Origin of the sequence: Kitasatospora viridis, from assembly GCF_007829815.1 — a bacterium.
In the GTDB taxonomy this organism is placed as follows: Bacteria; Actinomycetota; Actinomycetes; order Streptomycetales; family Streptomycetaceae; genus Kitasatospora; species Kitasatospora viridis.
Genome location: NZ_VIWT01000001.1, coordinates 1188801 through 2111546, shown reverse-complemented (window position 1 = coordinate 2111546; position 922746 = coordinate 1188801). Strand labels below are relative to the sequence as shown.

Here is a 922746-nt window from a genome sequence, read left to right as displayed (position 1 = left end):
GCGATCCCGGGAGTGCGGCGGGCGCTGACGGCGGCCGGGGTGCCGCTGGAGATCGACGGCGACGACCTGCCGCTGCGCGAGGAGCCGGCCGTGGTGCCGGTGCTGCTGGCGCTGCGGGTCTGCGCGGAGGGGGCGGCGGCGGAGAAGGCGGCCGAGCGGGCGCTGGGCACCGTCCCCGCGCAGCGGACGTCGGCGGAGCCGACGTCCGGCGCACGACGAGTGGAGCCGCTGACCGCCGAGGTCGCCCACACCCTGCTCACCGGCCCGCTCGGCGGGCTGGACGGCGCCGACCTGCGCCGGCTCGGCCGGGAGCTGCGCGAGGAGGAGCGCGCGGCGCTCAAGGCGGCGGTCGAAGTGGACGGGGAGCTCGCGGCCGCCGTCGTGCGCTCGGCGGAGGAACTCATCCGGGAGGCGCTCGCCGAACCCGAGCGCCTGCTGCTGCTCGACTCCGCCCCGGCCCGCCGGGCCCGCGAGCTCGGCACCCTGCTGCGCAAGGTCCGCGACCTGCTGCGCGGCGGCGGCACCGCCGAGGAGGCGCTCTGGCAGCTCTGGGACGGCAGCCCGCGCTGGCGCGAGCGGCTGGAGCGGGCCGCGCTGCGCACCGGCTCGGTCGGCCGCAACGCCGACCGCGACCTGGACGCGCTCTGCGCCCTCTTCGAGACCGCCGCCCGGGCCGAGGACCAGGTCACCGGCCACCGCGGCGCGCTCGACCTGCTCGCCGAGGTCGAGGCCCAGGACATCGCCGCCGACACCATGACCGTGCGCACCGTCCGCCCGGAGGCGGTCCGGCTGATGACCGCGCACCGCTCCAAGGGGCTGGAGTGGCGGCTGGTCGTGGTGGCGGGCGTGCAGGAGGGCCTCTGGCCGGACCTGCGCCGCCGCGGCTCGCTGCTGGAGGCCGACCGGATCGGCCGGGACGGGCTGGCCGAGCCGCTCACCCCCGGCGCGCTGCTGGCCGAGGAGCGCCGCCTCTTCTACGTGGCCGCCACCCGGGCCAAGGAGCGGCTGGTCGTCACCGCCGTCAAGGCGCCGGCCGAGGACGGTGACGAGCCCTCCCGGCTGCTCCGCGAGCTCTACCGCGAGGAGATCGACCCCAGGACGGGCAAGGTGCTCGGCCGCACCCCCGCGGTCACCGTCGCCGACGTCGCCCACCGGCCCAGGCGCCCGCTCTCGATCGCCGCGCTGGTGGCCGAGCTGCGCGCCGTCACCGTCGACCCGGCCCGCTCGCCCGAGCTGCGCCGGGCCGCCGCCGAGCGGCTGGCCAGGCTGGCCACCGCCACCGACGGGAACGGCGTGCCGCTGGTGCCGCAGGCCCACCCGGACCGCTGGTGGGGGCTGGCCGACCCGACCAGCAACCCGGTGCCGCTGCGCGAGCCGGAGCGGCCGGTGCAGCTCTCCGGCAGCGGGCTGGAGCAGTTGGAGAACTGCTCGTTGCAGTGGTTCCTGACCAAGGAGGTGGGCGCGCAGGGCGCCACCTCCGGGGCGCAGGGCTTCGGCAACGTGCTGCACGCGCTGGCCGACGAGGTGGGCTCCGGGCGCACCCCGGCCGACCTCGCGGTGCTGCTGGAGCGGCTGGACTCGGTCTGGGACGCGCTGGCCTTCGACGCGCCGTGGAAGTCGGACCAGGAGAAGACCCAGGCCCGCGCGGCGCTGGAGCGCTTCCTGCACTGGCACGTGCTGGAGCGCGGCCGCGCCACCCTGGCCACCGAGCACGACTTCGACCTGACCCTGCCGGTCGGCGAGGTCGCGGTGCGGATCCGCGGCGTGCTGGACCGGGTGGAGCAGGACTCCGCCGGGCGGGCCTACGTGGTGGACTTCAAGACCGGCAAGCAGGCGCCGAGCGACAAGTCGCTGCCCGAGCACCGGCAGTTGGCGGTCTACCAGCTCGCGGTCCGGGAGGGCGCCCTGGACACCCTGCTGGACGAGCGCCCGGCGCTCGGCGGGGCGGAGCTGGTGCAGCTGCGGTTCGAGGACAAGAAGCTCCCCGACGCCCCCAAGGTGCAGCACCAGCCGCCGCCCGAGGGCGAGCCGTGGATCGAGAACCTGCTCGCCGACGCGGCCGGCCGGGTGCTGGCCGAGCGCTTCGTGCCGACCGCGGGCGACGCCTGCGGCCACTGCGCCTTCAAGCGCAGCTGCTCGGCCCAGCGGGACGGCCGCCAGCTGATCGATTAGGCCCGCTGTCGGGGCGGCCGGTTACGGTGGGGGGATGCTCAGCAGGCCGGAACAGCTCAGGGAGCTGCTCGGCATCCCGTTCAACGGTGAGCAGCTGGCGGCGATCGGGGCGCCGTTGGAGCCCGGGGTGATCGTCGCGGGGGCGGGCTCGGGCAAGACGACCGTGATGGCCGCCCGGGTGGTGTGGCTGGTCGGATCGGGGGCGGTGCGGGCCGACCAGGTGCTCGGCCTGACCTTCACCAACAAGGCGGCCGCCGAGCTCTCCGAGCGGGTCCGCGGCGCACTGGCCCGGGCCGGCCTGCGCGACGCCCCCGAGACGACCGGCGACCCGGAGATCTCCACCTACCACGCCTTCGCCGGCCGGCTGCTCAAGGAGCACGGCCTGCGGATCGGCATCGAGCCGGACGTGCGCCTGCTCGCCGACGCCACCCGCTTTCAGCTGGCCGCCCGCACGCTGCGCCAGGCCCGCGGCCCGTTCCCGCACCTGAAGGACCGGTTCGCCGCGCTGGTGGCCGAACTGACCGCGCTGGACGCCGAGCTGGCCGAGCACCTGGTCGACCCGGCCGCCCTGCGCGCCTTCGACACCGACCTGTTGGACGAGCTGGCCACCGTCAAGCTGACCAACCAGGACCTGCGCGACGTGCCCGAGGCGGCCCGCGGCCGGCAGGAGCTGCTCGGCCTGGTGGAGGACTACCGCCGGCGCAAGAAGGCGGCCGGCCTGATGGACTTCGGCGACCAGATCGCCGCCTCGGCCCGGCTGGCGATCGAGCGCCCGGAGGTGGGCCGGCTGCTGCGCGAGCAGTTCCGGGTGGTGCTGCTGGACGAGTACCAGGACACCTCGGTGGCCCAGCGCCTGCTGCTGGCCGGCCTGTTCGGCGGCGCGGCGAGCGGCGGCCACCCGGTCACCGCGGTCGGCGACCCGTGCCAGGCGATCTACGGCTGGCGGGGCGCCTCGGTGGCGAACCTGGACGACTTCCCCGCGCACTTCCCGCGCCGCGACGGCTCCCCGGCGGCCCGCTACGCGCTGAGCGAGAACCGGCGCAGCGGCGGCCGGCTGCTGGCCTTCGCGAACGGGCTGGCCGCCCCGCTGCGCGAGCTGCACGCGGGCGTCGAGGCGCTGCGGCCGGCCCCGGGCGCCGAGCTGGATGGCCTGGCCCGGGTCGCGCTGCTGCCCACCCACGCCGAGGAGGTCGGCTGGCTGGCCGACTCGATCGCCCACCTGGTGGCGACCGGCACCGCGCCGGGTGCGATCGCCGTGCTCTGCCGTTCCGCGGTGGCCTTCCCGGACATCCACGCGGCGCTGGTGGCCCGCGAGGTGCCGGTGGAGGTGGTGGGCCTCGGCGGGCTGCTGCAACTGCCCGAGGTGGCCGACCTGGTGGCGGTCTGCGAGGTGCTGCAGGACCCGACGGCGAACGCCGCGCTGGTCCGGCTGCTGGTCGGTCCGCGCTGGCGGATCGGCCCGCGCGACCTGGCCCTGCTCGGCCGCCGGGCCGCCGCGCTGGTGCGCACCGACCGGCTGGACGGCGACCCGCTCGCCCTCGCGGTGGCCCAGACCGATCCGACCGAGGTGGTCTCGCTCAGCGACGCGCTGGAGACGTTCCTGGAAGCCGATCAGCCGGACCAGCTGCCGTTCTCGCCGCAGGCCCGCACCCGCTTCGCCCACCTGGCCCGGGAGGTCCGCGAGCTGCGCCGGGCGCTGGCCGAGCCGCTGATGGACGTGCTGCACCGGGTGCTCGCCGTGACCGGCCTGGAGATCGAGCTGGCCGCCTCCCCGCAGGCGCTGGCCGCCCGCCGCCGGGAGACCCTGCACTCCTTCCTGGACGTCGCGGCGGGCTTCGCCGACCTGGACGGCGACCCGGGCCTGGCCGCCTTCCTGGCCTTCCTGCGGGCCGCCGAGGAGTACGACCGGGGGCTGGACTCCAGCCTGCCGGGCGGCGAGGACACGGTGAAGGTGCTGACCGTGCACAAGTCCAAGGGCCTGGAGTGGGACGTGGTGGCGCTGCCCGGCCTGGTCCGGGGCGCCTTCCCGAGCAACCGCGGCCGGGAGCGCTGGACCAGCCGGCGCCAGGTGCTGCCGTACCCGCTGCGCGGCGACGCGGCCACCCTGCCGGCGGTGCCGGCCTGGCACGCGAAGGGGATGACGGCGTTCAAGAACGGGCTGAAGGAGCAGTCCGGCACCGAGGAACTGCGGCTCGGCTACGTGGCGGTGACCCGGCCGCGCTCGCTGCTGCTGGCCTGCGGCCACTGGTGGGGGCCGACCCAGCGGACGGTGCGCGGCCCGTCCGAGTACCTGGAGGCGCTGCGCGCGCACGCCGAGCTCCCCGGGGCCGGCGAGGTGGAGCACTGGGCGGACCCTCCCCCAGCCTCCGGCCGGGGGTACCCCCATGTGGAGGGGGCCGAGAACCCGGCGCTCGGGCAGGCCGCCGACACCCCCTGGCCGTTGCCGCTGGACCCGGCGGCCCAGCTGGCGCGGCGCCGGGTGGCCGAGGTGGTGGCCCGCCGGGCGGCCGGCGCGCCGGCCCCGGAGCCGGAGCCGCTGGCCCCGGAGGAGCAGCGGCTGGTGGACTCCTGGGACCGTGACCTGACCGCGCTGCTGGGCGAGTTGGAGCGGTCCCGGCGTACGGTGCGGCAGGTGCCGCTGCCGCCGGCGCTCTCCGCCTCCCAGCTGATGTGGCTGGCCGCCGACCCGGACGGCCTGGCCCAGGAGCTGGCCCGGCCGCTGCCCCGCCCGCCGCAGACGGCGGCCCGCCGGGGCACCCGGTTCCACGCCTGGATCCAGGCCCGGTTCGCCCCGCTGCCGCTGCTGGAGCCGGACGCGCTGCCGGGCCTGGCGGACGACGAGATCGCCGACGAGCAGGACTTGGAGCAGCTCAAGGAGGCGTTCCTGCGCGGGCCGTACGCCGAGCGCCGCCCCTACCGGGTGGAGGCGCCGGTGCAGCTGGTGCTGGGCGGGCGGGTGGTGCGCGGCCGGATCGACGCGGTGTACCGGGTGGGTGACGACGACTCAGGGTCACGGTGGGAGATCGTCGACTGGAAGACCGGCCACCAGGAGGGCGCCGACCCGCTCCAGTTGGCGATCTACCGGCTGGCCTGGGCGGAGCAGCGCGGGGTCGACCCGGAGCAGGTCACCGCCGCGTTCTGCTACATCCGCAGCGGCCGGGTCGAAAGACCGTCAGGACTTCCTGGGCGAAAGGCGTTGGAAACGCTTCTGATCGGGAACAGTGACTAATAGGTCACAGAGAGCATCCAACTCGTCACACAGTCGCGCTAAACCGGTGCGTCTTGCACGTTTCGCGCCTATTGTGGGGTCGGTTACCGGTCACCCGCGCCTGCTCGGCCACCGGCCAGGCCCCCGTCCACCACCCTCAGTCACCGCGCTGGTGCCGACGCACCGGGCGCCTTCTGCTGGAGACACCGAAGTTGAGCGCGACCGGATGGTTCAGAGACTTGCTGACCGGTTCGACCCGGGGACCGGCCGCCGTCCGCAACACGGGCACCTGGCCCAGGACCGCGCTGGCCCTGCCGTTCATCGGCATGGCCCTGGTGATCGGCCTGGACTACCTGAGCACCCTCGAAGTCACCGTCGAACCGGCCCTGACCGCGGTGCCGGCGCTCGCCGCCATCGTCAGCCGGCGGGTCTGGTACCCGATCCTGACCGGCCTGCTGGCCGAGGTCGCCGCCTTCGCCATGGCCGCCTACAACCACGTGCTCGGCGAGTCGGTGCACAGCGCCACGGTGTTCGCCATCGCCCTGGTGACCGCGATCAGCTGGGTCAGCGCCACCCTGAGGGTCCGTCAGGAGCAGGCGCTGGCCGACGCCCAGCTGGTGGCCGAGATCGCCCGCCGGGTGCTGCTGCGCGCGGTGCCGGACCGGGTGGGCAGCGTCCGGGCCGCGGTGCACTACGCGGCCGCCGCCGCGCACGCCCGGATCGGCGGCGACCTCTACGAGGTGGTCAACACCCGGCACGGGGTGCGGGCGGTGGTCGGCGACGTGCGCGGCAAGGGGCTGGGCGCGGTGGAGACCGCCGCCGCGGTGCTCGGCGCCTTCCGCGAGGCCGCGCACCAGGAGCCCGCGCTGGACAAGGTGGCGGGCTGGCTGGCCGTCAGCCTGGACCGCGCCCTCCAGGAGCACGACCACCCGGGGGTGGAGGAGGAGTTCGTCACCCTGGTGCTGATCGGGGTCGGCCCCGACGGCACCGCCCAGATCGTCAACTGCGGCCACCCGGCGCCGCTGCTGCTCACCGCGGAGGGCGCGGTGCGGCCGCTGGAGCTGGCCGAGACGGTGCCGCCGCTGGGCGTGCTGGACCCGGCCGACGTGGCGCCGCCGGTGCTCAGCGTGCCGTTCGCGCCCGGCGACCGGGTGCTGCTCTTCACCGACGGGGTGATCGAGGCCCGGGACCGCGCCGGCCGCTTCTACCCGCTGGCCGAGCGGCTGCCGGGCTGCGCCGGGGGCGGGCCGGTGGAGGTGCTGGACCAGCTGCACGCCGACGTGGTGCGCCACGTCGGCCGCCCGCTCGGCGACGACGCGGCGATGCTGCTGCTCCAGTACGAGCCCACCGCGCAGCCGGGCCAGCAGCTGCCGCACCAGAACGGGCGGCTGGCCCGGCAGTGAAGCCGGGTCAGATGCTGACCTCCACCAGCAGCGGCCGGTGGTCGGAGACGGCCACCCGGGGCGCGGCGACGGTGCCGACCGCGGTGCGCGGCAGGCCCACCGCGAGCACGTGGTCGAACTGCACCGCCGGGCGGTGCGAGGGGTAGGTGGGGGTGCGGGCCAGGTCGTGCCAGCCGCGCAGCCGGGGGCCGGGCTCGGCCGGGCCGCGGCGCCGGCGCGGCGGCAGCTGCGCGCCGCCGGCCCGCCGGACGGCGCGCAGCTCGCGCAGCCGCTGCCGGGAGGCGGGCCGGCGGTCCAGCGCGGTGGCGCCGCCGAGCACGGTGCGCGGCACCGGGCCGACCAGGTTGAAGTCGCCGAGCACCAGGTAGGGCCGGGGCAGGTCGGCGATCCACCGCCGGATGCCGGCCAGCTGGGCCATGTTCCAGCCGGGCACGAAGGACAGGTGGGTGGCGACCACGGTGAACGGTCCGTCAGGTCCCTCCAGCACGGCGGCCAGCGCGGCCCGCGGCTCGTCCGGCACCGGGGTGAGCCCGCGCCGCCCGGCCACCCGCAGCGGCAGCCCGAACGGCGCGGGCGCGAACCGGCGGGCCCGCCAGTGCCGCACCGGCAGGCGGCTGAGCAGCGCGGTGCCGTAGGACGGGCGGTCGTCGTCCTGGCCCAGCTCGTCGGGGCCGTAGACGGTCAGTCCCGGTCGCGCCGGGTCGCGCAGCCAGCCGGCCACCGGGGCGGGGCGGCCGTGCAGCGCGGCGGCGAACCGCCAGTCGGCGGCGCCCATCGCCTTGGCGGCGACGGCGGTCTGGTCGGTCAGCCCGGAGCGCGGCTGGTGGCGGTCCACCTCCTGGAGCGCCAGCACGTCGGCGTCCAGCGCGGTGATCGCCTCGTGCAGCGGAGCGCCGGCGTCGTCGGGGTAGGGGAGCGGGCTGCCGTCGGCGGCCAGCGGCTGGCCGTGCAGCAGGTTGAAGGTCGCGATTCGCAGTGGGCTCACACCTGGCGACGGTACGCCCTCGGGGCCTCCCACCTGCTGCATACCGGGTATACAAGCGCGGCCATACCGGGTATACATACTTGGTATGTCCATCAGACACGGTCTGCTCGCCCTGCTCGACCAGGGCCCCCGCTACGGCTACCAACTGCGCTCCGAGTTCGAGGCCCGCACCGGCGCCACCTGGCCGCTCAACGTCGGGCAGGTGTACACCACGCTCGGCCGGCTGGAGCGCGACGGGCTGGTCGCCCCGGACGGCGAGGACGAGGAGGGCCACCAGTTCTACGCCGTCACCGACAAGGGGCGGACCGAACTGCGCGCCTGGTTCGACAGCCCGGTGCCCCGCACCAACCCGCCCCGCGACGAACTGGCGATCAAGCTCGCGATGGCCGTCACCGTCCCCGGCGTCGACGTGCACGCCGTGGTCCAGGGCCAGCGCCGGCACAGCATCAAGGCGCTGCAGGACTACACCCGGCTGAAGGCCAGGGCGCTGGCCGGCGTCGCGGGCGAGCAGTCCGGCGACGCCGACTTCGCCTGGCTGCTGGTGCTGGACCAGCTGATCTTCCAGACCGAGGCCGAAGTGCGCTGGCTGGACCACTGCGAGACCCGGCTGGCCGCCCGCCGGCCCGCCGCGCCCGCCGCGCCGACCGGGCCCGCGCCCACCGCGCGGGCCGCACAACCCCAGGGGGAGAAGCGATGACCGACCGTCAGCCCGTACTGCGGCTGGACCGGGTGAGCCGGACCTACGGGCGCAGCAGCGCCGCCGAGGTGAACGCCCTGCGCGAGGTGGACCTGCAGGTGCACCCGGGCGAGTTCGTCGCCGTGATGGGGCCCTCCGGCTCCGGCAAGTCCACCCTGCTGACCCTGGCCGGCGGCCTGGACACGCCCACCGAGGGCCGGGTGCTGGTCGAGGGCCGCGAGCTCGGCGGGCTCTCCCGCCGCCGGCTGGCCGAGGTCCGCCGCCGCTCGGTCGGCTACGTCTTCCAGGACTACAACCTGATACCGGCGCTGACCGCGGCCGAGAACATCGCGCTGCCCCGCGAACTGGACGGCCGCTCCACCCGGGCCGCCCGCAAGGAGGCGATGGCCGCGCTGGCCGAGCTGGGCATCGAAGAGCTGGCCGACCGGTTCCCCGACGAGATGTCGGGCGGCCAGCAGCAGCGGGTCGCGATCGCCCGGGCGCTGATCGGGGAGCGCCGCCTGGTGCTGGCCGACGAGCCGACCGGCGCGCTCGACTCGAACACCGGCGAGGCCGTGCTGGCCGTGCTGCGGGCCCGCTGCGACGCCGGCGCCGCCGCCATGATGGTCACCCACGAGGCCCGGCACGCCGCCTGGGCGGACCGGGTGGTCTTCCTGCGGGACGGCCGGATGGTCGACGAGACCGGGCAGCAGCAGGCCGAGAGCCTGCTGCTCGGCGCCACCGGGGGCGAGCGGTGAGGGCGTCCTGGCGCCTCGCCCTGCGGATCGCCCGGCGGGACGCGCTGCGGGCCAAGGGACGCAGCCTGCTGGTGCTCGCCATGATCGCCCTCCCGGTGCTCGGGGTCACCGGCATCGACGTGATCTGGCGCAGCTCCACGCTCACCACCGCCCAGCGGGCCGACCGGGCACTCGGCCGGGCCGACGCGCTGCTCGAACTCGACACCCCCGGCGCGCAGATCGCCCAGGCGCCGTTCGCCGCCGACGGCGTGGACATGGTCGCCATGCCGCCCAGCGGAGGCTCCGGCAGCCCCGGCAGCCCGGAGCAGCAGCGCAGCATGACCACCGACCCGGTCACGCTGGCCACCTCGCTGCTGCCGGCCGGCTCGGTGCTCGTCCCCGTCCCGAACGACCGGGTCACCATGGCCAGCACCCGGGACGGGCTGCTGCAGACCCGGATCAGCGGCGCCGACCTGGCCGACCCGGTCTGGCACGGCCGGCTGGACCTGGTCTCCGGCCGGGCCCCGGCCGGAGACCAGGAGGTCGCCGCCACCCAGGCCTTCCTGGACCAGTCCGGGCTCAAGGTCGGCGACACCACCGAACTGCACGAGCTGCCCGGCCGCCCGCTCACCATCACCGGCGTCGCCGAGAACCCGGACGAGCTGGGCAACGCCGGCCTGGTCGCCGAACCGAAGCTGCTGGCCGCGGTCGTCAGCGCCCGGGAGCAGCAGGCGGTCACCCACAGCTGGCTGGTCAAGCTGGCCCCCGGCCAGAGCCTGGACTGGGCCGGGGTGCGGGAGCTCAACCGGTACGGCTTCGCCGCCACCTCGCGCAGCGTCGTGCTGCACCCGCCGGCCCGCTCCGCGGTGCCCTACTACGCGCGCCAGGGCGGCCCCGGCGGCGTCGGCCGCTACCTCGACCAGACCACCGCGGTGATCCTCGGCACCGTCGCCGGCATGGCCCTGCTGGAGATCGTGCTGCTGGCCGGCCCGGCCTTCGCGGTCGGCGCCCGCCGCTCCCGGCGCCAGCTCGGACTGCTCGCGGCGGCCGGCGGCGACCGGGGACAGGTGCGGGCGGTGGTGCTCGGCGGCGGCGTGGTGCTCGGCCTGACCGGGGCCGCGATCGGCTCCGCGCTGGCCGTGCTGCTGGTGGCCGTCGGCCAGGACCGGCTCGAACTCATGGGCGGCCGGCGGTTCGGCTCGTTCACGCTGGCCCCGCTGGACCTGCTCGGGGTGATCGCCGTCGGCCTGGTCACCGGGCTGCTGGCGGCCGTGGTGCCGGCCGTCCAGGCGTCCCGCCAGGACGTGGTCGCCGCGCTCACCGGGCGCGGCACCACCCGGCGGCCGTCCCGCCGGCTGCTGCTGCTCGGCCTGCTGATGCTCGGCGGCGGTTCCGCGCTCGCCCTGCTCGGCGCGGTCGGCGGCGCGGGCGGCCGGACCACGGCGGTGCTCGGCGGCTCGATGGTGGCCGAGCTGGGCATGGTCGCCTGCGTGCCGAGCGTGATCGGCCTGTTCGGCAGGCTCGGCCGGTTCCTGCCGCTGGCGCCCCGGCTGGCGCTGCGCGACTCGGTCCGCCAGCGCGCGCGCACCGCGCCGGCCGTGGCGGCCGTGATGGCGGCGGTGGCCGGCTCGGTCGCGGTCGGCATCTACACCGCGAGCAGCAACGCCGAGCAGAGCGCCTCCTACACGCCGAGCGCGCCGGACCGCGCCGTCACCCTGGTGCTGACCGGCTTCCGCGGCAGCGCGGACGGCAACGCCCTGCAGCGGGCCGCCGTCGAGCAGTCCATCCCGGCCCTCGGTGCCCGCGCCGACGTCGGCTCGGCCCGGTACGGCTGCGACCAGGCCACCAGCTGCGGTGACGTGGCCGCCGAGCCGGCGCCCGCCCAGCGCTGCCCGGCCGACGACGCGATGGCCCAGGGCCAGCCGGTCGACGTGGTGGACCGGCTGCAGCGCGACCCGCGCTGCCGGGTCTCGGACGGAACCGGGCGGTTCGGCTCGATCGTCACCGGCGGCCCGGAGGTGCTGCACAACCTCTTCGCCGTGCACGACCGGGCGGTCGAGCAGGCCGCGGCGGCCGGTTCGGCGGTGGTCTTCAACCCGTCGATGCTGCAGGACGGCAAGGCGCTGATCCGGATCACCGACCCGTGGAAGAACGGCCAGCAGGGTCGGCCGCCCTACCGCGACGTGCTGGTGAACGCGGTGCTGGCCCCGGACGCCGACGCACCGGCCCGGGTCTACCTGCCCCCGCAGACGCTCACCGGGCTCGGCCTGACCAGCACGGACGCGGGTTCGGTCTGGCTGCCGGACGCGATGCCCTCCGCCGCGGCCGAGCAGAAGGCCACCGCGGCGGTCGCCAAGGTCTCCGGCAACGCCTGGGGCCTGTCGGTCGAGCGGGGCTTCCAGCCGCAGCACACCGTGCTGGCCCTGGGCCTGACCGCCTTCGCCGGCCTGGTCGCGCTCGGCGCGGCGGGCTTCGCCACCGGGCTGGCCGCCGCCGACTCCCAGCGCGACCTGGCCACGCTGGCCGCGGTCGGCGCCGGGCCGGGGATCCGCCGCCGGCTCTCCGGGTTCCAGTGCGGGGTGATCGCGGCGATGGGCACCGTGCTCGGCGTGGTCTGCGGGATCGTGCCCGCGGTGGCGCTGCGCAAGGTGGAGGGGCAGGCGGTCGGCAGCCTGGTGCCCAGCCACGTGGTGATCGCGGTGCCGTGGGGCACCCTGGCGCTGACCCTGGTGGCGCTGCCGCTGCTGGCCACGGTGCTGGCGGCGCTGCTCACCCGGTCCCGGATCGCCCTGGTGCGCCGGCCCGCCTGACCGCCCGCCGACCGGTCGCCCCCGACCCCGGTGACCGATCGCACAGTGCCGCCGCGGCCCGTTCCCCGGACCGCGGCGGCACGCAGCTGGACGGGCGGACCAGGCCCTCTCTCGTGGATCAGGTCGGATCAGCGGGCGGCGTTGGAGTGCGTGCATCGCAAGGCGGAGGAGGGAGTCCGTGCGGAGCATTGGCGACCGACGACAACGCGGCGAGGTGCGTGCTCCGGCGTCGCCCGCCCGGCATGATCCACAAGAGAGGGCCTAAAGTCGTCCGTATGACGAAAACCCCGGACAGCGTCGTCCGCTCCTACATCGACGAGCACGAGGCGCAGTTCCTCGCCGATCTCGCCGACTGGCTCCGCATCCCCTCCGTGTCGGCCGATCCCGAGCGGGCCGGCGAGGTCCGCCGCTCGGCCGAGTGGCTGGCGGCCAAGCTGCGCGCGACCGGCTTCCCGGTCGTCGAGGTGTGGGAGACGGACGGGCTGCCGGCCGTCTTCGCCGAGTGGCCGTCCGGCGACGCGGGCGCGCCGACCGCGCTGGTCTACGGGCACCACGACGTGCAGCCGGCGGCCAAGGCGGACGGCTGGGACACCGAGCCGTTCGAGCCCACCCGGGTCGGCGGCCGGCTGTACGCGCGCGGCGCGGCCGACGACAAGGGGCAGGTCTTCTTCCACACCCTGGGTCTGCGCGCGCACCTGGCGGCCACCGGGCGCACCGCCCCGGCCGTCAACCTCAAGCTGCTGATCGAGGGCGAGGAGGAGTCCGGCTCGCCGAACTTCGGCGCGCTGATCCGGCGCGAGGCCGAGCGGCTCGCCGCCGACCTGGTCTTCGTCTCGGACACCGGGATGTGGAACGAGACCACCCCGACCGTCTGCACCGGCATGCGCGGCAAGCTGGACTGCCAGATCGACCTGTTCGGGCCGGCCAGCGACATCCACTCCGGCTCCTTCGGCGGGGCCGTGCCCAACCCGGCGACCAGCGCCGCCGAGCTGGCCGCCGCGCTGCACGACGAGGACCGCCGGGTCGCCGTGCCGGGCTTCTACGACGGCGTGGTCGAGCTCACCGAGCGGGAGCGCGAGCTGTTCGCCAAGCTGCCGTTCGACGAGCAGCGCTGGCTGGCCACCGCCAAGTCGCAGGCCGCCCAGGGCGAGGCCGGCTACAGCACCCTGGAGCGGATCTGGGCCCGGCCGACCGCCGAGGTCAACGGCGTGTGGGGCGGGTACACCGGCCCGGGCAGCAAGACCATCGTGCCGGCCGAGGCGCACCTCAAGCTCTCCTTCCGGCTGGTCGCCGGGCAGGACCCGGAGCGGACCGAGCGGGCGATCGAGGCCTGGGTGGCCGAGCGGCTGCCGGCCGGCATCCGGCACACCGTCAGGTTCGGCAGCGTCACCCGGCCGTGCCTGACCCCGCTGGACCACCCGGCGCTGCAGTCGACCGTCCGGGCGATGGGCAAGGCCTTCGGCCAGGAGGTGCTGTTCACCCGCGAGGGCGGCTCCGGGCCGGCCGCCGACCTGCAGGACGTGCTGGGCGCGCCGGTGCTGTTCCTGGGCATCTCGGTGCCGTCGGACGGCTGGCACTCGGTGAACGAGAAGATCGAGCTGGACCTGCTGCGCAAGGGCGTGGAGGCCGCGGCGCACCTCTGGGGCGACCTCGCCGAGTCCTACCGGCCCTGAGCCGGCGCACCACTGACGACATTGTGGCTGACGACTTTCTGGACGGGGAACGGATCATCATGAGCACGCCCGACACCCAGCGGCCCGCTGACCTGCCGCTCTCCCGGGCCGGTGTGGACCGGGCCGCCCAGCACCGGCTGGACGAGCCCTGGCTGGCCGCGGCCTGGAGCCACCCCAACACCCGGGTGCTGCCGATCTCCGGCGGCGAGGCCTTCGTGGTGGACACGGCGAACGGCAGCGAGCTGGTCCTGCTGCCCTCGTTCGAGGCCCCGGAGGAGGGCGACCGCTACTTCCTCGGCATCGACGAGGACGGCACCTCCTACTTCGCGGTGGCGGCCGAGACGCTGCCCGGGCGGCTGGACGGCGACGCCCGCCCGGCCGGGCTGCGCGAGGTCGGCGGCAACCTGTCCGACCGGGACGCCGGGCTGCTGGTGCACGCGGTGGCACTGGAGCACTGGCACCGGTTGCACAGCTTCTGCTCGCGCTGCGGGCACCCGACCGAGAAGGCCGGGGCCGGCCACCTGCGCCGGTGCACCTCCTGCGCGGCCGAGCACTACCCGCGCACCGACCCGGCGGTGATCATGCTGATCACCGACGAGCAGGACCGCTGCCTGCTCGGCCGGCAGGCGATCTGGCCGGAGGGCCGCTGGTCCACCCTGGCCGGCTTCGTGGAGCCCGGGGAGTCGCTGGAGCAGGCGGTGGCCCGGGAGGTGCTGGAGGAGGCCGGGGTCCGGGTCGGCGAGGTCGGCTACGTGGCCAGCCAGCCGTGGCCCTTCCCGGCCAGCCTGATGCTCGGCTTCGTCGGCCGGGTCGCGCCGGGCGGGGCCGGGATCACGGTGGACGGCGAGGAGCTGGCCGAGGCGCGTTGGTTCTCCCGGGAGGACCTGCGGGCCGGTTGGGAATCCGGTGAGATCGTGCCGCCGACCGGGATCTCGATCGCCCGGCATTTGATGGAGCTCTGGTACGGCGACACCCTGCCGAGCACCGCACGCTGGTAGCGGAATTCGGCAATTGGGGGGCGTGGGCAATTGACCCACGCCCCCCATTTGCTGCTCTGCGCACGGAGGATCGGCGCGTAGCCGGGGGTGGCGGCATCACCGCAGGCCAGCGCGGATCGGACGATCCGTCAGCGGCCGGAAATGGCCTGGGTCATGGCCAATTGTCGACGGTTCAACCGAAAAACGGCGAGAACGCTCGCTACATTTCCAGGGTGACCATCTCCAGTGGCGGCGTGCCGTCACCGAAGTACCAGCGGCTGGCCGCGGACCTGCGCCGCCGGATCGCCGAGGGCGAGTGGCGGGACGGCAACGCGCTCCCGGTCGAGACCGAGCTGGAGCAGCAGTACGGCGTGGCCCGCAACACCGTGCGGCTCGCGGTGGACGTGCTGGTCAACGAGGGGCGGCTGGTCCGGTTGCAGGGCAAGGGAACGTTCCTGCGCGAGCACCCGGTGCTGGACCACCGGGCCTTCGGGCCGCTGCTGCCCAGCCAGCGCGGCGACGGGCTGGCCGCGCCCAGCGCCGTCTACCACAGCGAGGCCGAGCAGGCCGGGCGCCGGCTCAGCGCCGAGTTCGAGATGCTGATCGTCCGGGCCCGGGTCGACGTGGCCGAGCGGCTCGGCCTGCAGCCCGGCGAGGCCGTGGTGGTCCGCCGCCAGCTGCGGCTGCTCGACCGCGAGCCCTACTCGATCGAGGAGAGCCACTACCGGGCCGGGGTGGCGGCCGGCACCGCCCTGATGGAACCCGACCCGGTGCCCGGCGGCGACGAGGCGGTGCTGGCCGAGCTGGGCCGGGTGGAGGTCGGCGCGGTCGACCAGCTGGTCGCCCGGATGCCCGGCCCCGAGGAGGCGCAGTGGTTCCAGGGCGGCCCGGGCGTGCCGCTGCTGGTGCAGACCCGGGTCACCTACGACCGGCGGGGGCCGGTGCGGGTGATCGAGACCCGCTACTCGGCCGACCGCTGCCGGCTGATCTACGGGCTGGGGCGGCTGGACGCCCGGGTCAAGTGATCTTGACGATCGTCCTGACGGACGGTTAGAGATGGTGCGTGTCCAACGGATTCTTCTTCACGCGCCCGCTCCACGGCGACGCCGTCCTGGTGCCGAGCACCCCGGCGATCGCCGAGCCGTACTACGCCGCACTGGCCGCCAACCAGCCCCGGTTCGCGCGCTGGGAACCCTGGGCCGCGCAGCCGCCCGAGCCGGAGGGCACCCGCACCTTCCTGGAGCAGACCGCCGCGGCTTGGCAGAACGGCACCGCGCTGCCGGTCGCGATAGCCGTGCCCGGGCCGGACGGCGCCTGGGCGGTGGTCGGCTCGATCGGCCTGCGGATCGACCGCACCTCGGGCACCGCCGAGCTGGGCTACTGGGTGGACGCCGCGCACGAGGGCCGCGGCCTGGTCCGGCGCGGTGCCGAGGCGGTGCTGGCGCAGGCCTTCGGGCCGCTCGGGCTGAGCCGGGTGCGGCTCGGCGCGGCGGCCGACAACGAGCGCAGCCGGGCGCTGGCCGAGCGGCTCGGCTTCACCTTCGACGAGGTGGTGCCGGGCGGGCTGGAGTTCGCCGACGGGCCGCGGGACCGGGCGCTCTACCACCTCACGGCCGAGGAGTGGGCGGCCCGCCGCGGCTGACCGGACCCGACGGGCGCCGGGGCGGCCGACCGCGCCCGGCCCCCTCGCGGCGGGGCCGGGCGCGGGCCGACGGTCGCTGCGGCGGTCAGGCGGCGAGCGCCTTCTTGACCTGCGCCAGGCTCGGGTTGGTCATCACGGTCTCGGCGCCGCTGCTGCCGACCACGACGACGGTCGGCACGACCTGGTTGCCGTTGTTGACCGACTCGACGAACTGCGCCGACTCCGGGCTCTCCTCGATGTTGATCTCGTTGTAGCCGAGGCCCTCGCGGGTCAGCTGGCCCTTGAGGCGGGTGCAGTAGCCGCACCAAGTGGTGCTGTACATCGTGATGCCGGACATCGGGAGGACTCCTTCGGCTGGGGTTCGGCTGGGGGCTCGTCGCCGTCGGCACGCTCTGTGCCGACGGAGCAACGCGCGCGGCGGGCCGCCGATTCCCCGGGGCCGCCGTGGAGCGGCCGGGGCCGACGGGCGCCGCCCCGCCGTTGCCTGACGGTGCGCCGGTCCGATGGTCCCACCGGGGCTGTGGACAACCGGCGACGGGTTGTCCGCGCGGACTGCCAGGATGGGGGTCGCGGGCCGGTCGATCCGGTCCTCCCCCAACCTTCGGCCGGGGGCACCCCCATGGTCCGGCGGGCTGAGAGGATGGAGCCCATGCAGGAAGCGCTGATGATCGACGACGGCTGGGGCGGGTACGGCGCCCGTCCCGCGGATCCGGACGCCGTGCTGGCCGGGCTGGACCCGGAGCAGCGGGCGGTCGCCACCGCGCTGCACGGGCCGGTCTGCGTGCTGGCCGGCGCCGGCACCGGGAAGACCCGGGCGATCACCCACCGGATCGCCTACGGGGTGCGCAGCGGGGTCTTCCAGCCGCAGCAGGTGCTGGCCGTCACCTTCACCGCCCGGGCGGCGGGGGAGATGCGCGGCCGGCTGCGCCAGCTCGGCGCGGACGGCGTGCAGGCCCGCACCTTCCACTCCGCCGCGCTGCGCCAGCTGCAGTACTTCTGGCCGCGCGCGGTGGGCGGCGAGGTGCCCCGGCTGCTGGAGCGCAAGGTGCAGCTGGTCGCCGAGGCGGCCGGGCGCAGCGGCCTGCGCGTGCAGCGCACCGAACTGCGCGACCTGACCAGCGAGATCGAGTGGGCCAAGGTCACCCAGATCGTGCCGGACGACTACCCGGTGGCGGTCGTCAAGGCCGGCCGGGACGCGCCGCGCGACCCGGCCGAGATCGCCCGGGTCTACGCGACCTACGAGCAGACCAAGCGCGACCGCAACGTGATCGACTTCGAGGACGTGCTGCTGCTCACCGCCGCGATCCTGGAGGACCGCCCGGAGATCGCCGAGCGGGTCCGCGGCCAGTACCGGCACTTCACCGTCGACGAGTACCAGGACGTCTCGCCGCTCCAGCAGCGGCTGCTGGACCAGTGGACCGGCGGCGGTGCCGGGGCCAGCCTCTGCGTGGTCGGCGACGCCAGCCAGACGATCTACTCGTTCACCGGCGCGACCCCCGACTACCTGCTGAACTTCCGCACCCGGCACCCGGACGCCGCGGTGGTCAAGCTGGTCCGGGACTACCGCTCCACCCCGCAGGTGGTGCAGCTGGCCAACGGGCTGCTGGCGCAGGCCCGCGGCGCGGCCGCCCAGCACCGGCTGGAGCTGGTCTCGCAGCGCGGCCCCGGCCCCGAGCCGGTCTACCTGGAGCACCCGGACGAGCCCGCGGAGGCCGAGGCCACCGCGCACCGGATCCGCGAGCTGATCGCCGAGGGGGTGCGGGCCAGCGAGATCGCGGTGCTGTTCCGCACCAACGGCCAGTCCGAGGTCTACGAGCAGGCGCTGGCCGACCTCGGGATCTCCTACCAGCTGAAGGGCGCCGAGCGGTTCTTCGAGCGGCCCGAGGTGCGCGAGGCCGGGTTGCTGCTGCGCGGCGCGGCCCGGGCCGGCAACGACCCGCTGACCGCCGACGCGCCGGACCTGGCCGCCCAGGTCCGGGCGGTGCTGGCCACCCGGGGGTTCACCGCGGTGCCGCCGGCCGGCTCCGGGGCGGTGCGCGAGCGCTGGGAGTCGCTGGCGGCGCTGGTCCGGCTGGCCGAGGAGTTCGATGCGGGACGCACCGCCGCGGGCGAGCCGGCCGACCTGGCGGCCTACGTGGCCGAGCTGGACGCCCGGGCCGCCGCCCAGCACGCCCCGGCGGTCGAGGGGGTAACGCTGGCCTCGCTGCACGCCGCCAAGGGCCTGGAGTGGGACGCGGTCTTCCTGGTCGGCCTGACCGAGGGCATGCTGCCGATCGTCTACGCCAAGACCGACGAGCAGCTGGAGGAGGAGCGCCGGCTGCTCTACGTCGGGGTGACCCGGGCCCGGGCCCACCTGAGCCTCTCCTGGGCGCTCTCCCGCTCGCCGGGCGGTCGGGCCAGCCGCAAGCCGTCCAGGTTCCTGGACGGGCTGCGGCCCGGCTCGGCGGTCGGCGGCGGGCGGTCCGGGGGGCGGTCCGGCGAGGGCGGGGCGGAGCGCTCGGCCGGGCGCCGGGCCCCGCGCGGGCCGGTCACCTGCCGGGTCTGCGGGAAGACCCTGACCGAGGCGGTGGAGCGCAAGCTGCGCCGCTGCGAGGACTGCCCCTCGACCATGGACGAGGGGCTGTACGAGCGGCTGCGGGAGTGGCGCTCCCGGCGGGCCAAGGAGCAGGCGGTGCCGGCCTACGTGGTCTTCACCGACGCGACCCTGATGGCGATCGCCGAGGACACCCCGTCGAGTGTCGCGGAACTGTCCCGGATCTCCGGCGTCGGCGCCCTCAAGCTGGACAAGTACGGGGCCGACGTGCTGTCGTTGTGCCTGGGGGAAGACCCCGAGGTGGAACGGCCCGCTGAGTCGGACGACCCCTCGGCGGAGGCCGTAGCGGGCCTGGCTGAGGACGAGTCCGAAAACTCGCCGGAAAAATAGTTTGCGCGCTTCGCATGGAGCGCAATAGCCTGCCGGAGCGGTCAAGGGGACGAGACCGCGAAGCCGCTCGGGAACCATCCTGACCAGGCTTTCCCCTGCTGCACTGCCGCTCCATGTCCATGGAGTGCTCGACCCCCGCCCAGGCGGGGCAGCTGGACCGACAGACATCCGAACACCGGAGCCCGGGGGACTGGGCACCGCGAGACGCCGAGAGGAGGCGAAGACAGTGGGAACCAAGATGATGATCACCAAACTGACTGGCCAGACCGCTGTTACCGCTTCCCTGCGTCCCTCCACCGTCGCTGCGACGGGTGGAGTCTCGCTCGCCGGTTCCCTCGGTCTGAACGTCGGTACCGGTCTGTCCCTCGGCTGGGCCACGGTCTCCCTCGACTCCGCGCGCGGAATGCGCGATGAGCGACCGACCGAGGCACCGAAGGCACTGGAGGCGGCCGCCAAGCATGGCGCCTATCTGCAGGTCATCGGTGCCGTAGCCGAGCAGCAGGACGAGCAGCAGATTGTGGCCGAGGCCGCCTTTATCGGCGCCGAAGCCGCCCGGAGCCGGGCCTTCCGCGGGCCTGAACCCTGGAGAGAACGAACCTGAGTTGCCCTCAGGTCGGCACCCCTCCAGGGCCGCGGAACCCGTCAACCGGGATCCGCGGCCCTTCTGTTTGTCCGGTACGACCACCACCAGGCCCTCCGGGGCCTCCGGGCCAGCCCAACCAGTCAGCTGGACCGGAACCGAAACCAAGACGAGGAAGACGCCACCAGTGTCCACGGTCACCACACCGCCCCTCCCGTCCGTACCGCCGACAGCGCCGACCACGGCCACGCTCGTACCCCCTCCTCCGGAAGGCTCTCTCATGCAGCTCACCTCGCTCGACGACGCCGACGCCCTCGGCGCCACCATCCCCTGCCGCGCCTTCGACCCCGAGGTCTTCTTCGCCGAGACGCCGGAGGACGTGGAGTACGCCAAGTCGCTCTGCGGCACCTGCCCGGTCAAGGAGGCCTGCCTGGCCGGTGCCCTCGACCGCCGCGAGCCCTGGGGCGTCTGGGGCGGCGAGCTCTTCGTCCAGGGCGTCGTCGTAGCCCGGAAGCGTCCCCGTGGCCGTCCGCGCAAGACCGAGGTCATGGCGTGAACCCCGCACTGCGAGCAGCAGCGGCCCACCGGGATTGCCCCCCGGCGGCCGGCGCCCTGCGCCACTCGGTCCGCACCGCCCTTGCCCGGGACGATGCCGCGGCCCAGCACCCCTACCCGACCACGCACCACGAGCAGGACCACGACATGGCGATCACCGCAGGGCCCAGCGCCCGCGCCGAACAGACCACCGAACTCTCGTTCCAGAACAGGACCCTCGAAATGCATCTCATGCAGGAAAACCTGGCCCGTGCCCATATGCAGGAACGCCTCCACGAGGCGGAGGACCAACGCCGCGCGCTCGCCGTGCAGCGGGTCAACCGGCTGCGCCGCAAGGCGGAGCGCGCCTCCTGGAAGGCCCGCAAGGCACTCGCCGCCGCCGTGCTCTGAACCCCCGTCAGAGCACGGCTGAGACGTGAACGCCGGTGCCCCGGCCACCCCACCGGAGTGGGTGGCCGGGGCACCGGCGTCTTGCGTGGCGGACCGCGGCCGGCGCGCGCCCGGTCAGTCGGCGGACGGCCCGGTCTGCGGCTCCGCGAAGCCGGGCAGCCAGTTCAGCATCTCGCTCCGGAACGGGGCCTGGGCGCCGAGCTGGCAGAGCACCCCGATGGTGCTCAGCGTGACCCGGTGGATCAGCAGGTAGTACGGCGGCAGGTTGAGCTGCTTGCCGAGGTTGTAGGCGGGGGAGCGGGGATCGGCGATCCGGGCGGCCTGGGACCGCATCCAGGCCCGGGTGAAGTGGAACTGCTCCACCGCTGCGGGCTCGATGATCGGGAGCAGGTAGTCCAGCACCGCGTCCGGATCCAGCTCGATGGTGGGCTTGACGAAGCCCTCGGCGCGCAGCATCTCCAGCACGCCCACCGCGTCGCCGGCCAGGGCCATCCGCAGCGAGTCGCCGATCGGGAGGGGCAGCCCGCCGGGCAGCCGGTCCACCGTGCCGAAGTCCATCACGCCCAGCCGCCAGCCCTCGGCCGGCCCGTCGTCCTTGAGCAGCCGGAAGTTGCCCGGGTGCGGGTCGGCGTGCAGCAGCCCGGTGCGGGCCGGTCCGGCGAACAGGAAGCGCGCCAGCAGGTGGCCGGCCCGGTCCCGCTCGGCCTTGCCGCCGGCCGAGATCACCTCGGCCAGCGGGGTGCCGCCCAGCCACTCGGTGACCAGTACCTGGTCGGCCTGGGCCACCACGGCCGGCACCACGATGTCCGGGTCGGCCGCGAACTCCTCGGCGTGCACCCGCTGCGCCTCGGCCTCCAGCGCGTAGTCCAGCTCCTCGGTGACCCGGTTGCGCAGCTCGGTGATCAGCGGCTTGATGTCCAGCCCGGGGATCAGCGGTCCGACCAGCCAGGCCACCCGGCTGAGCTGGCCCAGGTCGGAGAGCAGCGCCTCGCCTGCCCCCGGGTACTGCACCTTGACCGCCACCTCGCGGCCGTCCTGCCAGACCGCGCGGTGCACCTGCCCGATCGAGGCGGCGGCGGCCGGGCGGTCGTCGAAGCTGCGGAAGCTGGCCCGCCAGTCCTTGCCCAGCCGCTCGGCCAGTGCCGCGTGCACGCTGGCCGCGGGCATCGGCGGCGCCGCGTCCTGAAGCTTCGTCAGGGCGGCCCGGTAGGGCCCGGCGACCTCCTCCGGCAGCGCCGCCTCGAAGACCGAGAGCACCTGCCCGAACTTCATCGCCCCGCCCTTGAGCTCCCCGAGCACCTTGAAGAGCTGGTCGGCGGTGGCCTGTTGCAGTTCGGCGGTGACGGCCTCGGCGGAGCGTCCGCCGATCCGCTTGCCCAGGCCCAAGGTGGCCCGCCCCGCGATCCCCAGCGGCAGGGCGGCGAGCCGGGCGGTGCGGGTCATAGCCTTGCGCGGAAGATCGCTCACTCGGGCCTCCCAATCGTGCTGCCCTGGCGGTGTCCAGGGACTGCCGTCGCTACCCTTCAAGCGGGCCCGCCCCGACCGGGGACGGCGGCCACTAGGCCATTGTGCCCGTTCCCCGGCCCGGCTCGGCCGGGGCCCGGCAGCCGATGCCGATACGTGCCCTTGAGCCCCGTCAGCCCCAGAAGCACCCGCACTCCAGATGCGGTGTCAGCCGCAGCCGGCGCACCATGCCGTCCACCGCGGAGACCTCGCACCACCCGTCCACGCTCGGCGGCCGCTCCCCGTCGAGCAGCAGCAGCGCGTGCAGCGCGGCCAGCCCGGCCACCGTGGCGGCCAACGCACCGTCACAGGCCGGTTCCCTGGCCCGCCCCGGCCCCTCGCCCGCCAGCTGGGCCAGCAGCCGGGGCCAGCCCGCGTCCTGCTCGGTGCGGCTGAGCCCGAAGCAGCCGCCGCAGGCCGATGCACCCGGCAGCACCAGTGGCCCCACCACCCCCAGGTGCTCCACCACTCCGACGTAGAGGTGCGGCACTCCGGCCCGCATCAGCTCGCGGGCCGCATCGGCCGATCCGGCGTACGCCCCGCTGCCGTCCCGAGGGGCGAAGACCACCAGGTCGGGGCCGCCCGCCTCCCGGCCGGCCGTGCCCGGGCCGGCCGCCCGGGCCACCGCCTCCCGGGCGGCGGTGGCCCGGGACCGTCCGATCTCCTGGACCGCCAGCCCGCCCGGCGCGCAGTCCCGGGCGGCCACCCGCCCCTGGTCCACCACCTCCACCGTGCCGACCCCGGCCGCCGCCAGGGTGCTCGCCAGTGCCGCGCCGACCCGTCCGGCCCCGCGCACCTCGATCCGCCGCCCGACCCGACGGGCCAGTGCCCCCGCACCCTGGCCGGGCCCGGTGTGGAGCAGCGAGAGCGAGGCCAGGTCGGGCTCCAGCAGCTCCCGGCGGCCGGCCGGCAGGGCGGCCAGCGCGCGCTCCACCGCCCCGGCGTCCTCCAGCAGCCCGCTCTCGGCCAGCGAGCCCAGGGTCTGCTCCACGCACTCCCGGTCCAGCCCCAGCTCGCCGGCCGCGGTGGCGACGGCGGCCGCGTCCCGCTCGCCGTCCAGCAGGGCGAGGAAGGCGCGGAACCGCTCGTCGGCCCGGCCGACCAGCTGCGCCCGGTCCGGCAGGGTGCCGAACCGCAGGGTCTCCTGGTCCCGCCAGGTGCGGGAGAGGCCGGACTTCAGGACCGGCCGCATCTCCGGAGTCACGGGAGCCACGTGAGGCGCGGGACGCGCGGGAGACGCGGGAGACGAGGGAGCCACCGGAGGCGTGGCAGGGATGGTGGGAGGCACGGGACAACTCCGTTCCGGGATCGGCCGACTGCACTGCGTGACACCATCCTGGGCGGCACGGCGCGATCCACCAAGCCGGTTGTCCACAGGCTGGGGATGATGATCCGACGGATGCTCCGGCCGCCGTGCGGAACCGCCCCACCGGGCGGGGAACCGGCCGGTGATTCGGCCGGGGCAGCGGACTTCCGTCAGTGCCAGCGGGTAACGTCCTGTGCCATGGCAGCCGAACGGGACTCCCAGCCCTCGGCGTCGCCCCGGCGCGCCCGTGCAGCAGCCGGGCCACGAGTCGCGACGCCCGGTTCGCACGGGCGGCCGGGCCCGGCGCGCCCGACCGCGGGGGAACCGCGCAGCGAGCAACCGGTGCACAGCGAGCACCCGGCCCACCCGCACGTGGAGGTCCGCCGCAGCGCCCGCCGCAGCCGCACCGTCTCCGCCTACCGCGAGGGCGACCGCACGATCGTGCTGATCCCGGCCCGGATGTCGTTCGCGGAGGAGCAGCGCTGGGTGGCCCAGATGCTCGACCGGCTGGCCGCCCGGGAGAGCCGCCGCACCCTCGGCGACGGCGCGCTGGCCGAGCGCGCCCGTCGGCTCTCCGAGGAGTACCTCGACGGCCGGGCCCGCCCCGACCAGGTCCGCTGGGTCACCAACCAGAACTCCCGCTGGGGCTCCTGCACCCCGAGCGAACGCTCGATCCGGCTCTCCCACCGGCTCCAGGGCATGCCCGACTACGTGCTGGACTACGTCCTGCTGCACGAGCTGGCCCACCTGCTGGTGCCGGACCACGGCCCGCGGTTCTGGGCCCTGCTGGACTCCTACCCGCGCACCGAGCGGGCCCGCGGCTACCTGGAGGGTGTCGCCTCGGCGGCCCGGCTGCCGCACATCCCGGGTGCCCGGGGCGCCGGGGCGGCGCCCGTCGAGCCCGAGGCCTGCGAGTGACCCGAGGGCGGCCCGTGCTGACCGGACCGCCGGGCTGACGGGAGGTCATCCGGCGGCCCGTCAGCCCGACCGGCCGTCAGTCCACCAGCTCCCGGGCCAGCGCGACCAGTCGGCGCACCGACCCGTCGGTGAGCTCCGGCAGCTCGTCGTACCCGAACCAGCGCAGGTCCAGCGACTCCTCGCTGATCTGCTCGACCGCCCCGGCCGGGGCCAGCGCCACGTACTGCACGTCCAGGTGCGTGTTGGCCGGCTGGTCCTTGCCGGTGCAGTGCACCTCGTGCCGGTCCAGCTTGACCGGCACCGGCCGCCCGCCCGACGCCCCGTCGGCCGAGAGCAGGGTCAGCCCCGTGATCCCGGACTCCTCCACCGCCTCGCGCAGCGCGGCGGCGCCCAGCGTGCCGTCAACCGGCTCGCAGTGCCCGCCCATCTGCAGCCAGAGGCCGACCTTGGGGTGCAGGGTCAGCAGCACCCGGCCGGCGGCCGGGTCGACCACCAGCGCGCTGGCGGTGATGTGCGCGGGCAGGCAGGCCTTGAACAGTCCGTCGGGCCGCTCGGCCAGGTGCGCCAGGTAGTCCCGGCGCAGCGCCTGCTGGTCGGGGTCGGCGGGCGCCCAGTCGTTGAGCGCGGCGGTGGCGTCGGTGTGCAGGGCGGTCATGAAGCGGGCTTGTCCTTGTCGTCACCGTCGGAGGGGCTGTCGGAAGGGTCGTCCGAAGCGCTGTCGGAAGGGCTGTCGGAGTCGGAGCGGCCGCCGGTCGCGGTGCCGCCGGCCGCCTCGCCCAGCAGCCGGTCGATCGCGTCGAAGTCCAGCCCGCCCTCGACCGGCTCCTCGCCGCCCCGGTGCACGAAGCCGTCCGGGTCGTCCAGGTCGCTCGCGGTGGGCAGCATGTCCGGGTGCTGCCAGAGCGCGTCGCGGCCCTCCACGCCGCGGGCGTCGGCCAGCGAGGCCCACAGCCGGGAGGCGTCGCGCAGCCGGCGCGGCCGCAGCTCCAGGCCGACCAGGGTGGCGAAGGTCTGCTCGGCCGGCCCGCCGGTGGCCCGGCGCCGGCGCAGCGTCTCGCGCAGCGCGGAGGACTGCGGCAGGTGCGGCTCCGCGGCGGCGTGCACCACCGCGTCCACCCAGCCCTCGACCAGGGCCAGCGCGGTCTCCAGCCGGGCCAGCGCGGCCTTCTGCGCGGGGGTGTCCTCGGGCTGCAGCAGGCCGTTGCCGAGCGCCTCCTGGAGCGCCTCGGGGTTCTCCAGGTCGAGCCGGCCCATCATCTCCTCCATCCGGGAGGAGTCCACCGTGATGCCGCGGGCGTAGGCCTCGACGGCGCCGAACAGGTGCGCCCGCAGCCACGGCACGTGGGCGAAGAGCCGCTGGTGGGCGGCCTCGCGCAGGGCCAGGTAGAGGCGGACCTCCTCGGCCGGCACGCTCAGGCCCTCGCCGAACTCGGCGATGTTCTGCGGCAGCAGCGCGGCCTTGCCGGCCGGGGCCAGCGGCAGGCCGACGTCGGTGGAGCCGAGCACCTCGGCGGCCAGCGCGCCGAGCGCCTGACCGATCTGGGTGCCGAACATCGCACCGCCCATCGAGCGCATCACGCCCATCAGCGGCCCGGCCATCGCCTGCATCTCCTCGGGCAGCACGCCGCCCATGGCGTTGCCGACCCGCTCGGCCACCGGGTCGACCAGCTCCTGCCAGACCGGCAGGGTGGCCTCGATCCACTCGGCCCGGCTCCAGGCGACCGCGCTGGCGGAGGAGGACGGGAACTCGGTGACCGAGTCGAGCCAGAGCTCGGCCAGGCGCACCGACTCCTCGACCGCCGAGCGCTCGGCGGTGGAGACCGAGCGGTCCTTGCTCTTGCCCTCGGGCTGCTCGGCGACCACGGTCTGCCGGGCGATGTCCTTGGCGAGCTGCCAGTTCACCGGGCCGCCGTCGAAGGAGAGCATCTGGCCGAGCTGCTGGAAGGCGGCGCCCAGGTCGTTCGGGTTGAGGCCGCCCATCATCGCCGCGAACGGGTTGTCCGCACCGGCACCGCCCGGCCCGCCGGCGCCGAACAGCGCGCCGAACGGGTTGGCGCCGCCGAAGCCGAAGGGCGACTGCGGCTGGCCGCCGGACCGGTCACCCGGCTCGTTCTGCTGCTCGCCGCCCTTGTCCTTGCCCTCCTCGGGCTCCTCGGGCGGGACACCGAATCCGAAGGGGAGGTCGCTCACTGGGTCCTCGATCTGGTCGGCCGTCACGCGCGGGTGCTGTGGCGGGAATGCAGGTACAGGGTCGGAGGGCGGCGGGCTCGCCCGCGCCGGGTGCACCGCCGGGCCCTCTCCTCGGGCAGGATGGACGGTACGTGACACTCGTACGTACGCACATAAGCTAACCGTGGAGGATCGCCGGTGAGTTCCCCGCCTTCGGACGTTCGCTCTGGGCTGACCGGAGGCGAGGAGGCCCAGGTGGCCCCTGGGTCCGCGCACCCAGCCTACGGCGGACGGCCGCTCACCGTGGCAGTCACCGGGGCCGCGGGGGTGCTGGGCGGCCGGGTGGCGGCCCGGCTGGTCGCCTCGCCCGGGGTGCGCAAGGTGCTCGCGATCGACGACCGGCGCGGCGACGCGCCCGGGGTGCAGTGGCGGGTGCTGGACGTGCGCGACCCGGCGGTGGCCGAGCGGCTGCGCGGGGTCGACGTGGTGGTGCACCTGGCGATGGACCTCGGCATGGAGTCCGACCCGCGCGCCCGCAGCGCCTACAACGTGCGCGGGGCGCAGACGGTGGTGACGGCGGCGGCCGCGGCCGGGGTGCACCGGGTGGTGCTCTGCACCTCGGCGATGGTCTACGGCGCGCTGCCGGACAACGAGGTGCCGCTGGCCGAGGACTCCGAGCTGCGGGCCACCGAGGAGGCCAGCCTGGTCGGCGACCTGCTGGAGATCGAGCGGCTGGCGCACCGGGCGCCGCGGGCCCACCCGGGCCTGCAGGTGACCGTGGTGCGGCCGGCCGTGGTGGTCGGTCCCGGCGTGGACACCGTGCTGACCCGGCACTTCGAGGCGCCCCGGCTGCTGGTGGTGGCCGGCTCCCGGCCGTGCTGGCAGTTCTGCCACCTGGACGACCTGGCCACGGCGCTGGAGTACGCGGCGCTCGGCCTGGTGGAGGGCGAGCTGGCGGTCGGCTGCGACGGCTGGCTGGAGCAGGAGGAGGTGGAGGCGCTCTCCGGGATCCGCCGGATGGAGCTGCCCGCCTCGCTGGCGCTCGGCACCGCGGCCCGGCTGCACCGGCTCGGCCTGACCCCGGCCCCGGCCGGCGACCTGGCGTACACCATGTACCCCTGGGTGGTCTCCGGCAGCCGGCTGCACGAGGCCGGCTGGCGGCCGCGGTACAGCAACGAGGAGGTGCTGGCCGAGCTGCTGGCCCAGGTGGCCGGCAAGCACGCGGTGGCCGGGCGGCGCCTCGGCGGCAAGGAGGCGGCGACCAGCCTGGGCGCGGCCGGTGCCACGGTGGCCCTGGTCGGCACGGCGGCCCTGGTCCGCCGGGCCCGCAAGCGGCGCCGCTACTGACCGGTCGGCCCGGGCGCGGCGGACGCTTGTGCGGAACCACAGTGCCGCCCGGCCCGGGCGGTGGCCGATGATGGTGGCATGTCCGATAACCACGACCCGATCCGCCTGCTCGCGGTCCGCGAGACGCCGCTCTCGCTGGACGAGGTGTACGCGGCGGTGGGCGACGACGCGGCGGGCGGTACGGCGATCTTCGTCGGCACGGTCCGCGACCACGACGGGGGCAAGTCGGTGGCGGCGCTGGAGTACAGCTGCCACCCGAGTGCCGAGCAGGAGATGCGGCGGATCGCCGCGAAGGTGGTCGCCGACTACCCGGTGCGGGCGCTGGCCGCCGTGCACCGGGTCGGCCGGCTGGAGATCACCGACGCCGCGGTGATCGTCGCGGTCTCCTGCCCGCACCGGGCGGAGGCCTTCGCGGCGGCCCGCAAGCTGATCGACGACCTCAAGCACGAGGTGCCGATCTGGAAGCACCAGGTCTTCTCCGACGGCGAGGAGGAGTGGGTCGGCGCCGGCTCCTGCTGAGCCCCGCCGGCCCCGACCCCGTTCGGCCCACCCGGGCACACGAATGCGCCCACCGGGTGGCAGCAGTCGGGCCGCCGTAACCCGGATGGCTCCGGGACCGTTCTCCGTCCGGCCGGTTAATGTGCTGATAGGCATGACGGAGCTGGGAGGACGACATGGGAGCACTGGCCTGGTTGGGGATCCCCGTCGGGGCGGGAGTACTGGCCGTGCTCTGGGCGGCCTGGGCGGCCCGCCCGCCGAAGGCCACCGGTGACGGGGCCTCGCTCGCCGAGCACCAGCGCTTCCTGGCCGCGATGGAACGCAGCACCGGCAGCCACCGGGTGCCGGACCGTCAGGGCCGCTGACCCGGCGGGCGCGCTCCCGGCCGGGTCCCGTACTGTCGTGCCATGCCACGCCGCTCTGCGACGATGCTCGCCGCCACGCTGACGCTCATAACGCTGCTCGTCGTCTCGGTGCTCCTGAAGGTGCCGTACACCCAGCTGAGCCCCGGCCCGACGTACAACACGCTGGGCGCGCAGGACAAGGCCGGCACCCCGGTGATCAGCATCTCGGGGGCCCAGACGTACCCGACCAGCGGGCACCTGAACATGACCACGGTCCAGGTCACCGGCGCCGACTACCAGCCCAGCCTGGTCTCGGTGGTGGTCGGCTGGCTGGCCAACGACCAGCTGGTCGTGCCGCACGACATCCTCTACCCCAAGGGCCAGACCGAGCAGCAGTCCGAGCAGCAGAACGCCGAGGAGTTCGCCTCCTCGCAGGACAGCGCCAAGACCGCCGCGCTGACCCAGCTGGGCATCCCGGTCGGCAACGAGGTGCAGATCTCCGAGGTGGTGGCCGGCGGCCCGGCCGACGGCAAGCTGCACGCGGGCGACCGGATCGTCGCGGTGGACGGCACCCAGGTCACCGACCCGACCCAGGTGGGTCCGCTGGTCCAGAAGCACAAGCCCGGTGAGAACGTGGTCTTCACGGTCGTCCCGCACGCCCAGGACGAGGAGACCCTCAAGCCCTCGGACGAGTCCCAGGTGACCGTCACCACGAGCAAGGCGCCGGACTCCGACAAGGCGATGGTCGGGATCGTGGCGGCGCCCGGCCACAACTACCCGTTCAAGATCGACATCGGGCTGCAGGACGTCGGCGGCCCGAGCGCCGGCCTGATGTTCGCCCTCGGCATCGTGGACAAGCTGACCCCCACCGACCTGACCGGCGGCAAGTTCGTGGCCGGCACCGGCACCATCGACGACAAGGGCAACGTCGGGCCGATCGGCGGCATCTCGATGAAGGTGATCGCGGCCCGCGAGGCCGGCGCCCGGTACTTCTTCACCCCGAGCGACAACTGTGCCGAGGCCAGCAAGAACACCCCGAGCGGGCTGCGGCTGATCAAGGTGGACACGCTCGCGCAGGCGCTCGACGACCTGGGCAAGGTCCGGGCCGGGCAGGACGCGCAGCTGCCCGCCTGCCCGCGCTGACCCGGGCGTCGGGCCCCCGGCGCGGGGGCCCGACGGGACGTCAGGCGAAGGTCGCGAGCAGTGCCTTGGTCAGGCCCGGCACCAGGTCGGGGCCGGTCAGCACCTCGCGGGCGAGGTCCTTCTCGCGCAGCCGCAGCGCCGTCTCGCGCTTGCCGTCGCGCAGCACCGCGGCGGTGATCCGCACCTCCTGGCGGGCCGGGTGGTTGGCCACCCAGTCGTTCAGCTGGGCCTGGGTGGCGCCGGCCGGGCGGCTCTTCTCGGCACCCGGCGGGAGCATCAGCCGCTCCACCACCAGCGCGCAGCCCGCCACCGCCGACGGCCAGGCGATGGTGCCGAGGAACTCGTCCAGGGCCATGCCGTCCGGCAGCTCGTCCTGCTCCACCGGGGTCAGCTCGCCGTCCTGCGAAGCGGTCAGCCCGAGCTGCCGGGCCACTGCCGGGTCGGTGCGGCGCAGCTCGGCGCTGTCGACCAGGGCGAAGAGGCGGGCGGGCTTGTCCCAGCCGAGTTGGGCGACGTACTCGTCGATCTCCAGGGCGGCGCGGGTGAGCGGGGTGGCGGCGGGCAGGGTGCCGGAGCCGTCGGGCGTGTAGCTGACATCGGACATGCCCCAATCCTCACACGGCCGCGGGACCGCGGTCGTACCGCGGACTGGGAAGCCGGGGAGCGGGCCGGTTAAGTTGCTTCCGGGGGCGGTCGCGGGGTCGCTCCGGACCGTTCACAACAGCAGAGGTGCCGCCTTGGTCTTCCAGATGCCCGAGCGAGAGGGACCGGCGTCCCGTCCCCGGGGCGGCCCCCCGTCCCGGGCGACGAGGGTGGTGCTGCTGGGCGGCGTGGCGCTGCTGGCGCTCCTCCTGCTCTTCGTGGCCTTCGCCGGCTTCTGGACCGACCGGCTCTGGTTCCGCTCGGTGCACTACGGCTCGGTCTTCGGGACCAGGCTGCGGACCGAGCTCGGGCTGTTCGCGGTCTTCGGCCTGGTGATGGCGGGGGCCACCGCGCTGAACGCCTGGCTGGCCTTCCGGCTGCGGCCGCCGCTGGCGGCGATGTCGGTCGAGCAGCAGAGCCTGGACCGCTACCGGACGGGCCTCGTGCCGGTGCGCCGGTGGCTGCTGCTGGGCGCTGCGCTGCTGGCCGGCGGGGTGGCCGGGGCGGGGGCGGCCGGGCAGTGGCGGCTGTGGCTGCTGTGGACCAACGCCACCCCGTTCGGGGTGCGGGACGGGCAGTTCCACCGGGACGTCTCGTTCTACGCCTTCGACCTGCCCTGGTACCGGTTCCTGGTCGGCTTCGGGTTCGGCGTGGTGCTGGTCTCGGTGCCGGCCTCGGCGCTGGTGCACTACCTGTACGGGGGACTGCGGCTGCAGGGGCCCGGGCGGCGGGCCAGCGCCGGGGCGCAGGGCCACCTGGCGGTGCTGCTGGGCGTCCTGGTGCTGCTGAAGGCGGTGGCCTACTGGCTGGACCGGTACGCGCTGGCGGTGAAGACCGGCTCCTGGAAGGGCGTCGGCGGCTACACCGGGCTGCGCTACGTGGACGCCAACGCCTTCCTGCCGGCCAAGACCATCCTGTGCTGCGTGGCGCTGATCTGCGCCGTCCTCTTCTTCCTCACGCCGGTGCGGCGGACCTGGGCGCCGGCCCTGCTCGGCTTCGGGCTGATGGTGCTGTCGGCGGTGCTGATCGGCGGGCTCTACCCGGCGATCGTGCAGCAGTTCCAGGTGAAGCCGAACGAGCAGGCCAAGGAGACGCCCTACCTGCGGCAGAACATCGACGCGACCCGGCAGGCCTACGGCATCGCGGGCGCGCTGACCACCGAGACCGCGCCGGCCGCCTCGGCCGACGCCGGCACGGTGGCCGCGGACGCGCGGACCGTCGGCGCGATCCGGCTGCTCGACCCGAACATCGTCTCGCCGACCTTCCAGCAGCTGGAGCAGCAGCGCTCCTACTACGGCTTCCCGAGCACCCTGGCCGTGGACCGCTACCCGGACCCCAGGACCGGCGCGGTGCAGGACACCGTGATCGGGGTGCGCGAGCTGGACCCGTCCGGGGTGCAGCAGCACAGCTGGATCAACGACCACTTCGCCTACACCCACGGGTACGGGGTGGTGGCGGCCGCCGGCAACCAGGTGGACGCCTCGGGCCAGCCGGTCCTCACCGAGTCCGGGCTGCCGGCCACCGGTGCGCTCGGCGACTTCCAGCAGCGCGTCTACTACGGCGAGCGGACCACCGACTACGCCGTGGTGGACGGCGGCAACCGGGAGATCGACTACACCTCGGACGCCGGCCAGCAGAGCTACCAGTACTCGGGCGGCAGCGGGGTCCCGCTGGACGACCCGCTCACCCGGGCCGCCTTCGCGGCGGCCTTCGGCCAGCCGCAGTTCCTCTACTCGGGCGCGATCGGGAAGGGCGCCCGGGTGCTCTACGACCGCACCCCGCAGCAGCGGGTGGCCAAGGTGGCGCCCTGGCTGACCCTGGACGGCGACCCGTACCCGGTGGTCGAGGGCGGCCGGCTGGTCTGGGTGCTGGACGGCTACACCACCTCGGACGACTACCCGTTCTCGTCGCGGACCACCTTGGCCGACGCCGCCCGGGACTCGCTCGGCGGGCAGCCCGGTCCGACCGCGGCCGGGCAGGTCAACTACATCCGCGACTCGGTCAAGGCCACCGTGGACGCCTACACCGGCGCCGTGACGCTCTACCAGTGGGACCAGCAGGACCCGGTGCTGAAGACCTGGATGAAGGCGTTCCCCGGCACCGTGCTGCCGCGCGCGGCGATCCCCGCCGCACTGCTGCCGCACCTGCGCTACCCGCAGGACCTGTTCGAGGTGCAGCGCACGGTGCTCGGCGCGTACCACGTGACCGACCCGGCCTCCTTCTTCAGCGGCACCGACCTCTGGAAGGTGCCGCAGGACCCGACCGACGACCGCAGGACGCCGCAGCCGCCGTACTACCTGACCCTGCGGATGCCCGGCACCCCCGCCGCCGACTTCTCGCTGACCAGCACCTTCGTGCCGGCCGACCGGGACAACCTGGCCGCGTTCCTGGCGGTGGACTCCGACCCCGGGCCGGACTACGGGACGATCCGGATCCTCAAGGTGGCCGGCGACTCCGACGCGCTCGGGCCGAACCAGGCCCAGTCGAAGTTCAACGCCGACGCGGGCGCGGCGTACTGGCTCAACCAGGTGAAGAACGGCGGCGACTCCGACGTGCAGTACGGCAACCTGCTGACCCTGCCGGTGGGCGGCGGGTTCCTCGAAGTGGAGCCGGTGTACGTGAAGGGGCGCGGGGCCAAGTACCCGGTGCTGCAGAAGGTGCTGGCGGTCTACGGCGACCACGACGTGGCCTTCGCCGCCGACCTGCCGGACGCGCTGCGGGCGCTGTTCGGGACGGACGCCGGGGCGACGCCGGTCGCGCCGGGTGCCGGGCCGCCGTCACCGCCCGGTGGCACCGCACCGCCGGGCGGCGCCGCGGTGCCGCCGGACGTGCGGAAGGCGGCGGGCGACGTGGAGAAGGCGTACGCAGACAGCCAGAACGCGCTCAAGGCGGGCGACTGGACGGGCTACGCCGCCGCCCAGAAGGAGCTCCAGCAGGCGATGGCGGAGCTGGCGGCGGCCACCGGGCCCGGCGGTGGTCCGAGCCCCGCGCCGTAGCGGCGGGCCGGTGGCGGGCCGCTGAGCTGCGGGTCCCGCCACCGGGTGGGGATGGAGCCCCTGGTGGGCGTGCTATGGTTGTCCCACAACGACGCGGGGTGGAGCAGCTCGGTAGCTCGCTGGGCTCATAACCCAGAGGTCGCAGGTTCAAATCCTGTCCCCGCTACCAAAGCCGAAGGCCCGGAGGTTCACCTCCGGGCCTTCGGTGTTTTTCGGTCCAGGCTATTGTCGGGGTCCGGACAACTTTTTCGCCGAACCGTGTTGACGCCGCAGCTGGTCTAGTCCACCGTGTGCTCCAGTCCGGCAGGTAGCCGGGCCGGAGCGGGACGCGGGAGGGAGGGGCCGGCATGGACTCGGCGCGTGCGGCCGGGCGCCTGCGCTACGAGCTGCTCGGGCCGCTGCTGGTCCGCCGGGACGGGCTGGTGGTGGACGCGGGCCCGCCGATGCAGCTCGCGGTGCTCGCCGTGCTGCTGCTCAACCCGGGCGAGCCGGTGGCCAGGGAGCAGATCGTCCAGGCGGTCTGGGGCGCCAGGGCGGCGGAGACCGTGCCCAGTCTGGTGGCCACCTACGTCTCCCGGCTGCGCCACGTGCTGGAGCCGGACCGCCCGCGCCGCACCCTGGGCGGGCTGCTGGCCACCCGCGGCGGCAGCTACCGGCTGGCCGTCGCCCCGGGCGACCTGGACCTGCACGAGTTCGAGGCGGCCCGGCAGCGGGCCCGCGGCCAGCGCGCGGCCGGCGCCACCGCCCAGGCACTGGCCACCCTGGACCGGGCGCTCGGGCTCTGGCGCGGCACCGGGCTGGACGGGCTGCCCGGGCCGTTCGCCGCGCTGCACCGCGGGCGGCTGGCCGAACTGCGCCTGGCCGCCCTGGAGGAGCGGTTCGAGCTGGCCCTGCTGCTCGGTCGGCACCACGAGGTGGTGGCCGAGCTCGGGGTGCTGGCCGCCGAGAACCCCGGGCGGCAGCGGCTGCGCGGGCTGCTGATGCTGGCGCTGCACCGGGCCGGTCGGCAGGGCGAGGCGCTGACCGTCTTCACGCAGACCCGTCAGCTCCTGATCAGCACCCAGGGGCTGGAGCCGGGGCGGGAACTGATCGACCTTCAGCAGCGGATCCTGCACGCCGATCCGGGCTTGGAACTGGCCGCCGCACCGTCGGCCGGGCCGCTCAGGCTGGTCTGCGCCCCCGCCCAACTCCCCTCCGACCTGCCCGACTTCACCGGCCGGGCGGCCGAGCTGCGGACCGTCACCCGGGCCCTGGGGGCCGGCCGGCGGCTCGGTGCGGTGCCGGTGGTGCTGATCAGCGGGCCGCCCGGGGTGGGCAAGAGCGCGCTGGCGGTGCACGCCGCGCACCGGCTGCGGGAGCGCTTCCCCGACGGGCAGCTGTACGCCGCGCTGCACGAGCCGGACGGGCGGCCGGGGGAGGTCGGCGCACTGCTCGGACGGCTGCTGACCGACCTCGGGGTGGCCCCCGGCGCGCTGCCCGCCGAGCCGGAGCGCCGCTCGGCCCTGCTGCGCTCGGTCAGTTCGGGCCGCCGGCTGCTGCTGGTGCTCGACGACGCGGCGGACGCGGGCCAGTTGGCCGCGCTGCTGCCCGGCTCGCCGAGCTGCGCGGTGCTGGTCACCAGCCGGGGGCGGCTGCCCGGACTGCCCGGGGCCCGGACCGTGCCGCTGGACTGCCTGGGGCCGGCCGACTCCCGGCGGCTCTGGCGGCGCCTGGCCGGTGGGCCGCCGCGGGCGGGGGAGCGGTCGCCGGAGGAGGCCCAGGTGCTGGCCGTCTGTGCCGGGCTGCCGCTGGCGCTGCGGGCGGCCGCGGCCCGTTCGGTCGCGCGCCCCGGCGGCGGTCTGGCCGGGCTGGCCGCCCGGCTCGCCGACCGGGACCGGCGGCTGTTCGAACTCGCCCTGGGTGCTTGGGGAGTGGCCCGGGCGCTGGACTCCGCCGAGCAGCGACTCGGCCGGGCGCCGGGCGGGCCGGCCGCGTTGGCCGAGCTGCGGGCGGTGAGCGGGCTGGGCCCGGAGGCGGTGCCGGCCGCGCTGGCCGGGCTGGCCGAGGAGCGGCTCGACCTGCTCACCGAGTACGGCCTGCTGCAGGCCGCCCCGGACGGCCGGCCCCGGCTGCACCCGCTGACCGCGCTGCACCAGCGGACGGCGGATGGACGCCGGATGGATTCCGGATCCCACCGGGAACCCGGGTCGGACCGCTCCACCCCCGCTGACCGGCGCTGATCCGGCCCCGCCCGGACCGCCGCGCCCGGGCGGCGGACCGGGGTGCGGGCCGCCGCCGATCGGCGCGGGCGGTTCCCCTTGACCGCCCATTTGGTCTAGTCCACCCTGAGTCGGGCCCGGGCCTGCCGCGAACAGGCCCGGCCCCAAGCTCCCTGCCCCCCACACCCGCTGACCAAGGAGCTGACCCACGTGCACCGAGCGACCAGACACACCCAGCGCGACCCCGAGGCCGCCGGCAGACCGGCCCGGGCCGGCCTGCGCACGGCCCTCGCGGGCACGGCGGCCTTCGCCCTCGCGGTGAGCGGCGCCGTCCTGCTCACCACCGGCGGCGACGCCAGCGCCGCCGCCGCGGGCAACCTGCTGCAGAACCCCGGCTTCGAGAGCGGCTCGCTGTCCGGCTGGAGCTGTACCGCGAACTCCGGAACCGTGGTCACCAATCCGGTGCACAGCGGCAGTTACGCGCTCCAGGCGACCCCGGCCGGGTCGGACGACGCGCAGTGCACCCAGCAGGTCGCCGTGCTGCCCGGCTCCAGCTACACGCTGTCCGGCTGGGTCCAGGGCAGTTACGTCTACCTGGGCGCCAGCGGCACCGGCGGGACCGATCCGAGCACCTGGTCCAGCAACTCCGCCTGGAACCAGCTCTCGACGAGCTTCACCACCGGCGCGAGCACCACCAGCGTGACGGTGTACCTGCACGGCTGGTACGGCACCGGGGCGTATGGCGCGGACGACCTGGTGCTCAGCGGGCCGGCGCCGACCGGGGTGCCGACCTCGCAGCCGCCGACCAGCCAGCCGCCCACCTCGCAGCCGCCCACCTCACAGCCGCCCACCTCACAGCCCCCGACGTCCCAGCCGCCCACCTCACAGCCGCCGACGTCGCAGCCCCCGACCAGCCAGCCCCCCACCGGCGGTCCGTACAAGCACCTGCTGACCGGCTACTGGCAGGACTTCGACAACGGCGCGACCGACCAGCGGATCTCCGACGTCAACCCGGCCTACGACATCATCGCGGTGGCCTTCGCGAACGCCACCAGCACTCCGGGTGCGATCGACTTCAGCCTGGACAGCACCCTGTCGAGCAAGCTGGGCGGCTACACCGACGCGCAGTTCAAGGCCGACATCGCGGCCAAGCACGCGGCCGGCAAGAAGGTGATCATCTCGGTCGGCGGGCAGAACGGCGCGATCTCGGTGAGCGACTCGGCCTCGGCCGCCAACTTCGCCAGCAGCGCCTACTCGATCATCCGGAACTACGGGTTCGACGGGATCGACATCGACCTGGAGAACGGCGTCAGCTCCACCTACATGGCGCAGGCGCTGCACACCCTGGCGGCCGACGTCGGCAGCGGGTTCGTCCTCACCATGGCCCCGCAGACCATCGACATGCAGTCCACCGGCATGGAGTACTTCAAGCTGGCGCTGACCGCCAAGGACATCCTGACCGTCGTCAACATGCAGTACTACAACTCGGGTTCGATGAACGGCTGCGACGGCAACGTCTACTCCGAGGGCACCGAGGACTTCATCACCGCGCTGGCCTGCATCCAGCTGCAGGGCGGCCTGGCGCCCAGTCAGGTGGGCATCGGCGTGCCGGCCTCGGGCAGCGCGGCGGGCGGCGGCTACGTCTCGCCGAGCGTGGTGGACAACGCGCTGGACTGCCTGGCGAGCGGCACCCACTGCGGCACCTTCAAGCCCCCCACGACCTGGCCCGGCATCGGCGGCGCGATGACCTGGTCGACCAACTGGGACGCCAGTAACGGAAATTCGATCGCGACTTCGGTCGGCGGACACCTGCACAGCATGCCGTGACCGATCCAGGGGCTCCCCACCCTCCGCATCACCCGTTCCACCTGTCTCTCAACCCCCCACGAAGAGAGAAGAGAACCGAATGCGCAGAAGCAGTCGATCCGCCTGGGCGGTGACCTCGGCGGCCGGCATCCTGCTGGGCGGCGCCCTCTCCATGCTCGGCATGGCGCACGCCCAGGCGATCCAGAACACCCCGGCCAGCACCGCCGCGAACACCACCGGGGCCGCCGCGACCTCGGGCGGGATGAGCGTCGCCTACTACGACCAGTGGGCGGTGTACCAGAACGCGTTCTACCTGAAGAACGTGGACACCACCGGTGAGGCCGGCAAACTCACCTACCTGATCTACGACTTCGAGAACATCGACCCGACCAACCTGACCTGCTTCGAGGCCGACTCGGCCGCCTCGCAGGACGAGAACAACCCCAACGCCGGTGACGGCGCCGGGGATTCGTACGCCGACTACGGCAAGACCTTCGCCAACGGCAACTCGGTGGACAACTCCACCGACACCTGGAACCAGCCGATCGCCGGCAACTTCCACCAGCTGCAGGAGCTGAAGGCCAAGTACCCCAACCTCAAGGTGCTGCTGAGCCTCGGCGGTTGGACCTACTCGAAGTACTTCTCGGATGCGGCGGCCACCGACGCCTCGCGCAAGAAGCTGGTCTCCTCCTGCATCGACATGTTCATCAAGGGGAACCTGCCCTCGCGCAACGGCTACGGCGGCACCGGGACCGGCAAGGGCATCTTCGACGGCTTCGACATCGACTGGGAGTACCCGGGTGGCGGCGGCCACGTGGGCAACCACTCGTCCACCGCGGACAAGCAGGACTTCACCGCCCTGCTGTCCGAGTTCCGGTCCGAGCTCAACACCCAGGGCGCCGCGGACGGCAAGAGCTACGCGCTGAGCGCGGCGCTGCCGGCCGGTCAGGACAAGATCTCCAACGTGGAGACCGACAAGATCGGGCAGTACCTGACCTTCGGCGACCCGATGACCTACGACATGCACGGCGGTTGGGAGCCCACCGGGCCGACCAACCACCAGTCGCCGCTGTACGACAACCCGGCGGACCCGTCCGGTGTGATCGCCCCCGGGAACGAGAAGTACTCGATCGACGAGGCGATCAAGTCGTACACCGCCGGTGATCCGCAGTACGGCATCCCGGGCGGGTTCCCGGCGAACAAGCTCAACATGGGCGTGCCGTTCTACTACCGCGGCTGGACCGGAGTGCCGGCCGGCAGTAACCACGGCCTGTTCCAGACGGCCACCGGCCCCGCGCCGGGAGCGGCCGACTCCGGCAACGTCGCGGGCACCCGGATGTACAAGGAGCTCTCCGGCGTGGTGGACAACCCGGCGGACACCTTCTGGGACCCGGTCGCGCAGGCCGCGTACTTCTACGACGGAACCAACTTCTGGTCCGGCGAGGACGCCCAGTCGCTCCAGGCCAAGGCCGACTACCTGCACTGCAACGGGATGGGCGGGACGTTCATGTTCTCGCTCTACGACCTGGACCCGAACGCCACGCTGTTCAACGACGCGGTGGGCGACACCGGCGGTTCGGCCGCCAACTGCCCGGCTCCGCCCACCAGTGCGCCGCCGACCTCGCAGCCGCCGACCAGCCAGCCGCCCACTTCCCAGCCGCCGACCTCCCAGCCCCCGACCTCGCAGCCCCCCACCAGCCAGCCGCCGACCTCGCAGCCGCCGACCTCCCAGCCCCCGACCTCGCAGCCGCCGTCCGGCGGTCCGGTGGTGAACGGCGGCTTCGAGAGCGGCAGCCTCTCCCCGTGGACCTGCAGCGGAAACCTGGGATCGGTGGTGAGCAGCCCGGTGCACTCCGGCTCGTACGCCCTGGCGGGCGCCGCCAGTGCGAGTGACGACGCCCAGTGCTCGCAGACCATCACGGTCAAGCCCAACACCACCTACACGCTGTCCGGTTGGGTCCAGGGCAACTACGTCTACCTGGGTGTGACCGGCTCCGGCGCGGACACCTCCACCTGGACCTCCGGCTCCGGTTGGAGCCAGCTCTCCACCAAGTTCACCACCGGCGCCTCGGTCAGCTCGGTGACCGTCTGGGTGCACGGATGGTACGGCCAGGGCACGTACTACGCGGACGACCTCAACGTGGCCTGAGCCGCAGTGAGCTGACCCCGCATCGCCGACGAGGCGGTGCCACCGCTAAGCGGTGGCATCGCCTCCGGTACTATGGGCACACGCTCGCACCATCACTTGCACGCCGGGGGTTTGTGAGGCGCAAGTGTCGGGAAATCGACAAAGCGCTGAAGTAATCTCGCTGGCTTCGGCTCGGCCCGGCAAAATCGCGCGGGCAGGTGTACGCGGGTGTTCGGGTGATGCGACGATGGACCACATGGGGGACCGTGCACGGCTGTTGACGAGCCGTCGACTTCAGCGCGCCCCTCGGAAGTCCCCCCGGCCGATGGGGGCACCGCCCAGCCGCCAGGCTGGGGGCGCTGGGGGAGGATGCCATGGCACTCGGGGGGAGCGGGAGTCGGCATGAAGCTGATCGGCAGGAACCAGCCCACCGACGCCGCCGGCCAGCCGGCCGACCTCGACGCCGCCACTGACCCGGCCGCGACCGTTCCCGTACCGGCCCAGCGCGGCCTGTCCGGCTCCGGCTCCGGTCCCGAGCAACTGCGCCCCGTCCCGGTCCCGCGCCCGGCCGGTCGGCCGTCGGCGCCCGTCGCCGAACCGGAGATCACCGCCGAGGGCCCGGACAGCTTCGAGGACGAACTCGCCGCCCGCGAGTCCGCCGCCCTGGAGACCCGCCACCGGGCCGCCGCCGAGGCCGGCGACCCGCACGCCGCCAGCCGGCTCGGCGCCCTGCTGCTGCGCCGCGGGGACCTGGACGACGCCGAACCGTATCTGCGCAAGGCCGCCGCCGCCGGGCTGCGGGCCGCCGCCAACAACCTCGGCGTGCTGCTGCACCAGCGCGGCCACCGGCCCGAGGCCGGCCAGTGGTGGCGCCAGGCCGCGGTGGCCGGCAGCGCGCCCGCCGCCCACGCGCTCGGCCTCCTGCTGCGCGACCAGGGCGACGAGGAGTCCGCCGAGTACTGGCTGCACTTCGCCGCCGACCAGGGCCACCCGCTCGGCGCCTACGCGCTGGGCGACCTGATGGAGCACCGGCGCGACGTGCGCGCCGAGCGCTGGTTCAAGCTGGCCGCCGACGCCGGCCACCGGGAGGCCGCCTACCGGCTGGCCCGGATGCGCGAGGCGGCCGGCGACAAGGAGAGCGCCGAGACCTGGTACCGCACCGCCGCGGTGCGCAGCCACGCCCGGGCCGCGCTGCGGCTCGGCGTGCTGGTCGAGCAGCGCGCGGCCGGCGACCAGGCGCTGCGCGAGGAGGCCGCGCGCTGGTACCGGCAGTCGGCGCAGAACGGCGAGCCGCGGGCCGCCTGCGCGCTCGGCTTCCTGCTGCGCGACGCGGGTGACCTGCCGTCCGCCGCCGAGTGGTGGCAGGAGGCCGCCGAGGCCGGCGACGGCAACGCGGCCAACGCGCTCGGCGCGCTGCACGCCGGCCGCGGCGAGGACAAGGACGCCGAGCACTGGTACCGGGCCGCGCTGGACGCCGGCGACCACAACGGCGCGTTCAACCTGGGCCTGCTCTGCGCCGGCACCGGGCGGCAGGCGCAGGCCGAGCAGTGGTACCGCCGGGCCGCCTACGCCGGACACCGGGAGGCCTGCAACGCGCTCGCCGTGGTGCTGCTGCAGCGCGGCGACGAGGCCGGCGCGGAGCCCTGGTTCTCCAAGGCCGCCGAGGCCGGCAGCGTGGACGGCGCGTTCAACCTCGGCGTGCTGCATGCCGGGCGCGGCGAGCAGCAGCAGGCGCACGAGTGGTACGCCCGGGCGGCCGCCGGCGGCCACGGCGAGGCGGCGCTGCAACTGGCCGTCGCCAAGGAGCAGCGCGGCGACCTGCCCGCGGCGCTGGAGCGCTACCGCCAGGCGGCGGCCGGCGGTTCGGCCGAGGGCGCGTTCCGGCTGGCCTCGCTGCTGGACCGGCGCGGCGACGCCGGCGAGGAGGCCGAGCACTGGTACGCGGTGGCGGCCGACGCCGGGCACAGCCGGGCCCAGGTGCGGATGGGGGTGCGGGCCGCCGAGCGCGGCGCGCTGGAGATCGCCGAGAGCTGGTACCGGCGGGCCGCCGAGACCGGCAGCCGCAGCGCCGCCTTCAACCTCGGCCTGCTGCTGGCCCGTCAGGAGCGCGAGCCGGAGGCGATGATCTGGTACACCCGGGCCGCCGACGCGGGCCACGGCCGCGCCGCACTGCGGCTGGCCCTGATCGCGCTGCGCCGGGGCGAGCCGGTGCAGGCCGAGCAGTGGTGCCGCCGGGCGATCGACTACGGCCCCCCGGAGGTGGCCGAGCGGGCGGCCCGGCTGCTGGACGCGATGCACCCGGAGATGACGGCCTGACGGTCGGTCAGGCCGTCCTGACGGCCGGTCAGACGCTGAGCCGGTCCAGCACGTCCTGGTGCAGCAGGCCGTTGGTGGCCACCGCGTCGGCGCCGTTCGGGCCGTCGATGCCGTCCAGGCCGGTGAAGCGGCCGCCGGCCTCCTGGACCACGATGCACGGGGCGGCCATGTCCCACAGGCTCAGCTCGGGTTCGGCGGCGATGTCCACCGCGCCCTCGGCGAGCATCATGTAGGACCAGAAGTCGCCGAACGCGCGGGTCCGCCAGCAGGCCCGGGTCAGGTCCAGGAAGGGGTCGATCCGGCCGCGCTTCTCCCAGCCGCTGAGCGAGGAGTAGGAGAGCGAGGCGTCCGCCAGCCGCGGCACCTGGGAGACGTGGATCCGGGAGGCCTTGGCCAGGCTGCGGCCGGCGTACGCGCCCAGGTCCTTCGCGGCCCACCAGCGCCGCTGCAGCGCGGGCGCCGAGACGATGCCGACCACCGGCTGCTGCTCGCCGTCCGGCCCCTCCTCCAGCAGCGCGATCAGGGTGGCCCAGACCGGCACGCCGCGGATGTAGTTCTTGGTGCCGTCGATCGGGTCGATCACCCAGCGGCGCGGCCCGGAGCCGACCAGTCCGTACTCCTCGCCGAGCACCGCGTCGCGCGGCCGGGCCCGCTGCAGCACGCTGCGGACCAGCTCCTCGGCGGCCTTGTCGGCGTCGCTCACCGGGGTCAGGTCGGGCTTGGTCTCGATCGTCAGGTCCAGCGCGCGGAAGCGCTCCAGGGTGACCGAGTCGGCCGAGTCGGCGAGGACGTGGGCGAGGCGGAGGTCATCGTGGTAGTCGGCCATGCGTGGAACAGTACCGTTCGGACCGGCGCACTGTCCGGAGCCTCCCGCCAGCCGAGATCCGCGTCAGTGGCCCGACCCGGACAGCTGCAGGCCCACCACGCCGGCGATGACCAGGGTGATGGAGACCAGCTTGAGCACCGAGGTGGTCTCGTCCATCCAGACCATGCCGTAGATCGCGGTGCCGGCGGCGCCGATGCCGGTCCAGACCGCGTAGGCGCTGCCGACCGGCAGGTGCTTGAGGGAGAGGGTGAGCAGGCCGAAACTGGCCAGCGCGAAGAGGGCGAAGGCGATGGTCGGGGTCAGCCGGGTGAAGCCGTGGCTGAGCTTGAGGTTGATCGCGAATCCGGTCTCCAGCAGGCCCGCGAGGACCACCATGATCCAGGCCATCGGCCGTCTCCCTGCCGCCTCGGGTGATCGACGTTCGGTCTCATGATCACGCGTCAGCCCGGCGGGGGACGGCCGCCACACCGTCAATCCCCCTCGCGCGCCTCCCGGGAGGCGAGCAGCCGGCGCAGCGAGTACAGCCGGGCCGGGTCGGCGTGGCCGTCCGCCACGAAGGCGTCCAGCGCGCAGTCCGGCTCGTCGTGGCTGCAAGCGCGCGGGCAGTCCACCGTGCCCGGCTCCAGGTCGGGGAAGGCGAGGATCACCCGGGACGGGTCGATGTGCGAGAGGCCGAAGGAGCGGAAGCCGGGCGTGTCGATCACCCAGCCCGGGTCCAGCGCCTTCTTCGAGCCCGGCTTCGCCCCGGGCGGCGGCGGCAGCCGCAGCGCCAGCGCGGACACCGTGGTGTGCCGGCCCCGCCCGGTGACCGCGTTGACCCGGCCGGTGGTCCGCTGGTGCTCCGGCACCAGGGCGTTCACCAGGGTCGTCTTGCCCACCCCGGAGTGCCCGATGAAGACCGTGGCCAGCCCGCGCAGGTGCTCGCGCACCGCCTCCGCGCCGGCCGTCTCCAGCTCGTCCCGACGGGTCACCACGTGGTCGATGCCGAGCGGGGCGTAAGCCTCCAGCAGCGGCTCGGCCGGCGCCAGGTCGGCCTTGGTGAGCACCAGCAGCGGCTGCATCCCGGCGTCGTAGGCCGCCACCAGGCAGCGGTCGATCAGCCGGGGGCGCGGCTCCGGGTTGGCCAGCGCCGTGACGATCGCCAGCTGGTCGGCGTTGGCCACCACGATCCGCTCGTACGGGTCGTCGTCGTCCGCGGTGCGGCGCAGCACCGAGCTGCGCTCCTCCACCCGGACGATCCGGGCCAGCGTGTCCGGCTCCCCGGACAGGTCGCCGACCAGGCTCACCTGGTCGCCCACCACCACGCCCTTGCGCCCCAGTTCGCGGGCCTTCATCGCGGTGACCGACCGCTCCCGCTTGGTGCCCGCCTCGACCAGGCAGGTCAGCCGGCCGCGGTCCACCGTGAGCACCATGCCCTCGGCGGCGTCCTCGTGCTTGGGCCGGATGCTGGTGCGCGGCCGGGAACCCCGGCGGCTGGGGCGGTTGCGGATGTCGTCCTCGTCGGCGTCCTTGCCGTAGCGGCGCATGGTGCTCGTCTCCCGCTCAGTCCCTGGCCGCCGCCGGTTCGAGCAGATCGGCCCACATCGCCGGGAAGTCCGGCAGGGTCTTGGCCGTGGTGGCCACGTTCTCCACCAGCACCCCGGGCACGGCCAGCCCGAGCACCGCGGCGGCGGTGGCCAGCCGGTGGTCCTCGTAGGTGTGGAACAGCCCGCCGTGCAGCGGGCGCGGCCGGATCCGCAGGCCGTCGGCGGTCTCGGTGACGTCGCCGCCCAACTCGTTGATCTCCTTGGCCAGCGCGGCCAGCCGGTCGGTCTCGTGCAGCCGCAGGTGGGCGATGCCGGACAGCACCGACTCCGAGTCGGCCAGCGCGGCCACCGCGGCGATCACCGGGGCCAGCTCGCCGACGTCGTGCAGGTCGGCCTCGATGCCCTGGATCCGGCCGGTGCCGGTGAACTCCAGGCCCTCGTCGGTGAAGCGGCAGCTGCCGCCCATCCGGGAGTAGATCTCGCGCAGCTGGTCGCCGGCCTGGGTGGTGTGCTTGGGCCAGTCCCGCACCGTCACCCGGCCGCCGGTGACCAGCGCGGCGGCGAAGAACGGCGCGGCGTTCGACAGGTCCGGCTCGACCACCAGGTCGCGACCGCGCAGCGCGCCGGGGGAGACCCGCCAGACGCCCGGCTCGCCGCCGTCCTCCGGCGCGTCCACCTGGGCGCCGGCCAGGCGCAGCATGTCCACCGTCATCCGGATGTGCGGCAGCGAGGGGATCGAGCCGCCGGTGTTGCGCACCTCCACGCCCTGGTTGTAGCGGGCGCCGGAGAGCAGCAGGGCGCTGACGAACTGCGAGGAGGCCGAGGCGTCCAGCTCCACCGTGCCGCCGTCCAGCGCGCCGGTGCCGTGCACGGTGAGCGGGAAGCCGCCGCGCCCGCCGTCCTCGATCCGGGCGCCGAGCGCGCGCAGCGAGTCGATCACGCCGTGCTGCGGGCGCTCGTGCGAGCGCGGGTCGCCGTCGAAGTGCACCGGGCCGTCGGCCAGCACCGCGAGCGGCGGCAGGAAGCGCATCACGGTGCCGGCGTTGCCCACGTCGATGTTGGCGGGGCCGGCCAGCCGGGTCGCCGGGATCACCCGCCAGGCCTCGCCGCCGCCGGTGCCGCCGGTGCTGTTGTTGACCTGCTCCTCGATGGTCACCCCGAGCGCCCGCAGGCCGTCGGCCATCAGCTGCGAGTCGCGGCTGCGCAGCGGGCGGCGCACCCAGCCGGGCTCGGCGGCCAGCGCGGCCAGCAGCAGGGCGCGGTTGGTCACCGACTTGGAGCCGGGGACGGTGACGACGGCATCGACGGCGGCGGTCGCGACGGGGGCGGGCCACGGGGTCTCGGTCATGCGGCTCAGTCTAGGTGGGCGGGCCGCCCGGACGGTCGAGGCGGCCGCTCCCTGGACTCAGGCGCTCAGCAGCTGGCTCCCGCCGGCCAGCAGGCAGCTCAGCGCCACCACCAGGAAGAGCGCCACCCAGAGCAGCCCGCCGACCCCGGTCAGCCGGGCCAGCTGGTCGGCGTCCGAGTCCCGGGCCCCGCCGCGCCGCCGCTTGCCCTGCAGCTCCAGCACCGGCCGCACCCCGCCCAGCAGCAGGAACCAGACCCCGAGGCAGGCGAAGACGGCCTGCAGCTGCTCGGTGCCCCACCAGGAGACGGCGAAGAAGGCCGCGCCGGTGAGCAGCACGGTCAGCAGCCCGAAGGCGTTGCGCAGCCGGGGCAGCATCGCGGCCAGCAGCAGGACGCAGAGCCAGAGCAGCGCGGTGGTGTGCCCGACGGCCAGCAGCGAGGCGCCGCCGAGGCCGAGCAGCGACGGTGCGGTGTAGCCGGCCGCGGCGGTGAGCACCATGCCGGGCCCGGTCGGCCGGCCGGAGGAGACGGTCAGGCCGGAGGTGTCCGAGTGCAGCTGGATGCCGTGCAGCCGGCGGCCGGTGAGCAGGGCGACCAGCCCGTGGCCGCCCTCGTGCGCGATGGTCACCACGTTCCGGCTGAGCCGCCAGACCGGGTGCGGGAGTATCGCCAGCAGTGCGGTCCCGGCGCAGGCCAGCACCAGCCAGTGCGGCGGGGCGGCCTGGGTGCCGAGGACCCGCTGCCAGACGTCGCCGATGCTCTGGTTCATGATCGAGATCCCTGTGGTGCGGGGGCGCTGCGGAAGAGGCAGCCTCCCATGCCGGGACGGCCCCGCGGTAGCCGCCGGTTGCATAGGGTTGCGCCCATGTGTGGTCGATTCGCGGCGAGCACCACGCCGGAGGACATCGTCGAACTGTTCGACGTGCAGCAGTGGGACCCGGCGGAGGAGGTCGCGCCGAGCTGGAACGTCGCACCGACCCAGCCGGTGCTCGCGGTGCTGGAGCGCATACCCAAGGCCGGCGGCGCACCCGTGCGCCAGCTGCGCCGGCTGCGCTGGGGGCTGGTGCCGGCCTGGTCCCGGACGCCGGAGACCGCCGTCAAGATGATCAACGCCCGGGCGGACACGGTGCACGAGAAGCCCGCCTACCGCCAGGCCTTCGCCTCCCGCCGCTGCCTGCTGCCGGTGGACGGCTACTACGAGTGGCAGACCTTCGAGTCGGCCTCCGGCAAGGCCCGGGCCCGCAAGGTCCCGTACTTCGTGCACCGGGTGGACGGCGCGCCGCTGGCGCTGGCCGGCCTCTACGAGTTCTGGCGGGACCGCACCCACCCCGCCGACCACCCGGCCGGCTGGCTGGTCACCTGCAGCATCGTGACCACCGAGGCCGAGCCGCTGCTGGCCCCGATCCACGAGCGGATGCCGCTCTTCCTGCAGCCCGAGGCCTTCGACGCCTGGCTGGACCCGGCGCTGGACGACGCCGAGCAGGCGCGCGCCCTGCTGGAGGCGCCCGCGCCGGGACTGCTGCGGGCCACCGAGGTGTCCGCCGCGGTGGGCAACATCCGCAACAACCATCCCGGGCTGACCGCGCAGGTCACCCCCGAGGCCGAGGGAGCACTGTTCTGATGGCGGTCGAACGCGAGACGGTGGAGACGGTGCCGGGCCCGGCCGCGATCAGCTGGCACCGGGCCGCCCGGCCGCGGCTGCTGCTGGCCCTCGGGCACGGCGCCGGCGGCGGCATCGAGGCGCCGGACCTGGCGGCGCTGGCCGCCGCGCTGCCGGCCGACGGGGTCACCGTCGCGCTGGTGGAGCAGCCCTGGCGGGTGGCCGGCCGCAAGGTCGCGCCCGCGCCGAAGACGCTGGACGCCGGCTGGCTGCCGGTGGCCGAGCGGCTGGCCGGCGAGGGCCTGCCGCTGGTGGTCGGCGGGCGCAGCGCGGGTGCCCGGGTGGCCTGCCGGACCGGTGCGGCGAGCGGCGCGGCGGCGGTGCTGGCGCTGGCCTTCCCGCTCCACCCCCCGGGCAAGCCGGAGAAGTCCCGGGCCGAGGAGTTGCTCGGCACCGGCCTGCCGACCCTGGTGGTGCAGGGGGAGAAGGACACCTTCGGCGCCCCGGCGGAGTTCCCGGCGCTGCCGGCCGGCCACCGGCTGGTCGGCGTGCCGGACGCCGGGCACGGCTTCGCGGTGCCGAAGCGAGCCGCGCTGGACCAGGCGCAGACGCTGGAGCTGGTGGTCGGTGCGGTGCGCGAGTGGCTGGCGGGACTGGCCGGCTGACTTCCGGTGGCGCCCGGCGCGGATCCGTGCAGGGCCGGGAATTCCGGGGCCCGCGGCTTGGTTGAACCCCTCGTCAGCAGCAGGCCAGGCGAAAGGCAGCGCACATGGGTTCGATCGCGTGCCCCGAGCGGCCCGAGGAGCGGAACGCGGAGAGCGTCTTCGTCCCCTGGTCGGAGTGGGTCGGCACGGGCGAGAAGTCCGTGAGCCCGATATCCTCGCTCTCGGGCGGGCCGACGGTCGGTCGTGCCCGCAGTAGCGAGGAGGTGGGTCCGGTCGTTGCGACCGAGGACGAGCCGAACGTCGGCCCTGGTGGGGCCGCGCTCCCGGCTGAGTCGGAGCTGACTGGCGAGGAGCTGGCCGAGGCGATCGGCGAGGACACCTACCGGGTCTCCTCCGACGAGACCGAGGAGGCCCGCCGGGCGCGCTTCGAGCGGGACGCGTTGGGCTTCCTGGACCCGATGTACTCCGCGGCGCTCCGGATGACCCGGAACCCGGCCGATGCCGAGGACCTGCTGCAGGAGGCCTTCGCCAAGGCGTACGCCTCCTTCCACCAGTTCCGCGAGGGCACCAACCTCAAGGCCTGGCTGTACCGCATCCTGACCAACACCTTCATCAACTCGTACCGCAAGAAGCAGCGGGAGCCGCAGCGCACCGCGGCCGAGGAGATCGAGGACTGGCAGCTGGCCCGCGCCGAGTCGCACATGTCGACCGGTCTGCGCTCGGCCGAGACCCAGGCCCTCGACCACCTGCCGGACAGCGACGTGAAGGACGCCCTGCAGGCGATCCCGGAGGAGTTCCGCATCGCGGTCTACCTCGCGGATGTCGAGGGCTTTGCATACAAGGAGATCGCCGACATCATGGGGACCCCCATCGGTACGGTGATGTCCCGGCTGCACCGGGGCCGCCGGCAGTTGCGCGGCATGCTGGAGGACTACGCCCGGGAGCGCGGGCTCGTCCCGGCGGGCAGCGGGGCCGGGCGCGAGGCGAAAGGCACGGGCTCATGAGCTGCGGAGGCCCGCACGAGACGGACTGCCGCGAGGTGCTCGACCACCTCTACGAGTTCCTCGACAACGAGATGTCCGAGGGCGACTGCGCCAAGCTGCGCGAGCACTTCGACGAGTGCTCGCCCTGCCTGGAGAAGTACGGGCTGGAGCAGGCGATCAAGGCCCTGGTCAAGCGGTCCTGCGGGTGCGACAGCACGCCGACCGACCTGCGGTCCAAGGTGCTGGCCCGGATCGACAGCATCCGCGCCGGCCAGCGCAGCGGCGAGCCGGTGGTGGAGGTCGAGCAGACCTCCGGGGCGCACACCGAGGGCGGCCTGCTGACGGCCGGTCAGGTGACGGCGGCGCCCGCCGAATGAGTCAGACCCCAACGGGGGCCCGGGAGTTCGCTCCCGGGCCCCCGTTCGGCTGTCCGGGGGCGGTTGCTCCGTCCGGCCGCGAGCCGGGCGTGTGATGGTGCGTCAGTTCGCTTGAGTCACTCGATCGGGTGAGTGTGGGCGGTGTGGGGCCGGGTAACGCGGCATGCCGGGCCGTACGGCGCCGCCCGCGGCCTATCCTCCTCAAACGAGCCAGACGAGCCAGGCGAGGTGGGGAGGCCGACATCGCTGACGACCGCGGGGGCCGCACGTCCGCAGGATCGACCGCGGCCCCGGAACGGACCCCGGCACCGCTGGGCGGGCCGGCCCGCGGCTACCTGCTGCTGGTGCTGGTCGGCGCCGGCTGCGCGCTGCTGCCGGGACGGCTCGACTGGGCCGGCGCGGTGGACTGGCCCAGGGTCGCGCTGCTCGCCTTCCTGCACGCCTGCTGGGAATCGCTCGCCCAGGGCCTGCCCACCCCGTGCCTGCGGGCCGCCCGGCGGCTGCGCGACGCGCTGCGCCGCGGCGGCCGGCCCGCGCTGCGGGCCGACCAACTCCCCAGCGGCCCCGGCAGCTTCCTGCCGGTGCTCTTCGCCGGCGTGCTGATGCTGCCACCCGCCGCCGCCGCGCTGGTCGCGCTGCCCGCCGCGGTGACCGGGGCGGAGGCCGACCGGCTGCGCCGGGCGTTCAACGCCGCCCAGTTCGCCCTCGCCGCCTGGACCGCCTCGGCCGTCTTCCGCGCGCTCGCCGGCCCCCGGCTGCTGCTCGGCGCCCGCTACCCGGCCGAACTGCTCCCGGCGTTCGCCGCCGTGCTGGCGTTCTGCCTGGTCAACGGCGTGCTGGTGGCCGGCATCCGGCTGCTCACCGAGCCGCCCGCGGCCTGCTGCGCCCGGCTGCCGAGCCGGGTGCTGGCCGCGCTGCCCGGGCCGGCGGCGGTGCTGCACGCGCTCGGCGGCCTGCTGATGGCGGTGCTCTGGCAAGGGCCGTACGGCGCCTTCGCGGCCGTGCTGGCGCTGCTGCCGCTCTCCATCTCGGCCTGGGTGATGGCCCAGGGCCACCGGGAGCGGGCGGCCCACCGGGCCACCGTGGAGGCACTCGTGCAGGCCGTCGAGCTGAAGGACTCCTACACCCGCGGGCACAGCGAACGGGTCGGCCGGGCCTCGGTGCTGATCGCCGGCCAGCTCGGCATCGCGGGCGAGCGGCTGCGCACCCTGCACTTCGCCGGCACCCTGCACGACGTGGGCAAGCTCGGGGTGGCCACCGAACTGCTGCGCAGAAACGGTCCCCTGACCGAGGCCGAGCGCCGGGCCGTCGAGGTGCACCCCGAGTACGGGCACGAGCTGGTGCGCGGCATCGACTTCCTCGGCGAGGCGCACGCCGGCATCCTGCACCACCACGAGCGGATGGACGGCCGGGGCTACCCGCACGGCCTGGCCGGCGAGCGGATCCCGGAGTTCGCCCGGATCATCGCGGTCGCCGACGCCTTCGACTCGATGACCTCCACCCGCTCCTACCGGCGCGGCCGCCCGGTCGGCGAGGCGGTGGCCGAACTGCGCCGGTGCGCCGGCAGCCAGTTCGACCCGGCGATGGTGGAGGCGCTGGTCGTCGCCGTGGACCGGCACGGCTGGCAGCCGGTGCTGCCCGGGCCGGAGCAGCAGGACGCGGCGGTGCCCGACATCCCGCTCGGCGTGCCGGAGCCCGCCCGGGGCGCCCGGTGAGCGGCGCGGCCAGGCAACTGGCCGCGCCGGCCGGAGCACCCGCCACCGGGGCCTCGCTGGTCCGGGCCGCGGCGCTGCTGCTGCTCGCCGCGAGCGGCGCCTGGCTGCTCGCCCGGGGACTGAGCGAGCCCCAGGTCGCGCTCTGCTTCGCGGTGATGGTCACGGTCGGCGAGGCGGTCCGGTTCGGCCTGCCCGGCGAGCGCGGGCACGCCCCGCTGGGCGCCGCCGCCGGGCTGGCGTACGCGCTGCTCGGGCCGCTGCACGGGCTGCCGACCAGCCACGGGGTGCTGCAGGTGGTGGCCGTGGCCGGCACCGGCACGGTGCTCGGCGCGGGGCTGCGCCTCGCGGTGCGGGCGGCCCGGCGGGGCGAGGCCCGGCGGGTCTCGGTGCCCCGGCCGCGGCACGCCGCCGGGCGGGGGCGCCCGGCCCACCCGGTGCGCGAACCCCGGGCCCGGCGCGCCCGGTTGCTGCCCTGGATGGCCGGCCGGCTGGCCGGCGGCTGGGCGGACGGGGCGGCCCGCCGGCTGCTCGCGGTCGGCTTCGCCGCCACCCTGTTCCAGCCCCTCTACACCAGCGGCGCGCTGGACCGGCTGCCGCTGGCCGGGCCGGCCTACGGCGCCTTCCTGGTCGCCGTGGCCGCGCTGGCCGGGCTGGCCGACGCGGTGCTGGCCGCACTCCAGCAGCCCGGCGGCCGGTTCGGAGCCGCCCTGGAGGAGCAGTTGCGCGCGCTGCCCGGGATCGGCTCGGCGATCGCCGCCACCGGGATGCTGATCAGCCTGGCGGCCGGCGAGGTGGGCCTGTGGGCGCTGCCGGTGTTCTGCGTGCCGCTGCTGCTCGCCCAGACCTCGTTCCGCCGGGCCGCCGCCGTCCGCGCCACCTACGGGCAGACCATCGCCACCCTGGCCCGGGCCACCGAGGTGGCCGGCTACACCGCGCCCGGCCACGCCCGCCGGGTGGCCGACACCGCCTGCGCGCTCGGCCGGGAACTCGGCCTGGGCGTCCAGGAGCTGGCGCTGCTGGAGTACGCGGCGCTGATGCACGACATCGGCCAGCTCTCGCTGGTCGAGCCGGTGCCGGCCGGGGCCACCGCGCTGCTGCCCGAGGCCGAGCAGCAGCGGATCGCCCGGCTGGGCAGCGAGGTGATCCGCTGCACCGGCGTGCCGGCGCCGGTCGCCGAGCAGGTGGCCCGCTCGGCCGACCCGCTGACCGGCCCCGACGGCCGGGCCGACCGGAGCCTGCCGCTGGCCGCCCGGATCATCCGGGTGGCCAACGCCCACGAGGACCTGGTCGGCCCGGCCGCCGACGGCGCCGCCGCGCTGCGCGAGCTGCGGGCCCGCAGCGGACTGAGCTACGACCCGGTGGTGGTGGCCGCGCTGGAGCGGCTGCGGGCGGCCGGCCTGGGACCGTGCACGGTGGCACGCGCCGCGAGCGGATGAGCGCCCGGTACGCTCCAGCCCGCACCGGTGACACCGCGAGGTGAGCGCACCCCGCCATCGCCGTGGTTGGATGCGGTCATAGCGTGGAACTACCGAACCGGGGATCGGCCGGCCCCGGCTCCGGCCACTGCGTGGCAGGGCAATGGCGCGGCTCACCGGACATACCAGGAACCAGTAGGACTCAGCGGACCGAGCGGACGGGCGGCAGGGCAACGTGAAGATCTTCCACCGGGCACGGCACCGGCCGTCCGCCACCTGGCGGCAGACGACCGACCGGGCCTTCACGCTGATCGGCGACGGGCGCTACGAGGACGCCGGCGCCCTGCTGGTGATGGCCGCCGACCTGGAGCCCTGGCTCTCCGACTCCTGGTTCAACCTGGCCCTGCTGCACAAGTTCCGCCGGGACTGGGAGCAGGCCCGGGTGGCCGGCCTGCGCGCCGTCGCGCTGCTCGACCGCGACCAGGGCGCGCCGGACTGGTGGAACCTGGGCATCACCGCCACCGCGCTGCAGGACTGGCCGCTGGCCCGGCGGGCCTGGCAGGCCTACGGGCTGAAGCTGCCCGGCGGGGCGGGCGGCGCGGTGGAGGGCCCGGTCCGGCTGGAGCTGGGCACCACGCCGGTGCGGCTCTCCCCGGAGGGCGAGTCCGAGGTGGTCTGGGGCCGCCGGCTCGACCCGGCCCGGGTCGAGGTGCTCTCCATCCCGCTGCCCTCCTCCGGCCGCCGCTGGGGCGAGGTGGTGCTGCACGACGGCGCCCCGCACGGCGAGCGGGTGGCGAACGGCACCGCCTACCCGGTCTTCGACGAGATCGAGCTCTGGGCGCCGTCCCCCGTGCCGACCTACGTGGTGCTGCTGCAGGCCGCCACCGAGGCCGACCGGGACGCGCTGGAGCGGCTGGTGGCCGAGGCCGGCTACGCCGCCGAGGACTGGACCTCCTCGGTGCGGCTGCTCTGCCGGGCCTGCTCGGAGAGCCGGATGGCCGCCGACGACGGCCACACCGCGCACCACGACCCGCACGACGACGGGGACGCCGCGCACCCCGGCCACCTGAGCCACCTGAGCCAGGGCAGCGGCACCGGCGGCTGGTTGGCCGAGCGGGAGTGCGGGATCGCCGCGCCCGCCGGGCTGGTCCGGCTGCTGCTGGACCGCTGGGTCGCCGCCGCGCCGACCACCCGGGCGTACCGGGACGTGGAGGAGGTCTGCTGAGTCGCCCCCGCGGCCCGTAGGCTTGCAGGGTTACCCAGCAGCATCACAGGAGCGGACAGATGGCCGAGCAGCACGACGAGAACGCCCACGAGCACGAGGGCCACGAGCACGAGGAGCCGACCGGTCCGGTCGAGGTGATCGGAGCGGAGCCCGACCTCTCCAAGGGCACCGCGCGCCCGATCACCGTGGTCGGCAACCCCGTGCTGCACCGCGAGTGCCGGCAGGTCACCGAGTTCGACGAGCAGCTCTCGGCGCTGATCGACGACATGTTCCAGTCGATGTACGCGGCCGAGGGCGTCGGCCTGGCGGCCAACCAGATCGGCGTGGACGCCAAGGTGTTCGTCTACGACTGCCCGGACGACCGGAACGTGCGGCACATCGGCCACGTGATCAACCCGGTGCTGGAGGAGCTGCCGGTGGACCGGCGCACCCTGGACGACGGCAACGAGGGCTGCCTCTCGGTGCCGACCGCCTACGCCGAGCTGGCCCGCCCCGAGTACGCGGCGGTCACCGGCCAGGACAAGGACGGCAACGAGATCCGGGTCGAGGGCACCGGCTTCTTCGCCCGCTGCCTGCAGCACGAGACCGACCACCTGAACGGTTACCTCTACATCGACCGGCTCTCCAAGCGGGACCGCAAGGACGCCCTGCGGCAGATGGCCGAGGGCACCCCGAAGTACGCCACGGTGCCGAACGACTGACGGACCGTCCGCTCCGAGCGCGCCGCGGCCCCGGACGGGGTCGCGGCGCTTCGGCGACAGTGGTGCTCGGGACCGTCCGGGGTGCCTGCTATCGTCCGCATCCGCGCGTGGCCGATCACCACCGCCTGCGAACGAAGGAGCGGATTCCCACTGATGCCACAACGCCTGGCGGGCAGCGCGGTTGCCCTCCTCCTTGCCACAGCGGGCATGTCGCTCGCTGCTCCACCGGCCATGGCGGCCGGTGGCACCCAAGCCGTCGACTACCACGGCTACCACCTGACGGTTCCGGCCGACTGGCAGGTCGTCGACCTGTCCCAGAACCCGCACACCTGCGTGCGGTTCGACCGTCACGCGGTCTACCTCGGCACCCCGGGGGCCGAACAGGACTGCCCGGCGCACCTGTCCGGCCGGACCGACGCCGTGCTGATCCAGCCGGTGCCCGCCCCGACGCCCTCCCGGCCCGCCGCTCCGGTGGTGGACCCGGGGGCTCCGCTGCCCGCGAAGGTGCTCGCCGCAGGAGCGGTCGACCACTGGATCGCGGTCCAGCTGCGCGGCACCGGGTTGCAGTTGACGGCCGGTTACCCGGACTCGCCGGACCAGCTGAACGGCATCCTGGCGGCGGCCACCACCGGCACCCCGACCCCCGCCGCGCAGCCGAGCACGACCCCGCGGACCGCTGCTGCCGCGCCGACCGGGACGCCGCAGCCGACCGGGACGCCGACCACCGCCGGGACGCCGGCCACGACCGGGACGCCGCAGCCGACCGGGACGCCGGCCACGACCCCGCAGACCGCCGGCGCCGCGCCGGCCGTGCGGACCACGGCGGTGACGGCGGCCGCCACCACGGTGATACCGGCCACCGACGACTACACCCAGGGCTTCGACGCTTGCGCCGCGCCGTCGGCCGGCCAGATGCAGGCCTGGATGGCGAACTCCCCCTACCGGTCCGTCGGCATCTACATCGGCGGCCCGGCCCAGGCGTGCCCGACCGGTACCCCGGACGCCGGCTGGGTGAGCAGCCGGGCCCAGGAGGGCTGGTCCTTCCTGCCGATCTACGTCGGCCACCAGGTGCTCTCCAAGGACGGACCGCCGATCGCCGCCGATCTGCCGACGGCCACTCAGCAGGGCACCACCGAGGGCCAGGACGCGGTGGCCAAGGCCGGCGCGCTCGGCTTCCAGCAGGGCGCGGTGGTCTACGACGACCTGGAGAACTACGACCGGAGCCAGCCCGGTTACAGCGACCGGGTGCTGGCCTACCTGAACGGCTGGATCTCCGCCGTGAAGAGCGCCGGCTTCCGGGCCGGCGTCTACTCCGGCCCGTACAGCGGGTTGGCCGACCTGGCGGCGCACTACAACGACAGCTCCTTCCCGCGCCCCGACGTGGTCTGGTCGGCGGCCTGGAACTCCTACCACGACACCTCGGACGCCGGCACCGGAATCCCGACCGGGCTGTGGCCGGCCGCCCGCCGGGTGCACCAGTGGGGCAACGGGACCCAGAGCTGGGGCGGGGTGAGCATGAACATCGACGGCGACGCGGAGACCGTCGCCACCACCGCCACCGGCACCTGGATGGCCCCCGGCCAGATGCTGGAGGCCGGCGGGACCCTGAGCAGCTCGACCGCCCTGTTCGGGATGGGCGGCAACGGCGACCTGACCGTCTCGGTGCTCACCGGCGGCGGTCACAGCCAGTGGATCTGGCACACCAACACCCAGGGCAACTCCGGTGCCTACGCGGTGATGCAGCGCGACGGCAACCTGGTGGTCTACACGGCCGCCGGACCGCCGCTGTGGGGCAGCGGGACGAACGGCCAGCCCGGCAACTCGCTCACGGTGCAGGACGACGGCAACGTGGTCGTCCGCCAGGCCTCCGGCACGCCGGTCTGGCACACCGCCACCTACGCCCGCTCGGCCACCATGAACGCCGGCGGCGGCCTGAGCTCGGGCACCTGGACCCAGGGCGCGCTGACCCGACTGGTGATGAACCCGAACGGCAACCTGGCGATGTACCGCACCCGCGACGGCGCGCTGATCTGGCAGACCGGCACCGGCTCCGCCAACGGCGCCTACCTGACCATGCAGACCGACGGCAACCTGGTGGCCTACCAGCAGGGCGGCGGGCCGAGCACCGGCGGCGCGATCTGGAACACCGCCACCTGGGGCAACCCCGGCGCCTACGCGATCATGCAGGACGACGGCAACCTGGTGGTCTACAAGCAGGGCGGCAGCTCCAGCGCCGGCGGTGCGCTGTGGGCCAGCAACACCTGGTCGACCGCGCCCTGACGCGGCGACCGCTCGCACACCCCGGCACGACCGCAGGGGCCGGACCGCGCATCGCGGTCCGGCCCCTGCGGGCATCGGCGGTGGTGACCCGTCAGAACCGGTTCCGGGAGCCGTCCCGGAACCGGTCTCAGAAACCGGTTTCAGAACTCGTCGTCGAACGAGACCGAGCCCTCGACGGCGACCTGGTACGCGGAGACCCGGCGCTCGAAGAAGTTGGTCAGCTCCTGGACGTTCTGCAGCTCCATGAAGCCGAACGGGTTGGTCGAGCCGTAGCGGATCGGCATGCCGAGGCGGGCCAGGCGCTGGTCGGCGACCGCCTCCAGGTACTGGCGCATCGACTCGGTGTTCATGCCGGGCAGGCCCTCGCCGCACAGGTCGCGGGCGAACTGGAGCTCGGCCTCGACGGCCTGCTCCAGCATCTCGGTGACCTGCTGGGCCATCTCGTCGTCGAAGAGGTCGGGCTCCTCCTCGCGGACGGTGTCCACCACGGACATCGCGAAGTCCATGTGCATGGACTCGTCGCGGAAGACCCAGTTGGTGCCGGTGGCCAGGCCGTGCAGCAGGCCGCGGCTGCGGAACCAGTACACGTAGGCGAAGGCGCCGTAGAAGAACAGGCCCTCGACGCAGGCGGCGAAGCAGATCAGGTTGAGCAGGAAGGCCCGGCGGTCGTCCTTGGTCTGCAGCGAGTCGAGGTGGTCGACCGCGTTCATGTACGTGAAGCAGAACTGCGCCTTCTGGTGGATGGAGGGGATGTTCTCCACCGCCGCGAAGGCCGCCGCGCGGTCCTCGGGATCGGGCAGGTAGGTGTCCAGCAGGGTCAGGTAGAACTGGACGTGCACCGCCTCCTCGAACAGCTGCCGGGAGAGGTACAGCCGGGCCTCGGGGGAGTTGATGTGCTTGTAGAGGCTCAGCACCACGTTGTTGGCGACGATCGAGTCACCGGTCGCGAAGAAGGCGACCAGACGGCCGATCAGGTGGCGCTCGCCCTCGCTGAGCTTGGCCAGGTCGGCGACGTCGGAGTGCAGGTCCACCTCCTCCACGGTCCAGGTGTTCTTGATCGCGTCCCGGTACCGGTCGTAGAACGACGGGTAGCGCATCGGACGCAGGGTCAGCTCGAAGCCGGGGTCGAGCAGCATCTTCGTCTGCTTGGTCAAGGAGGTGTCGGTGCGCAGCGCCGCCGATGAGGGGCGGTGGTCGGGCGACGGGAGGGCGGTCACTGGCAGGCCTCGCAGGACTCGGGGTTCTCCAGGGAGCAGGCGATGGCGTCCTGCTCCTCCTGGGACATGGTGGGGGAGGGAACGCTGACCGGGGTGGCGGTCGCGGTGCGGGCCGCGCCGGAGGCGGCCTGGGCGATCCGGGTGGCCGGGCGCGAGCGCAGGTAGTAGGTGGTCTTCAGACCGACCTTCCAGGCGTAGGCGTACATCGAGCTGAGCTTGCCGATGGTCGGCGCCGCCATGAACAGGTTCAGCGACTGGCTCTGGTCGATGTACGGCTGCCGGGCGGCGGCCAGGTCGACCAGCGCGCGCTGCGGCAGCTCCCAGGCGGTGCGGTAGAGCTCGCGCACCGGCTCCGGCAGCCAACCCAGCTCCTGCACCGAGCCGTTGGCGTCGCGCAGCGCGTCCCGGGTCTGCTGGTCCCAGACGCCCAGCTCCTTGAGCTCCTTCACCAGGTACGGGTTGACCTGGAGGAACTCGCCGGACAGCGTCTCGCGCTTGAACAGGTTGGAGACCTGCGGCTCGATGCACTCGTAGACGCCGGCGATCGAGGCGATGGTGGCGGTCGGGGCGATCGCCAGCAGCAGCGAGTTGCGCAGGCCGGTGCGGGCGATGGTGGTGCGCAGCGCCGCCCAGCGGTCGGCCCAGTGCGGGGCGGTCGCGAAGTGGTCGATGTGCAGCTGGCCGCGGGCGGCCCGGGTCTCGGCGTAGGCCGGGTGCTGCCCGAACTGCTCGGCGAGCTCGCTGGAGCGCTCGTAGGCGGTCAGCATGATCCGCTCGGCGATCAGCGTGGAGAGCTCCTTCGCCTCGGGCGAGTCGAAGTTCAGCCGCAGCTTGAAGAAGACGTCCTGCAGGCCCATCACGCCCAGGCCGACCGGCCGCCAGCGCGAGTTGGAGGTGCCGGCCTCCTTGGTCGGGTAGAAGTTGATGTCCACCACGCGGTCCAGGAAGGTCACGGCGGTGCGCACGGTGGCGTCCAGCCGCTCCCAGTCCATCGCGTTCAGCAGGTCGGCCGCCGAGGCGCCGGCGGCGACGTGGGCACCGAGGTTGACCGAGCCGAGGTTGCAGACCGCGGTCTCGGAGTCGTCGGTGACCTCCAGGATCTCGGTGCACAGGTTGGAGGAGTGCACCGTGCGGCCCGGCAGCGCGGTCTGGTTGGCGGCCCGGTTGGAGGCGTCCTTGAAGGTCATCCAGCCGTTGCCGGTCTGCGCCAGGGTGCGCATCATCCGGGCGTACAGGGTCTGCGCGGGGATGGTGCGCACGGCCTTGCCGGCCTGCTCGGCCTTCAGGTAGGCCTCGTCGAACTCCTCGCCCCACAGGTCGACCAGCTCGGGCACGTCGGCCGGGGAGAACAGCGACCAGTCGGCGTTCGCGTTCACCCGGCGCATGAACTCGTCCGGGATCCAGTGCGCGAGGTTGAGGTTGTGGGTCCGGCGGGCCTCCTCGCCGGTGTTGTCCCGCAGCTCCAGGAACTCCTCGATGTCCGCGTGCCAGGTCTCCAGGTAGACGCAGGCCGCACCCTTGCGCCGGCCGCCCTGGTTGACCGCCGCCACCGAGGAGTCCAGGGTGCGCAGGAACGGCACGATGCCGTTGGACTTGCCGTTGGTGCCGCGGATCAGGCTGCCGCGCGAGCGGATCCGGCTGTAGGAGAGGCCGATGCCGCCGGCGTGCTTGGACAGCCGGGCGATCTGGGCGTACCGCTCGTAGATCGAGTCCAGGTTGTCCAGCGGCGAGTCCAGCAGGTAGCAGCTGGACATCTGCGGGTGCCGGGTACCGGAGTTGAAGAGCGTGGGCGAGCTGGTCAGGTACTCCAGCCGGCTCATCAGCCGGTAGAGCTCGGCGACCTCGGCCACCGACTCGGCCGAGTCGCCGACCGCGAGCCCGGCCGCGACCCGGAGCAGGAAGTACTGCGGGGTCTCCACCACCTTGCGGGTGATCGGGTGCCGCAGCAGGTAGCGGGACTGCACGGTGCGCAGCCCGAAGTACTCGAACCGGTCGTCACCGGCCGGGTCCACCAGCGCGTTGAAGGCCTCGGCGTGCTTGGCCACCAGGTCGGCGGTGGTGTCGCCGATCAGGCCCTCGGCGTGGCCCGCCGCCACCGAGGCGGAGAACGAGACGGCGCCCTGGGAGACCGCCTCGTCGGTGATCTCCTGGGCCAGCAGGCGGGCGGCCAGCTTCGAGTACTGGGGGTCCTCGGCGATCATCGAGGCGGCGGCGTCCACGGCCAGCCCGCGCAGCTCGGCGAAGTCCGAACCGGCGTGGCGGCCGCGCAGCGCGGCGGCGGCGACGTGGCCGGGGTCCACCTGGGGGAGGTCGGCGCTCCGGTCGGTGAGCAGCCGCAGCAAGTCCGCACCGGGGTCGGACTGGGTGTCGGCGAGTCCCTGCGAGGGCAGGGCAACTGAGGCGGCGACGGTCAAGGCGCACTCTCTCCTGGTGGCGGCGGACAGCGGACGTCCGGGGCCGCGCAGGGCAGGGCAGGGCGGCGCGCGGAACCATGCCGGCGCGCGTCAGCACCCTGGCCCACCCGCGAGGCCCGGACGTGTGTGGCAGTGCTTGGAGGCCTTGGCGGGAAGGCCGGGTGGCACACCGTCGGCAGGTCATCGGACTCGCGGGCAGCGCCCGCTCACCGCTGCGGGGCAGTCCCGGACTTCCACCGGGTTCCCCTGCTTCGACAGCGCTAGTGAGCATACATGTAGTGGTGCGGGGCCTGTGGACCACCACATGTAGTGTGGCGCGTCGTGGCGGAGCGGTGACGGAGGCACGGGTTCCGGCGGCTCGGCAGGGCACGGATTGGTTACCTCAAGCGCGCTCCTGACGGTCCATGGCCTACGATCTCGCCTCATGAGCGAGGGGAACGAGACGCCGGCCGAGTGGACCCGCGGGCCTGCCCGACCGGGGGAGGGGGAGCCGCAGCCTCCCCACGGGGGGCCAGGATCCGTCACTCCGCCGCAGGGGGGCTTCGGCCCGCCGCAGGGCGGCTTCGGTCCGCCGCCCGAGTGGTACGGCCCGGCGGGCGGCCAGCCCCAGCCCGGGGCCGGTGGTTACGGCCAGCCGCAGCCGCAGGCCGGTGGTTACGGCCAGCCGCAGCCCGCGGCCGGCGGCTACGGCTACCCGCAGCCCGAACCGACCAAGCCCAACCTGCTGGTGCCGATGGGCACCGGCGACCAGGGCGGGCCGGACTGGGCCGCGATGGCCGACGCCCACGAGCGCGGCGCCCGCAAGAAGCGCCGGCTCCGGGTCGGCATCGCCCTGGTGGGCGTGCTGGCGCTGGCCGGCGCGGCGACCGTCGCGGTGCTGCACTTCACCGGGAAGAAGTCCTCGTCGGACCAGTCGGTCAAGCCGGCGCCGACCGGGCCGGCCGCGCCGGGCGAGTGCATAGCTCCGACGCCGGCGGCTTCGGCGGCCAGCAACACCAATGACGCGAGCGTCGGCGGCGGTGGCCAGGTCGGCACCGTGGACGGCCACACCGGCTCCGCCCTGACCGTGCACGGGACGCCGGACGGCTACGCCGAGTCGAACTCGGTGGTGCTGAACACCTGCAAGAGCTTCACCGTCTCCGCGGTGGTCCGCAACGACGCGCCGACCGGCGGCCGGGCCGCGGTCTCCCAGGGCGGCGACGGGTTCTTCTCGTACTACCTGGGCCGCGACTTCTGGGGCGACCACAACCAGTGGGTCTTCAAGGTGCAGACCGCGGCGTCGGACAGCAGCAGCCGCGAGGCGCTGTCCACCGCACCGGCGACCACCGGCCAGTGGACCACGCTGACCGGCGTGTACGACGCCGGCAACAAGTCGATCGCGCTCTACGTCGACGGCGTGCTGACGCAGACCACACCGGTGCCCGGGATCCTCTCGACCAACGGCCCGATCGAGATCGGCCGGGCCCGCTTCAAGTCCCAGTGGACCGACTCCTGGAGCGGCTCGATCGCCGACGTCCAGATCTGGGAGCGCCCGCTGGCCCCGGACGTCATCGCCCAGCTGGCCAAGACCCGCTCGGCCGACGTCGGTCCGCGCGCCTCCTGGTACCGGTACTGACGGCGCGACAGGTCAGCTCCGCACGGAGCCGCACAACAATGGGGAAACGGCCCGTCGACTCCCTCCCACCCTGTGGCATGCTTCAGCCGACCGTCTGAGGTATCGATCGGGGTGGGGGCGATGGTCGCGGGACCAGCAGCGGGAGCGGGACGGGAACTGCCCCGGGGAGTGCGGGCGGCCGCGCTGATGTGCATCGGCTGGGCGCTCGTCCGTGCGGCCTGGACCGGCTACAACGCCGCCGTCCAGACCGGCGTGGGCGTCTTCTTCAAGGGCCTGTTCTACTACGGGTCGCACGACGGCACCGCGAACGTCGACTCGACCAGCTTCAGCTACGCCGTGCTCTTCGGCCTGGCCGGCGTCCTGCTGCTGCGCGGCAGCGTCTGGAGCCGGGGCTTCGTGCTCGCCCTCGCCGCGACCGACGCCTACGGCCGGCTGCGCAGCCTCACCGGTGCGCTCCTCGACCCCAGCCAGGTCGACTGGTTCACCGGCCGGTTGGAGGGGCAGCTGCGCCTGGCCACCATGGTGATCGGCGTCGTGCTGTTCGTGGTGCTGCTCGTGCTGCTCCGCTCGCACCTGCGGGCGGGCGCGGCGGCCGGGCCGTCGATCGGGACCGGGCCGTCGGTCGGAGCCGCACCGCCGGTCGGGACCGCGCCGTGGGCGGGGCCGTCCTACCCCGCGCCGGGCGGCTACCAGCCGACGCAGCCGGTGCAGTTGCCGCAGCCGGTGCAGGGGGGCTGGCCGGCCCCCGGGTACCCGGGCGGCGTTCCGGCGCAGCCGAATCCGTACGCCGGGCCGGTGCCGGGCGGCTACGGCCAGCCGCAGCCGCCGGTGGGCGGGTACCAGCCGCCGCCCCCGCCCGGCCCCGGCGGGCCGGTCTGACGGAGGGTCCGCCTGACGGAGGGTCGGCCTGACCCGGGGTCGGCTGCGGCCGCCGGGCCTACGGCTGCGGCGGTGGTTGCTTCGCCAGCGCGGCCGTGATGTTCGACTCCAGGAACGGCGTGATGTAATCCAGGCCGTCGTCGGTGAAGTGCACGCTGTCCTTGAACAGGTCCTCGCCCCCCGGGGTCTCGGTCCGGCAGCGGCCGCCCGGGCAGAGCGCGCCCTGCAGGTCGAGCAGCCGCACCTGCGGACTGTGCGCCACCACGAAGCTGGTCAGGATCTGGTTGTAGCAGTGCCCCCAGAGGGTCGGGACGGCGCCCGTGCGGTCACGGTCGTTGGACACCAGGACCGGTGCCTTCGGGGCGGCGTCCGCCCAGACCGTGGCGGCCAGGTCGAGCTGGTTCAGGTACCGCTCGCGGTAGGCCTCGTCGCACGGGGTGAGCCAGCGGCCGTCCACGAGCTGGGCGGTGGCGTCCCAGTCGAGGTGCACCACGATGACGGACGGCGAACTGCTGCCGATCTCCTGGGCCCAGACCCGGTTCCAGGCCCGGCAGGCGGGGGTGATGGCGTGCACGATCCGGGTGGCGTCCTCCACCTTCGTGGAGCCCATCACCCCGCAGCCGGGCACCCCGTCGTCCACCACGGCGAACTTCCCGGCGCCGTGCTCGGCCAGCGCACTCGCGTAGTCGTTGGCCAGTGAATCACCGAGGGTCAGCACCACCGGCTTCCCGTCGGGGCGCATCTGCGCCGCGTAGTACTTCGGCAGTTCCTGCGCGCCGAACACCACGGCGGCGCAGCTCACGGCGAGGATCGGCACGGCCTTCGGCAGCCGCCAGCGCAACTGCCGGACCCGCTCGGTGACCACGTAGTGCAGGAGCAGCGAGAACAGCCAGGAGAACAGGCCGCCCACCAGGAGCAGGGCGTAGGGCCGGATGGTCGGGACGGCCTTCAGCAGCAGCCAGTAGATCGGCAGGTGGATGAGGTACATGGCGTACGACATCTTGCCGATCTCGACCAGCGGACCGAACGAGAACACCCGGACCAGCGGCCCCCGGTCGTGGCACAGGCAGGCGGTGAGGACGCTGGCCACCACGGCGACGCCGGCGATGCCGCCGGTGTACAGCCAGGGCTCGTGGTAGGAGCCGGTCACCACGCTCGCGGCCACCAGGGCGCCGAGCGCGAGCAGGCCGAGCAGGGTGAGCAGCACGGTGCCGAACCCGGCCCGGCCGGCGGCCGACTCGCCCGGCGCGGGCCGCACGTACCCCTTGCGCGCCCGCCGCAGGTGGACGGCGTGCACGATCGCCGCGCCGGCCCCGCCGGCCACGAACCCGACCGCGCGGACCTGGGTGCTGAGGTAGAGCGCGTCGCTGTTGCTGCCGTTGTACAGCAGCGGCGCGACGGTGGCGGCGCCGCCGAGCAGCAGCAGGAGCAGCACCGTGACGGCCACGGTCGATCGCCGGCAGACCCACAGCAGGACCGTGAGGACCAGCGGCCACACCAGGTAGAACTGCTCGGTGATGCTGAGCGACCACATGTGGCCCAGCGCGTCGACCTGCCCGAAGCCGGTCCAGTAGGCCTGGCCGTGGCTGATCTGCGCCCAGTTGGCGAACTGCCCCAGGGCCGCGACGGCTTGCCAGGACAGGTCCTTCACCTCGGGCAGGGTGCCGCAGAGGAAGGCCGCCCCGACCGTCAGCAGCAGGGTGACCACCAGGGCCGGGGTGAGTCGCTTGAACCGTCGGACGTAGAAGGCGAAGATCCGGATCCGGCCGGTGGCGTGCTTCTCGCGGAGCAGCAGCAGGGTGATCAGGAAGCCGGAGAGGACCATGAAGACGTCCACGCCGAACAGGCCGTTGCTGAACCAACTGGTGTGGTAGAGCAGCACGGAGAGGATCGCGAGCCCGCGCAGGCCGTCCACGGCCGGGAAGTAGCCGCGGTAGCCGACCACCGGCGGCCGGCCCTTCGGCTCGCGCTGCTGCGCACCGGGCTCCCCCGACTGCTGCTGCCCGGCGTCCGCGCCGTCAGGCTCCCCGCCCTGCGGCGGCGGGGGGCTGTCGGCGGCAGTGCCGGGGGGCTCGGGGGCGGCCTTCATGGGTCTGGCTCCAAGTCGGGTTCAGAGGGTGGTGCGGTGGGCTGACCGGGGCGCGGCTCAGCCGCCGGTCGCCCAGCTGTCGAAGCAGGTGCGGATGGTCTGGGCCGCCGGCCGGCCCAGCCAGGAGTCGCTGCGGTCGTGCTGCGGGTCGGCGGTCTGCGGATCCTGGTGCAGGTCGTACCGCCACCAGTACAGGCCGGAGAGGTGGCGGTCCTTGGCGACCTGGCAGGCCGCGGCGAACCAGTTGGCCTGGGTGGTGAGGTTCCGGTTGCCGCCGCCGTTGCCCCACACGCCGGGGTGGGCGTACGCGCCGTTCTCGGCCGGCGCGTCCACCTCGTAGAAGAGCGCGTTCGGGAGCGGGCCGGTGGCCTTGCCGTCGAGCCAGCTGTTCCAACCGTCCACCAGCTGCTGGATGCCGGCGCTGTCGGGGACGTTCTTGAGCGGAGGGTAGGCGTCCACGCCGATCCGGGACACCGGGATGTTGATCGGGTCCGCCACGTAGCTGTCCCAGTTGGCGGCGTAGGTCAGCTCACCGGAGTAGATCGTCTTCGCCTGGTTCACCGTTTCCGCCCAGCGCGGATCGGGCTGCATCGAGGTGAACTCGGTGCCGATGACGAAGGTGTCGACCTTGTCCTGCTGGGCCTCCTTCAGGTACGGCGCCAGGAAGGCGTCGTAGGACTGGAACCAGGCCGCCGGGCTGCTGGGGTGGATGGTGCCGCGCCACTCCTTGGCGGACACCGCGGTCAGGGAGGACTCGTCCAGGGTCGGGCGGACGGTGACGCGCAGGCCCGCGGCCTTCGCGGACCGGACCGCCATGGCCAGCCGCGCCGGTGACGGGGTGTCCGAGCCGTCGCTGACCGCGCTGGCGCTGGGGCCCGCGGTGTTGAACGGGAAGGAGATGGAGATCGAGTTGGCGTCCAGCGCCAGCACGTAGTCGATCATTCGGTTGATCTTGAGCTGGACGGTCTGGTCGGTGTCCTTGGAGGTGTCCGCCCAGAAGACCTGGATCCCAAGCTCGGGCTTGCCGGGTTGCCAGGGGAAGTGCACCCGGCTGGTCGGCGTGCTCGCCGCACTGGGCGCGTCGGCCGGTGCGGCCGGGGTGTCGCTCTCGACCGGGATCGGCGGTGGCGGCGGACCGGCGTCGGTCGTCCCCAGGGCACAACCGCTGACGGCCGCCAGCAGGAGCACGGTGAGGCCCGCCGTCAGCGCCCGGAACCGGTTGCGCGTCATCAGAGTTGACACAGTGTTGCTCCAAGGATGGTGCGTGTCCGGTCGGCCCGCGGGGCGGGGGCCCCGAGGTAGCGGCGTCGGGACGGGCTCACGCGGGTTTGGCGATCACGACGAACTTGTTCTCGGTGCCGCGCAGGAAGCGCAGGAAACCGCGGAACACCGCCAGGCCCTCGTAGAGCGAGAAGAACGGGATGAGGCCGACCACCGCGATCGGCTCCCACCAGGCACGGCGGGCGTCCGCGGAGACGGTGACGTTGAGCTTGAGGCCCTCCCAGTACATCCACACGCCGGACGCGACGTTCATCGCCCAGAGCGGCAGGATCACCCGGGTGAAGGGGGAGGTGTTCAGGTCGCCGAGCAGCGCGCCCAGCGCCAGGATGATGCCCACGTGCTGGAAGAGGCCGAGCGTCCAGGCCGTGACGTTGTACATCAGCAGCAGACGGCTCTTCAGCGGGACGGTCCGGTTGAAGGCGAGGGCGATCAACCCCCAGGCCCAGCGCTCGCGCTGCTTCATCAGGTCCTGCATGGTGGCGGGCGACGCCCCGTAGCAGGCACCGGAGAACCAGTCGCTGCGCCCCTTGTAGCGGGCGCAGAAGTGCAGGGCGAGCTGGGCGTCCTCGACGATGGCCTTGGGGCCGAAGTCCCAGCCGATGGTCGCCTCGATCGAGGAGCGGATCAGCAGCAGTTCGCCGTGCAGGCCGGCGTAGGGGGTGCCGCTGCCGGTCATCACCGCGAAGAGCGTGATGTCGCAGGACGGGCGGACCGAATCGGCGAGCCAGGTCATCCGGTTGACGGCCAGTTCGCGGGGGTAGGTCAGGACCCCCTGGGCCAGGTGCTTGGCGTCCGCACCGGCCCGGCGCTGGGCGTTGATGAACCGGGCCATCGCGGCGGCGGTGTCGGCTCCCACGCCGGTGTCGTCGTCCATGTGCAGGACCCAGACGTCGTCGACCGCCTCGCCCTCGGCGATCCGCAGCTCGTGGGAGTAGTTGTTGGCCCGGGCCTTGAAGCGGGTGCCGTTGGGCGTGCGGTAGTCGCGCGGCACGACGACCACGCGGAAGACCGGGTCGGTCAGCGCCAGCGCGTCGATGTCCGGCTGGGCCTCGCAGCCCTCCTCGGTGATGATGTCGATCCGCAGGTGGGGGAAGAAGCCGGGCAGGTACTTGGCGTAGCTGAGCACCGCCCGTTCCAGCGCGGGGTAGGTGTCGTGCCGGCCGATCGTCGGCACCACGACCAGCAGCGTGTCGTCCTCGGCGCGCTGCGGCTTGCCCCAGTGGCGCTGCCTGCGCATCCGTCGGCTGGTGAGCAGGGCGCCGAGCAGACCCACTGCCGAGGCGAGGGTCGGCAGGGTCCACACCACGGTGGTGATCCAGCCGATCAGACCGGTCCGGGAGGAGTAGGTGCTCCAGGAGATGCCCAGACAGAGGCAGAACGTGATCAAGAACGGCAGGAAGGACGGACGCCAATCGGCCTGTCGTCTCAACTGCTTGGCTTCTAGACGGGTGAGCGTCACCCCGGTCCTCCTGACAACCCATCCCCGTGGGGTGCCGGCACCGGCGGTCACCGGGTCGCAGTGCGGGAGCGCAGATGGCTGCTTCCGCTACTGCCTTCGGTGCGCGCCGTGATGCCAGATCGGAGTCGTCAACGCCCCCGCCCCCATACTGCTCGTATGCGAAGAACGTCTGGCGGGGAAGGCTAGAAGAGCTCGCATCCCACCGGCAGACCAGAGGGATAATACGCTGAGCACTCTGAAGGTTTGCTGGGGTGGTGGTCGCCGCGGAGGCCGCGAAGCGCCCCTTTTCCAAGCGATTCGGGGCATTTGCCGACCGCAGTCAGTTCGCCGTCGATCACCCGTGACCAAATCGTTGTTGTGCGATGTGATGCGGTGTGAGCTGCGTCGCGTTCGAGCGGCGGGCCGGCTGACCGTGGTTCAGAAGCGCATTTCGTACACCCAGAGCTCGATCTCAGGGCGCGGGCGCCAGTCGCGCTCCGGGGCCCGGTGGAAGCCGACCCGCTCGTAGATCCGGTGGGCGGCGCGCATGCCCGGGCGGGTGGAGAAGGCCATGCCGACCAGGCCGAGCTCGCGGCTGCGGGCGACGCAGGCGCGCACCAGGGCCTCGCCCACGCCCCGGCCACGGGCCGCGGCCGCGGCGGCGAGCATCCGGATCTCGCCCTCCTCGGGGGCGGCGATGTCGGCCCAGGGCTGCCCGCCGACCGCGAAGGTGACGCAGCCGAGCACCCGCTGGTCGGCCGGGTCGACGGCGACCAGCAGTTCGGCCTCGGCGGCCCGGCGGCGGGCGTCGCGCAGCAGGGTCACGTAGTCGGCGGTGGGGGCGGTGTGACCGTCGCCGACGAAGGCCTCGACCGTCACCTCACCCGCGGCGTCGAGATCGGCTTCGGTCGCGGTCCGGATGAGGATGTCCATCGGGCAAGTGTGCCAAGCCGCAGGTCGGAGGCGGCGGGGAGGGTGCCGCGCAGCCGGCCGGGGTCGGCCGGGGCCGGCGGGACGGGGTCGGGGTCGGTGGTGTGCAGACGGTCGGAGCGGGCGGGATCGGTCGGGTAGCCGGTCGGGCGGTGCCAGTTGTCCCGGCCCTGGCGGGCGGCGCGGTCCACGTCCCGGCCGACCAGGTGGCCGAGCACGCCGATCCCGCTGACCAGGCCGGTGAAGGCCAGGACGGTGGCGATGGTGGAGGGGTTCATGTCCTCCACTCTGCTCGGATGTTCAATTCGGAACGAGTGGCAGGAACGCCACTCTCCATCGAATTGCTGCCAGCTCTTCGGTAGGCTGGCCGACATGCTGAAGAGCGTGGTCGCCGTGGTGATGGAGGAGGTCCACCCGTTCGAACTCGGGGTGGCCTGCGAGGTGTTCGGGCTGGACCGGAGCGAACAGGGCCTGCCGGCCTACGACTTCGCGCTGGCCTCGAACCGGCCGGGGGAGCTGCGCACCCACGCCGGTTTCAGCGTCAACGTGCCGCACGGGGTGGAGCGGCTGGCCACCGCCGACCTGGTGGTGGTGACGGCCAGCGGGATCCGCGAGGAGTACCCGATCGAACTGATCACCGCGCTGCGGGAGAGCGTGGCGCGCGGCGCCCGGGTGCTCTCGATCTGCAGCGGCGCCTTCCTGCTCGGCGCGGCCGGCCTGCTGGACGGCCGCGGCTGCACCACGCACTGGCGCTACACCGACGAGCTGGCCGCCCGCTTCCCGCTGGCCGCCGTGCACCCGGACGTGCTCTACGTGGACGAGGACCCGGTGATCACCTCGGCCGGCACCGCCGCCGGGATCGACGCCTGCCTGCACCTGGTGCGCAAGCTCCAGGGCGCGGAGGTGGCCCGGGGGATCGCCCGCCGGATGGTGGTCGCCCCGCACCGCGACGGCGGCCAGGCCCAGTACGTCAACCGTCCGCTCCCGGAGCCCGACGGCACCCCCTTCAGCGGCGTGCTCGACTGGATGCGCGCCGAACTCGACCGCGACTGGACGGTGGACCAGCTCGCCGCGCGGGCCCACATGGCCCCGCGCACCTTCGCCCGCCGCTTCCAGCAGGAGACCGGCACCACTCCGCTGCGCTGGCTGATCGGCCAGCGGGTGCTCTTCGCCCAGCGCCTGCTGGAGGAGACCGACGAGCCGGTCGAGTCGGTGGCGGCGCGGGTCGGCTTCGGCAACGCGGCCACCCTGCGGCACCACTTCGGCCGGCGGGTGGGGACCACGCCGCTGGCGTACCGGCGGGCCTTCGCGGGGTAGCGGCGGGGGCGGGCGGGGGTCGACGGCCGAGCCGCCGGCCGCCCGGGAGGGGCGACCGGCGGCTCGGGGAACCGGTGGGGCGTTGCCGGCCTTACTGCGCCCGGCGGGCGGTCATCGGCGAGACGCCGACGCCACCGCCGCCCGGGTTGTTCGCGTTGGTGCTGTCCTTCTGGTACTGGTCTGCCAGGTCCTGGAAGTAGAGCTGGCTGGGGTACTGCTTCCCGGTGCTGTCCGTGTAGTAGTCACGGGTGAGGTTGAGCGGGCCGGTGTCGGTGTGGTCGGTCGCGACCGCGGCGGCGAAGTTGATCGCACCGTCGGCCTTGCCGCCCAGCCAGTTGGCGTTGCTGGTGCAGGCTCCGGCGGTCGGCGTCGACGATCCGCACAGGATGTAGTTGTTGACGGTCTGTCGGGTCGTCTCCGCGGTGCCGGTGATGGCGGGGTTCGCCGGGATGGTGGCGACGAACACCCCGACCTTGCGGGAGCCGCCGTTGGCGTCGGAGTACCGGATCCTGACCGACTGGGCCAGCGCGCCGAGCTTGTTCTCCAGGTCGGTCGCGTTGGAGCCGGACAGCAGGTCGGAGGTCCCGGTGGAGATCAGCACCGAGTGGACGTTGGCCACGGCGAGCGAGGAGCGGTCGATCGGGTCGGTCGCACTCCCCGGCGCGTACTGGTTCGCACTGCCCGACAGGGTCGGCAGCAGGTTGTTGCTCGTGATCCAGCCGTTCTGGCCGTTGTTGACCACCGCGTACAGCGGGTAGCTGATCGGGTCCGACGCGTTGGCCTTCACCACGTCCCCGTAGATCAGGTCGGACAGCTGGTAGTGGCCGTTGGGGGTGGTGGTGTCGCTGTTGACCGTCTGGTCCCCGTAGAGGACCAGCGCGCCGGTGTTGCCGCTGGTCGGCGAGACGTCGATGCCGCTGAGCCAGTAGGCGTTGTCGTCGGACGTGGTGAACGGCGTGCCCGTGGTGTCCGCGGTCTGGTCACCGGGCGCCGAGCTGTACCAGGTGGCGTTCTTGGCCGCGCTGTGGAACGCGGCGTCGGTGGTTCCGCTCGCCAACTGGTAGGAGATCAGCAGCGTTTCGTTGCTGGTGGTCGGGAAGCCGAGGCCGTCGCTGGTGACGTCCCCGCCGGCCGGAATGGTGACGGTCTGTGAGCCGTTGTTGAAGGTCACGCCGACCGGGGTGGTGGTGGGCACCGCACCGCTCTGCTGGTGGGCCACCGTCACGTGGTTGAGGGTGATCGGCTGGCTGCCCAGCGCGTTGGAGAGGCGGAGCCGCAGGTTGGCGCCCGGCAGGGTGATGCTGACCGCGGTCCGCTCGGTGGTGGTGCCGAGGGCCTTGCCGTGGGTGTCCTGCTTCGCGCCCCAGGTGCCGGTCCAGTTCTGCAGGAGCGAGCTGCCCGGGACGTAGGAGGCGGGCCGGATGCCCACGCCCATGATGTGCAGGGCGTTGGTGCCGTAGACCAGGCGGTTGGTGACCACGGGCAGGGTGATGCTCTGGATCGCCACGCCGGGGCAGGGGAGGGCGACCGAGATCGGGAACAACTGCGGGCCGTACGAGTCCGTGCCGTTCGACAGGTTCCGGTTGGCGAAGCCGACGGCGTGGGTGCCGGGGTCGCCCTTCACCCAGTCGGGGACCATGTCGAGCGAGTAGGGGTAGCTGGTGGTCGTGCCGCAGACCGAGTGGCCGGTGGAGTCGGTGGGGTAGGTGATCGTCCCGGTGACGCTGGAGTTGTAGGCGCTGGTCACGTTGCCGCCGGTGGCGAAGGCGAGGAACTCCACCGCGTTGCCCGCGTTCGCCGCGGCCGTGCCGCCGACGGTGACGGTCTGGCCGCTGGACAGGATGTTGTCGGCCTTGCCCACGCTGTAGTTGGGCACGGTCATCGGCGCGCCGTTGACCGTGATCGGGGCGTTCGGGGTCCAGCCCGCGGCGGCCAGCTGGCCGGCCGAGAGGCTGGCCCCCACGCCGTCCGCGTCGGCGGCCAGGTGGTTGTTGTCGGCGCTGATCGCGGTGTTGTTCTGGCAGGCCGTCAGGTCCACGATCGTGCAGGTGGCGCTCATCGGGGCCAGCCGCAGGACGTCGATGCCGGCCTGGTAGCCGGCCGACGCGGCGTTCTTGCCGGTGATGGTGAGGGTCAGGGTGTGCACGCCCTGGGTCAGCGGGATCGGCTGTTGGGTGGTCTGGGAGAGCGGGGAACCGAAGTCGACGAACTGGGTCGTCACGACGGGCGCCGCCGGGTTGTAGGCGTCGAAGCCGGTGATCAGGGTGGCCGGCTTGGCGCCGCCCTGGTCGAGCGTCAGGGAGTACTGGCCGTAGTCCCCGGCCTTCGTCAGGTTCGCGCCCAGGTCCCAGTAGCCGGCGTGCGGGAGGTCGAAGCTGAAGGTCGCGCTGTCGCCGTTGGACACCGGGTTGGTGCCGTTGGCGAGCATCGCCTGACCGGCGCCGTACCAGGAGAACCAGCCGACCGGTCCCTGGGCGAACAGCTGGCCCGTGGTGTGGCTGGTGGCGGCCGGGACGGGCGTGGTCGTGTTGTCGTCGTTGGTCGCGGCGGCGACGCCGCTCACCAGCGTGTCGCCTGACACGAACCGCGGGGTCGTCAGGCCGGCCCAGAAGCCGAAGGCGTACTCGTTGGAGACGATGCCGGCCGGGCTGATCGTCTTGGCGTAGAGGGTGTGCGGGCCGACGGTGCCCACCGGGAAGGTGATCGCGGTGGCGGCCCCGGTGGACTGCACCAGGTACTGCTGGGCCCGGGTCGGGGCGCCGCCGCTCCAGGTGGGCGGGGGCGCGCTCTGGTTCCACTGGGTGGAGGTCAGGTCGCCGTCGAGCGAGAAGATGTAGCCCCAGTCGTTCGGGCCGTTGCCGGTGGTGAGGGAGAAGGTGCCGTTGTCCTGGTAAGCGCCGCCGAACTGGTTCTTGGGGAACTGGTTCGACTCGATGTCCGGGGTGCCGGGCATCGCGGTGCTGACGGTGAAGAAGACCCAGCCGGTGAACGGGCTCTGCATGTTGCCCTGTTGGCTCTGCAGTAGGCCGTGCCAGGCGTACTGGCCGTCGGGGAGGCCGGTCGCGGTGACCGGGCTGCTGGAGGAGGTGTAGTCACCCTGCCAGATGCCGCTCTGGTACACCGAGGTGACGCTGCCGTTGGACGCGTGGTAGATCTCGAAGCCGGCCTTGACCAGCTCGCCGTCGCGGTCCCCGCCGGAGATCTGCATGGTCACGTTGGAGGACGGCACGAAGGTGCCGCCCGGCCCGTTGACCTGCGGAGTGGTGCCGACCACCTGGGGGTTGTCCGGGGCGTAGTAGTAGGTGACCGTCCAGTAGGTCTGGGTGGGGTCGATCTTCTTGTACTGGTACTTCGTGGTCTCGTCGTGTGCGTCGACCTCGAAGTCGACGCTGCCCCAGTTGTTGGCTGCCGCGCTCTGGGCCGCGCCGATCACGTTGAGGACGTTGCTCGCCCCGGTGTTCCCGGGGTTGCACGTGCAGGAGGCGACGACGCTGCTGGAGGTGGGCTTGTTGCTCCAGTTGGTGTTGCCGTCGAAGAGCGGGTCCAACCGAACGTCGGTGGGCTGGTCGTTCTGCGAGACGCCGCTGAAGTACGGGTAGAAGTACGCGCTCTGGACGTTGGCGCCACCGAAACCGGAGGAGTTCATCTGGAAGTACGAGCGGAAGGTCTGGTTGCAGACGTAGGCGCAGCCGTCCCAGTTGCCGACGAAGCCGACCCGCGCGACGTTGCCGCTGGTGTCCTTCTGCCCGCCGTTGCTGAGCGTCAGCCAGCTGACCAGCGAGGGGTTTCCCGACCAGGCCGGATCGATGTACACCGGGTAGACGGTGGCGGGGGAGCTCAGCAGCCCCTTGTCCGGGGTGAGCGACAGCTGGTCCTGGGCGACCTTGAAGCCCAGCCGGGTGGCGTGGGCGGTGTCGCCGGGCCCGTGCACGCTGGACGGGGTGGGGGCGGCTGCGGTGGCCGGGGCCTGTGCGTCGGTCTGCGCGTTGGCGTGTGCGGCCGGGGTGACCGGCGCGGTCGGGGCGGAGGCGGAGTCCCAGAGCATCGGGGGCGAGGCCGCGAAGACGGTGTGCCCGCCGGAGTCGGTGGCCAGCGCGTCGCCGGTGTTGTCCTGGCTGAGCGTCAGGCCGTCGGTGGTGGTGCCGAGGTGGATCGTGGCGAGCTGCGGATTCGCCGCGGCCGCCGCCGACTTGACGACCAGCACCTCGCTGAAGCCGTCGCCGCGGGCGGTCACCGCGAGGTCCACGTCGGGCAGCACGGCGGGGTAGGTGGCGGTGTCGCCGCTGACCGCCGGTGCGGGCAGGGTGCCGGGCCAGCTGATCGACAGGCGCTTGCCGTCCCGGATCATGGTGATCAACGGGCCGTTGCCGCCGGGGGAGAAGGAGAGGTCGCTGTCGGTCGCGCCCGGGGCGATCCGGCCGTCGGCCCGCTTGGCGAGCGTGGTGTCGATCGGGGTCCAGGAGGCGCCCTTGCGGACCCGGACCGGAGCAGCGTGCTGACGCAGGGTCAGGGTGCCGTCGGGGTTGATCACGGTCTCGCTGGTCTCGTTGGTCAACTGGTCTACGGTGACCGGCGAGTTGGTCTTCTTCGCCTTGGCGAGGGCGGCGCTCTCGGCCTGCTGGAGCGCACTCGGGGCGGCAGCCGGCTTGGGCGAGGCCTGGTTGACCACCGGGCCGGCGGCTCCGCCTCGGGCACCGCTGGTGGGCGCGCCGGACTTACCGGGTAAGGCCGCGGGCGCGGATGCGGGCTTCGCGGGCGGGGCCGCTTGCGCGGGGGCCACCCCGGCGAGCAGGCCGGCCGTGAGCGCGCCGAGCGCCAGGCCGACCGCGGTGGCGCGGCGTGATCGCGCGCCTGGACTGGTGTGTGAGCTGTTGATGGCCATCGAGGCCGTTTCCCCCCAACGGTGTCGCGGTGCCTCTGGGGCACCCTGTGCACCACGCATTGTGCGCGCGGGGAGCGTCAGGATCGACGGTGGTTCGTGTGGCCTTTATCCACGTTATCTTCACTAAGTGCGGAAAAAGCGGACGCCTCAAGGGTCTTGTGTGACCAAATAGTTATGGATCGGGTACGCCGTTCATGGCAGAGTTGCCGCCGCATGACTCCACGTTAGATCGGCGCGTCCCGAGCACGACCGTGGTTGGGGCGTGCCGGTCTCCTTGTTGCGACCAGGGGAGAGGGCAACAGTTGAGTCCCGGACAGTTCCATGGGGTGGGGCGCCGGCGGTACGGCCGGCTGGCTTGGAGAACGACAGCGGCGTTAGCCGGAGCGGCGCTGGCCGTGGCCGGCCTGCCAGGGGTGGCGTTAGCCGGGTCGACGGCCAAGCCGAAGCTGCCGAAGCCGCCCGTCGAGCGGACCGTTGCGCCACGGAAGGCGATACCCGGGAAGGCCAAGCCGTCGACGGCCTTCCCCGTCTACAACCCGACGGTGGCAGCCGCGTTGCCGGGGGCGGGCAGTGCGGTGGTCGATCTGACCACAGCGGTACCGAAGGGCACCGCACCGAACGGCGCGGCACCGAATGCCGCCGCACCGTATGCCGCGCCGCAGGGGGCGGGGGGCCGGGCCGGCACCCTGCCGGTGTCCGTCGTCCCGGCGGCGCACCAGGGCAACGCGCCGATGGCCGCGGGCGCGGGCGCGGGCGCGGACTCGACGCCCACGCGCGTGCGGGTGACCACCGCCGACCAGGCGGTGGCGCAGCGGGCCGGTGTGCACGGCCTGCTCTTCGCCGTCGAGCCCGCCGATGCCGGTGCGGGAGCGGGCAGCGCGACCGTGAGCGTGGACCCGTCGTCCTTCCGCGCCGCGTTCGGCGGTGACTACGCCTCCCGGCTCCACCTGGTCGAGCTGCCGTCCTGTGCGCTGACCACGCCGGAGTTGGCGAAGTGTCAGGTGCAGACCCCGGTCCAGGCCGACCCGGCGAAGCCGCTGACGGCCACGGTGCACCTCGCTCCGGCGGCCCAATCGGCCGGGCAGGTCACGCCGTTCGCCGCCACCGCGGCAGGGGGCGCGGCACCGCAGGCCTCCTCCTCCGCCGTCGTGCTCGCGGCGACGTCGAGTCCCACCGGGTCCTCCGGGACCTACACGGCGACCTCGCTCTCGCCGACCGGTACCTGGTCCGCGGGCGGCAACACCGGCGCCTTCACCTACTCGTACCCCGTGCAGGTGCCGAAGGCGATCGCCGGAGCCACTCCGGACGTCTCGCTCTCGTACGACTCCTCCTCGCAGGACGGCCGCACGGCCGGCACCAACAACCAGTCCTCCTGGCTGGGCGACGGTTGGAGCTCCAGCGAGTCCTACATCGAGCGCTCCTACAAGTCCTGCGCGAGTGACAGCACTTCGGGTGCTCCGCAAGGCTCCGGGGACGAGTGCTGGGCGGGTCAGCTGCTGACCATGTCGCTCAACGGCAAGTCGACGCAGCTGGTCTACGACGACGCGTCGCACACCCTGCGGCCGGCCAGCGACGAGTCCACCGTGAAGATCGAGCAGCTGTACGGGGCGAGCAACGGCACCTACAACGGCGAGTACTTCCGGGTCACCCAGGACGGGGTCCAGTACTACTTCGGCCTCAACCAGCTCCCCGGTTACACCTCGGGGCAGCAGGCCACCCAGTCCGTGTACACCGTCCCGGTCTACGGCGCCCACGCGGGCGATCCGTGCAACTCCTCCTCGTTCGCCGGGTCCTCCTGCGTGCAGGGCTGGCGCTGGAACCTGGACTACTCGGTCGACCCGCACAGCAACGCGATCGCGTACTACTACCAGCCGGAGACCAACTACTACGGCGCGGACGCCCAGAGCACCGGCGTCGCCTACACCCGCGGCGGCTACCTGCAGCGCATCGACTACGGCATGACCGCCGGCACGGTCTACTCGGGCACCGCTCCCGAGCAGATCGTCTTCTCGGTGAACGAGCGCTGCATCCCCGGCACGCCCGTCGGCGCGGTCTGCGACGACGCGCACTTCGGTACCACGAACGCCAGTTGGTGGCCCGACGTGCCGACCGACCAGAGCTGCGCGCAGGGCTCGACCTGCACCGACTTCGCGCCGACCTACTGGTCCCGCAAGCGCCTGGCCAGCATCACCACTCAGGTGCAGGTCGGCGGCGCCACCCAGCAGGTGGACCGCTACGACTTCACCCAGTCCTTCCCGGACGGCGGTGACCACGCGCCCACCCTGTGGCTGGACAGCATCCAGCACACCGGTCTGGACACCAGCGCGGGCGGCAGCGGGCAGGTGAGCAACCCGGTGACCGGCTTCGACCCGCCGCGGCAGTCGCCGAACCGGGTGGGCACCGTCCCGAACGAGTCGCCGATGTACCACGACCGGATCCAGTCGATCAGCACCGAGACCGGCGCCCGGATCACCGTCGCCTACAACGACACCCAGTGCACTCCGGCCAACGTGCCCTCGGACCCGTCGACCAACACCATGCCCTGCTTCCCGGTGATGTGGACGCCGCCGGGTTCGAGCGCGCCGGTGCTGGACTGGTTCCACAAGTACACCGTGCACAGCGTCAAGACCGCCGACCCCAACACCAGTTACCAGGACGGTTCGTTCCCGGAACTGCTGACCACCTACAACTACGTGGGCGGCGCGGCCTGGCACTACGACGACAACGAGCTGGTCAAGCCGGAGGACCGGACCTACGGGCAGTTCCGCGGCTACCAGACGGTGGAGACCCGCTCCGGCGATCCGGCGGTCTTCCACCTCACCAACGGCACCCAGGTCAACGACGCCCTGACCCTCGCCAAGACCACCTACTTCCGCGGCATGTCCAACAACACGCCCAACGGCAGCGGCGGTTCGACCGTGACGCTGACCTCCCAGGACGGCGCGCACAGCGCCCAGGACGTCAACTCGCTGGCCGGGCAGGTCTTCGAGACCGACACCTACACGGGTGACGGCGGCAGCATCGACCACGCCACCGTGACCATCCCGACCATCATCGGCCCCACCGCCTCGCGGGCCCGCAACGGCCTGGCGCCGCTCACCGCCCAGATGGTGCGCACCGCCAACTCCTACAGCCGGCAGGCGGTCTCGTACGGCTGGCGGAACACCGAGACCGACAGCTTCTACAACACCACGCTCGGGCAGCCGACCACCGGCATGGTGGTGCAGTCGGACGACCGGGGCGAGCCCACCGCCAACGGCAACGTCGCCAAGTGCACCTTCACCCGGTACGCGTCCAACAGCGGTGCGGCGCTGGCCCTGACGGCCGAGACCATCACCACCGCGCAGGACTGCACGGGTGGCGGGGCCACCCCGTCCGGCACCCTGGTGAGCGACACCAGGGCCTCCTACGACGGGAACGCCTTCACCTGGGACGGCGCGGGCGGCGGCACGGCACCCAGCAAGGGTGACGTGACGCTCAACGAGACCGCCTCGGCGAGCAACGGTGCCACGGCGACCGCCTACCTGGCGACCGCCAAGACCGGCTACGACTCCTACGGCCGCGTCACCTCGACGGTCCGGACGCCCAACTCCACGGCGCCGGACGGCTCCAGCCTGGCCCAGAGCACCACGACCGCCTACACCCCGGCCTCCGGTGGGCTGCCGACCGGCGTCGTCAGCACGGTCCAGGTGACGGCGGGCGGCAGCCCGACCTACCAGACCACCACGACCACGCTGGACGCGGCCCGTGGTGTTCCGGTGACCAAGGTCGATCCGGCCCACCTGCGCACGGACCTGACCTACGACGCGCTCGGCCGGCTCACCGCGGTCTGGCTGCCGACCCAGTCGAAGGCTGCCAACCAGGCCGCGACGATGACCTACTCCTACCTCGTCTCGAACACGGCCGCGGTCGTCGTCACCTCCAACAAGCTGCTGGAGAACGGCTCCTACGCCCCGACCGAGAACGTCTACGACGCGCTGCTGCGGCCGCTGCAGGTGCAGACGGCGGGCGAGAACAACACCGTCGTCGTCTCGGACACCCAGTACGACTCGCACGGGTGGACGGTCCTCACCAACAACTCCTACAGCGCCAACGGCTCTCCGCAGCCCAAGGAACTGCCGTTCATCCAACTCAACGTGCCGGACACCACGGTGACCGACTACGACGGGATGGGCCGGCCCACCACGGCGAACGAGGAGCGCAGCACGACCACTTCGGCGGGGGCGGCCATCCAACTCACCCCGGCGGGCATGGTCACCCAGACCGCCTACACGGGCGACACCACCACGGTCTTCCCGAAGAGCGGCGGGGTGGTGACCCGGACCGCGGTCAACGCCCGTGGCCAGAACACGGAGTTGGACCAGTACACGACCGCTCCGTCGATCGGCGGCTCCGCCCAGGCGGGCTGGACCACCAGCGGCGGCGCGTTCAACGCGACCTCGTACGGCTACACGCCCGCCGGTCAGCAGGCCACCATCACCGGGCCGGACCAGGCGGTCTGGACGTCCTCCTACGACCTGCTCGGTCGGCGGACGCAGCAGGCCGACCCGGACGCCGGCACGTCGAAGTACGGCTTCGACGACGCGGGAAACCAGGTTTCGGCCACCGACGCCCGCGGCATCGAACTGGACTACACGTACGACCTGTTGGGTCGTAAGCTCACGGCTGTGGACAAGAGCAACAACAACTTCAAGTTCGGGGTTTGGAAGTACGACTCCCTGCAGGTTGGCAAGCTCAGCTACTCGGCGCGCTACGTGCCGGGGGCCTCCGCACCGTACGTCGTGATGTCCAAGGGATACACGGCCCTCGGCCAGTCCACCGGCACCGAGATCAAGCTGCCGGCCGAGGAAGCGCCGCTGCCCACCGACTACACCACCACCAACTCCTTCTCGACCAGCACCGAGGAGCTGCTCGACCAGCGTGACCCGGGCGTGGGCGGCCTGCTCACCGAGGACGTCCTGTACGGCTACGACGGCCTCGACAACCCGGTCACCATGCAGAGCGTCAACGCCATTGCCGGACCGGTCACTTACACCCCGCAGGGCGAGATCTCGGCGATGCGGTACGGGCCCTCCAACAACACGGCCCAGACGACCTACGGCTACGACGACCAGACCCGGCGCCTGACGAGCACTCAGACCAGCCGCACCCAGGCGCCCGGGCCGATCGTGGACGCCCTCGCCTACACCTACGACCCGTCGGGCAACCCGACCTCCACGGTGGACCAGCAGAGCGAGAACGGCAGCACGGCCACCGACACCCAGTGCTACCAGTACGACAGCCTGGACCGGTTGACCCAGGCCTGGACCGCCGCCGGGGCCTGCCCGGCCGCCGGCACCAACCCGACCAACGGCAGCATCGCCACCGGTCCGACCGCGTACTGGCAGTCCTTCGGCTACGACAACATCAGCGACCGGACCGCCAGCACCGACCACGCGGTCAACGGCGCGAGCGCCGACACCACGACCACGTACACCAACGGCGCCGCAGGCGGTGCCCAGCCGCACACCCTGACCGGCACCAGCACCACCGGCCCGGCCGGCACCACCAGCACCTCCTTCTCCTACACCCCCGCCGGCCAGCTGACCGGTCGCACCCCGACCGTCGGCACCGGCCAGACCCTGCACTGGAACGACGAGGGCCAGCTGGACCAGGTCACCCAGGGCGGCAACACCACCAATTACCTCTACGACGCGGACGGCAACCAGCTGATCCGCCGCGACCCCGGCCAGACCACCCTGTTCCTGGGCGACACCGAGGTCACCATCAACACCTCGACCACCCCGGCGACGATCCTGGGCGCCGTCCGCACCTACACCCTCGCCGGCCAGAACGTGGCCATCGCCTCCACCCTCCCGGGCGGCGGCGTCAGCTACGTCTTCAGCGACCCCCATGGCACCGCCACGATGACCATGGACACCACCACCCAGAAGCTCACCCGCCAGCAGTACAAGCCCTACGGCGAACTGCGCGGCGGCGCGACCACCGGCTGGATCGACCCGACCAGGGGCTTCCTCAACAAACCGGTCGACGCGACCACCGGGTACACGGACGTGGGCGCGCGCAAGTACGACCCGACGCTGGGGCGCTTCATCTCGGCGGACCCGGTACTGGAGGGCGCCGACCCCGGCCAGCTGGGCGGGTACACGTACGCGGGGAGCAACCCGCTGACGTTCAGCGATCCGACCGGTCAGATGCACGATCCCGGGTGTGGTTACAACGGTTGTGATTCGGGGTTTGTGGGGCCGCCTCTGGTCGCGATCACGGGTGGCGGAACCGGCGGATCAAGTGGTTCAGGAGGTTCGGGTGACCCCGGCAAGTCCAGTACCCCGACCTTCACGCCCGGGGCCTCGAAGCCCTCGAAGCCGGCTCAGGTCTGCGACTACACCTGCCAGATAAGCCAGGATCCGTGGTTCCGGGGGTCGATGCTCTGCAGCGGCGCAGGTGTGTTGACCACGGGGTGCAACGCGGTGAACGGTTTGGCCATCGGGCCGGGCAACCTCCAGTCAGTGCTGTCCGCAGCCACTCCGAACGCCGTTGACCCCGCAACGGCAACCGGCGATGTCGCGCGGCGGGCGGCCCAGGCCAGGTGGAACAGGCTGAGCCCGCGGGAGAGGGCGCTACTCCAAGCAGCCAAGAACCCCTACATGAGGCGCTTCGCCGCTGCCATGGGTCCCGTCAATCTCCTCGCCGGGGGGCTCTCGGGGTACCTGACGGCCAAGTCAAACGGTGACAGCCAGGCAGAGTCGATCACCATCGGCGGTGCGGACGCCGTGGTCGACGAGGGGATCTCCGGTCTCACGACGAAACTGCTGAGTGACACTCCGCTGGGCCCGGTGGGCGGCGCCATAGGTGGCGCCGTCCTGGCTGTGCCGCTGCAGAACGCCGCGAACAAGCTGATCTCGGGCGCGGCGGACTGGCTGTTCAAGTAACCGTCATGCCGGCGCCAGAAGCCGGCGAAACCCGCTGAGGCGACTGCACGGGGCGCAGACTTGCTCTGCGCCCCGTGCAGTCGGGATTGAGGAGTGTCGATGAGTCGGTTCGGCAAGCTGGGCAACTACGCGCCGCGGGAGAGCCTTCCCGGGTTCCTGACAGGATTTCTGGCTTCAGTCAGCGCCGGCTTCGTCGGCCTGCCGTGGTGGGTGGTCGCGCCGGCGGCCGTGGGCATGCTCGGTTTCGGGCTGCGGACCCTCTACTTGCTGGCGTGTTGCCGGACCGCACTCCGGGCCGATGCCAAGGGCATCCGGCTCGCCCTGCGCAAGCCGTCGGTGTTCTCCCCTGCGCTCCTGGTGCCGTGGCAGCAGGTTCAGCGGATTTCCATCGTTGAGGTGGTTGGCCAGGACCGTCGGACACCGTTCCTGAAGATCGAGGGAACCGGTGCCCTGGCGGCCCCGGACGAGTTCTCCGTCGAGTCGCCGCAGCAGGCGGAGGGGTTTGCCGTAGGGATTCCCCTGAGTGGCTGGCTGCCGGAGCGCGGGCGGCTTGAGGGCACCTTGCTGGAGCTCGCACCGCATGTGCGGCTGGATCCCGAGGTCCCGCAGTCGGTGCTGGATGCCGAGCAGGAGAGGGAAGTCGAGAGGAGCGAAAACGGGAGGTACCTGTTCAATCGCGTATGGGCGGTCAAGATGATGTGGCGGTACGCGGCCGGAATCATTCTCTGGGTCATCTTCGGCGCCGTTCTGCTGGGCGCTGCCGTGCCGACCTGGAAGGTGCATCTGAACGAGGGGAAGCCCGGGACCTTCACGGCCACGGATCTCGGGTGCCATCAGCAGTCGAGCAGCTGTGCGATCTTCGGCAGCTTCGCGTCGACTGATGGGTCCCTTGCCCGGGAGCACGTGACGCTGCACGGCGGCCCGAAGGACATGACGGACGGTCAGACGGCTGCGGCCCTCGACGAGGGGGACTCCGAGCAGGTCTTCGTACCGGGGGGCGGCTACGACTACCTGAAGGGGACGCTCGGGGGCGTCGTGCTGCTCGCGGTCCTCGGCGGGTGGATCTGGAGCGTCCCGCTGCGGGGCTACCGGGCCGGTCGCGCCCGCCCGGTGACTACGCGCCGGGCGTGATCCGGAAGACCGGGTACCCCGGGGCGATGCGCAGGAGTTCCTCGTCGCTGGCGGTGTGGTCCACGCCGTCGAAGAAGACGCCGACCTCGAACTTCCAGCGGCGGAGGTAGGCGCGCAGGATTTCGGGCTTGGCGGTGTCGGGGAGTTCGGTGGCGGTGAAGGGTTCGGTGTGGCGGCCGAGGTGGAGTTCGCCGGTGTTGGCGGCGCGGAGGTTGCGGACCCACTGGGTGTGGCCGCGCGGAGCGACCAGGTAGCGGGTGCCCTCGAAGGTGAGGACGTTGACGGGGGTGGTGCGCCACTCGCCGGACTTGCGGCCGCGGACGGCGAGCAGGCGGGAGCCCCAGATGCTGATGCCGACCTTGGTGAGGGCGGCGACCATGCGGTTGGCGATCGGGACGGACGGGCCCTTGGGGCGGAGGTAGCGCTGGGTGGTCGCGGCGGTCATGGCGGGCTCCTCGGTCGGGCGGGACATGATGAGAGCGGTGCTTCCAAGCGAGATCACTGCTCTCGTTTGCGTTGCCTCCACTCTTGCAGGGGCGTCACGGGAAAGCAAGAGCAGTGCTCTCGTTTCCGTGCATCGCTCTGTTCGGTGTGCAGTGCTCCCGTCTGTGGCAGGCTGTCCTCCATGGCAGCGATTCAGGGAGCCCGCGAGCGGGCACGCGTCGAGCTCACCCGCGAGATCAAGGAGGAGGCCCGGCGCCAGCTGGCCGACCAGGGCGCCCAGCAGCTCTCGCTGCGCGCGGTCGCCCGGGCGCTCGGCATGGCGTCGTCGGCCGTCTACCGCTACTTCCCCAGCCGGGACGACCTGCTGACCGCGCTCATCATGGACGCCTACCTGGAGCTGGGCGAGCACGCCGAGCACGCGGTGGCCGCCGCCGGTCCGGCGCCCCGGGCCCGCTGGCGCGCGGGGTGCGGCGCGGTGCGCGACTGGGCGCGGAGCAAGCCGCACGAGTACGCCCTGCTCTACGGCACCCCCGTGCCCGGCTACCACGCGCCGCCGGAGACCATCGCCGCCGCCGCCCGGGTGCCGCTCGCCCTGCTCGGCGTGGTCCGCGACGCCGCCGGCCGGCTCGCCCCCGCCGCCGCTGCGGCCACCCCGCCCGGCCCGCTGAGCAGCCAGCTCTCGCAGATCGCCCAGGAGTTCGCCCCCGGGCTCCCGATCACCGTGGTGGCCCGCACGGTGATGGCCTGGACCCAGCTCTTCGGCATGGTCGGCTTCGAGCTCTTCGGCCACCTGAACGGCACGATCGAGCCGGCCGACCACTTCTTCGGCTACGCGGTGGAGGAGTGGGCCGACACCCTCGGCCTGCCGGGGAACTGAATTGCCGTCAGCGGCGTCGACTTGGCTGTTAGCCTCGGCGGGAGTACTCCAAGGGGGAGGGTGGTCGGGATGAGGCGGCTGGCCGGAGGGGTTGCGCTGCTGGCGCTGGTCGGTGCGGCGCTGGTGGGGTGCAGCAGTGCGCAGCAGGCGGTGAGTTGCGGGAAGACCGCGATCAGTATCGCCGGGGACGTGCAGGACCTGGGGGACTCGGCGACCAACGTCGGCCAGTTGACCGACCAGGCGCGCCGGCAGCGGACCGCGGACGCGTTGAAGAAGCTCGCGGACGACGCCGGGAAGCTCAAGGGCAACGGGGCGGCCGAGGACCTGGACAAGGCGGTGCGCAACGCCCAGCAGGGCCTGGCGGACGGCAAGCAGCCGGACCTCGGCCCGGTCTCGGCCGCGGCGGACGACGTGGCGAAGTCCTGCACGCACGGCGCGTGAACCGGCCGCGAAGCACGTGAACCGGCCGCGGGGCGTGCAGCCACCCGCGGCCGGCGTTCAGCGGTGAATCAGGGTCACACCGGCAGTGACCACGCCTGGTTGGCCTGGTTGGCGCCGCAGGTCCAGGTGTCCAGCTTGGTGCCGTCCGCCGTGCCGCCGCCGTAGACGTCGAGGCAGAGCGAGGCGGCCGCGTTGACCAGGGTGCCGTCCGGCTGGGCGGTCCAGGACTGGGCGGTGGCGCCGGTGCAGCTGCTCAGCACGGCCGAGGAGCCGGCCGAAGTGCCGGCGGCGGTGAGGCACTTGCCGAGGGTGCGGAAGGTGCCGTCGCCGGGCTGGGTCCAGCGCTGGTTGGCGCCGCCGGTGCAGGCGTAGAGGATCACCGGGTTGCCGTCGGTGGTGGCACTCCCGGAGTCGTCCATGCACTTGGCGCCGTTGCCGGTGACCTGGCCGGTCGGCACGGGGGTCGCGCAGCCCTTCGGGGTGAGCCGCCAGACGGCCGTGCCGTGGGCCGGGACGGTGGCCGTGAGGGAGCCGGAGACGGTGGAACTGGCGCCGCTCCACAGGTCCTTGGCGCTGACCGTGCAGCTCGGCAGGCCCACGGAGGCGAGTGCGACCGAGACGGAGCGGGCCGAGCCGGTCCGGTTCAGCACCGAGACCGCGCGGTCGCCGTTGGCCAGCGGCTTGGCCAGCACGTCGGTCGAGCCGTCGGTGGAGACCACGCCGGCCTGGCGGCCCAGCGAGTCCTGGTCGAGGGCGATCAGGTCGGTGTTGCCGAGCGCGGCGAGGCCGGCGGGGGTGAGCTGGGCGACGTTCGAGGAGAGGATCATCGGCGCGGACATCATCGACCAGAGCGCCACCTGGCTGCGGGACTCGTCGTCGGTCAGGCCGCCGTCGCCCGCGATCAGGAAGTCGGGGTCGTTCCAGTTGCCGGGCTTCTCGTAGCGGCCGATCCAGCGGTTGTAGCCGTAGTTGCTGAGCACCGAACTCCACCGCGAGGCATTCGGGTTGGTGCTGTCGTAGGTGGCGATGTCGTAGCCCTCGCGCCAGAGCTGGCCGTCCCCGCCGACCCAGCCGAGCACCGAGAACCAGCTCGGGTTGCCCCACTCGCCGCTCTGGAAGTAGGCGGGCGCGGACTCCGAGAAGGTGATCGCCCGGCCGCTGGCGGCCAGCGCGGCGGACTCGGCGTCGTAGGCCTGGCGGTAGGCCTGCTCCTGGGTCTGGCCGGCGGCGGTGTAGACGTTGCAGCCGTCCAGCTTGAGGTAGTCCACGCCCCAGGCGGCGAAGTCGGCGGCGTCCTCGGCGAAGTGGTCGGCACCTCCGCCCTGGGGCTGCCCGCTGCCGGCGTAGCCGCCGCAGGTGCTGGATCCGGCGTCCTCGTAGATGCCGAACTTCAGGCCGCGACTGTGCAGGTAGCTGCCCAGCCAGGCCATGCCGTGCGGGAACTTGGTGGCGTCGGCGACCAGGTGGCCGCCGGAGTCCCGCTGCGCGGTCATCCAGCAGTCGTCCACGGTGACGGTGGTGTAGCCCTTGGCGGCGAGGCCGGAGGAGACCAGCGCGTCGGCGTTGGCGGTGATGGTCTGCTCGTTCATGTCGCACTGGTAGTGCGCCCAGTCGTTCCAGCCCATCGGCGGGGTGGCGGCGAGCAGGGCGGGGTGGGACGGAGCGGCGGCGGGCTGGGCCGGGGCGGCGCCGGCCAGCGGCGCGCCAGCCAGGACGGCCGCGGTCAGAGTGGTGGCGGTCAGCAGAGCACGGAGTGTGCGGCGTGCTGAGGACGGCACGACGGCTTCCTTCCGGAGGGGGGACGTGGGAGCTGGTGCGCAACCAGTGCAGCGTCACTGCGCATTGACGTCAATAGAACGGTCAAAACGCGCAAGAACGCGCAGAATCGCCGGTGCGAAGTGGCGGCAGTTCCCCTGCGACTGCCGCCACCCCGTCCCCGACCGCCGCCCGCCCCACCACGGCTCAGTCGCCGCTCAGTCGTTGCGCGCCGACTCCGGACCGGTGATCCGCCGCAGCAGCGGCAGGGTGGAGGCGATCACCGCGAGCGAGACCGCCAGACCGAGCGCCACCGTGACGTAGTAGAGGCTCCCGGGCGCGCGCACCGAGTAGCCCAACTGCGCCTGCAGGAAGAGCTGGGCGGCCACGAAACCCATGCCGATCGCGAGCGCCGACACCAGGAGCAGCGGAACCGCGCTCTCCAGCAGTACCGTCCTTCGCAGCACCGAGAGTTGAGTACCGGTCAGTCGCAGCAGGCTGAACGGCCGCCGCCGCTCGGTGAGTCCGCCGGCCACCCCGACCGCCAGGCTGCACCCGGCCACCACCAGGCTCACCAGCATGATCACGGCGGCCAGTTGCTGGAAGCCGGCCAGCTCCGTGTTGATGTCGTCCCGCAGCTCCGAGAGGCTCCACGGCACCATCGGCCGCGGGTACAGCTTCATCAGCAGCGTGCGGCTCTGCTCCAGGGCGGCGCTGGAGCCGTCGGTGCCGACCAGGATCTCGCTCACCGGCAGGTCCGCCAGCTGCGCGGCGGGCATCGCGGCGGCCTGCCACTGGGTCGGCCAGTTGTTGCCGAGGTCCACCCCGTAGCCGTCGAAGTCCGGCGGCACGGAGGCGGTTTCGGCTCCCGGCGCGCAGGTGTGGAAGGCGGCGACGGCGGCCAGCTGCCGGCAGTCGGCGAGTGCCGCGGTGAGGGGGCTCGGTTCACCGTTCCGCCCCGGGGCCGGGTCGCGGGTGCCCAGCGGGTTGGTGTGGAGCACCAGCACCCCGGTGACGCCCGGGACCGCTTGGAGCGCGGACATCGCCGAGGCCGACAGCGGCGCCGCCGGATCCTGCGGGACGCCGTCGACGTAGTTGGTCGCCAGGCTGTTGTCCAGCAGGGTGTTGGTGATGGCGGTCCGGGTGGCGGCGGAGCCGATGCGGGGCATGCCGCGCTCGTCGTTCAACGAGGTCATGATGCCGACCGTCCCGGTGGTGACGCAGAGCGCCAGCACCAGCCCGCTGACCGAACGGAACCCGGCCTTCGGGTCGTCGGCCAGCCGCCGCCCGGCGATCAGCACCGACGGGGAGCCGCTGAGCCGGGCCAGCAGCCGGGCGCCGGCCATGGTCAGCCACGGCCCGGCGAAGACCAGGCCGCCGATGATCAGCAGCATGCCGGGCATGTAGGCGAGCATCTGGGCGTCCGAGCCGTCCGGCCGGCGGCCGATGAAGTACGCCAACTCGGCCACCCCGAGCGCCATCGGCAGCACCCGCCAGGCGCGCGGCGGCTTCGGCGTGGCGCGCCGGCTGACCCCGAGCGGCGAGATCCGCACCCGGCGCAGCGAGACCAGCGCCGCGACGGCCGCCGCCACGGGCACCCCGAGGGCCACCGCCGGCACGTCCACCGTGCCGAGCGAGAGGTCGCCGTCGAAGAACGGCGTCATGGTGACGTTCAGGCCGCTGATGGCGGGTCGCAGGGCCAGGTAGACCAGGAACCCGGCGCCCGTCCCGAGCACCGCGCCGAGCATCGACTCCACGGCGGCGAGCACCGAGACCTGCCGGGGCGTCGCCCCGACCAGCCGCATCGCGGCGAACCGCTGTTCGCGGCGGGCGGCGGCCAGCCGGGTCGCGGTGCCGACCAGGATCATCACCGGGAAGATCAGCGCCACCGCGGAGGACCCGATGATCAGGTCCATGGTGTCCTTCTTGGCGCCGATCACGCAGCCGTCGCACTCCTGCGGCGGGAGGGTCAGGATCGAGCCGACCTGGTCGGCGCGCGGCTGGGTGGAGAGCTCGGCCGGCGTCCAGCCGATCACCACGGCGAGCGAATCCGGCCCCGGCAGCGCCGAGTTGCCGATGGTGCCGATCAGGTGGCCCGGGTAGCGGTCGCCGAGCTGGGCGGCCGGCACGGTCGCCAGCAGCTTGGCGAGCGCGGGGGAGGCGTAGTACTCCCCGGGGGCGGGCAGGCGCGGGATGCCCGGCGGCACCGGCGAGTGCGGGCCGGTGGCGGCGACGTCCACCCGGCCGATCTGCCTGCCCTGGTACATGTCCGGGGTGAGCCGCCACCAGAGCGGGTCCGCGCCGGCCGGCAGCGTGCCGCCGTCCTCCAGCCGGTGGCCGTCCACCGCGCTGTTGAGCCAGGCGTAGCGCTGGTTCTGGGAGTTGACGCCGTTCATGGTGGCCAGCATGCCGAGCAGCAGCCCCACGCCGATCGCCACGGCGGCGGCGATGACCAGCAGCCGGATGAGCGCCTCCCGACCGCCACCCACCGCGAGCCGCACGCCGAGGCCGATCACGACGCCAGCCGTTCGACGTCGAAGTCCAGCGAGCGCACCACGCCGTCGCGCACCACGACTTCGCGGTCGGCGCAGGCGGCGACCCGGGGCTCGTGGGTCACGATCACCACGGTCGCGCCCTGCTCCCGCGCGGTCGCGACCAGCAGGTCCATCACCTGCTCGCCGGTGAGCGAGTCGAGCGCTCCGGTCGGCTCGTCGGCGAAGACCACGTCCGGCTTGGTCACCAACGCCCGGGCCAGTGCCACCCGTTGGGCCTGGCCGCCGGAGAGCTCGCCGGACCGGCGGCCCTCCAGCCCGTCCAGCCCGAGCCGGCCGAACCACTCACCGGCCTGTGCCAGCGCGGTGGACCGCTTGGCCCGGCCCAGCAGCAGGGGTAAGGCGACGTTCTCCACCGCCGTCAACTCCGGTACCAGCTGGCCGAACTGGAAGACGAAGCCGAACCGGTCGCGGCGCAGCGCACTGCGCTCCTGCTCCGGCATGGTGTCCAACCGGCGGCCGGCGAAGTGCACTTCACCGGAGTCCGGCCGCAGGATCCCGGCCAGGCAGTGCAGCAGGGTGGACTTGCCGGAGCCGCTCGGGCCCATGATGGCGAGGATCTCGCCGCGCTCGACGGTGAGGTCGGCGCCGCGCAGCGCCGGGGTCTGGCCGAAGGCCAGGGTCACGTCGCGGGCTTGCAGCACGGGGTCGGTGGTCATGGCCGGACCTCCTCGGTACGGGAGAGCTGGGCGGAGCCCGGGGTGCTGGTGCCGGCTCTGGTGCTCACTGGCGGATCTCCTCGGCGAGCGCGCCCAGCCGGGCCGCGGTCTGGTCGATCCAGCGCAGGTCGGCCTCCAGGTGGAAGAGCCCGTGGTCGGCGAGCAGCCGGTCGACCAGGCTGCCGCTGCGGCGCACCTCGGTGAGCTCGCGCATCCGGCGCATGTGGGCGGCGCGCTGGCCGTCCAGGTAGCCGGCGGCGTCCCGGTCGAGCAGCAGCGCGATCACCACCTTGGTGAACAGCACCGTCTGCAGGTGGGGTTCGGGCGCGGAGGGCTCGGTCAGCCAGGTGTGCAGCTCGACGGCGCCGCGCTCGGTGATCACGTACCGCTTGCGGTCCGGGCCGTCGCCGGGGTCGATCTGCGTCATCACCACCTTGCCGTCGCGCTCCAGCCGGCTGAGCGTCGAGTACACCTGGCCGGGCGGGAGGGGCTTGTCGCGGCCGAAGAAGGAGTCGTACTCGCGCTTGAGGTCGTAGCCGTGGCTCGGCGCGCGGTCCAGCAGGCCCAGCAGGGCGAGAGGAACTGTCATACTCAGATATCTACACTCAGTATCTACTGGGCGTCAATGCTGATCGGACGGGTCGTCAGGAGGACTGGCACGACTGGGTGGTTCGCGCGCGGGGGGCGGACGGGCCCGGATCAGCTGCGCCGATCCGGGCCCGCACCCGCGCTCACAAGTGCGTGACGTCGTTCCACAGTTCCGGCGCCAATCTGCAGTCCTGCGCGCGCCACACGCTCGCCGAGCAGTTGCGCACCGGGTTCAGCTTCAACAGCTGGTCCTCCGTCAACTGCTCCAGCACGTACCGCAGCATCAGCACCACGTTGTCGTGCGCGACCAGCAGCACCGGCCGGCCCGCCTCCGCCGCGCACAGGTCGCGCAGCAGGTCGCGGACCCGCAGGGCGACGTCCGACCAGCTCTCGCCGCCGGGCGGGCGGTAGTAGAGCTCGCCCATCCGCCGGCGGCGGACGGCCTCCTCCGGGTGGTGCTTCTCGATCGCGGCCCGGGGGAGCATCTCCAGCACGCCGAGCTCCCGGTCGCGCAGCCGCTCGTCGTAGCGCACCGGCAGCCCGACCGGGACCGACCCCAGCCCGGCGGCCTGGGCGATCGCGATCCGGGCGGTCTCGGTGGTCCGCACGTACGGCGAGCACCAGACGGTGCGCGGCCGGTCGGCGGAGGGCAGCTCGCCCCACCACCGGCCGAGGCCCTGGGCCTGCTGCTGGCCGAGCATCGAGAGCGGGATGTCGGCGTCCCGGCAGGTGATCGGGACGCTCAGGGCACCGGTGCTCTCGGCGAGCTCGAACTCCACGTTCGCGGTGGACTGGCCGTGCCGGGTGGCGATCAGCACGGACGGCAGCGGGACGGCAGCCCGGTCCTGCCGGGGCGTTCCGTTGAGGATGGTGCTCAGCTCGGGCATGCGCGGTTCTCCTCGTCGGTGCGGAAGGCCGGCCGGTCCCGCCGGATCAGGCGGCGGGCCGGTCGACCGGGGGTCGGTGGTGGCGGCGCCGTCCCGTTCGGACAAGCTGCCGACGTACATATGATCGCGCCGCCACCCCCTCAGTGTTGAGTGCGGTGGCGGCGCGATCACAGGGCGCGTGTCGGGGCGCTTAGTGCGCCGCGACCGGTTGGGGCGCGTTTTCGAGCTCGGGGTCGCCTTCCTTCGCGCTGTAGTCGGCGGGCGAGGTCTCGTCCTTCCCGGCCGGGGCGTCGGCCGCCCGGAGCGCCAGGGTGAGCACGACCGAGACGATCAGGTTGAGCACGAAGGCGGTCAGGCCGATGTACCCGATCTGCCCGATCACCGGGATGGTGGCCGCGCTGCCGCCGAAGTGCTTGGTGGCGGGGGAGGCGATGCCGTAGGCCTTCCAGGTGCCGTAGACCATGCCGACCGCCCAGCCGGCCACCAGCGCCCAGCGGTGGAACCACCGGGTGAACAGGCCGGGCACGATCGCCACGAAGGTCTGCAGGATCCAGATGCCGCCGAGCAGCTGCATGTTGATCGCCAGCTGCTTGTCCATGCCCAGCACGAAGACCAGCGCACCGACCTTGACCAGCAGCGACACCAGCTTGGCGACCTTGGTCTCCTGGGCCGGGGTGGCGTCGGGGCGCAGGAACTCGCGGTAGATGTTGCGGGTGAACAGGTTGGCGGCGGCGATCGACATGATCGCGGCCGGCACCAGCGCGCCGATCCCGATCGCGGCGAAGGCCACGCCGGTGAACCAGTCCGGGAAGAGCTTGGCGAACAGCTGCGGCACCGCCAGCTGCGGGTTGAAGCCGGCCACGCCCTTGCCGACCCCGGCCGCGATGGCCAGGAAGCCGAGCAGCGCCAGCAGGCCGAGCATCAGCGAGTAGGCGGGCAGGATCGCCATGTTGCGGCGCACGGTGGTGCGCGACTTGGCGGCCAGCACGCCGGTCACGGTGTGCGGGTACATGAAGAGCGCGAGCGCCGAGCCGAGCGCCAGGGTCGCGTAGCCCCACTGCGCGTTCGGGCCGGTGATCATCGAACCGGCCGCCTTGTGGGTCTTCGGGTTGGGCGCGAACTTCTGCGCGGCGGCGTCGAAGATGTGCCCGTAGCCGCCGAGCCGCATCGGCAGGTAGATCACCGCGACGATGATCACGATGTAGACCAGGATGTCCTTGACGAAGGCGATCAGCGCCGGTGCCCGCAGCCCGGACGAGTAGGTGTAGGCGGCCAGCACGGCGAAGGCCAGGAAGAGCGGCAGGTCCTTCAGGAACCAGTTGGAGTTCGCCCCGCCGCCGACCCCGAGGGTGTCCAGCACCGCCTGGATGCCGACCAGTTGGAGCGCGATGTAGGGCATGGTGGCGAGGATGCCGGTGACCGCGACGGCCAGCGAGAGGCCGCGCGAGCCGTACCGGCCGCGCACGAAGTCGGCCGGGGTGACGTAGCCGTGCACCCGGGCCACCGACCAGAGCCGGGGCAGGAAGAGGAAGACCAGCGGGTAGGCGATGATCGTGTACGGCACCGCGAAGAAGCCCGCCGCGCCGCTGCCGTAGACCGCCGCGGGGACGGCGATGAAGGTGTACGCGGTGTAGAGGTCGCCGCCCAGCAGGAACCAGGTGACCCAGGTGCCGAAGCTGCGGCCGCCCAGCCCCCACTCGTGCAGGTGCATCGCGTCGTCCGCGCGGCGCCAGCGGGCGGCCAGGAAGCCGACCACGGTGACCATCAGGAAGAACAGCACGAAGACGGTCAGCGCGACCGTGTTGACCTTCACTCGGCCGCGCCCCCGTTCGCGGCGCGCCGCTGCTTCGCGTCGTGGTTGAGCAGCAGGTAGGCGGCGACGGTGAAGAGCGCGGAGAACGGGATCCAGAGGATCTGGTACCAGTAGAAGAACGGCATGCCGCCGAGCTCGGGCGTGAGCCTGGAGTACGACGAGACCCAGAGCAGCGCGACCACGGGCACGGCCAGCGCGACGCCGGCCAGGACCCGTGCGGGGGTGACCGGGGGCAGGGCGCCCGGGGGCGCCGACGAGGTGTCAGGTTTGGTGGACATGTGGGCGACTCCGGCGGTAGCGGGGGATCCCAGCAGCGCCGCAGCGCGTGAACGCGCCCGCCGAGCAGCGCTTTTGGTGATCGGCTGTGGACTGCACGGGAATGTAGGGCACTGCATGCCCAGGTGTCACCGGAGAAAACCGGTCGTCTCATCGTTCGGGCACGGGCGCATCCGCGCGGGGCTCCGCGAAAAGCCTCTTGACGAATGGTCAAGAAACGTTGACCATTGTGTCCCGTGACCGACGACGCCTTCGCGGTGCCCACCGGGGACACCGTCCACCTCTCCACCGACGAGCAGTTGCGCGCCATCAACAACGTGGTGCGCCACCGGATCCTCGGCATCCTGCGGGACGGGCCCGCCACCATCACCCAACTCGCCGAGAAGCTCGGCGTCGCCAAGGGCAGCTCCAGCTACCACGTGCGGCTGCTGGAGAAGGCCGGCCTGGTCGAGGTGGTCTCCACCCGGCGGGTGCGCGGCGTGGTCGAGCGGTACTACGCGCGCACCTCGCGCGGGATCTCGCTCCCGGACCCCGCGCCCGGCGAGCCCGACATCGTGATGCGGCACGCGCTCGCCGACCTGGAGGCGGCCCCGCCCGGACCGCGACTGGCCTGGCTGCAGCACGTGCGGATCAGCCAGTCGACCTACGAGGAGTTCGCGCGGCGCCTGGTCGCCCTCTCCGAGGAACTGCGCGCGACCGCCGACCCCGACGAGCCCACCGCCAACCTGATGGTTGCCTTCTACCGCCCCCAGGACACGAGATGACCGAGACTCAGCTTGCGTCGACCCCGGCCGGCGTGCCGTCGACCCCCGCCGCGGCGCCCACCGCCCTGCCCAAGGCGTTCCACCGCCTCTTCGCGGCCAGCGCCGCCTCCTCGCTCGGCGACGGCGTCTACCTGGCCGCGCTGCCGCTGCTGGCCGCCGCCCTGACCCGCGACCCGTTCCAGATCGCCCTGGTCACCTCGGCCGCGTTGGCCCCCTGGTTCTTCTTCGGCCTGATCGGCGGGGCCCTGGTGGACCGCTGGGACCGGCGGCGCACCATGTGGGTCACCGACCTGCTGCGGGCCGGGCTGCTCGCCGTGCCGGCCGTCGCGGCCGGGTTCCACTGGCTCTCGGTGCCGCTGCTGATAGCCGTCGCCTTCCTGCTCGGCACCGGCCAGATCTTCTTCGACTCGGCCGGCTCCGGGTACCTGCCGGAGCTGCTGGGACGGGACCTGACGCTGCTGGAGAAGGCGAACAGCCGTCAGATGGGCTCGCAGAGCGTCGCCCGCGACTTCGTGGGACCGCCGGCCGGGGCGGCGCTGTTCGCCCTCGCACGGGCCCTGCCGTTCGGGCTGGACGCGCTCTCCTTCCTGGCCAGCTCGCTGCTGATCCGCACGCTGCCCCCGCAGCCGGTGGCCCCCTCGGCCGGCGAGCGCTCGCTCTGGGCCGACGCCCGCTCCGGCGCCGCCTTCCTCTTCCGCGACAAGGTGCTGCTCGGGCTGGCGCTGCGCCCGGCCATCGGCAACCTGGCGTTCGCCGCCACCGAGACGGTGCTGGTGCTCTTCGCCCGCCAGATGCTGCACCTGGGCTCGCTCGGCTACGGCGTGCTGCTCACCGCGCAGGCGGTCGGCGGACTGCTCGGCGCCGTGCTGGCCGGGCGGCTGCGCGCCTGGATGGGCATCGGGGCCGCGCTGACCATGACCGCGCTGCTCGAAGGGCTCGCAGAGGCGGGCCTCGGGCTCTCCGCCGGCCCGTGGCCCGCCCTGATCGCCGCCCTTTCCCTCGCCCTGCTCGGCGCCGCGATGGCCGCCACCATGGTGCTCGCGCCGTCCGTCACCCAGGCGCTCGTCCCGACCCAGCTGGCCGGCCGGGTCTCCGCCGCCCGCCGCCTGCTCGCCCTCGGCGCCGCTCCGGTGGGCGCCCTGCTCGGCGGCTGGCTCGCCACGGTGGACGGCCTGCGGGCGCCGTTCGTGGTCGGCGCGGTGCTGCTGGCCGGGACGGGGCTGCTGTCGGTGACGCTGACCAGCACCCGGCGGATCGAGGCCGCCCTGGCGGAGCGCGCTCACTGAGCCGGCGCCACCTGCCGCAGCGCCCGGCCGGTGGACGGGTCGGCCGGGTAGCGCGCCACCAGGTGCAGGTCCGGGTCCTCGGCCGCGATCAGCTTCGCCTGACGGAAGGTCAGCGGACCCAGCTCCGGGTGGTCGAAGCGCTTGAGCGCCGGGGTGAACCCCGCCACGTCGTGCCGCTCCCAGCGCGCCGGGAACCCGGGGTCGGCGCTCGACACGTCCGCGACGATCTCGGCGAACCGCGGATCGCCCGGGTGCCGGTCGGCGGAGGCGCGGAACTGCGCCAGCACCGCCCAGGACTCGGTCTCCCAGTCCTTCACGACGGTGCGCATCGGCGGCCAGCCGAAGTACAGCCAGATCATGTTGCGGCGCTTCGGGGGCAGTTGGTCCAGGCCGCCGTAGAGGGCCGCCTCGGCCTCGTTGTGGGCGAGCACGTCCCAGTGCCGGTCCAGCAGGCAGGCCGGGTTCGGGGCCAGGGCGGCGACGGTGGCCCGCAGGTGGTCGCCGACGGCCGGGCAGCCGGCGGCGACCGGCTGCGGACCGGAGTCGCCCTCACCGGCGAGGTCGAAGACGTGGCGCCGCTCGTCCCCGGTCAGGCGCAGCGTGGTGGCCAGCGCGTCGAGCACCTGCCGGGAGGCGGCGATCGGGCGCCCCTGCTCCAGCCACGAGTACCAGGACACGCTCACGCCCGACAGCAGCGCGACCTCCTCGCGGCGCAGCCCCGGCGTCCGGCGCCGGGGGCCGCCGGTCAGGCCGACCTCGCCCGGGGTCAGCCGCTCCCGCCGCGACCGCAGGAAGCCGCCGAGGGCGGCGCGACGCTGTGCTTCGTGATCGTCCATGGCGGGCCCAGACTATTACTCCCGCTGCCTATTACTCCTGCTCCCCGGATGATCCGTGAGCGGCTGACGTCCGGGGTGGCCCTCGGACGGGCTGACGATGGAAAACATGACGATCAGCCAATCAGTCGAGGCCGTGGCCCTCCCCGAAACCCGCATACCGCGACCGCTCACCGCCGCCGCCTTCACCGCCAACTTCGACAGGTTCGCCGTCGGCCCGATCCTGGTGACCGTCGCCACCGCCCTGCACGTCCCGCTCACCGCCACGGTGGCGCTGGCCGGCGGCTACGCCCTCGCCTACGGCCTGTCGCAACCGGTCTGGGGCGTGCTGTCCGACCGGATCGGCCGGCTGCCCGTGGTCCGCACCGCCCTGGGCATCGCCGCGCTGGCCGGTCTTTCCTCGGCCGTGGCGCCCAACCTCTCCGTCCTCCTGATCCTGCGCGTCCTCACCGGCTTCGCCTTCGGCGCCGTGGTGCCCTCCTCGCTCAGCTTCGTCGGCGACGCCGTCCGGCCCGAGCGCCGGCAGGGTGCGCTCGCCGACCTGATGGCGGCCTTGGGGTTGGGGAGCGGCCTGGCCGGCCTGTTCGCCGGGGTGGTCGCCAACTGGCTGGACTGGCGCCTGGTGTTCGCGGGCCCGGCGCTCGTGGCCCTGATCGCGCTGATCGGCCTGCGCGGCGCGGTGGAACCGGAACGCCCGGCCGTCGGCAGCCTGTCGGCCCAGCTCACGGCCGTGCTCCGGGCGCCCTTCGCCTACCTGGTGGCCGCGCTCGGCGTGATCGAGGGCGCGGTGCTGCTCGGCGGCCTGACCTTCGTCGCCCCGGCCCTGCAGCACCGGGGCCTCTCCGAGGCCGAGGCCGGCGCGATCGCCGCGCTGTACGGCGCCGGGACCCTGGTGTTCACCCGCGCGGTCAAGGCCCTGACGACTCGTCTGGCACCCCACCTGCTGGCCGCGATCGGCGGCGCCTTCATCGTCCTCGGCTACACCGCCGCCGTCCTCGCCCCCAGCGTCTGGACCTACGCCCTGGTGGCCACCCTGCTCGGCGCGGGCTGGGCCTTCCTGCACTCCACCCTCCAGGCCTGGGCCACCTCGGTGGTGCCGGAGGCGCGCGGCACGGCGGTCTCGCTGTACGTCGCCGCCCTGTTCGTCGGCAGCGCCCTGGGGACGATGGCGGGCGGCAGCGCGGCCGCCCACGGGCGGTTCGGGGAGATCTTCGGCCTGGCCGCGGTCGTGACGGTGCCGCTCACAGCGGCGGTGGTGATCGGCCGCCGCCGGTTCACGGCCCGTGGCTGACAACTGAAGGAGGAGCCGTGCAGACCCTGCTGACCCACTACACCCTTGCCGAGTTGCGCCGGCGTCGATCCGTCAGGGCTGTCCGCAGAGCGTCGGACGAGGTTCCACAGCGATGTGGCCAGGGCCCGTGCGCAGCGTCGGCAACTGGACGACGCGGTCGGCGAGCGCCTGGCGGCCCGTGAGTTGGTGCCGGAGATGTTCCACGCCATGCCGCCGGTGAAGCAGTTGGTGGCCGACCTGTCGGCCATGAGTGATCCGGTGTCCGATCAGCTGGCGGACCTCGCAGGGGCTTGGCCGGGTGAGCCGATCGGCCTCCCACCCTTGACCGGCAGTGCTCAGTCGTCCAGCAGCGCCGCTGCTTCCCTCCGGGCCTGGGTGAGCCAGGTCGCTCGGGTTGCCGGGGTGGAGTCGGTGACGGTGCGGAAGACCGTGCGGCGGGTGTCGGTGATGCCGATGTAGGGGAGGACGCAGGCTGCCCAGATGCGTTCCAAGGGGTCGCCGAACTCGTTCCGCTCGCGGTCCTGCGGGGTGTCGGAGGTGTTCAGCACCAGGGCGCGGGTGGCGCGGAGGAGGCCGGTGGGTTCGCCGGCGGCGGTGTCGAGCTTGTAGGCGACGCCGGGGGCCAGGACGCGTTGGACCCAGCCGGTGAGGACGGCCGGGGGCATGCCCCACCAGTTGGGGTGGATCAGCACCAGGGCGTCCAGCGCGGCGAGTTCGGCGCGGTGTCGGACGAGGTGCGGGTCGGTGGTGGGGTCGGCAGCCGCGACCGTCCCGGTCTCCTCGGCGGTGAGCAGGGCCGGGAAGCCCTCGGCGTACAGGTCGTGCGCCCGCACCGCGCAGCCGTGGTCGCGCAGTTCGGCGACCACGGCGTCGAAGAGCGCGTGGTTGAAGCTGCCCGGGCGGGGGTGCGCCAGGTAGACGCCGATCACGGGATTCTCGTGCACCGTCAGAACGTTACGGCTGCTGCTCGCCCTCCGCCAGGGCCTTGATCGCCGCGAGTCGGCTGTCCCACCGGGCCGCGAGCCCGTCGAGCCAGCGGGTGGCCCGGTGCACGGGGGCCGGGTCCGCCGTGTAGTGCACCTCGCGGCCGGCGCGGTGGCTGTGGACCAGGCCGGCCCGTTCCAGGACGGCCAGGTGCTTGGTGACGGCCTGTCGGGTGACCGGGAGGGCGGCGGCCAGCGCGGTGGCGGTGGCCGCGTCCGAGTGGGCGAGCAGGTCGAGGATCTCGCGGCGGACCGGGTCGGCGAGGGCGAGCAGGACGTCCTCGTTCATGCGGGGACGTGCTCGCACTCGGTGCGGAGCAGGGCGAGCTTGCCGGGCCAGTTCGCGCTGTTCGCCTCGTGGCGCTCGGCGGCCTGGGCGACCGGCAGGGCGAGGCCGGCGAAGCCGCTCTCCACCATGGTGAGCAGGGTGCCGCCGGTCGGGGCGGGGGTGAGGGTGAACTCGACCAGGGTGGAGTTGGCCGCGGTGGGCTCCTCGCCGGCCGTGCCCTGGGACCAGCGCCAGGAGAGCCGGGCGGGCGGCTCGACCCGCTCGATCCGGGCGGGGATGGCGCCGTGCACGCCGTGGTCGAGCAGCAGCAGCCCGCCGGGGCGCAGGTCGAGCCGGACCGGGGTGCCGCTGCCGAGCCAACTGCCGAGGAAGGCGGGCTCGGTGAGGACGGACCAGACGCGTTCCGCGGGGGCGTCGATGACGATGGAGCGCTCGATGGTGTCGGGGAGCATGGGGCCTCGTCTCATCGGAACCGTATGTGCAACCCAAAGGTTGCACATACGGCAGCTGACGCGCAACCAGGTGATTGCACGTCAGGAGACGAGCAACTCGGCAACAGGCTCGACCGCTTCGCGCTCCAGCGCCGGGAACCGGATCCGGGTCGCGCAGAGCGAGACCGCCAGCGCGGAGCAGGCCACCGCCGCCATGCCCCAGACCAGCCCGCCGCCGTTGGCGATGAAGCCGATCACGGCCGGCCCGCCCAGCAGGCCGGTGGTGCCCATCGCGGCGACCAGGGAGAGCGCCTCGGCGCCGTGCCGGGCCGCCGCGGCGTAGACGCACGGGGTGACGGCGGCCATGCCCAGGCCCATGCAGGCGAAGCCGAGCAGCGCCGCCACCGTGCCCCCGGCCAGCAGGGCCAGCGCGAGCCCGGCGGCGGCAACGGCGCTGCCCAGGCGGACCAGCCGGCCGTCGCCCCAGCGGCTGCGCCAGCCGTCCGCGAAGACCCGGGCCAGCACCATCATCACCGAGACCACCGCGATCCCCAGCGGCGCCAACTCCGCGCCCGCGTGCGCCACCTCGCGCAGGTAGAGGGCGGACCAGTCGTTCATCGCGCCCTCGGTGACGGTGCCGAAAGCCATCGCCAGGCCCATCCACAGGGTGATCCTCGTGGGCAGCGGGAGCCTGCCCCGCCGCTCGGTCGACGGTTCGCCGGGAGCGGGATCCTCCGTCAGCAGGCCGGGCGCCGCGAACCCGAGCAGGCCCAGCAGCAGTAGCGAGGCGATCGCGAAGTGCACCACCACCGAGCCGGTGAACAGGTTCACCCCCGAGGCCAGCAGTGCGCCCGCCAGCGAGCCGCCGCTGAAGGTGGCGTGCAGCCTGGCCATCGCGGTCCGGCCGTGCCGCACCTCCAGGGCCGCGCCCTGGGCGTTCATCGCCACGTTGAGGCAGCCCACCGCGACCCCGTCCAGACCGGCCACCAGCAGCGCCAGCGGGTAGTCGGGCACCACCGAGAGCGCCAGCAGCACCCCGACCAGCGCCAGCGCCGAGCCGAGCGAGAGCAGCCGCGAGCCGTAGCGGCGCATCAGCACGGCGACCAGCGGGAAGGAGACCGCCGCGCCCGCCCCGCAGGCCATCAGCAGCAGGCCCAGCTCGGCCGGGCCGATCCCCAGCCGGCTCTTGAAGGCCGGCAGCCGGGCCGCCCAACTGGCGTACTGGAAGCCGAGGAAGCAGAACAGCGCGGCGATCGCCGGCAGTGAGCGCCGGTACGGATCGGCTGGGCGGGGCATGGCGGATCAGCGTCCTTCGGGGGTGGGGGAGTGGAGCGGGCGGCGGATGTACACCGCGCCGGGCCCGTAGTAGTCCGGGATCGGCACCTCGGGGTGGCTGCGGAAGCCGCTGCGCTCCCAGCGGGCGTGCGCGCCGTTCACCGCGACGCCGGAGAGCTGGCGGTAGCCGGCCGCCGACGCGATCTCGACCAGCCGGTCCAGCAGCCGCTCGGCCAGGCCCCGCGAGCGGTGCTCGCGGGCCACCACGAGGTCGTGGATGTGCAGGTTGTCGGGCCGGTCGGCGCGCGCCGCGGCGGTCTCGACCCGGGCGAGGTCGGGGAAGCCGCCGTCCGGGTAGGGGAGCGAGAGCAGGTAGCCGGCCACCCGGTCGGGGCCGTCGGCCAGCACCAGGTTGGTCCGCGGCGAGGCGGCGGCCCGGGAGCGCAGCGCGGCCGGGTCCTCGGAGAGTCCGAGCGGCCCGTAGGTCTCGGCCTCCAGCGCGGTGACGCCGGGCCAGTCCGACTCGGCGAGGGCGCGCAGTTCGAGTTGACGGAGCATCAGGCCTCCTCGGCAGTGCCGGTCACCGGCAGGCAGCGGTACGGCAGCGGCGTGAAGCCGTTGAAGCCCTGGGTCAGGTAGCTGGTCGCGTAGGCCCCGCAGCCGAGCACCCAGACCGGGTCCCCGGAGGCCAGCCCGGCCGGCACCGGCACCAGGCCCTGGCCGTCCCGGTGCCAGAAGGCGTCGTCGCTGTCGCAGGTCGGGCCGGCCACCACGGCCGGCACCAGCTCCCCGGCCGGGTGGCCGGGGAAGACCAGCGGGTACTGCAACTCGTCCATCTCGTAGAGCCCGTTGAACTTGCCGCAGCTCAGGTAGAGCCAGTGGTCGCGCTCGCCGCCGAGCTGCTCGCGGTCGGTCAGCCGGAGCACCTCGGCGCGGATCGCGCCGTGCTCGGCGACCAGGTGGCGGCCGGGCTCGATCAGGAAGTCCAGCGGGGTGCCGGCGGCCTCGCGCAGGCGCTGCTGCCCCTCCCGGATCACCGTGAAGATCTTCTCCAGCGGCGGGTCCAGCGGTCGGCCGTGCTTGTCCAGGCAGCCGAGCGCGGGCAGGCCGCCGCCCAGGTTGACGTGGTCCACCGCGATGCCCCGGCGGCGCAGTTCGGTGAGCACGTCGGCCAGCGTGTCGAAGGCGCTCTGCCAGCCCTCGGCCTGCATCTGCTGCGAGCCGACGTGCACCGACAGGCCGGCCGGCACCAGCCCGGCCCGCCGGGCGCCGTCCAGCACCCGCACCGCGTCCCGGGCCGAGCAGCCGAACTTGCGGCTCAGGCCCCACAGCGCGCCCTCGCCGCTGGTGGCCAGCCGGCAGAAGACCCGGGCGCCGGGGGCGTTCGCGGCGATCGCGGCCACGTCGGCCAGGTTGTCGGTGGCGAAGTCGCGCACGCCGAGGGCGTGCGCCTCGGCGATCTGCCGGTCGGACTTGATGGTGTTCCCGTAGTGGATCCGGCTCGCGGGCGCGCCGGTCCGCAGCGCCTGGGCGATCTCGTTCGGGCTGGCCGCGTCGAAGCCGGCGCCGGCCTCGGCCAGGGTGGTCAGGACCTCGTCCACCGGGCCCGCCTTCATCGCGAACCGCACCGAGACGCCGGGCAGTTGCCGCAGCAGGGCGGCGTACTGCGCGGCGATCCCGGCCAGGTCGTAGATGATCACGTCACGGTCGGCGGCGGTCAGCGCGGCCCGCAGGCGGGGGTCAAGGCGCATGGCTCGCGGCCCGGTCGAGGCCGATCCCGGTGGCGGCGGCGACCAGGTCGGCCCAGCCCTCGGTGAGCAGCGCGAAGTCCTCGATGTCGGCCTGCGCCTCGTCCAGCAGCTGCTCGCCGAGCTCCGCCAGCCGGTCCGCGAACTGGGCGTAACGGCCGCCCAGCTTGCGGTAGTTGGCGTCCACCTCGGCGAGCCGCCAGCGGTTCTCGGCGCGGTCCAGGCCGGCGCTCTCCCGGGCCAGCGCGGCGATCAGGTCGCCCCGCGCGGTCAGCTCCGGGGTCAGCAGGCCGAGGCCCAGTTCGCCGCCGAGCTCGCCCATCCGCCGGTAGACGTGGTTGAGGTAGAGCATCGAGAGCAGGAACTTGGCGAACCGCAGCTGGTAGGCCTGGAAGCCGGCGTCGGTGCGCCGCTCGCCGTCGTAGAAGTTGACGATGTGCCGGTTGTGCACCACCCCGGGCAGCTTGGCGTCGAAGACCAGGTGGATCAGGAAGTAGTCGCTGCCGATGGTGTCGCAGGCCGGCAGCAGCGGCACCTGCTGGTAGACGTCCCGGTGGAAGGCGATGTTGCACATGTCGAGCCGCCACATGTCGATCACGTCGAGCACGCTCCGGTCGGCGGTGAACGGCTCGGTGCCGGCGCCCCGGAAGGACTCCTCGACCAGGTGCTGCTTCTCCTCCTCGGTCCAGTCGACCGGCGCCCACAGGCTGACCACGTCGTGGTACACCTGCGGGTCCAGCCGCTCGATCTCGCCGATGTCCACCGAGAGCTCGCCGATGAAGGAGGCGCCGACCAGGGCCACCGGCCGCTCGGCCAGCTCCGGGGCCAGGGCGTGCTCGGTCACCTCGGCGGCGGCCTCGGCGGCCGGCCTGCCGATGCTCGCCAGCTCCTGGTCGATCGGGTACAGCGGCGCCCCGTCGTGCTGCTGGTAGTGCAGGTCGGAGTCGCGCCGGTGCACCGACTCGCAGCCGAGCGCGGCGGCGATCAGGAACGCCCGGTTGGTGCAGGCGCCGTAGGAGACGCCCGCGGGCAGCATCAGGTCGAGCAGCAGCTCCGGCTTGGCCAGCCCCGAACGCTCGACGGCGGCGGCCAGGAAGGCGCGCTGGGCGGCCTCGTCCAGGTGGTGCACGGTCACCCCGGGCGCCGCGGGCAGCGCGCGCAGCGCCGCCGCGTGCTCGGCCAGCGCCGCCGGGTCGGCCGAGTCCAGTACCAGCAGCTCGACGGCCACGCCGAAGGTCCGGGCCGCGTGCGCCGCCTCGGCGCCGATCTGCGCCAGGGTCGGCACGCAGGCCCGGTTGGTCGGCAGGGCCAGGCAGATCCGCCGCACTCCGGTGCTCCGGTCGGTGGTGCTCATACCGGCTCTCCGTTCCGGGAGTTCTGGGAGTTCCGGGAGGTCCCGGAGGTCCAGGAGTCCCAGGACTTGAGGCCCAGCAGCCGCTCGCCGAGCGGGTCGAGCTCGGCGGCGCCGTAGCGCAGCGACTCGTGCTCGGTCAGGTCGCCGACCAGGGTCTTGTTCCAGTCCGGCGTGGTGAGGTGCTGCCAGGAGTCGATCCGGGACTCCCGCATCCGGGTGTGCTCCTCCAGCGCGGGCATCATCGACAGGTACTGGACGGCGCGCACGCCGTCGGCCGAGGTGTTGCGGGCCACCCCGTGGGCCAGCAGGCCGTTCCAGATCAGCAGGTCGCCGGCCTTCAGCTGCGGGCGGACCACCGGGAACTCCGTGCGGTCCACGTCGGGGCGGATCGGGTCGCGGTCGGCGGGCTGGCGGGACTTCCAGTCATCGAAGCGGTGGAACAGCTCCGGGTCGCACTGGAAGCCGCCGAGCTCGGGCTCGGTGTCGCCCAGCGCGATGATGCCCTGCACCCGCTGCGGCAGCACGGTCAGCGTGGTGTCCACGTCCCAGTGCAGCTCGATGTCGAAGCCGCGGTCGGTGGGCTCGATCAGCGCCCGGTCGCGGTTGCGCACGTTGGGCGGGTTGAGGTTGAGCCGGTCCAGGGTGACCCAGAGCTCCTCGCAGTCCCAGACGTCGACGAAGGCGTCGTAGACCCGCCGGTTCTGCCGGCTGTCCCAGATCAGCTGGTGCTGGTAGGCCTCGACGAAGCCGTAGACGTGCAGGTGGCGGTCGAGGTCGTCGCGGAACGGACGGTCCTGGTACCAGCTCTCGGGGTCGGTGGGGTCGAGCCGCTGGAAGTCCCAGGCGAAGTCGAGCAGGGCCCGGGCGGCGGCCGCCGGGATCGCCTCCCGGACCACCACGTAGCCGTAGTCCTGCCAGTGCCGGAAGTCCTCGGGGGAGAGCACCCGCAGCGGGAGGTCCTTCTCGATGTCCCGCAACGGGGTCTGCGCGAGGTAGGACTCGCCGTCGTTGCTGAAGTACGGGCGCTGGGAGGCGGCCCGGAACAGGTGGGGGTACGTCGCCATGCGGTCGCTCCAAGGATCGAGCAGGCAGGGGTGCGGGGATCGGCGGCGGGAGGGGCGGCCCTGGTCCGGCCGTCCTCGGGGCAGCCGTGAACCATCGGGCCGGCAGCGGCCGTTGGTCTGGACAACGGGCCCTCGCCGGATCCGAACTGGTGTTCATGGACAGATTGGACTAGACCACGCAAAAGTGTCAACGGTGTTCCGGTTCAGGCGCGGTGACGCCGCGCCAGCGACTCGGCGCGCGGCAGCGCAACGGCCCACGGCAGCCCGACGGCCCGGAAAAGCGAGACGGCCCGGAAAAGCGAGACGGCCCGGAAAAGCGAGACGGCCCGGGGCGCCGGCCCGTGGGCCGTCACCCCGGGCCGTCGCCCGGGCGGGAGGTCTGCGGCTCAGCTGGGCCGCTGCAGACGGGTGATGAACTTGTACCGGTCGCCCCGGTAGATCGAGCGCACCCACTCCACCGGTGCGCCCTCGGCGTCGAAGGAGTGCCGGGAGAGCTGGAGCATAGGCAGTCCGAGGTCGGAGCCGAGCAGCCCGGCCTCGCGCGGGTTGGCCAGCGTGGTCTCGATGGTCTCCTCGGCCTCGGCCACCACCACCCCGTACACCTCGCGCAGTGCGGTGTAGAGCGAGTTGTGCTTGACCAGGTTGCGGCGCAGCGCCGGGAACCGCTTGGCCGAGAGGTGGGCCACCTCGATCGCCATCGGGTCGCCGTTGGCCAGGCGCAGGCGCTCGATCCGCAGCACCCGGCTGCCGGGCTTGATGTCCAGCAGGGGGGCCAGCCGGTCGTCGGCGGTCACGTAGCCGACCTCGATCAGCCGGGAGGTCGGCTCCAGGCCCTGGGCCCGCATGTCCTCGGTGTAGGAGGTCAGCTGCAGCGCCTGGGCGACCTTGGGCTTGGCGACGAAGGTGCCCTTGCCCTGGATCCGCTCCAGCCGCCCCTCCACCACCAGCTCCTGCAGGGCCTGCCGGACGGTGGTGCGGGAGGTGTCGAACTGGGCGGCCAGTGCCCGCTCCGGCGGCACGGGGGTGCCGGCCGGCTGGGTCTCGGTCAGCTGGAGCAGGTGCCGCTTCAGGCCGTAGTACTTGGGCACGCGCGCTGCCGCGGGGTCGCCCGTGGTGGCGGACTGCGTGGGCAGCGCCCCCGTCTGGGCGAGCTGGGCCGTGGTGCCCCCGTCGGTGCTCATGAGCCGCTTCTCCGCTCCTGCCGGGGTCCGCGATCGACCCCACTACCTCGTTAACGGCACACATCGTTGCACGTATGCCTGGGCGACGGGGAGCTCATCACGTGATGAACGAGTAGCGGTGTCGGCTTGGTAACGGCTCGTCCGGATTGCTCATCGGCCCGTTGACACACCCATTGGTCTAGGCCAAGCTCCAGGCATCTGGTCTACACCACTGTGGACCAACTCATGAATCCCCAGCCCATCTCAGGGTTCGCGACACCACTTTCGGACAGTATGCGGGAGTATGTCGCCGGCCACCGATGGGGGTCCCCGGGCATCCCTCAGGAGGATGGCGTGAAGCGTCAGCTCATCGCGGCGGTCGGCGTCGCGGCAATGGTCGTCGGCGTCGCGGCCTGTGGTTCTTCGGCCAAGAAGGACGACAACGCTGGCAAGCCGGCCAACTACAACGGCAAGACCCTGAACGTCTGGCTGATGGACGGCTCGGCCCCGCAGACCTGGCAGGACGGCATCAAGGCCGACTTCGAGTCGCAGTACCCGGGCGCCAAGCTCAACATCCAGATCCAGAAGTGGGACGGGATCGGCCAGAAGGTCACCACCGCCCTCTCCGAGGGTTCGGTGGACGTCCTGGAGGTCGGCAACACCCAGACCGCGGGTTACGCGGCCTCGGGCGGCCTGCTCGACCTGACCTCGTCGAAGGCCGACCTCGGCGGCACCGACTGGGCCGCGAACCTGAACGCCTCCTCCGTGCTGGACGGCAAGCAGTACGCCGCCCCGTGGTACTTCACCAACCGCGTCGTCATCTACAACAAGGCGCTGTTCACCAAGGCCGGCATCACCGCCACGCCGACCACGCTGGACGAGTACTACGGCGACCTGGACAAGCTCAAGGCCGCGGGCGTGCAGGACCCGATCTACCTGCCCGGCGAGGAGTGGTACACCTACTTCGGCCTGATCGCCGGCGAGGGCGGCCAGATCGCCAAGCAGGTCAACGGCAAGTGGGTCGGCAACCTGGAGTCGCCGGAGGCCAAGGACGCCTTCGCCACCTTCCAGAAGCTGCAGAGCTACTCGACCGCCCCCAAGGACAAGGACGAGGCGACCCCGCAGCAGTCCACCCTGTTCCCCAAGGGCACCATCGGCTCGATGATCGGCCTCGGCTGGGAGGCCCCGGCCCCCAAGGACATGCCGGCCGACCAGATCGGCTTCTTCTCGGTCCCCGGCAAGACCGCGGACAAGCCGTCCGGCGTCTTCCTCGGCGGCTCCAACCTGGCGATCGCCCAGGACACCAAGAACCAGGACCTGGCCAAGGGCTTCCTGAAGCTCGCGATGTCGGACAAGTTCGAGGGCCAGATGGCCTCCGCCGGTCTGATCCCGAACAAGACCTCGCTGGACTCGCTGGCCACCACCGAGTTCGACAAGGCCGCGCTGCCGGCCTCCGCCAACGGCGCCACCACGCCGAACCTGGCGAACTGGTCGAACGTCGAGAACGACCCGAACCCGATCAAGGACTTCCTGGCCGCCGTCCTCCAGGGCGCCGACTACGACAGCACCGCCAAGAAGTACGACGACGAGATCACCAAGCGGCTCGGCCAGAGCCAGTAGGACCCGGGCGGCGTCGCCCACCGGCCTCCCACGGCCCGGCCCCGGCCGGGCTGGACGAGGCCGGTGGGCGGCGTCGCTGCCCCCGTTTCGGGCAACCCAGTCGGCCACCCCAGTCGGCCAGGCGTGAGGAAGAGAGAACAACCGATGGCTGTTCAGTCGGAACCGGTACGGGCCAAGACGCCCGGCGCGGGTGTCGGCGGTGACGTTCCCAAGGGGTCGAGGCCGTCCGCCGGTCCCGGTCCGCTGAGCCGCAGCACGCCCTACCTGCTGCTGCTCCCGGCCATCGCGGCCACCCTGGCGCTGCTCCTGTGGCCGCTGGTCGAGACGGTCATCCTGTCCTTCCAGAACCTGAACAAGCGTCAGCTGATCCTGCACGAGACCCAGTGGACCGGGTTCAAGAACTACACCGACCAGCTGTCCAGCAGCGAGTTCTGGCACACCGCCGGCCGCTCGGTCGCCTTCACCGTGATCAACGTGGTGCTGGTCATGGTGATCGGCACGCTGGTCGGCCTGCTGCTGAACCGGCTCGGCAAGAAGATGCGGCTGGCGCTGCAGATCAGCCTGATGCTCGCCTGGGCGATGCCGTTCGTGGCCCAGACCACCGTCTTCACCTGGCTCTTCGACTCCCGCTACGGCGTGGTCAACTGGTTCCTGGACAAGCTCGGTTGGCACAGCATGGCCGACTACAACTGGTACAGCTCGCAGTACTCCACGTTCTTCGTGATCATCCTGCTGATCGTCTGGGGCTCGATCCCGTTCGTCGCCTTCAACATGTACGGCGCGCTGACCACGATCCCCAACGAGCTGTACGAGGCGGCCCGGTTGGACGGCGCCGGCTCCTGGAAGATCTTCACCTCGGTGATCTACCCGAACCTGAAGCCGTTCTTCCTCGGCACCACGTTCCTTGAGGTCATCTGGATCTTCAAGTGCTTCACCCAGGTCTACGCCATCAACGACGGCGGACCGCAGCGGCTCACCGAGACCCTGCCCGTCTACGCCTTCATCGAGGGCGTCGGCAACCAGCACTACGGCGTCGGGTCGGCGATCGCGGTGCTCACCATCCTGATGCTCTCGGTGCTGATGGGTTACTACTTCCGGATCATCATCAAGCAGGAGGACGAGCTGTGAGGCGCTCCGTGCTGGGACGCAGCTGGCCGAACGCCATCGCCGTCGTCCTCGTCATCTTCTTCGCGTTCCCCGTCTACTGGATGATCAGCACGGCCTTCAAGAAGACCGGCGACATCATCAGCAAGACCCCGGTCTTCATCCCGTTCAACGGCACCCTGGAGCACTTCTCCACCGCCACCGGCGCCGACCAGTTCTGGTCCTTCGTCGCCAACAGCTTCATCGTCACGGTGGTCGCGGTGAGCGCCTCGCTGGTGATCGCCACGGCGGCCGCCTTCGCCGTCACCCGGATGCGGTTCCGCGGCCGCAAGGCCTTCGTGCTGGTGGTGATGGTCTCCCAGATGGCGCCGTGGGAGGTCATGACGATCTCGATCTACATGATCGTGCGCGACAACAACATGCTGAACAGCCTGGTGCCGCTGACCCTCTTCTACATGATGATGGTGCTGCCCTTCACGATCTGGACGCTGCGCGGCTTCATGGCCGCCGTGCCCAAGGAGCTGGAGGAGTCCGCGATGGTGGACGGCTGCACCCGCTTCCAGGCCTTCGTCCGGGTGATCTTCCCGCTGCTCGCGCCCGGCCTGATGTCCACCTCGCTGTTCGGCTTCATCACCGCGTGGAACGAGCTGCCGCTGGTCCTGGTCCTGAACAAGGCGACCGGCCCCGGCACCGCGCAGACCCTGCCGCTCTGGCTGACCTCGTTCCAGACCACCTTCGGCGACGACTGGGGCGCCACCATGGCCGCCTCCACGTTGTTCTCCCTCCCGGTGCTGCTGATCTTCTTCCTGTTCCAGCGCAAGGCCGTCGGCGGTTTGACCGACGGCGCAGTAAAGGGCTGACCCTTGAGCATCCTGACCCAGACCGTCCAGGACAGCGACCAGCTGCACCGCGACGCGCTCACCGTGCTGCAGCCCGGCTTCGAGGGCAGCACGCCCCCCGAGTGGGTGCACCGGCACATCGCCGCCGGCCTCGGCTCGGTCGCGCTGTTCGGCCGCAACGTCACCGACCAGGCCCAGTTGGCCGCGCTCACCGCCGAACTGCGCCGGGAGAACCCGGACCTGCTGATCGCGATCGACGAGGAGGGCGGCGACGTCACCCGCCTGGAGGTCGGCTCCGGCTCCTCCTGGCCGGGCAACCTGGCGCTCGGCGCGATCGACGACCCGGCCCTGACCCGGGACGTGGCCCGCGAGCTGGGCCGGGCGCTGGCCGAGTGCGGGGTCAACTTCAACTGGGCGCCGGCCGCCGACGTCAACTCCAACCCGGGCAACCCGATCATCGGGGTGCGCTCGTTCGGCGCCGACCCCGAGCTCTGCGCCCGGCACACCGCCGCCTGGGTGGAGGGCCTGCAGGAGGCCGGCGTCGCCGCCTGCGCCAAGCACTTCCCGGGCCACGGCGACACCAACGTGGACTCGCACCACGGCCTGCCGCTGATCGACGTGGACGAGGAGCTGGTCCGCGCCCGCGACCTGCCGCCGTTCCGGGCCGCGGTGGCGGCCGGCGTCAAGGCACTGATGAGCGCGCACATCATGATCCCGGCGCTCGACCCGCAGTTCCCGGCCACGCTGAGCGCGGCGGTGCTGGGCGGTCTGCTGCGGGCGCCGGAGAGCGCGGGCGGTCTCGGCTACCAGGGCCTGATCGTCACCGACGCGATCGAGATGGGCGCCATCGCCGACACCTACGGCATCGCCCGGGGCACCGTGCTGGCGCTGGCCGCCGGCGCCGACGCGATCTGCGTGGGCGGCGGGCTGTGCGACGAGGAGACCGTGCTGGAGCTGCGGGACGCCATCGTGGCGGCGGTCCGGGAGGGCCGGCTGGCCCCGGAGCGGCTGGCCGACGCGGCCGCCCGGGTCCGGGAGCTGGGCTCCTGGGCGCGGCAGGGCCGGCTGAAGGCCCCGGTCGAGCCGGACCTGTCGATCGGCCTGCGGGCCGCCCGCCGGGCGCTCAAGGTGACCGCCGATCCGGCGCGGCCGTTCGTGCCGGTGACCGACCGGCCGTTCGTCGCCTCCTTCTCGCCGGAGTCCAACATCGCGGTCGGCGACGACACCCCGTGGGGCGTGGCCGGCATGCTGGCCGAGCGCTTCCCGGGCACCCGCAGCCGCGGCATCGGCCCGGAGCAGGCCGGCGAGGCCGAGCTGGACGCGCTGGTGACCGACCTGCTGGCCGCGGCCGAGGGCCGCCGGCTGGTGCTGGTGGTGCGCGACGTGCACCGCCACGACTGGATGTCAGCGGCACTGCGCCTGCTGCTGAACGCCCGCCCGGACTCGCTGGTGGTGGAGATGGGGGTGCCGCAGGCCCGCCCGGCCGGCGCGCTGCACATCGCCACCCACGGCGCGGCGCGGGTCTGCGGGCTGGCCGCCGTGGAGGTGCTCACGGGCCAGCCCACGGTCAGCCGCTGAAAGCTTTCTGACCGCCGCTCAGTACCGGGGCCCCGGTGGAGGAGAAATCCTCCGCCGGGGCCCCGGTGCATTTCCTGGGAATTCCCTGAATGCCCGTCACAACGGCTTTCCGTAATGTCCTGCCGCAATGCCTTGCCCCAATGGTTCGTGGCGGACTTGTCATGCCTTAAGCAGGCATTAAGGCAACCTCGGGTAGTGAAACCGTCTCACACTGCTTACTGTGCACAACGGGTGTGCAACGGCGGGGGTTTGACGGCCGTTCCGCGTTGACATCGGGTTTGGTCTAGGCCAGGCTCCAGAAATCTGGTCTGGACCACCCCCGACCTCGGTTGCCCCGGCCGACGTTCGTCCCGGGCGTCCCTCAAACCGTTTTCCCGGGAGGATTGCGTGAAGCGTCGTCAGCTCTTTGCCGCGACCGTCGGCACCGCGCTCGCCGTGAGCCTGAGCGCCTGCGGGGGCGGCGGCGGTGGCCCCGCCGCCGGGAAGTCGACCGATCCCAGGGCGATGACCGGCACGCTCACCGTCTGGCTGATGAACGACGCCCAGACCAGCTGGCCCGACCTGGTGCAGCAGGTCAACGACGAGTTCGCCCAGCAGTACCCGAACGTCACGCTCAAGCTGAGCTACCAGAACTGGACCGACAAGGTCGCCAACCTGGACACCGCGCTCGGCCAGGACAAGGCGCCGGACGTGGTGGAACTCGGCAACACCGAGACCATGAAGTACATCCTGAACGGCTCGCTGGCCCAGCTCGACCGCACCGACTACGACAACTCCGACAGCTGGATCCGCGGCCTGGAGGACACCTGCACGTACAACGGCAAGCTGTTCTGCGTGCCCTACTACGCCGGTGCGAGAGTCGGCATCTACAACAGCGCGATGCTCCAGCAGGCCACCGGCAGCGCCGACTTCCCGAAGACCGAGGACGACCTGAAGGCCGCGATGGACAAGGTGGCCGCCGCGCACAAGGACGACAAGTCGTTCTCCGCCCTCTACCTGCCCGGGCCCTACTGGTACGCGGCGATGTCCTACGTGGCGGCGTACGGCGGCACCATCGCCAAGTTCGACAGCGCCGGCAACTGGCACGGCACGCTGGAGGACCCGAAGGCGGAGCAGGGCATCCAGCACTTCGTCGACCTGGTCAAGCGCTACAACCACGGCGACCTGACGGTCAACGAGCTGCACCAGTCGGACGTGCTGGGCCAGCAGAAGGCCGCGGTGCTCTACGGCAACAGCTGGGAGGCGGCCAACGCCGCCGGCACGGCCGGTGCCGACCCCTCGCTGAAGGACAGCCTCAAGGTGGCCGCCTTCCCCGGCCCGAACGGCCAGCCGCTGCCCTCCTTCATCGGCGGCTCCGACCTGGCGATCACCGCGAAGTCCCAGGTCACCGCGGCCGCCACGGCCTGGGTCAAGCTCTTCACCAGCGCCAAGTCGGAGGCGCTGCTGGCGAGCAAGAACATCCTGCCGAACAACCTCACCCAGCTCGACCCGCTCAAGTACAAGCCGGACACCGCCGCGGCCGCCAACTCCGTCCCCGATGCCTGGTTCACCCCGCTGGCCCCCGGCTGGGCGCAGGTGGAGAAGCAGAACGTGCTGGTCAACATGCTGAACTCGATCCTGGCCGGCAAGTCCGTCGACCAGGCGGCGAAGGCGGCCGACGCGCAGATCAACCAGCTGATCAACAATCAGTCCTGACCGACGACCGGTCCTGACCGGCAATCAGTCCTGCGCGGCGGCCGGTCCGAGGCGACCGGCCGCCGCGCGCTGATCCGGCCCGCCGGGCCGGTCCGGCCATACGATCAACACCGGCACAACGGGCTCGATGTGACGGAGGCTCAGACCATGACCAGTGACCACCAGGCGGGCGCGCCCGGCCGGATCATGGCGGCGGAGATCGCCGAGCAGCCGGCGGTGCTGCGGCGGATCCTGGAGCAGGGGGCCGAGCCGATCCGGGCGGTCGCGGGGCAGATCGCGGCCCGGCGGCCGCGGTTCGTGCTGCTGACCGCGCGCGGCACCTCCGACAACGCGGCGCTGTACGCCAAGTACCTGGTCGAGGTGGTGCTCGGCAAGCCCGCCGGGCTCGCCTCGATGTCGACCACCACCGCGTACGGCGCGCGGCCCGACCTCACCGACGTGCTGGTGGTCACCGTCAGCCAGTCCGGCGGCTCGCCCGACCTGTTCGCCTCCACCCGGGCGGCCCGGGAGGCGGGGGCGGTCACCCTGGCGGTCACCAACAACCCGGCCTCCCCGCTGGCCGAGGCCTCCGAGTTCCACATCGACGTGCTGGCCGGCCTGGAGCGCGCGCTGCCGGCCACCAAGACCTACACGGCCGAGCTGCTCGCGCTCTACCTGTTCGTGCGGGGGATGCGCGGCGAGGGCGGGGCCGCGGCGCGCGAGCTGCCGGAGCTCGCCGAGGCCGTGCTGGCCCGCCAGGGCGAGGTGCGCGCGCTGGCCGAGCGCTACCGGTTCGCCCAGCGGCTGGTCATCACCTCGCGCGGCTACGGCTACCCGACCGCCCGGGAGGCGGCGCTGAAGCTGATGGAGACCACCTACATCCCGGCCACCCCGTTCTCCGGCGCCGACCTGCTGCACGGGCCGCTGGCGATGGTGGACAACGTCTCGCCGGTGATCGCGATCGTGCCCGACGGCAAGGGCGGCGAGGCGCTGCAGCCGGTGCTGGACCGGCTGCGCGGGCGCGGGGCGGACCTGATGGTGGTGGGCCAGCGCGAGCAGGTGGCGGCGGCCTCGGCGGGGTTCGTGCTGCCGGCCGGGGTGCCGGAGGAGGTCCAGCCGGTGCTGGAGATCCTGCCGCTCCAGCAGCTCGCCCACGAGATCACCATCGCCCGCGGCCAGGACCCGGACGCCCCCCGCGCCCTCGCCAAGGTGACCGAAACGCACTGAGGGGCCCCCACAGGAGCCTCCGGAAAAGCACTACGGGCCACGGCGCGACGCGGGACCCTCAACCCTCCCTCCTTGCCCGCCAGCGGGCGGGGGGTCCCCCCGGCCGGAGGCTGGGGGAGAGGGGCCCATAGCGCCGTAGCCCGGAGCTCTCGCTTCGGAGGCGGAGCCGGAAAAGCACTACGGGCCACGGCGCGACGCGGGACCCTCAACCCTCCCTCCTTGCCCGCCAGCGGGCAGGAGGGGCCCATAGCGCCGTAGCCCGGAGCTCTCGCTTCGGAGGCGGAGCCGGAAAAGCACTACGGGCCACGGCGCGACGCGGGACCCTCAACCCTCCCTCCTTGCCCGCCAGCGGGCAGGAGGGGCCCATAGCGCCGTAGCCCGGAGCTCTCGCTTCGGAGGCGGAGCCGGAAAAGCACTACGGGCCACGGCGCGACGCGGGACCCTCAACCCGCGCAGCGCCGTAGCCCGGAGCTCTCGTCGGTCCGTGTGGACGGTGCTGGGATTGTGCGGGACCCCGGCGCCGAACGGGCCGACCGCGGAGAGGCCGCGCGTGGTCAGGGCAGTTGCGCGGTGGTCTCTCCTTGGTGCATCACCATTGTGGACTAGACCAATCTGGGTTGTCCAGGAGAGCCCTGAAATTGGTCTGGACAACCTTGGGGCAGCCGTGCGGCCACCGGTTGGCTACGCTCGCGTTGTGCCCTCGTTGAACGAACTCGTCCGCCGCCACACCACCCTCACCGGTGCCGACGTGGAGTGGCTCCACCTGCTGGTCTCGGAGTGGCAGCTGCTATCCGACCTGTCCTTCGCCGACCTGGTGCTCTGGATCCCCACCTGGGACGGCATCCGGTACGTCTCGGTGGCCCAGATGCGCCCGAACACCGGCCCGACCTCGTACCAGGACGACATGGTCGGCCACCTGGTCCCGCGCGGTCGCCGCCCGCTGCTGGACGCCGCCTTCGACGAGGGGCGGATCGTCCGCGAGGGCGACCCGGAGTGGCGCGAGGAGGTGCCGGTCCGGGTGGAGTCGATCCCGGTCCGCCGGGAGGGCCGGGTGCTCGGGGTGATCGCCCGCAACACCAACCTGCTCACCGTGCGCACGCCGAGCCGGCTGGAGCTCAGCTACCTGCAGAGCGCCTCCGACCTGGCCCAGATGATCGCCGCAGGAACGTTTCCCTACCCGGGCGAGCAGGTGGACATGGACGCCGCCCCCCGGGTCGGCGACGGCCTGATCCGGCTGGACGCCGACGGCATCGTCACCTACGCCAGCCCCAACGCGCTCTCCGCCTACCACCGCCTGGGCCTGACCACCGACCTGGTCGGTGGTCACCTCGGGCGCACCACGGCCGAGTTGGTGCCCCCGTCGCGCGCCGCGGTGCACGAGGCGCTGGTCAAGCTGGCCAGCGGCTGGGCGCCCCGGCAGGCCGAGGTGGAGGCGCAGGACGGGGTGGTCACGCTGCGCGCGATCCCGCTCAAGCCCAAGGGCGTGCCCACCGGTTCGCTGGTGCTCTGCCGGGACGTCACCGAGCTGCGCCGCCGCGACCGGGAGTTGATGACCAAGGACGCCACCATCCGGGAGATCCACCACCGGGTGAAGAACAACCTGCAGACGGTGGCCGCGCTGCTGCGGCTGCAGTCCCGCCGGATGGGCGACGACTCGGCCCGGGCCGCGCTGGACGAGGCGGTCCGCCGGGTCGGCTCGATCGCCATCGTGCACGAGACGCTGTCGCAGACCCTGGACGAGCAGGTGGCCTTCGACGAGATCGCCGACCGGGTGCTGGCGATGGTGATGGAGCTCTCCCAGGACGGTGCGGTGACCACCCGGCGCAGCGGCTCCTTCGGCATCCTCTCCGCCGAGGTGGCCACCCCGCTGGCGATGGTGCTCACCGAGCTGCTGCAGAACGCGCTGGAGCACGCCTTCGGCGGCCGCAGCTCGGGCACCCTCTCGGTGAGCGCGCTGCGCGGCCGCGCGCCGGCCGGCGGCAAGGGCTGGTCGGACAGCTGGACCGGCGGCGCCCGGCCGGAGGAGTACCTGATGATCACCGTGCAGGACGACGGCCGCGGCATGCCGGAGGGGTTCGACCCGCAGCAGGGCGGCAACCTCGGCTTGCAGATCGTCAGGACCCTGGCCACCAACGAGCTGGGCGGCACCTTCGACATGGTCGACGCGCCCGGCGGCGGCACCCGGGTGGTGCTGGAGATCCCGGTCAGGTGAGCGGCTGACGGCCCGTCAACCGGCGGGCCGTGGTAGGCCGGTGACCGGGGGAGGGGAGCCGGGGGAAGAAGAAACGAGGCCCTGTCGACCGGGGGGGGAGGGTCGACAGGGCCTCTCAACCCGTTCCGGCCGTCGGGGGGAGTCGGTCGGAACGGGGGCTCTGTGGGCGAGACGCGGTCCCCGTCCTTGCGTACGGTGAGCGTCTCAGGTCCACGATATTGCTCTGCGTGAACAGTGGCAAGTATCCGGACCCGGGTGAGTCGCAGCGTCGGTTGGCCGCGCCGGCCGTTGTGCCAGGGCGCGGCGGCTCCTGCGGAAGGCTTCGACGGAGTGGCGGTCGAAGCCTGTGATCATGTGTTGATCGATACTGCTGACTAACGGAGAGCGATCGGAACTCGATCGACCGCTCAGGCGGTGCGGGCGCGGTTGCGGGCGGCGCGGCGCTTCATCGCACGACGCTCGTCCTCGCTCATGCCGCCCCAGACGCCGGCGTCCTGACCGGTCTCGAGCGCCCACTGCAGGCACTGCTCCATGACCGGGCAACGGCGGCACACGGCCTTGGCTTCCTCGATCTGCAGCAGAGCAGGGCCGGTGTTCCCGATCGGGAAGAACAGCTCCGGGTCCTCTTCGCGACAGACAGCGCGGTGGCGCCAGTCCATGGTCGTCCAACTCCTCCCGCCGGAGGCGGTGGCCTCCAGCGCTATCGATGGCTTGTGAATGTGAACGCTTTCACGAATCCCACAACGGCAAACAGCGACCAGCGGCCTCTACGGCCTGGAGGTCTGTGCTGAGTGGGGTTCGGGCGAAATCCTGTGGGATCCCCAGCCGGAGGCTGAGTGGGATGCAACAGTGGGGCCGCCTCGCTGTCCCGCTGCGACGCGTCCCGTTCGCCATGTAGAGGTTCGCAAACCTCAGGCTCGGATACAACCCCCTTCGAGGAGGAATTTTTGATTCATCGGTGTCGCCTACCTCACAGGCGGTACTTCTATGGGGTGAAGGGGGCTCGCACGTTCGAGAAGAAGGGCAGGACCCCCTTCTGGTCACACAATCACACGCAGTGCCCGGCGTACGCCTGTGAAACTGACGCGGCTCCTGTCTCCAAGGTGGTCCCCATCGACCTGAAATGGGGCCGGTTCCTGTGAAACCAAGGTGAAGTGCCTGACGTCGTGATAGGACACGACGTGCTTGCCGGTCACCGCGGCGGCCTGGCCCGGCTGCTCCGAAGGCGTGTGCGGGCGCAGAATCTGACGGATCGTGCGAGCGGTTCCGAACGCGGTCATTCGAGTGATGCCGAAGATGTCCAGATCGGTTTCGAAGGACGCGGAAGGGGAGGGAAGCACCGGGCGGCTGCCCAGGAATGTCCACGGCGAGGTGTTCGACACTATTGACATCACGAGGCCCGACTGCGGTGCCCGGCCGGGGATTTCCAGCGTGACGGGCCCGTTCTTGCGCCGCTCACGCTCGGTCACCCAGTGCCGCAGCGCTTCGCGCACGTACAGCGCGTGGGTGGACCGCCGGCCGGACCGGCGCTGCTCCTCCACCCGGCCGACCACCGCGGCGTCGAAGCCCAGCCCGGCCGTGAAGGTGAACCAGCGGTCGGGCAGCCCGGGGCTCATCGCCTTGCCCAGCGAGATCGCCCGCTCCCGCCCGGAGTCCAACGCGTCCAGCAGCACGCCGGTCGCCTCCACCGGGTGGTTCGGCAGGCCGAGCGCCCGGGCGAAGACGTTGGTCGAGCCGCCCGGCACCACCGCCAGCCGCGGCACCTTCTCGCCCGGCCCGTGCGCCAGCAGGCCGTTCACCACCTCGTTGACCGTGCCGTCGCCGCCCAGGGCCACCACCAGGTCGACCGAGCCGTCCGCCACCGCCGCCCGGGCCAGGTCACGGGCGTGTCCGCGGTACTCGGTGACCGCGACGTCCAGCTTGAGGTCGCTGCGCAGGGCGTGGGTCAGTACGTCCCTGGTCCGGCCACTGGTGGTGGTGGCCTTCGGGTTGACGACCAGGAGCGCGCGCATGAGGTTCAGCCTACGGCTCGGTGCCCGGGAGGCGGCGGCTACCCTGCTGGAGTGACCGCCGAATCCGCTCCCGCTCCCGCCGCGCGTCCCGCGCGCCCCACCCCGCTGCTGGCCGGGGTGGCCCTGACCGTCGCCGAGGGCTCCGCGCTCGTGGTCTGGGGCGGCTACATCATCGTGGCCGCCCTGGTCGAGAGCACCCGCAACCAGGGCTTGGCCGAGTACGGCGGCGTGGTGATCCTGCTGCTCGGCCTGCTGCCGCTGGTGGCCGCCCGGGGGCTGCTGAAGCTGCGCCGCTGGGGGCGCACCCCGGCGGTGCTGATCCACACCCTGGCGCTGCCGGTGGCCTGGTTCATGTGGGGGGCCGGCGACGTGATGGCCGGGCTCGGCGCGCTGGTCGGCGTGGCCGGGCTGGCCGGGCTGGTGCTGCTGCTCAACCCGAAGGTGACCGCGGCGCTCTACCAGCCGGAGAGCTGATTCACCGGGAGTGCCGAGCGCACTGAAGTGCCAACGGGGCGCGCGCCTTTCGGCGCGCGCCCCGGCGCATGCTTCCGCTGGTCACTCCTCGACGAGCAGCTTGTCCCGCAGTTGGGCGAGCGTGCGGGCCAGCAGGCGCGACACGTGCATCTGCGAGATCCCCACCTCGGCGGCGATCTGAGACTGCGTCATGTTCCGGAAGAACCGCAGCACCAGGATCTTCTGCTCGCGCTGCGGCAGTTGGGCCAGCAGCGGCTTCAGCGACTCGCGGTACTCGACCCCCTCCAGCGCCTCGTCGGTGGCGCCCAGGGTGTCGGCGACGGCCGGCGACTCGTCGTCGCTGTCCGGCACGTCCAGCGAGAGGGTGGAGTAGGCGTTCGCCGACTCCAGGCCCTCCAGCACGTCCTCCTCGGAGATCCCCAGGTGCTCGGCCAGCTCGTGCACCGTGGGGGAGCGGCCGTGCCGCTGGGAGAGCTCGCTGGTCGCGGTGGTCAGCGAGAGCCGCAGCTCCTGCAGCCGGCGCGGCACCCGGACCGCCCAGCCCTTGTCCCGGAAGTGCCGCTTGATCTCGCCCACGATGGTCGGGGTGGCGTAGGTGGAGAACTCCACCCCGCGCTCGTGGTCGAACCGGTCCACCGACTTGATCAGGCCGATGGTCGCCACCTGGGTCAGGTCGTCCAGCGGCTCGCCGCGGTTGCGGAACCGCCGGGCCAGGTGCTCGACCAGCGGGATGTGCATCCGGACCAGCTGGTTGCGCAGCTCGACCCGCTCCGGCGAACCGTCCGGCAGCGCCGAGAGCTGCACGAACAGCGCCCGGGCGGCCTCCCGGTCCGGGGCCGCCGTGCGGTGCCGCTCGGCGGCCTGGGCGGGCACCGCGGCCCGCACCGTGTCGGCCGCCGGACCCAGTTCCCCGTCGCCCAGCTGGTCATCGGCCGCAGCCTCGGCCCGCCGCTCGCGCGGGTCGGGCTCGTCGGACGGCGGCGGCACGGCCGCCGTCCCATCCGGCGTCGGGTCGGTCGGCTGGCTCATCCGCTGGGCGTCCTTCGGGTGCGCGTCGGGGGAGGGGGCGGGTCCGGCGGACCCGCCGGGCTGCGCCGGCACGGTACGGCGCCGGGCGGCCGTGCCCGCGGCCGGACCGCCGGCGGACGCGGGCGCGTCCGTCGACCGGTCCCGCGCGGGCCGCGGCCCGACGGTGGAGTTGCGATCCAGATCACTCACGGTGATCCCCCGTTCCGTTCCGGGAGCGCCCGGACCGCCGCAGCGGCCGGGCCATCACATTGATTGTTCCGCGACCGGACCGTCCGGCGGGAGTGCCGGTCGCGGGACGGTCCGGCCGTCGTCGGAACTAGGGCTGCAGCAGCGTCCCGCCGCGCTTCTTGTGCAGGCTGATGCTGACCGTGCGGTCCTCGGCCACCGAGGACTCCACCTCGCCGGCCAGTGCGGAGAGCACCGTCCAGGCGAAGGTGTCCCGCTCGGGGGCCCGGCCGTCGGTGGTCGGGGCGGCCACGGTCACCCGCAGCGCGTCCCCGACCAGCCGGAACTCGCAGGACAGCACCGATCCGGGGACCGCCTGCTGGAGCAGGATCGCGCAGGCCTCGTCGACCGCGATCCGCAGGTCCTCGATCTCGTCCAGAGTGAAGTCCAGCCGCGCCGCGAGACCGGCCGTGGCCGTCCGCAGCACCGAGAGGTAGGCCCCCTGGGCCGGCAGCCGGACCTCCACGAAGTCGTTCGCCGCCTGCTCCTCGGGAGCACCGTCGATCTGGGACACCCTCACCTCCTGGGTGACGTGCTGTGCTTCGGCCCCGTGGGCCCCAGCACGTTCTGTTGCTTGGCTCAACTGCTTCGCCCCAACTGTCTTGAGGGGTGGTGCGGTACGTTCCGACTCCTACCCAGCCGGGCGGCACCGGACGCGGGCCGTCCGCCGAGACGTTACCGCGATCGGCCGAGAGATGTCGCGACCTGCGACCGGATTCCCCCTGCGGGGTGGCCGGCCGACGCCGCGTCAGCTCCGGCCGAGGGCCTCCAGCGCCTCGCCGGAGAGCCGGTGGACCGTCCACTCGTCCATCGGCACCGCGCCCAGCGACTTGTAGAAGCCGATCGACGGCTCGTTCCAGTCCAGCACGCTCCACTCGAAGCGCTGGTAGCCGCGCTCCACCGCGGTCCTGGCCAGCGCGGTCAGCAGGGCCCGGCCGTGGCCGCCGCCGCGGTGCTCCGGGCGCACGTACAGGTCCTCCAGGTAGATCCCGTGGGTGCCCTTCCAGGTGGAGAAGTTGCGGAACCACAGGGCGAAGCCGACCGTCTCCAGGCTCGCGTCGTCCTCGGCGATCAGCGCGAACACCGCCGGCTGCTCGCCGAACAGCGCCTCGCGCAGCTGTTCCTCGGTCGCCCGCGCCTCGGGCAGCGCCCGTTCGTACTCGGCGAGCTCGCGGATCATTTCGACGATGCTGGGGACGTCCTCGACGACGGCGTTTCGGATCATGCCGTCGAGCCTACTGGGCGGGCGCCGGAGCCGGGAGACGCGACGGCGCCGCGCCCCCGGTGCGGGGGCGCGGCGCCGTCGGGCGAGGCGGGTGCCTCAGGCCTTCTTGGTCTCCCAGAAGATCGCGTCGATCTCGGCGATCAGGTCGAGCAGGGCCTGGCCGGTGGCCGGGTCGTTCGACGCCTTGGTGGCCGAGGCGGCCTTCAGGGCGCGGTTGAACAGGTCGTGCAGGCCCGGGTAGGTCTCGAAGTGCGGGGCCTTGAAGTAGTCGCTCCACAGGACCGACAGGTGGTGCTTGACGGCCTCGGCGCGCTGCTCCTTGATGATGATGGCGCGGGCGCGGAAGCTGGCGTCCTCGTTGGCCTGGTACTTCTCCTGAGTGGCCTTCACCGACTCGGCCTCGATCCGGGCCTGGGCCGGGTCGTAGACACCGCAGGGCAGGTCGCAGTGGGCGTGGGCGGTGACACGAGGCGCAAACAGACGAGAGAACATGGGAGTCCTTCCTTAGATCGTCTTCCCGCGCCGAGATTACCCCGAGCGATCCGCGATCTCATGGCCGGGACGACGGCCTAGGGCAAAAGGTTGAGTCGGAACCGGGCGATATCGGGCACGCGTTGGGCATGCGGGATGCTGGACCCGGAGCGGGTCACCGCTCCACGGACCGCAACGGCATGACGAGGAGGTGGGCAGCATGGCGGCACTGCGGCGGCGGGACACTGACGCAGGCCCAGAACCCGTGGTCCGCACGGGGGGCGGGCTGGTGCCGATCGGAGTGGTGGACGTGGACGGGCCCTCGATGGTCCCGACCCTCTACCCGGGGGACAGGGTGGTGGTCCGGTACGGCGCCAGGGTCCGGCCCGGCGCGGTGCTGCTGGTCCGTCACCCGATGCGGCAGGACCTGCTGGTGGTGAAGCGCGCCGCCGAACTGCGGAGCAAGGGCTGGTGGCTGCTCTCCGACAACCAGTTCCTGGGCAACGACAGCCGGGACTTCGGCGCGGTGCCGCCCGAGCTGGTGCTCGGCCGGGTGCTGGCGCGGGTCAGCCCCAGCGTGGGCTGGCTGGCCCCGGCGGGCTGGCTGGAGCGGGCGCTGTGCCGCTGGCCGCTCGGGCGGGTGCCGGGGCTGGCGGCCCGCTTCGGGGTGTTCCGCCGGCTCAGCCCCGAGCTGTAGCGGCGTCCGGGGCGGCCTGCTGGGCCGCCTCGGCCCGCTTGCGGGCCCGGTAGGCCGCCACGTTGGCCCGGGTCGCGCAGCGGTCCGAGCAGTAGCGCCGGGAGCGGTTGGTCGAGGTGTCCAGGTAGGCGTTGCGGCAGGGCGCCGCCTGGCAGATGCCCAGCCGGTCGGCGCCCAGCTCGGTCAGCTGGATCGCCAGGCCCATGCAGGCCAGCGCGGCGAAGTTGGCGGTGGCGGTGGCCGCGTGGTCGGCCAGGTGCAGGTGCCAGCGCGGCCGTCCGCTCTCGTCCAGGTAGTCGTGGCCGGAGACCTGCGGGCTCACCGGGTACTCGGCGAGCAGGCCGTTCAGCAGGTCCACCCCGGTGGTCTCGCGGCCGTCGGCGGCGGCCTCGAAGACCGCCCGCAGCCGGGACCGCAGCTCCCGCATCGGGGCCAGGTCGTCCGGGCCGGCCAGCTGGGCGGCGACCGACAGCGGGTTGGCGAACAGCGCGCGCACCGCCTCGGGGCCGGTCAGTGCGTCGGTGCCGCGGTCCGGCTCCTCGCTGTTGACCAACCGGACGGCGTAGTCGGCGTAGAGGGCGAGCTCCACGGGATCCTCCGAGGGAGCGGTAACTGGTGTCTCGCCTTAAGCCTATTACGCCGCCCGGTGCGGCCGCACGGACCAGCGCGCCGGTACCGGCGCGCCCCGGGATCGGCGCTCCTCAGGGTCAGAGCACCTTGGAGAGGAACGCCCTGGTGCGCTCGTGCTTCGGGTCGGTCAGCACCTCGCGCGGGTGGCCGGACTCCACCACCACGCCGCCGTCCATGAAGACCAGCGCGTCGCCGACCTCGCGGGCGAAGCCCATCTCGTGGGTCACCACGACCATGGTCATGCCCTCCTCGGCCAGGCCGCGCATCACGTCCAGCACGTCGCCGACCAGTTCCGGGTCGAGCGCCGAGGTGGGCTCGTCGAACAGCATCAGCTTGGGCTCCATGGCCAGCGCCCGGGCGATCGCCACCCGCTGCTGCTGCCCGCCGGAGAGCTGGGCGGGGTAGCTGTCCGCCTTGTCGGCCAGCCCCACCCGCTCCAGCAGCGCCCGGGCCCGCTCCCGGGCGGCCGCCCGGGGCTCGCCCTTCACCTGCACCGGCGCCTCCATCACGTTCTGCGCGGCGGTCATGTGCGGGAAGAGGTTGAAGTGCTGGAAGACCATGCCGATGTCGCGCCGGCGGTGGGCCACCTCACGGTCCTTCAGCTCGTACAGCCGGCCGCCCCGGCCCTCCCGGTAGCCGACCAGCTCGCCGTCCACCCAGAGCCGGCCGCCGTCGACCTTCTCCAGGTGGTTGACGCAGCGCAGGAAGGTGGACTTGCCCGAGCCGGACGGCCCGACCAGCACGAACACCTGGCCGGCCCGGACCTCCAGGTCGATCCCGCGCAGCACCTGCAGCGGGCCGTAGGACTTGTGCACCGCCTCGGCCCGCACCATCGGCACCACCCGGTCGGCGGGCTGCGCCTTGCTCAGGTCGGTCACCGCGGGCCCCCCGTCCGTCGGTCGGCCCCGCGCAGCAGCCGGTACAGCCGTTGCGGCGGGGTGGGCGGCAGCGCCCGGTTGGCGCCGCGCGCGTAATACCGCTCGACGTAGTACTGAGCCACCGTCAGGACCGAGGTGAGGAACAGGTACCAGATGCTCACCACGACCAGCAGCGGGATGGTCTGGAAGGTCCGCGAGTAGATGTTCTCGCCGGCCCGCAGCAGCTCCTCCAGGGAGATCGCGGAGACCAGCGAGGTGGTCTTGAGCATCGAGATGGTCTCGTTGCCGGTCGGCGGGATGATCACCCGCATCGCCTGCGGCAGCACGATCCGGCGCATCGTGGTGGACTGCCGCATGCCCAGCGCGAGCGCGGCCTCGGTCTGGCCGGACGACACCGACTGGATGCCGCCGCGGATGATCTCGGCCATGTAGGCGGCCTCGTTGAGGCCCAGGCCCAGCAGCGCGGCGACGAACAGCGGGATCAGCTTGTTGGTGTCCGCGGACCAGAACGCGCCGCCGTCGGACAGCCCGAGCGCGCCGCCGAACGGCACGCCGATCGACAGCCGGTTCCACAGCGCGCCGAGGAAGTTCCAGAACAGCAGCTGGACCAGCAGCGGGGTGCCGCGGAAGACCCAGACGTAGAACCAGGCGGTGCCGGAGAGCACCGGGTTGGGGGACAGCCGCATGATCGCCAGCACGGTGCCGCCGGCCACGCCGATCAGCATCGCCAGTGCGGTCAGCTCCAGCGTCACGCCCAGCCCGTGCAGGATCGAGGGGTCGAACAGGTACTGCCGGATCACCGGCCAGTGGAACTGCGGGTTGGCGACCAGGGCGTGCAGCAGCATCGCCGCGAGGACCGCGACGACGACCGCGCCCGCCCAGCGCCCGGGGTGCCGGACCGGGACGGCCGGGGCGAGCGCCGGCCGTCCCCCTTCCGGCACGCCCTGGGGAGGTGGTTTCACGGTGTGACCTCAGGGGTTCGAGTGGACCGGACGGTGGGTCAGCTGGTGGCGCCGTCGATCGTCGAGGTGGTGACGGCGCCGGCCTGGACGCCCCACTTGGTGAGGATCGCCTGGTAGGTGCCGTCGGCCATCAGCGCCTGGACCGCGCCCTGCACGGCCTTGGTCAGGTCGGTGCCCTTGGGCAGCACCACGCCGTACGGGGCGGTGTCGGTCACGTCGCCCAGGGTCTGCAGCTGGCCGCCGGTCTGCTGCACCGCGTAGTCGACCACCGGGGAGTCGGCGAGCATCGCGTCGTCGCGGCCGGAGACCAGGGCGGTGGTCACGTCGGTCTGCAGGTCGAACTTGTCGCCGTCGTTCGGGATGGTCGGCTTGCCGGCCTTCTGGCAGGCCGGGTTGAGGGTGTTCTTGATCTCGTCGGCCTGGGTGGTTCCGGTCTGCACGGCTACCTTCTTGCCGCACAGGTCGGTCGGGTCGACCTTGCTCGGGTTGCCCTTCTTCACCGCCGTCCCGGTGCCGGCCGAGAAGTAGGTGACCATGTCGACGCTGGCCTCGCGGTCCTTGGTGTCCGTGAACGAACTGAGGCTCATCTGGTACTTCTTGGCGGTCATGCCGGGGATGATCGAGTCGAAGGTGGCGTTCTGCACGTCCGCGGTCAGCCCGAGGGTCTGGGCGATCGCCTTGGCCAGGTCGACGTCCATGCCGACGATGTTGCCGCCGGCGTCCTTGAACTCGTTGGGCGCGTACGAGGCGTCGGTGGCGACCACCAGTTTCCCGCCGGCCTTCACGTCGGCCGGGACCAGCGCCGCCAGCGAGGCGACGGCGCTGGGGGCGGGTATCGCGGACGCTCCCGGCTTGGCGCCGGTGCCACCGCTGCTGCCGGAACTGCCGCAGCCGGCGGTCAGCGCGGCGGTGGCGGTCAGGGCCGCGGCTAAGGCGGCGAGTCGGATGCGGCGAGTGCTCATGGGGGCCTCCAGTGAGAGGGTGAGACGGTTCAGGCCGCGGTGACGGAGCGTGTGCGGGTGGATCACCCTCCGCCCTGTGGTGCCAGAGATCTTGCCATCCGCCGACTGCCCGGCGGACCCACCGAGCGATCAAAAATGTGTAACGGATCAAGGCAGTTGGGCCGCCCGTGCCCCGCCCGGGGGGCGGGGCACGGGCACCGCTCAGAAGCTCCCGTCCACCTCCGAGGCGGCCAGTCGGCCGCCCTGGGCACCCCACTTGTCGATGATCGTGTCGTACTGGCCGCCGATGATCAGGTGGTCCAGCGCCTTGGACAGCGCGTCCCGCAGGCCGGTGTCGGCCTTGTTGACGGTGATGCCGTAGAGGCTGGTCTGCAGCAGCGCGCCGGTCACCTGGAAGCGGCCCGCGCTGTTGTCCGGCCGGGTGTTCCAGGCGGCCACCGGGTAGTCGTTGAGGTCGGCGGCGGCCTTGCCGGAGGCCACCTCGGCGAGCGCCTGGTCGTCGGTGTCGAACAGGTCCACGGTGAGCGTCTTGCCCGCCTGCCGGCAGACGTTGACCTGGCCGGCCGCGATGTCGGCCTGCACGGTGCCGCGCTGCAGCGCCACCGTGTGCCCGCACAGGTCGTCCAGGGTGACCACGGACAGCGGGTTGCCGGCCCGGACCAGGATCGCGGTGCCGGTGAGGAAGTAGTCCACGAAGTCGGCGCCCGGGTCGACCTGGGTGCCGTTGGCGTCCACCCCCGTCTCGCGCTGCTGGGTGTCGATCACGGCGGACATCGCCAGGTCGAGCTGGTGGTGCTGGACGGCCGGGATCAGGGTGGCGAACTGCTGGTCGACGAACTCGGCGCGCAGGCCCAGCTGGGCGGCCAGCGCGTTGCCGAGGTCGATGTCCAGGCCGGTGGGCGAGCCGTCCTGGCCCCGGAAGTCCACCGGGGTGTAGTTGAGGTCGCTGCCGATCCGCAGCACGCCGCTGCTCAGGATCGCCTTGGGCAGCCGGGCGCGCAGCGCCGCGGTGGTGTCGGCCGGGGCGGGGGTGCTCGCGCAGCCGGCCAGCAGCAGCGCGGCTGCGGCGACCAGGGCCGCCGCCGGTGCGGTTCTTCGGGGAGCGGTGTTTTCGGGCAGGGCAAAGCCGTTGGACATGGCGGGACTTCCTGAGGGAGGGAAGAACGAAGGGTGGAGCCCGCCGCGGGCCGGCTGCCTGGGGTGGCGCAGCGAGACCTCGGGTCTGCCCTGTCGGCCGCGGGCTGAGGGGTGCGCGGCCGGTGTCCTGCGAGGTCCGGTGAAGGGGGCGGGAAGGGGATCCTCCCATCCCGCTCTGCCGTGCCGGTCAGCGGGTGTGTCAGAATCTGCTATCGGGTGATCCCCGATAACCGAACCGAGGACTCGCCGGTCCGGACAGGACCGGGGCGCCGAGGACCGGAAGTCGATCGACACCGACTCCGTAACCGCGTCGCAACCTCCCCTCCGGGTCCGTGGTTCACACACCCTTCGGGTGTGCGTGAACAGTGCGTGACGAGGAATCAAGGCGCCGGTGCGACGCCTCCTCCTCGATCTAGGCTCCTGATGGGTGCCCCGTGCGACTCACGCACCCCACAACCCTCAATTCGAGGGCGACAGCCGCCCGAGAGCTTTCGCACGCTGGTCGGGCAGCGCGCCCTCGCTGATCAATGACGAAGAGGTCATCGTGGCAGCGGAGATCATTCACCCCCGTTCCGAGGACACCGCGGACCCGGTCGACGCCGTGTTCGCGCTGCACCGCGGCGGCAAGATGCAGGTCGCGGCCACCGTGCCGGTCCGGGACGCGGACGACCTGTCCCTCGCCTACACCCCGGGCGTCGCCCGGGTCTGCACCGCCATCGCCGAGCAGCCCGACCTGGTGCACGAGTACACCTGGGTCGCCAACACCGTCGCGGTGGTCACCGACGGCACCGCCGTGCTGGGCCTGGGCGACATCGGCCCGGCCGCCTCGCTCCCGGTGATGGAGGGCAAGGCGATCCTGTTCAAGCAGTTCGGCGGCGTGGACGCCGTGCCGGTCGCGCTCGCCTGCACCGAGGTGGACGAGATCGTCGAGACCGTGGTCCGGCTGGCCCCGTCCTTCGGCGGCGTCAACCTGGAGGACATCTCCGCCCCGCGCTGCTTCGAGATCGAGCGCCGGCTGCAGGAGGCGCTGGACATCCCGGTCTTCCACGACGACCAGCACGGCACCGCGATCGTCACCACGGCGGCGCTGTGGAACGCGGCCAAGCTGACCGGCCGGGAGATCGGCTCGCTGCGCGCGGTCATCTCCGGCGCGGGCGCGGCCGGCATCGCGATCGCCAAGATGCTGGTCGCGGCCGGCATCGGCGACGTGGCGGTCTGCGACCGGCGCGGCGTGGTCCACGAGGGCCGCGGCGACCTCACCGACGTCAAGGCCGAGATCGCCGGGCTCACCAACAAGGCCGGCCTGAAGGGCTCGCTGGCCGACGCGCTGGCCGGCGCCGACGTGTTCATCGGCGTCTCCGGCGGCACCGTGCCGGAGGAGGCCGTGGCCACCATGGCCGAGGGCTGCTTCGTCTTCGCGATGGCCAACCCGAACCCGGAGATCCACCCCGAGGTCGCGCACAAGTACGCCGCGGTGGTCGCCACCGGCCGCTCCGACTTCCCGAACCAGATCAACAACGTGCTGGCCTTCCCCGGCATCTTCGCGGGCGCCCTGTCGGTGCGGGCCTCCCGGATCACCGAGGGCATGAAGCTGGCCGCCGCCGAGGCGCTGGCCGGTGTGGTGGCCGACGAGCTGTCGGCGCAGAAGGTCATCCCGTCGCCGTTCGACCCGCGGGTCGCGCCGGCGGTCACCAAGGCGGTCGCCGAGGCGGCCCGCCGCGAGGGTGTCGCGCGCCGCTGACACCCCGCCAGACGGGAACTGCCGTTCGGGGGCCCGGGACACGCGGCGGAGGTCACACTCCGGCGTGGTTCCGGGCCCCGGCCGTCGGCGGCTAGTGTCCGGTCCATGTTCGCTGCCTACGCCGCCCGCATCAGTCCCGACGACCCCCTGGCCGGACTCGAACTCGGCGAACTGCCCGAGCCGCGGGCCCGCGAGGGCTGGAGCACGGTCACCGTCAAGGCCGCCTCGCTCAACCACCACGACCTGTGGTCGCTGCGCGGCGTGGGCCTGGGCACCGACCGCCTGCCGATGATCCTGGGCTGCGACGCGGCCGGGGTGGACGAGCACGGCAACGAGGTCGTGGTCCACTCGGTGGTCGGCCAGACCGGCCACGGTGTCGGGCCCGACGAGCCGCGCTCCATCCTGACCGAGCGCTACCAGGGCACCTTCGCCCAGCAGGTGTCGGTGCCGACCTGGAACCTGCTGCCCAAGCCGGCCGAACTCTCCTTCGAGGAGGCCGCCTGCCTGCCCACCGCCTGGCTGACGGCCTACCGGATGCTCTTCACCAAGGCCGGGGTGACGCCGGGTCAGACCGTGCTGGTCCAGGGCGCCGGCGGCGGCGTGGCCACCGCGCTGATCGTCCTCGGCAAGGCGGCCGGCCTGCGGGTCTGGGTCACCGGCCGGGACGAGGCCAAGCGGGCCCGGGCGCTCTCGCTCGGCGCGGACGCCGTCTTCGAGAGCGGGGCGCGCCTGCCGGAGCGGGTGCACGCGGTGATGGAGACGGTCGGCGCGGCCACCTGGTCGCACTCGGTCAAGGCGCTGCGGCCCGGCGGCGCCATCGTGATCTCCGGCGCCACCTCGGGCCCGAGCCCCAAGGCCGCCGAGCTGAACCGGATCTTCTTCCTGGAGCTGAAGGTGGTCGGCTCCACCATGGGCACCAAGGAGGAGCTGGAGGCACTGCTCGCGCTGTGCGCCACCACCGGCGTGCGCCCGGTGATCGACTCCGTCCACCCGCTCACCGAGGCCCGGGACGCCTTCGAGCGCCTTGAGAAGGGCGACGTCTTCGGCAAGCTGGTGCTGCGCCCGTAGGCGCCCAGCAAGCGCCGCGTCCCCGGCACGGGTGGACCCGCGCCGGGGACGGCCGCTCGGCCGGCTCAGCCGAGCAGGCGGCGCAGCTGCTCGCCGGTGCCGCCCAACAGGGCGCGCGCCTCGGCCAGTTGCGCCGCGGTCACGCCCTTGCCGTCGCGGGCCGCGTCCCGCACCTGGTCGCGGAAGCGGTCGAGCAGGCGGTCGAGCTCGCGAGCCGGGTCGCCCGCCGGGTCGGTCCGGGTCCAGGAGGGCAGGTCCTCGGGCGCGGCGGCGGTGCCGGCCGAGGACGAGGTCCAGCGGGACGGGTCGGCCAGGCCGGCCAGGCCCTTGGTGAGCTCGGACAGGCCCTCGGACAGGCCGGTCGGCCAGTCGCCGTTGCCGACGTGCTCGCGGAACTGCTGCTCGACCCGCTTCTTGATCCGCAGCGCCTCCTGCTGGGCCGCCTGGCGGACCGCCTGGGACTGCTCGCGGGCCTTGCGGGCCTCCTCCTTGGCCCGCTTCGCCTGCTCCTTGGCGGCCTTCTCCTGCTCCTTGGCCTTCTTCGCCTGGGCCTTGAAGCCGGCGTACTCCTCGCGGGTGCGCTGCCAGGCGGCGGCGCCGGCCGGGCCGGGGTCCTCCGGCTGGCGGGCGGTGCGAGCCGCGTTGCGCAGCTCCTCGCGCAGGTCCTTGGCCGAGTCCCGGACGTCGGCCCGGATCGCGCCGGCGAGCTGCGAGACCGAGGCGCTGATCTCCAGCTCCAGCTCCGCCAGGTCGGCCTGACGGTCGGTCAGTTCGGCCCGGCCGGCCTCGGTGATCCGGTAGACCTTGCGCCCGCCCTCGGTGGAGTGCTCCACCAGGCCCTCCTGCTCCAGCTTGGCCAGCCGGGGGTAGACGGTGCCCGCGGAGGGCGCGTAGAGGCCCTGGAAGCGCTCCTCCAGCAGGCGGATCACCTCGTAGCCGTGCCGGGGGGACTCGTCCAGCAGCTTCAGCAGGTAGAGCCGGAGCCGGCCGTGCGCGAAGACGCCGCTCATTCGCCCGCCTCCGCGTCGCTCGGCACCGCGTCGCTCGGGGCGGCGGCCGGCAGCTCCTTGACCAGGCTGGGGCCCTCGTCCTCCGGCTCCGGCCGGCCGAGCACCGAGATGGCGCCGGAGACGGTGGAGACCTGCAGCTTGCCGCTGCCGGTGCCCAGGGTGCCGCTGAGCTTCTTCGCGCCCCAGGACCCGCTGACCGTCAACTCGTCGAAGGCGGTGGAGAACTGACCGTTGGTCGAGCCGGCCTCCACGGTGGTGTCGGCGGGGCGGGGCAGCCGCACCGCGACGTCGCCGTTGACCGTGTTGACCTTGATGTCGGCCGGCGCCGCGCCGGCCAGGTCCAGGGTGACCGCGCCGCCGACCGTGCCGGCCCGCACGGTGGTGGCGGTGCCGGCCAGCACCGTCAGGTCGCCGGAGACCGACTTCAGCCGCAGCTCGCCGCCGACCGACTCGGCGGCCACGTCGCCGGAGACCGTGCCGGCCTCGGTGCGGCCGGCCAGGCCGACCAGGGTGGTGCCGCCGGAGACGTTGTAGGCCGTGGTCTCGCCCTTCAGGCCGGTCAGGGTGGACTCGGCGGTGACCGCGCCGACCTGGACCTTCGCGTCGGCGGGCACGGTCAGCGAGACCACCACCCGGTCCTCGCGCTTGCGCTTCCAGGAGCTGAACAGGTCCTTGACCGCGTCCACCGACTTGAGGTTCGGGCCGAAGTCGCTCCAGGACAGGTTGGGGTAGCTGACCAGCAGCACGCCGTCCTCCAGGCTGACCTGGAGCGGTTCACCGCTGAGCTCGCTCACCTCCAGGCGGCTCGGGCCCTCGGCCGCGACCACGTTGACCGCCCCGCCGATGATCCGCACCTGCACCGAGCGCACCGGCTCGTTCAGGGTGATCTGCTCGGGCTCGCTGACCGTCCACTGGCTCATCTCTGCTCCTCCCGTTCGGGGCCGCCGTCGTACCCTGGAGTGGCGACGATCCGGCAAATCGCGATGTATCGCGTTTCCCTCGTAAGACACGATATATCGCGTGGCGGCACAGTCAAGCGCTGCGCCGTGCCGAATTGCGAAGGGCCCGGGAGGCGATCGCCTCCCGGGCCCTTCGTGCGGCCGGCCGTGCCGGCCGGATCAGTCCTCGTCCTCGTCCTCGTCGTCCAACCGGGCCAGCCAGGTGGCCAGTCGCTCGACGGGGACCTCGAAGTCCGGGTTCAGGTCGACGAATTCGCGCAGGCGCTCGGCCAGCCACTCGAAGGTGACCTCCTCCTCGCCACGCCGGCTCTCCAGCTCCTCGATGCCGCGGTCGGTGAAGTACACGGTTCTGCTCCGAAATCTCAAGCTCTGGGGTACCGGGCCAGGATAGACGGGCTCAGCTGCTGCCCTGCCAGGTGCTCACCGAGAGCTTGACCTCACCGGTCTGCGCGTCGGCCACCTCGATCGCGGCGATCGCCACGGCGTGCGTGGAACGGTCCCGGATGCAGAGCAGCCGGCCGGCACTGGCGTGCGTGAAGCTCAGGTCGGAGTCCGGGTGGGTGTCGATGGCGGTGTTGCACTGACCGGGCGTCACCGAGGGGTCGGTGATCACCGCGAAGTCCGAGGAGTCGTCGCCGTCGCCGGTGAAGGCGCCGGCCTGGCTGCCGTTGGCCCCCTGCTGCAGCGCGAGCACCCACTTGGCGCTGGTGCCCGAGGCGATCAGCTTGCCCGCCGTCAGGTCCACCCGGTAGGCATCGCTGACGTACGTGCTGGCGGGGATGTCCAGCTCGACCTTGCTCACCACCGGGGTCCAGGCGCTCGGGCCGCCGGAGGCCGAGACGCCGCTGCCGGGCGAGTCGGTGGCGGTGGAGGGGGCGGCCACCGGCGAGTCGCCGCCGTCGCCGGCGGCCTGGGTGGTCGGGGCCTCGACCACCGGTTGCTGAGGCTGCTGCGCGGTGGTCGGCGCCGAGGTCGTCGCGCGGTCGTTGCTCGCGCTGTTCGACTTGCCGTCACCCTGGCTGAGCAGCACGCCTGCCAGCGTGCCGCCGAGCGCCATCACCACGGCGACCGCGAGCAGGGTCTTCCAGGACACCGACCCGCGCCGCCCGCCGGCAGCCGGCGGGGTGGTCGGCGCGGCGGCCGGCGCGACGGCCTGGTGGGGCGGCAGCACGGTGGTCGGCTGCGGCGCCGGCAGCGGCGCGGTGACCGCCCCGGTGGCGAAGGCCGGTCCGCCCGACGTGCCGTCAACCGCGTTCGGTGCCAAGCCCGTCGGTGCCAGGCCCGTCGGCACCGGGCCCGTCGGCACCGGCGGCAGCGTCGCCACGGGCGGCGCGCTGGGCATCGGCGGCGCCACCGGCACCGTCGGCACGACCGGCACCGGCCGCGGCGGCGTGCGCGGCAGGTCGGAGCGCCGGGTGATCTCGGTGTTCACCGGCGCGGGCAGCCAGTCGTCGGCGAACCGCAACTGCCCGCCCACCGCCGGGTGGTTGCGGGCGGTCTCGATGATCTCGGCGGGCGCCGGCCGGTCCCCGGGCGCCTTGGCGAGGCAGCGCAGCACCAGCTCGCGCAGATCGGCCGGCACCGCGCCGAGGTCGGGCTCCTCGTGCACCACCCGGTAGAGCACGGCCGTCTCCGGCCCCTCGCCGAACGGCTGGACGCCGCTCGCCACGTAGGCGGCCAGCGCGCCGAGCGCGAACACGTCGGTGGCCGGGGTGACCGCACCGCCCTGGGCCTGCTCGGGGGCCATGAAGGCGGGCGAGCCGATCCGGTAGCCGGTGCCGGTCAGCGCGGTCGCGTCGGCGGCCCGGGCGATGCCGAAGTCGATCACCCGCGGGCCGTCGGCGGCCACCAGCACGTTGGCCGGCTTCAGGTCGCGGTGCACCACCGCCACGCTGTGGATCGCCTGCAGCGCCTCGGCGATGCCGCCGAGCAGCAGCAGCACGGTGCGCACCGGCAGCGGGCCGTGCTCGCGCACCACCTGCTGAAGGGAGGGGCCGGGCACGTAGGCGGTGACCAGCCACGGCGCGTCGGCGGTGGTCCCGGCGTCGATCACCTGGGCGGTGTACAGCCCGTGGATCCGCTGCGCGTTGGCCACCTCCTGGCCGAACCGGCGGCGGAACTCGGCGTCCTCGGCGAACTCCGGCCGGACCACCTTGAGCGCCACCGGACGTCCGCCGGGGGTGTAGGAGAGGTAGACCCGGCCCATGCCGCCGGACCCGAGCCGCGCGAACAGCCGGTAGCTGGCCACCTCGGCCGGATCGTCCGGCAGCAGCGGCTGGAAGGCCGGGGGCGGGGGCGGGACGGGGAGCGACTCTTCGGCAGGCATGGCGCAGAGATTAGCGCGGGGCCCGGCCTGTGATCAGGCCGGGCCCCGCACCGTTACTGACGTGATGTCAGGCTGTGCCTCGTCAGATCGCGAAGACCTCGTCCAGCACCGCGTGCTGCTCCACCGCGTGCCGCTTGGCGGAGCCGACCGCCGGGGCGGAGGCGGCCGGGCGGGCCACCCGGCGCAGCCGCGCCGCGCCGGCCTTGCGGCCGACCACCACGTCCAGGTGGTCGATCAGGTTCAGCGCGATGAACGGCCAGGCACCCTGGTTGGCCGGCTCCTCCTGCGCCCAGACGAACTGGACGTCCTCGCCGTAGCGGGCCAGCTCCTCCTGGAGCTCCGCGATCGGCAGCGGGTAGAGCCGCTCGACCCGGACGATCGCCGTGTCGGTGATGCCGCGCTCGGCGCGGGCCGCCTCCAGGTCGTAGTAGAACTTGCCGGCGGTGATCACCACCTTGCGGACCTGCTTCGGGTCGACCGAGTTGTCGCCGATCACCGGGCGGAACGAGCCCGCGGTGAACTCCTCCGCCGCACTCGCCGCGGCCTTGAGCCGGAGCATCGACTTCGGGGTGAAGACGACCAGCGGCTTGTGGTGCGGGTTGTGCACCTGCCAGCGCAGCAGGTGGAAGTAGTTCGACGGCAGGGTCGGCATGGCGACCGTCATGTTGTTGTCCGCGCACAGCTGCAGGAAGCGCTCCGGGCGGGCGGACGAGTGGTCCGGGCCCTGGCCCTCCATGCCGTGCGGCAGCAGCAGGGTGACGCCGGAGTGCTGGCCCCACTTCTGCTCGGCCGAGGCGATGTACTCGTCGACCACGGTCTGCGCGCCGTTGACGAAGTCGCCGAACTGCGCCTCCCACATGACCAGCGCGTTCGGGCGGGTCAGCGAGTAGCCGTACTCGAAGCCCATCGCCGCGTACTCGGAGAGCAGGCTGTCGTAGACGGTGAACCGGGCCTGGTCCTCGGTCAGGTACAGCAGCGGGGTGTAGTCCTCGCCGGTGGCCCGGTCGATCAGCACCGCGTGGCGCTGGCCGAAGGTGCCGCGGCGGCTGTCCTGGCCGGCCAGCCGGACCGGGTGACCCTCCATCAGCAGCGAGCCGATGGCGAGCATCTCGCCGGTGGCCCAGTCGATGGTGTTGTCCTCGATCGAGGCGGCCCGGCGCACCAGCTGCGGCAGCAGGCGCGGGTGCACCGTCAGCCACTCCGGCAGGTTGGTCTGCGAGGCGGCGATCCGCTTCACCATCTCCTGCGAGATGCCGGTCTGGATGCTGACCGGGAAGTCGGCGACCGGGCGGCCGGCCGGAGCCGCGGCCTGGGCGCCGGCCGCGTCGCGGACCTCGGCGAAGACCTTCTCCAGCTGGCCCTGGAAGTCCTGGAGCGCCTGCTCCGCCTCTTCCATGGTGATGTCGCCGCGACCGATCAGGCCCTCGGTGTAGAGCTTGCGCACCGAGCGCTTCTTGTCGATCAGGTCGTACATCAGCGGCTGGGTGAACGACGGGTTGTCGGCCTCGTTGTGCCCGCGGCGGCGGTAGCAGATGAGGTCGATCACCACGTCCTTGTGGAAGGCCTGGCGGAACTCGAAGGCCAGGCGCGCGACGCGGACCACGGCCTCCGGGTCGTCGCCGTTCACGTGGAAGATCGGGGCCTCGATCATCCGGGCCACGTCGGTGCAGTACATCGACGAGCGCGAGGACGCCGGGGCGGCGGTGAAGCCGACCTGGTTGTTGACCACCAGGTGGATCGTGCCGCCGGTGCGGTAGCCGCGCAGCTGCGACATGTTCAGGGTCTCCGCGACCACGCCCTGGCCGGCGAAGGCCGCGTCGCCGTGGATCTGGATCGGCAGCACCGGGAAGGTGGTGCCGCCCTGGTCCAGGATGTCCTGCTTGGCCCGCACGATGCCCTCGACCACCGGGTCGACCGTCTCCAGGTGGGACGGGTTGGCGGCCAGCGACACCTTGATGGTCTCGCCGTCCAGGCCGGTGAAGGTGCCCTCGGAGCCCAGGTGGTACTTCACGTCGCCGGAGCCGTGCATCGACTTCGGGTCCAGGTTGCCCTCGAACTCGCCGAAGATCTTGCCGTACGGCTTGCCGACGATGTTCGCCAGCACGTTGAGCCGGCCGCGGTGGGCCATGCCGATCACGGCCTCGTCCAGGCGGTGCTCGGCGGCCGCGTCGATGGTCGCGTCCAGCAGCGGGATCAGCGACTCGCCGCCCTCCAGCGAGAACCGCTTCTGGCCGACGTACTTGGTCTGCAGGAAGGTCTCGAAGGCCTCTGCCGAGTTCAGCCGGCGCAGGATCCGCAGCTGCTCCTCGCGCTCCGGCTTCGTGTACGGCTTCTCCAGGCGCTCCTGCAGCCACTTGCGCTGCTTCGGGTCCTGGATGTGCATGTACTCGATGCCGACGGTGCGGCAGTAGGTGTTGCGCAGCAGGCCGAGGATGTCGCGCAGCTTCATCATCTTCTGGCCGCCGAAGCCGCCGACCGCGAACTCGCGCTCCAGGTCCCACAGGGTGAGGCCGTGGGTGGTGACGTCGAGGTCGGGGTGCTTGCGCTGCTTGTACTCCAGCGGGTCGGTGTCGGCCATCAGGTGGCCGCGGACCCGGTAGGAGTGGATGAGCTCCATCACGCGGGCGGTCTTGTTGACCTCGTCCTCGTGCGTGGTGGCGACGTCGGTGGCCCAGCGGACCGGCTCGTACGGGATCCGCAGCGACTCGAAGACCTCGTCGTAGAAGCCGTGCTCGCCCAGCAGCAGCTGGTGGATCGCGCGCAGGAACTCGCCGGAGGCGGCGCCCTGGATGACCCGGTGGTCGTAGGTCGAGGTCAGCGTCATGATCTTGGAGACGCCGAGCCGGGACAGGGTCTCCTGCGAGGTGCCCTGGAACTCGGCCGGGTACTCCATCGCGCCGACGCCGAGGATGGTGCCCTGACCCTGCATCAGGCGCGGCACCGAGTGCACGGTGCCGATGCCGCCCGGGTTGGTCAGCGAGACCGTGACGCCGGTGAAGTCGTCCATGGTCAGCTTGTTGGCGCGGGCCCGGCGGACGATGTCCTCGTAGGCCTGCCAGAAGCCGAAGAAGTCGAGGGTCTCGGCCTTCTTGATCGCCGCGACGACCAGCTGGCGGTCGCCGTTCGGCTTCACCAGGTCGATCGCCAGGCCCAGGTTCACGTGGTCCGGCTTGACCAGGAAGGGCTTGCCGTCCTTCACCTGGTAGCTGTGGTTCATGCCCGGGGTCGCCTTCAGGGCCTGCACCATGGCGTAGCCGATCAGGTGCGTGAAGGAGACCTTGCCGCCGCGGGCGCGCTGCAGGTGGTTGTTGATGACGATGCGGTTGTCGATCAGCAACTTCGCCGGGACGGCGCGCACCGAGGTCGCGGTCGGCACCTCCAGGGAGGCGTCCATGTTCGTCGCGACGGCCTTGGCCGGGCCGCGCAGCGCGACCAGCTCGGGCCCGTCGGCGAGCGCGGCCGGGGCGGCGGGGGCAGCGGCTGCCTTCGGCGCCGGCGGTGCGGCCGGCGGGGCTGCCAGCGGCGCGGCCGCGACAGGGGCGGCCACCACGGGGGCGGGCGCAGCTGCCGGGGCGGCGGCGGGGGCAGCCGGCGCCGGAGCGGCAGCGGCAGCAGGGGCAGGGGCGGCGACGGGGGCCGGCGCGGAGCCGACCGGGGTCACGGCCTGGGTCACTGAGGTCACCTCGGTACCGGGCTTGTAGTCGGCGAAAAAGTCCCACCAGGCTCGGTCGACCGAGTTGGGGTCCTGGAGGTACTGCTGGTAGATCTCGTCGACGAGCCACTCATTGGGACCGAAGCCAGTGGGCTTCTCCGCACTGCGTGGGGCCGAGCTGTTGGGGGTTTCAGGGGACTGTGGCGACACGGCGGCAACCGCCCTCTTCCGCTTCCTTTTGGGATGTTTGGACAGCGGGGATTAAGGCTACGCCCCTGACCAGTGATCGCGCAGTCCCCGGGGGGTCTGCGTCGTCCAGATCACAGTCCGTTGAGCGAGATTGGCCGGATTTTTGCGTTAGAAGTGCGGCTTCGTGGGGAAACGCGCAGCGCTTCGTGGGGGATGAATCGTCATCAAACCGGACAGAACACCACGGTATTGGCCGGGTGCGATCAGTCATTGGCTGTCGATCACCGAGATGTCGCAATTGTGTGACAAGCCTGGCCGGGGTGGACAGTGCGTGTCCCGGATGTGTCGGACCCCACAGTGGACAGGCCCCCGGGAGGCGTTCCCGGGGGCCCGTGCGCGGGTCGTCGCGGTGCGCTCAGAGCGGGCGCGGCACCGGCGCGGCGTCGCCCGGCAGCGCCACCTGGATCAGACAGCCCTGGGTGCCGTCCGCCACCGCGATCCGACCGCCGTGCAGGTCCACCGCCCAGCGCGCGATCGCCAGGCCGAGCCCGGTGCCGCCGTCGCTGCCGGGACCGGAGGCGGTCGCGGTGCCGGAGCGGCTGAACCGGTCGAAGACCCGGGTGCGGTCCTGGGCCGGGATCCCCGGCCCCTGGTCCTCCACCTCCAGCAGCAGCGCCCGCAGCCCCTCGCCCGCCCGGGCCCGGACGGTGACCAGCCCGTCGGCGGGGGAGTGCTTGCAGGCGTTGTCCACCAGGTTCGCCACCACCTGGTGCAGCCGCTCCGGGTCGGCCACCGCGGTCAGCGCGGCCGGCTGCACGTCCAGGCTCAGCCGCACGTCGCCCCGGCGGCTCCAGGCGCCGCCGGCCGTCGCGCCGTCCACGGTCAGGCCGCGCAGCACGCCGGCCAGGAACGGCTCCACCTCGAACTCGCGGGCGTCCAGGGGCACCACGCCGTCGTCCAGCTTGGACAGGTCGAGCAGGTGGGTGACCAGCCGGCCGAGCCGCTCGGTCTGCTCCAGCGCGGCGCCCAGGGTGGCGGAGTCCGGGGGCACCACCCCGTCCACCATGTTCTCCAGCACCGCCTGCAGCGCCGCGATCGGCGTGCGCAGTTCGTGCGAGACGTTGGCCACCAGCTCGCGGCGGTGCCGGTCGGCGGCCTCCAGGTCGGCGGCCATCCGGTTGAAGGTGGCCGCCAGCTCGCCGATCTCGTCCCGCGAGGGGGCCTTGACCCGGCGGCTGTAGTCGCCGCCGGCCATCGCCCGGGCGGCCGCCGTCATCTCGCGCAGCGGCGCCGTCAGGGTGTGCGCCAGGATCTGCATGAAGAGCAGCGAGGCGATCATCGAGAAGACCAGGATCACCCGCACCTGGGTCTCGGACCGGATCGCGATCACCATCAGGCCGGTGGCGATCGCCACCGCGATGATGACCAGCAGACCCAGCTTGCCCTTGATGGAGCGGACCGGGTCCAGCGGTCTGACCGCGGCCCACACCCGCGCGGCGAACCGGCCGGTGCGGCCGAGCCGCGCGGGCGGGTCGACCTCGGTGTTGCTGCTCGTCATCTGTGCCCGGCTCCCGTGCCGGCGGCCACGGCCTGCGGGCCGGTCCGGCCCGCTCGTGCCGCCGTCACCCGACCGGGGCTTCCAGCGCGTAGCCCACACCGTGCACCGTGCGGATCCAGGTCGCGCCGATCTTGCGCCGCAGCGCCTTCACGTGGCTGTCCACCGTCCGGGTGCCGGAGGCGTCGGTCCAGTCCCAGACCTCGGCCAGCAGCTGCTCGCGGGTGAGCACCGCGCGCGGCTGGGCGGCCAGGCAGGCCAGCAGGTCGAACTCGGTCGGGGTCAGGTGCACGTCGCCCGAGCCGAGCCGGACGCGGCGCTGCACGTGGTCGATCTCCAGTTCGCCGAACCGCAGGCTGCCCAGCGCGGGAGTGCGGGCCGCCTGCTGGGCCCGCTCGACCCGGCGCAGCAGCACGTTGACCCGGGCCGCCAGCTCGCGCATCGAGAACGGCTTCGTCATGTAGTCGTCGGCGCCCACGCCGAGGCCGACCAGCAGGTCGGTCTCGTCGTCCCGGGCGGTGAGCATCAGCACCGGCACCGGGCGCTGCGCCTGGATCCGGCGGCACACTTCGAGGCCGTCGAAGCCGGGCAGCATGATGTCGAGCACCACCAGGTCGGGCTGCCAGGTGTGGAACCCGTCCACCGCGCCGGGGCCGTCGTGCGCGACGGCCACCTTGAAGCCCTCCGCGCCCAACCGGGCCGCGATCGACTCGGCGATGGTGGGCTCGTCCTCCACCACCAGGACGCGTCGTTGTGCGATCACACCGCTCGTACCGGTGTCCTGTTGAATTTCTGTCACGGTCACGCCACCGCCCCCAGGGCCTGCGGGCCGCCATCTGTGGGAGTGGCGGGCACCGCTCGTAGTCTTGTTCCGTCGTTTACATCCGTGCCGGTCGAGATCGCCCCGGGCTCCGCCGACCCGGTCGGACGGCGGCTGCTGGGCCGCCTTCCGACATGCACTCACACCGCAGCGTACGGACCTCGGGCGAACCCCGACAGGCGGACCCGAGGAATTTCGGGTCAGCCGGTCGTGCGCACGCCCCGGGACCGGCACGGGGCGCTACCTTACCCGTCCATGTCGCACCACCGTAACGGTGTGTATGCGCTGACGTGCGGCCGCCCCCAGCAGCCAGGATGGATCGGGCGTTGGTCTGGACCAACTGCTGAACTGCCGTAACGGGCAAGACGGGTGCTTCCTCAGACGGCTCTCAGACCCGACGCCTACCGTGGACGAAACCGGTCAGTGATGGCACGGTGTGCACGCGGAGCGAGCGTGCCGCCGAGACGGACCCACCGGGTCCGGCGGGGGCGGTACGGGACGGAGGCGGAATGGCTGAGGCATCCGGAGCCCCCGGGTCGCACGGCCCGCGGGCGCCCTACGCCGGGCTGCGGCACGGCCTGCGCTCGGGCCCGCTGGAGTGGGTGCTGGACCGGGTGCCCACGCCCCGGCGCAACCCCTTCGCGCTGCTCTACCTCGCACTGCTCGCGGGCACCACGCTGTTCGCCCGGTTCGGCGACCCGGCGCTGGTCAGGCAGCTGCAGACGATGTCCAGCACCGACGGCCACCACCTGCTGCACACGCCCCTGCGCTCGCTGGTGATGAGCGGCATGTGGGTGGCCGGGCCGGTCTGGATGCCCTACCTGTGGGGCTTCGCCTTCACCGTCGCGCCACTGGAGCGCAAGGTCGGCTGGCGCCGGGCGGTGCTCGTCTTCTGGTCCGGCCACGTGATCGGCACGCTGCTCTCGCAGGGCGTGGTGGCGATCGCGGTGGCCACCGGCCACGAGCCGGTGAGCATGCTGGACGAGCTCGACATCGGGGTCAGCTACGGCGTGCTGGCCAGCCTCGGCGCGCTGGCCGGGCTGTTCCGCTGGCCCGGGCGGCTGCTCGTGCTGGCCGGCGGGGTGCTGCTGATCGTGCACCAGATCCAGACCGACCAGGACCTGGTCACCGCGGTCGGGCACCCGACCGCGCTGCTGGTCGGGGTGGCGCTCTGGGGAGTGGTGCGGCGGCCGCCGCGCAGCCGGTCGGGCGACCGGCTGCGGGTGCCCCGGTTCAGCAAGGCGGCACCCAAGCCGGCGGCCCAGCAGGCGACCGGGTCGGCCGCCGCCGGGTGATCGCCCAGTCCGGCTGATCGCTCATGGCAGCTGATCGCTCAGGGCGAACAGGGCGGGGGGAACATCCCGCCTCCGCCAAGCCTTAGTCAGTGCGACTCAAGTTCACTGACTGGGGAGAGATCATGGCATCGACGTCCGCTTCGCTCACCCTGCCCGTGCTGCCCCTCGACGACGAGGTGGTGCTGCCCGGCATGGTGGTGCCGCTGGACCTCAAGGACACCGAGGTGCGGGCCGCCGTCGAGGCCGCCCGGGCCGCCGCGCGGGCCTCGGTGGACGGCGGCAAGCCGCAGGTGCTGCTGGTGCCGCGGCTCGACGGTTCGTACGCGGCGGCCGGCACCCTGGCCACCGTCGAGCAGGTCGGCCGGCTGGCCGACGGGGAGCCGGCCGCGCTGGTCCGGGCCGTCCGCCGGGTGCGGATCGGCGCCGGCACCACCGGACCGGGCGCCGCGCTCTGGGTGGAGACCACGCCGTTCAAGGAGTCCTCGGTCGGCGTGCCGGTGGCCGGCCGGGCCGCCGAGCTGGTCAAGGAGTACAAGGCGGTCTCCACCGAGTGGCTGCGCAAGCGCGGCGCCTGGCAGATCGTCGACCGGGTGGCCCAGATCGAGGGCGTCGGCGAGCTCGCCGACAACATCGGCTACGCGCCCTTCGCCACCGCCGAGCAGAAGCTCAAGGTGCTGCTGGAGGCCGACCAGGTGGCCCGGCTGGAGTTCGCCCTGCAGCTGCTCAGGGACCACCTCGCCGAGGAGGAGGTCAACGACACCATCCGCAAGGACGTCGAGGAGGGCGTCGCCAAGCAGCAGAAGGAGTTCCTGCTCCGCCGCCAGCTGGAGGCGGTGCGCAAGGAGCTGGCCGAGCTGAACGGCGAGGCCGTCGACGAGGAGGGCGACTACCGCGCCCGGGTGGAGGCCGCCGACCTGCCCGAGAAGGTCCGCGAGGCCGCGCTCAAGGAGGTCGACAAGCTGGAGCGCAGCTCCGACCAGTCGCCCGAGGGCTCGTGGATCCGCACCTGGCTGGACACCGTGCTGGAACTGCCCTGGAACACCCGCAGCGAGGACGCCTACGACGTCGCCGGCGCCCGCGCCGTGCTGGACGCCGACCACGCCGGCCTCGCCGACGTGAAGGACCGGATCGTCGAGTACCTGGCCGTGCGCAAGCGGCGGGCCGACCAGGGGCTGAGCCTGGTCGGCGGGCGCCGGGGAGGCGCGGTGCTGGCGCTGGTCGGCCCGCCCGGGGTGGGCAAGACCTCGCTCGGCGAGAGCGTGGCCCGCGCGATGGGCCGCGACTTCGTGCGGGTCGCGCTCGGCGGCGTCCGGGACGAGGCGGAGATCCGCGGCCACCGGCGCACCTACGTCGGCGCGCTGCCCGGCCGGATCGTGCGGGCCGTCAAGGAGGCCGGCTCGATGAACCCGGTCGTGCTGCTGGACGAGATCGACAAGGTCGGCTCGGACTACCGCGGCGACCCGGCGGCGGCCCTGCTGGAGGTGCTGGACCCGGCGCAGAACCACACCTTCCGGGACCACTACCTGGAGGTCGAGCTGGACCTGTCCGACGTGGTCTTCCTGGCCACCGCCAACGTGCTGGAGGCCATCCCGGAGCCGCTGCTCGACCGGATGGAGCTGGTGCGCCTCGACGGCTACACCGAGGACGAGAAGGTCGTCATCGCCCGCGACCACCTGCTGCCCCGGCAGCTGGAGCGGTCCGGGCTGACCGCGGCGGACGTGGTGGTCGGCGAGGACGCGCTGCGCAAGCTGGCCGCCGAGTACACCCGGGAGGCCGGCGTGCGGAACCTGGAGCGCTCGGTGGCCCGGATCCTGCGCAAGGTGGCCGCGCAGAGCGAGCTCGGCGAGCGCGAGCTGCCCGCCGCGATCGGCGCGGCGGACCTGCGCGGCCTGATCGGCCGGCCGCACCACACCCCGGAGGCGGCCCAGGAGCCCACCGAGCGCCGCACCGCGGTGCCCGGCGTGGCCACCGGGCTGGCGGTCACCGGCGCGGGCGGCGACGTCCTCTACATCGAGGCCTCGCTGGCCGACGCGGAGACCGGCTCCACCGGGCTGACCCTGACCGGCCAGCTGGGCGACGTGATGAAGGAGTCCGCGCACATCGCGCTCTCCTACCTGCGCTCGCGCGGCGCCGAGCTGGAGCTGCCGGTGACCGGGCTGCGGGAGCGCGGGATCCACCTGCACGTCCCGGCGGGCGCGGTGCCCAAGGACGGTCCGAGCGCCGGCATCACCATGACCACGGCGCTGGCCTCGCTGCTCTCCGGCCGCAAGGTGCGCACCGACGTGGCGATGACCGGCGAGGTCTCGCTGACCGGCCGGGTGCTGCCGATCGGCGGGGTCAAGCAGAAGCTGCTCGCCGCCGACCGGGCCGGGATCACCACGGTGGTCATCCCCAAGCGGAACGAGGCCGACCTGGACGACGTCCCGGCCGAGGTGCTGGAGCGCCTGACCGTCCACCCGGTCGCCGACGTCCGCGAGGTGCTGGCGCTGGCCCTGGAGCCGGCGGCGGTGCTGGTGGGCGCGGCGGCCTGACGAGCGGTCCGGTCCCGGGGTGCCGACCGGCGCCCCGGGACCCGGGTCGACCGGGCCGCCGCACTACCACATTCAGACCCCTACCACCCGTACCGCCGCGGCGCGGCGGGGCGGGGAGTCGGGTCACGGTGCCCCGGGTTCCTGTGCGACACTGCGCCAATGCCATCGCGTACACAGAAAGCCCTGGCCAAGGTGCCGGGGCCGCTGCGACCCATCCTCGTGCAGCACCGCAGCCTGGTGAAGTTCCTCGTGGTCGGTGGCACGTGTTTCGTGCTGACCATGATCATCAACTATGCGCTCAAGTACACCGTCTGCCAGAACAAGCCGGTGGTCGCGCTGACCATCGGCACCGCCGCCGCGACGGTGGTGTCCTACCTGTGGAACCGCGCGTGGTCGTTCCGCTCCGAGGGCAGCCACAAGGAGGCGATCCCGTTCATCGTGGTCAGCGCGATCGCGGTGGGCGTGAACGACCTCCCGCTGATGGTCAGCCGCTACGTCTTCAACCTGCGCGAGCCCAGCGTGACCCACTTCACCCAGGAGGTCGCCGACTTCGTCAGCGGCATGATCCTGGGCACCCTGGTCGCGATGGCCTTCCGCTACTGGGCGATGAAGAAGTGGGTCTTCACCAACACCCGCTCCACCGACGCCGAGGGCGACCGGAGCGAGCCGCCGGCCCGGGTGGGCTGACGGTTCACCCGGCGCTGTCCGCCGGAGCGGCCGGCACCGGCATCCGGCCGCTCCGCGGGCGCAGGCTCACCGCGAGCAGGGCCACGGCCACCCCGGCCACCGCCCAGGCGGAGAGCACCAGCAGCGGCGCGGTGAGGTTCGTGCCGCCGAAGTAGGCGATCGAGCGGGCCGCGTCGGTGCCCGCGCCGTTCGGCAGCCAGCCGCCGATCGCCCGCCAGAACGGCGGCAGCAGCGGCGGCGGGTAGACGCCGCCCGCGCTCGGGTTGCCGAGCACCACGAAGAGCAGCACCGCGAGTCCGATGCCGACGATGTCGAAGAGGCACTGCAGCGCCATGGTCACCGCGCCGACCGCGAAGACGACCAGGCTGCCCACGCCCCAGAGCCCGGCGGTGCTGCCGGGCAGCGCGCCCAGCACCGGCCCGACGATCACCGCCCCGCCGAGTCCGGCGGCGAGCGAGTAGAGCGCCAGCACCCCGGTGCGGATCACCGCCCGGTCGCGGTTGGCGGGCCGCGAGCCGGCGCTGATGCCGAGGATCGAGGCGACCAGGTAGCCGCCGACGCACCAGCCGATCACCAGGTAGAAGGCGGACAGCCCCTTGGCGTCCCCGGCGGCCAGCGGCACCACGTCGCGCACCTGCACGGTGCGGCCCTGGCTCTGCTCCAGCGCGGTCACGATGGTCTGGGCGGCGACCGAGGCGGCGGGCCCGCGGGCGTCGGCGACCAGCAGCACGTCCTGGGTGCCGGCCGGGTCGAAGAGCAGCGCCGCGTAGATCTTCTGGTCCTTGATCCGGGCCTCGGCGTCGGCTGCGGAGGCGACCGGCACGGGCTCGACCGCGTCGTTCGGCACCTGCCGCAGCGCGCCGATCAGCTGTGGCTGCACCTGGGCCGGCGCGGCCACCCCGATGGAGAGCCGGTGCGGCGTCGGGTGGTGCAGCGCGCCGACGTACGAGACGACGAAGCCGAGTTGGAGCAGCAGGGTGGCGATCACCATGGCGGCGGCCCGTCCGGTGACCGCGTCCTTCAGTTCGCCGACGAATCCTGGCATCTGATGCCCCCTTGGACGGATGAGTGGAAAACGGGAGTAACCGGACACTTCATAACATGAATGGTTTCCGGATCGGCTCTCCCGCGCCGAGCGGGGTCCGTGGCGGCCTGGTGGATACTGTTCGCGCGCCGGGGGCCGGCGCCTTGGCGGCGAACCGGACGGTGGGCGTGGACGATCGGCTGACGCAGCGGCAGGAGGCGGCTTTCCGCGAGGTCGAGCGCGAGGTGGCGGTGATGTTCCGGCGCGGCCGGGCCCGGTCGGCGGAGATGTCCCGGCTGGTCCACCCGCAGCTGGAGGGCATGGCCTACTCGCTGCTGGCCCACCTGGCCGAGGCCGGCCAGGTCCGGGTGACCGACGTGGGCTGCCACTTCGGCGTCGGGAAGGCCACCATCAGCCGCCAGATCAAGGCGCTGGAGGAGCTCGGCCTGGTCTCCCGCGAGCCGGACCCGCTGGACGGCCGGGCCTCGCTGGTCTCGCTCACCGAGGACGGTGCGAGCCGCTACGCCCGTGCGCACGAGGCCCGGCTGGCCTCCTTCCGGGAGATGCTGTGCAGCTGGGACCCGGCGGACCTGAGCCGGTTCGGCCGGCTGCTGGCCCGGTTCAACGAGTCGGTCGCGGCGGCGCCTGCTCCGGTGGCCCCCGAGGGCTGACGCCCGTTCCGGAGCCAGGTGGTCGCGGGGGTGTGACGGGAAGAAGGTTGCCTAGGTCAACTAATCTTCATATAGTTGCCTAAGGCAACGATTCTCTTCCCGTCGACCACCGGAGGGCCGCCCCCATGACACCCGCAGCAGGTGTGCGCCGAGCCGCGCACGAGGACCGCCCGATGACCCACCGGGAGGTGCTCGAAGCCCTCTCCGGGCTGCTCATCGGCCTGTTCGTGGCGGTCCTCTCCTCGACCATCGTCTCCAACGCGCTGCCGACGATCCTCAACGACCTGCACGGCGGCGAGTCCGCCTACACCTGGGTGATCACCGCCGCGCTGCTCTCGCTCACCGCCACCACCCCGATCTGGGGCAAGCTCTCCGACCTGGTGAGCAAGAAGCTGCTGGTGCAGATCGCCCTGGTGATGTACATCGTCTCCTCGGGCCTGGCCGGCCTCTCGCAGAACACCGGCGAGCTGATCGCCTGCCGGGTGCTCCAAGGCGTCGGCGCCGGCGGCGTGGTGGCGCTGGGTCAGATCTGCCTGGCGGCGATGGTCCCGCCGCGCGAGCGCGGCCGGTACAGCGGGTACTTCGGCGCGGTCTTCGCGCTCGCCACCATCGGCGGACCGCTGATCGGCGGGGTCATCGTGGACACCTCCTGGCTGGGCTGGCGCTGGTGCTTCTACGTCGGCATCCCGTTCTCGCTGATCGCCATCGTGGTGCTGCAGCGCACCCTGCACCTGCCGGTGGTCAAGCGCGCCGCGAAGATCGACTACCGTGGCGCGGTCCTGGTCGCCGCCTCGGTCAGCCTGCTGATGGTCTGGGTCACGCTGGCCGGCAAGGACTACGCCTGGGCCTCCTGGCAGACCGCGGCGATGGTCGGCGGCGGGCTGCTGCTCGCGGTGCTCTTCGTGCTGGCCGAGCGCCGGGCCGCCGAGCCGGTGATCCCGCTCTCCTTGTTCCGGTACCGCACGGTGAGCCTGGCGGCGGTGGCCAGCGCCCTGGTCGGCATCGGGATGTACGGCACCACCACCTTCCTCGGCCAGTACTTCCAGCTGGCCAAGGGCAAGACCCCGACGATGGCCGGCGTGCTCACCCTGCCGATGATCCTGGGTCTGGCCGTCTCCTCCGCGGTGGCCGGCCGGCTGATCACCCGCTACGGCAAGTGGAAGCGCTTCCTGGTGGCCGGCACCTTCCTGCTCGCGGTCGGCCTCGCGCTGCTCGGCACGGCCCGGGCCGACACCGGCTACGGCCCGCTGGCGGTCTACATGGCCCTCACCGGCATCGGCCTCGGCCTGACCTCGCAGAACCTGGTGCTCGCGGTGCAGAACACGGTCTCCGCCAAGGAGCTGGGCACTGCCAGCTCGGCGGTCACCTTCTTCCGCACCATGGGCGGCGCGATGGGCGTCTCGGCGCTCGGTGCGCTGCTCGGCAACCGGGTCAGCCACTTCCTGGCGCAGAACCTGGCGCACGCCCACCTGCCGGTGCCGGCCGGGGCGCTGGGCGGCGGCGAGCTGCCCGATCTGCACACCCTGCCCGCGCCGCTGGTGCCGCTGGTCACCGACGCGTTCGGGCACGGCGTCGGCACCGTCTTCCTGGTCGCCGCGCCGGCCGCCGCGGTGGCCTTCCTGGTGGTGCTGTTCATCCGCGAGGTGCCGCTGCGGGCCCGGGCGGCGGCCGAGCCGCAGCCCCAGCCGCAGGCGCAGGCGGCCGCCGAGCGGGTCTGAGCCCCCTCGGGCGGACGCGGAAGGGCCGCGTGGTGGATGGTCCACCACGCGGCCCTTCCGCGTCCGCTGAGCGTCGGTCAGCCGGCGAGCATGCTGATCCCGTAGCCGACCGCCGCCGCGCAGGCGGCGAAGCAGAGGCCGGCGCCGGCCAGTGCCGCGGTGGCCTTGGCGCCGCCCGGGGCGCCGCCGGCCGTGGCGGCCTCCCGGCGGGCGAGGGCCAGGACGCCCAGCGAGAAGGCGGCGACCACGCCGACGGTGACCAGGAAGCTGAACGCAGCGGTGCTGCCCAGCGCGTTCCAGTTGATGTGCACGGCGGTCCTCCTCAGGCGGCGACGGTGGTGGTGGCGGGGGACGGTGCGGCCTGGCCGGGCGTCGGGGCGACCTCGACCTCGACCGGGGTGACCTCGGTGACGTTGTCCGCGGTGACCGGGGAGCGGCGGGAGATCAGCCACATCGCGCCGGAGCCGAGCACCAGCGCGGCACCGACCAGCGCCACGCCCCAGGTGCCCTGGTCGGCGACGAAGGCGGCGGCACCGGAGACCACCGCGGCGGCCGGCAGGGTCAGCGCCCAGGAGGCGACCATCCGGCGGGCCATGCTCCAGCGCACGTTGCCGTTCGGGCCGCCGAGGCCGGCGCCCATCACGCCGCCGCCGACCACCTGGGTGGTGGACAGGCCGTAGCCCATGTGCGAGGAGGTCAGGATGACGGCCGCGGTGGCGGTCTCGGAGGCCAGGCCCTGCGGCGGGCGGACCTCGGTCAGGCCCTTGCCCAGGCTGCGGATGATCCGCCAGCCGCCCATGTAGGTGCCCAGCGCCATGGCGGCGCCGGCGCTGACGATCACCCAGGTGGGGGGCATCGCGTGCTTGGGCAGTGCGCCGGCCGAGATCAGGGCCAGGGTGATGATGCCCATGGTCTTCTGGCCGTCGCTGGTGCCGTGGGCGAGCGAGACGAGCGAGGAGGAGGCGATCTGGCCCTTGCGGAAGACCTTCTCGCTGTTCTTCTCGCCGGCCTTGCGGGTGATCAGGTAGGCGGCCTTGGTGGCGCCCCAGGCGGCCAGGCCGGCCACCAGGGGGGAGGCGACCGCCGGGATCAGGATCTTGGTGACCACGGTGCTGAAGTTCACCGCGTGCAGTCCGGCGCCGACCACGGTGGCGCCGATCAGGCCGCCGTACAGCGCGTGCGAGGAGCTGGAGGGCAGGCCGCGCAGCCAGGTGAGCAGGTTCCAGAGGATCGCTCCGGCCAGTGCCGCGAAGATCACCGACGGGTGCAGGCCGGCCTTCTCGTTGACGATGCCGCCGGAGATGGTGCTCGCGACCTTCACGGAGAGGAAGGCGCCGGCGAAGTTGAGGACTGCGGAGATGGTGACGGCGACCTTGGGTCGCAGCGCGCCGGTGGCGATGGACGTGGCCATCGCGTTGGCGGTGTCGTGGAAGCCGTTGGTGAAGTCGAAGGCGAGCGCCGTGACGATCACCACCGCCACCAGGAACGTGATGTGTTCCATGAACCAAACAATCGTCGTAGGTGTCGGGCTGACGTGGGTTGTTCAGCTGTCGTCAGCCGCGACCGTAGGGAGGCCGGGTGAACGGAAGGTTAACTAGTGCGGGCTTCACAGGGCTGTTCGTGTCCGATATCTTGCCTCCTGGCATACAGCTCATGACGAAGACCCTCCTGACCTGGCCGAATGTCGGGAAAATTCCGATTGACGGCAGTTTGCTGAGATCTGCGTCACGGGGTGAGGAGTGCCTGAGAATTCATCAGGTCTTCCGATGCGCCCTGCCGCTACCGGACACCCGCATGGCAGGATCTGGCGGGGGGTTCGCAGCCGGCGGGCCACCGGAAAACGGGGCCGAGGGGGGCCGATGCGCGCCGTGACACATGAGCATCTGACGGGATCGAAGCCGTGGCTGAGAGCCGCGCTGCGCTGCGGAGCAGTGCTCGCGGTCGCCGCGCTGGCGCTGCCGGCCGCCGGGGGAGCGGCCTTCGCCGCGCCGACGCCCGGCGCCGACCCGTCGGCCACCGCCACGGCCGTGCCCGGTGCGCCCGGTGCGCCGGGCGATCCGCTGGCCGCCGCCGAGGCCACCCTGGGCCCGCTGCTGGACCGGATCCACCAGCTCTACCAGAACGCCGAGGCGGCCACCGAGCAGTACAACACCACGGCCCAGCAGCTCTCGGACAAGCAGAACGCGGTCAACGCGGCCGACGCCAAGCTCGCCCAGCAGCAGCAACTGGTGGACGCCGGCCTGGACGTGGCCGCCGAGCTGGCCGCCGACCAGTACCAGAACGGCAACCTGTCCGCCTACGGCCAGCTGCTGCTCACCAACGACCCCTACCAGGCCGTCCACATGGGCGAGCTGCTGGCCGCCGCCGGCCGCTCGCAGGCCGCCTTCATCGCCCAGCTGAAGACCGAGCAGAGCCAGCTCCAGCAGCTCAAGTCGCAGTCCGCGGGAGCGCTCTCCGACACCCAGGCGCTGCTCGCCCAGCAGGACCAGAACAAGACCGAGATCGCCCGCCAGCTGGCCACCGTGGAGCAGCTGGTCTCCGGTCTGACCGGGGCTCAGCAGACCGAGCTGGCCCAGCTGGAGCAGCAGCAGGCCGACGACGCGCAGAAGGCCCTGCTGGCCTCCGGCGTGCTCGGCCAGGGCGAGCGCACCCCGTCCGCGGCCGGGCGGCAGGCGGTGGCCTTCGCGCTGGCCCAGCTCGGCAAGCCGTACGTCTGGGGCGCGATCGGCCCGGACTCCTACGACTGCTCCGGCCTGACCTCGCAGGCCTGGCTGCACGCCGGGGTGCAGATCCCGCGGACCAGCCAGGACCAGTGGGCCGGGCTGCAGCACATTCCGCTGAACCAGCTGCGCCCCGGCGACCTGGTGCTCTACTACGCCACCGCCGAGCACGTCGCGATGTACATCGGCGGCGGCTTCGTGGTGCAGGCCCCGCACACCGGCGCGGTGGTCCGGGTCTCGCCGATCGGCATGGCGCCGATCCTCGGCGCGGTCCGGCCGGACCCGCAGGCCGCGGCCGACGACGCGGGCGGCGCCTGGAAGGTGCCGGACGCGGTGAAGAACGCCGACGTGCTCACCCCGGTCGCGCCGGGCCTGGCCGCCCAGCCGGGCCTGCCCGCGGCGCCCCCGCTGCCGGCGGTCGGCCCGATCGTGCCGGTCACCCCGCCGGCGCCGACGGTGGGTCCGCCGACCCCGTCGGGTCCGCCCACGACCAACCCCTCGGGCTCGGGCTCGCCGAGCGGCTCGCCGTCCGGCACCGGCTCGCCGTCCGCGACCGGCAGTCCGTCGGCCAGCTCCACGGGTTCGCCGAGCGGCTCGCCGTCCGGTACGGGCTCGCCGTCGGCCACCGGCAGTCCGTCGGCGAGCGGCACCGGGTCGCCGACGGCCGGTTGACCGCCCGCCGGCCGTCGGTCCGTCAGTCCACGGCTCGTCAGCTTTCGGTCCGTCAGTCCCGCTCGGGGCCGGCTCCGATCCCGGAGTCGGCCTCGAAGCGCACCACCACGGCCTTGGAGGTCGGGGTGTTGCTGATGTCGGCGGTGGAGTCCAGCGGCACCAGCACGTTGGTCTCCGGGTAGTAGGCCGCCGCCCCGCCGCGGGCCACCGGGTAGTGCACCACCCGGAAGTGCGGGGCGCGCCGCTCCACCCCGTCGGTCCACTCGCTCACCAGGTCCACGTACCCGCCCTCGGTCAGGCCGAGCTCGGCCGCGTCGGCCGGGTTCACCAGCACCACCCGGCGGCCGCCCTTGATGCCGCGGTAGCGGTCGTCGAGGCCGTAGACGGTGGTGTTGTACTGGTCGTGCGAGCGCAGGGTCTGCAGCAGCAGCCGGCCGGGCGGCACCTCGGGCGCGGTCTGCGGGTTGACGGTGAAGTTGGCCTTGCCGGTCGCGGTGGGGAAGGTGCGGCTGTCCCGCGGGCCGTGCGGCAGGGCGAAGCCGCCGGGGGCGCGGACCCGGGCGTTGAAGTCGGCGAAGCCCGGCACCACCCGGGCGATCCGGTCCCGGATCAGGTCGTAGTCGGCCGCGAACTCCTCCCAGGGCAGCGGGTCGGCCTCGCCGAGCACGGCCCGGGCCAGCCGGCAGACGATCGCCGTCTCGGAGAGCAGCCCGGGCGCGGGCGGGCGCAGCCGGCCCTGCGAGGAGTGCACCAGGCCCATCGAGTCCTCGACGGTGACGAACTGGTCGCCGCGCTCGGTGCGGTCGCGGTCGGTGCGTCCCAGGGTGGGCAGGATCAGCGCCCGGGCGCCGGTCACCACGTGCGAGCGGTTGAGCTTGGTGGAGACGTGCACGGTGAGCGCGCAGCGGCGCATCGCGGCCTCGGTGACCAGGGTGTCCGGGGTGGCGGCGACGAAGTTGCCGCCCATCGCGAAGAACACCTTGACCCGGCCGTCCCGCATCGCCCGGATGGTGTCCACCGCGTCGAAGCCGTGGTGGCGCGGCGGCTCGAAGGCGAACTCCCCGGCCAGCGCGTCGAGGAAGGACTCGGCGGGCCGCTCGAAGATGCCCATGGTGCGGTCGCCCTGCACGTTGCTGTGCCCGCGCACCGGGCAGACGCCGGCCCCGGGGCGGCCCACGTTGCCGCGCAGCAGCAGGAAGTTGACCACCTCGCGGATGGTCGGCACCGAGTGCTTGTGCTGGGTCAGGCCCATCGCCCAGCAGACGATCACCTTGCGGGAGCGCAGTACCAGTTCGGCCAGCTGCTCGATCTGCTCCCAGGGCAGGCCGGTGGCGGCCAGCACCTCCTGACGGTCGGTCAGTTCGGCCTCGGCGGCGAACTCGGCGAAGCCGTGGCAGTGCTCGGCGACGAACGCCTCGTCGACCCCGCCCTCGGCGCGCAGGATCAGCTGGTTGAGCGCCCGGAACAGCGCCAGGTCGCCGCCGAGCCGGATCTGCAGGAACAGGTCGGTCAGCTTGGTGCCGTTGCCGACCAGCCCGCGCGCGTTCTGCGGGTTCTTGAACCGCTCCAGGCCGGCCTCCGGCAGCGGGTTGACGCTGACGACGGTGGCGCCCGCCCGCTTGGCCCGCTCCAGCGCGGAGAGCATCCGGGGGTGGTTGGTGCCCGGGTTCTGGCCGGCCACGATGATCAGGTCGGCCTGGTAGAGGTCCTTCAGGCTGACGCTGCCCTTGCCCACGCCCAGGGTCTCCACCAGGGCCGAGCCCGAGGACTCGTGGCACATGTTGGAGCAGTCCGGCAGGTTGTTGGTGCCGAGCTTGCGGGCGAACAACTGGTAGGCGAAGGCGGCCTCGTTGCTGGTGCGGCCGGAGGTGTAGAAGGCGGCGCCGTCCGGGGTGTCCAGGGCCCGCAGCTCCTCGGCGACGATCTCGAAGGCCCGTTCCCAGGACACCGGGGCGTAGTGGGTGGCGCCCTCCGCCAGCAGCATCGGCTCGGTGAGCCGGCCCTGCTGGCCCAGCCAGTAGCCGGACCGCTCGGCCAGCTCGGCCACCGGGTGGGCGGCGAAGAACTCGGCGGTGATCCGGCGCTCGGTGGCCTCCTCGGCCACCGCCTTGGCGCCGTTCTCGCAGAACTCGGCGGTGTGCGGCTTGTCCGGCTCGGGCCAGGCGCAGCCCGGGCAGTCGAAGCCGCCCTGCTGGTTCACCTTGAGCAGGGTGGAGACGGCCCGGGCGGTGCCCATCTGCTCCCTGGCCATCCGCAGGCTGTGCCCGATCGCGGGCAGCCCGGCCGCCGCGTGCTTGGGGGCGCCGACCGCCGGGGCGTCCTGCGCCGGATCGGTCGACGGGGCCTGCTTGGCCATGGCTGTACTCCTCGTCGTGGACTCAGGGCCGCGCCGTCGACAACCCTGCCCGCCATCCTTTCACCCGCCCCCGCGGGGCGGCAGCCCTGCTCAGCGGGCGTCCACCCGGGTCCGCAGGCCGGCCAGCGCCGTCCGGGCGCGCTGCACCGGGGTGGGCGGCAGCGCGCCCCGGCCGGCGCCCCGGGCGAACCGCCGCTCCAGGTAGTACTGGCCGATCGAGAGCAGCGTGGTGAGCACCAGGTACCAGAGCGTGGCGACCAGCAGCAGCGGGATCACCTGGTAGGTCTGGTTGTAGATCAACTGGACCGAGTAGAGCAGGTCCTGGACGGCCAGCACGCTGACGATCGAGGTGGAGCGGAGCAGCCCGATCAGCATGTTCCCGGCGGTCGGCACGATCGAGCGCATCGCCTGCGGCAGCACGATCCGGCGCAGCACCCGCCACCGGCCCAGCCCGAGCGACTGGGCGGCCTCCAACTGCCCCTGGTCCACCGAGAGCAGCCCGCCGCGCACCACCTCGGCGGCGAACGCGGCCTCCAGCAGCGTCAGTCCGACCACCGAGGTGAGCAGCGGCCCGAACAGGTTGACGGTGCGGACGCTGAACGGGCCGAAGCCGAGCTCGGGGTAGAGCGCGCCGATGTTGAACCAGAGCAGCAGCTGGACCAGCGGCGGGATCGACCGGAACAGCCAGACGTAGCCCCAACTGAGGCTGCGCAGCAGCAGGTTGCCCCAGATCCGGGCGGCCGCCAGCAGGGTGCCGAGGGCGAAGCCGAGGGCGGTGGTGGCGGCGGTGAGCCACAGGGTCAGGGTCAGTCCGTGCAGCACCGCGTCGGTGGTGAAGTAGTCGCCGACCACGCCCCACTGGAAGCGCGGGTTGCGCAGCACCGAGGCGGCGAGCGCGCCGAGCAGCAGCAGGACCAGCGCGGAGCCGATCCACTGGCCGGGGCGGCGGCGCCGGACGATCGGCAGGTCGGCCGGGGAGGGGCGGGCGGCGGGCGGACCGGTGGCGGTGAGGACCTCGGGCGGGGTGGCCATGGGGCGGGCTCCAGTGGCAGGTGGGATGGCGGACCCACGGGCCGGACCTCACGCGGCCGCGTCCCTCAACGCGGCGGCACTGCTCTCGCTCCGTCGGCGATCGAATCAGCCGGGGTCGGCGGATGTCAAGGGTGGGTGGGTGGTTGACGGATTCCCTTGTTCGCTGCTCAACTTGACGCCATGAACGCCGTGCAGCCCCTGGTCACCCGCGACCACATCGACTTCGGTCGAGTGTGGTCGGCGGCCTGTCCGGGCTGATCCGGCAGCGGGCCGTCCGATCGGCCCCCCTCCACTCGGAGACTCCTCCCTCGGTGCCCCGTCGCGGGCCGAGGCCTGCTGTCGCCCCCGCATGAGCCCTGCCGGCCCCTGTGCCGCCGCCCGCCTGCCGGCCGACCCGCCGCCTCGCCTCCGCCTGCTCCAACTCTCCCCGCCCGCACGGTAGTCGCCCTGCCCCGCCGTCGTCCCCGCGCCCCCGGCGCCGGGGCCGGCCGGGCTGCGCCGCCGTAGAGAAGGAAGCCACCGCCATGCCCGTCGAGTTCCTCGGCATCGCCGCCACCAATGACGGCTCGGAGACCACCAGCCGTTCCACCGCCGCCTTCGACCGCGACTACACCCTGCGGCTCGGCCGGGCGCACGAGGACCACGGCTGGGACCGGGTGCTCTTCGCCTACGGCGCGGGCGCCCCCGATCCGGCGCCCGCCGCCGCCTTCCTCGCCTCGCACCTGACGCGGCTGCAGATCCTGCTGGCGCACCGGCCCAACGTCTCCTACCCGACCTACGCGGCGAAGACCTTCGCCACCCTGGACCGGATCAGCCAGGGCCGCCTGACGGTGCACTTCATCACCGGCGGCAACGACCACGAGCAGCAGCGCGAGGGCGACTTCCTGACCAAGGACCAGCGCTACGACCGCACCCGGGAGTACATCGGGATCGTCAAGCGGGCCTGGACCAGCAAGGAGCCGTTCGACCACGAGGGCGAGTACTACCGGTTCAACGACTTCGTCTCCGACGTCTTCCCGGTGCAACAGCCGCGCCCCGGGGTCTCGTTCGGCGGCTCCTCGGAGGCGGCGTACGCGGCCGGCGGGGCGCAGGCGGACGTCTACTGCCTGTGGGGCGAACCGCTGGCCGAGACCGCCGCGCAGATCGAGCGGGTCCGGCAGGCCGCGCTGGCCGCCGGCCGGACCACCGCGCCGCGGATCCAGGTGGCGTTCCGGCCGATCATCGCGCCGACCGAGGAACTCGCCTGGGAGAAGGCCCGCGCCACCGTGGGCCTGATCAACGCCCGCAAGGCGGCCGGCGAGTCGATCGGCCGCCGGGGGAGCGACGCCGAGGCGCCGCAGAACGCCGGCTCGCAGCGCCTGCTGCGGATCGCCGAGGCCGGCGAGCGCTACGACCGGGCGCTGTGGACCCCGACCGCCGCCGCCACCGGCGGCGCGGGCAACTCCAACGCCCTGGTCGGCACCCCGGAGACGGTGGCCGAGGCGCTGCTCGACTACTACGACCTGGGCGTGGACATCCTCTCCGCCCGCGGCTACCACCTGCTGGACGACGCCATCGACTTCGGCCGCCAGGTGATCCCGCTGGTCCGCGCGGAGGTGGCCCGGCGGGACGCCGAGCGGGCCCGCTCGCAGGAGGCCGAGCGGCTGCGCCGGGAGCGCGACCGGCAGCAGCTGATCGCGTTCCAGTCGTGAGCGTCCTGACGTTCCGTCAAGTCGCCATCGACGACGCCCTGGCCGAGCCGCTGGTCCGCGAGCTGACCGCGGAGTACGTCAGCAGGTACGGGCCCGACGGGCACCGGGAGATGAGCCGCTTCCCGTCCGTCGACTTCGCCCCGCCCACCGGCCTGCTGATCCTGCTGCTGGCCGACGGCGCCCCGGTGGCCGGCGGTGCCTACCGCCGGTACGACCCGGACACCGCCGAGATCAAGCGCATGTGGACGCACTCCGCGCACCGCCGCCGGGGCCACGCCCGGCTGGTGCTGGCCGAGTTGGAGCGCCGCGCGGGCGCGGCCGGCTACTGGCGGATCCACCTGACCACCGGCCCCCGCCAGCCCGAGGCCCAGGCGCTCTACCTGGCGGCCGGCTACACCCCGCAGTTCGACCCCGAGCAGCCGCCGAACGGCCCGCTGGCCTTCGCGAAGCGGCTGACCACCGACCCCGGAGAGGCACGAACCCCGTGAGACCCCTCAAGACCCTGGCCGCAGCCCTGCTCCCGGTGCTGGCCCTGACCGCCTGCGGGTCCCAGGCCTCCCCGGTGAAGCCGGCCCAGGGCGTGGACCCCGGCCGCGACGTGGTCTCCCAGGAGAAGAAGGTGGACGCGATCGCCGCGCTGCTGCCGCCGCAGGTGCGGGCCGCCGGCAGCATCAAGGTGGGGGCGAGCTTCGGCACCCCGCCGAGCGCCTACTACCCGGACCCGGGCAGCAAGAAGCCGGCCGGCCTGGACATCGACCTCACCGACGCGGTGGCCAAGGTGCTGGGCCTGACGGTGCAGCGCGAGGACGCCGCCTTCGACACCATCCTGCCCGCCCTGGGCAGCGGCAAGTACGACGTCGGCACCGGCAACTTCGGCGTCACCACCGCCCGGCTGCAGACCATCGACTTCGTCACCTACATCGACGACGGCCAGGGCTTCGCGGTGAAGAAGGACGACACGGCGCTGTCCGCCGTCACCGACCTCACCCAGCTCTGCGGCCTGACCATCGGCACCGGCAGCGGCACCACCTTCGAGGCCACCCTGAACGCGAAGAAGCAGGTCTGCGCGGCGGCCGGCAAGAAGCCGTACACGGTGCAGTCCTACTCGGACAACGGCGCCGTGCTCACCGGCCTCCAGCAGGGCCGGATCGACGTGGAGATGTCCACCATCAACGGCCTGCGCTTCCAGGCCGCCCAGCCCGGCTCCGGCACCAAGTTCCTCGGCGAGTACCACCGGCTCGACGTCGGCTTCGCGTTCAAGAAGGGCACCCCGCTGGCGCCCGCCTTCCAGGCCGCCGTCAACCAGCTGATCAAGGACGGCACCTACCAGCGGATCCTGGACAAGTGGGGCACGGCCGGCTCGGCGATCGCGCAGTCCGAGGTCTCCCCGCCGGAACACGCCTGATGGCCACCGCGGAGAAGACGGCCGTCCTGGCGCCCGAGGACCCGGCCGGGCTGCGGGTGGTGCCCGCCCGGCACCCCTGGCGCTGGCTGGCCGGGGCCGCCGCGCTGCTGGTCAGCGCGCAGTTCCTGCACGGGCTGGTGGTCAACCCCGGCTGGGACTGGGGCACCTTCGCCCGCTACCTGACCGCCCCGACCATCCTGCGGGCGGTCGGCACCACCCTCGAACTCACCGCCTGGGGAACGGTGCTGGGCTTCGCGCTCGGCGCGCTGGTGGCGCTGCTGCGGCTCAGCGGCAGCCGGATCCTGGCCGGGCTGGCGTGGACCTACACCTGGGTCTTCCGGTCGATCCCGCTGATCGTCCAGCTGGTGTTCTGGTTCAACCTCTCCTACCTCTACCAACACCTGGCGCTGGGCGTGCCGTTCGGGCCCGAGCTGTGGAGCCTGCGGACCATCGACCTGCTCAGCGCGCAGGGCGCCGCGGTGCTGGGCCTGGCGCTCTACCAGAGCGCCTACGCCGCCGAGGTGGTGCGGGCCGGGGTGATCGCCGTCGACCCCGGCCAGCTCCAGGCCGCGGCCGCGCTGGGCATCCCGAGGGTCCGTCAGATCCGCCGGATCGTGCTGCCGCAGGCGATGCGCTCGATCCTGCCGAACGCCGCCAACCAGGTGATCGCACTGCTCAAGAGCACCTCGGTGGTCTACGTGATGGCGATCGGCGAACTCTTCTACCAGGTGCAGGTGGTCTACGGGCGCACCGGCCGGGTGGTGCCGCTGCTGATGGTGGCCACCGTCTGGTACGTGCTGCTCACCACCGTGCTCTCGGTCCTGCAGTACTACGTGGAACGGCACTTCAGCCGAAGGGGCAAGGCATGAGCGGGGCGACGATCGAAGTCCGGGGCCTGCACAAGAGCTTCGGCGACCACGAGGTGCTGCGCGGGGTGGACCTGACCGTGCCGGCCGGCACGGTGACCGTGGTGCTCGGCCCGTCCGGGTCCGGCAAGTCCACCCTGCTGCGCCTGATCAACCACCTGGAGAAGCCGGCCCGCGGCGTGGTCAGCATCGACGGCGAGCTGATCGGCTACCGCCGGTCCGGCGACAGGCTGCACGAGCTGCGCGAGCGCGAGGTGCTGCGCCAGCGCACCCGGATCGGCTTCGTCTTCCAGAACTTCAACCTCTTCCCGCACCTCACCGTGCTGGAGAACCTGGTCGAGGCGCCGGTCAGCGCGCTCGGCCGGCCCCGGGCGGCGGTGCGCGAACTGGCCCTGGAGCTGCTCGGCCGGGTCGGCCTGGCGGACAAGGCCGACGAGTACCCGCGCCGGCTCTCGGGCGGCCAGCAGCAGCGGGTGGCGATCGCCCGGGCGCTCGCGCTGGAGCCGAAGGTGCTGCTCTTCGACGAGCCGACCTCGGCGCTCGACCCCGAACTGGTCGGCGAAGTGCTGGACGTGATCAAGGACTTGGCCCGCGCCGGCAGCACCATGGTGGTGGTCACCCACGAGATCGGCTTCGCCCGCGAGGTGGCCGACACGGTGGTCTTCATGGACGGCGGCGTGGTGGTCGAACAGGGCCCGCCCGAGCAGGTGCTGGACCGCCCCGAACACCCGCGCACCCGCGCCTTCCTGGCCAAAGTGCTGTGAGAGGAGACCTCATGAGTCGTCGTCTGCTGGCAACCGCCCTGACCGTCACGGTGCTGGCGGGCTGCGCCAGTGCCACCGCCGAGCCCGGTGCCGACAAGTCGTCGACCAGCGCCCAGGGCTTCAACCTGACGCCCGATCAGCACCGGGTCACCACCCCGGAGGTGGCCGCGATCGCGGCCCTGCTGCCGAAGGAGGTGCGCGACCGGGGCACCCTGGAGGTGGTCGACTCGCTCGGCACCGTCCCGCCGCTGGTCTTCGCCGCCACCGACGACAAGACGGTCATCGGCGTCGAGCCGGACATCGCCTACCTGGTCGCCGACGTGCTCGGCCTCAAGCCCGAGTTCCACCCGGAGAGCTGGGAGAACGTCTTCGTCGGCCTGGACAGCGGCAAGTACGACGTCGGGTTCACCAACATCACGGTGACCGAGGCCCGCAAGCAGAAGTACGACTTCGCCACCTACCGGCTGGACAACCTCGCCTTCGAGGCGAAGAAGGGCGCCGGCTGGCGGGTCACCGGCCCCGCGGACGTGGCCGGGCGCACCATCGGCGTCTCCTCCGGCACCAACCAGGAGAAGCTGCTGCTGGACTGGAGCGAACAGGACGTCAAGGCCGGCCGCAAGCCGGTGGACGTGAAGTACTACCAGAACTCCTCCGACTACTACCTGGCGCTCGGCTCGGGCCGGATCGACGCCTGGCTCGGCCCCAACCCGACCAGCGCCTTCCACGCCGCGCAGAGCGGGCAGACCGAGGTGGTCGGCACCGTCTCGGGCGCCGGCGAGCAGCTCCAGGGCAAGATCGCCGCCACCGTGAAGAAGGGCAACCCGCTGATCACCGCCGTCCAGGCGGCGCTGAACGAGGTGATCCACAACGGCAGTTACCGCCAGGTGCTGGACCGCTGGGGGCTCGGGAACGAGGCGGTGGCCGCCTCCGAGCTCGACCCGCCGGGGCTGCCCGACACCCCGTGACACCGGGTGCCGAAACCTGCCTTGCCAAGTGGCCCGCGATGACTGACGATATCGCTGGCGCGGCAGGCCCACGGGACGGCTCCGCGCGCCGGGCGGGGCACGGCACTGGGGGAGTTCATGAGAGCCGGCGAAGTGCTGGGTGACCGCTACCGCCTGTTCGGGGAGCTGGGGCGGGGCGGCTTCGGCATCGTCTGGGAGGCCTACGACCTGCGGCTGCAGCGCCAGGTCGCGGTCAAGACGCTGCGCCACCACGGCGGTCGGGACGCGGCCACCGACCTGGCCCGGCTGCGGCGCGAGACCACGGTGCTGGCCCGGCTGAGCCACCCCAACATCGTGCAGGTCTTCGACCTGGGCGAACTGGAGTCGGACGGCGAGCAGTTCAGCTACCTGGTGATGGAACTGCTGAACGGGCAGACCCTCAAGCACGTGCTGGCCGGCGGCCGCCCCGAGCTGCCGGTGGCGCTGGACTGGGCCCGGCAGCTCTGCGCGGCGCTGGCGGTGGCGCACGCCGCCCAGGTGATCCACCGGGACGTCAAGCCGGAGAACATCATGTTCACCGCGCCGGACCGGCAGGTGCTCAAGGTGCTGGACTTCGGCATCGCCCAGATCGGCGACAACCTCGACGGGCTGACCACGGCCGGCGCGGTGATCGGCTCCGCGCCCTACCTGGCCCCCGAGCGCTGGCGCGGCGAGCCCGGCACGGTCCGCTCCGACCTCTACGCGGTCGGCTGCGTGCTGTACGAACTGCTCACCGGCGAGCGGCCGTTCAACGCGGGCAACACCGTCGCGCTGATGGCCCAGCACCTGGAGGAGCCGCCGCCGCGCCCGCTCGCGCTGCCGGCCGGCCCGGCCGACCTGGTGCTGGAGCTGCTGGCCAAGGACCCGGCCGACCGCCCCGCCGACGCCACCGGGGTGGCCGAGCGGCTGGCCCTGGCCCTGGAGGAGGTGCGCGACCTGCGGCGCCGGGCGGACGCCGCCTTCCAGGCCGCCGGGGACGGCCGGCCCGCCGACGCGGTGGAGCAACTGCGCCCGCTGGTCGAGCAGTTCGCGCTGGCCTTCGGACCGGCCGACGGGCGCACGCTGCGCACCTGCCACGACCTGGCGGTGGCCCTGGTGCGGCTGGGGCGCTCGGAGGAGGCGTACTGCCTGCTGGCCGAGCTGCTGCCGGCCGCCAGCGCCGCGCTGGGCGACGGCGATCCGCAGGTGGAGGCGATCCAGCGCCGGCTGGCCCGGATCCCGGTGCCCGGGCAGCCCTGCCGGCCCGGCATCTTGGCGGCCCTGCTGGGGACTGTCAACCGTACGGGCACCTAGTCGCGCAAGGTGCCGGATTGGATGAATTGATAGGAACTGGCCGACGGTGACCCCCTGGCTGGCCCGGCCCGCTCGTTGATATACCTCGGGTTTCCAGTTGTCCCTCAATGTGCGATGAGGTGATGGGCAGATGAAGTTCCTCCGAGTGGGACCGCCGGGCGCCGAGCGTCCGGCCGTGCTCGGCCCCGACGGCACCGCGTACGACCTCACCGGCCTCACCCCCGAGCTGGACGGCGCCTTCCTGGCCCGGCTGGACCGGGCGGAGCTGGCGGCCGCGGTGGCCGGCGGCACCCTGCCGGTGCTCGACCTGGCCGGCCAGCGGATCGGGTCCCCGGTGGCCCGGCCCGGCAAGGTCGTCTGCGTCGGCCTGAACTACCGCGACCACGCGGCCGAGGCCGGCGCCGCGATCCCGGCCGAGCCGGTGCTCTTCCTGAAGGCCAGCAACACCGTGGTCGGCCCGGACGACGAGGTGCTGGTGCCGCGCGGCGCGACCAAGACCGACTACGAGGTCGAGCTGGCCGTGGTGATCGGCCGCACCGCCCGCTACCTGGAGAACGAGCAGCAGGCGGCCGAGTGCATCGCCGGCTACACCGTCTCCAACGACGTCACCGAGCGCGCCTTCCAGCTGGAGCGCGGCGGCCAGTGGGACAAGGGCAAGTGCTGCGAGACCTTCAACCCGCTCGGCCCCTACCTGGTCACCCCGGACGAGGTCGGCGACCCGCAGGGGCTGGAGCTCAAGCTCTGGGTCAACGGCGAGCTGCGCCAGCACGGCAGCACCGCCGAGATGATCTTCCCGGTGCTCACCGTGGTCAGCTACATCAGCCAGTTCATGGTGCTGGAGCCCGGTGACGTGATCAGCACCGGCACTCCGGCCGGCGTCACCATGGGGCGCCCCGGCACCCCGTTCCTGCAGCCCGGCGACGTCATGGAGCTGGAGATCGGCGGGCTCGGCCGGCAGCGGCAGGTGCTCGGCAAGGCCTGAGCGCCCGTCGCTCGGACCCCGTCGCTTCAGGCCCGCTTCAGGCCCCGGCGCGGGCGCCCAACCGGGCCAGCAGCCGTCCGGCCCGTCCGTCCGGCCCGTCCAGGGCCAGCAGACCGGTCAGCACCTCGGCCGTCTGCGGATCGTGCCCGGCGGTGGTGGCGGTCATCGCCACGAACTCGTCCACCAACCAGTCGCACAGCTCGGCCGGCGGAATCTGCCGTCCCTCGTCCAGCCAGCTGAGTGACGCGGCCTCGACCACCGAGATCCACGACCGGACCAGCAGGGTCAGCCGAGGTCCGGCCTCCCGCACCCCCATGTAGCGCAGGGTGCGGCGCAACGCCGTGCGCCGCACTTCGTCCACGATCGCCGAGGTCCGCGCGGTCTCCACCACCGAGCCGCCGCGCAGCAGCGCGCCGTAGCCCGCGTCGTGCTCGGCGACGAAGGAGAAGTAGCCGTCCAGCACGGCTCCCAGCTGCTCGGTCGGAGTGCCCTGCGAGCTGATCACGAACCGGTTGGTCAGCTCCTCGGCCGCGCTGCGCAGCGCGGCCTCGTACAACTGCTGCTTGCCGCCGGCGAAGTACCGGTAGACCAGTGGCCGGGAGGCGCCGGAGGCCTCCGCCACGTCGTCCAGGCTGACCTCCTCCGGCGGGCGGCTGGCGAACAGCGACAGCGCCACGGCGATCAGCTGCTCGCGGCGCTGCTGCACCGGCAGCCGGCGGTAGCCGGAACGCTTCTTCGCCGCCGGGGCGGCCTGGGCGCCGGGCTCCGTGTCGTTCATGGCGGTCAGCGTAGTGGGCGCCGCGGGCGCGTCCCAGCCCGGTGAAGCACCGGGAACCGCGCATCCTTGGTGCATGCCCAGCGACAGCCCGATCGTTCGGACCCGACGCGCCCTGTGGCGGTACGTCAGGTCGGCACCCGGCACCTACACCTGGCTGGTGGTGCTCGCGCTGACCAGTTTCGCGGTGAGCCGGATCGACCCGGCGAACCTGGACTGGTTCCTGGCCGGCCGCAGCACCAACCTGGACCAGCTGAAGCACCATCCGGTGCACGCCCTGGTGGCCAGCGCGCTGTGGACCGAGTCCTCGTCCTTCCTCTTCTACTTCGTGGTCTTCAACGTCTTCCACGTCCCCGCGGAGCGCTGGCTCGGCACCGCCCGGTGGTTCGCCGTGGCCGCCACCGCGCACGTGCTGGCCACCCTGGTCAGCGAGGGGGTGGTGGCGGTCGGCATCCACCACGCCCGGCTGCCGGCCAGCATGGCCGACACCGTGGACGTCGGGGTGTCCTACGCGCTGGCCGGGGTGGAGGGGGTGCTGACCTACCGGTTCGCCGGATCCTGGCGCCTGCTCTACGGCGGCGGACTGCTCGTCTTCTACCTCGTGCCACTGGTCAGCTCACACACCTTCACCGACCTCGGGCACTTCTGTGCCGTTCTGATCGGTCTGGCCTTCTACCCGATCACCCGCGGCCGGCCGTCCTGGGACCCGGTGGCTGCGTGGCGTGCCCGGCGGGCGCACGGTCCGTCAACACGCCCCTGAACAGCGAGACTCGGTTCCGGAAAGGGGCTTGCAAAGCGCCCCTGCTGCGAAAAGATGTCCGAATGGCTTCCGAACCGAATCCCTCCACCGCCACCGTGGCGACCCCGCGCACCATCGCGGACGAGTACGTCCAGGCGCTCGCCGATCTCGACCCGCTGACCGCGGTCTACCTCGGTCTCAACCCGGAGGACGACCGCCTCCCCGACCTCTCCCCGGCCGGCCTGGAGGCCGTCGCCGAGCTGGCCCGCCGCGCCCTCGCCCGGCTCGACGCCGCCGAGGCCGCCGGCCTGGTGGACGGCGCCGACGACCCGGCCGCCGAGCGCCGCTGCGCCCGCCTGCTGCGCGAGCGGCTGACCGCCGAACTCGCCGTGCACGACGCCGGCGACACCCTGCGCGCCGTGCGCAACCTCGGCTCGCCGCTGCACAACACCCGCGAGATGTTCACCCTGCTCGCGACCGAGACCGAGGAGGACTGGGCCAGGCTCGGCCGCCGGGTGGCCCGGATGCCGCAGGCCCTCCGGGGGTACCGGCAGACCCTGGCCGCCGGCATCGAGGCCGGCCTGCTCTCCGGCCCGCGCCAGGTGGAGACGGTGATCGGCCAGCTCGGCGAGTGGGTGGCGGACGCCCCGGAGGCGATCGAGCAGGCCCGCTCGGCCGGCTGGTTCGGCGTGCTGGTCAGCCCGGCCCCGGAGAGCCTGCGCGAGGAGCTGATCGGCCACGCCCGGGCCGCCACCGCCGCCATCGCCGACCTGCGCGACTGGCTCGGCGAGGTCTACCGGCCGGCCGCCGCCGGCGCCCCCGACGCGGTGGGCCGCGAGCGCTACGCGCGTTGGGTGCGCTTCTGGACCGGCGCCGAGCTGGACCTGGACGAGGGCTACGCCTGGGCCTGGACCGAGTTCCACGACCTGGCCGCCCAGATGCGCACCGAGGCCGGCAAGGTCCGCCCCGGCAGCACCCCGATGCAGGCGATGCGGTGGCTGGACACCGACGGCGAGTCGGTCGAGGGCGCCGAGCAGGCCCGCGAGTACCTGCAGGCCCTGATGGACCAGGCGGTCAACGACCTGCAGGGCGTGCACTTCGACCTGGCCGAGCCGATCACCCGGGTGGAGTCCCGGATCGCCCCGGCCGGCAGCGCCGCCGCGCCGTACTACACCGCCCCCTCGCTGGACTTCACCCGCCCCGGCCGCACCTGGCTGCCGCTGCTGGGCCGAGAGCGCTTCCCGGTCTGGGACCTGGTCAGCACCTGGTACCACGAGGGCGTCCCCGGCCACCACCTGCAGCTCGCGCAGTGGAACTACGTGGCCGGCGACCTCTCCACCTACCAGGTCAGCCTGGGCGGGGTGAGCGCCAACCTGGAGGGCTGGGCGCTCTACGCCGAGCGGCTGATGGACGAGCTCGGCTACCTCACCGACCCGGGCCACCGCCTCGGCTACCTGAACGCCCAGATGATGCGGGCGCTGCGGGTGATCGTGGACATCGGCATGCACCTCGGCCTGGAGTTCCCGGCCGACTCGCCGTTCCACCCGGGCGAGACCATGACCCCGGAGCTGGCCCGGGAGTTCTTCGGCGAGTACTGCGGGCTCTCCCCGGACTTCCTGGACAGCGAGCTGGTCCGCTACCTGGGCATGCCCGGGCAGGCGATCGGCTACAAGCTCGGCGAGCGGGCCTGGCTGACCGGCCGGTCCGCGGCCCGGGCGGCGCACGAGGCGCGGGGCGAGGAGTTCGACCTCAAGGCCTGGCACATGGCGGCCCTCTCCCAGGGCTCGCTGGGGCTGGACGACCTGGTGGCGGAGCTCTCGGCGCTCTGACGCGCCCGCGGTCGTCGCGGAGGGGACCCCGCTCGGGCGGCGGGGTCCCCTCGCGCGTCGGCGCCCAGAGCCGGTGCCGGTGACCGGTGCCGGTGACCGGCGCCGCGCCGTCGCCTAAAGCCTTGCTAAAAACATCCCGGTATTCCCGATTTGAACCGTTATCTCCTTGATCTGTCAGGGCCTGCGAGTTCTGCTGGAGAGCAGTGCCGTTCGCGCACGCCGACGGCACCCCCGTCCGGAAGGCTCTCCCGTGTCCGCGCAACACGCGACGAGCGACCCGGTGCCGGACCCGCGCCGCTGGCGCGCACTGGCCGTGATCGCCGTCGCTCAACTGATGATCGTGCTCGACATCACGATCGTGAACATCGCCCTGCCGTCCGCCCAGCGCGACCTGGGCATCTCCACCGGAGACCGGCAGTGGGTGGTGACCGCCTACACCCTGGCCTTCGGCGGGCTGCTGCTGCTCGGCGGCCGGCTCGGCGACCTCTTCGGCCGCAAACGCACCTTCATGATCGGGCTGCTCGGCTTCGCCGCCGCCTCGGCGCTCGGCGGCGCCGCGGCCACCCCGGGGATGCTGTTCTTCGCCCGCGCCCTGCAGGGCGCGTTCGGCGCACTGCTCGCGCCCTCGGCGCTCGGGCTGCTCTCCACCACCTTCACCGACCCGCGTGAGCGGGCCACCGCCTTCGGCATCTTCGGTGCCATCGCGGGCGGCGGCAGCGCGATCGGGTTCATCGCCGGCGGGCTGCTCACCGAGTACCTGAACTGGCGCTGGTGCCTGTTCGTGAACGTGCCGATCGCGCTGGCCGCGGCGGCCGGCGCCTACCTGCTGCTGCACCGCGACCACATCGGCAAGGGCCGGCGGATCCCGCTCGACCTGCCCGGCGCGGCGCTCGGCTGCGGCGGGCTGCTGGCCATCGTCTACGGCACCTCGGAGGCCGAGTCGCGCGGCTGGAGCGACTGGCTGGTGCTCGGCTGCCTGGTGCTGGGGGTGCTGCTGGAGGTCGGCTTCGTGCTGGTCGAGCGCACCTCCTCGCACCCGCTGCTGCCGCTGCACATCGTCCGCGACCGCAACCGCGGCGGCGCCGCGCTCTCGGTGGGGCTGGCCGTGATGGGGCTGTTCGGCCTCTTCCTCTTCCTCACCTTCTACCTGCAGTCGGTCAAGGGGTACTCGCCACTGCTCACCGGCGTGGCCTTCCTGCCGATGACCGGCGCGATCATCTTCGCCTCCACCGGCGTGGCGGCCCGGCTGATGACCCGGGTGCCGTCCCGGAACCTGATCGTGCCCGGGTTGCTGCTCGGCGGTGCCGGGATGGCCTGGCTGGCCCAGATGCGGGTGGACAGCGCGTACGCGGCCATGGTGCTGCCCGGCATGCTGCTGCTCGGGTTCGGCATGGGCCTGGTCTTCATGCCCGCGATGAGCCTGGCCACGCTGGGCGTCGCGCCGCGCGAGACCGGCGCGGCGGCGGCCACCATCAACACCGCCCAGCAGGTCGGCGGCTCGATCGGCACCGCGCTGCTGAACACCATCGCGGCCAGCGCCACCACCGCCTACCTGGTCGGCAAGAACGCGGGCAGCACGGCGGTCCGCAACGCCGGCGCGGTGCACGGCTACAGCGTGGCCGCCTGGGTGGCGTTCGGGATCTTCCTGGTCGCCGCGGTGGTCGCCCTGGTGATGGTCGATCACCGACCCGGCGAGGGGGAGCGCGCGGGGGCGGGGAGCGAGGCCCAGGTGCGGGCGACCGCGGCCTGACCCGCACCGTCCGCCCCCGGACGACCCCTTCTCCTCCCACGTACCGTCAGCGATGATGTGATCGGAAGATCCGCCGACGCCCTCCCGTCGCCGAACCGTGCCCACGTGTTTTACCCCGGTCGGTGGATTTCTCAGGCGGCTCTCAGCCGAGCATCATCCGGTATCCAGTGCGCCGGGTGATAGTCGGATTGAGGCCGAGGCGCCGCACCCAGGGCGCCGCACCGTCGGCCGACCGAGGCCACCGAGCACGAGTTCCTTCGTGGGCAGGAGTCACCGTCTGATGATCAGTCAGCGCCGTCGCCGGGAACCTCGCCGCCCCGCCTACCGTCCGGCCGTCGCACTGGCCACCCTGGCCGTGGTGCTGCTCGGCGCGGTCGCCGGGGTCAGTCTCTTCTCCTCCGACGCCTGGGCCTTCACCGGCCTGACCAGCCACCGTGCGGCCGCCAAGGCGACGCGCCAGGCGGCGCCGGCCCCGGCCTCCCAGGTGCCGTCCAGTGCCCCGGCCTCCTCCGCGGCCGCGGCGGCCGCCGCCGGCGCCGCCGGCCAGGCGGTCGAGCCGGCGCCCACCAGCGACTCGCCGCAGGCCCAGCTGCCGCCGGTGAACACCCCCTCGCCGTCGGCCCCCGCCACCTCGGACTCGCCCACCCCGACGCCCACGCCGGACCCCTCGACTCCTGCGCCCGACCCGTCCACCCCGGACACCCGCTCGGCGCCGACCACCGCGGTGGCGCCCGCCGGTCCGGAGTCCAACCGGGTCGGCGCGCTGTTCAGCGGCTCGGCCGGCCCCGGCAACCACTTCTGCACCGCCAGCGTGGTGAACAGCCCGGGCCACAACCTGATCCTCACCGCCGCGCACTGCGTCAGCAGCGCCAACGGCGTGACCTTCGTCCCCGCCTACCGGGACGGCCAGACCCCCTACGGCACCTGGCAGGTCACCAAGATCTTCACCACCAACGGCTGGTCGCAGAACGGCGACGTGGACCAGGACTTCGCCCTCCTCCAGGTCGCCCCGAACAACGGCAAGCAGATCCAGGACGTGGTCGGCGGCTTCGACCTGGGCCTGAACGAGTCCTTCACCGCCACCGTTCGCCTCTACGGCTACCCGGACAACACCGACGAGCCGATCCTGTGCAGCAACGCCACCACCCAGCAGTCCGCCTACCAGCGCCGGATCGACTGCCCGTCCTACCCCTCGGGCACCAGCGGCGGCCCCTGGGTCTCCACCGCCACCGGCCGGGTGATCGGCGTGATCGGCGGCTACCAGCAGGGCGGCAACACCGACGACACCTCGTACAGCGCGTACTTCGACTCGACGATCGGGAACCTGTACCAGCTGGCCGGCTCGTCCTAGCGGGCACCTGAGTGGTCGTCGGGTGACGTCACGTGGGCGGCGGTCTACCATCCTGGGAGGTCGCCGCCCGCCTCCTTCGCCGAGCACCGGATTCGGCCGCCGGGCGGACCGGGGAGGACCGCCATGACCACCACCGGGCCGATACCGGGCCCCGGGGCCACCGGGCCCGTGCCGCCGCCGCTGCCCAGGCTGGTCTTCGCGCCCGCCCGCCCGGTGCGCAACGAGGACCGCACCGAGCTGCTGTACGAGGTCCGGCGGCTGCCGGACGGCACGGGGGTGCTGCCGGTCTTCACCACCCGGGAACGCTTGGTCGAGGCCCTCGGCCCGGCCCAGCCCTGGGCCCAGGCTCCGCTGCGGGCGGTGCGGGCGATCATGGCGGCGGCCGGGGTCGAGCGGGTCGAGCTGGACCCGGAGCTCGGTGAGCAGGAGTGGCGCTGGACCCCGCAGGGGCTGGCCGATTTCGAGGGGGAGTGGCGATGAGCCAGTACACGGTGGTCCTGGACGACCTGAAGGGAGCGGCCGACACCTTCCACCAGGAGTCGAAGACCTTCGCCGGGATCATGCCGGACGACGGACCGGCACAGGTCGACGGCGGCGACGGCGCGGTCAATGCCATGATGCAGACCGTCTTCGAGGCGCTCGGCGGCCTGCACCTCGCGGTCGCGGGCAGCATCTCCAACCACGGCGACAACCTGCAGAAGGCGCACGACAACTACCAGAACTGCGAGGTCTCGGTGCGCGAGCTGTACGACGACATCAGCGAACCGAGCAGCGTCAACTAGCCGAGCAACGGGGGATCAGCAGACATGGGTGCCAAGAGCCCGTCAGTACTCGCATCATTCGCGCACAACTGGGTCGGCGGCGACATCCACGGGCTCTCCGCGCTCGCCGGCACGCTCTACGGCTACCAGCCGAAGATCGACGAGGTCGTCAACTTCCTCAACACCAGCGTCGGCAAGGTCGCCCACGACGCCGGCTGGTCGGGTGACGCGGCGTCGTCCTTCGAGGCGGCCTGGGAGACCGACTCGCTGGCGGCCCAGACGCTGGAGAGCGTGATCGGCTCGATCGGCGACGTCATCGACACGCTGGCCGTCAACCTGGCCGAGGCCGAATCGGCCCTGGAGGACGCGGCCGGCAAGGCCCAGCAGGCTGGGGTGGCCATCGGTGACGGAGGTGCGCCCCCGACCGCACCCGCCGGGCCTCCCGGGCCCGCCCCGGCCGCCGGCACCCCGGCCGCGGCGACGGCGCAGACCGCGGGCGAGTACGCCACCATGTACGCGCAGACCTTGCAGATCGCGGAACAGGCCCGGGTCGACGCGGCCACCCAGCTGCAGCAGCTCTACTTCCAGATCGCCCCGCCCGGCGCCCCAGGGGCCCCGACGCTCGGCACGGGCGACAACATCACCGTCGGGGACTACCTGCGCGGGCTGTGGACGATCCCCTCCGCCTACAGCAAGGTGGTCAAGGAGAAGGCCGAGCAGGCGGAGAAGGACGCGGTCGCCGCGAAGGACGCCTGGACGAAGGCGAAGAACGCCCGCCCCAACCCGCGGGTGCCGATCCCCCAGGACGTCAAGGACTCGCTGCACGACGCCAACAGCCGGTTGAAGAACCTGGAGGACAAGCTCACCGGCGCGGAGGGGACGGAGAGCAAGTTCCTCGGGTCCAAGGCGCTGGACGTGCGCCTCTCCACCGCCCTGGAGGCCATCGGGGTGGAGGCGAAGGGCGCCTTCGAACTCGACTTCCTGAAGAAGGCCACGAAGTTCGCCGGGGACGTTCCCGGGCTGGACATCCTGGCCGCCGGCTTCGGCACCTACTTCGGCGCCAAGGACGACATCGAGAAGGGCATGCCCTGGTACGAGGCCGTGCCCGAGAACGCCCTCTCCAACGTCGGGAGCCTGGCGATCGGTGCCGCGGCCGGCGCCGCCGTCTACGGCGCGATCGAGGGTGGCAGCGTGGTCCTGGCGGTCGGGGCCGGCGCGGTGGTGGGCGGCGTCGTCTGCGTGGGCGTCGGCGACTTCGCCAGCAACCTCTTCCACGAGCACTGGGACGAGGACATGAAGAAGGACGGTCCCATCGGCGGCATCGCCGTCGGGATCGGCAACAGCGCGGTCAACACCGGCAAGGACATGGTCAAGCTGGGGGAGAAGACCGCCAACAGCGTCGCCGGTCTGGGGAAGAAGATCTGGCACAGCATCTTCTGACCCGCACCACCACCCACCGCACCACTGAGGAACCGTCAGCATGACTGCACCGACCGACCCCGTACCGCCCAGCTGGGAACGCGTCTCCCTCCCCGGGCTCCCGCCGGGCGTGCGGGCGCTGTCGATCCCGCGGTTCGGCACCAGCTGGCACCGGCGCGACGGCCGCTACTGGGCGGTGCGCGCGATCGGTCTGCTGGTGTGGGCGGGCGTGGCGGTGGTCCAGTGCATGCTGTACGAGCTGATCCTGGCCGATGACCCGCACGCCGCCCGGTTCGGCGCCGAGTGGTGGGGGGTCGTGGCGTTCGGGACCCTCGCGACCGCCGCGGGCCTGTGGTCCGCCTTCGTCACCCACCGGCTCCCGCTCCACCGGATCTTGAACCATCCGAACAAGGCCGTCGTCCGCCTGCTCGGTGTTCCGGCACTGCTCTGGTACTTCTGCGTCGCGTTCCTGGCACCGGGCTACGCCCTCGCCTTCTGCTTCGACGCGCTGCGCCCGGTCTCCCGCAACGAGCGGATCGCCCGGGCTGACCTCGACGCACAGCTCCGGGCCCGCTGACACCTCGTCAGCGGGCCCGGAGCGAAGGGGTGCAGTCGCGAAATCAGTTGCCCGAGACGCCGCCCTCGGAGCCGCCCTCGTTGTCGTGGGTCTCGGAGACCTGGCCCTTGCCGGCCATCACGGAGCCGGTGTGGTGGTAGCCCTTCGCGAACCAGGCGTCGTGGCCGTGCGCACTGGCACTGCCCGCGGCGCCGACCACAGCCATGGACGCGAGGGCGAAGCCGATCACGGCGGTACGAATTCGCATATGCATTCCATTTCATCGGCGGGCCGGTCATTTCGGCCCGTTCTGGACAACAGAATGCACCAGCAGTGGGCGAATTCTCGGTCGCATGCACACCGATTCACCCTGATGGCTACAAGAGCATATTTTCAACCGCATTGCCCCAACCCGACCGCCCGGGGCTGCTTCTGACTGGCCGTCCGCTCGCCCTCGGGGGTCGTCAGGGCGCCGTGCGGGCGCGGAACATGAAGAAGGCTCAGATCCAGTCTGCATCTGAGCCTCACTCACGGCACTTGCGCTGAAGTGCCCCCGGCAGGATTCGAACCTGCGCACCCGCCTCCGGAGGGCGGTGCTCTATCCCCTGAGCTACGGGGGCCTGCTCCGTCGTCACCGCTTCGGTGTGTCCCGGCGACGAAGAGAACACTACCAGCTCCGTGGAGCTCTCCGTGCACGGGTTTTCGCAGGCGGCCCGGGGCAAGGTGGGCAAAGGCCGGACGGGAGGGCGGGGGCGGGCCTAGGCTCGGTCGGGTGGTCGGTGAGTCCGGGCGGGTCCTCGTGGTGGACGACAGCGAGGCGATCCGCCAGTTGATCAGGGTCAACCTGGAGCTGGAGGGCTTCGAGGTGGTGACCGCGGCCGACGGTGCCGAGTGCCTGGAGGTGGTCCGCCGGGTGCGGCCGGACGCGGTGACGCTCGACGTGATGATGCCCCGGCTGGACGGGTTGCGGACGGCGGCCCGGTTGCGGGCGGACGCCGGCACGGCGGAGCTGCCGATCGCGATCGTCAGCGCCTGCACTCCGGCGGACCTGGAGAAGGGCGAGTCGGTCGGGGTGGACGGCTACCTCGCCAAGCCCTTCGATCCGGAGGATCTGGTGGCGCTGGTGCGGCGGTTGGTGGGGTTGAAGCGGGGCGAGGGGAGCGGGATCACCTTCGGCGGCCGGGCCCCCCACTGAACAGTTGTCCGCTGACAGCGAACAACATCTCGACGGGTGGCCTCCGCGCGGTCGGCGGACGGCTCTCGCCTAGGCTTGGGCCCGTGACACCCGCAGAGCTCTCCCAGGCAGTCCAGGTCGCCGTGCGCGCCGCCGTCGAGGCGGGCGAGCTGTCCGTCGACGTTCCCGAGTCGGTGACGGTCGAGCGACCGAAGAACCGCGACCACGGCGACTACGCCACCAACGTGGCGCTCCAGCTGGCCAAGCCGGCCGGCAAGCCGCCGCGCGCGGTGGCCGAGCTGGTCGCCGCCCGCCTGCGCGAGCTGCCCGGCGTCGCGAAGGTCGACATCGCCGGCCCGGGCTTCCTGAACATCACCCTGGACGCCGCCAGCCAGGGCGAGCTGGCCCGCAGCATCGTCGAGGCCGGCGAGGCCTACGGCCGCAACGAGGCGCTCAAGGGCCTGCGGATCAACCTGGAGTTCGTCTCCGCCAACCCGACCGGCCCGATCCACATCGGCGGCGTGCGCTGGGCCGCGGTCGGCGACTCGCTGGCCCGGATCCTCAAGGCCACCGGCGCCGAGGTCGCCACCGAGTACTACCTGAACGACGCCGGCGTGCAGATCTCCAAGTTCGCCGCCTCGCTCAAGGCCGCCGCCAACGGCGAGCCGGTCCCGGCGGACGGCTACGTCGGCGAGTACATCACCGACATCGCCAAGGCGATCACCGACGGCGTGCCGGGCATCCTCGAACTGCCCGCGGACGAGCAGCTGCAGGCCTTCCGCACCCACGGGCTGAAGCTCATGGTGGCCGAGATCCAGCGCTCGATGGACGAGTTCGGCACCCACTTCGACACCTGGTTCTCCGAGCAGACGCTGCACGACTCCGGCGCCGTGACCAAGGCGATCGAGCGGCTGCGCGAGCAGGGCCACGTCTTCGACGAGGACGGTGCGATCTGGCTGCGCACCACGGACTTCGGCGACGACAAGGACCGGGTGCTGATCAAGGCCGACGGCGAGACCACCTACTTCGCCGCCGACGCCGCCTACTACCTCTCCAAGCGGGACCGCGGTTCCGAGGTCAGCGTCTACATGCTGGGCGCCGACCACCACGGCTACGTCAACCGCCTGAAGGCCATCGCGGCCTGCGCGGGCGACGACATGGACCGCAACATCGAGGTCAAGATCGGCCAGTTCGTCAAGATGCTGCGCGATGGTGAGGAGGTCCGCATGTCCAAGCGGGCCGGCAACATCATCACCATCGACGACGTGGTCGAGTGGATCGGCGTGGACGCCGCGCGCTACACGCTGAGCCGCTCCTCCACCGACTCGACGATCACCCTCGACATCAACGTGCTGACCAGCCAGACCAACGAGAACCCGGTCTACTACGTCCAGTACGCGCACGCCCGGATGTGCTCGGTCGCGCGCAAGGCCGCCGGCCTCGGCATCGACAAGGGCGCCGACTTCGAGCCGGGCCTGCTGGCCACCGAGTGGGAGTCCGCCCTGCTCGGCCAGCTCGCCGCGTTCCCGGGCGAGGTGGCCAAGGCCGGCCGGTTCCGCGAGCCGCACCACGTGGCGCGCTACCTGGAGAAGCTGGCCGGGGAGTACCACCGGTTCTGGGAGAACTGCCAGATCCTGCCCAAGGCCGGCGAGGAGCTGACGGACACCCACCGCGCCCGCCTCTGGCTGGTCGAGGCGACGCGCACGGTGCTCGCCAACGGCCTCACGCTCCTCGGGGTGAGCGCCCCCGAGCGGATGTAACAGCAGACAGCATCCGTTGGCCAACGGGGGCGGTGACGGTCCATCGGGACGGTCACCGCCCCTACGCACAGCAGGAGGAACCACCCATGAGCCGCTCCGCGCACCCGGCCGGCCCCCGGCACGGCGACGTGCTGCCCGAGGGCCACTACTCGGCGCCCCCGCAGGACCTCAACGCGCTGGACCCCAAGGTCTGGTCGCGCACCGCCGCGCGCACCGCCGACGGTGTGCTCAGCATCGGCGGGATCCCGGTCACCGACCTGGCCGAGCAGTTCGGCACCCCGGCCTACCTGCTGGACGAGGCCGACTTCCGGGTCCGGGCCCGGGCCTGGCGGGACGCCTTCGGCCCGGACGCCGACGTGTACTACGCCGGCAAGGCCTTCCTCTCCAAGGCGGTGGTCCGCTGGCTGCACGAGGAGGGGCTCAACCTCGACGTCTGCAGCGCCGGCGAGCTGGCCGTCGCACTGGCCGGCGGGATGCCGCCGCAGCGGCTCGCGCTGCACGGCAACAACAAGTCGGTCGAGGAGCTGGAGGAGGCGGTGAAGGCCGGGGTCGGCCACATCGTGCTGGACTCCTTCCAGGAGATCGAGCGCCTCGCCGCGGTGGCCCGGGCGCAGGGCGTGCGGCAGCCGGTGCTGATCCGGATCACGGTCGGTGTCGAGGCGCACACCCACGAGTTCATCGCGACGGCGCACGAGGACCAGAAGTTCGGCCTCTCGCTGGCGGGCGGCCTGGCCGCCGAGGCGGTCCGCCGCACGCTGGCCGAGGACGCCCTGGAACTGCGCGGCCTGCACTCGCACATCGGCTCGCAGATCTTCGACACGGCCGGCTTCGAGGTGGCCGCCCGCCGGGTGGTCGGCCTGCTCGCCGAGGTCCGCGACGAGCACGGCGTCGAGCTGCCCGAGATCGACCTGGGCGGTGGCCTGGGCATCGCCTACACCAGCGAGGACGACCCGCGCGAGCCCGCCGAGATCGCCGCCTCGCTGGCCGGCATCGTCCGCCGGGAGTGCGCGGCCGCGGGGCTGGCGGTGCCGCGGCTCAGCGTGGAGCCGGGCCGGGCGATCGTCGGGCCCACCACCTGCACGCTCTACCGGGTCGGCACCGTCAAGCCGCTGGCGGGCCTGCGCAGTTACGTGAGCGTGGACGGCGGGATGTCGGACAACATCCGCACCGCGCTGTACGACGCGGTCTACTCGGTGACGCTCGCCTCCCGCACCAGCGAGGCCGAGCCGATGCTGGTGCGGGTGGTCGGGAAGCACTGCGAATCAGGTGACATCGTGGTGAAGGACGCCTTCCTGCCGGCCGACCTGGCACCCGGCGACCTGATCGCGGTGCCGGCCACCGGCGCCTACTGCCGCTCGATGGCCAGCAACTACAACCACGCGCTGCGCCCACCGGTGGTGGCGGTCGCCGAGGGCGCTGCCCGGGCGGTCGTGCGGCGCGAGACGGCGGAGGATCTCCTGCGCCTGGATATCGGATAGCGAAAATTCCGTCTCAGATTCTGGAATGCCGGTAGATCTTTTCCCGTCGTCCCCGAGACTTGACCCCAAGACCGAGAATTCACGAACGGAATGAGCGGAGTCGGATGATGCGTACGCGGCCGCTGAAGGTGGCGCTGCTGGGCTGTGGTGTGGTGGGCACCGAGGTGGCGCGCATCATGACGACGGACGCCGCCGACCTCGCCGCGCGCATCGGCGCGCCGGTGGAGCTGGCCGGCATCGCGGTCCGCCGGGCCGGCCGGCCGCGCCCGGGAGTGCCCGAGCACCTGCTCACCACCGACGCCGAGGCGTTGGTCAACCGTGGCGACATCGACGTGGTGATCGAGGTGGTCGGCGGCATCGAGCCGTCCAAGCACCTGATCCTGTCGGCCTTCAAGCAGGGCGCCTCGGTGGTCAGCGCGAACAAGGCGCTGCTCGCCAAGGACGGCGCCGAGCTGCACCGGGCGGCCGCCGAGGCCGGGGTGGACCTGTACTACGAGGCCGCGGTGGCCGGCGCGATCCCGCTGATCCGCCCGCTGCGCGAGTCGCTGGCCGGCGACCGGGTCAACCGGGTGCTGGGCATCGTCAACGGCACCACCAACTTCATCATGGACAAGATGGACTCCACCGGCGCCGGCTACTCGGAGGCGCTGGAGGAGGCCACCGCGCTCGGCTACGCCGAGGCCGACCCGACCGCCGACGTGGAGGGCTTCGACGCAGCCGCCAAGGCCGCGATCCTGGCCGGCATCGCCTTCCACACCCAGGTCACCGCCGCGGACGTCTACCGCGAGGGCATCACCGAGGTGACCGCGGCCGACATCGCCTCGGCCAAGCAGATGGGCTGCGTGGTCAAGCTGCTGGCGATCTGCGAGCGGGCCGCCGACGGCGCCTCGGTCACCGCCCGGGTGCACCCGGCGATGATCCCGCTCAGCCACCCGCTGGCCAGCGTCCGGGAGGCCTACAACGCGGTCTTCGTCGAGGCCGAGGCGGCCGGCCGGCTGATGTTCTACGGGCCGGGCGCGGGCGGCGCGCCGACCGCCTCCGCGGTCCTCGGCGACCTGGTCGCGGTCTGCCGCAACAAGCTCGGCGGTGCGACCGGCCCCGGCCACTCGGTCTACACCCAGCTGCCGGCCAAACCGATGGACGAGGTCATCACCCGCTACCACGTCAGCCTGGACGTGGACGACCGGGCGGGCGTGCTGGCCCAGGTGGCCTCGGTCTTCGCCGACCACGGGGTCTCCATCGACACCGTGCGCCAGCAGGGCCGCGACGGCGACGCCTCGCTCGTCGTGGTCACCCACCGCGCCACCGACGCCGCCCTCTCGGCGACGGTCGACAAGCTCCGCGCGCTCGACAGCGTGCGGGATGTGGCCAGCATCATGCGGGTTGAAGGGGAATGAGACGACCATGAACGCCGTGATCGACCGGGTCAGCGGGCACACCCACCAGTGGCGCGGACTCATCGAGGAGTACCGCGACCGCCTCCCGGTGACCGAGGCCACGCCAGTGGTCACCCTGCTGGAGGGCGGCACGCCGCTGGTTCCCGCCCAGGTGCTCTCCGAGCGCACCGGCTGCGAGGTGTACCTCAAGGTCGAGGGCGCCAACCCGACCGGCTCCTTCAAGGACCGGGGCATGACGATGGCCATCTCCAAGGCCAAGGAGGCCGGCGCCCAGGCGGTGATCTGCGCCTCCACCGGCAACACCTCGGCCTCCGCCGCGGCCTACGCGGTGCGGGCCGGCATGGTCTGCGCCGTGCTGGTGCCGCAGGGCAAGATCGCGCTCGGCAAGATGGGCCAGGCGCTGGTGCACGGCTCGAAGATCCTCCAGGTGGACGGCAACTTCGACGACTGCCTCACGTTGGCGCGCGAACTGTCCGAGAACTACCCGGTGGCCCTGGTGAACTCGGTCAACCCGGTGCGGATCGAGGGTCAGAAGACCGCCGCCTTCGAGATCGTGGACATGCTGGGCGACGCCCCCGACATCCACGTGCTGCCGGTCGGCAACGCGGGCAACATCACCGCCTACTGGAAGGGCTACCGGGAGTACGCGAAGGACGGGCTCGCCACCCGCACCCCGCGGATGTGGGGCTTCCAGGCCTCCGGCTCGGCCCCGATCGTGGACGGCGCCCCGGTGCTCAAGCCGCAGACCATCGCCACCGCGATCCGGATCGGCAACCCGGCCTCCTGGGCCTTCGCCGAGGCCGCCCGGGACGAGTCCGGCGGGCTCATCGACAAGGTGACCGACCGTCAGATCCTGTCCGCCTACCGGCTGTTGGCCGCGCAGGAGGGCGTCTTCGTGGAGCCCGCCTCGGCCGCCAGCGTGGCCGGCCTGCTGGCCAAGGCCGAGGCCGGCCTGGTCGACCCGGGCCAGCGGATCGTCTGCACCGTCACCGGCAACGGCCTGAAGGACCCGGACTGGGCGGTGGCCGGCGCGCCGCAGCCGCAGGTGGTCCCGATCTCCGCCGCCGCGGCCGCCGAGCGGCTCGGCCTGCTGGGCTGAACTCTGTTGGACCGGTAAGACGTGACGACGTGTCGGGCCGACACCGAGGTGTGATCTCCGGGATCGGGGGTAACGCCTCGGTGTCGCTTTCGTTGTTCCTGTCGATGCCAATTCCGCGCGAATTCCGGCCATAACCTGCAACACGGTGGATCGAAGAGGAGCGGGGTGTACCGCTGTGGAACCTCTCTTCGATACGCTGAGCCTTGGCGATGTGGCACATGCCAAGAGCTCGGTGTCCTGACACCCACCCCATCCCATCGCCCCCATCACCGATCACCAGTACCGCCGGCCCCCGACGACGGGCCGCCCTCAGTTCCCCAGGAGAGCCACCGCATGGCCGGTCCCGCGTTCCGTGCCGCCGCCGTCCGGGTGCGGGTCCCCGCGACCAGCGCCAACCTGGGCCCCGGGTTCGACTCCTTCGGACTCGCGCTCGGGCTCTACGACGACATCGTGGTCCGGGTCGCCGACTCCGGACTCTCGGTGGACATCGCCGGCGAGGGCGCCGACACGCTGGCCCGGGACGAGCGCCACCTGGTGGTCCGCGCCATGCGGGCCGCCTTCGACCGGCTCGGCGGACAGCCGCGCGGCCTCGAAGTGGTCTGCGCCAACCGGATACCGCACGGGCGCGGCATGGGTTCCTCCTCGGCCGCGATCTGCGCCGGCATCGTGGCCGCCCGGGCGGTCACCATCGGCGGCGCGGCCGCCCTCGACGACACCGCACTGCTGGCCCTCGCCGCCGAGTTGGAGGGCCACCCGGACAACGTCGCCGCCTGCCTGCTGGGCGGGTTCACCGTCGCCTGGACCGACGAGGAGTCGGCCAAGGCGATCCGGCTGGAGCCGGCCGCCGAGGTGGTTCCGGTGGTCTTCGTGCCGGCCACCGAGGTGCTCACCGAGACCGCCCGCGGCCTGCTGCCGAAGACCGTGCCGCTGGCCGACGCCGCGGCCAACGCGGGCCGCTCCGCACTGCTCGTGGAGGCGCTGTCCCGGCGCCCCGAGCTGCTGCTGGCCGCCACCGAGGACCGGCTGCACCAGGACTACCGGGCCTCCGCGATGCCCGACAGCGCCGCCCTGGTGGCCGCGCTGCGCTCCGAGGGCATCCCCGCGGTGATCTCCGGCGCCGGTCCCACCGTGCTCGCGCTGACCGACGAGGTGGGCGCCGACAAGCTGTCGCAGTTCGCGGGCGAGCGGTTCGCCGCCCACCGGCTGCGGCTCGACCGTGACGGAGCGGGCGTCCGCCCGTTGGACGGTTGACCGTTCCCGACCGGATCCGACCGCGCAGCCCGCGCGGTCGACTTCCGCACGGCCGTGCGCACAACGCCCGGCCGGGCAACCGTGCCGACGACCGCCCGCCGGGCGGAAGGGACGGACACGATTGGCAAGCACGAGGCTGGGGAATGTGTGAGGGGGTCGGTAGTGTTAACCTCAATGCTGCATCAGGCGCCCCGCGGGGCCCGGTGCACCGCGTCCCCCTCCCCAGGACCCGACTCCACGGGCCCGAGGCGTTGTCGGGGACCACGATTCTCCGGGAGCCCGCCCCAGCGCGTACGCAGCCTGCCTGCGCGACTTGAGCCGCATCCCGAAGCCGTGCCGCATCCTGACCCACACCCGCCGCAACCGGTTCAGTACCGGCCGGGCGGGAGCGCGGGGGAGCGGCCCGCGACGGGGGCCCGGGTTTCGCAAGCAGCGCGGTCGGCATGAGATCGCCTGCCGTGCCCTTTTCGCACCACGGTGCCCCGTGCACCGCAGTTCGCACCTCTTCCGCCACTTAGCACCGCAGCGGTGGCGGACCACCGCATCGGACCTGCGCACCGCAGAGCGCAGGTCAGACAGCACAACCGGTCGCCGAGCCAGACAGGCCGACGTCCGCTCCAGGGAAGGACCCTTAGTGAGCGACACCACCGATCTGATGGGCGCGCGCCAGGACGCCGACGCGACGGACGCGCCCGCCGCCCCCGCGGCGCCGGCCAAGCGCCGCCGTACCGCTGCCGCAGGCCTTGACGGTCTGGTCCTGGCCGAGCTGCAGAAGCTCGCCTCGACGCTCGGCATCAGCGGCACCGGGCGGATGCGCAAGAGCCAGCTGATCGAGGCGATCAAGGAGAAGAGCGGCGGCGACCCGCTGCTCGCCTCCGCTCCGGCCGCGACGTCGCCCGCCCGGGCCGCCGCCAAGGAGACCGCCCCGGCGGCCGAGAAGGCGCCGCGCCGCACGCGGGCCGCCGCTGCCGCGGCCGAGCCGGCCGAGGCCCCCGCCCAGACCCAGATCGAGATCCCGGGTCAGGCCGCCCCCGAGGCCGCCGCCCCCGCCCGGGCCGAGCGCAGCCGCCGCCGCGCCACCTCCGCCGCCGGCGCCCCGACCGCCGTCGAGGCCCCCGCCGCCACCGCGGTGGAGACCGCCGAGGCGCCCGCCGAGGCCAAGGCCGAGCCGAAGGCGGAGGGCCAGGCCCGCACCGCCGAGCCGCGCGAGGACCAGCGCGACGGCCGTCGGGAGCGTCGCGACCGTCGCGACCGCACGGACCGTGCCGACCGCACGGACCGTGCCGACCGCACCGAGCGCACCGAGCGCACGGACCGCGCCGAGCAGCGCACCGAGACCGCCGACGGTGCGGACGGCGACGGCCGCGAGTCCCGCCGCGAGCGCCGCAGCCGCCGTGAGCGCTCCGACCGCCGCGGCGAGCAGGGCAGCACCCAGCAGCAGCCGGCCCAGCAGCCGGCCGCCCAGCCCGCTGCCGCCGCCGCGCAGCAGGGCGGTTACGACGACGACGAGTTCGGCGACGGCCGGCGCGGCCGCCGCGGCCGCTACCGCGACCGCAACCGCCGGGGCCGCCGCGACGGTTTCGAGGGCAGCGTGGCCGAGCCGCAGGTCGGCGACGACGACGTGCTGATCCCGGTCGCGGGCATCCTCGACATCCTGGACAATTACGCGTTCGTCCGGACCTCCGGCTACCTGCCGGGCCAGAACGACGTCTACGTCTCGCTCGCCCAGGTCCGCAAGAACGGGCTGCGCAAGGGTGACGCGATCACCGGCGCGGTGCGCCAGCCGCGCGACGGCGAGCGCCGCGAGAAGTTCAACGCCATGGTGCGGCTGGACTCGGTGAACGGCATGGACCCGGAGAGCGGCCGCGGCCGCCCGGAGTTCGGCAAGCTCACCCCGCTGTACCCGCAGGAGCGGCTGCGCCTGGAGACCGACCCGGGCGTGCTGACCACCCGGATCATCGACCTGGTGTCGCCGATCGGCAAGGGCCAGCGCGGTCTGATCGTCGCCCCGCCGAAGACCGGCAAGACGATGATCATGCAGGCGATCGCCAACGCGATCACCCGCAACAACCCCGAGTGCCACCTGATGGTCGTCCTGGTCGACGAGCGTCCGGAAGAGGTCACCGACATGCAGCGGTCGGTCAAGGGCGAGGTCATCTCCTCGACCTTCGACCGCCCGGCCGAGGACCACACCGTGGTCGCCGAGCTGGCGATCGAGCGGGCCAAGCGCCTGGTGGAGCTGGGCCACGACGTGGTGATCCTGCTGGACTCGATCACCCGCCTGGGCCGCGCCTACAACCTGGCCGCGCCGGCCTCCGGCCGCATCCTGTCCGGTGGTGTCGACTCGACCGCGCTCTACCCGCCGAAGAAGTTCTTCGGCGCCGCGCGCAACATCGAGAACGGCGGCTCGCTGACCATCCTGGCCACCGCGCTGGTGGAGACCGGCTCGCGGGCCGACGAGGTGGTCTTCGAGGAGTTCAAGGGCACCGGCAACATGGAGCTGCGCCTGGACCGCAAGCTGGCGGACAAGCGCATCTTCCCGGCCGTCGACGTGGACGCCTCCAGCACCCGCAAGGAGGAGATCCTGCTCGGCAGCGAGGAGCTGGCGATCACCTGGAAGCTGCGCCGGGTGCTGCACGCGCTCGACTCGCAGCAGGCGATCGAGCTGCTGCTGGACAAGATGAAGCAGACCAAGTCGAACGCCGAGTTCCTGATGCAGATCGCCAAGACCACTCCGGGGTCCAACGACTGACGCGGCGTCGCCCACCGCAGGGCCGCGGGCTCCCTGGACTCCAGGGAGCCCGCGGCCCTGCGGCGTTCCGGGGGCCCGCAGGGCCGTTACGCGAAGCGGACATACGCTCGCATATCCTCAAAATATGTCCGACGCGCAGCAGCAGAACGAGGCCCCCGGAGCGGGCGGGCCGCGCCACCGCCGGGTGCGCACCCGGCGGCAGAAGGCACTGCGGGCCGGCGCGTTCACCGTGGCCGGCCTGGTGCTGGCCGGCGCCGGCACGGCCGGCTACCTGTACTGGCGGCTGAACGCCAACATCAAGAGCGTCGACATCGACGCCCAACTGGGCACCGCCCGGCCCTCGGCGCCCACCGACGGCTCGTTCAACGTGCTGGTGCTCGGCTCCGACTCGCGCTCCGGCGCCAACGGCAGCCTGGCCGGCGGCGACACCGGCGACACCGCCCGCTCGGACACCGCGATGGTGGTGCACGTGGCGCAGGACCACCGCAGCGCCACCGTGGTCTCGATCCCGCGCGACACCCTGGTGGCCCGCCCGGCCTGCACCGGTCCGAGCGGCAAGGCGGTGCCCGCGGTGAAGAGCGCGATGTTCAACTCCGCCTTCGAGGTCGGCGGCGCGGCCTGCGCCGTGAAGACCACCGAGCAGCTCACCGGCCTGCGGATGAACCACTACGTGGAGATCGACTTCGCCGGCTTCGCGGGCTTCATCAACGCGATCGGCGGCGCCACCGTGACCACGTCGGTGAACATCCACGACAAGGACAGCGGCCTCGACCTGCCGGCCGGCACCAGCCACCTGAACGGCGACCAGGCGCTGGCCTTCGTGCGCACCCGGCACGGCGTCGGGGACGGCAGCGACCTGGGCCGGATCGAGCTGCAGAAGCAGATGGTGAAGTCGATCACCAAGCAGGTCTCCTCGGTCGGGCTGTTCACCAACCCGGCCAAGCTCTACTCGGTCGCCTCCACCCTGACCAGCTCGATCACCACCGACTCGGCGCTGGCCTCGGTCTCCGCGCTGACCGGGCTGGCCGAGGAGCTCAAGGGGATCGGCCCGGACCAACTGACCATGGTGACCCTGCCGGTGGCGCCCGCGCCGACCGACCCCAACCGGGTGGTGGCCAAGGCGCCGGAGGCCGGCCAGCTCTGGGACGCGCTGCGGGCCGACCAGCCGGCCCCGGCCGCGGTCACCGCCGGCCAGCCGGTCAACCCGGCCGCCCCGACGACCCCGGCGAGCCCCGCGCCGAGCACCACCGCGCGCCGCTGACCGGTCCGGAATATCCGGCTCGCCGGTCCGGTTTGGGAAGAAGCGGCCAGAGCTGGCAGACTGGTCCGTCGGTCCCGGTTCACGTGCGGCTTCCCGCCGCCGACCCGGTGCCCTCCCGAAACCTAGGAGATCCCTTGAAGCGCGACGTCCACCCCACGTACGTGGTCACCTCGGTGACCTGCACCTGTGGCAACGAGTTCACCACCCGCTCGACCGAGCCGTCCGGCGTCATCCGCGCCGAGGTCTGCTCGCAGTGCCACCCCTTCTACACCGGCAAGCAGAAGATCCTCGACACCGGTGGCCGCGTGGCCCGCTTCGAGGCCCGCTTCGGCAAGCAGCACAGCGCGAAGGCCTAGCGCTCCCGCGGCGCCGGTCCACGGTGCCCCCGCACGCACGGGGGCACCGGGACCGGCGCCGTTCGCGTCTGTCCCCGCCGCCCGGCACCCCCCTCCAGTCAGTCCTCCCGGGAAAGTAGGCCCACCGAGATGTTCGAGGCAGTCGAAGAGCTCCTCGTCGAGCACGCCGCCCTCGAAGAGCGGCTGGCCGATCCGTCGGTCCACGCCGACCAGGCCAACGCCCGCAAGCTCGCCAAGCGCTACGCCGAGCTGACCCCGATCACCCGGGTCTACCGGGCCTGGCGGCAGGCCGGCGAGGACATCGCCACCGCCCGCGAGCTGGCCGTGGAGGACTCGGACTTCATCGCCGAGGCGAAGGCCGCCGAGCGCCGCCAGGCCGAGCTCACCGAAGAGCTGCGCCTGCTGCTGGTGCCGCGAGACCCGAGCGACGACAAGGACGTGATCCTGGAGATCAAGGCCGGCGAGGGCGGCGAGGAGTCCGCGCTGTTCGCCGGGGACCTGCTCCGGATGTACCTGCGCTTCGCCGAGCGGATGGGCTGGAAGACCGAGCTGATCGACTCCAACGAGTCGGACCTCGGCGGCTACAAGGACGTCTCGGTGGCCGTGAAGACCCGGGGCACGATCGAGCCCGGCCACGGCGTCTGGGCGCGGCTGAAGTACGAGGGCGGCGTGCACCGGGTGCAGCGGGTGCCGGCCACCGAGTCGCAGGGCCGGATCCACACCTCGGCGGCGGGCGTGCTGGTCACCCCGGAGGCCGAGGAGGTCGAGGTCGAGGTCAACATGAACGACCTGCGGATCGACGTCTACCGTTCGTCCGGCCCGGGCGGCCAGTCGGTCAACACCACCGACTCCGCGGTCCGGATCACCCACCTGCCGACCGGTATCGTGGCCTCCTGCCAGAACGAGAAGAGCCAGCTGCAGAACAAGGAGCAGGCGATGCGGATCCTGCGCTCGCGGCTGCTGGCCGCCGCGCAGGAGGCGGCCGAGCAGGAGGCCTCGGACGCCCGCCGCAGCCAGGTCCGCACGGTGGACCGTTCCGAGCGGATCCGGACCTACAACTACCCGGAGAACCGCATCTCGGACCACCGCACCGGCTTCAAGGCGTACAACCTGGACCAGGTGCTGGACGGTGAGCTCGCCGCGGTCATCCAGTCGGCGGTCGACGCCGACGCGGCGGCCAAGCTGGCCGCCGCGCAGGAGAACTGAGACTGAGGGGTCGGGTCGGATGAACCTGCTGCTCGCCGAGGTGGCCCAGGCCACCCAGCGGTTGGCCGCGGCCGGGGTGCCGTCGCCGCGCTTCGACGCGGAGGAGCTGGCGGCGCACATCCACCACGTCAAGCGCAGCCAGCTGCACACCGTGCAGGACGCCGACTTCGACGCCCGGTACTGGGAGGCCGTCTCCCGCCGGGAGGCCCGCGAGCCGCTCCAGCACATCACCGGGCGGGCGTTCTTCCGCTACCTGGAACTGGAGGTCGGCCCCGGGGTGTTCGTGCCCCGGCCGGAGACCGAGACCGTGGTGGAGTGGGCCATAGAGGCCGTCCGCGAGATGGACGTGGCCGAGCCGCTGGTGGTGGACCTGTGCTCGGGCTCCGGCGCGATCGCGCTGGCGCTGGCCCAGGAGCTGCCGCGTTCCACCGTGCACGCCTTCGAGCTGGACGAGGGGGCGCTGAAGTACACCCGGCGCAACATCGAGGCCAGCCCCGACCGGGACCGGATCACCCTGCACGCCGGGGACGCCACCAAGGCCTTCGCCGAGGAGCGCTCCTGGGACGGCCGGTTCGACCTGGTGATCAGCAACCCCCCGTACATCCCGCTCACCGAGTGGGAGTACGTGGCGCCGGAGGCCCGCGACCACGATCCGCAGATGTCGCTGTTCTCCGGTGAGGACGGACTGGACACCATCCGCGGCATCGAGCGGGTGGCCGCCCGCCTGCTGCGCCCCGGCGGCGCCGTGGTGATCGAGCACGCCGACACCCAGGGCGGCCAGGTGCCGTGGATCTTCAACGAGGAGGGCGGCTGGACGGACACGGCCGACCACCGTGACCTCAACGGGCGGCCGCGCTTCACCACTGCCCGCAAAATCCAGCTGTGACTGCCACGAGGAGAGTGCACCGATGAGCCGCCGCTACGACTGCTCCGACGCCGGCGACCGGGCGACCGGGCTGCGCGAGGCCGCCTCGGCGATCCGCCGGGGTGAACTGGTCGTGCTCCCGACCGACACGGTCTACGGGATCGCCGCGGACGCCTTCAGCGCCGAGGCGGTGGCCGGCCTGTTCGCCGCCAAGGGCCGCGGCCGGCACATGCCCTCCCCGGTGCTGGTCGGCTCGCCCACCACGCTGCACGGCCTGGTCACCGACTTCTCGGAAAAGGCCTGGGAGCTCGTCGACGCGTTCTGGCCGGGCGGGCTGACCCTGGTGGCCCGTCACCAGCCGTCGCTGCGCTGGGACCTGGGGGAGACCCGGGGCACCGTCGCGGTCCGGATGCCGCTGCACCCGGTCGCCATCGAGCTGCTCAACACCACCGGCCCGCTCGCCGTCTCCAGCGCCAACAAGAGCGGCCAGCCGGCCCCCGCCGACTGCGAGGACGCCGAGTACCAGCTGGGCGACTCGGTCGCGGTCTACCTGGACGGCGGCAAGACCGAGCACGGCCAGGCCTCCTCGATCGTCGACGTCACCGGCAAGACCCCGGTGCTGCTTCGCGCCGGCGCGGTCACCCTGGAGCAGCTGAGGGAGGTCGTCCCCGACCTGGAGGCCGGCAGTTGAGGACCTCGCTCCACCCCGGCCCGGCGCCGGCGCACCCGGCGGTGCTGTACCGCCCGGTGCCGCCGCGCCACGCCGACAACTTCAAGATCCTCTTCGTCTGCACCGGCAACGTCTGCCGCTCGCCGATCGCCGAGCGGCTGACCCGGCACGCGCTGGACACCCGCCTCCCGGTGCGGGCGGCCGGCCGGATCAGCGTGGAGAGCGCCGGCACCTGGGGCCACGAGGGCGCCCCGATGGAGGCGCACGCCGCCACCGTGCTGGACGAGTACGGGGTGGACAGCGGCAACTTCGCCGGCCGGGAACTGCTCGACGAGCACGTGGTGGACGCCGACCTGGTGCTCACCGCGACCCTGGACCACCGGGCCCAGGTGATCTCCATGGGCCACGCGGCCGGCCTGCGCACCTTCACGCTCAAGGAGTTCACCCGCCTGGTGCGGCTGATAGACCCGGCCACCCTGCCGGCCGTCGGGCAGGGCGCCGAGGTGACCGAGCGGGCCCGCGCCCTGGTCCGCGCGGCCGCCGCGCTGCGCGGCTGGCGGCCCTCGGTGAGCCCCGACAGCGACGAGGTCGACGACCCCTACGGCGCGCCGATCGGCATGTTCCGGCACTGCGGCGAGGAGATATTCGACGCGCTCGACCCGGTGCTCACCGCCCTGACGGGCGTACCGGGCCCGCGTCCCCAGGACAGCGCCCCCACCCGGTCCTAGGCTGGGCTCCACCGCCCACAGCCCCGGAGCGCCGCCATGACCGTCATCGATGCCGCGCAGACCGGCTGGGTGCCCGCCGAGGCCCTGCGCACCGCCGATCCCGAACTGGCCGACCTGCTCTCGGCGGAGGCCGAACGACGGGCCGGCGGACTGCAGCTGCTGGCGGGCGAGAACATCGCGACCGCCGCGGTGCGGGAGGCCCTGGCCGGCCCGCTGGTGGACAAGTACGCCGAGGGGTACCCGGGCCACCGGCACCACACCGGCTGCGCCGTGGCCGACGCCACCGAGCTGCTGGCGATCTCCCGGGCCCGCGCACTGTTCGCCGCCGAGCACGCCAACGTCCAACCCCGGTCCGGCACTTCGGCGATGCTGGCGGCCTACGCGGCGCTGCTGCGGCCGGGCGACACGGTGCTGGCGATGTCGCTGGAGCACGGCGGCCACCTGTCCTGCGGCTCCCGGGCCAACTTCTCCGGCCGCTGGTTCGACGTGATCGGCTACGGCGTGCGCGAGGAGGACGGGCTGATCGACCTCGACCAGGTGCGCGAACTGGCCCGCCGGCACCGGCCGAAGGCGATCGTGGCCGGCTCGATCTCCTACCCGCGGCACCCCGACTGGGCCGCCTTCCGGCAGATCGCCGACGAGGTGGACGCCTGCCTGATCGCCACCGCCGGACAGGTCACCGGCCTGGTCGCGGCCGGCGCGGCGCCCTCCCCGGTGCCCTACGCGGACGTGGTGGTGGCCGCCACCCACAAGCTGCTGCGCGGGCCGCGCGGCGGGCTGCTGCTGTGCACCGAGGAGTTGGCCGAGCGGGTGGACCGTGCGGTCTTCCCGTTCTCCCAGGGCGGGGCGGCGATGAACGAGGTGGCGGCCAAGGCGGTCGCCTTCGCGCAGGCGGCCACGCCGGAGTTCGGCGCGTACGTCCGGCGTGCGGTGGACGGCGCGCGCGCCCTGGCCGCGAGCCTGGAGCGGGCCGGCGCCCGCCCGCTGACCGGCGGCACCGACACCCACCTGGTCACCGCCGACGTCGGCCCGCTCGGGCTGACCGGCGCGCAGGCCGAACGCCGGTGCGCCGCGGTCGGGCTGATGCTCGGCAAGTGCGCGGTGCCGTTCGACCCGGCGCCGGCCGCCGAGACCTCCGGGATCCGGCTCGGCACCGGTGCGGCCGCCGCGCTCGGCCTCGGGCCGGCGGAGCTCGGCGAGGTCGGCGAGCTGATCGGTGCGCTGCTCAGCGGGGGTGAACCGGGGCCGGTGGCGGCCCGGGTGCGGGTGCTGGCCCGTGGGGAGTCGGTGAAAGGCGCCCGGTAGAGCGAACCGCGATGCACGTCCCGCTCGTCCGACTCAATAAGGTGGGGTCCGTGGCGACGCACCTCGAACCCCTTGCCCGTGCGGGCGCAGCTCCCGCACGCCCCCGGACGCGCGCGCGGAAGGAGCACGGCGGTGCGTGAGTACCTGCTCGTCATGTTCAGCACCGCCGCGGTCACCTACCTGCTGACCGGGCCGGTGCGGAAGTTCGCGATCAGGGCCGGGGCCATGCCGCCGGTCCGGGCCCGCGACGTGCACCGCGAGCCGACCCCGCGGCTCGGCGGCATCGCGATGTTCGGCGGGCTCTGCGCCGGGCTGCTGGTGGCCTCCAGGCTCACCAACCTGGGGCGGGTGTTCAACGAGGGCTCGTCCTCGGACATCAAGGCGCTGCTGTCCGGTGTCGGCATCATGTGGGTGCTCGGCGTGCTGGACGACAAGTGGGGCGTGGACGCGCTGGTGAAGCTCGGCGGCCAGATGATCGCCGCCGGTGTGATGGTCTACCAGGGCATCACGGTGATCTCGATCCCGGTTCCCGGCGTCGGCCCGGTCGCGCTCAGCCCGACCCTGGGCATGGTGATCACCGTCGCGCTGGTGGTGGTGATGGTCAACGCGGTGAACTTCATCGACGGCCTGGACGGCCTGGCCGGCGGCATGGTCTGCATCGCCGGCATCGCGTTCTTCCTCTATTCGTACCGGCTCTGGTACGTCTACCAGATCAGCGACGCGGCGCCCTCGGTGCTGTTCAGCGCGCTGCTGATCGGCATGTGCCTGGGCTTCCTGCCGCACAACCTGCACCCGGCCCGGATCTTCATGGGCGACTCCGGCTCGATGATGCTCGGCCTGATGCTCGCCGTCTCCGCCGTCTCGATCACCGGGCGCGTCGACCCCGACCTGATCACCGCGCAGGCCGGCTCGCAGACCGCCACCACCCACATCCTGGTGCCGATCTACATCCCGCTGCTGCTGCCGCTCGCGGTGGTCGCGCTGCCGCTGGCCGACCTGGTGCTCGCCGTGGTCCGGCGCAGCTGGGCCGGCCGCTCGCCGTTCGCCGCGGACAAGAAGCACCTGCACCACCGGCTGCTGGAGATCGGCCACTCGCACAGCCGGGCCGTGCTGATCATGTACTTCTGGGCCGCGCTGATCGCCTTCGGCACCGTCGGCATCTCGGTCACCAACACCGGCCGCACCGTGGTGCTGGCCTGCGCCGGGCTCTGCCTGGTCGGCCTGGTGGTGCTGCTGCTGCCGTGGTTCCGGCCGAAGGCGCCGAGCGCCGTGCAGGCCTTCGTGCCGCCGCGCTACCGCAAGGGCGCGCGGGCCGCCCGCGGCACCGCCGCCGCGCCGGTCGAGGCCCACGCGGTGCTGGCGGGGGAGGAGCAGCCGACCGTGCGGCTGCGCACCGCGCGCGCCGCCGCGGACGCCCCGATGGCCGAGCTGTCGGCGGGTGACCAGGAGCTGCTGGACCGGATGGGCACCGGCGCGCACGCCGTCGGCGAGCACCGCCGCAACTGACCCGCGGCACGTGCTGAGGGAGCGTCAACTCCCTTGCTCCGATTGCTTCACCCGTTCGGCGGCACGCTTGCTCCTTCGGTGTGACAGGTACCACACGTTCATGGTAAAGCTCTCATCAAATAGTTTGTGATACCGTTCACGAGTACCGAGAGCACGCCGAAAGACCCAGTGGTGAAGGACTTCCGTCCCCATCGGGTCTTGTTCGACGAGCCCGGCCCGTGCGACGGCCGGTATCGTGGCCAACCCGCTCGGGCCGGTGTCCCCGCACCGGTGCCCTACCCTCGTTCCCCGTGCTCCCCCGTCCTCGACATGCCGCCGGAGATGCCGACATGCCGTCCCACGACGCCCGGACCATCCGCGGCGCCGCAATTCCCACCGCGGTCGCCGGCGTTGTCGCCACCGCGATCGCCGCAGCGGTGGCAGGTAGCAAGGGGGCCATCGGTGCCGCCTTCGCTGCCGCTCTGGTGATGGTCTTCTTCGCCTCCGGTCAGATCGCGCTCGACCGCCTGACCAGGAACAACCCGCAGCTCATGATGGCTGTCGCGCTGCTGGTGTACACGACCCAGATCCTGCTCGTCGGCATCGTCCTCGCGGTCTTCAAGGACACCTCGCTCTTCAACACCAAGGTGTTCGCCTTCACCCTGCTCGGCTGCGTCTTCATCTGGAGCGGCGGGCAGGTGCGCACCCACCTGAAGGCCAAGCAGTTCTACGTGCAGAACGACGACAAGCCCGACGAACAGGTGAAGCCGGGGCGTCAACAGTGAGTCGCCCTGGCTGTCCCCCTCGCGAGGGGGGCGGTGTTTATGCGCTCCTGACAGGCTGCTATCGTCCGTCGCAACAACGGAGTACGGGAAGCGGCCTGGTCCCGCCGGACGGTGAGTGCTCACCGACCGGACGGATCGCCCCCCGAACCCGCGCAGTCTTGACAGATCCCGCGCCGACACGACGTGGCGGCGCGCCGGGTCCCCGAGAAACCCAACTAGTTCCAGTGCCGCTACGTGGCTCCGCGCCGCGCCGACACACCGAGGTTGCCGTAACCATGCGTCACGACGAAGGAGTCCGTGGTGAGTGCTAGCCAGCTCACGCAGCTTGCCTCCGGGGGCTGCCACCTGTTCTCCGGCTGCGGCTTCCCGGCGCCGGGCCTGAACGAGTTCCAGTTCGACCCGATCTTCAAGATCGGCAGCTTCGGTTTCAACAAGCCCATGCTGCTGTCGTTCATCTGCGCGCTGCTGGTGATCGTCTTCTTCTGGGCCGCCTTCGCCAAGCCGAAGATCGTGCCCGGCAAGCTGCAGCTGGTCGGCGAGATCGGCTACGACTTCGTCAAGCGGGCGATCGTCTTCGAGAACATCGGCAAAAAGGGCGAGAAGTACACGCCCATGATGGTCTCGATCTTCTTCTTCGTGTGGATCATGAACATGATGTCCGTGATCCCGCTCGCCCAGTACCCGGTCATGGCGACCATCGGCTGGCCTGCCGGCCTGGCGCTGGTCTGCTGGCTCACCTACATGACGCTGACCTTCAAGAAGCACGGCTTCGTCGGCGGCCTGCGCAACCTCTGCTGGCCGTCCGGGGTGCCCGGCTGGGTCATGTTCATCCTGGTGCCGATCGAGTTCTTCTCGAACATCTTCGTCCGGCCGTTCACGCTCGCGGTCCGTGCCTTCGCCAACATGTTCGCCGGTCACCTGCTGATCGTGATGTTCTCCGTGGCGACCTGGTACCTGCTGAGCCCGAGCCTCGGTGCGCTGTACGGCACCACGTCCTTCGTGGTGACCCTCGGCCTGACCGCCTTCGAGCTGCTGGTGCAGTTCCTGCAGGCCTACATCTTCGTGACGCTGGCCAGCAGCTACATCGCCGGCGCGCTCGAAGAGGCGCACTGATCCCCGCAGCTCCGGCTGCCCACGAACCCCCGGTGGCCAACCACCACCGGTATCTCTACCCCGTAAAGGACTAGCTGAGATGTCCGCTCTCCTCGCCGACACCGCCGGTGTTCACGGTTCCGTCGCGTCCATCGGCTACGGTCTCGCCGCCATCGGCCCCGGCATCGGCGTCGGTCTGATCTTCGGCAACGGCGTCCAGGCGATGGCCCGCCAGCCCGAGGCCACCAACCTGATCCGCTCCAACATGTTCATCGGCTTCGCGCTGACCGAGGCGCTCGCGCTCATCGGCATCGTCATGCCGTTCGTCTTCGGCAAGTAAGTCCGACAGACTCGACGGAAGGTCCAGATATGTCGCTCGCGATGCACCTGGTGGCTTCTGAGGACTTCAATCCTCTGATCCCCAAGGGCCCTGAGCTCGTCATCGGCCTGATCTGCTTCTTCATCGTCTTCGGTCTGCTCGGCAAGAAGCTCCTCCCCAGCATCGAGAAGACGCTGGCGGAGCGCCGGGACCTGATTGAGGGCGGCATCGAGCGCGCCGACGCCGCACAGGCCGAGGCTCAGGCCCTCCTTGAGCAGTACCGCGCCGAGCTGGCCGAGGCGCGTCACGAGGCGGCTCGGATCACCGAGCAGGCGCGTGAGCAGGGCGCTGCCCTGATCGGTGAGATGCGCGAGGAGGGCCAGCGTCAGCGCGAGGCCATCGTCGCCGCCGGCCACGCCCAGATCGAGGCCGACAAGAAGCAGGCGACCGCCGCCCTGCGCCAGGACGTGGGTTCGCTCGCTTCGCAGCTGGCCTCCCGCATCGTCGGCGAGTCCCTTGAGGACCACGCCCGGCAGAGCGGTGTGATCGACCGCTTCCTGGACGACCTGGAGGCCAAGGCCGCCGCGAACACGGCGGTCGCCAAGTGATCGGCGCCAGCCGCGAGGCCCTGGCCGCCGGCCGCGAGAACCTCGACAGCCTGACCGACAACACCTCGGTGGACACGGCCAAGCTGGCTGAGGAGCTGAGCGCCGTCACCGCGCTGCTGGACCGCGAGGTCTCGCTGCGCCGGGTGCTCACCGACCCCTCGCGGTCCGGCCAGGACAAGGCTTCGCTGGTCACCTCGCTGCTGGCCGGTCAGGTCTCCGGCGAGACCGCCGACTTGGTCGCCGGTCTGGTCCGGGCCCGCTGGTCGGGCGCGCGCGACCTGGTCGACGCGATCGAGCAGCTGTCCGCCTACGCCGAGGTGATCGCCGCCGACAAGGCCGGCCGCCTCGACGACCTGGAGGACGAGCTCTTCCGGTTCGGCCGGATCGTCGGCGGCTCGCACGAGCTGCGGGCGGCGCTGACCGAGCCGAAGGCCTCCGGCACCGCCAAGGCGGAGCTGGTCACCAAGCTGCTCGGCGGCCGTGCCCTGGCGGGCACCGTCCGTCTGGTCACCTCGCTGGTCACCAACCCCCGCGGCCGTAGCCTGGAACAGGGCCTGGAGTCCTACGCCCGGCTCGCCGCCGACCGCCGTGACCGCGTGGTCGCGCTGGTCACCACCGCGGTCCCGCTCAGCGACGGTCAGAAGCAGCGCCTCTCCGGCGCGCTGGCCAAGCTGTACGGCCGCGCGGTGCTCCTGAACATCGACGTCGACCCCGAGGTCGTCGGCGGTGTCCGGGTGTCGATCGGCGACGAGATCATCGACGGCACCGTGTCGAGCCGCCTCGAAGGCGCTCGCCAGGCCCTCGAAGGCTGAGCCAACCGCACAGCACATCCGACCCTCGGTCGGGCGCCGGTCCCATCCCACGGGGCAGCCGGCACATACGTACGGCCGGTCCAACAGCACCGGCCGAGGATCGAATACTTGCGGCCCTCCTTGGGCGGGCCGAGGATCGCAACCTAGGAGAGCAGGGAAGCCTGATGGCGGAGCTTACGATCCGGCCGGAGGAGATCCGGGACGCGCTGGCCGACTTCGTCCAGTCGTACCAGCCGGACGCCGCCTCGCGTGAAGAGGTCGGCACGGTCACCGAGGCCATGGACGGTATTGCCAAGGTCGAGGGCCTGCCCTCGGTCATGGCCAACGAGCTGCTGAAGTTCGAGGACGGCACCCTCGGCCTCGCCCAGAACCTCGACACCCGTGAGATCGGTGTCGTCATCCTCGGTGAGTTCGGCGGCATCGAGGAGGGCCAGACGGTCCACCGCACCGGCGAGGTCCTCTCGGTTCCGGTCGGCGAGGGCTACCTCGGCCGCGTGGTGGACCCGCTGGGCAACCCGATCGACGGCCTGGGCGAGATCGCCGCCGAGGGCCGCCGCGCCCTGGAGCTGCAGGCCCCCGGCGTCATGGTCCGCAAGTCGGTGCACGAGCCGATGCAGACCGGCATCAAGGCCATCGACGCGATGACCCCGATCGGCCGCGGCCAGCGCCAGCTGATCATCGGCGACCGCCAGACCGGCAAGACCGCGGTGGCGATCGACACGATCATCAACCAGAAGGACAACTGGCGCTCCGGCGACCCGCAGAAGCAGGTCCGCTGCATCTACGTCGCCGTTGGTCAGAAGGGCTCCACCATCGCCGCCGTCCGCGGCGCCCTGGAGGAGGCCGGCGCGCTGGAGTACACCACCATCGTGGCTGCTCCCGCCTCCGACCCCGCGGGCTTCAAGTTCCTCGCCCCGTACACCGGTTCGGCCATCGGCCAGCACTGGATGTACGCCGGCAAGCACGTCCTGATCATCTTCGACGACCTGTCGAAGCAGGCCGAGGCCTACCGTTCCGTCTCCCTGCTGCTGCGCCGTCCGCCGGGCCGCGAGGCCTACCCGGGCGACGTCTTCTACCTGCACTCCCGCCTGCTGGAGCGCTGCGCCAAGCTCTCCGACGAGCTGGGCGCCGGCTCGATGACCGGTCTGCCGATCATCGAGACCAAGGCCAACGACGTCTCGGCGTACATCCCGACCAACGTCATCTCGATCACCGACGGCCAGTGCTTCCTGGAGTCCGACCTGTTCAACGCCGGCATCCGCCCGGCCGTGAACGTCGGCATCTCGGTCTCCCGCGTCGGTGGCTCCGCCCAGATCAAGGCCATGAAGTCGGTCGCCGGCCGGCTGCGCCTGGACCTCGCCCAGTACCGCGAGCTGGAGGCCTTCGCCGCCTTCGGTTCCGACCTGGACGCGGCCTCGAAGTCGCAGCTGGAGCGCGGTGCCCGCATGGTCGAGCTGCTGAAGCAGGGTCAGTACCAGCCGTTCCCGGTCGAGGAGCAGGTCGTCTCGATCTGGGCCGGCACCACCGGCAAGCTGGACGACGTCCCGGTCGCCGACATCCGCCGCTTCGAGCGCGAGTTCCTCGACAACCTGCGGATCGAGCACAAGAACCTGCTCGCCGCCATCGTCGAGACCTCGAAGCTGGAGGACGGCACGATCGACGCGCTGACCGCCGCGATCGAGTCCTTCAAGCTGGGCTTCACCACGGCCGACGGCAAGCTGCTCTCCGAGCAGGCCTGAGTCCGGTAGCGAGGGAAAGGACGTAACGACCCATGGGAGCACAGCTTCGGGTCTACAAGCGCCGGATCCGCTCTGTCACCGCGACGAAGAAGATCACCAAGGCGATGGAGATGATCTCCGCGTCGCGCATCGTCAAGGCGCAGCGCGCGGTGGCCGCCTCCACTCCGTACGCCGATGAGCTGACCCGGGCGGTGACGGCGGTGGCCACCCGGTCCAACGCCAAGCACCCGCTCACCCACGAGAACCCGAACGCCAAGCGGGCCGCGGTCCTGCTGGTGACGGCGGACCGCGGTCTGGCCGGCGGCTACTCCACCAACGCCATCAGGCAGGCGCTCGTGCTGACGGAGCGTCTGAAGGCGGAGGGCAAGGAGGTCGTCGCGTACATCACGGGCCGCAAGGGCGTGCAGTACTACGGCTTCCGCAACCTCGCGGTGGCCGACTCGTGGACCGGCTTCTCGGACAAGCCGACCTACCAGGACGCCAAGACGGTCTCGGCCACGCTGATCGAGGCCTTCACGGCCGAGACGGTGGACGAGCTGCACATCGTGTCGACCAAGTTCGTCTCGATGCTGACGCAGACCGCCGCGGACGCGCGCCTGCTGCCGCTCAAGCTGGACGAGGTCGAGCTGAGCGACAACAGCCCGGCTAAGGCGGAGATCTTCCCGCTGTACGACTTCGAGCCGTCGGCGGAGGGCGTCCTGGACGCGCTGCTGCCGCGGTACGTCGAGAGCCGGATCTACAACGCGCTGCTGCAGGCGGCCGCCTCCGAGCACGCGGCTCGCCGCCGTGCGATGAAGAGCGCGACCGACAACGCCGGCGAGCTCATCAAGTCGCTGACGCGGCTTGCCAACTCGGCCCGTCAGGCCGAGATCACCCAGGAAATCAGCGAGATCGTCGGTGGCGCCAACGCGCTGGCCGACGCTAGCGCGGGGAGCGAATGAGAATGACCACCACTGTTGAGCCGACCACGGCGACGGGCCGCGTCGCGCGGGTCATCGGCCCGGTCGTCGACGTGGAGTTCCCCGTCGACGCCATTCCTGACATGTTCAACGCCCTGCACGTCGAGGCCGAGAACCCCGACGGTTCGGGCAAGAAGACCCTGACCCTGGAGGTCGCCCAGCACCTGGGTGACGGCCTGGTCAAGACCATCTCGATGCAGCCGACCGACGGCCTGGTCCGCGGCGCGCAGGTCACCGACACCGGTGCGGCGATCTCCGTGCCGGTCGGCGACATCACCAAGGGCAAGGTCTTCAACGCCCTCGGCGACGTGCTGAACACCGACCCGGTGGCGTTCAACGCCGAGGTCACCGAGCGCTGGCCGATCCACCGCAAGGCGCCGAACTTCTCCGAGCTCGAGTCCAAGACCGAGATGTTCGAGACCGGCATCAAGGTCATCGACCTGCTCACCCCGTACGTCCGCGGTGGCAAGATCGGTCTGTTCGGCGGCGCCGGCGTCGGCAAGACCGTTCTGATCCAGGAGATGATCTACCGCGTCGCCGCCAACTTCGGTGGTGTCTCGGTGTTCGCCGGTGTCGGCGAGCGCACCCGTGAGGGCAACGACCTCATCCAGGAAATGATCGACTCCAACGTCCTGGACAAGACCGCGCTGGTCTTCGGCCAGATGGACGAGCCGCCGGGCACCCGCCTGCGCGTCGCCCTGTCCGCGCTGACCATGGCGGAGTACTTCCGCGATGTGATGAGCCAGGACGTGCTGCTCTTCATCGACAACATCTTCCGGTTCACCCAGGCCGGTTCCGAGGTGTCGACCCTGCTCGGCCGCATGCCCTCCGCGGTGGGCTACCAGCCGAACCTGGCCGACGAGATGGGCCTCCTGCAGGAGCGCATCACCTCGACCCGCGGTCACTCGATCACCTCGATGCAGGCGATCTACGTCCCCGCGGACGACCTGACCGACCCGGCGCCGGCCACCACCTTCGCCCACCTGGACGCGACCACCGTTCTGTCGCGCCCGATCTCGGAGAAGGGCATCTACCCGGCCGTCGACCCGCTGGACTCCACGTCCCGCATCCTGGACCCGCGCTACATCGCGCAGGACCACTACGACACGGCCATGCGCGTCAAGGGGATCCTGCAGAAGTACAAGGACCTCCAGGACATCATCGCGATCCTCGGCATCGACGAGCTCTCCGAGGAAGACAAGATCACGGTGCAGCGGGCCCGCCGCATCGAGCGCTTCCTGTCCCAGAACACCTACGTGGCGAAGCAGTTCACCGGTGTCGAGGGCTCGACCGTGCCGCTGTCGGAGACCATCGAGGCCTTCAACCGCATCGCTGACGGCAAGTACGACTCCGTTCCGGAGCAGGCCTTCTTCATGTGCGGTGGCATCGAGGACCTCGAGAAGAACGCTGCCGAGCTGGCCAAGAAGTAAGCACCGGCTGACGGCGCTGTGACCATGAGGGGTGGTCCCCACGGGATGGGGGCCACCCCTCACGGCACGGTGGCTGTGATTCCGGTCATCTGTGCGCCGTGCGTTTCATGTCGGCGCCGCGAGCCCGTTATTCTTACCGAAACTCCCGAGTAATCGGGCGTTGCAAGAGCCTAGGAGCCCACGTTGGCTGAGCTGCACGTCGAGCTGGTCGCAGCCGACCGCAAGGTCTGGTCCGGTGCGGCCACCCTGGTTGTCGCCCGCACGGCCTCCGGTGACACCGGCATCATGCCGAACCACACCCCGGTGCTGAGCGTGCTGGAGTCCGGTCCGGTCACCATCCGCACGACCGACGGCGGCACCGTCGTCGCGGCCGTGCACGGTGGCTTCATCTCGTTCGCCGACAACAAGCTGTCGCTGCTGGCAGAGGTCGCCGAGCTGGCGGACGAGATCGACGTCACCCGCGCCGAGCGCGCCCTGGAGGTCGCCAAGGCCGACAGTGACGCGCACGCCGAGCGCCGCGCCGAGGTCCGCCTCGTCGCCGCGGGTCGCCGCAAGGCTGCCTGAAACTGAGCTTGACCGACGGTCCCGGGGAACGCGCGAGCGTGACCCCGGGACTGTCGTATCGGTTGGAGAGTCAACCCGGTGGTCCGACGGGCCGCCCGGGAACGGGGGATGCCCGGCCGCCACGGCGCGGAGCGGCATCGGCGAGTGAGCGAGGAGGTCGGTGAGCGTGGTCCTCGCCCTTGTGGTGTGCGCGGCGGTGGTGGTTCTCGGAGTGGCGGGACTCCTCGCCTTCGCGGTACGCAGGCGCCTGATCCAGCGGGTCGGCGGCACGTTCGACTGCAGCTTCCGGCTGAAAATGCCCGCGGACGCCTCCACGACTCCCGATCTCGACGAGAACGGACAGCCCACCTCGGCCCCGGTCCCCGCGACCGACGGCAAGGGGTGGGTTTTCGGTATCGGGCGCTACAGCGGCGACCACATCGAGTGGTTCCGGGTGTTCTCCTACGCCCCGCGCCCGCGGCGGGTGCTGCCGCGCCGGGAGATCGAGGTGCTGGGCCGGCGCTACCCCGAGGGCCAGGAGGAACTCGCCCTGCTCTCCGGCTCGGTGGTGCTGCGCTGCCTGCTCGGCGGCGCCCCGCTGGAGCTGGCGATGAGCGAGGACGCGCTGACCGGGTTCCTGGCCTGGCTGGAGGCCGCGCCGCCGGGACAGAGGGTCAACGTCGCGTAGTGGGTAGGCTGCCCGCATGGTCAATCTGACGCGTATTTACACCCGGACCGGTGACGACGGAACCACCGCGCTCGGCGACATGAGCCGGACCAGCAAGACCGACCCGCGGCTGATCGCCTACGCCGACGCCAACGAGGCGAACGCGGCGCTCGGCGTGGCCATCGCCACCGGCGGGCTGGCCGAGGACCTGGTCGGCGTGCTGACGCGGATCCAGAACGACCTGTTCGACGTGGGCGCCGACCTGGCCACCCCGGTGGTGCCGGACCCGAAGTACCCGCCGCTGCGGGTGGAGCAGGGCTACGTCGACTGGCTGGAGGGCCGGTGCGACGAGTACCTGGGGCAGTTGGAGAAGCTGCGCAGCTTCATCCTGCCCGGCGGCACCCCCGGCGCCGCCCACCTGCACCTGGCCTGCACCGTGGTGCGCCGGGCCGAGCGGTCCACCTGGGCGGCGATCGAGGAGCACGGGGACACCGTGAACCCGCTCACCGCCAAGTACCTGAACCGGCTCTCCGACCTGCTCTTCATCCTGGCCCGGGTGGCCAACAAGGAGAACGGCGACGTGCTGTGGGTGCCGGGCGAGAACCGCTGACCGGCCCGACGCAGATCACATCCGGGAGTCGTTTCATCACCCGCGCGCGGGCACTACAGTCCCAGCCGTGAGCGGCGCTGCTCCCCGGGGAGGACCCCGCCGTGGGAGCGCGCCCCGACGGACTTCGGGAGAGGCAGAGCCATGAGCAACGTTTCCACGCGGGACCAGCGGATCGCCGTGATCGGTGCCGGTCTGATGGGCGCGGGCATCGCCCAGGTGTCCGCCCAGGCCGGCCACCCGGTGGTGCTGCGGGACGTGACCGAGCAGGCCCTGCAGCGCGGCCTGGACGGCATCAAGGCGTCCTACGAGAAGTTCGTCTCCAAGGGCCGGATGACCGCCGACGAGGCCACCGACGCGCTGGCCCGGATCACCACCACCACGGACCTGGGCGGCGCGGCCGAGGCCGACATCGTGATCGAGGCGGTGTTCGAGAAGCTGGAGGTCAAGGAGGGCGTCTTCCGCGAGCTCGACAAGATCGCCAAGGACGGCGCGGTGCTCGGCAGCAACACCTCGGCGATCCCGATCACCCGGATCGCGGCGGTCACCGAGCGCCCGGAGTCGGTGGTGGGCGTGCACTTCTTCTCGCCGGTGCCGCTGATGCGCCTGGTCGAGCTGGTCCGCGGCTACAAGACCAGCGACGCCGCGCTGGCCACCGCGCGGGCCTACGCCGAGGGCGTCGGCAAGGAGGTCGTGGTGGTCAACCGCGACGTGGCCGGCTTCATCACCACCCGGCTGATCACCGCCCTGGTGGTCGAGGCCGCGAAGCTCTACGAGTCCGGGGTGGCCACCGCCGAGGACATCGACACCGCCTGCCGGCTGGGCTTCGGCCACCCGATGGGCCCGCTGCAGACCGCCGACCTGACCGGCGTGGACATCCTGCTGCACGCCGCGCGGAACATCTACGCCGAGACCCAGGACGAGAAGTTCGCGGCCCCGGAGATCATGGCCCGGATGGTGACCGCCGGAGACCTCGGCCGCAAGACCGGCCAGGGCTTCTACGGCTACCAGGGCTGACCCCGGCGCCGGACCCGTGAGTTTGCTCACGAGGGGTGGCTCGGACGGGTGATTTGCACCGCAATCGAGCGTGAGTGCCAGGTGGTACTGCGTATATTCCCTCGGACGAGTGAAGTTGCTTCAGATCCTGCGGGGAAGCAGCAACCTGGACCACTGGTCCGGCGTCAGATGGTTCAACGGGCGGGGGCCTCGGAACTGAAGGAGGACAGCGTGCGCATCGTGGAACACCCGGCGGCCCAGGGCCAGGCTGTCCTCAGCCTGGACGGGGCGCTGGACGTGCGCAGCGCCGCCGACGCCCGGGCGGTCCTGCACCAGGCGGTCGACCGGGGCACCGGCGACCTGGTGCTGGACCTGGCCGCACTGCGGGCCTGGGACGCCACCGGGCTCGGCGTGATCATGGGAACCCACCGGCGGGCCGGCCGGCTCGGCCGGCGGCTGGTGCTGCGGGCCGTGCCGGCCCAGCTGCAGCGGCTGCTGGTGGCCACCCGGCTGCACCGGATCCTGGCCGTCGAGGGTGCCGAGGCCGACCAGTCCGCGGACTTCGTCCGCGGGCACGGCCACGGCACCACCCTGCCCGGCCTGGCCGGTCTGCCCGGCGCGGCCGCGCTGCCCTCGCTCTCCGGGCCGGCCTGACCCGGGACCCGGCTGAAGGCGCGTCAGGTCGGGCCGCAGCAGGTGACGATTGCGGCACAATCCGTTCCGGAACGCTCCAGCAGGGGGACCTGCGCTGCATCCGGCGGAGCCGATGTGCGAGAGTCTGCGCTCGACAGGACTGTCGATTTCCCCGCGGGCCGGTGACGGCGGTGCCCGCCGCGCGGGGTGACGGTCGGTCTCCCGTGGACGCCCCCGGCGTCCGTGCGGCATTCGGTCCCTCACAGCAGCCGGCGGTCGGTGGCCGTCCGGCCGAAGCACAGGCGGAGCGCATCGTGGCACAGCCATCCGGTGAATTCGGGCAGGAGAACCTGCGCGTGCGGTCGGGCGAAGTCGTCGCCGGACAGTACCTGGTGACCGTGGCCGGCGTGGACGGCAGCGACGTCCAGCCGTGCCCGGTGTACCGCCGCCCCGCGGTGCCGTCCCGCCCGGTCGCCGTCGCCGCCCCGCCGGCCGCCGGCCCCGGCCCGGACCAGGCGGTCGGCCCGCTGGCGCTCGGCGCTGGCCCCGGCGACCTGCCGCTGCTGGACCGCGAGGCCGAAGTCGCCCACCTGCTCGGCATGCTGGCCGAGGGCCGCTCGATCCGGCTGCTCGGTGAGCCGGGCTCGGGCCGCAGCGCGCTGCTGGCGGCCGTCGCCGGGGGCGCGGGGGAGCTGGCCCCGCACGGCGTGGTGAAGCTCTGCGGGCACCGGCGCAGCGCCGACGACCTGCTGCAGGACCTGTTCGCCGCCGCCTACCGGACCGACGGCTACCGCCCCGACCGGGCCCAGCTGGCCGAACTGCTGGCCGGGCTCGGCGCGGTGGTGGTGATCGACGAGGTGGTGCCGGACGGCGCCGAGCTGGAGGAGCTGCTGGCGACCGCGCCGGAGTGCGCCTTCCTGATCACCGTGGCGCCCGGCTCGGGCGGCGCGCTGCCGGTCGGCTCCCGGCTGGAGGACCACGTGCTCGGCGGGCTGACCCGGCCCGCCTGCCTGACCCTGGTGGCCCGGCTGGCCGGCCGTCCGCTGGACGAGGCCGAGCGGGCCTGGGTGGTCGACCTCTGGTTCGAGTCCCAGGGCCTGCCGCTGCGCTTCGTCCAGGCGGCCGCGCTGCTGCGCCGCCGGGACGCCGAGGTGGACGCGCTGCTGGCCGCCGAGGAGGAGCGCGGCTCGCTCTTCGGCCGCTCCGAGCCGGCGGCGGAGCACGCCGATCCCGCCGTCCGGGAGGCCGAGCTGCGCCAGGCCGTGCCGCTGCCCACGGTGGCCGAGACGGCCGCGCCGGCCCTGCGGCTGACGGAGGGGCTGGGCGAGGAGGCGCTGGTGGTGCTGCGGCTCGCGGTGGCGCTCGGCGGCGAGTTCCCGACCGCGCCGCACCTGCCCGCGCTGATCGATGTGGACCACGGCGAGAGCGCGCTGCGCGAGCTGACCGAGTGCGGCCTGGCCGAGCCGCTGGGCGGCCACCACCGGCTCACCAGCGGGGTGCTGGCCGCCCTGGCCGCGCACTGGGGGACCGACCCGGAGGTGACCGAGGGCGCGGCCGAGCACTTCGGCTGGTGGGTCGGCCACGGTTCGGTGAGCACCGCGCAGATCGCCGCCGAGGCCGAGGTGGTGCTGGGCGCGCTGCACGCGGAGCGCGCGGCCGACCGGCCGGTGGCGGTGCTCGGCCTGGCCCGGGCGGCGGCTCCGGCACTGGCCCTGACGCTGCGTTGGGGCGCCTGGCGGGAGGTGCTGGAGCTGGGCGCCGCGGTGGCCGAGGAGACCGGCAGCACCCGGGACGAGGCCTGGTTCCGGCACGAGCTCGGGGTGCACTGGCTCTGCCTGGGGGAGGCGGAGCGGGCCAGGGCGGCCCTGGAGGCGGCCGGACGGCTGCGCTCGGCGGCCGGCGACTCCCGGGGCTCGGTGGCCTCCCGGCGGCTGCTGACGATGGTTCAGCGGGCCGTGCCGGCGCCGGTGGTGACCGAGGCCGAGACCCAGGTGATCCGACGGCCCGTCATCCGGGCGCTGGCGGACCGGCCTTGGCCGTCCGCCTCGGTGCTGCGCGGCTGGTCGCGGCGGAACGTGCTGCTGGCGGCCGGCGGGCTGGTGGCGCTGGCGGCGGTCGGCACCGCGGTCGGGCTGATGGGCGGCTCCTCCACCGGCGGCTCGGCGCCGGCCGGTGGGACCGGGGGCGGCGGCGGGGTGTCGGGGAGCCTGCTGACCGGCGCCACCGGGTCGCCGGCCGGTTCCTCGGCCGCGCCGAGCGGCTCGGGCAGTGCCTCGGCCTCGCCGAGCGCGACGGTCTCGGCGAGCGCGAGCGCGACCGGCGGCGCCAGTGCGCCGGCGAGTGCGAGCGCGAGCAGGAGCCGGTCGGCCGGTGCGAGTGCGAGCGCGACGGCGAACTCGCCCGGCTCGCCGAACCAGCCGGTGCCGCCGGTCACCGCGCCGGCGACGTCGAGCGCTCCGCAGCCGACCACGAAGGCGCCCAGCCCGCAGCCCTCGGACCCGTCGACGGTCCCGGTGGCGTCGAGCAGCAGCAGCGCCCCGGTCACCACCTCACCGTCCACGGGCACCCCGAGCAGCAGCACGGGGACACCGAAGACCTGACACCCCGACACACGGTGGCCCTCCCCCGGCAGTGCGGGGGAGGGCCACCGCCGCTCAGAACAGCTTCAGCTTGTCGTCGTCGATCCCGCGCAGGCCGTCGTAGTCCAGCACCACGCAGTCGATGCCGCGGTCGTTGGCCAGCACCCGGGCCTGCGGCTTGATCTCCTGGGCCGCGAAGACGCCCTTGACCGGGGCCAGCAGCGGGTCGCGGTTGAGCAGTTCCAGGTAGCGGGTGAGCTGCTCGACGCCGTCGATCTCGCCGCGGCGCTTGATCTCCACGGCGACGGTGCCGCCGTCCGCGTCCCGGCAGAGGATGTCGACCGGGCCGATCGCGGTCGGGTACTCACGGCGGACCAGCGACCAGCCGGTGCCGAGCACCTCCATCCGGTCGGCCAGCAGCTCCTGCAGGTGGGCCTCGACGCCGTCCTTGATCAGCCCGGGGTCCACGCCCAGCTCGTGCGAGGAGTCGTGCTGGACCTCCTCCAGGGTGATGATCAGCTTCTCGCCGGCCTTGTTCTCCACCGTCCACACCCCGTCGGCCTCCTTGAGGCTGCACGGCGGGGACATCCAGTTGAGCGGCTTGTAGGCGCGGTCGTCGGCGTGGATGCTCACGCTCCCGTCGGCCTTGACCAGGATCAACCGGGTGGCGGAGGGCAGGTGGGCGGAGAGCCGGCCGGCGTAGTCGACCGAGCAGCGGGCGATGACAAGACGCATGGCCGTAAGCCTAGGCGTTCCGGCGGACGTGCTTGACCCGATCACCGGAAGTCACCAAGGTGGGACTGTCCGTACGTCAATACGTCCGGCGCTCGTTCGATCGCGGAGGTGATGTCCGGCCTTGGCCGGGGGTCGTCGGTGAACGGTCGGCCCGGGGGCCGGGCGGCGCAGAGCCAAATGAAGCCACTCGATCCGAAGGGTGTACCAGGGAGTAGAAGGGGGCGAACCATGGGAACCCGGTAGTCCGTGGCGCCCGGAGTCTGGCGTCTGCGCGCACGGACCGCTACGTTGGGTGACGCCTTCGGACGCCCGCGTAGCCAACGGGGATGGAGTGGGAGATGAACAGCTGGACGGATTCCGGCCATACTGCTCGCGGCACCGGCGTTTTCGACGGTAATCACGGCATTCGCCAGATTTGCCGGGCCCGGGCTGCCAACCTGGACTGAGCCCGCGTCCGCCGGCCCGACGGACCCCGCGGGGTCCCGTTCGGGGTGTGACGCGCGCCCTACGACATCGCACCACTCGGTACGACCGCATTCGCGCTAACCGCACCACGCACGATTCGCACCACTCGCACCACGGCACGACCCGCACGGCGGGGAAGCACCGAACCGAATCGAACGAGGCACGACCACCGGCGCGAGGTGCGCGCGGTGGACCGCGAGAGGAGAACCCATGTCGCTCGACGTCTCACCGGCTCTTCTGGAGAAGGCCGAGCGAGGCGAGGTCGACGAGCGGGAGTTCGTCGACTGCGTCCGCACGTCCCTGCCCTACGCCTGGGACCTGATCAGCTCGCTCGTCGCCCAGATGGAGGTCGACGGCACCGGCTTCGCGGACAACCACGTCCCCCCGCCCAGCGAGCAGGACCGGGGCCAGCTGCTCCGCGCGATGGCGAGCGACGCCATCCGGGGCGCCCTGCAGCGGCACTTCGGGGTCAAGCTGGCCTTCCAGAACTGCCACCGGGTGGCGGTCTTCGCCCCCGCTCCGGAGTCCGAGGAGCGGTACGGCGTGTTCACCTCGGTCCGCTCCCAGCTGCTCAACCAGTCGCCGCTGCTGCGCGACTGCTGAACCGCCCGCTGACGGTCCGTCGGTCCCGGCGGACCGTCAGCGAACGAGCCGGGCCGACGGGCCGTCAGGACAGCTGCGGCAGCACCTCGGCGCCGAGCCGGGCGATGTTGTCCAGCGTGGCCTGCTGGTCGCCGGAGCCCTCGGCGAGCAGCGCGAACCGCCTGATCCCGGTCCGCTCGGCGGTGGCCAGCAGCCGGTCGGCGCACTGCCGGGGGGTGCCGACGGCGTGCAGGTCGCAGAGCAGCTCCGTGTAGGCGTGCGGGTCGCGCATCCGGCGCTCCCGGCCGTCCACCGTGCGGTGCGCGCCGAGCCCGTACTCGAACCAGCCCGGCATCGCCCTGAGCAGGGTGGCCCGGGCGGCCGGCGTGCGATCGGCCACCTGGGCCACCCCCGCGGCCACGTGTTCGCGCTCCACCCGGGCGAGTTGGTCCTCGCCGCGCCCGGCGGCCCGCCAGGCGGCCCGGTAGGCGGCGAGCATGGCCTCCTTGTCCTCGTCGCCGGAGTGCATGCCGAGCAGCATCGGCAGACCGCGCTCGGCGGCCAGCCGGACGCTGGCCGGCGAGGTGCAGGCGACCACCACCCCCGGCCCGGCCGAGCCCGGCTCGACCCCGGCCGGCCCGGTCTCGGTCCGCTGGCGCGGGAACCGCAGGGCCGGCTCGCCGGCCAGGCCGAGCCAGTCGGCCAGCTCGGTGCCGCGCAGCCTGGCCGGCTCGGCGGCCCGCGGCACGACGGCGACCTCGGGGAAGGTGAACTGCGGCCCGTCGGCCCGCAGTCGGGAGCCGCGCAGGAAGCCCAGCAGCAGGTCGAGCCGCTCGGCGAAGCCCTCCTCGTAGGCGGCCACCCCGGTGCCGAAGACCGCCAGGTCGATCCACGGCCCGCCGCGCCCGACCCCGAGGGTGAACCGGCCGCCGGAGGTCAGGTGGAGCAGCGCGGCCTGCTCGCCGAGCGCCACCGGGTGGGTGGTGGAGAGCACGCTGACCGCGGTGCCGAGCTGGATCCGGCTGGTCCGGCCGAGCAGCAGCGCGGCCAGCGTCGCGGCGTTGGGGCAGACCCCGTACGGCACGAAGTGGTGCTCCGCGAGCCAGACCGCGTCCAGCCCGGCCCGCTCGGCGGCCAGCGTGGCGGTCACCGTGCGGTCCAGCGCCTGGGCGTGGCTCTGGCCGGGGAACTGGGCGGAGAGCAGGAAGGCGCCGACCCGCAGCGCGTCCCGCCCGGCCGGCTGCGGGCCGCGCTCGGTGGCCGGGGCCGGCGGGACCTCGGCGGCCGGTCGCGAACCGGCCGGCGGGCGCTGGGCCGTGGGAACGTCGGCGCGGATCTGGGTCACGGATAGCCCTCCTCGGGTGCGCGCAGGCTGTGCGCCCCGCTCTTCCCCATGTGAGTAACCCATGTCATGTGCCATTGGCACTCGGAACCACCGATTTCCCCGGGGAACGAGTGGATTCCCGGGAAAACGGAGTGGGGCGGACGAGATCCGTGATAATGCTCGCGCCGGGACCACTCGGTACCAGTGGTGGCCGGCCGGTCGCGCTGGGTGGCCCCGTACCCTGGAAGCCCTGCCGAACGCGCCGCTGCCGTGCGCGTCCCCGACAAGCGTGCCCCTGAGAGGTGAACAGGTGTCTCCCCGCCGCAACCGGACCGGTGGCTCCGACGACCGTCGGAGCGAGGCCCCCACCCCCTTCGGGGGATCGCTCCGCCGGGTGGAGAGTTACGGGGGCGAGGACTGGGTCGTGCAGACCGTGGCGGGGCAGGCCGGGCGGTTCTACCGCTGCCCGGGCTGCGACCAGGAGATCCCGCCCGGGGTGGGCCACGTGGTGGCCTGGCCGGACCACGGGGCCGGGGTGGAGGACCGGCGGCACTGGCACCGGGCCTGCTGGGGGGCGCGCGAGCGGCGCACGACCGCGGTGCAGCGCGGCCGCAACGCGCCCCGGTACTGACCCGCCGTCAGGCGTCCCGGCGCTTGAGCACCAGCGCGCCGCCGAGCAGCGCGGCCAGCGTCCAGGCCGCGCAGATGAAGAAGCCGGCCAGCCAGCCGTACGGCACGCTCGGGTCCTGGTAGACGGTCAGCATCTGGCGCCCGGCGAAGTCCGGGAAGTAGTGCGCCACGTTCTTCACCTTGGGCACCGCCGAGAGGATCGGCGAGAGCAGGAAGAAGAACGGCACCAGCACGCCGAGCGCCAGCGTCTGGTTGTGCAGCATCGCGGTGACCCCGGCCGAGAAGAGGCAGATCAGGGTCAGGTAGACGGCCGCGCCGAGCACCGCGCGCAGCACGTTGTCCGCGCCCAGCGTGGTGCGGTGGTCGCCGAGCAGCGCCTGGCCGAGGAAGAAGGTGACGAACGCGGTCACCAGGGAGACCAGCAGGGAGAGCGCGCCGATCACCACCGCCTTGCCGGTGAGCAGGGTGCCGCGCTGCGGCACCGCGGCCAGCGAGACCCGGATCATCCCGCTGCTGTACTCGTTGCCGATCGCCAGCACGCCGAAGACGATCATCGCGATCTCGCCGAGCATGATCCCGGAGAAGCTGGTCGCGGTGGCGTCGAACGGGGTGGTGGCGCCCTTGCGGAAGTCGGCGAAGTTGTTCTTGGTGAGCAGCGAGAGCAGGGCGCCCAGCGCGGCGGTCACCAGGAAGGAGAGCAGCAGGGTCCAGACGGTGGACCGGACGCTGCGGATCTTGGTCCACTCGGAGCGCAGGATCGCGGGGAAGGAGCCCATGGTCAGTTCCGGCCTTTCTGCTCGCCCTGCCAGCTCGCGCCCCAGGCGCCCGGCGCGCCGGCCGCGTCGTGGGGGCCGTCGGTCTGCGCACCCGCGTGGTACTCCACCGCGTCCGCGGTCATCCGCATGAAGGCCTCCTCCAGCGAGGCGCGCTGCTGGCTCAGCTCGTGCAGGGTGATGCCGTGGCCGGCGGCCAGTTCGCCGAGCGCGGCCGGGTCGCCGCCCACCACCTCGTAGGAGCCGTCGGGTCCGGGCTCGACGGCGATCGACTGCCGGGCCAGCGCGTCCAGCAGCTGCTCGGGGTGCGGGGTGCGCAGGCGCACGGCGGAGCGCGAGTTGCGCTCGATGAACTGGGCCATCGGCAGGTCGGCCAGCAGCCGGCCCTTGCCGATCACCACCAGGTGGTCGGCGGTCAGCGCCATCTCGCTCATCAGGTGGGAGGAGACGAAGACCGTGCGGCCCTCGGCGGCCAGACGCTTCATCAGGTTGCGGATCCACAGGATGCCCTCGGGGTCGAGCCCGTTGACCGGCTCGTCGAACATCAGGATCTCCGGGTCGCCGAGCAGCGCGGAGGCGATGCCGAGCCGCTGGCGCATGCCGAGCGAGAAGCCGCGGGCCCGCTTGCCGGCCACCTCGGTCAGGCCGACCAGGGCCAGCACCTCGTCCACCCGGCGCTCCGGGACCCGGTTGCTCTGGGCCTGCCAGAGCAGGTGGTGGTAGGCGGTCCGGCCGGGGTGCACGGCGGTGGCCTCCAGCAGCGCGCCGATGTACTTGAGCGGCTCGCTGAGGTGGCCGTAGCCCTTTCCGTCGATGGTGACCCGGCCGCTGGTGGGGCGGTCGAGGTCGAGGATCAGGCGCATGGTGGTGGACTTGCCGGCACCGTTCGGCCCGAGGAAGCCGGTGATCACACCCGGACGCACCTGGAAGCTCAGCCCGTTGACCGCCGTCTTGTCCCCGTAACGTTTCGTCAGATCGTGCAGCTCGATCATGTGCTCTCCCTCATTTGCGAAAACACTATGACAATTCGGACTCCAAGGCCCGTGGGCTCGCGTGTGTCACGGGGGTCGGCACCCTACGGTGGCTGCATGACGCTCCCCACCGCACCGGCCGCCCACGAGAACGGCACCGGCATCCCGCTGGTCCTGCTCCATGCCTACCCGCTTTCGGCCCGGATGTGGACCACCCAGTTGGAGCGGCTGCCCGGCCCGGCCGGCGACCGGGCCCGGGTGATCGCGCCGGACCAGCGCGGCTTCGGCACCGCCGAACTGGGCACCGAGGCGCCCTCGCTGGACCTGGTCGCGGACGACCTGGCCCGGCTGCTGGACGCGCTGGGGATCGACCGCGCGGTGGTCGGCGGCCTCTCCATGGGCGGCTACGCCACCATGGCCTTCGCCCGCCGCCACCCGGACCGGCTGCGCGGCCTGCTGCTCGCCGACACCAAGGCCACCCTGGACGACGAGCCGGCCCGCGCCAACCGGGAGCGGATCGCCGCCGCCGTGCAGGCCAGGGGCAGCGTGCAACTGCTGGTGGACGAGCGGATCGAGGACGGGCTGCTCGGCCCCGCCGCGGCGCCCGCACTGGTCGCCCAGGTGCGCTCGATGATCGCCAAGGCCGCGCCCGGCGCGGTGGCCTGGGCGCAGCGGGCGATGGCGGCCCGTCAGGAGTCGCTGGAGGTGCTGGCCGGGCTGCGGGTGCCGGCCGCCGTGGTGGTGGGGGAGCACGACGTGCTCGCGCCGGTGGCGCAGGCGCAGCTGATGGCCGATCTGCTGCCGGACGCCGAACTGACGGTGATCCCCTCGGTCGGCCACCTCAGCTCGCTGGAGGCCCCGGAGACCTTCGACGCGGCGGTGCGGGCACTGCTGCGGCGGGTCGGCCCGTAACGGGCCGTCAGACCCCCGCCGGGGCCGCCGCGGTGCCGGGGAAGCCGGAAGGCCCCGACCCACCGAGTGGGTCGGGGCCTTCCGGACGCCGGGTCAGCGGGACTGCTGGGCCGGCACGCCGAGCGAGTCGTCGGTCGGCAGGGTGGCCGCGGCGACGGCGGCACCGGTCAGCGTGGCCAGCATCTCGCGGACGTTGGTCAGCTGGGCGTTGATCGAGTCGCGGCGGTTGGTCAGCGCCGCCAGCTCGCGCTCGGATTCGCTGCGGATCCGGTCGGCCTTGGCGTTCGCGTCGGCCACGATGTCCTCGGCCTGGCGCTGCGCGGTCTCCACCGTCTGGCGGGCCCGGCGCTCGGCGTCGGTGCGCAGCTTCTCGGCCTCCAGGCGCAGCTGCTCGGCCCGGTGCTCGATCTCGGCCAGCCGCTTCTCGGCCTTGGCCTGACGGGCGGCCAGGTCGCGCTCGGACTGCTCGCGGCGCTTGGCCAGGTTGGTCTCGAACTCCAGCGCGGCCTGGGCGGCCTTGGTGCGGGTCTCCTCGAAGAGGGCGTCCGCCTCCTCGCGCTTGTTCTGCGCGTCCTTGTTGGCCTCGGCGCGCAGCTGGGCGCTGTCGCTCTTGGCCTTCTCGACGATCCGCAGGCCCTCGTCCTCGGCCTTCGCCTTGCGGTCCTTGGCGTAGTTCTCGGCCTCGGTGCGGACCTGCTGGGCGGCCGCCTCGGCCAGCTCACGGTGCTGCTCGGCGGCGCGGTGCGCCTCCTCGCGCAGGTCCTTGGCCTCCTCCTCGGCCAGACGCAGGATCTTCTCGACCCGGGCGCCGAGACCCGCGTACGAGGGCTCGGCCTCGACGACCGCGGCCTGGGCGGTCTGGGTCTCCAGGTGGAGCTCCTCGATCCGCTTCTCCAGGGCGGAGATCCGAGCCAACGCGCTGTCACGATCGGCCACCAGCTTGGTGATCCGCTCGTCGACCTGCGCGCGCTCGTACCCACGGCGCACCAGGTCGAAGCCGTGAGGGGAGTGACTGTCGCTCATGGGGTTGGGCTTCCTGTCGTCAAACCAATGAGGTGGTTGAGGGAATCCTGACACGGTACCGGAGTGTCGTAGGCGAGAAGCCTATGGCTGACGGACAATGTCCGCTCAATCGGGTGGTGTCCTCTCGGACCTGCCACCACCCGATCGGGGGGCGCCCACTCCCGCGCCCGCCTTCGAACCCCCGTTGGTCGAACCACCGCCCTTGCGTCCCCCCGGATTCTCCTTGCCGGCGGCCGCCTCCCGGGCCGCGGCCTGCTGCACCGGCGAGGGGGCCTCGAAGGCCTCCAGCGCCGAGAGCACGTCCTGCACCCGGGAGATCTCGGTGTTGATGTCCTTGCGCCGGCGGATCAGCTCGTCGAGCTCGCGCCGGCCCTCGTCGGTGACCCGCTTGGCCTCGGCCCGGGCCGCCGACTGCACCCGTTCGGCCTCCTCCTCGGCCAGCCGCAGCTGCTCCGCCGCGGTGTCCTCGGCCGCCCGCAGCCGCTTGCCGGCCTCCTCGGCGGCGGCCTCCAGCTGCTCCTCCGCGCCGTCCCGGGCCTCGGCCAGCTTCTGCTCGGCCTCGGCCACCCGCTGCTCGGCCTTGGTGGTGGAGTCGGCCAGCTTCTGCTCGGCCTCCTTCAACAGGCCCTCGGCCTTGCGGACCGCGGCGATCCGCACCTTGGAGGCCTCGGCGGAAGCCTCCGAGGTCAGCTCGGCGGCCCGCTCCTCGGCCGCGGCGACCAGGCCGGCGGCCCGCTCCTCGGCCTCCGCGACCGCCGCCACCGCCTGCTCCTCGGCCTCGGTGAGCTGCTCCTGAGCAGCCGTCACCAGGGCGTCCACCCGCTCCCCGGCCGACTTCATCGCCTGCGCGTTCTCCTTGCGGGAACGCTCGTGCAGCGCCTCGATCTCGGTCTCGGTGCGCTCGCGCAGCTCCTCGGCCCGCTCGCGGACCGCGGTGGCGTCCCGGCGTGCCTCGGAGAGCAGCGCGTCCGCGTCGGAGCGGGCCCGCTCCACCTCGGACTGACCGGCCGCCTCGCCGGCCGCGACCAGCCGGTCGGCCTCCTTGCGGGCGGCGGCCACCATGGCGTCCGCCTGCTCCTCGGCGGCGGCGGTGGTGGCCAGCGCGGTCGCCTGGGCCTCCTCGCCGAGCGACTCGGCGTCCGCGAAGGCCTTCTCCAGCACCGAGGTGGCCTGCGCCCGGGTCGCCGAGTCGTACTGCTCGGCCTGCTCCCGGACGTTGCGGTCGTAGGCCTCCGCGTTGGCCCGGGTGGTGCCGTCGTACTCCTCGGCCAGCGCGCGGGTGGCGCCGGCGAACTCGTCCGCCTCGGTGCGCAGCCGCGCCGCGTACTGCTCGGCCTCGGCGACCAGGCCGGCCGAACGCTCCTCCGCCTCGGCCACGGTGCGCTGGGCCAGCGCCTCCGCCTCGGCGAGGGTCTGCTGCGCCAGCGCGTCGGCCTCGGCCAGGGTCTGCTGCGCCAGGGCGTCCGCCTCCGCCCGCTGCTGGGCGGCGTACTGCTCGGACTCGGCCCGCAGCGTGTCCGCCTCGGCACGCACCTGCTCGCTGTAGACCTCGGCCTCGGTGGCGATCCGGGCCGCCTCGCGCTCGGCGGCGGCCCGCTCGGCGGTGGTCTCGGCGGCGGTGCGCTCGCGCAGTTCGTTGGCTTCGGCGGCGGTGCGCTCGCGCAGCTCGGTGGTCTCGGCCTGTGCGGTGGCGCGCTGCTCGGCGGTCTCCCGCTCGGCCGCGGCCCGCAGCTCGGTGAGCTCCGCGGCGGTGCGCTCGCGCAGCTCGGCCGCGGCCGCCTCGGCCTGCGCGGTGAGCTCGGCGGCAGCCTGCTCGGCCTGCTCGGCGAGCTCGGCCACCTGCTGGGCGGCCCGCTCGTGCAGCCCGGCCACCGACTGGCGGACCTCGGCGGCCTCGTCCTCGGCGGTCGAGACCAGCTCGGCGGCCCGGGCGGTCGCGGCGGCGGTCGCCCCGGCGGCCTCCTGCCGGGCCTGCTCCAGCACCTCGGCGGCGTCGGCGCGCAGCGCGGCGGCCTGCTCGGCGGCCTGGGCGCGCTCCTGCTCGGCGGCGGCGCCGGCCTGCTCCAGGGTCTCCGCGGCCTGGGTGCGCAGGGCCTCGGCGGCGGCCTCGGCCTCGGCGCGCAGCAGCGCGGCGTCGCGCTCGGCGGCGGCCCGCTCGGCGGTGGTCTCGGCGGCGGTGCGCTCGCGCAGTTCGTTGGCTTCGGCGGCGGTGCGCTCGCGCAGTTCGGTGGTCTCGGCCTGTGCGGTGGCGCGCTGCTCGGCGGTCTCCCGCTCGGCCGCGGCCCGCTGCTCGGCGGTCTCGTGGTCGGCGGCGGCGCGCAGCTCCGCCGTCTGCGCGGCGGTGCGCTCGCGCAGCTCCGCCGTCTGCGCGGCGGTGCGCTCGCGCAGCTCGGCGGCGGCCAGCTCGGCCTGCTCGTGGGTCTGCCGGGCCGCCGTGTCGGCCTGCTCCCGGGTCTGCCGGGCGGCGGCCTCGGCCTCCTGCCGGGCCAGCTCGGCGGCCGCCTCGGTGGTCTCCCGCAGCTGCTCGGCGGCGGCCTGCGCCTCCAGCCGGACCTGCTGCGCCTCGGCCAGCTCCTGGCGGACCGTCGCCTCGGTCTGCTCGCGCAGCTGCTGAGCGGCCGTCAGCTGGGCCGCCGTCTCCTCGCGCTCGCGGCCGAGCGCCACGGCCGCCTCGTCGGCCTCCCGGCGGCTCTCCTCGCGCACCGCGTTGGCGGTCGCCTCGGCCTCGGCCACCAGGCGCTCGGCCTCGGCGCGGGCCTGCGCCTCGCGCTCCTCGGCGGCCTGCTGGGCGCCCTGCTGCACGGCGGCGGCCTGCGCCTCGCCCTCGGCCCGCACCCGCTGGTCGTACTCGGCGGCGGCGCGGCGCAGCTCGGCGGTCTCCCGCTCGGCGGCGGCCCGGTTCTCGGCGGCGGCGGCCTTGGCGGCGGCCAGCGCGTCCTTGCCCTGCTGGGCGGCGGCGGCCGTGGCCTTCTCCGCCTCGGCCCGGGCCCGGTCCAGCATCTGCTGCGCCCGGGCCTGCTTCTGGCCGACCTGGTCGGTGGCCTCGGCGCGCATCCGGTTCACCTCGGCGGCCGCGCCCTCGCGCAGCTCGTCCGAGTCGGCCTTGGCCTTGGTGAGCAGCTCCTCGGCGGTGCGGGCGGAGTCCTCGATCTGCGCCACGGCCTGCCGGCGGGCCTCGCCGCGGGTGCGCTCGGCCTCGGTGGCGGCCTGCGCGCGCAGCTCCTCGGCCTCGGCGCGCAGCTGGGCGGCCTCGTCCTGCATCCGCTCCACCCGGGCGCGGATGTCGGCGGCGTCGTCCAGCGCGGCGTTCTGCGCCTGCTCCACGGCGGCCTGCGCCTGCTCGCGCAGCCGCTCAGCCTCGGCGGCGGCCTCGGTGCGGACCCGCTCGGCCTCGGCGGCGGCCTCGGCGCGGGTGGACTCGGCGTCCTGGGCGGCCCGGGCCAGCGCCTCCTCGGCGCTCTTGGCGGCCTTGGCCAGGTGCACGGTGGCGTCCTTGGCGCCCTCCGCCCGGCCCTGCTCGCGGGCGTCGGTGCGGATCGCCTCGGCGGCGGCCTCGGCCTGCCCGCGCAGCTCGGCGGCCTCGGCCTGGGCGGCGGCCCGCTGCTCGGCGATCGCCTCCCCGGCCTCGGAGCGCAGCTGCTGGGCGACGGTCTCGGCGGCGGAGCGCAGTCGGGCGTTCTCGTCGTCGGCGGCGGCCTTGGCGGCGTCCGCCTCGGCCTGCGCGGTCCGGGCCCGGGACAGCACCTCGGCGGCCTCGGCCTTGATCCGGTCGGCCTCCTCGGTGGCGCGGGCGACCATCCGGGCCACCTCGGCCCGGGCGGTCTGCGAGCGCTGCTCGTTGGCGGCCTCGCCGTCGGCGGCGCGCTGCTCGGCGGCGTACTCGGCCTCGGCGCGCAGCTGCTCGGCCGCGCGGGTGGCCTGCTCGCGCAGCTCGGCGGCCTCCTGGCGGGCCCGCTCGGCCTCGGCCGTGGCCTGCTCGCGCAGCCGCTCGATCTCGGCGGCGGCCCGGGCGGCGGCCTCCTCGGCCTGCCGGCGGTCGCGCTCCGCCTCCAGCTTGAGCTGGCTGATCTGGGCCTCGGCGGTGGCCAGCTTGGCCTCGATCGCGGCCTGCGCGCCGGCCAGCTGCTGCTGGGCCTCGGTGGCGGCGGCCTCGCGCTGCTCGGCGGCCTCGGCGCTGGTCTGCTGGGCCTGCTCGCTGGCGGCCCGAAGCAGCCGCTCGGCGTCGCTCTGGGCGCGCAGCAGGGCGGCCTCGGCGGCGGCCTGGGCCTCGCCGCGGGCGGCGTCCAGGTCGGCGGCGGTGCGGGCGCGGGTCTGGTCGGAGACGGCGGCGGCCTCGGCGCGGGCCGCGGCGACCATCCGGTCGGCCTCGGCGCGGGCCTCCTGGAGCAGGCGCTGGGCCTCCTGCTCGGTGCCGGCGCGGGTCTGCTCGGCCCAGTTGACGTTCTCGTTGACGTGCTGCTCGGCGGCCCGGCGGAGCTCGACGAGCTCCTCCTCCAGCTGGCGGCGGCGGGCGACCAGCTCGGCCTCCAGCCGGGCGGTGCGCTCGGCGGCCTCGGCCATGATCCGCTGGGTGGCGGCCTGGGACTCGCGCAGCTGGCGCTCGGCGTCGGCGCGCAGCGCCTCCGCCTGCATCTCGGCGGTGCGCAGCAGCTGCTCGGCCTGACCGGAGACGGAGTCGAAGGCGCGCGGCTGGGCGAGCTGGCGACGGACCTCGTGCAGCTTGGCCCGCAGCACCTCCACCTGGTAGGCGAGGTCCTCGGCGTGCTCGACGGTCTTGTCCCGCTCCTTGCGAAGCCGGTCCATCTCGGCCTCGAACTGGGAGAGGTGATCATCAACCTCGTAGCGGTCGTTGCCCCGCACTGCGCGGTCCCATCCATCTCCTGGTCGCGTCCTCGACCGCCGCGGCCCGCCACCGTCCCCGGCGGGGCCGGCTGCGCCGGTCCTTGCATCCGCGACCGGTCCGGACGACCGCCACGGGTCGGAGCCGAAGACGGACGGGGCGCACGGTGGACCGCGCTCCGCCGACCGGGTGGACTCCTGGCGAACTCTTGCCTCGTGGAGAATGGTGACAGATCCGACGTGCGACTGTGCCAGCCGTGCCCTGGTTACGGACTCCCCTGTGACCCTGGGCAGTGTAGTGGGCCGCAGCGGTGCTGTAACCGTCGAGGGTCCGGCTGGGACAGGTTACCCGCCGGTCAGTGCTCGGTCGGCTGCGCCGAGGTGACCAGCTCGGTCAGCACGCCGCCGCAGTCCTTGGGGTGCAGGAAGGTGATCCGGGAGCCCATCGAGCCGATCCGGGGCTGCTCGTAGAGCACCCGGACGCCCTTGTCGCGGATCGCCTCGGAGTCGCCGTCGACGTCTGCGGTGCCGAAGGCGATGTGGTGCACGCCCTCGCCGTTCTTGGCCAGCCACTTGGCGACGGTGGAGTCCTCGCGGATCGGCTCCAGCAGCTGGAGGTAGGAGGCGCCGCCGTCCGAGGTCTCGTTGATCTTGAGCATCGCCTCGCGGACGCCCTGCTCCTCGTTCACCTCGGTGTGGAAGACCTCGAAGCCGTAGGTGGCGCGGTAGAACTCGACCGTGCGGTCGAGGTCGAAGCAGGCGATGCCGATGTGGTCGATCCGGGTCAACACGGGAGTCCTCCTGGTCGGGTTCCGGGGGTGCCGGTCCTGCGCAGTGTCCCATTCCGCCGGGCCCGTGCCGCGTGCGAGCCTGATCACACCGAGGCGTCGGTGACGGCCGGGTTACAGGTCAGTAGATTGAGCTGCATCCCTCTCCCCGGGCTCGTCGCCGTGCTCCGGCACAGACGGACTCGATGGCCAACGTGCGAAGGGGCTCGTGCCATGCCTACCGCTTCCGCAACTACGTCCGTGATCGTCGCGGGCGCCCGCACTCCGATGGGCCGGCTGCTCGGCTCGCTCAAGAACTTCTCCGGCGCCCAGCTCGGCGGCCTGGCGATCAAGGCCGCACTGGAGCGGGCCGGCGTGACCGGCGAGCAGGTGCAGTACGTGATCATGGGCCAGGTGCTGCAGGCCGGCGCCGGTCAGATCCCGGCCCGCCAGGCCGCGGTGGCCGCCGGCATCCCGATGACGGTGCCGGCGCTGACCATCAACAAGGTCTGCCTCTCCGGCCTGGACGCCATCGCGCTGGCCGACCAGCTGATCCGGGCCGGCGAGTTCGACATCGTCGTGGCCGGCGGCCAGGAGTCGATGACCAACGCCCCGCACCTGCTGCCGAAGTCCCGCGAGGGCTTCAAGTACGGCGCGATCGGGATGCTCGACTCGATGGCCCACGACGGGCTGACCGACCCGTGGGAGAACATCCCGATGGGCGAGTCCACCGAGAAGCACAACACCCGCCTGGGCATCCCGCGCGAGGCGCAGGACGAGATCGCCGCCCGCTCGCACCAGCGGGCCGCCGCCGCGCAGAAGAACGGCGTCTTCGAGGCCGAGATCACCCCGGTGGAGATCCCGCAGCGCAAGGGCGACCCGGTGCTGTTCAGCCTGGACGAGGGCATCCGCGCCGACACCACCGCCGAGAGCCTGGCCAAGCTGCGCCCCGCCTTCACCAAGGACGGCACGATCACCGCCGGCACCTCCTCGCAGATCTCCGACGGCGCCGCCGCGGTGGTCGTGATGAGCAAGGCCAAGGCCGAGGAGCTGGGCCTGAGCTGGATCGCCGAGATCGGCGCGCACGGCAACGTGGCCGGCCCGGACAACTCGCTGCAGTCCCAGCCGTCCAACGCGATCAAGCACGCGGTGGCCAAGGAGGGCATCGCGGTCGAGGACCTGGACCTGATCGAGATCAACGAGGCCTTCGCCGCGGTCGCCCACCAGTCGGTCAAGGACCTGGGCGTCAGCCACGACATCGTCAACGTCAACGGCGGCGCGATCGCCCTCGGCCACCCGATCGGCATGTCCGGCGCCCGCGTGGTGCTGCACCTGGCGCTGGAGCTCGGCCGCCGCGGCGGCGGGATCGGCGCGGCCGCGCTGTGCGGCGGCGGCGGTCAGGGCGACGCCCTGATCATCCGGGTGCCCAAGGCCTGACGGCGCGGCGAGGAGACCGACCGATGAGCGATGTGTCCACCCTGGTCGAGCAGGCCCGCGCCGGGCGTCCGCGCGCGGTGGCGCGGCTGATCTCGCTGGTCGAGAACGCGGCCCCGCAGCTGCGCGAGGCGATGGCCGCGCTGGCGCCGTACACCGGCCGGGCCTACACGATCGGCCTGACCGGCTCGCCCGGGGTGGGCAAGTCCACCTCCACCTCCGCCCTGGTGTCGGCCTACCGCAGGCTCGGCAAGCGGGTCGGGGTGCTGGCGGTGGACCCCTCCTCGCCGTTCTCCGGCGGGGCGCTGCTCGGCGACCGGGTGCGGATGCAGGACCACGCCACCGACCCGGAGGTGTTCATCCGCTCGATGGCCACCCGGGGCCACCTGGGCGGGCTCTCCTGGGCCGCCCCGCAGGCGCTGCGGGTGCTGGACGGGGCCGGCTGCGACGTGATCCTGGTGGAGACCGTCGGGGTCGGGCAGTCCGAGGTCGAGGTGGCCGCCCAGGCGGACACCACGGTGGTGCTGCTCGCGCCCGGGATGGGCGACGGGATCCAGGCCGCCAAGGCCGGGATCCTGGAGATCGGCGACGTCTTCGTGGTGAACAAGGCGGACCGGGACGGCGCCGACGCGACCGTCCGCGAGCTCGGCCACATGCTCGGCCTGGGCGAGGCCCGGCAGCCGGGGGACTGGCGGCCGCCGGTCGTGAAGACCGTGGCGGCCCGCGGCGAGGGCGTGGACGAGGTGGTCGAGGCGCTGGAGAAGCACCACGCCTGGCTGGAGGAGGGCGGGCAGCTGGCGGCCCGTCGGCGGCGCCGGGCGGCCCAGGAGGTCGAGGCGATCGCGCTGGCCCGGCTGCGGGCCCGGATCGGCGACCTGCGCGGCGACCGGCACCTGGACGCGCTGGCCGAGCAGGTGGCGGACGGTCGGCTGGACCCGTACGGCGCGGCCGACGAGCTGGTGGCGGGGCTGACCGGCACTCAGGCCTGAGCGGGCGGCGGTGCCCTGACCGTCCGTCGGTCGGGGCGCCGCCGCGGCTACGGCTTGCCGCGCAGTCCGCGCAGGTGCTCGGCGATCGGCGCCAGCGCCTCGTACATGGCGTCCAGCTGGTCGCCGTCGAAGCGGTCGATGAAGTGCGCGCGGACGCTGCGCACGTGGTCCGGGGCGACCTTGCGGAGCAGTTGCCAGCCGTCCTCGGTGAGGTGGGCGAAGAGCCCGCGCCGGTCGCCGGGGCACTCCTGGCGGAGCACCAGGCCGGCCGACTCCATCCTGGTGATCTGGTGGCTGAGCCGGCTCTTCGACTGGAGGGTGGCGGCGGCCAGGTCGGTCATCCGCATCCGCCGGTCGGGGGATTCGGAGAGCACGACCAGGATCTCGTAGTCGTTGATCGCCAGGTCGTGCTGCTGGAGTTCCCGGCTCAGCTGGTACTCCAGCAGCTTGCTGACCTCCAGGTGGGCACGCCAGAGGCGCTGTTCCCGGGCGGTGAGCCAGGGAGTGCCGTCCGCTGCGGGAGCGGCCGGGAGTGCTGCCGGCTCGGTGGCGTGCGTGTCCATGGGGAAATGATACCTGTGGTTGTTCAACTTTCTACTACTGTGTGACCCCTGCGTGTGCCGGCGCGGCCATCGTCTCGACCTCCAGCAGCGAGGCCGAGTGCCGCTCCGCCTCGAAGGCCGCGAAACCGCCGCGCAGCCCGAAGAGCCGCTTGGAGAGCAGGATCCAGAGCACCGCCAGCACGTTGATCGCGGTGGTGACGATCTTCACCGCGGTGGCGTGGTGGCTCAGCTCGTACCCCTCGGGGGCCAGGAAGACACCCGTGGCGACCACCGCGAGGTACTCGGCCCAGCGCTTGTTCAGCCACAGGCCCACGCCCTCGACGCCCTCGATCGCCGAGTAGAGCGCCACCCCGAGGGCGACGAAGCCCAGGGTGCTCTTCTTGTAGTCGAAGGTCTTGCGGATGGTGTCGACCACGGAGGCGTGCTCCAGGTCGTAGTGGAAGTGGTCCGCCACCGGCTTGAGCACCGTCAGGTCGTGCTCGAAGAGGTCGCGCATGGCGTCCTGGCTGTTGGCGAACTTCCACACCGCCCAGGCGGCGAGCAGGCCGATCAGCGCACGGAACAGCCGCTCGGCGGCCAGGAAGCGCAGCACGAAGAGCTCGCGCAGCGCCTTGCCGCGCGGCACCAGCGGCGCCTGCGCGGCCGGCCCGTCGCCGTGCGGGGCGCCGAGCGCGAAGTCGCCGCAGCGCAGGCAGCGCCAGGCGTCGCCCATCGCGGTGGCGGCGTGCAGCCGGGCCCGGAACTCGGGCTCGGTGGGTGCGTAGGTGGTGTGGCCGCGCTTGGCGCAGGTGCGCCGGTTCCAGTCGCGCTTGAACATGCCGGTGTGTCTCCCCCGTCGAACCGCGCCGGCCGTCGTGCCGGCTGTCGTGCCGCAGCAGGATAGCGAGGGGGCGCGACCTCGGGCGACGGGTGTGACCTTGCCCACCGAACGCCCATCGGGCCACCCCCGGAGGCCAGTTGGCACACCCCTTCGGCACATAATGGGCGACGGCTTGTGCCCCCGTTCACAAGCGCTCCGCCCGAACCGTGAGGTGCCCCTCCCATGCAGAACTCTCCCGCGCAGAACAGCGCCGCCCACCGCCTGCGCCTGGTCTCCGGCCCCGAAGGCCTGTCCTTCATACTCCTGCTGGTCGGGGTGGTGCTGAAGTCGACCACCAGCTTCAACCCGGTCCCGGTGCTCGGCTGGGTCCACGGGATGCTGTTCATCGCCTACGTGGCCTTCCTCTACCTGGCCTGGCAGAAGCAGCGCTGGGACCTCAAGAAGGTCGCGCTGCTGTTCGTCCTCTCGGTGCTGCCGACCGGCGGCTTCTTCGCCGAGCGGATGCTCGCCAAGGAGGAGAAGGGGCAGCTCGCCGTCGGGACCGCCTGACCGGTCCACCATGCGGTCGCCGGGCGGGGGCCGTTCGGGGCGCCGGTACGGTGTGGGACGTGGCCAAACCCCTAGCCCTCGACTTCGACCCGATCGCCCGCGCCGATGAGCTCTGGACCCGTCGCTGGGGTCAGGTGCCGGCGATGGCGGCGATCACCTCGGTGATGCGCGCCCACCAGATCCTGCTGGCCCGGGTCGACGCGGTGGTCAAGCCGTACGGGCTGACCTTCGCCCGGTACGAGGCGCTGGTGCTGCTCACCTTCAGCCGCACCGGCGAGCTCTCGCTCTCCAAGATCGGCGAGCGGCTGATGGTCCACCCGACCAGCGTGACCAACACGGTGGACCGGCTGGAGAAGGCCGGCCTGGTCTCCCGGCGGCCCAACCCGCTGGACGGCCGGGGCGTGCTGGCCGCGATCACCCCGCGCGGGCGCGAGGTGGTGGAGCAGGCCACCCGGGAGCTGATGGCGATCGAGTTCGGCCTGGAGTCCTACGACGACGAGCAGTGCCGACAGGTGTTCGACCTGCTCAGGCCGCTGCGGGTGACGGCCGGGGACTTCTCCGAGGCCCCCGCCGGGACCGTCCCGTAAAGGCGGTTACCCTCTATCGAAGCCCCCGCCCAGTGAAAGCTGTCGAACGATGAAGCAGAGTGTGTTGACCCGCTACCGGGTGATGGCCTACGTCACGGGCGTTCTGCTGATCCTGCTGACCATCGGTGTGATCGCCAAGTACCTGCTGAAGGTGAACGGCGCGGACGGCTTCGTCACCGCCGTCGGCATCGCGCACGGCTGGCTCTACGTGGTCTACCTGGTCTTCGCCTTCGACATGGGCAGCAAGGCCAAGATGCCGCTGGGCCGGCTGGCCTGGATCCTGCTGGCGGGCACCGTGCCGACGGCGGCCTTCTTCGTGGAGCGCAAGGTCTCCCGCGAGCTGGCGCCGCGGTTCGCCCCGGCCGAGGCGAAGCAGCCGGTCGGCGCCTGACCCGAGCCACCGCCTGGAGCCCCCCGTCCGCGCCGGACGGGGGGCTCCAGGCGTTGCGGAGGGTCGGGCATCGACAAGTAGTAGGACGTCCGAGTAAATTTCTAGGACGTCCTACTATCGTCTGGCCCGCCCACGGACGGGTCGCCACCCGAGCGGAGCGGAGCCCATGGACGCCGAGGAGATCGAGCGCGGCAGGCAGCGCTGGCAGGAGCGCTACGACCGGGCTCGCAAGCGCGACGCCGACTTCACCACCCTCTCGGGCGACGAGGTGCAGCCGGTCTACGGCCCGCCCGCCGGCGAGGCCCGGGAGGGCTTCGAGCGGATCGGCTGGCCGGGGGAGTACCCGTTCACCCGCGGCCTGCACCCGACCGGCTACCGCGGCCGGACCTGGACCATCCGCCAGTTCGCCGGCTTCGGCAACGCCCAGCAGACCAACGAGCGCTACAAGATGATCCTGGGCGCCGGCGGCGGCGGCCTCTCGGTCGCCTTCGACATGCCGACCCTGATGGGCTACGACTCCGACGACGCCAAGTCGCTCGGCGAGGTCGGCCACTGCGGGGTGGCGATCGACTCGGCCGCCGACATGGAGGTGCTCTTCGACTCCATCCCGCTGGGCGACGTCACCACCTCGATGACGATCAGCGGCCCGGCGGTGCCGATCTTCTGCATGTACCTGGTGGCCGCCGAGCGCCAGGGCGTCGATCCGGGCGTGCTCAACGGCACCCTGCAGACCGACATCTTCAAGGAGTACATCGCGCAGAAGGAGTGGCTCTTCGCGCCCGAGCCGCACCTGCGCCTGATCGGCGACCTGATGGAGTACTGCGCCGAGGGCATCCCCGCCTACAAGCCGCTCTCGGTCTCCGGCTACCACATCCGCGAGGCGGGTGCGACGGCCGCCCAGGAGCTCGCCTACACGCTGGCCGACGGCTTCGCCTACGTCGAGCTGGGCCTGTCCCGCGGCCTGGACGTGGACGTCTTCGCCCCCGGCCTGTCCTTCTTCTTCGACGCCCACCTGGACTTCTTCGAGGAGATCGCCAAGTTCCGCGCGGCCCGCCGGATCTGGGCCCGCTGGCTGCGCGAGCGGTACGGCGCGAAGACCGACAAGGCGCAGTGGCTGCGCTTCCACACCCAGACCGCCGGCGTCTCGCTGACCGCCCAGCAGCCCTACAACAACGTGGTGCGCACCGCCGTGGAGGCGCTCTCCGCGGTGCTCGGCGGCACCAACTCGCTGCACACCAACGCGCTGGACGAGACCCTCGCGCTGCCCAGCGAGCAGGCCGCCGAGATCGCCCTGCGCACCCAGCAGGTGCTGATGGAGGAGACCGGGGTCGCCAACGTGGCCGACCCGCTGGGCGGTTCCTGGTACGTGGAGGCGCTGACCGACCGGATCGAGGCCCAGGCGGAGGAGATCTTCCAGCGCATCCTCGACAAGGGGACGGCGGACCACCCGATCGGTCCGATGACCGCCGGCATCCTGCGCGGGATCGAGGAGGGCTTCTTCACCGGCGAGATCGCCGAGGCCGCCTTCCAGTACCAGCAGCAGCTGGAGAAGGGCGAGAAGCGGGTGGTGGGCGTGAACTGCTACCCGGGCTCGGTCACCAAGGAGCTGGAGATCCTGCGGGTCAGCCACGAGGTCGAGCGCGAGCAGGTGCGGGTGCTCGCCGACCGCAAGGCCGCGCGCGACGAGGCGGCGGTGCGGGACGGGCTGGATGCGATGCTGGCCGCCGCCCGGGACGGCTCCAACATGATCCCGGCGATGCTCCAGGCGGTCCGGGCCGAGGCCACCCTGGGCGAGATCTGCGACGTGCTGCGCAAGGAGTGGGGCGTCTACCGGGAGCCGGCCGGCTTCTGATCCGCCGTCCGCTCCGAGGGGCCGTCACAGCGCCGCTGTGACGGCCCTTCAGCACTCCTGGGACAGCCCCGGCGAGAGCAGCAGGGTGGTGAACCGGCGGATCCACTCCGGGTCGCACGGCTCGCCGATCACCAGCATCCGGTGCTCGACCGCGCCGGCGATGGTGTCGAAGATGATGTCGATCTCGACCGCCCGCTGCGCCGGGTCACCGTCGGCCGTGATCTCGCCGCGGGCGACCGCGTTGGCCAGCCCCTCGTGCACCAGCCGCTTCTGCGGGTCGACGATGTGCTCGCGGATCCGGCGGCGCAGCTGCGGGTCGCGGCTGCCCTCGGCGAACAGCGCGAGCAGGGCCGCCTGGCTCTCCGGGCGGGCCAGCAGTGCGGCGAACTGCACCACGACGTCCTCGATGTCGGCCTGCAGGCTGCCCCGGTCGGTGATCGCCAGCTGGTCGAAGAGGCTCGCCACCGCGTCGACCACCAGCTCGTTCTTGGACGGCCAGCGCCGGTAGAGGGTGGTCTTGGCGACACCGGCGCGCACCGCCACGTCCCCCATGGTCAGCCCGCCCCAGCCCAGTTCGGCCAGCGCGGCGCGGGTGGCGTCGAGGATCGCCTGGTCGGCGGCGGCGCTGCGCGGGCGGCCCTTGGCGCGGGAGGGGGTGGCCACCGGGGGCCTCCTTGGGTGGGGGAGTGGGATGTACTGGTGAGTAGCTTGTGCGGGGACTGCCACGGTAGCGGTCCCGGGCCGAACGGTGGAAGCCGTCGCGGAAAGTGGGGCAGGTCACGTCGGAACGTGAGGGGTGGGGGCTTGCGCCGACCGGGTCGGGGGCAGATACGCTACGACCTGTAGCGAATAGAGCGGCAACCACGCGCCGGTCCTGTGGGAAGGACGGCGCGGAGCGCGGATGGGGATCCGCGCGGGACGCGGGGTTCGACTACCGGGGCATCTGCGGACTTTCCCCGTGGATGGCGCCCGGCACCGGCGCGGACGGGGGAGGATGGTGCCATGCAGCCACGGAACACGCATCTGAACAGCGCCGCCCTGCGCGGCGCGGTCGACCTCGCCGCGGTCAAGGCGGCCGGGGAGGCCGCACAGAAGGCCGAGCAGGCCCGCGCCGAGCGCGCCCGGCAGGCGGCCGACGGCGGGGTCGAGGCTCCCGCCCTCCAGCTGGTCATCGACGTCACCGAGGAGACCTTCGAGGAGGAGGTCGTCCAGCGCTCGGCCGAGGTGCCGGTGGTGATCGATTTCTGGGCCGAGTGGTGCGGCCCGTGCAAGCAGCTCAGCCCGATCCTGGAGCGCCTGGCCGAGGAGTACGCCGGCCGGATCGTGCTCGCCAAGATCGACGTCGACGCCAACCAGATGATCGCCCAGCAGTTCGGCATCCAGGGCATCCCGGCCGTGCTGGCCGTGGTGGCGGGCCAGTTGGTCCCGCTCTTCCAGGGCGCGGAGAACGAGGCGAACGTCCGCAAGGTGCTGGACCAGCTGATCTCGGTGGCCGAGCAGCGCTTCGGCATCACCGGCCTGGTGGGCGGCGTGCCGGGCGAGGCCCCGGAGTCGGCCCCGGTCGCCCCGGGCGACCCGGCGCTGAACGCGGCCCACGACGCGCTGGACCGCGGTGACCTGGCCGGTGCGGTGCGGGCCTACCAGAACGTGCTGGCCGAGAACCCCGCCAACACCGAGGCCAAGCTGGGCCTGGCCCAGGCCGAACTGCTGCGGCGGGTCGAGGGCTTCGACGCCCAGGCGGTGCGGTCCGCGGCGGCCGGGAGCCCGGCCGACGTGCAGGCCCAACTGGACGCCGCCGACCTGGACCTGGTGGGCGGTCACGTCGAGGACGCGTTCGGCCGGCTGGTCGACGTGGTGGGCCGCACGGCCGGCGCCGACCGGGACACCGCCCGGGTGCGCCTGCTGGAGCTCTTCGAGGTGATCGGCCCGGAGGACCCCCGGGTGGTCGCGGCCCGCACGGCGCTGGCCCGCGTGTTGTTCTGACGGTGCCGCCGCCGGGTGGCGGTGGCCCCGAGTGCCGTCCGTGGCACGGCTGATGAGCTGCGGTGTCGCTGGTCGGGCCCCATTGACAAGGCGACAATCGGGCAGCCCCACCGCGGGTTTATCAAATCTTGATGAGGCCCGCTCATGGTCACCCGAGGTGACCATGAGCGGGCCTTTCGCCAGTGTTTCCACCAGATTTCGCCGAGTTGGCGGCTGGATTTCGTGACGTTGAGTCAATGTCATGGGCTGATCATGATCATCGCCGCGAGGTGTTGGATTACCCGTCAGTAAGGAACCCCTTGTGCTTCGGCCGGGATTCCAGCAGCATCGGCCACGCCCGGTCCCTCACTTCACCCCCCGGCAGCTTGCCGGACACCCGGAGTGCGGGATCCCCACCGGGTAACCGTCGGCCCCCACCGTCGGTTAGGAGGGCAGGGGGGTGTCCGCGTCCCACCGCGGTTCCTGTCCTCATCCGGTCGCGCATCCCGCGCGGCCGTCTGGTTGTCGCTCGGGGGGTGATGGCCGGTCGTCGGCTCGCTGCTTGACACCGGCTCTCTTCGCCACACCGAGGACGTAGCTCTTCTCCCATCCCCGGCGGACCATGCGGCCGGCCGGAGATGTACGTCCGAGAAGGAGGACACGCATGTCCAAGACTTATGGCAAGACCCGCTGGAAGCGCTTCGCCCTCGTCATGGTGCCCAGCATCGCCGCCACCGCCGGCATCGGCGTCAGCATCGCGCAGAGCGCGCTGGCCGCCTCGTTCAGCGTCTCCGGCCAGAGCTTCAAGGTCACCACCGACCACCTGCGCGGCACCAACTTCGCGCAGTTCGGCAGCGTCGACATCGGTGCGGACAAGTCGCCGCACGTCATCGCGGTGTCGGCGTTCGACAAGGCCACCATCCACAACCTGTGCCAGTCCGTGGTCACCGACCTGCCGCTGGGCCTGGGCAAGTGGACCCTGCAGCTGCACGCCGGTACCGCCGCCGAGCAGAACCCGACGGACGACCAGAGCAGCTACGACCCGTCCACCGACCCGGGTCAGGTGCAGGCGACCAACCTGGTCATCGACCTGGACTCGCTGGGCGCCGACGCGACCTTCCACAACATCAACATCGGCCAGGACGCGTCCACCCTGCCGGGCTCCGCGGTGTCGGGCTTCCACGGCCCGACCGGTGGCGGCCTGCCGACCGGCAACCAGGGCTTCGCGCAGTCCGCCCCGAAGGCGGAGCTGCACAACGTCAAGCAGGAGGCCTGGGCGACCTCGGCCGGCACCTTCAAGCTGCCGAACCTGAACCTGAGCATCTCCCAGGGCGCCAACGAGTGCTACTGAGCCGTTCCTGACGGTCCGTCCGGCCCGGTCACAGTGCCGGACGGTCCGTCGACGGCGGTGCCGGGCCGTGCTGCACGGTCCGGCGGGGCAGGGGGCGGCCGGCAGGCCGTCCCCTGGCCCCACACCCCAGAGCCTTCACCTCGGACAGATCCGCGAGGAGTTCCATCGTGACCACCGCAACCGCCGACCTTCCGCCCGAGCACGCGGCGCCGTCCGTCTCGTTCGCCGGTCGGTTCCGCAACTGGCGTCGCTCCCGGCCGTTCTGGGGCGGGTTGCTGGCCGTCGTCGCGGGCCTGCCGATCCTCTACTTCCCCTACGCCCACCTGCACCTGGGCGACCTGACGATGGCGATGTCCACCACCGCCGGAGCCGGCTCGCTGGTGATCGGCATCCTGCTGATGGTGCTGGGCGTCTCGGCCTGGTTCCAGCCGGGCAGCCGGATCTTCTGCGGGGTCGGCGTCACCATCCTGACCCTGATCTCGATCCCGGTCTCCAACCTGGGCGGCTTCCTGATGGGCCTGATCCCGGGCCTGATCGCGGGCGGCCTGCTCTGCGCCTGGACCCCGCTGACGGCCGACCAGCTGGTCGCGGCGACCGAGAAGGCGGCCAAGCGGCGCCCGGCCGAGCAGCAGCTCGGCGAGAACTGGGCCGCCCGCACCGCTGACGTCCCGGCGCAGGCCGAGCCCGCGCCGGTCGAGCAGGCCGCGCCGGCCGCCACGGCCGAGGCGACGGGGGAGGACGAGTGAGCGCGGAGCCCGAGCGGAGCGAGCCGCAGGACGCCGCCCCGCGCACCGGCTCCGGCCGGCACGCCGCCCGGCGCACCCGCGGCCGCCACCGGGCCCGGCTGCTGGCCATGGCCGCCGTGCCGACCGCACTGCTGATGGGCACCACCATCGTGCCGGAGCTGGCGCACGCCGCCGTGGCCGGCAACACCAACTGCACGCCGGCCCCGACCACCGTCACCCCGGTGCCGAAGAGCCAGCTGACCCCGGTGCCCGGGCCCACCAAGGCCGCCGCGCAGGAGGCCGGCAAGGCCGTGCCCGCGACCTTCACCGCGCCCCAGCCGCCGGCCGGGGCGAGCCAGCAGCAGGCCGCCAGGGCGGTCACCAGCGGTGTGGTGCAGCAGGCCGCCGCGGTGCAGCCCGGCCAGGTGCAGAGCCAGGACCTGATCGGGACGATCCTGGGCGGCATCGCCGGGATCTTCGACCCGCACCACCAGAACCAGAGCACGCCGACGCCGAGCCCGTCGCCCAGCAGCGCCGCGCCGGGCAACGCCGCGCCCCGGGTGGGCGCGCCGGTGACCCCGAGCACTCCGGCGGAGGGGGGCGCGCCGGCCGCGCCCGCGCCGGGCGCCGCGACCCCGGGTACGCCCGGTCCGTCGGTGGCACCCAGTGCCAGTCCGTCTGGTTCGGCTTCGCCGTCGGCGTCCGCCGCCGCGTCCGGTTCGGCCTCCGCGTCGGCGTCGGCCCCGGCCTCGACCTCGGCCAGTCCGAGCATGCCGGTCTCCCCGTCGGCCGTGGCCTCCGCGCTGGCGAACGGCGACACCCGCCCGCTCTGCCCGGTCGACACCACCAACCTGTCGGCGGCCGGCACGCTCACCGGCAACGTGGTGCCCGACCAGAGCTGGACCCTGCACACCACCAAGCTCTCGCTCTACGGCGCGGTCTTCGGCGGCGTCTACGAGGTGCACAGCCCGACCCGCACCTACCGGGTGCTCAAGTTCACGGTCTCCTCGGTGGACATCGACAACCTCGACATGTCGACCATCGAGAACACCGCGATCGGCTCCAAGCCGGCCGAGACCTTCCACGTGAAGGGTGGGCCGAACACCACCTCGACCATGCGCAACGGCCCGATCGTGATGTACGTGGAGAGCCTGAGCGGCGAGCTGGCCTCGCTCTACGGCATCCCGCTGCCGCCGCTGGGCACCATCACGCTCACGCCGGACACCCTGCCGGAGTGGCTGTACAACCTGATCGGTGCGATCCCGATCCCGATCGACATGGCGCTCACCGGCGTGAAGGCGGTCCAGGCCGGCCAGTTCGGCGGCGACCTGCACATCCCGGGCATGCAGCTCTACAACGACACCCAGCCGTACGACGGGCTCTGACCGCCCGCGCACACCGGCTCAAGAAGCCCCGTCGAGCAGCCGCTCGGCGGGGCTTCCCCGTCCACCGCGGGGACGAGACCGACGCCCCGCCGAGCAGCTGCTCGACGGGGCGTCAGGTGAGCACGGGTCAGCTGTTGGCCCGCGAGCCCAGGTGGTGCACCTGGACCATGTTGGTGTTGCCGGGGACGCCGGGCGGCGAGCCGGCGGTGACGATCACCGTCTCGCCCTCGGCGAGCCGCTTCATGGAGAGCAGCTCGCGGTCGACCTGGCCGACCATCTCGTCGGTGGTGGCGACCTGCTCGGTCACGTACGCCTCGACGCCCCAGCTCAGCGAGAGCTGGTTGCGGGTGGCCGCGTCCGGGGTGAAGGCGATCACCGGGATCGGCGAGCGGTAGCGGGAGAGCCGCCGGGCGGTGTCGCCGGACTTGGTGAAGGCGACCAGGGCCTGGGCGTTCAGGAAGTCGCCCAGCTCGCAGGCGGCGCGGGCGACCGAGCCGCCCTGGGTGCGCGGCTTGCGGCCCGGGTTGAGCGGCTGCAGGCCCTGGGCGAGCAGTTCGAGCTCGGCCTCCTCGGCGATCCGGCTCATCGTGCGGACCGTCTCGACCGCGTACTTGCCGACGCTGGACTCGGCGGAGAGCATCACCGCGTCGGTGCCGTCCAGGATCGCGTTGGCGACGTCGGAGACCTCGGCGCGGGTCGGCCGCGAGGCGTGGATCATCGACTCCATCATCTGGGTGGCGACGATGACCGGCTTGGCGTTGCGGCGGGCCAGCGTGATCAGCTGCTTCTGGACCAGCGGGACCTTCTCCAGCGGGTACTCGACCGCGAGGTCGCCGCGGGCGACCATGATCGCGTCGAAGGCGAGGACGATCTCCTCCATCGCCTCGACGGCCTGCGGCTTCTCGATCTTGGCGATGACCGGCACCCGGATGCCGACCTCGTCCATCACCTTGTGCACGTCGTCGATGTCGGCGGCGTTGCGGACGAAGGAGAGCGCGACCATGTCGACGCCCAGACGCAGCGCGAAGCGCAGGTCGTCCTTGTCCTTCTCGGAGAGTGCGGGCACGTTGACGGCCGCGCCGGGCAGGTTGATGCCCTTGTTGTTGGAGAGCACACCGCCCTCGACCACCACGGTCTTCACCCGCGGGCCGTCGACGCTGACGACCTCCAGGGCGATGACGCCGTCGTTGATCAGGATCGGGTCGCCCGGCTTCACGTCGCCGGGCAGGCCCTTGTAGGTGGTGCCGCAGATGTGCTGGTCACCGGGGACGTCCTCGGTGGTGATGGTGAACGTGTCGCCGTTGTCAACGGTCACCGGGCCGTTGGCGAAGGTCGCCAGACGGATCTTGGGGCCCTGCAGGTCGGCCAGCACACCGATGGTGCGGCCGGTGTCCTCGGCCACCTGGCGGACCTTCAGGTACCGCTCCTCGTGCTCCGCGTGGGAGCCGTGGCTCATGTTGAGTCGGGCGACGTTCATGCCCGCCTCGACGATGGCCTTCAGCTGTTCGTAGGAGTCCGTGGCCGGACCCAGGGTGCAGACAATTTTCGCTCGGCGCATATCGATGATCCTATCCGTATGGCTTATTCCCGGAGGGCGGGACGATCCTCCGAAAGCGGCTGTTAACCCTGGTGGACCAGTGCGTACGCCTGCTGGGCGATTTCCAGTTCCTCGTCCGTCGGCACCACCGCGACGGTTACCCGTGAGTACTCCGGCGAGATCACCCGGGGTTCGCCCGAGCGGATCGAGTTGAGCTCCGGATCCACCGCGATGCCCAGCTCGGCGAGGCCCGCGCAGGCCGCGGCCCGCACCGGCGCGGCGTTCTCGCCGACCCCGGCGGTGAAGGCGATCGCGTCCACCCGGCCGAGCACCGCGTAGTAGCCGCCGACGTACTTGCGCAGCCGGTGCACGTAGGCGTCGAAGGCCAGCCGCGCGGCCGGGTCGCCCTCCTCGGTCCGGCGCAGCACCTCCCGCATGTCGTTCTCCCCGCAGAGCCCGAGCAGGCCGCTGCGGCGGTTCAGCAGGTCGTCGATCTCGTCGATGGACAGGCCGCCGACCCGGTGCAGGTGGAAGACCACGCCCGGGTCCAGGTCGCCCGAGCGGGTGCCCATCACCAGGCCCTCCAGCGGGGTCAGGCCCATCGAGGTCTCCACGCAGACCCCGCCGGCCACCGCCGAGGCGGAGGCGCCGTTGCCCAGGTGCAGCACGATCACGTTCAGCTCCGCCGGGTCGCGGCCGAGCAGCCGGGCGGTGGCCCGGGAGACGTACTGGTGCGAGGTGCCGTGGAAGCCGTAGCGGCGCACCCGGTGCTCGTCGGCCACCGCGGTGTCGATCGCGTACCGGGCCGCGTACTCCGGCACGGTGGTGTGGAAGGCGGTGTCGAAGACCGCCACCTGCGGCAGGTCGGGCCGCAGGGCGCGGGCCACCTCGATGCCGGTGATGTTGGCGGGGTTGTGCAGCGGGGCGACCGGGACCAGCCGGCGGATCTCGGTCAGCACCTCGTCGGTGACCACGGTCGGCGCGGTGAACCGCTTGCCGCCGTGCACCACCCGGTGGCCGATCGCGGCCAGTTCGGGGGAGTCCAGGCCGATCCCGTCGGCGGCCAGCTCCTCGGCCATCGCGCGCAGCGCCGCCGCGTGGTCCGGCACCGGCTCGGTGCGTTCGCGCCGCTCGCCGCCGTGCGGGGTGTGCGCCAGCCGGCCGGTCCGCTCGCCGATCCGCTCCACCAGGCCGACGGCCAACCGGGCGCCGTCCACCATGTCGATCAGCTGGTACTTCACCGAGGAGGAACCGGCGTTCAGCACCAGGATCCGGGTCGCCTCACTCATCGCCGGCCTCCTGCGGCAGCTGGGCCTGCACGGCGGTGATCGCCACCGTGGTCACGATGTCCTGCACCAGCGCGCCCCGGGACAGGTCGTTGACCGGCTTGCGCAGGCCCTGCAGCACCGGGCCGACCGCGACCGCGCCGGCCGAGCGCTGCACGGCCTTGTAGGTGTTGTTGCCGGTGTTCAGGTCCGGGAAGATCAGCACGGTCGCCCGGCCGGCCACCGGCGAGCCCGGCAGCTTGGTCGCCGCGACCTGCGGGTCCACCGCCGCGTCGTACTGGACCGGGCCCTCCACCAGCAGGTCCGGACGCCGCTCGCGGACCAGCTCGGTGGCCCTGCGCACCTTGTCCACGTCGGCGCCCGAGCCGGAGCTGCCGGTGGAGTAGGAGAGCAGCGCCACCCTGGGCTCGACGCCGAAGGCGGCGGCGGTCTCGGCCGAGCGGATCGCGATGTCGGCCAGCTGCTGGGCGTCCGGGTCGGGGTTGACCGCGCAGTCGCCGTAGACCAGCACCTTGTCGGCCAGGCACATGAAGAAGACCGAGGAGACGATCGAGGCGCCCGGCGAGGTGCGGATCACCTCGAAGGCCGGCCGGATGGTGGCGGCGGTGGAGTGCACCGCGCCGGAGACCATGCCGTCGGCGATGCCTTCCTGGACCATCAGGGTGCCGAAGTAGGAGACGTCGGTGACCACGTCCAGCGCCAGCTCGACGGTCATCCCCTTGTGCGCCCGCAGCTCGGCGTAGAGCTCGGCGAACCGGCGGCGCAGCGGGGAGGCGGCCGGGTCGACGATCCGCAGCCGGGCCCGGTCGCCGGCCGGGGCCGGGTCGTCCGGCTCGGGCAGGGTGAGGCTGAGCGCGGCGGCCTTGCGGCGCACCGCCGCCGGCTCGCCGAGCAGGGTGAGGTCGCAGATGTTGCGGCGCAGCAGGATCTCGGCGGCCCGCAGCACCCGCTCCTCGGCGCCCTCCGGCAGCACGATGTGCTTCCTGGCGGAGCGGGCCCGCTCCAGCAGCGCGTGCTCGAACATCATCGGGGTGACCCGGTCGGAGCGGCCCAGCTCGATCCGGTCGGTCAGCTCGGTGGAGTCCACGTGCAGCTCGAAGAGGCCGAGCGCGATCTCCGCCTTGCGCGGGTTGGCCGGGCTGAGCCGGCTCTCCAGCTGGGTGAGCGCGGCGGCGGTCGGCCAGCTGCCCTCGTGCACCACGGCCACCGGGGTGCCGGGGGCCAGCCGGTCGGCCAGCGCCAGCACGTCCGGGCCGGGGTGCTGAGCGAGCGTCAGCAGCACGCCGGCGATCGGCGGGGCGCCGGCCGCGTGCGCGGCCAGCGAGCCGATCAGCAGGTCGGCCCGGTCCCCGGGGGTGACCACCAGGGCGCCCTCGGTCAGCGCGGGCAGGAAGGTAGGCAGCATCGCGCCGCCGAAGACGAAGCCGCGGACGTCCCGGGCCAGCCCGGCGGCGTCGCCCAGCAGCACCTCGGCGCCGGTGGCCTCGACCAGTTGACCCACCGTCGGGGCGGCCAGGGCGGGTTCCTCGGGAACCGCGTAGGCCGGCACCGGCAGCTTGCCGGCCAGCCCGCGCAGCACCGGCTGCTTGGCCGCCGGCGCGACCCGGTTGGCCACCATCGCCAGGATCGAGCAGCCGAGGTCGGCGTAGGCCCGGTGGGCGTTCAGCACCTCGGTGACCACGCTCTGCCGGTCCTTCTGCCGGCCGCCGACCACGGGCAGCACCTGGGCGCCGAACTCGTTGGCCAGCCGGGCGTTGAAGGCGAGCTCGTCGGGGATGGTGGTGGCGGTGTAGTCGGTGCCGAGCACCAGCACCGCCTCGCAGCGCCGCTCCAGCGCCCGGAACCGGTCGACCAGGGTGGAGACCAGCTCGTCCTGGCCGCGGGCGGCGCCGAGTTCGGCCGCCTCCTCGTAGCTCAGCCCGTACAGCTCGGTGACCGGCAGGTCCAGCCGGTAGCGGGTGCGCAGCAGCTCGACCACGTGGTCGGCGGCCGGCTGCCCGTCGGCCGCGTGCACCAGGGGGCGGAAGACGCCGACCCGGTCCACCCGGCGGGTGAGCAGTTCCATGACGCCGAGTTCGACGGCCTGCCGGCCGTCCCCCCGGTCGATCCCGGTCACGTACACACTGCGCGCCACCCGCGGTACCCCGTTCCGTCCGAACTCGGTCCGCCCCGACTCGGGCCGGATCGCTTCGACCATACATTCGCAGTCCGGGTGGGCATTCGCATGCCCAAGGGGCCGCGTGGGGCAAGGGACGAAAGTCATCTGCCGTCAGGTCGACCGGCCGTCAGGTCGACCGGCCGTCAGGCCCGTCGGCCGTCAAATCACTTGGGCGCCGGGATGATCGTGCTCAGCCACTTGAAGGTCGGGACGACCAGCGGCTCCCAGGTGGAGGTCAGGTGCGGCCCGGTGGTCTCGAACGGGGTGACCGTGGTGGGCGCCTTGGCGGCCTGCTGGAGCGCGGTGGCGTCCTCCAGGCCGTCGCCCTTGCGGCCGCTCATCCAGAGCGCGACGTTGGGCGGGGTGGTGGCGTGGGTCAGCAGGTAGAGCGGGTTGGAGGTCTGGCGGAGCTTGGGGTCCTTGGCGGTCAGCGAGTCCGCCTCCTGGATCGGGTCGTTGTAGCCCGACATGGCGATCGCGGCGCGGTAGCGGTCGGGGTGGCCCAGCACCAGCCGGGCGGCGCAGTGCGCGCCGGCCGAGTAGCCGGCCACCGCCCACTGGTCGGCGGAGGCGGTGGTGCGGAAGTTGTCCAGGATCATCTGCGGGACGTCCCGGTCGAGCCAGGTCTCGGCGTTGACCTTGCCCGGGACGTCGGCGCAGCCCGTGTCGGTGTTCTGGCCGAGCAGCGTGACCCGCGGCGAGACCAGGATGAACGGGGTCACCTCGCCGCTCTTCATCAGCGGCGCGAGCTGCTTGGACACGTTCATGGTGCCGAACCAGGCGGCCGAGCTGCCGGGGAAGCCGGCCAGCAGTTCGACGACCGGGAAGTTCTTGTCCTTGTAGGCCGGGTCGTCGTACTGCGGCGGCGTCCAGACCAGCACCTCGCCGTCCACGCCGGAGAGCTTGCCCTTGAGCTCGGTCTCCTTGACGTCGCGCGGCACCGCGTCCGAGGACGGGGCGTGGAAGGAGGCCACCACCTTGGCGCCCGGGTTCGCCGAGGCCGCCGCGGCGTCCCCGGCCAGCCCGTTGTCCTTCGGCGGCGGCGGCACGGCCCGCACGTGGCTGCCGGTGCCGAGCAGGTCGCTCCAGTTGTCGTAGAGCTGGGTCGAGTTGTTGACCATCACGAAGACCATGGCGACCGCTGTGAACTGGCAGAGCAGGATCGTCCCCAGGTAGCCGGCGGCGGCGAGCGGGCCGCGCTGCCGCGACGGCTGGGCCCGCCGGCCCGAGCCGCGCCGGCCGGCGGCCCGGCCGGGGGCCAGCCCGCTGCGGGCCCACTGCGCCATGGCCAGCGCGATCGAGCCCACGAACAGCAGGATCGTGAGGATGAAGAACGGTATGCCGGTCAGTGCCATCGTGCTCGGGTACCCAGCTCCAGGTCGCTCCCCGGGTCCGTTCGCCCGGCGCGAGCTGAGACTACTGGGAACGGGCGTTCGGTTGCGCCAAGCTGGGAGATCCCTGGACGTGCGGCGGGTCGGTCAGGCCGGGGCCAGCCAGACGGTGGCGAGCGGGGGCAGCACCAGTTCGGCGCTGCGCGGCTGGTCGTTCCAGGCGATCGCCTCGGACTCCAGGTGGGCCGGGTTGGACACTCCGCTGCCGCCGTACCGCTGGTCGTCGGTGTTCAGCACCTCGCGCCAGAGCTGCCCTGGTCCGCCGAGCTCCGGCAGCCCGACCCGGTGCCCGCGGCGGACCACGGGCGAGAAGTTGCAGACCGCCACCAGCGGGCTGCCGTCGGCCGCGTACCGGACGAAGGAGAGCAGGTTGTCCTCGGCCGCGCCGCCGTCCAGCCAGCGGAAGCCGGCCGGGCTGGTGTCCTGCTCCCAGAGCTGCGGCCGCTCCCGGTAGACCCGGTTCAGCTCGGCGACCAGCCGCCGCACCCCGCGGTGGTCCTGGTGCGCCGGCCAGTCCTCCTCCAGCACCCACCACTGCGGCCCGTGCTCGTGGTGGAACTCCGCGCCCTGGGCGAACTCCTGTCCCATGAAGAGCAGTTGCTTGCCCGGGTGGGCCCACATGAAGCCCAGGTAGGCGCGCTCGTTGGCCCGCTGCTGCCACCAGTCGCCGGGCATCTTGGAGACCAGTGCGCCCTTGCCGTGCACCACCTCGTCGTGCGAGATCGGCAGCACGTAGTTCTCCGAGTAGGCGTACACCATGGAGAAGGTGATCTCGTTGTGGTGGTACTTGCGGTGCACCGGCTCCTTGCCGATGTAGACCAGCGAGTCGTGCATCCAGCCCATGTTCCACTTGAAGCCGAAGCCGAGGCCGCCGGTCTCGGTGGTGCGGGTGACGCCGTCCCAGGCGGTGGACTCCTCGGCGATGGTCACCACGCCCGGGCAGCGCTTGTAGACGGTGGCGTTCATCTCCTGCAGGAAGCCGACCGCGTCCAGGTTCTCCCGGCCGCCGAACTGGTTGGGCGCCCACTGGCCGTACTCGCGGGAGTAGTCGAGGTAGAGCATCGAGGCGACCGCGTCCACCCGCAGCCCGTCGATGTGGAACTCCTCGCACCAGTAGACCGCGTTCGCCACCAGGAAGTTGCGGACCTCGGTGCGGCCGTAGTCGAAGGTCAGGGTGCCCCAGTCGGGGTGCTCGGCGCGCCGCGGGTCGGCCGGCTCGTAGAGCGGCTCGCCGTCGAACCGGGCCAGCGCGAAGTCGTCCTTGGGGAAGTGGGCGGGCACCCAGTCCATGATCACGCCGATCCCGGCCCGGTGCAGCGAGTCCACCAGGTAGCGGAAGTCGTCGGGGCTGCCCAGGCGCGCGGTGGGCGCGTAGAAGCCGGAGACCTGGTAGCCCCAGGAGCCGCCGAACGGGTGCTCCATCAGCGGCATGAACTCCACGTGGGTGAAGTGCAGTTCGCGCAGGTAGGCGGGCAGTTCGGCGGCCAGTTGGCGGTAGTTCAGGCCGGCCCGCCAGGAGGGCAGGTGGACCTCGTAGACGGACATCGGCTCGCGGTGGTGGCCGGCCCGGGCCCGCCGCTCCAGCCACTCCCGGTCGCCCCACTCGTAGGTTGACTCGGTGACCACCGAGGCGGTCTCCGGCGGGAGTTGGGCCGCCCGGGCGAGCGGGTCGGCCTTCTGGCGCAGCACGCCGTCGCGGCCCCGGATCTCGAACTTGTACCGGGTGCCCATCGGCAGCCGCGGCACGAAGAGCTCCCAGACCCCGCTGGCCCCGAGCGAGCGCATCGGGAACCCGGTGCCGTCCCAGTGGTTGAAGTCGCCGGCCAGCCGCACCCCGACCGCGTTCGGCGCCCAGACCGCGAAGCCGATCCCGGGGATCCCGTCGACCACCCGGCGGTGCGCGCCCAGCGCCTCCCAGAGCCGCTCGTGCCGGCCCTCCCGGATCAGGTGCAGGTCCAGTTCGCCGAGGGTGGGCGGCAGCCGGTAGGCGTCCTCCTGCAGAACCGGTTCCGCGCCGGGGTAGCCGACCCGCAGCCGGTAGGCCGGGGTGGTGGAGCCGGGCAGCAGGCCGGTGAACAGGCCGCTCTGCTGGTGGGTCAGCTCGGCCGGTCCGTACGGGGTCTCCACGGTGACCCGCTCGGCCAGCGGGCGCAGCACCCGGATCGCGGTGCCGCCGGTGGCGCGGTGGGCGCCGAGCAGCGAGTGCGGGTCGTGGTGCGCGCCGCTGACGAGCCGTTCGATCTCGGCGGGCGGCAGCGGCGCCTCGGCCAGCCGCAGGACGGGGCCGTCGGGCGCGGGCCCGGCCGGGGGCAGTTCGTCCAGCGGCACGTGGGCCAGTGGCAGTGCGTCCGCCGTCGGTCCGTTCGTCGCCGGTCCGTCCGCCGTCGGTTCGTCCGTCGTGCGGGCGGCCGCGTCCGGCGGCTCCGGCCGGCCCCGCTCCGGCCCCCGGGGGTGGCCGCCGCGGGCTGGCAGGAAGGTCGCGGGCACGGTCGGGGCGGGGCGGTCGAGCGGGGCCACGGCGGACTCCTCCACGGATCTGCGGAACGGTCGGGGCAATATTTCTGACGGTGCGTCAGGCGGTGGTGGCGAGCCGGTGGATGGCGGTCAGCGGGATCGGCAGCCAGCCGGGCCGGTGCCGTGCCTCGTAGACCACCTCGTAGACCGCCTTGTCGATCTCCAGCGCCCGCAGCAGTTCGGGGGCGCCGGCCGGATCGGTGCCGCCGGCGGCCGTGTAGCCGGCGCAGTAGGCGGTCCGGTTGCGGGCCGCCCAGGCCGCCGCCAGGTGGGCCAGCTCCGGGTCGGGCTCGGCGCCGGCCAGCAGGTGGGCGGCCGCGTAGTCGAAGGAGCGCAGCATCGCGGCCACGTCCTTCAGGGCCGGCTGGGGCAGCCGGCGCTCGGCCACCGACTTGGCCGGCTCGCCCTCGAAGTCCAGCAGCACCCAGCCGTGCGGGGTGCGCATCGCCTGCCCCAGGTGCAGGTCGCCGTGGATCCGCTGGACGGTGAGGCCGGTCAGGTGATCGGCCGTCAGCTGCCGGAAGGCGGCGTGCAGGGCGGACCGGTAGCGGCGCAGCGCCGGCACCGCGGCGGCCGCCGCGTCCAGCCGCTCGGCCATCGCGCCGGCCAGCCGGTCGGTCTGCTCGCGGTCCAGCCGGGCCACCGGCAGCGCCCGGGCCAGCACCCGGTGCACCTCGGCGGTGGCCCGGCCGAGCCGGTGCGCCTCGACCGCGAAGTTGCCGGGGCTGGGGTCGCCCTTGAGCCGGGCCACCTGGTCCAGGGCGAGCTCCCAGCCGTCCTCGGCGTCCGGCAGGAAGCGCTGCAGCAGGCCGAGGGTGGCCGGTTCGGCGCCGGCCAGCCGGCTCTCGAACCAGGCCGCCACCCGGGGGATCCGGGTGGAGCCGGCCCGCGAGAGGGCGAGCGAGAGCTCCAGGTCGGGGTTGGTGCCGGGGCTGATCCGGCGGAACAGCTTGAGGATGAAGGAGGTGCCGTAGATGACCGAGGTGTTGGACTGCTCGGCGGTGCCGGCCCGGCCGAGCAGGTCGGCGGGCAGGCCGGGGCCTGGGGTGCGGCGGAAGGACAGCGGGCCGAACCGGTCGGCGCCGGCCAGGTGGGCCAGCAGCCGGCCGGTCAGCTCGGGGTCGTGCACCGCGTCGTAGAGCGCGGCGCCGTCGTACGGTCCGTGGGTCAGCGCGCCGAGCGAGGCCTCCGGCAGCAGGCCGGACGGCGGCTCGGTGCGCAGGCCGAGCAGCAGTTGGTAGAGGTCGGCCTGGTCGCCGTGCTCGACCCGCAGCAGCAGGTGCACCATCGCCGGGTCGCCGGTGATCAGCGGGGTCGCGGTGACCGGGTGCAGGCCGGTGATCGCCTGGCCCTTGCCGGCGTACCAGCGCTGGCCGGGCAGCCAGCCGGCGATCAGCGGCAGGGCGGCCTCGACCAGTTCGCCCACCGCCAGCGAGCCGCCGGTCCGCGGCCGGCCGGAGTGTCCGCCCGTCTGGTGCCCGCCGGCCCGACCGGCGGTGGGGTGCGGGGTGCCCGGGCCGCCGGGGCCACGGGGCGCGGCACCGGCGTCGCGGTGGGTGTGGGCTTGAGAACGGGAGGTTTCCGACATGACTCCCTTTCCCCGGAAGCGCAGGCTGACGGCCCGACAGATCAGGCCGGGCGTGCCAGTCTTCCGGATTTCGGCGGCGCGGCGGCGACGGCACGCGAGACGGACTCGGGTGTCACGCCTGAGGGGGTGTTCGGGTTGGGCTGTTCTCCGTACCGGGTGGCGCGCGGATCGCTGGGGGCGCAGGGCACTCGGCCCGTGCGCCCCCCGGTGCTGCTGGATCGTTACTGCGCTCCGGGCTTGCGCAGCTGGAACCAGTAGAAGCCGTGTCCGGCCAGGGTGAGCAGGTACGGCCACTCACCGATCGACGGGAACCGCACCCCGCCGATCAGCTCGACCGGGTAGCGCCCCCCGTACCGCCGCAGGTCCAGCTCGGTGGGCTGGGGGAAGCGGGAGAAGTTGTTCACACACATCACCAGGTCGCCCTGGTGCTCGCGGACGAAGGCCAGGACGGCCGGGTTGCTCGACGGAAGTTCGGTGTAACTGCCCAGTCCGAACGCCGGGTTGAGCTTGCGGATCTCGATCATGCGCCGGGTCCAGTGCAGCAGCGAGGAGGAACTGCTCTGCTGCGCCTCGACGTTGGTCACCTGGAAGCCGTAGACCGGATCCATGATGGGCGGCAGACTGAGCCTGCCCGGGTCGGCGGAGGAGAAACCCGCGTTGCGGTCCGGCGTCCACTGCATCGGGGTGCGCACGCCGTCCCGGTCGCCGAGCCAGATGTTGTCGCCCATGCCGATCTCGTCGCCGTAGTAGAGCACCGGGGAGCCGGGCAGCGAGAGCAGCAGGGCGGTGAACAGCTCGATCTGGTTGCGGTCGTTCTCCAGCAGCGGGGCGAGCCGGCGGCGGATGCCCACGTTGGCCCGCATCCGCGGGTCCTTCGCGTACTCCGCGTACATGTAGTCGCGCTCCTCGTCGGTGACCATCTCCAGGGTCAGCTCGTCGTGGTTGCGCAGGAAGATGCCCCACTGGCAGCCGCCCGGGATGGTCGGCGTCTTGGCCAGGATCTCCGAGACCGGGTAGCGGGACTCCCGGCGCACGGCCATGAAGATCCGCGGCATCACCGGGAAGTGGAAGGCCATGTGGCACTCGTCGCCGCCGGAGCCGAAGTCGCCGAAGTAGTCGACCACGTCCTCCGGCCACTGGTTGGCCTCGGCCAGCAGCACGGTGTCCGGGTAGTCGGCGTCGATCTCCTTGCGGACCCGCTTGAGGAACTCGTGGGTCTCGGGGAGGTTCTCGCAGTTCGTGCCCTCGCGGGCGAACAGGTACGGCACCGCGTCCAGCCGGTACCCGTCGATGCCCAGGTCCAGCCAGAACCGCAGGGCCGCGATGATCTCCTCCTGGACCCGCGGGTTGTCGTAGTTCAGGTCCGGCTGGTGGGAGAAGAACCGGTGCCAGAAGTACTGCTTGCGGACCGGGTCGTAGGTCCAGTTGGAGGTCTCGGTGTCGACGAAGATGATCCGGGCGTCCGGGTACTGCTTGTCGTCGTCGGCCCACACGTAGAAGTCGCCGTACGGACCGTCGGGGTCGTTGCGGGAGGCCTGGAACCACGGGTGCTGGTCGCTGGTGTGGTTCATCACGAAGTCGATGACCACCCGCATGCCGCGCTTGTGCGCGGCGTCCACGAACTCCACGAAGTCCGCCAGGTCGCCGAACTCCGGCAGCACCGCGGTGTAGTCGGCCACGTCGTACCCGCCGTCGCGCAGCGGGGAGGCGAAGAACGGCGGCAGCCAGAGGCAGTCCACGCCCAGCCACTGGAGGTAGTCGAGCTTTGCGGTGAGCCCCTTGAGGTCGCCCACACCGTCGCCGTTGCTGTCCTGGAAGGACCGCACCAGCACCTCGTAGAAGACCGCACGCTTGAACCACTCCGGGTCCAGGTTCTTCTTCTCGGTGTCCGCGAAGGTGTCGGGGACGGGCTCGTTCACAATCACAGGGAGGTCCTCCGAACGGTGAGGAGGTGGGCCGGCGTCGACGAGGGCTCTAGCCGGACGTAGTTGTGGCGGTGCCAGGTGTACTGCTCGCCGCTCAGTTCGTCGGTGACGGCGAGCTCCTCGTCACTCGGAAGGGTGACGGTGGCCTGCTGCGCCTGCCACGGGTCGAGGTTGACCACGACGATGACCTCGTCCTCGCCGGTCCGCTTGGTGTAGGCGATGATCCGGTCGTTGTCGGTGGGCAGGAAGACCAGGTTGCGCAGCTCCTGCAGCGCGGGGTGGGCCCGGCGCAGCCGGTTGAGGGCGGTCAGCAGCGGGGCCAGGGTGTCGGTGCGGTTCCAGTCGCGCGGGCGCAGCTGGTACTTCTCCGAGTCCAGGTACTCCTCGGTGTCCGGGCCCGCCGGGACGCACTCGGCGAGCTCGAAACCGGCGTAGACGCCCCAGCTGGGGGAGAGCGTGGCGGCCAGCACCGCGCGCACCGCGAACGCGGCGGGGCCGGTGCGCTGGAGGTGGCGGGGCAGGATGTCGGGGGTGTTGGCGAAGAAGTTCGGCCGCATGTAGGCGGCGGCCTCGCCGCTCAGCTCGGTCAGGTACTCGGTGAGCTCCTGCTTGGAGTTGCGCCAGGTGAAGTAGGTGTACGACTGCTGGAAGCCGATCTTCCCCAGGGTGTGCATCATGGCCGGCCGGGTGAAGGCCTCGGCCAGGAAGATCACGTCCGGGTCGGTGCGGTTGACCTCGCCCAGCACCTTCTCCCAGAAGTGCACCGGCTTGGTGTGCGGGTTGTCGACCCGGAAGATCCGCACGCCGTGCGCCATCCAGTGGCGCAGCAGCCGGATGGTCTCGATCACCAGGCCATCGAAGTCCTGGTCGAAGTTGATCGGGTAGATGTCCTGGTACTTCTTCGGCGGGTTCTCGGCGAAGGCGATGCTGCCGTCGAGCCGGTGGCCGAACCACTCGGGGTGCTTGTTCACCCACGGGTGGTCGGGGGAGGCCTGCAGGGCGAAGTCGAGGGCGATCTCCAGGCCGAGCTCGGCCGCCCGGGCGACGAAGGCGTCGAAGTCCTCGATGGTGCCGAGGTCCGGGTGGACGGCGTCGTGCCCGCCCTCCGGCGAGCCGATCGCCCAGGGCGAGCCGACGTCGTCCGGACCGGCCGTCAGGCTGTTGTTGGGGCCCTTGCGGTAGGCCAGGCCGATCGGGTGGATCGGCGGCAGGTAGACCACGTCGAAGCCCATCGCGGCGACCGCGGGCAGGCGCTCGGCGGCGGTCCGGAAGGTGCCCGAGCGCGGAGGGTCCAGGGTGGCGCCCTCGGAGCGCGGGAAGAACTCGTACCAGGAGCCGTACAGCGCCCGCCGGCGCTCCACCCGCAGCGGCAGCGCCTGGGCGGCGGTGACCAGCTCGCGCAGCGGGTGGCGCTCCAGCGGGCCGGTCACCTCCGGGGTGAAGGCGGCGGCCAGCCGGGTGAGCGGCGGGCGGGTGGCGTCCCGCAGTGCGGCCACCGCGCGCAGCACCTGGGTGCGGCCCTCGCGCTTGGGCACCCCGTTGGCGGCGCGCTCCAGCAGCACCGCGCCCTCCTCCAGCACCAGGTCGACGTCCTGACCGGCCGGCACCTTGATCGCGGCGGCGTGCCGCCAGGTGGCCACCGGGTCGCTCCAGGCCTCCACCGTGTAGCTCCACCGGCCCTCGGCCGTCGGGGTGACCTCGGCGCCCCAGCGGTCGGTGCCCGGGGCCAGTTCGCGCATCGGCAGCCAGCCGGCGCCGCGGCCCTTGGGGTCGCGCAGCACCACGTTGGCGCCGACCGCGTCGTGGCCCTCGCGGAAGACGGTGGCGCTCACCCGGAAGGTCTCGCCGACCACCGCCCGGGCCGGTCGGCGGCCGCCGTCCACCGCGGGGGCGACGTCCAGCACGGGGATCCGGCCGATCATCGGGGTGCTCTCCTTGGGCTTCGTCCGGGCGGTGCTGCGGGTGCCGCCGCCGGACTTCGACGGTGTCTCACGGGGGTGTGACGGTGCTTCAGCCGATCGGGTGGCCGTGCTCCGGGTGGCGGTGCTCCGGGGGGTGGTGGTGCGGGGGGTGGTGGTGCGGCGCCGGGCGGGCGGCGCGGCCGGCTCCGCCGCGGGCGGCGCGACCGGTTCCGCTATGGCCGGGATCGGCAGCGCAGGTTCGCCGAAAGGCTCCAATCCCTCGGACACCAGTGCGGACTGACTCCGTGTGTCGCCGTGCATGCCGAACTCCTGCCCGCGATCGGCGGCAGTCCCGGGGGCGGCTGGGCCGGGGAGTGCCGGAGGACTACTGGGTGGGGGGAACTGACGAGCGACCGGAGCCTGCCCGTACCGCCGGGTCCGGCCATGCCGGACCGGCGCCCACGTGGCCCGGAACGGCGAGACGGCGCACGTCCCGGCGCGCGGCCTCGCGGCACGCCCGGGGGCGATTCCGATCCATCCCGGGAACGACCGGAACGGGGACGAGGACACGCGTTGACCCACCACGGAGGACGCCCGGTGGGCCGAGTGGACTAACGGAGGGTCGGGGGGAGGATTCGGACTGCAGAAGGACCGGCCGAAGACGCGCGGGAAACGCCACCCAGGTCGCCCCGTGCGATTGCGGCCTGTGCCCATCCTCGCACTGTTCGTAGCTCTTACCACTCGGTCGAAGGCCAGCGTGGGTGGTGCGGGGGAGCAGACGACCCCTCAGTTCCGCCCCCTCGGCGGGGACTCTGCGCGCTCGGCGTGCGCTGTTCGAACTAAGTGCGCCCCCTGCGCCCCCCAAGGCCCCGACTGCGCCGGAAGTGATCTCTCGATACGCCCGAATGGAGCTGTGCTACGAGAGTTGACGCCCCATCAGCGACCTGTGGCGGTCTAGGCTTCGAAGTGTGAAGGCCATCCGCAGATTCACCGTCCGCACCGTCCTGCCCGAGCAACTCCAGCCGCTGCACGAGCTCGCGCTCAACCTGCGCTGGTCCTGGCACCCGGAGACCCGGGAGCTGTTCCGCTCGGTCGACCCGGGGGTCTGGGAGGCCGTCGGCGAGGACCCGGTCCGGCTGCTCGGCGAGGTGCCGGCACCGCGGCTGGCCGCGCTCGCCGCCGACCGGCGGTTCCTGCGCCGGCTGGGCGACCTGACCGACGACCTGGCCGACTACCTGGGCGCGCCGCGCTGGTACCAGTCCGCCCCGGCCGCCGCCGAGCTGCCCGCCGCGATCGCCTACTTCTCGCCCGAGTACGGCATCGCCGCCGCGCTGCCCCAGTACTCCGGCGGCCTCGGCATCCTGGCCGGCGACCACCTCAAGGCCGCCAGCGACCTGGGCGTGCCGCTGATCGGCGTCGGCCTCTTCTACCGGCACGGCTACTTCCGCCAGTCGCTCAGCCGGGACGGCTGGCAGCAGGAGCGCTACCCGCTGCTCGACCCGGACGAGCTGGCCGTCACCCTGCTGCGCGAGCCGGACGGCACGCCCGGCAAGGTGGAGCTGGCCCTGCCCGCCGGCCGGACGCTGACCGCGCGGATCTGGAAGGCCCAGGTCGGCCGGGTCCCGCTGCTGCTGCTCGACTCCGACGTGGAGGCCAACGCCGCCACCGAACGGGACGTCACCGACCGCCTGTACGGCGGCGGCAGCGAGCACCGGCTGCTCCAGGAGATGCTGCTCGGCATCGGCGGGGTGCGCGCGGTGCGGACCTTCTGCCGGCTCACCGGCCACCCGGCCCCCGAGGTCTTCCACACCAACGAGGGGCACGCCGGCTTCCTCGGCATCGAGCGGATCCGCGAGCTGGTGGCCGGGGACGCCGCCGAGGCGGGTCACGACTTCGGCGCCGCGCTGGAGGCGGTCCGGGCCGGCACCCTGTTCACCACCCACACCCCGGTGCCGGCCGGCATCGACCGGTTCGAGGCCGAGCTGGTGGCCCGGCACTTCAGCGGGGACGCGGCGCTGCGCGGGGTGCCGGTCGACCGGGTGCTCGCGCTCGGCGTGGAGGACTGGCCGGGCGGCGACCCCAAGCTCTTCAACATGGCCGCGATGGGCCTGCGGCTGGCCCAGCGGGCGAACGGCGTCTCCACCCTGCACGGCGAGGTCAGCCGCACCATGTTCGGCGCGCTCTGGCCCGGCTTCGACACCGGCGAGGTGCCGATCGCCTCGATCACCAACGGCGTGCACGCGCCGACCTGGATCGACCCCGCGGTGGTCCGCCTGGGCGCGGCCCGGATCGGCGCCGAGCAGGCCGAGACGGCGATGACGGTCGGCGGCGCGGAGCGCTGGCACGGCGTCGAGCAGATCAGCGACGAGGAGATCTGGGAGGTCCGCGGGCAACTGCGCACCCAGCTGGTCGAGGAGGCCCGGCGGCGGCTGCGCGCCGCCTGGCGGGACCGCGGCGCCGGCGACGCCGAACTGGGCTGGACCGCCGCGGCGCTCGACCCGGAGGTGCTCACCATCGGCTTCGCCCGCCGGGTGCCCTCCTACAAGCGGCTCACCCTGATGCTGCGCGACCAGGAGCGGCTGCGGACGCTGCTGCTGAACCCGACCCGGCCGGTGCAGATCGTGGTCGCCGGCAAGGCGCACCCGGCGGACGACGGCGGCAAGCGGCTGATCCAGCAGCTGGTCGCGTTCGCCGACGACCCGGCGGTGCGTCACCGGATCGTCTTCCTGCCCGACTACGACATGGCGATGGCCAAGCACCTCTACCCCGGGTGCGACGTCTGGCTGAACAACCCGCTGCGCCCGCTGGAGGCCTGCGGCACCTCGGGCATGAAGGCGGCGCTCAACGGCTGCCTCAACCTCTCGGTGCTCGACGGCTGGTGGGACGAGTGGTACGACGGGCGCAACGGCTGGGCGATCCCCACCGCCGACGGCCCCGGCTTCGACGAGGACCAGCGCGACGACATCGAGGCCGCCGCGCTCTACGACCTGATCGAGCACCAGGTGGCGGCCCGCTACTACGAGCGCGGGCCCGGCGGGCTGCCGCACCGCTGGATCGCCATGGTCCGGCACACGCTGGCCACCCTGGGCCCCAAGGTGCTGGCCGGGCGGATGGTCCGCGAGTACGTGGAGCAGCTCTACGCCCCCGCCGCCCGGGCCCACCGCCGCCTCGACGCCCCCGGCGCCCGCGAGCTGGCCCACTGGAAGGCCCGGGTCCGGCAGGCCTGGAGCGGGGTCGCGGTCGGCCATGTGGAGGCCGCCGTCGCCGAGGCCGCCGAACTGGGCACCTCGCTGGCCCTGCGGGTCCAGGTCACCCTGGGCACGCTCGCGCCGGAGGACGTCGAGGTCCAGGTGGTCTCCGGCACGGTGGACGAGCGCGACCGGATCCGCGAGGCCGAACTCCAGACCCTCAAGCCGGTCGGCGGCCCCGACCTGGCCGGCTGCCACCGCTACGAGGGCACCCTGCAGCTGAGCCGCACCGGCCCGTTCGGCTACACCGTGCGGGTGCTCCCGACCCACCCGCTGCTGGCCTCGCCGGCGGAGCTGGGCTTGGTCGCACTGCCACCGGAGTCGGCGGGGATGGACGCGGGGGTGCTGCGGTAGCGGCGCCCTCCTTGAGCTGGTGCGCAGGAAGTCGGGTGGGTCGACTTCCTGCGCACCTTTATGTGGCTGACGGGGCGACAGGTCCGGAGTCGAGGCTCAGATGAACGGTCCGTCCAGCACCTCGTACGTGCACGAGGTCCCGATGGCGTACTGCTTCGAGTACTCGCCCGGCTGACCCACCTGGGCGGGCGTCCAGGGATCCGGGCCCGGGTCGAGGTCGAGGAGGCAGCGTTCGGCCGTGCAGTCCAGGTTCAGCCCGTCGGAGAGCACGAAGTACGAGTACTGCCGGCTGAGCGGGAACTCGTACTCGTAGAGCCCGGACAGGGTGATCCGGACCAGCCGCCACTCGTCGCCGTCGGCCCCGTCCACCGCCTGGACGTCGAACTCCGCGGTCCACCCGCTGCCGCCGGTCCGGGGGAGCTGGAGGCGGATCCCGGTGATCACGCCGTCCTCGAAGTGCGAGAACCGGTCCAGGAACTCGCCCTGGTCGTCGGCGGAGAGGGTGGTTCCGGTCATGGCGGTGGTCCCTTCGCTCCTACGGCTTCAGGTTCCAGCCGCGTGGCAGCAGCGGTTCGTCGATGTGCGGTGCTCCCGGCCCGTGGCCCGCGATGACCCCGGGCGTGTCGAAGACGTGGCCGTGCGGTCCGTTGGTGCCGGGGTGCTTCTTGAAGTCGAAGTGCCCGACAGCGGTGCCGTTCTGATCATAGATCGTGTTCTGGACCGGTACGCCGTTGCTGCCGGTGCGGGTGTGCACGGAGTTCGGTTTCGCTCCGGTCAGCGGCGGACGCTCCGTCCCCCAGGTGTGGCCGCCGGTCGGCATGCCCTTGTCGTCCAGCGGCAGTTCGTACGGGGTGCCGCTCTGGTGGGTCGAGAGCCCGAGCGGGTCGCTCGCGCTGTGCGGATTGCGGACGTAGGCGTCGGGGTTGGGACCCGGGACGAGCCCGAGCGGGTCCGGGCTCGTGTACCGGGCGGTCTCGGGGTCGTAGAAGCGGTAGAGGTTGTAGTGCAGCCGGGTCTCGGGGTCGAAGTACTGGCCGGGGAAACGCAGCGGCGTGTAGGTGGTGCTGTCGGCGGGCCAGGTGGTGCGGCCCCAGAGGGTGCCGGTGGCCCGCCAGGCGATGGCGCCGCTGGACACGTCGACCAGTTCGGTGGGTGTCCCCACCAGGTCGGTGACGATGGCGAAGAAGCGCCGGTCGACCTGCTCCTGGTCGTCCGCCGCACTCGCGCCGCGCGGCGTGGTGATGGTCTCGGTCTGGGCCAGGGGCTGCAGGCCGTTGTGGTCCCAGCTGAGGGTGTGCGGACCGGGGAGGTAGGGGGCGCGGGTGGTCTGCTCGGCCAGGACCGGGCCGTCCCAGCTGAAGTCGGTCCGCTCCTCGACGGCGCCGCCGGCGCCGGCCAGCCGCAGCTTGGCGATGCGGCGGCCGAGCGGGTCGTAGAGGTAGCGCCACCGGGTTCCGTCGGGAGTGGTGACCTCGGTGAGGTGGTCCTCGGCGTCCCAGTGGTAGCGCCAGGTGTCGGGCTTGGCGGAGAGGCGGGTCTTCTGGCGCAGTGTGGTGCGGCCGGCCGGGTCGTGCTCGTAGCGCACCCGTCCGGCCGCCGTCAGGCGGCTGCCGTCGTACTCGCGGGCGCCGAGCGAGGCCTCGGCCGCGCCCTTGGCCGGCCACTCGGCGTGGGTGAGGTTGCCCGCGGGGTCGTAGGCGTAGGTCTCGGTCCAGCGCTCGGCCCGGACCTTGACGACCCGGCCGGCCGGATCGAGGTCGAACGCCCGGTGGCCGCCGACCAGTTCGTCGACGCCGCTGAGGCTGCCGTCGGCCCGGTAGCTGTAGTGGCGTTCCTGCAGGGCCGCGGAGTCGGTGCGGACGGCCAGACCGGTCAGGCGGTGCAACTCGTCCCAGGTGCTGCCGATCGCCAACCGGTCGCCGGCGGTGCGCAGCCGTTCGCGTCCGGCGGGGTCGTAGGCGAAGTCGAGCCGGCCGCCGTCGGTGCTGACCACGCTCGGCCGGCCGGCCGTGTCGTAGTCCCAACCGGTGCGGTGGCCGCTGGGCGTGGTCCGGGTGGTCACCCGACCGAGGACGTCCCGGGCGTAGCCGAGGGTCCGTCCGTTCACGGTCTCGGTCAGCACCCGGCCGAGGGGATCGAGCGTGCGGACCAGGTCGGCATCGGGGTTGGTGGCTCGCACCAGCCGTCCGGCGAGGTCATACTGATAGGTCGTCACCCGGCCGTCGGCGTCCTTCTCCACCGGTAGCCCCAGGGCGTCGTAGCCGAACCGGACCTGCTGCCCGAGCGGGTTGGTGAGCACCGAGACCCGGCCCGCCGGATCCAGCAGGTAGGAGACACGGCGCTGCTGGAAGTCGGTCTCGCCGATCAGCCGTCCTGCCGCGTCGTACTCGTAACTCCAGTTCTGCCCCAGCGCGTTGGTGACCGTGACGAGCTGCATGTGGGCGTCGTAGGCGAACGACAGACGGGCGCCGTCGGGGCCGGTGCGGGCGGCCAACGACTCGAAGTGGGTGTACTCGAAGGTGCTGACCTGCCCGAGCTGGTCGGTATGGGTCAGCAGGTTGCCCTCGCCGTCGTACGTCCAGTGCTCGCTGCTGCCGTCGGCGGCCGTGCGGGAGGCGGGACGTCCTTCGGTGGTCCAGCTGAACCGGGTGGTGCCGCCGAGCGGGTCGGTGGCGACGGCGATCCGGCCGAGGGCGTCCCGTTGGACCCGGGTGGTGGCACCGGTGGGATCGGTGACCTCCACCGGCAGGCCCGCGTCGTCGCAGCGGATCAGCGTCACGTTCCCCAGGGCGTCGGCCGCCGAGGTGACGTGCCCCCGGTCGTCGTAGCCGTAGACCGTGGTGGCGCCGACCGGGTCGGTGACCGCGGTGCACAGCCCGGCCTCGTCGTAGGACTGCCGCCAGACGGCGCCGCTCGGCTCGGTGATCGTCGTTGGCAGGCCGCCGAACGCGGCGTAGGACAGTTCGGTCCGTTCACCGTCGGGGCGGGTGACGGTGACGAGGTCGCCGGCGCCGTCGTATTCGTAGCGGGTGGTGCGGCCGAGGGGGTCGGTTTCGGTGAGGAGGCGGTGGTACTCGTCGCGTTCGTAGTGGGTGGTGTTGCCGAGGGGGTCGGTCTGGGTGACCACCTGGCAGCGTTCGTTGATGTGGTAACTGGTGGTGTGGCCCAGGGCGTTGGTCTCGGTGTGGACCTTGAGGCCGGTGGTGGGGTCGGGTTCGCCGTAGGTGAAGTGGAAGCGCAGTGAGCCGTCGGCGCCGCCTTCGTCGGTGACGCGGTTGAACTCGTCGTACTGGTAGAGGTATTGGGAGTTGGTGCGGTCGGTCCAGGAGAGGATGCGGCCGGTGGGGTCGTTGGCGAAGCGCATGGGCTTGCCGCTGGAGTTGTAGACGCTGGTGAGGTGTCCGTCGGTGTAGCCGTAGCGCGTGATCAGTGCGTCGCCGCCGGTGTCGGTGGCGCCTGCGAGGCGCAGGGCGGTGATGCGGCCGCTGTCGGTGGTGACGAGGAGGTGGTAGCCGCCGGAGTGGGTGATGGACTGCGGGGTGCCGTGCTCGTCGTAGGCGAGGGTGTAGTGGTGGCCTTGGCGGTTGCGGACCTTGGTGAGGAGGGCTTCGGTGCCGCCGGGGGCGGTGGTGAACTCGCGGGTGAGGCCGGTGGTTCGGTCGTGCAGGTGGTAGCCGCCCTTGGCCAGGCGCAGGTGGCGGCGTTCGCCGGTGGTGGCTTCGACGGTCTCGCCGGGGTCGGGGTGGGGGTAGGCCTGGGTGCGGCGGTCGGCGCGGATGTGGACGAGGCCTTCGGTGTCGATTTCGAGGCGTTCGTCGAAGGTGCAGACCCAGCGGGGGCCCATCCAGCGGCCGGCGCGGTAGCCGGATTCGTGGTTGCGGGTGAAGAGCAGGGGCAGGGAGCCGGGCAGGGTGGTGTCGACCTGGTCGATGAACATGCGTCCGGTGGCCATGTCGACGGGTTCGCCGCCGGGGCAGATGGCGTCGTCGGCGCGGGCGGCTTCGTCGGGGTTCTGGACCTGGACGCGGCCGGGGCCGGGCTCGCCGGGGTGCTCACCGCCGGGGAGCTTGGGGTCGTGCGGCAGGTCCTTGCCGGCGTCCTTCTCCGCGCCGTTGAGGATGTCGTCGAGCGCGCCCTTGTGCTTGGCGTCGGCCTCGGCGGTGTTCTTGGCGACGGTCTTCAACTTGCCGCTGGCCGAGTGGTAGAAGTCGTGCACCGCCTTGCCGGCGTCCTGGGCCAGCGACTTGCCGATCTTCTTCGCCGCGTCTTCGAGCGCTTGGACGATCCGGTTGCTCATGTGAAGTCCACTCCCGCGACTTTGCCGCCCAGCGCCTTGGCGTGGTCGGAGACTTCCTGGGCATGGCCGGCCATCGTCGTCGCGTGGTCCTCCAGGGCCTTGGGGTCGATCAGGAACGAGTCGCCGGGCCCGGCGGTGCCGTTCACGCCGAGGATCCCGGCTACCTCTTCGAAGGCCAGGCCGCCGACGGCCTTCTCCACCACCGCGACCAGCGGGCCGATCGCGGCCTCGATCACCTGCCCGATGATGTACTGCTCAAGCTGCTGTTCCAGGTAGTCGGTGATGTGTTCGGCGCCGTCCACGATCGCCGCCATGCCGACCTCGGCCAGGCCGAGGGTGGCCACCGAGGCGGCCTGGTCGGCCGCGAACGTGACTGCCAGGCCGCCCAGTTCGCCGATCGCCTGCCACTTCATGGCGACGATGGTGTCGGCGGCGGCGTCCAGCGCGGTGGCCACCGTGTGGCAGGTGTTGACCAGGTCGGTCATGTGACTGGACGACAGGTGCGCCCAGCTGTCCACCAGCGCGTCGTAGGAGCCGCCCTGGTAGTGGTCGGCCATGTTGTTGACCGTGGTGGTGGCCTTCTTGTGGGTGCCGTCCACGTTGTCCGCGAACTCGCGCACGTGCGTGGCGAGCTCGCGGACCTTGTCCTCGTTCACGTTCGGCCAGTTGACCCCGATGAATTGGAGCATCGAGACCACTGGGCCGGGTAACTCGATCGCCATCCTGCACCCCCGTGCGTCCGTGGCCGTGACGATAGCCCAGACGCATGGGTCGTGAGTATGGTTCGCGCGCCAGGAGGAACGCCGTCGTGGCAGCGCGCCGCATCCGTTCCGCGCATCTGTCGCATCTGGCGCATCAGCAACTCACGTACCACGGTTGGTCGTGCGCTCAGTCGCGCTGCAGCCGCCGCACGACGAGGTAGACCAGCGCCAGCACCGGGACGCTGATCAGCGCGACCCACGCGTAGAGGCCGGCCGAGCTGCCGTCATCGATCGAGGCGCCGGACGCGTGCTCGACGATGTACGGAAGTGCGAAGAACAGAACCGCGGCTCCGGTGGCCGCCGCCCGGTAGGAGACCGGGCGCCCCTTGCCCGCGGCGCTCACGGCTGCCGCCAGAACAGCGGCGGCGTTGAGTACCCCGATCGCGATCAGCAGAACCGTCATGGATTGCCTCACTCTCGAAAGCTTCGCGGATGCCACCGTGGCGGCACGGCCGCTCGGGGAATTTCCCGTCCCTGCGGATTACTACTTGCAGTAGCCGTTGCCTTCGTTGCCACTGTAGAAGCCCACGTCGCCAGTGCTCTTGATCTTGATGCACTGCCCGTGATTGATCGCGATGTTCGCGGTGGCGGTCACTGCGATCCCGGAGACGGTCACGGGCATCACCTTCGTGATCGCGCCGAGGATCGCGATGGCCGCGCCGCCTCCGTACGCGAGGTCCCGCGTCTCGGTCTTGTTGAAGTAGACGGTGCCGGTGATGATGCCCCAGGTGTAGTGGGGGTCGGCGACGACGGGGAAGCTGGTGCCGCCGTCGAAGGCGACGGTCTGGACGAGGGTGTCACCGTCGATCCGGTAGCTGGTCGGGATCGGCTTGCCGGCCGCGTCCTTGGCCCACGGGGCGGCGAACGCGCCGAGGCGGTCGCCGTTCATGACGACGGCTATGCTCCCGTCGGCCTGGGGCTCCGCCGTGGCGCCCTGCGGCAGTGCGAGCGGGAACCGGTACTCCTTGGGCGCGTGCGCGTCCTTGATCGTGACCAGGGCGCGGATGCCGTTCTCGGTCGACTGGACGGCCAGGTCGGCGCCGTCGGCCGCCGCGTTCGGGTAGCTGACGGTCCCCTGCCCGCCCGCCACGCCGCTGACGGCCTCGGTGGCCGGGAGCGTGAAGCCGACCTGGTCGCTGGTGCCCGCTGCGGCGACGACCTGGCCCGCGGCCGTGCTCGGCGCCGTGGCCCGCGCCGCCCCCGGAACGAGGTCCGCGGTGCCGGTGGCCTTCTCGACCACGCTGATCGCCTGCTCGGCCGGCGACTGACCCGCATCCGCGTGCGCGGGCACCGTGCCCAGCAGCAGCGCGCCTCCGAGCACAGCGGCAAAAGCGGAACCGGCGGGCTTCCGGTGACGAACCATCATGCAATCCTCCCCTGTATGGCAAATGGCCGTACGCGCCGCGTCTCGCGCGGGTTCCTCGAACGCTCCAGGAACTGGGAGTTGTTCGGGAATTGCGGCGAATTCTGCGGCGACAAGAGGAAGCTATCGCAGCCCGCTGCCGAATGCATGGGTTGTATGAGAACTCTGAGCTGGATTTGATCTTACGTGGACTTTGCCCAACCATTGCCGACCGATGGCGGATTGACGAAGGGTCGGGTACCCGCCGATCGGCGGGTACCCGACCCCTGTTTGGCGATCGCCGCGTCGGTCAGTCAGTCAGTCGGGCCCGGCTTCGGGCGCAGGGCGTACACGAGGACGGCCGCGTAGGCGGCGGAGCCGCCGACCAGGATGGCGTCGGCGGAGACGATGGTGTCCGGGGAGAGGGCGAAGAGGACGGCGCCCGCTGCCAGGGTGGCGGACAGCAGGGCGGCGGCCCGGCGCAGTTGGGGGCGGGGGAGGGAGCGGCGGGCGAGGACGGGGATGGCGACCGTCCACAGCAGGGTGGTGATCAGGAAGGCCGGGACGAGGAGGCCGTGGTGGCGGGCGTGGCCCAGCCAGATCTGGAGGCTGGCGAGGAGGTCGATCAGCATCAGGGTCGGCAGCAGCCCCCGGGCGGGGCTGGACCGGTTGGCGTCGGCCCTCACACCAGGCTCTCCCGCCAGGCCGAGTGCAGCTGCGCGAACCGCCCCGTGCCCGCGATGAGTTCGGCGGGCGTGCCGTCCTCGACCACCCGGCCCGCCTCCATCACCAGCACGCGGTCGGCGATCTCGACGGTGGAGAGGCGGTGCGCGATGATCACGGCGGTGCGTCCGGCGAGGACGGTGTGCATGGCGTGTTGGACGGCCTGCTCGCCGGGGATGTCCAGGGAGCTGGTCGCCTCGTCGAGGATGAGGACGGCCGGGTCGGCCAGCAAGGCGCGCGCGAACGCGACCAGCTGCCGCTGTCCGGCGGAGATGCGGCCGCCGCGCTTGCGGACGTCGGTGTCGTAGCCGTCCGGCAGGGCGGTGATGAAGGAGTGGGCGCCGATGGCCTTCGCGGCCGCCTCGATCTCCTCACGGTCGGCGTCCGGTCGGCCGATGGCGATGTTCTCGGCGACGGTGCCGGAGAAGAGGAAGGACTCCTGGGTCACCATCACCACGCCGCGCCGCAGTTCGGCGCCGTCCAGGTCGCGCAGGTCCACGCCGTCCAGGGCGATCCGGCCGGCTGACGGGTCGTAGAACCGGGCGAGCAGCTTGGCCAGGGTGGACTTGCCCGCGCCGGTGGCGCCGACCACGGCGGTGGTGGAGCCGGGGGCCAGCACCAGGTCGAAGGGCGGCAGGATCTCGATGCCGTTGCGGTAGCCGAAGGAGACCTGGGAGAAGGCGACTTCGCGGCCCTTGGCGTCGGTGGCGGGCAGCGCGACCGGCGTCTGCGGCGGGGCGACCGAGGCCTCCTGCGCCAGCAGTCCCGAGATCTTCTCCAGTGCCGCGGCCGCCGCCTGGTAGCTGTTCAGGAACATCGCCAGCTGGTCGATCGGGTCGTAGAGCCGGCGCAGGTAGAGCACGAAGCCGGTGAGCACGCCGACCTCCATGTTGCCCGTGGTGACCAGGTAGGCGCCGGCCAGCACCACCATGGTGATCCACAGGTTGGCGGTGCCCCGGGAGAAGCCGACGTAGCGGGCCATCTCCAGCAGTCCGCCCGCGTTGGAGCGGGTGAACTCCCGGTTGGACTCCTCGAAGGCGGCCAGGTTGGCCGGCTCGCGGCGGAAGGCCTGGACCGGGCGGATGCCGTTCATGGTCTCGGTGAACCGGACGATCACCCCGGCGACCGCGGTGCGGCCGTTGCGGTAGACCCGGCCGCTGCGCCGCTGGAACATCCGCACCAGCAGCGCCATCGGCAGCACCGAGGAGAGGGCCAGGAGCCCCAGCCGCCAGTCCATCACCAGCAGCAGCACCGCGATGTAGCAGACCGAGATGGCGACCGAGAGCAGTTCCTGCAGGCCCTCGTTGAGCAGTTCGCGCAGCGCGTCCACGTCGCTGGTGGCCCGGGAGATGACCCGGCCGGAGGTGTAGCGCTCGTGGAAGTCGATGCCGAGCCGCTGGGCGTGCCGGAAGATCCGGGTGCGCAGCTCCAGCAGGATGTCCTGGTTGAGCAGTCCGGAGAGCCGGATGAACGCCCGTTGCAGCAGGGTGCTGAGCAGCGCGCAGCCCAGGTAGGCGGCGGTGACCGCGACCAGCGGGCCCGAGGAGTGCCGGCGCAGCGCCGGGATGCCCTGGTCGATCGCGACCGAGACCAGCAGCGGGCCGGACTGGAGCGCCGCCTGCTGTACGAGGATCAGCACCGCGGCCAGCACCACCCGGCGCCTGTGCGGCGCGAGCAGCGAGCGCAGCAGCCGTCGGGGCGCGCCGGGCGGGACGGGTATCTCCTCCTCGACCGCCGCGGGGGCTTCGAGCAGCGCCATCAGGCCACACTCCTTTCCAGTGCGCCGCTCATCAGCGCCCGGTACTCGGTACAGCGTTCGAGCAGTTCGGCGTGGGTGCCGACGTCGGCGATCCGCCCGTCGGAGAGCAGCGCGACCCGGTCGGCGAGCAGCACGGTGCTCGGCCGGTGCGCCACCACCAGGGCGGTGGAGTCGGCGAGCACCTCGCGCAGCGCGGCCTCGACCAGCGCCTCGGTGCGCACGTCCAGCGCGGAGAGCGGGTCGTCGAGGACCAGGAACGGCGGGTTGCCGACCACCGCGCGGGCCAGCGCGAGCCGTTGGCGCTGGCCGCCGGACAGGCTCAGGCCCTGTTCGCCGACCTCGGTGTCCACCCCGTCCGGCAGGTCGGCGACGAAGCCGGCCTGGGCGGTGGCGAGCGCCTTCTCCAACGCCGCGTCAGCGGCGTCCGGTGCGCCCATCAGTACGTTCTCCCGGACGGTGGCGGAGAACAGGGTCGGGTCCTCGAAGGCGACCGCGACCAGCGAGCGCAGTTCGCCGGGCGGCAGGGCGGCGATGTCCCGGCCGTCCAGCGTGATGCGGCCGGCGGTGGCCTCGTAGAGCCGGGGGAGCAGGGCGGTGAGGGTGGTCTTGCCGCAGCCGGTGGCGCCGACCAGGGCCATGGTCTCGCCCCTGCGCACGTGCAGGTCGATCCCGCCCAGCAGGTCGGGGCTGTCGGCGGGCGCGTCGGGGTAGCGGAACCGCACGCCGGTGAACCGGATGCCGCTGCCGTCGGGTTCGCCGGCGGTGCCGCGCACGGGTTCCGGCTCGGGGGTGTCCAGCACCTCGAAGAACCGGTCGGTGGCGGTGCCGGCCTCGTTGCTGTAGGCCAGCAGCCAGCCCATCGACTCGACCGGCCAGCGCAGCGCGAGCGCGGTGGAGAGGAAGGCGACCAGGCTGCCGGTGCTCAGTTCGTCGTGCGCGACCAGCACCACGCCGACCGCCAGCGAGCTGCCCAGGGCCAGTTCGGGCAGGCCGACGATGACCGACCACAGGTCGGCCAGCATCCAGGTCTTGCGCAGCTCGGTGGCGCGCAGCAGCTGGGCCCGCTCGCGGAACTGACGGGCCATGGTGCGCTGGCGGCCGAAGGACTTGAGGATCCGGATGCCGAGCACCGACTCCTCCAGCACGGTGGCCAGGTCGCCGTTCTGGTCCTGGGCGGTCCTGGAGGCCTTGGAGTAGCGGGTCTCGAACCAGGCGCAGAACAGGATCAGCGGGATGGAGGGGGCCAGCGCGATCAGTCCGAGCCGCCAGTCCAGCGCCAGCATCAGCACCGAGCCGGTGAGGAAGGTGACCGAGTTGACGATCAGGAAGATCAGCGCGAAGGCCAGGAAGAGCCGCAGGGTGTACATGTCCGAGGTGGCCCGGGAGAGCAGCTGCCCGGAGGCCCAGCGGTCGTGGAAGGCGACCGGGAGGCGCTGCAGCTTGGCGTAGAGGTCGCGCCGCATGGCCGCCTCGACCTTGGCCAGCGGACGGGCGATCAGCACCCGGCGCAGGCCGAACAGGCCGGCCTCGGCCACTCCGAGGAGCAGCAGCAGTCCGATCAGCGGCCAGAGCGCGGCCCGGTCGTGGTGGCCGATCGGGCCGTCCACGATCCGGCCGAGCACCAGCGGGGTGACCAGCACGGCGCCGGAGGCGAGCAGGGCGGCCAGCACCGCCCCGGCCAGGTACCAGCGGATCGGGTACGCGTAGGTCCGGAGCCTGAGCAGCGAGCGCACCGTGGACCTGGTGGGTCGTTCGGCGGGCGGCTGCGACGTGGGTTCAGCGTTCTCGGCCATCCTTCGGAGGGTAGGCCGCCGACCCCGGTGATCTCATCAGGTTTTCGGTCCCGAGGGGGGCGCCCGGCTGGGGCATCCGGAGCAGTCGCAGCGTGCGCGGGCCCAGCGGTCCGCCGCTCGCGCCCCCGGTGTCCAGCAGCAACTCGTACGGACCGCCGGGCGGCAGGGCGAACTCCACCGCCGTCGGGCCCGCGTTGAGCAGCAGCAGGAAGCCGTCGTCGGTCAGCGGGCGGCCCTGCCGGTCGCGCTCCGACATCGCCCCGCCGTTCAGCCGCATCCCCAGCACGGTGGACTGGCCGGACCAGTCGACCCCGGTCATCTCGGTGCCGTCGGCGGTGTACCAGGTGAGGTCGGGCAGCTGGCCGGGCCGCGCGGCCAGGCCGGAGAAGAAGGCCCGCTGGCGCAGCACCGGGTGCCGCCGGCGCAGCGAGACCAGCGCGGCGGTGAAGTCCCGCAGCGCCCGCCAGCGCGGCTGCTCCAGCAGCGACCAGTCCACCCAGCCGATCTCGTTGTCCTGGCAGTAGGCGTTGTTGTTGCCGCCCTGGGTGCGGCCGAACTCGTCGCCGGCGGTGAGCATCGGCACGCCGGTGGAGAGCAGCAGCGTGGCCAGCAGGTTGCGCAGCTGGCGGTCCCTCAGCTCCAGCACCGCCGGGTCCGCGCTCTCGCCCTCGGCGCCGCAGTTCCAGGACCGGTTGTCGTCGGTGCCGTCCCGGTTCTGCTCGCCGTTGGCCTCGTTGTGCTTGCCGTTGTAGGAGACCAGGTCGCGCAGGGTGAAGCCGTCGTGCGCGGTGACGTAGTTGACCGAGGCGTAGGGGCGCCGGCCGCCCAGCTGGTAGAGGTCGGAGGAGCCGGAGAGCCGGTAGGCCAGCCCGCCCACCCCGTCGGCCTGCCCGCGCCAGAAGTCCCGCACGGTGTCGCGGTACTTGTCGTTCCACTCGGCCCACAGCGGCGGGAAGTTGCCGACCTGGTAGCCGCCCGCCCCGACGTCCCAGGGCTCGGCGATCAGCTTGACCCGGCTGAGCAGCGGGTCCTGGGAGATCGCGGCCAGCAGCGGGTGGTGCATGTCCACCGCGTCGCTGCCCCGGGCCAGCGCGGCGGCCAGGTCGAACCGGAAGCCGTCCACGCCCATCTCGGCGGCCCAGTACCGCAGCGAGTCGGTGACCAGCCGGACGGTGTGCGGCTGCCGGGTGTCCAGGGTGTTGCCGCAGCCGGTGTAGTCGGTGTAGCCCCGGTTGCCCCGGCCCAGCCGGTAGTAGCCGGCGTTGTCGATGCCGCGCAGCGACAGGGTCGGGCCGAGCTCGCCGCCCTCGGCGGTGTGGTTGTAGACCACGTCGAGGATCACCTCGATGCCGGCCGCGTGCAGCGCCCGGACCATCCGCTTGAACTCGCCGACCTGCTGGCCCCGGGTGCCGGAGGAGGAGTAGCCGCCGTGCGGGGCGAACCAGCCGATCGAGTTGTAGCCCCAGTAGTTGCTCAGCCCCCGGCCGCGCAGGAAGTCCTCGCTGGCGAACTGGTGCACCGGCAGCAGCTCGACGGCGGTGACGCCGAGCGAGACCAGGTGCTCGATCGCCGCCGGGTGGGCCAGCCCGGCGTAGGTGCCGCGCAGTTCCGGCGGCACCCCGGGGTGGCGGCGGGTGAAGCCGCGCACGTGCAGCTCGTAGAGCACGGTCTCGGCCCACGGGGTCTTCGGGCGGCGGTCCTGTGACCAGTCGTCATCGTCGTGCACCACCACCGAGCGGGCGGTGTACGGCGCGGAGTCCCGGTCGTCCCGCACGGTGTCGGCGGTCTGCGGGTCGGGCCAGTCGCGCACCGAGCCGCAGCAGGCCGGATCGCCGGTGAAGCCGCCGTCGACGGCCCGGGCGTAGGGGTCGATCAGCAGCTTGGCCGGGTTCCACCGGGCGCCGGTCCACGGGTCCCAGCGGCCGTGAACCCGGTAGCCGTAGCGGGTGCCGGGGCCGACCCCGGGCAGGTAGCCGTGCCAGGTCTGGAAGGTCTGCTCGGTCAGCCGGTGCCGGCTCTCGGCGCCGCCCTCGTCGAACAGGCAGAGCTCGACCGCCTCGGCGCCGGGGGCCCAGAGCGCGAAGTTGGTGCCGTGCCCGCCGTCCGCGCCGTGCCGGTAGCGGGCGCCGAGCGGCTGCCAGCTGCCCGGCCAGGGCGTGGCGGGGCGCGGGTGCCGAGCGGGTGCCGAGCGTCCCAGCTCCGGGGGCTCCAGCCTTCGGGGTGCCGTCATAGCCGTGCCCTTCCCAGCCGGGCCCGCTGCCCTGCGGCACGACGCCGTCTGGCACGGCGTCTGTTACGGGCGTGTGTCCGCCGAGTGGAATCGTTCCCTCGTGTCCCTTGGGGAATCCGATCGTTGAACGGTGGACCGGATCCGGGACCGCCGCCGGCGGTCCCGGCGAGCACGCGGGAGGGCGGGATGCGCGCCGAGGGACGGCGGGGGCGCACGGGACGGGCGGTGCCGGCCGCGCTGGCCCTGCTGCTCCCGGTGCTGGCGGCCTGCGGCGGCGGTTCACCCGCCCGGCCCAGTGCGGAGGTCGCGGCGCCCGACGCCCCCGCCGCGAGCCCGGCCGCGACCGGCAGCGGCCCGGCCGACGGCGCCACCGGGACCCCGGCGCGCACCGTCACCGCCGTCACGACCCCCGCGGACGGCGCCACCGTCGGGATCGGCATGCCGGTCTCGCTGCGCTTCGGCCGGGCGGTCGCCGACCGGGCGGCGGTGGAGCGGGCGGTCACGGTGACCGCCGACCCGCCGGTGCCGGTGGTCGGCCACTGGTTCGGCGACCAGCGGCTGGACTTGCGCCCGCAGCACTACTGGGCACCCGGTACCCGGGTGACGGTGCGCCTCGCCTTCCCGGGCCAGGCCGGCGGCCGGCCGCGCACGCTGGCCTTCAGGATCGGCCGGGCCCAGCTCGACACGGCCGACCTGGACGCGCACACCCTGACGGTCCGCCAGGGCGCGACGGTGCTGCGCACCCTGCCGATCTCGGCCGGCAACCCGGAGCACCCGACCTACACCGGGCTGCTGGTGGTCTCCGAGAAGGACCCGGTGACCAGGATGAACTCGGCCACCGTCGGGATGGGTGACGAGTACGACATCAAGGACGTGCCGCACGCGATGCGGCTGACCGCCTCCGGCACCTTCGTCCACGGGAACTACTGGAGCCCCCGTGGCGTCTTCGGCACCGCGAACACCAGTCACGGCTGCATCGGCCTGGCCGACGAGAAGGGCGGATCCGCCGACTCGCCGGCCGGCTGGTTCTTCGACCACACCCTGGTCGGGGACGTGATCGAGGTGGTCTCGCAGCTGAAGGGGGGTCAGGTGCCGCCGCAGAACGGGCTGAACGGGTGGAACCTGACCTGGGACCAGTGGGTGGCCGGGAGTGCCCTCTCCGTCAGGTGATCTTTCACCTGGCGGACACGGGCCTCCCGCCGAAGATTCACTCATCCGGCCCAGTTATTCTTGCGCTCGCGCGCGCCCGGAGCGGCGCGCGGTCAGGGACTTTTCAATGGGAGGGGCCACTCCAGTGGAGCCGGTTCAGGCGGCGGATGCCGCGAGAGGGAGCAGCACGGTCAGGTCCGTCCTGCGACGGACCACCGCAGCGCTGCTGGCGGGCGGGGTGCTGGTGCTGGCCACCGCCTGCGGGCCGGACGACACCAAGGCGAGCGGTTCCGGGTCGAGCGGCGGCGGTAGCGGGAGTTCCTCCGCCCCGGGCACGCCCGGTTCGGCGGCCTCGCCGAAGGTCTCGGCGGCGCAGCTGAGCGTCGACCCGAAGGACGGCGCCACCGATGTCGCGCCCAACGGCGCCCTCAAGGTGTCGGTGGCCGACGGCAAGCTGACCCAGGTCACGGTGGCCGACAAGAACGGCACCGCGGTGCAGGGCTCGATAGCCGCCGACGGCTCCAGCTGGAGCCCGTCCGGCCCGCTCTCGGTCGGCACGGTCTACCAGGTGACCGCCCAGGCGGTGGACGCCAGCGGCCAGCAGGCCGCGCTGAACAGCAGCTTCACCACGCTGACCCCGGGCAAGACGGTCGCGATCAACGACAACATCACCACCGGCTCCACCTACGGCGTCGGCATGATCGTCTCGGTGAACTTCACCAAGGACATCACCAACAAGGCCGACGTCCTCAAGGGCATCACCTTCGAGGCCTCGGACGGCAGCCAGCTGAAGGGCCACTGGTTCGGCAACCGCCGGGTCGACTTCCGGCCGCAGGCCTTCTGGAAGTCGGGCACCACGGTCAAGGTCCACTACAAGCTGAAGAGCACCGAGGTCGCCTCGGGCGTCTACGGCCTGGACCGGGACGAGTCCTTCACCATCGGCCGCTCGCAGATCTCCACCGCGGACGCGTCCACCGACAAGATGACCGTGGTCCGGGACGGCCAGACGATCGAGACCCTGCCGATCACGGCCGGCAACGACCAGAACCCGTCCTACAACGGCACCATGGTGATCAAGGAGAAGGACCCGACCACCCGGATGAACTCCGCCACCGTGGCCAACGTGGTGGGCGGCGAGTACGACGTGCCGGACGTCCCGCACGCGATGCGCCTCACCGACTCGGGCACCTACGTGCACGGCAACTACTGGAGCAGCGCGTTCGGCGTCTCCAACGCCAGCCACGGGTGCATCGGCCTGCAGGACGCCAAGGGCGGCGACAACAACTCGGTGGCCGGGAAGTTCTACAACTCCTCGCTGATCGGCGACGTGGTGATCATCAAGGGCGCCAAGGGCAAGACGGTCTCCGGCGACAACGGCTGGAGCGGCTGGACGATCCCGTGGGCCAGCTGGTGATCCGCTGACAGTTCAGCACCGAAGTGCAACGCGGGGCCCGCACCGGACGTCTTCTGGTGCGGGCCCCGCGGTCGTTTTCCGGGCGGCCGTCCGGATCCGGCGTTCGACCGGGGTCCGTGCGACAAGAATCCGGTGTAACAATCGGGCGATCGCCCGGCCACCAGGAACCGGGCGGTGGTCCGCGGCGTGTGGGCAGTAGGGGACGAACAAGGAGAGCAGAGAATGCGTTCGATACGGGTGGGCGCGGCGCTGGCGGTCGGTGGCACGCTGCTGCTGGCCACCACGGCCTGCGGCGGCGGCACGGGACACAGCGCGGACGCCAAGCCGGCCGCCGGCGGCGGGGGCCAGAGCGCCCCGGCACAGGGCGGCAGCGGCGGCAGCAGCGCCCCGGCGGCCTCGCCGAGCGCCTCGGCCGCGGTGGTGGACATCGAGCCCAAGGACGGCACCCAGGGCGCCGCGCCGAACGCGCTCAAGGTCGGGGTGAACGACGGCAAGCTGACCCAGGTCTCGGTCACCGACAAGAACGGCACCACCGTCCAGGGCAGCATCTCCGCCGACGGCACCAGCTGGGTGCCCGCCGGCGGCCTCTCGGTCGCCGACTCCTACCAGGTGAAGGCCCAGGCCACCGACGCCAAGGGCGTCTCCACCACGGCCACCAGCGCCTTCACCACGCTGACCCCGAACAAGACCTCGCGCAGCCAGGACAACGTGGTCACCGGCTCCACCTACGGCGTCGGCATGATCGTCTCCTTCGACTTCGGCATGTCGGTCCAGAACAAGCAGGCGGTCCAGTCCGGCATCACCTTCGACGCCTCGGACGGCACCCAGGTCAAGGGCCACTGGATGGGCAGCCAGCGGCTCGACATCCGCCCGCAGAACTTCTGGAAGCCGGGCACCAAGGTCACCGTGCACGTGCGGCTGAAGAGCGTCGAGGTCGCCCCGGGCGTCTACGGCAACTCGGACCGCGACGAGTCCTTCACCATCGGCCGCTCGCAGATCTCCACGGTGGACGCCGGCGCGCACACCATGACCGTGCAGACCGACGGCCAGCCGAACCAGACCATCCCGATCAGCTCCGGCTCGGACGAGCACCCGACCTACAACGGCACCATGGTGATCGAGGCCAAGGAGGGCACCGCCCACATGACCTCGGCCTCCGTGCCGGGCCTCAAGCCGGGCGAGTACGACCTGGAGGTGCCGCACTCGATGCGGCTGACCGACTCGGGCACCTACGTGCACGGCAACAACTGGTCCTCGCACGGCACCTTCGGGACGGCGAACGTCAGCCACGGCTGCGTCGGCCTGGAGGACGCGCCGGGCGACCAGGGCGGCACGGACACCCCCGCGGCGAAGTTCTACGCCGCCTCGCTGGTGGGAGATGTGGTGAAGGTCGTCAACTCCAAGGGCGCCCAGGTGGCCCCGGACAACGGCCTGAGCGGCTGGAACATGGACTGGAGCACCTGGTAGGGCGACCCAATCCGGTCGGGTCATATGCCAGTTGAATAGTGATCGTTTCGTCATTGTCAGTACGCGGGCGGGTGCGAACCGCGATGATGGTGCGCATGGCGGGATGGGGCGAAGTCGATCAGTCATCACCTCTCGGGCTCGGCCTGGCGGCTGACGCCCCCTCAGGACCGGTCAGGTCCGCGTTGGCGGACCTGGAGCGGCTCTCCGCGTGGGAGCTGGAACGGGTCGTGCTGCCCCGGCTGCGCGACCCGGCCGGGGACGAGGAGGTGCGGCTGCCGGCCCGGGGCGAGTCCGGGCCGCTGGCCCGCCGCCTGGTGCTCTCCGTCATGCAGTCCTGGGGCCTGCAGCCGCTGCTGGAGATCGGCGAGTTACTCACCGCCGAGCTGGTCGCCAACGCCGTCCGGCACACCGGCGGGCGCACCTTCGGCCTCAAGCTGCACCGCCGCCCCGGCTGGCTCCGGGTCGAGGTGCGCGACTCCTCCCGCGCCCTGCCCTGCCTGATCGTCGCCGAACCGGGCCTGACCGAGTACGGCCGCGGCCTGCTCGTCGTCGACACCCTGGCCGACCGCTGGGGGGCCGACCTGCTGCCGCGCGGCAAGGCCGTCTGGTTCGAACTGAAGGTGCGCGAGCGCTCCTGACCTCCCCCGAACGCGTGAGGGCCCCGCGGCGGTTGCCGCGGGGCCCTTCACACGTCCAGGGGATCAGCACTCGATGACGTTGACGGCCAGGCCGCCGCGGCTGGTCTCCTTGTACTTGACCTTCATGTCGGCGCCGGTCTCCTTCATCGTCTTGATCGCCTTGTCCAGCGAGACGTGGTGGCGGCCGTCGCCGCGCAGCGCCATCCGGGCGGCGGTGACGGCCTTGACCGAGGCCATGCCGTTGCGCTCGATGCACGGGATCTGGACCAGGCCGCCGACCGGGTCGCAGGTCAGGCCGAGGTTGTGCTCGATGCCGATCTCGGCGGCGTTCTCCACCTGCTCGGGGGAGCCGCCGAGCACCTCGGCCAGGCCGCCGGCCGCCATCGAGCAGGCCGAGCCGACCTCGCCCTGGCAGCCGACCTCGGCGCCGGAGATCGAGGCGTTCTCCTTGAAGAGCATGCCGATCGCACCGGCCGCCAGCAGGAACCGGACGATGCCGTCCTCGTCCGCGCCCTGCACGAAGTTCTGGAAGTAGTGCAGCACCGCGGGGATGATCCCGGCCGCGCCGTTGGTCGGCGCGGTGACCACCCGCTGGCCGGAGGCGTTCTCCTCGTTCACCGCCATCGCGTAGAGGGTGACCCACTCCATCGCGTTGGCCGGGCCGATGCCCTCCGCGCGCAGCGCCCGGGCGCCGGAGGCGGCCCGGCGGCGCACCTTCAGGCCGCCCGGCAGGATGCCCTCGCGGGACATGCCGGCCGAGACGCACTCCTTCATGACCGCCCAGATCTCCAGCAGCCCGGTCCGGATCTCCTCCTCGGTGCGCCAGGCCTTCTCGTTCTCCAGCATCAGGCCGGAGATCGACAGCCCGGTCTCCCGGGTCTGCCGCAGCAGCTCCTCGCCGGTGCGGAAGGGGTAGCGCAGCTGGGTGTCGTCCGGCACCACGCGGTCGGCGCCGATCGCGTCCTCGTCCACCACGAAGCCGCCGCCGACCGAGTAGTAGGTCTTGGCGAGCAGCTCGGTGCCGGCCGCGTCGTGCGCGGCCAGGGTCATCCCGTTGGCGTGGTACGGCAGCGACTTGCGCCGGTGCAGCACCAGCTGGAGGTCGGGGTCGAAGTCGATCGTGTGGGTGCCGAGCAGTGCGATCCGGCGGTCCGCCCGGATCCGCTCGACGTCCAGGTCGGCCTTGGCGACGTCCACCGTGCGCGGCGACTTGCCCTCCAGGCCGAGCAGCACCGCCTTCGGGGTGCCGTGGCCGTGGCCGGTGGCGCCGAGCGAGCCGAACAGCTCGGCCTTGACCGAGGCCACCTGCTCCAGCAGGCCCTCGGAGCGCAGCCGGCGGGCGAACATCCGGGCGGCCCGCATCGGTCCGACGGTGTGCGAGCTGGAGGGGCCGATGCCGATGGAGAAGAGGTCGAAGACGCTGATGGCCACGGGGGACGTCCTTGTCTGGTCTCGTGGACCGGAAAAAGTGCGGGAGGACACGGCACGGGGCACCGGCTCACGTTCCAGTGTGCGCGGTGCCCCGGTGGATCGGGCCGGGCCGACGGGGGTGACGTCGGCCACGGCCCGAGGAGGCTCAGAGCCCCGGGTAGAGCGGGTACTTCTCGGCGAGCGCGGTGACCCGGGCGGCCAGCGCGGTCTTCTTGGCCTCGTCGAAGCCCGGCAGCAGGGCCTCGGCGATGACGTCGGCGACCTCGGTGAAGTCCTCGGCCCGGAAGCCGCGGGTGGCCAGCGCCGGGGTGCCGATCCGCAGGCCGGAGGTGACCATCGGCGGGCGCGGGTCGTTCGGCACGGCGTTGCGGTTGACCGTGATGCCGACCTCGTGCAGGCGGTCCTCGGCGTCCTGGCCGTTCAGCTCGCTGTTGCGCAGGTCGACCAGGACCAGGTGCACGTCGGTGCCGCCGGACAGCACCGAGACGCCGGCCGCCTTGGCGTCGTCCTGGAGCAGGCGGGCGGCCAGGATCTTGGCGCCCTCCAGGGTGCGCGCCTGGCGCTCCTTGAAGTCCTCGGAGGCCGCGACCTTGAAGGCGACCGCCTTGGCGGCGATCACGTGCTCCAGCGGGCCGCCCTGCTGGCCGGGGAAGACCGCGGAGTTGATCTTCTTGGCCAGCTCGGCCTTGGAGAGGATCACGCCACCGCGCGGACCGCCCAGGGTCTTGTGGGTGGTGGTGGTGACCACGTCGGCGTACGGCACCGGCGAGGGGTGCAGGCCGGCCGCGACCAGGCCGGCGAAGTGCGCCATGTCCACCATCAGGTAGGCGCCGACCTCGTCGGCGATCCGGCGGAACTCGGCGAAGTCGAGCTGGCGCGGGTAGGCGGACCAGCCGGCCACGATCAGCTTGGGCTGGTTCTCCTTGGCGAGGCGCTCGACCTCCTCCATGTCGACCAGGCCGGTCTGCTCGTCCACGTGGTACGCGACCACGTTGTAGAGCTTGCCGGAGAAGTTGATCTTCATGCCGTGGGTCAGGTGGCCGCCGTGCGCCAGGTTCAGGCCCAGGATGGTGTCGCCCGGCTGGATCAGCGCGAACATCGCGGCGGCGTTGGCCTGCGCGCCGGAGTGCGGCTGCACGTTGGCGGCCTCGGCGCCGAACAGCGCCTTGATCCGGTCGATGGCCAGCTGCTCGACCACGTCGACGTGCTCGCAGCCGCCGTAGTAGCGCTTGCCGGGGTAGCCCTCGGCGTACTTGTTGGTCAGCACCGAGCCCTGGGCCTCCATGACCGCCACCGGGGCGAAGTTCTCGGAGGCGATCATCTCCAGGGTGCTCTGCTGGCGGCGCAGCTCGGCGTCGACCGCGGCGGCGATCTCCGGGTCGAGGTCGTGCAGGGATTCGTTCAGAACCGTCATGGGGGCGTCTTCCCATCGGAGCGGTCGCGCGTGGCACGCCTGGGCGGGCGACGGGCGAGGGTGAGAGCAAGGCTTGCGGGCGGCCGCCGCGCTGCGGCCGCCCGGCGCTCGGTCAGGAGCCGGTGAACGCGCTGTACTCGTCGGCGCTCATCAGGTCGGCCTGGGCCTCGGTGACCTTGAGCTTGAAGAGCCAGCCGCCCTCGAAGGCGGCCGCGTTGACCAGGGCCGGCTCGTCGGTGAGGGTCTCGTTGACCTCGACGACCTCGCCGGAGGCGGGGGAGTAGAGGTCGCTGACCGACTTGGTGGATTCGAGCTCGCCGCAGGTCTCGCCGGCGGTGACGGTGTCCCCGACGGCGGGCAGCTGCACGTAGACGATGTCGCCGAGGGCGGTGGCCGCGTGCTCGGTGATGCCGACGGTCGAGACCCCGTCAGCGTCGGCGGCGGTCAGCCACTCGTGCTCCTTGCTGTACTGCAGGTTCTGCGGGTTGCTCATGATGCTCATTCTCCAGGATGGGAAGCGGGTACGAGGGAGCTGTCCGCACGCCGGACGACGGGGTCCGGCGGGCGGGACGGCGACTGCGCTGCGGGGTGGCGGAGGGTCAGCGGGCGCGCTTGTAGAACGGCAGCGCGACGACCTCGACCGGCTCGTGCTTGCCGCGCACGTCCACCGCGACGGCGCTGCCGGGGGCCGCGTGGGCGGCGTCCAGGTAGGCGATGGCGATCGGCTTGCCCAGCGTGGGGGAGGGCGCGCCGGAGGTGATCCGGCCGATCGGGGTGCCCTCGGCGTCGACCACGGCGTACTCGGCGCGCGGCACCCGCTTGCCCTCGGAGACCAGGCCGACCAGCTTGCGCGGAGGGTTGGCCTCGGCCTGGGCGGCGGCCGCCTCCAGCGCCTTGCGGCCGACGAACTCGCCGCCGTTGGTGGTCTTGTCGAACCGGACCACCCGGCCCAGGCCGGCGTCGAACGGGGTCAGCGAGGTGTCCAGCTCGTGCCCGTAGAGCGGCATGCCGGCCTCCAGGCGCAGCGTGTCGCGGCAGGACAGGCCGGCCGGCACCAGGCCGTGCGGCGCGCCGGCCTCGGTGAGCGCCTGCCACAGGTGCTCGGCGTCGGCGGGGGCGCAGAAGATCTCGAAGCCGTCCTCGCCGGTGTACCCGGTGCGGGCCAGCCAGACCTGCTTGTCCGCGACGGTGGCGGGCAGCAGCGCGTAGTACTTGAGGCCGGGCAGGTCGGCGTCGGTGACCGAGGAGAGGATCGCGTTGGCCGCCGGGCCCTGCACCGCGAGCAGCGCGTAGGCGTCCCGGTCGTCGCGGACCACGGCGTCGAAGCCGGCCGCGCGCTCGGTCAGCGCGTCGAGCACCACCTGGGCGTTGGAGGCGTTGGCGACCACCATGTACTCGTGCTCGGCGGTCCGGTAGACGATCAGGTCGTCCAGGATGCCGCCGTCCTCGCGGCAGATCATGGTGTAGCGGGCGCGCAGCACGCCGAGCGCGGAGATGAAGCCGACCAGCGCGTGGTCCAGCAGCTCGCCGGCCTGCGGGCCGGAGACGGTGATCTCGCCCATGTGGGAGAGGTCGAAGAGACCGGCCTTGGTGCGGACGGCGAGGTGCTCCTCGCGCTCGCTGCCGTAGCGCAGCGGCATGTCCCAGCCGGCGAAGTCGGTCATGGTGGCGCCGAGGGCGCGGTGCAGCGCGTCGAGCGCGGTCAGGCGCACGGACATGGCGGGACTCCCGAATCTGGAAACAGGCAGGCTGGGGTGGAGTCTCCCCGTCTGTCGTCACAACCTGAGAGCTTCACCGCCACCAGGATGGCGCGGCTTGCACCGTGGGTGGGCGCACGGCACGGCCGTGTTCCACTTTCCAGATTCGCCTCGCCCGTGCGGTATCGGGTGCCTGAGAGATTCCGGGGAGGACTTGCTCCTTCGGCGCCGGTCCGTGCCTGACGGCACCTCCGGACTCTCCCGCGCGGGTTCGAGCGGCCAGTATGTCGACGTGCGGGCACGTCGTCTTTGTTGAGCGCGCACATCATCGCACGCCTGTCCGCCTGATGGGAGAGGGGGCGGGCGGTGAGGGGCCGACCGGTACCCTGCTGCGGTGGAGACTCAGGGGTTGGCGGGGGCGGAGCAGCAGCAGCTCGTCGGGGGCGGCTGGCCGGCGAACGAGCTGGAGCAGGTGCTGTCCGCGGCGATCGGCGACCCGGGCGCGACGCCGCGGGTGGTCGAGGTGCTGGCGCGCAGTCAGATCTGGATCCCGCTGCCGGCCGGTGTCGACCCCTCGGGTCTGGGCCTGGACCTGCCGACCGTGGAGCTGGCCGGCGCGCCCTACGTGCCGGTGTTCTCCTCCGAGGAGCAGTTCGTCAAGCACGCGCCCGGGCTGAGCTGCGCGGTCGCGCCGGCCTGGGAGTTCGCCCGGGGCCTGCCGCTGGGGATCGGGATCGCGGTGAACCCGCAGGCGCCGGTGGGCATCCCGATCCCGCCGGAGGGGGTCGGCGAGCTGCGCCGCGGGCCGCGCGAGCACCGCGCGGAGGCGGTCGGCGGCGGGCCGGTCGGCCAGGGCGCCCGGGTGGCGCTGCGCGAGCCGGAGCCGCACGAGGAGCCGGTCGCCTTCCTGGCGGCGGTGCGGGCGGAGCTGGCCGCGCTGCCGGGGGTGCTGACGGCGCGTCGGGCGCTGGCCTCGGTGGAGGGCGAGGCGACCGTGATGTTCGTCGGCGTCCAGTTGGACCAGGGCGCCCCGGCGGACCCGGCGCAGGCGAACGCCGCGATCGGCCGGGCGCTGGGCGCGGCCCCGCTGCCGGGGGAGGTGCACATCGTGCTGCTGGACCTGGCGGCGGACCCGGTGGTGGACTGGATGCTGCACCGGGTCGCGCCGTTCTACCAGCGGGGTTGAGCGGGCGCGGGCATGCCGCGATGACGGGCGTCACCCGGGCGCCGTAGGGTGCTGGCGAGAGCGCGGCAGCAGGTGCGGGCGGCAGTGGGCACAAGGAGAGAAGGACAGCGGTGACGACGGGACCGGTGGGCGGCGCGGGGCCGTGGGGCACGGCCCCGGGCGCGGACCCCGCGGCCCTGGAGCGGGCGCTGGGCGAGGTCGCCCCGGAGCGGTACGAGGCCTACGAGCAGTTGCTCCGGGAGCTGGCCGCGGGCCGGGTCTGGATGCTGCTCTGGCAGGGCAGTCCGGGCAGCCCGGACGCGCAGTACGGGAACATGGAGATCGGCGGCCTGGGTTACGCGCCGGCCGTCACCTCGCCCGAGCAGTTGGCCGCCAGCGGCTGGACCAGGGCGCACGAGGTGATCACCGGCAAGGAGATCGCCACCTCGCTGTACCGCTCCCGCTGGGGCCTGTGGCTGAACCCGCACGCGCCGGGCGGCGGGGTCGGCGTGCCCTGGGCCGACCTGCGCCGGGTGGCCGCCGGGCTGGAGCGGCTGCCGGCCGGCCCGCTGCGCCTGAGCGATCCGCAGCTGGCCGGTACCGAGGCGTTCTTCGGGCTGCTGGCGCACCAGGCGCCGTCGGTGCGGCCGGTCCGGGCGCTGCGCCGGGCCTGGGTGCAGCCGGTCCTCGGCGAGCCGTACCTGGCGATCGGGCTGGAGCTGTACGACACCTCGCCGCCGGCGGTGGAGGCGGTGCGGGCGCTGATGCAGCGGGCGATCGGTCAGGCGCCGCACGGGCTGGCCGTCTCGACGGTGGCGATGAGCGACGACTTCGACCCGGTGGCGCTGTGGATGCGGGCCAACTCCCGGCCGTTCTACCACCGTGAGGCGACTCCGCCGCCGGCCGTGCCGTCGTACCCGACGGGTTACGGCTACCCGGGGCAGGGCTGGCCGCAGCAGCCGTGGCCGGGGCGTTGACCTGAGCGAGAGTTGAGCGTGCGTTGAGCGTACGTCGAGATTTCGGCGCCCGGACCGCAGGACGGTCCGGGCGCTTCGCGTTCCCGCTGAAGATCGATCTGACGGATCGTCAATCAAGGCGCGGGGCAAGTGGATCAAGAGTTTCCAGAGGGAAAATTCTGGACGAGTGGGTTTAGTGATCTTCGATTTCGGTAGATCACAGTTGGGCATCCTTCACCAACCAGGGGTGGCGCCGTGCTGGCGGGTGCGTGAAGAGTTCAGCGCACCGCACCAGTCGAGCAGACCGCACGAGCTTGGTTCCCGGGTCCTGACCAGGACCTGACAGTGCCATGTCCTCCTGCGGGCTGCCATGGGCCGACAACCGTCGGCGAGGGGACGCCAACTGCCCATGAGCACACCGACCGACACCACACCAGCCGCTCCCGGAGCGGCTGCCCCCGGGGGGACCCCGATCGAGGGCCGATCGCTCGGCCGGATCGCCTGGCAGCGCTTCAAGCGCGACAAGGCCGCCGTGGCCGGCGGCATCGTGGTCATCTTGCTGGTGCTGCTGGCCGTGCTGGCCAAGCCGATCGAGTCCGCCTTCGGCCTCGACCCGAACGCCCAGAACACCGACCTGCTCAACGCCGACCTCGGCGGCATCCCGAACGGCTCGTTCGGCGGCATGAGCACCAGTCACCTGCTCGGCGTGGATCCCGAGTTGGGCCGTGACCTGCTCTCCCGGATCATCGAGGGGTCCTGGGTCTCGCTGCTGGTCGCCTTCGGCGCCACCGTGCTCTCCAACACCATCGGCACCGTGCTGGGCGTCGTCGCCGGCTACTACGGCGGCTGGGTGGACACCGCGATCAGCAGGGTGATGGACACCTTCCTGGCCTTCCCGCTGCTGCTCTTCGCGATCTCCATCTCGGCCTCGCTGCAGGGCGGCGCGTTCGGGATGCACGGACTGCCGCTGCACATCTCGGTGCTGATCTTCGTCATCGGCTTCTTCAACTGGCCCTACATGGGCCGGATCGTGCGCGGGCAGACGCTCTCGCTGCGCGAGCGGGAGTTCGTCTTCGCGGCCCGCTCGCTGGGCGCCCGCGGCCCGTTCATCCTGTTCAAGGAGCTGCTGCCGAACCTGGTCGGCCCGATCCTGGTCTACTCGACCCTGCTGATCCCGACCAACATCCTGTTCGAGGCCGGCCTGAGCTTCCTCGGCGTCGGCATCCAGCCGCCGCAGGCCTCCTGGGGCGGGATGATGAACGACGCGATCCACTACTACCAGGTCGACCCGGAGTACCTCGTCGTCCCGGGCCTGGCGATCTTCGTCACCGTGCTGGCGTTCAACCTGCTCGGCGACGGACTGCGCGACGCGCTCGACCCGCGCAGCAACTGACCTTTCGTCAAGTCCCTCAGCTCACACCACACTCCAAGGGGTTGATCCTGCTATGCGCCGATCCCGTACCCTCGCGCTGGCCGCGGCGGCCGTCACCGCCGCCCTGGCAGTGAGCGGCTGCTCCAGTAGTGCCAAGGGGGGTTCCACGAGCCCGTCCAACAGCGCCTCCGGGGCGAACGCCGCCACCACGGGGATCGTCAACGCGTCCGACCACAAGGGCGGCACGGTGACCTACGAGATGAAGGGCACCCCGGACTCCCTCGACCCGGGGAACACGTACTACGCCTACATCTACAACTTCTCCCGGCTGTACGCCCGCCCGCTGACCACCTTCGCGCCCGGCCCGGGCAAGGACGGCGACAAGCTGGTGCCCGATCTGGCCTCCGGCATGGGCCAGGCGAGCGACGGCGGCAAGACCTGGACCTACCACCTGCGCAGCGGCCTGAAGTACGACGACGGCACCCCGATCACCTCGAAGGACGTCAAGTACGCGGTCGAGCGCAGCAACTTCGCGCCCGCGGTGAACTCCAACGGGCCGACCTACTTCCAGGAACTGCTGGTCGACAACCCCACGCCGTACCAGGGCCCGTACACCGACAAGAGCCCCGACGGCCTGAAGTCGATCGAGACCCCGGACGACACCACCATCGTCTTCCACCTCAAGCAGCCGTTCGCCGAGTTCGACTACCTGGTGAGCGCGCCGCAGACCGCCCCGGTCCCGCAGTCCAAGGACGACGGCGCCAACTACGTCAAGCACATCGTCTCCAGCGGCTCCTACAAGTTCCAGTCCTACGACGACGGCAAGGGCGCCACCCTGGTGCCCAACACGAACTGGGACCCGAGCACCGACCCGATCCGCAAGCAGCTCGCGGACAAGATCGTGCTCAAGGAGAACATCGACCAGGCCACCGTCGACAACGACCTGATGTCCGGCAACGCCCAGGTCGACCTGGTGGGCGGCGGCGTCGACCCGCAGACCCAGGCGAAGATCCTGCTCGACCCCTCCCTCAAGGCGCAGACCGACAACTCCTACGGCGGCCGGCTGACCTACCTGGCGCTCAACACCCACCAGGCGCCGCTGGACAACGTGGACTGCCGCAAGGCCGTCGAGTACGCGATCGACAAGGTCGCGGTGCAGACCGCCCAGGGCGGCCCGATCCGCGGCGCCATCGCCTCCACCGTGCTGCCGCCGGACATCCCGGGCCAGCAGCCCTTCAACGACTACGCGACCCCCGGTGACAAGGGCGACGACGCCAAGGCGAAGCAGGAGCTGGCGGCCTGCGGCCACCCGAACGGCTTCCACACCGTGATCACCGCGCGCACCGAGCGCACCCAGGAGGTCAACGGCGCCCAGGCGATCCAGGCCGCGCTGGCCAAGGTCGGCATCCAGCTGGACATCCAGCAGTACCCGCAGGGCAAGTACTTCACCGACTACGCGGGCGTGCCGAACTTCATCAACGGCAACGGCGTCGGCATGATGATGATGCAGTGGGGCGCCGACTGGCCGAGCGGCTACGGCTTCCTGCAGCAGATCACCGACGGCCGGGCGATCAAGCAGTCCGGCAACAGCAACATCGCCCAGCTGAGCGACCCGGCGATCGACAAGCTGCTGGACGACGCGGGCTCGAACACCGACCCGAACGCCCGCAACGCCGACTACGCCCAGATCGACAAGCTGACCATGGGCGACGCCGCCTACGTGCCGCTGACCGACTTCAAGGTCTTCCTGTACCGGCCGAAGAACGCCACCAACCTGGTCTCCACCTCGGCCTTCAACGGCGAGTACGACTACCTCAACATCGGTACCACCAACAACAGCTGAGCGCCCGGCTCACCATCCCCTGAAGGCAGGTGAAGGCGACCGGAGCCCCGTCCCCGGCAGCGGCCCCACGAAGGCCGCGGCCGGGGCCGGGACGCCCCAAGCCGTACAACTGTGTTGGCCTACATCATCCGCAGGACGTTCGCCGCCGTGGTGCTGCTGCTGGTCGTCAGCGCGGTCACCTTCGGCATCTTCTTCCTGCTCCCGCGCCTGGCGGGCGAGACCACCGACCAGCTCGCCGCCCAGTACATCGGCAAGAACCCGAGCCCCGACGCGCTGCTCGCGGTGAAGAAGAACCTCGGGTTCGACCAGCCGCTGTACGTCCAGTTCGGACGGTTCATCAAGCAGATCTTCGCCGGGGCCCAGTACAAGTACGGCCCGGACGCGACCACCTGCCACGTGCCGTGCTTCGGCTACTCGTTCAAGAACCACATCGAGGTCTGGCCGGAGATCGAGAGCCGGATCCCGGTGACCTTCTCGCTGGCGATCGGCGCCGCGGTGATCTGGCTGCTCTCGGGCGTGGCGACCGGCGTGGTCTCGGCGCTGAAGCCGAAGTCCATCTTCGACCGGTTCTCGATGGGCGTCGCGCTGGCCGGCGTCTCGCTGCCGATCTTCTTCACCGGGGCGCTGCTGCACTACCTGTTCAGCTACAAGTGGAACGTCTTCGGCGACCTGCACTACGTCAACTTCACGGATGACCCGATCAGTTGGGCGACCAACCTGATCCTGCCGTGGATCTCGCTGGCCTTCCTCTACTCCGCGCTCTACGCCCGGCTCACCCGGGCCGGGATGCTGGAGACGATGAGCGAGGACTACATCCGCACCGCCCGGGCCAAGGGCCTGCCGGAGCGCCAAGTGGTGGTCCGGCACGGGCTGCGGGCCGCGCTCACCCCGATCCTGACCATCTTCGGCATGGACCTGGGCCTGCTGCTCGGCGGCGCGGTGATCACCGAGCAGGTCTTCTCGATGCAGGGCATCGGCTTCTTCGCGGTCTCCGCGATCTCCGACAACGACCTGCCGAAGATCCTCGGCGTCACCATGATCGCCGCCTTCTTCATCGTGCTGTGCAACCTGCTGGTGGACCTCCTGTACGCCGTCATCGACCCCCGGGTGAGGCTCTCGTGATCGTCGAACCCGTGACCGACCGCCGCGACACCGCCGGCGACGCCTTCCTGTCGGTGCGCGACCTGCGGATCCACTTCGACACCGACGACGGCCTGGTGAAGTCCGTCGACGGGGTCAGCTTCGACCTGGCCCGCGGCCGCACCCTGGGCATCGTCGGCGAGTCCGGCTCCGGGAAGTCCGTCACCTCCCTGGGCATCATGGGCCTGCACCGCTCCAAGCGGGCCCGGATCAGCGGGGAGATCTGGCTGGACGGCCAGGAGCTGGTGTCGGCCGAGTCGGAAGCGGTGCGCAAGCTGCGCGGACGCTCGATGGCGATGATCTTCCAGGACCCGCTGACCGCGATGCACCCCTACTACACGGTGGGTGCGCAGATCGTCGAGGCCTTCCGGGTGCACCACCCCGACGCCTCCAAGAAAATCGCCCGGAAGCGGGCGGTCGAGATGCTCGACCGGGTCGGCATCCCGCAGCCGGACCGCCGGGTGGACGACTACCCGCACCAGTTCTCCGGCGGCATGCGCCAGCGCGCGATGATCGCGATGGCGCTGGTCAACGACCCCGCGCTGCTGATCGCCGACGAGCCGACCACCGCGCTCGACGTCACCGTGCAGGCGCAGATCCTCGACCTGATCCGCGACCTCCAGCAGGAGTTCCACTCGGCGGTGATCATCATCACCCACGACCTCGGCGTGGTGGCCGAGCTGGCCGACGACATCATGGTGATGTACGGCGGGCGGTGCGTGGAGCGCGGGCCGGCCGAAACCCTCTTCGACGCGCCCGAACACCCCTACACCTGGGGCCTGCTGGGATCCATGCCGCGGCTCGACCGGGCACTGCAGGACCGCCTGGTGCCGGTCCGCGGCACCCCGCCGAGCCTGATCAACGTGCCCAGCGGGTGCGCCTTCCACCCGCGCTGCCCGTACGCCGACCGGACCGGCGGACGCTCGCAGGCCGACCTGCCGGTGCTCGCCGAGGCGGCCCCGGGCCACTTCGCGGCCTGCCACCTGCCGGCCTCCGACCGCCACCGGATCTTCGCCGAAGAGATCGCCCCGCGGCTCTGAACTACCTTGGGACTGACTGAACATGACGGACACTCAGAGCGACAAGCAGAGCGTTGTGCTGGACAAGTCCAAGCCGGTCGGCGAGCCGCTGCTGCGGGTCACCGACCTCCAGCGGCACTTCCCGATCAAGGGCGGCCTGCTGCGCGGCGGCAAGGGCGCGGTGCGCGCGGTGGACGGGATCAGCTTCTCGGTCAACGCCGGTGAGACGCTCGGCGTGGTCGGGGAGTCCGGCTGCGGCAAGTCCACCATGGGGCGCCTCGTCACCCGGCTCGACGAACCGACCGGCGGCAAGGTCGAGTTCGAGGGCCGGGACATCACCCACCTGTCCACCGGAGCGATGCGGCCGCTGCGCAAGGACATCCAGATCATCTTCCAGGACCCGTACTCCTCGCTAAACCCCCGGCACACCGTCGGCACCATCGTCGGCGCGCCGTTCAAGCTGCAGAAGGTGGCCACCGAGCACGGCGTGAAGCGCGCGGTCCAGGACCTGCTGGAGCTGTGCGGCCTCAACCCCGAGCACTACAACCGCTACCCGCACGAGTTCTCCGGCGGCCAGCGGCAACGCATCGGCATCGCCCGGGCGTTGGCGCTCAAGCCGAAGATGGTGGTGGCCGACGAGCCGGTCTCCGCACTGGACGTGTCGATCCAGGCCCAGGTGGTCAACCTGCTGGACGACCTGCAGCGCGAACTCGGCCTGACCTACCTGATCATCGCCCACGACCTCTCGGTGGTCCGGCACGTCTCGGACCGGGTGGCCGTGATGTACCTCGGCAAGATCGTCGAGATCGCCGACCGCGAATCCCTCTACGCCGGCCCCGCGCACCCGTACACCAAGGCCCTGATGTCGGCGGTCCCCGTGCCGGACCCGCGGCGCAAGGAGCGCCGCGAGCGCATCCTGCTGACCGGAGACGTGCCCTCGCCGATCAACCCGCCGAGCGGGTGCCGCTTCCGCACCCGGTGCTGGAAGGCGCAGGACATCTGCGCGAGCGAGGAGCCGCAGCTCGTCGAGCAGCGGCCGGGGCACCAGGCGGCGTGCCACTTCCCGGAGGACGCGCCGGTGGGCGTGCCGGAGGCCGTCTAGCGTTCGCGCTCCGGCTCGGTCCGGGCGGGCCCCGCGGCCCGCAGGCCGAGCCGGAGGGCCCGCCAGACCGCCAGCTCGAACAGGGCCACCGAGACGCCGACGACGCCGAGGTCCACCGGGATGTCGCCGAAGTCGGTGTCGGCGGCCCCCGGGGCCAGCCAGCCGCTCGGGTCCACCAGCAGTTCCAGGGTGGTGCCCTGGGACTGCGGGCCCTCGCACCCCAGGCCGACGATGTCGGTGTGGTCCATCGCCCGGCCGTCGGTGCGCCGGACCTTGCAGTGGTAGACCGGGCCGCCCTTGCCCTGCTCCTTCGACACCGAGGTGACCAGCACCTCGGTGCGCTGCCCCTGACTGTGCATCAGCTCAGCCTGGAACAGCATCCCGCCGCCGAACATGATCGCCACCGAGGTGACCAGCCCGGCGAAGAACAGCCAGACCTTCTGGGCGATGACGATCAGCAGCGAGATCGCCACGGCCATGGTCAGCGCGCCGAGGAAGAGCGCCGGCACGAACCCGTACGGGCCGGTGCCGAGCAGCCCGATGGCCAGCATCAGCAGCGGGGAGAGCGCGGCGTACACGGTGAGCCGCTTCACCGTGCGGGGTGGGAAGCCGGCGCTCTTGCGCTTGGCCGCCTTGTCCGCCTTGGCCGCCATCAGCAACCCGCGCCCTCGGCGGTGGTCCGCCGCAGCCCCTTGACCCGGGCCCGCCAGACCAGCAGCTCGAACAGCACCAGCACCACCGGGATCGCGCCGGCGGCGACGTCGATCCCGCTGTAGTCGGTGTCGGCCGGCTGCGGAGAGGACCAGCCGTACGGGTCGACCAGCACCGTCTCGGTGTCCCCGACCGAGCCGGGCCCGTCGCAGAAGTCGCCGCCCATCTGGTTGTGCTTCAGCGGCTTGCCGTCCACCCGCTCCAGGTAGCAGGTGTACACCGGGTTCCCGTTCTTGTCGTGGCCCGTCTTCACCGAGGTGACCCGCACGTCCACCTGCTGCCCCTGGTGCGCCAGCACCTCGCCCTGCAGGATCAGCCCGGGCCCCGCGATCGAGGCGATGCCCAGCACCACCCCGCCGACCATCAGCCAACCGCTGGGCGCGGCGTACATGACCATCACCATGGTCGCGATCAGGGCGACCGTCCCGCCGATGATCCCGAGCCCGCTCCAGTCCGGGTTCGCGATCAGCAGGGAGAGGCCGATGATCAACGGCGGCCCGAAGAAGGCCATGGCGGTGAGCCGGCGGACCTGCCGGGGTGTCGTGGCGTTCGCGGTTCTGGGCACGGCCGACAGTGTGACGAACGGCGGCGCCGGGTGGAAGGGCAGGGTCCGAATTACCCCGAGGGCTGTGCGGTGGCGGTGGCGGGTCCGGGCGATTTCGACAGGTCCGTCCGCCATCCGGTCGACCCGGTCGCGCGATTCGGAGGATTTCCGTCCGAACGGTGACACTAGGGCGGTGACCTCGCAGATCTTCAGCCACGACGTCCAGCAGACGCTGGACCTGATCGGCATCTTCGTCTTCGCCCTGTCCGGTGGGCTGCTCGCCGTCCGCAAGAACATGGACATCTTCGGGATCTGCGTGCTGGCCGAGGTCACCGCGCTGGGCGGCGGGGTGTTGCGGGACGTGTTGATCGGGGCGGTGCCGCCGGCCGCGTTCACCAATACCGGGTACTTCGTGACGCCGCTGGCCGCCGGGCTCGTGGTGTTCTTCCTGCATCCCGAGGTGGAGCGGATCAACCGGAGCATCCAGACCCTGGACGCGCTGGGGCTCGGGCTGTTCTGCGTGACCGGGACGGCCAAGGCGCACGACTACGGGCTGGGCACGGTGCCCTCGATCGCGCTCGGCATGCTGACGGCGGCCGGGGGCGGGGTGGTGCGCGACGTGCTGGCGCAGGAGACGCCCGCGCTGCTGCGCTGGGACCGGGAGATCTACGCGGTGCCGGCGCTGGTCGGCGCCACGATCGTGGCGCTGCTGATCGCGCACGGCCACTTGACCACGATCACCGCGACCAGTGCGGCGATGGTCGCCTTCGTGCTGCGGATGCTGGCGCTGAAGTACGGTTGGCGGGCCCCGCGGGCCTGGCACCGCAACGGCTCGCGGGTGAGCGAGGACTGAGGGGTGCTCTAGGGATCAGCTGACGGTGCGGGCCGCGTGCTTGTCGCCGCAGCGGTTCTCGCACCAGCGCGGAGTGGGGGAGCCGCCGTAGGCGAGCGAGACCGCTTCGACGGTGCAGAGCAGTTCGGGCAGCAGGCGGTTCAGCTCGGAGACCGGGCCGACCGCGGTGGGCACCGCGATGGTGCAGGCGGCGATCGCCTTGCCGTCGTTGCCGCGGATCGGGGCGGCCAGGCAGTTGACCGCGGGGGAGTACTCGGCGTGGTCCAGCGACCAGCCCTGGCGGCGCACCGCGGCCAGCTCGGCGTGCAGCTCCACCGCCGACCGCAGGCTGCGCGGGGTGCGGGCCGGGAAGTCGGCCCGCTCGACCAGGCCGGCGAGTTGATCCTCCGCCAGGTCCGCGAGCAGCACCCGGCCGGCCGCGGTGGCCACGGCTGGGGCCCGGCGGCCGATCCGGGACTGCTCGCCCAACCAGCTGTCGTCCGGCGCGGGGTAGCGGGCCTCCACCTTGTCGATGAAGAGCACCTCGTCGCCGTCCAGGATCGCCAGGTGCACGGTGTGGCCGTAGCGTTCGCTCAGCGAGGCCAGGTAGGGCGCGGTCACCTGCCGCACGTCGATGCCCTCCAGCGCGCTGTGCGCCAGCGAGAGCAACCGCCCGCCGAGCCGGTAGCGGTGGTCGGCCTGGCGCTGCACGAAGCCGTGCTCCTCCAGGGTGCGCAGCAGCCGCAGCGCGGTGGACTTGTGCACGCCGATCCGGTTCGCGGCCTGTTCCAGCGAGGCCGGGCCGTCGCCGAGCGAGGCGAGCACGGTCAGCGCCCGGTCCACGGTCTGAGACATCGTGGATCCCACCCCTTCAACGAGCCCTGGTTCCCCGTGGAGCAGGAGGCTAACTGCGCGTTGCAGCCCGTGCAATGGCCAAACCGTGACGTGCGGTCGGGCGGCCGATCCCCGGCCGCGCCGGGGCGGCCCTACACTGGTCCAGCCATGCCATACCTCGACCATGCGGCCACCACCCCGATGCTCCCCGAGGCGATCGCCGCGATGACGGCGCACCTCGGTGCCACCGGCAACGCCTCCTCCCTGCACGCGGCCGGCCGCCGGGCCCGCCGGGTGATCGAGGAGTCCCGCGAATCGCTGGCGGCCGCGCTCGGCGCCCGCCCCAGCGAGATCGTGCTGACCGGCGGGGGTACCGAATCGGACAACCTGGCCGTCAAGGGCCTCTACTGGGCCCGCCGGGCCGCCGACCCGGCCCGGACCCGGGTGCTCTGCAGCCCGGTCGAGCACCACGCGGTGCTGGACGCGGTGGAGTGGCTGGCCGAGCACGAGGCCGCCCGGGTCGAGTACCTGCCGGTGGACGGCCACGGACGGGTGCACCCCGAGGCGCTGCGCGAGGCGATCGAGCGGGACCCGGCCTCGGTCGCCCTGGTCACCGTGATGTGGGCCAACAACGAGGTCGGCACCATCCAGCCGATCCCCGAACTCGCCGCCGTGGCGCGCGAGTTCGGCATCCCGATGCACTCCGACGCGGTGCAGGCGGTCGGCCAGGTGCCGGTCTCCTTCGCCGAGGCCGGGGTGGACGCACTGACCGTCACCAGCCACAAGCTCGGCGGGCCCTACGGGATCGGCGCGCTGCTGCTCTCCCGCGCCGCCGCCCCGGTGCCGCTGCTGCACGGCGGCGGCCAGGAGCGGGACGTGCGCTCCGGCACCCTGGACGTGCCCGCCGCCGCCGGCTTCGCGGTGGCCGCCGAACTGGCCGTCGAGCGCCGGGCCGGGTCCGCCGCCCGGATCGGCGCGCTGCGCGACGAACTGATCGCCCGGGTCCGCGCGGCGGTGCCGGACGCGGTGCTCAACGGCGACCCGTCGCCGGCCGGCCGGCTGCCCGCGAACGCGCACTTCTCCTTCCCCGGCTGCGAGGGCGACGCGCTGCTGATGCTGCTGGACGCGGCCGGCATCGAGGTGTCCACCGGCTCGGCCTGCTCGGCCGGGGTGCCGCAGCCCAGCCACGTGCTGCTGGCGATCGGCGCCGAGCCCCGGCAGGCCCGCTCCTCGCTGCGGTTCTCGCTCGGCCACACCTCCACCGGCGAGGACGTGGCCGCGCTGGCCGCGGCGATCGGCCCGGTGGTGGAGCGGGCCCGGAACGCGGGACAGCGCTAGGGCCCGTCGCGGGATTGCGTAGGCTGGAGGGCACTATGACTGAGTTCCCCGGTGCCCCCAGCGGTCCCTCCTCCGCCCCCTCCGGTTCGGGGCGCCTGCGCGTGCTCGCCGCGATGTCCGGCGGGGTCGACTCCGCCGTCGCCGCCGCCCGCGCCGCGCAAGCCGGGCACGAGGTGACCGGGGTGCACCTGGCGCTCTCCTCGAACCCGCAGTCCTTCCGCACCGGCGCCCGGGGCTGCTGCACCCTGGAGGACTCCCGGGACGCCCGCCGGGCGGCCGACGTGATCGGCATCCCGTTCTACGTCTGGGACCTGGCCGAGCGGTTCCGCGAGGACGTGATCGACGACTTCGTCGCCGAGTACGCGGCCGGCCGGACCCCCAACCCGTGCCTGCGCTGCAACGAGAAGATCAAGTTCGCCGCGCTGCTGGACAAGGCGCTGGCGCTCGGCTTCGACGCGGTCTGCACCGGCCACTACGCGCGGGTGGTCGAGCTGCCCGGCGGCGGCCGGGAGCTGCACCGCGCGGTGGACGCGGCCAAGGACCAGTCCTACGTGCTCGGCGTGCTGGACGCCGAGCAGTTGGCGCACTCGCTCTTCCCGCTCGGCGACACCACCAAGGAGCTGATCCGGGCCGAGGCCGAGCAGCGCGGGCTGGCCGTGGCCAAGAAGCCGGACAGCCACGACATCTGCTTCATCGCCGACGGCGACACCCAGGGCTTCCTGGCCGAGCGCCTGGGCGCCGCGACCGGCGACATCGTGGACGCCGACGGCACCAAGCTGGGCGAGCACGACGGCGCGTTCGGCTTCACCATCGGCCAGCGCAAGGGCCTGCGGATCGGCCGTCCGGCCGCCGACGGCAAGCCGCGCTACGTGCTGGACATCTCCCCGGTGACCAACACCGTCACGGTCGGCCCGGCCGAGGGCCTGGACGTGCTGGGGCTCACCGCGATCCGGCCGCGCTGGTGCGGCCCGGCCCCCGAGGGCGCCGGCCGGTACACCGCGCAGCTGCGGGCGCACGGCGAGGAGGTGCCGGTCACCGCCGAGGCGGTGGGCGAGGAGCTGCGGGTGCGGCTGGACCGGCCGGTGCGCGGCATTGCGCCGGGTCAGGCGGTGGTGCTCTACGACGGCACCCGGGTGGTGGGTTCGGCGACCATCGCGGAAACGGAGCGGCGGGCCGTCGCGGGCATCTGATAGTTCTTTTCCCATCATGAACATCACCGTCTTCTGCTCCGCGTACTCACTGGACGACCGCTACTCCGTCCCCGCCGCCGAGTTCGCCCGGCTGCTCGGCTCGGGCGGCCACACCCTGGTCTGGGGCGGCTCCAACGCCGGCCTGATGGGCCTGCTCGCCGACGAGGTCAAGGCGGCCGGCGGCCGCCTGGTCGGCGTGCTGGTCGAACTGCTCGCGCACAAGGGCTACCAGGGCGCCGACGAGCTGGTGATGACCGCCGACCTCGCGGCCCGCAAGGCGGAGCTGCTGGCCCGGGCCGACGCCGTGGTGGTGCTGGCCGGCGGGCTCGGCACGCTGGACGAGGTCACCGAGGTGGTGGAGCTCAGGAAGCACGGCCTGCACGACAAGCCGATCGTCCTGCTGGACACCGAGGGCTTCTACGCGGGCCTGCGCACCCAGCTGGAGCGGATGGAGGCCGAGGGCTTCCTGCCGCGTCCGCTGGCCGAGCTGGTCTCCTTCGCCGGCACCCCGGCCGAGGTCTTCGAGCTGCTCGCCGCCGCTTCCTGAAAAATCGCAGCCTGAGAAGACCGCAGCCTGAGAAACCTCGCCTGAGAAACATTGCCTGAGAGGCCGTCATGTCCACCCATCTGCTCACCGGTGCCGGTTCCGGCATCGGCGCCACCGTCGCTCAGCGCCTGCTCGACCGGGGGGACGAGGTCTGGCTGCTGGCCCGCAACGCCGGCCGGGCCGCCGAGCTGCGCGAGCGGTTCCCCGGCGCGCACACCCTGGTCGGCGACCTGGCCGACCCGGCCAAGCTCTCCTGGGCGCTGGGCCACCAGAGCCCGCCGCAGGAGCTGGACTCGCTGCTGCACATCGCCGGCGTGGTCGAGCTGGGCCCGATCGGCGACACCCCGGTCAAGGTCTGGAACGACACCCTGGCGGCCAACCTGGTGGCGCCGGCCGAGCTGACCCGGCTGCTGCTGCCGCAGCTGCGCCAGTCCCGCGGCCACGTGGTCTTCGTCAACTCCGGTGCGGGCCTGCGGGCGAACGCCGAGTGGGGCTCCTACGCGGCCAGCAAGTTCGGCCTGCGCGCGCTGGCCGACGCGCTGCGCGAGGAGGAGCACGGCAACGGCGTCCGGGTCACCACGGTCTACCCGGGCCGCACCGCGACCCCGATGCAGGCCAAGGTGCACCGGCAGGAGGGCAAGGAGTACGACGCCGACGCGTGGATCTCCCCGGAGTCGGTGGCCACCGCCCTGCTGACCGCGATCGACCTGCCGCGGGACGCCGAACTGACCGAACTGACGGTGCGTCCGGGCCGCTAGGGCCGGCAACTGCCGGGCCGCCGTCGGCGGCCCGGCCGGCACTGTGCATACTCATCCTTCTGCCTGACAAATATTAATTTTCGGCTCAAGGATTCTCATGTTCTCCAACCGGCTCGTGCCCTCCGCTGCCGTGCTCTGTGTCACCCTCGCCGTGGGCGCCACCGCGTGCGGGTCGAGCGGATCCACCAAGGCGTCCTCGCCGGCCTCCGCCGCGGCCCCGGCCTCCGCCGCCGCCCCCGCCAGCCCCTCGGCGTCCCCCAGCCCCTCCGGGCTGGACGTCAGCACCCTTTCCGCCGACGACATCCTCGACAAGGCGCACACCGCCATGAGCTCGATCACCTCGATGCGGATGGCCGGCAACATCACCACCGACGGGCAGAAGACCGTCATGGACCTGCGCGCCGACAAGGACAAGAACTGCGCCGGCACCGTGACCGTCGGCGCGACCGGCAGCGTGGAGATCATCCACAACGCCTCCGGCACCTGGATGAAGCCGGACGCCGCCTTCTGGCAGAACGTCAGTGCGCAGGAGGGCCACGCCTCCGCCGGCCCCGCCGTCGCCAAGATGTTCAGCGGCAAGTACCTGACGGGTGCGCAGGACGACCAGAACTTCAAGGACATGGCGAGCATGTGCGACATGATCTCCGGCATCGCGGGTGACAACTCCAAGCCGGACAGTGCCACCAAGGCCGCCCCCACCACGATCAACGGCCAGGGTGCGATCGAGATCGACACCAAGGATCAGGACGGTCCGGGCAGCGTCTACATCGCCACCCAGGGCGCCCCGTACCTGCTGCGGATGACCAGCACCGGTTCGGAGCCGGGCCAGTTCGACCTCAGCGAGTTCAACAAGCCGCTGAGCATCCAGGCCCCGCCGGCCGACCAGGTGATCAACTACAGCGACTTCCAGAAGAAGGTCCAGTCGGTCTGATCAGGGCTTGAGGGTGTCCCCCGGCGGTGTGTCCGCCGGGGGATATTCCGTTTCGGCGGCGACCGGTCCGATGGATAATGATCACCTCATCTCCATGATGTGACGGTCGGGTTGAAGGATGGTCATGTTCTCCAGTCGGGCCCTCGCCGCCTCCACTACCTGACGGGAGCGCAGGACGACCCGAAGCTGACGGACGTGGCCCGCATGTGCGACCTGATCGACCAGATGTCCGGTGCCGGTGACAGCGCCGGCGAGGACGGCAACGACGCCGAGGAGGCCAGCGGCGGCGACTACGGCCAGTTCGACTTCCTCGACTACAACAAGCCGCTCGACCTCCAGGCCGCGCCGGCCGACCTGGTGATCGACCGGTCGACGGTCCAGCAGCAGGCCCAGTCCGTCTGAACCGGCACCCGCCGACCGAGTCGAAGGAACCGCATGCCCGCCAACCGCCTCCTCCCCGCCGCCCTGCTCTGCGCCGCCCTCGCGGTGGGCGCCACCGGGTGCGGTGACCCGAAGGACACCAGCAACGACGGCAAGGCGAAGGCTCCCGCCTCGCCGTCGGCCTCCGCTAGCCCGAGCGACGGGTCGGCCTCCGCGAGCCCGAGCGGCGGGTCGGCCTTCGACGGCATGACGGCCGATCAGATCGAGCAGGCCGCGAAGAAGGCGCTGGCCTCGGCCACCACGGTCAAGGTGGGCGGCTCCATCGGCGCCAAGGGCGGGCCGGTGACCGTCGACCTCTCCTTCGACAACCAGCAGCACTGCCAGGGGACGATCAGCTCGGAACAGTTCGGCACCCTGGAGATCATCCACAACGCCGACGGCACCTGGATGAAGCCGGACGCCACGTTCTGGCAGTACGCCGCCACCAAGGCGGGCAAGCCGGGCGCCGGACCGCAGGCCGCCGAGCTGTTCAAGGGGCGCTACCTCACCGGAGCGCAGGACGATCCGGCGCTGGCCCCGATGGCGCAGCTGTGCAGCCTGGTCGCCAAGGAGACCTCCGACGAGCCGGCCGGGGCCGCCTACACCAAGGGTGCCGAGAGCGGCGCCAACGGCGTACCCGCCCTCAAGATCTACGGCAAGGACGACCAAGGGCAGGACACCATCCTCTACGTGGCCTCCCAGGGCACTCCCTACCTGCTGAAGGTCGACGACGGGGGTGGGGCCGCGGTGATCGACTTCTCCGACTTCAACCAGCCCGTCAGCATCCAGGCCCCGCCCGCCGACCAGGTGGTCGACTACGACGCCTTCGAGAAGCAGCTGCAGTCGGTCTGACCGGCCCGCTCCTCTAGGCTTCCGGTGTGAGCGATGACTACCCCTTCCCCGAGCTGACCGGCGCCGCGACCGGGATCGGGTCGATGCCCGGGACGGACGCGCGGGAGGCCGCCCGGACCTCGGTCGGCGCGCTGGAGCAGCTGCCCTTCCTGCCCGAGCTGCCCGCCCGCGGGCCGGGGGCCGACATGATCGGGCGCTCGGCCGGGCTGCTGGTGGAGCTCTTCGCCGAGGTGCAGCCCAGCGGCTGGCGGTTCGCCGACCGTCCGGGCCGGGACACCCGGCGGGCCCACTCGTGGATGGGCGAGGACCTGGACGCGCTGGAGGAGTTCACCCAGGGGTACGAGGGTGCGCTCAAGCTCCAGGCGGTCGGGCCGTGGACACTCGCCGCTTCCGTCGAACTGCGCCACGGCGAGAAGGCGCTGGCCGACCCGGGCGCCTGCCGGGACATCGCCGGCTCGCTGGCCGAGGGCCTGCGCCGCCACCTCGCGGACGTCCGCAAGCGGGTACCGGGCGCGCAGGTGGTGCTGCAGCTCGACGAGCCCTCGCTGCCGGCCGTGCTGGCGGGGTCGGTGAAGACGGCCAGCGGGTTCCAGCGCCTGCGCGCGGTGGACCGGCAGGTCGCGGAGGAGGCACTGCGCGAGCTGATCCGGTCGCTGGACGTCCCGGTGCTGGTGCACTGCTGCGCGCCGGGGGTGCCGATCCCGCTGCTGCGCCGGGCGGGGGTGGCGGGGATCTCGCTGGACTTCGGGCTCCTGACGGATCGTCAGGACGACGCCATCGGCGAGGCGGTGGAGGCGGGCACGGTGCTGCTGGCGGGCGTGGTGCCGTCGGTGGACGCGGAGAAGTCCGACCCGGCCGGCGCCGTCGGCGGCATCCGCACGCTGTGGCGCAAGCTGGGCCTGGACCCCCAACTCCTGGGCCGCCGCGTCCTGGTCACCCCTACGTGCGGCCTGGCGGGGGCGAGCCCGGCGTACGCGAGGAGGGCACTGGTGGACAGCGCGAAGGGTGCGCAGAGCTTGGTGGACAACCCGGAGTAGAGACGGACCAGGAGGTCTCGACCTGACGGTCCGTTGATGGGTGACGGGATGGCCGAAGGGTGGGCGCCCCGCGTTCATCCGACGGTATTCGTCACTCTGACGCGAATTGGCTTGGGCATGCCCATAGACCTGATGGGTCTGACATGCTGAAGGTCCGTCGAGAGGGGCCGCAGCGATGCAGTGGAAGATCCACGGGGAACGTCCGATCTACGAGAACCCTTGGGTGAACGTGTGGCTGGTCGACGTCGAGCAGCCGGACGGGCATCGGTGGGAGCACCACGTGCTGAAGCTGCGGCACCTGGCGGTGGCGGCGGTGGTGAACGAGCATAAGCAGGTGCTGATGATGTGGCGGCACCGGTTCATCACGGACTCGTGGGCGTGGGAGTTGCCCATGGGTCTGATCGAGGCGGACGAGTCACCGGCCGAGGCTGCCGCTCGTGAGGTGCTGGAGGAGACCGGTTGGCGGGTCGCGGAGGTCAAGCCGCTGATCTACGCCCAGCCGGCGAACGGGATCACCGACTCGGAGCACTTCGTCTTCCGGGCCAATGCTGTCGAGTACGCCGGGCCGCCGACCGAGCGCAACGAGTCGGACCGGATCGAGTGGATCCCGCTCTCCGAGCTGCGCGGCATGATCGACCGCCGAGAGATCGTCAGTAGCGGCTCGCTGGTTGGTGTGCTGTACCTGCTGCTCGATGAGGCTGGCCTGTAGCTCAGGAGCGCATCTCCTGGATTCGTGCCGACAGTTCGGCGGCTGGCCGGGTGCTGCGGTAGGGCGTCAGTTGGTGGCGGAACTCCTGAAGGTGCGCGACCACTCGCGCAGACCCCACCTCGGTTGCCAGGCTGAGCGCTTCACCGGCCGTGCTGCACGCCAACTCCACTGCGCCGCGTTGGAGCTGGGTACGCGCCAGCCAGTAGGAGTGGAACGCTCGGCCACGCTGATTCGCGTTCGCTTCGGCTCGCAGGGCTTCCTTGATGAGCGGTTCGGCGGCTGCGGCGTCGCCGAGCTGGCCCAGCGCGATGCCTGTATCGACGGTGAGCTTGGTGCGGTCGAAGTACTGGACCCATGCCGGGTCGTCGTCCGCTGGATCGATGCGCTCGAAGTATCGCCCCGCGTCCTTGATCGCGCGGTGGGCGGCCTCCTGGTCGTGCGCGCTCGCATGGCCGAAGGCCTCCCGCATGGACAGCATCGCCATCAGCCTCGGCGTGCCGCCGTCGAGTCGTGCGCTGTCCTGGGCGGCCCTGGCCAGGGTGATCGCTTCGCGTGCCCTGTCCTCGTAGGTGGCCTGAAGGCTGAGGCAGGAGAGCACGTTGGCGGTGAACGGCCGGTCGTCGATCTCTCGCGCCAGGCGTAGCGCCTCGGTGAAGTAGCTCCGGGCCATGCCGTACTGCCGGGCGTCGAAGTACGTCCACCCGGTGAGGCGCGCGAGTTCGGCCGCGATCCCGTGCAGGCTGCGCTGGTAGTTCGGATCGGCTGTGTCGTGCAGAACGCCGAGCACGTAACGGAGTTGGCCCATGACGGCGGGGCGGAGAGCCTCACCGCCGTGCTCGTCGTCGCGTCGCCAGTAGTCCTCGATCGAGGCTTGGAGGGAGCGGAGAACCGTTGGCGTGACCCTGCTACTGGCCGCTATGGCGAGGATGTCGTCGAGCTCTCGGCTCGGCAGCACTGAATCCGCAGGTAAGGTCGCCGGCTGCCGCACCAGTGCCACGGGGCGGACCACAGCCTCCGGGTGTTCCCAAATGCGGGGAGCAAGTCCAACCATGTGCCCCGGGATTCGGAGGCCGTCCGCGATGCGCTCGATGACGGTCATGTTGGCGATTTCCCGGCGCCCCGCGATGACTTCGCCGACGCGGCTGGGGGTCAACTCGCAGGCCCGGGCGATACGGGACGGGTGGAAGCCGCCTCTGCTCTTGGCCAGGCGGAAGATCTGGCTGAAGTTTCGTTCCTGACAGGCGGCCACCATCTCGGGGTCGGCCAGCAGTCGCCTCGGCAGGCCGGTTGGTGGTGTCGATTCGGTCATGTCCGGTACCCCCACACCGGGAGGATCATCACTCGGTGTCACGTGGCATAACAGACCGCGAGTCTACCCATGGTGGGTAATCAGCTGGCTCTTATCGCGGAACTGCCCGACCGGAAATCCTGGGAGTCGCCGGGGGAAGCCCGGGGAACCCGATCGAGACGGAGGGCGGCCCGTGCTGAAGAGCTCGACGAACGCCACCACACTGCAGCCTTCGCAAGCGTGGGAAGTTGAGCCCGATTTGGCCGCCGCTCCGTCAATACGCCGGTTGATCACGGGGATTGCCAAGGGCTGGCGTGTTCCGCTGTCCGATGACGCGCTGCGAGACGTCGAGCTTTGCGCCGGTGAGGTGCTTGCCAACGCCGTTGAGCACACCGGTGCCCGGTTCCGGGTCACCGTGGGGTGGACGGGCGAGCGCCTCCGTGTCGAGGTCGCGGACAACAGCCTCCGGCCGCCCGACCGTGGTGCCGCCGAGGACATGCTCACCGGGGGTCGGGGGCTCCTGTTGGTCGAGGGACTCGCCCACTCGTGGGGCTGGAGGCCCGAAGGCGCGGGCAAAGTCGTCTGGTTCGAGTGCGCGGCCGACCAGTTGGTGACCGGGGACAGACGACTCGCCGTCCTCGTCAACGCCGCGCAGGCAAGGGGTCACGAGCTCTCGGACTCGGCCTGACGCCACATCAAGCTCCAGTCGGCTCGTTGGGGAGCTCACGGGCTGGCTGGTCCCGGTGTCGGTCGTCACTCCTCCTTGGTGGCTGATCGGCGCCGCCCCAAGTCTTCCTGCCGGAATCCCGGTAGGAGTACCCAACTAGAAGGGAAGAAGCACATGGTGCAGGACACCCCGGCGGCCCCGGCCGCTGAGGGCGGCCTCCTGGTCGCCGCGCGGAAGATCACCGCTGCTCGGGCTCGGACCGAGCAGCCGTCCGACGTCACCAGCGGCCGCTCCGACGGCAACGACTGATAAGGCCGCCCACGATGCTTGACGCTGCTTCGTGGGCGGCGCGTCTGGGCGGGGAGTCCTTCCTCGCCCAGACGCTGCACCGCTCCTACGCCGTCTTCCCCGGAGAGGCCGCCGATCTCGCCGGCCTCCTGTCATGGGACGACATGAACACCATCCTCTCGACCCAGCGTCTGGAGCCCCCGCGGCTCCGCCTGTCGCTGGACGGCGAGATGGTGCCCCAGCACCGGTACACGTTGCCGATCACGACTCGCCGATCCGTGACCTGGCAGCGCATCCAGCCGGCCGACCTGCACGCTCAGCTGGCGGAGGGCGCCTCGATGGTCCTGGATTCGATCGAGAAGATCCACCCGCCGATCGGGGCCGCCGCCGAGGCCCTGGAGCGCTTCCTCGGGACGCTGGTCGAGGTCAACGCCTACGCCTCGTGGACCGAGCGGGAGGGCTTCGGGACGCACTGGGACGACCACGACGTGGTGGTGGTCCAGGTGCACGGGTCCAAGCGCTGGAAGCTGTACGGGCCCACCCGGCCGGACCCGACCTTTCGGGACGTCGAGTCGCCGGAGGAGCCGCAGGGTGATCCGGTGGCCGACCTGGTCCTGACCGCCGGTGACGTGCTCTACGTGCCGCGCGGCTGGTGGCACGGCGTCACGGCCGACCAGGGCACCGAATCGCTGCACCTGTCGTTCGGCCTGGTGACGCACACCGGCGCCGACCTCCTGATCTGGCTGGTCGATCAGCTCCGCTCGCACCGGACCCTCCGACAGGATGTTCCCCGGTTCGGCTCACCACGTGAACAGGCCGCGTTCGTGCGGGAGCTGCGCGAAGCCATGGCGGTCGAGCTGGCGGATCCGGACCTGGTCAGCCGCTGGGCTGACTCCGTGGACACGACCCACTACGGTCGCGCGGTGCCCTCGCTGCCCTACGTCACCGGTCTGCCCGCTCGGGCGGAGGTATCGGTGCGCCTGACCACTCCCCGGGCACGCCTGACGGAGAACCAGGCGGACGGAACGGTGACCCTCGCGGCGGCGGGAACCGAGTGGGAGTTCAGCGGACAAGCCGCTCCCATGCTCCGGGTCCTCCTCACAGGCCAGCCGGCCACGCTCGGCTCGCTGGCCGCGACCGCCGGGCTTGAGGTCAAGGAGGTGGCCTCGGCACTCTCGTTGCTCATCGAGGGCCAAGCCGCCTCCGTCGTCGGGACGGCGCTGTGACAGCCGTCCTGGGGCTGGGAACGTACCGGGTGCGCGCCGTCCAGGAGGCGGCGCGCACCGCCCTCGCCTCCGGTGCGCGCTGGGTGGACACCGCCCCCAACTACGCGCACGGCCTGGCCCACCACGAACTCGCCCCCGTCCTGGGGGAGTACCCGCACGCTCAGGTGACCACCAAGACCGGGTTCCACACCCGCGCCCAAGGACAGGCTGCCGTCGTGGCTGGTGTGCTCACCGCCGAACACGCGGCTGTCGGGCACAGTCTGGAACCGGCGTTCATCCGCTGGCAGACCGAACGGTCCCTGCACGCCCTCGGCCGGGAAGCCGACCTCGTCTTCGTCCACAACCCCGAACACGTCCACCACCACGATGGACGAGACGAATGCCACGCCCAACTACGTTCGGCCTTCGCTGAATTGGAGAGCTTGGTGCAGGAACGCCGGATCCGGGGCTACGGGGTCGCCACCTGGTCCGGGTTCACCTCCGGTGCGTTCACCGTGCCGGACCTGTTGCGCCTGGCCACGGAGGCCGCCGGATCGGAGCGCCACCACTTCAGGGGCCTGCAACTCCCGGTGAGCCTGGTGATGGCCGCCCCCATCGATCAGGCGCTGGACGGTGGCGGTCCGCTCATCCAGGCACGCGATGCCGGGATCGCCACCTTTGGCTCGGCGCCGCTGCATGGTGGCGAGTTGCCCGGTCTGATGACACCCGAACTGGTGGAGTTGATCCGGCCCGGCTTATCGGTCCCGGCTGCCGCACTGCTGGTGGCGGGCTCGTGCCCCGGCCTGGACGTGGTGCTCGTCTCGGCCAGCGGCCAGCAGCACTGGGACGATGCTGCCAAGGTGCTGGCCGAACCGCTGGCCGTCGACCGACTCAGGAAGGTGATCAATGCACTCGCCGCCGGATGACGACACCAGGGGCCGCATGGAAGCCGCGCACCAGACGGCGGCTTGCCGACTCGGGGTTCACAGCGACGGTCCCCCGGTCTGGGGAGACCTTGGGAGCACGCTGAGCCGACGCGCCGGCGACCGGTGGCTGCGCGTCTTCTCGACCAGACGGATCGACGCCGCCCGCAACAGCGGGGAGGGCATCGTGGGCGCGTCGGTGCTCATCTCTGACGACGTGCCGCGTCCCCGGCTGCACGGCTCGCTGGATTGGGTCGCGGACGGGTTCGGCTACGGGGCCGACCTCCTCGACTTCGTGCCGCACCCGGTGATCTCCCCGCACCGCCCCGACCTGGACCACGACCCCGGTCTGCCTGACGAGTGGTGGAGCGGCCTGCGGCGTGCGCTAACTCACCTCGGGCAGGCCCAGGGTGTGCGGACCACGGTGCGGGACAGCTGGTTCGAGAAGGCGTTCCCCCAGTTCCTCGGCATCCCGGCACCGGAGCGGGTGGAGCGTGTCACCGGTCACGGTGACCTGCACTGGGGCAACCTCACCGCACCGCTGGTGATCCTCGACTGGGAGCGCTGGGGACTCGTCCCCGTCGGTTACGACCTCGGCATCCTGCACGTGAACAGCCTCCTCGCCCCCGAGGTGGCCGCACGCATCCGCACCGAGTTCGCCGACGTGCTCGACACCCCTGCCGGGCGGATCGGCGAGCTCGCCGCGCTGGCCGAGATGCTGCAAGCCGTGGCACGCGGCTACTACTCCGAGCTTGTGCACCTCCTGGCTGTGCGAGCTGCTGAGCTCACCGGAGTCCAACCTCCCATCCCGGTCAGCTCAGAGTTCCTGGCTTAGCGCCGCATCAGGCTTTGTCCTCAGGGGCGGAGCGGGTCGGGCCTCGTCGGTGGCGTCCGGCCTTTGCAGTGAAGGGGGTTGTGCTCCCACCGGAGCTGCCGCTCGCCCGGGCCGCGGTGGTGTCGGGGCGAGCGGTGGCGTCGGCTGTCCGGTCGCTTCTGACGGTCGACCAGCGGCGGGACTGGCCCTAGGGTGCGAGGGTGCGCAAACCGTTAGCAGCGACAGCCACCGCCGTCCTCCTCCTCGTTCTCACGACCGGCTGCGGACACGCCGCCGGCCACGACACGAGTCCTGCCCCGCCGGCCCCCACGCCCAGCTACGTGCCGCCGTTGCGGAACCCGACCGCTACGGAGACCGCCGCTTTCCTGGCGTCCCTGCGGGCTCTCGCCACACAGCCGGGCCTCGATCAGTTCTCGCCCCAGAACCACACCGACGATCAACTCATCCGAGTGGCCAGGGCGACCTGCCTGTCGCTGGCCTCCGATGGTCCGACGGGCGGCATGTCGACGTTGACGACCCTCGGCTGGACGAAGCCGATGTCGTACGCGATGCTGCGGGCGGTCGTCGCGCCGGGGAGTTTCTGCCCGCAGGATGCGGTGGTGGTGAACCCGTGGCTGAGCAGCGCGGGGGCCGCTTGAGCCAAGGGCGATCCAGTGGAGGCCGGGCCGGCCGGCCGGTCGTCGCGCACCTCTGCTGAGGCAGCGGCGCGAGGGGGGCGCACGTGGGGTTGCGTAACGTGGTCGCGCGATAGCGGAGTGTGGTTTGCGGGGTCGTTGGCCATGTAGCGTGCGCGGTGAAACGGGTTGCCCCTGTGCCGAAAAGGGGCGAGCCCGGAGGGTGTTCCACCACCCGGCCGGGCTCTTCAACGCCAAGTGACAGGACCACTGACGATGCTCCGCAATGTTATCGCGCCCCCGCGCGACTTCACCCAGATCGCCAACGCCCACATCTGGAATGACGATCTCTCAGACTCCGCCTTCCGCCTGCTGGTTCGGGCCCTGGCGCTCTCCGAGCCCGCCGCCCGCCGGACCACCGTCACGGAGCTCGCCGCCGGCCTGACGGGCGGTCGGATCACCGCCGACCGGGCGCGCCGTCAGCTCGCCAAGGCCGGGTTGCTGCACAGTACGAAGCGGCGCGATGCGAGTGGGCAGGTGCGGTCGGAGTCCCTCATGTCCAGCGTGTCGCTGGACGCAGGGGAGGCGGAGCAGCTCTTCGTCGGCCGACCGGGTGCCGGAGAACGGAAGGTCGGCCGGGCCGACGCCCCGTCACCCGGCACCGTCCTCCCCGCGGGAGGAACACTGCGGGACGACACGCCTTCCCCCCTCCCGGTCCCGCTCGATCCTGCCCTCGATCCCGCCCCCGACCCCGACGGCCGCCTCACAGCGGCCGAACAACTCCTCCGCTCCCTCCGCAAGACCGACCCCCGCCTCCTCCTCGGCTCCGCCGAGGTGGCCCGCCTCGCCCCGCTCGCCGCCGAGTGGCTGGCCCGGGGCGTCAGCCCGGCCGGGCTGCGGCACGCGCTGACCGCCGGGCTGCCCGTCCCCCTGAAGTGCCCGGCGGGACTGCTCCGCACCCGGCTGCGCGACAAGATGCCCGCCCACGAGTCGGACGACCAGCCGGTGACCCTGGCGATCTGCACAGACTGCGAGCGGCCGTTCCGCGTGGTCTCCGGCGAGAACCGCTGCGCACGGTGCCGCACCGCCGCAGCCGCACAACCCCAGCAGCCCGAGCCGACGCGCCCGGGATGGCGGGAGCGGCTGCGGCTCGCCGACGCCGGGTGCCCTTCGCACACTGGCTGACCTGCCCGCACACCAATCCGGGGCGGCGTCCGACCTGCCCGGTAGGGTCACCGCTGTCAGGTAGGGACGCGAGGAGGCACAGGGTGGCGGCGGTCGAGGGCTGGGAGGACGTCCCGGCGCAGGCGCGCAGGCGGCACGCGGAGCTGGCGGCGGAGGTCGAGGAGCACCGGGTCCGCTACTACGAGCAGGACGCGCCGACCGTCAGCGACGCCGAGTTCGACGGGCTGATGCGCGAGCTGGAGGCGCTGGAGGCCGAGCACCCGGCGCTGGTCACCCCGGACTCGCCGACCCAGAAGGTGGGTGGCGGCACCGCCGAGGGCTTCGCCAAGGTCGAGCACCGGGAGCGGCTGCTCAGCCTGGACAACGCGATGGACGACGAGGAGTTGGCCGCCTGGGCCGACCGGGTGGCCCGCGAGCTGGACGGCGTCGACTACCACTACCTGTGCGAGCTCAAGGTGGACGGCCTGGCCGTCAACCTCACCTACATCGACGGCGACCTCGTGCTGGCCGCCACCCGTGGCACCGGCCGGGTCGGCGAGGACATCACGGCCAACGTCCGCACCATCAAGGACATCCCGCACCGGCTGCACGGCGCGGACCTCCCCCCGCTGGTGGAGATCCGCGGCGAGATCTACCTGCCCACCGAGGCGTTCGCCGAGCTCAACGCTTCCCTCGCCGCCGAGAACGAGCGCCGCAAGGCGGAGAACGAGGAGCGGGCCAAGGAGGGCAAGCGCCCGCAGGCGCTGCTCAAGCTGTTCGCCAACCCGCGCAACGCGGCCGCTGGTTCGCTGCGCCAGAAGGACCCGCACGTCACCGCCTCGCGCCCGCTGCACATGGTGGTGCACGGGATCGGCGCGCGCGAGGGCTTCGACATCGACTGCCAGTCGCACGCCTACCAGCTGCTGCGCGACTGGGGCCTGCCGACCGCCAAGCACAACAAGGTGGTCGCCACCCTCGCCGAGGTCCGGGCCTTCATCAAGCTGTACGGCGAGCAGCGCCACTCGGTCGAGCACGAGATCGACGGCGTCGTGGTCAAGGTGGACGAGATCGCCCTGCAGGGCCGGCTCGGCTCCACCTCCAAGTCGCCGCGCTGGGCGATCGCCTGGAAGTACCCGCCGGAGGAGGTCACCGCCAAGCTGGCCTCGATCAAGGTGGGCATCGGGCGGACCGGCCGGGCCACCCCGTACGCGGTGCTGGCCGAGCCGGTGAAGGTGGCCGGCTCGATGGTGCAGTACGCGACCCTGCACAACCAGCAGGTGGTGAAGGCCAAGGGCGTGCTGCTGGGCGACACCGTGGTGCTGCGCAAGGCGGGCGACGTGATCCCGGAGATCCTCGGCCCGGTGGAGGACCTGCGGGACGGCTCCGAGCGGGAGTTCGTGATGCCCTCGCACTGCCACGAGTGCGGTAGCGAGCTGCGCCCGATGTCCGAGGGCGACATCGACCTGCGCTGCCCGAACGCCGAGCACTGCCCGGCGCAGATCCGCGAGCGGATCGCCTACCTGGGCGGACGCTCCTCGCTGGACGTCGAGGGCCTGGGCTACGTGGCGGCGACCGCGCTGACCCAGCCGCTGGAGCCTGCTGACGCTCCCGTCAAGAACGAGGGGGACATCTTCGGTCTTACCGTGGAGCAGCTGCTGCCGATCCGGGTGCTGGTGCGCGACCAGAAGACCGGCATGCCCAAACTCGACGACGCGACCGGTGAGGAGAAGGAGGTCTCCTTCTTCGCCAACCTCAGCGGGGAGCCCAAGAAGACCGCCACGGTGCTGCTGGAGAACCTGGCCGCGGCCCGGGAGAAGGAACTCTGGCGCTACCTCAACGGCCTGTCGATCCGTCATGTCGGCCCGGTGGCCGCACAGGCGCTGGCGAGGGAGTTCCGTGACCTGGACGCGGTCTTCGAGGCCGACGAGGAGCGGCTGGCGGGGGTCGAGGGGGTCGGCCCGAAGATCGCCCGGTCGATCCAGGAGTGGTTCCAGGAGGACTGGCACCGCGAGATCCTGCGCAAGTGGCGCGAGGCGGGCGTGAAGTTCACCGAGGAGGCGCCCGCGGAGGAGGCCGAGCGCCCGCTGGAGGGGCTGACCGTGGTGGTGACCGGCACGCTGGCCGGGCACACCCGGGACGGCGCCAAGGAGGCGCTGGTCAGCCGCGGAGCGAAGGTGACCGGTTCGGTTTCGAAGAAGACCCACTTCGTGGTGGTGGGTGACAACCCCGGGTCGAAGTACGACAAGGCGGTCCAGCTCGGCCTCCCGGTGCTGGATGACGCCGGGTTCGAGGTGCTGCTCGCCGACGGCCCGGCGGCGGCGCGCGCCCACCTGGGCCTGCCGCCTGCTGACGAACCGTCGGTTGCCGACAAGGCGTCGCCCACTGACGAGCCGCCCGCCCCCGCCGACCCGCCGGCGGAGCCCTCCGCCACCGAGGGGGCTGACCAGGGCTGACGATTCCGTCTTGTTATCGTGCTGATGCCCCGTCACCAGGGTGCTGGGCGCGTAAAGGGGGCATCGTGTCACTGTGCGGCGCCGCGATCCGGCTGGCGTGCTCCCGGATGACCGAAAGTCCGCCCTCGCCATGGGGGCGGACTTACCCTGGAGCGCAACGGAGTGTCAGCAGGAGCGGGGGCCACCCGTCGGTGGGATCGGCGAGTGGTGGCGCCGACGGGGGCGCTTCCGGGCCGAGACCGACCGGCACTCGATCAGGAGTGGCCAGTCCGACCGCTCTTCGGGTCGGTTCCAGCCGCGAGGCGGCCTGGCGGGGGCGGGCCTGACGGAGGACAGGGCGTATGGATCGTTCGACCGGCGGTGCGCCGACGCGCCCGCCGCAGGGGGTGGCGGGCGCCGTCCTGCTGCTCGGCGTGCTGCTCGCCGGCGCCGCGCCGCTGATTCCGCTGGCCGTCCTGGTCAGCCGTCACGAGCCCGAGCTGCTACCGCTGTTCGCGGTTCCGATGGCGGTCCTGGTGGCGGCCTGGCGGATGGCCCGGGACCGGGCCAGGGACCAGCTGACCGATCCGCTGACCGGGCTGCCCAACCGGCACGCGCTGCTGCTGGCGGCCCAGGAGACCATCGCCGAACACCAGGATCAGAACGACTACTCGGTCGGTCTGATCCTGTTCGATCTCGACCGCTTCCGATCGCTCAATGACACGCTCGGCCACGCGGCCGGCGACCGGCTGCTGGTGCACATCGGCCGCCGCCTCCAGCGGGTGCTCCGCGGCGGCGCGGTGGACGCCGCGCCCGCCGCGCCCAGCCGGACCAGCCTGCCGCTGCTGCCCCCGGAGCCGCAGCCCTTCGGCCCCTGCCAGGCCGTCGGCTCCGCCGCCGCCCCGGTCACCGTCCCCGAGCTCACCCCGCTGCTGGCCGCCGAGCGCCGCCGGGAGACCGGCCGGCTGCTGGCCGGGCTGGAGCCGGGCGCCGCGGACGGCCGCCGGGCCGTGGTGGCCCGGATGGGCGGCGACGAGTTCGCGGTGCTGCTGCCCGGGGTCGGCCGCCCCGAGCTGCTGGAGCGCCTCGCCAAGGCGCTGATCGCCGAACTCGCCGCACCGATCCGCCTGGACGGCCTGCTGCTGGTGCTGGAGGCCACCGCCGGCGTCTGCGTCTACCCGCTGCACGCAGACGACGCAGAATCGTTGCTTCGCCGGGCCGACGTGGCGATGGCGCACGCCCAGCGGGCCCGCACCGGCGTCGAGCAGTACGACAAGTCCCAGGACGTGGACACCCCGTACCGGATCGGCCTGCTCGGCGACCTGCGCCGGGCGCTGGAGACCGGCGAGGTGCAGCTGCACTACCAGCCCAAGGTGGCCTTCGACGGCCGGGTGGTCGGCCTGGAGGCGCTGCTGCGCTGGGAGCGGCCGGGCCGCGGCCGGGTCTCCCCGGACGAGTTCGTGGGCCTGGCCGAGTCCAGCGGCCTGATGCCCCGGCTCACCGACTACGTGCTGGAGGCGGCGATCGGCCAACTCGCCGCCTGGCGCTCGCAGGGCCTGCAGGTGCAGGTCGCGGTGAACGTCTCGCCGCGCGACGTGCTCAACCCCGGCTTCGCCCAGCGGGTGGCCGGCCACCTGAGCCGCCATCAGGTGCCCGCCCACGCGCTCCAGCTGGAGATCACCGAGCGGCTGCTGCTGGACGACTCCCGGCTGGCCGCCGACACGCTCGCCGAACTGCGCGGGCACGGGGTCGGCATGTCGCTGGACGACTTCGGCACCGGCCACTCCTCGCTGGTGCGGCTGCGCAGCCTGCCGGTCGGCGAGCTGAAGATCGACCGCTCCTTCGTCTCCCGGATGGTCGCCGACCACCACGACGCGGCCGTGGTGCGCTGCTCGGTCGAGCTGGCCCACTCGCTCGGCCTGACCGTGGTGGCCGAGGGCGTGGAGGACGACGAGACCTGGGAGCGGTTGCACCACCTGGGCGTGGACGCGGTGCAGGGCTGGCTGGTCTCCGCCGCGCTGCCCGCCGACCAGGCCACCGCCTGGCTCCAGGTGCACCGCACCGGCCCCTCCCCGGCCGAGCGGCTGCCGGGTCTGCGGCGCTGGACCGGCCAGGCCGAACTGGTCCGCCCGGTGCTGCCCCGACAGCCCCTGGTGCCGCCGGCCGAGGCCCCGACGACCCCTCAGTAACACCGGTGACGTGCCGCGCCCCCTAGGATGGACGTCAAGTAAGAGAGGACGGGGCGCTCCCGCACGCGGAGCCCAGGTGCCGTCCTCGCCCGAACTCACCCTGAGGATCGCTGCATGCCTGGCATCACGCGCGAGGAGGTCGCCCACCTCGCCCGGCTGTCGCGTCTGGAGTTGCAGGCGGAGGAGCTGGACCACTTCGCCGAGCAGCTCGACGTGATCATCGGCGCGGTCGCCCGCGTTTCGGAGGTGGCCGGACAGGACGTCCCGCCGACCTCCCACCCGCTGCCGCTGACCAACGTCATGCGCCCGGACGAGGTCCGTCCCTCGCTCACGCCCGAGCAGGCGCTCTCCGGGGCCCCCGCGGCCGAGGAGCAGCGTTTCCGCGTCCCGCAGATCCTCGGGGAGGACTGACCTGATGACCGAACTCATCAAGACGCCAATCATTAAGTGGGCGGCGGCGAAGACCGCCGAGGCGATCAAGTCCGGCGAGGTCAGCGCGGTCGAGGTGGCGCAGGCGCACCTGGACCGGATCGACGCCGTCGACAAGAAGGTCAACGCCTTCCTGCACGTGGACACCGAGGGCGCGCTGGCCGCGGCCAAGGCGGTCGACGAGAAGCGCGCCAAGGGCGAGGAGCTCGGCCCGCTGGCCGGCGTCCCGCTGGCGCTCAAGGACGTCTTCACCACCAAGGGCGTCCCGACCACCTGCGGCTCGAAGATCCTCGAAGGCTGGATCCCGCCCTACGACGCCACCCTGACGGCGCGTCTGAAGGACGCGGGCGTGGTGATCCTCGGCAAGACCAACATGGACGAGTTCGCCATGGGGTCCTCCACCGAGAACTCCGCCTACGGCGCCACCGGCAACCCCTGGGACCTGTCCCGGATCCCCGGCGGTTCCGGCGGCGGCTCGGCGGCCGCGCTGGCCGCCTTCGAGGCCCCGCTGGCGATCGGCACCGACACCGGCGGCTCGATCCGCCAGCCCGGCGCGGTCACCGGCACGGTCGGCGTCAAGCCCACCTACGGCTCGGTCTCCCGCTACGGCCTGGTCGCCTTCTCCTCCTCGCTGGACCAGGGCGGCCCGTGCGCCCGCACCGTGCTGGACGCGGCGCTGCTGCACGAGGCGATCGCCGGCCACGACCCGCTGGACTCCACCTCGATCGACGCCCCGGTGCCGCCGGTGGTCGCGGCCGCCAAGATGCGCGACATCCGCGGCATGCGGATCGGCGTGGTCAAGGAGTTCGCCGGCGAGGGCTACCAGGCCGGCGTGATGCAGCGCTTCCACGAGTCCGTGGAGCTGCTGCGCGAGCTCGGCGCCGAGGTGGTCGAGGTCTCCTGCCCGTCCTTCACCCTGGCGCTGCCCGCCTACTACCTGATCGCGCCCAGCGAGGCCTCCTCCAACCTGGCCCGCTTCGACGCCATGCGCTACGGCCTGCGGGTCGGCGACAACGGCAACCGGTCGGCCGAGGAGGTCACCGCGCTGACCCGCGAGGCCGGCTTCGGCCCCGAGGTCAAGCGCCGGATCATCCTGGGCACCTACGCCCTCTCCTCGGGCTACTACGACGCCTACTACGGCTCGGCCCAGAAGGTCCGCACGCTGATCTCACGCGACTTCGACGCCGCCTTCGCCGGCGTGGACGTGCTGGTCTCCCCGACCACCCCGACCACCGCCTTCCCGATCGGCGAGCGCGCCGACGACCCGATGGCGATGTACCTGGCGGACCTGTGCACCATCCCGTCCAACCTGGCGGGCAACGCGGCCATGTCGCTGCCGGTCGGCCTGGCGCCGGAGGACAATCTTCCGGTCGGCCTGCAGATCATCGCACCCGCGATGGCGGACGACCGCCTGTACCGCGTGGGCGGCGCCGTGGAGGCCGCACTCGACGACAAGTGGGGGCACCCCCTGCTGGAGGAGGCACCGGCACTGTGAGCACCGTCGCGAAGGCCAAGGGCTGGAAGCACACCAAGCCCGGCCTGCTGCTGTCCATCGCCACCAGCGCCTTCGGCGTCCTGAGCATCGTCAAGGACGTCAAGAAGGCCCGCTCGGAGGACGACACCCTGCTGCTGGCCAACGCCGTGGTCGGCGGCCTGGCACTGGCCACCGGCACCGCCCTGCTGGTCCGCGAGCTGCGCCGGCTGGGCATCGAGGACGTCCTCGCCGACTGACGTTCCGTCGGGTCCGGCCGCGGCACGCGCCCGGCGGCCGGACCCACCTTTCGAAGACTTACGAATGAAGGGGACGCTGTGAGCGTCATGAACCTGGTCTCCTACGAGGACGCTCTCGCGTCGTACGACCCGGTGATGGGCCTGGAGGTCCACGTCGAGCTGGGCACCAAGACCAAGATGTTCTGCGGCTGCTCGACCGAGCTGGGCGCCGAGCCGAACAGCCAGGTCTGCCCGACCTGCCTGGGCCTGCCGGGCTCGCTGCCGGTGGTCAACGCGATCGGCGTGGAGTCGGCGATCCGGATCGGGCTGGCGCTCAACTGCGAGATCGCCGAGTGGTGCCGGTTCGCCCGGAAGAACTACTTCTACCCGGACATGCCGAAGAACTTCCAGACCTCGCAGTACGACGAGCCGATCGCCTTCAACGGCTACCTCGACGTGCAGCTGGAGGACGGCTCGACCTTCCGGGTGGAGATCGAGCGCGCCCACATGGAGGAGGACACCGGCAAGTCCAGCCACGTCGGCGGGGCCACCGGCCGGATCCACGGCGCCACCCACTCGCTGCTCGACTACAACCGGGCCGGCATCCCGCTGATCGAGATCGTCACCAAGCCGATCGAGGGCGCCGGCGAGCGGGCCCCCGAGGTCGCCAAGGCGTACGTCGCCGAGCTGCGCGAGCTGATCCGCGCCCTGGGCGTCTCCGAGGCCCGGATGGACAAGGGCCAGATGCGCTGCGACGTCAACCTGTCGCTGCGCCCGAACGGCACCGAGAAGTTCGGCACCCGCTCGGAGACCAAGAACGTCAACTCGCTGCGCAGCGTGGAGCGGGCCGCCCGGTTCGAGATCCAGCGGCACGCCACCGTGCTCGGCCGCGGCGACAGCATCGTGCAGGAGACCCGGCACTTCCACGAGGACGACGGCAGCACCACGGCCGGCCGGATCAAGGACAACGCCGAGGACTACCGGTACTTCCCGGAGCCCGACCTGGTGCCGATCGCCCCGGCCCGTGACTGGGTCGAGCAGCTGCGCTCCGAGCTGCCCGAGCTGCCCCGGGTCCGCCGGGCCCGGCTGCAGGCCGAGTGGGGCCTGTCCGACAAGGACATGCAGTCGGTGCTCAACGCCGGTGCGGTCGAGCCGATCCTGGAGACCATCGCGGCCGGCGCGCCGGCCGACCAGGCCCGCAAGTGGTGGCTGGGCGAGCTGGCCCGCCGGGCCAACGAGACCGGCACCGAGCTGGCCGAGCAGCCGATCACCTCGGCCCAGGTGGCCCGGGTCTGCGCGCTGGTCGCCGAGGGCAAGCTGAACGACAAGCTGGCCCGCCAGGTGATCGAGGGCGTGCTGGCCGGCGAGGGCGGGCCGGACGAGGTGGTGGCCGCCCGCGGGCTGGCCGTCGTCTCCGACGACTCCGCGCTCGGCGCGGCCGTGGACCAGGTCATCGCCGAGAACCCGGACGTCGCGGACAAGATCCGCGGCGGCAAGGTGCAGGCGGTCGGCGCGCTGGTCGGCGCGGTGATGAAGGCGACCCGCGGCCAGGCCGACGCGGCGAAGGTGAAGGACCTCATCCTGGAGCGCCTCGGCGCCGCCTAAGCACCCGTCAGTACCTGTGGCCACCCCTCCTTAGGGGTGGCCACAGGCGTTTCCGGGGTCCGTCTAAGGCCCCCTGGGCGTCCGAGATCGGGCAAGCTGCCGATGTGCCCCACCCCCCTTGGAGAGGAACCTTTAGGTATCGCCAGAGGGACGGGAACCGAGGGGACACCGTGAACGAGTACGAGATCTACCTGCAGCGCAGCGCCGAGCTCCGGGCCGCCGCCGCCCACGAGCGGCTGGCCGACGAGGCCCGCCGGGCCAACCGGGCCGCCCGCACCGAACGGGGCAGCCGGCTCGGCCGCCTGACGGCCGGTCTGCGCCGGGCCGCCCGCCCGGTGCACACCGAGCGCGCCGCCGCGCTCGGGGAATGCTGACCGGAGCGCCGGGAACCGGCGCCGCTGCCACGAGGGGAGCAGCGGAGCCGGGAACCGGAGCAGCAACACGGGGGAGGGTCGCCGACGGCGCCCTCCCCTCGCCCGTTCCGGGATCCCGGATAACCCGTGGGCAGCTGTCGGGGGCATATGGCATGCTCAGCGCCGTGGAGCAGATGTCGGTCAGCCCTGTCTTCGTCGGCCGCGGCAGTGAACTGGCGGCGCTCGACTCGGCGTTGCGCCGGGTCGGGAACGGGCAGCCGCAGGCGCTGCTGATCGGCGGCGACGCCGGAGTGGGCAAGACCCGCTTGCTGGAGGAGTTCCTCTGCAAGGCCGATGCCGAGGGCACCGTCGCCATGCTCGGCCACTGCCTGGAGGTGGGGGCCGAGGGCCTGCCGTACGCGCCGCTGGCCACCGCACTGCGCCGGCTGCACCGCGCCCGCAGGTCCGAACTGGCCTGCGCCGCCGACGGCCTGGAGGGCCACCTGGCCCGGGTGCTGCCGGAGTTCGGCGAGACCGACCAGGAGCCCAACGACGAGTACAGCCGGGCCCGGCTGTTCGAGAACCTGGCCCGGCTCTTCGAGCGGCTGAGCGCGGACCGCCCGCTGGTGCTGGCGATCGAGGACCTGCACTGGTCCGACCGCTCCACCCGGGAGCTGCTCGGCTACCTGATCTCCACCCTGCACCGGGCCCGGGTGCTGATCATCGCCACCTACCGCACCGACGACCTGCACCGCCGCCACCCGCTCCGCCCGTTCCTGGCCGAGCTGGAGCGCCAGCGCACCGTGCACCGGCTGGAGCTGGACCGGTTCGGCCGCCCCGAGGTGGCCGCCCAGCTGGCCGGCATCCTGGGCACCGACACCCCCGACCCGCAGCTGGTGGACCGGATCCTGCGCCGCTCCGAGGGCAACCCGTTCTTCGTCGAGGAGCTGGCCGCCTCCTGCACCGACGGCTGCTACGCGGGCCTGAGCGACTCGCTGCGCGACATCCTGCTGGTCCGGGTGGAGGCGCTGCCCGAGGAGACCCAACGGGTCGTCAGGATCGCCGCCGAGGGCGGCTCCAGGGTCGAGCACGAGCTGCTCGCCGCCGTGCTGGACGACTCCGAGGACGAGCTGCTGGACGCGCTGCGCACCGCCGTCGGCGCCAACGTGCTGCAGCCGGACAAGGACGGCGAGGGCTACCGGTTCCGGCACGCGCTGGCCCGCGAGGCGGTCTCCGACGACCTGCTGCCCGGCGAGCGGACCCGGATCAACCGCCGCTACGCCGCCGCCCTGGAGGCCGACCCCACGCTGGTCCGCGGCGACGAGCGACCGGCCCGGCTGGCCAACTACTGGTACCACGCGCACGCCCCGGCCCGGGCCCTGCCCACCGCCCTGGACGCCGCCCGGGCGGCCCGCCGGCGCAACGCCTTCGCCGAGCAGCTCAGCCTGCTGGAGCGGGCGATCGAGCTCTGGGACGAGGTGGACGCCGAGGTGCTGGCCACCACCCTGCGCCCGCACGACTGGGCCGAGACCTACCCGCCCTGCTGCTGTGACCCGGGCGCCTGCGACCCGGCCTGCGAGCGGCTGCGGCTGGTCGACGTGCTGGCCGAGGCGCTGGTCGCGGCCCGCCGCTCCGGCGACCGGGAGCGCGGCCTGAGCCTGGCCAAGCGGGCCCTGAAGCTGACCGACGAGGCGGAGAACCCGCTGCGCGCCGCCTGGTTCCGGATGAACCGGGCCCGGATGCTCGGCCACCTCAACCGCAACGGCACCACCGAGGAGCTGGGCCACGCGCTGCGGCTGGTCGAGGGCCGCCCGCCGTCCGCCGTGCAGGCCGACGTGTTCGCGCTGGCCGCCGGCCAGGCGATGCTCTACACCCCGACCGGGGACGACCTGGCGCGCGCCGAGCGCGCCGTGGCGATCGCCCGCCAGGTCGGCGCGACCGGGGTCGAACTGCACGCCCGGATGACCCTCGGCTCGCTCTACGCCGAGTTCGGCGAACCCGAGCGCGGCATCGCCGAGCTGCGCGCCGCCGTCGAGGCGGCCCGCGGGATGCCGGTGCCGGACCTGCTCACCCGCGGCCTGAACAACCTGGCCAGCATGCTCGCCAACGAGGGCCGGCTGGCGGAGGCGGTGACGCTGGCCCGGGAGGGCCTGGCGGTCGCCGGCGACCTGGGGATGCTGCGCAACACCGGCGCGATCCTGGCCGGCAACCTGGCCGAGTCGCTGCTGCTGCTCGGCCGGGTCGAGGAGGCCGCCGAGGTGCTGGCCGGCTGGGAGAGCGACCTGCGGACCGAGGCCTTCGACCCCTTCCTGAACCGGCTGCGCGGCGAACTCGCGCTGCGCCGCGGCGACCTGGCGGCGGCCCGGGAGCTGCTGAGGGTCTGTCAGGCCACCACCGACCGCCGGGACCAGCCGCAGCACCTGATCCCCACCGCCAAGCTGGCGGTGGACCTGGCCGGCCGCGGCGGGCAGCCGCTGCTGGCCCGGGAGGCGCTGTTCGCGGTGCTGGACGGCGAGATCGGGCGGCGGGACTTCCGGCTGCTGCCGCTGCTGGCCCGTGGCGCCGCCGTGGAGGCGGACTCCCGGGGGCTGCCGGCCGCCGACCGGGAGCGGCCGGCCGTGCTGGCCCGGATCGCCGAGCGGCTCGCCGCGCAGCGGCCCGTGGCGCCGCTGCACGAGGGCTGGGCGCTGCTCGCCGAGGCCGAGCTGGCCCGCGCCGGGGCGCGGGACACCCCGGCGCACTGGGCGGCGGCCGTCGAGCGGCTGCGGAGCACCGGGCTGCCCTACCCGCTGGTGCTCGCGCTGCACGGCGCGGGCGGGGCCGCGGCAGCGACCGGCGAGCGCGAGGCGGCGGCCGAACTGCTGCGCGAGGCCGCCGAGCTGGCCGAACGGCTGGGGGACCGGTGGCTGCGCGGGGAGCTCGACCGGCTGCTGCACCGGCTCGGGGCGAACCGGGGAGCGCCGGAGGGGGCGCGCGCCGAACCGAGTGAGCCCGAAGGTCCGGCCGCCTTCCACCTCACGCCGCGGGAGACCGATGTGCTGCGGCTGCTGACCGAGGGGCGGACCAATCGGCAGATCGCCGAGGAGCTCTTCATCTCGCCCAAGACGGCGAGCGTCCACGTCTCCAACATCCTCGCCAAGCTGGAGGTTTCCGGTCGCGGGGAGGCCGCCGCGCTGGCCCACCGGCTGCGCCTGTTCCCCCCGTCGGCACCGGCGCGCGCCGCCGTCGTGGGCGCGTAGCCGGGCGCACCGACGCACGCGCCCCGGCGCGCGTGCTCCCGTGCGTGCGCTACGGCCAACCGGGCCGATCTGGTGGAAGCGGGTGCATATCCCTACTCTCGGACCATTACTCTAAGTTGAGTGTGCGTGTCATTGAGTGACCGAAGTGGTGTAGGGTCCCGGCTGGGACCTCGGCTCCTGCCCGTCCGGCGGGTCACTGCGTCAGATCCCCGCTCCGGTGGGGTGGTTACGGGGGGAGGTGCGGGGTGAGTTCGAGGTCCGACGGCGGACCGGCGGACCGGCTCACGGCCGCGGCCCGCCCGCCGCTGCTGGTCGGCCGACGCCTCGCCCTGCTGCTCGCGTTGCTCTGCCTCTCCTACGCGGTCGGCGCCGGCTTCGGCTGGGGCTCCCGCTCGCTGGCGCTCTTCATGGGCGACTTCGGCCTGGCCGGTGCCGCGCTGGCCGCCGCCCTCTCCTGCCTGGCGCACGGCTGCATGGTGCCCGGCCAGACCCGCGGCGCCTGGCTGCTCTTCGGCCTCTCCTCGGCCACCCTGGCGGTCGGCAACGGCACCTGGGGCTGGTACGAGGTGGTGCTGCGCACCTCGCTGCCGCAGGACTCGATCGCCGACTACGCCTTCCTGCCGTTCGCCCCGCTGGCCGTGCTCGGCCTGCTGGTGCTGGCCCAGCGCCCGCGCGGCACCGCCGGCTGGGTCTGCCTGCTGCTGGACGGCTGGATGGTGGCCGGCTCGCTGTTCACGCTCAGCTGGAGCCTGGCGCTCGGCCGGGCCGCCGAGGGCGAGGTGGGCAACCCGCTGCGGCTCGCCCTGGGCCTGGCCTACCCGGTGCTGGACATCCTGATGGTCTCGCTGGTGGTCGGCCTGCGGTTCCGCTGCCGGGACGGCAACCGGGCGCCGGTGCACACCGCGATGCTGGGCCTGGCGGTCACCGTGGTCTGCGACGCGCTGTTCACCTCGCCCGCGCTGCGCGGCACCTACCACTCCGGGGAGATCCTGGACGCCGGCTGGTTCGCCGGCAGCCTGCTGCTCGCCTACGCGCCCTGGTCCTCGCGCTGGCGGCGCGGCCGGCCGAGCCGCGAGCACCCCTCGGCCGGCGGCACCCCGCGCCGCCGGGTGGCCTCCACCTTCAGCGCGCTGACCCCGTACGCCGCCGCCTCGGTCTGCACCGCCGGCATCCTCTACAACGCCCTCGGAGGCAGACCGATGGACCGGGTGGTGATCGTGATCGCCTGCACCGTCGGGCTCGCGCTGATCGTCCGTCAGGGCATCATGCTGCTCGACAACCTGTCGCTGGCCCAGGAGCTGGCCCAGAAGGAGGCGCACTTCCGCTCGCTGGTGCAGGGCTCCAGCGACGTGATCATGATCACCGGGGCGGACGGGGTGCTCTCCTACGTCTCGCCGGCCGCGCTCGGCGTCTACAGCCGCGACCCGGAGGAGCTGGTCGGCGGCCGGCTGCTCGACCTGGTGCACCCGCAGGACACCGACCGGGTGGTCCGCGAGGTGCACCGGTTCCTGGCCCGCAGCCAGCTGCTGGCCCGCCGGCCGGGCCACCTGCCCCCGGCCGGCCGGCTGACCCCGGCCGCGCCGCGCCAGCCGGAGCCGAGCGCCCGGGTGGAGTGCCGGATCCGGGCCGGCGGCGGGGAGTGGCTGCACGTGGAGTCCACCGTCAACCGGTACCGCGACGGCCTGATCCTGAACAGCCGTGACGTCACCGAGCGGGTCAGGCTGCAGGCCCAGCTCCAGCACAACGCCTTCCACGACCCGCTCACCGACCTGCCCAACCGGGCCCTGTTCACCGAGCGGCTGCGCGCCGCGCTGGGCGGCCAGGGCGACGACGGGCCGCGCGAACACCCGTACCAGGACGGGTCGGCGGTGGCCGTGCTCTTCCTCGACCTGGACGGCTTCAAGGCGGTCAACGACAGCGTCGGCCACCAGGTCGGCGACCAGCTGCTGGTGCAGGCGGCCCGCCGGCTGCAGGCCACCGTGCGCTCCGGCGACACCGTGGCGCGGTTCGGCGGCGACGAGTTCGCGGTGCTGGTCAGCGGCCGGCTCGGCCGGCTGCGGGTGCAGGAGCTGGCCGAGCGGCTGCGGCACGCGCTCTCCGAGCCGTACTGGATCGGCGGCGCCGAGTTGGGCGTGGCGGCCAGCATCGGGATCGCCTTCGGCCCCCGGCCGGCCGAGCCGGACGCCCAGCCGGGCGAGGTGGGCGCGCTGGCCGACGAGCTGATGCGCGACGCCGACCTGGCGATGTACCGGGCCAAGTCGCAGGGCAAGGGCCGGGTGGTGCTCTACACGCCGGGGATGCGGGCCGACCTGGACCAGCGCAAGGAGCTGGACGAGCGGCTGCGCGCCGCGGTCAAGGAGGGCGGCTTCGCGCTGCTGCACCAGCCGGTGGTGGACCTGCGCACCGGCGCGGTCACCGGGCTGGAGGCGCTGGCCCGCTGGCGCTCGGCGCAGGGCCTGCTGCTCACCCCGGCCGAGTTCCTGCGCGGGGCGGAGCAGGGCGACGCGGCGACCAGGTTCGCCCGCTGGCTGCTCGAACAGGCGGTCCGGCAGGCCGCGGTGCGCGGCGCCGACGCGCGCGGCGGGCTGCGGCCGGGCTCCGCCGCCGTGCCGGTCTCGGTCCGCCTCAGCGCCGAGCGGCTCTGCGCGCCCGGGGTCTACGAGACGATCGCAGCGGTGCTGCGGGAGACCGGCCTGCCGCCCGGCCGACTGGTGGTCGAGCTGGCCCGGATGGGGCCGGACAGCACGGCGGACGAGCTGGGCCGCCGGCTGGCCGCGCTGCGCCGGCTCGGGGTGGGCACCGCGCTGGCCGGATTCGGCGCCGGCAGCGGCTCGCTCGGCGCGCTGGCCCAGCTGCCGTTCGACGGGCTCAAGCTCGACCGTACGCTGGTGCAGGAAGTGGTGGACTCGCCGCGCGGGCGGGCGCTGGCCGGCAACGCGCTGCGACTGGGCCGCGAGCTCGGCCTGGTCACCGCCGCCGAGGGGGTGGACCAGCCCCGGCAGGTGACGGTGCTTCAGGAGCTGGGCTGCCGCAACGGGCAGGGGCTGGCCTTCGCGCAGCCGCTGGACGAGTTCCGGCTGCGCCGGGCGCTGGCCCGCCGGCTCTACCCGCTGCCGCGCCCGCTGGGCTCGGTGTCGGCCCGGCACGCGTACCTGTCGGCCGACCGCCGGCCGACCGGCAGACCGTCCATCCTCGGTCCGCATGGTGAGACGGCCGTCCCACCTGCTTGACATCAAATGCCGCGCAGGAGGAAGGTCGGTGCCATGAGCACCCGAATTCTCGTACTTGGCGGGCGCGTCGGCTGAGCGGGCCAGAGTTGCCCTCGACCTCGGAGACCGACGCGCCACCCCTCGCATGCCTTTGGGCACGAGGGGTTTTTTGTTGCGGTCGCACCGCTGAACCCCTCGTGAGACACCGTTGTCCCCCTCGCTCGTTCCATCCGAATATGGGATGAAGCGGACAGCCGAACCGGCGAAAGAAGACAGGCAGATGACTGAGCACACGGCAACTCCCCGCCGCGGGGACCACCCGGCCGCGCCGTCCCAAGGCACCCCCGCGGTCGTCGAGACGATGACCGGGGCCCAGTCGCTCATCCGCTCGCTCGAAGCCGTAGGCGCGGAAACCATCTTCGGCATCCCCGGCGGCGCGATCCTGCCCGCCTACGACCCGCTGATGGACTCCGTCAAGGTCCGCCACGTCCTGGTCCGGCACGAGCAGGGCGCGGGCCACGCGGCCACCGGCTACGCGCAGGCCACCGGCAAGGTCGGCGTCTGCATGGCCACCTCCGGCCCGGGCGCCACCAACCTGGTCACCCCGATCGCCGACGCGTACATGGACTCGGTGCCGATCGTGGCGATCACCGGCCAGGTCTCCTCCGCGGCGATCGGCACCGACGCCTTCCAGGAAGCCGACATCTGCGGCATCACCATGCCGATCACCAAGCACAACTTCCTGGTCACCGACCCGGCGGAGATCCCCCAGGTGATCGCCGAGGCCTTCCACATCGCCGCCACCGGCCGCCCCGGCCCGGTGCTGGTGGACATCGCCAAGGACGCGATGCAGGCCACCACCACCTTCCGCTGGCCGGTCGAGCTGGCGCTGCCCGGCTACCGTCCGGTGACCAAGCCGCACGCCAAGCAGATCCGCGAGGCCGCCAAGCTGCTGGTCGGCTCGAAGCGGCCGGTGCTCTACGTCGGCGGCGGCGTGCTCAAGGCGAACGCCACCGCCGAGCTGCGGATCCTGGCCGAGCTGACCGGCGCGCCGGTGGTCACCACCCTGATGGCACTGGGTGCCTTCCCGGACAGCCATCCGCAGCACCTGGGCATGCCGGGCATGCACGGCAGCGTCCCCGCCGTCACCGCGCTGCAGAAGTCGGACCTGCTGTTCACCCTGGGCGCCCGCTTCGACGACCGGGTCACCGGCAAGCTCGACTCCTTCGCGCCGAACGCCAAGGTCGTGCACGCCGACATCGACCCGGCCGAGATCGGCAAGAACCGCCCGGCCGACGTGCCGATCGTCGGCGACGCCCGCGAGGTGCTGGCCGACCTGATCGTCGCCGTGCAGGCCGAGCACGAGGCCGGCCGCAAGGGCGACTACGCGGACTGGTGGACCAAGCTCAACGAGTGGAAGAAGACCTACCCGCTGGGCTACGAGCCCGCCCCCGCGGGCGAGTTGTCGCCGCAGCAGGTGATCGAGCGGATCGGCCAGCTGGTCGGCCCGGAGGCCATCTACGCGGCCGGCGTCGGCCAGCACCAGATGTGGGCCTCGCAGTTCATCGGCTTCGAGAAGCCGGCCACCTGGCTCAACTCCGGCGGCGCCGGGACCATGGGCTACGCGGTGCCGGCGGCGATGGGCGCCAAGGCGGGCGTGCCGGACGCCACGGTCTGGGCGATCGACGGCGACGGCTGCTTCCAGATGACCAATCAGGAACTCGCCACCTGCGCGCTGAACAACATCCCGATCAAGGTCGCGGTGATCAACAACGGTTCGCTGGGCATGGTCCGCCAGTGGCAGACCCTGTTCTACAACCAGCGCTACTCCAACACGGTGCTGCACTCCGGCCCCGGCCACGACGGGGTCGCCCCGCCGCCGCAGGGCACCCGGATCCCCGACTTCGTGCTGCTCTCCGAGGCGATGGGCTGCGTCGGCCTGCGCTGCGAGCGGCCGGAGGACCTGGACGCCGTGATCAAGCAGGCGATGGAGATCAACGACCGCCCGGTGGTCATCGACTTCATCGTGCACCAGGACGCCATGGTCTGGCCGATGGTCGCGGCCGGCGCGAGCAACGACGAGATCCAGTTCGCCCGCGACGTGCGCCCCGACTTCAGCGACGACCTCGACTGACGCCCCATCGGACCTAGGGAACCAGAGCCATGTCCTCCAAGCACACCCTCTCCGTCCTGGTCGAGAACAAGCCCGGCGTGCTGGCCCGCATCGCCGCACTGTTCTCCCGGCGGGGCTTCAACATCGACTCCCTCGCCGTCGGCCCGACCGAGCACCCGGACATCTCCCGGATGACGATCGTGGTCAACGTCGAGGACCTGCCGCTTGAGCAGGTCACCAAGCAGCTCAACAAGCTGGTCAACGTGATAAAGATCGTCGAGCTCGACCAGTCCGCTGCGATCCAGCGGGAACTGGTCCTGGTCAAGGTCCGGGCGGACAACGAGTCCCGGTCCCAGGTCGTCGAAATCGTGCAGCTCTTCCGCGCCAAGACCGTGGACGTGTCGCCGGACGCCGTGACCATCGAGGCGACCGGCAGCTCCGACAAGCTGGAGGCGATGCTGCGGATGCTGGAACCGTTCGGCATCAAGGAGCTGGTGCAGTCCGGCCTGGTGGCGATCGGCCGCGGTGCGCGCTCGATCACCGACCGGTCGCTGCGCGCGCTCGACCGCAGCGCCTGACGCCGCCTCACCACCTACTGAATTCCATCCCCGCGCGGTGGTTCACAGCACCGCGAACACGCAAGGAGAAGTCCCACCGTGGCCGAGCTGTTCTACGAAGACGACGCCGACCTGTCCATCATCCAGGGCCGCAAGGTCGCGGTCATCGGCTACGGCAGCCAGGGCCACGCCCACGCGCTGTCGCTGCGCGACTCGGGCGTGGACGTGCGGGTCGGCCTGAAGCCGGAGTCCAAGTCGCGGGCCGCCGCCGAGGAGGCCGGTCTGCGCGTGGTCACCCCCGCCGAGGCCGCGGCCGAGGCCGACGTCATCATGATCCTGGTGCCGGACCCGATCCAGTCCGACGTCTACGAGGCGGACATCGCGCCCAACCTGAAGGCGGGCGACGCCCTGTTCTTCGGCCACGGCCTGAACATCCGCTTCGGCTTCATCAAGCCCCCGGCGGACGTCGACGTCTGCATGGTCGCCCCGAAGGGCCCGGGCCACCTGGTCCGCCGCCAGTACGAGGAGGGCCGCGGCGTCCCGTGCATCGTGGCGGTCGAGCAGGACGCCACCGGCGGCGCCTTCGCGCTGGCGCTGTCCTACTCCAAGGGCATCGGCGGCACCAAGGCCGGCGTCATCAAGACCACCTTCACCGAGGAGACCGAGACCGACCTGTTCGGCGAGCAGGCCGTGCTCTGCGGCGGCACCGCCGCCCTGGTCAAGGCCGGTTTCGAGACCCTGGTCGAGGCCGGCTACCAGCCGGAGATCGCCTACTTCGAGTGCCTGCACGAGCTCAAGCTGATCGTCGACCTGATGTACGAGGGTGGCCTGGAGAAGATGCGCTGGTCGGTCTCCGAGACCGCCGAGTGGGGCGACTACGTCACCGGCCCGCGGATCATCACCGCCGACACCAAGGCCGAGATGAAGAAGGTCCTGGCCGAGATCCAGGACGGCACCTTCGCCAACACCTGGATCGCCGAGTACAAGGCGGGCCTGCCGAAGTACAACGAGTACAAGCAGGCGGACTCCGACCACCTGCTGGAGACCACCGGCCGCGAGCTGCGCAAGCTGATGAGCTGGGTCAAGAACGCCTGATCAGGCGCGTTCGTACCAGCGGGGGCGGGACCGCCGAGCGGTCCCGCCCCCGCTGTACAACCCGTCGGGTCCCGTGCGGGTGATTTCGCCGCACGGGCACAGGCAACGGCCCGGTCCGTCGATACACTTCCGAGTGCGCGTCAGGCCCACAGCGTCGTGCGTCTATCTACGCGGCATGCCACCAAACTCCCCGCTGCCCTGCCGGCCTGCGTTCCGGCCGCGCCCACCCTCGTGCGTGCGGTGGGGGAGAACCGGACAGTAAGGACAACTGTCGTGAGCACTGTCACTTCCAAGAACGCCGTGGTACTGATCGCCGAAGAGCTGTCCCCGGCCACGGTCGACGCCCTGGGCCCGGACTTCGAGATCCGGCACTGCGACGGCGCGAACCGCACCGAGCTGCTGACCGCGATCGCCGACGTCGACGCGATCCTGATCCGCTCCGCCACCAAGATCGACGCCGAGGCGCTGGCCGCCGCCAGGAGCCTCAAGGTGGTCGCCCGGGCCGGCGTGGGCCTGGACAACGTGGACGTCGCCGCCGCCACCAAGGCCGGCGTGATGGTGGTCAACGCGCCCACCTCCAACATCGTCACCGCCGCCGAACTCGCCTGCGGCCTGCTGATCTCGGTGGCCCGCAACATCGCCCCGGCCAACGCCGCGCTCAAGAACGGCGAGTGGAAGCGGAACAAGTACACCGGCGTCGAGCTCTCCGAGAAGACCCTCGGCGTGGTGGGCCTGGGCCGGATCGGCGTGCTGGTCGCCCAGCGGATGTCGGCCTTCGGCATGAAGATCGTCGCCTACGACCCCTACATCCAGGCCGCCCGCGCGGCTCAGATGGGCGTCAAGCTGCTCACCCTGGACGAGCTGCTGGAGGTCTCCGACTTCATCACCGTGCACCTGCCGAAGACCCCGGAGACCATCGGCCTGATCGGCGACGAGGCCCTGCACAAGGTCAAGCCGAGCGTGCGGATCGTCAACGCCGCGCGCGGCGGCATCATCGACGAGACCGCCCTGGCCAGCGCCCTCAAGGAGGGCCGGGTGGCCGGCGCCGGCCTCGACGTCTACGCCAAGGAGCCGTGCACCGACTCCCCGCTCTTCACCTTCGACAACGTGGTCGCCACCCCGCACCTGGGCGCCTCCACCGACGAGGCGCAGGAGAAGGCCGGCATCGCGGTGGCCAGGTCGGTGCGCCTCGCGCTGGCCGGCGAGCTGGTGCCGGACGCGGTCAACGTGCAGGGCGGCGTGATCGCCGAGGACGTGCGCCCCGGCCTGCCGCTGGCCGAGAAGCTCGGCCGGATCTTCACCGCGCTGGCCGGCGAGGTGGCCGTGCGCCTCGACGTCGAGGTGCGCGGCGAGATCACCCAGCACGACGTCAAGGTGCTGGAGCTCTCGGCGCTCAAGGGCGTCTTCGAGGACGTGGTGGCGGAGACCGTCTCCTACGTCAACGCCCCGCTCTTCGCCCAGGAGCGCGGGGTCGAGGTGCGGCTGACCACCAGCAGCGAGGCGGTCGAGCACCGCAACGTGATCACCGTGCGCGGCACCCTGGCCAACGGCGCCGAGATCGCCATCTCCGGCACCCTGTCCGGCCCGAAGCAGCAGCAGAAGATCGTCGGCGTGGACGCCTTCGAGGTCGACGTGGCGCTCACCGACCACATGGCCTTCTTCAAGTACGAGGACCGCCCCGGCGTGGTCGGCACGCTCGGCCGGATCCTCGGCGACGCCGAGATCAACATCGCCGGCATGCAGGTGGCCCGGGAAGCCGAGAGCAAGGACGCGCTCGCCTCGATCACCGTGGACTCGGAGATCCCGCAGGAGGTGCTGGCGGAGATCGCCGCCGAGATCGGCGCCAAGTTCGCCCGTTCGGTGGACCTCGGCTGACCGTTCGTCAGCCCGCCGGGGCCCGGACCGCGTTGCGCGGACCGGGCCCCGGCGGCGTTCCTGGACCGTCCGGGTGAGGCCCGTCTCAGATACTAGGAAATCCAACTAAATCTAGAGACAGCCACTGGACGGCGGCGTACCGTGAAATGGCACCCGGTGCCCCTGCAGCCCTGGACCCACCGATCGTCCGGTTGCCCCTGGGGCCGTGCGTGCGCGTACGCAGTGTGGCGGGCGATCCCCGCCAGGCGTACCACCCCTCCTCCCTCGCGTCCGACGCCGCCCCGGCGTCCCCTGCCCAAGGAGCCCGGTATGCCCCCGACCGTGACTCAGTTCGTCCGCGACGACTCCACCGCCACCGCCCCGGCCGCCACCCCCGTGGCCCGCCGCCGCCGGCGCGGCCTCCCGCACCGCGGCGCCGACGCCCAGGCCCACGCCGCCCTGCAGCGCGCCCTGGACCGCCGCGACAACGGCGGCGCGACCGGCCACTGAGCGGCCCCGGCTAGCCCGGCAACCCGGGCCGGGCGCGGCGGCGCCACCAGGTCCAGGCCGCGACCAGCAGCCAGACCGCACCCGCGCCCGCCGCGACCCGCAGCCCCGGAGCCAGCCCGGGCTGCCGGAAGGCACACTCCAGCCGGTCCGCCCCGGTGCCCAGCGGCACCGCGAGCAGGCCGGCCGGGGTCTGCCCGGCGGAGCGCGGCGCACCCCCGTCCACCCCGCACCGCCACCCCGGCACGGCCGGCACCGACAGCCCGGCAGTACCCGAACTCCCGTGCGGCAGAACGGCACTGACGGTGTGTCCGGAGACGGTCGGCCGACTCGACCCGCTCGCCCGCCCCGCCGCCACGGCCGCCGCCAGCGCGCCCTGGTCCAGGCAGCCGAACGGGCGGGCCGGCACCTGGGTGGCCAGCCCCACCCGCACCGTCACCCGCACCACCCCGTCGGCCGGCACCGGACCCAGCGCCAGCACCGGCAGCGCGGTGGCGTTCTGCTGCCCGTCCGCCGCCAGCGAGCCGCCCGGCCAACTCACCGCGCCCGCCAGGTAGGGCGCGTAGAGGAAGGCCGCGCGGCCCGGCGTGCAGCGCCCGGTCAGCTCGGTGCCCGGCCCGCCGTCCGGCGTGGTCGGCAGCGACCAGCCGCTGCTGCCGTGGTCGGTCGGCGCCGGTCCACCGCCCGGCACCAGCGGCGGCACCTGGTACACGGTCGCGCCCAACACCGCCTGCTGCCGGGCCCACAGCGAGGACTGGTCGGCCGGCGCCGCCGACCGCTGCACCGTCACCAACGGCAGCGCCGGCGCCCGGCGCACCGTCAGGTCCCCGCCCAGCGAGGCGGTCACCCCGAACAGCGCCTGGCCCACGGGATCGGCGAAGCTCGACGTCTGCCGGCCCTGCAACAGCCAGCCCGCGCCCAGCGCGTGCAGGGCCTGCGCGGTCCGCGCCGGCAGGTAGTCGCTGCGGTAGCCGCCGCCCTGTGCGCCGAACAGCATCGGGTCGTTGCCGGTGAAGACGTGCGGCCCCGGATCGGCCCGCCCGGCCGGCCACCGCGGCCCGGCCGCCAGCAGCGCCGCCCGGGCCGCCCGCAAGGCCCCGGCCGAGGGCACCGGCCCGCTGCCCGCCCGCCGGTCCCGCTGCACCAGCACCGAGCCGGCCGCCCAGCCCGAGCCGACCAGCACCACGCCCCCCAGCACCGCGAGCGCCACCCGCCGCTGCCGCGCCGCCCCGGCCAGCGCCGGCACCGCGAGCACGGCCAACGGCACCCCGGCGCCCAGCAGCCCCCAGCTGATCGGCCGGGTCGAGCCGCGCGCGTCCACCAGCGCGGCCAGCAGCGCCACCAGCAGGGCCCCGCCGGCCAGCGCCGGGAGCCGCGGCCGGCGCGCCAGGCAGACCCAGGCTGCCATGGTCAGCAGCCCGCTGAGCACGAAGGTCGAGCGGTACGGATTGCCCTCCGGCGCGGTCGACACGTGCCAGAGCAGGATGCTCGGCCGCCACACGAAGGAGGCCGCCACCAGCGCCAGGGCGAGCGGCCAGGCCACCCGCTCGCGCAGCCGGACCCGCCGGTTGAACGGCAGCGCGGCCACCAGCAGCAGGGCCGGCACGCCCACGAAGACGTCCGGCAGCGCCCGGGCCGCCAGCCCGCCGGGCAGCAGCTGGCCCAGGTAGTCGGTCAGCCCGGGCGCCACCGGGTGCACCACGGCGGCCGGCTGCCCGGCCCGGCCCGCCTCGAAGGTCACCCAGAGCAGCGGCGCCGCCGCCGCGATGCCGACCGCCGCCATCGCGAGCGCCCGCAGCAGCGCGCGCAGCCGCTCCCGCCACCGGGAGCGGGCCACCAGCAGCCGCAGCACCAGCACCAGGCCGGCGCCGAGCGAGGCGGTGGCGGCGGTGTAGAAGTCGCCCAGCCAGCACACCGCCACCGCGAGCGCGCCGAGCGGCCACCCGGTGCGCCGCAGGCAGCGGTCGAAGGCCAGCCCGAGCAGCGGCAGCGCGACCAGCCCCCAGAGCCAGGCCGGCCGCCCCACCCCGGCCACCAGCACCCAGGCGCACAGCCCGTAGCCCACCGCCAGCAGCCCGCGGACCGCCACCGGCCCGGCGGCCAGCCGTCCGAGGAAGTGCGCCATCAGCCCGGTGCCCAGCCCCAGCGCGAGCAGCACGCCGAGGAACAGTCCGAGCGCCTGCTGGTCGCGGGGGAGCAGCAGGCCGGGCCAGTCGCACGGGTTGAGCAGGTCGGTCGCGAGGTCCGGCAGGAACGGCACGCCGTAGCCGCTGTCCCAGTTCACCAGCAGGTCGCCGCCCTGCCCGCGCAGCACGTCCCACAGGTGCGTCTGCAACGGCACCACCTGCTCGGCCAGCACCGTCCCGCCCCGCATCGGCGCCCCGAACGGCCACGTCCGGTGCCAGGCGAGCGCCCCGCAGTACACGCCGACCGCCGCCGCCCCGGCCCCGGCACTGCCCGTGAGTTCACGCATGCGGCCATCCTGGACACGTTCGGGTGATTCCCCGTCAGGACCCGCCGAAGTGATCTGCTCCGGGCGGCCCGGCCGTTCCCGGTCGGAGCGATCCGACGATCTGCCTGCCGTCCGAATGGTGGACGTCAGGTGTCACTCCCCGAGACCCGGAGTAGCGTTCCCCCCATGTCCCGCAGCCTTCGTCTCGCAGTCATTCCCGGTGACGGCATCGGCCAGGAGGTCGTTGCCGAGGGCCTCAAGGTGCTCACCGCCGTCCTCCCCGCCGATGTGAAGCTGGAGACCACCGAGTACGACCTCGGTGCCCGCCGCTACCACGCCACCGGCGAGACCCTGCCGGACGAGGTGCTGGCCGAGCTCAAGCAGCACGACGCGATCCTGCTCGGCGCGATCGGCGACCCGTCGGTCCCGTCCGGCGTGCTGGAGCGCGGGCTGCTGCTGAAGCTGCGGTTCGCCTTCGAGCACTTCCTCAACCTGCGCCCGGGCAAGCTCTTCCCCGGCGTCGACTCCCCGCTGGCCGGCAACCCGGCGATCGACTTCGTGGTGGTCCGCGAGGGCACCGAGGGCCCGTACGTCGGCAACGGCGGCACGCTGCGCACCGGCACCCCGCAGGAGGTGGCCACCGAGGTCAGCCTCAACACCGCCTTCGGCATCGAGCGGGTGGTCCGGGACGCGTTCCGCCGCGCCGCCGCCCGGCCGCGCCGGAAGCTCACCCTGGTGCACAAGAACAACGTGCTGGTGCACGCCGGCCACCTGTGGACCCGGATCTTCCAGCAGGTCGCCTCCGAGTACCCCGAGGTGACCACCGAGTACCTGCACGTGGACGCGGCGACGATCTTCTTCGTCACCCAGCCCGAGCGGTTCGACGTGATCGTCACCGACAACCTGTTCGGCGACATCCTCACCGACCTGGCCGCCGCCGTCACCGGCGGGATCGGCCTGGCCGCCAGCGGCAACATCAACCCGACCGGCGAGTTCCCGTCGATGTTCGAGCCGGTGCACGGCTCGGCCCCGGACATCGCCGGCCAGGGCAAGGCCGACCCGACCGCCACCGTGCTCTCGGTCGCCATGCTGCTGGAGCACCTCGGCTTCACCGCCGAGTCCGCCGCGGTCGAGGCCGCAGTCGCCGCCGACCTGGCCGAACGCGGCGACGCGGTCCGCTCCACCCACCAGGTCGGCGACGCGATCGCCGCCCGAGTATCCGGCTGAGGGCCGGCTGAGGAGTACTGAGGCGCACTCACAACCCCCACAGCTGTTCGGCACGGCCCCTGAGATGCGAGTATCGACAGTGGGCCGTGCCGTGCTGTGCCTGTGCACCGTGGCGGTCCGGCCCTGACCAACCCCACGGTGAAGGACTGAAGCCATGACCACGCCCACCCAGGCGCCCATCACGTTCGAGCTCAAGCCCTCCGCGCACCCGCTGTCGGCGGTCGAGCGCCAGGCGCGGCTGACGGACCCCGGTTTCGGCCGGATCTTCACCGACCACATGGTCACCATCCGTTGGACCGAGGGCCGGGGCTGGCACGACGCCCAGCTCACCCCGTACGCGCCGATCGAGATGGATCCGGCGAACATGACGCTGCACTACGGGCAGGCGATCTTCGAGGGCCTGAAGGCCTACCGCCAGCCCGACGGCTCGATCGCCACCTTCCGCCCGGAGGCCAACGCGGCCCGCTTCCAGTCCTCGGCCCGCCGGCTGGCGATGCCCGAGCTGCCGGCCGAGACCTTCGTCGAGGCGGTCGAGCTCCTGGTCCAGCAGGACCAGGACTGGGTGCCGAACGAGCCGGAGCAGACCCTCTACCTGCGCCCGTTCATGTTCGCCACCGAGGTCGGCCTGGGCGTGCGCCCGGCCAACGAGTACCTCTTCATCCTGATCGCCTCCCCGGCCGGCGCCTACTTCCCGGGCGGCGTCAAGCCGGTCTCGGTCTGGCTCTCCGAGGAGTACGTGCGGGCGGCGCCGGGCGGCACCGGCGCGGCCAAGTGCGCGGGCAACTACGCGGCTTCGCTGGTCGCCCAGGCCCAGGCCGCCGCCCAGGGCTGCGACCAGGTGGTCTGGCTGGACGCGGCCGAGCACAAGTGGATCGAGGAGATGGGGGGCATGAACCTCTACTTCGTCTTCGGCGAGGGCCAGGACGCCCGGATCGTCACCCCGGCGCTGTCCGGCGCGCTGCTGCCCGGCATCACCCGCGACTCGCTGCTCACCGTCGCCGCCGACCTCGGCTACCCGGTCGAGGAGCGGAAGATCTCCACCGACGAGTGGAAGCAGGGCAACGCCGACGGCACCCTGACCGAGGTCTTCGCCTGCGGCACCGCCGCCGCCATCACCCCGGTCGGCTCGGTCAAGTCGGCCCGCGCCGACTGGACCGTCGGCGCCGGCACCCCCGGCCCGGTCACCATGCGCCTGCGCGAGACCCTGCTCGGCATCCAGGCCGGCAAGGTCGCCGACACTCACGGCTGGCTGCACCCCCTCGTCTGACCCCCCGTCAGGGCGCCCCGCGAGGGTGGGGCGCCCGGGGTGGGTAACCTCGAACTGTCCCGCTCGTTGAGCTCTGTGGATTGGGAGGAGGGGGCGTGAGTGCTCTGACGCACGACGTGGCCGCATTCCCCGGTGACGGCGAACTGCTCGACGCCTTCCTGGCATTGAAGACCCCTCCGGGGTTCAAGGCCGAGCTCATCGAGGGGAAGATCATCGTGACACCACCGCCGGACGGCGAGCACGAGACGGTGATCGGGCGGGTCGCCAAACAGGTCTTCCGGAAGTGCACCGAGGATCTGGATTTCGCTCCGACCAAGGGCCTGGTCGTGCCTGACGGGCGGTACATCCCGGACGGGACTTTCGCGCGGCGTGGGGCGTTCTCCGCTGCCGAGTCCTGGTGGCGACCCGAAGGGGCCCTGCTGGTCCTCGAAGTCACGTCGAGCCGCCCCGGCAAGGACCGTGAGGAGAAGCGCACCGGCTACGCCGCTGCAGGCATCCCGCTCTACCTGCTGGTCGATCGCGAGGCGGACCAGGTGGTCCTGCACAGCGACCCCAAGGACGGCCAGTACCGCGGCACGGTCACGGTCAAGCTCGGCGACCCCCTCGACCTCCCCGCCCCCTTCTCCTTCGCCCTGGACACCGGCGACCTGCTCTGAGCACGCACGTCCCGCATCCCGAGACGTCCCCGCCGGGGCCCCGATCATGTGCCAGACTGCAAGCGTGTCCTCGCTCGCGCTGATTATTGGCAGCAGGCGCGCCGGTCCGCAGTGACCGTTTTCGCGGTGAACCCCGCGGGACGACCACCGTGTCCACGACCCGCGCGCAGACCTCTCGCACCCGCGAGGGGTCTTTTGTTTTGCCCGGCCGGGCCCACCCCACGCCGACCGGGCAGGACTCGGGACTCCGAGCCCGCCGACCCGGCGGCGAGGGTTCCCGGGTGGCGCGCGGGAGGGTGGACAGTGGAGCCGGGTACTCGATACCGGCAGCAGCCCTCCCCGGCCCTCGGCCGGGAGGTGCCCCACGAATGGAGAATCCAGGGCCATGACCGACGGCAGTGCAGATCGCCTTGACGACGCTTTCCACGTCTTCGACACCACCCTGCGCGACGGCGCGCAGCGCGAGGGCATCAACCTCACGGTGGCCGACAAGCTGACCATCGCCCGCCACCTGGACGACTTCGGCGTCGGCTTCATCGAGGGCGGTTGGCCGGGCGCCAACCCCCGGGACACCGAGTTCTTCGCCCGCGCCGCCACCGAGCTGGACCTGAGGCACGCTCAGCTGGTCGCCTTCGGCGCCACCCGCCGGGCCGGCGGCCGCGCGGCGGACGACCCGCAGCTGGCCGCCCTGGTGGACTCGGGCGCGCCGGTGGTCACCCTGGTGGCCAAGTCGCACGACCGGCACGTGGAACTGGCGCTGCGCACCACGCTGGAGGAGAACCTGGAGATGGTCCGGGACAGCGTCTCCTTCCTGCGGTCCCGGGACCGCCGGGTCTTCGTCGACTGCGAGCACTTCTTCGACGGCTACCGGGCCAACCGCGAGTACGCCCTCGCGGTGGTGCGGGCCGCGCACGAGGCGGGCGCCGACGTGGTGGTGCTCTGCGACACCAACGGCGGGATGCTGCCGTCCGGGGTCCGCGAGATCACCGCGGACGTGCTGGCGAGCACCGGTGCCCGGCTCGGGGTGCACGCGCAGGACGACACCGGCTGCGCGGTCGCCAACACCCTGGCCGCGGTCGACGCGGGGGCGACCCACGTGCAGTGCACCGCGAACGGCTACGGCGAGCGGGTCGGCAACGCCAACCTGTTCCCGGTGGTCGGCGCGCTGGAGACCAAGTACGACCGCCGGGTGCTGCCGGCGGGCCGGCTGCCCGAGATGACCCGGATCTCGCACGCCATCGCCGAGGTGGTCAACCTGACCCCCTCCACCCACCAGCCGTACGTCGGGGTCTCGGCCTTCGCGCACAAGGCCGGCCTGCACGCCTCCGCGATCAAGGTGGACCCCGACCTCTACCAGCACATCGATCCGGAGCGGGTCGGCAACACCATGCGGATGCTGGTCTCCGACATGGCGGGCCGGGCCTCGATCGAGCTGAAGGGCCGGGAGCTCGGCTACGACCTGTCCACCGACCGCGACCTGGCCGGCCGGGTGGTGGCCCGGGTGAAGGAGCGGGAGCTGGCCGGCTACACCTACGAGGCGGCCGACGCCTCCTTCGAGCTGCTGCTGCGCGACGAGGTGCACGGCCGGCCGGCCCGGTTCTTCAGCCTGGAGTCCTGGCGGACCATCAGCGAGCAGGGCCCGGGGACGACCGCGGGCAACGAGGCCACCGTGAAGGTCTGGGCGCACGGCGAGCGGATGATCGCCACCGGTGAGGGGAACGGCCCGGTGGACGCGCTCGACCGGGCGCTGCGCACCGCCCTGGAGCGGATCTACCCGCAGTTGGTGAAGCTGGAGCTGACGGACTACAAGGTCCGCATCCTGGAGGGCCAGCACGGCACCGGTTCGAAGACCCGGGTGCTGATCGAGAGCACCGACGGGACGGCCAGCTGGTCCACCGTCGGGGTGGCCGACAACGTGGTGGCCGCCTCCTGGGTGGCGCTGCAGGACGCCTACACCTACGGCCTGCTGAGGGCCGGCCTGCAGCCCGAGGACTGAGCCCGGTTCCTGGTCGGGGCCCCGCCCGCGCGGGGCCCCGGACCGTTCCCGGACCAGCGGGGCCGGCTCAGCGCAGCCGAGCCAGCAGGGCGTGTTCGACCAGGGTGATGAGGGCGCTCTTGGCGCTGTCCCGGCGGCGGGCGTCGAGCGTGATGATGGGGGTGTCGGGGCCGAGTTGGAGTGCTTCGCGGACTTCGTCGGGGGTGTGGGCCTGGTGTCCGTCGAAGCCGTTGAGGGCGACGACGAAGGGCAGGCCGCTGTTCTCGAAGTAGTCGAGGGCGGGGAAGCAGTCGGCGAGTCGGCGGGTGTCGACGAGGACGACGGCGCCGATGGCGCCGCGGACGAGGTCGTCCCACATGAACCAGAAGCGGTCCTGGCCGGGGGTGCCGAAGAGGTAGAGGATGAGGTCTTCGTCGAGGGTGATGCGGCCGAAGTCCATGGCGACGGTGGTGGTGGTCTTGCCGCCGGTGTGGGTGAGGTCGTCGATGCCGGCGGAGGCGCTGGTCATGACGGCTTCGGTGCGCAGGGGGTTGATCTCGGAGACGGCGCCGACCAGCGTGGTCTTGCCGACGCCGAAGCCGCCCGCGATGACGATCTTCGCGGAGGTGGTGGCCCGGGTGGCGGCGGGGCTAGAGCTTGCGAAGTCCACTGAGGACCCTTTCGAGCAGCGTGACGTCGGGCTGGTTGCCGGATTCGCCCCCGGCGGCGGGCTGGTGGATGGCGACCAGGCCGGCTTCGGCCAGGTCGGCGACGAGGATCCGGGCGACGCCGAGCGGCAGCGAGAGCAGCGCGGAGACCTCGGCGACCGACTTGACCTCGCCGGTGCACAGCATGCAGATCCGCTGGTGCTCCGGCAGCAGGGTGGCCAGGCGCGCCTCGTCGACGCTGGCGGAGACCAGTGCCTCCAGGGCCAGTTCGTACCGCGGGCGGGTGCGGCCGCCGGTCATCGCGAAGGGCCGGATCAGCGGTCCGGCGTCCTCCTCCTCCGGCTCGGGCGGCACGGGGGCGGAGTAGTACGCCGGTGCCTGCGGGGGGAACGGCTGGGCGGCCCCGCCGAACTGCGGGTGGGGCGTGCGGTACTGGCCGGCGGCTTGGGGGCCGGGGGGCGTCGCCTGCTGGCCGTAGCCGAGGCCGTGGCCGGGCGTTCCGAACGCGTCATGACCGGTGCCGGGGTACGGAACGCCGTACTGGCCCTGGCCTTCGTCGGGCGGTGTCACGGTTCCTCTCCTCACAGGGTGCTGCGGTGCGGTGCAAGGGTGCTGGCAACGGCCGCGGCCGCATCGGTGTGCGGGCCGGGCCGGTGGTGCGAGGGGCCGTACAACGCCCGACGCCGGGCCCGGTGGAACGGGCCCGGAGTGGGCGGCTGGATACTACAAGTACTACGGAGCTGACGGCATGTCGGAAGCGGGGTGGTGTCTGACACACCGTCAACACGCGTAGCTCGCTCGGCTGTGCGGATCAGTGCAGGAGGCTGCCCTGGAGCTCGGCGCGCAGGGCGGGGGTGAGGACGGCTCCGGCGCGGTCCACCAGGAGGGCCATCTCGTAGCCGACGAGGCCGATGTCGGAGTCGGGGGAGGCGAGCACCGCGAGCGAGGAACCGTCGCTGACCGCCATCAGGAACAGGAAGCCCCGCTCCATCTCGACGACGGTCTGGTTGACCTCGCCGCCCTCGAAGATCCGGCTGGCGCCGGAGGTGAGCGAGGTGAGGCCGGAGGCGACGGCGGCGAGCTGGTCGGCGCGGTCGCGCGGGAACCCCTCGGACATGGCGAGCAGGAGCCCGTCGGCGGAGACCACCACCGTGTGCGACACCCCGGGGGTGTTGTCCACGAAATTGGTGATCAGCCAGTTCAGGTTCTGTGCGGCCTGGCTCATCTGAGTCAACTCAACGCTCCTGGTGGTTCGAGCCGCCGAAGAGATCGGTGCTGTGGTTCTGCTGTCCCGGCCCGGGGCGGCCCGGCCGTGACATGTCCTGGGGGTCGATCCGGAAGTTTCCGGTGGTGCCCGGATCGCCGCCGGCACTGCGGCCCTGCTCCACGCCGCGGCGCAGGTTGGTCAGCCGGCCGCGCACCTCCTCGGGCGCGCGGGAGACCTGCGGGCCGTCGGTCGGCGCGGGCGTGGCGTTGCCGGGGACCAGGTTCTGCTTGGGCACCCGGCGCGGCAGGCCGGCACCGGTGGTCCCACCGGCAGCGGGCTCGCGGACCTGTTCGGCCCGCTGCCAGCTGTCGTCGTTGGCCGAGCGCCAGGCCGCGGCGGTCGGGCCGGTCGGGCCCGAGGCGCCGAGGCCGGACACCTGGTGGGCCTGCGGGTACTCGTCCGCCGGACCGGAGCTGTCCCGGGCGCCGGTGAACCAGTTCGGCTGCTCACCGGTCTCCGGGGTCCCGATCGCCCGGGAGCCCAGCTGACCGCCGGCCAGCTGCTCGCCGGGGCGGCGCAGCGGCAGGCCGGAGCCGAGGGTCTGCTGGCCCGCGTCGCGCGCCGGGGCCGACGGCTCGGGAGCCGCGGCCGGCAGCGCGGCCGGCTCGCCGTACGGGTGACCGGCCGGCCGCTCGGAGCGCGGCGCGAAGCCGTCGAACCGGCCCGGCTGCTGGGGCTGCTGCGGCTGCTGGTACTGGGCGTACTGGTCGCTGCCGTACTGCTCCTGCTGCCCGTACTGCTGGTCGTAGCCGGGCTGGGCGTAGAAGCCCTCGGCGTACTGGCCGGTGGCGTACGGCTGCTGCTGGTACTCCTGGCGGTAGTCCGGCTCGGCCTCGACGAACTCGGCCTCGACGTACTCGGTGTACTCGCCCTGCCGGCCGTACTCGGACTGCCGGGAGAACTCGGAGAACTCCTGGTACTCCGACTCCTGGTAGGCCGACTGCCGGGTGTCCTGCGGGAAGCCGGTCTGCTGCGGGAAGGAGCCCGGCTGCTGGAAGACGTCCTGCCGGACGCCCTCGGGCGCGAAGCCCTGGTGCTGGTGCGGTTCCCGGGTCGGGTCGCCCGGCAGCTCCGGCTCCAGCTCCTCGCCGGGGCCGCCCTCGATGGCGGTCCGGCGGCGCTGCTCCAGGCGGAGCGAGCGCTGCATCGAGTCCAGCGCGGGGCTGAACCCGCCGGAGCTGCCGCCCGCGGCCAGGTTGTCGTCGAAGCCCAGCTCGGCGGCGGTGCGTTGCGGGGCGACCTGCTCCCACTCGTCGGCCCCGCCCTGCTCGGCGAAGATCCGGGAGACCGTGAACTCCTGCTCCGGCTCCGGCGCCACCCGCAGGTGGGTGAGACCGGCCGGGAGCATGACCAGCGAGGTGGTGCCGGCGGACTCACCGGACGGGCGCAGCTGCACCCGGATGTCGTGCCGGTCGGACAGCCGGCCGACCACGAACAGGCCCATGCGGCGCGAGATCGAGGCGTCGACGGTGGGCGGCTCGGCCAGCTTCTCGTTGATCTCGGCGAAGTCCTCGGCGGTCAGGCCGATGCCCTTGTCGTGGATCTCGACCAGCACCCGGCCGTCCGGCAGCCCGGTCGCGGTGACGGTGACCCGGGTCTGCGGGCTGGAGAACGAGGTGGCGTTCTCCAGCAGCTCGGCCAGCAGGTGGACGAGGTCGGTCACGGCGGCGCCGACCACCTCGGCCTCGGGTATGCCGGCCAGCTCGATGCGCTCGTACTGCTCCACCTCGGAGGCGGCGGCGCGGAGCACGTCGACCAGCGGCACCGGGGTGTTCCAGCGGCGGCCCGGCTCCTCGCCGGCGAGGACCAGCAGGTTCTCGCCGTTGCGGCGCATGCGGGTGGCCAGGTGATCCAGCTTGAAGAGGTTCTCCAGCTGGTCCGGGTCGGCCTCGTTGTTCTCCAGGTCGGTGATCAGCGCCAGCTGACGCTGGATCAGGCCCTGGCTGCGGCGCGACAGGTTGGAGAAGATCGCGTTCAGGTTGCCGCGGAGCAGGGCCTGCTCGGCGGCGAGCGCGACCGCCTGCCGGTGCACCTGGTCGAAGGCGCGGGCGACCTCGCCGATCTCGTCCTTGCCCCAGAGCGGGATCGGGTCGACGTTGGTGTCCACCCGGTCCGGGTCGGTCTTGGAGAGCTTCTCGACCAGGTCGGGCAGGCGGTGGTTGGCGATCTGCAGCGCGCTGGCGTTCAGGGTGCGCATGCCGAGGATCATCGAGCGGGCGATGAACCCGGTCAGCAGACCGGCCAGCGCGAGGGCGCCGATCACGATCGCCGAGTTGAGGATGGCGTCGGTCTGCGCGTTGTCCTTGGTGCTGGTGGCGTCGCCGACGACGCTGTTCAGCAGCTGGGTCTCGGTGTCGCGCAGCGGCTTCATGTGGCTCTGGGTGGCCTGCAGCCAGTTGGCCGGCACCAGGCCCGCCGCCTGCGAGGCGGCCAGCTCGGCCTTCGCCTGCGCACTGCCGGCCTGGTAGCCGATCTGGGCCGCGTCCGAGTAGCCCATGGCCAGGTTCATCATGCCGGACATGGTCGGGATGGTGGTGCCGTCCGGCATCCGCAGCGGAGCGCGGCTGTCGGCATCCGACTGGGCCACCAGGTTGTTCGCGTAGACGCGGGCGTCCGTCGGGCTGCTGCCGTTGGTGAACTCGGTCATCGAGACGCCTTCGAGCTTCGCCCCGACGAGCAGGTCCTGGATCAGGTCGGAGTTCTCGAACCGGCTGTTGCGGTCGATGCCCGAGCCGACCATGACCATCAGCATCAGGTCGCGCTGGTCGGAGGCGGCGGCCTTGGCCAGCGAGATGGCGTAGATCGCGCGGCCGCGGGCCACGCCCTCGGAGCTGCCGGTGCCGACGGAGTTGTCGAAGGCCAGCATCGGGTCGATCATCGCCGAGTACGCGGCCTCGGTGGCGCTGGCGTACAGCTCCGGCTTGTAGGCGTTGTCCCGCAGGTGCTGCAGGTCGCTCAGCACCAGCTGCACCGAGGAGTTGCGCCGGGCGAGCTCCGCGTCCTTGTCGCCGGCGACGTTGGCGTAGGAGGCGTTGTAGTTCTTGACCGCCTGGTCGGTGGCGGCGCGGTACTTGCTCACCAGGCCCTGCGGGTCGGACCCGGTCATCAGGGGCGTCAGGGTGAGGTCGCGCTCGTTCTCCAGGGCGTCGGCCAGCGCGGTGGCGGTTCGGGCCAGCTCGGCCGTCTTCTCCTGGTGCGCGGCCTTGACGTAGCTGCTGTACGAGGTGTTGACGCGCATGCCGCCGAAGACCAGGCCGATGACGACCGGGATCAGCAGGATCGCTATCAGTCGGGTCGGCACCCGCCAGTTGCGGAAGGCCAGGAACTCGTACCGGCCACCGGGCGTTGGGCGGGCGTCGCCGCCGCTCTCCGGGGCATCGGTGGTCCGGGTCCCGCCGGGGACGCCCGGCCGGCCGGGTCGTTCGCGTTCGCTGCCCGCCGCGTTCGCCGTGAAGGGGGAGAACCCGGTGGAGCCCTGGCCGTTGTGGTCCGGGTCGCGGGGCTCTGGGCGCCGCTGCGGGGTGGCTGGCTGCTTACGCCTCACTCGACAACAACCTCTCGGCCGACTGGGCGGCCATGGATCAATCCAGCGGCTTACCCCTGGCCGCAGCCCGCTGCTGGGTGGAACTGCCGTTCGTGACTTCGGGGTAGCTGGAATTTCAGCACGTGCGGGGGGACGGGACAAACAGCCCAGGCTGAAAGCCCCTTGAGGAACATTTCGGACATTCGCCGACAGGAGCCGCCAATCCCCCAATGGTTCTCAACGGAGTGAACCCGAACCATTACGCTCTGTCGGCAAAACGTCCGAAATGCCTACCGAACCGTTATGCGATGCACAGCCGGGAGCATCGAACCCGATGCTCCCGGTTCGCGTTACCGCAATCTCGCCAGCAGGGCGTGTTCGACCAGGGTGATGAGGGCGCTCTTGGCGCTGTCCCGGCGGCGCGCGTCCAGGGCGATGATGGGGGTGTCGGGGCCGAGCTGGAGTGCTTCGCGGACCTCGTCGGGGGTGTGGGCCTGGTGTCCGTCGAAGCCGTTGAGGGCGACGACGAAGGGCAGGCCGCTGTTCTCGAAGTAGTCGAGGGCGGGGAAGCAGTCGGCGAGTCGGCGGGTGTCGACGAGGACGACGGCGCCGATGGCGCCGCGGACGAGGTCGTCCCACATGAACCAGAAGCGGTCCTGGCCGGGGGTGCCGAAGAGGTAGAGGATGAGGTCTTCGTCGAGGGTGATGCGGCCGAAGTCCATGGCGACGGTGGTGGTGGTCTTGCCGCCGGTGTGGGTGAGGTCGTCGATGCCGGCGGAGGCGCTGGTCATGACGGCTTCGGTGCGCAGGGGGTTGATCTCGGAGACGGCGCCGACCAGCGTGGTCTTGCCGACGCCGAACCCACCGGCGACGACGATCTTCGCGGAGGTGGTGGCCCGGGTGGCGGCGGGGCTAGAGCTTGCGAAGTCCACTGAGGACCCTTTCGAGCAGCGTGACGTCCGGCGTTCCGCCCGACTCGCCGGCGGCGGCGGGCTGGTGGATGGCGACCAGGCCGGCTTCGGCCAGGTCGGCCACGAGGATCCGGGCGACCCCGAGCGGGACCCCGGCCAGGGCCGAGATCTCGGCGACCGACTTGACCTCCTGGCAGAGGTGGACGATCCGCTGGTGCTCCGGCAGCAGGCCGCCGGTGCGGGCCGCGTGGCCGTTGGTCGAGATCAGCGCCTCGATCGCGAGCTGGTAGCGGGGACGGGTACGGCCGCCGGTCATGGCGTACGGCCGGACCAGCGGCTGCTGCTCGTAGCCGCCCTGGTCGCCGTAGCCGGAGCCGTACCCGTTGCCGTATGAACCGGCCGGTGTCGGGGGCGGGGTCATCTGGATCCTCCTTGCGCTGCGGCTGAGTTCGCGTCAGCTGTGGGGTGTGACGTCGGGCCCGGTATGCGCTGCCGGGCCCGACGGAGGGTGGTCTGACTCCCGGTCAGTGCAGGAGGCTGCCCTGGAGCTCGGCGCGCAGGGCGGGGGTGAGCACGGTTCCGGCGCGGTCCACCAGGAGGGCCATCTCGTAGCCGACGAGGCCGATGTCGGAGTCGGGGGAGGCGAGCACCGCGAGCGAGGAACCGTCGCTGACCGCCATCAGGAACAGGAAGCCCCGCTCCATCTCGACGACGGTCTGGTTGACCTCGCCGCCCTCGAAGATCCGGCTGGCGCCGGAGGTGAGCGAGGTGAGGCCGGAGGCGACGGCGGCGAGCTGGTCGGCGCGGTCGCGCGGAAAGCCTTCGGACATGGCGAGCAGGAGCCCGTCGGCGGAGACCACCACCGTGTGCGACACCCCGGGGGTGTTCACCACGAAGTTGGTGATCAGCCAGTTCAGGTTGCTGGCTGCCTGACTCATCTGACTCAACTCAACGCTCCTGGTTCTGAGTACCGAAGCCGTATCCGCCGTCCGGACCGGGGCCGTCGGCGCCCGGTGCGGGAGAACGGTAGCCGCCCTGCGCTTCTTCCGCACCGGCGGGGTTGCCGAAGCCGTCGAACGGGCGCTCCATCGCGGGGAACTGCTGGGTGTCCCCGGCCCCGGCGCGGCGGCCCTGCTGGATGCCGCGGCGCAGGTTGGTCAACCGGCCGCGCACCTCCTCCGGCGCGCGGGAGACCTGCGGCCCGGAGAGCGGGGCGGCCTCGGCGGTGCCGGCCACCAGGTTGGCCTGCGGGGTGCGGCGGGGCAGGCCCGAGAGCGTGACGCCGTCCGAGGTCGGCTGGCGCAACTGCTCGGCCCGGCGCCAGCGCTCGTCGTTGGCCGAGGAACGCCAGGGCGCCTCGCCCGGCCCGCGCTGCGGGGCCTGGCCGGACTCACCCGGAGCCGGCTGACCGGGCATCGGCTGACCCGGCATCGACTGACGCTCGGTCGGACGGCCCGCCACCGGCTGGTCGGCCGGCACCGGGTGGCCCGGCGCCGTGGTGCCGGGGCGCTGCGGCTGGTAGGACCGGCGGCCCTGCTGCTGCGAGCGGTCCTGGTTCACCTGCACCGAGGCCATCCGGCTGGCGCCGCCGCTGCGGAACGCCTGGTCCTCGCCCTGGCCGTGCTCCGGGGTCCGGCGCGGCGGCAGGGCCGGCTGGCCCTGGGCGGGCTGGCCCTGGGCGGGCTGGCCGTGCTGACCGGGCTGACCGGGCTGGCCCTGCGGCGCGGGCGGCCGCGGGGCGAACTGCTGCTGCGGCTCGGCCGGCTGGAACGGGGCCTGCGGGCCACGGGCCTCACCGGCGCGCGGCGCACCGACGGTCGGCGAGCCGACACTCGGCAGCACCGGCTCCACCAGGCCGAGGCCCAGCGGGTCGCGCGGATCGATGTCGCTGGCCTCGAACCGCGGCCGGGCGAACGACGCGGTGGTCTCGACCGGTGCGGGCGCGGGTGCCGGAGCCGGCACGGGCGCCGGCGCGGCACTCCGCTCGGCGAAGCCGCCGGAGCCGAGCACCGGCTGCTGCAGGGTCGGCGGACCCTGCAGGTCCTCGCCCTGCGGCAACTGGCCGTGCTGCTGCGCGGCGGCGGCGTTCGGCACGCCGGGACGCTGCGGCAGACCGGCCGGCCGGCCGGCGGGGCCCACGTCGGTGCGCGGACCGCGCCGGACCTGGCCGCGCTCCTCGGGCCGGTTCGGCTGGGCGGGCCGGTTCGGCTCGGCCGGGCGCTCGTGGCCCTGCGGACCGGGAGCGCCGGCCGGGGCCGGCTGGCCGGCCCCGCGACGGGGCAGACCGGGACCGCCCGGGGCGGGAGGGCCGGCAGGGGCAGCGGGGCGGCGGCCCTGCTGCGGCTGCTGCGGAGGCTGGGGCTGCTGGGGCCGACCGGTCGGCGGGGTCTCGCGCAGCGACTGGCCGACCGCGCGGGTCGGCAGGCCGCCGGTGGACGGCTGGGCGGGCGCGGCCGGACCGCTCGGGCCCTTGCTCAGCTGCGGTCGGCCGGCCGGCGCACCGGGACCGCTCGGCCCCTGGCCGAGCGCCGGGGCCGGACGCTGCGGCAGGCCGGGGGCCTCGCCGCCGGGCAGCGGGGCGCGCTGCTGACGCGGCGTCGGGCCGGCGCCGCGCTGGCCCGGGCCGTTCGGACGCGGGGCGCGCCGGTCGCCGGCGTTGGTGACGTCCACCGGGAGCATGACCAGCGCGGTGGTGCCGCCGGAGTCGCTGGGGCGCAGCTGGATCCGGATGCCGTGGCGCAGCGACAGGCGACCGACCACGAAGAGGCCCATGCGGCGGGAGACCGAGACGTCCACCGTCGGCGGGTTGGCCAGCCGCTCGTTGATCTCGGCCAGGTCGTCGGGGCTCAGGCCGATGCCGGTGTCGTGGATCTCGATCAGCACCCGGCCGTCGGGCAGGGCGTGACCGGTGACCCGGACCCGGGTCTGCGGGCTGGAGAACGAGGTGGCGTTCTCCAGCAGCTCGGCGAGCAGGTGGACGAGGTCGTTGACCACGCGGCCGGCGACCTCGGTCGAGGGCACCGAGGCGAGCTCGATGCGCTCGTACTGCTCCACCTCGGAGGCGGCGGCGCGGAGCACGTCGACCAGCGGGACCGGGCGGGTCCACCGGCGGCCCGGGTCCTCGCCCGCGAGGACCAGCAGGTTCTCGCCGTTGCGGCGCATGCGGGTGGCCAGGTGGTCCAGCTTGAAGAGGCTGGCCAGCTGGTCCGGGTCGGCCTCGCGGCTCTCCAGCTCGGAGATCAGCGACAGCTGACGCTGGATCAGGCCCTGGCTGCGGCGCGAGAGGTTGGTGAACATCGAGTTGATGTTGCCGCGGAGCAGCGCCTGCTCGGCGGCGAGGCGGACCGCCTCGTTGTGCACCATGTCGAAGGCGTGCGCCACGTGGCCGATCTCGTCGGCCGAGTCGATGCCGACCGGGTCGACGGTGAGGTCGACCTCGTGCGGGTCGTTCTCCGAGAGCGTCTTGACCAGCTCGGGCAGCCGGCGCTCGGCGACGTCCTCGGCGGAGGTCTGCAGCCGGGTCAGCGAGCGGGTCAGCGAACGGGCCATCAGGGCCGCGCCACCGACCGCGACCAGCAGCACCAGGGCGATCAGCACGCCGTTGAGGATCACGTCGTTGTCGGCCGCCGACTGGAGCGACTGGGCCTTGCCCTTGAGCTCCTCAAGCAGCTGGTTCTCGATCGCGCGCTCGGCGTCGATCTTCACCGTGGCCTGGTCGTACCAGTCCTGGTAGGTGCGGAAGTCGGCCTGCTTGATGCCGTTGGCCTGGAGCACCTGGCCGGCGTACCGGTCGGCCTGGTTGATCTCGGTGTTGTACGTCAGCCGCTCGCGCAGCTTCTGCGCCGCGGTGGTGCCGTAGATCGAGTTGAAGTTGGCGGCCGCGCTCTGGTCGGCGGTGATCAGACGGAAGCCGAAGCTCTGGTCCGAGGTCGACATGTCGGCGCCACCGGGACGGGCCAGCGCGGCGCTGATCAGCGCGCGCTGCATGGAGGTGCTCTCCTTCTCCAGGGAGAACTGCTCCAGCGCCCGGGTGGACTTGACCAGGTCGGGGGAGTCGGAGCCGAGGGCGATCTCCTGGCTGATCGACAGCAGGTCCTTGATGATCGTGTCGTAGGACGCGACCGTCGCCTCGATGTTGTTGACCTGGGTGTAGGCGTTGTTGCGGAAGTTCGACAGCAGCGTCATGTCCTTGCGGACCTGCATGAGCAGCGAGTTGCCGCCGGCCAGGTCCAGGTTGTCGAAGCTGTCGGCGCGCGCGTTGTACGCCTTGGTGAGGTCGTCGGTGGTGCGGCGGGCGTTGGTGACCCGGTCGTCCTGGACCGTCGGGTCCTTGGTCAGCGGACCGGCGCTGATGTCGCGCTCGGTCTCCAGCGCGTCGGCCAGCTGGGTGGCCTTGACCGCCAGGTCGCTCAGGTTGGCCATCTGGGCCAGCTGCTGGGAGCTCTGCAGCGAGGTGTTGATGCGCAGGCCACCGAGGACCAGCGCGACCACCACGGGGAGCAGCAGCAGAGCGCTCAGCCGGGTCCGGATGCGCCAGTTGCGCATCCGCACCCGGCCGAAACCGGTGGCCCGGCGGCGGTTCAGCGTGCCGCGCAGCCGGGCTCGCGAAAGCCGACCGGCCTCGTCCTGTTCGTCCGGGCCGGCGTCGTTCTCCGGACCCTCGGGTTCACCGTTGACCAGCCGATCGCCCGGGACGGCGTCCGGCTCCGACTGGTGGGGGGCAGCGAGGGGCTCGGGCGACTCGGCCTGGCCAGCGGCGCCGCTACCCCTTTTGAAACGTCCCTGCACTGGCGTCGCAACCTCTGGACCTGGCGCCCCGGGACGAGGCCGGGGCGGTGTCGAGTTCTCGGAGTCGGCAATCCCGCGAGCCGGGAATGCGCTGGGGCCGCCGTGGGTAGACCTAGGGCGGTTCGTGGCATTCCAGCACAGCGCCGGGAGTCCAACAAGGGGCGGGGTGGGGCCCGGGGCCGTACTACCGACCGCGCGCAGGACTTCACTGACGGTGCGATTCGGGTCGTTATTCCGGCCTTTTTCGGACACAGAGTGACGGTCGGGCCGGTGGGCAGCGTTCGAACGGTCTTCCGGTATGCCGGGTACTTCGGGATTGTCGGAATTTACTTCTTGGGTGAAATATACAATATGCGGGCCTTGTCGGGGAAATTGTGAGCAAACTCACAGGCCAATGTGTAGCTTTGGTCACGGCCGCTGTGGAAAGAGGTCCCTACCCTGGCTCCTTGTGCCCCGGCGCCCGCCACCCGATGGGGCATTCCATCCGGTGGCAGCCCTCCCCGAACCGAAGGTGTGAAGCGATGTCCCAGACGCCGGCCAAGTCGGCCACCAAGTCGACTCTCGGCTCCCGTTCGACGGCGAACCCGCGCCGGACGACCCTGGCCTCGCTGGAGGACTTCAGCCAGCTGCCCGGTGCCCGTACCAGCAGCGAGCCGGTCGAGTACGCCCGCGAGCTGCCGACCAGCACCGCCAACCCGCGCCGCACCAAGCTGATGACGCTGCCCAAGCAGGAGCGGCGCGACTGACGCCCGCAGCTGCCCACCGGGGGCGCCGTCACCGCTGGTGGCGGCGCCCCCGGCCGTTTCCCGGGCGATAGCCTGGAGCGGAACCGGCCCAGCACCCCGAAAGGTCGCCCAGCGTGCGTATCGCGAGATTCTCAGTTCGTGAAGGAGCGGCCGCGGGCAGCGTCTCCTTCGGCGTGGTCGAGGGCGACGCCGACCAACCCGACTCGCTGGTGGTGCACACGCTCGCCGGGCACCCGTTCGGCGCGGCCGAGCCGACCGGTGAGAGCCACCCGCTCTCCCGGGTCCGGCTGCTCAGCCCGATGCTGCCCAGCAAGGTGGTGGCGGTCGGCCGCAACTACGCCGCGCACGCGGCCGAGCTCGGCAACCAGGTCCCGGACGTGCCGCTGACCTTCTTCAAGCCCTCCACCTCGGTGATCGGCCCGACCGAGGCGATCGCCTACCCGCCGTTCACCAGCGACCTGCAGCACGAGGCCGAACTGGCCGTGGTGATCGGCCGGATGTGCCGCGAGGTGCCGGTGGACCGGGTGCCCGAGGTGGTCTTCGGCTACACCTGCGCCAACGACGTCACCGCCCGCGACGTGCAGCAGCGCGAGGGCCAGTGGGCCCGGGCGAAGGGCTTCGACACGGCCTGCCCGCTGGGCCCGTGGATCGAGACCGACCTCGACCCGGCGGACCTGGCCATCACCTGCACGGTCAACGGCGAGCTGCGCCAGGCCGGGCGCACCTCGTTGATGGTCCGCGGCATCCCCGAGCTCATCGCGCACATCTCCGAGGCCATGACGCTGCTCCCGGGCGACGTCATCCTCACCGGCACCCCCGCGGGTGTCGGACCCCTCAACGTCGGCGACGAGGTCGCCGTCTCCGTCGAAGGCATCGGCACTCTCGCCAACAAGGTGATCAAGCGTGGCTGAAGTAAGCACCGGCTCCACCGCGGCCAACCCGGACGTCCGGGTCCGCTTCTGTCCCTCCCCGACCGGGAACCCGCACGTCGGCCTGGTCCGCACCGCGTTGTTCAACTGGGCCTTCGCCCGGCACAACGGCGGCACCCTGGTGTTCCGGATCGAGGACACCGACGCGGCCCGCGACTCCGAGGAGTCGTACGGCCAACTGCTGGACGCGATGCGCTGGCTCGGCTTCGACTGGGACGAGGGTCCCGAGGTCGGCGGCCCGCACGAGCCCTACCGGCAGTCCCAGCGGATGGACATCTACGCCGACGTGGCCTGCCGGCTGCACGAGGCCGGCCACGCCTACGAGTGCTTCTGCACCACCGAGGAGCTGGACGCCCGCCGCGAGGCGGCCCGCGCCGCCGGCCGGCCCTCCGGCTACGACGGCCTGTGCCGCACCCTGACCGACGAGCAGAAGGCGATCTACCGGGCCGAGGGCCGCCAGCCGATCCTGCGGTTCCGGATGCCCGACCACGCGCTCACCTTCGAGGACCTGGTCCGCGGCACCGTCACCTTCGAGGCCAAGGACGTGCCGGACTACGGCATCGTCCGGGCCAACGGCGCCCCGCTCTACACCCTGGTCAACCCGGTGGACGACGCCCTGATGGGCATCACCCACGTGCTGCGCGGCGAGGACCTGCTCTCCTCGACGCCGCGTCAGATCGCGCTCTACGCCGCGCTGGCCGAGATCGGCGTGGGCAACGGCACCACCCCGCGGTTCGGCCACCTGCCGTACGTGATGGGCGAGGGCAACAAGAAGCTCTCCAAGCGCGACCCGCAGGCCAACCTCAACCTCTACCGGGAGCGCGGCTTCCTGCCCGAGGGCCTGCTCAACTACCTGGCCCTGCTGGGCTGGTCGCTGTCCGAGGACCGCGACCGGTTCTCCATGGCGGAGCTGGTCGAGGCCTTCGACATCGCCAAGGTGAACGCCAACCCGGCCCGGTTCGACCTGAAGAAGGCCGAGTCGATCAACGCGGACCACCTGCGGCTGCTGGAGCCGGAGGACTTCGTGCAGCGCCTGGTCCCGTACCTGCAGGCCCCCGGCCTGCTGCCGGCCGAGCCGAGCGCCGCCCAGCTCGACCTGCTGCGCAAGGCCGCCCCGCTCACCCAGGAGCGGATGGTGGTGCTCTCCGAGGTCACCGACATGCTCGGCTTCCTCTTCGTCGACCCGGCCGCCTTCGCGGTCGACCCGGCCGACGCCGCCAAGGCGCTCACCGCCGACTCCCGCCCGGTGCTGGAGGCCAGCGTGAAGGCGCTGGAGGAGCTGGCGGACTTCACCCCGGAGCCGATCCAGGCGGCGCTGCGCGAGGCGCTGGTGGACGGCCTGGGCATCAAGCCCAAGTTCGCCTTCACCCCGCTGCGGGTGGCGGTCACCGGCCGCCGCATCTCCCCGCCGCTCTTCGAGTCGATGGAGCTGCTCGGCCGGTCCGAGACGCTGCGCCGTCTGCGCTCCGCCCTGGACGCCCTGCCGGCCGCCTGAGCCGCACGGATCCACCCCGCGGGCCCGCCCCCGGCACCTCGCCGGGAGCGGGCCCGCGGCCTTCCCCGGCCTGCCTGCGGTTATCGATTTTGGAGCCGGGCCAGGCGTCGGGTAATGTTCTTTCTGCGCCGCCCGGGAGGGCAACGGAGAGGGACCAGAGACCTCGCCAGTAACCGCCCCACGGACCAGCGGTGCGAAACATCCGAGCAAGACCCCGTCAGGGGTTGCGTTCTGATGGGGTATGGTGTAATTGGCAGCACGAGTGATTCTGGTTCATTTAGTCTAGGTTCGAGTCCTGGTACCCCAGCGCAGTAACCCGCAGCGATGCGGGAATCAGCAAGCCCCCGTTGTGTAGCGGCCTAGCACGCTGCCCTCTCACGGCAGTAGCGCCGGTTCGAATCCGGTCGGGGGTACGCAGTACCAGCAGTACCACGCAATGCAAGTTGCACGATCAATTGCATAGCAGGAGCCCCCGTTGTGTAGCGGCCTAGCACGCTGCCCTCTCACGGCAGTAGCGCCGGTTCGAATCCGGTCGGGGGTACGCAGTACCAGCAGTACAACGCAGTGCGGGACTCGTCCCGCATCGCAGGGAAGCCCCCGTTGTGTAGCGGCCTAGCACGCTGCCCTCTCACGGCAGTAGCGCCGGTTCGAATCCGGTCGGGGGTACGAGCGGATCAGCCGATGGTGACAGCCATCGGCTGATTGCTATGGGGTATGGTGTAATTGGCAGCACGAGTGATTCTGGTTCATTTAGTCTAGGTTCGAGTCCTGGTACCCCAGCCAGTTGTTGAGAAGCCTCCGGAGATCCGGGGGCTTTCGTGTTTTCCAGGCCCTTTTCCGTTCCGCCGGAAAGGTCTTTCCGCTGGAATTGGAAGGGGCCGCGCACCGGGGTGTTTCGGTGCGCGGCCCGGAGACGGGGTCAGGCGCGGCGCAGGGCCTCGCTGAGTCGGTTGGCGGCCTCGACGATGGCCTGGGCGTGCAGCCGGCCCGGGTGGCGGGTGAGGCGCTCGATCGGGCCGGAGACCGAGACGGCGGCCACCACGCGGTTGGAGGGCCCGCGGACCGGCGCGGAGACGGAGGCCACGCCCGGCTCCCGCTCGCCGATCGACTGGGCCCAGCCGCGGCGGCGCACGCCGCTCAGCGCGGTGGCGGTGAACCGGGCGCCCTGCAGGCCGCGGTGCAGCCGTTCCGGCTCCTCCCAGGCGAGCAGGACCTGGGCGGCCGAGCCGGCCTTCATCGGCAGGGTGCTGCCGACCGGGACGGTGTCCCGCAGGCCGGAGAGCCGCTCGGCGGCGGCGACGCAGATCCGCATCTCGCCCTGCCGGCGGTAGAGCTGTGCGCTCTCGCCGGTGACGTCGCGCAGGTGGGTCAGGACCGGGCCCGCGGTGGCGAGCAGCCGGTCCTCGCCCGCCGCGGCGGAGAGTTCGGCAAGTCGGGGGCCGAGGATGAACCGGCCCTGCATGTCCCTGGTGACCAGGCGGTGGTGTTCGAGTGCGACGGCGAGTCGGTGGGCCGTGGGCCGCGCCAGACCGGTGGCGGCGACCAGCCCCGCCAACGTGGCGGGGCCCGACTCCAGTGCGCTGAGCACCAGAGCGGCCTTGTCGAGAACGCCGACGCCGCTAGTGTTGTCCATACGCCGATACTGCAGTCTCAGTGGGCGAGACGCAAGTTCAATCTCGCCAGAAAACCGCCACCCTGGATGGAGAGCCCCGGACAAACCCCCGGGGAACGGGCACCCCACGACCACAATCAGGCCGGCAGAGCGGCCGGCTGGAGGGAACGCGATGGGACGGACACTGGCAGAGAAGGTCTGGGACGACCACGTCGTCCGGCGCGCCGAGGGCGAGCCCGACCTGCTCTACATCGACCTGCACCTGCTGCACGAGGTGACCAGCCCGCAGGCCTTCGACGGGCTCCGGCTGGCCGGTCGCAAGGTTCGCCGGACCGACCTCACGATCGCGACCGAGGACCACAACACCCCGACCCTGGACATCGACAAGCCGATCGCGGACCCGGTCTCCAAGGTGCAGCTGGAGACCCTGCGCCGCAATGCGGCCGAGTTCGGCGTCCGGATCCACTCGCTGGGCGACGTCGAGCAGGGCGTGGTCCACGTGGTGGGACCGCAGCTGGGACTGACCCAGCCCGGCACCACCGTGGTCTGTGGCGACTCCCACACCTCCACCCACGGCGCGTTCGGCGCGCTGGCCTTCGGCATCGGCACCAGCCAGGTCGAGCACGTGCTGGCCACCCAGACGCTGCCGCTGGCGCCGTTCAAGACCATGGCGATCACCGTCGAGGGCGAACTGCCCGAGGGCGTCACCGCGAAGGACCTGATCCTGGCGATCATCGCCAGGATCGGCACCGGCGGCGGCCAGGGCTACGTCCTGGAGTACCGCGGCTCGGCGATCCGGAACCTCTCCATGGAGGCCCGGATGACCATTTGCAACATGTCCATCGAGGCGGGCGCCCGGGCCGGCATGATCGCCCCGGACCAGACCACCTTCGACTACCTGGAGGGGCGCCCGCACGCCCCGCAGGGCGCGGACTGGGACGCCGCCGTCGAGTACTGGAGCACCCTGGCCACCGACGAGGACGCGGTCTTCGACGCCGAGGTGTTCATCGACGCCACCGAGCTGACCCCGTTCGTCACCTGGGGCACCAACCCGGGCCAGGGCGCGCCGCTCGGCGCCTCGGTGCCGGACCCGGCGGACTACGCGGACCCGCAGGAGCGCACCGCCGCCGAGAACGCGCTGGCCTACATGGGCCTGACCCCGGGCACCCCCCTGCGCGAGGTCGCCGTGGACGCGGTCTTCGTCGGCTCCTGCACCAACGGCCGGATCGAGGACCTGCGGGCCGCCGCGGCGATCCTGGAGGGTCGTCAGGTCGCCGAGGGCGTCCGGATGCTGGTCGTGCCGGGCTCGGTGCGGGTCGCCCTGCAGGCGGTCGAGGAGGGCCTGGACAAGGTCTTCACCGCCGCCGGCGCCGAGTGGCGGCACGCCGGCTGCTCGATGTGCCTGGGCATGAACCCGGACCAGCTGGCCCCGGGCGAGCGTTGCGCCTCCACCTCGAACCGCAACTTCGAGGGCCGGCAGGGCAAGGGCGGCCGCACCCACCTGGTCTCGCCGCAGGTGGCCGCGGCCACCGCGGTGCTCGGCCACCTGGCAGCACCGGCCGATCTGTCGAACAACGTTCCCGCGGAGGTCTGACCCGATGGAGAAGTTCACCACCCACACCGGCCGGGCCGTTCCGCTGCGCCGCAGCAATGTGGACACCGACCAGATCATCCCCGCCCATTGGCTCAAGAAGGTCACCCGCTCGGGTTTCGAGGACGGCCTGTTCGAAGCCTGGCGCAAGGACGAGTCGTTCATCCTGAACCGGCCCGAGCGGCGGGGGGCGACCGTGCTGGTCGCCGGACCGGAGTTCGGCACCGGATCGTCCCGCGAGCACGCCGTCTGGGCGCTGCAGAACTACGGCTTCCAGGCCGTGATCTCCTCGCGATTCGCCGATATCTTCCGCGGCAACTCGCTGAAGAACGGCCTGCTGACCGTGGTGCTCCCGCAGGAGACGGTGGATCAGCTGTGGGCGCTCACCGAGGCCGACCCGACCGCCGAGATCACCGTCGACCTCCAAGCGCGCGAGGTGCGCGCGGAGGGTGTGAACGCGCCGTTCGAACTGGACGAGAACCTGCGTTGGCGACTGCTCAACGGACTGGACGACATCAGCATCACGCTGCAGAACGCTGATGACATCGACGCGTTCGAGTCGGCCCGGCCGAGCTTCAAGCCCCGCACCCAGCCGGTCGCCTGACCGAGCGCAATCCGATGGCCCGTCCCCTTCCCGGGGGACGGGCCATCGGTCGTAGCGGGGGGGAGTTCACTCCTCACACGGGGTCAGGAGTGGCCCCCGGATACCGCGTCGATTTGCCGGAAGACGGGGTCCGCGCGTCGCAACTCCGAGTTGATGGCACAATCAGAGCATGCACCGGCACCATGAACCTCCGTACGCGGGCGGCGATCCCGCGTCATCGGAGTTCGTGGCCCGGGATCCCGAGAGTCGAATTGACGATCGGCTGGACAACGAGGCCTCGGTCGACCCCGTCGACGAGGTGCCGGACGACCCGGAAGTCGCAGCGCTCTACGCGCTTGTGGCAGAGCGGTTGAAGCAGGCTCACGCCCGCGTGCACGCGCTCCACGTGTCCGCTGAAGCAAAGACCGCTCTCGCCCGGCAACTGCTGATCGTCACCGAGACCGCCAAGCGCGATCTCCCGGAGGCGGCACGGCGGTTGACCCGCTTTGTGCAGGACCTCGACGAGGGGCGACCGCCCCTCGGCTGAGGTCACGGACGCGCAAATCCATTGCGACACTAGGGTGATTCGCGCGTTTGGTAATTGAAAGTCCGCAAATACATGCCTAACGTGCGAATTGAACGGATGGAATCATCCGGCGCCCGTTTCTGAAGGGGAAGACGTGAACAAGGCTCAGCTTGTCGAAGCGGTGGCCGAGCAGCTGGGTGGTCGCAAGGCTGCCGCAGAGGCCGTCGACGCAGTGCTCGACACCATGGTGCGTGCCGTCGTGGCCGGGGACCGTGTCTCGGTCACCGGTTTCGGCACCTTCGAGAAGGTGGAGCGCTCCGCGCGCTTCGCCCGCAACCCGCAGACCGGTGAGCGCGTCAAGGTCAAGAAGACCTCGGTGCCGCGCTTCCGCCCCGGCCAGGGCTTCAAGGACCTGGTCAGCGGCAGCAAGAAGCTCCCGAAGGACGGCCCGTCGGTCAAGAAGGCCCCCAAGGGCTCGCTGACCCCGGGCAAGAGCGGTGTGACCGCTGCCACCAAGCGCGCTGCCACCAAGCGCGCCGCCGCGGCCGCCGAGGCCGCCCCGGCGAAGAAGGCCGCTGCCAAGAAGGCCACCGCGGTCAAGGCCACCGCCGCCAAGACCACGGCTGCCAAGAAGGCCACCACCGCGAAGACCACCGCGGCGAAGAAGGCCACCACGGCCACCAAGAAGGCCACCACCGCGAAGACCACCGCGGCGAAGAAGACCACCACCGCCAAGGCGGCGGCCGCCAAGACCACGGCTGCCAAGAAGACCGCCCCGGCGAAGAAGACCACCACGCGCAAGACCACCGCGCGCAAGACCGCCGCGAAGTAACGCACGGTCAGGTGCCCCGCAGGGGGCGCCTGGTGGCAGGTCAGAGCAGAACCGCCGCGGCGGCCCGTCCCCGATCCAGGGGAGGGCCGCCGCGGCGCTGTCGTCTCCGGGTGGTGCCGTGCGGGGACTGACGCGACGTCAGCCGTCAGGCCGGCGGGGCGTCCTGCTGCGGGTCGGGGAAGGTCTGCAGCGTGACGAAGACCACCCGGCGCGCCTCGCCGCTGCCCTCGGTGCGGATCCGCACCCGCTGGCCGGGCCGGAGCAGCCGCAGGCCGCCCGCGTCGAAGGCGGCGGCGTCGAACGGCACCGGAGTGCCGTCGTCGAGCAGCACGGAGCCCGCCCGGGTGTCGGGGTCGAAGGTGAACGCGGTGGCCTGCATGCCCAGAAGCTTAGACCGGTCGGTCCTGGAGGAGCTCAGCGCGCCATCGCGGCGGCCACCGCCCGGGTGTGCGGGCCCACGCCGAGTGCCAGCGCCTCGGCCAGGTCGTCCGCCGTGTCCACGTCCCGGCGCACCGACGGCACGTCGGGCAGGGCCAGTTCGGTCGCGCCGCCGGCCGCGTGCCGCTGCCGGGAGGCGCCGCCGAAGGCCGGGGCCAGCGGCCGGCCGGGGGAGCAGGCCAGCAGCGTGGTGCCGATCCCCGGAGCGTCCGCCAGGAACGCGCGCCCCGCGGCCGGCACCGCGCCCAGCACCCGGGCGAGTTCGGCCGGACGCAGGGCCGGCAGGTCCGCCGAGAGCACGGCCAGGGGCGCGTCGGGGTGCAGCCGTCGCGCGTGGGCGGCGCCGTGCGACAGCGCGTCGTTGAGCCCGCCGCCCGGTTCGTCGGCCAGCACCAGGGCGCCCAGCGAGGCCAGCGCCGCGCCGGCCCGGGCGTCCTGGCACACCACCAGCACCCGGGCCACCGCCGGGCAGTCCAGTGCGGCCGACACGGTGTCCAGCGCGAACGCCAGCGCCAGCCGCGGGCGGTGCGCCCCGGCGAACGGGGCCAGCCGGGTCTTGGCCCGCTGCAACTGTTTCACCGGCAGGACCAGGCTCCAGGACGGGGACCTGGGGCTGAGGGGGCGTACGGTGTGCTGGGTCATCGGCGTCATCAGCGTCATTGTCGCGTCGGCCCGTCGGCGGTCGCCAGGGCACCCCCGTGCGAGGATGACCGGCGGTAGTGACCAATTCAGCCCGCACACGCGGCACCCGGAAGTGCCGCAGCACACGAGGAGGACCTGGGGTGGCCCGCCGCTCGTACGGATTCGGCAACGCGGACTACGGAGTCTGGTACCGCTTCGCCGCGGTCCTCGTGAAGCCGGTGCTGACAGTGCTGGTCAAGCCCGAGTGGCACGGCTGGGAGAACTTCCCCGAGGAGGGCGGGTTCATCACCGCGGTGAACCACAACTCGGCGATCGACCCGCTGGTGTACGCCCACTTCCAGTACAACAGCGGTCGCCCGCCGCGGATCCTGGCGAAGTCCTCGCTCTTCAAGGTGCCGTTCATCGGATTCATGCTCGGCAAGACCGGCCAGATTCCGGTCTACCGCGACTCGGCCGACGCCGCGCAGGCCTTCCGGGCCGCCATCGCCGCGATCGACGGCGGCCAGGTGGTCCAGTTCTACCCGGAAGGAACGATCACTCGGGACCCGCAGCTGTGGCCGATGACGGGCAAGAGCGGCGTCGCCCGGGTGGCGCTGATGACCGGCAAGCCGGTCATCCCGGTGGCCCACTGGGGCGCGCACGAGATCGTGCCGCCGTACGGCCGGGGCCTGGGCGGGGTCAAGGCGAAGGTGAGCCTGCGCCCGCGCCGCCGGGTGGTGGTGCAGGCCGGCCCGCCGGTGGACCTGAGCCGGTTCGAGGGCAAGGAGCTGACCAGCCAGGTGCTGCGCGAGGCGACCGACGAGATCACCGCCGCGATCACCGCCCAGCTGGCGCTGATCCGCGGTGAGGAGGCCCCCGCCGAGCGCTACGACCTGCGCAAGGCCCGGGCCGGCAAGAAGAAGACCGGCGAGGAGGCCGAGTAGAGATGACCACCCGCTGCGCCGTTTTCGGAACCGGCTCCTGGGGCACCCCGTTCGCGATGATCCTGGCCGACGCCGGCTGCGAGGTCGCGCTCTGGGGCCGCCGCAAGGAACTGGTGGACACCATCGCCGCCACCCGCACCAACCCCGAGTACCTGCCCGGGATCGAGCTGCCGGAGGCGATCACCCCGACCACCGACCCGGCCGAGGCGCTGGCCGGCGCCGACTTCGCGGTGCTCGCCGTGCCGTCCCAGACGCTCCGTCAGAACCTGGCCGCCTGGGCCCCGCTGCTCGGCGGGAACACCGTGCTGGTCTCGCTGATGAAGGGCATCGAACTCGGCACCGCCAAGCGGATGACCGAGGTGATCCGGGAGGTCGCCGGAGTCGGCGAGGAGCGGGTCGCGGTGGTCTCCGGACCCAACCTGGCCCCGGAGATCGCCAAGCGGCAGCCCGCCGCCAGCGTGGTCGCCTGCGCCGACGAGGAGGTCGCGCGCCGGCTCCAGCAGGCCTGCCACACACCGTACTTCCGCCCGTACACCAACACCGACGTGATCGGTTGCGAGCTCGGCGGCGCGGTCAAGAACGTGATCGGCCTGGCCGTCGGGATGGCCGACGGGATGGGCCTGGGCGACAACACCAAGGCCACCCTGATGACCCGCGGGCTGGCCGAGATCACCCGGCTCGGCGTGGCGCTCGGCGCCGACCCGCTGACCTTCGCCGGGCTGGCCGGGATGGGCGACCTGATCGCCACCTGCTCCTCGCCGCTCAGCCGCAACCACACCTTCGGCGTCAACCTGGGCCGGGGGATGACCCTGGAGCAGACCATCGCGGCCACCAAGCAGACCGCGGAGGGCGTGAAGTCCTGCGAGTCGGTGCTGGACCTGGCCCGGCGCAACGGGGTGGACATGCCGATCGTCGAGGCGGTGGTCGACGTGGTGCACAACGGCAAGCCGACCCAGGCCGTGCTGAAGGACCTGATGGGCCGCTCCGCCAAGCCCGAACGACGGTGACGGCCAGGCGGCGGTAGCGCCCGCGGCGACGGGGAGCGCGGCGGCATCCGTGGAACCGGAGAACCCGCACGGTAGTCTCAACCCCGATATGAGCATCGAATCGCACTCCCCGGGTCAGGCGGCCAAGCCGCGCGTCGCGATCGTCTTCGGCGGCCGCTCCTCCGAGCACGGGGTCTCCGTGGTGACCGCGGCCAGCGTGCTGCGGGCGATCGACCGTGACCGCTACGAGGTGCTGCCGGTCGGCATCACCAGCGAGGGCCGCTGGGCCCTGGTCAGTGACGAGCCCGACCGGATGGCCATCGCCGGCGGCCGGATGCCCCAGGTGGAGCAGGTCGCCGAGTCGACCGAGGGTCAGCTCGCGCTGCCGGCCAGCCCGGTCAGCCGCGAGGTGGTCTGGACCGAGCCGGGCGCCGCGCCCAAGGTGCTCGGCGAGGTCGACGTGGTGCTGCCGCTGCTGCACGGACCGTGGGGCGAGGACGGCACCCTGCAGGGCCTGCTGGAGCTCTCCGGGGTGCCGTACGTCGGCTCCGGCGTACTGGCCAGCGCGGTCGGCATGGACAAGGAGTACACCAAGCGGGTGCTGGAGTCCTTCGGCATCGGCATCGGCCCCTACACCGTGGTGCGGCCGCGGGACTGGGAGAGCGAGCAGGGCCGCGAGGCCGCCCGGGCGCGGATCGCGGAGCTCGGCCTGCCGGTCTTCGTCAAGCCCTGCCGGGCCGGCTCCAGCATCGGCATCACCAAGGTCAAGGACCTGGCCGAGCTGGACGGCGCGATCGCCGAGGCCCGCCGGCACGACCCCAAGGTGATCGTCGAGGCGATGCTCTCCGGCCGCGAGATCGAGTGCGGCGTACTGGAGTTCGAGGACGGGCCGCGGGCCAGCCTGCCGGCCGAGGTGCTGGTCGGCGAGGGCTACGAGTTCTACGACTTCGAGGCCAAGTACATCGACTCCTCCGAGGTGCGGATCCCGGCCGAGCTGGGCGAGGAGCACACCGCCGAGATCCGCCGCCAGGCGGTCGCCGCCTTCGAGGCGCTCGGCTGCGAGGGCCTGGCCCGGGTGGACTTCTTCCTGCTGGACGACGGCCGCTGGGTGGTCAACGAGGTCAACACGCTGCCCGGCTTCACCCCGATCTCGGCCTACCCGAAGATGTGGGAGGCCACCGGCGTGCCCTACGCCGAGCTGATCGACCGTCTGCTGCAGGCCGCGCTGCGCCGCTCGACCGGGCTGCGCTGACCCCTCGCCAACTGACGAAGCGCCGCACCCGGCATCGGGTGCGGCGCTTCGTCAGTTGCGCCTAGATGTGGACCACTGGGCAGGTCAGGGTCCGGGTGATGCCATCGACGGCCTGGATCCGGGCCACCACGAGCTTGCCGAGCTCGTCGACGCTCTGCGCCTCGGCCCGCACGATCACGTCGTAGGGGCCGGTCACGTCCTCGGCCGTGACCACGCCGTCGATCTCGGCGATGGTCTCGGCCACGGCGGTGGCCTTGCCCACTTCGGTCTGGATCAGGATGTATGCCTGTACCACGGAGGACCTCCCTGCGGCTGGGGGTGGTGCTGCACGACTGCCGGGTGAACACGTGCGGCGCGCCCGGGCGGGGGGTGGGATCGGGGCCCGGGGCGCGGTTGGGGGGAAGACTGGATCACCACGCTACCGCGCCCCGGCCCCGGGAGGGGAGACCCACCGCCCCGGCGGGGGCGTACGCTTCGCGCGGGATGCGCGTTGCGCGACCTGACCGCGAGGGCGAGAGGACGGCAGATGCAGGGGACCGTGGGCGAGCTGGGCGAGTTCGGCCTCATCCGGGAACTCACCGCCCGGCTCCCGCTCACCCCGGCGGTGGAGCTCGGCCCCGGCGACGACGCCGCCGTGGTGCGGGCCCCCGACAGCCGGGTGGTGGCCACCACCGACGTGCTGATCGAGGGCCGCCACTTCCGGCGGGACTGGTCCACCGCCTACGACGTGGGCCGCAAGTCCGCCGCGCAGAACCTCGCCGACATCGCCGCGATGGGCGCCGTGCCGACCGCGATACTGCTCGGCCTGGTCGTCCCGGCCGACCTGCCCACCACCTGGGCCACCGAACTGATGGACGGTCTGCGGGACGAGTGCCAGGTGGCCGGCGCCGCGGTGGTCGGCGGCGACGTGGTGCGCGGCGACACCATCACGCTGGCCATCACCGCGCTCGGCGACCTCCAGGGCCGCGCCCCGGTCACCCGCTCCGGCGCGCAGCCGGGCGACGTGGTCGCGGTCACCGGCTGGCTCGGCTGGTCGGCCGCCGGCCTGACCGTGCTGGCCCGGGGCTTCCGCTCGCCGCGGGCCTTCGTCGAGGCGCACCGCCGCCCCGAACCGCCGTACCACGCTGGCCCGGCCGCCAGCGAGCTCGGCGCCACCGCGATGGTGGACGTCAGCGACGGGCTGGTCGCCGACCTCGGCCACGTCGCCGCCGCCAGCGGGGTCGACATCGACCTGCGGGCCGCCGACTTCGACGTGCCGGCGCAGATGGCCGACATCGGGCAGGCGGTCGGGGTCGACCCGCTGGTCTGGGTGCTCTCCGGCGGCGAGGACCACGCGATCGCGGCCACCTTCCCGGCCAGCGCGCAGCTGCCGGCCCGCTGGCGGGTGGTCGGCAACGTGGTCGGACCGGCCCGCGCCGGCGCCCGCGGCCGGGTCACCGTGGACGGCGCGCCCTGGGATCGGACGGCCGGCTGGGACCACTTCGCCGAGTAGCCTTGGTGACCATGCGAATCGGTGTGCTGACCAGCGGTGGCGACTGTCCCGGGCTCAACGCCGTGATCAGATCGGTCGTGCACCGCGGTCAGGACGTGCACGGGGACGAGATCCTCGGCATCGAGGACGGCTTCCTCGGCCTGATCGAGGGCCGGGCCCGGGTGGTCGGCCACGACGACGTCACCGGCCTGCTCACCCTCGGCGGCACCATCCTGGGCTCGGCCCGGGTGCACCGGGAGAAGATCCAGTGGGCCGTGGACCACGCCGGTGAACTCGCCGGCCGGCTCGGCCTGGACGCGCTGATCGCCATCGGCGGCGAGGGCACCCTGGCCGCCGCGCAGCGGTTCAGCACCGCCGGCCTGCCGGTGGTCGGCGTGCCCAAGACCATCGACAACGACATCGACGCGACCGACGTCACCTTCGGCTTCGACACCGCGGTGCACGTGGCCACCGAGGCGATCGACCGGCTGAAGACCACCGCCGAGTCGCACCAGCGGGTGATGGTGGTCGAGCTGATGGGCCGCCACACCGGCTGGATCACCCTGACCGCCGGGATGGCCGGCGGCGCGCACGGCATCCTGATCCCGGAGAAGCCCTTCGACATCGAGGCGGTGGCCCGGATGATCGAGGAACGGTTCGCCCGGGGCAAGAAGTTCGCCATCATCGCGGTGGCCGAGGGCGCCGAGCCGATGCCCGGCACGCTGCGCTTCGACCACGGCGGGGTGGACCAGTTCGGCCACCGCACCTTCGGCGGGATCGGCACCCGGCTGGCCGCCGAACTGGAGGACCTGCTCGGCAAGGAGGCCCGCCCGGTGATCCTCGGCCACGTCCAGCGCGGCGGCACCCCGACCGCCCGCGACCGGGTGCTGGCCAGCCGGTTCGGCTGGCACGCCGTGGAGGCCGTGCACAAGGGCGCGTTCGGGCACTTCACCGCGCTGCGCGGGACCGAGATCGTGCTCGCCCCGATCGCCGACGCGGTCACCCGGCTGAAGACCGTGCCGGCCGCCCAGTGGGCCGAGTCCGAGGCCGTGCTCTGAGACCGGACCGATAGGTTTGGCCCATGTCCGCAGAAGCACCCCCTCGCGTCCTCACCATCGCCGGCTCCGACTCCGGCGGCGGGGCCGGCATCCAGGCCGACCTCAAGACCATGCTGGCCCTCGGCACGCACGGGATGAGCGTGATCACCGCCGTCACCGCGCAGAACTCGCTGGGCGTCCAGGGCTACTGGGAGCTGCCCGCCGAGGCGGTCCGGGCGCAGTACCGCAGCGTGGTGGACGACATCGGGGTGCAGGCGGTGAAGACCGGCATGCTCGCCTCGGTCGAGCTGGTCGCCACGGTGGCCGAACTGCTCGCCGACTGCCCGGCCCCGGTCGTGGTCGACCCGGTCGGCGTCTCCAAGCACGGCGACGCGCTGCTCGCCGCCGAGGCCGTCGCCACCGTGCGCGAGCTGCTGCTGCCGCACGCCACCCTGGCCACCCCCAACCTGCACGAGGTGGCGCAACTCACCGGCATCACCGTGCTGGAGGAGGGCGAGATGCGCCCGGCCGCCGACGCGCTGCTGGAGTTCGGCCCGCGCTGGGTGCTGGTCAAGGGCGGCCACCTGGCCGGGGAGCCGGCCGACCTGCTGGTCGGGCGGGACGGCGAGGAGCACTGGTTCCGGGCGCCCCGGCACGACAACCGGCACACCCACGGCACCGGCTGCACGCTGGCCAGCGCGATCGCCGCCGAGCTGGCCAAGGGCCTGCCGATGCCGCAGGCGGTGGCGGCGGCCAAGGACTACGTGACCGGCGCGATCGCGGCCGGCTTCGCGCTCGGCGGCGGCATCGGCCCGGTGGACCACGCCTGGCGGCTGCGCCCGTAGCACCGGGGCGGGAAAAGCGACAGGGCGGCCGCTCCGTGAGGAGGGGCCGCCCTGTCGAAAGAGGACCGGCGTACCGGTCTGCGCGTCAGCGCGAGACCTTACCGGCCTTGATGCACGAGGTGCACACGTTGAGCCGCTTCGGCGTACGCCCGATCACAGCGCGCACCGTCTGAATGTTGGGGTTCCAACGACGACGGGTACGGCGGTGCGAGTGGGAGATGTTGTTGCCGAAGCCCGGCCCCTTGCCGCAGACGTCGCAGTTGGCAGCCACAGGAGTCACTCCAAGACTTCAGATCATTTACGTTCGAATAACCCCGGCTGAGCCACCCGGACCACTCGGCGTGGACCTGATCGGTTCAAGGGGGAAGCCCGGGTTGTTCCAGGCAACCGGAGCAGCATACAACGACTGCTCCGCCACCACGAAACTACCATGACCGGCTGCTTGATCCCTCCGGTGGTCGGGCGCCCCCGCCCGGGCGTCCGCGCCGGTGCACCCACCCCGTTGCGGGGGCCCGGGCCCGGATAACCTGCCCGAAAGGCCCGTAAACCGTTCCCGCCGCGTTCACCTGGAGGAGAGCCGGTGCTCGACACCCTCGACGGCCCCGCCGTCCGCACCTGGTGCCGCCTCGCGCTCGCCGCCCTCGGCGAGGCCCGGGAGGAGATCGACGCGCTCAACGTGTACCCGGTGCCGGACGGGGACACCGGGACCAACCTCTACCTCACCGTCGAGTCGGCCACCGAGGCGGTCGAGCACTGCTTCGCCGACGGGGCCGCGCCCGGCCTGGCGCAGGTCGTCCGGGCGATGGCCCGCGGCGCCCAGCTCGGCGCCCGGGGCAACTCCGGGGTGATCCTGGCCCAGCTGCTGCGCGGGGTGGCCGAGGTGCTGGCCGAGCGCGGCGGCGACCACCGGGCCCTGCGGGCCGCGCTGACCAGGGGTGCCGAGTCTGCCTACCGGGCGGTGGCCGAGCCGGTCGAGGGCACCCTGCTGACGGTGGCCGCGGCGGCCGCCGAGCAGGCCGCCGAGATCCCGGGCGGGCTGGCCGAGGTGGCGGACGCGGCGCACCGGACCGCGCGTGGCGCCCTGCTGCGCACCCCCGAGCAGCTCGCCGTGCTGGCCCGGGCCGGCGTGGTGGACGCCGGCGGGCGCGGCCTGGTCGCGGTGCTCGGCGCGCTGGCCGACGCGGTGTCCGGGCAGGAGCCGATGGGCCCGGTGGCGCTCGGCGAGGACCTGCCGGCCGGCCACCCGGACTCCTGCGAGGAGCCGCCCCGGCTGCCCGGCCACCCCGCCTTCGAGGTGATCTACCTGCTGGACGCGCCGGACGGTGCGCTGCCCGCACTGCGCGCCCGGCTGGCCGGACTCGGCGACTCGCTGGTGATCGGCGGCGGCGACGGACTGTGGAACGTGCACGTGCACGTGGACGACGCGGGCGCCGCCGTGGAGGCCGGCGTCGAGGCCGGCCGGCCGCACCGGATCCGGATCACCCACTTCGCCGAGGCCGCCGCCCGGGCCGGCGCCGCCCCCGCGGCCGAGCCGGCCCTGGAGCGCGCGGTGCTCAGCGTGGTCACCGGCGCCGGGCTGGCCGAGCTCTGCCGGGAGGCCGGCTCCGCGGTGCTGCCGGCCGACCCGGACTCCCCGCCGTCCAGCGCCGAACTGGCCGCGGCGGTGCGCCGCTGCGCGGCCCGCGAGGTGATCGTGCTGCTCAACGACCCGGAGCTGCGGGCCGGCGCCGGGGCGGCCGCCGACCAGCTGCGCGAGGAGGGCCTGCGGATCGCCGTGCTGCCCACCCGCTCGCCGGTGCAGGGCCTGGCCGCGCTCGCCGTGCACGAGGCCGGCCGGCGGTTCGACGAGGACGTGGTGGCGATGACCTCCGCGGCCGGCGCCACCCGGTACGCCGAGCTGGCGGTCGCCGAGGGCCAGTCCTGGACCATGGCCGGGGTCTGCCAGGCCGGTGACGTGCTCGGCCTGATCGACGGCGACGTGGCGGTGATCGGCCCGGGCATCGCCGAGACCGGCGCCGAGGTGCTCGCCCGGATGCTGGCGGCCGGCGGCGAGCTGGTCACCCTGGTGCTCGGCGAGGAGGCGCCGGCGGACCTGGCCGACCGGCTGGTGGCGCACGTGCGGCGCCAGCGCCCGGAGGTGGACCTGGCGGTCTTCGCGGGCGGCCCGGGCAGCGCGCCGCTGCTCATCGGGGTGGAGTGACGCCGCGCTGTCCCCGCGGTGGTGTTCCATAGGGCGTGATGGCTGCTCTCGACGAACCCCTGACGAAGCTGGTCGGCCCGCGCACCGCCAAGGCGCTCGCGGACGGCCTGAAGCTGCACACCGTGGCCGACCTGCTGCACCACTACCCGCGCCGGTACGCCGAGCGCGGGCAGCTGACCAGCCTGGACGAGCTGGAGATCGACGAGCACGTCACCGTGCTGGCCCGGATCGAGAAGGTCACGCTGATCCCGTTCCGGGGCCGCAAGGGCGACCGGCTCGAAGTGATCGTCACCGACGGGCGCGGCCGGCTCACCCTGGTCTTCTTCAACCAGGGCTGGCGGCAGAAGGAGCTGCGCCCGGGCGCCCAGGGCCTGTTCGCGGGCAAGGTCGGGGTCTTCAACCGCAGCCGTCAGCTGGCCTCGCCGGACTACCAGCTGCTCGACCAGGAGGACTCGGACTCCGGGGACCAGGGCGCCACCGCCGCGCAGTTCGCCGGCCGGCTCATCCCGGTCTACCCGGCCAGCTCCCAACTGCCCAGCTGGAAGCTGGCGCTGGCGGTGCAGACGGCGCTGGACAAGCACCTGTCGGACGTCGGTGAGCCGCTGCCGCCCGAGCTGCGGGCCGAGCGCGGGCTGATCGGGCTGGCCGAGGCCCTGGAGCTGATCCACCGTCCGCGCAACCAGGCCGAGTTGGAGCAGGCCCGGGAGCGGCTGCGGTGGGACGAGGCGTTCGTGCTGCAGATCGCGCTGGCCCAGCGCCGGCTGGCCGCCGCCGCGCTGCCCGCCAAGCCCCGGCCGGTGCGCGGCGGCGGCCTGTTGGAGGCCTTCGACGCCAAGCTGCCGTTCACCCTGACGGAGGGTCAGCAGAAGGTGGGTCAGGACGTCTTCGCCGACCTGGCGGGCGAGCACCCGATGCACCGGCTGCTGCAGGGCGAGGTCGGTTCCGGCAAGACCCTGGTGGCGCTGCGCGCGATGCTCGCCGTGGTGGACGCGGGCGGGCAGGCGGTGCTGCTCGCGCCGACCGAGGTGCTGGCCCAGCAGCACCACCGCTCGATCGTCGAGATGATGGGGGACTTGGCGCTCGGCGGGATGCTGGGCGGCACCAAGGTGGTGCTGCTGACCGGCTCGATGGGGGTGCCGGCCCGCCGCCAGGTGATGCTCGACATGGCCAGCGGGGACGCCGGGATCGCCATCGGCACCCACGCGCTGATCGAGGACAAGGTGCAGTTCCAGGACCTCGGCCTGGTGGTGGTGGACGAGCAGCACCGGTTCGGCGTGGAGCAGCGGGACGCGCTGCGGGCCAAGGGCGGGCAGCCGCCGCACCTGCTGGTGATGACGGCCACGCCGATCCCGCGCACCGTCGCCATGACGGTCTTCGGCGACCTGGAGACCTCGGTGCTGGACCAGCTGCCGGCCGGCCGCTCGCCGATCTCCAGCCACGTGGTGCCGGCCCTGGAGAAGCCCAACTTCCTGGCCCGGGCCTGGGAGCGGGTCCGCGAGGAGGTGGCCAAGGGCCACCAGGCCTACGTGGTCTGCCCGCGGATCGGCGACGAGGAGGAGGACCCGAAGAAGAAGCGCAAGCCGGCCGAGGAGGAGGTCGCGGACGCCGGCGCCGACAGCGACGAGCGCCGCCCGCCGCTGGCCGTGGTGGCGACCGCCGAGATGCTGGCCAAGGGTCCGCTGGCCGGCCTGCGGGTGGAGATCCTGCACGGCCGGCTGGCCCCGGAGGCCAAGGACGAGGTGATGCGCCGGTTCGCGGCCGGCCAGGTGGACGTGCTGGTCGCCACCACGGTGATCGAGGTCGGCGTCAACGTGCCCAACTCCACCGCCATGGTGATCATGGACGCCGACCGGTTCGGCGTCTCCCAGCTGCACCAGCTGCGCGGCCGGGTCGGCCGGGGCACCGCCCCGGGGCTGTGCCTGCTGGTCAGCGAGATGCCGGCCGGCTCGGCCGCCCGGGCCCGGCTGGACGCGGTGGCCGGCACGCTGGACGGCTTCGCGCTCTCCCGGATCGACCTGGAGCAGCGCCGGGAGGGCGACGTGCTCGGCCAGGCCCAGTCCGGGGTGCGCTCCTCGCTGAAGGTGCTCTCGGTGCTGGACGACGAGGAGGTGATCGCCGAGGCCCGCGAGGCGGCGGCCCGGCTGGTCGCCGACGACCCGGAGCTGACGCACCACCAGGACCTGCGCGCCGAGCTGGCCGGCCTGGTCGACGAGGAGCGCGCGGCGTACCTGGAGAAGGGCTGACTGTCAGACCTCCAGGAGAGAATGAAGGTGTTCAGGGCGCACCTCAAGGTGCGTTCCTGGCACGACACTTGGGGGTTTCGGCAATGGCTTTCCGGCATCTCAACGAGCTTCCGCTGGGCGACAAGGTCTTCCGCATCGAACTCGCCAGCGACGACGACCGAGAGGTCACCCTCACCCTGTCCGGCTGGCGCGAGGGCCACGCGGCCGAGCCGCTGGCCGGCGGCAAGCTGCGCCTTCCGGTGGAGGACGTGGCGAGTCTGCGGATCGCGCTCAACCGCGCGCTGCGCGCCCTGGCGATCGTCGCCGACGTCTCCGAGCCCATCCCCGACCGCGACGTGCTGCGCGAGCTCTACCCCGGGCACGGCGCCCCCTGGGTGCCGCAGCACGAGGAGGAGCTGACCCGGCGGTTCCACGCGGGCGAGACCATCGCCCGGATCGCCGCCCGGTTCGGCCGCACGCCCGACTCCGTCCGCACCAAGCTGCGCGAGCTCGGGCACGACCCGCGCCGCCCCGAGTACGAGCCGGCCGACGGCTGCCTGTCCTGGTCCCGCTACGCCTCGCCGTCGCTGCTCGGCGCGGCACCGGGCGCGACACCGCAGGAGTAGCCCCTCCACCGGGCCGCCGGTCGCCCCGTATAGCGTGGTCGTGCCGAACCCTCGGCATCCGTTGAGCTCGAAGGATGGGTATGACCCGCGTCATCGCCGGGGCGGCCGGCGGCCGTCGGCTGGCCGTCCCGCCCGGCCGGGGTACCCGGCCGACCTCCGACAAGGCCCGCGAGGCGATGTTCTCCACCCTGGAGTCGCTGCGCGGCACGCTGGCCGGGGCCCGGCTGCTGGACCTGTACGCCGGGTCCGGGGCGGTCGGCCTGGAGGCGCTCTCCCGCGGCGCGGCCGGCGTGCTGCTGGTGGAGGCGGACGGCGCGGCGGCCCGGGTGGTGCGGGCCAACGTGAAGACGGTCGGGCTGGCCGGCGCCGAGGTGCGGGCCGACCGGGCCGAGCGGGTGGCCGCCGGCCCGGCTCCGGAGCAGCCCTTCGACCTGGTCTTCCTGGACCCGCCGTACGCGGTCACCGACGAGGAACTGCGCGAGATGCTGATCACACTACGGGCTGGGGGCTGGATCACCGACGACGCACTCGTCACCGTGGAACGGAGCACCCGCGGCGGCGAGTTCGGCTGGCCCGGGGGCTTCGAACCGCTCCGCTCCCGCCGCTACGGCGAGGGCACGCTCTGGTACGGACAGGCCGTCTGAGCCCGGCCCGCCGGGACTAGTCGAAAGGGACACCACCGAAATGCGCCGCGCAGTCTGTCCGGGATCGTTCGACCCCATCACCAACGGCCACCTCGACATCATCGAGCGGGCCTCCAAGCTCTACGACGTGGTGCACGTCGCGGTGCTGGTCAACAAGAACAAGCAGGGCCTGTTCAGCATCGACGAGCGGATCTCGATGATCGAGGAGACCACCGCGGCGTACGGCAACGTCAAGGTCGAGTCGCACCAGGGCCTGCTGGTGGACTTCTGCCGGGAGCGCGGGATTCCGGCCATCGTGAAGGGCCTGCGGGCGGTCAGCGACTTCGACTACGAGCTGCAGATGGCCCAGATGAACCGCGGCCTGACCGGCGTCGAGACGCTGTTCGTGCCGACCTCGCCGACCTGGAGCTTCCTCTCCTCGACCCTGGTCAAGGAGGTGGCGAGCTACGGCGGCGACGTCTCCCACCTGATCCCGCCGAGCGTGCACCAGCGCCTGGTCGACCGGATCGCCGAACGCGCCGCCCGGTAGCGCACCGAGGGGTCGCGCCGCGGGGTGCGGAAACTGACGTACAGTCTGTGTTCCGCCCTGCGGTTACTCACGGAAAGACGACAGGCCCGTGGACGTGCAGAACAGAGTCGACGAGATCATCGCCGTGGTCGAGAACGCCCGGGCGATGCCCATGTCGGCCTCCTGCGTGGTGAACCGGGCCGAACTCGTGGCCATGCTGCGCGACCTCGTCGACACGCTGCCGGCGGAGCTGGCGCACGCCCAGTCGGTGATGGCCGACCACGAGCAGGTGGTGGCCGACGCCCGCGGCGAGGCCGACCGGATCATCCAGGGCGCGCACGCCGAGCGCGGCTCGCTGATCTCCGACACCGAGGTGGTCCGCCGGGCCCAGGCCGAGGCGGACAAGCTCCTCGCCGAGGCCCGCGAGGAGGTCGCGGTCAAGCGCCAGGAGGCCGACGACTACGTCGACTCCAAGCTGGCCAACTTCGAGGTCGTGCTCACCAAGACCCTCGGAGCGGTCGGCCGGGGCCGGGACAAGCTGCGCGGCGGGGGCGGCTACGAGCCGGAGGACGGCGAGGAGTTCCAGCCCGCGGTGAGCCCCAGCCCGGAGGTCGACGAGTACGTCGACCTCAAGCTGGCCACCCTGCAGACGGTGCTCAGCGGCACCCTGGAGGCGGTCGGCCGGGGCCGGGACAAGCTGCTCGGCAAGGCCCCGATCGACGAGCTCGGCGCCTACCTGGCCGCCGCCGACGAGGCGCAGCAGCTCAAGGACCGGGCCGAGGCGGTGGCCGCCGGCTTCGCCGACGGCGAGGACGAGCAGCCCTGGTACCGCGACCCGGAGCCGGCCGCCGTGCCGGTGGCCCAGACCTGGCCGGAGCAGAGCCCGGCCGAGGCCGGCTGGCAGCAGCAGGGCGGCTACCCCGGCCAGGAGTACCCGGCCCAGCCCGCCCACCAGCCCTACGCCCCGGCCGCCGAGCAGGGCGGCTACGCCCAGGACGGCTACGGCACGGCCTACGACCCGGCGGCCGCCGCCTACGGGCACGGCCAGTACGGCTACCAGCAGCCCGAGCACGCCGACCCGTACGCGGCCGGCTACACCGGCTACCCGGAGCAGGCCGCCTACCAGCAGCAGATCCCGCCGCAGCCCGGCTACCAGCCGCAGGCGCCGTACGAGTACCAGCAGGGCGGTCAGCCGGCCCTGGACGAGACAAGCTTCTTCGACACCAGCATGATCGACATGACCAGGCTGCGTGAGCTGGGCGGCCGCTGAGCAGGGACCGAAGTTGGGCCTGGGCGGACTCTCGGGTACGCTGACCACTCCGGCCCATTCGTTGTCGGACCGTTCGGCTGCCCGCGCATCGCGCGGGGCCCGGACCACCCAGTCGCCACCCGCGCCGTGCAGTGATGCGCCCGCCGTCAGGAAGTCAGGAACCGTGAACCGCCTCGACCACCGCGACCCGCTCGTGTTCGACACGCATGAGCTCGGCCGTCGCCCCGGGTCGATGCGCACGGTCTCCCGGACCCTCCCGGCGCCCGAGGCGCTCGGCATCGAGGACGTCATCGGCGTCCCGGTCGGCAGCGAGATCGAGCTGGAGCTCCGCCTGGAGTCCGTGGTCGAGGGGGTGCTCGTGACGGGCACCGCCGAGGCGCACGTGACCGGCGAGTGCGTCCGCTGCCTGGAGCCCGTCGAGGACGACATCGACGTCGAGTTCCAGGAGCTGTACTACTACCCGGAGACCGACGAGCGCGGCCGGGTGTCCTCGCAGGACGGCGAGTCCGACGAGGACGAGGAAGAGACTTACCGGTTGGAGGGCGATTTCTTCGACCTCCAGCCGGTGCTGCGTGACGCGGTGGTGCTCGAACTGCCGCTGCAGCCGGTGTGCCGGGAAGACTGCCTGGGCCTGTGCTCCGAGTGCGGGGCACTGCTCAACGACGACCCGGACCACCACCACGATGCCGCCGACCCCCGGTGGGCGGCTTTGCAGGGACTCTCCGCCGGCCACGGCGACGAGGGTGACAACACCAGCGACACCCGTGAGGGTCTCGCGGAGAACCAGGAGAAGTAGCCGTGGCTGTTCCGAAGCGGAAGATGTCGCGCAGCAACACGCGCCACCGCCGTAGCAACTGGAAGGCCGTCGTCCCGGCCCTCGTGGCGTGCGACCGCTGCCACGAGCCGAAGCTCGGCCACATCGCGTGCCCGAGCTGCGGCACGTACAACCGTCGCCAGGTCCTCTCGGTCTGATCGGCGGGGTGGACGGATCGATGTCGGACGCTCACTCCTCCCGCAAGTCGGGCCCCCGCAAAAGCGGTGGTGAACCGGGCAGCGGGCCGGCCTCGACCGCATACGACGTCCTGGAAGGGCGCCTCGGGTACACGCTCGAGCGCGCCCTTCTGGTACGTGCCCTGACCCACCGGTCGTTCGCCTACGAGAACGGCGGCCTGCCCACCAACGAGCGCCTGGAGTTCCTCGGCGACTCGGTGCTGGGACTGGTGGTCACCGACACCCTCTACCGCATCCACCCGGATGTGCCGGAGGGCACCCTCGCCAAGCTGCGCGCCGCGGTGGTGAACTCGCGCGCGCTCGCCGAGGTCGGCCGCGGTCTCGAACTGGGGACCTTCATCCGGCTCGGCAAGGGCGAGGAGGGCACCGGCGGCCGGGACAAGTCCTCGATCCTCGCGGACACCGTCGAGGCCGTGATCGGCGCCGTCTACCTCGACCAGGGGCTGGACGCCGCCACCGAGTTCGTGCACCGCCTCTTCGACCCGCTGATCGCGGAGTCCTCGCAGCTGGGCGCCGGCCTGGACTGGAAGACCAGCCTGCAGGAGCTGACCGCCTCGGTCGGCATCGGCGTGCCCGAGTACGTGGTCGAGGAGTCCGGTCCGGACCACGAGAAGACCTTCAACGCGGCGGCCCGGGTGGCCGGCGAGGCCTTCGGCAGCGGCACCGGCCGCTCCAAGAAGGAGGCCGAGCAGAAGGCCGCCGAGAGCGCCTGGCGCGCGATCAAGGCCAAGTACGGCGACAACGCCGCACCCGCCGCCTGACCCGCTGAACCGGAGGGACCGGCCGTGCCCGAACTGCCCGAGGTCGAGGTGGTCCGGCGCGGCCTGGCCCGCTGGGTCACCGGCCGCACCGTCGCCGAGGCGCAGGTGCTGCACCCGCGCGCGGTCCGCCGACAGGTCGGCGGCGCCGCCGACTTCGCCGCCCAGCTGGTCGGCCGCACCCTCGGCGCGGCCGAGCGGCGCGGCAAGTACCTGTGGTTGCCGGCCGGCGACGGCCTGGCCATGCTCGGCCACCTCGGGATGAGCGGCCAGCTGCTGGTGCAGGAGCCGGAGCAGCCGGACGAGACCCACCTGCGGGTCCGGCTGCGGTTCACCGACGGCAGGCGCGAGCTGCGCTTCGTGGACCAGCGCACCTTCGGCCACCTCGCGGTGGAGGAGGCGGACCCGGACGGCCTGCCGGCCTCGCTCGCCCACATCGCCCGCGACCCGCTGGACCCGCTCTTCGACGAGCAGCGGTTCTTCACCGAGCTGCGCGCCAAGCGCACCACCGTCAAGCGGGCGCTGCTGGACCAGACCCTGGTCAGCGGGGTCGGCAACATCTACGCCGACGAGGCGCTCTGGCGCTCCAAGCTGCACTACGAGCGCCCGACCGCGACCCTGACCCGCCCGCTGGCCGCCACCCTGCTGGGCAACGCCCGCGAGGTGATGACGGCCGCGCTGGCGGTCGGCGGCACCAGCTTCGACAGCCTCTACGTCAACGTGAACGGCGAGAGCGGCTACTTCTCCCGCTCGCTGGACGCCTACGGGCGGGAGGGCGAGCCCTGCTACCGCTGCGCCACGCCGATCCGGCGGGCCGCCTGGATGAACCGCTCCAGCTACTTCTGCCCGCGCTGCCAGCGCCTGCCGCGCCAGCGCGCCGCCTGACGGCGGGTCAGCCCGGCGAGACGGTCGGTCAGCGGGCCGGCTCCGGGGCCCTGGAGTCCGCGTGGAGGGCGCCCTCGCCCTCGCCGTAGTGGGCCACTGCGACCGCGCCGGCGACCGCCAGCACGAAGCCGATCAGGCCGAGCCAGCCCAGCCCGGCCCGGGTCGCGTCGCCCAGCCAGACCACGCCGACGATGCCGGGCACCACCGTCTCGCCGACCACCAGGGCCGCGGTCGCGCCGTTCACCGAGCCGATCTGCAGCGCCACCGTGTGCAGGTACATCCCGCCCAGGCCGCCGACCAGGATCGCGTAGAGAGCCGGGTCGGAGAGCAGGTCGGCGAGCGAGAACGGGTCCACCCCGTTGAGCACCCGGACGCCGATGCCGAGCGCGCCGAAGCCCAGCCCGGAGAGCAGGCCGGCCACCACCGCGCCGCTGGTGCCCAGTCGGCGGACCAGCAGGGAGCCGCCGGCGATCACCACCACCGAGATCAGCAGCAGCCACCAGTGGGTGCTGATCGGGGTGGTGCCGGTGCCCTCCTTGCCGGCGGCCAGCGCGAGCAGCACCAGCGCACCGCAGACCACCCCGATCGAGGCCCACTCCGGTCGGCGCAGCCGCACCCCGAGCAGCTTGATGCTGCACAGCGCGGTGATCACCAGGTTGGCGCTGATCACGGTCTGCGAGAGGAAGAGCGGCAGCAGCCGGGCGGAGAGCGCACCGAGCAGGAAGCCGACGAAGTCCAGCACCGTGCCGACCATGAACTCCCAGGTGACCACGGCCTTGGCGGTGGAGCTCAGGCTCGGTCCGCCGTGCTCGGTGACCTGGGCGCGCTCGGACTCCCGGGCGGCCTCCTCGCGCGCGGAGCGACGGGAGCCGACCGCCTGCAGCACCGAACCGAGGCCGTAGCAGGTGGAGGCCGCGACGGCGGTCACCAAGCCGATGATCACAAGTTCTCCTGACGGGGGATTCGATCCCCACTATGCCCTGTCCGCGTGACCGCGCGGAAACCCCGGCCAGGTCAGCAGGCGGCCCGCCCGCCCCGGCCGCCGCGCTCCAGCCAGAGCCGCAGTCCGACCGCCGCCGCGGCCGCCAGCAGGGCCGAGACCATCACCGGGAAGCCGTGCACCGCCCACTTCGCGGCCGCGGCGGCCAGCGCCTTGACGTCGCCGTAGTCCTCCCGGCCGGCCAGTAGTTCGGCGCCGGCGGTGCTGGCGAGCACCACCGGGGCGATCGCGGTGAGCACCCACCACCAGCCGGCCCGGGTGGCCAGCCAGGCCGCCCCGACCGCGCCCAGCACGGTCAGCACCGCGAAGACGCCGCCGGGCGCGGCTCCGCGCAGCTCGTCCAGCAGGGCGCCCAGCACCGGCAGCACCAGCGAGCCGGTGAGCACCGCGCGCGGTGCGGGGCGGCGCGTCCTGGTGCGGGTGCGACCGGGCGGCCGGCCGCGCCGCCGGTCCGGCGCCGGACCGTCCGGACCGCGCCGCGGGGCGGGCAGGGCGGCCCGGGCGCGGGCGCGCCTGGGGGAGTCGTCGGTCAGCGAGGACGAGCGTTGCCCGGCCATGGCGCCTCCTCGGGAGTGTGGCGTACGTAACTGTTGCGTAAGGGAAAGAGTCTTGGTGGTGGCTTGGCCTGTTCTTGGCCAGCGCCACAACCATGGTGCCTGCCTGCGGAATTGACGATTCCGCAGGTGTTCCGGCGGGATTTCCGGCGGTGCGGGATCCGGTGGGGTCGGTTTGGCGGCCCGGTAGCGTCTGGGATATGACAATCGCTCTTCGCCGATCCCGGGCGGGCGGGCCGGTCGCGCTGCTGGCCGTCCTGGTCGGACTGCTGCTCCTGCTCATACCCGGCACCGCCGTCGCGTCCGGCGGGCTGGACGACGCCTCCGCATCCCTCAAGCAAGGCAAGGTCTACGTCGACCCGGCGATGACCAGCCGGTTCTCCCAGGCCCAGGCCGACGCGCTGACCAAGACGATCAAGGACGCGGACAAGGCGATCTTCGTCGCCGTCGTCCCGGACAGCCCGCAGTACCCGGCGAAGAGCGTCTTCCAGGACCTGCGCACCAAGGTCGGCTTCGCCGGGGCCTACGCGGTCTGGCGCGGCAACCAGTTCGACGTCCGGGCCGACCGGGGCGCGCTGAACGCGCAGACCGCGCACAACTACGCCCAGGCCGCCTTCGACTCGCACCACGGTGACATCAACGGCACACTCACCGATTTCGTCACCAATGCGGCGCCCAAGGTCTCCGGTCACGCCCCCGGCGGCGACAGCAAGTTCAGCGCCGCGCTGATCATCGTCCCGCTGGTGCTGCTGGCCCTGGTCGGCGTCGGGATATTCCTGCTGGTCCGCCGCTCCCGCAAGCGCAAGGCCGAGCAGCGGGCCGCCGAACTGCGCGCGCTGCGCACCGTGGTGGACGAGGACATCACCGCCTTCGGCGAGGAACTGGAGCGGCTCGACTTCAACCCGGGCGCCCCGGGCGCCGACGACGCCCAGCGGGCCGACTACACCCGCGCGCTGGACGCCTACGAGACCGCCAAGCGCAGCATGGACGCGGCCACCAAGCCGGAGGACGTCACCGCGGTGACCACCGCGCTGGAGGACGGCCGGTTCTCGCTCGCCACCCTGGCCGCCCGGCGCGACGGCCGGCCGCTGCCGGACCGCCGTCCGCCGTGCTTCTTCGACCCCCGGCACGGACCCTCCACCCAGGACGCGCGCTGGGCGCCGGCCGGCGGCGCGGCCCGCGAGGTGCCGGTCTGCGCGGCCGACGCGCAGCGCCTGGCCAGTGGCCTGGACCCGGCGATCCGCACCGTGCAGACCGACCAGGGCCCGCAGCCCTACTGGGACGCCGGCCCGGCCTACGGCCCCTGGGCGGGCGGCTACTTCGGCGGCTACGGCTCCGGCCTGCTGCCCGGCCTGCTGGTCGGCACCATGCTCGGCTCGGTCTTCTCCGGCCCGTCGGCCTACGGCTACGGGGGCGGCGGCTTCGACGGCGGCGGTTACGACGGCGGTGGCTTCGGCGGCGGCCACGAGCGCGCCGAGGGCGGTGACTTCACCGGCGGCGACTTCAACAGCAACGACTTCGGCGGCTTCGACGGCGGCGGGGGCGACTTCGGCGGTGGCGGCGACTTCGGCGGGGACTTCGGCGGTGGCGGCGGGGACTGGTGACCCGCGCCGCGCGCTGACCCGCGCGCCCGACGGACCGGGCCCGCTCCCCACCGGGGGCGGGCCCGGTCCGTTCCCGGACCTTTGACGGCCGGACCCGTCGTGGCACGCTGGCGCCGTGACCACCGACCCCGCAGCCAAGCAGCCCGGCCGCCCCTGCTCGATCGCCGCCGCCCTCCAGGTGCTGGGCGAGAAGTGGGCCCTGCTCGCGGTCCGCGAGCTGTTCTACGGCAATCACCGGTTCGAACGGATCGTCCGCAACACCGGCGCCCCGCGCGACCGCCTCACCGCCCGGCTGCGGGCGCTGGAGGAGGCCGGAGTGGTGGAGCGCCGGCAGTACCAGGAGCGGCCGGCGCGGTTCGAGTACCACCTCACCGAGGCCGGCCAGGAGCTCGCCCCGGTCGCCCACGCGCTGCGGGTCTGGGGCGACCGCTGGGCGGTGGACGAGCCCCCGGTCACCCTGCACCACCACGGCCACCCGGTGGACGCGGTCTGGACCTGCCGCAGCTGCGGCGAGGAACTCGCCCGGGACGGCCTGGAGCTGGAGATCCACTCGCCGGGCTGGCGGCGCGAGGGTCCGGTGGAGGACTGAGAGAATCGGGGGATGAGCGAGCACGTCCGAGCCACCGTCTGGGTGCGCGGCCGGGTCCAGCAGGTCGGCTTCCGCTGGTGGACCCGGGCCCGCGCACTGGAGATCGGCCTGACCGGCTACGCCTCCAACCTGGGTGACGGCCGGGTCCAGGTGGTGGCCGAGGGCAGCCACGCCGACTGCGAACGGCTGCTCGCCCTGCTCCGCGGCCCCGACACCCCGGGCCGGGTCACCGGGGTCACCGAGATCTGGAGCGCCACCGGCGCGGGGTACCCGGGATTCGAGATCCGCTGAGACCGCCGGGCGCGCGGCGCCGCAGGTCACGCGCCGTTCGGGCCGCTGTCAACCCGTGTTGTCCAACGGTTGCCATTTGGCCCCGTCCGTGGTTGACTCCGCTTCGTGCAGTGATCCACCGCCATCAGCGCGGTGTGACCGCCGGTACCCGTGGCGTGAGGTGGCCGCCATGCAGGTGACAGCGGCGTTGTAGCGCGCGGTGATCGTGTTGACCCGTACGGTCTTTGGTGAGACGCTGGAAGCCCGCGCACGTGACGGCGATTTTCGAGCAAGGCCATGCCCTGTGGGCGCACAACCACAGTGTCTGACCTGTTGTGCTCAGCCGGCACTGCTCACGGTCGTGCAGCGCGTGCGTCACCCCTTCCCCTCGACCTATACCGTTCTGGTTCGGTCACTCAGCGTGGAGGACCATTCATCATGGCAAAGGCGCTTCTCGGGTACGTCGGCGGCCCCGACCCGCGAATGCTCTCCGAGATGCGGCGGCTTCAGCAGCGCGTCCTGGACCTGGAAGCCGAGCTCGTTCGGATGCAGGCCGAGAACAACGCGCTCGTCGCGGTCGCTGCCGAGCACTCCCTGCTCGACAGCGTCGAGCTCAGCCGGGAGCCCGCACTCACCTGATACGTCAGGACCTGCCCGATCCGTCGGGCAGCCGACCCGCTGATCGACCGGCCTCGACCGGCCGCATCCGCCGCGCACACCGACGCACAACCTCGGGTCGCGATCTCAGGGACGCCCTCACCGGCGTCCCTTCGTGGTCTGGTGCCCCTTCCCCCGTGTTTTCCTGAGACTGCCCACGGCCCGGCCGAGCGAAACCGCCGGGGGCGCCGGATACAGTCACCAAGGTGCACCTGAAGAGCCTGACCCTGCGCGGATTCAAGTCCTTCGCCTCGGCCACCACGCTGCGCTTCGAGCCCGGCATCACCTGCGTGGTCGGGCCGAACGGCTCGGGCAAGTCCAACGTGGTGGACGCGCTGAGCTGGGTGATGGGCGAGCAGGGCGCCAAGACGCTGCGCGGCGGCAAGATGGAGGACGTCATCTTCGCCGGCACCAGCGGGCGCGCCCCGCTCGGCCGGGCCGAGGTCAGCCTCACCATCGACAACACCGACGGCGCCCTGCCGATCGACTACGCCGAGGTGACCATCACCCGGACCATGTTCCGCAACGGCGGCAGCGAGTACGCGCTGAACGGCGAGACCTGCCGGCTGCTGGACATCCAGGAACTGCTCTCCGACTCCGGCATCGGCCGGGAGATGCACGTGATCGTCGGTCAGGGCCGGCTGGACTCGGTGCTGCACGCCGACCCGCAGGGCCGCCGCGCCTTCATCGAGGAGGCGGCCGGCGTCCTCAAGCACCGCAAGCGCAAGGAGAAGGCGCTGCGGAAGCTGGACTCGATGGCCGCCAACCTCAACCGGGTCCAGGACCTGGTCGGCGAACTGCGCCGCCAGCTCGGCCCGCTCGGCCGGCAGGCCCGGATCGCCCGGCGGGCCGCCGGCATCCAGGCCGAACTGCGCGACGCCCGGCTGCGGCTGCTCGCCGACGACGTGCTGACCCTGCGTCAGGCCATAGCGGCCGAGGTGGCCGACGAGCTCGCGCTGCGGCTGCGCCGCTCCACCGTCGAGCAGGAACTGCAGGCCGCCCAGCAGCGCGAGGCGGTGCTGGAGGCCCAGGTCGAACAGCTCGGCCCGCGGCTGGAGGAGGCCCGACAGGCCTGGTACCGGCTCTCCGCGCTGGGGGAGCGGACCCGGGGCACCATTGGGCTGGCCGAGGCCAAGCTGCGGCACGCCACCAGCGGCGGCGAGCCGGAGCGGCGCGGGCGCGACCCGGAGGAGCTGGCGGCCGAGGCCGAGCGGATCCGCGAGCAGGAGGCCGCGCTCAGTGAGGCGCTGGAGTCCGCCGAACAGGCCCTCGACCAGGCCGTCACCGAACGCGGCGCACTGGAGCGCGAGCTGGCCGCCGAGGAGCAGCGGCTGCGGGCCGCCGCCCGGGCCGCCGCCGACCGGCGCGAGGGCCTGGTCCGGTTGCAGGGCCAGGCCGCGGCCGCGGCCTCCCGGGCGGCCGGCGCCGAGGCCGAGATCGAACGGCTCACCGCCGCCCGCGACGAGGCCGCAGAGCGGGCCGAGGCCGCCGGCGCCGAGTACGAGCTGCTGAACGAGCGGGTCGCCGCGCTGGAGAGCGGCGACCAGCAGCTGGAGGCCGAGCACGAACAGGCGCGCGAAGAGCTGGCCGGCGCCGACCGGGCGGTGAGCGCCGCCCGCGAGGCCGCGGCCGGCGCCGACCGCGAGCGGGCCGCACTGACGGCCCGTCACGAGGCGCTGGCGCTCGGCCTGCGGCGCAAGGACGGCACCGGAGCCCTGCTCGCCGCCGGCGACCGGCTGCCCGGCCTGCTCGGACCCGCCGCCGGACTGCTCACCGTCACACCCGGCGAGGAGACCGCGCTCGCCGCGGCGCTCGGCGCCGCCGCCGACGCGGTGGCGGTGGCCGACCTGCCCGCCGCCGCCGAGGCGCTGCGGCTGCTCCGGGCCGAGGACGCCGGCCGGGCCGCGCTGCTGGTCGCCGGCGCCCCCGCGGAGCCCGCCGGGGAGCCCGGGCCGCTGCTGGCCGGGGCCCGCTGGGCCGTCGCGCTGGTCGACGGGCCGGCCGAACTGCTGCCCGCGGTGCGCACCCTGCTCGCCCGCACCGCCGTGGTGGCCGACCTGGACGCCGCCCGGCAGCTGCTCGCGGCCCACCCCGGACTCACCGCCGTCACCGCCGACGGAGACCTGCTCACCGCCGGCCTGGCCCAGGGCGGCGCGGCCGGCGCACCCAGCCAACTGGAGACCCAGGCGGCCGTGGACGCGGCCGCCCGCCGGCTCGACGAACTCGCCGGGCACTGCGCCGAACTGACCGAGCGCCTGGCGCAGGTCCAGGAGCAGCGCCGGGAGCGGGCGGCCGAGCTGGACCGGCTGGCCGCCGAGCGGCGCGGCGCCGAGAAGCAGCGCGCCGAGACCGCCGGCGCGCTCGGCCGGCTCGGCGGCCAGGCCCGGGCGGCGGCCGGCGAGGCCGAACGCGCCCAGGCCGCGCTGGCCAAGGCCGAGCAGGGCCGGCAGGCCGCGCTGACCGCCGCCGAGGAACTGGCCGAACGGCTCGCCGTCGCCGAGGAACTGGCCGAGCAGGACGAGGACGAGCCCGACCAGGGCGAGCGCGACCGGCTCGCCGAGGCCGGCACCCGGGCCCGCCAGCAGGAGCTGGAGGCCCGGCTCGCCGTGCGCACCCACGAGGAGCGGGTCCGCTCGCTGGCCGGCCGGGCCGAGAGCCTGGACCGGGCCGCCAGGGCCGAGCGGGAGGCCCGGGCCAAGGCCGCCGAACGGGCCCGCCGGGCCGCGCTGGAGGCCGGGGTGGCCGGCGCGGTGCTGGCCGGCGCCCGCCAACTGCTCGCCTGCCTGGAGGTGTCCACCGCCCGGGCGGAGGCCGAGCGGGCCCGGGTCGAACAGGCCAGGGCGGAGCGCGAGACCGCCCTGCGGGCCGCCCGCGAACAGGGCCGCGGCCTCAAGGAGGAGCTGGACAAGCTGGTCGACGCGGGCCACCGGGACGAGGTGCTGCGGGCCGAGAAGCGGCTGCGGATCGAGCAGTTGGAGGCCAAGGCGCTGGAGGAGTTCGGCATCGAGGCCGAGGCGCTGCTGGCCGAGTACGGGCCGGAGCAGCTCGTGCCGCCGCGGGCGCCGGAGGAGGGGGAGCCGGCCGGCGAACCGGTTCCGTTCGTGCGGGCCGAGCAGGAGCGCCGGCTGCGCGCCGCCGAGAAGGCCTACCAGCAGCTCGGCAAGGTGAACCCGCTGGCGCTGGAGGAGTTCGCCGCGTTGGAGGAGCGGCACAAGTTCCTCGGCGAGCAGCTGGAGGACCTCAAGCGCAGCCGCCGGGACCTGCTGGAGATCGTCAAGGACGTGGACCAGCGGGTGGAGCAGCTCTTCACCGCGGCCTTCCACGACACCGCAGCCCAGTTCGAGGGCGTGTTCTCCCGGCTCTTCCCGGGCGGCGAGGGCCGGCTGGTGCTCACCGACCCGGACGACATGCTGGCCACCGGGGTGGAGGTGGAGGCCCGCCCGCCGGGCAAGAAGGTCAAGCGGCTCTCGCTGCTCTCCGGCGGCGAGCGCTCGCTCACCGCGGTGGCCATGCTGGTGGCCATCTTCAAGGCCCGGCCGAGCCCGTTCTACGTGATGGACGAGGTGGAGGCGGCGCTGGACGAGACCAACCTGCGCCGGCTGATCGCGATCATGGAGGAGCTGCGGGACAGCTCCCAGCTGATCGTGATCACCCACCAGAAGCTGACCATGGAGTGTGCCGACGCCCTGTACGGCGTGACCATGAAGGGCGACGGCATCTCCCAGGTGATCAGCCAGCGGCTGCGCGAAGAACACCGGGAACGGAAGGTTCCGATGCGGCAACGGGTGCAGGAGGTGCAGCCCGCCTAGCCCCGGTTCGGGCCGTCTTAACGGATACTGGCTGGGTTATGGAATACGTGATCCTTGCCGTAGTCATCGCCGTGATCGCCGTTGGTGCGGTCGCCGGCCTCGTCGTCAGCGGCAGACGACGTAAGGAACTGCCCCCGAAGTCGACGGCGACCATCACGCCGCCGGCGGCCCCGGCCGAGCCGCAGGTCGGTGAGGAGGCCGCGCCGCCGCGCGAGGAGCCGGTCAAGACCGTCGAGGAGGTCGAGCTTCCGGCCGAGCGGGCCGGGACGGTCGAGGCCGAGCCGGAGATCACCCCCGAGCAGGTCGCCGAGGCGCCCGCCGTCGAGGTGCCGGAGCCGACCGCCGGCCGGCTGGTGCGGCTGCGCTCGCGGCTGTCCCGCTCGCAGAACGCGCTCGGCAAGGGCCTGCTGACCCTGCTCTCCCGCGACCGGCTGGACGAGGACACCTGGGAGGAGATCGAGGACACCCTGATCACCGCCGACATCGGTGTCGCCCCCACCCAGGAGCTGGTCGACCGGCTGCGCACCCGGGTCAAGGTGCTCGGCACCCGCACCCCGGACGAGCTGCGCGCCCTGCTGCACGAGGAGCTGGTCGCGCTGATCGGCACCGACAGCGACCGCTCGCTGCGCACCGCCAAGCACGAGGACGGCCGCCCGGCGGTGGTCCTGGTGGTCGGCGTCAACGGCGTCGGCAAGACCACCACCTCGGGCAAGCTCGGCCGGGTGCTGGTGGCCGACGGCCGCAAGGTGGTGCTGGGCGCGGCCGACACCTTCCGCGCCGCCGCCGCCGACCAGCTGCAGACCTGGGGCGAGCGGGTGGGCGCCCGCACGGTGCGCGGCCCGGAGGGCGGCGACCCGGCCTCGGTGGCCTTCGACGCCGTCAAGGAGGGCATCGCCGAGGGTGCGGACACCGTGCTGGTCGACACCGCCGGCCGGCTGCACACCAAGACCGGCCTGATGGACGAGCTCGGCAAGGTCAAGCGGGTGGTGGAGAAGCACGGCCCGGTCGACGAGGTGCTGCTGGTGCTGGACGCCACCACCGGCCAGAACGGCCTGGTGCAGGCCCGGGTCTTCGCCGAGGTCGTGGAGATCACCGGCATCGTGCTGACCAAGCTGGACGGCACCGCCAAGGGCGGCATCGTGGTCCAGGTGCAGCGCGAGCTGGGCGTGCCGGTCAAGCTGATCGGCCTGGGCGAGGGCGCCGACGACCTGGCGCCGTTCGAGCCCGCCGCCTTCGTGGACGCGCTGATCGGCGACTGATCCGCCGTCAGTTCGACGGGCGGCCACCCCGTGCCGGGGTGGCCGCCCGTTCGCGTGTCAGGAGGCCAGCCAGGCCGGCTCGGCGGCCACCGCGCGCTCCCGGCCGCGGTGGCAGGCGTAGGCCAGGGTGCCGAGCAGCAGCCGGGCCTGCGGCGGCCGGGCCGCGCTCTCCCGGCAGGGGTGGCGCAGCCAGCGCAGCGGGCCCAGCCCGGGCAGCACGGTCGGCGGCGCGGCCAGGTAGCCGCCCTCGCCGTGGCCGACCAGGTCCAGCGCGGCGTCGTCCCAGCCCATCCGGTAGAGCAGGTCGGGCAGCAGCTCGGCGGTGCCCCGGGCGACGAAGAAGAACAGCCGCCCGGTGGGCGCGGCCAGCACCGGGCCGACCTGGGTGCCCATCCGCTCCAGCCGGACCAGGGCGCGCAGGCCGGCCTGCTCCGGCACGTCCAGCACGTCGAAGCGGCGGCCGACCGGCAGCAGCACCGAGCCGTCCGGTCCGCCGTCCCACAGGGCGCGGACCTCGTGCGGGGTGGCGCCGGGCGGCAGCTCGCGGGCCGGTTCGCCGGGCAGCGGGTGCAGCCCGGGGGCGGCGCAGTGCGGCCGGCCGCACCGGCACGGCCCGCCGGAGGACCGGGCCGGTCCGCCGAGGGTCACCGTCCAGCCCCAGCGGCCGGCGTACTCGGCCGCGGCCTGGCACGCGGTGGCGCGGCTGCGGCGGCGGGCGCCGAACCTCAGATCGCCGAACAGGTTGTCCATGCCTCCCCCAACAGGTTTAGGTTGCCGGCGGTTACGGGACCGTGACGCTTTGTCAAATTCTGCTCCCCGGCGCGACCGAGTGCGGGACGGCGCGCGCAAGGTGCCGCACGCGGTCGGCGCGGGCATGCGGGACATGCGGTCCGGGGCGGTGGACCGGCTTCCAGTGAAGCGCTGTTGACGGTCCGTCGGCTTCACTCGTGGGGGTGGCGAATGGTGGCGTTTCCCGGCGAACCATCCCCCGGACGGCTCACGGCACGTTACGTTCGGCTCACGCACCGGGAGGGTGCGGCCGAGCGGGAACGGCAGTGGGACCCCGGGAACGGGGCCGGGCGGGACAGGTGGACCCTCAATGGCAGAGAAGCAGCCCAACGAGAAACTCACCGCGTGGTTCACGCGCAGCGGGTGGTCCAAGGGCGAATTCGCCCGGCAGGTCAACCGGCAGGCCCGCCAGCTCGGCGCGCACCACGTGAGCACCGACACCTCGCGGGTGCGCCGCTGGCTGGACGGCGAGCAGCCGCGCGAGCCGATCCCGAAGATCATGGCCGACCTGTTCTCCGAGCGGTTCGGCTCGGTGGTCTCCGAGGAGGACCTCGGCCTGCGGGTCGCCGTGCCGGTCTCCACGGTGGCCGGCGGCGGCGTGGACCTGCCCTGGAGCGGCCCGCAGACCGTCCAGTTGATCAGCGAGTACTCGCGCAGCGACCTGATGCTCAACCGGCGCGGCTTCCTCGGCACCTCGCTGGCGCTGACCGCCGGCGCGGCGCTGATCGAGCCGATGCAGCGCTGGCTCACCCCGGGCCCGAGCGGCGCGCCGACCCCGGTGCTGGCCGCCGCCAACGGCGGCGAGCCGTACACCGGCCGGCTCTCCGAGCCCGAGCTGCAACTGCTGGAGCAGACCACGGTGATGTTCCGCCAGTGGGACGCGCAGAACGGCGGCGGGCTGCGCCGCAAGGCGGTGGTCGGCCAGTTGCACGAGGTCACCGACCTGCTCCAGGAGACCTACCCGCCGGGCGTGACCAAGCGGCTGTTCCGGCTGACCGCCGAACTCGCCCACCTGGCCGGCTGGATGTCCTACGACGTGGGCATGCACCCGAGCGCGCAGAAGTACTACGTGTTGGCGCTGCACGCGGCCAAGGAGGCCGGCGACCGTCCGTTCGGCGCGCTGATCCTCACCGACATGAGCCGCCAGATGATCCACCTCAACCGCGGCGAGGACGCCCTGGAGCTGATCCACCTGGCCCAGTACGGCAGCCGGGACACCGCCACCCCGCGCCAGCAGGCGCTGCTCTACGCGATGGAGGCGCGGGCCTACTCCAACATCGGCGAGGTCAACCGCTGCGCCCGCGCCGTCCGGCTGGCCGAGGACACCTACACCGACGCCGGCCCGATCGAGCGCGACCCCGACTGGCTGCGGTTCTTCTCCAAGGCCGAGCTGTACGCGGAGAACGCGCACTCCTTCCGCGACCTGGCCTACCACTCCAGCCGCAGCCCGCGGTACGCCTCGCTGGCCGCCCCGCACATGGAGACCGCGGTCGACCTGTTCCGCCAGGACATGGAGAACCACACCCGCTCCTACGCCTTCAACCTGGTCGGCATGGCCAGCGTGCACCTGCTCCAGGGCGAGCCCGAGCAGGCCGCGCTGATCGTCGAGGAGGCGGTGGACATCGCCGGAAAGGTGCGCTCGGAGCGGCTGAACACCCGGGTCCGCAAGACCACCGAGGCGGCCGGCCGGGACTACCGTTCGGTGCCCGCCGTCAACCGGCTGGCCGACCTGGTGGTGGAACAGATCCCCGAGTACGAGGCGGTGTAAGTGACGTGCACGCGTCCGTCAAGGCCTCCCCGACCGGCGCGGTTCACGTGCCCGTAACGCGTGCGTCAACCGTGTCACGGCGGCGAAACACCGAGCCGCACTGACCGAAACCCGGCTTCGGCACTCTCCTCTGCATCGCCGACACCTCGGGCCACGGGACAGGAGTCCCGAGGGTGGAGCGGCTGCTACACCGTCGAGGAGACGCCGATGCCGGACGGCTTCAGCGGGGGCGACACCGCCTTCGTACTCATCAGTGCGGCCCTGGTCATGTTGATGACCCCCGGGCTGGCCTTCTTCTACGGGGGCATGGTGAGGGTCAAGAGCACCCTCAACATGTTGGTCATGAGCTTCATCGCGCTGGGCATCGTCACAGTGCTGTGGGTGCTCTACGGCTACTCGCTCAGCTTCGGTACCGACGCCTTCCACGGCCTGATCGGCAACCTCGACCACGTGGGCATGCGCGGGATCGGGATGAACGACCTGAACGGGACGATCCCGGTCACCGTCTTCTCCGCCTTCCAGCTGATGTTCGCGGTGATCACCCCCGCGCTGATCAGCGGCGCGATCGCGGACCGGGCGAAGTTCTCCGCCTGGGCGCTGTTCATCGCCGTCTGGGTGACCGTGGTCTACTTCCCGGTCGCGCACTGGGTGTTCTTCTTCGACAACGGGCACGGCGGCTGGCTGGGCGACCGCCAGGGCGTGATCGACTTCGCCGGCGGCACCGCGGTGCACATCAACGCCGGTGTCGCGGGGCTGGCGCTCTGCCTGGTGCTGGGCAAGCGGATCGGCTTCAAGAAGGACCCGATGCGCCCGCACAGCCTGCCGCTGGTGATGCTCGGTTCGGGCCTGCTCTGGTTCGGCTGGTTCGGCTTCAACGCCGGTTCGGCGCTGGCCGCCAACGGCCTGGCCGGGATGGCCTTCATGAACACCCAGGTGGCCACCGCCGCGGCGATGATCGGCTGGCTGGCCTACGAGCGGATCAAGCACGGCGCCTTCACCTCGCTCGGCGCGGCCTCCGGCGCGGTCGCCGGCCTGGTCGCGATCACCCCGGCCTGCGGCTCGGTGTCGATGCTCGGCGCCCTCGCGATCGGCCTGATCGCCGGCGCGGTCTGCGCGGCGGCGATCAGCCTGAAGTACAAGCTCGGCTTCGACGACTCGCTCGACGTGGTGGGCGTGCACGCGGTCGGCGGGGCGATCGGCTCGGTGCTGATCGGCCTGTTCGCCACCGGCCACGTCGGCCAGACCGCCAAGGGCCTGTTCTACGGCGGCGGCTTCGGGCAACTCGGCAAGCAGGCGATGGGTGTCGCGGTGGTCGCGACCTACTCCTTCGTGATCTCCTGGCTGCTCGGCAAGGCGATCCACAAGACGATCGGGTTCCGGGTGCCGGAGGAGGTCGAGGTGGCCGGCATCGACCAGGCCGAACACGCCGAGACCGCCTACGACTTCAGCGCCGTCGGGGCGAGCCTGGCCCGGGCGCTGAGCAGCCCGGCCGAGTCCCACCAGAGCGCCGCGAAGAGCACCGCGCAGGACACCGCGAAGACTGGGGTCGATGCCCGATGAAGCTGATCACCGCCGTCGTGAAGCCGCACCAGCTGGAGGCGGTCAAGGCCGCCCTGCAGGCCTTCGGGGTGCACGGGCTGACCGTCACCGAGGCCAGCGGCTACGGCCGCCAGCGCGGTCACACCGAGGTCTACCGGGGTGCCGAGTACACCGTGGACCTGGTGCCGAAGGTGCGGATAGAGGTCGTGGTCGAGGACGCCGACGCCGAGGACGTGATCGAGGTCCTGGTGAAGGCGGCCCGGACCGGCCGGATCGGTGACGGCAAGGTCTGGGCGGTGCCGGTGGAGACCCTGGTCCGGGTCCGCACCGGCGAGCGCGGCCCCGACGCCCTCTGACCCCCGTTCCACCCAACCCGAGCGGACCCGCGAGCGATCGCGGGTCCGCTGACGGCATTTCCCCCAGCCAACGCTGCACCCCCCGGGAGCCCCAGTGAGCAGCACCGACTACCAGGAGGCCAGGGCCGCGCTGCTGGCCGACCCCGCGACGACCGGCCGGCCGCGGCGCACCGCGCTGGCCCGGCTCACCGACGACTGGCTGGCCGAACTCTTCGAGCAGGCCGCACCGCCGCCCGGCACCGCCCTGATCGCGGTCGGCGGCTACGGGCGGGGCGAGCTCTCCCCGCGCAGCGACCTCGACCTGCTGCTGCTCCACCAGGGCGGCGACGGCGTCGGCGAGTTGGCCGAGCGGATCTGGTACCCGGTCTGGGACAGCGGGGTGGCGCTGGACCACTCGGTGCGCCGCCCGGCCGAGGCCCGCACGGTGGCCGCCGCCGACCTGAAGGCCCAACTCGGCCTGCTGGACGCCCGCCACCTGGCCGGGGACGCCGAACTGACCGCCCGGCTGCGCTCCCAGGTGCTGGCCGACTGGCGGGCCGGCGCGGCCCAGCGGCTGCCCGAGCTGCGCGAACTGGGCCGGGAGCGGGCCGAGCGCCACGGCGAGCTGGCCTTCCTGCTGGAACCCGACCTCAAGGAGGCCAGGGGCGGCCTGCGCGACCTGGTCGAGCTGGACGCGATCGCCGCCTCCTGGCTGGCCGACGCGCCCCGGGAGGGCCTGGCCGACGCCCGGCTGCTGCTGGCCGACGTGCGGGACGCGCTGCACCTGGCCACCGGCCGGGCCACCGAGCGGCTCAGCCTGCAGGACCAGGACCAGGTGGCCGCCGCGCTCGGCCTGCTGGACGCCGACATCCTGCTGCGCGAGGTCTACCGGGCGGCCCGGACCGTCTCCTACGCCGGGGAGGTCACCTGGCGGACCGTCGACCGGCTGCTGGCGGCCCGCCGCGGCCGCGGCCGGCGCCCGTTCTTCTTCCCGTTCAACAGCGGCGGCCACCGGGTCGCCGGGCGCGGCGGGCCGGTCCGCGAACCGCTCGCGGAAGGCGTGGTGGAGCAGGACGGCGAGGCGGTGCTGGCGCAGGGCGCCCGCCCGGCCGCCGACCCGGTGCTGCCGCTGCGGGCCGCCGCCGCGGCCGCGCAGAACGGCCTGGCGCTCTCGCACGCCACCGCCCGCCGGCTGGCCGCCGAGACCAAGGCGCTGCCGGTGCCCTGGCCCACCGAGGCGCGCGACCGGCTGGTCACCCTGCTTGGCGCGGGCCGGACCTGCCTGCCGGTCTGGGAGGCGCTGGAGGCCGAGGGGCTGATCGGCCGGCTGCTGCCGGACTGGGAGCGGGTGCGCTGCCGGCCGCAGCGCAACGCGGTGCACACCTGGACGGTGGACCGGCACCTGGTGGAGACGGCGGTGCGGGCCGCCGCGCTGACCCGCCGGGTCGCCCGGCCCGACCTGCTGCTGGTGGCCGCGCTGCTGCACGACATCGGCAAGGGCTGGCCGGGGGACCACTCGGCGGCCGGCGAGGTGATCGTCCGGGACACGGCCGCCCGGATGGGCTTCGACCAGGACGACACCGAGAGCCTGGCGCTGCTGGTGCGCCACCACCTCACCCTGGTGGAGACCGCGACCCGGCGGGACCCGGACGACCCGGCAACCGTCGAGCTGGTGGCCAAGGCGGTCGGCACCGCCGGGAACCTGGAGCTGCTGCACGCGCTCACCGAGGCGGACGCGCTGGCCACCGGCCCGGCCGCGTGGAGCTCCTGGCGGGCCTCGCTGGTGGCGGGGCTGGTGCAGCGGGTGGCCGAGCTGCTGCGCGGCACCGGGACGGCCGGGGCCCCGGCGGCGAGCACGCGGGTGGAGGAGGAGCGGCTGGCGGTGGAGGCGGCCCGGACGGGCGAGCCCGCGCTGCTGCTGCGCGCGGAGACCGCGCAGGACGCGCCGGTCGGCGAGCCGATGGGCGTGGAGCTCTCGCTGGCCATCGCCGAGCGGCCCGGCCTGCTCGGCACGGTGGCCGGGGTGCTGGCGCTGAACCGGCTGACGGTCCGTTCGCTGACCCTGGGTGAGCTGGACCCGGTCGGGGCCGGCCCGGTGCTGCTGTTCAGCTGGCGGGTGGCGGCCGAGTTCGGCGAGCTGCCCGAGGCGGCCCGGCTGCGGGACGACCTGCGCCGGGCGCTGGACGGTTCGCTGGACACCTCGCGCCGGCTGGCCGAGCGGGACGCCGCCGCCCCGCGCCGGCGCGGCATCGCCTCGCCGCCCCCGGTGGTCACGGTGGCGCCGGGCGGGGCCTCGGCGAGCGCCACCGTGCTGGAGGTCCGGGCGCACGACGCCCCGGGCCTGCTGCACCGGATCGGGCGGGCGCTGGACGCGGCCGGGGTGCGGGTGCGCACGGCCCACGTCAGCACCCTGGGCGCGGACGCGGTGGACGCCTTCTACCTCACCGACCCGGCGGGCCTCCCGCTGGCCGAGGAGGCCGCGCAGCAGGTCGCGGCCCAGGTCCAACAGGCGCTGCGCTGACCGGGACGGGTCACCCCGGCGCCGGACGGTAGCCTGTGGGCCGACCACCTTCCCCGTGCGGACAGAGAGCCTGCCGAATCACGATGTCTGTCACCACCACGAGTCCGGTCCAGCCGGACGCGTCCCGGCCGGAGCCCAGCCCCGGCCAGGCGGCGCCCGCCGCTGCGGCGGCCAAGAAGCCCCGGCTGTACGTCCTCGACGGCTTGCGCCTGCTGGCCGCACTGCTGGTGATGACGTGGCACTACGCGGGCCTGGAGCTGTTCCCGCAGGTGTGGGACGGCAATCCGAAGCACAAGATGCCGAAGCTGCACGAGATAGGCCAGTACGGCTGGATCGGTGTGGAGATCTTCTTCATCATCAGCGGCTTCGTCATATGCATGTCCTGCTGGGGCAAGTCGGTCGGCGAGTTCGTCACCTCCCGGATCACCCGGCTCTTCCCGGCCTACTGGTTCTGCATGCTGGGCACCGCGCTGGTGCTCTACACGACGAACATGTCGTGGACCAAGGACATCACCAAGGGCGGTTACATCAACGTCCTGACCAACCTGACGATGATGCAGGCGGGGGCCGGCGAGGGCGACGTCGACGGCGTGTACTGGACCCTGTGGGTCGAGATGCGCTTCTACATCCTGTTCGGCCTGCTGGCGATCGGCGGCCTGACCTACCGCAAGGTGCTCGCCTTCTGCGGCCTGTGGATGATCGGCTCGCTGCTGATCGGCAGCGGTGACTCGAAGACCCTGCAGCTGATCGTCTTCCCCAACTACGCGCCGTTCTTCATCGCCGGCATCGCGCTCTACCTGCTCTACCGGTTCGGCTCGAACCTGATGATCTGGGGACTGATCGCGTTCAGCTGGATCATGTCGGTGCGTCAGTTGGACAGCATCACCGGCGGATACACCTTCCAGGTGATCAACCACTTCCCGCCGTTCCTGATCATCACCGCGACCTTCCTGCTGATGATCGCGATCGCGCTCGGCTGGTTCGACTGGATGCAGTGGAAGTGGCTCACCACGGCGGGCGCGATGACCTTCCCGTTCTACATGATCCACGAGGAGAACGGCTGGGTGATCATCCACGAGCTGCACAAGAAGGTGAACGCCTACGTGCTGGTCGTCTGCGTGGTCGCCTTCATGCTGCTGCTCTCCTACCTGATCCACCGCCTGGTGGAGCGGCCGCTGGCGAAGGCGCTGGGCCGCGGCCTGAAGTCGGCCCTCGCCGACATCCGGGCGAAGAGCGAGAGGCCGGCGCGCGGCTCGCACGCGGCCTGACCGGCAGGGCCCGACCGGCCCGCCGGATCCGGCCCGCCCGGGTGGGGGACCCCATCCCGGGCGGGCCGGATACCCTGGGGAGGAAACCCGTACCTCCACCGATGCCGCAAGGGACCCGCGACCGACGTGTTCGACACTCTTTCCGACCGCCTCGCAGCGACGTTCAAGAACCTGAGGGGCAAGGGCCGCCTCAGCGAGGCGGACATCGATGCCACCGCCCGCGAGATCCGGATCGCGCTGCTTGAGGCGGACGTCGCGCTGCCCGTGGTGCGGGCCTTCATCAAACAGGTCAAGGACCGCGCGATGGGCTCCGAGGTCTCGGGCGCGCTGAACCCGGCCCAGCAGATCATCAAGATCGTCAACGAGGAGCTCGTCAACATCCTCGGTGGCGAGACCCGCCGACTGCGGTTCGCCAAGACCGGCCCGACGGTGATCATGCTCGCCGGTCTGCAGGGTGCGGGCAAGACCACCCTGGCCGGCAAGCTCGGCCACTGGCTGAAGAAGCAGAAGCACACCCCGCTGCTGGTCGCCTGCGACCTGCAGCGCCCGAACGCGGTCAACCAGCTGAAGATCGTGGCCGAGCGGGCCGGCGTGGCCTTCTACGGCCCGCAGCCGGGCAACGGCGTCGGCGACCCGGTCGCGGTCGCCCGCGACTCGATCGAGTACGCCAAGCAGAAGCAGTACGACATCGTCATCGTCGACACCGCCGGCCGCCTCGGCATCGACGCCGAACTGATGCAGCAGGCCGCCGACATCCGGGCCGCGATCAGCCCGGACGAGGTGCTGTTCACCGTCGACGCGATGATCGGCCAGGACGCGGTGACCACCGCGCAGGCCTTCCTCGAAGGCGTCGACTTCACCGGCGTGGTGCTGTCCAAGCTCGACGGCGACGCCCGCGGCGGTGCCGCGCTCTCGGTGGCGCACGTCACCGGCCGGCAGATCATGTTCGCCTCCAACGGCGAGAAGGTCGACGACTTCGACGCCTTCCACCCGGACCGGATGGCCTCCCGGATCCTCGGCATGGGCGACGTGCTCTCGCTGATCGAGAAGGCCGAGCAGACCTTCTCGCAGGCCGAGGCCGAGAAGATGGCCGCCAAGCTGCGCGGCGGCCCGAAGGCCTTCACGCTGGACGACTTCCTGTCCCAGCTGGAGCAGGTCCAGAAGATGGGCTCGATCTCCAAGCTGCTCGGCATGCTGCCGGGCATGGGCCAGATCCGCGAGCAGATCAACAACATCGACGACAAGGACGTCAACCGGGTCGGCGCGATCATCAAGTCGATGACCCCGCTGGAGCGGGCCGAGCCGGAGCTGATCAACGGCTCCCGCCGGGCCCGCATCGCCAAGGGCTCCGGCGTCCAGGTCGGCGAGGTGAAGAACCTGGTCGAGCGGTTCTTCGACGCCCGCAAGATGATGTCCGCGATGGCCTCCGGCAAGGGCGTGCCCGGCATGCCGGGCATCCCCGGCATGGGCGGCGGCAAGAAGTCCGGCAAGAAGGCCCCGCAGGCCAAGGGCAAGCGCAAGAGCGGCAACCCGCTGAAGCGGGCCCAGGAGGAGGCGGCCGCCGCCGAGCGCAAGGCGCTCGGCCCGGGTGCCGGCGCCGAGACGGGCGGCGCCTTCGGCCTGGGTGCGGGCCAGGGCCCGGCCGACTTCGAGCTGCCCAAGGAGATCCGCGACCTGCTGTAGCGGTGGTGCGGTGGACGACGGCCCGTCAGCGTGCTGACGGGCCGTCGGCATGCTCCATGATGTTCGGATGAGCCGAGTGACCATCCGTCCCCCCAGGCCCGCCGACGTCCCCGCGTACAAGGAGGCGGTGAACCGGTCGGCCGCGCACATCGGGCTGTGGAACCCGGTCGAGCCGGACGGGCTGCCGGACCTGTTGCAGCGTCAGGGGCCGGGCCTGCGCAGCTACCTGATCGTGGACAAGGCCGACGGCGGCTTCGTCGGCAAGTGCAACGTCTCGAACATCGTGATGGGCCGGTTCTGCAACGCCGCGCTCGGCTACGACAGCTACCTGCCGTACGCCGGCACCGGCCGGATGACCGAGGGGATGCGGCAGGTGGTGGACCGCTGCTTCGCCGACCAGTCGGCCGGCGGGCTCGGCCTGCACCGGCTGGAGATCAACGTGCAGCCGGACAACGCCCGCTCCATCGCGCTGGCCCGGCGGCTGGGCTTCCGGCACGAGGGCTTCACCCCGCGGATGCTCTTCCTGGACGGCGCCTGGCGGGACCACGAGCGGTTCGCGCTGACCGCCGAGGAGTGGCAGCCGCTCGGGGCCCGGAACCAGTAGCCCGGCGGCGTTGCTGATGGATTGTCCGCTTTTCGGCCCGTATGGTCCGGTCTGTGACCGATCCCGTGCCGCCGCGCCAGAACCCGGACCAGCCCTGGCGCTCGGAGGGCGCGCCACCCCCGCCGCCCCCGGTCCCGCCGCGCCGCCGGATGCCCGGCGGCTGGGTCGGCCTGGTGCTCACCGCGCTCGCGGTCTTCCTGATCAGTGACGCGCTGCTCAGCTTCTTCGGCAACGGCGGCGGCACCACCGTCTCCTACACCGAGTTCACCAAGCAGCTGAACAACGGCAACGTCTCGAAGATCTACTCCAAGGGCGACGCGATCGAGGGCAGCCTGAAGTCGAGCGCCCCCAAGCCGGACGGCGCCAAGGGCAGCTACACCGACTTCACCACCCAGCGCCCCTCGTTCGCCGGCGACAACCTGTGGAACACCCTGCAGGCGCAGGGCGTCGAGGTGACCGCCCAGCCGGTGGTGCAGCAGCGCAGCTTCCTCGCCAACCTGCTGATCTCGCTGGCCCCGATGCTGCTGCTGGTCTTCGTCTGGCTGCTGCTGGCCCGGCGGATGGCCGGCGGCCTGGGCGGCGGACCGCTCGGCCGCAAGGCCCCGCCGAAACCGGTCGCGCCCGAGGAGGGCAAACGCACCACCTTCGCCGACGTGGCCGGGATCGACGAGGTCAAGGCCGAACTGACCGAGGTCGTCGACTTCCTGAAGAACCCCCAGGCCTACCGCAGGCTCGGCGCCCGGATGCCCGGCGGGGTGCTGCTGGCCGGCCCGCCCGGCACCGGCAAGACCCTGCTGGCCCGGGCGGTGGCCGGCGAGGCCGGGGTGCCGTTCTTCTCCGCCTCCGCCTCCGAGTTCATCGAGATGATCGTCGGCGTCGGCGCCAGCCGGGTCCGCGAACTGTTCGCCGAGGCCCGCAAGGTGGCGCCGTCGATCATCTTCATCGACGAGATCGACACCATCGGCCGCAAGCGCGGCGGCGGCAACACCATGGGCGGCCACGACGAGCGCGAGCAGACGCTCAACCAGATCCTCACCGAGATGGACGGCTTCACCGGCTCCGAGGGCGTGGTGGTGATCGCCGCGACCAACCGGGCCGACGTGCTGGACCCGGCGCTGCTGCGCCCCGGCCGGTTCGACCGGGTGGTCAACGTCAGCCCGCCGGACCGCGACGGGCGCACCGCGATCCTGGCCATCCACGCCCGCGACGTGCCGCTGGCCGAGGGCACCAGCCTGTCCGACGTGGCCAGGAGCACCCCCGGGATGACCGGTGCCGAGCTGGCCAACCTGGTCAACGAGGCGGCCCTGCTCGCGGTGCGCCGCAAGCAGGACTCGGTGGACCAGCGGGACCTCTCGGACGCCCTGGAGAAGGTGCAGCTCGGCGCCGTTCGCCCGCTGGTGATGCCGCAGGAGGAGCGCCGCCGGACCGCCTACCACGAGAGCGGCCACGCGCTGCTCGGCATGCTGCAGCCCGGCGCCGACCCGGTCCGCAAGGTCACCATCGTGCCGCGCGGCCGGGCGCTGGGCGTCACCATGTCCACCCCCGACGCGGACCGGTACTCCTACACCGAGGAGTACCTGCGCGGCCGGATCATCGGCGCGCTCGGCGGCATGGCCGCCGAGCAGGTGGTCTACGGGGTGATCACCACCGGCGCGGAGAGCGACCTGGAGCAGGTGACCAACCTGGCCCGGGGGATGGCCGGGCGGTGGGGGATGAGCGAGCGGGTCGGCCGGCTCACCGCGATCCCGGACGACGCCCAGGGCGCCTACGGGCTCTCGGCCGCCCCGAGCACGCTGGACCTGGTGGACCACGAGGCCCGCCGGATCGTCGCCGAGTGCTACGAGGACGCGCTGCGCCGGCTGCACACCCACCGCGCCCAGCTGGACGCGCTGGCCGAGGCGCTGCTGGCCGCCGAGACCCTGGACGAGGCCGAGGCCTACCGGGCGGCCGGCATCGCGCGGACCGGCCCGGGCGCCGAGGGCTCCTGAACGGGCGTCAGGCCCGCACCGCGAGCAGGTACTCGGCGCTGAACGGCAGCCAGACCGAGCCGTCCGGCCGGGCCAGCGGGTGCAGCGCCTCGGCCAGCTCCTTGGCCACCGGCTGCTCGCCCGCGAAGGCGGCCGCCGCGTCGAACCAGCCGGTGGCCAGCAGCCCGCGCACCGCGCCCGGCAGGTCCGGGTAGCCGAACGGGCAGTCGGCCCGCCCCCGGCCGAGCACCCGCAGCCCGGCACCGGCGGCCAGCCCGCCCGGCCCGCCGGCCGGGTCCAGCGGGTCGGCGGTGCGCCGGCCGCCGAACCGCGCCGCGACCCGCAGCGCCGCCCGGCCCGGGCCGTCCTCGGGCGCGGTCAGCCCGGCGAGCACCAGCACCCCGCCGGGCCGGGCCAGCCGCACCGCCGAGCGCACCGCGCGGCGCGGGTCCGGGCCGAGCCGCAGCGGCTCGAAGAGGGTGACCACGGCGTGCGCCGTCCGGGTGCCGGCGGCCACGGCGTCGGCGGGACCGGCCGCCACCGACAGCCCGCGGGCCCGGGCCAGTTCGCGCAGCTGCGGGTCGGTCTCCTGCCCCGCCACCCGGGCGCCGCGGCCGGCGGCCAGCAGCAGCGCCAGGCCGGAGCGGCAGCCCAGCCCGAACAGGCTGGTCGCCGGGCCGACCGCGAGCCGCTCGTGCACCGCCTCGTAGAGCGGCACCATGGTGCGCTCCTGGATCTCCGCCCAGTCCCTGGCCCGGCACGGCGGCCGGGGCGGGGTGTCCGAGGCGAACTGCGTGGCGGTGCCGTGAGCCGGAGCCATGTCTGGTCGGCCTCCCATCGGGTCCGTTCGGGTTCGGATGACGGTGTCCCCCCAGTGGTGCGCCCCCCGCTCCAGGGAACCGCCGCGCGGTCCCGGCGTCCAGAGGAGCGCGCCGGAGCGTCGGCCTCCACCGGCGTGCGCCCTGGGGTGATATCGATTCACGTTCCGGCCCGCCCACGCCGTACGATGCGGCCCATGGCAAAGGCTCCCGTTCTCACCCCCCAGGCGGACGACTTCCCGCGCTGGTACCAGGATCTGATCAACAAGGCCGAACTGGCCGACAACGGTCCGGTGCGCGGCACCATGGTCATCCGACCGTACGGCTACGGCCTGTGGGAGCGGATGCAGCAGGAGATGGACGCGCGGATCAAGAAGGCGGGCGCGCAGAACGCCTACTTCCCGATGTTCATCCCGCAGTCCTACCTGACCCGTGAGGCCGAGCACGTCGAGGGCTTCGCCCCCGAGCTCGCCGTGGTCACCCACGGCGGCGGCAAGGACCTCGAAGAGCCGGTGGTGGTCCGGCCCACCTCCGAGACCATCATCAACGAGTACTTCTCCAAGTGGGTGCAGAGCCACCGCGACCTGCCGCTGCTGATCAACCAGTGGGCCAACGTGGTCCGTTGGGAGCTGCGCCCGCGGGTCTTCCTGCGCACCACCGAGTTCCTCTGGCAGGAGGGCCACACCGCCCACGCCAGCTACGAGGACGCCCGCGACTACGCGTCGATGATCCACACCGACGTCTACGGCGACTTCATGACCAACGTGCTCGGCATCGACGTGGTGCTCGGCCGCAAGACGGTCAAGGAGCGGTTCGCCGGCGCCATCAACACCCTCACCCTGGAGGGCATGATGGGCGACGGCAAGGCGCTGCAGATGGGCACCAGCCACGAGCTGGGCCAGAACTTCGCCAAGGCCTTCAACACCACCTACCAGCTGCAGGGCGCCGAGCGCGAGTACGTCTGGCAGACCTCCTGGGGCGTCTCCACCCGCATGGTCGGCGGCCTGATCATGTCCCACGGCGACGACAACGGCCTGCGGGTGCCGCCGCGCCTCGCCGCCGTGCAGGCCGTGGTGCTGGCCATCAAGGGCGACGACGCGGTGATCGCCAAGGTCCGCGAGATCGGCGCCAAGCTGGAGGCCGCCGGCATCCGCACCGTGGTGGACGACCGCACCGACACCCCGTTCGGCCGCCGCGCCGTGGACTGGGAGCTCAAGGGCGTGCCGCTGCGCATCGAGGTCGGCCCGCGCGACCTGGAGGCCGGCACCGCGATGCTGGCCCGCCGGATCCCCGGCGGCAAGGAGCCGGTGCAGATCGACGCCCTGGCCGCGCTGCTGCCCGGCATCCTGGAGGAGGACCAGGCGCAGCTGCTGCGCGAGTCCCGGGAGCGCCGCGAGTCCCGCACGGTGGACGTCAAGACCATCGAGGAGTGCGTCGAGGCCGCCGCCACCGGCTGGGGCCGGATCTCCTGGGCCGACCTCGGCCCGGAGGGCGAGACCAAGCTGGCCCAGCAGGGCGTCTCGGTGCGCTGCCTGGTGGCCGCCGACGGTTCGGTGCCGACCTCGTACGACCAGGACGGCAATATCGCGATTGTCGCGCGCGCGTACTGAATAGGTGACGGTGTCCCGTCTACTGGTCAGTCAACTCCCAGTAGGCGCGAACTAGCGGTACGGTGTACGGCCCGTGGCCCTGTCATAAATGACGGCGGCCGCGGGCCGTGCAGGACTCAGCGAACGACTGGGTCGAGGATTCGGCGGCCCCGGCGAGCAATCGACGGGTGCAGACACCGGAGGGGGTTGGTCTTGCGTCAGATTTCGATTGCTCAACGCGGGCAGCAGCACGCCCAGCTGAGAGTTTCCCGGGAAATGCCCGGAAGCGCTCAGGAATGGAACGCCGGAACCGATTCCCTCGTTGGTATAGCGTGAGCACGACACAGCCTCTCGTCCTCGCGGCCGAACTGGCCGCCGCCTGGAGCGACATCCAGGCCTACCACCGGGACCTCCCCGACCTCGCCTCGCCCGAGGCGTTGATCGGCGAGTCCTCGTCGGCCTGCGGCACCACGCTCGGCTTCGAGCGGCTGCTGCACGAGGCCGCCCACGGTCTGGCCGCCGCCCGCGAGATCCGGGACACCTCCCGGGCCGGGCGGTACCACAACCGCCGATTCCTGCTGCTGGCCTCCGAGTTGGGCCTGGCCCACCCGGTCGAGCCGCACGCCAGCAGCGGCTTCTCCCAGGTCACCATGCTGGCCGAGACCCAGGAGCGGTACGCCGCGACCATCGAGCGGCTGGAGCGCGCCCTCGGCGCCCACCAGCAGGCGGTGGCCGGCTCGGCCGACGGCGGGGTGCTGCGCACCTTCCGCGGCCCGGCCGCCCGGCACGGCTCCTCGGGCGGCGGCGTCCGGGTCAAGGCGGTCTGCGGCTGCGGCCGCAACGTCCGGGTGGTGCCCTCGGTGCTGGCCCAGGCGTCGATCGTCTGCGGCGCCTGCCAGCAGCCCTTCAAGATCGCCTGACGACCGGCTCCCCCCGGCCGGGTCCCGTCCCGGTCGGGGGAGGCCCGGCCGTATGGCACAATCGATAGCTGATACCCGACAGCCAACAGGACCCTCTCTCCTACGGCTGGCGTGTCACCCGTACGACCGGCTCCCGCAACCCCACGCGGAGCGCGGTCGCGCACCCACGTCAACTTCAGGAGAATCCACTCCCGTGGCAGTCAAGATCAAGCTCAAGCGTCTCGGCAAGATCCGTTCCCCGCACTACCGCATCGTCGTCGCCGACTCGCGCACCAAGCGCGACGGCCGCGCGATCGAGGAGATCGGCATCTACCAGCCGACCTACAACCCCTCGAAGATCGAGGTCGACGGCGAGCGCGCCCAGTACTGGCTGTCCGTCGGCGCCCAGCCGACCGAGCCGGTCCTCGCCATCCTCAAGCTCACCGGTGACTGGCAGAAGTTCAAGGGCCTGCCGGCCCCGGCGCCGCTGCTGGTCGCCGAGCCGAAGACCGAGGACTTCTCGCACCTCTTCGCGAAGGCCGTCGCCGGCTTCGAGGACGCCACCACCGGTGTCGCCATCACCCCGAAGGCCAAGAAGTCGGACAAGGTCGAGGCTGACGCCGAGACCACCGAGGCCTGATCGTGATCGAGGACGCCCTCGACCACTTGGTGAAGGGCATCGTCGAGCACCCCGACGACGTGCAGGTGCGCTCGCGCAACCTGCGTCGCGGGAACACCATCGAGGTGCGGGTGCACCCCGATGACCTCGGCAAGGTGATCGGTCGCGGCGGTCGTACCGCCCGGGCGCTGCGCACCGTGGTGGGCGCGCTGGGCGGCCGCAACGTCCGGGTCGACCTGGTCGACGTGGACAACGTCCGCTGACGGTCACCGCCGTCTGCTCGGAACGGCCGGGACGCCTCGCGCGTCCCGGCCGTTCGGCTTTTCCGCAGTACGTTGAAGCACCTGAGTCCGTTGAATCACCTGAGTACGTTGAAGTACCTGTCCGTTCGCTCAGTACCAGTTCAGGAGTTGGAACCGTGCAGCTCGTCGTCGGCCGGATCGGTCGCGCCCACGGCATCCGGGGGGACGTCTTCGTCGAGGTCCGCACCGACGAACCCGAACTGCGGCTCGGACCGGGTGCGGTGCTGCTCACCGACCCGGCCAAGGTCGGCCCGCTCACCGTCGAGTCCGGCAAGGTGCACAGCGGCAAGCTGCTGATCCGGTTCGCCGGGGTCAAGGACCGCACCGACGCCGAGGCGCTGCGCAACACCATGCTGATCGCCGAGGTGGACCCGGACGAGCGGCCCGAGGAGGAGGACGAGTACTACGACCACCAGCTGATCGGCCTGGACGTGGTGCTGGCCGACGGCACCCTGGTCGGCGAGCTGACCGAGGTCGTCCACCTGCCCTACCAGGACCTGCTGACCGTGGTCAGGCCGGACGGCACCGAGGTGCTGATCCCCTTCGTCGAGCAGATCGTGCCGACCATCGACCTGGCCGAGCAGCGCTGCGTGATCACCCCGCCGCCCGGCCTGATCGACGAGGCCGAGGCCGAACTGGACGGCGGGCCGGAGCAGAACCGGTGAGCGACAGCATGCGGATCGACGTCGTCACGATCTTCCCCGAGTACCTTGAGCCGCTGAACGTCTCGCTGGTCGGCAAGGCCCGCGCCCGCGGCCAGCTCGACGTGCACCTGCACGACCTGCGCGGCTGGACCCACGACGTGCACCGCACCGTGGACGACAGCCCCTACGGCGGCGGCCCCGGCATGGTCATGAAGCCCGAGCCCTGGGGCGAGGCCCTGGACGCGGTGCTCGCCGCCGGGCCCGAGGGCGAGGTGCCGACCCTGGTGGTGCCCACCCCCAGCGGCGTGCCGTTCACCCAGGAACTGGCCCAGGAACTCGCCCAGCGCCCCTGGCTGGCCTTCGCCCCCGCGCGCTACGAGGGCATCGACCGCCGGGTGATCGAGGAGGCGGCGACCCGGATGCCGGTGGTCGAGGCCTCGATCGGCGACTACGTGCTGGCCGGCGGCGAGGTCGCGGTGCTGGTCATGGTGGAGGCCGTGGCCCGGCTGCTGCCCGGGGTGCTCGGCAACGCCGCCTCGCACCAGGACGACTCCTTCGCCCCCGGCGCGATGGCCGACCTGCTGGAGGGCCCGGTCTACACCAAGCCCGCCGAGTGGCGCGGCCGCGAGGTGCCCGAGGTGCTGCTCAGCGGCAACCACGGGAAGATCGCCCGCTGGCGCCGCGAGCAGGCCTTCGCCCGCACCCTGGCCAACCGCCCCGACCTGGTCGCCCGCTGGCGGCTGGAGGGCTTCGACAAGAAGGAGCGCGCGGCCCTCGACGTGCTCGGGCTGCGCTGGGACGCGGAACTCGGCCGATTTCACTCCGTGACCGGGGCTGTGGAAGAATAGGCGGCTGTTGTCTGTCGCCCGGCTCCCGCGAGGGGGTCAGTGGACCGGTGTCCCCGCCACGGGGGAGCCGCCGCCAGCCGAAGCGACCCGCAACAGACCCCATTGTTGACGAATTTCCGTGGGCGGCCCGTGGCGCCTGCGATGGAGAGCATCATGAGCAACAAGCTCGCTGCTGTCGACGCGGCCTCGCTGCGCACCGACATCCCGGCGTTCCGCGCCGGTGACACCCTGAAGGTCCACGTCCGGGTCATCGAGGGCAACCGCTCCCGTGTCCAGGTCTTCCAGGGCGTCGTCATCCGCCGCCACGGTGCGGGCATCGGTGAGACCTTCACCGTCCGCAAGGTGAGCTTCAACGTCGGCGTGGAGCGCACCTTCCCGGTGCACACCCCGATCGTCGAGAAGATCGAGGTCGTCACCCGCGGTGACGTCCGTCGCGCCAAGCTGTACTACCTCCGTGACCTGCGCGGCAAGGCCGCGAAGATCAAGGAGAAGCGCGACCGCTGAACCGTGGCCCCCGGCGCTGCCCGGGGGTTCAGCACGCTCAGAGTCGGCCGCTAAGCTTCGGCCCGATGAGCAGCCACGAACCGATCGCGGACCGCGACGGCACGCCCGCACCCTCCGGGGAGCGGGAGCCGTCGCGGTCCGCGGCTGTTTCCGGCGCCGTCGCCGAGGCGCCGCCGGCCGACGAGCCGTCAGCCGACGAGTCGTCAGCCGAGGGGGGCGCCGAGGACGGCCAGGGCTGGTTCGGCTGGGGACTACGCGACCTGGCCAAGCTGCTCGCCGTGGTCGTCGTGGTGCTGCTGCTGGTCAACGCCTTCGTGGCGCAGCCCTTCTCGGTGCCCTCCGCCTCGATGGAGAACACCCTGCGGCCCGGCGACCGGGTGCTGGTCAACAAGCTCGCCTACCAGTTCGGCGGCACCGTGCACCGCGGCGACGTGGTGGTCTTCGACGGCACCGACTCGTTCGTGCCGGGCGGCGACAACGACCCCGGGATCGGGGCCGACCTGCGCAAGCTGGGCGAGGCCGTGGGCATCGGCCCGTTCGACGGATCGATCTTCGTGAAGCGGGTGATCGGCGTCGGCGGCGACCGGGTGACCTACCGGGCCGGCGCCCGGGAGCTGACCGTCAACGGCGTCGCGCTCCCGGAGACCGACTACCTCTTCCCCGGCGACGCGCCCTCCAGCGTCGGCTTCGACGTCCAGGTGCCGCCCGGCGCGCTCTTCGTGCTCGGCGACCACCGCAGCGACTCCCGGGACTCCCGCGACCACCTCGGCGACCCCGGCGGCGGGTTCGTGCCCGTGCGCAAGGTGATCGGGCGGGCCGACCTGGTGCTCTTCCCGATCGGCCACTGGCGCACCCTGGACCGCCCCGCCGGCTTCGCCGCCATCCCCGCCGCAGGGGGGAGCGGTGCGCATGGGGAGCAGGGCTAGGGCCGCGACCGAACCACCCGCCCCCAGCGCCGGGCCGCCGGCCGGCCGCGGCCGGGCCGAACGCCGCCGCACCGCCCGCCGGGCGGGGCGCCGCGGGCGCAGGTCGATGCTGCGCGAGCTGCCGCTGATCGCCGTGGTGGCACTGGTCATCGCGCTCGTGCTCAAGACCTTCTTCGTCCAGGTGTTCGTCATCCCGTCCGGCTCGATGGAGCAGACCATCGCGATCGGCGACCGGGTGCTGGTGGACAAGCTCACCCCGTGGTTCGGCAGCACCCCGCAGCGCGGCGACGTGGTGGTCTTCAAGGACCCGGGCGGCTGGCTGGAGCAGGGCCACGCCCCGGACACCGACGGGCCGGTGGTGGACGGCGTGAAGACCGCCTTCAGCTGGGTCGGCCTGCTGCCCTCGGCCGACGAGCAGGACCTGATCAAGCGGGTCATCGGAGTGGCCGGTGACCGGGTCGCCTGCTGCGACCAGCAGGGCCGGATCACCGTCAACGGCACCCCGATCGACGAGCCCTACCTGGCCGCCGGCAACCCGCCCTCACGGCTCGCCTTCCAGGTGACCGTGCCGCCCGGGCGGCTGTGGGTGATGGGCGACCACCGGGACGTCTCGGCCGACTCGCGCTACCACATGTCGGGCCCGGACCAGGGCACGGTGCCGGTCGGCAACGTGATCGGCCGGGCGTTCATGATCGGCTGGCCGTTCGACCGGATCCACACGCTCGCACGGCCGAGCTACCCACGGGCCGCTGCCGGGGCACCGGCGAAAATCCCGCGGCCCGGGCCGGATCCCCTGCAATCCTCACTCGTTATGGGGATGTTGGGCGCAGCTGCGACCGTACGCCGACGGCGGCGCCGAGCAGGGCCGACGGCCCGCGGGCTCCGCCCGCCCGCCGTGTGGGATGCCGGGGACGGGCCGCCCGGAGTGATAGAGAAGTGCAGGAGAAGCAGGCGTGGTGCCCGCTGTGCGGCACTTTCGACCGCGGACGAGGGTCGTCCGCACAGCAGGGAGGAGAAGTCGTGGGGGATCTGGTGATCGGTACCCGCGGCGCCGGCGAGCCTGAGGGCTCCGGGCGCGCGGACCAGTCCGCCGGTTCGTCCGGCCCGGCCGGACCGGCCGACGGGCACGGCGGACCACAGGACGCGGCCGGACCGCACGGCGCGGACCTGCCCGAGGAGGACGGCGGCGCTCCGGAGCCGCAGCCCGGAGCCGTCGGCGCGGGCGGCGGGGACGAGCCGCCGGTCCGCGAGCTCGGCGAACCGCGGAAGGAGCGCAAGCCGCGGTCCTTCTGGAAGGAGCTGCCGATCCTGCTGGGCATCGCGCTGGTCCTGGCGCTGGTCATCAAGACCTTCTTCGTCCAGGCCTTCTCGATCCCCTCGGAGTCGATGCAGAACACCCTCCAGGTCGGCGACCGGGTGCTGGTGGACAAGCTGACGCCCTGGTTCGGCGCCAAGCCGGACCGCGGCGAGGTCGTGGTCTTCCACGACCCGGGCGGCTGGCTCAACGAGGTGCCCACCCAGCAGAGCTCCAACGCGGTGGTGCGCGGGCTGCAGGACGTGCTGAGCTTCATCGGCCTGATGCCCTCCGCCAACGAGAAGGACCTGATCAAGCGGGTGGTCGCGGTCGGCGGCGACACCGTCGAGTGCGACGGCAACGGCCCGCTCAAGGTCAACGGCGTGGCGCTGAACGAGCCGTACGTCTTCGACAGCAACCCGGAGTTCGGTGCCTGCGGCAACCGGCCGTTCGGCCCGGTCAAGGTGCCCGCCGACCACGTGTGGGTGATGGGCGACCACCGGGACGACTCGCTGGACTCCCGCTACCACATGGACCAGCCGGGCGGCGGCGCCGTGCCGGACGGCAACGTGGTGGGCCGGGCGTTCGTGGTGGCCTGGCCGCTGAACCACTGGTCGACGCTCTCCGTGCCGTCCACGTTCAGTCAGAAGGGCATCTCGGCGGCCGGGTTCGCCCCGCCGGCGCTCGGTGCGGCCGGTGCGCTGCCGGTGGCCTGGTGGCTGCGCCGGCGGCGCAAGGGCTAGCCGGGGCGGGAAGGGTCGACCGGGGCCGGACGGGCTGACCGGGGCCGGACGGGTCGAGGACCGCCGAACGCAGTGGCGGGCGACTCTTGCGCGGGCCGTGGTACCGACGAGTAATCTGCTCGGACGTGCCACGGCCCGCCGCCGTGTCCGCCCCTCGCACCCAGGACGGTGACCATGAGCAGCCTCGCCGAAGGAGCCACCGGCACCGGCGCGGCCGACCGGCCCGCCGTCGCCGCCCGCCGGCTGGGGGGCGTGCTGCAGGGCGTCGCGCTGGCCCTCGGCCTGCTGCTGCTGGTCGGCGGATTCGCCGGGATCGCCGTGCTGTACCGCCCCTACGCGGTGCCGACCGGCTCGATGGAGCCCGGCATCCTCGCCGGGGACACGGTGCTCGGCCGCACCGTCTCCGGCAGCACCGTCGGGCGCGGCGACGTGGTGGTCTTCCAGGACCCCGTCTGGGGCAACGAGACCCTGGTCAAGCGGGTGGTCGCGGTCGGCGGCGACACCGTGGCCGGCGACGTGCGGGGCGGGATCACCGTCAACGGCACCCGGATCGCCGAGCCCTACCTGGAACCCGCCGGGCCCGCGCCGGCCGGCGACGCGTTCAGCGTGACCGTGCCGGCCGGGCGGCTCTTCGTGCTCGGCGACAACCGCACAGGCTCGCTGGACTCCCGGGTGCACCTCGACCAGGACCTCGGCACCGTGCCGGACTCGGCGGTGAAGGCCCGGGTGGAGGCCACCGTCTGGCCGTTCGCCCGGTTCGGCCCGCACCACCCGACCGACGCCTTCGCCGCCCTCGGCCGTCCGACGGCGGGTCGGCCCGGACCGCTCGAACCGCTCTTCTGGGCGTGCGTCGGCGGAGCCGCGCTGATCGTGCTGACCTCGCTGACCGGGCCGGTGGCCGCGCTCGGCCGGCGGCTGCGCGGGAGCCGCTGAGATGGCGCACGAGGAGGACGCCGAGACGCCCGACGGGCTGCGCCGGCGCACCGCCGCCCGGGTGCTGCTGCTGGACGGGCAGGACCGGGTGCTGCTCTTCCACGGCTTCGACCCGGCCGAACCGGGGCGCACCTGGTGGTTCACCCCGGGCGGCGGGCTGAAGCCCGGCGAGCCGCCGCGCGAGGCGGCGCTGCGCGAGCTCGCCGAGGAGACCGGGCTGACCGGGGTCGAGCTCGGGCCCGAGGTCGCGGTCGACGTCGCCCGGTTCAGCTACGACGGGCGGCCCTACGAGCAGCGGCAGGTCTTCTACCTGGCCCGCACCGCGAGCGCGCGGGGTGCCCGGCCGGACAGTTCCGGCGCGGAGGACGAGGAACGCGCCCAACTCGCCGAGTCGCGCTGGTGGACGGTGGCCGAACTGCGCGCGACCGCCGAACAGGTCTATCCGGCGGCGCTCGCCGAGCTGCTCGCCGGGTTGCTGGAGGACGGGCCACCAGTCGCCCCGGTCGCCCTCTGACCGGGGGTTCGGTGGTTCACAATGGGGTGGGACCTGACGAGCTGAGGGGACGCCTGCATGAGTGCGGAAGATCTCGAGAAGTACGAGACCGAGATGGAGCTCAAGCTCTACCGGGAGTACAAGGACGTCGTCGGTCTGTTCAAGTACGTGATCGAGACCGAGCGCCGGTTCTACCTGACCAACGACTACGAGCTCCAGGTGCACTCGGTCCAGGGGGAGGTGTTCTTCGAGGTCTCGATGGCCGACGCCTGGGTCTGGGACATGTACCGGCCGGCCAGATTCGTCCGCAAGGTGCGGGTGCTGACCTTCAAGGACGTGAACATCGAGGAGCTCGCCAAGAGCGATCTTGAGCTGCCGTCGGACGAGGTCGGGTTCGGGAGCTGACCTCCGGGAGCCGACCTGCGGGGCTGACCTTCGCGAGCTGACCTCCGGGAGCTGACTTTTTGGGGCAGGTCTGCGGGCGCGGGTCCTCGGAAGTCGGTCCGGGTTGTCCACAGGGGCGGGGTTGTCCACAGGCCGACGGTTCGTGATGGACCGTCGGCCCGCCGCGCGGGAGCCTCCCAGCGGAGGTGATCGCCGTGCGGAACGCACTGCAGGCCCTCGGCCGGTACGGCGAGGAGGTGGCCGCCCGCCGACTGGAGCAGGACGGCCTGAGGATCCTGGAGCGCAACTGGCGCTGCGCCCAGGGTGAGCTGGACATCATCGCGCTGGAAGGCGACACGGTCGCCGTGTGCGAGGTCAAGACCCGGTCCGAGCAGGGCTTCCAGCAGCCCGAGCAGGCCCTCGGCGCGGTCCGGGTCGAGCGGCTGCGCACGCTCGCCGAGCGCTGGCTGAGCGAACGCTGGCCGGGGCACTTCGCCCGGTTGGCCGCGGTCGCGGTGCCCGGCCCCGCCCCGCTGCCGCCCGGCGGGGTGCGGATCGACCTGGTCTGCGTGATCAGCCGGGCGCGCGGCGCCGCCCGGGTGGAGCACCTGCGGGGGGTGGTCTGAGATGGCCTTCGCGCGGACCTGCTCGGTCGCCCTGGTCGGGGTGGACGGCGTGGTGGTCGAGGTGCAGGCCGACCTGGAACCCGGGATCGCCGCGTTCACCCTGGTCGGATTGCCGGACAAGGCACTCAGCGAGGCCCGCGACCGGGTGCGGGCCGCGGTCTCCAACAGCGGCGAGAGCTGGCCGCAGCGCAAACTCACCGTCGGGCTCAGCCCCGCCTCGGTGCCCAAGAGCGGCAGCGGCTTCGACCTGGCGGTCGCCTGCGCGGTGCTCGCGGCGGCCGAACGGCTGCCCCCGCCCGCCATCGCCGACCTGCTGATCATCGGTGAGCTGGGGTTGGACGGGCGCGTCCGGCCGGTGCGCGGGGTGCTGCCCTCGGTGCTGGCCGCGGCCGAGGCGGGCTACCGGCAGGTGGTGGTGGCCGAGCAGACCGCCGCCGAGGCCGCGCTGGTGCCGGGGATCTCGGTGCTCGGGGTGCGCAGCCTGCGGCAGCTGATCGCGGTGCTCACCGACGAACCCGTGCCCGAGGAGCCGCCCGACGCGGCGATCGGCGGGCCCGACCCGCTGATGGCCGGCCTGCTGCTGCCCGGCGCGGCGGTGCGGCGCGGCACCGCCGGCTTGGCCTACGGGCCCGACCTGGGCGACGTCGCCGGGCAGTACGAGGCCCGGCAGGCGCTGGAGATCGCCGCCGCCGGCGGCCACCACCTCTACCTCAAGGGGCCGCCCGGCGCCGGGAAGACCATGCTGGCCGAGCGGCTGCCCGGGCTGCTGCCGCCGCTCACCAGGGCGGAGGCGCTGGAGGTGACCGCCGTGCACTCGGTGGCCGGGCTGCTGCCGCCCGGGCGCCCGCTGGTCGACCTGCCGCCCTACTGCGCCCCGCACCACTCGACCACGATGCCCGCGATCGTCGGCGGGGGCAGCGGACTGCCCCGCCCCGGCGCGGTCTCGCTGGCCCACCGGGGCGTGCTCTTCCTGGACGAGGCGCCCGAGTTCCCGGTCCGGGTGCTGGACGCGCTGCGGCAGCCGCTGGAGGCCGGGGAGGTGGTGATCGCCCGGTCGGCCGGATCGCTGCGGCTGCCCGCCAACTTCCTGCTCTGCCTGGCCGCCAACCCGTGCCCGTGCGGGCGTTACTCGCGCCGCGGCGAGGGGTGCGACTGCACGCCGGCCATGGTGAACCGGTACCAGGCCCGGCTCTCCGGGCCGCTGCTGGACCGGGTCGACCTGCGGGTGCAGGTCGAGCCGGTGACCAAGGTCGAGCTGCTGGAGCGGGACCGGTTCGCCGAGCGGACCGAGGTGGTGGCGGCGCGGGTGCGGGAGGCTCGGGAGCGGGCGGCGCGGCGGTTCGACGGCACGCCCTGGCGGACCAACTCGCAGGTGCCGGGCCACGAGCTGCGCACCCGGTGGCGACCCGGACCGAGCGCGCTGGCCGAGGTGGAGCGGGAGATGGACCGGGGGATGCTCACCGCGCGGGGCCTGGACCGGGTGCTCCGGGTCTCCTGGACGGTGGCCGACCTGGCGGGCCGGGACGCGCCGGGGGCCGTCGAACTGCGCACCGCGCTCGCGCTGCGCCGGGGGTTCCCGGCTGGTGCCCGCTCCTTCGGGGGCGCGACGTGACCGAGCCGCAGATGACGGAGTTGCAGATGACGGGGCGACAGACGACGGCCGGTCAGCCCGATCGGGGCGGGCGCGAGCGCGCGTCCGCCGAGGAGCGGCTCGCCAGGGCCGCGCTCAGCCGGGTGGTGGAGCCCGGTGGCGCCGCGGTCGGGCGCTGGCTGCTGGAGCGGTCCGCCGTCGAACTGGTCCGGGTGCTGCGCGACGGCGCCGGGCACCCCCGGCTGCGGCTCGACCAGGCCCGCCGGGACACCCTGCGCCGCCGGCTCGCCACCGTCGACCCGGCGGCCGATGTGGCCGCAGTGGCGGAGCTGGGCGGCCGGTTCCTGGTACCGGGCGATCCGGAGTGGCCGGGCCAGCTGGCCGATCTCGCGGAGGGCGAGCCGATCGGGCTCTGGGTGCTGGGCACCGGGTCGCTGCGGCTGCTGGCGCTGCGCTCGGTGGCGGTGGTGGGCTCCCGGGCCTGCACCGAGTACGGCTCGCACGTGGCCGCCGAGCTCGCGGCCGAGCTGGCCGAGCGTGGCTGGGTGGTCTGCTCCGGCGCGGCCTACGGGATCGACGCGGCCGCCCACCGGGGCGCGCTGGCGGTCGGCGGGATGACGGTCGCGGTGCTGGCCAACGGGGTGGACGTGCGCTACCCGCGCGGCAACAGCGAGCTGATCGACCGGATCCGGGCGCAGGGGCAGCTGGTCAGCGAGCTGGCGCCGGGCGAGCACCCGAACCGGTTCCGGTTCGTGCTGCGCAACCGGGTGCTGGCCGCGCTCACCCGGGGCACCGTGGTGGTCGAGGCCGCCCGGCGCAGCGGCGCGCTCAGCACGGCGCACCGGGCGCTCGCGCTGAACCGGCACACCATGGGCGTCTGCGGGCCGGTCACCTCCGAGCTGTCCGCCGGGGTGCACGAGCTGCTGCGCGGCGGCGCGACCCTGGTGACCAGCGCGACCGAGGTGATCGAGCTGATCGGCGCGATCGGCGCCGACCTCGCCCCGCCGCACCACGAGCAGCCGCGCCCCCGGGACCTGCTGCACGGTCCGGCCGCCGACCTGCTGGAGGCGATGCCGGGAGGTCCGGCCGGGGCCGGGCCGGGCGAGCTGGCGGTGCGCACCGGACGGACCCCGGACCAGGTGCTCAAGCTGCTCTACGAGCTCTGCTCGCTGGGGTTCGTCCAGCGCGTGGGGTCGCACTGGAGGGTGATCCGCTGACTCCTGACGCACCGTCCGGGACGCGCGGTCGTTGGTGGTCGGTGGCGCGCGCGCCCGGCGTGGCGCGGCGCGCGCGTTCGGACGACGGAGTGAACACCACCGGAACGAGCGACGGCCAGGTGGTGGTAGCACAGCGCATCGACTCGATCACGCTACGCTCGCTATGGCTTCCCTATCAGCACATGACTCGGCAGAACGGCGCAGACCCACGTATGCCCACACACATTCCCGGACACAGGGGGACCAGTGCCGGCCGGCCCCCGGGGGCATCCGGCACCGAGGCGCGCACCGGCGGTGACGTGCAGCCGGTGCTGCCGGCGAAGGCCGACGGGGCGGGCGGCGCGGGCCAGCGGTCCGCCTCGACCGGCCTGGTCTCGGTCCCGCCGCCGAGCCGGGGCGCGCGCCGGCGCACCGAACCACCGGCGCCACCCCCGGCGAGACTCCCCGCGCCCGCGCCACCACCACCGCCCGCCGCACCACCCCCGACCGCTTCGACCGCCCCGGTCACCGAGTCCCACGCCGCGCCCGCGCCCGCTCCCACCCCCGTGCCCCCCGCCGCCGCGCCGCGCGCCGCCCCCGCCCCGCAGGCAGCCGAGCAGCGCAGTGCGCTGGAGCAGCTCTGGCGCTCCTACAAGGCCACCGCTGACCCGAGGCTGCGCGAGCAGCTGATCCTCCACTACTCACCGCTGGTCAAGTACGTGGCCGGCCGGGTCGGAGTCGGCCTGCCCGCCAACGTCGAACAGGCCGACTTCGTCTCTTCCGGTGTGTTCGGTCTGATCGACGCGATCGAGAAGTTCGACCCGGATCGCGCGATCAAGTTCGAGACCTATGCGATCAGTCGGATCCGCGGAGCGATCATCGACGAGCTCCGCGCGCTCGACTGGATCCCGCGCTCGATCCGCCAGAAGGCGAAGGCGGTCGAACGGACCTACGCGGCCCTGGAGGCCCGACTGCGCCGCACGCCGTGCGAGCCCGAGGTGGCCGCCGAGATGGGCATCCCGGTCGAGGAGCTGCACGCGATCTTCAGCCAGCTCTCGCTGGCGAACGTGGTGGCGCTGGACGAACTGATGCACTCCGCGGGCGAGGGCGGTGAGCGGCTCAGCCTGATGGACACGCTGGAGGACACCGGGGCCGAGAACCCGGTCGAGGTGGCCGAGGACCGCGAGCTGCGCAAGCTGTTGGCCCGCGCGATCAACACCCTGCCGGACCGCGAGAAGACCGTCGTGACGCTCTACTACTACGAGGGCCTGACCCTGGCGGAGATCGGTCAGGTGCTCGGCGTGACGGAGAGCCGGGTCAGCCAGATCCACACCAAATCGGTGCTCCAGCTCCGGGCCAAGCTCTCCGACCTGCGCTGACTTCCGGAGGCCCGGTGGCGGTGGGCTGAGAACCTGAGCCGCCACCCCCGCCGAGCGCCGCGGCAGCAGGCTCGCCGCCCCGATGGGCGCGGCCCGCGCCCCGCCGTCCAGGGGGAGCAGCCGGGCCCGGCCGGCGCCGAGCAGGGCGAGCGGGTCCAGGTAGCGCCGTCCGCGCAGCAGCCCCCAGTGCAGGCAGGACGCCGGGCAGTGCCCGTCGGGCGCCGCCAGCACGCCGAGCTGTTGGCCCGCCGCGACGGCCGTGCCGACCGGCGGCGCCTCGGCCACCGGCAGGTAGGTGGTGCGCAGCGGCGGATCCCCGGTGCCCGGGTGCAGCACCGCCACCACCGGCCGCCCGGCCACCTCCCCGGCGAAGGCGACCACCCCGGCCATCGCCGCCCGCACCGGTTCGCCGGGCGCGGCCGCCAGGTCGACCCCGCGGTGCCCGGCGGCCCACGGCTGCGGCGGCGGGCTGAACCGGCGCAGCAGCGCTCCCGGTCCGCCCACCGGCCACACCCGCCCGGGCGGCCCGATCGCGGCGGCTGCCCCGGCGACGCCGACCGAAGCGGCGCGGTCGGCCGCCACCGACAGCACCGCCGTCACCAGCAGCACCAGGGGAATCACCACGACCCAGCGGCCGCCCCGCCGCCCCGCGACCGGCCGCCGCCCGGGCGCCCGGGACTCCTGAAGCTCCGTCATGCCCCGAGCCTGCGCCCGCCCGCCGCCGCCGGGAAGCACGCGCCCCGACCCTGTGGACAACCCCCGGGTTGTGGACGACCGGAGCCCCCGCACTCACTGAATCGCCGGTCACGCTGGGCATCCCGTACACTTCACACGCGACCCGGTGTCCCGGGTCGACTTCGCACGCCCCGCCACCGGCAGCCGCACGGCACAAGCCGTCGGTCGCGCCGGTGTGATTGCCGCTCGGTCCAACCGAGCCCGGCGCGGCTCTGCCGCCCAGGCCCGGTCGGCTCGGCATGCCGGGGCGTCAGGCGTGAGGGCCGCCCGGCCCTCACGGACAACCGAGCAGACCCGGTAGCCGCCGAGTGCCCGCAGGGCAGCAACGGTGTGCCGGGCGGAACACCAAGGAGTACGGCCATGGCCGTCGTCACGATGCGGGAGCTGCTGGAGAGCGGCGTCCACTTCGGTCACCAGACCCGTCGCTGGAACCCGAAGATGAAGCGCTTCATCCTCACGGAGCGCAACGGCATCTACATCATCGACCTGCTGCAGTCGCTGAACTACATCGACCGCGCGTTCGAGTTCGTCAAGGAGACCGTTGCCCACGGCGGCAGCATCCTCTTCGTCGGCACCAAGAAGCAGGCCCAGGAGGCCATCGCCGAGCAGGCCACCCGCGTGGGCATGCCCTACGTGAACCAGCGCTGGCTCGGCGGCATGCTGACCAACTTCTCCACCGTCTACAAGCGGCTGCAGCGCCTCAAGGAGCTCGGCGAGCTGGACTTCACGGACGTGGCCGGCTCCGGCCTGACCAAGAAGGAGCTCCTGGTCCTCCAGCGCGAGCACGACAAGCTGGAGAAGACCCTCGGCGGTATCCGCGACATGCAGCGCGTCCCGAGCGCGGTGTGGATCGTGGACACCAAGAAGGAGCACATCGCGGTCGGCGAGGCCCGGAAGCTCAACATCCCGGTCGTCGCCATCCTCGACACCAACTGCGACCCCGACGAGGTCGACTACAAGATCCCGGGCAACGACGACGCGATCCGCTCCGTCACCCGCCTGACCCGTGTGATCGCCGACGCCGTCGCCGAGGGCCTGAAGGCCCGTGCCGGTGTCGCCAAGGGCGACGTCAAGGCCGAGCCCGGTGCCGACCAGCCGCTGGCCGACTGGGAGCAGGACCTCCTGAAGACCGGCGAGCAGAAGGCCGAGGAGGCCCCGGCTGCCGAGGCCCCCGCCGCCGAGGAGGCCCCGGTCGCCGAGGCCCCCGCCGCTGAGGCGCCGGCCGCCGAGGCCGAGCAGGCCTGACGTACCGAGGGTGAGGGGCGCTCACCGGGCGGCGCAGCCGGCCGGAGTGCCCCTCTCTCCACGTGCCGGGGCCGAACCATCGGCCCCGGCGCACCCACCCCGCAGACACGCGAGACGTGAGAAGAGATTCACACCATGGCGAACTTCACCGCCGCGGACGTCAAGAAGCTCCGTGAGCTCACCGGCGCCGGCATGATGGACTGCAAGAAGGCGCTCGACGAGGCCGAGGGCGACGTCCAGAAGGCCGTCGAGCTCCTCCGCATCAAGGGCCTGAAGGGCGTTGCCAAGCGCGAGGGCCGCGACGCCTCCAACGGCGCCGTCTCCGCCGTCATCGCCGAGGACAAGAAGTCCGGCGTGCTGATCGAGCTGAACTGCGAGACCGACTTCGTCGCCAAGGGTGACAAGTTCGTCGCCGTCGCCGACGCGATCGCGCAGCACGTCGCCGTCACCGCCCCGGCCGACCTGGACGCCGCCCTGGCCTCCGAGATCGAGGCCGGCAAGACCGTCCAGGCGTTCGTGGACGAGGCCAACGCGAACCTGGGCGAGAAGATCGTCTTCCGTCGCTTCGCGCAGTTCTCCGGTGACGGCTTCGTCGCCGTCTACCTGCACAAGACCAGCCCCGACCTGCCGCCGACCGTCGGCGTCCTGGTCGAGCTGGACAAGGAGAACGCCGAGGTCGCCAAGGACGTCGCGCAGCACATCGCCGCCTTCGCGCCGAAGTACCTGTCCCGCGAGGAGATCCCGGCCGCGGACCTGGAGAACGAGCGCCGCGTCGCCGAGGCCACCGCTCGCGAGGAGGGCAAGCCGGAGGCCGCCCTGCCGAAGATCGTCGAGGGCCGCGTGACCGGCTTCGTCAAGGAGAACTCCGTCCTGGAGCAGGCCTTCGCGAAGGACAACAAGAAGACCGTCGCGAAGGTCCTCGAGGAGAACGGCGTCGCCCTCAAGCGCTTCGCCCGCTTCCGCGTCGGCGCCTGAGCCACGTTCACCCGGTTCCCGCCTAAGGTAGGAACCGCTGCCGCCACTGCGAACCAGTGAGTCGGCGCCATGAACGACGAGGAGGCCATTGCCGTGCAGGAGACCGTACCGGTTCCCGCGGCAGTGGCCTCCTCTCGCGTACGCGCGGGCCTCGGCGGAGCACACCCCGGCCCGTGAACCAGCAGGTGCAGAAGGAGAAGTCCATGCAGGAGACGCAGGAGACCGCGCCGGAGGGCACAGGCCGTCGGGTTCTGCTGAAGCTGTCCGGCGAGGCGTTCGCGGGCGGGGGCGGGCTCGGCGTCGACCCCGACGTCGTGCACGCGATCGCCCGGGAGATCGCCACGGTGGTCCGCCAGGGCACCGAGGTCGCGGTGGTGATCGGCGGCGGCAACTTCTTCCGCGGCGCCGAGCTGCAGGTGCGCGGCATGGACCGGGCCCGCTCCGACTACATGGGCATGCTCGGCACCGTGATGAACTGCCTGGCCCTGCAGGACTTCCTGATGAAGGAAGGCATCGAGACCCGGGTCCAGACCGCCATCACCATGGGCCAGGTCGCCGAGCCGTACCTGCCGCTGCGGGCCATCCGGCACCTGGAGAAGGGCCGGGTGGTGATCTTCGGTGCCGGTATGGGCATGCCCTACTTCTCCACCGACACCACCGCCGTGCAGCGCGCCCTGGAGATCCACGCCGAGGTGCTGCTGATGGGCAAGAACGGCGTGGACGGGGTCTACGACTCCGACCCCAAGACCAACCCCGACGCGGTGCGGTTCGACGCGCTGGAGTACGCCGAGGTGATCGCGCGCGACCTCAAGGTGGCCGACCTGACGGCGATCACCCTGTGCAAGGACAACGACCTGCCGATCCTGGTCTTCGAGCTGCTGACGGAGGGCAATATCGCTCGCGCCGTCAGGAATGAGAAGATCGGCACACTCATCAGCCAGGATTCCGTCCGGGCCTGAGCCGCCGTCAACCCCGCCCCGCCCCAACCGCGGGGCTCATCAGTAGGCCACGGGCGCCGAGCGCCACGGGCAACCGGACAGGGAGCAGACTGTGATCGAAGAGATCCTCCTCGAAGCCGACGAGAAGATGGAGAAGGCCGTCGCGGTCGCGAAGGACGACTTCGCCGCCATCCGCACCGGTCGGGCCCACCCGGCGATGTTCAACAAGATCGTCGCGATGTACTACGACGCGCCGACCCCGATCAACCAGCTGGCGTCGTTCTCCGTGCCGGAGCCCCGGATGGCGATCGTCACGCCGTTCGACAAGACCGCGCTGCGCAACATCGAGCAGGCGATCCGCGACTCCGACCTGGGCGTCAACCCCTCCAACGACGGTTCGGTCATCCGCGTGAACTTCCCGCAGCTGACCGAGGAGCGCCGCAAGGAGTACATCAAGCTGGCCCGCTCCAAGGGCGAGGACGCCAAGGTCTCGATGCGCTCGATCCGCCGCAAGGCCAAGGACGCCCTCGACAAGCTGGTCAAGGACAAGGAGTCCGGCGAGGACGAGGTGCGCCAGGCCCAGAAGGAGCTCGACGACATCACCGCGAAGTACGTCGCGACGATCGACGAGCTGCTCAAGCACAAGGAAGCCGAGCTCCTCGAAGTCTGATGAAGGACTCCCCGCACGCCCCGGGTTCCAGGGGCGCTTCCCCGCAGCACCCCGCCTCGCCGCAGGCCGCCCCCGGGCGGCTCGCGGCCGACCCGGGGGACCGACCCCGAGCGCAGGAGAGCCAGGTGGCCCAGGCCGAGCCGCAGCAGCCCCCCCGACAGCGGGGCGGCCGCAACCTGCCCGCGGCGATAGGGGTGGGGCTCGGCCTCGGCGCGGTGATCGTCGTCTCGCTGTTCGTGGTCAAGGTGCTCTTCCTGGTCGTCGTGGTGGCGGCGGCCTCGGTGGGCGTCTGGGAGCTGACCAGCCGGCTGGCCGAGCGCAAGGGGGTCGAGGCCGCGCTGCCGCCGCTGCTGCTGGGCGGCGTCGCGATGCTCACCTGCGCCTACTGGATCGGTCCGCAGGGGGCCGCCGCGGCCCTGGCGCTGACCGCGCTGGCGATGATGATCTGGCGGATGAGCCGACCGCCGGAGAACTACCTGCGGGACATAACGGCGGGCGTCTTCACGGCCTTCTACGTGCCGTTCCTGGCCTCCTTCGTGGCGCTGATGCTGTCCGCGCACGACGGGCCGCAGCGGATCGTGCTCTTCCTGGTGGTCACGGTGTGCAGCGACACCGGGGCCTACGCCGTCGGCTACAAGCTGGGCCGCACCAAGCTGGCGCCGACCATCAGCCCCGGCAAGACCCGCGAGGGCCTGGCCGGCGGGATCGCGCTGTCGATGCTGGCCGGCGCGCTGCTGATGCAGCTGATCATCAAGGACGGGCACTGGTGGCAGGGCCTGATCCTGGGCGGCTGCGCGGCGGTCATCGCGACCCTCGGCGACCTGGCCGAGTCGATGATCAAGCGCGACCTGGGCATCAAGGACATGGGCACCCTGCTGCCCGGCCACGGCGGCATCATGGACCGGCTCGACTCGCTGCTGCCGACCGCCCCGGTGGTCTGGCTGCTGCTGACGGCCTTCGTCGGGAGCTGAGACCGGCTCTCGCGCTGCGGGGCCCCGGACGACCCGTCCGGGGCTCTTCGCGCATCTGCGACACTGGACGGACCATGCCTAAGCCCGGAGAACTCACCTTTGTCGCGCCGCGCGGCGCCAAGCCCCCGCGACACCTGGCCGACCTCAGTCCCGCCGAGCGGAAGGCGGCCGTCGCCGAACTGGGCGAGCAGCCGTTCCGCGCCAAGCAGCTGTCCAACCACTACTTCGGGCGGCTCAGCGCCGATCCGGCGGGCTGGACCGACATCCCCGCCGCGAGCCGGGAGAAGCTGACGGCCGAGCTGCTGCCGGAGCTGATGTCGGTGGTCCGGCACGTCTCCTGCGACGACGACGCCACCCGCAAGACGCTCTGGAAGCTCTTCGACGGGACCCTGGTCGAGTCGGTGCTGATGCGCTACCCGGACCGGGTGACCATGTGCATCTCCTCGCAGGCCGGCTGCGGCATGAACTGCCCGTTCTGCGCGACCGGTCAGGCCGGTCTGACCCGCAACCTGTCGACCGCCGAGATCGTCGAGCAGATCGCCTCCGGCATGCGGGCGCTGAAGGACGGCGAGGTGGCGGGCGGCGAGGCGCGGCTGTCCAACGTGGTCTTCATGGGCATGGGCGAGCCGCTGGCCAACTACAACCGGGTGCTGGCCTCGATCCGCCGGCTGACCGACCCGGCGCCGGACGGCTTCGGCCTCTCCCAGCGCGGCATCACCGTCTCCACCGTCGGCCTGGTGCCGGCCATGCACCGGTTCGCCGACGAGGGCCTGAGCTGCCGGCTGGCGCTCTCGCTGCACGCCCCGGACGACGAGCTGCGCGACGAGCTGGTGCCGGTGAACACCCGGTGGAAGGTCGCCGAGGTGCTGGACGCGGCCTGGAACTACGCGGAGAAGTCCGGCCGCCGGGTCTCCATCGAGTACGCGCTGATCAAGGACATCAACGACCAGGCCTGGCGGGCCGACCTGCTCGGTCGGCTGATCCGGGGCCACCGGGTGCACGTCAACCTGATCCCGCTCAACCCGACGCCCGGCTCCAAGTGGACCGCCTCCCGCCCGGAGGACGAGCGCGAGTTCGTCCGCCGGCTGGAGGCGCACGGGGTGCCGGTCACGGTCCGGGATACCCGCGGCCAGGAGATCGACGGCGCCTGCGGTCAGCTCGCCGCGGCGGGCTGACCGGCAGGTGGTGCCAGGGCGCTAGGCGAGCATCGCGGCGCCGAGCACCGCGGTCAGGCCGCCGGTGGCGATCAGCACCAGGCCGGCCACCGCCCAGCGCAGCACGGCGGCGCTCGCCAGCAGCCGGGGCGAGCCGCCCAGCCGCAGCAGGGTGGTGACCGTCGGGCGGCGGGCCGCCCGGAGCTCGGTCAGCCGGGCCACGGCGGCGGCCACCGCGCAGCCGGTGACCAGCAGCGCCTCGGCGGCCGGCACCGGTCCGGTGCCGTCGGCGCCCGGTGCCACCCAGTGCCGCACCGAGGTGAGCACCACGGCCAGGGTCAGGCCCAGCGCGGCCAGCGGGGCGCCGAGCCGGTGGGCCGCGCCGGTCAGTCCGCGCCCGGCGAGCAGCCGCCGCACGCTCGGGCGGCCGAGCGCCAGCAGTCGGCCGGCGCCGGCCAGCAGCGGTCCGGTGAGCAGGGCGGCGCCGAGCGCGGCGGTGGCCCAGCCGCCGAGCAGCAGCGCGTCGGTGTGCCCGAGGTCGGCCGGCAGGGTGATCGGCTTGGCGTCGTAGGCGGCGGCCGGCCGCAGCCCGTAGAGCTCGGTGAAGGTGCCGCCGACGGTGAGCAGGGCGGCCGCGGTGATCAGCGGCCAGCCGAACCGCCGGGTGCGCAGCGGCTCCTGACGGCCCGGCAGGGCCTGGTCGACCGGTACCGCGCAGGCCGCCGAGATGCCGCCGACCAGCGGCAGCAGGGCGACCAGGGCGATCGGCGCGGCGGGCGGCAGCGGCACGCCCATGCCGAGTTCGGGGGCGAGCGCGGGGCCGGCCACGTAGTTGCGCAGCACCAGGAAGACCAGCAGGGTGACCACCGCACCGAGCGCGCAGGCGAGCGCGATCTCCGCGGCGATCAGCAGGCGCAGCCGGCCTGGCCCGGCGCCGGCGGCGGTCAGCCCGGTCATCCGTTCGGGCCGCTGGGCGGGCAGCGCCCGGGCCGCGTAGGCGGCGAACCAGCCGACCGCGAGCAGCGGCGGCAGGCACCAGAGCAGCCGGGACGCCGCGGCGTGCGCGCCCGGTGGGTCGCTGAGGGCTCGGCCGAGGGCGCGCAGCAGGAATCCGGCGACCACGGCGGCGGCCGTGGCGGTGAGCAGCCAGCGGCCCAGGTCCAGGACCCGGTAGCCCCTGGCCAGGCGGAGATAGAACACCTGCGTCCTTCGGGGTGATCTTCAGCGTGTGGCGGTGGTGGTGGCGGGGCGCCGCACCGGGGTGGGCGGGGCCGGGGTGCGGCCGTCGACCAGGGCCACCGTGCGGTCCGCGTACTTGTTGGCCAGCTCGGTGTCGTGGGTGGCCAGGACCAGGGTGAGCTGGTGGGAGCGGGCCGCGCTGGTGAGTATCCGCAGCACCTGGTCCTGGGCCTCGCGGTGCAGCGGGGCGGTGGGGTCGTCGGCGAAGACCACCCGGGGGAGCGGGGCCAGCGCGCGGGCGACCGCGATCCGCTGGCGCTGGCTCTGCAGCAGTTCGACCGGGCGGTGCTTGGCGCAGTCGGCCACGTCCAGCCGTTCCAGCCAGTCGTCGGCCGCGCCGTAGGCGGTCCGGTTGCCGGTGCCGGCCAGCAGCAGGGGCAGTGCGACGTTCTCCCGGGCCGTCAGTTCGGGCACCAGGTGCGGCTCGGAGCCGACGAAGCCGAACCGGTCGCGGCGCAGCTTCTCCCGGCCGGCCCGGCTGAGCGTGTGCACCGGGGAGCTGTTGAACCAGACCTCGCCGGAGTCCACGGGCAGCTGGGCGGAGAGGCAGCCGAGCAGGGTGGACTTGCCGGAGCCGCGGCCGCCGGTGACGGCGAGCACCTCGCCCTCCCGGATGCCGAGCGAGACCTCGCGCAGGGCGGGGGTGCCGTGGTGGGACTTGACGATCCCCCTGGCCCACAGCACGTCGTTGTCGGGCGGGGCCGCTGACATGAGTTCCTCCGCCGGTTCCGGATCGGCTCTCTGCGGGGTGCAGGGGAGTGACAGTCGTCAGATTAGAACGACAAGGCCGGGTCGTGGTTGCGGCACACCAGGAGCAACCTTGATAAACCCGGACGAACCATCAAATGATCGTCTGAGAAAAGCACTCGGGGGAGACGGGAGGAGGCGGGAGGAGGCGCACCGAAGGGCGGTCCCGTCGGCCCTGAGGAGGAGGCCGGCGGAACCGCCCTTCGGCGGAGGGTGCGTCAGGGAAGGATCGTCAGATCTTCGCCCACGCGTCGGTGAGGCTGGTCCGCAGGATCTGCTCGATCTCGTCGAAGGTCGACTGGTCGGAGATCAGCGGCGGGGCCAGCTGCACGACCGGGTCGCCACGGTCGTCGGCGCGGCAGTACAGGCCGTTCTCGAAGAGCGCCTTGGAGAGGAAGCCGTAGAGCACGCGCTCAACCTCGTCGTCGTTGAACGACTCCTTGGTGTGCTTGTCCTTGACCAGCTCGATGCCGTAGAAGTACCCGTTGCCGCGCACGTCGCCGACGATCGGCAGGTCACGCAGCTTGTTCAGGGTGCCGAGGAAGTTCGCCTCGTTGTCCAGCACGTGCTGGTTCAGGCCCTCGCGCTCGAAGATGTCGAGGTTGGCCAGCGCCACCGCGGAGGACACCGGGTGGCCGCCGAAGGTGTAGCCGTGCAGGAAGGTGTTGTCGCCCTGGTAGAACGGCTCGGCCAGGCGGTCCGAGATGATCGTGGCGCCGATCGGGGAGTAGCCCGAGGTCATGCCCTTGGCGCAGGTGATCATGTCGGGCTGGTAGCCGAACTTGTCGGCGCCGAACATGGTGCCGAGGCGGCCGAAGGCGCAGATGACCTCGTCCGAGACGAGCAGCACGTCGTGGCGGTCGCAGATCTCGCGCAGCCGCTGGAAGTACCCGGGCGGCGGCGGGAAGCAGCCGCCGGCGTTCTGCACCGGCTCGACGAAGACGGCGGCGACGGTGTCGGCGCCCTCGTTGAGGATCGCCACCTCGATCTCGTCGGCGCACCAGCGGCCGTAGGCCTCCGGGTCCACCGTGCCGTCGGGGCCGGTCAGGAAGGCCGGGGCGCGGTAGATGTTGGTGTTCGGGGCCTTGTGGGTGCCCGGCACCAGCGGCTCGAACGGGGCCTTCAGGCCCGGCAGGCCGGTGATCGACAGGGCGCCCTGCGGGGTGCCGTGGTAGGCGACCGCGCGGGAGATGACCTTGTACTTGGTCGGCTTGCCGGTCAGCTTGAAGTACTGCTTGGCCAGCTTCCAGGCGGTCTCGACCGCCTCGCCGCCACCGGTGGAGAAGAAGACCTTGTTCAGGTCGCCGGGCGCGTAGTGGGCCAGCCGCTCGGCCAGCTCGACCGCCTTGGGGTGGGCGTAGCTCCAGACCGGGAAGAAGGCGAGCTCCTTGGCCTGCTTGGCCGCGGCCTCGGCCAGCTCCTCGCGGCCGTGGCCGGCCTGCACCACGAACAGGCCGGCCAGGCCGTCGAGGTACTTGCGGCCCTTGTCGTCCCAGATGTAGGTGCCCTCGCCCCGCACGATGGTGGGGACGGGGGAGTTCTCGTACGACGACATGCGGGTGAAGTGCATCCACAGGTGGTCGTAGGCGGTCTTCGAAAGGTCCTTCTGTGCCGGGTCGGCGCTCATCGGGTGCCCCAGGTGTAGGTCTGTTTCCGGAGCTTCAGGTAAACGAAGCTCTCGGTCCTCCGCACGCCGGGAAGCGCGCGGATTCGCTTGTTGATCATTTCGAGCAGGTGTTCGTCGTCCTCGCACACGAGCTCGGCCAGCAGGTCGAACGAGCCGGCGGTGCAGACCACGTAGTCGACCTCGTCCATGGCGGCCAGGGCGTCGGCGATCGGCTCGATGTCGCCCTCGACGGTGATGCCGACCATCGCCTGCCTGGTGAAACCGACGGTGAGGGGGTCGGTCACGGCGACGATCTGCATCACGCCTTGGTCGAGCAGCTTCTGGACCCGCTGCCGGACCGCGGCCTCGGAGAGGCCGACGGCCTTGCCGATGGTCGCGTACGCCCGGCGGCCGTCCTCCTGCAGCTGCTCGATGATCGCCTTGGAGACGGAGTCGAGGGGAACGCTGCTGTTCCGGTCGCGGTTGGCCACGCGGCCACTGTGCCTGATCGATTCTGCTTCCGCAACCCGCTGCCCTGCTGATTTCGTCGGTCTTTCGAAGATCAGGCACGGATTGCGTTGTCACTCGCGAGGAGCTCTGCCGATAACGGCAGTCGACAGGGTAGCCTGGCTGCGTACACGCGCCGACGTGCACACGCCCGAAAGGGTCCCGCGCGCAACGCCCCCGCCGGGTGGCGGCCCGGCGGTACCCTGGCGCCGGAATCTGCAACGTCGCAGGCCCAGACCGTAGGAGAAACCCGTGAGCGACCTTCGTACGCTGCGCAACTACATCAACGGCGAGTTCGTCGATGCGGCCGACGGCCGCACGCTGCAGATCGTCGACCCGACCACCGGCCAGGCGTACGCGACCTCCCCGTTCTCCGGTGCGGCCGACGTGGACGCGGCGATGGCCTCGGCCGCCGCCGCCTTCGCGACCTACCGCGACGCCACCCCGTCGACCCGGCAGAAGCTGCTGCTGAAGATCGCCGACGGCGTCGAGGCCCGCGCCGACGAGCTGGTGGACGCCGAGTGCCGCAACACCGGCAAGCCGCGCGGACTGACCAAGTCCGAGGAGATCGGGCCGATGGTCGACCAGATCCGCTTCTTCGCCGGCGCCGCCCGCCTGCTGGAGGGCAAGGCCGCAGGCGAGTACATGGACGGCATGACCTCGATCATCCGGCGCGAGCCGGTCGGCGTCTGCGCCCAGGTCGCGCCGTGGAACTACCCGATGCTGATGGCGGTCTGGAAGTTCGCCCCGGCGATCGCCGCCGGCAACACCGTGGTGCTCAAGCCCTCCGACACCACCCCGGCCTCCACCGTGCTGCTGGCCGAGATCATCGGTGCCGCGCTGGCCGAGCTGGAGCTGCCGGCCGGCGTCTTCAACGTGCTCTGCGGCGACCGCGAGACCGGCCGGCTGATGGTCGAGCACAAGACCCCCGCGATGGCCTCGATCACCGGCTCGGTGCGGGCCGGCATCCAGGTCGCCGAGTCGGCGGCCAAGGACGTCAAGCGGGTCCACCTGGAGCTCGGCGGCAAGGCCCCCGTGGTGGTCTTCGAGGACGCGGACATCGCCGAGGCGGTCGAGGGCATCTCGGTGGCCGGCTTCTTCAACGCCGGCCAGGACTGCACCGCCGCCACCCGGGTGCTGGTGCACGAGTCGATCCACGACGCCTTCGTCACCGCGCTGGCCAAGGCCGCCAGCGAGACCAAGACCGGCGGCGTGGACGACGAGGACGTGCTCTACGGTCCGCTGAACAACGCCAACCAGCTCAAGCAGGTGAGCGGCTTCATCGAGCGGCTGCCCGCGCACGCCAAGGTCGAGGCCGGCGGCCACCGGGTCGGCGAGGTCGGCTACTTCTACGCCCCGACCGTGGTCTCCGGGCTGAACCAGGACGACGAGATCGTCCAGAACGAGGTCTTCGGCCCGGTCATCACCGTGCAGAAGTTCACCGACGAGGAGCAGGCCGTCGCCTACGCCAACGGCGTCGACTACGCGCTGGCCTCCTCGGTCTGGACCAAGGACCACGCCCGGGCGATGCGGATGTCACGCCGGCTGGACTTCGGCTGCGTCTGGATCAACACCCACATCCCGCTGGTCGCCGAGATGCCGCACGGCGGCTTCAAGCAGTCCGGCTACGGCAAGGACCTGTCGGCCTACGGGTTCGAGGACTACACCCGGGTCAAGCACGTCATGACCGCGATCTAGGGCGAAGAGAGCACGACGGCGGTCTGAAGGATCGTCCGATGTGACGAAGGGCCAAGGGGCATCCCCTTGGCCCTTTGCACAGTGTCAGCCAGCTGCACGGACCACCTGACAAGATGCCGCTGCACCCGAGCTGCGCGTTTACCTACGCTGGCTGCATGAGCATCCCCACTGCCGATCCCGCCGCCGGGCAGGCCGTCAAGGCCGCCGACCGCGCGCACGTCTTCCACTCGTGGTCCGCCCAGGCCCTGATCGACCCCCTCGCGGTGGCCGGCGCCGAGGGCTCGTACTTCTGGGACTACGAGGGCAACCGCTACCTCGACTTCTCCTCCCAGCTGGTGAACACCAACATCGGCCACCAGCACCCCAAGGTGGTCGCCGCGATCCAGGAGCAGGCCGGCAAGCTCTGCACCATGGCGCCCGGCTTCGCCGTCGAGGCGCGCAGCGAGGCCGCCCGGCTGATCGCCGAGCGCACCCCCGGCGACCTGGACAAGATCTTCTTCACCAACGGCGGTGCCGAGGCCGTCGAGAACGCCGTCCGGATGGCGCGGCTGCACACCGGCCGCCAGAAGGTGCTCTCCACCTACCGCTCGTACCACGGCGCCACCGCCAACGCGATCGCCCTGACCGGCGACCCGCGCCGCTGGCCCAGCGAGACCGGCACCTCCGGCGTCGTGCACTTCTGGGGCCCCCACCTGTACCGCTCGGCCTTCCACGCCGAGACCGAGGAGCAGGAGCGCGAGCGCGCGCTCGCGCACCTGGAGCAGGTGATCGCCTTCGAGGGCCCGCAGACCGTCGCCGCGATCATCCTGGAGACCGTCGTCGGCACCGCCGGCATCCTGGTGCCGCCGGCCGGCTACCTGGCCGGGGTGCGGGAGATCTGCGACCGCTACGGCATCGTCTTCATCCTCGACGAGGTGATGGCCGGCTTCGGCCGCACCGGCGAGTGGTTCGCCGCCGACCACTGGGGCGTCACCCCCGACCTGCTCACCTTCGCCAAGGGCGTCAACTCCGGCTACGTGCCGCTCGGCGGCGTGGCGATCAACGCCGAGATCGCCGCCACCTTCGCCGAGCGCCCGTTCCCCGGCGGCCTCACCTACTCCGGCCACCCGCTGGCCTGCGCCTCCGCCGTCGCGACCATCAACGCGATGGCCGAGGAGGGCATCGTGGCGAACGCCAAGCTGATCGGCGAGACCGTGCTCGGCCCCGGCCTGCGCGAGCTGGCCGAGCGCCACCCCTCGGTCGGCGAGGTGCGCGGGCTCGGCGTCTTCTGGGCGCTGGACCTGGTGCGCGACCGGGCCACCCGGGAGCCGCTGGTGCCGTACAACGCCGCCGGCGCCGCCAACGCGCCGATGGCCGAGCTGGCCGCGGCCTGCAAGAAGCGCGGCGTGTGGCCGTTCACCAACATGAACCGGTTCCACGTGGTGCCCCCGTGCACCGTCACCGCCGAGGAGGCGCGGGCCGGCCTGGCCGCGCTGGACGAGGCGCTCACCGTGGTGGACGCACACGTCGCCGGCTGACCAGCCGTCAGCTCACTGCCCGTCACCTCACTGCACGTCGGCTCACTGCACGTCGGCTCACTGCACGTCGGCTCACCGCCGCACGGCGTCCAGCGCGAGCAGGGCGACGTGCAGCGAGAGGCAGGACTCCACCTGGTCCAGGTCCACCGCGAGGATCCGCTCCACCTTGTGGAGCCGGTCGTAGAAGCTCGGCCGCGACAGATGCGCAGCGTCTGCCGCGGCCGACTTGTTGCGCCCCTGCTCCAGGTAGACCCGCAGCAGCTGGACCAGCTGCGAGCCGTGCTCCGCGTCGTGCGCCAGCAGCGGCCCGAGCTCGCGCTCCACGTAGGTCTGCAGTCGGGCGTCGTCCCGCAGCAGGTGCAGCAGGCCGCGCAGCCGCACGTCCGGCAGCCGGTAGTAGGCGGCCGGCCGGGCGCCCGGCGCGTCGTGCAGCGCGGCGTCGGCCACCTGGGTCGCCTCCATCAGGGTCCGGCGGGCGTCCCGCACCGAGCCGACCGAGGAGCCCACCGCCACCACCGGCGAGGCCGCCTCCTTGCCGCCGGCGTCCGCGATCTGGCGGCGCAGCGCCGCCGCGAAGGTCTCCAGCGAGGCGTGCTCCTCCTGCTGCGAGCCCAGCGCGATCAGCAGCCCCACGCCCTCGTCGTCCAGCGCCCCGACCAGCGCCGAGAGCCGACTGGCCCGGGCCGCCCCGGCGGCCAGCTCGGTGAAGTCGCGCAGCCGGGCCTGCGCCTCCAGCGCCGCCGGCAGCTGCCCGCCGCGCCGCCGCAGCACCACGCCCACCAGCCGCCGGCCCTCCAGCGGCACGCCCAGCGCCTGCGCCCGCAGCGCCACCTCGGAGACCGTCAGCGCGTGGGTCAGGATCCCGGACAGCAGGGTGCGGTGGGTCTGCCGCTCCAGGCTCTCGCGGTCCCGCACCAGCAGACGGTTGAGCGCCAGGGTGGCCGCGCCGCGCTCCAGCAGCATGGTGGCCGGGTGCGTCTCCCGGTCGGGCAGCGCGCCCGGCTCGCCGACCAGCACCAGCCGGCCCCAGTCCTCGCCGCGGGCGCCCACCGCCGTCACCAGCCAGCCGCTGCGCGGGTCGTGGCCGGTCCTTCCGGGCGCCCGCACCGCGCGCGAGCGGCGCTCCCACTGGTCCAGCAGCTCGTCCTCGGTGCGCCCGGCCGGGTCGTGCGCCAGCACCTGGTGGCTCAGGTTCTCCAGCACCACCGGGAGCCCCGCCATCCGGGCGATCTGCCGCAGCACCTCGGCCGGTTCGGCGCCCTCCACCGCGAGCTCGTTGAAGACCTGGTGCACCGCTTCGGAGGCGCGCAGCTGTTCGAGCTGGGCGTTCACCACCAGGGCGTGCACGGCCTCGGTCACCGCGACGAAGCGCAGCTCGCGGCGCAGCACCACCAGCGGCAGGCCGCGCTGCTCGGCGGCGTGCACCAGGGCCCGGGGCAGGGTGTCGAAGTAGCGGCGGCCGAACTCCACCACCAGGCCGACCGCGCCGACCTCGACCAGCTCCTTGACGTACCTGGCCAGCCCCTCCCGGTCCTCCGGCAGCGCGATGCCGGTGGTCAGCACCAGCTCGCCGCCCTGCAGCATGCCCGCCACGTCGGGCAGTTCGCTGACGTGCACCCAGCGCACCGGCTGCTCCAGGCCCCGCCCGCCGGCCACCACCTGCGGCAGGCCGCGCCGCATCACGTCCAGTTCGAGCACTCGGGCGACGGTGGGGAGCACGGCGGGCCTCCTGGCGGTTGAGCGATGGGGGTGCAAGGTGTCAGGTGAATCATGCAGGGCGATGACGACCTGTTGCCCTGGGAAGAGCTTTGCACCCTGTAAGGCGCTTGGCCGCTCGCCTGTCGGAGTGAGCCTTGCCGGGCCCAACCGCGCCCGGCAGGGTCGGCCACATCGCACGGGGTGAAATGGACCGATGGAGGAGAACCCACCAATGGAGCTCAGCAATTTCGCCGACGGCGCCCAGTACATCGCCGGCCGGGCCCGCGCCGGCACCGGCACCGAGCCCTTCGACGTGGTGAACCCGGCGGACGGCAGCACCGTCCAGCAGGTCCGGCTCGCCTCCACCGGCGACGTGGACGCGGCCGTCGCCGCCGCCACCGCCGCGCTGCCCGAGTGGTCCCGGGCCACCCCCGGCGCCCGGTCCGAGGCACTGCTGCGGCTCAGCACGATCCTCACCGAGCACGCCGCCGACTTCGCCGCCGTGGAGAGCGCCCAGACCGGCAAGCCGATCCGGCTGGCCACCGAGTTCGACGTGCCCGGCACCATCGACAACACCGCCTTCTTCGCCGGCGCCGCGCGCAACCTGGAGGGCAAGGCCGCGGGCGAGTACTCCGCCGACCACACCTCCTACGTGCGCCGCGAGGCGATCGGCGTGATCGGCTCGATCGCGCCCTGGAACTACCCGCTGCAGATGGCCGCGTGGAAGGTGCTGCCGGCGATCGCGGCCGGCAACACCATCGTGCTGAAGCCCGCCGAGCTGACCCCGCTCACCTCGCTGATGTTCGCCCGCGCCTGCACCGCCGCCGGGATCCCGGACGGCGTGGTCAACGTGGTCACCGGCGCCGGGCGGGACGCCGGCGAGCACCTGGTCTCCCACCCGGGCGTCGCGATGGTCTCCTTCACCGGCTCCACCGGGGTCGGCAAGCGGGTCGCCGAACTGGCCACCGCCGGGGTCAAGCGCACCCACCTGGAGCTCGGCGGCAAGGCCCCGTTCGTGGTGTTCGACGACGCCGACCTGACGGCCGCCGTGCACGGAGCAGTGGCCGGCTCGCTGATCAACGGCGGCCAGGACTGCACCGCCGCGACCCGTGCCTACGTGCAGCGCCCGCTCTTCGAGGCCTTCGTCGCCGGGGTCGCCGAGCTGTTCGGCCGGATCCGGACCGGCGACCCGGCCGACCCGGCCACCGACCTCGGCCCGCTGGTCTCGTTCGCCCACCGCGACCGGGTGGCCGGCTTCGTCGAGCGGGCCCGCGGCTACGCGACCGTGGTGACCGGCGGCGAGCGGCCGGTGCTCGGCCACGACGGCAGCGACCTGAGCCGCGGCGCCTACTACGCGCCCACCCTCATCACCGGCGCCGACCAGCGCAGCGAGGTGGTGCAGGGCGAGATCTTCGGCCCGGTGCTGGTGGTGCTGCCGTTCGACTCGGACGAGGAGGGGCTGCGGCTGGCCAACGACACCCCCTACGGCCTGGCCGCCTCGGCCTGGACCCGCGACGTGCACCGCTCGCTGCGCGCCACCCGGGAGCTGGCGGCCGGCTGCGTCTGGGTCAACGACCACATCCCGATCATCAGCGAGATGCCGCACGGCGGGTACAAGGCCTCCGGCTACGGCAAGGACATGTCGCAGTACTCGCTGGACGAGTACACCCAGGTGAAGCACGTCATGTTCGACACCACGGCGGTCGCCCGGAAGGAGTGGCACCGGACGGTGTTCGGCGACCCGGGCAGCGCGCTGTAGCCGACCGGTGTGGCCGCCCGGTGCACTGGTGCGGCCGACCGGTGTAAGAGCCGGGGCCCGGCTCGCTCTCACCGTCCGACGGCGGACCTCGGTGGTCCGCCGCGCGAGCCGAGCGAGGAGCTGGCCATGGAGAGCACCGGACCCGCCGCAGCGGTGGCCTGGTTGGCCGCCGCCGCCCCCGACCCAGAGGCCTGCCGGCGCGAGTGGGAGCGCAGTTCGCTCGGCATCGCGCTGCTGCCGGCCGGGCGGCTCTGGGACGTGCTGATCGTGCCGGGCCGGCTCGGCCGCCCGGCGGTGCGGCTCTTCGACGCGCTGCCCGGCGGGGGCCCGGCGCTGCACGACCCGGGCGACGACACCGTCGCGTTCTTCGTGCCGGTCGGCACCGCGGGCCGGTGGATCGGCACCGGGGTGCGCGGCGCCGGCGAGGGCACCTGGGTGATGGTGCCGCACCCGCTGCGCGCCGGGCGGGGCCTGCGCTGGCTGCTGCCGCCGGACGGCTCGGGGGCGCTCACCGACCCGATGGTGCTGGAGCTGGTGCTGCACGAGGCGGCGGCGGGGGTGCCCGGGCCGGGCGAGCACCTGTGAGGCGACGTCCGGCGCACCGCCCCTACGAGGTGTAAGCCCGAACGGGCGAGTCCCGTCAGTGTGCTCGTTGAGCAGCCCCGGGCGGCTGACCAGACTGGAGGTACAGCCCGCGATCTGGAGGCAGACCACCGTGACCAAGCCCGCTGAGAAGCACGTCGTCCACTGGATCGGCGGCGCCCCGGTACCGACCGCCGGCGCCGCACCGCGCCGCGGCGACATCCACGACCCGGCCACCGGCCGGACCTCCGGCCAGGTGGACTTCGCCGGAGTGGCCGAGGTGGACCAGGCCGTCGCCGCCGCGGCCGCCGCCTTCACCGACTGGCGCCACGCCTCGATCGCCAAGCGCACCACCGTGCTCTTCGCCTTCCGCGAGCTGTTCAACGCCCGCAAGGACGAACTGGCCGCGCTGATCGTCTCCGAGCACGGCAAGGTGCACTCCGACGCGCTCGGCGAACTGGCCCGCGGCCAGGAGGTGGTGGAGTACGCCTGCGGCATCCCGCAGCTGCTCAAGGGCGGCTTCACCGAGCAGGCCTCCACCGGGATCGACGTCTACTCGATCCGCCAGCCGCTCGGCCCGGTCGCGATCATCTCGCCCTTCAACTTCCCGGCCATGGTGCCGATGTGGTTCTTCCCGATCGCCATCGCGGCGGGCAACACCGTGGTCCTCAAGCCCTCCGAGAAGGACCCCTCGGCGGCCAACTTCATCGCTGAGCTGTGGAAGGAGGCCGGTCTGCCGGACGGCGTCTTCAACGTGGTGCACGGCGACAAGGTCGCGGTGGACCGGCTGCTGGAGCACCCGGACGTCAAGTCGGTGAGCTTCGTCGGCTCGACCCCGATCGCCCGCTACGTCTACGAGACCGGCACCCGGTACGGCAAGCGGGTGCAGGCGCTCGGCGGCGCCAAGAACCACATGCTGGTGCTGCCCGACGCCGACCTCGACCTGGCCGCCGACGCCGCCGTCAACGCCGGCTTCGGCGCGGCCGGCGAGCGCTGCATGGCGGTCTCCGTGCTGGTCGCGGTCGACCCGGTCGGCGACGACCTGGTGGACCGGATCAAGCAGCGCATCGCCACCCTCAAGGTCGGGCCCGGCTGCAACGGCGACTCCGAGATGGGCCCGCTGGTCACCGGCCAGCACCGCGACAAGGTCACCTCCTACGTGGAGTCCGGCCTGGCCGACGGCGCCGAGCTGGCGGTGGACGGGCGCAAGCACCCGATCACCGCCGAGGACGCCAGCGGTGCCTCCACCGACGACGGCTTCTGGCTCGGCCCGACCCTCTTCGACCACGTCAAGCCCGGCATGTCCGTCTACAACGACGAGATCTTCGGCCCGGTGCTCTCGGTGGTCCGGGTCGCCACCTACGAGGAGGGCCTGGAGCTGATCAACGGCAACCCGTACGGCAACGGCACCGCCATCTTCACCAACGACGGCGGCGCCGCCCGGCGCTTCCAGCACGAGGTCGAGGTCGGCATGGTCGGCATCAACGTGCCGATCCCGGTGCCGGTCGCCTACTACTCCTTCGGCGGCTGGAAGGCCTCGCTCTTCGGCGACACGCACGCCTACGGCCCGGACGGCGTCCAGTTCTTCACCCGGGGCAAGGCCGTCACCCAGCGCTGGCTGGACCCCTCGCACGGCGGGATCAACCTGGGCTTCCCGACCAACAGCTGACGGCTCGTCAGCCCACGTCAGTCCCCGTTCGCGGTCCGGGCGACGCTGCGCCGCAGCGTCGCCCGGACCGCGCGGTTCGCCACCGGGCCCAGCCCGTCCACCGCCTCGACCAGCAGGCCGAGCCGGTCCAGCGCCTCGAACGCGGCCGTCGCGCCCGCCGGGTCCACGCCGTCGTAGAGCTCCAGGCCGACGAACGAGGCCGAGACGGCGTGCGCCAGACCGGGCAGGTCCAGCAGCTCCGCCAGCGGGTGGTCGGCGAACAGCCGCAGCAGTACCGCCTCGATCTCCTCGCTCCACAGCCGCAGCGCGTCACGGCTCGCCCCGGCCAGCTGCGGGTAGGTCGCCGCGCCCGCCAGGAACTGGCCCAGCAGCGCGACCGAGCCCTCGGCCCGCTCGATCTCGTGCAGCTCGCGGCCCACCCGCAGCAGCTCGCGCAGCGAGCCGGTCGCGGCGAGGGCCGGGCGGTAGCGGGCCAGCCGGAGTTCGGTCTCCCGCAGGGCGGCCGCGGCGAGCAGGCCCTCGACGGTCTTGAAGTGGTAGAAGACCAGCGCCTGGTTGGCGCCGCACTCGGCGGCGATCGTCCGGGCCGAGACACCGGAGATGCCCTGCCGCTTCAGCAGGCTGATCGCGGCGGCCATCAGGCGCTCCCGTGTGTCGCTCATGCGGTGCAGGGTACCGATCGCGGGACGGCGCACCGGTCAGCTCCGGGGGCACTCGCGCACCGGCCGGACGTACCCCGGGATCGCCGCCGGGTCCGTCACCTCGACGTACTCCGCCCGGAACGAGCCGGAGTAGCCGAGCACCGGACCGATCAGCGGATTGGTCACCTGCACGTCGATCCGGAAGCGGTCCGCCCGGTCGTCGTACCACTCGTGCACCCGGGCGTGGCCGGTGAGCGCGGACGGGCAGCCCGGGGCGCCGGGCAGGCCGGTGAACCGCTGGCCGTGCGTGGTGATCAGCAGGCCGCCGGGCCTGGTGACCCGGAACCGCAGGTCGGCGGCGATGTGCTGATGGGTGCCCAGGAAGTCCACCACCAGCCTCGGGTCCCGGTCCGAGGCGATCATGGTGGCGTCGAACCGGCGGGGGCGGGCGAACTGGAAGGTCCGGACGAAGGTGACGGTCTCCCGGCCGAACCGGTCGAGGTAGGCGTAGTTGGCGATGGTGAAGTCGATGTCCCGGCCCTGCTCGGGGAAGAGCAGGTTGCGGGTCGCGCCGAAGCGCAGGAACGGGCGCAGCGCCGGCGAGCCGTGCCAGACCTGGTCCATCCGGCCGGTCCCGAGGCAGGCGACACCGGACCGGCTGGAGAAGCCGAACCGGCGTTGCAGTTGTGGGTGCAGCCGCTCGAAGGCCGGGCCGAGGGCGCGGCGGAAGATCGAGTCGGTCGCGGGGTGCGCGGGCTGCGCGGCGGGTGCGGGGTGTGCGGTGGTCGCGGTGGTCACGGTGCCTCCAGGGTGGTGAGTGCGGCGGGCACTCGGGTGCCCGTGCGGTCGGACGGTCGGCGGCGGCAGCGGCGGGCAGCAGGAGTACCCGGCAGCGGAGGGAGCAAGAGGACGGCGGCGAGCACCGGCACGGCCGGCAGCGGGCCGAGCGCCCAAGCGGCCAGCGCGACGACGGCGCCCCGGGCAGCCAGCTCGCCCACCGCCTGCCGGCGCGAGCGCTCGGGCGGGATGCCGAGCTCCGCCCAGAGCCGCAGCCGGTCGAAGGACCAGGCGGTGAGCCAGCCGACCGCCGGCCGGACGAACCATCGGTCGGCCGCCGTGCCGAGCGGCCCGGGCCAACCGCGGTAGTCGTAGCCGGTGCTGAAGCCGACTCCGGGGGGCCCGGGCCGGTAGCGCCAGTAGCCCGCACCTTCGCCGAGCGGGGAGAGCCGGCCGTCGGCCCGGAACCGCAGGGCGCTGACCCTGGTCCCGTCCGGCCGGTGCCGCTCGGCGGTGGTGGTGCCCACGCCGGTCAGCCGCGGACCCCGCCGCGGGCCGAGCGAGTAGTGGAAGCGCACCGGCGCGGCCGGATCGGCGGACGGGAGGTAACTGATCCGACTGAAGCGGGCGTCCCAGCGCTGGTGGTGCCGGGGGAGCTGGGTGAGCTCCCACAGCAACTCCTGGTCCGCCGCGATCACAGTCTCGACGTAGAGCGGCTTCGGCCGTCTGACGGCGAAGGGCATGGCAGCTCCGTTCCCCCGATGGTTTGAGCGACTGCTCAAAGTGCTGGCGGGCCCACTATGACAGGGGTTTGAGCGATCGCTCAAGAGCAGGTGGGGAGCCTGTCGGACCCGGGTCGCCCGTGCGGCTCCCGGGGGTTTGCATCCGACTCGGGAGAGGCGTACTGTTCCCTAGTCGCTCGGCAGGGAGCGCCGGACACGCGTCTGCGCGGACGGTCCCGGAGCGGCCACTCTCTCGAAACACCACCCTCAGTACGACAAGCCTCTTTTCGTGTGTCGTGTTCGCACGCCGCGGAGGGGGTCTCGTTTTGCTGTGCGGGTATTTCGGGGGTGCTCTCGGACGAAGTTCGGGGGTGGGTCCGGATTCGCTTTTCGGAGCGGAGTTGGGCTAAAGTTCAACACGTCGGACGGGCCGTCAGGTCGCAGAAGACGAAAGCGAGTCGGGAAAGAGCACAAGCTCGGATCTGATAAGCTTGAAACACGAAAGAACGAAGCGCCCGGAGGGTCCGCTGGAAAGCGGCTCGAAGGAAGCGTCCGTTCCTTGAGAACTCAACAGCGTGCCAAAAGTCAACGCCAGATATGTTGACATCCCCGGCCTCGGTCCCTTGTGGATTGGGGTTGGAGATTCCTTTAGTAACAAAAACACTAGCGAGGACGCAGTGCACGGGGCCGCCCTATTCCGGTGGTTGCTGTGCCGCTCTGCGCGGGTGTTCGCCCCGATTACGGGGAGACATTCACGGAGAGTTTGATCCTGGCTCAGGACGAACGCTGGCGGCGTGCTTAACACATGCAAGTCGAACGGTGAAGCCCTTCGGGGTGGATCAGTGGCGAACGGGTGAGTAACACGTGGGCAATCTGCCCTGCACTCTGGGACAAGCCCTGGAAACGGGGTCTAATACCGGATATTACCTTCCTCTGCATGGGGGTTGGTGGAAAGCTCCGGCGGTGCAGGATGAGCCCGCGGCCTATCAGCTTGTTGGTGGGGTAATGGCCTACCAAGGCGACGACGGGTAGCCGGCCTGAGAGGGCGACCGGCCACACTGGGACTGAGACACGGCCCAGACTCCTACGGGAGGCAGCAGTGGGGAATATTGCACAATGGGCGCAAGCCTGATGCAGCGACGCCGCGTGAGGGATGACGGCCTTCGGGTTGTAAACCTCTTTCAGCAGGGAAGAAGCGCAAGTGACGGTACCTGCAGAAGAAGCACCGGCTAACTACGTGCCAGCAGCCGCGGTAATACGTAGGGTGCGAGCGTTGTCCGGAATTATTGGGCGTAAAGAGCTCGTAGGCGGCCTGTCGCGTCGGATGTGAAAGCCCGGGGCTTAACCCCGGGTCTGCATTCGATACGGGCAGGCTAGAGTGTGGTAGGGGAGATCGGAATTCCTGGTGTAGCGGTGAAATGCGCAGATATCAGGAGGAACACCGGTGGCGAAGGCGGATCTCTGGGCCATTACTGACGCTGAGGAGCGAAAGCGTGGGGAGCGAACAGGATTAGATACCCTGGTAGTCCACGCCGTAAACGTTGGGAACTAGGTGTTGGCGACATTCCACGTCGTCGGTGCCGCAGCTAACGCATTAAGTTCCCCGCCTGGGGAGTACGGCCGCAAGGCTAAAACTCAAAGGAATTGACGGGGGCCCGCACAAGCAGCGGAGCATGTGGCTTAATTCGACGCAACGCGAAGAACCTTACCAAGGCTTGACATATGCCGGAAACGTCTAGAGATAGGCGCCCCCTTGTGGTCGGTATACAGGTGGTGCATGGTTGTCGTCAGCTCGTGTCGTGAGATGTTGGGTTAAGTCCCGCAACGAGCGCAACCCTTGTTCTGTGTTGCCAGCGAGTAATGTCGGGGACTCACAGGAGACTGCCGGGGTCAACTCGGAGGAAGGTGGGGACGACGTCAAATCATCATGCCCCTTATGTCTTGGGCTGCACACGTGCTACAATGGCCGGTACAAAGGGCTGCGATACCGTGAGGTGGAGCGAATCCCAAAAAGCCGGTCTCAGTTCGGATTGGGGTCTGCAACTCGACCCCATGAAGTTGGAGTTGCTAGTAATCGCAGATCAGCATGCTGCGGTGAATACGTTCCCGGGCCTTGTACACACCGCCCGTCACGTCACGAAAGTCGGTAACACCCGAAGCCGGTGGCCTAACCCTTGGGAGGGAGCCGTCGAAGGTGGGACCAGCGATTGGGACGAAGTCGTAACAAGGTAGCCGTACCGGAAGGTGCGGCTGGATCACCTCCTTTCTAAGGAGCACATGGCAGCTTCGGGCGAATGTCCTGGAGTGCTTGCTCATGGGTGGAACGTTGACTATTCGGCACACTTGATTGGTTGTTTCCTAGTACTGCTTCGGCGTGGAACGGGTTCAAGTGATCGGGTGTGTCGGGCACGTTGTTGGGTCCTGAGGGAACGGAAACGTTGTCTCAGTGCCGGTCTCTTGTGAGGCGCCTTCGGGTGTTGAGCATGAGTGTCTGGTCGTTGTTTGAGAACTGCACAGTGGACGCGAGCATCTGTGGCCAAGTTTTTAAGGGCGCACGGTGGATGCCTTGGCACCAGGAACCGATGAAGGACGTGGGAGGCCGCGATAGGCCCCGGGGAGCTGTCAACCGAGCTTTGATCCGGGGGTGTCCGAATGGGGAAACCCGGCAGTCGTCATGGGCTGTCACCCATACCTGAACACATAGGGTATGTGGAGGGAACGCGGGGAAGTGAAACATCTCAGTACCCGCAGGAAGAGAAAACAACCGTGATTCCGGGAGTAGTGGCGAGCGAAACCGGATGAGGCTAAACCGTAGTGGTGTGAGACCCGGCAGGGGTTGCCACTTCGGGGTCGTGGGAAAGTTCTTCAGTCGTCTGCCGGCGGCTGGGTGAGTCAGAAACCGTATGGATAGTCGAAGGACATGCGAAAGGTCCGGCGTAGAGGGTAAGACCCCCGTAGGCGAAATCTGTACGGCTCACTTGAGCTTCTCCCAAGTAGCACGGAGCCCGAGAAATTCCGTGTGAATCTGGCGGGACCACCCGCTAAGCCTAAATATTCCCTGGTGACCGATAGCGGATAGTACCGTGAGGGAATGGTGAAAAGTACCGCGGGAGCGGAGTGAAATAGTACCTGAAACCGTGTGCCTACAAGCCGTGGGAGCGTCGTTCGTCAGCTTGCTGGCGGGCCGTGACTGCGTGCCTTTTGAAGAATGAGCCTGCGAGTTTGCGGTGTGTAGCGAGGTTAACCCGTGTGGGGTAGCCGTAGCGAAAGCGAGTCCGAATAGGGCGTTTGAGTTGCATGCCCAAGACCCGAAGCGGAGTGATCTAGCCATGGGCAGGTTGAAGCGCGGGTAAGACCGTGTGGAGGACCGAACCCACCAGGGTTGAAAACCTGGGGGATGACCTGTGGTTAGGGGTGAAAGGCCAATCAAACTCCGTGATAGCTGGTTCTCCCCGAAATGCATTTAGGTGCAGCGTCGCGTGTTTCTTGCCGGAGGTAGAGCACTGGATAGGCGATGGGCCTCACCGGGTTACTGACCTTAGCCAAACTCCGAATGCCGGTAAGTGAGAGCGCGGCAGTGAGACTGTGGGGGATAAGCTCCATGGTCGAGAGGGAAACAGCCCAGAACACCGACTAAGGTCCCTAAGCGTGTGCTAAGTGGGAAAGGATGTGGAGTCGCAGAGACAACCAGGAGGTTGGCTTAGAAGCAGCCACCCTTGAAAGAGTGCGTAATAGCTCACTGGTCAAGTGATTCCGCGCCGACAATGTAGCGGGGCTCAAGTACACCACCGAAGTCGTGTCATTGCAGCATGAGGGCCAACGCCCGCTGTGATGGGTAGGGGAGCGTCGTGTGCCGGGTGAAGCGGCCGAGGAATCGAGTCGTGGACGGTATACGAGTGAGAATGCAGGCATGAGTAGCGATACAAGAGTGGGAAACTCTTGCGCCGATTGACCAAGGGTTCCTGGGTCAAGCTGATCTGCCCAGGGTAAGTCGGGACCTAAGGCGAGGCCGACAGGCGTAGTCGATGGACAACGGGTTGATATTCCCGTACCCGCTTTGAAGCGCCAACGCTGAACCTCTGAATGCTAAAGCCGTGAAGCCGGCCTGGAGTCTTCGGACGAAGGGACGTGGTGGAGCCGCTGATCCAACAGGGTAGTAGGTGAGCGATGGGGTGACGCAGGAAGGTAGTCCAGCCCGGGCGGTGGTTGTCCCGGGGTAAGGGTGTAGGCCGAGTGGTAGGCAAATCCGCCACTCATTGAGGCTGAGACCTGATGCCGAGCCGATTGTGGTGAAGTGGATGATCCTATGCTGTCGAGAAAAGCCTCTAGCGAGTTTCATGGCGGCCCGTACCCCAAACCGACTCAGGTGGTCAGGTAGAGAATACCGAGGCGTTCGGGTGAACTATGGTTAAGGAACTCGGCAAAATGCCCCCGTAACTTCGGGAGAAGGGGGGCCGGAACTGGTGATGGCACTTGCTGCTTGAGCTGGGGCCGGCCGCAGAGACCAGCGAGAAGCGACTGTTTACTAAAAACACAGGTCCGTGCGAAGCCGTAAGGCGATGTATACGGACTGACGCCTGCCCGGTGCTGGAACGTTAAGGGGACCGGTTAGCTTGGATTCGTCCAGGCGAAGCTGAGAACTTAAGCGCCAGTAAACGGCGGTGGTAACTATAACCATCCTAAGGTAGCGAAATTCCTTGTCGGGTAAGTTCCGACCTGCACGAATGGCGTAACGACTTCTCGACTGTCTCAACCATAGGCCCGGTGAAATTGCATTACGAGTAAAGATGCTCGTTTCGCGCAGCAGGACGGAAAGACCCCGGGACCTTTACTATAGCTTGATATTGGTGTTCGGTTCGGCTTGTGTAGGATAGGTGGGAGACTTTGAAGCAGTGACGCCAGTCATTGTGGAGTCGCCGTTGAAATACCACTCTGGTCGTGCTGGATGTCTAACCTGGGTCCGTGATCCGGATCAGGGACAGTGTCTGGTGGGTAGTTTAACTGGGGCGGTTGCCTCCTAAAGAGTAACGGAGGCGCCCAAAGGTTCCCTCAGCCTGGTTGGCAATCAGGTGTTGAGTGTAAGTGCACAAGGGAGCTTGACTGTGAGACCGACGGGTCGAGCAGGTGCGAAAGCAGGGACTAGTGATCCGGCGGTGGCTTGTGGAAGCGCCGTCGCTCAACGGATAAAAGGTACCCCGGGGATAACAGGCTGATCTTCCCCAAGAGTCCATATCGACGGGATGGTTTGGCACCTCGATGTCGGCTCGTCGCATCCTGGGGCTGGAGTAGGTCCCAAGGGTTGGGCTGTTCGCCCATTAAAGCGGTACGCGAGCTGGGTTTAGAACGTCGTGAGACAGTTCGGTCCCTATCCGCTGTGCGCGTAGGAGTGTTGAGAAGGGCTGTCCCTAGTACGAGAGGACCGGGACGGACGAACCTCTGGTGTGCCAGTTGTCCTGCCAAGGGCATGGCTGGTTGGCTACGTTCGGGAGGGATAACCGCTGAAAGCATCTAAGCGGGAAGCCTGCTTCGAGATGAGCACTCCCACCTCCTTGAGAGGGTAAGGCTCCCAGTAGACGACTGGGTTGATAGGCCGGATGTGGAAGCCCTGTAAGGGGTGGAGCTGACCGGTACTAATAGGCCGAGGGCTTGTCCTCAGTTGCTCGCGTCCACTGTGTTGTTCTGAAACAACGACCCCCACCGTTAGTGTCGGGTGGGTGCGGTTGACAGTTTCATAGTGTTTCGGTGGTCATAGCGTGAGGGAAACGCCCGGTTACATTCCGAACCCGGAAGCTAAGCCTTACAGCGCCGATGGTACTGCAGGGGGGACCCTGTGGGAGAGTAGGACGCCGCCGAACAATCTTTGTGGAGAAGCCCCCATCACTTGGTGATGGGGGCTTCTTCGCGTTTCCGGACCCCTTCACGGAGGGGGCCACACACAGTGACGAAAGCCTGTCCGAGTAGGATCCGGAAGTCCACGACGAGACCCAGGGGTTGATCAACGAATGGCACGTCCATCCCTTACCCGTGCGCACCGCGCACTGTTGGGCGTAGTGGCTGTCGGCGCCTGTGTGATCTCCGGGATCGGCTTCGCCGGATCGTACTCCGCGGTGCGGGAGTTGGCCCTGCACAAGGGCTTCGGAGCGTTCTCGTACGCGTTCCCGATCGGCGTGGACGCCGGCATCGTGGTGCTGTTGGCCCTGGACCTGGTGCTGACCTGGCTGCGCATACCCTTCCCCCTGCTCCGTCAGGCGGCCTGGCTGCTGACCGTCGCGACCATCTCCTTCAACGCCGCCGCCTCCTGGGGCGATCCGCTGGGCATGGGTATGCACGCGGTGATCCCGGTGCTCTTCGTGGTGGTGGTGGAGGCCTCCCGGCACGCGGTCGGGCGGATCGCGGCGATAACCGCCGACCGGCACATGGAGTCGGTCCGGCTGATGCGCTGGCTGCTCTCCCCGGTGCCCACCTTCCGGATGTGGCGCCGGATGAAGCTCTGGGAGCTCCGCTCGTACGACGAGGTGGTGCGGCTGGAGCAGAACCGGCTGGTGTACCGGGCGCAACTGCGCTTCCGGTACGGCCGCGGGTGGCGGCGGGCGGCACCGATCCAGGCGCTGCTGCCGTTGAAGCTGGCCAAGTTCGGGGTGCCGCTGGACGTCACGCTGTTGGACCGGATCGACCCGTCGCCGGCGACCGCCGTGGTCCAGCAGGAGCAGCCGGCCGCCGTCGAGCCGCTCCCCGCCCAGCCGGCCAGCCCGCAGCCGACCGACGCGCAGTCGGCCGCCGACCGGCCGACCAACACGCAGTCGGGCCAGGCCCGGCAGTCCGGCGGGGGATTCCCGGCCGCGGCGGTGGCGCCGGTGCTGGCCAAGCTCGCCTCCGAGCGTTGGCGGGACAGCCAGGTGACCGCCGAGCAGCCGACCCAGCAGCAGCACGCTCAACCGACGCTCGTGGACGGCCCAGTGACGCAGGCTCAGCAGACGCCGGCCCGAGCGGCCCGTCCGGTGGCGGCGCTCCGTGACATCCGCGCGGGCCGGCCCGCGGACCTCGCGGTGCCGAACGCGCAGCAGCAGCAGCCTCAGCAGCAGTCGCAGCACCAGCAGCCGCCCGCCGCCGAGCACCGCCAGGCCCAGGCCTCGCCGTGGTTCGCCACCGCCCGGCCGTCCGCACCGGAGCCGCAGCCGGCCGCGCCGCAGGCCCGCCCGGTCCAGCAGCCGCAGCACCCCCAGCAGCCGGCCGCAGCCGCTGCCGCCGCGGGCCCGCAGCGCCCCCCGCTGACGGGGGCTCAGCTGATCGCCCTCGCTGAGGGCCGCCCGCAGGCCGCCGCTCCCGCCGCCGCGGAGGTCGTCGAGCAGCCGCAGCTCGACCTGGACGCCCCTGCCGGGCACCCGGCCGAGCCGGCGCCGTCGATCGAGCGCCAGGTGGAGAACGTGTTCGCCCCGCGCGTCCCGGTCGCGCCGCAACAGGATGAGGAGCCGGTCGAGTTCGGCCGCGAACTCACGGTGGACGTCGCCGTCGAGGGCCTGGTGTCCTACCTGGACACGCACAACCGGCACCCGGACCAGGAGCTGCTGGCCGGCTACCTGTTCAGCGAGTACGGCGTGACCGGCCGCCGCCCGGGCGTGCAGGCCAGCCGCAGCGAGATGGCCCGGATCTGGCCGCAGCTGCAGGACCGTTACGCCACCCTCGGCCGGGAGTGACCGGCAACCGGCGATCCCTACGAACCGACAACCGAACAGCGCCCCTCCCGGCTGGTGGGCCACCCATTGACGCCCGCCGAACTCCCGGACTACCGTCGCCTCAACAATCTGTTGAAGCGCTGGAGGAGTCGGGATGTCCCAGGTCGAGCAGGCTAACGGTGCTTCCACGGCAGCGGAGCGGGTGACCTTCTCGCCGTCCGCCGCCAGTGCGGTGGACGCGCTGCTCGGCCCGGTCGACGCCGACCTGGCCCGCCGCTACCCGGGCGACCCGGGCACCCGCCAGCCGGTGCACACCGTCTACGTCCCGGCCGACGCGTTCGCCGCCGACACCGTCGCCGACTGGGGCCGGCAGGCGCTTGCGGCGCTGGACACCCACGCGGCCACCCCGGCGGAGCTGGCCGAGGCGCTCGGCGTGCCGGCCGACGAGCTGATCACCGAGGTGCACGCCCGGGTCCGGGCCAAGCTGGAGCGCGAGCCGATCGAGGACCTGAGGGTCGACTTCGAGGACGGCTACGGCCCGCGCCCGGACGAGGAGGAGGACGCGGAGGCCGTCCGGGTCGCCCGCCTGGTCGTCCGGGCCGTGGCCGACGGCACCGCCCCGCCGTACATCGGGGTGCGGATCAAGTGCATGGAGGCCGCCGTCCGGGCCCGCGGCATCCGGACCCTGGAGCTCTTCCTCGGCACCCTGCTGGCGGAGGGCGGCGAGCTGCCCGCCGGCCTGGTGCTCACCCTGCCCAAGGTCACCTACCCGGAGCAGGTCACGGCGCTGGTCGTGCTGCTGCGCGACTTCGAGCAGCGGGCCGGCCTGCCGCAGGGGCGGATCGGCTTCGAGATCCAGATCGAGACCACCCAGGCGATCCTCGGCCCGGACGGCCGGGCCACCGTGGCGCTGATGATCGAGGCGGCCGAGGGGCGGGCGACCGGCCTGCACTACGGCACCTTCGACTACAGCGCCTCCTGCGGGGTCAGCGCCGCCTACCAGAGCATGGACCACCCGGTGGCCGACCACGCCAAGGCGGTGATGCAGGTGGCCGCCGCCGGCACCGGCGTGCGGCTCTCCGACGGCTCGACCAACGTGATCCCGACCGGTCCCCGGGAGCAGGTCTTCGCGGCCTGGAACCTGCACCACGGGCTGGTCCGCCGCTCGCTCGCCCGCGCCTACTACCAGGGCTGGGACATGCACCCGGCGCACCTGCCCACCCGGTACGCGGCGGTCTACGCCTTCTACCGCGAGGGCCTGGCGGCCGCCGCGGCCCGCCTGGCGGCCTACGTGGCCAAGGCCGGCGGCGACGTGATGGACGAGCCGGCCACCGCCAAGGCGCTCAGCGGCTACCTGCTGCGCGGGCTGGACTGCGGGGCGGTGGACCTCGCCGAGGTGACCGCGCTGACCGGCCTGGACCGTGCGCAGCTGGACGCACTGAGCGGTCGCTGACCCGGCGGGGCCCCGATCGGCGGGGGACGCCTGGTTAGGGTGGGAGGACCGCCGTCCCCGACCCTCCGGAGCACCCCCGCCATGCCGCAGCCAGCGCCGTACCTGACCATCCGGGCGGACGGCAGCCACGAGATCGAGGTGAAGCGGTCCCGCTTCATCTGCCACCTCGCCCGGGCCGGTGACGAGCAGCAGGCGCAGGAGTTCATCGCCGGGATCCGCAAGCGGTACTGGGACGCCCGGCACAACTGCACCGCCTTCGTGGTCGGCGAGGAGCAGCGCCGGGAGCGGTCCAGCGACGACGGGGAGCCGGGCGGCACCGCGGGCGTGCCGATGCTGGAGGTGCTGCGCCGACGCGGCGTCACCGACACGGTCGCGGTGGTGACCCGGTACTTCGGCGGGGTGCTGCTCGGCGCCGGCGGGCTGGTCCGGGCCTACGGCGGCGCGGTCTCGGCGGCGCTGGACGAGGTCGGGCTGGTCGAGCGCCGACCGGTCGCGCTGCTGGAGGTCGCGGTGGACCACGCCCGGGCGGGCCGGCTGGAGAACGAACTGCGGGCCGCCGGGCACGCGGTGCGCGGATCGCACTACGACGCGGGCGGGGTGCGGATCGAGGTCGGCGTGCCCGAGCCGGAACTGCCCGCCTTCCACGCCTGGCTGGCCGAGACCAGCGGTGGGGCCGCGGCCGCGGTGCCCGCCGGACGCACCCACGTCGAACTGCCCTGGAACGCCCCCGAGGACCGCTGACCTGTGGGAAAGTACGCAGAGCCGCCAGAGTCGCATGCGCTTTCGGCCAAAGCGCACGAATTCGGGCCCCGGGCAACGGCCGGTCAGTAGCCTGAGTCCGTCACCGACTTACAGGAGCAGAACCCGAGATGGCCGTCATCCGCACCGTCACCATCGCGCCGGGGACGAACACCGGCTGGCACTACCACCCGGCGATGGTCCAGGCGATGCTGCTGACGGGCGTGCTGACCAGGGTGCTGGAGGACGGGACCGTCGAGGTCACCAGGTCGGGCCAGTTCCTGCTGGAGCTGCCTGACCAGCGGCACATCGGCTACAACCTGGGCACCGAACCGGTGGTCATCCTGGCGAACTACCAGGAGCGGGAGGGCCGGCCGCTGGTGGTGCCGGCCGACGCCACGGAGGTGGGCGCGGCCGCCGCGCTGGGCGTGACCGGGCGGCCGGCGGCCGAGCACGGCTGCGGGCAGCGCGCCACCACCAGTTGAGCCGGTGCCCCGGTGCTCGCGCCGCCTCGGACACCTGCCGCCTCATGTGCCCGCCGCCTGATGCACCCGCTGCCTTATACACCCGCGGTCGAGGAATCCGGTGGATGACCCGCCAATGACACCCGAATGAATTAAAAGCTGCCCGGGACTGGAACTCCAGCTCCGGGCAGCCGCGTTCTCACCGTACGGACCAGCCGGCGACTGCCGCCGACCGGCCGTACCCGACCCCATCGATGGAGGAATCCCAGGCCCCACCAGAGCATCACGGAGGCACCACCCATGAGCATCGACCACGCCGCCGCGATCGGCGGCTCCACCCCCGACTCCGGCTGCTGCCCACCCGGTCACGCCGCCCCGTACCGGATGACGGTGACGACCCGTCAATCCCACGCCGAGGCCGCCGCGCTGGCCGACCAGTGCCTCGGCGCCTGGCTCAAACACGAGGGCCACGGCGAACCACCACCCGCCGAGCCGGTGCCCCCCGAGCTCGGCCCGGACCGCACCGAACCGGCCCTCGCCGAACGGCTCCGGCTCGCCGACCGGGTGCTGCTCGACCGGGACGACGGCCGACTGCCCGCCGCCGTCGGCAGACCGGCCGGCCACTACACCCGCCGCAGGCTCCGCCGCCCCGCCCCGCAGGGCACCGCGCAACTCTCGCTGACCGTCGCCACCGAGCACGGCGGCCCCACCTGGGTGCGGGTGGAGACCGAGCACCTGCCCGCCACCACCGGGCCCAGCACCCCCTCCCGGGTCCCGGTCCCCGATCTGGTCCACCGCCTGCTCCCGCTGCTGGACGCGCTGGACGGACCGGCCGAAGTGCGCCCGCACCCGAGGATCGTCACCGCCGCCGAAGTGGACGGGGTGATCGACGAACTCTGCGACCCGACCCGCCGGCTGCCCACCGTGGTGGCCAGCGTGCCGGCCGACCTCGACCCGGCGGCCTGGACCGCCGAACTGCTGCGACCGCTCTTCGCCGGGGTCGCCGGCCTGGCCGTCGGCTACGTGCTGGACGCGTCCGCCCGGGTCGCCTTCAACATCGCGCTGGAGTACCACACGGTCTACGGCGGTGCCGTGCGCACCTACCTGCCCGAGGTGGACCCGGCCTCCCGGCGGGACGCGCTGCGCCACCTGGTGCTGCCCCGCTACCGGATCGAGGACGAGCCGCGCCGGGCCGCCGCACTGCTCGCCCGCGAGCCGCGCAGACTGGCCGCGCGGGCGCCGCTGCCCGAACCGCTCGCCCGGGTACCGGAGTTGCGGGTGCGGCCAGCCGACCGCCGACCGGTGCTGCCCCGGCCGGCCGCGGAGCCGCTGCCGGCCCGGCTGAGCACGGGTCAGCGGACGGCCGGTCAGCCGAGCGAGGCCAGGCGCACCGCGCACCGGGTCTGGCGCCGGGAGCCGCAGCCGGGCCCGGCCCGCCGCGGCGGTGAGCGCCCCTGGTCACTGAGCAGCCGGCTCTGCCTGCCGGGCGAGCCGTCCGCCCCCGGCAGCTTCACCGAACTGCTCTGCCGGATGGGCGAGTTCCCGCTGCTCAGCTTCACCGGCGACGAGAAGGAGACGCTCGCCCTGGAGAACCGCACCGGCAACTGGGTCAAGCTCACCTGGGAGGGCCTGACCGCGCTGCAGGAGTACGCCGCGGCCGCCGTGCACGGCTCGGCCGGCGGCGACTTCAAGCAGTGGTGCGAGCGGGCCGCGGAGAACGGCAGCCGGTTCCCGCCGCGCAAGGCGGTGCGCGGGGAGTCGCGCACGGTCTGCACGCACACCAAGATGCGCCGGGAGCGGATGTTCGCCGTACCGGACTCGGTGGACCCGAGCGGGCGAGCCTTCATGGGCGCCCACCTGCGGATCGGCGGCGGCCGCACCGCGCCCCGGCTGCACTACCTCGACGACTGCTCCGGCAGCGGGCGGATCTACGTCGGCTACATCGGCATGCACCTCACCAACACGATGACCAACTGAGCCGCCACCGGCCGACCGAGAGGGGGTCAACCCCGCACGCGACAACCGAAAACGGTGGAGAATGCAGGCGGGAACACACCCGAGAAGTGCGACGACGAGCACGGGGGCCGACCGCCGATGCAGGAACCGACCAAGCGTCAGTCGGCCCTCGACGCCGCCCGGACCGGCTTCCTGGCCGCGGTGTTCGGTGGCACCACCGAGGGCCCGGCCACGGCCGCCGAGCACCCGGCCGGCGGCGGCACGCCCGCCGGGTCGGCCGACGGGCCCGACGTCCGGGTCGGGGTCCCGCCCGGCCGCCAGGCCGGGGGTGCGCCCCCGGTCCCGGCCGACGAACTGACGCGCCACCGCACCAGCACCGTGCGGGCCGAGCAGCAGCGGCTGGCCGAGTTGCTTGACCGGCTGGCCCAGCCGGTCAACGCGATGGACTTCGAGAGCCAGCGCCGCAGTTACGAGCCGCGCCCCTACCCCGACCAGGCGCCCGCCGAGCAGCGCGAACCGGTGTGGGCGGACTTCGCGCCGCCCCAGCCCGAGGAGGGCGAGGGCCGCCGGCTGCTGGACTCCGGCTACCAGCGCGGGCTCGCCGAGGCCCGGCTGGCGTACCAGCGCGCCCTGCGCCGGTGGCGCACCGAGCGCGCCGCCCCCGCCGACCCGGCCGAGACCGCCGCCCGGGCCGCGCACGAGCAGGCCGAGCAGGCCCGGGCCAGGGCGGTGCGGGAGTACAACGACAGCCTGGAGGAGTGCCACCGGGCCTACCGGCAGGCCGAGCCGGCCGCCGTCGAGTCACTGCTGGAACGCGCGCTGGCCGCGGCCGAGGCGAGCACGCCCGAACTGCCCGCGCCCTGCCGCGCCGTCTTCCGCCCGCTCACCCGGACCGCGGTGCTCGACCTGGACCTGCCGCCGCTCGGCCTGGTCCCGTCGCTCGACGGCTACCGGCTCTCCCCGGACGGCACGATCCACCCGGTGCCCCGGGCCCCCGCCGACCGGGCCACCGACTACCTGCGCCTGGTCTCCCGGCTCGCGCTGCGCGCGCTGCAGGCGGTGGAGGCGGTGGACACCGACGGCATCCTGGCCGGCGTGGTGCTCAACGGCTGGCTGCGCGAGTCGGGCCCGGGGGCGGCATCCGGCCGGCCGCCGGGGGACTGCCTGCTCAGCGTGGACGCCGACCGGGACGCGCTGGCCCGCACCAGGCTGGTCGAGGCCGCCGTCCTGGTCGAGGAGGAGACCGAGCCCGGGGTGTACGCGGCGGCCGAGCAGGACGAGGCGCTGGTCCGGCTGCGCGACCTGGCGGCGGCCATCACCCCGGACCCGTTCGCCCGGGTCGCCGTGCCGCCCTGCGCGACCGCGGGCGCGGCGGTGCCGGCGGTCGGCGAGCTGTCCGCCGGCGAGTTCGCCCTGCTGGTCCGCGAGGTGCTCACCCGGGGCGGGCTGGGCGACTGGAGCGTGCGGGCGCGCGGGCGGTCCGGCCTGGTCGCCACCGGCACCGGCCCCGCCGACAGCGCGCTGCCCGGGCGCTGGGTGGTCTGCGCCTCCCGCCGGGACGAGCCGATCGACCCGGACGGGCTGCGGATGCTGGCCGAGGCGGTCGCCGAGGAGGCGGCCGGCCACGGGCTCTGGCTGAGCACCGGCGGCTTCACCGAGGAGGCCCTCGACCTGGTCGAGACCCCCGACTACCGCCACCTGCACCTCGCCGACGGCCCCGGCTTCCGGGCCATGGCCGAGACCCACCTCGGCCTGCCGCTGGCCGTCACCGGCGTCTGACCCGCCGTCCGCAGCCCTTCCACCCGGGGAGTCTGACGACCCGTTCGGCGCCACCCGGCGGGCGGCCCGGCACCGGTTGGGCGAGGGTGGCAGGGCCGGGGTGAGTCGGGGACGCGCGGAGGTGCCGGGTGACGGCGGTGCTGGTCGCCATCGGGGCCTTCCTGACCACGCTGATCGGCGGCCTGGTCGCCCAGCGCACCGGCGACCGGCGCCACCTGGTGCTCGGCCTCGCGGCCGGCCTGATGCTCGGCGTGGTCGCCTTCGACCTGCTGCCCGAGGCGCTCGCGCAGACCCCCGACGAACTCTTCGGCGTGCCCGAGCCGCTGCTCACCTTCGCCGCCGGCTTCCTGCTGATCCACTGCGTGGAGCGCTCGGTGGCGATCCACCGGGCGCACGAGGGCGAGTACGCCAGCCACACCCACGCGCACGGGCACGCCCACCCGCACCACGGCCGGGCCGAGGGCGTCGGCCTGCTGGCCGGCGGTGCGCTGGTCGGGCACAGCGTGATGGACGGCTTCGCGATCGGCGCCGCCTTCCAGGCCGGCGGCACGGTGGGCACGGTGGTGGCGCTGGCGGTGGTGGCGCACGACTTCGCCGACGGCTTCAACACCTACACGGTCACCCGGCTCTACGGGAACGACCGGCGGCGGGCGCTGCTGCTGCTCGGCGCCGACGCGCTGGCCCCGGTGACCGGCGCGGCGATCACCCTGCTGTTCCGGATCCCGGAGCACCTGCTCGGCCTCTACCTGGGCTTCTTCGCCGGCTTCCTGCTCTACCTGGCGACCGCCGACATCCTGCCCGAGGCGCACAGCCCGCACCCGTCCCGGTCCACCCTGCTCTGCACGCTGGCCGGGGTCGGCTTCCTCTGGCTGGTCGTCGGGCTGGCCAAGTGAGGGCTCAGCGGCCCTCGGCCGTCCGGTGCGCGGCCTCGGCGGCGCGCAGCACCCGGAGCATCACCGCCACGTCCGCCGGGTCGGCGCCGCTGAAGTACTCCTGGGCCACCTCCTGGCGGACCTGGGCCAGCCGCTCCACCGCCGCCCGGCCGTCCGCCGTCAGCAGCAGGCCGACCGCCCGCCGGTCCACCGGGTCGGGCACCCGCTCGACCAGCCCGCCCTGCTCCAGCGAGTCCACCACGGTGGTGGCCGAGCGGGGCGCGATGTTCAGCCGGTCGGCCAGCTCGGAGAGCCGGATCGCCCGGCCGGGGGTCTCGCAGCGGTCGGCGTGCGCCAGCACCCGCAGCGCCCGGCCCTGACCCGGCGTCAGGCCGTAGGGCTCCAGGCGGTGCACGGTGCGGTGGCGGATCCGCTTCATCGCGCGGGTGAGCTCGTCGGCGAGCTCTGCGGTGTCGGGCGCGTCGGGCGCGTCGAGGGTGTCGAGGGCGGCGGCGTCCGGTGCGTCGGGGCGGCCGGAGCCGGTGGACGGGCTGGTCATGCGGGGGCTCCTCGACGGTGGCGTGGGGTCAGCGTAGCCCTCCGGAGCGGTACCGAGCCAGCCACATGATGAGCCAGGCTCAGCTTCTCCCGGGATGGGGCAGCCACCGGTTCAGGCACCAGAGCACCAGGCCCGCGAGGCACCAGCCGGCCAGCACGTCCAGGAACCAGTGGTAGTCGCACCAGACCAGGCCCCACCCCACCCCCAGCCAGAGCACCGCGGCCCCCGCCGCCCACCACCCGACCCGGCCCGCCGTACGGGCCAGCAGCAGCGCCGCCACCCCGTAGCTCACGCAGGCCGTGGTGGTGTGCCCGGACGGGTACCAGCCCCACGAGCCCGGCGCCAGCGGCAGCCCGAGCGGACCCGGCCGGGCGAACCAGGCCTTGGCCGGCACCACCAGCAGCGGGATCAGCACCGCGGCCAGCACGGCCACCGGCACCGGCAGCCACCACCGCAGGGCACCCGCCCGCCGCCACCGCCAGGCCGCCAGCGCGCCGCCGCCGAACAGCAGCGGGATCGCCGGCACCGTCGAGCCGAGGTCGGAGAAGGCGTGCGCCGCGCCGGTCACCAGCGGGTCGCGCAGCCCGTCGCGCAGTCGGGCGGTGGCGTGCCGGACGGCCCGGTCCAGGCCCAGCAGCGGACCGTGGGCCGCGACCTGCCAGGAGACCAGCACCAGCAGCACGACCAGGACCAGCGGCACCAGCGGGTGCGCGAGGACGGCGAAGAGCCGCCCCGGAGCGGGGGGGAGAGCTCCGGGGCGGCCTGGGTGATCGCCGTTCCGTGCGCCCCGGGGGGTTTGGGCCGGACGGGCGGTCGATCGGTCTGGTGCGGGCGCCGTCGCCGACGCCTGGTTGTCATCTCGGGCCGGAGTGCCGACCGTGGGATGGGGCTCGCTGTCCATCTGTCATGACACTACGTCAAGCGGATTGCGACCGGGGGCGACCGGCCGGGGTTCGCACAGCATCTTCACCACCGGGAGTGCAACCTCCATTCGGTGTCAGAAGTCGGGACGCGGCGCGCCCGGCCGGTCGTACGCGCTCCGCCCGGCCGGGCGCACCGGCGGCCGCGGCCGCCGCAGGTCAGGTGCCGTGGACCCGACGGTGGATCAGACGCCCGCGAAGGCGTTCTCGATGATGTCCAGGCCCTCGGCCAGCAGGTGCTCCGGCATCACCAGCGGGGGCAGGAAGCGCAGCACGTTGCCGTAGGTGCCGGCGGTCAGCACGATCAGGCCCTCGGCGTGGCAGGCCTTGGCCACCGCCGCCGTCACCTCCGGGTTCGGCTCCTTGCCGCCCGGCTTCACCAGCTCGACGGCGATCATCGCGCCACGGCCGCGGACCTCGCCGATGGCGAAGCGGTCGCTGCCGGCGAACTTCTCCTGCATGGCCCGCAGGCGGCCCAGCATGACCTCGCCGATCCGCTGCGCCTTCGCGTTGAGGTCCAGCTCCTTCATGGTCTCGATGGCGCCCAGCGCGGCCGCGCAGGCCACCGGGTTGCCGCCGTAGGTGCCGCCCAGGCCACCGGCGTGCGCGGCGTCCATGATCTCGGCGCGCCCGGTCACCGCGGCCAGCGGCAGACCGCCGGCGATGCCCTTCGCGGTGGTGATCAGGTCCGGCACGACGCCCTCGTCCTCACAGGCGAACCACTGGCCGGTGCGGCAGAAGCCGGTCTGGATCTCGTCCGCGACGAAGACGATGCCGTTCGCCTTGGCGTACTCGACGATCGCCGGCAGGAAGCCCTTGGCCGGCTCGATGAAGCCGCCCTCGCCCTGGATCGGCTCGATGATGATCGCGGCCACGTTCTCCGCGCCGATCTGCTTGTTGATCACGTCGATCGCCTGCGCGGCGGCCTCGGCGGCACAGTTCTCCGCGCCGGTCAGCCAGCGGTACGGGTAGGCCACCGGCACCCGGTAGATCTCCGGGGCGAACGGACCGAAGCCCTGCTTGTACGGCATGTTCTTCGCCGTCAGACCCATCGTCAGGTTGGTCCGGCCGTGGTAGCCGTGGTCGAACACCACCACCGCGGTGCGCTTGGTGTAGGCGCGGGCGATCTTCACCGCGTTCTCCACCGCCTCGGCACCCGAGTTGAACAGCGCGGTGCGCTTCTCGTGGTCGCCCGGGGTCAGCAGGTTCAGCTGCTCGGCCACCGCCACGTAGCCCTCGTACGGCGTCACCATGAAACAGGTGTGGGTGAACGCGGCCAGCTGCTCGGTCGCCTTGGCGACCACGGCCGCGGCGCTGTTGCCGACGTTGGTCACGGCGATGCCGGAACCGAAGTCGATGAAGCTGTTGCCGTCCACGTCCACCAGCACGCCGCCACCGGCGGCCGCGGCGTAGACCGGCAGCGTGGTGCCGACCCCGGCCGCCACCGCGCCGAGCTTGCGCGCCTGCAGCTCCTGCGACTTCGGGCCGGGGATCGCGGTGACCAGACGGCGCTCCTGCGGGAGCTGAGGTGCGGCGCTCATGGGGGTGTCTCCAAGGGGGGTCGGCTCTGTCTCGATGCTCGCAGGCTACGGCCGCCGCCCGGCGCCGGGCATGCGCCACCTGGGCGCACTGGGCCGTCCGACTTGTCCGACCCGGCCAGCGCCCGTCGAGCCCCGGACGACCACCCGCACTCCACTAGATTGAGTGGCGCGCGTGTCGCCGACCGGGCGGCACGGGTATCCACAGAGCCGGGCGCGTCGGGGCGAGGGAGCGGGGCCGCAATGGGGTTGGACGGCACACAGGGCCGGCAGGGACGGCTCCTCGACCCGACGGGGGTGCCGCACCAGGGGGGTGGCGGCGGGGGAGCGGCGGTGACCGGGCTGCGCAGCTGGCTGGCCAGGCCCCGCCCGGCGGCCCCCGGCGGGGCCTGGCGGCTCGGCTACCTGCCGCCCGAGCCGGGGCGCTCCGACGACGAGGAGGAGCGGATCTCCGGACCGCTGCTGCTCTGGCGCGCGGTGGTCGGCGTCGGCGCCTACGTCTTCGGCTACCTCTGCGTCAGCTGGCTGGTGCTGAACGTGCTCGGCTTCCTCGGCTGGTTCAACCCGAAGACGGTCAGCCCCGACCAGTTCAGCGTGATAGAGACCCTGATCACCGTGGTCATCCTGGTCGGGCTGCTCCCCAGCTGCGCGAAGCTGGGCCGCTGGGGCGAGCTGTACCGCCGGTTCCTCTCCCCGGCCGGGTTCCGGCGCAACCTGCTGCCGACCCTCTCCAAGGCCGTCACCGACGAGCGGCGGGAGAAGGAGGTCGCCGAGGCGGCCGAGGCGGCCCTGGCCGCCCAGGACCCCTGGCAGTCCCTGCGCCAGACCGGTCTCGCCGGCTCGCTCGCCCGGCTGGACGAGGACACGCTCGGGGCGCGGGTGACCGACGTCGACTACGTGCGGATCCACCGGGTGCACGGGGAGGTGGTAGCGGAGCCGGAGTTGTTGGGGGCGTTCGCGGAGCAGGTGGCGGCGCGGGGGGCGGCGGCGTGCGTGCACCCGTCGCAGGCGCGGGACGTGCCGGTGCGGGTGGCGGAGCACGATCTGTTGGCGGGTCAGGTGCGGCTGGGGACGGTGCAGGACGTGGTGAAGAACCCGGTCGCGCACCGGGGGGCCGGGTTCGCGCTGGACCGCGGGTTGCTGGCCACCTCGCTGCTGGCGGTGGGGCCGGCCGGGACGGGGAAGACGGCGCGGCTGGCCCGGCCGGTGGCGGAGGCGCTGTGCCTGCAGGCGCTGGCCCGGACGGCCTGCGCGGTGGTGGTCGGCGCGGCCGAGGCGGAGCTGGGGCCGGACTCGGGCTACGACGTGGTGATCGCCCCGGGCGACCCGGCCTCGGCCTACGGGCTGGACCTGTACGGCGCGGGGGCCGATCCGGACGCGGCGGCGGCCCGGCTGGCGGACGCGCTGCTGCCGGACGAGCTGTCGGCCCGCAGCGAGAGCGCCCGGATCGCGCTGCAGCAGGTGGTCGGCCCGTTCCACGCGGCGCACGGCCGCTACCCGGGACTGCGCGAGCTGCGGGCGCTGCTGGCCGGCGAGGACGCGGCCTGGGTGGAGCTGGTGGAGCGGCTGCGGGCGGCCGGGCACTGGGCGCTGTACGAGCCGGACGTGCAGCAGCGCCGGGACCGGCTGGGCCGGGCGGACGACCCGGGCGTGCTGCTGGCGGACCGGCTGGCGCTGCTGGACCGGCCGGCCTTCGCGGGCTGTTTCGAGCTGGGCGCGGCGGCGACCCGGCCGGCCTTCGCGATGCGGGCGTTGGAGCATCCGCTGCGGGTGCGGGTGAAGCTGCCGGAGCGCAGTCACCCGGAGGCGGCCAGGATCCTGTCCCGGCTGGTGGTGGGCCAGTTCCTGCAGGCCGCGGCGGCCCGCGCGGACCGTTCGCTCTTCGCCGGCCTGGTGGTGGACGACGCGGCGGCCGCGCTGGACGCCGCCGCGGTGCAGGGCCTGCGCCGGCTGCCGGGGGCGAACGCGGGGGCGGTGCTGGTGCTGCGCAGCCTGGTGGACCTGCCGGAGGCGCTGCGGGTGCCGCTGTTCGGCGCGGTGGGCTGCCGGATGGCCTTCCCGGGGATCGCGCCGTGGGACGGGGCGCTGTTCTCCGAGGCATGGGGGACGGTGCTGGTGCGGGAGCGGGCGGTGACGCTGGCCCCGGACACCTCGGGCGGGGTGCTGCGCAAGACCGGCCGGGTGCTGCGCAAGGTGCTGGCCGGGACCACGGCGCAGACCGAGAGCGTGACCACCCGCGAGGTGGAGCGCCAGCGCTGGACCCCGTCGGACCTGGCGCACGCGCTGCCGACCGGGCACGCGGTGGTGTCGCTGACCACGGTGACGGGTGAGCAGGTGCCGCCGCTGCTGGTGGATCTGCGGAGCTGACGGGGCGTGAATTGACGCCGGGCGGGCGAGGAACGGGCTTTCGGTTAGTTACGCTCCGGTGGATTCGGTGCCGCGCCTTGTCCGAAGCGTCCATAATGAAGGCGAAACCCTCAGTTGGCCTGGCTGCGACGAGGCCGCCGGACCGGTCCCCACCGAAGGTGTCATGCCTCCCACACTCGCGTCAGTCGTGCGCAACTCCTCCCTCCACCTCACGGTCCTCGCCGGCGCGGACCACCTGGAGCGCCCGGTGCGCTGGGTCCACACCAGCGAGCTGGACGACCCCACGCCCTTCCTGGAGGGCGGCGAACTGCTGCTCACCACCGGCATCAAGCTCGGCACCAGCAGCAAGAACCTGCAGGCCTACGTGCACCGGCTGGCCGACGCCGGCGTGGTGGGCCTGGGCCTGGGCGTCGGCCTCTCGCACACCGAGGTGCCGCAGCCGCTGGTGGAGGCCGCCGCGCAGCGCGGACTGCCGCTGCTGCGGGTGCCCGAGCCGACCCCGTTCATCGCGATCAGCAAGACCGTCTCGGCGGCCCTGGCGGCCGAGCAGTACGAGGCGGTGACCACCAGCTTCGAGGCCCAGGAGGAGCTCACCCGGGCGGCGCTCGGCCAGAACGGCACCGCCGCGGTGGTGCGCCGGCTGGCGGCCCGCCTCGGCGGCTGGGCGGCGCTGTACGACAGCTCGGGCGCGCTCTCCGTGGTCGCCCCGGACTGGGCCGCCCGGCGGGCCGCCCGGCTGGCCGCCGAGGTGGACCGGCTGCGCCGCAGACCGGCCCCGGCCAGCGCCGCGCTGCAGGGCCGGGCGCCCGGCTTCGACACCGCCGACGAGGACTTCGTGGTGGTCCAGTCGCTGGGGGCCGACCGGCGGGCCCGCGGCTTCCTCGCGGTCGGCACCGAGGACCGGATCACCCCGACCGAGCGCTACGTGCTGAACGCCGCCGTCGCGCTGCTCACGCTGACCCTGGAGCGCTCCCGGGAGCTGCGGCACGCCGAGGAGCGGATGGGCGCGGCGCTGCTGCGGCTGGTGCTGGCCGGCCAGGTGGGCACCGCCCGCCAGGTGGCCAGCGGCCTGTTCGGCGGCCTGCCGGAGGGCACCATACGCATCCTGGTGGCCGGCGCCACCCCGGTCGGCGAGCGGGACGAGCCGGACGCCCCGGTGCACGACCTGACCGAGCTGGCCGAGCGGGCCGAGCAGGCCGGCGGGCGGGCCGGCGAGAAGCTGCTGGTGGCCCGGGAGCCGGCCCGCGAGGTGAAGGACGGGGTGCCGCACGGCGAGCGCCTGGTGCTGCTCGCGGTGGACGGCGGCGCGGTGCACCGGGCCTGCCTGGGCGCGGTGGAGGAGCACGAGGGCCTGGCCCTCGGGGTCTCCGCGCCGGCCCCGGTGGACGAGGCCGGCGGCGCCTACGCGCAGGCCGAGCGGGCGCTGGCGGTGGCGCTGCGCGGCGGCCGCCGTTCGGTGGGGCACGAGGAGGTCGGCGCCGGTTCGCTGCTGCCGCTGCTCGGCGAGGACGCGGTGGCCGCGTTCGCCGAGGGCCTGCTGCGCCCGCTGCGCGAGCACGACCGTTCGGCCCGTGGCGACCTGGTGGCCTCGTTGCGCGCCTGGCTCTCCCGGCACGGCCAGTGGGACGCGGCCGCGGCCGACCTCGGGGTGCACCGGCACACCCTGCGCTACCGGATGCGCCGGGTGGAGGAGCTGCTCGGCCGTTCGCTGGACGACACCGACGTGCGGATGGAGCTCTGGCTGGCGCTGCGCTCGGGCGAGGAGTCCGGTCAGCTCCGCTGAAGCCCGCGCCGCTTCGGCCTGCTCCGCTGCGGCGCGCTGCCGGCCCGGTTCGCGCCACCTTGGCCAATCCGTTCGGTGCGCCGGTCGGCCTACCGTGGGCGGAGCATCCAACCACCGAGGAGAGGGCCGGTAGCACCGTGACCACGACCCACGCATTCTGGCTGGCCGGCCGTCCGGAGACCGGCGAGTCGAGCTTCGAGGTCCGCCACCCCTGGGACGACAGCCTGGTCGGCACGGTCAGCGTGCCGACCGACGCCCAGGTGGAGGAGGCCGTGGCGGCCGCCGCCGCCGCCCTGCCGGTGTTCGCCGCGACCCCGGCGCACGTGCGCGCCGCCGCGCTGGACCACGTGGCCCGCCGGCTGACCGAGCGCACCGAGGAGATCGCCCGGCTGATCACCGCCGAGAACGGCAAGCCGATCAAGTGGGCCCGCGGCGAGGTCGGCCGGGCCGCCTCGGTGTTCCGCTGGGCCGCCGAGGAGGCCCGCCGCACCAACGGCGAGACCATGCGGCTGGACACCGACCCGGGCGGCACGGGCCGTTTCGCCGTGGTGCGCAAGTTCCCGCGCGGCGTGGTGCTGGGCATCGCCCCGTTCAACTTCCCGCTGAACCTGGTGGCGCACAAGGTCGCCCCGGCGATCGCGGTGGGCGCGCCGATCATCCTCAAGCCGGCCCCGGCCACCCCGCTCTCCGCGCTGCTGCTCGGCGAGCTGCTGGCCGAGACCGAGCTGCCGGCCGGCGCCTGGAGCGTGCTGCCGGTGGAGAACGCCAAGATGCCCGCGCTGGTGCAGGACGACCGCCTGCCGGTGATCTCCTTCACCGGTTCGGACAAGGTCGGCTACCAGATCATGGACTCGGTGCCGCGCAAGCACGTCACCCTGGAGCTCGGCGGCAACGCCGCGGCCGTGGTGCTGGCCGACTGGTCGAGCGAGGCCGACCTGGAGTGGGCCGCGACCCGGATCGCGACCTTCGCCAACTACCAGGGCGGCCAGTCCTGCATCTCGGTGCAGCGGGTGATCGCGGACGCGTCGGTCTACGACGCGCTGGTCGAGAAGGTGGTCGCCAAGGTGCAGGCCCAGGTGACCGGCGACCCGTCGGCGGACGCCACCGACGTCGGCCCGCTGGTGGACGAGAACGCGGCCAAGCGGGTCGCCGAGTGGGTCGAGGACGCCGTGTCGAAGGGCGCCAAGGTGCTCACCGGCGGCACCCGGGAGGGCGCCAGCTACGCCCCGACCGTGCTGGCGGAGCTGCCGGCCGACGCGGTCCTGGCCACCGCCGAGGTGTTCGGCCCGGTGCTCTCGCTGCACCGGGTGGAGTCCACCGAGGAGGCCTTCGCGGCGGTCAACGACTCCAAGTTCGGCCTGCAGGCGGGCGTCTTCACGCACGACGTGCAGACCGCCTTCCGGGCCCACCGGGAGCTCCAGGTCGGCGGTGTGATCATCGGCGACGCGCCGTCCTACCGGGCCGACCAGATGCCCTACGGCGGCGTCAAGGACTCCGGCGTGGGCCGCGAGGGCGTGAAGTACGCGATGGACGACTTCACCTACGAGCGGGTGCTGGTGCTCACCGGCCTCGACCTCTGACGGCGCGTCACCCGCGCCGGTGCGGCCCCGGACCCCGAGGAGATCGGGGGCCGGGGCCGCACCCCGTTTGCGCACTCCTGGCACCCGGTGCCCCGGCGGCACGCCACAATGGAGCCCATGAACTCGCTCGCCCATCCGCAGCTGCGCTTCACCCCGGTAGTCGACGACCCGTCAGGTCCCCGGGAGCTGGTGATCCTCGGGTCCACCGGCTCGATCGGCACCCAGGCCATCGACATCGTGCTCCGCAACCCGGACCGGTTCCGGGTGGTGGCGCTCTCGGCCGGCGGCGGTCAGGTCGAGCTGCTGGCCGAGCAGGCGTTCCAGCTGGGCGTGCACACCGTCGCGGTGGCCCGGGCGGAGGCCGGGGCCGCGCTGCGGGCGGCGCTGGCCGAGCGGGCCGCTGGGCGCCCGCTGCCCACCGTGCTGGCCGGCCCGGAGGCCGCCACCGAGCTGGCCCAGCTGCCCTGCCACTCGGTGCTGAACGGGATCACCGGCTCGATCGGCCTGGCGCCCACGCTGGCCGCGCTGCGGGCCGGCCGGGTGCTGGTGCTGGCCAACAAGGAGTCGCTGATCGTCGGCGGCCCGCTGGTGAAGGCGGTGGCCGCGCCGGGCCAGATCGTGCCGGTGGACTCGGAGCACGCCGCGCTCTTCCAGGCGCTGACCGCGGGGTCCCCGCGCGAGGTGCGCCGGCTGGTGGTGACGGCGAGCGGCGGTCCGTTCCGCGGCCGCACCCGGGACCAGCTGGCCGGGGTCACCCCGCAGGAGGCGCTGGCCCACCCGACCTGGGCGATGGGCCCGATGGTGACGGTCAACTCGGCCACCCTGGTCAACAAGGGCCTGGAGGTGATCGAGGCGCACCTGCTCTTCGACATCCCGTTCGACCGGATCGACGTGGTGGTGCACCCGCAGTCGATCGTGCACTCGATGGTGGAGTACACGGACGGCTCGACGCTGGCCCAGGCCAGCCCGCCGGACATGCGGATGCCGATCTCGCTCGGCCTCGGCTGGCCGGACCGGGTCGCGCAGGCCGCTCCCGGCTGCGACTGGACCAAGGCCGCCACCTGGGAGTTCTTCCCGCTGGACGACGAGGCCTTCCCGGCCGTCGGGCTCGCCCGCGAGGTGGGTACGCTCGGCGGGACCGCGCCGGCGGTCTTCAACGCGGCGAACGAGGAGTGCGTGCACGCGTTCCTGGCCGGCCGGCTGGCCTTCACCGGGATCGTGGACGCGGTCGCCAAGGTGGTGGCCGAGCACGACACCCGGGGGCGGGGAACTTCCCTGACGGTCGAGGACGTCCTCGATGCGGAGGGTTGGGCCCGGGCCCGGGCCCGCGAGCTGGCGGCCGGCTGACCGCCGTGCCGGGAGCGAGCGGGCGCACCACGCGCAATGGCAGCGATACGACGGAGGACCAGCGGTGACAGCAGTGATGACGGTGGTCGGCATCGCGGTCTTCTTCCTCGGCCTGCTCTTCTCGATCGCCTGGCACGAGCTGGGCCACCTCTCCACGGCGAAGCTCTTCAAGATCCGGGTGCCGCAGTACATGGTCGGCTTCGGCCCGACCATCTGGTCCCGGAAGAAGGGCGAGACGGAGTACGGCTTCAAGGCGATCCCGCTGGGCGGCTACATCCGGATGATCGGGATGTTCCCGCCCGGGCCGGACGGCCGGATCACCAAGCGCAGCAGCTCGCCCTGGCGCTCGATGATCGAGGACGCCCGGGAGGCCTCCTACGAGGAGCTGCTGCCCGGCGACGAGGACCGGCTGTTCTACACCCGCAAGCCCTGGAAGCGCGTCATCGTGATGTTCGCCGGGCCGTTCATGAACCTGATCCTGGCGTTCGCGCTCTTCCTGATCGCGATGATGGGCTTCGGGGTGCCGAAGTCGCTGCCGATCGTCGGCACCGTCTCGCAGTGCGTGGTGCCGGTCACCGCCGCCACCGACACCTGCCCGGCGAACGCCCCGGCCTCGCCGGCCGCGGCCGCGGGGCTGCGCGCCGGTGACAGGATCGTCTCCTTCGGCGGCGACCGGATCACCAGCTACGACCAGCTGCAGTCCGACATCCGCGGCGCGGCCGGCCGGACCGTGCCGGTCGTGGTGCAGCGCGCCGGCCGGGAGCTCTCGCTGACCGCGGCGATCCAGACCAACCAGCTGGCCAAGCTGGACAAGAACGGCAACCCGGTGCCGAACGCCAAGCCGGTGACCGCCGGCTTCCTCGGCATCACCCCGACCACCGGCGTGGTGCAGCTGGGCTTCGGCGACAGCGTCAGCCGGATGACCGACATGGCCGACACCGGCCTGCACTCGCTGATCGCGCTGCCCGGCAAGATCCCGGCGCTGTGGGACTCGGTGGTCAAGGGCACCCCGCGCACGGCCGACCAGCCGGTCGGCATGGTCGGCGCGGCCCGGGTCGGCGGCGAGGTCTTCGCGATGCACATGCCGGCCACCCAGAAGGTGGCCTTCATGGTCAACCTGCTGGCCGGGATCAACCTGTCGCTCTTCCTGTTCAACATGCTGCCGCTGCTGCCGCTGGACGGCGGGCACGTGGCGGGCGCGCTCTGGGAGTCGGTGCGCCGGCGGGCGGCCGCGCTGTTCAAGCGTCCCGACCCCGGCCCGTTCGACGTGGCCAAGCTGATGCCGGTGGCCTACGTGGTGGCCAGCATCTTCATCGGCTTCACCCTGCTGGTGCTGATCGCCGACGTGATCAACCCGGTGAAGATCAGCTAGGCCGACCCGCAAGGGGGCGTGCGGAGCGGTCCCCCGGGTGCCGTACCGTTGGACGCCGGGCGTGCGCGATGCGCGCGCCCGGCGTCGCCCGTCACCTCAATCTCCGGGGAAACCTGCGCACATGACCGCGATCTCGCTCGGCATTCCGTCGCTGCCGCTCAAGCCGCTCGCCACTCGCCGGGTCTCCCGGCAGATCATGGTGGGCAACGTGCCGGTCGGCGGCGATGCGCCGGTGTCGGTGCAGTCGATGACCACCACGCTGACCTCGGACGTCAACGCCACGCTGCAGCAGATCGCGCAGCTGACCGCCTCCGGCTGCCAGATCGTGCGGGTGGCGGTGCCCTCGCAGGACGACGCGGACGCGCTGCCGATCATCGCGAAGAAGTCGCAGATCCCGGTGATCGCGGACATCCACTTCCAGCCGAAGTACGTGTTCGCCGCGATCGACGCCGGCTGCGCCGCGGTCCGGGTGAACCCGGGCAACATCAAGGCCTTCGACGACAAGGTCGGCGAGATCGCCAAGGCGGCCTCGCAGGCGGGCGTGCCGATCCGGATCGGCGTCAACGCCGGCTCGCTGGACAAGCGGCTGCTGGAGAAGTACGGCAAGGCCACCCCCGAGGCGCTGGTCGAGTCGGCGCTGTGGGAGTGCTCGCTGTTCGAGGAGCACGGCTTCCGGGACATCAAGATCTCGGTGAAGCACAACGACCCGGTCGTGATGATCAACGCCTACCGGCAGCTCGCCGCCGCCTGCGACTACCCGCTGCACCTGGGCGTGACCGAGGCCGGCCCGGCGTTCCAGGGCACGATCAAGTCCGCGGTGGCGTTCGGCGCGCTGCTGGCGGAGGGCATCGGCGACACCATCCGGGTCTCGCTGTCGGCTCCGCCGGTGGAGGAGATCAAGGTCGGCATCCAGATCCTGGAGTCGCTGAACCTGCGTCAGCGCGGCCTGGAGATCGTCTCCTGCCCGTCCTGCGGCCGCGCGCAGGTGGACGTGTACAAGCTGGCGGAGGAGGTCACCGCGGGCCTGGAGGGCATGGACGTGCCGCTGCGGGTCGCCGTCATGGGCTGCGTCGTCAACGGCCCGGGCGAGGCCCGCGAGGCCGACCTCGGCGTCGCCTCCGGCAACGGCAAGGGGCAGATCTTCGTCAAGGGCGAGGTGATCAAGACCGTGCCCGAGTCGAAGATCGTCGAGACCCTGATCGAGGAGGCCCTGAAGCTGGCCGAGGAGATGCAGGCGGACGGCGTCGCCTCCGGCACCCCGACCGTGATCGCCGCCGACTGACGGTGAGTGGGACACAGTGCTCGATCGAGGCGTGATGCTCCCGGGCGCGCTGCAGGCCGCCCGGGCGCTGGCTGCCACCAGGCTGCTGGAGGCCGCCGACCTGGCCGACACCCTTGAGGTGCTGCACCGCGACCCGGTGACCAACGCCTTCGTGGCCACCCGGGTCGAGGCCGTCGGGCTGGACCCCTGGCGGCTCGGCGGCGAGATGTGGGGCTGGTTCGACCAGGACGGCCGGCTGGAGTCGCTCTGCTACGCGGGCGCCAACCTGGTGCCGATCAACGCCAATCCGCAGGCCGTCCGGGCCTTCGCCGAGCGCGCCCGGCGGCAGGGCCGGCGCTGCTCCTCGATCGTCGGCCCGGCCGGGCCGACCGCCCAGCTCTGGGCGCTGCTGGAGCGCAGCTGGGGCCCGGCCCGCGAGGTGCGCGGCCACCAGCCGCTGATGGCCGCCACCGAGCCGGCCACCGAGGTGGCGCCCGACCCGCTGGTGCGCCGGGTCCGCCGGGACGAGCTGGACCTGCTGATGCCGGCCTGCGTGGCGATGTTCACCGAGGAGGTCGGGATCTCCCCGCTGGCCGGCGACGGCGGCCTGCTCTACCAGGCCCGGGTGGGCGAACTGGTCGGCACCGGACGGTCGTTCGCCCGCATCTCGGAGCAGGGCGAGGTGCTCTTCAAGGCCGAGATCGGCGCGGTCGCCGAGGGCGCCTGCCAGATCCAGGGCGTCTGGGTGGCCCCCGCGCACCGCGGCAAGCGGCTCTCCGAGTCCGGCATGGCCGCGGTGCTGGAGATCGCGCTGCGCGAGGTCGCCCCGGTGGTCAGCCTCTACGTCAACGACTACAACCTGCCGGCCCGGGCCGCGTACCACCGGGTCGGGTTCCGCGAGGTCGGTGCGTTCATGTCGGTCCTCTTCTAGCCGGGACTGGAGTAACGTCCCGGGCATGGAGCAGCTCACCGAGGTGACCGTGCGGCCGATCGACCTGGCCGCCTGGGCGCCGTACGCACTGGAGGTGCAGGCACAGGCCTTCGGCCTGTCGGCGCAGGAGGTCGCGGTGCGGCTGCACATCGTCGGCCGGCACGCCCAGCAGTCCGGGGTGCTCGCCTTCGGCGCGCTGGCCGGTGACCGGCTGGTCGGCTTCGGCTACGGCATGCCGAACCAGCGCGAGCACTGGTGGAGCACCGTGATCGAGCCGTACCTGGCGGCCAGGGGCCACGTGGACTGGCTGGACGGCGTCTTCGCGATCACCGAGCTGCACGTGCTCCCGCAGTACCAGGGCCGGGGGTTGGGCAGCACGCTGATCCGCACCCTGTGCGAGCGCTCCGGCCTGGACCGCTCGATCCTCTCCGCGATCGACGCCGAGACCCCGGCCCGCCGGCTCTACCGCTCCCTGGGCTACCGGGACTTGGCCCGCGCGGTGCCGTTCCCGAACACCGACCGGCCGTACACCGTGATGGGCGCCCGCCTCCCGCTGCTGGACCGCTCCTACAGCGCGCCGGCGAACTCCAGGTAGCGCTCCGCCCCGGTCCGGTCGCCGCCGGCCAGCGCGGTCAACCCCGCCGCCACGGTGCGGAACAGGGTCCAGCCGCGCAGCCGGTCCACGTCCACCTCGACCGCCTCGGCCAGCTGGTGCAGCCGGCGCCGGGCGGCCCCCTGCGGGCTGGGCGCGGCGGCCAGCGTCTCCTTGCGGTCCTGGGCCAGCCAGGCCAGGTCGAAGGCGCGCTCGCCGACCAGCGGCTGCGGGTCGATGGCCAGCCAGGGCGCGCGGTCGGCCGCCAGCACGTTGCCGTGGTGGAAGTCACCGTGCAGCAGCAGCTCCTCGCCGGCCGAGCCGAGCAACTCGTCGGCGGTGGCCAGGGCCTGGTCCAGCAGCGGACGGGCGTCCAGCCGGTCGGCCAGCTCCGCCTGCCCGCCCAGCCAGGAGGTGCGCAGCTCCACCCGCTCGGCCAGTGGGGTCACCGCGGTCCGGGTCGGCGGCGCCGTCCAGAGCCGGCGCAGCAGGCTGGTCGCCTCCAGCATCGCCTTCGCCTCGGTGAGCGAGCGCAGCGGGATCTCGCCGTGCAGCCGCTCCAGCAGCAGGAACCCGTCGGCCGGCGCGGAGTCCAGCAGCAGCACCGCGCCGCGGCCGGCCCAGTGCTCCAGCGCGGTGTGCTCCTGGGCGGTCTCCGGGGTGACCAGGCCGGCCTTGAGCACGGCGGGGGAGTTGTCGGCCCGGCGGACCTGGCAGACCAGGCTGAGCCGGCCGCCGGGGTCGACCACCCGGTCCAGGGTCAGCTCCCAGTGCTCCAACTGCCGGGCCACCCGCTCGGGCAGGGCGGCCAGCCAGGGCTCGCCGGTCGCGCCGAGCCGGGCCCGCACGCCGTCCCGGAGCCGGTCGGGCACGCTGAATCCTGCTGCTGCTGACGCCATGCCGGCCTTCCGTCTGGTGCTGCCCCCGTTGCTTCCCACCCCGTCATTGTGGGCGATCCACGGCCGACGGCCCTGGTCAGCGCGCCGATCGGGTCAGCGCGGACTGCCGGACGGCGAGGCCGTGCCGCCGGCCGCCGGGGCGGGCAGGCCGGGCAGCGGCCCGGGGGTGCCGCCCCAGTGGGCGCACTGCAGGGCGGTCTCGCGCAGCGCGGTGGCGGCCCGTATCCGCAGCTGGCCGTCGGCGGCGGCGACCAGGTCCGCGTAGACGGCGGTGAGCCGCTGCTCCACCTCGGCGGCCAGCCGGATGGCGCTCGCCTCGTCGGTGACCGGGGTGGGCAGCCGGTAGCCGGGGGCGGCGGCGGTCGGGGTGGCGCCGGAGCCGGCCAGCAGCCGGTCCCAGGAGTCCCGGCGGGCCTGGTGCTCGGCGTAGCAGGCGCGCACGTCCTCGCGGCGGGGGCCGGCGGCGGTGCGGGCGCCGATCACGCCGTAGGCGTAGACGGCCGCGTGTTCGCCGGCCAGCGCGGCCTGCAGCGCGGTGGTGGCGCCGGCGGCGAGGGCCGGCTGGGTCGGGGAGGCGCTGGGGGAGGGGGAGGCTGACGGGGCGTCGGCGGGCAGCGGGGACTGGTCGCCGAGCCGGACGGCCCGCAGCGCGCCGGCCGCCGACGCCGAGGCGAGCAGGCGGGCGAGGGCGCCGGAGGCGGTCGGCAGGGCGGCCAGCAGCGCCAGCGCGGTGGTCTTCTCGGCGGTGGCCAGTGCGGCGGGGGATGCCGGGGCGGCGGTGGCGCCGGACGGGCCGGCGCTCGCGGCGGGCGTGCCGGCGGGCAGTCCGGTGGCCAGCGCGGCCCGCTCGGTGGCCAGTTCGCCGCGCAGCTGGGTCAGCAGTGCCGCGTTCGCCCCGGGCTGGGCGGTCGCGTACTGGGCCAGCAGCGCGTCGACGGAGGCCACCGCCTTGCCGCGCAGCGGCAGGTCGGGGTCGTCGTGGCGGCCGGAGCCGGCCTTCGGGCCCGGGCCGTCCGACCCGGAGGTGCAGGCGGCCAGTGTGCCGGCGCTCGCCAGTGCGGCGATGGCGAGGAAGGTCCGCCGGCTGGTGGACTGCATCGACGTGCTCCCGTGGTCGTGCGGGAGCCGCCGAGGCCCCCGGTGCGTGGTTGGTGGTTCGCCGGGCCCCAACGTGGAGTTCACACGGTGAAAGAGTTGTGCCCGCCCGGGTGGACGCTACCGTCCGCACCGCCGAGCTCCTAGTGCGGGGCTCGCCGCCGGGCACCGGAATCGGCGGTTGGATGGTCGACCCGATAGGCTTTGGCACGAGTTACGACCTCTGACAACAGCAGACGCGGCCGAGGAGTCACCCGGATGAGCACCACCCCCATCGATCGGCTGCGTGCCTTGTTGGAGCCGCTGGCCGAGCAGGCGGGCCTGGACCTTGAGGACGTCAAGGTGACCCAGGCCGGCAGCCGCCGCCAGGTGCAGATCGACGTGGACGCCGACGGCGGCGTGGATCTGGACGCGATCGCGGAGTTCAGCCGGGAGGTCGGCCAGGCGCTGGACGCCGGTGACGTGATGGGCAGCGCGGCGTACGTCCTGGAGGTCGGCTCGCCGGGCGTGGACCGCCCGCTCACCGAGCCGCGGCACTGGCGGCGCAACACCGGCCGGCTGGTCAAGGTCCAGCTGACCGAGGGCGGCGAGCTGGTCGCCCGGATCCTGGAGAGCGACGAGACCGGCGCGCTGGTCGAGGTCCAGCCGGTGAAGGGCCGGGGCCGCGCCAAGGAGCGCCGCCTGGAGTTCACCGAGGTGGCCAAGGCGCGGATCCAGGTGGAGTTCAACCGCAAGGAGGACGAGCAGCTGCTGTCCGAGGACGAGGACGTCACGGACGAGCCGGAGCTCGCCGAGGAAGAAGAGGAGGCGTAGCCGTGGACATCGACATGAGTGCCCTGCGTGGGCTGGTGACCGAGAAGAACATCCCGTTCGACCTGTTGGTCGAGTCGATCGAGTCGGCGCTCCTCATCGCCTACCACCGGACCGAGGGCTCGCGCCGCCGCGCCCGCGTCGAGCTGAACCGCAAGACCGGCCATGTGACCGTGTGGGCGCTTGAGGACGCGAACGAGCTGGACGAGGGCGCCGAGCCCAAGGAGTTCGACGACACCCCGAGCGGCTTCGGCCGGATCGCGGCGACCACCGCCAAGCAGGTGATCCTGCAGCGGCTGCGCGACGCCGCCGACGACCAGACCTTCGGCGAGTACGCCGGCAAGGAGGGCGACATCGTCACCGGTGTCGTCCAGCAGGGCAACGACCCGAAGAACGTGCTGGTCGACATCGGCAAGCTGGAGGCGATCCTGCCCCCGCAGGAGCAGGTGCCCGGCGAGGAGTACAAGCACGGGACCCGGCTGCGCAGCTACGTGGTGGCGGTGCGCCGCGGCGTCCGCGGCGCCTCGGTGACGCTCTCCCGCACCCACCCCAACCTGGTGAAGAAGCTCTTCGCCCTGGAGGTGCCGGAGATCGCGGACGGCTCGGTGGAGATCGCCGCGATCGCCCGCGAGGCCGGCCACCGCACCAAGATCGCCGTGGTCTCCCGCCGGTCCGGCCTGAACGCCAAGGGCGCCTGCATCGGCCCGATGGGCGGCCGGGTGCGCAACGTGATGGCCGAGCTGCACGGCGAGAAGATCGACATCGTCGACTGGTCGGACGACCCGGCCGAGATGGTGGCCAGCGCGCTGTCCCCCGCGCGGGTGACCAAGGTGGAGATCGTCGACCTGCAGCAGCGCTCCGCCCGGGTGATCGTGCCGGACTACCAGCTCTCGCTGGCGATCGGCAAGGAGGGCCAGAACGCCCGCCTGGCCGCCCGTCTCACCGGCTGGCGGATCGACATCCGGCCGGACACCGACGCCGCCGGCGGCGAGCAGGATCGCCCCCAGGATTAAGGAATCCCACGCCGAGTGAGTGTGTTGTCGTCTGGTGGTCGTGGCCCCGCCCTGATCGGTGGGGCCGCGTTCACTCCCGGTGGAGGGGTAGACTTGATGGTGTCCGGCCGGACGCGTGCCCGCGCATGCCCTGAACGCACCTGCGTGGGCTGCCGCAAGCGAGCGGCCAAGCACGAGCTGTTGCGGGTCACGGCGGTCGAGGGCGTGTGCGTCCCCGATCCCCGGGGCACGCTGCCTGGTCGGGGCGCGTACCTGCACCCCGAGCAGTCCTGCCTCGACCTGGCAGTCCGCCGCCGGGCGTTCTCACGGGCCTTCCGGGCCCAGGGCGCGCTCGACACGGAGCCGCTGCGGCAGCACGTCGCGGTCGGGTCGGACAGTGCCCCGGCGCCCTGAGCGCCCAGGGGAGAACCACCGTACGGAGCACGGCACGGGCACCCAGGTGCACCGCGCCACAGTCAGGTACCTCGCGAGATGGAAGTAGGTCGAGATTGCGATGAGCACTCGATGAGTACGCGATGAGTACGCCCATGAAGTAGCGACGGTCCGGCGGACAACGACCCCGGACTTATAGACAGGAGCGAAGTGGCTAAGGTCCGGGTATACGAACTCGCCAAGGAACTGGGCTTGGAGAGCAAGGCCGTCATGGCCAAGCTGACCGAGCTGGGTGAGTTCGTCCGTTCGGCGTCCTCGACGATCGAGGCGCCGGTTGTGCGCAAGTTGACTGACGCTTTGGGTGCGACGCCGCCGTCCGGTGGCTCCGCTGCGAAGCCCGGCCCGCGGAAGCCCGCGGCGCCGACCCCCGGCGGAGCGGGTGCTCCCAAGCCGGGTCCCCGTCCCCCCGCGCCGGCCGCCCCCGCGGCGCCGGCCACCCCCCCGGCCGCGGCGGCCCCGGCCGCTCCGGCGGCCCCCGCCGCCGCCCCGCGGTCGAGCGCCCCGACTCCGGGTCCGCGTCCGGCTGCCCGCCCCGCCGCCCCGGCGGCTCCGGCGGCCGAGTTCTCCTCCCCGGCGCCCGCCGAGGCTCCGGCCGCGCGTCCGGCCGCTTCGTCGGCCCCGCGTCCGGCCGGCTCCGCCGCCGGTGGCGCCCGTCCGGGCCCGCGTCCGGCCGGCCCGCGTCCGGGCAACAACCCCTTCACCTCCGGTGGTGCCACCGGCATGGCCCGGCCCGGCGACCGCCGTCCGGGTGCGCCGGGTGGCGAGCGCGGCCCGCGTCCCGGCGGTGCCCCCGCCGGTGAGCGCGGCCCGCGTCCCGGTGGCGACCGTCCGCGTCCGGCCGGTGCGCCCGGTGGCGAGCGCGGCCCGCGTCCGGGCGGCGACCGTCCGCGTCCGGCCGGTGCGCCGGGTGGGGACCGCGGTCCCCGTCCCGGTGGTGCGCCGCGTCCGGGTGGTCCCGGCGCCGGTGCCGGTGCTCCGCGTCCCGACGGGATGCCCCGTCCGGCCGGTCCGCGTCCCGGTGCGCCCAGCCCCTCCGGCATGCCGCGCCCGAACCCGGGCATGATGCCGCAGCGTCCCGGCCCGGGTACCGGTCCGCGTCCCGGCCCCGGTGGCCGTGGTCCGGGCGGCCCCGGTGGCCGTCCTGGTGGTCCGGGTGGCGGCGCCGGTGGCGCCCGTCCCGGCTTCGCCGGTCGTCCGGCCGGTCCGGGCTCGCGTCCGGCCGGTGGCGGCGGCTTCGGCGGCCCCCGTCCGGGTGGCGCCGGTGGCGGCGGCGGCTTCGGTGGCGGCGGCCCGCGTCCGGGCGGCTTCGGCGGTCGTCCCGGCGGCCCGGGTGCCCGTGGTGGCACGCAGGGTGCCTTCGGCCGTGGCCCGGGCGGTCGCCCGGCCCGTGGTCGCAAGTCGAAGCGGGCGAAGCGCCAGGAGTACGAGGCCATGCAGGCCCCGTCCGTCGGCGGCGTGATGCTGCCGCGCGGCAACGGCCAGACGGTCCGGCTGTCGCGTGGTGCCTCGCTGATGGACTTCGCGGAGAAGATCAACGCCAACCCGGCCGCGCTCGTCTCGGTGATGTTCAACCTCGGTGAGATGGTCACCGCGACCCAGTCGGTCGCGGACGCCACTCTTGAGCTGCTGGCCGGCGAGATGGGCTTCATCCTCGAGATCGTCAGCCGTGACGACGAGGACCGCGAGCTGCTGGAGTCCTTCGACATCGACTTCGGTGCCGACGAGGGCGACGAGAGCGAGCTCATGCCGCGGCCGCCGGTCGTGACCGTCATGGGTCACGTCGACCACGGTAAGACCCGCCTGCTGGACGCGATCCGCAAGTCCAACGTGGTGGCCGGCGAGGCCGGTGGCATCACCCAGCACATCGGTGCCTACCAGGTCACCGCCGAGGTCAACGGCGAGGACCGGAAGATCACCTTCCTGGACACCCCGGGTCACGAGGCGTTCTCCGCCATGCGTGCCCGTGGTGCGAAGTCCACCGACATCGCGATCCTGGTGGTCGCGGCCAACGACGGTGTCATGCCGCAGACGGTCGAGGCGTTGAACCACGCCAAGGCCGCGGGTGTGCCGATCGTGGTCGCCGTCAACAAGATCGACGTCGAGGGCGCCGACCCGGTGAAGGTCCGCGGTCAGCTGACCGAGTTCGGTCTGGTGGCCGAGGAGTACGGCGGCGACACCATGTTCGTCGACATCTCCGCGCGCCAGGGCCTGCACATCGACCAGCTGCTGGAGGCCGTGGTCCTGACCGCGGACGCCTCGCTGGACCTGCGGGCCAACCCGGAGCAGGACGCGCAGGGCATCGCCATCGAGGCGCACCTGGACAAGGGTCGCGGCGCCATGGCGACCGTCCTGGTCCAGCGTGGAACGCTGCGGGTCGGCGACTCGATCGCGGTGGGCGACGCCCACGGCCGCGTTCGCGCCATGCTCGACGAGAACGGCAAGAACGTCGAGGAGGCGGGCCCGTCCCGTCCGGTCCTGCTGCTCGGTCTGACCTCGGTGCCGCGCGCCGGCGACAGCTTCATCGTCGTCGACGACGACCGCACCGCCCGGCAGATCGCCGAGAAGCGTTCGGCCCGTGACCGCAACGCCATGTTCGCCAAGCGTCCGATGCGGATCTCCCTGGAGAACCTGGACCAGGCGATCGCGGCCGGCGGCATCCAGCAGCTCAACCTCATCATCAAGGGCGACGTCTCCGGTTCGGTCGAGGCCCTTGAGGACGCGCTGGTCAAGCTGGACGTGGGCGAGGAGGTCGAGCTCCGGATCCTGCACCGCGGCGTCGGTGCGATCACCGAGTCCGACGTGGACCTGGCGATGGGCTCGGACGCGATCATCATCGGCTTCAACGTCCGCGCCGAGGGCCGTGCCCGCACGGCCGCCGACCGCGAGGGCGTCGACGTCCGGTACTACTCGGTCATCTACCAGGCGATCGAGGAGATCGAGGCCGCGCTCAAGGGCCTGCTCAAGCCGGAGTACGAGGAGGTGCGCCTCGGCTCCGCGGAGATCCGCGAGGTCTTCCGCAGCTCCAAGTTCGGCAACATCGCCGGTGTCCTGGTCCGCGAGGGCCTGCTGCGCCGCAACGCCAAGGCCCGCCTCATCCGCGACGGCAAGGTCGTGGCGGAGAGCCTCACCATCGAGGGTCTGCGCCGCTTCAAGGACGACGCGACCGAGGTCCGCGAGGGCTTCGAGGCCGGTGTCACCCTGGGGTCGTTCAACGACATCAAGGTGGAGGACGTCATCGAGACGTACGAGATGCGCGAGAAGCCGCGCGCGTAACGCGGCAGCCAGCGGTCGGGGCCGGTCGACGGAATCTCCGTCGACCGGCCCCGGTCTCGCTGTGTAGGGTCACAGGAAAGCGGCCCCCGCGGTTGCGGGGGAACTCCTAGGCCTTCCAGGTCGGCTCAGACCTGTCACACATGTTCGTGGGAACACTCACCTTCGACCTGCTGCTGGGCGACGTCCACTCGCTCAAGGAGAAGCGTTCGATCGTGCGGCCCATCGTGGCCGAACTGCAGCGCAAGTACAGCGTGTGCGCTGCCGAAGTCGGGAACCAGGACCTGCACCGCCGGGCCGAGATCGGCCTCGCGGTGGTCTCCGGCGAGCACCGGTTCGTCACGGAGGTCCTGGACAACTGCGAGCGGCTGGTCGCCGGCCGCCCCGAGGTGCAACTGCTCTCCGCGAGGAGGCGGTACTACGGCGACGACGATGATTGAGGTCGGGTCCGGTGGTGGAACGTCGCCACCGTCACACCGACGAGGACCGAGAGCGCTCACAAGGCTGGGCGCGGGCCGGTACTTTGGGGCGTGGGCCCCGAGGACCGCGGGCCGACGTCAGTCGGCCGCAGTACCGTGCCCACAGCACGAGGAGGCAATGTGACCGACACCGCAAGGGCGCGCAAGCTCGCCGACCGCATCCAGGTGGTCGTCGCCGAGACCCTGGAACGGCGGATCAAGGATCCGCGGCTGGGCTTCGTGACCATCACCGACACCCGCGTCACCGGTGACCTGAGGGAGGCCACGGTCTTCTACACGGTCTTCGGCGACGAGACCGAGCGGGAGGCCACCGCCGCCGCCCTGGAGAGTGCCAAGGGCGTGCTGCGCTCCGAGGTCGGCAAGCAGACCGGGGTGCGCTTCACCCCGTCGCTGACCTTCATCGCGGACGCGCTGCCGGACAACGCCAAGAACATCGACGACCTGCTGGAGCGGGTGCGGCTCTCGGACGCGGCAGTGCGCACCGCGGCCTCCGGGGCTCAGTACGCCGGCGACGCCGACCCGTACAAGGTGCCGGCCGCCGACCGCGACGCGGACGACGACGCGGACGAGGACGAGTAGCCATGACCGCTGAGCCGGCGGCGGCCGGTTCGACGAGGGCGTCCGCCACCGAGGTGGCGGACGCCCTCGCGGTGCTTCCGGGCCAGCGCGAAGAGTCATTGGACGGCTTCGAGCTGGAGTGGCAGCGGATCCTGGCCGCGCTCGGCCAGGCCCTCACCATCGACCTGGTCTGCCACATCAGCCCCGACGCCGACGCGCTCGGCTCCGCCCTGGCGGCCGGCCTGGCGCTGCGCTCGCTCGGGCACGGCGTGCGGGTCTCGTTCGGCGACGACCCGCAGGTGGTGCCCGAGTCGCTCTCCTTCCTGCCCGGGCAGGAGCTGATCGTGCCGGCCGCCGCCGTGCCCGACGAGCCCGAACTGGTGCTCTGCCTGGACACCGCCTCCGAGGGCCGGCTCGGCCTGCTGCGGGACAAGGCCTTCGCGGCCCGCACCCTCGTGGTGCTCGACCACCACGCCTCCAACCCCGGCTTCGGCACCCACCGGATCATCGACCCGGCCGCGCCCGCCACCGCCGTGCTGGTGGACGAGCTGCTGCGGCGGCTGCGGGTGCCGCTCGACCGCGACCTGGCCACCTGCCTCTACGCCGGGATCGCCACCGACACCGGCTCCTTCAAGTACGCCGCCACCACCCCCGCCACCCACGAGCTGGCCGGCCGGCTGCTGGCCACCGGGATCCGGCACGACCTGATCTCCCGCCAGCTCTGGGACACCGCCTCCTTCGGCTACCTCAAGGTGCTGGCCGCCGCGCTGGACCGGGCCGCCTACGAGCCCGCCGCCGTCGGCGGGCGCGGGCTGGTGTGGACCTGGGTGCCCTACCAGGACCTGGTGCTCTACGGGGTGCCGGTGGAGGAGCTGGAGGGCCTGATCGACATCCTGCGCAAGCCGGCCGAGGCCGAGGTGGCGCTGGTGCTCAAGCAGGACCCGGACGGCACGCTGCGCGGGTCCTGCCGCTCCAAGGGAGCCGTGGACGTGGCCGCCGCGTGCGCCGCGTTCGGCGGCGGCGGGCACACCTCCGCGGCCGGCTTCTCGGTCCGGGAGAGCGTGCCGGCCGTGCTGGCGGCCTTCCGGGCCGCGCTCGACGACTGACGACAGAAAGAACCGATGAAGCGCAAAGGCACCGGGCCGGACGGCCTGGTCATCGTGGACAAGCCCGAAGGCATCACCTCGCACGGCGTGGTCGCCCGACTGCGCCGGCTGGCCGGGACCAGGAAGGTCGGCCACGCCGGCACCCTGGACCCGATGGCCACCGGGGTGCTGGTGATCGGGATCGAGCGGGCCACCCGGCTGCTCGGCCACCTGATGCTGACCGACAAGACCTACGAGGCGACGATCCGGCTCGGCCAGACCACCGTCACCGACGACCGGGAGGGCGAGGTCACCGCCTCGGTGCCGGCCCTCGGGCTGGAGCGGGCGGCGATCGACGCCGGGATCGCCGAGCTCACCGGCGAGATCCTCCAGGTGCCGTCCAAGGTCAGCGCGATCAAGATCGACGGGAAGCGGTCCTACCACCGGGTCCGCGAGGGCGAGGACTTCGAGCTGCCCGCCCGCCCGACCACGGTGCACTCCTTCACGGTGCACGGGCTGCGCGAGGCGGTGGCCGAGGACGGCACCGCGGTGCTCGACCTGGACGTCACCGTGGAGTGCTCCTCCGGCACCTACATCCGGGCGCTGGCCCGCGACCTGGGCGCCGGGCTCGGCGTCGGCGGGCACCTGACGGCGCTGCGGCGGACCAGGGTCGGGCCGTACGAGGTGGCCGGGGCGCACACCCTGGAGCAGCTGGAGGAGACGTTCTCGGTGCTGCCGATCGGCGAGGCCGCCGCAGCCGCGTTCCCGCGCTGGGAGCTCGGCGAGGAGGACGCCCGGCGGCTGGCCACCGGCGCCCGGCTGGCCGCGCCCGGGCTCGGGGTGGCCGGGCCGATCGCGGCCTTCGCGCCGGACGGCACCTTCCTGGCGCTGGTCGAGGAGAAGGGCGAGCAGGCCCGGCCGGTCGCCGTCTTCGTCGGCTGACCCGCTCCTCCGCCGCCGTCGGGCTGTTCGGGGGCGCGCTCACCCGCACGGGCGAGCGCGCCCGCAGGCCCGCCTCACCCGCACGGGCGAGCGCGCGCAGTGAACGCCCGTGGTGAAGGGGGCGCCCGGGGTCGCCGCGGCGGCCACCTGGGCAGGCTCCCCGCGGTGCCGGCCGCAGCGGGAGGGCAACGATGACGAGTGGCCAGCGGCTCGACGCCGTAGTAGATCTGACGATCCGTCAACTCGCCCGGGCGACGGCCGGACCGGCCCGCATCGCCGAACTGGCCGCCGACCGGGTGCCGCGCGCCGACGGGCTCGCCGGCGAGGAACCCGGCAGCGTGCTCACCGTGCTGGTCGGCGAACCCGGCAGCGGGCGGACCACCGAACTGGCCGCACTCGCCGTGCGCCGGGCCGGCGGAACCGCCCCCCTGCCCACCCTCTGGCTGCGCGGCGCCGACCTGCGCCCCGGCGACCGCGGCCCACTGGCCGCCGCCGAACGGGCCCTCGGCGCCCCGCTCGCCGAAGCCGCCGCCTGCTGCGCCGAGGCCGGCCGCCCGCTGCTGGTGCTGCTGGACGGCCCCGAGGAGGCGCCCGCCGCACTGGACGCCGACTGGTGGGCCGACGCCGTCCGGCAGGCCGCGGAGCTGGGAGTGCGCCTGCTGGTCGCCTGCCGCCCGGAGAGCTGGGAGACCGGGCCGTCGCCGACCGCCGCCCGGGAGGGCCTCGCGCACGCCCGGCTGCACCGGCTCGGCCCGCTGCACGGCGAGGACCTGGCGCTGGCCGCCGCGCACTACGGCGTGCCCGTGCCGCCAGGCCGGGGGTACCCCCTGCTGCTCCGCCTCGCCGCCCCGCTGCACCGGGAGGGCCTGGACACCGCGGCCGCCGACTTCGCCGAGCTGGCCGGCGGCTGGCTCGACCTGCACTGCCTGCGGATCGCCCGGCGGATCGCCGCCGCCGACCGCCCCGCCTCGCACCGCCGCGGCCGCACCGCCCAGCCGGCCCCGGCGGCCGCGGCGCCCGAGCCGCCGCCGGGCGCACTGCGCCGACTCGCCGCCACCGTGGCAGGCCGGGTGCACGAGGCGGCCCGGCGGATGCTCGGCGCCGGCCAGGGCGCGCTCGCCCCGGCCGCCTTCGCCGAGCTCTTCCCGACCGCCGGCGGCTGGGGCCGGGCCGTGCTCGCCGAGGGCCTGTTCGTGCCGGTCGGCGACGGCTACCGGCTGGCCCACGAGGCGGTGGCCGACTGGCTGCAGGGCCGGCACCTGGACCTGGCCGGCGCGGCGGCCCGGCTGCTCGCCACCCGGGAGCGCCCCGGCGTGCCCCGCCACCGGGCCGGCGCGGTGTCCGCCGCCCTGCGCGGGCTCGGCGAGCGGCACGGCGCCGGGGCGCTGGAGCCCTGGCTGCACCGGTTCCGGCAGGTGCTCGACGACCCCGCCGCCGGCGAGGAGGCGCACTGGTGGGCGGCCCGGCTGCTGCGGGCCGGCCTGGCCGGCAGCCCGGACCCGCAGGCGCACGCCGAACTGCTCGACCGGCTGGCCGAACGGCTCGCCGGCGACGGCCCGAACGGACCGCTGACCGGCTTCGGCGCCGCCTTCTGGGAGGCCCTCGCGCTGCCCGCCGCGCGGCGCTGGGCGCTGCTCGCCGTGCTGGTGCGCGCCGACGGCCCGGACCAGGCGCACCTGCGCTCCGCCGCCGCCCGGCTGCGCGCCGACGGGCCCGCCGCGCTGGCCCACCTGTGCGCCTGGTTCAGCGACGGGCGCGGCCTGCCGGCCCGCCCCGGCAGCACCGTCGCCGACCTGGCCCAGGACCTGCTCTACGCCCACCGGGCCTTCGCCGTCGACGAGTTGACGGAGGCTCTGGTGGCCGCCGCGCACCCCAGGGCGGACGCGCTGCTGACCGTGCTCGCTGTCGAGGAGCCCTCGGCGCTCTGCCGGGCGGTGGACCGGTGGAGCCACGACGGGCGCCCGGAACGCCACGTGGCCGCCGCCGTGCACGGGCTGCGCGCCGCGCCGTACGCCGGTCCGACCGGCCGTCAGCTGCTCGGCTTCGCCGCGCTCGCCCTGCTCGCCCGGGAGGCCGAGCCAGGGCTGCACGGCGCCGCCCTGGCGCTGCTGGTGCGCGACCCGGCGACCCGGGCCGACCACTTGGCGGCCGCGCTCGCGGCCTACGCGGCCGACGACCCGTTCGTCACCCCCGAGGTGCTGGTCACCGCGCTGGGCACCGACCCGGCCGCGGTGCTGGGCGCCTTCGAGGCCCGGCTCGGCCGGCCCGGCGGGGCCGTCGCGCCGGTGCTGCGGGTGCTCGCCGAGGCCCCGCCGCTCACCGGCGCCGCCGCTCCGAGCGGGCTGCCCGACCCGGCCACCCGGCTGGCCGGGCGGCTGCTGCGCGGCAGTCCTGAGAGAGCCGAGCTGGTCGCCGACTACCTGGGCCATCGGCTCGCCCTGGGCACCGCGGGACCGGGCGACCTGACCGCGCTGCTCGGCGCCGGGGCCGAGGACCGGCCGGTCGCGGTGCGCCGGGCCTTCGCCCTGGTGCTGGCCCAGCCGGCCCCGGCGTCCGGCGGGGGCCACCCCCACGGCGCTCGGCTGCGGCGGGAGTTCCTGGACCGGCTGCTCGCCACCGAGCGCGACCCGGCCGTGCTGGAGCCGCTGCTGGAGCGGGTGGCCCAGCAGGCGGGGCGGGAGGAGGACGAGCGCAGCCGCACGGTGGTGCGGCGGATCACCGATGCCTGGAACCGCGGCGAGGGCGGGCCGGCCCGGCTGGACGCGCTGCTGGTGCGCTGCGCCGGCCGCTGCGCCGCCTTCGCGCTGCTGCTGGCCGACTGGCCGGCGGCCGCCCGCCCCCCGGTCGGCGGTGCGCTGCTGGCCCGGATGCGGGAGTCGGTGGCGCGGGGCCGCGACCCGCAGTACGCCGCCGCCGAGGCCGAGCGGTCCGCCGGCGTCACGGCCCGGAGCCCGGGGGCTCCGGGAGAGGTGCGGCCGGTGATCGCGGCCCCGGTCGGCGCAGCGGGTGTTCCGGTGCCGGGACGGCCGGGGGCGCATGGCACGCTATAGGGGTTCGAGTCCGTGCGGTCGAGCCCCCTGAGCGGGGCTGGTGTGGAAGAGGAGCGGTCAGGGTGCAGCGCTGGCGCGGCCTGGAGGAGATTCCCGGCGACTGGGGACGCAGCGTCGTCACCATCGGTTCCTTCGACGGTGTGCACCTCGGGCACCAGCTGGTCATCGACCAGGTGGTGAACCGGGCCCGGGAGCTGGACGCGAAGGCCGTCGTGGTCACCTTCGACCCGCACCCGAGCGAGGTGCTGCGCCCCGGCAGCCACCCGCCGCTGCTCGCCCCGCACCCGTTCCGGGCCGAGCTGCTGGCCGCCCGCGGGGTGGACGCGGTGCTGGTGCTGCCGTTCACCGCCGAGCTCTCCCAGGAGTCGCCGCAGGACTTCGTGCGGCGGGTGCTGGTCGAGGCGCTGCGCGCCCGGCTGGTGATCGAGGGGCCCAACTTCCGCTTCGGGCACCGGGCGGCGGGCAACGTGGCGCTGCTGGCCGAGCTCGGCCGCGAGGACGACTTCGAGGTCGAGGTGCTGGACCTGAAGGTGCGCGGCACGGCGGGCGGCGGCGAGCCGTTCTCCTCCACCCTGGTCCGCCGGCTGGTCGCCGAGGGCGACGTGACCGGCGCCGCCGAGGTGCTCGGCCGGCCGCACCGGGTCGAGGGCCTGGTGGTGCGCGGCGCCCAGCGCGGGCGCGACCTCGGCTACCCGACCGCCAACGTGGACACCGTGGCGCACAGCGCCGTCCCGGCCGACGGCGTCTACGCGGGCTGGCTGACCGCCGCCGGCGACCGGATGCCCGCGGCGATCTCGGTCGGCACCAACCCGACCTTCGACGGCACCGCCCGGACGGTGGAGGCCTACGCGATCGACCGGGTCGGCCTGGACCTGTACGGGCTGCACGTGGCCGTCGAGTTCCTGGCCTTCCTGCGCGGGATGGAGAAGTTCGACAGCATCGAGGCGCTGCTCGACCGGATGGCCGACGACGTCAAGCAGGCCCGGGAGATGACCGGCTGACGCACCGACGGCTGAGGCCCCGTCCGATCACTCGGACGGGGCCTCAGCCGTGTGCGGTCAGGGCTGCTGCGGCGGGTAGCCGTAGCCGGCCGGGGGCTGCTGGTGCTGCTGCGGGGCGCGGCCCGGGTAGCCGTGGCCCGGCGGCGGGCCGTCCTGCTGCTGCGGGGCCGGGGCGCCCTGCTGCGGGCCGGGGTGCCAGGGCTGGCCGGCTTGCGGGCCGCCCTGGGGGTAGCCGTAGCCCTGCTGCGGGGGCGGGTAGCCGCCCTGCTGCGGGCCGGGGTGCCAGGGCTGCGGCTGGGCCGGGCCGGGCTGGGCCGCCCACTGCTGCTGCGGCGGCTGGCCCTGGGCGGGACCGGCGGCCTGCTGCTGCCAGCCGCCGGCCTGCTGCTGCGCGTGCTGGGCCCGGACGATGTCCTCGCCGACCAGGGTGGCCAGCTCGAAGTAGGCCTCGCGCACCTTGGGCCGCATCATGTCCAGGTTGACCTCGGCGCCGGCGGCCAGGCTCTCGTCGAACGGCACCACCACGACGCCGCGCGAGCGGGTCTGGAAGTGCGCCACGATGTCCTCGATCCGGATCATCTTGCTGGTCTCGCGGACCCCCGAGACCACCGTGATGCTGCGCTGCACCAGGTCGGCGTAGCCGTGCGCGGAGAGCCAGTCCAGGGTGGTGCTGGCGCTGCTGGCGCCGTCCACGCTCGGGGTGGCGACGATGATCAGCTGGTCGGCCAGGTCCAGTACCCCGCGCATCGCGCTGTACAGCAGACCGGTGCCGGAGTCGGTCAGGATGATCGGGTACTGGCGGCCCAGCACGTCGATCACCTGGCGGTAGTCCGAGTCGTTGAAGGTGGTGGAGACGGCCGGGTCCACGTCGTTCGCCAGGATCTCCAGGCCGGAGTTCTGGTCCTGCGAGGTGAACTGACGGATGTCCATGTAGCTGCGCAGGTGCGGGATCGCCGTCACCAGGTCGCGGATGGTGGCGCCGGTCTGGCGCTTGATCCGGCGGCCCAGGGTGCCGGCGTCCGGGTTGGCGTCGATCGCGATCACCTTGTCCTGGCGCTCGCTGGCCAGGGTGGCGCCGAGCGCCGTGGTGGTGGTGGTCTTGCCGACGCCGCCCTTGAGGCTGATCACGGCGATCCGGTAGCAGCTCAGCACCGGGGTGCGGATGACGGTGAGCCGGCGCTCGCGCTCGGCCGCGGCGGCCTTGCCGCCGAACTTCAGCCGGGGCGTCTGGCGCTGCTGCTTGGGCTGGCTGCGCAGCAGGCGCTCGGAGTTGAGCTCGACCGCGGCGGTGTAGCCGAGCGGGGCGCCCTGCGCCTGCGGCTGCGGGGCGGGCTGCTGGAAGGCCGCCGGGGGCTGGGGCACGCCCTGCTGCTGCCCGGGGTACGGCTGCGGGGCGGGCTGGGCGGCCTGGGGGGCCGGCGCGCTCTGCGGGTGCGGGACGGCGGGGCCGGGGGCGGGCTGCGGCGCGGGCTGCTGCCAGCCGGTGCCCTGCGGCCAGCCGCCCTGGCGCGGGTCCACCGGGGGCTGCGGGGCCTGCGGCTGCTGCGGGGGCTGGACCTGCTGGACCTGCGGTGCCTGGGCGTACGGCGGCTGGGCGTGCGGGCCTTGGGCGTGCTGCGGCGGCTGCTGCTGGGCGGCCCAGGACGGCTCCACCGGCTGCTGCGCTGCCTGCGGGTGCGGCGCCTGGTGCTGCGGCGGCACCTGCTGCCCGCCCTGCTGCAGCAGGTGCGGAGGGTAGGCGGCGGCCGGGTAGGCGCTCGGCTGGCCGGACTGCGGCGCGGGCTGCCCGGCGAGCTGCGGCGGGGCCATCAGGAAGGAGGTCGCCTCGGTGCCCGGGGCGACCGCCGCGGCCGGCCAGCCGGGAGCACCGGCCTGCGGTGCGGCGGCCTGCTGCGCGGCGGGCTGGTCGACGACCGGAGCGGGCGTCGGTGCGGGCGCGGGCACCGGTGCGGGCGCGGCCTGGACCGCCACCGGGGCGACCGGCGCGGGCTGTTCGGCGACCGGCACGGGCGCGGGCCCGGGAGCGGGGGCCGGCGCGGGTGCGGGCACCGGAGCCGGCGCCACCGGCTCGACCGGCAGCCCCGGCCCGGGCACCACGGGCTGCGCGGGGGAGGCCGCGGGCTGCGGCGCGGCCGACTCGCCCTGGGTGTACCAGGACGGGGGAGTGTAGTCGGGCGCGTCTGACCAGTCGTCGTCGTCCTCTGCCGCGTTGTCGCCGACGTAGACGCCGTCCCGATCGCTGCTCACCTTGGCTCCCTCGTGTTCGCCGCCGCTGTTCGCGGTGCCGTAGGCACAAGACTAGAACCTGTACCTTGCCAGGTTGAGTGCGCCTTCGGGAGCGCCGGGGCCCGGACAGGGCCCCCGACGGGCCGTCAGTCGACCCGGCGGGGCGGCCCCAGCAACTGCTGCTCGGCCGGGACCGGCTCGGTCCGGACGTACTGCCGGCGGATCCGGGTGGACCAGAGCGTCAGGTCGTCGGTCAGCGTCGGCAGGGTGGCCACGTCCTGGCCGGGCAGCGTGAGCACCCGGCCGACCAGCTCGGCCTCCTGCGGCGAGACCCGCTGCACGCCGACCAGGTCGGCGGTGTTCAGCACCCGGGCGGCGTTCGGCCCGAGGAACGGCAGCAGGGTCAGGGTGGACTGCCACGGGCTGGCCGAGAGCCGGCTGCGCGGCGGGCGCGGCCCGAGGTCGCGGACCACCAGCACCGGCGCCGAGACCGAGGCGCCCTGCGCGCCGAGGCGGCCGATCTGGTGCACCGTCAGGCAGGGCTGCCCACCGCCGGCGGCCTGCGCCAGCGGTGACCAGAACTGCGGGCGGGCGGTCTCCACCGCCACCCGGGCGCCGGTCGCGGCGGCCCGCAGCGCCAGCACCTGGGCCGTCCACATGCCGCCGACCAGCACCACGTCGTAGGCGGTGGGCCGGAACAGGCCGAGCACGGCGGGGCGGCGCTCGGCGTCCTCGCCGATCACCACGCCGTCGTCGCCGACCGGGAAGGAGAGCGCGGAGAGCTCGTCGGCGGCCAGCACGTGCTGTTCGCGGCGCGGGCCGCGCAGGCCGAAGCCGGCCCGGATCCGGGCGATCCGGCCGCGCTCGGGGTCGGCCTGCGGGGCGGTGGCCGGACGGGTCTGGTAGGCCATCAGCAGGTTCCCCCGAGCGGCAGGGTGGCGAGCAGGCCGGGGGCCTGCTCCTGGTCGAGCCGGCTGAGGCCGAGGCCCGCGCTCTGCGCGCGCTGCTCCAGCTGCCGGCCGAACTGCGCGGCGTCGTGCTCGCTGCGGGCGACCACCCGGACGTGGCCGCTGAGCGCCACCGCGTCGCCGGTGCCCGGGCGGGCGGTGAGGCTGAACGCGCTGGCCAGCGCGGGCACGCCGGTGAGCAGGTTGACCAGGTCCGGGGCGGTGGTCCGGCCGGCCCGGCCGTCGCGCAGGCCGAGCTGCGGCCAGCGGGAGACCCAGTAGGTGGTGTGGTAGCGGTCGTCCACCCGCCAGAACCGGCGCATCTCCTGGGTGCGCCGGTTGACCTGGCCGCCGGAGCCGCTGCCCTGCCGGCCGGTGGTGGCCAGCGGGTTGGCGCAGGTGGCGATGGAGAGCGCGGCGATCAGCTCCCGCTCGTCCAGCACGGTGGCGGTGAAGCCGGCGCTGTTCAGCCGGCCGGCCAGCTGGTCGGTGACCCGCTGCAGTGCCTTGCGGGCGCCCTCCTCGCCGCCGCCGCGGGCCAGCACGGCGGTGGCGGCGCGCTCCGGGTCGAGCTTGAGCGCGACCCAGGTGAGCCGCAGCGCGGGGGTGGTGGGGCCGCCCGGCAGCTCCCGGTAGGCCCGGGCGGCCAGCGCCTGCTCGGGCAGGTGCGGGGCGGGTGCGGGCTGGGTGTGCTGCACCACCTGGATCGACTCCAGGGCGATGTCGTCCACCCGCAGCGCGGAGCAGACCACGTCCAGCGGGAGGGGCAGCGTGGTGCGGGTCGGGCGCAGCGGCTGGTCCTTGGCCTGCACCAGCAGCACCGAGGTGAGGAAGGTGCCGTCGCCGATCATGCCGGTCTCGCGGCGCACCGGGCGGCCGCCGCCGAGGTCGGCCTCGGTGGCGTGGGTGCAGGTGCGCAGCGCCGGGTCGAGCTCCAGGGCGGGGGCGAGGGCCGGGTCGGTGCCGGGCGGCACGCTGCCGGGGCTCTCGCGGCGGCGGGCCCGCTGGGCGGAGCGCACCCGCAGGGCCTCGCCCAGGGTGCGGCCGCGCACCGGGACCAGGGCGAAGACCAGCAGGACCAGGGCGGGCACGGCGGCGCCGATCGCCGCCATCCGGTCGATCGTCCAGCCGACCGCGACCAGGGCGGCGGCGACCTCGACGAGCACCAGCTGCTGGAGCCGCAGTCGGCGGCCGAGCAGGCCGGGCCTGGGGTGCACCTTCAGGGTGACCGGGGGCGTCCCGGACTGCGGTGGCGTTGCTGGCACGGGCGCGGTCGGGGCCGGGGCGGCCGCCCGGCCGCCCGCCCTGCGCCGCCTCGAAGCGGTCTTGCTCGGCATCCCCCGGGTGCCCCCTCTGAATCGCTGTCACGGCCCGGCTGATTCGCCGTCACGGCCCGGCTGGCCGGGCGCGGAACTGTACCCGTACGGTACTCACCGTCAGCCGCATCGTAGAGGGTTGGGCGGTCGGCGGGCCCGGCGGGCGGCAGAATGGCCCGCCGGACGCTCGAACAGGGGAGACGGGGCAATGGCATCGAGGCGGGACGAGCTGAACGCCTACACCTTCGCGCGCAAGCGCACGGTGGGCGCGTTCCTGCAGCCGGAGGGCGGGGGCAGCGACGAGGACGCGCCGCGGCCGGTCCGCGCGCTGGTGCCCTCGCTGGTGGTCGGTGCCCTGGTGATGGCGGGCTTCGGGCTCTGGGGGATGATCAAGCCCGGTGCGCCGGTGGGCTGGGACAGCGGCAAGAACGTGATCGTCGGCAAGGACTCGACCACCCGCTACGTGTTGCTGACCGACCAGGACGGCACCAAGCGGCTGCACCCGGTGGTCAACATGGCCTCGGCGAAGCTGGTGCTGCCGGCCGATTCCAGCGTGGTCTTCGTGGCCGACTCGGTGCTGGACCAGTACAAGTGGCACGGCGCCACGATCGGCATCCCGTTCGCCCCGGACAAGCTGCCCACCTCGGCGGACGCGGCGAAGCCGAAGACCTGGTCGGTCTGCGACCGCCCGGGCGCGGACGCCTCGCACCCCAACCAGAGCGTCTTCCTGGCGGCCGACGCGGACGCGGCGGCGCTCGCCAGCCCGACCCGCGTGCTGACCGGTGGTCAGAACCTGTACGTGCAGGTGAAGAACGACGACGGCTCGGCGGGGCCGACCTACCTGGTCGATCCGAGCGACACCAGCCACCAGATCGGCGCCCCCGGCGACAACGTGCCGGCGCTGCAGCGCGCGCTCTTCGGCAACCAGGCGAAGCCGGAGACGGTCACCGCGCAGTGGCTGGGCACCCTGCACCCCGGCACCCCGATCACCTTCCCGAGCGTGAAGGGGATGGACCCGAACCACCAGGTGCGCTCCTCGGTGCCGCTGTCCGACCAGACCGAGCGGGTCGTCGGCCGGCTGTTCACCACCGAACAGCGGGACGCCTACTACGTGCTGGGCAGCGACCACCTCTACAAGGTGTCGGCCTTCCAGGCGCAGCTGATGCAGCTGAACCCGGCGACCCAGGTCGCCTACAGCAACGCCGGCCCGGCGCCGACCATCGCCCAGCTCACCCCGAAGGACCTCAACGCCGTCCAGCCCGAGGAGGACGACTCGGCGATGCAGGCCCCGGGCGACTGGCCGGCGGCGCAGAGCGGGGCCCCGCTGAACAGCGGCGACGCGGCGAGCGGGCAGCCGGTGATCTGCTCGACCTTCAAGGGCACGTACACCACCAGGCCGGACGGGACGGTGGTCCCCGACCAGACCGTCTGGGCCGGCCCCGACTTCCCGGCCCCGGTCACCACCGGGGCCAACACCGCGCACGTCAGCGCGGGCCACGGCCTCTTCTACCGGGCGATGGACAACGGCAACCAGAACGGCTCCGGCAGCAACTTCCTGATCACCGAGACCGGCCTGCGCTACTCGGTGCCGGCCAACAGCGAGGGCACGGTGGCCGGGCAGTCCCTGTCGCCGGCCCCCTCGCCGAGCCAGCAGCCGGCCCAGCCGCAGGTCAACGAGGCGCAGGCGCGCCTGGGTTACCAGGGGGACACCCCGGTCAACGTGCCCAAGGCGTGGTCGGACCTGATCCCGGCGGGCCCGGCGCTGAACACCAACGCCGCCACCCAGGAGCAGAACTCCTGAGGCCGCAGGCCGGGTTGGGCGGGCGTGCTGCGGACCGGAACTACGTCATGACTGGGTAACCAATCGGAAACCGGTGTTGGGCCGGTCAGTGGTCACGGCTACAGTGCTCGCAGACGTCACACCGTGATGTCCTTCGGGTGGGCAGGGTGACGAGACACCCGGAGAAGTCAGTCTCATGGGGGACGGTGGAACATGGCTGGTACTTTCACGACGACCGCTGAGGAGATGCGGGCGTTCTCGAAGCACATCAACGATGTCGCCGGGCAGATCCAGAGCGAGATCGGCAAGCTCAACTCGCTGATCGACGAGATCGCGGCCGGCTGGCAGGGCCAGGCGGCGACCGCGTACCACACGCTCCAGTCGCAGTGGAACGACGACGCGACCGCGCTGAACAAGGTGCTGCTCGACATCGCGGGTGCGATCGACACCACGACCAAGAACTACTCGCAGACCGAGTCGGCGCAGAGCGGCAACTTCGGCGGCAGCGCTGCCTGAGCAGGCGCTCACGGCAACGCCTCCAGCGGGTGGCTCGCCCAGTCGAACCGCCTGGTCCACCATTCACTGACAAGGAGCCAGACATGTCTGACGGTCACATCAAGGTCACGTTCGAGACGATCCAGAACGCCGGCGCGGCGGTCCGCGGCGGCGCCACCACCATCCAGGGCCAGCTGGACGAGCTGCGCGCCAAGGTGGTCGCCATCTGCGGTACCTGGACCGGCGCGGCGCAGGAGGGCTACAACCAGCGCCAGGCCGTTTGGGACAGCAAGGCGAAGGACCTGCACGAGACCCTGCTCAAGATCGCCGGAGCGCTCGACGACGCCCACGCGCACTACACCGCGACCGAGGCCGCGAACGCGGGCATCTGGCACGCGTGATCCGTCGCTCCGCGGAGCACGGTGCTGGGCACGAACGGGAGCGGGCGTCCGAGCGGGCGCCCGCTCCCGCGCTGTGCCGGTTGATCTTCCGGCTTGATCTTCTGGCTGACGCTGTGACGGGGTGACGGGGTGAGGGAAGTCGTGGTGAGGCGGACGCTGGGGCGGTCGGCGGCGATCGCGGCGGTGCTGGGCCTGTTGGGGACCGGGCCGGCGCAGGCATCGGATCCGGGCGCCACCTCGTGGACGCCGCTCGGGATCTCGGCCGCGGGCAACTGCACCTTCCCGGCCCCGGACGTGCCGGCCGAGCCGTGGGCGCTGCAGCGGGTGCAGCTGGACCGGCTCTGGCAGACGGCGACCGGCAAGGGCGTGACGGTCGCGGTGATCGACACCGGGGTGGACCCGACCAACCCGCAGCTGGCGCGGCCGGGCAAGGTGATCTCGGGCACCACCTACCTGATGGACAAGTCGCAGAACCCGCCGGTGCAGGCCCAGGGCGGTTCCACCACCGACCCGGTGGGCCACGGCACCAAGGTGGCCGGGATCATCGCCGCCACCCCGATGCCCGGTGTCGGCTTCGTCGGTCTCGCGCCCGACGCGAACATCCTGACGATCCGTCAGAACGACGACGCGGGCGACGGCGACGTCAACACGTTGACCCAGTCCATCAACGAGGCGGTGAAGGACCGGCAGGCGGACAACGTCCGGGTGATCAACATCTCCCAGGACGTCAGGTCGGTCGGCGGCAGCCCCGACTTCACCGGCAGCGCCGGGCTCCAGCAGGCGCTGGCCGCGGCCGAACAGGCGGGCATCGTGGTGGTCGCCGCCTCCGGGAACGACGGCCAGGGTCAGCCCACCTACCCGGCCGCCTACCCGACGGTGCTCGCGGTCGGCGCCTCCGACCGCAACAACGAGCGGGCCTCGTTCTCGCAGTACGGCGACTTCGTCCAGGTGGCCGCCCCCGGGGTGGACATGCTCTCCACCGTGCCGAGCCACGGCCAGTGCGTGGACGACGGCACCAGCTTCGCCGCGCCCTACGTGGCGGGCGTGGCCGCGCTGCTGGTGCAGGAGTACCCGAACTGGACCCCGCGGCAGATCCGGGCCCGGATCGAGCAGACCGCGCAGCGCGTCGAGCGCGGCCGCAACGCGTACATCGGCTGGGGCGTGGTGGACCCGCTGAAGGCGGTCACCGACACCTCCGCGCCGGCCGACGCCCCGGCGGCCGACCCGGCGGTCCGGCTGGACAACACGCAGATCATCCCGCAGCCGCTCGGCCTCGGTGAGACCCAGGCCGACCGTGACCGCCGCACCGCCACCTACGTGCTGGGCACCGCCGTGGTCGCGGTCGCCGCGCTGTTCGGCGGCACGGTGGTGCTGCGCGACCTGCGCCGGCGCCGGGCGGTGCGGTAGCCGGGCGCGCCGAACGCGCGAGGGCCCGGACACCCCCAGCGGTGTCCGGGCCCTCGCGCGTGGTGGATCGGGGCGGGTCAGACCTGCTCGTCCTCCGGCAGGGTGATCACCCAGCGGGTCTCCTGGCGCGGGCGCAGGTAGAAGGCCCAGTAGAGCGAGGCGACGGCGGTGATCACGCCGGTCCAGACCAGCGCCTTGTGGTCCTGCTGGGTGAGCACGTAGCCGAGCGCCACGATCAGCAGCACCGGCAGCACCGGCCACAGCGGCTGGCGCCAGGCGGGCACGTCCTTGTGGGCGCCGCGGCGGGAGAGCAGCGCGCCGACCGCGACCAGCAGGTAGAGCGCGCTGACCGCGACACCGGTGATGTTGCTCAGCAGGTTGCCGGGGACGAAGCAGAAGGCGGCGCCGGGCAGGCCGACCGCCAGGGTGGCGATCCACGGGGCGTTGAACCGGTTCAGCGTGCCGAAGGCCTTGTTGACCGGCTCCGGCCAGGCCTTGTCGCGGCCGGAGGCGAACAGCACCCGGGAGTTCTGGATCACCATCACGATGCCGGCGTTGATGATCGCCAGCGCGATGCACAGACTGATGAAGGTGCCCAGGGCCGAGTCGCTCCAGCCGGCCACCATGCCGGAGATGTCGCCGGCGGTCAGGGTGGCCAGGTCGGGGGCGCCCAGGGTGATCGCGACCACCGGGACCATGATGACCACGACGGACAGGCCGAGCGTCCACAGCACGGTGCGGGCGACGTTGCGGCGCGGGTTCTCCAGCTCCTCGGAGAGGTAGATGGCGGTGGAGAAGCCCTGGGTGACGAAGAGCGCCACGCCCATCGCGCCGACGATCCCGCCCAGGCCGACGGTGCTGGTGATGCCGTGGCCGTCGGCGGTCACGCCGTGCAGCAGGGTGCCCAGGCCGCGCTGCTGGTGGGCGAAGCCGAGCACCGAGACGACACCGGCCGCGATCACCTCCAGCACCAGGAAGATGCCGGTGATCCAGGCGTTGGCGCGCAGGTCGAGCAGGCCGGCCACGGTGGCCGCCAGCATCACCGCGGCACCCGCCAGCGGGGCGCTGACGTGCACGATCGGGGCCAGGTAGGCGGCGGTGCCGAGCGCGATGACCGAGGGGACGATCATCACCACGATCAGCGACTGGATGAAGGAGAGCCAGCCCGCGAAGCGCCCGGCCAGGGTGCCGACCATGGCGTACTCGCCGCCGGCGCTGGGGATCAGGGTGCCCAGCTCGGAGTAGGCGAAGGCGACCGCGACGCAGATGATCGCGCCGATCCCGATGGTCATCGCGGTGGCGGTGCCCAGCGTGTTGAACAGGCCGGGCACCAGGACGAAGAGCGAGGACGCCGGCGTGACGCAGGAGAGCGTGAGCAGCGTTCCGCCCACGACGCCGAGTGAGCGGGCCAGCTTGCGCGGTGCCTCCGCGGTACTGACCGTCACCGCGGGGGTGGTGGCGGGTGGGCGAAGCGTGTCGGTCATGGACGGGATCCGATCGGCTCAGCGCGGCTTTGCGCGTCCTGTGCGGTGCTGGGGTGGGGAGCGGTATCGCCTCCGGGTGGGGGTCCGCTGGGGTCCTGCGTGGTGTCGCTCCCGAGTCGCCAATGGTGGGCGGGCGTATGGGTCGCGTCAATGCCGGTTGACCTTCGGAATCCGTTGCGGTAGCCCGCATAACCATCCGAAGTGAAGATCACGTTCTGCTGTCACCACTGATGTCCGACTTGTTAACTTTGGCCAACCGGGCATGAATCAAAGGTGAACGCTCGTGACGGCACATGAATCAAAGGTCTGGCTGGCCGCTCATCGCGGCAGCACCAGGGGCCTCCCGGCCCGCCGCACCGCCGCCGCACCCCCGCCGACCGGCGACGATAACCGCAGCCGAGGGCCGGAAAATCGTCGATAACTTTCCGGCTTCCGGACACCCGGAGACACCGAGGGCCGGGTGCGGTGAACGCACCCGGCCCTCGGTCATCACTCACCGTGACTAGGTCACGGGCAGCCAACCGGTCTGCACCATCTGGCCCGAGGTCACCCGGCGGGAGACGAAGACGCCCCGGCCCGGCGGCAGCGGCTGCGGCTTGGCGGTGCCCAGCAGCGCGCCCTCGTCCTTGTTGCCGGAGAGCAGCACGCCCTGGCCGCCCAGCTCGCGCATCCGCTGCATCAGCGGCTCGTAGAGCGAGCGGCCCGCGCCGCCGGCGCTGCGCGCGATGATCACCCGCAGGCCGATGTCCCGGGCGAACGGCAGGAACTCGGCCAGTGGCGCCAGCGGGTTGCCCGAGGAGGTGGCGACCAGCTCGTAGTCGTCCACGATCACGAACATGTCCTTGCCGCTGTACCAGCTGCGGTTGCGCAGCTGCTCGGCGGTCACGTCCGGACCGGGCAGCCGGCGGGCGCAGGCGCCGCGCAGCATCTCCACGATCGAGCTGAGGGCCGGCTGCGCCGCCGCGTACTCCACCAGGTACTCCGGCGGCACCGTGCCGAGCAGCGCGCGCCGGTAGTCGCCGATCACGATGCCGGCCTGGTCGGGGGTGTAGCGCTCGGTGATCTGCTTGACCAGCATCCGCAGCAGCGCCGACTTACCGGACTCGCTGCCGCCGAAGACGATGAACAGCGGGTCGGTCTCGAAGTTGACGAAGACCGGCGCCATCTCGATCTCGTCCAGCCCGAAGGCCACGCCGCGCTCGGGCACCTCGAAGCCCTTGGGCAGCGAGTCGCCGTCCAGCACGGCCGGCAGCATCCGCACCTGCGGCGCCCGCGGGCCGCTCCAGGCCGCGTTCACCGCCTCCACCAGCCCGGCCACGCCGGTCACCAGGTCGTCGGTCTCCGAGGAGCCGTCGATCCGCGGCAGCCCGCTGAGGAAGTGCAGCTTGCCGGAGGTCAGGCCGCGGCCGGCCGCGCCCTGCGGCACGTTCTGCGCCACCCGGCGGTCGACCTCCGACTCCATCGGGTCGCCGAGGCGCAGCTCGGTGCGGTTCTGCAGGGCGTCCTTGAGCGCCGGGCGGACCTCGGCGTAGCGGGCCGCGGTGAGCACCAGGTGCACGCCGTAGCCCAGACCGCGCTGGGCGATGTCGTTGATCACCGGCTCCAGCGGCTCGAACTCCTGCCGGAAGGTCAGCCAGCCGTCGATCACCAGGAAGACGTCGCCGAACTGCTCGTCCGGCAGCTGCCCGGCGGCCCGGCGGGTGCGGTAGGTGGTGATCGAGTCGATGCCGGTGGCCCGGAACAGCTCCTCGCGGCGGTTCAGCACGCCGTGCACCTCGGCGACCATCCGGCGCACCTTGTCGGCGTCCAGCCGCCCGGCCACCCCGCCGACGTGCGGCAGCCCCTGGATCGACTGGAAGCCGCCGCCGCCGAAGTCCATCAGGTAGAACTGCGTCTCCACCGCGGTGTGGGTGAGCGCGAAGCCCGCCACCATGGTGCGGATCAGGGTCGACTTGCCCGAGCGCGGACCGCCGACCACCAGGCCGTGGCCGGCCGCGCCGGAGAAGTCCTGGTAGAGCACGTCGCGGCGCTGCTCGCGCGGCTTGTCCACGATGCCCACCGGCACCACCAGCCGGCCCAGCGCGCCGAACTCCGGCGAGGTCAGCCCGCGTTCCGGGGCGGCCAGCAGCGGCGGCATCAGCTGGTCCATGCTCGGCGCCTCGTCCAGCGGCGGCAGCCACACCTGGTGCGCGGCCGGGCCCTGGCCGGTCATCCGCTGCACGATCACGTCCAGCACGGTGTCCACCAGCGCGTCGTCCAGCTGCGGCTCCGGTTCGGCCACCGGCTCGACCGGCGCCTGCACCGGCACCAGCGCGGCGGTGAACCGCACCGGCTGCACCCCGGACACCCGGCCCGCCGAGCGCTGCTGGCCCGGCGCCCGGTACGGACCGGAGACGTAGGCCGCCTTGAACCGGTCCATCACGTCGGTGCCGAACTTCAGGTAGCCGACACCGGGCACCGGCGGCAGGTGGTAGGCGTCCGGCACGCCGATCGCGGCCCGCGACTCGGCGGCCGAGAAGGTGCGCAGACCGATCCGGTAGGAGAGGAAGGTGTCCAGGCCGCGCAGCTTGCCCTCCTCCAGGCGCTGCGAGGCGAGCAGCAGGTGCACCCCGAGTGACCGGCCGATCCGGCCGATCTGGATGAACATGTCGATGAAGTCCGGCTTGGCGGTGAGCAGTTCGGAGAACTCGTCGATGATCAGCACCAGCGAGGGCAGCGGGTCCAGCGCCGCGCCGGCCGCCCTGGCCCGCTCGTACTCGTTCAGGTTGGCGTAGTTGCCGGCCGAGCGGAGCAGCTCCTGGCGCCGGTTCAGCTCGCCCTCGATGGCGTCCCGCATGCGGTCCACCAGGGTGAGCTCGCCCTCCAGGTTGGTGATCACCGCGGAGGTGTGCGGCATGTCCGCCATGCCGGCGAAGGTCGCGCCGCCCTTGAAGTCGGCGAGCACGAAGTTCAGCGTCTCCGAGGAGTGCGTCATCGCCAGGCCCAGCACCAGGGTGCGCAGCAGCTCGGACTTGCCGGAACCGGTCGCGCCGACGCACAGGCCGTGCGGGCCCATGCCCTCCAGCGCGGCCTCCTTGATGTCCAGGTGGACCAGCTCGCCGCCCGCCCCGACACCGATCGGCACCCGCAGCTTCTCGTGCTGGGCGCGCGGCCGCCAGGTCCGCGAGACGTCCACCGAGCCGGCGTCGCCGACCCCCATCAGGTCGGTGAAGTCCAGGTTGGAGAGCAGCGGCTCGTCGTCACCGCCGGCCGAGATCCGGTACGGCGCCAACTGCCGGGCCAGCGCCTCGCTCTGCCAGGCCGACAGGGTGTCCGGCACGCCCTCGTAGGCGGCGCCGGAGGCCGACTGGAGCAGCAGCTCCTGCGGCGACACGGTGATCAGCAGGTGCCCGGTCGGCTCGTCCAGCTCGCCCGGCACCACCTCGATCACGGTCACCCCGTGCACCCCGTCGATGCCGGCCAGCACCGAGTCCGGCGGGATCGAGGCGCCGTCCAGCACCACCACCAGGTGCGGCTGGTCGGAGCTCGGCTGGGCGTCCCGGGAGAACCGCTGGCGACCGGCCAGCTCGTCCGCGAGCAGGCCCTCCAACTCGCCCAGGCCCGCCGCGATCAGCCGCCGCGAGCCGGCGCCGTCGGCCTCCTTGCGGTGCTGGGTGTGCGGCAGCCACTTGGTCCACTCCCACTCCTCCAGCGCGCCGGGGGCGGCGGCCACCGCGACCACCAGGTCGTCGGGCGCGTGCAGGGTGGTCAGCTGGGCGATCATCGCCCGGACGCTGCCGTAGACGGTGTCCGGGTCGCCGCAGACCGTGATGTGGTAGAAGGCGCGCAGCGCCACCGCCAGCGGCAGGTCCTGCAGGGTGCCGTGGGCCTGCAGGAAGGTGCGCATCGCGTCGGCCGAGAGCGGCTCCAGCTCCTCCATCGGCGCGGTCTGCGGGGCCACCAGCGGGGTGCTCAACTGCTGCGGGCCGCGGCCGATCCGGATCTGCGCGAAGTCCGGGTCGCCCGGGCGGCGCTCCCAGAGCCGGCGGCCCTCGGCCACGATCGACCAGAGCTGGTCCGGCTCGGGGTGCAGGTAGAGCTGGGCGCCGCGCTGCTGCTCGGCCGTCTTGCGGACCTGACGGCGCATCTGCTGGAGGTACTTCAGGTAGTCCCGGCGCTCGTCCGCGAGTCCGGCGTTGCCGCCCTTGCGGGCCTTGATCACCTGAGCCACCGCCATGCCGCCGGTGGAGGCGAGCATCAGCACGCCCATCACCCGCATCATCGGGGCCGCGCCGGGCATGAAGAAGAAGGCCGCCGAGCCGCCCATGCCGAGCATCGGCAGCAGGCTCATCATCCAGTCGTCGCCGCCTCCGCGGGCCAGTTCCGGCGGGGCGACCAGCTCCACCGGCTCCTCCGGCACCACCGGGGGGTAGGCCCGGGCCGGACGCTTGACCGTTACGACACTCATGTACCGCCCTCACGCGACTCGACAGGTCCTCGGCGGGGCTTCCCCTGTGTGTACGACGCTCGTGCCCCCGCGCGCGCAGGGGCCGATCCTACCCAGCCCCGCCGGGCCCGGGCCGGTGGAGTACCGCCGGACCAGCGCGGCGGTGCCAGACGGTAGGGTGACGCAGCGCCAACTCTGGGTCAGCGGAAGCAGTGAGCAGTAAGGGGGAGCACTGTTGAGTGCCAACACAGCGACCGGATTCTGCCGGGTCACCGTTGTGGCGCCGGACAGCCGGATCGACGTCGCGCTGCCGGAGGACGTGCCGCTGGCCGACGTCTACCCCGAGGTGCTGCGGCTCTCCGGCCAGACCCAGCAGGAGGGTGCGCCGACCGGCTTCCATCTGGTCCGCCGGGACGGCACGGTGCTGGACAGCGGCCTGCCGCTGGCCGCCCAACAGGTCCGCGACGGCGACCTGCTGAGCCTGCGCCCGTTCGCCGAGTCGCTGCCGCCGGCCGTCTACGACGACGTGGCGGACGCCATCGCCAGCGCGGTGGAGGCCGACCGGCGGTTCTGGACCCCCGACCTGATGCGGGCGTTCGGCCTGACCGGCTCGACCCTGCTGATCGTGCTGCTCGGCTTCGCGCTCTGGTTCTCCGACCTGCGGCACGACATGCACGGCCTGCCCGGGGTGCTCTCCGGCGTGGCCGCGGTGGTGCTGGTCGGCTTCGCCGGCGTCCGGGCCCGGGTCTACGACGACACCGGCGCCGGGGTGGCGCTGGGCATCGGCGCACTGCCGCACGCGCTGATCGCGGGCACCGGGGTGCTCGCGGTCGCGCACCGCTACGAGGGCCCGGGCCGGCTGCAGTTCCTGGTCGGCTGCGTGGCGGTGCTGATCGTCTCGGTGCTGCTGGTCGGCCTGCTGCCGGAGCGCGACTCGGTCTTCGTCGCGGCCGCCTTCCTGGCCGCCGCCGGCACCCTGGCCACCTTCGCCGCGGTGCTGCTGCCGTCCACCCCGGTCAGCCACATCGCCGCCGTCGCCGGGGTGGCCGCGGTCGCCGCGGTCGGTTTCCTGCCGGCCCTGTCGGCGCGCTTCGCCCGGCTCCCGGTCGGCTTCAGCGCCCCCGGCCAGACCCGCACCCGCAGCAGCCGGCTGGCCGAGGAGACCAGCCGGGCCGAGGCGGTGCAGTACGAGCGGATCGCCCACCAGGCCCGGCGCGGCCACGAGGTGCTGGTCGGCCTGGTCGGCGGCTCGGCCGCCGTGGTGGTCGGCGCCTGCGCGGTGCTCGGCTTCAGCGACGCGATGTACCCGCAGCTGCTGGCGCTGGCGCTGGGCGTCTCGACGATGCTGCGGGCGCGGCTGTTCCGCTACACCGCGCAGGTGTTCAGCCTGACCGTCGCCGGCCTGGTGGGCCTGGGCCTGCTGATCCTGGGCCTGTCGCTGAACACCCCGCTGTTCATCCTGAAGGCGACCAGCACCACCGCGGTCGACCTGCGGACGATCTGGCTGGGCGGCTCGGTCGCGCTCGGCGCCGCGCTGCTCACCGCGATCGCCCTGGTGGTGCCGCGCCGCGGGGTGTCGCCGTTCTGGGGCCGCATCCTGGACCTGGTGGACAGCCTGCTGCTGATGTCGCTGGTGCCGCTGGCGCTGGCCGTGCTGAACGTCTACGCCTTGGCCAGGGGCGCTACCAGCTAGCCGTTGACCGGACGGTACGAACCGGCTGGTACGCTGGGGCCTCCGAGTCAAATGGAGATCCTGTGCCGTAGACCAGGATCGCTCGGTCATCAGAGAAGGAGTCGCCGTGGCACTCGCCGCCGACGTCAAGAAGCAGCTCATCGCCGAGTTCGGCCAGAAGGAGGGCGACACCGGCTCTCCCGAGGTGCAGGTCGCGATGCTCTCGCGCCGCATCTCGGACCTGACCGAGCACCTGAAGTTCCACAAGCACGACCACCACAGCCGTCGTGGCCTGCTGATCCTGGTGGGTCAGCGCCGTCGCCTGCTGCAGTACCTGGCCAAGAAGGACATCGAGCGCTTCCGTGCGCTGGTTGACCGTCTGGGCATCCGCCGCGGCGCCGCCGGCGGCATCCGCTAAGACTGCCGCCCGGGGCGGCTCCCCACTCGGGGAGCCGCCCCTCGCGCGTACCGGCCCGCGAATTTCTTGGGTCCGCCTCCCGGGGCGGCCGAGATTCGCACCGTAGGGTTGTGGGCATGCCGGGTGGTGGCGCGATCACCGCGCCCACGCCATCCGCACGACAACCCCAAGCGGGACGAAGGCTTCAAACGGAAGCCGCCCGCAGCCAGGAGAGCGTCCAGACGCCCACCGCTGGAGGCCTGGCCGCCGCGAGGCGCCGGTCCTCGGTAGTGGCCCCCGGAATCCCCGCAGACCGAGCGGGGCAGACGCCGGAGGCTTCGATCGAAGACCGGCCCGGCTACCAGGGCCAACCCGGCAGGCAAGCGCGGGGGCGCTCTCCCGGAGACGTACGAAAGAGGAGATCTTCCAGGTGGAAGAGAACGTGTTCTACGCCGAGGCCGTGATCGACAACGGTTCCTTCGGCACCCGTACCATCCGCTTCGAGACGGGCCGCCTGGCCCGCCAGGCCGCCGGCTCCGCGGTGGCCTACCTGGACGACGACACCATGGTGCTGTCGGCGACCAGCGCGTCCAAGCAGCCGAAGGAGCACTTCGACTTCTTCCCGCTGACCGTCGACGTCGAGGAGCGGATGTACGCCGCGGGCCGGATCCCCGGCTCGTTCTTCCGTCGTGAGGGCCGTCCCTCCGAGGACGCCATCCTGACCTGCCGCCTGATCGACCGCCCGCTGCGCCCGTCCTTCGTCAAGGGCCTGCGCAACGAGGTCCAGGTCGTCGTCACGGTCATGGCGCTCAACCCCGACCACCTGTACGACGTGGTCGCGATCAACGCCGCCTCCGCCTCCACCCAGCTGGCCGGCCTGCCGTTCTCCGGCCCGATCGGCGGCGTCCGCGTCGCGCTGATCAAGGGTCAGTGGGTGGCCTTCCCGACCCACTCCGAGCTTGAGGACGCGGTCTTCGACATGGTCGTGGCCGGCCGGGTGCTGCCGGACGGCGACGTGGCGATCATGATGGTCGAGGCCGAGGCCACCGACAAGACCATCAAGCTGGTCGCCGAGGGCGCCGAGGCCCCCTCCGAGGAGATCGTCGCCTCGGGCCTGGACGCCGCCAAGCCGTTCATCAAGGTGCTGTGCGCCGCGCAGTCCAAGCTGGCCGCCCAGGCCGCCAAGCCCACCGGCGACTTCCCGGTCTTCCTGGACTACCAGGACGACGTGCTGGCCGCGCTGACCTCCGCCGTCAAGGGCGAGCTGGCCAAGGCGCTGACCATCGCCGGCAAGCAGGAGCGCCAGAACGAGCTGGACCGGGTCAAGGCGGTCGCCGCCGAGAAGCTGCTCCCGGAGTTCGAGGGCCGCGAGAAGGAGATCAGCGCCGCCTACAACGCGCTGACCAAGAAGATCGTCCGCGAGCGGGTCATCACGGACAAGGTCCGGATCGACGGCCGCGGCGTCACCGACATCCGCACCCTGGCCGCCGAGGTCGAGGCGATCCCGCGGGTGCACGGCTCGGCCCTGTTCGAGCGTGGCGAGACCCAGATCCTGGGCGTCACCACCCTGAACATGCTCCGCATGGAGCAGCAGCTGGACACGCTCTCCCCGGAGACCCGGCGCCGCTACATGCACAACTACAACTTCCCGCCGTACTCGGTCGGTGAGACCGGCCGCGTCGGTTCGCCGAAGCGCCGCGAGATCGGCCACGGCGCGCTGGCCGAGCGTGCGCTGATCCCGGTGCTGCCGACCCGCGAGGAGTTCCCCTACGCGATCCGGCAGGTCTCCGAGGCGCTGGGCTCCAACGGCTCCACCTCGATGGGCTCGGTCTGCGCCTCGACCATGTCGCTGCTGAACGCCGGTGTGCCGCTGAAGGCCGCCGTCGCCGGCATCGCGATGGGCCTGATCTCCCAGCAGATCGACGGCGAGACGCACTACGTCGCGCTGACCGACATCCTCGGTGCCGAGGACGCGTACGGCGACATGGACTTCAAGGTCGCCGGTACCCGCACCTTCATCACCGCGCTGCAGCTGGACACCAAGCTCGACGGCATCCCGGCCTCGGTGCTGGCCGCCGCGCTGAAGCAGGCCAAGGACGCCCGCCTGCACGTCCTGGACGTGATGAACGAGGCGATCGACGCGCCCGACGAGATGTCGCCGAACGCGCCGCGGATCATCACCATCAAGATCCCGGTCGACAAGATCGGTGAGGTCATCGGCCCCAAGGGCAAGATGATCAACCAGATCCAGGAGGACACCGGCGCCGAGATCACCATCGAGGACGACGGCACCATCTACATCGGTGCCTCCGACGGCCCGGCCGCCGAGGCCGCTCGGACGACGATCAACCAGATCGCCAACCCGACCATGCCGGAGGTCGGCGAGCGCTACCTGGGCACCGTGGTGAAGACCACCACCTTCGGCGCCTTCATCTCGCTGATGCCGGGCAAGGACGGTCTGCTGCACATCTCGCAGATCCGCAAGCTGGCCGGTGGCAAGCGCGTGGAGAACGTCGAGGACGTGCTCGGCGTCGGCGCCAAGGTGCAGGTCGAGATCGCCGAGATCGACCCGCGCGGCAAGCTCTCGCTGATCCCGGTCATCGAGGGCGAAGAGGGCGCGACCGAGGACGCGGCCTCGGAGTGACGCTCCGTTAGCCCCACCGCGGCCCGTACGCCCGAGCGGCGTACGGGCCGCACCCTGTTCCTCCGTTGATCGAAAGAAGGAATGGCCCGTGGCCCAGGCCTCGGCTGCGCACCAGCGGCCCGGCAGCACCCGCACCCTGCTGAAGGGCGCGGACGGCGCCGGCACGGTCCGCCGCACCGTTCTCCCCGGCGGCCTGCGGGTCGTCACCGAGACCCTGCCGACGGTCCGTTCGGCGACCTTCGGCATCTGGGTCGGCGTCGGCTCCCGGGACGAGACCCCGCAGCTCAACGGTGCCACCCACTACCTGGAGCACCTGCTCTTCAAGGGCACCGCCCGGCGCTCCGCGCTGGAGATCTCGGCCGCCCTGGACGCGGTCGGCGGCGAGATGAACGCCTTCACCGCGAAGGAGAACACCTGCTACTACGCGCGGGTGCTCGACACCGACCTGCCGCTGGCCATCGAGGTGGTCAGCGACATGGTCACCGGCTCGCTGATCCGCTCCGAGGACGTGGAGGCCGAGCGCGGCGTCATCCTCGAAGAGATGGCGATGGCCGAGGACGACCCGGGCGACGTGGTGCACGACCTGTTCGCCAAGGTGATCTACGGCGGCGCGCCGCTCGGCCGGCCGATCCTCGGCACCCAGGAGACCGTCAAGGGACTGTCCCGGGACCAGATCGCCGGCTTCTACAAGCGCCGCTACCGCCCCGAGCACCTGGTGGTGGCCGCGGCCGGCAACCTCGACCACAAGGCCGTGGTGCGCCAGGTCGCGGAGGCCTTCGCGCCGGTGCTGGAACGCTCCACGGCGGTGCCGTCCGAGGCCCGGCGGGGCGAGCGCGCGGTGCGCACGGCCGGCCGGATGGAACTGCTCAACCGCCCCACCGAGCAGGCCCACCTGGTGCTCGGCGGCCCCGGCCTGCCCCGGCACGACGAGCGGCGCTGGGCGCTGGGGGTGCTCAACTCGGCGCTCGGCGGTGGCATGAGCTCGCGGCTCTTCCAGGAGGTCCGGGAGAAGCGCGGCCTGGCCTACTCGGTCTACTCGTACTCCTCCTCCTACTCCGACAGCGGCCTGTTCGGCATCTACGCCGGCTGCCAGCCCGGCCGGGTCGAGGAGGTGCTGCGGATCTGCCGCGAGGAGCTCGACCGGGTGGTCGCCGAGGGCATCACCGAGGAGGAGCTGGCCCGGGCGATCGGCCAGATCTCCGGCTCCACCGTGCTCGGCATGGAGGACACCGGCTCGCTGATGAACCGGATCGGCAAGGCCGAACTGTCCTACGGCCAGCACCTGTCGGTCGACGACATGCTGGGCCGGATCGCCGGCGTCACCCTGGACGACGTCCGCGCGGTGGCCCGTGATGTGCTGGGCGCGCGGCGGCCCTCGCTCGCGCTGATCGGCCCGATCAGCGCCAAGCGCGCCGCCGGGCTCGCGGACTACCTGAAGTGAGGACGAAGAGATGACCCTGCGCGTAGCCGTGATCGGTGCCAACGGCCGGATCGGCTCGGAGGCCGTCAAGGCCGTCGAGGCCGCTCCGGACCTGGAGCTGGTCGCCGCCCTCGGCCGGGACAGCGAGCTGGAGACCCTGGTCTCCAGCGGCGCCCAGGTGGCGGTCGAACTGACCCACCCGGACTCGGTGATGCGGAACCTGGAGTACTGCACCGCCAACGGCATCCACACCGTGGTCGGCACCACCGGCTGGACCCCGGAGCGGCTGGAGCTGCTGAACGGCTGGCTGGCCGCCGCGCCCGGCACCGCCAGCGGACCGGTCGGCTGCCTGATCGCGCCGAACTTCTCCATCGGCGCCGTGCTCACCATGCGCTTCGCCCAGCAGGCCGCCCGCTACTTCGAGTCCGTCGAGGTGGTCGAGCTGCACCACCGGGGCAAGGCCGACGCGCCCAGCGGCACCGCCGGCCGCACCGCCCAGCTGATCGCCGCCGCCCGGGAGGCGGCCGGCCTGCCCGTGCAGACCGACCCGACCACCCACGGCCTGCCCGGCGCCCGCGGCGCCGACGTGGACGGCGTGCCGGTGCACTCGGTCCGGCTGCGCGGCCTGCTGGCCCACCAGGAGGTGCTGTTCGGCGACACCGGCGAGACCCTGACGATCCGTCACGACTCGCTGCACCACAGCTGCTTCATGCCGGGCATCCTGCTCGGCGTGCGCCGGGTGGTGGAGGCGCCGGGGCTGACCTTCGGGCTCGAGAACTTCATGGACCTGTGATGACCTCGCGCACCGGATTCTTCCTGCTGGCCGCCGCCCTCGTGGTGGTGTCGCTGGTCTGCGTGCTGGAGGGGGTGCAGCTGATCGCCACCGGCAAGGTCGCCGGGATCGGGATCGGCGTCAGCGCCTTCGTCATCCCCGCGATCGGCATCTGGTTCCTGCGCCAGACCATCCGGTTCGGGCGGACCACCGAGGCGATGTCCAAGGAGCTGGAGGCCGAGGGCGGACTCCCGGTGGACGAGCTGCGCCGCACCTCCGGCGGCCGGGTCGACCGTGACTCGGCCGACGAGGTGTTCGGCAGGCGCAAGGCCGAGGCCGAGGCCACCCCGCAGGACTGGCGGGTCTGGTTCCGACTCGCCGTCGCCTACGCGGACGCCGGCGACACGCCGCGCGCCCGCAAGACCATGCACCACGCCATCAAGCTGCGCGGTTGATCCTGGTACCACTGGTGACTACCCGGATGGTCCCGGTGGGTCCCTAGGCTGCTGACCGCGAGATGGTTCTGAAAGAGGAGTAACGCGTGACCAACGCACAGGGGCCCGCCCCCACGTTCCGCAGCGACGTCACGGTGGAGCTGGTCCGCAGCGCCGCCACCGACACCGACGTGCTCTGGGCGGCCCGGGTGTCCACCGCCGGCGAGCAGTCGCTGGACGCCATCGGGCAGGACCCGGAGAAGTCCAAGGGCCTGATCAACTTCCTGATGCGGGACCGGCACGGCACCCCGTTCGAGCACAACTCGATGACCTTCTTCATCAGTGCGCCGATCTTCGTGTTCCGCGAGTTCCACCGGCACCGCACCGGCTGGTCCTACAACGAGGAGAGCGGCCGCTACCGCGAGCTGCAGCCGGTCTTCTACGTCCCGGCCGAGGAGCGCAAGCTGGTGCAGGTCGGCCGCCCGGGCAAGTACGAGTTCCTTGAGGGCACCCCGGAGCAGCACGAGGCCGCCACCGCCTCGATGGAGCGGGCCTACACCGCCGCCTACACCGAGTACCGGGAGATGCTGGACGCCGGCATCGCCCGCGAGGTGGCCCGGGCGGTCCTCCCGGTCGGCCTGTTCTCCTCGATGTACGCGACCTGCAACGCCCGTTCGCTGATGCACTTCCTCTCGCTGCGCACCAAGGACGAGCGGGGCAAGATGCCGACCTTCCCGCAGCGCGAGATCGAGATGGTCGCGGAGCAGATGGAACAGCTGTGGGCGGGTCTGATGCCGCTCACCCATGCGGCCTTCAGCGAGCACGGCCGGCTCGCACCCTGACCTGGGCCGATAGGCATATGGGCGCACTGGTCCGGCATGTCTGGATTGCGACGGAATGTAGCGCTCCCTAGGCTCGGGACACGGATTCCGGTGCTGCTTGAACCCCCGAGCAGGTAGCACCGGAATTCCATGCTTTGCCCGGATTCCTGCCGTTCGGTACCCCGGCACGGTGTCCGAACGGTGGACCGGACCCCCGGCCTCCTCATCCGCTACGAGTATTTTTGGACCATGGCTCCGACCTCCACTCAGCACGCACCCTTCGGCCGGGTCCTGACGGCGATGGTGACCCCGTTCACCGCCGACGGCGGACTCGACCTCGACGGCGCCCAGCGCCTCGCCTCCCACCTGGTCGACCTCGGCAACGACGGCCTGGTGCTGAACGGCACCACCGGCGAGTCGCCGACCACCAGCGACGCCGAGAAGGCGCAGCTGGTCCGCGCCGTGGTCGAGGCGGTCGGGGACCGCGCACACGTGGTGGCCGGAGTCGGCACCAACGACACCGCGCACAGCGTCGAGCTGGCCCGGCAGGCCGAGGCCGCCGGTGCCCACGGCCTGCTGGTGGTCACCCCCTACTACAGCAAGCCCCCGCAGGAGGGCCTGTACCGGCACACCGTCACGGTGGCCGACGCCAGCGCCCTGCCCGTGATGCTCTACGACATCCCCGGCCGCTCCGGGGTCGCGCTGAGCCACGAGACCCTGGTCCGGCTCGGCGAGCACCCGCGGATCGTCGCCAACAAGGACGCCAAGGGCGACCTGGGCGCGGCCTCCTGGGCGATCGCCCGGTCCGAGCTGGCCTGGTACTCGGGCGACGACATCCTCAACCTGCCGCTGCTCTCGGTCGGAGCCGTCGGTGTGGTCAGCGTGGTCGGCCACCTGGTCGCCGACCGGCTGCGCGAGCTGATCGAGGCCTTCGAGGCGGGCGGGACCAAGCGCGCCACCGAGATCCACCAGAGCCTGCTGCCGGTCTACACCGGTATGTTCCGCACCCAGGGCCTGATCCTCACCAAGGCGGCGCTGGAACTGGCCGGCCGCCCCGCCGGACCCGTCCGGCTGCCGCTGGTTGACGCCACGTCCGAGGAGATCGCCCGATTGAAGGAGGATCTCGCCGCCGGCGGGGTACACCTGTAGCAACAAGACGTGCGCGCCCCGGCTCGCCGGGCCCCACAGCCGCCGTGGGACCTGCCGCTGGACCGGAGACGAACGGCGCGAGGCACAACGACGAGCCGCTCGGTGACGAGCGGACCGACCTGACAGGTACGAGCGATGCCGCGCGCCATATGCCGACGGGGGAGGACCCCCCGCGGCATATGGCGCGCTGCGTGAACGGAGAATCTTTTGAGCCACCCCCACCCCGATCTCGGCGCGCCCCCCGCACTCGCGCCGAACGCGATCCGCATCACCCCGCTGGGCGGCCTCGGGGAGATCGGTCGCAACATGACGCTGCTGGAGTACGCGGGCCGACTGCTGATCATCGACTGCGGCGTGCTCTTCCCCGAGGACGAGCAGCCCGGCATCGACCTGATCCTGCCGGACTTCTCCTCGATCCGGGACCGCCTGGACAAGGTCGACGGGATCGTCCTGACGCACGGTCACGAGGACCACATCGGCGCCGTCCCCTTCCTCCTGCGGGAGAACCCGGACATCCCGCTGATCGGTTCGAAGCTGACCCTGGCGCTGATCGAGGCCAAGCTCGCCGAGCACCGGATCCGGCCCTACGTGCTGGAGGTGGCCGAGGGCGAGCGCGAGCAGATCGGCCCCTTCAACTGCGAGTTCATCGCGGTCAACCACTCCATCCCCGACGCCCTCGCGGTCGCCGTCCGCACCCCCGCGGGCATGGTGGTCGCCACCGGCGACTTCAAGATGGACCAGCTCCCGCTGGACGGCCGGCTCACCGACCTGCCCGCCTTCGCCAAGCTGGCCGAGGAGGGCATGGACCTGCTGCTGGTGGACTCCACCAACGCCGAGGTCCCCGGCTTCATCCCGCACGAGCGCGACATCTCCGCCGCGCTGCGCAACGTCTTCGCCAACGCGGACAAGCGCATCATCGTCGCCTCCTTCGCGAGCCACGTGCACCGGATCCAGCAGGTGCTGGACGCGGCGCACGAGTACAAGCGCAAGGTGGCCTTCGTCGGCCGCTCGATGGTCCGCAACATGGGCATCGCCCGTGACCTCGGCTACCTGAAGGTCCCCGGCAACCTGATCGTGGACGTGAAGCAGCTCGACGACCTGCCGGACAAGGAGGTCGTGCTGGTCTGCACCGGCTCGCAGGGCGAGCCGATGGCCGCGCTCTCCCGGATGGCCAACCGCGACCACCAGATCCGGATCGTCGAGGGCGACACGGTGATCCTGGCCTCCTCGCTGATCCCCGGCAACGAGACCGCGATCTACCGGGTGATCAACGGCCTGACCCGCTGGGGCGCCAACGTCGTGCACAAGGGCAATGCCAAGGTGCACGTCTCCGGCCACGCCTCCGCGGGCGAGCTGCTGTACTTCTTCAACATCTGCAAGCCGAAGAACCTGATGCCGGTGCACGGCGAGTGGCGCCACCTGCGGGCCTGCGCCGACCTCGGCATCAAGACCGGTGTCCCGAAGAACCGCACGGTCATCGCCGAGGACGGCGTGGTGGTCGACCTGCAGGACGGCGTCGCCAAGATCGTCGGCAAGGTGCAGGCCGGGTACGTGTACGTCGACGGTTCATCGGTCGGCGACATCACCGAGTCCTCGCTGAAGGACCGTCGGATCCTCGGCGAGGAGGGCTTCATCTCGGTCTTCGTCGTGGTGGACTCCAGCAGCGGCAAGATCGTCAGCGGCCCGACCATCCAGGCCCGCGGCTCCGGCATCGACGACGGCGCCTTCACGCCCGTCGTGCAGAAGCTGGAGGAGGCGCTGCGGAAGTCCGCCGACAACGGCGTGCTGGAGGTGCGCCAGGTGCAGCAGCTGGTCCGTCGCACCATCGGCAAGTGGGTCGCCGACAACTACCGTCGCCGGCCGATGATCCTGCCGGTCGTGGTCGAGGTCTGACCCCGGCGAGCCTGATTTGACGCGGGGCAGCCCGGTGCGTAATGTTCTCCGGGTTGCCCCGCTGGTCGCGCGGCTTCGCCCCTTAATTCGGACTTCGATTCGAATGGGGCGGGGAAAACGGACCGGAAAGCTCTGATAGAGTTCGGGAGCGCCGAAAGGCGGAAAGCAAATCGGTTGAAATCCGGAGCCGGAAACGGAACGGAAAACATCTGATAAGCTTGAAACACGAAAGAACGAAGCGCCCGGAGAGAACGCGAGAGCGGGATCGAAGGAAGCGTCCGTTCCTTGAGAACTCAACAGCGTGCCAAAAGTCAACGCCAGATATGTTGACATCCCCGGCCTCGGTCTTCTGATCGGGGTTGGAGATTCCTTTAGTAACAAAACACTAGCGAGGACGCAGTGCACGGGGCCGCCCTATTCCGGTGGTTGCTGTGCCGCTCTGCGCGAGTGGCTTACCGGATTACCGGTAGACATTCACGGAGAGTTTGATCCTGGCTCAGGACGAACGCTGGCGGCGTGCTTAACACATGCAAGTCGAACGGTGAAGCCCTTCGGGGTGGATCAGTGGCGAACGGGTGAGTAACACGTGGGCAATCTGCCCTGCACTCTGGGACAAGCCCTGGAAACGGGGTCTAATACCGGATATTACCTTCCTCTGCATGGGGGTTGGTGGAAAGCTCCGGCGGTGCAGGATGAGCCCGCGGCCTATCAGCTTGTTGGTGGGGTAATGGCCTACCAAGGCGACGACGGGTAGCCGGCCTGAGAGGGCGACCGGCCACACTGGGACTGAGACACGGCCCAGACTCCTACGGGAGGCAGCAGTGGGGAATATTGCACAATGGGCGCAAGCCTGATGCAGCGACGCCGCGTGAGGGATGACGGCCTTCGGGTTGTAAACCTCTTTCAGCAGGGAAGAAGCGCAAGTGACGGTACCTGCAGAAGAAGCACCGGCTAACTACGTGCCAGCAGCCGCGGTAATACGTAGGGTGCGAGCGTTGTCCGGAATTATTGGGCGTAAAGAGCTCGTAGGCGGCCTGTCGCGTCGGATGTGAAAGCCCGGGGCTTAACCCCGGGTCTGCATTCGATACGGGCAGGCTAGAGTGTGGTAGGGGAGATCGGAATTCCTGGTGTAGCGGTGAAATGCGCAGATATCAGGAGGAACACCGGTGGCGAAGGCGGATCTCTGGGCCATTACTGACGCTGAGGAGCGAAAGCGTGGGGAGCGAACAGGATTAGATACCCTGGTAGTCCACGCCGTAAACGTTGGGAACTAGGTGTTGGCGACATTCCACGTCGTCGGTGCCGCAGCTAACGCATTAAGTTCCCCGCCTGGGGAGTACGGCCGCAAGGCTAAAACTCAAAGGAATTGACGGGGGCCCGCACAAGCAGCGGAGCATGTGGCTTAATTCGACGCAACGCGAAGAACCTTACCAAGGCTTGACATATGCCGGAAACGTCTAGAGATAGGCGCCCCCTTGTGGTCGGTATACAGGTGGTGCATGGTTGTCGTCAGCTCGTGTCGTGAGATGTTGGGTTAAGTCCCGCAACGAGCGCAACCCTTGTTCTGTGTTGCCAGCGAGTAATGTCGGGGACTCACAGGAGACTGCCGGGGTCAACTCGGAGGAAGGTGGGGACGACGTCAAATCATCATGCCCCTTATGTCTTGGGCTGCACACGTGCTACAATGGCCGGTACAAAGGGCTGCGATACCGTGAGGTGGAGCGAATCCCAAAAAGCCGGTCTCAGTTCGGATTGGGGTCTGCAACTCGACCCCATGAAGTTGGAGTTGCTAGTAATCGCAGATCAGCATGCTGCGGTGAATACGTTCCCGGGCCTTGTACACACCGCCCGTCACGTCACGAAAGTCGGTAACACCCGAAGCCGGTGGCCTAACCCTTGGGAGGGAGCCGTCGAAGGTGGGACCAGCGATTGGGACGAAGTCGTAACAAGGTAGCCGTACCGGAAGGTGCGGCTGGATCACCTCCTTTCTAAGGAGCACATGGCCGGATGCGAGCGAATGTCTCGCACGGTTGCTCATGGGTGGAACGTTGACTATTCGGCACACTTGGTTGGTTGTTTCCTAGTACTGCTTCGGCGTGGAACGGGTTCAAGTGATCGGGTGTGTCGGGCACGTTGTTGGGTCCTGAGGGAACGGAAACGTTGTCTCAGTGCCGGTCCCATGTGAGGTGCCTTCGGGTGTCGAGTGTGGGTGTCTGGTCGTTGTTTGAGAACTGCACAGTGGACGCGAGCATCTGTGGCCAAGTTTTTAAGGGCGCACGGTGGATGCCTTGGCACCAGGAACCGATGAAGGACGTGGGAGGCCGCGATAGGCCCCGGGGAGCTGTCAACCGAGCTTTGATCCGGGGGTGTCCGAATGGGGAAACCCGGCAGTCGTCATGGGCTGTCACCCATACCTGAACACATAGGGTATGTGGAGGGAACGCGGGGAAGTGAAACATCTCAGTACCCGCAGGAAGAGAAAACAACCGTGATTCCGGGAGTAGTGGCGAGCGAAACCGGATGAGGCTAAACCGTAGTGGTGTGAGACCCGGCAGGGGTTGCCACTTCGGGGTCGTGGGAAAGTTCTTCAGTCGTCTGCCGGCGGCTGGGTGAGTCAGAAACCGTATGGGTAGTCGAAGGACATGCGAAAGGTCCGGCGTAGAGGGTAAGACCCCCGTAGGCGAAATCTGTACGGCTCACTTGAGCTTCTCCCAAGTAGCACGGAGCCCGAGAAATTCCGTGTGAATCTGGCGGGACCACCCGCTAAGCCTAAATATTCCCTGGTGACCGATAGCGGATAGTACCGTGAGGGAATGGTGAAAAGTACCGCGGGAGCGGAGTGAAATAGTACCTGAAACCGTGTGCCTACAAGCCGTGGGAGCGTCGTTCGTCAGCTTGCTGGCGGGCCGTGACTGCGTGCCTTTTGAAGAATGAGCCTGCGAGTTTGCGGTGTGTAGCGAGGTTAACCCGTGTGGGGTAGCCGTAGCGAAAGCGAGTCCGAATAGGGCGGTTGAGTTGCATGCCCAAGACCCGAAGCGGAGTGATCTAGCCATGGGCAGGTTGAAGCGCGGGTAAGACCGTGTGGAGGACCGAACCCACCAGGGTTGAAAACCTGGGGGATGACCTGTGGTTAGGGGTGAAAGGCCAATCAAACTCCGTGATAGCTGGTTCTCCCCGAAATGCATTTAGGTGCAGCGTCGCGTGTTTCTTGCCGGAGGTAGAGCACTGGATAGGCGATGGGCCTCACCGGGTTACTGACCTTAGCCAAACTCCGAATGCCGGTAAGTGAGAGCGCGGCAGTGAGACTGTGGGGGATAAGCTCCATGGTCGAGAGGGAAACAGCCCAGAACACCGACTAAGGTCCCTAAGCGTGTGCTAAGTGGGAAAGGATGTGGAGTCGCAGAGACAACCAGGAGGTTGGCTTAGAAGCAGCCACCCTTGAAAGAGTGCGTAATAGCTCACTGGTCAAGTGATTCCGCGCCGACAATGTAGCGGGGCTCAAGTACACCACCGAAGTCGTGTCATTGCAGCATGAGGGCCAACGCCCGCTGTGATGGGTAGGGGAGCGTCGTGTGCCGGGTGAAGCGGCCGAGGAATCGAGTCGTGGACGGTATACGAGTGAGAATGCAGGCATGAGTAGCGATACAAGAGTGGGAAACTCTTGCGCCGATTGACCAAGGGTTCCTGGGTCAAGCTGATCTGCCCAGGGTAAGTCGGGACCTAAGGCGAGGCCGACAGGCGTAGTCGATGGACAACGGGTTGATATTCCCGTACCCGCTTTGAAGCGCCAACGCTGAACCTCTGAATGCTAAAGCCGTGAAGCCGGCCTGGAGTCTTCGGACGAAGGGACGTGGTGGAGCCGCTGATCCAACAGGGTAGTAGGTGAGCGATGGGGTGACGCAGGAAGGTAGTCCAGCCCGGGCGGTGGTTGTCCCGGGGTAAGGGTGTAGGCCGAGTGGTAGGCAAATCCGCCACTCATTGAGGCTGAGACCTGATGCCGAGCCGATTGTGGTGAAGTGGATGATCCTATGCTGTCGAGAAAAGCCTCTAGCGAGTTTCATGGCGGCCCGTACCCCAAACCGACTCAGGTGGTCAGGTAGAGAATACCGAGGCGTTCGGGTGAACTATGGTTAAGGAACTCGGCAAAATGCCCCCGTAACTTCGGGAGAAGGGGGGCCGGAACTGGTGATGGCACTTGCTGCTTGAGCTGGGGCCGGCCGCAGAGACCAGCGAGAAGCGACTGTTTACTAAAAACACAGGTCCGTGCGAAGCCGTAAGGCGATGTATACGGACTGACGCCTGCCCGGTGCTGGAACGTTAAGGGGACCGGTTAGCTTGGATTCGTCCAGGCGAAGCTGAGAACTTAAGCGCCAGTAAACGGCGGTGGTAACTATAACCATCCTAAGGTAGCGAAATTCCTTGTCGGGTAAGTTCCGACCTGCACGAATGGCGTAACGACTTCTCGACTGTCTCAACCATAGGCCCGGTGAAATTGCATTACGAGTAAAGATGCTCGTTTCGCGCAGCAGGACGGAAAGACCCCGGGACCTTTACTATAGCTTGATATTGGTGTTCGGTTCGGCTTGTGTAGGATAGGTGGGAGACTTTGAAGCAGTGACGCCAGTCATTGTGGAGTCGCCGTTGAAATACCACTCTGGTCGTGCTGGATGTCTAACCTGGGTCCGTGATCCGGATCAGGGACAGTGTCTGGTGGGTAGTTTAACTGGGGCGGTTGCCTCCTAAAGAGTAACGGAGGCGCCCAAAGGTTCCCTCAGCCTGGTTGGCAATCAGGTGTTGAGTGTAAGTGCACAAGGGAGCTTGACTGTGAGACCGACGGGTCGAGCAGGTGCGAAAGCAGGGACTAGTGATCCGGCGGTGGCTTGTGGAAGCGCCGTCGCTCAACGGATAAAAGGTACCCCGGGGATAACAGGCTGATCTTCCCCAAGAGTCCATATCGACGGGATGGTTTGGCACCTCGATGTCGGCTCGTCGCATCCTGGGGCTGGAGTAGGTCCCAAGGGTTGGGCTGTTCGCCCATTAAAGCGGTACGCGAGCTGGGTTTAGAACGTCGTGAGACAGTTCGGTCCCTATCCGCTGTGCGCGTAGGAGTGTTGAGAAGGGCTGTCCCTAGTACGAGAGGACCGGGACGGACGAACCTCTGGTGTGCCAGTTGTCCTGCCAAGGGCATGGCTGGTTGGCTACGTTCGGGAGGGATAACCGCTGAAAGCATCTAAGCGGGAAGCCTGCTTCGAGATGAGCACTCCCACCTCCTTGAGAGGGTAAGGCTCCCAGTAGACGACTGGGTTGATAGGCCGGATGTGGAAGCCCTGTAAGGGGTGGAGCTGACCGGTACTAATAGGCCGAGGGCTTGTCCTCAGTTGCTCGCGTCCACTGTGTTGTTCTGAAACAACGACCCCCACCGTCAGGTCACGGGTGGGTGCGGTTGACAGTTTCATAGTGTTTCGGTGGTCATAGCGTGAGGGAAACGCCCGGTTACATTCCGAACCCGGAAGCTAAGCCTTACAGCGCCGATGGTACTGCAGGGGGGACCCTGTGGGAGAGTAGGACGCCGCCGAACAATCTTTCAGAAGAAGCCCCCATCGATTACTCGGTGGGGGCTTCTTCGCGTTTGCGGTCCGCGCTAATCTCTCAGCCAGCACGAACAGTTCGGTGGAGAGGCGCACGGCGTTGCAGAACCTGACCCTTTCGTGGCAGAGCGCCGGAGCCTCGGCGGTGGTGCTGTACGGCGCCGCCTACGCGGTGCACCGCGTCAGACCTGCCAGGCGCACGGCGGTGGCCCTGTTCCGCGAGGCCGGCACCCTGCTGGCGCTCTTCGCGCTCTGGCAGTTGGTCGGCCAGGTCTCGCTGATGTCCGACTCGCACGCGCTGGACCGGGCCGAGTGGATCCACCGCACCGAGCACTCGCTGGGCCTGCCCGACGAGGCGTCCTGGCAGCGCGCCGTGCTGCCGTACCCGGTGGTGGTCCGGCTGGCCAACTACTACTACGCGAGCATGCACTTCGGCGTGATGCTGGTGGTGCTGCTCTGGCTCTTCCTGCGCCACCGGGACCGCTACCCGTGGGTGCGGAACACGGTGGTGCTGACCACCGCGGCCTGCCTACTGATCCAGTTCATCCCGGTGGCGCCGCCGCGGATGCTGACCGACCAGGGCTTCGTCGACGTGGCCGCCCAGTACGGGCAGTCGGTCTACGGCGGCGGGATCGGCGGGATCCAGGCCGACGAACTGTCGGCGATGCCCTCGGTGCACGTCGCCTGGTGCCTGCTGGTGTCGGTCGCGGTGATCGCGGTGGCCGAGTCGCGGTGGCGGTGGCTGATCCTGCTGCACCCGGTGGTGACGATCACGGTCGTGGTGGTGACGGCGAACCACTTCTGGGCGGACGGCCTGGTGGCGTCCTGGCTGCTGCTGCTCGCCTACGCCCTGCAGTACGCGGGCGGGCGCTGGCGCCGTCGGCGGGCCGTCCGGGGTGACCGGCCGGTGGCCGCCGAGCTGATCCCCCGTTAGCGAACCGGCGGGGCCGGCGGCCCGAGCCCGCCGACCCCACCTGCCCCGGTCGCGCCGGGGGCTCACTTCACCGGCAGGGCGTCCCGTCCCCAGCCGCTGTTGGTCAGGGCGGCGGTGGCCCAGTACCAGCTGAGCAGCCCGGCGACGGCGGCCAGCCAGCCGGCCGTCTTCACCAGGCCGTGCGAGCCGTCGAAGGTGCCGACCATGTCCACCACCAGGGCGAGGGCCAGCAGACCGTAGACGCCCCGGCCGACCAGACCCGAGGACTGCCAGGAGGCCAGGGCCAGGCTGATCGCCAGCAGTGCCCAGAGCAGCAGGAAGAGCCCGGCCGCGTTCTTGCCGCCCAGGTGGCCCAGACCGGCGGCCCAGGTCGCCCAGAACGCGCCGAGGCCGGTGAAGGCGGTGCCGGTGAACCCGTCACCGGAGCGGAACTGCCACAGGCCGGCGACGAACAGCGCGATCCCGCCCACGATGTGGGCGAGTCCGGCGGCGTCGGCGACGCCGGTGCCGTGCAGCACACCGGTCTGCAGCAGGCCGAAGGCGAGGAGGGTCAGGCCGAGTGCGAGGTAGCCGAGGGGGCCCGCTTCGAGCGAAGCGGACCGGGCGTTGGCCCCGGAGGCGTCACTGCTCACCGGAGGCTCCTTTCATGGGTGCGCGAAGAGGATGCGCGAAGGGGGACGAGAGGGTGCGAGGGCGTGCGAGGGCGTGCCGATGTCGATCGCATGCGCACTCTTGCGGGCATGGCGATGCCGCGGAGGGAGAGGGTTGGGGGGAGTGGTTGCCGACTGCGACGGCCGAGCGCGCGCCCGTCGCGGTGTCCGGGCAGCTCAGCTGCGGGGACCGTGCTGCCGGGGAGGAATCCCGGTCAGCAGGTCTCTACCCACGGTGACGGCGCTTGTACCCTTGTGAATCGTAGAATTTGTCTGTTCGTCAGCTGACCGAGTCCCGAGCGTGACCCGCCCCGATCGGCCCGATCAGCCCTGACGCTGCGTCGGCACCCGCAGGGCGATGATCGCCATGTCGTCCGAGGGCGGCTCCGGGGCGAACCGCTCCACCGCCCGCTGCACCCGGGCGGCCACCGCGCCGGCGGTCAGCCCGGTACAGCCGGTCAGCACCTCGGCCAGCCCCTCCTCGCCGAGCATCCGCATCCCCTCGCGCCGCTCGGTCACCCCGTCGGTCACGCAGAGCAGCACCTCGCCCGGCTCCAGCACCACCTGCTCGGCCGTCAGCTCCAGCGGGTCCATCACGCCGAGCAGCGGCTGCGAACTGGCCGCCGCCGAGACCTGGCCGTCCGGCCGCAGCCGCAACGGCAGCGGGTGCCCGGCGCAGACCAGGTTGAGCTCCGCCCCGCCGTCCGGACGCGGCGTCAGCTCGCCGTAGAGCAGGGTGAGGAAGCGGCCCCGGTCGCCCTCGTCGAGGATCGCCCGGTTCAGCCGGCTCAGCACCTGCGGCGCGTCCAGCCCCTCCCGGGCCAGCAGCCGCAGCGAGTTGCGGGCCAGCCCGGTCACCGAGGCGGCCTGCGGTCCGGTGCCGCAGACGTCGCCGATCGCGAAGCCGTAGGTGCCCTCGCGGATCGCGAACAGGTCGTAGAAGTCGCCGCCGACCTCGTTGCCCTCGCCGGCCGCCTGGTAGAAGACCTCGACCTCGACACCGGGGATCTTCGGCAGCTCCGGCGGCAGCAGGCTGCGCTGCAGTGCCCGGCTGGTGGCGCTGCGCTCGGAGTACAGGCGGGAGTTGTCCATCGCCAGCGCCGCCCGTCGGGAGAGGTCCTCGGCGAGCTCCAGGATCTCCTGACGGAACGCCACCCCCGCTCTGGTGCCCAGCACCAGCAGCCCGATCACCCGGTTGCGGGCGATCAGCGGCAGCACCACGGTCTCGCCGACCAGCCCGTCGGGCTCGGCCGGGGTGAGCGCCTCGGCCGGCCCGGTCCAGAAGGCGGTGCCGTCCGCGGTGACCCGGGCGGCGGCCGGGGTGCGCCGGAGCAGCTCGCGCAGCGGGTCGATCCGCTCCTCGTCCTCGTGCAGCACGTAGGCCAGTTCGGCGAACTTGCTGCGCTCCTCCTGGGTGTAGACCGCGCACCAGGAGGCCAGCGTGGGCACCGCCATCTGCGCCATCAGGGCCAGCGTCTGCTGGTGCTCCAGGGTGCCGGCCAGCAGGTCGGATGCCTCGACCAGGAAGGAGAGCGCGCCCCGGCGCAGCCGCTCGCGCTCGGCCAGCCGGGCGTTCTCCACGGTGAGCGCGATCCGGTCGGCGGCGAACTGCAGCCGCAGCGCCTGGTCGTTGTCGTACTGCCCGGCCCGGTCGGCGGCCACCGCGAGCGAGCCGATCAGCCGGCCCTCGACCTTGAGCGGCACGGTGACCAGCGAGCGCAGCCCGCTGCCGGCCAGCAGCGGCACGCTGTGCGGACGCACCGTCAGGTCGTCGTGCACGGCGGGCAGCCGGGCGGAGTCGTAGCGGGAGCGGCCCGAGTCGATCGGGATCCGCACGTTCTTGGTCCGGCCGGCCGAGAGCCCGGTGGCGGCCCGCACCTCGAACTCGGTCTCGTCCTCGGTGGCCAGCAGCAGGTAGGAGGCGTCCCCGTCGAGCAGGTCGCGGGCCCGTTCGACGGTCTGCTGGAGCAGGCCGGACAGGTCGTCGGCGCGCACGCCCTCGGGCAGCAGGTCGAGCGGCTCCAGCCCGCCGCCGGCCGGCCCGGCGGGCAGTGCCCGGTCGGGGCCGCGCAGCACCGCGCGGTCCCGCTCCCGCACGATCAGGCAGAGCGTCGCGGGCGCCCCGGTCGGATCCAGCACCCGGACCTGGCAGCCGTACACCTCGATGGTCCGCCGGTCGGCCCGGCGGATCCCGAAGACGCCCTCCCAGCGGGCCAGTTGCAGCACCGCGTCGAGCGGCCCGACCGGACCCTGCGGCCACACCACCAGCTCGGCCCAGTCGAGGCCGAGCACCTCGGCGGCCGGGCGGCGGAACAACTGCTCGGCGTCGGCGTTCCAGGCGGTCACGGTGCCATCGGCGTCCAGCTGGGCGACCGCGACCAGCACCGGGCCCTCGGTGCTGGGCAGCACGTCGCCGGGCGCCTGCGGCAGTGCCAGCCGGGTGCCGGGCAGCGCCCGCTGCAGCGGGAGCCGGAACCAGACCGTCTTCTGCCCGGAGGTGTACTCCACGCCCCAACGGCTGGACAGCGCCGAGCACATCAGCAGCCCGCGGCCGCCCTCGCCCTCGGCGTCGGCGAAGTGTTCGGAGCTCGCGCTGCCGGCTTCCGGGGCGCCGGCGAACGCCGGCAGTCCGCGCTCGGGGTGCCGGTCGGTGACGCCGATCTGGACCGAGTCGTCCTCGCGCAGGCAGCTCACCTCGGCGGAGGTGCCCGCGTGCACCACGGCGTTGGTGACCAGTTCGCTCACCAGCACCACCGCGTCGTCCACCACCTCGGGCAGGCCCCAGCCCAGCAGGGCGTCCCGGACGAACCCGCGCGCGGCCGAAGCCGACCGGCCGTCCGGCTCGAAGGTGGCGGCTGCGCGCGCGGTGACCACGGGCTGCTTCTCCTCTGCTTCGGGTACGGCTGCTCGACGCCCGGTGCGCCAGGGCGAACCGGTGGGGCCCGGGTGGATCGGCCTGAGGGCGGGGTGCGGCGCTCCACCCTACGTGCCGGACGCCAACCCTACTTTCAACCGGGCTTCCCGTGGCCGAGGGGAGCCGAAACGGGCCCCCGAGGGTGATTCTGCCCACCACGGGCTCGTCACAATGGTGTGAGGAACCCCAAGCGGGTCAACAACGTCGGCCGGTGCTGTCAGACTGGGGGATCCGCCGGCTCGGCTGCTGGGCGCCGGTGCGGTGGGCAACAGCCAGTCGCGACGTGGGAGGGTCCAGTTGAGTTCGGCCACCAAGGACGCTGCGGGGCAGACCGCCGGCGGACAGAAGAGCGCGCCGACTCCTCGCGGCGCGCGCGCGGCCACCGCGCCCCGGGGCGGGGCCGGCCGGCGGCCGGCCCACAGCCGCGGCGCCGAGCCCGCCGAACTGCGCAAGCTGCTCGGCGCGCTGACCGCGATGCGGGACGGCAACTTCCGCCGCCGGCTCACCGTGCCGGGCGACGGCCTGATGGCCGAGATCGCGGCGGTCTTCAACGAGGTGGCCGAGCGCAACCAGCACCTGACCGGCGAGCTGTCCCGGGTGCGGCGCGCGGTCGGCCGGGAGGGCCGGCTGACCGCCCGGCTGGAGAGCGGGGCCGGCGAGGGCGCCTGGGCCTCCGCGGTGGACAACTGCAACGCGCTGATCGACGACCTGGCCTGGCCGATGGCCGAGGTGGGCCGGGTGCTCTCGTCGATCGCCGAGGGCGACCTGGACCAGCGGATGGAGCTGCGCTCCACCCAGCCGGACGGCGGCAGCCAGCCGCTGCGCGGTGAGTTCCTCAAGGTCGGGCGGACCGTGAACGCGCTGGTGGACCAGCTCTCCGAGTTCACCGACGAGGTGACCCGGGTGGCCCGCGAGGTCGGCACCGACGGCAAGCTCGGCGGCCAGGCCCGGGTCCGTTCGATGTCCGGCAGCTGGAAGGACCTGGCCGACTCGGTCAACACCATGGCGGGCCGGCTGACCGCCCAGGTGCGCAACATCGCCGAGGTGACCACCGCGGTCGCCAAGGGCGACCTGTCCCGCAAGGTCACCGTGGACGTGGCCGGCGAGATGCTGGAGCTGAAGAACACCGTCAACACGATGGTGGACCAGCTGAACTCCTTCGCCGCGCAGGTGACCCGGGTGGCGCGGGACGTGGGTACCGAGGGCCGGCTCGGTGGTCAGGCGCAGGTGCCGGGGGTCGCGGGTGTGTGGCGCGACCTCACCGACTCGGTGAACTTCATGGCGAACAACCTGACCGACCAGGTGCGCAACATCGCGCAGGTGACCACGGCGGTGGCCCGCGGCGACCTGTCGCAGAAGATCGAGGTGGACGCCCGGGGCGAGATCCTCGAACTGAAGAGCACCATCAACACCATGGTCGACCAGCTCTCGGCCTTCGCCGCGCAGGTGACCCGGGTGGCGCGGGACGTGGGTACCGAGGGCCGGCTCGGTGGTCAGGCGCAGGTGCCGGGGGTCGCGGGTGTGTGGCGCGACCTCACCGACTCGGTGAACTTCATGGCGAACAACCTGACCGACCAGGTGCGCAACATCGCGCAGGTGACCACGGCGGTGGCCCGCGGCGACCTGTCGCAGAAGATCCAGGTGGACGCCCGGGGCGAGATCCTCGAACTGAAGAACACCATCAACACCATGGTCGACCAGCTCAGCGCCTTCGCCGACGAGGTGACCAGGGTGGCCAGGGACGTCGGCACCGAGGGCATCCTCGGCGGCCAGGCGACCGTGCCGGGGGTCTCCGGCACCTGGAAGGACCTGACCAACAGCGTCAACTTCATGGCGTCCAACCTGACCATCCAGGTGCGCAACATCGCCGAGGTGACCACCGCGGTGGCCCGCGGCGACGTCTCCAAGAAGATCACCGTCGACGCCCGCGGCGAGATCCTGGAGCTGGTCACCACCGTGAACACCATGGTGGACCAGCTCAGCGCGTTCGCCGACGAGGTGACCCGGGTGGCCCGCGAGGTGGGCACCGAGGGGATCCTGGGCGGGCAGGCCCGGGTGCGCGGGGTCTCCGGCATCTGGAAGGACCTGACCGACAACGTCAACTTCATGGCCTCGAACCTGACCAGTCAGGTGCGCAACATCGCCGAGGTCGCCACCGCGGTGGCCCGCGGCGACCTCTCGAAGAAGATCACCATCGAGGCGCAGGGCGAGGTCGCGGCACTGGCCGGCACCCTCAACACCATGGTCGACCAGCTGAGCGCCTTCGCCGTGCAGGTGACCAGGGTGGCCCGCGAGGTGGGCACCGACGGCATCCTGGGCGGCCAGGCCGACGTGCCGGGCGTGGCCGGCATCTGGAAGGACCTGACCGACAACGTCAACCAGATGGCCAACAACCTCACCGGTCAGGTCCGCAACATCGCCCTGGTGATCACCGCGGTGGCCCGCGGCGACCTCTCGCAGAAGATCGACGTGGACGCCCGCGGCGAGATCCTGGAGCTCAAGACCAGCACCAACGCGATGGTGGACCAGCTCAGTTCGTTCGGTGACGAGGTCACCCGGGTGGCCCGCGAGGTGGGCACCGACGGCATCCTGGGCGGCCAGGCCCGGGTGCCCGGGGTGGACGGCACCTGGCGCGACCTGACCGAGTCGGTGAACGAGCTGGCCAACAACCTGACCCGCCAGGTCCGCGCGATCGCCCAGGCGGCGACCGCGGTGACCCGTGGCGACCTGTCCCTGCGGGTCGACGTCGACGCCTCCGGCGAGATCGACGAGCTCAAGGACAACATCAACCAGATGATCGCCAACCTGCGCGAGACCACCCGCACCAACCAGGAGCAGGACTGGCACAAGACCAACATCGCCCGGTTCTCCGGCCTGCTGCAGGGCCGGCGCGACCTGGAGGCGGTGGCCTCGCTGATCATGAGCGAGCTGACCCCGGCGGTCTCCGCCCAGCACGGCGCGTTCTTCCTGGCCCAGCCGGCCGGCCGGTCCTCCGAGACGGTCACCGAGGACGACGACGAGACGGACACCGTGCTCCGGCTGATCGGCTCCTACGGCTACCAGCGCCGCTCGATGCCGACCACGTTCCGTCCCGGCGAGTCGCTGGTCGGCCAGGCCGCGATCGAGAAGCGCCCGATCAGCCTGACCGAGGCGCCCCCCGGCTACCTGCGGATCTCCTCCGCGCTGGGCGAGTCGCAGCCGGCCCACGTGATCGTGCTGCCGGTGCTGTTCGAGGGCCGGCTGCTCGGGGTGATCGAACTGGCCACCTTCAGCTCCTTCACCAGCGTGATGATGGACTTCCTCACCCAGGTCGCCGACCTGATCGGGGTGACCGTCAACACCATCAGCGTGAACACCAAGACCGAGGGGCTGCTGCTGGAGTCGCAGCGGCTGACCGCCGAGCTGTCGATGCGCTCGGCCGAGCTGGAGGCCCGCCAGGAGGAGCTGGAGCGGACCAACGAGGAGCTGCAGGAGAAGGCCGAGCAACTGGCCCAGCAGAACCGCGACATCGAGATCAAGAACAGCGAGATCGAGGAGGCCCGCAAGGTGCTGGAGGAGCGGGCCGAGCAGCTCGCCCTGGCCTCCCGCTACAAGAGCGAGTTCCTCGCCAACATGTCGCACGAGCTGCGCACCCCGCTCAACTCGCTGCTGATCCTGGCCAAGCTGCTCTCCGACAACAACGAGGGCAACCTCTCGCTCAAGCAGGTCGAGTTCGCCGACACCATCCACGGCGCCGGCTCCGACCTGCTCCAGCTGATCAACGACATCCTCGACCTGTCCAAGGTGGAGGCCGGGAAGATGGACGTCCGCCCGTCCCGGATCGCGCTGGTGCAGCTCACCGACTACGTGGAGGCGGCGTTCCGCCCGCTCACCGCGGAGAAGGGGCTGGAGTTCACCGTCGCCGTCTCGCCGGACCTGCCGGCCATCCTGCACACCGACGAGCAGCGGCTCCAGCAGGTGCTGCGCAACCTGCTCTCCAACGCGGTGAAGTTCACCGAGTCCGGCACCGTCCGGCTGGAGATCGGCCCGGCCGGTCCGGTGGTGCCGCAGCACGTGCGCGAGCAGCTGCTGGAGTCCGGCCGGATCGACGACCCGGACGCGCCGCTGATCGCCTTCTCGGTGACCGACACCGGCATCGGCATCCCGGAGAACAAGCTGCGGGAGATCTTCGAGGCGTTCAAGCAGGCCGACGGCACCACCAGCCGCAAGTACGGCGGCACCGGCCTCGGGCTGTCGATCAGCCGGGAGATCGCCCGGCTGCTCGGCGGCGAGATCCACGCCGAGAGCGAGCTCGGCCAGGGCAGCGCCTTCACCCTCTACCTGCCGCTGCGCAGCGAGGGCCCCGGCATCTCGCTGGAGCGCGGGGCGGCCGGGCCGGGCCAGCTGCGCGCCGCGGTCGGCCTCACGCCGACCGGCCACCCGGTGCCGGTGGGGGAGAACCCCGCCGACCAGTGGGCCCAGGAGGTCCGCGAGCTGGCGCTGGAGCGCCGCCGGGACGCGGCCGAGCGGCGCCGCGCGGCCGAGCACTTCGGCGAACTGGACGCGGGCCCCGGCTCCGCGGCCCGGGCCGAGCTGCCGCGCGCGGAGGACGGGCCGGCGCAGCGGGCCGGCACCGGCCCGCGGTTCGAGGGCCGGTTCGACGGCGAGGAGGTGCTGATCGTCGACGACGACGTGCGCAACGTCTTCGCGCTCACCAGCGTGCTGGAGCAGTACGGCCTCACCGTGCTCTACGCGGAGAACGGGCGGGAGGGCATCGAGGTGCTGGAGCAGCACGAGAACGTCTCACTGGTGCTGATGGACATCATGATGCCGGAGATGGACGGCTACGCGACCACCGAGGCGATCCGGCTGATGCCGCAGTTCTCCGGGCTGCCGATCATCGCGCTGACCGCCAAGGCGATGAAGGGCGACCGGGAGAAGAGCATCGAGGCGGGCGCCTCCGACCACGTGACCAAGCCGGTGGACACCGACCACCTGCTGACCGTGATGCGGCAGTGGTTGGGGGCGCGCGGCCGGTGATCGGACATCCGCGTTTACTGGCGAGCCGGACCGGGAACCCGCTAGGGTCACTCATCGTTGCGAACAGTAACCGGATGGCGACGGCCCGCGCGGTGGCGCCGCTGCTGCCGGGGCGACAGGTGCCCCGTGGGGCCTGTGACGACCATCCGATAGGGCTGGGCGAGGGGGTGCGGCTAGCATGACCGGGACAGTGGCGAGCGGGACGCGGGTGCCGGCGCGCGGAACGCAAGCGGGACATCCGGCAGGAGGGCGGGTCGTGGTGCAGAAGGCGAAGATCCTCCTGGTCGACGACCGGCCGGAGAACCTGCTCGCGCTGGAGGCGATCCTCTCCGCCCTGGACCAGACCCTGGTCCGCGCCGCCTCCGGCGAGGAGGCGCTCAAGGCGCTGCTCACCGACGACTTCGCGGTGATCCTGCTGGACGTGCAGATGCCCGGCATGGACGGCTTCGAGACGGCCGCCCACATCAAGCGCCGGGAGCGCACCCGGGACATCCCGATCATCTTCCTGACGGCGATCAACCACGGCCCGCACCACACCTTCCGCGGCTACGCCGCCGGCGCCGTGGACTACATCTCCAAGCCGTTCGACCCCTGGGTGCTGCGCGCCAAGGTCTCCGTTTTCGTCGACCTCTACATGAAGAACTGCCAGCTCAAGGAGCAGGCGGCGCTGCTGCGCCTGCAGTTGGAGGACGGCGCGGGCCAGGACGGTGCCCGGGAGTCCGCCGAGCCGCTGCTGGCCGAGCTGAGCGCCCGGCTGGCCTCGGTGGAGGAGCAGGCCGAGGCACTGACCAAGCAGTTGGACGACTCGCCCGAGACCGGGGCCGCCGCCACCGCCGCCCACCTGGAGCGCAAGCTGGCCGCGCTGCGGGCCGCCCTGGAGGCGCTGCGGCCGGGTGCCGCCGACTCCTGAGGGCACGGGGCTGCTGAGGGCACCGGGCGCCTGAGGCTCCGTCAACCGGCGGGTCGTCAGAGTGCCGCCGACCAGCCGATCGGGTGAACCCCGGGGCCGCTGACGGTGTGTCGCCGGACATCGGCGACACACCCCGGGCATGACGGTCGGTCATGTGTCCGGGGCCCGGGGGCCGCCGGTAGGCTCTCGGCCATGGCCTCACGGACGTCCGGCAGCGCGGCACGCACCTCCAGCTCGCCCCAGACGAACAAAGCCGCGGCGAAGAAGGCCGTGGCGAAGAAGGCGCCCGCCCGCAAGTCGGCGGCCAAGGCCCCGGCCAAGTCCGCCGCGCCCGCGAAGAAGGCCGCGGCCCGGAAGCCGGCCGCCCGGAAGACCGCCGCACCGCCCCCCGCCGCCCCGCGCCGCCGCCCGGTGGTGTTCCGCGCCGTGGGCGGGGTGGCCGGCGGCGTCGGCGCGGTCTTCCGGGGCTTCGGCAACGGCGCCAAGAACCTGCACCCGGTGCACCGCAAGGACGGTCAGGCGCTGCTGCTGCTGGCGCTCGCCCTGGTCACCGCGGCCGGCACCTGGTTCCACCCGCAGGGCTGGTTCGGCACCGGCGCCACCGTGGTGGTCAGCGGGCTGTTCGGCCGGCTCGCCGTGCTGGTGCCGCTGCTGATGGCCGCCATAGCGGTGCGGCTGATGCGGCACCCGGAGCTGCCGGAGGCGAACGGACGGATCGTCATCGGGGTGAGCACCCTGGTGGTCGGCGTGCTCGGCCTGGTGCACATCGGCTGCGGCGCCCCGGGCATGCAGAACGGCGTGGTCGGCATCCGCAACGCCGGCGGGCTGATCGGCTGGGGCGTCTCCACCCCGATGATGGCCGCCGCCGGCCCGCCGCTGGCCGTGCCGCTGCTGCTGATCCTGACCTTCTTCGGCGTGCTGGTGGTGACCGCCACCCCGGTCAACAAGATCCCGGAGCGGCTGCGGCTGCTCGGGGTCCGGCTCGGTGTGGCCGAGCCGGTGCCCGAGGACGGCTACGAGGAGGAGTACGGCGACTCCTACCCGAGCGGCCGGGAGCTCTCCACCGAGCCGCCGGAGGACGCCGACCCGGACGCGCTGCCTTACACCGTCGAGGACCCGGTGGACGAGGTGGCCGCCCGCCGGCGCCGCCGCGGCCGCCGCAAGCAGGACGAGCCGGAGCCGGACGGCGCCGCCGAGCCGGACATGTTCACCAAGGACCCGTTCCACACCCGGGACCTGGCCGCCGGGGTGGCCGCCGACCTGGACGGCGCGCTGCTGCACGGCGTGCCGGCCTCGCCGGCCGTGGCCAGCCTGGTGCACCAGGTGCAGGACCGGACCGCGCCGCCGGAGGAGCCGGCCCCGCCGGCCCCCCGCTCCGCCGCCCCCGGCACCGACGCGCCGGCCGCGCCCGCGGACCACTCGCCCGCCCCGCAGCGGATGGAGCAGCTGCAGCTGCTCTCCGGCGGCGGCTACGCGCTGCCCCCGCTGGACCTGCTGGAGCGCGGCGCCCCGGCCAAGGCCCGCAGCGCGCTCAACGACGAGGTGGTGGCCCAGCTCACCACGACCTTCGCCGAGTTCAAGGTGGACGCCAAGGTCACCGGCTTCAGCCGGGGCCCGACGGTCACCCGCTACGAGGTGGAGCTCGGTGCCGCGGTCAAGGTCGAGCGGATCCTCGCGCTGGCCAAGAACATCTCCTACGCGGTGGCCAGCGCGGACGTGCGGATCATCAGCCCGATCCCGGGCAAGTCGGCGGTCGGCATCGAGATCCCCAACCGGGACCGGGAGATGGTCAACCTCGGCGACCTGCTGCGCTCGCGCAGCGCCGCCGAGGACGCCCACCCGATGGTGGTCGGCATGGGCAAGGACGTCGAGGGCCACACGGTGCTCGCCAACCTGGCCAAGATGCCGCACATCCTGGTCGCCGGCGCCACCGGCGCGGGCAAGTCCAGCTGCATCAACTGCCTGATCACCTCGGTGCTGGCCCGGGCCACCCCGGACGAGGTGCGGATGGTGCTGGTGGACCCCAAGCGGGTCGAGCTGACCGCCTACGAGGGCATCCCGCACCTGATCACCCCGATCATCACCAACCCGAAGAAGGCCGCCGAGGCGCTGCAGTGGGTGGTCCGCGAGATGGACCTGCGCTACGACGACCTGGCCGCCTACGGCTTCCGCCACGTGGACGACTTCAACGCGGCGGTGCGGGCCGGCACGGTCACCCCGCCGCTGGGCAGCGAGCGGGAGCTGCGGCCCTACCCGTACCTGCTGGTGATCGTCGACGAGCTGGCCGACCTGATGATGGTCGCGCCGCGCGACGTCGAGGACTCGGTGGTCCGGATCACCCAGCTGGCCCGGGCGGCCGGCATCCACCTGGTGCTGGCCACCCAGCGCCCGTCGGTGGACGTGGTGACCGGTCTGATCAAGGCCAACGTGCCGTCCCGGCTGGCCTTCGCCACCTCGGCGATGGCCGACTCCCGGGTCATCCTGGACCAGCCCGGCGCGGAGAAGCTGGTCGGCAAGGGCGACGCGCTCTTCCTGCCGATGGGCGCCTCGAAGCCGGTCCGGATGCAGGGCGCCTTCGTCACCGAGGCGGAGATCGCCGCCGTCGTGCAGCACTGCAAGGACCAGCTGACCGCCGTCTACCGGGAGGACGTGACGGTCGGCGGCGGGCCGAAGAAGGAGATCGACGAGGAGATCGGCGACGACCTGGACCTGCTGATCCAGGCCGCCGAGCTGGTGGTCTCCACCCAGTTCGGCTCCACCTCGATGCTCCAGCGCAAGCTCCGGGTCGGCTTCGCCAAGGCCGGCCGGCTGATGGACCTGATGGAGTCGCGGGGCATCGTCGGGCCGAGCGAGGGCTCCAAGGCCCGGGACGTACTGGTCAAACCGGACGAGTTGGACGGGGTTCTGGTGACCTTGCGCGGGTAGGGGCCTGAGGGCGCGTCAGCGGGGCGGCCGGCCGCTCGGGCGTCCGCGACGCCGGGCGCGCGTTCGGTCGAACTCCGGTTGAGAAACGATTCACCTGCACCCCTAGACTGTTCTTCCAGCAGGTGGCCTCCGCTCGAAAGGCGTGCCCAGTGACCATCGGCAAGTCCCCGGAAAGTGACCACAGCCGATCCTCCACCGCTGACACCGCGTCGGGTGCCGGCGCGCCGGACGGCACCCCCTCGATCGGCCGCACGCTCGCCCAGGCCCGGCAGGCGGCCGGCCTGACGGTCGATGAGGTGAGCGCCGCCACCCGGGTCCGGGTGCCGATCGTGCACGCCGTCGAGGAGGACGACTTCAGCCGCTGCGGCGGCGCCTTCTACGCCCGCGGCCACCTGCGCGCGCTGGCCCGCGCGGTGGGCGCCGACGGCGAGGCCCTGGTGGCCCGCTACGACGCGATCCACGGCACCGACCCGGTGGAGCTCTCGCCGGTGGCCGCGCTGGACGCCAAGCGGATGAAGGCCGACCGCGGCCGACCGAACTGGACCGGCGCGATGCTGGTGGCGATCGTCGCGGTGATCGTGCTGATCGGCTACAACCTGTTCGCCGGCAAGTCCGGCGGGACGGTGACCGGCTCGGCCAGCGCCCCGCTGCCCAGCACCGCGAGCAGCGCCCCGGCCTCCGTCCAGCCGCCCGCGCCGGCCCCGAGCGTGGCGCCGATCGCCGCCGCCCCGGCCGACAAGGTGACCGTCAAGCTCGTCGCCGACGGCGGCACCAGCTGGGTCTCGGCGATGGACGGCACCGGAAAGTCGCTCTTCCAGAACAATCTGGACAGCGGCGCGGACCAGACCTTCACCGATCCGAAGCAGATCAAGCTGGTGATCGGCAACGCCGCGGCCGTGCACCTGTACGTCAACGGCAAGGACCTCGGCCCGGCCGGCAAGGACGGCCAGGTGGTCCACCTGACCTACACCCCGGGCGACCCGCAGGCCGGGTGAGTCCGGGATCACCTGACGCGCGGCCTCCGGGGGAAACGACACCGGGGGCCGCGCGTTAATCTTGGCCCTATGCCTGAACGCCGTACTGTCGCCCTTGTCACGCTCGGATGCGCCCGCAACGAGGTGGACTCCGAGGAACTCGCCGGGCGACTGGAGGCGGACGGCTGGCAGCTCGTCGACGACGCCTCCGAGGCCGACGTCGCCGTGGTCAACACCTGCGGGTTCGTCGAGGCCGCCAAGAAGGACTCGGTGGACGCCCTGCTGGAGGCCAACGACCTCAAGGGACACGGCCGCACCCAGGCCGTCGTCGCGGTCGGTTGCATGGCCGAGCGGTACGGCAAGGAGCTGGCCGACGCGCTGCCGGAGGCCGACGGGGTGCTCGGCTTCGACGACTACGCCGACATCAGCGACCGGCTGCAGACCATCCTCTCCGGCGGCCACCACGCGCCGCACCTGCCCCGGGACCGCCGCAAGCTGCTCCCGCTCACCCCGGTCGAGCGCCAGGCCGCGGCCGCCGAGATCGCCCTGCCCGGCCACGGCGCCCCGGAGGACCTCCCCGAGGGCGTGGCGCCGGCGTCCGGCCCGCGCACCCTGCGCAAGCGGCTCGACGACTCCCCGGTGGCCTCGATCAAGCTGGCCTCCGGCTGCGACCGGCGCTGCTCGTTCTGCGCCATCCCCGCCTTCCGCGGCTCCTTCATCTCCCGCCGCCCCTCCGACGTGCTGAACGAGGCGGTCTGGCTGGCCGGCGAGGGCGTCCGCGAGGTGGTCCTGGTCAGCGAGAACAACACCTCCTACGGCAAGGACCTCGGCGACATCCGGCTGCTGGAGACGCTGCTGAGCGAGATCGCCGCGGTCCCCGGCATCGAGCGGGTCCGGGTCAGCTACCTGCAGCCCGCCGAGATGCGCCCGGGCCTGATCGAGTCGATGACCGGCACCGCCGACGTGGTGCCCTACTTCGACCTCTCCTTCCAGCACTCCGCCCCGGCCGTGCTGCGCAAGATGCGCCGGTTCGGCAACACCGAGCAGTTCCTGGAGCTGCTGCGCACCATCCGCGACAAGGCCCCGCAGGCCGGTGCCCGGTCCAACTTCATCGTCGGGTTCCCCGGCGAGACCGAGGAGGACTTCGCGGAGCTGGAACGGTTCGTCACCGAGGCCGGCCTGGACGCGATCGGCGTCTTCGGCTACTCCGACGAGGACGGCACCGAGGCCGCGACCTTCGACGGCAAGCTGCCCGAGGACGTGGTGGCCGACCGGCTCTCCCGGCTCTCCAAGCTGGCCGAGGAGCTCACGGCGCAGCGCGCCGAGCAGCGGATCGGCACCGAGGTCGAGGTGCTCGTCGAAGCCCTGGAGGATGACGAGGTGGTCGGCCGGTCCGCCCACCAGGCGCCGGAGACCGACGGCGTCACCACCCTGGTCGGCGCCGAGCGGGCCGAGGTCGGCCAGTTCTACCGCGCCCGGGTGATCGCCAGCGAGGGCGTGGACCTGGTGGCCGAGGCGATCGAGCTCGTCCGTCCGGCGGCCGCGGCATGACCGGCGGGCCGGGTAGCCCGGCAGCGGCCCACCCGGCCCGGTCCGAGGCGGCCCGGCCGGCGGTTCCCTCGCTCTGGAACCTCGCCAACCTGCTGACCATGCTCCGCCTCGCCCTGGTGCCGGTCTTCGTGGCGCTGCTGCTGGCCGACGGCGGGCACGACCCCAAGTGGCGGGCGGTGGCCTGGGCGGCCTTCGCGATCGCCATGATCACCGACCTGTTCGACGGCGAGATCGCCCGCCGCCGGGGCCTGGTCACCGACTTCGGCAAGATCGCCGACCCGATCGCGGACAAGGCGATCATGGGCGCCGCGCTGGTCGGGCTCTCCGTGCTCGGCGACCTGCCGTGGTGGATCACCGCGGTGATCCTCGCCCGCGAGCTGGGCATCACGCTGATGCGGTTCTGGGCGATCCGGTACGCGGTGATCCCGGCCAGCCGGGGCGGCAAGCTCAAGACCCTCACCCAGGGCATCGCGGTCGGCATGTACGTGCTGCCGCTGACCGGCTGGCTGGCCACCGGCCGGGCCGTGCTGATCGCGCTGGCGGTGCTGCTGACCGTGGCGTCCGGCCTGGACTACGTGCGCCAGGCCGTCCAGCTGCGGCGGGCGGCGCTGGCGCGCGACGCGGAGGAGAAGTGACCGAGTTCGTGCCGCTGGCGGAACAGGTGCACGCCGAACTGCGGGCGCTCGGTGCCACCCTCGCGGTGGCCGAGTCGCTGACCGGCGGCCTGCTGGCCGCCCGGCTGGTGGACGTGCCGGGCGCCTCCGCGACCTTCCGCGGCTCGGTCACCGCCTACGCCACCGAACTCAAGGCCGAGCTGCTCGGCGTGGACGAGGGCCTGCTCGCCGTGCACGGCCCGGTCCACCCGGTGGTGGCCCGGCAGATGGCCGAGGGAGTGCGCCGACTGCTCGGCGCCACCTACGGCCTGTCCACCACCGGAGTGGCCGGCCCCGAGCCGCAGGACGGGCAGCCGGTCGGCACGGTACACCTCGGGCTGGCCGGTCCGGGGGGAACTCTGGTCAGTTCGCCCCGGCTGTCCGGCGACCGTGCCACAATCCGACGCAAGGCAGCTCAAGGGGCCCTGGAGCTCTTCCTGACCCATGCGGCGCCCGCCGGGAACCCCGCCGGCTCCAGATGAGTCGGCTGAACAACGGCTGAACAGGCAGAATCCGGGAAACCTCTCGATACCAGGGGCGTGCGGTCGCCCGGGGCGGGAACAACAGGGGAGGGGAGAGGCTTGCAGCCCAGAGTGAACACGACCACGGTCCCCGCACACGAAGCGGGCAAGGCGGTACGGTGGGGACGTGACATCTCGATCCGCAGTCCGAGGAGGGAGCAACCGATGATCCTGCTCCGTCGCCTCTTGGGTGACGTGCTGCGTCGGCAGCGCCAGCGCCAGGGCCGCACACTTCGCGAGGTGTCGGCCGCCGCACGAGTTTCGCTCGGATACCTGTCCGAGGTCGAGCGCGGGCAGAAGGAGGCCTCCTCGGAGCTGCTCTCCGCGATCTGCGACGCACTCGACGTCCGGATGTCCGAGGTCATGCGCGAGGTGAGCGACGAGCTCTCGCTGGCCGAACTCGCCTCGATGGCCGCTCTCTCCGATGACGACCTGCTCCGTCCGGTGCTGGAGCCCGTGCAGCTCCCCGCCCCGGGCGAGCGGATGAGCACGATCACTCCGAAGGCCGCGGCCGTGGACGTCGTCGCTGCCTGATGCGCTCCGCGCCTGAGCTGACCTGACTGCTTGCCGAGCTGCCGGGGGGCCGAGGGAAGGAGCCGCGCGTGCACCGTGCCACCGAGGGCGCGGGCCGAATAGGCCCGCGCGACCGACGCCGGGGGGCGGCCCCGTCCAAGCGGGCCGCCCGGCTCCGGCTGCTGGGACCGCTCGGCGTGCTGCTCTGGCTCGTGCTCGGCTACGCCCTGGTACCGGGGCCCGCGTTCGGCGGGTCCAGCACCCTGTTCGCGCTGCTCACCCTCGGCGGCTGGGGCCTCGGGGTGCTCCCGGTGCACTCCGACAGCCGGGCCCGCGGGTCCGCCCGCCGGTCAGCCGCGCAGCCGCAGCCCGCGCGGGGTCGGGTGGAAGCCGGCCGCCTCCAGCAGGGCGCCGAGGGCTGAGCCGAGCGCCGGCGCGCCGTTCGCCCGCTCCACCGTCAGCCCGCTCAGCCGGCCCTGCCGCACCGCCGCCGCCAGCTCCGCCACCGCGGCCTCGCGCGCCTGCTCGGCCTCGGCCCAGCAGAGCAGCGACTTCCCGCCGCGCTCCAGGTAGAGCGCCAACTCGCCGTCCACCAGCACCACCAGGGCGCCCGCCTTGCGGCCCGGGCGGTGCGTGCCGCCCTGCTCGCCCGGCGGCTCCGGCCAGGGCAGGGCCGCACCGAAGGCGTTGGCCGGGTCGGCGGCGGCCAGCAGCTGGGCAGCGGGCTGGTCGGCCGGGGCAGGCGCCCGCTCCGGCCACTCGACGGCTCTGGCCCGCTCCAGCCGGCTGTTCACCGCGCGCAGCCGGTCGGCCGCGCCGTCCAGCGCGAACTGGGCGCCGCCCAGGCCCTCCACCAGGTAGCCGCGGCGGGCCCGGCCGCGCTCCTCGAAGGCCGACAGCACCCGGTAGACGCCGGCGAAGCCGCCCTGGATCCGCTCGGCCTGCACCGTACCGCGGGTCAGCACGCCGTGCCGGTCCAGCAGCACCTGGGACTGGGCGGCGGCCCGGGCGGTCGGCTCGGCCGGGCCGGGCAGCAGCGACCAGCGGCCGCCCACCGTCGGATCGGTCGGGCGGGCCGGGGTGCGGGCCAGCCCGCCGTACCGCCCGCGCGGCACCGCACGGGGCGCCCGGTGCGCGGTCGCGCCGGCGGTGCGGGCCGAGCCGAGCAGGGCCCGCACCGGGCCGAGGGTGTCGTTGGTGATCCGGCCGGCCCAGACCAAGTCCCACAGGGCGGCGACGATCTCCGGCTCGGGGGTGTCCTGCACCGGGAGGCAGAGCTGACGGAAGGTCAGCCCGTAGCCGCTGGCGAGCGCCGCCAGCAGGGCCTCGTGCAGCGGGGTCGCGGTGAACGGCACCGGCTCGGGGCGGACCAGGTCGGCCGCCTCGGCCAGGTGCAGGGCCAGCCAGCCGTCCTTGCCCGGCAGCGCGCCCGCGCCGGTCCAGCCGATCTCGCCCTCGGCCATCAGCTTGTCGAGCAGCTCCGGGCGGTAGTCGGTGAGCCGGGAGGGCAGCACCAGCCGCTCCAGCGCGGAGGCCGGCAGCACCGCGCCCTGCAACTGCTCGACCACCCGGAACAGGCCGTCCTCACCGCGCAGCCGGTTGCCGCCCAGGTGCTGCCACTGGGGCAGGAAGGCGGCCAGCGCCCGCGGCGGCACCGCCTCCACCTCCTGGCGCAGGGCGGCCAGCGAGCGGCGGCGCAGCCGGCGCAGCACCTCGGCGTCGCACCATTCCGGCTCCCCGGTGCCGCCGGCCTCCACCGGCCGGAACTCGCCCTGCACCAGCCGCCCGGCGGCCGTCAGCCGCTGCAGGGTGCCGGCGGCCACCGCCGTGCCCAGGCCGAACCGGGCGGCGGCCCGCTGGGCGGTGAACGGGCCGTTGGTCCGGGCGAACCTGGCCAGCAGATCGCCCAGCGGGTCCTTCACCGGCTCGGTGAAGGCCTCCGGGACGCCCACCGGGAGCGGGGTGCCGAGCGCGTCCGCCAGCCGCCCGGCGTCCTCGATCGCGGCCCAGCGCTGCTCGCCGGCGATCTTCACCTGGATCGCCCGGCGGCTCGCCCGGAGCTCCTCGGGCCAGTCCGGCCCGGCGCCGCGCTCGGCCAGCTCGGCGGTGCTCAGCGGGCCGAGCAGCCGCAGCGCGTCGGCCACCCCCTCGACGTCCTTGATCCGGCGGTCCGGGGTGAGCCGCTGCAGCTCGGCCTCCAGCTCGGCCAGCACCGCCGGGTCGATCAGCTCGCGCAGCTCGGCCTGGCCGAGCAGCTCGGCGAGCAGCCGGGAGTCCAGGGCGAGCGCGGCGGCCCGGCGCTCGGCCAGCGGGGAGTCGCCCTCGTAGAGGTACTGGGCGACGTAGCCGAAGAGCAGCGAGCGGGCGAACGGGGAGGGCTCGGGGGTGGTCACCTCGACCAGCCGAACGGCGCGCGACTCCAGGTCGCGCATCAGCTCGACCAGCCCGGGCAGGTCGAAGACGTCCTGCAGGCACTCCCGGACCGCCTCCAGGACGATCGGGAAGGAGCCGAACTCGGTCGCCACCTCCAGCAGCTGGGCGGCCCGCTGGCGCTGCTGCCAGAGCGGGGTGCGGCGGCCCGGGCTGCGCCGGGGCAGCAGCAGCGCCCGGCCGGCGCACTCGCGGAACCGGGAGGCGAACAGCGCCGAGCCGCCGACCTGGTCGGTCACCAGCTGCTCGATCTCGCCCGGGTCGAAGAGCACCGCGTCGGCCCCGACCGGCGCCTCGTCAGATGACGGAGCATCGGCTGACGGGAAGTCGAGGAGGTCCATGTCCGGCAGGCGGAGCACGATCCCGTCGTCACCGTGCATCACCTGCGGGTCCAGCCCGTGCCGTTCGCGCAGCCGGGCGCCCAGCGCCAGTGCCCACGGGGCGTGCACCTGGGCGCCGAACGGGGAGTGCACGACGATCCGCCAGTCGCCCAGCTCGTCGCGGAAGCGCTCGACCACGATGGTGCGGTCGTCCGGCAGGTGGCCGGCGGCCTGGCGCTGCTCGGCCAGGTAGCCGAGCAGGTTGCCGGCCGCCCAGTCGTCCAGCCCCGCGTCCCGCAGCCGCTGCTCGGCCTGCGGCTGCGGGAGGGCGCCGAGCTCGCGGACGAAGGCACCGAGCGCCCGGCCCAGCTCCAGCGGGCGGCCCAGCGAGTCGCCCTTCCAGAACGGCAGCCGGCCCGGCACGCCCGGCGCCGGGGTGACCAGCACCTTGTCGTGGGTGATCTCCTGGATCCGCCAGGAGGAGGTGCCCAGGGTGAAGACGTCGCCCACCCGGGACTCGTAGACCATCTCCTCGTCCAGCTCGCCGACCCGACCGCCGCCCTTCTTCGGGTCGGCGCCGGCGATGAAGACGCCGAACAGGCCGCGGTCCGGGATGGTGCCGCCGGAGGTGACGGCGAGGCGCTGGGCGCCGGGCCGGCCGGTCACCGTGCCGGCCACCCGGTCCCAGACCAGCCGGGGGCGCAGCTCGGCGAAGGCGTCCGAGGGGTAGCGGCCGGCCAGCATGTCCAGCACCGAGTCGAAGGCGGACTGCGGCAGGGCGGCGAACGGCGCGGCCCGGCGGACCAGGGCGAGCAGCTCGTCCACCGGCCAGACATCCAGCGCGGTGATCGCGACCAGCTGCTGGGCCAGCACGTCCAGCGGGTTGCGCGGGATCCGCAGCGCCTCGATCCGGCCGGCCCGCATCCGCTCGGTGACCACGGCCGACTGCACCAGGTCGCCGCGGTACTTGGGGAAGACCACGCCGGTCGACACCGCGCCGACCTGGTGGCCGGCCCGGCCGACCCGCTGCAGGCCGGAGGCGACCGAGGGCGGTGACTCGACCTGCACCACCAGGTCGACCGCGCCCATGTCGATGCCCAGCTCCAGGCTGGAGGTGGCCACCACGGCGGGCAGCCGACCGGCCTTCAGCTCCTCCTCGACCAGGGCGCGCTGCTCCTTGGAGACCGAGCCGTGGTGCGCCCGGGCCAGCACCGGCGCGGCGCCCTTGGCCGCGCCCGAACCGCCCATCAGCTCGGCGGGGGAGTGCTGTTCGGACAGCGGTTCGCCGGTGGCGCGCTCGTGGGCGATCTCGTTCAGCCGGTTGCACAGCCGCTCGGCCAGCCGGCGGGAGTTGGCGAAGACGATGGTCGAGCGGTGGGCCTGGACCAGGTCGACGATCCGCTCCTCGACGTGCGGCCAGATGCTCGCCTTCGCCTGCTCCGCGCCCTCGGTGGCCGGGGCCGGGGAGAGCTCGCCCAGGTCGGCGACCGGAACCACCACCGAGAGGTCGAACTCCTTGGCCGAGGGCGGCTGGACGATCGCCGCGCCGCGCTGCGGGGACAGGAACCTGGCCACCTCCTCGACCGGGCGGACGGTGGCGGACAGGCCGATCCGGCGGGCCGGGCGCTCCAGCAGCTCGTCCAGCCGCTCCAGGCTGAGCGCCAGGTGGGCGCCGCGCTTGGTGCCGGCCACCGCGTGCACCTCGTCGAGGATCACCGTGTCGACGCCGCGCAGCGCCTCCCGGGAGGCCGAGGTGAGCAGCAGGAAGAGCGACTCGGGGGTGGTGATCAGGATGTCCGGCGGGTGGCTCTGGAACTTGCGGCGGTCGGCCGCCGGGGTGTCGCCGGAGCGGATGCCGACCTGCACCTCGGGCTCGGGCAGGCCGAGCCGGACGGCGGCCTGGCGCAGCCCGGCCAGCGGCGCGCGCAGGTTGCGCTCCACGTCGACCGCGAGGGCCTTCAGCGGGGAGACGTAGAGCACCCGCAGGCGGCGGCGCGGCTCGGCCGGGGGCGGGGTGCTGCTGAGCCGGTCGAGCGCGGCGAGGAAGGCGGCCAGCGTCTTGCCGGAGCCGGTGGGGGCGACCACCAGCACGTCGGACTGCTGCCGGATCGCCGCCCAGGCGCCGGCCTGGGCGGCGGTGGGCCGGTCGAAGGCGGCCTCGAACCAGGCCCGGGTGGGCGCGGCGAAGCCGGCCAGGGCGTCGGTGGGGTGGTGCTGGTCCGCCATGGCTCCATGGTGCCGGGTGGCACCGACAACCGGGGGCAGCGGTCGGGGTGCGTCCGGTTGGCGGTGGGTGGGGCCGGAACGGAGTCAAGAAATGGGCACATCGGAAATTTCGCTCATATGGTGAGGCTCTGATGCGACTGATGTGATCGGTGTGACGCCCCGTGAGGTGACACGACCTCAGGAGCCGGAGCTCGAGCGGAGGAGAGCGATGCCCGAGGTGCGGTTGGTCTCCCGCCGGCGCCGCCGCTCCCTGGTGCTGCGCAGCGCACCGGCGGTGCTCGCGGCGGCGCTGCTGCTCGGCGGCGCACTGCCCTACATGGCCGACGCGCCGCGCGCCTACCTCAGCTACCTGGTGCTGGCCGACCGGGCCGACGCCCAGGGCAGCGCCACCGCCGACGCCGCGGTGCTGGCGCTCGGCGGCCAGCCGGTGCAGGACTACCCGCAGATCGGCGCGGTGCTCGCCTACTCCGCCGCCGAGGGCTTCGCCGCCCGGCTGCGCACCCGCCCCGGGATCGCCGCCGCCGGGGCCACCCGCACCGCCGCCGTGCCCGGGCCGCCCGGCGCGCTCGCCGGGGCCGGCGACTTCCGCCACCCGGCCGGCTCGCAGGCGCCGACCAGGGCCGGCTCCGAAGCGCTGGGGCGGGCCGGTGCGGGGCCGGCCGCGCAGGCGGGCGCGGAGGCGGTCGACGCGGACGGCACGCCGACCGTGCCCGACCCGGGCGAACGGCCCAGCTGGAACCTGTCGATGATCGGCGACGACCCCGGCGCCCGGGGCCCCGGCCTGCTCGCCACGCCCACCGGGAGCCCGGTCGCGGCGGCCGCCGACCGGCGGGCGGCGGCGCTGCACCACGTGCTGGTCGCGGTGCTCGACTCCGGTGTCGACGACACCCACCCGGACCTGCGGGACGCGGTCAGCCCCGGTGACTCGGCCTCCTGCGCGGACGGTCGCCCGGACGCCCGGTCCGGCGCCTGGCACCCCGACAGCGGGGTGGCCGAGAGCGGGCACGGCACCCACGTGGCCGGGCTGATCGGCGCGGCCAGGGACGGCCGCGGGGTGGTCGGGGTGGCGCCCGGGGTGCGGATCGCGGCGGTCCGGCTGCTCGGCCCGCTCGGCCAGTACTACCCGGAGAACATCGTCTGCGGGCTGCTCTGGGCGGCCGACCGGGGCGCCGTCGCGATCAACAACAGCTACTTCGCCGACCCCTGGAAGTACAACTGCCCCGAGGACCCGGACCAGGGCGCGATGGTGCAGGCCGTCGGCCGGGCGGTGGCCTACGCCGAGCGGACCGCGCTGGTGGTCACCTCGGCCGGCAACGACGCGCAGGACCTGACCGCACCGCGGACCGACGAGCGCAGCCCCAACGACCGGCTCTCCGGCCCGGCGCAGGACCGCCGGCTCGGCCCGGAGTGCATCCGGCTGCCCGGCGAACTGCCCGGGGTGGTCTCGGTCAGCGCGGTCACTCGCAACGGCACCCTGGCCTCCTACTCCAACTACGGCGACGGCCGGGTCACCCTGGCCGCGCCGGGCGGTGACCCGGACGGCGGGCCGGACCAGGCGATCGTCTCGGACTGGCCGGGCGGGCGGTACGCCGCGCTGGCCGGCACCTCGATGAGCGCGGCCGAGGTGACCGGGGCCGTCGCGGTGGCCGCGGCGCTGCACCCGGGCTGGGGGCCGGACCGGTTGCGCGCGCTGCTGGTCGCGCAGGCCGCCGGCAACTGTCCGGTCGGCCCCGGGCTGTGCGCCGACCCGGGCGGCTACGGCGCCGGGGTGCTGGCGGTGCCGCGCCAGTAGCGCCGGGGATCAGTAGCGCCGGGGGCGCCGGGGATACTGGGGGCCATGAGGCTGACCGAGTTCTGGCGACGGATGAACGAGCACTTCGGCCCGGCGTACGCCGAGTCCTTCGCCCGCGACCACGTGATGAGCGAACTCGACGGCCGGACCGTGGACCAGGCGCTGGACGCGGGCTGGGAGGCCAAGGACGTCTGGCGGGTGGTCTGCCAGGTGATGGGGGTGCCGGCGCGGCTGCGCTGAGGGGGTGGCCCGGCCCGGCTACCCGGTGGCCGTGGGGCCGGTGACGACCGCGTGGATCCGCGCGGCCACCTCGGCGGGGGTGCGCCCGCCGGTGTCGACCACCCGGGCCCGGTCGCTCAGCCAGGGGAGGGCCCGCTGGTAGTCGTCGAGGTGGTCGAGGCGCCAGCGGCGGGCGGCGGTCTCCACGGTGTCGTGCTCGATCCGGTGCACCAGGGTGTCGCGCTCGGCGTGCAGGGCGAAGTGGTGCACGGGGACGCCGGTGCGGGTCAGGCCGGCTTCGAGCTCGTCCCAGTACTCCTCCACGAGGACGGACTGCGGGATCACCAGGGGGCCGCCGAGGTAGTCGAGGAGCTGGGTCGCGGTCTCGACCACCAGGTGCCGCCACGGTCGCCAGTCCTGGAAGTCGCGGACGGGGACGGCGGCGTCGAGGACGTGCCGGAGCATGTGGCCGACCGTCTCGGAGTCGAAGATCCGGGCGCCGGGCAGCAGCGTGGTGAGCTGCTTCGAGGCGGTGGTCTTGCCGACGCCGAAGGTGCCGTTCAGCCAGATGATCACGGCGACGAGCCTAGGCGCGGTCACCGCGGTGGGGTGGGCGAATGCCGGAACCGGGTGGGGTGGGGCGGGGTTGCTGCGGGATACGGCGGGATACGGCGGGATACGGCGGGGTGCGGTGGGTGTGGCGGGCTGATGATCGGTGCGGGGCTGTGCGAAACTTGATTCGAACTGGTGTTCCCTATACTGCGTTCCCGGCGAGTTTTCCACAGGCCGAGCCCGTTCGGGGCCGATTGTCGGTGGGACGCGCTAGCGTCGAGGACGATGAAGCGCACAGCACAAAACCCGAGGGTGGAAGCCATGGCAGGTACCGATCGCGAGAAGGCCCTTGAGACCGCGCTCGCCCAGATCGAGCGGCAGTTCGGCAAGGGCTCGGTGATGCGCCTGGGCGACCAGGCCCGTACCCCGATCGACGTGATCCCGACCGGGTCCACCGCGCTGGACGTCGCGCTCGGGGTCGGCGGCCTGCCGCGCGGCCGGGTGATCGAGATCTACGGTCCGGAGTCCTCCGGCAAGACCACGCTGACCCTGCACGCCGCGGCCAGCGCCCAGCGGCTCGGCGGCACCGTGGCCTTCGTGGACGCGGAGCACGCCCTCGACCCGGAGTACGCCCGCAAGCTCGGCGTCGACACCGACTCGCTGCTGGTCTCCCAGCCGGACACCGGTGAGCAGGCGCTGGAGATCACCGACATGCTGATCCGCTCCGGCGCGATCGACCTGATCATCATCGACTCGGTGGCCGCGCTGGTGCCGCGCGCCGAGATCGAGGGCGAGATGGGCGACTCGCACGTGGGTCTGCAGGCCCGGCTGATGAGCCAGGCGCTGCGGAAGATCGCCGGTGCGCTGAACCAGTCGAACACCACCGCGATCTTCATCAACCAGCTGCGCGAGAAGATCGGCGTGATGTTCGGCTCCCCCGAGACCACCACCGGTGGCCGGGCGCTCAAGTTCTACGCCTCGGTCCGCCTGGACATCCGCCGGATCGAGACCCTGAAGGACGGCACCGAGGCGGTCGGCAACCGCACCCGGGTCAAGGTGGTCAAGAACAAGGTCGCCGCGCCGTTCAAGCAGGCCGAGTTCGACATCCTCTACGGCCACGGCATCAGCTGGGAGGGCGGCCTGATCGACATGGGCGTCGAGAACGGCTTCATCCGCAAGGCCGGCGCCTGGTACACGTACGAGGGCGACCAGCTGGGCCAGGGCAAGGAGAACGCCCGCAACTTCCTGCGCGACAACCCGGCGCTGGCCGAGGAGATCGAGAAGAAGATCAAGGTCAAGCTGGGCATCGGCGTCGACCCGGACGCCCCGGCTGAGGGCGCGGCCCCGGCGGACGAGGCGGCCGACGGCGCGGCCAAGCCGGTCACCGCCACGGCCGCCAAGGCGGCGCCGGCCAAGAAGGCGGCGGCGGCCAAGGCCTGATCGAGCGATGCGCAGCGAGCGGGGTCCGGGCGCGGGGGAGCGCCCGGACCGGTCGGAGTGGGACGTCGAGGCCAAGGGCGAGGAAGAGGGGGAGCGCCCGGACTGGGTGGTCGACGGCCCCCGGGCCGGCCGGCGGGGGGCGGCCGGTCCGGCGGGCGGGGGGCCGTTCGACCGCGCGGTCGAGCCTGCGGAGCCGTCGGCCGGCCGGGTGCGCCCGGTCGGGCAGGGCTCGGCGGGCGGCGGGCGGACCGGTCGCGCGCGCCGGGTGACCGAGCCCGCGCCGGGCGCGCCCACGGTGCGGCCGATCGGGGAGTGGGCTGCCGCGGAGCGCCGGCCGCGCCGCGCCCGCGCCCAGGCGCCCGAGCCCGCCGAAGCGCCGACCGCGGACCGGGGGGCCGCGGGCTGGGTGGCCGAGGCCGAGGCCGAGTTGGCCGCCGAGTCGGCTCGCTCGCGTGGGCGGCGTAGCGCTCGGCCGGCCCGTCCCGTGGTGGATCCGCAGGTCGAGCCGGTCGCGGACTGGGTGGCCGAGGCCGAGGCCGAGCTGGCCGCCGACTCCGCCCGCTCGCGCAGGCGGCGCGGCGGTCGGGCGGCGGCGGGGGAGCCGCGCGAGCGGGCGCCGCAGGCCGAGACCGATCCGGCCGCCCGGGCGCGGGACATCTGCCTGCGCCTGCTCACCGGCACCGCGCGCACCAGGAAGCAGCTGGCCGACGCGCTGCGCAAGCGGGAGATCCCCGACGAGGTGGCCGAGGAGGTGCTCTCCCGCTTCGAGGAGGTCGGCCTGATCGACGACACCGCCTTCGCCGCGGCCTGGGTGGAGTCCCGGCACGCAGGTCGGGGGCTGGCCCGCCGCGCGCTGGCCCGCGAACTGCGCACCCGGGGGGTGGACGGCGCGGTGGTCGAGGAGGCCGTCGCCCGGCTCGACCCGGACGACGAGGCGGCCGCCGCCCGCGACCTGGTGGACCGCAAGCTGCGCGCCACCACCGGCCTGGACCGCCAGGTCAGGATCCGCCGGCTGGTCGGCGTGCTGGCCCGCCGCGGCTACGCCGAGGGCCTGGCCTTCCGGGTGGTCCGCGAGGCCCTGGACGCCGAGGGCGAGAGCACCGAGGAGCTGGAGGAGTGGGCGTTCGACTCTTCGGAGTGACGGAGCGTCAGCCGTTCGCCTGACACCCCGTCGGTCGAAACCCCGTCGGCCGACGGCCCGTCAGGCCGACCGCTCCGCCCCCGCCAGCGCCTCCGGCCCGCCGCGGGCGCGTTCGGCGAGCGCGAGCAGCTCCTCCGCGGGCGCGCCCTGGGTGGCCCCGACCAGGTGGCCGTCCGGCCGGATCAGCAGCACGGTGTGCGGCCCGGCCTCCGGGTACTCCTCGGTGACCAGCACCTCGGCCGGCACCGGAAGCGCTCCCGCGACCTCGGCGAGCCGGGGCATCAGCCCGGCCCCCAGCCAGCGCTCGGCCGACCAGACCGCCGTGCCCGGCGCCACCAGCAGCAGCACGAAGGCCGCGCCGAGCCGGGCGTAGAGCCGGTCCGGCACGCCCTCGGTGGTCAGCACCGGCACGTCGGCCACCAGCACCCCGGGCGCGGTGGCCGACAGGCTCTCGGTGAGGGCCGCGCCCCGTCCCGTCCCGCGCTGGACCGGCACCCCGGCCGGCGCCTCCGGGTAGGCCGGCGCCCCGCCGAACCGCCCGGTGCCCAGCAGCCCGTCGGCCAGCAGCGGCGCGTGCTTGCGGAACGAGCCGGTGAGCAGCGAGCGCCTGGTCTGCTGCCAGCCGCGCAGCGGCCGCAGCAGCGGCATCGACTGGTCCACCGCGCGCAGCCGGGCGCCGACCGCGGTGCGCCGCTCCGCCTCGTACCCGTCCAGCAGGGTCCCGCCGGAGCGGGCCCCGCCCGGCAGGTGCCAGGCGATGGCGAGCCGCCAGGCCAGGTTGTCCACGTCGCGCAGCCCGTCCGCCAGGTTCTGCATGCCCAGTGCCCCGTGCAGGTGGGCCGCGTCCCCCGCGAGGAAGCACCGCCCGCTGCGGTACCGGGCGGCCAGCCGCTGCTGCGCGGTGTGGTCGGCGGCGGCCAGCAGCTCGTACCGGGGCAGTTCGCCGCACCACCCGGTCAACGTGGCCTTGACCCGGGTGAGCAGGGTGTCGCCGGTGACCACCCCGGGCCAGGTGGCGTGCGGGTCCACCGGTTCGCTGGGCGCCGGCCGGCCGGGCGGCAGCCGCCAGTCCAGCCGCCAGAGCCCGTCCGGCAGCGGCTGGGCCGAGGCCTCCCGGTCGCCGCGCCAGGGCGGCTCGCGGTGCACCCGGGCCTCGCCGGGGAACGGCAGGTCCACCCGGACGGTGGCGATCGCGTGCCGGTCCACGGCCGGCCGGCCGGGGAACCGGATGCCGAGCAGCTTGCGCACCGCCGACCGTGCGCCGTCGCAGCCGATCAGGTGGCTGGCCCGCCACCAGGTCTGGGTGCCGTCCTGCGGGTGCCGGGTGCGCACGCTCACCCCGTCGCCGTCCTGGTCGATCTCCTCCACCCGGGCGTGCGGCACCAGTTGGACCAGCGGGGAGGCGCTGGCGGCGTCCCGCAGGCCGCGCTGCAGCCGGTGCTGCGAGAGGTGCAGCACCGGGTGGTCGGCCAGGTCGAGGCCGAGCACCTCCTGGCGGCGGCGCCAGACGGTCAGCCGGTTCCAGCGGGCGGCGTCCGAGGCGGCCCGCGGGTAGCCCAGGCGTTCCAGCAGGGCGGTGGTGTCGGCGCCGAGCACGGCGCTGCGCGGCCCTTCCGGGTAGACCCCGCCGCCCTGGTCGAGCACGATGCTCGGCACTTCGTGCCGGGCCAGCGCCAGGGCCATCGCCAGACCGACCGGTCCGGCGCCGACCACGATCACCGGGTCCACGGACGACCCCCGCGGTGCGGCTCGGACGGGGGCGGCAGCGAACCGGCGGTGGTGGCGGCGGAGCGGGTCCCGGGTGGCGTCACGAACAGCAATGCAACAGATCACCTGGGTGTCCGTCAAGCAGCACCCGGTGTGCGCCGGTTCGAGCCGCGGCGCCCGCACGGCCCGGTGTTCGAACCGGGCGCGGCCGCTCGGGGCCGGGCGGAGAGGCGGAAGCGGGACCCGGGGGCTGTAGCCGGCGGAGCTCGCAGCCCCCGGTCAGTTCGACCCTAGGGCGAGCGTTCACTCGCGGTCACCGCATCTGAGCAGAACTTGAGGATCACGAATGGGGCACGCGTTGCGCACCGTCACCCGTCGGGGCTGGCCCGGGTGGCCGACCGTGGGGGAGGATGAGCGCTTCGTCGGCCCCCGTGCGGGAAGCCGGCACCGGTCAGCGGAAGGAATGCGGGATGCGGCTGCTCCTCGTCGAGGACGACGAACGGGTCGCGGCGGCGCTGGTCGCCGTGCTGAGCCGGCACGGCTTCCAGGTGCGGCACGCCCGCAGCGGCCACGAGGCGCTGGACGCGTTGGTGCCGGACGGCAGCGAGCCCTACCGGGTGGTGCTGCTCGACCTGGGCCTGCCGGACCGCGACGGCTTCGAGGTGTGCAGCCGGATCCGCGCGGGCAGCGGCGTCCCGGTGATCATGGTGACCGCGCGGGCCGACATCCGCTCCCGGATCCACGGCCTCAACCTGGGCGCCGACGACTACATCACCAAGCCCTACGACATGGGCGAGCTGCTGGCCCGGATCCACGCGGTGGCCCGCCGCTTCCAGCCCGCCCCGGCCGGCGCCGGCCAGGGCGGCGGCGAGGCCCCGGCCGGCCCCGGCTCGCTGGAGTCCTGGGGCATCAGCATCGACCGCGAGCGCCGCCGGGTCAGCGTGGACGGCCGCGAGGTGCCGCTCACCCGCAAGGAGTTCGACCTGCTGGCGCTGCTCGCCCAGAGCCCGGGCGTGGTCTACCGGCGCGAGCAGATCTTCAGCGAGGTCTGGCGCAGCGGCTGGGAGGGCAACGGCCGCACCCTGGAGGTGCACATCGGCTCGCTGCGCACCAAGCTCGCGCTGCCCGGCCTGGTCGAGGCGGTGCGCGGGGTCGGCTACCGGCTGCTCCCGCAGTCGCCCGCGCCCGAGGGCGACGAGCGCTAACCATGCGCACCCGCCTGCTCGGCATCCTGCTGGCCCTCATGGTGGGCGTGCTGGCCGCGCTCGGAGTGCCGCTGGCGGGCCAGATGGCCCAGACCGAGCAGAACCGCGTGGTGCTGGACCGGATGGACGACGTCGCCCGGTTCGCCCAGGAACTGCCCACCCAGGGCCTGCCGGAGCGCGGCGCGGTCGGCTCCGACCCGAGCCGGCCGACCAGCCCGGACAGCCCGGCGCTGCACGAGCTGCGCGACGAGGCGCAGCGCTACCAGGAGCTCTACGGGATCCGGATCGGCCTCTTCCTGGCCGACGGCCAGGCGCTGGCCGTCGCCCCCGCCGACTGGCGGTTCTCCGCCACCGGCGCGGTGGCCGAGGTGATGCAGGAGGCCCGGGACGGGCGGCGCAGCCACAACCCGGCGCAGGTCTGGCCGTGGACCGACGGCCGCACCCTGGTGGTCGGCTCCCCCGTGGTCCGCGACGGCGACGTGGTCGCCCTGGTGGTCACCGAGTCGCCGACCGGCGAACTGCGCTCGCGGATCCTGCACCGCTGGCTCTGGCTGGGCGCGGGCGAGGCCGGCGCGATGATCGTCGCGGTGCTGCTCGCGGTCCGGCTGACCGAGTGGGTGCTGCACCCGGTGCGCAACCTCGACCGGGCCACCCACGACATCGCCACCGGTCGGATGAACGCCCGGGTGGCGGCCGTCGGCGGCCCGCCGGAGCTGCGCCGGCTCGCCACCTCGTTCAACGAGATGGCGGACCACGTGGTGCTCGCCCTGGACCAGCAGCGGGCCTTCGTCGCGGACGCCTCGCACCAGCTGCGCAACCCGTTGGCCGCGCTGATGCTGCGGGTGGAGCTGCTCGGCCTGGAGCTGCCGGAGGGGCACGAGGAGGAGTTGCTCGGGGTCCGCGAGGAGGGCGTGCGGCTGGCCCGGGTGCTGGACGACCTGCTGGGCCTGGCCACCGCCGAGGGCAGCCGCCCGCAGCCGGAGCCGGTGCGGCTGACCGCGCTGGTGCTGGCCCGGGTGGACGCCTGGCAGCCGGTGGCGGCCCAGCGCGGCATCGACCTCGGCTGCGGCACCCCGCCGCCGGCGCAGGCCTGGGCCGATCCGATCGGCTTCGGCAGCGCGCTGGACGCGGTGCTGGACAACGCGCTGAAGTTCAGCCCGGACGGCAGCCGGGTGGCGGTCACCGTGCGGGTGGACCGGCGGGAGGTGGCGGTCACCGTCACCGACCAGGGGCCCGGTCTGACCGAGGAGGAGCTGGCCCGGGCCGGCGACCGGTTCTGGCGCAGCGCCCGGCACCAGAACGTGGACGGTTCGGGCCTGGGCCTGTCGATCGCCCGCACCCTGCTGCTGGCCGGCGGCGGCGCACTGGAGTTCGCCCCGGCCGAGCCGCACGGCCTCGCGGTGACCCTGCGGGTGCCCCGGGACGCGCCGCGCTGACGGTGCGTCGGATCAGGGTTTGACGGAGCGGTAGTAGTCGGCCGCGCCGGTGTGCAGCGGCAGCGGCGAGGTGTAGACGGCGGTGCGCAGGTCGACCAGCTGGGCCGGGTGCACGGTGCTGCCGATGTCGTCCCGGCTGTCGATCACGGCCTTGGTCAGGCCCTCGACCAGCCGCGGGTCCACGTCGTCCCGGGTGATCAGCAGGTTGGGCACCGCCATGGTCAGCACCGCCTGGGTGCCCGGGTAGATGCCGTCCGGCAGCACGGCCGTGCGGTAGGCGGCGGAGTCCGGGTAGGCGGCGTGCAGCCGGTCGGTCAGGTCGCCGAGCGGCACGATCCGGATCGGGAAGGACTTCGCCAGGTCGGTGAGCCGGCCGGTGGGCAGGCCGCCGGACCAGAAGAAGGCGTCCAGCTTGCCCTGGGCCAGCTCGGTGGCAGCGGCGTCGACCCCGAGCGGGTAGGGCCTGATGCCGGTGTCGGGGTTGATGCCGACCAGGTTGAGCAGGTGGTCGGTGACCAGGTTCACGCCGGACAGCGGCTGGCCCACGCCGACCCGCATGGTGCGCAGGTCGGCCACCGAGTGCACCGGTGAGCCGGCCGGCACCACCAGCTGCAGGTAGTCGTCGTAGAGCCGGGCGATCGCGCGCAGCCGGCCCTGGCCCGGGTAGTCGGCCACCGCGTCGGCGGTGGCGAAGGCGAAGGCGTCCTGGCCGGAGGTGACCCGTTCGAGGTTGTCCACCGAGCCCTGGGTGTTGTCCAGCCGCAGGTCCAGCCCGGGCATCGAGTTGCGCAGGTAGTTGCGCAGCAGCTTGCCGTAGGTGTCGTAGACCCCGGTCGGCACCCCGGTGGCGAAGCCCTCGGTGCCCTTGGGGTAGCCGGCCGAGCCGCCGTCGCTCAGCCACCAGCCGCCCAGCCCGCCGGCCACCAGCAGCAGCGCGGCCAGCACGGGCCACAGGCGGCGCAGTCCGGACCTGGTCATGCCGGGGATACTGCCAGGCCGGGCGGTCGGGCGGGAGGGGCGGGGCCCAACCGGCGGCCAAACCGTTGCCGAGCGGGCCGGGAAACCCGGGCGGGGCCCGGGCGCGCTGCCCTTACCCTTGCTGATGTGGGTATGGGAGAGAGCTTGCGAACTTACAAGGTCGTCACGCACGGCTGCCAGATGAACGTGCACGACTCCGAGCGGCTGGCCGGTCTGCTGGAGGACGCCGGATACGCGAAGGCCGGCCAGGAGGGCGACCCCGACCTGGTGGTCTTCAACACCTGCGCGGTCCGGGAGAACGCCGACAACAAGCTGTACGGCAACCTCGGCCAGCTGGCGTCGGTCAAGTCCCGCCACAAGGAGATGCAGATCGCCGTCGGCGGCTGCCTGGCGCAGAAGGACCGCGACACCATCGTGCGCCGCGCGCCCTGGGTCGACGTGGTCTTCGGCACCCACAACATCGGCCACCTGCCGGCGCTGCTGGAGCGGGCCCGGATCGAGCAGCAGGCCCAGGTGGAGATCCTGGAGTCGCTGGAGACCTTCCCGTCCACCCTGCCCACCCGCCGCGAGTCGGCCTACGCGGCCTGGGTCGCGATCTCGGTCGGCTGCAACAACACCTGCACCTTCTGCATCGTCCCGGCGCTGCGCGGCAAGGAGGAGGACCGCCGCCCCGGCGACGTGCTCTCCGAGATCGAGGCGCTGGTCGGCGAGGGCGTCATCGAGGTGACGCTGCTCGGCCAGAACGTCAACGCCTACGGCTCCGACCTGGGCGACCGCGAGGCCTTCTCCAAGCTGCTGCGCGCCTGCGGCCGGATCGAGGGCCTGGAGCGGGTGCGCTTCACCTCCCCGCACCCGCGCGACTTCACCGACGACGTGATCGCCGCGATGGCCGAGACGCCGAACGTGATGCACCAGCTGCACATGCCGCTGCAGTCCGGTTCGGACCGGGTGCTGCGTGCGATGAAGCGCTCCTACCGCCAGGAGCGGTTCCTGGGCATCATCCGCAAGGTGCGCGAGGCGATGCCGGACGCGGCGATCTCCACCGACATCATCGTCGGCTTCCCCGGTGAGACCGAGGAGGACTTCGAGGAGACCATGCACACGGTCCGCGAGGCCCGGTTCACCAACGCGTTCACCTTCCAGTACTCCAAGCGCCCCGGCACCCCCGCCGCCGAGATGGACGAGCAGGTGCCGAAGGCGGTGGTGCAGGCGCGCTACGAGCGGCTGGTCGCGCTGCAGGAGGAGATCTCCTGGGAGGAGAACAAGAAGCAGGTCGGCCGTCGCCTGGAGATCCTGGTCGCCGAGGGCGAGGGCAAGAAGGACGACCGCACCGACCGGCTCTCCGGCCGGGCCCCGGACAACCGCCTGGTGCACTTCAGCCGGCCGGCCGAGCCGGTCCGCCCGGGCGACACGGTGACCGTCGAGATCACCTACGCCGCCCCGCACCACCTGCTGGCGGAGGGCCCGACGCTGGCCGTGCGCCGCACCCGGGCCGGGGACGCCTGGGAGAAGCGGCAGGCCGCACCGGCCGCCAAGCCCGCCGGAGTCATGCTCGGCCTGCCCGGCATCGGCGCCCCGGCGCCGCTGGCCGCCGCCCCGGCCAACGGCTGCGGCTGCGACTGACCTGCCGTCGGAGGGCGGCGGATAGAGTGATCGACATGTTGGTCGCCGCCGCCCTCTGCCCCTGTCCGCCGCTGCTGGTGCCCGAGGTGGCCTCGGGCGCCGCCGCCGAACTCGACGGGCTGCGGGCGGCCTGCGCCGACGCCGTCGCCGAGTTGCTGGCCGCCGGGCCGGAGCTGCTGGTGCTGGTCGGCGGCGGGCCGCAGGCCCAGGTCTGGACCGAGGGCGGGATCGGCTCCTTCCACCGCTTCGGGGTGGACCGGGTGGTCCGGCTGCCGGTCGGCGGGGTCGAGGGGCCGGAGTTGAGCCCGGCGCTCAGCGTCGGCGCCTGGCTGCTGGAGCAGTCCGGCACCGAACTGCCCGCGCACGCCTGCGCCGTGCCCGCCGACACCCCGGTGGAGCGGCTGGTCGGGCTCGGCGAGGGGCTGGCCGCGCTGGCCGACCGGGTCGGGCTGCTGGTGCTCGGTGACGGCAGCGCCTGCCGCACCGTCAAGGCGCCCGGCTACCTGGACGAGCGGGCCGAGGAGTTCGACGCCGGGCTGGCCCGGGCGCTGGGCGCCGCCGACACCGAGGCGCTGCTCGGGCTGGACGCCGAGCTCTGCCGGGAGCTGCAGGTGGCCGGCCGGGCGCCCTGGCAGGTGCTGGCCGGTGCGGCCCGCGGTGCCGGGCTGGGCGGTCGGCTGGGCCACCAGGAGGCGCCGTACGGCGTCGGGTACTTCGTGGCGTCCTGGAGCTGACCGGTCGTCACACGGCGCGGCGGCGGCACCTGTCGGGTGCCGCCGCCGCGCCGTGTGCCGCTCGGGCCCGCGGGCCCCGGTGACTCAGGCCTTGTCGTCGGGCCGCGGGCCGTCCTGCGGCTGCTCGGCCGCGTGCTCCGGCTGCTCGGCGGCGGCGTCCTGCGGGTGCCCCGCGAAGTCGTCCACCGCGCCCTTGGCCTTCTCCGTCCCGGTGGCGATCCGGTCGGTGTACTTGCCCTTGGTCGCCTTGTCGATCGCGTCGCCGGCCTTGTCCACCAGTTCGTCGATCTTCTCGTTGTGCTGGCCGGCCAGGTGGCTGGCCTTCTCCTTCAGCTCCTCGGCCTTGCCCTTGAGGTTGTCCATCAGGCCCATGGCTTCGTCTCCTGTGTCGGGCTGCTCGGGTCCGGGGTGCGCCGGGTCCTCCTCGGCCGGCGCCGCGTGCTGGGTCACCGAGGTCTCGGTGACCGTGCTCTGGCTCACCGCGGCGACCGCCGCGGCCAGCAGCTCGGCCACCTCGGGGGCCAGGGCGTCCTGGTCCCGGGGGGCCTGCTGGTCCGCTCCGTCCGCCGGGGCGGTCCGCGGGGCCGCCTCGGCGTCCGGCGCGGTCCGGGCGGCCGGGACCCCCGGCGGCTGCTGCTCCGCGCCGGGCTCCGTCGGCGGCTCCGCCTCGGGGGCGAGCACCGCCACGGCGCCGTCCGCGGTGTCCGCGGCACCCGACGGCACGCCGTCGGCGAACGGTGCCGTGGCGACGGGCCGGCGACGACGGAACCAGGTCAAAACACCCATATCTTCTCCCAACCTACGCGGTCTGCGGGGGCCCCGGCCGGTTTTCCGCCGAGAGCACCGCCCACCCGGGCAACGACCCGGGTCGGAGGCGGTCACGTCCCCCGTTCGGGTGGGGCGGCCGGGTTTGCGAGACTTGGCGGTGTGAGCAACTCCCTTCCCCCCGTCCCGGTGGTCTCGGTGGTCGGCGCGACCGCGGCCGGAAAGTCCGACCTCGCCGTGGCCATCGCGCTCGCCCTGGGCGGCGAGGTGATCAACACCGACTCGATGCAGCTCTACAAGGGCATGGACATCGGCACCGCGAAGCTCACCGAGGCCGAGCGCGGCGGCGTGCCGCACCACCTGCTGGACGTCTGGGAGGTCACCGAGACCGCCAGCGTGGCCGAGTACCAGCGGCTGGCCCGGGCCGAGATGGACCGGCTGCTGGCCGCCGGCCGCCCGCCGGTGCTGGTCGGCGGCTCCGGGCTGTACGTCCGGGCGGCGATCGACGAGATGGAGTTCCCGGGCACCGACCCGGTGCTGCGGGCCCGGCTGGAGGCCGAGCTGGAGCAGGTCGGCCCGGCCGTGCTGCACGCCCGGCTGGCCGAGCAGGACCCGCCGGCCGCGGCCGCGATCCTGACCGGCAACGGCCGCCGGATCGTCCGCGCGCTGGAGGTGATCGAGCTGACGGGCCGTCCGTTCACCGCGAGCCTGCCGAGCAACAAGGCGGTCTACCCGGCGGTGCAGATCGGCGTGGAGCTGCCCCGGGCCGAGCTGGACGAGCGGATCACCCTGCGGGTGGACCGGATGTGGCAGGCCGGTCTGCTCGACGAGGTGCGGGAGCTGGAGGCGCGCGGACTGCGCGAGGGGCTGACCGCGGGGCGGGCGCTCGGCTACCAGCAGGTGCTGGCGCACTTCGCGGGCGAGTGCACCGAACAGGAGGCGCGCGACGAGACGGTGCGCGCCACCAAGCGGTTCGCGCGCCGGCAGGAGTCCTGGTTCCGCCGGGACGACCGGATCAGCTGGCTGGCCCGCCCGGCCGGCGCCGACCCCGCCGAACTGCTGGAACGCTCGCTGGAACTGGTCCGGAAGGCGGGCTGAGGTCCGGATCCGGCCGTCCCGGCGACCCGATCCGGCCATCCGCCGGTGCAGCTTCCCCGGCGGATGCAGGTGCACGAGGAAGCACCGGTCACGGCCGGATCACGTCATGGCCACGGATCACCCGGCGACCCCGGGTTACGCGCTGTGAGCGCGTTGGGACATGCCATCATCGAGGACAAGAGGGGAACGGTCGCGCGGGCCGGGCCCGCCGTCCGCGAGTCCCGTACTCGTGTCGAACCGTCAGGGGAGGCCGCGTGTCCACGGGTCCCGGCCCCGAGACCGAGCAGTTCGCCGAGCAGCTTCGCGACCACGCCCTGCGCGACCACGAACTGGCCGAGGAGGCCTTCGCCCTGCCCACCGCCGACCTGCTGCTGCCGCTCGACCCGGACCGCCCGCTCGACCTGCCGCCGGACCCGGTGGTGCTGGAACGGGAGATCCGGCCGCGCCGCCGGCTGCGCTGGTGGCAGCTGCTGCCGATCGTGGCGATCGGCGCGCTCGGCTCGCTGATGTTCGCCTTCCCGCTCGCCTTCGGCCCGGTGGACGGCGGCTCGATGGTCGCCATGCTCGGCCTGCTGCTCACCGCCGCCTCGGTCGGCTGGGGCGCGATGGCGGCCCGCCGGGCCGGCTACGCCTGGCCGGGGCTGCCCCGCCGCGACTCCGGCCGGCGGGCCGGCTGGAAGGCCATCGCGGTCTACACCCTGATCGTCTGCACCGCCTTCGGGCTGGCCGTCTGGCGGGTCGTCCAGCTGCGCGGCTGACCGGACCGGATCAGTACCATCGGCAGCGTGAGCGCACCCATTCCCTTCCTCAAGGGCCACGGCACCGAGAACGACTTCGTCATCGTCCCCGATCCGGACGGCCTGCTGGACCTCGGCCCGGCCCAGGTGGCCCGACTCTGCGACCGGCGCGCCGGGATCGGCGGCGACGGCCTGCTCCGGGTGGTCCGTTCGGCGAAGGACCCGGCGGCGGTCGAGCTGGCCGACCGGGCGGAGTGGTTCATGGACTACCGCAACGCCGACGGCAGCATCGCCGAGATGTGCGGCAACGGCGTGCGGGTCTTCGCCCGTTACCTGGTGTCGGCCGGGCTGGCCGAGCCGGGGGGCTTCACCATCGCGACCCGGGCCGGGCTGCGCGCCGTGACGGTGGCCGAGCGGGGCGACGTCACCGTGGACATGGGCCGGGCGGTGCTGCCCGGGCCGGACGACGTCCGGGTGACGGTCGGCGGGCGGAGCTGGCCGGCCCGCAACGTCAACATGGGCAACCCGCACGCGGTGGCCTTCGTGGCCGACCTGGCGGAGGCCGGGAACCTCTACGAGGCGCCCGGGGTGACCCCGGCCGGGGCCTACCCGGACGGCGTCAACGTGGAGTTCGTGGTGGACCGCGGCGAGCGGCACGTGGCGATGCGGGTGCACGAGCGCGGCTCCGGCGAGACCCGCTCCTGCGGCACCGGCACCTGCGCGGTGGCGGTGGCCGCGGCCCGCCGGGACGGGCTGGACCCGGCGGTCACCGGCGAGCCGGTGGGCTACACGGTCGACGTGCCCGGCGGCCGGCTGCAGCTGCGCGAGTACCCGGACGGGCGGATCGAGATGACCGGCCCCGCGGTGCTGGTGGCCAGCGGCACCATCGACCCGCAGTGGCTGGCCGGCTGACCGTCCGTCAGGCGGGCCGCCACGCCCGGCCCGCCTTCCCCGCGACCCCCACCGGCGAATCCCCCCGTTCGAGTGACGCCGTACACAGAGCGGAAGCGGGGGCTCGCGGAACGTGGTCTGCTCGGTAGCATGGACCACCGGGGCAGCCCGCGCTCCGGTGCTCGCTGCCGGAGGTTGCCATGACCGTCGAAACCGGCCGGCCCGCCGGCCAGCCCGACCCGAAGTCAGCTGCTGGACCGTCACCACTGGCCCCGGGAACGGTGGCTGACCCGCCGTCGACCCCGATGTCCGACGCCGGGCCCAGCACCCCGCCGCAGACCCGGCGGCTGCTCGGCCGCGCGGCGCTCGGCCGGGCCGGCCGGGCCGCGCTGCTGGCCACCGGGCGCCCCCCGGTGCCGGACGCCATCGAACCGATCGTCCAGGTGCACCGCCGTCACCACCCGGGCGCCGACCTGGCGTTGCTCGGCCGGGCCTACCGGCTGGCCGAGGCCAGCCACCGGGGCCAGAAGCGCAAGAGCGGCGAGCCGTACATCACCCACCCGCTGGCCGTCACGCTGATCCTGGCCCAGCTCGGCGCCGAGACCACCACGCTGGTCGCCTCGCTGCTGCACGACACGGTCGAGGACACCGAGGTGACGCTGGACCAGGTGGCCGCCGACTTCGGCCCCGAGGTGGCCTACCTGGTGGACGGCGTCACCAAGCTGGAGAAGGTGGACTTCGGGGCCGCGGCGGAGGCCGAAACGTTCCGCAAGATGCTGGTCGCCACCGGGGACGACGTCCGGGTGATGGTGATCAAGCTGGCCGACCGGCTGCACAACATGCGCACCATCCGGCACATGAAGCCGGCCAGCCAGGTGCGGATCGCCAAGGTCACCCGGGACGTGCTGATCCCGCTGGCCGAGCGGCTCGGCATCCAGGTGGTGAAGACCGAGCTGGAGGACATCGTCTTCGCCACCCTGCACCCCGAGGAGCACGCCGGGACCAGGGCGCTGATCGCCGATCACGAGCCGGCCATGGCCGAGCTGTTCGCCCCGTTCGCCCGCTCGCTCGCCCGCCAGCTGGCCGAGTCCGGGGTGGCCGCCGAGGTCTCGGTGCGGCCGCGGCACTGCGTCTCGGTGCACCGGGTGCTGCTGCGCCGGGGCGAGGGCGGCCGGCCCGGCGCCCCGCACCCGGCCGACCTCGGGCGGCTGCTGGTGGTGGTGGAGGAGAACGCCGACTGCTACGCGGTGCTCGGCGAGCTGCACACCTGCTGGACCCCGCTGCCGGGCGAGTTCAAGGACTTCGTGGCGGCCCCCAAGTTCAACCTCTACCAGTCGCTGCACACCGCGGTGTCGGTGGACGGCACGGTGCTCGAAGTGCTGGTCCGCACCCCGCGGATGCACCAGGTGGCCGAGTTCGGGGTGGTCGCGCTGGGCAGCCCCCAGCCGGGCGGCGCGCAGCCGGGCGGCGGCGAGGCCGGCGGCCGGGACGAGGCGGACGGCACCGACCCGGGCCGCCCCGGCTGGCTCAGCCGGCTGCTGGAGTGGCAGCAGGAGACCCCCGACCCGGACGCCTTCTGGTCCACCCTGACCGCCGACCTCTCGGACGACCGGGAGATCACCGCGGTCACCGAGGAGGGCGCCACCCTGGTGCTGCCCTCCGGCGCCAGCTGCGTGGACGCCGCCTACCAGCTGGGCGAGGAGATCGGCCACCGCTGCATCGGCGCCCGGGTGAACGGCCGGCTGGTGGCGCTGTCCGCCACGCTGGCCGACGGCGACGTGCTGGGCGTGCTCACCGAGCCGCCGGGCGGTCCGGAGCCGTCCGGGCCCAGCCCGCAGTGGCTGGACCACGCGCGCACCCCCGGCGCGCGGATCGCCATCGAGCGCTGGCTGGCCGCCCACCCGGCGCCGCCGGCCGAGCCGGCCCGGCGGCGCCCGCCCGCCCCGGCCCCGGCGCCGCCGGTCCGCGTCCCGGGCGGGCGGGCCCGGCTGGTGATCGCCCCCGGCCACCCCGGCGCGGCCGTCCGGCTGGCCCGCTGCTGCACCCCGGTGCCGCCGGACCGGGTGACCGGATTCCACGTGCGCGGCGGCTCGATCGCGGTGCACCGGACCGACTGTCCGACCGGCGAGCGGATGCGCGGCGCCGGGCGCGGCCCGGTGCAGCTGGACTGGGCGCCGGACGCGGTCGCACCGAGCGACCGGGCACCGGCCGGCTTCCGGGTCACCCTGCAGGCCGAGGCGCTGAACCGGCCGGGGCTGCTGGCCGACCTGACCGCCGCGATGTCGGCCACCGGCCTGGACATCGTCTCCGCCGTGGTGGAGCCGCCGGAGCAGCTGCGGGTCCGGCACACCTACACCGTCGAGCTGCCGGAGGCGGCCACCCTGCCGGTGGTGATGCGGGCGATGCTGCGGGTCTCCGGGGTCTACGACGTGCGGCGCCCCGGGCTGGCCGCCCCCAAGCCGCCCCGGCTGCGCCCGCACCTGCGCGCCGCGGCAAATGCTGGTGACCCGGGGGCGGCCCACGTGCGACCATCGTGGGGAATGCGGGGGAGTTCCGCCGCGTTTGATCCGTTGGACGGGGCGGAAGGAGCCCGCTAGCATCCGCCCCCGCACACATCCGCCAGCTTGCCACCTAAGGACACGATGACCTCCACGTTCGAAGACCGCGAAACCCTCCGCGAGACCGCCGGCCGCTCCGCCCGCCGTCCCGCTGACCTCCGGGCCGAAGCGCTGATGGACGAGGACCTCGCGGCGTTGGACGAGGACTTCGGCACCAATTACGACGGCGACCAGTACGACCGCAGCGAGCGCGCCGCGCTGCGCCGCGTGGCCGGCCTCTCGACCGAGCTCCAGGACGTCACCGAGGTCGAGTACCGCCAGCTGCGCCTGGAGCGCGTGGTGCTGGTCGGTGTCTGGACCGACGGGACGGTCGAGGAGGCCGAGAACTCGCTGGCCGAGCTGGCCGCGCTGGCCGAGACCGCCGGCTCCGAGGTGCTGGACGGGGTGATCCAGCGCCGCGACAAGCCTGACGCGGCCACCTACATCGGCTCCGGCAAGGCGCTGCAGCTGCGCGACATCGTCGCCTCCAGCGGTGCCGACACCGTGGTCTGCGACGGTGAGCTCACCCCGGGCCAGCTGATCCACCTTGAGGACGTCGTCAAGGTCAAGGTGGTCGACCGGACCGCGCTGATCCTGGACATCTTCGCCCAGCACGCCAAGAGCCGGGAGGGCAAGGCCCAGGTCTCGCTCGCCCAGATGCAGTACATGCTGCCGCGGTTGCGCGGTTGGGGTCAGTCGCTCTCCCGGCAGATGGGTGGCGGTGGCTCCGGCTCGTCCGGCGGCGGCATGGCCACCCGTGGTCCCGGTGAGACCAAGATCGAGACCGACCGGCGGCGGATCCGCGAGAAGATGGCGAAGCTCCGCAAGGAGATCGCCGAGATGAAGAAGGGCCGGGACACCAAGCGCCAGGAGCGCCGGCGTCACCAGGTCCCCTCCGTCGCGATCGCGGGCTACACCAACGCCGGCAAGTCCTCGCTGCTCAACCGGCTCACCGGCGCCGGCGTGCTGGTGGAGAACGCGCTGTTCGCCACCCTGGACCCGACCGTGCGCCGGGCCCAGACCCCGTCCGGCCGGCTCTACACCCTGGCCGACACCGTCGGCTTCGTCCGGCACCTGCCGCACCACCTGGTCGAGGCCTTCCGCTCGACCATGGAGGAGGTCGCCGACGCGGACCTGATCCTGCACGTGGTGGACGGCTCGCACCCCGAGCCGGAGACCCAGCTGGCCGCGGTCCGCGAGGTGATCACCTCGGTCGACGCGCAGAACGTGCCGGAGATCGTGGTGATCAACAAGGCCGACGCGGCCGACCCGCACGTGCTGCAGCGGCTGCTGCGCCGCGAGCCGCACGCGATCGTGGTCTCGGCCCGCAGCGGCCTGGGCATCGAGGAACTGCTCAAGCTGATCGACGACGAGCTGCCCCGCCCGGCCGTCGAGGTGCACGCGCTGGTCCCGTACACCCGGGGCGACCTGGTCTCCCGGGTGCACGCCGAGGGCGAGCTGATCGGCACCGAGCACACCGCCGAGGGCACCGTGGTGCGCGCGCTGGTGGCGGCCGAGCTGGCCGCCGAGCTGGAGCGCTACGCGGTCGCCGTGCAGCGCTGACGAGCACCGGCACGGCAACGAGATCGGGCCCGGCCCCCGCGAGGGGGCCGGGCCCGAGGCGTTTCTCAGGTCACCGTCACTGCGGCTGCGGCAGCTCGGTCATCCGCTGGAACATGCCCTTCGCCTGGTTGTCCAGCGCCGGTCCGGCCAGCCAGGCCGACGGGCTGGGGCCGATCGAGGTGTTGGAGACCAGCGCCGCCTTGCCGTCCGGACCCGGGGTCAGCCAGCCGCCGCCGCTGGAGCCGCCGGTCATGGTGCAGCCGATGGTCAGCATGGTCGGACGGGTCTGGTCGAAGGAGAGCCGGGTCGGGTCGCCGCCGGCGCAGTAGTCCAACTCCTGGCCGGTGTAAGGCGGTTCGGCCGGGAAGCCGTAGGCGGTCAGGTTGTGGATCTGGTTCTGCGGGGCGTTGAACCAGATCGGCACCGAGCCGCCGACCTCCTCCTCCAGGGACTTGCCGTGCAGGTCCGGGTTGGTCACCTGGATGATGCCGGAGTCGTACTGGCTGACCGGGCCGCCGGTCTCGCCGCCCTCCTCGGTCCACTGCGGGGCGACCAGCGCGTAGTCCGCCCACCACTCGCCGTACGGCGCGACCTGGTTCATCGTGGGCTGCTTGTTGCCGCTGGCCGCGCCGGAGCGGTTGTAGGACGGGATGAAGACCACGTTCTTGAACCAGTCGCCGTCCTTGCCGCCGTGCAGGCAGTGGCTCGCGGTCCACACCAGGTTGCTCTTGCCCGGGTGGGCCGGGTCGGTGACCACGGTGCCGGAGCAGACGTAGGTGCCCTTCGGCGTCGTCATGAAGAGCTTGCCGAACACCGCCATGTTGTTGGTGTACGGGTGCTTCTCGCCGACGGCCTGGATCGGGTTGGGCGGCGGGTCGTTCTGCGAGCCGTCGTCCGAACCCATCTTGGTGGTGGGCTTCATCGCCTGGGCCGGGGCGGCCTTGTTCATCGAGTCGACGGTCCAGAGGTCCTTGACGATGTCGTTCTTGAAGGCGTGCTGCTTGGCCCAGTTGGCCCAGTCGGACGACTTCCAGTTCTTCAGCGCCGCGAGGCTGGAGGGCAGGTTCAGCCCCGGCTTGCCGGCGGCGGGCGAGGAGGCGGCGGCCGTGGACGGCGCGGACGAGGCCGCGTCGGAGCCCTTGGTCTCGTCCGGGCCGCAGGCGGCGATGGTCAGGGCGAGGGAGGCCAGCGCGGCGGCGGTGCCGATCCGGCGGGTTGTCCGGTGTGACATGTAACTGTTCCCCGTTGAGTTGGTCGCTGCTGACGCGGGGTCAGCCGGTGAGGGTGGCTCAGCTCTTCTTGGAGATGTAGTTCAGGGCGCCGGCGGCCACGTCGTCCAGGTACGGGCCGGCCAGCCAGGTGTTGTCCTCGGGGCCGATCGAGGTGTTGGAGACCAGCGCGGGCTTGCCGTCCCTGACGGCGAACCAGCCGCCGCCGGAGGAACCGCCGGTCATGCTGCAGCCGATCACGTTCATCGGCGGGCGGCTCGGGTCGAAGGAGATCCGGGAGGGCTTGCCGCCGTCGCAGTGCTCCATCTCCATGCCGTCGAACGGCTTGGCGGCGGGGTAGCCGACCGCGGTGATGCTCAGCTGGTCGCGCGGGGCGTTGAACCAGACCGGCACCGAGCCGCCGACCGTCTCCTCCAGCGACTTGCCGTTCGGGTTCTCGTTCTGCACCCGCATGATGGAGAAGTCGTACTGGCTGGCCGCGCTGCCGGTCTCGCCGCCCTCGGCCTGCCACTGCGGCGAGGTGATCGCCTGGGTGGCGTCCCAGATGCCCAGCGGGGCGTACTGGCTCGGGTCCTTCGCCTTGGCCCCGTTGCTCACCGCACCGGAGCTGTTGAACTCCGGCACGAAGGCGATGTTGGTGTACTCCTTGCCGGTCTTGCCGCTGGTCAGGCAGTGGCCGGCGGTCCAGATCAGGTTGCTCTTGCCCGGGTGCGCCGGGTCGGAGATCACCGTGGCCGAGCAGACCGCGTGCTCGTTGTCGCCGACGTCGAAGAAGAGCTTCCCGTCGACGCCGTACTGGGAGTACGGGTGGGCCATCGGCTTGGCCGCGATCGGCGACGGCAGCGGGTCGTTGCCGCTGTCGGACGGCGGCTGCGAGGGCTGCGGCGGGGCGACCGGGTCCTTGGGCTTGGCCTGGAGCAGCTTCTCCAGGCTCCAGAAGCCCTTGGCGGCCTGCGGGAGCACGTGCTGCTTGGCCCAGTTGTCCCAGTCCGAGAACTTCCACTTCTTCAGCGCGTCGAGGCTGGGCAGCCCGCCCGGCAGGCCGTTCGCGGAGGCGGCGGCCGACGGGGTGGGAGAGGCGCTCGGCGGTGGGTTCTGGGTCTCGTCGGGGCCGCAGGCGGCAGCGGCGGCGACGACCAGGCCGGCCGTGGCCACGGCGACGAGCGATCGGCCGGTACGTGACATCGATGACATGCGTTCAGTTCCCCCGTGAGGATTTCGGACGACAGGGAGTCTCCCATGCGCCAAGGACGGCGCGCCTGCCGGGCCAGTTCCGCAGGTTGACCGACAGTCACCGATCTGTGACCACGCCCGCGGGCCGCGCGGCGGCCGGCGGCGGTGACCCGAACGGCGCACGCTCGTTGGACCGGGCGGATGCTTCCGGTTCGGGTGCGCGCGGCCGAACCGCCCCTCCGGCATCCCTCGCCGCACCGAGGAGCAGTCTTGAGCACCGCCCTGACCGGAGCCCCGGCCACCGTCCCCCGACAGGTCGACCAGTCCGCCGAATCCGACCCGCTGTTGCACCGGGACCCCGCGGTCGCGGCCGAACAGGCCGCGGTGGAGGCGCTGTTGCGCTGCTGGTGCCGCGAACGCCAGGCGGCGCCGGAGCCGGACGGGGTGCTGCGGATCCCGGTGCTCGGCGGCGCCGCCCGGATCCAGGCCGCGGTGCGGCACTGGTCGCCGTGCGGCTGGCACCGGTTCGGTCCGGCCGCGCTGGTCGCCGGGGACCGGTCGGAGCCGCTCGACCCGGTGACCGCCGCCGCACTGCTGGCCCGGGCCGCCGGGGCCCGGCCGGAGCAAGTGGCCGACCTGGCCGGCCGGGTGGCCGACTCGGCCGGCCGCACCGCCGAACTGCTGCTGCACCGCCGCGAGCACCAGCGCACCACCGTGGCCGGCGAGTTCCTCCGGGCCGAGCAGCAACTGCTGCTCGGCCACCCGCTGCACCCCACCCCGAAGAGCCGGGACGGCCTCGGCCCCGCCCAGAGCGCGGCCTACTCGCCCGAACTGCGCGGCAGCTTCGCGCTGCACTGGTACGCCGTGGACCGCGACCTGCTGGCCGCCGACTCCGCGCTGCCCGCCGACGCGGCCGCGCTCACCGCCGAACTGCTCGGCGCCCCGGGCCTGTTGCCGCCGGGCACCGCCGCGCTGCCGCTGCACCCCTGGCAGGCCCAGGAGTTGGCGCGCCGCCCCGAGGTGGCCGAACTGCTCGACCGCGGGCTGCTGCACGACCTCGGCCGGCACGGCGAGCCCTGGTACCCGACCAGCTCGGTGCGGACCGTCTACCGCCCCGGCACGCCGTGGATGCTCAAGCTCTCGCTGGGCCTGCGGATCACCAACTCCCGCCGGGAGAACCTGCGCAAGGAACTGCACCGGGGCGTGGAGGTGCACCGGCTGCTGGAGGCCGGACTCGGCGCCGAGTGGCGGGCCGCGCACCCCGGCTTCGACATCGTGCGCGACCCGGCCTGGATCGGCGTCGACCTGCCCGGCTGGGACCCGGACCGGGCCAACGGGCTGGACACCGTGCTGCGCACCCAGCCCTTCGCCCCCGCCGACCGGGCGCTGTGCGTGGCCGGCCTGGTCGCCGAGCGGCCGCTCGGCGACCCCGCACCCGGCGTGCCCTCCGGCGTGCCGTCCGAACTGGGCGACCTGCTGCGGACGCTGGCCCGGCGCGAGGGGCAGCCGCCGGCGGCCGTCGCCGCCGACTGGTTCCGGCGCTACCTGCACGCCGTGGTGCTCCCGGTGCTCTGGCTGGACGGCCGGGCCGGGATCGCGCTGGAGGCGCACCAGCAGAACAGCCTGGTGCTGCTGGACGAGCGCGGCCGCCCCTGCGGCGGACGCTACCGCGACAACCAGGGCTACTACTTCCGCGCCTCGCACGCCGAGCGGCTGGCCCGCCGGCTGCCCGGGATCGGCGCCCGCAGCGACACCTTCGTGCCCGACCAGGTGGCCGACGAGCGCTTCGCCTACTACCTGGGGATCAATCACATCCTCGGCCTGATCGGCGCGTTCGGCTCGCAGCGACTGGCCGACGAGGAGGAGCTGCTGGCCGTGCTGCGCGCCTTCCTGGCCGGGCCCCAGGCCCTCGCCACCGGCTCCTCGCTGCCCGACCTGCTGCTCTCCGCACCCCGGCTGCGGGCCAAGGCCAACCTGCTCACCCGGCTGCACGGGCTGGACGAGCTGGTCGGACCGGTGGACACCCAGTCGGTCTACGTGGACATCGCCAACCCGGTGGCCGCGTGAGGGCCACGGGGGAGTTCCGGTTACGGCCGGTGGTCGAGGGGGACCTGCCGCTGATCACCCGGTGGATGAACGACCCGGCGGTGGCGGCCTTCTGGGAGCTGGCCGGCCCGGCCGAGCTGACCGAGCGCCACGTGCTGCCGCAGCTCGCACCGGACGGGCCCAGCCGCCCCTACCTGGGGCTGCTGGACGGCGCGCCGGTCAGCTACTGGGAGGTCTACCAGGTGGCCCGCGACCGGCTGGCCGGCTACTACCCGGCCGAGCCCGGCGACCTCGGCGTGCACCTGCTGCTCGGCCCGCCCGAGGCCCGCGGCCGCGGGCTCGGCGCGGTGCTGATCGACCGGGTGGCCGAGCTGCTGCTGCGCGACGCCCCCCGGGTGGTGGCCGAGCCGGACGTGCGCAACACCGCCAGCGTCCGGTCCTTCGAGCGGGCCGGCTTCCGCCGGGCCGGCGAACTGGAGCTGCCCGAGAAGCGCGCGGTGCTGGTGCTGCGCGACCGGGCCCGGACGAGGACGGCGAGCACCAGGACGACGACGAGCACGAGGACGAGGACGAACCGATGAACCGTCAGCCGGACCAGCCCCACGACCTGCTCGGGGTCGGCATCGGGCCGTTCAACCTCTCGCTGGCCGCGCTCGCCGACCGGGTGCCCGGGCTGACCGCGCTGTTCTGCGAGGCCCGGGAGGAGTTCCGCTGGCACCCCGGGATGCTGGTGGACGGGGCCCGGATGCAGGTGCCGTTCCTGGCCGACCTGGTCTCCCTGGTGGACCCGACCAACCCGTGGTCCTTCCTCAACTACCTGCGGGAGCAGGAGCGGCTCTTCCCGTTCTACTTCGCCGAGCGGTTCCAACTGGCCCGGCGGGAGTACGACCACTACTGCCGGTGGGCCGCCGACGGGCTGGCGAACTGCCGCTTCGGCACCGAGGTGACCGCCGTGCGCTGGACCGGCGGCGCCTTCGAGGCGACCCTGCGGACGGCCGGCGGCGAGCGCTCGGTCAGGGCCCGCAACCTGGTGCTCGGGGTCGGCACCCAGCCGGTCCGCCCGGCCGCCTTCGCCGCGCTCCACGGTCACCCGGCCGTCTTCCACTCCGGCGACTACCTGCCCCGCCGTGCCTCGCTGGCCCACGCCCGCGACATCACCGTGGTCGGCTCCGGCCAGTCCGGCGCCGAGGTCTTCCTCGACCTGCTGCGCACCCGCGGCCAGGACGGCACCCGGCTGCGCTGGCTGACCCGGACCAGGGCGCTGGCCCCGATGGAGTACTCCAAGCTCGGCCTGGAGCACTTCACCCCCGACTACACCCGGTACTTCCACGCGCTGCCCGAAACCGTCCGGGACCGGCTGGTGGGCGAGCAGTGGCAGCTGCACAAGGCGGCCAGCGCGGAGACCCTGGCCGAGATCCACGACCTGCTCTACGAGCACACCATCGGCCGCCCGATCGACGCCGTGGCGGCCGAGATCGCCCCGGGCAGCGAGGTGACCGCCGCGCTGCCCGGGCCCTGCGGCGGGCTGGAACTGCGCTGCCTGCACCGCGATTCGGGCGCCCGGCGCACCGTGCGCACCGACGCCGTGGTGCTGGCCACCGGCTACCGGGCCGGCCGGCCCGAGCTGCTGGAGCCGCTGGCCGACCTGATCGACTGGGACGAGAAGGGCCGGTTCCGGGTCGACCTGGACCACCGGGTCGCCACCGACCCGGCCGTCACCGGCGGCCTCTACGTGCAGAACGCCGAACTGCACACCCACGGCGTCGGCACCCCCGACCTCGGCCTGGGCGCGCACCGCGCCGCGGTGATCCTGAACGCGCTCACCGGCCGGACCGTGCACCCGCTGCCCGCCAGGACCGCCTGGACCAGCTTCGCCCCGGCCGCCCTGCCCGCCCAGGGCGCCGTCCCCGCCAAGGAGGAGGAGCACCATGTCCAATCAGCCGGCCGATGACCCGCTGACCGCGGCCCGCTGGCAGCAGGCCTGCCGGGCCCTGCTGGCCAAGCTGATCGGCGAGTTCGCCTACGAGGAGCTGCTGCGCCCCGATCCGGTGGCGGACGGCCACCGGATCGCGCTCTCGGCCGGCGGCCCGGTCTACCGCTTCGCCGCCCGGCGCGGCGCCTACGGCAGCTGGCAGGTCGAGCCCGGCTCGGTGCGCCGGGACGGCGAGCCGACCGACGACCCGTTCGCCTTCCTGCTGGCGGCCCGTCAGCTGCTCGGCCTGTCCGGGGACACCGTCGGCCACCTGGTCCGGGAGCTGACCGCGACCCTGCTGGCCGACGTGCGGCTGGCGGCCGGCGCGCTCACCGCCGCCGAGCTGGCCGAACTGGACCACACCACGCTGGAGGGGTACCAGAGCGGGCACCCGTGGATCGTGCTCAACAAGGGCCGGCTGGGCTTCTCGGCGTCCGACGCGGCCGCCTGGGCGCCGGAGGCCCGGCAGCTGCAGAGCCTGCGCTGGCTGGCCGTGCACCGCGACCTCGCCGCCTACCGGGGCCTCGGCGCGCTGGCCGAACCGGACGCGCTCTACCGCGAGGAGCTGGACCCGCAGGTGCTGGCCGACTACCGGCTACTGCTCGCCGACCGCGGCCTGGACCCGACCCGCTACCTGCTGCTGCCGGTGCACCCCTGGCAGTGGGACGAGACCGTGCTGCCGTTGTTCGCGCCCTGGGTGGCGGACCGGCGGATCGTGCTGCTGCCGGCCGACCGCGACCTGCGGCTGCCGCAGCAGTCGATCCGCTCCTTCTTCAACGTCACCACGCCGCTGCGACGGACCGTCAAACTGCCGCTGTCGGTGCTCAACACGCTGGTCTGGCGCGGGCTGCCGACCGAGCGGGCGCTGGCCGCGCCGGCCGTCACCGCGTGGATCCACCGGCTGCGCGACCAGGACGCGTTCCTGCGTGAGGAGTGCCGGGTGGTGCTGCTCGGCGAGGTCGCCTCGGTGGCCGTCCGGCACCCCTACTACGCGCAGCTGCCCGAGGCGCCCTACCAGTACAAGGAGCTGCTGGGCGCGATCTGGCGGGAGCCGCTCGGCGCCCACCTGGAGCCGGGGGAGCGCGGCCGCACGCTGGCCGCGCTGCTGCAGACCGGCGCCGACGGGCGCAGCCTGGCCGAGGAGCTGATCGCCCGCTCCGGGCTGACCGCGCGCGACTGGACGGCCCGGCTGTTCGCGGTGATGCTGCCGCCGCTGCTGCACTTCCTCTACCGCTACGGCACGGTCTTCTCCCCGCACGGGGAGAACGCCATCCTGCTCTTCGACCGGCGGGACGTGCCGGTGCGCCTCGCGGTCAAGGACTTCGTGGACGACGTCAACATCAGCGACCAGGACCTGCCGGAGCTGCGCGGGCTGGACCCGGCGGTCGCCGGGGTGCTGCTGCGGGAGGGGCCGGCCGGGCTCTGCCAGTTCCTGCACGCCGGCCTGTTCATCGGGGTCTACCGGTTCCTCGCGCCGCTGCTGGAGCGCCGCTGCGGGCTGCCCGAGCCGCAGTTCTGGGCGCTGCTGCGGGCCGAGGTGCTGCGCTACCAGGACCGGTTCCCGGAGCTGGCCGACCGGTTCGAGCTCTTCGACCTGCTCACCCCGCAGATCGACCGGCTCTGCCTGAACCGCAACCGGCTGCTGCTGGACGGCTACCGGGACCGGCCGCAGCGGCCGCACGCCGCGGTGCACGGCTGGGTGGCCAACCCGCTGGCGGCGACGGTCGAGCAGCCCTGCCCGGACGCGGTGCCCGCTCCGCGCGAGGGCGTTGTCAGTCCGGCGCCGTAGGGTGGGAGGGCCATGAGGAACGACTCCGCACCCCAGCTGCCGGCCGCCGACGCTCCGTCCGACGCCGCCGAGCCCACCGGCACCGCCGCCCGCCTCCCTGAACTGCTGCACGCCGCGGTGGCCGCGGTCGGCGGGGTCGAACGACCCGGCCAGATCCGGATGGCCGAGGCCGTCGCCGAGGCGGTGGACAGCGCCGAGCACCTGCTGGTGCAGGCCGGCACCGGCACCGGGAAGTCGCTGGCCTACCTGGTGCCGGCGCTGGCCCACGGCGACCGCGTGGTGGTGGCCACCGCCACCCTGGCGCTGCAACGCCAGCTGGTCGAGCGGGACTTGCCGCGCACCGTGGACGCGCTGCACCCGATCCTGCGCCGCCGCCCCGAGTTCGCCATGCTCAAGGGCCGCTCCAACTACCTCTGCCTGCACCGCGCGCGCGAGGGGGCGCCGAGCGAGGAGGGCGAGGGGCTGATCCCGCTGGAGGAGATCGTCGGGCCGACCGGCAAGCTCGGCGAGGACGTGCTGCGGCTGCGCGACTGGGCGGACGAGACCGAGACCGGCGACCGGGACGACCTCACCCCCGGCGTCTCGGACAAGGCCTGGGCGCAGCTCTCGGTCTCCTCCCGGGAGTGCCTGGGCGCCACCCGCTGCCCGTACGGGCAGGAGTGCTTCGCCGAGCGGGCCCGGGAGCGGGCCAAGCTGGCCGACGTTGTGGTGACCAACCACGCGCTGCTGGCGATCGACGCGATCGAGGGCGCGCCGGTGCTGCCCGAGCACGAGCTGCTGATCATCGACGAGGCGCACGAGCTGGTGAACCGGGTGACCGGTGCGGCCACCGCCGAGCTCACCGTCGGCGCGGTCAACCGGGCGGTCAAGCGGGCCGCCCGGCTGGCCAACGAGAAGGCGGTGGACGCGCTGCAGGCCGCCGCCGAGAGCTTCCACGGGCTGATGGAGACCGCCCAGCCCGGCAAGGTGGACGAGCTGCCGGAGTACCTCGGGTACGCGGTGGCGGCGATCCGGGACGCCAGCCGACTGGTCATCACCTCGCTCGGCGAGACCCGGGACAAGGGCCTGAGCGACGAGGACGTGGTGCGCAAGCAGGCGATGGCCTCGGCCGAGACCCTGCACGACACCACCGAGCGGCTGCTCTCCGAATCGCCCTACGACGTGGTGTGGATCGAGCGCAGCGACCGCTACGGCCTGGTGCCCGCCTCGTTGCGGGTGGCGCCGATGAGCGTCTCCGGGCTGCTGCGGGAGAACCTCTACAAGGAGCGCTCGGTGGTGCTCACCTCCGCCACCCTCAAGCTGGGCGGGGACTTCAACGGGGTGGCCGGCTCGGTCGGCCTGCCCGCCGAGGGGCGGCTGCCGGACCAGCGCTCGGCCGGCGAGCCGGCCCGCTCGCAGGGCGAGGAGGCGCCGCCGGCCTGGCGCGGGCTGGACGTCGGCTCGCCGTTCAGCTACCCGAAGCAGGGCATCCTCTACGTGGCCAAGCACCTGCCGCCGCCCGGCCGCGAGCCTGACCGGCCGGAGATGCTGGACGAGCTGGCCGACCTGATCGGCGCGGCCGGCGGGCGCACGCTCGGGCTCTTCTCCTCCATGCGGGCCGCCCAGACCGCGGCCGAGAAGCTGCGCGAGCGCCTCGACGTGCCGATCCTGCTGCAGGGCGAGGACACCCTGGGCGAGCTGATCCGGAACTTCGCCTCGGACGCCGAGAGCTGCCTCTTCGGCACCCTCTCGCTCTGGCAGGGCGTGGACGTGCCCGGCTCGGCCTGCCAGCTGGTGGTGATGGACCGGATCCCGTTCCCGCGGCCGGACGACCCGCTGATGAGTGCCCGGCAGAAGGCGGTCGAGGAGGCCGGCGGGAACGGCTTCATGGCGGTGGCGGCGACCCATGCCGCGCTGCTGATGGCGCAGGGCGCGGGCCGGCTGGTCCGCGCGGCGGACGACCGCGGGGTGGTCGCGGTGCTGGACCCGCGGCTGGCCACGGCCCGGTACGGCGGCTTCTTCCGGTCCTCGATGCCGGACTTCTGGTACACCACCGACCGCAACCAGGTGCGCCGGTCGCTGGCCGCGATCGAGGAGAGCGCGCCGCCGATCCGGCCGGTGGCCAAGCGCTGACTGCACGCCGGCTGACGCTGCGACGACTGACGCCGTAACGGCTGACGGCCCGACGGGGGCGATCCCCGTCGGGCCGTCGACGTCCGGTCGGCCGGCTCAGAGCCGCCGCAGCACGGCGACGACCTTGCCCAGGATGGTCGCGTTGTCGCCGGGGATGGGCTCGTAGGCGGGGTTGTGCGGCATCAGCCAGATCCGGCCGTCCTCGCGCTTGAGGCGCTTGACGGTGGCCTCGCCGTCGATCATGGCGGCCACGATGTCGCCGTTCTCGGCGACCGGCTGGCGGCGCACGGTGACCCAGTCGCCGTCGCAGATGGCCGCCTCGATCATCGAGTCGCCGCGCACCGTGAGCGCGAACAGCTCGCCCTCGCCGACCAGCTGACGGGGGAGCGGGAAGACGTCCTCGACGGTCTGTTCGGCCAGGATCGGACCGCCGGCGGCGATCCGGCCGACCAGCGGCACGTAGGAGGTGGAGGGGCGGCCGGCGGCCTCCGCGGTGTTCGGCCGGCTGACCTCGACCCCGCGCACCTCGTAGGCCCGCGGGCGGTGCGGGTCGCGGCGCAGGAAGCCCTTGCGCTCCAGGGCCATCAGCTGGTGCGCCACCGAGGAGGTGGAGGACAGGCCGACCGCCTGGCCGATCTCCCGCATGCTCGGCGGGTAGCCGCGGCGCTGCACCGAATCCCGGATCACGTCGATGACCCGGCGCTGGCGCTCGGTCAGCCCGGCCTCGTCGGTGCGGATCCCGGGCGGGCGGCCGGGCAGGGAGCGGGCCTGACCGTTCGGCAGACCGAGCGGCACGTCCTGCACCGACGCGTGCTCGACCGGCTGGTCCTGGAGGAAGTTCGGCGCGCCGCCGGGACGCGGACTGTCGCTGCGGTCCATGCTGCTGCGGTCCTCCTGTACCGGGATGCCACGGCTGTCGGCAACGGTGTTCTGGAGAGCGGTGGGACTGGTGCTGCTGGTCTGTACGGTGCTCACGGCGGCCCCTCTCGACGGGCGGTCTTCCCTGCTTGCCCAGCCCAACGGCAGCACCTATCGAAAGGTTGCGCCAAACACACGTTCGAGTGAATTATCGAGGATTTGGCAGACTCGATCAAGGCTATGGGTGTATGCGCGATCGATTAAATGTTCGATCCCGCCGATTCTAACCCGCCCCCTCCCGGCGGTCGGGCGGGTGGCCGAAAAGGCCCTCGGGACTGACCAGCATCGATTGCTCCGGGTGATTCCAGGGCTACCCCGAGCCGCCCGGAACACACCCGTCGGCGGGCGTGTTGAGTGGTGCGAGTTCCTAGATCTAGTGGTTGGATAGCTGCTCGTGGCCCACAGGTTGTGGTCCCGGTCATTGGATCTTGATCGGTGCCGTAGACTGATGGCTGCCCCAGCGCCAGCCGTCGCGCCGCGCGAGCCTCCAGGAAGCCCCAGGAAGGGAGTCCCCGTGCACTGCCCCTTCTGCCGGCATTCCGACAGCCGCGTGGTCGACAGCCGCACCACCGACGACGGCAGTGCGATCCGCCGTCGTCGGCAGTGCCCGGACTGCGGTCGCCGGTTCACCACGGTGGAGACGGCGGCATTGATGGTGATCAAGCGCAGCGGGGTGACCGAGCCGTTCAGCCGGGAGAAGGTGATCACCGGAGTCCGCAAGGCCTGTCAGGGCCGACCGGTCACCGAGGACGCCCTCGCACTGCTCGGCCAGCGGGTCGAGGAGTGCGTCCGGGCCAGCGGCAACGCCGAGCTGTCCACCCACGACGTGGGGCTGGCGATACTCGGCCCGCTGAAGGAGCTGGACGTCGTCGCGTACCTGCGGTTCGCGTCGGTGTACCAGGCCTACGACGGACTCGCGGACTTCGAGGCCGCGATCGCCGAACTGCGCGGCGCCGAGCGCCCGCCCGGCGAACCGGACGCGGACGGCTCCGCCGTGCCCGTGCCCGCAGCGGCGCCCTAACCCGGCAGCACGACACCGGCCCGTTCGGGCTTCGGCGTGCCCGGAATCGGTGCACAAACCCATACACACGGTGCGAACCGGTCGGCGTCCCCGGCCTGCCCGCCCACCAGGAGAAGCGAAGCAGCACATCCCCAAAGGCGACAATTGGGGTATGTGGGCGCATTGCGCCCAGGAGGAGGAGAAGTGACAGACACCACGAGCGGCAGCGCACGCGGGTCGAAGTCCGAGAAGGCGGCCAAGGGCGGCAAGGCCCCCAAGGGCGGACTGCGGATCGGGCGCATCTACACCACCCCCGGGGTCCACCCCTACGACGAGGTCAGCTGGGAGCGGCGCGACGTCGTCATGACCAACTGGCGCGACGGCTCGATCAACTTCGAGCAGCGCGGCGTCGAGTTCCCCGACTTCTGGTCGGTGAACGCGGTCAACATCGTCACCAGCAAGTACTTCCGCGGCGCGGTGGGCACCCCGCAGCGCGAGTGGAGCCTCAAGCAGATCATCGACCGCGTGGTGCTGACCTACCGCGCCGCCGGCGAGAAGAACGGCTACTTCGCCTCGTCCGCCGACGCCGAGATCTTCGAGCACGAGCTGACCCACGCCCTCCTCCACCAGGTGTTCAGCTTCAACTCCCCGGTCTGGTTCAACGTCGGCACCAAGCAGCCGCAGCAGGTCAGCGCCTGCTTCATCCTGGCCGTGGACGACTCCATGGAGTCGATCCTGGACTGGTACAAGGAAGAGGGGATGATCTTCAAGGGCGGCTCCGGCGCCGGCCTGAACCTCTCCCGGATCCGCTCCTCCAAGGAACTGCTCTCCTCCGGCGGCAACGCCTCCGGCCCGGTCTCCTTCATGCGCGGCGCGGACGCCTCCGCCGGCACCATCAAGTCCGGCGGCGCCACCCGCCGGGCGGCCAAGATGGTCGTGCTCGACGTGGACCACCCGGACGTCGAGGCCTTCATCGAGACCAAGGTGAAGGAGGAGGAGAAGATCCGCGCCCTGCGCGACGCGGGCTTCGACATGGACCTGGGCGGGGACGACATCACCTCGGTCCAGTACCAGAACGCCAACAACTCGGTCCGGGTCTCCGACGAGTTCATGACGGCGGTGGAGAACGGCACCGAGTTCGGCCTGCGGGCCCGGATGACCGGCGAGGTCATCGAGACCGTGGACGCCAAGGGGCTGTTCCGCAAGATGGCCGAGGCGGCCTGGGCCTGCGCCGACCCGGGCATCCAGTACGACTCCACCATCAACCACTGGCACACCTGTCCGGAGTCGGGGCGGATCAACGCCTCGAACCCGTGCTCGGAGTACATGCACCTGGACAACTCCAGCTGCAACCTCGCCTCGCTGAACCTGATGAAGTTCCTGCGCGACGACGACACGTTCGACGCCGAGACCTTCGCCAAGGTCGTCGAGCTGGTCATCACCGCGATGGACATCTCGATCTGCTTCGCCGACTTCCCGACCGAGAAGATCGGTGAGACCACCCGGGCCTTCCGCCAGCTGGGCATCGGCTACGCCAACCTGGGCGCGCTGCTGATGGCCACCGGCCACGCCTACGACTCGGCCGGCGGCCGCGCGCTGGCCGGCGCGATCACCTCGCTGATGACCGGCACCGCCTACCGCCGCGGCGCCGAACTGGCCGGCGTGGTCGGCCCGTACGACGGCTACGCCCGCAACGCCGCCCCGCACCAGCAGGTGATGAAGCAGCACGCGGACGCCAGCAAGTCGGCCGTCGCGCTGGACGACCTGGACGCCCCGGTCTGGGCCGCGGCCCACGAGACCTGGCAGGACGTGCTGCGCCTCGGCGCGCAGAACGGTTTCCGCAACGCCCAGGCCTCGGTGCTCGCCCCGACCGGCACCATCGGCCTGATGATGGACTGCGACACCACCGGCGTCGAACCCGACCTGGCCCTGGTCAAGTTCAAGAAGCTGGTCGGCGGCGGCTCGATGCAGATCGTCAACAACACCGTGCCGCGCGCCCTCAAGCGCCTGGGCTACCACGGCGAGGCGATCGAGGCGATCGTGGCCCACATCGCCGAGCACGGCAACGTGCTGGACGCGCCCGGCCTCAAGCCGGAGCACTACGAGGTCTTCGACTGCGCGATGGGCGAGCGCTCCATCTCGCCGATGGGCCACGTGCGGATGATGTCGGCGATCCAGCCGTGGATCTCCGGCGCGATCTCCAAGACCGTCAACATGCCGCAGGACGCCACCGTCGAGGAGGTCGAGGAGATCTACTTCGAGGCCTGGAAGCTCGGCGTCAAGGCGCTGGCGATCTACCGCGACAACTGCAAGGTGGGCCAGCCGCTCTCGGCCAAGACCAAGGCCCCGGCCGCGGTCGAGCCGGCCGCGGTGACCGCCGTGGAGAAGGCGGTGGAGAAGGTGGTCGAGTACCGCCCGGTCCGCAAGCGCCTGCCCAAGGGCCGGCCCGGCATCACCACCTCCTTCACGGTGGGCGGCGCCGAGGGCTACATGACCGCCAACTCCTACCCGGACGACGGCCTCGGCGAGGTCTTCCTGAAGATGTCCAAGCAGGGTTCGACCCTGGCGGGCATGATGGACGCCTTCTCGATCGCCGTCTCGGTCGGCCTGCAGTACGGCGTGCCGCTGGAGACCTACGTCTCGAAGTTCACCAACATGCGCTTCGAGCCGGCCGGTCTGACCGACGACCCGGACGTGCGGATGGCGCAGTCGATCGTCGACTACATCTTCCGCCGCCTGGCGCTGGACTTCCTGCCCTTCGAGACCCGCTCCGCGCTCGGCATCCACTCGGTGGAGGAGCGCCAGCGGCACCTGGAGACCGGCTCCTACGAGCCGCTTGAGGAGGACCTGGACGTCGAGGGCCTGGCCCAGTCCGCCCCGGTCGCCCCGGCGCGGGCCCAGTCGCAGGCGCCCGCCGTCGAGCCGGCCGCCCCGGCCGCCGCGCCGAAGACGGCGCACAACTCGACCGAGCTGCTGGAGATCCAGCTGGGGCTGAACGCCGACGCGCCGCTCTGCTTCTCCTGCGGCACCAAGATGCGCCGGGCCGGCAGCTGCTACCTCTGCGAGGGCTGCGGCTCGACCAGCGGCTGCAGCTGACCGCGAGCAGCATCCGGCCCACCCGGGCCGACCGCCGCAGGGGCGGTGCCACCACGCACGGTGGCACCGCCCCTGCGGCGCGTGTGCACGGCGAACGGTTCCATCGCGGGACGACGAATCAGATGTCAGACGTCACGTCAACTGACCGTTTGAGTGCCATATCTGAATCGATATGATCTGTTGACCGCGTGAACTGATGAGGTAGCTCCCGGCTGCGGGGGGCCGGTGCGCTGTCCCCTGCCCACCCGCCGCCCGCCGAGGAAACCACCGATGACCGCACGCCCCCGCCTGTCCAGCAGAACGGCCACGCTGCTCGCCGCGCTGGCGGCGGTGCTGGCCGCCGCGGCCGCCGTGACCGCCGCCACCGAGTCGGCGTCCGCGGGTGACCGGGCCACCGTCGGCCTCTGGTCCGCCGTCGCCGCCGTGGCCTGGTGCGCCGCCGTGGCCGCCGCGCTGGTCCAGCGCCGCCGGGCCCGGCGACTCGCCCGCGAACTCGCCACCGCCCGGAGCAAGGGCGAGGCCGCGCTGGCCGCCGTGCTGCGCGCCGAGGCCGCCACCGGGGAGGTCGCCGCCGAGGCCCAGGCCGCCCGGGTCCGCGCCGACGCCTTCCGGTTGGAGGCCGAGTCCGCCCGGGCCGAGACCCTGGCCGCCCGCTCGGACGCCGTCGAGGCGCGCGCCGAGGCCGCCGCCGCCCGGGCCGCCGCCGACGACGAACGGGCCGAACTGCTCCGGCTCGGCGAGCACACCATCCCCGAGGTGGTCCGCCGGCTGCGGGCCGGCGCCTCGGTGGACACCGTGCTGGTGGACCACCGGCAGACCGCGCACGAGGACCTGCTGACCCTGCTGGCCCGCGAGGTCGCGCACGGCGAGCGGCAGCGGGCCGCCGCGCTGGCGGTCTGCGCGACCGCGGCCGGCCGGGTGCAGGCACTGGCCACCAGCATGCACGCCGAGCTGCGCGCGATGCAGCACCGGCACGACGAGGCGGTGCTCGGCGACCTGCTGAGCCTCGACCACGGCACCTCCCAGGTCGGGCGGATGGCCGACAGCATCGCGGTGCTCACCGGCGCCCGCAGCGGCCGCCGGTGGAGCCGGCCGATCCCGGTGGAGAGCGTGCTGCGCGGCGCGCTCGGCCGGATCGGCGCCTACCAGCGGGTGCGGCCGCACTCGGCGAGCACCGCGGCGGTGGCCGGCTACGCGGCCGAGGGCGTGATGCACGTGCTCGCCGAACTGATGGACAACGCGGCCAACTTCTCGGCCCCGCCGGCCGAGGTGCACGTCTACGTCGAGGAGTTGCACACCGGCCTGGCGATCACCGTGGAGGACGGCGGGCTGGGGCTCTCCGAGCTCTGGCAGCGCAGGGCCGAGCAGGCCGTCTCCGGCGAGCCGCTGGACCTGACCACGCTCTCCACCGGGACCCGGCTGGGCTTCGCGGTGGTCGGCGCGCTGGCCCGCAAGCACGGGCTGTCGATCTCCTTCCGGCCGTCCTCGCGCGGCGGCACCGGCGTCGTGGTGCTGGTGCCGGCCCAGCTGATCAGCCATCAGGAGCCGCTCGCCGCCGAAACCGCCGCCGAGTCGGTCGCGGAGCCGGTCACCGAGACCTTCGCCGAGCTGGTGGCCGCCCGGTCGGTCGGCAGCGCGCGGGCGGCCGCCGCCGTCGTGCCGTCGGTCCAGCCGGCCATCCAGCCGGCCATCCAGCCGTCCGCCCGGCCGGCCGAGCTGCCCGCCGCGCTCCCGCCCGCCGCCCTGCCGCCCGGCACCCCGGCACCGGCTGACGAGCTGCCCCGGCGCCGGCGCGGCCAGACCCTCGCCGCCTCCCGGGCGGCCACCACCCCCGCGCCCGGCGCGCCCGCAGAGCGCCGCCCGCCGAACGCGTCGCGGCTCGGCGCGTTCCGCCAAGCCGTGCAAGGCACCCGGCTTCCCGTACCCACCCCACCCGCCGACCTCCCGGAGGACGACCCCCGATGAGCAGCAGCACCACCGACCGCTCCCTCGACTGGCTGCTGGAGAAGCTGCTGGGCGACACGCCCGGCTCCCGGCACGCCCTGGTGCTCTCGGCGGACGGCCTGAAGCTCTGCCACAGCGCGGGCCTGTCCGAGGACCAGGCCGACCAGCTGGCCGCCATCGCCTCCGGCATCCAGAGCCTGGCGCACGGCGCCTCGATCGAGTTCGGCGACTCCACCGGCGGGGTGCGCCAGTCGATGACCGAGTTCCACGGCGGCATCCTGTGCATCGTCGAGGCCGGGCAGGGCGCCCACCTGGCCGTGGTCACCGAGGAGAGCGCAGACGTCGGCCTGGTCGGCCACAACATGCACGCGCTGGTCGAGCAGCTCGGCGAGTTCCTGAGCGCCCCGCCGCGCGAGGACGACACCGCCGCCGACGCATGAGCCGGCGCCCGCTGCCCGGCCCCGACGACAGCCCCGACCGGCTCTACACGGTGACCGGCGGGCGCAGCAGGGCGGCCACCGACGCCTTCGACGCGGTCACCCTGGTGGTCGCGGAGAGCGCCCCGACCCCCGGCATGCAGTCCGAGCACGCCCGGATCCTGCGGCTGTGCGCGAACCCGACCGCCGTCGTGGAGCTGGCCGCCGACCTGGGGCTGCCGGTCAGCGTGGTGAAGATCCTGCTCGGCGACCTGCTGGAGGCCGGCCGGATCACCGCCCGCCACCCCCGGTTCGCCCGGGCCGCCCGGCGGCCCGACCTCGACACCCTGAAGCAGGTGCTGAATGGACTCCAACGGCTCTGACGCCGCCCCGGCCGCCAGGCCGCCGCTGCGCGGCACCGCCGACAACGCCTGCAAGATCGTCGTGGTCGGCGGCTTCGGCGTGGGCAAGACCACGCTGGTCGGCGCGGTCAGCGAGATCCGTCCGCTGACCACCGAGGAGCTGATGACCCAGGCCGGCGTGGGCGTCGACGACCCGTCGGCGGTGGCCGACAAGCGGGCCACCACGGTGGCCTTCGACTTCGGCCGGATCACGCTCAGCGAGAGCACCGTGCTCTACCTGTTCGGCGCACCCGGCCAGGAGCGGTTCTGGTTCCTCTGGGACCGGCTGTTCGCCGGGGCGCTCGGCGCGGTGGTGCTGCTCGACCCGCGCCGGCTGGAGGACTCCTTCTACGCGATCGACCGGCTGGAGCAGCACGGGATGCCCTTCGTGGTGGCCCGGAACAACTTCGGGCCGCCCCGGCACACCCTGGACCAGGTGCGCACCGCGCTCGACCTGGACCCCGGGGTGCCGCTGGTCGACTGCGACGCCCGGGAGAAGGAGTCCGGCAAGCAGGTGCTGATCACCCTGGTCCGCCACCTGACCGGGCTGGCCGAAGCTGATGTGGAGAACCCCTCGTGACCGAACCGGCGACCACCCCGCCCACCGGCTGCCCGGCGCACCGCGGCGCCGTGCCGCTGTACGGGCCGCGCTTCCAGACCGACCCCGGGCAGGTCTACCGCGAGCTGCGGGCCGCGCACGGGCCGGTCGCCCCGGTCGAACTGGCCGGCGGGGTGCCGGCCTGGCTGGTGATCGGCTACCGCGAACTGCAACTGGTGACCGGTCAGCCCAAGCTCTTCGGGCGCGACTCCAGCCGCTGGAACGCCTGGCCGTCGATCCCCGAGGACTGGCCGCTGCGCCCGATGATGGCGCCGGTGCCCTCGCTGCTCTACACCGAGGGCGGCGAGCACCAGCGCCGCTCGTCGGCGGTCGGCGACGCGCTGGCCGGGATCGACCCGTACGAGCTGAAGACCCAGAGCGAGCGGGTCGCCGACCGGCTGATCGACGAGTTCGCCGGCCGGGGCGAGGCCGACCTGGTCGCCGAGTACGCGCACCGGATGCCGCTGCTGGTGCTCTGCTGGATGCTCGGGCTCGACCCGGGCCAGGTGCCGGTGCTGATCCGGGCGCTGCTGGACATGCTGGACGGCGGAGCCGGGGCGCAGGCCGGCGCGCAGCGGCTGCTCGCCGTGATGGCCGAACTGGTCGAGGCCAAGCGGGCCCGGCCGGGCGCCGACCTGACCTCCCGCCTGCTGGTCCACCCGGCCGGGCTGACCGACGACGAGGTGATCCGCGACCTGCGGGTGGTGCTCATCGCGGGCCACCAGCCGACCGCCTACTGGATCGCCAACGCGCTGCGGCTGATGCTGACCGACGACCGGTTCGCCGCCTCGCTCTCCGGCGGCCGGCGCAGCGTCGGGCAGGCGCTCACCGAGGCGCTCTGGGAGGACACCCCGACCCAGATCTTCGCCGGGCGCTGGGCGGTGCGGGACACCCAGCTCGGCGGGCAGCGGATCGCCGCCGGCGACCTGGTGCTGCTCGGCCTGGCCGGCGCCAACGCGGACCCGTCGGTCCGTCAGCAGGACGGCTCCGCGGCCGAGGGCAACCGGGCGCACCTGAGCTTCTCGCACGGCGAGCACCGCTGCCCGTTCCCGGCCCAGGAGGCGGCCGAGGTGATCGCCGGCACCGCGATCGAGGTGCTGCTGGACCGGCTGCCCGACCTCGGCCTGGCGGTCGCCGAGCACGCGCTGGTCTGGCGGCCCTCGCCGTGGGTGCGGGCCCTGGTCTCGTTGCCGGTGGGCTTCACCCCGGCCACCAACACAGGAGGAGGGGCGTTCGGATGACCACTCAGTCGCAGGACCGGTCGGCGGCGACCGCGTTGGACCCGACCGCGTTGGACCCGATCGCGCTGGACCCGTTCGCGCGGGACAGCGCCGCGGAGGGCGCGCTGCTGCGGGCCGCCGGGCCGGTGGTGCCGGTGGTGCTGCCCGGTGGCGTGGCGGCCTGGGCGGTCACCCGGCACGCCGAGGCCAGGGCGCTGCTCACCGACCAGCGGCTGGTCAAGGACGCCCGGCACTGGGCCGCCCTCCAGCGCGGCGAGGTCTCGAAGGACTGGCCGCTGATCGGCCTCGCGGTGCCCGGGCCCAGCATGGTGACCACCGACGGGGAGCAGCACCGGCGGCTGCGGGCCCTGGTGGCGCAGGCGTTCACCCCGCGCCGGGTGGAGCTGATGCGGCCCCGGGTGGAGCTGATCACCCGTCAGCTGCTGGACGGGCTGGCGCTGGGCGGACCCGAGGTCGACCTGAAGTCGGCCTTCGCCTTCCCGCTGCCGATGTCGGTGATCGGCTCGCTGCTGGGGCTGGATCCGGCCACCCACGAGCTGGTCCGCGACCTCTACGAACGGTTCTTCAGCAGCGTGCCCGACCCGGCCGGGATCCAGGCGACCATCGCGCAGCTCAACGCCTTCGTCAACGACCTGGTGCGGCAGCGCCGCGAGCGGCCCGGTGACGACCTGGCCAGCGCGCTGCTGGCGGCCGGTCAGTCGGAGGGCGTGGCGCTGACCGACCAGGAGGCGGCGGCCACCCTGCGGGTGATCATCGCGGCCGGGCACGAGACCACCGTCAACCTGATCACCAACGCGGTGCGGGCCCTGCTCGGGCACCCGGACCAGCTGGAACTGGTCCGCTCCGGGCAGGTGGGGTGGGCGGCGGTGGTCGAGGAGTCGCTCCGCTGGACCCCGCCGACCAGCAACTTCCTCTTCCGGTTCGCCGCCGAGCCGATCCCGGTGGGGGAGGTGGTGGTGCCGGCCGGCGCGGCGGTGCTGGTCTCCTACAACGCGATCGGCCGGGACCCGTTGCAGCACGGGGTGACGGCGGAGCTCTTCGACATCACCCGGGACCCGAGCCGGCACCTCTCGTTCGGGCACGGGCCGCACGTCTGCCCCGGTTCGCCGCTCGCCCGGCTGGAGGCGCAGGTCGCGCTGCCCGCGCTGTTCGAGCGGTTCCCCGGGCTGGCGCTCGCGGTGCCGGACGGTGAGCTGCGGCCGACCGCCTCGGTGGTGGTGAACAGCCTCCAGGAGCTGCCGGTCCGGCTGTACTGACAGCTGTGCTGACAGCTGTACTGACAGGTGTACTGACACCTCCCGCGCCTCCACGGACCATGCCCGAACGGTTCCCGGTTCGCTCCCTTGGCGGCTGATGATCAGTGCGTTAACGTCAACGGACCAGTCGACCGACCGACCAGTCCCGCTTAGTCGTTCAGCGCCGCGCCGTGTGTTCGTTCCGTTCCGTTCGTGCCGAGGCCGCAGGAGAACGTGATGAGCCCAAGTCCGAGTAGCCGGTTCCGTCAGCAACTGATCGTCGCCCCCGCGGTTCTGGGGCTGGCCCTGGTGGCCGCCTGTTCCAACAGTTCCAGCAGCACCGGTGGGGGTGGCGGCGGATCCGCCACCCTCGCCGGCGACTGCGCCGAGTACCAGCCGTACGCCGGGCATTCGGGCACCACGGTGACGATGTTCGCGTCGATCCTCAGCCCCGAGTCGGACTCGCTGCAGCAGTCCTGGGCGAAGTTCAGCTCCTGCACCGGGATCAAGATCTCCTACGAGGGATCCAACGACTTCGAGTCCCAACTGCCGGTCCGGGTCAACGGCGGCCAGGCGCCCGACCTCGCGATCATCCCCCAACCGGGGCTGCTGGCACAGATGGTGAAGACCGGTCAGGTCAAGAAGCCGGACGCCACCACGGTGGCCAACGAGAACAAGTGGAGCCCGGTCTGGAAGACCTACGGCTCGGTCGACGGCGTCTTCTACGCGGCCCCGATGAGCGCCAACATGAAGTCGCTGGTCTGGTACTCGCCCTCCGCGTTCAAGAAGGCCGGCTACCAGGTGCCGACGACCTGGGCCGACCTGATGAAGCTCAGCGACACCATCGCCAAGTCCGGCACCAACGGGAGCAAGCCGTGGTGCGGCGGGATCGGCTCGGGCACCGCGACCGGCTGGCCGGCCACCGACTGGCTGGAGGAGGTGGTGCTCGGCGGCCAGGGCGGGGACGTCTACGACCAGTGGGTCAGCCACAAGATCAAGTTCAGCGACCCGCAGATCACCGGGGCCATGCAGACGGTGGCGAACTGGATGCAGAACCCGGCCTGGGTCAACGGCGGCTTCGGCGACGTGAAGTCCATCGCCACCACCACCTTCCAGGACGCCGGCGGCCCGATCCTCACCGGCAAGTGCTGGATGCTCCAGCAGGCCTCGTTCTACGAGGCGCAGTGGCCCAAGGGCACCAAGGTCGGGCCGGACGGCGACGTCTACGCCTTCCACCTGCCCGCCGTGAACCCGGCGATCCCCAACCCGGTGGAGGGCGGCGGCGAGTTCGTCACCGCCTTCTCGGACCGGCCCGAGGTGCGCGCGGTGCAGGACTACCTCTCCACGGCGGCCTGGGCCGACTCCCGGATCAAGGTGCCGAACGCGACCGGCTGGGTCTCGGCCAACCAGGGCGTGGACAAGAGCCTGTACACCGACCCGATCGACCAGCTCTCGGCCGCCGAACTGACCGACCCCACGGCGACCTTCCGGTTCGACGCCTCCGACATGATGCCGGCCGCCGTCGGCTCCGGGCAGGAGTGGAAGTCGCTGACCGCCTGGTTCGCGGAGGGGCAGTCGATCCAGCAGACCGCCCGCGACATCGACTCCGCCTGGCCGCAGTAGGAGCGCCGGATGCTGCTCACGGGTCCCGTTCCGGCCGGGCGGGCCGGAGCCGGCGCGACCACGGCGCTGCTCGCCTCCGGCTGGGACGACGCGGTGATCAAGCTCGGCAACAGTGCCGGCGCGATCGCCGGGTTCCTCGCGGTGCTGCTGCTCGTCTTCTTCGCGGCGGGCCGGGCCACCGGCCGGTTCGGGCGGCCGCTGGCGGTCCTGGTCCTGCTCGGGCCGACGGTGCTGCTGGTGCTGGTCGGGCTGGTCGTGCCGCTGCTGCGGACCGGCTACCTCAGCCTGCGCAACGACGACAGCAGCAGGTTCGTCGGCCTGCGCAACTACAGCTGGGCGTTCGGCAGCGACGACATCCACCAGGTGCTGCTCACCACGTTGCTCTGGCTGGTGGTCGTCCCGGTGGCGGCCACCGGGCTCGGGCTGGCGCTGGCGCTGCTGGTGGACCGGCTGCGCCGGCAGTCGCTCTACAAGTCGCTGATCTTCATGCCGATGGCGATCTCGCTGGTCGGCGCGAGCATCATCTGGAAGTTCGTCTACGACTCGCGCGATTCGGGGCAGGCGCAGATCGGGCTGCTCAGCCAGCTCGCGATCTGGCTCGGCTGGCGGCACCCGCCGAACTGGATCCTCGCCCAGCCGCTGAACACCTTCCTGTTGATGGTGGTGATGGTCTGGGTGCAGACCGGGTTCGCCATGGTGGTGCTCTCGGCGGCGATCAAGGCGATCCCGGACGAGATCACCGAGGCCGCCCGGCTGGACGGGGCGAGCGGGTTCAAGCTCTTCTGGTACGTCACGGTGCCGATGATCCGCACCACCCTGGTGGTGGTGCTCACCACGGTGCTGCTGATCACGCTGAAGGCCTTCGACATCGTGCGCACCATGACCGGGGGCAACTTCGGCACCCAGGTGCTGGCCAACGAGATGTACTCGCAGTCGTTCACCGAGTTCAACGTCGGCCGGGGGAGTGCGCTCGCGGTGCTGCTCTTCCTCGCGGTGCTGCCGCTGGTCGGCTACAACATCGTCCAGCTGCGGAAGGAGCGTGGTCACCGATGAGCAGCAGTCCGGTCTCCGACGCGGTGCCCGAGCCGGGTTCCGCGGCATCCGCGGGCTCAGCGGCCCCGCCTGCCGTGCCACCGGTCAAGGCGGTGCGGAAGTCCTTCAGCAGCCCGCTGGCCTCGCTCTTCGTGATCGTGCTGACGGTGCTCTGGACCATTCCGACGCTGGGGCTGCTGGTCACCTCGCTGCGGCCCAAGCAGGACGTGGCGGACAGCGGGTGGTGGACCGTGCTCAGCCATCCGCAGCTGACCCTCGACAACTACCACTCGGTGCTGTTCGAGGGCGGGTTCGGGGTCAGCGGCGGGCTGATGCCGTACCTGGTCAACTCGTTGGCGATCGCGGTGCCGGCCACCGTCTTCCCGCTGCTGCTGGCGGCGATGGCGGCGTACGCCCTGGCCTGGGTGAAGTTCAAGGGCAGCGACACGCTGTTCTTCGTGATCTTCGCGCTGCAAGTGGTGCCGCTGCAGATGGCGTTGATCCCGCTGCTCCAACTCTTCTCCCGGGGCGCGCACCTGGGCTCGGTCACGGTGATCCCGGCGCTCAGCCTCAAGGACACCTACACGCCGGTCTGGCTCGCGCACACCATGTTCGCGCTGCCGCTCGCGGTGTTCCTGCTGCACAACTTCATCTCCCAACTGCCCAGGGACCTGATGGAAGCGGCGGTGGTGGACGGCGCCTCGCACTTCCGGATCTTCCGGTCGATCGTGCTGCCGCTCTGCACGCCGGCGCTGGCCTCCTTCGCGATCTTCCAGTTCCTCTGGGTCTGGAACGACCTGCTGGTGGCGCTGACCTTCGCCGGCGGCACCCCGCAGGTGGCGCCGATGACGGTGCGCCTGGCGCAGCTCTCCGGTTCGTTCGGCGGGCACTGGGAACTGCTCACGGCCGGGGCGTTCCTGTCGATGATCGTGCCGCTCGGGGTGTTCTTCGGGCTCCAGCGGTACTTCGTGCGCGGGCTGCTGGCGGGGTCGGTGAAGGGCTGACCGGCTTGCTGACGGGCGGGCCGGGGTGGTGACGTGCCGACCGGGGTGGTGACGGGCGGACCAGGGCGGTGAAGCTCGGGAGTGGGCGGTCGTAGGGTGGAGGGCGCGGGAGCCGGACTGGTCCCGCGCCCGCCACCACTCGCCACTGCTCGTCTTTGCTCGTCATTGCCCGTCACTACCCGGAACGGAACCGACCGCGATGCCCTACCAGCCGCCGACCCACAGCGTGGAGCGCTCGCTGCGCCGAGCCGGAGCGAGCGTGGTGGTGGGACTCGACGAGGTCGGTCGCGGTGCCTGGGCCGGCCCGGTCACGGTGGGCGCCGCGGTCACCGGGATGCGCAAGGCGCCGGAGGGGCTGACCGACTCCAAGCTGCTCACCCCGCGCCGCCGCGAACTGCTCGCCCCGGTGCTGGCCGACTGGGTCACCGCCTCGGCGATCGGACAGGCCTCCGCGCAGGAATGTGACGAACTCGGCATGACGGCGGCGCTGCGGCTGGCCGCGGTGCGTGCGCTGGAGGCGCTGCCGGTGGTGCCGGACGCGGTGATCCTGGACGGCAAGCACGACTACCTCGGCGGCCCGTGGCGGGTGCGCACGGTGATCAAGGGCGACCAGAGCTGCGTCTGCGTGGCGGCCGCCTCGGTGCTCGCCAAGGTCCACCGGGACGGGCTGATGGCGGAGTTGGCGCCGGACTACCCGGAGTACGGCTTCGCGGAGAACGCCGGGTACCCGTCCCCGGTGCACAAGGCGGCACTGGAGGAACACGGTCCGACCGACCTCCACCGGCTCTCCTGGGCCTACCTCGACGCCCTGCCGCGCTGGAGCCACCTCAAGCGCACTAGGGAAGCGGACGGCGACGAACAGCTCACGCTGGGCTTCTGACTGATCATCAGGAGTGTTCGGGGCAGCACGTTCCGCTGATCGGGTCGCGGCTCGGCAGCCCAATTGGTGGGGCGCCCGTGCGCATCCGACCGGCATTTGATAGATATCCGGGTATGCCTGTCTTCCCCGAGGAGCCGGAGATTCACGAGAGCATCCCGGGCCACGGCGTTCCCTTCCCCCGCGAGTCGGACGCAGAAGCCCCCAACACGCCTGCCGCCAGCAAGGCGTCCCCTGTCGCAACCACTTCCGCAGCACCCGCCGCCGGTGCCGGCCCCACCGCTGCCCGGCCCGGCGCCGCTGCCGCGTCGGGCGCGGCGGCACGCCCCGGGGCCGCTCCGGTGCCCGGGCCCCGACCGGGTCCGCGTCCGGTGCCGGCCAAGCCCGGGCCGGCGAAGCCCGCGGCGGCCAAGCCCGCACCGGTGAAGCCCGGTGCGCGCGGGGCGCAGATCCCCAAGCCCACTCCGCGGCCGACCCCGACTTCGGTACCGACTCCAGTCCCGGCCTCGGCGGCTTCCGCGTCGGCCGGCGGTACGGCCGTGCAGCTGGTGCCGGTCGCACCGGAGGCGGCGCTGGAGCGGGCCGACGAGGCAGTGGACCTGCTGCTGGAGTCGGGCCGCAATCCCGGCGACATCCTGGTCCTGACTGCCGATCAGCCGCACCCGTGGCAGCAGCACGAGCTCTCCTTCGGCGCGGACCGCTACTGGGCCCAGCTCGCGGAGGGCGCGGACGTCTTCTACGCCGACGTCGCGCTCACCCGGCCCGCCCGGCGCGAGGTGGTCGTCCTGGTGCTGGACACGGCCGACGCCGGTCGCTGCGTCCTCGCACTGGAGAAGGCGCGCACCCACGCCGGCTCGCTGCTCGTGGTCTGCGGCGCCACGGCGCAGCTGCCCGAGGTGCCGGCCACCGAGGGGCAGGCCGTTCCGGCCTGACGGTGACCGGTCGTCGGGCCAGGCGGGCTGTCGGGTCGTCGGGCCGGTCGGGCTGTCGGGCCGGTCGGGTCGTCGGGCCGGTCGGGCTGTCGGGCCGGTCGGGTCGTCGGGCCGGTCGGGTCGTCGGCTGGAACGTCTCGCCGGGGCGGTGGCTTCGTGCTGCCCGGAAGGTGGGCGGTCGGCAGGCGAACGGCCTGTGGTGATCGGTGTGCGGCGGGTCGGTCAACGGCTCCCCGGCGCGGTCACCCCATCAGCGGGTCGCCTCATGAACGGCCGCCCTCCGGCCGCTGGACGAGCGCTGCTGGCGGAGCGTCGCCTGACCACGCGTCAGGCGGCGCTCGGTCGGCCGGGTCAGTTGGCCGCGCGGCGGGCCGCCTCGGTGCGCGCCTCGGCGGCGGTCCAGATCCTGGCCGGGGCCGGCTCCCGGTCGAGCCGGTGGACCCGGCCGACCACCGACCGATGCCGGGTCAGCTCGGAGACGGTGCGCACCGGGCGCTCCGCCCAGGAGGCGGAGTGCGGGGTGCGGCCGTGGCGACCCTCGCCGAAGACGTGCCAGCCGTCCGGAGTCAATGCGACGTAGGCACCGCAGCGCAGCCCGTGCAGCGAGGCCGCGTCCCGCAGGGCCCACATCCAGGCCCCGTCGGGCTCGGACCAACCGGGCTCGCCGTCACGGCAGTGCAGCAGGACGGCGGTGCGGCGCGGACAGGGGAGTCTCAGGTCGTGCGGCGTGACCTTGCGCAGCTGGCCGAGCAGCGCGTTTCGGTGGTGCCAGCCGTCCGTCACGTGCGGGCGAGTGGTGACCGAGGCTGAGGCGACCACTCGGTGGTCACGCTCCAGCACGGCGATCACACTGGTCCCGGGCTGCGGGAGATGACGCTGGTGCAGCTCGGTGACCAGGTCGCGCGGGTCGCCCAGCAACGGCACCCCCGCGTTCGCCCAGCTTTCCAGGTCGAGGCTCCGACCCGTGGCGGAGGAAAGCTGACCGCGGTCGATGCCGTGGATCATGGTCCTCCTTCCGGCCCGCGTAGCGCGGGCGTGTGCGTACGCCGAAGTAGGGTCCTGAGGACCGACTTCCGGGTACCCTGCAATTCTCACGGCAGAAGGACCGTGCGGCAACGATGAACTGACGAACGCCGCCGGAAATCATGTGATTCACCGGATTTATTCGCCAAATGGCGCAGAGTCCCTCCGGTCGGTCCGAATGACCGCTGCGCGACGGCCCGGACGGTCGCTCCGCGGCTCAGGCCTGCACGGCCAGGACCAGCGGCAACACCCCCTTCGCACCGTGCTGGCGGAGCAGCCTGGTGGCCACGGTGACGGTCCATCCGCTGTCGACGAGGTCGTCGACGAGCAGTACCGGGCCGTCGAGCTCGGCGAGGGCCGCAGCCAGCGGCGGGGGCACCAACAGTGCCCCCGAGAGCGATTTCAGCCGCTGGGCACTGTTGCTGCGGGCACCGGCCGGAGGCTCACCGTGCAGGTACTCGATCCGACCGAGCAGCGGCAGCCGCCCGATCCGCGCGATCTGCTCGGCGAGCGAGGAGATCAGCGCGGGCCGGGTGGCCGAGGCCATCGCCACCACGCCGACCGGCCGGGCGGTATCCGGCTCGGCGCCGGCCCAGCCGCCCGGACCGCGCGCCCAGTCGCTCAGCACCGTGACCAGCGCGTCCAGCACGTCCTTGGGCACCGCGGCATCGGGCGCGCCCTCGCCGAGCATGGCGCGCAGCCGTCCGCCCCAGCCGATGTCGGATAGCCGGCCCAGCGCCCGCCCGGTCTGGGCCTGTTCGTCCGCCGGGATCTTGCCCTTGAGCGCGACCCCGAGCGCATCCATCCCGGTGGGCCAGAGCCGGCGCGGCTCGAAACTGACGCCGGGTCGGCCGAGCGCGGCCCGGGCCGCCGCCAGCGCCTCGTCCGAGACACCGGCTTCGTGCCGGGGGCCGGCGCAGACGTCGCACCGGCCGCAGGGCGCGGCCTCCTCGTCGTCCAGCTGCAGCCTGAGGAACTCCATCCGGCAGCGCTGGCCGCTCGCGTACTCGCGCATCGCCTGCTGCTCGTCGGCCCGGGCCCTGGCCACCTTGGCGTAGCGCGGACCGTCGTAGACCCACGGCTCACCGGTGGCCAGCCAGCCACCGCGCACCCGGCGCACCGCCCCGTCCACGTCGAGCACCTTGAGCATGGTCTCCAGTCGCGCCCGGCGCAGGTCCACCCGGGTCTCCAGGGCGGCGGTGGAGAGCGGCCGACCGGCCTCGGCCAGCGCCTCCAGGGTGCGGCGCACCTGCTCCTCGGGCGGGAAGCCCAGGGAGGCGAAGTAGCGCCAGATCGCTTCGTCCTCGCGGCCGGGGAGCAGCAGGACCTCGGCCCGGTCCACCCCTCGGCCGGCCCGGCCGACCTGCTGGTAGTAGGCGATCGGGGAACCGGGGGAGCCGAGGTGGACCACGAAGCCGAGGTCGGGCTTGTCGAAGCCCATGCCCAGGGCGGAGGTCGCGACGAGCGCCTTGACCCGGTTGGCCAGCAGGTCGGCCTCGGCGGTGCGGCGCTCTGCGTCCTCGGTGCGGCCGGAGTAGGAGGCGACCGGGAACCCGCGCCCGCGCAGGAACTCGGTGACTTCCTCCGCCGCCGCCACCGTCAGGGTGTAGATGATGCCCGAGCCCGGGAGCTCGTCCAGGTGGTCGGCCAGCCACGCCAGCCGGTGCGCGGGGTCGGACAGCTGGAGCACCGCCAGGCTCAGGCTCTCCCGGTCGAGCGGGCCGCGCAGCACCAGCGCCCGACCGTCGGCCGCCCCGGTGCCGAGCTGGTCGGCGACGTCCTCGGTGACCCGGGCGTTGGCCGTCGCGGTGGTCGCCAGCACCGGCACGCCGGGGGCCAGGTCCGCCAGCATGGTGCGCAGCCGGCGGTAGTCGGGGCGGAAGTCGTGACCCCAGTCGGAGATGCAGTGCGCCTCGTCGACCACCAGCAGGCCGGTCGAGGCCGCCAGCTTCGGCAGCACCTGGTCACGGAAGTCGGGGTTGTTCAGGCGCTCGGGGCTGACCAGCAGGATGTCCACCGTGCCGGCCGCCACCTCGGCCTGGATCCCCTCCCACTCCTCGGGGTTGGCCGAGTTGATGGTTCGTGCGTGGATCCCGGCCCGCCCGGCGGACTCCACCTGATTGCGCATCAGCGCCAGCAGCGGCGAGACGATCACCGTCGGCCCGGCGCCGGCCGAGCGGAGCAGCGCGGTGGCGATGAAGTAGACGGCCGACTTGCCCCAGCCGGTGCGCTGCACCACCAGCGCTCTGCGACGGTCGACCACCAGGGCCTCGATCGCCAGCCACTGGTCCTCCCGCAGGCGGGCGGCCGGCCCGGCGAGCTCGCGCAGCACGGCCTCGGCACGGTCCCGGACGGCCGCGCGGTCGGCCGTCCCGGTGGCGGAGCCGTGGTCGCCGGGGAGCGGAGCGGGGGTGTGGATCGGCTGGTTCATGGCACCTATGAAACCCCGTGCGGGCGACAGAGCGCGAAAAAGCCTTCGAAGCTGTGGACAACTCGGCCTCCCAGCAGTCCAGTTCACCCATTCGGCGGAACTCGGTGTGCTCGCGTTGTCCACAGGCCCGGGGTTGTCCACAGGCCGGCGGAAATTTCACCGCTCGCGGCCGGAGCCGTCGCAGGCTTCCGCCATGACCCACGACGACTCCACCACCCCCGCCGGCCGCTTCGACGGCCAGCACGTGCTCCGGATGCGCGGCCCGGCCGACATGGCCGCGATGCTGCCCTACCTGCTCGGCTTCTACCCCGACGACAGCCTGGTCGTGATCGGACTGCACGGCCCCGAGCTGCGGCAGGGCGGCGCGATCCGGCTCGACATCCCCGACGACGAGCGGAGCTGGTCCGAGACCGCCACGGACGTCGCCAGGCTGCTGGTCGAGCTCTCCAAGGAGCGCGGCCGCACCCCGGAGGCGGTGCTGATCTACCTCTGCCGCGAGCCCGAGCCCGACGGCTCGCCGCCCGCCCCGGCCCTGCGTCCGCTGGCCGACCACCTGCTGCTCGCCTTCCGGGAGCTGGGCCTGCCGGTCAAGGAGTCGCTCTGCCTCTCGGCCGGCCGCTGGTGGTCCTTCCTCTGCACCGACCCGGCCTGCTGCTCGCCGCGCGGCACCGCCGTCTACACCAGCCGGGAGCCGCGCGCCGTGGTGGCCGCGGCCACCTACGCGGGCCTCGCCCCGCGCGGCAGCCGCCGCGCCATCGCCGCCGGCCTCGCGCCGATCGGCCCGCCCGAGTCCGACGTCCAGCGAGCCGCCCTCAAGCAGGAGTTGGCGCGCGCCTGCGAACAGCTGATGACCGAGAAGGACGGCGCGGAGCGCGCCTTCGCCGCCACCGTCGAGCTGCTGGAGCAGGCCATGGCCGAGAGCCGTTCCGGCCTGCCGCGGCTCACCCCCGAGCAGAGCGCCCAGCTGATCGTCGGCCTGCTGGACAAGCCCAGTCGTGACCGCGCCGCCGAGTACGCGGAGCCCGACGAGTTGGTCGCGGCCCAGCGGCTCTGGCGCTACCTGGCCCGTCGTTGCGTCGCGCCGCACACCGAGTACGCCAAGGCGCCGCTGACCCTGCTGGCCTGGACCTCCTGGCTGGCCGGCGACACCGCGACCAGCCGGGTGGTCCTGGGCATGGCGCTGGAACTCGACCCGGACTACACCCTGGCGATCCTGCTCCACGAGTCGCTGAACACCAGCCTGCCGCCCGACGGCCTGCTCAGCATCGTCCGCGCCGAGCGGGCCCGAAGGCTCTACGCGCCGGTCGCCGACGACGCGTCGCAGCTGCCGGACGGGGAGCACGGAGCCCGGCCTGACGAACCGTCGGGAGGGCCGCGCCCGCCGACCGCCCCGATGGGTGACGGGGGCCCCGGACCGGCGGGCAGCGCCCCGCCGGCGGACCAGGACGACGGCGCGCCGAGTCCGCCGGCCACCCCGGGGCGGAACCGGTCGGGGGAGTCCGTGGGCCCGGAGGAGGAGCGGCCCGCCAGGGCCGCCACCCGCGAACCGGCGAGCGGCTCCGGGGAGCCGCCCGGCGCTGGCCACTCGATCGCCCGCCCCGCTAGGCCCGGCCCGCACCCCGGCGCGGTGCCCCGACCGCGCGGTGGGGGTGACGTGCCGCCGCAGCCTCCGGCGGCGGTGACTCCGCAGCCCGGCCGAGGTCCCGTCCCGGGCGGGCGTGCCCGCCGGCCCGCGCGTGCTCCCGGGCGCCGGGTGCGCCGCCTGAGCCACCTCACCGGCGGGCGGCACGGAACCGGCGAGTCGGGGAGCCTCGGATGACCGGGCAGCCCGTTGACGGTGGCGGCGCGCGACCCAGGATGACCACGAGTCCGCGCCGTCCACCCGCCCCGTCCGCCTCCCCGGGTGCGGGCCGCGCGCCGGCGCTGCCCGCGCGGCCCGCCCGGATCCGCTGCGTCGCCCGCCGGGCCGTCCCGGAGCCGCCGCACCGCTGCCGGTCGCGGCGGCCCGGACCGGGGCGTCGGCCGCTAGGCCTGGCCGCGCACCATCCGGATCAGCCGGTCCAGCACCTGGCCACCGCTGACCCGCAGGCCGTCGTGCTCCCACTCGTTGGTCACCCAGGCCCGCAGTCCGCGCACGGCGTCGACGGTGGCCAGCGAGTCGGCGGTGTCCACGTACATGTCGTCGTGGTAGACCGCCGCCGCGACCGGCACCTGGTTGGTCGCGAGTGCCTTGGGATCGTAGAGGTCCGGCCAGTCGGCCCGCTCCGCCAGCAGCTGCGCCGCTTCGCGCAGTGGACGAAGCGCCGGGTCGGTCTCGAACATCCAGGGGTAGATCATCTCGCCGGTGAACTGCACCGGGGCCCCGTCGCTCAGTGCCCGCAGCGCGTCGAACTCGGGGAACTCGGCGCGCACCCGCTGGGCGGCCCAGTCGGTCGCGCCCTGGTCGACCGAGCGCTGCCCGTAGATCGACTCGTGCAGCACCGCGTAGAGCGGCGCGCCGGCGAAGGAGAGTTGGGCCTGCGCCCCGGCCAGGAAGGTGTCCGAGAGCTCCAGGCCCGCGCTGCCCCGGACCCAGGCGTCCTCCAGCAGGTAGTGCAGGGAGTCGGAGCCGCTGCCGGAACCGAGCATCAGACCGAGCGCCTGGAAGGCCGGCACCGTCAGTTCGCCGCCGTCGGGCAGCTGGGCCGGCGCCTCGGCCAGGTGCTCGACGATCCGGCGCACCGCCTCCACGTCCTGCGGGTACCGGGCGTAGTGCGCGGCGTTCTTCCGGGTCACCCGGGGGTAGGCGGCGCGGTAGACGTCGGCGGCGCTGCTGCGCAGGCCGGCCAGGCCGCCGGTGACCATCGCCGCGCGCAGGCCCTCGGGCGCCAACGACAGGTAGGTGAGCGTGCAGAAGCCGCCGTAGCTCTGCCCCAGCAGGGTCCACTGTCCCTGCTCACCGAGCAGCTGACGACGGATCAGCTCGGCGTCGCGGACGATCGAGTCGGCCCGGAAGCAGGCCAGGTACTCGGCCTGCTCGGCCGCCCCGCCGCGCAGCGGCAGGGTCTGGCGGTTGGCCGGGGTGGAGCGCCCGGTGCCGCGCTGGTCGAGGAGCAGCACCCGGTAGTCGTCCAGCGCCCGGTCCAGCCAGCTGTCCCGCCCGAGCGGGCGGCCGGCCCGGCCGCCGGGGCCGCCCTGCAGGAAGAGCAGCCAGGGCAGGTCCTCCCGCTCCTTGCCCGCCGCGACCACCTCACGGGCGTAGACCTCGATCTGCTCGCCCTGGGGCGCTGCGTGGTCCAGCGGCACCTGGAAGAGGTGGTCGGTCAGGACGACGCCTGGCTGACGGATCACGACGGACATGAGACTCCTTCGTCTGTTGTGCTCGGCGCGGTGGGTGCGCGCGTTCCTCCGGCTGCTCCGGCCCCGGATCGGCCGGCGCTGGTCGCGGGTCCGGTCCGGGTCGGGTTCGGGCACTTCCCGGTGCGATCGGTACCCCGTCGGCACCGTATCCTGGCGCCCGACGAGGGGCGTCGGCGCAGTCCGTCCGTACCGGCCGGGGCCCGGAACGCGGACCGGGGGCGGCGGGGCGGGGGCGACCGCCACGACCCCGGGGCGACCTGCGAGCCGGTGTCGTTCCGCCGAGCGGCGGGGCGTGACCTGAGCCCGGTGCCCCGCGTTCACTCGGAGGGGCGGCACCGGGCCCGCAGCTCGTGGCTGTCCCGCCTCGGCGGTGCGGCCGTCCCCGGGCTCCGGGGAGTGCCTCACCGTGATTCCGGCGCACCGCCGGGAGACGAGCGGTCAGGCCCGCGCGCGACCGAGAGCAGACCTGACAGCAGCAGCCCCTGGGCCCGCGCTGTCCACCGACAGGAGGAGAGCCCGGTGACGGCCCCCAGGCCAGCACAGACCGCGATCCCGGCCGAGACGGTCGCCGGGGCGCCCCCGGCCGCGTCCAACCGGCCCGACGCCGTCCCGGCCGGCGCCGGTCGCCCCGGCCCACAGTCCCGTCGCCAGCCCGCCACGGCCCACGCCGACGTGCTCTGCGTCAGCGCCCCGGCCATGGTCTCCTCCGGTCCCGACGGGCAGCTGCACGGCGACGGGCTGCACGGCTTCTACCGCTCCGGGATCCGCCAGTTGCACCGGATGGAGGTCCGGCTCGGCGGGATCGAGCCGCTCGCTCTGCACGGCGAACTCACCACGGCGGCCCAGGCCCGGTTCCTCGGCGCGGTCCGGGTGCCCGGTGAGCTCGACCCGGATCCGGCCCTGACCGTCGAGCGCCTTCGGCACGCCGACGGCACGGAGGCGATCACCGTCCGCAACGCCGGCAGCCGACCGGTCCGACTTCCGCTGGAGATCACCCTCGGTACCGACCTGGGCAACCTGGCCGAGATCGGCGCCGGGACCCGTCTGCCGGACATCCCGCCCCAGGTGCAGTCCGCCGGGCTGCGCTGGATCGGTCGGGGCCACAGCGCGACCGTCAGTGCCCGCCCCTCGCCGCACGCGGTGCTGGCCGGGGCGGGGGTGCTCCGCTGGGACCTGGAGGTGCAGCCGGGAGCGCGCTGGGCGGTGGAGCTGCGGGTCGAGCTGGAGCCGCTGGCTCCGTCGGCGGTGCGACCGCCGACCGGGCTCGGCGCCGGCGTCGCCGCCCCGTGGACCGACCTGCGGATCCGCTGCGACGACCCGCGGGCCGAACTGCTGGTGACCCGTTCGCTGGACGCGCTCGGTGGCCTGCTGCTGGCCGACGCCGACCGGCCCGGAGACCTCTACACGGCGTCCGGCGCCCCGTGGCGGTTCGGCCTGGCGCCGGCCGACGCGCTCTGGGCGGCCCGGCTCACCCTGCCGCTCGGCACCCGGCTGGCGCTCGGCACGCTGCGGGCCCTGGCACGCCGTCAAGCGCCCTCCGGCAGCCGGGGCGAGGGCGTCGTCCCCGGTCCGTTGCGGCACGCCGGCCCCGAGCTGCCGCCCTCCTGCACGGCCACCGAGGCCACCCTGCTCTTCGTCACCCTGCTGGCGGAGGCCTGGCGTTGGGGCCTGCCCCGGGCCGAGACGGCGGAGCTGCTGCCGGCCGCCGAGCGCGCGCTGGCCGCGCTGCGGGCCACCGCCGAGGCCGGCCTGGTCGACGGCTTCGTCGCGGACCTGACCCGGCTCGGCGACGACCGGTCCACCGCACCGCCGGTCGCCCGCGCCGAGGTGCAGGCCCAGGCCCACCGGGCCGCCCTGCACGGCGCCGAGCTGTTGGAGGCCTTCGGCCGCCCCGGTGCCCAGCACTGGCGCGACTGGGCGCAGGAGCTGCGCGGCCGGTTCCGCGAACGGTTCTGGGTGGACGACCTGTCGGGCGGTCGCCCGGCCGCGGCGCTGACCGCGGACGGTCGCGTCGTGAACGCGGTCACCAGCTCCTTCGTCCACCTGCTGGACCTCGGCCTGGGCGCGGAGGGAACTTCGCTGCCGGGTCTGCTCGACCGCGAGCAGACCCGGCTGCTCGCCCAGCGCCTGGTGGCGCCCGAGCTGGACTGCGGCTGGGGCCTGCGAACGCTCGGCGCCAAGTCGCCCCGATTCAACCCGCTGGGCCACCGCAGCGGCGCGGTCCGGGTGCTGGAGACCGCGCTCGCCGTCTCCGGGCTGGCCGATGCCGGCTTCGAGCGCGAGGCCGGCACCCTGCTCGAAGGCCTGCTCGACGCCGGTGCGCACTTCGCCGGCCGGGTGCCGGAGATGTACGCCGGGGAACAGCGGCTGCCGAACTGCTCGCCGGTGCCGCACCCGGCGGCCTGCCGCCCCGCCGCCGCCTCCGCCGCCGCGGCGGCCCACGCGGTGTTCGCGTTGGCAGGGGTCCGCCCGGACGTGCCGGCAGGTCGGGCGGTGGCCCGCCCGGTCAGCACCGCGCCGCTGGGCGAGTTGGAGCTGGCCGGCCTGCGGGTGGCGGGGGAGCCGTTCTCGGTGCGGGTCAGCCGGATCGGCGTGGCCGTGGTCGAGGAGGCCTCCCCGCAGCTGCAGCTCGGCAAGGGGTGAGCGGCGTCGGGCGGCCGGCGGCCGGAGCGGTCACCGTCGCCCCAGCCGACCGGGTCGGTCACCGAGGGCTGCCAGTTCCCGCTGACCTCGTGTTTATCGTCAGAGAGACGACTATGATCGACCGCATGTCGCGCTATGACCCGTCGGCCTTCCCCCCGTTCGCAGTCACGGTCGACCTCGTGGTGCTGACAGTGCGCGAGCACGAGCTCTGTGCCCTCCTGGTGCGCCGGGGCGAGCCGCCGTTCCAGGGGTACTGGGCACTGCCCGGTGGCTTCGTCCGCCCCGACGAGGGCCTGGGCGAGGCGGCTTCCCGCGAGCTCGCCGAGGAGACCGGGCTGCGGGCGCACGCCTCCGGCGGTCCGGTGATGGCCGGCGCGCACCTGGAGCAGCTGGCTACCTACGGACACCCGCAGCGTGACCCCCGGATGCGGGTGGTGAGCGTGGCCCACCTCGCGCTGGCCCCCGACCTGCCCACCCCGAAACCGGGCGGCGACGCCCGCGGCGCCCGCTGGGCGCCGGTCGGTGAGCTCCTCGGGCCGGCCGAGGCCGACCGCGAGCCGCTCGCCTTCGACCACGCGCTGATCCTGGCCGACGGCGTGGAGCGCGCCCGCTCCAAGATCGAGTACTCCTCGCTGGCCACCGCCTTCTGCCCCGAGGAGTTCACCGTCGGCGAGCTGCGCCGGGTCTACGAGGCGGTCTGGGGCGTCGTGCTGGACCCGCGCAACTTCCACCGCAAGGTCACCGGCACGCCGGGCTTCCTGGTCCCGTCCGGCGGCACCACGACCCGTCAGGGCGGCCGCCCCGCTCAGCTGTTCGCGGCCGGCGGTGCGACGGTGCTCAATCCGCCGATGCTCCGCCCGGAGTCCTGACCGGTCGTCAGGTGGTCGCCGCGGTCCCCTGATCGGGTGAGAGGGGCCGCGAGCCGTCCCGCGCCACTGGTGCAATGCCCGGAATCTCCCGGTCCGCCGCCTAGGGTGCTGAATCCGGAGCGGCCACGGCCGCCAGGGCAGCAGAGCACGTGGGAGCGGCCAGTGATGATCCAGGTCAGTGGACTCACCAAGGTGTACCGCCGTGGCCGTCGCCCGGCCTTGTTCGACCTCGGATTCGACGTCAGGCCCGGTACGGTCACCGCGCTGCTGGGCCCCGAGGGAGCCGGCAAGACCCTCGCGCTGCGGCTGATGCTGGAGTTGGAGCGCGGCACCGGTGTGACCCTCTTCGACGGCCGCACGTACCGGCGGCTGCGCCGCCCCGAGCACGAGGTCGGAGTGCTGCTGCCGGACGAGCGGAGCCACCCCGGCAGCCCCGGGCGCACCGCCCGCGGCCACCTGCGGATGCTCGCCGCCGCCGTCGGCGTGCCCGCCCGGCACGCCGACGAACTGCTGGAACAGACCCGGCTCGCCGCCGTCGCCGACCACCGACTGCGCAGCTTCTCGGCCGGCATGACCCGCCGGCTCGGCCTTGCCGCCGCGCTGCTCGGCGAGCCCTCGGCGCTCCTGCTGGACGCGCCGACCGAGGGCCTCTCGCCCCGCACCGTGGAGTGGCTGCACGCCTTCATCCGGGCCTTCCCGGCCGGCGGCGGCTGCGTGCTGCTCACCACCCGCGACCCCCGGGAGGCGGCGTTGCTGGCCGATCAGGTGGTCACCCTGGACCGGGGGCAGCAGGTCGCCGACCAGCCGGTCTCCGAGTTCCGCCGGACCAGGCTGCACCGGGAAGTGGCGGTGCGCGGCCCGCAGATGGCGCGGCTGGCGGACCTGCTGGTCGCGCAGGGCGCCCAGGTCCGGCCCGAGGGCGGAGCCGGTCTCGCGGTGGCCGGCCTCGGACGGACCGAGATCGGCGAGCTCGCCTACCGCAACGGGATCATGCTGCACGAACTGGCGGACCGAGTGGTCGAGCAGCCCGCCCCGCGCGCGGTCCGCCCGATCCAGGCCAGGAGCGGCCCCGCCCCGACCGTCCAGCTGCGCCGGGCCGCCACCATCACCGTGGGCGAACGGCATCCGGTCCGCCCAGCGCTTCCCGACCCGGCGGTGGAGTCCCCGCCCACCCTGGAGCTGCCGCCGGTGACGGGGCAGCCGCTCCCGGACGCCGCGCCTCTGGACCTCGCACCCGCATGCGTCGCACCTTCGGACGCCGCGTCTCCGGACGTCGCACCCGCATGCGTCGCACCTTCGGACGGCGCACCTCCGGACGGTGCGCTCCTGGACCGTCCGGTCCCGGATGAGGTGCCGCCCGCCCACACAGTTGAGGAGCCGTCAGCACCTCCCGGCGCCCGGACCACGCGGGGCGGTGAGCACCCCGACCTCCCGGTCGCCCGGACCGGGAGCCCGGCGCGGAGGGCCGAGCTGCCGCCCCCTAGTGCCTTGGTCCGCGTCTCCGTCGATCCGGTGCACTCCGGCGCGACCCCCGAGGACCGCGCGCCTGCCGAGCACACCGCTGCCCCGGCCGCCCCGGCCACGCCCTCCACCCCACCGGCCCCGCGCCCCAGCGCGCGAGGCTCGCGGGTGGCCGCGTTCCTCGCCCCTGCGACCGCCCCCGCCGCCGCACGCCCGGCCGCCTCGACCGACCTGGCCGACCCGACCGGTACGCCCGCCACCCCCATCACCCCCCAGCCCCTGACCGGGCCTGACCACTGGAACGGGTGACCCCGTGCGCGTCCTCGCCTACGAAGCCCGCCGACTGCTCGGCGTCCGGTCCACCTGGCTGATCCTGGCCACCGCGCTGGCCCTCCAGGCGGTTCTCGCGGCCGTGGCGGTCCGGCACGCCGCCCCCGACCAGGTCCACGGAGCCGAGCTGGTCCGCTACGTCACCGCGTCGCTCCCGCTGCTGCCCGTCCCGGTCGCCGGCCTGGCCGCCGGACTGCTCGGCGTCCTCGCAGCGGGCCACGAGGTCCGCCGTCCCGGTCTGCCCGCCTCCCAGGTGCGCTACCTGGCCCGGATCCGCCTGTTGCTCGCCAAGCTCTGCCTGGTCGGCGCGACCGCCGCGCTGCTCGCCGCCGCCTCGCTGCCGCTCAACGCGCTGGTCCTGCGGCTGGCGGCCCCCGCCGGCACGGTGGTCGCCGCGGCCGACTTCCAGGCCGTGGAGCAGCTGCGCACCGACCACCGCCCGCTGCTCGTGCTGGCCACCTTTGCGGCCCTGGTGGTCGCGGCCGCCTGGACCGGGGTGCTCGCCGCGACGGTCTGTCGCAGCGCGATCGCCGGGTTCCTGCTGCTCTGCGCGCTGCCGATGCTGGTCGAGCTGCTCGGCGGCCCGAGCGAGCTCGACCGGCTGCGCCGGATCGGCCTGCCCTGGGTGGCCTGGGTGGCCCGCGCGCCCTGGGCCGAGCCGGCTTCGGCGCCGCTCGCCGCGCTGCGCTCCGCCGCCGAGCCGGTTCCCGCGCTCGGCGCGGTGCTGCTGCCCGTGCTCCTGCTGCTGGCGCTCTGCCTGCTCGGCCAGGCCCGCCGCCGGTCCTTCTGAGCAGGGCCTCGTCCCTGCGCACCCGCACGGAACGTCAGAGTCCGACTATCCGTCAGAACCCACCGCCAAGCCGCCAACTCAGCGACCGGTATGGCCATTTCTTCCTGATAAGAAGTCAATGATCCAGCCTCGGGCGATCACCCTTTCGTGTGCTTTTCACGAGAATCCTCAAGCCGCGCGCGCCGATCGCCGACAAAGGACGTGTGAGTACCCTTGCGCACCCCGCCATCACCGCCGCCCGCACCGCCGAGGCCCCCGTGCCCGGCGCTGCCGAGCTCGACCGTTTCCCCTACGCCGATCGGCCGACCCCGCCCGTCCCCCGTTGGGACGGGCCGGAGAGCGACCTCGCCCGGGTCGGCCGCAAGACCACCAGCAGCCGCGGCCGAGGCCTGCACGGCCAGCTCGTCCAGCAGCTCGGTCAGATGATCGTCTCCGGCGACCTGGGCGCCGACCGTCCGCTGGTCCCCGAGGAGATCGGCCAGCGGTTCGAGGTCTCCCGCACCGTGGTGCGCGAGTCGCTGCGCGTCCTTGAGGCCAAGGGCCTGGTCAGCGCCCGGCCGAACGTCGGCACCCGGGTCCGCCCGGTGGGCGACTGGAACCTGCTCGACCCGGACATCATCGAGTGGCGCGCCTTCGGCCCGCAGCGCGAGGAGCAGCGCCGGGAGCTGTTCGAGCTGCGCTGGGCCTTCGAGCCGCTGGCCGCCCGGCTGGCCTCCGGCCACGGCCGCGAGGACATCCAGCAGCGGCTGACCGAGCTGACCGAGATCATGGCCGCCGCGGCCGCGCAGGGCGATCTGATCACCTTCTCCCGGGCCGACGGCGAGCTGCACGCCTTGGTGTTGCAGATGGCCGGCAACCGGATGCTGGAGCACCTGTCCGGCATCGTCGCGGGTGCGCTGCAGGTCAGCGGCGGTCCGGCGACCGCTTGCGAGCGTCCCTCGGACAGCTCGGTCACGGTGCACGCCCGGCTGGTCGACGCGATCGGCAGCGGCGACGGCGCGGCGGCCGAGGCCGCGATGCGCACCCTGCTGACCGTCCACCCGGACGTCGAGCACGCGGTGCCCGCGCCCCGCGAGCACTGAGCGGCGCCGGCCACGGACTGCCGGCCGCCGTCGGACGGACCGTCAGCCGCGCCGCCGGTGGACGGCCGGCGGCGCCGACGGACCCGGCCGGTCGACGGAAGTCCTGGGCAGAGCCCTCCGGAGCGCCACGCGCGGCCCCACGGCCACACCGGAGGGCCCACCCCGGCCGGACCCGACGGGCCGGCGGCGGGACCGACGCGGCGGAGGCGGCCGGAGCGGCACCGGGCGGTGTGTGACCTGTGCCACGACCGGCATGCGTAACACTTGTGGAGCGGCAGCGATGTGTACGGAGCGGAAGCAGCTCCGGAATACCCGCACCATGTCAGAATGCTGTGTTGGTCTGCGGCGCTGCTGCCGTCCCACAAACCAGCGTCCCGCAAGCCCAGTCCTCGCGTCCGAGCCGGTCGGAAACCACCACCTGTCCCCGCGGCAGGTGCTTCCACGTCCTCTCGGGCGGTCCGGTACGGGTCCGAGTCCCACTCTTCGTCCGAGAGGTTGTTCGTGTCGGCCAGCACATCCCGTTCGCTCCCCCCCGAGATCGCAGAGTCCGCGGCCCTGCTCGCGCTCATCGAGCGGGGCAAGGCCCAGGGGCAGATCGCCGGTGACGACGTGCGTCAGGCATTCGAGGCGGACCAGATCCCGGTCACCAAGTGGAAGAACGTCATGCGCAGCCTCAATCAGGTGCTGATTGAGGAGGGGGTGGACCTGATGGTCAGCGCGGCCGAGCCGTCCGCCGCCAAGCGCAAGAGCGTCGCGGCCAAGAGCACCACCAAGCGCACCGCCACCAAGGCGGTCACCACGCGCACCCCGGCCGCCCCGACCAAGCCCCCGGTGCGCATCGCGCCCGCCGCGACCGTGGCCCCCGCCGCGGTGACTTCGGTCACCTCGGTCACCGTGATCGCCTCGCTGGACGACCCGGCGGGCGCCGAGCACGTCACCGTGCCCATGGCGGCCGCGTCGGCCAAGAAGGCCGTCGCCGCCGCGCCGGCCAAGAAGGCGGTGGCGAAGAAGGCCGCCGCCCCCGCGAAGAAGACCGCCGCCAAGAAGACCGCCGCCGGCAAGGGGGAGAAGTCCGAGGCGGACGAGGAGCTGCTGTCCGACGAGGAGCTGCTGGAGGACGTGGCGCTGCCCGGCGCCAAGACCGAGGGCACCGAGGGTGAGCCCGAGGAGGAGTCGGAGGGCTTCGTCCTCTCCGACGACGACGAGGACGACGCCCCGGCCCAGCAGGTCGCCGTCGCCGGTGCCACCGCCGACCCGGTCAAGGACTACCTGAAGCAGATCGGCAAGGTCCCGCTGCTCAACGCCGAGCAGGAGGTCGAGCTCGCCAAGCGGATCGAGGCCGGCCTGTTCGCCGAGGACAAGCTGAGCCAGGCCGACAAGCTCGCCCCCAAGCTCAAGCGCGAGCTGGAGATCATCGCCGAGGACGGCCGCCGGGCCAAGAACCACCTGCTGGAGGCCAACCTCCGCCTCGTGGTCTCGCTGGCGAAGCGTTACACCGGCCGCGGCATGCTCTTCCTGGACCTGATCCAGGAGGGCAACCTCGGTCTGATCCGTGCGGTCGAGAAGTTCGACTACACCAAGGGCTACAAGTTCTCCACCTACGCGACCTGGTGGATCCGTCAGGCGATCACCCGCGCGATGGCCGACCAGGCCCGCACCATCCGCATCCCGGTGCACATGGTCGAGGTCATCAACAAGCTGGCCCGCGTCCAGCGCCAGATGCTCCAGGACCTGGGCCGCGAGCCCACCCCGGAGGAGCTGGCCAAGGAGCTCGACATGACCCCTGAGAAGGTCATCGAGGTCCAGAAGTACGGCCGTGAGCCGATCTCGCTGCACACCCCGCTGGGCGAGGACGGCGACAGCGAGTTCGGTGACCTGATCGAGGACTCCGAGGCGGTCGTGCCCGCTGACGCGGTCTCCTTCACCCTGCTCCAGGAGCAGCTGCACTCGGTGCTCGACACGCTGAGCGAGCGCGAGGCCGGCGTGGTCTCGATGCGCTTCGGTCTGACCGACGGCCAGCCGAAGACGCTGGACGAGATCGGCAAGGTCTACGGGGTGACCCGTGAGCGCATCCGCCAGATCGAGTCGAAGACCATGTCCAAGCTGCGCCACCCGTCGCGCTCCCAGGTGCTGCGCGACTACCTGGACTGATCGACGACGGGCCGCGAGGTCCGGTGCTTCCCGAGGGCCCGGGACGGTTCGCCGTCCTGGGCCCTCGGGCTTTCTGCCGGGCTCCGGCCGTCCGATCCACGTTCGATCGAGCGGCCCGGTTCGCCCGTCCGGGTGCTTGGCGGTCGCCAAATGGGCACACAGGGTGAGATTCTGACTACGCTATGGCGGTTGCCCGCTGTCGAGCCGCTCGGAGTGCCTTGTGAAGTCCGTCTCGTCCGTTCCTTCCGGTGCCGGGTCCCGTTCCGGTCGCCCGGTCCGGCTGTCGGTCGGCCGCCGGCGGGCCGCCGCGCTGGCCTTGCTGACGGTGCTGCCGACCGCGCTGGTCTCGCTCGGCGCGGCACCGGCCCAGGCCGACCGCCGGATCGTCGGAGGGTACGCGGACAGCACCGAGCAGCATCCGTGGCTGGTGGCGGTGGCCAGCCGGGCGCAGTACGGGGGCGCCCGCTCCGGGCAGTTCTGTGGCGGCACGCTGGTGAGCTCGACGAAGGTGGTCACTGCCGCGCACTGCTTCTACGACGAGCAGGGTCGGCCCGTCACCCGCCCCGGGCTCACGGTGGTGATCGGCCGGACCGACCTCACGGGCCAGGCCGGCGTCGAGGTTCCGGTCAGCCAGGTCTGGATCCACCCGGACTACTCCTACGACCAGAACATGCAGGACGTGGCGGTGTTGACGCTCAGCAGCCCGCAGCAGGGCCGGGCGGTCCTGCCGATGGTCGGCCAGGGCGAGACGGCGCCGTACGCGCCGGGCACGATGGCCCAGGTCTACGGCTGGGGCGACACCACCGGCCACGGGAACTACTCCAGCACGGCGCGCGCGGTGGACGTCCCGATGGTCTCCGACCAGGAGTGCGCGCGGGACTACCCGGGCGGGTCGGACGGAGCGTTCGACGCGCGCGGCATGGTCTGCGCCGGTGAGGCGCAGGGCGGCCGGGACGCCTGCCAGGGGGACAGCGGCGGTCCGCTGGTGGTCGACGGGCGGCTGGTGGGCCTGGTCTCCTGGGGCACCGGCTGCGCCGAGGCCGGCCACCCGGGCGTCTACACCCGGCTCGCCGCCGTCGCGGACGCGGTCGATGGCCAGCTCTGATGGCGGTCGACCACCCCGGATACGACGCCGGGCGGCAGGCTGGTCAGCCTGCCGCCCGGTGGCCGGCCCGCAAGGGCCGACCTCAGCACGTCAAGGGGGCGAACGCTCAGCGCTCTTCGTTGGCGGCCGAGGCCGCCGTGGTGGCGAGACGACCGCTCTCGTCCTGTATCTCCACGGCGATCTTCTTGAGCTCCGGCTCGAACTTCCGCCCGTGGTGGGCGCAGAAGAGCAGCTCTCCGCCACTGGCCAGCACGACGCGCAGGTAAGCCTGGGCGCCGCAGCGGTCGCAGCGGTCAGCCGCGGTGAGCGGGCTCGCAGGTGTCAGAACAGTAGTCACGTCGCCTCTTCTCTAGCTCGACGAGCTGTCGTACCAGGGTGAACATCCAACCAGGCCGAAAACGTTCCCGCTCGTGGCTTTTCTTCTTTGAGGATTCTGCTGTGTTGATGAGGACGTGCCCCGGGCGCCGGTGGTTCATGCCTGCCGGAAACCGCGAGCTGTCTATCACTCGAACGCACCTTCGAACTGTTGTCCGAAGGTGGGCGTAGCATAATCCTCTGCTGGGTTGGAGCATAAGCCCCGTCCCGGGCACCCGGTAGCCTGCATCCTGGCAGCTCCAGCGCTCGTGACCGGTTCGACGGTCCGCCAGGACCCGTCGGGCGCGGGCGAGATGACGCTCTCCGGCGGCACACCGGACGCCGGTCGTGTTCGCGCAGCGCGTACAAGCCGCAGAGCCCGGCGCGGGTCGTACCACGGCCCGGTGGGTGTGCGGCGGGGGTGCCGGCAGGAGCCTGCCGCAGCAGAAGTCGGCCGGATCGAGTCAGAGTCTCTTGGAGGAGTGCACCGCCGTGAGTGCCGAAACGACCGTGTCGTCCGCCCTGCGGGCCGCGGAGGACGGATCCAACTACACCGCTCGGCACCTGCTCGTCCTGGAGGGGCTTGAGGCGGTCCGCAAGCGACCCGGGATGTACATCGGCTCGACCGACAGCCGGGGCCTGATGCACTGCCTCTGGGAGATCATCGACAACGCGGTGGACGAGGCCCTGGGCGGCTTCTGCGACCGGATCGACGTGCTGCTGCACGAGGACGGCTCGGTCGAGGTCCGGGACAACGGCCGCGGCATCCCGGTCGACGTGGAGCCGAAGACCGGCCTGTCCGGCGTCGAGGTCGTGATGACCAAGCTGCACGCCGGCGGCAAGTTCGGCGGCGGCTCCTACGCGGCCTCCGGCGGTCTGCACGGCGTCGGCGCCTCGGTGGTCAACGCGCTGAGCGCCCGGCTGGACGTCGAGGTGGACCGCAACGGCCACACCCACGCGATCAGCTTCCGCCGCGGCACCCCCGGAATCTTCACCGAGCTCAGCCCGGACGCCCCGTTCGACCCGACCAGCGGCCTGACCCGGACCCGCAAGGTGCCCAAGGCCCGCACCGGCACCGGGATCCGCTACTGGGCGGACCGGCAGATCTTCCTCAAGGAGGCCAAGCTCTCCCTGGAGAACCTGCACAGCCGGGCCCGGCAGACCGCCTTCCTGGTCCCGGGGCTGACCATCGTGGTCCGGGACGAGCGGCTCACCGAGAGCGAGCAGGTGGACGAGGCGGTCTTCCGCTTCGACGGCGGGATCGGCGAGTTCTGCGAGTTCCTGGCGCCCGACAAGCCGGTTTGCGACGTGCTCCGGCTGCGCGGCGAGGGCAGCTTCAAGGAGACCGTCCCGGTCCTGGACGACCTCGGCCACATGACGCCCACCGAGGTCACCCGCGAGCTCGGCGTGGACATCGCGCTGCGCTGGGGCACCGGCTACGACACCACGCTGCGCTCCTTCGTCAACATCATCGCCACCCCCAAGGGCGGCACCCACGTCACCGGTTTCGAGCGGTCGCTGGCCAAGACGCTGAACGAGGCGCTGCGCGCGAGCAAGCTGCTCCGGGTCGCCGAGGACGACGTCACCAAGGACGACGCGACCGAGGGCATGACCGCGGTGGTCACCGTTCGCCTGGCGGAGCCGCAGTTCGAGGGGCAGACCAAGGAGGTGCTGGGCACCTCGGCGGCCAACCGGATCGTCGCGGCGGTGGTGGCCAAGGAGCTGAAGGCCTTCCTCGGCTCCTCGAAGAAGGACGAGAAGGCCCAGGCCAGGGCGGTCCTGGAGAAGGTCGTGGCGGCCGCCAGGACCCGGGTCGCGGCCCGGCAGCACAAGGAGGCGCAGCGCCGCAAGACCGCGCTGGAGACCTCCTCGCTGCCCGCCAAGCTGGCCGACTGCCGCAGCGACGACGTCGACCGCAGCGAGCTCTTCATCGTCGAGGGCGACTCCGCGCTGGGCACCGCCAAGCTGGCCCGCAACTCCGAGTTCCAGGCGCTGCTGCCGATCCGGGGCAAGATCCTCAACGTCCAGAAGGCCTCGATCTCGGACATGCTCAAGAACGCCGAGTGCGCCTCGATCATCCAGGTGATAGGAGCGGGCTCGGGGCGGACCTTCGACATCGACCAGGCCCGCTACGGCCGGGTGATCTTCATGGCCGACGCCGACGTCGACGGATCGCACATCCGGTGCCTGCTGCTGACCCTGTTCCAGCGGTACATGCGCCCGATGGTCGAGCAGGGCCGGGTCTTCGCCGCGGTGCCGCCGCTGCACCGGATCGAGCTGACCAACCCCAAGCGCGGCCAGGAGAAGTACCACTACACCTACTCGGACGCCGAGCTGCGGCGCACCATGCTGGAGTTCCAGGCCAAGGGGTTGCGCTGGAAGGAGCCGGTGCAGCGGTACAAGGGCCTCGGCGAGATGGACGCCGACCAGCTGGCCGAGACCACCATGGACCCGCGCCACCGGATCCTGCGCCGGATCAACCTGGGCGACCTGGAGGCCGCGGAGCAGGTGTTCGACCTGCTGATGGGCAACGACGTGGCGCCCCGCAAGGAGTTCATCGTGGACTCCGCGGCCACCCTGGACCGGTCCAGGATCGACGCCTGACCGGAGGGCCCGGCGGGCCCTCCACCCGGTCGAGGAGGGGCTCTCCACCCGTGGGTGGAGAGCTCCTTCCGCGTGGGATCCACCCTGGCTCCGATCAAACCGGGGCCCGGAATCCGTAACGTCGTGACTGTCAGTGAAATCCCTCGGCAGGGACGGGGCAGTCCGATGACCAACGTCGTCAACATCATCGTCATCCTCGGGGTGGTGGCCTTCATCGTGAGCCGCCAGTTCCGGGCGCAGCAGATCAACCCGAACCGGCGGTTCTGGCTGGTCCCGATCATCCTCGCGGTCGTCGCACTGCGTGACCCGCACGTGATCGACCGGACGCACGAAGGCGCGGCGGTCGCCCTGCTGCTCGGGTCGGTGGTCCTGGTGCTGGTCATGGGGCTGGTCTGGGGCTGGACGGTGCGGCTGTGGCGGGCGAGCGACGGCAGCGTCTGGATGAAGGGCACCGTCGCGACCGTCGGCGCCTGGAGCGGGCTGATAGCCATGCGGGTCGGCCTGTACGGACTGGGCGCCGCGCTCCACGTTCACCAGAGTTCCAGCGCACTGCTGCTCACCCTCGGGGCGCTGCTGCTGAGCCGTAGTCTCGTGGTGAACTGGAGGGCCCGGTCGCTGGACGGCCCGCAGTCGCTGTACCCGGTGGCCTGAGATCGCCGCCGCCGTCGTGGAAGGACAGCAGGTGGAGGTGGAGAACTGGACGCGGTGGCCCTCACGGGAGGCCACCGCGGTCGAGGACCGGTCCAGGCCGGGGCAGGTGCTCTCCTTCGCCGGCCGGCTGGCCCTGCTGCTGAGCGTCACCCTGGGGACCGTCACCAGCGACAGCTTCACCGGCTGGCACGCGGTGGTCTCCTCGGTCGGGCTGGTGGCCACCGGCATGCTTTTCCAGCTCTTCTTCCGGCTCAGCCGGGCGCGCCGGCTCGGCTGGTCGCTCGCGGTGGCGGCCCAGCTGTTGGTCGTCGCCGCGCTCGCCCACCAAGCCGGTGCCACCGCCCTGCTCTCCCAGGTGATCTGGTGCGCGCTGGCCGTGCTCGGTCTGACCCGGCTGCCACTGGCCGCTGCCGTGCCCGTCTGCCTCGGGGCGCTGATCTCCTACTCGGTCAGCAGCCACGACGGTTACCTGGCCCTGGTCGCCACGGTGGTCGGCCTGCTCTTCCTGGGCTGGCTGCTGAGGCTGGACGCCGAGGCCAAGGCAACGTCCAAGCGGTTGGTCCAGCAGGAGCACGCGGCCCGGGCGGCCGAGGCGGAGACCGCGGCGCTGGACGAGCGGGCCCGGATCGCCCGGGAGATCCACGACGTGCTCGCGCACAGCCTCTCCGCCCAGCTGGTCCACCTGGAGGCGGCCCGACTGATGCTGGACGGCGGGGCCGACCGGGAGCAGATCAGGGAGCGCGTGGTGGCCGCCCGCCGCATGGCGCAGGAGGGGCTGACCGAGACGAAGCAGGCGCTCTCCGCGCTGCGCGGAGAGTTCACCACGGTGGGGGAGTTCCTGGTGGAGCTGGCCGAGCGGGAGCAGGCCGAGCTGGCCGTGACGGGCACGCCCCGTCCGCTCGGCGCCGAGACCGGCCTGGCGGTCCGCCGCACGGCCCAGGAGGCACTGACCAACATCCGCAAGCACGCACCCAAGGCCCGGCGCACGGTGCGGCTGAGTTACCTGGCACAGGAGGTGGAACTGGAGATCAGGAACGGGGAGAGCCCGGGAGCGGGGAGCGAGGTGTCGGCCGAGCTGGCGGAGAGCGGCAGCGGGTACGGTCTGCTGGGGATGCGGGAGCGCGCCGAACTGCTCGGCGGCACCCTGTCGGCCGGGCCGGCGGACGGCGGCTGGTCGGTGCGGCTGCGGCTCCCCGCGTGATCGGCTGACAGGGAGCGGGGAACGGCGAATGAACGAGCAGGGTGGGGCCGCCGGGGGGCCGGCGATCCGGGTGCTGGTGGCCGACGACCAGACCGTGGTGCGCGAGGGAATCGTGATGCTGCTCGGGCTGCTGCCCGGGATCGAGGTGGTGGGCGCGGCGGGGGACGGCGAGGAGGCGGTGCGGCTGGTCGCCGAACTGGCGCCGGACGTGGTCCTGATGGACCTCAGGATGCCGCGCTGCGACGGGGTCACGGCGACCCGACGGATCCGTGCAGACCACCCCGGCACGGAGGTGGTGGTGCTGACCACCTACGCCGAGGACGACTCGCTCTTCCCCGCATTGCAGGCGGGAGCCCGTGGCTTTCTCACCAAGGACGCCGGAGCGGAGCAGATCGCCCGCGCGATCAGCGATGTCCGCTCCGGTGCGGCCGGATTGTCGCCGCAGATCCAGCTGAGGCTGCTGGAGCGGTTCGCCGCACCCGGCCCGAGCACGGGGGAGCCGACTCCGTCCGACCCGGGCGCCTCCGATGCCCCCAATGCCTCAAGTGCCTCGCGCGCCCCCAATGCGCCCTCTCCCGCCCCATCAGTCACAGGTCCGGCTGACGTGCCGCCAACTGCGTTCTCCCGTACCGGTCCACCGTCCAATGCGGCCGAGCTGCCGGACGGTCTGACGGTCCGTGAGGCCGAGGTGCTGGCGTTGATCGCCGACGGGCTCTCCAATGCGGAAATCGCCGCCGCACTATTCGTCAGTCCGGCCACCGTGAAAACACATATCAACAATCTATTCGCCAAAACTGCGGTGAGGGATCGCGCCCAGGCGGTCAGTTATGCGTTCCGACATGGTCTTTTGCGGAGTTCGTAGGCGGAGCTGCCTCACCACATCGGGTGAAATGTCGAGCTGAATGCCTTGTTTCTGTTTCTGACCCGCCATCATTGTGCCGTCAGGGCGCCGTCGGTACGCCGAATGGATCTTCGGGGCGGGTCGTCCGGAGTGCCCGGTGCCGATACCGACGCCCACCGCTCGGTGGCGCGTCCCGGGCCAGGAGCAGCATTGGCACAGCACGAAGTCACCGGACCAGCCGGTCGGACGCCCCGGCAGGGTCAGCGTTACGACTGGTGGCCGGCCCCCGGCGGGGCCGACCCCCAGGCGACCGTCCAGCGGTCGGCCATGCCCGATCAGTCCGCTGCCGAGGGCCGCGCCGCAGCGGCCTCCTCCTCAGCGCTGTCCGCACACTCGGCGCTCCCGGAGCCGGTGCAGGAGGCCGAGCACGAGTTCCTGTCCGCAGGTCGGCCGAGCGCGGGCGGTAGCACCGCCCGGTCCGGCCCGCTCCCCGGGGCTGCCCGGTCGGCCCGTTCGGTGCTCGCCGGGGCGACGGCCTCCGCCGCCCTGCCGGCACAGCGCCCAGCCGCTCCGGCGGCGGGCGCCGGGCTGCTGGAGGAACCGGACCGGAACCCGGCAGCCGCCGAGGTCTACCGCGAGGTCCAGCAGAGCCAGGCCTTCCAGGAGATCCGCGGCGCCTACCGCCGTTTCGTCTTCCCCGCGACGGCCGTCTTCCTCGGCTGGTACCTGTTCTACGTCACCGCCCAGGCCGCCGCGCCCGATCTGATGCGGACCCAACTGGCCGGGCCGTTCAGCGTGGCGTGGCTGCTCGGGCTGCTGCAGTTCGTCTCCACCTTCGTGATCACCTGGCTCTACTCCCGCAACGCCCACACCAAGCGTGACCGAGCCGCCCTCGGCCTGCGCTGGGACACTCAGGACCAGCTTCGATGAACCGATTCAGTCTGCTCAGCGCCCCCGGCACCCCGCTCGCCACCGTGCTGCCGCCGTTCCCGCACACCGCCCCCGCGCGCCAGGAGCACCACAGCCTGGCGGTGGTGCTCTTCGCCCTGGTGGTCGTGGTCACCCTGGCGATCACCCTCTGGGTGGGCCGGCGCGGCCAGGCCGCCGAGGACTTCTACGCCGGCGGGCGGGACTTCGGCCCGTTCCAGAACGGCATCGCGCTCTCCGGCGACTACCTCTCCGCGGCCTCCTTCCTCGGCGTCACGGGCCTGATCGCGCTCTACGGCTACGACGGCATGCTGTACAGCATCGGCTTCCTGGTCGCCTGGCTGGTGGTGCTGATGTGGGTGGCCGAACTGGTGCGCAACACCGGCCGGTACACCCTGGCCGATGTGCTGGCCACCCGGATGCGCCAGCGACCGGTGCGGGCCGCCGCCGGCACCGCCAGCGTGGTCGTCACCCTGCTCTACCTGATCGCCCAGATGGTCGGCGCGGGCAGCCTGGTGGCCCTGCTGCTCGGCACCACCGGCTCGGCCGCCAACACCTGGACCATCGTCGCCGTCGGCGCCCTGATGATCATCTACGTGACGGTCGGCGGCATGCGCGCCACCACCTGGATCCAGATCGTCAAGGCCGGGATGCTGATGGTCGGTGCCGTGCTGCTGACCGTCTGGGTGCTGCTCCGGTTCCACTTCGACCTGGCCGACCTGATGCGTGCCGCCGCGCACGGCAGCGGCGCCGGCAACAGCTACCTGGAGCCCGGTCTGAAGTACGGCGAGTCCACCACCAGCCGGTTGGACTTCGTCAGCCTCGGCATCGCCCTGGTGCTCGGCACCGCGGGCCTGCCGCACATCCTCTCCCGCTTCTACACCGTGCCCACCGCGCGGGCCGCCCGGCGCTCGGTGATCTGGGCGATCGGTCTGGTCGGCGCGTTCTACCTGATGACCATCGTGCTGGGCCTGGGGGCCACCGCGCTGGTCGGCTCCAAGGCGGTCAAGGCCGCCAACCCGGCCGGCAACACCGCCGTCCCGCTGCTCGCGCTCAACCTCGGCGGCGGTGAGGGCAGCACCGGCGGCACGCTCTTCTTCGCCATCACCTCGGCGATCGCCTTCGCCACCATCCTCGCGGTGGTGGCCGGCCTGACCCTGGCCTCCTCCGTGTCTTTCGCCCACGACCTCTACGCACAGGCCTTCCGCCGCCCGCACCTCCCGCCGGTGACGGAGCGTCAGGAGGTGGTGATGGCCCGTGCCGCCGCCGTGGTGATCGGCGGTCTGGCGATCGTGCTGAGCCTGTTCGCCCAGCGGCTCAACGTGGCCTTCCTGGTCTCGCTGGCCTTCGCGGTGGCGGCCTCGGCCAACCTGCCGACGCTCATCTACAACCTGTTCTGGCGCCGCTTCACCACCCGCGGGGCCTGCTGGGCGACCTACGGCGGTCTGGTGCCGGCCCTGGTCCTGGTGCTCTTCTCGCCGGTCGTCTCCGGCGCCAAGACCGCCATGTTCCCCGGGGTGGACTTCCACTGGTTCCCGCTGGAGAACCCCGGCCTGATCTCGATCCCGCTGGGCTTCCTGCTCGGCTGGGTCGGCACGGTCAGCGGCGAGGAGCGGGCCGACCCGGACAAGTTCGCCGAGCTGGAGGTGCGCTCGCTCACGGGCGCCGGGGCGGTCTGACCGCAGCCGTGGCAGCAACGGACCCCGGGCGCGCAGGCGCCCGGGGTCCCGTCCGTCCGGCCGTCAGGGACGGCCCATGAAGCTCGGCCAGTAGCCGTGGTTGAGGTGCGAGATCCGGACCGTGGTGCCCGGCTTGGCGGCCTCCACGAACTTGTCGTCGCCCAGGTAGATGGCACCGTGGTGGATGCCGCCGGGAGTCCCGTCGTAGGACCAGAAGAGCAGGTCGCCGCGGCGCAGCCGGCTCGCGTCGATCGGAGTGGTGGCCAGGTACTGGTCGTCGGCCACCCGCGGCAGGTCGATCCCGGCCCGGCGGAAGGACTGCTGGATCAGGCCGGAGCAGTCGTAGCCGTTCGGGCCGTTGCCGCCCATCACGAAGGGCTTGCCGAGCTGGGCCAGGGCGAACTGCACGGCCGTCTCCACCGAGCCGCGGGAGGCCGTCGGCGCCGGGCGGCTGCGCGACTCGCCGTTGTCCGCCGAGCTGGACCCGGTGTCGGAGCCGGAGCCGGAGTTGGTCCGCTCCAGGTAGACGTCCCGGTGGCTGGTGTAGCGCCACTCGCCGGCCTCGTTGCGGAACCAGTAGACCGAGCCGTCCCAGCCCTGCCGCATGCCGCCGTCACTGTCGCTGTCGGTGGTGGCGCTGTCGTCCGTGCCCGACACGGTGTCGTCCATGCCGGACGCGCTGTCGTCGGTGGCGCCTGTGGCGCCCGTGTCGTCGGTGGCGTCGACCGGATCGGTGGCGTCGGTCGAGTCGTCCGTGGCGTTCACGTCGTCCGAGGCGCTGGTGTCGTCGGTGCCCGAGGTGCCGTCGTCCGTGGCGTTCGCGCCGTCGGTGCCGTAGACGGTGTCCTGCCCGTCCGGGTCGTCGGCGAAGGCCGCGGCCGGCTGGGCGGTCGGCGCCGCCGTCGCGGGGGCGGCGACCGCGAGGTCGGCTCCCAGCGCGATCGAGCCGGCCCCCGCCACCATGGCGGCGGCCAGGCCGACCCGGTGGCGCAGCCGAGCCGCGCGGTGGGTCGGCGGGGTGGACGGGTCGGCGGTGGGCGGGGTGGCTATGGAGTTCAGGTCCGGCTTCATTTCCGGTCGCATCCTTCCGTGCGCCCGGCCGGGCGGCCGGGACGGCGGGGCCGGGCCCATGACGGGGCCGGCGCCGCGCAGCACCGCGGCTTCCGGTTCGAGTGCGGAGGCCGCTCAGGTGGGGTGGTCCCACCGCGGCCACGCTAGGCAGGGCCCGGCCGCCGCGCTGCGGTGGAGTGCGCCGTTGGAGCGGTCACGCTCCGTCAAGGCGACCCGGAGTCAGAGCGCGGACACCGAGCGGACGTCCATCCGGACCGGGTTCCCCGGCGCCTTGCCGCAGCTCTCCGGGCGGGCCGGTTCGGCCCGCGTCGCCGCCACCTCGACCCGCCAGGCCCGGCCGTCGGTGTGCCGCACGGTGCAGGTCCAGCCGCCCTCCGCCAGCGGCTCCTGATCGACCGTCAGGGATTCGGCGTGCTGATCGCCGGTCAGCTCGCGGACCGCGTGCTCCGAGGCCTGCCCCGGCCGGTCCCAACAGGACCGGCCACGGGAGTGGGTGGGTTCGGTGAGCCCGGCGGCGGTGGCCGCCAGGACCGACTTGGCGCCGGCCTCGGTGAGCCGCCCGTAGGCGTAGCCGTAGGGCAGCACCAGCATGGTGGGGGAGAACCGGTGCCCGCCCAGGTGGGTGACCTCCCAGACCTCGCTGTGCCCGGCGGTGGCCAGCTCGGCGGCCAGCGGTCGCCCGAGCAGCGCGCAGCAGCGGTCGCGGCGCCCGTTGGTGCACACCAGGGCCAGCGGACCGCCGTGGTGCGGCTCGCCGAAGCCGCCGTGCTCGCCGGCGCCCAGTGCGGCGAAGTCCAGCTCCAGCAGTTCGGCGGGCGTGGCGAGCTCGGCCCGCCGGATCCAGCCCCGCCCGGGCACGGTGTGCGCCAGCACCACCTGGTGGCGCACGGCCGGCCGGTCGTCGGCGTGCCGTCCCGGGCGGCGGATCAGCGCGATCCGCACCCCGGTGCCCTCGCAGGCCCGGTCCAGGGCCCGGCCGAGCTCGGTGTCGAGGTGACTTTCGGTCAGCGCCTTGGCGCCCCACGGGCCGGACTGCTCGATCAGCAGCCAGGTGGTGGCGGTGGCGGCGGTGGCGGCCAGCGGTTCCGCCAGCTCGTTCGACAGGCTCGTACAGGTGATCACCCGGGTCACCCTACCGGCGTGCGGTAGGTGCGACCCGGGTGATCACGGACCCGTCGACAGTCCGTCAGCGGCCTGTCAACAGCCCGTCAGCGGCGGCTCAGGCGGGCCCGGCCACCGCCGCGATCGGCTTGGTCACCGGCGTGCCGGAGCCGTCCCGGCGCGGGTCGCGCTCCGGCAGCTCCAGCGGCGCCCCGTTGGCCGCCGCCGCGCGGGCCGGTGCGGCGCCCGCCCAGGCGAACGCCAGCCCCTCCTCGCCGCGCAGGAAGCGCTGGCAGCGCACCCCGCCGGTGGCCCGGCCCTTGCGCGGGTAGAGGTCGAACGGCGTCACCTTCCAACTGCTCTGCGACTCCCCGGTGAGCGTGCCGGAGGCCGCCGCCACCGAGACCACCACCGCGTCCGCCGCCGGGTCCACCGCGGTGAAGGAGAGCACCCGGGCCCCGTCCGCCAGCTTGATCCCGGCCATCCCGCCGGCCGGCCGGCCCTGCGGCCGCACCTGCGAGGCCGGGAAGCGCAGCAGCTGCGCGTCGCTGGTGATGAAGACCAGGTCCTCCTCGCCGGTCCGCAGCTCCACCGCCCCGGCCAACTCGTCGCCGTCCTTGAGCGCGATCACCTCGAACTCGTCCTTGTTGGCCGGCCACTCCGGCACCACCCGCTTGACCACGCCCTGCACCGTGCCCAGCGCGAGCCCGGGCGAGGACTCGTCCAGCGTGGTCAGGGCGATCAGCCGCTCGCCCGCCGCCAGCTTCAGGAACTCGCTGACCTGCGCCCCGCCGGCCAGCGTGAGCGAGGCCTGCGGCGGCAGCGCGGGCAGGTCGATCACCGGCAGCCGCAGCACCCGCCCGGTCGAGGTCACCGCGCCGACGTCGCCGCGCGCGGTGGCCGCCACGGCCGAGGCGACCAGGTCGTGCTTGGCCCGGCCCTCGCCCGGGGAGGCCGACTCGCCGTCCGCCGTGCGGGCCAGCAGGCCGGTGGTGGAGAGCAGCACCCGGCACGGGTCGTCCGCCACCTCCAGCGGCACCGCCAGCGAGGCCGAGGGCAGCGCCCCCGCCTCCAGCAGCACCGTGCGCCGCTCGGTGCCGAACTGCTTGGCCACCGCGGCCAGCTCGCCGGAGACCACGCTGCGCAGCTTGGTGTCCGAGTCCAGGATCTCGGTCAGCTCGGCGATCTCGGTGAGCAGCTTGGCCTGCTCGGCCTCCAGCTCCACCCGGTCGAAGCGGGTCAGCCGGCGCAGCGGGGTGTCGAGGATGTACGCGGTCTGCGTGTCGGACAGCGAGAAGCGCTCCATCAGGCGCTCCTTGGCCTGGGCCGCGTTGTCGCTGCTGCGGATCAGCGCGATCACCTCGTCGATGTCGAGCAGCGCCACCAGCAGGCCCTCGACCAGGTGCAGCCGCTCCTGCCGCTTGCGGCGGCGGAAGTCGCTGCGCCGGCGCACCACCTCGAAGCGGTGGTCGACGTAGACCTCCAGCAGCTCCTTGAGGCCCATGGTGAGCGGCTGGCCGTCCACCAGCGCCACGTTGTTGATGCCGAAGGTCTCCTCCAGCGGGGTCAGCTTGTAGAGCTGCTCCAGCAGGGCCTCCGGCACGAAGCCGTTCTTGACCTCGATCACCAGCCGCAGGCCGTGCTCACGGTCCGTCAGGTCCTTGACGTCCGCGATGCCCTGCAGCTTCTTCGCGTTGACCAGGTCCTTGATCTTGCCGATCACCTTCTCCGGGCCGACCGCGAACGGGAGTTCGGTGACGACGATGCCCTTGCGGCGCGGCGTCACGTCCTCGATCGTCGTGGTGGCGCGGATCCGGAAGGTGCCGCGGCCGCTCTCGTACGCGTCCCGGATGCCGGACAGGCCGACGATCCGCCCGCCGGTCGGCAGGTCCGGACCGGGCACGAACCGCATCAGGGTGTCCAGGTCGGCGGTCGGGTGCTTGATCAGGTGCCGGGCGGCGGCCACCACCTCGGCCAGGTTGTGCGGCGGCATGTTGGTCGCCATGCCGACCGCGATGCCGGTGGTGCCGTTGACCAGCAGGTTGGGGAAGGCGGCCGGCAGCACCGAGGGTTCCTGCTCGGAACCGTCGTAGTTGGGCGAGAAGTCGACGGTCTCCTCGTGGATCGACTCCACCAGCGCCATCGAGGCCGAGGTCAGCCGGGACTCGGTGTACCGCATCGCGGCCGGCGGGTCGTCGTTGCCGAGCGAACCGAAGTTGCCGTGTCCGTCGATCAGCGGAACCCGCATCGAGAACGGCTGGGCCATCCGGACGATCGAGTCGTAGATCGAGGCGTCCCCGTGCGGGTGCAGTCGACCCATCACCTCGCCGACCACGCGGGCGCACTTGACGTGCGCGCGCTCCGGTCGGAGCCCCATCTCGTTGGCCTGGTACAGGATTCGCCGGTGCACCGGCTTCAACCCGTCCCGTGCGTCCGGCAGGGCCCGCGAGTAGATCACCGAGTAGGCGTACTCAAGGTAGGAACCCTTCATCTCGTCCACGACGTCGACGTCGAGGATCCGCTCCTCGAAGTCCTCGGGGGGCGGGGTCGGCGAACTGCGGCGGGCCATCGCGGCGGGGCTCCCTTGCGTCTGTCAGCTGCTTCTGCGTCTGCTTCACATGTCGTCACCGGGGGTACGGCGCCCCCCATTGTGGACCCTCGCGCGGACACTCCCGATCAGGCGGTTGCGCCGCTGGCGAACGCGCGGTGTGCGCGGGCACAACTCCGCACGGTACGCGTTGGACCAGAATGGGGGCTCGTAGACCCCGACGTTCCCCCCGCCCTCCAACCGATGGGAAGGACCCGAGCGCATGGCCAACCCGGCCCCCACCTCCTCCGGAGGCATCGCCATCACCGAACACCGCCTGGCCAACGGCCTGCGGGTGGTGCTCTCCGAGGACCACCTCACCCCGGTCGCCGCCGTCTGCCTCTGGTACGACGTGGGCTCCCGTCACGAGGTGGCGGGGCGCACCGGACTGGCGCACCTCTTCGAGCACCTGATGTTCCAGGGCTCCGCCAACGTCTCCGGCAACGGCCACTTCGAGCTCGTCCAGGGCGCCGGCGGTTCGCTCAACGGCACCACCAGCTTCGAGCGCACCAACTACTTCGAGACCATGCCGGCCCACCAGCTGGAGCTCGCGCTCTGGCTGGAGGCGGACCGGATGGGCTCGCTGCTGGCCGCCCTTGACGACGCGTCGATGGAGAACCAGCGCGACGTGGTGAAGAACGAGCGCCGCCAGCGCTACGACAACGTGCCCTACGGCACCGCCTTCGAGAAGCTCACCGCGCTCTCGTACCCCGACGGCCACCCCTACCACCACACCCCGATCGGCTCGATGGCCGACCTGGACGCGGCCACCCTGGAGGACGCCCGCGCGTTCTTCCGGACCTACTACGCGCCGAACAACGCGGTGCTCTCGGTGGTCGGCGACATCGACCCCGAGCAGGCCATCGCCTGGGTGGAGAAGTACTTCGGCAGCATCCCGGGGCACGACGGCAAGCAGCCGCCGCGCGACGGCACGCTGCCCGAGGTGATCGGCGCCGAGGTGCGCGAGCGCCTGGAGGAGGACGTCCCCTCCCGCGCCCTGATGAGCGCCTACCGGCTGCCGCACGACGGCACCCGGCAGGCCGACGCCGCCGACCTGGCGCTCACCGTGCTCGGCTCCGGCGAGTCCAGCCGGCTCTACAACCGGCTGGTCCGCCGCGACCGCACCGCGATCTCGGCCGGCTTCGGCCTGCTCCGGCTCTCCGGCGCGCCCTCGCTCGGCTGGCTCGACGTCAAGGCGGCGGGCGACGCGTCCATCGCCGAGATCGAGCAGGCGGTCGACGAGGAGCTGGCCCGGTTCGCCGCCGACGGCCCGACCCCCGAGGAGTTGGAGCGGGCCCAGGCGCAGATCGAGCGCGAGTGGCTGGACCGGCTCACCACGGTGGCCGGCCGGGCCGACGAGCTCTGCCGCTTCGCCGTGCTCTTCGGCGACCCCAAGCTGGTGAACGGCGCGCTGGCCCGCGTGCAGCAGGTCACCGCCGAGGAGGTCCGCGCGCTCGCCGCGGCCCGCCTGCGTCCCGACAACCGCGCGGTGCTGGTCTACGAGCCGACCGCCGCCTCGACCGACGAAGAGGAGGAGGCCGCGTGACCTCCGCCGTCCCCACCATGACCTTCCACCCGCAGCCGACCCCGGGCACCCCCACCCCCTGGGCCTTCCCGGCCCCGCAGCGGCTCACCCTGGCCAACGGCCTGACGGTGCTGCACTGCGACCGCCCCGGCCAACAGCTGGTCGCCGTCGAGGTGCTGATCGACGCTCCGCTGGCCGCCGAGCCGGCCGGCCTCGACGGGGTCGCCACCATCCTGGCCCGGGCGCTCAACGAGGGCACCGACACGCTCACCGCCGAGCAGTTCGCCGGCGAGCTGGAGCGCGCCGGCGCGACCATGGAGGCGCACGCCGACCACCCGTGCATCCGCGCGGTGCTGGAGGTGCCGGCCTCCCGGCTGGAGCGCGGCCTCACCCTGCTGGCCGACGCGCTGCGGGCCCCCGCGCTGCCCGCCGAGGAGATCGAGCGGCTGGTCGCCAACCGGCTCGACGAGATCACCCACGAGCTGGCCAACCCGGCCCGGCGGGCCGCCAAGGCGCTCTACGCCGAGCTGTTCGCGGCCGAGGACCGGCTCTCCCGGCCGCGCTCCGGCAGCGCCGAGACGGTGCAGGGCATCGACCGGGCCGCGGTCAAGGCGTTCTACGACGCCCACGTGCGCCCGGCCACCTCGACCCTGGTGATCGTCGGCGACCTGACCGGCATCGAGCTGCCCGCGCTGCTGGAGTCCACCCTGGGCCGCTGGACCGGCGACCAGGCCGCCCCGAGCAGCAGCGCCGCGGTGACCGCGGACGACCACGGCCGGGTGGTGATCGTGGACCGGCCCGGCTCGGTGCAGACCCAGCTGCTGATCGGCCGGGTCGGCCCGGACCGCCACGACCCGAGCTGGTCCGCGCAGATCCTCGGCACCTACTGCCTGGGCGGCACCCTGACCTCCCGCCTCGACCGGGTGCTGCGCGAGGAGAAGGGCTACACCTACGGCGTGCGGGCCTTCGCCCAGCCGCTGCGCTCCAACGCGGACGGTTCCGGCCGGGCGCTGCTGGCGATCAGCGGCTCGGTGGACACCGAGTCCACCGCCCCGGCGCTGAAGGACACCTGGGAGATCCTGCGCAAGCTGGCCGCCGAGGGCCTGACCGACGGGGAGCGGGAGGAGGCCGTGCAGTTCCTGGTCGGCGTCGCCCCGCTGAAGTACGAGACGGCCGGCTCGGTCGCCGCCACCCTGGCCGACCAGGTGGAGCAGGACCTGCCGGACGACTTCCAGGCCGAGGTCTACCGGCAGCTGGCAGAGCTGACCACCGCCGCCGCCACGGCCGGCGTGGTCGCCGCCTTCCCGCCCGAGCAGCTGGTCACCGTGCTGGTCGGCGACGCTTCGGTGATCGCCGAGGACGTGCGCAAGCTGGGCGTCGGCGAGGTCGTGGTGGTCACCAGCTGACCGCCTGACGCAGTCTCAGGAGGCCCGGTGGACACGGTCCACCGGGCCTTCGGCGTATTTCGGTTGCCCGCGCCGCCCGTCCCGTGGGTTGATGTCGGTGTCGCGGTGCGCGGCAGTTCCGAGGTTCCGGAGAGGAGGCGGTCATCATGCGGGTCGAGCCAGCTCGAAAGCGCTCCCTGCGTTCCCTGCGGCCGCTGCGTCCCTCCCGAGCCGCTGCCTGAGCGCACCGCCTCCCAGCCTTCCCCGAGCCGCGCCGGAAGCTTCGCGCGGCAGTCCTACCCTTGAACTCACAGACCTCTGGGGGTCACAACCATGACGTACACCGAGGTGTCCGGCGCGCGGGTCCCGATCCGGATGTGGGCCGACCCGGCCACCGTCGAGAGCGCGGCGCTGCAGCAGCTGCGCAACATCTCCACCCTGCCCTGGCTGCACGGTCTGGCCGTGATGCCGGACGTCCACCTGGGCAAGGGGGCGACCGTCGGTTCGGTAATCGCGATGAAGGACGCGGTCTGCCCGGCGGCGGTCGGCGTGGACATCGGCTGCGGGATGAGCGCGGTGAAGACCTCGCTCACCGCCCGCGACCTGCCCGACGACCTGGGCCGGCTGCGCTCCCGGATCGAGCGGCTGATCCCGGTCGGCCGGGGCCTGCACGACGAGCCGGTCGACCCGGCGAAGCTGCGGGACTTCCCGGTTGCCGGCTGGGAGCGGATGTGGTCCGGTTTCGACTCGATCACCGAGGCGGTCAAGGACCGTCACGACCGGGCCGCGAAGCAGCTCGGAACGCTCGGGTCGGGCAACCACTTCATCGAGTTCTGCCTGGACACCGCCGGGTCGGTCTGGCTGATGCTGCACTCCGGCTCCCGCAACATCGGCAAGGAACTGGCGGAGCACCACATGACGGTGGCCCGGGCGCTGCCGCACAACCAGGGCATCGTCGACCGGGACCTGGCGGTCTTCCTGGCCGGCACCCCGGAGATGGCCGCCTACCGCAACGACCTGTTCTGGGCGCAGTCCTACGCCAAGTACAACCGGGCGCTGATGATGGCCCTCTTCCAGCAGGCGGTGCGGGACGAGTTCCCGCGCGCCGACGTGGCCTTCGACCAGGTGATCAGCTGCCACCACAACTACGTGGCCGAGGAGCGCTACGACGGGGTGGACGTGCTGGTCACCCGCAAGGGCGCGATCCGGGCCGGCTCCGGCGACCTGGGGATCATCCCAGGCTCGATGGGCACCGGCTCCTACATCGTGCGCGGCCTGGGCAACCCGGACTCCTTCAACTCCGCCTCGCACGGCGCCGGCCGCAAGATGAGCCGGACCGCGGCGAAGAAGAAGTTCACCGTCCGGGACCTGGAGGAGCAGACCCGGGGCGTCGAGTGCCGCAAGGACTCCGGCGTGGTGGACGAGATCCCGGGCGCCTACAAGTCCATCGAGAAGGTGATCGACCAGCAGCGCGACCTGGTCGAGGTGGTGGCCCAGCTCAAGCAGGTCATCTGCGTCAAGGGTTGACGCACCGTCGGCTCCGGCCGGGCTCCCCGTGGGGCGCCCGGTCGGAGCCGTCGGCCTACTCGGTCGGGCGCAGCAGCAGCGTGACGAACCCGAAGGCGCCCCGGTACCCGTGCAGCCACCCGGCGCGGTGGTCGCGGGCGAGTTCGGTGGCGTGCGGGGCCAGCGGGTCGGACGGGTGGTCGAGGGCCCAGTCGGCGAGCGAGCCGGTCCAGCACCACTCGTAGTCGTCGAGCTCGGCCTGGGTGCTCTGGTGGCCGGCGGTGGGGGTCCAGCCGTCGGCGAGCAGGCGGTCGACCAGGGCGGGGAGTTCGTCGAAGTCCTCCCGGGCGGCGCCGCCGAAGCCGTCCAGGGCGGCCCGGTCGGGCTCGCGCTGCCAGTAGCCCTCGCCGACCAGCACCCGGCCGCCGGGCGCCAGGTGGCGGCGGGCGGCGGCCAGGGCGGGGAGCAGCCCGTCGAAGGCGTGCGTGGCGCCGACGCAGAGCACCAGGTCGTACTGGTGCGGGCCGGCGAACTCGGCGGCGGGGCGGTGGTGCAGGCCGAGCCGGCGGACCACCCCGAGCCGTTCGGCGGCCTCCCGGGCCAGGGTGAGCGACCCGGCGTCGGTGTCCACCCCGTCGGCGGTGAGCTCCGGGTGCGCCGCCAGCGCCCGCAGCAGCCAGGCCGCCTCGCCGCAGCCGAGGTCGAGCACCCGCTCGCGCCCGGTCACGATCGCCCGCCCCAGCAGGACGGCCACCGACTCGTCGCTGAGCGGGGCGGAGATCGGGTGGTGGCGGTGGGCGATCCGGGAGAGCCGGGCGCGTGTCGTGGAGTCCATCACCCCACGATGGCATTCGACGGTTGTTCGCAGAACCCGATTACCCGTCACGGCCCGGGACATGAGCGGCCGCCAGCTCGCGCGGCGCCATGCCGAGCCGGCCGTAGAGCCGGATCGCGGCCGCGTTGTGCGCCTCCACCATCAGCGCGGCCCGGCCGCTGCGGCGCAGCAGCGAGTCCAGCACCAGCCGGCAGGCGGCCTCGGCGTGGCCCCGGCCGCGCCCGTGCTCGGGGTGGGCGACCACGCCGGCCATGAACCCGGCGCCGGGGGAGGACCAGGCCTCGCAGGCCAGGGCGGTGAGCCGGCCGGCCTCGTCGCGCACGCCCGCCCAGCGGGTGGCGCCCGGTCGGTCCGGGTGCGCGTAGGAGGTGGGGTGGGCCAGGTCCAGCAGTGCGGCGGCCTCGGCGAGGTCGGCCCGGTCGAGCCAGTGGGCCTCGGGGGTGACGGGCAGCGAGTCGCCGGAGACCGCCATCCAGTGGAAGGTGCCGAGGACTTCGAGCTCGGGCAGGTCAGCGGCCAACCGCTCGATCACCGCGCGGTCGCCGAACGGCCGGTAGTCGGGCCCGACTTCGGCGAGGGCCAGGCGGACCAGCGCGGCCAGCGGCTCGGCCGGGCCGGTCACGGCCAGCCGGTCGCGGCCGGAGAGGGCGGGCGAGGCGACCACCCGGGCGCCGTCCAGGGTCCAGGCGCGCACGCCGGGGGCGAAGCCCTGGGTCGCCCAGTCGATGAGGATGTCGACGTCGGTGGGGAGGGTGTCGGCGGTCAGTTCGAGTGCGTCGGGCATGGGGCCATGGTGGCAAAACGGTGGTGGCCCGCCGTCAGCGGGCCACCACCGTGGGGGAGTGCGGGTTCAGGCCGCGGGCAGCTCGTCCAGGCCCTGCTCGACCATCTTCGCCAGGCGGTCCAGCGCGGCGTCGGCCCCGTCGGCGTCGCTGGCCAGCACGACCTCCTCGCCGCCCTCGGCGCCGAGCGCCAGCAGGCCCAGCATGGACGCCGCGTTCACCGGGTTGCCGCCGGCCTTGGCGATGGTGACGGGCACGCCCACGGCGGCGGCCGCCCGGACGAAGACGGAGGCGGGACGGGCGTGCAGGCCCTCGGGCCAACCGATGGTGACGCGGCGCTCAGCCATGATGACGTGCCTTTCAGGTGGTGCAGGGTGCGACATGTTGTCTAGACCATTCTGGCACGACCGCCCAGAACCGGCTCCCACCCTGCACCGGGCACACGGCGGGCGCCGTAAGGCTCGCCGCCGGATAGCCTGGCCGTTGTGGACTCGCACACAGTCTCGGGGCCCGCGTCCCCCGAACCCCTCGGCTACCCCCAGCACTGGGAGGCCGACATCCTGCTGCGCGACGGGGGCACCGCCCGGATCCGGCCGATCGTCCCGGCCGACGCCGAACTCCTGGTGGAGTTCTACGCCCAGGTCTCCGACCAGTCGAAGTACTTCCGGTTCTTCGCCCCCTACCCCCGGCTCTCCGACAAGGACGTGCAGCGCTTCACCCACCACGACTTCGTGGACCGGGTGGGCCTGGCCATCGTGGTCCGGGACCGCATCATCGCCACCGTCCGGTACGACCGGATCGACCAGGACGGCCGCCCCTCGCCGGACGGCACCGACGCCGAGGTGGCCTTCCTGGTGCAGGACGCCCACCAGGGCCGGGGCGTCGCCTCCGCGCTGCTGGAGCACATCGCCGCGGTCGCCCAGGAGCGCGGCATCCGCCGGTTCGTCGCCGAGGTGCTGCCCGAGAACCGCAAGATGACCAAGGTCTTCACCGACGCGGGCTACGTGCAGCGGCGCAGCTTCGCCGACGGCGTGGTGCACCTGGAGTTCGACCTGGAGCCCACCGCCGCCTCGCTCGCCGTGATGCGGGCCCGCGAGCACCGGGCCGAATCCCGTTCGGTGCAACGGCTGCTGACCCCCCGTTCGGTCGCGGTGATCGGGGTCTCCCGGGGCGAGCACTCGGCCGGCCGGGCGCTGCTGCGCGCGGTGCTGGCGGGCGGCTTCACCGGGCCGGTGTACGCGGTGAACAGCCGGGCGCCGCAGGGCGCCGAGGTGGACGGGGTGGCGCTGCACCGCTCGGTGCTGGAGATCCCCGGGCCGGTGGACCTGGCCGTGGTCGCGGTGCCGGCCGGGGCGGTGCCCGCGGTGGTGGCCGACTGCGGCGCGCACGGGGTGCGCGGCCTGGTGGTGGTCACCGCCGGCTACGCGGAGACCGGCGCGGCCGGCCGGGACCGCCAGCGCGCCCTGGTCCGGCAGGCCCGGGCGGCCGGCATGCGGGTGATCGGCCCGAACGCCTTCGGCGTGCTGACCACCTCCCCCGAGCACCCGTTGAACGCCTCGCTCGCCCCGCTGCTGCCGGCGCCCGGCCCGTTCGGGGTGTTCTGCCAGTCCGGCGCGATCGGGGTGGCGCTGCTGGAGGCGGTGCACCGGCGCGGGCTCGGCGTCTCCTCCTTCGCCTCGGTCGGCAACCGGGCCGACGTCTCCGGCAACGACCTGCTGCAGTACTGGGAGGAGGACCCGGCCACCCGGGTGCTGCTGCTCTACCTGGAGTCCTTCGGCAATCCGCGCAAGTTCACCCGGATCGCCCGCCGGCTGGCCGCGGCCAAGCCGATCGTGGTGGTCAAGGGCGCCCGGCACACCGGCTCGCTGCCGCCCGGCCACACCGTGCCGCCGACCGCCAGCGGGCTGAACGACGCCACCGTGGACGCGCTCTTCCAGCAGGCCGGGGTGATCCGGGTGGGGACCATCACCGACCTGCTGGACACCGGTGAACTGCTGGCCGGCCAGCCGCTGCCGGCCGGCGACCGGGTGGCCGTGGTCGGAAACTCCGACTCGCTCGGCCTGCTCACCTACGACACCTGCCTGAGCGCCGGCCTGCGCCCGCTGCCGCCGGTGGACCTGACCACCGGCGCGACCGGCGAGCACTTCCGGGTGGCGCTGGAGACCGCGCTCGGCGACAGCGCGGCGGACGCGGTGATCGCGGTGGCCATCCCGCCGCTGGCCGGCCCGAGCCTGACCCTGCGCACCGAGCCGATGCTGGCGGCCGACGACCCGGCGCTCGGCGAGGGCCTGCTGCACGCCGCCGAGACCGCCCGCCGGCTCGGCAAGCCGCTGCTGCTGGCCCACCTCGCGCTCGGCGAGCTCTCCGACGTGCTGCGCGCGGCCGACCACCCGGTGCCCGCCTATCCGGCGCCCGAGCGGGCGGTCCGCGCCCTGGCCCACGCCGTGCGCTACGGGGCCTGGCGACGGACGGCCGAGAGCGCCGAGCAGACCGCCCGGGTGCCCGAGCTGGACCGGGTCGACGAGCCGGCCGCCCGCGCCCTGGTCGAGCGGGTGCTGGCCGGCACCACCGGGGCCGCGGCCCGCACCCAGCCCGGCGGCGCCCGGTTCGCGCTGCCCGCCGAGCAGGCGGCCGAGTTGCTCGCCCACTACGGCATCGAGGTGCTGCGCGCGCTGCCGGCGGTGAGCGAGGAGCAGGCGGTCGGGGCGGCCGCGGCGCTCGGCTACCCGGTCGCGCTCAAGGCCACCGCCACCCACCTGCGCCACCGCCCGGACCTCGGCGGGGTGCGGCTGGACCTGACCGACGAGGACGGGCTGCGCCGCGCCCACCGCGAACTGTCCGCCCTGCTCGGCGGGGCCGAGGCCGCCCGGCTGGTGGTGCAGCGGATGGCCCCGCGCGGGGTGGACACGGTGATCGGCGCGAGCCTCGACCCGGCGGTCGGCGCGATCCTGTCCTTCGGCCTGGCCGGCGCCCCGGCCGAGTTGCTCGGCGACCTGGCGCACCGGCTGGTCCCGGCCACCGACCAGGAGGTCGCCTCGCTGGTCCGCGAGGTGCGCGCGGCACCGCTGCTGTTCGGCTGGCGCGGCGCGGCGCCGGTGGACACCGGGGCGCTGGAGGAGGTGCTGCTGCGGGTCTCCCAGTTGGTGGACGACCTGCCGGAGGTGGCCGCGGTGGAGCTGGAGCCGGTGGTGGTGGCCCCGAGCGGGCTGGCCGTGCTGGGCGCCGCCGTCCGGCTGGCCCCGCTGCCGCTGCGCAGCGATCTGGGCCCGCGCAGCATGAGCACGCTGTAACCTTCCTGGGTTGCGCCTTTCGGCACCCGGCGGTCGGCGCAGTCCAGCCCGCCGCGTCGGCGGGGCATGCCAGGATGGAGTTATGGCGAAGACCGGTACCACCACCACGCAGGACCTGCGATCGGCGATCGAGCGCAGCGGCTACTACCCGGCGCTGGTGTCCGAGGCCGTGGAGTCCGCGGTGGGCCCCGAGCCGATCACCTCCTACCTGGTCCACCAGGAGACGACGTTCGACGCCAACGAGGTGCGCCGGCACGTCACCGTGCTGGTCCTGACCCCGTCCCGGTTCGTGGTCAGCCACACCGACGAGCAGGCCGCCGACGCCACCAGCCCGGTGCCCTACGCGACCACTTCGACGGAGAGCGTGCGGCTGGACCGGATCGGCTCGGTGGTGCTCAGCCGGATGGTCGCCAATCCGGAGACCTACACCCCGGGCCGGCTGCCCCGCGAGGTGGTGCTGACCATCGGCTGGGGCGCGGTGCAGCGCATCGACCTGGAACCGGCCGGCTGCTCCGACCCGAGCTGCGAGGCCGACCACGGCTACACCGGTTCGGCCACGGCTGACGACCTGTCACTGCGGGTCAGCGAGGCCGGCGACGGTCCCGAGACGGTCGCCCAGGCGCTGGTCTTCGCCCGGGCGCTGTCCGAGGCCACCATCAGCAGGGCCTGAGGCGTGACGCACCACCAGCCCTACGGCCCCGACTCCTTCGACCTGCTCGACCCCGCCGCCGCGCCGGCCCCCGGCTACGGCGGCGGCTCGCTCAGCGACCTGCTGCCCTCGGTGGCGGCCGGCCTGGGCGTGCCCGGCTTCACCAGCACCCTGCCGCTCGCCCCGGCCGACCGGGTCTGCGTCTTCCTGGTGGACGGCATGGGCTGGGAGCTGATCCGCCGGCACCCCGACTGGGCGCCGTTCCTGACCGGCCTGCTGGACAGCTCGATGGGCGGCACCGGCCGTCCGCTCACCGCCGGCTTCCCGTCCACCACCGCGACCTCGCTGGCCTCGGTCGGCACCGGTCTGCCGCCGGGCCTGCACGGGCTGGCCGGCTACACGGTGGCGATACCCGGCGAGCAGCGGCTGATGAACCAGCTGCGCTGGCAGCCGCCGGTGGACCCGCACAAGTGGCAGCCCTACCCGACGGTCTTCGAGCGGGTGCACGCGGCCGGCGTCTCGGCCAGCCAGGTCTCCTCCCCGCTCTTCGCGCAGACCCCGCTGACCCGGGTGGCGCTCTCCGGCGGCGAGTTCCTCGGCCGCACCACCGGTGAGGAGCGGATGGACCTGGCGGCCCGTCAGCTGGCCTCCGCCGACCGGGCGTTGGTGTACACCTACGTCAGCGAGCTGGACGCCATGGGTCACCGCTTCGGGGTGGACTCGGACGAGTGGCGGCTGATGCTGCACACCGTGGACCGGCTGGCCCGGCGGCTGGCCGAGCAGCTGCCGCCGCGCTCGGCGCTCTACATCACGGCCGACCACGGCATGATCGACATCGCCGAGGACGACCGGATCGACTTCGACGAGGACTGGGAGCTGGGGGCCGGCGTGGCGCTGCTCGGCGGCGAGGCCCGGGCCCGGCACGTCTACGCGGTGCCCGGCGCGGCGGCCGACGTGTTCGCGGTCTGGCGCGAGGTGCTCGGCGACCGGATGTGGGTGGCGACCCGCGACCAGGCGATCGAGGCCGGCTGGTTCGGCCCGGCGGTGGACGACCGGGTCTACCACCGGATCGGTGACGTGGTCGCCGCCGCCCGGGACGACATCGCGGTGATCGCCTCCCGCACCGAGCCGGGGGAGTCCGCGATGACCGGGCTGCACGGCTCGATGACCCCGGTCGAGCAGCTGGTCCCGCTGCTGGAAGTCCGCGTGCCCTGAGCCCGCACCCCCCGACATTCGCACCCCTGAGAGAGGCACCCCCACCCCACCATGGCTGACCTGGTCTTCTTCTCGGGGACGATGGACTGCGGCAAGTCCACCCTGGCGCTGCAGATGAACCACAACCACGCCGCCCGCGGCCGGCAGGGCATCATCTTCGCCCGGCACGACCGGGCCGGCGCCTCCACCATCTCCAGCCGGCTCGGCCTGCGCGCCGAGGCGATCGAGGTGACCGACGGCTTCGACTTCCAGCTCTACGTGGTGCAGCTGCTCTCGGCCGGCGGCAAGGTCGACTACCTGATCTGCGACGAGGCCAACTTCTACACCGCCGAGCAGGTGGACCAACTCGCCCGGGTGGTCGACGAACTGGGCATCGACGTGTTCACCTTCGGCATCACCACCGACTTCCGCACCCGGCTCTTCCCCGGTTCGCAGCGGCTGCTGGAACTGGCCGACCGGGTCGAGGTGCTCCAGGTCGAGGCGCTCTGCTGGTGCGGCGCCCGGGCCACCCACAACGCCCGCACGGTGGGCGGGGTGATGGTGGTCGAGGGGCCGCAGGTGGTGGTGGGGGACGTCGCGGTCAACGAGGACGAGGTCGGCTACGAGGTGCTCTGCCGCCGGCACCACCGGCGGCGGCTGACCGCCGCCACCGCCCGGGCCGCCGCGCTCTCGCCGGACGTGCTGCCCTTCGAGCAGACCTGACGCGGGCCCGCCCCGGTCCTGACGCACGGTCAGGACCGGAACCGCGCCGCCGTCAGGGCAGCGCCACCACGGAGAACCGGCCGCCCTCCGGATCGGCCAGCCGGGCCACCCGGCCGTAGGGCGTGTCGTGCGGCTCGACCAGCACCGAGCCGCCCAGCGCCCGGCACTGGCGCACCGTCAGGTCCACGTCGGTGACGGCGAAGTAGATCCGCCAGCGGGGCGGGCCGTCCCGCAGGTCGGTGGTCTGCCGCAGGCCGGCCACCCGGTGCCCCTCCACCCGCAGCGTCGCGTCCTCCTCGCCCCGGGCCACCGCCGAGGGGTCGGCCTCCACCACCTGGCGCTGGAAGACCGAACCGTAGAACGCGGCGGCCAGCGGCTCGTCATTGGTCAGCAGCTCGCTCCAGACCGGCGCGCCCGGCTCGCCCACCACCTCCCAGCCGAGGTGCTCCTCGCCCTCCCAGAGCCCGAAGAAGGCGCCGGTCAGGTCGGCCGCGATGGCCAGGCGCCCGGCCCGGTCGCTCTGCAGCGGGCCGACCGCCACCGTGCCGCCGCAGTCCCGCACCCGGGCCGAGGCGGCGTCCGTGCTGTCCACCGCGAAGTAGGTGGTCCACTCGGTGGGCAGGTCGGGCCGCTCCGGGGCCAGGCCGATCCCGGCCACCCGGGCGCCGTGCAGGCTGGCCTCCAGGTAGCCGCCCGGCTCGGCCGAGCCGGGGGTGAAACTCCAATCCAGCAGCGGGCCGTAGAACGCCTCGGCGCGTTCGAGATCGTGCACCAGCAGACTCACCCAGCAGGGTGTGCCGTGGGCCACCCGGACCTGCACAGCCGTCATCGCCGACCTCCTCGCGGGGTACCCGGCCCGGCGGCACGGGTCCCAGCGCAGATGGTGCCATCCTGGCGGGGGGCGGGGTGGCCGACGGCGCGGAAATCATGGCAAAGAGCGCACAAAGCATCACCTCGTGCAACTCGGCGACCTGACGGGGCAGCAGAATGGCCGACATGGACAAGACTTCTCCCCTGATCGGGGTCGCGGAGCTGGCCGAGGCGCTGGCCGGGGACCGGCCGCCGGCCCTGCTCGACATCCGCTACGTGCTCCCGGCGGCCGGGCCGAGCACCGAGACCGGCGCCGACCAGTACGCGGCCGGCCACCTGCCCGGCGCCCACTTCGTCGACCTGGAGCGCGACCTGGCCGCGCCGCCCGGCCCGCCCGGGGACGGCGGGCGGCACCCGCTGCCCGACCCGGAGCTGCTCGGCGCCGCGCTGCGCCGGGCCGGCGTCTCGGCCGACCGACCGGTGGTGGTGTACGACGGCGGGCCGGCCACCTCGGCCGCGCGCGCCTGGTGGCTGCTGCGCTGGGCCGGCCACCAGGAGGTCCGGGTGCTGGACGGCGGGCTGGCCGCCTGGCGCTCCGCCGGGCACCCGGTGACCGGCGAGCTGCCGCAGGCCGCGGCGGGCGACTTCAAGCCGGTGCCCGCCTCGCTGCCCACCCTGGACAAGGAGTCGGCCGGCGAGCTGGCCCGCACCGGCCTGCTGCTGGACTCCCGGGCCGGCGAGCGGTACCGGGGCGAGGTGGAGCCGCTGGACCCGCGGGCCGGCCACATCCCGGGTGCGGTCAGCGCGCCGACCTTCGAGAACAACGCGCCCGACGGGCGGTTTCGGCCGGTGGCCGAACTGGCCGAGCGGTTCCGGGAGCTGGGTGCGGACGGGGTGCCGGTGGTCGGGGTGTACTGCGGCTCGGGCGTGACCGCCGCGCACAACGTGCTGGCGCTGGAGCTGGCCGGCTACCCGACGGTGCTCTACCCGGGCTCCTGGAGCGAGTGGTCGAGCGACCCGGAGCGCCCGGCGGCCACCGGACCGGAGCGCGGCTGACCACGGGTCAGGGGGCTGCGGCGGGCAGCCCCCTGGACATCGGTCCGGTCAGTCGGTCTTCTTGCGCCGGCTGCCGAAGACGATCTCGTCCCAGCTGGGGACGGTGGCCCGACGGCCGGGCCGGACGCCGTCCGCCTCGGCCTGCCGGTCGGTGGTGCCGACCAGCCGCTCCCGGTGCGGGGCGACGGCGCGCGGCATCAGGATGTCCGCGTAGGCCGAGCCGGCGCCCACGGCGGGCGCGGCGGCGGCCGGCTCCTCGACCTCCTGGCCCTCCTCGACCGGCTTCGCCTCGATCGCCGACGGACCCACCGTCAGGTCGCCCCGGAACGCGGGGACCACGTCGAGCAGGCTGGTCAGCGAGTCGGCAGCGGCGGTGGCCTCGCGGACCTCGCGGGCCGGCAGCCGCTCGGGCGGCGACATGATCCGGTCGGCCGAGGGCCGCTCGATCATCGGGCGGTGCGGGCGGTCCTGGGGGAGCCGGGCGATCCGCGGGATGAACGGGAAGACGGACTCCTCCTCCCGCTCCACGCTCTCGCCGATCAGCGCCCGGGCCTCGTCGTCGTTCGGCTGCACCAGCCGGCGCGGCGGGTCGTAGGTCCAGCTGGCGGTGCGGCCCTCGCCGTCCGAGCGGTAGGAGAGGACGACCTCCCAGGTGCCGTCGTCCCGGCGCCAGGAGTCCCAGCGCTCGGTGTCCTTCTCGGCGGCGCGCAGCACCAGGCGCTCGGAGACGGCCTCGCCCAGCTGCGGTCCGGTGGACTCGCCCGGGCGGCGGATCGGGGTCTTGCGGGCCCGCTCGGCCATGAAGGCGCGCTCGGCGAGCACCGGGCCCTCGAAGCGGCGCACCCGGTCCACCGAGATCCCGGCGGCCTGGGCGACCTCCTCGGCGGAGGCGCCGGCTCGTATCCGCGCCTGGATGTCACGGGGCCGCAGGTGGCTCTCGACCTCGATCTCGATCTGGCCGAGGCGCGGCCGGTCGCCGCGGATGGCGGCGCGCAGGCGCTCGTCGATCGGGAGGGTGTACTCCGTGCTGTCGGCAGCCTTGAGCACCAGCCGTGTGCCGTCGTTGCTGACGGCCACAACCCGCAGTTCGGGCACGGTTACCTCCCGGGTGGTGCCTGCCGACGTCACCTGCGTCGCTGCTCCCGTACTGAGTGTGGCCTGCCCACTGTCGACTTGCCACAACCTTGCAGAGTTCTCCGGCGTGTCGGACTTGGGTCCGGACACACCGCTGTGGCACGGTGGCCTGTTTGGCGCGCCGTCGAAATGACGCCGCGTCAGCCTCCCGGCCGGTCCCCGCACGTGGATGTGGAGCGACGGTTCGGGTCGAGCGCCGCCGTGCGTGCCCGGTTCCGCGGCCCTCTCCCTGGCTGCCGGTGGAAAAGCAGTCGAGAGGGTGACCGAAGGCTCAGGCTCCACGAACAGTACTCCATTCGTGGCATCCGCAGGGGCGGCTCGCCGCTCAAGTCTCCCGCGATTCACGGGAATCTCAAGAGGGGGGACTCCATTGGCGGACCGCCGATCAGCTGACGGTGATCATCTTCACATATATCGACTGGAAAGAACCGGATTTTCGACCCTTGTGTCCTTCTTTGTGCACAATGGCCGCTCCAATCGGATGGAGCGAAGGCCTGGCAGGTCCGCCCGTGGGCGAATCTGACGAGATGTCGAGGATGTGGCGAAGAACAGATGTCCGAGCGGCGGGACGGAACCGGGAAGGGCCGGCGGATCGACCTGAGCCTGGCTCAGGTGGTGGCCAGTGCGCTGGCGGCGGTGGTCGGCGCGGTGCTCGCCTCGGAGCTGGGCGTGTACGGAACGATCATCGGTGCGGCGGTGGTGAGCATCGGGGCGACCTGCGGCGGTGCGGTCTTCCAGCACCTCTTCCGGCGCACCGGTGAACAACTGCGCGAGGTGACCGACCGGTCACCGATTCGCACCGTGAACGGACTTCGCCAGGTGCCGGCCGATGAGGAGGTGCCGCCGGCGCCGTGGCAGGACGAGCACGAAATGGCGGTCGACGATTCCTGGAACACCTCGCCGGTGCGCCGGGCCGGGTGGCGGTGGACCTGGAAGGGCTATGCCGCGATATCCGCACTGGTGTTCGCATTGGCAATGGTGCCGATCGTGATCGTCGAACTCGCCGCCGGAAAGAACATGCACGCGATCACCAGCGGGCAGGACGGCGGCGGCACCTCGTTCCTGCCCGAGCGCTCCGGCGGGTCCACCGACCACCGCCAGGTCCCCGCCGACCCGCCGGCCAAGCCGTCCGGCACGCCCTCCGGCGGCGCGTCCCGCGCACCCTCCGGCACTCCGTCCGGCATCCCGGTGGTGCCCGACCCGAGCGGCTCGGCCTCCGGCACCCCGTCCGCCCCGCCGAGCAGCCCCGCGTCGAGCCCGTCGACCGGCACTCCGTCGGCCACCCCGAGCGGCGGGGCGAGCGGAACGCCCACCCCCTCGGCGCAGCCGACGCCCACCCCGACCCCGGCGGCGGCCACCCCCTCGCCCTGACGGCGGGTCAGTCGCCCAGCACCCGGCGCAGGTAGGCGTTGGCGAACCGGCGCTCCGGGTCCACCCGGTCGCGCAGCGCGGTGAAGTCGCCGAAGTGCGGGTAGGCCGCCGCCAGGTACCCGGCGTCCCGGGTGTGCAGCTTGCCCCAGTGCGGGCGGCCCTGGTGGGCCGTCATCAGCTGCTCGACCGCGGTGAAGTAGCCCTGCTCGGCGGTGCCCCGGTAGAGGTGCACGGCGATGTAGACGGTGTCCCGGCCGCTCGCGGTGGAGAGCCAGAGGTCGTCGGCGGGGGCGCAGCGCACCTCCACCGGGAAGCTGATCCGCCAGTCGCCGCGCTCCACCAGCCGGCGCAGCTCGCGCAGCACCGGCACCGCCGCCTCGCGCGGCACGGCGTACTCCATCTCGATGAACCGCACCTTGCGCGGGCTGGTGAAGACCTTGTGGGCGACGTCGGTGTAGGTCCGCTCGGACCAGGCCCGGCTGGCGGCCCTGGCGATCGCGGGCACGGTGGCCGGGAACGCCCGGCCGATCCGGCAGGCGCCCTCCCAGACCGTGTTGGAGAGGAAGTCGTCCTCCAGCCAGGCCTTGAAGCCGGGCAGCGGGGCGGCCGGCCCCTGGCTGCGGTTGTTGCGCTTGGTGCTGCAGCGGTCGGTGTGCGGGAACCAGTAGAACTCGAAGTGCTCGTTCACCCGGGTCAGCCGGTCGAAGTCGGCCAGCACCTCGTCGAACCGCATCGGCGCCTCGTGCGCGGTGAGCAGGAAGGCCGGCTCCACGCCGAAGGTGATCGCGCTGACCACGCCGAGCGCGCCCAGGCCCAGCCGGGCCCCCTGGAAGAGCTCGGGCTCCTCGGTGGGCGAGCAGTGCCGCACCGAGCCGTCGGCCAGCACGATCTCCAGCGCCCGGATCTGGGCGGCCAGCGAGCCGGAGTCCCGGCCGGTGCCGTGGGTGCCGGTGCTGGTCGCGCCGGCCACCGTCTGCACCTCGATGTCGCCCATGTTGGTCAGCGAGAGGCCGGCGGCGGCCAGCAGCCGGTTCAGCCGGGCCAGTGGCAGGCCGGACTCCACCGTGACGGTGCCGGCCCCGCGGTCCAGTTCGCGCACCGCGGTCAGGCCCTCGGGGCGGACCAGCACGCCGTGGCCGGCGGCGGCGATCGCGGTGAACGAGTGGCCGGACCCCACCGCCTTGACGGTGCGTCCCTCGGCGGCCGCCCGCTTGACCTCCTCGGCCAGCTCCTCGGTCGAGCCGGGCACCGCGATGCGGCTGGGCTCGGCGCTCTGGTTGCCCGCCCAGTTGGTCCAACGGCCGGCGGTCACGGTCATGCGGTGCCTCCTGCGTCCATGCTGCACCCGAGCGGCGCTACCAGTGGGTAGGGAGCCTAGTCACGGCTCCGCCACCGGTCCATGGGTCGGAGGGGCGGGATCGGACGGTGGATCAGGAGGCCACCGCGGCGGGCTCCGGAGTGCTCGCGGGCAGGGCGCCGACCAGCCAGCGGCCGCCGGCCAGGGCCAGCAGCACGGCGCAGCCGCCGGCCGCGAGCGCGACCCGGTAGCCGGCCGCCGGACCGGCCGCGTCCACCACCACGCCGGCCAGGTAGGAGCCGCCGGCCACGCCGATGCCCAGGCCGGTGGTGGTCCAGGACATCCCCTCGGTCAGCCGGGCCGGCGGCACCAGCCGCTCGACCAGTCCGGTCGCGGTGATCATGGTCGGGGATATCGAGAAGCCGGCCAGGAAGAGCGAGGCGCCGGCCAGCACCAGGCCGCCGGTGCCGGAGCACCAGGTGGCCACCAGGCACAGCGGCAGCAGGCTGATCGCCATCAGCGCGACCCCGCGCTGGAAGCGCTGCCGGGCCGGCCCGCTCGGCCGCAGCGCGCCGACCACCACCCCGGCCAGACCGGAGCCCAGCGCGTAGACCGCCAGCACCAGGCTGGCCGCCGACTCGTGCCCCTGGGCGCGGGCGTAGGCGACGGTGACCACCTCGACCGAACTGAAGATCGTCCCGATCGCCACGAAGGTCGCGGTCAGCACCCGCAGCCCCGGCAGCCGCAGCACCGAGCCGCCGGTCGCCCGGTTCGCCGGGTGGGCCGGCGGCTCGGTGCGCTTCTGGGCGGTGAACAGCACCACCCCGACGGCCAGGAAGACGGTCGCCAGCAGCACCCCGGCCTCCGGGAAGACCGAGGTGGCGAGGCAGATGGAGAGGATCGGGCCGACGATGAAGATGATCTCGTCCACCACCGCCTCCAACGAGTAGGCGGTGTGCAGCTTCTCCGGGTCGTCCCGGTAGAGCAGCGCCCAACGGGCCCGCACCAGCGCGCCGGTGCTGCCCATCGCGCCCATCCCGATCGCGCACGGGAAGTAGCTCCAGGTCGGCCAGGAGCGCCAGGCGGCGAGCAGCAGCAGGGCCGCGGCGAGCACGCTGACCGCGGTGGCCGGGCGGACCACCCGGCGCTGCCCGTACCGGTCGACCAGTCGGGAGATCTGCGGCCCGAGCGCGGCCGAGGCCAGGGCCAGGGTCGCGGTGATCGCGCCGGCCAGCCCGTAGGAGCCGCGCAGTTCGGAGAACATGGTGACCACCCCGACCCCGACCATCGAGATCGGCAGCCGGGAGACCAGGCCGGTGGCGGAGAAGGCCAGGGAGCCGGGCGCGGCGAAGATCTGGCGGTAGCTGGACAGCACGGCTGCTCCGGGGACGGTCGGAACGGTAAGGAACATTTATCGCCATGACAGCTTACGGACAATCGCAAACGAATAAACCGGCGCGGTGACCCGCGGGGGCGGTCCGACCGCTCCGGGGCGCAGTGGCAGGATCGGGGCCATGGCTGACGCGCAGACCCTCACCGATCCGGCGCCGTACGACGCACTGCTGCTGCTCTCCTTCGGCGGCCCGGAGGGGCCCGAGGAGGTGGTGCCGTTCCTGGAGAACGTCACCCGGGGCCGGGGCATCCCGAAGGAGCGGCTGACCGAGGTCGGCAAGCACTACTTCCTGTTCGGCGGGATCAGCCCGATCAACGAGCAGAACCGCGAGCTGCTGGCCGCGCTGCGCGAGGACTTCGCCGGCCACGGCCTGGACCTGCCGGTCTACTGGGGCAACCGGAACTGGGCGCCCTACCTGGTGGACGCGCTGCGCGAGCTGGCCGAGGACGGCCACCGCCGGGTCGCGGTGCTGGCCACCAGCGCCTACGCCGGCTACTCGGGCTGCCGGCAGTACCGGGAGAACCTGGCCGACGCGCTCGCGGTGCTGGCCGAGGAGGGCCGCCCCGAGCTCACCGTGGACAAGCTGCGCCACTTCTACGACCACCCGGGCTTCGTCCGCCCGATGATCGACGCCACCCTGGCCGCGCTGGCCGAGCTGCCCGCCGAGCTGCGCGACCGGGCCGAGCTGGCCTTCACCACCCACTCGATCCCGACCTCGATGGCCGAGGCCTCCGGCGCGCCCGACGACCCGGCCCGCGGCACCCCCGGCGGCGCCTACGTCGCCCAGCACCTCCAGGTGGCCGGGCTGATCGCCGACGCGGTGGCCGAGGCCACCGGGGTGGCCGACCGCCCCTGGCAGCTGGTCTACCAGTCGCGCAGCGGCGCCCCGCACGTCCCGTGGCTTGAGCCGGACATCTGCGATCACCTGACCGACCGTCAGAAGGCTGACGCCGCAGCGGTGGTGATGGTGCCGATCGGGTTCGTCTCGGACCACATGGAGGTCAAGTACGACCTGGACACCGAGGCGGTGGCGAAGGCGGCCGAGCTCGGCCTGCCGGTGACCCGGGCGGCCACCGTGGGCGCCGACCCGCGGTTCGCCGCGGCCGTGCGCGAACTGGTGCTGGAGCGGGCCGCGGTGGAGCGCGGCGAGCCGGTGACCCGCTGCGGGCTCGGCGCACTCGGCACCACCCGGGACCGCTGCCCCGCCGACTGCTGTCCCAACCCGCGGGCGCCCCGACCGGCCGCCGCCGGCGCCTGACCGGGCCCGGCCCGTACCCCGCCCCGTCCGACCGAACGAGGGAGAACCGTGCCCGACCAGACCCTGCTGGACGAACTGCTCGACGTGGCGCTGGACGCCGCCCGGCAGGCCGGCGCGCTGCTGCGCGACGGCCGCCCGGCCGACCTCGGCGTGGCGGCCACCAAGAGCAGCCCCGTCGACGTGGTCACCGAGATGGACCTGGCCTCCGAGAAGCTGATCGTCGAGCTGATCACCGGCCGCCGCCCGGACGACGGCTACCTCGGTGAGGAGGGGGCCGAACGGACCGGCAGCAGCGGCGTGCGCTGGGTCGTGGACCCGCTCGACGGAACCGTCAACTACCTTTACGGGCTGCCCAGCTGGGGCGTCAGCGTGGCCGCCGAGCTGGACGGCGAGGCGGTCGTCGGGGTGGTCTTCGCACCGGCCAGGGGCGAGCTGTTCCACGCCGTGCTGGGGCGCGGCGCCCAGCTGGACGGGCGCCCGCTGGCGGTCCGCCCGGCGCCGCCGTGGGGTCAGGCGCTGATCGCCACCGGGTTCGGCTACGCCCTGGGCACCCGCACCCACCAGGCCGAGGTGCTGAACGGCCTGATGCCCGAACTGCGCGACATCCGCCGCGGCGGTGCGGCGGCGATCGACCTGTGCGACGTCGCGGCCGGCCGGCTCGACGGCTACTACGAGCGCGGCCTGGCCCCGTGGGACCTGGCGGCCGGCGGGCTGATCGCCCGCGAGGCCGGGGCCCGCACCGGCGGCCGCCCGGGCGCCGAGGCGGCCCGGGAGCTGGTGGTGGCGGCCCCGCCCGGCACCTTCGAGCGGCTCCGGGCGAGGCTGGAGGAGCTGGGCGCCTGGCACGACTGACGCCCGTCCCGGGCGGGCCGGTCCGGCTGGCCGACCGCTCCGACGGAACGTCAGGGTCCGGGTGCGACGAAACCCCGGCGCGAGGACCGCGCCGGGGTTTCGTCACGTATCGGGGGCCGGCTGGCCGGCCCGGAGGATCGGGGCGCCGCCCGGTGGGGCCGGCGCCCGGGGTCAGGCGCTGCGGGGCAGCGAGATCAGCGGGTCGACGCCGTGGTCGGCGGCGATCCGGCGCAGGTCTTCCAGTTCGGACTGTTCGACCTCGGCCAGGAACTCGTCCCCGGCTTCCATTGCACGGTGCAGGTCCTGCTCGGCGTTCCTTATGCGCTGCAGGATTCCGGCGGTGAAGGCGTCCATGCGGCAGACCCCCTTGCGGTGTCGGACGTGCGCGGTCGGCGTTCTCCGGGCGGGAGGGCGGTGGTCCGGCGGCTGTGCCCGACCGGTGGCTGGCTCCGGTGCGGGTACGGATGCGGCGGCAGGGCCGCGCCGCGGATGTGCTGACCCCCGACCGGTGCGGATGAACGCGCGGCGGGTGGGTGCGACCGCCTGACGGCGTGATCGCGGGTGTGCATTCGTCCTCCCCAGCCCCCGGACGGGGAAACCTCCCGGAGTGGAGAAAACCCGGAAAGTTGCCGTCGTCACATTCGGGGCCCGAACAGGGGTGCCCCGGGTCGGGGGCCGGTTCGGTTCCGCCGGGGGCCGATCGGCGGCTTACCGCTGCTTTAACCGCCCAGGGGGCAGGATGGAGGCACCGTCGGAGTCACCGGCCCGCGCACGGGGACCTTGGGCTCCCACCGCGCGTGCCCCAGAGAAGGGACAACCGCAGTGCGGGTTCTTGTCGTCGAGGACGAGCAGCTGCTCGCCGAAGCCGTGGCCACCGGCCTGCGCCGCGAGGCCATGGCCGTCGACGTGGTGTACGACGGCGAGGCCGCCCTGCAGCGGATCGCGGTCAACGACTACGACGTGGTGGTGCTCGACCGCGACCTGCCGCTGGTGCACGGTGACGACGTCTGTCGCAGCGTGGTCGAGCAGGGCCTGGCCACCCGGGTGATCATGCTCACCGCCTCCGGGGACATCAGCGACCGGGTCGAGGGGCTGGAGATCGGAGCGGACGACTACCTTCCGAAGCCGTTCGCCTTCAGCGAACTCGTCGCCCGGGTGCGCGCGCTGGGCCGGCGCGCCACCGTGCCGCTGCCCCCCGTGCTGGAGCGGGCCGGCATCAGCCTGGACCCGGGCCGCCGCGAGGTGCTCCGGGACGGCCGCTCGATCCAGCTGGCGCCCAAGGAGTTCGCGGTGCTGGAGGTGCTGATGCGGGCCGGCGGCGCCGTGGTCTCCGCCGAGCAGCTGTTGGAGAAGGCCTGGGACGAACACACCGACCCGTTCACCAACGTGGTCCGGGTGACTGTGATGACGCTGCGCCGCAAGCTCGGCGACCCGCCGGTGATCGTCACCGTGCCCGGCTCCGGCTACCGGATCTGACCCGGCGCCGCGCGAACCGCGGCACCCCCGCACGAGCCTCCACCCACCCATCCGAGGGATGACACCCATGACCACCCCGCCCACCACCGGCGGGCCCTCCGGCAGTCCCCAGCCGACGCCGGCGCGGCCCGCGCAGCCGCCGCGCCCGGCCGGGCCGCACCATCCGCCGCCGCCCGGGGACGGCCTGGGCTGGCTGCCCTTCCGGCCCACCATCCGGATCCGGCTCACCCTGCTCTACGGCGGGATGTTCCTGATGGCCGGAGTGCTGCTGCTGCTCATCACGTACTTCTTCGTCGAGCAGGCCTTCCGGGACATCACGCTCCCGCAGATCGTCACCGGTCCCGGCGTGCAGATCAGGACCCCGGACGGGCGGTTCCTGACCGGCAACGACGTCAACGTCTGGCTGTCCGACTCGCTCTCCAGCCAGTTGCACGCCGAACTGGACGTGCTGCTGCGCAAGTCGCTGATGGTGCTGATCTCGCTCGCCGTGATCGCCTTCGTGGCCGGCTACACGATGGCCGGCCGGGTGCTGCGCCCGCTCGGCCGGATCACCCGCACCGCCCGCGAGGTGGCCAGCTCGGACCTGCACCGCCGGATCGAGCTGGAGGGCCCGGACGACGAGCTCAAGGAACTGGCCGACACCTTCGACGACATGCTCGACCGGCTGCACCGCTCCTTCGACTCGCAGCGCAGGTTCGTCTCCAACGCCTCGCACGAGCTGCGCACCCCGCTGGCGATCAACCGCACCCTGCTGGAGGTGCAGCTCGCCGACCCGTCGACCTCGCCCGACCTGCAGCAGCTCGGCCGCACCCTGCTGGCCACCAACGAGCGCAGCGAGCAGATGGTGGAGGGCCTGCTGCTGCTGGCCCGCAGCGACAACGAGCTGCTCGACCGGCGCTCGGTCGAGCTCTCCGAGGTGGCGCAGCGGACGGTCGACCAGGTCCGCCCGGAGGCCACCACCCGGGAGGTGGAGATCCGCTCCGAGCTCAACCCGGTCGCGGTCTCCGGCAACGGGGTGCTGCTGGAGCGGATCGCGCTCAACCTGCTGCAGAACGCGGTCCGGTACAACCTGCCGGACGGCTGGGTGGAGATCACCACCGCGCCCGGGCCCGGCGGGGTCGGCGAGCTGGTGGTGAGCAACACCGGGCCGGTGGTGCCCGCCTACGAGCTGGAGACGATCTTCGAGCCGTTCCGCCGGCTCAAGGGGGCCGACCGGACCCGCAGCGACAAGGGCGTCGGGCTCGGCCTGTCGATCGTGCGCTCGGTGGTGCGCGCGCACGGCGGGTCGATCGAAGCCACGCCCCGTCCCGGCGGTGGCCTGACCATCAAGGTCCGGATCCCCGGCGCCTGACCGGCCGGACGCCCACGAAGCGCCCCGAGCGCGCCCCTCACCTGCGAGAAGGGGCGGCCGGGGCGCTTGTCATTTCCGGTAGGTCATACTTACGCTGCCGTAACCTACGCAGCCGTAAGGTACGCAGGCGTAGGTAAGTCGCAGTCCGAGGCACCCCGCGTGCCCCGTTGTTCACCAGGAGCCACCGCCGTGACCCTCGCCCCCGCCCAGCGCACCGCCCCCGCCGCCGCCTGGACCGACGCCAGGCTGCTGCTGGCCCTCGAAGAGGTGGTCGAGGGTGAGCTGAACCGGCACCTGAAGGTCGCCAAGGAGTGGATGCCGCACGAGTACGTCCCGTGGAGCCAGGGCCGCGACTTCGACGGCGTCATGGGCGGTGAGGCCTGGGAGCTCGGCCAGTCCAAGGTCACCCCGCTCGGCCGGGTGTCACTGGTGGTCAACCTGCTCACCGAGGACAACCTGCCCAGCTACCACCACGAGATCGCCACCATGTTCGGCCGGGACGGGGCCTGGGGGACCTGGGTGCACCGCTGGACGGCCGAGGAGGGGCGCCACGGCATCGCCATCCGCGACTACCTGCTGGCGACCCGGGCGGTCGACCCGGTGGCCCTGGAGCGGGCCCGGATGGAGCACATGGGCGCCGGCTTCGAGTCCGACAACGCGCACAGCATGCTGCACTCGGTCGCCTACGTGGCCTTCCAGGAGCTGGCCACCCGGATCTCGCACCGCAACACCGGCCACTTCTCCGGCGACCCGCTCTGCGAGCAGCTGCTGGCGAAGATCGCCAACGACGAGAACCTGCACATGGTCTTCTACCGGAACCTGCTCAAAGCGGCCCTGGAGATCGCCCCGGACCTGGCGATGCAGGCGGTCCGGGACGTGGTGACGCAGTTCCGGATGCCCGGCCACGGGATGCCCGGCTTCGAGCGCTCGGCGGCCCAGATCGCCATCGGCGGGATCTACAACCTGCGGATCCACCACGACGACGTGCTGATGCCGGTGCTGCGCCACCTGCGGGTGCTGGAGCTGACCGGGCTGGGCCCGGCGGGCCTGCAGGCGCAGCAGGAGCTCGGGCTCTACATGGACGGCCTGAACACCCAGGCGACCCGGTTCGAGGAGCGGCAGGCCGCACTGCTGGCACGTCGTGCCGCCGCGGCCGAACGGAAGGCCGGCTGAGCCGTTCCGGGGGCGTCCCGGCCGCAGGCGGTTGTTCCGTTTGGGGGCGTTTCGCCGCAAAAATACCCCGATGTGACCAAGGTCACAGTCGATCACCGGAAACATTCGGATGATCTCTCAGAGTGATCACCCGACTTGGAATGATCATTGCGCAGGGTGACCGGGTCGGACTCTTCGGGGTCACTCCCGTCGCACCGGCAATCCGCCTCCCACCTGCAACAACCCAGGTTGGCGCAGGTGGCCGGCAGGGCGTACCATCACCATCCGTATTCGAAATGACGCAGCGGACGGCCAATGACGGCCACTGTCAGCGAGCCCCTCGGGGGCGGCCCCGGTCACCTGGTCGGGGCCGTTGCTGAGTGTCGATTGAGTAACAGGGCTTGAAGTAAGGCACAATCTCGGCTTCGGGTCGGGCACAACACCGACCCCTCATGCGTTACGTGCGCTGGAGATACCGCACACACCCAGAGGGGGAGAGCGAACATGGCAACGGACTACGACACCCCACGCAAGACCGATGACGACCTCAACGAGGACAGCATCGAAGAACTGAAGGCCCGCCGGAACGAGAAGACCACCAGCTCGGTCGACGTCGATGACTTCGACTCGGCCGAGAGCCTGGAGCTTCCCGGCGCCGACCTCTCCAACGAGGAGTTGTCCGTCCGGGTGCTGCCCCGGCAGGCCGACGAGTTCACCTGCATGAGCTGCTTCCTGGTGCACCACCGCAGCCAGCTCTCGCACGAGAAGGATGGCCAGCCGATCTGCCGCGACTGCGCCTGATTCGCGGGCGGAGCGATCGGATCCCGATGGCCACGGTGCCCCGCACCGCCGGCACCCTCGGCGAACCGCCCCGACCGGCCCGCGTCAGCGGGCCGGAGGCCGATCCCGCGCCCGGGTTCGGGCGCACGTCAACGGCGAAGGGACGGTCCGTATGTGACGGACCGTCCCTTCGCCGTTCTGTGCTGTCCGGGGCCGCTCAGCCGCGGGCCGCGGTCAGCGCGGCGGCGAGCGCCTCGGGGTCACGGGTGGAGAGGTACAGGTACGGGGTCGGGTCGGCCGGGTCGGTCACCTCGACCCGCAGCGCCGTGCGCACGTAGCTGCGCAGCAGCATGAAGGCGCGCGGATCGGCCTTCACCGAGCGCCAGGCCACCGCCTCGGCGGCGTCCAGCGGCCGGGCCTCGCCCAGTGCCGAGACCGGGATCCGGGCCGCGCCCGCCACCAGGGAGCCCTGCACCACCCGGATCCGGGCCGAGCCGTAGGAGCTGAGCGCCACGGCGGCGGCAACGAAGCCCACCAGCAGGCCGATCAGCCCGGGGACCGGACCGAAGACCAGCAGGATCAGGGCCAGCGACAGGCCGGTCCCGACCGGCAGCAGCCACCAGGACCGGGGAGCGGTGAGGCGTTCGTCGTACATACGGCCATTCTGTCCCAGCCCGACATCCGGACGACCATTGCGTCCGACTTACCCGCCGGTAGGGTCGGGCGCGTGACCGTACCCCGCACCCCCACCAGCAACTTCACCACGCCGCCCGCGGGTGCCGCCGCGCCCGTGCGCCACCCCGACGCCCCCACCGCCGGAACGGCCCTCGGCTCGCACTACTCGCACTGCTTCGGCTGCGGACCGCAGCACGGCAGCGGTCTGCGGATGGACATCCGGGCCGGCGAAGGCGTCGACGTGCACGCCGAGTTCACCGTCAAGGACAACCACCAGGGCGGCCCCGGCCTGGCCCACGGCGGCCTGCTCACCACGGCGATGGACGAGACCCTCGGATCGCTCGGCTGGATGCTGCACATCGCCTCGGTCACCGGCCGACTGGAGACCGACTTCCTCCAGCCGGTCCCGGTGGACGCCGTGCTGCACATCCACGCCCGGGCGACCGGCGTGCACGGCCGCAAGATCTACTGCGAGGCCGAGGGGCGGATAGGCGGGGCCGACGGGCCGGTCGCGATCCGGGCGTCTGCGCTCTTCGTTCAGGTGAAGCTGGAACACTTCACCACGCACGGTCGTCCGGCGGACATCAAGGCCGCCAAGGACGACCCGGATCTGTTGAAGCGTGCCAGAGCTCTTGAGGTGAACCCGTGACCACCACCGCCCGTCCCCAGGTCGACGTCCTGATCCGCCGGCTCGACCCCGAGCTCCCGCTGCCCGGCTACGCGCAGCCCGGCGACGCCGGCGCGGACCTGGTCGCCGCGGTCGACGCCGACCTCGAACCCGGCGAGCGGACGGTGATCCCCACCGGTGTCGCCATCGCGTTGCCGGACGGCTACGCCGCGTTCGTGCACCCGCGCTCCGGCCTCGCAGCTCGTTGCGGAGTTGCGCTCGTGAACGCCCCAGGGACGGTCGATGCCGGGTACCGTGGTGAGATCAAGGTGATCGTCGTCAACCTGGACCCGCGCGAGCGCGTCAGCTTCCGCCGTGGGGACCGGATCGCCCAGCTGGTCATCCAGCAGGTCGAGAAGGCCCGCTTCCACGAGGTGGCCGAACTGCCCGGGTCCGCGCGTGGCGAGGGCGGGTTCGGCTCGACCGGCGGCCACGCGGCGGTTTGAGCGGCTCAAGCGTTGAGCAGGTACGAGCAGGTAATCGCATCGGTCTTGGACCGGGAAGGACAGTGACCGTGTTCCGTCGTCGCCAGAAGAGCGAGGACGCTGTCGAGCAGCTCGCCGAGGACGCCATCAGCGCCGACGAGACGGCCGATGACGTCGATGACTCCGCCGACTCCGAGAGCTTCGAGAGCGAGGACTCGACCGAGGTCGAGGAGACCGAGCTGGACCCGGCCGACCGGGTCGGCCTGCCGCCCGCGCCGCGTCCGGACGGCCCGTGGGACGTCTCCGAGCTGGAGACCCCGGCCGACGGCCGGGTGGACCTGGGCGGTCTGCTGATCCCCGGGGTCGAGGGCATGGAGCTGCGGGTCGAGGTCGCCGGCGAGGCGATCGTCGCCGCGACCCTGGTGCTCGGCAACAGCGCGATCCAGCTGCAGGCCTTCGCCGCCCCCAAGTCCGAGGGCATCTGGGGCGAGGTCCGCGAGGAGATCGCCGGCGGCATCACCGCCCAGGGCGGTCGGGTCGAGGAGGAGGAGGGCCCGCTCGGCTGGCACCTGCGGGCGCAGGTCCCGGTGCAGCTGCCGGACGGGACCCAGGGCGTGCAGCTGGTCCGCTTCGTCGGCTGCGACGGTCCGCGCTGGTTCCTGCGCGGGGTGATCTCCGGCCAGGCCGCCGTGCAGCCCGAGTCCGCCTCCGTGCTGGAGCAGGTCTTCCAGCAGACCGTCGTGGTCCGCGGCGAGACCCCGATGGCGCCCCGCGACCCGATCGTGCTCAAGCTCCCGGAGGACGCGCAGATGGTCGCCGACGGCGGTGTCGGTGCCCCCGCCGAGGGCGAGTCGCGCTTCGGTGGCGAGGCGTCGCTCAACCCGTTCCAGCGCGGCCCGGAGATCACCGAGGTCCACTGACCCGGTAGGACACCGCAGCACCCCGCAGGACCCAGCCGGCCCCGGACAGCTCGCCTGTCCGGGGCCGGTTTGACTCCGCCGAACCGGGTGCGTAATGTACTCCGGGTTGCCCCGCTGGTCGCGCGGCTTCGCCCCTTAATTCGGACTTCGATTCGAATGGGGCGGGGAAAACGGACCGGAAAGCTCTGATAGAGTTCGGGAGCGCCGAAAGGCGGAAAGCAAATCGGTTGAAATCCGGAGCCGGAAACGGAACGGAAAACATCTGATAAGCTTGAAACACGAAAGAACGAAGCGCCCGGAGAGAACGCGAGAGCGGGATCGAAGGAAGCGTCCGTTCCTTGAGAACTCAACAGCGTGCCAAAAGTCAACGCCAGATATGTTGACATCCCCGGCCTCGGTCTTCTGATCGGGGTTGGAGATTCCTTTAGTAACAAAACACTAGCGAGGACGCAGTGCACGGGGCCACCCTATTCCGGTGGTTGCTGTGCCGCTCTGCGCGGGTGTTCGCCCCGATTACGGGGAGACATTCACGGAGAGTTTGATCCTGGCTCAGGACGAACGCTGGCGGCGTGCTTAACACATGCAAGTCGAACGGTGAAGCCCTTCGGGGTGGATCAGTGGCGAACGGGTGAGTAACACGTGGGCAATCTGCCCTGCACTCTGGGACAAGCCCTGGAAACGGGGTCTAATACCGGATATTACCTTCCTCTGCATGGGGGTTGGTGGAAAGCTCCGGCGGTGCAGGATGAGCCCGCGGCCTATCAGCTTGTTGGTGGGGTAATGGCCTACCAAGGCGACGACGGGTAGCCGGCCTGAGAGGGCGACCGGCCACACTGGGACTGAGACACGGCCCAGACTCCTACGGGAGGCAGCAGTGGGGAATATTGCACAATGGGCGCAAGCCTGATGCAGCGACGCCGCGTGAGGGATGACGGCCTTCGGGTTGTAAACCTCTTTCAGCAGGGAAGAAGCGCAAGTGACGGTACCTGCAGAAGAAGCACCGGCTAACTACGTGCCAGCAGCCGCGGTAATACGTAGGGTGCGAGCGTTGTCCGGAATTATTGGGCGTAAAGAGCTCGTAGGCGGCCTGTCGCGTCGGATGTGAAAGCCCGGGGCTTAACCCCGGGTCTGCATTCGATACGGGCAGGCTAGAGTGTGGTAGGGGAGATCGGAATTCCTGGTGTAGCGGTGAAATGCGCAGATATCAGGAGGAACACCGGTGGCGAAGGCGGATCTCTGGGCCATTACTGACGCTGAGGAGCGAAAGCGTGGGGAGCGAACAGGATTAGATACCCTGGTAGTCCACGCCGTAAACGTTGGGAACTAGGTGTTGGCGACATTCCACGTCGTCGGTGCCGCAGCTAACGCATTAAGTTCCCCGCCTGGGGAGTACGGCCGCAAGGCTAAAACTCAAAGGAATTGACGGGGGCCCGCACAAGCAGCGGAGCATGTGGCTTAATTCGACGCAACGCGAAGAACCTTACCAAGGCTTGACATATGCCGGAAACGCCTAGAGATAGGCGCCCCCTTGTGGTCGGTATACAGGTGGTGCATGGTTGTCGTCAGCTCGTGTCGTGAGATGTTGGGTTAAGTCCCGCAACGAGCGCAACCCTTGTTCTGTGTTGCCAGCGAGTAATGTCGGGGACTCACAGGAGACTGCCGGGGTCAACTCGGAGGAAGGTGGGGACGACGTCAAATCATCATGCCCCTTATGTCTTGGGCTGCACACGTGCTACAATGGCCGGTACAAAGGGCTGCGATACCGTGAGGTGGAGCGAATCCCAAAAAGCCGGTCTCAGTTCGGATTGGGGTCTGCAACTCGACCCCATGAAGTTGGAGTTGCTAGTAATCGCAGATCAGCATGCTGCGGTGAATACGTTCCCGGGCCTTGTACACACCGCCCGTCACGTCACGAAAGTCGGTAACACCCGAAGCCGGTGGCCTAACCCTTGGGAGGGAGCCGTCGAAGGTGGGACCAGCGATTGGGACGAAGTCGTAACAAGGTAGCCGTACCGGAAGGTGCGGCTGGATCACCTCCTTTCTAAGGAGCACATGGCCGGATGCGAGCGAATGTCTCGCACGGTTGCTCATGGGTGGAACGTTGACTATTCGGCACACTGGTTGATGGTTCGTCAGTACTGCTCTTCGGGGCGTGGAACGCGGATGTTGATGCTGGTGTGTCGGGCACGTTGTTGGGTCCTGAGGGAACGGAAACGTTGTCTCAGTGCCGGTCCCATGTGAGGTGCCTTCGGGTGTCGAGTGTGGGTGTCTGGTCGTTGTTTGAGAACTGCACAGTGGACGCGAGCATCTGTGGCCAAGTTTTTAAGGGCGCACGGTGGATGCCTTGGCACCAGGAACCGATGAAGGACGTGGGAGGCCGCGATAGGCCCCGGGGAGCTGTCAACCGAGCTTTGATCCGGGGGTGTCCGAATGGGGAAACCCGGCAGTCGTCATGGGCTGTCACCCATACCTGAACACATAGGGTATGTGGAGGGAACGCGGGGAAGTGAAACATCTCAGTACCCGCAGGAAGAGAAAACAACCGTGATTCCGGGAGTAGTGGCGAGCGAAACCGGATGAGGCTAAACCGTAGTGGTGTGAGACCCGGCAGGGGTTGCCACTTCGGGGTCGTGGGAAAGTTCTTCAGTCGTCTGCCGGCGGCTGGGTGAGTCAGAAACCGTATGGATAGTCGAAGGACATGCGAAAGGTCCGGCGTAGAGGGTAAGACCCCCGTAGGCGAAATCTGTACGGCTCACTTGAGCTTCTCCCAAGTAGCACGGAGCCCGAGAAATTCCGTGTGAATCTGGCGGGACCACCCGCTAAGCCTAAATATTCCCTGGTGACCGATAGCGGATAGTACCGTGAGGGAATGGTGAAAAGTACCGCGGGAGCGGAGTGAAATAGTACCTGAAACCGTGTGCCTACAAGCCGTGGGAGCGTCGTTCGTCAGCTTGCTGGCGGGCCGTGACTGCGTGCCTTTTGAAGAATGAGCCTGCGAGTTTGCGGTGTGTAGCGAGGTTAACCCGTGTGGGGTAGCCGTAGCGAAAGCGAGTCCGAATAGGGCGGTTGAGTTGCATGCCCAAGACCCGAAGCGGAGTGATCTAGCCATGGGCAGGTTGAAGCGCGGGTAAGACCGTGTGGAGGACCGAACCCACCAGGGTTGAAAACCTGGGGGATGACCTGTGGTTAGGGGTGAAAGGCCAATCAAACTCCGTGATAGCTGGTTCTCCCCGAAATGCATTTAGGTGCAGCGTCGCGTGTTTCTTGCCGGAGGTAGAGCACTGGATAGGCGATGGGCCTCACCGGGTTACTGACCTTAGCCAAACTCCGAATGCCGGTAAGTGAGAGCGCGGCAGTGAGACTGTGGGGGATAAGCTCCATGGTCGAGAGGGAAACAGCCCAGAACACCGACTAAGGTCCCTAAGCGTGTGCTAAGTGGGAAAGGATGTGGAGTCGCAGAGACAACCAGGAGGTTGGCTTAGAAGCAGCCACCCTTGAAAGAGTGCGTAATAGCTCACTGGTCAAGTGATTCCGCGCCGACAATGTAGCGGGGCTCAAGTACACCACCGAAGTCGTGTCATTCACAGAATACGCCCAACGGCGCTGTGGATGGGTAGGGGAGCGTCGTGTGCCGGGTGAAGCGGCCGAGGAATCGAGTCGTGGACGGTATACGAGTGAGAATGCAGGCATGAGTAGCGATACAAGAGTGGGAAACTCTTGCGCCGATTGACCAAGGGTTCCTGGGTCAAGCTGATCTGCCCAGGGTAAGTCGGGACCTAAGGCGAGGCCGACAGGCGTAGTCGATGGACAACGGGTTGATATTCCCGTACCCGCTTTGAAGCGCCAACGCTGAACCTCTGAATGCTAAAGCCGTGAAGCCGGCCTGGAGTCTTCGGACGAAGGGACGTGGTGGAGCCGCTGATCCAACAGGGTAGTAGGTGAGCGATGGGGTGACGCAGGAAGGTAGTCCAGCCCGGGCGGTGGTTGTCCCGGGGTAAGGGTGTAGGACGCAAGGTAGGCAAATCCGCCTTGCATATAGTCTGAGACCTGATGCCGAGCCGATTGTGGTGAAGTGGATGATCCTATGCTGTCGAGAAAAGCCTCTAGCGAGTTTCATGGCGGCCCGTACCCCAAACCGACTCAGGTGGTCAGGTAGAGAATACCGAGGCGTTCGGGTGAACTATGGTTAAGGAACTCGGCAAAATGCCCCCGTAACTTCGGGAGAAGGGGGGCCGGAACTGGTGATGGCACTTGCTGCTTGAGCTGGGGCCGGCCGCAGAGACCAGCGAGAAGCGACTGTTTACTAAAAACACAGGTCCGTGCGAAGCCGTAAGGCGATGTATACGGACTGACGCCTGCCCGGTGCTGGAACGTTAAGGGGACCGGTTAGCTCTGTTTCGATGGGGCGAAGCTGAGAACTTAAGCGCCAGTAAACGGCGGTGGTAACTATAACCATCCTAAGGTAGCGAAATTCCTTGTCGGGTAAGTTCCGACCTGCACGAATGGCGTAACGACTTCTCGACTGTCTCAACCATAGGCCCGGTGAAATTGCATTACGAGTAAAGATGCTCGTTTCGCGCAGCAGGACGGAAAGACCCCGGGACCTTTACTATAGCTTGATATTGGTGTTCGGTTCGGCTTGTGTAGGATAGGTGGGAGACTTTGAAGCAGTGACGCCAGTCATTGTGGAGTCGCCGTTGAAATACCACTCTGGTCGTGCTGGATGTCTAACCTGGGTCCGTGATCCGGATCAGGGACAGTGTCTGGTGGGTAGTTTAACTGGGGCGGTTGCCTCCTAAAGAGTAACGGAGGCGCCCAAAGGTTCCCTCAGCCTGGTTGGCAATCAGGTGTTGAGTGTAAGTGCACAAGGGAGCTTGACTGTGAGACCGACGGGTCGAGCAGGTGCGAAAGCAGGGACTAGTGATCCGGCGGTGGCTTGTGGAAGCGCCGTCGCTCAACGGATAAAAGGTACCCCGGGGATAACAGGCTGATCTTCCCCAAGAGTCCATATCGACGGGATGGTTTGGCACCTCGATGTCGGCTCGTCGCATCCTGGGGCTGGAGTAGGTCCCAAGGGTTGGGCTGTTCGCCCATTAAAGCGGTACGCGAGCTGGGTTTAGAACGTCGTGAGACAGTTCGGTCCCTATCCGCTGTGCGCGTAGGAGTGTTGAGAAGGGCTGTCCCTAGTACGAGAGGACCGGGACGGACGAACCTCTGGTGTGCCAGTTGTCCTGCCAAGGGCATGGCTGGTTGGCTACGTTCGGGAGGGATAACCGCTGAAAGCATCTAAGCGGGAAGCCTGCTTCGAGATGAGCACTCCCACCTCCTTGAGAGGGTAAGGCTCCCAGTAGACGACTGGGTTGATAGGCCGGATGTGGAAGCCCTGTAAGGGGTGGAGCTGACCGGTACTAATAGGCCGAGGGCTTGTCCTCAGTTGCTCGCGTCCACTGTGTTGTTCTGAAACAACGACCCCCACCGTTAGGTCACGCGTGGGTGCGGTTGACAGTTTCATAGTGTTTCGGTGGTCATAGCGTGAGGGAAACGCCCGGTTACATTCCGAACCCGGAAGCTAAGCCTTACAGCGCCGATGGTACTGCAGGGGGGACCCTGTGGGAGAGTAGGACGCCGCCGAACAATCTTTCAGAAGAAGCCCCCACCGATTACTCGGTGGGGGCTTCTTCGCGTTTCCGGGAAAACAGCCGGGAAAACAGGAACCGCGGGCGCGTGGTCAGAGCTGGAGTTTGAACCCCACGTGCGAGCCCGTGAATCCCAGTCGCTCGTAGAAGCGGTGGGCGTCGGCCCGGCTGCTGTCCGAGGTGAGCTGCACCAGGCCCGCGCCGAGCCGGCCGGATTCCTCGATCGCCCATTGGATCAGCTGGGTGCCCAGGCCGTTGCCGCGCTCGCTCTCCTTGATCCGCACCGCTTCGATGATGGTCCGGGTGGTGCCGGCCCGGGACAGGCCGGGGATCACGCTGAGCTGGAGCGTGCCGACCACCTCGCCGTCGCGCTCGGCGACGGTGGGGTGCTGGTTCGGATCGGCGGCCAGGCGGTCGAAGGCGGCGTGATAGGGCGTCAGGTCGTTGGGAGTCTCCCGGGTGACACCCTTGGCGTCCTCGGCCAGCAGGGCGACGATCGCGGGGATGTCCTCGCGGGTGGCCGGACGGATGATCAGATCGTTCATGTCGGTCAGCCTAGTGAGGTGGCCGCCGGCTCAGCTGCCGGGCGGCACGCTGGCGATCACCGAGAAGGCGGCTCCGTGCGGGTCGGCGAGCTGGACGAAGCGGCCGACGCCGGGCTCCTCGACCACCTCGCCGCGGGCCGTGCCGCCCAGCTCCAGGGCCTGGGCCACGGTCGCGTCCACCTGTGCCACCTCGAAGTACGGCAGCCAGTAGGAGCCCATGTGCGCGGCCCTGTCGGTGTCGAGCAGGGTGGCGATCCCGCCCTGGCTGGCGTCGGTGCCACCGCCGGTCGGGGAGACCACGGTGTAGGTGAAGTCGCCGAACGGCACGTCCTGCTCCAGCCACTCGAAGACGGTCCGGTAGAACGGCTTGGCCGCCTCGGGGTTCGTGGTGTGCAACTCGGTCCAGCAGAGCGTGCCGACCGTGGTCACGGCCTCCAGGCCCCGGGTGGTGCCGGGCTGCCAGACGGCGAACCGGGCCCCGGTCGGGTCGGTGAGGTTGGCCATCCGCCCGGCGGTGAAGACGTCGAACGGCCCGAACCGGACCGTGCCGCCGGCCCGGGCGACCAGCTCGGCGGTGCGGTCGGCGTCCGCGGTGTGGAAGTAGAGCGTCCAGGCGGAGGTGGCGCCCTCCTCGGTGAGCGGCCCGAGCGCGGCCACCGTCCGCCCGTCCTGCCGGAAGAAGCCGTAGCCGCCGCCGTCCGGCCCGGCGGAGTCGAAGGTCCAGCCGAACAGCCGGCCGTAGAAGTCCTGCGAGGCCGCGGTGTCGGGGCTGCCGAGGTCGATCCAATTGGGAGCGCCGGGTGCGAAGTCGGTGGTCAGCATGGTGTCGCCCGCCTAGGTCGGAAAGGGTCTTCCCCTGTCATCGTCGGCCTTGTGTCCGGCCGTCACAATCGCGGCCGGGGCTGTCCGCACGGAGCGGTAGCGTTCATCACGCAAGGCGAACCTTCGGAGGGGGCCCAGATGAGCGGACAGCAGACCCAGGCCGCCGTCCCGCGCCAGCTCGCCCAGGTGGAGGGCGTGCTGGAGCGGATCACCTACGCCAACGAGGAGACCGGCTACACGGTGGCCCGGGTCGACACGGGCCGCGGCGGCGGGGACCTGCTCACGGTGGTGGGTGCGCTGCTCGGCGCCCAGGTCGGGGAGTCGCTACGGCTGCACGGCCGCTGGGGTTCGCACCCGCAGTACGGCCGCCAGTTCACCGTGGAGAACTACACCACCGTGCTGCCGGCCACCGTCCAGGGCATCCAGCGCTACCTGGGCTCGGGCCTGATCAAGGGGATCGGGCCGAAGTTCGCCGAGCGGATCGTCGGCCACTTCGGCATCGACACGCTGACCGTGATCGAGGAGCAGCCGGGCCGGTTGATCGAGGTGCCGGGCCTCGGGCCGAAGCGGACCAAGATGATCGCCGCCGCCTGGGAGGAGCAGAAGGCGATCAAGGAGGTGATGGTCTTCCTGCAGGGCGTCGGGGTCTCCACCTCGCTGGCCGTGCGGATCTACAAGAAGTACGGCGACTCCTCGATCGGTGTGGTGAAGAACGAGCCGTACCGGTTGGCGACGGACGTCTGGGGCATCGGCTTCCTGACGGCGGACCGGATCGCCCAGGCCGTCGGCATCCCGCACGACAGCCCGGAGCGGGTCAAGGCCGGCCTGCAGTACGCGCTCTCGCAGAGCAGCGACCAGGGCCACTGCTACCTGCCGGAGGAGCGGCTGATCGCCGACGGGGTGAAGCTGCTGCAGGTGGACGTCGGCCTGGTGATCGACTGCCTGGCCGAGCTGATCGCCGAGGAGGGCGTGGTCCGCGAGGTGCTGCCGGCCGAGGAGGCCGAGGGCGAGCCGGTCAGCGCGATCTACCTGGTGCCGTTCCACCGCGCCGAGGTGTCACTGACCAACCAGTTGCTGCGCCTGCTGCGCTCGGCGGACGACCGGATGCCCGGCTTCGCCGGGGTGGACTGGGAGAAGGCGCTCGGCTGGTTGGCCGAGCGGACCGGGGCCGAGCTGGCGCCGGAGCAGCAACAGGCGGTCCGGCTGGCGTTGACCGAGAAGGTCGCGGTGCTGACGGGCGGTCCGGGCTGCGGCAAGTCCTTCACCGTCAAGTCGATCGTGACCCTGGCGCTGGCCAAGCGCGCCAAGGTGCTGCTGGCCGCGCCGACCGGCCGGGCGGCCAAGCGGCTGTCCGAGCTGACCGGGCACCAGGCGGCCACCGTGCACCGGCTGTTGGAGCTGCGGCCCGGCGGCGAGGCGGCCTACGACCGGGACCGTCCGCTGGACGCCGACCTGGTGGTGGTGGACGAGGCCTCGATGCTCGACCTGATCCTGGCGAACAAGCTGGTCAAGGCGGTCGCCCCGGGGGCGCACCTGCTCTTCGTGGGGGACGTGGACCAGCTGCCCTCGGTGGGTGCCGGCGAGGTGCTGCGCGACCTGCTGGCCGAGCGCGGCCCGATCCCCTCGGTCCGGCTGACCCGGATCTTCCGGCAGGCGCAGGAGTCCGGCGTGGTGGTGAACGCGCACCGGATCAACGAGGGCAAGCCGCCGCTGACCGACGGCCTGCCCGACTTCTTCCTGTTCGTCGAGGACGACACCGAGCGCACCGCCGGCCTGGTGGTGGACGTGGTGGCCCGCCGGATCCCGCAGCGCTTCGGCCTGGACGCCCGCCGGGACGTGCAGGTGCTGGCGCCGATGCACCGCGGCCCGGCCGGCGCCGGCAACCTCAACACGCTGCTGCAGGCCGCCGTCACCCCGGGCCGCGAGGGCCTGCCGGAACGGCGGTTCGGCGGCCGGACCTTCCGGGTCGGCGACAAGGTCACGCAGATCCGCAACAACTACGACAAGGGTCGCAACGGCGTCTTCAACGGCACCGTCGGGGTGGTCACCTCGCTCAACGTGGACGACCAGAAGCTGACCGTGCTGACCGACGAGGACGAGGAGGTGCCCTACGACTTCGACGAACTGGACGAGCTGCAGCACGCCTACGCCGTGACCATCCACCGCTCGCAGGGCAGCGAGTACCCGGCCGTGGTGATTCCGGTCACCACCTCGGCCTGGAACATGCTGCAGCGCAACCTGCTCTACACCGCCGTCACCAGGGCCAAGAAGCTGGTGGTGCTGGTCGGCTCGCGCAAGGCGATCGGTCAGGCGGTGCGCACCGTCGGGGCCGGTCGGCGCCATGCCGCACTGGACCACCGGCTGTCCACTGGATGAACAGCCGAACCCGAATGCGGCGATGGGCCAGGTCGGGGGTATCTTGACGTGAAGAAATTGATGGACCAGCCTAGTCTTGCCGCGATCTTGTCCGGTTCGTACCGGCGAGAGCAACGGCTTTTGTAGGGGACGGCTCTTTTGGGCCCCCCCGGGTGCGCGGCCCGCCTCCGCATGGGGGAGGGTGGACGAGTCAGGGCACTCGAAGCGGCCTGTAGGTAGGTCGACCCGTCATTACGTCGGTGAGGAAGAGCGTGAGCGAGAACAGTCAAAGCGCCGTAGTACTGCGGTACCAGGGCGGCGAGTACGAGTACCCCGTCGTGGAGAGCACCGCCGGCAACTCTGGCTTCGACATCTCGAAGCTGCTCCCGCAGACCGGTCTGGTCACCCTGGACAACGGCTTCGGCAACACCGCCGCGTACAAGTCCGCGATCACCTTCGTGGACGGCGACAACGGAATCCTGCGCTACCGCGGCTTCCCGATCGAGCAGCTGGCCGAGCAGGGCAGCTTCATCGAGACCGCGTACCTGCTGATCAACGGTGAGCTGCCGAGCGCGGACCAGCTGGCCGGCTTCAGCAACGAGATCACCCAGCACACCCTGCTGCACGAGGACGTCAAGCGCTTCTTCCAGGGCTTCCCGCGGGACGCGCACCCGATGGCGATGCTCTCCTCCGTGGTGGGTGCCCTGTCCACCTTCTACCAGGACAGCCACAACCCGTTCGACGCCGGCCAGCGCCACCTGTCGACCGTCCGCCTGCTGGCGAAGCTGCCGACCATCGCGGCCTACGCCTACAAGAAGTCGGTCGGCCAGCCGTTCGTCTACCCGCGCAACGACCTGAGCTACGTCGAGAACTTCCTCCGGATGACCTTCGCGGTCCCGGCCCAGGAGTACGAGCTCAACCCGGTCATCGTCAACGCGCTGGACAAGCTGTTCATCCTGCACGCCGACCACGAGCAGAACTGCTCCACCTCGACCGTGCGCCTGGTCGGCTCCAGCCACGCCAACCAGTTCGCCTCGATCTCGGCCGGCATCTCGGCGCTCTGGGGCCCGCTGCACGGCGGCGCCAACCAGGCCGTGCTGGAGATGCTGGAGCAGATCCAGGCCGACGGCGGCGACGTCGACGCCTTCATCCGCAAGGTGAAGAACCGCGAGGACGGCGTCAAGCTGATGGGCTTCGGCCACCGCGTGTACAAGGCCTTCGACCCGCGCGCCGCGCTGGTCAAGGGCCTGGCGCACGACGTGCTGGCCCAGCTGGGCAAGTCGGACGAGCTGCTGGAGATCGCGCTCAAGCTGGAGGAGCACGCGCTCAGCGACGACTTCTTCATCTCCCGCAAGCTCTACCCGAACGTGGACTTCTACACCGGCCTGATCTACCGCGCCATGGGCTTCCCGACCAGCATGTTCACCGTGCTGTTCGCGCTCGGCCGGCTGCCGGGCTGGATCGCCCACTGGCACGAGATGATCAACGACCCGACCAGCCGGATCGGCCGCCCGCGGCAGATCTACACCGGCACCGCGATCCGCGACTACGTGGCGCTCGACAAGCGCTGACCCCGCGAGAGCACACGAGGGCCCCGCTGCCACTGGCAGCGGGGCCCTCGCGCGTCCTGCTCGTGGCGCACGGCGTCCGGGAGGGACGTGGACCGGGAACGGCCGCTCAAAGCGTTCCAGGACCCACTGCACCGCCCGGCGCCGTGCGCGAGGACCGCCGTGTGGCACGACGGTCGTCCCGGGGCCCGCCGGAGCCCCGTCGGCGCCCGTTCCGACCACGGGTGCGCGGACCCACCCGGAGGGGGAGGGTGGCACGCGCACGCCGTTCCGCAGTCGAAAGGCCGCACACACCAAGGTAAGACGTATCAGGCCCCGCAAAGTTACGTCGGGGGTGTGTGAGTTGTCTCTCCCCGCGCGCGGCGGCCCGTCAGGCGGCCGCCCATATCACAATCGGCCGGGGCGCGCGGCGTCACCCTCCCCGCAGCGATGGCGACCCTGCGTGATAGGAATCGTGTCATTCCGGACGGACAGGGCGGGAGTGGGAGATGGCCAGGAACGTTGTCGTCACCGGCGGTGGCACCGGGATCGGCCTGGAGATCGCCCGACGATTCGTCGAAGCCGGCGAGCAGGTGGTCATCGTCGGCCGCCGGCGGGCGGTGCTGGAGGCGGCCGTCGCCGAGCTGGGGGGCTCGGTCACCCCGCTGGTCTGCGACCTGGCCGACCCGGACGAGGTGGAGGCGGCGCTGCGGGTGCTGCCGACCCGGATCGACGTCCTGGTGAACAACGCGGGCAGCCGGGAGACCGGCTTCGGGGTCGGCCCGCACGCGCTGCTGGCCCGCTGGCGCGGCGACTTCGAACGCAACGTGCTGACCGCCGTGCTGCTCACCGAGTCGGTCCGCGACCGGCTCACCCCGGGCGAGGGGCGGGTGGTGACGATCAGTTCGATCGCGGCCCTGCGCGGGGCCGGTTCGTTCGGCGCGGCCAAGGCCTCGCTGCACGCCTGGAACCACTTCCTGGCCGCCCAGTTGGGCCCGTCCGGGATCACCGCCAACATCGTCGCGCCGGGCACGGTGGCCGGCACCGAGTTCTTCGGCCCCCGGCTGGACGACGCCGAGGTCTCCCGGCGGGCGGCCCGCACCCTGCTGGGCCGGATCGGCGAGACCGGCGAGGTGGCGGCCGCGGTGCACTTCCTGGCCTCCCCGGGGGCCGGCTTCATCACCGGCGAGATCCTGCACTGCAACGGCGGCGAGCTGCTCGGCCGTTGAGGGCCGGGGGCTCGCCGCCGTCGCAGTGCGGGTCGGGTGCGGGTCAGCCGAAGCGGCGCAGCCGCAGGCTGTTGGTGACCACGAAGACCGAGGAGAAGGCCATCGTGGCCCCGGCGACCACCGGGTTGAGCAGGCCGGTGGCGGCCAGCGGGAGGGCCGCCACGTTGTAGGCGAAGGCCCAGAACAGGTTGCCCTTGATGGTGCCCAGGGTCCGGCGGGCGAGCCGGATCGCGTCGGCCGCCACCCGCAGGTCGCCGCGGACCAGGGTCAGGTCGCCGGCCTCGATCGCGGCGTCCGTGCCGGTGCCCATCGCCAGGCCGAGGTCGGCCTGGGCGAGCGCGGCGGCGTCGTTCACCCCGTCGCCGACCATCGCGACCGAGCGGCCCTCGGCCTGCAGGCGCTTGACCTGGGCCACCTTGTCCTCGGGCAGCACCTCGGCGATCACGTCCTCGGCCGGGATGCCGACCTCGGCGGCGACCGCCTCGGCGACCGCGCGGTGGTCGCCGGTCAGCAGCACCGGGCGCAGGCCCAGCCGGCGCAGCTCGCGGACCGCCTCGGCGCTGGTCGGCTTGACGGTGTCGGCGACCACCAGGACCGCACGGGCCGCGCCGTCCCAGCCGACCGCCACCGCCGTGCGGCCCGCGGCCTCGGCGGCCGCCTTGGCCTCGGCCAGGGCGCCGGTCAGCGGCTGCGACCAGTCGGCCAGCAGGCGCTCGCGGCCGGCCAGCACCGCGTGTCCGTCCACCACGCCCTGGACGCCCAGGCCGGGCAGGTTCTCGAAGCCCTCGACGGCCGGCAGGGCGCCCAGCCGCTCCGCCGCGGCCGCGGCGATCGCCCGGGCGATCGGGTGCTCGGAGGCGTCCTCCAGGGCGCCGGCCAGTCGCAGGGCCTGCTCCTCGGTGACGCCTTCGGCGGTGTGCACGGCGGTGAGCGCCATCCGGCCGGTGGTCACGGTGCCGGTCTTGTCCAGCACGATGGTGTCCACCTTGCGGGTGGTCTCCAGCACCTCCGGGCCCTTGATCAGGATGCCCAGTTGGGCGCCGCGCCCGGTGCCGACCATCAGCGCGGTCGGGGTGGCCAGGCCCAGGGCGCACGGGCAGGCGATGATCAGCACGGCCACCGCCGCGGTGAACGCCTCGGTGGCGCCGCCGCCGGTGAGCAGCCAGCCGGCCAGGGTGCCGAGCGCGATCAGGATCACCACGGGGACGAAGACCGCCGAGATCCGGTCGGCCAGCCGCTGCGCGGCGGCCTTGCCGTTCTGCGCCTGCTCGACCAGCTCGGCCATCCGGGCCAGTTGGGTGTCGGCGCCGACCCGGCGGGCCTCCACCACCAGGCGCCCGCCGGCGTTGACGGTGGCGCCGGTGACCGGGTCGCCGACCGCGACCTCGACCGGGACCGACTCGCCGGTGAGCATCGAGGCGTCCACCGCGGAGGCGCCCTCGACGACCACGCCGTCGGTGGCGATCTTCTCGCCGGGGCGGACGACGAAGCGGGTGCCGACGGTCAGTTCGGCGACCGGTACCCGGACCTCGCGGACGTCCCCCGTCCCGGAGGACCGGAGTATCGCGACGTCCTTGGCGCCGAGGTCCAGCAGCGCGTGCAGCGCGGCGCCGGCCCGCCGCTTGGAGCGGGCCTCCAGCCAGCGGCCGAGCAGGATCAGCGCGGTGACCGCAGCGGCCGTCTCCAGGTAGAGGGTTGACGAGGCGTCGGCCCGGCTGACCGAGAGCGTGAAGTGGTGCTTCATGCCGGGCATCCCGGCGTCGCCCCAGAACAGGGCCCAGACGGACCAGCCGAAGGCGGCCAGGGTGCCGAGCGAGACCAGGGTGTCCATGGTGGCGGCGGCGTGCCGCAGGTTGGTCCAGGCGGCCTTGTGGAACGGCCAGCCGCCGTACAGCACGACCGGGCCGGTGAGGGCGAAGGCGAGCCACTGCCAGTTGGTGAACTGCAGGGCCGGGACCATCGAGAGCAGCACGACGGGGACGGTGAGGACGGCGCTGAGCAGCAGGCGGTCGCGCTCCGGGTCCCGGGCCGGCGCGGCCGCGGTCGCGGCGGCGGGGGCCGGCGCGGCGGGCGGCGGGGGCAGCTCGGCGGTGTAGCCGGTGCGCTCGACGGTGGCGATCAGGTCGGCCACCGAGACGTCCGGACCGAAGTCCACCCGGGCCTTCTCGGTGGCGAAGTTCACGGTCGCCTCGACGCCGTCCATCCGGTTCAGCTTCTTCTCGATCCGGGCGGCGCAGGAGGCGCAGGTCATCCCGCCGATCGACAGCTCGACCCGGTCGTTGGCCGCGGCGTGGACGGTGCTGCTGGCTGTGCTCATCGTGCTGCTCCTTTGCTGAAGAGGGTACGGGGGGCGGTGGCGGGCACGCCCCCCGTTGCCGTGCTCAGGCTGCCCGGCCCACCAGTTCGTAGCCCGCCTCGTCGATCGCCGCGCGGACGGCGGACTCTTCGAGCGGCTGCTCGGAGGAGACGGTGACGGTGCCGGCCTTGGCGTCGGCGGCCACGTCCAGCACGCCCGCCAGCGAGGAGAGCTCGCTGCTGACGGACTTCTCGCAGTGCCCGCAGCTCATGCCGGTGACGGTGTAGGTGGTGGTGCTGGCCATGAGAGCCTCCGTAGGGGTACGGGGCGCCGGGTTCGGCGCCGTGCTGTTGAGAACACCATACCCCCCTAGGGTATTCCGATGGGGGATGGGGGAGCCGGAATCCGCGAAGTGGCGGTCACAGTCCGCGACAGAGAGTAGTCGCACGGGCACCATGGGTCCGACTCCGCCGCTCAGTGCACTAGGGTTCGTTCGTGCGCCGCCCCCGTCCGTCCCTGGTCCAGCCGACCGCCGAGGTCTTCGGCCTGAACCGGGACCGCCGCAGACGGGCCCTGGCGGTGGTCGACCTGCGCGACCTGACCTGGCGCCGGCGGGCCGCCCCGGCGCTGCTCGCGATCCTCGCGGTCTGCGCGGCCGACCTGTCCACCGGCAAGGAGCGCTACCTCGCGCCGCTGATGACGGTGGTGCCCTCGATCGCCGCGCTCACCATGTCGGCGCTCGGCGTGCTCGGGGTGTGCACCCTGGGCCTGGCCGCGCTGGCCGGGCTGAACGAGTACGACGACGTGACCGCCGTGCACGACCAGCGGTTCCTGTTCGGCTCGATGGTCACCTACGCGGTGCTCACCCTGTTCAGCGCCTACGTGGCCGAGGTGCGGATGCGGCGGGCCGCCGCCTTCGCCGCCGTCAGCTCGGTGGCCGAAGCCGCCCAGCGGGCGCTGCTGCACCAGCCGGGCCCGGAGGTCGGCCCGCTGCGGCTGGCGGTGCGCTACGCCTCGGCGGCCGACGAGGCGCGGATCGGCGGCGACCTGTTCTCCGTGCTGGACACCCCGCACGCCACCCGGATGCTGGTCGGCGACGTGCGCGGCAAGGGCCTCGGCGCGGTGCGCACCGCCTCGGTGGTGCTCGGCGCGTTCCGCGAGGCCGCCTACGACGAGCCCGAACTCGCCGGCGTGGCCAGGCGGATCGAGGCCAGCGTGCTGCGCAACGTGCCGGAGGGCGAGTTCACCACCGCGCTGTTCGCCGAGGTGACCGGGCCGGGCGAGGTCGGGCTGCTGCAGTACGGCCACGTGCCGCCGCTGCGGGTCACCCCCGACGGCACCGTGACCGTGCTCGACGCGCCCGACCCCTGGGTGCCGCTCGGGCTCGGCCGGCTGGCGATCGGTCAGCCGGCCGGCTGGACCCAGCCGTTCGAGCCCGGCGACGTGCTGGTGCTCTGCACCGACGGCGTGGTCGAGGCCCGCCGCTCCGGCGGCGGCGAGTTCTACCCGCTGGAGCGGCGGGCCGGCGCGCTGGTGGCGGGCAGCGGCGGCTCGGCGGCCGACCTGGAGGACGCGGTGGCCCGGCTCTACGCCGACCTGCTCGCCCACACCGGCGGCGCGCTCGGCGACGACGCCCTGCTGATGCTGGTCAGCCGGCAACCCTAGCCAGCGCCGCGAAGAGCAGCGCGGTGGAGGTGGCCCCCGGGTCCTGGTGGCCCGCGCTGCGCGGGCCCAGGTAGGAGGCGCGGCCCTTGCGGGCCACCAGCGGCACCGTGGAGCGGGCCCCCGCCTCGGCCGCCTCGGCGGCCAGTGCGCTCGCCTCGCGCAGCGTGAAGCCGTCGAAGGCGGCCCGCTCCAGGGCGGCCACGGCCGGTTCGAAGGCATCCACCATGGTCTTGTCGCCGACCTGCGCGCCGCCGAGCTTGCACACCTGGGACAGGCCGGCCCGCAGCCCGGCGGCCAGGTCGGTCAGGTCCGCGGTCGGCTCGGGCAGCGCCGACCCGGCGGCCCGCAGCGCGCTGCCGTACAGCGGCCCGGCGGCGCCGCCCACCTTGGAGATCAGCGTGCTGCCGGCCCGGGTCAGCAGGGTGCCCGGGGGCAGGCCCGGCTCCAGCCCGTCCAGCAGCTCGGTCACGGCGGTGAAGCCGCGCCGCAGGTTGCTGCCGTGGTCGCCGTCGCCGATCGCGCCGTCCAGCGCGGTGAGTTCCTCCTCCCGCTGCTCGACGGCGGCCGCGGCGGCGCGCAGCCAGGCTTCGGCGAGGTCGTGGTCCATGGCGTAGGGCATGCGGGGACTCCGTCGGATCCGGTGGTGGGGTGGGGGCGGGTCAGGACCAGTGCAGGGCGGGGGTGGCCACGGGGGCGTCCCAGAGCTCCAGCAGCTCCGGGTCGGCCTTGGTGAGGGTGAGCGAGAAGCCGGCCATGTCCAGGCTGGTGACGTAGTTGCCGACCAGCCGGCGGGCGACGGTCAGGCCGCGCTCGGCGAGCAGCGCCGCCACCTCGCCGTACACCAGGTAGAGCTCGTGCAGCGGGGTCGCGCCCAGGCCGCCGAGCAGGGCGATCACCTGGTCGCCGGGGATCAGCGTGTGGTCGGCGAGGATCGTCCCGACCACCTCGGCGGCCAGCTCGCGGGCCGGGCGCAGCGGTTCGCGGCGGCGGCCGGGCTCGCCGTGGATGCCGACCCCGACCTCGATCTGATCTTCCGGCAGGTCGAAGCCGGGCCGGCCGGCGGCGGGCACGGTGGCGGCGGTCAGCGCGATGGCGAAGGACCGCGAGGCGGCGTTGGCCCGCGCGCCGACGGCGGCCACCTCGGCGGCCGTGGCGCCGCGCTCGGCCAGCGCGCCGGCGGTCTTCTCCACCACCAGGGTGGCGCCGGTGCCGCGCCGGCCGGCGGTGTATGTGGAGTCCTCGACGGCCACGTCGTCGTCCACCAGCACGGTGTGCACCTCGACGCCCTGCTCGGCTGCGAGTTCGGCGGCGAGCGCGAAGTTGAGCACGTCACCGGTGTAGTTCTTCACCACCAGCACCGCGCCGGCCCCGCCGTCGGTGGCGGCGAGCGCGGCCAGCACCTGGTCCGGCACGGGGGAGGTGAAGACCTCGCCCGGGCAGGCCGCGTCCAGCATCCCGGTGCCGACGAAGCCGGTGTGCAGCGGCTCGTGGCCGGAGCCGCCGCCGGAGATCAGCGCCACCTTGCCGGGGCGCGGCCCGCCGGCCCGGCGCACCACCCGGGCGGCCCGGTCGACCGCCAACTCGGGGTGGGCGGCCGCGAGTCCGGCCAGCGTGTCGTCGAGCACGGTGTCGGGCGAGTTGATCAGCTTCTTCATGCTGCCTCCCGGGAACGGTCGGACCGTGCTGCCGAACCTACGCCACCCGGGCGGGAATCCTCATCCGTTCGCCGCGCCCGGCACGGCGTGCCGGTTAGGCTCGTGGGCATGAGGAGCACGGTGGGGATCGTCCTGGTGTCGCACAGCCCGCTGCTCGGCGCGGGGGTGCGCGAACTGGCCGGACAGCTGGGCGAGGGAGTGCCGGTGGCCGTCGCGGCGGGGACCGCGGACGGCGGGATCGGCACCAGCTACGAGCTGATCGAGGCGGCGGTGCGGGAGGCCGACCAGGGGGCGGGGGTGGTGGTGCTGCCGGACCTGGGCAGTGCCGTGCTGACCGCCCGCACCGTGCTGGCCGACCTGGCCGAGCCGGAGCGGGTGGTGCTGGTGGATGCCCCGTTCGTGGAGGGCGCGGTGGCGGCGGTGGTGACCGCCTCCACCGGGGCGGCGCTGGCCGAGGTGGTGCGCTCGGCGCAGGAGGCCCGGCAGGCGAACAAGTTCTGACGGACCGTCGGCCGGCCGCCGCTCACTTGGCGTCCGCGTAGCACTCCACCACGGCGGTGCTCATCGGGAACTGCACCGGGGTCGGCCCGAAGACCAGCGTGGTCGCCTCGGTGGCCGACTCGGTGACCGCGGCCACCACCTGGTCGGCCAGCTCGGCCGGGGTGTGCACCAGCACCTCGTCGTGCTGGAAGAACACCAGGTGCGGGCGGCCCGGCAGCCCGGCCAGCCGCCGGCGCAGCGCGGCGAGCAGGGCCAGCGCCCAGTCGGAGGCGCTGGCCTGGATCACGAAGTTGCGGGTGAAACGGCCGCGGGCGCGGGCCGAGCGCGGGCCCTGCTCGCCGTCGCCGGAGCCCTCGGTGAGGTCCAGCCAGGCGTCCGAGGGCGGCGGGCAGGTGCGGCCGAGCCGGGAGCGCACGATGCCGCCCTCCTCGCCGGTGCGGGCGGCCGCCTCCAGGTAGCCCATCGCGGTCGGGTAGCGCTGGCGCAGGGTGGCCAGCAGCGGCCCGATGTCCCCGCTGGTCTGCCCGTACATCGCGCCCAGCAGGCCCAGCTTGGCCTTGCCCCGGTCGCCCTGGAAGGCGGTGGCGGCCAGCGCCTGGTAGAGGTCGCCGCCGGCCGCGCTGCGGGCCAGCGCCGCGTCCTGGGAGAGCGCGGCGAGCACCCGGGGTTCCAGCTGCGCCGCGTCCGCCACCACCAGCCGCCAGCCCGGGTCGGCCAGCACGGCGCGGCGCAGCAGCCGGGGGATCTGCAGCGCCCCGCCGCCCCGGCTGGCCCAGCGGCCGGAGACCACGCCGCCCACCACGTACTCGGGGCGGAACCGGCCGCCGCGCGCCCAGGCGTCCTGCCAGGCCCAGCCGTGCGCGGCGTGGATCCGGGAGAGCTCCTTGTAACGGATCATCAGTTCGGCCGCCGGGTGGTCGACGGTGCGCAGCTCCCAGGTCCGGGTGGAGCCGAGCCGGATGCCCTGGTCGGCGAAGGCCTTCAGCACCTGGGCGTGCGAGTCGGGGTTGAACGGCCGCCCGCCGAGCGCCTGCTGCAGCCGCACCGAGAGCTCGGCCAGCCGGGCCGGCTGGGTGCCGGGCACGTGCGGGCGGGGGCCGAGCAGTTCGGTGAGCATCGCGTCGTGCACCTCGGCGCGCCAGGGCAGCCCGTCGGCCGCGATCTCGACGGCGGTGAGCGCGCCGGCCGACTCGGCGGCGACCAGCAGCCGCAGCCGGGCCCGCTCGGGCTCGCCCTCGATCGCGGCGAGCCGGCGCTGCTGCTCGGCGTGCACCGCGACGACCGCCGCCAGCGGGTCGGTGCCGGGGGGCAGTTGCAGCCGGTCGGGGGCGAAGAGCGAGTCCTGCGCCTCGGTGGCGGCCTCTCCCAGGTCGGCCGGCACCGGCAGGCCGCGCAGCCGGGCCCAGGCCGCGCCCAGTGAGCGGGCCGCGCCCCACTGGCCGTCGTGCGCCAGCAGCAGCGACTCGACCAGCCGCAGGTCGTGGCAGCGGCCGAGCCGGCGGGGCAGCCGGGGGAGCAGCGGCGCGTACGCCGAGTCGGCGGTGGCCCAGACCCAGCGCGGCTGCTCGGCCGCCTCCAGCTCGCCGACCGCGGCGGCCAGGTCGGCGGCGGGCAGCACCGGCCCGAGCGCGGCGCCCTGCTCGCCGAGGCGTTGCAGACGTCCGCCGGGCCCGTGCGGATCGGGCACCAGGGCGATCCTGGACTGCATCGGCGGCCTCCTGTTCGGTGTGTCCGGGCATGGCACCGGCAAGATCGACGGTAGCTCCCCGGACCGACAATCCGGCGCGTATGGTCGGCGGAATGACGGACAACCCTCTTCTGACGCCCAGCCCGCTGCCCTTCCAACTGCCGCCGTTCGGCACCCTCACCGAGCAGCACTACCGGCCGGCCCTCGACCGGGGCATGGCCGAGCAGCTGGCCGAGATCGAGGCGATCACCGGCAACCCGGAGGCGCCGAGCTTCGAGAACACCCTGGTGGCGCTGGAGCGCTCGGGCGAGCTGCTGCTGCGGGTGCTGGCGGTCTTCGACAACCAGACCTCCGCCGACAGCACCGACGGCGTGCTGGAGCTGGACACCGAGTACCGGCCGAAGCTGGCGGCGCACAGCGACGCGATCCACCTCGACGCCGCGCTGTTCGCCCGGATCGACGCGGTGCACCGGCAGCGCGAGGAGCTCGGGCTGGACGCCGAGTCGCGGCGCCTGCTGGAGCGCCGCCACCAGGGCTTCGTGCGGGCCGGTGCCCAGCTGCCGCCCGCCGAGCAGCAGCGGCTGCGCGAGCTGAACGCCGAACTGGCGGTCGCCGCGAGCACCTTCGCCCAGCAGCTGCGGGACGCCAACGCGGCCGGGGCGCTGCTGGTGGACAGCCCGGAGCAGCTGGACGGGCTCTCCGAGGGCGAGTTGGCCGCGGCCGCCGAGAACGCCCGCGAGCTCGGCCAGGACGGGCGGTACGCGCTCAGCCTGGTGAACTTCACCAGCCAGCCCGCGCTGGCCAAGCTGACCGACCGCGAGCTGCGCCGGCAGCTGCTGGAGCAGACGCTGGCCCGGGGCCTGGCCGACAACGGCCCGCTGGCCGCCCGGGTCGCCGCGCTGCGGGCCGAGCGGGCCGCGCTCTTCGGCCACCCGAGCCACGCGGCCTACGTGGTGGCCGAGCAGACGGCCGGTTCGGTGGCGGCGGTCACCGGGCTGCTGGGCCGCCTGGTGCCGGCCACGGTGGCCAACGTGGAGCAGGAGCTGGCCCGGTTGGCCGCCGCCGCCGAGCAGGACGGGGTGACCGACTTCGGCCCGCACGACGTGGCCTTCTACGCCGAGCGGGTCCGCCGCACCGAGTACCAGCTGGACACCAACGAGCTGCGCCCGTACCACGAGCTGGAGCGGGTGCTGAAGGACGGTGTCTTCCACGCCGCCGGCCTGGTCTACGGGGTCTCCTTCACCGAGCGCACCGACCTGGTGGGCTACCACGCCGACACCCGGGTCTTCGAGGTGCGCGACGCCGACGGCGGCCCGCTGGGCCTCTTCCTGGCCGACTTCTTCGCCCGGCCGTCCAAGCGCGGCGGCGCCTGGATGGACGAGCTGGTGACCCAGTCCGGGCTGCTCGGCCGGCCCGCGGTGGTGTACAACAACCTGAACATCACCAAGCCGGCGCCCGGCCGCCCGGCCCTGTTGAGCATCGACGAGGTGCGCACGCTGTTCCACGAGTTCGGCCACGCGCTGCACGGGCTCTTCTCCGACGTGCGCTACCCGGGGCTGGCCGGTACCCGGGTGCCGCGGGACTTCGTGGAGTTCCCCTCGCAGGTCAACGAGATGTGGCTGGCCTGGCCCGAGGTGCGGGCCAACTACGCCCGGCACCACGAGACCGGCGAGCCGCTGCCGGCCGAGCTGCTGGAGCGGCTGGACGCGGCGGAGGGCTTCGGGCAGGGCCTGCGGATGGCCGAGGTGCTCGCCGCGACCCTGCTGGACTGGGCCTGGCACACCCTGCCGGCCGGTGAACTCGTCGAGGACGTCGAGGAGTTCGAGGGGCGGGTGCTGGAGGAGGCCGGGCTGGCGCTGCCCGCCGTGCCGCCGCGCTACCGGACCGGCTACTTCAGCCACCTGTTCGTCGGCGACTACAGCGCCGGCTACTACTCCTACCTGTGGTCGGAGGTGCTGGACGCGGACACCGTCGAGTGGTTCAAGGGGAACGGGCGGTCGTTGCGGGAGAGCGGCGAGGTGTTCCGCCGGGAGCTGCTGGCCCGTGGCGACAGCGTGCCGGCGATGGACGCCTACCGGGCGGTGCTCGGGCGCGAGCCGCGGGTGGAGCCGCTGCTGGTCCGCCGCGGGCTCTTGCCGGCCTGACGGCCGGTCGGCCGCGCCACGGCTGGTGGCGCGGCCGGTCGTTGACGGTCCGTCAGATCATGTTCCAGTGCCGGGTCGGCCGGGCGGGGTCGGGGTGCGCGGGGCTCCCGGCGGGTCCGCGGAAGACGTCGGACCGGTCCGGAATCCGACATGGCGGAAACATGACAGGTGTCGAAACTCTTGATTTCCGCGCAACTATGCACAACAGTCTGGTCGCAACAGTCGGGCCAGGCCCGGAAGTCACGGGGACGGTAGGTCAGATGGCGGAGCAGTGGACCGCTCGGTTCGGCGCCCTAGGCCTGAGCTTCGACCAGGAGCGGCTCTACCTCCAACTGCTCGCCTCGGCCGGGCTGAGCGCCGGCCAGCTGGGCCAGTCGCTCGGCATCGGCGCCGAGCGCTCGCTGGCCGCGCTCGCCGTGCTCGCCGACCTCGGCCTGGTGGAGCGCCCGCTCCCGGACGGCGCGGTGTGGAGCGCCGCCGCGCCCGACGTGGCGCTGGAGGAACTGCTGCTGCGCCGGGAGCTGGAGCTGCGCCGCACCAGGGGCCGGATCACCGAACTGCTGCGCACCTACCGGCGCTCGCGGATCGGCACCGAGGCCGGCGAGCTGGTGGAGATCATCACCGGCCGCGACTCGATCGCCGAACTCTGGCGCAGCCTGCAACTGGGCGTGCGCGGCGAGCTGCGGGTGCTGGACAAGCCGCCGTACATCCGCCGGGCCGATCCGGAGCTGGAACTGGCCGCGCTGGCCCGGGGCGTGCGGATGCGGGTGGTCTACGAGAGCCGGGTGCTGCGCGAACCGGACCGGCTGGCCGAGATCCGGCTCTTCACCGGCGCCGGCGAGCAGGCCCGGGTGCTGCCCGAGCTGCCGCTGAAGCTGGCCCTGGTGGACGACAAGTGGGCCTTGCTGCCGGTCAGTTCCGGCACCGAGCTGCAGAGCGTGCTGCTGGTGCGGCCGTCCTCGCTGCTGGACGCGCTGGCCGGCCTGTTCGAGCTCTACTGGACCAGGGCGATGCGGATGCCGGCCGGCGACTCCGCCGAACTGCCGCAGGACCGGCACCGCCAACTGCTCGCGCTGCTGGCGGCCGGGCTGACCGACGAGAGCATCGCCCGGCAGATGGGCGTCTCCACCCGGACCGTGCAGCGCTGGGTGCGGGAGCTGATGGACCGCTTCGGCGCCCGCACCCGGTTCCAGGCCGGCATCCAGGCGGCCCGGGCGGACCTGCTCTAGGCGGTCCGCCCGGCACCCCCCGACCGGTCGCTAGCCGGTCCGCACGGTCAGGGTGACCCGCGCGCCCCGCGCCACGCGCACCCGGATCCGGCCGTCGCCGGCCCGGACCTGCTCGGCGGCGCCCCCGCTGACGGTGAGCCGGGCGCCGGGCGGGGCGGCCAGCTCGGTCCAGCCGCCGGTGCTGGTGAAGGCGGCCGTGTAGCTGTCGGCGGACCACCGCTCGACGGTGGGCAGGCCGGCCAGCGCCACCGCGTACGGGCCGAAGACGGGCGCGTCCCCCGGGGCCGGCTTCCCGGCCGGGTCGAGCGCGCAGTAGCCGCCGTCGCCCCGGCACCAGTACCACATGGTCCAGGCGGCGGCGAAGCCCGCCATCGCGGCGACCTGACGGCGCACCAGCTCCCGGTTGCCGGGCGTGGCGGGGTTCGGCGGCCCCCACTCGCCGACCAGCAGCGGCATCCCGTGCCGGCGCGGGTAGGCGGTGATGGCCGCGGTGTAGGCCTGGATGAACCCGTCGCCCGGGTTCCAGTCGGCGCCGTCCTCGACCGCGGTGTCGTAGAAGTGCGGCGCGTAGCCCAGCCGGGGCGCGCCCGGGCGCGGGTCGGCGAAGCCGGGCAGGCTGGTCGGCACGCCCTCGCCGACCAGCACGGTGGGCTCGACGAAGAGCCAGCTGCGCCGGTCCACCGAGCGCACGGCGGCGATCAGCCGCTGGTACATCAGGGCCAGTCGGCCCTGTTCCAGCGCGGCCGAGGAGGCGGCCAGTGCCGCCGGGTCGGTCGGGTCGCCGGTCACCGGCCCGAACGGCTCGTTGAACAGGTCGTAGCCCAACAGCGAGCGGTGGCCGCGCAGTTCCCGGGCGATCCGGGTGTAGAACTCGCTCTGCCGCTGCCGCAGGTCCGGGTCGTCGTAGAGGTGGCGGAAGGCGGCCTGCACGGAGGGCTCGAAGTAGCCGTTGAACCAGTTCGTCGGGTCCGGCACGAAGGGCAGCCCGTCGTCCCGGGTGGCCCAGGGCGGGATGCCGTCGGTGCCGCCGCCGAAGGCCGGGCCGTAGACGTCCTGGTGGAAGTCGATCACGGCCAGCAGGCCGTCCCGGTCGGCCCAGTCCAACAGCCTTCGCAGGTTGCCGAGTTCGGCGGCGTCGTAGTGGTCTCGGGCGGGCTCCAACCGGTCCCAGGAGACCGCCACCCGGATCAGGGTGAAGCCCCGGTCGGCGATCGCGCGCAGATCGGCCTCGGTGGTCTCGTCGTACTTGTCGACGTCGAAGCCGCGCGGCTCGACCACCCGGCCGGCCTGGTCGGTGAAGAGCACCCGGCCGTCCGGCGCGGTGGTGCTCGCGACCGGGAAGTCGGGGCCGGGGGAGGCCGCGTCAGCGGGTGGTGCGCCGCTCAGCAGGGCGAGCGCGGTGCTGAGGGTCACGAGCAGGGCGGTGGCGGTTCGGCGCAGACGCACGGGCACCTCGCACGGCAGGCGGTGGGGGTGGGAGCCGATGCTCCCGGAGCCGGGCGTGCCGCGCAAGGGTCCGAGCGAGACGGATTGTCAGCAACTGATGGACGATCAACCCTCGGCAGGCTCGGCCGAGTTGTCGAGCGCGGCCGGTTCGGCGACCGGTGCGACCGGGGTGGGCAGCGGGGCGGCCGCCGCCAGCCGGCCCCAGAGCAGGTCGGCCAGCACCTGCACCATCCGGGTGCGCGTGCACGGCTTGTTCTCCAGCCACCAGTCGCCGGCCGCCAGCACCATGCCGGTGATCGCTCGCCCCCAGGCCTCGGAGATCACCGGTGCGTCCGGTCCGAGGTCCACCTGGGCGGTCACCGCGCGGGTGATCTCCTCGGCGATCTGCCGCAGCGCCGGGGCGAGCACCCCGCCCACCCCGTTGGGGTCGCCGGCCTCCGGGTGGGTGAGCAGCTGGTAGACCTGCGGCCGGGCCTCGATGCCGGCCAGGTAGGTGTCCAGCACGTGCTCCACCCGCTCGCGCCGCTCCAGCGGCTCGGCCAGCGCGGCCCGGATCGCGGTCAGCAGGCCCGAGGTGTGACGTTCGGTCAGCGCCTGGAAGAGCCCGCTGCGGTCGCCGAAGTGCCGGTAGAGGATCGGTTTGGTGATCCCGGCCTCGGTGGCGATGGCGTTCATGCTCGCCCCCGGCCCGTCCCGGCGGACCACCCGGTCTGCGGCGTTGAGCAACTGCTCCCTGCGCGGTTCCTCCAGTGCGGTCACCCCGGCCCTCCCTCTCTCCCGCTGCGTCTCCCGCTGCCCGGACGCGTTGACAGCCGTTACCTATCAGTAGCAGACTCCGTCGATGTTACCCCCGGTAACACCCGAGCGGCGCGATCTTGGGCCCCGGATGATCCACCACATTCCACGCGAAGAGGAGTGACCGCGATGACCGCCTTCTCGATGGCCCTGAGCGAGGACCAGCTCGCCCTGCGGGACTGGTTGCACGGTTTCGCCGCCGACGTGATCCGCCCCGCCGCCGCGGAGTGGGACGAACGCGAGGAGACCCCCTGGCCGGTCATCCAGGAGGCCGCCAAACTCGGCATCTACTCCATCGACTTCTACGCCCAGCAGTTCTTCGACCCCACCGGCCTCGGCATCCCGATCGCCATGGAGGAGCTCTTCTGGGGCGACGCCGGGATCGGCCTGTCCATCACCGGCACCACCCTGGCCGCCGTCGCGGTGCTGGCCAACGGCACCGAGGAGCAGGTCGGCACCTGGGTGCCGCAGATGTTCGGCACCCCCGAGGACGTCAAGGTCGCCGCCTTCTGCTCCTCCGAGCCGGACGCCGGCTCCGACGTCTCCGCGCTGCGCACCCGGGCCGTCTACGACCAGGCCACCGACGAGTGGGTGCTGAACGGCACCAAGACCTGGGCCACCAACGGCGGCATCGCCAACGTGCACGTGGTGGTCGCCACCGTCGACCCGGCGCTCGGCGCCCGCGGCCAGGCCTCCTTCGTGGTGCCGCCGGGCACCAAGGGCCTCAGCCAGGGACAGAAGTTCAAGAAGCACGGCATCCGCGCCTCGCACACCGCCGAGGTGGTGCTCGACGACGTGCGGCTGCCCGGCCACTGCCTGCTCGGCGGCAAGGAGAAGTTGGACGAGCGGCTGGCCCGGGCCCGCGAGCGGGCCGCCAGCGGCTCGGCCGCCTCGGCCGGCGGCCGCAACGCCGCGATGGCCACCTTCGAGGCCTCCCGCCCCGCCGTCGGCGCGCAGGCCATCGGGATCGCCCGGGCCGCCTACGAGGTGGCGCTCGACTACACCAAGACCCGGGTCCAGTTCGGCCGCCCGATCATCGACAACCAGGGCGTCGCCTTCACCCTGGCCGACATGCGCACCCAGATCGACGCCGCCCGGCTGCTGGTCTGGCGGGCCTCCTGGATGGCCGCCAACCAGCAGCCGTTCACCGCGGCCGAGGGCTCGATGTCCAAGCTCTACGCGGGCGAGACCGCGAAGTGGGTGACCAGCCAGGCGATGCAGCTGCTCGGCGGCAACGGGTTCACCCGCGAGTACCCGGTGGAGCGGATGCACCGGGACAGCGCGATCTACACCGTCTTCGAGGGGACCAGCGAGATCCAGCGGCTGGTCATCGCCCGGACGGTCTCCGGGATGCCGATCCGCTGACCGCCCCGGACGACTCCCAGCGGTCCGGTCCCGGCGGTCTAGCGGTTCTTGGGCCGCTGCTCGACGGTGCAGTCGGGGCCCGGGTAGAGCAGCCCCTCGTGGCCGTCGGCGAAACGGACCAGGTACGGCGGTTCGCCGTTGCTCCCGCGCACCTCGGTGATCTCGCCCTGCTGCTCGTCGATGCCGACGGCCCGGCTGTGGATGTGGATGTGGTCGCCCACCTGTGCCCGCATGTCCGGAAACTCCTTGCCTCGGGGTGGAACTGCTCCTTGGGGACAGCTCACCAGAGAGTGACTGGACTCACGTCTCACGTTACTCCGTCGGGCCTAGCCGTTCCGCTGCCGGGGAAACCGCCGGTCGCAGGTCCGGGAAGGCCGGCTCGCGGCGCTCCAGGAAGGCGGACAGGCCCTCGCGCACGTCCGGCGCCTCCCGCGAGCGGCGCTCCCACGGGGCCAGCGCCGCCGCGGCCCCGGCCGGGCCGTCGGCCGCCAGCGCCGCCTTGACCGCGCCGATCGTCTGCGGCGAACGCCGGGCCAGCAACCGGGCGAACTCCAGCGCCCGGCCGTCGAGTTCGGCGGCCGGGTGGACCTCGTCCAACAGGCCGAACCGCTCGGCCCGGGCCGCGTCCACCAACTCGCCCGAGAACAGCAGGTACTTGGCCCGGGCCGGGCCGACCAGCGCGGCCAGCCGCAGGGTCGGCACCGCCGGGTAGACCACGCCCAGCTTCGCCGGGGTGATCCCCAACCGGGCGTCGGCGGCGCCGAACCGCAGGTCGCAGGCGAGCGCCAACTGGCAACCGCCGCCCACGCAGGAACCGTGCACCACCGCCAGGGTGGGGTGCGGGAACGCCGCCAGCGCCTGCTCCGCCTCGACGTTGCGGGCGTGGAAGGCGTCCGCCGCGGCCGGCGAGCCGTAGGCGTCGGCGAGCTCCGTGATGTCCGCCCCCGCACTGAAGGTGCGCTTCGCGCCGGTCACCAACAGGGCGCGCAGGCCCGGGCGTTCGGCGAGACCGGCGAGCAGCTCGGGCAGCGCGCCCCACATCCGCAGGGTCACCGCGTTGCGGCGCTTCGGCCGGTCCAGCAGCAGCACGGCGACGCCGTCCGCGCCCTCGAACACCCGCAGGCCCGGGACCGGGGCGGGGAGTTCGGCGCGGTCGGCGATCAGGTCGGTCGTCATCCCCCCACTCTCCCAGGCGCCCCCGCCGACCCGCCGGTGGGGGCACGCCCGCGTGCTTGAATGCGGGCGACCGCCGGCCCCGCCGGACGCGACCGATCGGAGACACCGCACCGTGCAGAACGACCAGTTGCAGGCCCGCGCGGCCTGGCTCGCCTCGCTGCCCCGCTCCTACACCGGCGCCGCCGTGCTGCTCACCGACCAGGACGGACGGGTCCTGGTGCTCAAGCCCAACTACCGCCCCGGCTGGCAGTTCGCCGGCGGCACCATCGACCTCGGCGAGGACGCCGCGCAGTGCGCCCGGCGCGAGCTGCTGGAGGAGACCGGCCTCGACCTGCCGGTCGGCCGACTGCTCACGGTCGTCTGGACCCACCCCTCCGAGCAGCTGGACCACCCCGCCGTGCACTTCGTCTTCGACGTCGACCCGGTGCCGGCCGGCACCGCGATCGCGCTCCAGGAGAGCGAGCTGGAGGACTACCGCTGGGCCACCGTCGAGGAGGCCGCCGCCCTGCTCGGCCCGGCCCGCGCACCGCGGCTGCGGGCCGCGCTCGCCGCGCGCGAGGACGGCGCGGTCCGGGTGATCGGCAGTACGGTCACCGGCATCTGAACCCGCGCGGCGAGCCGGGTGCTTCGCCTGCGGAGGGTGAGCGCGAAGCCGGACGAAAGCGGACACCGCTCACCGTCGGTGAAGGTGACAGTTCTTCAGTTCCTTCGCATGCTCATCACACTCTTGACAGGATCTGACAGAACCGGGTGAATAGTCATCGCTCCGGATGACGAAGGAACTGCGCTGCGCTTACGGCCCAGGTCGGCGACCCTCCGAAGGGGTATCGGGGCCGTGGAGGGGGCGGCCCCGGTGCTCCTTCGAAGGGGCACCGGCTGAGGCGCAGGCTGGGCGGGGCCTCGGTGGGGCTCGGTGGGGTCCGATGGCGCTCGGTGGGGCTCGGTCGTGCGGGTCCCGCTGCGCGGGCGGGCCGCCGGTGGGCGCCGGACCTGTCGGGAAGCGCTGGGCGCACGAGTGGTGCGCGGTTGAACGGCGAAGGGCCTGACCGGCACTCGTGCTGGTCAGGCCCTGTGGGCGCCCCCGGCAGGACTCGAACCTGCGGCCAAGTGCTTAGAAGGGCGGCGATCACTCACTGGCAGGAGAGGGCTGTGACCTGCGCGGGAGTGTCAAATGGGGCGCTCTATGGGGAACATCGCGACGCGAATGCGACGCGACCCGGCCCGGGCTTGGAGTCGACAGTCCGCAGACCCGTAGGCCTGAGCTGTCCGGGTACCGTGAGGCTGGCAGCGCTGGGCGCTGGAGACCAGGTCCGGGGTGGACTGATACGGAGAGGGGTTGCTGGTGACCGAGCGGAGTCCTCGGGGTACCTACCTGCAGATTGCGGAGGCGCTCCGTGTTCAGGTGGGGGACGGCACGCACGGGAGTCGGCTCCCCTCTGAGGCCAAGCTAATGGAGACCCACGGCGTGGGCAGGACGACGGTGCACCGGGCACTGGCGGTACTTGAGCGCGATGGCTTGATCAGCTCGCAGCCAGGCGTCGGCTGGTTCGTGGTGTCAGGAGGGGAACGGCCTCCGTCGTTGCTGGAACAAGTCACCGCGCTAATCGGACCGGAACCCGACAGGCTGTCAGTCGGGGACCCTTTCCCGTCGGAGAAGGAGCTCTGTGAGCGGCTGGATGCCAAGCGGGGGACCGTACGTCGGGCGCTAGCGCAGTTGGAGGGCGCCGGGGTACTTGAAGTACGGCACGGGAAAGGACGGGTCGTCCGGGCCCTTCCCGGGGCCGAGAATCCTTCCCAGTCTTCCTAGAACGGGGTCAACACCTTGTGGGCTTATGAACTGGCGGAGTCCCTGCTCGCCGAGTCGCTGCCGCGTCGGTGGGCGCACTCTCTCGGCGTTGCTGGCAGGGCTCGATCGCTGCAGCCGATCCTTGGGGCGGAGGCGGAACTGCTTGAGGCAGCGGCAGTGCTGCACGATGTGGGGTACGCGCCGGGGCTCGTAGACACGGGGTTCCACCCCCTCGACGGCGCTCGATTCCTTCGCGATGTCGCTGCAGTGGACGAGCGGGTCGTGCGGCTGGTCGCCAATCACTCGTGCGCCTTGCTGGAAGCGGAAGAACGAGGCGGCAACCTGCGGCGAGAGCTGGCGGAGGAGTTCCCTCTCGAAGACCCGGGGCTGGTTGACGCGCTGATCTACTGCGACATGACCACCACGCCGCAGGGAGACCCGACCACCACGCCGGATCGGATCGCCGAGATCGTCAGCCGATACGGGGCCGACAGCGTAGTCGGTCGGTTCATCCGCCGTGCCGAGCCGGAGATTCACGGTGCAGCCGAGCGCATTGCTGAACGGCTGGAGAGCGCCACGCCGGCCATCTAGCCGATGTAGGGCTGGCCCCGGTCAGGTTCGAGTCCGTGCTTGATCCGCAGTCGGATCGACTGGTGGATTGCCAGTTCATCGAGGTCCGCTGGGTCCACCCAGCGGACCTCTTTGCTTTCCGAGCTGGTCCGCAGCTCGCCGCCGACCGGGCGGGCACGGAAGCAGATGGAGAACTGCTGTCGGACCTCGCCGTCGTCGTAGGCCATGACATGGCCCGGGTCGGTGTACAGCCCCGTGACGGCCAGTACCTCGACCTCAATGCCGGTCTCCTCCCGCACTTCGCGCACCACAGTGTCGGCGATCGACTCGCCGATGTCGTGGCCGCCGCCGGGCACGGCCCAGAGGTCGTTGTCCGTACGGTGGATGAGCAGCAGTCGTCCCAAGTCGTCCAGTACGACGGCAGTGACCGACGGCACCACTGAGTTCGCCGCCGGCGCCTTCGGATCGTGGAAGTAGTCGACGCGACTCACGAGGTCTCGCTCTCCAGCTGAGGGGAGGTGATGCGGCGGGCACCGTCCCAGATCCGTTCGATGCTCGTTGTATACGTGCTGAACAGCTCGCCGCCGGGCACGTGGCGAAGGTGCATCACCGGAGCGAGGTAGGCCCCGACGCCGTAGACGTGCCCGTTGACCAGCACGTCGTCGTCCGCGCGGTAGATCGAGTTGTACAGCGTGGTGGCGTGCAGGCGGAACTCGACGTTCGGTAGGTTGAAGAGAGGGGTGTAGTTGGCCAGCGCGTTGCGAATCTTGCTGGCCATCGCGGGCCCGATCCCTTCGTCCATGCCGCGCTGGGCAACCGGGTCTGACAAAGGGTCTCCGAGCATGAGTCGGATCGGTACGCCGTCCTGCGACTTCTCCCGAATCAGTCGAAAGAAGAGCGGGTCCTCTGAGAGCCAGAACCCGGCATAGACCACCAGGTCGAAGTGGCGGGTGGCCTTGGCGTACAGCGAGGTCCACAGCTCCTTCGGGACGACCGCGCGGTGCGGGTAGAGCATCACCAGCTCCGCCCGGCCGGCCTCGGCTGTCTGACGGCTGGTCCGCTCGTCCGGCCAGAGCTCCGACAGCTCCTTGCCCAACAGGTTGGCGATGGCGTACTGGGTTCGGCGGTACGGCCGGCGCTCGTCCTTCGCCTCGACCCACCGATCCACGGTGCGAGTGCTTACGCCGAGACGTTCGGCGACTTCTTCGAGGCGTAGGCCGCTCGCGAGTATCGCGCCGCGGAGCTGTTCATTGGCCATCTCGCCCTCCCCTGGACGGTGTTCCGGCGCTTGGACGGTGCGGGACGACTTGACCGTACTCAAGACGGACCGTAGTCGTCCAGCTGCATCGTGTCTCGACCGCGCTAGCTGAGCGAATCTTGTTCTCGCCGCCGGAGAGCTCGGCGGCAAATACCGGAAGGACTTGACGAACCGTCTGCTTCTCGGCATCGTAAGAGACATGTTCAACATGTCTCGCATGGCGAGGCTGGAGAACTGACGGTCCATGAAGGGCCTTCTTTGAGCTGCGCAAATGCGCCACCCCATCGTCGTGAGCTCCACCTGCCTGCCAGGAGGCTTCGCCATGTCCGCTCCGCTTCGTACGTCCGCCGCCCCGTCCGTGACGGGCCGCTCCTACGCCCGCCGCATGGCGTCGCTGACCGGTGGTTCCCGTCAGGTTTCCGCCGGCCGGTGGGTGGCGGAGGCTCGGGGTGCCGAGCGTCGGCGCCGGGCGGTCGCCTGCCGGCTCGGTCGGCTGACCGGGACGGCGGCGCCGCGGTGGAGCGGTGAGATCGGCGACCAGGAGTGGCAGACGGTCCTGGCGGCCGGCGCTCAGGCTCTGACCGAGCTGTTCGAGGACGGGCGGCCGGGCGTCTCGCCAGAACTGGCCGACACCGCGCGGGGGTTCGCGGCCGAGGCCTCCGGACGGAACGCGGACGGCGTGATCGACCGGACCCGCAACGGCCGCAGCGAGGCGCTGGTGGACGACCTGCTGGCCGCCCAGCCCGCGAGCCCGCTGGACATCGTCGGCAACGACGAGCGCAAGGGGATCCAGGAGTGGAGCCCGTTCCGCGGCGGCCCGCGCCACGTCGTGCGGTGCGCGGACGGTACCCGCCGCTACGGCGACGGTTCGCTGGCCGCGCAGCACTAAAGCCCTGCTCAACCAACCAGTGGTTGGCCTGCGCAGGAACGGCTCCCGCTTCCTTGGCCGGACGAGGAGCCGTCCCTGCCGGGCCACCCCGCTACAGGACGAGGTAGACCCGTGAAGGACATGATTGCAGGCCAGACGGCCCTGACGGAGGACGAGTTCGCCGAGCTCGCGCTCGGCGTGGACTCCGCGTTCACCCAACTGTTCACCGGGGTCCCCGGTGAGAGCGAGGCGGAGCGGAACGCGCGAATGGACGCCGCGGCGGGGATCCTGGCGGACCTGCGCCGGGAGGACTCGGTGCTGGCCGCCTTCGCCGAACGCCTGCTGATGGTGGCGCCGGCGCCGCTGCGGCGCCCGGCGGTGATCCGCCGGCGCGCGAGCGTCGAGCGGGTGGCCGCGTGACGACGATGGCCGCACCGGCGGCCGTTTCAACCCCGCCCGCCACCGCTTCGGAGACGCGCAAGGCCGCTTCGACCACGCCGGCCGACAGCGCGGCGAAGCTGATGCTGGCCCTGACGATCCTGGCCGCGGTCGGTGGGACGGTGCTGGCGGGGATCGGCTTCACCGGTTCCTACTCCGCGCTCGCGGCGCTCGGTTTCAAGCACGGCTTCGGGCGCTTCAGCTACGTGTTCCCGGTGGGTGTGGACGCCGGGATCGTGGCCCTGCTGGCGATGGACCTGCACCTGATCCGCAGGGGTACGCCGTGGCCGCTGTTGCGGGTGCTGGCGCACGGTTTCACGGTCGCGACGATCTACTTCAACGCCGCTTCGGCCGGCCCGCTGCTGGCGGATCCGACGGGCACGGCGATGCACGCGGTGATTCCGGTGATGTTCATCGCCTCGGTCGAGGCCGGGCGGCGGCTGGTCGTGCGGATCACCCGGATCGAGGCCGGGCGCCAGAGCGATGGAGTGCCGCTGCACCGCTGGCTGCTGGCCCCGAACCGGTCGTGGCGGATGTACCGGCGGATGCGCTTGAACGGCATCCCGTCCTATGCCCGTGCGGTCGAGCTGGAGCGCGACCTGCTGGTCTACGGGGTGCTGCTGGAGCGCGACCACGGCAACATCGAGTCTGCCCCGGCTGACCTGCGGCTTCCGCTCGCGATGGCCCGCTTCGGCCTGAGCGTGGACGAGGCGCTGGCCCTACCGATGCAGGCCGAGCAGGCCGCGCGGCTGCGGGACGAGTGCCGCGAGGAGTTCGAGGCCGGCGTCCTGGCCCGGGCCGAGGGCCGGGCCGCGGCGGCGGCGATCTCCCAGCTGCGCACCGCCGGCACGGTGGAGGCCGCCCGGCACGAGGTCGGCGCCGACACGGCCGCTGCCCAGGCTTTCGCCCAGGCCCGCACCCTGGCCGCCGGGCGTGAAGCTGCCGCCGCCGAGCGCCTGGGCCACGCCGAGGAGGAGCTGAAGGCAGCCGCGGCCGAGCAGGAGGCGGCCGACGCCCGCAAGCAGGCCGCCGAGACTGACCAGGCTGCCGCTGAAACGGAGAAGGCCGCCGCCGAAACCCGGCGCGCCGTCGCTGAAACGGAGCGGCAGAGCGCGGCCGAGGAGAAGGCGAAAGCGCAGGACGAGGAGGACATCCAGGCCGCTCGGCTGAGCGCTGCTGAAATGGCCAAGCGCAGCGCTGAAACGGAGGAGGCCACAGCTGAAGCGCGCAAGCGCACCGCTGAAGCCGACCGGGACGCGGCCATCGCCCGCGGCGATCAGGCCACGGCCGACGAGGCCGCCGCGCAGAGCCTGGCCCGTGCCACTGAAGCGCGCGAGCGTGCCGCTGAAGCGGAGCGGCGCGCGGTCGAAGCCGAGGACGAGGCGAAGCTGACCCCTGCCGCCCGTGCCACCCGCCGGGTCGCTCGGATGATCCTCGCCCAGGGCGGGTCCCCGGAGGCCGTCAGCCTCCAGACGATCGCCGACCTGCTGGACGTCTCGATCGCCACCGCCTCCGGCCGCCGCACCGAGGCCGCCGAACTCCTCGCGGCCGGCTACCGCGCCACCCACTCGCAGCTGACGGTCGCTCACACGGCCTGACCAGGAGAACCTCGCTATGACCGAGAACACCGCGTCCGACCAGATCAACGCCGTCGCGGCCGCGATGGCCCTGCTGGCCTCGAACCCCGACCTGCCCGCCCCCGCGCTGTCGATCGAGAACCTCTTCTACTCGCCGGAGGGGCGGTTCCTGGGCTGGGGGTTGCACCTGGCGCTCCACCACGGCCTGCACCAGTTCGAGCTGTGGCGCCAGGCGCTGGACATCAACCCCGCCGACGTCACCGACCGCGAGCCGGAGGGCGGGGTCTACTGGCTGCGTGCCTACGGCACCTTCGGCGGTGTGCCGGTGCGCCTGATCGGGTGCCCGGCCTAGTGAGCCGCCCGCGCTTCTGGGACCCGCAGGGGGTCCGGCACGGCGGCATGCCCACCTACCCCTGGCGCATGGCCCCCGAGCACCTGCTGACCCGACGTCAACTGAGGGCTCGGGGGCTGCAGCCGGGCGGTCAGGACGTGGTCGCGCAGATCCGCTGGCGCTCCCGCAAGGCCGGGACCGGGGTGCGGGAGGCCTACCTCTACCGCCTGGACCGCGCGGTGCCGGTACGGCCGATGACGCCGGGCCGCTGGCGCGCCCACCAGGCGATGATGCGCGCCCGCCGGACCTGCCCCAGCTGCCGCACCGAGTGCCCCTACGTCATCCCCACCCGCTACGGCGAGTGCCTGACCTGCATCGACAGCGCCGGCCGACAGGCCGCGTAACCCCGAAGGGGAGTCATCGTGAACAACGTTCGCGTTGCCCGGTTTGCCGCCGCCTACGCCCTGTTGCGGGCGGCGGCGGACGTGGGCGACCACTGGGTCCAGACCCACTCCCAGGCCCTGGCCAAGGGCCAGCACGACCACAACGAGGGGCAGTCGAGTGCGGCCGGGCGCCGCGCTTGTGCCGCTCACGTCGCCACCTACACCGCCACGCAGGCCGCCGCGCTGATCGGCGGCATGGCCCTGCTCGGCGAGCGGGTGAAGCCCGGTCGGGCGGTCGCGGCGCTGGCCCTGTCGGCCGGCACCCACTACCTGGCCGACCGGCGCGAGCCGCTGCACCGTCTGGCGGAGGCGGTCGGGAAGGGCAGCTTCGTGCGGCTGGCCGACCACGGCATGAACGGCGCCTACCTGCTGGACCAGTCCTTCCACCACGTCATGGAGACGATCGCCGCCATGATCGTCTCGGCCTGAACGGAGCTGTGCTGTGGGCAAGTTGATTCGGATCGAGAGCTTCGGGTTCCTGCACGGTGCCCCGCCCGAGGGCGCGCACATGGTGCTGGACCTGCGCCACCACTTCCGGGACCCGCACGTGGACCCGGAGCTGAAGTACCTGACCGCCCACGACGAGCCGGTTCGCCGGGCGGTCCTGGCCACGCCGGGGATCCGGGACCTGGTCACCGCGGTCGGGTGGGCGGTGGAGGCGTTCGACCTCGGGCCGGCCGACGGCGAGCTACTGATCGCGGTCGGTTGCGCGGGGGGCCGGCACCGGGCCGCCACGGTGGCGATGGCCCTGTCGGGGCTGCTGACCGTGCGCGGCTTCCGAACGGAGCTGACGCACCGTGACCTGGGCAAGCAGGTCGTGGAGCGGGCGCGGACGGGGCCGGAGCGGTGAGCGCGGCGAGCACCAGAGACGGTCAGGTCCAGGCCCCGACGGTGGTCGAGGACGTTGCCACGCCCGCCGCCACTGCGGCGGCGGTGCCCGAGAGGGAACCCGCCCGGGCTCCCCACAGCCAGGAGGGGACGATCGTGCCGGGAGTGCCGCTGGCGGTTGCGGGGGTGAACGCGCTGACCGGTCTGGCCGGCGCGGGGGTTTCGGTGGGTGGCCCGGCGTCGCTGGCGGTGGCCGGCGCGGTCGCCGGGCTGGCCGCGGTGGGGGTCGCGGCCGGCCGTGGGGCGGCCAAGCGGCGCCGGACGACGGTGGCGGCCGGTCGGGGATCGGTGCTCCCGCACCGCCGCCCCAACACCGGCACCCCCGGCCAGGCCGCGGCGGGCTCGACCGCACAGCGCTCGGCCGCCGGTCAGCACCGGGGTCGGGGCCAGGCAGCGCCGACCGCCGGCCACGCCGGTGCGGCCGCCGCTGGTGGCCGGGGCCGTGAGCAGAGCCGTTACGCGGCTCAGCGCACCGGTTCCGCGATGACCGGCACCCGCACGGCGCCGACGACCGCCAGCGCGTCGACCACGCCCTCGGCCGGCCCGGCCCGGGGCGGCGGGGGCCGTGGCGGTGTTCCGCGCCAGAGCGGCGGTGCGCGGTCGGCGAACGGGCCCCAGCGTGGTGCGGACCGGCGCCGCGGCGAGGGTGGCGGTGCGGTGTCGCGCTGGTCGGCCCGGGTGCTGCCCGGGCGGCGCAACGCCCCGGCCACCCGCACGGGGGCTGAAGAGGCCACCCGCGGCGGTGGCCGTTCCCGGGCCGGTGTCGCGGGCGGGGGTGGCCTCTTCACGGCCGCGCCCCGGTCGGCGCGGTCGGCGGATCGTGAGGCGCGCCGGTTGGCGAAGGGGATCGCGCGGGCGGAGCGGCGGGCCGGGCTGGCGCCCGGGTCCAGCACGTCGCCGGCCGGTTCGGCCCGCCCGGCCGCCCAGCAGAAGCCGGGAGAGCTGACCGAGGAGCAGCGCAAGCAGCTCAAGCGCTCCGCGTGGCGTCACCGCGGCGCGATGACCGCGGCCGGGGCGGTTGCGGGCGGGGTCGGATTGCTGTCGGCGGTGGTGGGCAACTGGCGCCACCGCGGCATGGTCTCGCGCCACGCCCGCCGCACCTGGTGGCGGCTGGCCGACAGGGCCCGCGCCGCCCGGGACGCCAGGGACGCGGCGATCCTCGGCCTGGACCGGCAGCAGGACGGACAGCGGGGCCCGGTCCCGCTGCCCGCGCAGTTCGTCAACCGCCCCGGCCGGCAGGCCGGTTCGGGGGTGAAGGCGGCGGTGGCGGCCGGGATGCCCGGCGCGTTCGCCGCCCTGATCAGCCTGGGCAAGCCCACCAACCAGAAGGGGACCACCGTGTCCGACTCCACGTCCGAGTCCACCGTTCCCGCGTTCTCCCTCTCCTCGGCCGCCGACGTCATGCTGCAGGCGGCCACCACCTTCGACCCGGAGCTCATGGTCGAGTTCCAGCAGCTCGTCGAGGACCTGCCCACCGCGTTCGGCACGATCCAGGAAGTGCTGCGGGTGCTGGCGGAGAAGTCCGCCGAGTCCCTGCCCGTCGACCCGGCCGTGGTCGAGGAGATCGGCGAGGGCTACCGCGCCATGGGCAAGGTCGTCCAGGCCTTGGAGGAGGTCGCCCCGGTCTACATGCGCGTCCACGAGGCCGACATCGAGCGCGTCGACAACCCCCGCAACGGGCTCGAAGCCGAGCGGAAGTGGAACGTCTAAACCCCAACCCACCCGCACCACAGCAGAGTTCGACGCTGGGGGCGCCCGCCACGGTGGGCGCCCCCAGCGCTTCCCGCGCACCATCAAGCGCCAACGCCCGTCTCGGGAGGACGTGTTGACGAACGCCAAGACCGCCGGCCAGTCGGGCGGAACAAGGATCGATTGGAAGGCCGGGCACGGGATCCTGTCCGGCACCCTGAACGGCACGCTGGGCACGCTGTCCACGACGGCGCTGGGCCACGCCACGGGCCTGCCCGCCGGCTGGGCGCTCGGCGCCGGGGCGGCGATCGCGCTGACCAGCACGGCGGTCGGCTGGCGCCGGCGACTGACCCGCGCCACCCTCGCCTTCCGGGCGGCGTGCTGGACCACCGCCGGCGGCTGGTCGTCCTGGGCGCTCGCCCACGGCGGCCCCTTCACCTGGCCCCACATCGCCGCCCTGGCCACCTGCGGGGCCGCGGCCGGGATCGCGGCGCCGCTCGCGAAGGGGCACGAGGAGGTCGAGCAGAACGCCCGGCGGCACCTGCTGCTGATCGGCGCCCGCCGCCAACTCGCCGAGGAGTGGACCGACCGGATCCGCCGCGTCTGCAAGACCGAGGTCACCATCCTGGGCATCGAGCACTGGCCCTCCGGCGCCGGCTACACCCTGGAGATCGAGCTCCCGGAGGGCGGCACCACCCGCAGGGTCATCACCGAGCACGTCGACCAGCTGAGCTCGGACCTCGACCTGCCCGAGGGCTGCGGCATCCAGGCCTCCCCCGGAATCTCCCGGCGCCGGGTCCTGCTGCAGGTCACCACCCGCAGCATGTCCGGCACCGAGTTCCCGTTCCCGGTCGAGGACATGGCCGAGATCACCACAGTCAACAACCCCATCCCCGTCGCCCTGCTCTCCGACGGGGCCCGCGCCGAATTGGACCTGCGGCAGGCCTCCACCGTGATCACCGGCCCCACCGGCTCGGGGAAGACGAACCTGCTGCATGACCTGATCGCCCGGCTCGACCAGACCAGTGACACGCTGGTGTGGGTGATCGACCTCAACGGCGGCTCGCTCGCGCTGCCCTGGCTGGCCGCCTGGCACGACGCCCAGACCGGCCGACCAGGATCCCGCTGGGCGGGCGCCGACATCCCGGTCCCGGGAGTGGACTGGGTGGCCTCCACCATCGAGGAGGCCAAGCGGATGCTGGCGGCGGCGGTGCGGATCGCCAAGGCCCGCAAGGTCGCCTACCAGGACGCCATGCGCGACGCCAACGACGACAAACTCCCCGTCGGCCCGACGATCCCCGAGGTCGTCATCATCGTCGACGAGGGCGCCGAAGCCGCCGCCACCCGCGCCGCCCGCCAGGTGCTGGCCGGGATCTCCGAGGTCATCCGCATCGCGCGTGCCATGGCGATCCGCGCCGTCGTCTCCGTGCTGCGCGTCACCTCCGACACCCTCCCGGACCCGATGGTGCGCAAGATGGCCTCCAACCGGATCGCCACCGGCGCCAACGAGGACTCCGAGCTCGGGCACCTGTTCGGCTGGCGCGCGCTGAAGGCGGAGGACTCGTTCGACGGGCCCGGCTCGATGCTGATCGGCACCGAGGGCCAGCAGCCCGCCAAGGCCCGCCAGCAGCGCATCAAGCCCGAGATGATCGAGGAGATCACCGCGATCACCGCCGCCCGCCGCCCGACCCTGGACGGCCCCTCGCTGGACGCGGCCGGCACCGACTACACCCACCGCTGGACCACCGAGCGCTGCGGCCACCTCTGGTACCAGCCCGCCGCAGCCATCGCCACCACCTCGGCCGGCGTCGCCGACGCGGTACCGGGCTCGGGTGGCCCGGCCGGTGACGGCCCGTCGGGTCCCGGGGAGCGGGAGTGGCGGGCGACCGCCGGATGGGACACCCCGCGCCCCGCGGCCGAGCCGGACGACGATCTGGAGAGCATCTGGCTGCTGCCCGCCGCCGGAGAACCCGCAGCACCCACCGGCGGCCCCGAGGCGTCCGCGACCGACTGGTCCGACCCCTCGACCTGGACCACCGGACGCGAGACCACCGCCCCGGAGGAGCCCGGCGCGAAGGAGGCCGCGCTGATGCTGCTGGTCAAGGCCGGCCCGGAGGGGACCGGGGCATCGGCGATGGAGAAGGTCCTCAAGCCCGAGTTCGGCACCACCCGCCAGACCATCGCCGGATGGCTCAAGGACTGGGCCGACAGCGGCGAGGTGATCCGCGTCGGCGAGGGCAACAAGACCCGCTACGTCCACCGCGGCCACAGCACCGAGGGCTGAAACAGGCCCGCCGTCGTCCGCGCTGTCGCCCACCCACGGAAACAGCCCCAAGGGGCCGTCAGGGGGCTGTAACCCCCCTCCTGACCTGGGAGGCGACAGTCGTGACGACAGTCGCCACGACAGCAGGACGACAGCACACACGACAGCCCTGACGACAGCTCAGGCGACAGCACCACGCCCCGCCCGGCACCGCGTCCGGGCGGGGCTTCCCACACCCCGAAGCCGCCAGTCGAGGAGACCAGCCGTGCCCATCACGATCACGCTCGCCACCCTGTCCGGCATCGCCACCATCGCGCTGATCCGCTTCCGCTGGGTCAGCCTGCCCGTCGCCGCCGCCGTGTGGATCTCCGGCTTCACCGCCGCCGGCACCGGCGCCGCCGGACCCGTCAACTCCTTCCTCACCGCCCTCATCCACCTCGTCAACCACCACTGAGCGGAGAGCTGACGATGACCACCCCCACCCCGATCCCGGCCGCCACCGCCGCCCCGGTCGACCCGGACGCCTACCTCATGCCGCCCGGCTACGTCGCCACCCTCGTGGACGGCCGCATCGTCGCCCTGCCTGTCGCCGACACCACCACCGCGCCCGCCCAGCAGCAGATACCGGCCGCCGCCGAACCCGGCCAGGGCCCCACCGTCGACGTGGGGCTGTCGTTGGCGGTGCGTCAGTGCGCGCTCTACGGGTCCCTGATCACCCTGGCCGCCGGCGGGACCTTCTGGCTGGTCGCCGAAGGGCTGGCCCAGATGGCACCCGCGATGGACGGAATCGTCCACGTCCTCAAGTGGGCCGCCGTCTTCGTCGCCCTGGTCGTGGCCGCCGTGGCCGCCGCCAAGGTCCGCACCCGAAAGGACGGCGCCACCACCCTCTCCCTCTTCCACACCACCAACACCACGACCAAGAACACGACCGTCGGCCGCCAGGTCGCCCGAGGCCGATCCACCTTGACCAACAACTTCTAGGAGACCCGCGTGCACACCACCGCTTACCCGGTCTTCACCGTCCCCGAGCTGCTGGGCTGCGGGCTCACCGACGGCAGGGCCATCCTGACCGGAACCATCACCGGCATCATGCAGCGCACCAACCGCGCCGGCGCCCAGTACGCCCTCCTCGACCTCACCGACGGCGACGGCCACCACGCCCTCGTCTGGGTCTTCCCCCGGTTCTGGAACGCCCTGCCCGACCGGGCGCTCGTCACCATCGGCACCGATGTGGCCGTGGTCGGGGTCATCAGCGGCTTCGGCTTCCAGACCGAGCTGATCGGCCAGCACATCACCCTCGCCCCGACCCGCTGAGCTTCGTACGACGGTTGCCCGATCCACCCCGCCCGAAGCGGTCGGGGTGGTGAGGGGAGCTGGACCGTCCAGCCCACCGGCACAAGGGGGAACGCCCCGTGCACACCACCGACCACCCCGCCCAGCCCCCGGCCACCCGGGACACGGTGGACCTGTTCGCCGGCCCCGGCGGACTCGACCTTGCCGCCGCCCGGCGCGGCCTCAACCCGATCGGGATCGAGTGGAGCCCCGACGCCTGCGCCACCCGCCGCGCCGCCGGGCTGGCCACGATCGAGGGCGACGTCCGCGACCACGGGCCCGGTGACTTCCCGACCGCGACGATCCTGCTGGGCGGGCCGCCCTGCCAGCCGTTCTCCGTCGCCGGTGACGGCACCGGCCGCCGCGTCCTCGACCACCTGATCCACCTCGCCGAGCAGTTGGCGGCGCGCCGTCCGGTGGCCCGCCACCACACCGACCCCGCACACGACCGCATCCTCCTGGTGCTGGAGCCGCTCCGCTGGGCCCTTGCGGCCGCCGACGCCGGGAGCCCGTTCCGAACCGTCGTGCTGGAGCAGGTCCCCCAGGTCTTGCCCGTGTGGACCGCGTTCGCCCGCATCCTGCGCGCCGAGGGCTACCGGACCGCGTGCGGGGTGCTGCGGGCCGAGCAATACGGCGTCCCGCAGTCCCGCCGCCGCGCGGTCCTCATCGCCCGCCTGGACGGCCCCGCTGCTCTCCCGGCGCCCACCCACCGGCCCTACCGGCTCGGCGTTCCCCAGGGCGCCGGAGACGCCCGGCTCCTGCCATGGATGAGCATGCGTCAGGCGCTGCACCGCGAGCAGCCGTTCACCGTCGTGTCGAATTACGGTACCGGCGGAGACCCGGCCGCCCGGGGCCGCCGCACCTGGGACCAGCCGGCCGCGACCGTCACCGGGAAGGTCCGGCGGAATCGGCTGGTCGGCCCGGACGGGCAGGAGCTGGAGCGCTTCACCTGGGCCGAGGCCGGGGCGTTGCAGTCCTTCCCCCTGGATCACCCCTGGACGGGTGGGGACATCGGCCAGCAGATCGGCAACGCCGTCCCCGTCCGCCTCGGCACGGCGATCCTGGCCGCCGCCAGCCTCCGGGGAGGTGTCGAATGACCCTGGACACCACGCAGCGGTCCGAACCGGCGGCCGACCAGGTGCCGGTCCAGCCGTGGAACGGGATGACGGTGCTGGACCTGTTCTGCTGCGCCGGCGGTGCGGGGATGGGCTACCACCTGGCCGGGTTCGAGGTGACCGGCGTCGACAGGGAGCCCCAGCCAAACTACCCGTTCGCCTTCGTGCAGGCGGATGCGCTGGAGTACGCCGCCGAGCACGCCCACCGGTTCGACCTGGTCCACGCCTCCCCACCCTGCCAGCACTACGCCGCAGTGACCAGGTGGCGCGGCAGCGCCGAGGCCCACCCGAACCTGATCGCCCCCACTCGGGACCTGCTCACCGGCCTTGGGCGGCCGTGGGTCATGGAGAACGTCCCCGGTTCCCCGGTCCGCCCGGACCTGCTGCTCTGCGGCTCCATGTTCGGCCTCAAGGTCCGCCGGCACCGGCTGTTCGAGACGTCCTGGCACGCCTTCCAGCTCACCGCCCCCTGCCACCACCACCGCAACCAGATCCCGTTCGCCCACAAGGACGAGCGGGCGTTCGCCGACGCCATGGGCTGCACCTGGATGACCAACCTCGAAGCCCGCCAGGCCATCCCGCCCGCCTACACCCAGCACATCGGCCACCAGGTGGCCGAGCACATCACCAGCGCCGCGCCCGACCTGGCCGCCTGACCCGCCGCGGCCGTGGCGCTCCTCAACTGGCGCGACCCTCGCCATTTCGACCACGCCCGGGACCTGCCCTGCCGCTGGTGCGGCAAGCCAACACCGCTACGCGACGACCATCGCTGCCCCTCCCACAAGGTCTGCGCCGAGCAGCACCTGACCAACCACCAGCCGACCGCCCCGGCGGACAGCGGCGGCGTGCTGGACACCCTGCCGCTGCCCGCCGACCAACCCATCCCCTCCCAGCCCAAGGAGGCGCCCGTGCCCGCTCCCGAGTGGCACCGGATCCTGGCCGTCGCCCTGGCCGCCGCCACGCGCGGCCACGCCGTCTTCCCGCTCGGCCGCACCAAACGACCGGCCATCCCCAGCCCCCACCCCGACAACCGCAACTGCAAGGGCGAATGCGGCAAGTTCGGCCACGGCGTCCACGACGCCACCACCGACCCCGACCGGATCCGTGCCCTGTTCGAGGCCGCGCCGTGGGCGGCCGGGTACGGGATCGCCTGCGGACGCGCCCCGCACCACCTGGTCGGCATCGATCTGGACGTCAAGCACGACCAGAACGGACCCGCAGCGTTCCGGGTCCTGGCCGCCGAGCACGGCTTCGGCATCCCGCCCACGGCCACCGTGGCCACCCCGTCCGGGGGCTGGCACCTGTGGTTCACCGTCCCGCCCGGGATCCGGATCCCCAACTCGGAGAAGAAGCTCGGGGAGGGGATCGACGTGCGCGGTACCGGCGGGGTCCTGGTCGGCCCCGGCACCCGCACCGCCGGCGGCGAGTACCGGTTCACCACCAGCCCGGACCACCTAGCACCACTTCCCGCCGCGCTGCTGGACCTGCTCACCACGCCCCCGCCCGCCAGTGTCGTGCCGGTCGCGGACCCGGTGGAACTGCGGGGGCGGATCCGAGCGCAAGGCCCCTACGCCGACGCGGTGCTGACCCGGGAAGCCGACAAGGTCCGCGCCCAGCAGCACCCCGGCCGCAAAAACCGGCTCTGGGCATCAGCCGCGGCTGTCGGCCGCCTGATCGCCGCCGGAACCCTCGCCGAACCGGTGGCGCACGACGCTCTCCTGGCAGCCGCCCTGGCCACCGGCCTGGACCAGCGGACCTGCGAGCGCACCATCCGCTCCGGCTTCGACCGCGCCACCACCACACTGCCGCACACTGCCTGACAGCCCGCCAGCACGCCGCGCGGGGGCGGAAAAGCAGCTTCTCCGCCCCCGCGCCACCCCAGCCCTGCCCGAACACCCGGGCCCCGCACGGGCCCTGCCCTGCCCCTGCCCTGCCGCACGAAGGAGTACCTGTGCCCGTTCCCCGCCCTCAGCCCAGCCCCGAGCAGCCCGCCCCGGGCCCGGCGACGGTGACCAGCCTGTTCGGCGACGAGGAGTGGTCCGCCCTGGTGCCCCCGACCGACTCAGCGAGCGCGTGGGAGGCCCCGATCCCGCTCGACGCCTCCGCCACCCTGCCCACCTTCCCCGTCGAGGCCCTGCCCACATGGGTGCGCCAGCAGGTCGAAGCGGTAGCCGAGTTCACCCAGACCCCGCCCGACATGGCCGCCACCATGGCCCTGGCCGCGCTCGCCACCGCCGCTGGCGGCCGGGTCCACGCCGAGATCCGCCCCGGCTGGCGCGAGCAGACCAACCTCTACCTGGTGTGCGCGATGCCCCCCGCCAGCCGCAAGTCCGACGTCTTCGCCGCCATGACCGAACCGGTCTACCGGATCGAGGCCGACCTGCAGACCGAGAGCCGCAACCGGACCATCGAGGCCCAAGCCGCCAAGGACGCCGCCGAAGCCGAGGTGGACGCCCTGATGGCCCGCGCCCGCAAGCCCGGCGAGAACATCGACCGCGCCGCCATCGCGATCGAGATCGCCTCTGCCCGCATGCTCGCCGAGCAGATCGTCGTGCCCCCGACCCCGCGGCTCACCGTCTCCGACGACATCACCCCCGAACAGCTGACCCACCAGCTCGGCGTGCACCGCTGCCTGGCCGCACTCTCCCCGGAGGGCGACCTGTTCGACGTCATCGCCGGCCGCTACAGCAGCAAGCCCAACCTCGGCGTCTTCCTCAAGGGCCACAAGGGCGAACGGCTGCAGACCGACCGGATCAGCCGCGAGCAGCCCACCGTCGACAAGCCCGCCCTCACCATCGGCGTCACCCCCCAGCCCGCCGTCCTGCAAGACCTCGGCTCCGTCCCCGGCGCCCGCGACCGCGGCCTGCTCGCCCGCTTCCTGTACGCCCTGCCGCCCTCCAACCTCGGCTACCGCCGCACCCGCACCGCCCCCATCCCCACCGAGGTCGCCGGCGCCTACGAGACCCGCCTGGCCCTGCTCGTGCGCACCCTGATCGACCTGCCCGAACCCGTCACCGTCCCCCTCACCCCGGCCGCCGACCTCGAAGTCGAGAAGCTGCAAGACCGCCTCGAACTCCAACTCCGCCCCGAACAGCCCCTGTCCCACATCAAGGAGTGGGCCGGAAAACTCGTCGGCCACACCGTCCGCATCGCCGCCCTCCTCCACCTCGCCGACCGAGTGTCCACAGGCTGGGGACAGCCCGTCGAAGCCGACACGATCACCCGCGCCGCCCAGATCGCCGACTACTACACCGCCCACACCCTGGCCGTCTTCGACCTGATCGCAGCCGACCCGGCCACCGACGACGCCCAGGCCATCCTCGACTGGATCCGCCGCCCCAAGCAGGACGGCACCCACCGCGAGCAGATCAAGGCCTACGACGCCGTCGCCAGCAGCCGCCGCTTCAAGAAAGTCGCCGACGTCGAACCCGCCCTCCATCTCCTCGAACAGCACGGCTACCTGCGCACCCAGCCCACCGGCGCCACCGGGCGCGGCCGACAGGCCTCCGCCACCTACCGCATCCACCCCCACCTGAACGACACCCCCACTCCGCCGACCGCCCCCTAACCCGTCAGGGATGTCAGGAAAAAGCCCTGACCAGCACAAACAGCACCTGACCAGCCGTCAGGAAATGTCAGGGATGTCAGGAGAACTCGCCTTTCTCCTGACATCCCTGACAATCCCTGACACCCCGCCAGGACCCAAAACCCCAGGTCAGCGATTTCTCCTGACATCCCTGACACTTTCCGACCCTCCGCACCGAAGGACGCCACGTGGCCAACCCGCGCCCGAAGGTCACCGAACCGCTCACCGTCGACGAGTTCTGCCAGGCCCTGAAGATCTCGCGCAGCACCTTCTACGAGTGGCGCCAGAAGCGGCGCGCCCCGCACTGCATCAAGCTCCCGAACGGAGCACTCCGCATCCGCCAGGACGACTACGAAGCCTGGCTCAACGACTGCGAGGAGGCCGCCTGATGGCTGACCAGATCAGCTACGACGTGAGGATCTGGAGCATCCTCACGAACAAGCGAGCACGCGGTAACACTTACACCGTGCGCTGGGTGGTGGCCGGCCGACCGTTCCGCAGCACCCACACCACGGTGACCCTCGCCGAGTCGGAGCGGGCCAAGCTCCTCACCGCGGCTAAGAAGGGCGAGGCCTTCTACACCGAGACGGGCCTGCCCGTCTCGGAGCAGGCCCGGCTGGCCGACGTCAGCTGGTACGACTTCGCGACGGCCTACGCCGACCTGAAGTGGCCGACGGCCTCCGCGAACAACCGCCTCAACCTGGCCAAGGTGCTCACGCCCGTCACCGTCGCGATGCTCAAGCGGCCGGCGCCGAGCGACTTCAAGCCGGTGGCCATCCGTACCGCGCTGCGAGAGTGGGCGTTCAACAAGAACGCCCGGCAAGGGGCCCCAGCTGAGATGGCTGCCATCCTGCGGTGGGTCGCCCGCAACACCAGGAGGGTGTCCGACCTGGAGAAGCCCGACGTGGTGGAGCCGGTCCTCACCTCGATCCGGGTGAAACTGGACGGGACCCCCGCCGCAGCGTCCAGCGTGTCCCGGTCCCGTCGGCTGCTCAGCCCAGCGCTCGACTACGCCGTCTACCGCAAGAGCCTGACGGAGAACCCGCTCCGAGCAGCGGCCTCGAACCCGCTCGCTACTCCGGTGAAGACCACGCTTGCGATTGACAAGCGGACTCTGATCGGTGCGGAGCGAACCCAGCAGATGCTGATCTGGATCCGCCAGCGTCCGCGGGGCGGGACACGGTTGATGCCGTTCTTCGCAACCGTCCGCCACGCCGCTTCCCGGCCGGAGGAGGCGGTGGCGCTGCTGGTGGCCGACGCGCAGTTGAAGGACGGGGAGTGGGGGAGCCTCCTGCTCCACACGGCTCACCCCGAAGTCGGCCGCCGATGGACGGACTCCGGGGAGCGCCGGGACGATCGGCGACTCAAGGGCAGGGCAGAGGGGGAGACCCGCCCGGTGCCGGTCTCCCCGATGCTCAGCACGATCCTGCTCCAGCACATCGAGGACGAGAAGCTGAAGCCGGGCGACCGCCTCTTCCAGGGCGAGCGCGGTGGTCCGCTGGCGCTCTCGGTCGCCCGGCGGGCTCTGCACAGGGCAAGGACAGCCGTGCTGACACCCGAAGAGGCCAAGTCGAAGATGGCCCGCAGGATTTACGACCTCCGGGCGAGCTGTGTGACGGACTGGCTGAACTCAGGGGTGCCCGCCTCGCTGGTCGCCGAGTGGGCCGGCCACAGTGTCGAGGTCCTGCTCCGGATCTATTACCAGTGCGTCGAAGGGCAGGACCTGGAGGCTCGGCGCCGGATCGAGGCCGTACTGGGGGTAACCGCAGAAGCGGCTGGCAGGCTGTTGGTGCCAAGCCCGCGTGGTGGGCAATCGGGGCGTTCGTGACGAAGTGCCCAGCGTGACCGCGACGCGAATGCGACGCGGCTGGTCGGAAATGGCTGCCCTCAGCCATAGACAGTCGGACAGGTGTTCGAGTCGAGGCTCACGGTCGAGGCACCTGCCGGCGGCTCGGATCACCCCATCTGACCAGCAAAAACGCCCCGCCGATCCGGTCTGGATCGGCGGGGCGTGGTGGCGCCCCCGGCAGGACTCGAACCTGCGGCCAAGTGCTTAGAAGGCACCTGCTCTATCCGCTGAGCTACGGGGGCGGGCGGGCGTGGCGGGGGGCTTCGAGGAAGGTCCCTGCCGAATCCCTGGGGGTGGGGGTGATGAGGCCCTTGCCCTGCTGGGGACAGGATAAGGGGGTTCGCTGCCGTGCTCGGCTTTCCACAGGTGGAGTGGTGTGTCGGCCTTGCGATAGCGGTCTGATAATCGCAGGTAGATCCGGCGTGTGCAGCGTTGTGAGCGAGACTGCCGCCGGACGTTGTGCAGTCGTTATGACGGTGTCTCCTCAGCCGTTATGGACCTGGCGCGCTGGTAGCGGGGCGTACCGGGAACGTGACTGCTCCGTGGTGGCGCGGGTGCTGGGGAAATCGGTTCGGTCGGCCGGATGACGTGGACAGAACGGCTGTCGGCCACTCGTTCAGGGGTGCGGTGGCCCGTTGTGGCGGGGGGCTCGGGCCATCTTTGTCATGCACGCAGAATCGATTCTTCCGGAATGAGAAAATCGTACTGCTATGGCGCGGCAAAGTTGTCCACAAGGTCGAGTTTTCCACAGAAATGAATTCATTCTGGATTGTCCGGCTCACTTGGCGCAGCATCGGGATCGGCCGGAATTGTCCGGCGGGACGAGATGCAGAAATGTGAGGGGACCGTTGTGAACGAGACCGTGGTGACGATGATCGGAAATGTCGCCTCGCCGGTGCAGTACGGGCAGACCGCCGGCGGGATCGCGATGGCGAACTTCCGGATGGCCGCGACGGAGCGGCGGTACGACCGGGCCCGTGGCGAGTGGGTGGACGGGGACACCAACTGGGTCACGGTGATCGCCTGGCGCCACCTCGCGACGAACGTGGTGAGCTCGATCGAGAAGGGGCAGCCGGTGGTGGTCAGCGGGCGGCTGCGGGTGCGCGAGTGGGAGGACGACGGGAAGCGTCGTTCGGTGGTGGAGATCGACGCCCGGTCGATCGGCCACGATCTCGGGCGGGGCACCTCGGCGTTCCGCTGGTCGGTGCGCGGGCGCAGCGAGCTGGCCGCGGTGCCGGTCGCCGAACCGCAGACGGTGGGCGAGGCGGTGCCCGAGTGGATCGCCCAGGCGGTGCGCGAGCGGCGGGCGTTGGGCGGTCAGGGCGCCACTGCCGTCTCGTCGGCCGGCGCGGTGGTCGAGTCGGCGGTCGAAGCGGCGCCGGGCGAGCCCGAGTCCGTCGTGGTGGTGCCCGGGCAGGTGGGGGCCCCGGCCGGGCCGGACGGGGAGGTCCCGGTCGGGCGGAGCGTCCGGGCCGGTCGGGCGTCGCGCTCGCCGCGCACCGCGGCGCTCCGGTCGGAGCGGGTGTCGGAGGAGCCGACGGAGGTCGAGGAGGTGGTCGCGGTGTGACGGACGGACAGGCGGACGGTCCGTCGGGTAGCCAGATGAACGGGCGGTGCCGTGCCGGTGCCGCGGCCGGGCGGCGGTGCCGGCCGGGCCGGTCGCGCGGCGGAACTGTCTGACGCAACCTCATGAACAGCTGCGGGCAGCAGAGTCCGGATGTCGCGGAGTCCGGATGGTGATCCGGTTCTTGAGCGTTGATTGAGCTTTCGTGACACTTGTCGTCGCCGGATGTGCATCTCCGCTGCGCAATGGGCGCGGGACAAGTCGATAAAGTGACGAATAAGTGTCACCCCGTCAAGCGGCAGGGCGGGCCCGATCCTTGATAACAATTCCGATACAGAACCGGCTTTCACAGGTGCGGAGGTTTGCGCGCCAGAGGTTCTCAATAGGATGCGTCTGGTTCACAAGAGTGTGTTCGCGCCACATGGGGCGCGACATTGTGCGGCGCGCTGACCAAGGGCGCGGCTCTGCCCGGAGGGGTCTTTCATGTTCCACACGCAACGGCGGGGCGCCCGCATAGCAGCTGTCATGCTCGCGACGAGCATGGCGGTCGGCAGCGGACTGGCGATGGCGTCGTCCGCCGTCGCCGACAACGGGTCGAGCCAGTCCGGCGCGCCGTACACCTTGCAGAACGGCCTGGTCGGCGGTGGGGGCAACATCCACTTCACCGACCACAGTCCGGAGCCGGGCGGGCTGATGCTCCTCAAGGGTCCGGGCGGGATGGTCGAGACGTACTGCATCGACCTCAACGATCCGACCGAGGGCGGCGTCAAGTACCAGGAGGCCGGCTGGGGCGCCACCTCGCTGGCGATCAACAAGGACGCCGACAAGATCAACTGGATCCTGCAGAACTCCTACCCGCACGTCACCGACCTCGGCCAGCTGGCCAAGGAGGCCGGCGTCGACAAGCTGAGCGCGCTCCAGGCCGGTATCGCCACCCAGGCCGCCATCTGGCACTTCTCGGACGGCGTCGATGCCGCGCCGGATGACAGTGTCGCGGCCGCGCTGACCAAGTACCTCGAAGGTTCTGCCAACACGGGTCTGAAGGAGCCGAGCCCGACCCTCCAGCTCACCCCGGAGAAGATCTCCGGCAAGAGCGGCGGCGTCCTCGGCCCGATCACCGTCGCCACCTCCGCCGGCTCGGCCGGCGTCCAGCTGGACAAGGCCTCGGCCGCCGCCGGCATCGAGCTGACCGACAAGACCGGCGCCACGGTGCTCTCCGACAAGAGCGGGCAGTTGACCAACCCCGCCAAGAACGGTGACTCCCTCTACCTGAAGGTGCCGGCCGGCACGGCCGCGGGCTCTGCCATCGTCACGGCCTCCGCCACCACCCAGCTCCAGATCGGCCGGGCCTTCGTCAGCCTCGACCACCAGACGCTGATCGTCGCGGGTAGCCAGGCGGTCTCGGTGAACGCGGCCACCACCGCCACCTGGACGCCGGCGGGCCCCGCCCCGGCGGTGACCTCGATGGTCAACTGCGCGACGGACACCATTGACGTCACCGTCGCCAACAACGGTGACCAGGACTACAAGACCACCGTGACGTCGGGCTCGTTCAACCAGGCGGTCGACGTCAAGCCGGGCGGCTCGCAGGTCGTCCACGTGCCCGGTACCCAGGGCCAGCCGTACAGCATCACCGTGACCGGCCAGGACAGCAAGATCACCGGCACCCTGAACTGCCACATCGCCACCACCCCGCCGACCACCGCGCCGACCACCCCGGCGACCCTCGCCGCCCCGTCCACCCCTGCGGGTGCCGCGACTCCGTCGGCCAGCGCCAGCGCCAGCCCGACCACCGGTGGCAAGTCCCTCGCCTTCACCGGTGGCGGCAGCAACTCCGGCCTGATCGCCGGTGCCGCCGGTGCCCTGGTCCTGCTGGGTGCGGGCGCGGTCTTCACGATGCGTCGTCGCGGCCGCCACAGCCGCACCTCGGCCTGACCCAGGTGCGGAGGCCTCCCGGGGTCCTGAGCGGCCCCGGGAGCAGCGCGACCCCCAGCAGTGCTGGGCGGCAGCGGCGAACCACAGCCTTGAACCACGGCAGTGGACCGCTTGAACAACAGCTGTGAACAACAGCAGTGAATGAGTGTCGGTGCACGGCGATCCGTGCCCGAGCCGGTGGTCCGGTCCCCGAGCGGGGCCGGACCACCGTGCTCTCCGGGGCCGTTCGGCCTCCACACCCGGGGCAGCGCGGGCCCGGCAACGAGGCGGGGGTTCGGGATGCAGCCCCAGGTGCGGCACAATGGAACGCTGCAACGCGGTAACCCGAAAGTCCCAGACTTCACCTCGACGACGCCGGAGCGATCTCACGTGGCGGAATACATCTACACCATGCGCAAGGTGCGCAAGGCACACGGCGACAAGGTCATCCTTGACGACGTGACGCTCAGCTTCCTCCCCGGGGCGAAGATCGGTGTCGTCGGTCCCAACGGCGCCGGTAAGTCCACGGTGCTGAAGATGATGGCGGGCCTGGAGCAGCCGTCCAACGGCGATGCCTTCCTGTCGCCGGGCTTCTCGGTCGGCATGCTGCTGCAGGAGCCCCCGCTCGACGAGTCCAAGACGGTCCTGGAGAACGTCCAGGACGGCGTCAAGGAGGTCAAGGGCAAGCTCGACCGGTTCAACGAGATCGCCGAGCTGATGGCGACCGACTACTCCGACGCGCTGCTCGACGAGATGGGCAAGCTCCAGGAGGAGCTGGACCACGCCAACGCCTGGGACCTCGAAGCCCAGCTGGAGCAGGCCATGGACGCGCTGGGCTGCCCGCCCGGCGACTGGCCGGTCACCAGCCTCTCCGGTGGTGAGCGCCGCCGGGTCGCGCTGTGCAAGCTGCTGCTCGAAGCGCCCGACCTGCTGCTGCTCGACGAGCCCACCAACCACCTCGACGCCGAGTCGGTGAACTGGCTGGAGCAGCACCTGGCCAAGTACGCCGGCACCGTCGTCGCGGTCACCCACGACCGGTACTTCCTGGACCACGTCGCCGAGTGGATCCTTGAGCTCGACCGCGGTCGCGCCTACCCCTACGAGGGCAACTACTCCACCTACCTGGAGACCAAGCAGTCCCGTCTCAAGGTCGAGGGCCAGAAGGACGCCAAGCGCGCCAAGCGGCTCAAGGAAGAGCTTGAGTGGGTCCGCTCCAACGCCAAGGGCCGCCAGGCCAAGTCCAAGGCCCGCCTCGCCCGGTACGAGGAGATGGCGGCCGAGGCTGACAAGATGCGGAAGCTGGACTTCGAGGAGATCCAGATCCCGCCGGGCCCGCGCCTGGGCAGCATCGTGATCGAGGTCGACAAGCTCAACAAGGCCTTCGGTGAGAAGGTCCTGATCGACGACCTCTCCTTCACCTTGCCGCGCAACGGCATCGTCGGCGTGATCGGCCCCAACGGCGCCGGCAAGACCACGCTGTTCAAGATGCTGCAGGGTCTGGAGACCCCGGACGGCGGCAGCGTCAAGGTCGGCGAGACGGTCAAGATCAGCTACGTCGACCAGAGCCGCGCCAACATCGACCCGAAGAAGACCCTGTGGGAGGTCGTCTCCGACGGCCTCGACTGGATCAACGTCGGCCAGGTCGAGATGCCGTCCCGCGCCTACGTCTCGGCGTTCGGCTTCAAGGGCCCGGACCAGCAGAAGCCGGCCGGGGTGCTCTCCGGTGGTGAGCGCAACCGCCTGAACCTGGCGCTCACCCTCAAGCAGGGCGGCAACCTGTTGCTCCTCGACGAGCCGACCAACGACCTCGACGTCGAGACCCTCTCCTCGCTGGAGAACGCGCTGCTGGAGTTCCCCGGCTGCGCCGTGGTCATCTCGCACGACCGCTGGTTCCTGGACCGAGTGGCCACCCACATCCTCGCCTACGAGGGCGACAGCAAGTGGTTCTGGTTCGAGGGCAACTTCGAGTCCTACGAGAAGAACAAGGTCGACCGGCTGGGCGCCGACGCCGCCCGTCCGCACCGGGCGACCTACAAGAAGCTGACCCGCGGCTGACCGGTTCGGACCTCGTCCGACCCAGCCGCAGTCGGCCCGGTGGGCGCCCGCACGGGCACCCGCCGGGCCGATGCGCGAGACGGCCTCCGCCGCTCGCGACCGGAACACCGAGGAGAACGATCCCGTGGCACGCCACCTCTACGCCTGTCCGCTGCGCTGGTCCGACATGGACGCGTTCGGGCACGTGAACAACGTGGTCTTCCTGCGCTACCTGGAGGAGGCGCGGATCGACTTCATGTTCCACCGGGCCGCCGAGGCCGGGGCGGGCGAGTTCGCGGGCGGCTCGGTGGTCGCGCGCCACGAGATCGACTACAAGCTCCCGCTGGTCCACCGGCCGGAGCCGGTCACCATCGAGACCTGGGTGACCAGGATCGGCGGTGCCTCGGTGACCGTCGGCTACGAGGTCAAGGACGTGGCCGAGGACGGCACCGAGAAGCTCTACGTCCGCGCGTCCACCGTGGTGGTGCCCTACGACCTGCAGGCCGCGAGGCCGCGCCGGATCTCCCCGGTGGAGCGGGCCTTCCTCACCCGCTACCTGGACGTCGCCGACGAGAGCGAGAAGGTCGCCGCGTGATCGGCACCGCTCCGCTCGCGTTCGCCGACGCCCGCGAGGCGACGGACCTCGGTGCCTTCCTGACCCGGCTGCTGCGCTTCGACCGGGCGGCCGCGGTGCGGCTGCAGACCGTCGCCGCCGGCGGGGCCGGCGGGGCAGGCGTGCTGGCCGTCTACGGGCGGCTGCCGCTCGGCGGCACCCCGGTGCTGGCGCTGCGCACCGCGAGGCTGGCCGGGGCGGTGCCGGCCGGCGATGCCACGGTCTCGGCCGGCCAGCTGCTGGAGGGGGTGGACGAGCAGGCGGGCGCGCTCGCCGTGCCGCCGCCGGTGACCGGTCCGGCCTGGGCCGGGCTGCTGCCGCCGCGGTCCGGCTGGCAGCTCCTCGGGACCACCGAGAGCACCTTGGTGATGCCCCAGCTGATGGACTCCGTGCGGGAGTTCAAGGAGCGCACGGCGCAGGTGCCGGAGCACCACCGGACCCGGGAGGTGCTCGACGGGATCGCCGACGAGATCTGGTCCCGCCCTCTCGCCGTGCTGCCCGTGCTGCCGTTGCGGGCGGTCCACGCCGCCCACCGGATCGGCTTCCTGCAGCCCGGTGCCCCGCTCACCGCGCACCGGGCCGGCGGCTGGCAGCGGCTCACCGCTCCGCACGGCACGGTGGCGCTGCGCACCGCCTCGCTCGGCGCGGGCCTCGGGCTCACCCCGATGGCCTGACGCTCCGTCAGGCCGACCCCGGGGAGGCGAGCCGGCCCGACCGCTCCGGTCGGGCCGACGGTCCCTGCCGACGTCCCTGCCGACAGTCCCTGCCGACGGTCCGTCAGGATCAGGACCCGTCGCCGCCGCGGTCGTCCGCCCGGAGCGCGATGTGGTCCTCCGCCAGGTCCACCGCGACCCGGTGCTCCATGCCCAGCGCGGCCAGGAACTCCCGGGGCAGCTGCACCCGGCCGGTGCGGTCCAGCATCACGTACTCGCGCTCGGTGGTGGACTCCCGGCCGTGCTCGTCGGTGAGGGTCTCGCGGAGCACCTCGGAGCTGGTCCGGCCGTCCCGGATGGCGACGGTGCGGCGCACCTCGCCGGCCACCATCGGGTCGTGGGTCACGATCACCACGGTCGCGCCGAGCTCCCGGTTGACGGTGCGGAAGGCGTCGAAGATCGAGCTCGCGGTCTCCGAGTCCAGCTCGCCGGTGGGCTCGTCGGCCAGCACCACCGAGGGGTTGTTCGCCATCGCGACCGCGATCGCCACCCGCTGCTGCTCACCGCCGGAGAGCTGGGCGGGCCGTCGGCCGGCCAGGTGGTCGATGCCCAGCGCGTCCAGCAGCTCGTGCGCGCGGGCGGAGCGGCGCGCGGCCCGCCCGGCCGACCAGCGCTCGCCGCTCAACTGCATCGGCAGCGTGACGTTCTGCGCGGCGGTCAGGAACGGCATCAGGTTGCGCGCGGTCTGCTGCCAGACGAAGCCGACCACCTCGCGCCGGTAGCGCAGGCGCTCCTTGGCGTTCATGCCGAGCAGGTCGCAGCCGGCCACGGTGGCCGTGCCGGCGGTCGGGGTGTCCAGTCCGGCCAGGATGTTGAGCAGGGTGGACTTGCCGCTGCCCGAGGCACCGACCAGGGCGATCAGGTCGCCCTTGCGGACCAGCAGGTCGAGCCCCTGCAGCGCCTGCACCTCGACCCGGTCGGCGGTGAAGATCCGCACCACCTGGTCGCAGGCGATCACCGAGTCCTGGCCGTAGACGGCCTTGTCGCGCTTCGCCTCGGCCCGGCGGCGCAGCTCGTCCAGGCCGACGTCCTCCCGGCGCACCGCGGCTGCCGTGCCGCCGCCGGTGCTCCCGCCGGTGCTCCCGCCCGTCGTGCCACCGGCCGCCTGGTCCGGCGTCTCCTGCTCCGGAGCCGTCACTGCTGGTCACCCGCTCTCAACTCGGTATTGATCTGACGCCGTCCGGCCACCACCGTCTCCGCCACGACCACCAGGGCGCAGAGCCCGGCCAGTCCGGCGGCCAGCCACCACACCTGGGCGGCGGCGATCCGCAGTCCGTCGGGCACGGTGAGGCCGACGATCGCGGACAGGTTGACCCCCGGGCCGAGCAGCGGCGCGGCGAGGCAGGCCAGCCCGGCTCCCGCGGCCGCGGCCGCGAGGGCCTGGGGGAGGGCCTCGACCAGGATCAGGGCCAGGCCCTGTCCGGGCCGCAGGCCCATGGTGCGCAACCGGGCCAGCAGCGCGGCCCGTTCCGGCGCGGCCCGCAGCAGGGTCAGCAGCAGCGAGAGCAGGCTGAACGCGGCGGAGGCGGCCACGGCGCTCCAGAAGAGTTGCTCGGCGGCGTGCTCCTGCGGGCGGGAGCCCAGCTTGGCGGCCAGGTCCGGCACGGTGGAGATGGTGAAGTAGTCGTCCACCGAGGAGCCCACGGGCATCGCGGCGGGGTCGGCCGTCGCGCCGGGCGCCGCGCCGGCGGTGCTGCCGCCGGGCGCCGTCGCGCCGGTGAGCAGCTTGCGGATGGCGTTGCCGCTGATCCCGTCGCCGATCCCGAACCAGCCGTTGGGCGCGTCGATCAGCGGCTTGGTGCCGGGCAGTTGGCGTTCCACCGCGGCGGCCGAGACGATCATCACGATGCGGCTGCCGCCGAGCGGCAGGATCGGCGAGCCGTTCGTCGTGCCGACCACCCGGTAGTGCAGGTTGCCGTAGACGGTGGGCAGTTGGACGGCCTGCTCGGCGCTGGCCGCGGTGGAGCCCATGTTCATGGTGAGGATGGCGGGCACCGGGGCGCCCGGCGCCGTCGGGGCGTCGAGCAGGGCGGGGTCGATCTGGCCGTAGCCCACCCGGGCGGCCAGTGCGGCGTAGCCCGCCGGGTCGACGATCAGCAGGAAGGACCCGCTGGCCGCCGAGCCGTCGGCAGCGCCGAGCGTGGCGTTGTCGTCGACCACCATGGCGGTGCCGGCCCGGACCCCGGGCAGCTTGTCGGCCGCGGCGACGAAGCCCGGTGGCAGGGTGGTCTGGTCATTGCCGACCACCCGGGCGTCGCCGCCCACCTGCTGACGGATCGCCAGCTGACGGGCCGTGGTGGTGGAGCTGATCACGGTCACCCCGAAGCCGGCCGTGGTGACGGCGAGCAGCAGGGCGAGCAGCGGCAGCACGGTCGGCGCGCGCCGCCCCTGCCCGCGCGCGGCGTCCGCGTCGCCGGTGGTCCGGGTGGCCCGGGCCAGGCCCAGGAAGCCGATCGCCCCCGGCCGGCGCCGCACCGCGCGCACCAGCGGCGCCAGCAGCACCGGGAACAGCCGGGCCAGCAGCACCGCGCCGGCCAGCGCGAGCAGCAGCGGCGCGGAGCTCAGCAGCGGGTCGAAGGAGCTGGTCGAGCCGACCCCGCGCCGGCGCACCGCCACCACCGCGCCCAGGGCCAGGGCCAGCGCGGCGAGTTCGAGCACCAGGCGGCGCTGGTCGCCGACCAGCCGGGCCGGGTTGAACCGGCCGCGCGGTCGCCGCTCGGCGGGCCGGCGGCGCACCGGGTTCGACCCGCGCAGCAGCAGCACGGCGCGCACCGGGAACGGCACCAGCGCGACCAGGGCCGCGGCCGCGCCGGCCTGCACCGCCGCCTGCCAGCGCGGCGTGGGCAGCAGCAGGATCGCCAGTGCGGTGCCGATCGCGGCGGCGGGCACGACCAGGACCGCGGTCTCGCCGAGCAGCCGTCCGGCGATCCCGCCCACCGAGCCGCCGCGGGCCCGCAGCAGCAGCAGTTCGGCGCGCCGCCGGTCGACCGCGAGGTCGGCCGCCAGCAGCAGCACCACCAGGGCGATCGCACCGGCGCCGAGCGGCCCGATGGCGTTCATCGGCCCGGTGGCCTGCTGGTTCTGCTTGGCCTGGATCAGCAGCTTGGGCAGCTCGGAGGTGATCTGCAGCTCGTCGACCGCGGTCTGCTGGGAGAGGTTGGCGGCCTGCTGGCCGTTCAGGATCGAGTTGAGCAGCTGCTGGGCGGCACCGACCTCGGTGTAGTGCAGGTGGTTCGGCACTACCGGGACCTGCCAGAACATCTGAGCGGAGGCGAAGCTGGGCAGGTCCGGCACGGCCGCGCCCGGGATCAGGGCGGAGACCTGCCAGAAGCGGTCCGGCGGGGTCTGCTGGTCGAAGTCGAGGCAGGCGGTGGCGACGCACGGGGCACCGGACCACAGCGCCGAGTTCGGGTCGTCGACCTGGAAGAGGCCGACCACCTTGAGCGTCGCCCCGGCGGTGTGCAGCACGCTGTCGAGCTTGATGTCCAGCTGGGCGGCGTCGGAGGTGGAGAGCGCCACCTCCCAGTCGGTGCTGCCGGGCGTGTGGACCGGGGCCCGGCCCTGGACCATCTTGTAGTGCTGCTCCTGTCCCGCCACCCAGACCAGCTTGATCATCGTGGGGTGCTGCTCGCCGGCCAGCGGTATCCACGGGTCCTTCAGCGCCACGGCCTTGAACGTGGTGCCGCCGTAGGACTCCTCCTTCAGCGAGGGGGCCAGCGGTGTGGTGAGCAGGTGCTCGATCGCGGTCGCGATGTCGTCCGCGGAGGCGGTGTTGAACACCGAGGGGTCGGAGTCGACGCCCGGCACCGAGCCGTCGCCCTCGACCGCCTGGAGCGAGCGGTTGGCCGGCGGGGCGTCGCTGAGCGTGCGTTGCAGCGCCAGGTCGGCGTTGCGGTCCAGGGTCCGGGGGAGCGCAGCGGCCAGGAAGGCGGTGGCGAGCACCAGCACGGCCAGCAGCAGGGCGCCGGCCCGGCTGGTCCGCAGCCGGGTGCGCACCCAGGGCGCCACCGCCCGGGACCGGCGGGTGCGCGGGGGCCGGGAAGCCCGGGGTTCGGCTGCCTCGCGGTCGCTGCTCACATCTCCTCCGAGTGGCGCAGGCGGGTGGTGGTCTCCCCGGCCCGGGCGGGCCGCAGCACCCGGTAGAGGGTGAGCAGCGCGGGCAGGGCGGCGACGGCGACGAGCAGCAGCAGCACCTGACCGGTCGGCAGCACCACCAGCGCCGGCGGCATCGGCCGCTGCGCGGTGGGTGTCAACACGGTGAGCGGTACCACCAGTTGGGTCAGCAGCGCGCCGAGCACGGTGCCCAGGCCCAGGCCGAGCGCGATCAGGATGCCCTGTTCGGCGGCGGCCGTGCGGGCCAGCTGCCGGGCCGGGGTGCCGAGCGCCCGGAGCACCGCGAACTCGGTGGCCCGTTCGGCGGCGGCGCCGATCGCGGCGGCGGCGAACCCGATCGCGGCCAGCACCGCGGCGGTCACGGTGAGCCCGAGCAGCCAGGCCTGCGGGGCGGCGGCCAGCGGGTCCAGCCGCAGCCCGTCGACCAGTTCGTCGTCCAGCTGGAGCTGGGAGGGCACCACGCTGGCGCGCAGGGCGGCGGCCAGCTTGCCGGGCGCCGGGTCACCGGGGCTCCGGCTGGGCAGCCACCATTCGTTGGTGCCCGGTGGCGCGCCGCCGAGCCCGCTGACCGCCCGGCTGAGCGTGGGCAGGTCGACCAGCATGGTGAGGTCGTCGTCGCCGCCGGTGGCGGCCACGGTGGGCACGGCCGGGACCACACCGACGATCATGAGCTTGAGTTGGGTGTTGCTGACCTCCAGCGGCGCGGTCTGGCCGACCTTGGCGCCGAGCTCGGTCAGCAGGCCCTTGGTGACCAGGGCGTTGATGATGGTGGGCGCCGGCCCGGCGGGGCCCTGGAGCGGGAACACGGCACTGTTCGTGCCGGCGCCCAGGCCGTTGTAGTAGCCGACCCGGAGCACGTCCTGCCGGTCCTTGGTGTCCACGGTGGGGTTCACCGGCGGCACGGCGGGCCCGGTCTCCTCCGCCAAGCTGTTGAACGTCGCCGAGTCGCTTGCCGTGGTGACGTCGGGGGCCTGCCAGTTCACCGAGTTCGGCAGGCCCGCCGTGGTGGCGGTCGAGCCGTCGGCGGCCACCGAGGTGATCCGGTGCACCGTCACCTGCTGCTTCTCGTCGCCGTGGGAGCCCTCGGCGAAGTTGAGCTGGGCCGAGGTCAGGGTCAGCGGGAAGGAGGGCCGGCCGGCCGGGTAGGCGGACTGGGTGGAGAAGTCGGCGTCGACGGTGGCGTCGCCGTTCAGCGGCAGGTCGGACAGCACGGAGGTGAACGCGTTGCCGACCCGGTCGTGCAGGCTGAGGATCAGGGTCGGCGGAGTCGGCGGAGTGGGCCAGGGCGCTTGCAGCATCCACGGGTCGGGCTGGACGGCGATCGGCGCCCCGGTGCTGGTGGTGCTGACGGAGAGGTCGAGCGTGAGCTTCAGCGGCTGGCCGGGCAGGTCGAGGCCGTCGCTGCCGGCGGGGCGGGTGATCGGCCCGAAGTACTGGGCCGGGCCGCGCCCGCCGCTCAGGTCGCTGCGGAGCCTGACCGACTGGGCCGCCTTGTCGGCGTCCAGCGCCAGCAGTTGGCCGGTCTTCCCGCTCGCCAGCGGCAGTGCCTGGCGGGAGACCGGGATCACCTGGTCGCCGCCCGGCAGGCTGGCGAGCAGCCCGGCCTGCCCGACCGAGGGCAGCGCGAGCTGGGTGATCCGCAGTCCGCCGACGCTGCTGAAGTCGGCTTGGTCGCGCTGCGAGGCGCTGAGCGAGGCGGACTGGCCGAGCGCCAGGATGCCCATCGAGACGGCGAGCACCATCAGCAGCACCGGCCCGGTGTTGCGGCGCGGCCGGCGGGCGAACTGCCAGCCGGCCAGCGCGGTGGGAAGCCCCGCGCCGCGCACCGCCCAGCGCTCACCGAACCTGGCCGCCACCGGCAGCAGCCGCAGCGCCAGCACGGTGCCGGCGCAGAGCGCCAGGGTGGGGGCGACCACCAGCACCGGGTCCAGGCCGAGGTGCCCGGAGGAGTCGGTGGAGAGCGCGCCGCCGGTGGTTCCGGAGCCGTACTGGCGCAGCTGCAGGTAGGCGAGCACGGCCAGCACCAGCAGCACCAGGTCGCCGCCGGAGCGGGTGAGCCCGGAGACCATCGCCTGCCGCCGGCCGGCGCGCACCTGGATCACCGAGCCGCCGGCCCGCAGCACGGTCGGCGCCAGCACGATCAGCACGGCGACCAGCGAGGTGGCCACCGAGACCAGCCAGGCGGTCGGGTTCAGGCCGCTGCCCAGCGGCACGTGCACCCGGGCCAGCGCGCCGGTGCGGCCGAGCAGTCCGAGCAGGGCGGGCACGAGCAGCGGGGCGAACAGGGCGCCGGGCAGTGCGAGCACCCCGGCCTCCAGCGCGGTGATCCCGGCGATCCGGTACCAGGCCGCGCCGCGTGCGGTGAGCAGCGCGTTCTCGGTGGACTGACGCTCGCTCAGCAGCCGGGTGACCAGCACCAGCGCGGCGATCGCCAGCACCGCGAGCTGGAGCGCGCCGATCACCAGGGTGGACCGGGCGGCCAGCAGGTCGTTGTGCAGTTCGTCCAGGACGGTGGGCAGTTGGCTGGTGGTGCTCCAGCCGGTGGCGTTCTGGAAGGCGCCCAGCTGCGGGTCGATCCGGCCGTGCACGGCGTCCAGGTCGGCGAGCGAGGCGTGGCTGAAGTCGGCGGTGATCAGCCAGTTGACGGTCTGCTGGACGGCGGAGGAGTCGGTGAAGACGTTGTCCGGGGCGAGCAGCGGGCCGTAGGTGGTGAAGCCGCTGACCTGCACGCCGCGCCCGCCCAGCGGGTCGATCTGCCAATACGGGTCGGTGATGTCGGTCGGGTGGTAGGTGCCGGTGACCAGCACCTGGTGCGTCGAGGAGTCGAAGCGGTCGACCAGCTGCAGGGACACCGGCAGCGCGGTGGGCTTCAGGCCGAGCCGGCCGATCGCCGCGTCCGGCGCGGCGACCTCGATCGGTGCGCCGGGGGCGGTGGCCCGCGGCAGCCGGCCGGCGCTCAGGCTGACCCGGGCCGGGTCGAGCGAGTCCAGCATGGTCAGGTCCGGGTCGGTCTGCTTGCCGTTCGCGGCGGCCGCCTGCTGGGGCAGCGCGAGTGCGTGGCCGCGGGCCGCCATCCGGATCGTGGTCGGCAGATCGCCGAACACCTTGGCGGCGAGTTGCCGGACCTGCTGCTCGGCCTTGCCGCGGATGCTCAAGTCGCCGTCGGTGGTGGCCAGGACGGCCGCCCGGGCGCGGTCCTGGCCCGCCAGCGCGCGCCGTTCGCCGGCCACGCCGACCGCGTTGTCGAACGCGATGAGCGTGGCCAGCACCGCGGCGGTCAGCAGGATGGTGAGCATCGCCGCGCCGGCCAGTGCGAGTCTGCTGCGCAGTCTGCGCAGGACGAAGCCGCCCATAGGACGCCGTCCCTCCCCCGAAAGCCCCCGACAAGTCCGATATTCGGGTGCAGGCAGCAGCAATCGCCGGATGGACACCGGCCTGCGGAGGCCTTGCACCGAATACCGGGCGATGTTGTCAGAACGCGAACTCAAGGGAAAGAGTCAGGCGTGAAAAGTGTCCTTAGCGAAAGCAAACGCGCATTGGACATGCCAAACAATCAGGAAAAGCCCCAGCTCGGCGATGCGCTACCGATCGCGCCGATCAGCACCGATCACGCCGGCCAGCACCGATCACGTCGGCTGACGCCGGCCAGTGCCGATCAGTCGGAATTGATCATCGAGGCGGCGGCGTAGGTCAGGTAGTCCCACAGCTGCCGCTCGGCCTCCGGCGCCAGCCCGAGCTCGTCCACCGCGTCCCGCATGTGCCGCAGCCAGGCGTCGTGCGCGGCCTTGTCGACCTTGAACGGCACGTGCCGCATCCGCAGCCGCGGGTGCCCGCGGTGGTCGCTGTAGGTGCGCGGACCGCCCCAGTACTGCATCAGGAAGAGCGCGAGCCGCTCCTCGGCCGGACCGAGGTCCTGCTCCGGGTACATCGGGCGGAGCAGCTCGTCCTCGGCCACCCCCTGGTAGAACCGGTGCACCAGCCGCCGGAAGGTCGGCTCACCGCCCACCGCCTCGAAGAAGCTCGCCCCGTCACGCCCGATCTCAGTCACCCGACCATGGTCGCAGACCCCGAACGGAGCCGGAACCGGGACTTCGGTCCTACGCCTCGTTCCAGTCGAAGAGCCGCCAGGCCAGCGCCGACATCACCGCGGTGAAGGCCAGCAGCCCGGCCATGGTCGGCAGCACCGCGCCCAACCCGCCGCCCCGGCTGAGCACCTGCTGGGCCGAGGTGACCAGGTAGTGCAGCGGGAAGACGTGCGAGAGCTGCTGGATCCAGTGCGGGGTGTTGTCCAGCGGCACGAACGCCCCGGAGAGGAAGGACATCGGCAGGATGATCAGCTGGTTGATCCCGTTGGCCGCCTCCTCGGTCTTCGAGACCGCGCCGGTGACCAGCCCGATCGACATGAACGCCCAGGTCGCGCAGACCACCAGCGGCAGCACCAGCCACCAGTGCCCGGTCAGCCGCAGCCCGAACACCGGCGTGGTCGCCACCGCCAGGAAGATCGCCGTCTGGGCCAGCGCCACCACCGTGGTGACCAGCACCCGGGAGCCGACGATCGCCCCGATGCTCACCGGGGCCAGCCGCAGCCGCCGCAGCAGCCGCTTCTTGCGCCAGGAGACCAGGCTGAGCGAGGCGCCGAAGATCGCCCCGGTGGCGACGGCCCAGCCCAGCAGACCCGGCGTCAGGTACTGGATCGGCTTGAGCGACCGGTCCTCCACCTGACCGGTGGTCAGCGTGTAGGCCGGGCCGCGGCCGGTCTCCTGCTGGTAGACCTGCTGGTCGGCCTGCTGCACCAGGGACTGCACCACGGCCTGCACGGTGCCCGCGGTGACCAGGTCGGCCACGCTGTACCGGACCACCACCTGCCCGCCCGGCCCCTGCTCGACCAGCGCGTCGTAGTCGCCCTTGCGGACCTTGGCCAGCGCGGTCGCCTCGTCCGGCTCCTGGTGCACCGTCAGCACCCGGTCCAGCTGGGCCCGGGCGTCCGGCGGCACCGAGTCCAGCACCGCCACCGGCCCGACCTGGGCCACCTTGACGTGCGCCGAGGTGGCCCCCTTGAACAGGAAGCCGAACAGCACCAGGAACATCAGCGGCATCAGCAGCACGAAGAAGACCGCCGCGCGGTCGCGCAGGAAGGCCACCAGCATCACCCGCGAGAGGGCGGCGAAGGCCCCGAACCGGTTCCGGTTCATGCCCGGTACTCCCGTCCGGTCAGGTGCAGGAAGACGTCCTCCAGGGTCGGCCCGCGCACCTCCAGGCCGCGCAGCGCCTGCCGTTCGGCGAGCACCGCCAGCACCGGGGCGGGATCGCGGGTGGCCACGCTGAGCAGCACCCCGTCGTCCTGCACCGCGGCGACCTCGGCGCCGGCCGCCGCGAACAGCTCGCGCGCGGACTCGGGGTCGAGCAGGCCGGAGTCGACGCTCACCCGCACCGTGTCGTCCAGCTCGCGCACCAGCGCGGCCGGCGGTCCGGCGCGCAGCACCCGGCCGTGGTCCATCACCGCGACCCGGTCGCAGAGCACCTCGGCCTCGTCCAGGTAGTGCGTGGTCAGCAGCACGGTGCGGCCCTCGGCGTTGATGTCGCGCAGCAGGTCCCACAGGTTGCGCCGGGCCTGCGGGTCCAGGCCGGTGGTGGGCTCGTCCAGGAAGACCAGCTCGGGTTCGTGCACCAGGGCGCAGGCGATCGAGAGCCGCTGCGCCTGGCCGCCGGACATCCGGTCGGTGCGCACGTCGGCCGACCCGGTCAGGCCGACCCGCTCCAGCCAGTCGTCGGCCCGCCGGGCGGCGGTGCCGTAGAACGAGGCGAAGGTGCGGATGGTCTCCCGGGCGGTCAGCCGGTCGAAGAAGGCGGAGGCCTGGAACTGCACGCCGATCCGGGGCAGCAGCGCGGGGTTGCGCGGCCAGGGCGGCAGCCCGAGCAGCTCGACCCGTCCGGCGTCGGCCTCCCGGATGCCCTCCAGGATCTCCAGGGTGGTGGTCTTGCCCGCCCCGTTCGGGCCGAGCAGGCCGAAGAACTCCCCGGCCTCGACGGTCAGTGAGACCCCGTCGACGGCCTGGACGTCGCCGTACCGCTTCCGGATCCCGTCCGCGGCTATCGCTGTCGTCATGATCCGACGATAGGGCGCCCCGGCCCCGCCGGACCATCAGCGGGACCGGGGCGTTTCTGACGGGTCGTCAGGCGCGGTGCAGCGTGATGGTGGTCCAGGCGCCGATGTGGATCCGGTCGCCGTCGTTCAGCGCGATCGCGGTGTGCGGGGCGATCGGCTCCGAACCGCCGTTCATCGTGGTGCCGTTGGTGGAGTCCTGGTCCACCAGCACCCAGCTGCCGTCCGGCTGCTCGGCCAGCAGCGCGTGCTGGTGCGAGGCACCCGGGTCCTCCGGCGGCACCGAGAGGTCGATCTCCGGCACGGTGCCGCGGTGCTGGCTGCGCCGGCCGATCCGCAGCTGGCCGCGCCCGGTGATCGGGATCCGGCGCTCCGGGCAGTACGGCGGGAAGAACAGCCCGGAGGCCTCCGGGCCGCTGCGCGCCATCATGTCGGTGAAGTAGTCCCGGTCCGCGCTGATCACGGCCATCCAGGTGGAGCGCACCGGTTCGGCCTGCGGCATCTGCTGGGACGGCGGGGCGAGGTGGAACGAGGTGCCGAACTGCTCGATGCTCGGCGCGGGCGGCTGCTGCGGGGCGACCGGCGGCGCGGCGGGCTCGACCGGCGGCGGGTAGCCGGGGGCGGTGCCGTACGGGTCGGCCTGCGGGTAGCCGGGGTCCGGCTGTCCCAGGTAGGACGGCTCGGGCTGGCCCGGGTACGACGGCTCCGGCTGTCCGGGGTAGTTGGGGTCGGGCTGGCCCGGGTAGGCCGGGCCGGGCGGCGGGTAGCCGTAGCCCGGCTGCTGCTGCACCGGCGGGTGGGCCGGCTGCTGCGGCGGGGCCGGCGGGTAGCCGTAGCCGGGCTGCGGCTGGTGCTGCTGGGGTTGCTGCTGCTGGTACTGGTTGGCGCCGAGCACCTGCATGCCGTGCGAGGTGGAGAGTTCGAAGTCGTACCCGCACTCCTCGCAGTACCGCCCGGTCTTGGGGGTGCGGCAGATCGGGCAGCCGGGCAGGGCGCCGGCGGCCCCGGGGTAGCCGCCCTGCGCCGGCGGGCCGGCGGGCGGCGGGGGCACCGGAGCGCCGAACGGCCCAGGAGCCCCCACGGCGGCGGCCGGGCGCATGGCCAGGCCGCAGTAGTCGCAGTAGTCCTCCGACTGCGACTCGTGGCCACTAGGGCAGATCGGCATCAAATCCCCCACATCTCGGCAGGTCCCGGCCCCCGACGGAACCAGTTTCACGACAGCCTCTCACGATACCGATGAGCGGTGGCGCGGAGAACGGCAGCGCCCGCCCGGGGCACTGCGGCGGGGTCCGGCGCTGCCGGCCGCAGGCCGCTCACCACCTCATGTGATCCGGACGTTACTGCGCCGTGAGCGGTTCCGGGCACGCTGCTCGGTATGTCCAAGCTCAGAATTCCGGCCGCCACGGGGGCTGTGTTGGCGACCGTCGTCCTGCTGTCGGGGTGCTCGTCCTCGGGGAAGCCCACGCCCCCGGTCGCCGCGCCGACCCAGAGCACCGCACCGACCAGTGCCGCGTCCAGCTCCGCGGACCCGTCCGACTCCGCCTCGGCGTCCGCGACCGGCTCCTCGGCCGCGGGCGGCTCCGGCGCGGTGACCAACGGCACCGCGCTGAAGGCGATGCTGCCGACGGCCGCCACCCTGCCCTCGGGCTGGACCCTGGCGGGCGACGGCGGCGAGTTCGACACCGGCGCCAACATCATGGACCCCGGCACTCCGCAGCTGCCGCAGAACGGCTGCAAGGGGTGGACCAACCAGAACGCCAACGGGCTGTCCATCGACTATCGGGGCGCCTACGCCTCGCTCAACCTGAACGACCCCAACAAGGGCAACGTCGACGTGGTGATCGCCGCCTACCACCCGGGCGACGCCGCCAAGTTGCTCGCCGAGATCCGCACCTCCGCGGACGGCTGCAAGAGCTACCAGTCCGACACCCTGAGCGGAGGTCAGACCCAGATGACGCTGACCGACACCACGGTCGCCGGGCTGGGCGACGAGAACGCCTTCCTGAAGAACGTGCCGCAGGGCCAGTTCGTCAGCCAGGAGAACCTGGTGGTGCGCCTGGGCGACAAGGTGCTGCTGCTGGACGGCAGCGACGCCGCCGCCGGGCAGCTGCCGGACCTGACCTCGCTGGCGCAGTCGCTGGTGAAGAACATCCAGTAGCAGAACGGCGAGTGACGGTCAGTCAGCTGACGCACCGTCGCACAACGGACCATCCGGCCGGGGCCGGGCGCACTGCGAGGGGGGTGCGCCCGGCCCGTTTCGCGTCGGTCGCCGCGCGGCTACTCGGCCTTCTTGCGGGCCGCCACCCGGACGGTCTTGGTGGAGCGGGTCTCCAGGGTCATCGAGTCCGCCTCGCTGACGTCCTTGCGGAACCGGACCGTGCCCTCCTTCGGGTCCACCACGTCGACGACCTTCTGCAGCAGCTTGAAGGTGCCCTCGTTGCCGGTCTGGTGGGCCAGCCGGACGGCCGCGCCGAGCTTGGCGGTGGCGGTGTCCAGGTCGCCGGCCCGCTTGGCCTCCAGGCCCTCCTGGATCGCGCCGGCCAGCTCGGCCTGCCCGGTGTAGTGCGCCACCTGCGGGCTGATCCGGGTGGAGGAGGCCAGGTCGTCGGTCCACACCGCGCGGACCAGGCCCTGGGCCAGCACCTCCGCGGTGCCGTCGGCGCCGGGCAGCACCAGGCTGATCCGGGCGGCCAGCATCTCGTTGCCCACTGCGGCGGTCGGCACCTCGACGCAGACGTGGTAGTCGCGGCTCTCGTCGCCCCAGGAGCCGGTCGGGTAGTCGCCGGCCCGCGGCCCGGCCTCGGCCCGCCGCTCGGTCAGGTCCTCCAGGTCCGGCGCGACCTGCTTGACGAACTTGACCTGGGCGTTGGCCGGGGTCCAGACCCGCAGCGCCACGTCGGCCACCTGCTTGCCCATGGCGGCGGTCATCATCGAGCGGAAGTCCTCGGCCAGGTCGGCCGGTTCGGCGACGATGTCGGCGGTGCCGAGCAGCGCCGAGGCGATCTTGCGCAGCTCGGCCACCTCCCAGTCCGTCCCGACGCCGCGGCAGTCCGCGGTGAAGTGGCCGCTCACCCGGTCCAGGGAGCGCTGCAGGTCCTCGGGCTTCTCGTGCTCGTTGCGCCCGTCGGTGAGCAGGATGCCGTGCCGGATCGCGATGTCGGTGCGGGTCAGGAAGAGCTTGTCGGCGAGCGCCAGCCAGGTGCCGATCGCGGTGCCGCCGCCGGCGGTGAGCCGGCGCAGCGACTGCTTGGCGGCCTCCCGGGTGGCGGCCGAGGCGATCGCCAGCGAGCCGGTGGCCGGGTAGATCTCCTTGGCCTCGTGGGTGCCCGCGACGACCGCGAAGGCGACCCCGTCGCGGATCGTGTCGATCGCCACCGCCGTCGCGTCGCGGGCGTTGCGCATCTTGGTCGGCGGGTAGTCCATCGACCCCGAGCAGTCCACCATCAGCACCACCGCGGCCTCCTGGCCGGCGCCCGGGCCGGCGTCGGCCGCCAAGCCCAGCGGGCGCCCGCCGGTGGTGCCGCCGCCGGTGGCGGTGACGGTGACGATCGCGTTGACCTCGCGGGAGCCTTCCGCGAGGTACTCGTTCTGGAAGATCTCGGTGGTGAACCTGGGCAGGTTCGACTTGGTCAGACTGGCCATGGCCGTGACTCCTGGAAAAGAGGGTGAGAGGGCGTCAGCTCTGCTCGCTGCGGACGGCCGGGGGGAAGCTGGGCATCGGCGGGACGGTCGGCTTGGGGCGGGACGCCTTGATCACCGGGAGGTCCAGCACCGTCTCGGACCAGCCGGCCGCCGGGTCGGGTTCGACCGGCAGCACGGCGACCGTGATGTTGTCGTGCCCGCCGGAGGCCACCGCGAAGGAGACCAGCGCGCGGGCGGCGTCCAGCGGTTGGGCGCGGGCGTCGATGCCGATCAGGTCGGCCAGCGAGGTGGCGGCCTCGGCGTAGTTCCACAGGCCGTCGGTGCAGATCACCAGCACCCCGGGCACGTGCGGGGTGAAGGCGACGGTGTGCGGGACGACCTCCTCGGCGTCCGCGCCCAGCCAGCCGGTGATCGCGTGCGCCCGGGCGTCGGCGTAGGCCTCGGCCTCGGCCATCAGGCCGGCCGCGACCATGCCGGCCGCCCAGGAGTCGTCCTCGGTCAGCCGGTAGGGCTCGGCGTCGCCGCGGTCGTCCGGGATCCAGTAGGCCCGGCTGTCGCCGACCCAGCCGACGGTGACCACGCCGGCCGCGGCCACCGCGCTGACCAGGGTGCAGGCCGGGGCGTTGTGCCCGGGCGCCGGGACCGGGCCGTCGGCGGCCAGTGCCGCCACCGCCGCGGCGGCGGTGGCGATCGCCGTGCGCATCGCCGACTCCGGCGCCTCGCCGTGCTCCAGCGCGCCGAGCAGCGCCTCACCGGCGTTGTCGGCGGCGGTCTGTGACGCCTCGTCGGGCCGGTCGGAGGAGGAGACGCCGTCGCAGACCACCGCGACCACGGCCGGCTTGCCGTCCGGCAGCGTGGTGGCGGCGAGCGCGAAGGAGTCCTCGTTGCGGTGGTGCCGCAGGCCCCGGTCGCTCACCCCGGCCGCGCCGGCCAGCGAGAGCTCGACGTGGTCGCGCGGGTTCGGCCCGGCCATCCCGCAGGACCCGCAGAAGCCGTCGGCGCCGATCCGGCCGGCCGCGCAGTGCGTGCAGGCCGGCTCGGCCGCCGCCGCGCGCGGGTCGTTGGCGGTCGGCGGCGGGGCGGTCAGGCTGTGGCCGCAGTTCTCGCAGAACACGTCCGCGGAGTCGAGCGGTTCGGCGCATTCGGGACAGCTGGTCATCGTCACACCCACGTTCGCGGCCGGGAGCGGTTGGCCCGGTCCACCAGTTCGATCCGCTCCTGCGACCGCTCGGCCAGTCGGGCCAGCGACCGGTAGGACTTCTCCAGCGCGAACCGCAGTTCGCGCTCCCGCACCGGCAGCGTGCCGAGCTCGGCGGCCCCCTGGGCGTGGCCGGGGGTGCCGGCCAGCGCCCAGGCGAGCGCCGTCTCCAGCACCTCCACCGAGAGCTGTTCGCGGCGCCGGTCGTCCAGGCCGAGGGCGGCCAACTGCGTGTTGCCGGCGGCCAGGTCGGCGGCCAGCGGGTCCTTGGGCGAGCGGGCCCGCACCCGGGCCCGGACGGCGGCGATCCGGGCGGCGGTGTAGTGGCTGGAGGTCTCCGGCACGGACTCCAGCGCGGCCACCGCACCGGCCCGGTCGCCGACCGCCAGGCAGACCCGGGCCAGGCCGAAGGCGGCGCTCACGTAGCCCCGGTCGGCGGTCCACACCAGCCGGTAGAACTCGGCGGCGTCCTCCCGGGTGCCGAGCAGTTCGGCGCAGACGCCGAGCGCCAGCTTGGGCGCGGCCTCGCCGGGGAAGGCGTCGTAGACCGCGTCGAAGGCCTCGGCGGCGGCCTCGGTGAGCGCCCGGGACTGCACCTGGGTGGCGGCGGCGCCGGCCTGGGCCAGCTGGGCCAGGCCGCGGTACCAGACGACCCGCCAGTCGTCGCCGTGGTCGGCGCGCAGTTGGGCCAGCGCCTGCTCGGCCTCGGTGTGCCGGCCGAGTTCGGCCAGCGCCCGCAGCCGGCGCAGCCGCAGCTCGACCGAGTCCTGGGTGGCGGTGCCGAGCGCGCTGAGCACGTCGCCCGGCCGGGTGGCCATCAGGGCGGCGAGGAAGCCGGCGTTCGGGTCCTCCGGGGAGACCCGGGGGACGGGCAGGGCCAGCGCGGCCGCGGCGGCGTCGGTGGGCACCAGCGGCGGCAGGCCGGGCACGGCGGGCTCGCCGTCGGTGATCAGCTCGGTGTCCACCACGCGCAGCTCGGGGCCGAACAGGGTGGAGAGCGCGGGCCGGGGCTGACCGTCGGTCAGCGCGAGGATCTCCCGCAGCACGCCGGTGAGTTGGTCGGCCATCTCCTCGGCGGAGGAGAACCGGCGGGACGGGTCCGGGTCGGTGGCCCGCACCAGCAGCCGGTAGAAGGACTCGTACTGGGCGAAGACCGGCACCTCCTCCGGCCCCGGCAGCTCGTCCCGGTAGGTGGTGCTGTAGCCCTGGAAGTCGAAGGTGAGCACCGCCAGGGTGCGGGCCACGGTGTACAGGTCGGAGGCGGGGGAGGGGCCGTCGGTGGCGATCTCCGGCGCCTGGTAGCCGACGGTGCCGTAGATCGCGCCGTCGTCGTCGAACCGGCGGACCGCGCCCATGTCGATGATCTTGAGCGTGTCCTCGCTCTGGATCACGTTGTCGATCTTGAAGTCGCAGTAGACCAGGCCCCGGCTGTGCAGGTAGCCCATGGCCGGCAGCGCCTCCAGCGCGTAGGCGATGGCCTGCGGCACCGGCAGCGGCTCGCGCCGGCCGTCCGGGGTGCGGCGCTCGTTGGCGATGTCCTTGAGCGACTTGCCGCCGACGTACTCCATCACGATGTAGCCGTCGATCGAACCGGTGCGGGTGTCCGGGTGCTCGACGAAGTTGATGATCCGCACGATGTTCGGGTGGTCCACCTCGGCGAGGAACCGCCGCTCGGCGATCGCCACCGCCAGCGCGTCCTCGTCACCGGTGTCCAGCAGGCCCTTGAGCACCACCCAGCGGTCGCTCACCCGGCGGTCCACCGCCAGGTAGATCCAGCCCAGGCCGCCGTGCGCCAGACAGCCCATCACCTCGTACTGGCCGCCGACCAGGTCGCCGCGCTGCAGCTTCGGGGTGAACGAGTAGGCCTGCCCGCACTGGGTGCAGAAGCCGTCCGGGCGGCCCGGCCGGCCGTTCTTCTCCCGGCCCACCGGGGCGTCGCACTTGCTGCAGAACCGCTTGCGCTCCGGCACCTCGGGGTCGACCAGCACGGCCGCGGCCGGGTCGCTCTTCGGCACCGGCGGCACGGTGACCAGGCCCGCACCCAGCCGGCCGCGGTTGGTCGTGGTGGCGGTGCCCTTGGAGCTGCGCACCGAGACCGAGCCGCGGGTGCCGGTCCGGGTGGAGCGGTGCGAGCGGGAGCGGCCGGACATCGAGCGCGAGGACCCGGTGCGGCTGGAGCCGTGCGAGGGCACGGAGCGGGAGTCCGGCGCCTGCCGGGCGGACGGCACCGCGGGCGGCGCGGCCGCGCCCTGCTCCGGGGCCAGCCCGCACTCGTCGCAGAAGCCGTCGGTGTCGATGGTGCCGGTGCAGCCCGACCGGCGGCAGGCCGCCGGCCCGCCGGCCGGCGCCGAGACCGCCACCGCCACCGCCACCGCCCCAGCGTTCTCCGCCGTCAGCCCGCACTCGGTGCAGTACCCGTCCGGGTCGATCACCCCGCCGGAGCACCCCGGCCGGACACACGCTTCGCCCATCGCTCTCAATCCCCCTGTCACTCGTAACGCGGCGCGTCCTGCGGCGGGGCCGCCGGACGGAGCGCCTGTTGGAACCTGCCCACCGCCGCCGCGGCCGCGCGCAGGTCGCACGGCGCGCTCCACAGCAGCCAACGGGCCTTCTCGTACCGCTCCATCACCTCGGGGTCCTCCGCGACCCCGAGCCGGGCGGCCATCGCCTTGTAGGCGTCCAGCCGACCGCGCAGCTCGGCCCGGACCGCGAGCGGGGCGGTCACCTCGGTGAGCGACTGCCGGGCCCGCTGCAACTCCCGGGCGGCCTGCTCCTCCAGCGCGTCCAGCAGCGGCGCCAACCGGTGCCACTGCCCGCCCTGGCGCAGCTCGGCGGCCTGGTGCACGCCGTCGCGCAGCGCCGCCGCCGGTCCCGGCACGGCCGGCACCTCGGTGGCCGCGATCTTGGCCAGCACCTCGCCCCGGGCCTGCCGGGCCTCGCCCAGGGTGGCGTCGGCGCGGCGCAGCAGGTCGGCGACCTGGTGCAGCCGCTCGTCCGCCTCGTCGCGCAGCCGGAGCAGCTGCTCCAGCTCCACCCGGATGCCGTCCAACTCCCGGGCGGCCCGGTCGAACCGCTCGACGTCCACCACGCCGGCCGCCGCCTGCTGGGCGGCCGCCACCGCGGTGGCGCTCTCCCGGCCGCGCTGGGCCGGCACCCGGGCCGGGCGCCAGAGCGCCAGCGGGTCGGCCAGCACCTCGGCCCGGAGCTGCGTCAACTGCTGGTCCAGCCGGGCCAGGTCGTCGCCGAGCGGGTGCGAGCCGGCCCGCACCCCGACCGAGCCGGCCAGGCTGGTCACCCGGCGCAGCTCGGCGACCAGCAGGTCTATCCGGGCCGGCAGCGCGGACCAGACCGCGTCGGCGGCGTTCACCACCTCCAGCACGGTGGCGTACCAGGTGTTCATCCGGTCCATCAGCTCGGCCAGGCTGATCTGCTCGACCAGCCGGGCCGGGCCGGCCAGCCCGAGGGCGGCGTCCGGCAGTTGGCCGCCGGAGACGGTGACCGCCCGGCCGCGCAGCAGCTCGCTCAGCTCGGCCAGCTCGGGTGAGCCGGGCCGGGTGCGCCGGGAGCGCACCGCGCGGGCGGCGGCCAGCGCCTCGCTGTACCGGTCGAAGAAGGTCCAGAGCAGCCCCAGGCCCTGCGCGGCGACCTGCCAGCGCTCCTCGGTGCGGCCGGTGAGCGCGGCGCCGTCGAGCAGCCGGCGGCCCGGGTGGTCCTGGAGCGCGAGCAGCGCGGCCTCGACGGCCTCGCGCTCGGCGCTCAGCCGGACCAGCTCGCGGTCCACCTCCTCCCGGCTCAGCACCGGGCCCGCGGATCCTGTCAACGCCACGCCCTTCCTCCTGATCTTCGTGCTACGGCAGGTAGTCGGCCGGCGGCGGGCCGCTGGACGGGCCGAGCACCGGCTGCAGCCAGTGCTGGTAGCTCGCCTGCCACGGGCCGTGGCGGTAGTCCTCCAGCACCTGGTTGACCCGGGCGACCAGGTCGGGGGAGTTCTTGGACATCGCGACGCCGTACGGCTCGTCGGTCAGCGAGGGGCCGATCACCTGCACGGTCGGGTCCTGCGCCGCCTGGCCGACGGCCAGCGCGTTGTCGGTCAGCGTGGCGTCCACCTGGCCGAGCTGCATCCGGACCAGGCAGTCCAGCGCGTTCTCCACGGTGACCACGCTCGCCTGGCCGCGCGGGTTGGTCTTCAGGTAGCTCTGTGCGGTGGAGGAGTCCGCCACGCACACCCGCTTCCCCCTCAGCGCGTCGTCGATCGTCTTCGCGTGCGCCGACTTCGGCACCACGACCTGCTGTCCGGCCTGGAAGTACTCGGTGGAGAACGCCACCTGACCCAGCCGGTCGCAAGTGATCGACATGGTACGCGCGATCAGGTCGACCGAACCGTCCTGGATGGCTTTTATACGCAACGCTGTCGGCACCGTCTTGAACTGCACCTTGTTCGGGTCGCCGAGGATCGCCTTGGCGATCGCGTGCACCAGGTCGATGTCGAAGCCCTGGAGCTGACCGGTCGTCGGATCCCGGAAGCCCCAGTCGTAGGCGTTCTGGTCGACGCCGGCCACCAGCACCCCGCGGGCCTTGATGGCGCGCACCGCCGGGCCGCTCTCGTCGGTGCTCGGCGGCAGGCTCTTGGTCAGGTCGCAGTTCTGGGCCGGCGTGCTCTGAGCGGCCGTCAGGACGGTGGGCCGGCCGGGCTGGGCCTGGGCGCTGCCGAGCAGGGTCAGCGGCGCGGCCAGCGCGACGGCGAGCAGGGTGGTTCTGATCCGCATGCGTCCTCTCGGGCTCCTGGTCATCGGGCGCGTGGTCATCGGTACTCCGCCAGTCGTCGGCCGATCCCGGTCAGCACGCCGCCGGCCGCCAGCAGGGCGAGCACGCCGGCGGCGATCGCCACCGTGGCGGTGGCGTCCCGGCCGTCGTTCGCCGCGCTGGTGAAGTCGTCCTGCTCGACCTGCACGGCCTTCGCCAGGGACTGGTCCACGGCGTCGAAGGCGGCCGCGTCGCTGCCCGGGCCGGAGCCGACGGTGGCGTCCAGCGCGCCCTGGTAGTCGCCGGCGTTGTTCTTCTGGTCGGCCGTGTCGTGGCCCTTGGTCCAGTCGGTGAACCGCGCGCGTGCGGTGGCCAGCTGGGACCGGGCACCGGACGGGGCGAGCCGGGCCGCCTGGTCCAGCGCGTCGGAGTCGCCCTTGGCGGCCGTGGTCCACTGGTCCGCGTACTGGGTGGTGGAGCCGCGGGCCACCAGGTTGAGGTTCTCCGCGGTGCGGGCCTGCAGGGTGTCGGTGCGGGCCTGGTCGAGCGCGCGCAGCGGGGCGGCGCCCTGGTCGATGCTGCGCTGCAGCCCGGAGTCGGCGAGCAGGGTGCCGCCGGCCAGCCAGGCGAGCATCAGCACCAGGGCGCCGGTGGCGGCCAGCAGGCCGGAGTTGAACACCCGGTTGGTGCGCTTGAACAGCGTCCACTGGAACCGCACCAGCACCGCCAGCGCGATGACGCCCAGCGCGTAGGCGGCCCACGGGGTGGCCCGGGCGTCGGAGTAGTCCCGGTCCAGCCGGGCCAGTTCCACCTGGTAGAGCTGCTGGGCCTGCGGCAGCAGCTGGGTCTGCATGGTGTCGGAGGCGTACCGCAGGTAGGCCGCGCCGAGCGGCAGGCCCTGCCGGTCGTCGGCCCGGGCGGTGTCCACCAGGCCCGCGTACACCGGCAGCTGCTGGTTGAGCCGGCTGATCAGGTTCTGCGCCTGGGCCGAGCCGTCGGAGCGGGCGGCGGCCTGGGTGAGCAGCGAGGTGGCGTTGGCCAGGTCGTCCTCGTAGCGCTGGCGGGTCGCGGCGGGCTCGTTGCCGGCCTGCAGGAAGCCGGCCGCGGCGGTGGTGTCGGCGTCGGCCAGCGAGCGGTAGATCTCGGCGGCGTTCTGGCTCAGCGGCTGACTGTGCGTCACGACCTGGTCGGCCGCCTGCGAACGGTCCGTCACCTGCCAGCCCGTCAGCGCACCGAGGCCCAGCACCAGCAGGGTGAGTCCGGTGGCGGCGAGCCGGAGCCGGCCGGGGGCGGTGCGGGCGGCGGCCCGCCAGCGGTCGCGGCGGCGCCCCGCGGGCGGGCCGGTCGCGGCGGACTGCCGCGCTGCCGGCGACCATGGCGCTGCGCTCTGCGGTACTGGTGTCCCCACCCGTCCCCCACCCTCCCCAGACGCCGGGATCCGGCGTGACTGCCAGCAGTATGGCCCAAGACGCGAGGCGTACCCTATGCGGTTCCGACCCGCCCGGGGAGCCGGTGGGGCGCCCCGGACGCGGTGATCGTCTTCGGATCGTCCATGATGGCTGGCGGGAATCGCCCAAACCGGGCGAAGCATGGAGCCGCAACGATGCAGACCGCACAGACCGTCATGGCCGCCACCGGTTACCACGGACCGCCGCCGTGGCAGTGGTCCGACCTGGCCACCTCGTGGACCGCCGAGCCGGTGGTGCTCGCGCTGTCGGTGCTGCTCGGCGGCGGCTACCTGCTGGGGGTGCGCCGGCTGGCCCGGGCCGGCACCCGCTGGCAGCCGACCCGCACCCTGCTCTTCCTCGGCGGCCTGCTGCTGTGGATCTGGTGCACCTGCTCCGGGCTCGGGGTCTACGAGCGGATCCTGTTCACCGACCGCGCGGTGCAGGTGGTGCTGCTGCTGATGCTGGTGCCGCTGCTGCTGGCGATGGGCGCACCGGTCTCGCTGCTGGTGGAGGCCTCGCCGCCGCAGCGGCAGCAGCGGATCCTGCGGGTGCTGCGCAGCGGCCCGTCGAAGGTGCTGATGTTCCCGGCGGTCTCCACCGCGCTGCTGATGGCGCCGCCGTGGCTGCTCTACTTCACCCCCTGGTACGAGAAGTCGCTGAGCAGCGGGGCCTGGAACATCGGGCTGCACGTCTCGCTGGTGCTGCTGGGGCTGGCCTACTTCTGGCCGCGGCTGCAGCTGGACCCGGTCGGCCACGAGTACCCGCACCTGGTGGGCCTGTTCATCACCTTCGCGGAGGTGATCTTCGACGCCGCGCTGGGCATCGTGCTGATCTACGGCGGCCACATCGTGGCCGACCACTACTACACGGCGCTGGCCCGCCCGTGGGGCCCGACCCTGGCGCAGGACCAGACCTGGGGCGGCAACGGCCTCTGGGTGCTCGGCGACCTGGTCGGCCTGCCGTTCATCTGCGCGCTGGTCCGCCGCATGATCGTCCAGGGCCGCGAGGAGAACGCCGCCGTGGACGCCGCGCTGGACGCCGAGTTCGAGGCGCAGACCGCCGCCCGCGCCGCCGCGGCCGCCGCCGCGGCGACCACCGGCACCGCCGCCGCCGCGGACCCGGCGCCCGAGCCGGACGGCATGCGGCCGTGGTGGCTGGACGACCCCAACCTCAAGCACCGCTACGGCACCGGATCCTGACCGCCGACCGCCGAACGCCGCGGCCTAGCATGGCGGGCATGAAGCTGATCGGAGACGTCACGCCCGAACGCCCCCTGCTCGTGCTGGCGCTGGCCGAGGAGGCCGCGCACCTGGACGGCTCGCTGCCGGTGCTGCTCACCGGGATGGGCAAGGTGAACGCGGCCGCCGCGCTGGCCACCGTGCTGGCCGGCGGGCCGCACCCCTCGGAGGTGCTCAACCTGGGCACGGCCGGCGCGCTGCGCCCGGGCCTGGCCGGCCGCACCCACCTGATCGGCACGGTGCGCCAGCACGACCTGGACGGCCGGCTGCTCGCGAAGGTGACCGGGGAGGTCACCGGCGAGCCGCTGACCCTGCCCGTGGACGGCCTCACCCTGGCCACCGGCGACCTCTTCGTCTCCGACCCGGTGGCCCGCGACCGGCTGGCCGTCGACGCCGACCTGGTCGACATGGAGGGCTACGCGCTGGTCGCCGTCGCCCAGCGGGCCGGGGTGCCGGTCCGGCTGGTCAAGCACGTCAGCGACGAGGCCGGCGAGGGCGCGGGCAAGGTCTGGCGGGAGAGCGTGGACGACTGCGCCAAGGCGCTGGCCCAGTGGCTGGCCGAGGACCTCGCCGGCTCCTGAGCACCCGTCGCGGCGCCGGCCGGGCACCGGCGAAAACCCGGGGACGGGTCGCCGGCGCCCCGGCTACGCTCCCCGGCCATGACGAACGAGATGACCGCAGAGCTCCCGCGCCGCCAGATCCGGGCGCGCTACACGGAGCGGACGGTGACGGTCTACCAGGCGTACCGACCCGAGATCGGTGACCACGCGATCGCCCACGGCGCCTTCCCCGAGAGCTGGTCCCGCTCCCGGATGACCTGGATCAAGCCCAGCTTCCTGTGGATGATGTACCGCTGCGGCTGGGGCACCAAGCCCGGCCAGGAGCGGGTGCTGGCCCTGGAGATCAGCCGGGCCGGCTTCGACTCGGCGCTGGCGGGCGCCTGCCTCTCGCACTACGACCGGGACGTGCACGCCGACCGGCGGGAGTGGTCCGAGCGGCTGCGCGACAGCACCGTGCGGGTGCAGTGGGACCCGGAGCGCGACCTCGACCTGCGCCCCCTGGCGCACCGTTCGCTCCAGCTCGGCCTGGCCGGCCGGGCCACCCGGGACTACGCCGACCACTGGATCGAGGCGGTGCGCGACGTGACCCCGCTGGCCCACCGGGTGCACGAGCTGGTCCGGGCCGGCGACCGCGCGGCCGCCGCCGCGCTGCTGCCCGAGGAGCGGCCCTACCCGGTCGGTGCCAGTGTGGTGAGCAACCTGGGAGCCACGGCGCAGTAGCCGGGCCGGACGGAAGGGGCCGCACGGGTGGGTTCGATCACCAACTGGCTGTCAGGTCTCTCCGGTCCGGTGGTGTACGCCGTGGTGGCGGCCCTGGTCTTCGCCGAGGACGCGCTGTTCGTCGGCTTCGTGCTGCCCGGCGAGACCGCCGCGGTGCTCGGCGGCACCATCGCGGCGGCCCACCGCGGGGTCAGCCTGCCGGTGCTGATGGTCGTGGTGGTGCTGGCCGCGGTGCTCGGCGACACCGTCGGCTACACGATCGGGCGCCGGTTCGGCCCGGCGCTGCTGCGCACCCGGTTGGCGGTGCGGCACGAGGCGCGGATCGACCGGGCCCGCGGCTTCATCCGGGAGAAGGGGCCGGCGGCGGTCTTCTTCGGCCGGTTCGTGGCGCTCTTCCGGGCCCTGGTGCCGACCCTGGCCGGGGTCTCCCGGATGCCCTACGGCCGGTTCCTCGCCTTCAACCTGGCCGGCGGCACGCTCTGGGGGATCGGCTTCACCCTGCTCGGCTTCGCCGCCGGCACCGCCTACGCCAGGGTCGAGCACCTGGTCGGCACGGTGCTCGCGGTGGTGGTCGGGGTGCTGGTGGTGGCCGCGCTCGGGGTCTGGCTGTGGCGCCGCCACCGCCGCGAGCGGGCCGAACTGGACGGGGCGGACGGGGCGGACCGGAACGACGGGGCGGACGGGGCGGACCGGAACGACGGGGCGGACCGGGCGGACCGGAACGACCGGGACTGAGGCCGGTGCCCGGTCGGGCGGCCGGAAAGCCGATAATGCGTTGACGCACGGACCGGGCGCCGAGGAGGCTGCCCGGATGAACGCCACCCTCGCCCCCTTGCGTCGCCGTGCGTTTCGCCAGCTCGTGATCGGGCGCAGCTTCGCCACGCTGGCCAACGCGCTGGCGCCGGTGGCGCTCTCCTTCGCGGTGCTCGACCTGACCGGGTCGCTGACCGCGCTGGGCCTGGTGGTCGGCGTCCGCTCGCTGGCCAACGTGGCCTCGCTGCTGTTCGGCGGGGTGCTGGCCGACCGGGTGTCGCGCGGGGTGATCCTGCAGGGCACCTCGGTGGCCTCGGCGGTCAGCCAGGGCCTGCTGGCGCTCGCGGTGCTGGCGCACTTCGCCTCGCTGCCGCTGCTGCTCGCGCTCAGCCTGGTGAACGGCGTGCTGGCCGCGCTGTCGCTGCCGGCCAGCGCCGCCCTGCTGCCCGAGACGGTGCCCGAGGAGGAGCTGCTGCCGGCCAACGCGGTCAAGCGGATGGGCTCCAACATCGCTTTCATCGCGGGCAGTTCGCTCGGCGGCGCACTGGTCGCAAGCGTCGGCTCCGGCTGGGCGATGGTGTTGAACGCGGTGGTGCAACTGGTCGCCGCCGCCTGCTACCTGACGGTCCGGCTGCCGGTCGTCGCCCGGCCCGCCGAGCGCACCCGCCCGATCGCCGAACTGCGGGAGGGCTGGCGGGAGTTCACCGCCAACCGGTGGGTCTGGGTGGTGGTGCTGCAGTTCATGGTGGTGAACGCCGCCGAGTCCGGCGCGGTCACCGTGCTCGGGCCCGGCGTCGCCGACGCGACGGTCGGCCGGGCGGTCTGGGGCGTGCTGCTCTCGGTGCCGATGGCGGGCGCACTGGCGGCCGGCCTGCTGGTGGCCCGGCTGGCGATCCGGCGGGCGCTGCTGGTCGGCGTCGCCGCGGTGCTCACCATGGCGCTGCCCTCGCTCACCCTGGCCCTGCACCCGACCGTGCCGGTGCTGGCGGTGGCGATGTTCACCACCGGGTTCGCGATGGAGTTCTTCGGGGTGGCCTGGGACCTGTCCCTGCAGCAGAACGTCCCGGCCGACCGGCTGGCCCGGGTCTACTCCTTCGACGCGCTCGGGTCGTTCCTGGCGCTGCCGCTCGGCGAGATGGCGGCCGGCCCGCTGGCCGGTCGGATCGGCACCCGGGCGACGCTGCTCGGCGCCACCACGCTGATCCTGCTGGCCACCGCGGCCGCGCTGGTGGACCGCTCGGTGCGCTCGCTGACGGTGCGTGAGCCGGCCGTCGCCGCCGAGCAGCCGGTGCCGGCCTGACGGATGCTCAGGCGGGCACGGCCACGTCCTGGTACTCCCGCCAGTGCCGCACCAGCCCGTCCCGCACCCGGAGCATCAGCACGAACACGGCGCCGCCCACCTCGTACTCGGCGATCAGCACCTCCGGATCGGCGGTGCGGTGCAACGCCCGCACCTCGGCGACCCCGGCCGGCCGGGCCGCCCGCCCCGCCGCCGCGAACTCGGCGTACCCGGCCCGCCCGGTGAACCGCTGCGCGCGGTCGTCGGGCGCGAACGGGTACTCCACCACCGCGTCCTCGGCCCACAGGTCCTCGGGCAGCCCCGGCTCGCCCGCCGCCAGGCCGGCGCGGAACCGCTCGAAGATCTCCACCGGCCCGGCAGTCATCGCTGTACCCCTTTCACCGGGGCCCAGTATCCCGTCAACTCCTCCGGAACGCAGGCGGATCGGCAACCCGGTTGGCTGATCGCCCAGCTGGTGGCCGTCCGCGTTGTGCTCCGCACCGGTCGCCGGCGCCGATCTGACGGCGCTTCAATCGTCTCCGCCCGAGCAGCCCACCACAGCGGAGAGTGCGATGGAAGCGACGACCTTGCGGCACCACCGGACGAAGCGGACCACGGTCGGGACGGCGCTGCTCACCGGCGCCCTGCTGGTGCTGGCGGCGCCCGGGGCGGCCTACGCCAACTCGGTGGCCGTCACGGTGAAGACCCCCGGGGCGACGCTCGGCCCGAGCGCCGTCGACTCCTCGCTCTCGACCGACGCGCAGTGCGCGAGCGGCCTGGTCTCCGGCGGCGGGATCGACCAGGCCATCGGCACCGGGAGCGGGGTGAACGGCAACCACGTGCTGGGCAGCGAGCCCAGCTCGGACGGCTCCACCGAGTTCACCGGCACGGCCGGGGTGGTCGCCACCGACCCGGCCCACTGGATCGCCAAGGGCGGCACCGGCGGCCAGCTCAACTCCGCCTTCTCCACCACCCCGTACGCGATGTGCCTGACCAGCAGCCTGATCGACCACACCCAGGTGGTGATGAACAAGGCCAACACCCCCACCACCGCCTCGACGGTCGGCCTGGTGACGGCGAGCTGCCCCTCGGGCAGCGTGCTGCTCGGCGGCGGAGCCCTGGTCAGCCCCGGCAACACCGGCAACTTCAAGGCGATCGCGAGCTTCCCGACCTTCGACAACGCCGCGCACGACTACGGCCGCAAGGCCGCCGCGGACGGCGAGACCAACCCCGACTCCTGGTCCGCGGTCGGCTGGGACAACAGCACCGACGCGAGCAACGAGACCTACGCCTACGCGATCTGCAGCGGCAGCGGCATCAACGTCAGCGGCGTCACCGTGACGGTCCGCAACAGCGAGGTGAGCGGCCCGACCAGCGGCAGCACCGGCCAGACCGCGACGGCGAGTTGCGGCGGCGCGGACGGCGCGCTGGTCAGCGGGGGCGCCGCGATCGACGGCGGCGGCGTGACCGGCACCGACTTCACCGGCCCGGGCTCGGCCGGCGACCACCTCAACGGCAGCTTCCCCAGCGACTCCGGCGGCAACCCGGTGGCCGACGGGACCACCACCGCGGCCTCCTGGACCGCCGCCGCCCACACCGGCGGCATGGCGTCCAGCGGCAACCACACCGACGCCTGGGCGCTGTGCGCCAACGACGGCGTCTGAACCACCGGCAACCGAAAGGCCGAACGATGAAGAACCCGATCCCGCGGCGGTCCGCGCTGCTGAAGCTGCTGGTCCCGGCCGCCCTGCTGGTGCTGGCGGCCCCGCAGGCCGCGTACGCCGACGGCGCGACCGTGCGGGTGGCGACGCCCGGACCCACCATGGGCCCGGCTACCCCGTTCACCGGCGTCTCCGCCCAGGCCGAGTGCCGGCGGGGCCTGGTCAGCGGCGGCGGGGTCGACCAGACCACCGGCGACGACCGCTCGGGCAACGGCAACCACGTGATGGGCACCGCGCCCAGCGCCGACGGCAGCACCGAGTTCACCGGGGCGACCGGCGTGGTCGGCACCGACGTCCGGCACTGGATGGCGTTCGGCGGCAGCGGCAGCAACTCCAACACCGTCATGTCCACCACGCCCTACGCGATCTGCCTGTCCAGCGAGCGGATCCGGCACACCCTGGTGGTGATGAACAAGGCCGCCGGGCCCAGCATCGGCCAGACCGCCGTGACCGTCGTGGCGACCTGCCCGGCCGGCACCCGGCTGCTCGGCGGCGGCGCCCGGACCACCCCCGCCAGCGTCGGCAGCCTCAAGCCGATCGCCGGCTTCCCGAGCTTCGCCGACGCCGCGCACGACTTCGGCCGCAAGGCCGCCGCGGACGGGGAGACCGACCCGGACTCGTGGACCGCCGTCGGCGGCATCGGCGGCGGCCGGGACAGCGGCAACACCACCTACGCCTACGCGATCTGCACCGGCGAGCACGTCAACCCCCGCGGCCTCACCACCACCGTGCACTTCCGCGAACTGCCCGGCCCGACCGTCGCCAGCACCAGCCAGGCGGTGACCGTCGGCTGCGACAGCGCCACCGGCGACCGCCGCCGCAGGGGCCGGCTGATCAGCGGCGGTGCCGCCGCCAGCGGTGGCGGCGTCACCACCACCGACTTCACCAAGGCCGGCTCCGGCGGCACCCACCTGATCGGCAGCTACCCCGGCTCGGCCACCGGCACCCCGTCCCCCGACGGCGCCGCCGCGCCCACCAGCTGGACCGCCGACATCCACGCGGGCGGCTCGCCGTCGCCGAACACCTACTCCGACGTCTGGGCGCTCTGCCTGAGCAGCGGCCAGGACGAGCAGGACTGACGGGCCGTCGGCCGGGCTCAGGCGGCCGGCACCAGGGCGGGGCCCTCGAAGGCGGCGCGCAGGGCCCGGTGCGCCGCCGCCGGGGCGCCCAACCGGTCGAGGCCGAGCAGTGCGGCGCCGAGCACCGGGGGTGCGGTGACGATCCGGGGCAGGGCCCGCGGGGCGGTGGTGCGCAGCCGCTCGTACAGGGCGTCGAGCAGCAGCGGCTCGCGGGCGGCCAGCACGCCGCCGCCGAGGACCAGCGGGGTGGGCTGGTCCAGCAGGTCGAGGCGGCGCAGGGCGACCTCGGCGAGCACGGCGACCTCGGCGGCCTGACGCTCGATCAGGGCGAGGGCGGTGGCGTCCCCGTCGCGGGCGCAGGCGAAGATCAGCGGGACCAGCTCGTGCAGCCGCCGGTGCGGCAGCTCGCCCAGGTGCAGGGCCTCGGCGAAGGCGGTGGCCGAGGGCAGGCCGAAGCGGGCCGCGATGGCGGGGGCCAGCGCGGTGGCCGGCCCGCGGCCGTCCTCGGCGCGGGCCGCGTGCCACATCGCCTCCGCCGCCAGCCCGCCCCCGCCGCCCCAGTCGCCGGTGAGCATGCCGAGGGCCGGGAAGCGCGCGGTGCGGCCGTCCGGCAGCAGGCCGGCGCAGTTGATCCCGGCCCCGCAGACCACGGCCACCCCGCGCGGCGAGTCGGTGCCCGCGCGCAGCAGGCCGAAGGTGTCGTTGGCGACGGCGACCGTGCGGCCCCAGCCCTGCTCGGCGAGCGCGGCGGCCAGGGCCTCCTCCTCGACCGGCAGGTCGGCGTTGGCCAGGCAGGCCTGGACGTGGCCGACCAGCGGGGCGCCGGGCCCGGCGGCGGCCGGGAGCCCGCCCGCCGCGGCGCACTCGGCGACCAGCGGGGCGAGCCCGGCGATCGCCGCCCGGGCCCCGTGGCGCTGCGGGGCGAAGCCGCCGCCCCGGGCGGTGCCCAGCAGGGTGCCGTCGGCGGCGACCAGCGCCACGTCGGTCTTGCTGTTGCCCGCGTCGATGGCGAGCACGCCGTTCAGGTGTTCGTTCATGGCGGTCGGTCAGGCCCAGCTCAGGTGCTGCTTGTTGTGGGCGAGCAGCGAGTCCGCGAGCCGGTCCGCGAGCTCGACCTGGCCGACCAGCGGGTGGGCCAGCAGCGCGTCGAGCACCCGGTCCCGGCCGCCCTTGAGCGCGGCCTCCAGGGCCAGCTGCTCGTAGGCCGTCACGTGCGCGATCAGCCCGGCGAAGAGCGGCTCGACCGGGCGCTGCGGCAGCGGGCGCACGCCGGCGGCGTCCACGGTGGCGGGCACCTCGATCACCGCGTCGTCCGGCAGGAACGGCAGGATGCCGTCGTTGCGGGTGTTGACCACCTGCACGTCGGAGCCGCCGGCGGTGCCGAGCAGCGCGCCGATCAGCTGAACGGCGGCCTCCGAGTAGAACGCGCCGCCGCGCTTGGCCAGCAGCTCCGGCTTGGTGTCCAGGGCCGGGTCCGCGTACAGCTCCAGCAGCTGCCGCTCGATCTCGGCCACCTGGGCGGCCCGGGAGCCCTGTTCGCGCAGCTCGGCCACCACGGCGTCGTGCTGGTAGTAGTAGCGCAGGTAGTAGGAGGGGACCACGCCGAGCCGGCGGACCAGCGGCAGCGGCAGGTGCAGGTCGGCGGCGATCGCGTCGCCGAAGCCGGCCAGCAGCTCGGGCAGCACCTCGCGCCCGGTGGCGGCGCCGGGGGCGTCCAGCAGGGTGACGCCGCGCTCCCAGGTCAGGTGGTTCAGGCCGACGTGGTCGAGCCGGACCAGCTCGGGCGCGACCCCGAGCTGGGCGGCGAACTTGCGCTGGAAGCCGATCGCCACGTTGCACAGCCCGACCGCCTTGTGCCCGGCGGTCTGCAGTGCCCGGGTGACGATGCCCACCGGGTTGGTGAAGTCCACGATCCAGGCGTCGGGGTTGGCCCGGCGGACCCGCTCGGCGATGTCCAGCACCACCGGCACGGTGCGCAGCGCCTTGGCCAGCCCGCCCGCGCCGGTGGTCTCCTGGCCCACGCAGCCGCACTCCAGCGGCCAGGTCTCGTCCTTGTTGCGTGCCGCCTGCCCGCCCACCCGCAGCTGGAGCAGCACCGCGTCGGCGTCGGCCACCGCGGCGTCCAGGTCGCCGGTGGTCGTGACGGTGGCCGGGTGGCCCTGCTTGGCGAAGATCCGCCGGGCCACGCCGCCGACCAGCTCCAGCCGGTCGGCGGCCGGGTCGACCAGCACCAGTTCGCCGATCGGCAGGGTGTCGCGCAGCCGGGCGAAACCGTCGATCAGTTCGGGCGTGTAGGTGGATCCGCCGCCGACGATGGCGAGTTTCAGAGACATCAGCTGTCGACCCCTGTCGTTCCGGGTGGGTGGGTTAGTCGGTGGTGAAGACCTGCTCCCGGGCGGTGCCCAGGGCGTGCTGGAGCGCGCCGTGCAGCACCGGTGAGCCGGGCACGGTGCTGCTGAGCAGGCGGGGCCGGGGCACCGCCAGACCGGTCAGCTCGTCCTGCACCAGGTCGCGCAGCCGCCGGCCGCCGGCGTTCGGGATGCCGCCGGAGAGCACCACCAGCTCCGGGTCGATCACCGCGACGATCGCGGCCAGGCCGGTGGCCAGCCGGTGCGCCAGCTCGGCCAGGAAGGCGTCGCCCGGCCCCGGGGTGTCCAGCGCCCGGCCGATCGCCGTCTCGGCGCTGCGGGCGGACAGCCCGTGCTGCCGGGCCAGCGCCAGTACCCCGGCGGCGCCGGCGAGTTGCTGGAAGCCGCCGGAGTTCTCCCGGCGCACGTGGCGCACCAGGGGCGCGCCGGGCACCGGCATGTAGCCGACCTCGCCGGCGCCGCCGGTGTGGCCGCGGTGCAGCCGGCCGCCGAGCACGATGGCCGCGCCGATGCCCTCCTCGGCCCAGAGCAGCACGAAGTCGGAGCTGCCCCGGGCCGAGCCGAGCGCCTGCTCGGCGACGGCGGCCAGGTTGACGTCGTTCTCCATCGCGACCGGGGTGCCCGCGGCCTCGGCCAGCCGGCCGAGCAGGTCGGGGCCGTGCCAGCCGGTCAGGTGGGCGGCGTAGCGCAGCTCTTGGCTGTGCGGGTCGAGCGCGCCGGGGGTGCCGATGGTGACGCCGGTCAGCGCGCCGGGGGTCAGGCCGGCCAGTTCGAGGGTGCGGGCCAGGCCCGCGGCGACCTCCTCGACGGGGTCGCTGCCCGGTCGGCCCGGGGTGGGCCGCAGGTGCTCGGCCAGCGTGCGGCCGGTGACGTCGGCGACCGCGAAGCGGATCTGACTGGTCGTCACGTCGAGTCCGGCGACGTACGCGGCGGCCGGGTTCACCTCGTAGAGCTGGGCGTTCGGGCCGGGGCCGCCGGCCGTGGTGCCGACCGGGACGACCAGCCCCGCGGTCTCCAGCCGGGCCAGCAGCTGGGAGGCGGTGGGCTTGGACAGGCCGGTGAGGGCGCCGATCCGGGTGCGGGAGAGCGGGCCGTGGGCGAGCAGCAGGTCCAGTGCGGCACGGTCGTTGATGGCGCGCAGCCGGCTGGGGGTGCCGGGCCGGGGCGCGGGGGTGGGGGTGTCGGTCACGTGCCGCATCCTCCTCCGTCCGGCCTCGTGGCTGCCAACAGCTGATGATTGGAAACTTTACTAACAATCATTGGACTGTCAATGCTTCCGGCAGGTCAGCGGGCCCGGGAACGACCGAGCCCCGACCGCCGCGGGTGCGGCAGCCGGGGCTGCGGAGGGTCCGGGGGCCGGACGACGCGTCAGGGCAGCTTGCTGAAGGCCTGCTGCTCCTCCGGCGAGGGCGGCGGGATCGGCCGGCTCGCCAGCGAGCGCGCCGAGGACGGGTCGGCCAGCGAGGACGGCGCCTGGGCGTCGGCGACGGCGGCCGCGGCCTTGGCGGCGGCCACCACCCCGGCCTCCTCCTTCAGCTTGATCCCGGCCCCGTCGAAGGCCGCCTTCAACCGTCCGCGCAGCGCCCGGGCGACCAGCTGGGCCTTGCTCGGCATGGTCTTCGCCTGCACCCGCACCACCACGGTGTCCGCGGTCACCGACTCCACGCCGAGCACCGAGACCGGCTCCCAGAGCAGTTCGTCCCAGGGCGCCTCCTTGGCGAAGGCCTCGGCGGTGGCCAGGATCAGCTCCTCCACCCGGTCCAGGTCCTCCCGGTAGCCGACCTGCACGTCCACCGTGGCGGTCGACCAGCCCTGGCTCATGTTGGCGATCCGCTTCACCTCGCCGTTGCGGATGTACCAGATCTCGCCGTCCGCGCCGCGCAGCTTGGTGACCCGCAGGCCGACCTCCAGCACGGTGCCGGTGGCCACGCCCATGTCGATCTCGTCCCCGACGCCGTACTGGTCCTCCATGATCATGAAGACCCCGGAGAGGAAGTCGGTGACCAGGTTGCGGGCGCCGAAACCGAGCGCCACGCCGGCCACCCCGGCGCTGGCCAGCAGCGGGGCCAGGTCCACGCCTATCTGCGAGAGCACCATCAGCGAGGCGGTGCCCATGATGCTGAACGACGCGACGCTGCGCAGCACCGAGCCGATCGCCGCCGAGCGCTGCATCCGCCGCTCGGTGTTCACCAGCAGCCCGCCCAGCCGGCTGCTGGTCTCGCTGTCGGAGTGCTCGGCCTCCCGGGCCATCCGGTGGATCAACTGGTCGATCAGTTTGCGCACCACCGCGCGCAGCACCAGCGCGAGCAGCACCACGACGACGATCCGCAGGATCCCGTCGACCCAGGACTGCCAGTTGGCGTCCAGCCAGCCGGCCGCCTCCCGAGTGCTGGTGGTGACGTCGGTCACGGTGGACCCTTCCCTTCGGCCGGACACGTTCGGACGTCAGCTTAGGGGGTCGCCCCGGGTGGGCGTTCGAGTGCGCCGAGGTGCAGGTCTGGGCATAGAGAAGCCAGTACCACCGGTGGTCGGCGAACCCGCGTCCGCCTGTTACCCGGTAGTGGTGGCGCCGTACAAACTCGTAAGGCGACACTGGGGGTGATCGCGCAGCGATGCGCGGTCATCCGCTCGTCCCGGCGCGAGCCACGCGCCGCAGGCGTCCAAGGAGGCATCCGTGCCGCATGTCCTGGTCCTCAACGCGTCCTACGAGCCACTCGGCGTCGTATCGATGCGCCGCGCCCTCATCCTCGTCCTCAACCACAAGGCGGTCAGCCTGGAGGACTCGGGTGTCACTATGCACAGCGCCACCAGCGCCGTTACGGCGCCCTCCGTGGTCCGGCTCACCCGGTTCGTCCGGGTGCCGTTCTGCGGACCAGTACCGCTCACCCGCCGCGCCCTGTTCGCCCGTGACCACGGGCGTTGCGTGTATTGCGGGGCCGCCGCGACCAGCGTCGACCACGTGATCCCGCGCAGTCGCGGCGGACAGCACCGCTGGGACAACGTGGTGGCGGCCTGCCGCCGCTGCAACCACGTGAAGGCCGACCGCCACCTCACCGAACTCGGGTGGCGGATGAAGCGACCTCCGGCCCCGCCCAGCGGGCTCGCCTGGCGCATCATCGGAACCGGGATCAAGGACCCGCGCTGGCGGCCCTACCTGGAGCCGTACGGCGGCACGGACCAGTTCCGTGACTTCGAGCACCACGACCATACCGGCGAGGCGGGCGCGTCCGTTCCGCTGGGCAGGTCGCGCCCCGTCCACCGCGGTGAGCCGGAGCCGCTCACCGCCTGACCAGCCAAGGTTGCGGTACCCAGGTAGCCTCATGGGCCGGCGGCGCCCCCTCCAGGAGGGAGCGCCGCCGGCCCGCCGCGTTCCGGGCTACTGACCCGCCGCCGGGGCCGCGCCCGAGCGGCTCGGCGAGGGGGCCGCCGAGGGGGCGGGCACTCCACCCGTCGGGGCCGGGGCCGGACCGCTCGGCGCGGGCGCCGGCGACTGGCCCGGTCCGGCGGCCGGCGCGCTCGCGCTGGGCAGCGGGCCCGGTATCCCGCTCGGGGTGGGGGTGGGCACCGGCACGCCCACCGGCGGCACGCCCGGCGGGACGGGCACGGCCGGCGTCGGGTCGGTGGCCGCGTACAGCTCGATCCCGTACAGCGAGTACCCGTACTTGGTGGCCCGGCTGACGCCCTGCATCCGCAGGTAGACCGCGCCCGGCGCGTCGAACCGCACCGTCTCGGTGCCGCCGTGGCCGTTGGCCACCGTGGCCACCGTGGTCCAGGTCACCCCGTCGGTCGAGGTCTGCAGCTGGTAGGAGGCGGCGTAGGCGGCCTGCCAGTGCAGCACCGCCTCGCCGAGGTGGGTCGCCTGCGGCAGCTTCAGCTGCACCCAGGCGTTGTCCGCCGGCTGCGAGGACCAGCGGGTGGTCGGGTCGCCGTCGTTCACCGCCGAGGCCGGGAACTTGGGCGACTCGTCGCCGGAGGAGCTCGCGGTCGCGGTCGGCGCCAGGTCCGGCCCGCCGGTCGGCGGCACCACGTGCACCTGGAGCACCTGGTGCAGCGTCACCTGCCCGCTGACGTAGTCCACCGGCACCTGGTAGACCCCCGACGGGGTCCCGGCCGCCGCGCTCACCTGCACCGCGACCCCGGCCCGCCCGCCGCGCGGCACGCTCACCGGGGAGCCCGGCTGGCCCTGCGCGGGCGCGGGGGAGACGGCGATGCCGGCCACCCCGGCGGGCGCGGCGGCGCGCACCTCGCCGGTCGCGCCGTCGGGGCGCACCGCGTCCACCACCGCCTGGGTGGCGGCCGGTGCGGCGGCGCCCGCCACCACGTCCAGCTGAGGGTCGGTCAGCGAGAACCGGGCCACCGGGGTGTCCGCGTACCAGGGCACGATCTGGTTGACCACCGGCGCGTCGCCGCCCGGCTGCCAGGTCAGCCGCACCGCGCCGGTCGGCTGGCCGCCGGCCGGCAGCTCGTTGTAGCCCGGGTGCAGGGTGCCGAGCTGCGCCCAGCTGCCGTCGGGGCGGCGCAGTTCGACGGTCGCGGTGGCGTGCACGGTCGGGTCGGTCAGCACGGTCAGCCGGTCCAGCGGCCGCACCGAGCCCAGTTCCACGGTCATCGGGGCGTCCTGCGCGGTCGGCGCGGCGGCCGCCCGGTAGGCGGTGTCCGGGTCGCCGTCCAGCACCGAGCCGGCCGAGGAGCCGGGGGCCGGGGCCGGCCCGCCGGAGACCTCCGGCTTGCCGGCGTCCGGCGCGCTGACCTTGAAGTCGCGCACGGCGACGGCGGTCTGCTGGGTCTTGGTGGCGCGCAGCCGGATCGCCCGGACCACCGCGCCGGCCGGCAGCTGGGCGGTGACGGTCCGCTGCTGGTGCACGACGGCCAGCTGCTGCCAGCCGCCGGTGCCGGTGGAGTACTCCAGCACCCCGTCGTCCAGGATGTCGTCGGCGGCCGCGGCCTCGTCGCTGCCGGGCAGCGCGGCGCCGTCGGAGCCGCCCATCACCACGGTCACCGAGCCGACCGGTCGCCCGTCGCCCAGGTCCACGCCGATCGAGTCGCCGGGCTGCGGCGGGGCGGAGCTCCAGTAGAAGGTGTCCGGCGAGGCGTCGGTCATCAGCGTCGGGCCGTGGCCGTTGGCGCTGCCCATCGTGGTGGTCGGCGAGACGGCGCCCGCGCTCACCCCGGACCAGCTGTCGGCGGCCTGCAGCGCCCGGTCCAGGAACGGGCCGAGCACCCCGGCGCCGACCGTCACCGGGCCGGCCGCGGCCAGCTGGTCGCGCAGCTGGCGCAGCGTCACCCGGGCCTGCCAGGCGGCCGGGCCGTCGCCCTTGTGCTGGGCCAGCAGCATGTCCAGCGCGGTCTCGCCGGCCCGGCCGTAGGTGCTCAGCCGGTTCAGCCAGGGGCCGGTCTCGGCCAGCAGGGTGGAGCCGCCGATGCCGGCGCCGGCGCCGCTGTCGGTGCCGCGCAGCGCGTCGGGGGCGCCGGCCATGGTGGCGAAGGCGGCCCGCAGCGGGTCGGCGGCCTGCTGCAGCTTCGTCAGGTCGGGCGAGCCGCCGCTCGGTTGCAGGGCGGCCCAGAACGCGGCGATCAGCGGGGTCAGGTAGCCGGACTCGGTGCTGGACAGCGGCGAGGAGGTGCTGTTGCCGGCCAGCGCGCTGATCGCGGCCAGCGCCGGGCCGGCGTCGGCGGCCCCCTGCGGGGCGGCCTCGGCGGCCAGGTCGCGCAGGGCGTGCTGCCAGGAGGCGTCGGACTGGTAGCCGGTGGGGTTCCAGGCGTAGTCGGCGGCGGTGGCCAGGGCCGGCTCGGAGGCGGCGGCCTGGCGCATCCCGGCGGTCAGCAGCACCGCCGAGCGGGCCGCCACCTCCGGGTCGCGGCCGGTGTACGGGCCCAGGTAGAGCCGGTCCGGGGTGGAGTCGTTGACCGGGTAGTTGTCCATGGTGACCAGCGGGTGCCCGAAGAGCGCGCCGGTCTGGGTGGTCTGCGCGGCGGTGATGCTGCCCGGGATCACCCCGACCCCGCTCCAGGCCACCTGCACCGACTTGGGCAGCGCGGCGGCCAGCGCGGTCCGGTAGGGCGTGGCGCCCTGCTGGTGGAACTCGGTGGGCACCACCGAGAGCGCGGCCAGCTCCGGGTGCGCGTCGATCAGCCGGGTCTGCACGGCGGCGGCCAGCCGGGCCTGGGCCTTGGCGGCGGCGGCCGGGCCCTTGCCGAAGGTGCTCCGGTCGGCGGAGCAGTGCCACTCGTCGTAGCTGACGTCGTCGAACTGCAGTTGGAAGGCGCCGAAGCCGAGCTGGCGCAGCGCGTCCAGCTTGGCCACCAGGGCGTCGACGTCGCCGGCGGAGCTGAAGCAGAAGTTCTGGCTGGGCGCGACGGCGTAGCCGAGGGTCACGTGGTTGTCGGCGGCCCGATCGGCCAGCGCGCGCAGGTCGGCGAGCTGGTCGTCGGGGTAGGGGGTGCGCCACTGCTCCTGCCGGTACGGGTCGTCGCCGGGGGAGTAGAGGAAGAAGTTCTGCTTGGTGCGGCCGAGGAAGTCCAGCATGGCCAGGCGCTGTTCGCTGCTCCAGGGCGTGCCGTAGAAGGACTCCGCGGTGCCGCGCACGGGGGCGCCGCTCGGCCAGTCACGCACCGTCACGCCCGGGAAGCCGTAGCCGGCCGCGGCTTGCCCGGCCACCGCCTGCCCCGCCCCCGCGGGCACCGTCGAGAGCAGCTGGCGCAGGCTCTGCGCGGCGTAGAAGGCGCCGGTGGCGTCCACGCCGGAGAGCACCACGGCGCCGTAGCTGCCGCCGGCCACCGGCAGCTGACCGGTCGCCAGCACGTAGCCGCCGTCCGGGAGTCCGGCCGGGCTGTCGGCGCCGAGCGCCTGCAGCGGCTTGGCGGCGACCGGGTCGGGCCGGCCGCCCGGGCCGGGGGCGCCGACGTAGACCAGCAGCGCGCCGGGCGCGGGGGTCGGGTTCTCGGGGGTGACGATGCTGGTCGCGCCGGCCTCCAGGAGCACCTGGCGGACGGCGTCGAGCGCGGCCGCGTCCGGGTTCGCGCCGATCACCAGGGTGACCTCGGCGGGCACGGTGACCGGCTTGCCGCCGGCCCGCAACCGCTGCGGCCGGGGGTAGATCTGCGGGTCCGTCAGCGAACCCAGGGGGGTGCGGGCGCCGGGCGGCAACTGCTCGGCGCTGGCGGCGGGCGCGGGCGCGGCCACCGCGGCGGTCGGCACGGTGGCGACCAGCGAGCCGATCACGGCGGCGGCGGAGAGCGTGGCGGCCATCCGCAGCCCGGCCCGGCGCGGGGACAGGGCGGTGGCGCTGCCGGTGCCGCTGACGGTGGGTCCGGTCGGCTCCGGCGCGCCCAGGCGCTCGGCGCGCACCTCGTCGAGCAGCGGCTCGGTGCCCTTGAGGTCGGCGATCAGCCGGTCCGCGGCGCGCGGCGCGACCAGCCGGGCGGTGCGGGCGGTGGCCCTTCTGGTGACTTCGACGGCGGGATGGTGCAGGACCTCGCGCAGCGCGGGACTTGCTTCGAGCTGCTGCCGCAACCGCCTCCCGGCGGCTGCCGACACACGCGTCTGCACGGGGCCTCCTGACGGCCGGGGACAGTCGGCCGGATCGGGGGAGTGTGGTGAGGGGTTCGCGAGTCCTCCCGTGGGCCCCCCGCCGATCGGGGCGGACTCGCGGCCACAGCCCACCAGCTGGGCGCGTCACTGTCAACGTGACCTGCTGTGATGACCGTTTCATCCGACTTTGTCCGTGGGGGAGTTGTGTGCATTCGGCGGCGCGCCGCGGCGGGTGCGGACCGGGTGCCCCGGGTAGGAGTAGGAGCCCGACCCCGTCCATCCCGAGTCCCGGCAGGAGACCGCGTTGGCCGCATACCTCGACCGTTCCGACGAGCACCATGACGAAGCCTCAGGATCGGGCGGGGGTGGTGCCGATCCGGACTCACCGGACGCGCCGAGCCCCGGGCTCGCCGCCCTGGCGCACTGCCACGGCGTCGACACCGCCTACGACCCGGGCGACGGCGAACCGGTCCGGGTCGGCGCCGCCACCCTGATCGCCGTGCTCGCCGCCCTCGGGGTGGACGCGGGCACGCCCGGGGCCGTGGAGCGCTCGCTCGCCGAGCACCGGGCCGCCCGCGCCGCCCGGCTGCTGCCACCCTGCCTGGTGGTCCGGGCCGGCCGGCGCACCGCGCTGGACGTCGCGCCCGCCGCCCGGCTGACCGTGGAGCTGGAGGACGGCGGCGAGTGGCGGCTGACACCCGGCCGGTCCCACTGGCTCCCTGACGACCTGCCACTCGGCCGCCACCGGCTGCGCCTGGAACTCGCCGACCGCACCGAGACCGCCGCCCTGGTGGTCGCGCCCGAGCGGCTGGCCGCGCTGTCCGGGCGCGGCTGGGGCTTCCTGGCCCAGCTCTACTCGGTGCTCTCCGGGCGCTCCTGGGGCATGGGCGACCTCGGCGACCTGGCCGAACTCGCCCAGTGGTCCGGCGCCGCGCTCGGCGCCGACTTCGTCCAGCTCAACCCGCTGCACGCGGCGCTGCCCGGGACGCCCTCCGACCCCTCCCCGTACCGCCCCTCCACCCGGCGGTTCGCCGACCCGGTGCACCTGCGGATCGAGGCCGTGCCCGAGTTCGCCCTCGCCGCCCCCGCCGACCGGGCGGCACTGGACGAACTGGCCCGGCAGGCCGTCCGGCTGCGCGCCGAGGTGCTGGAGCACGACGGGCTGATCGACCGCGACGCGGTCTGGGCGCTCAAGCGCGAGGCCCTGGAACTGCTGCACGCCGTCCCGCGCGGCCCCGGCCGGGAGGCCGCCTACCGGGCCTTCGCCCGGCGCGAGGGCGACTGGCTGGAGCAGTACGCCACCTGGTGCGCGCTGGCCGAACGGCACGGCCCCGACTGGCCGCACTGGCCGGCCGGCCTGCGCCGCCCCGGCAACCCCCAGGTGGCCGCCGCCCGGGCCGAACTGACCGACCGGGTGGAGTTCCACCGCTGGCTCGCCTGGCAGCTCGACGAGCAGCTCGGCCGGGCCCAGCGGGCCGCCACCGACGCCGGGATGGCGATCGGCCTGGTCCAGGACCTGGCGGTCGGCGTGCACCCCGGCGGGGCCGACGCCTGGGTGCTGCAGGACCAGCTGGCCACCGGCATCTCGGTCGGCGCCCCGCCGGACGCCTTCAACGCGCACGGCCAGGACTGGGGCCTGCCGCCCTGGCGGCCCGACGCGCTGGCCGCCGCCGGCTACGCGCCGCTCGCCGAACTGCTGCGGGCCGCCGCCCGGCACGCCGGCGCGCTGCGGATCGACCACGTGATGGGGCTGTTCCGGCTCTGGTGGATCCCGCAGGGCCGGCCCGCCACCGAGGGCACCTACGTGCGCTACGACGCCGAGGCGATGCTCGGAGTGCTCGCCCTGGAGGCGCACCGGGCCGGCACCGCGGTGATCGGCGAGGACCTCGGCACCGTCGAACCCGGCGTGCGCGAGGAGCTGACGGCGCGCGGCGTGCTCGGCACCTCGGTGCTCTGGTTCGAACGCGACTGGACCGGGGCCGAGGGCGCCAAGGGCGCACCGCTCGCCCCCCGGCACTGGCGCACCGGCTGCCTCGCCACCCTGACCACCCATGACCTGCCGAGCACCGCCGCCCGGCTGAACGGCGAACAGGTGACCCTGCGTCACCAGCTGGGACTGCTGGCCCGCCCGCTGGCCGAGGAGCGCCGGGCGGCCGCCGAGGAGCTGGCCGACTGGCGGAGCGAACTGCACCGGCTGGGCCTGCTGCCAGCGGACGCCGAGCTGGACCAGGCCGCGCTCTACCGGTTCCTGCTCGCCACCCCCGCCCAACTGCTCGGCGTCTGGCTGCCCGACACGGTCGGCGACCCCCGCCCGCAGAACCTCCCCGGCACCTGGGACCAGTACCCCAACTGGCGCCTGCCGGTGGCCGACCCGGGCGGGCGCCCGGTCACCCTGGAACAGCTGGCCGCCGCCCCCGGCCCGCACGCCGTGGCCGGCCAGCTGACCGCCGCCCTGGCCGGACCCGGAAGGCCGACCCCGCCGCGCGCCCCCCGATAAGGGGCCGGTACCTTGGGAAACGTGGACAAGAGGAACGCTATGCGCGCCGGTGCGGTCTCCGCAGCGGCCACGCTGATGATGCTGATGTCGTCGCCGGCCTTCGCCCTGACCAGGGACGACGGCGACGACCCGGGCCCGGGCCTGTCCGTCGCGCAGACCATCGGCCTCTACGTGGTCATCCCGCTCGCGGCGTTCGCGATCATCGCCGGCCTGGTGATGCTCGGCACCCGCAAGAGCCACAACAAGGGCAAGCCCAACAGCTGAGCCTGTCGGCCGGCGCCCCCGCCCCCGGGAAAACCGGGAGCGGGGGCGCCGGCCGCTGTGCGAGCGTGGGCGGATGGCCACCCCGCTGATCCGTCCCGCCCGCCCCGCCGAGGCCGCCGGGCTCACCGAACTGGTGCTGCGCTCCAAGGCGCACTGGGGTTACGACCAGGCGTTCATGGACGCCTGCCGCGCCGAGCTCACCCTCGCCCCCGAGCAACTGACGGCCGACCGCGCGCTGGTCGCCGAGCGGGCGGACGGGGTGCCGGTGGGCTTCGCCCTGCTCGGCGGCAGCGCGCCCGAGGGCGAGTTGGACATGCTCTTCGTCGACCCGGCGGCGATCGGCACCGGCGTCGGCGGCCGGCTGTACCGCGCGCTGCTGGAGCTGGCCCGCGCCGAGGGCTTCGAACGGCTGTCGCTGGACGCCGACCCGTACGCCGTCGGGTTCTACGCGGCGATGGGCGCCCGGCCGGACGGCGAGAGCCCCTCGGCTTCGATCCCGGGACGGGTGCTGCCGCGGTTCGCGATCGAGCTGGGGTGAGCGGGCGTCAGACGCCGGCCGCGCCCAGCAGCGAGCCCGCCAGGTAGGTGACCGCCATCGCCAGCCCGCCGCCCGCCACGTTGCGCAGCACCGAGCGGCCCACCGGCGAACCGCCGAGCCGGGCCCCCGCCCAGCCGGTGAGCACCAGGGCGCAGAGCACCGCCACCACGGTGACCGGCACCCGCAGCGAGACCGGCGGCAGCACGATCGCCAGCAGCGGCAGCAGCGCGCCGACGGTGAAGGAGACGCAGCTGGCCCAGGCGGCGTGCCAGGGATTGACGATCTGTTCGGGATCGATGCCCAGCTCCACCCGGGCGTGCGCGGCCAGCGCGTCCCGCGCGGTGAGCTGCTCGGCCACCTCCCGGGCCAGGCCGGCCGCGATCCCGCGCTGCTCCAGGAGGCCGGTCAGCTCGGCCAACTCGTAGGCGGGCTCCTCGGCCAGCTCCCGCCGCTCCTGCGCCAGCGCGGCCTGCTCCGAGTCCCGCTGGGTGCTCACCGAGACGTACTCCCCGGAGGCCATCGACAGCGCCCCCGCCAGCAGCCCGGCCAACCCGGAGGCGAGCAACGCGGTGTGCGAGTCGGTCGCCCCGGCCACCCCGACCACCAGCCCGGCGGTGGAGACGATGCCGTCGTTCGCCCCGAGCACCCCGGCGCGCAGCCAGTTGAGGCGGGTGCTCAGTCCGGCGCCGTGCGCCTCCGGATGCCGCTGATCACCCGTCACCGTCTCGTCCACGGCTTCAGTTTCGGCGCACGGCGCGCCGGGGCGCCACCTGCCGCGCCGATCTGATGGTGGGTCGGCAGAGGTCTTCGTCGGGTCGGCCGGCGCACCGGCGCGGCGTGTCAGCCCGCTGCCAGGTCGCGGATCTCGGGGTTCGTGGCGGGGTGCGCCGAGTTCAGGACCCGGGTCAGCGACGGCAGGTTCCCGGCGGCGATCGTGTCGTCGTCCAGGACCAGGAACAGCAGGGTGTCGCCGTCCTGCCGGGCGAGGGTGCTGGTGCCGACCTGGGTGAGGCCGTGGTCCAGTGGTAGGCAGGCGGTCGAGGGGTCGGGGTTGGAGCGGGCCGCGCTCAGGGCCTCGGCGCTGACCGTGCGGCCTTCGGCGCAGAGGGAGTCCGCGTCACCTCCGGGCGGCAGCGGTTCGACGACGAGGGTGGCCGTCTGGCTGCCGTCCGGGGCGGGCAGCGGGACGGGCTGGTCGTACTCGATGCTGAGCCGGCCGTCCTTGTAGCTGATGAAGGAGGGGATGTTCCCGTCCCAGTCGACCAGGCGCAGCAGGGGGCGCGGCGGCGAACCCAGGGCCTGGTAGCTCGCCCGCGACTCCGCGTCGAGCCACGCGTGCCGGGCGCTTCCCCAGACTGCGGTGAGCAGCAGCAGGCCGATCGCACCCGCCGCCCGGACACGGGTCCGCGGCACCAGCAGCAGCGCGGCGGCGGGGAGCGCCAGCAGGCTCGCGCCGCACCACACGGCGGCCCAGCCGGGCGACTGGTCGGCGCGCCACACCGACGGCCCGTCGGGTACGACCCAGGGCGTCAGGCCGGCGAGACCGAGGAGCAGGCCGGTGACCGTGGAGCGCCGCCGGCGCCAGCCGAACCAGCGCCGTGACACGTCGTCAGCCAGCGCGTACCCGGCCAGCAGGGCGAGACCGAGCATCAGCAGGGCGATCGGGACGACCAGGAACCAGAAGAACGGCTCCGGCGCGAGCAAGTACGTCGCCGATCCGCCGATCATGAGCCCCGGCACGGTGACCGCAACGCTCAGCACCAGCGCGACCGTGGCCCAGGCCGCTGCCGGCCGCCGGTCCGTCGCCGCCACGATCCCGTCCCGTATCGAGGCCCATCGTCGCGCTGTTCGCTCGTGCACCGCGCCAAGTTAGCGGACGGAGGACCTGGACGGCGTCCGCCTTGAGCAGGAGGTGTCAGGAGGTGCCAGGAGGTGCCAGGAGGTGCAGCGGTTGCAGCCGTCGGACGGCGGTCAGCCCAGGTAGCGGCTGATCCCCGGGGTACCGAGGCGGCGGCCGTCCGGCAGGACGGCGAGGGCCTCGTGGTCCGGCAGCTTGGTCAGCCAGGTCAGGGCGCGGATCGGGCCCATGGCGTAGGCGGCGGTGGCGTAGGCGTCAGTGCGGGAGAGCTCCGGGCCGACCACGGTGACGGAGGACATGCCGGTGGCGGCCGGGCGGCGGGTGCGCGGGTCGAGGATGTGCTCGCCGCGTTCGGCGGTGCCGGAGGTGGCCACGGCGAAGTCGTGAGCGGCCGTCAGGACGGCGAGCACCCGGTCGGGCTGGTGCGGGTCCACCACGCCGACCCGCCAGGGCCGGCCCTCCTCGGACCGGCCGCGGGCCCGGACGTCGCCGCCGCCGGTGATGCTGTGGTCCGGGTGTCCGGCCTGGGCCAGCAGCGCCGAAGCACGTTCGACGGCCCAGCCCTTGACCCAGCCCGAGGGGTCGAGTTCGCCGCCCGCCCGCTCGCTGAAGTAGCCGTCGGTCTCCGCCGCCACCGCCCGGCAGGAGGTCAGCACCTCGCCCACCAGCGGGTCGCACTGCTCGACCGTCAGCTCGCCCCGCCCCAGCCGGCTGATCTCGCTCTCCGCGCGGTAGGTGGAGAACAGCGCGTCCAGCCGGTGCAGTTCGGCGATCGGCCCGGCCAGCACGGCGAGGTCGTCGGCGCCCCGCACCGCGAAGGACACCACCGTGCCCATCACCGGCTCGGCGTGCCGCAGCATCAGTGCACGCCTGCTTGGTCCAGCGCGCTCTGCAGCGACCGGGTGTAGCCGTCCGTCGTGTACGTGGCGCCGGAGACGGAGTCGATGTTGGCGTTGCCCGCCGTGATCGCCTCCTGGTTGAGCTGCGGTATCGCGAAGGTGTTGATCTCCACGTCCCGGTTGCTCTCGGTCGGGTACTGCAGCACGTCGACCTTGGTGAGCTTGCCGCCGGTCACGGTGATCCGCACCTGCACCGGGCCGTAGCGGGTGTCGATCGCGCTGCCGGTGACCGTCTTGGTGTCCGAGCCGCCCGCGGACGACGGGGACGACGGGGACGACGCGGAGGGCGATCCCGACGAGGCGTCACCCACCGGCGCCGCCGAGCCGGTGTCGGAGGAGATCACCGGCTCGGCCTGCGGCGTGACGGTGCCGTGCGGCTTCAGCGAGAGCAGCAGGACGATGCCGGCCGCGGTGGCCGCACTGGTGATGATCATTCGGCGCATCAGCCGAGACTCCTTCAGGGATTCAGAAGACGAAGGACTCGTGGTGGATCCGGTGCTTGGCCACGCCGGCCTCGCACAGTTCGCGGATCAGCTGCTCGGTCAGCTCGGTCGGACCGCAGAGGAAGACCTCGTGGCCGCGCAGCCCGGGGACCAGCCGGCTCAGCGCGGCCGCCGTGAAGGGGTCGCCGACCTCCCGCCGGGAGCCCACCAGCAGGTGCAGCTTGGCCCGGCGCCGGGCGGCGACCCGCTCCAGCTCGTCCCGGAAGAGTACGTCCTCCTCGCGGCGGACCCGGTAGAGCAGGGTCAGCTCGCCCTGGCCGGCCGGCAGGGTCTCGAAGAGGGTGCGGATCGGCGTGATCCCCACGCCCGCCGCGATCAGCAGCACCCGGCGGCCCTTGGCCACCCGGCGGCGCGCGGTGAACGCCCCGTACGGCCCCTCGGCGCGCACCCGCACCCCGGGCCGCAGCGCGGCCACCGCCGAGCTGTGCCCGCCCAGGTCCTTCACGGTGAACCGGAGGAACTTCGGGTGCGGCGGCGCCGAGAGCGAGTACGGGTTGGACGCCCAGCGCAGCCCCGGGGCCAGGAACTGAAGCCGGAAGAACTGGCCGGACTCGCAGCGCAGCTCGTCCAGCCGCTGCCCGGTGAGGAAGATCGAGACCACCCCGTCCGCCTCCGGCCGCACCTCGGCGATCCGCAGCCGGTGCCGCCGGTCACTCAGGAACGGCGCGGCCAGCCGGAACCAGAACAGCAGCCCGAAGGAGCCCAGGTAGAGCGTCCACCAGCCGAGCAGCCCGGGGCCCTCGACCAGGTCGGCGCCGTTCGCCAGCTGGTGCCCGAAGGCCAGGGCGATCGCCAGGTAGGTGGCCAGGTGCAGGTAGTACCAGGCCTCGTAGCTGAGCCGGCGGCGGGCCGCCCGGGCGGAGACCGCGCCGGTGCCCAGCATCAGCACGGTGCCCAGGGTGGCCTTGATCATGTCGGGGTAGTGGAAGACCAGCTCCCAGGTCTGCGAGACGACGTCCTGGTGCGCCGTCAACGAGTAGCCCCAGATCACCGTCAGCACGTGCAGGACGACCAGGCCCACCACGTAGCGTCCGCCGATCGCGTGCCAGCGGGCCAGCCGGTCGGCGCCGACCCAGCGCTCCAGCACCGGGATCCGGGCCATCAGGACCAGCAGCACCGGGGCGCCGTAGCCGGCCAGCAGGCCGGCTATCCGGGAGCCGTTGGTCAACCACTCGTCCGCGCCGCGCACCATCGAGGTGTCCCGCCACCAGACCGCCAGCACCGCCAGCGCGCCGATCGCGATCAGCGCCGGCACCACGACGGCGGGGGCCGCGGCGGCGGCCAGCTCGTCGGTCGGTGCCGGGGTGGGTGCCGCACGCCGGCCGCGATGCTGGGTGACTGTGCTCACGTTCCCTCGCCTTCTTGCCCTCGACGACCGCAACGTTGCCAGCAGGAGCTCTCAGTTCGCTCTGAATCCATCCGAACGGATCGTAGTTTCCGCAGCTCAGAGGGGGTGCGGCGGAAAGAGGATCTCAGCGCTTTCTCATCCGAACCGGACAGAATGGCCGCCATGACCCGCCGCATCCTCGTCGTGGACGACGAGCCCGATCTGGTCGAGGTGCTCTGCGGGGCCCTCCGGTACGAGGGCTGGCAGGCGCTCGGCGCCGCCACCGGCACCGAGGCGGTCGAGGCCGCCCGCAGCTGGGGGCCCGACGCCGTGGTGCTCGACATGATGCTGCCCGACCTGGACGGCCTGGCCGTGCTGGAACGGATCCACGCGCACCAGCCCGAGGTGCGGGTGCTCTTCCTCACCGCGCGGGACGCGGTGGAGGACCGGATCGCCGGCATCGCGGCCGGCGGCGACGACTACGTGACCAAGCCGTTCAGCCTGGCCGAGGTGGTGGTCCGGCTGCGCGGGCTGCTGCGCCGGGTCGATCCCCCGGCCGCCGGTTGGGGGGACCCGCACGCCGCCGTCCTGCCGCCCGACGCCCTGGTGCTCGGGGACCTGGTGCTGGTCGAGTCCGCCCGCGAGGTGACCCGGGGAGGGCAGCCGGTCGAGCTCAGCCCGACCGAGTACGCGCTGCTGCACTACCTGCTGCGCCACCCGCGCCAGGTGCTCAGCAAGGCGCAGATCCTGGACGCCGTCTGGTCCTACGACTTCGGCGGGCAGGCGCACGTGGTCGAGCTCTACATCAGCTACCTGCGCAAGAAGATCGACGCCGGCCGGAGCCCGATGATCCACACCGTCCGGGGTGCCGGCTACCTGCTCAAGGCGGCGCAGTGAGGTCGGCGCAGTGAGGCTGCGCCGGGGCGGCCGACAGCGCCCGCTGCGACGGCGCCCGCTGCGACAGCGCTCGCTGCGGGTGCGGCTGCTGGCCGGCCTGCTGGCGCTGCTGCTGGTGATCTTCGCCGGCGTCGGCGTGGTGGTCACCACCGTGCTGCGCACCTACCTCATGGACCGGCTGGACCAGCAACTCGCCGACACCGGCGGCCGGTACGCGGCCAGCCTGGAGCACCCGGAGGGCGGGCGCGGCGACACCCGGGCGCAGGCCCCCGGCACCTTCGGCGCCCGGCTGCTGGACGGCCGGGTCACCAATGCCGGGGTGGTGGACGGCGACGCCGACGACGCGGCGGTGGCCGCCGGCACCGAGACCGCCGACACCGACGACCGGGTCGCCCTCTCCGGGCACGACCAGCAACTGCTGGCCGCCCTGCGGGTGGGCGGGCCGGCCCGCTCGGTGCGGGTCGCCGACCTCGGCGAGTACCGGGTCCGCGCGGTGGCCGGCGCCGACGGCGACGTGCTGGTCACCGGGCTGCCGCTGGCCCAGGCGGAGGCCACCGAGCGCCAGGTGATGCTGCTGGAGCTGACCGTCTTCGCGGTCGCCGTGGCGGTGGCCGGCGGCGCCGGACTGATCTGGCTGCGGCTCGCGCTGCGCCCGCTGGACCGGATCGCCGCCACCGCCACCCGGGTCAGCGCGCTGCCGCTGGCCCGCGGCGAGGTGGTGCTGACCGAGCGGGTGCCGGCCGCCGACGCCGACCCGGACACCGAGACCGGACGGGTCGGGCTGGCCCTCAACCGGATGCTCGGGCACGTCGAGGACGCGCTCGACCAGCGGCACCAAGTGGCGGACCGGCTGCGCTCGTTCGCCGCCGACGCGGGCCACGAGCTGCGCACGCCGGTGGCCACCGTGCGCGGGCACGCCGAACTGGCGCTGCGTCACCCGGAGCCGATGGCCGAGCCGGTGCGGCACGCGCTGGAGCGGATCGAGGCCGAGTCGCGGCGGATGGGCACCATCGTGGACGACCTGCTGCTGCTCGCCCGGCTGGACGCGGGGCGCCCACTGGCCAGCGCCGAGGTGGACCTCACCCGGTTGGCGCTGGACGGTGCGGCGGACGCCCGGGCGGCGGCGCCGGGCCACCACTGGCGGCTGGAACTGCCCGCCGAGCCGGTCCTGGTGACGGGTGACGAGGACCGGCTGCGCCAGGTGGTGGCCAACCTGCTGGGCAACGCGCACCGGCACACCCCGCCCGGCACCACGGTGACGGTGCGGGTGACCGCCGGCCGGCTCTCGGTCTGCGACGACGGCCCGGGCATCCCCGAGGAGCTGCGGCCGCACCTGTTCGAGCGGTTCGCCCGCGGCGACCAGTCGCGGGCCCGCTCCACGGGCGGCACCGGCCTCGGGCTGGCGATCGCGCACGCCATCGCCGCCGCGCACGGCGGCACCCTCACGCTGCGCCCGAGCCCGCCGCCCGGCACGGTCTTCGACCTGACGCTTCCTTGAGAGCTGACGCTCCCTTGGGACGGCCCCGGACGCGCAACGGCTCCCGGGCGGCAGCACGCCACCCGGGAGCCGTTGATCAGCCGTCAGCCGTCGGACCGTCAGCCGGCCGCGGCGTCGACGGCCTGGGCGCGCAGCGCGCGCTCGATGCCGGCGCGCGACTCGATGACCAGGCGGGCCAGCGCCGGGGCCGGGTCGGCGGCGGCGAGCCAGGCGTCGGTCGCGTCCAGGGTGGCCTGGCTGACCTGGTAGACCGGGTACAGGCCGACGATGATCTGCTGGGCGATCTCGTGGCTGCGGGACTCCCACACGGCCTTCAGCGAGTCGAAGTACTTCGCCGTGTACGGGGCCAGCAGCTCGCGCTGGTCGCCGACCTGGAAGCCGCCGATCACCGCGTCCTGCACGTAGTTGGTCAGCGTGTCGGAGTCCACCACGCTGGCCCAGGCCTCGGCCTTGGCCTCGGCGGTCGGGCGGGCGGCGCGGCAGGAGGCGGCCCGCTCCTGGCCGGTCGCGGTGTTGTCGCGGGCCAGCTCGGCGTCGATCGCGGCGTCGCCGGCGCGGCCGGTGGCGACCAGCCGGACCAGCAGGTCCCAGCGCAGGTCGGTGTCCACGGCCAGCCCGGCCAGCTCGGCGGTGCCCGCCAGCAGGCCCTCCAGCAGCGCCAGCTGCTCCGGCGAACGGGCCACCGCGGCCAGCGCCTTGGCCCAGGCGAGCTGGTGGTCGCCGCCCGGGGCGGCCGCGCGCAGGTTCTCCTCGGCGACGGCGGCCCAGCGGGCCAGGCCCTGCTCGCGCCAGGCCGGGTCGGCGTACAGGTTGAGCGCGCTGCGGACCTGGTTCTGCACCGACTGCACCACGCCGATGTCGCTCTCCTTCGGCAGACCGGCGACGGCCAGCTCCAGGTAGTCGCGGGTGGCCAGCTCGCCGTCCCGGGTCATGTCCCAGGCGCCGGCCCAGACCAGCGCGCGCGGCAGCGAGTCGGCGAAGTCGCCCAGGTGCGCGGTGACCGCGGCGAGCGAGTCGGCGTCCAGGCGCAGCTTGGCGTAGGACAGGTCGTCGTCGTTGAGCAGCACCACGGTGGGCCGGGGGCGGCCGACCAGCTCGGGCACCTCGGTGAGCTCGCCGTCCACGTCGAGCTCGACCCGGTGGGTGCGGACCAGCTGGCCGTCGACCAGGTCGTAGCAGCCGACGGCGATCCGGTGCGGGCGCAGCGCGGCCACGCCCTTGGCGCCGGCGGGCAGTTCGGGGGCCTCCTGGCGGACCGCGAAGGCGGTGATCAGGCCGTCGGCGTCGGTGCTGAGCTCGGGGCGCAGCACGTTGATGCCGGCGGTCTCCAGCCAGGCGCCGGACCAGGCCTTGAGGTCGCGCCCGCTGGTCTCTTCGAGCGCGCTGAGCAGGTCGGCCAGGGTGGTGTTGCCCCAGGCGTGCCGCTTGAAGTAGGCCTGCAGGCCCTTGAAGAAGGCGTCCTGGCCGACGTACGCCACCAGCTGCTTGAGCACCGAGGCGCCCTTGGCGTAGGTGATGCCGTCGAAGTTGACCATGACGTCTTCGAGGTCGTTGATCTCGGCCATGATCGGGTGGGTGGAGGGCAGTTGGTCCTGCCGGTAGGCCCAGGTCTTCATCTGGTTGGCGAAGGTGGTCCAGCCGTTCGGCCAGCGGGTGCCCGCGGGCTCGACCAGGGCGACCATCTCCGCGTAGGTGGCGAACGACTCGTTCAGCCAGAGGTCGTTCCACCACTCCATGGTGACCAGGTTGCCGAACCACATGTGGGCCAGCTCGTGCAGGATCGTGGTGGCCCGGGCCTCGTAGGAGGTGTCGGTGACCTTGGAGCGGAAGACGTACTGGTCGCGAAGGGTGACCGCGCCCGCGTTCTCCATCGCGCCGGCGTTGAACTCCGGCACGAAGAGCTGGTCGTACTTCTCGAACGGGTACGGGGTGTCGAACTTCTCCTGGAAGTACCGGAAGCCCTGCTTGGTGACGTCGAAGATCGCCTCGGCGTCCAGGTACTCCCGCAGCGACGGACGGCAGTAGATGCCCAGCGGCACGACCTGGTCGCCGTCGGTGTAGCTGTCGAAGACGCCGCTGTACGGGCCGGCGATGACCGCGGTGATGTAGCTGGAGATCCGCCCGGTCGGGGCGAACCGCCAGGTCTGCACCTCGCCGTCGCCGACCGGCTCGGGGGTCGGCGAGTTGGAGACCACGACCCAGCCGCGCGGCGCGAGCACGGTGAAGGCGAAGGCGGCCTTCAGGTCCGGCTGCTCGAACGAGGCGAACACCCGGCGGGCGTCCGGCACCTCGAACTGGCTGTACAGGTAGGTCTCGCCGTCGACCGGGTCGACGAAGCGGTGCAGGCCCTCACCGGTGTTGGTGTAGGCGCAGTCGGCGACCACCCGCAGCTCGTTCTCCGCGGCCAGGTCGGTGAGCGCGATCCGGCTGTCGGCGAAGGCGGCGGGGTCGATCTGGCGGCCGTTCAGCACGATCTCGTGCACGGCCGGGGCGACCAGGTCGATGAAGGTGGCGGCGCCGGGCTCGGTGGCGGTGAACCGGACCGTGGTGGTGGACCGGAAGGTCGCCGTGTCGCGGGCAGAGCTCAGGTCGAGCTCGATGTCGTACGCGTTCACGTGGAGGAGCGCGGCCCGGCTGCGGGCCTCCTCACGGGTCAAGTTGGTGCCAGGCACTCGCAGGACTCCTTTGTCAGGCTTCTTGGCCGCATCCTCCCATGTCATGCACGACGGGCCGGAGTGGATTCCCACTCCGGCCCGTCCGGCACCGTGTCACCCGGTCGGCGCCGGTGCGTGGTTCGCGGTTCGCGGTCGCCGCGTCACTTCCGGTTGAACATCTGCACGGTGTTCTCGATCGGCAGGCCCTGGACGGCGAGCACGCTCTTGGTGTCGTTCGACATCAGCACCTCGGTGTCCGAGAAGCTCATGAAGCCCAGGTCCTTCTTGTTGAAGCTGGCGATCGGGGTGAAGCTGCCGTCGGTGGTGGACAGGTTGCCGAGCCGGGCGCCCTTGTCGTAGCCGTCGATGGCGATCACCGCGGGGCTGCTGACCGAGGACTTGTCGACCAGTCGCAGGCCCTGGGCGGCGCCGCCGTCCGAGGTCCACAGCGCCTTGCCGGTGCCCAGGTCGAGGGCCTCGACGGCCGGCTTGCTGTTCTGCTCGACCTGCACGTACAGGGTGTTGCCGATCACCACGTCCTTCGCCTCGGCGGCGGAGGCGCTGGACAGCTGGAGCTTGTCCTGGCCGGTCACCTTGAGCGGGATCTTGTTGCCGGCGTTGCCGCTGTTGTCGATCTGCAGCAGGTAGTCCGAGTCGCTGTCCGAACTGACCTGCACCACCAGCGGCTTGACCGAGACGATCTGGCTGATCCGGTCGTTCTCGGTGCTCAGGGTGATCGAGGCGGTGGACTTGCCGGTGTCGGCGTTCAGCACCTGCATCACCTGGGTGGGGCTGGAGTCGGCGCAGAAGTCGCTGACCACCACCAGGCCGCCGGCCGCGTCGGCGCTGTCGTTGCAGAACTGGCCGCGCGGCTGGTAGCTCCACAGCTGGTGGCCGTCGGTGATGCTGAAGCCGGCCAGCAGCGAACCGCTGGCCGCGGCGATCGAGGTGTCGGTGACGGTGACCTGGGTGTCGAAGCTCTTGCTCTGCCCCTGCGGCTGGCCGACCTTGAAGATCAGCTTGCCGGTGGTGGCGTCGACCGCGCCGACGGCGGAGCAGTCGTCGTCGCCCAGGTTGAAGCTGACGGCGCCGATGTTGTTGCTGTTGGCGTCCCGGGACATGCTGCAGAACGCCTTGGTGCCGCTCGGCGAGGGCAGCGTCCAGGCCACCTGGCCGTCGCTCTGGTTGTAGGCGGTGAGCGCCTCGGCGTCGCCGCGGATCACCAGCTTGCCGGTGGTCCACACGCCCAGCAGGCGGTGGTCGGCGCCGCCGTCGGTCGGCTTGGGCGCCGTCCAGGTGGCGTTCAGCGCGTTGGCGACGGGGGCGTTGGTGGTGGTGCCGGGGCCGCCGGCGGTGCCCGAGGTGCTGCCGGCCGTGCTGCCGGGGTTGTGGTTCGGCTGGAAGAGCACGATCAGGCCGATCACGATGCCGATCGCCAGGACGCTGCCGGCGATCGCGCCGAAGACCATCACGGGGTTGCGCTGCTTGACCGGGGGCTGCGTCGGCGGGCCGGGGTAGTAGTTCGGCTGGGGCTGCTGCTGCGGCGGCTGGGGGTAGGCGTAGTTGGGGCCGGGGGCGGGCTGGCCGTAGCCGGCCTGCGGGGCGCCGTAGCCGGACTGCGGCGGCGCGGGCTGGGCCGGGCCGGGCTGCGGGTAGCCGTAGCCGGCCGCGGCCTGCGGGTCGTACGGGCCGACCGGTGCGCCGGGTGCCGGGGTGTCCGCGCCCCCTCCCGCCTGCGCGGGGAAGGCCGTCGCGGTCGGCTGGTAGTTGATGTCCGCGCCGCCGGCCGGCGGCTGGGCCGGCGGCGGAACCGACGCCCCGTCGAGTTGGGTCCGCTGGTCCGGCTGATCCCCTGCCATGTGATTCCCCGTCATCGTCCGTGTGGAGTGCGCCCCCCGACCCGGGTGCCGTGTGGCGTCGGCGGCGGGTGGGGTGGCTGAGAACAAGGGACATCGTAGAGGTGGAGCCGACCGGGCCGGTCGAAGGGTTCACGGGCCGCCCGGGGCCGGGGCGAGCGCGGGCGGGGGCCCGCTCGGCATAGAGTTCACAAGTTGAAGGTGAACTTCTGGTAGACGCGAGCTCCGCCGCAACGGCGCGGCGCGGGGCGGGGACGGTCGGGTTCCCGCGCCCTGAGGAGGGTAATTCATGTCCATGGACACGCCGGGTTCGCAGTCTTCGCTGCACCGCGCAAACCTGGAGCGCGTGCTGCGCGCGGTGCGGATGGCCGGGTCGCTGACCCAGGCCGAGATCGCCCGCAGCACCGGCCTGTCGGCCGCCACGGTCTCCAACATCGTGCGCGAGCTCAAGGAGGGCGGCACCGTGGTGGTGGCCGACACCTCCTCGGGCGGCCGGCGGGCCCGCAGCGTCTCGCTCAGCGGGGACGCCGGCATCGTGGTCGGCATCGACTTCGGCCACTCCCACCTGCGGGTGGCGGTCGGCAACCTGGCGCACCGGGTGCTCGCCGAGGAGAGCGAGCCGATGAACGTGGACGTCTCCGCCGAGCAGGGCTTCGCGCGGGCCGAGGCGCTGGTCGAACGGCTGCTGGCGCAGGCCGGGTTCCGGCCGGACAAGGTGATCGGGGTGGGCCTCGGGGTGCCCGGGCCGATCGACGTGGAGACCGGGGCGCTCGGCTCCACCGCGATCCTGCCGGGCTGGACCGGGATCGCCCCGGGCCGGGAGCTGTCGACCCGGCTCGGCATGCCGGTGCACGTGGACAACGACGCCAACCTGGGCGCGCTCGGCGAGCTGGTCTGGGGCGCCGGGCGCGGGCTGACCGACCTGGCGTACATCAAGGTGGCCAGCGGCGTGGGCTCCGGACTGGTCATCAACGGGCAGATCTACCGCGGGCCGGGCGGCACCGCGGGCGAGATCGGGCACATCACGCTGGACGAGTCCGGGCCGGTCTGCCGCTGCGGCAACCGGGGCTGCCTGGAGACCTTCGTCGGGGCCGAGTACCTGCTCAACCTCTTGAACGCGAGCCACCAGCGAGAGTTGACGCTCTCCGAGGTGGTCCGGTTGGCCCAGCAGGGCGACCTGGGCTGCCGACGGGTGCTGGCGGACGCCGGTCGGCAGATCGGGACCGGCGTGGCGACCCTGTGCAACCTGCTGAACCCCCGTCGGGTGATCCTCGGCGGTGACCTCGCCGACGCCGGTGAGCTGGTGCTTTCCCCGATCCGCGACTCCGTGGCGCGGTACGCGATCCCGTCGGCGGCCCGTCAGCTCTCGGTCGTGCCGGGCACCCTGGGCGGCCGCGCCGAGGTGCTGGGGGCGCTGGCGCTGGTGATGAGCGAGATGGGCGAAACCGGCGCAATCGGACACGTCACGCCCACTGCCGGTACCCGCTCCTGACGTTCCGTCGTCCCTCACAAGGGGGACGAAACGGTGCAGGATCGGACACTTTGGTCTCAGCTTAGCCTTCAGGAAGGTAACGAAAAGATTTGGATCCAGGGAGCCTTGGGTTCACATGTTGACGGCATAGTGGGGAGGGGGGTTGACTCCTTCCCACCTCGCCGCGACGTTGCGGCTCTGTCAGGGAGGCTCCCCCCACCATGAACGCAATGATGCGTCGCGTTGTCATCGGCACCGCCGCTGTCTCGATGGCTCTCACCATGGCTGCCTGTGGCAAGGCCGGTGGCAGCAGCAGCTCCTCCAACGCGGGGTCGAGCGGCAGCAAGACCATCGGTCTGCTCCTCCCGGAGAACTCCTCGTCGGTGCGTTACGAGTCCTTCGACAAGCCGCTGTTCGAGGCGAAGGTCAAGGCGCTCTGCTCCGACTGCAGCGTCACCTACAACAACGCCAACGGCGACGCCTCCACCCAGAAGCAGCAGTTCGACACCCTGGTCTCGCAGGGCGTCAAGGTGATCGTGCTGGACGCCGTCAACGCCAAGGGCACCGCCAGCTGGGTCCAGGAGGCGAACGCCAAGGGCATCAAGGTCGTCGCCTACGACCGCCTGGCCGACGGCCCGGTCTCCGCCTACGTCTCCTTCGACAACGAGAAGGTCGGCGAGCTGCAGGGCCAGGCGCTGGTGGACGCGCTGGGCGCGAACGCCAAGTCGGCCAACGTGGTCATGATCAACGGTGACGACAACGACCCGAACGCGGGTCAGTTCAAGGCCGGCGCCCACAAGGTGCTGGACAGCGCCGTCGGCAAGATCGTCTACGAGCAGTCCGGCGAGTGGAAGCCCACTGTGGCCAGCCAGAAGATCGGCGCCGCGATCACCGCGCTCGGCAAGAACGGCTTCCAGGCCGTCTACTCCGCCAACGACGGCATGGCCGCCGCCATCATCACCGCCCTCAAGGCCCAGGGCATCAACGTCCCGGTCGGCGGCCAGGACGCGGCCTCCGACGCGATCCAGCGGATCCTCACCGGCGACCAGGCCTACAGCATCTACAAGGCCTACAAGCCGGAGGCCGAGGGCGCGGCCGAGATCGCCGTCGACCTGACCAAGGGCCTGGACGTCACCAGCGTGGCCACCGCCTCGACCAGCAGCAACGGTGCCAACATCCCGTCGCTGCTGCTCACCCCGGTCGTGGTGACCAAGGCCAACATCAAGGACACGGTCATCGCCGACGGCCTCTACAAGTACTCGGACATCTGCACCGCGCAGTACGCCGACGCCTGCAAGGCCGCCGGGATCACCCAGTAACCGACGCCCCTTCACCGGGCGGGCCGCCGGCCGGACCTGAGCAGTGGTCCGGCCGGCGCCCCCCGTCCGCACTCCGGCGTACCGGCCATCCCTGAGCCCCGTGCGCCCCTTTTGACGACCCCGAAGGAGCCCCGATGGTTCAGTCAGACATACCCGTGCTCGCGCTGCGGGACATCTCCAAGCGGTTCGGCGCCGTCCAGGTGCTCACCGGTGTCGACCTGGAGGTGCACGCCGGACAGGTGGTCGCCCTGGTCGGCGACAACGGCGCCGGCAAGTCCACCCTGGTCAAGACGATCGCCGGCGTCTACCCGATCGACGAGGGCACCATCGAGTGGGAGGGCCGCAAGGTCCACCTGAGCCGCCCTCAGGACGCCCAGGCGCTCGGCGTCGCCACCGTCTACCAGGACCTCGCGCTCTGCGACAACCTCGACGTGGTCGCCAACCTCTTCCTCGGCCGCGAGCTGATCCGCGGCGGGCGCCTCGACGAGGTGGCCATGGAGAAGAAGGCCAAGGAGCTGCTCGACACCCTGTCGATCCGGATCCCCAGCGTGCGGATCCCGGTCGCCGCGCTCTCCGGCGGCCAGCGCCAGGTGGTCGCGATCGCCCGCGCGCTGATCGGCGACCCGAAGATCGTCATCCTCGACGAGCCCACCGCCGCGCTCGGCGTCGAGCAGACCGCCCAGGTGCTCGACCTGGTCGAGCGGCTGCGCGACCGCGGCCTCGGCGTGATCCTGATCAGCCACAACATGGCCGACGTGCGCGCGGTCGCGGACCAGGTCGCGGTGCTCCGGCTGGGCCGCAACAACGGCGTCTTCGCGGTCGCCGACGCCAGCCAGGAGACCATCATCTCCGCCATCACCGGCGCCACCGACAACGCCGTGACCCGCCGTCAGGCACGGGTCGCCGGGGCGGGCGCGGAGGCCGGCAAGTGAGCAAGCACTCCACCACCCAGAAGGCAGCCATGACCACGGAGTCCACTCCCGCGCCCGCCGTCGACCCGCGCCTGCTGGTCCGCGAGCAGGGCCTCGCCGGCTACCTCGGCGAGTTCCGCCGCAAGCTGCGCAGCGGCGACCTCGGCTCGGTCCCCGTGGTGCTCGGGCTGGTCCTCATCGCCGCCATCTTCCAGGGCATCACCGGCAAGTTCCTGACCGCCGGCAACATCTCCAACATCACCCTCTACATCGCCGGGCCCGGCCTGATCTCGGTCGGCATCGTCTTCGTGCTGCTGCTCGGCGAGATCGACCTCTCGCTCGGCTCGGTGGCCGGCGTCTCGGCCGCGGTGTCGGCGGTGCTCTCCGTGCAGCACGGCGTCAACGAGGTGCTGGCCGCGGTCCTCGCGGTGCTCGCGGCGCTGGTGATCGGCGCACTGCACGGCTTCTTCTTCGCCAAGATCGGCGTGCCGGCCTTCGTGGTCACGCTGGCCGGCCTGCTCGGCTGGAGCGGCCTGCAGGGCTGGGTGATGGGCAACACCGGCACCCTGAACAACCCGCCGAACGGCTTCATCGCCCACCTGGACAACTACTTCTTCGACGACGTCGCGGCCGCCTACGGCCTGGCCGCCGTCGCGGTGGCCGGCTACTTCGTCGCCGCCTTCCTCGGCGCCCGCAGCCGCCGCGCGGCCGGCCTGGCCGCCAAGCCGCTCAGCGAGGTGCTGCTGCGCACCGCGCTGCTCGCGGTGCTGGCCTTCGTCGCCGCCTACACCCTCAACCAGGACCGCGGCCTGCCGCTGGCGCTGGTGGTCTTCCTCGGTGTGGTGGTGGTCACCGACTTCGTGCTGCGGCGCACCTCCTACGGCCGCAAGGTGTTCGCGGTCGGCGGCGGCGTCGAGGCGGCCCGCCGGGCCGGCATCAACGTGGCCTGGGTGCGGATCTCGGTCTTCATGATCTCGGCCGGCCTGGCCGCGGTCGGCGGCCTGTTCATCGCCTCCCAGTCCGGCTTCGCCGACAAGCAGCTGGGCAGCGGCAACGTGCTGATGAACTCGATCGCCGCGGCCGTGATCGGCGGCACCAGCCTGTTCGGCGGGCGCGGCAAGACCTGGTCGGCGCTGCTCGGCATGCTGGTGATCCAGTCCATCGTCACCGGCCTCGACCTGCAGGGCATCAGCCAGTCGATCCAGTACATGATCACCGGTGCGGTGCTGCTCGCCGCGGTGGTCCTGGACTCGGTCTCCCGCCGCACCCAGAAGTCCGCCGGCCGGGGCTGACCCGGTCCGTCCGGCCCGGGCCCGACCCGGCCGTCCGGTGCTCCGGCCCGGAACGCGCCCGCGAACAGGGGGCGCGTTCCGGGCTTTTGCGCGCCCCGAAGACGTGCTCCCGGCGCAAGGCGCCCGAGTGGCGGACATTAGACTCGACCAGTCCGGCCGGGCCACCAGCCCGTCCGGAGACCGCAGACGGCAGACGACAGAGGAGGAACGGGTGTCCTTGCTGACCCGCATTCGGGGGCCGCGCGATCTCGACCGGCTCACCCCGGGGCAGCTGGCTGCCCTCGCCGAGGAGATCCGGGGCTTCCTGATCGAGGAGGTCGCCAAGACCGGCGGACACCTGGGCCCCAACCTCGGCGTGGTCGAGCTGACCATCGCGCTGCACCGGGTCTTCGACTCGCCGCGCGAGCGGATCCTCTTCGACACCGGCCACCAGTCCTACGTGCACAAGCTGCTGACGGGTCGTCAGGACTTCAGTCGGCTGAAGATGAAGGGCGGCCTGTCCGGCTACCCGTCCCGGGCCGAGTCCGAGCACGACGTGATCGAGAACTCGCACGCCTCCACCGTGCTCGGCTACGCCGACGGCATCGCCAAGGCCAACCAGCTGCTCGGCCGCAAGGACTGCCCGGTGGTCGCGGTCACCGGCGACGGCGCGCTCACCGGCGGCATGGCCTGGGAGGCGCTGAACAACATCGCCGAGGGCGAGGACCGCCCCGTGGTGATCGTCGTCAACGACAACGAGCGCTCCTACTCGCCCACCATCGGCGGCCTGGCCAACCACCTCGCCACGCTGCGCACCACCCAGGGCTACGAGCGCTTCCTCACCTGGGGCAAGGACGCGCTGCAGCGCACCCCGGTGATCGGCGAGGGCCTGGCCGGCGCGCTGCACGGCGCCAAGAAGGGCCTGAAGGACTTCATCGCCCCGCAGGGCATGTTCGAGGACCTGGGCCTGAAGTACGTCGGCCCGATCGACGGCCACGACATCGGCGCCGTGGAGTCCGCGCTGCGCAAGGCCCGCGGCTTCGGCGGCCCGGTGATCGTGCACGTCATCACCGAGAAGGGCCGCGGCTACCACGCGGCGCTCAACAACGAGGAGGACCGCTTCCACGCGGTCGGCGTGATCCACCCGGACACCGGCCTGCCGGTGAAGAGCTCGGGCAAGGACTGGACCTCGGTGTTCGGCGAGGAGATGGTCGAGCTCGGCAACGAGCGCGAGGACATCGTGGCGATCACCGCCGCGATGCTGCACCCGGTGGGCCTGGCCCCGTTCGCCAAGGCCTTCCCGAAGCGCACCTTCGACGTGGGCATCGCCGAGCAGCACGCCGCGGTCTCGGCCGCCGGCCTGGCCACCGCCGGCCTGCACCCGGTCGTCGCGGTCTACGCGACCTTCCTCAACCGGGCCTTCGACCAGGTCCTGATGGACGTGGCGCTGCACAAGCTCGGCGTCACCTTCGTGCTCGACCGGGCCGGCGTGACCGGCACCGACGGCGCCTCGCACAACGGCATGTGGGACATGTCGATCCTGCAGGTGGTCCCCGGGCTGCGGCTGGCCGCCCCGCGCGACGCCGACCAGCTGCGGGCCCAGCTGCGCGAGGCCGTCGAGGTCGAGGACGCGCCCACCGTGGTCCGGTTCTCCAAGGGCGCGGTCGGCCCGGCGGTGGCCGCCCTCGGCCGGATCGGCGGGATGGACGTGCTGCACGGCTCGGCCGAGGCCCTCGCCGAGGGCGAGCGGCGGGCCGACGTGCTGATCGTCTCGGTCGGTGCGCTGGCCCCGCTCTGCCTGGAGGCGGCCGCACTGCTGGACGCCCAGGGGATCACCGCGACCGTGGTGGACCCGCGCTGGGTCAAGCCGGTGGACGCCGCGCTGCCCGGCCTCGCGGCCGAGCACCGGGTGGTCGTCACGGTCGAGGACAACGGGCGGGCCGGCGGCGTCGGTTCGGCCGTCGCGCAGGCGCTGCGCGACGCCGAGGTCGACCTGCCGGTGCGCGACTTCGGCATCCCGCAGGAGTTCCTGGACCACGCCAAGCGCGAGGAGATCCTCGCCGAGATCGGCCTGACCGCCCCGGACATCGCCCGCCAGGTCACCGCGCTGGTCTCCCGGCTGGACGCCGCGCAGCCCGTCGAGGCCTGAGCCGCACCGACGCGCACGTGAGGGACCTGCCCGGTCCGGTGGGACCGGGCAGGTCGGGGGGAGTGGGTCAGATCCGGCGGCGCCGGCTGCCGGCGGCCGTGGCGGCGGCCATGCCGGCCGCGGTGAAGGCGAGCAGGCAGGTCAGGCCGCCCACCACCACCTGGTTCCAGATCATGCCCCGGGTCGCGGTGTGCCCGACGGTCACCACCCAGGGGGAGATGATCAGGAACACGCCGGTCGCGGCCATCGCCCAGGTGAGCCCGAACATCCGGGCCGGGGCGAGGGTCAGGCCGAGGCCGAGGGCGGCGATGCCGATCCCGAGGATCAGGTTGCAGACCACCAGCTCGTGGCTGGCGGCACTGAAGTGCACCACGTAGGGCGAGATCGCCAGGTACAGGCCCGCCAGGACGACCAGTCCGTCGACGGCCACCCCCTGCGGTCCGTCCATCATCCGCGCGTACCGGCTGCGCATCTCGGCGATGTCCGGGTGGGTACGCATGTCACCGGCTCGATGTGAGACGTCGGCCATACGACTCGCCTCCTTCGGTGCAGGGTCTGAACCGCTTGGCCTAACGGTATTATGCGCTTTGTCCTCATTTGGTGTATAGCGAAGGGCGCCCCTCCCTGGCAGGGGAGGAGCGCCCTTCGTCATGCCGGCCGGGTCACCCGGTCCGGCTGGTCCTGCTCGTTCGGCCGATCCGGCGTCAGACCGGCACGCTGGCCAGGCCGGGGGCCAGGAACTTCTTGCCGTTGACCCGCTCGGAGACGCCCTCGCGGTCCAGGTACGGGGTGATCCCGCCCAGGTGGAACGGCCAGCCGGCGCCGGTGATCATGCACAGGTCGATGTCCTGCGCCTCGCCGACCACGCCCTCGTCCAGCATCAGGCCGATCTCCTGCGCCACCGCGTCCAGCGCCCGGGCCCGCACCTGCTCCTCGGTCAGCACGCTGTCGCCGAAGGAGAGCAGCGCCAGCACCTCGGGGTCGAGGACCTGCTGGCCGTCCTGCCAGATGTAGAAGCCGCGCTTGCCGGCCTTGACCACCTTGCCGAGGTTCTCCGAGACGCTGAACCGCTCCGGGAAGGCGCTGTGCAGGGTCTCCGAGACGTGCAGCGCGATCGCCGGGCCGACCAGCTCCAGCAGCGCGATCGGCGACATCGGCAGGCCGAGCGGCTGCACGGCCTTCTCGACGGCCTCGAAGGAGGTGCCCTCGTCGATGATGTTCTGGATCTCGCCCATGAAGCGGGTCAGGATCCGGTTCACCACGAACGCCGGGGCGTCCTTGGACAGCACCGCGGTCTTCTTCAGCTTCTTGGCGACCGCGAACGCGGTGGCCAGCGAGGCGTCGTCGGTCTTCTCGGCCCGGACGATCTCCAGCAGCGGCAGGATCGCGACGGGGTTGAAGAAGTGGAAGCCGACCACGCGCTCCGGGTGCTGGAGCTTGGAGGCCATCTCGGTGACCGAGAGCGAGGAGGTGTTGGTCGCCAGGATCGCGGTCGGCGAGACCACGGCCTCCAGCTCGGCGAAGACGTTCTGCTTGACGCCCATCTCCTCGAACACGGCCTCGATCACGAAGTCCGCGTCGCCGAAGGCGGTCGCCTTGTCCAGGTGGCCGGAGACCAGGCCCTTGAGCTTGTTGGCCTTGTCCTGGTTGATCCGGCCCTTGCCCAGCAGCTTGTCGATCTCGGCGTGCACGTAGCCCACGCCCTTGTCGATCCGCGCCTGGTCGATGTCGGTGAGCACCACCGGCACCTCAAGGCGGCGGGCGAAGAGCAGCGCCAGCTGGGAGGCCATCAGGCCCGCGCCGACCACGCCGACCTTGGAGACCGGGCGGGCCAGCGACTTGTCCGGCGCGCCGAACGGGCGCTTGGCCCGGCGCTGCACCAGGTTGAAGGCGTAGATGCCGGCCCGCAGCTCGCCGCCCATGATCAGGTCGGCCAGCGCGGCGTCCTCGGCGTCGAAGCCCTGCTGCAGACTGGCCTTGTCCGAGAAGCTGGCGTTCTTCGCGGCGGCCATGATGTCCAGCGCGCGGTAGGCGGCCGGCGCGGCGCCGTGCACCTTGGCGTCGGCGACGGCGCGGCCCCAGGCGATGCACTGGTCCCAGTTCTCGCCGCGGTCGATCTCCGGACGGGTCACCACGGTGTCGCCCTTGACGACGCCCGCGGCCCACAGCAGCGACTGCTCCAGGAAGTCGGCCGGCTCGAAGATCGCGTCCGCGATGCCGAGCTCGAACACCTCCTTGCCCTTGAGCTGCTTGTTCTGGGCCATCGAGTTCTCGATGATGACCTTGACCGCGTTGGCCGGGCCGACCAGGTTCGGCAGGATGGTGCAGCCGCCCCAGCCGGGGACCAGGCCGAGGAAGACCTCGGGCAGCGAGAAGGCCGCGATGCCCGTGCTGACCGTGCGGTAGTCGCAGTGCAGGCCGACCTCGACGCCGCCGCCCATCGCCGCGCCGTTGTAGAACGCGAAGGTGGGCACCGACAGCGCGGCGATCCGCTTGAAGACCTCGTGGCCGCCCTTGCCGATGGCCAGCGCGTCGCCGTGCTCCTTGAGCAGCTCGACGCCCTTGAGGTCGGCGCCGACCGCGAAGATGAACGGCTTGCCGGTGATCGCGACCGCGACCACGTCGCCGTTCGCGACCTCGGTCTCGACCTGATCCAGCGCCTCGGAGAGCTTCAGCAGCGAGCCCGGGCCGAAGGTGGTCGGCTTGGTGTGGTCGAAGCCGTTGTCCAGGGTGATCAGCGCCAGCTTGCCGGCCTGCAGCGGCAGGTCCAGGTGGCGCACGTGCGCGGTGGTGACGACCTCGCCGGGGAACAGCTCGGCGCCGCGGGTGAGGAGTTCAGTCGTGGTGCTCATGCTCACTTACCACCCTCGAAGTGCGGGTTCTCCCAGATGACCGTGGCGCCCATGCCGAAGCCGACGCACATGGCGGTCAGGCCGTAGCGGACGTCCGGGCGCTGCTCGAAGCGGCGGGCCAGCTGGTTCATCAGACGCACGCCGGAGGAGGCGAGCGGGTGGCCGAAGGCGATCGCGCCACCGTACGGGTTGACCCGCTCGTCGTCGTCGGCGATGCCGAAGTGGTCGAGCATGGACAGCACCTGGACGGCGAAGGCCTCGTTGATCTCGAAGGCCTGGATGTCGTCGATGGTCAGTCCGGCCAGGGCCAGCGCCTTCTCGGTGGAGGGCACCGGGCCGTAGCCCATGACCTCGGGCTCCACGCCGGTGAAGGCGTAGGAGACCAGGCGCATCTTGACCGGCAGGCCGAGCTCGCGGGCCACGTCCTCGGCGGCCAGCAGCGAGGCGGTGGCGCCGTCGTTCAGGCCGGCCGCGTTGCCCGCGGTGATGTTGCCGTGCGGGCGGAACGGGGTCTTCAGGCCCGCCAGCATCTCCATCGTGGTGCCCGGGCGCATCGGCTCGTCCACCGTGGCCAGGCCCCAACCGGTCTCGCCGACCTCGGGGTTGGTGTTGCGGACGGCGATCGGCACCAGGTCGGGCTGGATGTCGCCGTTGGCGTACGCCTTGGCGGCCTTCTCCTGCGAGCGCACCGCGTAGGCGTCGCAGCGCTCCTTGGTGATGTGCGGGAAGCGGTCGTGCAGGTTCTCCGCGGTCATGCCCATGAACAGGGCGGACTCGTCGACCAGCTTCTCCGAGACGAAGCGCGGGTTCGGGTCCACGCCCTCGCCCATCGGGTGGCGGCCCATGTGCTCGACGCCGCCGGCCACGACGATGTCGTAGGCGCCGAAGGCGATGCCGCCGGCGGTGGTGGTGACGGCGGTCATCGCGCCGGCGCACATCCGGTCGATGGCGTAGCCCGGCACCGACTTGGGCAGGCCGGCCAGCAGGCCGGCGGTGCGGCCGATGGTCAGACCCTGGTCGCCGATCTGCGTGGTCGCGGCGATGGCGACCTCGTCGATGCGCTCGACGGGCAGGTTCGGGTTGCGGCGCACGAGCTCCCGGATGCACTTGACGACCAGGTCGTCGGCACGGGTCTCGTGGTAGATGCCCTTCGGGCCGGCCTTGCCGAACGGGGTGCGGACGCCGTCGACGAAGACGACGTCCCTCGCGGTACGAGGCACGGGGGCTCTCCTCCCAGGGGACTGACATGGTGCGCAGATCGGCGCTCGCATGCGAGCAGCGCTGCTTCACCGGCCATGCTACTGGTCGGTAACCAACTTGCCCAGGGCCGGGTCCCCCGTGGCGGTTGTGTCCCGCGCCACGTGCCGGGATCCGCCGGTCTCAGGTGGCGGTGACCGCCTCGGCGAACGCCGCGGCCACCACGGGGGCGACCAGGTCGACCTGCCAGTGCCGGGCGCCGAGCGCGCGCAGCGCCGCGCCGACGGCCGGCGTGCCGAGATCGGCCGGCGGCTCCCAGGAGACCCGGCGGACCAGGTCAGGGGTGATCAGGTTCTCGGCGGGCAGCTTCAGTTGCTCGGCGAGCTGGGTCACCGCGGCCTTGGCGCCGGTCAGCCGGGCGGCGGCCACCGGGTCCTTCTCGGCCCAGGCGCGCGGCGGCGGCGGGCCCTCGTGCGGCGCGGCGGCGGGCGGGAGTTGGGCCTCCGGGATCGCCCGGGCCCGGTCCAGCGCGGCCAACCACTGCTCCAGCTGGCGCCGGTGGGCGCGCGGCCCGAAGCCGGCCACCGCCTGCAGCGCCGGCAGGTTGACCGGCATGGCGAGCGCGGCCGCGACGATCGCCGCGTCCGAGAGCACCCGGCCGGGCGAGACGTCCCGCTCCTGGGCCGCCCGGTCGCGGGCCTGCCAGAGCTCGCGCACGGCGGCCAGCTGACGGCGGCGGCGGATCTTGTGCAGCCCGGAGGTGCGCCGCCAGGGGTCCACCCGCGGGGCCGGGCGGGGCGCGGCGGCGATCGACGCGAACTCCTCCAGCGCCCACTCCAGCTTGCCCTGGCCGGTCAGTTCGGCCTCCAGCGCGTCGCGCAGCTCGACCAGCACCTCGACGTCCAGCGCCGCGTAGCGCAGCCAGGGTTCGGGCAGCGGCCGGGTGGACCAGTCCACCGCGGAGTGCTCCTTGGCCAGGCTGTAGCCGAGCACGTTCTCGGTCATCGGGCCGAGCCCGACCCGGGCGAACCCGGCGATCCGGCCGGCCAGTTCGGTGTCGAAGAGGCGCTGCGGGCGCATCCCGACCTCGGCCAGGCAGGGCAGGTCCTGGGTGGCCGCGTGCACCACCCACTCCGCCTCGGCGAGCGCCTCGCCGAGCGGGGCGAGTTCGGGGCAGGCGATCGGGTCGATCAGCGCGGTGCCCGCGCCGGCCCGGCGCAGTTGGATCAGGTAGGCGCGCTGGCCGTAGCGGTAGCCGGAGGCGCGCTCGGCGTCGACGGCGACGGGGCCGGTGCCGGCGGCGAAGGCCGCGATCACCGCGTCGAGCGCCGCCTGGTCGGCCACCACCGGTGGCAGGCCCTCCCGAGGTTCGAGGAGCGGCACCGGGGCGGTCTCTACGGCGATGGTTTCAGCGGCGTCGGTCACCCACCAAGGGTACGACGAGCCCCGCTCGGCGGACCCTGATCGTCAGGCTTGGACCTGCCGGAATGCCAAGGGCGGCCCGGAGGAAACGTTCCTCCGGGCCGCCGTCGCGGTTCAGTGGATGATGCCGGTCCGCAGCGCCACGGCGACCATGCCGGCCCGGTCGCCGGTGCCCAGCTTGCGGGCGATCCGGGCCAGGTGGCTCTTCACGGTCAGCGCGGACAGGCCCATCGCCACACCGATCGCCTTGTTGGACTGGCCCTCCGCGACCAGCCGCAACACCTCCACCTCACGGCCGGAGAGCTCGCGGTAGGCGGCCGGCGGCGTGCCGGGCGCACCCGGGGCACCGGCGGCGCCGGGCGCACCCGGGTGGCCCGGCGCGCCGGGGATCCCGGGCCGGCGCATCCGGCCCGCCAGGCCGCCCGCGCCCAGCGGCAGGCCCGGGCGGCCGGGCATCGCGACGTTGGTCCGGGTCCCGGTCACCACGTAGCCCTTGACGCCGCCGGCCAGGGCGCTGCGCACCGCGCCGATGTCGTCGGCGGCGGAGAGCGCCAGGCCGTTCGGCCAGCCCGCGGCCCGGGTCTCGGCCAGGATGGTCAGGCCCGACCCGTCCGGCAGGTGGACGTCGGCCACGCAGATGTCCCGGGGGGTGGAGACCCGCGGCCGGGCCTCGGCGATCGACGACACCTCGATGACGTCGCGCACACCGAGCGCCCACAGATGACGGGTGACGGTGTTGCGGACCCGCGGGTCGGCGATCACCACCATCGCGGTGGGCTTGGTCGGGCGGTAGGCGACCACGTTTGCGGGGTGCTCTAGCAGGACCGACACCGTGCCTCCTGAGGGGAGTGGCGGACGGAACCCCGATGGGCGAAGGAGTCGGAGTGTTCCGCGTGTGGAAAGGGTCACAGACTGCTTCGGCATCATCCGTGCCCGGCTTTAGCGAATGATCACGATCTAGTGAGTCACAATACGGACAAATCGAGCGGATGATTGATGCGACATGCCCAGAAGCCGGTAGAAATCGAACGAAATCACCGCGAAACGATCGCGCGCTGTCCGTGAGTTGACGCAGTGAATGCCCCTGCGGTGCCCTTGATCAGGCGCGACCCGGCCACGGCCGATCTGGCGGGCCGTCAGCCTTCAGTGTGAGCGGGGGCGGCGGCGCGCGGGCATCGGGACCACTCCGCCGAGTGACGGCGCGTCGGCGACGGGCAGGGGCGCGGGCGCGGCGGGCGGCAGCCCCGCGCAGACCCCGAGCAGGTCGGCCCACGCGGTCAGGTGCCGCTCGAACCGCCCGTCGGCCGGGGTCCAGGAGGCCCGCAGCTCGATCTCGGTGCTGGCCGGCCGCTCGGCGAGCGCGCCGAAGTACTGCGAGGCGGCGTGGGTCACCGTGCCGCCCGGCTCGGCGTACCCGGCGCCGTGCGACTGCAGCGCGTCCATCAGCCAGGACCAGCCGACCTCGCCGAGCATCGGGTCGCCGGCGATCTCCGGCTCCAGCTCGGCCCGGGCCATGGTGACCACCCGGAACTCGCCGTTCCAGGCCTCCTGGCCGGCCGGATCGTGCAGCAGCACGAAGCGGCCGTCGGCCAACTCCTCGCCGTCCACCTCGACCTCGGCCGTCACCGCCCAGGCGTACGGCGCCAGTCGGCGCGGCGCCGGAGCGGGGGAGAGCCGCACCTCGGGCCGCACCCGGGCGGCCGCCAGTGCCCGGACCGCGGCGGTGAACCCGATCGGCGCCGACTCCTTGCCAGTCCCGTCGTGCTGCGCGGGGTTCCCACCGACCGATGCCATGTGCTGAAGACTAGGCCCTAGGCGTCAGTTCCCCCAGGACCGGCACGCCCTCCGGGGCCCTGGACCAGGTCCGAAATTGGACAATCCCACTGGAGGGTTCGACGAGTGGCGCGTGCGAGGATGGCGAGGTGAGTGAGACGACCGCAGCACAGCCCTCCGCGCGCCGCAGCGCAGCGCACGACTCCGCCTTCCTCCGTGCCTGTCGGCACGAGCCGGTGCCGCACACCCCGGTCTGGTTCATGCGGCAGGCGGGCCGTTCGCTGCCCGAGTACCACAAGGTGCGCGAGGGCGTCTCGATGCTCGACTCCTGCCTGCGGCCCGAGCTGGTCAAGGAGATCACCCTGCAGCCGGTGCGCCGGCACAAGGTGGACGCGGCGATCTTCTACAGCGACATCGTCGTCCCGCTCAAGGCCATCGGCATCGACGTGGAGATCAAGCCCGGCGTCGGCCCGGTGATCGCCGACCCGATCCGCACCGCCGCCGACCTGCAGCGGCTGCGCCCGCTGGAGCCCGACGACGTCCCCTACATCACCGAGGCGGTCGGCCTGCTGGTCGACGAGCTCGGCAGCACCCCGCTGATCGGCTTCGCCGGCGCACCGTTCACCCTGGCCAGCTACCTGGTCGAGGGCGGCCCGTCGAAGGGCCACGAGCGCACCAAGGCCCTGATGTACGGCCAGCCCGAGCTGTGGGCCGAGCTGGTGGACCGGCTCGCGGTGATCACCTCCGGCTTCCTCAAGGTGCAGATCGAGGCCGGCGTCTCGGCCGTCCAGCTCTTCGACTCCTGGGTCGGCTCGCTGGCCCCCGACGACTACCGACGCTCCGTCATGCCGGCCAGCGCCAAGGTCTTCGAGTCGGTCGCCGGCTACGGCCTGCCGCGGATCCACTTCGGCGTCGGCACCGGCGAGCTGCTCGGCCTGATGGGCGAGGCCGGCGCCGACGTGGTCGGGGTGGACTGGCGGGTGCCGCTGCACGAGGCCGCCCGCCGGGTCGGCCCCGGCAAGGCGCTGCAGGGCAACCTCGACCCGGCCGTGCTCTTCGCCCCCACCAGCGTGGTGGAGACCAAGGCCCGCGAGGTGCTGCACGCGGCCTCCGCGCTCGGCACCAGCGGCCACGTCTTCAACCTCGGCCACGGCGTGTCGCCCGGCATGGACCCGGACGCGCTGAGCCGGCTGGTCGCCTTCGTGCACGAGGCCAGCGCCCGCTGACCGGCCCGGGTGTGAGGACTGCGAGACTGCCGGACATGGCTGAACCACGTACTGCCGCACTGCCCAAGGTCGTCGTGATCGGCGGCGGGATCACCGGTCTCGCCGCCGCCGCGGAGCTCTCCGGCGCGGCCGGCGGACCCGCCCGGGCCCGGGTGGTGCTGCGCGAGGCCGCCGACCGGGTCGGCGGCAAGCTGCACGGCGGCGAGGTCGGCGGGATCCGGGTGGACCTCGGCGCCGAGTCGATGCTGGCCCGCCGGCCCGAGGCGGTCGAACTGGCCCGCGCGGTCGGGCTCGGCGAGGCGATCACCGCACCCACCGGCGCCAAGGCCGCGGTCTGGACCCGGGGCCGGCTGCGCCCGCTGCCCGGCGGCCAACTGATGGGCGTGCCCGGCGACCTGGCCGCGCTGGCCGCCTCCGGGGTGCTCACCGAGGAGGGCCTGCGCCGGGTGCACGACGAGCGCCCCGCCGAGCTGGGCGAGGACGTCGCGATCGGCGCCTACCTGGCCGAGCGGCTCGGCCAGGAGGTGGTCGACCGGCTGGTCGAGCCGCTGCTCGGCGGGGTCTACGCCGGGCGGGCCGAGGAGATCTCGCTGCGCGCCGCCGTGCCGCAGCTGCTCGCGCTCGCCCGCGGCGGCGGCTCGCTGGTCGAGGGCGTGCACAAGATGCTTGACCGGCCATCAGCCGGCGGTCCGGTCTTCGCCGGCCTGCCCGGTGGGCTCGGCACCCTGCCGGTCGCCGTCGCCGAGGCCTGCCGCCGGGCCGGCGCCGAGCTGCGGCTCGGCTCCCCGGTCGGCGAGCTGCGCCGCACGCCGGACGGCTGGCTGGTCGACGGCGAGGCCTTCGACGCGGTGCTGCTCGCCGTGCCGGCCCCGGTCGCCGCCCGGCTGCTGGCCCGCGAGGCGCCGGCCGCCGCGGCCGAGCTGGCCGCCGTCGAGTACGCCGGGATGGCCCTGGTCACCATGGCCTTCCGGCGCGCCGACCTGCCCGAGCCGCCGCCCGGCAGCGGCTTCCTGGTGCCGCCGGTGGACGGCCGTTCGATCAAGGCGGCCACCTTCTCCAGCCAGAAGTGGGGCTGGCTCGCCGAGTCCGCGCCGGACGCCTTCGTGCTGCGCACCTCGCTCGGCCGCTACCGCGAGGAGGCCGCGCTCGACCTGGACGACGCGGAGCTGGTCGCCCGCTCGCTGGCCGACCTGCGCGAGGCGGTCGGCCTGACCGCCGTGCCCTACGCCACCGAGGTCACCCGCTGGCGGGCCGGCCTGCCGCAGTACCCGGTCGGGCACCTGGACCGGATCGCCCGGATCCGGACCGCCGCCCGCGAACTCGGCGGCCTGGCGCTGGCCGGCGCCGCCTTCGACGGCGTGGGCATCCCGGCCTGCGTGGGCAGCGCCCGGCGGGCCGTCGAGGACCTACTGACCCCGGCTCCGGGCCCCGGGGCACCGGAAGGAGAATGAGGACCATGACTGAGAGCACCGAACAGCCCAAGAAGAAGGCCCGGGACCTGAACCAGGTCATCCGCTACACCATGTGGTCGGTGTTCCGCCTCAAGGAGGCGCTGCCGGCCGACCGCGGCGCCCTGGCGACCGAGGTCGAGGAGCTGTTCGAGCAGCTCACCGCGAAGGACGTGGTGATCCGGGGCAGCTACGACGTCTCCGGCCTGCGCGCCGACGCCGACCTGATGATCTGGTGGCACGCCGAGGACTCGGACGACCTGCAGGAGGCCTACAACCGGTTCCGCCGCACCGCGCTCGGCCGGCTGCTGGAGCCGGTCTGGTCGAACATGGCGCTGCACCGCCCGGCCGAGTTCAACAAGTCGCACATCCCGGCCTTCCTGGCCGACGAGCACGCCCGCGACTACGTCTGCGTGTACCCGTTCGTGCGTTCCTACGAGTGGTACCTGCTGCCCGACGAGGAGCGCCGGTCGATGCTCGCCGAGCACGGCATGATGGCCCGCGGCTACCCCGATGTGCGGGCCAACACGGTCGCCTCGTTCGCCCTCGGCGACTACGAGTGGCTGCTCGCCTTCGAGGCCGACGAGCTGCACCGGATCGTGGACCTGATGCGCGACCTGCGCCCGTCCCGGGCCCGGCTGCACGTCCGCGAGGAGGTGCCGTTCTTCACCGGCCGCCGCAAGCCGGTCGCCGAACTGCTCGCCGGCCTGGTCTGACCCGCCCGCACCGTGGCGCTGCGCACGGCTGACGCTCCGTCAGCCGCGCAGCGCCGCGCGCAGCCGGGCGTCCGCGAGGGCCTCGGCCCCGTCCATCGCCACCGCGGTGAGCAGCCCGCGCTCGGTGTCCGGGGCGCTGCGGTGCAGCGGGATCCGCAGCTCGCGCAGCAGCCGCTGACCGGCCGGCGCCGCCCAGCGGGTGTAGGGGTGCACGTCCACCCGGGCCATCAGCAGCGTCCCGGTGGTGAGGATCAGCGGCAGCGAGAACCAGGCGAAGGTGGCCGCGCAGCCCTGTTCGCCCGGGCCGGTCAAGCACATCGCGGCGATCAGCAGCAGCACCGCGAACAGCAGCGCCTGCCGCACCTGACGGACCGCCAGCAGGGTGCTCTCGCGGATCCCGGCGGGGGTGGCCAGGCCGGCCAGCGAGAGCCGCACCCCGATCTCGGTGACCGTCGGGTGGTCCGCGAGCGCCTGCCGCAGCTCGCTGGTGCGGCACTGCCCGTCCGGGCCGATCTCGTGGATCAGCGCCCGCTCCACCCGGCTGCGCCCGCGCGGGTCGACCACCGTGGTCCACCCGGTGTGCGCCAGGTGCAGCCGTCCGCGGCCGCTCATCAGCACCATCGCCAGCTCCACCACCCGGCTCGGCCCGCCGGACAGGTAGGCCGTCTCGTAGAGGCCGATCGCGACCTCTTCCGAGTGCTCCTGGGAGAGTTCGGTCATGGCGTCCGCGGTGGCCGCCGCCCGGACCAGGCGGAGACAGGAGAGCACCGCCACCGCGCAGGCCGGAACCAGGAAGAGCAACCACATGGGCCCAGTTCTAAACCGCCGGGCCGACAATCGGTACGGTCTATCCGGATCGCGATACCGAATCGTGACCGTCGGCCGGGGTCAGCCGAGCAGCAGCCGCCCGTCCCGGCCGAGATGGGCACGGAGCGTGGCCACGGCGCGGGCGCTCTGCGACTTCACCACCGAGCTGCTCACCCCGAGGATCTCGGCGGTCGTCTCGACGCTCAGGTCCTCCCAGTAGCGCAGCAGCACGATCGCCCGGTCCCGCTTGGAGAGCAGCTCCAGCGCGTCCAGCAGGGTCAGCCGGGTGGCCGAGGGGTCGCCGGTGCCGTGCGGCCGGTCCGGCAGCTGGTCGACCGCGAGCTCGGTGCTGCTGCGCCGCCGCCGGTGGTCCAGCAGGGAGTTGAGCAGCACCTTGCGGGCGTAGTGGAACGGGTCGCTGCTCGGGTCGCGGGCTATCCGCTTCCAGTGGACGTACATCTTGGTGAGCGTCGTCTGGGTCAGGTCCTGGGCGAGGTGCCAGTCCCGGCACATCAGGTAGGCGATCTGCCGCAGCCGTACGGCGTTGCCTTCGGCGAACGTGATGAAGTCGGCCTCGTTGCGCACGCGTGGTCCCCCCGGGTGGGTCGGTGGTGTTCGGGAATGCCGGAGGCCGCGGCCCCCGGAGGGGCCGCGGCGGGTGCGGTCGGTTAGGGGCTGACCTTGATGCTGCCGGCGTACTGCGTGTCGGCGGCCTTGACGAACGACGACGGCATGACGACGTTCAGCAGGGTGCTGTCGGCCAGGGTGACGGCCTGAGCCTGCGTCAGCGGAGTGGACGTGCCACGGGCGCTGTTGTCGAGGCAGGTGGAGAGGTCGACCGAGACGGCGATGCCGTCATGCCGGTACACCGTGACCGTCGTGTTCTGGATGCAGTTGCTCGGGTTGCTCAGCACGTTGACGAACTCGCCGGCCGCGTCGGTGGAGCAGGTGGCGGAGACGCCGGTCTCACCCTCGGGCGTCGTGCAGGACGACGGGGTGTCGGCCTTGTACGCGCTCACGCCGATCCGGCCGGTCTTGCCACCCGAGTGCAGGTAGAGGTTGACGGACGGGTCGAGGGTGATCGGGGGCTGCGGCGCATCGCCGTAGTAGTGGTCCGTGGTGATCCCGCTCGGCAGGGACTGCACCACGGCGGCCAGCAGGCTGGCCGGGGTGCTCTTGACCAGTGCGTCCGAGCCGGCCGCCGCCGGGGTGCTCGCCGGCACCCCGGCCGGGGCCGAGGAGCCCTGGCCGCCGCCGGGGGTGGGCGAGGCCGAGCCGGCGTCGGGGGTCGCGCCGGCACTCGGCGCCGCCGAGGCCCCGGGGGTGGTGCTGGGGGCGGCGCTGGGAGTGGCACTGGTGTTCGGCGAGGCGCTGACCGAGGCGCCCACCGGTGCGGCCGGGCCGATCCCCTGCGCGCCGGTGTGGCCGGAGCCGACCAGCTGACCGCTGAACAGCGCGGTCACGGTGGCGACGGCGGCCACGGCCGCCGTCGCGCCGATCGTCCGGAACCGCCGGATCCGGCGGCCCTGGCGGGCGGCCTGCCCGACCAGGTCACCGATCGGGGGCTCGCTGAGTCGTGACAGCTCCTCACGCAGGGAGGAGCTGAACTCGTCGTCCATCTGGAGTGTCCTTCTGGTGGAGTGAACCGCACGCCGGCCATGCGGGCCCGCGTCTCGCGGGCTCTGCTCAGAAGGACGGATCGGGGGCCCGGTCCGGTCGCAGCCCGGGCGGCTTTTCTCCGGGCGGACCTGACGGGGGGTCGGGCTGGGGGGGGTCGGGCTGGGGGTCGGGCGAGCGGGCCTGCGGGCGGCGGACGCCACCCGCAGGCGGGGTGCTGACGGCTACTCGGCCGGACGCAGGGTCAGCGAGATGCTGTTGATGCAGTAGCGCTGGTCGGTCGGGGTGGCGTAGCCCTCGCCCTCGAAGACGTGGCCCAGGTGGCTGCCGCAGCGGGCGCAGCGCACCTCGACCCGGCGCATGCCGAGCGTGCTGTCCTCGATGTACTCCACCCGGTCCTCGGCCAGCGGCGCGAAGTACGACGGCCAGCCGCAGTGGCTGTCGAACTTGGTCTCCGAGCTGAACAGTTCGGACCCGCAGGCCCGGCAGGCGTACACGCCGACGGTCTTGGTGTCGGTGTACTCGCCGACGAACGGGCGCTCGGTGCCCGCCTTCCGCAGCACCTGGAACTCAGCCGGGCTGAGCTGGGCGCGCCACTCGTCGTCGGTCTTCTCGATCTCGTAGGTCATCGTGCGAGCTCCTCAAGGATGGCCGGACCGAGGTTGGTGACGTCCCCGGCTCCCATGGTGAGAACCAGATCGCCCGGCTTGGCCATCCCGGCCAGCAGTGCGGGTGCGGCGGCGAAGTCGTGCTCGGCGGTCACGTCGGCGCCGGCCCGGCGGGCCGCGTCGACGATCAGCTCGCTGGTCACGCCCGGCAGCGGGTCCTCCCGGGCCGGGTAGATGTCCAGCACCACGCAGGCGTCGGCCAGCGCCAGCGCCCGGCCCATCTCCTCGGAGAGCTGCTGGGTGCGGCTGAACAGGTGCGGCTGGAAGACCACCAGCGCCCGGCCGGCCGCGGACTGGCTCAGCACGTCCCGGACCGCCTCCAGGTCGGCGGCCATCTCGGTGGGGTGGTGCGCGTAGGAGTCGATCACCTGCACGCCGCCGGCCTCGCCCTTGAGCTGCAGCCGGCGGCGCACGCCGGTGTACCGGCCGAGCGCCTCGGCCAGCCGCTCGGCGGGCACGCCCAGCGCGACGCCGGCGGCCAGCGCGGCCACCGCGTTGTGCGCGTAGTGCCGGCCGGGGACGGAGACGGTGAACGCCAGCTCGGCGCCCTCCAGCTCGACGATCACCTCGCTGGTCATGCCGCGCGGGGTGATCGAGACCACCCGCACGGTGGCGTCCTCGGCGGCGCCGACCGTGATCACGCTGAGCCCGGGCCGCCCGGCCACCCGGCGGGTCAGCTCGCGGGCGCCCTCCTGGTCGGCCGAGACGACCAGGGTGCCGCCGGGCTGGATCCGGCCCACGAAGGTCTCGAAGGACTCGTGGATCTCCTCCATCGAGGCGTAGTTGGCGTGGTGGTCGAGCTCCACGTTGAGCACGATCGCCACTTCGGGCGCGTACTTGTGGAAGCTGCGGTCGCTCTCGTCCGCCTCGGCCACGAAGATCTCGCCGGCGCCGTGGTGCGCGTTGGAGCCGGGCGCGTCCAGGTCGCCGCCGATCGCGTAGGACGGGTCCAGGTCGAGGGCGCCGAGCGCCACCGCGAGCATGCTGGTGGTGGTGGTCTTGCCGTGGGTGCCGGCCACCGCGAGGGCGCGGCGGCCGCCCATCAGCGCGGCCAGCGCGTCGGAGCGGTGCACCACCGGGATGCCGCGCTCGCGGGCGGCGGCCAGCTCCGGGTTGTCCTCCCGGATCGCGCTGGAGACCACGATGCTGCTGGCACCGTCCGGCACGTTGCCGGCCGCGTGGCCGACCGCGACGGTCGCGCCGAGCGCGCGCAGCGCCAGCACGGTCTCGGACTCCTTGGCGTCACTGCCGGAGACCTTGGCGCCCCGGACGGTGAGGATCTTGGCCAGTCCGGACATGCCGGCCCCGCCGATGCCGATGAAGTGCGGGGCGTGCAGGTCGTGGGCGGCGTCGTTCAAGGGAGGGCTCCGTACTGAAGTGGCGAATCGTCCTGGCGAGGGGGTTCCCCCGGTCCAGTGCCGGGGGAGTGACCGCAAGGACGATTCTGCACCACCCGCGGGCCCGGGCCGCTCCGCTCAGGACTCGCTGGCGAAGAGCTTCAGCACCGGGACGCCGACCTTGTGCCGGGCCTGGGAGGCCCAGTCGCGGTGGAAGAACTCCTCCACGAAGTGCGGCGCGGTCAGTACCAGCACCTCGTCCGCGCCGGTCTCCTCGACCACCGCGCGCAGGCTGTCCAGCGGATGGGCCTCGACCACCCGGCCGACCGCGTCGGCGCCGGCCGCCCGCAGGTGGCGCAGGCTGTGCTCCAGCGACTCGCCGGCCACGTCCGGGTTCCCGGGCTGCTCGCGCTCGTCGTGCTCGTGCACCGCCTTGTCGAGATGTCCGAGGGCGACGTCGTCGAGGGCCCGCAGCAGCTCGTCGGTCTTGCCGCGGGGTTGCATCAGGACGACGAAGGAGACCTTCTCGTCGCCGTGCAGCGTGGTGACCAGCTCCACGTCGGCGTCGGAGAGCGCCTTTTCGATCATCAGTACGGTCTTGAACACAAGAGTCCCTTCCGTGTTGCAGGCCCCCGGGGTCCGGTGTCCCCTCCCATAGTGCCCGGAGGAAGCTTTCCTCACGCGGCTCACACGGCACTCGCGCCACGTGGGAGTGATCAACGGGCCCGTCAGCTGACGGCCTTTCGGCAGTATCGAGCGAAGAGGAAACCTTTCTGCTCGATCAATGACACCAGTTGCATCCGCTGCGCGTCAGCCATTTCGGCACCGTGCGCGATCCGTGGCGCGGTCCCGGCGGTCAGCAGCGGGGCCAGCGAGAGGCAGAGCTCGTCCAGCAGCCCGGCCGCCGCCAGCTGCCCGAGCAGCCGCGGGCCGCCCTCGGTCAGCTGCCGGGTCCAGCCCCGCGCGGCCAGCGCGGCGAGCGCGGCCGGCAGGTCCACCGAACCCCGCCCGGCGGTGACCAGTTCGGCGGTGCGGGCCACCGCGGCCCGGCGGTCGGCCGGCGCGTCCTCGGTGGTGATCACCACGGTCGGCACCAGCGGCTCGGTGAACAGCGGCAGGCCCAGGTCCAGCTCCAGCGAGCGGCTGACCACCGCGATCACCGGGGCCGGCCCCTGTCCGGCGGCCCGCCGGGCCTCCTGGAAGGCCTCCCGGGCCCGGGCCGGCCGGTAGCCCTCGGCGCGCGCCGTCTCGGCGCCGACCAGCACCACGTCGGCCAGCGCCCGCAGCACTCCGAAGATCCGCTTGTCGGCCTCGCTGGAGAGCCCCTCGGAGAGCCCGTCGAGCTTGGCCGCCCCGTCCAGCGAGGAGACCATGTTGGCCCGCAGCCAGGGCTGCCCGAGGTTCACCTGCCCGGGGTACGCGTAGACGGCCGCGAGGCCTTCCAGGGAGTCGAGGGGGGCGAGCGAGTCGTCGAGCGGCGCCGCGGAGTGTGACGCAGGGATCAGCCGGTGCATGACTGCGAGTCTTCCACGGCGCGTACCCTTTACTACCGTGCCCGGAGCCTCCCACCCTGATGCCATAACCGCCACCACCGCCCCGGTGGCGCTCAGCGAGCGCAAGCCGGCGGTCCCGGCGGAGCGGTTGGTCGCCGAGATGGTGCCGCCGCCGAGGTTCTCCGGGGTGAGCTTCGGCTCCTACCTGCCGGACCCGACCCAGCCCAGCCAGCAGCAGGCGGTCGGGGTGCTGGAGGAGTTCGCGGCCGGCCTCAACGCGGCCGAGGCCCCCAAGCGCGGCTGGTTCCGCAAGGCCAAGCCCCCGCAGGGCCCGGCCGGGGTCTACCTGGACGGCGGCTACGGCGTCGGCAAGACCCACCTGCTGGCCTCGCTCTGGCACGCGGCCCCCGGCCCCAAGGCCTTCGGCACCTTCGTCGAGCTGACCAACCTGGTCGGCGCGCTCGGCTTCCAGCAGGCGGTGCGCACGCTGTCCGGGCACAAGCTGCTCTGCATCGACGAGTTCGAGCTGGACGACCCGGGCGACACCGTGCTGGTCTCCACCCTGCTCTCCCGGCTGGTCGAGGCCGGGGTGAAGCTGGCCGCCACCTCGAACACCCTGCCGGAGAAGCTCGGCGAGGGCCGGTTCGCCGCCGCCGACTTCATGCGCGAGATCCAGGGGCTCTCGGCGAACTTCCGCACCGTCCGGATCGACGGCCAGGACTACCGCCACCGCGGCCTGCCGGCCGCCCCCGCCCCGTACACCGACGAGCAGGTCACCGAGCGGGCCGGGCGGGCCCCGGGCGCCTCGCTGGACGACTTCGCGGCCCTGCTGGACCACCTCTCGGCGGTCCACCCGAGCCGCTACGGCGCGCTGCTGGACGACGTGCACGCGGTCTTCCTGCGCGGCGTGCGCCCGGTGGAGGACCAGTCCACCGCGCTGCGCCTGGTGGTGCTGGCCGACCGGATGTACGACCGGGAGCTGCCGATCACCGCCTCCGGCATCCCCTTCGACCAGGTGTTCTCCGAGGAGATGCTGAAGGGCGGCTACCGCAAGAAGTACCTGCGGGCGGTCTCCCGACTGGTCGCGCTGGCCCGGGACTCGGCGAAGTAGCCGCCGCGCTGTCACACCCGGGTCGTACGGTGGGACCGTGCGACCCATCACGAGCATTGAGCGGACCACGGCGCCCTTCGAGGTCGTCAGCCCCTACCAGCCCAACGGCGACCAGCCGGCGGCCATCGCCGAGCTGGAGCGCCGGATCCGCGCGGGCGAGAAGGACGTCGTCCTGCTCGGCGCGACCGGCACCGGGAAGTCGGCCACCACGGCCTGGATGATCGAGAAGCTCCAGCGGCCCACCCTGGTGATGGCGCCGAACAAGACCCTGGCCGCCCAGCTGGCCAACGAGTTCCGCGAGCTGCTCCCGAACAACGCGGTCGAGTACTTCGTCTCGTACTACGACTACTACCAGCCCGAGGCCTACGTCCCGCAGACGGACACCTACATCGAGAAGGACTCCTCGATCAACGAGGAGGTTGAGCGGCTGCGCCACTCCGCGACCAACTCGCTGCTCACCCGGCGGGACGTGGTGGTGGTCGCCTCGGTCTCCTGCATCTACGGCCTCGGCACCCCGCAGGAGTACGTCGACCGGATGGTCCCGCTGAAGGTCGGCGAGGAGATCGACCGGGACGCGCTGCTGCGCCGCTTCGTCGACATCCAGTACACCCGCAACGACCTGGCCTTCACCCGGGGCACCTTCCGGGTCCGCGGCGACACCGTCGAGATCTTCCCGGTCTACGAGGAGCTGGCCGTCCGGATCGAGATGTTCGGCGACGAGATCGAGGCGCTCTACCTGCTGCACCCGCTGACCGGCGAGATCATCAGCCAGGACGACTCCATCTACGTCTTCCCCGCCTCGCACTACGTGGCCGGCCCGGAGCGGATGGAGCGGGCGGTCAACGGCATCGAGACCGAGCTGGCCGAGCGGCTCGCGGTGCTGGAGAAGCAGGGCAAGCTGCTGGAGGCCCAGCGGCTGCGGATGCGCACCACCTACGACATCGAGATGCTCCGCCAGATCGGCAGCTGCTCCGGCGTGGAGAACTACTCGATGCACTTCGACGGCCGCGAGCCGGGCTCCCCGCCGAACACCCTGCTCGACTACTTCCCGGAGGACTTCCTCCTGGTGATCGACGAGTCGCACGTGACGGTCCCGCAGATCGGCGCGATGTACGAGGGCGACGCCTCCCGCAAGCGCACCCTGGTGGACCACGGCTTCCGGCTGCCCTCCGCGCTGGACAACCGCCCGCTGAAGTGGGAGGAGTTCCTCGGGCGGATCGGCCAGACCGTCTACCTCTCCGCCACCCCCGGCCCCTACGAGCTCTCCCGCGGCGACGGCCAGGTGGAGCAGATCATCCGCCCGACCGGCCTGATCGACCCCGAGGTGATCGTCAAGCCGACGGAGGGTCAGATCGACGACCTGGTGCACGAGATCCGCACCCGGGTGGAGAAGGACGAGCGGGTGCTGGTCACCACGCTCACCAAGAAGATGTCCGAGGACCTCACCGACTACCTGCTCGGCCTCGACATCCGGGTCCGCTACCTGCACAGCGACATCGACACGCTGCGCCGGGTGGAGCTGCTGCGCGAACTGCGGGCCGGCAAGTACGACGTGCTGGTCGGCATCAACCTGCTCCGCGAGGGCCTGGACCTGCCCGAGGTCTCGCTGGTGGCGATCCTGGACGCGGACAAGGAGGGCTTCCTGCGCTCCGGCACCTCGCTGATCCAGACCATCGGCCGCGCCGCCCGCAACGTCTCCGGCCAGGTGCACATGTACGCGGACCGGATCACCCCCTCGATGGAGAAGGCGATCGAGGAGACCAACCGCCGCCGCGAGGTCCAGCAGGCCTACAACAAGAAGCACGGCATCGACCCGCAGCCGCTGCGCAAGAAGATCGGCGACATCCTGGACACCCTGGCCCGGGAGGAGATCGACACCGAGGAGCTGATGGCCACCGGCTACCGGGACGCCGGCAAGGCGAAGAAGGCCCCGGTGCCCGCGCTCGGCGCCGACCGCAAGCAGCCCAGCTCCATGCCGGCCGCCGAACTCGCCCAGCTGATCCAGGACATGACGGAGCGGATGCACACCGCCGCCGCCTCGCTCCAGTTCGAGGTGGCCGCCAGGTTGCGCGACGAGGTCAAGGAGCTGAAGAAGGAGCTGCGCCAGATGCGGGAGGCCGGGATCGCCTGATCCGGCCCGCCCCGGCCCCGGGGGGCGCCCCTGGTGGGTGGCGCCGCCCAGGGCCTAGGGTGAGCGCAGCGCGTCGGTCAAAATCGCGTCAAGGCAAGAGGGGGCGGCCGTGTCGGTGAGTCTGAGCAAGGGCGAGCAGGTCAGTCTGCGCAAGTCCAGCGGCGAGACGCTGAGCCTGGTGCGGATGGGCCTGGGCTGGCGCGCGGCCCCCAAGCGCGGGCTCTTCGGCAGCCGGACCCGGCAGATCGACCTGGACGCCTCGGCGCTGCTCTACGCCGAGCACACCCCGAAGGACGTGGTCTTCTTCCAGCAGCTGGTCAGCCGGGACGGCTCGGTGCGGCACACCGGGGACAACCTGGTCGGCGGCGCCGGCTCGGGGGAGGACGACGAGTCGATCGTGGTGGACCTGACCCGGATCCCGGCGCAGATCACCCAGGTGATCTTCACGGTCAGCTCCTACACCGGCCAGACCTTCGCCGAGGTGCAGAACGCGCACTGCCGCCTGGTGGACGAGGCCAGCGGTCTGGAGCTGGCCCGCTACGAGCTGACCGGGGGCGGCGAGCACACCGGGCAGATCATGGCCAAGGTGTTCCGCGAGGGCGCCGGCTGGGGCATGCAGGCGATCGGCGCTCCGGCCCGGGCCCGCACCTTCCAGGACATGCTGCCGGCCATCGAGCCCTTCCTCTGACGCTCCCGCTGACCCTCCATCAGCAGGGCACTTTACCTTTCCTTGGTGATTCCTGGTACTCTTCTTGACATCGGAGGGGAGTACTCCCCAAGCGGTGTTCCCGTCATCACGGCGGCCGTCGATCGGCCGCCCGGGTGCACCGGTCCGCGTGGCTGACGAGCCGTCACGCGGGCGGAGGAGACCTCCGGCAGACTCGACCTGCCGGAGGAGCAGCTTTCATGGACGTTTCCCTCGCCCTGTGGGCCAGTACCGTCGCCGTTCTGGTGGCGCTGATCGCCGCCGATTTCTTCATCGGGGGGCGCAAGCCGCACGAGGTCTCGATGAAGGAGGCCGGTACCTGGACGGTGGTCTGGGTGGTGCTGGCGATCGCCTTCGGCGGCTTCCTGTGGTGGTACGGCGGCGGGCAGCCGGCCGGCGAGTTCTTCGCCGGGTACCTGACCGAGAAGTCGCTGAGCGTCGACAACCTCTTCGTCTTCCTGCTGATCATGGCGAAGTTCGCGGTGCCGGCCAAGCACCAGTCCCGGGTCCTGATGGTCGGTGTGATCATCGCCCTGGTGCTCCGGGCGGTCTTCATCGCCGCCGGTGCCGCGCTGATCGCCAACTTCTCCTGGATCTTCTACATCTTCGGCGCCTTCCTGGTGTGGACCGCCTGGAAGCTGCTCAAGGAGGCCCGCGCCGGGCACGGTGCCGGCGCCCAGGCCGGCGGCGAGGCCGAGTTCGAGGAGAACCGGCTGCTCACCACGGTCCGCCGGTGGTTCCCGCGGCTGTCCGCGCTGGGCCTGGTGATGCTGGCGATCGGCACCACCGACCTGCTCTTCGCGCTCGACTCGATCCCGGCGATCTTCGGCCTGACCCAGGACCCGTACATCGTCTTCACCGCCAACGCCTTCGCGCTGATGGGCCTGCGCCAGCTGTACTTCCTGCTCGGCGGGCTGCTGAGCCGGCTGGTGCACCTGTCCTACGGGCTGGCGGTGATCCTCGGCTTCATCGGCGTCAAGCTGCTGCTGCACGCGCTGCACGAGAGCGGCGTGCACGTGCCGGAGATCGGCATCCCGCTCTCGCTCGGCTTCATCGGCGCGGTGCTCGCGGTCACCACGGTCTCCAGCCTCTGGGTGACCCGGTCGGCGGGGGCGGTCGACCGCCCCCGCTGACCGGGGCCGGTTCACCAGCCGCGCTCGCGCCACTCCGATAGGTGCGGCCGCTCGGCGCCGAGCGTGGTGTCCTTGCCGTGCCCCGGGTAGACCCAGGACTCGTCCGGCAGCACGTCGAAGAGCTTGCCGGTGACGTCCCGGTAGAGGCTGTCGAAGGCCGCGGGGTCCTTCCAGGTGTTGCCCACCCCGCCGGGGAAGAGGCAGTCCCCGGTGAAGACGTGCGGGTGGCCCTCCGGGTCGTCGTAGACCAGCACGATCGCCCCGGGCGTGTGGCCGACCAGATGGCGCACCGTCAGGGCGCAGTCGCCGACCTTGACGGTGTCGCCGTCGTCCAGCGGCAGGTCGGTCGCCACCCCGATGCCCTCGGCGTCGATCCGGCCCGCCGCGGTGCGGGCTCCGGTGGCCGCGACCACCTCGGCGAGCGCGGCCCAGTGGTCCTGGTGGCGGTGCGTGGTGACCACGGTGGCGAGCTCCGTGCCGACGGTCTCCAGCAGGGTCGGCGCGTCCGCCGCCGCGTCGATCAGCAGCTGCTCGCCGGTGGCCCGGCAGCGCAGCAGGTAGGCGTTGTTGTCGTAGGGGCCGACCGCGACCTTGGTGATGATCAGGTGGGCGAGTTCCCTCACGTCCGGCCGACCGCCGACCGTGACGGCTCCGTGGTAGCTCAACGCTGACTCCTTCGGTGTGCTGGGGGTGCGGGCCGTACCGGTCCCATGATCGTGCGCTCAGCCGAGCGGCGGGAGCACCGGCAGGGCGGTGCGCGGGTCGGCGAGGTGGCCGGCGGGGGTGTGCACCTGCAGGCCGTCGCCGTCCGAGCGGCCGGAGAGCCAGGCGGCCAGGGCGCGCAGCGGGCCCTCCACCCGCAGCGGCTCGGGGCCGGCGCCGATCACCGCGCGGTGCTCGGTGTCGTCCGCCACCAGCTCGACGGCGGGCAGCCCCTCCTGGCCGGCGAACCGCTCGGCCAGGTACGCGAACTGCTCGGTGGCGAAGAACTCCGGCCAGTGCGCCGCGGTGTAGCCGACGGCCAGGTCGACGTGGTGGTACTCCAGCTCGCCGAGCCGCTTGCCCGGCACCTCGTGCGCCGGGAAGGTGTAGCCGTGACGGTGGGTCAGCTCGGCCGACCAGGCCTCGTCGGGCAGCGCGGCGGCGGCCGCGGCGAACCGCTCGGCGCTCGCCGTCAGGTCGGCCAGCTGCTCGGCCGGCGGGCGCGGGGCGCCCTGCTGGATGCCCTCCTCGCGGGCGGCCTCGCTGGCGTACTGCGGGACCGGCACGCCGGTGCGGGCGGTCTCCAGCAGGTTGACCAGCGAGTCGGCGTTGCGGGCGATGTGGGCCAGCACGTGGCCGCGGGTCCAGCCGGGCAGGCCGGAGGGCTCGGCGATCTGGTCGGCGGTCAGGTCGGCGACGGTGCGCAGCAGGCGCTCGGTGCTCTCCGCGACGGCCTTCAGTTCGGCGGCCGCGAGCTCGGCGGGAGTGGGCTGCTGGGTCATCGGTGGGAGCCTCTCTTCTGTTCTCTTGCGGAACGCGCCGGGAAGACGCGTTGCCTGGCACGGGGTCCGGTCGTTGCGTTCCAGGGCGAGGCTATCGCCGGGCGGGGCGGGGAGCAGGGGCTTTTCGGGGAGCCGTCCGATTGTCAGTGCGAGGCGCTTCACTCGTTCGGGTGGCCCTGGCTGGACAAGTCCGGTATTCGAACGCCTGAGCTATATGCTGGTCGGCGACACTGGATACCGACCCGTTTCCGTTCAACCCGGAGAAAGGCGCCAGAAGCAGTGGCCGACCGCCTCATCGTCCGCGGTGCTCGCGAGCACAACCTGAAGAACGTCTCGCTCGACCTGCCCCGGGACTCGCTGATCGTCTTCACCGGGCTCTCCGGGTCGGGCAAGTCCTCGCTGGCCTTCGACACCATCTTCGCCGAGGGCCAGCGCCGCTACGTCGAGTCGCTGTCCTCCTACGCCCGGCAGTTCCTGGGCCAGATGGACAAGCCCGACGTCGACTTCATCGAGGGCCTCTCCCCGGCCGTCTCGATCGACCAGAAGTCCACCAACCGCAACCCCCGCTCGACCGTCGGCACCATCACCGAGGTCTACGACTACCTGCGCCTGCTCTTCGCCCGGGTCGGCAAGCCGCACTGCCCGCACTGCGGCCGCCCGATCGCCAAGCAGTCCCCGCAGGCGATCGTGGACCAGGTGCTGAAGCTCACCGAGGGCACCCGCTTCCAGGTGCTCAGCCCGGTGGTCCGCGAGCGCAAGGGCGAGTTCGTCGACCTCTTCGCCGACCTGCAGTCCAAGGGCTACGCCCGGGCCCGGGTGGACGGCGAGACGGTCCAGCTGACCGAGCCGCCCAAGCTCAAGAAGCAGGAGAAGCACACCATCGAGGTGGTCATCGACCGCCTCACCGTCAAGGACAGCGCCAAGCGCCGGCTCACCGACTCGGTGGAGACGGCGCTCAAGCTCGCCGGCGGCATGGTGGTGCTCGACTTCGTCGACCTGGAGGCCGACGACCCCGAGCGCGAGCGGATGTACTCCGAGCACCTCTACTGCCCGTACGACGACGTGTCGTTCGAGGAGCTGGAGCCGCGCTCGTTCTCCTTCAACTCCCCGTTCGGCGCCTGCCCGGAGTGCACCGGCCTGGGCAGCCGGATGGAGGTGGACCCCGAACTGGTCGTGCCCGACGAGGAGAAGTCGCTCGACGAGGGCGCCATCCACCCCTGGTCCGGCGGCCACATGAAGGAGTACTTCGGCCGGCTGATCGGCGCGCTCGCCACCGAGCTGGGCTTCCGCACCGACATCCCGTGGGCCGGCCTGCCGGCCCGGGCCAAGAAGGCGCTGCTCTACGGCCACAAGGCCAAGGTCGAGGTCCGCTACAACAACCGGTACGGCCGCGAGCGGTCCTACGTGACCGGCTTCGAGGGCGTCATCCCGTTCATCCAGCGCCGCCACTCCGAGGCGGAGACCGACTCCAGCCGCGAGCGCTTCGAGGGCTACATGCGCGAGGTGCCCTGCCCCGCCTGCCAGGGCACCCGGCTCAAGCCGGTGGTGCTGGCGGTCACCGTGCAGGGCAAGTCGATCGCCGACGTCGCCGGCATGTCGATCAGCGACTGCGCCGACTTCCTCGGCGCGATGAAGCTGACGGCCCGTGACAAGAAGATCGCCGAGCGGGTGTTGAAGGAGGTCAACGAGCGGCTGCGGTTCCTGGTCGACGTCGGCCTGGACTACCTCTCGCTGGACCGCGCGGCCGGCACCCTGTCCGGCGGCGAGGCGCAGCGGATCCGGCTGGCCACCCAGATCGGCTCCGGCCTGGTCGGCGTGCTCTACGTGCTCGACGAGCCCTCGATCGGCCTGCACCAGCGGGACAACCACCGGCTGATCGAGACCCTGGTCCGGCTGCGCGACATCGGCAACACGCTGATCGTCGTCGAGCACGACGAGGACACCATCAAGACCGCCGACTGGGTGGTGGACATCGGCCCCGGCGCCGGCGAGCACGGCGGCAAGGTGGTGCACTCCGGCGCGCTCAAGGACCTGCTGGCCAACGACGAGTCGCTGACCGGCCAGTACCTCTCCGGCAAGCGCTCCATCCCGCTCCCGGACAACCGTCGGCCGCGCGACAAGAAGCGCCAGATCACCGTGCACGGCGCCCGCGAGCACAACCTCAAGGACGTCACGGTCGGCTTCCCGCTCGGCACCCTCACCGCGATCACCGGCGTCTCCGGCTCGGGCAAGTCCACCCTGGTCAACGACATCCTCTACACCCACCTGGCCCGCGAGCTGAACGGCGCCCGCACGGTGCCCGGCCGGCATACCCGGGTCACCGGCACCGAGCTGGTCGACAAGGTGGTGCACGTGGACCAGTCGCCGATCGGCCGCACCCCGCGCTCCAACCCGGCCACCTACACCGGCGTCTTCGACCACGTCCGCAAGCTCTTCGCGGAGACCACCGAGGCGAAGGTGCGCGGCTACCTGCAGGGCCGCTTCTCGTTCAACGTCAAGGGCGGCCGCTGCGAGAACTGCTCCGGCGACGGCACCATCAAGATCGAGATGAACTTCCTGCCGGACGTCTACGTGCCCTGCGAGGTCTGCCACGGCGCCCGGTACAACCGGGAGACCCTGGAGGTGCACTACAAGGGCAAGTCCATCGCCGAGGTGCTGGACATGCCGATCGAGGAGGCGCTGCACTTCTTCGAGGCCGTGCCGGCGATCGCCCGCCACCTGCGCACGCTGACCGACGTCGGCCTGGGCTACGTGCGGCTCGGCCAGAGCGCGCCCACCCTCTCCGGCGGCGAGGCGCAGCGCGTCAAGCTCGCCTCCGAGCTGCAGAAGCGCTCCACCGGCCGGACCGTCTACGTGCTGGACGAGCCGACCACCGGCCTGCACTTCGAGGACATCAGCAAGCTGATCAAGGTGCTCACCGGTCTGGTCGACAAGGGCAACACGGTGATCGTGATCGAGCACAACCTCGACGTGATCAAGACCGCCGACTGGGTCGTGGACATGGGCCCCGAGGGCGGCAGCGGCGGTGGCACGGTGATCGCCGAGGGCACCCCGGAGCAGGTCGCGGGGGTGACGGCCAGCCACACCGGCAAGTTCCTGCGGGACATCCTGGGCGACCGGGTGACCGACGCGGCGCCGCTGATGCCGGCTCCGCGCGCGGCCCGCAAGCGCGCGGCGGCGAAGAAGTAGCGACCGGGCAGTGCCCCCGGGGGCGGCAGCGGAGCGCGGTTAGACTGCGGCCGTCCGCCCCCCGGGGCACGCCAGGCACCACCCAGGAGCACCCGATGACCGACACCACCGGCCAGCCCGCCACCAGCCGCCGCACCCTGCTCTGCTGCGGAGCCGCCGTGCTGGCCGGCGGCGCCGGGCTCACCGTGGCGGGGTGTTCCCCGAGCAGCTCCTCCGGCAACCAGAAGACCTCCAGCGCCCCGGTGCAGGTCGGCCCGGCCTCCGACGTCCCGGTCGGCGGCGGCAAGGTCTACCGCGACCAGCGGATCGTGGTGACCCAGCCCACCGCGGGCCAGTACAAGGCGTTCAGCGCCCGCTGCACGCACGCCGGCTGCGTGGTGGACACGGTGGCCGGCGGCACCATCCAGTGCCCCTGCCACGGCAGCAGGTTCGCCATCGCGGACGGCTCGGTGGCCGACGGCCCGGCGCCGTCGCCGCTGCCCGCCTACACCGTCGTGGAGCAGAACGGCCAGCTCACGGTCACCGAGAGCTAGTGTTTTTCCAGATCGCATGACTTGAGGGGGACCGACCGAGACATGGCTGACCCGTCCACCTACCGCCCGGCGCCCGGCGCCATCCCGACCTCCCCGGGGGTCTACCGGTTCCGGGACGAACACGGCCGGGTGATCTACGTCGGCAAGGCCAAGAGCCTGCGCCCGCGGCTCTCCTCCTACTTCCAGGACATCGCCAACCTGCACCCGCGCACCGCCACCATGGTGACCACCGCCGCCTCGGTGGAGTGGACCGTGGTCGGCACCGAGGTCGAGGCGCTGCAGCTGGAGTACTCCTGGATCAAGGAGTTCGACCCCCGGTTCAACGTCAAGTACCGCGACGACAAGAGCTACCCCGAACTCGCCGTCACCCTGAACGAGGAGTACCCCCGGGTCCAGGTGATGCGGGGGGCGCACAAGAAGGGCGTGCGCTACTTCGGTCCCTACGGCCACGCCTGGGCGATCCGCGAGACGGTCGACCTGCTGCTGCGGGTCTTCCCGGTGCGCACCTGCTCCAACGGCGTCTTCAAGCGGGCCCGCCAGGTCGGCCGCCCCTGCCTGCTCGGCTACATCGGCAAGTGCGCCGCGCCCTGCGTGGGCCGGGTCTCGCCCGACGAGCACCGCGAACTGGCCGAGGAGTTCTGCGACTTCATGGCCGGCCGGACCGGCAACCACCTGCGCCGGCTGGAGCAGCAGATGGGCGAGGCGGCCGCCGAGCTGGAGTACGAGAAGGCGGCCCGGCTGCGCGACGACATCGAGGCGCTCAAGCGCGCGATGGAGAAGAACGCCGTGGTGCTCGCCGACGGCACCGACGCCGACCTGCTCGCGCTGGCCGAGGACGAGCTGGAGGCCGCGGTGCAGATCTTCCACGTCCGCGGCGGCCGGGTGCGCGGCCAGCGCGGCTGGGTCACCGACAAGGTCGAGGACGTGGACACCGCGGCCCTGGTCGAGCACGCCCTGCAGCAGCTCTACGGCGGCGACACCGCCCCGGTGCCGCGCGAGGTGCTGGTGCCGGCGCTGCCCGACCCGGTGGCCCCGGTGCAGGAGTGGCTGTCCGGACTGCGCGGCTCCCAGGTCGACCTGCGGATCCCCCAGCGCGGTGACAAGAAGGACCTGATGGCCACCGTGGAGCGCAACGCCCAGCAGGCGCTGGCGCTGCACAAGACCAAGCGGGCCTCCGACCTGACCACCCGCAGCCGGGCCCTGCAGGAGATCGCCGACGCGCTGGAGCTGGACAGCGTCCCGCTGCGGATCGAGTGCTTCGACATCTCCCACCTGCAGGGCGAGGACGTGGTCGCCTCGATGGTGGTGTTCGAGGACGGCCTGGCCCGCAAGAGCGAGTACCGCCGCTTCCAGATCAAGGGCTTCGAGGGCCAGGACGACGTCCGCTCGATGCACGAGGTGATCAGCCGCCGGTTCCGCCGCTACCTCCAGGAGCGCGAGCAGACCGGTGAGTGGGCGGTGCCCGAAGAAGGCTCCGACGAGGACCGGAACCGCACCGAGGACGGCCGCCCCAAGCGCTTCGCCTACCCGCCCCAGCTGCTGGTGGTGGACGGCGGCCAGCCCCAGGTGGCCGCGGCCCGGCGGGCCCTGGACGAGCTCGGCATCGACGACGTGGCGCTGTGCGGCCTGGCCAAGCGGCTGGAGGAGGTCTGGCTGCCCGGCGAGGACGACCCGGTGGTGCTGCCGCGCAGCAGCGAGGGCCTGTACCTGCTCCAGCGGGTCCGCGACGAGGCGCACCGGTTCGCCATCACCTACCAGCGCAGCAAGCGCGCCAAGCGGACCACCGCGAGCGGCCTGGACGCCGTGCCCGGTCTGGGCGAGACCCGCCGCACCGCGCTGCTCAAGCACTTCGGCTCGTTGAAGAAGCTGCGCGCCGCCACGGTCGAGGAGATCTGCGAAGTTCCCGGGATCGGGCGCCGGACGGCCGAAACTGTTGTCACGGCGTTGTCCTCCCGGACACCCGCGCCATTCGCCGTGAACACCGCCACAGGCGAGATCATGGAGGACGACGTGCCCGGGGGCACGACCGACCAGAGTCTGGCGAGTAGCGAGAGCGGGGAGCCGAAGTGACAGTGTCCGACGACGGGGGGGCCGTCCGGCCGCAGGCAGTGCCGGGGGAGACCGCCCCGGAGCTGGTGATCATCTCCGGGATGTCCGGGGCCGGCCGCAGCACGGCGGCCAAGTGCCTGGAGGACCTCGGCTGGTTCGTGGTGGACAACCTGCCGCCCGCGCTGATCCCGACCATGGTGGACCTCGGCGCCCGGTCGCAGGGTGCCGTGGCCCGGATCGGCGTGGTGATCGACGTCCGGGGCCGGCAGTTCTTCGACGACCTGCGGGCCTCCCTGGAGGAGTTGGAGAAGCGCGGCACCCGGCTGCGGGTGGTCTACCTGGAGTCCGGCGACGAGGCCCTGGTGCGCCGGTTCGAGAGCGTGCGCCGCCCGCACCCGCTGCAGGGCGACGGCCGGATCGTCGACGGCATCGCCCGGGAGCGGGACCTGCTGCGCGAGCTGCGCGGCGAGGCCGACCTGGTGATCGACACCACCGACCTCAACGTGCACCAGCTGCGCGCCAAGCTGGACGCCCAGTTCGCCGACCACGACGAGCCGCAGCTGCGCTGCACCGTGATGAGCTTCGGCTTCAAGTACGGCCTGCCGGTCGACGCCGACCTGGTGGTGGACTGCCGCTTCCTGCCGAACCCGCACTGGGTGCCGGAGCTGCGGGCCCGAACCGGCACCGATCCGGAGGTGTCGGACTACGTCTTCCGGCAGCCCGGCGCCAAGGAGTTCCTGGACGGCTACACCGAGTTGCTGAAGATCGTCACCGAGGGCTACCGGCGCGAGGGCAAGCGGTACATGACGCTTGCCGTAGGCTGCACCGGTGGCAAGCATCGCAGCGTGGCCATGTCGGAGCGGCTGACGAAGCGTCTGATCGCCGAAGGCGTGGAGACGGTGCTGGTGCACCGCGACATGGGACGGGAGTAGCGGCGGTCCCCAAGCACCGCCGGACGGACAGGATCGTGGGGTAGGTGTGACGGGATACTCGCCGGGGCGGCAGCAGCACCACAACAAGGCCGCTGAGCGGGGTTCCCCGTCGCGAGGCTCCCGTGGCGGCACCGCGCCGCGGATCACCGCGCTGGGCGGCGGGCAGGGGCTCTCCGCCTCGCTCTCCGCGCTGCGCAGGCTCACCTCGGACCTGACGGCCGTGGTCACCGTCGCCGACGACGGCGGCTCCAGCGGCCGGCTGCGGGCCGAGCTCGGCGTGCTGCCCCCGGGCGACCTGCGCAAGGCGCTGGCCGCGCTCTGCGGGGACGACGACTGGGGCCGCACCTGGTCCGAGGTGATCCAGCAGCGCTTCACCGGCACCGGCGAGCTGGGCGGCCACGCGGTCGGCAACCTGCTGATCGTGGCGCTGTGGGAGAAGCTCGGCGACCCGGTGGCCGCGCTGGAGTGGGTCGGCCGGCTGCTCAACGTGCAGGGCCGGGTGCTGCCGATGTCGGCGGTGCCGCTGGACATCGAGGCCCGGGTGCGCGGCCACGACCCGGCCCACCCGGCCGCGGTCACGGCGGTGCGCGGCCAGGCCAACGTGGCGATCACCCCGGGCACCGTGCAGTCGGTCCGGCTGCTGCCCGAGGAGCCGCCGGCGGTGCCGGAGGCAGTGAGCGCGGTGCTGGAGGCCGACTGGGTGGTGCTCGGGCCCGGCTCGTGGTTCACCAGCGTGCTGCCGCACCTGCTGGTGCCGGAGCTGGCGAAGGCGCTGGAGGAGACCAAGGCGCGCCGGCTGCTCTGCCTCAACCTGGCCCCGCAGCCGGGTGAGACCGAGGGCTTCACCCCGCAGCGGCACCTGGAGGTGATCGCCGACCACGCTCCGCGGTTGGGTGTGGATGCGATCCTGGTTGACGAGCGGGCGGTGACCGGCGGTGCCTTCGGCGTGGCCGACCTGGCCGGGCTGCGCAAGGCCGCGGAGCGGATGGGCGCGTCCCTGGTGCTCGACACGGTGGCCCGGGGGGACGGTACGCCGCGACACGACCCGGAGCTTCTGGCTGCGGCGTACGACCGGATTTTCCGGACACATGGAAGGATCGGCCCATGGCGATGACGGCAGCGGTGAAGGACGAAATCAGCCGGCTCCCCGTCACCCGGGCCTGCTGTCGCAAGGCTGAGGTGTCGGCGATCCTGCGATTCGCGGGCGGACTGCACATTGTGAGCGGTCGGATCGTGATCGAGGCGGAGCTGGACACCGGCATTGCGGCGCGACGGCTGCGCAAGGACCTGCTGGAGATCTTCGGACACGCCTCCGAACTGGTCGTGATGGCTCCCAGCGGTCTGCGGCGCGGCAGCCGGTACGTGGTCCGGGTGATCAAGGACGGCGAGTTGCTGGCCCGACAGACCGGGCTGGTGGACGGCCGAGGCCGTCCGATCCGGGGCCTGCCCCCGGCGGTGGTCTCCGGGGCGACCTGCGACGCCGAGGCGGCCTGGCGCGGCGCCTTCCTGGCGCACGGTTCGCTCACCGAGCCGGGGCGGTCCTCCTCGCTGGAGATCACCTGCCCGGGCTCCGAGGCGGCGCTGGCCCTGGTGGGCGCGGCCCGCCGCCTCGGCATCCCGGCCAAGGCCCGCGAGGTGCGCGGCGCCGACCGGGTGGTGATCCGGGATGGCGACGCGATCGGCGCGCTGCTCACCCGGCTCGGCGCGCACGAGTCGGTGCTGGCCTGGGAGGAGCGCCGGCTGCGGCGCGAGGTGCGGGCCACCGCCAACCGGCTGGCCAACTTCGACGACGCCAACCTGCGCCGCTCGGCCCGCGCGGCGGTCGCGGCGGGCGCCCGGGTGCAGCGGGCGCTGGAGATCCTGGGCGAGGAGGTGCCCGAACACCTGGCGGCCGCCGGGCAGTTGCGGATGCAGCACAAGCAGGCCTCGCTGGAGGAGCTCGGCGCGCTCGCCGACCCGCCGCTGACCAAGGACGCGGTGGCCGGCCGGATCCGCCGGCTGCTGGCGATGGCGGACAAGCGCGCGCTCGAACTCGGCCTGCCCGGGACCGAGGCGAGCCTGACGGAGGAGATGGCTCTCAGCTGACCCTCGGTCAAGTGGCAAGTGGTGCAGGTGTGGCGTAGTTCCGGATTTTCGCAAGTACGCCACACCGTGAGCTTGGCCATTGACGGATGTGCTCGGGGCTGTGCTCGGAGGGTAGGGTCGTGGGTGGTCGGGGACATCCCAAATCTTCCACACCCCGTCGGCATAGCCCGGCGTACTCAGAGGAGATCGGTTCGTGACGATCCGGGTAGGCATCAACGGATTCGGCCGCATCGGCCGTAACTTCTACCGGGCGGTCAAGTCCCAGGGCGCGGACATCGAGATCGTCGGTGTCAACGACCTGACGGACACCAGGACTCTGGCTCACCTGCTCAAGTACGACTCGATCCTGGGCACCCTCCAGGCCGAGGTCACCCACACCGACGACACCATCACCGTCGATGGCCACACCTTCAAGGTCATCGCCGAGCGCGACCCGGCCAACCTCCCCTGGGGCGAGCTGGGTGTCGACATCGTCATCGAGTCCACCGGCATCTTCACCAAGGCCGAGCAGGCGAAGAAGCACGTGGCCGCCGGTGCCAAGAAGGTCATCATCTCGGCGCCCGCCACCGACGAGGACGTCACCATCGTCATGGGCGTCAACGACGACAAGTACGACGCCGCCAAGCACACCGTCATCTCCAACGCCTCCTGCACCACCAACTGCGTGGCGCCGATGGCGAAGGTGCTGAACGAGAACTTCGGCATCGTCAAGGGCCTGATGACGACGGTGCACGCGTACACCAACGACCAGGTCACCCTGGACTTCCCGCACAAGGACCTGCGCCGCGCCCGGGCCGCCGCCCTGAACATCATCCCGACCTCCACCGGTGCCGCCAAGGCCACCGCGCTGGTGCTGCCGGAGCTGAAGGGCAAGCTGGACGGCACCTCGCTGCGCGTCCCGGTGCCGACCGGTTCGATCACCGACCTGGTCGTCACCCTGGAGCGGGACGTCACCGTCGAGGAGGTCAACGCGGCCTTCCAGAAGGCCTCCGAGGGCAGCCTCAAGGGCATCCTGGCCTACACCGAGGACCCGATCGTCTCCTCCGACATCGTCAACTCGCCGTTCTCCACCATCTTCGACTCGAAGCTGACCATGGTCCAGGGCAACCAGGTCAAGGTGCTCGGCTGGTACGACAACGAGTGGGGCTACTCGAACCGCCTGGTCAACCTGACCAGCCTGGTCGGCAGCCAGCTCTGACCCGTCGGCAGCTGATCTGATGTGAGGCCGCAGGGCCCGGAGTCGGACACCCGGCTCCGGGCCCTGCACCTGTGCGTGTACCCTCACCTCGCCTTTCTTCCCCCGGCGGCCCGGCGCTGTGCCGCCCCGTCCAGCGCCACTTCCCAGGAGATCGAACAGTGAAGACCATCGACGACCTCGATGTCGCAGGCAAGCGGGTGTTCGTCCGCGCCGACCTCAACGTGCCGCTGAACGGCAGCACCATCACCGACGACGGCCGGATCCGCGCCGTCGCGCCGACCATCGCCGCGCTGCTGGAGCGCGGCGCCCGGGTGGTCGTCGCCTCGCACCTCGGCCGCCCCAAGGGCGAGCCGGACCCGCAGTACTCGCTCGCCCCGGTCGCCGTGCGGCTGGGCGAACTCCTCGGCAAGCCGGTCGCGTTCGCGACCGACACCGTGGGTGACAGCGCGAAGGCCACCGTCGCCGCTCTCGGCGACGGCGAGGTCACGCTGCTGGAGAACCTGCGGTTCAACGCCGGCGAGACCAGCAAGGACGACGCCGAGCGCGGCGCCTTCGCCGACGAACTGGCCGCCCTGGCCGACCTGTACGTCGGCGACGGCTTCGGCGCGGTGCACCGCAAGCACGCCTCGGTCTTCGACCTGCCGGCCCGGCTGCCGCACGCGGCCGGCCTGCTGATCGAGAAGGAGCTGGGCGTCCTCAAGCGGCTGACCGAGGACGTGGCCCGCCCGTACGTGGTGGTGCTCGGCGGTTCCAAGGTCTCCGACAAGGTCGGCGTGATCGACAACCTGCTGGGCAAGGCCGACCGGATCCTGATCGGCGGCGGCATGATGTTCACCTTCATCGCGGCCCAGGGCCACGGGGTGGGCTCCTCGCTGCTGCAGGAGGACCAGATCCCGGTCGTCCAGGAGTACTTGGCGCGGGCGAAGGAGCTCGGCGTCGAGTTCGTCATCCCGGTGGACACCGCGGTGTCCGGGAGCTTCCCGGACGTCAAGACCCAGGCGCCGGTGGACGACTACGCGGTGGTCGAGGCCGACGCGATCCCGGCCGGCGCGCTCGGCCTGGACATCGGCCCGAAGACCGCGCAGCTGTTCGCCGAGAAGCTGGCCGACGCCAGGACCGTCTTCTGGAACGGCCCGATGGGCGTCTTCGAGCACCCGGCCTTCGCCGACGGCACCCGCGCGGTGGCCCAGGCACTGCTGGACTCCAACGCCTTCACCGTGGTCGGCGGTGGCGACTCGGCCGCGGCCGTGCGCACCCTCGGCTTCGACGAGACCAAGTTCGGACACATTTCGACCGGCGGTGGCGCGAGCCTGGAATACCTGGAGGGCAAGACCCTCCCCGGCATCGCCGCCCTGGAGGACTGAGAGCAATGACAGAGCGTCTCCCGCTGATGGCGGGCAACTGGAAGATGAACCTCAACCACCTGGAGGCGATCCAGCACACGCAGAAGCTGGCCTTCGCCCTGTCCGACAAGGACTACCAGGCCGTCGAGGTGGCCGTGCTGGTCCCGTTCACCGACCTGCGCTCGGTGCAGACCCTGGTGGACGGCGACAAGCTGAAGATCAAGTACGGCTCGCAGGACATCTCGGCGCACGACGGCGGCGCCTACACCGGCGAGGTCTCGGGCCCGATGCTGGCGAAGCTGAAGTGCGGCTACGCGGTGATCGGCCACTCCGAGCGCCGGCAGTACCACGGCGAGAACGAGGAGATCGTCAACGCCAAGGTCAAGGCCGCCTACCGGAACGGGATCACCCCGATCCTGTGCGTCGGCGAGCCGCTGGAGATCCGCAAGGCCGGCACCCAGGTCGAGTACACCCTGGCCCAGCTGGACGGTGCGCTCGACGGGCTGTCCGCCGCGGACGCCGAGTCGATCGTCGTCGCCTACGAGCCGGTCTGGGCGATCGGCACCGGCGAGGTGGCCACCCCGGAGGACGCGCAGGAGGTCTGCGCCGCGATCCGGGCCCGGCTCGCCGAGCTGTACGACGCCGAGCTGGCCGACAAGGTCCGGGTGCTCTACGGCGGTTCGATGAAGGCCGGGAACGCGGCCGGTCTGATGGCCAAGCCGGACATCGACGGCGGCCTGATCGGCGGCGCCTCGCTGGACGCCGACGAGTTCGTCCGGATCGTGCGTTACCGCGAGCAGGCGGTAGGCTAACGCCCCCGCAGCAACGTAGTCTTTGGGCCGGACCCCTATACCCGGGGGCCCGGCCCTTCGCCAGATGAGCCAGTTACGAGAGAGTTGGTCCCGCCGTGGTTCTCGGGTTCTCGATTGCCCTGATCGTCTTCAGCCTGATGCTCGTCGTCCTGGTGCTGCTGCACAAGGGCAAGGGCGGCGGTCTGTCCGACATGTTCGGCGGCGGCTCGCTCTCGGCCGGCGGCGGTTCTGCGGTGGCCGAGCGCAACCTGGACCGGATCACCGTGGTCATCGGCATCGGCTGGTTCGCCTGCATCGTCGTACTGGGTCTGCTGATGAAGGTCAAGGGCTGATCCGGACTCAGTTCCGAATGCGGTGCGGACAGATCGTTATCCGCTCCGTACACTAGGACAACTTGCCACTGACCGCAGCGGGCGGCCGGTCGGCAGCGCCTGGGCATCCCCAGGCCGTCAAGGGCATGCAGGGAGTCAGACCGTGGCAAGTGGCAACGCCATTCGAGGCAGCAGGGTCGGGGCCGGCCCGATGGGTGAAGCGGAGCGCGGCGAATCCGCCCCCCGCAACCGGATCTCCTTCTGGTGCGCCAACAAGCACGAGACGCGCCCCAGCTTCGCCGCCGAGGCCGTCATCCCGGACACCTGGGACTGCCCGCGCTGCGGGTTCCCGGCCGGGCAGGACGAGCACAACCCGCCCGCGCCCTCGCGCAACGAGCCGTACAAGACGCACCTGGCCTACGTGCGGGAGCGCCGCACGGACGCGGACGGCGAGGCGATCCTGGCCGAGGCGCTGGCGAAGCTGCGCGGCGAGATCTGATCCCGGCTCAGCAAGGGCCCGGAACGCCAGGAGGGGCGGTGCACTCGATGTGCACCGCCCCTCCTGGCGTTCCGTCAGGCCTCAGGCCTCAGACCTCAGGCCTCAGGCGGAGGCTGGCGGGTAGAGCGCCGGCGGCAGCTGGGCCGCCGCGGCCCGGTCCAGCAGCCAGAGCGTGCGGGCCGTGCCGCGGGCGCCGGAGGCCGGCGCCTGCAGCTCGCCGGGGTTGCTGAGCGCCAGCGCCACCGCGGCCGCCTTGTCCTCGCCGGCCGCCAGCAGCCAGACCTCGCGGGCCGCCCGGATCGCGGGCAGGGTCAGCGAGACCCGGGTCGGCGGCGGCTTCGGCGCCCCGCGCACCCCGACCACCGTGCGCGCGGTCTCCCGCACGCCCGGGTGCTCGGGGAAGAGCGAGGCGACGTGGGTGTCCGGGCCGACCCCGAGCAGCAGCACGTCGAAGGCGGGCACCCCGGCGCGGTCCTCGGCACCGGCGGCGGCCGCCAGCTCCTCGGCGTACCGCTCGGCGGCCCGTTCCACGTCGGCCCCGTCCACGCCGTCCGAGGCGGGCATGTAGTGCACCCGCGCCGGGTCCAGCGGGACCTTGGACAGCAGCTCGTCGGCCGCCTGCACCGCGTTGCGCTCCGGGTCGTCGGAGGGCACGAAGCGCTCGTCGCCCCACCACAGGTCCAGCCGCGGCCAGTCGACCGCGTCCCGGGCCGGGGAGGCGGCGATGGCCGCGAGCAGCGCGTTGCCGTTGCGCCCGCCGGTGAGCACCACGGAGGCGGTGCCCCGGGCGGCCTGCGCGTCGACGATCCGGGTGATCAGCCGGGCGGCGGCCGCCTGGGCCATCAGCTCCTTGTCGCGGTGCACGACCAACTGGGGGGCGGGGCTCACCCGGCGCTCCGCTTGCGGGTCGCGGCCTTCTTGGCACCGGCGGCCTTGCCGGTGCCGGCCTTGGGCGCGGCCTTGGTGGCCTTGGCCGCCTTCTTCGCCGGGGTCTGCGGCACCTTGGCGGTCACCCGGGGCGAGGCCACCGCGGCCTCGACCACGGCACCCGCGGCGTCCTCGACCGCGGTCTCGACCGCCTCCTGGGTCGCCTCGGCGATCAGCGCGGCGGCGGCCCGGTCGGTCTCCTCCAGGGTGTCCACGCTGGTCCGCACGGCCGCCGCGTAGATGGCGTCCTCGTCCAGCCGGCGCAGCTCCTCGGCGATCAGCTCGCTGGTCTCGCGGCGCTTGAGCGCCACGATCCGGTCCGGCGCGCCCGGGATGGACAGGGTGCCCATCAGGCCGTCGGGACGGTCCAGCACGATCTCGCCGTCCTTGGTGCGCAGCCGCACCGCGGTGATGCCGGGGCCGTCGGTGACGATCCGCTGGACCGGCACCCGCAGGCGGTCGTGCAGCCATAGGCCGAGCAGCTCGACGCTGGGGTTGTACGACTCGCCCTCGACCACCGCGGAGGTGATCTTGACCGGCTTCTGGTCCAGCGCGGCGGCCAGCATCGAGCGCCAGCCGGTGATCCGGGTCCAGGCCAGGTCGGTGTCGCCGGGGGCGTAGCTGTCGGCCCGCACGGCCAGCTGGCCGACCGGCGACTCGGCGGTGACCGCGTCGGTGATCCGGCGCTGGGCGATCGCGCCCAGCGGGTCCTGGGCCGGGTGCAGCGGGGCGTTCTCCGGCCACCAGACCACCACCGGGGCGTCGGGCAGCAGCAGCGGCAGCACCACGGACTGCGCGTGCGAGACCAGCTCGCCGTGCATCCGCAGGATCACCGTCTCGCCCGAGCCGGCGTCAGAGCCGACCAGGATCTCGGCGTCCAGCCGGGCGCCGGAGCGGGCCCGCGGCGAGCGGCCGGCCCGCTTGATCACCGCGAGGATCCGCGAGGGGTGCTCGCGGGAGGCGTCGTTGGCGGCCTTGAGGGCGTCGTAGGCGCTCCCCTCGTCCACCACGATGACCAGGGTCAGCACCATGCCGGCAGCGGTCGAACCGCTGGCCCGGCGGGCGTCCATCAGGGCACTGTTGATCTTGCTGGACGTGGTGTCCGTCAGGTCGATCTTCATGGCCGGCGCCAGCTCCTGCCGTCTCGTGCGAGCATCTCGTCAGCCTCGGTCGGCCCCCAGGTGCCGGCCGGGTACTGCGCGGGCTTGCCGTGCTGCTCCCAGTACTTCTCGATCGGGTCGAGGATCTGCCAGGAGAGCTCGACCTCCTGGTGCCGCGGGAACAGGTTGGCGTCGCCGAGCAGCACGTCCAGGATCAGGCGCTCGTACGCCTCCGGGCTGGACTCGGTGAAGGACTCGCCGTAGGCGAAGTCCATGGTGACGTCCCGGACCTCCATCGAGGTGCCCGGGACCTTGGAGCCGAACCGCACGGTGACGCCCTCGTCCGGCTGCACCCGGATGACCAGGGCGTTCTGCCCCAGCTCCTCGGTCGCGTAGGAGTCGAACGGCAGGTACGGGGCGCGCTGGAAGACCACCGCGATCTCGGTGACCCGGCGGCCCAGCCGCTTGCCGGTGCGCAGGTAGAACGGCACCCCGGCCCAGCGGCGGTTGTTGATCTCCAGCTTGATCGCGGCGTAGGTGTCGGTCTTGGACTCGGGGTTGATGCCGTCCTCGTCCAGGTAACCGGGCACCTCCTCGCCGCCCTGCCAGCCGGTGGCGTACTGCCCGCGCACGGTGTGCCGGCCCAGGTCCTTGGGCAGCTGCACGGCGCTGAGCACCTTGAGCTTCTCCGCCACCAGGGCCTTGGGGTGGAAGGACGCCGGCTCCTCGATGGCGGTCAGCGCCATCAGCTGGAGCAGGTGGTTCTGGATCACGTCCCGGGCCGAGCCGATGCCGTCGTAGTAGCCGGCCCGGCCGCCGATGCCGATGTCCTCGGCCATGGTGATCTGCACGTGGTCCACGTAGGACCGGTTCCAGATCGGCTCGAACATCGAGTTGGCGAACCGCAGCGCCAGGATGTTCTGGACGGTCTCCTTGCCCAGGTAGTGGTCGATCCGGAAGACCTCGTCACGCGGGAAGACCTCGTGGACGATCCGGTTCAGCTCCTGGGCGCTCTCCAGGTCGTGGCCGAACGGCTTCTCGATCACCGCGCGGCGCCAGGAGCCGGCCGGCGGGTCGGCCAGCCCGTGCTTCTTCAGCTGCTGCACCACGTTGGGGAAGAACTTCGGCGGCACCGAGAGGTAGAACGCGAAGTTCCCGCTGGTGCCCTGCGCCTTGTCCAGCTCCTCGATGGTCTCGCGCAGGCTGTCGAAGGCGTCGTCGTCGTCGAAGTCGCCCTGGATGAACCGCATGCCCTTGGCGAGCTGCTGCCAGACCTCCTCGCGGAAGGGGGTCCGGGCGTGGTCCTTGACGGCGTCGTGCACCTCCTTCGCGAAGTCCTCGTCCTCCCACTCGCGGCGGGCGAAGCCCACCAGCGAGAAGCCCGGCGGCAGCAGGCCGCGGTTGGCCAGGTCGTAGATCGCCGGCATCAGCTTCTTGCGGGACAGGTCCCCGGTGACGCCGAAGATGACCAGGCCGGACGGACCGGCGATGCGCGGCAGCCGGCGGTCGGCCGGGTCGCGCAGCGGGTTCGTCTGCCGGACGCTCTCGCCCTGCGTGACCTCGGTGGCCTCTAGGTCGGGAAATGCTTGTGCATTGCTCACTGGTGGGCTCCGCCTTCAGTGGGTCGCGGTCACTCGCCGGCGGCGAAGCCGGCGAGCGAGGCGGTCACGGTGTCGAGCAGCTCCTGCCAGGACGCCTCGAACTTCTGCACGCCCTCGTCCTCCAGCAGCTGCACCACGTCGTCGTAGTCCACGCCGACCTCGGCCAGCGCGGCCAGCACGCCCTCGGCGTCGGCGTAGTTGCCGGTGATGGTGTCGCCGGCGACCTCACCGTGGTCGCCGGTGGCGTCCAGGGTGGCCTCGGGCATGGTGTTCACGGTGCCGGGGGCGACCAGCTCGGTGACGTACAGGGTGTCCGGCAGGGCCGGGTCCTTGACGCCGGTGGAGGCCCAGAGCGGACGCTGCGGCTTGGCGCCGGCGGCCTCCAGGGCGGCCCAGCGGTCGGAGGCCGGCTTCTTGCCGTCCACCGAGCCGAAGACCTCCTCGTAGGCCTGGTAGGCGAGCCGGGCGTTGGCCAGCGCGGCCTTGGAGCGCAGCGCCACGGCCTGCTCGGTGCCGATCGCCGTCAGGCGCTTGTCGATCTCGGTGTCCACCCGCGACACGAAGAACGAGGCCACCGACTCGATCGAGGACAGGTCCAGGCCCTTGGCCTTGGCCTGCTCCAGACCGCTCAGGAAGGCGTCGATGACGGCCTTGTAGCGGTCCAGCGAGAAGATCAGGGTCACGTTGACGCTGATCCCCTTGGCGATCACCTCGGTGATCGCGGGCAGCCCGGCCTTGGTGGCCGGGATCTTGATGAGCACGTTCGGGCGGTCCACCAGCCACCACAGCTGCTTGGCCTCGGCCACGGTGGCCGCGGTCTCGTGGGCCAGCCGCGGGTCGACCTCGATGGAGACCCGGCCGTCGCGGCCGTTGCTGGCGTCGTAGACCGGGCGCAGCACGTCGGCCGCGTCGCGCACGTCCGAGGTGGTGATCATGCGGATCGCCTCGTCGGTGGTGACCTGACGGACCGCCAGGTCGCGCAGCTGGCCGTCGTAGGAGGTGTCGCCGCTGCCGGCGATCGCCTTCTGGAAGATGGTCGGGTTGGTGGTGACGCCCACCACGTGCTTGGTCTGCACCAGCTCGGCCAGGTTGCCGGTGTTCAGCCGGGTGCGGCTGAGGTCGTCCAGCCAGATCGCCACGCCTTCGTCGCTGAGGCGCTTCAGTGCGTCAGTCATGATTCCAGTCCTCTTGTGTCTGTTGAGCCGGCGTCAGCGGTTGACGGCTTCGAGCGAGCGCAGCGACTTGTGCGCCGCGTGGGCCACCGCCTCCGCGGTGATGCCGAACTCCTGGTACAGCACCTGGTAGTCGGCCGAGGCACCGAAGTGCTCCAGGCTGATGATCTGACCGTGGTCGCCGACCAGCTCGCGCCAGCCCAGCGCGATGCCGGCCTCCACCGAGACGCGGGCCTTCACGCTCGGCGGCAGCACCTGGTCGCGGTAGGCCTGGTCCTGCTCGTTGAACCACTCGACGCACGGCATCGAGACCACCCGGGTCGCGATGCCCTCGGCCTCCAGCGCCTCGCGGGCCTTGACCGCGAGCTGCACCTCGGAACCGGTGCCGATCAGGATCACCTGCGGCACGCCGTTCGAGGCGTCGGCCAGCACGTAGCCGCCCTTGGCGGTGTCCTCGGCCGAGCCGAAGACCTCGCGGTCCCAGGTCGGCACGCCCTGGCGGGTCAGCGCCAGGCCGACCGGGCCGGGGTGGCTGGTCTGCCGCTCCAGCACGGTGCGCCAGGCGACGGCCGTCTCGTTGGCGTCGGCCGGGCGGACCATCGACAGGCCCGGGATGGCGCGCAGCGCGGCCAGGTGCTCCACCGGCTGGTGGGTCGGGCCGTCCTCGCCCAGGCCGATCGAGTCGTGCGTCCACACGTAGGTGACCGGCAGCTTCATCAGCGCGGCCAGCCGGACCGCCGGGCGCATGTAGTCGGAGAAGACCAGGAAGGTCCCGCCGAACACCCGGGTCTTCCCGTGCAGCGCGATGCCGTTCATGGTCGAGCCCATGGCGTGCTCGCGGATGCCGAAGTGGATCGTCCGGCCGTACGGGCTCGCGCCCTTGAGCGGGTTGCCACCGGGCAGGAAGGAGCTGCCCTCCTCGATCGTGGTCAGGTTGGACTCGGCCAGGTCGGCCGAACCGCCCCACAGCTCGGGGATGACCGCGCCGAGCGCCTTCAGGGTGTCGCCGCTGGCCTTGCGGGTGGCGACGTCCTTGCCGGCCGGGAACTGCGGCAGCTCCTTCTTCCAGCCGTTCGGCAGCTCGCCGGCCTGGATCCGGTCGAACTCGGCGGCCCGGTTCGGGTTGGCGGAACGCCAGGCCAGGAAGCCGGCCTCCCACTCGGCCCGGGCGGCCTTGCCGCGCTGGATCACCTGGCGGGCGTGCGACAGCACCTCGTCGCTGACCTCGAAGGTGCGCTCCGGGTCGAAGCCCAGCACCTTCTTGGTGGCGGCGATCTCGGCCGCGCCCAGCGCCGAGCCGTGCGCCTTGGCGGTGTTCTGGGCGTCCGGGGCCGGCCAGGCGATGATCGTGCGCATCGCGATCAGCGACGGGCGGGCCGTCTCGGCCTTGGCGGCGGCCAGCGCGGCGGACAGCGCCTGCACGTCCACGTCGCCGTTGGCCTTCGGCGCGATCCGCTGCACGTGCCAGCCGTACGACTCGTAGCGGCCCAGCACGTCCTCGGAGAACGCGGTCTGGGTGTCGCCCTCGATCGAGATGTGGTTGTCGTCGTACAGCGCGACCAGGTTGCCCAGCCGCTGGTGGCCGGCCAGCGAGGAGGCCTCGGCGGAGATGCCCTCCTCCAGGTCGCCGTCGGAGACGATCGCCCAGATGGTGTGGTCGAAGGGGGAGGAGCCCTGCTCCGCCTCCGGGTCGAACAGGCCGCGCTCGTAGCGGGCGGCCATCGCCATGCCCACCGCGTTGGCGATGCCCTGGCCGAGCGGGCCGGTGGTGGTCTCCACGCCGGCGGTGTGACCGTGCTCGGGGTGGCCCGGGGTGCGGCTGCCGTGCACCCGGAAGGACTTCAGGTCGTCCAGCTCCAGGCCGTAGCCGGAGAGGAAGAGCTGGGTGTACAGGGTCATGCTGGTGTGACCCGGCGACAGGACGAACCGGTCGCGGCCCACCCAGTTCGGGTCGGTCGGGTCGTGCCGCAGGAAGCGCTGGAAGATCACGTAGGCCGCGGGGGCCAGGGCCATCGCGGTGCCGGGGTGTCCGTTCCCCACCTTCTGCACCGCGTCCATCGCCAGCACGCGGGCCGTGTCAACGGTGCGCTCGTCCAGATCGGACCAGTCAATTGCGTTCGTCGGCGTCGTGCTCACCCTTCTCAGGGCTCCTTCCGTATTGAGGTATGACCCCGTGAAGGGACCGGGTCCGGCCACGTCACTGTGGGCCTGACGCTTCTTCGGTTGCACCGGTCACGGAGGGTTGTCCCGCTTCCAGGGCCGAGCCTACCGCCCGCTCCGGGGGCTGCCTTCCGCACCGCGACAACCCGGAGTTTCGCGGGTGGATTCCCGGTGCCGGCGGGTGCGCCGTGCCGGCGGCGCCGGTACCACCTTGGCCCGGTTTGTCCCCGCGCGCTCCTCGGCGAACTGCGCAGTTCACCCACGGGGGTGCGGTCGGGCCCCGTCAGGAGACCCCGAGGCGGATCGGGATATATGCACCGTCTAAGGTGGCGTGGTACGCGCAGCGTGAACGGATTCACGAGCACTTCGACCCGGCTACGACTGCGAAGATTCATCTTCAGTTGGGGTGTTCGTGACCGCCGTCGAATCCCGCCCCGCCGGGGTGATCGGGTCGACCCCCGCGCACCGGCCACTGGGGGCCCGTGTCGGGGCATTCGTCGCACTGACCAAGCCGCGGATCATCGAGCTGCTGCTGATGAGCACGGTGCCGGTGATGTTCCTGGCGCAGCGCGGCGTGCCGAACCTCCTGCTGGTGCTGGAGGTCGTCCTCGGCGGCTACCTCTCGGCCGGCGGCGCCAACGCGCTGAACATGTACATCGACCGCGACATCGACGCGGTGATGAGCCGCACCGAGCGGCGCCCGCTGGTCACCGGCATGGTCTCGCCGCGCGAGGCGCTGGTCTTCGGCATCGCGCTGGGCGTGGCCTCCACGCTCTGGCTGGGCCTGCTGGTCAACTGGCTCTCCTCGGCGCTGGCGCTCGGCGGATACCTCTTCTACGTCCTCGTCTACACCCTGGGCCTGAAGCGGCGGACCGCGCAGAACATCGTCTGGGGCGGGATCGCCGGCTGCATGCCGGTGCTGGTCGGCTGGGCCGCGGTGCGCGACTCGCTGAACTTGGTGCCGCTGGTGCTCTTCCTGGTGATCTTCTTCTGGACGCCGCCGCACTACTGGCCGCTCTCCATGAAGGTGCGCGAGGACTACGCCAAGGCGGGCGTGCCGATGCTCCCGGTGACCGCGGGCAACCTGGCGGTGGCCCGACAGATCGTCATCTACAGCTGGGTCATGGTGGCCGTCTCGATGGCGCTCTGGCCGCTGGACCACACCAGCTGGCTCTACCCGACCAGCGCCGCCGTGCTCGGCGCGTTCTGGCTGAAGGAGGCGCACGGGCTGTACGCCCGCGCCAAGGCCGGGGTGGTGGGCGCCAAGCTCAAGGAGATGCGCCTGTTCCACTGGTCCATCACCTACCTGACGCTGCTGATGGTCGCGGTCGCGGTGGACCCCTTCCTGCGCTGACCCGTCGTCTTCCCGCGCTGACCCGTCGTCACCGAACCGGCCCGGCCCCTCCCGAGGGGCCGGGCCGGTTCGGCGTTCGGGTGCCTGTGGTCGGCGGCACACGCCCCGGCCGTCGCCAGGGGTGGATACCCGTGGGTAGCATGCGGGCATGAGCAGCGCAGAGACCCTCGCCCCGGACGCCCGAACCGAGCGTCGCGCCAAGAAGATCGCCAAGCACCTGACCGCCTTCAGCGAGCAGCACGGCGGCAGCGCGGACGGCGTGGTGGAGTACGTCGGCCGGGCCGCCACCCGGATCGTGCTGGTCGGCGCGGACGGCGCCTGGGGCGACCAGGTGGCGCCCACCTACGCCGTCGGCCGCCGCGCCGCGGAACTCGCGGGCATCACGCTGCACGACGACTTCGAGGGCGAGCTCGGCCTGAAGGTGCGCACCGGCCCGTACGAGTGGAAGCGGATGGCCGGCATCCAGCTCGGCGGCTGAACCGGCCGCCGGAACGGCGCGAGGCCCTGACCCCCCGGGTGCGGAGTGGGGGTCGGGGCCTCGTCCTTTGTCTGCTGCGGTTCAGGCCGCGACGGCCTCCTGGACCGGGAGGGAGACCGGCAGCGGGTCCCGGGTGCGCAGTGCCAGCGGGATCCGCAGCGCGGCGATCAGCACCAGCGAGGCGCCCAGCATGTGCAGCCCGACCAGGATCTCCGGCGCGTCGGTGAAGTACTGCACGTACCCGATCACGGCCTGGGCCAGCAGCACCAGGAAGAGCTCCCGGGCCCGGGCCCGCGCCGCGGCCGGCGCCTTGACCGCGGCCAGCGCGAAGATCACCGCGAGCGACAGGCCGACGGTGGCGAACACCAGGTCGGCGTGCACCTGGGTCAGCTGGGCGTAGCTCAGCCAGGTGATCCGCGGGACGTCGCTGGAGTCGCCCGGGTGGTGCCCCGCGCCGGTGACCAGGGTGCCGGCCACCACCAGCAGGCAGGTCACCAGCACCAGCACCTGGGCCAGCTTCTGCAACGGCTCGGTGACCAGCGGCCGGACCGGCCCGTCGCCCTCCTTGGTCCGCTCCCAGGTGACCACCGCGATCCACAGCAGGGCCAGCGCGGAGAGCATGTGGGCCGCCACCACGTACGGGTTGAGGCCGACCAGCACGGTGATGCCGCCGAGCACGGCGTTGCTCATCACCACCCAGAACTGGACCCAGCCCAGCTTGGTCAGGCTGTGCCGCCAGGGCCGGGAGCAGCGGGCCGCCAGGATCGCCCAGCCGACCGCCGCGCAGAGCACGTAGGTGAGCGTGCGGTTGGTGAACTCGATGATCCCGTGCACGCCCATCGCGGGGGTCGGCGTGATGCTCTCGCCGGTGCAGGTGGGCCAGGTCTTGCAGCCGAGCCCGGAACCGGTGAGCCGGACCGCGCCGCCGGTCACCACGATCACCACGGACATCACCACGGCGGCCAGCGCGGCCCGGCGGACCTGGGCGGGGGAGGGCTGCCAGCGCTCGGCGAGCCAGGAGAAGGGGGTACGCACGTCGCACATCCTAGGTCGCCTTATACCGGATCTTGTGGCCGGGGCACAGCCCCCGGCTTTCCCGGCAATCCCGGCGGGTCCCGGGCAAAGCGGGCATTGGTCTTGACCAATTCATTGCCGACCCGGGAGAGTGCGCTCACACCACTCGTCCCGCACCCACAGCGGAGATCAGCACATGCGCATATCCGTTCCCGCCGCCGCCCTGGCGCTCGGCGGTTCGCTCGCCCTGGGCACCCTCGCCGCGCCGGCCGCCTTCGCCGCGCAGCAGCCGGCCTGCCAGACCCAGGGCCTCGGCGTCGCCGGCCAGTACGGCGAGTTCATCGAGGGCAACGACAGCCACTCGCCGGACGCCGAGGGCGCCGTCGCGGTCGGCGGCGACGCCGACTTCAGCCGCGGCTTCAGCGTCGGCCAGGAGCTCACCCCCGCCGAGGTCGCCGCACTGCCCGGCCAGGACGCTCTGGTGGTCGGCGGGAACATCGACGTCGGCGGCGGCAACACCGAGGTGATGCACGGCAACGGCGTCTACGCCGGCCAGAAGAGCGGCGGCGGCCGGCTGGAGGGCCACGCGGGCACCGTCACCCACGGCCCCTCGCCGATCGACTTCGCCGCCGAGTTCGCCAAGCTGCGGGCGCTCTCCGGCACGCTCGCGGGGCAGGCGGCCGGCGGGACCGTCGCGCTGAACGGTTCGACGCTGACGCTCACCGGCACCGACGGCTCCTACAACGGCTTCCAGCTGACCGCCGCGCAGCTCCAGGGCGCCAAGGCGATCCAGCTGAACGTGCCGAAGGGCGCGGTCACCGTGGTCACCGTGACCGGCGACGCCTACGACTCGCAGGCCGCCGGCACCACCTCGATGTGGATCTGGGACCACACCAAGAACGCCTACGTGCTGGACGACAAGCTGCAGAGCGCCGACGGCGGCGCCGAGCGGGCCGCGCTGCTGTGGAACTTCCCGGGCGCCAAGAAGTTCGTGAAGAACAGTCAGCTCGCCTGGGCCGGCACCATCCTGGCCCCCAATGCCGACTTCGACCTCGGCACCGGCGCGCCCGTGAACGGCTCGGTGATCGCCCACTCGCTGGTCGGCAGCGGCGGCGCCGAGACCCACCACTTCCCGTTCACCGCCTGCCTGCCGGTCACCACGCCCACCCAGCCGGCCCCGCAGCCCAGCGCCAGCACCCCCGGCGCCCCGCAGCCGAGCACCTCGGCCCCGGCCCCGGTGGTCGCCCCGACCACGGGCAAGCCGTCCACCGGGACCGCACCCTCGACCCCCGCCACCCCGAGCACGTCGGCCACCACCCCGGCCGCCGCCGCCCCCTCCACCGCCCCGCCGCCGAGCGCCACCCCCGCCCCGCACACCGGCGGCGGCCTCGCCTTCACCGGCGCCGAGGGCATCCTCCCGCTCACCATCGGCGGCCTGCTGGTGCTGGCCGGCGGTGGCGCCATCGTGCTGGCCACCCGGCGCCGCGCGGCGGGGCGGAAGGCGTGACGGTTCGTCAGTAAAACCTCACGCGCCCCCGGTGATCAGCGGTGATCATCGGGGGCGCGGTCGTGCGTCGTCGAACTGATGCACATTCGGCAGCTGAACCACCAGTTCTGTTCCGGTCGTTCTGTTTGGGGGATGCGCGCCCGCGAGGGGCGGTAGAGTCCCGGGCACGAGTTGTAGCCGGTCGCTCACGATCATTCAACGTCCGTGCTGCACAACCTCATTCGGAAGGATCATGGTTATGGCACGACTGGGGCGGATATCTCGCCGCCTGGCCGGGGCCGGCGCGCTCGCGGCGGCCGGCGTCCTCACGTTCGCTGGGGTCGCTTCGGCGCACAACCCGGGCTACCACCGGGACTGCACCTCGTTCACGCTTGACTTCGTCGACTACCCGGTGGGCGCCGAGGCGAACTGGTTCACCTTGACGGTCGACGGCAAGGACGTCATCACACACCAGTACTTCTCGAAGGAGTACAAGTCGACATCGTTCCCGGCTACGCCGACGGACACGGTGACGTTCCACGTCCACACCAACGACGACCCCACCGAGAAGAACCACCAGTGGAGCGGCGACTTCACCATCGCGCCGCCGCCCAACTGCCCGTCGCCGAGCCAGTCGGCCTCCGCCTCGGCCAGCGCCTCCGCGTCGGTTTCCGCGTCGGCCTCGGCCTCCGCGTCGGCCAGCACCCCGGCGACCTCGGCTCCCGCCACCTCCGCCGCGCCGACGTCCGTGGCGCCGGTTGCGGCGACCTCGAAGCCGCCGGTGACCCCGGCGCCGGCTACCTCTGGGCCGGCGCTGGCCTTCACCGGTGGTGGCAGTGACGCGGGCATGATCGCCGGTATCGGTGCGGCCGTGGTCGTGGTCGGTGCGGGCATCGTGGTGGTTGCCCGGCGTCGTTCGGCGCCCCGGCACTGAGTGACGTAGTAGAACAACGGTGGGGCGGGACCCGGATCGGGTTCCGCCCCACCGTCGTTGGCCGGCTCACTCCCAGCGGAAGAACCGGGCGGCCGCCGCCAGTCCGAGCACCGACCAGACGGCCAGGATGCCGAGGTCGGACCAGGGCACCCCGGCGCCGGTCTGGAGCACCGAGCGCAGTCCGTCGGAGAGGGCGCTGATCGGCAGCAGGTCGAGCACGGCGCGCACCGCGCCCGGGAACTTGCTGAGCGGCACGATCACGCCGCCGGCCAGCAGCAGCAGGATGAAGACCAGGTTGGCGGCGGCCAGGGTGGCCTCGGCCTTGAGGGTGCCGGCCATCAGCAGGCCGAGGCCGGAGAACGCGGCGGTGCCGAGGACCAGGAGCAGGGCCACCGTCAAGGAACTGCCGTGCGGCGACCAGCCGAGGGCCAGTGCGATCACCGAGAGCAGGGCGACCTGGAGGGCCTCGGTGACGAGCACGCAGCCGGTCTTCGCGGTGAGCAGGATGCCGCGCGGCAGCGGGGTGGCGCCGAGCCGCTTGAGCACGCCGTAGCGCCGTTCGAAGCCGGTGGCGATGGCCTGGCCGGTGAAGGCGGTGGACATCACGGCCAGCGCGAGCAGGCCGGGGGCCAGGAAGTCGACGCGCTTGCCGGGGCCGGTCACCGAGACCACGTCGACGGCGCTGAACAGCACCAGCAGCACGGTCGGGATGACCACGGTGAGCAGCAGCTGCTCGCCGTTGCGCAGCAGCATCCGGGTCTCCAGCGCGGTCTGCGCCAGCAGCATCCGGCCGGCGGACGCCGCACCCGGGCAGGGCGAGTAGTCGGTGGTGCTCATGAGCGCAGCTCCCGTCCGGTCAGTTCCAGGAAGACTTCCTCCAGCGTGCGCTGACGCGCGGTCAGCCGTTCCGGCAGCACGCCCGCCTCGGCGCACCAGGCGGTGACCCGGGCGACCAGCTGGGGGTCGACCGGTGAGGCCTGCACCCGGTAGTGGCCGGGGGCGGTCTCGGTGGCGGCGGCGCCGTCGGGGAGCACCTTGACCAGCGCGCCCAGGTCCAGCCCGGCCGGCGCCTCGAAGTGCAGGCTGTCCTCGGCGCCGTCGCGGCAGAGCCCGGCGGGGGTGCCCTCGGCGATCACCTTGCCGCGGTCCACGATCGCCACCCGGTCGGCCAGCTCCTCGGCCTCCTCCATGTGGTGGGTGGTGACCACCACGGTGACGCCGTCCCGGCGCAGGTCGCGGACCAGCTCCCAGGTGGCCCGGCGGGCCTGCGGGTCGAGGCCGGCGGTGGGCTCGTCCAGGAAGACCAGTTCGGGTCGGCCGACCACGGCCATCGCCAGCGCGAGGCGCTGCTGCTGGCCGCCGGAGAGCCGGCGGTAGGCGGTGCGGCCGCAGGAGCCGAGGCCGAGCCGCTCGACCAGCGCGTCCACGTCCAGCGGGTGGGCGTGCAGCTTGGCGGTGTGCCGCAGCATCTCGACGGCGCGGGCGCCCGGGTACACGCCGCCGGACTGGAGCATCACGCCGATCCGCGGGCGCAGCTCGGCGGCCTGCCGGACCGGGTCCAGGCCGAGCACCCGGACGGTGCCGGCGTCCGGACGGCGGTACCCCTCGCAGGTTTCGATGGTGGTGGTCTTGCCGGCGCCGTTGGGGCCGAGCACGGCGGTCACGGCGCCGCGGTCGATCCGCAGGTCGAGGCCGTCCACGGCGGTCTTGCCCGCGTAGCGCTTGACCAGACCGCGGATCTCCACGGCCGGCGCGGCCTCGGCGACGGGTTCTGCATGCATACCGGGCAGTGTAGGAGCCCGTTCCTCGGCCGTTCAGGTAAGGCTTGCCTGCGTGACGGATCCCACCGCTGAGGCGTCGGTCACGGCTTGTTCGGTCGGAAGCAATTACGCAACAATGGTGTTGTGAAAAACGTGCGCGAGCTCCCCGAGGGTCCGGAGGCCGAGTCGGCCCCCGGCTCCCCGGTGCCCGCGACCCCGGCCGAGGTCCTGCTGGACGGGCACCGGGCGACCCGGGACCGGGTGGCCCGCTCGATCCTGGACCACGGTCCGTCCTCGGCGGCCGACCTGGCCGGCCGGCTCGGGCTGACGTCCGCCGCGGTGCGCCGCCACCTCGACGGGCTGGCCGCGGCCGGCCTGGTCGAGTCCCGCGAGCAGCGGGTGTACGGCAGCCGCGGCCGGGGCCGTCCGGCCAAGGTCTTCGCACTCACCGAGTCCGGCCGGGACGCCTTCTACCAGGCCTACGACCAGCTCGCCGCCGACGCGCTGCGCTGGATCGCCGAGGCCGGCGGCGGCGGCGAGGCGGGCCAGGAGGCGGTCGCCGCCTTCGCCCGGGCCCGGTTCAACCGGCAGGGTGAGAAGTACCAGGGAGCACTGGAGCAGGCCGCGGCCGAGCACCGCACCGAGGCGCTCGCCGAGGCGCTGAGCGCCGACGGGTACGCTGCCACGGTGCGGCGGGTCCCCGCGGCCACCGCCGGTGCCTCCCCCGGCGGAGCCCAGCTCTGCCAGCACCACTGCCCGGTCGTGCACATCGCCGAGCAGTTCCCCCAGCTCTGCGAGGCCGAGACCGAGGTCTTCTCGCAGCTCCTGGGCACCCATGTGCAACGGCTGGCCACCATCGCCCACGGCGACGGGGTCTGCACCACCTATGTGCCGGCACCCGGTGCCGCACCGTCGCCCCGCCAGGGCACCGGTGCAGCGCCGACTGCCGGTACGACCACCGAAGAACCACCCGCTACGTCCGCGCGGAGGAGTCCCGCATGACTGACACCGTTTCCCACCCCGAGCTCGAAGGTCTGGGCACCTACGAGTACGGCTGGTCGGACCCCGACGTGGCCGGCTCGGTGGCCAAGCGCGGCCTGAGCGAGGAGGTCGTCCGCGACATCTCGGCGAAGAAGTCCGAGTCGGAGTGGATGCTCAACCTGCGGCTCAAGGGTCTGAAGCTGTTCGAGAAGAAGCCCATGCCGACCTGGGGCTCCGACCTCTCCGGCATCGACTTCGACAACATCAAGTACTTCGTGCGCTCGACCGAGAAGCAGGCGGAGTCCTGGGAGGACCTGCCGGCCGACATCAAGGCCACCTACGACAAGCTCGGCATCCCGGAGGCGGAGAAGCAGCGGCTGGTCGCCGGTGTCGCCGCGCAGTACGAGTCCGAGGTGGTCTACCACCAGATCCGCGAGGACCTGGAGCAGCAGGGCGTCATCTTCCTGGACACCGACACCGCGCTGAAGCAGCACCCGGAGCTCTTCCACGAGTACTTCGGCACCGTGATCCCGGTGGGCGACAACAAGTTCGCCGCGCTGAACACGGCCGTGTGGTCCGGCGGCTCGTTCATCTACGTGCCCAAGGGCGTCCACGTGGACATCCCGCTGCAGGCCTACTTCCGGATCAACACCGAGAACATGGGCCAGTTCGAGCGGACCCTGATCATCGTCGACGAAGACGCCTACGTGCACTACGTCGAGGGCTGCACCGCGCCGATCTACTCCTCGGACTCGCTGCACTCGGCCGTCGTCGAGATCATCGTCAAGAAGGGCGGCCGCTGCCGCTACACGACCATCCAGAACTGGTCGAACAACGTCTACAACCTGGTCACCAAGCGGGCCGTGGCCTACGAGGGCGCGACCATGGAGTGGGTCGACGGCAACATCGGCTCCAAGGTCACCATGAAGTACCCGGCGGTCTACCTGATGGGCGAGCACGCCAAGGGCGAGACCCTGTCGATCGCCTTCGCGGGCGAGGGCCAGCACCAGGACGCCGGCGCCAAGATGGTGCACATGGCGCCCAACACCTCCTCCAACATCGTCTCCAAGTCGGTGGCCCGGGGCGGCGGCCGCACCTCGTACCGCGGTCTGATCGAGATCGGCGAGGGCTCCAAGGGCGCCAAGTCCAACGTGCTCTGCGACGCGCTGCTGGTGGACACCATCTCGCGCTCCGACACCTACCCGTACGTGGACGTCCGCGAGGACGACGTGTCGATGGGTCACGAGGCGACCGTCTCCAAGGTCAGCGAGGACCAGCTCTTCTACCTGATGAGCCGCGGCATGACCGAGTTCGAGGCGATGGCGATGATCGTGCGCGGTTTCGTCGAGCCGATCGCGCGCGAGCTGCCGATGGAGTACGCGCTGGAGCTGAACCGGCTGATCGAGCTGCAGATGGAGGGTTCGGTCGGCTGACCCACCGTCAGCCACCGCAGCCCGCCCGACCCTTAGGAAGAGAGCACCACGAACAGCCATGGCTGAGCAGAACACCTCCGGCTCGACGACCGCCGGATCGATCGAGGTCGGCACCGCCGGTGCCGGCGTGCAGCTGGCCGGGCCCGGCACCGGCCGGGCCACGGTCCAGCAGCCGATCGACGCCCGAGTCGCGGTCAAGCCCTCGTACGACGTGAACGACTTCCCGGTGCCCACCGGCCGCGAGGAGGACTGGCGGTTCACCCCGCTGCACCGCCTCGGCGGGCTGCACGACGGCACGGCGGTCCCCGCCGAGCAGGGCAGCGACAAGATCGACCTGGCCCTGCCGGACGGCGTCACCGCCGAGACCGTGGGCCGCGACGACGCCCGGATCGGCAAGGCCGGCAAGCCGGTCGACCGGGTCGCCGCGCAGGCCTTCAGCGGCTTCGAGCAGGCCCTGGTGGTCACCGTCCCCAAGGACGCGGTGCTCACCGAGCCGGTCAAGATCGACGTGCACGGCGAGGGCGGTGTCCGCTTCGCCCACGTGGTGATCGAGGTCAAGCCGTTCGCCGAGGCCGTGGTGGTGCTGAACCACACCGGCAGCGGCACCCGCGCCGCCAACGTCGAGCTGCTGGTCGGCGACGGGGCGAAGCTCACCTTCGTCTCGGTGCAGGACTGGGAGCGCGACGCGGTGCACGCCGCCCAGCAGACCGCGCTGATCGGCCGGGACGCCTCGCTCAAGTCGGTCGTGGTGACCTTCGGCGGCGACCTGGTCCGGATCCACCCGCGGGTCACCTACGCCGCCCCCGGCGGCGAGGCCGAGCTCTTCGGCCTCTACTTCGCCGACGCCGGCCAGCACCTGGAGCACCGGCTGCAGATCGACCACGACACCCCGCACTGCCGGTCCAACGTGGTCTACAAGGGCGCCCTGCAGGGCCAGGACGCGCACGCGGTCTGGGTCGGCGACGTGCTGATCCGCGCGGCCGCCGAGGGCACCGACACCTACGAGCACAACCGCAACCTGGTGCTGACCGACGGCGCCCGGGTGGACTCGATCCCGAACCTGGAGATCGAGACCGGCGAGATCGTCGGCGCCGGGCACGCCTCCGCGACCGGCCGCTTCGACGACGAGCAGCTGTTCTACCTGCAGGCCCGCGGCATCCCGGAGGAGGAGGCCCGCCGCCTGGTGGTGCGCGGCTTCTTCGCCGAGCTGGTCCAGCAGATCGGCGTGCCGGAGCTCCACGACCAGCTGATGGAGAAGATCGAGGCCGAGCTGGCGGGTGTCGCGTGAGCGAGCGTAGCGAGCGAACCTCAGCTACTGCTTTTCTGCGTGCCTGCTCGCTGAGCGAGCTCGCCGAGGACACCCCCAAGCGGGTCGAGGTCGGCGGGGTGCCCGTCTCCCTGGTCCGCACCGAGGGCGAGGTGTTCGCGATCAACGACATCTGCTCGCACGCGAACGTGTCGCTCTCCGAGGGCGAGGTCGAGGACTGCATGATCGAGTGCTGGCTGCACGGCTCCAGCTTCGACCTGCGCACCGGCAAGCCCTCCGGTCTGCCCGCCACCCGGCCGGTTCCCGTTTACCCCGTAAAGATCGAAGGGGACGACGTGCTCGTCTCCGTGTCCCAGGAGTCCTGAGCACCATGGCAACCCTTGAAATCCGCGATCTGCACGTCTCCGTCGAGGCCGAGGGCGGTCCGCGCGAGATCCTGCGCGGCGTCGACCTGACGGTCAAGCAGGGCGAGACCCACGCCATCATGGGCCCGAACGGTTCCGGCAAGTCCACCCTGGCCTACTCGCTGGCCGGCCACCCGAAGTACACCGTCACCGGTGGTGAGGTGCTGCTGGACGGCGAGGACGTGCTGGCCATGTCGGTGGACGAGCGCGCCCGGGCCGGCGTCTTCCTGGCCATGCAGTACCCGGTCGAGGTGCCCGGCGTCTCGGTCTCCAACTTCCTGCGCACCGCCGCCACCGCGATCCGCGGCGAGGCCCCCAAGCTGCGGCTGTGGGTCAAGGAGGTCAAGGAGGCCATGGCCGCGCTGCAGATGGACCCGGCCTTCGCCGAGCGCAACGTCAACGAGGGCTTCTCCGGCGGCGAGAAGAAGCGCCACGAGATCCTCCAGCTGGAGCTGCTCAAGCCGAAGATCGCGATCCTCGACGAGACCGACTCCGGCCTGGACGTCGACGCGCTGCGCATCGTCTCCGAGGGCATCAACCGGGTCCGCTCGACCGGCGAGGTCGGCACCCTGCTGGTCACCCACTACACCCGCATCCTGCGCTACATCCAGCCCGACTTCGTGCACGTCTTCGCGGCCGGCCGGATCGTCGAGTCCGGTGGCGCCGAGCTGGCCGACAAGCTGGAGAACGAGGGCTACGAGGCCTACGTGAAGGGCGGCGCGTCAGAGTGACTGACCTGACCCTGCCGGGCCTCCTGGACACGGACGCGATCCGCAAGGACTTCCCGATCCTGCAGCGGCTGCTCCACGACGACAAGCCCCTGGTCTACCTGGACAACGCGGCGACCTCGCAGAAGCCCCGGCAGGTCCTGGAAGCGCTCTCCGCCTACTACGAGCAGCACAACGCCAACGTGCACCGCGGCGTCCACGTGCTCGCCGAGGAGGCGACCGCGCTCTACGAGGGCGCCCGGGACAAGGTCGCGGCGTTCATCAACGCGCCCAGCCGCAATGAGGTGATCTTCACCAAGAACGCCTCGGAGTCGCTCAACCTGGTTGCCAACATGCTCGGTTGGGCGGAGGACCCGTACCGGGTCGACGCCGAGTCCGAGATCGTGATCACCGAGATGGAGCACCACTCCAACATCGTGCCGTGGCAGCTGCTGGCGCAGCGCACCGGCGCGAAGCTGAAGTGGTTCGGGCTGACCGACGACGGCCGGCTCGACCTGGCGAACATCGAGCAGCTGATCACCGAGAAGACCAAGGTGGTCTCCTTCACCCTGGTCTCCAACCTGCTCGGCACCGTCAACCCGGTCGAGGCGATCGTCCGCCGCGCCCAGGACGTCGGCGCCCTGGTGGTGATCGACGCCTCCCAGGCCGCCCCGCACATGGTGCTGGACGTGCAGCAGCTGGAGGCCGACTTCGTCGCCTTCACCGGCCACAAGATGCTCGCCCCGACCGGCATCGGCGTCCTGTGGGGCCGTCAGGAGCTGCTGGAGGACCTGCCCCCGTTCCTCGGCGGCGGCGAGATGATCGAGACCGTCACCATGGGCTCGTCCACCTACGCCCCGGCCCCGCACAAGTTCGAGGCCGGCACCCCGCCGATCGCCCAGGCCGTGGGCCTCGGCGCGGCGATCGACTACCTGTCGAACGTCGGCATGGCGCGGATCGCGGCGCACGAGCACGCCATCACCGAGTACGCGGTGAACCGGCTGCAGGAGGTGCCCGAGCTGCGGATCATCGGCCCCAACTCGGCCGTGGACCGCGGTGCGGCGATCTCCTTCGTGCTCGGCGACATCCACCCGCACGACGTCGGCCAGGTGCTGGACGAGCAGGGCATCGCCGTGCGGGTCGGCCACCACTGCGCCCGGCCGGTCTGCCTGCGGTACGGAATTCCGGCGACCACCAGGGCGTCGTTCTACCTGTACTCGACGCCGCACGAGGTCGACCTGCTGGTCGACGGCCTGCACCACGTGCGCAACTTCTTCGGCTGAGACGGGACGGTGTCATGAAGCTGGACTCGATGTACCAGGAGATCATCCTGGACCACTACCGCAACCCCCACGGCAAGGGGCTGCGGGACGGCGACGCCGAGGTCCACCACGTCAACCCCACCTGCGGTGACGAGATCACCCTGCGGGTCCGGCTCGACGGTCAGACCGTCGCCGACGTCTCCTACGAGTCGCAGGGCTGCTCGATCAGCCAGGCCAGCGCCTCCGTGCTCAACGACCTGCTGGTCGGCAAGCCGGTCGGCGAGGCGCAGCAGATCCAGGAGGCCTTCCTGGAGCTGATGCAGAGCAAGGGCCAGGGCGAGGGCGACGAGGAGGTGCTGGAGGACGCGGTCGCGTTCGCCGGCGTCTCCAAGTACCCCGCCCGGGTCAAGTGCGCCCTGCTCAGCTGGATGGCCTGGAAGGACGCCACCGCCAAGGCCCTCGCCGCCCACCCGGCCTGAAAGGAACCCACACTCCCATGAGCGACACCCCAGAAGCAGCAGCGGCGGAAGCGGCGCCGACCGAGGGCCCCGTGGCCATCGTCGGCACCACCGCCGGCACCGTCTCCGTCGAGGACCTCACCGAGGCCCTGATGGACGTGGTCGACCCCGAGCTCGGCATCGACGTGGTCAACCTAGGCCTGATCTACGGGATCCACATCGATGAGGACGACACCGCCACCATCGACATGACCCTCACCTCCGCCGCCTGCCCGCTCACCGACGTGATCGAGGACCAGGCCAAGACCGCCACCGACGGCCTGGTCAAGGACCTGCGGATCAACTGGGTCTGGATGCCCCCGTGGGGCCCCGACAAGATCACCGACGACGGCCGCGAGCAGCTGCGGGCGCTGGGCTTCAACGTCTGAGCTGACGCCTCGTCAACGCCGCTGCCGTGCGATTCCCCTCTTCGAGTGGGCGGGTCGCACGGCAGTGGTATATCTGGCTACGTGCGGCCAGGCTGGGGCTGCGACCGAGGAGGGAGCAACGTCCATGTCTGTTCTTGCCTACGGCCAGTGGGCCCTGCCCGACACGCCCTACGCGCTCTGGGCGCGGGGTGAACTGGCCGAGTACCTGCACGTGCCGGATGACGGCACGCGGGTCGAGGTGATCGGTGGGGAGTTCGTCGTGTCACCTGCGCCCGTCTATCCGCACGCTGGGATCCTCACCGACATCAGTGATGCCTTCGGGTTCGCGAAGCGCATCGATCCGGGTTTTCGCTGGAGGAGTGTCCAGACCGTCAACCTCGACCTGATCAGCATTGGCGATGGGTACATTCCCGACATGGTCGTGGTGGACCGGGAGACCGACCTGCAGAGCCGGGCGGACGAGGTGCTCCACGTCTACCCGGAGCAGCTGCAGCTGGTCGTCGAAGTCACCTCGCAGTCCAACGCCCGCAGCGACCGGGAACCCGTCCTCGATCGCCGCCCCACCAAGTGGAGCGGCTACGCCCGTTGCGGCGTCCCGTTCTACCTGCTGGTCGACCGCGACCCGCGGCGGCCCGGCGTCACCCTGTTCGGGGCGCCGGACCGCGCGGCTGGGCGGTACGAGGTGCTGGAGAGCTGGAAGCTCGGGGATCCGTTGACGGTCCCCGAGCCCTTCGGCGTCGAGATCGACACCGGCCTCTGGCGTCCCTGGTCCGACTGACCCCCCGTCAGCGCCGCCGCACCACGCCCGCCGCGAGCCCCAGGCAGGCCGTGGCGGCCACCGCGGCGAAGCCGCTGATGGTGGGGAGCAGGCCGTAGGCGCGGGCGAGGGCGCCGACGGCGACGATCGGGGCCGAGGAGCCCAGGTAGACGATCACCCAGAGGGTGGACATCTCGGCGGCGCGGCGGCCCGGGGCCATGGCGGCGACCGCGGTGGTGAAGAGCGAGCGGAAGGCCAGGCCCTGGCAGGTGCCGCCGAGCAGGCTGCCGACGAAGAGCAGGGCCGGCTGGTGGGCGTACTGGGCCAGCACCACCAGGAAGAGGCCCAGCGCCAGGCCGGTCATGCCGAGGGCGATCAGCCGCGGATTGCTGGTCGGCGGGACCAGCAGCTGGGCGCAGGCCGAGGAGCCGAGCAGCAGGGCGGCGACCACCGCGCCGGCCATCGGGGCGTGGGTGTTCAGCAGGTGCGCCGAGAAGGCGGGCGCCAGGCTCAGGTAGACCCCGAAGACCGCGTACGAGACGAAGCCGGTGCCGGCCGCCAGCAGGAAGGTGCGCCGGGCCTCGGCGGGGACGGCCAGCCGGCGCGGGCGCAGGTGGAAGGCGGTGGTGATGCGCGGCGGCTCGGCCGGGTGGCGGCGGGCGCCGGGCATCCGCGGGTGCACCACGGCGAGCGGCACGGCCAGCGCCAGCAGCGCGACGGCGTGCACCGCGAACGGGGTGAGCAGCGGGTTGTGCCCGGTGGCCAGCGCCGCGCCGACGATCGGGCCGAGCGCCACGCCGCCGGCCGAGCAGGCCAGGGTGAGCTTGGCGGCCAGCGTCTGGTGGTCGGGCAGCAGGTCGCCCAGCGCCGCGCCGGCCGCGCCGGTGGACAGGCCCACCGCGATGCCCTGGATCGCGCGTCCGGCGGCGAGCTGGCCGAAGCCGTGGGCGGTGGCGAAGACCGCGTCGCCGCCGGCGGCCAGCAGCACGGCGGTGAGCAGCAGCGCGCGCCGGCCGAGCAGGTCGGACCAGTGGCCGACCGCGGCCAGCACCGGGACCAGGGCGAAGACGTAGACCGTGAAGAGCAGGGTGGTGTCGAAGGCGGTCAGGCCGAGGCGCTGCTGGAGGAGCGGGTAGACCGGGGTGGCCAGGTTCGCGCCGATCAGCAGGAACAGCAGGGCGAGGGCGACCAGGGCCACCCGGACGCCGCGCACGGCGTTCCAGCGGCTGAGCGCGGAGAGCTGGAGCTGGCCGCGGGGGGCGAGTTCCAGGGGGAGCAGGGCCTCCGAGAGCCGGGTGCCGGTCAGCTGCCCTGTGGGCAGGCCGGGGCCGGCGGGGGAGAGGTCCGCCATGGCAGGGATCTCCTGATGTGGCCGGGCGCCACCCCGGGCCGGCGGGGTGTGCCGGGGCGTTGCCGTTCGTCGGCGCTGTGGTGGTGGCCGAGGAGGTGCGGTGCCGAGGTGGTGCGTGATGTGCAGTCGAGGTCAAAGGATACGGGGTGGCAGGTGAGGGGCGTGCGCGGGTGGCGCGCGCCCCCCGCAGGACGGGCACGGTTGGCGACTCGGCCGATACGCTGATCGCAGTGCAGCACCCCGCAGGACCCCTTTTTCCGAGGAGATCGCGCCCGATGGCCGGACGACGCCGCAAGAACACTGACCACCCGTCGGCCGAACCGGGCGCGCTGCCGGCCGAGAGCCTGCTGCCCGCCGACTTCGACCTCGCCGACCTCTACGGCGCGCAGAGCTCGCAGGACGCGGACGACCAGCCGGTGCTGGTGCCGCCGGTGCGGCTGGCCCCGGAGGCCGAGCTGGTGGCGGCCGCGCTGGAGGTGCCGCTGGTGCAGCGGGCCGTGCGGCTGGCCCGCTGGGCCGCGCCGACCCGGCCGGTGGACGAGCTGGGCGACCTGCCCGAGCCGGACCGCGAGGAGGCCGCCCGCTTCCTGGACCTGGCCCCGGCCGAGGGCGAGGTGGCGGAGGAGGCGGTGCTGGAGGCGATGCGCGCCTGGTCGCTGGCCTGCGACCTGGAGCTGGTGGTGCTCGCGCACGACGAGGAGGGCCACCGGGCGGCCGGCCCGAGCGAGGAGCTGGCCCCGGTGGAGGCCGGCGACCCGGAGGCGGTGCTGGAGATGTGGCTCTCGGCCGCCGACGTGATCGCCGAGCTGGCCGCCGAGATCGAGCCGCTGGACGCCGAGCCGGACGCGGGCGAGCAGGCCGACGAGGAGCGCGCCGAGGAGCTGCTCGCCCAGTACGAGGAGGTCCAGGCGGAGGCCGCCGAACTGCTCGACGAGGCGCTGCAGGTGCTCTACGAGGCCACCGCCTTCGCCGAGCCGGGCCAGGAGACGGTGCCGCTGGGCGTGCTGGCCGCGCTGCTGGTGGTGCCGGACGGGGAGGACCCGGACGAGGAGATGCTCGGCGACATCACCGACGTGATGGTCGCCCTGGACCCGATGCTCGCCGACCTGGCCGAGATCGGGCTGCTGGAGTACCAGCCGATCGACCCCGAGCTCTTCGACGAGGAGGACGAGTCGGCGGGCGGGGCGGAGCCGGCCGGGCGGGCCGCCGAGGGCGAGCCGGTCGAGCCGGACGAGGCCGAGGCGGCCCGGTTCGGCCTGGTCAAGCTGACCCCGCTGGGCCAGTACGGCATCCGCCAGTGGCTGTTGGACGAGGGCTACGAGGCCCCGCTGATCGGCGAGTACGCCACCGGCGACGCGGTCGCGCTGCTGCAGGGCATCGCGGAGGCCGCCAACGTGCTGCCCGAGCAGGAGATCCGGGTCTGGCTGGCGGAGCGCGAGCCGGTCGCCGCCGCCCGTGAGGTGCTGGACGCCGCTCGCGGCGACGACCGCACCGCCCCGCTGCGCCGGATGCTGGCCCAGCTGGTGCTGACCGAGCTCGGCCCGGCCGCCGAGCCGGCCGCCCGCGAGGTGCTGGCCGACCCGGAGCTGGGCGGCGGTGCCCGGGCCTACCTGGTCGCCCAGGGGGTGACCGACGTGCCCGCGCCGGAGCGCGCGATGGTGCTGTGGACCGCGGTGGACACCTTCGCCGCGCAGCTGCTGGACAGCGAGGGCGACGCCGCGTTCCTGCGCGAGCTGATCTCGCAGATGCCGGTGACCGACAACCCGGCCTCGTTCTTCGGCGAGCTCTGGCGGGTGGACCACCCCTACACCGCGCAGGTGCTGGAGGCGGTCGGCGAGCTGCACCTGGACCGGAAGGTCGCGAAGGAGGCCCGCAAGGCCGCGTTCAAGGCCCGCTCGCAGAACTGAGTCCGGCTACCCGGGCGGCGGCTCGCCGCTGAGCCGCCGCCGCAGCCCGCGCTCGCCGGCCCGCATCATCACCGCGTGGTTGGCCAGGAAGAGCGGCCGCCCGGGCAGTGCGAGCAGCCGCATCAGCCGCTTGCCCGGGCGGACCTCCTCCTCGAAGACCGCCCGGCTGCGGCCCGGCCCGTCCGCGTCGACGCTCCACCGGGACCAGCCGGCCAGGTCGCCGGAGAGCTCGGCCTCCAGCACCCCGGCGGCCTCGTCCTGGCGCAGCTCCCGGGCGGTGAACCGCAGCGAGTAGGGCAGCAGCGAGCGGACCCGCAGCCGCCCGGCGTCGTCGTCGAGCCGGTGCACCTCGCGCACCTGCGGCCACCAGAGCGGGTAGTCGGGCACGTCGCGCAGCGCCCGGTAGACGGCGCCGGGCGGCGCGGGCAGCCGCCAGGTGCTCAGCAGGTGGTAGCGGTTGGGGTCCACTGGCCGCTCCCGGTCCGGCGCCCCGGGGCGGGGCGCACGCACCGACACCCTAGGGCGGTCGGGCCGCCGCCGGGAGGGGCCGGGGCGATCTGCCAACCGTACGAGGGAAGCTGATGGCCCAGCAGGTCGCGCCCACGTATCGTGGGCGGACGCGGTCCGCCTGCACGCGGCGCCGTGGGACGGCGGAACGAGCGTGGGCGAGCCCGGGGGTGCGGCGAAGGTGACGATCAGCGGTGAGAGCTGGACGGCGGAGCCGGTGCAGGAGGAGCGCCTGCGCGACCAGGAGCTGTTGCTGCGGGAGCTGTTCGCCGATCTGGACTTCACGGTCTACGGGGTGGACCGGTCGGGCCGGGGCGCCCGCGGCCTGCCGCCGGCGGTCGGCGGGCCGGGGGCCGACAGCGACGCGCTGAGCGGGTACGAGCTGCTCGGCGGCGAGGTCTCCTGGCTGGAGGTCAGATCCGGCGACTGGAGTTCGCTGGACGGCCCGTACGTCACGGTGCGCACCTACCAGCCGGGCATCGAGCGCTACACCCCGCTGCCCGAGCCGGAGGAGCTGATCGAGCGCGAGCGGGACCGGATCTACGAGTACCTGGGGCTGGACGAGGGCGACTGCCCGGGCCGGATCCGCACCCTGCGGGAGTGGATCACCGTGGCCGGCGAGCCGGTGCCGGTGCAGATCCACGAGGAGCGCGGCAGCGGGCCGGGGCCGGCGGGCCACGCGCGCACCGTGTGGGCCGGCCAACTGACCGTCCGCGGCTCGGTGGTGCTGCTCTGCGGGCGCGGGGTGGCGCCGGGCGACGTCGAGCTGGACGGGTTGACCGGCACCGACTGCGAGCGCTACACGGCGGGCCGCAGCGAGCTGCTGCGCTGCCTGGAGAGCGGCCGGCGGCGCCGGGTCGCCCAGGCGCACCGCGGGCAGGCGGCGCTCGGCGGGCTGGACGCGCACCGGTTGCTGGTCGAGTCGAGCGTGGAGCGCGCGCTGGCGGAGCGGGCGCAGCGGCTGTCCGGCGGGCGGGTCAAGCTGCCCCGGCGGCTGCGGGTGGGCGAGCCGGTGGAGCACTGGTCGGCGGCCGAGCGGCAGCAGGCGCGGTACGCCTCGGAGAGCCGGGAGGAGGCCAGGGCCGCACTGGAGTTGATGGTGGCCCAGCTGTGCCGGCTGGCCGAGCGGGCGGACTGGCTGGTGGGCACCGAGGACGGGCGGGCGGCGGTGGAGGAGTCCATCAGGTTCACCGTCTTCGCCAGTGAGGTGCCCAGCCTGTCGGCCCAGCGGGCTTGGGAACGGCTGCGCCGGTGCGGGGAGTTGGACGGTGAGGCGGAGGCCTGCTGGCTGGCCTCCTGGGAGCAGTGGCGCGGTCGCCGCACCGGGGTCTGACGACTCGTCAGTTGTCTTGGTCGGCGCTCGGAAGCCGCAGTTGGAGCATCGCGAGCAGGCGCTGCTGCGGCTGCGCCAGGTCGATCCCGGTGAGCTGCTCGGCCCGCCGCACCCGGTAGCGCAGGGTGTTGGGGTGGATGTGCAGCGACTGCGCGGCCACCCGCACCTCGCCGAGCGCGTCCAGCCAGGCCAGCACCGATTCGGCGAGCCGGGTGCCGTGCCGCGCGTCGTAGTCGGTGAGCGCGGCGAGCCGCGGGTCGCGCAGGCCGGGGCGTTCCTGGAGCAGCGCGAGCACCTCGCTGACCAGCACCTCGGCCTGCACGTCGAGCAGTGCGGCGACCTCGGGCACCACCCCGCCGCGGCCCATCGCGTCCAGGATCCGGTCGGCCTGGGCCCGGGAGTCCGGCACCTGGGCCAGCCCCGGCACGGTGGAGCCGATCGCTGCCCGCAGTTCGACGCCGAGGTGGGTGCGGGCGGCGGCGACCACTTCGAGCGCCCAGTCCCGCACCGTGCTCAGCGGCAGTGCGGGCGGCAGGTCGGGCAGCAGCACGTAGATCCGGGAGTCGATCGGGGCGAGCAGCGCGCCGCGGTGCCGGGCGGCGGCGTGCACCGAGATCAGCCCGGTCACCTCGGCCCGCACGGCCTGTCCGCCGGCCGTCGCGTAGCCGAGCACGGTGGCCGGGCGGTGCGGGTTCAGGCCGAGGTGGGTGGCGAGCGACTGCGGCCCGGTGGAGCCTTCGAGCAGGCCGGTCAGCAGGGTCTGGGTGAGCCGCACGTCGGCGGACACCTCGCGGCGCCGGCGCACGAGTTGGGCCGCGGCCACCCGGGCCGCGCCGACCAGCGCCTGCTCGGCCTGCGGGGCGAGCGGCTGGGAGCCCTCCTGCACCCAGATGGTGCCGAGCGGTTGGGCGCCGGCCCGGATGCCGATGGCGAGCCGGCGGCGCAGCCCGAGTTCGGGGTGCGGTTCGACCGCGATGACGGTGTCGGAGCTGCGCAGGTGCTGGAAGATGCCCCACTCGCGGAGCTTGGAGAGGTAGGGCTCGGGGCCCTGCCAGCCGAGGATGGAGAGCCGGCGCAGGTCGTCCACCTCGTCGGAGTCGGCCGAGCGGGAGTAGGCGAGGACCCGGCTGGAGGTGTCCTCGATGGAGACGATGCCGCCGGTGAGCGCGGCGGTGGTCTGGGCGAGCGAGAAGAGGTCGCCGACGTTGGGTTCCACCGACTCGGGCGCGTCGGGGCCGGCGAGCACGGCGCGGGCCAGCGCGTCCAGGTGTTCCCAGCGGGTCTCCCGGCGGACCGAGAGCAGGGCGACCCCGGCCTCGGTGGCGGCCTCGCGCAGCGCGTCGGCCTGGCCGGGGGCGTCGAGCTTGACGGCGACGGCCGCGGCCCGGGCCCGTCCGGCGGCGCGCAGGGCGGGGAGTGCGGCGCGGCCGCGGGCGCCGATGGCCAGCACCAGTTCGCCGGGGGCGGCGGTGGCCGGGTCCTCGGGGTCGAGGATCGCCACGTCGCTGACGGGCACGTCGAGTCCGGCGGGGGCGGCCTGGAGTTCGACCAGCGGTTCGCCGAGTGACATCAGCAGCTGGCGGAGCGGGATTCCGGCGGGGGCCGCGCCGGTCATCGGCCTCACCTTCATCCGTTCGAACAATGCCGTATGGATGACTTTAGCCGCCCGGCCAACCTGATGGACCGTCCGCGCGGCTTAACGTTCCTCCATGGCCGCAGTGCGCACTGCGGCCATGACCCCCAGGACTTACAAAGCCCCCCACGACTCGAAGGAGAGCGCGCGTTATGGACGCTGTGACCCAGGTCCCCGCGCCGGTGAACGAGCCGGTCCACAGCTACGCCCCCGGCAGCCCCGAACGGGCCCGGCTTGAGGCGAAGCTGAAGGAGCTGGGGGGCCAGGAGCCCGTCCAGCTGACCATGACGATCAACGGCGAGCACCGCATGGGTGCCGGCGCCGAGATCCACGTCGTCCAGCCGCACAACCACGCGGCTCGGCTCGGCACCCTGCGCAACGCCACCCAGGCGGACGCGCAGGAGGCCATCGACACTGCCCTGGCGGCTGCTCCCGCCTGGCAGGCGCTCTCCTTCGACTCCCGGGCCGCGATCTTCCTGAAGGCCGCCGACCTGCTGGCCGGCCCGTGGCGCGAGACGCTGGCCGCCGCGACCATGCTGGGCCAGTCGAAGACCGCCCAGCAGGCGGAGATCGACACCCCCTGCGAGCTGGTCGACTTCCTGCGCTTCAACGTGCACTTCGCCCGGCAGATCCTCGCCGAGCAGCCGATCTCCTCCGACGGCGTGTGGAACCGCAGCGACCACCGCCCGCTGGAGGGCTTCGTCTACGCGATCACCCCGTTCAACTTCACGGCGATCGCCGGCAACCTGCCCACCGCCCCGGCCCTGATGGGCAACGTGGTGATCTGGAAGCCGTCCCCCACCCAGCAGTTCGCCGCGCACTACCTGATGCAGCTGCTGGAGGCCGCGGGCCTGCCCAAGGGCGTCATCAACATGGTGACCGGCGACGGCCTGGCCGTCTCCGAGGTGGCGCTGAAGCACCCGGCGCTGGCCGGCATCCACTTCACCGGCTCCACCGCCACCTTCCAGCACCTGTGGCGCGAGGTCGGCACCAACATCTCCGGCTACCGCACCTACCCGCGGATCGTCGGCGAGACCGGCGGCAAGGACTTCCTGGTCGCCCACCCGTCGGCCGACCTCGCGGTGCTGAAGACCGCGATGGTCCGCGGCGCCTTCGAGTTCCAGGGCCAGAAGTGCTCGGCGCTCTCCCGCGCCTACGTGCCCGCCTCGCTCTGGGCCGCGCTCAAGGACGAGCTGCGCGACGAGGTCGAGGGCCTGACCATGGGCGACGTCTCGGACCTGGCGAACTTCATGAGCGCCGTGATCGACGAGCGCGCCTTCGCCAAGAACAAGGCCGCGATCGACCGCGCCCAGGCCGACCCGCAGGTCGAGGTGCTGGCCGGCGGCACGTACGACGACTCGGTGGGCTACTTCGTCCGCCCGACCGTGCTGGTCTGCCAGGACCCGGCGAGCGAGTACTTCCGGGACGAGTACTTCGGTCCGGTCCTGGCCGTCCACGTCTACCAGGACGAGGACTACGAGGCGATGCTGGCCCAGATGGAGTCGGTCTCGCCCTACGGCCTGACCGGTTCGATCATCTCCCAGGACCGCGCGGCGGCCCAGGACGCGGCCGAGAAGCTGCGGTTCGCGGCCGGCAACTTCTACATCAACGACAAGCCGACCGGCGCGGTCGTCGGCCAGCAGCCGTTCGGTGGCGGCCGGGCCTCGGGCACCAACGACAAGGCCGGCGCCAAGCAGAACCTGGCCCGCTGGACCTCGACCCGGTCGATCAAGGAGACGTTCGTCCCGCCGACCGACTACCGCTACCCGCACATGGGCTGACGGTCCGTCAGGCACCAGTAGGTCCCCGAGGTCCGCACCTCACGGGGGCGGCGGCTCCCTCACCGCCGCCCCCACCCCTTTCTTCCTGCCCCACGCCCCCACCAGGGAGTCCCGATGCTCCGTTCCGCCCTCCTCGCCGCCTCGCGCTCCCCGCAGGTGCGCACCCTGGTCGAGAAGTTCCCGCCCACCCACGCGATAGTCGAGCGGTTCGTCGCCGGCGAGCTGCTCGACCAGGGCATCACCGCCACCGACGAACTGGTCGCCACCGGTCGCAAGGTGACCCTCGACCACCTGGGCGAGGACACCAAGGACGCCGGCCAGGCCGCCGACACCGCCGAGGCCTACGAGCACCTGCTGGCCGCCCTCAAGGAGACCGGCCTGGCCGCCGGCGCCGAGGTCTCGGTCAAGCTCTCCGCGGTGGGCCAGTTCCTGCCGGTGGACGGCGAGAAGATCGCGCTGGAGAACGCCCGGCGGATCTGCGCGGCGGCCAAGGATGCGGGCACCACGGTCACCCTGGACATGGAGGACCACACCACCACCGACTCCACCCTGTCGATCGCCCGCGAGCTGCGCGCCGACTTCCCGTGGCTGGGTGTCGTGCTGCAGGCCTACCTGCGCCGCACCGAGGCGGACTGCAAGGACTTCTCCGGCCCCGGCTCCCGGGTGCGGATCTGCAAGGGCGCCTACAAGGAGCCCGAGTCGGTCGCCTTCCAGGGCAAGCACGAGGTCGACCTGGCCTACGTCCGCGCGCTCAAGGTGCTGATGGCGGGCGAGGGTTACCCGATGGTGGCCTCGCACGACCCCAACATGATCAAGATCGCCGGCCAGCTGGCCGAATGGAACGGCCGCACCCGGGACAGCTTCGAGTACCAGATGCTCTTCGGCATCCGCCCGGAGGAGCAGCTGCGACTCGCCCAGGCGGGCAACACCATGCGCGTCTACCTGCCGTACGGTCAGGAGTGGTACGGGTACTTCATGCGCCGCCTCGCGGAGCGCCCGGCCAACCTGACCTTCTTCCTGCGGGCGATGGCCACCAAGGGCTGAGCCGCAGGTCCCCCAAGGCTCCCGAGCGGGGAGATCGGTCGCTGCCGCGTCGTCAACCCGACGCGGCAGCGGCGTCCTTGGCGCGGATCGCGCGCCGCAGCGCGGCCGGCACCGGGCCGCAGAGCGCGGCCAGGTCGGCGATCCGCTCCTTGTGCTCGCGCCGCTGACGGTGGTTCAGCGCCGCCGAGAGCCGGGCCGCGTCGGCCAGCGCCACCAGCGCGGCGTCGGCCGCGCCCACCCGGGTCAGCGGGTCTCGCAGGGCCGAGGCCAGCGCGGCGGTCAGCGCCTTGCGGACCCGCGGGTCGCGCGGCTCGCTCCGCACCACCGGGAACAGGCCCAGCAGCCGGCGCTCCTCCAGCCGAAGCACGCCCTGCCCGGCCAGGCTCTCCCGGACCAGCCGGACGGTCGGGCGGCGCGGCTGGATCCAGCGGTGCCAGGACCGCGGACGGCCCTCGGCGATCTGCCGCAACTGCTCGGCCAGCAGCGGGTCCAGGCCGGCCGGGGCCGGGCCGGCGGCCACCGGGCGGCCGCGCTCGTCGCGCAGCAGGCCGAGCCGCAGCAGGTCGGCCAGCTGGGCCGCGCGCAGCAGCAGCGGCAGGTTGGAGCGGCCGGTCAGCCGACCGCGCTCCGGGTCGTGGGCCAGTAGGAACAGTCTGGCGTGCAGGGTGTCGGGAAGGTCGGTCACGAGGTCTCCTCCTCGGTCTCCGGTTCGCTCTCTCCGCCCGGGGGGTCCGCACCCGGTTCGGACTCCTTTGGCGGCCGGCCACGCTTGGGCAGTCGGCCCACACCGCCGGGCAGCCGACCGTAGTCGGCCAGCGCCCGGCGCAGCAGGAACTCGATCTGGGCGTTGGTGCTGCGCAGTTCGTCCGAGGCCCAGCGGGCCAGCGCGTCGTGGACCGCGGGGTCCAGCCGCAACAGGATCTTCTTCCGCTCGGTCGCCACCTGCGCGCGCTCCTACTGGTACAGGGAGCCGGTGTTGACCACCGGCTGGGTGCCCCGGTCGCCGCAGAGCACCACGAGCAGGTTGCTCACCATGGCGGCCTTGCGCTCCTCGTCGAGCTCGACCACGTCGCGCTCGGCGAGCCGGTCCAGGGCTTCCTCCACCATGCCCACCGCGCCCTCGACGATCAAGCGGCGGGCCGCCACCACGGCGCCGGCCTGCTGGCGCTGGAGCATCACCTGGGCCACCTCGGGGGCGTAGGCGAGCTGGGTGATCCGGGACTCGACGACCTTGACGCCGGCCGCGGCGACCCGGGTGGCGATCTCCTCGGAGAGCCGGCCGGTGATCTCGTCGGCGCTGTCGCGCAGCGAGAGCTGGCCGGGCTGGTGGGCGTCGTAGGGGTAGCTGTTGGCGATGTGCCGGACCGCCGTCTCGGTCTGGATGGCGACGAACTCCACGAAGTCGTCGACCTCGAAGACGGCCTTGGCGGTGTCCTCGACCTGCCAGACCACCACGGCGGCCATCTGGATCGGGTTGCCGTCGGCGTCGTTCACCTTGGCGGTCTCGGTCTCGTGGTTGCGGATCCGGGTGGAGATCCGGCGGCGCGAGGTGAACGGGTTGACCCAGGTCATGCCGTCGGCCCGGATGGTGCCCCGGTAGCGGCCGAACAGCTGGACCACCCGGGCCTGCCCGGGGGAGACGACGGTCAGCCCGGCCCAGAGCAGCAGGCCGCCCACGGCCATCACCGGGCCGGCGGCGATCATCACGCCGCCGGCCGGGCCGTTCTGGTGCGCGCCCAGCGCGGCGGCGCCGGCCACCGTCAGCGCGGCGCCGCCCAGCAGGCCGAGCAGGGTGAGGGCGAGCATGGGCAGGCCCGCGCGACCGCGGATCACCTTCTCGGTGACCTTGGGGGCGGGCATTTCGACGTTCTGGACGTGCGGTTCCTGAGCGGTCATCGGACCGGCTCCTTTCCTCCCGTTGGGCCCGTTATCACTGGCCTAGCAAAGTGATATCACTTTCTGCGGGCGAGTGGAAGGGCAGCGGGTGGAAGGGTGGGGCGCGAGGGCGGGTGCCTCGGTGGTTCAGGGCTTGGTTGTTCAGGGCTTGGTGGCGACCACTACGGTGGCGTCGAGCTCCTCGTCCTCGGCCACCTCGGGGCGCAGCCCGACCGCCCGCACCGCGGCCAGCGCCGCCGGCACCTGGCGCACGCTGGTCTCGAAGAGCAGCGCGCCGCCCGGGGCCAGCCACTGCGGAGCCCCGGCGGCCACCCGGCGCAGCACCGCCAGCCCGTCCGGCCCGCCGTCCAGCGCCACCCGGGCCTCGTGCTCGCGGGCCTCGGCCGGCAGCAGGGCGATCTCGCCGGTCGGCACGTACGGCACGTTGGCCACCAGCACCCGGACCGTGCCGCGCAGCCGAGGCGGCAGCGCCTCGAACAGGTCCCCGCGGTGCGCGGTGCCGCGCCCGGCCAGGTTGCGGACCGCGCAGGCCGCCGCGGCCGGGTCGATGTCGGCGGCGTGCAGCTCCACCGCGACGGCCTCGGCCAGCACGGCACCCAGCGCCCCGGACCCGCAGCACAGGTCCACCACCACGTCGTCGGCCCGGGCCAGTGCGACCGCCCGGGCCGCCAGGAACTCGGTGCGGCGCCGGGGCACGAACACCCCGGGGTCCACCTCGATCCGCAACCCGCAGAACTCGGCCCAGCCGAGCACGTGTTCGAGCGGCAGGCCGGCCGCGCGCCGCTCGACCATCCGGGCGGCGGCCTCGGGCGAGTCGGCGGTGGCCAGGATCAGGTCGGCCTCGTCCTCGGCGAAGACGCAGCCGGCGGCGCGCAGCGAGGCGGTGATGAGCGAGGCGGTGATGAGCGAATGGTGCGGAGCGTTCATGGCGCAGGAACCTTTCGGGAAACCGAAGGGCGCTCTCGCGGCTCAGCTCGGAAGACGGCGACCGCACGGGGGGAGCACCCGGACAACAGCGTTGATGGGTCTCACCTCCTCGGTCGGGGCCCGGCACGGGCAGGAGCGAACGCTACCAGACCGGGGCGCGGCCCCTGCGGCGGTGCGCGGGGCGGCGCGCGCCGGCGGCGCCGGGCATGGCCTACTGTCGTACCCGTGTCGACCGCACCCGTGATCCGCTGCGACCTGCCCGGGTCCTTCGCCCGGAGCGTCTTCCACGAGCGGCACCCGGAGTTGGTGCGCCGGGTGCTCGCCGCGCTGCCCTACGGGCCCGGCGAGCGGGCGGCGGTGGAGCGGCTGCTCGCGGAGAGCACCGGCGGCCTGCTCGAACCGCTGCCGGCGCACGCCCATGACGCCGCGCGCTGGCTGGAGTGGGGGGAGGGCCGGTGGGGGCGGCCCTGGGGTGAACTGCCGTTCCTGTGGGCGGAGAGCTACTTCTACCGTCGGCTGCTGGAGGCCACCGGGTACTTCGGGGCGGGGGCCTGGCAGGGCGTCGACCCGTTCGGGCCGTTCAAGGCCGCCGAGTTGGCGGGTGCGGCGGTGGACGAGGAACTGGCGGCGCTGGACGACCCCGACGGCTCGGCGCCGCAGGCGCTGCTCGGCTCGGCGCTCTGGGGCAACCGGGCGGACCTCAGCTTCGGGATGACCGCGGCGCCCGGCGCGGGCTCTGGCGCCGGCGGCCTGCTGGTCGATCAGAGTGCGCTGTTCTGGGGCGAGTTGGCGCGGGCCGACGGTGGCCGGGTCTGCGTGGTGGCGGACAACGCCGGCCGGGAGCTGCTGCCCGACCTGGTGCTGATCGACCACCTGCTGGGCACGGGCGGCGCGGCGCGGGTGCTGCTGTACGTGAAGCCGCAGCCGTACTTCGTCTCCGACGCGACGATGGCCGACGTGCTCGCCTCGGTCGAACGGCTGCGGGCCGCGCACCCGGTGGGGGAGCGCCTGTGGCGGGCGATGGGCGACGGCACGCTGGTGGTCCGCACGCACCCGTTCTTCTGCGCCCCGCTCCCCTTCCACGAGCTGCCCGCCGACCTGCGGGCCGAGTTCGCGGGCGCGGCGATGACGATCGTGAAGGGCGACCTCAACTACCGCCGCCTGGTGGGCGACCGCTACTGGCCGCCGAGCACGCCGTTCGCCGAGGCGGCCGGCCACTTCCCGTCCGCCGTCACGGCGCTGCGGACGCTGAAGTCGGAGGTGGTCGTCGGGGTCGATGACGCCACGGTCGGCCGGCTCGACTCCTCGGACCCGGCGTGGCGGACCAGCGGCCGCCACGCCGTGGTGCAGGTGAGCGTCAGTGGGCGAGGGCGCCCGCGAAGCGCGGGTTGACCTTGCAGCCGAGGTTGTCGTAGGTGTTCACCTTGGTGACCGGATCGGTGCTCACCAGCTGGTACTTGCAGGCGTCCTTGATGTACTCGCCCCTGATCCCGCCGGGGAAGTCGATCTCCTTGTTCCACAGGTAGGGGGACTGGTAATTGTCCACCGCGGCAGTGGCGTTGACGTCGATGCCGCCGGGCGCGTCGATCTCGTAGACCCACCCCGTCTTCGCAGCACCGTAGGTGGCGAACTTCTGCGCCACCCACTGCTCGCAACTGGTGCTCAGGTGGGCGGTGTTCTGCCCGCCGCCCTTGACGATGTAGTCGGCGAGCGGGGTGAGGTCGGTGCCGCGCGGAGTGAAGCCCTGGTCGAAGAGCTGCTCCACGTTCTCCCGGGTGTCGCCGCGCCAGAGGGTGTTGGTGTCGTGGCGCCACTGCCATTTCTCGCTGCGCGCGGCCTGCCAGACGGTCGGGGCGATGCTCGGCGTGGTGGTGGTGCGCCACCAGTCGACCGGGTCGTAGGACTCGACCGGCCCGCAGGGCCCGGTGTCGGGACCGCCGGCCCGCACGGCGGCGGTGGCGACGGTGTGCGGGCTGCTCGCGTCGGCGGGTGCGGCGAGGGCCAGGGAGGCGGTGGCGAGCGCGGTGGCGGCGGCGATCCGAAGAGCTGATTTCAACATGTTGGAACCCATCAAGTGATCAACAGGACGGGCAAGTTCTACCGGCCGCGTCGATCTTGGACGGGCCGTAACGACGCACCGTCACACCTGCGGGCGAACCTTTTCCTCCGTCGGGAGTCGATCGGAGACGCGCGTCGACCGCCTGCCTGCCTGCCCGCCCGCCCGCCCGCTCAGCCCGGGCCGCTCGCGCGGCGGCGCTGCTCGACGGCGCGGACCAGGTCGGTGCCGATGTCCTGGAGGAACCCGGCCGCCGTGTCGAGACGCTCGCCGGCCGGGGTGGCCGGGCCCAGGAGGTTGGCGCCGTCGCGGGCGAACTCGGCCAGCAGGGCGTTGCGTTGGGCGCTGGCCAGCATTGAGCGGTACCAGACGTCGGAGTCGATCAGGTAGCTCTCGCGGCGGCTGTGCTCGTCCCGGTCGCGGCGGATCAGCTCCTGGGCCTCCAGGTAGCCGACCGCCTTGGAGACCGAGGCCGGGCTCACCCCGAGCCGTTGCACGAGGTCGGCGGCGGTCAGGCTGCCGCTGTCGGTCACGTAGAGGCAGCTGAGCACCCGGGCCACCATGCGGGGCAGGCCGAGGTGCACCAGCAGGTCGGCGAACCGGCCGGCGAACTCGGCGATCGCGGCCGGATCGCGGCCGTCCGCCATGGCGGCTCCGCCGGCGGTGCGTGCCGCGCCCGGTCGGCGGCGGGCGCGCCGGGAGGTGGCGCGCTGGGCGGCCTCCGCGCGGTAGTGGGCGGGGCCGCCGTTGCGGCCGATCTCCCGGGTGACCGTGGAGGTCGGCCGGGCGATCCGGCGGGCGATCGCCGCGTAGTCGAGCCCCTCGGCGAGACCGGTGGCGATGGTGCGGCGGTCCTGCTGGCTCAGCCTGGCTCCTGGCACGGGCGGCTCCTCTCCTCGCGGAGGAGTATCCGCACCGGGGCGGGGCGGTTGCAACCACGGGTGCATTCATCGGCACCGTCATTGCAATGATGGAACGTCAGCGACCTGCGGTTTCATGCTGCTTGACGCAATGAGTAGTTGATGGAACCTCGAACATCGCCGTACGTTTCTCACCGAAGCCGAACGCACGAACCGATCAGGGGGACCCGCCATGAAGACCACCGCCCGCGCCGCACTGACCACCGCACTCACCGCCGCCCTGCTGGCCGCCACTCCGGCCGCCTTCGCCGCCGACGGCGGCCGGAGCGGCGGCCACCACGGCCACCAGGCCCTGCAGACGGCGCTCGACCAGGCGATCACCGGCGCCGGCCTGCCGGGCGTGACGGCCCTGGTGAAGGACGGCGGCTCGACCTGGTACGGCCAGGCCGGCACCGCCGACCTGAGCACCGGTCAGAAGTTCCAGCCGCAGGACCGGTTCCGGATCGGCAGCACCACCAAGACCTTCGTCGCCACCGTGCTGCTCCAGCTGGAGGCCGAGCACCGGCTGAGCCTGGACGACACCGTCGAGCAGTGGCTGCCCGGCCTGGTCGACGGCAACGGCTACGACGGCTCGAAGATCACCATCCGCCAACTGCTCGGCAACACCAGCGGGATCGCCAACTTCGCGACGGCGGTGCAGGACGAGTTCAGCGGACTGCCGTTCCTGCAGCACCGCTTCGACAGCTTCACCCCGCGCCAGCTGGTCCAGCTGGGCACCGCCACCCCGCCGGCGTTCGCGCCCGGCACCGGCTGGGGCTACTCCGACACCAACTTCGTGCTGGCCGGCATGATCGTCGAGCAGGCCACCGGCCACACCCTCGGGCAGGAGATCAGCGACCGCCTGCTCAAGCCGCTGCACCTGAAGAACACCTACGAGCCGGCCGCCGACGACACCGGCATCAACGGCCCGCACGGCCGCTTCTACTCCAAGCTGGGCCCGACCTACGCGCCCACCGCCCAGGTCTACGACGTCACCGAGCTCAACCCGACCTGGGGCTGGGGCTCCGGCGACCTGATCTCCACCGAGGGCGACCTGGACACCTTCTTCCAGGCCCTGCTGAAGGGCCGGCTGCTGCCGCCCGCCCAGACGGCCGAGATGTTCACCATGACGGACCCGGGCAAGGCCTGGATCCCGGGCACCGACTACGGCCTGGGCGTCGCCTCGGTCACCCTCTCCTGCGGCCGGGTCTGGGGCATGGGCGGCGCGATCGACGGCTCCTGGTCCTACACCTTCGGCACCCGCGACGGCCGGCACCTGTTGTCCACCGAGACCAACGGTGACTGGGCGAACGACGACCCGTCCTACCTGGGCCCGATCTCGGTGTTCGACAAGGAGCTGGAGGCGGAGTTCTGCGGTGCGGGCGCGCAGGGCTGAGGAGCCGTCCGTCGGGCCGCGGTCAGATCTTGATGACCGCGGCCCGGGCTCCGCACAGGACGGCGAGGTCCTCCGGGTCGGAGGTGAGGACGGTCACCGGGCCGGGCGCGGCGAGCGCGGTCGCCGCGAGCATGGCGTCGATGGCGTACTCGTGCCCGTGCAGGCCGGCCTCGACGAGCACGGCAACGGGCCGGTCCACCGGGGAGTTCGTCCCTTTCGGTGGCCGGCCCGTTGATGAGCTGACGATCAGTCCGCCGTCGCGATCAGCGGGTCGAGGCGGATGTCCGGCTTGGCGCGCTGGAAGGCGCTCAGGTGCCACTTGTCGGCGAACAGGGCCAGCAGGGCGTCGTCGGAGCGGCGGGTGAGGACCTCGGCGTCGGTGAGGCGGGCCTTGGCGAGTTCGGCCTGGCCGTCGGGGTCGGTGACCCGGGCGAGCTTGTAGGAGAGCCGGTCCAGGGTGATGGGGGAGGAGAACTCGTGCTCCATGCGGTGCAGCACGACGTCGAACTGCATCGGGCCGACGGCCGCCATCACCGGGGCCTGGTCGCCGCGGCGGTCGGAGACCAGCACCTGGACCACGCCCTCCTCGTCGAGCTGGGAGACGCCGCGGCGGAACTGCTTGGAGCGGGAGATGTCCTTGGGCCGGGCCACCGCGAAGTACTCGGGGGCGAAGGCCGGCAGCGGCGGGAAGGTGGCCTTGCGGCCGGTGTAGAGGGTGTCGCCGACCCGCAGCGCGCTGGCGTTGATCAGGCCGACCACGTCGCCGGGGTAGGCGGTGTCCACCACGGTGCGCTCGGCGCCGAAGACGGTGGAGGCGTACTTGGTGGCGAAGGAGCGGCCGCTGGCGGCGCGGGTGACGTTCATGCCGCGCTCGAAGACGCCGGAGCAGACCCGGACGAAGGCGATCCGGTCGCGGTGCGCCGGGTCCATGTTGGCCTGGATCTTGAAGACCACGCCGGAGAAGTCCTCGGTGACCTCGCGGCTGCCGCCGCCGTCCAGCGGGCGCGGGCCGGGCGCGGGGGCCAGCTCGACGACCGCGTCCAGCAGCAGCTTCACGCCGATGTTGGTGAGCGCGGCGCCGAAGAAGACCGGGGTGATCTTGCCGTTCTCGAAGGCCTCCTGGTCGTAGCCGGGGCCGGAGTCGAGGGCCAGCTCCAGCTCCTCCAGCGCCTCCTGCCAGAGGTCGCCCTCCTGCTCGGCGGCCTGGGCCGAGTCGAGGACCTCCTCCAGCGCGACGCGGGTGCCGCCGGGCTCCTTGGTGTAGCGGACCATGTGCTCGGTGTCGGAAGCCTGCACGATGCCGCGGAAGTTGCCGGCGGGGCCGACCGGCCAGACCTGCGGGACCGGGGTGATGCCGAGCACGTTCTGGATGTCGTCCAGCAGGGCCAGCGACTCGCGGCCGCGGCGGTCCCACTTGTTGATGAAGGTGATCACCGGGACGCCGCGGTGCCGGCAGACCGCGAACAGCTTGCGGGTCTGCTCCTCAAGGCCCTTGGCCGCGTCGACCAGCATGATCGCGCAGTCCACCGCGGAGAGCACCCGGTAGGTGTCCTCGGAGAAGTCGGCGTGGCCGGGGGTGTCCACCAGGTTCATCACCCGCTCCCGGTAGCCGAACTGCAGCGCGGCGGAGGTCACCGAGATGCCGCGCTCCCGCTCCAGCTCCATCCAGTCGCTGGTGACGCCGCGCCGGTCGCCCTTGCCGTGCACCGCGCCGGCCGAGTTGATCGCCCGGGCGTGCAGCGCGAGCGCCTCGGTCAGCGTGGACTTACCGGCGTCGGGGTGGCTGATCACCGCGAAGGTCCGCCGGCGGCCGGCCTCGTCGATGACCTGCGCGGTGCTGATGGACTGGCTCACTTCTCACTGACCTCTGGGTCGCCGGACGGGCACAAGCAACCCATGCTACCGCCCGGTCAGAGCAGTGCCGCCGACGGTTTCACCATCCCCCGGGCGGTCTTGGCGTCGACGAACTCGCCGATCGCCGTCATCACCCACTCGCCGTTGAAGTGCCGGATCAGTTTGCACATCACCACGCCGGTGTGGGGTTCGGCGTTGGTGAGGTCGAAGCGGACCAGCTCCTCGCCGCTGGTGGCGTCGAGCAGGCGGCAGTAGGCGTCCTTGACCTCGGTGAAGCGCTGGCCGCTGAAGGAGTTGACCACGAAGACCAGTCCGCAGACCTCGGCGGGCAGGCCGTCGAGGTGCACGTCGATCGCCTCGTCGTCGCCCGCGCCCTGGCCGGTGAGGTTGTCGCCGGTGTGCTGGATCGCGCCGTTGAAGACGTTCAGCTTCATGAACCAGACGGTCTCCAGCCGCTCCCGGTTGGCGTCGAAGGCGATGCAGGAGGCGTCCAGGTCGATGTTGCGGCCGCGCTTGGCGGGTTCCCAGCCGAGCGCCATCCGGACCGAGGTGAGCGGCGGCCGGCCGGTCTTCACCAGGGAGACGGAGCCGCCCTTGACCAGGCTGACCCGGCCCTTGTCCAGGTTCACCCGGGGCGGTTCGGTGGGCATCGGCGGCGCCGCGGGCGGGGCGGGTGCGGCCGGTGCGGCGGGGGCGTAGGCCGGCATGGGCGGTGCGGCCGGCGGCTCGTCGACCGAGACGCCGAAGTCGGCGGCGATCCCGGCCAGCCCCTCCGCGTAGCCCTGGCCGACCGCGCGGATCTTCCACTCCGCGCCGCGCCGGTACACCTCGACCACCACCAGCGCCTTCTCCCGGCCGAGCCGGGGCGGGGTGAAGGTGGTGAGCACCCGGCCGGTGTCCGCGTCGCGCACGGTGGCGGTCGGCTCGACGCCGGCGAAGCTGGCCGCCGGGTCGTCCAGGCTGGCCACCACCAGCACCTTGGCCACGTCGGCGGGCACCGCCCAGGTGTCCACCGTGATCGCGTCCGGGATCGCGCCGGTGGCCGGACGGTGGCTCACCCCGGGGCCGCGCGGGGCGTTGTAGAAGACCAGGTCGGCGTCGGAGCGCACCTTGCCGGTGGCGCTCAGCAACAGGCCGGACACGTCGAGCCGTTGAGGGGCCGTCACCTCGACGGTCACCCGGGCGGCGGTCAGCGGGGCGTTGGCACCCGGGGTCAGCGCCTCGGTCACGTGGTCCTCCTCGGCTGTGCGGGGCGCGAGCGAGCAGGCGCGTGCGCCCCTGGCGCGCTGGTCTGCGCCCAGCCTAACCGGGGGACCTCTAGGGCGTGTCTTTCGGATCACGTCGGATAGCGGGCGTCTCCCCCAGCCTTCGGCCGGGAGGTGCCCCCACGGGTGCGTGCATCGGCGGCGCCGAGGATGGGGGCCCCTCCCAGCCGAAGGCTGGGGGAGAGTCCATGCGGAGCATCGGCGACTGACGAGAAGCCGTCGTGGGGGTCCCTCCCGGCCGAAGGCTGGGGGCGTGCGTGCCCCGGCGGCGACCGCCCGGCGTGATCCGAAAGACACGCCCTGACGGGGGGTCAGCGCGGTCGGGCCGAGGCGAAGTCGCCATGCGCGGCCACGGCTTCGGGGCGGGTGAGGGCGAAGCCGGAGGCGGTCCAGTGGCTGCCCGCGCCCCGGATGCCGGGGGCGGCGCTGCGCGCGGTCTGCACGGTGAAGGCGTAGTCGCCCGGCAGCACGTCCTCGCCCGGCGCCGGGGTGAACCGGTAGACCAGTTCGGCGCCGTCCTGAAGCACCGTCACCCGGGCGCCGGGCAGCGAGCTCCAGCACATCGCGCCGGCCCCGGCGTCGGCCCGGGCCAGGCGCAGCTCGGCCTCCACCACGGCGAGCGGTTCGGTGACGGTGAGCGTCACGGTGTGGCGCACGCCCAGGCCGCTGCCGACGGCGCGGGCGCCCCGGCCGGTCAGCACGGCGGAGGCGTCCGGGGCGGTCGGGGCGGTCGGGGCGGTCGGGTCGGCGGCGGTGCCGGTGGCCTCGGGGGCCGGGCGCGGGGCGGGGATCAGCGGGGTGACGGGGGTGGGCGGCTCGGGGGAGCGGGCCGGCGGCACCGGGGCGGGGGCGGGCTGGTCGCTGGTGCCGCTGCCGGGCGCGGGCGCGCTGCTCGGTCCGGTGCCGGAGCAGACGGTGCCGCCCGGGGCGGGCGGGGTGCTGCTGCCGGCGTCCACCGCCGGGTCGGCCGCGGCCGCCGGGTCGCTCGGCGTCGGCTGGGCGCCCACCGGCGCGGGCGTGCCCGGGAGCACCCCGGCCGTGTAGCCCGGGTGCGGGTGGTCGCCGGCCGGCTGGGCGGCCGGGGCGCCGGTGGGTGCGGCGCTCGGGGAGGCGCCCGGGGTCTGGTCCGCGGGGGCGCCGGTCGCGGCGAGCGGCGCGCGGTCGTCCGGCCCGACGGCGACGGCCGGCGCGGAGGCGTCGGGCCCGGCGGTGGCGGGAGCGCCGGGCGCCCCGTCCTTCGGGCCGGCCGGTGCCGTGGTGCGGGTGCCGGGCCGGGCCACCGCCCCGCCCGAGCGCACCGGTGCGGGGCTGCTGGCCGAGCCGGCCGCGGGCGCGCCCGGCCCGGCGCCGCCGGCCAGTGGCGCGACGGCGCCGCCGGGCACGCCGCCGGGGGTGTTGCCGTCGGTGGGGGTGGCGCCGACCGTGGTCATCCGCACCCCGTAGCCGACCCGCTGCTGGGCGCTGATCAGCCAGGTGGTGGCGATGCTGATGCCGACCACCGTGGACATCGCCATCGCGGCGCCGGAGACCTTGATCGCGGGCAGTCGGAGCTGGCCGACGAACGGCTTCGGGCGGCTGTGCCGGCCGTTCGGCACATCGGCCCGCCCTGCCGCGGGGGTGCTCTCCCGGTGCGTCACCGGATCCCTCTCCTCCCCAGTCGGCCTCCCCGGCCGACTGCCGCTGCCCAGGTCGGCGCGGGTCGGCCCGCAGGAACCGGAGACCGGTCGCCCCCGTGGGCCCACCCGTATCGACAGACTGACGAGAGTACCAGCGCGGCGCCGCTGCGTAACCGGCGTGGGTGGCCGGGGCGGGCGCCAGGGGCGCTGCCCCGGGTGGCGCGAATTCACGGTAACTTCCACCGCACGCCGAAAACTGACGTACCGTCGTATGGATCGCACCGAACGCGAGCGCGGTTCCCGCGGGCGGGGCGGGGTGCCCCAAGGGGCATTGCGGGGCGGTGCGGGGGTGATGCAACCCCCTGCAACCTTTGCGGTCCGCGCGGGCATCGATGCAGGCTGAGCCGTTCCCGACTCGCCCCCGGAGTAGCAGCCATGCCGCGCGATCCACTGTCTGCCAGCAGCGAAGCCCCGTACCCGGTCGGGCAGGGGGCCAGGCCGCAGTCCCCGCCCCGCCCGGCCGTACCGGTGGAGGAGGTCCTGACCCTGCGCATCGCGCTGGGCCGGGACAAGGTGGGCACCGTGCCCACGCGCTTCCGGTACGAACCGGAGCACCCCTACGAGGTGCTGGTCACCTTCCACCTCGGCCGCCCGGACGAGGTGGACTGGGTGTTCTCCCGCGACCTGCTCCGCGACGGGCTGCGCGGGCTGACCGGCCAGGGCGACGTGCGGCTGTGGCCCGCGCACTGCCCGTGCCACGGCGCCACCCTCCACCTGGCGCTCGAATCCCCTTACGGGAGCGCCCTGTTGGAGGCCTCCGCGCCCCGGGTGCGGGACTGGCTGGAGCGCACCTACGCCGAGGTGCCGGAGGGCGCCGAGCCGGACGGCGGTCCGACCGACGCGCAGCTCACCGCGCTGCTGCTGGGCGACCTGGACTGACCGGTCGGCAGTAACCGGTCATCGCTACGTGACCGACCGGTAACTGACGACGCATCAGATCGGTACCGAGTGGGTCTCAGATCGGCTGCGGCGCGTCGTCGGCCTGTCTGGGGCAGGGGATCGCGCCGGGCAGCGGCTGCGGCCGATCGGTGGTCCGGCAGCCCGGCAGCATCACCGAGCCGGAGTCCAGCAGCGCCCGCAGCCGCCGGATCCCGGGCGCCGAGGAGGCCGGCAGCAACTGGTAGGCGTCCTGCGGCCGGACCACCTCGACCTGCACCGACTCGGCGAACCGGTACGGCCGGTGCTCCAGCAGCCCGCCCAGGTAGCGGCGCAGCCGGGAGAGCTCGGCCCGCACGGTGACCGTCCTGGACGGGTCGCCGAACAGCCCGTCGGCGAGCTGCGCGGCGGTCCGCCCGGGCTGGTGGGTGGCGAGCAGCAGCAGCAGTTCGGCGTGCCGCGGGCTGAGCGGGTGCGACCAGTTGCCGGCGCCGCCGCGCACCGAGACCACCGGGTGGTCGGCGCTGCTCAGGTCGAGCACCAGCCGGGCGCCGGCGGCCTGTTCGGAGACGGCCTGGCGGCAGTCGGTGAGCGGCCGGACCAGCCAGCCGTCGGCGAGCGGCTCGACCGCGCAGTGACCCAGTGACGGCAGCCAGTGCACCGGGGCGGCGCCCCAGCCGTCGGCCGGCAGCCGCAGCCGGTTGACCGGCGTGAGCAGCCCGGCGGCGGCGGCCGTCCAGCCGTCCCGGTCCACCACCAGGGCCGGGCCGGTGGCCTGGGCCAGCACCGGCTCGGCGACCGTGCGCAGCCGGTGCAGCGACTCCAGCTGGGCGGCCCGCAGCTCGGTCTCGGCCAGCTTGGCGGCGGTCACGGCGAGCGCCAGCAGCTGCGGGTGGACGCCGCGGGCCGGGCCGCTGAGGTCCACCACGCCGGCCACCCGGCCGGTCCGCGGGTCGCGGACCGGCGCGCCCACGCAGGTCCAGGCGTGCTGGTTGAGCATGTAGTGCTCGGTGGAGTGCACCCGCATCGGGCGGCCGGTGCGGGCCACCGTGCCGATGCCGTTGGTGCCCACGGCGTCCTCGCCCCAGTGGCCGCCGGTCATGAAGCCGATCAGGTCGCCGCTGCGCCGCAGCTGGCGCGGGCCCTCGTGCCACAGCAGGGTGCCGGAGGAGTCGGCCACCGCGAGGATCAGCGGCAGGTCGGAGACCGGGTCGAGCAGGGCGGAGCGCAGCGCGGGCATCACGGCGTCCAGGCCGCTGCTCCGGCGCCGGTGCTCCACCTCGGCCGGGCCGAGGTGTTCGGGCTCGCGGCCGCGCTCCGGGTCCAGGCCGAGCCGGCGCAGCCGCTCCCAGGAGTCGCCGATCTCGGGGCGGGGCGCCCGGGTGGGCACCTCGCCGGAGGCCATCTGCTCGTGGGTGCGCCCGGTGTCCGGCTCGGGTTCCGGTGCTGAGCGGGCCGGAGCCGGCTCGCCCCGGCCGAGGTGCGCGATGTTCCGCATGGTGACTGCTCCCCTTGCCGCATTCCCGGTTCCGCCGGCCGGGCAGGGTCGGGCTGGCCCTGTTGCCCACAGCGTAAGGGTGCGGGTGGGGCCCAGGTCGAGCGGTCGGCGCACGGTTGCGGGTTCTTGACCCGGCGCCGGTTGCGGCCGACGGTGGGTCAGCCTTCGTCCAGCTGCCCGGCCCAGGGCGGGTCGGCCCCGGCGACGGCGCAGGTCAGCGCGGCGACCCGGGCGGCGTACGCGGCCGCCGCGGTCACCTGCGGCAGGTCGGCGCCGGTCAGCCGGCCGCCCAGCAGGCCGGCCAGCCCGAGCCGGTGCAGCAGGCCGGCGGTGAACGCGTCGCCCGCCCCGACCGTGTCGACCACCCGGGTACGAACGGCCTCGACGGTGGCCCGCTCGCCGCGCAGCGAGACCAGCGCGCCGCGCTCGCCGAGGGTGAGCACGACCAGCGGGACGCCCAGCGCGTGCCAGTGGTCGATCGCCTGATCGGGGGTCAGCCCGGGGTGCAGCAGCGCCAGGTCGTCGGCGGAGAGGCGTAGCAGGTCGGCCAGGGCGCACCAGTGCGCGATGCGCTCCCGGTACCGCTCGGGGGCGACCAGCAGCGGCCTGAGGTTGGGGTCGATCGATACGGTGGCGTGCGCTCCGGCGCGGGCCAGGAACTCCTCGACGGCCACCGCTCCGGGGGCGCGCACCAGGGCCAGCGAGCCGGTGTGAACCGCCGTGCAGGCCGTGAGGTCGACGGCGGCGAGCTCGGCCGGCTGCCACTGGAAGTCGGCGGTGCCCTCGGCGTGGAAGGTGTAGCCCGCCTGCCCGTCGGCGTCCAGCGCGGCGATCGCCAGGGTGCTCGGCTCGGCGGCGGCCACGCAGTCCGCCAGGTCCACCCCGGAGCCGGTCAGCCGGGCGCGGAAGAGCGCGCCGAACGGGTCGCCGGAGAGCCGGCCGAGGAACCGGGTCGGGGTGCCGAGCCGGCCGAGCGCGGTCGCGGTGTTGGCCGGGCCGCCGCCGGGGTGCACGGTGAGCGCCAGCTCGCCGGGGCGGCCGTCGGTGGTGAAGGCGTCGGCCACGCACTCGCCGAGCACGGTGATGGTCATCGGGTGGGTACCCCCCTGGTCGGCCGGGTCAGCGGCGGGCGCCGTCCTCGGCGAGCTGGGCCCGCTCGACGGTGCGGTGCAGGTCCTTGGTGGCCACCGCGGTGGCGGCGGTGCTGACGGCCAGGCAGGCGGCCAGCGCGAGCGCGGTGACCGCGCGCCGGCGCGCGCTGGGGCCCTTGGCGGGCGCGAGCAGGGTGGTCTGCCGGGGCGAGAGCAGCGCGGCCACCCGGCGGGGGACCGGGCCGGTCGCGGCGGCGGGGGCCAGCAGCGGGCGGCGGCTCGGGGTGCGGGCGGCGGCCAGGGCGGCCCGCCCGACCGCGCGGGCGGTCACCGCGCGGTCGCCGACCGAGTGGGCGGCGTCCTCGTCGGCCCAGCGCTCCAGGTGGTAGCCGAGCGGGGCGCGCAGCTGGCGCAGCGCCGGGTGCAGCACCGCGGCGTACTCGGCGGCGGCCAGGAAGAGGTGGTGACGGGAGGTCAGGTGAGCGCGCTCGTGGGCCAGCAGGGCGGCCCGCTCGGGGGCCGGCAGGGCGCGCAGCATGCCGGCGGTGACGACGATCCGGCCGGGGCGCCCGGGCAGCGCGAAGGCGTCGGCGTGGTCGTCGTCCAGCACCTCCAGCGGGTGGCCGGTCGGGGCGAGCCAGTGCTGCGGGCGGGCCAGGTCGCGCAGCCGGGGCCGGCGGGCGGCCGGCAGGCCGAGCGCGGTGCGGGCCCGGCGCAGGTCGCGGTACTGGTGGTGGGCGGTGCGCAGGGTCAGCACGCCGGTCACCACCAGGGCGGCGCCGGCGAGTGCGGCGAGCACCTCCGCGGTCGGCGAGGCGTCGGCCAGCCAGGGCACGGAGAGGTGGCCGAGCGCGGCGACGGCGGGGATCCGCAGCAGGCCGGTGGCCACCAGCAGGCCGAGCGAGGCGGCGCTGGCGCCGGCCAGCAGCGCGCCGGTGCAGCCGAGCACCCAGGCGGCGGGGCGGGGGGCGAGCGCCTCGGCCAGGCGGCGGGCGGCGGGGGCGGCCAGGAACGGCACCAGGAACGGCAGCCAGAGGACGAGGATCACCCGCGGCCGCCGTCCCGGCCGTGCGGGCCGTTCGGGACGTCGTGACCGTTCGGGCCGTCGTGGCCGTTCGGGCCCTCGCCGAGGAGTTCGCGCAGCAGCCGCTCGTCGGCGTCGGAGAGGTCGGAGACGAACCGGGCCAGCACGGTGGAGCGGTCCTGCTCGCGGTCGAGCTCGGTGCGCATCCGGCGGGCGGCCAGTCCGGCCGGGTCCTGCACGGTCGGGGTGTAGACGTAGGCGCGGCCGACCCGGGTGCGCTCGACGGTGCCCTTGTCGTGCAGCCGGGCCAGGATCGTGGCGACGGTGGTCCTGGCGAGTTCGCCGCCCAGCGCGAGTTGGACGTCCTGCGGGGTCAGCGGCCGGTCGGCGGCCCAGAGCGCGGCGAGCACCTGCGCCTCCAGCTCCCCGGACGGGCGGCGCGCCGATGGCAGTTCCGGCATGTCGCGGTGACCTCCAGTCATCGTCTACAGTCATGTAGACCGTCTACGTCACTGTAGACGGTTGGGGCGTGTTCCGCGGGACCGCCTCCCCCAGTATGAGAGGTCCGCCAACCGTGCTCGCTGCCTCCTCCGTGCTGGCGGTCAACGTTCTCGACGCCTCGTCGTTGTTGTCCGCCTTCGGCGCCCTCGGCATCGCCGTGGTGCTCTTCGCCGAGACCGGCCTGCTGGTCGGGTTCTTCCTGCCCGGCGACTCGCTGCTCTTCACCGCCGGACTGCTCTGCGTCTCGGGCACGCACAGCGGGCCGCACCTGGTGCTCTGGCAGGTGATCCTGGCCGCGCTGGCCGGAGCGCTGGCGGGTGCCCAGGTCGGCTACCTGATCGGCCGCCGCGGCGGGCGCGCGCTGCTGGCGCGCAACCGGCGCAAGGCGCTGACCAAGGGCGTGGCACGGGCCGAGGAACTGCTGGAGCAGTACGGCCACGGCAAGGCGATCGTGCTGGCCCGGTTCATCCCGGTGGTGCGCACCGTGCTCAACCCGATGGCCGGGGTGCTGGAGGTGCCGCAGCGGGTCTTCACCCTCTGGCAGGTGGTCGGCGGCACGATCTGGGCGGTCGGCGTGGTGCTGGCCGGCTACGCCCTGGGGTCGTCCGTTCCCAATATCGACAAGTACCTGTTGCCAATCATTGGTCTGGTAGTAATTGTCTCCGTGATCCCGATTGCTCTCGAATTGCTCCGCGCCCGCAAGGCCAACCGCAACGGCGGGGGTGACGCCTGATGGCGGACCTGCTCGCGTACGACGGCAGTGGCATCGACGGCGGCCTCTACACCACCGTGACCGGCTGGGCGCAGGACGCCCCGCACTGGCTGGACCAGGCCGTGCGGACCTGGTCCGACCTCGGCCTCGGGGTCTTCGCCGTGCTGATGCTCTGGGCCTGGTGGCAGGCCCGCGGGGCGGACTCGGCGGTGATGGCCCGGGTGCTCGCCGCGCCGGTCATCGTGGTCTTCGCCTACGCGGTGAACTCGGTGCTGAAGAGCCTGGTCCACGAGGTCCGGCCGTGCCAGCAGCTGCCCGCCACGGTGACCGTGGAGACCTGCCCCGGTCCCGGTGACTGGTCCTTCCCCAGCAACCACACGGTGATCGCCTTCGCGGCGGCCGTCGCGCTGTTCTTCGCCTACCGGCGGATCGGGGCGATCGCGCTCGGGCTCGCCGTGCTGATGGGCGCCTCGCGGGTGTGGATCGGCGTGCACTACCCGCACGACGTGGCGGTGGGCGTGCTGATCGGCGTGCTGGTGGCGATCCCGCCGGCGCTGCTCGCCGCGCGGCTCGGGCCGCTGGTGGAGCGGCTGCGCGGCGGGGCGCTCGGACCGCTCCTCGGAGCGGGCCAGGTAGCCGCCTGACGCGTGGTCAGATCCCGCTCGGGGCCGGTCCGGTGCACTCGCACCGGGCCGGCCCCTCGCTCTTGTGCGGGGCGGGTGCTGGGGGCAGCATGAAGCCTCTGTCGTGGATGGGCCCATCGCGGAAGGGACGACCGCCATGCCGTACCAGCTCGATGTCATCCAGGGCGACTGGCCCGCCGAGGAGCTCGGCAAGGGCGTGGACGGCCTGCTGGCCGAGTCCATGGTGCTCACCCTGGCGACCGCCGGCCCGGAGCACGGGCCGCACGCCAACCTCTGCTTCTACGCCTTCGACGACGACCTGGTGCTCTACTTCGTCAGCGAGCGCTCGACCCGGCACAGCCTGCACCTGGCCGAGCAGGCCCGGGCCGCCGCGACCGTCTTCCTGCCGCCGCCGGCCTTCGGCGAGCAGCTGCGCGGGGTGCAGCTGACCGGGCGGGCCGGCGAGGCCTGGGGCCGGCACGCCGAGGCCGCGCTGGCCGCCTACCAGGGGCGCTATCCGGGCTTCGCGCAGGATCCGCAGGTGCGGGCGCAGTTCCTGGCCGGGGGCGGGGCGGCGGCGCTCTACCGGTTCGAGGTGGAGGAGCTGACGGCGGTGGACGAGCCGCACTTCGGGCGGCGCAACTACCTGCGGGCGACGGTGCGGCGGTAGCCCGCCGGCCGGGGGAGCAGGGAGTCCAGTTGGTCACTCGTCGACCTGGTGTTGTCTGTACAACTTGGTGATTGTTACCGTGCTGGACGCCGTCCGGTCACGCTGGCGTCACCTGGATCGCGCACCGTTGTCGCCGAGTCCGCACCAACCAGAAGAGGCATGCACCGATGAGCACCCCTGACATCCGCCTGGTCGTCCTGGACATGGCCGGCACCACCGTTGCCGACGACGGCCTGGTCGAGCGGGCCTTCGACGCCGCCGCGCTGGCCAACGGCGTCCAGCCCGGCAGCCCGGAGCACGAGCCGATGCTGGCCCACGTCCGGGCCACCATGGGCGAGTCCAAGATCGCCGTCTTCCGCCACCTGTTCGGCGACGAGGAGAAGGCCCAGCGCGCCAACGCGGCCTTCGAGCAGGCCTACCACGACCTGGTGGACGCCGGTCACTGCGCCGCCCTGCCCGGCGCCGCCGAGGCGATCACCGCGCTGCGCGAGAGCGGCCGCAAGGTCGTGCTGACCACCGGCTTCTCCCGCGCCACCCAGGACCGCATCCTGGACGCGCTCGGCTGGCAGCAGATCGCCGACCTGACCCTGTGCCCGGCCGAGGCCGGCCGCGGCCGCCCCTTCCCCGACCTGGCGCTCGCGGCGCTGCTGCGCACCGGCACCGACTCGGTGCACCAGGTCGCGGTGGTCGGCGACACGGGCTACGACATGCTGACCGGTACCCGGGCCGGCGCCGCGGTGGTGGCCGGCGTGCTGACCGGCGCGCACGGCGAGGAGCGCCTGCGGGCCGACGGCGCCACCCACGTGCTGGCCTCGATCGCCGAGCTGCCGGCCCTGCTGGGCTGACCGGAGCTCACTCGATCCCACCTGACGGGCCGTCGGACGGCCCGTCAGGTGGTCGTGTTGCGCCGTCCGGGGCAGTCGGCTGGCGCGTGGTGACGGTGCGTCGGGCCGGGGCGGCTAGCTTGACGGCCGTGAACGCCGCGTTCCCCGCCGTCGACATGCTCCGCCTGCTCGGCGGCTTCCAGCTCTCGCAGGCCCTGTTCGTGGTGGCCCGGGCCGGGGTCGCCGACCAACTCGTCGCCGGGCCACGCCCGTTGACCGAGCTGGCGGCCGCCGTCGGGCTGCGCCCCGAGCCGCTGGCCCGGATCCTGCACGTGCTCGCCGCCGAGGAGGTGTTCACGGTGGACGCCGAGCGCGCCCTGGTCGGCCTCGGGCGGCTCGGGCCCACCCTGGTCTCCGGCGGGCCCGAGTCGCTGCGCAACATCGCGCTGGCCTGGGAGCAGACCCACTACCGGGCCTTCGGAGAGCTCTGGGGCACCGCCCTGACGGGGGTGCCGGCCGCCGACCTGGCCTACGGCAAGCCGTTCTTCGACCACCTCGGCGAGCACCCGGCCCAGGTCGCCACGTTCACCGCGGCGATGACCGACTTCGCCCGGGCGATCCGCCACCACGCCCTGGACGCCGTCGAGTTGGCCGGCGCACAGTTCGTGGTGGACATCGGCGGGGCGGACGGCGCGGTGCTCGCCGAGCTGGCCCGCCGCGAGCCGGGCCTGCGCGGCACGGTGCTCGACCTGCCGCACGTGGTGGCGGCCGCGCCCGAGGTGCTGCGGGCGGCCGGGGTGGCCGACCGGATCACGGCCACGGCGGGCGACTTCTTCGCCGCGCTCCCGCCCGCCGACTGCTACCTGGCCTGCTTCATCCTGCACGACTGGTCGGACGAGCGGGCCACCCGGATCCTCGACCGGGTGCACCGGGCGGCGACGGCCCCGGACACCCGGCTGGTGGTGGTGGACACGGTGCTCGACGGGGGCACCGTCCCGGAGGTCGCCACCCTGCTCGACCTCACCATGCTGGGCATGCTCACCGGCCGCGAACGCACCGCCGCCGCCTGGCGCGCGCTGTTCACCGCGGGCGGCTTCGAGCTCACCGAGATCCGGCCGACCCCCGGCCCGATGTGTGTGCTGGAGGCCCGCCGGGTGCCGTGAGGGCGGCGGTCACCAGGGGTCACCAGGGGTCACCAGGGCAGGATCCCGTTGGCGTCCGAGTAGGTGCCGGTGGGGCCGTCGGGGGCGACCCGGGCCATCCGGACGATGATCTCGACGCCCTGCTCCACGGTCTGGTGGCCCGCGTGCTGGTTGATGTCGGTGGCCGTGAAGCCCGGCTCGACGGCGTTGATCCGGAAGGCCGGCAGCGACTTCGCGTACTGCACGGTGAGCATGTTGACGGCCGTCTTGGAGGTCGGGTAGGCCGCCGCCGGGTAGTCGTGCACGGGGTTGCCCGGGGTGCTCGCGTGGGCCAGCGAGGCCAGGCCGCTGGAGACGTTGACGATGACCGGGGCGGCCGAGCGCTTGAGCAGCGGCAGGAACGCGTGGGTGACCCGGACCAGGCCGAAGACGTTGGTCTCGAAAGTCTCCCGGACCATGTCGGCGGTGAGCTCGTCCACGGGGACCAGCGAGCGCGAGCCGTCGGGCGCGTGGGTGCCGTCGAGCGCGATGCCGGCGTTGTTGACCAGCACGTCGAGGCCGTCGCCGGCCTGCTCGATGGTCTTGGCGGCGGCGGTGACCGACGCGTCGTCGGTCACGTCGAGTTGGACGAAGCGGGCGCCGAGCTCCTCGGCCGCGGCCCGGCCGCGCCCGGCGTCCCGGCTGCCCAGGTAGACGGTGTGCCCGGCGGCGATCAGGCGGCGGGCGGTCTCGTGGCCGAGACCCTTGTTGGCTCCGGTGATGAGTGTGACTGTCATGCCTCCACCCTGCGGCGGCGCGGACCGGCGGACCAGGCTCCGGACTTCCTGGGACTGTCAGGGCCAGGCAGCGCCCGGACGCCCGGTGGCACAGTGGGAGCATGACAGCCACCGAGTTCGGCCAGCTGGTCCGGCAGCGCCGCGACCGGGTCACGCCCGAGGCGGCCGGCCTGCCCGCCGGCGGGCAGCGGCGCGCCCCGGGCCTGCGGCGCGAGGAGTTGGCGCTGCTGGCCGGGATCTCGGTGGACTACCTGACCCGACTGGAGCAGGGCCGCGCGGCCAACCCCTCGGAGCAGGTGGTGGAGGCGCTGGGCCGGGCGCTGCGGCTGGGCGACCCGGAGCGCGAGCAGCTCTTCCACGCCGCCGGCCTGGTGCCGCCCGGCCACGGCACGGTGCCCGGCCGGATCACCCCGAGCGTGCAGCGGCTGCTGGACCGGCTGTCCAACACCCCGGTCTCGGTCTCCGACGCGATGTTCAACCTGCTGGTCGCCAACCCGCTCGCCACCGCGCTGTTCGGGGAGCGGCACGGCAAGGAGCGCAACGCGCTGTGGCGCAACTTCCTCGGCGGCCCGGACGAGCGGGTGCGCCACACCCCGGAGTCCCAGCGGGCCCTGGACCGGGCCGAGGTCTCCGCCCTGCGGGCCACCGCCCGCCGCTACCCGGCCGACCCGCGGATCCCCCGCCTGATCGCCGAACTCCGCGCGGGCAGCGAGCGGTTCGCCGACCTCTGGGAGTCCGGCGAGGTGGCCGGCTTCGAGTCGGGCCGCAAGACCATCGAGCACCCGCAGGTCGGCCCGGTCACCCTGGACTGCGACCTGCTCAGCGTGGCCGGCGGCGACCTGCGGATCCTGGTCTACACGGCCGAGCCCGGCACCCAGGACGCCGAACGGCTCGCGCTGCTCGCGGTGCTGGGGACGCAGAGCATGGCTGTGGACTGACGGGGCGTCAGGCGGCGGTCGGGGTAGGCGCGTTCAGCCACGCCCGACGGTCTGCTCCCACAGCTCCCGGCTGGGGCCGGGTGGCGGTCCGGTGAACTCAGGGTTGGCGCGCAGCCAGGCGCCGACCCGGTCTTGGATCTCCGGTGTCGCGTACGCCTGCGGCGGCGTGCGGAGCATCTGAGCCACCTGTGCGCGGGCACGGGCCACCACGATGTCCTGCTCGGCGCAGAAGCTCAGCGCGGAGCGTTCGAGTGGCGCGGGGACGTCGGGGACGCCCCGGAGGGCGTCGCGGACCTGATCCTGGCGGGCGCGGTCGATGCCGACCTGGGTGTCGAACCACGGACGGAGCGTATCAACACGGAACTGGTGATAGGCGGTTGGGAGTCCCGGATCGACCGGATCCTGCCGCGCCAGCCAGTCGGCGGCGAGGATGGCGAGGGATATCCCTTGACCGAGCGTCGGGTTGGTGTGGATGGCACTGTCGCCGATGCTCAACAGGCCGTGCACCTGCGGGCCTTGGTCGTCGTGCAGGGCCGTCCACAGGTTGGGGAGGCCCGCCATGATCTGCACGTCGCTGACCGGCTGGTGCGGGAGCGCGAGCCAGGCGGCACCGCTGGGGAAGAGCCGGGCGGCCGCGTCGTACACCTCGGGGTCGCGCAGCGCGGTGCGGGTCGGGTCCTCGACCGAGATGCTGACGGCGAGCGCGAAGCACCCGTTGTCGGCCGGGAAGACGCCGAACGCCACGTAGGGCGTGAGGCACCCGGTGCGGGGCGGTTCGGTGTAGGGCTTGGTCTGGTCGATGCGGTACCAGCGGCAGAAGTAGGCGATCCCCGTGCGCTGGAGCTCGGTGACGGGCGGCCGGGCCCCGGCGGCGGCGAGCCAGCGGTGCACGTGCGAGCGGCGGCCGGCGGCGTCGAGGGTCAGGTCGGCGGTGATGTCGCCGGCGGCGGTCCGGACGCCGGTCACGCGGGGGACCTCGCCGGGGTTGGTGAGGAGACCGGTGACGGGGGTGTCGGTGCGCAGGGTGACGGTGGGTTCGGCCTGGACGGCGCGCGAGAGGGCGGCTTCGAGGAGGATCCGCCGGGCGCGCAGGGTCACCAGGTCGACGTCCTCGGGCAGCGACGGGCCGAACGCGGCGAGGTCGTGGTGCTCGGTCGCCCCGAGGGAGAGGAGTTCCGCATAGACGTCCGGCGCGGCGGCCCGGAGCACGTTGCGGATCGGCGCGCGGAGCAGATGCGGCTGGAGCGCCTGGGGGGTGGACGGCCGGTTCCAGGCGACGAAGTCGCCGTCGAGGTCGGACGAGACAGCGCGGGCCTCGCGTTCGAGCAGCGTGACGCGGTGCCCCTGGCGGCCGAGGAACAGCGCGGCGGCGAGACCAGTGATCCCGCCGCCGATGATTGCTATGTGGGGGTGCGAGTTCAAGTGAGCGAGTTGTCCTTAAGGGCGGCGATGAAGGCGGTGAAGGAGGGGGCGGGGAAGACGAGGGCAGGACCGTGGGGGTCCTTGGAGTCGCGGAGGGGGATGGTGTCGATGACGTCGGGGGCGATCTCGACGCACGTGCCTTGGCCGTTGCTGTAGGAGCTCTTGAGCCACATGGTCCCGGGATCCTCTCGCGCTCAGATGGTGGTGAGGGAGTCGGCCTTGAGTGCGGAGACGAAGGCCGAGAAGGACGCGACCGGGAAGACGAGGGCCGGACCGTTGGGGTCCTTGGAGTCCCGGAGGGGGAGGGTCGGTGTGAAGTTGGGAGCGATCTCGACGCACGCGCCCTGGCCGGTGCTGTAAGAGCTCTTAAGCCACTGAGGAGTCGTCAGGACGCTGTGCATGATTCTCCGCTTCCTCTCGAATCTTTCGGATCACGACTAGAGAGGCTGCCAGTGGCAGCGCCTCCGCCTGAAGGCGATCGTACCTTCGACCCAATGAGGCGGCCGTGTCCTGATCATGCTCCAAATAGCCCCGCTGTTCGGTCTCCGAGTAGCCGAGCACCGTGTGATCCGGCAGCGTGATCAAGATCAGGGGAAAGTTCAAGGGTCGGTCCTCGCCCAAGGAGAGGGGTGCGACCTGGATCATCACGTTGGGTCGTTGGGCCAAGGCCTCAAGGTGGCGGAGCTGGCGGGCCATCACCGCTGGCCCGCCGATCGGCCGGCGCAGGCAGTACTCGTCGAGCACGGCGTGGACAATGGGAGGCTGTTCACGAGTGAGGAGCTGCTGGCGGGCCAGCAGAACCGCCAGCCGCTCATCGACCTCCTCCTGAGTGGCATCGCCTCTGCGGACGTTCGCAGCCTGGAGGGCGGCGGCATACTCGCTGGTCTGCAGCAGGCCGGGGATCAGTCCGATCTCGAATACGCGGATGACCCGAGCCTGTGCCTCGCGGGCCACGAACTCTGGGAAGCCCTCGATCAGCGCCGTGTGGTTCCGGTGCCACCACAGCGTCTCCAACGCCCCATGCGTGTTCAGCGCCTTGTCGGCCGCACGTACGAACGGCAGCGTCGCGTTCTTCTTCGCTTGTTCGATATTGCTGATCAACGAGGCTGAATAGCCCATCAGTTTGCCTAGCTGAGCCTGAGTCAAGTTGGCGGCCTCGCGGAAGCGCCGCAACTGAACTCCCAAGCCATGGGCGGGAGATAGCGTCGGATCGATGTACTTCTTGTTCACCACGGCGGTCCCCAAAATCACCTGGGAAAGTGTCAAGATGACAGGCTTCCAAAGATAGCGGTCGGTGGCGTAGTTGTAGTCCCAGAGTGACAAACCCGTTGCACTCAGCGACCTATTCCCCTGGGAGCCGCCATGCCCACCCCCCTCTCCCGCCACCTCGCCGACGCCAAGTCCCACGCGGCCGATGTGCTCGACGACCTCCTCGCCCTGCTGCACCTCGCCGGCATTCCGTTGCCCAGCGTCGGGGTGGACTGGCAGTCCGGGCAGGCGACCGGCGTCTTCCTGATCGACCTCGGCGCGGCGCGTCCCGACGTCGTCGAGCGGCTCGTCACCGTCCTCCGCGTCGGCCTCAACTCGATGGGCCAGCAGTCCCGTTGACGCTCGCTGTCCCCGCACCGCAGGAGCGGATCCCGGTCCGTTCCTGGGCGTGCCGCCTCACCATCGCCGTCCTCCTTCTCCGCGCGACCCGGAGCCCCTGCCCCCTCGGCTGGCCGAGCTGTCCCGTCTGCGGAGACCCCGCACGCCCCCCAGGAACCGCCCGATGAGCAAGATGACCATCCGCACCTACCGCATCACCGCCACCGGCAAGCGCGTCCCGCTGACCCGCAAGCGCCGTGTCTGGGTGGACCCCGAGACCTACGTCCTCCCGATCACCGGCGAGTGGCCCGCCTGCCGTTGCCCCCTCCACCGCAGGCCGACCGCCTGAGCACGCCTGATCACGCCTCAGCAGGCGTCCAGCAGCCTGCGGGCCAGGGTGCGCAGCTCCTCGTCCGGGTGGCCCTCGCCGGAGACCGGCGAGTCGGCGATCAGGCGCACCGGTGAGGAGGCGAAGTGCTCCAGCGCCGGGCGCAGTTCCGCCGGAACCCGGCCGGTCGAGGCGAGCGCGGCCATCGCCTCCAGGCCGACCGGCTTCGGCACCACCAGCTCGGCGAGGACCGGCACGGCGCGGTCGGGCGAGCCGGTGATCCAGTGGTGGGTCTGGGCGGCCGCCAGCCTGGTCCACTCGTAATCCGCCGTCAGCAGCGGCTCGATCAGCGGCAGCAGCGGTTCGGCCGCGCGGCCCAGCGGCTCCAGGCCGGCCATGAACCAATGGAGCTGACCGCCGCCCGCGATCAGCTCCTCGAAGGCGCCGAGTGCCACGGCGGCCTCACCGGTCAGGCGGTAGTGGGCCGTTGCCGCCGCGGCCCGCACCGAGTCGTCGGTGCTCCCGGTGGCCTCGCGCAGCACCTCGACGACCTCCGCCGCCGCCACCCCGTTCACGCCGAGCTGGCGGGCGGCGACGATCGCGGCGCGGGAGGTGCGCAGGCAGTCCACCAGTTCGGGCTGCGCCTGCCGGGCGGCGGCGCCGAGCGGCGCCAGCGCCCGCACCAGGGCGATCCCCGCGTTGCCGGTGGCCCCGGCGGCGAGCAGCCGACGGATCTCGGGTATCAACTGCTCGGCTGCTCCCGGGAACTGGTGCGCCGCCGCCGCGAGCAGCCGCCCGTTCGGCCGTCGGAGCACCAGCTCCACGGCGCGCGGGTCGCGCGAGCGGATCAGGGCGAGCAGCGCCACCTCGGCGACGTCTTCGTCCGGGCTGTACGCGTAGTCGTGCAGCGCGTCCCGCAGTTCGGGCGCCGGGTGGGCCACCAGGTCCACCCAGTGGCTGACGGCGCGCAGCGGCCCGTACAACTCCTTGACGTCCTGCTCCTGGCGCACGGCGGCCAGCAGCAGCCGCAGCACCTCCGCCTCCCGGTCCCGCCAGGTGTCGGCGATCGTCCGGGCCAGCCAGCTGCCGCGCGAGCCGAGGTCGCCCGCCGCGATCCAGCCGGCGGCCACGGTGAGACCCGCGTCGGGATCCCTGGCGAGCAGCCGGGTCAACCGCTCCTCCTGGCTGCTGCCGTTCCACTGGAGCGCCTCGTCGCCCGGGTCGGGTTCGGCGCCGTCGGCGGCGAGGACGGCCACCAGCTCGGCCGGGTACGGCGGTTCGGCACGCTCGGCGGCGAGCAGCGCCACCGCCAGCCGGACCTCGGGCAGCGGGCTGTCCAACCCGGCCACCGCGCGCCCGAAGCGATCCAGCGCCATCAGCGCGTCGGCCCGCACCGCCGCCACGGGGTCGCCGTCGTACAGCTCCTCGACCCGCGCCACGACCCGCTCACGCAGCTCGTCCAACAGCAGCCCGGCCACCGCCGCCACCACCCGCAGGGCCGCCTGCCGCACCTCGCGCTCGGCGTCCGTCAGGCAGGGCAGCAGGTCGGGCAGTACCCCGACCAGCTCGACGCAGATCGCGGCGACCGAACTCCCCGCCCAGTGCGGGGAGTCCACCTCCTGCGGTTCGTGCTCCGCGAGGGTGGCGAGCAGCATCAGCAGGTCGGCCCGCCGGCCCGGCACGTGCATCGCGGCGTGCGCGAGGAACGGAACGGCGGGAGCGGAGGCCTGGTACACCGACCCCTGGTGGTGGATGTTGCCGTAGAGCGCGTAGATCGCCTCCTCGACCAACTCCTCGTCCGGCTCGTACAGCGCCCTGACCTGCTCGGGCACGTCCTCGGCGCTGCCGTAGGCGTGGGTCAGTTCGTGCCACTGGACGTGGTCCAGCTCGGCCGGAGATCTCATCGGTCAGGCGCTCCTCGGCTGTTCAGGTGAGCCCGACCCTATCGATCCGCTGATCACCGATCAGGCGGTGGTGGTCACGTGCCGCAGCAGCTCCAGGTCCATCGCCGTCAGCTGCACCTTCACGGCGCCCCCGATCCGCACCGTGCCGCTCGCCTTGAGCGAGCGCGCGACCGCGGTCAGCGGCACGTCCGCCAACTCCGTCAGCTGGTACGGCGCCGGGAGCGTCTCGATCGCCGTCCCCCGCCGCCACCGCAGCACCGCCTGACCGCCGCTCGGCGCCTCGAAGAGCAGCGTGCCGAGCAGCGGCCGCTCGCCGTCGATCCGCACGGCCCGCGTGTACAGCGCCACCCCGCTCGCCAGCGCCACGACGTCGGCCCGGGCCGTGCGGGGCGCTATGCCGCCGAGCTTCACCAGCAGCCCGTCCACTCGCCGCCGCATCATCGCCGAGGTCGGCTGCGCCCCGGCGACCTGCTGCTTCAGCCTCCTCGGCAGCGCCGCCATCACGATGCTCAGCACCAGCAGCCCGGCGACGAACTCGACCAGTGCCAGCAGCAGCCGCCCGCCGTCGCCCAGTCCGAAGACGTTCACCACGAGGGTCCAGACGACCAGTTGGGACAGGAGGAAGGCGGAGCCGAACACGATCAGGAATCTCACGGTGGTGCTTCTCATCTCGCTTGATCAATGGAACTCGACCCAGATCGTAGGGCCAGTCGGATGTCCGCTGGGCGGCAGTTTCGTCGGGCGGATCAATGCGACGCCGCCTGGACCGCCCGTACGTAGGCGATCCCTCCAGCGGCCAGCAGGGCGAAGGCTGCCGCTGTCGCCCCCAGCGCCCCGGGCACGCCCGGCGGTCGGACCCGGCCCGCTCGGCGACGCCTCGCCGGGAAGGCCAGCAGTGGGCTCGGCTCCACCCAGAGGTAGGCGAAGAAGCCGAATCCGGTCAGCAGGCAGATCCACAGCCAGGTCCCGGCCCCGCCCGTCCGCCGCCTGTCGTCGCCGAGCACCAGGTGAGCGACGATCACCAGCCCGACGAGGTACGTGCCGACGCCCAGCGGCGACCAGCCCAGCACGCTCGGGTAGAGCACGGCCACCAGGAGGCTCAGGCCGCCGAAGCCGTAGCTCGGATCGAAGGGTTGGAACCGGACGACGGCACCGCTGCCCGCGAGTTGTCGTGCGACCACCTGCTCGAACTCGCCGATCGCGCCGCTCGGGCCCGGGCGGTCGTAGGGGAAGCGGTACGTCTCCGCCTTCTGCACGAACGCGCCGGTCGTCGTCCATTGGGCGAACACCTGCGCGCCGTCGGTGTCGACCCGGACGACGGAGGCGCGGTGGGAGCGGAGATCCGCGACGAGGTCCGCGTGGCTGGTCCTCACGGGGAACACCGTGCCCAGCACTGCGAGGTAGCCGGCGAGCAGGATCAGCAGGGCGGTCCACCTGGCGGGCTGGGTGGGGAAGGCGCGGTCGGGTGCGCGGGGGGTGCTGGTGGTTGGGGGTGAGGGGGTGAGTCCCTTGGCCATGCGCTGCCCCCTACGGACTGAACGGTTGTCAGTCAGCTTCGCACAGATTTTGAACGTGTTCAATTATGGAGTTCGCGCTTCTCCGAGGCGGCGGCTACCTTCCCGTGCGCTTCCACGCATCGACGAACTCCCGGTACAGGAAGCGCTGGTAAGGCTGGGCGTTGCCGAAGACGAACTGCTTGCCGAGGCTGCGCGCACCGAACCACAGGCCGCTGACCACAGGGAGGCCCGTGACGGCGCCGGAGACCGACGCGACAGACCCGACCAGCTCCCGTTCCACGGCGGACAGCTCCACCCGCCGGAGTCCCAACCGTTCGAGCAACTGCCGCTTCACGCCCTCGATGTCGCGCGCGAGACGCACGTAGTCCTCGGCGGTGACACAGCGCTCCACGGCCCGCCTGAGCTCGGACGCGCGGTCACGGTAGTCACGGATCCGGCCGACGACGAACGCGATCCACTCGTGGTCGCTCCGCCTGCCGGTGTCATCCGCCGCCCACAACCGGCCGCCGAGGAGCGGAAGCTCCAACTCCAGCAACTGCAACCGGTGGGACTCGCTCTGGCCGACAGCGTGGCTGAGTGAGGTGTGGATACCGCGCACGGCCTGGATGAGATCGAGCACCTCGGTATCGGCCGCGCCACTGCGGGTCATGTCGAAGGTGAGCGAGAAGTCCCGCCGCAGTGGATGGGACTGGTAGGAAACGACCCGGGCCTCGGCCCGGGCACGGTACTTCATCCCGCGCGCCAGGGTCGCCATCAGGTACTCCCCCTGGCCGGGCGCGGCGATCCCGGTGAGTGCACTCCTGAGGACGACGGCTGCGGCCCTGGCCCATTCGCCGAAGGCGTCCTCCTCGACACCGTCCCGAGTGGGGATCCGATCCCGGTGGTGACCGGCCGTGGAGCGGACCTGTCGCTCCTGGAAGGAGCTCCACTCCCGGATCCGGGTGGACAGGGCGGCCTGCCGCCCGGCGCTCGCCTCGTCGCACACGAAGGCCTGCTCGACGAAGCGCGCCATGCTGGTGACCCCGTGGACGCTCTGCAGATCGCGGACCGCCGCGGCCTCCAGCCTCGCGGCGGACCTCTGCTGCTCGCCGTCCAATCGGAGCGGATGTATGAGTCCCGCACGCATCAGCGCTTGCAGCAGCAGCGGCCTGTCACCGAAGTCGCCGGCTCGTGGCGCGTGCAGCACGGGATGGGCCACGTACACGTTGGACATGAAGAGGAGCGACTGGACGACCTCGACGAAGCACTGCCTGGCGAACGGGTCCAGAGGCTCGGTGCTCCTGTTCTGGGACGCCAGGAAGTCCTCGGCGCTGATCAGGGAGGTCACGTCCACCAGGACGTCGGTGCTGTGCTGCCTCATGCGTGCACCACGTCCAGGAACCAAGCCACCGCCTCGGGGTGGCCCATGACGCTGGATTCGAAGGTCGGGGTCGCCGCGCTGAGGAACTCCGGCCCGAACGGCAACGGTTCGCCGTGCTCGTCCGCGCTGCGCAGTCCCAGCGCGGTACCGATCGCGATGCCCGCGGCGCCGTCCCACAGCTTCTGCTTGCGCCGCCAGAAGAGGTCGAAGGACGGAAGCGGAGGATCTGTCGTGGCACCGAGGTCGATGGCGGTGCGCAGCATGTCGACCGTCTGCGAGGTGGTCCGCAACTTGAGCCGGTAGCCGGCCCGTTCGGCCGCGCTATCGAACACGCGCGGCGGGGTGCCGGCGCTGCGAGTCGCCGAGATCCACTGCCCGGTGGCTGTCGGCATCGGCGCCGGCCGCCCACCGATCCGCACCGTTCGTGAAGCGACGTCGGCCGTGACCCGGAGCGGGGAGCGACCGGCCCCGAGTTCGGGGGCCAGGACGAAGGCCGCAGACGGCCGCCAGTCCTCCAGGAGGCAGACGACCGAGCAGAACTCCGAGTGTCCCTGCTGGACGAACTCGGCCGTCCCGTCGATCGGATCGATCACCCAGACCCTCCCGTCCGACTGGGCGACCTCGTCGCGGACCGTTGACCGCTCGTCCTCCTCGGCAATGATCACGGCGTCGGGCTCCAGCCCGCGGATGTGCTGGACGATCAACGACTGCGCCGCGACGTCGGCCTCGGTGAGGAGGGTGTGGTCCGCCTTGAGATGGACCGGAAGGTCGGCGAGGCGGTCGCGGTAGTCGGTGAAGAGCGGCAGGAGCCGCTCTTCGAGATCGCTCCAGAAGGTGTCCGTGATCATCCCTGGCCGGCTCCTAGTCGCTGATCGTTGCGAGGCTCTGACGCTAAGTCATTTTCCCTCTCGGCGAACCCTGACACAGCGCGACCGGTCATGGAAGGTCACAGAAGGGGACGGCGTGATCGATCGCCGCCCTGGAGGCTCAGCGCGCCGGTGGAGGGTCTGACGCCAGGCGCGCGAAGTGGGCTTGGCGTCGGTGGGTGGTGAGGGTGTTGGGGTGCTCGGGGCCGAGGATCCGGGTGCGGTCGGTGGCCACTTCGGCGAGGAGTTGGGCCGCTTCGTGGTGGTCGCCGGCCTCTCCGAGGTTGAAGGCGTGGTTGTGGCGGGTGGTGAGGGTGGCGGGGTGGTTGGGGCCGAGGATCCGGGTGCGGTCCGCGATGAGTTCTGCGAATAGTTGAGCTGCCTCGCGACGTTCCCCAGCCCGACCGAGGTTGAAGGCGTGGTTGTGGCGGGTGGTGAGGGTGGCGGGGTGGTTGGGGCCGAGGATCCGGGTGCGGTCGGTGGTGAGTTCGGCGAGCAGTAGTGCTGCTTCGCGGCGGTCTCCGGCCTTCCCGAGGTTGTAGGCGTGTTCGTGGCGGGTGGTCAGGGTGTCGGGGTGGCTGGGGCCGAGGATCCGGGTGCGGTCGGTGGTGAGTTCGGCGAACAACCGGGCTGCTTCGCGGCGGTCTCCGGCCTCTCCGAGGTTGGCGGCGTGGTTGTGGCGGGCGGTGAGGGTGTTGGGGTGGTTGGGGCCGAGGGCGCGGGTGCGGTCGGTGGCCACTTCGGCGAGTAGCCGTGCTGCTTCGCGGCGGTCTCCGGCCTCTCCGAGGTGGAAGGCGTGGTTGTGGCGGGCGGTGAGGGTGTCGGGGTGGTCGGAGCCGAGGGCGCGGGTGCTGTCCGCGATCAGTGCGGCGAGGAGTTGGACTGCCTGCCGGTGGTCGTCGGCCTTCCCGAGGTTGACGGCGTGTCCATGGCGGGCATCGAGGGTGTCGGGGTGGTCGGGGCCGAGGATCCGGGTGCTGGCTGCGATCAGTTCGGCGAACAGCTCGACCGCCGTTCGATATTCGCCGGCCTCGCCGAGGTTGTAGGCGTGCTCGTGGCGGGCGTCGAGCTCGCTGATGCTGGGGTTGGTCGGAACGTTGTCCTGGATGTCCGGGACAACCGCCGGACGGCCGTCCTCCAAGGCCAGGACGCCGCGCGGGGCCTCTCCCTCGGCCGTGTCCTGGAGTTCGTCCGTGATGCGCCGGAGGGTTTCCTCGTCGGTGTCGTTGACCGTCGTCGCCCGGGCGAGTGCCTGGTCGATGTCGTCGCCGACCGGGTCCGCCGAGGTGGTGACGCCCGGGGGCGGGGGCACGGCGTCGTCGGGGGCGGTGGCCTCGTCGGCGCGCAGGCGGTTGAGCTCGTCGGTCAGTTCGTCGACCCGGCGTTGGACGCGGGCGGCCAGGTCCTCGGCCTGGCGCTGCTTCTCCCGCGCGCGGTCGAGTTCCTCCTTCGCCCGGCGCTCCTGGTCCAGCGCGCGGGCGAGGCGCCGCTGCGTGTGTTCGAGCTCCCGCCGATCACCGGCGCGGCCGGCGAGGCCGTCGCGCTCGGTGGAGAGGCTCCGCACCCGGTCAGCCAGGGTGTTGATCATGCTCAGCAGCACCATGACCAACTGCGCCGAGTTCCGGGCCGCCTCCTGGAGGTCGGCCTGCTGCTCCAGGGCGCGGGTCAGCCGCTCGTAGGTCTCCACCTGTTGTGCGCGCACGCGTTCCAGCTGCCCGGCGAGGGTGCTGTCGCCGCCGTGCTCCTCGCGCCGCTCCTGCGGGTTCCTGGCCGCGTGGAGCAGCCGGTCGGCGTCGGCCTGGAGCGCTCTGCGCTGTCGCGGGTCGAGGACGGTGATCCGCAGCAGGGCGGCCACGAAGGCGGGCTCGGACACCCGCCTGCCGGACAGGAAGTCCCCGGCCTGTGTGGTCGAGTAGTTGGCGCCCTTCGCCGCTGCGGTCATCGTCAACGGACTCTCGTCCACCCGCGCCCGCAGGAAGAGGGCCAAGTCCCTGCCCTCGGGCGTCTGCGCCCAGATCGGCCCCCACGGTCGACCGCCCCGACCGCCCGTCCCACCCTGAACCAACGTCAACTCCCGCCCCTGAGCGCGCCACCGTCCCGGGACGTCCCGGGACAACCCGCGGTTGTCCGGACTCTACCTGGCAGAACGCGCTTCGGAGTTGGGGACTACCGCGGACGGTCGCAGGCTACTCCCGGGCCGGTGTTCGCCGGGCCGAAACCCCGAGGTGGCCGCGCGGTCGCCCTGGCAGTTCGATGGAGCAGCGCATGACCTCGTCCGACCCGCCCCCGTTCCTGACGCTCCGTACGGTCACCATCCTCCTGGCGGCGGCCTTCATCGGCCTGGTCGTCGCAGGGCTGGCCTTCCTCAGCACCCGGTCGGCGCCGGGCGGGGCGCTGGCCGGGCTGACCGCCGCCGGCGCGAGCGTGGTGGGCCTGCACCAGCTGATCGGGCGGGCCGGGGGCTGAGGGCGGGGCACGGGAAGGACGGCCGGGGGGCCGCTCTTCCCGTGCCCCGCCCTCAGCCCCCACGTGCGTGCCGTCAGTGGTAGTACGTCCGCTCGTTGGAGACGGACCAGACCTCGACGATCTTCCCGTCCGCCACCCGCAGCATGTCCGTGCCGCTGCGCGACTCGCGCTCGCCGCCGTCGAAGCTCGCCAGGTAGGGGCTCGTCACCAGGCCGGTCCAGCCGCCGTCGCCCGGCTGCAGGTCCACGGCGGTCGGGCCCTCCGGGGCGAAGCGCAGGCCCGGGCGGGCCTTGCGGAAGGCGGCGATCAGGTCGGCGAACTGCTGCGGGGTGCGGATCGTGTCGAAGACCTCGGTGCCCGGCTGCGCGTAGCGCAGGGTGAACTCCGGGGCCATGATCTGCTCGCTGAGCGCGAGGTCACCGTTCCACAGGGCCGTCCACAGGTCGAACAGCTCGGTGGCCCACGTGCGCCCGTCCTGGTTGTCCATCAGAATTCCCCTTGAGATTGTTGGTTGTCGCGACGTGCTATCGGAATGCCGGGTTCAGCTCTGGAAGTCGGACCAGACGATCCCGATGCCCGCCCCGTCCTCGTCCCGGCCGACCAGGATGCTGGTCGACATGGTGTCCACGGTCGGGAAGACCAGCGTGTTCGCCCCGTTCGACGGGTCGACGACCACGTCGAGCAGCGGGGCCTGGGACCCGGCGGCCCGCTGCGCCGCGAACTCGGCGGCCACCCGCGCCAAGGCGTCGGCGTGGATGGGCTCGCCGGCGAGGTCGTTGAGGGCCGAGGCGACGGTCCAGTTGTTCGGAGTGCTGGAGGAGATCGCCGAGGCGCCCTCGGTGAGGTGGTTGACGTCGTCCGACTCGTCCGCCCACTCCGCGCCCAGCAGCGCCTCCGGTGTGGTCCCGCCGGCGACCAGCGCGACGGCGGTGACGAAGGCGCCCGCCTCCTCGTCCCGGTCGTAGGCCAGGTAGACGTCGTGCACACCGTCGGCGATGTCGTCGAGCACGAAGAACTCCGGGGCGTCGAGCCCGGACATGTTGAACGCGCCGTGCACCCGCAGCTGCCCGGCGAACGTGAACTCGCCCTGGTAGCTCACTCGCTCCGCGAAGCCCGGCTGCTCGGCCTCCCACGGGTACGACGGCGTGTAGTTGGCCTTCAGGATCTCGTGGATCGCCTCGGTGATCTTCATGGGCGGGAGTCTGGCACGGCCCTGCGACAACGCCGCGAGGTCCTGGCAGTGCGTCAGGCGGGCAGCTGCCGGATGGTGAGGCGCAGCCGCCGGCGCGGGAGGTCGAGGTCGGCGACGGTGGTGGTGACCTCCGCGCCGACGTCGAGTCCCTGACCGCCCTCATCGCGGTGGACCAGCCCCTCGACCCCCGCGGCCACCCGGACGAACACCCCGAACGGGAGCACCTTGGTGACCCGCCCGGACACCGACTGGCCGACGGTGAGCCGGTCCGCGAGCTCCCGGAAGGGGTCCGGCTGGAAGGCGCGCAGCGAGAGCCGGGCCTCGCCGTTCCAGATGTCGAACTGGAGGAACTCGCAGCGCACCCGCTCGCCGACCCGGACCACCTCCTCCACGGACTCGAAGCGTTGCCAGGAGAGTTCGGGGTGGGTGAGGAACCCGACGCCGGGGAAGACCGGGTGGTCGGGGCCCTCGTCCAGCGCCACGAAGACGCCGAAGCGCTCGATCGAGGCGATGGTGCCGGTGAGCGGCTGGCCGGGGCGCAGGCCGCTCAGGAAGGCCCAGAGCTCGGGGTGCGCGGCGGCCGCCAACGACAGCCGGACCTGTCGGCGCTTCGGGTCGACGGCGAACACCTCGGCGGTGATCCGGTCGCCGACCTCGATCGGGTCCTTCCGGCCCCAGGGCAGTTCCAGTGGCCCGAACCATCCCGACACGCCCTTGGGGAACCCGTCCAGCGCCACTGACCAGGTGCGGGACCGGGTGATCCCGGTGACCACCCCGGAGCACCGGTCGCCGACCCGGAGCCCCGCCACTTCGTCGTTCCGGTTGGCGTCCATCGGGGTGCATCCTCCCAGACGGTGGAGGGTTGGCGTCAACCGGCCGAACACGCCGTACACCCGCACGGGCTGACGGTGCTTCGGATACGACTGAACCCGGGATCGCCCGGGGAGGAACCCGGGCGAGCAGAGCAGCCCCGAACGGAAGGACCCGGCGTGAATCCGACAGGCCATCCCACGCTCAGCCCGCACCGGCCGCCCGGCGTCGACACCCTCCGGTACACCGGGCGGCGCGGGCTGGCCGCCGTCCCGGATCCGCGCCACCGCGCGCTGGTCGCCGAGGTGCTCGCCTCCGGGCTGGTGGACCGGGCGATCGCGCTCACCGACTCCTTCGACCCGCCCGTCGACCTCGCGCAGGCCCGCGCCGACGCGGCGGCGCTGATCGCCGAGTTCGCGGCCTTCGGCGTCAGCGTCCCCGCTGCCACGGCCCGCAACATCACGCTGATGCGCGCGATGATGGTGCCGATCGCCGACGACGCGCTCGCCCTCGCGCTCGACCGGATCTGGGTGTTCACCACCAACGTCGACGACGTCTGCTGCCACGACCGCGCCGAGGCGGCGGCGATCCTGCGGGGCGGCATGCTGCCGGAGGCCGGCTCGCCGAACGTCCGGTACATCCGGTACATGTTCGACGAGGTGGCGCCGTTCTGCGATCCGACCTTCCTCGCGGTCTTCAAGACCTACTTCCACACGGCGGTCGCCGGCGTGCTGATGGAGGCGGAGTTCACGCCCGAGGCGGCCGACCCGGTGGACAGCGACTTCGTCCGGATCTTCAACGGGTTCTCCCAGTTCTGGTTCACCTCACTGCAGTTCACCGACCCGTCGCTGCGCGCGGAGGACAACCGGGGCTTCTGGGCGGCGGCGCTCAGCGCCGGGGTCGCGTTCCTGAACGACGTCAACGACGTGCTCTCCTTCTACAAGGAGGCGGTGCACGGCGGGGACTTCGCGGTCAGCCGGATCCACCGCCAGTCGGTCGCCGGGCGGGTCCCCTACCTCACCGCCTATCGCCGCGCCGTGGAGGGCGGGCTGGCCGCCTACCGTCGCATCCTGGCGCTGGCGAGCGAGGAGCAGCGCCCGCACCTGGAGCGGTACTTGACCGGCTTCGCGTACTGGCACTTCCACTGCCCGCGGTACCGCTGGCAGGACGTGTACCCCGAGTTGACGATGATCGAGGTCTGATCGACGTCTGACCGAGCTCCGGTCGAGGTCCGGTCGAGGTCCGATCGAGGTCCGATCGAGGTCTGGCCGGGTCACTGCTGGGACTGCTGGGCGAGGAAGGCCCGGGCCATCGCCGCGCCCTCCGTCCTGCCGAGCCGTTCCAGCAGCGGCAGGGCGAGCTCGCACTGGCGGACCGCCTCCGCCATGTCGCCCAGGGTGCCGCACAGTCCGACGAGGGCAACGCGGCAGCGGGCGATCTCGGCCTCGTCCCCCAGGGCCAGCCAGGCGTCGAGCGCCTCCCGGAACAGGGCGGCGGCGTCCGGGTGGCGGCCCGTACTGATGGCCGCCGAGCCGAGCGAGCTGAGCATCAGGGCCTCCAGGCGCTGGTCACCCAGGGCGTGGAAGGCGGCGCGGGCCTCGACGAGACGGGGGACGGCGTCGTCCGGACGGCCGGTCTGCAGGCAGACGTCGCCGAGCGCCATCAGCATGTGCGCCTCGCGCGGGCGGTTGCCGACCCGGTGGTGCAACTCCCGGGCGATGCCGAAGTGTTCTTCGGCCTGTGCGAACTCGCGCAGTTGCTGGTGGGCGTTGCCGAGCATCGAGTGGGCTTCGGCCTCGTCGGCGACCCGCCCCAGCCGGCGATCGAGCGGCAGTGCCTCGGTCATCGCGCCGATCGCCTCCGGCAGGCGGCCGTTGATGAAGCAGCAGCCGCCGAGCGAGTGGATGGCCGTGGCCAGTCCGGGCTCGTTCCCGAGGGCGCGGTGGAGTTCGGCCGCCCTGCGGTAGCCGTCGACGGCCTGGTCGACCTCGCCGAGTTGGTGGTGGCCGTGCGCGAGGACCGTCAGGATGTTGGCCTCGTCCTCCCGGGTGCCGCCCGCCCGGTTGTTCTCCAGCGCCTCCCGCAACCGCCGCATGCCGAGCTCGGGTTGGCCCGACACCTCGATGTGGAACCGGCCGAGGAAGGTGAGGCCGACGGCCACGCGCGCGGGGACGTCGAGCTCGCGGTGGATCTCGATCATCCGCTCGGCGACGTCGTGGTACTCGTGCCAGCGCTCGTGGCCGGCCGACACCGCCAGCAGGTTGGCCAGGACCTGGCCGGTGAGCCACGGGTCGTGCAGGCCCTCGGTGATGTCGACCGCCGCCCGGCCCTGCGCCAACGCCTCGTCGGCACGGCCCAGCGCGGCGAGGTCGAGGGAGATGTTGGAGTGTGCGGCGGCCTGCCCTGCGCGGTCGTCAGCCGCCGCGCTGAGCGCGAGCGACTGCTCGTTGCGCAGGAGGGACCCGGCGTGGTCCTGCCGGGCCGTCAGGACCTGGCCCCAGCAGCGCAGCACCATCGCCTCGCGGTACTGGTCGTCGAACTCGCGGTAGCCCGCGACGGCCAGCTCGTACTGCTCCACCGCTCCACGGTGATCGCCCAGTTCGCTCAGCGTCAGGCCCAGGTCGTGGTGCAGGATGGCCTGGCTGTGCCGGTCGCCCAGCTCGACGTACTCCGCCAGCGCCTCGGTGAACACCTGCCGCGCCTCCTCGTACCGGCCCGAGTCGTGCAGGCTGATGCCGAGCGACAGCAGGGAACGCCCCGCCTCGTCGCGGTTGCCCGTCCCGCGGGCGATCCGCAGCGACTCCCGGTGGCTCTCGACCGCCTCGGCGAACCGGTGCCGGCGGTCCAGCACGGTGCCGAGCGAGCGGAGCGCGGCCGCCTCGCCCTCCCGGTCGCCGAGCCGGCGGACGGCGGCCAGCCGGAGGTCGACCACGCCTTGGAGCGCGTCCCAGAGCGTCTCCCACTCCAGGAAGGTGCTCACCGCCCGGCCGAGGTCGCGGCCGTGCGCCGCGCGGTCGTTGAGCACGGCGAACTCGGTGGCCGCGACCAGCTGGCGCCACTCGGCCCGCAGCCACTCCAGCGCCTCGCCCCGCCCGTCGAACCGGGGATCGTCCGGCTTGCTCAGGTCCAGGTGGCTGTCGGCGGCGCGGGCGGTGCCGGTGTAGTGGTCGAGCAGCCGGTCGGTGGCGGCCGTGCGGTCGGTCACCGAGATGCTCGCATCGTCGCGCTGGCGGGCGTAGAGGCGGACCAGTTCGTGGAAGCGGTGGTGGGTGGCGTCGCCGGTCAGCAGGTTGGCCGCACGCAGCCGGGTCAGCAGTCGACGGGTCCGGGCGGGGGAGAGGTCGGCGAGGGCCGCCGCCGCGTGCAGCCCGGTGCGGTCGCCCGGCGCGAGCGCGAGCAAGGTGAAGAGGCGCTGCTCGTCCGCTCCCAACTGGCCGACGGACAGCCCGAAGACGGTCCGCAGGTCGCGCTGCGCACCGGCTGCCTCGGTGAGCTCGTCCAGGCGTTCCTGCTCCTGCGCCAGCCGCTCCACCAATTCCCGGGGAGGGAGCTGGGGTTCCAGTCTGAGCAGACCGACGACCAGTTCGAGCGCCAGCGGGAGACCGCCGCAGAAGCCGGCCAACTCGGCCTTGGCCGCCGGGTCCTGCGCGAAGCGCCGGGCCTGGAGCTGGGATTCGAGGATCTCCTGGGCAGGTCCGCTCGCCAGCGGGCCGAGGTGCTTGACGGTCACCTCGCCGTCCGTCGCGGGCATGGTGCGCGTGGTGACCAGGATCCGGTGGCCCCGCACCGGAAGCAGTTCGCGCACCTGGTCCCAGCCGGAGATGTTGTCGGCGACCAGCAGCACGCTGTCGCCGCGGTCGCTCCACGCAGCCAGCTCGGCGTGGTAGCGGTCGGCCCGGGCCACGGGATCCGCCGGCATCTCCCGGGGGCCCAGGCCCAGGTTGCGCAGCAACACGGTGATCGCCTGGTCGGCGGTCAGGCGCGCGGCCGGCTCGGCGGCGTAGCCGTCGAAGTCCAGGTAGTAGTAGGCGGTGAACGACCGGGCGCGCCGCGCGGTGTGGGCCGTGGCGAGGGCCAGCGCAGTCTTGCCGATGCCGCCCATGCCGAGGACGACCACGGGCGTGGCCGTGCCCGGTCCCGGGGCCAGCAGGCCGAGCAGGTCCGCGACCTCCTCGCGCCGGCCGACCAGGTGCGGTTCCCGGCGCAGGGTGTCGTGGAGCACGGGGGTGACCGGCGGCAGCACCTGCTGCCGCACGTAGTGGAAGTCCTGGACGTCCCCGGTGATGTGGACTCCGTCCGAGTCCGACGTGCTGCGGTGAGCTCCGGGCGGGACGCCGAGACCCGTCAGCTCCGGGGCGGGTTCGGCGGCTGAGGGCGGAGGGTGATCGTCTCGATGTGGTCGGCGACCACCCCGTTGTTGGTGGTCATCGTGATGGTGGTGTGCTTCGAGGTCCCGCCCTGCCCGCCCTGCCCGCTCTGCAGCGCCGCGACGGCCTGCCGCAGCTGCTCGCCGAACTCCGGGTCCTGCCAGAGCCGCTCGGCGATCGCTTGGACGAGCTGCTGCCGGGTCTGCTCGCTCGGCTCCGGCTGCCCGGCCTCGGCCTCCTGCCGGGCCCGCACGAGCGCCGGGGCCTCGCCCAGGGCGCTGCTGACCAGTTCGTGGACGCGCTGCACCCCGGCGTCCAGCCCGCGGTCCACCTCCCCGTCGAGCTGCCCCGCCACGCGGCGTCCCTTGCGGAACAGCCAGGCCAGCGCGTATCCGGCCGCGATCTCGATGCCCGTCATCATCCCCCCACGGATGTGTGCGTCGACAGTGCGTCAGATCATAGAACGGACCGGCCCGTTGGCGTCCGTCCCCGTGCGCGCCGCGCCGCTGGCCCTAACCGGTGATCATCCGGGCACGGCCGATACGCTGACGGCGTGAGAGCGTTCGCCGGGTGCGACTGACTGCGAGGGGACAGTGTTCGAGGCGAAATTGAGTGCGCGTCTGGTGGCGCTGCACGACGGAACGGTCGGGACTCCCGAGGTGGTCGAGCAGATCCGGGACAGCCACGTGCTGGTGCCCACCGCCGGCGGGGAGCCGATCGCCGCCGAGCTCGACGGGGTCGAGTGGATCTACGCGTTCTCCGGCGCACCCGCGCTGGCCCGGTTCGCCAAGGCGCGGGGGCTGGGGCCCGAGGTGCCGTGCCTCACCGTCTCCGGCGCCCAGCTGCTCGAACTCGCCGGCGCCGGGCTGGCGTTGGACGTGGCCGGGCCGGCGCCGCTGCTGCTGCCGCCGGGGGCCTGCCGGTAGCCGTAGAGCACGCGGGCCCCGGCCCCCGCCGTAGCGGGGACCGGGGCCGTTCAGCCGTGCGGTGTGACCAGGCGTCAGCTCAGCGAGGCCAGCGCGTCGTTGAGGGTCTGCGACGGGCGCATCACCGCGGCGGCCTTGGCCGGGACGGGCTGGTAGTAGCCGCCGAGGTCGACCGGGGCGCCCTGGACGGCGATCAGCTCGGCGACGATGGCCTCCTCCTGCTCGGTCAGGGTCTTCGCCAGCGGGGCGAAGGCCTCGGCGAGCGCGGCGTCGGCGGTCTGCTTGGCCAGCTCCTGGGCCCAGTACAGGGCCAGGTAGAAGTGGCTGCCGCGGTTGTCGATCTGGCCGACCCGGCGGGCCGGCGACTTGTCGTTCTCCAGGAACGTGCCGGTGGCGCTGTCCAGGGTGTCGGCCAGCACCTGGGCGCGGGCGTTGCCGGTGGTGGTGGCCAGGTGCTCGAAGCTGGCGGCCAGCGCGAAGAACTCGCCCAGGCTGTCCCAGCGCAGGTAGTTCTCCTTGACCAGCTGCTGCACGTGCTTCGGGGCGGAGCCGCCGGCGCCGGTCTCGAACAGGCCGCCGCCGTTGATCAGCGGGACCACCGAGAGCATCTTGGCGCTGGTGCCCAGCTCCAGGATCGGGAACAGGTCGGTCAGGTAGTCGCGCAGCACGTTGCCGGTGACCGAGATGGTGTTCTCGCCGCGGCGGATGCGCTCCAGCGAGAAGGCGGTGGCCTTCTCGGGGGCCATGATCTCGATGGTCAGGCCCTCGGTGTCGTGCTCCGGCAGGTACGCCTTGACCTTCTCGATCAGGTTGGCGTCGTGGGCGCGCTCGGCGTCCAGCCAGAAGACGGCCGGGTCGCCGGTGGCGCGGGCGCGGTTGACGGCCAGCTTGACCCAGTCGCGGATCGGCACGTCCTTGGTCTGGCACATCCGGAAGACGTCGCCGGGGGCGACCGGCTGCTCCAGCACCACGGCGCCGGACGCGTCGGTGACCTTGACGGTGCCAGCGGCGGCGATCTCGAAGGTCTTGTCGTGGCTGCCGTACTCCTCGGCGGCCTGGGCCATCAGGCCGACGTTCGGCACCGAGCCCATGGTGGCCGGGTCGAACGCGCCGTGGGCGCGGCAGTCGTCGAGGACGGTCTGGTAGACGCCCGCGTAGCTGCTGTCCGGGATGACGGCCAGGGTGTCGGCCTCCTTGCCGTCCGGGCCCCACATGTGGCCGGAGGTGCGGATCATGGCCGGCATCGAGGCGTCGACGATCACGTCGGACGGCACGTGCAGGTTGGTGATGCCGCGGTCCGAGTCGACCATGGCCAGCGCCGGGCCCTCGGCCAGCTCGGCCTCGAAGGAGGCCTTGATCGCGGCACCGTCGGCCAGCACGTCCAGGCCGGCCAGGATGCCGCCCAGGCCGTTGTTCGGGTTCAGGCCGGCCGCGTCGAGCACCGCGCCGTACTGGGCGAAGGTGTTCGGGAAGAAGGCGCGGACCACGTGGCCGAAGAAGATCGGGTCGGAGACCTTCATCATGGTGGCCTTGAGGTGCACCGAGAAGAGCACGTCCTCGGCCTTGGCCCGGGCCACCTGGGCGGCCAGGAAGGCGTTCAGCGCGGCGGCCCGCATCACGGCGGCGTCCACGACCTCGCCGGCCTGCACCGGGACCGACTCGCGCAGCACGGTGGTGCTGCCGTCGGCGGCGACCAGCTCGATCTTCAGGCTGCCGGCCTCGGAGATCACCGCGGACTTCTCGGTCGACCGGTAGTCGTCGGCACCCATGGTGGCGACGTTGGTCTTCGAGTCGGCGCTCCAGGCGCCCATCCGGTGCGGGTGGGTCTGGGCGTACTTCTTGACCGACAGCGGCGCGCGGCGGTCCGAGTTGCCCTCGCGCAGCACCGGGTTGACGGCGCTGCCCTTGACCTTGTCGTAGCGGGCGCGGACGTCGCGGTCCTCGTCCGTCTTCGGGTCGTCCGGGTAGTCCGGCAGGGCGTAGCCCTGGGCCTGGAGCTCGGCGATGGCGGCCTTCAGCTGCGGCACCGAGGCCGAGATGTTCGGCAGCTTGATGATGTTGGCGCCGGGGGTCTTCGCCAGCTCGCCCAGCTCGGCCAGGGCGTCGGCGATCCGCTGGCCCTCCTCCAGGCGCTCGGGGAAGTGCGCGATGATGCGCCCCGCCAGGGAGATGTCGCGGGTCTCCACCTTGACGCCGGCCGTGGAGGCGTACGCCTGGATCACCGGCAGGAACGAGTACGTCGCGAGGGCAGGGGCCTCGTCAGTGTGCGTATAGATGATCGTCGAGTCAGTCACCGGTACTCCGCCTTCACGTCTACAACGTCTTGACATCAAGATATCGCACGACGAAGGGGTGCCCGCCGTGGCGGGCACCCCTGGCGCTACCGGTGTCGGACCTGGCTGGTCAGCCCAGTGCTGTCCAGCCCGGCGCCGTTCAGCCCGGCACCGTTCAGCCCAGTGCGGCGATCGCCGGGACGAACTTGGCCACGTCGACCGTGCCGACGCCGGTCGCCAGGTCGTAGCCGGGGGTCACCGGCCAGCCCTGGACGCCGCCGTAGGTGTTGCTGCCGCCGACGATGTCGGTCAGGCCGGTGCCCGGCAGGCCGGCCTGCTGCAGGGCGCTCAGGCCGTACAGGGCGTAGTTCAGGTTGCCCAGCCGGTGCCCGGCCTGCTGGTCGGCGAGCGCCACCACGCCCGAGAAGATCGGGCAGGCCACGCTGGTGCCGCCCCACAGCTCCCAGCCGTTGTCCTGCGGGCCGTAGCTGTTGTAGGTCCAGACGCCGGTCAGCGGGTCGCCCAGCATGCTGACGTCCGGCACGCCGCGGGTGTTGCCCACCACGTTCTGCACACCGGTCTGGAAGAGCGGGCGCGGGAAGACCTTCGACTTGCCGCCGCCGGAGGCGCCGTGGTCGTTCGGCGCCGGGTCGTCCCAGACCGTGTCGGGGGAGAGCCGGTTCCCGTTGGCGTCCAGGTGCACCGAGGTGCCGCCGACGCCGGTCACCAGCGGGTCGGACGGCGGCCAGGAGGTCACCGGGTACGGGAAGTTGGTGGAGCCGTCGTTCTCCGCGTCGGTCACCCCGCTGTCGCCCGAGGAGGCCAGTACCGAGACGCCGTGCGCCTGCGCGTCCTTGAAGGCGTAGCGCAGGTTGAGCAGGCTGGAGTAGTCGCCCTGGTCGAAGCCGGCGAAGTCGTTCTCGGTGGAGCCGAAGCTCTGCGAGATCACGTCGCCGACGCCCTGCTTGATCAGCGAGTCCTCGGCGCTCATCATCTCCGGGAACCCGGTGACGCCGGTGGTCTCCGAGACGCCGGTCTCGACCAGCACGATCTTGGCGCCGGGGGCCATCGCGTGCGCCATGTCGACGTCGATGGTGGTCTCCTCGGCCCACCCGGTCATGTCCGGGTCGTTCGGGTCGAAGGTCGGCACGTTGCCCCACTTGACCACCTGCACGTTGGCGCTGGGGATCCCGTAGTGCTGGCTGTAGACGTCCAGGTCGTTCTGGATGGTCGGCGAGCCGAACGAGTCGACGATCACGATGGTGCGCCCCGCGCCGTTGATCCCGCGGTCGAAGAGCGGCTGCTCGTCGTAGGCCTTCTCCAACTGGGTCGGCCCGTAGCAGGAACGGTTCAACAGGGTCTGGCAGTCGGCCACGCTGTACGGCGTCGGGTACGGCCCGGCCAGCTTGTGCCCGAACGAGGCCGGCACCGGCTTCGGCAGTGCGTTCGCCGCCATGGCGGGCGCCGTTCCGGTGATGATCGTGCCGGCGACCAGCGCGGTGGCGGCCAGCGTCGACACGGAGAGGTGACGGGTGGAACGTCGCATGGGTTTCCCTGAGGGGTGGTAGGTCCCGTCAACGACGGCTGTGACCTATGAGACACCGTCAACTGTCGTTGATTCATCCGGTTGTCGTATTCATGAAGCAAAGGTTTGAACGTCCGTCAGCCGATCCGGCCGAATCGGCGACGGTCCGTCACCCGATTGACACCGTGGGTAGATTGTCCGGCGGGGCCGGTCGGTGGTCCGCACGCGTCCGACCGGCGGGGGAAGACGAAACGCCCAGGAGACTCGGTATGGGGAACCAGCCTGCACAACCGGACATCTCGATCCACCCGGACGAGGTGCTCGCGGCCGCACCGACGTTCACGACACAGAGCCAGCGCCTCGACTCCGCGATCACCAACCTGACGAGCGCCCTGCAGGGGCTGGGCTCGCCCTGGGGAGCGGATGACCCGGGGAAGAAGTTCGGGGCGGCGTACACACCGCAGCGCGACCAACTCCTCAAGTCGCTCGGGGTGTTGGTCAAGGGGTTGGCCAGCGTCCACCTCGGACTTGAGGCGATGGCCGGCAACCACCAGGGCAACGACACCGCCGTGGCGGCCACGCTCGCCGGCAGCGGGTCGGCGGACGACTCCGAGAAGGCGCGCGAGTAGTGGGCGCCAAGCAGGACGCGGAGAAGGTCGTCCGCAAGATCACCGGCATGTGGTGGCCGGACGCCGACGAGGACGGCCTGCGGGCCGCCGCGAAGGCCTGGGACGCGCTCGCCGACGCCATCGACGACGTCTGCGGAAAGGCCAACAAGGAGGCCCTGGGGGTCGCGCAGAACAACACGGGGAAGGCGGTCGACGCCTTCGAGGCCTTCTGGGGGCAGTACTACAAGGACGGCAAGGGCTGGTTGAAGGACGCGTCCGACGCCTGCCGGTCGATGTCCAAGGCGTTCACCGAGTACGCGGACCAGGTGAAGAAGGCCAAGGGCAAGCTCGAAGAGGAGATCGCCCTGGTCGGTGGCGTGCTGGTCGCCGGCGCCGTGCTGGCCTGGTTCACCGCGGGCTTGTCGGAGGCAGCCGCCGCGTCCGCCTCCGCCTCCATCGTGGCGGCGGCGACCGCGCTCGGTGTCACCGTCACGGAGGCGGTCGCCGAGATCGCCTCCACCGTGCTGGTCGGCGCGGTGTTCGGCGCGGTCGAGTCCGCCACCGTGGACCTGGCGGTCGCCCAGCCGATCAAGATGGGCTTCGGGGACCAGAACGGCATCAGCGTCACCGAGGTACTGGACTCGGCCGGTACCGGTGCGCTGACCGGCGGCGCGATGGGCGGGGCGTCCTCCGGGGCGAACGTCGCCGTCCGGGCAGCGGGGGAGGCCGGCTCGCCCGCGCTGACCGATGCGCTGAGCGTGCTCTCGGACCAGATGAACACGCTCGGCGGGCGAGCCCTGATCGGCGGCGGGATGTCGGCCGGGCAGGACTACGTGTTCGACGACGGCAAGGTCAAGCTCATGGACGTCCTGTCCGGCGCGGCCGGCGGCATGGCCGGGCCGCGGGCGCCGATGGAGCGGCCGACCGGCCTGGACGCGGTGCGGGGGCCACTTCTCAACGGCAAACCTGGAGGGCTCCGGCCGATCCCCGACCTCTACCAGCAGAACCTGGAGAGCGCCCTGCCGCGGAACCCGGACGGGTCGTTCCAGGTGCACCCGGACCCGACCACGGGATGGGTGTCGCAGCAGAACGGTCCGGGGATCTTCTACCCGGGCCGGGCGAACAACTGCGCCGACGCCACCCGGGCGTTCCTGGAGACCTGGTACGGGAACCCGCGAGTGGCGGCCGGTCGGACCCTCGACCTCGGGCCCGACGGGAGGCTGGACCCGGCCGCCCCGGAGAACAACTCGGTCCGGAACCAGTCCCGTTGGGCCGGTGTCCCGGAGACCGTCGCCGGGTGGAACACGGACGGCTACAACCGGGTCGCCCGGGACCTGCTGGCCGGCGGGCACGGTTCGTCGGCAGCGGTGGGGGTCTTCTGGCCGGACGGCGGCGGGCATGCCTTTGCCGCCGTCAACTACCAGGGCACGATCTACTGGGTCGATCCCCAGGGCAACATAGTCAGCAACCTGCCCATCCACCCGGGGGCCGGGCAGGTCAACTACATCCCGCTGGGGCCTGACCGCAAACCGCTCGCTCATCCCGAGCCGCGCTGACCCAGAGGCAGAACAGAGAGGTGTGTCCATGACTGACTATCAGGCGGCGGCGGGCGGTCCGCTGACTGCCGAGGCGGCCGTCGCGATGGTGAGCAGCGTTGTCGGTGGCTCGGACGGCTGGTCGGCGGTGGAGTTCGCGGAGGGGTTCATCGTGCGGCCCGACCCCATCCCCGCCGGGTACGGCGTCGGGTGCGTCGTGGTGGACAAGGCGGACGGTGGAATCGTGAGCCTGCCCTACCACGGGGTCGAGGGCACCATCGCGTTCTTCCTCCAGCACCGCGCCACTGCGCCGAGGCTCAACGACTGGGATCCCTCGGCACCGCTCGACTGACGGAGCGGGGGCGGCTGGTGCCGCCCCCGCCGTCGGGGGGTGTCAGTGCGAGGCGCGCATGTTCAGCAGGATGACGCCCGCGATGATCAGGACGATGCCCGCCACCTGGAACTTGCCCAGGTGTTCGCCGAAGGCGACGACGCCGATGGCGGCGACGGCGGCGGTGCCCGCGCCGGACCAGACGGCGTAGGCGACCGAGACCGGGATCTTCTTCAGGGCCTGGCCGAGCAGGAGGAAGGAGAGCACGTAGCCGATGCCCACGCCGACGCTGGGCCACAGCTTGCTGAAGCCATCGGTGAGCTTGAGGCAGCTGGTGGCGCAGACCTCGCTGGTGATCGCGAGGGCGAGGAGGAGGTAGGGCATGCGGACTATTCTGCGGGTCGGGCCGTCAGACCGGCCAGCAGGGGCAGGTCGGCCTCGGTGAGGCTGGCCAGCAGGGTGATGCCGGCGCCGGAGGGCATCGCCACGTCGGAGGACGGGACGGCGAGCACCGCGCAGCCGGCCGCGTGGGCCGAGGCGACGCCGGTCGGGGTGTCCTCGACCGCCACGCAGCTGGCCGGGTCCAGGCCCAGGTGGGCGGCGGCGGCCAGGTAGGGCGCCGGGTCCGGCTTGGTCCGCTCGGTGTCCTCGGCGGCCAGGGTGACGGCGAACCAGTCCCGGCCCAGGTGGGTGAGGACCAGGTCGACGACCTGCCGCGGCGAGGCGGAGACCAGGGCGGTCGGCACGGCGGCGGCCCGCAGCTCGGCCAGCAGGGCGAGCGCCCCGGGGCGGGGCACCACCCGGGCGGCGACCCGGTGGGTGAAGGCGGCGTTGAGCCGTTCGGCCAGCACGGCCGGGCCGGTCGGCACGGGGCAGACGGCGGCCAGGTGGGCGGCGGTGTGCTCGACCGCCCGGCCGAGCACCTCCGGGACGTCCGACTCGCCGAGGGTGTAACCGAGTTCGGCGGCGATCTCGCTGGTCGCCTCCCACCACAGGTGCTCGGTGTCGACCAGGGTGCCGTCCATGTCGAAGAGGACGGCGGCGGGCTTGGGTGAACAGGAAGGGGTCATGTGCGGCGTCACTGCCCGGCGCCGACGCGGCGGTCCACCAGGACCGGGCGGTCGGGGAGGGTCAGACTGGCGTTGCCGCCGACCGGCAGCTTGGCCGCCTCGTCGGTGGGCAGGTCGGCCTTGATGTCGGTGCCGTCGGGCAGCCTGACGGTCAGTCGGGTGACCGCGCCGAGGAAGCTCGCGCCGGTGACCACGGCGTCGCCGCCGGCCACCACGCCCACGTTCTCCGGCCGCACCAGCACCTCCAGCTCGCCGTCGGCCGGCACCGTGCCGTCGACCTCGTGGCGGCGGCCCAGCACCTCCACGCCCTCGCCCGAGCGCTGCGCCGGGATCCGGCTCATGGTACCGACGAACTCGGCGACGAACGCCGTGGTCGGCCGGGCGTACAGCTCGCTCGGGGTGGCGCACTGCTCCAGCCGCCCGGCCCGCAGCACCGCGACCCGGTCGGCCATCGAGAGGGCCTCCTCCTGGTCGTGGGTGACGAACAGGGTGGTGATCCCCAGCTCCTGCTGCAGCCGGCGGATCTCCTCGCGCAGGTTGAGCCGGACCTTGGCGTCCAGCGCGGAGAGCGGCTCGTCGAGCAGCAGCACCCGCGGCTGCAGGGCCAGTGCGCGGGCCAGCGCGATGCGCTGCTGCTGGCCGCCGGACATCTGGTGCGGGTAGGCCGCGGCGCGGTGCGGCAGGCCGACCAGCTCCAGCAGCTCCTGGGCCCGCTTGTGCCGCTCGGCCTTGCCGACGCCGCGCATCTTCAGGCCGAAGGAGACGTTGTCCAGCGCGGACAGGTGCGGGAAGAGGCTGTAGGACTGGAAGACCATGCCGGCGTCGCGCTTGTGCGCGGGGGTCCGGGTGACGTCCTTGCCGTCGACCAGCACCTCGCCCGAGTCGTGGGTCTCGAAGCCGGCCAGGATCCGCAGCGCGGTGGTCTTGCCGCAGCCGGAGGGGCCGAGCAGGGCCAGCAGCTCGCCCGGGTGGACGGTGAGGTCCAGGCCGTCGAGCGCGACGGTGGAGCCGAAAGCGCGGCGCAGCGAGCGGAACTCGACGGTGGCACTGCCGGGGTGCAGCGGCACGCCGGTGGGCGGCGCGGCGGCGGGGGAGGTGGTCATGGCGGTGAACTCCTGGGAATTGCTTGTGGTGAAGGTCGGCTGACGATCCGTCAGGATCTGGCGCCCTTGCGGCTGCGGCCGAGCACGGAGATCGCCAGCAGCACGATCCAGACGATGACCAGGCTGAGCATCGAGACCGCGACCGACATCTGCCCGTCGGTCTTGCCGTAGCTGTTGATCCACACCGAGAAGGGCTGGAAGCCGAGGATCGAGGCGGTGGTGAACTCGCCGAGCACCAGCGCGACGATCAGCACCGCCGAATTCAGCAGCGCGTTGCGCAGGTTGGGCAGCACCACGGTGAAGACCGCGCGGCTGGTGCTGGCGCCGCAGCTGCGGGCCGCCTCGACCAGGGTGACCACGTCCACGGCGCGCAGGCCGCCGTCCAGCGCCCGGTAGGCGAAGGGCAGCGCCATCAGCACGTAGGCGACCAGCAGCACCACCGGGAAGCCCGGGTCCTGGATCGCGACGAAGGTCTGGAAGAACGGCGTGCTGGAGAAGTAGTCCGGGCCCCAGCGGAGCACCCCGACGATGCCGGTGGTGAGCGCGACGACCGGGACGACCAGCGGCATCGAGCAGATCACCTCGATCACCGGGCGCAGCTTGGGCGCGCCGAGCCGGGCCGCCAGCATGGCCGGCACCAGCAGGACCAGCAGCAGCACCACGGTGGCGGCGGCCAGTTCCAGGCTGAGGTAGAGCGCGTCGAGGAAGCCGGGCGCGGAGATCAGCTTGGTGTAGGCGTCGAAGCTGATGTTGCCCTTGGTGTCGTCGATGCTGAACCAGATCGAGGCGCCCAGCGGCACGAAGAAGTAGACCCCGCAGAGCAGCAGCACCAGGCCGCGGCCGAACCGCAGCCGGCCGAGGAACGAGGTCGGACGGGTCGTCAGCTGAGCCACTTGGCACTCCGGCGCTGGAGGGGCAGGTAGATCGCCATCACCAGGCAGGCGACCACGATCATGTCGAGGCCGAGGGCCAGCGCCAGGTTGCCCTGGCCGACCAGCACGTTGCCGGAGAGCGCGTCGCCGATCTGCATCGAGATCAGCGGGATCGAGCTGCCGACCATGGCCTCGGCGGTGGCGTACGCGGCGAACGAGGCGCCGAACAGCAGCACGTAGCCGCCGAGCAGCGAGGGCAGCAGTACCGGCAGCGCCACGTACCGCCAGTACTGGAAGTTCGTCGCGCCGTTGTTGGAGGCCGCCTCGCGCCACTGCACCCGCAGGCCCTCCAGGGCCGGGGTGATGGTGAGGATCATCAGCGGGATGAGGAAGTACAGGTAGACGACCGCCAGGCCGTCGAAGGTGTACAGGCTCCATCCGTACTTCTTCAGCCCGAGGCTGGTGGTGACCTCGCCGGCGTTGCCGAGGGTGGCGACGAACATGAAGGCCAGCGGCACGCCGCCGAAGTTGGCCAGCACGCCGGAGCCGGAGGTCACCATGTCGCGGAAGATCCGGAACCGCGAGGTGGCCACGGCCTGGGCGAGCGGCAGGCCGATCACGGTGCCGATCAGCGCGGTCAGCGCGGAGAGCTTGATCGAGCCGAGCAGCGCGGTCCAGTAGGCGCCCTGCAGCGAGTCGGTCAGGTTGGAGAACGTGAAGGTGCCCCCGCCGCCCGGGGCGTCGGAGGAGGTGGTGAACGCGCCGATGGCGATCGCCACGGCCGGCAGGCCGAAGCCGACGGCGAAGAAGACCAGCAGCGGCAGCGCGCCGAGCCAGGTGCGGCTGCGGCCGCGGCGGCGGGTGGCCGTGGGGGCGGCCGGGGAAGCGGGAGTTGCGGTACCGGGGGTACCCCCGCCGCCGTTGGTGTCAACGGCGGCGGAGGACGGCACCGGGGTGGGAGCCGTAGTCATCGTGCGGTTCAGCCCCCGATGGCCTTCGCCCAGTTGGAGGTCACCGCGGCCTTGGCGGCGTCCTGCTGGGCCTGGGTCGGGAAGGTGGTGAAGGGGTTGGTGATGGGCGGCAGCTTGGAGACCAGGCTGGCGTCCAGGGTGTTGGCGGACTTCATGGCGTCGAACTCGGCCGGGGTGGCGTAGCCGCCGAGGAAGCCGTTCTGGCCCTCCGCGCTGTACAGGTACTCCTCCCACAGGCGGGCGGCGGCCGGGTGCGGCGCGTCCTTGTTGATCGCCTGGTTGTAGTACTGGGCGAAGCTGCCGTCCGACGGGATCGAGACCTGCCAGGTGATGCCCTTGGGGGCCAGCTTGTCGGTGTAGCCGGTGTTCAGGTACGACCAGTCGATGGTGATCGGGGTCTCACCGTTCTCGACCGTGGAGGAGGTGGCCTCGACCGGGTTGAAGTTGCCGACCTGCTTCAGCTTGCCGAAGAAGTCGATGCCGGGCTGGATGTTGTCCAGCGAGCCGCCGTTGGCCAGCGAGGCCGCCCAGACCGCGCTGAGCGCGGCGTTGGCCTTGGTCGGGTTGCCGTTCAGCGCGACCTGGCCCTTGTAGGCCGGGTTCAGCAGGTCGGCGAAGGTCTTCGGGCACGGGTTGACCCGCTGCGGGTTGCAGCCGATCGAGACGTAGCCGCCGTAGTCGTTGTAGGAGGTCGAGTCCGCGGCCTTCATCGACGCCGGGATCTGGTCCCAGGTCGCGACCTTGTACGGGGCGAACAGGCCCTGCTGGTCACCGGAGATGGCGAAGGCGGAGCCCACGTCGACGACGTCGGGGGCGCGGTCCTGGCCCTTGCGGGAGGTGATCGCGTTGAGCTCGTCCTGGCTGGAGCCGTCCGGGTTCTCGTCCTCGATCTTGATGCCGTACTTCTTGGTGAAGTTGTCCATCAGCGTGCCGTAGTTCGCCCAGTCGCGCGGCAGGGTGATGACGTGGAGGTTGCCCTCCTTCTTCGCGGCCGCGACCAGCGCGTCCATGCCGCCGAAGTCGGCGGCCGAGGCTGCGGTCTTGGCGGACTTGCCGTTGGCCGTGGTGGCCGACGACGAGCTCGCGGAACCACAGGCGGTGAGGGAGAGCGCGGCGGCGGTCAGTACAGCCGCGAAGGCGGCGGCACGGGCGCGGGGCACGGTCACGGGAGGATCTCCTGGATCGAGGTGCGGCAGAGTCGCACGGCAGGTGCGCTGGCTGCGTCTTGGAGAGGGGTGTGTCGGAGGTTGGCCACATTGGCGCCAAGTTGGCTGGCCAACTTGGCCCGACGCCGGTAATTACGCTGGACCCTGGTGACCAGAAGGTGAACGGGCGCCCCAGAACAGGGGTCGGCTGCGGGAACGGTGGTCACCGGTCGGTCGATAACCGCCCATCTGGTGCGCGAACGGTCCGAGCGCAGCCGCTAAGGTCAAGCCACAGTGACGCTGGGGAGGGGGAACCGGTGACCGAGACCTTCACGGAGAACGCGATGCAGCAGGACGGGGCCGACGGGGCCGAGGGCCAGGAGCAGCCGGGCGGTTCGGTCGAGGCCGGCGGTGCGCTCTACCGCCGGGTCGCCGCCGACCTGCGCGAGGCCATCACCACCGGCGCCTACGGGGAGGCCGGCCGGCTGCCGGCCGAGGGCGCGCTGGCCGAGCGGTACGGGGTGTCCCGCGGCACGGTCCGGCAGGCGCTCGCCGTGCTGCGGGCCGACGGACTGGTCACCTCCCGCCGCGGCACCCGCCGGGTGGTGCTCGGCAACGCCCGGGTGCAGAGCTTCTCCGAACTGCTGAGCTTCACCCACTGGGCCCGCTCGATGGGCGAGGAGCCGGGCGGCCGGCTGGAGTCGCTGCTGCGCCGGCCGGCGGACGCCGCCGAGCGCGAGCAGCTGCGCCTCGACCCCGGCGCCGAGGTCTACGTGACGCTGCGGCTGCGCACCCTCTCGGACACCCCGGTGATGGTCGAGCGGACCATCTACCCGCCCCATGTCGGCGTGCTGGTGGCCCAGTTGCCGGCCGACGTGGTCTCGCACACCGAGCACCTGCGGGAGCACGGGATCCTGTTCACCGACGCCGACCACACCATCGACGTGGTCACCGCCAACGGCGACGACGCCCGGTTGCTCGGCTGCCGCCGCGGCGCCCCGCTGCTGCGCGAGCGCCGCCGCACCACCGACCCGACCGGGCGCCCGGTGGAGTGGTCCCAGGACCGCTACCTGCCCGGCATGGTGGCCTTCAGCGTGCACAACTCCCTTGCCACCTCGGCGCTCTCCCGGCACGCCAGGGCCGACGACTAGCGGCCGCCGGCCCGGACCGGGGGTCTAGCGCGCCATCAGGGCCGCCAGCAGCGGGCGGTAGGCGGCGAAGCCCGGCACGTCGAGCTCCGGGTCCTTGGCCGCGTCGTCCCAGCGCCGCACCGCGACCGCGTCCGCCGCGCCCGGCAGGGCGGCGAAGTCGGCGGCCTGCGCGGCGGTGAACGGGCCGCCCTGCACCTGGAGGGTGTACTCGGAGGCCTCGGAGAGCGCCGCCCGGTAGGCCGGCTCGACCGTGCACAGGTAGCGCTTGGCGGCCACGTGCAGGCGGATCGGCTCGGTGACCGCCGGGCCGAACCACTGGGCCAGCCAGTCGGCGCCGGTGTCGCTGTGGCGGTTGTCCTGGCCCTGCATCAACTGGCGTCCCGTCACCACGCCCGTGAAGTGGCCGACATCGTGCAGCAGTGCGGCTGCCACCAACTCATCAGCGGCGCCAGCCCGTTGGGCCAGGGCGGCGGCTTGCAGCATGTGCTCGGCCTGGGTGACCCGCTCGCCCAGGTACTCGGCCGCGCCCTCGCCCTCGAAGAGCTCCTGCAACAGGTCCAGCGCGGCGGCGCGCCGGTCCAGCACGGCCAGCGTGGAGTTCAGCCCGTCCAAGTCGGCGTAGCAGCCCTGGAGGTGGCGCGCGCCTTGCTGTGCGAAGGCGGTGCGGGCGTGCAGCAGCCGGGTGTTGTCGAAGACCACGCAGTCACCGGGCCCGAGCCGGAAGGCCAGCTGGAGCTCGGGCCGCAGGGTGATCTCGGCGAACCGCCGGTAGGCCGCGTAGAACGGCGCCAACTCGGCCTCGGGCAGCTCGATCCGCTCGATCGAGCGGTTGTTGAACCGCACCTCGCGGATCCGGCCGCGCGGGTCGGTGTCGATCAGCGGCCGGTCGGCGCGCAGTTCGGTGTCGCGGTCGCGGAAGACGAACGGGACGGGGGTGCGGGTGAGCAGCGCGAAGTCCGCCGGCGCCTCGGCGCGCAGCAGGGCGGCGGCCCGGAAGCCGTCCACCAGCGCGGAGTCGCCGCCCTCGGCCGCGTTCTCCAGGCAGTGCAGCAGTTGCAGGGTGGGCACCGGGTCGCGGTACGGGTTGTCGGTGTGCGGGGCGATCGCGGCGCTGGTGAAGGCGAGGTTGTTGGGGTTCGGCTCGACCCGGACGTCGAACAGCTCGCCGTAGTTGGTGCGGCGCACGAAGCCGAAGGTCTCGGCCACCGCGAGCACCCGGCCCGGCTCGGCCGGCACCCCGCGCAGCACGGCGAAGCCGAACCGCTGCACGGCCCGCAGCACGGCGGCCCGCTCGGCGGGGTCGGCCTGGTAGGCGGACCAGTCGGCCTCGGGGATGCCGGCGGCGAAGTCGGCGGCCTGCCAGAGCCGCTTGCCGTGCTCGGTGCGGCGGTCGTCGGTGGGCCCGGCGGCGCTGTCGGCCGGCCCGGCGGGGCTGGGCAGGAAGTCGGCCGGGTAGCGTGACCGGTGGCCGTCCGACCAGAGCAGCTCCAGGGCGCCGTCGGCCTCGGTGCTCGCGGCGATCGTCAGGTCCTCGGGCAGGTCGGTGATCTGGAACAGCTTCTGGCCGCTGCGCGGGTCGCGGCACTCGGCGCACGGGCAGTTGTCCCGCAGCCAGAAGGCGCGGGGGGCAAGGGTGTCAGGCATGGCGGGCCCTTCATCGGCTGGGGCAAGTTGTATAGCCAACTTCGAGCCAGACCCTGGCGGAGCCGGATGAGCGGAGGGCGACCGGCAGCTGTCCGGTCGGTGAACGTGTCGGGGCGGCAGGCAGCACGCGGCGCAAGCGTGTGAGGGGGGCCGGGGAGTGCCGCGCCCGGGCCCGACGGACACGGGGGATGATCCGTCGGGCCCGGGCGGACGCCGGACACGCCGTTCGCGACGGCAGCGGGCACGTCGCCGGGCGGTGTCCGGTGGACGCCGGAGGCGGGCCGGGCGGACGGTCCGGCCTCGGGCGGCTCCGAGGAGGGGGCCTGACGGAGAGTCAATCATTGTTGTCATGCTCGGTCAATCAGTCGACCGTGATCGACTCGGGCCCCCCGGAAGCCCGTCGCCCGCCCCGCACCGCCCGCCCCGTCCGCACCACCCGTGCGGGTCGTAGAGTGCGGAGCATGACGGATGGCGCGGTGCTGCACATCAAGGGACGGGTGCTGGTCGGACCGGACGAGGTCCTCGACGAGCTCTGGGTGGTCGACGGCCGGGTCAGCCTGGCCCGCCCGGCGGGCGCCCGGGACGTCCGCACGGTCACCGGCTGGGCGCTGCCCGGCCTGGTGGACGCGCACTGCCACGTCGGCCTCGACGAGCACGGCGCGGTGGACGCCGCCACCAGCGAGAAGCAGGCGATCACCGACCGGGACGCCGGCACCCTGCTGATCCGCGACGCCGGCTCGGCCGCCGACACCCGCTGGGTGGACGACCGCGAGGACCTGCCGAGGATCATCCGGGCCGGCCGCCACATCGCCCGCACCCGCCGCTACATCCGCAACTACGCGCACGAGATCGAGCCCGGCGACCTCGCCGCCTACGTGGTCCAGGAGGCCCGGCGCGGCGACGGCTGGGTCAAGCTGGTCGGCGACTGGATCGACCGCGACCGCGGCGACCTGGCCGCCTGCTGGCCGGGCGACGCGCTGGCCGAGGCGATCGCGGCGGCGCACGCCGAGGGCGCCCGGGTGACGGCGCACTGCTTCGCGGCCGAGTCGCTGCCCGACCTGCTGGCCGCCGGCATCGACTGCGTGGAGCACGCCACCGGCCTGACCGAGGAGTTGATCCCGGTCTTCGCCGAGCGCGGCGTGGCGATCGTGCCGACCCTGGTCAACATCGCCACCTTCCCGAAGCTGGCCGACGGCGGCGAGTCCAAGTTCCCGGCCTGGTCCGCCCACATGCGCCGGCTGCACGAGAACCGCTACCGCACCGTCGGCGCCGCGCACGAGGCGGGCGTGCCGATCTACGTCGGCACCGACGCCGGCGGCTCGCTGGCGCACGGCCTGGTCGCCGCCGAGGCGGCCGAGCTGGTCAAGGCCGGCCTGACCCCCACCGAGGCGCTGAACGCGGCGAGTTGGGGTGCCCGCTCGTGGCTCGGCCGGGACGGCCTGACCGAGGGGGCGCCGGCCGACCTGGTGGTCTACGGCGCCGACCCGCGCGAGGACATCGGCGTGCTGGCCGCCCCCGAGCTGGTGGTGCTGCGCGGGCGCCCGGTGGGCTGACCGCTGCCGGGTGAGCCGCTGTCAGCAGGGCCGATAGGGTGAGTGCATGGCACCGCGTCCGTTGCACGAAATCGTCGAACCCGGCTGGGCCGAGGCCCTGGCCCCGGTGGCCGGGCGGGTCGCCGCGATGGGGGAGTTCCTGCGCGCCGAGCTGGCCGCCGGGCGCACCTACCTGCCCGCCGGGCCGAACGTGCTGCGCGCCTTCCAGCAGCCGTTCGCCGAGGTGCGGGTGCTGATCGTCGGCCAGGACCCCTACCCCACCCCCGGGCACGCCGTGGGGCTGAGCTTCTCGGTGGCGCCCGAGGTGCGGCCGCTGCCCGGCAGCCTGATCAACATCTACCGGGAGATGGGCCAGGATCTCGGGGTGCCGCCGCCGAGCAACGGTGACCTGACGCCGTGGACCCAGCAGGGCGTGCTGCTGCTGAACCGGGCGCTGACCACGGCGCCCGGCAAGCCGGCGGCGCACCGCGGCAAGGGCTGGGAGGAGGTCACCGAGCAGGCGATCCGCGCCCTGGTGGCGCGCGGGGGCCCGCTGGTGGCGATCCTCTGGGGCCGCGACGCCCGCAACCTGCGCCCGCTGCTCGGCCAGGTGCCGGCGATCGAGTCAGCGCACCCGAGCCCGATGTCGGCGAGCTACGGCTTCTTCGGCTCGCGCCCGTTCAGCAAGGCCAACGAGTCGCTGGTGGCCCAGGGGGCCCAGCCGGTGGACTGGCGCCTGCCTTGAGCCTTCTTCACTCCAACGAGTGAACGCGGAAGGCGAGTTGTCAATGGGTCAGCTGATCAGGCATGAGGATGACGCTCTCATCACACCTACGGGAGCGTCATCTTGTCGTCACCTACCGTTGTCCGCTCGGCCGCCCTGCTCGCCGCCGCCACCGCGCTGACCGTCCTGCCAGTGCTGCCCGCCGGGGCCGCCGAGCCGGGCGGCGCCGGCAGCGCCAGCGCCACCACGGCCGAAGTCGCCCTGCGGGTCGGCCTGCTGGACCACGCGGCCGAGATACCGGTGGACGTCGTGCTCAACAAGGTGCAGTCGCCGGCCGAGCAACACGGCTCGCTGCTCACCGCGGACGTGCAGGGCGTGGCCCAGCCGGGCCCGGTCACCCTGGTCCGGGCCGACGTCGGCAGCTCCACCACCCACGTCGACGCCGGCGGCGCGCACGCCGCCGTCCAGTTGGTCAACGCCGACCTGAACACCCCCGGGCTGCTGCCCGATCGGACCCTGATCGGGCTGCAGGCGCTCTCCGCCGAGGCCGACTGCCCGGCCGGCGGCCAGCCCACCGCCGAGGTCACCGCGCCGGCCCGGCTCACCGTGCTCGGCCACTCCGTGACCCTGAGCCTGTACGGGACCACCCACATCCCGGTCCCCGGCATCGGCACCCTGGACGTGCAGTTCTCCCCGCGCACCGTCACCTCGACCACCGCCGCCGCCTCGGCGCTGGTGATCCAACTGGCGGTCAACCCGCTGAACCTGAACGTCGCCAAGGTCGACGGCACGATCACCGTCGCCTCCGTCAGCTGTGCCGAGCCGCAGGGCGCGAGTGCGAGTGCGAGCGCCCCGTCGGCGCCCTCGACTGCCCCGTCCGCCGGCCCGTCCGCCGCCCAGCCGGTGGCCGCCGTCAGCACCCCGCCGGGCATCCCGGGAGCCGGCGGGGAAACCACCGGGACCCCCTCCGTAACACCGACGAAACACGCGAGCGCCGGTGGCGAGCTCGCCTTCACCGGCAGCGGCCCGGTCGTCCCGCTGGCCGGCACCGGCGTCGCGCTGCTGCTCGCGGGCGCCGCGACCGTGGTCTTCGCGCGTAGCCGCCGGCGCGGCTGACCACGCGATCGGGCGCCGGCGGCCCCGGAGCGTGAGGGTGCCAGTGCGGACAGTCGGTTCACATGCTGGTTACACGAGAGGAACAGTCGGGAAACGGCGGCTTGCGACATTACGTGGGCACCCACCACTCAAGCTCGCGAGGTAACCCGTGGCAATCAAGGCCGAGTACATCTGGATCGACGGCACCAAGCCGACCGCCAAGCTGCGCTCAAAGACCCGGGTCCTCAAGAACGCCGACAAGATCCCCACCTGGGGCTTCGACGGCTCCTCGACCAACCAGGCCGAGGGCCACGCCTCGGACCGCGTGCTGACCCCGGTCCGCACCTACCCGGACCCGATCCGCGGCGGCGACAACATCCTGGTGCTCTGCGAGGTCGACGAGATCGACGGCACCCCGCACCCGTCGAACACCCGCGCCCTGCTGCGCCCGGTCGCCGAGCAGTTCGCGGCCCAGGAGCCGATCTTCGGCATCGAGCAGGAGTACACCTTCTTCAAGGGCTCGCGCCCGCTCGGCTTCCCCGAGGGCGGCTTCCCGGCCCCGCAGGGCGGCTACTACTGCGGTGTCGGCGCCGAGGAGGTCTTCGGCCGCGAGATCGTCGAGCTGCACCTGGACCGCTGCATCGACGCCGGCCTGGCCATCTGCGGCATCAACGCCGAGGTCATGCCCGGCCAGTGGGAGTTCCAGATCGGCCCGGTGGACCCGCTGCAGGTCTCCGACGACATGTGGGTCGCCCGCTACCTGCTCTACCGCACCGCCGAGGAGTTCGGCATCGACGCCACCCTGGACGCCAAGCCGGCCCGTGGCGACTGGAACGGCGCGGGTGCGCACACCAACTTCTCCACCAAGGCGATGCGCGAGGGCTACGACGCGATCATCACCGCCTGCGAGTCGCTCGGCGAGTCGCAGGAGAAGGTCATGGAGCACGTCAACCAGTACGGTGACGACATCCAGTCCCGCCTCACCGGCAAGCACGAGACCGCCCCGTGGAACGTCTACTCCTACGGCGTCTCGGACCGCGGCGCCTCGGTCCGCATCCCGTGGCAGGTCGAGGTGGAGCAGAAGGGCTACATCGAGGACCGCCGCCCGAACGCCAACGTGGACCCGTACGTGGTGACCCGCCTGCTGGTCAACACCTGCTGCACCGCGCTGGAGAAGGCCGGCCAGGTCTGATCCGCCCCCGGTACTGACGGAGCCCGGCCCCGCTGTTGCGGGGCCGGGCTCTGCCGTCAGGACACCCGGGTGCGGAACCGGCGGCCGATCAGCACGGCCACCGCGGAGCCCGCCAGACCCAGCGTCAGCGCGCCCCACCAGAGCGCCGGCGGGCCGAAGGCCGCGTACACCGCCGAGCCGAACAGCAGCGCGCCGAACCGGGCCAGGCCGCGGGCCCAGCCGGCGGCGCCCTGGTAGCGGCCGGTCGCGTCGGCCGGGGCGAGGTCGGCCACCATCGAGCCGTACAGCCCGCTCGCCACCACCTCGCCGAGGCTCCACACCGCCACGGTGAGCACGAAGCCCAGCGTGCTGCCGGCCGTGCCGGTCAGCGCCACGCCCGCGGTGACCAGCGCACTGCCGAAGGCCCAGAGCCGGTTGCGGTCGAACCGGGTCAGGATCAGGTTGGCGACCGGCTGCAACGCCACCACCAGCACCGCGTTCACCGCCGCCGCCAGGCCGTAGACGGTCGGCGGCAGGCCGTGGTCGCGGATCGCCAGCGGCAGGGTGAACTCGGTCAGCGCGTACACCGCCTCGCCGGTCAGCACCGGCACCAGCAGCGCCAGCATCACCCGGTCGCGCAGCACCACGCCGTAGCCGCCGCCGGCCGTGACGGACCGTCCGGCCCGCGGCGTCCGGGGCAGCTTGGCGGCGACCAGCGCGCCGTAGGCCAGGCAGGTGCCCGCGTCCAGCGCGAACAGCAGCCCGTAGCCGTGCTCGGCCAGGAAGCCGCCGATCGCGCCGGCCACCGCCGTGCCCACGTTGATCGCCCAGTGCAGCAGGCCGAACGCCACCCGGCGCCGCTCGCCCTCGGCCGCGCCCGCCACCACCGAGGAGGCGCCCGGCATGTGCAGCGTGCCGCCCGCGCCGAGCGCCAGGGTGGCCAGCGCGAGGGTGGCCAGGTTCGGCGCCACGAAGAGCAGGCCCTGGCTGCCGGCGGTGGCGAGCATGCCGCAGACCATCGCCGCCCGGGCGCCCAGCCGGTCGGTCACCAGCCCGCCCAGCACCGGGCCGAACAGGCCGCCGAGGCCCAACGCGCCCAGCACGAACGGGATCCGGTCGGTGGGCACGTGGCGGGCGGCGAGGAAGAAGACCAGGAACGGCAGCACCATGGCGCCGAGCCGGTTCATCATGGTGCCCGCCATCACCACCCAGAACGGGCCGCCGAGCCCGGAGAACCGGGCCCGCAGGAGGCTTCCGGGAGCGGGGCTCACGGACGGGCTGGACGGGGTCGAGACGACGGCTTCGGGGCTGGTCAGGGGAGTGCGGACGGTGGAGGTCATGGTGGGAATCCTCGGTTCCGCACTACGGTTGCACCATTCATTCAGGCTCAGCCGAATCCACCGGGGGGACCAGTGCTGGAACTCGCCTTCTCTACCCGCGACCTGGCCCACACCCGGCTCGCCTACTCGCCGCTCTGGGAGGTGGTGACGAGCCGTCGGCTGCTGGAGCGCGGCGCCACCGGTGCGCTGCACCGCCGCTGGGCCGAGCAGACCCGCCCCCGGCTGGCCGCCGCCGGCCTGGGCACCGGGCTGCTCGCCGACCTGGTCCCGGCGCACGGCTACCTGCCCGACTTCCTCAACCCGGCGCCCGGCACGCTCGCGCCGAGCGCGGGGGCCAGCGCCGCGCTGGAGGCCGAGCTCGCGGTGGTGGCCCGGACCGACGCCGAGCGGATCCGCGCCGACCTGGAGCGGATGGCGGGCTGGACGCCGGCCGTCGAGGCCTTCCACCGGGACCCGGCGGGCGTGCTGCCGGGGCTGCTCGACGAGATCCGGGGGTACTGGGAGGCAGCGATCGCCCCGCACTGGTCGCGGGTGCGGGCGGTGCTGGAGAGCGACGTGCTGCACCAGTCCCGGCGGTTCGCGGCGGCCGGCTCGGCGGCGGTGCTCCAGGGGCTGCACCCGAGCGTGGAGTGGTGCACCGACAAGCTGACGATGCCCCAGGTGCTGTGCGGGGAGTCCGGCAGCCTGGCGGGGCGCGGACTGCTGCTGGTGCCCTCGGCGTTCGTCGGCCCCGGCAGCACGATGCTGCTGAACCAGCCCGGGGAGGTGGTCCAGCTCTGCTACCCCAGCCGGGGCGTCGGGGTGCTCTGGGAACAGTCGAGCACCCCGGTGCCGGAGGCGGTGGCGGCGGTGCTGGGCCGCTCGCGCGCCCTGCTGCTGGCCGAGCTGGCCGTGCCCGCCTCCACCACCGAACTCGCCCACCGCACCGGCCTCGCGGCCGGCGGGGTCTCCCAGCACCTCACCGCGCTGCGGGCGGCCGGCATCGTCGCCTCGCACCGGTCCGGCCGCTCGGTGCTGTACCAGCGCACCGATCTGGCCGACTCGCTGCTGGCTGCGGCGAGTTGATCAGTTGATCAGGAGAAGATGACGGACCGCAGCTTGAGGCGGTCGCCGAGCTTCTTGCCCGGGTTCATCACGTAGTAGACGTCGCCGTTGCAGTCGGTGTCGAGGAAGACGGTGGCCGTCGCATCGGTGAAGTTCCGCGGGGAGTGCCCGGGGTCCTGCTCGCTCGTCCCGTCGAGGTTGATGCACACCCCGCTCTGCGGGTCGGCCAGGGTGGCTTCCTGGCCGGAACTGGTCTTGTAGAGGAAGTCTCCGCTCGCCGCGATCGCGGGGGTGGGTGCGGACAGCAGCAGGGCGAGCGCACCGACGGCGGTGACGGCGGCTTGGCGCATGCGCATGGGGGAGGTCCTCTCAAGGGCCGGGCAATTCGGACGGAATCACCCTAGAAGCCCCGAAGCTGAGGGAACGTTCCTTCACCGCCCGGTCCTCAGGGCGTGTCGCCCAGCACCCGCCGCAGCGCGGCGACGAACGCGTCCGTGGTCTGCGGAGCGCGGACCGCGATCCGCAGCCAGTCCGGGCCCAGCCCAGGGAAGGTGTCGCCACGGCGGACGGCGAAGCCCTCGGCGCGCAGTCGGTCCCGGACCCGGTCGGCCTGTGGGAGCTCGATCAGCACGAAGGAGGCCGCCGGCTCCCCGTGCACCCGCAGGGACGGGAAGCCCGCCAGCGCGCCCAGCAAGTGCGCCCGATGCGCCGTCAGCTCGGCGGCCGCCGCTTCGGCCTCGGTGAGCGCCCGCTCGCCGCTGCACAGTTCGGCCGCGCGCAGGGCGGGCGTGGAGACCGGCCAGAGCGGCTGGGCCGCGCCCAGCTCGGCGATCAGCGGGGCCGGGCCCAGCACGTACCCGATCCGCAGGCCCGCCAGCCCCCAAGTCTTGGTCAGGCTGCGCAGCACCACCACCCGGCCCGGCAGGTCGCTGAGGGAGGCCAGTGATTCCGTCTCCCCGGGCACGGTGTCCATGAACGCCTCGTCCACCACCAGGGTCCGCCCGGGGCGGGCCAACTCGGCCAGCACGGCAGCCGGGTGCAGCACCGAGGTCGGGTTGGTCGGGTTGCCGATCACCACCAGGTCGGCCTGCTCCGGCACCGCGCCGGCCGTCAGCCGGAAGCCGTCGGCCGCCCGCAGCAGCACCCGGTGCACGGGGATGCCCGCGTCCCGCAGGGCCGCCTCCGGCTCGGTGAACTGGGGGTGCACCACCACCGCGTGCTGCGGCCGCAGGGTGCGGGCGAGCAGCACGAAGGCCTCGGCGGCACCCGAGGTGAGCAGCACCTCCTCGACGGGGCGCCGGTGTCGCGCTGCGACGGCCGCGCGGGCGGTGGTCTGCTCGGGGTAGGCGGCCAACTCGCCCAGGGTGTCGGCGAGTGCGCTGCGCAGCCACTGCGGCGGGGTGCCGGTGCGGACGTTGACGGCGAGGTCCACCAGGTTGGCGTCCCGCACCTCTGCATCACCGTGGTGGCGCAAGTCATGTGAGGGCAGGGTCGCGACGGCCACCGTCGAACGGGCCGACTTCCGCTTCCCGACCAGCAGTTCCCCGCCCCCGAGCAGCGCCGCCGCCTCCGCCACGCTCGCGGTCCCGACGGCGTCGAGCACCTCGCCGGACGGGCTCGGCACCGGCACGGCGGCCAGCGCGGCCGCCGGGTGGCCCACCAGCGGCACGCCCAACTCCCGCGCGGCACCCAGCAGCCCGGGCTCGCCGGCGCGGGCCTCGACGGTGGCGAGCAGGCGCACCGTGCCGACCGGCAGCTCGGCCTCGGCCAGCGCGGCGGCGATCAGCTCCCGCACCTCCTGCTCGGCCACCCCGCTGCTCGCCCCGACACCGACCACCACGCCGACCGCGTTCTCGCTGCTCACACGGCGAATCCCAGCACGCGGCGAGAAGACGCGTCAATCAACCCGGGATGTGCCGTGCGGCTCACCGGGCCCGGAAATCGAGTTGCCCGGTGCGCGTAGTCTGCCGTCGTCACTCAGGACACACGAGGGGAGCGGCGCACCATGCGCAACATCATCGTCACCGGCGGGGGCACCGGCATCGGCAAGGCCATCGCGGCGGCCTTCGCCGAGCGCGGCGACCAGGTGGTGATCACCGGCCGGCGCAAGGACGTGCTGGACCAGGCCGTCGCCGAACTCGGCGCCAACGTCCGGGCGGTGGCCTTCGACGCGGCCGACCCGGCGCAGGTCGAGGCGGCTCTGCCGGAGCTGCCCGAGCGGGTGGACGTGCTGGTCAACAACGCGGGCGGCAACAACAGCCGCACCGCGCCGCCGGCCGAGCCCGGCCTGGCCGGCCTGCTCGCCACCTGGCAGGCCAACCTGGACACCAACCTGTTCACCGCCCTGCTGGTCACCACGGCCGTGCGCGAGCGCCTGAACCCCGGTGCCCGGGTGGTCAACTTCAGCTCGATCGCGGCCCACCGCGGCGGCTCCGGCTCCTACGGCGCGGCCAAGGCCGCCGTGGAGAACTGGAACCTGACGCTGGCCCAGGACCTCGGCCCCGAGGGCGGCACGGCCAACGTGATCGCCCCCGGCTACATCAGCGACACCGAGTTCTTCGGCCCGGACGGCATCCCCGCCGCCCGCCTCGCCTACAACGTCGGCCAGGCGATCAACAAGCGCCACGGCACCCCGGCCGACATCGTCGCCACCACCCTGTTCCTCGCCTCCCCGGAGGCCGGCCACATCACCGCCCAGGTCTTCCACCTGGACGGCGGCTCGATCACCGGTCGCTGACGCTCAGTCGGGCAGCCGCGCGGCGGAGCGCACCAGCCGCTCCGCCAGCTGCGGTGCGCCCGCCCAGTGCAGGTGCAGGTAGCTGGCGTGCACGTTCGCGGTGGTGAAGCCCTCGGTGACCGGCTTGCCGTCGGGTGCGCGCCAGCCCCAGGCGGGGGTGGCCGAGGCGCCGGGCGTGCAGGTGGTGCGGTGGAACTCGTGGCCGCGCAGCCGGGTGCCGGTGACGGCGAGCGGGCTGTCGTGCAGGGCGACCGCCTCGCGGTAGCCGAGGGTCAGCCGCTCGGTCATCCGGGACTCCAGCGGCAGTACGCCGCACATCGGGTGTCCGTCCAACTCCCGTCCCAGGTAGAGCAGTCCGGCGCACTCGGCGCTGATCGGCGCGCCAGTGGCGGCGAGTTCGCCGATCGCGGCGCGCAACTGCCGGTTGGCGCTCAGCTGTTCGCCGTACACCTCGGGGAAGCCGCCGCCTATCACCAGACCTGACACACCGTCAGGGAGTGTGGTGTCGTGCAGCGGGTCGAACGGCACCACCTCGGCGCCGGCCGCCGCCAGCAGCTCGGCGTTCTCCGCGTAGCTGAACGAGAAGGCCGGGCCGGCCGCCAGCGCGATCCGCGGCGCCGGGCCGGACAGCCGGGTGACCTCCGCCGCCGGGTCCCAGGGCTCGGCGGTGAGCGGCGGGGCGGAGCGGGCCAGCGCCAGCACCTCGTCCAGGTCCACCGAGGCGGCGATCAGCTCGCCCATGTCCCGGACCGCCCGCAGCGCCTCGGTCGAGCGCTCCACCACCGGCACCAGGCCCAGGTGCCGGGAGGGCGTGGCCACCGCGGCGGTGCGCCGCACCGCGCCCAGCACCGGCACCCCGGCGCCCTCCTCCAGCGCCTCGCGCAGCAGGTGCTCGTGCCGGTCCGAGGCGACCCGGTTGAGGATCACCCCGGCGAGGCGCACCTGCGGGTCCCAGCTGGCGAAGCCGTGCACCAGCGCGGCCACCGAGCGGGACTGCGAGGAGCCGTCCACCACCAGCACCACCGGCGCCCGCAGCAGCTTGGCCACCTGCGCGGTGGAGGCCAGCTCGCCCCGCCCGGAGGCGCCGTCGAACATGCCCATCACGCCCTCGACCACCGCCAGGTCGGCCCCGGCGGCGCCGTGCCGCAGCAGCGGCTCGATCCGCTCGGGCCCGCACAGGAAGGAGTCCAGGTTGCGCCCGGGCCGGCCGGTGGCCAGCGCGTGGTAGCCGGGGTCGATGTAGTCCGGGCCCACCTTGTGCGGCGAGACGGTCAGGCCGCGCGCGGTCAGCGCGGCCATCAGCCCGGTGGCGACGGTGGTCTTGCCGGCCCCGGAGGAGGGGGCCGCGATGACGAGACGGGGGAGCTGCACGTGCTAAGGGCCTGTCTTCCGGATCACGTCGGATCAGCGGGCGTCGTTGGGGTGCGTGCATCGGCGGTGCCGAGGATGGGGGCCCCTCCCAGCCGAAGGCTGGGGGAGAGTCCATGCGGAGCATCGGCGACTGACGAGAAGCCGTCGTGGGGGTCCCTCCCGGCCGAAGGCTGGGGGCGTGCGTGCCCCGGCGGCGACCGCCCGGCGTGATCCGGAAGACAGGCCCCGGTCCTACCACTCGATCCCGCGCTGGCCCTTGCGGCCGGCGTCCATCGGGTGCTTCACCTTGGTCATCTCGGTGACCAGGTCGGCCACGTCGAGCAGCGCCTCGGCCGCGTCCCGGCCGGTGATCACCACGTGCTGGTTGCCGGGCCGGTTGCGCAGCACCTCGACCACCTCGGCCACGTCCACCCAGCCCCACTTCATCGGGTAGGTGAACTCGTCCAGCACGTACAGCCGGTAGGTCTCGGCGGCCAGGTCGCGCTTGACCTGCTCCCAGCCCTCCTTGGCGGCCTCCTCGCTGGACTCCAGGTCGCGCTGCACCCAGGACCAGCCCTCGCCCATCTTGTGCCAGGTGACGCTGCCGCCCTCGCCGGAGGCGCCCAGCACCTTCAGCGCGTTCTCCTCGCCGACCTTCCACTTGGCCGACTTGACGAACTGGAACACCCCGATCGGCCAGCCCTGGTTCCAGGCCCGCAGCGCCAGCCCGAAGGCGGCGGTGGACTTGCCCTTGCCGGGGCCGGTGTGCACGGCGGTGATCGGCTGGGTACGGCGCTGACGGGTGGTCAGGCCGTCGTCGGGGACGACCTCGGGCTTGCCCTGCGGCACGGGGATCACGCTGCCTTTCGCTGGGAGGGGGAACGGTGGGCGTGCACCAGGGCGGCCACGCCCTCGGCGCGCAGCTCGTCCAGGGTGACGGCGGTGGCGTTCAACTGGCCGGCCAGGGTGCGGGCCAGGCCGAGCCGGACCGGCCCGGACTCGCAGTCCAGCACCACGGCGGCGGTGCCCTGGGCGGCCAGCAGCCCGGCGGCCCGGCCGGCCTCGGCCAGCGCGCCGCGCCCGCCGGTGGCCCGGCCGTCGGTCACCACCACCAGCAGCGGGCGGCGCAGCGGGTCGCGCACCCGCTCCAGCCGCAGCACCTCGTGCGCCCGCAGCAGGCCGGCGGCCAGCGGGGTGCGCCCGCCGGTGGGCAGCTGCTCCAGGCGGGCCGCGCCGACCTCCACCGAGGAGGTGGGCGGCAGCGCGAGCTCGGCGCCGCCGCCCCGGAAGGTGATCATGCCGATCTTGTCCCGCCGCTGGTAGGCGTCCATCAGCAGCGACAGCACCGCGCCCTTGACGGCGGTCATCCGCTGCCGGGCCGCCATCGAGCCGGAGGCGTCCACCACGAACAGCACCAGGTTGGACTCGCGGCCCTTGCGCACCTGCTCGCGGAAGTCGTCCGTGCGCAGCACCAGCGCCCGGCCGCTGCGGCCGCGGGCCAGCTGCTGCGGGGCGGCCGCCTGCAGGGTGGCGGACAGGTGCAGCCGGGTCAGCGCGCCGTGCGGGCGGCGGGCCCGGATGGTGTGGCCGCCGTCGGTCTCGGCGGGGGAGCGGCGGCCGCGGGCGCCGTGCCCGGTGCCGGGCACCTTGAAGAGCCGGGTGCGGTAGGCCTCGCCGGCCGCGACGGGGGAGGACTCCGGGGCGGGGCCGCCGGGCTTGGGGAGCCGGGGGGCCGCCTCGGGTGACGAGGTCTCAGGTGCGTCAGGTGCGTCAGGTCCGGCGGGGTCGGCTGACGGAGCATCGGCTGACGCAGGCTCGGGAGCACCGCCCCCACCGTCCGGCCCGCCGTCACCGGGGCCGCCGTCGCCCGGCCCGTCACCGTCCGGCCCGTCGCCGTCGGGCTCGGGCTCAGTGGGCTCCTCCGGCTCGCTGTGCTCGCTCAGCGTCCGGTCCAGCTGCTCCTCGTCCAGCCCGGGCGCGTCGAACGGGTTGCGCCGCCGCCGGTGCGGCAGGGCCAGCTGGGCCGCCTTGCGGACGTCCTCCTCCAGCACCCGGGTCCGCCCGGCCCAGGCGGCCAGCGCGACCGCCGTGCGGGCCATCACGATGTCCGCCCGCAGCCCGTCCACCTCGAAGGCGGCGCAGACGGCGGTGATCTGACGCAGCGCGGCGTCCCCCAGCTCGACGGCGGGCAGCAGCTCCCGGGCCCGGGCGATCTGCTCGGCCAGCGCCCGCTCGTCCGCCCGGTAGCCGGCCGCGAAGCCCGCCGGGTCGGCGTCGTAGGCGAGCCGGCGGCGCACCACCTCGGCCCGCTCGGCCGGCTCCCGGGTGGCCGCGATCTCCACGGTCAGCCCGAACCGGTCGAGCAGCTGCGGCCGCAGCTCGCCCTCCTCCGGGTTCATCGTGCCGACCAGCAGGAAGCGGGCCGCGTGCCGCACCGAGACGCCCTCGCGCTCCACGTAGGAGCGGCCCATCGCCGCCGCGTCCAGCAGCAGGTCGACCACGTGGTCCTGCAGCAGGTTGACCTCGTCGATGTAGAGCACGCCGCGGTGCGCCTGGGCCAGCAGGCCCGGCTCGTAGGCCTTCACGCCCTGGGCCAGCGCCTGCTCCAGGTCGAGCGAGCCGACGATGCGGTCCTCGGTCACGCCCACCGGCAGCTCGACCAGCCGGGCCGGCCGCTCGTGCGAGCCCGCGCCGTGCGGCGCGTCCGGGCACTGCGGGTCGGGGGCCGCCGGGTCGCAGGCGAACCGGCACTGCTCGGCCACCGCGATCGACGGCAGCAGGCCGGCCAGCGCCCGCACCATGGTGGACTTGGCGGTGCCCTTCTCGCCGCGCACCAGCACCCCGCCGACGGCCGGCGAGACGGCGTTCAGCAGCAGCGACAGCCGCAGGTCGGCCATCCCGACCACCGCGGTGAACGGATAACGGACGTCACTCACAGCTCTTCACCCTCCACAGCACGGGGCGCCGGAGCGCCCGGTGGGACGAACGGCAGCCCGGCGGGCGCCCCGCCCTCGATCAGCCGCCACAGCGCGTCGGTGTCGGCGTGTTCCTCGATCAGGTCCCCCAGCCGGTCCAGCCGCTCCTCCCGGGCCGCGGCGAAGGAGGTGTCCGGGGCCGGCACGAACCGCCGCCCGGCCACCGCCGCCACCTCGCGCAGGAAGGCCCGGCGGAAGCCGTCGTTCTCCAGCGCGCCGTGCCAGGTGGTGCCCCAGACCGCGCCGACCCGGCAGCCGTCCAGGAAGGGCTCGCCGCCGTCCACCCGGGCGATGCCGTGGTGGATCTCGTAGCCCTCGACCCGCTCGCCGTACGCCTCGCCGACCGGGCGCCCGAGGGTCTTCTCGACCGCGAACTCCACCTCGACCGGCAGCAGCCCGAGCCCGTCCACGGCGCCCGCGCCGGACTCGACGGCGTCGGTGATCCGCCGGGACAGCATCTGGTAGCCGCCGCAGACGCCCAGCACCGGCCGCCCCTCGGCGGCCCGGGCCAGCAGCGGCCGCTCCAGGCCGCGTTCGCGCAGCCAGGCCAGGTCGGCCACGGTGGCCCGGGTGCCGGGCAGCACCACCAGGTCGGCGTCGGCCAGCTCCTCGGGCCGGGTGGCCCAGCGCACCAGCACGCCCGGCTCCTGGGCCAGCGCGTCCAGGTCGGTGAAGTTGGAGAGCCGGGGCAGCCGCAGCACGGCGACCCGCAGCACGTCCTCGCCGTACGGGCCGACGGTGCCCGAGCGGGTCACGGCGGTGGACAGGTCGAGCGAGTCCTCGGCGTCCAGCCAGAGGTCGGCCAGCATCGGCAGGGTGCCCAGCACCGGACGCCCCGTCAGCTCGTGCAGCATGTCCAGCCCCGGCTTCAGCAGCCGGGCGTCGCCGCGGAACTTGTTCACCAGCCAGCCCGCGACCAGCGCCTGGTCGGCCGCCTCCAGCAGCGCCAGGGTGCCGTACATCGCGGCGAACACGCCGCCCCGGTCGATGTCGCCGACCACCAGCACCGGCAGGTCGGCGGCCCGGGCCAGGCCCATGTTGGCGATGTCCCGGTCGCGCAGGTTGATCTCGGCCGGCGAGCCCGCGCCCTCGCACACCACCACGTCGAACCGGCGGCGCAGATCGGCCAGGCACTCCAGCGAACGCTCCAACAGGTAGGGCTTGCGCTCCCGGTAGTCCAGCGCGCCCACCTCCGCCACCGGGCGCCCCAGCAGTACCACCTGGCTGCGCCCGTCGGCGCCGGGCTTCAGCAGCACCGGGTTCATCGCCGCCTCCGGCTCCACCCGGGCCGCCTGCGCCTGCATCACCTGGGCCCGACCGATCTCCGCGCCGTCCGCGGTGACCATCGAGTTCAGCGACATGTTCTGCGCCTTGAACGGCGCCACCTTGACGCCCCGCCGGACCAGCCAGCGGCAGATCCCGGCGGTCACCACGCTCTTCCCCGCGTCCGAGGTGGTGCCGGCGATCAGGATCGCGTTGCTCACTTGCGCCCCTTCCAGAGCAGTCGGGCCGCCACCGTGGTGCCCAGGGCCAGCAGGCCGACCCGGCGGGACAGCCGGCAGGCCCGTTCGATGTCCGGGGCCGCCACCGGGCGCAGCTCGGCGCCCAGCACCGGCCGGTGCTCCGTCCTGGTGCCGTACTGGAGCGTGCCGCCGAGCCGCACGCCCAGCGCGCCCGCGAAGGCCGACTCGGCCTGGCCCGCGTTGGGGCTCGGGTGCGCCGAGCCGTCCCGCCGCCAGACCCGCCAGGCCCGGCCCCGGTCCTCGGCGGCCGCCACGGTCAGCAGCGCGGTCAGCCGGGCCCCCGGCCAGCCCGCCACGTCGTCCAGCCGGGCCGCCGCCCAGCCGAACCGCCGGTAGCGCGCCGACTTGTGACCCACCATCGCGTCCAGCGTGTTCACGGCCCGGAAGGCCAGCAGCCCAGGCGCACCGGCCAGCGCGCCCCAGACCAGGGCGTTCACCACGGCGTCCGCGGTGTTCTCGGCCACCGACTCGACCACGGCGCGGGCGATCTGCTGCTCGTCCAGCCCGCTCGGGTCCCGCCCGCACAGGTGCGGCAGCCGCCCGCGCGCCGCCGCCAGGTCGCCGGCCGCCAGCGCGCCGCCGATGGTGCGGGCCTCCCGGGCCAGCGAGGTGCCGCCGAGCACGGTGAAGGCGGCGAGGCCGGCGGTGACGGTCCGGCGCAACGGGTCCGCCCGGTGCTGCAGGGCGGCCGCGCCGGCCGCCACCGCGCCGACCGCGAGCGCGGTGTGCAGCGCGCCGGCGCCGCGGTGGTCGCGGTGCAGCAGGAGTTCCAGGCGGTGGGCGGCGCGGCCGAACAGGGCCACCGGGTGGCCGCGGCGGGGATCGCCGAACACGGCGTCGGCGGCGTACCCGGCGACCGCGCCGAGGGCGTAGGCGGACGCGGGCGGCAGGGCGCGCTGCATCGGTGGGTGTCCTCACTCAGGGTCCGCGCCCTGGATCGACGAACCGGGGGCGAGAGTTCCTGGCTCGCGGGGTGAGCGCCCCGCGGATCGACTCCCCGGACGGACTCCCCGGTGACAGTGGCGGGACCGCGCCGGATTCGCACCGGCTTCCTCTGCTTGCCTCCGTTTGGCCCATGGATCCCACCACGCCGTCAAACCGCGCGTCAACCAGGCGACCCGGCCCCGCCGGGCGTGGTTGATCACACCGCGGGGCCGCCCGGTCGGGGGTGTCCGCACTGGTGGATCGTCCAACGGTCCGTCAAGGGGTGCGGCGGCGCTTCGTGCGTTCGGCGGCTGGGGGCCGACCTGGGGCGGGCCTAGCGTCGGGCCATGCGAAGAAGCAGCCCGGCCCCCGCCCCGGTCCCGTTCTCCCCGCAGGCCGCCCGGGCGCACCGGGACGGCCTGGGCCTCAGTCCGGAGCAGGTGGCCGAGGGCATGGCGGCGCACGGCGTGCGGCTGCTGCCCAGCCACGTGCTGGGCTTCGAGAGCGGCGAGTTCCGGCCGAGCGAACAGGAGTTCATCGCCCTGGCCCGGGCGCTCTGGTGCCCGCCGGTGCAGCTGATGGGGGTGCGGCCGGGCAGCCTGCGCGACTACCGGCTGGCCCGCGAGCTCAGCCAGCAGCACGCCGCCACCCGGATCGGCCTGGGCCTGCGCAGCTACGCCACCGCCGAGCTGACCGGCCGCTGGACCGGCGACCCCGAGCAGGCCGCCGCGCTGGTCGAGCTGTTCGGCATGACGCTGCGCGACTTCGTCCGGGTCACCGGCGCCGAGGCCGAGCTGGACGAGCGGCTGCGCCAGTGCGTGGAGGGCCGCTGGCGGGCCCAGCTGCCGGCCCTCGCCAAGCTGGTGCCGGTCCCGCCCGAGCGGCTCGGCCAGGTGCTGGCCGCGCTGCACGCCGAGCACCAGGTCCCCTCCCACTGGGGCGCGACCACTCCCGCCGAGGGCCCCGTGCCCGCCGAGTCGCGGCCCGCCCGGTTCTGGAGCCTGCTGGCCCGCGGCGGCACCGGCGGCCTGCCGGTCTGACGCCCGACGGGATCACAGCGGTGGCCGGAACCCGCGCGCCGGGTTGAACTGGTGGGGTCCCGAGCCGCCATCAGCACCCCTGGGAGAGCCATGCGTTGGGGAACCGTCGTCGCCGCCGCCACCACCGTCGTGATCGGAGCGGGCGCGGCCGCCCTGCTGCTGGGCCGGCGGGTCTCCGACCTGACGATCCGTCCGGAGCAGGACGTCGAGGGCGGTCCGGCGGCCGGCGAGCCGGTGCTGAAGGTGCACCGGGTGACGGCCCGTGAGGTGGTGCTGACCCGCACCGTGGCCAGCACCCGGCGCGGCCGGTACGCGCTGGAGTGGCCCGGCGGCCACGCGGTGGTCGGCGGCGTGCTGGGCACCGCACCGACCACCGTCACCCGCCGGCTGGAGGCCGCCACCGGCACGCTGCCCGAGGCCGGCGCCGAGGTGGAGCTGACCGCCCGGGTGCTGCGCGGCGACCCGGGCTCGGCCTGCGGGCTCGACTACATGGACGTGGTGGTCGACGGCGAGCTGGGCCGGATGCCCGCCTGGTACGTCCCGGCGGTGCGCGGCACCTGGGTGGTCCTGGTGCACGGCGCGCTGGCCGACCGCCGGCAGGCCCTGCCGGTGCTGCCGCTGCTCAAGCGGCTTCAGTTGCCGGCCCTGGTGATCAGCCTGCGCGGCGACCAGGGCGCGCCCGCCTCGCCGGACGGGCTGGGCCACTTCGGCGAGACCGAGTGGCGGGACGTGGACGCGGCGATCCGGTTCGCCAAGGAGGCCGGGGCCGGCCGGATCGTGCTGTACGGCTGGTCGGTCGGCGCCACCGCGGTGCTGCAGACGGCCGTCCGTTCCGACCACCGGGACCAGCTGGCCGGCCTGGTGCTGGACTCCCCGGTGCTGGAGCCGGCCGCCACGGTGCGCGGGGTGGCGGCCCGGGCGGGGGTGCCCGGGGCGCTGGCGGGGCAGTTGGGCGCCTGGGCGGCGGAGGGGCGCACGGGGGTGGACCTGGCCGGGCTGGCCCGGATCGCCGAGGGCGCCGACCTGGCCGTGCCCACGCTGCTGCTGCAGAGCCCGCAGGACGCCGTGGCGCCGCTGCGGGCGGCCGAGCACCTGGCCCACCGCCGGCACGACCTGGTGACCCTGCGGACCGTCCCCGGGGCCGCCCACGCGGCGCTGTGGAACGCCGACGCGCAGCACTACGAGGAGATGCTCCGGCGGTTCCTGACGCCGATCCTCTGAACCGGAACCATCCGGTCCGAAACGCCGGGCCACGCGCCTTCCGACCCGCGTGCACGTGGTGACCCCTTGACCACGCTCCGTACCGGCAGTAGTGTCGTGCACAGGTCACGGCAGCCCGGTTTGGCCGCTCTTGCCCCGAGTCCGCCACCCGCGCAACCCGGTCCGCCACAAGACGCGCCGAACTCGATGTGACAACCGCCCCTTACACGGGGAAGACTGCACGGCGTGACGTCTCGGAACCCGCGCGACCGTGATGCCCCGCTCCCGCCGACCACGGGCACCGGCGCGACGGTGACCCGTCTGCCCGGTACGGCCCGCCGGGTCGATGCGGCGCAGCCGGGCCGTTCCGCCAGCCGCCGACGCACCCCCAAGCCGGGTCCAGGCCGCGGCCGGGTCCCGGTGCCGGAGGGCTTCCCCGGTCCCGCCGAGCTCGCCCCGCTGGCCCGCCGGATGCTCACCGACGCGGTGCGGATCGCCCGCTGGGCCGGCGAGCTGGAGACGGTGGACAAGCGCGGCGAACTGCTCCCGCAGGACGCCCGGGCGGCCGGCCGGGCCCTGGCCATGACCGTCGGGGCGGCCGCCAAGGCCTGGGGGCAGGCCCTGCTGGTCGGCCTGGTCGAACCCCGGGACGGCGGCGCCGCCCCCGGCTGGCGGCTGCACGCCTGGGAGCACGACGACGAGGCGGTGCTGCGCGGCTGGGCCGCGCTGTTCGACGCCTGGACCCTGCTCGCCCCGGTCCCGCCCGCCGCCCTGCGCGGCGTCTTCGCGGTGCTCGCCGGGCAGGCCGTCGACCAGGCCCCGCAGCTGCTCTCCTTCCTCCACCTCGTCGACGGCCCGGTGGTCGAGAACGAGCTGATGGAGCTGCTCCGCCGCGGCCTGGACGAACGGCGGCACGGCGGCAGCGACTTCGCCTCGCTCTCCCCGGTGCCGCACGCCGCCTCCGCCGTCTCGGCCGTCCGCGGCACCTGCCGGGAGCCCCAGGTGGACGCCCCGCCGGCGCCCTCCGACGTGGCCGCGGTGCTCGACTGGATGCTCGACGGCCTGGCCGCCGTCGGCGCCGTGCAGCGGCACGACAGCGCCGCCGAGCTCTCGCCGCTCGGCCACTGGGCGGTGCGGGCCAAGCTGGAGGAGATCTGCACCGTCGCGCAGACCGCCGCCGGCCACATCGAGCAGAGCGCCCTGGAACTGCTGGACGCCTGCGCCAACTACTCGCCCGGCCCGGCCCGCGCCGAGTACCGCGCCTGGGTCGCCGCCCGGCCGGTGGACCGCGCCGTCGCCGAACTCCTGGAGGTGGCCCGCGGCGAGGACGCGCTGCTGCGCGGGCTCGCCTTCGAGGCGCTGCGGGTGGCCGGCGGCACCGCCGAGCAGGCGGTCCGGGCGGCCGTCGACGAGGCCGTGCTGCGGCCCTACGCGCTGCTCTGGCTGGCCGAGCAGCTGGACGAGGGCGGGGTGGTCCCGTCCGACGTGCTGAGCGCCGAGGACGCCGCCTGGCTCTGGGTGGACACCGCCGCCGCCGTGCTCGACCACGGCGAGGTCGAGCTGCTGGTCGGCCACGTGGAGGGGGCCAGCGCCGGCGACCCGGTGCGGCTGTTCGCCCGTGCCCGGCAGTCCGGCCACGCCCGGGCCGCCTCGGTGCTCACCGCGGTCAGCTCGGTGCACCCCGACCCGGCCGTCGCGCGGGCGGCCCGCCGCTCCGCGTTCAGCGTGCACAACGGCGGCGCCTGAGCGTCCGTCAGCTGGTCATGCGGAAGGGCCCCGGAACCGTGGTTCCGGGGCCCTTCGCGGTGTCTGGCGTCGGTCAGCAGTCGCGGGCGCTGGCCCGGCGGGCCCGCACGTCGCCGACCTTCTGGCCCACCTTGCGGCGGATCACCAGCATCGGGGCGGTGGCCGCCAGCGCGATCTGGGCGAAGGCGCCGATGTGCATCAGCACGTCGCCACCGGGCAGGCCGGCCGCCCAGGCGGCCAGGCAGCCGATCGAGACCACGATCCAGCCCAGCGTGGCGGTCGCCAGCAGGCCCTGCGGCTTCGGGTACTCGACCTGGCTGACCATCAGGTAGGCCACGCCGAAGATGGCCAGCAGGCCGGCCAGGAACGGCGGGTCGAGCAGCACGATGGCGATCACCGTCATGGCGCCCATCGGGCACGGCATGCCCTGGAACACCCCGGGGCGCATCTTCACCGCGGAGAACCGGGCCAGCCGCAGCACCACCGCGAGCAGCACGGTCAGCGCGATGAAGGCGGACAGTCCCTGGTTGGTGCCGGGGGAGACGATCCCCCAGACCGCGACGAAGTAGGCCGGCGCGATGCCGAAGCTGATCAGGTCGGCCAGGTTGTCCAGCTCCGCACCGAGCGCCGAGGAGCGCAGCTTGCGGGCCACCAGGCCGTCGAAGAGGTCGCACATGGCGCCGAGCAGCAGCAGGGTCACCGCGGTGGCCGCACCGTGCCGCACCACGCCGCCACCGCCGCCGTTCCCGGTGATGTGCGGGATCAGCATGTTGGTGGTGACGGAGTAGATCGCGAGGAAACCGCAGACCGCGTTGCCCAGGGTCAGGAAGTCGGCGGTGGAGAGCGCCTGCGGCGGGCGCGGCGCCCGCAGTTCGCGGTCGCGCGCCCAGCGGCGCCGACGCAGCTCGGTCTCCTCCGAGTCGTCATCATCGCCGAGGCCGACCAGGGTCTCGGGATCAGTCACGGTCAAGGCGTGTCACCCCCGCCGTCGTCTTCTGGCCGACCGTGACGCCGACCTCGACGCCGGCCGGGAGGTAGGTGTCGACGCGGGAGCCGAAGCGGATCAGGCCGATCCGCTCGCCCTGCTCGACCTTGGTGCCGGCCGGGACGTACGGCACGATGCGGCGCGCCACGGCGCCCGCGATCTGCACCATCTCGATGTCGCCCAGCTCGGTCTCGAAGTGCCAGACCACCCGCTCGTTGCGGTCGCTGTCCTTGTTGAAGGCCGGCACGAAGCCGCCCGCGATGTGCTCGACCGAGGTCACCGTGCCGGGCAGCGGCGCGCGGTTGACGTGCACGTTGAGCGGGCTCATGAAGATCGCGACCCGGGTCCGGCCGTCCGGCCAGGCATCGATGCTCTGCACCACGCCGTCGGCCGGCGAGATCACTCTGCCGGCGCCGATCTCACGCTCCGGGTCGCGGAAGAACCACAGCATGCCCGCGCTGAGCGCGCAGGCCGGGACCGCAGCCAGGGCCCACTTGCCGTTCCGCCGGCTGAGGGCGGTGGTCAGGGCCGCGGTGGCCAGGGTCGGGACGAACCAGGGAGTGGCTCCGCGCGCGATGGTCACGCGAGGACGCCGGCCTGCCGACTCGGGAGCGAAGGGATCGCGCTCAGTGACGGAGGAGTGAGGGGACGGGCTGATGGGCATCGAAGACCTTTGTCGCGGGGGATCATGGCCGCTGGAGTGGGCCACCGCGGGATCGGGTGATAAGGGGACAGCTGCTGTCCCGGTGGATGCTATCGGGAGCAGGTGGTGGGTGGGCAACCCGCCTGCTCGTTCAACTGCCTCATGCCGTGCCGGAGTGCACGCGCTACGTGTACGACCGTAGCCGCCGTCCTGCCGGTTCCCCAAGGGTTCGGCGAAGGTCAGTGAGTCTTGTCTCAGCTCCGCGGGCCGGGCCGCTGAGACGGTCGGACCGGGGCCCCCGGCGGGGCCCCGGCCGGGCTCACTGGGCGATCTTGTACTCCTCCAGCAGACGCCGTCCCACGATCATCTTCTGGATCTCCGCCGTGCCTTCACCGATCAGCAGCATCGGGGCCTCCCGGTAGAGCCGCTCGATCTCGTACTCCTTGGAGAAGCCGTAGCCGCCGTGGATCCGGAAGGCGTCCTCCACGACCTCCTTGCAGTACTCGGAGGCCAGGTACTTGGCCATGCCGGCCTCCAGGTCGTTGCGCTCGCCGCTGTCCTTCTTGCGGGCGGCCATCACCATCATCTGGTGCGCGGCCTCGACCTTGGTGGCCATCTCGGCCAGCTTGAACTGGATCGCCTGGTGCTCGGCGATCTTCTTGCCGAAGGTGGTGCGCTGCTGGGCGTAGGAGATGCCCAGCTCGAAGGCCCGGCGGGCGACCCCGCAGCCGCGGGCGGCCACGTTGACCCGGCCCACCTCGACGCCGTCCATCATCTGGTAGAAGCCCTTGCCCGGGACGCCGCCGAGGATCCGGTCGGCCGGGATCCGGACGTCCTGGAGCACCAGTTCGGTGGTGTCGACGCCCTTGTAGCCCATCTTCTCGATCTTGCCGGGCACGGTGAGGCCCGGGACGGTCGGGTTCGCGCCGAACCCGGGGGTCTTCTCGATCAGGAAGGTGGTCATGTTCTTGTACGGGGTGCTGCCGCCCTCGTCGGTCTTGCACAGCACCGCGACCAGGGTCGAGGTGCCGCCGTTGGTCAGCCACATCTTCTGGCCGTTCAGGACGTAGTAGTCGCCGTCCTTGACGCCCTTGGTGGAGATCGCGGCCACGTCGGAGCCCAGCGCCGGCTCGGACATCGAGAAGGCGCCGCGGATCTCACCGGCCGCCATCTTCGGCAGGAAGTAGTCCTTCTGCTCCTGGGTGCCGTGCGCGTTGATCATGTGGGCGACGATGAAGTGGGTGTTGACGATCCCGGAGACCGACATCCAGCCGCGGGCGATCTCCTCCACCACCAGGGCGTAGGTGAGCAGCGACTCGCCGAGGCCGCCGTACTCCTCGGGGATGGTCAGCCCGAACAGGCCGAGCTGCTTCATCCCCTCGACGATCGCGGTCGGGTACTCGTCCTTGTGCTCCAGCTCGGTGGCGACCGGGATGATCTCCTTGTCGACGAACTCCCGCACGGTGGCGAGGATGTCCCGCTGGATCTCGGTGAGGCCGTCGGTCTGTGCGAGGCGTCCCATCGTGCGGCTCCAAAGTCTGTCTGCTGAGGGTGGGGGTCGGGGCCCCGCGGAGCGTGGTCTTCCGCGGGGCCCCTGGCCGGAGGTGTGGGCGATGACGGCGCCCGCCCCCGGGGGTCTGTCGGGCCGTCAGCCCCGCGGCTGCGGCTCGGGGCGGGCCGGCTGCTCGCCGCCGCGCGCCTCGATGTAGGTCGCGGTCGGCACCATCACCTTGCGGCGGAAGAGGCAGACGACCGTGCCGTCCTGCTTGTAGCCGGTGGTCTCGACGTAGACGATGCCGCGGTCGTCCTTGGACTTGGACGGCCACTTGTCGAGCACCTTGGTCTCGCCGTAGATGGTGTCGCCGTGGAAGGTCGGCGCCACGTGGCGCAGCGACTCGATCTCCAGGTTGGCGATCGCCTTGCCGGAGACGTCCGGCACGGACATGCCCAGCAGCAGCGAGTAGACGTAGTTGCCCACCACCACGTTCTTCTTGAAGTCCGTGGTGTTCTCCGCATAGTTGGTGTCCATGTGGAGCGGGTGGTGGTTCATGGTCAGCAGGCAGAAGAGGTGGTCGTCGTACTCGGTGACCGTCTTGCCGGGCCAGTGCTTGTAGACCGCGCCGACCTCGAACTCCTCGTAGGTGCGTCCGAACTGCATGGCTCAGGCCTCCGGGGCTTCGAACTTGGAGGTGCGGGTGAAGCCGGCCGCGCGGCCCTTGCCGGCGATCACCAGCGCCATCTTGCGGGAGGCCTCGTCGATCATCTCGTCGCCGAGCATCGCCGAGCCCTTGAAGCCGCCGGCCTCCGAGGTGGCCCAGGTGTAGGCGTCCAGGATCAGCTCGGCGTGGTCGTAGTCCTCCTGGGAGGGGGAGAAGACCTCGTTGGCGATGCCGACCTGGTCCGGGTGCAGCACCCACTTGCCGTCGAAGCCCAGCGCGGCGGCCCGGCCGGCCACCTCGCGGAAGCCGTCGGGGTTGCGGATCTGCAGGTAGGGGCCGTCGATCGCCTGCAGGTCGTTGGCCCGGGCGGCCATCAGGATGCGCATCAGGATGTAGTGGTAGGCGTCGGCCGGGTAGCCGGGCGGCTGCTCGCCGACCACCAGCGACTTCATGTTGATCGAGGCCATGAAGTCGGCCGGGCCGAAGATGATGGTCTCCAGCCGGGGCGAGGCGGCGGCGATCGCGTCGACGTTGACCAGGCCCTTGGCGTTCTCGATCTGCGCCTCGATGCCGATCTTGCCGACCTCCAGGCCGACCGTCTTCTCGATCTGGGTGAGCAGCAGGTCCAGCGCCTTCACCTGCTCGGCGTCCTGCACCTTGGGCAGCATGATGCAGTCCAGGTTCTGGCCCGCGCCCTCGACCACCGTGATGACGTCGCGGTAGGTCCAGTGGGTGGTCCAGTCGTTGACCCGGACCACCTTGGTCTTGTTGCCCCAGTCGCCGTTGTTCAGCGCGTCCACGATGTGGTGCCGGGCGCTCTCCTTGACCAGCGGGGCGCAGGCGTCCTCCAGGTCGAGGAAGACCTGGTCGGCCGGCAGGCCCTGGGCCTTCTCCAGGAAGCGCGGGTTGCTGCCCGGCACGGCGAGGCAGGAGCGGCGGGGGCGCAGGCGGTTCACCGAAGTCATGCGAGGGTCTCTTCCTTGATCGATTCGCCGAGGATGGGGGCGAGGTGGTTGGCCAGCCGGATCTCCTCGACGATCCTGCCGATGATGGTCGTGATGCCGAAGTCCTTCGGGGTGAAGACGGCGGCGACACCGGCGGCCTTCAGGGCCTCGGCGTCCGCTGCGGGGATGATGCCACCGACGATCACCGGCACATCCTCCACCCCGGCGCGGCGCAGCCGCTGCAGGACGTCCGGAACCAGCTCCGGGTGCGCACCGGAGAGGATCGACAGCCCCACGCAGTGCACGTCCTCCGCCACGGCGGCCGAGACGATCTGTTCCGGCGTCAGCCGGATGCCCTGGTAGACCACCTCGAAGCCGGCGTCCCGGGCCCGCACCGCGATCTGCTCGGCGCCGTTGGAGTGGCCGTCCAGGCCCGGCTTGCCGACCAGCAGGCGCAGCTTGCCGGTGCCCAGCTCCGCGGCGGTGGCGGCCACCGCCGCGCGCACCCGCTCCAGTTCGCCGCCGGGCTCGGCGGCCACCGCGACGGGCGCGCCGCCCACCCCGGTGGGGGCCCGGTACTCGCCGAACACCTCGCGCAGCGCGAAGGACCACTCGCCGGTGGTCACGCCGGCCCGGGCGCAGGCCAGGGTGGCGGCCATCAGGTTCTCGGTGGTCCCGGCGACCCGCTTGAGCTCGGCCAGCGCCGCCTGGGCGGCGGCCTCGTCGCGGTCGGCCTTCCAGAGCTTCAGGCCGTTCAGCACGGCCTGCTCGCTGGCCGGGTCCACCACCATGATCGCGGTGTCCAGGTCGGCGGTGAGCGGGCTCTCCTCGGTGGTGTCGAAGCAGTTCACCCCGACGATCTTGTCCTCGCCGGCCTCGATCCGGGCCCGCCGCTCGGCGTGCGAGGCGACCAGCGCGGACTTCAGGTAGCCGGACTCGACGGCCGCGACCACTCCGCCCTGCTCCAGCACCTTGGCGATCTCCGCCTCGGCGCCGGCCAGCAGTTCGGCGGTCTTGCCCTCGATCACGGGTGACCCGTTGAAGATGTCGCCGTACTCCAGCAGGTCCGACTCGTAGGCCAGCACCTGCTGGATCCGCAGCGACCACTGCTGGTCCCAGGGCCGGGGCAGGCCCAGCGCCTCGTTCCAGGCGGGCAGTTGCACGGCGCGGGCCCGGGCGTCCTTGGAGAGGGTGACGGCCAGCATCTCCAGCACGATCCGCTGGACGTTGTTCTCCGGCTGGGCCTCGGTCAGGCCCAGCGAGTTGACCTGCACGCCGTAGCGGAACCGGCGCTGCTTGGGGTCCTGGATGCCGTAGCGCTCCAGGGTGACCTTCTCCCAGAGCTGCCCGAAGGCGCGCAGCTTGCACATCTCCTCGACGAACCGGACGCCCGCGTTCACGAAGAAGGAGATCCGGCCGACCACCTCGCCCATCCGCTCGGCCGGCACCTGGCCGGAGTCGCGCACCGCGTCCAGCACCGCGATCGCCGTGCACATCGCGAAGGCGATCTCCTGGACCGGCGTGGCCCCGGCCTCCTGCAGGTGGTAGCTGCAGATGTTGATCGGGTTCCACTTGGGGATGTTGCCGACGGTGTAGGCGATCATGTCGGTGATCAGCCGCACCGAGGGGCCGGGCGGGAAGACGTGCGTCCCGCGCGACAGGTACTCCTTGATGATGTCGTTCTGGGTGGTGCCGGTGAGCTTGGCGACGTCCGCGCCCTGCTCCTCGGCGACCGACTGGTAGAGCGCCAGCAGCCACATCGCGGTGGCGTTGATGGTCATCGAGGTGTTGGTCAGTTCGAGCGGGATGCCGTCGAACAGGGTGCGCATGTCGCCGATGTGCCCGACCGGCACGCCGACCCGGCCGACCTCGCCGCGGGCCAGCACGTGGTCCGAGTCGTAGCCGGTCTGGGTGGGCAGGTCGAAGGCGACCGAGAGGCCGGTCTGACCCTTCGCCAGGTTGCGGCGGTAGAGCGCGTTGGAGTCCGCCGCGGTGGAGTGGCCGGCGTAGGTGCGCATCAACCAGGGGCGGTCTCGCTGCTGACGCTCTGTCATGTCAGACGTTCCTGAAGCGGTTGATGGCCTTCTCGTGCTTGGCGCGCAGCTCGTGGTCGCGCACGCCCAGGCCCTCCTGCGGGGCCAGGCAGAGCACGCCGACCTTGCCCTGGTGCTTGTTCTGGTGCACGTCCAGGGCGGCTTGGCCGGTCTGCTCCAGCGAGTAGACCTTGGAGACGGTCGGGTGGATCTTGCCCTTGGCGACCAGGCGGTTGGCCTCGTGCGCCTCGCGGTAGTTGGCGAAGTGCGAGCCGACGATCCGCTTGAGCGACATCCACAGGTAGCGGTTGTCGTACTGGTGCATGAAGCCCGAGGTGGAGGCGCAGGTGACGATGGTGCCGCCCTTGCGGGTCACGTAGACCGAGGCGCCGAAGGTCTCCCGGCCCGGGTGCTCGAAGACGATGTCCACGTCCTCGCCACCGGTGAACTCGCGGATCTTCCCGCCCAGGCGCTTCCACTCGCGCGGGTCCTGGTTGTGCTCGTCCTTCCAGAACCGGTATCCCTCGGCGCTGCGGTCGATGATCGCCTCGGCGCCCATCGCCCGGCAGATCTCCGCCTTCTGCGGGCTGGAGACCACGCAGATCGGGGTGGCGCCGCCGGCCAGCGCGTACTGGGTGGCGTACGAGCCGAGGCCGCCGCTGGCGCCCCAGATCAGCACGTTGTCGCCCTGCTTCATGCCCGCGCCGTTCTGGCTGACCAGCTGGCGGTAGGCGGTGGAGTTGACCAGTCCGGGGGAGGCGGCCTCCTCCCAGGTCAGGTGGGCCGGCTTGGGCAGCAGCTGGTTGCTCTTCACCAGGGCGATCTGGGCCAGGCCGCCGAAGTTGGTCTCGAAGCCCCAGATCCGCTGCTCCGGGTCCATCATCGTGTCGTTGTGCCCGTCCGGGCTCTCCAGCTCGACCGACAGGCAGTGCGCGACCACCTCGTCGCCCGGCTTCCAGGCGTTGACCCCGGCGCCGGTGCGCAGCACCACGCCGGCCAGGTCGGAGCCGAGCACGTGGTAGGGCAGGTCGTGGCGCTTGGTCAGCGGCGAGAGCCGGCCGTAGCGCTCCAGGAAGCCGAAGGTGGAGACCGGCTCGAAGATCGAGGACCAGACGGTGTTGTAGTTGACCGCGCTGGCCATCACGGCCACCAGGGCCTCGCCCGGGCCGAGTTCGGGCAGCGCCACGTCGTCCAGGTGGAGCGACTGGCGCGGGTCCTTGTCGCGGCTGGCCTGGCCGGCGAACATCTGCTCCTCGTCCTTGTGGAGCGTGACCGCCCGGTAGGACTCGGGGAGCTTGAGCGCGGCGAAGTCCGCGGACGTGCTGTCGGCGCTGAGGATCGCGTCGAGGATTTCCTTCATGGCTGCCTCCGAAGGCGTACCTGTGTGAGGGCGCACAGGGCGTCTGGGGGAGCCGGGAGCGGACACCGGCTTCGCAGTGGGACGTTGGGTGGGTTTGCTGGTGGTGCTGGCTCGTCCCCGGGGTGTGGGGACGCCTGACGACGGCGCGCCGAGGTGGGGAGCCGCGGCGCCGCGACTGGTGGGTAACAAGCTACTGGCACCCTGTGCCACTCGTAAAGACACTGCGTGCCATGATTTTTCGCGCCGCTCCCGGGCGCCGCGCGACTGTTTCCGGACAGCCGCAAGGCCCGCCGGGAAATCCCCGACGGGCCTTCTGACCTGCTGTTTCTTTGGTGCTACCGACTGAGGGCGGCGCGGATGCTGTCCAGCACCACGTCCAGCGGAGCGTCGGTCCGGGCCACTGTGATGAGTACCTCACCGCCCGGGGTGGCACTCAGTGCGCTCATCGTCTCCAGGTCACCGGTGCCCCCCATGGCACTGGGTGCCACAACAGTGCTGCGGCGTCGCACCCCGCTCGGCGGGGTCGCCCAGAAGGTGCCGCGGATCACCTCGAAGGAGTGGTCCAGCTGCGCCTCCACGTCCCCGTGCCCGCCGGCCCGCAGCCAGCGCCGCAGCACGTGGTTGTGGGCGGCGACCACCGCGGCCGCCGAGACCTCGGCCAGCATCGAGTCGTCGTCCCCGCCGTGCTGCCAGCCCGGCGGGATGGTGTCCGAGGCGTCGAAGCGGCCCAGCAGGTAGCGGGTGAACAGCCGCTCGTAGCGGGCCACCACGGCGATCTCCCGCTCGCGCAGCGCCGGGACCTGACGGATCAACTGGTAGCGGGCCACCGAGACGGCCGGGGTGGAGGCGTACATGTGCAGCACCTCCTTGATGCCCCGGCAGACCACGTCCAGCGGGTGCTCCTCCGGCTCGGCGCTGGCCAGCAGGTCGGCCACCCGGACCAGGGTGTCGTCGTGGTCCGGGAAGATCGCCTCCTCCTTGGAGCGGAAGTAGCGGAAGAAGGTCCGCCGGGCCACCCCGGCGGCCGCGGCGATCTGATCGACCGTCGTCTCCTCGTACCCCTGGGTGGCGAACAGGTCCATCGCCGCGGCGGCCAGGTCCTGGCGCATCTGCTGACGTTGCGCCGCCGCCCGGCGGCTGCCGGGCCCCTGATCGGCGGTGCGGGCCTCCGGCCCGACGGGCGCGGTCTGCCCGGCCCGCGCGGTCTGATCGGCGGATGTCTGTTCCCGGTCCATGCCCGGAACGCTACACGCCCCCCGGACCGGCGCCGATGCCGTTTGCGGCATCCTGCGCGCGACCGGTCGCACCGGTGCCCCCGCCATCGGCCGGACCGCCCCGGTCGCACCCCAGACCGGGCGCGGCGGACCGGCCGGCGGCAGCGGGGCCCGACGCGGCGCCCCGGCCGCCCCGGCCCCGGTCACCGGCGTGCGTGGTCGCGGAACCCGCGACCGGTCTTGCGGCCCAGGCAGCCGGCCGCCACCAGGTGCTCCAGCAGCGGTGCGGCGGCCAGGCCCGGCTCGCGGAACTCCTGGTGCAGCACCTGCTCGATGGTCAGCGAGACGTCCAGGCCGACCACGTCCAGCAGTTCGAACGGACCCATCGGGTAGCCGCAGCCGAGCTTCATCGCGGTGTCGATGTCGTCCACCGTGGCGTAGTGCTCGGCGAGCATCCGGACCGCGTCGTTCAAGTACGGGAAGAGCAGCGCGTTGACGATGAAGCCGGCCCGGTCGCCGCACTCCACCGGGTGCTTGCGCACCTTCGCGCACAACTCCAGCACGGTGGACGTGACCTGGGGGTCCGTCAGCACGGTGGAGACCACCTCGACCAGCTTCATGGCCGGCGCCGGGTTGAAGAAGTGCATGCCGATCACGTCCTGCGGGCGCGAGGTGGCGCTGGCGCAGCTGATCACCGGCAGGCTGGAGGTGGTGGTGGCGAGCACCGCGCCCGGCTTGACGATCTTGTCCAGGGCGGCGAACAGCTCGCGCTTGACCGCCAGGTCCTCGGCCACCGCCTCCAGCACCAGGTCCACCTGGGCCAGGTCGGCCTGCGAGCCGCTCGGGGTGACCAGCTCCAGCACCCGGTCCCGCTGCTCGGCGGTCAGCCGGCCCTTGGACACCGAGCGCTCCAGCGAACGGGCCAGCTGGGCCTTGGCCTTGTCGGCCTTCTCCTGGCTGCGGGCGACCAGCACCACCGGGTGGCCGGCCTTGGCGAAGACCTCGGCGATGCCGGTGGCCATGGTGCCCGAGCCGCAGACGCCGACGCCCTCGACGGTGCGCCCGGCCGGCCGCGCCGCCGCGGCGGCGCCCGGCTCCGCGACCACCTTGGAGGAGCCGGGGGCCTCGTAGCTGTAGAAGCCGCGGCCGGTCTTGCGGCCCAGCAGGCCGGCGGCGACCAGCTGGCCGAGGATCGGCGCGGGCGCGTGCAGCCGGTCCTTCGACTGCTCGTACATCGCCTCCAGCACGGTGCGCGCGGTGTCCAGGCCGATCAGGTCGAGCAGCGCCAACGGGCCCATCGGCAGGCCGCAGCCCAGCCGCATCGCCGCGTCGATGTCCTCCCGGGTGGCGTACCGCGACTCGTACATCGCGGCGGCCTGGTTCAGGTAGGCGAACAGCAGGCCGTTGACCACGAAACCGGCCCGGTCGCCGGCCGCCACCGGCTCCTTGCCCATGCCGCGGGCGAACGCGGCCGCCTGCTCGGCGACCTGGGGGCCCGTCAGCACCGTGCGGACCACCTCGACCAGCTTCATCGCGTGCACCGGGTTGAAGAAGTGCAGGCCCAGCACCCGTTCCGGGCGGGCGGTGGCGGCGGCGATCCGGGTCACCGAGAGCGAGGTGGTGCCGGTGGCCAGCACCGTCTGCGGCGGGCAGATCCGGTCCAGCTCGGCGAAGACCTCGCGCTTGAGCTCCAGCTGCTCGGGCAGCTCCTCCACCACCAGGTCGGCCGCCGCGGCGGCCGACAGCTCGGCGCCGACGGTGATCCGGGCGAGCAGCGCGGTGCGCTCCTCGGCGGTCAGCCGCTCGCGGGCCACGGCGTGCGCGGTGGCCTCCTCGATCCGGGCCAGCGCCCGGGTGGCGGCCGCGCCGTCCGCCTCGACGCCGATCACCGTGCGGCCGCTGCGGGCCACGGCGACGGCGATGCCGGCGCCCATGGTGCCGAGGCCGACCACGGCGACGGTGGGGAAGGGGGTGGGGTTCTCGGGGTTGGCGTTCTCGGGAGCCTGCATCGTTGCTGGTCCTTTCGGGGGTGGCCGCAGCACCCCCGGGCCCGAGGGCGGCGCGGGGGTGCGACGAGGCTGAGCGACGAGGGGCCGTGCTGACGGCGGGGTGCGCGCGGGGCGCGCAGGGGAGTGCGGTGGGGTGCGTCGGGTCCTGCGGGGGCGCGGGTACTGCGCGCTGCGGTGGCCAGTCCGCTCTGGCCGTGCCGCGAGTCGCGCGTGGGTGCGAGCCCCGATGACGGTGACGTGTGATGGTGCTGACCGGTCCGGTGCGGTGGATCACGCGTGGACCGTGGAAGCGGCACCCGGCCGCACGGTGGCCGCGCGGCACCCGCCGGTGCGGCTCCCGAAGCCCGGCGGTGGTGCGTGCGAGCACTGTAGCGAAGTTACTTCCAGGTAGGAAGGGGGCGCGGCCGAATTCGCGTCACCTGGTGTGATCAACTGATCGACCGTCAGTTTCAGGTTCCGGACTGCACTCCTGCGGGGAATGGTGTCCGGTGGTGGCCGCCGGGAGCATGTTTCGTATGAGCACCACCATCGCCGACCAGGACTCCTACGATCCGTTCGACCAGGCCCCGGCCGAGGAGCCGGTCGCCGAGCAGTTGCCGGCCGCCGACGCGCGCGCGGCCCGGGCCGCCCGGGCCCGGGTGGCCGCCGCCCGGCTCGGCGCGGAGGGCGTCGAGGGCGTGGTGGTCAGCTGGGTCGACAACGCCGGGCTGACCCGGGTCAAGGCCGTCCCGGTCCGGCGGCTGGAACACGCGGCCGCCTGGGGCGTCGGCGCCGCGCCCTGCTTCGACGTCTTCCTGGTCGACGACTCGATCACCACCAGCCGGCACATCGGTGGCCCGGTCGGCGACCTGCGGCTGGTCCCCGACCTCGGCCGGCTCACCCGGCTCGCCGCCCAGCCGGGCTGGGCCTGGGCCCCCGGCGACCGGCTCACCCAGGAGGGCACCGAGCACCCCGGCTGCCAGCGCCGGTTCGCCCGCCGGATGATCGCCGAGGCCCGGCGGCGCGGGCTCGAACTGCGCGCCGGCATCGAGGTGGAGTGGGTGGTCGCACTGGCCGGCCCGCCCGCCGAGCCGCCGGTCTACCCGACCCACGGCCCCGCCTACGGCTTCCACCGCCTCACCGACCTCTCCGACTACCTGCGCGACCTGCTCAGCGCGCTGGACCGGCAGGGCCTGGCCGTGCTCCAGCTCCACCCCGAGTACGCCACCGGCCAGTTCGAGGTCTCGATCGCCGCCGAGGACCCGCTCGGCGCCGCCGACTCCACCGTGCTGGTCCGCCAGACCGTCCGCGCCGTCGGCGTCCGGCACGGTCTGCGCACCTCCTTCGCCCCCGCCGTCGAGCCCGACGGCGTGGGCAACGGCGGCCACCTGCACCTCTCGCTCTGGCGGGACGGGCGCAACCTCGGCCAGGGCGGCCCCGGCCCGCACGGCCTCACCACCGAGGCCGAGTCCTTCCTGGCCGGCGTGCTCGCCGAACTCCCGGCCCTGCTCGCCCTCGGCGCCCCCAGCCCCGCCAGCTACCTGCGCCTGGTGCCGCAGCGCTGGGCCGGGGCCTACCAGTGCTGGGGCCGGGAGAACCGGGAGGCCGCGCTCCGCCTCATCCCCGGCCCGCCGGACGAGGGGCCCGGCAGCGCCAACGCCGAGCTCAAGTGCTTCGACGCCGCCGCCAACCCCTACCTGCTGATCGGCGGCGTGCTCGCCGTCGGCCTGACCGGCATCGCCGCCCGCCGCGCCCTGCCCGCCGAGGTCCTCGACGAGCCCTCCGAGCACCCGGGCCCCGCGATCCCCCGCCTCCCCGCCACCCTCGCCACCGCCCTCGCCGAGTACCGCACCTCCACCCTGCTGCGCGAGGCCCTCGGCGACCCGCTCTACGAGGCCGTCTCCGCCGTCCGCCAGGCCGAGCTCGACCTGTTCGCCGAGCACACGCCGGAGGAGCTGGTGGCGGCGACCCGGTGGCGGTACTGAGGCGGTACTGGGTCCATCGCGTCGCAGCGGAGGCGGAGCCAGGCGTGCGCCGCACGCCGACCGGTACTCGGGTGGCTGCTTTCATTGGGTGGCCCTGGGGTGGGGTGCACCGGTGGAAGGGGTGGGCGGATGGACATCGAACTGCGGCGCGCATGCGTGGTGGCGCTCGGGGAGCTCGGGCGGGGTGGTGACTACCGGGACCGGGCCGATGCGGGGCAGGCCCTGGCCGCGTTCGCCGAAGTGCCCGAGGCGGCTGGGGTGTTGGGGGAGCTCCTGCTTGATGTGGGCGACACGTTCGTGACCCTGGCGACCGCTCGCGCGCTGCTCCGGCGCGGGGATCGGTGTGGGTTGGCGTTGGTGGCGGCGGCGCTGGCGGCTGCCGATTGGAGCCGCGGGGAGTGGATCCACACGGCGGTGACCGAGGTGTTCGGCATCTTCGCCGAGCAGCACGACCAGGCGGTGCGGTTGTGCGAAGAGTTGGCCGGGGAGGCGGATGACAGCGTGTCGGCGGGCGCCCGGGAGCTGCTCGACATGCTCGCCGGGATCGACCCGGTGCTCCGTCCGGATACCCGGTCCGGTGGCTGACGAGACACGTGGGACTCACGTTGCTCGTGTGACGTCTGATCAATAGATTGGATCTTCACAGCCCAATCACCCGGGGGACCCTGACCATGCATAAGCTCCTCGCCCGCCGCCTCGCCGGTGCCGCGCTCGCCCTCACCCTCGCCGGTGCGCCGGCCCTGCTGGCCGCGCCGGCGGCGCAGGCGGATGCGGTTCCCGTCACCGCGCCGGCCGGGATTCCCAGCTTCAACGACATCCTGCGCGGGGTGGAGGTGGACTGGGCCGAGCAGCACTGGGCGGACACGGCGTGGAACGACGCGACGCCGGTGGCGTTCGGCGCCGACCAGCCGAACTACCAGTGCGCGGAGTACGTGGCGCGCGCCCTGGCGGCGGCCGGGCTGGTGCCGGGCCTGGGTCCGGACGACCCGCAGAACGACTACTTCACCTACGTCGCGCCCAACGGCAAGACCTACGACCTGCTGCTGATCACCGATCTGCCGCAGTACCACAACCTGTACGACTACCTGATGGACAGCCACCTGGGCACGGACGTGGGCGACCACCCCGAGCTGGCGCGCCCGGGCGACGTCGTCGTCACCTACGGCGGGCCCAACGGTGCCAAGACCCACACCGGGCTGGTGGCCACCGCGCAGGACGGGACCAACGAGCCGACCGTGGACGCCCACAACCGGGCCCGCAGCCACTACGGCTACCACTACTACGCGCCGTCGCACCTGGTCCAGATCAACCCGCTCGGCCTGCTCGACGGCTTCGCCGATGCGGCCGCCCCCGCGCCGAGCGCCGCCGCCCCGGCTCCCGCCGCGAACCCGCTCTCCCGGCTGGCCCGTCCGGCCGCGCCGAAGGCTCCGGCCGCGCCCGGTGGCGTGGTGACCGGACCGTTCGGCCCGCAGGTCTGATCCGGCCGAGAACAATCGGGGCGCAGCCGGGCGGAACCGCCGGGCGGCGCCCCGAGGCGTTCTGCCGGGGGGACGGCCTGATGAGGGCGCGCCACTTGACTGTTGGTCAGGGGCCGCGGCGGCGGGGGCGTTGTGCACTACACGGGCCTGGCCATGGTCATGGTGGCTGGTGCGAGCCTGCGCTGGTTGGCACCTGGGTCCGCTGCGTCGTTCTGGACCTTCGTTGCGGCCGACCTACTGCGCCCGTCCCGCCACGGGCAAGGAGATGCAGCCGGCCGGCCTCTGGATCTGAGCCGCTCGCCTGCTGGCCGTCCGAGCAGGACATTGCCCGGTCGTTACCTCCGGCTGATCACATGGGCGTGCTGACCGATGATCGACGAGAGAAGTACCGGGGTGGGCATGACGGGACGGATGAGACCCGTGCGCGATGCGCTGCGCGTGGTCGGGGGGAACAAGCGGCTGCTGGTGCTGCCGCTGCCGGCGGCCGTCGGGTTGGCCGGGCCGACGGCGGGGGCGATCGCGCTGGAGCTGGCGGTGCCGAGCGGGACTTGGGTGCGCGCCGCGGTCGGGGTGGGCAACGTCCTGGTGCTGTCGGTGCTGGGCGCCTACTTCAGCGCCGTGCTGATCCACGCGGCCGACGACGCGCTGAGCGGCCGCCCGGTGCGGCTCGGCTCGGCCTACCGCCGGGCCGCGCGGCAGTGGCGGGTGCTGCTGCGGTGGGGGTTGCTGGGACTGCTGGTGAACGTGGCGCTGCAGATGTTCCGGCGGGCGCTGGGCAGTCTGCTCGGCGAGCTGGCCGCCACGTTGCTCGGTGAACTGCTGGGCGCGCTCTGGGCGGTGGGGAGTTACCTGGTGCTGCCGGCGATGGTGCTCGACGGCGTCGGGATCCGCGAGGCGACCCGCCGCTCCACCCGGGCGCTCGCGGAGAGCGGCGGGACGGTGCTGCGCGCCCGGTGGATCTTCGCGGTGCCGGTGCTGCTCGCGCTGCTGCCCGCGCTGGCGCTGACCGTGCTGGCCGTCGAGGCCGGCGACTGGCCGCTCACGATCGCCGTGCTCTGCGCCGCCCTCGTGCTGGTGGCCGGCACGGCCATGCTCGGTGCCACCGTCTCCGGGGTCCTGCGGGTGCGGCTGTACCGCGCGACCGCAGTCGCCGCGGCGTGATCCGTGATCGATAGGCTGTGCGAGTGAGCGATCGTGGGGTCTCGGACGACCAGTGGGCCGAGTTCGTCAATAACCACCGGGTGATGAGCGGTCTGGCGGAACCCGGGCAGCCGGCGGCCGGGCCGCCGGCCGGGCCCGTGCGGCGGGTGCAGCGGAAGGCGGTGCTGGCGGCCGTCGGCGCGGTGCTCGCGATCGGCGGGCTGACGGCGTACGGGATGCTGGCGAGCCCGAAGCACGAGGCCTCGCCGCTGCAGGCGAACCGGCCCGCTCCGCGGAGCACGGGCTCCCCGCACCCCTCGGCCGCGCCGGCCGGGTTGGGCTTCTTCCTGCCGCAGTTCGGCGGGTACACGCTGGTCGCGGACAAGGCGCTGCCGAGTTGCGTCGAGCGTGACACCACCGGCCCCACGCTGGCCGGGCTGCTGACCCAGAGCGCGGGCTGCACGGAGCTGGACATCGCGCTCTACCGGGACCAGGCGGGCGACCAGTTCAACCTGGCGCTGTTCCGGATGAAGGACCCGACCGACTGCCCGCACATCATCGACGCCCTGGCCTCGGACCCGACCGACTACGAGGTGGGCGCCGAGGTGCCGCCGGACTCCTCCGGGCTGCGCACCCTGCCCGCGGACAGCGGCATGGTGCAGGCCTTCGAGAGTTACGGCACCTCGCTGATGGTCGGCCTCGGGCAGTGGGCGGACGGCCACAGCGGCGACTTCAACACGCTGGAGGACAAGACGCACCTGCTGGTGGGCGACGTGATGCGCCAACTCGGCGCCCCGGTCGCGCCGGACCCCAGCACTGCGCCCAGCACTGCGCCCAGCGCTGCACCCAGTGCCGGAGCGGGCGGCGGCGGGCCGGTTCAGTCCGTCTGACGAATCGCCTGACGCCTCGTCAGTTCCCTTGCGGCGTACGCGCAGGCCACCGCCGCCGTGAGCGAGAGGTAGGCCGGCGCCGCGTAGCTCAGCGGTGCGGCGACGGCGAAGCCGAGCGTGCCCGTGGTCACGGCGGCGCCCAGGGCCGGCCGGCGGCGCCGGTGGCGCCGCCAGAAGCGCGCCAGCCAGCCGAGCGCCACCACCGGCAGCGCGAACCGGATCGGCCCGCGCATCGTCGCGGGGTCACGGGCCAGCAGGTCGGTGTGGCCGTCCGCGAGGCAGAGCACCCCGTAGGCCAGCATCAGCACGCCGAAGACGAGGCCGATCAAGCCGATCGCCCGGTCCGTCCGGTTGCCCCGGCCCTCGCGGCCGGTGACCATCATCGAGCCCAGGGCGAGGAAGAAGCCGCCCAGGCAGACGTTGAACACCGCGAGGCCGGCCCCGCTCCCGCCGCCCACCCACTGCACGCCTACTCCTCCAGCCCTTCCAGCCCCTCCGGCACATCCGGCACCGCAGCAGACAGCTAAGCAGTCCCGTCGGTTCCCCGGAAGAGTGGACTGTCTGATTCTCGGATTGACGCCCACCCCGGCCCACCTGGGTCGGACCCGCCGGTCCCGTTCCGGGCCGTCCACCGGGACCCGGTGCGGGGCCGCACAATGCGACGGTGCCTGATGGACGGATCGAACCCGAGGACCCGCAGCGCCCGTTCCGACTGGTCGTCACCGGCGGTGGGACCGGCGGCCACACCTACCCCGCGCTGACCGCCGTGCGCGCCCTGCAGGCCCGGCTGGCCGAGGACGGCCGGGCGCTCGAAGCGCTCTGGGTCGGCACCGCGGGCGGCCTGGAGTCCCGGGTGGCCGCCGCCGAGCAGATCCCGTTCGCCGCCGTCAGCACCGGCAAGGTGCGCCGCAGCGGCAACCCGCTGAAGCTGGTCTCGCCCGCCAACGTGCGGGACATGGGCCGGGTGCCGCTCGGCGTCGCGCAGGCCCGTGCGCTGGTCGCCCAGGCGCGGCCGGACGTGGTGCTGGCCACCGGCGGCTACGTGGCCGTGCCGATCGGCCTGGCCGCCCGGATGTGCCGGCGGCCGCTGGTGGTGCACGAGCAGACCGTCCGGCTCGGCCTGGCCAACCACGTGCTGGCCCGGGCCGCCACCCGCTTCGCGGTCTCCGCCGAGTCCACCCTGCACTACCTGCCCGAGGCGGCCCGGGCGAACGCCGTGGTCACCGGCAACCCGGTGCGGCCCGAGGTGCTGCTGGGGGAGCCGGAGCGGGCGGTCTCGGCGCTCGGTCTCTACGGCTTCGACCGCCGCCTGCCCACCGTCTACGTCACCGGCGGGGCCCAGGGCTCGCAGCAGATCAACGGGCTGATCGCCGACCTGCTGCCCTGGCTGCTCAGCCGGGCCAACGTGGTGCACCAGTGCGGCCCGGTGCACGAGCCCGCGCTGCGGCAGCAAGCGGCCGCGCTCGGGCGGGAGTTGGGTGAGCGCTACCTGGTGACCGGCTACGTCGGCGCGGAGCTGCCGGACGTGCTCGCGCTGGCCGACCTGGTGGTCTCGCGCAGCGGCGCCGGCACCATCGCCGAGCTCACCGCGCTGGGCAAGGCGGCCGTGCTGGTCCCGCTGGCCACGGCGGCGGGCAACGAGCAGGCGCACAACGCCCGCCACCTGGAGGCCACCGGCGCGGCCGTCGCCCTGATCGACGCCCCCTCGGCCGCCCGGCTGCGTGAGGCGCTCACCCCGCTGCTCGACGACCCGGCCCGCCGCACCGCGATGGCCGCCCGCTCCCGCGCCCACGGCCGGCCGGACGCGGCGGAGCGGTTGGTCGACGTCCTGCTGTCGGCGGCGTCGAGCGGCCTGCACCCCGTCGCGGCGCCCGGCGCGCCCGCCGCCCACTGAAGGGCGGCGGCGCTCAGAGGGTGCCCGCCTCCTCGCCGAGGATCTGGTGGTGCAGTTCGCGCAGCCGGGCCCCGGGCTCCAGGCCCAGCTGGCGGACCAGCCGGCGGCGCAGCGACTGGAACACGTCCAGGGCCTGCGGCCTGCGGCCGGAGAGCCAGAGGGCCTGCATGAAGAAGCCGTGCACGTTCTCCTGGAGCGGCTGCAGCAGGGTGAGGCCGGCCAGCTCGCCGAGCAGCTCGGCGTGCCGGCCGAGCCGCAGGTCCGCTTCGAGCCGTTGCTCCAGCACCCGTTGGCGCTCCTCCTTCAACCGGGTGTGGTGGATCCGCAGCATCGGGCCGAGCCGGGTGTCCTCCAGGAACTCCCCGCGCCACACCTCCAGCGCCCGGCGCAGCGCGTCGGCCGCGGCGGCGTTCTGCCCGGCGGCCAGGGCTTGGCGCCCCTGCTCCGCCAGGGTGTCGAAGCTGGCGGTGTCGATCAGGTCCACCGGGGTGCGCAGCTGGTAGCCGCGGCCGGACATGACCAGGACCGGGTCGGCGGCGCCCTGGGGTTCGGCCCCCTGGGGTCCGGCGCCCTGGGGTGACGAGGGGGCCGCGGCCCGCGCCAGCGGGCGGCGCAGCTGGGTGATGTAGGTCTGGATGGTGTTGAGCGCGCTCCGGGGCGGCTCCTGGTCCCACAGCTCGCAGGCCAGGTCGTCGACGGTGACGGTCTGGTTGACCCGTGCCGCCAGCAGTGCGAGGACCTGGCGCGGCTTGGGGGCCGAGGGAACGAGGTCGACGCTCCGGTGCCGGACCGTCAGCGGCCCGAGAATCCTGATCTCCATCGTTCCTCCTGAAGCGGTTGAAGTCGGACCGGGCCGGTGCAGGAGGTCGGTGAATTCGCCGATGCGGCGCCTCGGCCACCGCAGGACCGCTTTGTGCGGGGCTGGTGGGGAGTTCGTGGGAGAGACCGTCTTTCCAGGCGGATTCTTCGCCGTTCGGGCATGGAAAAGCCCGTCGCAGTCTCTGATGGTCCTTCAGTAATGCCGACTCGCAACTCAGTTGCTCCGTCCCCCGGGATTCGACCCTAACTCCTTCGCGCGGAGGCGATCAACCTCCGCCGTCGACCGGTGGTGCCCCGCGCGGCCGCGCGGCCCCACCGGTCCGGTCAGGCCACCCGCTCGGCGGTGCGCCCGCTGGTCCGCGAGCTGGGGATGGCGAGCACCTCGGTCACCGGGCGCAGCGAGATCGAGGAGTCGCCGTAGCGCAGGAAGTTGCCCGGCACCAGGGACAGCCGGAACCGCTGGTTGATCATCGCGACCATCATCCGCAGCTCCATCAGTGCCATCAGGTTGCCGATGCACATCCGCGCGCCCGCGCCGAACGGGATGTACGCCATCCGCGGCCGGGACTTGACCGCCTCCGGGGTGAACCGCCGGGGGTCGAAGGCCTCCGGGTTGTCCCAGTAGCGCGGGTTGCGGTGCGAGGCGAGCGGCGAGAGCAGCACCGAGGACTTCGCCGGGATGTGGTAGCCGCCGAGCTCGTCGGCCGCCACGGTGTCCCGGGGGTAGATCCAGATCGGCGGGTAGAGCCGCAGCGCCTCGTCGACCACGTTGCAGGTGTAGGGCAGCGAGTCCAGCTCCCCGGGCTCGGGGATCCGGCCGCCCAGGACCTGCTCCAGCTCGGCGTCCAGCTCCTCCTGCACCGACGGGTTCAGCAGGATCGAGACCAGGGTCCAGCAGAGCGCCACGGCGGTGGTCTCGTGCCCGGCCAGGTAGAGGGTGAGCATCTCGTCCCGCACCTGCTCGTCGGTCCACCCCCGGCCGGTCACCGGGTCCTTGGCGGCCTCGATCAGCGCCATCAGCGCGCCCTCGCCGGTGTCGGCGTGCTGCCGGCGGATCTCCTCGACCAGCCGGGTGAAGATCTGCCGGTCCCGCTTGATCAGCCGGTTGCGCTTGGTCGGCATCCACTCCGGGAGCATCTCGGAGACCGTGCCGTGCTTGAACATCACCTCGATCACGTTGTCCACGACCTCCTTGAGCACCCGGGACTGGGGCCGGATGTCGTAGCCGAACAGCGACCGGCTGAGCGTGACCAGGGTCAGCCGCAGCGTCTCGGTGACCAGGTCGACCGGCTGGCCGAGCCGCGCCTTCTCCTCCCAGCCGTCCAGCATCTCCTGGGTGGCCTGCACCACGTTGGGGCCGATCGCGGCCACCGCGCCGCGCAGGAAGACCGGTTGCATGGTGCGGCGGTGCGAGCGCCAGAGTTCGCCGTCGGTGGTCAGCAGGCCGTCGCCCATCACGGTGCGGAACTGCTCGTACAGGGTGCCGCGCACGTAGTTGGAGCTGTTGTCCTTGAGGACCCGCCCCACGGCGTCCGGCTCGGTGACCAGGTGCACGGTGACCGGGCCGAGTTGGAGCCGGCTGATCTCGCCGTGGTCGCGCTGGGTCTGCAGCAGGAACTCCGCGGTCCGGGCCTTCCACTGCGGCAGGCTGCCCAGCAGCGGTATCCCGCGCGGGCCGGGGGCCCGCCGTCCTTCGGTGGTCATGGTGGTGTCCCTCTCACGGGCGGTTCGTCACGGGCGGTTCGGCACAGGCGGTTTCGGTGGCTGTCGGCGCTGCTGGACCGGACGGTCAGGGCACCGGGAACTGGCGGCGGAGGTAGGCGTTGTCGAAGACGGAGTCCGGCGTCAGCCGGCGCAGCGCGAGGGTGCTGGCCGCCAGGAAGCCGACCGGGTAGCGGGCCCGGGGGCGCCGGGACAGCGCGGCCCGCTCGATCGCCTTGGCGACGTCGTCCGCCTCGACGGCGAAGGTGCCGGCCAGGGTGCGCCGACTGCGGTCGTACACCGCGGCGTAGTAGTCGGCGGTCCGCTGGTGGAAGCGGCGGTAGGCGGGGTCGCCCTGGCCGGTGGAGTCCAGGTGCGAGACGAAGGTGTCGGCCCAGGAGGTGCGCACCGGTCCGGGCTCGACCAGCGAGACCCGGATGCCGAACCCGGCGACCTCCAGGCGCAGCGCGTCGCTCAGCCCCTCCAGGGCGTGCTTGCTGGCGTGGTAGAAGCCGCCCCCGGGCGCGGCGTAACGGCCGAATATCGACGAGACGTTGACCACCGAGCCGCCGCCGCGCTCGCGCATCCCGGGGAGCACCAGCTGGGTCAGCCGGACCGCGCCGAAGACGTTGGTCTCGAACTGCTCGCGGACCCGGTCCAGCGAGGTCTCCTCGATGGTGCCGGCCAGCCCGAAGCCCGCGTTGTTGACCAGGACGTCGACCCCGCCGGCGGCGGCCGCGACGCTCTCCACCGCGGCCTTCGCCGAGTCGGCGTCGGTGACGTCCAGTTGCAGCACGTCGATTCCCTGGGCGGCCAGTTCGACCAGCGTCTCGGGGCGCCGGGCGGTGGCCCAGACCCGCAGGCCGGCGTTCCGCAGCCGGATCGCGGTGGCGCGTCCGATTCCGGACGAACATCCTGTGACAAGTGCATTGCGCGGCGCCGGCAACGATCTCCCCTTCCTTTTCGGTCGTTCCCGCCCAACCCGGCGGGCATTACTGTGAGAGAATCAAAAGTGCGTGACGATACGTCAGATCTGCCTGGAGGTCGAGTTTCTGATGGTCTACCACACGGTTGTCAAAGCCAAGGTCCGCGCCGCATTCGCCGAGATCAGCAAGGGGAACTGGGAGTCCATGGTGGATTCCCTCGCGCCGCAGTTCAGTTACACCTTCTACGGTGAGCACGCACTCTCCGGGGAGCGCCACACGCACGCCGCGATGCGGCTCTGGTGGGAGCGGATCGACCGGGTCATGCCCGGACCCCGGTTCGAGGTGCAGGACATCGTGGTCGCCGGCTGGCCGTGGAACACCACGGTCGCCACCAGTGTGCGTGTACGGACCCCGCTCCCCGACGGTTCGTACTACGAGAATGTGGTGAACCAGTTCATGAAGATGCGCTGGGCACGGATATACGAGGTCCGCACCCTTGAGGACACCGTGGTGCTGCAGCGCGCGCTCGACGTGGTCGCCGCGTCCGGGATCGAGGAGGCGCACGCCGCCCCGATCACCGATGCCGACGCGGCCGGGCGGACCGCCCGGGCCTGAGCCCGGGCGGGGCCGGCAGGCCGGGGAGCGGTCCCCGGCCTGCCGCCCGGTCGGCCCGGCGATCAGCCGAACGCGCCGAGCTGCTTGGCCAGCTCGAACCCGTCCATGGAGAACCAGCTCTCCACGATGACGCCCTCGGAGAACTCGTCGATGACGATGCCCGGGATGGCGAAGGTCCGGCCGGTGGCCGGGATCCCGTAGTACTCCACACCGGTGTGGGTGCCGCGAGCGGTGAAGCGGCTGACCACCTTCTCGCCCTCGATGATCCAGTCGTCCACGGTGACGTGCAGGTCCGGGAAGGACGCGCGCTGGATCCGCACCCACTCCTTCAGGTGCTCGACACCCTCCTTGCCGTTCTCGGCGGTGCCGTGGCTGATGTGGGCGTCGGTGGCGCCCTCGTAGATCACGTCCAGGTTGCCCTTGTTCAGGCACTCCTCGTAGTAGCGCTCCAGCGTGCGCCGGTTCGGGTTCACATCGGTCATTTCGGTATCCCTTTCCAACAGGCCGCGGGGACCATCCCCGCGACGACGACTACCGCTCCGGTGGGGCGGCCCCGCCACCCCACCGCGCTCACTCGGCGGCGCGGCTCACCCGCGCCACCCCACCAGGCCCGTGACCACGGCCACGGCCTCGCCCGAGCCGGCGTCGGTCACCCGCCAGACGCCGAGCGCGGGGTCGCCCGCGATCAGCACCCGGTCGCCCTCCGGCCCGTGCAGCCGGATCCGGGTCACCGACAGCTGGTCGGAGGAGCCCGCCCAGCCGACGCCCTGGCCCACCGCCGCGTGCAGGATGTTCTCCAGCGCGGCCACCGGCACGGCGGACGACGGCGGTTCGGGCACGGTCCACAGGTCCCCGGGCAGGCAGCGCCGGACCTCGGCGGTGATCCGGTCGGTGCCCTCGGCCGCCCAGCGGGACAGCGGGACCACCAGACCGCGCCAGGACAGCAGCGGTGCGGCGCTCCACACCGTGGCCCGGGCCGCCTCGTCGGCGGCGGCCCGACCGGGCAGCGGGGCGCGCCCGGCCGGTGCCGCCGGCGCGCCCGCCTCCCGGTAGGTCAGCCGCATCCGGGCCTGCGGACCGCCCTCCTCGCGGCGGAAGAGCACCTCCGCCACCCACTGCCCGTCCTGCTCCCAGCCGCGCACCTCCCGGTGCAGCCGGACCCGGCCCCGCTCGCACTGCAGCAGGGCGAGCGGCACCGACAGGTCGTCGATCGAGAGCAGCACCAGCTCCGGCAGGTGCGCCGGGGTCACCCACTCCGCGCCCCGCACCGCGCTCTCCAGCAACAGGCTCACCGGCAGCGCGGGTTCGCCGCGCAACCGGAAGTCGCCGATCGCCGCGGCCCGGTCCGTGTCGAGCTCGACGACACCGGCCAGCCGCGCGTGCGGCTGGTACTCCAGCACCGTGCCCAGGTGGAAGATCTTCGGGAACGTCTCCTCGAAGCCCGGCAGTTGGGGGACCACCGGGTAGCTGACCGCCTGCACCGGGTCGAGCGCCCGGCCCAGCGGACCGACGAAGCTGACCTCGCCGGTGGAGCCGGCCAGCAGCTCCGAGCGCCAGTGCCGCAGCCCGTCGCCGATGTCCATGGCCGCCATGTAGCGCAGGCTGGCACTGAAGTTGGCGACCAGGCCGAGCCGGTCCCAGGTCGGCCAGGCCAGCGTCATCACCGGGAAGCCGACCTGGCGCTGCGCCCACAGGCCGAGCCGGGCCAGCCCCTCGTTCGCCGCGGCGTAGTCGAGCTGCCCGACCATCCCGCCGAGCCGCCCGGTCAGCGAGCCGACCGTGCAGAACACCTTCAGCGGCAACTCGCGCACCGCGTCCAGCAGGTGGAGGAACGAGTCGACCTTGGTGGAGACCACGACGGCGATCTCGTCGTCCGACTTGTTCGGCAGCCGGCTGGGCGTGTCCACCCCGGCGTTGTGGATCACGCCGGTCAGGTCCGGCAGCTGCCGCACCAGTTCGCGCACCGCCGCGGGGTCGGTGAAGTCGCACGCGCGGTAGTCCAGCCGCAGGCCCTCGGCCCGGGCCGAGAGCAGGTTGCCGACCAGCTCCCAGGTGGCCTCGGTGCGGGTGATCTCCCGTCGGATGTCGGCCACCGGACGCCCCTGGCGGTGCTCGGCCCAGAGTTCGGCCCGGCGGCGCTGGAGCGCCTCGGCGGTCAGCTCCGACCAGCCCTCCTCGGGCGGCAGCTCGGCCCGGCCGGTGACCACCACCCGCAGCCCGAACTCCCGGGCCAGCTCGCGGGCCAGGGCCATTCCGATGCCCCGCCCGCCGCCGCTGATCAGCAGGGTGTCCCCGCCGCCCCAGCGCACCGCCGGCGCGGCCGCCGGCACGGACTCCGGGGTGAGCACCCAGCGCTGCCCGTCGCGCCGGCCGATCTCGCTGAGCCCGGGGAGGCACAGCTCCTCGGCGACCAGCTCGGGCAGGTCCGCCACGGCGTCCGGCGCGATGTCGAGGATCCGGGTCGCGCAGTTCGGCAGCTCCCGGTGCAGGCTCTTGGCCAGCCCGGCCCACAGACCGCCGAGCGGCTGCGCGATGTCGTCGTCCGGGTGGTAACCCATGCCGCCGCCCAGGTAGCTGACGGCCAGGTAGGTCAGCCGGTCGGCCGAGGTCTCCGTGCTCCACGACTGGTAGCAGTGGCGCAGCACGGTGAAGGTGCGCAGCAGGGCAGCCCGCCAGTCGCGGCCGGCGGTCGGGGTGAGCCGGTCCGCCAGGGCGAGGTCCACCACGATGTCCGGGACGTGCTGCTCCGCCTCGACCAGCCGGGCGCCGCGCCGCTCCAGCGCGGCGCCGACCAGTGCCGCCGTCCCCGGGTCGCCGCCGATCACGGCGACCCGGCGGTCGCGCAGCGACCGGCGGGACGCCGGCGACTCGGCGGGGGTCAGCCGCCAGACCATCCGGCGCACCGGGGCGGTGTCCGCCCCGGTGGCGGCCTGCTCGGCCGGCGCGTCGGTGAGCACGGATCCGGTCACGAGGACACCTCCTGCAGCTCGGCGGGCCCGCGCAGCAGGCCGGTGGCCGGGTCGAGGTAGCCGATCACCGTCGCGGTCAGGTCCTTCATCTGCGCGACCACCCGGCCGCCGGGCGCCACCGCCACGAACCGGTTGCCCTCCGAGGAGTGCTCACCGAAGCCGGGGTTGACCACGTAGATGTCCAGGGATCCGTGCTCGGCGGTCAGTTCGAGGTCGTTCGCCTGCTGGTAGAGGTCCACCCGGCGGATCGACAGCGGTGCCGCCACCGGGATCAGGCCGTTCACCGGGGCGAGCACGCCGGTGCGGGCCATCGCGTCCAGCAGCACCGGCGGGAGCAGGAACGAGGACCACGGTCCGTCCCCGCCCTCCAGCGCGGCCCGGTACACCGCACGGGAGCCGCGCGGGCCGCTGCGCGTCGCGGTGGTGGCCACGAACGGGCCGGTGAGCCGCACCGGCGCGCCCTCGGCGTGGTACGGGTCGGGCACCGGGAAGTCCTCGGAGTCGTCCCACGGCTGCCAGAGCGGCGCCGCCGGGAAGCCCTTGGTGACCAGCACCCGCGCCGTGAAGTGCGGTCGCCCGGAGACCAGTTGCACCCCGGAGGGCGAGACCACGTCGTAGCTGACCAGCACCTCGACCGTGGTCAGGTCGCCGACCTGCTCGACGATCCGGGCGGTGATCCGCTTCGGACCCTGCGGGATCTCCCGGTGCACCTGCAGGAAGTGCAGGAACCGGACGTCCTCCAGCGCGACCACGTCACCGCCGGGCACCAGGTGCAGCGCCGCCTCGGCGGCCAGCTCGGTGACGAAGGTGCCGGGCAGCGTGGGCACGCCCCTGACCAGGTGGTGTTCGAGGTAGCCGTCGGTGTCCAGGTCGAAGGGGCACTCGAAGGAGACCTCGGCGCCGTCGACCGCGTCCGGCCCGGCGTCCGGCCCGGCGTCCGGCCCGGCGGCCGGCAGCTCGCGCCGCAGGTAGAAGCGTCCGGGCCGACTGCCCGTCACCGCCCGCTCCTCGGCCAGGAAGCCGGGGTAGAACTGCTCGACGGTGGCCCGCTCCGCATCGCCGAGGTGGACCACGCCGCCGCGCACGCGCGGCTCGGCCAGCTCGGCGAGGAAGTGCCGCACGCCCTCCACCACCGGCATGTGGCTGTAGGTGTTGGCCCGCTTGAAGTAGGCCCGGGTCAACTCGTTCGACCCCATGCCGACCTCGTCCCACAGGGTCCAGCCGATGACGAACTCCGGGACGCCGGTGGCGGCCGCGTAGCCGGCGGCGGTCGCCAGGTAGTCGTTGCCCGAGGCGTAGTCCGCCTCGCCGCGCTGGCCGAAGAAGCCCAGCAGCGAACCGAAGTCGCACCACCGCGCGGGTGTCCGGCCGGCCATCGCCCGGTGCAGGTTGCGGTGCGCGTCCAGCTTGAGGTCGCGGATCCGGCGGAACTCCGCGAAGTCCTTGTCCCGGATCATCGCCGAGCGGTTCAGGCCCGGGGCGTTGATCACCAGGTCGATCCGGCCGTGCTCGGCGAACACCGCGTCCACCGCGGTCCGCACCGACTCGCCGTCCCGGGCGTCGCAGGTGAGGTAGCCGACCCGGTCCCGGCCGCTGTGCCGGGCGATGCGGTCCAGGTTGCGGCGGGCCGTGCGGGCGTCGACCATCCGGTCGAACCGCCGGCTGCTCTCCGCCACCGTCGTGCCGCCCGCCCGCACCCGGGCGGAGATGAAGGCGGAACGGGTGGCGGCGAACTCCTCGTCGCTGCCCTCGAAGGTCTCCTGCGGGTAGCTGTCCAGCGAGTTGCTGCCCAGCACGACGATCCGCGAGCCGTGGCGCTCGGCGAGCGCCACCAGCAGCTCGGCGGTGATCCCGCGGGCGCCGCCGAGCGCGACCACCACCGAGTCCGGGCCGAGCGGCTCCGACCCGGGCTCGGTCGCCGGCCGCCGCGCGGGCGTCCGCGCCAGCCCGGGGACCAGCCGCTGCCGGCCGTCGTGGTAGACGATCGGGAAGCCGCGCACCGCGCCGTGCTCCCGGGCCGCCACCGGTCCGGCCAGCGCCGGGTCCGAGGTGGCCGTGAGCAGGGCGTAGCAGGTGGCCTCGGCCAGCTCCAGGTGCACGCACTTGGCGAGCCCGGTGAACAGGCCGGCCAGCGGGTGCGGCACCGCGCCCGGCATCGCGCCGAGCAGCAGCAGGACGACCGAGGCGGCGGCGTCGCCGAGCTCCTCGTACCGCTGCTGCACGGTCAGGAAGGTCAGGTCGTGCAGGTCGCGCAGCTGGTCGATCTCGCCCGTGAGGGCCTGCCCGGCCGGCACCGAGGCGGTGAGGTCGGCGACCACCCGCAGGTCCCGCACCGGCCCCCGGAGGGTGGCCAGCGCCGTGCGCACCGCCTCGGGGGTGACCTCCGGGAGGTGGTGCCAGCCCGCTCGCGGCTCGGCCGGGGCGACCGTGCTCAGCACCGTCAGCGCGGCGCCGGGGGCGGCCAGGTCGAGCACCAGCCGGGGGTTGTCGGTCAGCACCACCGCGCCGGCCGGCAGCGGGTCCGTGAGGGGTGCCGCGGTCGGGGCGAGCGGCTCGGGGCGCAGCTGCGTGGTGTAGCGCTGGACGAGGTCGTCGCCGGCTCGCTGGTCGGTGGTGTCGGCCTGGTCCGCCTGGTCCGCCTGGTCCGCCGGTGCCGGCTGCTCCGGCGAGCTGACGACCAGTCCGGTGGCCGCCGCGCCGGAGTTCTCGTGGCAGCGGACGACGGTCGTGCCCCGGGCTTCGCGCAGCGCCCGCAGCACGGCGAGACCGCCGGCCGCACCGAGGTAGCGTCCGTCCTCGCTCCCGGCTCCGCAGTCGACCTCGGTGGCGGCGTCGGCCGGCCGCGCCTCGGGCGTGAGCTCGTCGACGAAGGCCAGCACCTCCAGGCCCGCCTCCCGGGCGATCCGCTCGGTGGTCAGCCCGAACAGGAACGCGCCCTCGGCCGGATCGACCTGCTGGTCGCCGAAGACCTCGCGGAGCAGCGGACGGTACTCGGGCAGGCTGTTGCCGTTGATCCCGCCGGCCAGCACGAAGTCGAGCTCGCCGCTGCGCAGGTAGTGGGTGGCCGTGGAGAACGCGGAGAGCGCCGAGCCCAGACCGGCGTCGACCGTGATGTTCGGGCCGTGCAGGTCGAAGTAGTTGGCCACCCGGGCCGAGATGACGTTGGGCATCATCCCGGGGAAGGAGTCCTCGTTGGAGGGCGGGGTCATCGACCGCACCCGCTCGCGCAGCCGGTCCACCACGGCGGTCAGCCGGGGCTCGGCGGCGAGTGCGGAGTCGGACCGCAGACCGCGCTCGATGTCGTCGAGGTAGCAGCGGTTGGCGTACAGCATGGCTGCCCTGGTCGGTCCCATGTGGCCGATCACCACGCCGGTGCGCTCCGCCTTGGCGTCCCAGAACTCGGAGAGCTGGCCGCGCAGTTCGTGCGCACAGGAGATGATCATCAGCTGGCAGCGGTCGATGGTGCGCACGGTGGGCGGAGGCATCCGCACCTCCTGGAAGGAGGGCGCCGGGTAGCTGTCGCCGAAGCCCGCCGGGATGGTGCGGTCTCCCTCCAGCCAGGCCAGCACGTCCTCGCGGCCCGTCGTGCCGGGCAGCTTGGCGGACCAGCCGACCACGGCGATCCGGTCCGCGGGTGCGGCCGGCACGCGGGCGGCGGGGCGGTCCTCGTCCTTGCCCTTGGCCTCGTCCTTGCCCTCGTGCTCGTACTCGTGCTCGTTCTGGTCCTCGGGCTCCGAGACGATCAGGTGGGCGTTGGTGCCGCCGAAGCCGAAGCCGGAGATCGCGGCCGTCCTGCGGTGGCCGGTCCGCGCCTCCCAGGGGCGGGACTCGCTGGAGATCTCCAGCTTGGTGGTGTCCATCTCGAACACCTCGGGGGCCGAGCGGTACCGGTACTGGCCCGGGATCGTCTGCTCCTCCATGGCCAGGATCGACTCGATCAGCGACACCACGCCGGCCGCCCAACCGGTGTGCCCGATCAGTGACTTGTTGGAGGTCACCACGGTGCTGCGGTCCACGCCGTAGTGCTGGCGCAGGGTGGTGAACTCGGCGAGGTCGCCGGCCGGGGTGCCGGTGGCGTGGGCGTTCACCCAGTCCACGTCGGTGCCGGTGAGTCCGCCGGCCGTCAGCGCGCGGCGCACCGCGAGGTCCTGGCCGGCCGAGCTGGGGGCGTAGATGGCCTTGCCCTTGCCGTCCGAGGACGAGCCGAACGCCCGCAGCACGCCGAGGATCCGGTCGCCGTCGGCCTTGGCCCGGCTGAGCCGCTTGAGCACCACCACGCCGGCTCCGTCGGCGAAGATCACGCCGTCCGCGTCGGCGTCCAGCGAGTGCACCGAGCCGCGCTTGGACAGGCCCTTGAGCTTGGAGAAGAGCACCGTCCCGCGCGGCGCCAGGGCGAACGCCCCGCCGCAGACCGCGAGGTCGTACTGGCCGGCGAGCAGGCCCTTGACGCCGATGTCGATGGCGTACAGCGAGGACGAGCAGGCGGTGTCGACCATCTGCACGGGCGTGTCGGACGGCAGCACGCCGGCCATCGCCTCCTGGCCCACCTGGTGCGGCAGGAAGCGCGGGCCCGCCGACTGGCCGCGGTGGTAGCGGGAGGAGAGCGCGCGGTCCACGCCCGAGAGCAGTCGCTCGCGCTCCGCGCCGGTGATCTCCAGCTCGGTGGTGATCTCCGCGGTCAGGTGGTTGGCGGCGGCCAACACGCCTGCCTCTTCGAGGTGTTGGCTGCCGTCGGCGGTGTAGCCGACGTGCAGGGAGTGGCGGTCGCCCGGGCGGCGGTGCACGCCGTCCAGCGCCTGGACGAGCGAGTGCCGCAGCCAGAGCGTGGTCAGCTCGGTCTCGTCCGGGTCCTCGCTCAGGCCCTCCAGGGCGGCCGGGTCCGGCTGGAAGTCGGTGATGAAGACGCAGGTGTCCTGGTAGGACTTGTCCTCGTCGGCCTGGTCGGGCGAGGAGAAGGCGGCCCGCTCCCAGCGGTCCTCCGGCACCTCGATGAAGAGTTCGGCACCGGTGGTGCGCAACTGCCAGAGTTCCGCCGGGCTGTTGGCGCCGCTGACGGCCAGGCCCATGCCGACCACGGCGATCTGGTCGTCGTCGTCCTCCAGGGAGAGCGCGTCGTCCGCCGCCTCGGTGGTGGGGGCGAGGTCCGGCACGGCCTTCAGTGCGGCGGGCGGCTCGGCCTCGGCCTTGGCCTCAACCTCAGTCCCGGCCTCAACCTCGGCCTCGGCTCCAGTCGCGGATGCGGATGCGGATGCGGGCGGAGTCAGCGTCGGGCCGTGCGGCCGGGCCGGGGCCAGCAGGGTCGCCCCGAGGGTCAACCCGCCGTCCGCGAGCACCACTTGACCGGTGATCCAGCTGGACTCGTCGGAGGCCAGGAACGCCACCAGCTTGGCGAACTCCTCCGCCGTGCCGAGCCGGCCGAGCGGTGTGCCGGCGATCACCGCCTGCTGCATCGCGGCGGCGTCGGGGAACTTGTCGGCCACCTCGCTGGCCAGCATCGCCGCGGAGGCGATGTTCACCCGGATGTTCAGCGGCGCGAACTCCACGGCCAGGTACCGGGCGGCGGCCTCGGCCGCCGCCTTGGCCGGTGCGCAGGCGAGGTAGTTGGCCATGACCATCTGGGAGGCGCCGAGCGCGGAGACCGTGACGATCGAGCCGCCGCCGGAGCGGGCCATCAGCGGGGCCGCCGCCTGGGCGCAGCGCAGGCCGCCCTTGAGATTGGTCTCCAGCGCCCGGTCCAGGTCGGCGTCGGTGGTGTCGTGGACGGGCAGCAGCGCACCGTTGGCCGCGTTGTTGACGAGGATGTCCAGCCGGCCGATCTGCTGCTCGATCTCCGCGAACATCCGTGTCACCTGGGCCGGTTGGGCGACCGAGGCGCGGAAGATGTCCACCTCGGCGCCGCGCTCGCGCAGTTCGTCCCGGGTCCGCTTGGCCTGCTCGTGCGAGTGGAAGTAGTTGATCAGTACGTGGGCGCCGCGCTCGGCCAGCGTGCTGGCGATCGCCTTGCCGACGTTGCGGGCGCCGCCGGTGACCAGCGCCACCTTGCCCGTGAGATCAGTGGTCACGCGGCTTCTCCCGCCGGGGTCAGCTGACGCAGTTCGTCGGAGATGAGGGTGACGATGGTGTCCAGGGTGCCGTAGTCGGCGAGGCGGAAGTCGCTTGCGCGGGTGGGGAGTCCGTAGTGGCGGGAGGCGCGGGCGAGGAGTTCGATCTGCTTGACGGAGTCGACGCCGAGTTCGGCTTCGAGCAGGGCGTCTGCGGTGAAGACCTCTTCGGGGTACTCAAGCGCCTCGGCGTAGATGCCGCGCACGGTGGCGAGCAGCTCCTCCCGGCCGGGGTGGGCGGGCGCCGGCTCCTTGGCCCGGAGCGGGCTGACCGGTGCGGCGGCGCTGGGCTCCGGAGCGGGCGGTGTCTCGTCCGCCGGGGTCAGCTGGCCCAGTTCGTCGGAGATGAGGGTGACGATGGTGTCCAGGGTGCCGTAGTCGGCGAGGCGGAAGTCGCTTGCGCGGGTGGGGAGTCCGTAGTGGCGGGAGGCGCGGGCGAGGAGTTCGATCTGCTTGACGGAGTCGACGCCGAGTTCGGCTTCGAGCAGGGCGTCGGCGGTGAAGACCTCTTCGGGGTACTCAAGCGCCTCGGCGTAGATGCCGCGCACGGTGGCGAGCAGCTCCTCCCGGCCGGGGACGCCCGGCGCCGGGGCCTTGGGGCGGGCAGCCTGCGGTGCCACCGCTCCGGCTTCCGGTCGCGGCTCGGCCACGGTGTGAGCGGTGGGTGCGGTGGGTGCGGTGGGTGCGGTGGGTGCGGTGGGTGCGGTGCGTGCGGCCGGGCGGGCGCCCGCGCCCGCGTCGAGGAAGTCCTTCAGCCGGTTGGCCGCGAGCTCGGCCAGTTCCTCGCGGTGGGCCTGCCAGAACTCCTCGAAGAGGTCCGCCGGTGCGTCCGGAACCAGGTGCAGGCGCACCGAACTCAGCCCGTCCGTGGTCGCCAGCCCGGCCGCCTGCAGGGCGGCCAGGGTGCCGGCCAGCTGCAGCGCGCCGTCGCGCTTGGCGATGGCGAGGGTGGCCAGCGCGGTGACCTCGTCGCCGCCGGCCACCCGGGACACCAGCGAGGTCAGCACGGCCCGACCGCCGGCCTCCACGAACGTGTGGTGGCCGTCGGCCCGCAGCTCCCGCACCGCGGCGGAGAACCGCACGGGCGCGGTCAGGTGCTCGGCGAGCCGCTCGGCCAGCGGCTCGGTCGGCTCGTAGAAGCGGCCCAGGATCGGCGAGAAGACCGGTGTGGTCAGCGGCCGTTGGTCCAGCGTGGCGACGAACTGGGCGTAGCGCGGGGCGACATCGGCCAGCGCCGGGTTGTGGAAGGCGTAGGAGGTCTCCAACTGCAGGTAGCTGATCCGCAGTTGTGCGGTGATGGCCCGCACCGAGGCCAGTGCGCCGATCGAGCCGCTCAGCACGGTCTGGGTGTCGTGGTTCTCGGTGGCGATCGAGAGCATCGGGTCGCCGATCAGGCTGACCAGGTGGCCGGCCCGGTCCGGGTTGGTGGACAGCGCCGCCATCGCGCCGCCGCTGTCCTCGCGTTCGGCGATCACCATGATCCGGCGGGCGACGATCCGGGCGCCGTCCTCCACCGAGAAGGCGCCGGCCGCCACCAGTGCGGTGATCTCGCCGAGGCTGTGTCCGGCCAGCACGGAGGCCCGCAGGCCGTGGTCCGCCAGGATCCGGTAGGCGGCCAGACTGCTGCCGTAGATGGCCAGTTGCGAAACCCACGGTTCGTCAGCGAGCAATTTGGGTAGCTCGATGTCGGAGGCGCCGAAGAGCAGCGGAGTGAGGGGGCGGGAGAACAGCTCGACCGCCACCGTGTCGATGCGGTCGAAGACGGCGGCCACCTGCGGGTGCGCGGCGTGCGCCAGCCGCAGCGCGGCACCGTCAAAGCTGCCCTGGCCGGGGAAGAGGACAGCCGGTCCGGTGCCGGCCACGATCTCGGTCGATCTGGTCATCAGGAACCTCCAGGGGGTGTTGCTTCGTGAAGGGGGAGGGCGGCCCGCACGTCATCGCCCACCGCATCCGCGCCGCGCGCGGTGAGTCGGCCGAGCGCCCGTCTGCTTCGTTGCCGCAGTGGGTTGTCAGGTGACCGGGGCTGCTGTGGCTCGCACGACACGTGCCGCGCGCAGCTCTCCTCGCCCGGTGCTTCCTCGCGCGGGCGCGGACTTCGTCGTCCGGCCGTCGTTCGCGGGCAGCGGGATGGTGGAGCCGAAGGGAAGGAGGATGGTGGGACCGAAGTGAAGGAGGAAGCGGAACGGGAGTGAGGACCTCAGGCGGTCGGAGCGGAGACGGGCCGGCGGCCGGAGCCACCCGGTACCGGGCTGCGCAGCAGCAACTCGCCCATCGGGCCGAGCTTCGAAGCGATCAGGCGGTCGGCCGTGCCGGAGGCCCAAGCGGGTCGGCCGGGCACGCCCTCGATCAGCCAGCGGACCAGCCGGGACGTCCAGGGCACCTCGCCAGCGCCGCCCAAGTAGCCGAACAGCTCACGGAAGTTGTCCCGGGTGTAGAACTGCTCCGGCGGGACGACGGTGGCGAACAGCCCGATCATCGCCTGGCCGTGCCGGGGGCTGCGGCTCATCGCCGCGATCAGTGCGCGTTCCTCCGGCGAGTGGTCCGCGACCCTCGCGTAGTCGCGGGTGTAGTCGTAGTGGTCGCCGATCAGGCGGTCCCGGCGCGCGGTGTAGCCGGCCATCGCCTCGGCCATCGGGCGGTTCTCCAGCCCGTCGGTGATCGCGTCGGCGAGCAGGTCGGCGCCGAGCAGCGCGTGGGTGATCCCCGAGGCGGTGATGGGGTCCCGGGTGGCGCCCGCGTCGCCGACCAGCGCCCACCCCGGACCGTGCGAGGTGCGCAGGAAGTTGGGCACGGAGCCGGTGAGCCAGCGGTCGCCGCGCTTCGCCTGGCGCAGCCGCTCGGCGAACTCGGGGTCGACGTCGGTGAAGGCCTCGATCACCGACCGGTCGGTCTGCTCCGGGTCGCCGGTGGGGAAGGTGTCGGTGGGCCAGGCCACGCCGACGATGGAGAGCCCGTCATGGGTCGGCCAACTGAACGGGTGGCGGCGGTTCTTCCGGTAGGTGCGGACCAGGGGCTCCTGCTCCAGGCCCTCCCAGTAGGTCCACGAGCTCTTGCTGAGCACCGGCTGGTCCCGGTACTTCCGGGCGTCCACCAACTGCGCGACCCGGGAGTTCTTGCCGTCCGCGCCGACCACGATGGTGGCCTTCTCGGACATCTTCCCGGAGGTCTTGGAGACGCCGCTGACGCCGGTGACCACGCCGTTCTCGGTCAGCAGCTCCTGGATGGAGACGCCCTCCCGGAGCTCGGCGCCGGCGGCGACGGCGGCGTCCGCGAGCGCCTGGTCCAGGCTGATCCGCGGCGGGGAGAGGGCGTAGCCGACGCCCTCCACGCTCGGCAGGGGCGCGACCAGCCGCGCCGGGCCGCTCTGCAGCGAGTAGTGGGTGATCTCGGGAATGCTGTGCTCGTTGAGCCGGTCGAGTATTCCCCATCGGCGGAGCCAGTTGACTCCCGGCGGGTGTATGAGATTTGTCGACGAACTGGTCGGACTGGGAAAAGTGATCCTGTCAACTACCAGGACTCGGTATCCGCGGTCGGCCAGAACCATCGCTAGCGCGGAGCCAGATATTCTGGCTCCGACAATGATCACGTCGTACATGATCCCCCGTATCAGTTCCTGCGCGTAAATCCGCGTTTCCGCGCTGCTGACAGGGCAACCCTCTGCCAACCGGAGGCTGGGCGCAAGCAATTTCAAGCCGTCCTCACGCACTTCTCAAGCGCGACCGGTTGACGCGTGCCGCCCCGTCGTGGGTCGCGACCTCCGGAAACCGGCCACCAGCTGCGCTTCTTCTCTCCCGTAACTCACGTGTAACTCAAGCCCAGGAGGAGCGGGGGTGGCAGAAGTTGCAGCGGTTGGTTCGGAACAGGAAATTCCGAATCCACTTCCGCACTGAAGTGCCGGCAGCCGGTAGGGTCGGCGGCATGCCTGGGATAGCCGCGATCTCCTTCGACGCCGACGACACCCTCTGGGACTTCAACGCCTCCTACGCGGTCGCCATCGCCGCCGTCGCCGACCGGCTGACGGAGGAGGGCGTGCGGCGGGCCGACGGGCCGGTCTCGGGGGAGTGGCTGGACGAGCTGTGGACCGAGGCCGGCCAGGCCGCGCCGCCCGGCACCCACCTGCGGGAGCTGCGCAAGGCCTCCTTCGGTGCGGCCCTGGAGCGCGGCGGCCGCTCCAGCCGGCCGGACCGGGTGGACGAGCTGTTCGACTGGTACAACGAGGTCCGCTGGGCCGAGCTGCGCCCCTACCCCGAAGTCGTCTCCGTGCTCGACGAGTTGGCGGGCCGCTTCGTGCTCGCGGTGACCAGCAACGGCAACACCGACCCGGCCCGGGTCGGCCTCGGCGGCTACTTTGCCTGCGTCACCAACCCCGAGCGGAGCGGCTACCAGAAGCCGGATGCCCGGATGTTCCTGCACACCGCCGCCGGCCTCGACCTCGAACCCGCCCGGATCCTGCACGTCGGCGACCACCTCCAGCACGACGCCGTCGCCGCCCGCGCGGCCGGGCTGCAGGCGTACTGGCTCAACCGGCGGACCAGCGGCGGTCCGGCCTCGGCGCAGGCGGCGCAGGCGGGCATCCGGGAAATCGCCACGCTGACGGCCCTGTTGGAGCTCTAGGGGGTGTGTGCCGCACTCACTCCCCGCGGGTGATCCGCGGAACCGTGCGCAGCGTCAGCAGCACCGACCCCGACCAGAGCAACGCCGCGAACGCCCCCGCCAAGTGCAGCCCGGAGGTGAACCGTTGGGCCGCCCCCGGGTCCCGGGCGAGCGCCCCGAAGGCCGCGATGCCGAGCGCGCCGCCGGCCTGCCGGCAGGTGTTGTTGACGCCGGAGGAGAGCCCGGGCCGGTCCGCCGGGCCCGCCTGAAGGGCGGCCGCCACCACCGCCGGCGTCAACAGGCCCATCGCGAAGCCGAGGCAGGCCAGGGCCGGCAGCAGCACCGGGTAGCCGCTGTCCCAGCGCAGCGCCAACAGGTCGGCGCTGCCCGCGATCCCGAGCAGCAGCCCGGCCAGCATCGGCGGACGCGGCCCGTACCGGGCGACCAGCCGACCGGTGAACGGCGCGCACACGGCCAGCGGGGAGAACAGCGGCAGCAGCATCAACCCGGCGGTCAGCGCCGCGTGGTGGCGCACGCTCTGCAGGTAGAGCGAGAGCACGAAGGTCAGCCCGAGGCCGACGAAGTTCATCGACCCGGCGACCAGGTTGGCGCCCACGAAGTCGGCTCGGCGCAGCAGTTCGGGCGGCAGCATCGGGTCGGCCGCCCGCCGCTCCCAGGCGGCCAGCCCGAGCGCGGCGAGCAGCGCGACCAGCAGCGCGGCACCGGCCGGCCAGTGCGGGCCGGAGCGCCCGGCGGTGATCGCGCCGAAGACCAGGGCGGTGAGCAGCACCGCCGTGCCGAGCACGCCGGGCAGGTCGAGCCGGCGGGTGCGCACGGGCACGTCGCGCTCCAGCAGTCGCAGCGTCAGCAGCAGGGCGAGCGCGACCACCGGCAGGTTCACCAGGAACACCCAGCGCCAGCCGGCCCCGCTGACCAGTGCCCCGCCGACCAGCGGCCCTGCGGGCAGTGCGAGCGCCGAGACCCCGGCCCAGACGCCCAGCGCCCGGGCCTTCTCACGCCGCTCGGGGAAGGTCCGGTTGACCACCGCGAGCGTGCTGGGCAGCAGCAGCGCCGCCGCCAGCCCCTGCACCGCCCGCGCCGCCACCAGCGCACCGATCCCGGGCGCCGCACCGCAGGCCAGCGAGGCGCCCCCGAACAGCACCAGGCCGGCGACCAGCACCGTCCGGTGCCCCAACCGGTCGCCCACCACCCCGGCCCCGAGCAGACAGGCCGCGAGCACCACCGTGTAGGCGTCCACCACCCACTGCAGCCCGTCCAACCCCGTGTGCAGCGCACCCCCGATCCCGGCCAGCGCGACGTTGACCACGGTGACGTCCAGCAGCACGAGGAACATCCCGGCACACATCACGCCGAGCACCAGCGCCCGGCGCCTGCCCGTCGGCGGATCCGGACGGCGGAGGGTCGAGGGGTCGCGAAGACTCGAAGGGCTGCTCATGCCTCCGATGGTGGGGGCGAATCACTTCGGCCCAGCCCGAAACGTGCCCGCATATACCTGTGGGGGGCACCCCGCTAGCGGTCCTGGGCCTTCTGCTCGATGATCAACTCACCCTCCCCGCACGGCTCCTCGAAGTGCGCGAGGTAACGCCCCAGCAGCTCCGGGCCCACCGTCACCGCGTTCGCGCCGGCCTGCCGGTTCCGCACCGCCAGCCGCTGCTCCAGCAGTGCCCGGTCGGCCTTCAGGTACACCAACTCGCACTGGTAGCCGTGCTGGTCGGCGAGCGCACGGTAGTCGTCGCGGGCGGCCCGGCTCCAGAAGCTGTAGTCCACCACGACGTTGCGCCCGGCCCGCAGCGACTCCACGAGCTGGAGCCGCTGTTCGGCCCGCACGAGTTCCTTCAGCGCGTCGAACTCGGCCTCGCCCAGCACCACCCCGGCGTCACGCCCGCCGAGCCGCTGCCACACCGCCTCGTCGATCGACAGGCGCAGGTATCCGCGCTCCACCAGGCCCAGGGCGTACGTGGACTTCCCGGCCCCCGGCAGCCCGCACAT

At 72.8% G+C, this 922746-nt stretch carries 755 protein-coding genes, 8 tRNA genes, 9 rRNA genes, 3 pseudogenes and 3 riboswitches (2 of these 778 running past the window's edge); of the genes and pseudogenes, 480 read left to right on the top strand and 295 right to left on the bottom strand.

From position 1 onward, the window contains the following. The 3 genes from FHX73_RS09255 to FHX73_RS09245 all read left to right on the top strand — a co-directional run. Window positions 1–2172: the 3' portion of an ATP-dependent helicase gene (locus FHX73_RS09255; protein ID WP_246213435.1), read on the top strand. The gene continues 1176 nt to the left of window position 1, outside the view; 2172 of the gene's 3348 nt are visible here — the last part of the coding sequence; the start codon falls outside the window, past its left edge; its stop codon occupies window positions 2170–2172. A 34-nt stretch (window positions 2173–2206) separates the two neighbouring features. Continuing rightward, window positions 2207–5401, top strand: coding sequence for an ATP-dependent helicase (locus tag FHX73_RS09250; protein WP_145904535.1), 3195 nt, complete (start codon window positions 2207–2209; stop codon window positions 5399–5401). 218 nt (window positions 5402–5619) lie between these two features. Further along, window positions 5620–6783 carry a PP2C family protein-serine/threonine phosphatase gene (locus FHX73_RS09245; RefSeq protein WP_145904534.1) on the top strand — a complete coding sequence of 388 codons (1164 nt, stop codon included), beginning with the start codon at window positions 5620–5622 and terminating at the stop codon, window positions 6781–6783. Window positions 6784–6790: 7 nt separating this feature from the next. Here FHX73_RS09245 and FHX73_RS09240 read toward each other — a convergent pair whose 3' ends face one another. Next, window positions 6791–7768 (bottom strand): endonuclease/exonuclease/phosphatase family protein, encoded by a 978-nt coding sequence (locus tag FHX73_RS09240; RefSeq protein ID WP_246213434.1) that lies wholly within the window; start codon window positions 7766–7768, stop codon window positions 6791–6793. Window positions 7769–7853: 85 nt separating this feature from the next. On the opposite strand from FHX73_RS09240, the gene FHX73_RS09235 reads away from it, so the two are divergent. The 7 genes from FHX73_RS09235 (at window position 7854) to FHX73_RS09205 (ending at window position 16283) form a co-directional block, all read left to right on the top strand. Then, window positions 7854–8465: a PadR family transcriptional regulator gene (locus FHX73_RS09235; RefSeq protein WP_145904532.1), complete on the top strand. Its 612-nt coding sequence runs from the start codon at window positions 7854–7856 to the stop codon at window positions 8463–8465. Beyond that, a complete protein-coding gene (locus FHX73_RS09230; protein WP_145904531.1) occupies window positions 8462–9202 on the top strand; it encodes an ABC transporter ATP-binding protein in 741 nt (246 codons plus the stop codon). Before FHX73_RS09235 ends, FHX73_RS09230 begins: the two co-directional genes overlap by 4 nt. Further along, window positions 9199–11991, top strand: a complete 2793-nt coding sequence (locus FHX73_RS09225) for an FtsX-like permease family protein (RefSeq protein WP_145904530.1) — start codon at window positions 9199–9201, stop codon at window positions 11989–11991. The genes FHX73_RS09230 and FHX73_RS09225 overlap by 4 nt, the downstream gene beginning before the upstream one ends. Window positions 11992–12266: 275 nt before the next feature. Then, window positions 12267–13664, top strand: coding sequence for a dipeptidase (locus FHX73_RS09220; protein ID WP_145904529.1), 1398 nt, complete (start codon window positions 12267–12269; stop codon window positions 13662–13664). Window positions 13665–13723: 59 nt separating this feature from the next. Further along, window positions 13724–14662 carry an NAD(+) diphosphatase gene (gene nudC / locus FHX73_RS09215; RefSeq protein WP_145904528.1) on the top strand — a complete coding sequence of 313 codons (939 nt, stop codon included), beginning with the start codon at window positions 13724–13726 and terminating at the stop codon, window positions 14660–14662. A gap of 212 nt (window positions 14663–14874) precedes the next feature. Beyond that, window positions 14875–15666 (top strand): GntR family transcriptional regulator, encoded by a 792-nt coding sequence (locus tag FHX73_RS09210; protein WP_145904527.1) that lies wholly within the window; start codon window positions 14875–14877, stop codon window positions 15664–15666. 38 nt (window positions 15667–15704) lie between these two features. Then, entirely contained in the window at window positions 15705–16283 is a 579-nt protein-coding gene (locus FHX73_RS09205) for a GNAT family N-acetyltransferase (protein ID WP_145904526.1), read from the top strand. Between the two features lie 85 nt (window positions 16284–16368). Here the strand turns inward: FHX73_RS09205 and FHX73_RS09200 are convergent, their stop codons facing one another. Further along, window positions 16369–16620: a mycoredoxin gene (locus tag FHX73_RS09200; RefSeq protein ID WP_145904525.1), complete on the bottom strand. Its 252-nt coding sequence runs from the start codon at window positions 16618–16620 to the stop codon at window positions 16369–16371. Window positions 16621–16947: 327 nt separating this feature from the next. Between FHX73_RS09200 and FHX73_RS09195 the strand changes: the two genes are divergently transcribed. From FHX73_RS09195 to FHX73_RS47505, 4 genes are all read left to right on the top strand, one after another. After that, the gene (locus tag FHX73_RS09195; RefSeq protein ID WP_145908170.1) at window positions 16948–19206 is read left to right on the top strand and encodes an ATP-dependent DNA helicase UvrD2; all 2259 of its coding nucleotides are present in this window, start codon (window positions 16948–16950) and stop codon (window positions 19204–19206) included. Between the two features lie 226 nt (window positions 19207–19432). Then, window positions 19433–19807: a hypothetical protein gene (locus FHX73_RS09190; protein WP_145904524.1), complete on the top strand. Its 375-nt coding sequence runs from the start codon at window positions 19433–19435 to the stop codon at window positions 19805–19807. 166 nt (window positions 19808–19973) lie between these two features. After that, entirely contained in the window at window positions 19974–20342 is a 369-nt protein-coding gene (locus FHX73_RS09185; protein WP_281292661.1) for a WhiB family transcriptional regulator, read from the top strand. Further along, window positions 20339–20731 carry a hypothetical protein gene (locus FHX73_RS47505; RefSeq protein WP_342795289.1) on the top strand — a complete coding sequence of 131 codons (393 nt, stop codon included), beginning with the start codon at window positions 20339–20341 and terminating at the stop codon, window positions 20729–20731. Before FHX73_RS09185 ends, FHX73_RS47505 begins: the two co-directional genes overlap by 4 nt. A gap of 114 nt (window positions 20732–20845) precedes the next feature. Here the strand turns inward: FHX73_RS47505 and FHX73_RS09175 are convergent, their stop codons facing one another. Both FHX73_RS09175 and FHX73_RS09170 read right to left on the bottom strand, forming a co-directional pair. Next, window positions 20846–22198 carry an ABC1 kinase family protein gene (locus FHX73_RS09175; RefSeq protein ID WP_145904522.1) on the bottom strand — a complete coding sequence of 451 codons (1353 nt, stop codon included), beginning with the start codon at window positions 22196–22198 and terminating at the stop codon, window positions 20846–20848. Window positions 22199–22367: 169 nt separating this feature from the next. Beyond that, the gene (locus FHX73_RS09170) at window positions 22368–23426 is read right to left on the bottom strand and encodes a ThiF family adenylyltransferase (protein ID WP_145904521.1); all 1059 of its coding nucleotides are present in this window, start codon (window positions 23424–23426) and stop codon (window positions 22368–22370) included. 456 nt (window positions 23427–23882) lie between these two features. Between FHX73_RS09170 and FHX73_RS09165 the strand changes: the two genes are divergently transcribed. Continuing rightward, window positions 23883–24458: a M48 metallopeptidase family protein gene (locus FHX73_RS09165; protein WP_246213433.1), complete on the top strand. Its 576-nt coding sequence runs from the start codon at window positions 23883–23885 to the stop codon at window positions 24456–24458. A 76-nt stretch (window positions 24459–24534) separates the two neighbouring features. Here the strand turns inward: FHX73_RS09165 and FHX73_RS09160 are convergent, their stop codons facing one another. Next, entirely contained in the window at window positions 24535–25113 is a 579-nt protein-coding gene (locus FHX73_RS09160; protein WP_145904519.1) for an NUDIX hydrolase, read from the bottom strand. Further along, entirely contained in the window at window positions 25110–26648 is a 1539-nt protein-coding gene (locus FHX73_RS09155; RefSeq protein WP_145908168.1) for a zinc-dependent metalloprotease, read from the bottom strand. Before FHX73_RS09155 ends, FHX73_RS09160 begins: the two co-directional genes overlap by 4 nt. Before the next feature lie 177 nt (window positions 26649–26825). Between FHX73_RS09155 and FHX73_RS09150 the strand changes: the two genes are divergently transcribed. The 4 genes from FHX73_RS09150 to FHX73_RS09135 all read left to right on the top strand — a co-directional run bounded on the left by FHX73_RS09150 (window position 26826) and on the right by FHX73_RS09135 (window position 29959). Continuing rightward, on the top strand, window positions 26826–27974 hold the full coding sequence (locus FHX73_RS09150; RefSeq protein WP_425461371.1) for an NAD-dependent epimerase/dehydratase family protein: 1149 nt from the start codon (window positions 26826–26828) through the stop codon (window positions 27972–27974). 78 nt (window positions 27975–28052) lie between these two features. Continuing rightward, window positions 28053–28493 (top strand): molybdenum cofactor biosynthesis protein MoaE, encoded by a 441-nt coding sequence (locus FHX73_RS09145; RefSeq protein ID WP_145904517.1) that lies wholly within the window; start codon window positions 28053–28055, stop codon window positions 28491–28493. 155 nt (window positions 28494–28648) lie between these two features. After that, window positions 28649–28837, top strand: a complete 189-nt coding sequence (locus FHX73_RS09140; protein ID WP_145904516.1) for a hypothetical protein — start codon at window positions 28649–28651, stop codon at window positions 28835–28837. A gap of 42 nt (window positions 28838–28879) precedes the next feature. Continuing rightward, window positions 28880–29959, top strand: coding sequence for a YlbL family protein (locus FHX73_RS09135; RefSeq protein WP_145904515.1), 1080 nt, complete (start codon window positions 28880–28882; stop codon window positions 29957–29959). A 40-nt stretch (window positions 29960–29999) separates the two neighbouring features. Here the strand turns inward: FHX73_RS09135 and FHX73_RS09130 are convergent, their stop codons facing one another. Further along, a complete protein-coding gene (locus FHX73_RS09130; RefSeq protein WP_145904514.1) occupies window positions 30000–30563 on the bottom strand; it encodes a PPA1309 family protein in 564 nt (187 codons plus the stop codon). Between the two features lie 208 nt (window positions 30564–30771). On the opposite strand from FHX73_RS09130, the gene FHX73_RS09125 reads away from it, so the two are divergent. The 6 genes from FHX73_RS09125 (at window position 30772) to FHX73_RS09100 (ending at window position 42045) form a co-directional block, all read left to right on the top strand. Continuing rightward, window positions 30772–33597 (top strand): UPF0182 family membrane protein, encoded by a 2826-nt coding sequence (locus FHX73_RS09125; protein ID WP_246213432.1) that lies wholly within the window; start codon window positions 30772–30774, stop codon window positions 33595–33597. A 92-nt stretch (window positions 33598–33689) separates the two neighbouring features. After that, a tRNA-Met gene (locus FHX73_RS09120) sits at window positions 33690–33766 on the top strand. A 178-nt stretch (window positions 33767–33944) separates the two neighbouring features. Further along, window positions 33945–35816 carry an AfsR/SARP family transcriptional regulator gene (locus FHX73_RS09115; RefSeq protein WP_145904512.1) on the top strand — a complete coding sequence of 624 codons (1872 nt, stop codon included), beginning with the start codon at window positions 33945–33947 and terminating at the stop codon, window positions 35814–35816. Window positions 35817–36005: 189 nt separating this feature from the next. Beyond that, window positions 36006–37622, top strand: coding sequence for a chitinase (locus FHX73_RS09110; protein WP_145904511.1), 1617 nt, complete (start codon window positions 36006–36008; stop codon window positions 37620–37622). Between the two features lie 79 nt (window positions 37623–37701). After that, window positions 37702–39750: a glycosyl hydrolase family 18 protein gene (locus FHX73_RS09105; RefSeq protein ID WP_145904510.1), complete on the top strand. Its 2049-nt coding sequence runs from the start codon at window positions 37702–37704 to the stop codon at window positions 39748–39750. Window positions 39751–40131: 381 nt separating this feature from the next. Further along, a complete protein-coding gene (locus FHX73_RS09100) occupies window positions 40132–42045 on the top strand; it encodes a tetratricopeptide repeat protein (RefSeq protein WP_246213431.1) in 1914 nt (637 codons plus the stop codon). A gap of 28 nt (window positions 42046–42073) precedes the next feature. On the opposite strand, the gene hisN is transcribed toward FHX73_RS09100, so the two are convergent. The 5 genes from hisN to FHX73_RS09075 all read right to left on the bottom strand — a co-directional run bounded on the left by hisN (window position 42074) and on the right by FHX73_RS09075 (window position 46513). Continuing rightward, window positions 42074–42871: a histidinol-phosphatase gene (gene hisN, locus FHX73_RS09095; RefSeq protein ID WP_145904509.1), complete on the bottom strand. Its 798-nt coding sequence runs from the start codon at window positions 42869–42871 to the stop codon at window positions 42074–42076. A gap of 63 nt (window positions 42872–42934) precedes the next feature. Next, complete coding sequence (locus tag FHX73_RS09090; protein ID WP_145904508.1) at window positions 42935–43258, bottom strand: DMT family transporter; 324 nt, start codon at window positions 43256–43258, stop codon at window positions 42935–42937. Window positions 43259–43341: 83 nt separating this feature from the next. Then, on the bottom strand, window positions 43342–44397 hold the full coding sequence (gene rsgA / locus FHX73_RS09085) for a ribosome small subunit-dependent GTPase A (protein WP_145904507.1): 1056 nt from the start codon (window positions 44395–44397) through the stop codon (window positions 43342–43344). A gap of 16 nt (window positions 44398–44413) precedes the next feature. Then, window positions 44414–45745 carry a 3-phosphoshikimate 1-carboxyvinyltransferase gene (gene aroA / locus FHX73_RS09080; RefSeq protein ID WP_145904506.1) on the bottom strand — a complete coding sequence of 444 codons (1332 nt, stop codon included), beginning with the start codon at window positions 45743–45745 and terminating at the stop codon, window positions 44414–44416. 57 nt (window positions 45746–45802) lie between these two features. Beyond that, complete coding sequence (locus tag FHX73_RS09075; protein ID WP_211786161.1) at window positions 45803–46513, bottom strand: M50 family metallopeptidase; 711 nt, start codon at window positions 46511–46513, stop codon at window positions 45803–45805. Window positions 46514–46609: 96 nt separating this feature from the next. Here FHX73_RS09075 and FHX73_RS09070 point away from each other — a divergent pair, with 96 nt between their 5' ends. The 9 genes from FHX73_RS09070 (at window position 46610) to FHX73_RS09030 (ending at window position 56705) form a co-directional block, all read left to right on the top strand. Next, window positions 46610–47365 (top strand): SOS response-associated peptidase, encoded by a 756-nt coding sequence (locus FHX73_RS09070; protein ID WP_145904505.1) that lies wholly within the window; start codon window positions 46610–46612, stop codon window positions 47363–47365. Next, entirely contained in the window at window positions 47365–48009 is a 645-nt protein-coding gene (locus FHX73_RS09065; RefSeq protein ID WP_145904504.1) for an alpha/beta hydrolase family protein, read from the top strand. Before FHX73_RS09070 ends, FHX73_RS09065 begins: the two co-directional genes overlap by 1 nt. Before the next feature lie 353 nt (window positions 48010–48362). Further along, window positions 48363–49013, top strand: coding sequence for a sigma-70 family RNA polymerase sigma factor (locus FHX73_RS09060; RefSeq protein ID WP_170305055.1), 651 nt, complete (start codon window positions 48363–48365; stop codon window positions 49011–49013). Next, the gene (gene rsrA, locus FHX73_RS09055) at window positions 49010–49369 is read left to right on the top strand and encodes a mycothiol system anti-sigma-R factor (protein ID WP_145904502.1); all 360 of its coding nucleotides are present in this window, start codon (window positions 49010–49012) and stop codon (window positions 49367–49369) included. The genes FHX73_RS09060 and rsrA overlap by 4 nt, the downstream gene beginning before the upstream one ends. 344 nt (window positions 49370–49713) lie before the next feature. After that, entirely contained in the window at window positions 49714–51084 is a 1371-nt protein-coding gene (locus FHX73_RS09050) for an HD-GYP domain-containing protein (RefSeq protein ID WP_246213430.1), read from the top strand. Continuing rightward, on the top strand, window positions 51081–52520 hold the full coding sequence (locus FHX73_RS09045; RefSeq protein WP_246213429.1) for an HD-GYP domain-containing protein: 1440 nt from the start codon (window positions 51081–51083) through the stop codon (window positions 52518–52520). Before FHX73_RS09050 ends, FHX73_RS09045 begins: the two co-directional genes overlap by 4 nt. A 214-nt stretch (window positions 52521–52734) precedes the next feature. After that, window positions 52735–53724, top strand: a complete 990-nt coding sequence (locus FHX73_RS09040; RefSeq protein WP_145904501.1) for a hypothetical protein — start codon at window positions 52735–52737, stop codon at window positions 53722–53724. Between the two features lie 59 nt (window positions 53725–53783). Next, on the top strand, window positions 53784–54425 hold the full coding sequence (def, locus tag FHX73_RS09035; RefSeq protein WP_145904500.1) for a peptide deformylase: 642 nt from the start codon (window positions 53784–53786) through the stop codon (window positions 54423–54425). Window positions 54426–54632: 207 nt separating this feature from the next. After that, window positions 54633–56705: a glycoside hydrolase domain-containing protein gene (locus FHX73_RS09030; protein WP_170304876.1), complete on the top strand. Its 2073-nt coding sequence runs from the start codon at window positions 54633–54635 to the stop codon at window positions 56703–56705. Window positions 56706–56845: 140 nt separating this feature from the next. On the opposite strand, the gene FHX73_RS09025 is transcribed toward FHX73_RS09030, so the two are convergent. Both FHX73_RS09025 and FHX73_RS09020 read right to left on the bottom strand, forming a co-directional pair. Beyond that, window positions 56846–57841, bottom strand: a complete 996-nt coding sequence (locus tag FHX73_RS09025) for a ribonucleotide-diphosphate reductase subunit beta (RefSeq protein ID WP_246213796.1) — start codon at window positions 57839–57841, stop codon at window positions 56846–56848. A gap of 77 nt (window positions 57842–57918) precedes the next feature. Then, complete coding sequence (locus FHX73_RS09020; RefSeq protein WP_145904497.1) at window positions 57919–60336, bottom strand: ribonucleoside-diphosphate reductase subunit alpha; 2418 nt, start codon at window positions 60334–60336, stop codon at window positions 57919–57921. Between the two features lie 157 nt (window positions 60337–60493). Beyond that, window positions 60494–60613: riboswitch (cobalamin riboswitch) on the bottom strand. Between the two features lie 147 nt (window positions 60614–60760). Between FHX73_RS09020 and FHX73_RS09015 the strand changes: the two genes are divergently transcribed. Both FHX73_RS09015 and FHX73_RS09010 read left to right on the top strand, forming a co-directional pair. Continuing rightward, the gene (locus tag FHX73_RS09015; protein ID WP_145904496.1) at window positions 60761–61951 is read left to right on the top strand and encodes a LamG domain-containing protein; all 1191 of its coding nucleotides are present in this window, start codon (window positions 60761–60763) and stop codon (window positions 61949–61951) included. Between the two features lie 120 nt (window positions 61952–62071). After that, window positions 62072–62830 (top strand): hypothetical protein, encoded by a 759-nt coding sequence (locus FHX73_RS09010; protein ID WP_145904495.1) that lies wholly within the window; start codon window positions 62072–62074, stop codon window positions 62828–62830. Window positions 62831–62888: 58 nt separating this feature from the next. Here the strand turns inward: FHX73_RS09010 and FHX73_RS09005 are convergent, their stop codons facing one another. From FHX73_RS09005 to FHX73_RS08985, 5 genes are all read right to left on the bottom strand, one after another. After that, window positions 62889–64919: an acyltransferase family protein gene (locus tag FHX73_RS09005; RefSeq protein WP_145904494.1), complete on the bottom strand. Its 2031-nt coding sequence runs from the start codon at window positions 64917–64919 to the stop codon at window positions 62889–62891. 57 nt (window positions 64920–64976) lie between these two features. Further along, on the bottom strand, window positions 64977–66149 hold the full coding sequence (locus tag FHX73_RS09000; RefSeq protein ID WP_145904493.1) for a glycoside hydrolase family 113: 1173 nt from the start codon (window positions 66147–66149) through the stop codon (window positions 64977–64979). Window positions 66150–66237: 88 nt separating this feature from the next. Next, window positions 66238–67659: a glycosyltransferase family 2 protein gene (locus tag FHX73_RS08995; RefSeq protein ID WP_145904492.1), complete on the bottom strand. Its 1422-nt coding sequence runs from the start codon at window positions 67657–67659 to the stop codon at window positions 66238–66240. Window positions 67660–68076: 417 nt separating this feature from the next. Further along, a complete protein-coding gene (locus tag FHX73_RS08990) occupies window positions 68077–68571 on the bottom strand; it encodes a GNAT family N-acetyltransferase (protein ID WP_145904491.1) in 495 nt (164 codons plus the stop codon). Further along, window positions 68514–68846 carry a hypothetical protein gene (locus FHX73_RS08985; protein ID WP_145904490.1) on the bottom strand — a complete coding sequence of 111 codons (333 nt, stop codon included), beginning with the start codon at window positions 68844–68846 and terminating at the stop codon, window positions 68514–68516. The genes FHX73_RS08990 and FHX73_RS08985 overlap by 58 nt, the downstream gene beginning before the upstream one ends. Before the next feature lie 94 nt (window positions 68847–68940). Here FHX73_RS08985 and FHX73_RS08980 point away from each other — a divergent pair, with 94 nt between their 5' ends. Continuing rightward, window positions 68941–69885: a helix-turn-helix domain-containing protein gene (locus FHX73_RS08980; protein WP_145904489.1), complete on the top strand. Its 945-nt coding sequence runs from the start codon at window positions 68941–68943 to the stop codon at window positions 69883–69885. Between the two features lie 91 nt (window positions 69886–69976). Here FHX73_RS08980 and FHX73_RS08975 read toward each other — a convergent pair whose 3' ends face one another. Next, window positions 69977–74767, bottom strand: a complete 4791-nt coding sequence (locus tag FHX73_RS08975; RefSeq protein ID WP_145904488.1) for an SGNH/GDSL hydrolase family protein — start codon at window positions 74765–74767, stop codon at window positions 69977–69979. Between the two features lie 542 nt (window positions 74768–75309). Between FHX73_RS08975 and FHX73_RS08970 the strand changes: the two genes are divergently transcribed. After that, on the top strand, window positions 75310–81699 hold the full coding sequence (locus FHX73_RS08970; protein ID WP_145904487.1) for an RHS repeat-associated core domain-containing protein: 6390 nt from the start codon (window positions 75310–75312) through the stop codon (window positions 81697–81699). Between the two features lie 99 nt (window positions 81700–81798). Beyond that, on the top strand, window positions 81799–82830 hold the full coding sequence (locus tag FHX73_RS08965) for a hypothetical protein (RefSeq protein WP_145904486.1): 1032 nt from the start codon (window positions 81799–81801) through the stop codon (window positions 82828–82830). Here FHX73_RS08965 and FHX73_RS08960 read toward each other — a convergent pair. After that, window positions 82814–83275 (bottom strand): nitroreductase family deazaflavin-dependent oxidoreductase, encoded by a 462-nt coding sequence (locus FHX73_RS08960; RefSeq protein WP_145904485.1) that lies wholly within the window; start codon window positions 83273–83275, stop codon window positions 82814–82816. The genes FHX73_RS08965 and FHX73_RS08960 overlap by 17 nt on opposite strands. 180 nt (window positions 83276–83455) lie before the next feature. Between FHX73_RS08960 and FHX73_RS08955 the strand changes: the two genes are divergently transcribed. Then, on the top strand, window positions 83456–84151 hold the full coding sequence (locus tag FHX73_RS08955) for a TetR/AcrR family transcriptional regulator (protein WP_145904484.1): 696 nt from the start codon (window positions 83456–83458) through the stop codon (window positions 84149–84151). A 69-nt stretch (window positions 84152–84220) separates the two neighbouring features. Beyond that, window positions 84221–84592: a hypothetical protein gene (locus FHX73_RS08950; RefSeq protein WP_145904483.1), complete on the top strand. Its 372-nt coding sequence runs from the start codon at window positions 84221–84223 to the stop codon at window positions 84590–84592. Window positions 84593–84666: 74 nt separating this feature from the next. Here the strand turns inward: FHX73_RS08950 and FHX73_RS08945 are convergent, their stop codons facing one another. The 7 genes from FHX73_RS08945 to FHX73_RS08915 form a co-directional block, all read right to left on the bottom strand. Beyond that, a complete protein-coding gene (locus FHX73_RS08945; protein ID WP_281292660.1) occupies window positions 84667–86370 on the bottom strand; it encodes a ricin-type beta-trefoil lectin domain protein in 1704 nt (567 codons plus the stop codon). A 195-nt stretch (window positions 86371–86565) separates the two neighbouring features. Next, a complete protein-coding gene (locus FHX73_RS08940; protein WP_145904482.1) occupies window positions 86566–88863 on the bottom strand; it encodes an FtsX-like permease family protein in 2298 nt (765 codons plus the stop codon). After that, window positions 88860–89558, bottom strand: coding sequence for an ABC transporter ATP-binding protein (locus FHX73_RS08935; RefSeq protein WP_145904481.1), 699 nt, complete (start codon window positions 89556–89558; stop codon window positions 88860–88862). The genes FHX73_RS08940 and FHX73_RS08935 overlap by 4 nt, the downstream gene beginning before the upstream one ends. 64 nt (window positions 89559–89622) lie before the next feature. Continuing rightward, window positions 89623–90147, bottom strand: coding sequence for a PadR family transcriptional regulator (locus FHX73_RS08930; protein WP_145904480.1), 525 nt, complete (start codon window positions 90145–90147; stop codon window positions 89623–89625). A 142-nt stretch (window positions 90148–90289) separates the two neighbouring features. Then, the gene (locus FHX73_RS08925) at window positions 90290–91033 is read right to left on the bottom strand and encodes a histidine phosphatase family protein (RefSeq protein WP_145904479.1); all 744 of its coding nucleotides are present in this window, start codon (window positions 91031–91033) and stop codon (window positions 90290–90292) included. A 190-nt stretch (window positions 91034–91223) separates the two neighbouring features. Beyond that, window positions 91224–92798 carry a monocarboxylate uptake permease MctP gene (mctP, locus tag FHX73_RS08920; RefSeq protein ID WP_145908162.1) on the bottom strand — a complete coding sequence of 525 codons (1575 nt, stop codon included), beginning with the start codon at window positions 92796–92798 and terminating at the stop codon, window positions 91224–91226. Between the two features lie 44 nt (window positions 92799–92842). Continuing rightward, on the bottom strand, window positions 92843–93124 hold the full coding sequence (locus FHX73_RS08915; protein WP_145904478.1) for a DUF3311 domain-containing protein: 282 nt from the start codon (window positions 93122–93124) through the stop codon (window positions 92843–92845). Between the two features lie 255 nt (window positions 93125–93379). Here FHX73_RS08915 and FHX73_RS08910 point away from each other — a divergent pair, with 255 nt between their 5' ends. Together FHX73_RS08910 and FHX73_RS08905 are read left to right on the top strand one after the other, a co-directional pair. Then, window positions 93380–93886: an ArsR/SmtB family transcription factor gene (locus FHX73_RS08910; RefSeq protein ID WP_145908161.1), complete on the top strand. Its 507-nt coding sequence runs from the start codon at window positions 93380–93382 to the stop codon at window positions 93884–93886. Further along, window positions 93883–95172 carry an MFS transporter gene (locus FHX73_RS08905; RefSeq protein WP_246213428.1) on the top strand — a complete coding sequence of 430 codons (1290 nt, stop codon included), beginning with the start codon at window positions 93883–93885 and terminating at the stop codon, window positions 95170–95172. Before FHX73_RS08910 ends, FHX73_RS08905 begins: the two co-directional genes overlap by 4 nt. Here the strand turns inward: FHX73_RS08905 and FHX73_RS08900 are convergent. Further along, complete coding sequence (locus FHX73_RS08900; protein ID WP_145904477.1) at window positions 95166–96008, bottom strand: helix-turn-helix transcriptional regulator; 843 nt, start codon at window positions 96006–96008, stop codon at window positions 95166–95168. The two genes, FHX73_RS08905 and FHX73_RS08900, sit on opposite strands and share 7 nt — an antisense overlap. 106 nt (window positions 96009–96114) lie before the next feature. Between FHX73_RS08900 and FHX73_RS08895 the strand changes: the two genes are divergently transcribed. Beyond that, window positions 96115–97296: an MFS transporter gene (locus FHX73_RS08895; RefSeq protein WP_145904476.1), complete on the top strand. Its 1182-nt coding sequence runs from the start codon at window positions 96115–96117 to the stop codon at window positions 97294–97296. Between the two features lie 335 nt (window positions 97297–97631). On the opposite strand, the gene FHX73_RS08890 is transcribed toward FHX73_RS08895, so the two are convergent. From FHX73_RS08890 to FHX73_RS08850, 9 genes are all read right to left on the bottom strand, one after another. Further along, window positions 97632–98240 carry an NAD(P)H-dependent oxidoreductase gene (locus tag FHX73_RS08890; RefSeq protein ID WP_246213427.1) on the bottom strand — a complete coding sequence of 203 codons (609 nt, stop codon included), beginning with the start codon at window positions 98238–98240 and terminating at the stop codon, window positions 97632–97634. Window positions 98241–98250: 10 nt separating this feature from the next. Beyond that, on the bottom strand, window positions 98251–98568 hold the full coding sequence (locus tag FHX73_RS08885) for an ArsR/SmtB family transcription factor (RefSeq protein ID WP_145904474.1): 318 nt from the start codon (window positions 98566–98568) through the stop codon (window positions 98251–98253). Then, window positions 98565–99020: an SRPBCC domain-containing protein gene (locus FHX73_RS08880; protein WP_246213426.1), complete on the bottom strand. Its 456-nt coding sequence runs from the start codon at window positions 99018–99020 to the stop codon at window positions 98565–98567. Before FHX73_RS08880 ends, FHX73_RS08885 begins: the two co-directional genes overlap by 4 nt. An 81-nt stretch (window positions 99021–99101) precedes the next feature. Next, complete coding sequence (locus tag FHX73_RS08875; protein WP_145904472.1) at window positions 99102–100295, bottom strand: MFS transporter; 1194 nt, start codon at window positions 100293–100295, stop codon at window positions 99102–99104. 6 nt (window positions 100296–100301) lie between these two features. Further along, window positions 100302–100832 (bottom strand): GNAT family N-acetyltransferase, encoded by a 531-nt coding sequence (locus tag FHX73_RS08870; protein WP_145904471.1) that lies wholly within the window; start codon window positions 100830–100832, stop codon window positions 100302–100304. After that, window positions 100832–102025 carry a type III PLP-dependent enzyme domain-containing protein gene (locus FHX73_RS08865; RefSeq protein ID WP_145904470.1) on the bottom strand — a complete coding sequence of 398 codons (1194 nt, stop codon included), beginning with the start codon at window positions 102023–102025 and terminating at the stop codon, window positions 100832–100834. The genes FHX73_RS08870 and FHX73_RS08865 overlap by 1 nt, the downstream gene beginning before the upstream one ends. Beyond that, entirely contained in the window at window positions 102015–103376 is a 1362-nt protein-coding gene (locus FHX73_RS08860) for a DUF6271 family protein (RefSeq protein ID WP_246213425.1), read from the bottom strand. Before FHX73_RS08860 ends, FHX73_RS08865 begins: the two co-directional genes overlap by 11 nt. Further along, window positions 103373–104440, bottom strand: a complete 1068-nt coding sequence (locus tag FHX73_RS08855) for a phytanoyl-CoA dioxygenase family protein (RefSeq protein WP_145904469.1) — start codon at window positions 104438–104440, stop codon at window positions 103373–103375. Before FHX73_RS08855 ends, FHX73_RS08860 begins: the two co-directional genes overlap by 4 nt. 386 nt (window positions 104441–104826) lie before the next feature. Continuing rightward, a complete protein-coding gene (locus FHX73_RS08850) occupies window positions 104827–105621 on the bottom strand; it encodes a GntR family transcriptional regulator (RefSeq protein ID WP_145904468.1) in 795 nt (264 codons plus the stop codon). 333 nt (window positions 105622–105954) lie between these two features. Here FHX73_RS08850 and FHX73_RS08845 point away from each other — a divergent pair, with 333 nt between their 5' ends. The 7 genes from FHX73_RS08845 to FHX73_RS08815 all read left to right on the top strand — a co-directional run bounded on the left by FHX73_RS08845 (window position 105955) and on the right by FHX73_RS08815 (window position 115854). Continuing rightward, a complete protein-coding gene (locus FHX73_RS08845; protein WP_145904467.1) occupies window positions 105955–107220 on the top strand; it encodes an extracellular solute-binding protein in 1266 nt (421 codons plus the stop codon). A gap of 144 nt (window positions 107221–107364) precedes the next feature. Further along, window positions 107365–108348, top strand: coding sequence for a carbohydrate ABC transporter permease (locus FHX73_RS08840; protein ID WP_145904466.1), 984 nt, complete (start codon window positions 107365–107367; stop codon window positions 108346–108348). Next, entirely contained in the window at window positions 108345–109184 is an 840-nt protein-coding gene (locus tag FHX73_RS08835) for a carbohydrate ABC transporter permease (protein ID WP_145904465.1), read from the top strand. Before FHX73_RS08840 ends, FHX73_RS08835 begins: the two co-directional genes overlap by 4 nt. Before the next feature lie 12 nt (window positions 109185–109196). Further along, the gene (locus FHX73_RS08830) at window positions 109197–110741 is read left to right on the top strand and encodes a glycoside hydrolase family 3 protein (RefSeq protein WP_145908158.1); all 1545 of its coding nucleotides are present in this window, start codon (window positions 109197–109199) and stop codon (window positions 110739–110741) included. Window positions 110742–111128: 387 nt separating this feature from the next. Further along, window positions 111129–112436, top strand: a complete 1308-nt coding sequence (locus FHX73_RS08825; protein WP_145904464.1) for an extracellular solute-binding protein — start codon at window positions 111129–111131, stop codon at window positions 112434–112436. A 147-nt stretch (window positions 112437–112583) separates the two neighbouring features. Further along, entirely contained in the window at window positions 112584–113642 is a 1059-nt protein-coding gene (locus FHX73_RS08820) for an SIS domain-containing protein (RefSeq protein WP_145904463.1), read from the top strand. Window positions 113643–114336: 694 nt separating this feature from the next. After that, the gene (locus tag FHX73_RS08815; protein WP_211786160.1) at window positions 114337–115854 is read left to right on the top strand and encodes a sensor histidine kinase; all 1518 of its coding nucleotides are present in this window, start codon (window positions 114337–114339) and stop codon (window positions 115852–115854) included. Window positions 115855–116261: 407 nt separating this feature from the next. On the opposite strand, the gene FHX73_RS08810 is transcribed toward FHX73_RS08815, so the two are convergent. Together FHX73_RS08810 and FHX73_RS08805 are read right to left on the bottom strand one after the other, a co-directional pair. Then, window positions 116262–116513 (bottom strand): WhiB family transcriptional regulator, encoded by a 252-nt coding sequence (locus tag FHX73_RS08810; RefSeq protein WP_014138019.1) that lies wholly within the window; start codon window positions 116511–116513, stop codon window positions 116262–116264. Between the two features lie 381 nt (window positions 116514–116894). Continuing rightward, complete coding sequence (locus FHX73_RS08805; protein WP_145904462.1) at window positions 116895–117866, bottom strand: diacylglycerol/lipid kinase family protein; 972 nt, start codon at window positions 117864–117866, stop codon at window positions 116895–116897. A gap of 51 nt (window positions 117867–117917) precedes the next feature. Here FHX73_RS08805 and FHX73_RS08800 point away from each other — a divergent pair, with 51 nt between their 5' ends. Next, on the top strand, window positions 117918–118340 hold the full coding sequence (locus FHX73_RS08800) for a hypothetical protein (protein WP_145904461.1): 423 nt from the start codon (window positions 117918–117920) through the stop codon (window positions 118338–118340). Window positions 118341–118421: 81 nt separating this feature from the next. Here FHX73_RS08800 and FHX73_RS08795 read toward each other — a convergent pair whose 3' ends face one another. The 4 genes from FHX73_RS08795 to sodN form a co-directional block, all read right to left on the bottom strand. Further along, the gene (locus tag FHX73_RS08795) at window positions 118422–119369 is read right to left on the bottom strand and encodes an RNA polymerase sigma factor SigF (RefSeq protein ID WP_425461434.1); all 948 of its coding nucleotides are present in this window, start codon (window positions 119367–119369) and stop codon (window positions 118422–118424) included. Window positions 119370–119685: 316 nt separating this feature from the next. Next, window positions 119686–120108: an ATP-binding protein gene (locus FHX73_RS08790; RefSeq protein ID WP_145904460.1), complete on the bottom strand. Its 423-nt coding sequence runs from the start codon at window positions 120106–120108 to the stop codon at window positions 119686–119688. A gap of 234 nt (window positions 120109–120342) precedes the next feature. Further along, complete coding sequence (locus FHX73_RS08785; protein WP_145904459.1) at window positions 120343–120819, bottom strand: GNAT family N-acetyltransferase; 477 nt, start codon at window positions 120817–120819, stop codon at window positions 120343–120345. 96 nt (window positions 120820–120915) lie between these two features. Continuing rightward, window positions 120916–121311, bottom strand: a complete 396-nt coding sequence (gene sodN, locus FHX73_RS08780) for a superoxide dismutase, Ni (RefSeq protein WP_145904458.1) — start codon at window positions 121309–121311, stop codon at window positions 120916–120918. A gap of 268 nt (window positions 121312–121579) precedes the next feature. Between sodN and sodX the strand changes: the two genes are divergently transcribed. Beyond that, window positions 121580–121987: a nickel-type superoxide dismutase maturation protease gene (sodX, locus tag FHX73_RS08775; RefSeq protein ID WP_342795288.1), complete on the top strand. Its 408-nt coding sequence runs from the start codon at window positions 121580–121582 to the stop codon at window positions 121985–121987. Here sodX and FHX73_RS08770 read toward each other — a convergent pair. The 5 genes from FHX73_RS08770 to FHX73_RS08750 all read right to left on the bottom strand — a co-directional run bounded on the left by FHX73_RS08770 (window position 121971) and on the right by FHX73_RS08750 (window position 126556). Next, complete coding sequence (locus FHX73_RS08770; RefSeq protein ID WP_145904456.1) at window positions 121971–122576, bottom strand: CGNR zinc finger domain-containing protein; 606 nt, start codon at window positions 122574–122576, stop codon at window positions 121971–121973. The two genes, sodX and FHX73_RS08770, sit on opposite strands and share 17 nt — an antisense overlap. Before the next feature lie 118 nt (window positions 122577–122694). Further along, a complete protein-coding gene (locus tag FHX73_RS08765) occupies window positions 122695–123450 on the bottom strand; it encodes an amino acid ABC transporter ATP-binding protein (RefSeq protein ID WP_145908155.1) in 756 nt (251 codons plus the stop codon). Window positions 123451–123491: 41 nt separating this feature from the next. Continuing rightward, on the bottom strand, window positions 123492–124457 hold the full coding sequence (locus FHX73_RS08760) for an amino acid ABC transporter permease (protein ID WP_246213422.1): 966 nt from the start codon (window positions 124455–124457) through the stop codon (window positions 123492–123494). Window positions 124458–124495: 38 nt separating this feature from the next. Beyond that, a complete protein-coding gene (locus FHX73_RS08755; protein ID WP_145904455.1) occupies window positions 124496–125419 on the bottom strand; it encodes an ABC transporter substrate-binding protein in 924 nt (307 codons plus the stop codon). 201 nt (window positions 125420–125620) lie between these two features. Further along, on the bottom strand, window positions 125621–126556 hold the full coding sequence (locus FHX73_RS08750; protein WP_145904454.1) for an ABC transporter substrate-binding protein: 936 nt from the start codon (window positions 126554–126556) through the stop codon (window positions 125621–125623). A gap of 544 nt (window positions 126557–127100) precedes the next feature. Here FHX73_RS08750 and FHX73_RS08745 point away from each other — a divergent pair. Both FHX73_RS08745 and FHX73_RS08740 read left to right on the top strand, forming a co-directional pair. Next, complete coding sequence (locus FHX73_RS08745) at window positions 127101–128297, top strand: NAD(P)-dependent malic enzyme (protein WP_145904453.1); 1197 nt, start codon at window positions 127101–127103, stop codon at window positions 128295–128297. Window positions 128298–128402: 105 nt separating this feature from the next. Next, window positions 128403–129365: a zinc-binding dehydrogenase gene (locus tag FHX73_RS08740; RefSeq protein ID WP_145904452.1), complete on the top strand. Its 963-nt coding sequence runs from the start codon at window positions 128403–128405 to the stop codon at window positions 129363–129365. A gap of 65 nt (window positions 129366–129430) precedes the next feature. On the opposite strand, the gene FHX73_RS08735 is transcribed toward FHX73_RS08740, so the two are convergent. From FHX73_RS08735 to FHX73_RS08700, 7 genes are all read right to left on the bottom strand, one after another. Then, window positions 129431–130375: a PadR family transcriptional regulator gene (locus FHX73_RS08735; RefSeq protein WP_145904451.1), complete on the bottom strand. Its 945-nt coding sequence runs from the start codon at window positions 130373–130375 to the stop codon at window positions 129431–129433. Then, window positions 130372–131295, bottom strand: coding sequence for a DUF4097 family beta strand repeat-containing protein (locus tag FHX73_RS08730; protein WP_145904450.1), 924 nt, complete (start codon window positions 131293–131295; stop codon window positions 130372–130374). Before FHX73_RS08730 ends, FHX73_RS08735 begins: the two co-directional genes overlap by 4 nt. A 198-nt stretch (window positions 131296–131493) precedes the next feature. Beyond that, window positions 131494–131679 (bottom strand): DUF6104 family protein, encoded by a 186-nt coding sequence (locus FHX73_RS08725; protein ID WP_145904449.1) that lies wholly within the window; start codon window positions 131677–131679, stop codon window positions 131494–131496. Window positions 131680–131731: 52 nt separating this feature from the next. Then, window positions 131732–133660, bottom strand: coding sequence for a serine/threonine-protein kinase (locus tag FHX73_RS45535; RefSeq protein ID WP_211786159.1), 1929 nt, complete (start codon window positions 133658–133660; stop codon window positions 131732–131734). Between the two features lie 82 nt (window positions 133661–133742). Further along, on the bottom strand, window positions 133743–137522 hold the full coding sequence (locus FHX73_RS08710; protein WP_145904448.1) for a multifunctional oxoglutarate decarboxylase/oxoglutarate dehydrogenase thiamine pyrophosphate-binding subunit/dihydrolipoyllysine-residue succinyltransferase subunit: 3780 nt from the start codon (window positions 137520–137522) through the stop codon (window positions 133743–133745). A gap of 394 nt (window positions 137523–137916) precedes the next feature. Then, window positions 137917–139059: a HAMP domain-containing sensor histidine kinase gene (locus tag FHX73_RS08705; protein WP_145904447.1), complete on the bottom strand. Its 1143-nt coding sequence runs from the start codon at window positions 139057–139059 to the stop codon at window positions 137917–137919. Between the two features lie 64 nt (window positions 139060–139123). Further along, on the bottom strand, window positions 139124–139855 hold the full coding sequence (locus FHX73_RS08700) for a response regulator transcription factor (protein WP_180356578.1): 732 nt from the start codon (window positions 139853–139855) through the stop codon (window positions 139124–139126). A gap of 530 nt (window positions 139856–140385) precedes the next feature. On the opposite strand from FHX73_RS08700, the gene FHX73_RS08695 reads away from it, so the two are divergent. From FHX73_RS08695 to FHX73_RS08685, 3 genes are all read left to right on the top strand, one after another. Continuing rightward, window positions 140386–141171, top strand: coding sequence for a rhomboid-like protein (locus tag FHX73_RS08695; protein WP_145904446.1), 786 nt, complete (start codon window positions 140386–140388; stop codon window positions 141169–141171). 122 nt (window positions 141172–141293) lie between these two features. Then, complete coding sequence (lon, locus tag FHX73_RS08690; RefSeq protein ID WP_145904445.1) at window positions 141294–143702, top strand: endopeptidase La; 2409 nt, start codon at window positions 141294–141296, stop codon at window positions 143700–143702. 159 nt (window positions 143703–143861) lie between these two features. Beyond that, window positions 143862–144389 (top strand): GtrA family protein, encoded by a 528-nt coding sequence (locus FHX73_RS08685; protein WP_145904444.1) that lies wholly within the window; start codon window positions 143862–143864, stop codon window positions 144387–144389. A 4-nt stretch (window positions 144390–144393) separates the two neighbouring features. Here FHX73_RS08685 and FHX73_RS08680 read toward each other — a convergent pair whose 3' ends face one another. Next, a complete protein-coding gene (locus FHX73_RS08680) occupies window positions 144394–145434 on the bottom strand; it encodes a DUF3533 domain-containing protein (protein ID WP_145904443.1) in 1041 nt (346 codons plus the stop codon). A gap of 56 nt (window positions 145435–145490) precedes the next feature. On the opposite strand from FHX73_RS08680, the gene FHX73_RS08675 reads away from it, so the two are divergent. Both FHX73_RS08675 and FHX73_RS08670 read left to right on the top strand, forming a co-directional pair. Then, a complete protein-coding gene (locus FHX73_RS08675) occupies window positions 145491–146084 on the top strand; it encodes a MarR family winged helix-turn-helix transcriptional regulator (protein WP_145904442.1) in 594 nt (197 codons plus the stop codon). Between the two features lie 173 nt (window positions 146085–146257). After that, window positions 146258–147802 carry an MDR family MFS transporter gene (locus tag FHX73_RS08670; RefSeq protein WP_145904441.1) on the top strand — a complete coding sequence of 515 codons (1545 nt, stop codon included), beginning with the start codon at window positions 146258–146260 and terminating at the stop codon, window positions 147800–147802. 77 nt (window positions 147803–147879) lie between these two features. Here FHX73_RS08670 and FHX73_RS08665 read toward each other — a convergent pair whose 3' ends face one another. Then, on the bottom strand, window positions 147880–148113 hold the full coding sequence (locus FHX73_RS08665; RefSeq protein ID WP_145904440.1) for a hypothetical protein: 234 nt from the start codon (window positions 148111–148113) through the stop codon (window positions 147880–147882). A gap of 11 nt (window positions 148114–148124) precedes the next feature. After that, window positions 148125–149303, bottom strand: a complete 1179-nt coding sequence (locus tag FHX73_RS08660) for an inorganic phosphate transporter (protein WP_145904439.1) — start codon at window positions 149301–149303, stop codon at window positions 148125–148127. A 367-nt stretch (window positions 149304–149670) separates the two neighbouring features. On the opposite strand from FHX73_RS08660, the gene FHX73_RS08655 reads away from it, so the two are divergent. After that, window positions 149671–151194: a C40 family peptidase gene (locus FHX73_RS08655; RefSeq protein ID WP_246213421.1), complete on the top strand. Its 1524-nt coding sequence runs from the start codon at window positions 149671–149673 to the stop codon at window positions 151192–151194. A 52-nt stretch (window positions 151195–151246) separates the two neighbouring features. On the opposite strand, the gene FHX73_RS08650 is transcribed toward FHX73_RS08655, so the two are convergent. Beyond that, window positions 151247–153550, bottom strand: a complete 2304-nt coding sequence (locus FHX73_RS08650; RefSeq protein ID WP_145904438.1) for an FdhF/YdeP family oxidoreductase — start codon at window positions 153548–153550, stop codon at window positions 151247–151249. Window positions 153551–153640: 90 nt separating this feature from the next. Next, complete coding sequence (locus FHX73_RS08645; RefSeq protein ID WP_145904437.1) at window positions 153641–154582, bottom strand: amino acid ABC transporter permease; 942 nt, start codon at window positions 154580–154582, stop codon at window positions 153641–153643. A gap of 524 nt (window positions 154583–155106) precedes the next feature. Here FHX73_RS08645 and FHX73_RS08640 point away from each other — a divergent pair. The 8 genes from FHX73_RS08640 (at window position 155107) to FHX73_RS08605 (ending at window position 162566) form a co-directional block, all read left to right on the top strand. Continuing rightward, window positions 155107–156273, top strand: a complete 1167-nt coding sequence (locus tag FHX73_RS08640; RefSeq protein WP_145904436.1) for an LLM class flavin-dependent oxidoreductase — start codon at window positions 155107–155109, stop codon at window positions 156271–156273. Further along, window positions 156270–156761 (top strand): GNAT family N-acetyltransferase, encoded by a 492-nt coding sequence (locus FHX73_RS08635; protein WP_145904435.1) that lies wholly within the window; start codon window positions 156270–156272, stop codon window positions 156759–156761. The genes FHX73_RS08640 and FHX73_RS08635 overlap by 4 nt, the downstream gene beginning before the upstream one ends. Further along, on the top strand, window positions 156758–157678 hold the full coding sequence (locus FHX73_RS08630) for an ABC transporter substrate-binding protein (protein WP_145904434.1): 921 nt from the start codon (window positions 156758–156760) through the stop codon (window positions 157676–157678). The genes FHX73_RS08635 and FHX73_RS08630 overlap by 4 nt, the downstream gene beginning before the upstream one ends. Beyond that, window positions 157678–158547, top strand: coding sequence for an amino acid ABC transporter permease (locus tag FHX73_RS08625; protein WP_145904433.1), 870 nt, complete (start codon window positions 157678–157680; stop codon window positions 158545–158547). The genes FHX73_RS08630 and FHX73_RS08625 overlap by 1 nt, the downstream gene beginning before the upstream one ends. After that, a complete protein-coding gene (locus FHX73_RS08620; RefSeq protein ID WP_145904432.1) occupies window positions 158544–159308 on the top strand; it encodes an amino acid ABC transporter ATP-binding protein in 765 nt (254 codons plus the stop codon). The genes FHX73_RS08625 and FHX73_RS08620 overlap by 4 nt, the downstream gene beginning before the upstream one ends. A gap of 11 nt (window positions 159309–159319) precedes the next feature. Then, window positions 159320–160273, top strand: coding sequence for an ABC transporter substrate-binding protein (locus FHX73_RS08615; protein WP_145904431.1), 954 nt, complete (start codon window positions 159320–159322; stop codon window positions 160271–160273). Between the two features lie 117 nt (window positions 160274–160390). Further along, on the top strand, window positions 160391–161584 hold the full coding sequence (locus FHX73_RS08610; protein WP_145904430.1) for a serine/threonine-protein kinase: 1194 nt from the start codon (window positions 160391–160393) through the stop codon (window positions 161582–161584). Window positions 161585–161714: 130 nt separating this feature from the next. Then, window positions 161715–162566 (top strand): fumarylacetoacetate hydrolase family protein, encoded by an 852-nt coding sequence (locus FHX73_RS08605; protein WP_145904429.1) that lies wholly within the window; start codon window positions 161715–161717, stop codon window positions 162564–162566. 37 nt (window positions 162567–162603) lie between these two features. On the opposite strand, the gene FHX73_RS08600 is transcribed toward FHX73_RS08605, so the two are convergent. Further along, complete coding sequence (locus FHX73_RS08600) at window positions 162604–163344, bottom strand: TetR/AcrR family transcriptional regulator (protein WP_145904428.1); 741 nt, start codon at window positions 163342–163344, stop codon at window positions 162604–162606. A 73-nt stretch (window positions 163345–163417) separates the two neighbouring features. Here FHX73_RS08600 and FHX73_RS08595 point away from each other — a divergent pair, with 73 nt between their 5' ends. From FHX73_RS08595 to FHX73_RS08560, 8 genes are all read left to right on the top strand, one after another. Then, window positions 163418–164101, top strand: a complete 684-nt coding sequence (locus FHX73_RS08595; protein WP_145904427.1) for a rhomboid-like protein — start codon at window positions 163418–163420, stop codon at window positions 164099–164101. Window positions 164102–164163: 62 nt separating this feature from the next. Continuing rightward, window positions 164164–165909 carry a DUF885 domain-containing protein gene (locus FHX73_RS08590; RefSeq protein ID WP_145904426.1) on the top strand — a complete coding sequence of 582 codons (1746 nt, stop codon included), beginning with the start codon at window positions 164164–164166 and terminating at the stop codon, window positions 165907–165909. A gap of 250 nt (window positions 165910–166159) precedes the next feature. Further along, entirely contained in the window at window positions 166160–167659 is a 1500-nt protein-coding gene (locus tag FHX73_RS08585) for an MFS transporter (RefSeq protein ID WP_246213420.1), read from the top strand. A 280-nt stretch (window positions 167660–167939) separates the two neighbouring features. Continuing rightward, window positions 167940–169010, top strand: a complete 1071-nt coding sequence (locus FHX73_RS08580; protein WP_170304875.1) for a trypsin-like serine peptidase — start codon at window positions 167940–167942, stop codon at window positions 169008–169010. 123 nt (window positions 169011–169133) lie between these two features. Next, window positions 169134–169490: an SAV_915 family protein gene (locus tag FHX73_RS08575; protein WP_145904424.1), complete on the top strand. Its 357-nt coding sequence runs from the start codon at window positions 169134–169136 to the stop codon at window positions 169488–169490. Further along, window positions 169487–169792 carry a DUF6317 family protein gene (locus tag FHX73_RS08570; protein ID WP_145904423.1) on the top strand — a complete coding sequence of 102 codons (306 nt, stop codon included), beginning with the start codon at window positions 169487–169489 and terminating at the stop codon, window positions 169790–169792. The genes FHX73_RS08575 and FHX73_RS08570 overlap by 4 nt, the downstream gene beginning before the upstream one ends. Before the next feature lie 24 nt (window positions 169793–169816). Then, on the top strand, window positions 169817–171211 hold the full coding sequence (locus FHX73_RS08565; RefSeq protein WP_145904422.1) for a WXG100 family type VII secretion target: 1395 nt from the start codon (window positions 169817–169819) through the stop codon (window positions 171209–171211). Window positions 171212–171251: 40 nt separating this feature from the next. Further along, complete coding sequence (locus FHX73_RS08560; protein WP_145904421.1) at window positions 171252–171767, top strand: hypothetical protein; 516 nt, start codon at window positions 171252–171254, stop codon at window positions 171765–171767. Between the two features lie 43 nt (window positions 171768–171810). On the opposite strand, the gene FHX73_RS08555 is transcribed toward FHX73_RS08560, so the two are convergent. Together FHX73_RS08555 and FHX73_RS08550 are read right to left on the bottom strand one after the other, a co-directional pair. After that, window positions 171811–172014 carry a hypothetical protein gene (locus tag FHX73_RS08555; protein ID WP_145904420.1) on the bottom strand — a complete coding sequence of 68 codons (204 nt, stop codon included), beginning with the start codon at window positions 172012–172014 and terminating at the stop codon, window positions 171811–171813. Window positions 172015–172294: 280 nt separating this feature from the next. Continuing rightward, window positions 172295–172366: transfer RNA gene (locus tag FHX73_RS08550), tRNA-Arg, on the bottom strand. Between the two features lie 152 nt (window positions 172367–172518). On the opposite strand from FHX73_RS08550, the gene FHX73_RS08545 reads away from it, so the two are divergent. From FHX73_RS08545 to FHX73_RS08405, 29 genes are all read left to right on the top strand, one after another. Then, on the top strand, window positions 172519–172941 hold the full coding sequence (locus FHX73_RS08545) for a response regulator (protein WP_145904419.1): 423 nt from the start codon (window positions 172519–172521) through the stop codon (window positions 172939–172941). 83 nt (window positions 172942–173024) lie between these two features. After that, window positions 173025–174680, top strand: a complete 1656-nt coding sequence (gene argS / locus FHX73_RS08540; protein WP_145904418.1) for an arginine--tRNA ligase — start codon at window positions 173025–173027, stop codon at window positions 174678–174680. An 86-nt stretch (window positions 174681–174766) separates the two neighbouring features. Further along, window positions 174767–176158: a diaminopimelate decarboxylase gene (lysA, locus tag FHX73_RS08535; protein WP_145904417.1), complete on the top strand. Its 1392-nt coding sequence runs from the start codon at window positions 174767–174769 to the stop codon at window positions 176156–176158. 104 nt (window positions 176159–176262) lie between these two features. Beyond that, window positions 176263–177555, top strand: coding sequence for a homoserine dehydrogenase (locus tag FHX73_RS08530; protein WP_145904416.1), 1293 nt, complete (start codon window positions 176263–176265; stop codon window positions 177553–177555). 7 nt (window positions 177556–177562) lie between these two features. After that, window positions 177563–178654 carry a threonine synthase gene (gene thrC, locus FHX73_RS08525; RefSeq protein WP_145904415.1) on the top strand — a complete coding sequence of 364 codons (1092 nt, stop codon included), beginning with the start codon at window positions 177563–177565 and terminating at the stop codon, window positions 178652–178654. Window positions 178655–178987: 333 nt separating this feature from the next. After that, window positions 178988–179905, top strand: coding sequence for a homoserine kinase (thrB, locus tag FHX73_RS08520; protein ID WP_145904414.1), 918 nt, complete (start codon window positions 178988–178990; stop codon window positions 179903–179905). A 634-nt stretch (window positions 179906–180539) separates the two neighbouring features. Further along, a complete protein-coding gene (gene rho, locus FHX73_RS08515; protein WP_145904413.1) occupies window positions 180540–182657 on the top strand; it encodes a transcription termination factor Rho in 2118 nt (705 codons plus the stop codon). A gap of 124 nt (window positions 182658–182781) precedes the next feature. Beyond that, window positions 182782–183918 carry an LCP family protein gene (locus FHX73_RS08510; RefSeq protein WP_145904412.1) on the top strand — a complete coding sequence of 379 codons (1137 nt, stop codon included), beginning with the start codon at window positions 182782–182784 and terminating at the stop codon, window positions 183916–183918. A gap of 134 nt (window positions 183919–184052) precedes the next feature. Next, on the top strand, window positions 184053–184274 hold the full coding sequence (rpmE, locus tag FHX73_RS08505) for a 50S ribosomal protein L31 (protein WP_145904411.1): 222 nt from the start codon (window positions 184053–184055) through the stop codon (window positions 184272–184274). A gap of 129 nt (window positions 184275–184403) precedes the next feature. Continuing rightward, the gene (prfA, locus tag FHX73_RS08500; protein ID WP_145904410.1) at window positions 184404–185480 is read left to right on the top strand and encodes a peptide chain release factor 1; all 1077 of its coding nucleotides are present in this window, start codon (window positions 184404–184406) and stop codon (window positions 185478–185480) included. A gap of 19 nt (window positions 185481–185499) precedes the next feature. Beyond that, window positions 185500–186366 carry a peptide chain release factor N(5)-glutamine methyltransferase gene (gene prmC, locus FHX73_RS08495; RefSeq protein WP_145904409.1) on the top strand — a complete coding sequence of 289 codons (867 nt, stop codon included), beginning with the start codon at window positions 185500–185502 and terminating at the stop codon, window positions 186364–186366. A gap of 22 nt (window positions 186367–186388) precedes the next feature. After that, window positions 186389–187036 carry an L-threonylcarbamoyladenylate synthase gene (locus FHX73_RS08490; RefSeq protein ID WP_145904408.1) on the top strand — a complete coding sequence of 216 codons (648 nt, stop codon included), beginning with the start codon at window positions 186389–186391 and terminating at the stop codon, window positions 187034–187036. A gap of 41 nt (window positions 187037–187077) precedes the next feature. Continuing rightward, window positions 187078–187743, top strand: a complete 666-nt coding sequence (locus FHX73_RS08485; RefSeq protein WP_425461433.1) for an arsenate reductase/protein-tyrosine-phosphatase family protein — start codon at window positions 187078–187080, stop codon at window positions 187741–187743. A gap of 36 nt (window positions 187744–187779) precedes the next feature. Next, on the top strand, window positions 187780–189048 hold the full coding sequence (locus FHX73_RS08480; RefSeq protein ID WP_145904407.1) for a serine hydroxymethyltransferase: 1269 nt from the start codon (window positions 187780–187782) through the stop codon (window positions 189046–189048). A gap of 132 nt (window positions 189049–189180) precedes the next feature. Continuing rightward, window positions 189181–190554, top strand: a complete 1374-nt coding sequence (locus FHX73_RS08475; protein WP_145904406.1) for a glycosyltransferase family 4 protein — start codon at window positions 189181–189183, stop codon at window positions 190552–190554. A 329-nt stretch (window positions 190555–190883) separates the two neighbouring features. Beyond that, entirely contained in the window at window positions 190884–191318 is a 435-nt protein-coding gene (locus FHX73_RS08470; RefSeq protein ID WP_145904405.1) for a Cg1360 family ATP-synthase-associated protein, read from the top strand. Between the two features lie 300 nt (window positions 191319–191618). Continuing rightward, window positions 191619–192431, top strand: a complete 813-nt coding sequence (atpB, locus tag FHX73_RS08465) for a F0F1 ATP synthase subunit A (RefSeq protein ID WP_145904404.1) — start codon at window positions 191619–191621, stop codon at window positions 192429–192431. A gap of 79 nt (window positions 192432–192510) precedes the next feature. Then, complete coding sequence (gene atpE, locus FHX73_RS08460; protein ID WP_145904403.1) at window positions 192511–192750, top strand: ATP synthase F0 subunit C; 240 nt, start codon at window positions 192511–192513, stop codon at window positions 192748–192750. A gap of 29 nt (window positions 192751–192779) precedes the next feature. Next, entirely contained in the window at window positions 192780–193337 is a 558-nt protein-coding gene (locus tag FHX73_RS08455) for a F0F1 ATP synthase subunit B (RefSeq protein WP_145904402.1), read from the top strand. Then, the gene (locus FHX73_RS08450) at window positions 193334–194149 is read left to right on the top strand and encodes a F0F1 ATP synthase subunit delta (RefSeq protein ID WP_145904401.1); all 816 of its coding nucleotides are present in this window, start codon (window positions 193334–193336) and stop codon (window positions 194147–194149) included. Before FHX73_RS08455 ends, FHX73_RS08450 begins: the two co-directional genes overlap by 4 nt. A 164-nt stretch (window positions 194150–194313) precedes the next feature. Further along, a complete protein-coding gene (gene atpA / locus FHX73_RS08445) occupies window positions 194314–195888 on the top strand; it encodes a F0F1 ATP synthase subunit alpha (RefSeq protein ID WP_145904400.1) in 1575 nt (524 codons plus the stop codon). A gap of 32 nt (window positions 195889–195920) precedes the next feature. After that, window positions 195921–196829: a F0F1 ATP synthase subunit gamma gene (locus tag FHX73_RS08440; RefSeq protein WP_145904399.1), complete on the top strand. Its 909-nt coding sequence runs from the start codon at window positions 195921–195923 to the stop codon at window positions 196827–196829. A 2-nt stretch (window positions 196830–196831) separates the two neighbouring features. Further along, entirely contained in the window at window positions 196832–198277 is a 1446-nt protein-coding gene (gene atpD / locus FHX73_RS08435; protein WP_145904398.1) for a F0F1 ATP synthase subunit beta, read from the top strand. A gap of 183 nt (window positions 198278–198460) precedes the next feature. Beyond that, window positions 198461–198841, top strand: a complete 381-nt coding sequence (locus FHX73_RS08430) for a F0F1 ATP synthase subunit epsilon (RefSeq protein ID WP_145904397.1) — start codon at window positions 198461–198463, stop codon at window positions 198839–198841. Between the two features lie 166 nt (window positions 198842–199007). Further along, the gene (locus tag FHX73_RS08425) at window positions 199008–199508 is read left to right on the top strand and encodes a DUF2550 domain-containing protein (protein ID WP_170304874.1); all 501 of its coding nucleotides are present in this window, start codon (window positions 199008–199010) and stop codon (window positions 199506–199508) included. A 16-nt stretch (window positions 199509–199524) separates the two neighbouring features. Further along, entirely contained in the window at window positions 199525–200097 is a 573-nt protein-coding gene (locus tag FHX73_RS08420) for a cob(I)yrinic acid a,c-diamide adenosyltransferase (protein WP_145904395.1), read from the top strand. 141 nt (window positions 200098–200238) lie between these two features. Continuing rightward, window positions 200239–201111, top strand: a complete 873-nt coding sequence (locus tag FHX73_RS08415; RefSeq protein WP_145904394.1) for a 3-hydroxyacyl-CoA dehydrogenase family protein — start codon at window positions 200239–200241, stop codon at window positions 201109–201111. A 219-nt stretch (window positions 201112–201330) separates the two neighbouring features. Next, complete coding sequence (locus FHX73_RS08410; protein WP_246213793.1) at window positions 201331–201744, top strand: STAS domain-containing protein; 414 nt, start codon at window positions 201331–201333, stop codon at window positions 201742–201744. A gap of 293 nt (window positions 201745–202037) precedes the next feature. Continuing rightward, the gene (locus FHX73_RS08405; protein ID WP_145904392.1) at window positions 202038–204323 is read left to right on the top strand and encodes an ATP-binding protein; all 2286 of its coding nucleotides are present in this window, start codon (window positions 202038–202040) and stop codon (window positions 204321–204323) included. A gap of 54 nt (window positions 204324–204377) precedes the next feature. Here the strand turns inward: FHX73_RS08405 and nucS are convergent, their stop codons facing one another. Continuing rightward, a complete protein-coding gene (gene nucS, locus FHX73_RS08400) occupies window positions 204378–205037 on the bottom strand; it encodes an endonuclease NucS (RefSeq protein WP_145904391.1) in 660 nt (219 codons plus the stop codon). Between the two features lie 675 nt (window positions 205038–205712). Here nucS and FHX73_RS08395 point away from each other — a divergent pair. Beyond that, window positions 205713–206105, top strand: a complete 393-nt coding sequence (locus FHX73_RS08395) for an SCO5389 family protein (RefSeq protein ID WP_145904390.1) — start codon at window positions 205713–205715, stop codon at window positions 206103–206105. A gap of 64 nt (window positions 206106–206169) precedes the next feature. On the opposite strand, the gene FHX73_RS08390 is transcribed toward FHX73_RS08395, so the two are convergent. Further along, window positions 206170–207306 (bottom strand): LLM class flavin-dependent oxidoreductase, encoded by a 1137-nt coding sequence (locus tag FHX73_RS08390; protein WP_145908150.1) that lies wholly within the window; start codon window positions 207304–207306, stop codon window positions 206170–206172. 412 nt (window positions 207307–207718) lie between these two features. Here FHX73_RS08390 and FHX73_RS08385 point away from each other — a divergent pair, with 412 nt between their 5' ends. Continuing rightward, window positions 207719–208039, top strand: a complete 321-nt coding sequence (locus FHX73_RS08385; RefSeq protein ID WP_145904389.1) for an ATP/GTP-binding protein — start codon at window positions 207719–207721, stop codon at window positions 208037–208039. Between the two features lie 7 nt (window positions 208040–208046). On the opposite strand, the gene FHX73_RS08380 is transcribed toward FHX73_RS08385, so the two are convergent. Then, a complete protein-coding gene (locus FHX73_RS08380; protein WP_145904388.1) occupies window positions 208047–208814 on the bottom strand; it encodes an ABC transporter permease in 768 nt (255 codons plus the stop codon). A 2-nt stretch (window positions 208815–208816) separates the two neighbouring features. After that, on the bottom strand, window positions 208817–209803 hold the full coding sequence (locus FHX73_RS08375; RefSeq protein ID WP_145904387.1) for an ABC transporter ATP-binding protein: 987 nt from the start codon (window positions 209801–209803) through the stop codon (window positions 208817–208819). A gap of 96 nt (window positions 209804–209899) precedes the next feature. Here FHX73_RS08375 and FHX73_RS08370 point away from each other — a divergent pair, with 96 nt between their 5' ends. Then, window positions 209900–210694, top strand: coding sequence for an alpha/beta fold hydrolase (locus FHX73_RS08370; protein ID WP_145904386.1), 795 nt, complete (start codon window positions 209900–209902; stop codon window positions 210692–210694). 93 nt (window positions 210695–210787) lie between these two features. Here the strand turns inward: FHX73_RS08370 and FHX73_RS08365 are convergent, their stop codons facing one another. From FHX73_RS08365 to mce, 3 genes are all read right to left on the bottom strand, one after another. After that, window positions 210788–211717 (bottom strand): coiled-coil domain-containing protein, encoded by a 930-nt coding sequence (locus tag FHX73_RS08365; RefSeq protein ID WP_145904385.1) that lies wholly within the window; start codon window positions 211715–211717, stop codon window positions 210788–210790. A gap of 105 nt (window positions 211718–211822) precedes the next feature. Beyond that, window positions 211823–216577: a hypothetical protein gene (locus tag FHX73_RS44555; protein ID WP_170304873.1), complete on the bottom strand. Its 4755-nt coding sequence runs from the start codon at window positions 216575–216577 to the stop codon at window positions 211823–211825. Between the two features lie 335 nt (window positions 216578–216912). Beyond that, complete coding sequence (gene mce / locus FHX73_RS08355; RefSeq protein WP_145904384.1) at window positions 216913–217347, bottom strand: methylmalonyl-CoA epimerase; 435 nt, start codon at window positions 217345–217347, stop codon at window positions 216913–216915. A 210-nt stretch (window positions 217348–217557) separates the two neighbouring features. Between mce and FHX73_RS08350 the strand changes: the two genes are divergently transcribed. Continuing rightward, window positions 217558–218760: an acetyl-CoA C-acetyltransferase gene (locus FHX73_RS08350; protein WP_145904383.1), complete on the top strand. Its 1203-nt coding sequence runs from the start codon at window positions 217558–217560 to the stop codon at window positions 218758–218760. 23 nt (window positions 218761–218783) lie between these two features. Continuing rightward, a complete protein-coding gene (meaB, locus tag FHX73_RS08345) occupies window positions 218784–219746 on the top strand; it encodes a methylmalonyl Co-A mutase-associated GTPase MeaB (RefSeq protein ID WP_145904382.1) in 963 nt (320 codons plus the stop codon). 47 nt (window positions 219747–219793) lie between these two features. Here meaB and FHX73_RS08340 read toward each other — a convergent pair whose 3' ends face one another. Beyond that, window positions 219794–220309 carry a MarR family winged helix-turn-helix transcriptional regulator gene (locus tag FHX73_RS08340; protein WP_145904381.1) on the bottom strand — a complete coding sequence of 172 codons (516 nt, stop codon included), beginning with the start codon at window positions 220307–220309 and terminating at the stop codon, window positions 219794–219796. 34 nt (window positions 220310–220343) lie between these two features. Continuing rightward, window positions 220344–221126 carry a DUF2127 domain-containing protein gene (locus FHX73_RS08335; protein WP_145904380.1) on the bottom strand — a complete coding sequence of 261 codons (783 nt, stop codon included), beginning with the start codon at window positions 221124–221126 and terminating at the stop codon, window positions 220344–220346. Window positions 221127–221351: 225 nt separating this feature from the next. Between FHX73_RS08335 and FHX73_RS08330 the strand changes: the two genes are divergently transcribed. The 4 genes from FHX73_RS08330 (at window position 221352) to icmA (ending at window position 224508) form a co-directional block, all read left to right on the top strand. Continuing rightward, window positions 221352–221678: a DUF3817 domain-containing protein gene (locus FHX73_RS08330; protein WP_145904379.1), complete on the top strand. Its 327-nt coding sequence runs from the start codon at window positions 221352–221354 to the stop codon at window positions 221676–221678. A 59-nt stretch (window positions 221679–221737) separates the two neighbouring features. Continuing rightward, a complete protein-coding gene (locus FHX73_RS08325) occupies window positions 221738–222265 on the top strand; it encodes a MarR family winged helix-turn-helix transcriptional regulator (protein WP_145904378.1) in 528 nt (175 codons plus the stop codon). Between the two features lie 49 nt (window positions 222266–222314). After that, complete coding sequence (locus FHX73_RS08320) at window positions 222315–222656, top strand: DUF3817 domain-containing protein (RefSeq protein WP_145904377.1); 342 nt, start codon at window positions 222315–222317, stop codon at window positions 222654–222656. A 166-nt stretch (window positions 222657–222822) separates the two neighbouring features. After that, entirely contained in the window at window positions 222823–224508 is a 1686-nt protein-coding gene (gene icmA / locus FHX73_RS08315) for a coenzyme B12-dependent isobutyryl-CoA mutase large subunit (protein WP_145904376.1), read from the top strand. A gap of 48 nt (window positions 224509–224556) precedes the next feature. On the opposite strand, the gene FHX73_RS08310 is transcribed toward icmA, so the two are convergent. Continuing rightward, window positions 224557–225171 carry a TetR/AcrR family transcriptional regulator gene (locus FHX73_RS08310; protein WP_145904375.1) on the bottom strand — a complete coding sequence of 205 codons (615 nt, stop codon included), beginning with the start codon at window positions 225169–225171 and terminating at the stop codon, window positions 224557–224559. A 339-nt stretch (window positions 225172–225510) separates the two neighbouring features. On the opposite strand from FHX73_RS08310, the gene trxA reads away from it, so the two are divergent. The 4 genes from trxA to FHX73_RS08290 all read left to right on the top strand — a co-directional run bounded on the left by trxA (window position 225511) and on the right by FHX73_RS08290 (window position 229931). After that, window positions 225511–226491, top strand: coding sequence for a thioredoxin (gene trxA, locus FHX73_RS08305; RefSeq protein ID WP_145904374.1), 981 nt, complete (start codon window positions 225511–225513; stop codon window positions 226489–226491). 643 nt (window positions 226492–227134) lie between these two features. Then, the gene (locus FHX73_RS08300; RefSeq protein ID WP_145904373.1) at window positions 227135–227821 is read left to right on the top strand and encodes a DUF6230 family protein; all 687 of its coding nucleotides are present in this window, start codon (window positions 227135–227137) and stop codon (window positions 227819–227821) included. A gap of 167 nt (window positions 227822–227988) precedes the next feature. Then, entirely contained in the window at window positions 227989–228567 is a 579-nt protein-coding gene (locus tag FHX73_RS08295) for a DUF6114 domain-containing protein (protein ID WP_145904372.1), read from the top strand. Beyond that, on the top strand, window positions 228564–229931 hold the full coding sequence (locus FHX73_RS08290; protein ID WP_145904371.1) for a hypothetical protein: 1368 nt from the start codon (window positions 228564–228566) through the stop codon (window positions 229929–229931). The genes FHX73_RS08295 and FHX73_RS08290 overlap by 4 nt, the downstream gene beginning before the upstream one ends. Before the next feature lie 127 nt (window positions 229932–230058). On the opposite strand, the gene pyk is transcribed toward FHX73_RS08290, so the two are convergent. The 8 genes from pyk to FHX73_RS08250 form a co-directional block, all read right to left on the bottom strand. After that, the gene (gene pyk / locus FHX73_RS08285) at window positions 230059–231489 is read right to left on the bottom strand and encodes a pyruvate kinase (protein ID WP_145904370.1); all 1431 of its coding nucleotides are present in this window, start codon (window positions 231487–231489) and stop codon (window positions 230059–230061) included. Between the two features lie 62 nt (window positions 231490–231551). Then, window positions 231552–232757 carry an acetate kinase gene (locus FHX73_RS08280; protein ID WP_145904369.1) on the bottom strand — a complete coding sequence of 402 codons (1206 nt, stop codon included), beginning with the start codon at window positions 232755–232757 and terminating at the stop codon, window positions 231552–231554. Continuing rightward, complete coding sequence (gene pta / locus FHX73_RS08275; protein WP_145904368.1) at window positions 232750–234888, bottom strand: phosphate acetyltransferase; 2139 nt, start codon at window positions 234886–234888, stop codon at window positions 232750–232752. The genes FHX73_RS08280 and pta overlap by 8 nt, the downstream gene beginning before the upstream one ends. Window positions 234889–235076: 188 nt before the next feature. Next, a complete protein-coding gene (locus FHX73_RS08270) occupies window positions 235077–236267 on the bottom strand; it encodes an alpha/beta hydrolase (protein ID WP_145904367.1) in 1191 nt (396 codons plus the stop codon). 123 nt (window positions 236268–236390) lie between these two features. After that, window positions 236391–238820, bottom strand: a complete 2430-nt coding sequence (gene glgB / locus FHX73_RS08265; protein WP_211786158.1) for a 1,4-alpha-glucan branching protein GlgB — start codon at window positions 238818–238820, stop codon at window positions 236391–236393. A gap of 55 nt (window positions 238821–238875) precedes the next feature. Beyond that, the gene (locus FHX73_RS08260) at window positions 238876–240405 is read right to left on the bottom strand and encodes a maltokinase N-terminal cap-like domain-containing protein (protein WP_170304872.1); all 1530 of its coding nucleotides are present in this window, start codon (window positions 240403–240405) and stop codon (window positions 238876–238878) included. 221 nt (window positions 240406–240626) lie between these two features. Next, window positions 240627–242330 (bottom strand): maltose alpha-D-glucosyltransferase, encoded by a 1704-nt coding sequence (gene treS / locus FHX73_RS08255; protein WP_145904366.1) that lies wholly within the window; start codon window positions 242328–242330, stop codon window positions 240627–240629. Next, window positions 242327–244252, bottom strand: coding sequence for an alpha-1,4-glucan--maltose-1-phosphate maltosyltransferase (locus FHX73_RS08250; protein ID WP_145904365.1), 1926 nt, complete (start codon window positions 244250–244252; stop codon window positions 242327–242329). Before FHX73_RS08250 ends, treS begins: the two co-directional genes overlap by 4 nt. A 947-nt stretch (window positions 244253–245199) precedes the next feature. Between FHX73_RS08250 and glgP the strand changes: the two genes are divergently transcribed. Further along, the gene (gene glgP / locus FHX73_RS08245; protein ID WP_145904364.1) at window positions 245200–247833 is read left to right on the top strand and encodes an alpha-glucan family phosphorylase; all 2634 of its coding nucleotides are present in this window, start codon (window positions 245200–245202) and stop codon (window positions 247831–247833) included. Window positions 247834–247929: 96 nt separating this feature from the next. Here the strand turns inward: glgP and FHX73_RS08240 are convergent, their stop codons facing one another. The 9 genes from FHX73_RS08240 to glgX form a co-directional block, all read right to left on the bottom strand. Further along, the gene (locus FHX73_RS08240) at window positions 247930–248349 is read right to left on the bottom strand and encodes a hypothetical protein (protein WP_145904363.1); all 420 of its coding nucleotides are present in this window, start codon (window positions 248347–248349) and stop codon (window positions 247930–247932) included. A gap of 19 nt (window positions 248350–248368) precedes the next feature. Next, complete coding sequence (locus FHX73_RS08235) at window positions 248369–252130, bottom strand: DUF6531 domain-containing protein (protein ID WP_145904362.1); 3762 nt, start codon at window positions 252128–252130, stop codon at window positions 248369–248371. Beyond that, window positions 252127–252819: a WXG100 family type VII secretion target gene (locus FHX73_RS08230; protein ID WP_246213419.1), complete on the bottom strand. Its 693-nt coding sequence runs from the start codon at window positions 252817–252819 to the stop codon at window positions 252127–252129. Before FHX73_RS08230 ends, FHX73_RS08235 begins: the two co-directional genes overlap by 4 nt. Window positions 252820–253018: 199 nt before the next feature. Then, on the bottom strand, window positions 253019–253294 hold the full coding sequence (locus tag FHX73_RS08225; protein WP_145904360.1) for a hypothetical protein: 276 nt from the start codon (window positions 253292–253294) through the stop codon (window positions 253019–253021). Window positions 253295–253375: 81 nt separating this feature from the next. Further along, a complete protein-coding gene (locus tag FHX73_RS08220; protein ID WP_145904359.1) occupies window positions 253376–254257 on the bottom strand; it encodes a hypothetical protein in 882 nt (293 codons plus the stop codon). 290 nt (window positions 254258–254547) lie between these two features. Then, on the bottom strand, window positions 254548–254919 hold the full coding sequence (locus FHX73_RS08215; protein ID WP_145904358.1) for a hypothetical protein: 372 nt from the start codon (window positions 254917–254919) through the stop codon (window positions 254548–254550). Next, a complete protein-coding gene (locus tag FHX73_RS08210) occupies window positions 254916–256715 on the bottom strand; it encodes an ABC transporter ATP-binding protein (protein WP_145904357.1) in 1800 nt (599 codons plus the stop codon). The genes FHX73_RS08215 and FHX73_RS08210 overlap by 4 nt, the downstream gene beginning before the upstream one ends. Next, complete coding sequence (locus FHX73_RS08205) at window positions 256715–258508, bottom strand: ABC transporter ATP-binding protein (RefSeq protein WP_145904356.1); 1794 nt, start codon at window positions 258506–258508, stop codon at window positions 256715–256717. Before FHX73_RS08205 ends, FHX73_RS08210 begins: the two co-directional genes overlap by 1 nt. Further along, complete coding sequence (glgX, locus tag FHX73_RS08200) at window positions 258492–260738, bottom strand: glycogen debranching protein GlgX (protein WP_145904355.1); 2247 nt, start codon at window positions 260736–260738, stop codon at window positions 258492–258494. The genes FHX73_RS08205 and glgX overlap by 17 nt, the downstream gene beginning before the upstream one ends. 186 nt (window positions 260739–260924) lie before the next feature. Between glgX and FHX73_RS08195 the strand changes: the two genes are divergently transcribed. From FHX73_RS08195 to FHX73_RS08180, 4 genes are all read left to right on the top strand, one after another. Next, the gene (locus FHX73_RS08195) at window positions 260925–261908 is read left to right on the top strand and encodes a L,D-transpeptidase (RefSeq protein ID WP_145904354.1); all 984 of its coding nucleotides are present in this window, start codon (window positions 260925–260927) and stop codon (window positions 261906–261908) included. 124 nt (window positions 261909–262032) lie between these two features. Beyond that, a complete protein-coding gene (locus tag FHX73_RS08190; protein ID WP_246213418.1) occupies window positions 262033–263301 on the top strand; it encodes a L,D-transpeptidase in 1269 nt (422 codons plus the stop codon). Window positions 263302–263523: 222 nt separating this feature from the next. Then, the gene (locus FHX73_RS08185; RefSeq protein WP_145904352.1) at window positions 263524–264768 is read left to right on the top strand and encodes a L,D-transpeptidase; all 1245 of its coding nucleotides are present in this window, start codon (window positions 263524–263526) and stop codon (window positions 264766–264768) included. A gap of 182 nt (window positions 264769–264950) precedes the next feature. Beyond that, window positions 264951–265406: an ATP-binding protein gene (locus tag FHX73_RS08180; RefSeq protein ID WP_342795287.1), complete on the top strand. Its 456-nt coding sequence runs from the start codon at window positions 264951–264953 to the stop codon at window positions 265404–265406. Window positions 265407–265469: 63 nt separating this feature from the next. Here the strand turns inward: FHX73_RS08180 and FHX73_RS08175 are convergent, their stop codons facing one another. The 4 genes from FHX73_RS08175 to gcvT form a co-directional block, all read right to left on the bottom strand. Further along, window positions 265470–266837 carry an L-serine ammonia-lyase gene (locus FHX73_RS08175; protein ID WP_145904350.1) on the bottom strand — a complete coding sequence of 456 codons (1368 nt, stop codon included), beginning with the start codon at window positions 266835–266837 and terminating at the stop codon, window positions 265470–265472. A 145-nt stretch (window positions 266838–266982) separates the two neighbouring features. Next, window positions 266983–268251 carry a serine hydroxymethyltransferase gene (gene glyA, locus FHX73_RS08170; RefSeq protein ID WP_145904349.1) on the bottom strand — a complete coding sequence of 423 codons (1269 nt, stop codon included), beginning with the start codon at window positions 268249–268251 and terminating at the stop codon, window positions 266983–266985. A gap of 112 nt (window positions 268252–268363) precedes the next feature. Next, a complete protein-coding gene (gene gcvH / locus FHX73_RS08165) occupies window positions 268364–268744 on the bottom strand; it encodes a glycine cleavage system protein GcvH (protein ID WP_145904348.1) in 381 nt (126 codons plus the stop codon). A 106-nt stretch (window positions 268745–268850) separates the two neighbouring features. Beyond that, window positions 268851–269969 carry a glycine cleavage system aminomethyltransferase GcvT gene (gene gcvT / locus FHX73_RS08160; protein ID WP_145904347.1) on the bottom strand — a complete coding sequence of 373 codons (1119 nt, stop codon included), beginning with the start codon at window positions 269967–269969 and terminating at the stop codon, window positions 268851–268853. Between the two features lie 149 nt (window positions 269970–270118). After that, a riboswitch (glycine riboswitch) is annotated at window positions 270119–270222 on the bottom strand. Window positions 270223–270342: 120 nt separating this feature from the next. On the opposite strand from gcvT, the gene FHX73_RS08155 reads away from it, so the two are divergent. The 7 genes from FHX73_RS08155 to FHX73_RS08125 all read left to right on the top strand — a co-directional run bounded on the left by FHX73_RS08155 (window position 270343) and on the right by FHX73_RS08125 (window position 278545). Then, window positions 270343–271134, top strand: coding sequence for an enhanced serine sensitivity protein SseB (locus FHX73_RS08155; RefSeq protein WP_145904346.1), 792 nt, complete (start codon window positions 270343–270345; stop codon window positions 271132–271134). A gap of 110 nt (window positions 271135–271244) precedes the next feature. Beyond that, window positions 271245–272090, top strand: a complete 846-nt coding sequence (locus FHX73_RS08150) for an enhanced serine sensitivity protein SseB C-terminal domain-containing protein (RefSeq protein WP_425461370.1) — start codon at window positions 271245–271247, stop codon at window positions 272088–272090. Between the two features lie 388 nt (window positions 272091–272478). Next, complete coding sequence (locus tag FHX73_RS08145) at window positions 272479–273462, top strand: ABC transporter permease (protein WP_145904345.1); 984 nt, start codon at window positions 272479–272481, stop codon at window positions 273460–273462. Window positions 273463–273514: 52 nt separating this feature from the next. Further along, on the top strand, window positions 273515–275284 hold the full coding sequence (locus tag FHX73_RS08140; protein ID WP_145904344.1) for an ABC transporter substrate-binding protein: 1770 nt from the start codon (window positions 273515–273517) through the stop codon (window positions 275282–275284). A 111-nt stretch (window positions 275285–275395) separates the two neighbouring features. Next, on the top strand, window positions 275396–276406 hold the full coding sequence (locus FHX73_RS08135; protein ID WP_145904343.1) for an ABC transporter permease: 1011 nt from the start codon (window positions 275396–275398) through the stop codon (window positions 276404–276406). Between the two features lie 11 nt (window positions 276407–276417). Continuing rightward, window positions 276418–277464: an ABC transporter ATP-binding protein gene (locus FHX73_RS08130; protein WP_246213417.1), complete on the top strand. Its 1047-nt coding sequence runs from the start codon at window positions 276418–276420 to the stop codon at window positions 277462–277464. Window positions 277465–277486: 22 nt separating this feature from the next. Further along, window positions 277487–278545 (top strand): ABC transporter ATP-binding protein, encoded by a 1059-nt coding sequence (locus tag FHX73_RS08125; RefSeq protein ID WP_145904341.1) that lies wholly within the window; start codon window positions 277487–277489, stop codon window positions 278543–278545. On the opposite strand, the gene FHX73_RS08120 is transcribed toward FHX73_RS08125, so the two are convergent. Both FHX73_RS08120 and FHX73_RS08115 read right to left on the bottom strand, forming a co-directional pair. Continuing rightward, entirely contained in the window at window positions 278542–279198 is a 657-nt protein-coding gene (locus FHX73_RS08120; RefSeq protein ID WP_145904340.1) for a hypothetical protein, read from the bottom strand. The genes FHX73_RS08125 and FHX73_RS08120 overlap by 4 nt on opposite strands. Next, entirely contained in the window at window positions 279198–279821 is a 624-nt protein-coding gene (locus FHX73_RS08115) for a hypothetical protein (RefSeq protein WP_145904339.1), read from the bottom strand. The genes FHX73_RS08120 and FHX73_RS08115 overlap by 1 nt, the downstream gene beginning before the upstream one ends. Window positions 279822–279993: 172 nt before the next feature. Between FHX73_RS08115 and FHX73_RS08110 the strand changes: the two genes are divergently transcribed. Then, entirely contained in the window at window positions 279994–280653 is a 660-nt protein-coding gene (locus FHX73_RS08110) for a trimeric intracellular cation channel family protein (protein WP_145904338.1), read from the top strand. Window positions 280654–280668: 15 nt separating this feature from the next. Here FHX73_RS08110 and FHX73_RS08105 read toward each other — a convergent pair whose 3' ends face one another. Beyond that, a complete protein-coding gene (locus FHX73_RS08105; protein ID WP_145904337.1) occupies window positions 280669–281487 on the bottom strand; it encodes an IclR family transcriptional regulator in 819 nt (272 codons plus the stop codon). Window positions 281488–281634: 147 nt separating this feature from the next. Here FHX73_RS08105 and FHX73_RS08100 point away from each other — a divergent pair, with 147 nt between their 5' ends. The 9 genes from FHX73_RS08100 to FHX73_RS08060 all read left to right on the top strand — a co-directional run bounded on the left by FHX73_RS08100 (window position 281635) and on the right by FHX73_RS08060 (window position 289248). Beyond that, window positions 281635–282804: a cysteine desulfurase family protein gene (locus FHX73_RS08100; protein ID WP_145904336.1), complete on the top strand. Its 1170-nt coding sequence runs from the start codon at window positions 281635–281637 to the stop codon at window positions 282802–282804. 35 nt (window positions 282805–282839) lie between these two features. Further along, window positions 282840–283994 (top strand): tRNA 2-thiouridine(34) synthase MnmA, encoded by a 1155-nt coding sequence (gene mnmA / locus FHX73_RS08095; protein ID WP_145904335.1) that lies wholly within the window; start codon window positions 282840–282842, stop codon window positions 283992–283994. Between the two features lie 16 nt (window positions 283995–284010). Beyond that, window positions 284011–284541, top strand: coding sequence for an LOG family protein (locus FHX73_RS08090; RefSeq protein WP_145904334.1), 531 nt, complete (start codon window positions 284011–284013; stop codon window positions 284539–284541). A gap of 68 nt (window positions 284542–284609) precedes the next feature. Further along, window positions 284610–285299, top strand: a complete 690-nt coding sequence (locus FHX73_RS08085; RefSeq protein WP_145904333.1) for an SDR family oxidoreductase — start codon at window positions 284610–284612, stop codon at window positions 285297–285299. 97 nt (window positions 285300–285396) lie between these two features. Next, the gene (locus tag FHX73_RS08080) at window positions 285397–286230 is read left to right on the top strand and encodes a LolA-like protein (RefSeq protein ID WP_145904332.1); all 834 of its coding nucleotides are present in this window, start codon (window positions 285397–285399) and stop codon (window positions 286228–286230) included. A gap of 195 nt (window positions 286231–286425) precedes the next feature. After that, complete coding sequence (locus FHX73_RS08075; RefSeq protein ID WP_145904331.1) at window positions 286426–286632, top strand: hypothetical protein; 207 nt, start codon at window positions 286426–286428, stop codon at window positions 286630–286632. Between the two features lie 33 nt (window positions 286633–286665). Further along, window positions 286666–287502 carry a hypothetical protein gene (locus FHX73_RS08070; RefSeq protein ID WP_145904330.1) on the top strand — a complete coding sequence of 279 codons (837 nt, stop codon included), beginning with the start codon at window positions 286666–286668 and terminating at the stop codon, window positions 287500–287502. Window positions 287503–287528: 26 nt separating this feature from the next. Continuing rightward, window positions 287529–288539: a methionine synthase gene (locus tag FHX73_RS08065; protein ID WP_281292656.1), complete on the top strand. Its 1011-nt coding sequence runs from the start codon at window positions 287529–287531 to the stop codon at window positions 288537–288539. Between the two features lie 175 nt (window positions 288540–288714). Beyond that, on the top strand, window positions 288715–289248 hold the full coding sequence (locus FHX73_RS08060; RefSeq protein WP_145904329.1) for an NUDIX hydrolase: 534 nt from the start codon (window positions 288715–288717) through the stop codon (window positions 289246–289248). A gap of 1 nt (window position 289249) precedes the next feature. Here the strand turns inward: FHX73_RS08060 and FHX73_RS08055 are convergent, their stop codons facing one another. Beyond that, window positions 289250–290557 (bottom strand): NsdA family TPR-like regulatory protein, encoded by a 1308-nt coding sequence (locus tag FHX73_RS08055; RefSeq protein ID WP_145904328.1) that lies wholly within the window; start codon window positions 290555–290557, stop codon window positions 289250–289252. Window positions 290558–290729: 172 nt separating this feature from the next. On the opposite strand from FHX73_RS08055, the gene FHX73_RS08050 reads away from it, so the two are divergent. The 21 genes from FHX73_RS08050 (at window position 290730) to FHX73_RS07955 (ending at window position 317527) form a co-directional block, all read left to right on the top strand. After that, a complete protein-coding gene (locus tag FHX73_RS08050) occupies window positions 290730–291224 on the top strand; it encodes an ATP-binding protein (protein WP_170304871.1) in 495 nt (164 codons plus the stop codon). Between the two features lie 153 nt (window positions 291225–291377). Beyond that, entirely contained in the window at window positions 291378–291512 is a 135-nt protein-coding gene (locus FHX73_RS47110; protein ID WP_281292655.1) for a hypothetical protein, read from the top strand. A 14-nt stretch (window positions 291513–291526) separates the two neighbouring features. Then, window positions 291527–292717 carry a JmjC domain-containing protein gene (locus FHX73_RS08045; RefSeq protein WP_145904326.1) on the top strand — a complete coding sequence of 397 codons (1191 nt, stop codon included), beginning with the start codon at window positions 291527–291529 and terminating at the stop codon, window positions 292715–292717. Between the two features lie 29 nt (window positions 292718–292746). Then, window positions 292747–293622: an aldo/keto reductase gene (locus FHX73_RS08040; protein ID WP_246213416.1), complete on the top strand. Its 876-nt coding sequence runs from the start codon at window positions 292747–292749 to the stop codon at window positions 293620–293622. Between the two features lie 196 nt (window positions 293623–293818). Beyond that, window positions 293819–294454, top strand: a complete 636-nt coding sequence (locus FHX73_RS08035; RefSeq protein WP_246213415.1) for a phosphotransferase — start codon at window positions 293819–293821, stop codon at window positions 294452–294454. 200 nt (window positions 294455–294654) lie between these two features. Continuing rightward, window positions 294655–295092 carry a hypothetical protein gene (locus FHX73_RS08030; RefSeq protein ID WP_145904323.1) on the top strand — a complete coding sequence of 146 codons (438 nt, stop codon included), beginning with the start codon at window positions 294655–294657 and terminating at the stop codon, window positions 295090–295092. A 252-nt stretch (window positions 295093–295344) separates the two neighbouring features. Then, window positions 295345–296253, top strand: a complete 909-nt coding sequence (locus tag FHX73_RS08025) for a serine/threonine-protein kinase (protein WP_145904322.1) — start codon at window positions 295345–295347, stop codon at window positions 296251–296253. An 83-nt stretch (window positions 296254–296336) separates the two neighbouring features. Then, window positions 296337–298685, top strand: coding sequence for an NAD-dependent DNA ligase LigA (gene ligA, locus FHX73_RS08020; RefSeq protein WP_246213414.1), 2349 nt, complete (start codon window positions 296337–296339; stop codon window positions 298683–298685). Between the two features lie 341 nt (window positions 298686–299026). Further along, window positions 299027–300853, top strand: coding sequence for a putative bifunctional diguanylate cyclase/phosphodiesterase (locus FHX73_RS47105; protein WP_145904320.1), 1827 nt, complete (start codon window positions 299027–299029; stop codon window positions 300851–300853). Between the two features lie 114 nt (window positions 300854–300967). After that, on the top strand, window positions 300968–301264 hold the full coding sequence (gene gatC, locus FHX73_RS08010; protein WP_145904319.1) for an Asp-tRNA(Asn)/Glu-tRNA(Gln) amidotransferase subunit GatC: 297 nt from the start codon (window positions 300968–300970) through the stop codon (window positions 301262–301264). A gap of 4 nt (window positions 301265–301268) precedes the next feature. Then, on the top strand, window positions 301269–302777 hold the full coding sequence (gatA, locus tag FHX73_RS08005) for an Asp-tRNA(Asn)/Glu-tRNA(Gln) amidotransferase subunit GatA (protein ID WP_145904318.1): 1509 nt from the start codon (window positions 301269–301271) through the stop codon (window positions 302775–302777). Then, complete coding sequence (locus FHX73_RS08000; RefSeq protein ID WP_145904317.1) at window positions 302774–303013, top strand: hypothetical protein; 240 nt, start codon at window positions 302774–302776, stop codon at window positions 303011–303013. Before gatA ends, FHX73_RS08000 begins: the two co-directional genes overlap by 4 nt. 87 nt (window positions 303014–303100) lie before the next feature. Further along, complete coding sequence (gene gatB / locus FHX73_RS07995) at window positions 303101–304597, top strand: Asp-tRNA(Asn)/Glu-tRNA(Gln) amidotransferase subunit GatB (RefSeq protein WP_211786291.1); 1497 nt, start codon at window positions 303101–303103, stop codon at window positions 304595–304597. A gap of 170 nt (window positions 304598–304767) precedes the next feature. Next, a complete protein-coding gene (locus FHX73_RS07990) occupies window positions 304768–304971 on the top strand; it encodes a hypothetical protein (protein ID WP_145904315.1) in 204 nt (67 codons plus the stop codon). Window positions 304972–305123: 152 nt separating this feature from the next. Then, on the top strand, window positions 305124–308189 hold the full coding sequence (locus FHX73_RS07985; RefSeq protein ID WP_145904314.1) for a helix-turn-helix transcriptional regulator: 3066 nt from the start codon (window positions 305124–305126) through the stop codon (window positions 308187–308189). Between the two features lie 305 nt (window positions 308190–308494). Further along, entirely contained in the window at window positions 308495–311419 is a 2925-nt protein-coding gene (locus FHX73_RS07980; protein ID WP_246213789.1) for a putative bifunctional diguanylate cyclase/phosphodiesterase, read from the top strand. A gap of 259 nt (window positions 311420–311678) precedes the next feature. Beyond that, window positions 311679–313532 (top strand): acetolactate synthase large subunit, encoded by a 1854-nt coding sequence (locus FHX73_RS07975; RefSeq protein ID WP_145904313.1) that lies wholly within the window; start codon window positions 311679–311681, stop codon window positions 313530–313532. 29 nt (window positions 313533–313561) lie between these two features. Next, a complete protein-coding gene (gene ilvN / locus FHX73_RS07970) occupies window positions 313562–314089 on the top strand; it encodes an acetolactate synthase small subunit (protein WP_145904312.1) in 528 nt (175 codons plus the stop codon). 78 nt (window positions 314090–314167) lie between these two features. Next, complete coding sequence (gene ilvC, locus FHX73_RS07965; RefSeq protein WP_145904311.1) at window positions 314168–315163, top strand: ketol-acid reductoisomerase; 996 nt, start codon at window positions 314168–314170, stop codon at window positions 315161–315163. Window positions 315164–315436: 273 nt separating this feature from the next. Further along, on the top strand, window positions 315437–317038 hold the full coding sequence (gene serA, locus FHX73_RS07960) for a phosphoglycerate dehydrogenase (RefSeq protein WP_211786157.1): 1602 nt from the start codon (window positions 315437–315439) through the stop codon (window positions 317036–317038). A 309-nt stretch (window positions 317039–317347) separates the two neighbouring features. Beyond that, entirely contained in the window at window positions 317348–317527 is a 180-nt protein-coding gene (locus FHX73_RS07955; protein WP_145904310.1) for a hypothetical protein, read from the top strand. A 10-nt stretch (window positions 317528–317537) separates the two neighbouring features. On the opposite strand, the gene FHX73_RS07950 is transcribed toward FHX73_RS07955, so the two are convergent. Further along, entirely contained in the window at window positions 317538–319997 is a 2460-nt protein-coding gene (locus FHX73_RS07950) for a YfhO family protein (RefSeq protein ID WP_145904309.1), read from the bottom strand. Window positions 319998–320162: 165 nt separating this feature from the next. On the opposite strand from FHX73_RS07950, the gene FHX73_RS07945 reads away from it, so the two are divergent. From FHX73_RS07945 to cimA, 4 genes are all read left to right on the top strand, one after another. Continuing rightward, complete coding sequence (locus FHX73_RS07945) at window positions 320163–321203, top strand: 3-isopropylmalate dehydrogenase (protein WP_145904308.1); 1041 nt, start codon at window positions 320163–320165, stop codon at window positions 321201–321203. Between the two features lie 154 nt (window positions 321204–321357). Further along, window positions 321358–322470, top strand: coding sequence for a branched-chain amino acid aminotransferase (locus FHX73_RS07940; RefSeq protein ID WP_145904307.1), 1113 nt, complete (start codon window positions 321358–321360; stop codon window positions 322468–322470). Window positions 322471–322565: 95 nt separating this feature from the next. Beyond that, the gene (locus tag FHX73_RS07935) at window positions 322566–323126 is read left to right on the top strand and encodes a Uma2 family endonuclease (RefSeq protein ID WP_145904306.1); all 561 of its coding nucleotides are present in this window, start codon (window positions 322566–322568) and stop codon (window positions 323124–323126) included. A gap of 385 nt (window positions 323127–323511) precedes the next feature. Continuing rightward, window positions 323512–325122 (top strand): citramalate synthase, encoded by a 1611-nt coding sequence (cimA, locus tag FHX73_RS07930; RefSeq protein WP_145904305.1) that lies wholly within the window; start codon window positions 323512–323514, stop codon window positions 325120–325122. A 67-nt stretch (window positions 325123–325189) separates the two neighbouring features. Here the strand turns inward: cimA and FHX73_RS07925 are convergent, their stop codons facing one another. From FHX73_RS07925 to FHX73_RS07890, 8 genes are all read right to left on the bottom strand, one after another. Beyond that, window positions 325190–325771, bottom strand: coding sequence for a GTP-binding protein (locus tag FHX73_RS07925; protein ID WP_145904304.1), 582 nt, complete (start codon window positions 325769–325771; stop codon window positions 325190–325192). Beyond that, window positions 325752–326339, bottom strand: coding sequence for a DUF742 domain-containing protein (locus FHX73_RS07920; protein WP_246213413.1), 588 nt, complete (start codon window positions 326337–326339; stop codon window positions 325752–325754). The genes FHX73_RS07925 and FHX73_RS07920 overlap by 20 nt, the downstream gene beginning before the upstream one ends. 241 nt (window positions 326340–326580) lie before the next feature. Continuing rightward, on the bottom strand, window positions 326581–326994 hold the full coding sequence (locus FHX73_RS07915; RefSeq protein WP_073926035.1) for a roadblock/LC7 domain-containing protein: 414 nt from the start codon (window positions 326992–326994) through the stop codon (window positions 326581–326583). A gap of 10 nt (window positions 326995–327004) precedes the next feature. Further along, window positions 327005–330580 carry a nitrate- and nitrite sensing domain-containing protein gene (locus FHX73_RS07910; RefSeq protein WP_246213412.1) on the bottom strand — a complete coding sequence of 1192 codons (3576 nt, stop codon included), beginning with the start codon at window positions 330578–330580 and terminating at the stop codon, window positions 327005–327007. Between the two features lie 329 nt (window positions 330581–330909). Then, window positions 330910–331491 carry a GTP-binding protein gene (locus tag FHX73_RS07905; protein ID WP_145904302.1) on the bottom strand — a complete coding sequence of 194 codons (582 nt, stop codon included), beginning with the start codon at window positions 331489–331491 and terminating at the stop codon, window positions 330910–330912. Then, complete coding sequence (locus FHX73_RS07900; protein ID WP_145904301.1) at window positions 331472–331891, bottom strand: DUF742 domain-containing protein; 420 nt, start codon at window positions 331889–331891, stop codon at window positions 331472–331474. Before FHX73_RS07900 ends, FHX73_RS07905 begins: the two co-directional genes overlap by 20 nt. A 103-nt stretch (window positions 331892–331994) precedes the next feature. Beyond that, window positions 331995–332408: a roadblock/LC7 domain-containing protein gene (locus tag FHX73_RS07895; RefSeq protein ID WP_145904300.1), complete on the bottom strand. Its 414-nt coding sequence runs from the start codon at window positions 332406–332408 to the stop codon at window positions 331995–331997. A 10-nt stretch (window positions 332409–332418) separates the two neighbouring features. Beyond that, on the bottom strand, window positions 332419–336258 hold the full coding sequence (locus FHX73_RS07890) for a sensor histidine kinase (protein WP_145904299.1): 3840 nt from the start codon (window positions 336256–336258) through the stop codon (window positions 332419–332421). A gap of 521 nt (window positions 336259–336779) precedes the next feature. Here FHX73_RS07890 and FHX73_RS07885 point away from each other — a divergent pair. The 8 genes from FHX73_RS07885 (at window position 336780) to FHX73_RS07850 (ending at window position 340211) form a co-directional block, all read left to right on the top strand. Continuing rightward, a complete protein-coding gene (locus FHX73_RS07885) occupies window positions 336780–337004 on the top strand; it encodes a hypothetical protein (RefSeq protein WP_145904298.1) in 225 nt (74 codons plus the stop codon). Window positions 337005–337117: 113 nt separating this feature from the next. Further along, window positions 337118–337915, top strand: a complete 798-nt coding sequence (locus FHX73_RS07880; RefSeq protein ID WP_145904297.1) for a fumarylacetoacetate hydrolase family protein — start codon at window positions 337118–337120, stop codon at window positions 337913–337915. Then, window positions 337908–339428: a glutamate--tRNA ligase gene (gene gltX / locus FHX73_RS07875; protein WP_145904296.1), complete on the top strand. Its 1521-nt coding sequence runs from the start codon at window positions 337908–337910 to the stop codon at window positions 339426–339428. Before FHX73_RS07880 ends, gltX begins: the two co-directional genes overlap by 8 nt. A 235-nt stretch (window positions 339429–339663) precedes the next feature. After that, window positions 339664–339735 (top strand) — tRNA-Gln (locus FHX73_RS07870). A gap of 33 nt (window positions 339736–339768) precedes the next feature. Next, window positions 339769–339841: transfer RNA gene (locus FHX73_RS07865), tRNA-Glu, on the top strand. Window positions 339842–339896: 55 nt separating this feature from the next. Continuing rightward, window positions 339897–339969, top strand: a tRNA-Glu gene (locus FHX73_RS07860). A gap of 52 nt (window positions 339970–340021) precedes the next feature. Next, window positions 340022–340094: transfer RNA gene (locus FHX73_RS07855), tRNA-Glu, on the top strand. Window positions 340095–340136: 42 nt separating this feature from the next. After that, window positions 340137–340211: transfer RNA gene (locus FHX73_RS07850), tRNA-Gln, on the top strand. Between the two features lie 136 nt (window positions 340212–340347). Here the strand turns inward: FHX73_RS07850 and ndgR are convergent. Then, entirely contained in the window at window positions 340348–341061 is a 714-nt protein-coding gene (gene ndgR, locus FHX73_RS07845; RefSeq protein WP_145904295.1) for an IclR family transcriptional regulator NdgR, read from the bottom strand. Between the two features lie 151 nt (window positions 341062–341212). Here ndgR and leuC point away from each other — a divergent pair, with 151 nt between their 5' ends. The 4 genes from leuC (at window position 341213) to FHX73_RS07825 (ending at window position 344572) form a co-directional block, all read left to right on the top strand. Next, a complete protein-coding gene (gene leuC / locus FHX73_RS07840; RefSeq protein ID WP_145904294.1) occupies window positions 341213–342634 on the top strand; it encodes a 3-isopropylmalate dehydratase large subunit in 1422 nt (473 codons plus the stop codon). 4 nt (window positions 342635–342638) lie between these two features. Then, on the top strand, window positions 342639–343235 hold the full coding sequence (leuD, locus tag FHX73_RS07835; RefSeq protein WP_145904293.1) for a 3-isopropylmalate dehydratase small subunit: 597 nt from the start codon (window positions 342639–342641) through the stop codon (window positions 343233–343235). Between the two features lie 169 nt (window positions 343236–343404). Next, window positions 343405–343761 carry an SCO5555 family protein gene (locus FHX73_RS47635; RefSeq protein WP_425461369.1) on the top strand — a complete coding sequence of 119 codons (357 nt, stop codon included), beginning with the start codon at window positions 343405–343407 and terminating at the stop codon, window positions 343759–343761. Between the two features lie 133 nt (window positions 343762–343894). Beyond that, window positions 343895–344572 carry an HU family DNA-binding protein gene (locus FHX73_RS07825; RefSeq protein WP_145904292.1) on the top strand — a complete coding sequence of 226 codons (678 nt, stop codon included), beginning with the start codon at window positions 343895–343897 and terminating at the stop codon, window positions 344570–344572. Window positions 344573–344717: 145 nt separating this feature from the next. On the opposite strand, the gene FHX73_RS46100 is transcribed toward FHX73_RS07825, so the two are convergent. Both FHX73_RS46100 and cofC read right to left on the bottom strand, forming a co-directional pair. Beyond that, window positions 344718–344951, bottom strand: coding sequence for a hypothetical protein (locus FHX73_RS46100; protein WP_145904291.1), 234 nt, complete (start codon window positions 344949–344951; stop codon window positions 344718–344720). A 35-nt stretch (window positions 344952–344986) separates the two neighbouring features. Then, window positions 344987–345652 carry a 2-phospho-L-lactate guanylyltransferase gene (cofC, locus tag FHX73_RS07815; RefSeq protein WP_145908142.1) on the bottom strand — a complete coding sequence of 222 codons (666 nt, stop codon included), beginning with the start codon at window positions 345650–345652 and terminating at the stop codon, window positions 344987–344989. A 140-nt stretch (window positions 345653–345792) separates the two neighbouring features. On the opposite strand from cofC, the gene FHX73_RS07810 reads away from it, so the two are divergent. The 3 genes from FHX73_RS07810 (at window position 345793) to FHX73_RS07800 (ending at window position 348813) form a co-directional block, all read left to right on the top strand. Further along, window positions 345793–346575, top strand: a complete 783-nt coding sequence (locus tag FHX73_RS07810) for a lysophospholipid acyltransferase family protein (RefSeq protein ID WP_145904290.1) — start codon at window positions 345793–345795, stop codon at window positions 346573–346575. A gap of 2 nt (window positions 346576–346577) precedes the next feature. Then, window positions 346578–347582 (top strand): NAD(P)H-dependent glycerol-3-phosphate dehydrogenase, encoded by a 1005-nt coding sequence (locus tag FHX73_RS07805; RefSeq protein ID WP_145904289.1) that lies wholly within the window; start codon window positions 346578–346580, stop codon window positions 347580–347582. An 88-nt stretch (window positions 347583–347670) separates the two neighbouring features. Then, window positions 347671–348813 carry a D-alanine--D-alanine ligase family protein gene (locus FHX73_RS07800; protein ID WP_145904288.1) on the top strand — a complete coding sequence of 381 codons (1143 nt, stop codon included), beginning with the start codon at window positions 347671–347673 and terminating at the stop codon, window positions 348811–348813. A gap of 61 nt (window positions 348814–348874) precedes the next feature. Here FHX73_RS07800 and FHX73_RS07795 read toward each other — a convergent pair whose 3' ends face one another. Further along, window positions 348875–349108 carry an Lrp/AsnC family transcriptional regulator gene (locus FHX73_RS07795; RefSeq protein WP_145904287.1) on the bottom strand — a complete coding sequence of 78 codons (234 nt, stop codon included), beginning with the start codon at window positions 349106–349108 and terminating at the stop codon, window positions 348875–348877. A gap of 231 nt (window positions 349109–349339) precedes the next feature. On the opposite strand from FHX73_RS07795, the gene FHX73_RS07790 reads away from it, so the two are divergent. The 3 genes from FHX73_RS07790 to thiD are packed head-to-tail and all read left to right on the top strand — an operon-like array spanning window position 349340 to window position 352166. Continuing rightward, window positions 349340–350305 carry a thiamine-phosphate kinase gene (locus tag FHX73_RS07790; RefSeq protein WP_145904286.1) on the top strand — a complete coding sequence of 322 codons (966 nt, stop codon included), beginning with the start codon at window positions 349340–349342 and terminating at the stop codon, window positions 350303–350305. Window positions 350306–350316: 11 nt separating this feature from the next. Beyond that, on the top strand, window positions 350317–351342 hold the full coding sequence (locus tag FHX73_RS07785; protein WP_145904285.1) for an ATP-dependent 6-phosphofructokinase: 1026 nt from the start codon (window positions 350317–350319) through the stop codon (window positions 351340–351342). Between the two features lie 23 nt (window positions 351343–351365). After that, window positions 351366–352166, top strand: coding sequence for a bifunctional hydroxymethylpyrimidine kinase/phosphomethylpyrimidine kinase (thiD, locus tag FHX73_RS07780; RefSeq protein WP_145904284.1), 801 nt, complete (start codon window positions 351366–351368; stop codon window positions 352164–352166). Between the two features lie 85 nt (window positions 352167–352251). Here the strand turns inward: thiD and rpmB are convergent, their stop codons facing one another. Continuing rightward, complete coding sequence (rpmB, locus tag FHX73_RS07775; protein ID WP_035846000.1) at window positions 352252–352437, bottom strand: 50S ribosomal protein L28; 186 nt, start codon at window positions 352435–352437, stop codon at window positions 352252–352254. Window positions 352438–352746: 309 nt separating this feature from the next. On the opposite strand from rpmB, the gene FHX73_RS07770 reads away from it, so the two are divergent. The 10 genes from FHX73_RS07770 (at window position 352747) to mutM (ending at window position 362290) form a co-directional block, all read left to right on the top strand. After that, complete coding sequence (locus tag FHX73_RS07770) at window positions 352747–354366, top strand: DAK2 domain-containing protein (RefSeq protein WP_145904283.1); 1620 nt, start codon at window positions 352747–352749, stop codon at window positions 354364–354366. A 38-nt stretch (window positions 354367–354404) separates the two neighbouring features. After that, the gene (gene recG, locus FHX73_RS07765) at window positions 354405–356609 is read left to right on the top strand and encodes an ATP-dependent DNA helicase RecG (protein ID WP_145904282.1); all 2205 of its coding nucleotides are present in this window, start codon (window positions 354405–354407) and stop codon (window positions 356607–356609) included. Between the two features lie 83 nt (window positions 356610–356692). Beyond that, window positions 356693–357214 carry a hypothetical protein gene (locus FHX73_RS07760; RefSeq protein ID WP_145904281.1) on the top strand — a complete coding sequence of 174 codons (522 nt, stop codon included), beginning with the start codon at window positions 356693–356695 and terminating at the stop codon, window positions 357212–357214. Window positions 357215–357294: 80 nt separating this feature from the next. Continuing rightward, window positions 357295–357858 carry a 16S rRNA (guanine(966)-N(2))-methyltransferase RsmD gene (gene rsmD / locus FHX73_RS07755; RefSeq protein WP_145904280.1) on the top strand — a complete coding sequence of 188 codons (564 nt, stop codon included), beginning with the start codon at window positions 357295–357297 and terminating at the stop codon, window positions 357856–357858. A gap of 40 nt (window positions 357859–357898) precedes the next feature. After that, window positions 357899–358387, top strand: a complete 489-nt coding sequence (coaD, locus tag FHX73_RS07750) for a pantetheine-phosphate adenylyltransferase (protein WP_145904279.1) — start codon at window positions 357899–357901, stop codon at window positions 358385–358387. A 94-nt stretch (window positions 358388–358481) separates the two neighbouring features. Beyond that, window positions 358482–359636, top strand: a complete 1155-nt coding sequence (locus FHX73_RS07745) for an ATP synthase subunit B family protein (RefSeq protein WP_425461368.1) — start codon at window positions 358482–358484, stop codon at window positions 359634–359636. 163 nt (window positions 359637–359799) lie between these two features. Further along, the gene (locus tag FHX73_RS07740; protein ID WP_145904277.1) at window positions 359800–360432 is read left to right on the top strand and encodes a YceD family protein; all 633 of its coding nucleotides are present in this window, start codon (window positions 359800–359802) and stop codon (window positions 360430–360432) included. A gap of 2 nt (window positions 360433–360434) precedes the next feature. Continuing rightward, on the top strand, window positions 360435–360608 hold the full coding sequence (gene rpmF, locus FHX73_RS07735) for a 50S ribosomal protein L32 (protein ID WP_030056747.1): 174 nt from the start codon (window positions 360435–360437) through the stop codon (window positions 360606–360608). Window positions 360609–360628: 20 nt separating this feature from the next. Continuing rightward, a complete protein-coding gene (gene rnc / locus FHX73_RS07730) occupies window positions 360629–361408 on the top strand; it encodes a ribonuclease III (protein WP_145904276.1) in 780 nt (259 codons plus the stop codon). A gap of 24 nt (window positions 361409–361432) precedes the next feature. Beyond that, a complete protein-coding gene (mutM, locus tag FHX73_RS07725; protein WP_145904275.1) occupies window positions 361433–362290 on the top strand; it encodes a bifunctional DNA-formamidopyrimidine glycosylase/DNA-(apurinic or apyrimidinic site) lyase in 858 nt (285 codons plus the stop codon). A gap of 28 nt (window positions 362291–362318) precedes the next feature. On the opposite strand, the gene FHX73_RS07720 is transcribed toward mutM, so the two are convergent. Continuing rightward, window positions 362319–363233 carry a hypothetical protein gene (locus FHX73_RS07720; RefSeq protein WP_145904274.1) on the bottom strand — a complete coding sequence of 305 codons (915 nt, stop codon included), beginning with the start codon at window positions 363231–363233 and terminating at the stop codon, window positions 362319–362321. Window positions 363234–363304: 71 nt separating this feature from the next. Next, complete coding sequence (locus FHX73_RS07715) at window positions 363305–363847, bottom strand: DUF6542 domain-containing protein (RefSeq protein ID WP_145904273.1); 543 nt, start codon at window positions 363845–363847, stop codon at window positions 363305–363307. A gap of 197 nt (window positions 363848–364044) precedes the next feature. Between FHX73_RS07715 and FHX73_RS07710 the strand changes: the two genes are divergently transcribed. From FHX73_RS07710 to ftsY, 6 genes are all read left to right on the top strand, one after another. Next, window positions 364045–365448 (top strand): hypothetical protein, encoded by a 1404-nt coding sequence (locus FHX73_RS07710; RefSeq protein ID WP_145904272.1) that lies wholly within the window; start codon window positions 364045–364047, stop codon window positions 365446–365448. Window positions 365449–365563: 115 nt separating this feature from the next. After that, on the top strand, window positions 365564–366037 hold the full coding sequence (locus FHX73_RS07705; protein WP_246213411.1) for a winged helix-turn-helix transcriptional regulator: 474 nt from the start codon (window positions 365564–365566) through the stop codon (window positions 366035–366037). A gap of 12 nt (window positions 366038–366049) precedes the next feature. Beyond that, window positions 366050–366328, top strand: a complete 279-nt coding sequence (locus FHX73_RS07700) for an acylphosphatase (protein WP_145904271.1) — start codon at window positions 366050–366052, stop codon at window positions 366326–366328. A gap of 417 nt (window positions 366329–366745) precedes the next feature. After that, a complete protein-coding gene (locus FHX73_RS07695; protein WP_145904270.1) occupies window positions 366746–366946 on the top strand; it encodes a hypothetical protein in 201 nt (66 codons plus the stop codon). A gap of 224 nt (window positions 366947–367170) precedes the next feature. Beyond that, complete coding sequence (gene smc, locus FHX73_RS07690) at window positions 367171–370773, top strand: chromosome segregation protein SMC (RefSeq protein WP_145904269.1); 3603 nt, start codon at window positions 367171–367173, stop codon at window positions 370771–370773. A 38-nt stretch (window positions 370774–370811) separates the two neighbouring features. Then, entirely contained in the window at window positions 370812–372032 is a 1221-nt protein-coding gene (ftsY, locus tag FHX73_RS07685; RefSeq protein WP_145904268.1) for a signal recognition particle-docking protein FtsY, read from the top strand. Between the two features lie 57 nt (window positions 372033–372089). Here ftsY and FHX73_RS07680 read toward each other — a convergent pair whose 3' ends face one another. Next, window positions 372090–372782: a bifunctional DNA primase/polymerase gene (locus FHX73_RS07680; RefSeq protein WP_145904267.1), complete on the bottom strand. Its 693-nt coding sequence runs from the start codon at window positions 372780–372782 to the stop codon at window positions 372090–372092. 349 nt (window positions 372783–373131) lie between these two features. Here FHX73_RS07680 and nsdA point away from each other — a divergent pair, with 349 nt between their 5' ends. The 8 genes from nsdA (at window position 373132) to ftsH (ending at window position 384527) form a co-directional block, all read left to right on the top strand. Further along, window positions 373132–374589, top strand: coding sequence for a transcriptional repressor NsdA (gene nsdA / locus FHX73_RS07675; RefSeq protein WP_145904266.1), 1458 nt, complete (start codon window positions 373132–373134; stop codon window positions 374587–374589). Between the two features lie 207 nt (window positions 374590–374796). Beyond that, window positions 374797–376149, top strand: coding sequence for an ammonium transporter (locus tag FHX73_RS07670; protein WP_145904265.1), 1353 nt, complete (start codon window positions 374797–374799; stop codon window positions 376147–376149). Next, window positions 376146–376484 carry a P-II family nitrogen regulator gene (locus FHX73_RS07665; protein ID WP_145904264.1) on the top strand — a complete coding sequence of 113 codons (339 nt, stop codon included), beginning with the start codon at window positions 376146–376148 and terminating at the stop codon, window positions 376482–376484. The genes FHX73_RS07670 and FHX73_RS07665 overlap by 4 nt, the downstream gene beginning before the upstream one ends. A 94-nt stretch (window positions 376485–376578) precedes the next feature. Further along, window positions 376579–378984, top strand: coding sequence for a [protein-PII] uridylyltransferase (locus FHX73_RS07660; RefSeq protein WP_246213410.1), 2406 nt, complete (start codon window positions 376579–376581; stop codon window positions 378982–378984). An 83-nt stretch (window positions 378985–379067) separates the two neighbouring features. Then, a complete protein-coding gene (locus FHX73_RS07655; RefSeq protein ID WP_145904262.1) occupies window positions 379068–380252 on the top strand; it encodes an acyltransferase family protein in 1185 nt (394 codons plus the stop codon). A gap of 126 nt (window positions 380253–380378) precedes the next feature. After that, window positions 380379–381935: a signal recognition particle protein gene (gene ffh / locus FHX73_RS07650; protein ID WP_145904261.1), complete on the top strand. Its 1557-nt coding sequence runs from the start codon at window positions 380379–380381 to the stop codon at window positions 381933–381935. Window positions 381936–382002: 67 nt separating this feature from the next. Continuing rightward, the gene (locus tag FHX73_RS07645) at window positions 382003–382539 is read left to right on the top strand and encodes a GNAT family N-acetyltransferase (RefSeq protein WP_145904260.1); all 537 of its coding nucleotides are present in this window, start codon (window positions 382003–382005) and stop codon (window positions 382537–382539) included. Window positions 382540–382592: 53 nt separating this feature from the next. Then, entirely contained in the window at window positions 382593–384527 is a 1935-nt protein-coding gene (ftsH, locus tag FHX73_RS07640; protein WP_145904259.1) for an ATP-dependent zinc metalloprotease FtsH, read from the top strand. 7 nt (window positions 384528–384534) lie between these two features. Here ftsH and FHX73_RS07635 read toward each other — a convergent pair whose 3' ends face one another. Then, a complete protein-coding gene (locus tag FHX73_RS07635) occupies window positions 384535–385326 on the bottom strand; it encodes a class I SAM-dependent methyltransferase (RefSeq protein WP_145904258.1) in 792 nt (263 codons plus the stop codon). Window positions 385327–385521: 195 nt separating this feature from the next. Here FHX73_RS07635 and proS point away from each other — a divergent pair, with 195 nt between their 5' ends. The 17 genes from proS to whiG all read left to right on the top strand — a co-directional run bounded on the left by proS (window position 385522) and on the right by whiG (window position 400294). Next, entirely contained in the window at window positions 385522–386934 is a 1413-nt protein-coding gene (gene proS, locus FHX73_RS07630; protein WP_145904257.1) for a proline--tRNA ligase, read from the top strand. A 311-nt stretch (window positions 386935–387245) separates the two neighbouring features. Beyond that, the gene (locus FHX73_RS07625; RefSeq protein ID WP_101382368.1) at window positions 387246–387833 is read left to right on the top strand and encodes a hypothetical protein; all 588 of its coding nucleotides are present in this window, start codon (window positions 387246–387248) and stop codon (window positions 387831–387833) included. Window positions 387834–388026: 193 nt separating this feature from the next. Continuing rightward, window positions 388027–388452, top strand: a complete 426-nt coding sequence (rpsP, locus tag FHX73_RS07620; RefSeq protein WP_145904256.1) for a 30S ribosomal protein S16 — start codon at window positions 388027–388029, stop codon at window positions 388450–388452. Window positions 388453–388454: 2 nt separating this feature from the next. Continuing rightward, entirely contained in the window at window positions 388455–388694 is a 240-nt protein-coding gene (locus FHX73_RS07615; protein WP_101382370.1) for an RNA-binding protein, read from the top strand. A gap of 155 nt (window positions 388695–388849) precedes the next feature. Beyond that, window positions 388850–389398: a ribosome maturation factor RimM gene (gene rimM / locus FHX73_RS07610; protein WP_145904255.1), complete on the top strand. Its 549-nt coding sequence runs from the start codon at window positions 388850–388852 to the stop codon at window positions 389396–389398. 8 nt (window positions 389399–389406) lie between these two features. Next, window positions 389407–390225 (top strand): tRNA (guanosine(37)-N1)-methyltransferase TrmD, encoded by an 819-nt coding sequence (gene trmD / locus FHX73_RS07605; RefSeq protein ID WP_145908140.1) that lies wholly within the window; start codon window positions 389407–389409, stop codon window positions 390223–390225. Between the two features lie 153 nt (window positions 390226–390378). Further along, window positions 390379–390729, top strand: a complete 351-nt coding sequence (gene rplS, locus FHX73_RS07600) for a 50S ribosomal protein L19 (protein ID WP_145904254.1) — start codon at window positions 390379–390381, stop codon at window positions 390727–390729. 65 nt (window positions 390730–390794) lie between these two features. Beyond that, the gene (gene lepB, locus FHX73_RS07595; protein WP_145904253.1) at window positions 390795–391655 is read left to right on the top strand and encodes a signal peptidase I; all 861 of its coding nucleotides are present in this window, start codon (window positions 390795–390797) and stop codon (window positions 391653–391655) included. Then, the gene (lepB, locus tag FHX73_RS07590) at window positions 391639–392691 is read left to right on the top strand and encodes a signal peptidase I (protein ID WP_145904252.1); all 1053 of its coding nucleotides are present in this window, start codon (window positions 391639–391641) and stop codon (window positions 392689–392691) included. The genes lepB (FHX73_RS07595) and lepB (FHX73_RS07590) overlap by 17 nt, the downstream gene beginning before the upstream one ends. After that, a complete protein-coding gene (gene lepB, locus FHX73_RS07585) occupies window positions 392676–393692 on the top strand; it encodes a signal peptidase I (RefSeq protein WP_145904251.1) in 1017 nt (338 codons plus the stop codon). Before lepB (FHX73_RS07590) ends, lepB (FHX73_RS07585) begins: the two co-directional genes overlap by 16 nt. A gap of 174 nt (window positions 393693–393866) precedes the next feature. Further along, window positions 393867–394625: a signal peptidase I gene (gene lepB / locus FHX73_RS07580; protein WP_145904250.1), complete on the top strand. Its 759-nt coding sequence runs from the start codon at window positions 393867–393869 to the stop codon at window positions 394623–394625. 1 nt (window position 394626) lies between these two features. Continuing rightward, the gene (locus FHX73_RS07575; RefSeq protein WP_145904249.1) at window positions 394627–395139 is read left to right on the top strand and encodes an NUDIX hydrolase; all 513 of its coding nucleotides are present in this window, start codon (window positions 394627–394629) and stop codon (window positions 395137–395139) included. 57 nt (window positions 395140–395196) lie between these two features. Beyond that, complete coding sequence (locus tag FHX73_RS07570) at window positions 395197–395523, top strand: DUF2469 domain-containing protein (RefSeq protein WP_145904248.1); 327 nt, start codon at window positions 395197–395199, stop codon at window positions 395521–395523. Between the two features lie 194 nt (window positions 395524–395717). Further along, the gene (locus FHX73_RS07565; protein WP_425461367.1) at window positions 395718–396128 is read left to right on the top strand and encodes a YraN family protein; all 411 of its coding nucleotides are present in this window, start codon (window positions 395718–395720) and stop codon (window positions 396126–396128) included. A 1-nt stretch (window position 396129) separates the two neighbouring features. Further along, window positions 396130–397740 (top strand): YifB family Mg chelatase-like AAA ATPase, encoded by a 1611-nt coding sequence (locus FHX73_RS07560; RefSeq protein WP_145904246.1) that lies wholly within the window; start codon window positions 396130–396132, stop codon window positions 397738–397740. A 26-nt stretch (window positions 397741–397766) separates the two neighbouring features. Beyond that, window positions 397767–398936 (top strand): DNA-processing protein DprA, encoded by a 1170-nt coding sequence (gene dprA / locus FHX73_RS07555; protein WP_246213409.1) that lies wholly within the window; start codon window positions 397767–397769, stop codon window positions 398934–398936. A gap of 545 nt (window positions 398937–399481) precedes the next feature. After that, entirely contained in the window at window positions 399482–400294 is an 813-nt protein-coding gene (gene whiG / locus FHX73_RS07550; protein ID WP_145908138.1) for an RNA polymerase sigma factor WhiG, read from the top strand. 210 nt (window positions 400295–400504) lie between these two features. On the opposite strand, the pseudogene FHX73_RS46095 reads toward whiG, so the two are convergent. After that, a pseudogene (locus FHX73_RS46095) lies at window positions 400505–400684 on the bottom strand (M23 family peptidase); the annotation flags it as partial. Between FHX73_RS46095 and FHX73_RS46090 the strand changes: the two are divergent. From FHX73_RS46090 to rlmN, 7 genes are all read left to right on the top strand, one after another. Next, entirely contained in the window at window positions 400614–400979 is a 366-nt protein-coding gene (locus tag FHX73_RS46090) for a hypothetical protein (protein WP_246213408.1), read from the top strand. The pseudogene FHX73_RS46095 and the gene FHX73_RS46090 sit on opposite strands and share 71 nt — an antisense overlap. Window positions 400980–401389: 410 nt before the next feature. Further along, window positions 401390–402274 (top strand): 30S ribosomal protein S2, encoded by an 885-nt coding sequence (gene rpsB / locus FHX73_RS07540; RefSeq protein ID WP_145904245.1) that lies wholly within the window; start codon window positions 401390–401392, stop codon window positions 402272–402274. 135 nt (window positions 402275–402409) lie between these two features. After that, on the top strand, window positions 402410–403249 hold the full coding sequence (gene tsf, locus FHX73_RS07535; RefSeq protein WP_145904244.1) for a translation elongation factor Ts: 840 nt from the start codon (window positions 402410–402412) through the stop codon (window positions 403247–403249). Window positions 403250–403452: 203 nt separating this feature from the next. Continuing rightward, window positions 403453–404208, top strand: a complete 756-nt coding sequence (gene pyrH / locus FHX73_RS07530) for a UMP kinase (protein WP_145904243.1) — start codon at window positions 403453–403455, stop codon at window positions 404206–404208. A 91-nt stretch (window positions 404209–404299) separates the two neighbouring features. After that, window positions 404300–404857 (top strand): ribosome recycling factor, encoded by a 558-nt coding sequence (gene frr / locus FHX73_RS07525; RefSeq protein ID WP_145904242.1) that lies wholly within the window; start codon window positions 404300–404302, stop codon window positions 404855–404857. Continuing rightward, complete coding sequence (locus FHX73_RS07520; protein WP_145904241.1) at window positions 404857–405828, top strand: phosphatidate cytidylyltransferase; 972 nt, start codon at window positions 404857–404859, stop codon at window positions 405826–405828. Before frr ends, FHX73_RS07520 begins: the two co-directional genes overlap by 1 nt. Window positions 405829–405902: 74 nt before the next feature. Next, complete coding sequence (gene rlmN / locus FHX73_RS07515; RefSeq protein WP_145904240.1) at window positions 405903–407003, top strand: dual-specificity RNA methyltransferase RlmN; 1101 nt, start codon at window positions 405903–405905, stop codon at window positions 407001–407003. A gap of 21 nt (window positions 407004–407024) precedes the next feature. On the opposite strand, the gene FHX73_RS07510 is transcribed toward rlmN, so the two are convergent. From FHX73_RS07510 to FHX73_RS07495, 4 genes are all read right to left on the bottom strand, one after another. Beyond that, a complete protein-coding gene (locus FHX73_RS07510) occupies window positions 407025–408182 on the bottom strand; it encodes a hypothetical protein (RefSeq protein WP_145904239.1) in 1158 nt (385 codons plus the stop codon). A 21-nt stretch (window positions 408183–408203) separates the two neighbouring features. Further along, a complete protein-coding gene (locus FHX73_RS07505) occupies window positions 408204–408932 on the bottom strand; it encodes an ABC transporter ATP-binding protein (RefSeq protein ID WP_145904238.1) in 729 nt (242 codons plus the stop codon). A gap of 268 nt (window positions 408933–409200) precedes the next feature. Then, window positions 409201–410595 (bottom strand): aspartate aminotransferase family protein, encoded by a 1395-nt coding sequence (locus FHX73_RS07500; protein ID WP_145904237.1) that lies wholly within the window; start codon window positions 410593–410595, stop codon window positions 409201–409203. After that, window positions 410592–411065, bottom strand: coding sequence for an Lrp/AsnC family transcriptional regulator (locus tag FHX73_RS07495; RefSeq protein ID WP_035846077.1), 474 nt, complete (start codon window positions 411063–411065; stop codon window positions 410592–410594). Before FHX73_RS07495 ends, FHX73_RS07500 begins: the two co-directional genes overlap by 4 nt. 268 nt (window positions 411066–411333) lie before the next feature. Here FHX73_RS07495 and FHX73_RS07490 point away from each other — a divergent pair, with 268 nt between their 5' ends. Further along, window positions 411334–412779 carry a gamma-aminobutyraldehyde dehydrogenase gene (locus FHX73_RS07490; RefSeq protein ID WP_145904236.1) on the top strand — a complete coding sequence of 482 codons (1446 nt, stop codon included), beginning with the start codon at window positions 411334–411336 and terminating at the stop codon, window positions 412777–412779. A gap of 155 nt (window positions 412780–412934) precedes the next feature. Next, complete coding sequence (locus tag FHX73_RS07485; RefSeq protein ID WP_145904235.1) at window positions 412935–414296, top strand: aspartate aminotransferase family protein; 1362 nt, start codon at window positions 412935–412937, stop codon at window positions 414294–414296. Between the two features lie 72 nt (window positions 414297–414368). Here the strand turns inward: FHX73_RS07485 and FHX73_RS07480 are convergent, their stop codons facing one another. Further along, on the bottom strand, window positions 414369–416015 hold the full coding sequence (locus FHX73_RS07480; RefSeq protein ID WP_145904234.1) for a PucR family transcriptional regulator: 1647 nt from the start codon (window positions 416013–416015) through the stop codon (window positions 414369–414371). A 211-nt stretch (window positions 416016–416226) separates the two neighbouring features. Here FHX73_RS07480 and FHX73_RS07475 point away from each other — a divergent pair, with 211 nt between their 5' ends. From FHX73_RS07475 to FHX73_RS07465, 3 genes are all read left to right on the top strand, one after another. Next, entirely contained in the window at window positions 416227–417753 is a 1527-nt protein-coding gene (locus tag FHX73_RS07475) for a gamma-aminobutyraldehyde dehydrogenase (protein WP_145904233.1), read from the top strand. Window positions 417754–417879: 126 nt separating this feature from the next. Continuing rightward, complete coding sequence (locus tag FHX73_RS07470) at window positions 417880–418338, top strand: hypothetical protein (RefSeq protein WP_145904232.1); 459 nt, start codon at window positions 417880–417882, stop codon at window positions 418336–418338. A gap of 130 nt (window positions 418339–418468) precedes the next feature. Beyond that, window positions 418469–420004, top strand: a complete 1536-nt coding sequence (locus tag FHX73_RS07465; RefSeq protein WP_145904231.1) for a CoA-acylating methylmalonate-semialdehyde dehydrogenase — start codon at window positions 418469–418471, stop codon at window positions 420002–420004. 17 nt (window positions 420005–420021) lie between these two features. On the opposite strand, the gene FHX73_RS07460 is transcribed toward FHX73_RS07465, so the two are convergent. The 3 genes from FHX73_RS07460 to FHX73_RS07450 all read right to left on the bottom strand — a co-directional run bounded on the left by FHX73_RS07460 (window position 420022) and on the right by FHX73_RS07450 (window position 422165). Further along, on the bottom strand, window positions 420022–420666 hold the full coding sequence (locus FHX73_RS07460; protein WP_145904230.1) for a TetR/AcrR family transcriptional regulator: 645 nt from the start codon (window positions 420664–420666) through the stop codon (window positions 420022–420024). Window positions 420667–420702: 36 nt separating this feature from the next. Continuing rightward, a complete protein-coding gene (locus tag FHX73_RS07455; protein ID WP_246213787.1) occupies window positions 420703–421377 on the bottom strand; it encodes a DUF4166 domain-containing protein in 675 nt (224 codons plus the stop codon). Window positions 421378–421439: 62 nt separating this feature from the next. After that, window positions 421440–422165 carry an SRPBCC family protein gene (locus tag FHX73_RS07450; RefSeq protein WP_145904228.1) on the bottom strand — a complete coding sequence of 242 codons (726 nt, stop codon included), beginning with the start codon at window positions 422163–422165 and terminating at the stop codon, window positions 421440–421442. A gap of 730 nt (window positions 422166–422895) precedes the next feature. Here FHX73_RS07450 and FHX73_RS07445 point away from each other — a divergent pair. From FHX73_RS07445 to FHX73_RS07400, 10 genes are all read left to right on the top strand, one after another. Next, a 16S ribosomal RNA gene (locus FHX73_RS07445) occupies window positions 422896–424410 on the top strand. Window positions 424411–424678: 268 nt separating this feature from the next. Next, window positions 424679–427798 (top strand): 23S ribosomal RNA (locus FHX73_RS07440). An 84-nt stretch (window positions 427799–427882) separates the two neighbouring features. Then, window positions 427883–427999, top strand: a 5S ribosomal RNA gene (gene rrf / locus FHX73_RS07435). Together the 16S, 23S and 5S rRNA genes form the textbook arrangement of a ribosomal RNA operon. A gap of 147 nt (window positions 428000–428146) precedes the next feature. Further along, window positions 428147–429838 (top strand): DUF2637 domain-containing protein, encoded by a 1692-nt coding sequence (locus FHX73_RS45530; protein WP_211786156.1) that lies wholly within the window; start codon window positions 428147–428149, stop codon window positions 429836–429838. Between the two features lie 133 nt (window positions 429839–429971). Then, a complete protein-coding gene (locus FHX73_RS07425; RefSeq protein WP_145904227.1) occupies window positions 429972–431270 on the top strand; it encodes a DUF6986 family protein in 1299 nt (432 codons plus the stop codon). An 81-nt stretch (window positions 431271–431351) separates the two neighbouring features. Beyond that, window positions 431352–432011, top strand: a complete 660-nt coding sequence (locus FHX73_RS07420) for a YigZ family protein (RefSeq protein ID WP_145904226.1) — start codon at window positions 431352–431354, stop codon at window positions 432009–432011. A 128-nt stretch (window positions 432012–432139) separates the two neighbouring features. Further along, a complete protein-coding gene (locus FHX73_RS07415) occupies window positions 432140–432493 on the top strand; it encodes a cupin domain-containing protein (RefSeq protein WP_145904225.1) in 354 nt (117 codons plus the stop codon). 279 nt (window positions 432494–432772) lie between these two features. Further along, complete coding sequence (locus FHX73_RS07410; protein WP_145904224.1) at window positions 432773–434449, top strand: hypothetical protein; 1677 nt, start codon at window positions 432773–432775, stop codon at window positions 434447–434449. 117 nt (window positions 434450–434566) lie between these two features. After that, window positions 434567–436207: a restriction endonuclease gene (locus FHX73_RS47100; RefSeq protein WP_145904223.1), complete on the top strand. Its 1641-nt coding sequence runs from the start codon at window positions 434567–434569 to the stop codon at window positions 436205–436207. A 128-nt stretch (window positions 436208–436335) separates the two neighbouring features. Then, complete coding sequence (locus FHX73_RS07400; protein ID WP_145904222.1) at window positions 436336–437100, top strand: ZIP family metal transporter; 765 nt, start codon at window positions 436336–436338, stop codon at window positions 437098–437100. A 4-nt stretch (window positions 437101–437104) separates the two neighbouring features. Here the strand turns inward: FHX73_RS07400 and FHX73_RS07395 are convergent, their stop codons facing one another. The 3 genes from FHX73_RS07395 to gabT all read right to left on the bottom strand — a co-directional run bounded on the left by FHX73_RS07395 (window position 437105) and on the right by gabT (window position 440099). After that, a complete protein-coding gene (locus tag FHX73_RS07395) occupies window positions 437105–437638 on the bottom strand; it encodes a MarR family winged helix-turn-helix transcriptional regulator (protein ID WP_211786155.1) in 534 nt (177 codons plus the stop codon). 79 nt (window positions 437639–437717) lie between these two features. Beyond that, window positions 437718–438338, bottom strand: a complete 621-nt coding sequence (locus FHX73_RS07390) for a phosphatase PAP2 family protein (RefSeq protein WP_170304870.1) — start codon at window positions 438336–438338, stop codon at window positions 437718–437720. A gap of 405 nt (window positions 438339–438743) precedes the next feature. Continuing rightward, window positions 438744–440099: a 4-aminobutyrate--2-oxoglutarate transaminase gene (gene gabT / locus FHX73_RS07385; protein WP_145904220.1), complete on the bottom strand. Its 1356-nt coding sequence runs from the start codon at window positions 440097–440099 to the stop codon at window positions 438744–438746. A 330-nt stretch (window positions 440100–440429) separates the two neighbouring features. Between gabT and FHX73_RS45525 the strand changes: the two genes are divergently transcribed. The 8 genes from FHX73_RS45525 (at window position 440430) to FHX73_RS07345 (ending at window position 451332) form a co-directional block, all read left to right on the top strand. Further along, window positions 440430–442463 carry a type IV secretory system conjugative DNA transfer family protein gene (locus FHX73_RS45525; protein WP_211786154.1) on the top strand — a complete coding sequence of 678 codons (2034 nt, stop codon included), beginning with the start codon at window positions 440430–440432 and terminating at the stop codon, window positions 442461–442463. 163 nt (window positions 442464–442626) lie between these two features. Beyond that, on the top strand, window positions 442627–444246 hold the full coding sequence (locus tag FHX73_RS07375) for a PucR family transcriptional regulator (RefSeq protein ID WP_145904219.1): 1620 nt from the start codon (window positions 442627–442629) through the stop codon (window positions 444244–444246). A gap of 137 nt (window positions 444247–444383) precedes the next feature. Beyond that, the gene (locus FHX73_RS07370) at window positions 444384–445826 is read left to right on the top strand and encodes an aldehyde dehydrogenase family protein (RefSeq protein WP_145904218.1); all 1443 of its coding nucleotides are present in this window, start codon (window positions 444384–444386) and stop codon (window positions 445824–445826) included. Between the two features lie 117 nt (window positions 445827–445943). Further along, window positions 445944–447173 (top strand): 1-deoxy-D-xylulose-5-phosphate reductoisomerase, encoded by a 1230-nt coding sequence (gene dxr / locus FHX73_RS07365; protein ID WP_145904217.1) that lies wholly within the window; start codon window positions 445944–445946, stop codon window positions 447171–447173. 64 nt (window positions 447174–447237) lie between these two features. Next, window positions 447238–448545 carry a M50 family metallopeptidase gene (locus tag FHX73_RS07360; protein WP_145904216.1) on the top strand — a complete coding sequence of 436 codons (1308 nt, stop codon included), beginning with the start codon at window positions 447238–447240 and terminating at the stop codon, window positions 448543–448545. 121 nt (window positions 448546–448666) lie between these two features. Further along, entirely contained in the window at window positions 448667–449827 is a 1161-nt protein-coding gene (ispG, locus tag FHX73_RS07355; RefSeq protein ID WP_145904215.1) for a flavodoxin-dependent (E)-4-hydroxy-3-methylbut-2-enyl-diphosphate synthase, read from the top strand. Between the two features lie 34 nt (window positions 449828–449861). Next, window positions 449862–450737: a GNAT family N-acetyltransferase gene (locus FHX73_RS07350; RefSeq protein ID WP_145908136.1), complete on the top strand. Its 876-nt coding sequence runs from the start codon at window positions 449862–449864 to the stop codon at window positions 450735–450737. A 25-nt stretch (window positions 450738–450762) separates the two neighbouring features. Continuing rightward, the gene (locus FHX73_RS07345) at window positions 450763–451332 is read left to right on the top strand and encodes a GNAT family N-acetyltransferase (protein ID WP_145904214.1); all 570 of its coding nucleotides are present in this window, start codon (window positions 450763–450765) and stop codon (window positions 451330–451332) included. Here FHX73_RS07345 and FHX73_RS07340 read toward each other — a convergent pair. Beyond that, a complete protein-coding gene (locus tag FHX73_RS07340; protein WP_246213406.1) occupies window positions 451305–452201 on the bottom strand; it encodes an aminoglycoside phosphotransferase family protein in 897 nt (298 codons plus the stop codon). The two genes, FHX73_RS07345 and FHX73_RS07340, sit on opposite strands and share 28 nt — an antisense overlap. A gap of 120 nt (window positions 452202–452321) precedes the next feature. Further along, a complete protein-coding gene (locus FHX73_RS47095; protein ID WP_145904213.1) occupies window positions 452322–453326 on the bottom strand; it encodes a ferritin-like domain-containing protein in 1005 nt (334 codons plus the stop codon). A gap of 255 nt (window positions 453327–453581) precedes the next feature. Here FHX73_RS47095 and rimP point away from each other — a divergent pair, with 255 nt between their 5' ends. From rimP to FHX73_RS07285, 10 genes are all read left to right on the top strand, one after another. Beyond that, the gene (rimP, locus tag FHX73_RS07330; RefSeq protein ID WP_145904212.1) at window positions 453582–454136 is read left to right on the top strand and encodes a ribosome maturation factor RimP; all 555 of its coding nucleotides are present in this window, start codon (window positions 453582–453584) and stop codon (window positions 454134–454136) included. Window positions 454137–454138: 2 nt separating this feature from the next. Continuing rightward, window positions 454139–455146: a transcription termination factor NusA gene (gene nusA / locus FHX73_RS07325; RefSeq protein ID WP_145904211.1), complete on the top strand. Its 1008-nt coding sequence runs from the start codon at window positions 454139–454141 to the stop codon at window positions 455144–455146. Window positions 455147–455245: 99 nt separating this feature from the next. Then, window positions 455246–455539, top strand: a complete 294-nt coding sequence (locus FHX73_RS07320; protein WP_145908134.1) for a YlxR family protein — start codon at window positions 455246–455248, stop codon at window positions 455537–455539. Window positions 455540–455728: 189 nt separating this feature from the next. Continuing rightward, the gene (infB, locus tag FHX73_RS07315; protein WP_145904210.1) at window positions 455729–458851 is read left to right on the top strand and encodes a translation initiation factor IF-2; all 3123 of its coding nucleotides are present in this window, start codon (window positions 455729–455731) and stop codon (window positions 458849–458851) included. Between the two features lie 140 nt (window positions 458852–458991). After that, window positions 458992–459288 carry a DUF503 domain-containing protein gene (locus tag FHX73_RS07310; protein WP_145904209.1) on the top strand — a complete coding sequence of 99 codons (297 nt, stop codon included), beginning with the start codon at window positions 458992–458994 and terminating at the stop codon, window positions 459286–459288. Between the two features lie 159 nt (window positions 459289–459447). Then, entirely contained in the window at window positions 459448–459906 is a 459-nt protein-coding gene (gene rbfA / locus FHX73_RS07305) for a 30S ribosome-binding factor RbfA (protein WP_145904208.1), read from the top strand. A 2-nt stretch (window positions 459907–459908) separates the two neighbouring features. Then, window positions 459909–460991 (top strand): DHH family phosphoesterase, encoded by a 1083-nt coding sequence (locus tag FHX73_RS07300; protein WP_145904207.1) that lies wholly within the window; start codon window positions 459909–459911, stop codon window positions 460989–460991. A 15-nt stretch (window positions 460992–461006) separates the two neighbouring features. Continuing rightward, on the top strand, window positions 461007–461912 hold the full coding sequence (gene truB / locus FHX73_RS07295) for a tRNA pseudouridine(55) synthase TruB (protein WP_145904206.1): 906 nt from the start codon (window positions 461007–461009) through the stop codon (window positions 461910–461912). Window positions 461913–462103: 191 nt separating this feature from the next. Beyond that, a complete protein-coding gene (locus tag FHX73_RS07290) occupies window positions 462104–464962 on the top strand; it encodes a P-loop NTPase family protein (RefSeq protein ID WP_145904205.1) in 2859 nt (952 codons plus the stop codon). 62 nt (window positions 464963–465024) lie between these two features. Continuing rightward, complete coding sequence (locus FHX73_RS07285) at window positions 465025–465963, top strand: bifunctional riboflavin kinase/FAD synthetase (protein ID WP_145904204.1); 939 nt, start codon at window positions 465025–465027, stop codon at window positions 465961–465963. Between the two features lie 57 nt (window positions 465964–466020). On the opposite strand, the gene FHX73_RS07280 is transcribed toward FHX73_RS07285, so the two are convergent. The 3 genes from FHX73_RS07280 to eccE form a co-directional block, all read right to left on the bottom strand. Next, window positions 466021–468210 (bottom strand): MinD/ParA family ATP-binding protein, encoded by a 2190-nt coding sequence (locus FHX73_RS07280; RefSeq protein ID WP_145904203.1) that lies wholly within the window; start codon window positions 468208–468210, stop codon window positions 466021–466023. 125 nt (window positions 468211–468335) lie between these two features. Then, window positions 468336–469100 (bottom strand): hypothetical protein, encoded by a 765-nt coding sequence (locus FHX73_RS07275; protein ID WP_145904202.1) that lies wholly within the window; start codon window positions 469098–469100, stop codon window positions 468336–468338. Further along, window positions 469100–470353: a type VII secretion protein EccE gene (gene eccE / locus FHX73_RS07270; protein ID WP_246213405.1), complete on the bottom strand. Its 1254-nt coding sequence runs from the start codon at window positions 470351–470353 to the stop codon at window positions 469100–469102. The genes FHX73_RS07275 and eccE overlap by 1 nt, the downstream gene beginning before the upstream one ends. Before the next feature lie 307 nt (window positions 470354–470660). Here eccE and eccB point away from each other — a divergent pair, with 307 nt between their 5' ends. The 4 genes from eccB (at window position 470661) to mycP (ending at window position 474535) form a co-directional block, all read left to right on the top strand. Next, window positions 470661–472253, top strand: coding sequence for a type VII secretion protein EccB (gene eccB / locus FHX73_RS07265; RefSeq protein ID WP_145904200.1), 1593 nt, complete (start codon window positions 470661–470663; stop codon window positions 472251–472253). Window positions 472254–472445: 192 nt separating this feature from the next. Next, window positions 472446–472748 (top strand): WXG100 family type VII secretion target, encoded by a 303-nt coding sequence (locus tag FHX73_RS07260; protein ID WP_145904199.1) that lies wholly within the window; start codon window positions 472446–472448, stop codon window positions 472746–472748. 83 nt (window positions 472749–472831) lie between these two features. Next, a complete protein-coding gene (locus FHX73_RS07255; protein ID WP_145904198.1) occupies window positions 472832–473128 on the top strand; it encodes a WXG100 family type VII secretion target in 297 nt (98 codons plus the stop codon). Window positions 473129–473272: 144 nt separating this feature from the next. Continuing rightward, on the top strand, window positions 473273–474535 hold the full coding sequence (mycP, locus tag FHX73_RS07250) for a type VII secretion-associated serine protease mycosin (protein WP_170304869.1): 1263 nt from the start codon (window positions 473273–473275) through the stop codon (window positions 474533–474535). A 77-nt stretch (window positions 474536–474612) separates the two neighbouring features. Here mycP and FHX73_RS07245 read toward each other — a convergent pair whose 3' ends face one another. Both FHX73_RS07245 and eccCa read right to left on the bottom strand, forming a co-directional pair. After that, the gene (locus tag FHX73_RS07245) at window positions 474613–476019 is read right to left on the bottom strand and encodes an APC family permease (RefSeq protein WP_145904196.1); all 1407 of its coding nucleotides are present in this window, start codon (window positions 476017–476019) and stop codon (window positions 474613–474615) included. A gap of 502 nt (window positions 476020–476521) precedes the next feature. After that, entirely contained in the window at window positions 476522–480466 is a 3945-nt protein-coding gene (gene eccCa, locus FHX73_RS07235) for a type VII secretion protein EccCa (RefSeq protein WP_145904194.1), read from the bottom strand. 214 nt (window positions 480467–480680) lie between these two features. On the opposite strand from eccCa, the gene eccD reads away from it, so the two are divergent. The 13 genes from eccD to FHX73_RS07170 all read left to right on the top strand — a co-directional run bounded on the left by eccD (window position 480681) and on the right by FHX73_RS07170 (window position 498169). Next, on the top strand, window positions 480681–482138 hold the full coding sequence (gene eccD / locus FHX73_RS07230) for a type VII secretion integral membrane protein EccD (RefSeq protein ID WP_145904193.1): 1458 nt from the start codon (window positions 480681–480683) through the stop codon (window positions 482136–482138). A 106-nt stretch (window positions 482139–482244) separates the two neighbouring features. Then, window positions 482245–482535 (top strand): 30S ribosomal protein S15, encoded by a 291-nt coding sequence (rpsO, locus tag FHX73_RS07225; protein WP_145904192.1) that lies wholly within the window; start codon window positions 482245–482247, stop codon window positions 482533–482535. 409 nt (window positions 482536–482944) lie between these two features. Beyond that, window positions 482945–485158, top strand: coding sequence for a polyribonucleotide nucleotidyltransferase (locus FHX73_RS07220; RefSeq protein WP_145904191.1), 2214 nt, complete (start codon window positions 482945–482947; stop codon window positions 485156–485158). Between the two features lie 88 nt (window positions 485159–485246). Beyond that, complete coding sequence (locus tag FHX73_RS07215; RefSeq protein ID WP_145904190.1) at window positions 485247–486599, top strand: M16 family metallopeptidase; 1353 nt, start codon at window positions 485247–485249, stop codon at window positions 486597–486599. A 10-nt stretch (window positions 486600–486609) separates the two neighbouring features. After that, window positions 486610–487371 carry a 4-hydroxy-tetrahydrodipicolinate reductase gene (dapB, locus tag FHX73_RS07210; RefSeq protein WP_145904189.1) on the top strand — a complete coding sequence of 254 codons (762 nt, stop codon included), beginning with the start codon at window positions 486610–486612 and terminating at the stop codon, window positions 487369–487371. After that, window positions 487371–487805 carry a tetratricopeptide repeat protein gene (locus tag FHX73_RS07205; protein WP_145904188.1) on the top strand — a complete coding sequence of 145 codons (435 nt, stop codon included), beginning with the start codon at window positions 487371–487373 and terminating at the stop codon, window positions 487803–487805. The genes dapB and FHX73_RS07205 overlap by 1 nt, the downstream gene beginning before the upstream one ends. A gap of 86 nt (window positions 487806–487891) precedes the next feature. Further along, window positions 487892–488626, top strand: a complete 735-nt coding sequence (gene thyX, locus FHX73_RS07200) for an FAD-dependent thymidylate synthase (RefSeq protein WP_145904187.1) — start codon at window positions 487892–487894, stop codon at window positions 488624–488626. Between the two features lie 228 nt (window positions 488627–488854). Next, window positions 488855–489754, top strand: a complete 900-nt coding sequence (gene dapA / locus FHX73_RS07195) for a 4-hydroxy-tetrahydrodipicolinate synthase (RefSeq protein ID WP_145904186.1) — start codon at window positions 488855–488857, stop codon at window positions 489752–489754. A gap of 207 nt (window positions 489755–489961) precedes the next feature. Further along, entirely contained in the window at window positions 489962–491647 is a 1686-nt protein-coding gene (locus tag FHX73_RS07190; protein WP_145904185.1) for a ribonuclease J, read from the top strand. A gap of 473 nt (window positions 491648–492120) precedes the next feature. Continuing rightward, window positions 492121–493635, top strand: a 16S ribosomal RNA gene (locus FHX73_RS07185). Between the two features lie 268 nt (window positions 493636–493903). Next, window positions 493904–497023: ribosomal RNA gene (locus FHX73_RS07180) — 23S ribosomal RNA — on the top strand. A gap of 85 nt (window positions 497024–497108) precedes the next feature. After that, window positions 497109–497225: ribosomal RNA gene (gene rrf, locus FHX73_RS07175) — 5S ribosomal RNA — on the top strand. 92 nt (window positions 497226–497317) lie between these two features. Further along, the gene (locus FHX73_RS07170; protein WP_246213404.1) at window positions 497318–498169 is read left to right on the top strand and encodes a phosphatase PAP2 family protein; all 852 of its coding nucleotides are present in this window, start codon (window positions 497318–497320) and stop codon (window positions 498167–498169) included. A gap of 62 nt (window positions 498170–498231) precedes the next feature. On the opposite strand, the gene FHX73_RS07165 is transcribed toward FHX73_RS07170, so the two are convergent. Both FHX73_RS07165 and FHX73_RS07160 read right to left on the bottom strand, forming a co-directional pair. After that, on the bottom strand, window positions 498232–498801 hold the full coding sequence (locus FHX73_RS07165; protein ID WP_145904184.1) for an acetate uptake transporter: 570 nt from the start codon (window positions 498799–498801) through the stop codon (window positions 498232–498234). Between the two features lie 342 nt (window positions 498802–499143). Then, complete coding sequence (locus FHX73_RS07160; protein WP_145904183.1) at window positions 499144–501693, bottom strand: SpoIIE family protein phosphatase; 2550 nt, start codon at window positions 501691–501693, stop codon at window positions 499144–499146. A gap of 514 nt (window positions 501694–502207) precedes the next feature. On the opposite strand from FHX73_RS07160, the gene FHX73_RS07155 reads away from it, so the two are divergent. The 9 genes from FHX73_RS07155 to FHX73_RS07115 all read left to right on the top strand — a co-directional run bounded on the left by FHX73_RS07155 (window position 502208) and on the right by FHX73_RS07115 (window position 515221). Next, a complete protein-coding gene (locus FHX73_RS07155; RefSeq protein WP_145908132.1) occupies window positions 502208–506752 on the top strand; it encodes a HAMP domain-containing protein in 4545 nt (1514 codons plus the stop codon). Window positions 506753–507008: 256 nt separating this feature from the next. Further along, window positions 507009–507662, top strand: coding sequence for a response regulator (locus FHX73_RS07150; protein WP_145904182.1), 654 nt, complete (start codon window positions 507009–507011; stop codon window positions 507660–507662). A 192-nt stretch (window positions 507663–507854) separates the two neighbouring features. After that, window positions 507855–510587 (top strand): FtsK/SpoIIIE family DNA translocase, encoded by a 2733-nt coding sequence (locus FHX73_RS07145; RefSeq protein WP_145904181.1) that lies wholly within the window; start codon window positions 507855–507857, stop codon window positions 510585–510587. A 149-nt stretch (window positions 510588–510736) separates the two neighbouring features. Further along, window positions 510737–511582: a helix-turn-helix domain-containing protein gene (locus tag FHX73_RS07140; RefSeq protein ID WP_246213403.1), complete on the top strand. Its 846-nt coding sequence runs from the start codon at window positions 510737–510739 to the stop codon at window positions 511580–511582. 69 nt (window positions 511583–511651) lie between these two features. Continuing rightward, window positions 511652–513112: a 30S ribosomal protein S12 methylthiotransferase RimO gene (rimO, locus tag FHX73_RS07135; RefSeq protein WP_145904179.1), complete on the top strand. Its 1461-nt coding sequence runs from the start codon at window positions 511652–511654 to the stop codon at window positions 513110–513112. Next, window positions 513109–513747, top strand: a complete 639-nt coding sequence (gene pgsA / locus FHX73_RS07130) for a CDP-diacylglycerol--glycerol-3-phosphate 3-phosphatidyltransferase (RefSeq protein WP_145904178.1) — start codon at window positions 513109–513111, stop codon at window positions 513745–513747. The genes rimO and pgsA overlap by 4 nt, the downstream gene beginning before the upstream one ends. Continuing rightward, window positions 513744–514247, top strand: coding sequence for a CinA family protein (locus FHX73_RS07125; RefSeq protein ID WP_246213402.1), 504 nt, complete (start codon window positions 513744–513746; stop codon window positions 514245–514247). The genes pgsA and FHX73_RS07125 overlap by 4 nt, the downstream gene beginning before the upstream one ends. 204 nt (window positions 514248–514451) lie before the next feature. Continuing rightward, window positions 514452–514820 (top strand): helix-turn-helix domain-containing protein, encoded by a 369-nt coding sequence (locus FHX73_RS07120; RefSeq protein WP_145904177.1) that lies wholly within the window; start codon window positions 514452–514454, stop codon window positions 514818–514820. A gap of 68 nt (window positions 514821–514888) precedes the next feature. Further along, entirely contained in the window at window positions 514889–515221 is a 333-nt protein-coding gene (locus FHX73_RS07115; RefSeq protein WP_145904176.1) for a hypothetical protein, read from the top strand. Here FHX73_RS07115 and FHX73_RS07110 read toward each other — a convergent pair. Beyond that, on the bottom strand, window positions 515150–519775 hold the full coding sequence (locus FHX73_RS07110) for an ATP-dependent helicase (RefSeq protein WP_145904175.1): 4626 nt from the start codon (window positions 519773–519775) through the stop codon (window positions 515150–515152). The two genes, FHX73_RS07115 and FHX73_RS07110, sit on opposite strands and share 72 nt — an antisense overlap. 208 nt (window positions 519776–519983) lie before the next feature. Between FHX73_RS07110 and FHX73_RS07105 the strand changes: the two genes are divergently transcribed. Both FHX73_RS07105 and FHX73_RS07100 read left to right on the top strand, forming a co-directional pair. Further along, complete coding sequence (locus FHX73_RS07105) at window positions 519984–521567, top strand: S8 family serine peptidase (protein ID WP_145904174.1); 1584 nt, start codon at window positions 519984–519986, stop codon at window positions 521565–521567. A gap of 45 nt (window positions 521568–521612) precedes the next feature. Then, window positions 521613–521807 (top strand): DUF3046 domain-containing protein, encoded by a 195-nt coding sequence (locus FHX73_RS07100; protein WP_145904173.1) that lies wholly within the window; start codon window positions 521613–521615, stop codon window positions 521805–521807. 18 nt (window positions 521808–521825) lie between these two features. Here FHX73_RS07100 and FHX73_RS07095 read toward each other — a convergent pair whose 3' ends face one another. Next, a complete protein-coding gene (locus FHX73_RS07095; protein WP_145904172.1) occupies window positions 521826–522362 on the bottom strand; it encodes a P-loop nucleotide/nucleoside kinase family protein in 537 nt (178 codons plus the stop codon). Between the two features lie 297 nt (window positions 522363–522659). Between FHX73_RS07095 and recA the strand changes: the two genes are divergently transcribed. Together recA and recX are read left to right on the top strand one after the other, a co-directional pair. Further along, the gene (recA, locus tag FHX73_RS07090; RefSeq protein ID WP_145904171.1) at window positions 522660–523778 is read left to right on the top strand and encodes a recombinase RecA; all 1119 of its coding nucleotides are present in this window, start codon (window positions 522660–522662) and stop codon (window positions 523776–523778) included. A gap of 7 nt (window positions 523779–523785) precedes the next feature. Beyond that, window positions 523786–524919 (top strand): recombination regulator RecX, encoded by a 1134-nt coding sequence (gene recX, locus FHX73_RS47630; protein WP_246213401.1) that lies wholly within the window; start codon window positions 523786–523788, stop codon window positions 524917–524919. 60 nt (window positions 524920–524979) lie between these two features. Here recX and FHX73_RS07080 read toward each other — a convergent pair whose 3' ends face one another. Then, the gene (locus FHX73_RS07080; RefSeq protein ID WP_145904170.1) at window positions 524980–526647 is read right to left on the bottom strand and encodes an FAD-dependent monooxygenase; all 1668 of its coding nucleotides are present in this window, start codon (window positions 526645–526647) and stop codon (window positions 524980–524982) included. 449 nt (window positions 526648–527096) lie between these two features. Between FHX73_RS07080 and FHX73_RS07075 the strand changes: the two genes are divergently transcribed. Next, window positions 527097–527831, top strand: a complete 735-nt coding sequence (locus FHX73_RS07075) for a response regulator transcription factor (RefSeq protein ID WP_145904169.1) — start codon at window positions 527097–527099, stop codon at window positions 527829–527831. 2 nt (window positions 527832–527833) lie between these two features. Then, complete coding sequence (locus FHX73_RS07070) at window positions 527834–529267, top strand: sensor histidine kinase (protein ID WP_145904168.1); 1434 nt, start codon at window positions 527834–527836, stop codon at window positions 529265–529267. A gap of 12 nt (window positions 529268–529279) precedes the next feature. On the opposite strand, the gene FHX73_RS07065 is transcribed toward FHX73_RS07070, so the two are convergent. Further along, window positions 529280–530245 carry a TAXI family TRAP transporter solute-binding subunit gene (locus FHX73_RS07065; protein WP_145904167.1) on the bottom strand — a complete coding sequence of 322 codons (966 nt, stop codon included), beginning with the start codon at window positions 530243–530245 and terminating at the stop codon, window positions 529280–529282. Window positions 530246–530377: 132 nt separating this feature from the next. Between FHX73_RS07065 and miaB the strand changes: the two genes are divergently transcribed. Both miaB and FHX73_RS07055 read left to right on the top strand, forming a co-directional pair. Continuing rightward, window positions 530378–531868 carry a tRNA (N6-isopentenyl adenosine(37)-C2)-methylthiotransferase MiaB gene (gene miaB, locus FHX73_RS07060; protein ID WP_145904166.1) on the top strand — a complete coding sequence of 497 codons (1491 nt, stop codon included), beginning with the start codon at window positions 530378–530380 and terminating at the stop codon, window positions 531866–531868. A gap of 35 nt (window positions 531869–531903) precedes the next feature. Further along, entirely contained in the window at window positions 531904–532602 is a 699-nt protein-coding gene (locus FHX73_RS07055; protein ID WP_145904165.1) for a class III extradiol dioxygenase subunit B-like domain-containing protein, read from the top strand. An 84-nt stretch (window positions 532603–532686) separates the two neighbouring features. On the opposite strand, the gene FHX73_RS46065 is transcribed toward FHX73_RS07055, so the two are convergent. Further along, window positions 532687–533388, bottom strand: coding sequence for an antitoxin (locus tag FHX73_RS46065; RefSeq protein WP_246213400.1), 702 nt, complete (start codon window positions 533386–533388; stop codon window positions 532687–532689). A gap of 141 nt (window positions 533389–533529) precedes the next feature. On the opposite strand from FHX73_RS46065, the gene miaA reads away from it, so the two are divergent. From miaA to hflX, 5 genes are all read left to right on the top strand, one after another. Continuing rightward, window positions 533530–534465, top strand: a complete 936-nt coding sequence (gene miaA / locus FHX73_RS07040) for a tRNA (adenosine(37)-N6)-dimethylallyltransferase MiaA (protein ID WP_145904163.1) — start codon at window positions 533530–533532, stop codon at window positions 534463–534465. A 254-nt stretch (window positions 534466–534719) separates the two neighbouring features. Then, window positions 534720–535223, top strand: a complete 504-nt coding sequence (locus FHX73_RS07035) for a hypothetical protein (protein ID WP_145904162.1) — start codon at window positions 534720–534722, stop codon at window positions 535221–535223. A 27-nt stretch (window positions 535224–535250) separates the two neighbouring features. Further along, the gene (gene dapF, locus FHX73_RS07030; RefSeq protein ID WP_145904161.1) at window positions 535251–536114 is read left to right on the top strand and encodes a diaminopimelate epimerase; all 864 of its coding nucleotides are present in this window, start codon (window positions 535251–535253) and stop codon (window positions 536112–536114) included. 179 nt (window positions 536115–536293) lie between these two features. Then, the gene (locus FHX73_RS07025; protein WP_425461366.1) at window positions 536294–538690 is read left to right on the top strand and encodes a RelA/SpoT family protein; all 2397 of its coding nucleotides are present in this window, start codon (window positions 536294–536296) and stop codon (window positions 538688–538690) included. 45 nt (window positions 538691–538735) lie between these two features. After that, complete coding sequence (hflX, locus tag FHX73_RS07020) at window positions 538736–540253, top strand: GTPase HflX (RefSeq protein ID WP_145904160.1); 1518 nt, start codon at window positions 538736–538738, stop codon at window positions 540251–540253. Between the two features lie 76 nt (window positions 540254–540329). On the opposite strand, the gene FHX73_RS07015 is transcribed toward hflX, so the two are convergent. After that, window positions 540330–541484 (bottom strand): trypsin-like serine peptidase, encoded by a 1155-nt coding sequence (locus FHX73_RS07015; protein WP_246213399.1) that lies wholly within the window; start codon window positions 541482–541484, stop codon window positions 540330–540332. Between the two features lie 58 nt (window positions 541485–541542). Further along, window positions 541543–542667: a trypsin-like serine peptidase gene (locus FHX73_RS07010; RefSeq protein WP_246213398.1), complete on the bottom strand. Its 1125-nt coding sequence runs from the start codon at window positions 542665–542667 to the stop codon at window positions 541543–541545. A 189-nt stretch (window positions 542668–542856) separates the two neighbouring features. Between FHX73_RS07010 and FHX73_RS07005 the strand changes: the two genes are divergently transcribed. The 5 genes from FHX73_RS07005 to FHX73_RS06990 are packed head-to-tail and all read left to right on the top strand — an operon-like array spanning window position 542857 to window position 550574. Continuing rightward, window positions 542857–544722, top strand: a complete 1866-nt coding sequence (locus FHX73_RS07005) for an IucA/IucC family protein (RefSeq protein WP_246213397.1) — start codon at window positions 542857–542859, stop codon at window positions 544720–544722. After that, on the top strand, window positions 544719–545282 hold the full coding sequence (locus tag FHX73_RS46060) for a GNAT family N-acetyltransferase (protein ID WP_342795286.1): 564 nt from the start codon (window positions 544719–544721) through the stop codon (window positions 545280–545282). The genes FHX73_RS07005 and FHX73_RS46060 overlap by 4 nt, the downstream gene beginning before the upstream one ends. Further along, window positions 545279–546652 (top strand): lysine N(6)-hydroxylase/L-ornithine N(5)-oxygenase family protein, encoded by a 1374-nt coding sequence (locus FHX73_RS07000; protein ID WP_145904159.1) that lies wholly within the window; start codon window positions 545279–545281, stop codon window positions 546650–546652. Before FHX73_RS46060 ends, FHX73_RS07000 begins: the two co-directional genes overlap by 4 nt. Beyond that, window positions 546630–548462, top strand: coding sequence for an IucA/IucC family protein (locus FHX73_RS06995; RefSeq protein ID WP_145904158.1), 1833 nt, complete (start codon window positions 546630–546632; stop codon window positions 548460–548462). Before FHX73_RS07000 ends, FHX73_RS06995 begins: the two co-directional genes overlap by 23 nt. A 12-nt stretch (window positions 548463–548474) precedes the next feature. Then, on the top strand, window positions 548475–550574 hold the full coding sequence (locus FHX73_RS06990) for an ATP-dependent DNA helicase (protein WP_145904157.1): 2100 nt from the start codon (window positions 548475–548477) through the stop codon (window positions 550572–550574). 96 nt (window positions 550575–550670) lie between these two features. Here FHX73_RS06990 and lexA read toward each other — a convergent pair whose 3' ends face one another. Beyond that, on the bottom strand, window positions 550671–551453 hold the full coding sequence (lexA, locus tag FHX73_RS06985; RefSeq protein ID WP_484140835.1) for a LexA family protein: 783 nt from the start codon (window positions 551451–551453) through the stop codon (window positions 550671–550673). A gap of 553 nt (window positions 551454–552006) precedes the next feature. Between lexA and nrdR the strand changes: the two genes are divergently transcribed. From nrdR to FHX73_RS45520, 13 genes are all read left to right on the top strand, one after another. After that, window positions 552007–552513 carry a transcriptional regulator NrdR gene (nrdR, locus tag FHX73_RS06980; RefSeq protein WP_145904156.1) on the top strand — a complete coding sequence of 169 codons (507 nt, stop codon included), beginning with the start codon at window positions 552007–552009 and terminating at the stop codon, window positions 552511–552513. Between the two features lie 183 nt (window positions 552514–552696). Then, a complete protein-coding gene (locus FHX73_RS06975) occupies window positions 552697–555588 on the top strand; it encodes a vitamin B12-dependent ribonucleotide reductase (protein ID WP_145904155.1) in 2892 nt (963 codons plus the stop codon). Between the two features lie 270 nt (window positions 555589–555858). After that, window positions 555859–557553, top strand: a complete 1695-nt coding sequence (locus FHX73_RS06970) for an ATP-binding protein (protein WP_145904154.1) — start codon at window positions 555859–555861, stop codon at window positions 557551–557553. After that, window positions 557550–557972 carry a roadblock/LC7 domain-containing protein gene (locus FHX73_RS06965; protein WP_145904153.1) on the top strand — a complete coding sequence of 141 codons (423 nt, stop codon included), beginning with the start codon at window positions 557550–557552 and terminating at the stop codon, window positions 557970–557972. The genes FHX73_RS06970 and FHX73_RS06965 overlap by 4 nt, the downstream gene beginning before the upstream one ends. Then, the gene (locus FHX73_RS06960; protein ID WP_145904152.1) at window positions 557969–558331 is read left to right on the top strand and encodes a DUF742 domain-containing protein; all 363 of its coding nucleotides are present in this window, start codon (window positions 557969–557971) and stop codon (window positions 558329–558331) included. Before FHX73_RS06965 ends, FHX73_RS06960 begins: the two co-directional genes overlap by 4 nt. After that, window positions 558312–558929: a GTP-binding protein gene (locus tag FHX73_RS06955; protein WP_145904151.1), complete on the top strand. Its 618-nt coding sequence runs from the start codon at window positions 558312–558314 to the stop codon at window positions 558927–558929. The genes FHX73_RS06960 and FHX73_RS06955 overlap by 20 nt, the downstream gene beginning before the upstream one ends. After that, complete coding sequence (locus FHX73_RS06950) at window positions 558926–560188, top strand: cytochrome P450 (protein WP_145904150.1); 1263 nt, start codon at window positions 558926–558928, stop codon at window positions 560186–560188. Before FHX73_RS06955 ends, FHX73_RS06950 begins: the two co-directional genes overlap by 4 nt. Further along, window positions 560185–561444, top strand: coding sequence for a cytochrome P450 family protein (locus FHX73_RS06945; RefSeq protein ID WP_145904149.1), 1260 nt, complete (start codon window positions 560185–560187; stop codon window positions 561442–561444). Before FHX73_RS06950 ends, FHX73_RS06945 begins: the two co-directional genes overlap by 4 nt. A 216-nt stretch (window positions 561445–561660) precedes the next feature. Further along, entirely contained in the window at window positions 561661–563046 is a 1386-nt protein-coding gene (locus FHX73_RS06940; protein WP_145904148.1) for an ABC transporter substrate-binding protein, read from the top strand. Between the two features lie 9 nt (window positions 563047–563055). Next, window positions 563056–564099 (top strand): carbohydrate ABC transporter permease, encoded by a 1044-nt coding sequence (locus FHX73_RS06935; RefSeq protein ID WP_145904147.1) that lies wholly within the window; start codon window positions 563056–563058, stop codon window positions 564097–564099. Further along, the gene (locus FHX73_RS06930) at window positions 564096–565082 is read left to right on the top strand and encodes a carbohydrate ABC transporter permease (protein WP_145904146.1); all 987 of its coding nucleotides are present in this window, start codon (window positions 564096–564098) and stop codon (window positions 565080–565082) included. The genes FHX73_RS06935 and FHX73_RS06930 overlap by 4 nt, the downstream gene beginning before the upstream one ends. 199 nt (window positions 565083–565281) lie before the next feature. After that, on the top strand, window positions 565282–565962 hold the full coding sequence (locus FHX73_RS06925) for a ribonuclease HII (protein WP_145904145.1): 681 nt from the start codon (window positions 565282–565284) through the stop codon (window positions 565960–565962). 536 nt (window positions 565963–566498) lie between these two features. After that, window positions 566499–566891: a hypothetical protein gene (locus FHX73_RS45520; protein ID WP_145904144.1), complete on the top strand. Its 393-nt coding sequence runs from the start codon at window positions 566499–566501 to the stop codon at window positions 566889–566891. A gap of 351 nt (window positions 566892–567242) precedes the next feature. On the opposite strand, the gene FHX73_RS06915 is transcribed toward FHX73_RS45520, so the two are convergent. Both FHX73_RS06915 and FHX73_RS06910 read right to left on the bottom strand, forming a co-directional pair. Then, window positions 567243–567896, bottom strand: a complete 654-nt coding sequence (locus tag FHX73_RS06915; protein ID WP_145904143.1) for a hypothetical protein — start codon at window positions 567894–567896, stop codon at window positions 567243–567245. A 235-nt stretch (window positions 567897–568131) separates the two neighbouring features. Next, window positions 568132–570345 (bottom strand): RecQ family ATP-dependent DNA helicase, encoded by a 2214-nt coding sequence (locus FHX73_RS06910; RefSeq protein WP_145904142.1) that lies wholly within the window; start codon window positions 570343–570345, stop codon window positions 568132–568134. Window positions 570346–570538: 193 nt separating this feature from the next. Between FHX73_RS06910 and FHX73_RS06905 the strand changes: the two genes are divergently transcribed. Beyond that, a complete protein-coding gene (locus FHX73_RS06905; protein WP_170304868.1) occupies window positions 570539–572164 on the top strand; it encodes a DUF4192 domain-containing protein in 1626 nt (541 codons plus the stop codon). A 206-nt stretch (window positions 572165–572370) separates the two neighbouring features. On the opposite strand, the gene FHX73_RS06900 is transcribed toward FHX73_RS06905, so the two are convergent. Then, on the bottom strand, window positions 572371–573684 hold the full coding sequence (locus FHX73_RS06900) for an alpha/beta fold hydrolase (RefSeq protein ID WP_145904140.1): 1314 nt from the start codon (window positions 573682–573684) through the stop codon (window positions 572371–572373). Between the two features lie 519 nt (window positions 573685–574203). Between FHX73_RS06900 and FHX73_RS06895 the strand changes: the two genes are divergently transcribed. From FHX73_RS06895 to FHX73_RS06865, 7 genes are all read left to right on the top strand, one after another. Continuing rightward, window positions 574204–576327 carry a glycogen debranching N-terminal domain-containing protein gene (locus FHX73_RS06895; RefSeq protein WP_246213395.1) on the top strand — a complete coding sequence of 708 codons (2124 nt, stop codon included), beginning with the start codon at window positions 574204–574206 and terminating at the stop codon, window positions 576325–576327. A gap of 125 nt (window positions 576328–576452) precedes the next feature. Next, window positions 576453–577196: an NUDIX hydrolase gene (locus FHX73_RS06890; RefSeq protein ID WP_145904139.1), complete on the top strand. Its 744-nt coding sequence runs from the start codon at window positions 576453–576455 to the stop codon at window positions 577194–577196. A 165-nt stretch (window positions 577197–577361) separates the two neighbouring features. Further along, window positions 577362–578966: an ABC transporter ATP-binding protein gene (locus tag FHX73_RS06885; RefSeq protein ID WP_145904138.1), complete on the top strand. Its 1605-nt coding sequence runs from the start codon at window positions 577362–577364 to the stop codon at window positions 578964–578966. A 4-nt stretch (window positions 578967–578970) separates the two neighbouring features. Further along, on the top strand, window positions 578971–579777 hold the full coding sequence (locus FHX73_RS06880; RefSeq protein ID WP_145904137.1) for a hypothetical protein: 807 nt from the start codon (window positions 578971–578973) through the stop codon (window positions 579775–579777). 149 nt (window positions 579778–579926) lie between these two features. Further along, window positions 579927–580859: a FadR/GntR family transcriptional regulator gene (locus tag FHX73_RS06875; protein WP_145904136.1), complete on the top strand. Its 933-nt coding sequence runs from the start codon at window positions 579927–579929 to the stop codon at window positions 580857–580859. Between the two features lie 501 nt (window positions 580860–581360). Beyond that, window positions 581361–583010, top strand: a complete 1650-nt coding sequence (locus FHX73_RS06870; RefSeq protein ID WP_145904135.1) for an RNA polymerase sigma factor — start codon at window positions 581361–581363, stop codon at window positions 583008–583010. A gap of 220 nt (window positions 583011–583230) precedes the next feature. Beyond that, window positions 583231–584115, top strand: a complete 885-nt coding sequence (locus FHX73_RS06865; protein WP_246213394.1) for a S1 family peptidase — start codon at window positions 583231–583233, stop codon at window positions 584113–584115. Window positions 584116–584221: 106 nt separating this feature from the next. On the opposite strand, the gene FHX73_RS06860 is transcribed toward FHX73_RS06865, so the two are convergent. Next, window positions 584222–584452, bottom strand: a complete 231-nt coding sequence (locus FHX73_RS06860; RefSeq protein ID WP_145904134.1) for a DUF7455 domain-containing protein — start codon at window positions 584450–584452, stop codon at window positions 584222–584224. A gap of 509 nt (window positions 584453–584961) precedes the next feature. Between FHX73_RS06860 and FHX73_RS06855 the strand changes: the two genes are divergently transcribed. The 6 genes from FHX73_RS06855 to FHX73_RS06830 all read left to right on the top strand — a co-directional run bounded on the left by FHX73_RS06855 (window position 584962) and on the right by FHX73_RS06830 (window position 592372). Then, a complete protein-coding gene (locus tag FHX73_RS06855) occupies window positions 584962–587073 on the top strand; it encodes a DNA gyrase/topoisomerase IV subunit B (RefSeq protein WP_145904133.1) in 2112 nt (703 codons plus the stop codon). A gap of 165 nt (window positions 587074–587238) precedes the next feature. Further along, complete coding sequence (locus FHX73_RS06850; protein ID WP_145904132.1) at window positions 587239–587724, top strand: DUF1453 family protein; 486 nt, start codon at window positions 587239–587241, stop codon at window positions 587722–587724. Between the two features lie 31 nt (window positions 587725–587755). Then, on the top strand, window positions 587756–588925 hold the full coding sequence (locus tag FHX73_RS06845) for a sensor histidine kinase (RefSeq protein ID WP_145904131.1): 1170 nt from the start codon (window positions 587756–587758) through the stop codon (window positions 588923–588925). 28 nt (window positions 588926–588953) lie between these two features. After that, the gene (locus FHX73_RS06840) at window positions 588954–589787 is read left to right on the top strand and encodes a response regulator transcription factor (RefSeq protein ID WP_145904130.1); all 834 of its coding nucleotides are present in this window, start codon (window positions 588954–588956) and stop codon (window positions 589785–589787) included. A gap of 306 nt (window positions 589788–590093) precedes the next feature. Next, window positions 590094–590696, top strand: coding sequence for a DUF485 domain-containing protein (locus tag FHX73_RS06835; protein ID WP_145904129.1), 603 nt, complete (start codon window positions 590094–590096; stop codon window positions 590694–590696). After that, window positions 590693–592372, top strand: coding sequence for a solute symporter family protein (locus tag FHX73_RS06830; protein WP_145904128.1), 1680 nt, complete (start codon window positions 590693–590695; stop codon window positions 592370–592372). The genes FHX73_RS06835 and FHX73_RS06830 overlap by 4 nt, the downstream gene beginning before the upstream one ends. Before the next feature lie 63 nt (window positions 592373–592435). On the opposite strand, the gene FHX73_RS06825 is transcribed toward FHX73_RS06830, so the two are convergent. The 3 genes from FHX73_RS06825 to FHX73_RS06815 all read right to left on the bottom strand — a co-directional run bounded on the left by FHX73_RS06825 (window position 592436) and on the right by FHX73_RS06815 (window position 597113). After that, complete coding sequence (locus FHX73_RS06825) at window positions 592436–593443, bottom strand: C40 family peptidase (RefSeq protein WP_145904127.1); 1008 nt, start codon at window positions 593441–593443, stop codon at window positions 592436–592438. A 219-nt stretch (window positions 593444–593662) separates the two neighbouring features. After that, window positions 593663–594565, bottom strand: coding sequence for a ferredoxin family protein (locus FHX73_RS06820; RefSeq protein WP_145904126.1), 903 nt, complete (start codon window positions 594563–594565; stop codon window positions 593663–593665). 97 nt (window positions 594566–594662) lie between these two features. Next, entirely contained in the window at window positions 594663–597113 is a 2451-nt protein-coding gene (locus FHX73_RS06815; RefSeq protein ID WP_145904125.1) for a DNA gyrase/topoisomerase IV subunit A, read from the bottom strand. Between the two features lie 241 nt (window positions 597114–597354). Here FHX73_RS06815 and FHX73_RS06810 point away from each other — a divergent pair, with 241 nt between their 5' ends. The 3 genes from FHX73_RS06810 to FHX73_RS06800 all read left to right on the top strand — a co-directional run bounded on the left by FHX73_RS06810 (window position 597355) and on the right by FHX73_RS06800 (window position 601568). Then, a complete protein-coding gene (locus FHX73_RS06810) occupies window positions 597355–598677 on the top strand; it encodes a M16 family metallopeptidase (protein ID WP_145904124.1) in 1323 nt (440 codons plus the stop codon). Between the two features lie 17 nt (window positions 598678–598694). Next, window positions 598695–600062: a M16 family metallopeptidase gene (locus FHX73_RS06805; protein WP_145908121.1), complete on the top strand. Its 1368-nt coding sequence runs from the start codon at window positions 598695–598697 to the stop codon at window positions 600060–600062. 312 nt (window positions 600063–600374) lie between these two features. Further along, entirely contained in the window at window positions 600375–601568 is a 1194-nt protein-coding gene (locus FHX73_RS06800; protein ID WP_145904123.1) for an RtcB family protein, read from the top strand. Between the two features lie 55 nt (window positions 601569–601623). Here the strand turns inward: FHX73_RS06800 and FHX73_RS06795 are convergent, their stop codons facing one another. The 3 genes from FHX73_RS06795 to FHX73_RS06785 all read right to left on the bottom strand — a co-directional run bounded on the left by FHX73_RS06795 (window position 601624) and on the right by FHX73_RS06785 (window position 603511). Further along, window positions 601624–602382, bottom strand: coding sequence for an SAM-dependent methyltransferase (locus tag FHX73_RS06795; protein WP_145904122.1), 759 nt, complete (start codon window positions 602380–602382; stop codon window positions 601624–601626). Between the two features lie 40 nt (window positions 602383–602422). Then, window positions 602423–603166 (bottom strand): GNAT family N-acetyltransferase, encoded by a 744-nt coding sequence (locus tag FHX73_RS06790; protein ID WP_145904121.1) that lies wholly within the window; start codon window positions 603164–603166, stop codon window positions 602423–602425. A 66-nt stretch (window positions 603167–603232) separates the two neighbouring features. After that, window positions 603233–603511, bottom strand: coding sequence for an HPr family phosphocarrier protein (locus FHX73_RS06785; protein WP_145904120.1), 279 nt, complete (start codon window positions 603509–603511; stop codon window positions 603233–603235). Between the two features lie 138 nt (window positions 603512–603649). Between FHX73_RS06785 and FHX73_RS06780 the strand changes: the two genes are divergently transcribed. The 4 genes from FHX73_RS06780 (at window position 603650) to FHX73_RS06765 (ending at window position 609020) form a co-directional block, all read left to right on the top strand. Continuing rightward, window positions 603650–606454: a bifunctional acetate--CoA ligase family protein/GNAT family N-acetyltransferase gene (locus tag FHX73_RS06780; RefSeq protein WP_211786152.1), complete on the top strand. Its 2805-nt coding sequence runs from the start codon at window positions 603650–603652 to the stop codon at window positions 606452–606454. An 82-nt stretch (window positions 606455–606536) separates the two neighbouring features. Next, entirely contained in the window at window positions 606537–607124 is a 588-nt protein-coding gene (locus tag FHX73_RS06775; protein WP_145904119.1) for a DUF5998 family protein, read from the top strand. Window positions 607125–607127: 3 nt separating this feature from the next. Continuing rightward, entirely contained in the window at window positions 607128–608318 is a 1191-nt protein-coding gene (locus FHX73_RS06770; protein ID WP_145904118.1) for an alkaline phosphatase family protein, read from the top strand. A 51-nt stretch (window positions 608319–608369) separates the two neighbouring features. After that, window positions 608370–609020, top strand: coding sequence for a thymidine kinase (locus FHX73_RS06765; RefSeq protein ID WP_145904117.1), 651 nt, complete (start codon window positions 608370–608372; stop codon window positions 609018–609020). A 52-nt stretch (window positions 609021–609072) separates the two neighbouring features. Here FHX73_RS06765 and FHX73_RS06760 read toward each other — a convergent pair whose 3' ends face one another. Then, entirely contained in the window at window positions 609073–609849 is a 777-nt protein-coding gene (locus FHX73_RS06760; protein ID WP_145904116.1) for a VOC family protein, read from the bottom strand. A gap of 167 nt (window positions 609850–610016) precedes the next feature. On the opposite strand from FHX73_RS06760, the gene FHX73_RS06755 reads away from it, so the two are divergent. Then, on the top strand, window positions 610017–610886 hold the full coding sequence (locus FHX73_RS06755; RefSeq protein ID WP_145904115.1) for a sulfurtransferase: 870 nt from the start codon (window positions 610017–610019) through the stop codon (window positions 610884–610886). Between the two features lie 48 nt (window positions 610887–610934). Here FHX73_RS06755 and sepH read toward each other — a convergent pair whose 3' ends face one another. Further along, entirely contained in the window at window positions 610935–612014 is a 1080-nt protein-coding gene (sepH, locus tag FHX73_RS06750) for a septation protein SepH (RefSeq protein WP_145904114.1), read from the bottom strand. A gap of 558 nt (window positions 612015–612572) precedes the next feature. Here sepH and FHX73_RS06745 point away from each other — a divergent pair. Further along, window positions 612573–613391, top strand: a complete 819-nt coding sequence (locus tag FHX73_RS06745; RefSeq protein WP_145904113.1) for a hypothetical protein — start codon at window positions 612573–612575, stop codon at window positions 613389–613391. Between the two features lie 7 nt (window positions 613392–613398). On the opposite strand, the gene FHX73_RS06740 is transcribed toward FHX73_RS06745, so the two are convergent. Together FHX73_RS06740 and FHX73_RS06735 are read right to left on the bottom strand one after the other, a co-directional pair. Then, the gene (locus FHX73_RS06740) at window positions 613399–614709 is read right to left on the bottom strand and encodes a D-arabinono-1,4-lactone oxidase (protein WP_145904112.1); all 1311 of its coding nucleotides are present in this window, start codon (window positions 614707–614709) and stop codon (window positions 613399–613401) included. 112 nt (window positions 614710–614821) lie between these two features. After that, window positions 614822–616099, bottom strand: coding sequence for an MFS transporter (locus FHX73_RS06735; protein ID WP_246213391.1), 1278 nt, complete (start codon window positions 616097–616099; stop codon window positions 614822–614824). A gap of 103 nt (window positions 616100–616202) precedes the next feature. Between FHX73_RS06735 and FHX73_RS06730 the strand changes: the two genes are divergently transcribed. Continuing rightward, entirely contained in the window at window positions 616203–617339 is a 1137-nt protein-coding gene (locus FHX73_RS06730; RefSeq protein WP_145904111.1) for a ferrochelatase, read from the top strand. 48 nt (window positions 617340–617387) lie between these two features. Beyond that, window positions 617388–618191, top strand: a complete 804-nt coding sequence (locus tag FHX73_RS06725) for an inositol monophosphatase family protein (RefSeq protein WP_246213390.1) — start codon at window positions 617388–617390, stop codon at window positions 618189–618191. A 171-nt stretch (window positions 618192–618362) separates the two neighbouring features. Here the strand turns inward: FHX73_RS06725 and FHX73_RS06720 are convergent, their stop codons facing one another. Then, window positions 618363–618545: a hypothetical protein gene (locus FHX73_RS06720; protein ID WP_145904110.1), complete on the bottom strand. Its 183-nt coding sequence runs from the start codon at window positions 618543–618545 to the stop codon at window positions 618363–618365. 468 nt (window positions 618546–619013) lie between these two features. Between FHX73_RS06720 and FHX73_RS06715 the strand changes: the two genes are divergently transcribed. The 4 genes from FHX73_RS06715 to FHX73_RS06700 all read left to right on the top strand — a co-directional run bounded on the left by FHX73_RS06715 (window position 619014) and on the right by FHX73_RS06700 (window position 622971). Then, a complete protein-coding gene (locus tag FHX73_RS06715; protein WP_145904109.1) occupies window positions 619014–619667 on the top strand; it encodes a response regulator transcription factor in 654 nt (217 codons plus the stop codon). A 67-nt stretch (window positions 619668–619734) separates the two neighbouring features. Next, the gene (locus tag FHX73_RS06710; protein WP_145904108.1) at window positions 619735–621018 is read left to right on the top strand and encodes a sensor histidine kinase; all 1284 of its coding nucleotides are present in this window, start codon (window positions 619735–619737) and stop codon (window positions 621016–621018) included. 189 nt (window positions 621019–621207) lie between these two features. Beyond that, window positions 621208–622191 carry an acyl-ACP desaturase gene (locus tag FHX73_RS06705; RefSeq protein ID WP_145904106.1) on the top strand — a complete coding sequence of 328 codons (984 nt, stop codon included), beginning with the start codon at window positions 621208–621210 and terminating at the stop codon, window positions 622189–622191. Between the two features lie 483 nt (window positions 622192–622674). Continuing rightward, on the top strand, window positions 622675–622971 hold the full coding sequence (locus FHX73_RS06700; RefSeq protein ID WP_145904104.1) for a DUF4193 domain-containing protein: 297 nt from the start codon (window positions 622675–622677) through the stop codon (window positions 622969–622971). Between the two features lie 196 nt (window positions 622972–623167). Here FHX73_RS06700 and FHX73_RS06695 read toward each other — a convergent pair whose 3' ends face one another. After that, complete coding sequence (locus FHX73_RS06695) at window positions 623168–623605, bottom strand: DUF3093 domain-containing protein (RefSeq protein ID WP_145904102.1); 438 nt, start codon at window positions 623603–623605, stop codon at window positions 623168–623170. 72 nt (window positions 623606–623677) lie between these two features. Here FHX73_RS06695 and FHX73_RS06690 point away from each other — a divergent pair, with 72 nt between their 5' ends. The 6 genes and pseudogenes from FHX73_RS06690 (at window position 623678) to rrf (FHX73_RS06665) (ending at window position 631271) form a co-directional block, all read left to right on the top strand. Then, on the top strand, window positions 623678–624274 hold the full coding sequence (locus FHX73_RS06690) for a PaaI family thioesterase (RefSeq protein ID WP_145904100.1): 597 nt from the start codon (window positions 623678–623680) through the stop codon (window positions 624272–624274). Continuing rightward, window positions 624271–624735, top strand: a pseudogene (gene dut, locus FHX73_RS06685) (dUTP diphosphatase); the annotation flags it as partial. The gene FHX73_RS06690 and the pseudogene dut, both read left to right, overlap by 4 nt. Window positions 624736–624806: 71 nt before the next feature. Further along, window positions 624807–625637 carry a DUF3710 domain-containing protein gene (locus tag FHX73_RS06680; RefSeq protein WP_211786151.1) on the top strand — a complete coding sequence of 277 codons (831 nt, stop codon included), beginning with the start codon at window positions 624807–624809 and terminating at the stop codon, window positions 625635–625637. Window positions 625638–626163: 526 nt separating this feature from the next. Beyond that, window positions 626164–627678, top strand: a 16S ribosomal RNA gene (locus FHX73_RS06675). 271 nt (window positions 627679–627949) lie between these two features. Then, window positions 627950–631069 (top strand): 23S ribosomal RNA (locus FHX73_RS06670). Window positions 631070–631154: 85 nt separating this feature from the next. After that, window positions 631155–631271, top strand: a 5S ribosomal RNA gene (gene rrf / locus FHX73_RS06665). A gap of 94 nt (window positions 631272–631365) precedes the next feature. On the opposite strand, the gene FHX73_RS06660 is transcribed toward rrf (FHX73_RS06665), so the two are convergent. Together FHX73_RS06660 and FHX73_RS06655 are read right to left on the bottom strand one after the other, a co-directional pair. Further along, window positions 631366–631818, bottom strand: a complete 453-nt coding sequence (locus FHX73_RS06660; RefSeq protein ID WP_145904096.1) for a GNAT family N-acetyltransferase — start codon at window positions 631816–631818, stop codon at window positions 631366–631368. Between the two features lie 30 nt (window positions 631819–631848). Then, entirely contained in the window at window positions 631849–632640 is a 792-nt protein-coding gene (locus FHX73_RS06655; protein WP_145904094.1) for a VOC family protein, read from the bottom strand. Window positions 632641–632778: 138 nt separating this feature from the next. Here FHX73_RS06655 and recD2 point away from each other — a divergent pair, with 138 nt between their 5' ends. From recD2 to FHX73_RS06640, 3 genes are all read left to right on the top strand, one after another. Further along, window positions 632779–635016 (top strand): SF1B family DNA helicase RecD2, encoded by a 2238-nt coding sequence (recD2, locus tag FHX73_RS06650; RefSeq protein WP_145904093.1) that lies wholly within the window; start codon window positions 632779–632781, stop codon window positions 635014–635016. 239 nt (window positions 635017–635255) lie between these two features. After that, window positions 635256–636566, top strand: coding sequence for a citrate synthase (locus tag FHX73_RS06645; RefSeq protein ID WP_145904091.1), 1311 nt, complete (start codon window positions 635256–635258; stop codon window positions 636564–636566). Between the two features lie 485 nt (window positions 636567–637051). Next, entirely contained in the window at window positions 637052–637771 is a 720-nt protein-coding gene (locus tag FHX73_RS06640) for an SDR family NAD(P)-dependent oxidoreductase (protein WP_145904089.1), read from the top strand. Window positions 637772–637814: 43 nt separating this feature from the next. On the opposite strand, the gene FHX73_RS06635 is transcribed toward FHX73_RS06640, so the two are convergent. Both FHX73_RS06635 and FHX73_RS06630 read right to left on the bottom strand, forming a co-directional pair. Continuing rightward, window positions 637815–640088 carry a heavy metal translocating P-type ATPase gene (locus FHX73_RS06635; RefSeq protein ID WP_145904087.1) on the bottom strand — a complete coding sequence of 758 codons (2274 nt, stop codon included), beginning with the start codon at window positions 640086–640088 and terminating at the stop codon, window positions 637815–637817. A gap of 64 nt (window positions 640089–640152) precedes the next feature. Continuing rightward, the gene (locus FHX73_RS06630; protein ID WP_145904085.1) at window positions 640153–640371 is read right to left on the bottom strand and encodes a heavy-metal-associated domain-containing protein; all 219 of its coding nucleotides are present in this window, start codon (window positions 640369–640371) and stop codon (window positions 640153–640155) included. A gap of 191 nt (window positions 640372–640562) precedes the next feature. Here FHX73_RS06630 and FHX73_RS06625 point away from each other — a divergent pair, with 191 nt between their 5' ends. Further along, window positions 640563–641732: a PP2C family protein-serine/threonine phosphatase gene (locus tag FHX73_RS06625; protein WP_246213389.1), complete on the top strand. Its 1170-nt coding sequence runs from the start codon at window positions 640563–640565 to the stop codon at window positions 641730–641732. On the opposite strand, the gene dhaL is transcribed toward FHX73_RS06625, so the two are convergent. Beyond that, on the bottom strand, window positions 641716–642351 hold the full coding sequence (dhaL, locus tag FHX73_RS06620) for a dihydroxyacetone kinase subunit DhaL (protein WP_246213388.1): 636 nt from the start codon (window positions 642349–642351) through the stop codon (window positions 641716–641718). The two genes, FHX73_RS06625 and dhaL, sit on opposite strands and share 17 nt — an antisense overlap. A gap of 40 nt (window positions 642352–642391) precedes the next feature. Then, window positions 642392–643387, bottom strand: coding sequence for a dihydroxyacetone kinase subunit DhaK (gene dhaK, locus FHX73_RS06615; RefSeq protein WP_145904083.1), 996 nt, complete (start codon window positions 643385–643387; stop codon window positions 642392–642394). 108 nt (window positions 643388–643495) lie between these two features. On the opposite strand from dhaK, the gene dhaM reads away from it, so the two are divergent. Next, a complete protein-coding gene (gene dhaM, locus FHX73_RS06610) occupies window positions 643496–643888 on the top strand; it encodes a dihydroxyacetone kinase phosphoryl donor subunit DhaM (protein WP_145904082.1) in 393 nt (130 codons plus the stop codon). 22 nt (window positions 643889–643910) lie between these two features. On the opposite strand, the gene FHX73_RS06605 is transcribed toward dhaM, so the two are convergent. Further along, entirely contained in the window at window positions 643911–645596 is a 1686-nt protein-coding gene (locus FHX73_RS06605; protein WP_145904080.1) for a bifunctional 3'-5' exonuclease/DNA polymerase, read from the bottom strand. Between the two features lie 92 nt (window positions 645597–645688). Between FHX73_RS06605 and FHX73_RS06600 the strand changes: the two genes are divergently transcribed. Together FHX73_RS06600 and FHX73_RS06595 are read left to right on the top strand one after the other, a co-directional pair. Next, window positions 645689–647719 carry a M3 family metallopeptidase gene (locus FHX73_RS06600; RefSeq protein WP_145904078.1) on the top strand — a complete coding sequence of 677 codons (2031 nt, stop codon included), beginning with the start codon at window positions 645689–645691 and terminating at the stop codon, window positions 647717–647719. A 260-nt stretch (window positions 647720–647979) separates the two neighbouring features. Continuing rightward, on the top strand, window positions 647980–648948 hold the full coding sequence (locus FHX73_RS06595) for a LuxR C-terminal-related transcriptional regulator (protein WP_145904076.1): 969 nt from the start codon (window positions 647980–647982) through the stop codon (window positions 648946–648948). Between the two features lie 30 nt (window positions 648949–648978). Here FHX73_RS06595 and FHX73_RS06590 read toward each other — a convergent pair whose 3' ends face one another. Together FHX73_RS06590 and FHX73_RS06585 are read right to left on the bottom strand one after the other, a co-directional pair. Further along, window positions 648979–650394, bottom strand: coding sequence for a glycoside hydrolase family 5 protein (locus FHX73_RS06590; RefSeq protein ID WP_145904075.1), 1416 nt, complete (start codon window positions 650392–650394; stop codon window positions 648979–648981). Between the two features lie 105 nt (window positions 650395–650499). Further along, window positions 650500–651153 (bottom strand): TetR/AcrR family transcriptional regulator, encoded by a 654-nt coding sequence (locus FHX73_RS06585; RefSeq protein WP_145904073.1) that lies wholly within the window; start codon window positions 651151–651153, stop codon window positions 650500–650502. 165 nt (window positions 651154–651318) lie between these two features. On the opposite strand from FHX73_RS06585, the gene FHX73_RS06580 reads away from it, so the two are divergent. Next, window positions 651319–652554 (top strand): acyl-CoA dehydrogenase family protein, encoded by a 1236-nt coding sequence (locus FHX73_RS06580; RefSeq protein WP_145904071.1) that lies wholly within the window; start codon window positions 651319–651321, stop codon window positions 652552–652554. 38 nt (window positions 652555–652592) lie between these two features. On the opposite strand, the gene FHX73_RS06575 is transcribed toward FHX73_RS06580, so the two are convergent. Beyond that, window positions 652593–652787, bottom strand: a complete 195-nt coding sequence (locus FHX73_RS06575; RefSeq protein WP_145904069.1) for a DUF1918 domain-containing protein — start codon at window positions 652785–652787, stop codon at window positions 652593–652595. Between the two features lie 79 nt (window positions 652788–652866). Then, complete coding sequence (locus FHX73_RS06570) at window positions 652867–653730, bottom strand: enoyl-CoA hydratase/isomerase family protein (protein ID WP_145904067.1); 864 nt, start codon at window positions 653728–653730, stop codon at window positions 652867–652869. A 112-nt stretch (window positions 653731–653842) separates the two neighbouring features. Here FHX73_RS06570 and FHX73_RS06565 point away from each other — a divergent pair, with 112 nt between their 5' ends. The 3 genes from FHX73_RS06565 to FHX73_RS06555 all read left to right on the top strand — a co-directional run bounded on the left by FHX73_RS06565 (window position 653843) and on the right by FHX73_RS06555 (window position 656107). Beyond that, the gene (locus FHX73_RS06565; RefSeq protein WP_246213387.1) at window positions 653843–654334 is read left to right on the top strand and encodes an NUDIX domain-containing protein; all 492 of its coding nucleotides are present in this window, start codon (window positions 653843–653845) and stop codon (window positions 654332–654334) included. Between the two features lie 738 nt (window positions 654335–655072). Then, window positions 655073–655537: a GntR family transcriptional regulator gene (locus tag FHX73_RS06560; RefSeq protein ID WP_145904065.1), complete on the top strand. Its 465-nt coding sequence runs from the start codon at window positions 655073–655075 to the stop codon at window positions 655535–655537. Window positions 655538–655552: 15 nt separating this feature from the next. After that, a complete protein-coding gene (locus FHX73_RS06555; protein WP_145904063.1) occupies window positions 655553–656107 on the top strand; it encodes an HD domain-containing protein in 555 nt (184 codons plus the stop codon). Here the strand turns inward: FHX73_RS06555 and FHX73_RS06550 are convergent. Next, window positions 656104–656577, bottom strand: coding sequence for an NUDIX domain-containing protein (locus FHX73_RS06550; RefSeq protein ID WP_145904061.1), 474 nt, complete (start codon window positions 656575–656577; stop codon window positions 656104–656106). The two genes, FHX73_RS06555 and FHX73_RS06550, sit on opposite strands and share 4 nt — an antisense overlap. Continuing rightward, window positions 656574–657344: a helix-turn-helix domain-containing protein gene (locus FHX73_RS06545; protein WP_145904059.1), complete on the bottom strand. Its 771-nt coding sequence runs from the start codon at window positions 657342–657344 to the stop codon at window positions 656574–656576. The genes FHX73_RS06550 and FHX73_RS06545 overlap by 4 nt, the downstream gene beginning before the upstream one ends. Window positions 657345–657666: 322 nt before the next feature. Between FHX73_RS06545 and FHX73_RS06540 the strand changes: the two genes are divergently transcribed. From FHX73_RS06540 to FHX73_RS06445, 18 genes are all read left to right on the top strand, one after another. Continuing rightward, window positions 657667–658233, top strand: a complete 567-nt coding sequence (locus FHX73_RS06540; RefSeq protein WP_145904057.1) for a hypothetical protein — start codon at window positions 657667–657669, stop codon at window positions 658231–658233. Window positions 658234–658353: 120 nt separating this feature from the next. After that, window positions 658354–658632: a hypothetical protein gene (locus tag FHX73_RS06535; RefSeq protein ID WP_425461432.1), complete on the top strand. Its 279-nt coding sequence runs from the start codon at window positions 658354–658356 to the stop codon at window positions 658630–658632. Between the two features lie 5 nt (window positions 658633–658637). Next, window positions 658638–660248, top strand: coding sequence for a DUF2637 domain-containing protein (locus FHX73_RS06530; RefSeq protein ID WP_246213785.1), 1611 nt, complete (start codon window positions 658638–658640; stop codon window positions 660246–660248). Between the two features lie 16 nt (window positions 660249–660264). Next, window positions 660265–660579, top strand: coding sequence for a hypothetical protein (locus FHX73_RS06525; protein ID WP_145904051.1), 315 nt, complete (start codon window positions 660265–660267; stop codon window positions 660577–660579). A 47-nt stretch (window positions 660580–660626) separates the two neighbouring features. Continuing rightward, window positions 660627–660962, top strand: coding sequence for an RRQRL motif-containing zinc-binding protein (locus FHX73_RS06520; protein ID WP_145908114.1), 336 nt, complete (start codon window positions 660627–660629; stop codon window positions 660960–660962). A gap of 18 nt (window positions 660963–660980) precedes the next feature. Beyond that, the gene (locus FHX73_RS06515; protein WP_145904049.1) at window positions 660981–661430 is read left to right on the top strand and encodes a hypothetical protein; all 450 of its coding nucleotides are present in this window, start codon (window positions 660981–660983) and stop codon (window positions 661428–661430) included. A gap of 13 nt (window positions 661431–661443) precedes the next feature. Beyond that, complete coding sequence (locus FHX73_RS06510; protein ID WP_145904047.1) at window positions 661444–661851, top strand: RapZ C-terminal domain-containing protein; 408 nt, start codon at window positions 661444–661446, stop codon at window positions 661849–661851. A 41-nt stretch (window positions 661852–661892) separates the two neighbouring features. Beyond that, the gene (locus FHX73_RS44545) at window positions 661893–663599 is read left to right on the top strand and encodes a hypothetical protein (protein ID WP_170304866.1); all 1707 of its coding nucleotides are present in this window, start codon (window positions 661893–661895) and stop codon (window positions 663597–663599) included. A gap of 115 nt (window positions 663600–663714) precedes the next feature. Next, the gene (locus tag FHX73_RS06490; RefSeq protein ID WP_145904039.1) at window positions 663715–665862 is read left to right on the top strand and encodes an ATP-binding protein; all 2148 of its coding nucleotides are present in this window, start codon (window positions 663715–663717) and stop codon (window positions 665860–665862) included. Between the two features lie 244 nt (window positions 665863–666106). Continuing rightward, on the top strand, window positions 666107–666295 hold the full coding sequence (locus FHX73_RS06485; protein WP_145904037.1) for a hypothetical protein: 189 nt from the start codon (window positions 666107–666109) through the stop codon (window positions 666293–666295). Window positions 666296–666309: 14 nt separating this feature from the next. Continuing rightward, window positions 666310–666822, top strand: a complete 513-nt coding sequence (locus tag FHX73_RS06480) for a hypothetical protein (protein WP_145904035.1) — start codon at window positions 666310–666312, stop codon at window positions 666820–666822. Window positions 666823–666831: 9 nt separating this feature from the next. Continuing rightward, window positions 666832–667155 carry a hypothetical protein gene (locus FHX73_RS06475; RefSeq protein WP_145904033.1) on the top strand — a complete coding sequence of 108 codons (324 nt, stop codon included), beginning with the start codon at window positions 666832–666834 and terminating at the stop codon, window positions 667153–667155. 98 nt (window positions 667156–667253) lie between these two features. Beyond that, window positions 667254–668270, top strand: coding sequence for a DNA cytosine methyltransferase (locus FHX73_RS06470; protein ID WP_211786150.1), 1017 nt, complete (start codon window positions 667254–667256; stop codon window positions 668268–668270). Continuing rightward, complete coding sequence (locus tag FHX73_RS06465; protein WP_425461365.1) at window positions 668267–668944, top strand: DNA cytosine methyltransferase; 678 nt, start codon at window positions 668267–668269, stop codon at window positions 668942–668944. Before FHX73_RS06470 ends, FHX73_RS06465 begins: the two co-directional genes overlap by 4 nt. A 12-nt stretch (window positions 668945–668956) precedes the next feature. Further along, window positions 668957–670108 (top strand): bifunctional DNA primase/polymerase, encoded by a 1152-nt coding sequence (locus FHX73_RS06460; RefSeq protein ID WP_425461364.1) that lies wholly within the window; start codon window positions 668957–668959, stop codon window positions 670106–670108. Window positions 670109–670239: 131 nt separating this feature from the next. Next, complete coding sequence (locus FHX73_RS06455) at window positions 670240–671856, top strand: YfjI family protein (RefSeq protein WP_145904031.1); 1617 nt, start codon at window positions 670240–670242, stop codon at window positions 671854–671856. A 206-nt stretch (window positions 671857–672062) separates the two neighbouring features. Beyond that, window positions 672063–672263, top strand: coding sequence for a helix-turn-helix transcriptional regulator (locus FHX73_RS06450; RefSeq protein WP_145904028.1), 201 nt, complete (start codon window positions 672063–672065; stop codon window positions 672261–672263). Beyond that, the gene (locus tag FHX73_RS06445) at window positions 672263–673702 is read left to right on the top strand and encodes a tyrosine-type recombinase/integrase (protein ID WP_145904026.1); all 1440 of its coding nucleotides are present in this window, start codon (window positions 672263–672265) and stop codon (window positions 673700–673702) included. The genes FHX73_RS06450 and FHX73_RS06445 overlap by 1 nt, the downstream gene beginning before the upstream one ends. A 187-nt stretch (window positions 673703–673889) precedes the next feature. On the opposite strand, the gene FHX73_RS06440 is transcribed toward FHX73_RS06445, so the two are convergent. Then, a tRNA-Arg gene (locus tag FHX73_RS06440) sits at window positions 673890–673965 on the bottom strand. A 629-nt stretch (window positions 673966–674594) separates the two neighbouring features. Between FHX73_RS06440 and FHX73_RS46055 the strand changes: the two genes are divergently transcribed. From FHX73_RS46055 to FHX73_RS06410, 5 genes are all read left to right on the top strand, one after another. Next, entirely contained in the window at window positions 674595–675290 is a 696-nt protein-coding gene (locus tag FHX73_RS46055; protein ID WP_246213386.1) for a single-stranded DNA-binding protein, read from the top strand. A 522-nt stretch (window positions 675291–675812) separates the two neighbouring features. Continuing rightward, complete coding sequence (locus FHX73_RS06425; RefSeq protein ID WP_170304865.1) at window positions 675813–677222, top strand: thioester domain-containing protein; 1410 nt, start codon at window positions 675813–675815, stop codon at window positions 677220–677222. Window positions 677223–677591: 369 nt separating this feature from the next. Then, window positions 677592–679256, top strand: a complete 1665-nt coding sequence (gene ettA, locus FHX73_RS06420; RefSeq protein WP_145904022.1) for an energy-dependent translational throttle protein EttA — start codon at window positions 677592–677594, stop codon at window positions 679254–679256. 124 nt (window positions 679257–679380) lie between these two features. Continuing rightward, window positions 679381–679830 carry an acyl-CoA thioesterase gene (locus tag FHX73_RS06415; RefSeq protein WP_145904021.1) on the top strand — a complete coding sequence of 150 codons (450 nt, stop codon included), beginning with the start codon at window positions 679381–679383 and terminating at the stop codon, window positions 679828–679830. Next, entirely contained in the window at window positions 679827–680522 is a 696-nt protein-coding gene (locus tag FHX73_RS06410; RefSeq protein ID WP_145904019.1) for a DUF8010 domain-containing protein, read from the top strand. Before FHX73_RS06415 ends, FHX73_RS06410 begins: the two co-directional genes overlap by 4 nt. 109 nt (window positions 680523–680631) lie before the next feature. On the opposite strand, the gene FHX73_RS06405 is transcribed toward FHX73_RS06410, so the two are convergent. The 7 genes from FHX73_RS06405 to FHX73_RS06370 form a co-directional block, all read right to left on the bottom strand. Beyond that, window positions 680632–681603, bottom strand: coding sequence for an ABC transporter ATP-binding protein (locus FHX73_RS06405; protein WP_145908110.1), 972 nt, complete (start codon window positions 681601–681603; stop codon window positions 680632–680634). Between the two features lie 92 nt (window positions 681604–681695). Then, window positions 681696–684638, bottom strand: coding sequence for an FtsX-like permease family protein (locus FHX73_RS06400; RefSeq protein ID WP_145904017.1), 2943 nt, complete (start codon window positions 684636–684638; stop codon window positions 681696–681698). Beyond that, window positions 684635–688027, bottom strand: a complete 3393-nt coding sequence (locus tag FHX73_RS06395; RefSeq protein WP_145904015.1) for an FtsX-like permease family protein — start codon at window positions 688025–688027, stop codon at window positions 684635–684637. The genes FHX73_RS06400 and FHX73_RS06395 overlap by 4 nt, the downstream gene beginning before the upstream one ends. A gap of 302 nt (window positions 688028–688329) precedes the next feature. After that, window positions 688330–688722 carry a globin gene (locus tag FHX73_RS06385; RefSeq protein WP_145904011.1) on the bottom strand — a complete coding sequence of 131 codons (393 nt, stop codon included), beginning with the start codon at window positions 688720–688722 and terminating at the stop codon, window positions 688330–688332. Between the two features lie 49 nt (window positions 688723–688771). Beyond that, a complete protein-coding gene (locus FHX73_RS06380) occupies window positions 688772–689866 on the bottom strand; it encodes an ABC transporter permease (RefSeq protein WP_246213385.1) in 1095 nt (364 codons plus the stop codon). Beyond that, on the bottom strand, window positions 689863–690780 hold the full coding sequence (locus tag FHX73_RS06375) for an ABC transporter ATP-binding protein (protein WP_145904008.1): 918 nt from the start codon (window positions 690778–690780) through the stop codon (window positions 689863–689865). The genes FHX73_RS06380 and FHX73_RS06375 overlap by 4 nt, the downstream gene beginning before the upstream one ends. A 67-nt stretch (window positions 690781–690847) precedes the next feature. After that, window positions 690848–691942, bottom strand: a complete 1095-nt coding sequence (locus tag FHX73_RS06370) for an FHA domain-containing protein (RefSeq protein ID WP_145904006.1) — start codon at window positions 691940–691942, stop codon at window positions 690848–690850. A gap of 210 nt (window positions 691943–692152) precedes the next feature. Here FHX73_RS06370 and FHX73_RS06360 point away from each other — a divergent pair, with 210 nt between their 5' ends. Continuing rightward, window positions 692153–692935: a hypothetical protein gene (locus tag FHX73_RS06360; RefSeq protein WP_170304864.1), complete on the top strand. Its 783-nt coding sequence runs from the start codon at window positions 692153–692155 to the stop codon at window positions 692933–692935. Window positions 692936–693054: 119 nt separating this feature from the next. Here the strand turns inward: FHX73_RS06360 and FHX73_RS06355 are convergent, their stop codons facing one another. The 6 genes from FHX73_RS06355 to FHX73_RS06330 are packed head-to-tail and all read right to left on the bottom strand — an operon-like array spanning window position 693055 to window position 701768. Further along, window positions 693055–694419 (bottom strand): vWA domain-containing protein, encoded by a 1365-nt coding sequence (locus FHX73_RS06355; protein ID WP_145904000.1) that lies wholly within the window; start codon window positions 694417–694419, stop codon window positions 693055–693057. 34 nt (window positions 694420–694453) lie between these two features. Continuing rightward, window positions 694454–695578 carry a PP2C family protein-serine/threonine phosphatase gene (locus FHX73_RS06350; RefSeq protein WP_145903999.1) on the bottom strand — a complete coding sequence of 375 codons (1125 nt, stop codon included), beginning with the start codon at window positions 695576–695578 and terminating at the stop codon, window positions 694454–694456. Between the two features lie 2 nt (window positions 695579–695580). Next, a complete protein-coding gene (locus tag FHX73_RS06345) occupies window positions 695581–698088 on the bottom strand; it encodes a serine/threonine-protein kinase (protein ID WP_145903997.1) in 2508 nt (835 codons plus the stop codon). A 17-nt stretch (window positions 698089–698105) separates the two neighbouring features. Then, window positions 698106–699443 (bottom strand): hypothetical protein, encoded by a 1338-nt coding sequence (locus FHX73_RS06340; RefSeq protein WP_170304863.1) that lies wholly within the window; start codon window positions 699441–699443, stop codon window positions 698106–698108. Window positions 699444–699465: 22 nt separating this feature from the next. Beyond that, window positions 699466–700383: a glutamate ABC transporter substrate-binding protein gene (locus tag FHX73_RS06335; protein WP_246213384.1), complete on the bottom strand. Its 918-nt coding sequence runs from the start codon at window positions 700381–700383 to the stop codon at window positions 699466–699468. Window positions 700384–700418: 35 nt separating this feature from the next. Next, window positions 700419–701768: a hypothetical protein gene (locus FHX73_RS06330; RefSeq protein ID WP_246213383.1), complete on the bottom strand. Its 1350-nt coding sequence runs from the start codon at window positions 701766–701768 to the stop codon at window positions 700419–700421. A 195-nt stretch (window positions 701769–701963) separates the two neighbouring features. Here FHX73_RS06330 and FHX73_RS06325 point away from each other — a divergent pair, with 195 nt between their 5' ends. The 5 genes from FHX73_RS06325 to FHX73_RS06305 all read left to right on the top strand — a co-directional run bounded on the left by FHX73_RS06325 (window position 701964) and on the right by FHX73_RS06305 (window position 706379). Further along, a complete protein-coding gene (locus FHX73_RS06325) occupies window positions 701964–703007 on the top strand; it encodes a cytochrome c oxidase assembly protein (RefSeq protein ID WP_170304862.1) in 1044 nt (347 codons plus the stop codon). A 38-nt stretch (window positions 703008–703045) separates the two neighbouring features. Beyond that, the gene (locus tag FHX73_RS06320) at window positions 703046–703627 is read left to right on the top strand and encodes a nucleosidase (RefSeq protein ID WP_246213382.1); all 582 of its coding nucleotides are present in this window, start codon (window positions 703046–703048) and stop codon (window positions 703625–703627) included. A gap of 78 nt (window positions 703628–703705) precedes the next feature. Continuing rightward, entirely contained in the window at window positions 703706–704326 is a 621-nt protein-coding gene (locus FHX73_RS06315; RefSeq protein WP_170304861.1) for a DUF4291 domain-containing protein, read from the top strand. Between the two features lie 27 nt (window positions 704327–704353). Further along, window positions 704354–705061: a DedA family protein gene (locus tag FHX73_RS06310; protein ID WP_145903990.1), complete on the top strand. Its 708-nt coding sequence runs from the start codon at window positions 704354–704356 to the stop codon at window positions 705059–705061. Between the two features lie 76 nt (window positions 705062–705137). Next, window positions 705138–706379, top strand: a complete 1242-nt coding sequence (locus tag FHX73_RS06305) for an MFS transporter (protein WP_145903988.1) — start codon at window positions 705138–705140, stop codon at window positions 706377–706379. A 7-nt stretch (window positions 706380–706386) separates the two neighbouring features. Here the strand turns inward: FHX73_RS06305 and FHX73_RS06300 are convergent, their stop codons facing one another. Continuing rightward, window positions 706387–706743 carry a nuclear transport factor 2 family protein gene (locus FHX73_RS06300; RefSeq protein ID WP_145903986.1) on the bottom strand — a complete coding sequence of 119 codons (357 nt, stop codon included), beginning with the start codon at window positions 706741–706743 and terminating at the stop codon, window positions 706387–706389. A 187-nt stretch (window positions 706744–706930) separates the two neighbouring features. Between FHX73_RS06300 and FHX73_RS06295 the strand changes: the two genes are divergently transcribed. Then, entirely contained in the window at window positions 706931–708022 is a 1092-nt protein-coding gene (locus FHX73_RS06295; RefSeq protein ID WP_246213381.1) for a hypothetical protein, read from the top strand. Between the two features lie 26 nt (window positions 708023–708048). Beyond that, the gene (locus FHX73_RS06290; protein ID WP_145903985.1) at window positions 708049–709158 is read left to right on the top strand and encodes a hypothetical protein; all 1110 of its coding nucleotides are present in this window, start codon (window positions 708049–708051) and stop codon (window positions 709156–709158) included. A gap of 17 nt (window positions 709159–709175) precedes the next feature. On the opposite strand, the gene FHX73_RS06285 is transcribed toward FHX73_RS06290, so the two are convergent. The 4 genes from FHX73_RS06285 to FHX73_RS06270 form a co-directional block, all read right to left on the bottom strand. After that, window positions 709176–710195, bottom strand: coding sequence for an N-acetylglucosamine kinase (locus FHX73_RS06285; protein ID WP_145903983.1), 1020 nt, complete (start codon window positions 710193–710195; stop codon window positions 709176–709178). A 9-nt stretch (window positions 710196–710204) separates the two neighbouring features. Then, complete coding sequence (locus FHX73_RS06280; protein WP_145908104.1) at window positions 710205–711485, bottom strand: 6-phospho-beta-glucosidase; 1281 nt, start codon at window positions 711483–711485, stop codon at window positions 710205–710207. A 40-nt stretch (window positions 711486–711525) separates the two neighbouring features. Then, the gene (locus FHX73_RS06275; protein WP_246213380.1) at window positions 711526–712716 is read right to left on the bottom strand and encodes an ROK family transcriptional regulator; all 1191 of its coding nucleotides are present in this window, start codon (window positions 712714–712716) and stop codon (window positions 711526–711528) included. 179 nt (window positions 712717–712895) lie between these two features. Next, complete coding sequence (locus tag FHX73_RS06270; protein WP_246213379.1) at window positions 712896–713936, bottom strand: mechanosensitive ion channel family protein; 1041 nt, start codon at window positions 713934–713936, stop codon at window positions 712896–712898. A gap of 265 nt (window positions 713937–714201) precedes the next feature. Between FHX73_RS06270 and FHX73_RS06265 the strand changes: the two genes are divergently transcribed. Then, window positions 714202–714816, top strand: coding sequence for an HNH endonuclease (locus FHX73_RS06265; protein WP_145903978.1), 615 nt, complete (start codon window positions 714202–714204; stop codon window positions 714814–714816). Between the two features lie 87 nt (window positions 714817–714903). On the opposite strand, the gene FHX73_RS06260 is transcribed toward FHX73_RS06265, so the two are convergent. Then, window positions 714904–719076, bottom strand: coding sequence for a glycoside hydrolase family 84 protein (locus FHX73_RS06260; RefSeq protein WP_281292652.1), 4173 nt, complete (start codon window positions 719074–719076; stop codon window positions 714904–714906). Between the two features lie 286 nt (window positions 719077–719362). Between FHX73_RS06260 and malQ the strand changes: the two genes are divergently transcribed. The 3 genes from malQ to FHX73_RS06245 all read left to right on the top strand — a co-directional run bounded on the left by malQ (window position 719363) and on the right by FHX73_RS06245 (window position 722357). Continuing rightward, on the top strand, window positions 719363–721555 hold the full coding sequence (gene malQ, locus FHX73_RS06255; protein ID WP_145903977.1) for a 4-alpha-glucanotransferase: 2193 nt from the start codon (window positions 719363–719365) through the stop codon (window positions 721553–721555). 39 nt (window positions 721556–721594) lie between these two features. Next, on the top strand, window positions 721595–721819 hold the full coding sequence (locus FHX73_RS06250) for a hypothetical protein (protein WP_484140834.1): 225 nt from the start codon (window positions 721595–721597) through the stop codon (window positions 721817–721819). Between the two features lie 73 nt (window positions 721820–721892). Continuing rightward, complete coding sequence (locus FHX73_RS06245) at window positions 721893–722357, top strand: GNAT family N-acetyltransferase (RefSeq protein WP_145903973.1); 465 nt, start codon at window positions 721893–721895, stop codon at window positions 722355–722357. Window positions 722358–722364: 7 nt separating this feature from the next. Here FHX73_RS06245 and FHX73_RS06240 read toward each other — a convergent pair whose 3' ends face one another. From FHX73_RS06240 to FHX73_RS06220, 5 genes are all read right to left on the bottom strand, one after another. After that, window positions 722365–723090: a VIT1/CCC1 transporter family protein gene (locus tag FHX73_RS06240; protein WP_246213377.1), complete on the bottom strand. Its 726-nt coding sequence runs from the start codon at window positions 723088–723090 to the stop codon at window positions 722365–722367. Between the two features lie 107 nt (window positions 723091–723197). After that, window positions 723198–724169, bottom strand: a complete 972-nt coding sequence (locus FHX73_RS06235; protein ID WP_145903971.1) for a hypothetical protein — start codon at window positions 724167–724169, stop codon at window positions 723198–723200. Window positions 724170–724328: 159 nt separating this feature from the next. Next, the gene (locus FHX73_RS06230) at window positions 724329–725075 is read right to left on the bottom strand and encodes an FAD:protein FMN transferase (protein WP_246213376.1); all 747 of its coding nucleotides are present in this window, start codon (window positions 725073–725075) and stop codon (window positions 724329–724331) included. Continuing rightward, the gene (locus tag FHX73_RS06225) at window positions 725075–725557 is read right to left on the bottom strand and encodes an FMN-binding protein (RefSeq protein WP_145903969.1); all 483 of its coding nucleotides are present in this window, start codon (window positions 725555–725557) and stop codon (window positions 725075–725077) included. Before FHX73_RS06225 ends, FHX73_RS06230 begins: the two co-directional genes overlap by 1 nt. A gap of 22 nt (window positions 725558–725579) precedes the next feature. Then, window positions 725580–726965 (bottom strand): ferredoxin reductase family protein, encoded by a 1386-nt coding sequence (locus FHX73_RS06220; protein ID WP_342795285.1) that lies wholly within the window; start codon window positions 726963–726965, stop codon window positions 725580–725582. A 162-nt stretch (window positions 726966–727127) separates the two neighbouring features. On the opposite strand from FHX73_RS06220, the gene FHX73_RS06215 reads away from it, so the two are divergent. Then, complete coding sequence (locus FHX73_RS06215; RefSeq protein WP_246213375.1) at window positions 727128–727841, top strand: response regulator transcription factor; 714 nt, start codon at window positions 727128–727130, stop codon at window positions 727839–727841. Between the two features lie 10 nt (window positions 727842–727851). Beyond that, window positions 727852–729339, top strand: a complete 1488-nt coding sequence (locus FHX73_RS06210; protein ID WP_246213374.1) for a sensor histidine kinase — start codon at window positions 727852–727854, stop codon at window positions 729337–729339. 98 nt (window positions 729340–729437) lie between these two features. On the opposite strand, the gene pepN is transcribed toward FHX73_RS06210, so the two are convergent. Next, window positions 729438–732011, bottom strand: coding sequence for an aminopeptidase N (gene pepN / locus FHX73_RS06205; protein WP_145903965.1), 2574 nt, complete (start codon window positions 732009–732011; stop codon window positions 729438–729440). A gap of 143 nt (window positions 732012–732154) precedes the next feature. Next, on the bottom strand, window positions 732155–733852 hold the full coding sequence (locus FHX73_RS06200; RefSeq protein ID WP_145903963.1) for an outer membrane protein assembly factor BamB family protein: 1698 nt from the start codon (window positions 733850–733852) through the stop codon (window positions 732155–732157). 292 nt (window positions 733853–734144) lie between these two features. On the opposite strand from FHX73_RS06200, the gene FHX73_RS06195 reads away from it, so the two are divergent. From FHX73_RS06195 to dxs, 5 genes are all read left to right on the top strand, one after another. Beyond that, on the top strand, window positions 734145–735341 hold the full coding sequence (locus FHX73_RS06195; protein WP_145908099.1) for an ROK family transcriptional regulator: 1197 nt from the start codon (window positions 734145–734147) through the stop codon (window positions 735339–735341). Window positions 735342–735541: 200 nt separating this feature from the next. After that, window positions 735542–736639, top strand: a complete 1098-nt coding sequence (locus tag FHX73_RS06190; RefSeq protein WP_170304860.1) for a sugar ABC transporter substrate-binding protein — start codon at window positions 735542–735544, stop codon at window positions 736637–736639. Window positions 736640–736773: 134 nt separating this feature from the next. Continuing rightward, window positions 736774–737571, top strand: a complete 798-nt coding sequence (locus tag FHX73_RS06185) for an ATP-binding cassette domain-containing protein (RefSeq protein ID WP_145903959.1) — start codon at window positions 736774–736776, stop codon at window positions 737569–737571. A 29-nt stretch (window positions 737572–737600) separates the two neighbouring features. Continuing rightward, a complete protein-coding gene (locus FHX73_RS06180) occupies window positions 737601–738842 on the top strand; it encodes a sugar ABC transporter permease (RefSeq protein WP_145908098.1) in 1242 nt (413 codons plus the stop codon). 211 nt (window positions 738843–739053) lie between these two features. Beyond that, a complete protein-coding gene (dxs, locus tag FHX73_RS06175) occupies window positions 739054–740970 on the top strand; it encodes a 1-deoxy-D-xylulose-5-phosphate synthase (RefSeq protein WP_145903957.1) in 1917 nt (638 codons plus the stop codon). A gap of 67 nt (window positions 740971–741037) precedes the next feature. Here dxs and FHX73_RS06170 read toward each other — a convergent pair whose 3' ends face one another. The 6 genes from FHX73_RS06170 to FHX73_RS06145 all read right to left on the bottom strand — a co-directional run bounded on the left by FHX73_RS06170 (window position 741038) and on the right by FHX73_RS06145 (window position 748235). After that, window positions 741038–741469, bottom strand: a complete 432-nt coding sequence (locus FHX73_RS06170; protein ID WP_342795284.1) for an SPW repeat protein — start codon at window positions 741467–741469, stop codon at window positions 741038–741040. A 205-nt stretch (window positions 741470–741674) separates the two neighbouring features. Next, window positions 741675–743822 carry a 3-hydroxyacyl-CoA dehydrogenase NAD-binding domain-containing protein gene (locus FHX73_RS06165; RefSeq protein ID WP_145903953.1) on the bottom strand — a complete coding sequence of 716 codons (2148 nt, stop codon included), beginning with the start codon at window positions 743820–743822 and terminating at the stop codon, window positions 741675–741677. A 2-nt stretch (window positions 743823–743824) separates the two neighbouring features. Then, window positions 743825–745042 carry a thiolase family protein gene (locus FHX73_RS06160; protein ID WP_145903952.1) on the bottom strand — a complete coding sequence of 406 codons (1218 nt, stop codon included), beginning with the start codon at window positions 745040–745042 and terminating at the stop codon, window positions 743825–743827. 160 nt (window positions 745043–745202) lie between these two features. Continuing rightward, the gene (locus FHX73_RS06155; RefSeq protein ID WP_145903950.1) at window positions 745203–746444 is read right to left on the bottom strand and encodes an HRDC domain-containing protein; all 1242 of its coding nucleotides are present in this window, start codon (window positions 746442–746444) and stop codon (window positions 745203–745205) included. Between the two features lie 111 nt (window positions 746445–746555). After that, window positions 746556–747272 (bottom strand): response regulator transcription factor, encoded by a 717-nt coding sequence (locus FHX73_RS06150; RefSeq protein WP_145903948.1) that lies wholly within the window; start codon window positions 747270–747272, stop codon window positions 746556–746558. Window positions 747273–747584: 312 nt separating this feature from the next. After that, window positions 747585–748235 (bottom strand): DUF3000 domain-containing protein, encoded by a 651-nt coding sequence (locus tag FHX73_RS06145; RefSeq protein ID WP_145903946.1) that lies wholly within the window; start codon window positions 748233–748235, stop codon window positions 747585–747587. A gap of 128 nt (window positions 748236–748363) precedes the next feature. On the opposite strand from FHX73_RS06145, the gene hemE reads away from it, so the two are divergent. The 3 genes from hemE to hemQ are packed head-to-tail and all read left to right on the top strand — an operon-like array spanning window position 748364 to window position 751604. Next, window positions 748364–749440, top strand: a complete 1077-nt coding sequence (gene hemE, locus FHX73_RS06140) for a uroporphyrinogen decarboxylase (protein WP_145903944.1) — start codon at window positions 748364–748366, stop codon at window positions 749438–749440. Window positions 749441–749475: 35 nt separating this feature from the next. Next, a complete protein-coding gene (hemG, locus tag FHX73_RS06135) occupies window positions 749476–750891 on the top strand; it encodes a protoporphyrinogen oxidase (RefSeq protein ID WP_145903942.1) in 1416 nt (471 codons plus the stop codon). Window positions 750892–750896: 5 nt separating this feature from the next. Beyond that, on the top strand, window positions 750897–751604 hold the full coding sequence (hemQ, locus tag FHX73_RS06130) for a hydrogen peroxide-dependent heme synthase (RefSeq protein WP_425461363.1): 708 nt from the start codon (window positions 750897–750899) through the stop codon (window positions 751602–751604). A gap of 39 nt (window positions 751605–751643) precedes the next feature. On the opposite strand, the gene FHX73_RS06125 is transcribed toward hemQ, so the two are convergent. From FHX73_RS06125 to FHX73_RS06095, 7 genes are all read right to left on the bottom strand, one after another. Then, window positions 751644–752411 carry a TIGR04222 domain-containing membrane protein gene (locus tag FHX73_RS06125; protein WP_145903938.1) on the bottom strand — a complete coding sequence of 256 codons (768 nt, stop codon included), beginning with the start codon at window positions 752409–752411 and terminating at the stop codon, window positions 751644–751646. An 81-nt stretch (window positions 752412–752492) separates the two neighbouring features. Further along, the gene (locus FHX73_RS06120; RefSeq protein WP_145903936.1) at window positions 752493–752996 is read right to left on the bottom strand and encodes a SigE family RNA polymerase sigma factor; all 504 of its coding nucleotides are present in this window, start codon (window positions 752994–752996) and stop codon (window positions 752493–752495) included. Window positions 752997–753079: 83 nt separating this feature from the next. Next, on the bottom strand, window positions 753080–754030 hold the full coding sequence (locus FHX73_RS06115; protein ID WP_145903934.1) for a hypothetical protein: 951 nt from the start codon (window positions 754028–754030) through the stop codon (window positions 753080–753082). 222 nt (window positions 754031–754252) lie between these two features. Then, entirely contained in the window at window positions 754253–754657 is a 405-nt protein-coding gene (msrB, locus tag FHX73_RS06110; RefSeq protein WP_145903932.1) for a peptide-methionine (R)-S-oxide reductase MsrB, read from the bottom strand. Continuing rightward, complete coding sequence (gene murC, locus FHX73_RS06105) at window positions 754654–756054, bottom strand: UDP-N-acetylmuramate--L-alanine ligase (protein ID WP_145903930.1); 1401 nt, start codon at window positions 756052–756054, stop codon at window positions 754654–754656. Before murC ends, msrB begins: the two co-directional genes overlap by 4 nt. Before the next feature lie 117 nt (window positions 756055–756171). Beyond that, window positions 756172–756639 carry an indole-3-glycerol phosphate synthase gene (locus FHX73_RS06100; RefSeq protein ID WP_145903928.1) on the bottom strand — a complete coding sequence of 156 codons (468 nt, stop codon included), beginning with the start codon at window positions 756637–756639 and terminating at the stop codon, window positions 756172–756174. Between the two features lie 122 nt (window positions 756640–756761). Continuing rightward, a complete protein-coding gene (locus FHX73_RS06095) occupies window positions 756762–757547 on the bottom strand; it encodes a pyrimidine reductase family protein (RefSeq protein ID WP_145903926.1) in 786 nt (261 codons plus the stop codon). Here FHX73_RS06095 and zapE point away from each other — a divergent pair. From zapE to FHX73_RS06075, 4 genes are all read left to right on the top strand, one after another. Further along, entirely contained in the window at window positions 757546–758637 is a 1092-nt protein-coding gene (zapE, locus tag FHX73_RS06090) for a cell division protein ZapE (protein ID WP_145903924.1), read from the top strand. The two genes, FHX73_RS06095 and zapE, sit on opposite strands and share 2 nt — an antisense overlap. 37 nt (window positions 758638–758674) lie before the next feature. Beyond that, window positions 758675–760768 (top strand): excinuclease ABC subunit UvrB, encoded by a 2094-nt coding sequence (gene uvrB / locus FHX73_RS06085; RefSeq protein ID WP_145903923.1) that lies wholly within the window; start codon window positions 758675–758677, stop codon window positions 760766–760768. 109 nt (window positions 760769–760877) lie between these two features. After that, window positions 760878–761456 (top strand): TerD family protein, encoded by a 579-nt coding sequence (locus FHX73_RS06080; RefSeq protein ID WP_145903921.1) that lies wholly within the window; start codon window positions 760878–760880, stop codon window positions 761454–761456. A gap of 218 nt (window positions 761457–761674) precedes the next feature. Further along, window positions 761675–762607 (top strand): TerC family protein, encoded by a 933-nt coding sequence (locus FHX73_RS06075; protein ID WP_145903919.1) that lies wholly within the window; start codon window positions 761675–761677, stop codon window positions 762605–762607. 11 nt (window positions 762608–762618) lie between these two features. Here the strand turns inward: FHX73_RS06075 and FHX73_RS06070 are convergent, their stop codons facing one another. Together FHX73_RS06070 and FHX73_RS06065 are read right to left on the bottom strand one after the other, a co-directional pair. After that, window positions 762619–763272 (bottom strand): MBL fold metallo-hydrolase, encoded by a 654-nt coding sequence (locus FHX73_RS06070; protein WP_145903917.1) that lies wholly within the window; start codon window positions 763270–763272, stop codon window positions 762619–762621. 57 nt (window positions 763273–763329) lie between these two features. Beyond that, a complete protein-coding gene (locus FHX73_RS06065) occupies window positions 763330–764091 on the bottom strand; it encodes a maleylpyruvate isomerase family mycothiol-dependent enzyme (protein WP_145903915.1) in 762 nt (253 codons plus the stop codon). A 279-nt stretch (window positions 764092–764370) separates the two neighbouring features. On the opposite strand from FHX73_RS06065, the gene uvrA reads away from it, so the two are divergent. From uvrA to FHX73_RS06010, 11 genes are all read left to right on the top strand, one after another. Next, window positions 764371–767280 carry an excinuclease ABC subunit UvrA gene (gene uvrA, locus FHX73_RS06060; protein WP_145903913.1) on the top strand — a complete coding sequence of 970 codons (2910 nt, stop codon included), beginning with the start codon at window positions 764371–764373 and terminating at the stop codon, window positions 767278–767280. A gap of 95 nt (window positions 767281–767375) precedes the next feature. Further along, entirely contained in the window at window positions 767376–767813 is a 438-nt protein-coding gene (locus FHX73_RS06055) for a Rieske (2Fe-2S) protein (RefSeq protein ID WP_145903911.1), read from the top strand. Between the two features lie 42 nt (window positions 767814–767855). After that, on the top strand, window positions 767856–769883 hold the full coding sequence (gene uvrC, locus FHX73_RS06050; protein WP_145903909.1) for an excinuclease ABC subunit UvrC: 2028 nt from the start codon (window positions 767856–767858) through the stop codon (window positions 769881–769883). Then, complete coding sequence (gene rapZ / locus FHX73_RS06045; RefSeq protein ID WP_145903908.1) at window positions 769880–770794, top strand: RNase adapter RapZ; 915 nt, start codon at window positions 769880–769882, stop codon at window positions 770792–770794. The genes uvrC and rapZ overlap by 4 nt, the downstream gene beginning before the upstream one ends. A 46-nt stretch (window positions 770795–770840) precedes the next feature. Then, window positions 770841–771908 (top strand): gluconeogenesis factor YvcK family protein, encoded by a 1068-nt coding sequence (locus tag FHX73_RS06040; protein ID WP_145903906.1) that lies wholly within the window; start codon window positions 770841–770843, stop codon window positions 771906–771908. Next, a complete protein-coding gene (gene whiA, locus FHX73_RS06035; RefSeq protein ID WP_145903904.1) occupies window positions 771899–772879 on the top strand; it encodes a DNA-binding protein WhiA in 981 nt (326 codons plus the stop codon). Before FHX73_RS06040 ends, whiA begins: the two co-directional genes overlap by 10 nt. 193 nt (window positions 772880–773072) lie before the next feature. After that, on the top strand, window positions 773073–774077 hold the full coding sequence (gene gap, locus FHX73_RS06030; protein WP_145903902.1) for a type I glyceraldehyde-3-phosphate dehydrogenase: 1005 nt from the start codon (window positions 773073–773075) through the stop codon (window positions 774075–774077). A gap of 158 nt (window positions 774078–774235) precedes the next feature. Beyond that, the gene (locus FHX73_RS06025; RefSeq protein WP_145903901.1) at window positions 774236–775441 is read left to right on the top strand and encodes a phosphoglycerate kinase; all 1206 of its coding nucleotides are present in this window, start codon (window positions 774236–774238) and stop codon (window positions 775439–775441) included. A gap of 5 nt (window positions 775442–775446) precedes the next feature. After that, complete coding sequence (tpiA, locus tag FHX73_RS06020) at window positions 775447–776232, top strand: triose-phosphate isomerase (RefSeq protein WP_145903898.1); 786 nt, start codon at window positions 775447–775449, stop codon at window positions 776230–776232. A 95-nt stretch (window positions 776233–776327) separates the two neighbouring features. Further along, complete coding sequence (gene secG / locus FHX73_RS06015; RefSeq protein WP_145903896.1) at window positions 776328–776564, top strand: preprotein translocase subunit SecG; 237 nt, start codon at window positions 776328–776330, stop codon at window positions 776562–776564. A gap of 142 nt (window positions 776565–776706) precedes the next feature. Further along, window positions 776707–777042 carry an RNA polymerase-binding protein RbpA gene (locus FHX73_RS06010; RefSeq protein WP_035841977.1) on the top strand — a complete coding sequence of 112 codons (336 nt, stop codon included), beginning with the start codon at window positions 776707–776709 and terminating at the stop codon, window positions 777040–777042. A gap of 102 nt (window positions 777043–777144) precedes the next feature. On the opposite strand, the gene pgl is transcribed toward FHX73_RS06010, so the two are convergent. The 5 genes from pgl to tkt all read right to left on the bottom strand — a co-directional run bounded on the left by pgl (window position 777145) and on the right by tkt (window position 783978). Then, entirely contained in the window at window positions 777145–777930 is a 786-nt protein-coding gene (pgl, locus tag FHX73_RS06005) for a 6-phosphogluconolactonase (RefSeq protein ID WP_145903894.1), read from the bottom strand. Then, window positions 777927–779090 carry a glucose-6-phosphate dehydrogenase assembly protein OpcA gene (opcA, locus tag FHX73_RS06000; RefSeq protein WP_145903892.1) on the bottom strand — a complete coding sequence of 388 codons (1164 nt, stop codon included), beginning with the start codon at window positions 779088–779090 and terminating at the stop codon, window positions 777927–777929. Before opcA ends, pgl begins: the two co-directional genes overlap by 4 nt. Then, entirely contained in the window at window positions 779087–780592 is a 1506-nt protein-coding gene (zwf, locus tag FHX73_RS05995) for a glucose-6-phosphate dehydrogenase (RefSeq protein WP_145908097.1), read from the bottom strand. The genes opcA and zwf overlap by 4 nt, the downstream gene beginning before the upstream one ends. 107 nt (window positions 780593–780699) lie before the next feature. Beyond that, on the bottom strand, window positions 780700–781845 hold the full coding sequence (tal, locus tag FHX73_RS05990; protein ID WP_145903890.1) for a transaldolase: 1146 nt from the start codon (window positions 781843–781845) through the stop codon (window positions 780700–780702). Window positions 781846–781878: 33 nt separating this feature from the next. Then, window positions 781879–783978, bottom strand: a complete 2100-nt coding sequence (gene tkt / locus FHX73_RS05985; protein ID WP_145903888.1) for a transketolase — start codon at window positions 783976–783978, stop codon at window positions 781879–781881. Between the two features lie 436 nt (window positions 783979–784414). On the opposite strand from tkt, the gene FHX73_RS05980 reads away from it, so the two are divergent. Together FHX73_RS05980 and FHX73_RS05975 are read left to right on the top strand one after the other, a co-directional pair. After that, on the top strand, window positions 784415–785356 hold the full coding sequence (locus FHX73_RS05980; RefSeq protein ID WP_145903886.1) for a heme o synthase: 942 nt from the start codon (window positions 784415–784417) through the stop codon (window positions 785354–785356). A gap of 148 nt (window positions 785357–785504) precedes the next feature. Then, a complete protein-coding gene (locus FHX73_RS05975) occupies window positions 785505–785834 on the top strand; it encodes a hypothetical protein (RefSeq protein WP_145903884.1) in 330 nt (109 codons plus the stop codon). An 81-nt stretch (window positions 785835–785915) separates the two neighbouring features. On the opposite strand, the gene FHX73_RS05970 is transcribed toward FHX73_RS05975, so the two are convergent. After that, window positions 785916–786878, bottom strand: coding sequence for a COX15/CtaA family protein (locus FHX73_RS05970; RefSeq protein ID WP_145903882.1), 963 nt, complete (start codon window positions 786876–786878; stop codon window positions 785916–785918). Between the two features lie 166 nt (window positions 786879–787044). Between FHX73_RS05970 and FHX73_RS05965 the strand changes: the two genes are divergently transcribed. Together FHX73_RS05965 and FHX73_RS05960 are read left to right on the top strand one after the other, a co-directional pair. After that, complete coding sequence (locus FHX73_RS05965) at window positions 787045–788355, top strand: choice-of-anchor A family protein (protein WP_145903880.1); 1311 nt, start codon at window positions 787045–787047, stop codon at window positions 788353–788355. 238 nt (window positions 788356–788593) lie between these two features. Next, the gene (locus FHX73_RS05960) at window positions 788594–789268 is read left to right on the top strand and encodes an LAETG motif-containing sortase-dependent surface protein (RefSeq protein ID WP_145903878.1); all 675 of its coding nucleotides are present in this window, start codon (window positions 788594–788596) and stop codon (window positions 789266–789268) included. A 66-nt stretch (window positions 789269–789334) separates the two neighbouring features. Here FHX73_RS05960 and FHX73_RS05955 read toward each other — a convergent pair whose 3' ends face one another. Together FHX73_RS05955 and FHX73_RS05950 are read right to left on the bottom strand one after the other, a co-directional pair. Beyond that, window positions 789335–790105 (bottom strand): ABC transporter permease, encoded by a 771-nt coding sequence (locus tag FHX73_RS05955; protein WP_145903873.1) that lies wholly within the window; start codon window positions 790103–790105, stop codon window positions 789335–789337. Further along, on the bottom strand, window positions 790102–791049 hold the full coding sequence (locus FHX73_RS05950) for an ABC transporter ATP-binding protein (protein ID WP_145903871.1): 948 nt from the start codon (window positions 791047–791049) through the stop codon (window positions 790102–790104). The genes FHX73_RS05955 and FHX73_RS05950 overlap by 4 nt, the downstream gene beginning before the upstream one ends. A gap of 123 nt (window positions 791050–791172) precedes the next feature. Between FHX73_RS05950 and FHX73_RS05945 the strand changes: the two genes are divergently transcribed. From FHX73_RS05945 to FHX73_RS05905, 9 genes are all read left to right on the top strand, one after another. Continuing rightward, entirely contained in the window at window positions 791173–792030 is an 858-nt protein-coding gene (locus tag FHX73_RS05945) for a helix-turn-helix transcriptional regulator (RefSeq protein ID WP_211786148.1), read from the top strand. Beyond that, a complete protein-coding gene (gene sufB / locus FHX73_RS05940; protein WP_145903870.1) occupies window positions 792027–793442 on the top strand; it encodes a Fe-S cluster assembly protein SufB in 1416 nt (471 codons plus the stop codon). The genes FHX73_RS05945 and sufB overlap by 4 nt, the downstream gene beginning before the upstream one ends. 58 nt (window positions 793443–793500) lie before the next feature. After that, window positions 793501–794730, top strand: coding sequence for a Fe-S cluster assembly protein SufD (sufD, locus tag FHX73_RS05935; protein WP_145903867.1), 1230 nt, complete (start codon window positions 793501–793503; stop codon window positions 794728–794730). Beyond that, a complete protein-coding gene (locus FHX73_RS05930) occupies window positions 794727–795074 on the top strand; it encodes a bifunctional 3-phenylpropionate/cinnamic acid dioxygenase ferredoxin subunit (RefSeq protein ID WP_145903865.1) in 348 nt (115 codons plus the stop codon). The genes sufD and FHX73_RS05930 overlap by 4 nt, the downstream gene beginning before the upstream one ends. Window positions 795075–795079: 5 nt before the next feature. Beyond that, the gene (gene sufC / locus FHX73_RS05925; RefSeq protein WP_145903863.1) at window positions 795080–795844 is read left to right on the top strand and encodes a Fe-S cluster assembly ATPase SufC; all 765 of its coding nucleotides are present in this window, start codon (window positions 795080–795082) and stop codon (window positions 795842–795844) included. Between the two features lie 5 nt (window positions 795845–795849). Continuing rightward, the gene (locus FHX73_RS05920) at window positions 795850–797103 is read left to right on the top strand and encodes a cysteine desulfurase (RefSeq protein WP_145908095.1); all 1254 of its coding nucleotides are present in this window, start codon (window positions 795850–795852) and stop codon (window positions 797101–797103) included. Between the two features lie 14 nt (window positions 797104–797117). Further along, window positions 797118–797561, top strand: coding sequence for a Fe-S cluster assembly sulfur transfer protein SufU (gene sufU / locus FHX73_RS05915; protein ID WP_145903862.1), 444 nt, complete (start codon window positions 797118–797120; stop codon window positions 797559–797561). Between the two features lie 17 nt (window positions 797562–797578). Further along, on the top strand, window positions 797579–797968 hold the full coding sequence (locus FHX73_RS05910; RefSeq protein WP_281292649.1) for a metal-sulfur cluster assembly factor: 390 nt from the start codon (window positions 797579–797581) through the stop codon (window positions 797966–797968). Between the two features lie 124 nt (window positions 797969–798092). Then, the gene (locus FHX73_RS05905; RefSeq protein WP_145903860.1) at window positions 798093–798746 is read left to right on the top strand and encodes a Uma2 family endonuclease; all 654 of its coding nucleotides are present in this window, start codon (window positions 798093–798095) and stop codon (window positions 798744–798746) included. Window positions 798747–798753: 7 nt separating this feature from the next. Here FHX73_RS05905 and FHX73_RS05900 read toward each other — a convergent pair whose 3' ends face one another. Further along, window positions 798754–800076, bottom strand: coding sequence for an MFS transporter (locus FHX73_RS05900; protein WP_145903858.1), 1323 nt, complete (start codon window positions 800074–800076; stop codon window positions 798754–798756). Between the two features lie 275 nt (window positions 800077–800351). On the opposite strand from FHX73_RS05900, the gene FHX73_RS05895 reads away from it, so the two are divergent. Next, on the top strand, window positions 800352–801983 hold the full coding sequence (locus tag FHX73_RS05895; RefSeq protein WP_145903856.1) for a hypothetical protein: 1632 nt from the start codon (window positions 800352–800354) through the stop codon (window positions 801981–801983). A 6-nt stretch (window positions 801984–801989) separates the two neighbouring features. Here FHX73_RS05895 and FHX73_RS05890 read toward each other — a convergent pair whose 3' ends face one another. Further along, complete coding sequence (locus tag FHX73_RS05890) at window positions 801990–802451, bottom strand: SRPBCC family protein (RefSeq protein WP_145903854.1); 462 nt, start codon at window positions 802449–802451, stop codon at window positions 801990–801992. A gap of 220 nt (window positions 802452–802671) precedes the next feature. On the opposite strand from FHX73_RS05890, the gene FHX73_RS05885 reads away from it, so the two are divergent. Then, complete coding sequence (locus FHX73_RS05885) at window positions 802672–803823, top strand: hypothetical protein (RefSeq protein WP_145903853.1); 1152 nt, start codon at window positions 802672–802674, stop codon at window positions 803821–803823. Window positions 803824–803830: 7 nt separating this feature from the next. On the opposite strand, the gene FHX73_RS05880 is transcribed toward FHX73_RS05885, so the two are convergent. Then, window positions 803831–805438 carry a PucR family transcriptional regulator gene (locus FHX73_RS05880; RefSeq protein ID WP_145903851.1) on the bottom strand — a complete coding sequence of 536 codons (1608 nt, stop codon included), beginning with the start codon at window positions 805436–805438 and terminating at the stop codon, window positions 803831–803833. A gap of 170 nt (window positions 805439–805608) precedes the next feature. On the opposite strand from FHX73_RS05880, the gene pruA reads away from it, so the two are divergent. Further along, window positions 805609–807237 carry an L-glutamate gamma-semialdehyde dehydrogenase gene (pruA, locus tag FHX73_RS05875; protein WP_145903849.1) on the top strand — a complete coding sequence of 543 codons (1629 nt, stop codon included), beginning with the start codon at window positions 805609–805611 and terminating at the stop codon, window positions 807235–807237. A gap of 114 nt (window positions 807238–807351) precedes the next feature. After that, window positions 807352–808281, top strand: a complete 930-nt coding sequence (locus FHX73_RS05870; protein WP_145903848.1) for a proline dehydrogenase family protein — start codon at window positions 807352–807354, stop codon at window positions 808279–808281. Between the two features lie 52 nt (window positions 808282–808333). On the opposite strand, the gene FHX73_RS05865 is transcribed toward FHX73_RS05870, so the two are convergent. From FHX73_RS05865 to FHX73_RS05850, 4 genes are all read right to left on the bottom strand, one after another. Continuing rightward, complete coding sequence (locus tag FHX73_RS05865; RefSeq protein ID WP_145903847.1) at window positions 808334–808966, bottom strand: GOLPH3/VPS74 family protein; 633 nt, start codon at window positions 808964–808966, stop codon at window positions 808334–808336. Then, entirely contained in the window at window positions 808963–809223 is a 261-nt protein-coding gene (locus FHX73_RS05860) for a type II toxin-antitoxin system antitoxin (protein ID WP_145903845.1), read from the bottom strand. The genes FHX73_RS05865 and FHX73_RS05860 overlap by 4 nt, the downstream gene beginning before the upstream one ends. Window positions 809224–809235: 12 nt before the next feature. Beyond that, window positions 809236–810177 carry an SPFH domain-containing protein gene (locus FHX73_RS05855; protein ID WP_145903842.1) on the bottom strand — a complete coding sequence of 314 codons (942 nt, stop codon included), beginning with the start codon at window positions 810175–810177 and terminating at the stop codon, window positions 809236–809238. Between the two features lie 141 nt (window positions 810178–810318). Continuing rightward, entirely contained in the window at window positions 810319–811104 is a 786-nt protein-coding gene (locus tag FHX73_RS05850) for a putative protein N(5)-glutamine methyltransferase (RefSeq protein WP_145903840.1), read from the bottom strand. Window positions 811105–811329: 225 nt separating this feature from the next. Here FHX73_RS05850 and FHX73_RS05845 point away from each other — a divergent pair, with 225 nt between their 5' ends. Further along, window positions 811330–812496: a damage-control phosphatase ARMT1 family protein gene (locus tag FHX73_RS05845; RefSeq protein ID WP_246213372.1), complete on the top strand. Its 1167-nt coding sequence runs from the start codon at window positions 811330–811332 to the stop codon at window positions 812494–812496. Here FHX73_RS05845 and FHX73_RS05840 read toward each other — a convergent pair. Together FHX73_RS05840 and FHX73_RS05835 are read right to left on the bottom strand one after the other, a co-directional pair. Next, on the bottom strand, window positions 812462–813163 hold the full coding sequence (locus tag FHX73_RS05840) for a scabin-related ADP-ribosyltransferase (RefSeq protein WP_246213371.1): 702 nt from the start codon (window positions 813161–813163) through the stop codon (window positions 812462–812464). The genes FHX73_RS05845 and FHX73_RS05840 overlap by 35 nt on opposite strands. A 170-nt stretch (window positions 813164–813333) precedes the next feature. Then, complete coding sequence (locus FHX73_RS05835; protein ID WP_145903834.1) at window positions 813334–814041, bottom strand: GbsR/MarR family transcriptional regulator; 708 nt, start codon at window positions 814039–814041, stop codon at window positions 813334–813336. A gap of 211 nt (window positions 814042–814252) precedes the next feature. Here FHX73_RS05835 and FHX73_RS05830 point away from each other — a divergent pair, with 211 nt between their 5' ends. Then, window positions 814253–815455: a serine hydrolase domain-containing protein gene (locus tag FHX73_RS05830; protein ID WP_145903832.1), complete on the top strand. Its 1203-nt coding sequence runs from the start codon at window positions 814253–814255 to the stop codon at window positions 815453–815455. 22 nt (window positions 815456–815477) lie between these two features. Here FHX73_RS05830 and FHX73_RS05825 read toward each other — a convergent pair. The 4 genes and pseudogenes from FHX73_RS05825 to FHX73_RS44540 form a co-directional block, all read right to left on the bottom strand. Then, window positions 815478–815633, bottom strand: a pseudogene (locus tag FHX73_RS05825) (DNA-binding protein); the annotation flags it as partial. A 68-nt stretch (window positions 815634–815701) separates the two neighbouring features. Further along, complete coding sequence (locus FHX73_RS05820) at window positions 815702–817309, bottom strand: peptide chain release factor 3 (RefSeq protein WP_246213370.1); 1608 nt, start codon at window positions 817307–817309, stop codon at window positions 815702–815704. Between the two features lie 56 nt (window positions 817310–817365). Continuing rightward, on the bottom strand, window positions 817366–818526 hold the full coding sequence (locus tag FHX73_RS05815) for a TerD family protein (protein ID WP_145908092.1): 1161 nt from the start codon (window positions 818524–818526) through the stop codon (window positions 817366–817368). Window positions 818527–818885: 359 nt separating this feature from the next. Then, the gene (locus tag FHX73_RS44540; RefSeq protein ID WP_170304859.1) at window positions 818886–820211 is read right to left on the bottom strand and encodes a hypothetical protein; all 1326 of its coding nucleotides are present in this window, start codon (window positions 820209–820211) and stop codon (window positions 818886–818888) included. 414 nt (window positions 820212–820625) lie between these two features. Here FHX73_RS44540 and FHX73_RS05810 point away from each other — a divergent pair, with 414 nt between their 5' ends. Further along, a complete protein-coding gene (locus FHX73_RS05810; protein WP_145903831.1) occupies window positions 820626–821129 on the top strand; it encodes an SsgA family sporulation/cell division regulator in 504 nt (167 codons plus the stop codon). A 76-nt stretch (window positions 821130–821205) separates the two neighbouring features. Here FHX73_RS05810 and FHX73_RS05805 read toward each other — a convergent pair whose 3' ends face one another. From FHX73_RS05805 to FHX73_RS05790, 4 genes are all read right to left on the bottom strand, one after another. Continuing rightward, on the bottom strand, window positions 821206–822624 hold the full coding sequence (locus FHX73_RS05805; protein ID WP_145903829.1) for a helix-turn-helix domain-containing protein: 1419 nt from the start codon (window positions 822622–822624) through the stop codon (window positions 821206–821208). A gap of 158 nt (window positions 822625–822782) precedes the next feature. Then, on the bottom strand, window positions 822783–823715 hold the full coding sequence (locus FHX73_RS05800) for a carbohydrate kinase family protein (protein ID WP_145903828.1): 933 nt from the start codon (window positions 823713–823715) through the stop codon (window positions 822783–822785). 28 nt (window positions 823716–823743) lie between these two features. Then, window positions 823744–824763 (bottom strand): M56 family metallopeptidase, encoded by a 1020-nt coding sequence (locus FHX73_RS05795; protein ID WP_145903826.1) that lies wholly within the window; start codon window positions 824761–824763, stop codon window positions 823744–823746. Then, complete coding sequence (locus tag FHX73_RS05790) at window positions 824760–825200, bottom strand: BlaI/MecI/CopY family transcriptional regulator (protein WP_145903825.1); 441 nt, start codon at window positions 825198–825200, stop codon at window positions 824760–824762. Before FHX73_RS05790 ends, FHX73_RS05795 begins: the two co-directional genes overlap by 4 nt. 95 nt (window positions 825201–825295) lie before the next feature. Here FHX73_RS05790 and FHX73_RS05785 point away from each other — a divergent pair, with 95 nt between their 5' ends. The 5 genes from FHX73_RS05785 to FHX73_RS05765 all read left to right on the top strand — a co-directional run bounded on the left by FHX73_RS05785 (window position 825296) and on the right by FHX73_RS05765 (window position 829232). After that, window positions 825296–825973 (top strand): DedA family protein, encoded by a 678-nt coding sequence (locus FHX73_RS05785; RefSeq protein WP_145903823.1) that lies wholly within the window; start codon window positions 825296–825298, stop codon window positions 825971–825973. Continuing rightward, the gene (locus tag FHX73_RS05780; protein WP_145903822.1) at window positions 825973–826596 is read left to right on the top strand and encodes a phosphatase PAP2 family protein; all 624 of its coding nucleotides are present in this window, start codon (window positions 825973–825975) and stop codon (window positions 826594–826596) included. The genes FHX73_RS05785 and FHX73_RS05780 overlap by 1 nt, the downstream gene beginning before the upstream one ends. Before the next feature lie 136 nt (window positions 826597–826732). Next, complete coding sequence (locus FHX73_RS05775) at window positions 826733–827245, top strand: pyridoxamine 5'-phosphate oxidase family protein (protein ID WP_145903820.1); 513 nt, start codon at window positions 826733–826735, stop codon at window positions 827243–827245. 167 nt (window positions 827246–827412) lie between these two features. Further along, window positions 827413–828090 carry a phosphonatase-like hydrolase gene (locus FHX73_RS05770; protein ID WP_145903819.1) on the top strand — a complete coding sequence of 226 codons (678 nt, stop codon included), beginning with the start codon at window positions 827413–827415 and terminating at the stop codon, window positions 828088–828090. Between the two features lie 128 nt (window positions 828091–828218). Further along, the gene (locus FHX73_RS05765; RefSeq protein ID WP_145903817.1) at window positions 828219–829232 is read left to right on the top strand and encodes a methyltransferase; all 1014 of its coding nucleotides are present in this window, start codon (window positions 828219–828221) and stop codon (window positions 829230–829232) included. A 29-nt stretch (window positions 829233–829261) separates the two neighbouring features. Here FHX73_RS05765 and FHX73_RS05760 read toward each other — a convergent pair whose 3' ends face one another. Then, a complete protein-coding gene (locus FHX73_RS05760; protein WP_145903815.1) occupies window positions 829262–829987 on the bottom strand; it encodes an SDR family oxidoreductase in 726 nt (241 codons plus the stop codon). A gap of 101 nt (window positions 829988–830088) precedes the next feature. Here FHX73_RS05760 and FHX73_RS05755 point away from each other — a divergent pair, with 101 nt between their 5' ends. Next, a complete protein-coding gene (locus FHX73_RS05755) occupies window positions 830089–830925 on the top strand; it encodes a helix-turn-helix transcriptional regulator (protein WP_145903813.1) in 837 nt (278 codons plus the stop codon). A gap of 33 nt (window positions 830926–830958) precedes the next feature. Here FHX73_RS05755 and FHX73_RS05750 read toward each other — a convergent pair whose 3' ends face one another. From FHX73_RS05750 to FHX73_RS05735, 4 genes are read right to left on the bottom strand one after another with little or no spacing between them, the layout of a single operon-like run. After that, on the bottom strand, window positions 830959–832347 hold the full coding sequence (locus tag FHX73_RS05750) for an NAD(P)/FAD-dependent oxidoreductase (protein ID WP_246213369.1): 1389 nt from the start codon (window positions 832345–832347) through the stop codon (window positions 830959–830961). Then, window positions 832344–832520, bottom strand: a complete 177-nt coding sequence (locus FHX73_RS05745) for a DUF397 domain-containing protein (protein WP_145903810.1) — start codon at window positions 832518–832520, stop codon at window positions 832344–832346. Before FHX73_RS05745 ends, FHX73_RS05750 begins: the two co-directional genes overlap by 4 nt. A gap of 21 nt (window positions 832521–832541) precedes the next feature. After that, on the bottom strand, window positions 832542–832748 hold the full coding sequence (locus FHX73_RS05740; RefSeq protein ID WP_145903808.1) for a DUF397 domain-containing protein: 207 nt from the start codon (window positions 832746–832748) through the stop codon (window positions 832542–832544). Beyond that, window positions 832714–833613, bottom strand: a complete 900-nt coding sequence (locus tag FHX73_RS05735) for a helix-turn-helix domain-containing protein (protein WP_170304858.1) — start codon at window positions 833611–833613, stop codon at window positions 832714–832716. Before FHX73_RS05735 ends, FHX73_RS05740 begins: the two co-directional genes overlap by 35 nt. A gap of 96 nt (window positions 833614–833709) precedes the next feature. Between FHX73_RS05735 and FHX73_RS44535 the strand changes: the two genes are divergently transcribed. Both FHX73_RS44535 and FHX73_RS44530 read left to right on the top strand, forming a co-directional pair. Next, complete coding sequence (locus FHX73_RS44535; protein WP_170304785.1) at window positions 833710–833955, top strand: hypothetical protein; 246 nt, start codon at window positions 833710–833712, stop codon at window positions 833953–833955. A 163-nt stretch (window positions 833956–834118) separates the two neighbouring features. After that, a complete protein-coding gene (locus FHX73_RS44530; RefSeq protein ID WP_170304857.1) occupies window positions 834119–834283 on the top strand; it encodes a hypothetical protein in 165 nt (54 codons plus the stop codon). Between the two features lie 17 nt (window positions 834284–834300). On the opposite strand, the gene FHX73_RS05730 is transcribed toward FHX73_RS44530, so the two are convergent. The 6 genes from FHX73_RS05730 to FHX73_RS05705 form a co-directional block, all read right to left on the bottom strand. After that, window positions 834301–836166: a hypothetical protein gene (locus tag FHX73_RS05730; RefSeq protein WP_145903804.1), complete on the bottom strand. Its 1866-nt coding sequence runs from the start codon at window positions 836164–836166 to the stop codon at window positions 834301–834303. Window positions 836167–836226: 60 nt separating this feature from the next. Beyond that, window positions 836227–836820 carry a hypothetical protein gene (locus FHX73_RS05725; protein ID WP_145903802.1) on the bottom strand — a complete coding sequence of 198 codons (594 nt, stop codon included), beginning with the start codon at window positions 836818–836820 and terminating at the stop codon, window positions 836227–836229. 92 nt (window positions 836821–836912) lie between these two features. Then, window positions 836913–837683, bottom strand: a complete 771-nt coding sequence (locus tag FHX73_RS05720; protein ID WP_145903800.1) for a hypothetical protein — start codon at window positions 837681–837683, stop codon at window positions 836913–836915. A 94-nt stretch (window positions 837684–837777) separates the two neighbouring features. Next, window positions 837778–839043: a hypothetical protein gene (locus FHX73_RS05715; RefSeq protein WP_145903798.1), complete on the bottom strand. Its 1266-nt coding sequence runs from the start codon at window positions 839041–839043 to the stop codon at window positions 837778–837780. Continuing rightward, window positions 839040–839891, bottom strand: coding sequence for an inositol monophosphatase family protein (locus FHX73_RS05710; protein WP_211786147.1), 852 nt, complete (start codon window positions 839889–839891; stop codon window positions 839040–839042). The genes FHX73_RS05715 and FHX73_RS05710 overlap by 4 nt, the downstream gene beginning before the upstream one ends. 139 nt (window positions 839892–840030) lie before the next feature. Further along, window positions 840031–841851: a tetratricopeptide repeat protein gene (locus tag FHX73_RS05705; protein ID WP_145903796.1), complete on the bottom strand. Its 1821-nt coding sequence runs from the start codon at window positions 841849–841851 to the stop codon at window positions 840031–840033. A 323-nt stretch (window positions 841852–842174) separates the two neighbouring features. Between FHX73_RS05705 and FHX73_RS05700 the strand changes: the two genes are divergently transcribed. After that, window positions 842175–842375, top strand: a complete 201-nt coding sequence (locus FHX73_RS05700) for a hypothetical protein (RefSeq protein WP_246213368.1) — start codon at window positions 842175–842177, stop codon at window positions 842373–842375. A 73-nt stretch (window positions 842376–842448) separates the two neighbouring features. On the opposite strand, the gene FHX73_RS05695 is transcribed toward FHX73_RS05700, so the two are convergent. From FHX73_RS05695 to FHX73_RS05685, 3 genes are read right to left on the bottom strand one after another with little or no spacing between them, the layout of a single operon-like run. Continuing rightward, window positions 842449–842862 (bottom strand): nuclear transport factor 2 family protein, encoded by a 414-nt coding sequence (locus FHX73_RS05695; protein WP_145903794.1) that lies wholly within the window; start codon window positions 842860–842862, stop codon window positions 842449–842451. A 54-nt stretch (window positions 842863–842916) separates the two neighbouring features. Next, entirely contained in the window at window positions 842917–843567 is a 651-nt protein-coding gene (locus FHX73_RS05690) for a hypothetical protein (RefSeq protein ID WP_145903793.1), read from the bottom strand. A gap of 53 nt (window positions 843568–843620) precedes the next feature. Next, a complete protein-coding gene (locus tag FHX73_RS05685; RefSeq protein WP_145903792.1) occupies window positions 843621–844400 on the bottom strand; it encodes a S1 RNA-binding domain-containing protein in 780 nt (259 codons plus the stop codon). Window positions 844401–844556: 156 nt separating this feature from the next. Here FHX73_RS05685 and FHX73_RS05680 point away from each other — a divergent pair, with 156 nt between their 5' ends. After that, entirely contained in the window at window positions 844557–845579 is a 1023-nt protein-coding gene (locus tag FHX73_RS05680) for an isoprenoid biosynthesis enzyme family protein (RefSeq protein WP_145903791.1), read from the top strand. Window positions 845580–845650: 71 nt separating this feature from the next. Here FHX73_RS05680 and FHX73_RS05675 read toward each other — a convergent pair whose 3' ends face one another. Together FHX73_RS05675 and FHX73_RS05670 are read right to left on the bottom strand one after the other, a co-directional pair. After that, window positions 845651–848632: a tetratricopeptide repeat protein gene (locus tag FHX73_RS05675; protein ID WP_145903789.1), complete on the bottom strand. Its 2982-nt coding sequence runs from the start codon at window positions 848630–848632 to the stop codon at window positions 845651–845653. A gap of 89 nt (window positions 848633–848721) precedes the next feature. Then, window positions 848722–849165: a chromosome partitioning protein gene (locus FHX73_RS05670; protein ID WP_145903786.1), complete on the bottom strand. Its 444-nt coding sequence runs from the start codon at window positions 849163–849165 to the stop codon at window positions 848722–848724. Window positions 849166–849352: 187 nt separating this feature from the next. On the opposite strand from FHX73_RS05670, the gene FHX73_RS05665 reads away from it, so the two are divergent. Then, window positions 849353–849670, top strand: a complete 318-nt coding sequence (locus FHX73_RS05665) for an SseB family protein (protein ID WP_246213367.1) — start codon at window positions 849353–849355, stop codon at window positions 849668–849670. A 74-nt stretch (window positions 849671–849744) separates the two neighbouring features. Here the strand turns inward: FHX73_RS05665 and FHX73_RS05660 are convergent, their stop codons facing one another. Beyond that, complete coding sequence (locus FHX73_RS05660; protein WP_145903783.1) at window positions 849745–851964, bottom strand: NADP-dependent isocitrate dehydrogenase; 2220 nt, start codon at window positions 851962–851964, stop codon at window positions 849745–849747. Between the two features lie 154 nt (window positions 851965–852118). After that, window positions 852119–853489 carry a S53 family peptidase gene (locus FHX73_RS05655; RefSeq protein WP_145903781.1) on the bottom strand — a complete coding sequence of 457 codons (1371 nt, stop codon included), beginning with the start codon at window positions 853487–853489 and terminating at the stop codon, window positions 852119–852121. Window positions 853490–853737: 248 nt separating this feature from the next. Between FHX73_RS05655 and FHX73_RS05650 the strand changes: the two genes are divergently transcribed. The 3 genes from FHX73_RS05650 to FHX73_RS05640 are packed head-to-tail and all read left to right on the top strand — an operon-like array spanning window position 853738 to window position 855963. Further along, window positions 853738–854097 carry a WXG100 family type VII secretion target gene (locus tag FHX73_RS05650; protein ID WP_145903778.1) on the top strand — a complete coding sequence of 120 codons (360 nt, stop codon included), beginning with the start codon at window positions 853738–853740 and terminating at the stop codon, window positions 854095–854097. Continuing rightward, a complete protein-coding gene (locus tag FHX73_RS05645) occupies window positions 854097–855632 on the top strand; it encodes a toxin glutamine deamidase domain-containing protein (protein WP_145903776.1) in 1536 nt (511 codons plus the stop codon). The genes FHX73_RS05650 and FHX73_RS05645 overlap by 1 nt, the downstream gene beginning before the upstream one ends. 28 nt (window positions 855633–855660) lie before the next feature. Continuing rightward, window positions 855661–855963, top strand: a complete 303-nt coding sequence (locus FHX73_RS05640) for a hypothetical protein (RefSeq protein WP_145903775.1) — start codon at window positions 855661–855663, stop codon at window positions 855961–855963. Between the two features lie 42 nt (window positions 855964–856005). On the opposite strand, the gene FHX73_RS05635 is transcribed toward FHX73_RS05640, so the two are convergent. Genes FHX73_RS05635 through FHX73_RS05610 form a run of 6 tightly spaced genes read right to left on the bottom strand, consistent with a single transcriptional unit; the run spans window position 856006 to window position 861124 of the window. Further along, a complete protein-coding gene (locus tag FHX73_RS05635; RefSeq protein WP_145903773.1) occupies window positions 856006–856326 on the bottom strand; it encodes a DMT family transporter in 321 nt (106 codons plus the stop codon). Between the two features lie 5 nt (window positions 856327–856331). Next, complete coding sequence (locus tag FHX73_RS05630) at window positions 856332–857012, bottom strand: HAD family hydrolase (RefSeq protein WP_145903771.1); 681 nt, start codon at window positions 857010–857012, stop codon at window positions 856332–856334. A gap of 8 nt (window positions 857013–857020) precedes the next feature. Further along, window positions 857021–858115: an ABC transporter ATP-binding protein gene (locus FHX73_RS05625; protein WP_145903769.1), complete on the bottom strand. Its 1095-nt coding sequence runs from the start codon at window positions 858113–858115 to the stop codon at window positions 857021–857023. 50 nt (window positions 858116–858165) lie between these two features. Further along, window positions 858166–859008, bottom strand: coding sequence for an ABC transporter permease (locus FHX73_RS05620; protein ID WP_145903767.1), 843 nt, complete (start codon window positions 859006–859008; stop codon window positions 858166–858168). Further along, complete coding sequence (locus FHX73_RS05615) at window positions 858996–859958, bottom strand: ABC transporter permease (protein WP_145903765.1); 963 nt, start codon at window positions 859956–859958, stop codon at window positions 858996–858998. The genes FHX73_RS05620 and FHX73_RS05615 overlap by 13 nt, the downstream gene beginning before the upstream one ends. An 8-nt stretch (window positions 859959–859966) precedes the next feature. Beyond that, window positions 859967–861124, bottom strand: coding sequence for an ABC transporter substrate-binding protein (locus tag FHX73_RS05610; RefSeq protein ID WP_145903763.1), 1158 nt, complete (start codon window positions 861122–861124; stop codon window positions 859967–859969). Between the two features lie 296 nt (window positions 861125–861420). Here FHX73_RS05610 and FHX73_RS05605 point away from each other — a divergent pair, with 296 nt between their 5' ends. Further along, on the top strand, window positions 861421–862254 hold the full coding sequence (locus tag FHX73_RS05605) for a GntR family transcriptional regulator (RefSeq protein WP_246213366.1): 834 nt from the start codon (window positions 861421–861423) through the stop codon (window positions 862252–862254). 24 nt (window positions 862255–862278) lie between these two features. Here the strand turns inward: FHX73_RS05605 and tmpA are convergent, their stop codons facing one another. Beyond that, a complete protein-coding gene (gene tmpA / locus FHX73_RS05600) occupies window positions 862279–863898 on the bottom strand; it encodes a 2-trimethylaminoethylphosphonate dioxygenase (protein ID WP_145903761.1) in 1620 nt (539 codons plus the stop codon). A 461-nt stretch (window positions 863899–864359) separates the two neighbouring features. Here tmpA and FHX73_RS05595 point away from each other — a divergent pair, with 461 nt between their 5' ends. The 4 genes from FHX73_RS05595 to glnII all read left to right on the top strand — a co-directional run bounded on the left by FHX73_RS05595 (window position 864360) and on the right by glnII (window position 868441). Beyond that, window positions 864360–865451 carry an amidohydrolase family protein gene (locus FHX73_RS05595; protein WP_145903760.1) on the top strand — a complete coding sequence of 364 codons (1092 nt, stop codon included), beginning with the start codon at window positions 864360–864362 and terminating at the stop codon, window positions 865449–865451. A gap of 46 nt (window positions 865452–865497) precedes the next feature. Further along, window positions 865498–866175: a uracil-DNA glycosylase gene (locus FHX73_RS05590; RefSeq protein ID WP_145903758.1), complete on the top strand. Its 678-nt coding sequence runs from the start codon at window positions 865498–865500 to the stop codon at window positions 866173–866175. A gap of 102 nt (window positions 866176–866277) precedes the next feature. After that, window positions 866278–867270 (top strand): hypothetical protein, encoded by a 993-nt coding sequence (locus FHX73_RS05585; protein ID WP_145903756.1) that lies wholly within the window; start codon window positions 866278–866280, stop codon window positions 867268–867270. A gap of 148 nt (window positions 867271–867418) precedes the next feature. Further along, complete coding sequence (gene glnII / locus FHX73_RS05580) at window positions 867419–868441, top strand: glutamine synthetase (protein ID WP_145903754.1); 1023 nt, start codon at window positions 867419–867421, stop codon at window positions 868439–868441. A 56-nt stretch (window positions 868442–868497) separates the two neighbouring features. On the opposite strand, the gene FHX73_RS05575 is transcribed toward glnII, so the two are convergent. Continuing rightward, entirely contained in the window at window positions 868498–869760 is a 1263-nt protein-coding gene (locus FHX73_RS05575) for an MFS transporter (RefSeq protein ID WP_145903752.1), read from the bottom strand. Window positions 869761–869832: 72 nt separating this feature from the next. Between FHX73_RS05575 and FHX73_RS05570 the strand changes: the two genes are divergently transcribed. Then, window positions 869833–870825, top strand: a complete 993-nt coding sequence (locus FHX73_RS05570; RefSeq protein ID WP_342795283.1) for an ArsR/SmtB family transcription factor — start codon at window positions 869833–869835, stop codon at window positions 870823–870825. A gap of 8 nt (window positions 870826–870833) precedes the next feature. Here the strand turns inward: FHX73_RS05570 and FHX73_RS05565 are convergent, their stop codons facing one another. Together FHX73_RS05565 and cobC are read right to left on the bottom strand one after the other, a co-directional pair. Beyond that, window positions 870834–871160 carry a hypothetical protein gene (locus tag FHX73_RS05565; RefSeq protein ID WP_211786146.1) on the bottom strand — a complete coding sequence of 109 codons (327 nt, stop codon included), beginning with the start codon at window positions 871158–871160 and terminating at the stop codon, window positions 870834–870836. 89 nt (window positions 871161–871249) lie between these two features. Beyond that, the gene (gene cobC / locus FHX73_RS05560) at window positions 871250–872668 is read right to left on the bottom strand and encodes an Rv2231c family histidinol phosphate aminotransferase CobC (RefSeq protein ID WP_246213365.1); all 1419 of its coding nucleotides are present in this window, start codon (window positions 872666–872668) and stop codon (window positions 871250–871252) included. A gap of 141 nt (window positions 872669–872809) precedes the next feature. On the opposite strand from cobC, the gene FHX73_RS05555 reads away from it, so the two are divergent. Further along, complete coding sequence (locus tag FHX73_RS05555) at window positions 872810–873541, top strand: SDR family NAD(P)-dependent oxidoreductase (RefSeq protein ID WP_145903750.1); 732 nt, start codon at window positions 872810–872812, stop codon at window positions 873539–873541. 3 nt (window positions 873542–873544) lie between these two features. Here FHX73_RS05555 and FHX73_RS05550 read toward each other — a convergent pair whose 3' ends face one another. From FHX73_RS05550 to FHX73_RS05530, 5 genes are all read right to left on the bottom strand, one after another. Then, entirely contained in the window at window positions 873545–874912 is a 1368-nt protein-coding gene (locus FHX73_RS05550) for a cobyrinic acid a,c-diamide synthase CobB (protein WP_145903747.1), read from the bottom strand. Between the two features lie 231 nt (window positions 874913–875143). Next, a complete protein-coding gene (gene cobO / locus FHX73_RS05545; RefSeq protein ID WP_145903745.1) occupies window positions 875144–875740 on the bottom strand; it encodes a cob(I)yrinic acid a,c-diamide adenosyltransferase in 597 nt (198 codons plus the stop codon). A 5-nt stretch (window positions 875741–875745) separates the two neighbouring features. Beyond that, window positions 875746–877788 (bottom strand): putative cobaltochelatase, encoded by a 2043-nt coding sequence (locus tag FHX73_RS05540; RefSeq protein ID WP_246213775.1) that lies wholly within the window; start codon window positions 877786–877788, stop codon window positions 875746–875748. Window positions 877789–877823: 35 nt separating this feature from the next. Continuing rightward, the gene (locus tag FHX73_RS05535) at window positions 877824–879350 is read right to left on the bottom strand and encodes a cobyric acid synthase (RefSeq protein ID WP_145903741.1); all 1527 of its coding nucleotides are present in this window, start codon (window positions 879348–879350) and stop codon (window positions 877824–877826) included. Next, window positions 879347–880291: a cobalamin biosynthesis protein gene (locus tag FHX73_RS05530; RefSeq protein ID WP_145903738.1), complete on the bottom strand. Its 945-nt coding sequence runs from the start codon at window positions 880289–880291 to the stop codon at window positions 879347–879349. The genes FHX73_RS05535 and FHX73_RS05530 overlap by 4 nt, the downstream gene beginning before the upstream one ends. A 31-nt stretch (window positions 880292–880322) precedes the next feature. After that, window positions 880323–880470: riboswitch (cobalamin riboswitch) on the bottom strand. Between the two features lie 190 nt (window positions 880471–880660). Between FHX73_RS05530 and FHX73_RS05525 the strand changes: the two genes are divergently transcribed. The 3 genes from FHX73_RS05525 (at window position 880661) to FHX73_RS05515 (ending at window position 884299) form a co-directional block, all read left to right on the top strand. Then, the gene (locus FHX73_RS05525; protein WP_145903736.1) at window positions 880661–881353 is read left to right on the top strand and encodes a helix-turn-helix domain-containing protein; all 693 of its coding nucleotides are present in this window, start codon (window positions 880661–880663) and stop codon (window positions 881351–881353) included. A gap of 90 nt (window positions 881354–881443) precedes the next feature. Continuing rightward, a complete protein-coding gene (locus tag FHX73_RS05520) occupies window positions 881444–882574 on the top strand; it encodes an alpha/beta hydrolase (protein ID WP_145903734.1) in 1131 nt (376 codons plus the stop codon). Between the two features lie 225 nt (window positions 882575–882799). Further along, window positions 882800–884299 (top strand): hypothetical protein, encoded by a 1500-nt coding sequence (locus tag FHX73_RS05515; protein WP_246213364.1) that lies wholly within the window; start codon window positions 882800–882802, stop codon window positions 884297–884299. Window positions 884300–884372: 73 nt separating this feature from the next. Here the strand turns inward: FHX73_RS05515 and FHX73_RS05510 are convergent, their stop codons facing one another. From FHX73_RS05510 to FHX73_RS05470, 9 genes are all read right to left on the bottom strand, one after another. Next, the gene (locus FHX73_RS05510) at window positions 884373–885269 is read right to left on the bottom strand and encodes a CDP-alcohol phosphatidyltransferase family protein (RefSeq protein WP_425461362.1); all 897 of its coding nucleotides are present in this window, start codon (window positions 885267–885269) and stop codon (window positions 884373–884375) included. Further along, a complete protein-coding gene (locus tag FHX73_RS05505) occupies window positions 885256–885948 on the bottom strand; it encodes a phosphatidylserine decarboxylase (protein ID WP_145903732.1) in 693 nt (230 codons plus the stop codon). Before FHX73_RS05505 ends, FHX73_RS05510 begins: the two co-directional genes overlap by 14 nt. A gap of 298 nt (window positions 885949–886246) precedes the next feature. Continuing rightward, on the bottom strand, window positions 886247–887449 hold the full coding sequence (locus FHX73_RS05500; protein ID WP_145903730.1) for an acyl-CoA dehydrogenase family protein: 1203 nt from the start codon (window positions 887447–887449) through the stop codon (window positions 886247–886249). Window positions 887450–887575: 126 nt separating this feature from the next. Next, on the bottom strand, window positions 887576–888085 hold the full coding sequence (locus FHX73_RS05495) for a MaoC family dehydratase (protein WP_145903728.1): 510 nt from the start codon (window positions 888083–888085) through the stop codon (window positions 887576–887578). 3 nt (window positions 888086–888088) lie between these two features. After that, the gene (locus FHX73_RS05490) at window positions 888089–889051 is read right to left on the bottom strand and encodes an HpcH/HpaI aldolase/citrate lyase family protein (RefSeq protein WP_145903726.1); all 963 of its coding nucleotides are present in this window, start codon (window positions 889049–889051) and stop codon (window positions 888089–888091) included. Further along, entirely contained in the window at window positions 889048–891084 is a 2037-nt protein-coding gene (locus FHX73_RS05485; RefSeq protein ID WP_145903723.1) for a protein meaA, read from the bottom strand. The genes FHX73_RS05490 and FHX73_RS05485 overlap by 4 nt, the downstream gene beginning before the upstream one ends. A gap of 1 nt (window position 891085) precedes the next feature. Then, complete coding sequence (gene ccrA, locus FHX73_RS05480) at window positions 891086–892423, bottom strand: crotonyl-CoA carboxylase/reductase (protein ID WP_145903721.1); 1338 nt, start codon at window positions 892421–892423, stop codon at window positions 891086–891088. 335 nt (window positions 892424–892758) lie between these two features. Further along, a complete protein-coding gene (locus FHX73_RS05475) occupies window positions 892759–893658 on the bottom strand; it encodes a TetR family transcriptional regulator (protein ID WP_145903719.1) in 900 nt (299 codons plus the stop codon). Window positions 893659–893840: 182 nt separating this feature from the next. After that, a complete protein-coding gene (locus FHX73_RS05470; RefSeq protein WP_145903717.1) occupies window positions 893841–895646 on the bottom strand; it encodes a 3-hydroxyacyl-CoA dehydrogenase family protein in 1806 nt (601 codons plus the stop codon). Window positions 895647–896161: 515 nt separating this feature from the next. Here FHX73_RS05470 and FHX73_RS05465 point away from each other — a divergent pair. The 5 genes from FHX73_RS05465 to FHX73_RS05445 all read left to right on the top strand — a co-directional run bounded on the left by FHX73_RS05465 (window position 896162) and on the right by FHX73_RS05445 (window position 901118). Beyond that, window positions 896162–897610: a type I glutamate--ammonia ligase gene (locus FHX73_RS05465; RefSeq protein ID WP_145903715.1), complete on the top strand. Its 1449-nt coding sequence runs from the start codon at window positions 896162–896164 to the stop codon at window positions 897608–897610. A gap of 129 nt (window positions 897611–897739) precedes the next feature. Beyond that, entirely contained in the window at window positions 897740–898195 is a 456-nt protein-coding gene (locus FHX73_RS05460; RefSeq protein ID WP_170304856.1) for a hypothetical protein, read from the top strand. 86 nt (window positions 898196–898281) lie between these two features. After that, on the top strand, window positions 898282–899088 hold the full coding sequence (locus tag FHX73_RS05455) for a hypothetical protein (RefSeq protein ID WP_145903713.1): 807 nt from the start codon (window positions 898282–898284) through the stop codon (window positions 899086–899088). A 420-nt stretch (window positions 899089–899508) separates the two neighbouring features. Beyond that, a complete protein-coding gene (locus FHX73_RS05450) occupies window positions 899509–900249 on the top strand; it encodes a hypothetical protein (protein ID WP_145903711.1) in 741 nt (246 codons plus the stop codon). 23 nt (window positions 900250–900272) lie between these two features. Further along, on the top strand, window positions 900273–901118 hold the full coding sequence (locus FHX73_RS05445) for a hypothetical protein (RefSeq protein WP_145903710.1): 846 nt from the start codon (window positions 900273–900275) through the stop codon (window positions 901116–901118). On the opposite strand, the gene FHX73_RS05440 is transcribed toward FHX73_RS05445, so the two are convergent. Next, the gene (locus tag FHX73_RS05440) at window positions 901106–901585 is read right to left on the bottom strand and encodes a hypothetical protein (protein WP_145903708.1); all 480 of its coding nucleotides are present in this window, start codon (window positions 901583–901585) and stop codon (window positions 901106–901108) included. The two genes, FHX73_RS05445 and FHX73_RS05440, sit on opposite strands and share 13 nt — an antisense overlap. Before the next feature lie 197 nt (window positions 901586–901782). On the opposite strand from FHX73_RS05440, the gene FHX73_RS05435 reads away from it, so the two are divergent. Continuing rightward, window positions 901783–903012 carry a UDP-N-acetylglucosamine--N-acetylmuramyl-(pentapeptide) pyrophosphoryl-undecaprenol N-acetylglucosamine transferase gene (locus FHX73_RS05435; protein ID WP_246213363.1) on the top strand — a complete coding sequence of 410 codons (1230 nt, stop codon included), beginning with the start codon at window positions 901783–901785 and terminating at the stop codon, window positions 903010–903012. A 13-nt stretch (window positions 903013–903025) separates the two neighbouring features. On the opposite strand, the gene FHX73_RS05430 is transcribed toward FHX73_RS05435, so the two are convergent. From FHX73_RS05430 to FHX73_RS05420, 3 genes are all read right to left on the bottom strand, one after another. Beyond that, window positions 903026–903832 carry an AfsR/SARP family transcriptional regulator gene (locus FHX73_RS05430; RefSeq protein ID WP_145903707.1) on the bottom strand — a complete coding sequence of 269 codons (807 nt, stop codon included), beginning with the start codon at window positions 903830–903832 and terminating at the stop codon, window positions 903026–903028. A 323-nt stretch (window positions 903833–904155) separates the two neighbouring features. Continuing rightward, window positions 904156–905535 (bottom strand): cytochrome P450, encoded by a 1380-nt coding sequence (locus tag FHX73_RS05425; protein ID WP_145903704.1) that lies wholly within the window; start codon window positions 905533–905535, stop codon window positions 904156–904158. Window positions 905536–905620: 85 nt separating this feature from the next. Further along, a complete protein-coding gene (locus FHX73_RS05420; RefSeq protein ID WP_145903702.1) occupies window positions 905621–906478 on the bottom strand; it encodes an SDR family NAD(P)-dependent oxidoreductase in 858 nt (285 codons plus the stop codon). 70 nt (window positions 906479–906548) lie between these two features. Here FHX73_RS05420 and FHX73_RS05415 point away from each other — a divergent pair, with 70 nt between their 5' ends. Continuing rightward, window positions 906549–907073 carry a nuclear transport factor 2 family protein gene (locus FHX73_RS05415; protein ID WP_211786145.1) on the top strand — a complete coding sequence of 175 codons (525 nt, stop codon included), beginning with the start codon at window positions 906549–906551 and terminating at the stop codon, window positions 907071–907073. 62 nt (window positions 907074–907135) lie between these two features. On the opposite strand, the gene FHX73_RS05410 is transcribed toward FHX73_RS05415, so the two are convergent. The 5 genes from FHX73_RS05410 to FHX73_RS05390 all read right to left on the bottom strand — a co-directional run bounded on the left by FHX73_RS05410 (window position 907136) and on the right by FHX73_RS05390 (window position 919738). Further along, on the bottom strand, window positions 907136–907555 hold the full coding sequence (locus FHX73_RS05410; RefSeq protein WP_145903699.1) for an ester cyclase: 420 nt from the start codon (window positions 907553–907555) through the stop codon (window positions 907136–907138). Window positions 907556–907660: 105 nt separating this feature from the next. Further along, complete coding sequence (locus FHX73_RS05405; RefSeq protein WP_145903697.1) at window positions 907661–910042, bottom strand: KR domain-containing protein; 2382 nt, start codon at window positions 910040–910042, stop codon at window positions 907661–907663. Continuing rightward, window positions 910039–916104: an SDR family oxidoreductase gene (locus FHX73_RS05400; protein ID WP_145903695.1), complete on the bottom strand. Its 6066-nt coding sequence runs from the start codon at window positions 916102–916104 to the stop codon at window positions 910039–910041. The genes FHX73_RS05405 and FHX73_RS05400 overlap by 4 nt, the downstream gene beginning before the upstream one ends. Beyond that, window positions 916101–918026 (bottom strand): acyltransferase domain-containing protein, encoded by a 1926-nt coding sequence (locus tag FHX73_RS05395; protein WP_145903692.1) that lies wholly within the window; start codon window positions 918024–918026, stop codon window positions 916101–916103. The genes FHX73_RS05400 and FHX73_RS05395 overlap by 4 nt, the downstream gene beginning before the upstream one ends. 314 nt (window positions 918027–918340) lie before the next feature. Then, entirely contained in the window at window positions 918341–919738 is a 1398-nt protein-coding gene (locus FHX73_RS05390) for an NAD(P)/FAD-dependent oxidoreductase (RefSeq protein WP_145903690.1), read from the bottom strand. A gap of 323 nt (window positions 919739–920061) precedes the next feature. Between FHX73_RS05390 and FHX73_RS05385 the strand changes: the two genes are divergently transcribed. Next, the gene (locus FHX73_RS05385) at window positions 920062–920757 is read left to right on the top strand and encodes an HAD family hydrolase (RefSeq protein WP_145903688.1); all 696 of its coding nucleotides are present in this window, start codon (window positions 920062–920064) and stop codon (window positions 920755–920757) included. A 16-nt stretch (window positions 920758–920773) separates the two neighbouring features. Here the strand turns inward: FHX73_RS05385 and FHX73_RS05380 are convergent, their stop codons facing one another. Then, window positions 920774–922192: an MFS transporter gene (locus FHX73_RS05380; RefSeq protein ID WP_211786144.1), complete on the bottom strand. Its 1419-nt coding sequence runs from the start codon at window positions 922190–922192 to the stop codon at window positions 920774–920776. Between the two features lie 74 nt (window positions 922193–922266). After that, window positions 922267–922746, bottom strand: the 3' portion of a protein-coding gene (locus FHX73_RS05375; RefSeq protein WP_145903687.1) for a P-loop nucleotide/nucleoside kinase family protein. 18 nt of this gene lie beyond the right edge of the window; only the last 480 of its 498 coding nucleotides appear in the window; its start codon lies off the right edge, out of view — the gene reads right to left on this strand; it ends in the stop codon at window positions 922267–922269.

Excerpts from the sequence above, each read along its gene's own strand:
- FHX73_RS05970 (WP_145903882.1), bottom strand. The coding sequence starts at position 786,878 with ATGTGCGACGTGCGTACCCCCTTCTCCTGGCTCGCCGAGCGCTGGCAG.
- FHX73_RS07345 (WP_145904214.1), top strand. The coding sequence starts at position 450,763 with ATGGAGCAGCTCACCGAGGTGACCGTGCGGCCGATCGACCTGGCCGCC.
- FHX73_RS05485 (WP_145903723.1), bottom strand. The coding sequence starts at position 891,084 with ATGACAGAGCGTCAGCAGCGAGACCGCCCCTGGTTGATGCGCACCTAC.
- FHX73_RS06380 (WP_246213385.1), bottom strand. The coding sequence starts at position 689,866 with ATGAACCGGAACCGGTTCGGGGCCTTCGCCGCCCTCTCGCGGGTGATG.
- msrB (WP_145903932.1), bottom strand. The coding sequence starts at position 754,657 with ATGACCTACGAGATCGAGAAGACCGACGACGAGTGGCGCGCCCAGCTC.
- FHX73_RS08120 (WP_145904340.1), bottom strand. The coding sequence starts at position 279,198 with ATGGCGGCCAAGGCGGACAAGGCGGCCAAGCGCAAGAGCGCCGGCTTC.
- FHX73_RS08675 (WP_145904442.1), top strand. The coding sequence starts at position 145,491 with ATGAATGGTTTCCGGATCGGCTCTCCCGCGCCGAGCGGGGTCCGTGGC.
- FHX73_RS05830 (WP_145903832.1), top strand. The coding sequence starts at position 814,253 with ATGAAGACCACCGCCCGCGCCGCACTGACCACCGCACTCACCGCCGCC.
- FHX73_RS07120 (WP_145904177.1), top strand. The coding sequence starts at position 514,452 with ATGATCCTGCTCCGTCGCCTCTTGGGTGACGTGCTGCGTCGGCAGCGC.
- FHX73_RS06290 (WP_145903985.1), top strand. The coding sequence starts at position 708,049 with ATGAAGAACCCGATCCCGCGGCGGTCCGCGCTGCTGAAGCTGCTGGTC.
- dhaM (WP_145904082.1), top strand. The coding sequence starts at position 643,496 with ATGAGGAGCACGGTGGGGATCGTCCTGGTGTCGCACAGCCCGCTGCTC.
- FHX73_RS05655 (WP_145903781.1), bottom strand. The coding sequence starts at position 853,489 with ATGCGACGTTCCACCCGTCACCTCTCCGTGTCGACGCTGGCCGCCACC.
- FHX73_RS06375 (WP_145904008.1), bottom strand. The coding sequence starts at position 690,780 with ATGACGACAGCGATAGCCGCGGACGGGATCCGGAAGCGGTACGGCGAC.
- FHX73_RS47635 (WP_425461369.1), top strand. The coding sequence starts at position 343,405 with ATGCACCGGCACCATGAACCTCCGTACGCGGGCGGCGATCCCGCGTCA.
- FHX73_RS08930 (WP_145904480.1), bottom strand. The coding sequence starts at position 90,147 with ATGACAGTTCCTCTCGCCCTGCTGGGCCTGCTGGACCGCGCGCCGAGC.
- FHX73_RS08320 (WP_145904377.1), top strand. The coding sequence starts at position 222,315 with ATGAAGCAGAGTGTGTTGACCCGCTACCGGGTGATGGCCTACGTCACG.
- FHX73_RS08610 (WP_145904430.1), top strand. The coding sequence starts at position 160,391 with ATGAGAGCCGGCGAAGTGCTGGGTGACCGCTACCGCCTGTTCGGGGAG.
- FHX73_RS05730 (WP_145903804.1), bottom strand. The coding sequence starts at position 836,166 with ATGAGATCTCCGGCCGAGCTGGACCACGTCCAGTGGCACGAACTGACC.
- leuC (WP_145904294.1), top strand. The coding sequence starts at position 341,213 with ATGGGACGGACACTGGCAGAGAAGGTCTGGGACGACCACGTCGTCCGG.
- FHX73_RS06935 (WP_145904147.1), top strand. The coding sequence starts at position 563,056 with ATGCTGCTCACGGGTCCCGTTCCGGCCGGGCGGGCCGGAGCCGGCGCG.
- FHX73_RS06095 (WP_145903926.1), bottom strand. The coding sequence starts at position 757,547 with ATGCACCGGCTGATCCCTGCGTCACACTCCGCGGCGCCGCTCGACGAC.
- tsf (WP_145904244.1), top strand. The coding sequence starts at position 402,410 with ATGGCGAACTTCACCGCCGCGGACGTCAAGAAGCTCCGTGAGCTCACC.
- FHX73_RS07670 (WP_145904265.1), top strand. The coding sequence starts at position 374,797 with ATGCCGGACGGCTTCAGCGGGGGCGACACCGCCTTCGTACTCATCAGT.
- FHX73_RS07100 (WP_145904173.1), top strand. The coding sequence starts at position 521,613 with ATGAGGCTGACCGAGTTCTGGCGACGGATGAACGAGCACTTCGGCCCG.
- rpsB (WP_145904245.1), top strand. The coding sequence starts at position 401,390 with ATGGCCGTCGTCACGATGCGGGAGCTGCTGGAGAGCGGCGTCCACTTC.
- FHX73_RS46055 (WP_246213386.1), top strand. The coding sequence starts at position 674,595 with ATGATCGGAAATGTCGCCTCGCCGGTGCAGTACGGGCAGACCGCCGGC.
- FHX73_RS06465 (WP_425461365.1), top strand. The coding sequence starts at position 668,267 with ATGACCCTGGACACCACGCAGCGGTCCGAACCGGCGGCCGACCAGGTG.
- FHX73_RS05790 (WP_145903825.1), bottom strand. The coding sequence starts at position 825,200 with ATGCCGGAACTGCCATCGGCGCGCCGCCCGTCCGGGGAGCTGGAGGCG.
- rsrA (WP_145904502.1), top strand. The coding sequence starts at position 49,010 with ATGAGCTGCGGAGGCCCGCACGAGACGGACTGCCGCGAGGTGCTCGAC.
- FHX73_RS07375 (WP_145904219.1), top strand. The coding sequence starts at position 442,627 with ATGCCTCCCACACTCGCGTCAGTCGTGCGCAACTCCTCCCTCCACCTC.
- FHX73_RS08870 (WP_145904471.1), bottom strand. The coding sequence starts at position 100,832 with ATGCTCCGTCAACTCGAACTGCGCGCCCTCGCCGAGTCGGACTGGCCC.
- FHX73_RS47100 (WP_145904223.1), top strand. The coding sequence starts at position 434,567 with ATGCAGGAACCGACCAAGCGTCAGTCGGCCCTCGACGCCGCCCGGACC.
- FHX73_RS07015 (WP_246213399.1), bottom strand. The coding sequence starts at position 541,484 with ATGTCACACCGGACAACCCGCCGGATCGGCACCGCCGCCGCGCTGGCC.
- FHX73_RS08765 (WP_145908155.1), bottom strand. The coding sequence starts at position 123,450 with ATGGTGCGGGCCGAGGCGGTGCACAAGTCCTACGGCCCGCTGCAGGTG.
- FHX73_RS09075 (WP_211786161.1), bottom strand. The coding sequence starts at position 46,513 with ATGAACCAGAGCATCGGCGACGTCTGGCAGCGGGTCCTCGGCACCCAG.
- gatB (WP_211786291.1), top strand. The coding sequence starts at position 303,101 with ATGAACCTGGTCTCCTACGAGGACGCTCTCGCGTCGTACGACCCGGTG.
- FHX73_RS08810 (WP_014138019.1), bottom strand. The coding sequence starts at position 116,513 with ATGGACTGGCGCCACCGCGCTGTCTGTCGCGAAGAGGACCCGGAGCTG.
- FHX73_RS05590 (WP_145903758.1), top strand. The coding sequence starts at position 865,498 with ATGGCACCGCGTCCGTTGCACGAAATCGTCGAACCCGGCTGGGCCGAG.
- FHX73_RS05555 (WP_145903750.1), top strand. The coding sequence starts at position 872,810 with ATGCGCAACATCATCGTCACCGGCGGGGGCACCGGCATCGGCAAGGCC.
- FHX73_RS08590 (WP_145904426.1), top strand. The coding sequence starts at position 164,164 with ATGGCTTCCGAACCGAATCCCTCCACCGCCACCGTGGCGACCCCGCGC.
- FHX73_RS08905 (WP_246213428.1), top strand. The coding sequence starts at position 93,883 with ATGACCGAGACTCAGCTTGCGTCGACCCCGGCCGGCGTGCCGTCGACC.
- FHX73_RS08670 (WP_145904441.1), top strand. The coding sequence starts at position 146,258 with ATGACCCACCGGGAGGTGCTCGAAGCCCTCTCCGGGCTGCTCATCGGC.
- FHX73_RS08480 (WP_145904407.1), top strand. The coding sequence starts at position 187,780 with ATGACCGTCATCGATGCCGCGCAGACCGGCTGGGTGCCCGCCGAGGCC.
- FHX73_RS05805 (WP_145903829.1), bottom strand. The coding sequence starts at position 822,624 with ATGCGGAACATCGCGCACCTCGGCCGGGGCGAGCCGGCTCCGGCCCGC.
- dprA (WP_246213409.1), top strand. The coding sequence starts at position 397,767 with ATGACGGGGCGACAGACGACGGCCGGTCAGCCCGATCGGGGCGGGCGC.
- FHX73_RS07655 (WP_145904262.1), top strand. The coding sequence starts at position 379,068 with ATGTCTGTCACCACCACGAGTCCGGTCCAGCCGGACGCGTCCCGGCCG.
- FHX73_RS06165 (WP_145903953.1), bottom strand. The coding sequence starts at position 743,822 with ATGAGCACCACGACTGAACTCCTCACCCGCGGCGCCGAGCTGTTCCCC.
- glgX (WP_145904355.1), bottom strand. The coding sequence starts at position 260,738 with ATGACGGCACCCCGAAGGCTGGAGCCCCCGGAGCTGGGACGCTCGGCA.
- FHX73_RS07000 (WP_145904159.1), top strand. The coding sequence starts at position 545,279 with ATGAACCGTCAGCCGGACCAGCCCCACGACCTGCTCGGGGTCGGCATC.
- FHX73_RS06775 (WP_145904119.1), top strand. The coding sequence starts at position 606,537 with ATGGCGAAGACCGGTACCACCACCACGCAGGACCTGCGATCGGCGATC.
- cofC (WP_145908142.1), bottom strand. The coding sequence starts at position 345,652 with ATGACCCAGCACACCGTACGCCCCCTCAGCCCCAGGTCCCCGTCCTGG.
- FHX73_RS05855 (WP_145903842.1), bottom strand. The coding sequence starts at position 810,177 with ATGACCGCTCAGGAACCGCACGTCCAGAACGTCGAAATGCCCGCCCCC.
- FHX73_RS05785 (WP_145903823.1), top strand. The coding sequence starts at position 825,296 with ATGAGAGGTCCGCCAACCGTGCTCGCTGCCTCCTCCGTGCTGGCGGTC.
- FHX73_RS05505 (WP_145903732.1), bottom strand. The coding sequence starts at position 885,948 with ATGCCCATCAGCCCGTCCCCTCACTCCTCCGTCACTGAGCGCGATCCC.
- FHX73_RS05635 (WP_145903773.1), bottom strand. The coding sequence starts at position 856,326 with ATGCCCTACCTCCTCCTCGCCCTCGCGATCACCAGCGAGGTCTGCGCC.
- nudC (WP_145904528.1), top strand. The coding sequence starts at position 13,724 with ATGAGCACGCCCGACACCCAGCGGCCCGCTGACCTGCCGCTCTCCCGG.
- FHX73_RS06955 (WP_145904151.1), top strand. The coding sequence starts at position 558,312 with ATGGACTCCAACGGCTCTGACGCCGCCCCGGCCGCCAGGCCGCCGCTG.
- FHX73_RS06535 (WP_425461432.1), top strand. The coding sequence starts at position 658,354 with ATGATTGCAGGCCAGACGGCCCTGACGGAGGACGAGTTCGCCGAGCTC.
- FHX73_RS08045 (WP_145904326.1), top strand. The coding sequence starts at position 291,527 with ATGCTTGACGCTGCTTCGTGGGCGGCGCGTCTGGGCGGGGAGTCCTTC.
- lepB (WP_145904253.1), top strand. The coding sequence starts at position 390,795 with ATGAGCAGCCACGAACCGATCGCGGACCGCGACGGCACGCCCGCACCC.
- FHX73_RS06320 (WP_246213382.1), top strand. The coding sequence starts at position 703,046 with ATGAAGCTGATCGGAGACGTCACGCCCGAACGCCCCCTGCTCGTGCTG.
- hisN (WP_145904509.1), bottom strand. The coding sequence starts at position 42,871 with ATGGCCGACTACCACGATGACCTCCGCCTCGCCCACGTCCTCGCCGAC.
- FHX73_RS08955 (WP_145904484.1), top strand. The coding sequence starts at position 83,456 with ATGGCAGCGATTCAGGGAGCCCGCGAGCGGGCACGCGTCGAGCTCACC.
- FHX73_RS06055 (WP_145903911.1), top strand. The coding sequence starts at position 767,376 with ATGACCGACACCACCGGCCAGCCCGCCACCAGCCGCCGCACCCTGCTC.
- FHX73_RS08730 (WP_145904450.1), bottom strand. The coding sequence starts at position 131,295 with ATGAGCCAGTGGACGGTCAGCGAGCCCGAGCAGATCACCCTGAACGAG.
- FHX73_RS06075 (WP_145903919.1), top strand. The coding sequence starts at position 761,675 with ATGGACGTTTCCCTCGCCCTGTGGGCCAGTACCGTCGCCGTTCTGGTG.
- FHX73_RS08350 (WP_145904383.1), top strand. The coding sequence starts at position 217,558 with ATGCCTACCGCTTCCGCAACTACGTCCGTGATCGTCGCGGGCGCCCGC.
- FHX73_RS07145 (WP_145904181.1), top strand. The coding sequence starts at position 507,855 with ATGGCCTCACGGACGTCCGGCAGCGCGGCACGCACCTCCAGCTCGCCC.
- opcA (WP_145903892.1), bottom strand. The coding sequence starts at position 779,090 with ATGAAGATCGACCTGACGGACACCACGTCCAGCAAGATCAACAGTGCC.
- prfA (WP_145904410.1), top strand. The coding sequence starts at position 184,404 with ATGTTCGAGGCAGTCGAAGAGCTCCTCGTCGAGCACGCCGCCCTCGAA.
- FHX73_RS07420 (WP_145904226.1), top strand. The coding sequence starts at position 431,352 with ATGCCGCAGCCAGCGCCGTACCTGACCATCCGGGCGGACGGCAGCCAC.
- FHX73_RS05810 (WP_145903831.1), top strand. The coding sequence starts at position 820,626 with ATGCCGCGCGATCCACTGTCTGCCAGCAGCGAAGCCCCGTACCCGGTC.
- FHX73_RS05965 (WP_145903880.1), top strand. The coding sequence starts at position 787,045 with ATGCGCATATCCGTTCCCGCCGCCGCCCTGGCGCTCGGCGGTTCGCTC.
- FHX73_RS07260 (WP_145904199.1), top strand. The coding sequence starts at position 472,446 with ATGGCTGGTACTTTCACGACGACCGCTGAGGAGATGCGGGCGTTCTCG.
- FHX73_RS05770 (WP_145903819.1), top strand. The coding sequence starts at position 827,413 with ATGAGCACCCCTGACATCCGCCTGGTCGTCCTGGACATGGCCGGCACC.
- FHX73_RS06815 (WP_145904125.1), bottom strand. The coding sequence starts at position 597,113 with ATGGCCCGCCGCAGTTCGCCGACCCCGCCCCCCGAGGACTTCGAGGAG.
- FHX73_RS06730 (WP_145904111.1), top strand. The coding sequence starts at position 616,203 with ATGGCTGACGCGCAGACCCTCACCGATCCGGCGCCGTACGACGCACTG.
- ispG (WP_145904215.1), top strand. The coding sequence starts at position 448,667 with ATGACCGCGATCTCGCTCGGCATTCCGTCGCTGCCGCTCAAGCCGCTC.
- FHX73_RS06230 (WP_246213376.1), bottom strand. The coding sequence starts at position 725,075 with ATGCTGCGGCACGCCGAGCCGGTGATGGGCACGGTGGTGTCCTTCGCG.
- FHX73_RS06570 (WP_145904067.1), bottom strand. The coding sequence starts at position 653,730 with ATGACGACCGACCTGATCGCCGACCGCGCCGAACTCCCCGCCCCGGTC.
- FHX73_RS08080 (WP_145904332.1), top strand. The coding sequence starts at position 285,397 with ATGTTCTCCAACCGGCTCGTGCCCTCCGCTGCCGTGCTCTGTGTCACC.
- FHX73_RS05895 (WP_145903856.1), top strand. The coding sequence starts at position 800,352 with ATGGCCGGACGACGCCGCAAGAACACTGACCACCCGTCGGCCGAACCG.
- FHX73_RS05625 (WP_145903769.1), bottom strand. The coding sequence starts at position 858,115 with ATGACCACCTCCCCCGCCGCCGCGCCGCCCACCGGCGTGCCGCTGCAC.
- FHX73_RS08925 (WP_145904479.1), bottom strand. The coding sequence starts at position 91,033 with ATGCCCGAGCTGAGCACCATCCTCAACGGAACGCCCCGGCAGGACCGG.
- recX (WP_246213401.1), top strand. The coding sequence starts at position 523,786 with ATGCGCAGCGAGCGGGGTCCGGGCGCGGGGGAGCGCCCGGACCGGTCG.
- FHX73_RS07645 (WP_145904260.1), top strand. The coding sequence starts at position 382,003 with ATGAGCCGAGTGACCATCCGTCCCCCCAGGCCCGCCGACGTCCCCGCG.
- FHX73_RS05430 (WP_145903707.1), bottom strand. The coding sequence starts at position 903,832 with ATGGAGATCAGGATTCTCGGGCCGCTGACGGTCCGGCACCGGAGCGTC.
- FHX73_RS06640 (WP_145904089.1), top strand. The coding sequence starts at position 637,052 with ATGGCCAGGAACGTTGTCGTCACCGGCGGTGGCACCGGGATCGGCCTG.
- FHX73_RS08850 (WP_145904468.1), bottom strand. The coding sequence starts at position 105,621 with ATGAGCACCGACGGGGGCACCACGGCCCAGCTCGCCCAGACGGGGGCG.
- hflX (WP_145904160.1), top strand. The coding sequence starts at position 538,736 with ATGACCTCCACGTTCGAAGACCGCGAAACCCTCCGCGAGACCGCCGGC.
- FHX73_RS06605 (WP_145904080.1), bottom strand. The coding sequence starts at position 645,596 with ATGCAGTCCAGGATCGCCCTGGTGCCCGATCCGCACGGGCCCGGCGGA.
- FHX73_RS07665 (WP_145904264.1), top strand. The coding sequence starts at position 376,146 with ATGAAGCTGATCACCGCCGTCGTGAAGCCGCACCAGCTGGAGGCGGTC.
- FHX73_RS06355 (WP_145904000.1), bottom strand. The coding sequence starts at position 694,419 with ATGGCCAGTCTGACCAAGTCGAACCTGCCCAGGTTCACCACCGAGATC.
- FHX73_RS09030 (WP_170304876.1), top strand. The coding sequence starts at position 54,633 with ATGTCGCTCGCTGCTCCACCGGCCATGGCGGCCGGTGGCACCCAAGCC.
- def (WP_145904500.1), top strand. The coding sequence starts at position 53,784 with ATGGCCGAGCAGCACGACGAGAACGCCCACGAGCACGAGGGCCACGAG.
- FHX73_RS09195 (WP_145908170.1), top strand. The coding sequence starts at position 16,948 with ATGATCGACGACGGCTGGGGCGGGTACGGCGCCCGTCCCGCGGATCCG.
- FHX73_RS07505 (WP_145904238.1), bottom strand. The coding sequence starts at position 408,932 with ATGTCAGCGGCCCCGCCCGACAACGACGTGCTGTGGGCCAGGGGGATC.
- FHX73_RS05905 (WP_145903860.1), top strand. The coding sequence starts at position 798,093 with ATGTCTGTTCTTGCCTACGGCCAGTGGGCCCTGCCCGACACGCCCTAC.
- FHX73_RS09135 (WP_145904515.1), top strand. The coding sequence starts at position 28,880 with ATGCCACGCCGCTCTGCGACGATGCTCGCCGCCACGCTGACGCTCATA.
- FHX73_RS07895 (WP_145904300.1), bottom strand. The coding sequence starts at position 332,408 with ATGAGTCAGGCAGCCAGCAACCTGAACTGGCTGATCACCAACTTCGTG.
- FHX73_RS07350 (WP_145908136.1), top strand. The coding sequence starts at position 449,862 with ATGCTCCCGGGCGCGCTGCAGGCCGCCCGGGCGCTGGCTGCCACCAGG.
- FHX73_RS07470 (WP_145904232.1), top strand. The coding sequence starts at position 417,880 with ATGGAGAGCACCGGACCCGCCGCAGCGGTGGCCTGGTTGGCCGCCGCC.
- mnmA (WP_145904335.1), top strand. The coding sequence starts at position 282,840 with ATGACTGAGTTCCCCGGTGCCCCCAGCGGTCCCTCCTCCGCCCCCTCC.
- FHX73_RS05670 (WP_145903786.1), bottom strand. The coding sequence starts at position 849,165 with ATGATGACGGGCATCGAGATCGCGGCCGGATACGCGCTGGCCTGGCTG.
- FHX73_RS06370 (WP_145904006.1), bottom strand. The coding sequence starts at position 691,942 with ATGCCGATCTGCCCTAGTGGCCACGAGTCGCAGTCGGAGGACTACTGC.
- FHX73_RS06575 (WP_145904069.1), bottom strand. The coding sequence starts at position 652,787 with ATGCGGGCACAGGTGGGCGACCACATCCACATCCACAGCCGGGCCGTC.
- FHX73_RS08280 (WP_145904369.1), bottom strand. The coding sequence starts at position 232,757 with ATGAGTGAGGCGACCCGGATCCTGGTGCTGAACGCCGGTTCCTCCTCG.
- FHX73_RS08375 (WP_145904387.1), bottom strand. The coding sequence starts at position 209,803 with ATGATCGAGCTGCACGATCTGACGAAACGTTACGGGGACAAGACGGCG.
- FHX73_RS05525 (WP_145903736.1), top strand. The coding sequence starts at position 880,661 with ATGCGAAGAAGCAGCCCGGCCCCCGCCCCGGTCCCGTTCTCCCCGCAG.
- FHX73_RS06790 (WP_145904121.1), bottom strand. The coding sequence starts at position 603,166 with ATGCCCGACGCACTCGAACTGACCGCCGACACCCTCCCCACCGACGTC.
- FHX73_RS08785 (WP_145904459.1), bottom strand. The coding sequence starts at position 120,819 with ATGATCCGAAACGCCGTCGTCGAGGACGTCCCCAGCATCGTCGAAATG.
- truB (WP_145904206.1), top strand. The coding sequence starts at position 461,007 with ATGAAGCGCAAAGGCACCGGGCCGGACGGCCTGGTCATCGTGGACAAG.
- FHX73_RS08470 (WP_145904405.1), top strand. The coding sequence starts at position 190,884 with ATGCCGTCCCACGACGCCCGGACCATCCGCGGCGCCGCAATTCCCACC.
- FHX73_RS05760 (WP_145903815.1), bottom strand. The coding sequence starts at position 829,987 with ATGACAGTCACACTCATCACCGGAGCCAACAAGGGTCTCGGCCACGAG.
- FHX73_RS07425 (WP_145904227.1), top strand. The coding sequence starts at position 429,972 with ATGTCCCAGGTCGAGCAGGCTAACGGTGCTTCCACGGCAGCGGAGCGG.
- FHX73_RS08680 (WP_145904443.1), bottom strand. The coding sequence starts at position 145,434 with ATGCCAGGATTCGTCGGCGAACTGAAGGACGCGGTCACCGGACGGGCC.
- FHX73_RS08530 (WP_145904416.1), top strand. The coding sequence starts at position 176,263 with ATGATGCGTACGCGGCCGCTGAAGGTGGCGCTGCTGGGCTGTGGTGTG.
- FHX73_RS05975 (WP_145903884.1), top strand. The coding sequence starts at position 785,505 with ATGAGCAGCGCAGAGACCCTCGCCCCGGACGCCCGAACCGAGCGTCGC.
- FHX73_RS06710 (WP_145904108.1), top strand. The coding sequence starts at position 619,735 with ATGACCACCCCGCCCACCACCGGCGGGCCCTCCGGCAGTCCCCAGCCG.
- FHX73_RS06445 (WP_145904026.1), top strand. The coding sequence starts at position 672,263 with ATGGCTGACCAGATCAGCTACGACGTGAGGATCTGGAGCATCCTCACG.
- FHX73_RS08205 (WP_145904356.1), bottom strand. The coding sequence starts at position 258,508 with ATGGCCGAGAACGCTGAACCCACGTCGCAGCCGCCCGCCGAACGACCC.
- FHX73_RS08060 (WP_145904329.1), top strand. The coding sequence starts at position 288,715 with ATGCAGTGGAAGATCCACGGGGAACGTCCGATCTACGAGAACCCTTGG.
- tal (WP_145903890.1), bottom strand. The coding sequence starts at position 781,845 with ATGACTGACGCACTGAAGCGCCTCAGCGACGAAGGCGTGGCGATCTGG.
- nucS (WP_145904391.1), bottom strand. The coding sequence starts at position 205,037 with ATGCGTCTTGTCATCGCCCGCTGCTCGGTCGACTACGCCGGCCGGCTC.
- FHX73_RS06295 (WP_246213381.1), top strand. The coding sequence starts at position 706,931 with ATGGAAGCGACGACCTTGCGGCACCACCGGACGAAGCGGACCACGGTC.
- FHX73_RS06395 (WP_145904015.1), bottom strand. The coding sequence starts at position 688,027 with ATGGGCGGCTTCGTCCTGCGCAGACTGCGCAGCAGACTCGCACTGGCC.
- glyA (WP_145904349.1), bottom strand. The coding sequence starts at position 268,251 with ATGACGGTTCTGAACGAATCCCTGCACGACCTCGACCCGGAGATCGCC.
- FHX73_RS07945 (WP_145904308.1), top strand. The coding sequence starts at position 320,163 with ATGTCCCGCAGCCTTCGTCTCGCAGTCATTCCCGGTGACGGCATCGGC.
- FHX73_RS07155 (WP_145908132.1), top strand. The coding sequence starts at position 502,208 with ATGCGGGACGGCAACTTCCGCCGCCGGCTCACCGTGCCGGGCGACGGC.
- gcvH (WP_145904348.1), bottom strand. The coding sequence starts at position 268,744 with ATGAGCAACCCGCAGAACCTGCAGTACAGCAAGGAGCACGAGTGGCTG.
- FHX73_RS06660 (WP_145904096.1), bottom strand. The coding sequence starts at position 631,818 with ATGAACGATCTGATCATCCGTCCGGCCACCCGCGAGGACATCCCCGCG.
- FHX73_RS08740 (WP_145904452.1), top strand. The coding sequence starts at position 128,403 with ATGTTCGCTGCCTACGCCGCCCGCATCAGTCCCGACGACCCCCTGGCC.
- FHX73_RS08895 (WP_145904476.1), top strand. The coding sequence starts at position 96,115 with ATGACGATCAGCCAATCAGTCGAGGCCGTGGCCCTCCCCGAAACCCGC.
- FHX73_RS05870 (WP_145903848.1), top strand. The coding sequence starts at position 807,352 with ATGCTCCGTTCCGCCCTCCTCGCCGCCTCGCGCTCCCCGCAGGTGCGC.
- FHX73_RS07940 (WP_145904307.1), top strand. The coding sequence starts at position 321,358 with ATGACCACGCCCACCCAGGCGCCCATCACGTTCGAGCTCAAGCCCTCC.
- rsgA (WP_145904507.1), bottom strand. The coding sequence starts at position 44,397 with ATGCGCCGCTACGGCAAGGACGCCGACGAGGACGACATCCGCAACCGC.
- FHX73_RS06580 (WP_145904071.1), top strand. The coding sequence starts at position 651,319 with ATGACCGCCTTCTCGATGGCCCTGAGCGAGGACCAGCTCGCCCTGCGG.
- FHX73_RS09130 (WP_145904514.1), bottom strand. The coding sequence starts at position 30,563 with ATGTCCGATGTCAGCTACACGCCCGACGGCTCCGGCACCCTGCCCGCC.
- lepB (WP_145904250.1), top strand. The coding sequence starts at position 393,867 with ATGAGCAGCCTCGCCGAAGGAGCCACCGGCACCGGCGCGGCCGACCGG.
- FHX73_RS05385 (WP_145903688.1), top strand. The coding sequence starts at position 920,062 with ATGCCTGGGATAGCCGCGATCTCCTTCGACGCCGACGACACCCTCTGG.
- FHX73_RS07800 (WP_145904288.1), top strand. The coding sequence starts at position 347,671 with ATGAGCATCGAATCGCACTCCCCGGGTCAGGCGGCCAAGCCGCGCGTC.
- FHX73_RS06765 (WP_145904117.1), top strand. The coding sequence starts at position 608,370 with ATGGCTGACCTGGTCTTCTTCTCGGGGACGATGGACTGCGGCAAGTCC.
- FHX73_RS08025 (WP_145904322.1), top strand. The coding sequence starts at position 295,345 with ATGCTCCGCAATGTTATCGCGCCCCCGCGCGACTTCACCCAGATCGCC.
- FHX73_RS06195 (WP_145908099.1), top strand. The coding sequence starts at position 734,145 with ATGGACACGCCGGGTTCGCAGTCTTCGCTGCACCGCGCAAACCTGGAG.
- FHX73_RS06540 (WP_145904057.1), top strand. The coding sequence starts at position 657,667 with ATGTCCGCTCCGCTTCGTACGTCCGCCGCCCCGTCCGTGACGGGCCGC.
- FHX73_RS05490 (WP_145903726.1), bottom strand. The coding sequence starts at position 889,051 with ATGACTTCGGTGAACCGCCTGCGCCCCCGCCGCTCCTGCCTCGCCGTG.
- FHX73_RS47105 (WP_145904320.1), top strand. The coding sequence starts at position 299,027 with ATGGATCGTTCGACCGGCGGTGCGCCGACGCGCCCGCCGCAGGGGGTG.
- FHX73_RS08950 (WP_145904483.1), top strand. The coding sequence starts at position 84,221 with ATGAGGCGGCTGGCCGGAGGGGTTGCGCTGCTGGCGCTGGTCGGTGCG.
- FHX73_RS08105 (WP_145904337.1), bottom strand. The coding sequence starts at position 281,487 with ATGTCTCAGACCGTGGACCGGGCGCTGACCGTGCTCGCCTCGCTCGGC.
- FHX73_RS07310 (WP_145904209.1), top strand. The coding sequence starts at position 458,992 with ATGTTCGTGGGAACACTCACCTTCGACCTGCTGCTGGGCGACGTCCAC.
- FHX73_RS08395 (WP_145904390.1), top strand. The coding sequence starts at position 205,713 with ATGTCGCTCGACGTCTCACCGGCTCTTCTGGAGAAGGCCGAGCGAGGC.
- FHX73_RS08100 (WP_145904336.1), top strand. The coding sequence starts at position 281,635 with ATGCCATACCTCGACCATGCGGCCACCACCCCGATGCTCCCCGAGGCG.
- FHX73_RS06635 (WP_145904087.1), bottom strand. The coding sequence starts at position 640,088 with ATGAGCACAGCCAGCAGCACCGTCCACGCCGCGGCCAACGACCGGGTC.
- FHX73_RS05630 (WP_145903771.1), bottom strand. The coding sequence starts at position 857,012 with ATGACCCCTTCCTGTTCACCCAAGCCCGCCGCCGTCCTCTTCGACATG.
- pyk (WP_145904370.1), bottom strand. The coding sequence starts at position 231,489 with ATGCGCCGAGCGAAAATTGTCTGCACCCTGGGTCCGGCCACGGACTCC.
- FHX73_RS08645 (WP_145904437.1), bottom strand. The coding sequence starts at position 154,582 with ATGGCCACCCCGCCCGAGGTCCTCACCGCCACCGGTCCGCCCGCCGCC.
- FHX73_RS05540 (WP_246213775.1), bottom strand. The coding sequence starts at position 877,788 with ATGGCCGACCTGCGGCTGTCGCTGCTGCTGAACGCCGTCTCGCCGGCC.
- FHX73_RS08860 (WP_246213425.1), bottom strand. The coding sequence starts at position 103,376 with ATGAGCACCACCGACCGGAGCACCGGAGTGCGGCGGATCTGCCTGGCC.
- FHX73_RS06480 (WP_145904035.1), top strand. The coding sequence starts at position 666,310 with ATGACCACCCCCACCCCGATCCCGGCCGCCACCGCCGCCCCGGTCGAC.
- FHX73_RS08555 (WP_145904420.1), bottom strand. The coding sequence starts at position 172,014 with ATGCGAATTCGTACCGCCGTGATCGGCTTCGCCCTCGCGTCCATGGCT.
- FHX73_RS08840 (WP_145904466.1), top strand. The coding sequence starts at position 107,365 with ATGGCTGTTCAGTCGGAACCGGTACGGGCCAAGACGCCCGGCGCGGGT.
- dhaL (WP_246213388.1), bottom strand. The coding sequence starts at position 642,351 with ATGCCCTACGCCATGGACCACGACCTCGCCGAAGCCTGGCTGCGCGCC.
- FHX73_RS05460 (WP_170304856.1), top strand. The coding sequence starts at position 897,740 with ATGGACATCGAACTGCGGCGCGCATGCGTGGTGGCGCTCGGGGAGCTC.
- FHX73_RS08805 (WP_145904462.1), bottom strand. The coding sequence starts at position 117,866 with ATGCGCGCGCTCCTGGTCGTCAACCCGAAGGCCACCACCACCAGTGGC.
- FHX73_RS06190 (WP_170304860.1), top strand. The coding sequence starts at position 735,542 with ATGAACGCAATGATGCGTCGCGTTGTCATCGGCACCGCCGCTGTCTCG.
- sufB (WP_145903870.1), top strand. The coding sequence starts at position 792,027 with ATGACTGACACCGTTTCCCACCCCGAGCTCGAAGGTCTGGGCACCTAC.
- hemQ (WP_425461363.1), top strand. The coding sequence starts at position 750,897 with ATGACTGAGAGCACCGAACAGCCCAAGAAGAAGGCCCGGGACCTGAAC.
- FHX73_RS07715 (WP_145904273.1), bottom strand. The coding sequence starts at position 363,847 with ATGGCCGGGCAACGCTCGTCCTCGCTGACCGACGACTCCCCCAGGCGC.
- FHX73_RS05595 (WP_145903760.1), top strand. The coding sequence starts at position 864,360 with ATGACGGATGGCGCGGTGCTGCACATCAAGGGACGGGTGCTGGTCGGA.
- sufD (WP_145903867.1), top strand. The coding sequence starts at position 793,501 with ATGGCTGAGCAGAACACCTCCGGCTCGACGACCGCCGGATCGATCGAG.
- FHX73_RS05380 (WP_211786144.1), bottom strand. The coding sequence starts at position 922,192 with ATGAGCAGCCCTTCGAGTCTTCGCGACCCCTCGACCCTCCGCCGTCCG.
- atpA (WP_145904400.1), top strand. The coding sequence starts at position 194,314 with ATGGCGGAGCTTACGATCCGGCCGGAGGAGATCCGGGACGCGCTGGCC.
- FHX73_RS08605 (WP_145904429.1), top strand. The coding sequence starts at position 161,715 with ATGAAGTTCCTCCGAGTGGGACCGCCGGGCGCCGAGCGTCCGGCCGTG.
- FHX73_RS06305 (WP_145903988.1), top strand. The coding sequence starts at position 705,138 with ATGAACGCCACCCTCGCCCCCTTGCGTCGCCGTGCGTTTCGCCAGCTC.
- recG (WP_145904282.1), top strand. The coding sequence starts at position 354,405 with ATGGCTGCTCTCGACGAACCCCTGACGAAGCTGGTCGGCCCGCGCACC.
- FHX73_RS08885 (WP_145904474.1), bottom strand. The coding sequence starts at position 98,568 with ATGAACGAGGACGTCCTGCTCGCCCTCGCCGACCCGGTCCGCCGCGAG.
- dapA (WP_145904186.1), top strand. The coding sequence starts at position 488,855 with ATGGCTCCGACCTCCACTCAGCACGCACCCTTCGGCCGGGTCCTGACG.
- FHX73_RS08615 (WP_145904431.1), top strand. The coding sequence starts at position 159,320 with ATGAGTCGTCGTCTGCTGGCAACCGCCCTGACCGTCACGGTGCTGGCG.
- FHX73_RS08960 (WP_145904485.1), bottom strand. The coding sequence starts at position 83,275 with ATGACCGCCGCGACCACCCAGCGCTACCTCCGCCCCAAGGGCCCGTCC.
- miaB (WP_145904166.1), top strand. The coding sequence starts at position 530,378 with ATGGGAGAGAGCTTGCGAACTTACAAGGTCGTCACGCACGGCTGCCAG.
- hemG (WP_145903942.1), top strand. The coding sequence starts at position 749,476 with ATGGCTGAACCACGTACTGCCGCACTGCCCAAGGTCGTCGTGATCGGC.
- FHX73_RS07065 (WP_145904167.1), bottom strand. The coding sequence starts at position 530,245 with ATGACCAGGTCCGGACTGCGCCGCCTGTGGCCCGTGCTGGCCGCGCTG.
- ilvN (WP_145904312.1), top strand. The coding sequence starts at position 313,562 with ATGTCCTCCAAGCACACCCTCTCCGTCCTGGTCGAGAACAAGCCCGGC.
- FHX73_RS08990 (WP_145904491.1), bottom strand. The coding sequence starts at position 68,571 with ATGGACATCCTCATCCGGACCGCGACCGAAGCCGATCTCGACGCCGCG.
- FHX73_RS06245 (WP_145903973.1), top strand. The coding sequence starts at position 721,893 with ATGGCCACCCCGCTGATCCGTCCCGCCCGCCCCGCCGAGGCCGCCGGG.
- FHX73_RS06285 (WP_145903983.1), bottom strand. The coding sequence starts at position 710,195 with ATGAACGAACACCTGAACGGCGTGCTCGCCATCGACGCGGGCAACAGC.
- FHX73_RS05390 (WP_145903690.1), bottom strand. The coding sequence starts at position 919,738 with ATGTACGACGTGATCATTGTCGGAGCCAGAATATCTGGCTCCGCGCTA.
- FHX73_RS05650 (WP_145903778.1), top strand. The coding sequence starts at position 853,738 with ATGGGGAACCAGCCTGCACAACCGGACATCTCGATCCACCCGGACGAG.
- FHX73_RS08570 (WP_145904423.1), top strand. The coding sequence starts at position 169,487 with ATGAGCCAGTACACGGTGGTCCTGGACGACCTGAAGGGAGCGGCCGAC.
- FHX73_RS08340 (WP_145904381.1), bottom strand. The coding sequence starts at position 220,309 with ATGGACACGCACGCCACCGAGCCGGCAGCACTCCCGGCCGCTCCCGCA.
- FHX73_RS06835 (WP_145904129.1), top strand. The coding sequence starts at position 590,094 with ATGCCCGATCAGTCCGCTGCCGAGGGCCGCGCCGCAGCGGCCTCCTCC.
- aroA (WP_145904506.1), bottom strand. The coding sequence starts at position 45,745 with ATGACCGAGACCCCGTGGCCCGCCCCCGTCGCGACCGCCGCCGTCGAT.
- FHX73_RS08220 (WP_145904359.1), bottom strand. The coding sequence starts at position 254,257 with ATGATGGTTCGTCACCGGAAGCCCGCCGGTTCCGCTTTTGCCGCTGTG.
- FHX73_RS05880 (WP_145903851.1), bottom strand. The coding sequence starts at position 805,438 with ATGACCGGCGCGGCCCCCGCCGGAATCCCGCTCCGCCAGCTGCTGATG.
- FHX73_RS08300 (WP_145904373.1), top strand. The coding sequence starts at position 227,135 with ATGTCCAAGACTTATGGCAAGACCCGCTGGAAGCGCTTCGCCCTCGTC.
- FHX73_RS08145 (WP_145904345.1), top strand. The coding sequence starts at position 272,479 with ATGAGCACACCGACCGACACCACACCAGCCGCTCCCGGAGCGGCTGCC.
- FHX73_RS06915 (WP_145904143.1), bottom strand. The coding sequence starts at position 567,896 with ATGATCCACGGCATCGACCGCGGTCAGCTTTCCTCCGCCACGGGTCGG.
- FHX73_RS06115 (WP_145903934.1), bottom strand. The coding sequence starts at position 754,030 with ATGGACGACGAGTTCAGCTCCTCCCTGCGTGAGGAGCTGTCACGACTC.
- FHX73_RS08900 (WP_145904477.1), bottom strand. The coding sequence starts at position 96,008 with ATGGACGATCACGAAGCACAGCGTCGCGCCGCCCTCGGCGGCTTCCTG.
- FHX73_RS08270 (WP_145904367.1), bottom strand. The coding sequence starts at position 236,267 with ATGGCACTGACCGGCATACCGTTCTTCATCCTCACGATCCTGCTGTTC.
- FHX73_RS08070 (WP_145904330.1), top strand. The coding sequence starts at position 286,666 with ATGCCCGCCAACCGCCTCCTCCCCGCCGCCCTGCTCTGCGCCGCCCTC.
- FHX73_RS45530 (WP_211786156.1), top strand. The coding sequence starts at position 428,147 with ATGGCACGTCCATCCCTTACCCGTGCGCACCGCGCACTGTTGGGCGTA.
- FHX73_RS08595 (WP_145904427.1), top strand. The coding sequence starts at position 163,418 with ATGCCCAGCGACAGCCCGATCGTTCGGACCCGACGCGCCCTGTGGCGG.
- thiD (WP_145904284.1), top strand. The coding sequence starts at position 351,366 with ATGTCCGCAGAAGCACCCCCTCGCGTCCTCACCATCGCCGGCTCCGAC.
- FHX73_RS07395 (WP_211786155.1), bottom strand. The coding sequence starts at position 437,638 with ATGACCAGCCCGTCCACCGGCTCCGGCCGCCCCGACGCACCGGACGCC.
- coaD (WP_145904279.1), top strand. The coding sequence starts at position 357,899 with ATGCGCCGCGCAGTCTGTCCGGGATCGTTCGACCCCATCACCAACGGC.
- FHX73_RS08210 (WP_145904357.1), bottom strand. The coding sequence starts at position 256,715 with ATGGCGCTGCTCGAAGCCCCCGCGGCGGTCGAGGAGGAGATACCCGTC.
- FHX73_RS06905 (WP_170304868.1), top strand. The coding sequence starts at position 570,539 with ATGACCCACGACGACTCCACCACCCCCGCCGGCCGCTTCGACGGCCAG.
- FHX73_RS07975 (WP_145904313.1), top strand. The coding sequence starts at position 311,679 with ATGACTGAGCACACGGCAACTCCCCGCCGCGGGGACCACCCGGCCGCG.
- atpE (WP_145904403.1), top strand. The coding sequence starts at position 192,511 with ATGTCCGCTCTCCTCGCCGACACCGCCGGTGTTCACGGTTCCGTCGCG.
- FHX73_RS06795 (WP_145904122.1), bottom strand. The coding sequence starts at position 602,382 with ATGGACTCCACGACACGCGCCCGGCTCTCCCGGATCGCCCACCGCCAC.
- FHX73_RS44535 (WP_170304785.1), top strand. The coding sequence starts at position 833,710 with ATGCCCACCCCCCTCTCCCGCCACCTCGCCGACGCCAAGTCCCACGCG.
- FHX73_RS45535 (WP_211786159.1), bottom strand. The coding sequence starts at position 133,660 with ATGCCTGCCGAAGAGTCGCTCCCCGTCCCGCCCCCGCCCCCGGCCTTC.
- uvrC (WP_145903909.1), top strand. The coding sequence starts at position 767,856 with ATGGCTGACCCGTCCACCTACCGCCCGGCGCCCGGCGCCATCCCGACC.
- FHX73_RS09170 (WP_145904521.1), bottom strand. The coding sequence starts at position 23,426 with ATGCGGCCGGTCCTGAAGTCCGGCCTCTCCCGCACCTGGCGGGACCAG.
- FHX73_RS09015 (WP_145904496.1), top strand. The coding sequence starts at position 60,761 with ATGAGCGAGGGGAACGAGACGCCGGCCGAGTGGACCCGCGGGCCTGCC.
- FHX73_RS05700 (WP_246213368.1), top strand. The coding sequence starts at position 842,175 with ATGACCTCGTCCGACCCGCCCCCGTTCCTGACGCTCCGTACGGTCACC.
- FHX73_RS08755 (WP_145904455.1), bottom strand. The coding sequence starts at position 125,419 with ATGAGCACTCGCCGCATCCGACTCGCCGCCTTAGCCGCGGCCCTGACC.
- FHX73_RS09250 (WP_145904535.1), top strand. The coding sequence starts at position 2,207 with ATGCTCAGCAGGCCGGAACAGCTCAGGGAGCTGCTCGGCATCCCGTTC.
- rnc (WP_145904276.1), top strand. The coding sequence starts at position 360,629 with ATGTCGGACGCTCACTCCTCCCGCAAGTCGGGCCCCCGCAAAAGCGGT.
- tpiA (WP_145903898.1), top strand. The coding sequence starts at position 775,447 with ATGACAGAGCGTCTCCCGCTGATGGCGGGCAACTGGAAGATGAACCTC.
- FHX73_RS05410 (WP_145903699.1), bottom strand. The coding sequence starts at position 907,555 with ATGACCGATGTGAACCCGAACCGGCGCACGCTGGAGCGCTACTACGAG.
- FHX73_RS06840 (WP_145904130.1), top strand. The coding sequence starts at position 588,954 with ATGAACGAGCAGGGTGGGGCCGCCGGGGGGCCGGCGATCCGGGTGCTG.
- FHX73_RS07680 (WP_145904267.1), bottom strand. The coding sequence starts at position 372,782 with ATGGACAACCTGTTCGGCGATCTGAGGTTCGGCGCCCGCCGCCGCAGC.
- proS (WP_145904257.1), top strand. The coding sequence starts at position 385,522 with ATGGCAAAGGCTCCCGTTCTCACCCCCCAGGCGGACGACTTCCCGCGC.
- FHX73_RS06830 (WP_145904128.1), top strand. The coding sequence starts at position 590,693 with ATGAACCGATTCAGTCTGCTCAGCGCCCCCGGCACCCCGCTCGCCACC.
- FHX73_RS47110 (WP_281292655.1), top strand. The coding sequence starts at position 291,378 with ATGGTGCAGGACACCCCGGCGGCCCCGGCCGCTGAGGGCGGCCTCCTG.
- FHX73_RS08225 (WP_145904360.1), bottom strand. The coding sequence starts at position 253,294 with ATGACGGTTCTGCTGATCGCGATCGGGGTACTCAACGCCGCCGCTGTT.
- FHX73_RS09025 (WP_246213796.1), bottom strand. The coding sequence starts at position 57,841 with ATGCTGCTCGACCCCGGCTTCGAGCTGACCCTGCGTCCGATGCGCTAC.
- FHX73_RS08565 (WP_145904422.1), top strand. The coding sequence starts at position 169,817 with ATGGGTGCCAAGAGCCCGTCAGTACTCGCATCATTCGCGCACAACTGG.
- FHX73_RS07300 (WP_145904207.1), top strand. The coding sequence starts at position 459,909 with ATGACCGCTGAGCCGGCGGCGGCCGGTTCGACGAGGGCGTCCGCCACC.
- FHX73_RS05900 (WP_145903858.1), bottom strand. The coding sequence starts at position 800,076 with ATGGCGGACCTCTCCCCCGCCGGCCCCGGCCTGCCCACAGGGCAGCTG.
- FHX73_RS05640 (WP_145903775.1), top strand. The coding sequence starts at position 855,661 with ATGACTGACTATCAGGCGGCGGCGGGCGGTCCGCTGACTGCCGAGGCG.
- FHX73_RS07710 (WP_145904272.1), top strand. The coding sequence starts at position 364,045 with ATGACAATCGCTCTTCGCCGATCCCGGGCGGGCGGGCCGGTCGCGCTG.
- FHX73_RS06520 (WP_145908114.1), top strand. The coding sequence starts at position 660,627 with ATGCCCACCTACCCCTGGCGCATGGCCCCCGAGCACCTGCTGACCCGA.
- FHX73_RS09000 (WP_145904493.1), bottom strand. The coding sequence starts at position 66,149 with ATGACGCGCAACCGGTTCCGGGCGCTGACGGCGGGCCTCACCGTGCTC.
- FHX73_RS08415 (WP_145904394.1), top strand. The coding sequence starts at position 200,239 with ATGAGCAACGTTTCCACGCGGGACCAGCGGATCGCCGTGATCGGTGCC.
- FHX73_RS06525 (WP_145904051.1), top strand. The coding sequence starts at position 660,265 with ATGACCGAGAACACCGCGTCCGACCAGATCAACGCCGTCGCGGCCGCG.
- rplS (WP_145904254.1), top strand. The coding sequence starts at position 390,379 with ATGAGCAACAAGCTCGCTGCTGTCGACGCGGCCTCGCTGCGCACCGAC.
- FHX73_RS08620 (WP_145904432.1), top strand. The coding sequence starts at position 158,544 with ATGAGCGGGGCGACGATCGAAGTCCGGGGCCTGCACAAGAGCTTCGGC.
- FHX73_RS05740 (WP_145903808.1), bottom strand. The coding sequence starts at position 832,748 with ATGCACAGCGTCCTGACGACTCCTCAGTGGCTTAAGAGCTCTTACAGC.
- FHX73_RS06325 (WP_170304862.1), top strand. The coding sequence starts at position 701,964 with ATGCAGACCGCACAGACCGTCATGGCCGCCACCGGTTACCACGGACCG.
- FHX73_RS05755 (WP_145903813.1), top strand. The coding sequence starts at position 830,089 with ATGACAGCCACCGAGTTCGGCCAGCTGGTCCGGCAGCGCCGCGACCGG.
- FHX73_RS05715 (WP_145903798.1), bottom strand. The coding sequence starts at position 839,043 with ATGAGGCAGCACAGCACCGACGTCCTGGTGGACGTGACCTCCCTGATC.
- FHX73_RS06125 (WP_145903938.1), bottom strand. The coding sequence starts at position 752,411 with ATGTGGTTGCTCTTCCTGGTTCCGGCCTGCGCGGTGGCGGTGCTCTCC.
- FHX73_RS05520 (WP_145903734.1), top strand. The coding sequence starts at position 881,444 with ATGCGTTGGGGAACCGTCGTCGCCGCCGCCACCACCGTCGTGATCGGA.
- FHX73_RS06180 (WP_145908098.1), top strand. The coding sequence starts at position 737,601 with ATGACCACGGAGTCCACTCCCGCGCCCGCCGTCGACCCGCGCCTGCTG.
- FHX73_RS07070 (WP_145904168.1), top strand. The coding sequence starts at position 527,834 with ATGCGCACCCGCCTGCTCGGCATCCTGCTGGCCCTCATGGTGGGCGTG.
- FHX73_RS06250 (WP_484140834.1), top strand. The coding sequence starts at position 721,595 with ATGCGCGCCGGTGCGGTCTCCGCAGCGGCCACGCTGATGATGCTGATG.
- FHX73_RS08660 (WP_145904439.1), bottom strand. The coding sequence starts at position 149,303 with ATGGAACACATCACGTTCCTGGTGGCGGTGGTGATCGTCACGGCGCTC.
- FHX73_RS05495 (WP_145903728.1), bottom strand. The coding sequence starts at position 888,085 with ATGCAGTTCGGACGCACCTACGAGGAGTTCGAGGTCGGCGCGGTCTAC.
- lon (WP_145904445.1), top strand. The coding sequence starts at position 141,294 with ATGGCATCGACGTCCGCTTCGCTCACCCTGCCCGTGCTGCCCCTCGAC.
- FHX73_RS08980 (WP_145904489.1), top strand. The coding sequence starts at position 68,941 with ATGCTGAAGAGCGTGGTCGCCGTGGTGATGGAGGAGGTCCACCCGTTC.
- FHX73_RS46065 (WP_246213400.1), bottom strand. The coding sequence starts at position 533,388 with ATGGGTGTTTTGACCTGGTTCCGTCGTCGCCGGCCCGTCGCCACGGCA.
- FHX73_RS08365 (WP_145904385.1), bottom strand. The coding sequence starts at position 211,717 with ATGAGCGACAGTCACTCCCCTCACGGCTTCGACCTGGTGCGCCGTGGG.
- FHX73_RS05840 (WP_246213371.1), bottom strand. The coding sequence starts at position 813,163 with ATGTTGAAATCAGCTCTTCGGATCGCCGCCGCCACCGCGCTCGCCACC.
- mctP (WP_145908162.1), bottom strand. The coding sequence starts at position 92,798 with ATGGTCACCGTGGTCGGCTTCCTGGCCGCCCGCTGGCGCCGCGCGGAC.
- FHX73_RS09200 (WP_145904525.1), bottom strand. The coding sequence starts at position 16,620 with ATGTCCGGCATCACGATGTACAGCACCACTTGGTGCGGCTACTGCACC.
- gatC (WP_145904319.1), top strand. The coding sequence starts at position 300,968 with ATGCCTGGCATCACGCGCGAGGAGGTCGCCCACCTCGCCCGGCTGTCG.
- rsmD (WP_145904280.1), top strand. The coding sequence starts at position 357,295 with ATGACCCGCGTCATCGCCGGGGCGGCCGGCGGCCGTCGGCTGGCCGTC.
- FHX73_RS07570 (WP_145904248.1), top strand. The coding sequence starts at position 395,197 with ATGAGTGCGGAAGATCTCGAGAAGTACGAGACCGAGATGGAGCTCAAG.
- sufU (WP_145903862.1), top strand. The coding sequence starts at position 797,118 with ATGAAGCTGGACTCGATGTACCAGGAGATCATCCTGGACCACTACCGC.
- FHX73_RS07025 (WP_425461366.1), top strand. The coding sequence starts at position 536,294 with ATGACCGTCGAAACCGGCCGGCCCGCCGGCCAGCCCGACCCGAAGTCA.
- FHX73_RS06760 (WP_145904116.1), bottom strand. The coding sequence starts at position 609,849 with ATGACGGCTGTGCAGGTCCGGGTGGCCCACGGCACACCCTGCTGGGTG.
- FHX73_RS07475 (WP_145904233.1), top strand. The coding sequence starts at position 416,227 with ATGGAGCTCAGCAATTTCGCCGACGGCGCCCAGTACATCGCCGGCCGG.
- FHX73_RS09090 (WP_145904508.1), bottom strand. The coding sequence starts at position 43,258 with ATGGCCTGGATCATGGTGGTCCTCGCGGGCCTGCTGGAGACCGGATTC.
- FHX73_RS06225 (WP_145903969.1), bottom strand. The coding sequence starts at position 725,557 with ATGCGCCGAATGATCATCACCAGTGCGGCCACCGCGGCCGGCATCGTC.
- FHX73_RS05745 (WP_145903810.1), bottom strand. The coding sequence starts at position 832,520 with ATGTGGCTCAAGAGCTCCTACAGCAACGGCCAAGGCACGTGCGTCGAG.
- FHX73_RS06655 (WP_145904094.1), bottom strand. The coding sequence starts at position 632,640 with ATGCTGACCACCGACTTCGCACCCGGCGCTCCCAATTGGATCGACCTC.
- FHX73_RS06930 (WP_145904146.1), top strand. The coding sequence starts at position 564,096 with ATGAGCAGCAGTCCGGTCTCCGACGCGGTGCCCGAGCCGGGTTCCGCG.
- FHX73_RS06425 (WP_170304865.1), top strand. The coding sequence starts at position 675,813 with ATGCTCGCGACGAGCATGGCGGTCGGCAGCGGACTGGCGATGGCGTCG.
- FHX73_RS05615 (WP_145903765.1), bottom strand. The coding sequence starts at position 859,958 with ATGACTACGGCTCCCACCCCGGTGCCGTCCTCCGCCGCCGTTGACACC.
- FHX73_RS06735 (WP_246213391.1), bottom strand. The coding sequence starts at position 616,099 with ATGTTCCTTACCGTTCCGACCGTCCCCGGAGCAGCCGTGCTGTCCAGC.
- icmA (WP_145904376.1), top strand. The coding sequence starts at position 222,823 with ATGGACGCCGAGGAGATCGAGCGCGGCAGGCAGCGCTGGCAGGAGCGC.
- FHX73_RS06745 (WP_145904113.1), top strand. The coding sequence starts at position 612,573 with ATGTCCGAGCGGCGGGACGGAACCGGGAAGGGCCGGCGGATCGACCTG.
- FHX73_RS09065 (WP_145904504.1), top strand. The coding sequence starts at position 47,365 with ATGGCGGTCGAACGCGAGACGGTGGAGACGGTGCCGGGCCCGGCCGCG.
- FHX73_RS05910 (WP_281292649.1), top strand. The coding sequence starts at position 797,579 with ATGAGCGACACCCCAGAAGCAGCAGCGGCGGAAGCGGCGCCGACCGAG.
- FHX73_RS09235 (WP_145904532.1), top strand. The coding sequence starts at position 7,854 with ATGTCCATCAGACACGGTCTGCTCGCCCTGCTCGACCAGGGCCCCCGC.
- FHX73_RS08735 (WP_145904451.1), bottom strand. The coding sequence starts at position 130,375 with ATGAGCGGCGTCTTCGCGCACGGCCGGCTCCGGCTCTACCTGCTGAAG.
- FHX73_RS07110 (WP_145904175.1), bottom strand. The coding sequence starts at position 519,775 with ATGGCGGACCAGCACCACCCCACCGACGCCCTGGCCGGCTTCGCCGCG.
- FHX73_RS06720 (WP_145904110.1), bottom strand. The coding sequence starts at position 618,545 with ATGGACGCCTTCACCGCCGGAATCCTGCAGCGCATAAGGAACGCCGAG.
- FHX73_RS08420 (WP_145904395.1), top strand. The coding sequence starts at position 199,525 with ATGGTCAATCTGACGCGTATTTACACCCGGACCGGTGACGACGGAACC.
- FHX73_RS05960 (WP_145903878.1), top strand. The coding sequence starts at position 788,594 with ATGGCACGACTGGGGCGGATATCTCGCCGCCTGGCCGGGGCCGGCGCG.
- FHX73_RS08250 (WP_145904365.1), bottom strand. The coding sequence starts at position 244,252 with ATGATCGGCCGGATCCCCGTGCTGGACGTCGCCCCCGCGGTGGACGGC.
- FHX73_RS06945 (WP_145904149.1), top strand. The coding sequence starts at position 560,185 with ATGACCACTCAGTCGCAGGACCGGTCGGCGGCGACCGCGTTGGACCCG.
- FHX73_RS05575 (WP_145903752.1), bottom strand. The coding sequence starts at position 869,760 with ATGACCTCCACCGTCCGCACTCCCCTGACCAGCCCCGAAGCCGTCGTC.
- FHX73_RS07900 (WP_145904301.1), bottom strand. The coding sequence starts at position 331,891 with ATGACCCCGCCCCCGACACCGGCCGGTTCATACGGCAACGGGTACGGC.
- FHX73_RS07790 (WP_145904286.1), top strand. The coding sequence starts at position 349,340 with ATGCAGGGGACCGTGGGCGAGCTGGGCGAGTTCGGCCTCATCCGGGAA.
- FHX73_RS05780 (WP_145903822.1), top strand. The coding sequence starts at position 825,973 with ATGGCGGACCTGCTCGCGTACGACGGCAGTGGCATCGACGGCGGCCTC.
- zapE (WP_145903924.1), top strand. The coding sequence starts at position 757,546 with ATGACTGCGAGTCTTCCACGGCGCGTACCCTTTACTACCGTGCCCGGA.
- FHX73_RS07410 (WP_145904224.1), top strand. The coding sequence starts at position 432,773 with ATGAGCATCGACCACGCCGCCGCGATCGGCGGCTCCACCCCCGACTCC.
- FHX73_RS07915 (WP_073926035.1), bottom strand. The coding sequence starts at position 326,994 with ATGAGCCAGGCCGCACAGAACCTGAACTGGCTGATCACCAATTTCGTG.
- FHX73_RS08055 (WP_145904328.1), bottom strand. The coding sequence starts at position 290,557 with ATGACCGAATCGACACCACCAACCGGCCTGCCGAGGCGACTGCTGGCC.
- FHX73_RS08695 (WP_145904446.1), top strand. The coding sequence starts at position 140,386 with ATGGCTGAGGCATCCGGAGCCCCCGGGTCGCACGGCCCGCGGGCGCCC.
- FHX73_RS06695 (WP_145904102.1), bottom strand. The coding sequence starts at position 623,605 with ATGTACGACGAACGCCTCACCGCTCCCCGGTCCTGGTGGCTGCTGCCG.
- FHX73_RS06755 (WP_145904115.1), top strand. The coding sequence starts at position 610,017 with ATGGACAAGACTTCTCCCCTGATCGGGGTCGCGGAGCTGGCCGAGGCG.
- FHX73_RS08855 (WP_145904469.1), bottom strand. The coding sequence starts at position 104,440 with ATGGCGACGTACCCCCACCTGTTCCGGGCCGCCTCCCAGCGCCCGTAC.
- FHX73_RS05455 (WP_145903713.1), top strand. The coding sequence starts at position 898,282 with ATGCATAAGCTCCTCGCCCGCCGCCTCGCCGGTGCCGCGCTCGCCCTC.
- meaB (WP_145904382.1), top strand. The coding sequence starts at position 218,784 with ATGAGCGATGTGTCCACCCTGGTCGAGCAGGCCCGCGCCGGGCGTCCG.
- eccB (WP_145904200.1), top strand. The coding sequence starts at position 470,661 with ATGGCATCGAGGCGGGACGAGCTGAACGCCTACACCTTCGCGCGCAAG.
- FHX73_RS08985 (WP_145904490.1), bottom strand. The coding sequence starts at position 68,846 with ATGAACCCCTCCACCATCGCCACCGTCCTGGCCTTCACCGGCCTGGTC.
- FHX73_RS05475 (WP_145903719.1), bottom strand. The coding sequence starts at position 893,658 with ATGGACCGGGAACAGACATCCGCCGATCAGACCGCGCGGGCCGGGCAG.
- FHX73_RS05425 (WP_145903704.1), bottom strand. The coding sequence starts at position 905,535 with ATGACCACCGAAGGACGGCGGGCCCCCGGCCCGCGCGGGATACCGCTG.
- leuD (WP_145904293.1), top strand. The coding sequence starts at position 342,639 with ATGGAGAAGTTCACCACCCACACCGGCCGGGCCGTTCCGCTGCGCCGC.
- FHX73_RS06960 (WP_145904152.1), top strand. The coding sequence starts at position 557,969 with ATGAGCCGGCGCCCGCTGCCCGGCCCCGACGACAGCCCCGACCGGCTC.
- FHX73_RS07520 (WP_145904241.1), top strand. The coding sequence starts at position 404,857 with ATGAAGGACTCCCCGCACGCCCCGGGTTCCAGGGGCGCTTCCCCGCAG.
- FHX73_RS08240 (WP_145904363.1), bottom strand. The coding sequence starts at position 248,349 with ATGACCGGAACCACCCTCTCCGCCGACGACCAGGGCGAGTTCCTGGAC.
- prmC (WP_145904409.1), top strand. The coding sequence starts at position 185,500 with ATGAACCTGCTGCTCGCCGAGGTGGCCCAGGCCACCCAGCGGTTGGCC.
- FHX73_RS08820 (WP_145904463.1), top strand. The coding sequence starts at position 112,584 with ATGACCAGTGACCACCAGGCGGGCGCGCCCGGCCGGATCATGGCGGCG.
- FHX73_RS46100 (WP_145904291.1), bottom strand. The coding sequence starts at position 344,951 with ATGCAGGCCACCGCGTTCACCTTCGACCCCGACACCCGGGCGGGCTCC.
- lexA (WP_484140835.1), bottom strand. The coding sequence starts at position 551,453 with ATGGACCGCAGCGACAGTCCGCGTCCCGGCGGCGCGCCGAACTTCCTC.
- FHX73_RS08510 (WP_145904412.1), top strand. The coding sequence starts at position 182,782 with ATGTCCGACGCGCAGCAGCAGAACGAGGCCCCCGGAGCGGGCGGGCCG.
- FHX73_RS05710 (WP_211786147.1), bottom strand. The coding sequence starts at position 839,891 with ATGATCACGGACACCTTCTGGAGCGATCTCGAAGAGCGGCTCCTGCCG.
- FHX73_RS07055 (WP_145904165.1), top strand. The coding sequence starts at position 531,904 with ATGTTGGTCGCCGCCGCCCTCTGCCCCTGTCCGCCGCTGCTGGTGCCC.
- FHX73_RS08875 (WP_145904472.1), bottom strand. The coding sequence starts at position 100,295 with ATGCCCCGCCCAGCCGATCCGTACCGGCGCTCACTGCCGGCGATCGCC.
- FHX73_RS09140 (WP_145904516.1), top strand. The coding sequence starts at position 28,649 with ATGGGAGCACTGGCCTGGTTGGGGATCCCCGTCGGGGCGGGAGTACTG.
- FHX73_RS05800 (WP_145903828.1), bottom strand. The coding sequence starts at position 823,715 with ATGACCATCACCGTGCTCGGCGAGTGCGTGGCCGACGCCTTCACCACC.
- dhaK (WP_145904083.1), bottom strand. The coding sequence starts at position 643,387 with ATGAAGAAGCTGATCAACTCGCCCGACACCGTGCTCGACGACACGCTG.
- FHX73_RS07805 (WP_145904289.1), top strand. The coding sequence starts at position 346,578 with ATGACCACCCGCTGCGCCGTTTTCGGAACCGGCTCCTGGGGCACCCCG.
- FHX73_RS06170 (WP_342795284.1), bottom strand. The coding sequence starts at position 741,469 with ATGCGTACCCACCCGGACATCGCCGAGATGCGCAGCCGGTACGCGCGG.
- dxr (WP_145904217.1), top strand. The coding sequence starts at position 445,944 with ATGAACTCGCTCGCCCATCCGCAGCTGCGCTTCACCCCGGTAGTCGAC.
- thrB (WP_145904414.1), top strand. The coding sequence starts at position 178,988 with ATGGCCGGTCCCGCGTTCCGTGCCGCCGCCGTCCGGGTGCGGGTCCCC.
- FHX73_RS09230 (WP_145904531.1), top strand. The coding sequence starts at position 8,462 with ATGACCGACCGTCAGCCCGTACTGCGGCTGGACCGGGTGAGCCGGACC.
- FHX73_RS06145 (WP_145903946.1), bottom strand. The coding sequence starts at position 748,235 with ATGGCATCGGTCGGTGGGAACCCCGCGCAGCACGACGGGACTGGCAAG.
- FHX73_RS08090 (WP_145904334.1), top strand. The coding sequence starts at position 284,011 with ATGAACATCACCGTCTTCTGCTCCGCGTACTCACTGGACGACCGCTAC.
- FHX73_RS08705 (WP_145904447.1), bottom strand. The coding sequence starts at position 139,059 with ATGACGAGCAGCAACACCGAGGTCGACCCGCCCGCGCGGCTCGGCCGC.
- FHX73_RS09160 (WP_145904519.1), bottom strand. The coding sequence starts at position 25,113 with ATGACCGCCCTGCACACCGACGCCACCGCCGCGCTCAACGACTGGGCG.
- recA (WP_145904171.1), top strand. The coding sequence starts at position 522,660 with ATGGCAGGTACCGATCGCGAGAAGGCCCTTGAGACCGCGCTCGCCCAG.
- FHX73_RS05470 (WP_145903717.1), bottom strand. The coding sequence starts at position 895,646 with ATGCAGGCTCCCGAGAACGCCAACCCCGAGAACCCCACCCCCTTCCCC.
- FHX73_RS06215 (WP_246213375.1), top strand. The coding sequence starts at position 727,128 with ATGACCCGCCGCATCCTCGTCGTGGACGACGAGCCCGATCTGGTCGAG.
- dapB (WP_145904189.1), top strand. The coding sequence starts at position 486,610 with ATGACCCTGCGCGTAGCCGTGATCGGTGCCAACGGCCGGATCGGCTCG.
- FHX73_RS08335 (WP_145904380.1), bottom strand. The coding sequence starts at position 221,126 with ATGTTCAAGCGCGACTGGAACCGGCGCACCTGCGCCAAGCGCGGCCAC.
- FHX73_RS09145 (WP_145904517.1), top strand. The coding sequence starts at position 28,053 with ATGTCCGATAACCACGACCCGATCCGCCTGCTCGCGGTCCGCGAGACG.
- trmD (WP_145908140.1), top strand. The coding sequence starts at position 389,407 with ATGCGGATCGACGTCGTCACGATCTTCCCCGAGTACCTTGAGCCGCTG.
- FHX73_RS07985 (WP_145904314.1), top strand. The coding sequence starts at position 305,124 with ATGCTCAGCGCCGTGGAGCAGATGTCGGTCAGCCCTGTCTTCGTCGGC.
- FHX73_RS08965 (WP_145904486.1), top strand. The coding sequence starts at position 81,799 with ATGAGTCGGTTCGGCAAGCTGGGCAACTACGCGCCGCGGGAGAGCCTT.
- FHX73_RS08370 (WP_145904386.1), top strand. The coding sequence starts at position 209,900 with ATGACGCTCCCCACCGCACCGGCCGCCCACGAGAACGGCACCGGCATC.
- FHX73_RS07005 (WP_246213397.1), top strand. The coding sequence starts at position 542,857 with ATGCTTCCGGTTCGGGTGCGCGCGGCCGAACCGCCCCTCCGGCATCCC.
- FHX73_RS06545 (WP_145904059.1), bottom strand. The coding sequence starts at position 657,344 with ATGGCCAATGAACAGCTCCGCGGCGCGATACTCGCGAGCGGCCTACGC.
- FHX73_RS06810 (WP_145904124.1), top strand. The coding sequence starts at position 597,355 with ATGGCCAACCCGGCCCCCACCTCCTCCGGAGGCATCGCCATCACCGAA.
- FHX73_RS05565 (WP_211786146.1), bottom strand. The coding sequence starts at position 871,160 with ATGCGCATGCGCCAAGCCGCCGTCACCGCCGTCGGTGCGCTCGCCCTG.
- FHX73_RS07010 (WP_246213398.1), bottom strand. The coding sequence starts at position 542,667 with ATGTCACGTACCGGCCGATCGCTCGTCGCCGTGGCCACGGCCGGCCTG.
- FHX73_RS08185 (WP_145904352.1), top strand. The coding sequence starts at position 263,524 with ATGCGTTCGATACGGGTGGGCGCGGCGCTGGCGGTCGGTGGCACGCTG.
- FHX73_RS09115 (WP_145904512.1), top strand. The coding sequence starts at position 33,945 with ATGGACTCGGCGCGTGCGGCCGGGCGCCTGCGCTACGAGCTGCTCGGG.
- FHX73_RS07500 (WP_145904237.1), bottom strand. The coding sequence starts at position 410,595 with ATGAGCGCCGACCCGGCACAGAAGGACCTTTCGAAGACCGCCTACGAC.
- FHX73_RS47095 (WP_145904213.1), bottom strand. The coding sequence starts at position 453,326 with ATGCAGTCCACCAGCCGGCGGACCTTCCTCGCCATCGCCGCACTGGCG.
- FHX73_RS08125 (WP_145904341.1), top strand. The coding sequence starts at position 277,487 with ATGACGGACACTCAGAGCGACAAGCAGAGCGTTGTGCTGGACAAGTCC.
- recD2 (WP_145904093.1), top strand. The coding sequence starts at position 632,779 with ATGAGCGGACAGCAGACCCAGGCCGCCGTCCCGCGCCAGCTCGCCCAG.
- ftsY (WP_145904268.1), top strand. The coding sequence starts at position 370,812 with ATGGAATACGTGATCCTTGCCGTAGTCATCGCCGTGATCGCCGTTGGT.
- FHX73_RS07415 (WP_145904225.1), top strand. The coding sequence starts at position 432,140 with ATGGCCGTCATCCGCACCGTCACCATCGCGCCGGGGACGAACACCGGC.
- lepB (WP_145904252.1), top strand. The coding sequence starts at position 391,639 with ATGGGGAGCAGGGCTAGGGCCGCGACCGAACCACCCGCCCCCAGCGCC.
- FHX73_RS06940 (WP_145904148.1), top strand. The coding sequence starts at position 561,661 with ATGAGCCCAAGTCCGAGTAGCCGGTTCCGTCAGCAACTGATCGTCGCC.
- ndgR (WP_145904295.1), bottom strand. The coding sequence starts at position 341,061 with ATGGACAACACTAGCGGCGTCGGCGTTCTCGACAAGGCCGCTCTGGTG.
- FHX73_RS08685 (WP_145904444.1), top strand. The coding sequence starts at position 143,862 with ATGCCATCGCGTACACAGAAAGCCCTGGCCAAGGTGCCGGGGCCGCTG.
- FHX73_RS09010 (WP_145904495.1), top strand. The coding sequence starts at position 62,072 with ATGGTCGCGGGACCAGCAGCGGGAGCGGGACGGGAACTGCCCCGGGGA.
- FHX73_RS05720 (WP_145903800.1), bottom strand. The coding sequence starts at position 837,683 with ATGGCCAAGGGACTCACCCCCTCACCCCCAACCACCAGCACCCCCCGC.
- FHX73_RS07105 (WP_145904174.1), top strand. The coding sequence starts at position 519,984 with ATGCCCGAGGTGCGGTTGGTCTCCCGCCGGCGCCGCCGCTCCCTGGTG.
- FHX73_RS07560 (WP_145904246.1), top strand. The coding sequence starts at position 396,130 with ATGGCCTTCGCGCGGACCTGCTCGGTCGCCCTGGTCGGGGTGGACGGC.
- eccCa (WP_145904194.1), bottom strand. The coding sequence starts at position 480,466 with ATGAGTGTCGTAACGGTCAAGCGTCCGGCCCGGGCCTACCCCCCGGTG.
- FHX73_RS08935 (WP_145904481.1), bottom strand. The coding sequence starts at position 89,558 with ATGACCACCGACCCCGTGCTGCAAGCCCGCGACGTGACCCTGGCCTTC.
- FHX73_RS06200 (WP_145903963.1), bottom strand. The coding sequence starts at position 733,852 with ATGGCAGGGGATCAGCCGGACCAGCGGACCCAACTCGACGGGGCGTCG.
- FHX73_RS06315 (WP_170304861.1), top strand. The coding sequence starts at position 703,706 with ATGACGAACGAGATGACCGCAGAGCTCCCGCGCCGCCAGATCCGGGCG.
- FHX73_RS06360 (WP_170304864.1), top strand. The coding sequence starts at position 692,153 with ATGTCCAAGCTCAGAATTCCGGCCGCCACGGGGGCTGTGTTGGCGACC.
- gabT (WP_145904220.1), bottom strand. The coding sequence starts at position 440,099 with ATGAGCGCCGCACCTCAGCTCCCGCAGGAGCGCCGTCTGGTCACCGCG.
- atpD (WP_145904398.1), top strand. The coding sequence starts at position 196,832 with ATGACCACCACTGTTGAGCCGACCACGGCGACGGGCCGCGTCGCGCGG.
- FHX73_RS07760 (WP_145904281.1), top strand. The coding sequence starts at position 356,693 with ATGGCTTTCCGGCATCTCAACGAGCTTCCGCTGGGCGACAAGGTCTTC.
- lysA (WP_145904417.1), top strand. The coding sequence starts at position 174,767 with ATGAGCCGCTCCGCGCACCCGGCCGGCCCCCGGCACGGCGACGTGCTG.
- FHX73_RS06600 (WP_145904078.1), top strand. The coding sequence starts at position 645,689 with ATGACGGACAACCCTCTTCTGACGCCCAGCCCGCTGCCCTTCCAACTG.
- FHX73_RS05465 (WP_145903715.1), top strand. The coding sequence starts at position 896,162 with ATGAGCACCACCATCGCCGACCAGGACTCCTACGATCCGTTCGACCAG.
- FHX73_RS09105 (WP_145904510.1), top strand. The coding sequence starts at position 37,702 with ATGCGCAGAAGCAGTCGATCCGCCTGGGCGGTGACCTCGGCGGCCGGC.
- FHX73_RS05705 (WP_145903796.1), bottom strand. The coding sequence starts at position 841,851 with ATGACCGCAGCGGCGAAGGGCGCCAACTACTCGACCACACAGGCCGGG.
- FHX73_RS07450 (WP_145904228.1), bottom strand. The coding sequence starts at position 422,165 with ATGCCCTTCGCCGTCAGACGGCCGAAGCCGCTCTACGTCGAGACTGTG.
- cimA (WP_145904305.1), top strand. The coding sequence starts at position 323,512 with ATGACCGACGGCAGTGCAGATCGCCTTGACGACGCTTTCCACGTCTTC.
- FHX73_RS06185 (WP_145903959.1), top strand. The coding sequence starts at position 736,774 with ATGGTTCAGTCAGACATACCCGTGCTCGCGCTGCGGGACATCTCCAAG.
- rimO (WP_145904179.1), top strand. The coding sequence starts at position 511,652 with ATGCCTGAACGCCGTACTGTCGCCCTTGTCACGCTCGGATGCGCCCGC.
- FHX73_RS07485 (WP_145904235.1), top strand. The coding sequence starts at position 412,935 with ATGAGCATCCCCACTGCCGATCCCGCCGCCGGGCAGGCCGTCAAGGCC.
- FHX73_RS06970 (WP_145904154.1), top strand. The coding sequence starts at position 555,859 with ATGACCGCACGCCCCCGCCTGTCCAGCAGAACGGCCACGCTGCTCGCC.
- FHX73_RS06965 (WP_145904153.1), top strand. The coding sequence starts at position 557,550 with ATGAGCAGCAGCACCACCGACCGCTCCCTCGACTGGCTGCTGGAGAAG.
- FHX73_RS06850 (WP_145904132.1), top strand. The coding sequence starts at position 587,239 with ATGACCAACGTCGTCAACATCATCGTCATCCTCGGGGTGGTGGCCTTC.
- gcvT (WP_145904347.1), bottom strand. The coding sequence starts at position 269,969 with ATGTCCGTGCGCCTGACCGCGCTCGACGCGCTGCACCGCGCCCTCGGC.
- FHX73_RS07575 (WP_145904249.1), top strand. The coding sequence starts at position 394,627 with ATGGCGCACGAGGAGGACGCCGAGACGCCCGACGGGCTGCGCCGGCGC.
- pruA (WP_145903849.1), top strand. The coding sequence starts at position 805,609 with ATGGACGCTGTGACCCAGGTCCCCGCGCCGGTGAACGAGCCGGTCCAC.
- FHX73_RS08865 (WP_145904470.1), bottom strand. The coding sequence starts at position 102,025 with ATGCGCCTTGACCCCCGCCTGCGGGCCGCGCTGACCGCCGCCGACCGT.
- FHX73_RS06995 (WP_145904158.1), top strand. The coding sequence starts at position 546,630 with ATGTCCAATCAGCCGGCCGATGACCCGCTGACCGCGGCCCGCTGGCAG.
- rimP (WP_145904212.1), top strand. The coding sequence starts at position 453,582 with ATGAGCACCACCCCCATCGATCGGCTGCGTGCCTTGTTGGAGCCGCTG.
- FHX73_RS05395 (WP_145903692.1), bottom strand. The coding sequence starts at position 918,026 with ATGACCAGATCGACCGAGATCGTGGCCGGCACCGGACCGGCTGTCCTC.
- FHX73_RS06785 (WP_145904120.1), bottom strand. The coding sequence starts at position 603,511 with ATGGCTGAGCGCCGCGTCACCATCGGTTGGCCCGAGGGCCTGCACGCC.
- FHX73_RS05695 (WP_145903794.1), bottom strand. The coding sequence starts at position 842,862 with ATGGACAACCAGGACGGGCGCACGTGGGCCACCGAGCTGTTCGACCTG.
- FHX73_RS05500 (WP_145903730.1), bottom strand. The coding sequence starts at position 887,449 with ATGGGACGCCTCGCACAGACCGACGGCCTCACCGAGATCCAGCGGGAC.
- FHX73_RS08230 (WP_246213419.1), bottom strand. The coding sequence starts at position 252,819 with ATGCTCCAATTCATCGGGGTCAACTGGCCGAACGTGAACGAGGACAAG.
- thrC (WP_145904415.1), top strand. The coding sequence starts at position 177,563 with ATGAACGCCGTGATCGACCGGGTCAGCGGGCACACCCACCAGTGGCGC.
- FHX73_RS05530 (WP_145903738.1), bottom strand. The coding sequence starts at position 880,291 with ATGCAGCGCGCCCTGCCGCCCGCGTCCGCCTACGCCCTCGGCGCGGTC.
- FHX73_RS06630 (WP_145904085.1), bottom strand. The coding sequence starts at position 640,371 with ATGGCCAGCACCACCACCTACACCGTCACCGGCATGAGCTGCGGGCAC.
- FHX73_RS09070 (WP_145904505.1), top strand. The coding sequence starts at position 46,610 with ATGTGTGGTCGATTCGCGGCGAGCACCACGCCGGAGGACATCGTCGAA.
- FHX73_RS06350 (WP_145903999.1), bottom strand. The coding sequence starts at position 695,578 with ATGACCAGCTGTCCCGAATGCGCCGAACCGCTCGACTCCGCGGACGTG.
- FHX73_RS07245 (WP_145904196.1), bottom strand. The coding sequence starts at position 476,019 with ATGACCGACACGCTTCGCCCACCCGCCACCACCCCCGCGGTGACGGTC.
- FHX73_RS06345 (WP_145903997.1), bottom strand. The coding sequence starts at position 698,088 with ATGGGCGAAGCGTGTGTCCGGCCGGGGTGCTCCGGCGGGGTGATCGAC.
- sodN (WP_145904458.1), bottom strand. The coding sequence starts at position 121,311 with ATGTTCTCTCGTCTGTTTGCGCCTCGTGTCACCGCCCACGCCCACTGC.
- FHX73_RS06925 (WP_145904145.1), top strand. The coding sequence starts at position 565,282 with ATGCCCTACCAGCCGCCGACCCACAGCGTGGAGCGCTCGCTGCGCCGA.
- whiA (WP_145903904.1), top strand. The coding sequence starts at position 771,899 with ATGGCGATGACGGCAGCGGTGAAGGACGAAATCAGCCGGCTCCCCGTC.
- FHX73_RS08600 (WP_145904428.1), bottom strand. The coding sequence starts at position 163,344 with ATGAACGACACGGAGCCCGGCGCCCAGGCCGCCCCGGCGGCGAAGAAG.
- FHX73_RS05950 (WP_145903871.1), bottom strand. The coding sequence starts at position 791,049 with ATGCATGCAGAACCCGTCGCCGAGGCCGCGCCGGCCGTGGAGATCCGC.
- FHX73_RS07885 (WP_145904298.1), top strand. The coding sequence starts at position 336,780 with ATGTCCCAGACGCCGGCCAAGTCGGCCACCAAGTCGACTCTCGGCTCC.
- FHX73_RS06740 (WP_145904112.1), bottom strand. The coding sequence starts at position 614,709 with ATGACCGTGACCGCCGGCCGTTGGACCAACTGGGCGGGCAACCAGAGC.
- FHX73_RS06800 (WP_145904123.1), top strand. The coding sequence starts at position 600,375 with ATGACGTACACCGAGGTGTCCGGCGCGCGGGTCCCGATCCGGATGTGG.
- trxA (WP_145904374.1), top strand. The coding sequence starts at position 225,511 with ATGCAGCCACGGAACACGCATCTGAACAGCGCCGCCCTGCGCGGCGCG.
- FHX73_RS07255 (WP_145904198.1), top strand. The coding sequence starts at position 472,832 with ATGTCTGACGGTCACATCAAGGTCACGTTCGAGACGATCCAGAACGCC.
- FHX73_RS08880 (WP_246213426.1), bottom strand. The coding sequence starts at position 99,020 with ATGCTCCCCGACACCATCGAGCGCTCCATCGTCATCGACGCCCCCGCG.
- FHX73_RS07205 (WP_145904188.1), top strand. The coding sequence starts at position 487,371 with ATGACCTCGCGCACCGGATTCTTCCTGCTGGCCGCCGCCCTCGTGGTG.
- FHX73_RS07955 (WP_145904310.1), top strand. The coding sequence starts at position 317,348 with ATGCCCCCGACCGTGACTCAGTTCGTCCGCGACGACTCCACCGCCACC.
- FHX73_RS08625 (WP_145904433.1), top strand. The coding sequence starts at position 157,678 with ATGGCCACCGCGGAGAAGACGGCCGTCCTGGCGCCCGAGGACCCGGCC.
- FHX73_RS44530 (WP_170304857.1), top strand. The coding sequence starts at position 834,119 with ATGAGCAAGATGACCATCCGCACCTACCGCATCACCGCCACCGGCAAG.
- FHX73_RS06805 (WP_145908121.1), top strand. The coding sequence starts at position 598,695 with ATGACCTTCCACCCGCAGCCGACCCCGGGCACCCCCACCCCCTGGGCC.
- FHX73_RS06300 (WP_145903986.1), bottom strand. The coding sequence starts at position 706,743 with ATGACTGCCGGGCCGGTGGAGATCTTCGAGCGGTTCCGCGCCGGCCTG.
- FHX73_RS07785 (WP_145904285.1), top strand. The coding sequence starts at position 350,317 with ATGCGAATCGGTGTGCTGACCAGCGGTGGCGACTGTCCCGGGCTCAAC.
- FHX73_RS06065 (WP_145903915.1), bottom strand. The coding sequence starts at position 764,091 with ATGACCCAGCAGCCCACTCCCGCCGAGCTCGCGGCCGCCGAACTGAAG.
- FHX73_RS05775 (WP_145903820.1), top strand. The coding sequence starts at position 826,733 with ATGCCGTACCAGCTCGATGTCATCCAGGGCGACTGGCCCGCCGAGGAG.
- nsdA (WP_145904266.1), top strand. The coding sequence starts at position 373,132 with ATGGCAGAGAAGCAGCCCAACGAGAAACTCACCGCGTGGTTCACGCGC.
- tmpA (WP_145903761.1), bottom strand. The coding sequence starts at position 863,898 with ATGCCTGACACCCTTGCCCCCCGCGCCTTCTGGCTGCGGGACAACTGC.
- FHX73_RS08490 (WP_145904408.1), top strand. The coding sequence starts at position 186,389 with ATGAGCCGCCGCTACGACTGCTCCGACGCCGGCGACCGGGCGACCGGG.
- FHX73_RS07635 (WP_145904258.1), bottom strand. The coding sequence starts at position 385,326 with ATGGCTCCGGCTCACGGCACCGCCACGCAGTTCGCCTCGGACACCCCG.
- FHX73_RS06885 (WP_145904138.1), top strand. The coding sequence starts at position 577,362 with ATGATCCAGGTCAGTGGACTCACCAAGGTGTACCGCCGTGGCCGTCGC.
- FHX73_RS08750 (WP_145904454.1), bottom strand. The coding sequence starts at position 126,556 with ATGTCCAACGGCTTTGCCCTGCCCGAAAACACCGCTCCCCGAAGAACC.
- FHX73_RS07950 (WP_145904309.1), bottom strand. The coding sequence starts at position 319,997 with ATGCGTGAACTCACGGGCAGTGCCGGGGCCGGGGCGGCGGCGGTCGGC.
- gatA (WP_145904318.1), top strand. The coding sequence starts at position 301,269 with ATGACCGAACTCATCAAGACGCCAATCATTAAGTGGGCGGCGGCGAAG.
- FHX73_RS05690 (WP_145903793.1), bottom strand. The coding sequence starts at position 843,567 with ATGAAGATCACCGAGGCGATCCACGAGATCCTGAAGGCCAACTACACG.
- FHX73_RS07290 (WP_145904205.1), top strand. The coding sequence starts at position 462,104 with ATGACGAGTGGCCAGCGGCTCGACGCCGTAGTAGATCTGACGATCCGT.
- FHX73_RS05685 (WP_145903792.1), bottom strand. The coding sequence starts at position 844,400 with ATGGACGCCAACCGGAACGACGAAGTGGCGGGGCTCCGGGTCGGCGAC.
- FHX73_RS08235 (WP_145904362.1), bottom strand. The coding sequence starts at position 252,130 with ATGAGCAACCGGATCGTCCAAGCGCTCGAAGACGCGGCGAAGAAGATC.
- FHX73_RS08975 (WP_145904488.1), bottom strand. The coding sequence starts at position 74,767 with ATGGCCATCAACAGCTCACACACCAGTCCAGGCGCGCGATCACGCCGC.
- FHX73_RS08640 (WP_145904436.1), top strand. The coding sequence starts at position 155,107 with ATGCCCGTCGAGTTCCTCGGCATCGCCGCCACCAATGACGGCTCGGAG.
- FHX73_RS08575 (WP_145904424.1), top strand. The coding sequence starts at position 169,134 with ATGACCACCACCGGGCCGATACCGGGCCCCGGGGCCACCGGGCCCGTG.
- FHX73_RS07460 (WP_145904230.1), bottom strand. The coding sequence starts at position 420,666 with ATGAGCGACACACGGGAGCGCCTGATGGCCGCCGCGATCAGCCTGCTG.
- FHX73_RS08260 (WP_170304872.1), bottom strand. The coding sequence starts at position 240,405 with ATGTCGGAAACCTCCCGTTCTCAAGCCCACACCCACCGCGACGCCGGT.
- FHX73_RS08380 (WP_145904388.1), bottom strand. The coding sequence starts at position 208,814 with ATGGGCTCCTTCCCCGCGATCCTGCGCTCCGAGTGGACCAAGATCCGC.
- FHX73_RS08140 (WP_145904344.1), top strand. The coding sequence starts at position 273,515 with ATGCGCCGATCCCGTACCCTCGCGCTGGCCGCGGCGGCCGTCACCGCC.
- FHX73_RS08330 (WP_145904379.1), top strand. The coding sequence starts at position 221,352 with ATGCAGAACTCTCCCGCGCAGAACAGCGCCGCCCACCGCCTGCGCCTG.
- FHX73_RS09005 (WP_145904494.1), bottom strand. The coding sequence starts at position 64,919 with ATGAAGGCCGCCCCCGAGCCCCCCGGCACTGCCGCCGACAGCCCCCCG.
- FHX73_RS06530 (WP_246213785.1), top strand. The coding sequence starts at position 658,638 with ATGGCCGCACCGGCGGCCGTTTCAACCCCGCCCGCCACCGCTTCGGAG.
- FHX73_RS08650 (WP_145904438.1), bottom strand. The coding sequence starts at position 153,550 with ATGGCCAAGCAGGCCCCGTCGACCGATCCGGCGCAGGACGCCCCGGCG.
- FHX73_RS08085 (WP_145904333.1), top strand. The coding sequence starts at position 284,610 with ATGTCCACCCATCTGCTCACCGGTGCCGGTTCCGGCATCGGCGCCACC.
- FHX73_RS05955 (WP_145903873.1), bottom strand. The coding sequence starts at position 790,105 with ATGAGCACCACCGACTACTCGCCCTGCCCGGGTGCGGCGTCCGCCGGC.
- FHX73_RS06990 (WP_145904157.1), top strand. The coding sequence starts at position 548,475 with ATGAGGAACGACTCCGCACCCCAGCTGCCGGCCGCCGACGCTCCGTCC.
- FHX73_RS09220 (WP_145904529.1), top strand. The coding sequence starts at position 12,267 with ATGACGAAAACCCCGGACAGCGTCGTCCGCTCCTACATCGACGAGCAC.
- FHX73_RS06335 (WP_246213384.1), bottom strand. The coding sequence starts at position 700,383 with ATGCGGATCAGAACCACCCTGCTCGCCGTCGCGCTGGCCGCGCCGCTG.
- FHX73_RS08455 (WP_145904402.1), top strand. The coding sequence starts at position 192,780 with ATGTCGCTCGCGATGCACCTGGTGGCTTCTGAGGACTTCAATCCTCTG.
- FHX73_RS07275 (WP_145904202.1), bottom strand. The coding sequence starts at position 469,100 with ATGGCCTACCAGACCCGTCCGGCCACCGCCCCGCAGGCCGACCCCGAG.
- FHX73_RS08915 (WP_145904478.1), bottom strand. The coding sequence starts at position 93,124 with ATGTCCACCAAACCTGACACCTCGTCGGCGCCCCCGGGCGCCCTGCCC.
- FHX73_RS08580 (WP_170304875.1), top strand. The coding sequence starts at position 167,940 with ATGATCAGTCAGCGCCGTCGCCGGGAACCTCGCCGCCCCGCCTACCGT.
- rlmN (WP_145904240.1), top strand. The coding sequence starts at position 405,903 with ATGCCTAAGCCCGGAGAACTCACCTTTGTCGCGCCGCGCGGCGCCAAG.
- FHX73_RS06900 (WP_145904140.1), bottom strand. The coding sequence starts at position 573,684 with ATGTCCGTCGTGATCCGTCAGCCAGGCGTCGTCCTGACCGACCACCTC.
- FHX73_RS07075 (WP_145904169.1), top strand. The coding sequence starts at position 527,097 with ATGCGGCTGCTCCTCGTCGAGGACGACGAACGGGTCGCGGCGGCGCTG.
- FHX73_RS06910 (WP_145904142.1), bottom strand. The coding sequence starts at position 570,345 with ATGAACCAGCCGATCCACACCCCCGCTCCGCTCCCCGGCGACCACGGC.
- FHX73_RS06595 (WP_145904076.1), top strand. The coding sequence starts at position 647,980 with ATGGCGGAGCAGTGGACCGCTCGGTTCGGCGCCCTAGGCCTGAGCTTC.
- FHX73_RS07695 (WP_145904270.1), top strand. The coding sequence starts at position 366,746 with ATGGCAAAGGCGCTTCTCGGGTACGTCGGCGGCCCCGACCCGCGAATG.
- FHX73_RS06890 (WP_145904139.1), top strand. The coding sequence starts at position 576,453 with ATGTCGCGCTATGACCCGTCGGCCTTCCCCCCGTTCGCAGTCACGGTC.
- FHX73_RS08795 (WP_425461434.1), bottom strand. The coding sequence starts at position 119,369 with ATGAGCCAGCCGACCGACCCGACGCCGGATGGGACGGCGGCCGTGCCG.
- FHX73_RS06700 (WP_145904104.1), top strand. The coding sequence starts at position 622,675 with ATGGCAACGGACTACGACACCCCACGCAAGACCGATGACGACCTCAAC.
- ccrA (WP_145903721.1), bottom strand. The coding sequence starts at position 892,423 with ATGAAGGAAATCCTCGACGCGATCCTCAGCGCCGACAGCACGTCCGCG.
- FHX73_RS08195 (WP_145904354.1), top strand. The coding sequence starts at position 260,925 with ATGCGCGCCGAGGGACGGCGGGGGCGCACGGGACGGGCGGTGCCGGCC.
- FHX73_RS05850 (WP_145903840.1), bottom strand. The coding sequence starts at position 811,104 with ATGAACGCTCCGCACCATTCGCTCATCACCGCCTCGCTCATCACCGCC.
- FHX73_RS08440 (WP_145904399.1), top strand. The coding sequence starts at position 195,921 with ATGGGAGCACAGCTTCGGGTCTACAAGCGCCGGATCCGCTCTGTCACC.
- pgsA (WP_145904178.1), top strand. The coding sequence starts at position 513,109 with ATGACCGGCGGGCCGGGTAGCCCGGCAGCGGCCCACCCGGCCCGGTCC.
- FHX73_RS07700 (WP_145904271.1), top strand. The coding sequence starts at position 366,050 with ATGAGCGAGCACGTCCGAGCCACCGTCTGGGTGCGCGGCCGGGTCCAG.
- sufC (WP_145903863.1), top strand. The coding sequence starts at position 795,080 with ATGGCAACCCTTGAAATCCGCGATCTGCACGTCTCCGTCGAGGCCGAG.
- FHX73_RS08560 (WP_145904421.1), top strand. The coding sequence starts at position 171,252 with ATGACTGCACCGACCGACCCCGTACCGCCCAGCTGGGAACGCGTCTCC.
- FHX73_RS06825 (WP_145904127.1), bottom strand. The coding sequence starts at position 593,443 with ATGAAGCCGGACCTGAACTCCATAGCCACCCCGCCCACCGCCGACCCG.
- pyrH (WP_145904243.1), top strand. The coding sequence starts at position 403,453 with ATGCAGGAGACGCAGGAGACCGCGCCGGAGGGCACAGGCCGTCGGGTT.
- FHX73_RS09100 (WP_246213431.1), top strand. The coding sequence starts at position 40,132 with ATGAAGCTGATCGGCAGGAACCAGCCCACCGACGCCGCCGGCCAGCCG.